This is a genomic window from Verrucosispora sp. NA02020, from assembly GCF_013364215.1.
In the GTDB taxonomy this organism is placed as follows: domain Bacteria; phylum Actinomycetota; class Actinomycetes; order Mycobacteriales; family Micromonosporaceae; genus Micromonospora.
The window spans coordinates 4,245,552-5,168,297 of record NZ_CP054923.1; the positions used below are offsets into that span (position 1 = coordinate 4,245,552).

At 71.9% G+C, this 922,746-nt stretch carries 809 protein-coding genes, 1 tRNA gene, 14 pseudogenes and 4 riboswitches (1 of these 828 cut by a window edge); of the genes and pseudogenes, 368 read left to right on the top strand and 456 right to left on the bottom strand.

Annotation, left to right across the window (positions count from 1 at the left end; genetic code table 11):
- Positions 1-152: 152 nt before the first annotated feature.
- Positions 153-1,295, bottom strand: a complete 1,143-nt coding sequence (locus HUT12_RS18415; protein ID WP_176094173.1) for a geranylgeranyl reductase family protein — start codon at positions 1,293-1,295, stop codon at positions 153-155.
- Between the two features lie 139 nt (positions 1,296-1,434).
- Here HUT12_RS18415 and HUT12_RS18420 point away from each other — a divergent pair, with 139 nt between their 5' ends.
- The gene (locus HUT12_RS18420; RefSeq protein WP_131056169.1) at positions 1,435-1,671 is read left to right on the top strand and encodes a hypothetical protein; all 237 of its coding nucleotides are present in this window, start codon (positions 1,435-1,437) and stop codon (positions 1,669-1,671) included.
- Between the two features lie 36 nt (positions 1,672-1,707).
- Positions 1,708-3,138, top strand: a complete 1,431-nt coding sequence (locus HUT12_RS18425) for an MFS transporter (protein ID WP_176094174.1) — start codon at positions 1,708-1,710, stop codon at positions 3,136-3,138.
- 187 nt (positions 3,139-3,325) lie between these two features.
- Here the strand turns inward: HUT12_RS18425 and HUT12_RS18430 are convergent, their stop codons facing one another.
- The 10 genes from HUT12_RS18430 to HUT12_RS18475 form a co-directional block, all read right to left on the bottom strand.
- Positions 3,326-3,910 (bottom strand): hypothetical protein, encoded by a 585-nt coding sequence (locus tag HUT12_RS18430; RefSeq protein WP_176094175.1) that lies wholly within the window; start codon positions 3,908-3,910, stop codon positions 3,326-3,328.
- A gap of 604 nt (positions 3,911-4,514) precedes the next feature.
- Positions 4,515-5,213 carry a hypothetical protein gene (locus HUT12_RS18435; protein ID WP_131056163.1) on the bottom strand — a complete coding sequence of 233 codons (699 nt, stop codon included), beginning with the start codon at positions 5,211-5,213 and terminating at the stop codon, positions 4,515-4,517.
- A gap of 205 nt (positions 5,214-5,418) precedes the next feature.
- Positions 5,419-6,528, bottom strand: a complete 1,110-nt coding sequence (locus HUT12_RS18440; RefSeq protein ID WP_176094176.1) for a DUF3626 domain-containing protein — start codon at positions 6,526-6,528, stop codon at positions 5,419-5,421.
- A gap of 84 nt (positions 6,529-6,612) precedes the next feature.
- Positions 6,613-7,242, bottom strand: a complete 630-nt coding sequence (locus tag HUT12_RS18445; RefSeq protein WP_131056501.1) for an MBL fold metallo-hydrolase — start codon at positions 7,240-7,242, stop codon at positions 6,613-6,615.
- A complete protein-coding gene (locus HUT12_RS18450) occupies positions 7,242-8,327 on the bottom strand; it encodes an S-(hydroxymethyl)mycothiol dehydrogenase (protein ID WP_176094177.1) in 1,086 nt (361 codons plus the stop codon). The genes HUT12_RS18445 and HUT12_RS18450 overlap by 1 nt, the downstream gene beginning before the upstream one ends.
- Positions 8,324-9,736 (bottom strand): nitrate/nitrite transporter, encoded by a 1,413-nt coding sequence (locus HUT12_RS18455; protein ID WP_176094178.1) that lies wholly within the window; start codon positions 9,734-9,736, stop codon positions 8,324-8,326. Before HUT12_RS18455 ends, HUT12_RS18450 begins: the two co-directional genes overlap by 4 nt.
- Before the next feature lie 28 nt (positions 9,737-9,764).
- Positions 9,765-10,436 (bottom strand): GntR family transcriptional regulator, encoded by a 672-nt coding sequence (locus HUT12_RS18460; protein ID WP_131056507.1) that lies wholly within the window; start codon positions 10,434-10,436, stop codon positions 9,765-9,767.
- A gap of 64 nt (positions 10,437-10,500) precedes the next feature.
- Positions 10,501-11,346 carry an SDR family oxidoreductase gene (locus HUT12_RS18465; protein ID WP_176094179.1) on the bottom strand — a complete coding sequence of 282 codons (846 nt, stop codon included), beginning with the start codon at positions 11,344-11,346 and terminating at the stop codon, positions 10,501-10,503.
- The gene (locus tag HUT12_RS18470; RefSeq protein ID WP_176094180.1) at positions 11,339-12,820 is read right to left on the bottom strand and encodes an NAD(P)/FAD-dependent oxidoreductase; all 1,482 of its coding nucleotides are present in this window, start codon (positions 12,818-12,820) and stop codon (positions 11,339-11,341) included. Before HUT12_RS18470 ends, HUT12_RS18465 begins: the two co-directional genes overlap by 8 nt.
- A 97-nt stretch (positions 12,821-12,917) precedes the next feature.
- Positions 12,918-13,577, bottom strand: a complete 660-nt coding sequence (locus HUT12_RS18475) for a phosphotransferase (RefSeq protein ID WP_176094181.1) — start codon at positions 13,575-13,577, stop codon at positions 12,918-12,920.
- Between the two features lie 108 nt (positions 13,578-13,685).
- Here HUT12_RS18475 and HUT12_RS18480 point away from each other — a divergent pair, with 108 nt between their 5' ends.
- From HUT12_RS18480 to HUT12_RS18495, 4 genes are read left to right on the top strand one after another with little or no spacing between them, the layout of a single operon-like run.
- Positions 13,686-14,309, top strand: coding sequence for an ATP-binding cassette domain-containing protein (locus HUT12_RS18480; RefSeq protein ID WP_176094182.1), 624 nt, complete (start codon positions 13,686-13,688; stop codon positions 14,307-14,309).
- Positions 14,306-15,583, top strand: a complete 1,278-nt coding sequence (locus tag HUT12_RS18485; protein WP_176094183.1) for an ABC transporter substrate-binding protein — start codon at positions 14,306-14,308, stop codon at positions 15,581-15,583. Before HUT12_RS18480 ends, HUT12_RS18485 begins: the two co-directional genes overlap by 4 nt.
- Positions 15,580-17,337, top strand: a complete 1,758-nt coding sequence (locus HUT12_RS18490; RefSeq protein WP_176094184.1) for an ABC transporter permease subunit — start codon at positions 15,580-15,582, stop codon at positions 17,335-17,337. The genes HUT12_RS18485 and HUT12_RS18490 overlap by 4 nt, the downstream gene beginning before the upstream one ends.
- Positions 17,334-19,709: a tetratricopeptide repeat protein gene (locus HUT12_RS18495; protein ID WP_176094185.1), complete on the top strand. Its 2,376-nt coding sequence runs from the start codon at positions 17,334-17,336 to the stop codon at positions 19,707-19,709. Before HUT12_RS18490 ends, HUT12_RS18495 begins: the two co-directional genes overlap by 4 nt.
- A 37-nt stretch (positions 19,710-19,746) precedes the next feature.
- On the opposite strand, the gene HUT12_RS18500 is transcribed toward HUT12_RS18495, so the two are convergent.
- Together HUT12_RS18500 and HUT12_RS18505 are read right to left on the bottom strand one after the other, a co-directional pair.
- Positions 19,747-20,349 carry an MBL fold metallo-hydrolase gene (locus tag HUT12_RS18500; RefSeq protein WP_131054747.1) on the bottom strand — a complete coding sequence of 201 codons (603 nt, stop codon included), beginning with the start codon at positions 20,347-20,349 and terminating at the stop codon, positions 19,747-19,749.
- Between the two features lie 9 nt (positions 20,350-20,358).
- On the bottom strand, positions 20,359-20,916 hold the full coding sequence (locus tag HUT12_RS18505; RefSeq protein WP_131054748.1) for a MarR family winged helix-turn-helix transcriptional regulator: 558 nt from the start codon (positions 20,914-20,916) through the stop codon (positions 20,359-20,361).
- Between the two features lie 107 nt (positions 20,917-21,023).
- Between HUT12_RS18505 and HUT12_RS18510 the strand changes: the two genes are divergently transcribed.
- Together HUT12_RS18510 and HUT12_RS18515 are read left to right on the top strand one after the other, a co-directional pair.
- Entirely contained in the window at positions 21,024-22,631 is a 1,608-nt protein-coding gene (locus HUT12_RS18510) for an LLM class flavin-dependent oxidoreductase (protein WP_131054749.1), read from the top strand.
- A gap of 82 nt (positions 22,632-22,713) precedes the next feature.
- The gene (locus tag HUT12_RS18515) at positions 22,714-23,604 is read left to right on the top strand and encodes a pentapeptide repeat-containing protein (protein WP_176094186.1); all 891 of its coding nucleotides are present in this window, start codon (positions 22,714-22,716) and stop codon (positions 23,602-23,604) included.
- Here the strand turns inward: HUT12_RS18515 and rnhA are convergent.
- Together rnhA and HUT12_RS18525 are read right to left on the bottom strand one after the other, a co-directional pair.
- The gene (gene rnhA / locus HUT12_RS18520) at positions 23,601-24,080 is read right to left on the bottom strand and encodes a ribonuclease HI (protein ID WP_131054750.1); all 480 of its coding nucleotides are present in this window, start codon (positions 24,078-24,080) and stop codon (positions 23,601-23,603) included. The genes HUT12_RS18515 and rnhA overlap by 4 nt on opposite strands.
- A 63-nt stretch (positions 24,081-24,143) precedes the next feature.
- Positions 24,144-25,388 carry a lycopene cyclase family protein gene (locus HUT12_RS18525; protein ID WP_131054751.1) on the bottom strand — a complete coding sequence of 415 codons (1,245 nt, stop codon included), beginning with the start codon at positions 25,386-25,388 and terminating at the stop codon, positions 24,144-24,146.
- Positions 25,389-25,512: 124 nt separating this feature from the next.
- Between HUT12_RS18525 and HUT12_RS18530 the strand changes: the two genes are divergently transcribed.
- A complete protein-coding gene (locus HUT12_RS18530; protein ID WP_176094187.1) occupies positions 25,513-26,628 on the top strand; it encodes a serpin family protein in 1,116 nt (371 codons plus the stop codon).
- Between the two features lie 160 nt (positions 26,629-26,788).
- On the opposite strand, the pseudogene HUT12_RS18535 reads toward HUT12_RS18530, so the two are convergent.
- A pseudogene (locus tag HUT12_RS18535) lies at positions 26,789-27,106 on the bottom strand (hypothetical protein); the annotation flags it as partial.
- 41 nt (positions 27,107-27,147) lie between these two features.
- Positions 27,148-27,735 (bottom strand): hypothetical protein, encoded by a 588-nt coding sequence (locus HUT12_RS18540; RefSeq protein WP_176094171.1) that lies wholly within the window; start codon positions 27,733-27,735, stop codon positions 27,148-27,150.
- A 943-nt stretch (positions 27,736-28,678) separates the two neighbouring features.
- On the opposite strand from HUT12_RS18540, the gene HUT12_RS18545 reads away from it, so the two are divergent.
- The 4 genes from HUT12_RS18545 to HUT12_RS18560 all read left to right on the top strand — a co-directional run bounded on the left by HUT12_RS18545 (position 28,679) and on the right by HUT12_RS18560 (position 31,165).
- Complete coding sequence (locus HUT12_RS18545) at positions 28,679-29,170, top strand: hypothetical protein (RefSeq protein WP_131057740.1); 492 nt, start codon at positions 28,679-28,681, stop codon at positions 29,168-29,170.
- A 149-nt stretch (positions 29,171-29,319) separates the two neighbouring features.
- Positions 29,320-29,904, top strand: a complete 585-nt coding sequence (locus HUT12_RS18550) for a class F sortase (RefSeq protein ID WP_254876874.1) — start codon at positions 29,320-29,322, stop codon at positions 29,902-29,904.
- A 140-nt stretch (positions 29,905-30,044) separates the two neighbouring features.
- Entirely contained in the window at positions 30,045-30,590 is a 546-nt protein-coding gene (locus HUT12_RS18555; RefSeq protein WP_176094189.1) for a hypothetical protein, read from the top strand.
- Between the two features lie 203 nt (positions 30,591-30,793).
- The gene (locus tag HUT12_RS18560) at positions 30,794-31,165 is read left to right on the top strand and encodes a YchJ family protein (protein ID WP_131057111.1); all 372 of its coding nucleotides are present in this window, start codon (positions 30,794-30,796) and stop codon (positions 31,163-31,165) included.
- 11 nt (positions 31,166-31,176) lie between these two features.
- Here HUT12_RS18560 and HUT12_RS18565 read toward each other — a convergent pair whose 3' ends face one another.
- The 4 genes and pseudogenes from HUT12_RS18565 to HUT12_RS33225 all read right to left on the bottom strand — a co-directional run bounded on the left by HUT12_RS18565 (position 31,177) and on the right by HUT12_RS33225 (position 36,443).
- Positions 31,177-32,415 carry an MFS transporter gene (locus HUT12_RS18565; RefSeq protein WP_176094190.1) on the bottom strand — a complete coding sequence of 413 codons (1,239 nt, stop codon included), beginning with the start codon at positions 32,413-32,415 and terminating at the stop codon, positions 31,177-31,179.
- Positions 32,416-33,336: 921 nt separating this feature from the next.
- Positions 33,337-33,978 (bottom strand): annotated as a pseudogene (locus HUT12_RS32870) (hypothetical protein); the annotation flags it as partial.
- An 86-nt stretch (positions 33,979-34,064) separates the two neighbouring features.
- Positions 34,065-34,751 (bottom strand): hypothetical protein, encoded by a 687-nt coding sequence (locus HUT12_RS18575; RefSeq protein WP_176094192.1) that lies wholly within the window; start codon positions 34,749-34,751, stop codon positions 34,065-34,067.
- 36 nt (positions 34,752-34,787) lie between these two features.
- Entirely contained in the window at positions 34,788-36,443 is a 1,656-nt protein-coding gene (locus tag HUT12_RS33225; RefSeq protein WP_176094193.1) for a serine/threonine-protein kinase, read from the bottom strand.
- A gap of 358 nt (positions 36,444-36,801) precedes the next feature.
- Between HUT12_RS33225 and HUT12_RS18585 the strand changes: the two genes are divergently transcribed.
- Both HUT12_RS18585 and HUT12_RS18590 read left to right on the top strand, forming a co-directional pair.
- Positions 36,802-37,929 carry an N-acetylmuramoyl-L-alanine amidase gene (locus HUT12_RS18585; RefSeq protein ID WP_176094194.1) on the top strand — a complete coding sequence of 376 codons (1,128 nt, stop codon included), beginning with the start codon at positions 36,802-36,804 and terminating at the stop codon, positions 37,927-37,929.
- 51 nt (positions 37,930-37,980) lie between these two features.
- Positions 37,981-39,555 (top strand): FMN-binding glutamate synthase family protein, encoded by a 1,575-nt coding sequence (locus tag HUT12_RS18590; RefSeq protein ID WP_176094195.1) that lies wholly within the window; start codon positions 37,981-37,983, stop codon positions 39,553-39,555.
- A gap of 158 nt (positions 39,556-39,713) precedes the next feature.
- Here HUT12_RS18590 and HUT12_RS18595 read toward each other — a convergent pair whose 3' ends face one another.
- A complete protein-coding gene (locus HUT12_RS18595) occupies positions 39,714-39,989 on the bottom strand; it encodes a hypothetical protein (RefSeq protein WP_176094196.1) in 276 nt (91 codons plus the stop codon).
- Positions 39,990-40,194: 205 nt separating this feature from the next.
- Here HUT12_RS18595 and HUT12_RS18600 point away from each other — a divergent pair, with 205 nt between their 5' ends.
- Genes HUT12_RS18600 through HUT12_RS18610 form a run of 3 tightly spaced genes read left to right on the top strand, consistent with a single transcriptional unit; the run spans position 40,195 to position 42,460 of the window.
- Positions 40,195-40,911 (top strand): FadR/GntR family transcriptional regulator, encoded by a 717-nt coding sequence (locus HUT12_RS18600; RefSeq protein ID WP_176094197.1) that lies wholly within the window; start codon positions 40,195-40,197, stop codon positions 40,909-40,911.
- Positions 40,908-41,765 (top strand): sterol desaturase family protein, encoded by an 858-nt coding sequence (locus HUT12_RS18605; RefSeq protein WP_176094198.1) that lies wholly within the window; start codon positions 40,908-40,910, stop codon positions 41,763-41,765. The genes HUT12_RS18600 and HUT12_RS18605 overlap by 4 nt, the downstream gene beginning before the upstream one ends.
- A complete protein-coding gene (locus tag HUT12_RS18610; RefSeq protein WP_176094199.1) occupies positions 41,762-42,460 on the top strand; it encodes a lysoplasmalogenase in 699 nt (232 codons plus the stop codon). The genes HUT12_RS18605 and HUT12_RS18610 overlap by 4 nt, the downstream gene beginning before the upstream one ends.
- On the opposite strand, the gene HUT12_RS18615 is transcribed toward HUT12_RS18610, so the two are convergent.
- The 12 genes from HUT12_RS18615 to HUT12_RS18670 all read right to left on the bottom strand — a co-directional run bounded on the left by HUT12_RS18615 (position 42,430) and on the right by HUT12_RS18670 (position 55,026).
- Positions 42,430-43,083 carry a response regulator transcription factor gene (locus tag HUT12_RS18615; RefSeq protein ID WP_131056940.1) on the bottom strand — a complete coding sequence of 218 codons (654 nt, stop codon included), beginning with the start codon at positions 43,081-43,083 and terminating at the stop codon, positions 42,430-42,432. The genes HUT12_RS18610 and HUT12_RS18615 overlap by 31 nt on opposite strands.
- A complete protein-coding gene (locus HUT12_RS18620) occupies positions 43,080-44,435 on the bottom strand; it encodes a sensor histidine kinase (RefSeq protein WP_176094200.1) in 1,356 nt (451 codons plus the stop codon). The genes HUT12_RS18615 and HUT12_RS18620 overlap by 4 nt, the downstream gene beginning before the upstream one ends.
- A complete protein-coding gene (locus HUT12_RS18625; RefSeq protein ID WP_176094201.1) occupies positions 44,432-45,001 on the bottom strand; it encodes a hypothetical protein in 570 nt (189 codons plus the stop codon). The genes HUT12_RS18620 and HUT12_RS18625 overlap by 4 nt, the downstream gene beginning before the upstream one ends.
- A 269-nt stretch (positions 45,002-45,270) precedes the next feature.
- Entirely contained in the window at positions 45,271-47,100 is a 1,830-nt protein-coding gene (locus HUT12_RS18630) for a long-chain fatty acid--CoA ligase (RefSeq protein WP_176094202.1), read from the bottom strand.
- A gap of 219 nt (positions 47,101-47,319) precedes the next feature.
- Positions 47,320-47,886 carry a gluconokinase gene (locus HUT12_RS18635; RefSeq protein ID WP_176094203.1) on the bottom strand — a complete coding sequence of 189 codons (567 nt, stop codon included), beginning with the start codon at positions 47,884-47,886 and terminating at the stop codon, positions 47,320-47,322.
- Complete coding sequence (gene manD, locus HUT12_RS18640) at positions 47,876-49,105, bottom strand: D-mannonate dehydratase ManD (RefSeq protein WP_131052619.1); 1,230 nt, start codon at positions 49,103-49,105, stop codon at positions 47,876-47,878. Before manD ends, HUT12_RS18635 begins: the two co-directional genes overlap by 11 nt.
- Positions 49,106-49,131: 26 nt before the next feature.
- Positions 49,132-50,091 carry a sugar kinase gene (locus tag HUT12_RS18645; protein ID WP_176094204.1) on the bottom strand — a complete coding sequence of 320 codons (960 nt, stop codon included), beginning with the start codon at positions 50,089-50,091 and terminating at the stop codon, positions 49,132-49,134.
- A gap of 75 nt (positions 50,092-50,166) precedes the next feature.
- On the bottom strand, positions 50,167-50,790 hold the full coding sequence (locus HUT12_RS18650) for a bifunctional 4-hydroxy-2-oxoglutarate aldolase/2-dehydro-3-deoxy-phosphogluconate aldolase (protein ID WP_254876875.1): 624 nt from the start codon (positions 50,788-50,790) through the stop codon (positions 50,167-50,169).
- Between the two features lie 2 nt (positions 50,791-50,792).
- Positions 50,793-51,941, bottom strand: a complete 1,149-nt coding sequence (gene dgoD, locus HUT12_RS18655) for a galactonate dehydratase (protein ID WP_131052616.1) — start codon at positions 51,939-51,941, stop codon at positions 50,793-50,795.
- 7 nt (positions 51,942-51,948) lie between these two features.
- A complete protein-coding gene (locus tag HUT12_RS18660; protein WP_176094206.1) occupies positions 51,949-52,764 on the bottom strand; it encodes a carbohydrate ABC transporter permease in 816 nt (271 codons plus the stop codon).
- The gene (locus HUT12_RS18665) at positions 52,761-53,714 is read right to left on the bottom strand and encodes a carbohydrate ABC transporter permease (RefSeq protein ID WP_236145676.1); all 954 of its coding nucleotides are present in this window, start codon (positions 53,712-53,714) and stop codon (positions 52,761-52,763) included. Before HUT12_RS18665 ends, HUT12_RS18660 begins: the two co-directional genes overlap by 4 nt.
- Positions 53,715-53,784: 70 nt before the next feature.
- A complete protein-coding gene (locus tag HUT12_RS18670) occupies positions 53,785-55,026 on the bottom strand; it encodes a sugar ABC transporter substrate-binding protein (RefSeq protein WP_176095859.1) in 1,242 nt (413 codons plus the stop codon).
- A gap of 188 nt (positions 55,027-55,214) precedes the next feature.
- On the opposite strand from HUT12_RS18670, the gene HUT12_RS18675 reads away from it, so the two are divergent.
- On the top strand, positions 55,215-55,982 hold the full coding sequence (locus HUT12_RS18675) for a FadR/GntR family transcriptional regulator (RefSeq protein ID WP_254876876.1): 768 nt from the start codon (positions 55,215-55,217) through the stop codon (positions 55,980-55,982).
- Positions 55,983-56,079: 97 nt separating this feature from the next.
- Here HUT12_RS18675 and HUT12_RS18680 read toward each other — a convergent pair whose 3' ends face one another.
- Positions 56,080-57,696 (bottom strand): serine/threonine-protein kinase, encoded by a 1,617-nt coding sequence (locus tag HUT12_RS18680; protein ID WP_176094208.1) that lies wholly within the window; start codon positions 57,694-57,696, stop codon positions 56,080-56,082.
- Between the two features lie 158 nt (positions 57,697-57,854).
- Here HUT12_RS18680 and HUT12_RS18685 point away from each other — a divergent pair, with 158 nt between their 5' ends.
- Together HUT12_RS18685 and HUT12_RS18690 are read left to right on the top strand one after the other, a co-directional pair.
- Positions 57,855-58,478, top strand: coding sequence for a hypothetical protein (locus HUT12_RS18685; protein WP_131052611.1), 624 nt, complete (start codon positions 57,855-57,857; stop codon positions 58,476-58,478).
- Positions 58,479-58,542: 64 nt separating this feature from the next.
- Positions 58,543-59,166: a DUF6518 family protein gene (locus tag HUT12_RS18690; protein WP_176094209.1), complete on the top strand. Its 624-nt coding sequence runs from the start codon at positions 58,543-58,545 to the stop codon at positions 59,164-59,166.
- 10 nt (positions 59,167-59,176) lie between these two features.
- On the opposite strand, the gene sigJ is transcribed toward HUT12_RS18690, so the two are convergent.
- Complete coding sequence (gene sigJ, locus HUT12_RS18695; protein WP_131052609.1) at positions 59,177-60,061, bottom strand: RNA polymerase sigma factor SigJ; 885 nt, start codon at positions 60,059-60,061, stop codon at positions 59,177-59,179.
- 161 nt (positions 60,062-60,222) lie between these two features.
- On the opposite strand from sigJ, the gene HUT12_RS18700 reads away from it, so the two are divergent.
- The 5 genes from HUT12_RS18700 (at position 60,223) to HUT12_RS18720 (ending at position 63,133) form a co-directional block, all read left to right on the top strand.
- A complete protein-coding gene (locus tag HUT12_RS18700) occupies positions 60,223-60,987 on the top strand; it encodes an SDR family oxidoreductase (protein ID WP_131052608.1) in 765 nt (254 codons plus the stop codon).
- A 77-nt stretch (positions 60,988-61,064) separates the two neighbouring features.
- Complete coding sequence (locus tag HUT12_RS18705; protein WP_131052607.1) at positions 61,065-61,466, top strand: YbaB/EbfC family nucleoid-associated protein; 402 nt, start codon at positions 61,065-61,067, stop codon at positions 61,464-61,466.
- Positions 61,453-61,779, top strand: a complete 327-nt coding sequence (locus tag HUT12_RS18710) for a type VII secretion target (protein ID WP_176094210.1) — start codon at positions 61,453-61,455, stop codon at positions 61,777-61,779. The genes HUT12_RS18705 and HUT12_RS18710 overlap by 14 nt, the downstream gene beginning before the upstream one ends.
- Positions 61,769-62,929 (top strand): WXG100 family type VII secretion target, encoded by a 1,161-nt coding sequence (locus HUT12_RS32880; protein ID WP_254876877.1) that lies wholly within the window; start codon positions 61,769-61,771, stop codon positions 62,927-62,929. Before HUT12_RS18710 ends, HUT12_RS32880 begins: the two co-directional genes overlap by 11 nt.
- 3 nt (positions 62,930-62,932) lie before the next feature.
- The gene (locus tag HUT12_RS18720) at positions 62,933-63,133 is read left to right on the top strand and encodes a DUF4926 domain-containing protein (protein ID WP_176094211.1); all 201 of its coding nucleotides are present in this window, start codon (positions 62,933-62,935) and stop codon (positions 63,131-63,133) included.
- A 22-nt stretch (positions 63,134-63,155) separates the two neighbouring features.
- On the opposite strand, the gene HUT12_RS18725 is transcribed toward HUT12_RS18720, so the two are convergent.
- Entirely contained in the window at positions 63,156-64,166 is a 1,011-nt protein-coding gene (locus HUT12_RS18725; RefSeq protein ID WP_176094212.1) for a CehA/McbA family metallohydrolase, read from the bottom strand.
- A gap of 169 nt (positions 64,167-64,335) precedes the next feature.
- Here HUT12_RS18725 and HUT12_RS18730 point away from each other — a divergent pair, with 169 nt between their 5' ends.
- The 4 genes from HUT12_RS18730 to HUT12_RS18745 are packed head-to-tail and all read left to right on the top strand — an operon-like array spanning position 64,336 to position 67,593.
- A complete protein-coding gene (locus tag HUT12_RS18730) occupies positions 64,336-65,316 on the top strand; it encodes a hypothetical protein (RefSeq protein WP_176094213.1) in 981 nt (326 codons plus the stop codon).
- On the top strand, positions 65,313-65,756 hold the full coding sequence (locus tag HUT12_RS18735; RefSeq protein ID WP_176094214.1) for an ABA4-like family protein: 444 nt from the start codon (positions 65,313-65,315) through the stop codon (positions 65,754-65,756). Before HUT12_RS18730 ends, HUT12_RS18735 begins: the two co-directional genes overlap by 4 nt.
- 11 nt (positions 65,757-65,767) lie before the next feature.
- Positions 65,768-66,970, top strand: a complete 1,203-nt coding sequence (locus tag HUT12_RS18740) for a sensor histidine kinase (RefSeq protein ID WP_176094215.1) — start codon at positions 65,768-65,770, stop codon at positions 66,968-66,970.
- Positions 66,967-67,593, top strand: a complete 627-nt coding sequence (locus HUT12_RS18745) for a response regulator transcription factor (RefSeq protein WP_176094216.1) — start codon at positions 66,967-66,969, stop codon at positions 67,591-67,593. The genes HUT12_RS18740 and HUT12_RS18745 overlap by 4 nt, the downstream gene beginning before the upstream one ends.
- A gap of 34 nt (positions 67,594-67,627) precedes the next feature.
- On the opposite strand, the gene HUT12_RS18750 is transcribed toward HUT12_RS18745, so the two are convergent.
- From HUT12_RS18750 to HUT12_RS18765, 4 genes are all read right to left on the bottom strand, one after another.
- Positions 67,628-67,936, bottom strand: coding sequence for a MoaD/ThiS family protein (locus tag HUT12_RS18750; RefSeq protein WP_176094217.1), 309 nt, complete (start codon positions 67,934-67,936; stop codon positions 67,628-67,630).
- The gene (locus HUT12_RS18755; RefSeq protein WP_131052878.1) at positions 67,933-69,048 is read right to left on the bottom strand and encodes a sialidase family protein; all 1,116 of its coding nucleotides are present in this window, start codon (positions 69,046-69,048) and stop codon (positions 67,933-67,935) included. Before HUT12_RS18755 ends, HUT12_RS18750 begins: the two co-directional genes overlap by 4 nt.
- Before the next feature lie 208 nt (positions 69,049-69,256).
- A complete protein-coding gene (locus tag HUT12_RS18760; protein ID WP_176094218.1) occupies positions 69,257-70,873 on the bottom strand; it encodes a flavin monoamine oxidase family protein in 1,617 nt (538 codons plus the stop codon).
- A 135-nt stretch (positions 70,874-71,008) separates the two neighbouring features.
- Positions 71,009-72,298: a serpin family protein gene (locus HUT12_RS18765; RefSeq protein WP_131052876.1), complete on the bottom strand. Its 1,290-nt coding sequence runs from the start codon at positions 72,296-72,298 to the stop codon at positions 71,009-71,011.
- A 76-nt stretch (positions 72,299-72,374) separates the two neighbouring features.
- On the opposite strand from HUT12_RS18765, the gene HUT12_RS18770 reads away from it, so the two are divergent.
- From HUT12_RS18770 to HUT12_RS18790, 5 genes are all read left to right on the top strand, one after another.
- Positions 72,375-72,710, top strand: a complete 336-nt coding sequence (locus HUT12_RS18770; protein WP_131052875.1) for a nucleotide pyrophosphohydrolase — start codon at positions 72,375-72,377, stop codon at positions 72,708-72,710.
- Between the two features lie 125 nt (positions 72,711-72,835).
- Entirely contained in the window at positions 72,836-74,764 is a 1,929-nt protein-coding gene (locus HUT12_RS18775) for a DUF2075 domain-containing protein (protein ID WP_254876878.1), read from the top strand.
- Positions 74,765-74,956: 192 nt separating this feature from the next.
- A complete protein-coding gene (locus HUT12_RS18780) occupies positions 74,957-75,343 on the top strand; it encodes a hypothetical protein (RefSeq protein WP_254876879.1) in 387 nt (128 codons plus the stop codon).
- Positions 75,344-75,616: 273 nt separating this feature from the next.
- Positions 75,617-76,498: a helix-turn-helix transcriptional regulator gene (locus tag HUT12_RS18785; protein ID WP_131052873.1), complete on the top strand. Its 882-nt coding sequence runs from the start codon at positions 75,617-75,619 to the stop codon at positions 76,496-76,498.
- Entirely contained in the window at positions 76,491-76,682 is a 192-nt protein-coding gene (locus tag HUT12_RS18790) for a DUF397 domain-containing protein (protein WP_131052872.1), read from the top strand. The genes HUT12_RS18785 and HUT12_RS18790 overlap by 8 nt, the downstream gene beginning before the upstream one ends.
- A 33-nt stretch (positions 76,683-76,715) precedes the next feature.
- On the opposite strand, the gene HUT12_RS18795 is transcribed toward HUT12_RS18790, so the two are convergent.
- A complete protein-coding gene (locus HUT12_RS18795; RefSeq protein WP_236145698.1) occupies positions 76,716-77,591 on the bottom strand; it encodes a DMT family transporter in 876 nt (291 codons plus the stop codon).
- 40 nt (positions 77,592-77,631) lie between these two features.
- Between HUT12_RS18795 and HUT12_RS18800 the strand changes: the two genes are divergently transcribed.
- Positions 77,632-79,059 (top strand): PLP-dependent aminotransferase family protein, encoded by a 1,428-nt coding sequence (locus tag HUT12_RS18800; protein WP_176094220.1) that lies wholly within the window; start codon positions 77,632-77,634, stop codon positions 79,057-79,059.
- A 65-nt stretch (positions 79,060-79,124) separates the two neighbouring features.
- Entirely contained in the window at positions 79,125-79,694 is a 570-nt protein-coding gene (locus HUT12_RS18805; protein WP_131054564.1) for a nucleosidase, read from the top strand.
- A gap of 37 nt (positions 79,695-79,731) precedes the next feature.
- Here the strand turns inward: HUT12_RS18805 and HUT12_RS18810 are convergent, their stop codons facing one another.
- Both HUT12_RS18810 and HUT12_RS18815 read right to left on the bottom strand, forming a co-directional pair.
- Positions 79,732-80,088, bottom strand: a complete 357-nt coding sequence (locus HUT12_RS18810; RefSeq protein ID WP_131054565.1) for a hypothetical protein — start codon at positions 80,086-80,088, stop codon at positions 79,732-79,734.
- Complete coding sequence (locus HUT12_RS18815; RefSeq protein WP_131054566.1) at positions 80,085-80,624, bottom strand: hypothetical protein; 540 nt, start codon at positions 80,622-80,624, stop codon at positions 80,085-80,087. The genes HUT12_RS18810 and HUT12_RS18815 overlap by 4 nt, the downstream gene beginning before the upstream one ends.
- 895 nt (positions 80,625-81,519) lie before the next feature.
- Here HUT12_RS18815 and HUT12_RS18820 point away from each other — a divergent pair.
- From HUT12_RS18820 to HUT12_RS18880, 13 genes are all read left to right on the top strand, one after another.
- Positions 81,520-83,304 carry a CRTAC1 family protein gene (locus tag HUT12_RS18820; RefSeq protein WP_161595006.1) on the top strand — a complete coding sequence of 595 codons (1,785 nt, stop codon included), beginning with the start codon at positions 81,520-81,522 and terminating at the stop codon, positions 83,302-83,304.
- Positions 83,301-84,341 (top strand): enediyne biosynthesis protein UnbU, encoded by a 1,041-nt coding sequence (locus tag HUT12_RS18825; RefSeq protein ID WP_176094221.1) that lies wholly within the window; start codon positions 83,301-83,303, stop codon positions 84,339-84,341. The genes HUT12_RS18820 and HUT12_RS18825 overlap by 4 nt, the downstream gene beginning before the upstream one ends.
- A 70-nt stretch (positions 84,342-84,411) precedes the next feature.
- Entirely contained in the window at positions 84,412-84,645 is a 234-nt protein-coding gene (locus HUT12_RS18830) for an acyl carrier protein (RefSeq protein ID WP_131054568.1), read from the top strand.
- On the top strand, positions 84,642-85,847 hold the full coding sequence (locus HUT12_RS18835) for a beta-ketoacyl synthase (protein WP_176094222.1): 1,206 nt from the start codon (positions 84,642-84,644) through the stop codon (positions 85,845-85,847). The genes HUT12_RS18830 and HUT12_RS18835 overlap by 4 nt, the downstream gene beginning before the upstream one ends.
- On the top strand, positions 85,844-86,581 hold the full coding sequence (locus tag HUT12_RS18840; protein ID WP_176094223.1) for a beta-ketoacyl synthase N-terminal-like domain-containing protein: 738 nt from the start codon (positions 85,844-85,846) through the stop codon (positions 86,579-86,581). Before HUT12_RS18835 ends, HUT12_RS18840 begins: the two co-directional genes overlap by 4 nt.
- A complete protein-coding gene (locus HUT12_RS18845) occupies positions 86,578-87,363 on the top strand; it encodes an SDR family oxidoreductase (RefSeq protein ID WP_131055917.1) in 786 nt (261 codons plus the stop codon). Before HUT12_RS18840 ends, HUT12_RS18845 begins: the two co-directional genes overlap by 4 nt.
- A 9-nt stretch (positions 87,364-87,372) precedes the next feature.
- Entirely contained in the window at positions 87,373-88,632 is a 1,260-nt protein-coding gene (locus HUT12_RS18850; protein WP_131055915.1) for a beta-ketoacyl synthase, read from the top strand.
- Between the two features lies 1 nt (position 88,633).
- Positions 88,634-89,647 (top strand): trans-aconitate 2-methyltransferase, encoded by a 1,014-nt coding sequence (locus HUT12_RS18855; RefSeq protein WP_131055913.1) that lies wholly within the window; start codon positions 88,634-88,636, stop codon positions 89,645-89,647.
- The gene (locus HUT12_RS18860; protein WP_176094224.1) at positions 89,644-90,645 is read left to right on the top strand and encodes an NAD(P)-dependent oxidoreductase; all 1,002 of its coding nucleotides are present in this window, start codon (positions 89,644-89,646) and stop codon (positions 90,643-90,645) included. The genes HUT12_RS18855 and HUT12_RS18860 overlap by 4 nt, the downstream gene beginning before the upstream one ends.
- Positions 90,642-92,315 carry an NAD(P)-binding protein gene (locus HUT12_RS18865; RefSeq protein ID WP_176094225.1) on the top strand — a complete coding sequence of 558 codons (1,674 nt, stop codon included), beginning with the start codon at positions 90,642-90,644 and terminating at the stop codon, positions 92,313-92,315. The genes HUT12_RS18860 and HUT12_RS18865 overlap by 4 nt, the downstream gene beginning before the upstream one ends.
- Positions 92,316-92,373: 58 nt before the next feature.
- Positions 92,374-93,570 carry a glycosyltransferase gene (locus HUT12_RS18870; RefSeq protein WP_131051987.1) on the top strand — a complete coding sequence of 399 codons (1,197 nt, stop codon included), beginning with the start codon at positions 92,374-92,376 and terminating at the stop codon, positions 93,568-93,570.
- Positions 93,567-94,541, top strand: coding sequence for a DUF1702 family protein (locus tag HUT12_RS18875; protein WP_131051988.1), 975 nt, complete (start codon positions 93,567-93,569; stop codon positions 94,539-94,541). The genes HUT12_RS18870 and HUT12_RS18875 overlap by 4 nt, the downstream gene beginning before the upstream one ends.
- A complete protein-coding gene (locus HUT12_RS18880; RefSeq protein WP_176094226.1) occupies positions 94,538-95,329 on the top strand; it encodes a response regulator transcription factor in 792 nt (263 codons plus the stop codon). The genes HUT12_RS18875 and HUT12_RS18880 overlap by 4 nt, the downstream gene beginning before the upstream one ends.
- A 6-nt stretch (positions 95,330-95,335) precedes the next feature.
- Here the strand turns inward: HUT12_RS18880 and HUT12_RS18885 are convergent, their stop codons facing one another.
- Positions 95,336-96,760: an NDP-hexose 2,3-dehydratase family protein gene (locus HUT12_RS18885; protein ID WP_176094227.1), complete on the bottom strand. Its 1,425-nt coding sequence runs from the start codon at positions 96,758-96,760 to the stop codon at positions 95,336-95,338.
- On the bottom strand, positions 96,753-97,961 hold the full coding sequence (locus tag HUT12_RS18890; RefSeq protein WP_131051991.1) for a class I SAM-dependent methyltransferase: 1,209 nt from the start codon (positions 97,959-97,961) through the stop codon (positions 96,753-96,755). The genes HUT12_RS18885 and HUT12_RS18890 overlap by 8 nt, the downstream gene beginning before the upstream one ends.
- Before the next feature lie 264 nt (positions 97,962-98,225).
- On the opposite strand from HUT12_RS18890, the gene HUT12_RS18895 reads away from it, so the two are divergent.
- The 3 genes from HUT12_RS18895 (at position 98,226) to HUT12_RS18905 (ending at position 100,448) form a co-directional block, all read left to right on the top strand.
- On the top strand, positions 98,226-98,891 hold the full coding sequence (locus HUT12_RS18895; protein WP_131051992.1) for a hypothetical protein: 666 nt from the start codon (positions 98,226-98,228) through the stop codon (positions 98,889-98,891).
- Between the two features lie 212 nt (positions 98,892-99,103).
- Positions 99,104-99,511: a VOC family protein gene (locus HUT12_RS18900; protein WP_201272308.1), complete on the top strand. Its 408-nt coding sequence runs from the start codon at positions 99,104-99,106 to the stop codon at positions 99,509-99,511.
- 220 nt (positions 99,512-99,731) lie between these two features.
- Complete coding sequence (locus tag HUT12_RS18905; RefSeq protein ID WP_176094228.1) at positions 99,732-100,448, top strand: class I SAM-dependent methyltransferase; 717 nt, start codon at positions 99,732-99,734, stop codon at positions 100,446-100,448.
- A 27-nt stretch (positions 100,449-100,475) separates the two neighbouring features.
- Here the strand turns inward: HUT12_RS18905 and HUT12_RS18910 are convergent, their stop codons facing one another.
- On the bottom strand, positions 100,476-101,585 hold the full coding sequence (locus HUT12_RS18910; protein ID WP_176094229.1) for a DegT/DnrJ/EryC1/StrS aminotransferase family protein: 1,110 nt from the start codon (positions 101,583-101,585) through the stop codon (positions 100,476-100,478).
- 155 nt (positions 101,586-101,740) lie between these two features.
- Here HUT12_RS18910 and HUT12_RS18915 point away from each other — a divergent pair, with 155 nt between their 5' ends.
- The gene (locus tag HUT12_RS18915; RefSeq protein ID WP_176094230.1) at positions 101,741-102,970 is read left to right on the top strand and encodes a CdaR family transcriptional regulator; all 1,230 of its coding nucleotides are present in this window, start codon (positions 101,741-101,743) and stop codon (positions 102,968-102,970) included.
- Between the two features lie 60 nt (positions 102,971-103,030).
- Here HUT12_RS18915 and pdxY read toward each other — a convergent pair whose 3' ends face one another.
- The 4 genes from pdxY to HUT12_RS18935 form a co-directional block, all read right to left on the bottom strand.
- Entirely contained in the window at positions 103,031-103,882 is an 852-nt protein-coding gene (gene pdxY, locus HUT12_RS18920; protein WP_176094231.1) for a pyridoxal kinase PdxY, read from the bottom strand.
- A 115-nt stretch (positions 103,883-103,997) separates the two neighbouring features.
- Complete coding sequence (locus HUT12_RS18925; protein ID WP_176094232.1) at positions 103,998-104,630, bottom strand: hypothetical protein; 633 nt, start codon at positions 104,628-104,630, stop codon at positions 103,998-104,000.
- A 23-nt stretch (positions 104,631-104,653) separates the two neighbouring features.
- Entirely contained in the window at positions 104,654-107,416 is a 2,763-nt protein-coding gene (locus HUT12_RS18930) for a M14 family metallopeptidase (RefSeq protein ID WP_176094233.1), read from the bottom strand.
- Between the two features lie 313 nt (positions 107,417-107,729).
- Entirely contained in the window at positions 107,730-108,479 is a 750-nt protein-coding gene (locus HUT12_RS18935; protein ID WP_176094234.1) for a DUF3224 domain-containing protein, read from the bottom strand.
- A gap of 312 nt (positions 108,480-108,791) precedes the next feature.
- On the opposite strand from HUT12_RS18935, the gene HUT12_RS18940 reads away from it, so the two are divergent.
- From HUT12_RS18940 to HUT12_RS18950, 3 genes are all read left to right on the top strand, one after another.
- On the top strand, positions 108,792-109,106 hold the full coding sequence (locus HUT12_RS18940; RefSeq protein WP_176094235.1) for a hypothetical protein: 315 nt from the start codon (positions 108,792-108,794) through the stop codon (positions 109,104-109,106).
- Positions 109,107-109,168: 62 nt separating this feature from the next.
- Positions 109,169-109,648, top strand: coding sequence for a hypothetical protein (locus HUT12_RS18945; RefSeq protein ID WP_131053479.1), 480 nt, complete (start codon positions 109,169-109,171; stop codon positions 109,646-109,648).
- A gap of 78 nt (positions 109,649-109,726) precedes the next feature.
- Positions 109,727-110,935 (top strand): MFS transporter, encoded by a 1,209-nt coding sequence (locus tag HUT12_RS18950; protein ID WP_176095861.1) that lies wholly within the window; start codon positions 109,727-109,729, stop codon positions 110,933-110,935.
- Here the strand turns inward: HUT12_RS18950 and HUT12_RS18955 are convergent.
- On the bottom strand, positions 110,868-111,821 hold the full coding sequence (locus HUT12_RS18955) for a diacylglycerol kinase family protein (protein ID WP_131053478.1): 954 nt from the start codon (positions 111,819-111,821) through the stop codon (positions 110,868-110,870). The two genes, HUT12_RS18950 and HUT12_RS18955, sit on opposite strands and share 68 nt — an antisense overlap.
- Before the next feature lie 138 nt (positions 111,822-111,959).
- Between HUT12_RS18955 and HUT12_RS18960 the strand changes: the two genes are divergently transcribed.
- A complete protein-coding gene (locus HUT12_RS18960) occupies positions 111,960-112,952 on the top strand; it encodes a MerR family transcriptional regulator (RefSeq protein WP_131053477.1) in 993 nt (330 codons plus the stop codon).
- 119 nt (positions 112,953-113,071) lie between these two features.
- Here HUT12_RS18960 and htpG read toward each other — a convergent pair whose 3' ends face one another.
- From htpG to HUT12_RS18985, 5 genes are all read right to left on the bottom strand, one after another.
- The gene (htpG, locus tag HUT12_RS18965; protein ID WP_303393494.1) at positions 113,072-114,988 is read right to left on the bottom strand and encodes a molecular chaperone HtpG; all 1,917 of its coding nucleotides are present in this window, start codon (positions 114,986-114,988) and stop codon (positions 113,072-113,074) included.
- A 148-nt stretch (positions 114,989-115,136) separates the two neighbouring features.
- Positions 115,137-115,403, bottom strand: a complete 267-nt coding sequence (locus HUT12_RS18970) for a GlsB/YeaQ/YmgE family stress response membrane protein (RefSeq protein ID WP_131053483.1) — start codon at positions 115,401-115,403, stop codon at positions 115,137-115,139.
- Positions 115,404-115,527: 124 nt separating this feature from the next.
- Positions 115,528-116,103, bottom strand: a complete 576-nt coding sequence (locus HUT12_RS18975) for a GerMN domain-containing protein (RefSeq protein WP_131053475.1) — start codon at positions 116,101-116,103, stop codon at positions 115,528-115,530.
- Positions 116,100-117,458, bottom strand: coding sequence for a cell wall metabolism sensor histidine kinase WalK (locus HUT12_RS18980; protein ID WP_176094236.1), 1,359 nt, complete (start codon positions 117,456-117,458; stop codon positions 116,100-116,102). The genes HUT12_RS18975 and HUT12_RS18980 overlap by 4 nt, the downstream gene beginning before the upstream one ends.
- Positions 117,455-118,138: a response regulator transcription factor gene (locus tag HUT12_RS18985; RefSeq protein WP_131053473.1), complete on the bottom strand. Its 684-nt coding sequence runs from the start codon at positions 118,136-118,138 to the stop codon at positions 117,455-117,457. Before HUT12_RS18985 ends, HUT12_RS18980 begins: the two co-directional genes overlap by 4 nt.
- A gap of 153 nt (positions 118,139-118,291) precedes the next feature.
- Between HUT12_RS18985 and HUT12_RS18990 the strand changes: the two genes are divergently transcribed.
- From HUT12_RS18990 to HUT12_RS19000, 3 genes are all read left to right on the top strand, one after another.
- Positions 118,292-118,756, top strand: a complete 465-nt coding sequence (locus tag HUT12_RS18990) for an STAS domain-containing protein (RefSeq protein WP_176094237.1) — start codon at positions 118,292-118,294, stop codon at positions 118,754-118,756.
- A gap of 44 nt (positions 118,757-118,800) precedes the next feature.
- Complete coding sequence (locus HUT12_RS18995; RefSeq protein WP_131053910.1) at positions 118,801-119,070, top strand: GlsB/YeaQ/YmgE family stress response membrane protein; 270 nt, start codon at positions 118,801-118,803, stop codon at positions 119,068-119,070.
- Positions 119,071-119,155: 85 nt separating this feature from the next.
- A complete protein-coding gene (locus tag HUT12_RS19000) occupies positions 119,156-119,779 on the top strand; it encodes an STAS domain-containing protein (RefSeq protein ID WP_176094238.1) in 624 nt (207 codons plus the stop codon).
- 82 nt (positions 119,780-119,861) lie between these two features.
- On the opposite strand, the gene HUT12_RS19005 is transcribed toward HUT12_RS19000, so the two are convergent.
- From HUT12_RS19005 to HUT12_RS19090, 17 genes are all read right to left on the bottom strand, one after another.
- Positions 119,862-120,368 (bottom strand): hypothetical protein, encoded by a 507-nt coding sequence (locus HUT12_RS19005; RefSeq protein WP_131053908.1) that lies wholly within the window; start codon positions 120,366-120,368, stop codon positions 119,862-119,864.
- A 147-nt stretch (positions 120,369-120,515) separates the two neighbouring features.
- A complete protein-coding gene (locus tag HUT12_RS19010) occupies positions 120,516-121,787 on the bottom strand; it encodes a cytochrome P450 (RefSeq protein WP_254876880.1) in 1,272 nt (423 codons plus the stop codon).
- Between the two features lie 5 nt (positions 121,788-121,792).
- Positions 121,793-123,349, bottom strand: coding sequence for an AMP-binding protein (locus HUT12_RS19015; protein WP_131053906.1), 1,557 nt, complete (start codon positions 123,347-123,349; stop codon positions 121,793-121,795).
- A gap of 15 nt (positions 123,350-123,364) precedes the next feature.
- Positions 123,365-124,099: a class II aldolase/adducin family protein gene (locus tag HUT12_RS19020; protein ID WP_131053905.1), complete on the bottom strand. Its 735-nt coding sequence runs from the start codon at positions 124,097-124,099 to the stop codon at positions 123,365-123,367.
- Positions 124,096-124,827 (bottom strand): 2-hydroxychromene-2-carboxylate isomerase, encoded by a 732-nt coding sequence (locus HUT12_RS19025; RefSeq protein ID WP_176094240.1) that lies wholly within the window; start codon positions 124,825-124,827, stop codon positions 124,096-124,098. Before HUT12_RS19025 ends, HUT12_RS19020 begins: the two co-directional genes overlap by 4 nt.
- Entirely contained in the window at positions 124,824-125,762 is a 939-nt protein-coding gene (locus HUT12_RS19030; protein WP_131053903.1) for a thioesterase family protein, read from the bottom strand. Before HUT12_RS19030 ends, HUT12_RS19025 begins: the two co-directional genes overlap by 4 nt.
- A 17-nt stretch (positions 125,763-125,779) precedes the next feature.
- Positions 125,780-126,565, bottom strand: coding sequence for an alpha/beta fold hydrolase (locus tag HUT12_RS19035; RefSeq protein WP_176094241.1), 786 nt, complete (start codon positions 126,563-126,565; stop codon positions 125,780-125,782).
- Entirely contained in the window at positions 126,562-127,503 is a 942-nt protein-coding gene (locus tag HUT12_RS19040) for a beta-ketoacyl synthase N-terminal-like domain-containing protein (RefSeq protein ID WP_176094242.1), read from the bottom strand. Before HUT12_RS19040 ends, HUT12_RS19035 begins: the two co-directional genes overlap by 4 nt.
- Positions 127,500-128,618 carry a beta-ketoacyl synthase N-terminal-like domain-containing protein gene (locus HUT12_RS19045; RefSeq protein WP_131053900.1) on the bottom strand — a complete coding sequence of 373 codons (1,119 nt, stop codon included), beginning with the start codon at positions 128,616-128,618 and terminating at the stop codon, positions 127,500-127,502. The genes HUT12_RS19040 and HUT12_RS19045 overlap by 4 nt, the downstream gene beginning before the upstream one ends.
- The gene (locus HUT12_RS19050) at positions 128,596-129,729 is read right to left on the bottom strand and encodes a beta-ketoacyl synthase N-terminal-like domain-containing protein (RefSeq protein WP_176094243.1); all 1,134 of its coding nucleotides are present in this window, start codon (positions 129,727-129,729) and stop codon (positions 128,596-128,598) included. The genes HUT12_RS19045 and HUT12_RS19050 overlap by 23 nt, the downstream gene beginning before the upstream one ends.
- Positions 129,726-130,931, bottom strand: coding sequence for a beta-ketoacyl synthase (locus HUT12_RS19055; RefSeq protein ID WP_176094244.1), 1,206 nt, complete (start codon positions 130,929-130,931; stop codon positions 129,726-129,728). The genes HUT12_RS19050 and HUT12_RS19055 overlap by 4 nt, the downstream gene beginning before the upstream one ends.
- A 2-nt stretch (positions 130,932-130,933) precedes the next feature.
- Positions 130,934-131,188: an acyl carrier protein gene (locus HUT12_RS19060; protein WP_131054435.1), complete on the bottom strand. Its 255-nt coding sequence runs from the start codon at positions 131,186-131,188 to the stop codon at positions 130,934-130,936.
- 6 nt (positions 131,189-131,194) lie between these two features.
- On the bottom strand, positions 131,195-132,262 hold the full coding sequence (locus HUT12_RS32885; RefSeq protein WP_254876881.1) for a hypothetical protein: 1,068 nt from the start codon (positions 132,260-132,262) through the stop codon (positions 131,195-131,197).
- Positions 132,259-132,999 (bottom strand): 3-oxoacyl-[acyl-carrier-protein] reductase, encoded by a 741-nt coding sequence (fabG, locus tag HUT12_RS19075; protein WP_131054436.1) that lies wholly within the window; start codon positions 132,997-132,999, stop codon positions 132,259-132,261. Before fabG (HUT12_RS19075) ends, HUT12_RS32885 begins: the two co-directional genes overlap by 4 nt.
- Before the next feature lie 107 nt (positions 133,000-133,106).
- Entirely contained in the window at positions 133,107-134,345 is a 1,239-nt protein-coding gene (locus HUT12_RS19080) for a CoA transferase (RefSeq protein ID WP_217706025.1), read from the bottom strand.
- Entirely contained in the window at positions 134,342-135,493 is a 1,152-nt protein-coding gene (locus tag HUT12_RS19085) for a steroid 3-ketoacyl-CoA thiolase (protein ID WP_176094245.1), read from the bottom strand. The genes HUT12_RS19080 and HUT12_RS19085 overlap by 4 nt, the downstream gene beginning before the upstream one ends.
- Before the next feature lie 5 nt (positions 135,494-135,498).
- Positions 135,499-135,693, bottom strand: a complete 195-nt coding sequence (locus tag HUT12_RS19090; RefSeq protein ID WP_131054439.1) for a ferredoxin — start codon at positions 135,691-135,693, stop codon at positions 135,499-135,501.
- Positions 135,694-135,863: 170 nt separating this feature from the next.
- Between HUT12_RS19090 and HUT12_RS19095 the strand changes: the two genes are divergently transcribed.
- Genes HUT12_RS19095 through HUT12_RS19110 form a run of 4 tightly spaced genes read left to right on the top strand, consistent with a single transcriptional unit; the run spans position 135,864 to position 143,106 of the window.
- Positions 135,864-137,459 (top strand): (2,3-dihydroxybenzoyl)adenylate synthase, encoded by a 1,596-nt coding sequence (locus HUT12_RS19095; protein ID WP_131054440.1) that lies wholly within the window; start codon positions 135,864-135,866, stop codon positions 137,457-137,459.
- A complete protein-coding gene (locus tag HUT12_RS19100; protein ID WP_176094246.1) occupies positions 137,456-138,844 on the top strand; it encodes an FAD-binding oxidoreductase in 1,389 nt (462 codons plus the stop codon). The genes HUT12_RS19095 and HUT12_RS19100 overlap by 4 nt, the downstream gene beginning before the upstream one ends.
- A gap of 47 nt (positions 138,845-138,891) precedes the next feature.
- The gene (locus tag HUT12_RS19105; RefSeq protein ID WP_131054442.1) at positions 138,892-139,122 is read left to right on the top strand and encodes an acyl carrier protein; all 231 of its coding nucleotides are present in this window, start codon (positions 138,892-138,894) and stop codon (positions 139,120-139,122) included.
- 27 nt (positions 139,123-139,149) lie between these two features.
- A complete protein-coding gene (locus HUT12_RS19110; RefSeq protein ID WP_176094247.1) occupies positions 139,150-143,106 on the top strand; it encodes a non-ribosomal peptide synthetase in 3,957 nt (1,318 codons plus the stop codon).
- Between the two features lie 64 nt (positions 143,107-143,170).
- Here HUT12_RS19110 and HUT12_RS19115 read toward each other — a convergent pair whose 3' ends face one another.
- The gene (locus HUT12_RS19115; RefSeq protein ID WP_176094248.1) at positions 143,171-144,175 is read right to left on the bottom strand and encodes an acyl-CoA dehydrogenase family protein; all 1,005 of its coding nucleotides are present in this window, start codon (positions 144,173-144,175) and stop codon (positions 143,171-143,173) included.
- Positions 144,176-144,337: 162 nt separating this feature from the next.
- Between HUT12_RS19115 and HUT12_RS19120 the strand changes: the two genes are divergently transcribed.
- Positions 144,338-145,165 carry a cyclopropane-fatty-acyl-phospholipid synthase family protein gene (locus HUT12_RS19120; RefSeq protein WP_131057681.1) on the top strand — a complete coding sequence of 276 codons (828 nt, stop codon included), beginning with the start codon at positions 144,338-144,340 and terminating at the stop codon, positions 145,163-145,165.
- A 51-nt stretch (positions 145,166-145,216) separates the two neighbouring features.
- The gene (locus HUT12_RS19125) at positions 145,217-146,221 is read left to right on the top strand and encodes an MBL fold metallo-hydrolase (protein WP_176094249.1); all 1,005 of its coding nucleotides are present in this window, start codon (positions 145,217-145,219) and stop codon (positions 146,219-146,221) included.
- Positions 146,222-146,309: 88 nt separating this feature from the next.
- Here the strand turns inward: HUT12_RS19125 and HUT12_RS19130 are convergent, their stop codons facing one another.
- Both HUT12_RS19130 and HUT12_RS19135 read right to left on the bottom strand, forming a co-directional pair.
- Positions 146,310-147,737, bottom strand: a complete 1,428-nt coding sequence (locus HUT12_RS19130) for an FAD-binding oxidoreductase (protein ID WP_131057485.1) — start codon at positions 147,735-147,737, stop codon at positions 146,310-146,312.
- Positions 147,738-147,779: 42 nt separating this feature from the next.
- Positions 147,780-148,268, bottom strand: coding sequence for a VOC family protein (locus HUT12_RS19135; protein WP_236146040.1), 489 nt, complete (start codon positions 148,266-148,268; stop codon positions 147,780-147,782).
- 116 nt (positions 148,269-148,384) lie between these two features.
- Here HUT12_RS19135 and HUT12_RS19140 point away from each other — a divergent pair, with 116 nt between their 5' ends.
- Genes HUT12_RS19140 through HUT12_RS19160 form a run of 5 tightly spaced genes read left to right on the top strand, consistent with a single transcriptional unit; the run spans position 148,385 to position 154,664 of the window.
- Positions 148,385-149,761, top strand: coding sequence for an LLM class flavin-dependent oxidoreductase (locus HUT12_RS19140; protein ID WP_176094250.1), 1,377 nt, complete (start codon positions 148,385-148,387; stop codon positions 149,759-149,761).
- Positions 149,762-149,764: 3 nt separating this feature from the next.
- Entirely contained in the window at positions 149,765-150,901 is a 1,137-nt protein-coding gene (locus HUT12_RS19145) for an acyl-CoA dehydrogenase family protein (protein ID WP_131056750.1), read from the top strand.
- A gap of 16 nt (positions 150,902-150,917) precedes the next feature.
- Positions 150,918-152,000 carry an acyl-CoA dehydrogenase family protein gene (locus tag HUT12_RS19150; protein ID WP_176094251.1) on the top strand — a complete coding sequence of 361 codons (1,083 nt, stop codon included), beginning with the start codon at positions 150,918-150,920 and terminating at the stop codon, positions 151,998-152,000.
- Positions 152,001-152,046: 46 nt separating this feature from the next.
- Positions 152,047-153,072, top strand: a complete 1,026-nt coding sequence (locus HUT12_RS19155) for a methyltransferase (protein WP_176094252.1) — start codon at positions 152,047-152,049, stop codon at positions 153,070-153,072.
- On the top strand, positions 153,069-154,664 hold the full coding sequence (locus tag HUT12_RS19160; RefSeq protein WP_176094253.1) for an AMP-binding protein: 1,596 nt from the start codon (positions 153,069-153,071) through the stop codon (positions 154,662-154,664). The genes HUT12_RS19155 and HUT12_RS19160 overlap by 4 nt, the downstream gene beginning before the upstream one ends.
- On the opposite strand, the gene HUT12_RS19165 is transcribed toward HUT12_RS19160, so the two are convergent.
- The 5 genes from HUT12_RS19165 to HUT12_RS19185 are packed head-to-tail and all read right to left on the bottom strand — an operon-like array spanning position 154,639 to position 169,295.
- The gene (locus HUT12_RS19165; protein ID WP_131057773.1) at positions 154,639-155,394 is read right to left on the bottom strand and encodes a thioesterase II family protein; all 756 of its coding nucleotides are present in this window, start codon (positions 155,392-155,394) and stop codon (positions 154,639-154,641) included. The genes HUT12_RS19160 and HUT12_RS19165 overlap by 26 nt on opposite strands.
- A complete protein-coding gene (locus HUT12_RS19170) occupies positions 155,391-156,557 on the bottom strand; it encodes a Gfo/Idh/MocA family oxidoreductase (protein ID WP_176094254.1) in 1,167 nt (388 codons plus the stop codon). Before HUT12_RS19170 ends, HUT12_RS19165 begins: the two co-directional genes overlap by 4 nt.
- Positions 156,554-157,627: a saccharopine dehydrogenase NADP-binding domain-containing protein gene (locus HUT12_RS19175; protein WP_176094255.1), complete on the bottom strand. Its 1,074-nt coding sequence runs from the start codon at positions 157,625-157,627 to the stop codon at positions 156,554-156,556. Before HUT12_RS19175 ends, HUT12_RS19170 begins: the two co-directional genes overlap by 4 nt.
- Positions 157,624-162,828, bottom strand: a complete 5,205-nt coding sequence (locus tag HUT12_RS19180) for a non-ribosomal peptide synthetase (protein WP_176094256.1) — start codon at positions 162,826-162,828, stop codon at positions 157,624-157,626. Before HUT12_RS19180 ends, HUT12_RS19175 begins: the two co-directional genes overlap by 4 nt.
- Positions 162,825-169,295, bottom strand: coding sequence for a non-ribosomal peptide synthetase (locus HUT12_RS19185; RefSeq protein WP_176094257.1), 6,471 nt, complete (start codon positions 169,293-169,295; stop codon positions 162,825-162,827). The genes HUT12_RS19180 and HUT12_RS19185 overlap by 4 nt, the downstream gene beginning before the upstream one ends.
- Positions 169,296-169,526: 231 nt before the next feature.
- Between HUT12_RS19185 and HUT12_RS19190 the strand changes: the two genes are divergently transcribed.
- Positions 169,527-170,309 carry a 4'-phosphopantetheinyl transferase superfamily protein gene (locus HUT12_RS19190; protein ID WP_176094258.1) on the top strand — a complete coding sequence of 261 codons (783 nt, stop codon included), beginning with the start codon at positions 169,527-169,529 and terminating at the stop codon, positions 170,307-170,309.
- A gap of 88 nt (positions 170,310-170,397) precedes the next feature.
- Entirely contained in the window at positions 170,398-172,104 is a 1,707-nt protein-coding gene (locus tag HUT12_RS19195; RefSeq protein ID WP_176094259.1) for an MFS transporter, read from the top strand.
- A gap of 77 nt (positions 172,105-172,181) precedes the next feature.
- Here the strand turns inward: HUT12_RS19195 and HUT12_RS19200 are convergent, their stop codons facing one another.
- From HUT12_RS19200 to HUT12_RS19210, 3 genes are all read right to left on the bottom strand, one after another.
- Positions 172,182-172,604: a VOC family protein gene (locus HUT12_RS19200; protein ID WP_176094260.1), complete on the bottom strand. Its 423-nt coding sequence runs from the start codon at positions 172,602-172,604 to the stop codon at positions 172,182-172,184.
- 93 nt (positions 172,605-172,697) lie between these two features.
- Positions 172,698-173,108, bottom strand: a complete 411-nt coding sequence (locus tag HUT12_RS19205; RefSeq protein WP_131054762.1) for a VOC family protein — start codon at positions 173,106-173,108, stop codon at positions 172,698-172,700.
- Positions 173,109-173,185: 77 nt separating this feature from the next.
- Positions 173,186-174,394, bottom strand: a complete 1,209-nt coding sequence (locus HUT12_RS19210; protein WP_176094261.1) for a cytochrome P450 — start codon at positions 174,392-174,394, stop codon at positions 173,186-173,188.
- Between the two features lie 97 nt (positions 174,395-174,491).
- Between HUT12_RS19210 and HUT12_RS19215 the strand changes: the two genes are divergently transcribed.
- Positions 174,492-175,808: a condensation domain-containing protein gene (locus HUT12_RS19215; protein WP_254876882.1), complete on the top strand. Its 1,317-nt coding sequence runs from the start codon at positions 174,492-174,494 to the stop codon at positions 175,806-175,808.
- Between the two features lie 458 nt (positions 175,809-176,266).
- On the opposite strand, the gene HUT12_RS19220 is transcribed toward HUT12_RS19215, so the two are convergent.
- Complete coding sequence (locus tag HUT12_RS19220; protein WP_236145971.1) at positions 176,267-176,680, bottom strand: hypothetical protein; 414 nt, start codon at positions 176,678-176,680, stop codon at positions 176,267-176,269.
- Between the two features lie 488 nt (positions 176,681-177,168).
- Here HUT12_RS19220 and HUT12_RS19225 point away from each other — a divergent pair, with 488 nt between their 5' ends.
- Entirely contained in the window at positions 177,169-178,365 is a 1,197-nt protein-coding gene (locus HUT12_RS19225; RefSeq protein WP_131056536.1) for a cytochrome P450, read from the top strand.
- Between the two features lie 49 nt (positions 178,366-178,414).
- Here HUT12_RS19225 and HUT12_RS19230 read toward each other — a convergent pair whose 3' ends face one another.
- Positions 178,415-179,434, bottom strand: coding sequence for a methyltransferase (locus HUT12_RS19230; protein WP_176094262.1), 1,020 nt, complete (start codon positions 179,432-179,434; stop codon positions 178,415-178,417).
- Entirely contained in the window at positions 179,431-180,402 is a 972-nt protein-coding gene (locus HUT12_RS19235; RefSeq protein WP_131056539.1) for a ferritin-like domain-containing protein, read from the bottom strand. Before HUT12_RS19235 ends, HUT12_RS19230 begins: the two co-directional genes overlap by 4 nt.
- A 59-nt stretch (positions 180,403-180,461) precedes the next feature.
- Here HUT12_RS19235 and HUT12_RS19240 point away from each other — a divergent pair, with 59 nt between their 5' ends.
- The 4 genes from HUT12_RS19240 (at position 180,462) to HUT12_RS19255 (ending at position 184,054) form a co-directional block, all read left to right on the top strand.
- Entirely contained in the window at positions 180,462-181,769 is a 1,308-nt protein-coding gene (locus HUT12_RS19240) for a condensation domain-containing protein (protein WP_303393495.1), read from the top strand.
- A gap of 175 nt (positions 181,770-181,944) precedes the next feature.
- A complete protein-coding gene (locus HUT12_RS19245; protein WP_131057233.1) occupies positions 181,945-183,057 on the top strand; it encodes an LLM class flavin-dependent oxidoreductase in 1,113 nt (370 codons plus the stop codon).
- Positions 183,054-183,725, top strand: a complete 672-nt coding sequence (locus tag HUT12_RS19250; protein WP_131057235.1) for an NADPH-dependent FMN reductase — start codon at positions 183,054-183,056, stop codon at positions 183,723-183,725. The genes HUT12_RS19245 and HUT12_RS19250 overlap by 4 nt, the downstream gene beginning before the upstream one ends.
- A 29-nt stretch (positions 183,726-183,754) precedes the next feature.
- Positions 183,755-184,054, top strand: a complete 300-nt coding sequence (locus HUT12_RS19255; protein ID WP_131057237.1) for an acyl carrier protein — start codon at positions 183,755-183,757, stop codon at positions 184,052-184,054.
- An 86-nt stretch (positions 184,055-184,140) separates the two neighbouring features.
- Here the strand turns inward: HUT12_RS19255 and HUT12_RS19260 are convergent, their stop codons facing one another.
- Positions 184,141-185,229: a bifunctional 2-polyprenyl-6-hydroxyphenol methylase/3-demethylubiquinol 3-O-methyltransferase UbiG gene (locus HUT12_RS19260; RefSeq protein ID WP_176094264.1), complete on the bottom strand. Its 1,089-nt coding sequence runs from the start codon at positions 185,227-185,229 to the stop codon at positions 184,141-184,143.
- 134 nt (positions 185,230-185,363) lie between these two features.
- Between HUT12_RS19260 and HUT12_RS19265 the strand changes: the two genes are divergently transcribed.
- Entirely contained in the window at positions 185,364-186,488 is a 1,125-nt protein-coding gene (locus HUT12_RS19265) for an acyl-CoA dehydrogenase family protein (protein ID WP_254876883.1), read from the top strand.
- Positions 186,489-186,554: 66 nt separating this feature from the next.
- A complete protein-coding gene (locus HUT12_RS19270) occupies positions 186,555-187,364 on the top strand; it encodes an SDR family oxidoreductase (protein WP_176094265.1) in 810 nt (269 codons plus the stop codon).
- Between the two features lie 63 nt (positions 187,365-187,427).
- On the opposite strand, the gene HUT12_RS19275 is transcribed toward HUT12_RS19270, so the two are convergent.
- Positions 187,428-187,778 carry a VOC family protein gene (locus tag HUT12_RS19275; RefSeq protein WP_131054163.1) on the bottom strand — a complete coding sequence of 117 codons (351 nt, stop codon included), beginning with the start codon at positions 187,776-187,778 and terminating at the stop codon, positions 187,428-187,430.
- Between the two features lie 152 nt (positions 187,779-187,930).
- Here HUT12_RS19275 and HUT12_RS19280 point away from each other — a divergent pair, with 152 nt between their 5' ends.
- Entirely contained in the window at positions 187,931-189,397 is a 1,467-nt protein-coding gene (locus tag HUT12_RS19280) for an aldehyde dehydrogenase (RefSeq protein ID WP_131054162.1), read from the top strand.
- Between the two features lie 78 nt (positions 189,398-189,475).
- Here the strand turns inward: HUT12_RS19280 and HUT12_RS19285 are convergent, their stop codons facing one another.
- Positions 189,476-191,299: an ABC transporter ATP-binding protein gene (locus tag HUT12_RS19285; protein WP_254876884.1), complete on the bottom strand. Its 1,824-nt coding sequence runs from the start codon at positions 191,297-191,299 to the stop codon at positions 189,476-189,478.
- Positions 191,296-193,092 carry an ABC transporter ATP-binding protein gene (locus HUT12_RS19290; RefSeq protein WP_131054160.1) on the bottom strand — a complete coding sequence of 599 codons (1,797 nt, stop codon included), beginning with the start codon at positions 193,090-193,092 and terminating at the stop codon, positions 191,296-191,298. Before HUT12_RS19290 ends, HUT12_RS19285 begins: the two co-directional genes overlap by 4 nt.
- A 261-nt stretch (positions 193,093-193,353) precedes the next feature.
- Between HUT12_RS19290 and HUT12_RS19295 the strand changes: the two genes are divergently transcribed.
- The 3 genes from HUT12_RS19295 (at position 193,354) to HUT12_RS19305 (ending at position 195,297) form a co-directional block, all read left to right on the top strand.
- Entirely contained in the window at positions 193,354-194,166 is an 813-nt protein-coding gene (locus HUT12_RS19295; RefSeq protein ID WP_131054159.1) for a hypothetical protein, read from the top strand.
- Positions 194,167-194,234: 68 nt separating this feature from the next.
- Complete coding sequence (locus tag HUT12_RS19300; protein WP_236145824.1) at positions 194,235-194,801, top strand: DUF6529 family protein; 567 nt, start codon at positions 194,235-194,237, stop codon at positions 194,799-194,801.
- A 16-nt stretch (positions 194,802-194,817) separates the two neighbouring features.
- The gene (locus tag HUT12_RS19305) at positions 194,818-195,297 is read left to right on the top strand and encodes a Rieske (2Fe-2S) protein (protein ID WP_176094267.1); all 480 of its coding nucleotides are present in this window, start codon (positions 194,818-194,820) and stop codon (positions 195,295-195,297) included.
- 148 nt (positions 195,298-195,445) lie between these two features.
- Here the strand turns inward: HUT12_RS19305 and urtE are convergent, their stop codons facing one another.
- The 6 genes from urtE to HUT12_RS19335 form a co-directional block, all read right to left on the bottom strand.
- Positions 195,446-196,141 carry an urea ABC transporter ATP-binding subunit UrtE gene (gene urtE / locus HUT12_RS19310; protein WP_254876885.1) on the bottom strand — a complete coding sequence of 232 codons (696 nt, stop codon included), beginning with the start codon at positions 196,139-196,141 and terminating at the stop codon, positions 195,446-195,448.
- Positions 196,138-196,911 carry an urea ABC transporter ATP-binding protein UrtD gene (gene urtD / locus HUT12_RS19315; RefSeq protein ID WP_176094268.1) on the bottom strand — a complete coding sequence of 258 codons (774 nt, stop codon included), beginning with the start codon at positions 196,909-196,911 and terminating at the stop codon, positions 196,138-196,140. Before urtD ends, urtE begins: the two co-directional genes overlap by 4 nt.
- Positions 196,908-198,086: an urea ABC transporter permease subunit UrtC gene (gene urtC, locus HUT12_RS19320; RefSeq protein ID WP_176094269.1), complete on the bottom strand. Its 1,179-nt coding sequence runs from the start codon at positions 198,084-198,086 to the stop codon at positions 196,908-196,910. The genes urtD and urtC overlap by 4 nt, the downstream gene beginning before the upstream one ends.
- Positions 198,083-198,970 (bottom strand): urea ABC transporter permease subunit UrtB, encoded by an 888-nt coding sequence (gene urtB / locus HUT12_RS19325; protein WP_176094270.1) that lies wholly within the window; start codon positions 198,968-198,970, stop codon positions 198,083-198,085. The genes urtC and urtB overlap by 4 nt, the downstream gene beginning before the upstream one ends.
- A gap of 78 nt (positions 198,971-199,048) precedes the next feature.
- Positions 199,049-200,293, bottom strand: a complete 1,245-nt coding sequence (gene urtA, locus HUT12_RS19330) for an urea ABC transporter substrate-binding protein (RefSeq protein ID WP_176094271.1) — start codon at positions 200,291-200,293, stop codon at positions 199,049-199,051.
- Positions 200,294-200,756: 463 nt separating this feature from the next.
- A complete protein-coding gene (locus HUT12_RS19335) occupies positions 200,757-201,884 on the bottom strand; it encodes a substrate-binding domain-containing protein (protein WP_236145985.1) in 1,128 nt (375 codons plus the stop codon).
- Between the two features lie 97 nt (positions 201,885-201,981).
- Here HUT12_RS19335 and HUT12_RS19340 point away from each other — a divergent pair, with 97 nt between their 5' ends.
- The gene (locus HUT12_RS19340; protein ID WP_176094272.1) at positions 201,982-202,431 is read left to right on the top strand and encodes a MarR family winged helix-turn-helix transcriptional regulator; all 450 of its coding nucleotides are present in this window, start codon (positions 201,982-201,984) and stop codon (positions 202,429-202,431) included.
- A gap of 72 nt (positions 202,432-202,503) precedes the next feature.
- Here the strand turns inward: HUT12_RS19340 and HUT12_RS19345 are convergent, their stop codons facing one another.
- The 7 genes from HUT12_RS19345 to HUT12_RS19375 all read right to left on the bottom strand — a co-directional run bounded on the left by HUT12_RS19345 (position 202,504) and on the right by HUT12_RS19375 (position 208,196).
- Positions 202,504-203,529 carry a serine hydrolase gene (locus tag HUT12_RS19345; RefSeq protein WP_176094273.1) on the bottom strand — a complete coding sequence of 342 codons (1,026 nt, stop codon included), beginning with the start codon at positions 203,527-203,529 and terminating at the stop codon, positions 202,504-202,506.
- A 128-nt stretch (positions 203,530-203,657) separates the two neighbouring features.
- Positions 203,658-204,422 carry an urease accessory protein UreD gene (locus HUT12_RS19350; protein WP_176094274.1) on the bottom strand — a complete coding sequence of 255 codons (765 nt, stop codon included), beginning with the start codon at positions 204,420-204,422 and terminating at the stop codon, positions 203,658-203,660.
- A complete protein-coding gene (gene ureG, locus HUT12_RS19355; protein WP_131057516.1) occupies positions 204,422-205,159 on the bottom strand; it encodes an urease accessory protein UreG in 738 nt (245 codons plus the stop codon). The genes HUT12_RS19350 and ureG overlap by 1 nt, the downstream gene beginning before the upstream one ends.
- Positions 205,149-205,832, bottom strand: a complete 684-nt coding sequence (locus HUT12_RS19360) for an urease accessory protein UreF (RefSeq protein ID WP_176094275.1) — start codon at positions 205,830-205,832, stop codon at positions 205,149-205,151. The genes ureG and HUT12_RS19360 overlap by 11 nt, the downstream gene beginning before the upstream one ends.
- Positions 205,832-207,535 (bottom strand): urease subunit alpha, encoded by a 1,704-nt coding sequence (locus tag HUT12_RS19365; RefSeq protein WP_131057779.1) that lies wholly within the window; start codon positions 207,533-207,535, stop codon positions 205,832-205,834. The genes HUT12_RS19360 and HUT12_RS19365 overlap by 1 nt, the downstream gene beginning before the upstream one ends.
- On the bottom strand, positions 207,532-207,897 hold the full coding sequence (locus HUT12_RS19370) for an urease subunit beta (RefSeq protein WP_176094276.1): 366 nt from the start codon (positions 207,895-207,897) through the stop codon (positions 207,532-207,534). The genes HUT12_RS19365 and HUT12_RS19370 overlap by 4 nt, the downstream gene beginning before the upstream one ends.
- Positions 207,894-208,196, bottom strand: coding sequence for an urease subunit gamma (locus HUT12_RS19375; RefSeq protein ID WP_131055129.1), 303 nt, complete (start codon positions 208,194-208,196; stop codon positions 207,894-207,896). The genes HUT12_RS19370 and HUT12_RS19375 overlap by 4 nt, the downstream gene beginning before the upstream one ends.
- Positions 208,197-208,488: 292 nt before the next feature.
- Positions 208,489-208,601: riboswitch (SAM riboswitch) on the top strand.
- 261 nt (positions 208,602-208,862) lie between these two features.
- On the opposite strand from HUT12_RS19375, the gene HUT12_RS19380 reads away from it, so the two are divergent.
- The 5 genes from HUT12_RS19380 to HUT12_RS19400 all read left to right on the top strand — a co-directional run bounded on the left by HUT12_RS19380 (position 208,863) and on the right by HUT12_RS19400 (position 217,183).
- Positions 208,863-209,705, top strand: coding sequence for an ABC transporter substrate-binding protein (locus HUT12_RS19380; protein WP_131055127.1), 843 nt, complete (start codon positions 208,863-208,865; stop codon positions 209,703-209,705).
- 35 nt (positions 209,706-209,740) lie between these two features.
- Positions 209,741-210,523, top strand: a complete 783-nt coding sequence (locus HUT12_RS19385) for an amino acid ABC transporter permease (protein ID WP_176094277.1) — start codon at positions 209,741-209,743, stop codon at positions 210,521-210,523.
- On the top strand, positions 210,520-211,251 hold the full coding sequence (locus HUT12_RS19390) for an amino acid ABC transporter ATP-binding protein (RefSeq protein WP_176094278.1): 732 nt from the start codon (positions 210,520-210,522) through the stop codon (positions 211,249-211,251). The genes HUT12_RS19385 and HUT12_RS19390 overlap by 4 nt, the downstream gene beginning before the upstream one ends.
- A 167-nt stretch (positions 211,252-211,418) precedes the next feature.
- Complete coding sequence (locus HUT12_RS19395; RefSeq protein ID WP_176094279.1) at positions 211,419-214,481, top strand: BPTD_3080 family restriction endonuclease; 3,063 nt, start codon at positions 211,419-211,421, stop codon at positions 214,479-214,481.
- Between the two features lie 35 nt (positions 214,482-214,516).
- Positions 214,517-217,183, top strand: coding sequence for a site-specific DNA-methyltransferase (locus tag HUT12_RS19400; RefSeq protein WP_217706026.1), 2,667 nt, complete (start codon positions 214,517-214,519; stop codon positions 217,181-217,183).
- On the opposite strand, the gene HUT12_RS19405 is transcribed toward HUT12_RS19400, so the two are convergent.
- Positions 217,171-218,328: a caspase family protein gene (locus HUT12_RS19405; RefSeq protein ID WP_176094281.1), complete on the bottom strand. Its 1,158-nt coding sequence runs from the start codon at positions 218,326-218,328 to the stop codon at positions 217,171-217,173. The two genes, HUT12_RS19400 and HUT12_RS19405, sit on opposite strands and share 13 nt — an antisense overlap.
- Positions 218,325-218,687 (bottom strand): hypothetical protein, encoded by a 363-nt coding sequence (locus HUT12_RS19410; protein WP_176094282.1) that lies wholly within the window; start codon positions 218,685-218,687, stop codon positions 218,325-218,327. The genes HUT12_RS19405 and HUT12_RS19410 overlap by 4 nt, the downstream gene beginning before the upstream one ends.
- A gap of 212 nt (positions 218,688-218,899) precedes the next feature.
- Here HUT12_RS19410 and HUT12_RS19415 point away from each other — a divergent pair, with 212 nt between their 5' ends.
- The 3 genes from HUT12_RS19415 (at position 218,900) to HUT12_RS19420 (ending at position 221,603) form a co-directional block, all read left to right on the top strand.
- The gene (locus HUT12_RS19415; protein WP_176095866.1) at positions 218,900-220,111 is read left to right on the top strand and encodes a helix-turn-helix domain-containing protein; all 1,212 of its coding nucleotides are present in this window, start codon (positions 218,900-218,902) and stop codon (positions 220,109-220,111) included.
- A gap of 129 nt (positions 220,112-220,240) precedes the next feature.
- Positions 220,241-220,405 carry a hypothetical protein gene (locus HUT12_RS32890; RefSeq protein WP_223884292.1) on the top strand — a complete coding sequence of 55 codons (165 nt, stop codon included), beginning with the start codon at positions 220,241-220,243 and terminating at the stop codon, positions 220,403-220,405.
- Between the two features lie 25 nt (positions 220,406-220,430).
- Complete coding sequence (locus HUT12_RS19420) at positions 220,431-221,603, top strand: helix-turn-helix domain-containing protein (protein WP_303393516.1); 1,173 nt, start codon at positions 220,431-220,433, stop codon at positions 221,601-221,603.
- Between the two features lie 102 nt (positions 221,604-221,705).
- Here HUT12_RS19420 and HUT12_RS19425 read toward each other — a convergent pair whose 3' ends face one another.
- On the bottom strand, positions 221,706-223,331 hold the full coding sequence (locus HUT12_RS19425) for an ABC transporter permease (RefSeq protein ID WP_176094284.1): 1,626 nt from the start codon (positions 223,329-223,331) through the stop codon (positions 221,706-221,708).
- Complete coding sequence (locus tag HUT12_RS19430) at positions 223,328-224,269, bottom strand: ABC transporter ATP-binding protein (protein ID WP_176094285.1); 942 nt, start codon at positions 224,267-224,269, stop codon at positions 223,328-223,330. Before HUT12_RS19430 ends, HUT12_RS19425 begins: the two co-directional genes overlap by 4 nt.
- A gap of 109 nt (positions 224,270-224,378) precedes the next feature.
- Between HUT12_RS19430 and HUT12_RS19435 the strand changes: the two genes are divergently transcribed.
- Positions 224,379-225,185: a TetR family transcriptional regulator gene (locus HUT12_RS19435; protein WP_176094286.1), complete on the top strand. Its 807-nt coding sequence runs from the start codon at positions 224,379-224,381 to the stop codon at positions 225,183-225,185.
- A 149-nt stretch (positions 225,186-225,334) separates the two neighbouring features.
- Here the strand turns inward: HUT12_RS19435 and HUT12_RS19440 are convergent, their stop codons facing one another.
- Complete coding sequence (locus HUT12_RS19440) at positions 225,335-226,666, bottom strand: carbohydrate-binding domain-containing protein (RefSeq protein ID WP_131057079.1); 1,332 nt, start codon at positions 226,664-226,666, stop codon at positions 225,335-225,337.
- 149 nt (positions 226,667-226,815) lie between these two features.
- Positions 226,816-228,333 (bottom strand): glycerol kinase GlpK, encoded by a 1,518-nt coding sequence (glpK, locus tag HUT12_RS19445; protein WP_131057081.1) that lies wholly within the window; start codon positions 228,331-228,333, stop codon positions 226,816-226,818.
- A 215-nt stretch (positions 228,334-228,548) separates the two neighbouring features.
- Here glpK and HUT12_RS19450 point away from each other — a divergent pair, with 215 nt between their 5' ends.
- Positions 228,549-229,424, top strand: coding sequence for an SDR family oxidoreductase (locus HUT12_RS19450; protein ID WP_176094287.1), 876 nt, complete (start codon positions 228,549-228,551; stop codon positions 229,422-229,424).
- Positions 229,421-230,245, top strand: a complete 825-nt coding sequence (locus HUT12_RS19455; RefSeq protein WP_176094288.1) for an alpha/beta fold hydrolase — start codon at positions 229,421-229,423, stop codon at positions 230,243-230,245. The genes HUT12_RS19450 and HUT12_RS19455 overlap by 4 nt, the downstream gene beginning before the upstream one ends.
- A 44-nt stretch (positions 230,246-230,289) precedes the next feature.
- On the opposite strand, the gene HUT12_RS19460 is transcribed toward HUT12_RS19455, so the two are convergent.
- Complete coding sequence (locus tag HUT12_RS19460) at positions 230,290-230,649, bottom strand: VOC family protein (RefSeq protein WP_176094289.1); 360 nt, start codon at positions 230,647-230,649, stop codon at positions 230,290-230,292.
- A gap of 96 nt (positions 230,650-230,745) precedes the next feature.
- Here HUT12_RS19460 and HUT12_RS19465 point away from each other — a divergent pair, with 96 nt between their 5' ends.
- Positions 230,746-231,261: an ATP-binding protein gene (locus HUT12_RS19465; protein ID WP_176094290.1), complete on the top strand. Its 516-nt coding sequence runs from the start codon at positions 230,746-230,748 to the stop codon at positions 231,259-231,261.
- 21 nt (positions 231,262-231,282) lie between these two features.
- On the opposite strand, the gene HUT12_RS19470 is transcribed toward HUT12_RS19465, so the two are convergent.
- Complete coding sequence (locus tag HUT12_RS19470) at positions 231,283-231,597, bottom strand: TraR/DksA C4-type zinc finger protein (RefSeq protein ID WP_131056570.1); 315 nt, start codon at positions 231,595-231,597, stop codon at positions 231,283-231,285.
- Positions 231,598-232,168: 571 nt separating this feature from the next.
- Here HUT12_RS19470 and HUT12_RS19475 point away from each other — a divergent pair.
- From HUT12_RS19475 to HUT12_RS19485, 3 genes are read left to right on the top strand one after another with little or no spacing between them, the layout of a single operon-like run.
- The gene (locus HUT12_RS19475; protein ID WP_131056572.1) at positions 232,169-232,555 is read left to right on the top strand and encodes an SCP2 sterol-binding domain-containing protein; all 387 of its coding nucleotides are present in this window, start codon (positions 232,169-232,171) and stop codon (positions 232,553-232,555) included.
- Between the two features lies 1 nt (position 232,556).
- Positions 232,557-234,602, top strand: coding sequence for a glycogen debranching N-terminal domain-containing protein (locus HUT12_RS19480; RefSeq protein WP_176094291.1), 2,046 nt, complete (start codon positions 232,557-232,559; stop codon positions 234,600-234,602).
- 59 nt (positions 234,603-234,661) lie between these two features.
- Complete coding sequence (locus HUT12_RS19485) at positions 234,662-235,171, top strand: NUDIX domain-containing protein (protein ID WP_176094292.1); 510 nt, start codon at positions 234,662-234,664, stop codon at positions 235,169-235,171.
- Positions 235,172-235,192: 21 nt separating this feature from the next.
- Here the strand turns inward: HUT12_RS19485 and HUT12_RS19490 are convergent, their stop codons facing one another.
- Entirely contained in the window at positions 235,193-236,362 is a 1,170-nt protein-coding gene (locus HUT12_RS19490; protein ID WP_176094293.1) for an LLM class flavin-dependent oxidoreductase, read from the bottom strand.
- Between the two features lie 167 nt (positions 236,363-236,529).
- On the opposite strand from HUT12_RS19490, the gene HUT12_RS19495 reads away from it, so the two are divergent.
- Genes HUT12_RS19495 through HUT12_RS19505 form a run of 3 tightly spaced genes read left to right on the top strand, consistent with a single transcriptional unit; the run spans position 236,530 to position 239,050 of the window.
- The gene (locus HUT12_RS19495; protein ID WP_176094294.1) at positions 236,530-237,492 is read left to right on the top strand and encodes an aliphatic sulfonate ABC transporter substrate-binding protein; all 963 of its coding nucleotides are present in this window, start codon (positions 236,530-236,532) and stop codon (positions 237,490-237,492) included.
- Positions 237,489-238,349, top strand: coding sequence for an ABC transporter permease (locus tag HUT12_RS19500; RefSeq protein ID WP_176094295.1), 861 nt, complete (start codon positions 237,489-237,491; stop codon positions 238,347-238,349). Before HUT12_RS19495 ends, HUT12_RS19500 begins: the two co-directional genes overlap by 4 nt.
- Complete coding sequence (locus HUT12_RS19505) at positions 238,322-239,050, top strand: ABC transporter ATP-binding protein (protein ID WP_176094296.1); 729 nt, start codon at positions 238,322-238,324, stop codon at positions 239,048-239,050. Before HUT12_RS19500 ends, HUT12_RS19505 begins: the two co-directional genes overlap by 28 nt.
- A 185-nt stretch (positions 239,051-239,235) precedes the next feature.
- On the opposite strand, the gene HUT12_RS19510 is transcribed toward HUT12_RS19505, so the two are convergent.
- From HUT12_RS19510 to HUT12_RS19520, 3 genes are all read right to left on the bottom strand, one after another.
- A complete protein-coding gene (locus HUT12_RS19510; protein WP_254876888.1) occupies positions 239,236-240,483 on the bottom strand; it encodes a putative sulfate exporter family transporter in 1,248 nt (415 codons plus the stop codon).
- The gene (locus HUT12_RS19515) at positions 240,483-240,626 is read right to left on the bottom strand and encodes a hypothetical protein (protein ID WP_162854383.1); all 144 of its coding nucleotides are present in this window, start codon (positions 240,624-240,626) and stop codon (positions 240,483-240,485) included. The genes HUT12_RS19510 and HUT12_RS19515 overlap by 1 nt, the downstream gene beginning before the upstream one ends.
- Positions 240,627-240,987: 361 nt before the next feature.
- Entirely contained in the window at positions 240,988-241,632 is a 645-nt protein-coding gene (locus HUT12_RS19520) for a maleylpyruvate isomerase family mycothiol-dependent enzyme (RefSeq protein ID WP_176094297.1), read from the bottom strand.
- A 111-nt stretch (positions 241,633-241,743) separates the two neighbouring features.
- On the opposite strand from HUT12_RS19520, the gene smpB reads away from it, so the two are divergent.
- A complete protein-coding gene (gene smpB / locus HUT12_RS19525) occupies positions 241,744-242,259 on the top strand; it encodes an SsrA-binding protein SmpB (RefSeq protein ID WP_176094298.1) in 516 nt (171 codons plus the stop codon).
- Here the strand turns inward: smpB and HUT12_RS19530 are convergent, their stop codons facing one another.
- On the bottom strand, positions 242,260-242,673 hold the full coding sequence (locus HUT12_RS19530; protein ID WP_176094299.1) for a type II toxin-antitoxin system Phd/YefM family antitoxin: 414 nt from the start codon (positions 242,671-242,673) through the stop codon (positions 242,260-242,262).
- Between the two features lie 154 nt (positions 242,674-242,827).
- Between HUT12_RS19530 and HUT12_RS19535 the strand changes: the two genes are divergently transcribed.
- Positions 242,828-244,390 (top strand): chitinase, encoded by a 1,563-nt coding sequence (locus HUT12_RS19535; RefSeq protein ID WP_176094300.1) that lies wholly within the window; start codon positions 242,828-242,830, stop codon positions 244,388-244,390.
- A gap of 74 nt (positions 244,391-244,464) precedes the next feature.
- On the opposite strand, the gene HUT12_RS19540 is transcribed toward HUT12_RS19535, so the two are convergent.
- The gene (locus tag HUT12_RS19540) at positions 244,465-245,355 is read right to left on the bottom strand and encodes an MHYT domain-containing protein (RefSeq protein ID WP_131056350.1); all 891 of its coding nucleotides are present in this window, start codon (positions 245,353-245,355) and stop codon (positions 244,465-244,467) included.
- A 151-nt stretch (positions 245,356-245,506) separates the two neighbouring features.
- The gene (locus HUT12_RS19545) at positions 245,507-248,287 is read right to left on the bottom strand and encodes an RNA helicase (protein WP_176094301.1); all 2,781 of its coding nucleotides are present in this window, start codon (positions 248,285-248,287) and stop codon (positions 245,507-245,509) included.
- A gap of 86 nt (positions 248,288-248,373) precedes the next feature.
- On the opposite strand from HUT12_RS19545, the gene HUT12_RS19550 reads away from it, so the two are divergent.
- A complete protein-coding gene (locus HUT12_RS19550; RefSeq protein ID WP_176094302.1) occupies positions 248,374-249,135 on the top strand; it encodes an HAD family hydrolase in 762 nt (253 codons plus the stop codon).
- A 16-nt stretch (positions 249,136-249,151) separates the two neighbouring features.
- Here HUT12_RS19550 and HUT12_RS19555 read toward each other — a convergent pair whose 3' ends face one another.
- From HUT12_RS19555 to HUT12_RS19570, 4 genes and pseudogenes are all read right to left on the bottom strand, one after another.
- Positions 249,152-250,513, bottom strand: coding sequence for an IS4 family transposase (locus HUT12_RS19555; protein WP_176092250.1), 1,362 nt, complete (start codon positions 250,511-250,513; stop codon positions 249,152-249,154).
- Between the two features lie 119 nt (positions 250,514-250,632).
- Positions 250,633-251,370, bottom strand: a pseudogene (locus HUT12_RS19560) (endo-1,4-beta-xylanase); the annotation flags it as partial.
- Positions 251,371-251,633: 263 nt separating this feature from the next.
- Positions 251,634-252,677 carry an acetylxylan esterase gene (locus HUT12_RS19565; RefSeq protein WP_176094303.1) on the bottom strand — a complete coding sequence of 348 codons (1,044 nt, stop codon included), beginning with the start codon at positions 252,675-252,677 and terminating at the stop codon, positions 251,634-251,636.
- Positions 252,678-252,697: 20 nt separating this feature from the next.
- Positions 252,698-253,726, bottom strand: a complete 1,029-nt coding sequence (locus HUT12_RS19570; protein WP_176094304.1) for a LacI family DNA-binding transcriptional regulator — start codon at positions 253,724-253,726, stop codon at positions 252,698-252,700.
- Between the two features lie 297 nt (positions 253,727-254,023).
- Here HUT12_RS19570 and HUT12_RS19575 point away from each other — a divergent pair, with 297 nt between their 5' ends.
- The 5 genes from HUT12_RS19575 (at position 254,024) to HUT12_RS19595 (ending at position 260,809) form a co-directional block, all read left to right on the top strand.
- Positions 254,024-256,402: a glycoside hydrolase family 3 N-terminal domain-containing protein gene (locus HUT12_RS19575; protein ID WP_176094305.1), complete on the top strand. Its 2,379-nt coding sequence runs from the start codon at positions 254,024-254,026 to the stop codon at positions 256,400-256,402.
- The gene (locus HUT12_RS19580; protein WP_176094306.1) at positions 256,399-257,376 is read left to right on the top strand and encodes a sugar ABC transporter permease; all 978 of its coding nucleotides are present in this window, start codon (positions 256,399-256,401) and stop codon (positions 257,374-257,376) included. The genes HUT12_RS19575 and HUT12_RS19580 overlap by 4 nt, the downstream gene beginning before the upstream one ends.
- Positions 257,373-258,296, top strand: coding sequence for a carbohydrate ABC transporter permease (locus tag HUT12_RS19585; RefSeq protein WP_131053697.1), 924 nt, complete (start codon positions 257,373-257,375; stop codon positions 258,294-258,296). The genes HUT12_RS19580 and HUT12_RS19585 overlap by 4 nt, the downstream gene beginning before the upstream one ends.
- A gap of 43 nt (positions 258,297-258,339) precedes the next feature.
- Entirely contained in the window at positions 258,340-259,980 is a 1,641-nt protein-coding gene (locus HUT12_RS19590; RefSeq protein ID WP_131053698.1) for an extracellular solute-binding protein, read from the top strand.
- Between the two features lie 148 nt (positions 259,981-260,128).
- Positions 260,129-260,809, top strand: a complete 681-nt coding sequence (locus tag HUT12_RS19595; RefSeq protein ID WP_131053699.1) for a DUF624 domain-containing protein — start codon at positions 260,129-260,131, stop codon at positions 260,807-260,809.
- Between the two features lie 55 nt (positions 260,810-260,864).
- Here HUT12_RS19595 and HUT12_RS32895 read toward each other — a convergent pair whose 3' ends face one another.
- Positions 260,865-262,427, bottom strand: a complete 1,563-nt coding sequence (locus HUT12_RS32895) for a DUF6194 family protein (protein ID WP_254876889.1) — start codon at positions 262,425-262,427, stop codon at positions 260,865-260,867.
- An 81-nt stretch (positions 262,428-262,508) separates the two neighbouring features.
- On the opposite strand from HUT12_RS32895, the gene HUT12_RS32900 reads away from it, so the two are divergent.
- Positions 262,509-263,225: a MerR family transcriptional regulator gene (locus HUT12_RS32900; RefSeq protein WP_254876890.1), complete on the top strand. Its 717-nt coding sequence runs from the start codon at positions 262,509-262,511 to the stop codon at positions 263,223-263,225.
- Between the two features lie 38 nt (positions 263,226-263,263).
- On the opposite strand, the gene HUT12_RS19605 is transcribed toward HUT12_RS32900, so the two are convergent.
- The 6 genes from HUT12_RS19605 to HUT12_RS19630 form a co-directional block, all read right to left on the bottom strand.
- Positions 263,264-264,100 (bottom strand): hypothetical protein, encoded by an 837-nt coding sequence (locus HUT12_RS19605; protein ID WP_131052647.1) that lies wholly within the window; start codon positions 264,098-264,100, stop codon positions 263,264-263,266.
- 110 nt (positions 264,101-264,210) lie between these two features.
- Entirely contained in the window at positions 264,211-266,310 is a 2,100-nt protein-coding gene (locus tag HUT12_RS19610) for an alpha-glucuronidase (RefSeq protein WP_176094307.1), read from the bottom strand.
- A 31-nt stretch (positions 266,311-266,341) separates the two neighbouring features.
- A complete protein-coding gene (locus HUT12_RS19615; RefSeq protein WP_131052649.1) occupies positions 266,342-267,208 on the bottom strand; it encodes an energy-coupling factor ABC transporter ATP-binding protein in 867 nt (288 codons plus the stop codon).
- Complete coding sequence (gene cbiQ, locus HUT12_RS19620; RefSeq protein ID WP_176094308.1) at positions 267,205-267,948, bottom strand: cobalt ECF transporter T component CbiQ; 744 nt, start codon at positions 267,946-267,948, stop codon at positions 267,205-267,207. Before cbiQ ends, HUT12_RS19615 begins: the two co-directional genes overlap by 4 nt.
- Complete coding sequence (locus tag HUT12_RS19625; RefSeq protein WP_131052651.1) at positions 267,948-268,277, bottom strand: energy-coupling factor ABC transporter substrate-binding protein; 330 nt, start codon at positions 268,275-268,277, stop codon at positions 267,948-267,950. The genes cbiQ and HUT12_RS19625 overlap by 1 nt, the downstream gene beginning before the upstream one ends.
- Positions 268,274-268,966 (bottom strand): energy-coupling factor ABC transporter permease, encoded by a 693-nt coding sequence (locus HUT12_RS19630; protein ID WP_131052652.1) that lies wholly within the window; start codon positions 268,964-268,966, stop codon positions 268,274-268,276. The genes HUT12_RS19625 and HUT12_RS19630 overlap by 4 nt, the downstream gene beginning before the upstream one ends.
- A 29-nt stretch (positions 268,967-268,995) precedes the next feature.
- A riboswitch (cobalamin riboswitch) is annotated at positions 268,996-269,201 on the bottom strand.
- Positions 269,202-269,295: 94 nt separating this feature from the next.
- Between HUT12_RS19630 and HUT12_RS19635 the strand changes: the two genes are divergently transcribed.
- Positions 269,296-269,700 carry a DUF2267 domain-containing protein gene (locus tag HUT12_RS19635; protein ID WP_131052653.1) on the top strand — a complete coding sequence of 135 codons (405 nt, stop codon included), beginning with the start codon at positions 269,296-269,298 and terminating at the stop codon, positions 269,698-269,700.
- Positions 269,701-269,704: 4 nt separating this feature from the next.
- Here HUT12_RS19635 and HUT12_RS19640 read toward each other — a convergent pair whose 3' ends face one another.
- Together HUT12_RS19640 and HUT12_RS19645 are read right to left on the bottom strand one after the other, a co-directional pair.
- On the bottom strand, positions 269,705-270,124 hold the full coding sequence (locus tag HUT12_RS19640; protein WP_131052654.1) for a roadblock/LC7 domain-containing protein: 420 nt from the start codon (positions 270,122-270,124) through the stop codon (positions 269,705-269,707).
- Positions 270,125-270,312: 188 nt separating this feature from the next.
- Entirely contained in the window at positions 270,313-271,563 is a 1,251-nt protein-coding gene (locus HUT12_RS19645) for a hypothetical protein (RefSeq protein ID WP_254876891.1), read from the bottom strand.
- Positions 271,564-271,642: 79 nt separating this feature from the next.
- On the opposite strand from HUT12_RS19645, the gene HUT12_RS19650 reads away from it, so the two are divergent.
- The 3 genes from HUT12_RS19650 to HUT12_RS19660 all read left to right on the top strand — a co-directional run bounded on the left by HUT12_RS19650 (position 271,643) and on the right by HUT12_RS19660 (position 273,684).
- Entirely contained in the window at positions 271,643-272,218 is a 576-nt protein-coding gene (locus HUT12_RS19650; RefSeq protein WP_254876892.1) for an RNA polymerase sigma factor, read from the top strand.
- Positions 272,211-272,951, top strand: a complete 741-nt coding sequence (locus HUT12_RS33230) for a hypothetical protein (protein WP_176094309.1) — start codon at positions 272,211-272,213, stop codon at positions 272,949-272,951. Before HUT12_RS19650 ends, HUT12_RS33230 begins: the two co-directional genes overlap by 8 nt.
- Positions 272,952-273,021: 70 nt before the next feature.
- A complete protein-coding gene (locus HUT12_RS19660) occupies positions 273,022-273,684 on the top strand; it encodes a hypothetical protein (protein ID WP_176094310.1) in 663 nt (220 codons plus the stop codon).
- A gap of 206 nt (positions 273,685-273,890) precedes the next feature.
- On the opposite strand, the gene HUT12_RS19665 is transcribed toward HUT12_RS19660, so the two are convergent.
- Complete coding sequence (locus tag HUT12_RS19665) at positions 273,891-275,144, bottom strand: XRE family transcriptional regulator (RefSeq protein ID WP_254876893.1); 1,254 nt, start codon at positions 275,142-275,144, stop codon at positions 273,891-273,893.
- 369 nt (positions 275,145-275,513) lie between these two features.
- On the opposite strand from HUT12_RS19665, the gene HUT12_RS19670 reads away from it, so the two are divergent.
- The 6 genes from HUT12_RS19670 to HUT12_RS19695 all read left to right on the top strand — a co-directional run bounded on the left by HUT12_RS19670 (position 275,514) and on the right by HUT12_RS19695 (position 282,816).
- Positions 275,514-276,590, top strand: a complete 1,077-nt coding sequence (locus HUT12_RS19670; protein WP_254876894.1) for an FAD-binding oxidoreductase — start codon at positions 275,514-275,516, stop codon at positions 276,588-276,590.
- A gap of 1 nt (position 276,591) precedes the next feature.
- Complete coding sequence (locus tag HUT12_RS19675; protein WP_176094312.1) at positions 276,592-277,254, top strand: N-acetyltransferase; 663 nt, start codon at positions 276,592-276,594, stop codon at positions 277,252-277,254.
- Positions 277,242-278,714, top strand: coding sequence for an APC family permease (locus HUT12_RS19680; protein WP_176094313.1), 1,473 nt, complete (start codon positions 277,242-277,244; stop codon positions 278,712-278,714). The genes HUT12_RS19675 and HUT12_RS19680 overlap by 13 nt, the downstream gene beginning before the upstream one ends.
- 12 nt (positions 278,715-278,726) lie before the next feature.
- The gene (locus HUT12_RS19685; protein ID WP_254876895.1) at positions 278,727-279,482 is read left to right on the top strand and encodes a hypothetical protein; all 756 of its coding nucleotides are present in this window, start codon (positions 278,727-278,729) and stop codon (positions 279,480-279,482) included.
- Positions 279,479-280,852, top strand: a complete 1,374-nt coding sequence (locus tag HUT12_RS19690) for a histidine decarboxylase (protein WP_176094314.1) — start codon at positions 279,479-279,481, stop codon at positions 280,850-280,852. The genes HUT12_RS19685 and HUT12_RS19690 overlap by 4 nt, the downstream gene beginning before the upstream one ends.
- 377 nt (positions 280,853-281,229) lie before the next feature.
- Positions 281,230-282,816, top strand: a complete 1,587-nt coding sequence (locus HUT12_RS19695) for a hypothetical protein (RefSeq protein ID WP_176094315.1) — start codon at positions 281,230-281,232, stop codon at positions 282,814-282,816.
- Between the two features lie 19 nt (positions 282,817-282,835).
- Here HUT12_RS19695 and HUT12_RS19700 read toward each other — a convergent pair whose 3' ends face one another.
- Entirely contained in the window at positions 282,836-283,678 is an 843-nt protein-coding gene (locus tag HUT12_RS19700) for a helix-turn-helix transcriptional regulator (RefSeq protein ID WP_176094316.1), read from the bottom strand.
- Positions 283,679-283,856: 178 nt separating this feature from the next.
- Here HUT12_RS19700 and HUT12_RS19705 point away from each other — a divergent pair, with 178 nt between their 5' ends.
- Entirely contained in the window at positions 283,857-284,801 is a 945-nt protein-coding gene (locus tag HUT12_RS19705; protein ID WP_176094317.1) for an SDR family oxidoreductase, read from the top strand.
- Positions 284,802-284,872: 71 nt separating this feature from the next.
- Here HUT12_RS19705 and HUT12_RS19710 read toward each other — a convergent pair whose 3' ends face one another.
- The 4 genes from HUT12_RS19710 to HUT12_RS19725 all read right to left on the bottom strand — a co-directional run bounded on the left by HUT12_RS19710 (position 284,873) and on the right by HUT12_RS19725 (position 289,453).
- Complete coding sequence (locus HUT12_RS19710) at positions 284,873-286,288, bottom strand: GH1 family beta-glucosidase (RefSeq protein WP_254876896.1); 1,416 nt, start codon at positions 286,286-286,288, stop codon at positions 284,873-284,875.
- A complete protein-coding gene (locus HUT12_RS19715; RefSeq protein ID WP_131052660.1) occupies positions 286,285-287,124 on the bottom strand; it encodes a carbohydrate ABC transporter permease in 840 nt (279 codons plus the stop codon). Before HUT12_RS19715 ends, HUT12_RS19710 begins: the two co-directional genes overlap by 4 nt.
- Positions 287,117-288,091: a carbohydrate ABC transporter permease gene (locus HUT12_RS19720; RefSeq protein ID WP_131052661.1), complete on the bottom strand. Its 975-nt coding sequence runs from the start codon at positions 288,089-288,091 to the stop codon at positions 287,117-287,119. Before HUT12_RS19720 ends, HUT12_RS19715 begins: the two co-directional genes overlap by 8 nt.
- A gap of 66 nt (positions 288,092-288,157) precedes the next feature.
- On the bottom strand, positions 288,158-289,453 hold the full coding sequence (locus HUT12_RS19725; protein ID WP_131052662.1) for a sugar ABC transporter substrate-binding protein: 1,296 nt from the start codon (positions 289,451-289,453) through the stop codon (positions 288,158-288,160).
- Between the two features lie 214 nt (positions 289,454-289,667).
- On the opposite strand from HUT12_RS19725, the gene HUT12_RS19730 reads away from it, so the two are divergent.
- Together HUT12_RS19730 and HUT12_RS19735 are read left to right on the top strand one after the other, a co-directional pair.
- Entirely contained in the window at positions 289,668-290,867 is a 1,200-nt protein-coding gene (locus HUT12_RS19730; protein WP_176094318.1) for an ROK family transcriptional regulator, read from the top strand.
- Positions 290,868-291,133: 266 nt separating this feature from the next.
- Entirely contained in the window at positions 291,134-293,359 is a 2,226-nt protein-coding gene (locus tag HUT12_RS19735) for a discoidin domain-containing protein (protein WP_176094319.1), read from the top strand.
- A gap of 46 nt (positions 293,360-293,405) precedes the next feature.
- Here HUT12_RS19735 and HUT12_RS19740 read toward each other — a convergent pair whose 3' ends face one another.
- Positions 293,406-294,245 carry a LysR family transcriptional regulator gene (locus HUT12_RS19740; protein ID WP_217706102.1) on the bottom strand — a complete coding sequence of 280 codons (840 nt, stop codon included), beginning with the start codon at positions 294,243-294,245 and terminating at the stop codon, positions 293,406-293,408.
- 101 nt (positions 294,246-294,346) lie between these two features.
- Here HUT12_RS19740 and HUT12_RS19745 point away from each other — a divergent pair, with 101 nt between their 5' ends.
- On the top strand, positions 294,347-295,081 hold the full coding sequence (locus HUT12_RS19745) for an SDR family NAD(P)-dependent oxidoreductase (protein ID WP_176094321.1): 735 nt from the start codon (positions 294,347-294,349) through the stop codon (positions 295,079-295,081).
- 154 nt (positions 295,082-295,235) lie between these two features.
- On the opposite strand, the gene HUT12_RS19750 is transcribed toward HUT12_RS19745, so the two are convergent.
- Positions 295,236-295,883 (bottom strand): TetR/AcrR family transcriptional regulator, encoded by a 648-nt coding sequence (locus tag HUT12_RS19750; RefSeq protein ID WP_176094322.1) that lies wholly within the window; start codon positions 295,881-295,883, stop codon positions 295,236-295,238.
- A 126-nt stretch (positions 295,884-296,009) separates the two neighbouring features.
- Between HUT12_RS19750 and HUT12_RS19755 the strand changes: the two genes are divergently transcribed.
- Positions 296,010-296,789, top strand: coding sequence for an SDR family NAD(P)-dependent oxidoreductase (locus HUT12_RS19755; RefSeq protein WP_176094323.1), 780 nt, complete (start codon positions 296,010-296,012; stop codon positions 296,787-296,789).
- 12 nt (positions 296,790-296,801) lie between these two features.
- Here HUT12_RS19755 and metH read toward each other — a convergent pair whose 3' ends face one another.
- Positions 296,802-300,317, bottom strand: coding sequence for a methionine synthase (gene metH, locus HUT12_RS19760; RefSeq protein WP_176094324.1), 3,516 nt, complete (start codon positions 300,315-300,317; stop codon positions 296,802-296,804).
- Between the two features lie 282 nt (positions 300,318-300,599).
- Between metH and HUT12_RS19765 the strand changes: the two genes are divergently transcribed.
- Both HUT12_RS19765 and HUT12_RS19770 read left to right on the top strand, forming a co-directional pair.
- The gene (locus HUT12_RS19765; RefSeq protein WP_117229830.1) at positions 300,600-301,469 is read left to right on the top strand and encodes a PAC2 family protein; all 870 of its coding nucleotides are present in this window, start codon (positions 300,600-300,602) and stop codon (positions 301,467-301,469) included.
- A 150-nt stretch (positions 301,470-301,619) separates the two neighbouring features.
- Positions 301,620-302,411 carry a GntR family transcriptional regulator gene (locus HUT12_RS19770; protein WP_176094325.1) on the top strand — a complete coding sequence of 264 codons (792 nt, stop codon included), beginning with the start codon at positions 301,620-301,622 and terminating at the stop codon, positions 302,409-302,411.
- A 159-nt stretch (positions 302,412-302,570) separates the two neighbouring features.
- On the opposite strand, the gene mshC is transcribed toward HUT12_RS19770, so the two are convergent.
- The 4 genes from mshC to HUT12_RS19790 form a co-directional block, all read right to left on the bottom strand.
- Complete coding sequence (gene mshC / locus HUT12_RS19775; protein ID WP_131053434.1) at positions 302,571-303,803, bottom strand: cysteine--1-D-myo-inosityl 2-amino-2-deoxy-alpha-D-glucopyranoside ligase; 1,233 nt, start codon at positions 303,801-303,803, stop codon at positions 302,571-302,573.
- A 66-nt stretch (positions 303,804-303,869) separates the two neighbouring features.
- Entirely contained in the window at positions 303,870-304,688 is an 819-nt protein-coding gene (locus HUT12_RS19780; protein WP_176094326.1) for an SCO1664 family protein, read from the bottom strand.
- The gene (locus HUT12_RS19785; protein WP_131053436.1) at positions 304,685-305,260 is read right to left on the bottom strand and encodes a DUF3090 domain-containing protein; all 576 of its coding nucleotides are present in this window, start codon (positions 305,258-305,260) and stop codon (positions 304,685-304,687) included. The genes HUT12_RS19780 and HUT12_RS19785 overlap by 4 nt, the downstream gene beginning before the upstream one ends.
- A gap of 52 nt (positions 305,261-305,312) precedes the next feature.
- On the bottom strand, positions 305,313-306,026 hold the full coding sequence (locus tag HUT12_RS19790; protein ID WP_176094327.1) for an MSMEG_4193 family putative phosphomutase: 714 nt from the start codon (positions 306,024-306,026) through the stop codon (positions 305,313-305,315).
- Positions 306,027-306,471: 445 nt separating this feature from the next.
- Between HUT12_RS19790 and HUT12_RS19795 the strand changes: the two genes are divergently transcribed.
- Together HUT12_RS19795 and HUT12_RS19800 are read left to right on the top strand one after the other, a co-directional pair.
- A complete protein-coding gene (locus HUT12_RS19795) occupies positions 306,472-307,059 on the top strand; it encodes a hypothetical protein (RefSeq protein WP_176094328.1) in 588 nt (195 codons plus the stop codon).
- Positions 307,056-307,643, top strand: coding sequence for a hypothetical protein (locus HUT12_RS19800; RefSeq protein ID WP_176095729.1), 588 nt, complete (start codon positions 307,056-307,058; stop codon positions 307,641-307,643). Before HUT12_RS19795 ends, HUT12_RS19800 begins: the two co-directional genes overlap by 4 nt.
- Before the next feature lie 166 nt (positions 307,644-307,809).
- Here the strand turns inward: HUT12_RS19800 and HUT12_RS19805 are convergent, their stop codons facing one another.
- Positions 307,810-308,646: an undecaprenyl-diphosphate phosphatase gene (locus HUT12_RS19805; protein ID WP_131053333.1), complete on the bottom strand. Its 837-nt coding sequence runs from the start codon at positions 308,644-308,646 to the stop codon at positions 307,810-307,812.
- Positions 308,643-309,695, bottom strand: coding sequence for an LLM class F420-dependent oxidoreductase (locus HUT12_RS19810; RefSeq protein WP_131053334.1), 1,053 nt, complete (start codon positions 309,693-309,695; stop codon positions 308,643-308,645). The genes HUT12_RS19805 and HUT12_RS19810 overlap by 4 nt, the downstream gene beginning before the upstream one ends.
- 147 nt (positions 309,696-309,842) lie before the next feature.
- Here HUT12_RS19810 and HUT12_RS19815 point away from each other — a divergent pair, with 147 nt between their 5' ends.
- Positions 309,843-310,814 (top strand): aldo/keto reductase, encoded by a 972-nt coding sequence (locus tag HUT12_RS19815; protein WP_131053335.1) that lies wholly within the window; start codon positions 309,843-309,845, stop codon positions 310,812-310,814.
- Positions 310,815-310,872: 58 nt separating this feature from the next.
- Complete coding sequence (locus HUT12_RS19820; protein ID WP_131053336.1) at positions 310,873-311,067, top strand: DUF5703 family protein; 195 nt, start codon at positions 310,873-310,875, stop codon at positions 311,065-311,067.
- A 78-nt stretch (positions 311,068-311,145) separates the two neighbouring features.
- Here HUT12_RS19820 and HUT12_RS19825 read toward each other — a convergent pair whose 3' ends face one another.
- Positions 311,146-311,799 carry a hypothetical protein gene (locus HUT12_RS19825; protein ID WP_131053337.1) on the bottom strand — a complete coding sequence of 218 codons (654 nt, stop codon included), beginning with the start codon at positions 311,797-311,799 and terminating at the stop codon, positions 311,146-311,148.
- A gap of 20 nt (positions 311,800-311,819) precedes the next feature.
- Complete coding sequence (locus HUT12_RS19830; RefSeq protein WP_176094329.1) at positions 311,820-313,148, bottom strand: M20/M25/M40 family metallo-hydrolase; 1,329 nt, start codon at positions 313,146-313,148, stop codon at positions 311,820-311,822.
- A gap of 108 nt (positions 313,149-313,256) precedes the next feature.
- On the opposite strand from HUT12_RS19830, the gene HUT12_RS19835 reads away from it, so the two are divergent.
- From HUT12_RS19835 to HUT12_RS19845, 3 genes are all read left to right on the top strand, one after another.
- Positions 313,257-313,856 (top strand): hemerythrin domain-containing protein, encoded by a 600-nt coding sequence (locus HUT12_RS19835; protein WP_131053339.1) that lies wholly within the window; start codon positions 313,257-313,259, stop codon positions 313,854-313,856.
- Positions 313,857-313,933: 77 nt separating this feature from the next.
- Entirely contained in the window at positions 313,934-314,929 is a 996-nt protein-coding gene (locus tag HUT12_RS19840) for a LysR family transcriptional regulator (RefSeq protein ID WP_131053340.1), read from the top strand.
- A 40-nt stretch (positions 314,930-314,969) separates the two neighbouring features.
- Positions 314,970-315,206, top strand: coding sequence for a hypothetical protein (locus tag HUT12_RS19845; RefSeq protein WP_131053341.1), 237 nt, complete (start codon positions 314,970-314,972; stop codon positions 315,204-315,206).
- Between the two features lie 134 nt (positions 315,207-315,340).
- On the opposite strand, the gene HUT12_RS19850 is transcribed toward HUT12_RS19845, so the two are convergent.
- The 3 genes from HUT12_RS19850 to HUT12_RS19860 are packed head-to-tail and all read right to left on the bottom strand — an operon-like array spanning position 315,341 to position 318,437.
- Complete coding sequence (locus tag HUT12_RS19850; RefSeq protein WP_176094330.1) at positions 315,341-315,691, bottom strand: DUF3140 domain-containing protein; 351 nt, start codon at positions 315,689-315,691, stop codon at positions 315,341-315,343.
- Positions 315,691-315,855: a hypothetical protein gene (locus tag HUT12_RS19855; protein WP_162854358.1), complete on the bottom strand. Its 165-nt coding sequence runs from the start codon at positions 315,853-315,855 to the stop codon at positions 315,691-315,693. Before HUT12_RS19855 ends, HUT12_RS19850 begins: the two co-directional genes overlap by 1 nt.
- A gap of 26 nt (positions 315,856-315,881) precedes the next feature.
- On the bottom strand, positions 315,882-318,437 hold the full coding sequence (locus HUT12_RS19860; protein ID WP_131053343.1) for an ATP-dependent Clp protease ATP-binding subunit: 2,556 nt from the start codon (positions 318,435-318,437) through the stop codon (positions 315,882-315,884).
- A gap of 147 nt (positions 318,438-318,584) precedes the next feature.
- On the opposite strand from HUT12_RS19860, the gene HUT12_RS19865 reads away from it, so the two are divergent.
- From HUT12_RS19865 to HUT12_RS19885, 5 genes are all read left to right on the top strand, one after another.
- The gene (locus HUT12_RS19865; RefSeq protein ID WP_176094331.1) at positions 318,585-318,962 is read left to right on the top strand and encodes a hypothetical protein; all 378 of its coding nucleotides are present in this window, start codon (positions 318,585-318,587) and stop codon (positions 318,960-318,962) included.
- Between the two features lie 173 nt (positions 318,963-319,135).
- On the top strand, positions 319,136-319,396 hold the full coding sequence (locus tag HUT12_RS19870) for a hypothetical protein (RefSeq protein WP_131053345.1): 261 nt from the start codon (positions 319,136-319,138) through the stop codon (positions 319,394-319,396).
- An 8-nt stretch (positions 319,397-319,404) separates the two neighbouring features.
- Positions 319,405-320,424 carry a hypothetical protein gene (locus HUT12_RS19875; RefSeq protein WP_254876897.1) on the top strand — a complete coding sequence of 340 codons (1,020 nt, stop codon included), beginning with the start codon at positions 319,405-319,407 and terminating at the stop codon, positions 320,422-320,424.
- Complete coding sequence (locus tag HUT12_RS19880; RefSeq protein WP_176094332.1) at positions 320,417-323,086, top strand: FtsK/SpoIIIE domain-containing protein; 2,670 nt, start codon at positions 320,417-320,419, stop codon at positions 323,084-323,086. Before HUT12_RS19875 ends, HUT12_RS19880 begins: the two co-directional genes overlap by 8 nt.
- On the top strand, positions 323,083-323,745 hold the full coding sequence (locus HUT12_RS19885) for a hypothetical protein (protein ID WP_131057139.1): 663 nt from the start codon (positions 323,083-323,085) through the stop codon (positions 323,743-323,745). The genes HUT12_RS19880 and HUT12_RS19885 overlap by 4 nt, the downstream gene beginning before the upstream one ends.
- A 173-nt stretch (positions 323,746-323,918) precedes the next feature.
- On the opposite strand, the gene HUT12_RS19890 is transcribed toward HUT12_RS19885, so the two are convergent.
- The gene (locus tag HUT12_RS19890; RefSeq protein WP_176094333.1) at positions 323,919-325,268 is read right to left on the bottom strand and encodes a cupin domain-containing protein; all 1,350 of its coding nucleotides are present in this window, start codon (positions 325,266-325,268) and stop codon (positions 323,919-323,921) included.
- 3 nt (positions 325,269-325,271) lie between these two features.
- The gene (locus tag HUT12_RS19895) at positions 325,272-325,577 is read right to left on the bottom strand and encodes a hypothetical protein (RefSeq protein WP_176094334.1); all 306 of its coding nucleotides are present in this window, start codon (positions 325,575-325,577) and stop codon (positions 325,272-325,274) included.
- A 153-nt stretch (positions 325,578-325,730) separates the two neighbouring features.
- Between HUT12_RS19895 and HUT12_RS19900 the strand changes: the two genes are divergently transcribed.
- On the top strand, positions 325,731-326,498 hold the full coding sequence (locus HUT12_RS19900) for a PIG-L deacetylase family protein (RefSeq protein WP_236146041.1): 768 nt from the start codon (positions 325,731-325,733) through the stop codon (positions 326,496-326,498).
- Between the two features lie 54 nt (positions 326,499-326,552).
- Here the strand turns inward: HUT12_RS19900 and HUT12_RS19905 are convergent, their stop codons facing one another.
- From HUT12_RS19905 to HUT12_RS19935, 7 genes are all read right to left on the bottom strand, one after another.
- On the bottom strand, positions 326,553-326,981 hold the full coding sequence (locus HUT12_RS19905) for a DUF2267 domain-containing protein (RefSeq protein WP_131057497.1): 429 nt from the start codon (positions 326,979-326,981) through the stop codon (positions 326,553-326,555).
- 474 nt (positions 326,982-327,455) lie between these two features.
- Positions 327,456-327,854, bottom strand: coding sequence for a TraR/DksA C4-type zinc finger protein (locus HUT12_RS19910; RefSeq protein ID WP_131057494.1), 399 nt, complete (start codon positions 327,852-327,854; stop codon positions 327,456-327,458).
- A gap of 122 nt (positions 327,855-327,976) precedes the next feature.
- Positions 327,977-328,618 carry a uridine kinase gene (locus HUT12_RS19915; RefSeq protein ID WP_176094335.1) on the bottom strand — a complete coding sequence of 214 codons (642 nt, stop codon included), beginning with the start codon at positions 328,616-328,618 and terminating at the stop codon, positions 327,977-327,979.
- A gap of 110 nt (positions 328,619-328,728) precedes the next feature.
- Positions 328,729-329,340 carry a winged helix-turn-helix domain-containing protein gene (locus HUT12_RS19920; protein ID WP_131053496.1) on the bottom strand — a complete coding sequence of 204 codons (612 nt, stop codon included), beginning with the start codon at positions 329,338-329,340 and terminating at the stop codon, positions 328,729-328,731.
- Between the two features lie 340 nt (positions 329,341-329,680).
- Positions 329,681-330,124, bottom strand: a complete 444-nt coding sequence (locus tag HUT12_RS19925) for a winged helix-turn-helix domain-containing protein (protein WP_176095874.1) — start codon at positions 330,122-330,124, stop codon at positions 329,681-329,683.
- A gap of 131 nt (positions 330,125-330,255) precedes the next feature.
- Positions 330,256-330,753, bottom strand: a complete 498-nt coding sequence (locus HUT12_RS19930) for a rhodanese-like domain-containing protein (RefSeq protein WP_176094336.1) — start codon at positions 330,751-330,753, stop codon at positions 330,256-330,258.
- Positions 330,754-330,817: 64 nt separating this feature from the next.
- Positions 330,818-331,279, bottom strand: a complete 462-nt coding sequence (locus tag HUT12_RS19935; RefSeq protein WP_131053493.1) for a cysteine dioxygenase family protein — start codon at positions 331,277-331,279, stop codon at positions 330,818-330,820.
- Between the two features lie 143 nt (positions 331,280-331,422).
- Between HUT12_RS19935 and HUT12_RS19940 the strand changes: the two genes are divergently transcribed.
- Complete coding sequence (locus tag HUT12_RS19940) at positions 331,423-331,818, top strand: ankyrin repeat domain-containing protein (RefSeq protein WP_131053492.1); 396 nt, start codon at positions 331,423-331,425, stop codon at positions 331,816-331,818.
- 9 nt (positions 331,819-331,827) lie between these two features.
- Here HUT12_RS19940 and HUT12_RS19945 read toward each other — a convergent pair whose 3' ends face one another.
- The 4 genes from HUT12_RS19945 to secA2 form a co-directional block, all read right to left on the bottom strand.
- On the bottom strand, positions 331,828-332,595 hold the full coding sequence (locus HUT12_RS19945; protein WP_176094337.1) for a class I SAM-dependent methyltransferase: 768 nt from the start codon (positions 332,593-332,595) through the stop codon (positions 331,828-331,830).
- 116 nt (positions 332,596-332,711) lie between these two features.
- Positions 332,712-333,212 carry a DUF2231 domain-containing protein gene (locus HUT12_RS19950; RefSeq protein WP_131053490.1) on the bottom strand — a complete coding sequence of 167 codons (501 nt, stop codon included), beginning with the start codon at positions 333,210-333,212 and terminating at the stop codon, positions 332,712-332,714.
- A 71-nt stretch (positions 333,213-333,283) separates the two neighbouring features.
- Positions 333,284-334,024, bottom strand: a complete 741-nt coding sequence (locus HUT12_RS19955) for a GAF and ANTAR domain-containing protein (protein ID WP_176094338.1) — start codon at positions 334,022-334,024, stop codon at positions 333,284-333,286.
- 183 nt (positions 334,025-334,207) lie between these two features.
- Positions 334,208-336,502 (bottom strand): accessory Sec system translocase SecA2, encoded by a 2,295-nt coding sequence (gene secA2 / locus HUT12_RS19960; RefSeq protein ID WP_131053488.1) that lies wholly within the window; start codon positions 336,500-336,502, stop codon positions 334,208-334,210.
- Positions 336,503-336,849: 347 nt separating this feature from the next.
- On the opposite strand from secA2, the gene HUT12_RS19965 reads away from it, so the two are divergent.
- From HUT12_RS19965 to ctaD, 3 genes are all read left to right on the top strand, one after another.
- Positions 336,850-337,836 carry a glucosyl-3-phosphoglycerate synthase gene (locus HUT12_RS19965; protein WP_236145758.1) on the top strand — a complete coding sequence of 329 codons (987 nt, stop codon included), beginning with the start codon at positions 336,850-336,852 and terminating at the stop codon, positions 337,834-337,836.
- A gap of 179 nt (positions 337,837-338,015) precedes the next feature.
- Positions 338,016-338,741 carry an ATP-binding protein gene (locus tag HUT12_RS19970; protein WP_176094339.1) on the top strand — a complete coding sequence of 242 codons (726 nt, stop codon included), beginning with the start codon at positions 338,016-338,018 and terminating at the stop codon, positions 338,739-338,741.
- Between the two features lie 87 nt (positions 338,742-338,828).
- Entirely contained in the window at positions 338,829-340,829 is a 2,001-nt protein-coding gene (gene ctaD, locus HUT12_RS19975) for a cytochrome c oxidase subunit I (protein ID WP_176094340.1), read from the top strand.
- Between the two features lie 76 nt (positions 340,830-340,905).
- Here the strand turns inward: ctaD and HUT12_RS19980 are convergent, their stop codons facing one another.
- From HUT12_RS19980 to HUT12_RS19995, 4 genes are all read right to left on the bottom strand, one after another.
- Positions 340,906-341,952, bottom strand: a complete 1,047-nt coding sequence (locus HUT12_RS19980; RefSeq protein ID WP_236145757.1) for a SigB/SigF/SigG family RNA polymerase sigma factor — start codon at positions 341,950-341,952, stop codon at positions 340,906-340,908.
- Between the two features lie 39 nt (positions 341,953-341,991).
- Positions 341,992-343,413 carry a hypothetical protein gene (locus HUT12_RS19985; protein WP_176095875.1) on the bottom strand — a complete coding sequence of 474 codons (1,422 nt, stop codon included), beginning with the start codon at positions 343,411-343,413 and terminating at the stop codon, positions 341,992-341,994.
- Between the two features lie 76 nt (positions 343,414-343,489).
- Positions 343,490-344,575, bottom strand: a complete 1,086-nt coding sequence (locus tag HUT12_RS19990) for a thiamine pyrophosphate-binding protein (protein ID WP_176094341.1) — start codon at positions 344,573-344,575, stop codon at positions 343,490-343,492.
- On the bottom strand, positions 344,568-345,686 hold the full coding sequence (locus HUT12_RS19995; protein WP_176094342.1) for a Vms1/Ankzf1 family peptidyl-tRNA hydrolase: 1,119 nt from the start codon (positions 345,684-345,686) through the stop codon (positions 344,568-344,570). The genes HUT12_RS19990 and HUT12_RS19995 overlap by 8 nt, the downstream gene beginning before the upstream one ends.
- Positions 345,687-345,825: 139 nt before the next feature.
- Between HUT12_RS19995 and HUT12_RS20000 the strand changes: the two genes are divergently transcribed.
- On the top strand, positions 345,826-346,374 hold the full coding sequence (locus tag HUT12_RS20000) for a hypothetical protein (RefSeq protein WP_131054295.1): 549 nt from the start codon (positions 345,826-345,828) through the stop codon (positions 346,372-346,374).
- A gap of 3 nt (positions 346,375-346,377) precedes the next feature.
- Here the strand turns inward: HUT12_RS20000 and HUT12_RS20005 are convergent, their stop codons facing one another.
- The gene (locus HUT12_RS20005; RefSeq protein WP_131054293.1) at positions 346,378-346,725 is read right to left on the bottom strand and encodes a DUF3817 domain-containing protein; all 348 of its coding nucleotides are present in this window, start codon (positions 346,723-346,725) and stop codon (positions 346,378-346,380) included.
- Between the two features lie 101 nt (positions 346,726-346,826).
- Between HUT12_RS20005 and HUT12_RS20010 the strand changes: the two genes are divergently transcribed.
- Both HUT12_RS20010 and HUT12_RS20015 read left to right on the top strand, forming a co-directional pair.
- Positions 346,827-348,305 (top strand): glutamate--cysteine ligase, encoded by a 1,479-nt coding sequence (locus HUT12_RS20010; RefSeq protein ID WP_131054292.1) that lies wholly within the window; start codon positions 346,827-346,829, stop codon positions 348,303-348,305.
- Between the two features lie 86 nt (positions 348,306-348,391).
- Positions 348,392-349,432 carry a carboxypeptidase-like regulatory domain-containing protein gene (locus tag HUT12_RS20015; RefSeq protein WP_176094343.1) on the top strand — a complete coding sequence of 347 codons (1,041 nt, stop codon included), beginning with the start codon at positions 348,392-348,394 and terminating at the stop codon, positions 349,430-349,432.
- A gap of 7 nt (positions 349,433-349,439) precedes the next feature.
- On the opposite strand, the pseudogene HUT12_RS32910 reads toward HUT12_RS20015, so the two are convergent.
- The 4 genes and pseudogenes from HUT12_RS32910 to HUT12_RS20035 form a co-directional block, all read right to left on the bottom strand.
- Positions 349,440-349,595 (bottom strand): annotated as a pseudogene (locus HUT12_RS32910) (class A beta-lactamase); the annotation flags it as partial.
- An 85-nt stretch (positions 349,596-349,680) separates the two neighbouring features.
- Positions 349,681-350,004 carry a hypothetical protein gene (locus HUT12_RS20025; protein WP_176094344.1) on the bottom strand — a complete coding sequence of 108 codons (324 nt, stop codon included), beginning with the start codon at positions 350,002-350,004 and terminating at the stop codon, positions 349,681-349,683.
- 161 nt (positions 350,005-350,165) lie between these two features.
- Positions 350,166-351,614: an argininosuccinate synthase gene (gene argG, locus HUT12_RS20030; RefSeq protein WP_176094345.1), complete on the bottom strand. Its 1,449-nt coding sequence runs from the start codon at positions 351,612-351,614 to the stop codon at positions 350,166-350,168.
- Between the two features lie 95 nt (positions 351,615-351,709).
- Positions 351,710-352,603 (bottom strand): LysR family transcriptional regulator, encoded by an 894-nt coding sequence (locus HUT12_RS20035; RefSeq protein ID WP_176094346.1) that lies wholly within the window; start codon positions 352,601-352,603, stop codon positions 351,710-351,712.
- 81 nt (positions 352,604-352,684) lie between these two features.
- Here HUT12_RS20035 and HUT12_RS20040 point away from each other — a divergent pair, with 81 nt between their 5' ends.
- Positions 352,685-353,659 carry a DMT family transporter gene (locus HUT12_RS20040; protein WP_176094347.1) on the top strand — a complete coding sequence of 325 codons (975 nt, stop codon included), beginning with the start codon at positions 352,685-352,687 and terminating at the stop codon, positions 353,657-353,659.
- 338 nt (positions 353,660-353,997) lie between these two features.
- On the top strand, positions 353,998-354,492 hold the full coding sequence (locus tag HUT12_RS20045) for an NUDIX hydrolase (RefSeq protein ID WP_176094348.1): 495 nt from the start codon (positions 353,998-354,000) through the stop codon (positions 354,490-354,492).
- Positions 354,493-354,874: 382 nt separating this feature from the next.
- Here HUT12_RS20045 and HUT12_RS20050 read toward each other — a convergent pair whose 3' ends face one another.
- Together HUT12_RS20050 and HUT12_RS20055 are read right to left on the bottom strand one after the other, a co-directional pair.
- The gene (locus HUT12_RS20050) at positions 354,875-355,780 is read right to left on the bottom strand and encodes an IS5 family transposase (protein ID WP_176094349.1); all 906 of its coding nucleotides are present in this window, start codon (positions 355,778-355,780) and stop codon (positions 354,875-354,877) included.
- A gap of 146 nt (positions 355,781-355,926) precedes the next feature.
- Positions 355,927-356,832 carry an IS5 family transposase gene (locus tag HUT12_RS20055; protein ID WP_176094349.1) on the bottom strand — a complete coding sequence of 302 codons (906 nt, stop codon included), beginning with the start codon at positions 356,830-356,832 and terminating at the stop codon, positions 355,927-355,929.
- 488 nt (positions 356,833-357,320) lie between these two features.
- Here HUT12_RS20055 and HUT12_RS20060 point away from each other — a divergent pair, with 488 nt between their 5' ends.
- Together HUT12_RS20060 and HUT12_RS20065 are read left to right on the top strand one after the other, a co-directional pair.
- The gene (locus HUT12_RS20060) at positions 357,321-358,400 is read left to right on the top strand and encodes a hypothetical protein (RefSeq protein WP_176094350.1); all 1,080 of its coding nucleotides are present in this window, start codon (positions 357,321-357,323) and stop codon (positions 358,398-358,400) included.
- Between the two features lie 54 nt (positions 358,401-358,454).
- Positions 358,455-359,465 (top strand): hypothetical protein, encoded by a 1,011-nt coding sequence (locus tag HUT12_RS20065; protein ID WP_176094351.1) that lies wholly within the window; start codon positions 358,455-358,457, stop codon positions 359,463-359,465.
- A 38-nt stretch (positions 359,466-359,503) separates the two neighbouring features.
- On the opposite strand, the gene treZ is transcribed toward HUT12_RS20065, so the two are convergent.
- The 3 genes from treZ to glgX are packed head-to-tail and all read right to left on the bottom strand — an operon-like array spanning position 359,504 to position 365,648.
- Positions 359,504-361,228 carry a malto-oligosyltrehalose trehalohydrolase gene (gene treZ, locus HUT12_RS20070; RefSeq protein ID WP_176094352.1) on the bottom strand — a complete coding sequence of 575 codons (1,725 nt, stop codon included), beginning with the start codon at positions 361,226-361,228 and terminating at the stop codon, positions 359,504-359,506.
- Positions 361,225-363,528, bottom strand: coding sequence for a malto-oligosyltrehalose synthase (gene treY / locus HUT12_RS20075; RefSeq protein ID WP_176094353.1), 2,304 nt, complete (start codon positions 363,526-363,528; stop codon positions 361,225-361,227). The genes treZ and treY overlap by 4 nt, the downstream gene beginning before the upstream one ends.
- A gap of 2 nt (positions 363,529-363,530) precedes the next feature.
- The gene (gene glgX / locus HUT12_RS20080; protein WP_176094354.1) at positions 363,531-365,648 is read right to left on the bottom strand and encodes a glycogen debranching protein GlgX; all 2,118 of its coding nucleotides are present in this window, start codon (positions 365,646-365,648) and stop codon (positions 363,531-363,533) included.
- Positions 365,649-365,975: 327 nt separating this feature from the next.
- Between glgX and HUT12_RS20085 the strand changes: the two genes are divergently transcribed.
- From HUT12_RS20085 to HUT12_RS20100, 4 genes are all read left to right on the top strand, one after another.
- Positions 365,976-367,379, top strand: coding sequence for a glycosyltransferase family 4 protein (locus tag HUT12_RS20085; protein WP_176094355.1), 1,404 nt, complete (start codon positions 365,976-365,978; stop codon positions 367,377-367,379).
- Between the two features lie 603 nt (positions 367,380-367,982).
- Positions 367,983-368,639 carry a response regulator transcription factor gene (locus tag HUT12_RS20090; protein WP_131054924.1) on the top strand — a complete coding sequence of 219 codons (657 nt, stop codon included), beginning with the start codon at positions 367,983-367,985 and terminating at the stop codon, positions 368,637-368,639.
- Between the two features lie 130 nt (positions 368,640-368,769).
- The gene (locus HUT12_RS20095; RefSeq protein WP_254876898.1) at positions 368,770-370,890 is read left to right on the top strand and encodes a M14 family zinc carboxypeptidase; all 2,121 of its coding nucleotides are present in this window, start codon (positions 368,770-368,772) and stop codon (positions 370,888-370,890) included.
- A gap of 94 nt (positions 370,891-370,984) precedes the next feature.
- Positions 370,985-371,665 (top strand): fasciclin domain-containing protein, encoded by a 681-nt coding sequence (locus HUT12_RS20100; RefSeq protein WP_176094356.1) that lies wholly within the window; start codon positions 370,985-370,987, stop codon positions 371,663-371,665.
- Positions 371,666-371,807: 142 nt separating this feature from the next.
- Here HUT12_RS20100 and HUT12_RS20105 read toward each other — a convergent pair whose 3' ends face one another.
- The 7 genes and pseudogenes from HUT12_RS20105 to HUT12_RS20135 form a co-directional block, all read right to left on the bottom strand.
- Positions 371,808-373,091, bottom strand: a complete 1,284-nt coding sequence (locus HUT12_RS20105) for a citrate synthase (RefSeq protein WP_131054922.1) — start codon at positions 373,089-373,091, stop codon at positions 371,808-371,810.
- Positions 373,092-373,361: 270 nt separating this feature from the next.
- A pseudogene (locus tag HUT12_RS20110) lies at positions 373,362-375,338 on the bottom strand (sulfatase-like hydrolase/transferase); the annotation flags it as partial.
- A 151-nt stretch (positions 375,339-375,489) separates the two neighbouring features.
- A complete protein-coding gene (locus HUT12_RS20115) occupies positions 375,490-376,992 on the bottom strand; it encodes a class I SAM-dependent methyltransferase (protein WP_176094357.1) in 1,503 nt (500 codons plus the stop codon).
- A 10-nt stretch (positions 376,993-377,002) separates the two neighbouring features.
- Positions 377,003-377,152, bottom strand: a complete 150-nt coding sequence (locus HUT12_RS20120) for a hypothetical protein (protein ID WP_162854381.1) — start codon at positions 377,150-377,152, stop codon at positions 377,003-377,005.
- 194 nt (positions 377,153-377,346) lie between these two features.
- Positions 377,347-378,771 carry a HAMP domain-containing sensor histidine kinase gene (locus tag HUT12_RS20125; RefSeq protein WP_176095878.1) on the bottom strand — a complete coding sequence of 475 codons (1,425 nt, stop codon included), beginning with the start codon at positions 378,769-378,771 and terminating at the stop codon, positions 377,347-377,349.
- Positions 378,772-378,788: 17 nt separating this feature from the next.
- Complete coding sequence (locus tag HUT12_RS20130; RefSeq protein ID WP_131055454.1) at positions 378,789-379,535, bottom strand: response regulator transcription factor; 747 nt, start codon at positions 379,533-379,535, stop codon at positions 378,789-378,791.
- Positions 379,536-379,620: 85 nt separating this feature from the next.
- Positions 379,621-379,845, bottom strand: coding sequence for a hypothetical protein (locus HUT12_RS20135; RefSeq protein ID WP_131055452.1), 225 nt, complete (start codon positions 379,843-379,845; stop codon positions 379,621-379,623).
- Positions 379,846-380,013: 168 nt separating this feature from the next.
- Between HUT12_RS20135 and HUT12_RS20140 the strand changes: the two genes are divergently transcribed.
- From HUT12_RS20140 to HUT12_RS20150, 3 genes are all read left to right on the top strand, one after another.
- The gene (locus HUT12_RS20140; RefSeq protein ID WP_176094358.1) at positions 380,014-380,958 is read left to right on the top strand and encodes a serine/threonine-protein kinase; all 945 of its coding nucleotides are present in this window, start codon (positions 380,014-380,016) and stop codon (positions 380,956-380,958) included.
- A gap of 53 nt (positions 380,959-381,011) precedes the next feature.
- The gene (locus HUT12_RS20145) at positions 381,012-381,431 is read left to right on the top strand and encodes an OsmC family protein (RefSeq protein WP_131055450.1); all 420 of its coding nucleotides are present in this window, start codon (positions 381,012-381,014) and stop codon (positions 381,429-381,431) included.
- A 543-nt stretch (positions 381,432-381,974) separates the two neighbouring features.
- Positions 381,975-382,844, top strand: a complete 870-nt coding sequence (locus HUT12_RS20150; protein WP_176094359.1) for a hypothetical protein — start codon at positions 381,975-381,977, stop codon at positions 382,842-382,844.
- Between the two features lie 88 nt (positions 382,845-382,932).
- On the opposite strand, the gene HUT12_RS20155 is transcribed toward HUT12_RS20150, so the two are convergent.
- From HUT12_RS20155 to HUT12_RS20170, 4 genes are all read right to left on the bottom strand, one after another.
- Positions 382,933-383,379 carry a response regulator gene (locus tag HUT12_RS20155; protein ID WP_131057747.1) on the bottom strand — a complete coding sequence of 149 codons (447 nt, stop codon included), beginning with the start codon at positions 383,377-383,379 and terminating at the stop codon, positions 382,933-382,935.
- Between the two features lie 59 nt (positions 383,380-383,438).
- Positions 383,439-383,798: an STAS domain-containing protein gene (locus HUT12_RS20160; protein ID WP_131057746.1), complete on the bottom strand. Its 360-nt coding sequence runs from the start codon at positions 383,796-383,798 to the stop codon at positions 383,439-383,441.
- A gap of 77 nt (positions 383,799-383,875) precedes the next feature.
- Complete coding sequence (locus HUT12_RS20165; protein ID WP_176094360.1) at positions 383,876-384,937, bottom strand: B12-binding domain-containing protein; 1,062 nt, start codon at positions 384,935-384,937, stop codon at positions 383,876-383,878.
- A complete protein-coding gene (locus HUT12_RS20170; protein WP_176094361.1) occupies positions 384,934-386,676 on the bottom strand; it encodes a PP2C family protein-serine/threonine phosphatase in 1,743 nt (580 codons plus the stop codon). Before HUT12_RS20170 ends, HUT12_RS20165 begins: the two co-directional genes overlap by 4 nt.
- Positions 386,677-386,957: 281 nt before the next feature.
- On the opposite strand from HUT12_RS20170, the gene HUT12_RS20175 reads away from it, so the two are divergent.
- Entirely contained in the window at positions 386,958-387,311 is a 354-nt protein-coding gene (locus tag HUT12_RS20175) for an STAS domain-containing protein (RefSeq protein WP_131057319.1), read from the top strand.
- Positions 387,312-387,398: 87 nt separating this feature from the next.
- Positions 387,399-387,746, top strand: a complete 348-nt coding sequence (locus HUT12_RS20180; RefSeq protein WP_131057321.1) for an STAS domain-containing protein — start codon at positions 387,399-387,401, stop codon at positions 387,744-387,746.
- 70 nt (positions 387,747-387,816) lie between these two features.
- Here HUT12_RS20180 and HUT12_RS20185 read toward each other — a convergent pair whose 3' ends face one another.
- A complete protein-coding gene (locus HUT12_RS20185) occupies positions 387,817-388,119 on the bottom strand; it encodes a hypothetical protein (RefSeq protein ID WP_176094362.1) in 303 nt (100 codons plus the stop codon).
- A gap of 229 nt (positions 388,120-388,348) precedes the next feature.
- Between HUT12_RS20185 and HUT12_RS20190 the strand changes: the two genes are divergently transcribed.
- Positions 388,349-389,329 (top strand): DUF2267 domain-containing protein, encoded by a 981-nt coding sequence (locus tag HUT12_RS20190; protein WP_176094363.1) that lies wholly within the window; start codon positions 388,349-388,351, stop codon positions 389,327-389,329.
- 47 nt (positions 389,330-389,376) lie between these two features.
- Here the strand turns inward: HUT12_RS20190 and HUT12_RS20195 are convergent, their stop codons facing one another.
- The 6 genes and pseudogenes from HUT12_RS20195 to HUT12_RS20220 all read right to left on the bottom strand — a co-directional run.
- A complete protein-coding gene (locus tag HUT12_RS20195) occupies positions 389,377-390,678 on the bottom strand; it encodes an NAD(P)/FAD-dependent oxidoreductase (RefSeq protein WP_176094364.1) in 1,302 nt (433 codons plus the stop codon).
- A 48-nt stretch (positions 390,679-390,726) separates the two neighbouring features.
- Positions 390,727-391,014: a DUF6510 family protein gene (locus HUT12_RS20200; protein ID WP_176094365.1), complete on the bottom strand. Its 288-nt coding sequence runs from the start codon at positions 391,012-391,014 to the stop codon at positions 390,727-390,729.
- 12 nt (positions 391,015-391,026) lie between these two features.
- Entirely contained in the window at positions 391,027-391,749 is a 723-nt protein-coding gene (locus HUT12_RS20205) for a ferredoxin reductase (protein ID WP_131055056.1), read from the bottom strand.
- 8 nt (positions 391,750-391,757) lie between these two features.
- Positions 391,758-392,357, bottom strand: coding sequence for a sulfite oxidase-like oxidoreductase (locus HUT12_RS20210; protein WP_176094366.1), 600 nt, complete (start codon positions 392,355-392,357; stop codon positions 391,758-391,760).
- 40 nt (positions 392,358-392,397) lie between these two features.
- A pseudogene (locus tag HUT12_RS20215) lies at positions 392,398-393,123 on the bottom strand (TerC family protein); the annotation flags it as partial.
- 51 nt (positions 393,124-393,174) lie between these two features.
- Positions 393,175-394,134 (bottom strand): annotated as a pseudogene (locus HUT12_RS20220) (TerC/Alx family metal homeostasis membrane protein); the annotation flags it as partial.
- 456 nt (positions 394,135-394,590) lie between these two features.
- Between HUT12_RS20220 and mgtE the strand changes: the two are divergent.
- On the top strand, positions 394,591-395,919 hold the full coding sequence (gene mgtE, locus HUT12_RS20225; protein ID WP_176094367.1) for a magnesium transporter: 1,329 nt from the start codon (positions 394,591-394,593) through the stop codon (positions 395,917-395,919).
- Positions 395,920-396,124: 205 nt separating this feature from the next.
- Here the strand turns inward: mgtE and HUT12_RS20230 are convergent.
- Positions 396,125-397,096: pseudogene (locus HUT12_RS20230) on the bottom strand (TerC/Alx family metal homeostasis membrane protein); the annotation flags it as partial.
- Between the two features lie 256 nt (positions 397,097-397,352).
- Here HUT12_RS20230 and HUT12_RS20235 point away from each other — a divergent pair.
- Positions 397,353-398,525 (top strand): CaiB/BaiF CoA-transferase family protein, encoded by a 1,173-nt coding sequence (locus HUT12_RS20235; RefSeq protein WP_176094368.1) that lies wholly within the window; start codon positions 397,353-397,355, stop codon positions 398,523-398,525.
- Position 398,526: 1 nt separating this feature from the next.
- Here the strand turns inward: HUT12_RS20235 and HUT12_RS20240 are convergent, their stop codons facing one another.
- A complete protein-coding gene (locus HUT12_RS20240) occupies positions 398,527-398,934 on the bottom strand; it encodes a DUF2267 domain-containing protein (protein ID WP_176094369.1) in 408 nt (135 codons plus the stop codon).
- Between the two features lie 133 nt (positions 398,935-399,067).
- Between HUT12_RS20240 and HUT12_RS20245 the strand changes: the two genes are divergently transcribed.
- A complete protein-coding gene (locus tag HUT12_RS20245) occupies positions 399,068-399,340 on the top strand; it encodes a DUF2795 domain-containing protein (protein ID WP_131055072.1) in 273 nt (90 codons plus the stop codon).
- Between the two features lie 292 nt (positions 399,341-399,632).
- Here HUT12_RS20245 and HUT12_RS20250 read toward each other — a convergent pair whose 3' ends face one another.
- Genes HUT12_RS20250 through HUT12_RS20260 form a run of 3 tightly spaced genes read right to left on the bottom strand, consistent with a single transcriptional unit; the run spans position 399,633 to position 402,031 of the window.
- Positions 399,633-400,604 (bottom strand): pirin family protein, encoded by a 972-nt coding sequence (locus HUT12_RS20250; protein WP_176095879.1) that lies wholly within the window; start codon positions 400,602-400,604, stop codon positions 399,633-399,635.
- A 32-nt stretch (positions 400,605-400,636) separates the two neighbouring features.
- Positions 400,637-401,629 carry a hypothetical protein gene (locus tag HUT12_RS20255; protein WP_254876899.1) on the bottom strand — a complete coding sequence of 331 codons (993 nt, stop codon included), beginning with the start codon at positions 401,627-401,629 and terminating at the stop codon, positions 400,637-400,639.
- A 57-nt stretch (positions 401,630-401,686) separates the two neighbouring features.
- Positions 401,687-402,031 (bottom strand): MazG-like family protein, encoded by a 345-nt coding sequence (locus tag HUT12_RS20260; RefSeq protein ID WP_131057275.1) that lies wholly within the window; start codon positions 402,029-402,031, stop codon positions 401,687-401,689.
- A 108-nt stretch (positions 402,032-402,139) separates the two neighbouring features.
- Between HUT12_RS20260 and gdhA the strand changes: the two genes are divergently transcribed.
- Positions 402,140-403,477 carry an NADP-specific glutamate dehydrogenase gene (gene gdhA / locus HUT12_RS20265; protein ID WP_176095881.1) on the top strand — a complete coding sequence of 446 codons (1,338 nt, stop codon included), beginning with the start codon at positions 402,140-402,142 and terminating at the stop codon, positions 403,475-403,477.
- Positions 403,478-403,669: 192 nt separating this feature from the next.
- On the opposite strand, the gene HUT12_RS20270 is transcribed toward gdhA, so the two are convergent.
- Together HUT12_RS20270 and HUT12_RS20275 are read right to left on the bottom strand one after the other, a co-directional pair.
- Positions 403,670-404,785 (bottom strand): erythromycin esterase family protein, encoded by a 1,116-nt coding sequence (locus HUT12_RS20270; protein ID WP_176094370.1) that lies wholly within the window; start codon positions 404,783-404,785, stop codon positions 403,670-403,672.
- A 34-nt stretch (positions 404,786-404,819) separates the two neighbouring features.
- Complete coding sequence (locus tag HUT12_RS20275; RefSeq protein ID WP_176094371.1) at positions 404,820-405,227, bottom strand: MerR family transcriptional regulator; 408 nt, start codon at positions 405,225-405,227, stop codon at positions 404,820-404,822.
- A gap of 63 nt (positions 405,228-405,290) precedes the next feature.
- Between HUT12_RS20275 and HUT12_RS20280 the strand changes: the two genes are divergently transcribed.
- The gene (locus tag HUT12_RS20280; RefSeq protein ID WP_131055245.1) at positions 405,291-405,887 is read left to right on the top strand and encodes an NADPH-dependent FMN reductase; all 597 of its coding nucleotides are present in this window, start codon (positions 405,291-405,293) and stop codon (positions 405,885-405,887) included.
- A gap of 110 nt (positions 405,888-405,997) precedes the next feature.
- Here the strand turns inward: HUT12_RS20280 and HUT12_RS20285 are convergent, their stop codons facing one another.
- The 4 genes from HUT12_RS20285 to HUT12_RS20300 form a co-directional block, all read right to left on the bottom strand.
- The gene (locus tag HUT12_RS20285) at positions 405,998-406,516 is read right to left on the bottom strand and encodes a hypothetical protein (protein WP_236145914.1); all 519 of its coding nucleotides are present in this window, start codon (positions 406,514-406,516) and stop codon (positions 405,998-406,000) included.
- Between the two features lie 112 nt (positions 406,517-406,628).
- Entirely contained in the window at positions 406,629-408,413 is a 1,785-nt protein-coding gene (locus tag HUT12_RS20290; protein WP_176094372.1) for a DUF4012 domain-containing protein, read from the bottom strand.
- A 70-nt stretch (positions 408,414-408,483) separates the two neighbouring features.
- On the bottom strand, positions 408,484-409,743 hold the full coding sequence (locus HUT12_RS20295) for a glycosyltransferase family 4 protein (RefSeq protein ID WP_131055241.1): 1,260 nt from the start codon (positions 409,741-409,743) through the stop codon (positions 408,484-408,486).
- Positions 409,725-409,907, bottom strand: coding sequence for a hypothetical protein (locus tag HUT12_RS20300; RefSeq protein WP_131055240.1), 183 nt, complete (start codon positions 409,905-409,907; stop codon positions 409,725-409,727). Before HUT12_RS20300 ends, HUT12_RS20295 begins: the two co-directional genes overlap by 19 nt.
- Here HUT12_RS20300 and HUT12_RS20305 point away from each other — a divergent pair.
- Positions 409,906-410,460 (top strand): low molecular weight phosphatase family protein, encoded by a 555-nt coding sequence (locus HUT12_RS20305; RefSeq protein WP_176094373.1) that lies wholly within the window; start codon positions 409,906-409,908, stop codon positions 410,458-410,460. The two genes, HUT12_RS20300 and HUT12_RS20305, sit on opposite strands and share 2 nt — an antisense overlap.
- Here HUT12_RS20305 and HUT12_RS20310 read toward each other — a convergent pair.
- From HUT12_RS20310 to HUT12_RS20355, 10 genes are all read right to left on the bottom strand, one after another.
- On the bottom strand, positions 410,441-411,907 hold the full coding sequence (locus HUT12_RS20310) for a polysaccharide biosynthesis tyrosine autokinase (protein WP_131054197.1): 1,467 nt from the start codon (positions 411,905-411,907) through the stop codon (positions 410,441-410,443). The genes HUT12_RS20305 and HUT12_RS20310 overlap by 20 nt on opposite strands.
- Positions 411,908-412,153: 246 nt before the next feature.
- Positions 412,154-412,441, bottom strand: a complete 288-nt coding sequence (locus HUT12_RS20315) for a DUF1622 domain-containing protein (RefSeq protein ID WP_176094374.1) — start codon at positions 412,439-412,441, stop codon at positions 412,154-412,156.
- Entirely contained in the window at positions 412,438-412,800 is a 363-nt protein-coding gene (locus HUT12_RS20320) for a DUF1622 domain-containing protein (protein ID WP_131054195.1), read from the bottom strand. Before HUT12_RS20320 ends, HUT12_RS20315 begins: the two co-directional genes overlap by 4 nt.
- 46 nt (positions 412,801-412,846) lie before the next feature.
- Entirely contained in the window at positions 412,847-413,434 is a 588-nt protein-coding gene (locus tag HUT12_RS20325) for a TMEM165/GDT1 family protein (protein ID WP_131054194.1), read from the bottom strand.
- Positions 413,435-413,678: 244 nt separating this feature from the next.
- Positions 413,679-414,644, bottom strand: coding sequence for an L-histidine N(alpha)-methyltransferase (egtD, locus tag HUT12_RS20330; RefSeq protein WP_176094375.1), 966 nt, complete (start codon positions 414,642-414,644; stop codon positions 413,679-413,681).
- On the bottom strand, positions 414,641-415,426 hold the full coding sequence (gene egtC / locus HUT12_RS20335; RefSeq protein ID WP_176094376.1) for an ergothioneine biosynthesis protein EgtC: 786 nt from the start codon (positions 415,424-415,426) through the stop codon (positions 414,641-414,643). Before egtC ends, egtD begins: the two co-directional genes overlap by 4 nt.
- Positions 415,427-415,448: 22 nt before the next feature.
- The gene (egtB, locus tag HUT12_RS20340; protein WP_176094377.1) at positions 415,449-416,783 is read right to left on the bottom strand and encodes an ergothioneine biosynthesis protein EgtB; all 1,335 of its coding nucleotides are present in this window, start codon (positions 416,781-416,783) and stop codon (positions 415,449-415,451) included.
- A complete protein-coding gene (locus HUT12_RS20345) occupies positions 416,780-418,015 on the bottom strand; it encodes a glutamate-cysteine ligase family protein (protein ID WP_176094378.1) in 1,236 nt (411 codons plus the stop codon). The genes egtB and HUT12_RS20345 overlap by 4 nt, the downstream gene beginning before the upstream one ends.
- 155 nt (positions 418,016-418,170) lie before the next feature.
- Positions 418,171-418,947: a hypothetical protein gene (locus tag HUT12_RS20350; RefSeq protein WP_176094379.1), complete on the bottom strand. Its 777-nt coding sequence runs from the start codon at positions 418,945-418,947 to the stop codon at positions 418,171-418,173.
- A gap of 1 nt (position 418,948) precedes the next feature.
- Positions 418,949-419,554, bottom strand: coding sequence for an RNA polymerase sigma factor (locus HUT12_RS20355; protein ID WP_131054188.1), 606 nt, complete (start codon positions 419,552-419,554; stop codon positions 418,949-418,951).
- Positions 419,555-420,051: 497 nt separating this feature from the next.
- On the opposite strand from HUT12_RS20355, the gene HUT12_RS20360 reads away from it, so the two are divergent.
- The gene (locus tag HUT12_RS20360) at positions 420,052-421,407 is read left to right on the top strand and encodes a serine/threonine-protein kinase (protein ID WP_176094380.1); all 1,356 of its coding nucleotides are present in this window, start codon (positions 420,052-420,054) and stop codon (positions 421,405-421,407) included.
- Between the two features lie 97 nt (positions 421,408-421,504).
- The gene (locus HUT12_RS20365; protein ID WP_131056793.1) at positions 421,505-422,767 is read left to right on the top strand and encodes a nucleotide sugar dehydrogenase; all 1,263 of its coding nucleotides are present in this window, start codon (positions 421,505-421,507) and stop codon (positions 422,765-422,767) included.
- Positions 422,768-422,839: 72 nt separating this feature from the next.
- Here HUT12_RS20365 and HUT12_RS20370 read toward each other — a convergent pair whose 3' ends face one another.
- The 5 genes from HUT12_RS20370 to HUT12_RS20390 all read right to left on the bottom strand — a co-directional run bounded on the left by HUT12_RS20370 (position 422,840) and on the right by HUT12_RS20390 (position 428,943).
- The gene (locus HUT12_RS20370; RefSeq protein ID WP_176094381.1) at positions 422,840-425,320 is read right to left on the bottom strand and encodes an ABC transporter permease; all 2,481 of its coding nucleotides are present in this window, start codon (positions 425,318-425,320) and stop codon (positions 422,840-422,842) included.
- Between the two features lie 2 nt (positions 425,321-425,322).
- The gene (locus HUT12_RS20375; protein ID WP_176094382.1) at positions 425,323-426,105 is read right to left on the bottom strand and encodes an ABC transporter ATP-binding protein; all 783 of its coding nucleotides are present in this window, start codon (positions 426,103-426,105) and stop codon (positions 425,323-425,325) included.
- 132 nt (positions 426,106-426,237) lie between these two features.
- Positions 426,238-426,921 carry a response regulator transcription factor gene (locus HUT12_RS20380; RefSeq protein ID WP_176094383.1) on the bottom strand — a complete coding sequence of 228 codons (684 nt, stop codon included), beginning with the start codon at positions 426,919-426,921 and terminating at the stop codon, positions 426,238-426,240.
- Positions 426,918-428,195 (bottom strand): sensor histidine kinase, encoded by a 1,278-nt coding sequence (locus HUT12_RS20385; protein WP_176094384.1) that lies wholly within the window; start codon positions 428,193-428,195, stop codon positions 426,918-426,920. The genes HUT12_RS20380 and HUT12_RS20385 overlap by 4 nt, the downstream gene beginning before the upstream one ends.
- A 40-nt stretch (positions 428,196-428,235) precedes the next feature.
- Positions 428,236-428,943 carry a DUF305 domain-containing protein gene (locus HUT12_RS20390; protein ID WP_176094385.1) on the bottom strand — a complete coding sequence of 236 codons (708 nt, stop codon included), beginning with the start codon at positions 428,941-428,943 and terminating at the stop codon, positions 428,236-428,238.
- 141 nt (positions 428,944-429,084) lie between these two features.
- Here HUT12_RS20390 and HUT12_RS20395 point away from each other — a divergent pair, with 141 nt between their 5' ends.
- The 3 genes from HUT12_RS20395 (at position 429,085) to HUT12_RS20405 (ending at position 432,197) form a co-directional block, all read left to right on the top strand.
- Positions 429,085-430,539 carry an LVIVD repeat-containing protein gene (locus HUT12_RS20395; RefSeq protein WP_131054148.1) on the top strand — a complete coding sequence of 485 codons (1,455 nt, stop codon included), beginning with the start codon at positions 429,085-429,087 and terminating at the stop codon, positions 430,537-430,539.
- Positions 430,540-430,678: 139 nt separating this feature from the next.
- Positions 430,679-430,900: a DUF2188 domain-containing protein gene (locus HUT12_RS20400; RefSeq protein ID WP_176094386.1), complete on the top strand. Its 222-nt coding sequence runs from the start codon at positions 430,679-430,681 to the stop codon at positions 430,898-430,900.
- 82 nt (positions 430,901-430,982) lie between these two features.
- Positions 430,983-432,197 (top strand): SLC13 family permease, encoded by a 1,215-nt coding sequence (locus HUT12_RS20405; protein ID WP_176094387.1) that lies wholly within the window; start codon positions 430,983-430,985, stop codon positions 432,195-432,197.
- A gap of 21 nt (positions 432,198-432,218) precedes the next feature.
- Here HUT12_RS20405 and HUT12_RS20410 read toward each other — a convergent pair whose 3' ends face one another.
- From HUT12_RS20410 to HUT12_RS20440, 7 genes are all read right to left on the bottom strand, one after another.
- Complete coding sequence (locus tag HUT12_RS20410) at positions 432,219-433,829, bottom strand: asparagine synthetase B (RefSeq protein WP_176094388.1); 1,611 nt, start codon at positions 433,827-433,829, stop codon at positions 432,219-432,221.
- A 2-nt stretch (positions 433,830-433,831) separates the two neighbouring features.
- Entirely contained in the window at positions 433,832-434,803 is a 972-nt protein-coding gene (locus HUT12_RS20415; protein WP_176094389.1) for a DUF5715 family protein, read from the bottom strand.
- A 271-nt stretch (positions 434,804-435,074) separates the two neighbouring features.
- The gene (locus tag HUT12_RS20420) at positions 435,075-435,356 is read right to left on the bottom strand and encodes a hypothetical protein (RefSeq protein WP_176094390.1); all 282 of its coding nucleotides are present in this window, start codon (positions 435,354-435,356) and stop codon (positions 435,075-435,077) included.
- Positions 435,357-435,546: 190 nt separating this feature from the next.
- Positions 435,547-435,999 (bottom strand): hypothetical protein, encoded by a 453-nt coding sequence (locus HUT12_RS20425; RefSeq protein WP_176094391.1) that lies wholly within the window; start codon positions 435,997-435,999, stop codon positions 435,547-435,549.
- Positions 436,000-436,419: 420 nt separating this feature from the next.
- On the bottom strand, positions 436,420-436,581 hold the full coding sequence (locus HUT12_RS20430) for a hypothetical protein (RefSeq protein ID WP_176094392.1): 162 nt from the start codon (positions 436,579-436,581) through the stop codon (positions 436,420-436,422).
- Positions 436,582-437,537: 956 nt separating this feature from the next.
- A complete protein-coding gene (locus HUT12_RS20435) occupies positions 437,538-438,143 on the bottom strand; it encodes a DNA-binding response regulator (protein ID WP_176094393.1) in 606 nt (201 codons plus the stop codon).
- Complete coding sequence (locus tag HUT12_RS20440) at positions 438,140-439,297, bottom strand: histidine kinase (RefSeq protein WP_254876900.1); 1,158 nt, start codon at positions 439,295-439,297, stop codon at positions 438,140-438,142. Before HUT12_RS20440 ends, HUT12_RS20435 begins: the two co-directional genes overlap by 4 nt.
- 133 nt (positions 439,298-439,430) lie before the next feature.
- Here HUT12_RS20440 and HUT12_RS20445 point away from each other — a divergent pair, with 133 nt between their 5' ends.
- A complete protein-coding gene (locus HUT12_RS20445) occupies positions 439,431-440,318 on the top strand; it encodes a hypothetical protein (RefSeq protein WP_254876901.1) in 888 nt (295 codons plus the stop codon).
- A gap of 105 nt (positions 440,319-440,423) precedes the next feature.
- Positions 440,424-442,121 carry a DEAD/DEAH box helicase gene (locus HUT12_RS20450; protein ID WP_131055802.1) on the top strand — a complete coding sequence of 566 codons (1,698 nt, stop codon included), beginning with the start codon at positions 440,424-440,426 and terminating at the stop codon, positions 442,119-442,121.
- 185 nt (positions 442,122-442,306) lie between these two features.
- On the opposite strand, the gene lon is transcribed toward HUT12_RS20450, so the two are convergent.
- Entirely contained in the window at positions 442,307-444,643 is a 2,337-nt protein-coding gene (gene lon, locus HUT12_RS20455) for an endopeptidase La (RefSeq protein ID WP_176094394.1), read from the bottom strand.
- Positions 444,644-444,904: 261 nt separating this feature from the next.
- Between lon and HUT12_RS20460 the strand changes: the two genes are divergently transcribed.
- A complete protein-coding gene (locus HUT12_RS20460) occupies positions 444,905-445,249 on the top strand; it encodes an Lsr2 family protein (protein ID WP_131056354.1) in 345 nt (114 codons plus the stop codon).
- A 72-nt stretch (positions 445,250-445,321) separates the two neighbouring features.
- Here the strand turns inward: HUT12_RS20460 and HUT12_RS20465 are convergent, their stop codons facing one another.
- Positions 445,322-446,599: a hypothetical protein gene (locus tag HUT12_RS20465; protein WP_176094395.1), complete on the bottom strand. Its 1,278-nt coding sequence runs from the start codon at positions 446,597-446,599 to the stop codon at positions 445,322-445,324.
- A 265-nt stretch (positions 446,600-446,864) separates the two neighbouring features.
- Entirely contained in the window at positions 446,865-447,719 is an 855-nt protein-coding gene (locus tag HUT12_RS20470; RefSeq protein WP_131056358.1) for a DUF2726 domain-containing protein, read from the bottom strand.
- A gap of 132 nt (positions 447,720-447,851) precedes the next feature.
- On the opposite strand from HUT12_RS20470, the gene HUT12_RS20475 reads away from it, so the two are divergent.
- From HUT12_RS20475 to HUT12_RS20485, 3 genes are all read left to right on the top strand, one after another.
- Positions 447,852-448,625 carry a helical backbone metal receptor gene (locus HUT12_RS20475; RefSeq protein WP_176094396.1) on the top strand — a complete coding sequence of 258 codons (774 nt, stop codon included), beginning with the start codon at positions 447,852-447,854 and terminating at the stop codon, positions 448,623-448,625.
- A gap of 77 nt (positions 448,626-448,702) precedes the next feature.
- Positions 448,703-449,263 (top strand): DoxX family membrane protein, encoded by a 561-nt coding sequence (locus HUT12_RS20480; RefSeq protein WP_131056362.1) that lies wholly within the window; start codon positions 448,703-448,705, stop codon positions 449,261-449,263.
- Between the two features lie 165 nt (positions 449,264-449,428).
- Positions 449,429-449,809: an FKBP-type peptidyl-prolyl cis-trans isomerase gene (locus HUT12_RS20485; protein ID WP_176094397.1), complete on the top strand. Its 381-nt coding sequence runs from the start codon at positions 449,429-449,431 to the stop codon at positions 449,807-449,809.
- 102 nt (positions 449,810-449,911) lie between these two features.
- On the opposite strand, the gene HUT12_RS20490 is transcribed toward HUT12_RS20485, so the two are convergent.
- From HUT12_RS20490 to pdhA, 5 genes are all read right to left on the bottom strand, one after another.
- A complete protein-coding gene (locus HUT12_RS20490; protein ID WP_131057440.1) occupies positions 449,912-450,262 on the bottom strand; it encodes an STAS domain-containing protein in 351 nt (116 codons plus the stop codon).
- 181 nt (positions 450,263-450,443) lie between these two features.
- On the bottom strand, positions 450,444-451,709 hold the full coding sequence (locus HUT12_RS20495; protein WP_176094398.1) for an Ig-like domain-containing protein: 1,266 nt from the start codon (positions 451,707-451,709) through the stop codon (positions 450,444-450,446).
- Positions 451,710-452,461: 752 nt separating this feature from the next.
- Entirely contained in the window at positions 452,462-453,886 is a 1,425-nt protein-coding gene (locus tag HUT12_RS20500; RefSeq protein WP_176094399.1) for a dihydrolipoamide acetyltransferase family protein, read from the bottom strand.
- A gap of 76 nt (positions 453,887-453,962) precedes the next feature.
- The gene (locus HUT12_RS20505) at positions 453,963-454,976 is read right to left on the bottom strand and encodes an alpha-ketoacid dehydrogenase subunit beta (protein WP_176094400.1); all 1,014 of its coding nucleotides are present in this window, start codon (positions 454,974-454,976) and stop codon (positions 453,963-453,965) included.
- A complete protein-coding gene (gene pdhA / locus HUT12_RS20510; protein WP_176094401.1) occupies positions 454,976-456,139 on the bottom strand; it encodes a pyruvate dehydrogenase (acetyl-transferring) E1 component subunit alpha in 1,164 nt (387 codons plus the stop codon). The genes HUT12_RS20505 and pdhA overlap by 1 nt, the downstream gene beginning before the upstream one ends.
- Positions 456,140-456,315: 176 nt before the next feature.
- Between pdhA and HUT12_RS20515 the strand changes: the two genes are divergently transcribed.
- On the top strand, positions 456,316-456,750 hold the full coding sequence (locus HUT12_RS20515; RefSeq protein ID WP_236145821.1) for an Lrp/AsnC family transcriptional regulator: 435 nt from the start codon (positions 456,316-456,318) through the stop codon (positions 456,748-456,750).
- Positions 456,751-456,757: 7 nt separating this feature from the next.
- On the opposite strand, the gene HUT12_RS20520 is transcribed toward HUT12_RS20515, so the two are convergent.
- Entirely contained in the window at positions 456,758-457,729 is a 972-nt protein-coding gene (locus tag HUT12_RS20520; RefSeq protein ID WP_176094402.1) for a DNA polymerase domain-containing protein, read from the bottom strand.
- 108 nt (positions 457,730-457,837) lie between these two features.
- A riboswitch (ZMP/ZTP riboswitch) is annotated at positions 457,838-457,927 on the top strand.
- An 18-nt stretch (positions 457,928-457,945) separates the two neighbouring features.
- On the opposite strand from HUT12_RS20520, the gene HUT12_RS20525 reads away from it, so the two are divergent.
- Positions 457,946-459,382: a glycine hydroxymethyltransferase gene (locus HUT12_RS20525; protein WP_176094403.1), complete on the top strand. Its 1,437-nt coding sequence runs from the start codon at positions 457,946-457,948 to the stop codon at positions 459,380-459,382.
- Between the two features lie 50 nt (positions 459,383-459,432).
- Here HUT12_RS20525 and HUT12_RS20530 read toward each other — a convergent pair whose 3' ends face one another.
- Positions 459,433-459,684: a hypothetical protein gene (locus HUT12_RS20530; protein WP_131054142.1), complete on the bottom strand. Its 252-nt coding sequence runs from the start codon at positions 459,682-459,684 to the stop codon at positions 459,433-459,435.
- A 122-nt stretch (positions 459,685-459,806) separates the two neighbouring features.
- Positions 459,807-460,067: a hypothetical protein gene (locus tag HUT12_RS20535; RefSeq protein ID WP_131054141.1), complete on the bottom strand. Its 261-nt coding sequence runs from the start codon at positions 460,065-460,067 to the stop codon at positions 459,807-459,809.
- Between the two features lie 163 nt (positions 460,068-460,230).
- Between HUT12_RS20535 and HUT12_RS20540 the strand changes: the two genes are divergently transcribed.
- Positions 460,231-460,635, top strand: a complete 405-nt coding sequence (locus HUT12_RS20540) for an MmcQ/YjbR family DNA-binding protein (RefSeq protein ID WP_131054140.1) — start codon at positions 460,231-460,233, stop codon at positions 460,633-460,635.
- A gap of 222 nt (positions 460,636-460,857) precedes the next feature.
- On the opposite strand, the gene HUT12_RS20545 is transcribed toward HUT12_RS20540, so the two are convergent.
- The 17 genes from HUT12_RS20545 to HUT12_RS20625 all read right to left on the bottom strand — a co-directional run bounded on the left by HUT12_RS20545 (position 460,858) and on the right by HUT12_RS20625 (position 476,201).
- Positions 460,858-461,115 (bottom strand): excalibur calcium-binding domain-containing protein, encoded by a 258-nt coding sequence (locus tag HUT12_RS20545; protein WP_176094404.1) that lies wholly within the window; start codon positions 461,113-461,115, stop codon positions 460,858-460,860.
- A 412-nt stretch (positions 461,116-461,527) separates the two neighbouring features.
- Entirely contained in the window at positions 461,528-462,091 is a 564-nt protein-coding gene (locus HUT12_RS20550; RefSeq protein ID WP_176094405.1) for a GNAT family N-acetyltransferase, read from the bottom strand.
- 127 nt (positions 462,092-462,218) lie between these two features.
- Positions 462,219-463,190 carry a glycine betaine ABC transporter substrate-binding protein gene (locus HUT12_RS20555; RefSeq protein ID WP_131054138.1) on the bottom strand — a complete coding sequence of 324 codons (972 nt, stop codon included), beginning with the start codon at positions 463,188-463,190 and terminating at the stop codon, positions 462,219-462,221.
- 100 nt (positions 463,191-463,290) lie between these two features.
- Positions 463,291-463,881 carry an ATP/GTP-binding protein gene (locus HUT12_RS20560; protein ID WP_131054137.1) on the bottom strand — a complete coding sequence of 197 codons (591 nt, stop codon included), beginning with the start codon at positions 463,879-463,881 and terminating at the stop codon, positions 463,291-463,293.
- Positions 463,865-464,299 carry a DUF742 domain-containing protein gene (locus tag HUT12_RS20565; RefSeq protein ID WP_131054136.1) on the bottom strand — a complete coding sequence of 145 codons (435 nt, stop codon included), beginning with the start codon at positions 464,297-464,299 and terminating at the stop codon, positions 463,865-463,867. Before HUT12_RS20565 ends, HUT12_RS20560 begins: the two co-directional genes overlap by 17 nt.
- Positions 464,296-464,721, bottom strand: coding sequence for a roadblock/LC7 domain-containing protein (locus HUT12_RS20570; RefSeq protein ID WP_131054135.1), 426 nt, complete (start codon positions 464,719-464,721; stop codon positions 464,296-464,298). Before HUT12_RS20570 ends, HUT12_RS20565 begins: the two co-directional genes overlap by 4 nt.
- On the bottom strand, positions 464,711-467,119 hold the full coding sequence (locus HUT12_RS20575; protein ID WP_254876902.1) for a nitrate- and nitrite sensing domain-containing protein: 2,409 nt from the start codon (positions 467,117-467,119) through the stop codon (positions 464,711-464,713). The genes HUT12_RS20570 and HUT12_RS20575 overlap by 11 nt, the downstream gene beginning before the upstream one ends.
- A gap of 475 nt (positions 467,120-467,594) precedes the next feature.
- Entirely contained in the window at positions 467,595-467,777 is a 183-nt protein-coding gene (locus HUT12_RS20580; protein WP_176094407.1) for a hypothetical protein, read from the bottom strand.
- A 219-nt stretch (positions 467,778-467,996) separates the two neighbouring features.
- A complete protein-coding gene (locus tag HUT12_RS20585) occupies positions 467,997-468,341 on the bottom strand; it encodes an antibiotic biosynthesis monooxygenase (protein WP_131054096.1) in 345 nt (114 codons plus the stop codon).
- A 2-nt stretch (positions 468,342-468,343) separates the two neighbouring features.
- Positions 468,344-469,582 (bottom strand): beta-ketoacyl synthase N-terminal-like domain-containing protein, encoded by a 1,239-nt coding sequence (locus HUT12_RS20590; RefSeq protein ID WP_131054101.1) that lies wholly within the window; start codon positions 469,580-469,582, stop codon positions 468,344-468,346.
- Positions 469,583-469,635: 53 nt separating this feature from the next.
- Positions 469,636-470,910, bottom strand: a complete 1,275-nt coding sequence (locus HUT12_RS20595) for a beta-ketoacyl synthase (RefSeq protein WP_131054095.1) — start codon at positions 470,908-470,910, stop codon at positions 469,636-469,638.
- Positions 470,907-471,305 (bottom strand): cupin domain-containing protein, encoded by a 399-nt coding sequence (locus HUT12_RS20600; RefSeq protein ID WP_131054094.1) that lies wholly within the window; start codon positions 471,303-471,305, stop codon positions 470,907-470,909. Before HUT12_RS20600 ends, HUT12_RS20595 begins: the two co-directional genes overlap by 4 nt.
- Positions 471,298-472,065, bottom strand: coding sequence for an SRPBCC family protein (locus HUT12_RS20605; protein ID WP_176094408.1), 768 nt, complete (start codon positions 472,063-472,065; stop codon positions 471,298-471,300). The genes HUT12_RS20600 and HUT12_RS20605 overlap by 8 nt, the downstream gene beginning before the upstream one ends.
- A complete protein-coding gene (locus tag HUT12_RS20610; protein WP_176094409.1) occupies positions 472,062-473,441 on the bottom strand; it encodes an acetyl/propionyl/methylcrotonyl-CoA carboxylase subunit alpha in 1,380 nt (459 codons plus the stop codon). The genes HUT12_RS20605 and HUT12_RS20610 overlap by 4 nt, the downstream gene beginning before the upstream one ends.
- Positions 473,442-473,452: 11 nt before the next feature.
- Positions 473,453-474,193 (bottom strand): acetyl-CoA carboxylase biotin carboxyl carrier protein, encoded by a 741-nt coding sequence (gene accB, locus HUT12_RS20615; protein ID WP_254876903.1) that lies wholly within the window; start codon positions 474,191-474,193, stop codon positions 473,453-473,455.
- Positions 474,190-475,878: an acetyl-CoA carboxylase carboxyltransferase subunit alpha gene (locus tag HUT12_RS20620; protein WP_176094410.1), complete on the bottom strand. Its 1,689-nt coding sequence runs from the start codon at positions 475,876-475,878 to the stop codon at positions 474,190-474,192. The genes accB and HUT12_RS20620 overlap by 4 nt, the downstream gene beginning before the upstream one ends.
- The gene (locus HUT12_RS20625; RefSeq protein WP_131056042.1) at positions 475,875-476,201 is read right to left on the bottom strand and encodes a TcmI family type II polyketide cyclase; all 327 of its coding nucleotides are present in this window, start codon (positions 476,199-476,201) and stop codon (positions 475,875-475,877) included. The genes HUT12_RS20620 and HUT12_RS20625 overlap by 4 nt, the downstream gene beginning before the upstream one ends.
- A 309-nt stretch (positions 476,202-476,510) precedes the next feature.
- Between HUT12_RS20625 and HUT12_RS20630 the strand changes: the two genes are divergently transcribed.
- The 5 genes from HUT12_RS20630 to HUT12_RS20650 all read left to right on the top strand — a co-directional run bounded on the left by HUT12_RS20630 (position 476,511) and on the right by HUT12_RS20650 (position 480,876).
- Positions 476,511-477,317 carry a BTAD domain-containing putative transcriptional regulator gene (locus HUT12_RS20630; protein ID WP_176094411.1) on the top strand — a complete coding sequence of 269 codons (807 nt, stop codon included), beginning with the start codon at positions 476,511-476,513 and terminating at the stop codon, positions 477,315-477,317.
- 144 nt (positions 477,318-477,461) lie between these two features.
- Positions 477,462-477,809: a TcmI family type II polyketide cyclase gene (locus HUT12_RS20635; RefSeq protein WP_131056046.1), complete on the top strand. Its 348-nt coding sequence runs from the start codon at positions 477,462-477,464 to the stop codon at positions 477,807-477,809.
- 14 nt (positions 477,810-477,823) lie between these two features.
- A complete protein-coding gene (locus HUT12_RS20640; protein ID WP_131056048.1) occupies positions 477,824-479,173 on the top strand; it encodes an NAD(P)/FAD-dependent oxidoreductase in 1,350 nt (449 codons plus the stop codon).
- 219 nt (positions 479,174-479,392) lie between these two features.
- Complete coding sequence (locus HUT12_RS20645; protein ID WP_176094412.1) at positions 479,393-480,445, top strand: hypothetical protein; 1,053 nt, start codon at positions 479,393-479,395, stop codon at positions 480,443-480,445.
- 224 nt (positions 480,446-480,669) lie between these two features.
- Entirely contained in the window at positions 480,670-480,876 is a 207-nt protein-coding gene (locus tag HUT12_RS20650; RefSeq protein ID WP_176094413.1) for a hypothetical protein, read from the top strand.
- Positions 480,877-481,083: 207 nt separating this feature from the next.
- Here HUT12_RS20650 and HUT12_RS20655 read toward each other — a convergent pair whose 3' ends face one another.
- The 5 genes from HUT12_RS20655 to HUT12_RS20675 all read right to left on the bottom strand — a co-directional run bounded on the left by HUT12_RS20655 (position 481,084) and on the right by HUT12_RS20675 (position 489,319).
- Positions 481,084-482,655 carry a right-handed parallel beta-helix repeat-containing protein gene (locus HUT12_RS20655; protein ID WP_176094414.1) on the bottom strand — a complete coding sequence of 524 codons (1,572 nt, stop codon included), beginning with the start codon at positions 482,653-482,655 and terminating at the stop codon, positions 481,084-481,086.
- A gap of 174 nt (positions 482,656-482,829) precedes the next feature.
- Positions 482,830-484,920 (bottom strand): amino acid transporter, encoded by a 2,091-nt coding sequence (locus HUT12_RS20660; protein ID WP_254876904.1) that lies wholly within the window; start codon positions 484,918-484,920, stop codon positions 482,830-482,832.
- Between the two features lie 5 nt (positions 484,921-484,925).
- On the bottom strand, positions 484,926-485,321 hold the full coding sequence (locus HUT12_RS20665; protein ID WP_176094415.1) for a hypothetical protein: 396 nt from the start codon (positions 485,319-485,321) through the stop codon (positions 484,926-484,928).
- A gap of 257 nt (positions 485,322-485,578) precedes the next feature.
- The gene (locus HUT12_RS20670; protein ID WP_131056251.1) at positions 485,579-486,349 is read right to left on the bottom strand and encodes a DUF5995 family protein; all 771 of its coding nucleotides are present in this window, start codon (positions 486,347-486,349) and stop codon (positions 485,579-485,581) included.
- 84 nt (positions 486,350-486,433) lie between these two features.
- Positions 486,434-489,319: a helix-turn-helix transcriptional regulator gene (locus HUT12_RS20675; RefSeq protein ID WP_131056253.1), complete on the bottom strand. Its 2,886-nt coding sequence runs from the start codon at positions 489,317-489,319 to the stop codon at positions 486,434-486,436.
- 200 nt (positions 489,320-489,519) lie between these two features.
- Between HUT12_RS20675 and HUT12_RS32915 the strand changes: the two are divergent.
- Positions 489,520-490,698 (top strand): annotated as a pseudogene (locus HUT12_RS32915) (adenylate/guanylate cyclase domain-containing protein); the annotation flags it as partial.
- A gap of 651 nt (positions 490,699-491,349) precedes the next feature.
- Here the strand turns inward: HUT12_RS32915 and HUT12_RS20685 are convergent.
- Positions 491,350-491,916 (bottom strand): dienelactone hydrolase family protein, encoded by a 567-nt coding sequence (locus HUT12_RS20685; RefSeq protein ID WP_176095887.1) that lies wholly within the window; start codon positions 491,914-491,916, stop codon positions 491,350-491,352.
- Between the two features lie 166 nt (positions 491,917-492,082).
- Positions 492,083-492,523, bottom strand: a pseudogene (gene paaI / locus HUT12_RS20690) (hydroxyphenylacetyl-CoA thioesterase PaaI); the annotation flags it as partial.
- A 171-nt stretch (positions 492,524-492,694) separates the two neighbouring features.
- Here paaI and HUT12_RS20695 point away from each other — a divergent pair.
- Positions 492,695-493,456 carry a trans-aconitate 2-methyltransferase gene (locus HUT12_RS20695; protein ID WP_176094416.1) on the top strand — a complete coding sequence of 254 codons (762 nt, stop codon included), beginning with the start codon at positions 492,695-492,697 and terminating at the stop codon, positions 493,454-493,456.
- Positions 493,457-493,487: 31 nt separating this feature from the next.
- Here the strand turns inward: HUT12_RS20695 and HUT12_RS20700 are convergent, their stop codons facing one another.
- Entirely contained in the window at positions 493,488-493,823 is a 336-nt protein-coding gene (locus tag HUT12_RS20700) for a hypothetical protein (RefSeq protein ID WP_176094417.1), read from the bottom strand.
- An 86-nt stretch (positions 493,824-493,909) separates the two neighbouring features.
- Positions 493,910-495,199, bottom strand: coding sequence for an MFS transporter (locus tag HUT12_RS20705; protein WP_176094418.1), 1,290 nt, complete (start codon positions 495,197-495,199; stop codon positions 493,910-493,912).
- A gap of 168 nt (positions 495,200-495,367) precedes the next feature.
- Between HUT12_RS20705 and HUT12_RS20710 the strand changes: the two genes are divergently transcribed.
- From HUT12_RS20710 to yidC, 19 genes are all read left to right on the top strand, one after another.
- Positions 495,368-496,354 carry a LacI family DNA-binding transcriptional regulator gene (locus HUT12_RS20710; protein WP_176094419.1) on the top strand — a complete coding sequence of 329 codons (987 nt, stop codon included), beginning with the start codon at positions 495,368-495,370 and terminating at the stop codon, positions 496,352-496,354.
- 213 nt (positions 496,355-496,567) lie between these two features.
- Positions 496,568-497,320, top strand: a complete 753-nt coding sequence (locus HUT12_RS20715; protein WP_176094420.1) for a DUF3153 domain-containing protein — start codon at positions 496,568-496,570, stop codon at positions 497,318-497,320.
- 84 nt (positions 497,321-497,404) lie between these two features.
- Positions 497,405-497,740: a hypothetical protein gene (locus tag HUT12_RS20720; protein ID WP_131054723.1), complete on the top strand. Its 336-nt coding sequence runs from the start codon at positions 497,405-497,407 to the stop codon at positions 497,738-497,740.
- Positions 497,741-497,752: 12 nt separating this feature from the next.
- Positions 497,753-498,364 carry a glycine zipper family protein gene (locus tag HUT12_RS20725; protein WP_176094421.1) on the top strand — a complete coding sequence of 204 codons (612 nt, stop codon included), beginning with the start codon at positions 497,753-497,755 and terminating at the stop codon, positions 498,362-498,364.
- Positions 498,361-499,050 carry a carboxypeptidase-like regulatory domain-containing protein gene (locus tag HUT12_RS20730; RefSeq protein ID WP_176094422.1) on the top strand — a complete coding sequence of 230 codons (690 nt, stop codon included), beginning with the start codon at positions 498,361-498,363 and terminating at the stop codon, positions 499,048-499,050. The genes HUT12_RS20725 and HUT12_RS20730 overlap by 4 nt, the downstream gene beginning before the upstream one ends.
- A gap of 22 nt (positions 499,051-499,072) precedes the next feature.
- Positions 499,073-500,335: a phage tail sheath subtilisin-like domain-containing protein gene (locus HUT12_RS20735; RefSeq protein WP_131054720.1), complete on the top strand. Its 1,263-nt coding sequence runs from the start codon at positions 499,073-499,075 to the stop codon at positions 500,333-500,335.
- A gap of 1 nt (position 500,336) precedes the next feature.
- The gene (locus HUT12_RS20740) at positions 500,337-500,816 is read left to right on the top strand and encodes a phage tail protein (protein ID WP_131054719.1); all 480 of its coding nucleotides are present in this window, start codon (positions 500,337-500,339) and stop codon (positions 500,814-500,816) included.
- A 925-nt stretch (positions 500,817-501,741) separates the two neighbouring features.
- Positions 501,742-502,545, top strand: a complete 804-nt coding sequence (locus tag HUT12_RS20745; protein ID WP_176094423.1) for a hypothetical protein — start codon at positions 501,742-501,744, stop codon at positions 502,543-502,545.
- A complete protein-coding gene (locus HUT12_RS20750; protein WP_176094424.1) occupies positions 502,545-503,288 on the top strand; it encodes a hypothetical protein in 744 nt (247 codons plus the stop codon). Before HUT12_RS20745 ends, HUT12_RS20750 begins: the two co-directional genes overlap by 1 nt.
- Positions 503,285-504,880, top strand: coding sequence for a phage baseplate assembly protein V (locus tag HUT12_RS20755; RefSeq protein ID WP_176094425.1), 1,596 nt, complete (start codon positions 503,285-503,287; stop codon positions 504,878-504,880). The genes HUT12_RS20750 and HUT12_RS20755 overlap by 4 nt, the downstream gene beginning before the upstream one ends.
- The gene (locus HUT12_RS20760; protein WP_131055568.1) at positions 504,880-505,218 is read left to right on the top strand and encodes a hypothetical protein; all 339 of its coding nucleotides are present in this window, start codon (positions 504,880-504,882) and stop codon (positions 505,216-505,218) included. Before HUT12_RS20755 ends, HUT12_RS20760 begins: the two co-directional genes overlap by 1 nt.
- Complete coding sequence (locus HUT12_RS20765) at positions 505,215-505,673, top strand: GPW/gp25 family protein (protein ID WP_176094426.1); 459 nt, start codon at positions 505,215-505,217, stop codon at positions 505,671-505,673. Before HUT12_RS20760 ends, HUT12_RS20765 begins: the two co-directional genes overlap by 4 nt.
- Complete coding sequence (locus HUT12_RS20770; RefSeq protein WP_176094427.1) at positions 505,670-508,258, top strand: putative baseplate assembly protein; 2,589 nt, start codon at positions 505,670-505,672, stop codon at positions 508,256-508,258. Before HUT12_RS20765 ends, HUT12_RS20770 begins: the two co-directional genes overlap by 4 nt.
- Positions 508,239-508,829 (top strand): phage tail protein, encoded by a 591-nt coding sequence (locus HUT12_RS20775; RefSeq protein ID WP_176094428.1) that lies wholly within the window; start codon positions 508,239-508,241, stop codon positions 508,827-508,829. Before HUT12_RS20770 ends, HUT12_RS20775 begins: the two co-directional genes overlap by 20 nt.
- The gene (locus HUT12_RS20780; protein WP_176094429.1) at positions 508,826-509,743 is read left to right on the top strand and encodes a hypothetical protein; all 918 of its coding nucleotides are present in this window, start codon (positions 508,826-508,828) and stop codon (positions 509,741-509,743) included. The genes HUT12_RS20775 and HUT12_RS20780 overlap by 4 nt, the downstream gene beginning before the upstream one ends.
- A gap of 120 nt (positions 509,744-509,863) precedes the next feature.
- Entirely contained in the window at positions 509,864-510,316 is a 453-nt protein-coding gene (locus HUT12_RS20785) for a hypothetical protein (RefSeq protein ID WP_176094430.1), read from the top strand.
- A 14-nt stretch (positions 510,317-510,330) separates the two neighbouring features.
- On the top strand, positions 510,331-511,101 hold the full coding sequence (locus tag HUT12_RS20790; RefSeq protein WP_176094431.1) for a hypothetical protein: 771 nt from the start codon (positions 510,331-510,333) through the stop codon (positions 511,099-511,101).
- Positions 511,102-511,172: 71 nt separating this feature from the next.
- Positions 511,173-511,454 (top strand): DUF6412 domain-containing protein, encoded by a 282-nt coding sequence (locus HUT12_RS20795; protein WP_176094432.1) that lies wholly within the window; start codon positions 511,173-511,175, stop codon positions 511,452-511,454.
- Positions 511,455-511,626: 172 nt separating this feature from the next.
- Positions 511,627-512,544, top strand: a complete 918-nt coding sequence (yidC, locus tag HUT12_RS20800; RefSeq protein WP_176095889.1) for a membrane protein insertase YidC — start codon at positions 511,627-511,629, stop codon at positions 512,542-512,544.
- A gap of 61 nt (positions 512,545-512,605) precedes the next feature.
- On the opposite strand, the gene HUT12_RS20805 is transcribed toward yidC, so the two are convergent.
- From HUT12_RS20805 to HUT12_RS20820, 4 genes are read right to left on the bottom strand one after another with little or no spacing between them, the layout of a single operon-like run.
- Entirely contained in the window at positions 512,606-514,936 is a 2,331-nt protein-coding gene (locus HUT12_RS20805) for a beta-glucosidase (protein WP_176094433.1), read from the bottom strand.
- Positions 514,937-514,996: 60 nt separating this feature from the next.
- Entirely contained in the window at positions 514,997-515,857 is an 861-nt protein-coding gene (locus HUT12_RS20810; RefSeq protein WP_131054785.1) for a carbohydrate ABC transporter permease, read from the bottom strand.
- A 1-nt stretch (position 515,858) separates the two neighbouring features.
- Positions 515,859-516,863, bottom strand: a complete 1,005-nt coding sequence (locus tag HUT12_RS20815; RefSeq protein WP_131054784.1) for a carbohydrate ABC transporter permease — start codon at positions 516,861-516,863, stop codon at positions 515,859-515,861.
- On the bottom strand, positions 516,860-518,167 hold the full coding sequence (locus HUT12_RS20820) for an extracellular solute-binding protein (RefSeq protein WP_176094434.1): 1,308 nt from the start codon (positions 518,165-518,167) through the stop codon (positions 516,860-516,862). Before HUT12_RS20820 ends, HUT12_RS20815 begins: the two co-directional genes overlap by 4 nt.
- Before the next feature lie 139 nt (positions 518,168-518,306).
- On the opposite strand from HUT12_RS20820, the gene HUT12_RS20825 reads away from it, so the two are divergent.
- Both HUT12_RS20825 and HUT12_RS20830 read left to right on the top strand, forming a co-directional pair.
- Positions 518,307-519,314 (top strand): LacI family DNA-binding transcriptional regulator, encoded by a 1,008-nt coding sequence (locus HUT12_RS20825; protein WP_131054782.1) that lies wholly within the window; start codon positions 518,307-518,309, stop codon positions 519,312-519,314.
- 150 nt (positions 519,315-519,464) lie between these two features.
- Complete coding sequence (locus tag HUT12_RS20830; protein WP_176094435.1) at positions 519,465-520,490, top strand: hypothetical protein; 1,026 nt, start codon at positions 519,465-519,467, stop codon at positions 520,488-520,490.
- Positions 520,491-520,543: 53 nt separating this feature from the next.
- Here the strand turns inward: HUT12_RS20830 and HUT12_RS20835 are convergent, their stop codons facing one another.
- The 3 genes from HUT12_RS20835 to HUT12_RS20845 are packed head-to-tail and all read right to left on the bottom strand — an operon-like array spanning position 520,544 to position 522,954.
- Positions 520,544-521,008 carry a hypothetical protein gene (locus tag HUT12_RS20835; protein WP_176094436.1) on the bottom strand — a complete coding sequence of 155 codons (465 nt, stop codon included), beginning with the start codon at positions 521,006-521,008 and terminating at the stop codon, positions 520,544-520,546.
- Positions 520,983-521,615, bottom strand: coding sequence for an RNA polymerase sigma factor (locus HUT12_RS20840; protein WP_176094437.1), 633 nt, complete (start codon positions 521,613-521,615; stop codon positions 520,983-520,985). The genes HUT12_RS20835 and HUT12_RS20840 overlap by 26 nt, the downstream gene beginning before the upstream one ends.
- 16 nt (positions 521,616-521,631) lie before the next feature.
- Positions 521,632-522,954, bottom strand: coding sequence for a S8/S53 family peptidase (locus tag HUT12_RS20845; protein ID WP_254876905.1), 1,323 nt, complete (start codon positions 522,952-522,954; stop codon positions 521,632-521,634).
- A gap of 167 nt (positions 522,955-523,121) precedes the next feature.
- Here HUT12_RS20845 and HUT12_RS20850 point away from each other — a divergent pair, with 167 nt between their 5' ends.
- Complete coding sequence (locus HUT12_RS20850) at positions 523,122-525,743, top strand: CHAT domain-containing protein (protein WP_176094439.1); 2,622 nt, start codon at positions 523,122-523,124, stop codon at positions 525,741-525,743.
- A gap of 10 nt (positions 525,744-525,753) precedes the next feature.
- Here HUT12_RS20850 and HUT12_RS20855 read toward each other — a convergent pair whose 3' ends face one another.
- The 6 genes from HUT12_RS20855 to HUT12_RS20880 are packed head-to-tail and all read right to left on the bottom strand — an operon-like array spanning position 525,754 to position 531,667.
- Positions 525,754-526,662: a PmoA family protein gene (locus tag HUT12_RS20855; protein ID WP_176094440.1), complete on the bottom strand. Its 909-nt coding sequence runs from the start codon at positions 526,660-526,662 to the stop codon at positions 525,754-525,756.
- Entirely contained in the window at positions 526,659-527,291 is a 633-nt protein-coding gene (locus HUT12_RS20860) for a hypothetical protein (RefSeq protein ID WP_176094441.1), read from the bottom strand. The genes HUT12_RS20855 and HUT12_RS20860 overlap by 4 nt, the downstream gene beginning before the upstream one ends.
- Positions 527,275-528,159: a carbohydrate ABC transporter permease gene (locus HUT12_RS20865; RefSeq protein ID WP_176094442.1), complete on the bottom strand. Its 885-nt coding sequence runs from the start codon at positions 528,157-528,159 to the stop codon at positions 527,275-527,277. Before HUT12_RS20865 ends, HUT12_RS20860 begins: the two co-directional genes overlap by 17 nt.
- The gene (locus tag HUT12_RS20870) at positions 528,159-529,142 is read right to left on the bottom strand and encodes a carbohydrate ABC transporter permease (protein ID WP_131056866.1); all 984 of its coding nucleotides are present in this window, start codon (positions 529,140-529,142) and stop codon (positions 528,159-528,161) included. The genes HUT12_RS20865 and HUT12_RS20870 overlap by 1 nt, the downstream gene beginning before the upstream one ends.
- A gap of 31 nt (positions 529,143-529,173) precedes the next feature.
- Positions 529,174-530,517, bottom strand: coding sequence for an ABC transporter substrate-binding protein (locus tag HUT12_RS20875; RefSeq protein ID WP_176094443.1), 1,344 nt, complete (start codon positions 530,515-530,517; stop codon positions 529,174-529,176).
- A gap of 19 nt (positions 530,518-530,536) precedes the next feature.
- On the bottom strand, positions 530,537-531,667 hold the full coding sequence (locus tag HUT12_RS20880) for a LacI family DNA-binding transcriptional regulator (RefSeq protein WP_176094444.1): 1,131 nt from the start codon (positions 531,665-531,667) through the stop codon (positions 530,537-530,539).
- A gap of 239 nt (positions 531,668-531,906) precedes the next feature.
- On the opposite strand from HUT12_RS20880, the gene HUT12_RS20885 reads away from it, so the two are divergent.
- The 8 genes from HUT12_RS20885 to HUT12_RS20920 all read left to right on the top strand — a co-directional run bounded on the left by HUT12_RS20885 (position 531,907) and on the right by HUT12_RS20920 (position 545,120).
- Entirely contained in the window at positions 531,907-533,235 is a 1,329-nt protein-coding gene (locus tag HUT12_RS20885; protein WP_176094445.1) for a Gfo/Idh/MocA family protein, read from the top strand.
- 24 nt (positions 533,236-533,259) lie between these two features.
- Complete coding sequence (gene uxaC / locus HUT12_RS20890) at positions 533,260-534,690, top strand: glucuronate isomerase (RefSeq protein WP_176094446.1); 1,431 nt, start codon at positions 533,260-533,262, stop codon at positions 534,688-534,690.
- Positions 534,687-535,988 carry an enolase C-terminal domain-like protein gene (locus tag HUT12_RS20895; RefSeq protein WP_176094447.1) on the top strand — a complete coding sequence of 434 codons (1,302 nt, stop codon included), beginning with the start codon at positions 534,687-534,689 and terminating at the stop codon, positions 535,986-535,988. Before uxaC ends, HUT12_RS20895 begins: the two co-directional genes overlap by 4 nt.
- On the top strand, positions 535,979-537,469 hold the full coding sequence (locus tag HUT12_RS20900) for a mannitol dehydrogenase family protein (protein ID WP_176094448.1): 1,491 nt from the start codon (positions 535,979-535,981) through the stop codon (positions 537,467-537,469). The genes HUT12_RS20895 and HUT12_RS20900 overlap by 10 nt, the downstream gene beginning before the upstream one ends.
- Before the next feature lie 86 nt (positions 537,470-537,555).
- The gene (locus HUT12_RS20905; protein ID WP_254876906.1) at positions 537,556-538,719 is read left to right on the top strand and encodes a Gfo/Idh/MocA family protein; all 1,164 of its coding nucleotides are present in this window, start codon (positions 537,556-537,558) and stop codon (positions 538,717-538,719) included.
- Between the two features lie 211 nt (positions 538,720-538,930).
- Complete coding sequence (locus HUT12_RS20910; protein ID WP_254877066.1) at positions 538,931-540,292, top strand: pectate lyase; 1,362 nt, start codon at positions 538,931-538,933, stop codon at positions 540,290-540,292.
- A gap of 71 nt (positions 540,293-540,363) precedes the next feature.
- A complete protein-coding gene (locus HUT12_RS20915) occupies positions 540,364-541,923 on the top strand; it encodes a polysaccharide lyase family 1 protein (protein WP_176094451.1) in 1,560 nt (519 codons plus the stop codon).
- Positions 541,924-542,297: 374 nt separating this feature from the next.
- Positions 542,298-545,120 carry an AAA domain-containing protein gene (locus HUT12_RS20920; RefSeq protein WP_176094452.1) on the top strand — a complete coding sequence of 941 codons (2,823 nt, stop codon included), beginning with the start codon at positions 542,298-542,300 and terminating at the stop codon, positions 545,118-545,120.
- A gap of 84 nt (positions 545,121-545,204) precedes the next feature.
- Here HUT12_RS20920 and HUT12_RS20925 read toward each other — a convergent pair whose 3' ends face one another.
- The 3 genes from HUT12_RS20925 to HUT12_RS20935 form a co-directional block, all read right to left on the bottom strand.
- On the bottom strand, positions 545,205-545,528 hold the full coding sequence (locus HUT12_RS20925; RefSeq protein WP_176094453.1) for a hypothetical protein: 324 nt from the start codon (positions 545,526-545,528) through the stop codon (positions 545,205-545,207).
- Positions 545,525-547,696 carry an EAL domain-containing protein gene (locus HUT12_RS20930; protein ID WP_176094454.1) on the bottom strand — a complete coding sequence of 724 codons (2,172 nt, stop codon included), beginning with the start codon at positions 547,694-547,696 and terminating at the stop codon, positions 545,525-545,527. The genes HUT12_RS20925 and HUT12_RS20930 overlap by 4 nt, the downstream gene beginning before the upstream one ends.
- 398 nt (positions 547,697-548,094) lie before the next feature.
- Positions 548,095-548,334 (bottom strand): winged helix-turn-helix domain-containing protein, encoded by a 240-nt coding sequence (locus HUT12_RS20935; protein WP_176094455.1) that lies wholly within the window; start codon positions 548,332-548,334, stop codon positions 548,095-548,097.
- 321 nt (positions 548,335-548,655) lie between these two features.
- Here HUT12_RS20935 and HUT12_RS32920 point away from each other — a divergent pair, with 321 nt between their 5' ends.
- Together HUT12_RS32920 and HUT12_RS20945 are read left to right on the top strand one after the other, a co-directional pair.
- On the top strand, positions 548,656-548,934 hold the full coding sequence (locus HUT12_RS32920; RefSeq protein ID WP_254876907.1) for a DivIVA domain-containing protein: 279 nt from the start codon (positions 548,656-548,658) through the stop codon (positions 548,932-548,934).
- Entirely contained in the window at positions 548,931-549,224 is a 294-nt protein-coding gene (locus tag HUT12_RS20945) for a hypothetical protein (protein WP_254876908.1), read from the top strand. The genes HUT12_RS32920 and HUT12_RS20945 overlap by 4 nt, the downstream gene beginning before the upstream one ends.
- 26 nt (positions 549,225-549,250) lie before the next feature.
- Here HUT12_RS20945 and HUT12_RS20950 read toward each other — a convergent pair whose 3' ends face one another.
- Complete coding sequence (locus HUT12_RS20950) at positions 549,251-550,204, bottom strand: endonuclease domain-containing protein (RefSeq protein WP_176094457.1); 954 nt, start codon at positions 550,202-550,204, stop codon at positions 549,251-549,253.
- Between the two features lie 272 nt (positions 550,205-550,476).
- Between HUT12_RS20950 and HUT12_RS20955 the strand changes: the two genes are divergently transcribed.
- A complete protein-coding gene (locus HUT12_RS20955) occupies positions 550,477-551,229 on the top strand; it encodes an HD domain-containing protein (RefSeq protein WP_176094458.1) in 753 nt (250 codons plus the stop codon).
- A gap of 152 nt (positions 551,230-551,381) precedes the next feature.
- Here the strand turns inward: HUT12_RS20955 and HUT12_RS20960 are convergent, their stop codons facing one another.
- Entirely contained in the window at positions 551,382-551,867 is a 486-nt protein-coding gene (locus HUT12_RS20960) for a MarR family transcriptional regulator (protein ID WP_176094459.1), read from the bottom strand.
- A gap of 63 nt (positions 551,868-551,930) precedes the next feature.
- Here HUT12_RS20960 and HUT12_RS20965 point away from each other — a divergent pair, with 63 nt between their 5' ends.
- The 3 genes from HUT12_RS20965 to HUT12_RS20975 are packed head-to-tail and all read left to right on the top strand — an operon-like array spanning position 551,931 to position 555,074.
- Entirely contained in the window at positions 551,931-553,133 is a 1,203-nt protein-coding gene (locus tag HUT12_RS20965) for an FAD-dependent monooxygenase (protein ID WP_176094460.1), read from the top strand.
- On the top strand, positions 553,126-553,560 hold the full coding sequence (locus HUT12_RS20970) for a hypothetical protein (RefSeq protein WP_176094461.1): 435 nt from the start codon (positions 553,126-553,128) through the stop codon (positions 553,558-553,560). The genes HUT12_RS20965 and HUT12_RS20970 overlap by 8 nt, the downstream gene beginning before the upstream one ends.
- Entirely contained in the window at positions 553,557-555,074 is a 1,518-nt protein-coding gene (locus HUT12_RS20975; protein ID WP_217706029.1) for a multicopper oxidase family protein, read from the top strand. Before HUT12_RS20970 ends, HUT12_RS20975 begins: the two co-directional genes overlap by 4 nt.
- Before the next feature lie 10 nt (positions 555,075-555,084).
- Here the strand turns inward: HUT12_RS20975 and HUT12_RS20980 are convergent, their stop codons facing one another.
- A complete protein-coding gene (locus HUT12_RS20980; RefSeq protein WP_254876909.1) occupies positions 555,085-555,651 on the bottom strand; it encodes a hypothetical protein in 567 nt (188 codons plus the stop codon).
- A 160-nt stretch (positions 555,652-555,811) separates the two neighbouring features.
- On the opposite strand from HUT12_RS20980, the gene HUT12_RS20985 reads away from it, so the two are divergent.
- Together HUT12_RS20985 and HUT12_RS20990 are read left to right on the top strand one after the other, a co-directional pair.
- The gene (locus HUT12_RS20985; protein WP_176094462.1) at positions 555,812-556,609 is read left to right on the top strand and encodes an SAM-dependent methyltransferase; all 798 of its coding nucleotides are present in this window, start codon (positions 555,812-555,814) and stop codon (positions 556,607-556,609) included.
- 176 nt (positions 556,610-556,785) lie between these two features.
- On the top strand, positions 556,786-556,998 hold the full coding sequence (locus HUT12_RS20990) for a hypothetical protein (RefSeq protein ID WP_131054241.1): 213 nt from the start codon (positions 556,786-556,788) through the stop codon (positions 556,996-556,998).
- Here HUT12_RS20990 and HUT12_RS20995 read toward each other — a convergent pair.
- The 4 genes from HUT12_RS20995 to HUT12_RS21010 form a co-directional block, all read right to left on the bottom strand.
- Positions 556,940-557,719, bottom strand: a complete 780-nt coding sequence (locus HUT12_RS20995) for a DUF4184 family protein (protein ID WP_176094463.1) — start codon at positions 557,717-557,719, stop codon at positions 556,940-556,942. The genes HUT12_RS20990 and HUT12_RS20995 overlap by 59 nt on opposite strands.
- Positions 557,720-557,887: 168 nt before the next feature.
- Positions 557,888-559,198 (bottom strand): cellulose binding domain-containing protein, encoded by a 1,311-nt coding sequence (locus tag HUT12_RS21000; RefSeq protein WP_176094464.1) that lies wholly within the window; start codon positions 559,196-559,198, stop codon positions 557,888-557,890.
- 261 nt (positions 559,199-559,459) lie between these two features.
- A complete protein-coding gene (locus HUT12_RS21005; RefSeq protein ID WP_176094465.1) occupies positions 559,460-560,074 on the bottom strand; it encodes a TetR/AcrR family transcriptional regulator in 615 nt (204 codons plus the stop codon).
- Between the two features lie 15 nt (positions 560,075-560,089).
- Complete coding sequence (locus HUT12_RS21010; protein WP_176094466.1) at positions 560,090-561,178, bottom strand: aldo/keto reductase; 1,089 nt, start codon at positions 561,176-561,178, stop codon at positions 560,090-560,092.
- A 261-nt stretch (positions 561,179-561,439) separates the two neighbouring features.
- On the opposite strand from HUT12_RS21010, the gene HUT12_RS21015 reads away from it, so the two are divergent.
- Positions 561,440-562,654, top strand: coding sequence for a S8 family peptidase (locus HUT12_RS21015; RefSeq protein ID WP_176094467.1), 1,215 nt, complete (start codon positions 561,440-561,442; stop codon positions 562,652-562,654).
- 108 nt (positions 562,655-562,762) lie between these two features.
- Here the strand turns inward: HUT12_RS21015 and HUT12_RS21020 are convergent, their stop codons facing one another.
- Together HUT12_RS21020 and HUT12_RS21025 are read right to left on the bottom strand one after the other, a co-directional pair.
- Positions 562,763-563,674: a hypothetical protein gene (locus tag HUT12_RS21020; protein ID WP_176094468.1), complete on the bottom strand. Its 912-nt coding sequence runs from the start codon at positions 563,672-563,674 to the stop codon at positions 562,763-562,765.
- Positions 563,661-565,688: a hypothetical protein gene (locus HUT12_RS21025; protein WP_176094469.1), complete on the bottom strand. Its 2,028-nt coding sequence runs from the start codon at positions 565,686-565,688 to the stop codon at positions 563,661-563,663. Before HUT12_RS21025 ends, HUT12_RS21020 begins: the two co-directional genes overlap by 14 nt.
- Positions 565,689-565,865: 177 nt before the next feature.
- Between HUT12_RS21025 and HUT12_RS21030 the strand changes: the two genes are divergently transcribed.
- The 3 genes from HUT12_RS21030 (at position 565,866) to HUT12_RS21040 (ending at position 569,467) form a co-directional block, all read left to right on the top strand.
- Positions 565,866-566,597 (top strand): hypothetical protein, encoded by a 732-nt coding sequence (locus tag HUT12_RS21030; protein ID WP_176094470.1) that lies wholly within the window; start codon positions 565,866-565,868, stop codon positions 566,595-566,597.
- A 127-nt stretch (positions 566,598-566,724) separates the two neighbouring features.
- Positions 566,725-568,860 carry a sensor histidine kinase gene (locus HUT12_RS21035; RefSeq protein ID WP_176094471.1) on the top strand — a complete coding sequence of 712 codons (2,136 nt, stop codon included), beginning with the start codon at positions 566,725-566,727 and terminating at the stop codon, positions 568,858-568,860.
- The gene (locus tag HUT12_RS21040; RefSeq protein ID WP_176094472.1) at positions 568,832-569,467 is read left to right on the top strand and encodes a response regulator transcription factor; all 636 of its coding nucleotides are present in this window, start codon (positions 568,832-568,834) and stop codon (positions 569,465-569,467) included. Before HUT12_RS21035 ends, HUT12_RS21040 begins: the two co-directional genes overlap by 29 nt.
- Before the next feature lie 27 nt (positions 569,468-569,494).
- Here the strand turns inward: HUT12_RS21040 and HUT12_RS21045 are convergent, their stop codons facing one another.
- From HUT12_RS21045 to HUT12_RS21055, 3 genes are all read right to left on the bottom strand, one after another.
- On the bottom strand, positions 569,495-570,046 hold the full coding sequence (locus tag HUT12_RS21045; RefSeq protein WP_176094473.1) for an adenylate kinase: 552 nt from the start codon (positions 570,044-570,046) through the stop codon (positions 569,495-569,497).
- Between the two features lie 152 nt (positions 570,047-570,198).
- Positions 570,199-571,077, bottom strand: coding sequence for a hypothetical protein (locus HUT12_RS21050; protein ID WP_176094474.1), 879 nt, complete (start codon positions 571,075-571,077; stop codon positions 570,199-570,201).
- A gap of 148 nt (positions 571,078-571,225) precedes the next feature.
- Positions 571,226-572,425, bottom strand: a complete 1,200-nt coding sequence (locus HUT12_RS21055) for an MFS transporter (protein ID WP_176094475.1) — start codon at positions 572,423-572,425, stop codon at positions 571,226-571,228.
- Positions 572,426-572,483: 58 nt separating this feature from the next.
- On the opposite strand from HUT12_RS21055, the gene HUT12_RS21060 reads away from it, so the two are divergent.
- Positions 572,484-573,464 (top strand): helix-turn-helix transcriptional regulator, encoded by a 981-nt coding sequence (locus HUT12_RS21060; RefSeq protein ID WP_131054550.1) that lies wholly within the window; start codon positions 572,484-572,486, stop codon positions 573,462-573,464.
- On the opposite strand, the gene HUT12_RS21065 is transcribed toward HUT12_RS21060, so the two are convergent.
- On the bottom strand, positions 573,451-573,588 hold the full coding sequence (locus tag HUT12_RS21065) for a hypothetical protein (protein ID WP_161595005.1): 138 nt from the start codon (positions 573,586-573,588) through the stop codon (positions 573,451-573,453). The genes HUT12_RS21060 and HUT12_RS21065 overlap by 14 nt on opposite strands.
- A 130-nt stretch (positions 573,589-573,718) precedes the next feature.
- On the opposite strand from HUT12_RS21065, the gene HUT12_RS21070 reads away from it, so the two are divergent.
- The gene (locus HUT12_RS21070) at positions 573,719-574,903 is read left to right on the top strand and encodes an MFS transporter (protein WP_131054551.1); all 1,185 of its coding nucleotides are present in this window, start codon (positions 573,719-573,721) and stop codon (positions 574,901-574,903) included.
- 20 nt (positions 574,904-574,923) lie between these two features.
- Here HUT12_RS21070 and HUT12_RS21075 read toward each other — a convergent pair whose 3' ends face one another.
- From HUT12_RS21075 to HUT12_RS21085, 3 genes are all read right to left on the bottom strand, one after another.
- Positions 574,924-576,945 carry a copper resistance protein CopC gene (locus HUT12_RS21075; RefSeq protein WP_176094476.1) on the bottom strand — a complete coding sequence of 674 codons (2,022 nt, stop codon included), beginning with the start codon at positions 576,943-576,945 and terminating at the stop codon, positions 574,924-574,926.
- A gap of 118 nt (positions 576,946-577,063) precedes the next feature.
- Positions 577,064-577,792 (bottom strand): DUF2470 domain-containing protein, encoded by a 729-nt coding sequence (locus HUT12_RS21080; protein WP_176094477.1) that lies wholly within the window; start codon positions 577,790-577,792, stop codon positions 577,064-577,066.
- Positions 577,793-577,828: 36 nt separating this feature from the next.
- Positions 577,829-578,542, bottom strand: coding sequence for a DUF2470 domain-containing protein (locus HUT12_RS21085; protein WP_254876910.1), 714 nt, complete (start codon positions 578,540-578,542; stop codon positions 577,829-577,831).
- A gap of 47 nt (positions 578,543-578,589) precedes the next feature.
- Between HUT12_RS21085 and rpsD the strand changes: the two genes are divergently transcribed.
- From rpsD to HUT12_RS21105, 4 genes are all read left to right on the top strand, one after another.
- The gene (gene rpsD, locus HUT12_RS21090; protein WP_131057764.1) at positions 578,590-579,198 is read left to right on the top strand and encodes a 30S ribosomal protein S4; all 609 of its coding nucleotides are present in this window, start codon (positions 578,590-578,592) and stop codon (positions 579,196-579,198) included.
- A gap of 128 nt (positions 579,199-579,326) precedes the next feature.
- Positions 579,327-579,632, top strand: a complete 306-nt coding sequence (locus HUT12_RS21095; RefSeq protein ID WP_176094479.1) for a DUF6403 family protein — start codon at positions 579,327-579,329, stop codon at positions 579,630-579,632.
- A complete protein-coding gene (locus HUT12_RS21100) occupies positions 579,629-580,990 on the top strand; it encodes a hypothetical protein (protein ID WP_254876911.1) in 1,362 nt (453 codons plus the stop codon). The genes HUT12_RS21095 and HUT12_RS21100 overlap by 4 nt, the downstream gene beginning before the upstream one ends.
- Positions 580,987-582,006 carry a hypothetical protein gene (locus HUT12_RS21105; RefSeq protein WP_254876912.1) on the top strand — a complete coding sequence of 340 codons (1,020 nt, stop codon included), beginning with the start codon at positions 580,987-580,989 and terminating at the stop codon, positions 582,004-582,006. The genes HUT12_RS21100 and HUT12_RS21105 overlap by 4 nt, the downstream gene beginning before the upstream one ends.
- Here the strand turns inward: HUT12_RS21105 and HUT12_RS21110 are convergent.
- Both HUT12_RS21110 and HUT12_RS21115 read right to left on the bottom strand, forming a co-directional pair.
- Entirely contained in the window at positions 581,947-583,452 is a 1,506-nt protein-coding gene (locus tag HUT12_RS21110) for a DUF2207 domain-containing protein (RefSeq protein WP_176094481.1), read from the bottom strand. The two genes, HUT12_RS21105 and HUT12_RS21110, sit on opposite strands and share 60 nt — an antisense overlap.
- Positions 583,452-584,048: a LemA family protein gene (locus HUT12_RS21115; RefSeq protein WP_176094482.1), complete on the bottom strand. Its 597-nt coding sequence runs from the start codon at positions 584,046-584,048 to the stop codon at positions 583,452-583,454. The genes HUT12_RS21110 and HUT12_RS21115 overlap by 1 nt, the downstream gene beginning before the upstream one ends.
- A 254-nt stretch (positions 584,049-584,302) precedes the next feature.
- Here HUT12_RS21115 and HUT12_RS21120 point away from each other — a divergent pair, with 254 nt between their 5' ends.
- Together HUT12_RS21120 and HUT12_RS21125 are read left to right on the top strand one after the other, a co-directional pair.
- Complete coding sequence (locus tag HUT12_RS21120; protein WP_176094483.1) at positions 584,303-586,336, top strand: NAD(+) synthase; 2,034 nt, start codon at positions 584,303-584,305, stop codon at positions 586,334-586,336.
- A gap of 170 nt (positions 586,337-586,506) precedes the next feature.
- Positions 586,507-586,923: a cold-shock protein gene (locus HUT12_RS21125; protein ID WP_131055080.1), complete on the top strand. Its 417-nt coding sequence runs from the start codon at positions 586,507-586,509 to the stop codon at positions 586,921-586,923.
- A 3-nt stretch (positions 586,924-586,926) separates the two neighbouring features.
- On the opposite strand, the gene HUT12_RS21130 is transcribed toward HUT12_RS21125, so the two are convergent.
- The 6 genes from HUT12_RS21130 to HUT12_RS21155 all read right to left on the bottom strand — a co-directional run bounded on the left by HUT12_RS21130 (position 586,927) and on the right by HUT12_RS21155 (position 593,799).
- Positions 586,927-587,805 (bottom strand): metallophosphoesterase, encoded by an 879-nt coding sequence (locus HUT12_RS21130; protein ID WP_176094484.1) that lies wholly within the window; start codon positions 587,803-587,805, stop codon positions 586,927-586,929.
- Between the two features lie 76 nt (positions 587,806-587,881).
- Positions 587,882-588,559 (bottom strand): hypothetical protein, encoded by a 678-nt coding sequence (locus HUT12_RS21135; RefSeq protein WP_176094485.1) that lies wholly within the window; start codon positions 588,557-588,559, stop codon positions 587,882-587,884.
- 90 nt (positions 588,560-588,649) lie between these two features.
- Positions 588,650-590,200, bottom strand: coding sequence for an MFS transporter (locus HUT12_RS21140; RefSeq protein ID WP_254876913.1), 1,551 nt, complete (start codon positions 590,198-590,200; stop codon positions 588,650-588,652).
- A gap of 91 nt (positions 590,201-590,291) precedes the next feature.
- Positions 590,292-592,583, bottom strand: coding sequence for an ABC transporter permease (locus HUT12_RS21145; RefSeq protein ID WP_176094486.1), 2,292 nt, complete (start codon positions 592,581-592,583; stop codon positions 590,292-590,294).
- Entirely contained in the window at positions 592,580-593,272 is a 693-nt protein-coding gene (locus HUT12_RS21150; protein ID WP_176094487.1) for an ABC transporter ATP-binding protein, read from the bottom strand. The genes HUT12_RS21145 and HUT12_RS21150 overlap by 4 nt, the downstream gene beginning before the upstream one ends.
- Entirely contained in the window at positions 593,269-593,799 is a 531-nt protein-coding gene (locus HUT12_RS21155; protein ID WP_131054704.1) for a PadR family transcriptional regulator, read from the bottom strand. The genes HUT12_RS21150 and HUT12_RS21155 overlap by 4 nt, the downstream gene beginning before the upstream one ends.
- Positions 593,800-594,095: 296 nt before the next feature.
- Here HUT12_RS21155 and HUT12_RS21160 point away from each other — a divergent pair, with 296 nt between their 5' ends.
- Both HUT12_RS21160 and HUT12_RS21165 read left to right on the top strand, forming a co-directional pair.
- Complete coding sequence (locus HUT12_RS21160; protein ID WP_254876914.1) at positions 594,096-596,918, top strand: M36 family metallopeptidase; 2,823 nt, start codon at positions 594,096-594,098, stop codon at positions 596,916-596,918.
- 160 nt (positions 596,919-597,078) lie between these two features.
- Positions 597,079-599,226 carry a glycogen debranching N-terminal domain-containing protein gene (locus tag HUT12_RS21165; protein ID WP_176094489.1) on the top strand — a complete coding sequence of 716 codons (2,148 nt, stop codon included), beginning with the start codon at positions 597,079-597,081 and terminating at the stop codon, positions 599,224-599,226.
- An 18-nt stretch (positions 599,227-599,244) separates the two neighbouring features.
- Here the strand turns inward: HUT12_RS21165 and HUT12_RS21170 are convergent, their stop codons facing one another.
- Complete coding sequence (locus HUT12_RS21170; RefSeq protein ID WP_131054702.1) at positions 599,245-599,865, bottom strand: L-threonylcarbamoyladenylate synthase; 621 nt, start codon at positions 599,863-599,865, stop codon at positions 599,245-599,247.
- A gap of 88 nt (positions 599,866-599,953) precedes the next feature.
- Here HUT12_RS21170 and HUT12_RS21175 point away from each other — a divergent pair, with 88 nt between their 5' ends.
- A complete protein-coding gene (locus HUT12_RS21175; RefSeq protein ID WP_131054701.1) occupies positions 599,954-600,352 on the top strand; it encodes a hypothetical protein in 399 nt (132 codons plus the stop codon).
- 112 nt (positions 600,353-600,464) lie between these two features.
- Here the strand turns inward: HUT12_RS21175 and HUT12_RS21180 are convergent, their stop codons facing one another.
- From HUT12_RS21180 to HUT12_RS21190, 3 genes are all read right to left on the bottom strand, one after another.
- On the bottom strand, positions 600,465-600,785 hold the full coding sequence (locus HUT12_RS21180) for an amphi-Trp domain-containing protein (protein WP_131054700.1): 321 nt from the start codon (positions 600,783-600,785) through the stop codon (positions 600,465-600,467).
- Between the two features lie 98 nt (positions 600,786-600,883).
- Entirely contained in the window at positions 600,884-601,588 is a 705-nt protein-coding gene (locus HUT12_RS21185; protein ID WP_176094490.1) for a YoaK family protein, read from the bottom strand.
- Positions 601,589-601,700: 112 nt separating this feature from the next.
- The gene (locus tag HUT12_RS21190) at positions 601,701-602,798 is read right to left on the bottom strand and encodes a hypothetical protein (RefSeq protein ID WP_176094491.1); all 1,098 of its coding nucleotides are present in this window, start codon (positions 602,796-602,798) and stop codon (positions 601,701-601,703) included.
- A 237-nt stretch (positions 602,799-603,035) separates the two neighbouring features.
- On the opposite strand from HUT12_RS21190, the gene HUT12_RS21195 reads away from it, so the two are divergent.
- Positions 603,036-604,322 carry an AI-2E family transporter gene (locus HUT12_RS21195; protein ID WP_176094492.1) on the top strand — a complete coding sequence of 429 codons (1,287 nt, stop codon included), beginning with the start codon at positions 603,036-603,038 and terminating at the stop codon, positions 604,320-604,322.
- 77 nt (positions 604,323-604,399) lie between these two features.
- Here the strand turns inward: HUT12_RS21195 and metE are convergent, their stop codons facing one another.
- Complete coding sequence (gene metE, locus HUT12_RS21200) at positions 604,400-606,697, bottom strand: 5-methyltetrahydropteroyltriglutamate--homocysteine S-methyltransferase (protein WP_176094493.1); 2,298 nt, start codon at positions 606,695-606,697, stop codon at positions 604,400-604,402.
- Positions 606,698-606,816: 119 nt separating this feature from the next.
- A riboswitch (cobalamin riboswitch) is annotated at positions 606,817-607,036 on the bottom strand.
- A 166-nt stretch (positions 607,037-607,202) separates the two neighbouring features.
- On the opposite strand from metE, the gene HUT12_RS21205 reads away from it, so the two are divergent.
- The 9 genes from HUT12_RS21205 to HUT12_RS21245 all read left to right on the top strand — a co-directional run bounded on the left by HUT12_RS21205 (position 607,203) and on the right by HUT12_RS21245 (position 616,914).
- A complete protein-coding gene (locus tag HUT12_RS21205; RefSeq protein WP_176094494.1) occupies positions 607,203-608,291 on the top strand; it encodes an iron ABC transporter permease in 1,089 nt (362 codons plus the stop codon).
- A gap of 24 nt (positions 608,292-608,315) precedes the next feature.
- The gene (locus HUT12_RS21210) at positions 608,316-609,302 is read left to right on the top strand and encodes an ABC transporter substrate-binding protein (protein WP_176094495.1); all 987 of its coding nucleotides are present in this window, start codon (positions 608,316-608,318) and stop codon (positions 609,300-609,302) included.
- A complete protein-coding gene (locus tag HUT12_RS21215; protein ID WP_131055466.1) occupies positions 609,299-610,084 on the top strand; it encodes an ABC transporter ATP-binding protein in 786 nt (261 codons plus the stop codon). The genes HUT12_RS21210 and HUT12_RS21215 overlap by 4 nt, the downstream gene beginning before the upstream one ends.
- Entirely contained in the window at positions 610,081-610,776 is a 696-nt protein-coding gene (locus tag HUT12_RS21220) for a class I SAM-dependent methyltransferase (RefSeq protein ID WP_131055468.1), read from the top strand. Before HUT12_RS21215 ends, HUT12_RS21220 begins: the two co-directional genes overlap by 4 nt.
- A 370-nt stretch (positions 610,777-611,146) precedes the next feature.
- Entirely contained in the window at positions 611,147-612,193 is a 1,047-nt protein-coding gene (locus HUT12_RS21225) for a LacI family DNA-binding transcriptional regulator (RefSeq protein WP_131055470.1), read from the top strand.
- Between the two features lie 36 nt (positions 612,194-612,229).
- A complete protein-coding gene (locus HUT12_RS21230) occupies positions 612,230-613,825 on the top strand; it encodes an FAD-dependent oxidoreductase (protein WP_176095894.1) in 1,596 nt (531 codons plus the stop codon).
- 20 nt (positions 613,826-613,845) lie between these two features.
- Entirely contained in the window at positions 613,846-615,126 is a 1,281-nt protein-coding gene (locus HUT12_RS21235; RefSeq protein WP_131052928.1) for an ABC transporter substrate-binding protein, read from the top strand.
- An 8-nt stretch (positions 615,127-615,134) separates the two neighbouring features.
- Positions 615,135-616,082: a carbohydrate ABC transporter permease gene (locus tag HUT12_RS21240; protein WP_131052929.1), complete on the top strand. Its 948-nt coding sequence runs from the start codon at positions 615,135-615,137 to the stop codon at positions 616,080-616,082.
- On the top strand, positions 616,072-616,914 hold the full coding sequence (locus HUT12_RS21245) for a carbohydrate ABC transporter permease (RefSeq protein WP_131052930.1): 843 nt from the start codon (positions 616,072-616,074) through the stop codon (positions 616,912-616,914). Before HUT12_RS21240 ends, HUT12_RS21245 begins: the two co-directional genes overlap by 11 nt.
- A 46-nt stretch (positions 616,915-616,960) precedes the next feature.
- Here the strand turns inward: HUT12_RS21245 and HUT12_RS21250 are convergent, their stop codons facing one another.
- A complete protein-coding gene (locus tag HUT12_RS21250) occupies positions 616,961-617,968 on the bottom strand; it encodes a hypothetical protein (RefSeq protein ID WP_176094496.1) in 1,008 nt (335 codons plus the stop codon).
- A 674-nt stretch (positions 617,969-618,642) separates the two neighbouring features.
- Between HUT12_RS21250 and HUT12_RS21255 the strand changes: the two genes are divergently transcribed.
- On the top strand, positions 618,643-619,677 hold the full coding sequence (locus HUT12_RS21255; RefSeq protein ID WP_176094497.1) for an LCP family protein: 1,035 nt from the start codon (positions 618,643-618,645) through the stop codon (positions 619,675-619,677).
- A gap of 5 nt (positions 619,678-619,682) precedes the next feature.
- Here HUT12_RS21255 and HUT12_RS21260 read toward each other — a convergent pair whose 3' ends face one another.
- From HUT12_RS21260 to HUT12_RS21305, 10 genes are all read right to left on the bottom strand, one after another.
- Positions 619,683-620,537 (bottom strand): TylF/MycF family methyltransferase, encoded by an 855-nt coding sequence (locus tag HUT12_RS21260; protein ID WP_131052933.1) that lies wholly within the window; start codon positions 620,535-620,537, stop codon positions 619,683-619,685.
- A gap of 32 nt (positions 620,538-620,569) precedes the next feature.
- Complete coding sequence (locus tag HUT12_RS21265) at positions 620,570-622,498, bottom strand: hypothetical protein (protein ID WP_176094498.1); 1,929 nt, start codon at positions 622,496-622,498, stop codon at positions 620,570-620,572.
- A complete protein-coding gene (locus tag HUT12_RS21270) occupies positions 622,498-623,712 on the bottom strand; it encodes a glycosyltransferase family 4 protein (protein WP_176094499.1) in 1,215 nt (404 codons plus the stop codon). Before HUT12_RS21270 ends, HUT12_RS21265 begins: the two co-directional genes overlap by 1 nt.
- Positions 623,712-624,653 carry a glycosyltransferase family 2 protein gene (locus HUT12_RS21275; protein ID WP_176094500.1) on the bottom strand — a complete coding sequence of 314 codons (942 nt, stop codon included), beginning with the start codon at positions 624,651-624,653 and terminating at the stop codon, positions 623,712-623,714. Before HUT12_RS21275 ends, HUT12_RS21270 begins: the two co-directional genes overlap by 1 nt.
- On the bottom strand, positions 624,653-625,927 hold the full coding sequence (locus tag HUT12_RS21280) for an O-antigen ligase (protein ID WP_176094501.1): 1,275 nt from the start codon (positions 625,925-625,927) through the stop codon (positions 624,653-624,655). The genes HUT12_RS21275 and HUT12_RS21280 overlap by 1 nt, the downstream gene beginning before the upstream one ends.
- Before the next feature lie 23 nt (positions 625,928-625,950).
- Positions 625,951-627,111 (bottom strand): glycosyltransferase, encoded by a 1,161-nt coding sequence (locus HUT12_RS21285; RefSeq protein WP_176094502.1) that lies wholly within the window; start codon positions 627,109-627,111, stop codon positions 625,951-625,953.
- Entirely contained in the window at positions 627,104-628,447 is a 1,344-nt protein-coding gene (locus HUT12_RS21290; RefSeq protein WP_217706030.1) for a glycosyltransferase family 2 protein, read from the bottom strand. The genes HUT12_RS21285 and HUT12_RS21290 overlap by 8 nt, the downstream gene beginning before the upstream one ends.
- Entirely contained in the window at positions 628,444-629,049 is a 606-nt protein-coding gene (locus HUT12_RS21295) for a class I SAM-dependent methyltransferase (RefSeq protein WP_176094503.1), read from the bottom strand. Before HUT12_RS21295 ends, HUT12_RS21290 begins: the two co-directional genes overlap by 4 nt.
- A 45-nt stretch (positions 629,050-629,094) precedes the next feature.
- Complete coding sequence (locus HUT12_RS21300) at positions 629,095-629,877, bottom strand: transposase family protein (protein WP_176092643.1); 783 nt, start codon at positions 629,875-629,877, stop codon at positions 629,095-629,097.
- Between the two features lie 397 nt (positions 629,878-630,274).
- Positions 630,275-630,361, bottom strand: a tRNA-Leu gene (locus HUT12_RS21305).
- A gap of 209 nt (positions 630,362-630,570) precedes the next feature.
- On the opposite strand from HUT12_RS21305, the pseudogene HUT12_RS21310 reads away from it, so the two are divergent.
- A pseudogene (locus HUT12_RS21310) lies at positions 630,571-631,029 on the top strand (tetratricopeptide repeat protein); the annotation flags it as partial.
- A gap of 1,171 nt (positions 631,030-632,200) precedes the next feature.
- Here the strand turns inward: HUT12_RS21310 and HUT12_RS21315 are convergent.
- Together HUT12_RS21315 and HUT12_RS21320 are read right to left on the bottom strand one after the other, a co-directional pair.
- Positions 632,201-632,362, bottom strand: a complete 162-nt coding sequence (locus HUT12_RS21315; RefSeq protein WP_176092178.1) for a hypothetical protein — start codon at positions 632,360-632,362, stop codon at positions 632,201-632,203.
- 427 nt (positions 632,363-632,789) lie between these two features.
- Complete coding sequence (locus HUT12_RS21320) at positions 632,790-632,963, bottom strand: hypothetical protein (RefSeq protein WP_176092179.1); 174 nt, start codon at positions 632,961-632,963, stop codon at positions 632,790-632,792.
- A 316-nt stretch (positions 632,964-633,279) separates the two neighbouring features.
- On the opposite strand from HUT12_RS21320, the gene HUT12_RS21325 reads away from it, so the two are divergent.
- The 5 genes from HUT12_RS21325 to HUT12_RS21345 all read left to right on the top strand — a co-directional run bounded on the left by HUT12_RS21325 (position 633,280) and on the right by HUT12_RS21345 (position 641,115).
- The gene (locus HUT12_RS21325) at positions 633,280-633,741 is read left to right on the top strand and encodes a fibronectin type III domain-containing protein (protein ID WP_176095895.1); all 462 of its coding nucleotides are present in this window, start codon (positions 633,280-633,282) and stop codon (positions 633,739-633,741) included.
- A gap of 205 nt (positions 633,742-633,946) precedes the next feature.
- Positions 633,947-636,568: a fibronectin type III domain-containing protein gene (locus HUT12_RS21330; protein ID WP_254876915.1), complete on the top strand. Its 2,622-nt coding sequence runs from the start codon at positions 633,947-633,949 to the stop codon at positions 636,566-636,568.
- A 25-nt stretch (positions 636,569-636,593) separates the two neighbouring features.
- A complete protein-coding gene (locus HUT12_RS21335; RefSeq protein ID WP_176094504.1) occupies positions 636,594-637,589 on the top strand; it encodes a MoxR family ATPase in 996 nt (331 codons plus the stop codon).
- A 17-nt stretch (positions 637,590-637,606) separates the two neighbouring features.
- Entirely contained in the window at positions 637,607-638,764 is a 1,158-nt protein-coding gene (locus tag HUT12_RS21340; RefSeq protein WP_176094505.1) for a DUF58 domain-containing protein, read from the top strand.
- Between the two features lie 41 nt (positions 638,765-638,805).
- On the top strand, positions 638,806-641,115 hold the full coding sequence (locus HUT12_RS21345; protein ID WP_176095897.1) for a DUF3488 and transglutaminase-like domain-containing protein: 2,310 nt from the start codon (positions 638,806-638,808) through the stop codon (positions 641,113-641,115).
- Between the two features lie 13 nt (positions 641,116-641,128).
- On the opposite strand, the gene HUT12_RS21350 is transcribed toward HUT12_RS21345, so the two are convergent.
- On the bottom strand, positions 641,129-641,929 hold the full coding sequence (locus HUT12_RS21350; protein ID WP_176094506.1) for an SDR family oxidoreductase: 801 nt from the start codon (positions 641,927-641,929) through the stop codon (positions 641,129-641,131).
- Positions 641,926-642,909, bottom strand: coding sequence for an LLM class F420-dependent oxidoreductase (locus HUT12_RS21355; protein WP_176095898.1), 984 nt, complete (start codon positions 642,907-642,909; stop codon positions 641,926-641,928). The genes HUT12_RS21350 and HUT12_RS21355 overlap by 4 nt, the downstream gene beginning before the upstream one ends.
- Positions 642,910-643,056: 147 nt before the next feature.
- Here HUT12_RS21355 and HUT12_RS21360 point away from each other — a divergent pair, with 147 nt between their 5' ends.
- From HUT12_RS21360 to HUT12_RS21370, 3 genes are all read left to right on the top strand, one after another.
- Positions 643,057-644,259: a low temperature requirement protein A gene (locus tag HUT12_RS21360; protein ID WP_176094507.1), complete on the top strand. Its 1,203-nt coding sequence runs from the start codon at positions 643,057-643,059 to the stop codon at positions 644,257-644,259.
- Positions 644,260-644,314: 55 nt separating this feature from the next.
- The gene (locus HUT12_RS21365; RefSeq protein ID WP_176094508.1) at positions 644,315-645,178 is read left to right on the top strand and encodes a DUF1028 domain-containing protein; all 864 of its coding nucleotides are present in this window, start codon (positions 644,315-644,317) and stop codon (positions 645,176-645,178) included.
- Positions 645,179-645,379: 201 nt separating this feature from the next.
- Positions 645,380-645,772 carry a hypothetical protein gene (locus HUT12_RS21370; protein ID WP_176094509.1) on the top strand — a complete coding sequence of 131 codons (393 nt, stop codon included), beginning with the start codon at positions 645,380-645,382 and terminating at the stop codon, positions 645,770-645,772.
- 96 nt (positions 645,773-645,868) lie between these two features.
- On the opposite strand, the gene HUT12_RS21375 is transcribed toward HUT12_RS21370, so the two are convergent.
- Both HUT12_RS21375 and HUT12_RS21380 read right to left on the bottom strand, forming a co-directional pair.
- Positions 645,869-646,558, bottom strand: coding sequence for a maleylpyruvate isomerase N-terminal domain-containing protein (locus HUT12_RS21375; RefSeq protein WP_176094510.1), 690 nt, complete (start codon positions 646,556-646,558; stop codon positions 645,869-645,871).
- 3 nt (positions 646,559-646,561) lie between these two features.
- Entirely contained in the window at positions 646,562-647,443 is an 882-nt protein-coding gene (locus HUT12_RS21380; RefSeq protein WP_176094511.1) for a phosphatase PAP2 family protein, read from the bottom strand.
- 87 nt (positions 647,444-647,530) lie between these two features.
- Between HUT12_RS21380 and HUT12_RS21385 the strand changes: the two genes are divergently transcribed.
- Positions 647,531-648,253: a DUF3159 domain-containing protein gene (locus HUT12_RS21385; RefSeq protein ID WP_176095899.1), complete on the top strand. Its 723-nt coding sequence runs from the start codon at positions 647,531-647,533 to the stop codon at positions 648,251-648,253.
- Positions 648,254-648,537: 284 nt separating this feature from the next.
- Here HUT12_RS21385 and HUT12_RS21390 read toward each other — a convergent pair whose 3' ends face one another.
- Positions 648,538-651,441: a glycoside hydrolase family 48 protein gene (locus HUT12_RS21390; protein ID WP_176094512.1), complete on the bottom strand. Its 2,904-nt coding sequence runs from the start codon at positions 651,439-651,441 to the stop codon at positions 648,538-648,540.
- 963 nt (positions 651,442-652,404) lie between these two features.
- Between HUT12_RS21390 and HUT12_RS21395 the strand changes: the two genes are divergently transcribed.
- Both HUT12_RS21395 and HUT12_RS21400 read left to right on the top strand, forming a co-directional pair.
- Complete coding sequence (locus HUT12_RS21395) at positions 652,405-653,895, top strand: GH1 family beta-glucosidase (RefSeq protein ID WP_176094513.1); 1,491 nt, start codon at positions 652,405-652,407, stop codon at positions 653,893-653,895.
- Between the two features lie 495 nt (positions 653,896-654,390).
- Complete coding sequence (locus tag HUT12_RS21400) at positions 654,391-655,626, top strand: MFS transporter (protein ID WP_176094514.1); 1,236 nt, start codon at positions 654,391-654,393, stop codon at positions 655,624-655,626.
- Positions 655,627-655,674: 48 nt separating this feature from the next.
- Here HUT12_RS21400 and HUT12_RS21405 read toward each other — a convergent pair whose 3' ends face one another.
- The 3 genes from HUT12_RS21405 to HUT12_RS21415 all read right to left on the bottom strand — a co-directional run bounded on the left by HUT12_RS21405 (position 655,675) and on the right by HUT12_RS21415 (position 660,107).
- On the bottom strand, positions 655,675-656,088 hold the full coding sequence (locus HUT12_RS21405; RefSeq protein WP_201272506.1) for a roadblock/LC7 domain-containing protein: 414 nt from the start codon (positions 656,086-656,088) through the stop codon (positions 655,675-655,677).
- Between the two features lie 5 nt (positions 656,089-656,093).
- Positions 656,094-658,598 carry a nitrate- and nitrite sensing domain-containing protein gene (locus HUT12_RS21410; protein WP_254876916.1) on the bottom strand — a complete coding sequence of 835 codons (2,505 nt, stop codon included), beginning with the start codon at positions 658,596-658,598 and terminating at the stop codon, positions 656,094-656,096.
- Between the two features lie 123 nt (positions 658,599-658,721).
- Positions 658,722-660,107, bottom strand: a complete 1,386-nt coding sequence (locus HUT12_RS21415; RefSeq protein WP_176094515.1) for an FGGY family carbohydrate kinase — start codon at positions 660,105-660,107, stop codon at positions 658,722-658,724.
- Positions 660,108-660,360: 253 nt separating this feature from the next.
- On the opposite strand from HUT12_RS21415, the gene HUT12_RS21420 reads away from it, so the two are divergent.
- Positions 660,361-662,274: an anthranilate synthase family protein gene (locus tag HUT12_RS21420; RefSeq protein WP_176094516.1), complete on the top strand. Its 1,914-nt coding sequence runs from the start codon at positions 660,361-660,363 to the stop codon at positions 662,272-662,274.
- 83 nt (positions 662,275-662,357) lie between these two features.
- On the opposite strand, the gene wrbA is transcribed toward HUT12_RS21420, so the two are convergent.
- Positions 662,358-662,975, bottom strand: coding sequence for an NAD(P)H:quinone oxidoreductase (wrbA, locus tag HUT12_RS21425; RefSeq protein WP_176094517.1), 618 nt, complete (start codon positions 662,973-662,975; stop codon positions 662,358-662,360).
- Between the two features lie 182 nt (positions 662,976-663,157).
- Between wrbA and HUT12_RS21430 the strand changes: the two genes are divergently transcribed.
- From HUT12_RS21430 to HUT12_RS21465, 8 genes and pseudogenes are all read left to right on the top strand, one after another.
- Positions 663,158-663,994 carry an ABC transporter ATP-binding protein gene (locus HUT12_RS21430; RefSeq protein ID WP_176094518.1) on the top strand — a complete coding sequence of 279 codons (837 nt, stop codon included), beginning with the start codon at positions 663,158-663,160 and terminating at the stop codon, positions 663,992-663,994.
- Positions 663,991-664,824 carry an ABC transporter permease gene (locus tag HUT12_RS21435; RefSeq protein ID WP_254876917.1) on the top strand — a complete coding sequence of 278 codons (834 nt, stop codon included), beginning with the start codon at positions 663,991-663,993 and terminating at the stop codon, positions 664,822-664,824. Before HUT12_RS21430 ends, HUT12_RS21435 begins: the two co-directional genes overlap by 4 nt.
- On the top strand, positions 664,821-666,011 hold the full coding sequence (locus HUT12_RS21440; RefSeq protein ID WP_254876918.1) for a sensor histidine kinase: 1,191 nt from the start codon (positions 664,821-664,823) through the stop codon (positions 666,009-666,011). Before HUT12_RS21435 ends, HUT12_RS21440 begins: the two co-directional genes overlap by 4 nt.
- Positions 666,008-666,628, top strand: a complete 621-nt coding sequence (locus HUT12_RS21445) for a response regulator transcription factor (RefSeq protein ID WP_176094519.1) — start codon at positions 666,008-666,010, stop codon at positions 666,626-666,628. Before HUT12_RS21440 ends, HUT12_RS21445 begins: the two co-directional genes overlap by 4 nt.
- A 49-nt stretch (positions 666,629-666,677) precedes the next feature.
- Positions 666,678-667,166 (top strand): GNAT family N-acetyltransferase, encoded by a 489-nt coding sequence (locus HUT12_RS21450; RefSeq protein ID WP_176094520.1) that lies wholly within the window; start codon positions 666,678-666,680, stop codon positions 667,164-667,166.
- 42 nt (positions 667,167-667,208) lie between these two features.
- Positions 667,209-667,802 (top strand): HAD family phosphatase, encoded by a 594-nt coding sequence (locus HUT12_RS21455; RefSeq protein ID WP_176094521.1) that lies wholly within the window; start codon positions 667,209-667,211, stop codon positions 667,800-667,802.
- A 72-nt stretch (positions 667,803-667,874) separates the two neighbouring features.
- Positions 667,875-668,993 (top strand): winged helix DNA-binding domain-containing protein, encoded by a 1,119-nt coding sequence (locus tag HUT12_RS21460; protein ID WP_368660281.1) that lies wholly within the window; start codon positions 667,875-667,877, stop codon positions 668,991-668,993.
- 124 nt (positions 668,994-669,117) lie between these two features.
- Positions 669,118-669,396, top strand: a pseudogene (locus HUT12_RS21465) (helix-turn-helix domain-containing protein); the annotation flags it as partial.
- 78 nt (positions 669,397-669,474) lie between these two features.
- Here the strand turns inward: HUT12_RS21465 and HUT12_RS21470 are convergent.
- The 5 genes from HUT12_RS21470 to HUT12_RS21490 form a co-directional block, all read right to left on the bottom strand.
- A complete protein-coding gene (locus tag HUT12_RS21470; RefSeq protein ID WP_131051065.1) occupies positions 669,475-669,924 on the bottom strand; it encodes a hypothetical protein in 450 nt (149 codons plus the stop codon).
- A gap of 39 nt (positions 669,925-669,963) precedes the next feature.
- Positions 669,964-670,332, bottom strand: a complete 369-nt coding sequence (locus HUT12_RS21475) for a cupin domain-containing protein (protein WP_217706031.1) — start codon at positions 670,330-670,332, stop codon at positions 669,964-669,966.
- Between the two features lie 23 nt (positions 670,333-670,355).
- Complete coding sequence (locus HUT12_RS21480) at positions 670,356-671,000, bottom strand: SRPBCC domain-containing protein (RefSeq protein ID WP_217706032.1); 645 nt, start codon at positions 670,998-671,000, stop codon at positions 670,356-670,358.
- Entirely contained in the window at positions 670,981-671,409 is a 429-nt protein-coding gene (locus HUT12_RS21485; RefSeq protein ID WP_131051067.1) for a helix-turn-helix transcriptional regulator, read from the bottom strand. Before HUT12_RS21485 ends, HUT12_RS21480 begins: the two co-directional genes overlap by 20 nt.
- Before the next feature lie 165 nt (positions 671,410-671,574).
- The gene (locus HUT12_RS21490; RefSeq protein WP_131051068.1) at positions 671,575-672,108 is read right to left on the bottom strand and encodes a hypothetical protein; all 534 of its coding nucleotides are present in this window, start codon (positions 672,106-672,108) and stop codon (positions 671,575-671,577) included.
- A gap of 354 nt (positions 672,109-672,462) precedes the next feature.
- Here HUT12_RS21490 and HUT12_RS21495 point away from each other — a divergent pair, with 354 nt between their 5' ends.
- Complete coding sequence (locus HUT12_RS21495) at positions 672,463-672,975, top strand: SigE family RNA polymerase sigma factor (protein ID WP_131051069.1); 513 nt, start codon at positions 672,463-672,465, stop codon at positions 672,973-672,975.
- Positions 672,976-673,519: 544 nt separating this feature from the next.
- On the opposite strand, the gene HUT12_RS21500 is transcribed toward HUT12_RS21495, so the two are convergent.
- The gene (locus HUT12_RS21500) at positions 673,520-674,299 is read right to left on the bottom strand and encodes an NAD(P)H-dependent oxidoreductase (RefSeq protein ID WP_176094523.1); all 780 of its coding nucleotides are present in this window, start codon (positions 674,297-674,299) and stop codon (positions 673,520-673,522) included.
- 147 nt (positions 674,300-674,446) lie between these two features.
- Here HUT12_RS21500 and HUT12_RS21505 point away from each other — a divergent pair, with 147 nt between their 5' ends.
- Positions 674,447-675,316, top strand: a complete 870-nt coding sequence (locus tag HUT12_RS21505; protein WP_131051071.1) for a helix-turn-helix transcriptional regulator — start codon at positions 674,447-674,449, stop codon at positions 675,314-675,316.
- Here the strand turns inward: HUT12_RS21505 and HUT12_RS21510 are convergent.
- A complete protein-coding gene (locus HUT12_RS21510) occupies positions 675,313-675,666 on the bottom strand; it encodes a nuclear transport factor 2 family protein (protein ID WP_131051072.1) in 354 nt (117 codons plus the stop codon). The two genes, HUT12_RS21505 and HUT12_RS21510, sit on opposite strands and share 4 nt — an antisense overlap.
- 146 nt (positions 675,667-675,812) lie before the next feature.
- On the opposite strand from HUT12_RS21510, the gene HUT12_RS21515 reads away from it, so the two are divergent.
- The gene (locus tag HUT12_RS21515; protein WP_176094524.1) at positions 675,813-676,211 is read left to right on the top strand and encodes a VOC family protein; all 399 of its coding nucleotides are present in this window, start codon (positions 675,813-675,815) and stop codon (positions 676,209-676,211) included.
- A 25-nt stretch (positions 676,212-676,236) separates the two neighbouring features.
- Here the strand turns inward: HUT12_RS21515 and HUT12_RS21520 are convergent, their stop codons facing one another.
- From HUT12_RS21520 to HUT12_RS21540, 5 genes are all read right to left on the bottom strand, one after another.
- A complete protein-coding gene (locus tag HUT12_RS21520; protein WP_176094525.1) occupies positions 676,237-676,605 on the bottom strand; it encodes a cyclic-phosphate processing receiver domain-containing protein in 369 nt (122 codons plus the stop codon).
- Positions 676,606-676,943: 338 nt separating this feature from the next.
- A complete protein-coding gene (locus HUT12_RS21525) occupies positions 676,944-677,555 on the bottom strand; it encodes a TetR/AcrR family transcriptional regulator (protein ID WP_131051075.1) in 612 nt (203 codons plus the stop codon).
- A 27-nt stretch (positions 677,556-677,582) separates the two neighbouring features.
- Positions 677,583-678,437, bottom strand: a complete 855-nt coding sequence (locus HUT12_RS21530) for an SDR family NAD(P)-dependent oxidoreductase (protein ID WP_131051076.1) — start codon at positions 678,435-678,437, stop codon at positions 677,583-677,585.
- Positions 678,438-678,599: 162 nt separating this feature from the next.
- A complete protein-coding gene (locus HUT12_RS21535; RefSeq protein WP_254876919.1) occupies positions 678,600-679,145 on the bottom strand; it encodes a hypothetical protein in 546 nt (181 codons plus the stop codon).
- Positions 679,146-679,304: 159 nt separating this feature from the next.
- Positions 679,305-679,829 carry a DUF1877 family protein gene (locus tag HUT12_RS21540; protein ID WP_176095905.1) on the bottom strand — a complete coding sequence of 175 codons (525 nt, stop codon included), beginning with the start codon at positions 679,827-679,829 and terminating at the stop codon, positions 679,305-679,307.
- Between the two features lie 313 nt (positions 679,830-680,142).
- On the opposite strand from HUT12_RS21540, the gene HUT12_RS21545 reads away from it, so the two are divergent.
- The 3 genes from HUT12_RS21545 (at position 680,143) to HUT12_RS21555 (ending at position 682,100) form a co-directional block, all read left to right on the top strand.
- The gene (locus tag HUT12_RS21545) at positions 680,143-680,805 is read left to right on the top strand and encodes a hypothetical protein (RefSeq protein WP_176094526.1); all 663 of its coding nucleotides are present in this window, start codon (positions 680,143-680,145) and stop codon (positions 680,803-680,805) included.
- Positions 680,806-680,919: 114 nt separating this feature from the next.
- A complete protein-coding gene (locus tag HUT12_RS21550; RefSeq protein WP_131051077.1) occupies positions 680,920-681,327 on the top strand; it encodes a nitroreductase family deazaflavin-dependent oxidoreductase in 408 nt (135 codons plus the stop codon).
- Between the two features lie 56 nt (positions 681,328-681,383).
- Positions 681,384-682,100: an SDR family oxidoreductase gene (locus tag HUT12_RS21555; RefSeq protein ID WP_131051078.1), complete on the top strand. Its 717-nt coding sequence runs from the start codon at positions 681,384-681,386 to the stop codon at positions 682,098-682,100.
- A gap of 89 nt (positions 682,101-682,189) precedes the next feature.
- Here HUT12_RS21555 and HUT12_RS21560 read toward each other — a convergent pair whose 3' ends face one another.
- From HUT12_RS21560 to HUT12_RS21570, 3 genes are all read right to left on the bottom strand, one after another.
- A complete protein-coding gene (locus HUT12_RS21560; protein ID WP_131051079.1) occupies positions 682,190-682,993 on the bottom strand; it encodes an S-methyl-5'-thioadenosine phosphorylase in 804 nt (267 codons plus the stop codon).
- A gap of 104 nt (positions 682,994-683,097) precedes the next feature.
- Complete coding sequence (locus HUT12_RS21565; RefSeq protein WP_176094527.1) at positions 683,098-684,474, bottom strand: hypothetical protein; 1,377 nt, start codon at positions 684,472-684,474, stop codon at positions 683,098-683,100.
- Positions 684,471-685,520, bottom strand: a complete 1,050-nt coding sequence (locus HUT12_RS21570) for an NAD(P)-dependent oxidoreductase (protein ID WP_176094528.1) — start codon at positions 685,518-685,520, stop codon at positions 684,471-684,473. The genes HUT12_RS21565 and HUT12_RS21570 overlap by 4 nt, the downstream gene beginning before the upstream one ends.
- 123 nt (positions 685,521-685,643) lie before the next feature.
- On the opposite strand from HUT12_RS21570, the gene HUT12_RS21575 reads away from it, so the two are divergent.
- From HUT12_RS21575 to HUT12_RS21605, 7 genes are read left to right on the top strand one after another with little or no spacing between them, the layout of a single operon-like run.
- A complete protein-coding gene (locus HUT12_RS21575; protein ID WP_131051082.1) occupies positions 685,644-686,303 on the top strand; it encodes a glycosyltransferase family 2 protein in 660 nt (219 codons plus the stop codon).
- Positions 686,300-686,959, top strand: coding sequence for a TIGR04282 family arsenosugar biosynthesis glycosyltransferase (locus HUT12_RS21580; RefSeq protein WP_176094529.1), 660 nt, complete (start codon positions 686,300-686,302; stop codon positions 686,957-686,959). The genes HUT12_RS21575 and HUT12_RS21580 overlap by 4 nt, the downstream gene beginning before the upstream one ends.
- Positions 686,956-687,597 carry a class I SAM-dependent methyltransferase gene (locus HUT12_RS21585; protein WP_217706033.1) on the top strand — a complete coding sequence of 214 codons (642 nt, stop codon included), beginning with the start codon at positions 686,956-686,958 and terminating at the stop codon, positions 687,595-687,597. The genes HUT12_RS21580 and HUT12_RS21585 overlap by 4 nt, the downstream gene beginning before the upstream one ends.
- Positions 687,594-688,808 (top strand): molybdopterin-dependent oxidoreductase, encoded by a 1,215-nt coding sequence (locus HUT12_RS21590; protein ID WP_254876920.1) that lies wholly within the window; start codon positions 687,594-687,596, stop codon positions 688,806-688,808. The genes HUT12_RS21585 and HUT12_RS21590 overlap by 4 nt, the downstream gene beginning before the upstream one ends.
- Entirely contained in the window at positions 688,805-689,263 is a 459-nt protein-coding gene (locus HUT12_RS21595; protein WP_176094530.1) for a hypothetical protein, read from the top strand. The genes HUT12_RS21590 and HUT12_RS21595 overlap by 4 nt, the downstream gene beginning before the upstream one ends.
- A 10-nt stretch (positions 689,264-689,273) precedes the next feature.
- Positions 689,274-689,984: a response regulator transcription factor gene (locus HUT12_RS21600; protein WP_131051085.1), complete on the top strand. Its 711-nt coding sequence runs from the start codon at positions 689,274-689,276 to the stop codon at positions 689,982-689,984.
- Entirely contained in the window at positions 689,981-690,997 is a 1,017-nt protein-coding gene (locus HUT12_RS21605) for a sensor histidine kinase KdpD (RefSeq protein ID WP_176094531.1), read from the top strand. Before HUT12_RS21600 ends, HUT12_RS21605 begins: the two co-directional genes overlap by 4 nt.
- A 39-nt stretch (positions 690,998-691,036) precedes the next feature.
- On the opposite strand, the gene HUT12_RS21610 is transcribed toward HUT12_RS21605, so the two are convergent.
- Positions 691,037-691,558 carry a hypothetical protein gene (locus tag HUT12_RS21610; protein WP_176094532.1) on the bottom strand — a complete coding sequence of 174 codons (522 nt, stop codon included), beginning with the start codon at positions 691,556-691,558 and terminating at the stop codon, positions 691,037-691,039.
- A gap of 115 nt (positions 691,559-691,673) precedes the next feature.
- Here HUT12_RS21610 and HUT12_RS21615 point away from each other — a divergent pair, with 115 nt between their 5' ends.
- On the top strand, positions 691,674-692,249 hold the full coding sequence (locus tag HUT12_RS21615; RefSeq protein ID WP_254876921.1) for a GIY-YIG nuclease family protein: 576 nt from the start codon (positions 691,674-691,676) through the stop codon (positions 692,247-692,249).
- 244 nt (positions 692,250-692,493) lie between these two features.
- On the opposite strand, the gene HUT12_RS21620 is transcribed toward HUT12_RS21615, so the two are convergent.
- A complete protein-coding gene (locus tag HUT12_RS21620) occupies positions 692,494-692,694 on the bottom strand; it encodes a hypothetical protein (protein ID WP_176094534.1) in 201 nt (66 codons plus the stop codon).
- A 64-nt stretch (positions 692,695-692,758) separates the two neighbouring features.
- On the opposite strand from HUT12_RS21620, the gene HUT12_RS21625 reads away from it, so the two are divergent.
- From HUT12_RS21625 to HUT12_RS21635, 3 genes are read left to right on the top strand one after another with little or no spacing between them, the layout of a single operon-like run.
- On the top strand, positions 692,759-693,106 hold the full coding sequence (locus tag HUT12_RS21625; RefSeq protein WP_236145535.1) for a PadR family transcriptional regulator: 348 nt from the start codon (positions 692,759-692,761) through the stop codon (positions 693,104-693,106).
- Positions 693,103-694,140 (top strand): hypothetical protein, encoded by a 1,038-nt coding sequence (locus tag HUT12_RS21630; protein WP_176094535.1) that lies wholly within the window; start codon positions 693,103-693,105, stop codon positions 694,138-694,140. Before HUT12_RS21625 ends, HUT12_RS21630 begins: the two co-directional genes overlap by 4 nt.
- A 10-nt stretch (positions 694,141-694,150) precedes the next feature.
- Positions 694,151-694,645: a DinB family protein gene (locus HUT12_RS21635; protein ID WP_176094536.1), complete on the top strand. Its 495-nt coding sequence runs from the start codon at positions 694,151-694,153 to the stop codon at positions 694,643-694,645.
- Positions 694,646-694,703: 58 nt separating this feature from the next.
- Here the strand turns inward: HUT12_RS21635 and HUT12_RS21640 are convergent, their stop codons facing one another.
- On the bottom strand, positions 694,704-697,532 hold the full coding sequence (locus HUT12_RS21640) for a LuxR family transcriptional regulator (protein WP_176094537.1): 2,829 nt from the start codon (positions 697,530-697,532) through the stop codon (positions 694,704-694,706).
- A gap of 248 nt (positions 697,533-697,780) precedes the next feature.
- On the opposite strand from HUT12_RS21640, the gene HUT12_RS21645 reads away from it, so the two are divergent.
- On the top strand, positions 697,781-698,200 hold the full coding sequence (locus HUT12_RS21645; RefSeq protein WP_131051093.1) for a peptidase inhibitor family I36 protein: 420 nt from the start codon (positions 697,781-697,783) through the stop codon (positions 698,198-698,200).
- 140 nt (positions 698,201-698,340) lie between these two features.
- Positions 698,341-701,070, top strand: coding sequence for a tetratricopeptide repeat protein (locus HUT12_RS21650; RefSeq protein WP_131051094.1), 2,730 nt, complete (start codon positions 698,341-698,343; stop codon positions 701,068-701,070).
- A gap of 77 nt (positions 701,071-701,147) precedes the next feature.
- Here HUT12_RS21650 and HUT12_RS21655 read toward each other — a convergent pair whose 3' ends face one another.
- From HUT12_RS21655 to HUT12_RS21665, 3 genes are all read right to left on the bottom strand, one after another.
- A complete protein-coding gene (locus HUT12_RS21655) occupies positions 701,148-701,516 on the bottom strand; it encodes a hypothetical protein (RefSeq protein ID WP_131051095.1) in 369 nt (122 codons plus the stop codon).
- Between the two features lie 288 nt (positions 701,517-701,804).
- Positions 701,805-702,197, bottom strand: coding sequence for a nuclear transport factor 2 family protein (locus tag HUT12_RS21660; protein WP_131051096.1), 393 nt, complete (start codon positions 702,195-702,197; stop codon positions 701,805-701,807).
- A gap of 69 nt (positions 702,198-702,266) precedes the next feature.
- Positions 702,267-702,773, bottom strand: coding sequence for an SRPBCC family protein (locus tag HUT12_RS21665; protein ID WP_131051097.1), 507 nt, complete (start codon positions 702,771-702,773; stop codon positions 702,267-702,269).
- 56 nt (positions 702,774-702,829) lie between these two features.
- Here HUT12_RS21665 and HUT12_RS21670 point away from each other — a divergent pair, with 56 nt between their 5' ends.
- The 3 genes from HUT12_RS21670 to HUT12_RS21680 are packed head-to-tail and all read left to right on the top strand — an operon-like array spanning position 702,830 to position 704,608.
- On the top strand, positions 702,830-703,450 hold the full coding sequence (locus HUT12_RS21670; protein ID WP_176094538.1) for a TetR/AcrR family transcriptional regulator: 621 nt from the start codon (positions 702,830-702,832) through the stop codon (positions 703,448-703,450).
- 10 nt (positions 703,451-703,460) lie between these two features.
- Positions 703,461-704,135 (top strand): MOSC domain-containing protein, encoded by a 675-nt coding sequence (locus HUT12_RS21675; RefSeq protein ID WP_131051099.1) that lies wholly within the window; start codon positions 703,461-703,463, stop codon positions 704,133-704,135.
- On the top strand, positions 704,123-704,608 hold the full coding sequence (locus tag HUT12_RS21680) for an N-acetyltransferase (RefSeq protein ID WP_131051100.1): 486 nt from the start codon (positions 704,123-704,125) through the stop codon (positions 704,606-704,608). Before HUT12_RS21675 ends, HUT12_RS21680 begins: the two co-directional genes overlap by 13 nt.
- Here HUT12_RS21680 and HUT12_RS21685 read toward each other — a convergent pair.
- From HUT12_RS21685 to HUT12_RS21695, 3 genes are all read right to left on the bottom strand, one after another.
- On the bottom strand, positions 704,598-705,050 hold the full coding sequence (locus HUT12_RS21685) for a SitI3 family protein (RefSeq protein WP_131051101.1): 453 nt from the start codon (positions 705,048-705,050) through the stop codon (positions 704,598-704,600). The two genes, HUT12_RS21680 and HUT12_RS21685, sit on opposite strands and share 11 nt — an antisense overlap.
- Before the next feature lie 14 nt (positions 705,051-705,064).
- Positions 705,065-705,475 (bottom strand): hypothetical protein, encoded by a 411-nt coding sequence (locus tag HUT12_RS21690; protein ID WP_131051102.1) that lies wholly within the window; start codon positions 705,473-705,475, stop codon positions 705,065-705,067.
- Between the two features lie 185 nt (positions 705,476-705,660).
- Complete coding sequence (locus HUT12_RS21695) at positions 705,661-706,188, bottom strand: DUF6244 family protein (RefSeq protein ID WP_176095908.1); 528 nt, start codon at positions 706,186-706,188, stop codon at positions 705,661-705,663.
- Positions 706,189-706,373: 185 nt separating this feature from the next.
- On the opposite strand from HUT12_RS21695, the gene HUT12_RS21700 reads away from it, so the two are divergent.
- Together HUT12_RS21700 and HUT12_RS21705 are read left to right on the top strand one after the other, a co-directional pair.
- Complete coding sequence (locus HUT12_RS21700; RefSeq protein WP_131051103.1) at positions 706,374-706,985, top strand: YdeI family protein; 612 nt, start codon at positions 706,374-706,376, stop codon at positions 706,983-706,985.
- A 46-nt stretch (positions 706,986-707,031) separates the two neighbouring features.
- Positions 707,032-707,541: a YcxB family protein gene (locus tag HUT12_RS21705; protein ID WP_131051104.1), complete on the top strand. Its 510-nt coding sequence runs from the start codon at positions 707,032-707,034 to the stop codon at positions 707,539-707,541.
- 6 nt (positions 707,542-707,547) lie between these two features.
- Here HUT12_RS21705 and HUT12_RS21710 read toward each other — a convergent pair whose 3' ends face one another.
- On the bottom strand, positions 707,548-708,213 hold the full coding sequence (locus HUT12_RS21710; RefSeq protein ID WP_131051105.1) for a hypothetical protein: 666 nt from the start codon (positions 708,211-708,213) through the stop codon (positions 707,548-707,550).
- Positions 708,214-708,331: 118 nt separating this feature from the next.
- Entirely contained in the window at positions 708,332-708,802 is a 471-nt protein-coding gene (locus tag HUT12_RS21715; RefSeq protein ID WP_131051106.1) for a hemerythrin domain-containing protein, read from the bottom strand.
- A gap of 124 nt (positions 708,803-708,926) precedes the next feature.
- Here HUT12_RS21715 and HUT12_RS21720 point away from each other — a divergent pair, with 124 nt between their 5' ends.
- Positions 708,927-709,601, top strand: coding sequence for a nucleotidyltransferase domain-containing protein (locus tag HUT12_RS21720; RefSeq protein WP_176094539.1), 675 nt, complete (start codon positions 708,927-708,929; stop codon positions 709,599-709,601).
- Between the two features lie 324 nt (positions 709,602-709,925).
- The gene (gene rph, locus HUT12_RS21725) at positions 709,926-712,517 is read left to right on the top strand and encodes a rifamycin-inactivating phosphotransferase (protein WP_176094540.1); all 2,592 of its coding nucleotides are present in this window, start codon (positions 709,926-709,928) and stop codon (positions 712,515-712,517) included.
- A 16-nt stretch (positions 712,518-712,533) separates the two neighbouring features.
- Here rph and HUT12_RS21730 read toward each other — a convergent pair whose 3' ends face one another.
- Together HUT12_RS21730 and HUT12_RS21735 are read right to left on the bottom strand one after the other, a co-directional pair.
- Positions 712,534-713,481 carry a MerR family transcriptional regulator gene (locus HUT12_RS21730; protein WP_131051109.1) on the bottom strand — a complete coding sequence of 316 codons (948 nt, stop codon included), beginning with the start codon at positions 713,479-713,481 and terminating at the stop codon, positions 712,534-712,536.
- A 65-nt stretch (positions 713,482-713,546) separates the two neighbouring features.
- Positions 713,547-714,203, bottom strand: a complete 657-nt coding sequence (locus tag HUT12_RS21735) for a TetR/AcrR family transcriptional regulator (protein WP_131051110.1) — start codon at positions 714,201-714,203, stop codon at positions 713,547-713,549.
- Positions 714,204-714,261: 58 nt separating this feature from the next.
- Between HUT12_RS21735 and HUT12_RS21740 the strand changes: the two genes are divergently transcribed.
- Positions 714,262-715,431, top strand: a complete 1,170-nt coding sequence (locus tag HUT12_RS21740; protein ID WP_176094541.1) for an SDR family NAD(P)-dependent oxidoreductase — start codon at positions 714,262-714,264, stop codon at positions 715,429-715,431.
- A gap of 156 nt (positions 715,432-715,587) precedes the next feature.
- Here the strand turns inward: HUT12_RS21740 and HUT12_RS21745 are convergent, their stop codons facing one another.
- Positions 715,588-716,175: a helix-turn-helix domain-containing protein gene (locus tag HUT12_RS21745; protein ID WP_176094542.1), complete on the bottom strand. Its 588-nt coding sequence runs from the start codon at positions 716,173-716,175 to the stop codon at positions 715,588-715,590.
- 80 nt (positions 716,176-716,255) lie between these two features.
- Between HUT12_RS21745 and HUT12_RS21750 the strand changes: the two genes are divergently transcribed.
- The 3 genes from HUT12_RS21750 to HUT12_RS21760 are packed head-to-tail and all read left to right on the top strand — an operon-like array spanning position 716,256 to position 717,678.
- The gene (locus tag HUT12_RS21750; RefSeq protein WP_176094543.1) at positions 716,256-716,540 is read left to right on the top strand and encodes a hypothetical protein; all 285 of its coding nucleotides are present in this window, start codon (positions 716,256-716,258) and stop codon (positions 716,538-716,540) included.
- Positions 716,537-717,175, top strand: coding sequence for a bifunctional 2-polyprenyl-6-hydroxyphenol methylase/3-demethylubiquinol 3-O-methyltransferase UbiG (locus HUT12_RS21755; RefSeq protein WP_176094544.1), 639 nt, complete (start codon positions 716,537-716,539; stop codon positions 717,173-717,175). Before HUT12_RS21750 ends, HUT12_RS21755 begins: the two co-directional genes overlap by 4 nt.
- A complete protein-coding gene (locus HUT12_RS21760; protein WP_131051113.1) occupies positions 717,175-717,678 on the top strand; it encodes a DinB family protein in 504 nt (167 codons plus the stop codon). The genes HUT12_RS21755 and HUT12_RS21760 overlap by 1 nt, the downstream gene beginning before the upstream one ends.
- Before the next feature lie 118 nt (positions 717,679-717,796).
- On the opposite strand, the gene HUT12_RS21765 is transcribed toward HUT12_RS21760, so the two are convergent.
- Entirely contained in the window at positions 717,797-718,405 is a 609-nt protein-coding gene (locus HUT12_RS21765; RefSeq protein ID WP_176094545.1) for a DUF4291 domain-containing protein, read from the bottom strand.
- 58 nt (positions 718,406-718,463) lie between these two features.
- The gene (locus HUT12_RS21770; RefSeq protein WP_254876922.1) at positions 718,464-718,943 is read right to left on the bottom strand and encodes a pyridoxamine 5'-phosphate oxidase family protein; all 480 of its coding nucleotides are present in this window, start codon (positions 718,941-718,943) and stop codon (positions 718,464-718,466) included.
- 30 nt (positions 718,944-718,973) lie between these two features.
- Here HUT12_RS21770 and HUT12_RS21775 point away from each other — a divergent pair, with 30 nt between their 5' ends.
- From HUT12_RS21775 to HUT12_RS21785, 3 genes are all read left to right on the top strand, one after another.
- Entirely contained in the window at positions 718,974-719,981 is a 1,008-nt protein-coding gene (locus tag HUT12_RS21775) for an NAD-dependent epimerase/dehydratase family protein (protein ID WP_176094546.1), read from the top strand.
- Positions 719,982-720,420: 439 nt separating this feature from the next.
- A complete protein-coding gene (locus HUT12_RS21780) occupies positions 720,421-721,122 on the top strand; it encodes a hypothetical protein (protein WP_176094547.1) in 702 nt (233 codons plus the stop codon).
- Positions 721,123-721,133: 11 nt separating this feature from the next.
- Positions 721,134-721,580 (top strand): tetratricopeptide repeat protein, encoded by a 447-nt coding sequence (locus HUT12_RS21785; RefSeq protein ID WP_254876923.1) that lies wholly within the window; start codon positions 721,134-721,136, stop codon positions 721,578-721,580.
- Between the two features lie 70 nt (positions 721,581-721,650).
- Here the strand turns inward: HUT12_RS21785 and HUT12_RS21790 are convergent, their stop codons facing one another.
- From HUT12_RS21790 to HUT12_RS21815, 6 genes are all read right to left on the bottom strand, one after another.
- Positions 721,651-724,389 carry a LuxR family transcriptional regulator gene (locus HUT12_RS21790; protein ID WP_254876924.1) on the bottom strand — a complete coding sequence of 913 codons (2,739 nt, stop codon included), beginning with the start codon at positions 724,387-724,389 and terminating at the stop codon, positions 721,651-721,653.
- On the bottom strand, positions 724,356-724,550 hold the full coding sequence (locus HUT12_RS21795) for a hypothetical protein (protein WP_176094549.1): 195 nt from the start codon (positions 724,548-724,550) through the stop codon (positions 724,356-724,358). The genes HUT12_RS21790 and HUT12_RS21795 overlap by 34 nt, the downstream gene beginning before the upstream one ends.
- 300 nt (positions 724,551-724,850) lie before the next feature.
- Positions 724,851-726,059, bottom strand: coding sequence for an ABC transporter ATP-binding protein (locus tag HUT12_RS21800; protein WP_176094550.1), 1,209 nt, complete (start codon positions 726,057-726,059; stop codon positions 724,851-724,853).
- A gap of 10 nt (positions 726,060-726,069) precedes the next feature.
- Positions 726,070-726,900: a carbohydrate ABC transporter permease gene (locus HUT12_RS21805; RefSeq protein ID WP_176094551.1), complete on the bottom strand. Its 831-nt coding sequence runs from the start codon at positions 726,898-726,900 to the stop codon at positions 726,070-726,072.
- 1 nt (position 726,901) lies between these two features.
- A complete protein-coding gene (locus HUT12_RS21810; protein WP_176095912.1) occupies positions 726,902-727,822 on the bottom strand; it encodes a carbohydrate ABC transporter permease in 921 nt (306 codons plus the stop codon).
- Between the two features lie 62 nt (positions 727,823-727,884).
- Positions 727,885-729,150 (bottom strand): ABC transporter substrate-binding protein, encoded by a 1,266-nt coding sequence (locus HUT12_RS21815; protein ID WP_176094552.1) that lies wholly within the window; start codon positions 729,148-729,150, stop codon positions 727,885-727,887.
- Positions 729,151-729,452: 302 nt separating this feature from the next.
- On the opposite strand from HUT12_RS21815, the gene HUT12_RS21820 reads away from it, so the two are divergent.
- Both HUT12_RS21820 and HUT12_RS21825 read left to right on the top strand, forming a co-directional pair.
- Entirely contained in the window at positions 729,453-730,031 is a 579-nt protein-coding gene (locus HUT12_RS21820; protein WP_176094553.1) for a DsbA family protein, read from the top strand.
- A gap of 229 nt (positions 730,032-730,260) precedes the next feature.
- A complete protein-coding gene (locus tag HUT12_RS21825) occupies positions 730,261-730,959 on the top strand; it encodes a VOC family protein (protein ID WP_176094554.1) in 699 nt (232 codons plus the stop codon).
- 108 nt (positions 730,960-731,067) lie between these two features.
- Here HUT12_RS21825 and HUT12_RS21830 read toward each other — a convergent pair whose 3' ends face one another.
- The 14 genes from HUT12_RS21830 to HUT12_RS21895 form a co-directional block, all read right to left on the bottom strand.
- Complete coding sequence (locus HUT12_RS21830) at positions 731,068-731,793, bottom strand: thioesterase II family protein (RefSeq protein WP_201272286.1); 726 nt, start codon at positions 731,791-731,793, stop codon at positions 731,068-731,070.
- A 105-nt stretch (positions 731,794-731,898) separates the two neighbouring features.
- Positions 731,899-732,630 carry an ABC transporter permease gene (locus tag HUT12_RS21835; protein WP_131051683.1) on the bottom strand — a complete coding sequence of 244 codons (732 nt, stop codon included), beginning with the start codon at positions 732,628-732,630 and terminating at the stop codon, positions 731,899-731,901.
- Complete coding sequence (locus tag HUT12_RS21840) at positions 732,617-733,570, bottom strand: ABC transporter ATP-binding protein (RefSeq protein ID WP_176094555.1); 954 nt, start codon at positions 733,568-733,570, stop codon at positions 732,617-732,619. The genes HUT12_RS21835 and HUT12_RS21840 overlap by 14 nt, the downstream gene beginning before the upstream one ends.
- Before the next feature lie 27 nt (positions 733,571-733,597).
- The gene (locus HUT12_RS21845; RefSeq protein ID WP_176094556.1) at positions 733,598-739,519 is read right to left on the bottom strand and encodes a type I polyketide synthase; all 5,922 of its coding nucleotides are present in this window, start codon (positions 739,517-739,519) and stop codon (positions 733,598-733,600) included.
- 2 nt (positions 739,520-739,521) lie between these two features.
- Positions 739,522-742,788 carry a non-ribosomal peptide synthetase gene (locus HUT12_RS21850; protein ID WP_176094557.1) on the bottom strand — a complete coding sequence of 1,089 codons (3,267 nt, stop codon included), beginning with the start codon at positions 742,786-742,788 and terminating at the stop codon, positions 739,522-739,524.
- Between the two features lie 92 nt (positions 742,789-742,880).
- Entirely contained in the window at positions 742,881-749,636 is a 6,756-nt protein-coding gene (locus HUT12_RS21855; RefSeq protein ID WP_176094558.1) for a non-ribosomal peptide synthetase, read from the bottom strand.
- The gene (locus HUT12_RS21860; RefSeq protein ID WP_176094559.1) at positions 749,633-754,330 is read right to left on the bottom strand and encodes an SDR family NAD(P)-dependent oxidoreductase; all 4,698 of its coding nucleotides are present in this window, start codon (positions 754,328-754,330) and stop codon (positions 749,633-749,635) included. The genes HUT12_RS21855 and HUT12_RS21860 overlap by 4 nt, the downstream gene beginning before the upstream one ends.
- Complete coding sequence (locus tag HUT12_RS21865; protein ID WP_176094560.1) at positions 754,327-758,919, bottom strand: type I polyketide synthase; 4,593 nt, start codon at positions 758,917-758,919, stop codon at positions 754,327-754,329. The genes HUT12_RS21860 and HUT12_RS21865 overlap by 4 nt, the downstream gene beginning before the upstream one ends.
- Positions 758,916-760,163: an ACP S-malonyltransferase gene (locus HUT12_RS21870; RefSeq protein WP_176094561.1), complete on the bottom strand. Its 1,248-nt coding sequence runs from the start codon at positions 760,161-760,163 to the stop codon at positions 758,916-758,918. Before HUT12_RS21870 ends, HUT12_RS21865 begins: the two co-directional genes overlap by 4 nt.
- Positions 760,160-770,083, bottom strand: a complete 9,924-nt coding sequence (locus HUT12_RS21875; protein ID WP_217706034.1) for a non-ribosomal peptide synthetase/type I polyketide synthase — start codon at positions 770,081-770,083, stop codon at positions 760,160-760,162. Before HUT12_RS21875 ends, HUT12_RS21870 begins: the two co-directional genes overlap by 4 nt.
- 89 nt (positions 770,084-770,172) lie before the next feature.
- Positions 770,173-771,303, bottom strand: coding sequence for an acyl-CoA dehydrogenase family protein (locus tag HUT12_RS21880; protein ID WP_131052702.1), 1,131 nt, complete (start codon positions 771,301-771,303; stop codon positions 770,173-770,175).
- Between the two features lies 1 nt (position 771,304).
- Positions 771,305-771,601, bottom strand: coding sequence for a phosphopantetheine-binding protein (locus HUT12_RS21885; protein ID WP_201272343.1), 297 nt, complete (start codon positions 771,599-771,601; stop codon positions 771,305-771,307).
- Positions 771,594-772,619: an HAD family hydrolase gene (locus HUT12_RS21890; RefSeq protein WP_131052701.1), complete on the bottom strand. Its 1,026-nt coding sequence runs from the start codon at positions 772,617-772,619 to the stop codon at positions 771,594-771,596. Before HUT12_RS21890 ends, HUT12_RS21885 begins: the two co-directional genes overlap by 8 nt.
- Before the next feature lie 71 nt (positions 772,620-772,690).
- Positions 772,691-773,545: a 3-hydroxyacyl-CoA dehydrogenase family protein gene (locus HUT12_RS21895; protein WP_176094562.1), complete on the bottom strand. Its 855-nt coding sequence runs from the start codon at positions 773,543-773,545 to the stop codon at positions 772,691-772,693.
- 1,164 nt (positions 773,546-774,709) lie between these two features.
- Between HUT12_RS21895 and HUT12_RS21900 the strand changes: the two genes are divergently transcribed.
- Positions 774,710-775,450 (top strand): methyltransferase, encoded by a 741-nt coding sequence (locus HUT12_RS21900; RefSeq protein WP_176094563.1) that lies wholly within the window; start codon positions 774,710-774,712, stop codon positions 775,448-775,450.
- 82 nt (positions 775,451-775,532) lie between these two features.
- On the opposite strand, the gene HUT12_RS21905 is transcribed toward HUT12_RS21900, so the two are convergent.
- Entirely contained in the window at positions 775,533-776,195 is a 663-nt protein-coding gene (locus HUT12_RS21905; RefSeq protein ID WP_161594940.1) for a DUF1707 domain-containing protein, read from the bottom strand.
- Between the two features lie 3 nt (positions 776,196-776,198).
- Here HUT12_RS21905 and HUT12_RS33235 point away from each other — a divergent pair, with 3 nt between their 5' ends.
- From HUT12_RS33235 to HUT12_RS21915, 3 genes are all read left to right on the top strand, one after another.
- On the top strand, positions 776,199-776,327 hold the full coding sequence (locus HUT12_RS33235) for a hypothetical protein (RefSeq protein ID WP_255446604.1): 129 nt from the start codon (positions 776,199-776,201) through the stop codon (positions 776,325-776,327).
- 189 nt (positions 776,328-776,516) lie between these two features.
- Complete coding sequence (locus HUT12_RS21910) at positions 776,517-776,948, top strand: hypothetical protein (RefSeq protein WP_131052704.1); 432 nt, start codon at positions 776,517-776,519, stop codon at positions 776,946-776,948.
- A 47-nt stretch (positions 776,949-776,995) separates the two neighbouring features.
- Positions 776,996-777,265: a hypothetical protein gene (locus tag HUT12_RS21915; RefSeq protein WP_131052697.1), complete on the top strand. Its 270-nt coding sequence runs from the start codon at positions 776,996-776,998 to the stop codon at positions 777,263-777,265.
- Positions 777,266-777,634: 369 nt separating this feature from the next.
- On the opposite strand, the gene HUT12_RS21920 is transcribed toward HUT12_RS21915, so the two are convergent.
- The 6 genes from HUT12_RS21920 to HUT12_RS21945 form a co-directional block, all read right to left on the bottom strand.
- Positions 777,635-778,309, bottom strand: a complete 675-nt coding sequence (locus HUT12_RS21920; protein ID WP_131052703.1) for an HAD family hydrolase — start codon at positions 778,307-778,309, stop codon at positions 777,635-777,637.
- Positions 778,310-778,557: 248 nt separating this feature from the next.
- The gene (locus HUT12_RS21925; RefSeq protein ID WP_176094564.1) at positions 778,558-781,254 is read right to left on the bottom strand and encodes an RICIN domain-containing protein; all 2,697 of its coding nucleotides are present in this window, start codon (positions 781,252-781,254) and stop codon (positions 778,558-778,560) included.
- On the bottom strand, positions 781,251-782,690 hold the full coding sequence (locus HUT12_RS21930; protein WP_176094565.1) for an RICIN domain-containing protein: 1,440 nt from the start codon (positions 782,688-782,690) through the stop codon (positions 781,251-781,253). The genes HUT12_RS21925 and HUT12_RS21930 overlap by 4 nt, the downstream gene beginning before the upstream one ends.
- A 44-nt stretch (positions 782,691-782,734) precedes the next feature.
- Positions 782,735-784,102, bottom strand: coding sequence for an endo-1,4-beta-xylanase (locus tag HUT12_RS21935; protein WP_217706035.1), 1,368 nt, complete (start codon positions 784,100-784,102; stop codon positions 782,735-782,737).
- Positions 784,103-784,559: 457 nt separating this feature from the next.
- The gene (locus HUT12_RS21940) at positions 784,560-785,132 is read right to left on the bottom strand and encodes a TetR/AcrR family transcriptional regulator (protein ID WP_254876925.1); all 573 of its coding nucleotides are present in this window, start codon (positions 785,130-785,132) and stop codon (positions 784,560-784,562) included.
- 71 nt (positions 785,133-785,203) lie between these two features.
- Complete coding sequence (locus HUT12_RS21945; RefSeq protein WP_131056709.1) at positions 785,204-787,906, bottom strand: glucosidase; 2,703 nt, start codon at positions 787,904-787,906, stop codon at positions 785,204-785,206.
- Between the two features lie 42 nt (positions 787,907-787,948).
- Between HUT12_RS21945 and HUT12_RS21950 the strand changes: the two genes are divergently transcribed.
- The 4 genes from HUT12_RS21950 to HUT12_RS21965 all read left to right on the top strand — a co-directional run bounded on the left by HUT12_RS21950 (position 787,949) and on the right by HUT12_RS21965 (position 794,063).
- Entirely contained in the window at positions 787,949-789,883 is a 1,935-nt protein-coding gene (locus tag HUT12_RS21950) for an amylo-alpha-1,6-glucosidase (protein WP_176094567.1), read from the top strand.
- Positions 789,884-790,099: 216 nt separating this feature from the next.
- Positions 790,100-791,416, top strand: coding sequence for a glycosyltransferase family 4 protein (locus HUT12_RS21955; RefSeq protein ID WP_176094568.1), 1,317 nt, complete (start codon positions 790,100-790,102; stop codon positions 791,414-791,416).
- Between the two features lie 94 nt (positions 791,417-791,510).
- Positions 791,511-793,367 (top strand): serine/threonine-protein kinase, encoded by a 1,857-nt coding sequence (locus tag HUT12_RS21960; RefSeq protein WP_254876926.1) that lies wholly within the window; start codon positions 791,511-791,513, stop codon positions 793,365-793,367.
- Positions 793,368-793,472: 105 nt separating this feature from the next.
- Positions 793,473-794,063, top strand: coding sequence for a DUF1707 domain-containing protein (locus HUT12_RS21965; protein ID WP_161594959.1), 591 nt, complete (start codon positions 793,473-793,475; stop codon positions 794,061-794,063).
- A gap of 167 nt (positions 794,064-794,230) precedes the next feature.
- On the opposite strand, the gene HUT12_RS21970 is transcribed toward HUT12_RS21965, so the two are convergent.
- Positions 794,231-794,608, bottom strand: a complete 378-nt coding sequence (locus HUT12_RS21970; RefSeq protein ID WP_131053198.1) for a VOC family protein — start codon at positions 794,606-794,608, stop codon at positions 794,231-794,233.
- A 278-nt stretch (positions 794,609-794,886) separates the two neighbouring features.
- On the opposite strand from HUT12_RS21970, the gene HUT12_RS21975 reads away from it, so the two are divergent.
- From HUT12_RS21975 to HUT12_RS22010, 8 genes are all read left to right on the top strand, one after another.
- Positions 794,887-795,696, top strand: a complete 810-nt coding sequence (locus HUT12_RS21975; protein WP_131053199.1) for a metal-dependent hydrolase — start codon at positions 794,887-794,889, stop codon at positions 795,694-795,696.
- Positions 795,697-795,972: 276 nt separating this feature from the next.
- Positions 795,973-797,070, top strand: a complete 1,098-nt coding sequence (locus tag HUT12_RS21980) for a LacI family DNA-binding transcriptional regulator (protein WP_236145728.1) — start codon at positions 795,973-795,975, stop codon at positions 797,068-797,070.
- A gap of 36 nt (positions 797,071-797,106) precedes the next feature.
- Positions 797,107-798,402, top strand: coding sequence for an ABC transporter substrate-binding protein (locus HUT12_RS21985; protein ID WP_131053201.1), 1,296 nt, complete (start codon positions 797,107-797,109; stop codon positions 798,400-798,402).
- Positions 798,403-798,476: 74 nt separating this feature from the next.
- Positions 798,477-799,448: a carbohydrate ABC transporter permease gene (locus HUT12_RS21990; protein ID WP_131053202.1), complete on the top strand. Its 972-nt coding sequence runs from the start codon at positions 798,477-798,479 to the stop codon at positions 799,446-799,448.
- Positions 799,448-800,332 carry a carbohydrate ABC transporter permease gene (locus tag HUT12_RS21995; protein ID WP_131053203.1) on the top strand — a complete coding sequence of 295 codons (885 nt, stop codon included), beginning with the start codon at positions 799,448-799,450 and terminating at the stop codon, positions 800,330-800,332. Before HUT12_RS21990 ends, HUT12_RS21995 begins: the two co-directional genes overlap by 1 nt.
- The gene (yicI, locus tag HUT12_RS22000) at positions 800,329-802,560 is read left to right on the top strand and encodes an alpha-xylosidase (protein WP_176094569.1); all 2,232 of its coding nucleotides are present in this window, start codon (positions 800,329-800,331) and stop codon (positions 802,558-802,560) included. Before HUT12_RS21995 ends, yicI begins: the two co-directional genes overlap by 4 nt.
- Positions 802,557-803,963 carry a GH1 family beta-glucosidase gene (locus HUT12_RS22005; RefSeq protein WP_176094570.1) on the top strand — a complete coding sequence of 469 codons (1,407 nt, stop codon included), beginning with the start codon at positions 802,557-802,559 and terminating at the stop codon, positions 803,961-803,963. The genes yicI and HUT12_RS22005 overlap by 4 nt, the downstream gene beginning before the upstream one ends.
- Positions 803,964-804,012: 49 nt before the next feature.
- The gene (locus tag HUT12_RS22010) at positions 804,013-805,140 is read left to right on the top strand and encodes a Fic family protein (RefSeq protein ID WP_176094571.1); all 1,128 of its coding nucleotides are present in this window, start codon (positions 804,013-804,015) and stop codon (positions 805,138-805,140) included.
- A gap of 31 nt (positions 805,141-805,171) precedes the next feature.
- On the opposite strand, the gene HUT12_RS22015 is transcribed toward HUT12_RS22010, so the two are convergent.
- A complete protein-coding gene (locus HUT12_RS22015; RefSeq protein WP_131053206.1) occupies positions 805,172-805,765 on the bottom strand; it encodes an NTP transferase domain-containing protein in 594 nt (197 codons plus the stop codon).
- 212 nt (positions 805,766-805,977) lie between these two features.
- On the bottom strand, positions 805,978-806,964 hold the full coding sequence (locus tag HUT12_RS22020) for an XdhC family protein (RefSeq protein WP_176094572.1): 987 nt from the start codon (positions 806,962-806,964) through the stop codon (positions 805,978-805,980).
- 118 nt (positions 806,965-807,082) lie between these two features.
- On the opposite strand from HUT12_RS22020, the gene HUT12_RS22025 reads away from it, so the two are divergent.
- The 4 genes from HUT12_RS22025 (at position 807,083) to metK (HUT12_RS22040) (ending at position 811,213) form a co-directional block, all read left to right on the top strand.
- Positions 807,083-807,619: a (2Fe-2S)-binding protein gene (locus HUT12_RS22025; RefSeq protein WP_176094573.1), complete on the top strand. Its 537-nt coding sequence runs from the start codon at positions 807,083-807,085 to the stop codon at positions 807,617-807,619.
- The gene (locus HUT12_RS22030; protein ID WP_131053209.1) at positions 807,616-808,605 is read left to right on the top strand and encodes a xanthine dehydrogenase family protein subunit M; all 990 of its coding nucleotides are present in this window, start codon (positions 807,616-807,618) and stop codon (positions 808,603-808,605) included. The genes HUT12_RS22025 and HUT12_RS22030 overlap by 4 nt, the downstream gene beginning before the upstream one ends.
- Before the next feature lie 213 nt (positions 808,606-808,818).
- Entirely contained in the window at positions 808,819-810,012 is a 1,194-nt protein-coding gene (gene metK, locus HUT12_RS22035) for a methionine adenosyltransferase (RefSeq protein ID WP_176093308.1), read from the top strand.
- Positions 810,013-810,019: 7 nt separating this feature from the next.
- Positions 810,020-811,213 carry a methionine adenosyltransferase gene (metK, locus tag HUT12_RS22040; protein WP_176093308.1) on the top strand — a complete coding sequence of 398 codons (1,194 nt, stop codon included), beginning with the start codon at positions 810,020-810,022 and terminating at the stop codon, positions 811,211-811,213.
- Positions 811,214-811,378: 165 nt separating this feature from the next.
- Here metK (HUT12_RS22040) and HUT12_RS22045 read toward each other — a convergent pair whose 3' ends face one another.
- The 9 genes from HUT12_RS22045 to HUT12_RS22085 form a co-directional block, all read right to left on the bottom strand.
- Positions 811,379-814,483 carry a hypothetical protein gene (locus tag HUT12_RS22045; RefSeq protein WP_176094574.1) on the bottom strand — a complete coding sequence of 1,035 codons (3,105 nt, stop codon included), beginning with the start codon at positions 814,481-814,483 and terminating at the stop codon, positions 811,379-811,381.
- A 235-nt stretch (positions 814,484-814,718) separates the two neighbouring features.
- Positions 814,719-815,819: a hypothetical protein gene (locus HUT12_RS22050; protein WP_131055432.1), complete on the bottom strand. Its 1,101-nt coding sequence runs from the start codon at positions 815,817-815,819 to the stop codon at positions 814,719-814,721.
- Positions 815,820-816,092: 273 nt separating this feature from the next.
- Complete coding sequence (locus HUT12_RS22055) at positions 816,093-817,802, bottom strand: bifunctional 3'-5' exonuclease/DNA polymerase (protein WP_176095916.1); 1,710 nt, start codon at positions 817,800-817,802, stop codon at positions 816,093-816,095.
- Between the two features lie 20 nt (positions 817,803-817,822).
- Entirely contained in the window at positions 817,823-818,224 is a 402-nt protein-coding gene (locus HUT12_RS22060) for a VOC family protein (RefSeq protein ID WP_176094575.1), read from the bottom strand.
- 99 nt (positions 818,225-818,323) lie between these two features.
- The gene (locus tag HUT12_RS22065; RefSeq protein ID WP_176094576.1) at positions 818,324-819,286 is read right to left on the bottom strand and encodes a carbohydrate ABC transporter permease; all 963 of its coding nucleotides are present in this window, start codon (positions 819,284-819,286) and stop codon (positions 818,324-818,326) included.
- 13 nt (positions 819,287-819,299) lie between these two features.
- On the bottom strand, positions 819,300-820,241 hold the full coding sequence (locus tag HUT12_RS22070) for a carbohydrate ABC transporter permease (protein WP_131055513.1): 942 nt from the start codon (positions 820,239-820,241) through the stop codon (positions 819,300-819,302).
- Between the two features lie 37 nt (positions 820,242-820,278).
- On the bottom strand, positions 820,279-821,682 hold the full coding sequence (gene ngcE, locus HUT12_RS22075; RefSeq protein ID WP_131055511.1) for an N-acetylglucosamine/diacetylchitobiose ABC transporter substrate-binding protein: 1,404 nt from the start codon (positions 821,680-821,682) through the stop codon (positions 820,279-820,281).
- 25 nt (positions 821,683-821,707) lie between these two features.
- Positions 821,708-822,457 carry an SIS domain-containing protein gene (locus tag HUT12_RS22080; protein ID WP_176094577.1) on the bottom strand — a complete coding sequence of 250 codons (750 nt, stop codon included), beginning with the start codon at positions 822,455-822,457 and terminating at the stop codon, positions 821,708-821,710.
- Positions 822,454-823,416: a MurR/RpiR family transcriptional regulator gene (locus HUT12_RS22085; RefSeq protein WP_131055506.1), complete on the bottom strand. Its 963-nt coding sequence runs from the start codon at positions 823,414-823,416 to the stop codon at positions 822,454-822,456. Before HUT12_RS22085 ends, HUT12_RS22080 begins: the two co-directional genes overlap by 4 nt.
- A gap of 191 nt (positions 823,417-823,607) precedes the next feature.
- On the opposite strand from HUT12_RS22085, the gene HUT12_RS22090 reads away from it, so the two are divergent.
- Positions 823,608-824,597 carry an N-acetylglucosamine kinase gene (locus HUT12_RS22090; protein ID WP_176094578.1) on the top strand — a complete coding sequence of 330 codons (990 nt, stop codon included), beginning with the start codon at positions 823,608-823,610 and terminating at the stop codon, positions 824,595-824,597.
- 297 nt (positions 824,598-824,894) lie between these two features.
- Here HUT12_RS22090 and HUT12_RS22095 read toward each other — a convergent pair whose 3' ends face one another.
- Complete coding sequence (locus tag HUT12_RS22095; RefSeq protein WP_176094579.1) at positions 824,895-825,446, bottom strand: GrpB family protein; 552 nt, start codon at positions 825,444-825,446, stop codon at positions 824,895-824,897.
- Between the two features lie 85 nt (positions 825,447-825,531).
- On the opposite strand from HUT12_RS22095, the gene HUT12_RS22100 reads away from it, so the two are divergent.
- Entirely contained in the window at positions 825,532-826,983 is a 1,452-nt protein-coding gene (locus tag HUT12_RS22100) for an acyltransferase (RefSeq protein WP_176094580.1), read from the top strand.
- Here the strand turns inward: HUT12_RS22100 and HUT12_RS22105 are convergent.
- Positions 826,955-828,445 (bottom strand): CoA-acylating methylmalonate-semialdehyde dehydrogenase, encoded by a 1,491-nt coding sequence (locus HUT12_RS22105; RefSeq protein ID WP_176095917.1) that lies wholly within the window; start codon positions 828,443-828,445, stop codon positions 826,955-826,957. The genes HUT12_RS22100 and HUT12_RS22105 overlap by 29 nt on opposite strands.
- 122 nt (positions 828,446-828,567) lie before the next feature.
- Positions 828,568-829,872: an aspartate aminotransferase family protein gene (locus HUT12_RS22110; protein ID WP_176094581.1), complete on the bottom strand. Its 1,305-nt coding sequence runs from the start codon at positions 829,870-829,872 to the stop codon at positions 828,568-828,570.
- 363 nt (positions 829,873-830,235) lie between these two features.
- On the opposite strand from HUT12_RS22110, the gene HUT12_RS22115 reads away from it, so the two are divergent.
- Entirely contained in the window at positions 830,236-831,297 is a 1,062-nt protein-coding gene (locus HUT12_RS22115; RefSeq protein ID WP_254876927.1) for a hypothetical protein, read from the top strand.
- 172 nt (positions 831,298-831,469) lie between these two features.
- A complete protein-coding gene (locus HUT12_RS22120) occupies positions 831,470-834,073 on the top strand; it encodes an MXAN_6230/SCO0854 family RING domain-containing protein (RefSeq protein WP_217706036.1) in 2,604 nt (867 codons plus the stop codon).
- A gap of 5 nt (positions 834,074-834,078) precedes the next feature.
- Here HUT12_RS22120 and murD read toward each other — a convergent pair whose 3' ends face one another.
- Positions 834,079-835,428 carry a UDP-N-acetylmuramoyl-L-alanine--D-glutamate ligase gene (gene murD / locus HUT12_RS22125; RefSeq protein ID WP_176094582.1) on the bottom strand — a complete coding sequence of 450 codons (1,350 nt, stop codon included), beginning with the start codon at positions 835,426-835,428 and terminating at the stop codon, positions 834,079-834,081.
- 89 nt (positions 835,429-835,517) lie between these two features.
- Between murD and HUT12_RS22130 the strand changes: the two genes are divergently transcribed.
- Positions 835,518-836,873: a hypothetical protein gene (locus tag HUT12_RS22130; RefSeq protein WP_176094583.1), complete on the top strand. Its 1,356-nt coding sequence runs from the start codon at positions 835,518-835,520 to the stop codon at positions 836,871-836,873.
- 248 nt (positions 836,874-837,121) lie between these two features.
- On the opposite strand, the gene HUT12_RS22135 is transcribed toward HUT12_RS22130, so the two are convergent.
- From HUT12_RS22135 to HUT12_RS22155, 5 genes and pseudogenes are all read right to left on the bottom strand, one after another.
- Positions 837,122-838,909, bottom strand: coding sequence for a PucR family transcriptional regulator (locus tag HUT12_RS22135; RefSeq protein WP_176094584.1), 1,788 nt, complete (start codon positions 838,907-838,909; stop codon positions 837,122-837,124).
- A 40-nt stretch (positions 838,910-838,949) separates the two neighbouring features.
- A pseudogene (locus HUT12_RS22140) lies at positions 838,950-839,899 on the bottom strand (TrmH family RNA methyltransferase).
- The gene (locus HUT12_RS22145) at positions 839,866-840,423 is read right to left on the bottom strand and encodes a hypothetical protein (protein WP_176094585.1); all 558 of its coding nucleotides are present in this window, start codon (positions 840,421-840,423) and stop codon (positions 839,866-839,868) included. The pseudogene HUT12_RS22140 and the gene HUT12_RS22145 overlap by 34 nt, the downstream one beginning before the upstream one ends.
- A gap of 245 nt (positions 840,424-840,668) precedes the next feature.
- Positions 840,669-841,229 carry an RNA 2'-phosphotransferase gene (locus HUT12_RS22150; protein ID WP_176094586.1) on the bottom strand — a complete coding sequence of 187 codons (561 nt, stop codon included), beginning with the start codon at positions 841,227-841,229 and terminating at the stop codon, positions 840,669-840,671.
- Positions 841,226-842,089, bottom strand: coding sequence for a LysR family transcriptional regulator (locus tag HUT12_RS22155; RefSeq protein ID WP_176094587.1), 864 nt, complete (start codon positions 842,087-842,089; stop codon positions 841,226-841,228). The genes HUT12_RS22150 and HUT12_RS22155 overlap by 4 nt, the downstream gene beginning before the upstream one ends.
- A gap of 70 nt (positions 842,090-842,159) precedes the next feature.
- Here HUT12_RS22155 and HUT12_RS22160 point away from each other — a divergent pair, with 70 nt between their 5' ends.
- Positions 842,160-842,726, top strand: a complete 567-nt coding sequence (locus tag HUT12_RS22160; RefSeq protein WP_254876928.1) for a hypothetical protein — start codon at positions 842,160-842,162, stop codon at positions 842,724-842,726.
- On the opposite strand, the gene HUT12_RS22165 is transcribed toward HUT12_RS22160, so the two are convergent.
- Together HUT12_RS22165 and HUT12_RS22170 are read right to left on the bottom strand one after the other, a co-directional pair.
- A complete protein-coding gene (locus HUT12_RS22165) occupies positions 842,712-843,284 on the bottom strand; it encodes a hypothetical protein (RefSeq protein WP_176094588.1) in 573 nt (190 codons plus the stop codon). The two genes, HUT12_RS22160 and HUT12_RS22165, sit on opposite strands and share 15 nt — an antisense overlap.
- Positions 843,285-843,528: 244 nt before the next feature.
- Positions 843,529-844,623 (bottom strand): glycosyltransferase, encoded by a 1,095-nt coding sequence (locus tag HUT12_RS22170; protein ID WP_176094589.1) that lies wholly within the window; start codon positions 844,621-844,623, stop codon positions 843,529-843,531.
- 142 nt (positions 844,624-844,765) lie between these two features.
- Here HUT12_RS22170 and HUT12_RS22175 point away from each other — a divergent pair, with 142 nt between their 5' ends.
- The gene (locus HUT12_RS22175; protein ID WP_176094590.1) at positions 844,766-845,218 is read left to right on the top strand and encodes a hypothetical protein; all 453 of its coding nucleotides are present in this window, start codon (positions 844,766-844,768) and stop codon (positions 845,216-845,218) included.
- Here the strand turns inward: HUT12_RS22175 and HUT12_RS22180 are convergent.
- From HUT12_RS22180 to HUT12_RS22225, 10 genes are read right to left on the bottom strand one after another with little or no spacing between them, the layout of a single operon-like run.
- The gene (locus HUT12_RS22180; protein ID WP_176094591.1) at positions 845,170-846,300 is read right to left on the bottom strand and encodes a crosslink repair DNA glycosylase YcaQ family protein; all 1,131 of its coding nucleotides are present in this window, start codon (positions 846,298-846,300) and stop codon (positions 845,170-845,172) included. The genes HUT12_RS22175 and HUT12_RS22180 overlap by 49 nt on opposite strands.
- Before the next feature lie 9 nt (positions 846,301-846,309).
- The gene (locus HUT12_RS22185) at positions 846,310-847,143 is read right to left on the bottom strand and encodes an SMP-30/gluconolactonase/LRE family protein (protein ID WP_176094592.1); all 834 of its coding nucleotides are present in this window, start codon (positions 847,141-847,143) and stop codon (positions 846,310-846,312) included.
- The gene (locus HUT12_RS22190) at positions 847,143-847,958 is read right to left on the bottom strand and encodes an SDR family NAD(P)-dependent oxidoreductase (RefSeq protein WP_176094593.1); all 816 of its coding nucleotides are present in this window, start codon (positions 847,956-847,958) and stop codon (positions 847,143-847,145) included. The genes HUT12_RS22185 and HUT12_RS22190 overlap by 1 nt, the downstream gene beginning before the upstream one ends.
- Positions 847,955-848,956, bottom strand: a complete 1,002-nt coding sequence (locus HUT12_RS22195; protein ID WP_176094594.1) for an ABC transporter ATP-binding protein — start codon at positions 848,954-848,956, stop codon at positions 847,955-847,957. Before HUT12_RS22195 ends, HUT12_RS22190 begins: the two co-directional genes overlap by 4 nt.
- Positions 848,949-849,941 (bottom strand): ABC transporter ATP-binding protein, encoded by a 993-nt coding sequence (locus HUT12_RS22200; RefSeq protein WP_176094595.1) that lies wholly within the window; start codon positions 849,939-849,941, stop codon positions 848,949-848,951. Before HUT12_RS22200 ends, HUT12_RS22195 begins: the two co-directional genes overlap by 8 nt.
- Positions 849,942-849,980: 39 nt before the next feature.
- A complete protein-coding gene (locus HUT12_RS22205; RefSeq protein WP_161594912.1) occupies positions 849,981-851,498 on the bottom strand; it encodes an ABC transporter substrate-binding protein in 1,518 nt (505 codons plus the stop codon).
- 41 nt (positions 851,499-851,539) lie between these two features.
- On the bottom strand, positions 851,540-852,418 hold the full coding sequence (locus tag HUT12_RS22210) for an ABC transporter permease (RefSeq protein ID WP_131051981.1): 879 nt from the start codon (positions 852,416-852,418) through the stop codon (positions 851,540-851,542).
- Entirely contained in the window at positions 852,418-853,341 is a 924-nt protein-coding gene (gene nikB / locus HUT12_RS22215) for a nickel ABC transporter permease (protein WP_131051982.1), read from the bottom strand. Before nikB ends, HUT12_RS22210 begins: the two co-directional genes overlap by 1 nt.
- 36 nt (positions 853,342-853,377) lie before the next feature.
- Positions 853,378-854,814 carry an aldehyde dehydrogenase gene (locus HUT12_RS22220; RefSeq protein WP_176094596.1) on the bottom strand — a complete coding sequence of 479 codons (1,437 nt, stop codon included), beginning with the start codon at positions 854,812-854,814 and terminating at the stop codon, positions 853,378-853,380.
- Positions 854,811-855,800 (bottom strand): Gfo/Idh/MocA family protein, encoded by a 990-nt coding sequence (locus HUT12_RS22225; RefSeq protein ID WP_161595071.1) that lies wholly within the window; start codon positions 855,798-855,800, stop codon positions 854,811-854,813. The genes HUT12_RS22220 and HUT12_RS22225 overlap by 4 nt, the downstream gene beginning before the upstream one ends.
- 160 nt (positions 855,801-855,960) lie before the next feature.
- On the opposite strand from HUT12_RS22225, the gene HUT12_RS22230 reads away from it, so the two are divergent.
- The 6 genes from HUT12_RS22230 (at position 855,961) to HUT12_RS22255 (ending at position 861,867) form a co-directional block, all read left to right on the top strand.
- Positions 855,961-856,617 carry an RraA family protein gene (locus HUT12_RS22230; protein ID WP_161595072.1) on the top strand — a complete coding sequence of 219 codons (657 nt, stop codon included), beginning with the start codon at positions 855,961-855,963 and terminating at the stop codon, positions 856,615-856,617.
- A gap of 2 nt (positions 856,618-856,619) precedes the next feature.
- Positions 856,620-857,666 carry a pyridoxal-phosphate dependent enzyme gene (locus HUT12_RS22235; protein ID WP_176094597.1) on the top strand — a complete coding sequence of 349 codons (1,047 nt, stop codon included), beginning with the start codon at positions 856,620-856,622 and terminating at the stop codon, positions 857,664-857,666.
- Entirely contained in the window at positions 857,663-858,502 is an 840-nt protein-coding gene (locus HUT12_RS22240; RefSeq protein ID WP_176094598.1) for a creatininase family protein, read from the top strand. Before HUT12_RS22235 ends, HUT12_RS22240 begins: the two co-directional genes overlap by 4 nt.
- Complete coding sequence (locus HUT12_RS22245) at positions 858,499-858,993, top strand: RidA family protein (RefSeq protein WP_131054797.1); 495 nt, start codon at positions 858,499-858,501, stop codon at positions 858,991-858,993. The genes HUT12_RS22240 and HUT12_RS22245 overlap by 4 nt, the downstream gene beginning before the upstream one ends.
- A 64-nt stretch (positions 858,994-859,057) precedes the next feature.
- Positions 859,058-859,855: an IclR family transcriptional regulator gene (locus HUT12_RS22250; RefSeq protein WP_131054796.1), complete on the top strand. Its 798-nt coding sequence runs from the start codon at positions 859,058-859,060 to the stop codon at positions 859,853-859,855.
- Between the two features lie 170 nt (positions 859,856-860,025).
- Complete coding sequence (locus tag HUT12_RS22255; protein ID WP_176094599.1) at positions 860,026-861,867, top strand: thiamine pyrophosphate-requiring protein; 1,842 nt, start codon at positions 860,026-860,028, stop codon at positions 861,865-861,867.
- Between the two features lie 107 nt (positions 861,868-861,974).
- On the opposite strand, the gene HUT12_RS22260 is transcribed toward HUT12_RS22255, so the two are convergent.
- The 4 genes from HUT12_RS22260 to HUT12_RS22275 all read right to left on the bottom strand — a co-directional run bounded on the left by HUT12_RS22260 (position 861,975) and on the right by HUT12_RS22275 (position 866,958).
- Positions 861,975-864,164: a transglycosylase domain-containing protein gene (locus HUT12_RS22260; RefSeq protein WP_176095921.1), complete on the bottom strand. Its 2,190-nt coding sequence runs from the start codon at positions 864,162-864,164 to the stop codon at positions 861,975-861,977.
- Positions 864,165-864,384: 220 nt separating this feature from the next.
- Positions 864,385-865,200 carry a hypothetical protein gene (locus HUT12_RS22265; RefSeq protein ID WP_131054794.1) on the bottom strand — a complete coding sequence of 272 codons (816 nt, stop codon included), beginning with the start codon at positions 865,198-865,200 and terminating at the stop codon, positions 864,385-864,387.
- A gap of 173 nt (positions 865,201-865,373) precedes the next feature.
- The gene (locus tag HUT12_RS22270; protein WP_176094600.1) at positions 865,374-866,483 is read right to left on the bottom strand and encodes an SPFH domain-containing protein; all 1,110 of its coding nucleotides are present in this window, start codon (positions 866,481-866,483) and stop codon (positions 865,374-865,376) included.
- A gap of 4 nt (positions 866,484-866,487) precedes the next feature.
- A complete protein-coding gene (locus tag HUT12_RS22275) occupies positions 866,488-866,958 on the bottom strand; it encodes an NfeD family protein (protein WP_131057656.1) in 471 nt (156 codons plus the stop codon).
- A gap of 82 nt (positions 866,959-867,040) precedes the next feature.
- Here HUT12_RS22275 and HUT12_RS22280 point away from each other — a divergent pair, with 82 nt between their 5' ends.
- A complete protein-coding gene (locus HUT12_RS22280) occupies positions 867,041-868,360 on the top strand; it encodes a serine hydrolase (RefSeq protein ID WP_176094601.1) in 1,320 nt (439 codons plus the stop codon).
- A 15-nt stretch (positions 868,361-868,375) separates the two neighbouring features.
- Here the strand turns inward: HUT12_RS22280 and HUT12_RS22285 are convergent, their stop codons facing one another.
- Entirely contained in the window at positions 868,376-869,182 is an 807-nt protein-coding gene (locus tag HUT12_RS22285; RefSeq protein WP_176094602.1) for a DUF3097 domain-containing protein, read from the bottom strand.
- 195 nt (positions 869,183-869,377) lie between these two features.
- Here HUT12_RS22285 and HUT12_RS22290 point away from each other — a divergent pair, with 195 nt between their 5' ends.
- Entirely contained in the window at positions 869,378-870,172 is a 795-nt protein-coding gene (locus HUT12_RS22290) for a hypothetical protein (RefSeq protein WP_131054932.1), read from the top strand.
- A gap of 15 nt (positions 870,173-870,187) precedes the next feature.
- Here HUT12_RS22290 and HUT12_RS22295 read toward each other — a convergent pair whose 3' ends face one another.
- The 4 genes from HUT12_RS22295 to fabG (HUT12_RS22310) form a co-directional block, all read right to left on the bottom strand.
- Positions 870,188-870,967: an HAD-IIA family hydrolase gene (locus HUT12_RS22295; protein ID WP_131054931.1), complete on the bottom strand. Its 780-nt coding sequence runs from the start codon at positions 870,965-870,967 to the stop codon at positions 870,188-870,190.
- Between the two features lie 39 nt (positions 870,968-871,006).
- Positions 871,007-872,038 (bottom strand): ferrochelatase, encoded by a 1,032-nt coding sequence (locus HUT12_RS22300; protein WP_176094603.1) that lies wholly within the window; start codon positions 872,036-872,038, stop codon positions 871,007-871,009.
- Positions 872,039-872,184: 146 nt separating this feature from the next.
- Entirely contained in the window at positions 872,185-872,952 is a 768-nt protein-coding gene (gene fabI / locus HUT12_RS22305; protein WP_131054929.1) for an enoyl-ACP reductase FabI, read from the bottom strand.
- A gap of 23 nt (positions 872,953-872,975) precedes the next feature.
- Complete coding sequence (gene fabG, locus HUT12_RS22310; RefSeq protein WP_176094604.1) at positions 872,976-873,680, bottom strand: 3-oxoacyl-ACP reductase FabG; 705 nt, start codon at positions 873,678-873,680, stop codon at positions 872,976-872,978.
- Positions 873,681-874,080: 400 nt separating this feature from the next.
- On the opposite strand from fabG (HUT12_RS22310), the gene HUT12_RS22315 reads away from it, so the two are divergent.
- Positions 874,081-874,236, top strand: coding sequence for a hypothetical protein (locus HUT12_RS22315; RefSeq protein WP_161595013.1), 156 nt, complete (start codon positions 874,081-874,083; stop codon positions 874,234-874,236).
- Positions 874,237-874,266: 30 nt separating this feature from the next.
- On the opposite strand, the gene HUT12_RS22320 is transcribed toward HUT12_RS22315, so the two are convergent.
- Genes HUT12_RS22320 through HUT12_RS22330 form a run of 3 tightly spaced genes read right to left on the bottom strand, consistent with a single transcriptional unit; the run spans position 874,267 to position 877,309 of the window.
- A complete protein-coding gene (locus tag HUT12_RS22320) occupies positions 874,267-875,217 on the bottom strand; it encodes a VWA domain-containing protein (protein ID WP_131054927.1) in 951 nt (316 codons plus the stop codon).
- Positions 875,214-876,227 carry a DUF58 domain-containing protein gene (locus tag HUT12_RS22325; RefSeq protein ID WP_176094605.1) on the bottom strand — a complete coding sequence of 338 codons (1,014 nt, stop codon included), beginning with the start codon at positions 876,225-876,227 and terminating at the stop codon, positions 875,214-875,216. The genes HUT12_RS22320 and HUT12_RS22325 overlap by 4 nt, the downstream gene beginning before the upstream one ends.
- Entirely contained in the window at positions 876,206-877,309 is a 1,104-nt protein-coding gene (locus tag HUT12_RS22330) for a MoxR family ATPase (RefSeq protein WP_131057174.1), read from the bottom strand. Before HUT12_RS22330 ends, HUT12_RS22325 begins: the two co-directional genes overlap by 22 nt.
- Before the next feature lie 236 nt (positions 877,310-877,545).
- Between HUT12_RS22330 and HUT12_RS22335 the strand changes: the two genes are divergently transcribed.
- The 3 genes from HUT12_RS22335 (at position 877,546) to HUT12_RS22345 (ending at position 880,088) form a co-directional block, all read left to right on the top strand.
- Complete coding sequence (locus tag HUT12_RS22335) at positions 877,546-877,776, top strand: hypothetical protein (protein WP_131057176.1); 231 nt, start codon at positions 877,546-877,548, stop codon at positions 877,774-877,776.
- Positions 877,777-877,911: 135 nt separating this feature from the next.
- Positions 877,912-878,433, top strand: coding sequence for a PH domain-containing protein (locus tag HUT12_RS22340; protein WP_131057178.1), 522 nt, complete (start codon positions 877,912-877,914; stop codon positions 878,431-878,433).
- Positions 878,434-878,768: 335 nt separating this feature from the next.
- Positions 878,769-880,088, top strand: a complete 1,320-nt coding sequence (locus HUT12_RS22345) for a PH domain-containing protein (RefSeq protein WP_254877069.1) — start codon at positions 878,769-878,771, stop codon at positions 880,086-880,088.
- Positions 880,089-880,285: 197 nt separating this feature from the next.
- On the opposite strand, the gene HUT12_RS22350 is transcribed toward HUT12_RS22345, so the two are convergent.
- Positions 880,286-881,317: a phosphatase PAP2 family protein gene (locus HUT12_RS22350; RefSeq protein WP_176094606.1), complete on the bottom strand. Its 1,032-nt coding sequence runs from the start codon at positions 881,315-881,317 to the stop codon at positions 880,286-880,288.
- A gap of 162 nt (positions 881,318-881,479) precedes the next feature.
- On the opposite strand from HUT12_RS22350, the gene HUT12_RS22355 reads away from it, so the two are divergent.
- Positions 881,480-881,884: a thioesterase family protein gene (locus HUT12_RS22355; RefSeq protein ID WP_176094607.1), complete on the top strand. Its 405-nt coding sequence runs from the start codon at positions 881,480-881,482 to the stop codon at positions 881,882-881,884.
- Positions 881,881-882,711 (top strand): MBL fold metallo-hydrolase, encoded by an 831-nt coding sequence (locus HUT12_RS22360; RefSeq protein ID WP_176094608.1) that lies wholly within the window; start codon positions 881,881-881,883, stop codon positions 882,709-882,711. Before HUT12_RS22355 ends, HUT12_RS22360 begins: the two co-directional genes overlap by 4 nt.
- Positions 882,712-882,729: 18 nt before the next feature.
- On the opposite strand, the gene HUT12_RS22365 is transcribed toward HUT12_RS22360, so the two are convergent.
- On the bottom strand, positions 882,730-883,665 hold the full coding sequence (locus HUT12_RS22365; RefSeq protein ID WP_176094609.1) for a carbohydrate kinase: 936 nt from the start codon (positions 883,663-883,665) through the stop codon (positions 882,730-882,732).
- Between the two features lie 416 nt (positions 883,666-884,081).
- Between HUT12_RS22365 and HUT12_RS22370 the strand changes: the two genes are divergently transcribed.
- Complete coding sequence (locus HUT12_RS22370; protein WP_176095923.1) at positions 884,082-885,167, top strand: lytic polysaccharide monooxygenase; 1,086 nt, start codon at positions 884,082-884,084, stop codon at positions 885,165-885,167.
- 63 nt (positions 885,168-885,230) lie between these two features.
- Here HUT12_RS22370 and asnB read toward each other — a convergent pair whose 3' ends face one another.
- Positions 885,231-887,192, bottom strand: coding sequence for an asparagine synthase (glutamine-hydrolyzing) (gene asnB, locus HUT12_RS22375; RefSeq protein WP_131056236.1), 1,962 nt, complete (start codon positions 887,190-887,192; stop codon positions 885,231-885,233).
- Between the two features lie 112 nt (positions 887,193-887,304).
- Here asnB and HUT12_RS22380 point away from each other — a divergent pair, with 112 nt between their 5' ends.
- The 3 genes from HUT12_RS22380 to HUT12_RS22390 all read left to right on the top strand — a co-directional run bounded on the left by HUT12_RS22380 (position 887,305) and on the right by HUT12_RS22390 (position 892,810).
- A complete protein-coding gene (locus tag HUT12_RS22380) occupies positions 887,305-888,786 on the top strand; it encodes an aminopeptidase P family protein (RefSeq protein ID WP_131056238.1) in 1,482 nt (493 codons plus the stop codon).
- 288 nt (positions 888,787-889,074) lie between these two features.
- Entirely contained in the window at positions 889,075-890,817 is a 1,743-nt protein-coding gene (locus tag HUT12_RS22385) for a right-handed parallel beta-helix repeat-containing protein (RefSeq protein WP_176094610.1), read from the top strand.
- A gap of 322 nt (positions 890,818-891,139) precedes the next feature.
- Complete coding sequence (locus tag HUT12_RS22390) at positions 891,140-892,810, top strand: hypothetical protein (protein ID WP_131054736.1); 1,671 nt, start codon at positions 891,140-891,142, stop codon at positions 892,808-892,810.
- Between the two features lie 73 nt (positions 892,811-892,883).
- Here the strand turns inward: HUT12_RS22390 and pulA are convergent, their stop codons facing one another.
- The 5 genes from pulA to HUT12_RS22415 form a co-directional block, all read right to left on the bottom strand.
- The gene (gene pulA / locus HUT12_RS22395; protein ID WP_176094611.1) at positions 892,884-898,379 is read right to left on the bottom strand and encodes a pullulanase-type alpha-1,6-glucosidase; all 5,496 of its coding nucleotides are present in this window, start codon (positions 898,377-898,379) and stop codon (positions 892,884-892,886) included.
- A 144-nt stretch (positions 898,380-898,523) separates the two neighbouring features.
- Complete coding sequence (locus HUT12_RS22400) at positions 898,524-899,159, bottom strand: cellulose binding domain-containing protein (RefSeq protein WP_176094612.1); 636 nt, start codon at positions 899,157-899,159, stop codon at positions 898,524-898,526.
- Between the two features lie 170 nt (positions 899,160-899,329).
- Entirely contained in the window at positions 899,330-900,061 is a 732-nt protein-coding gene (locus HUT12_RS22405; protein ID WP_176094613.1) for a hypothetical protein, read from the bottom strand.
- 140 nt (positions 900,062-900,201) lie between these two features.
- A complete protein-coding gene (locus tag HUT12_RS22410; protein ID WP_131056378.1) occupies positions 900,202-900,591 on the bottom strand; it encodes a hypothetical protein in 390 nt (129 codons plus the stop codon).
- Positions 900,592-900,628: 37 nt separating this feature from the next.
- Entirely contained in the window at positions 900,629-901,318 is a 690-nt protein-coding gene (locus HUT12_RS22415; protein WP_131056377.1) for a hypothetical protein, read from the bottom strand.
- Between the two features lie 19 nt (positions 901,319-901,337).
- Here HUT12_RS22415 and HUT12_RS22420 point away from each other — a divergent pair, with 19 nt between their 5' ends.
- Positions 901,338-901,517, top strand: a complete 180-nt coding sequence (locus tag HUT12_RS22420; protein WP_176092180.1) for a hypothetical protein — start codon at positions 901,338-901,340, stop codon at positions 901,515-901,517.
- Between the two features lie 7 nt (positions 901,518-901,524).
- Here HUT12_RS22420 and HUT12_RS22425 read toward each other — a convergent pair whose 3' ends face one another.
- Entirely contained in the window at positions 901,525-903,198 is a 1,674-nt protein-coding gene (locus HUT12_RS22425; protein ID WP_176094614.1) for a right-handed parallel beta-helix repeat-containing protein, read from the bottom strand.
- Positions 903,199-903,627: 429 nt separating this feature from the next.
- On the opposite strand from HUT12_RS22425, the gene HUT12_RS22430 reads away from it, so the two are divergent.
- The 3 genes and pseudogenes from HUT12_RS22430 (at position 903,628) to HUT12_RS22440 (ending at position 907,923) form a co-directional block, all read left to right on the top strand.
- Positions 903,628-904,287 (top strand): C39 family peptidase, encoded by a 660-nt coding sequence (locus HUT12_RS22430; protein WP_176094615.1) that lies wholly within the window; start codon positions 903,628-903,630, stop codon positions 904,285-904,287.
- Positions 904,288-904,335: 48 nt separating this feature from the next.
- Positions 904,336-904,824, top strand: a pseudogene (locus HUT12_RS22435) (C39 family peptidase); the annotation flags it as partial.
- A 243-nt stretch (positions 904,825-905,067) separates the two neighbouring features.
- A complete protein-coding gene (locus HUT12_RS22440) occupies positions 905,068-907,923 on the top strand; it encodes an aconitate hydratase (RefSeq protein WP_131054127.1) in 2,856 nt (951 codons plus the stop codon).
- A 78-nt stretch (positions 907,924-908,001) separates the two neighbouring features.
- Here the strand turns inward: HUT12_RS22440 and HUT12_RS22445 are convergent, their stop codons facing one another.
- From HUT12_RS22445 to HUT12_RS22475, 7 genes are all read right to left on the bottom strand, one after another.
- Positions 908,002-908,607: an ATP/GTP-binding protein gene (locus HUT12_RS22445; protein WP_176094616.1), complete on the bottom strand. Its 606-nt coding sequence runs from the start codon at positions 908,605-908,607 to the stop codon at positions 908,002-908,004.
- A complete protein-coding gene (locus HUT12_RS22450) occupies positions 908,588-908,974 on the bottom strand; it encodes a DUF742 domain-containing protein (protein ID WP_131054129.1) in 387 nt (128 codons plus the stop codon). Before HUT12_RS22450 ends, HUT12_RS22445 begins: the two co-directional genes overlap by 20 nt.
- A 5-nt stretch (positions 908,975-908,979) precedes the next feature.
- Positions 908,980-909,441 carry a roadblock/LC7 domain-containing protein gene (locus HUT12_RS22455; RefSeq protein ID WP_201272410.1) on the bottom strand — a complete coding sequence of 154 codons (462 nt, stop codon included), beginning with the start codon at positions 909,439-909,441 and terminating at the stop codon, positions 908,980-908,982.
- A gap of 47 nt (positions 909,442-909,488) precedes the next feature.
- Positions 909,489-912,020: a nitrate- and nitrite sensing domain-containing protein gene (locus HUT12_RS22460; RefSeq protein WP_176094617.1), complete on the bottom strand. Its 2,532-nt coding sequence runs from the start codon at positions 912,018-912,020 to the stop codon at positions 909,489-909,491.
- 95 nt (positions 912,021-912,115) lie between these two features.
- Entirely contained in the window at positions 912,116-913,741 is a 1,626-nt protein-coding gene (locus HUT12_RS22465; RefSeq protein ID WP_254876929.1) for a prenyltransferase/squalene oxidase repeat-containing protein, read from the bottom strand.
- Positions 913,738-914,640 carry a terpene synthase family protein gene (locus tag HUT12_RS22470; RefSeq protein WP_254876930.1) on the bottom strand — a complete coding sequence of 301 codons (903 nt, stop codon included), beginning with the start codon at positions 914,638-914,640 and terminating at the stop codon, positions 913,738-913,740. The genes HUT12_RS22465 and HUT12_RS22470 overlap by 4 nt, the downstream gene beginning before the upstream one ends.
- Positions 914,637-915,974 (bottom strand): cytochrome P450, encoded by a 1,338-nt coding sequence (locus HUT12_RS22475; RefSeq protein WP_176095926.1) that lies wholly within the window; start codon positions 915,972-915,974, stop codon positions 914,637-914,639. Before HUT12_RS22475 ends, HUT12_RS22470 begins: the two co-directional genes overlap by 4 nt.
- Positions 915,975-916,504: 530 nt before the next feature.
- Here HUT12_RS22475 and HUT12_RS22480 point away from each other — a divergent pair.
- Positions 916,505-916,753, top strand: coding sequence for a DUF2630 family protein (locus HUT12_RS22480; RefSeq protein WP_131054876.1), 249 nt, complete (start codon positions 916,505-916,507; stop codon positions 916,751-916,753).
- 82 nt (positions 916,754-916,835) lie between these two features.
- Here HUT12_RS22480 and HUT12_RS22485 read toward each other — a convergent pair whose 3' ends face one another.
- Together HUT12_RS22485 and HUT12_RS22490 are read right to left on the bottom strand one after the other, a co-directional pair.
- A complete protein-coding gene (locus tag HUT12_RS22485) occupies positions 916,836-917,762 on the bottom strand; it encodes a serine protein kinase RIO (RefSeq protein WP_176094618.1) in 927 nt (308 codons plus the stop codon).
- A 158-nt stretch (positions 917,763-917,920) separates the two neighbouring features.
- Complete coding sequence (locus HUT12_RS22490) at positions 917,921-918,595, bottom strand: HAD family hydrolase (protein ID WP_131054878.1); 675 nt, start codon at positions 918,593-918,595, stop codon at positions 917,921-917,923.
- A gap of 147 nt (positions 918,596-918,742) precedes the next feature.
- Here HUT12_RS22490 and HUT12_RS22495 point away from each other — a divergent pair, with 147 nt between their 5' ends.
- The 6 genes from HUT12_RS22495 to mug form a co-directional block, all read left to right on the top strand.
- Positions 918,743-919,315, top strand: coding sequence for a TetR/AcrR family transcriptional regulator (locus HUT12_RS22495; RefSeq protein ID WP_131054879.1), 573 nt, complete (start codon positions 918,743-918,745; stop codon positions 919,313-919,315).
- A 102-nt stretch (positions 919,316-919,417) separates the two neighbouring features.
- Positions 919,418-920,341 (top strand): TIGR04222 domain-containing membrane protein, encoded by a 924-nt coding sequence (locus tag HUT12_RS22500; RefSeq protein WP_176094619.1) that lies wholly within the window; start codon positions 919,418-919,420, stop codon positions 920,339-920,341.
- Positions 920,338-921,153, top strand: coding sequence for a DUF692 domain-containing protein (locus HUT12_RS22505; RefSeq protein ID WP_131054881.1), 816 nt, complete (start codon positions 920,338-920,340; stop codon positions 921,151-921,153). Before HUT12_RS22500 ends, HUT12_RS22505 begins: the two co-directional genes overlap by 4 nt.
- Complete coding sequence (locus HUT12_RS22510) at positions 921,150-921,617, top strand: hypothetical protein (RefSeq protein WP_176094620.1); 468 nt, start codon at positions 921,150-921,152, stop codon at positions 921,615-921,617. Before HUT12_RS22505 ends, HUT12_RS22510 begins: the two co-directional genes overlap by 4 nt.
- A 119-nt stretch (positions 921,618-921,736) precedes the next feature.
- Entirely contained in the window at positions 921,737-922,498 is a 762-nt protein-coding gene (locus HUT12_RS22515; protein ID WP_176094621.1) for an SDR family oxidoreductase, read from the top strand.
- A gap of 224 nt (positions 922,499-922,722) precedes the next feature.
- Positions 922,723-922,746 carry the start of a G/U mismatch-specific DNA glycosylase gene (gene mug / locus HUT12_RS22520; RefSeq protein ID WP_176095927.1) on the top strand. It continues 501 nt past the right edge of the window, so the window shows 24 of its 525 coding nt (coding positions 1-24); its start codon is at positions 922,723-922,725; its stop codon lies off the right edge, out of view.

Genomic DNA, 922,746 nt, shown 5'->3' on the forward strand with positions numbered 1-922,746 from the left:
TCCTCACCGATCGCCCTACCCGCCGTCGGTGGCCGGAAACAGCCGCGCACTGATGAGACTGCTGTGCCTCCCGATGGCCCCTGGGGCGTCGCTTCGGTCGGTGGTGGCCGTCACCACGGCTAGAGCATCCTAGGATCCTGGTAGAAAGGGGATCAGGGGGACGTGCGCGGACGGGGCAGCCGGGCGGCTACCGCCAGGGCCACCCGCACCGGCTTCTGGGCCACCAGCTCGTCGAAACCGGCCCCGCCCCGGCAGAACCGGGTGAACGCCCGCCAGCCGGGCGGCGTCGCGATCGCCGCGTGCAGGATCTCCGGACGTCGGGCGAACGCGGCGAGCAGGCGGTACCCGGCCCGCATCGACGGCACCAGCCGCTGCGTCACCGCCCGCTCGTAGCCGGCCAGATCGTCGTCGGCGACCGCGTCACCGGCCAGCTCACCGGAGCGCAGGGCGTAGCTGATCCCCTCCCGGGTCCAGGGTTCCAGCAGCCCGGCGGCGTCCCCGGCGACCAGCACCCGATCCCGCCGCAGCGGCGAGTCCTCCGCCCGGCACCGCGTCAGGTGCCCCGAGTCGTGCGCCGGACGGATCCCGGCCAGGCCCAGCCGGTCCACGAACCGGCGCAGGTACTCGCGGGTGCGGTCCCCCTCGCCCCGCCCCGCGATCACCCCGACCGTCAACCGGTCGCCTTTGGGGAAGAGCCAGCCGTACGACCCCGGCAGCGGACCCCAGTCGAGCAGCACCCGGTGTCGCCACCGCTCCTGCTCCGTCGGCGGCACCGGCAACTCCACCTCCAACCCGAGATCCACCTGCCGGTACCGCACCCCGACATGTCGGCCACTGACCCCCGAGGAGCCGTCGGCACCGACCACGGTCCGGGCCAGCACCGTGTCGCCGTCGGCCAGCCGCAGGCGTACGACCTCGGGGGTCTGGTCGAGCGCGCGGACCGCGACCCGCTCGCGGACCTCGGCGCCGGCGGCCACCGCGGCGGCCCGCAACCGGTCGTCGAACTCCTCCCGCCGCACCATGCTCACCAGCGGACCGTCCCGGTGCCGGCGGGTGAGCGCGCGTCGCCCGTCCAGGGTGAAGGTGACCCGGTCGACGGCGTCGTGGGCGGGCACCTCGATCCGACCGGCCACGGCGGCGAGCGAGACGCCCGTGAGGCCACCGCCGCACGTCTTGTACCGGGGGTGCGCAGCGCGTTCGAGGACCAGCGTGCGGACCCCTCGCCGGGCGGCGGTGTAGGCGGCGGAGAGGCCGGCGGGACCGCCGCCGATCACCACGAGTTCCCAGACGGTCACGGCAGCAGCCTAGGTGAGCCGCCGCGTCGCCAGGGGGCGGCGCGCCACCGGCCGACCGGGGCGCATCTTCGGCGCCGCGCCGGGTAAGCGCGCCCGGCAGACCGCCCACGACCGGCGGTCGGAGCCCAAGGAGGAAACCATGCAGGAGGTCCAGCTGTCGGACGTCGAGGCTCGGGTGTACGACGCGGTGGCGGCCCTGGAGGTACGCGGACAGGTCCCCTACCCCGACCTGATCGCCCAGGAGTGCGGCCTGACCGAGGAGGAGTTGCAGACCACGCTGCACCTGCTCACCGAGAAGAACCTGCTCCACCGGGAGGACTCGCCGATGGCCGGGCTCGACTTCGGCCCGCGCTTCTGCGCCCAGCAGCTCACCTGACGGCGTGGCTCCCGCACCGGGCGCGACAGGGGGGCGATGAGCGCCACCGGCACCGACACGTACGACGACCGGCGACGGTGGCAGGCCCTGGGCGTCGGGCTGGTCGCGGCGTTCATGACGCTGCTCGACATCAGCATCGTCAACGTGGCCATCCCCTCGTTGGACCGGGCCCTGGGCGCCGGGCCGAGCGACCTGCAGTGGGTGCTCTCCGGGTACGCGTTGACCTTCGGCCTGGTGCTGGTGCCGGCCGGTCGGTTCGGCGACGTGCACGGCCGACGCAACGCCTTCGTGTTCGGCATCGCCCTGTTCACCGTGACCAGCGCCGTCGCCGGACTCGCCCAGTCACCCGGCTGGCTGGTCGCCGCCCGACTGCTCCAGGGTGCCGCCGCCGGTCTGGTGAACCCGCAGGTGACCGGCCTCATCCAGCAGCTGTTCCAGGGTCCGGAACGGGCCCGGCCGTTCGGGCTGCTCGGCGCCACCATCGGCATCTCCACCGCGGTCGGCCCGTTGCTCGGCGGCCTGCTGATCGCCGCCGGTGGCCCCGAACACGGCTGGCGGTGGGTCTTCTTCGTCAACGTGCCGGTCGGCATCGTCGCGGTGATCCTCGGCTGGCGGCTGCTGCCCCGCCACCCGATCGGTCAGGTGGTACGCCGTCGCGCCGACCCGATCGGCGTGGTGCTGCTCGGTGTCGGCGTGACCCTGGTGCTGCTGCCGCTGGTCCAGCGGGAACAGTGGCACGGCCCGGCCAAGTGGCTACTGCTCCCCGCCGGCCTGGTCACCCTGGTCGGCTTCGCGCTCTGGGAGCGGCGGTACGCACGCCAGGGTCCACCCCTGTTCGACATCCGCCTCTTCACCCGCCAGTCGTACGCGCTGGGTTCCCTGATCGCGTTGATCTACTTCGGTGGCTTCACCGCGATCTTCTTCATCTTCACGCTGTACCTGCAGAACGGACGCGGCTACAGTGCGCTGGTCGCCGGACTGGCGATCACACCGTTCGCCCTCGGGTCGGCCGTCGCCTCGGCCGTCGGCGGGCGGATCGTCAACCGCTACGGTCGGCCGCTGGTCGCCGTCGGGCTGCTCGCCGTGGTGGTCGGCCTCGGCCTGGTAGCGCTCGCCATCGAGCTGGCGCCGCACGCGCCCGTCCCCTGGGTGACCGCCGCACCGCTGCTGCTGGCCGGGCTGGGCAGCGGCCTGGTGATCGCCCCGAACCAGACACTGACCCTGGCGCAGGTGCCGGTGCCGCAGGCGGGCAGCGGTGCGGGGATGCTCCAGACCGGTCAGCGCATCGGCTCGGCGGCCGGGATCGCCGCCGTCGGCGCGGTCTTCTTCTCGGTCGTGGCCAGCGGGGACAACGCCTGGTCGAAAGCCTTCGAGCGGTCCCTGCTCGTGTCCGCCGGCATCATCGCCCTGGCACTGCTCGTAGCCCTCGTCGACATCGCCCGTCATCATCGCCGTGGTCGGATGTAAGCAGGGGTCCCCTGCTATCGCCTGGTGTATAGGAAGGACCCCTGCTTACATCCCACCCCGCTGTACACCGCAAGTCGTGCGGGGATCCGGGGTGCGGGACAGACGCTGCCGGCCGGTACCCGTGGTGGGTACCGGCCGGCAGCGTTCTTGCTCCCCCTTGTGCGAGGAAAGTCTGTTCGGTGTGGGGTCAGCTGTTCCAGTGCTCGGCGACGAGGTCGGCGGCCTGCTGCTCCCACTGGGCGTAGTGATCCGGGAACGCCGACACCTGCACCGTCTGCGCCGCCACCGTCAACGGCATGTCCTGCCAGCCGTCGACCTGCTTCAGGCCCTTCAGGAAGGCGAGGGTGGAGTACTCGGGGTCGGTGATCTGCTCCACCGTGCCCCAACCAGACGACGGACGCTGCTGGAACAAGCCCTGCGAATCATGATCGTTACGGTCACCCAGATGACCCAGGTTCTCCAACTTCGACTCCTGAAACGCCGTACCGATCGCGATCACCGCGGCACGCTCGTCCATACCAGCCTTCTTCGTCGCCGCGATGATCGCCTTCGCGTTGCCGACCTGCTCATCGTCCAGATCGATACGCGACTGGGCACCCTGCACACCATGCGGAATCAACCTGCCGGAGTCCGGCTTGTCCGCCTGCACCGCCACCAACGAGGTGGGCACGGGGGTGGCGTCAGCCTGCCCGATCGGACCAGCGAACACACCACCAGCAAACGCCAGACCAGCAACACCAAGAACACTCTTACGCAACAGCTTCGAGTTCATCACAAGCTCCATTCGGGGGAAGACGCCACCCACCAGGGGGATTGAGAGTGACGCAAACGCCGTCAGGCGCTAGAAGAAGAGGAAATCCGACGGCAACACGGGCCCGAGAAGGGGAATCACCGGACCAGGTCTTACGGCGTCGGGTCAATACACAACCACCTGGCAGCCCGCATCATTCCCCGGCCACCCGGAAGCCTGACCCGGCACCGGAACCAGGCATAACCACCGACCAGGCGGGGTCATTCCAGCCCGCCACCCACCAGCCTGCGCGGTCAGCCACCCGACTACAACGCCCCGACCCCACCCCGCATTCCACCCAACCCCCACCCACGGGCCACCAGCGAACCGAACATTCGGCGCAAACAGCGCGCCAGCCCATCTCCGCCGTCGCCCGCCTTGCGCGCCAACTCCGTTGATCAAGAAGTTTTGGTGCAAGCGCGACAGGAATCGCGATGCAAACCTCTTGATCAACGCGATCAAAGCGATCTGCGCGGTGCGGCGGAGGGGGCACCGCTCGCCGACCAGGCCGCGCGGAGGGCGACACCGGGTGGGGGGACGGGAACGGCCGGCCCCGGATCGGGGCCGGCCGTGGTGGCGAAGCGGGTCACCAGAGCTGGGTGACGATGTCCGCCGACTGCTCCTCCCACTGGGCGTAGTGGAACGGGTACGCCGAGACCTGCACCGTCTGTGCGGCCGTGGTCAACGGCAGGTCCTGCCAGCCGCCGACGTTCTTGAGGGCCTCGAAGAACACCGTCGAGGAGTACTCGGGGTCGGTGATCTGGTCCACGCTGCCCCAGCCGGTCGACGGGCGCTGCTGGAACAGGCCCTGGGAGTCGTGGTCGTTGTACGCGCCCAGGTGGCCGAGGTTGTAGAGCTTCGACTCCTGCAGTGCGGTGGCGATGCCGATCACCGCGCCTCGCTCGCCGACGCCGGTGTCCTTGGCGACCTCGATGATGGTCTTGGCGTTCTGACGCTGCGCGTTGTCGAGGGGTACCCGCGACTGGGCACCCTGCACACCGTGCGGGATCAGGTCGTCGCGGCTCGGCTTGCCGGGGCGGGGCTTGTCGGTGGTGCCGCCGGTGGTCAGGCCGGACTCGACCGTGGCGCCGGTGGAGTGGCGACCGGTGGCCTTGTCGATGGCGGCGACGGCGCCCTGGTGCGGGCCGGTGGTGATCGGCGCGGCCACGGCGGTGGGGCCGAGGGCCAGCCCGGTGAGGGCGGTCACGCCCACCACGCTGAGGGTGGTCTTCCGGTTCGGTTTCGTCGCGATGGCCGGGAGCCATCGAGTGAAGTCCAGCTTCACGATGGTTGCCCTTTCAATCGTGCGAGCCGCTCGGGGTGAGCCGCTCTCGGGGGAAACTGCCGCCGGTCGGGGTGTGGGTGCCGGCGCTATGGGGAACACAACCCGCCCGACGTGTCGGTCATTCCAGGCATGCCCGACTTGCCCCGCACCGTGGCCCAGGTCACCTATCGCGCCAGGACCTCAGGTGCCGGAGCGGACGGAGGACTCAGACGTCGTACGGGGTGCCGAAGCGGACCAGGACGTGCCAGAGCTGCTTGAGGTGTTGCAGCGTCTCGGCCGTGGACCCGCGATCGGCCCAGCGGCCGGGGTCGGTGACCACCGAGGCGGCGGCCCGTCCGATCAGCGCGGCGTGCACCGGCTCCCCCGACCCGGCGAACTCGGCGTGCACGCGGGCGGCCAACGGCGGGATCACCGGCCCACGGAACTCGGCGTCGACCTGGTCCACCGGCAGCGCGAACCCAGCGTGCCAGCGCAGCGGGAAACCGTACCGCTCGGCGGCGACCGCGAGGGTGACGCCGGTGGCGGTGCCACGGAACGAGGGGTCGACCACCAGTTCGCACACTTCCCGGGCCAGCGTGACCGGCCCGTGGACCTGCGCCTCGACGTAGTCGTCCAGCGCCCGGCCGGCGGTGCGGGGCACGGTGTCGACGTGCGCGCGTCGGCGCAGCAGCTCCTCGACGAGGGTCGACACGTCCGTGCCCGGCCGCCCCAGCGTGCTGCCGGTGTCTGCGGTCGTGGCGAGCAGCGCCGCCAGCACCGGTTCGACCACGTCGACGGTGCCGACGTCCCGTGGGCCGAGGTGGCTGTCGCCGACACAGAAGGTGGTGCGGGTCAGCACCTCGGGGCGCAGCCGCAGGTGGCAGGAGCCGAAGCGCGGGCACGCGCCGTCCGGGTGGTCCAGCAGGTTCAGGCCGCCGTACTTCGGGCGGTCCCCCGGGCGCACACCCCGTCGCTGGTACGCGCCGCCGAAGAGTCGCCGTTCCCAGCGGTCCCGGTCGCCGCCCGGGTACGCGCTGAGCCCGCCGTTTGAGATGCCCGTCTCGAACTGGCTGCGGTAGACGCCCTCGGTGGCGAGCGCCTCGGCCACCGTGCGCCCGTCGGCGAGCAGCCGGTCGGGATGGAAGTTGAGCGTCACGCGCCCGCCTCGGCCGAACGCGGCGACCAGTCGTTCCGGATCGTGCCGGACGCCGCTGCCGGCCAGCGCCCGACCGATCCGGGCCAGCGCGGCGGGACGGTCATCCAGCGCCACCTGCCGGACGTGGCGCACCGCCGCGCGCTGGGCGGCGGTCAGCGCGGCGCGGGGGACGGACGGCATCCGCCGAGTGTGGCCAGGACGACGGGTCGACGCCAACCCGTAACCGGCCGCAGGGGCAGCGAGGCCACCCCTGCGGCCGTCAGGTCAGTGGCCCCGGGCCAGCCACTCGGGGAGCTGCGGAGCCTCCGCGCCGATGGTGGTGCTGTCGCCGTGACCGGTGTGCACGACGGTCTGCGGCGGCAGCGTGAGCAGCCGGTCCCGGATCGAGTCGACGATGGTGCCGAAGTCGCTGTACGAGCGGCCGGTGGCGCCCGGTCCGCCGGCGAAGAGGGTGTCGCCGGTGAACACCACGTCGAGGTCGGCGGCGTACAGGCAGCAGGCGCCGGGACTGTGTCCGGGGGTGTGCAGCACGGTCAGCGGGGTGCCGGCCACCGTGATCGTCTCGCCGTCGGCGAGCGCACCGGCGGGCGGCTCGTCGGGGTGCACCATGTCCCAGAGCACCCGGTCGGCGGGGTGCAGCAGCACGGGCGCACCGGTGACGCGGGAGAGTTCCGGGGCCACGCGGACGTGGTCGTCGTGGGCGTGGGTGGCGACGATCGCGGTGACCCGGCGGCCGGCGACCACGGCGAGGATCGCCTCCACGTCGTGCGGGGCGTCGACGACGACGCATTCGGTGTCGTCGCCGATCACCCAGACGTTGTTGTCGACGTCGAAGGTCTGCCCGTCCAGGGAGAAGGTGCCGGAGGTGACAGTGTGGTCGATGCGGGCGGCCATCAGAAGACCACCACCGAGCGGAGCACGTCGCCGCGGTGCATCCGGGCGAACGCCTCCTCGACGCCGTCGAGCGGGATCTCCTCGGTGACGAAGGCGTCGAGGTCGAGGCGGCCCTGGAGGTAGAGCTCGGTCAGCATCGGGAAGTCGCGGCTGGGCAGGCAGTCGCCGTACCAGCTGGACTTGAGCGCCCCGCCTCGGCCGAAGACGTCCAGCAGCGGCAGTTCGACCCGCATGTCGGGCGTGGGTACGCCGACCAGCACGACGGTGCCGGCCAGGTCACGGGCGTAGAAGGCCTGCTTCCAGGTCTCCGGCCGACCGACGGCGTCGATCACCACGTCGGCGCCGAAGCCGCCGGTGGCGGCCTGGATCTCGGCCACCGGGTCGGTCTCGGAGGCGTTGACGGTGTGGGTGGCGCCGAAGCGGCGGGCCCAGTCGAGCTTGCGGGAGTCGGTGTCCACCGCGATGATCGTGGTCGCTCCGGCCAGGGCGGCACCGACGACGGCCGCGTCCCCGACGCCCCCGCAGCCGATCACGGCCACCGAGTCGCCCCGGGTCACGTTGCCGGTGTTCATGGCCGCGCCGAGACCGGCCATCACACCGCAGCCGAGCAGCCCGACGGCGGCCGGGCGGGCCGCCGGGTCCACCTTGGTGCACTGGCCGGCGTGCACCAGCGTCTTCTCGGCGAACGCGCCGATGCCCAGGGCCGGGGCGAGTTCGGTGCCGTCGACCAGGGTCATCTTCTGTGCGGCGTTGTGGGTGGCGAAGCAGTACCAGGGGCGACCCCGCCGGCAGGCCCGGCAGACGCCGCAGACGGCCCGCCAGTTGAGGATCACGAAATCGCCGGGGGCGACCGCGTCGACTCCGGCACCGACCTGTTCGACGATGCCCGCCGCCTCGTGGCCGAGCAGGAACGGGTAGTCGTCGTTGATGCCGCCCTCGCGGTAGTGCAGGTCGGTGTGGCAGACCCCGCAGGACTGCACGCGTACCACCGCCTCGCCGGGCCCGGGGTCGGGCACGACGATGTCGGTGACCTCGACGGGCGCGCCCTTGCTCCGCGAGATGACTCCCTTGACCTGCTGGCTCACGCTTTCCTCCTCGTCCGCACCGACGCGAAGCGCCGCCGCCGTTGCGCCGCGACGTCGCCGGTGGGGCGGCGACGCGCGCGGTCACTCCCGCTGGCGAACCTACCTGCGGGCGGGCGGCTGGGCACAGCTTCGGCGCGGCTTGCCGCCGGTCGGTGCCCGCCCTGGTCGCGGCGGGCGGCGTTGCGCCAGCGCAGCACCTGCACCACGCCGACGGCCCAGAGCACGTACTGCACCGAGAAGGCCCAGCGGTACGCGGTCAGGTCGGGGGCGGCCCGGCCCGCCGGGGTGACCAGGTCCAGCACCACGCCGATGGTGAGCACCAGGGTGATCGAGGCGACGAAACCGCCGACGTTGACGATGCCGGCGGCGCTGCCGAGGCGGCTGACCGGGTTGAAGGTCCGGGCGTAGTCGAGACCGATCATCGAGCCGGGGCCGCTGAGGGCCAGCACCAGCACCAGCGTGACCAGCAGCCAGCCGGGTGCCCGTCCCGGCCAGGCGAGCAGCACCGTCCAGACGGTGGCGGTGACGCCGACGACGGCGAAGACCAGCACCGAACGGTGGTGCGGGTGGCGGGCGCACAGATGCGCGACCAGCGGCGCGGTCAGCAGCATCCCCAACGTCAGGACGGTGAGCAGGGAGGCGGCGGTGGTCGGGCTGAGGCCCTGCCCCTGCACCAGGAACGGGAAGCCCCAGAGCAACGCGAAGACGGTGCCGGAGAACTGCGTGACGAAGTGGGTCCAGAGCCCGAGCCGGGTGCCCGGGTGCGCCCAGGCGGCGGCGAGCCGCCCGCCGACCGGGGCGGGGGTGGACACGGCGGGCCGATGCGGGGTGTCCCGGACGGCGGCGACCACCACCAGCAGCACGGCCGCGCCACCGCCGGCGGCGGTCAGGAAGGCGGTGGTCCAGCCGGTGTGGTGCAGCAGCGTCACCAGCGGTACGGCGGCCAGCACCGCACCGAGTTGGCCGAGTGTGCCGGTCAACTGGATCAGCAGCGGGTTGCGGCGGCCCGGGAACCAGAACGCGACCAGGCGCAGCACGCTGATGAAGCTCATCGCGTCGCCGAGACCGATCAGGACGCGGGCGGCCACCGCGAGGCGTACGTCGGCGACCAGGGCGAAGGCGAGTTGACCGGCGACCATCAGAAGACCGCCGGTGATCAGGAGCCGGCGCGAGCCGTACCGGTCGAGGAGCATCCCGACCGGCACCTGCATCACCGCGTACACGGCGAGTTGCGCGACGGTGAGGGTGGCCAGCGTGGCGGCGCTGATGTCGAAGCGTTGCGCCGCCTCCACGCCGGTCACGCCGAGGGAGGTGCGATGGAAGATCGCCGCGACGTACGCGCTGAGCGCCGCACCCCAGACGAGCAGGGCCCGGCCGGGCGGTGCCGGGAGCGGGGCCGGGGCGCTCACGAGGGGGTGCCGGGGTGCGAAGCGGTGGTCACACGCTCACCGGGGATCCCAGGAACACGCGTGCGGAGGTGTCGATGTGCGCGGCCACGGCGGCGAGCCAGGCCTGCGGGTCGTCGCCGTCGAGGGCGGCGAGTTGTGCGGCGTGCTCGGTCAGGGCCGCCTCGGCCCAGCGGGGCGAGAGCCGGAAGCTCGCCTCGCCCATCCGGACCTGCCGGTCCCGTAGCCGTTGGTACAGCTCGGCGAGGATCTCGTTGCCGGCGGCGTCGACCACGGTGGCGTGGAACGCCCGGTCGGCGGCCATCAGGGCGGTCAGGTCACCGGCGGCGTGTGCGGCGCGCATCTCGGCGAGCCGCTCGGCCAACCGGTCACGGATCTCGGCGCGGCGGGGCCAGATGCGCTCGGCGGCGTGCACCTCGACGAGTCGGCGGGCCTCCACCACGTCGGCGATCTCGCGGGCGGACACCGGCAGGATCAGTGCGCCCCGCTTGGGATAGAGGCGGACCAGTCCCTCGGTCTCCAGGCGCAGCAGCGCCTCCCGGACCGGGGTCCGCGAGACGCCGGTCGCCTCGGCGATCTCGCCCTCGCTGACCAGGGCGCCGCCCGCGTACAGCTGCTCCAGGATGGCGCGTTTGAGGTGGTGGTAGGCCCGTTCGGCGGCGGAGGGCACGGCGACTCGACCGGCCACCGAGGGATGCGTCATGTATCTATCATCCGTCCGACAACGGACGTCGATGCGACCGGGGTGACCGGCGCGGACGCCCGCACTAGTGCGGGCGGCGCACCCGGCCCCGGTTGCCGACGGCGGTCAGCAGGCGGCCGTGACCGACCGGCGCGACCCGGGCCATCAGGTCCGGCAGCCGGGCCGACCAGCCGATCAGGACCCGTCCCCGGCGGCGGGCCACCCCGCGCAGCACCGCCTCGGCAGCGGTCCTCGGGTCGATGGTGAGCAGCCGCTCGAACCGCTGCCGGCCCACCTCGTACTCGGCCTCGTCCACGCCGCTGCCCACGCGGGCGTCGCGGGCGATGCGGGTCCGGATGCCGCCGGGGTGCACGCAGGTCACGCCGACGCCGTCGGCGGCGAGCTCGTGTCGCAGCGCCTCGGTGAAGCCACGGACGGCGAACTTGCTGGCCGCGTAGGCGACCTGCCCGGGCGGGGCGATCAGACCGAAGAGGCTGGAGACGGTGACCAGGTGCGCCCCGGGCGCGGCCTTCAGCGCCGGCAGCAGGGCGTGGGTCAGCTGCGCCACAGCCCGGAAGTTGACCTCCATCACCCAGCTGAACTCGTCGAACGTCACCTCGTCGAAACGCCCGCCGAGCGCCACCCCGGCGTTGTTGACCAGCAGCCGGATGACCGGATGCCGGTCCCGGACCTGCCCGGCGACCGCCCCGGTGGCCGCCGCGTCGGCCAGGTCGACCACGCACGTGTCGACCGCCCGGCCGGGGTGTGCGGCGCGGACGGCGTCGGCCACCGCGTCGAGCCCGGCGGCGTCGCGGTCCAGCAGGACCAGTGCCGCGCCGCGTCGGGCCAGGCCGTGTGCCAGGGCCGCCCCGATGCCACCGGCCGCGCCGGTCACCACCGCGGTGCCGTCGGTGAAGTCGAACCTACGCATCGACAGCGCTCCCTCGTGGCGTGCCGGCCGCGTCGAAGCGGACCCCGGCGTCGGTGACCCGCCCGTAGCGCAGCATCAGCAGGTCACGCGGATAGTTCTGGTGCAGACGCCAGGGCGGGCGGTGGCCCTGCGACGGCAGGTGCGCCAGGCCACGGCGGACGTACCCGGAGGTCAGGTCGATCAGCGGCGCCCGCCGCCCGTCGGGCGGGGCGAGCGGGGTGACCACCCGGGTCCCGGTGCGGTCCAGGTGGCGCAGCAGCCGGCACACGTACTCGGCGACCAGGTCGGACTTCAGCGTCCAGGAGGCGTTGGTGTAGCCCAGCGTCATGGCGAAGTTCGGCACGCCGGAGAGCATCATGCCCTTGTAGGCGACCGTCCCGGGCAGGTCCACGTCGACGCCGTCCACCCGCAGCGTCATGCCGCCGAGCGCGAGCAGGTCGAGCCCGGTGGCGGTGACCACCACGTCGGCCGGCAGTTCCGCGCCGCCGGTGAGCCGGACGCCGTGCGCGGTGAACGTCTCGACGGTGTCGGTCACCACGCTGGCCCGCCCGGCGGAGAGGGCGTCGAACAGGTCACCGTCGGGCACCACGCAGAGCCGCTGGTCCCACGGGTCGTAGCTCGGCGTGAAGTGGCGGTCGACGTCGTACCCGGCCGGCAGCCGCCGGGTCACGGCCCGCCGCAGCAACGCCCGGACCAGCCCGGGCGCCCGCCGGCTGAGCTGGTAGGTGGCGGCCGTGGCCAGCACGTTCTTCGACCGGATCAGCGGGTACGCCAGCCGAGCCGGCAGGCGCCGCCGCAGCGTGTCGGCGACCGCGTCCCGGGCGGGCAGCGCCAGCACGTACGTCGGGGACCGTTGCAGCATGGTCACGTGGGCGGCGCGCCGTGCCAGTGCCGGGACCAGCGTGACGGCGGTGGCACCGCTGCCGATCACCACCACGGTACGACCCGAGTGGTCGAGGTCGGCCGGCCAGTGCTGCGGGTGCACGATCCGCCCGGTGAACCGCTCCTGCCCGGGAAAGTGCGGCGTGTGCCCGGCGTCGTAGCGGTAGTAGCCGGTGCAGGCGTACAGGAAGTCGCAGGTGAGCACCACGGTGTCGGCGGTGTCGGCACGGTGCACGTGCACCGTCCAGCGGGCCCGTTCGCTGTCCCACTCGGCACGGACGACCCGGTGCCGGAAACGGATGTGCCGGGTCACGTCGTACGCGTCGGCGGTGCGTCGCAGGTAGTCGAGGATCGTGCCGCCCTCGGCGATCGCCGTCGGCGCGGTCCACGGCGCGAAGGAGTAGCCGAGGGTGAACATGTCGGAGTCCGAGCGCACCCCGGGGTAACGGAACAGGTCCCAGGTGCCGCCGAGGTCGTCGCGGGCCTCCAGCACGGCGTACGTCTTGTCGGGGCAGCGGCGACGCAGGTGGCAGGCGGCGCCGATACCGGAGAGCCCGGCACCCACGATGAGCACGTCGACATGGTCGGACATCGGCTCGCCTCCCGCTCCCCTGCTGGTGCCCCGGACCCTACCCAGCCCCGCCGGGCGGCCTACCCCACCCCGGCGCGCCCATCCGCCGCGCGGTGCGCTACTCCCCGGCGGCGGTGACCAGTGTCGCGGCCGGGACCAGCAGGGCGCGTTCGTCGGCGCTCTGGGCGGGGTCGGCGCGGCGTCGCGCCACGGCCGCGTCGACCAGGGGTACGGCGTGACCACGGATCGCCCGCAGGTAGGCGCGCATCAGCTCCCCCGCCTCGGCCGCCATCGGCTGGTCCCGGTCCACGGCGACCTGGGCGAGGATGAGGGCGGTCATCGCCACGTCCAGCCCCGGTGCGCCGTGCCGCACGTTGTGCCAGTCGATCAGCACCGGCCCGGGCGGTTCGAGGACGACGTTGTCCGGGTGCAGGTCCAGGTGCAGGATCCGCTCGCCGTCTGCCGCGTCGGGCAGCGGTGCGACGGCGTGCAGGCGGCGGTGCAGGTCGGCCAGGACCGCGGCGGCCGCCTCGACGTCGATTCCACCGGTGAGCAGCGCGTGCAGCATGGTCGGGCCGGACAGCCGCCGCATCACCAGATCCGTGCCGTCGGCGTGGTGCACCCGGGGCACCGGGTAGCCGACGGCGTGCAGGTGGGCCATGAAACGGGCCTCGACGGCCACGTCGCCGCCGGCCCGGTAGCGGCGTAGGACCCGCTCGCCGTCCAGCGCGTACACGTCGGCTTCCCGGCCGGAGGCCAGGGGGATCGGGTCCGTCACGACAGCGACGGTAGCCCGTCGACGCGCGGTTCCACGGTGGACTTCGGGGGGACACTGTGCGTGGTCGACCTGTGCCACTCTGAACGACGGGGTCGGTCGCTGGAGGTGATGGTCACGCTACGCACGCAGCAACTCGTCGCCGTGCCGGACGTCCCACCGCTCGACGTCGACGTGCCCGTCGGGGCGACGGCGGCACTGGTCGCCGAACCCGGCGTGGGCACCTCCGTGGTCCGGGTGGTGGTCGGGTTGGTCGCGCCGGTCAGCGGCCGGATCCTGGTCGGCGAGCGGGACGTCACCGACCTGCCGCCACCGCGTCGGCGCATCGGGTACGTGCCGGCCGGAGGTGCCCTGCTGCCGCACCTGACCGTCGGCCGCAACATCTCCTACGGCCAGCGCCGCCGCCAGCGGGTCCACGACGTCGCCGACGACTGGGCGTCCACCCTGGTCGACCGGCTCGAACTCTCCCCGACCCTGGGGCTCCGGCCGCACCAGATCTCGGAGGCGCAGCGGTTCCGGGTCGCCCTCGCGCGGGCCATGGCGTGCCTGCCCGAGGTGCTGGTGGTCGACCTGCCCACCCCGGTCGACGGGGTGCGCCTCACCCCGCTGCTGGACCGGCTGTCCCCACCGGATTCCCCCCGTGTCACCGTGCTGATCGGCTCGGGGCACCCCGAGGTGCTGGCCGAGGTGCCCACGCAGGTTCCGGTACGGGCCGCCGACGGGGCGACGGCGTGACCGCGGCCGGGCGACTGCGCCGTCGTACCCTGCTGCGGTCCGCCGTGGCGACGACCGTGGCCGGGGCCGCCGGCTGCGCGCGGGGTCCCCGCCCGGTGCAGGTGGCGGTGGTGTGGAGCGGCGCCGAGCTGACCCGGTTCCGGGAGGTGGTCGCCGGCTTCCCCGACGTCCGGGTGATCGGCGTGGGCAACGACATCGACGCCTTCCTGACCGCGCGGATGCTCGCCGGCACCAGCCCGGACGTGGCGATCCTGCCGCGACCGGGGCTGATCGTCGAGTACGCCCGTCGGGGCTGGCTCGACCGGGTCGCCCCGGCCAGCAGCTACCTGGCGCCGGCCGGGATGGCCGACCTGCTCACCGTCGACGGGCACCGGTACGGCCTGTGGATCAAGGCGGCGCACAAGTCGCTGTTCTGGCACTTCCCGTCCATGCTCGCGGAGCCGCCCCGCACCTGGGACGCGCTGGTCGAGACGACCCGCCGCCTCGGGGCACGCCACCGGGCGGGCGAGGGCCCGGCGCCGTTGGCGGTCGGTGCCGCCGACGGGTGGGTGCTCACCGACTGGTTCGAGAACGTGCTCGCCGACATCGCCCGTCCCGGGGGGTACGAGGCGCTGGCCCGGGGCGAGGCCGACTGGCAGGGCCCGCCGGTACGCGACGCCCTCGACCGGCTCGCCGAGCTCTGGAGCATCGACGGCGCGTTCCCCGGCGGCGGTCAACGTGCCCTGCTCACCCAGTTCGAGGAGTCGGTGATCCAGGTGGCGCACCACCGGTCCGCCGTCATGGTGTTCGAGGCCGACTTCGTCGACGGCGTGGCCGCCCGCTTCCGGCGCGGCACCGAGCCGCTGGTGACCTTCCGGTTTCCCGGTTCACGGGTGGCCGACCAGCCGTTGGTCGTCGGCGGCGACGCGGCGGTCGCCTTCACCGGCTCCGCCGCCGGGGTGGAGCTGGTGCGCTGGCTCAGCGACGCGGCGGCGTTCCGCCCCTGGTTGGAGGCGGGCGGCTACCTCTCCCCCAACCTCGTGGTGCCGGTGAACAACTACCGTGACCCGCTGCGTCGACGGCTGGCGGCGGAGTTCCGGGCCGTCGAGGCGCTGCGCTACGACCTGTCGGACCGCCTGCCGGGCACCTTCACCGGCACCGACGGGGTGGGGATCTGGCGCATCATGCAGGACTTCTTCATGGACGTGACCGACGGGGTGGCCGCCCGGGAGGCGGTCCGGCGGGCCACCGGGCAGCTCGCCGAGGCGGCCCGGGCGGCGGGGAGCGGACGATGAGGCGCGACCCCGTGCTCGGGCAACTCGCCCTGCTCGACGACGTGGGGCCGCCCCGGCGCGGGCGCGCGTACCCGGCGACCGGCGCCACCTGGGCGTTGCTCGCCCCGGCCGCGCTCCTGCTCGGTGGGTTGCTGGCCTGGCCGGTGCTGCGGACGGTGCAGGCCAGCGTCACCACCGACGGGCGGTGGGTGGGCGCCGAGCACTACCGGGCCGCCCTGACCTCGCCCGGCGCCGGTGCCGCGGTGGGCCGGACCGTGCTCTGGGCGCTGCTGGTGCCGACCGTGGTCACCGTCCTGGGGTATCTGCTCGCCGCCGCCTCGCGCCGGTCCCAGGAGGGCTGGCTGGTCCGGTTCATCCTGGTGGTGCCGACCGCGTTGCCGCTGGTGGTCACCGGGGTCACGTTCCGGCTGCTCTACGACCCGGACCCGCAGCGGGGCCCGGTGACCCTGCTGCTGGCCTGGTTGACCGGCACACCCGAGCGGGTGCCGCACCTGCTCGGGCCACGGCTGGTGACGGTGGCGGTGATGTCGGCGTTCGTGTGGGCCTGGGTCGGGCTGGCCGTGCTGGTGTTCCGGGCCGCACTCGACACCGTGCCCGCCGATCTGGTCGACGCGGTACGCGCCTTCGGCGGCTCCCGTCGCGACGTGTTCTGGGACGCCCAGTGGCGACCGTTGATGCTGCGTACGGTGGCGGTGGTCTTCGCCCTGGTCGCGGTCGGCACCAGCCGCACCTTCGACCTGATCCTGGTGATGACGCCCGGCTCGGTACGCGACGAGGCGTCGGTGCTGGCGCTGCGGATCTGGCAGACGTCCGGGGCGACGACCACCGGGCAGGGCGCGGCCCTGGGCGTGATCTGGCTGGTCGCGGTGACCGCCGGCATGCTCGTGGTGTCGATGTTCATCCGGCAGGCGTGGCCGCCGCCACCGCCACGGGCCGTGCCCGCTTCCGCGCCACCGCCGCGACGACTGGTCCGGCTGCTCGCCGCAGCGGCCGCCGTGGCGTGGCTGCTGCCGCTCGGGGTGCTCGCGGCCACCTCGTCGCAGAGTCCGGTGCGGGCGGCCACCGCCGCCTGGTGGTCCGGGCCACCGGGTCTCGACTCGTACCGGGCGGTGCTCGGCGGGACGGGCCTGTGGCGCAGTCTGGGCTTCACGCTGCTGCTGGCCCTGGTCGTCACCGCCGTCGTGCTCTGCGTGGCGCTGCTCGCCGCGTACCCGTTGGCCTGGCTGACCGGGCCACCCGCCCAGGCCGTCGGGCTGGCCCTGCTGGCCGCCGCGGTGGTCCCGGTGCAGGTCGTCGCGGGGCCGATCAACGAGGTGCTCGGCCTGGCGCTCTCTTCCGGCACCGCGCGCGGGCTGGCGCTGGTGCACATCGCGCTGGGGATCCCGTTCGCCGTGCTGGTGCTGCGCAACGCCTTCGCCGACCTGCCCGCCGACCAGGTCCGGGCCGCCCGCCTCGGTGAGCGGCACCTGTGGGACACCCTGCGACGGCTGGTCCGCCACCACCGCACCGCCGTGGTGGCGGTGGCCGTGCTGGAGTTCGTCCAGGTGTGGAACGACCTGGTGGTGGGTCTGCTGTTCAGCGGCCCGGACGCCGCCCCGCTCGGTTGGTTCCTGGCCGAGCAGACACGGGGTTTCGTGACCGGCAGCGGCACGCTCGCGGCCGGATCGGTGCTCGCCTCGATCCTGCCGGTGCTGGTGTTCGTGCTGGGCCGCCGACAGATCGTCGCCGGGCTGGTCGCCGGGGGCGTACGGTGACCGGCCCGCGCCGGCCCACCCGGCGACCTCGCCTGCTCAGCGTGCTGCTGGCGCTCGGCGGTGTCCTCAGCGCCGGAGTCAGCGCGCTGCTGGGCAACATCACCGGCAACCTGGTCTCCGACCTGTCCGTGACCGCCCTCGGCTCGGCCAGCCTGGGCCTGGCGGCACTCGGTGTGGCCGCCTCCTTCCTGGTGGAGTGGCGACGCCGGCAACGGACTCCGGTGCCCGCCGACGACCACGCCGTCCCCTCGGCGACCGTCAACGCCCCCACGCTGCCCAGGTCGGGCGGGTTCACCGGACGCCCCGGACAGGCGGAGGAGGTGGTGGAGCTTCTCGACCCGGAGCACGCCGTGGCGGTGGTGGGTCGACGGGGCATCGGCACCTCCTGGTGCGCTATCAAGGCCGCCGACCTGTGCAAGGACCGGTTCCCCGACGGGCAGTACTACCTCGACCTGCGCCGAGGCGGTCGGGCGCTCTCGCCCCGGGAGGTCCTCACCGCGCTGGCCCGCATCCTCGGCACCACCCCGCCGTACTCGGGACGCGCCGACGACCTCGCCGACGCCGCGGACGCGCTGCGCGGCCAGGTCGACGGCCGCAGAGTCCTGCTGGTGCTGGACAACGTGGACGACCCCGCCCAGGTCCGCACGCTGCTGCCACCGACCACCCGGGTCTGCCAGCTACTCCTGGCCGGCACCGGACGGCTCGGTGCGCTCAACGGAGTGCAGCCCTACGGGCTGGCGGAGCCGACCACGAAGGACGCGGTGGAGATGTTCGCCGTCGCCGCCGCCGGGGGACGTCGTCCGCCGCGCGACGACCCGCGTCTGGACCCCGACGCCGAGACGATCGTGGAGCTGTGTGGCCGCCAACCCCGTGCCGTGACCGCGCTGGGCCGGCAGACGACCACACACGGCTGGCGACACGCCGACGTGCTGCACGCACTGCGTCGGGCCGCCGACACACCACCGCACCAGCGGGTCGACTTCTCGCCGATGGCCGAGCTGGTCGTCGCGCAGGACACCGCGTACCACGCCCTCGGTGCCGAGGCGCGGAGACTGTGGCGGCTGATGGCGCTCAGCCCGGTGCCGCTGGACCGGCCGAGCATCGCCGCGCTGGCCCGACGCCGCCCGGATCGCGTCGCCGCGCTCATCGACGAGCTGGCCGACGGCGCCTTCGTGAAAGCCGAGACCGGCGACCGGTACGAGATCAGAGAACCTCTCGCCCCGTACGCGCGGATGCACCTCCGGGCGACCGTGCCGGTGCGCCGCCGGGTGAACGCCCAGGCGCGGCTGACCCGGCACCTGGCCCGCCGGGCCGAACGGCAGGTGACCGGGCTGACGGCGCCCGGTCCGCCGGGGACCGACCAGCGACTACCGACCGACGACCCGTACGACTGGTTCACCCTGCACCAGGACCTGCTGCTGGCCGTGGTCAAGGTGCCGGCCGGCGCGGTGCAGGCGCTGCCCCGGCGGGTACGGGGTTGGTGGTTCCGGTTGGCGGTGGCGTCGTGCGGGTGGCTCGCCCACGCCGAGCGGCGCGACGCGTGGGAGGACCTCTGCCGGACGGTGCTGGCCAACCCGACCACCCAGCAGCGGCCGGAGATCGCCGGGTGGGCGCACAACCAGTTGGGCGTGGTGCTGCGGCACCGCCACGACCCGCACGGCGCGATGGCCGAGCTGAGCCTGGCGGTGACCGCGCAGGGACGCCGGGGCACCGCCCAGGCCCGGATGAACCTCGGGCTGGCCCTGCTCGACCTGGGGCGGCTGGACGAGGCGGTGGCCCACCTGGAGTTGTCCCGTCGGCACCGGGCCGGCGGCGACCGCGCCGGGCAGGCCCTCAGCGACCTGGGACTGGGCGCGGCACGGCTGGCGCGCGGCGACCGGGAGGCCGCCCACGACCTGCTGGTGCGGGCGGCGAACACGTTCCGTTCGCTGGGCGACTCGCGTGGCTACGCGGCGGCGCTGACCAATCTCGTCCTGGTGCACGTCGCGATGGGTGAGTACCTCGACGCGGCCCAGGCGTGGCGGGCCGCGCTGCGCGAGTACGAGACGGTGGTCGATCCGACCAACCGGGCGGTGGCGCTGCTCAACGCGGGGGCGGCGCTGCTCGGCACGGCGCCGGGCCAGGCCGACCAGGCGTCGGCGTGGCTGACCGAGAGCCTGCGGCTGCGGGCGGGCGGTCGGGCCGACGCGGGGCTGGGTAGGACGCTGTTGCACCTGGGCGACTCGGAAGCCGCCCGGGAGCGCCACGACCTCGCCCGCCGACACTGGATCGACGCCTCGGCGGTCTGCGAGTCGGTCGGCGACGAGGAGGGTCAGCGGGCGGCCGACGACCGCCTGGCCGACATGCGGTCCGTGGAGCCGACGTCGGGGTGATCCGACGCCTCGCGGGCCGCGTGCCCGGTGCCGACGGTCAGAGGGTCTCGCCGGGGGTGAGATACCGGTAGCCGGGGACGGTCTCGCCGAACCAGCCGTTGACGCTGGCCAGGCCACGTTCGTTGAGCTGCGCGTCGTGGATCGCGACGACCCGCTCCGCCTCGGCTGCGACGGCGAAGTCGACGGCCTCGGTCAGCTTCAGCCAGGACGCCTGCGCCGGGACCAGGAGGGTCCGTATCGGTCGGCCGGGTGGATGCAGTGAGTCGCCCGGGTGGTAGACGTCGTCCCCGACCAGGTAACCGAGGTTGGCGCAGTCGGGCTGACCACCGTGGATGGTGGCGTGTCGTCCACCGACCGCGGTCACCTCGAGACCGGCGGCGGTGAACCGGTCGCCGGCCCGCACCCGGGTCACCGGCAGGGGTGCCAGGTCCGGCAACACGGCGCCCTCCGGCGCGAAGACCGGCACGCCGAGGCCGGCCAGCCGCAGGACGTCGATGTGGTCGGTGTGCTCGTGGCTGACCAGCACGGCGTCCGCGCCGACCAGTGCGCGCGGCTCGCTCCAGGTGCCGGGGTCGATGACGAGGACACCGCCGTCCTGTTCGAGCCGTACGCAGGAGTGGGTGTACTTGGTGATCCGCATGGCGCGACGCTAGGTCAGTCGGCCGCCGGGCGTGGTCCCGCGACGGCGGCGGCGGACGGGCGGTTCGTCGGCTGCCGCCGCCACCGCCTGGCACAGGTCCACGAGTGGGTCGTCGGCCTGAGCCGCGCAGGCGACCTGTCTCAGCAGGTCCCGCAGCTCGCCGCGCTGGGCGGGGGTGAGCGTCCGGAGCAGTCGGGTCTCGACGCCCGCCAGTGCCTCGCGGCGGCGTCGGGCCGCGTCGCGGCCGGCGTCGGTGAGCGTGACCAGGCGGCTGCGCCGGTCGACGGGATCGGGACGGCGTACCACCAGCCCGTCGCGCTCCAGGTCGTCGATCAGGTATGTCAGGACGGTGCGGTCGATCCCCAACTCCTCGGCGACCGCGCCCTGGTTGCGGGCGGGCTCCCGGTCGGCCGCGACGAGCACCTGGTAGCCGCGCGGGCCGCCGGGCAGGTCGCCGGCGACGTGGTCGGCCGCGCGGATGTAGGACCGGAAGACGACGCCGAGCATCCACCCGAGGTCGTCGGTGATCGGGTCGGTGCGGGGATCACTGTCCTGCGGACCGGTCATCCTCACAGATTAACCCAGATCACAGATTTTATTGGGCGAAGATGTTCTGTCCGCAATAACATCTGTGGTGCGGGGTGATCACCCCGAGAACGGGAAGGAACGCAGACATGAGCGACTACGGGCACTCCCTGACCTTCGGGTCGTTCCTGACGCCCGGCAACGCCGACCCGGCCGGGCCGGTCGGCCTGGCCATGCTCTCCGAGCAGGTCGGGCTCGACCTGGTCACCTTCCAGGACCACCCCTACCAGCCGGCCTTCCTGGACACCTGGACGCTGCTCAGCTTCGTCGCCGCACGCACCGAGCGGGTACGGCTGGCCGCCAACGTGACGAACCTGCCGCTGCGACCGCCCGCCGTGCTCGCCCGCAGTGTCGCCAGCCTCGACCTGCTCAGCTCCGGTCGGATCGAACTCGGACTGGGCGCCGGGGCGTTCTGGGACGCCATCGAGGCGATGGGCGGTCGACGCCTCACCCCCGGCCAGGGCGTACGGGCCCTGGAGGAGGCAATCGAGATCATCCGCGAGATCTGGGACGCCGAGGCGCGGGGCGGCGTCCGGGTGGACGGCGAGTTCCACCGGGCGCTCGGCGCCAAACGCGGTCCGGCGCCCGCCCACGACGTCGGCATCTGGCTCGGCGCGTACAAGCCCCGGATGCTCGCGCTGACCGGACGGCGGGCCGACGGCTGGCTGCCGTCGCTGGCCTACCTGCAACCCGGCGACCTGGCCAAGGGGAACACGATCATCGACGACGCGGCCACCGAGGCCGGCCGGTCGCCGGAGGACGTCCGACGGCTGCTCAACGTCAACGGGCGGTTCACGGCGACCGGTCGCGGGCCGCTGGACGGTCCGGCCGAGCAGTGGGCCGAGGAACTGGCCGACCTCGCCCTGACCGACGGCGTCAGCACCTTCATCCTCGGCACCGACGACCCGGACGACCTGCGGCGCTTCGCCGCCGAGGTGGCTCCGGCCACCCGGGAGCTGGTCGCCTCCGAACGCGCCTCCGGTCGCGGCGGTGGCACGCCCACGCCGACCGACCGGGCCGAACCGTCCCCTGGCCCGACCTCGGCCGCCGCCGGTCGGACCGCCCGACCGGCGCGCCCCCGGGCCGAGCTCGGGTCGAGCGCCTTCGCCGTGGTGCCGACGCCCGACGACGGCGTACGCCGCAGCGACGTCCGGGTGTGGGACGAGTCGGCCCGGCCCAGCGGCCCGGCACCGGACCCGACGCGCACCTACACCACACACGAGCAGGCCGGCGCCCAACACCTGATCGACGTCCACGACGGCCTGCGCAGCGAGCTGGCCCAGATCCAGGACCTGATCGAGCAGGTCGCGGCCGGGCTGGTCGACGTCGGCACCGCCCGATCCCACATCAACACGATGACCATGCGGCAGAACAAGTGGACGCTGGGCACCTACTGCGAGTCCTACTGCCGGGTGGTGACCACGCACCACACCATCGAGGACCGCTCGCTCTTCCCGCACCTGCGCCGCACCGACCCGCGCCTCACGCCGGTGATCGACCGGCTGGAGGCGGAGCACCACGCCATCCACGACGTGCTGGAAGGCGTCGACCGGGCACTGGTCGCGTTCGTCGCCACCCCGGACGGCACCGCCGAGCTGCGGGCCGCCGTGGACCTGCTCAGCGACACGCTGCTGTCACATCTGGCGTACGAGGAGCGTGAGCTGGTGGAACCGATCGCCCGCCTGGGCGCGCACTGACCACCGGCGAGCCGCCATGCGGTGACGGAGCGACCGACGGGGGCGGGGACAATCGTGCTGTCGGACGAGGTGGGGAGGTCGGGTGTCACAGTCCACGGGCGCGGAGTCGCACCGCAACGGCACGGACGACAGCCGGTTGCGGGCCGACTGTGGGCGGTGCTTCGGGCTCTGCTGCGTCGCCCCGGCGTTCTCGGCGTCGGCCGACTTCGCGGTCGACAAGCCCGCCGGGCAGCCCTGCCGCCACCTGCGCACCGACTTCGCCTGCGGCATCCACGTCGACCTGCGTGATCGCGGCTTCCCGGGTTGCACCGTCTTCGACTGTCACGGGGCCGGTCAGCGCGTCGCACAGGAGACCTTCGGCGGGCGGGACTGGCGGGCCGCGCCGGAGACCGCATCGCTGATGTTCGACGTCTTCGCGGTGATGCGTCCCCTGCACGAGCTGCTCTGGTATCTGACCGAGGCGCTCACCCTCCACCCGCCCGACGCGCTGCGCGCGGACCTGGGCGCCGCGCTCGCCGAGACGGAACGGCTGGCCGGGGGCAGCCCGCAGGACCTGCTGGCCCTCGACGTCGAGGCGTACCGGGGGGAGGTCAACCGGCTGCTGTCGCGTACCGGCGACCTGGCCCGGGCCCGTGGCGGCCCGCCGGGCGCGGACCGGCGCGGCACCCTGCTGGTCGGTCGGGACCTGCGCCGGACCGACCTACGGGGGGCGAACCTGCGCGGCGCGGTGTTGATCGGCGCCGACCTGCGCGGGGTGGATCTGGCCCGGGCCGACCTGACCGGCGCGGACCTGCGCGGGGCGGCGCTGGACGGGGCCGATCTGACCGCCGCGTTGTTCCTGCACCAGTCGCAGGTCGACGCCGCGCGCGGCGACCGGCGGACCCGACTGCCGGACCGGGTAACCCGACCCGCGCACTGGTCGGCGCTGCCGCTGACTTCCCGTCCGGCGGGCCGTCGGCCGAGGCGACGCTAGCGGCGGGTCGAGGCGACGGCCGCCCGCGCCTCGCTCATCCCCTGGTTGGCCAACGCGTCCGCCCGCTCGTTCTCCGGGTGCCCGTTGTGGCCCTTGACCCACAGCCAGGTGACCTGGTGCCGGGCGCAGGCCGCCTCCAGCCGCTGCCACAGGTCGGCGTTCTTCACCGGTTGCTTCGCCGCGGTCCGCCAACCGTTGCGCTTCCACGAGGCCAGCCAACTGGTGATGCCGTTGCGGACGTACGTGCTGTCGGTGTGCAGCTCGACGGTGACCGGCCGGGTCAGGCTCTCCAGGGCCTCGATGGCGGCCATCAGCTCCATCCGGTTGTTGGTGGTCGGTGTCGCCTCACCACCACACAGCTCCCGCTCGTGGGAGCCGTACCGCAGCAGGACACCCCAGCCGCCCGGGCCGGGATTGCCGCTGCACGCACCGTCGGTCCAGATCCGCACCACCCGACCGGCCGCCTCGTCCACCATGGGGCAAACCTACCGAAGGCTCCCCCGACGGCCGGGCCCGGCACCCCGGTGCGACCGGGCGGGTCAGCGGGGCGGGGCGTCCGCGTCCGACGGGGCGACCACGGCGGGCGGGACGGTCCAGGGCGGACGGCGGCCCGGCGCGATCCGGTCGCGGAGCCGACCGGCCGCGTCGGCCACACCGGCGGTCACCATCGGCAGCATCCGGGTGGAGCGCATCACCGCCAGGTCCTCGGCGCGGGTGGTGCCGCCGTCGAGGAACCGCAGCACCCGCGACGGCGGGTTGCGGTCGAACAGCCGACCGAAGAACTCCGGACCGCCGACCAGGTCCCGGTCCAGGGCCCGCAACGCCACCGCGTCCATCCAGCGGTGCCGAGGCGGGTACGCCGACGCCGGCACCGGGTCCCGACCGGCGGCCACCTCCCGGGCCACCTGCTCGGCCTGGCGGTGCATCGCCGAGAACGTGAAGCCGGTCGACGGGCGGGTGGCGCCGCCGGCCGTGCCGAGACGGACCACCCGGGGCGACGGTCGGGCCACGAACGGCCCGTCGGTCATCGGGATGACGCCGTTCTCCACCTCGGTCACCGTGAGCCGGGCCGGATCGAGCCCGAGCAGGTCCCGGTAGCCGGCCAGGGCCGCGTCGTACGCCGCCGAGGTGAGCAGGTCCGGTCCGAACTCGGTGTACTCGACCAGGGCGTACCGGCTGTCGACCGGTAACACGTAGCCGAACGAGACGCCCCGGACCGGTTGCGGGGTGCGGAAGTCCATCAGCACGGCCCGTTCCGGGTCGAACACCGGCCGGTCCGCCGCCAGCCACCAGCCACGGAAGTGCTGCAACCAGTTCGTCCGGCCGGGTCGACGCGGTGGCCGGGGCCGGGAGTCCAGCACCCAGGCGGCACGCAGGGGGCCGTCGCCGGTACGCACCACCACCCGGTCGCCCTCGTCGTGCACCTCCTCGGCACCGGCGACGATCCGCCGTACCCCGAGACGCCGTTCCGCCTCGGCGGCCCGGTCGTAGATCGGGCCGGAGCGCAGCATCGCGTACCGCAGGGGGTTCAGGTCCAGGGTGCGGTGCGTGCCGGGCGTCACCACCTCGACCTGCGTCCAGCTCGCGACGAGCAGCTCGTCCAGGTCGTTGCCGGGCTCGTCCCAGAACGCCCACGTGCGGTCCTGGCCACGCCGGTGCACCGGGTCGACGACCGCGATCCGCAGGTCGCGTACGCCGTGCCGGGCCAACGCGGCCAGCACCAGCGAGGCGGCACCACCCCCGCCGACCAGGGCGAGATCGACGTCGACCGGCGCGGAACTCATCCGGTCACGCTGCCACACCGGCCCCGCCGTCGTGGTGTCAGGCCCCGATCAGGGTCGGCGCGACGGTCGATAGGGTCACCGCACCGGCGCGTCGCCGTGCCGCGTGCCGCCACCGGAGGACGTCATGACCACCCGCGCCGCGAACACGCTCACCGCCCGCTGGGCCGCGACCCTCGACGACGAGGCCACCGTGCTCTCCGGCGCGGGCGTCTATCCGCTGCTGGCGCTGCTCGCCCGGTACGCGGACGGTCCGGCCCGGGACGAACTGTCGGCCGTGGTCGGTGACCCGACGGGCGTGGACCTCACCGACTCCCCCACCACCCGGATGGCGCTCGGCTTCTGGGCACGGCGTGGCCTGCCGCTGTCCGAGCGGTGGCGCACCGAGATACCGGCCGCCCTGCGCGGCGAACTCACCGGGGACGAGGCCGTCGACCAGGCAGCGTTGGACGCGTGGGCGGCCGCGCGGACCGACGGACGGATCACCGCCATGCCGGTACGCGCCACCAGCGGGACGGCGATGGTCCTGGCCAGCGCGCTGTCGGTGCTCACCACCTGGAAGAAGCCCTTCGACAACACGCGGTGCCGGCCCACCGACGGTCCCTGGGCCGGACAGGATCTCGCCGGCCTGCGCCGACGCGGCCGCGACCTGGACGCCCTGCGGGTGGTCGACGCCGTCGGCGGGCCGGTGAGCCTGCTGACGGTCGAGGGCACCGAGGACGTCGACGTCCTCCTCGCCCTGGGTCCCGCCGGACACGGTCCCGCCGAGGTGCTGCCCGCCGCGATCGGCGTACTCGACGGGGACGCCCCCGCCCTGCCGCTCACCGCCGGGCCGGGCGTGACCGAGCAGATCGTCGACGCCTCGGACGCCACCCCCGAGTTGACGGTCTCCACCGTCGCGTTCACCGTCGACGCCTCCCACGACCTGCTGCGGCAGCCCGGTCTGTTCGGGCTGACGGCCGCGACCGACGCCACCGGGGATCACTTCCCCGGAATCACCGCGCGGCTGTCCGTCACGCAGGCCGTGCAGAACGCCACCGCCACCTTCCACGCCACCGGCTTCTCCGCCGCCGTGGTGACGGCCTTCGCGATGCGGGCCGGTGCGATGCGCCCACGGGCCACCGCACGCAAGCGGCTGGTCGAGTTGACCGTCGACCGGCCGTTCGGCTTCGTCGCCGTACACCGACCGACGAACCTGGTCCTCGTAGCCGGCTGGGTCACCCACCCCGCCGTCGTCGTGTAAGGAAGGGCCCCCTGCTAACGCCTGGTGTATAGGAAGGGACCCCTCCTAACATCTCCGCCACGGCAGACGCAGACGCCGCCGGCCGGCACCCCGGGTTGCGGGTACCGGCCGGCAGCGTTCTTGCTCCCCCTTGTGCGAGGAAAGTCTGTTCGGTGTGGGGTCAGCTGTTCCAGTGCTCGGCGACCAGATCAGCGGCCTGCTGCTCCCACTGGGCGTAGTGATCCGGGAACGCCGACACCTGCACCGTCTGGGCGGCGACGGTCAACGGCATGTCCTCCCAGCCGTCGACCTGCTTCAAACCCTTCAGAAACGCCAGGGTCGAGTACTCGGGGTCGGTGATCTGCTCCACCGTGCCCCAACCACTGGACGGACGCTGCTGGAACAAACCCTGCGAATCATGATCGTTGCGGTCACCCAGATGACCCAGGTTCTCCAACTTCGACTCCTGAAACGCCGTACCGATCGCGATCACCGCGGCACTGCTCCCCCTTGTGCGAGGAAAGTCTGTTCGGTGTGGGGTCAGCTGTTCCAGTGCTCGGCGACCAGATCAGCGGCCTGCTGCTCCCACTGGGCGTAGTGATCCGGGAACGCCGACACCTGCACCGTCTGGGCGGCGACGGTCAACGGCATGTCCTCCCAGCCGTCGACCTGCTTCAAACCCTTCAGAAACGCCAGGGTCGAGTACTCGGGGTCGGTGATCTGCTCCACCGTGCCCCAACCACTGGACGGACGCTGCTGGAACAAACCCTGCGAATCATGATCGTTGCGGTCACCCAGATGACCCAGGTTCTCCAACTTCGACTCCTGAAACGCCGTACCGATCGCGATCACCGCGGCACGCTCGTCCATACCAGCCTTCTTCGTCGCCGCGATGATCGCCTTCGCGTTGCCGACCTGCTCATCGTCCAGATCGATACGCGACTGGGCACCCTGCACACCATGCGGAATCAGCTTGCCGCTGTCGGGCTTGTCCGCCTGCACCGCCACCAACGAACCAGCCGTGACGGGGGTGGCGTCCACCTGCCCGATCGGACCAGCGAACACACCACCGGCAAACGCGAGACCGGCAACACCGAGAACACTCTTACGCAACAGCTTCGAGTTCATCACAAGCTCCATTCGGGGGTAGACGCCACCCACAGGGGGATCGAGAGTGACGCAAACGCCGTCAGGCGCTAGAAGAAAGGGGAAATCCGACGGCACCACGGGCCCGAGAAGGGGAATCAGCGGATCCGGCTTTGCGGCGTCGGGTCAATACACAACCACCTGGCAGCCCGCATCATTCCCAGGCCATCCACCAGCCTGACGCGGCGCCGGGACCAGGTATAACCACCGACCGGGCCAGGTCATTCCGACACCCGCCCGCCACCAATCCGGCGCAGCGAGAATCCGTCGGCCACCCTACGCGGGAGCGAGAATCCGTCGGCCACCAGCCTGCGCGGGGTGAGGTCCTGCGCGGTCAGCCACCCGATTACAACGCCCCGACCCCACCCCGGATTCCACCCAACCCCCACCCACCCGCATCCGACAAACGGACATTCGGCGTGAAAAGCGCGTCAGCCCATCTCCGCCGCCGCCCGCCTTGCGCGCCAACCCCGTTGATCAAGAAGTTTGGGGCGGATAGCAGAGGATCCGCGACTTAAACTTCTTGATCAACTCATCCAGGGCGGGCGGCCGGGCGGCCGGGCGGGGCCGGGGCTGGGGCGGGGCCGGGCGCGCTGGGGCGGGGGGACTTGGGGGAATTGGGTGGTGGGAACGGGACGGCTGCCACGATCGGCGCGACTCCGTGTCGACCTCGCCTTCCGCCCACCGGTCCCACTGCGCGGCAGGCCGACATCGACCGGATGCGCCGGACCGCCGGGCCCGTGGCGGGACCTTCCGCGACGCCCGAGGCGGTCGGGCGGACACGTGACGGCAACGAAGATTTCTCATTTTCACCGGATCGGGTCCCAAGCCCACCTAGTGTTGGGCACACCGGTGCTAGTCGCGGAGTTGGCCACCCGAACGACGTCCCACGCAGTCAGCGGACGAAAAGTGAGGGAAGACGCGTATGAAGGCAACCAGAGTTCTCGTACCGGCTGCGGGCAGCATCGCCTTGGGCGCGCTGCTCATGCCCGGAGTCGCCTGGGCGGACACCACGGTGTCACCGGCGACGACCCCGGTCGGGGGGACGGTCGTGCTCACCGCGACCACCTGCAACCCGAGCACCGGAGACGCGCTGTTCCGCGTCACCGGACCCGATCGGGACCAGAACGTACGCTCCACCACCGCCGCAGCCGGCGGCGGCCTGAGCGCCGAACTGTTCACCGCAGGTTTCACCCTCGGCACCTACACGGTGGCCGCCACCTGCGGAGACGGCACCTCGGACGGCAGCACCACGTTCACGGTCACCCCGATCGGTGGCGCCCAGGCCGGGGGCCGCACGAGCGACGACGGGCTCGGCACCCTGACCACCGGGGCGACCCTGATCGCCACCGCACTCGGTGGCGGCGTCATCCTGGCCCGCCGCCGCCGGCACGCCGAGGCCGCCGCGCGTCTCTGACGCGCCGGCACACCCCATCCATCCTGCGACGGGTGCCCGCGCCGTACGCCACGGTGCGGGCACCCGAGGGATACCGCACGGCAGGTGTCCCGACAGCCGTCTGACTCTCGCGATCGGAGGTGACCGTGCGGGCATACCACGGGGGGCGCGTGCTGCTCACGCTGGTCGCGGCCGTCGGAGTAGCGCTGGTGGGCGCGGGGATCGGGCGGCTGCCGGCCGGGCCGCCGCAGCCCGACGGCGCTCCGCACCGGGCCGGCACCGCGCCGAGCCTGCCGCCGCTGCCGCGCGCCGACCCCGTCGAGGTGCGGATCGAGGCCATCGGCGTACGCGCTCCGCTGGTGCCGGTCGCCGCCGACGCCTCGGGCGCGCTGGAGGTGCCGTCGCTGGACCGGCCGCAGGTCGCCGGGTGGTACCGACCCGGTGCCAGCCCGGGTGAGATCGGCAACGCGGTCCTGGTGGGCCACGTCGACTCCGGGGACGGCCCGGCCGTCTTCTTCGAGTTGGGGCGGCTGCGCCCCGGCGACACCGTCCACATCACCCGGGTCGATGCCACGGTGGCCCGTTTCACCGTGGACGCGGTCGAGGCGTACCCGAAGGAGCGGTTCCCCACCGACCTGGTCTACGGTCCCGGCGGCCTGGCCGGGCTACGGCTGATCACCTGCGGCGGCCGGTTCGATCCGGCACGCGGCGAGTACGCCGACAACGTGATCGTCTTCGCGACCCGCACGGCGTGAACCCGCACGTCCGAACCCCCGCAGCGTGAACCCGCACAGTGCGAACCCGTCCGAGGTGAGCCCGCGCGGCCGGTGGCGTGCGTTCGACCATCCCGACGCCGGGAAGACCCGAGCGTCCACGGCAGACCCGAGGAGCAACGATGGCCCAGGCAGCGATCAGGAAGAACACCGGAGCGGCCACGGCCGCGTCGTCGCGCACCACGACCAAGCGGAGCAGCCCGGCGACCAAGCGGTCTCCCGGGACGGCGGCCGCCACGAAGACGACCGGCAAGGCAGCCACCAGCAAGGCGGCGACCAGCAAGGCGGCCGGCAGGTCCACGAGCAGGAAGGCCACGGCCGGTACGGCAGCGGCGACCTCCGCCCGGACGGCGCGGAAGAAGGCCGTCTCCGCCACCGCGAGCCCGACCCGGCGTCCCACCGCCAAGGCGACCGCCGCGAAGAAGACCGCTGTCGCGAAGAAGGCGCCTGCGGCGAAGAGGACGGCGGCGAAGACGGCACCGGCGGGCAAGGCCACCGGTGGCCGGGCGCCGGCCACGAAGACCACTACGAAGAAGGCGGCGACCCGGAAGACGTCGGCCACCCAGGCCACCGCCGCGCGGTCCCGGGCGGCCGGAGCACCGAGGCCGGCGCGGAAGGCGACCACGATGGAGTCTTTCGGCAGTCGGCGCGGCGCACGGACCCGCTGACCGGGGCGCTACCCGTCGGACAACCGGTGGAGGAAGCCCCGGGCCCGCTCGGTGATCTCCGGGCCGGAGCGCGATGGGCGCGGCACACCGTCCACCGCCTCCGATGTCCGGGGGCGCGCCACGCCCCCGGCGTCAGCCGTCGGGTCCGGTGTCGAGAGGATGTCGAGGTGGCGAAGCGAGACAGGCGGACCGAGGTGACCGGGATGTGCCCCTGCGGGCAGGGCATGCCGTACGCGGACTGCTGCGGGCGACTGCACCGTGGCGAGGCGGACGCGCCGACGGCCGAGGCGCTGATGCGCTCCCGGTACGCGGCCTTCGCCGTCGGCGACCACGCCTACCTGATGCGCAGCTGGCACTCCCGGACCCGTCCACCTCGCCTGCACCTCGACCCCGCCCAGCGGTGGACCGGGCTGGAGGTCGTCGGCACCGACGGGGGCGGGCTGTTCGACAGCACCGGGACCGTGGAGTTCCGCGCCCACTACCGGGAGGGCCGCGATCCGGGCACGGTGACCGAACGCAGCCGCTTCGGCCGGGAGGACGGTCGCTGGGTCTACCTGGATGCCGAGCGGCCCTGAGCCGGGCGGGGTCACGCGTCGATCCGGGCGGTCGGCGCGTCGACCGGTCCTCGTCGGATCCGGCCCGCCCGGAGCACCTGCGCCGCCGCGATCAGCAGGTACGGCACGACGGCCAGGGCGAACGCCCACGCGGTGTCCGTCGCCGTGGCGAGCAGGCCGAACCCGGCGTACACCGCGATCGTGGTCAGGTCGGTGAGCGTGCCCGCCAGCGAGGTGACGGTGGCCCGGGCCGGGCCGCTGATCCGGGCCTGAAGGCGGACGTCGGCCAGCACCGAGGCGAGTTGGAAGCCGGCGAACGCCGCCGCGACCAGCAGGAACCCCACCGGCTTGCGCAGCAGCACCCCCACCGCCAGGGCCACCGCCGAGGCGGCCAGCAGCAGGGCGTACCCGCCGGTGCGAAGCCGCTGCCCGGCCGGGGCGAGCAGCCCGCCGGCCATCTGGCCGAGGGTCACCACCAGCAGCAGCAACGGCACGGTGGTCAGGGCGACGCCGGTGTCCCGGGCCAGCAGCGGGAGGTACTCCTCCAGCGCGCCCCAGATCGCGCTCACCACCGCCACCAGCAGCACCGCCACGCGGACGGATCGACTGCCGCGCGCCTCGGCCACGCCGAGCCGTAGCCCCTGCCACCAGCCCGGCTCGTCGGGTGCGGTGGACGGCGCGGCGGCGGGGTGGTGGTGGCGGCGGTGTTCCGGGAGGCGGGTCGCGACGGCGGCGGCCAGCAGACAGGCCGCGACGCTGGCCGTCCCGACCATCGGGTAGCCGCCGAGCCCGAGCACCGGCCCGGCGAGCAGGATCGACCCGAGCACCCCGGCAGTGCCGGCGGTGCGGGCACGGCCGATGGTCCGGGCGTACCGGTCGGCGGCGCCCACGTGGTCGAGTTCGTCGAAGACCAGCGCCTCCAGCGCGCCGGAGGCGAGTGCACCGCCGGCTCCCCAGAGCACGAACCCGACGGCGAACGCCGGATAGGACGGCAGGAGCGTCCACAGACCGAAACCGAGGGCGCTGCACAGCGGCGCCAGGGCGAGCACCAGACGCCGGGAGGTGGCGTCGGCCCAGGCACCGGCGGGCACCTCCAGTACCAGACCGGCCAGCGACCAGATCACGAACAGCGAGGAGATCTGCCCGACCGACAGCCCGGTGTCGGAGAAGAGCAGCACGTACACCGGGTAGAGCAGGACCAGGTCGGTGAGGAACGTGTACGCGTAGAGAGTGGCCGCCAGGCGACGGCCGGCGGCGCAAGCGAGGGTCATCGAGGCCATCCGGACGGGTGGGGAGCGATTACGGACACCGTGTGTACGGCGTCCGAGGGCGGCCCCCGGCCTCGGTCAAGGCATCAATGTCGCCAGGTCATGCGGTGATCGTAGGCGCCGGCACCACCTGGTGCCACCCCGTTGCGGCTCGGGCGGACGACGGCGTCGCGGCAGACGACGTCTGCCGGACGCGTCGCGGGACGGAACCGTACGGTCCCGTCCCGCGAGGTGACGCCGTCTGGGTCAGCGACCGGACGGGCCGTCGTTCTTCGGCAGGATGATCGTCGACTCGCTGTCGTCGGCAGCGGTCCGCGGCGACGGCACGTCCGGTCCGGTCGACGTGACCTGGGTGGTGTCCGGGTCGTCGGTCGTCGCGGCGGACTGGCGCGGCAACGCGGTCGTGGTGTCGGAGTCGTCGTCGACCGGCTGCTGGCGCGGGAACGCCGTGGTGGCCTCCGGGTCGTCGGAGTCCGCCACCGACTGACGCGGGAACGCCGTGGTGGCCTCCGGGTCGTCGGAGTCGGCCGTCGACTGGCGCGGGAGCAGCGTGGTCGGGTCTGAGTCGACGTGGGGCGGGGTGACGACCTGGGTCGCCTCCGGGTCGTCGGCCACCGGCACACCCGACGAGGTCCCGGTCGCGAACACCGGCGTGGCGGGCGGCGGGTCGGCGGCCGGCGCGCCGAAGGTCGCCCCACCGGGCGGTACGGGTGCCGCCGCCGACTCGGCCAGCCGACGCTCGGCGGCGGTCCGCTGCTCCTCCCGCTCGCGGGCGGCCTGTGCCTCGCGCTCCCGGGCGGCCTCCGCCTCCCGCTCGCGGGCCGCCTGCTCCTCACGGTCCCGGGCCGCCTGCTCCTCGCGCTCGCGGCGGGTGGCGGAGTAGGCCCGAGCGTGCTCGGCGATGGTGCGCGACTCCGCCTCGGCGCGGGACAGCCACGACTCCCAGCGGTTCTGCATCGGGCGGATCAGCCCGCCACCCACACCGACGACGAGGATGCCGCCGACGGTGGCGAGCACCGCGATCAGCACCGGGGTGGTGACGGCGGTGGCCACACCGATCTGGTTCAACGCCGCGATGACGCCGAGACCGAGAATGAACGCCGAGGCGATGGTGGCCAGCAGCCGGCCGTAGGACAGCCCGCCGAGCGCGCCCGAGATCAGGTCCTTGACGGCGCTGGCGATGGCGGCGGCGACCACCACGATGACGATGGCGACGAAGGCCCTCGGCAGCCAGGCGATGACACCGGCGATCAGGTCCGAGATCGGGTTCGGCCCCCAGATACCGAACGCCAGATAGAGGGTGAGCAGCAGGATCCCGTAGTACGCGAGCTTCGCCACGACGTCACTGGCGTCGTACCGGGAGCGGGCCAACGCCCGACGGATACCGCCGCGTTCGACCGCCCGGTCGAAACCGACGCGTTCCAGCAGCCGGCCGACGAGTTTCAGCACCGCCTTGGCGATCAGCCAGCCGGCCACCAGGATCGCCACGAAGGCGACGGCCTTGGGTAGGAAGAGGAGTATGCCACGGAGGGTGTCCCCTACCGCGTCGCCGAAGTTGTCTCGCATCCGTTGGTCCTTTGCAGGGGCGGTCGGTTCGTCCGGCCCGACCTACCCACGGGCGCTGCGCGAGAAACGTCGCGAGTGTCCGGCCGTCAGCCCGGACAGGAGTACGCGACCTCGGTGGCCGCCTGCGCCGACGACGGCGAGACGACGTTCACCGTGGCCGTCTCGGTGGTGCTGCCGACCCCGCTGAACGTCCACCGGAGGGTCAGCTCCACGGTCCGCTGCCCCGGACCGACCCGCTCGGTCAGCAGGGCACCCGGTGCGCTCCCGGACCGCAGCCACTGGTACTCGACGGTGCCGGGGCGGCCGTTGGTGCGTACCGTGGCGACGACGTCGACGGTGACGTCGCACCGCTGTCCCGCCGGGTGGGGCACCGCGACGCTCACCCCGCTGATCTCCATCGGGTTCAGCCGCTGCCAGATCCAGAAGCCGACCGCGGCCAGCAGCACGAGGGTGAGCAGAGTGGACAGCACCGACACCGACCGACGCCAGAGCGACCTGCGGCGCGGTGCCGGTGTCGGCCACGCGGGCGCCGACGGCGGGGCGGCCGGCACTCCGGGCCCGAAGCGCAGTTCACCGCCGGGTCCGGTGGTCGGTGCCGCGAGCGCACCGCTCGTACGCACCGTGGCGGCCCCTCCCGGGTGCGCGGCCGGTCGCGCGGTGGTCGCGCTACCGAGACGGGTGGTCGGATGGGCGCCGTCCACCCGGACCGTCGGTTCGTCGGTCGAGGTGGGCGGGGGCGGCCACGCGTGGGTCGGGTCGTCGGGCTGGGTCACGGCAGGTCTCCCGGAGGTCGTGAGGCGCGCGCCCGGTCAGCCCGGGGTGCAGAAGGAGTAGAGGGTGACGTACGTCGTGTCACCGCTGGTGGTGTTGCCGGCGGCGTCCGTCGCGACCACCGTCACCGGGATCCGGACGGTGGTCGCGGGACGGGGCAGATTCGCGAGGACGCCCTGGAAGCGGTTGCCGCCGGCCGGGTCCATGCGCCGCTCGTACGACTGCTTCTCGATCGTGTAGCGGGCGCGGACCCGCAGGTCCTCGGCGTCCGTGCGGTCGTCCTGCACCAACGCGGTGACGGTGCTGGCGGTGGGCCCGTACGGGCAGCCGGCGGGATCGAGCGCGGTCGGGCTCGCGGCGACCCGACCGACGGTGGGTGCGGTGACGTCCGGCGGCGGGGCGCTGGTGCTCGTCGACGGCGACGGGTCCGCCGTGGACGGTGCGGGATCGGTGGGTGTCGGCGAGCCGGTCGGCGCGGTGGTGGTGGCGGTCGGGGCGGGGGGCGTCACAGACGTCGGGGCGGGGGTGGCGGTGGGGCCGGGCGTGGGGGTGGGGGTGGGGGTCGGCGCGGCTCCGGTCGGCGCGGGTGGCCCGGTCAGGTCCGTGGTCGCCTCGGAGGCCGCGCCGGTCGGCACCGGCGGCTCCTCCATCGTGTAGCCGAGTCCGGCGCCGCCGACCAGCATGGCCGCCACCAGGCCGCCGCCGACCAGCGCGGCCCGGGCCCGGCCGGTCCGCCGCGTCGCCGGGCGGCGACCGGTGCCGTCGTCGGTGGTGGTCGCGCCGAGCGCGGTGGTGGCCACGCTGACGGTGCCGCCGCTGCCGTCCCGGAACGGGAACAGGGCGGCCAGCAGGGCGGCCCGCTGCGCCAGCTCCCGCAGCCCGCGTTCCTCCCAGTCCGCCCCGTACGCGCCGACGGCCGTCTCCTCCAGCTCGGCGAGGAAGACCCGGGCGGGCTGCGGCCGGTCGTCGGGGCGCTTGGCCATGCCGTGCCGCAGCAACCCGTGCACCGGTCGCGGGGCCGGGTCGGTGGGGATCGGCGCACGCGCGTGCTGGCGGCGCAGGGTGGCCAGGTCGCCCCCGTCGTACGGGGGGCGGCCGGTCAGGCACTCGAAGAAGGTGGCGGTGGCCGCGTAGATGTCGCACGCCGGTTCGGCGGGAGCACCGGTCCACTGCTCGGGGGCCATGTAGCGGGGTGTGCCGGTGACGCTGGCACCGGCGTCGGCACCGACCGGCATGGCGATGCCGAAGTCCGCCAATTTGCTGGTGCCCTCGGCGGTGACCAGGACGTTCTCCGGCTTGTAGTCGCGGTGCACCACCCCGTGAGCGTGCGCGGCGGCCAGCCCGGCGAGTGATCCCTTGAGGACACAGAGGGCGGACTCGGGTGTGGTGGGCCCCTGCGCGCGCAGCATCTGGCGCAGCGAGACGCCGTTCACCAGCTCCATCACGATGGCCGCGCCGTCGGGTGCCTCGACGTACTCGTAGAGGCGGCAGACGTACGGGTCGTCGATCTCGGCCAGGAGTCGGGCCTCGTCCCGGAAGGCGTACCGGAACAGCTCGTCGTGGAGCTGACCGGTCAGGTACTTGATCGCGACGGGCGTGCCGGTGGCGTCGTGCACGGCGAGGTCGACGGTGCCGGACGCGCCGGCACCGAGCCGCCGGACCAGGGTGTATCCGGGAACCTGCCATCCGATCATGTCGCCGCTCCCCGCGCTCCGCCCAGCGTGAGGGTGGGCACGCTGCTCATTGTGGCCGCCGACGGCGGCGGGACCATCCGCCCGACAGGTGCCTTCGTCACCCCGGGTGGCCGCCCTGCGGCTCGTCCGATCGACGACGTGGCCGCCGGGGGCTCGGCGGTCGACGCACGATGGTCGGTCTCGGACACGACGTCAGAGATAGCACCTCGGGTCAAGACCTGCGGCGCACCCGGCACGGCGCAGTCGGACGTCGACCTCCGTCGACCTCTGGCGCCGGGAACGGTCCGGCAATATCCTCCACTCTTAGAGTCATCCGTGGAGCTGGTTTTCACGAACGCGCCGTTCCGGAGGAGAGGCCATGCTTGCCGAGCACGCCCAGTGGGACCGCCGGACGATGCTGCGCGCGGGCCTCGGCGCCGCCACCGCCGTCGTCGTCGGGACCGGTCTCGCCCACCCCGCACCGGCCGAAGCCGCCGACGACCTGGACTGGATCATCGACTGCGACGAGTGGGGCGCCCGCCCGCCGACCGGCCCGCTGTCGGCCAGCGGGACAGCCACCAACAAGATCATCGTGCACCACATGGCCTTCCCCAACGTCACCGACCACTCGCGGGAGCGGGCGGTCGCGCTCGCCCGGGAGTGTCAGGACCTGCACGTCGACGGCAACGGCTGGTCGGACACCGGCCAACACTTCACGATCAGCCGGGGCGGTTACGTCCTCGAGGGCCGGCACGGCAGTCTGGACCGGCTACAGGCCGGTGAGCGGCAGATGATCGCCGCGCACTGCCCCGGGGAGAACGGGCGGGCCATCGGCATCGAGAACGAGGGCACGTACGGCGACCAGACCCCGCCGGACGCGCTGCTGGACTCGCTGGTGCGGCTCTGCGTGGCCGTCTGCCGGCGGTACGGCCTGCACGCCTCCGACATCTTCGGGCACTGGGACTTCCGCACCACCCAGTGTCCCGGGGCGGCCTTCTATCGAGAGTTCCCGACGCTGCGGCACCGGGTCTTCCGGGCCCTGGGCACACCGCCCCGCGACGTGCCGGCCCGCCGCTGGCCGGACGTGTGGCGCTTCGTCAACGCCCCCACCGTCCGCGTGGCGCAGTACCTACTCGCCCACCACGGCCACCCCGTCGAGCCGACCGGCACCTTCGACGCGGCCACCGTGGCGGCGGTGCAGGACTGGCAGGCCCGCCAGGGGCTTCCGGTCGACGTCGACGCCACGCTGACGGCCGCCACCTGGGAGACCCTCGCCCCGGACCTGGGCCGGGGCAGCGCCGGCCTGCCGGTCACCGCCGCGCAGGACCTGCTCGCCGGCAAGGGGTACGCCGACGTGGCGCCGACGGGGGTGCTCGACGAGCCGACCCGACGGGCGGTACGCGACCTGCAGGCGCTACACCGGCTGCCCCGCACCGGCACGGTCGACAGCGGCACCTGGTGCACGATCGTCGGCGGGGTGGTGCGGCAGTCGCTGGTCCGGGCCTGAGCCGCGTCGCCGGGACGTTTGACCTGGCCCGGAGTCGGAAAGTGTGGCGGGATGAGATGGGCCCGCCACGCCGTACCCGCCGCCGTCGCCGCACTCGCCGCGCTCGCCGCACGCGACCTGCTTCAACGCGAACACGCGCTGCGCCGCAACTTCCCGGTGCTCGGCCGGGCTCGCTACCTGCTGGAGTCGATCGGGCCGGAGCTGCGGCAGTACATCGTCGCCGGCAACAACGAGGAACGCCCGTTCACCCGCGACCAGCGCCGCTGGGTGTACGCCTCGGCGAAGCAGGAGAACAACTACTTCGGGTTCGGCACCGACAACGACATCGAGTACACGGCCGGTTATCCGATCATCAAGCACCGCACCTTCGGTCGGCCCGTACCGCCGTCGGTCCCGACCATGGGCCACGACGTCCGGCTGCCCGTCGCCAAGGTGCTCGGCGCGGCCCGGGGCCGGGCCCGCGCCTTCCGGCCCGAGTCGGTGGTGAGCATCTCGGGGATGAGCTTCGGTTCGTTGTCCGGGCGGGCGGTCGAGGCGCTGAACCGGGGTGCGGCGCTCTCCGGCTGCCTGCACAACACCGGCGAGGGCGGGGTGTCGCCGTACCACCGCAACGGCGGTGAGCTGATCTTCCAGATCGGCACGGCGTACTTCGGGTGCCGCGACGACCGGGGCCGGTTCGACCTGGCCCGGCTCAAGGACGTGGTGGCCGCCAACCCGGTCCGGGCGTTGGAGATCAAGCTCAGTCAGGGTGCCAAGCCGAGCCTCGGCGGGTTGCTGCCGGCGGCGAAGGTCTCCGCGGAGATCGCCGAGACCCGGGGCATCCAGGTCGGCCGGGACTGCGTGAGCCCGTCCCGACACGCCGAGTTCTCCGACTGCGACAGCCTGCTCGACTGGGTGGAGTTGCTGGCCGCCGAGACCGGCCTGCCGGTCGGCATCAAGTCCGCCGTCGGCGACCTGAGCTTCTGGACCGAGCTGGCCGACCTGATGCGGGACACCGACCGGGGCGTCGACTTCGTCAGCGTCGACGGCGGCGAGGGCGGCACCGGCGCCGCACCGATGATCTTCACCGACTCCGTGTCACTGCCGTTCCAGCAGGGCTTCGCCCGGGTCTATCCGATCTTCGCCGAGCGCGACCTGCACGAGCAGGTGGTCTTCGTCGGTGCCGGCAAGCTCGGCCTGCCGGACAACGCGGTGGTCGCGTTCGCGCTCGGCTGCGACATGCTCGCCGTCGGCCGCGAGGCGATGCTGGCCATCGGCTGCATCCAGGCGCAGAAGTGCCACGACGACAGCTGCCCGACCGGGGTGGCCACCCAGAACGCCTGGCTGGCCCGGGGCCTGGACCCGACGTCGAAGGCCGAGCGTGCCGCGCACTACGTCAAGACCCTGCGACGGGATCTGATGAAGGTGGCCGAGGCCTGCGGGGTGGAACACCCCGGACTCATCGACGCCGACTCCGTCGAGATCCTCGGCGGCCGCACCAGTTCCACCCCGCTACGCGAGGTGTACGGGTACCAGCCGGACTGGGGCCTGCCCTCGGCCGCCGATCAGAAGGCGATCCGGGACCTGATGTCCACCGAGGCTCCGCAGGGCGGCAGCGCTCCCCCGTCCCCGACCGCCCGCAGATGAGTTCCCCGACGATCTGACGTGTCGGGCGACGCGCTCGCGCACCCTGGCGAAGCCGACCGCCGACACGGTCACGGTGCTCGGCACCGCGCGGGCGCTGCTGCGGGTGCTGCCCGACCTGTGGCCTCGGCCGATGCGGGCGCGGTGGGTCCGGGGCCCGGTCACCGGACGAGCGGGGCGTCGGCGGCGGGGAGGGGCATGGCGCGGTGTGCGGCGATGCCCGCGCGGGACCCGACGTCGACGACCCGGTCGAGGCGGGCGGGCGGGGCGTGTTCGACCCGGATCCGGGCCACGGCGGCGAGGACGGCGGGCCGCCGTCGCGGATCGGGTACGAGCCATGCGCCGGTGGCGGTCGGCGCGAGGGTAGCGGTGACGAGGTCGACGATCCAGTCGATGTCGCTCCAGCGGGCGCGGTGGACCAGCGGGGTGACCTGCACGAGAGCTCCTGTGTCGTCGGGCCGGTCGGTGACGCGGACACCGGTGCCGGCCGGTGCCGTCTGGTCACGGTCAGCGAACGCGAACGACCTTAACCCACAGCGATACTCCGATCACAGGTTGCTCCATGTGTCGGGACATGGACAGTTCACGCACACTGGTCCAACCAGTTGACGAGTTGACGTGCGCTGCGCCACACTGCCCGGCATGGCATTCGTCCCCGTCACTCGTGCCTCCGTCTCCGACCTCGTCTTCGGGCAGCTCCGCGACGCCATCGTCAGCGGCACCTACCGGACCGACGACACCCTGCCCGGCGAGCGGGAACTGGCCGCCGCGTTCCAGGTCAACCGGCACGCCGTCCGCGAGGCGCTGCGCCGGTTGCAGCAGCTCGGCCTGGTGCGGGTCAGCCAGGGCGGGGCGACCCGGGTGCTCGACTGGCGGGTGCACGCCGGGCTGGACCTGGCCCTGTCGCTGGTGCAGTCCGGTGACGTACTCCCGGTGACCACGCTGCTGCGCGACATGATGGACATGCGCGCGTGCATCGGCGTCGACGCCGCCCGGCTCTGCGCCCGTCGGGCCGACCCGGCCGCCCGGGACCAGGTCGTCCGCGCGGTCGAGGAGTTCACCGCCCTCGCACCGGACCTGGTGGCGATGGGCGAGGCCAACATCGTGCTCTGGCGGCGGATCCTCTGCGGCAGCGGCAACACCGCGTACCTGCTGGCCTTCAACAGTCTGGTGGCCGGCGCCCTCGCGGTCGGCAAGGTCCCGCCGCAGCGGCGCGCCGCCGAGTTGCTCGACGTCACCGGGCACCGCCGGCTGGCCGGAGCCATCGCCGAGGGCCGGGCCGACGACGCCGCCGACCAGGCGCGGGCCCTGCTGACAGCCCCCCTCACCGATCCCGCCAGGAAGGACAGCCGCGCATGATCCCCGCCGTGCTCTACGCCGTTCCGGCGTTCCTGCTGCTGATTCTCGTCGAGGCGCTGTCGTACCGGTTCGCGCCGGACGACACCGCACGCGGCTACCAGGCACGGGACACCGCCACCAGCCTGACCATGGGTGCCGGCAGCCAACTCGTCGGCGTGCCCTGGAAGCTGCTCACCGTCGGGCTGTACGCGGCGGCGTACACCGTCTCGCCCTTCCAGCTCTCCCCCGGCGACTGGTGGGTGTGGGTGCTGCTGTTCTTCGCCGACGACGTCGCCTACTACTGGTTCCACCGGGCACACCACGAGGTACGGCTCTTCTGGGCCGGGCACGTGGTGCACCACTCCAGCGTCTTCTTCAACTTCTCCACCGCCCTGCGGCAGAGCTGGACGCCGATGACCTCGCTGCCGTTCTGGCTCGTCCTGGCGCTGCTCGGCATCCCGCCGTGGATGATCTTCCTCCAGCAGTCGATCAGCCTGCTGTACCAGTTCTTCCTGCACACCGAACGGATCACCGTGCTCCCCCGGCCGATCGAGTTCCTCTTCAACACCCCGTCGCACCACCGGGTGCACCACGGGTCGAACAACGAGTACCTCGACCGCAACTACGGCGGCATCCTGATCGTCTGGGACCGGCTGTTCGGCACCTTCGCCCCGGAGGGCAACGCCGTGCGGTACGGACTGACCACGAACATCGGCACGTACCACCCACTGCGGGTGGCCACCCACGAGTACGCGGCGATCTGGCGGGACCTGCGCGGCACCACGAGCTGGCGACACCGGCTCGGTTACCTGCTGGGTCGCCCCGGCTGGCAGCCCGCGCGGGCGACCGCCCGACCCGGGGCGCTGGCCGGATGAGCGGGCCGGCCCACACCACCGACCCGACGCGTCGACCGGACCGGTCAGCGCGTACCCGGCGCGACACGCCCTGGCTCGGGGCGTTCCTGGTGGTGGCGGTCGTGGAGCTGATCGCGGTGGCGGTCGACGCGACCCCGCTGCAGTGGCTGGCCAAGCCGCTGCTCGCGCCGCTGCTGCTGGCCTGGCTCTGGCGGGTACGCGGACAGACCGGCCTGGTCGCTGTCGCGCTGGTCTTCGCCACCGCCGGTGACATCGCGCTGCTGGTGCCGGGCGAGGTCGCGTTCCTGGTCGGGATGGGCTGCTTCCTCGGTACGCAACTGGCGCTGATCACCGCGTTCGTCCGCCTGAGGCGGCCGCCGGTGCCGGCGCTGGTCGGCTACCTGCTGCTCTGGGCGGGCGCGATGGCGCTGCTCTGGCCGCGCCTCGGCGACCTGCGCTGGCCAGTGCTCGGGTACGGCCTGGCGCTGACCCTGATGGCCGCCACCGCGACGGCCGTCAACCGTCGGGTCGCGGTCGGCGCCGCGCTGTTCCTCGTGTCGGACCTGCTGATCGGCCTCGGCGCGGCCGGCACCACGCTGCCCGCACACGGGGTGCTGGTGATGACGACCTACAGCGCGGCGCTGCTGCTGATCACCACGGGCTGGGCGGCCCGCGACGAGCCCGGTCAGACCGGCGGCATCAGCCCGCCCCGGTAGGCGGCGGCCACCGCCTGGGCACGGTCACGAAGTCCGAGTTTCATCAGCACCCGGCCGACGTGCGTCTTCACCGTCGCGTCGCCGATGTGCAGCCGCGCGGCGATCTCGGCGTTGGACAGCCCGTGTGCCATCTGCACCAGCACCTGCCGCTCGCGGTCGGTGAGCCGGTCCAGCTCGGCGGTGGTGGGCGCACGGTGCTCGCCGAGCGCCGCGAACTCGGTCAGCAGCGCCCGGGTCACCGCCGGGTCCAGCCACGCCTCGCCGGCCGCGACGGCACGGACCGCCATGGTCAGTTCGTCGGGGACGGCGTCCTTGAGGAGGAACCCCGACGCACCGGCCCGCAGCGCGGCGCGGACCGCGTCGTCGACGTGGTAGGTGGTGAGGACCAGCACCCGCACCTCGGCGTCGTCGGCGGTGATCTGGCGGGTGGCGGTCACCCCGTCGGTGCCCGGCATCCGCACGTCCATCAGCACCACGTCGGGGCGGATCCGGCGGGCCAGCTCGACGGCGGCGGCACCGTCGTCGCACTCGCCGACCACCTCGATGTCCGCCTCGGCGGCGAGCAGCATCGCGATCCCGGACCGCACCAGCGGTTGGTCGTCGGCGAGCAGCACCCGGATCAGGAGGTCACCGCCGCGGTCGACAGGGCGCGCAGCGGCAGGCGCGCGTACACCCGGAAGCCCTCGCCCGGCAGCGGCCCGGCGGCCAGCTCGCCGCCGACCACGGCGACACGCTCACGCAGGCCGAGCAGGCCCCGACCGGTGGACGGCAGCCCGCCCGACGGCGTGCCGCCGGTGTCGCGGACCTCGACCTCCAGGTCGTCGCCCCAGGTGAGCCGCACGGTGGCGGTGGCCTGCGGGCCGGCGTACCGGGCGGCGTTGGTCAGCGCCTCCTGCACCGTGCGGTAGGCGGCCAGGCCCACGCTCGCGTCCACCGGTCGCGGCGGGCCGTCGACGGTCAGGGTCACCGGCAGTCCGGCGTCCCGCATCCGGACGACCAGGTCGTCGAGATCGGCGGGCCCGGGATGCCGGTCCTCGACGGGGGCCGGCGGGTCGCCGGGCGCGATGACGGCGAGCATCCGCCGCAGTTCCTCGACGGCCTGCCGGCCGGCCTGCTCGATGTGGGCCAGCGCCTGACCGGCCCGGTCCGGGTCGGTCGTCACGATCCGGCGGGCGCCACCGGCCTGCAACAGCATCACCGTGACGCTGTGCGCGACGATGTCGTGCAGCTCGCGGGAGATCCGGGCCCGCTCGTCGGTGACCGCCCGCTGCGCCTCGACCACCCGCAGCCGCTCGGCGGCGGCGAGTCGCCGCCGGTTGCTGCCGGCCCACCGGCCCAGCGCCCACGTGCCGGCGACGACCGTGGCATAGACCAGGGCGAGCCCGACGAAGACGGCGGTACGCCGGCCGGCGTCCTCCCGTCCCGCCAGCCACGCCTCGTTGGCGGCGATGACCAGGTACGGCCCCAGTGCCGGGACGGTGGCCCAGGCGCGGTCGGCCGGCGCGTGGGCACCCACCGCGTAGAGGGCCACCAGCACGCCGAGCACCGGCTGGTAGCCGGGAACCAGCGCGGTGCCGACCAGGCCGAGTGCCCAGACCAGCGCGAACACGGTGACCGGCGCCCGGCGACGCCAGAGCAGGGCGACCGGGGCGAGCGCCGCGAAGGCCACCAGCAGCAGCGTCGAACCGTCGGGTCCGGCCCGACCCAGGTCGGAGCCGGCGGTGGAGAAGAGCGCCAGGTCGAGCACCCAGACCACCGCCGCGACCAGGACGTCCCGCCGGGCCGGTCGGCGGGTACGGTCCGACGGGTCCACGCTCCCGACCGCCGCCGACTCGGGCCGGACGGCCGGTGCGGTCGGTGACCCGGCGGCAGCCGGCGGGCCGGGCGGTGCGGTCGGTGACCCGGCGGCGGTCGGCGGGCCGGGCGGTGCGGTCGGTGACCCGGCGGCGGTCGGCGGGCCGGGCGGGGTGGTCATCGGGGGCCGTGCGGCTGGCAGAAGCAGAAGAGGATGCAGAAGCCGCCGGTCAGGTCGCGCATCGAGTCGAACCGGTGCTCGGCCCGGCGCGGCTCGCGTTGGGCCAGCTCCAGTTCACCGGCCCGGCGCAGCAGGTCCTCGTCGATCACGTGGATGTCGCCCCGGACGATCTCCTGCCGACGCAGCGCCTCCCACAGGTCACCACCGGCGGCCTCGATCGCCTCGGCCAGGGCGGCCGGATCGGCGTGCCCGACCTGGGCGCGGTAGCCCGAGGTCCGGCCGAGGGAGGCAACGAGCGCCAGCGGCGCGCGGTCGGTCAGTCCGAAACGCCGCCACTTCCACACCGGCGCCACCTCGATCGGCAGGTGTTCGACAAGCCCGGCGGGGAAGATCACGACCTCGAGGTCGGCGTGCGGGTCGAGCAGCAGCTTCGGCGGGTCGGGTACGAGCACCTGGTCGCCGTCGATCAACACACCGGCGGCGACGTGGCCGGCGGCCCGGTCGGGCGCACGACGGTCCTGGACGGAAACTCTGATCTCGGCGCGAATGGCCGTGTCGACGCACACTCTGGTCCTCCGGGGAGCGGGTGCGTGAACCGTAGGCCGAAAACGATCATCCGGCTGTCAGATACCGACACCGAATCCGTCCGCCCGCCGCTTGACACCTCCCCCCTTCACCCGACCCCCACCCCACCCCCACCCCACCACCCCGCCCCGCCCGGGTTGATCAAGAAGTTTGAGTCCTGCTTCTTCGTGGATCGTGAACCAAACGCCTTGATCAACCCGGGCGGGGGGCAGGGCGGGGCGGGGGCAGGGCGGGGGGAAACGGGGCGGGGTCAGGGTTGGTGGTAGAGGGCGGAGATGTCGTCGGCGAAGTGGGACTCGACGGTGTTTCTCTTGATCTTGAGGGTGGGGGTCAGTTCGCCGTCGTCCTCGGTCAGGTCCCGGGCCAGGATGCGGAAGGTCTTGACCTGTTCGGCGCGGGAGACCGTGCGGTTGGCGTCGTCGATGGCGTGCTGGATCTCGCCGCGCAGACCCGGGTCGTCACGCAGGGACGCCAGCGAGGCTCCGGAGTGCCCGTGACTCTCCCGCCACCGCAGCCACGCCTGCGGATCGACGGTGACCAGCGCGGAGACGTACGGGCGGCCGTCGCCGACCAGCATCGACTGGCTGACCAGGGGATGCGCGCGGATGAGTTCCTCGATCGGGGCGGGCGCGACGTTCTTGCCCGCCGCGGTGACCATGATCTCCTTCGTCCGGCCGGTGATCCGCAGGTAACCGTCGTCGTCGAGTCGACCGAGGTCACCGGTACGCAGCCACCCGTCGTCGGTCATCGCCGCCCGGGTGGCCTCGGGATTGTTCCAGTACCCCGGGAACACCACCTCGCTGCGGACGTGGATCTCCCCGTCGTCGGCGATGCGGACGCGGACCCCGGGCAGCGGCCGACCCACCGTGCCGATACGGATCGCGGTCGGCAGGTTGGCCGCGAGTGCCGGCGAGGTCTCGGTCAGCCCGTACCCCTCCAGCACGGTGAGGCCCGCGCCCCGGAAGAAGTGTCCGAGCCGCTCCCCCAGCGGCGCCCCGCCGACGATCGCCAACCGGCACCGCCCGCCGAGGGTGGCCCGCAGCCGGCGGTACCCGACGAGGTCGAACACCCGGTGGGCCAGGCGCAGCGGCAGTCCGGGCCCGCCCGCGCGGTCCAGGGCCCGGCTGTACCGCACGGCCACCTTCTCGGCGAGCGTGAACACCGCGCCGCGGTGGCCGTCCTGCGCGGTCTGCCGGGCCTGGTCGTACATCTTCTCGAACATCCGGGGCACGGTGAGGATGAACGTGGGCCGGAACCGGCGGAGCTGGTCGAGCACGCCGGACATGTCGGCGCTGTGCACCATGGTGGCCCGGGTGTGCACCATGCCGACCTGGATGAGCCGGGCGAAGGCGTGCGCCAGCGGCAGGAACAGCACCGTCGACGCGCCGGGGTGCAGCACGTCGGGCAGCACGGCGGTGGCGTTGCCGATGTCGGTGGAGATGTTGCGGTGGGTCAGGACGCAGCCCTTCGGCGCGCCGGTGGTGCCGCTGGTGTAGACGATGGTGGCGATGTCACGACCGGTCACGGCCGCACGCCGCCGGTCCACCTCGTCGGCGTCGACGGCCCGCCCCTGGGCCGTCAACGTGATCAGGTCGCCCGCGTCGATGCGCCACGTCTGCCGCAGCTCGGGCAGGTCCGGCCGCAGTCCGGTGACGGTCGCGGCGTGGTCCGCGGTCTCCACCACACAGCCGACCGCGCCCGAGTCGCCGAGGATCCACCGGATCTGGTCGGTGCTGGAGGTGTCGTAGATCGGCACGGTGACCGCACCGACGGACCAGAGCGCGTAGTCGACCACGGTCCACTCGTACCGGGTCCGGCTGAGCAGCCCCACCCGGTCGCCGTGCGCGACGCCGACCGCGAGGAAGCCCCGGGCCAGTGCCAGCACGTCGTCGCGGAACTGCCGGCAGGTCACCGGCAGCGGGCCGCCCCGCCCGGAGCGCCGTACCGGCCAGGAGCGGGGGTCGGGGTCGGGGCGTACGAACTGCACGGCGTCCGGATCCTCCGCCGCGTTGCGCCACACCCGGTCGGCCAGGCTGCCGTCCTCGCCGCCGACGATCGGATCAACCGCTGTCTCCCGCACGCCCGCCCACCTGCCGTCGTGTCGCCGTCGGGCTGATGGTGGCCCGGTGGCGCGAGCCCGGTCCCGGAAACGCGAATACGCGTCCCGCGCCGGTGCGGGCCGTGCTAGAACCGCACGCCGCCGCCCGACCGGCCCCCTGCCGGACCGGCCCGGGAACACGGACGGCGGTGGCCCGACCGGGACAAGCCGGACCACCGCCCCCCACGCGCCGTCCGGTGGTTACGCCGGAGGCTCGGCCACCACGGGTACGCCGGTGGCCAGGTCACGCACCGGCAGGCCGAGTCGCCGTACCGCCGACTCGATCAGCTCACCGGTGGTGAGTTGCAGGTCGAGCACCACGCCACGCTCGTCCCGCCAGAGCGGTTCCAGCGTCGCGGTCTGCGAGTCCAGCAGGCTCGGCGGCATGTAGTGGTCGGCGCGCAACGACATCCGTTGCCGGATGGTCTCGGTCGGTCCGTCGAGATGGACGAAGTCGACGCTCGGCGGGCCCTGCCGCAGCACGTCCCGGTAGGAGCGCTTCAACGCCGAGCAGGCCAGCACCGTCGACACGCCCTCCCGGTGCCGGTCGGCCATCCATCCGGCCAGGGCCCGCAGCCACGGCCACCGTGCGTCGTCGTCCAGGGGTACGCCCGCCCGCATCCGCGCCACGTTGGCCTCCGAGTGGAACTCGTCGGCCTCGGCGAACACCAGCCCGGTCAGCGCGGCGACGCCGTGGGCCACGGTCGTCTTGCCCGCGCCCGACACCCCCATCACCACGATGTGCCGGGTCGGTAGGTCACCAGTCATGGACCGTGCCGTCCATCAGCCGGTTGAACGGCAGGTAGGCCGGCTGGTACGGGTAGCGCGCGGCGGCCTCCTCGTCGAGTTCGACACCGATGCCGGGCTGCTCACCCGGGTGCAGGTAACCGTCGTCGAAGGTGAACGACTGACGGAACACCTCGTTGGTGAGCGGACCGTGCCGCATGTACTCCTGGATGCCGAAGTTGTGGATGGCCAGGTCCAGGTGCAGGGCGGCGGCCATGCCGACCGGCGAGATGTCGGTGGGGCCGTGGATACCGGACTTGATCTGGTACTGCGCGGCGAAGTCGAGCAGCTTGCGCATCGCCGTGATGCCACCGGTGTGGGTGACGGCGGAGCGCACGTAGTCGATGAGCTGCTCCCGGATCAGGGTCTGGTAGTCCCACACGGTGTTGAAGATCTCGCCGATGGCCAGCGGCGTGGTGGTGTGGTGACGCACCAGCCGCAGCGCCTCCTGGTTCTCCGCCGGGGTGCAGTCCTCCAGCCAGAACAGGTCGTACGGCTCCAGGGACTTGCCCAGCTTGGCGGCCTGGATCGGGGTCATCCGGTGGTGGCCGTCGTGCAGCAGCGGCAGTTCCGGACCGAACTCGTTGCGGACCGCCTCGAAGACCCCGGGCAGGTGACGCATGTACGCCCGGGTGTCCCAGTCCTCCTCGGCCGGCAGCGGGGTGCGCTGGGCCGGCTCGTAGTCGTACCGCTTGCCGCCGGTGCTGGGCTGCGCGGCGACCCCGTACACGGCGTTGATGCCGGGCACCGACGTCTGCACCCGGATCGACCGGTAACCCTGGTCGAGGTGGGCCCGGATCGAGTCGAACAGCTCCGGCAGGTCCCGCCCCGACGCGTGCCCGTACGCCATGATGCCGTTGCGGGACGCACCGCCGAGCAACTGGTAGAGCGGCATCCCGGCGGCCTTGGCCTTGATGTCCCAGAGCGCCACGTCCACCGCGGCGATGGCCGCCATGGTCACCGGTCCCCGCCGCCAGTACGCCGAGCGGTAGAGGAACTGCCAGGCGTCCTCGACGCGGTGCGCGTCCCGGCCGATCAGCAGCGGGACGACGTGGTCGCGCAGGTACGAGGCGACCGAGAGTTCACGCCCGTTGAGTGTGCCGTCGCCCAGGCCGGTGATGCCATCCTCGGTTGTGATCTTCAAGGTGACGAAGTTGCGGTCCGGACTGGAGACGATGACGTCTGCAGCGACGATCTTCACGAGGGTGCCTTTCTCGCAGGTGATGCTCAGCGAAGGGTGGTGCCGGCGGCGCTGCCGGTGATCAGGGACAACTCGTCGCGGCGGGGTAGGCCCTCCCAGTCGCCGTGTCCGGCGACCGCGAACGCCCCGAGCGCCACCGCGCGCCGGAGCCGGTCGGTCAGGTCCAGCCCGTCCAGATGCCCGGAAAGATAGCCGGCGGTGAACGCGTCACCCGCACCGACGGTGTCGACGGCGGTGACCGGCACCGCCGGGACGTGCTCCACACCGTCCACGGTGTACGCGCGGACGCCGTCAGCACCGAGCTTGACCAGCACCGTCGACACCCCCCGCCGGAGCAGGTCGGCGGCGGCACCGTGTTCGTCGGCCCCGGCCTCGGCGACCAGGTCCAGTTCGTCGGTGGAGGCCACGACGACCGAGGCGTACCCGGCGAGCGGGGTCAGGGTCGTCCGAGCCTCCTCCCGGGACCACAGCCCGGCCCGGTAGTTGACGTCCAGGCTGACCGGGATGCCGGACTCGGCCGCCGTGCGGACCGCCCAGCTCACCGCAGCCCGCGCACTGTCGGAGAGCGCCGGGGTGATCCCGCTCAGGTGCAGCAGGCGGGCACCGGCGGCGAGCGGAGCGCGCAGGTCGTCGACGTCGAGCGCCGCGCCCGCCGAACCGGCCCGGAGGTAGCGCACCCGGGACACGTCGGCGGTCCGCCGCTCCAGGAACATCACGCCGGGCGGGCGCTCCGGGTCCCGCCAGACGTCGGCGGTGTCGACGCCCTCGGCCCGCAACTGCCGCAGCACGAACTCGCCCAACTCGTCGTCGCTGACCCGGCCGGCCCAGGCCGCCCGGTGCCCGAGTCGCGCCACACCGATGGCCACGTTGGACTCGGCGCCGGCGAGGTGCATGCGCAACGGGCCGCCGGCCGCCAGCGGACCGGAGGACCGCAACGACACCAGCGCCTCACCGACGGTGAGCAGATCCCGCCGAGGCTCGGTCATGTCACCGCTCCGCTGCGCTGCGCGTCGCCATGACACACCCGAACACGATGATTCACTCGCTGACGCTCGTTCATGTCACCGCACCGCGTCGAGGAAGCGGCGGGCCCGGTCGCGCAGGGCGTCGAGGTCTCCGCCGGAGGCGGCGTCGCCCACCAGCGGACCGCCCACGCCGACGGCGATCGCGCCGACCGCCAGGTAGCCGGGCAGCTCGGCCAGGCCGACCCCGCCGACCGCGACGAACGGGATGTCCGGGAACGGGTCGCGCAGCGCTTTGAGGTACGAGGGCCCGCCGACCGAGGCCGGGAAGAGTTTGACCACGCTCGCCCCCGACCGCACCGCCGTGTACGCCTCGGTGGGGCTCAGCGCGCCGGCCGCGACCGGCAGACCACGCCTGGCCGCCTCGGCGATCGACTCGACCACGGCCGGCGTCACCACGAACTGCGCGCCGGCCGCCGACACGTCGGCGACGTCGGCGACGGTGAGCACCGTGCCGGCGCCGACGAACGTGTCGGCCGGGGCGTCGGCCCGGATGGCCGCGATGACGTCGAGCGCACCCGGGGTGGTCAGGGCCACCTCCACCACGCGTACGCCCTCGGCCAGCAGGGCGGTGCCGGTGGCGATGGCGGCGGCGGTGTCGGTGCCCCGGATGATGGCCAGCATCCGGGACCGGGTGAGTTCGGCGGTGATGTCGAAGGTCATGGTCACCATTCCGCGTAGGAGCCGTCGGGGTGCCGGAACATCGGGCTGCGCCAGGCGTGGCCGCGCTTGTCGGCCGCCCGCACCGCCTGCTCGTCGATCTCGATGCCCAGCCCCGGTGCGGTGAGTCGCTGCACGTACCCGTCGACGAAGGTCAGCGGCTGCTGGTCGACGCAGTAGTCCAGCACCTCGGCCCCGAGGTTGTAGTGGATGCCGATGCTCTGCTCCTGGATCAGGTAGTTCGGCGTGGCGAAGCCGACCTGGAGGCAGGCGGCCAGCGCGATCGGCCCGAGCGGGCAGTGCGGGGCGAGCTGCACGTCGAACGTCTCGGCCAGCGCGGCGATCTTGCGTACCTCGGTGATGCCACCGGCGTGCGCGAGGTCCGGCTGGGCCACCGCGATGCCGGCCTGGAGCACCGGGAGGAACTCCTGCCGGTTGTACAGCCGCTCCCCGGTGGAGACCGGCGTGCTGGTGGAGCGGACGAACTCGCCGATCAGGTGGGAGTTCTCCGGCACCACCGGCTCCTCCAGGAACAGCGGCCGGAACGGCTCCAGCAGCGGCGCGACCCGACGGGCGTTGGCCAGGGTGAACCGGCCGTGGAAGTCCACCGCCACGTCCCGCTCGTCGCCGAGCACCTCGCGGGCGGCGGCGACCCGCTGCACCACCGCGTCGAGTTCGGCGACGGAGGCCAGTGGGCTCATCCGCCCGGACGCGTTCATCTTGACCGCGGTCAGACCCGACTCGACCCGCGCGGCGATGTGGTCACGGACCTCGCTGGGTTCGTCACCGCCGACCCAGCCGTAGACCCGGATCCGGTCCCGGACGGGTCCGCCGAGCAACTGGTGCACGGGCGCACCGTACCGCTTGCCGGCGATGTCCCACAGCGCCTGGTCCAGGCCGGCGACGGCGCTGGCCAGGATCGCCCCGCCGCGATAGAAGGAGCCCTTGGTCATCACCTGCCAGTGGTCCTCGATGCGCAGCGCGTCCTGCCCGACGAGCAGCTCGGAGAGCTGCTCGACGGCGGTGCGGACGGTCTCCGAGCGGCCCTCGCAGGTGGCCTCGCCCCAGCCGACGATGCCGTCGGTGGTCTCCACCCGGACGAACAGCCAACGGGGTGCGACGAGGAAGGTCTCGACGCGGGCGATGGTGGTCATGATCGTGTCAGCCCTTCGTCGCACCGGCGGTGAGACCGGAGACCACGTACTTCTGCACGAACAGGGCGATCAGCATGATCGGCAGGGTGACCACGGTGGTCGCCGCCATCAGGCCGCCCCAGTCGATGCTGGCGTATCCGACGAAGTCGAAGATCGCCACGGGCAGGGTCTTCGTGCTCGCACCGGAGAGCACCAGCGCGAACATGAAGTTGTTCCAGGAGAAGATGAACGACAGGATGCCGGCGGTGGCGATGCCCGGTACGGACAGCGGCAGGGTGATCCGCCGGAACGCGCCGATCGGGGTGAGCCCGTCGACCAGTGCGGCCTCCTCCAACTCGTCCGGCAGGCCGTCGAAGTAGCCCATCATGATATAGACGATGAGCGGCAGCGAGACGAACATGTGGCTCAGGATCAGCACGCTGAAGCCGCCGACCATGCGCAGGTTCGAGAAGACGTAGTACCAGGGCACCAGCAGCGAGACGCCGGGGATGATCCGGGCCATCAGGACGACCAGCGCCGACTTCTTCATGTTGAAGCGGCTCATCGAGTACGCCGCCGGCACGCCCAGCAGCAACGACAGCGTCGTCGCCGCGAACGCCACCCAGAGGCTGTTGACGATGAACTGGACGTAGTTGGCCTGCTGCAGGACCGTGTTGTAGTTGTCCAGCGTGGGCGTGAAGACCACCGCCTTGCTGGAGTCGTAGATGTCGACGTTGGTCTTGAACGAGGCGGCGACCATCCAGATCAGCGGCGCCACCAGCGACAGCACCACGACGATCAGCGCGACCACGCGGAAGATCTTGAAACCCTTGCCCGGTTTCATCGGCCCGCCTCCTCCTTCTTCTTGCGCGCGGTGAGGACCCACATCAGGGCGATGATGAGCAGGAAGAACAGGATCAACACGGTCGACGACAGGCCGTACTCGTTGTAGTCGAAGCTCAGCCCGTACGCGTACACGTTGAGCGTCTCGACCTCGTTGAACGAACCGCCGCCGCGCCCCTTGGTGGCGTACAGGATGTCGAAGGTCTTCAGCGCGTCGATGCCGCGCAGCAGCACCGCGACGATCACGGTGGGCATCAGCAGCGGCAGTGTGACGTGCCGGAAGCGCTGCCAGGCGCTGGCGCCGTCGATCATCGCGGCCTCCTGCGGCTCGTCCGAGAGCGAGGTGAGCCCGGCGAGCAGGATCAGCACGACCATCGGCGTCCACTGCCAGATGTCGATGAAGATCGTGGTGGGCAGCGCGGTGTGCTGACCGGCGAGCCACGGCTGTGGCCCGATGCCGACCCAGCCGAGCGCCTGGTTGGCCAGGCCGATGTTCGGGTCGAAGATGAGCCGCCACATCATGCCGACCGCGACCGGGGTGGCCACCAGCGGCAACAGGATGGCGACGCGGACCCACTTCTCGCCCCGGAACGGCCGCCACAACAGCAGGGCGATAGCCATGCCGAGCACGACCTCGACGAGCAACGCGACACCGGTGAAGGCACCGGTCCGCGCGACGGCGGGCCAGAACCGGTCGGTGTCGGTCAGGACGTCGACGTAGTTCCGGAAACCGATGAACTCCGACTCGGCGCGGACCGACCCCGAGGAGTCGGTGAGGCTGAGGTACGCCGTCCAGGCGAGCGGAAAGATGATCAGCGCGGCGACGAAGGCCATGGCCGGGGCCGCGAAGAGCCACTTGCGATGGTCGTTGGCCCAACGCGCCCAACCGGGCGTGTCGGGCATGACGGAGGCGCTACTGGTCGCCCGCTCGGGGGCGCTGACTGCTGACATCAGATCTCCGTGATGGGAAGGCCGGGCGGGGGTGGCGGGACGATCGGCCCCGCCACCCCCGCGCTCGGTCCTAGCGGGCCTCGTCGTCCAGGAACTTCTGGAACGCCTCGTGGGCGGTGTCCGCCGAGGCGGCGGCGTCCCGACCGGTGATGGCGTCGACGATCGGCTGACCGACGATCTCCCGGGCCTGCGCCACGCGCTCGACCACGGGCCGGTCGTGACCCACGCCGTTGGCGAGGCTCACGGTGATCGCCTGCGCCATGTCCTCCGGGTAGGTCGAGGTGCCCTCGGGGTTCTCGAAGACGGAGGCGCGGGCGCCGGGGGTGCCGGCCTTCTGCTGGTCCAGCGACTGCTCCTTGCCGGCCGCCCACTCGATGAACTTCCAGGCGTTGGTCTGGTTGCCCGAGGCCTCGTTGATCGCCAGGCCCCACGAGGGGATGTTGTACGGCTTGGAACCGGCCGGACCGGCCGGGAACGGCGCGAAGCCGACGTTCTCGGAGACCCGCGACTTGCTCGGGTCGGTGGCGTTCGCGTAGAGCGAGTTGGCCTCCGGGTAGAAGGCGGCCTGGCCCTGGGTGAAGATGGCCATCGCCTCGGACCAGCTCATGTCGGTGCTGATGTTGGCCGGACCCTGCTCGCGCAGCAGCCCGCCGTAGAAGGCGTACGCCTGCTTGGCGGCCTCGCTGTTGACGGCGGATTTGCCCGCCTCGTCGACGAAGTCACCGCCGAAGCTGTAGAGGAAGCTGGAGAACTGGGTGACGGCGGCGGCCTTACCGGTCCGGGCCACGAAGCCGGCCACGCCGGGGTTGTCCGCCTGGATCTTGGTCGCCTGCGCCTTGAGCTCGTCGAGCGTCTGCGGCGGGGCGCTGAAGCCGGACTTCTCCAGCAGGTCCTTGCGGTAGTAGAGCACCTGCTGCTCGGTGATGATCGGGATGCCCACCACCTTCTCCTCGTAGGTGGTGGCGCTCACCGGGGCGTCCTGGAAGTCGGCGAAGTCGAAGTCCGAGCTGTCCTTGGCCTTGTCGGTCAGATCGGCCAGGTACCCGTTCTTGGCGAACAGGCGGCCTTCCTGCAGCGGCCGGTACATCATCACGTCGATGTCGTCGGAGCCCGCGTTGAGCTTCACGTTGTACTGGTCCGACAGCTGGTCCTCGCCGAGCTGGGTGACCTCGACCTTGAGACCGGTCTGCTGCTCGAACTCGGGCAGCGCCTTCCGGATGTTCTCGGTCCAGACGTGGTTCACCAGCGTCACGCGCACCGTGTCCGAGGCGCCGCTGTCCTCACCACCACCGCCGCAGGCGGAGAGGGTCATGGCGGCCACGACCGCCAGAGATGTCCCAACTATTGATCGACGTCCCACGTCCGTCTCTCCTTCTGTCCTGGCCGACGCCTCGGGGGGACGAGCGCGACCTCGGGCTGTTACATCCGCTTAACGTCCGGATGTTAGGCCGAAAAAGCAGACTTATACAAGGGGGAGACCTAACTGATATGATCCGAGCCGTGAAGGTTCCCTCACCCGGGGTGACACCCACCCAAACCGCCCCGACCGAGACCGGGCTGCACGGCCGCGTCCTCGATCACCTCGGCACGGCCATCTGCGGAGGCGAGCTGGCCTCCGGAGCCGTGCTGAACATCGACGACCTGGTGGACCGCTACGCCGTGTCCCGCTCGGTGGTCCGGGAGGTCCTCCGGGTGCTCGCGTCGATGGGATTCATCGAGACCCGCCGCCGGGTCGGCGTCATGATCCGGCCGGCGCACCACTGGAACGTCTTCGATCCCCAGGTGATCCGCTGGCGGCTCGCCTCCGCCGGACGCATCGCCCAGATCCGCTCGATCACCGAGCTACGGACGGCGGTGGAGCCGCACGCCGCCTGGCTCGCCGCGCGCCGGGTCGACCACGACGAGGCCAGCGACCTGGTCGGTCTCGCCGCCAAGATGTGGGCCGCCGGCAAGGCCGGTGACGAGGAACGCTTCCTCAGCCTCGACATCGAGTTCCACCAGCGGGTGCTCCGCGCCTCCGGCAACGAGATGTTCGTCAAGCTCCAGAGCCTGGTCGCCGAGGTCCTCATCGGACGCCACCATTACCACCTGATGCCGCACTACCCGCACGAGCAGGCCCTGCAACTGCACGCCGACGTCGCCCAGTCGATCCAGCGCCACGACGGCGAGACCGCACGCGAGGCGATGGTGCAGATCATGGAGCACGCGTTCGAGGAGATGTCCTCGATCTGGGAGCAGGGGCTCGCCCCCGAGCCCGAGCCCGCCTGACGGGACCGGAACCGGCCCGGGCGGAGCGGTCGACGTCCGTCCCGGATCGGCCCAGGCCGTCCGCGTCCTGCCGGATCGGACCGGCAGGACGGTCGGATCAGACGGCCCCTCGGTCGACCAGGCTGAATGTGGTGTCGACCTCGCCGTCGCCGAGGAACTCCACGTAGATCACCTTGCGGCTCCGGCTCCACTGCACGAAGCCGTGCTCCTCGTTGTACAGCACGTGGGTGGGGCGACCCTGGTCGTCCTTGCTCTCCTCGATGGGCCTGATGCTGAACAGTGTCGCCTGGGTCGCCACACAATCGGCGCCCACCAGCGAGGAGGACGTGCTCGGCTGGCGTTTCACCCCGAGGCAGGGCCGGTGTGCGATCTCGGGATTCAAGGATTTGATCATGTAGTCGACGCCGAACGGCTGAAGGACGAAGACGGCGTCCGGCCCCGTGCCGTCACCGACGTGGACCCTGCCGTCGCCGTCCACCGACAGGTCGCGGTCGATCTCCGCCACATGCAGCAGGGTCCGACGCTGCCCGTTGAGAATGCCCAGGGCGGCCTCGACGGGATCCAGCGAGGTCCTCGGCTTACCCGACCCGGCCGGCACCGGATCCAGACTCCGGGAGACGGACGGCCCGGTGGAGGTCGCGGCACCATCGAGGACGCCACGCAGCAGACGCGGGCCGACCAGCACGGCCGGCACCAGCAGCGCCGCCGCGACCACCGTGGCGACCAGCACCAGCCGGCTCCGCCGCTTCCTCACCCGGCCGTCGGACACCGGCTTCGGTGCCACTGGGGCGTCGCTCCCACGACCGGGCGTTCCACCGCCGCTCACCGCCGACACCGACGAGACGGCGGATGCCGACGCCGCGGCGGCCAGCATGCGGTCGGCCTCGCGCGACGACGGTGCCGTCGTCAACAGTTCGTCGAGCAGTGCGCGGGCGGTGGGACGCTCCGCCGGGTCCTTCGCGAGCGCCCGCTCGACCAACCCGCGCAACGGCCCGCCGAGGCCGGTGAGGTCCGGCGGCTGGCTGAGGATCCGCATCGCGGTGGAAGCCGGCGAGTCGCCCGCGAACGGCGTCCGCCCGGTGGCCGCGTAGGCGACCACCGCACCCCAGGCGAAGACGTCCGCCGCCGGACCGACCGTACGATCACGCCCGGTCTCGAACCGCTCCGGTGCCATGTACGCGATGGTGCCGACCATGTGGTTCGTCCGGGTGTGCTGACTGGTCGCCTCGAAGGCACGGGCGAGGCCGAAGTCGATGACCTTGATGCCGCCCAACGCGACCAGGACGTTGGCCGGCTTGAGGTCCCGGTGGATCACCCCTGCGCCGTGGATCGCGGCCAGCGCCGTCGCCACCCCGACGGCCATGCTGTGCAGGGCACCCGCACCGAGTGGTCCCTGCGCCCGGACCACCTGGGCGAGGCTCGGCCCGTCGACGTACTCCACCACCAGGTACGGCGGATCGTGATCCGGATCGGCGTCCAGCACCTCGGCGGTGCAGAACGGCGGCACCTGGCGAGCCTGGTTCACCTCGCTGCGGAAGCGGGCCCGGAACTCGCCGTCGTCGGAGAGATCCGGGCGGATCATCTTGATCGCCACCTGCCGGCCCTGCCCGTTGCGGGCCAGGAACACCTCACCCATACCGCCCTCACCGAGCCGGCCGAGCAGGTCGTACCCGCCGAGCCGCGCCGGATCACCGGGGCGCAGTGGCTGGTTCACGTCCCCATTCCACAGTTCGTGGCCGACCCGGGAACCGTTCTGCGCATGATCTTCCCCTACGGATACTCGGAGGTCGATTCGACACCCTACCGCCACTCCTGAGCGAAACGGCCAACGGTGAGTGCGGACCCGGCGGACCGCCTCCGTACCATGCGGGCATGGCGTTGCTGCACCGGGCGGAACTGCGCCCCACCAAACTGGAGCTGTTGGCGACGTGGCTGCCCGGCCGCGTCTGGTATCGCGGGGACGCCGACGCCGAGGTGGTCCGCGTGGGCGCGTACCGCTTCGACGATCCGGCCGGTGAGGTCGGGATCGAGACGCTGCTGGTGCGCGTCGGCACCGGCCCGGTGCACCAGGTGCCGCTCACCTATCGCGGCGAGCCGCTGGCCGGCGCGGAGGACCGGCTGGTCGGCACGATGGAGCACTCGGCGCTGGGTCGGCGGTGGGTCTACGACGCCTGCGGCGACCCGGTGTACGCGTCCGCGCTGGCCGACGCCGTCCTCGCCGGCACCGGCCAGGCCGAGGAGTACTTCGAGGAGGACGGCGAGCGGCAGGTACGCCCGCCGAACATGGACATCGCCAGCGACGCCCCGGCGGCCGAGGTGCCTCCGGTCGGTGCCGTGCGGTCGATCGTGGACGGCGACCTGACCGTGATCGTCACGGACGGCGTCGAGCTGACCGTGGTCCGCCGTCCGGGCGCGGGCGCGACGGCGACCGGGGTCGCGTTGATCGGCACCTGGGACGACGTGAGCGCGCCGCTGGCGTACGCCGCACCGCGCTGACCACCGCCGATACGGCTTCCCCAGCCAGCGGCGACCCACTGCATACCGAGTATGCTTCTGCGCCATGCGTCCCGCCCCCGACCACCGACGCGTGGCCCTCCTCGCCGTGCTCGGCGGTTTCCTGCTCGGCTTCCTCGACTTCGTGTGGATCAAGTACGTGCCGTATCCCTTCGCCGAACTGGGCAACTCCAGCGCGGTGTGGGCGGTGGCGGCGTTCGCCTTCGGGTTCCGGGTCCGCTCCGGCCCGGTCCGGGCGGCCGTCGGTGCCGCCGTCGGGCTCGTGGTCGCGGTGCCGAGTTACTACGTCGCGGCGGCGCTCATCCAGGGCGACGACTGGGCGGTGCTGGGGGCGACCACCTCGCTGATCTGGATGGCGTTCGGAGTCCTCGCCGGAGTGGTCTTCGGCGTCGGCGGTGTCTGGGCACGCGGAACGGGGTGGCGGCGGGTGATCGGGACAGCGCTGCCCGCCGCCGTACTCTTCGCCGAGGCGCTGTTGCAGGCGCGACGGATCAACCACCCGAGCTACGGCATCGAACCGCTCTGGAACGCCCTGATCAACGCGGTACTCGGCGTCCTGGTCGTGGTCCTGGTCGGCCGCACCGCCCGGCAGCGGCTGGTCGCGCTGGCCACGGCGGTGCCGCTCGCGCTGGTGGGGTTCGCGGCCTTCCGGTTGGCGAACTTCGGCTGACCGCCCGGCGTCAGTCGGTGAACGCGGCGAGATCCAGCGCGTCCAGCCGGTCCGGATCGGCGATCACGTCGATCGCGGCGACGCGTCCGTCCGCGACGGTGAAGGCCATCACCGACAGGGGACGTCCGGCTGCGACCACCACCACCCCGGCGGCGCCGTTGACCACCGCCGGCCGGGCGAACGGCGAGAACCGGCCGAACGACGTGGCCTCGGCGGCGACGGAGGTGGCACCCCTGATCACGGTGGTGAACCGGGCACGGCCCGCACCGCCGTCGGACCGCAGCACCACCTCCGGGTGCAGCACGGCGACCAGCGCGTCGAAGTCACCGTCCCGGGCAGCGGCGAGGAACGCGTCGACCACCTCGCGCTGACGGCCGAGATCGGCGTCCGGCAGCGGCGCCTGCCCGCGTACCCGGCGTCGGGCCCGGCTGGCCAGTTGACGCGCGGCCGTCGGCGTCCGGTCGACCATCGGCGCGATCTCGTCGAACGGCACACCGAACATGTCGTGCAGGACGAACGCCAGCCGCTCGGCCGGGGCGAGCGTGTCGAGGACCACCAGCAGCGCCAGCCCCACCGAGTCGGCCAGCACCGCGGCGTGTTCCGGATCGTCGGCACCCTCCGGGTCGACCACCGGATCGGGCACCCGGGCGTCGAGGGGCTCCTCGCCACGACGCCGACGGGTCCGCAGGGTGTTCAGGCAGACCCGCGCCACCACCGTGGTCAACCAGGCGGTCAGGTTGTCCAGCGCGGCGGCGTCCGTACGGGCCAGCCGCAACCACGCCTCCTGCACGGCGTCGTCGGCCTCCCCCAGGGAGCCGAGCATCCGGTAGGCCACCGCCCGCAGGTACGGCCGCTGCTCCTCGAACTGCGCGGCCAGCCGATCAGACTCGATCATCGTTCGCCCTCCTCCGGGTCCACCCGCTCGACCCCGCCGAGCCCGCCGATGTGACGACGCCGATCACCCGGTCACCATCGTCGTCCGCGCGGGGTCGAGCCCGGCGAAGCCACGAACGGTAGCCGACCGCACGGCGGACGGCCCCGACGCAGGGAGAGACGATGCACCCACCGATCCTGGTCACCGGCGGTACCGGCACCCTGGGCCGCCTGGTCACCCCGCTGCTGCGCGACGCCGGCCGCCCGGTCCGCGTCCTCAGCCGACGAGGTGGCCGTCCCACCCCCGGCACCGAGCAGGTCCGGGCCGACCTCCTGACCGGCGAGGGCGTGGAGCGAGCGGTACGCGGCGTCGACACCGTGCTGCACCTGGCCGGCGGCCAGAAGGGCGACGACACTATCGCCCGCACCCTGGTCGACGCCGCCCGACAGTCGGACGTACGGCATCTGGTCGTCGTCTCGGTCGTCGGCGCGGACCGCGTCCCGCTCGCCTGGCTGCGGAGCAAGCTGCACGCCGAGGAGGCGATCAGCGGCTCCGGCCTGCCCTTCACCATCCTGCGGGCCGCGCAGTTCCACAGCCTGGTGCTGACCATGGCACAGAAGCTGACCGCCCTGCCGGTGGTGCCGCTGCCCGGTCTGCGGTTGCAGTCGGTGGACGGCCGCGAGGTCGCCGCCCGCCTCGCCGAACTGACCCTGGGCACCCCGGCGGGCCTGGTGCCCGACATCGTCGGCCCCCAGGTGCACACCACCGGGGAACTGATGCGTGGCTACCTGCGGGCCAGCGGGAAGCGTCGACTCACCCTGCCGGTCCGCCTGCCCGGTGCGGCGGGACGCGCCTACCGCGACGGGGCGAACCTGACGCTGCGCGGCGCGACCGTCGGCAGCCGGACCTGGGAGGCGTTCCTCGCCGAACACGTCGCCGCCCGCTAGACCGGCGGGACAGCACGCAGCGCCACCGGTTGGTAACGTGGCGGCGTTCTGCGGTGGTGTCCCCTGGGGAGGGTCGCGTGTGGGCGGACGAGGCGGCGCTGGACGCGACGCAGCGCCGCCTGGACGAATGGGAGTCCGCCGCCGCCGACCGGGCCCGACGAGCACAGTCCCTGGCGGCCCGGGTCGCGGCCCTCACCGGCACCGCGCACAGCCCGGACCGCACCGTCGAGGTCACCGTCGACTCGGCCGGGCTCCTCGTCGACCTGCGGCTGCACGACCGGGTACGCCAACACTCCGCCGCCCACACCGCCCGCCTCATCCTGACCACCACCCGCGCCGCCCACGCGGACCTGCTGCGCCGCGTCACCGCGACGACCCGCGAGACCGTCGGCGCCGACGACCCGACGGGACAGGCCGTCGTCGACTCCTACCGACGGCGGCTGGGCGACGGGCGACGCCACCCCGATGCCGACCGATGACCCGCTCCGGGTCGACCCGGACGAGCTGACCATTCACGCGGCACGCCTCGACCGGCACGCCGACACCCTCGACACCGCCCGCCGGGCCGGGCAGCAGGTCCGGCTCGGCACCGCCGCGTACGGGCAACTCTGCGCGATCATGCCCACGCTGCTCGACGGCCTGCACCAGGTCCTGGTCGACGGCATCGGCACCGCCACCACCTCGGTCCGCGACACGGCCACCCGCCTGCGCACCGGCGCCGACCACTACCGGACCGCCGACGGACGCGCCCGGCACCGTCTCGACCGGGTGCGGGAGCGGCGTGACCGGTAACCCGCTCGTCGCCGCCCCAACGCAGGTCGCACCGAGCGCCTGGGCCGGCGTCTGGATCTGCGAGGACATCGAGCTCATCGCCCGGGGCGTACGCGAGGGAAGCTGGATCGACGGCAGCCTCGGTGTGGTCAGCGCCGGCCTGGACGCCCTCGCCTTCGTCTCCGACCCGGTCGGCGCACTCCTCCAGTACGGTGTCGCCTGGCTCATCGAGCACGTCAAGCCCCTCAGCGAGGCACTGGACTGGTTGGCGGGCGACCCCGCGCAGATCACCGCACACGCCCAGACCTGGCGCAACGTCGCCGCGTCGCTGCGCGCCGAGGCCACCGGGCTCGCCGACGCCGTCCGCACGCAGGTGACCGGTTGGGACGGCAACGCCGGGCGCGCCTACCGCGCCTGGGCCACCGAGCAACACCAGGCCGTCACCGGGCTGGCCCAGGGCGCCGACACGATGGCCGCCATCACCGAGGGCACCGCCGGTCTGGTCGCCGCCGTCCGGCTCCTGGTCCGCGACGCCATCGCCACCTGCGTCTCCCGCCTCACCGTGTACGCCGCCGAACTCGTCGCCACCGCCGGACTGGCCACCCCACTGGTGGTGGAGCAGGTCACCACACTTGTCGCGTCCTGGGCGGCACGGATCGCCAGACTGCTGCGCGGGCTGCTGAACAGCCTCCGGGCGATCATCCCCCACATCCGCCGCCTCGCCGACCTCATCGACCACCTCAAACGCGCCCTGGACAGGCTCCGGCGAGAGCCTCCAGCGCCTCACACGCCTGACGATCCCAGGCCGACCCATACGCCCCGCGATCCCCGTCAGCCTGACTTCACGAGTCCGGACATCGACCCGAAGAAGATCACGGCGTACGCCATGAATCCGGACCATCCCGTCGGCAAGAACAAGTACCGGGTCATCAACTCCGCCACCGGGCTGGGCCCCGACGACTCGGAGTCGATCCTGCGACAGGTCCGCGACGGTGTCCGGGCCGGCAGCCCGTTGCTGGGAAAGTCGGATCAGTTCGGCGAGCGATGGAGCGTCGACCTGCCGCTGTCCGGCCCGAAAGGAACGATCATCGTCCGCACCGCCTGGATACTTGAGAGCGGCACTTCGACGCCCCGCATGGTGACCATCTCGTTCCCACCGAAAGAAGGATGACCGTTGGACCTGTATGACGTGGTCGAGCTGAGGGAGGCCATCCCCGACGAGAACCTGGAACCGGGGGCTGTCGGCACGATCGTGCACGTCTTCGATCACGTTCCGGGCGCGTACGAGGTGGAGTTCGCCGACTCGGACGGGCGAACGGTAGGGATGGTGACCCTCACCCTCGATCAGATCCGCCCGCTCGACGCCCCGTCCTGACTTGTTACGGCGGAGCACGCGTTCAGGTCAGGATGATGGGGTTGGTGAGGGCGGCCATCTGGCGGGTGGGGTGGCGGACCTCGACGCGGACGTGGCCGGCATCGTCCGCCGTGGTGTGCCACCGGGTCGTACCCGTCCCGTCGGGAGACAGCGTCGCACGGTGCACGATGCCACGTTCGGTGTGCAGGGTGACGACACCGGAGGGCACCCCGGACGCCTCGACGCGTACGGTGGCCTGCGCGCCGCCGGTGGGTAGGTGTTGGCCGACGGCGGCGACGTGGTCGGCGGTCGACGCCTCGACCTTGAGGTGGGCGGCGGTCGACTCGGCGATCCAGCTGCGGCCCCGGCGGAGGCCGGCGAGTATCGCTTCGGTGCTCAGGTCCTCGGCGAACACGACGGTGTGCGGTGTGCCGAGTTGGCCGGCGAGATGGGTGTCGCTGTTGCCGACCGCCGGCCGCCAGCGTCCCCGGTGGACGTCGTGGGCCAGGGTGCGTCCCCACTCGGCCAGGGCGGCCTCGTTGTCGGCGTTCCACGGCAGGTCAGATGCCCAGAGGCCGTTCCACACCTCCACCGCGTCGAACCAGCGGTACGGGTAGGCCGACGTCCCTGACGGGTACGGCGCGTACGGGTGGGCCAGCACGCACAGGCCGCCGGTGTGGCGTACCCGATCCAGATGGCGTTCGACGGTGTCGTCACGGATGCCGTAGCCGGAGTCGACGTGCTGCTCCGGCGGGAGTCCGAGGGCCAGCCAGTGGCCGGTGCGGGTGGTGACCTCCTGACCGAGGATCACCAGCAGGTCGTCGCCGGAGTGGGGCGGAGCCCACTGCTCATGGCCACGGACGGTGTCGTGTTCGGTGGTGGCGACGAAGTCCAACCCGAGCGCACGGGCCGCCGCCGTGAGCTGCGGCACGCTCAGCTCCGCGCCCTGGGAGAGCACCGAATGCAGGTGACAGTCGCCCCGATACCAGGCCGGACCCCGGCCCGTGGCCCGCAGGGCCGGGTAGCGCGGCGCGGCGTCCGGTCGGGTGACCATGCCCGGCAGCGTACGCGGATCGCGTCCCCGCCAGGGGGCACTCCCCCGGTCCGGGTCGGAGGTACGGCCGGCACCTCCGACCTGGGTAGGAGACGCCGCTCGAACCGACGGCCGCAGGTGGGGCCGCTGGTCGGGCGCTTCCGGGTCGCCGCCCGAACAGCATCAGGACATGTCTTCCGCGCTGCCCCTGCGGGCACCCTGGCACCGTCCCCTGTTGGTCTTCGTCTCGGCGATGGCGGTCCTCGCCGTCGTCTGCGCCGTCGGTGTCTTCGCCGATCCCCGAGTGCTGACCGGCGCGCCGATCTGGCTCAAGCCGTTGAAGTTCTCCGTCTCGTTGATGCTGTACGGCGCCACCCTGGCCTGGATGCTCACCCTGCTGCCCCGGCGCAGCCGGGTCGCGGAATGGGCCGGCACCGTCGTCGTCGCCATGGGGGTGGTGGAGATGACGATCATCGTCGGGCAGGTGCTGCGCGGCACCACCAGCCACTTCAACGTGAGCAGCCCGCTGAACGCCGCTCTCTGGCAGGCGATGGGGATAGCGATCAACGTGCTGATGGTCGCGCACATGGTCATCGGTGTGGCGGTGCTGCGGCGACCGATCCCCGACCGGGTCGGCCGGTACGCGGTGGGGCTGGGTCTGGGGCTGACGCTGCTCGGCATGCTGACCGCGGTCCCGATGACGATGAACGGCGCGGAATCGGCTGTCGCCGGGATCGTCGGGGCGCACAGTGTCGGCGTACCGGACGGTGGCCCCGGGTTGCCGGTCCTGGGCTGGAGCACCACCGGTGGGGACCTGCGGATCCCGCACTTCGTGGGCATGCACGCGTTGCAGGTGCTGCCGGTCCTGGCCCTGCTGCTGGGCCGGTTCCGCAGCGGGCGGCTGGATCAGCGTGTCCAGGTGCGGCTGCTGGTGGTCGCCGGTACGGCGTACGGTGCGGGAACTCTGCTCCTGACCTGGCAGGCGTTGCGTGGACAGCCGCTGCTGGAGCCGGACGCGCTGACCCTGGGCGCCGCCGCGGCGCTGCTGGTCGCGACCGTGGTCGCCGTCGGTGCGGTGCTCGCGCGCCCGCGTCGACCCGAACCGGTGGCCGCGCCCGTCGACGGCAGCCCGGCGCAGGCCGACGCCGCGAGGGACGAGGTGACGGTGTGACCGGCGCCCTGTTCACGCTGACGTTCGCGCTGGCCGCGCCCTTCTGGGTGCTGATGATCCTGCTGCCGCGCTGGCACATGACCAGCCGGATCATCGCCTCGCCGCTGATCGTGGCCCCGGTCCTGGTGATCTACACGGTGCTGGTGCTCCCCGCGTTGGGCGACGTGCTGCCGGCGGTGGCCTCGCCGACCCTGGACGGCATCCGCGACCTGCTGGGCACCGACGACGGTGCGGCGGCGGCCTGGGCGCACATGATCGCGTTCGACCTCTTCGTCGGGGCGTGGGCGTGGCGGGACAGCCGCGAGCGGCGGGTGCCCGCGCTGGTCATGGCGCCGGTGCTGGTGTCGACGATTCTGCTCGGGCCGATCGGGCTGGCCGTCTATCTGGCGGTGCGTACCCGCTGGACCCGGCCGGTCTCAGCGCCGAGCAGCAGGGCCTAGGCTTGGTCACCGTGGGATGGCTGGGTCGCTTGTTCGACGCGCGGGACGCCCGTGTGCGGATGGTCCTGGTCATCATCGCGGGCGTCTTCTACCTCTCCTTCGGTGGGCTGCACGCCGGTACGCCCACCACCACGCAGTTGGTCCTGGCGGTGGCCGCGTTCACCGCCGGGCTGCTGCTGTTCCGCCGGCTGGTGGGCAACCTGCTGGTGCAGGTGGCGCTGCTGGCGGTCGCGATCCACGTCATCGACGACGTGATGATCAACCAGGTGGGCGCCGGGTGGGCGTTGCTGGAGTTGACCGTGCGGGCGCGCCGGACCCGCACGATCTGGTGGGGCGCCGGTCTGCTGGCCCTGGTCGACCTGACCGGTGTGCGGGGCGAACCGGTCGAGTGGCTTCTCGCCGCGGCGTCCGGGCTGGTGGTGGACGTCGGCGTGCCGGTGCTGCTGGGCCTGGTCATCCGGACCACGCAGGAGCTGGGCCGGCAGGCGCAGCAGCGCGCCGAGGAGGAGCAGCGGCGGCGCGAGTCGGAGAACCGCGCCGCCCGGGCCGACGAGCGCAGCGCCATCGCGCGGGAACTGCACGACGTCGTCGCGCACCACGTGGCGTCGATGGTGCTGCGGGTCGGCGTGGCCCGGCACGTGCTGACCGATCTGGATCCCCGGGTGGACGAGGTGTTCGACGACGTGCACGGAACCGGCAGCGCCGCCCTGGCCGACCTGCGCCGGCTGGTCGCGGTGCTGCGCGACCCGGACGGCGTACGCGGCGACGCGGCACTCACCGCGATCGAGCCGTCGGCGGTACCGGCCGCGATCGGCGCGGCGGTGGACCGGGCCCGTCAGGCCGGGGTGACGGTGGAGGCGGAGGTCGACCCGGCGGTCGCGTCACTCGACGCGGTCCGGGGCCTGGCGGTGCTGCGCCTGACCCAGGAGTCGCTGACCAACGTCGCCAAGCACGCAGGCGCCGCCGCGCTGGCCCGGCTGAGCGTCACCGTGGTCGACGGCGCGGTGCACCTGGAGGTGACGGACAACGGGCGCGGCGCGGTCCCGACGGCGGTGCCGGCGGGCGGCGGCCACGGCATCACCGGGATGCGGGAACGGGTCGAGGTCCTCGGCGGGCACCTGGAGGCGGGGCCGACCGGCAGCGGCTGGCGGGTCCGTACGGTGCTGCCCGCCACGCCGGACCGCGACGTGCCGCACCCGGTGGAGGCATCATGATCCGCGTACTGCTGGTGGACGACCAGCACCTGATCCGCGCCGGGTTGCGCATGCTCTGCGACGCGCAGCCCGACATCGAGGTGGTCGGTGAGGCCGACAACGGCCGCGAGGCGATCACGTTGGCGGCGCGGTTGGTCCCCGACGTGGTGGTGATGGACCTGCGCATGCCGGGCGTCGACGGCATCACCGCGACCAGCCGCATCCTGGCCGACCGGCCCGCCATCCGGGTGCTGGTGTTGACCACGTTCGGCGACGACGACCACCTCTATCCGGCGCTCACCGCCGGCGCCTGTGGGTTCCTGCTCAAGGACGCGCCCCCCACCGAGCTGCTGGAGGGCGTCCGGCGGGCCGCCGCCGGGGACAGCCCGTTCAGCCAGGACGTGCTGCGCCGCCTCGTGACTCGGGCGGTGCACGCCCGCGCCGAGACACCGGCACCGGTCGACGGTCTGACCGCTCGGGAGCAGGACGTGCTCGACCTGGTCGCGGAGGGACTGTCCAACGGGGATATCGCCGAGCGGCTGCACATCGGCGTGACCACGGTGAAGACCCACATCACCAGCCTGATGACCAAGACCGGCAGCCCCAACCGGGTCCGGCTGGCGCTGTTCGCCCGAGGGCTGTGACGGTCGGCTCTCCCCCGGCCGCGACGGAGGCCCGCTATCCGCCGGCCATCGCGCCCAGGACGATGTACGGTTCCGCGCCGGTGAGCACCTCCTCGGGCAGCGGTGCGTCGGGTGGGGAGTGCGAGAGGTCCTCCTCGCAGGCGTAGAAGCGGACGAAGGCGCGACGTCTGCCGCTGTGCCGGTCCCGGATGGTGCCGAGCAGCATCGGATAGCGCGCCTCCAACGCGTCCAGCACCAGGCGCTGGGTGGCCGGCCCCCCGTCCGGACCGGCCACCTCCAGGCGTACCTCGCCGGTGACCTTGGCGAGGGTCTTCAGGTGGGCCGGGAGGACGACCCGGATCACGGCAACACCTGGACTTCCACGGAGAGCACCGGGGGCAGGTCCCGGACGATCGGCGCCCAGGTGTCGCCGCCGTTCGCCGAGTGGTAGACCTGCCCGCCGGTGGTGCCGACGTAGATGCCGCACTCGTCGAGCGTGTCGACCGCCATCGCGTCGCGCAGGACGTTGACGTAGCAGTCGGACTGCGGCAGCCCGGTGGTCAGCGGCTCCCACTCGTCGCCGCCGGTGCGACTGCGGTAGACCCGCAACCGCCCCTCCGGTGGGTAGTGCTCGGAGTCGCTCTTGATCGGTACGACGTAGATCGTCTCCGGCTCGTGCGCGTGCACCGCGATCGGGAACCCGAAGTCCGAGGGCAGGTCGCCGCTGATCTCACGCCAGTTCGCACCGGCGTCGTCGCTGCGCATCACGTCCCAGTGCTTCTGCATGAACAGCGTGTCCGGCCGCGACGGGTGCTGGGCGATGTGGTGGACGCAGTGGCCCACCTCGGCGTCGGTGTCGGGGATCTCCCCCGACCGCAGGCCCTTGTTGATCGGCAGCCAGCTCGCGCCCGAGTCGTCGCTGCGGAACGCGCCCGCCGCCGAGATGGCGGTGTAGATCCGGCCCGGGTGCACCGGGTCCAGGATGATCGTGTGCAGGCAGAGACCACCGGCGCCGGGCTGCCACGACGGGCCGGTCCGGTGGGTCCGCAACGCGGTCAGCTCGGTCCACTTCTGGCCGCCGTCGTTCGAGACGTAGAGGGCGGCGTCCTCGGCACCGGCGTACACGGTGTCGGGGTCGTCGCGGGACGGCTCCAGGTGCCAGATCCGCTTGAACTCCCACGGGCGCGGCGTGCCGTCGTACCAGAGGTGCTCGCCGACCTCGCCGGTGTACGCGAAGTCGTTGCCGACGGTGGCCCACGTCTTACCGCCGTCGTCGGAGCGCTGGATCAACTGCCCGAACCAGCCGCCGGACTGTGAGGCGTAGAGCCGGTCCGGGTCGGCCGGTGAGCCGGTGAGGTGGAAGATCTCCCAGCCGCCGAAGTGCGGCCCGTCGACAGTCCAGTCGGCGCGTCGACCGTCCGAGGTGAGCAGGAACGCGCCCTTGCGGGTGCCGACCAGCACCCGTACGCCGGTCATCGCGGCTCTCCGTGGCGCGTGGTGCCGACCTGGTGTGGTGTGTGTTGTCGTGTGGCCATGTCGCCATTCTCCTGTCGTGTCCGATGAACCCCGATTGCCACGCCGGTGCCGTTCACTGACGGTCATACCGGCCGGGTACGACAAGTTCCGGCCGGTGGGCGCGCGACACCCGTCCGCCCGGCGGGCAGACGAGGAGGGGTCGGACAGCTCAGGTCGACATCACGCGGGCGTGCAGGTCGGACACGACCTTGCGGGCCGACTCGAAGGCACCGGCCTGCCAGGCGATGTAGTGGCTGAGGTGATCACCGGCGAAGTAGACCCGACCGTCCGGCTCCAGCAGCCGCCCGTAGTGCCCACCGCTGGTCCGCGAGGGCCACGACATCCAGCCGCCCTCGCTGTGGCGGGTCCGCTCCCAGGCCACCGAGAACGACGCCTCCACCTCGCTGCGGTACGCCTCGCCGTGGATCTTCACCCCCTGGGCGACGGCGCGGGCCTCCCGCTCGGCGGGCGGCAGGGCCGCGTACGACTGGGCGTTGGCACCGAAGTTGTAGTAGCCGATGACCAGACCCTTCGCGCCGTGGTAGCCGTAGGACGGGTACCAGATCGCGGACAGGTCCAGGTTGGTGTTGGTGATGCCGGCGTAGATGTTCTCGTCCTGCTCCCACCAGCGCCGCCGGTACTGCAACCCGATCTTGCCGGTGGCGGTCGGCACCGCGTAGTCGAGGGCGGCCCGCACCGGCTGGGACAGGTTCGACGGGATCCGCGCCAGCACCGGCGGCGGAATCGTGCAGACGCAGAAGTCCGCAGTGACGGTCCGCACCCGACCGCCGGGTCCGGCGTGGACGACCGAGACCCCGGAACCGGTGTTCGAGATCGACCGCACCTCCGCGCCGTAGCTGATGCGTCCGCGCCCCACGGCCTCCTCCAGGGCGTACGCGATGCGATCCATTCCGCCGACCGGCTGGAACATCAGCATCGCCTGGTCGTAGCCGAACTCGAAGGAGAAGTACCGGCCGACGCCGCTGGCCAGCACGTCCGGCAGGGAGTACGGGGTCAGTTTCGGCGTACCCGCCTCGTTGCCGGCGCCCGGTTCGACCTGGTAGCCACGGCGGTTGGTGCCCGCGTACCGCCAACTGGCCGCCGGGTTCCCCGCCACCCGGCCGCCGATGGCGCCGAATCCGCGCAGGAACTCCAGCAGACGTTCCTTGTCGTCGGCGGTGAGCTGCCCGTCGAGCGCACCCTGGTCGGTGGCCTTGGCGAGCAGTTCGGAGACGTACCCGTAGACGTCCGCCTTCGCCTCGCGGTGCCGGATCGGTGTGCCGGAGAGCGGACCGACGTCCTCGTTGTAGTAGTAGCCGTCGGCGTTCTGGTTGCCGAAGATCTCGACCGGCACACCCAGCTCCCGGCAGTAGTCCATGGTCACCATGTGCTGGGCGATCCGCGCCGGACCGGCGTTCATGTACTGCCCACCGGTGAACCGGGCGCGCTGGGTGTGCCCGTCGAGGTCCGTCTCGCTGGTGCCACCACGCACCGTCCAGTTACGCCCACCCGGGCGGCTGCGCGCCTCCAGCACGGTCACCCGGTAACCCGCCTTGCCGAGCTCGTACGCCGTGGTCAGTCCGGCGATGCCCGCGCCGAGCACGACGACGGACTTCGCGGAGCGGCCGGTCAGCGTGAAGTCCGACCGGTTCGGGGCGCGGAACGGCGGCGCGGCCTGCGCGGCGGGGGCCAACCCGAGCGCGCCCATCGTCCCGTAGAGCACCCCGGCACCGCCGGATACCCCGACCGCCTGGAGAAACTGCCGTCGCGTGGTGGGTGTCGTCATCGCCGCCTCCTTGATCGATGGACGACGATCTCAGCGGCGTGTTTCATCGGCGTAGCCCATCGGTAACACCCGCCCGACCGGCCAGCGCGCGCCACCGGGCAGGCGGCGGGCGCCCGGATCAGCGAGGAGGCCGCCCTACGGGCCGGTGACCAGCGGGTCGTGCACCCGCCCGAGGAACAGCGGCACACCGGTGAACCGGTCGTGGATGACGTACAGGAACGGCCGGTTCACGAAGAACTGCGGACCCTGCGGGATCGACGGCGGCCGTACGATGACAGCCGACGCGGCCGCCGCCTCCGTGCCCTTCTCGTCCACGGCGATGAACGTCTCGTGCAGCACGTCGTCGATGCTCAGGGCCGGTTCGGTGCTCATGCCGGTGAAGTCGGCCCGCGAGCTGAACGCGGTCGGCATGCCGAGGTTGCCCAGCGCGGCAGCCAACTCCGCCGGCAGGCGGAAAGTCCACCGGGGCAGGCGCAGTTCGACGAGGGCGTTCCGGAAGCCGGTGAGCAATGCACCCAGCCACGTGACGTCGAGGTTGGCCTCGATCGCCGCCAGGTCGTTGCGGGTCGGCATGACGATCGCCATGCCCAGTCCGTCACCTGCGAACGGCACGTCGACCGCGCGCCACCCATCGCCCTCCTGGTAGCCCATCCCGTCGAAAGGCCCACGCATCATCGCGACGTCGACACCGGCACCGTCGTCCCTGGTGAACCGCTCCGTCGCCGTGGCCGTCGCCCTGAACGGGTAGAGCCAGGCCGCCTTCAGATAGGTCGTGTTGGTGAGGATCAGACTGGTGTCGGGGGTCGGGACACCGGAGGGCAACAGCTCCGGGATCTTCGCGTTGGTCCGATCGGACACCCAGGTGTTGATCTCCTGGCGGGTCGCCTCCGGAGCGCCCCGGAAGTCGACCGGGTGCGGCGCGGCACCGTAGTAGCCGGCCAGAGTGTTCTGGAAACCGTGGCGCAGGCCCAGGTCGAGCCTCGTCCACAGAGCGTTGGCCGTGGTCAGCAGGGGCCGCGCGACGCCGTCACCGTTCTGGTACCGGTTGGCGAGCGACTGTGCGACGGTGTTGAGCCCGCTGTCGAGCGCGCCGGGCCGCGGATTCGGCGCGTGGAGCACGGCATCCATCTCGTCCGCCGTGGTCGAGCGGGCACCCGCCCGCGTCATCGCGAGTGCGAGATTGACCGAGTACGGCGCGCACACCACGTTACCGCCGGGGCGACTCGATGCCAGCTCGCGGTAGAGGTCGGCGGAGAAGCCGCGTACCGCAGTCGCGGCGGCGGCCATCGCGGCCGGGTCGGGCGGGACGCGGGTCGGTTCTGTCGAGGTGGACGACTCGTTCCACCAACGGGAACGGTCTCGGGTGGCGGTTAGCGCGGCGGCGGCGAGCGGCACCGTCCGCAAGAGAGATCGACGCGACACCATACATTGATGGTAGTCGAAGTATGTGCGGTAGGGCCAGGTCGACGGTTCGCGGCCCGCACCGTGAGACCATGCCTCGGTGAAAGACCTGACCGAGCGGGTACGCGCCTTTGCCGACGAGCGGGACTGGCAGCAGTTCCACACGCCCAAGAACCTCACCATGGCCCTCGCGGGCGAGGTCGGCGAGTTGCTCGCCGAGTTCCAGTGGCTCACCCCCGAGCAGGCGAGCGCGGTCATGGCCGACCCCGAGGCGGGTGCCCGCGTACGCGCGGAGATCGGCGACGTGATGATCTACCTGACGCGACTCGCGGACGTCCTCGACATCGACCTGGAGGACGCCGCCCGGGACAAGCTCACCGAGGTCGCCACCCGCTATCCCGTCAGCGAGGCCAAGGGTTCGGTGGCGAAGCGGTAGCGGTGCGTGCGGAGAAATGATCTCTCCGCTAAAGTCCGGCGCGTACAGGCGCGTAACGACGGGCTTCCGGCGCCGACCGGACACGCCCCCCATGCGCACGATCATTTCGTGCTGCCCGGGGGCAAGTGTTGTCAGCGTTCCGCACCTCCGCCGAGGGACTTCTCCGTCACGCCGCCAACGGCGATCTCGCCGACCGGATCATCGACGCGATCGGCCGTCGCGTGAGCCCGGCCGAACGCAGGTCCTGGGAGCGGAGCCTGCCGGTGCTCGCGCAGGATCTGGCCGATGCCGGACTCGGCCAGGTCGAGATGCTCGTCGAGTACCAACTCCCGTTGACCAGCAAGCGTGTCGACGTGGTCCTGGTGGGCACGCACCCCCGCACCGACGAGGACTCCTACGTGGTGGTGGAACTCAAGCAGTGGTCGCGGGCGGAGTCCTACGAGGGGTCCGACACGCTGGTGCTGGTCGAGCACGCCCGCGAACCGCGCCTGCACCCGGGCGTGCAGGTCCGTGACTACTGCGAGTACCTCGGTGACTTTCTCGGTGTGCTCTCCGACCGACGTACCCCGATCGCCGGTGTCGCCTACCTGCACAACGCCGTCGACCGGGACGTCGACGAACTCTTCCAGCTCAGGGCCACCGAGCAGAGCCGGATCTTCACCAAGCAGCGGCGCGGCCAGTTCCTCGACCACCTGCGTACCCACCTGGCCCCCACGTCGGGCGCGGCCGCCGCCGACCGGTTCCTCACCAGCGCCGTCCGACCGAGCAAGCACCTGCTGTCGTACGCGGCGGCCGAGTTGAAGCAGCGGTCGCACTTCACGCTGCTCGACGAGCAGCGTCTGGCGTACGAACTGGTGCTGCACGCCGTGGAACGCTCCCGCGCCGGGGACCGAAAGTCGGTCGTGGTGGTCTCGGGCGGTCCCGGCAGCGGCAAGAGCGTGATCGCCTTGTCCGTCCTCGGTGAGCTGGCCCGCCAGAGCCGCTCGGTCATGCACGCCACCGGTTCCCGGTCGTTCACCCAGACCCTGCGCAAGTACGCCGGCAAGGGCTCCTCGCGGTTGAAGAACCTGTTCGGGTACTTCAACAGCTTCATGACCGCCGAACGCAACGGCCTCGACGTGCTGATCTGCGACGAGGCACACCGCATCCGGGAGACGTCGGTCAACCGGTTCACGCCCAAGGCCAAGCGGGACAAGGCACGCCCCCAGATCGACGAGCTGATCGCGGCGGCACGGGTGCCGGTGTTCCTGCTCGACGAGCACCAGGTGGTCAAGCCGGGCGAGTTGGGCAACGTCGAGGTCATCTCCGCGTACGCCGCACAACTCGACCTGCACGTCGAGGTCGTCCGGCTACACGACCAGTTCCGGTGCGGCGGCAGCGACGCGTACGAGCAATGGGTCCTCGACCTGCTCGGCCTCGACGGTGGTGAACCCTCGGTCTGGACCGGCGACGGCCGGTTCGACCTGCGGCTGGCAGAGTCACCCGAGGAGATGGAGGCGTTCCTGGCCGGTCGGCAGGCCGCCGGGGAGACCGCCCGCATGTCGGCGGGCTACTGCTGGCCGTGGAGCGACCCCCGACCGGACGACTCCCTGGTGCCCGACGTGCAGATCGGAAGCTGGGCGCGGCCGTGGAACGTCAAGAGCGACCGGAGTGTGGGCGACGCACCGGGCAGCGCGTTCTGGGCCACCGATCCGAACGGATTCGGCCAGGTGGGCTGCGTCTACACGGCGCAGGGCTTCGAGTACACGTGGTCGGGCGTCATCCTCGGGCCGGACCTGGTCGCTCGGGACGGCCGCCTGGTCACCGATCGGGCGGAGTCGAAGGACCCGGCGTTCCGCAGCCGCAAGGCGCTCAGCGACGACGAGGCGGACCGGCTGATCCGCAACACCTACAAGGTGCTCATGACACGGGGCATGCGCGGAACCGTCCTGTACTCCACCGACCCGGAGACCCGCGACTACCTGGCCTCGCTTCTCGATGTGCGACGTCCGGTCGAGACGACGTACGAGCCCTCCGAGACCGGCGGCGGCACGACGGCCGCTTCTCGACCTTAGGGTGGGCCAGAGAATTCCGACCTTCACGGTGGCACCGGCCCGAACGCCACGCCTCCGGTGAGGATCGCGCGGAGGGACGTTCGATTGGCTGATCTGCGCACTGGGCTCCTGGTGACAGCAGTCCTGTTGGGCCTCACCGGCTGTGTCACCGGCACACCCGACCACGGGCGTCCGACGGCGAGGACCACCACCGTGAGCCCACCACCCGTACGCACCGACCGGGAACCGATCACCAAGCGTTTCCCGCACCTCGGCGACGTCGCGGAGGTGCACTGGCAGGCGGGCGCCGCCGGGACGGGCGACTCCCGCGTGCCCGGTCCGACCGACATTCGCATCGAGGCGTTGGTCGTGTTGCAGCCTGGCGACCGAGTGTCGGCCGTCGAACAGTACGAGTGGCAGCCCGCTCCTGCCGGGTGGGACGGCACGCTGGGTGCCGCGCTTCGTCCCTTCCTGCCAGACAGCGGGAACTGGCAGGTCAACGAGCAGTATGCCGCCGACGTGCGGACCACGAAGTACCACGGGGTCGTGTACCTCGACACCACCAGCGGCACCGTCTACCTCAGGGTCATCGACGGCTGACGTCGCCATTTCCGCAATCATTGAAACTCGCGTACATGAATCACAAGATGTTGCACGGCCGCTTTTCAGCGCACCTCAGCGCAGCGTCAGACGACAGATGTGCGACGCCCAGGGGAATTGCGCGGTGATGGCTCGTTGTCGGAACTTCTTGTAAGGTCAGAGGCTCAGGCACTTTCGCGCGGACGGCGCTGATACCGATCATTTTCACGCAACCGTTCGACGTTTCACCGATGGCGTGCGGATGTAACAAAACGCAACACGGGAGGGTGGCGGATGGCCGACGACATGGGATCGACAGTCCCCCGGCGACAGCTCGGGCGAGCACTGCGCGACCTTCGCACCGAAGCACGCATGACCCTCGACGGCGCTGCCGAGGCGATGCAGTGCAGCCGACAGAAGATGTGGCGCATGGAGAGCGGCCTCGGCCCGGCCCGCCCGCTCGACGTCAAGGTCATGTGTGAGCTGTACGCCGCCACACCCGAGCTGACCACCGCCCTCGTCGCTCTGGCCACCGAGACCAAGGCCAAAGGCTGGTGGCACTCCTACGGGGTCGCCATCCCTGACTGGTTCGAGCTATACGTGGGGCTGGAATCCACCGCCCACCAGCTTCGGGAGTACGAAGACACTCTTATCCCTGGCCTGCTCCAGACCTGTGACTATGCACAAGCGGTCTATCAGCAGCGAGCCGACGCTACCGAAGTGGAACGGGAACGCTTGGTGAGGGTGCGCCTGCAACGGCAGGAGATTTTGAAACGTCGACTCCCGCAGGCCCCCAAGTTCGAGGTCGTCCTCGCCGAAGCGGCACTTATTCGCACCGTCGGCGATGCTGCGGTCATGGCCGACCAGCTTCGTCATCTCCTGACGGCCGACGAGATGTCGAACGTGTCCATCCGGGTGCTTCCACTGACTGCGAGGATGCACCGAGGAGCAGAGGCGGGTACGTTCGTCATCCTCGACTTCCCACCTGGCAAGCGGACCACGCCCGAACCGTCGGTGGTCTACTGCGAATCATGGACCGGAGCGCTCTATCTGGACCGGCCCGAGGAATACGCAGCCTACGAAGAGGTGTGGGCAAGCCTCGATGACCTGTCCCTGGATGAGGCAGAATCAAGGCAGCTCATCAACAAGATCATCGGGGAGGTCCACCATGGCTGATCTGGCTGGAGCCCAGTGGCGTAAGAGCACCCGCAGCGGCAGCAACGGCGGCAATTGCGTGGAGGTCGCCGACAACCTGCCCGGCCTCGTCGCCGTTCGCGACAGCAAGGACCCGGCCGGGCCTGTCCTCGCCTTCTCCCCCACGGAGTGGACCAGCTTCGTCCGAGCCACCAAGTCCCGCTGAGGCACACACCTCACTCACCGTTGCCGAGACCACTCACCCGGCGGGGACGCGGGTGCGTTGGGTCCACACGACACAGACGAGCACGACCAGCGCGGCGACGATCGACGCCGCGCTGACGGTCTCGGCGAGCAGCAGCGCGGACCAGAGCAGGGTCAGCACCGGCTGGGCGAGTTGGATCTGGCCGACCTGGGCGATGCCGCCCCGGGCCAGGCCCGCGTACCAGGCGAAGAAGCCCAGGAACATGGAGACCGTGGTCAGGTAGCCGAAGGCCGACCAGGCGGCGACGTCGGCCGTCGGCGGGTGGGTCACGGCGGCCACGACGGTGACGGGCACGGTGACCGGCAGCGCGAGCAGCAGGGCCCAGCAGATGGTCTGCGCGCCGCCGAGTTCGCGGGCGAGTGCGCCGCCTTCGGCGTAGCCGAGGCCGCAGAGGACGACGGCGGCCAGCAGATAGAGGTCGGCCAGGGACAGGGCACCGTGCACGGTGCCGGTGGCGACGAGGAAGGTGAGGACGGCGAGCAGGCCGGCGGCACCGGCGGCCCAGAACCGTCTCGGTGGGCGTTCCCCGGCGCGCAGCACCGCGAACACGGCGGTCATGGCGGGCAGCACGGTGACGACGACGGCACCGTGGGCGGCGGTCTGGGTGGTCAGGGCCAGCGAGGTGAACAGCGGGAACCCGACGACCACGCCGAGGGCGACGACCGCCAGGCGTCGCCACTGGCGGCGGGTGGGTGGTGGGGCTGCGGTGAGTCGCAGGTACGCCCCGGCGAGCAGCGCGGCACCGACGGCCCGGCCGAAGGCGACGAACCAAGGGTCGAGGTGCTGCACGGCGACGCGGGTCGCGGGCAGCGACAGGGAGAACGTGAGGACGCCGAGCGCGCCGAGGGCGAGGCCGAGCGGCCGGTCCACCGTTATCGCCGCGCGGACAGTACCGCTACTCTGTGCTCTCATGGATCACGATAACGCATCCGCTCGCGTTGTCCTGGACCTGCGGCGGCTGGCGGCGGCTGCGGAGCCCGGCGCCCGACTGCCGTCGGTACGCGAGCTGACCGCCCGGCACCGCGCGTCGCCGGTCACCGTCGCCGAGGCCATTCGACAGTTGGTGGGCGAAGGGCTGATCGAGGCGCGGTCCGGCCGGGGCACCTTCGTGGCCGCCCGGCCGGACGAGCGACCGGCGCCCGACCTGTCCTGGCAGACGGTGGCGCTCGGTCCCCGCCCGGCCGGCGAGCAGGAGATGCAGGCGTTACTGGCGTTACCGCCGGAAGGCGCGATTCCGTTGTCCGGCGGGTACCTCGACGCCGAGCTGCAACCGGCCGTCGCGCTCGGTACCGCGCTCGCGCGTGCCGCCCGGCAACCCGCCGCGTGGCAGCGCGGTCCGACCGAGGGGCGGGCGGATCTGCGGGCCTGGTTCGCCCGCGAGGCGGGCACCGGGTTGCGCGCCGACGACATGGTGATCTGCCCGGGAGGTCAGGCCGCGTTGTCGACGGCGTTGCGGGCGCTCGCCACGTCCGGCGACACCCTGCTCGTGGAGTCGCCGACCTATCTGGGTGCGCTGGCCGCCGCGCGGGCCGCCGGGCTGCGGGTGGTGCCGGTGCCCGCCGACACCGAGGGGGTACGCCCCGACCAGCTCGCCGCCGCCTTCGCCCGGACCGGCGCGCGGCTGTTCTACTGCCAGCCGCTGCACGCCAACCCGCACGGTGCCACGTTGGCGGCCGACCGGCGGGCCCCGGTCGCCGAGGCGGTACGCGACGCCGGGGCGTTCCTGATCGAGGACGACTACGCCCGTGATCTCACGCTGGACGGGGTGGCCCCGCCACCGTTGGCCGCCGACGATCCGCACGGACACGTCGTCTATCTGCGGTCGCTGACCAAGTCGGCCGCTCCCGGTCTGCGGGTCGCGGCGATCGGTGCACGGGGCCCCGCTGGCGCGCGGTTGCGCGCGGCCCGACTGCTCGACGACTTCTTCGTCGCCGGGCCGTTGCAGCAGGCCACCATCGAGGTCGTCACCGCACCGGCCTGGGCGCGACACCGGCGGGCGCTGCGGGCCGCACTGCGTACCCGTCGTGAGGCGTTGCGGGCCGCACTGCGTCGGCACCTGCCGGACCTGGCCGGGCAGCCCGTGCCGCGCGGCGGTCTGCACCTCTGGGTACGCCTGCCCGACGGCACCGACGACGTGGCGCTGGCCGCGACCGCCGCCGCCGAAGGGGTCGTCGTCTTTCCCGGCCGCCCCTGGTACGCCGCCGAACCGCCGGCACCGCACCTGCGCCTCACCTACGCCGCCGCCCCGCCCGAGGCGATGGACGAGGCCGTCCGCCGCCTCGCTCGGGCGCTGCGGACCCTGCTCGCCGCCGCCGCTGCCACCGTGGGGCCACGCTGACTGTCTCCGGTCCGAGCGTGGCCGCCGGCAACGGGGTGGTCACGAACGGCCGCTACCATCGCCGGATGGATCTTCGCGGAACGATCAGCCCGGACCGTCCGTTGCTCGTCCTGGCCATCGCCGAGGAGGCCACCTACCTCGATGCGCGCCTGCCGGTGCTGCTCACCGGGATGGGGAAGGTCAACGCGGCGGTCGCGGTGGCGGCGACTCTGGCCCGTGGCCCGCTGCCGTCGGCGGTGGTCAACCTCGGCACGGCCGGCGCGCTGCACCCCGACTGGACGGGCACCCACCAGGTCGGCAGTGTGCTCCAGCACGACCTGGACACCGAGTTCATCCGCCGGTTGACCGGGCAGAGCGTCGGGGCACCGCTGGCGCTGGGCGGTGACGGGCCGGTGCTGGCGACCGGCGACCGGTTCGTCGCCGACGACGAGACGCGCGCCGAGCTGGCCGCCCGCGCCCAGTTGGTGGACATGGAGGGCTACGCGGTGGCGTCGACCGCGCTGCGGTTCGGCGTACCGGTGCGGCTGGTCAAGCAGGTCAGCGACGAGGCCGGTGCCGGGGCGGACCGGACCTGGAAGGAGTCGGTGGACGACTGCGCGCGGCTGCTCGCCGGCTGGGTCCGGGACCACCTCTGACCGGGGTGGTCCCGGACCGGGCCGGGCGATCCTGCCCCTATCGTCGCCGCGATCGGGACGAGGTCGTCGACGGGTCGGCCGACGGGTCGTCGTCGGCCGGTGGGGCGTCCTGGTCCTGTTCGGAGTAGCGCCACATCGATCGGATCTTGCCGGTCCGGCGGACCCCCGCCGGCCACGATCGTGCCAGCACCGCGAGGACCAGCAGGACCATCACGTTGAGGGCGAGCACCGCGCTGGTGAGCGGATCGGGCGGGGCACCGTGCTGGTGACCGGACGACGCCGGCGGTGGTGGTGCTGCTGCGCCCGGCTCGCCCTGACGCAGCGCCAGCGCCACCCCGACGGTGACGATCAGCGCGACCGCCGCGAGGCCCCACCGCCGGTGCCGCGACCTCATGAGACGCCGGCGCCGGTGAGTTCGCGGGGTGCGCAGGTGCAGTTCATCTCGTCCGCCTCGTCCGGACCGGGGCGGCGGTGCAGGAACATGGCGACGACCATCGGCAGGAAGACGATGCCGTTGTAGAACAGGTGCAGCTCGACCCGAGGCACGATGAGCTGGGCGATGCTCACCGGGCCGGCCTGGCCGAAGAACGTGGTGCCGGACTGCACCTGGATGAGCAGCAGCAGATGCTCGAAGTGGTGCCAGACCTGGATGCCCAGAGCGACGGTCCACCAGGTCTTGGCCGTGCCGGTGAAGCCGGGGCGCAGCATGATGAACCCGGCCAGCATGATCAGGGCGTAGGCGTAGTGCATCCACTCCTCGGTGACCAGCCACGGGAACGGCATCCCGAGGACCCCACGGGCCTCGGCGGTCGTCCACCCCAGGCCCCAGATCTGGAACGCCTGCACGAGGTGCTCGGCCCAGTGAGCGACCACGATGACGAGGAAGAGCAATAGCGCCGGACGGTGGTGCTGGGAGTTGAGCCGATTCATCGAAGTCCTCACTTCACGGGTGCTCGGAGGTCGGGGGGCAAAGCGCCCTGATACGACACGTGCCCTGACGGAGAGAGCGCATTCCCGCCACACTGGACTGCGTCGCGTCGCCGCCATCTCGGCCGTTTCGTAGGGGGTGAGGAAATGGTCGTTTCTGTCGTTTCTCCCTGCTGGATCAGGTGGGCTGGCACCGCTATCACCATCGACTCCCTTCAGCGGAGGGTGCCGTATCGAGCTTCTGAGATTTAGCAACTCACGCCGCCGAAAGCAAGGGGTGGACCGACTGGAAGCGTTTCCAGTGGTGCCTCCGTCGCGTGTCGGGACGACACACGACGCCAGACGAGCGCCACCCCCCACCCGACCGGGCAGGGGACCGGATCCCCGACGCGGGCAGGTGTTCGACTGTGGCACAGTGTCGCCTTCGCAAACGGTCGTTAAACACTCGCGTCGGTCGAGTTTTCACTGCTCAGAGGGGCTGACGATAGTCGCATCTCGACGCCGAGCGGCAGTCGCCCCCCTTGCGCACACCGTCTCACCTATGGGATAACCGCAATGTGGAAGTTCCGCCGAAGGACGGCGGCGTCCACGGTGGACGGTCCCGTCGAGATTGATTTCCATGACTGCGGTGGTCGCTTTTTGCATCCAGGACGCCACCGTTGTCCTCCGCTCAAGCGAACGCGACGCCAGCAGTTCCTCCGGTTTCTCGCTGCAGGTCGGCTGGCACTTGAGAACTGGGAGTGCGATGCCGATAGGTTTCCAGGGACGACCGATGTACCAAGCGGCGCTTTTCGCAGTTCCGCTCGTCGCGATAACACTGGGATTCGTCGTCCCGTCCGCCCCGAGTTCGGCCAGCGCCGAACCCTTTGCCCTCAGTGTCACTGCTATTGATCCGGCGGTGGATCCGGTCCGGACGGTCCGCAAGGTCAATCCCTCCGTCGACCACATCGCATCGTGGATCAGCTCGGTGGGTGCCAGCGCCGCCGTCGCCGATCTCGACGGCGACGCGTACGCCAACGAGGTCTGCCTGGTCGATCCGCGATCGGATTCCGTCAGCGTGCACCGGATCGACCGGAGCACGATGGGCAGCAGTCCCGTGGTGACGCTGCTCGACGAGAACGGAATCGCCCCGGGCGCGGCCGGGCAACGGCTCGCCTACGACAAGGACACGCAGGCCCCGATGGGCTGTCGACTCGCCGACCTGGACGGCAACGGCTGGGTCGACGCCCTGGTCTACTTCTGGGGACGCGGACCGGTCGCCTACCTGAACTCCGGTGGCATGACGTTCGCGCCGCACGAGGTGCTCGACGGTGGTGCCGACCTCGACTGGTACACGAACACCGCGGTCTTCAGCGACCTCAACGGTGACGGCATCATGGACATCTTCATCGGCAACTACTTCGCCGACGGCGCCCAGCTCCTCGACACCGGATCGCCGAAGCGGGTCGACATGAACGACTCGCTGTCCCGGGCGATGAACGGCGGGAAGAACTACGTGCTGCTGGGCCGGGGCGGCTTCCCCGCCGTCTCGTACGAACTCGTCGCGGACGCCTTCTCCGAGGACCACTCGCGGGGCTGGACGTTGGCGGTGGCCGCCGCCGACATGAACGGCGACGCGTTGCCGGAGCTGTACGTCGCCAACGACTTCGGTCCCGACCGCTTCTTCGTCAACCGATCGGTCGACGGCGAACTGAAGTTCGAGAACGTCGACGGCGGCAACAAGGGACTCCTCAACCCCCGGTCCACGATGATCGGCCGGGACTCCTTCAAGGGCATGGGCGTCACGATCGCCGACGTCGACCGCGACAACGAGTACGACGTCTACGTCAGCAACATCACCCACGAGTACGGCCTGTTCGAGAGCCAACTGCTCTTCCTCGGCGACGGGGTGCGGGACGACGGCGTACCCACCTTCCGGCCGGGAGCCGAGGCCCTCGGTCTGGCCCGTACCGCCTTCTCCTGGGACAACAAGGTCGGCGACCTCGACAACGACGGGCGGGTCGAGCTGCTCCAGGCGACCGGTTTCGTCCGCGGTCCGGTGAACCGGTGGCCGGAGATCCAGGAACTCGCACTCTCCAACGACACGTTGATCGCCAACCCCCGCGCCTGGCCCGACCTGAGGGACGCGGACATCAGTGGTGCGGCGCCTCGGGTCGTCATGACACCGACAGACGACGGCCGGTACGCGAACGTCGCGGAATCCTCCGGCCTTGACGACGGGGGCGTGATGCGGGGCATCGCACTGGCCGACATCGACGGCGACGGCGACCTGGACTGGATCGAGGCGAACCAGTGGGCGGACGCCCGGCTGGTCGTGAACGACTGCGACGGCTGTGACGGGTTCGTCGGTCTGCGGATCCTGCGGAGCACCGAGGACGCCTCCCCCACCGGCCCCCGTACGCCACAGGTGATCGAGGGTCTGCGGGCCACCCACGAGGTGCGGGGCGCGGCCGCGATGGGCGCCACGGCCACCGTCACCACCCCGAGCGGCAGCACGTTCCGCTCCTACGTCGACGGCGGCAACGGGCACAGCGGGCAGAGCAGCACCGACGTCCACTTCGGGCTCGGCGACGACGCGGGAGACACCCACACGGTGGCGCTGACCTGGCGAGACGCCACCGGGACGGTGCAGAACGCCGAGGTGCAGGTGGGCCGCGGCTGGCACACGGTGGTGCTGCCATGACCGGGACGTTGACGCTGCCCACCCCGACGGCGCCACCCCGCACCCGGCTGCGGGACCTGCCCGCGAAGATGCGGCCCACCGACCCGGCGAAGATGCGGCTCGCGGCGCTGCGTCGGTTCGCCGTCGCGATCATGGTGCTCAACATCGTCGGGCATCTGTTCCTCGGCTTCGAGCAGACCATCGCCCAGATGATCCTCGTGGTCCTGATGTGCTATCTGACCGAGATCGCACTCGAGACGCTCGTGGCCAAGCGGGACGCGCGGCGGCCGGCGTACCTGTCGCGTACCGAGGCGCCCACCCGACGCGAGCGGGTGCTGTCGCTGGTCAACTTCCTCCTGCCGGCGCACATCAGCGGGTTCGCGCTGGCGATGCTGCTGTTCATCAGCGACCGTCTCGACCTGTTCATCGTCGCCGCGGTCGTCACGATCAGCAGCAAGTACATCTTCCGGGTCCGGACCGGAAGGGGCGACAAGCACTTCTTCAACCCCTCGAACTTCGGCATCACGGTGATGCTGGTGCTCTACGCCAGCACCGTCAGCATCGCGCCGCCGTACCAGTTCACCGAGAACCTCGGTCACTTCGGCGACATCGCGCTGCCCGCCTTCCTCGCCTGCCTGGGCCTGTTCATCAACTTCATCTTCACCGGCAAGCTCCCACTGATCTTCGCGTGGATCGGCGGCTTCACCGCCCAGGCGGCGCTGCGCGCGGTGTTCACCGACGACACCTCCTTCCTGGCCGCGATGTCCCCGCTCACCGGGATGGCGCTGCTGCTCTTCACGCTCTACATGATCACCGACCCGGGTACGACGCCGAGGTCCACGTCGGGCCAGATCACGTTCGGTCTCTCGGTCGCCGCGGTCTACGGCGTCCTGATGCTCTTCCACGTGGCCTTCGGCGTCTTCTTCGCCCTCACGATCGTCAGCGCCTGCCGTGGAGCCGGACTGTGGATCGCGGCACGGCGAGAGTCGAGTACGGAGTCCACCGAGCCCCGCATCGGGGGGACCCCGCCGACGATCGCCCCGAACCCCGTGCCGTAGCGGCACCGACCGAGTACGTCGTCACCTGGCTCCGGCGTCCGCGCCGGTGGACGGGTCGAAAGGAGAAACAGTGGAACTCACCGAGACACTTCGAGAGACGGTCGCGATGCTGGTCATGGCCGAGCCGGAGGAGATCGGCCTCGACACGTCCTTCGCGGAGTTGGGGGTCGACTCGCTGGGTCGCCTCGAACTGATCGCCCACGTCGAACAACACCTGGGCAAGATCCTGCCGGAGAACCAGACGCCGCAACTGGACACCATCAACGAGGTCGTCGAGTTCGCCGAATCCCTCGCGGCCGCATGACCGCCAGGACACCCGTGGTCACCGGTCTCGGTGTCGTCAGCGCCGCCGGCATCGGTGCCACGCACTTCTGGCAGGGCCTGCAGCAGGGCACACCCCGCTTCCGCGAGGTGTCGCTGTTCCCGACCGACGACCTGGCGAACCACGTCGCGGGCGAGATCGGGCCGTGGACACCCGGCTTCGACGCCGTCGACACCGCCCGGCTCGACGGCGACCGGACGGTCACGTTCGCGCTCGCGGCGTTGGACCAGGCGATCGCCGACGCCGGACTCGGCGACATCCGGCCGGATCGGGTGCTGGTCGGGACGACGGTCGGTGACGTCGCCGACCACGAGGGGGCCCGACGTGAGGCCGTACGCAGCGGTGCCGGTCGGCCGGGCGCGCTGGACGTGGACACGTCACTGCGTACCCGGATCTCGCGGCACCTCGGTGGGTCGGTTCCGGTGGAGCTGTTCGTCACCGCGTGCGCTGCGGGCAACATGGCGCTGATCCGTGCCGCACAGCTCATCGCCGACGGCTCCGCCGACGTCGTGGTCTGCGGTGGAGCCGAGGCGCTGTCGCGGATGGCCTTCACCGGCTTCTCGCGGATGCGCGGCATGGCGCAGGAACGCTGTCGCCCGTTCAGCGACGCGCGGGACGGACTGCTGCTCGGTGAGGGCGCCGCCTTCGTCATCGTGGAGTCGGCCGCGCACGCCGCCGCCCGTGGCACCCGGCTGCGGGCGACGATCGCCGGCTACGGTCTCACCTGCGACGCGAAGCACCCGGCGGCACCGGACCTGTCCGGCGTCGGGGTGGCACGGGCGATGCGGTCGGCGATCGCCGGCGCGGACCCCGCCGACGTCGCGTACGTCTGCGCCCACGGCACCGGCACACCGCAGAACGATGCCGCCGAAGCAGCCGCCTACCGCACGGTCTTCACCGGGTCGCCCCCGCCGATCAGCTCCATCAAGGCACTCATCGGCCACTCCCTCGGCGCGGCCAGCGCGATCGAGGCGGTCGCCTGCACGCTGGTGCTCGACCACCAGCAGACGATCCCGCAGTGGGGTCTGGACGACGCCGGCACCTCGCTCGGCGTCCGGCCGGCGACCGGCCGCCACGACGAGGCGACCCGGATCGACCTGGTGCTCAACAACGCGTTCGCCTTCGGCGGCAACAACACCTGTGTCGGCCTACGGCGGCCCGCGTACGAGGAGGCCAGCGCATGACGACCGAGATCCACTGTGCGACCGCGTCGGTCGCCGCCACCTTCGAACTTTCTCCGGTCGCGCACCTCACCGGCGTCCCGGCTGGATCGAGCGACCTGCCGGCCCTCGTCCGTCGGTACCGGTCGGCGCGGTCCGCCGTCGTGGTCCACGCCCTCCAGGCGTGGCTCCAGGACGCCGAAGCCGACCTGCCCGCCCCCGAGCGTCGCGGCATCGCCCTCGGCACCGAGACCGGCGCGGGACCGGACATCGACGAGTTTCTCGACGAGTCGATCCGTCGGGGCGACCACCTCGTCAATCCGGCGCTGTTCCCGATGACCGTGCACAACGCCGCCGCCGGCAACGCGGCCATCGCCGCGCAGTGCCGGGGCCCGAGCGTGGTGGTGAGCGCGGGTGCCGACTCCGTCTGGTCGGCGCTGGACACGGCCCGCGCGTTGCTCGTCGACGGCAGCGCCGACCTCGTGTTCGTCGGCGGCTTCGAGTCGCAGCGGCTGCCCGACGGCACCACCGGCACCCTCGCCGCCTTCACGGCCCTGAGCACCGAGCCGGCGGCACTCGGCAGACGCCACCTGGGGCCGCTGGCCGCGCAGTCGCACCGGGCCGGCGTCGCGTCGCGGCCGGGTCCCCGCGAGGCCGGGGACGGCGCCGGAATGGCGGCACTCGTCGGGTTCGCGAACGCGTTCACGCCGGAGCCGGTCGCCGCCGGTGCGGTCGCGGCGGGGGCGGTCACGCGATGACGGCCCCACCAGCGGTCGACCCGGACGCGACGACCGTGGACCGCACGACGCGGTCGACCACGTTCGTCGTCGGCGCCAGCGGCGACCTCGGACGGGCGGTGGCCACCACCCTCGTCGACGCCGGCCACCGTGTCGGGCTCACCTGTCACGCGAACGATGAGGCGCTGCGCGACCTGCTGACCCACGCGGACAAGGCCGGACTGGACAGCGTCGGGCGCCGGTGCGACACCCGGAGCCCGGAGTCGGTCCGCGCGACCTATCGAGACTTCGTCGAGGCGCTCGGGCCGCCGGGCGCACTCGTCTACTGCACCGGGATCCGACGCGACCGGCCGCTGTTGCAGATGGCCGACGAGGACTGGGCCGACGTCCTCGACACCAACCTGCGGGGAGCGATGCAGTTCGTCCGATTGGCCGGGGCGGACATGGTCCGCGCCGGGTTCGGCCGGATCATTCTGATCTCCTCCGTCTCCGGGCGGGCCGGCGTGGCGGGACAGGCGAACTACGGCGCGAGCAAGGGCGCCATGGAGGCGATGATCCGTGCGTTGACCCGCGAGTTCGGGCAGTTCGGCGTCACCATCAACGGCGTCGCGCCGGGGCTGGTGGAGTCCGCCATGACCGCTGACCTCCCCTCCGCCGTCAAGCGCGCCTATCTGAGCCGGATCCCGTTGCGGCGCTTCGCAGAGCCGGAGGACGTCGCCCCGCTCGTGGGCTTCCTCGTCTCGGACGGCGCTCGATACATCACCGGACAGACCTTCGTGGTCGACGGTGGGCTCACCGCATAGGAGGCGCGGATGACCAGGCCAGTGGTGATCACCGGACTCGGCGTCGTCAGCGCCGCCGGCATCGGCATCGACCAGACCTGGCGCACGATCGAAGCCGACCCGCCGTGCGCCCAGATGGTCGAGCTGCCCTCCGCGCGTCCGGAGGACGGCACGTTCAAGGTCTTCATGGCCCCGGACTACCGCCTCGCGGACGTCACCGCGACGTACGTCGACGGTGCCCAACTCGAACGCGAAGGCATCGACCAGCAACGCGACATCAAGCATCTCGTCGCCGCGGCCGGGCTCGCCATGGACGACGCCGGACTACGCGCCTTCCCCGATCTCGACCTGCGGGAGGTCGGGCTCGTGGTGGCCGACGAACACCCGGGCGTCGAACGTCTGGCCCGCACGCTGTACGGGGCGGTGGCCGAGCACGACACCGGCACGGCGCAGGCCGGCTACGCCGACCTGTCCGAGCAGATCTTCGCGCTGAACACGTTCCTCGCGCCCTACCTCGTCGCCCGTGCGCTGCACATCGGCGGCGAGTGTGGCTTCGTCAACTCCGCGTGCGCGTCGGGCCTCACCGCGATCGACAACGCGGCCACCCAGATCCGGCTCGGCCGCACCCCGCTGGCCGTCGCGGTCGCCTCCGACGACCCACTCAGCTCGGGCAAGTTCCGGTGGTTCGCCGACATGGGCCTGTACGCGCGGGACGGCGTCCCCCGGCCGTTCGACCCGGCAGCCGCCGGCACCGTCTTCGGCGACGGTGGCGCCGCCGTCGTGCTGGAGGACGAGGAGCACGCCCGTCGCCGTGGTGCCCGGATCTACGGTCGCCTGCGCGGTGCCGGGTTCACGCAGGACGGGTGGCGGGTCAGCGCACCCCACCCCGCGAGCGCCAACCAGGAGCGGTCCATCCGGCGGGCCCTGCGCGAGGCGGCCCTCGACCCGGAGCACGTCGACGTGGTCGTGCCGCACGGCACCGGGATCCGGATGATCGACACCTACGAGGCCAGGACGATCCGGCGACTCTGGCCGGACCAGACCCGGCAACCGGTGTGCCTGCCGCTCAAGCCGTACGTCGGGCACAACCTCGGCGGATCCTCGCTGCTGGAGACGGCACTGCTGCTCAAGGCGATGGCGGAACGACGGCTGCCCGGGACACCCGGCGCGACGCCCGCCCACGGCCTCGACCTGCCCACCGACTGGACGTCCACGCACATCCGGTACGCCGTCAAGTCCGCCGTCGGTTTCGGCGGGTTCTACGGCGCGATCGTCCTGGAGGCGATCTGACATGACCGACCGGACCCGGACCGACACCGGCCACGTCGACGCCCACGTCGACGAGGCGTACCTCGACGCGTGCGCCGACGCGTGGCAGGTGACCGGCGACCTCGCGCAGTCGATCCTGGACACGCTCGATCCCGAGGCGGTGGATGCCGGCGACGAGCATCGCGGACACTGCGTCGCCTGGCTCCGCCGGGCCGCCGAACGCCGGACACTCCCCCGGCCCGTACCGTCGGTCGACCCGACGGCGGGCAGCCACGCGCCGACGGTGGACCTGTTGCGCCACGCCGCCGGCGCGTACCCCGGCTTCCTGGACGGCACCTCCTCCGGCCGCAAGATCCTGCTTGCCGGACCGGGCATGCGGCTGTGGCACGGCTACTTCCAGTCCGACAACCTGCTGTACCGGCCGCTCAACGCCGCCGCAGCAGCGGCGGTCGAGACCACCCTGCGCACCGGTGGCGGCACCCGGATCCTCGAAGTGGGCGCGGGCACCGGCGGGGCGACCGCACACCTGTTGGCGCACTGGCCCGACGACCTACGCGGCACCTACGACTACACGGTCACCGACATGAGCGCCAGCCTGCTGGTCGGCGCCCGCCGCAGACACAGCGGGAACACCCCTGCCCCGGTACGCCTGGAGTTCCGGCGGTTCGACTTCGACCTCGCCGACGACCAGGGCCTGGCCCCGGACGGCTACGACGTCGTGCTCGCCGTCAACGCGCTGCACATCGCCGCCGACATCCCGTCCACCCTGCGCCACCTGCGGTCACTGGTCCGGCCCGGTGGCGCGCTGGTGCTCAGCGAGTCGCTCTGCGCCCCCGGCGACCTCGTGCACCAGGAGTTCATCTTCAACCTGCTGCCGTTGTCCGCCGAGGCCTGTCGGCGAGGCAGCCGTTTCCATTCGGCCGCCGCCTGGCAGACGTCCTTCGACGCCGCCGGGGTCGACGCGGAAATCCAGGTCAACAGCGCCGGCCCGGAGCTGGTGATGGTGGCCGTCGCCACCGCACCGGACGCGCCGTGAGTGGACGGCGGGCACCGGAAGCCCCCGGTCGCGTACCGGCCGTCGCGGCAGGCCCGACGCGTCCGGTGCGGGTGCTGGTCACCGGGGCGACGGGTTTCCTCGGCAGGTGGGTCACCGAGGCGTTCGCCGCCCTCGGTGACCACGTCACCACCTTTCCGGGGCGGGAACTCGGCATGGCGGCGGCCGGTCCGGGCCGCGCGCTGCGCCGGGCGGTGGCCGAGGTCGACGCCGTCTGCCACCTCGCCGCCGTCACACCGTTGCAGCCCGGTCCACGGGCCGCCCGCACCTACGCGCGGTGCAACGTCGACGCGACCCGGCTGCTCCTCGACGCCGTCGCCGGGACCAGCAGGTGCCGGGTGGTGTTCGCGTCGACCGCGATGGTCGCTGGCCTGGGTCCGACCGGGCGGCACTCCGACCGGGTCGCCTACGCCGAGTCGAAGCGGGCCGCCGAGGAACTCGTCGAACGGTACGGCTTCGGTGTCTCGTTGCGCCTCAACGCCCTCGGCGGGCCGCGCACGCCGACCGACCGGGGCATCGTCGCGGCGGCGCTTCGTGCCGCCGCCGAGGACCGGCCGTTCGACGTCTACGGCGACGGCTCGTCGGGCCGCGACTACCTGCACGTCCTCGACGCGGCGCGGGCGGTCGTCTGCGCCGCCCGCCGACCGGTCGCGGGCTACCAGGCCGTCGAGATCGGCAGTGGTCGGCTGTCCACGATCGACGCCGTCCTCACGACCGTGGAACGCGTCACCCGGCGACGGGTGCAACGCCGGCATCTGCCGGAACGCGCCGACGTCGACGACCGTCCCGCCTGCGACCTGCGTCCGGCCCGTGCGGTGCTCGACTGGTCGCCGCGCCGGTCCGCACTCGCCACCCTCGTCGGCGACCAGTGGGCCGAGCAGCAGGAGCCGGGCTCGTTCTCGGCGTGCCTCCGGTGGGCCCTGGACCCGTCGGGCCGCCCGCTGACCGTCGTCACGCCGCGAGCAGGAGGCCGACCATGACGACCACACCCGAGTTCGACCTGATCGTCGTCGGTGCCGGCGTCGCCGGACTCTCGGCGGCCTTCTACTGGATCACCGACGTCGACCGGGACGCGCGGGTGCTGATCGTCGAAGCCGGTGCGCAGCTCGGCGGACCCGCGATCCGGCACACCTTCGACGTCGACGGACGCCGGCTCGTGTCGCCGGGCGGCGCCCAGGAACTCACCTTCCCCTCCGCCTTCGCCCCCGCCGTCCGGTCCGCCCTGGCCACCGTGGGCGTCGACACCGACCGCTTCCACACCGACACGGTGGCGCGGCACTACACCGACCGGGGTGCCGGCGGCCACGGCCTCGCCTTCGCCGCCTCGGTCTGGGGGCGGAGCCACCTCGCCGCCCACGGCCCGTCCGACGCCGTGGACCTCACCGACGCGCCGCTCGCCGCACGGGCCAGACCACAGGTCGCCGCGCTCGTCGACGAACCCACCGACTGGCTGGCCGGCCGGACCGATGACGAGAAGCTCGCCGAACTCCGGCGGCGTAGCTGCGACGAGGTGCTTCGCGACTTCGCCGAACTCGACGAGGACACCCACCGGTTTCTGCGGTACAGCACGTCGGCGCAGTCGGGCATGACCTTCGACCAGCATCCCGCCCTGGACGCCGCGCTCATCGGCTATCTGGGCCTGGACGGCCTCGGTGTCCGCCCCAGCGGCGCGCCGTGGGACGGGCTGACCCGGACCGGCGCGAGGTTCTTCCCGCACCTGGACCCGCCGATCTACCGTTTCCCGGACGGCAACGCCACGGTCGCCCGCGCGCTGGCCCACCATCTGGTGCCCGACCTGTTCGACGCCGACACCGTCGACGACCGGCTGACCGCCGAGATGTCCGTCGACGCGCTCGACCGGCCGGACAACCAGGTCCGGATCCGGTTGAACGCCACGGCGACCGCGCTGCGCCACGCCGGTCCCGACACGGTCGAGGTCGAGGTCGAGGGGGGCGGGGCAGCCACGATCACGTACCGGGCGCGGGCCGCGATCGTCGCCGCGCCCGCGCACACCACGGCGCTTCTCGTCCCGGAACTCGGGCCGGAGCAGCGGGCCACCGCCGCCGATCTCGGCCGGTACCCGATCGTGTCGGCCTCCGTCGCGTTGCGGAACTGGCGCGCGTGGCAGTCGCTCGGCGTCTCCCGGCTCTCCTGGCCCGGTCACCCCACCTGGCAGATCGCCGGGCTGGAGTTCCCGGTCGCCATCGGCGCCTGCGCGCCGTCGCCGTCACCCGACGAACCGACGACCGCGACCGCGCTCGGCGCGCTCACCGAGGCGGGCACCACCCCCGCCGCCGGTGCGGCCGCCGGCCGTCGTCGGCTGCGCGCCGCCACGGCCCGCCGGGAGATCACCGTCGAACTGCGGCACCTGCTGGCGGAGGCGCTCGCGCCCGGCGGCCTCGTGGCCGACCGCGACATCGCCGACATCCGCGTCGAGCTGTGGCCGCACGGCTACGCCCGGTACGCCACCTCGTGTGACCGTCCCGGCGACGGCAGTGCCACCACCGACGCCAGACGCCGCCTCGCCGACGGTGTCGGACGGATCGCCGTCGCCGGTGTCGACGTCATCGACCATCCCTTCCTCGACGGCGCGATGGAGTCCGCACATCTCGCCGTCACCCGTCTCGCGAACGGGGTGACCGGCCGATGACGACCCCCGTCCCGCGCCACCGACCACGGCACCACCGACCACGGAGGAACGACTCGACATGAGGTTGCTGTTCAGCAGTCTGCCGGCCCACGACCACCTGCTGGAACTGATCCCCGTCGCGGAGGCCGCGAAACGCTGCGGCCACGACGTCGCCATCGCCGTGTCGGGACGCTTCGCCGCCACCGTCGAGGCGCTCGGCATCGAGCACATCACCGCCGGTCCCGACTGGGTCGGCGACTTCCTCGACAGCCTCGACGGTGACGTCCTTCCCGAGGAGATGGAGGACTTCACGCAGAACTTCATGGCCGAGTTGTTCTGCGGAGAGGCGTGTGTCGCCATGGGCGAGGACGTCTCCCGGGCCATCGCGGACTGGAATCCCGACATCGTGCTGCGCGACACCGGTGAACTCGGCGGCTACCTCGCCGCCGAACGGGCCGGGCTGCCGCACGTCACCGTCGGGGTCCTCGACTTCAACGGCATGATGCTCGGCACGGGCGTGGTCGCCGCGCTCGACCGCCGCCGCCAGCAGTTCGGGCTGCCGCCGGACCCGGACGGCCTGCGGCAGTACGCGTACGGCCACCTGAACATGCTGTCCCCGACCTTCGCGCCGGAGGAACTCGAACTGCCCAACGTGTTCACCGTGCGGGTGGACGGCGTCCGGCGCGGCGAGGTGCTGCCGGAGTGGATCGGCGACCTGGTCGACGACAAGCGACCGCTCGTCTACGCCAGCTTCGGTACGGCGGCCTCGACGATCCCCTCCTACGGGCCCCCGCTGGCCAAGGTGATCGCCGGCATGGGCGCGGTGGACGCGAACGTCATCGTCTCCACCGGCAAGGGACTGGACTGGCACGGAAAGGAGATCATCGAAGGGGTCCCGGTGCCGGAGAACGTCCGGGTCGTCGAGTGGGTGCCCCAGGCGCTGCTCATGCGCTCGATCGACATGCTGCTCACCCACGCCGGCCCGGCCACCGCCCGCCAGGCGATCGTCAACGGCGTACCCGTCGTCGCGGTGCCGCTGCTCTTCGACGCCTTCGAGATCGCCAACCGCTTCACGCAGCACGGCATGGGCGTGCAGTTGGACTGGACGAGTTTCACGCCGGAGGACGTCGCGGCGGCGACGACCACCGTCCTCGGCGATCCGGCGTACCGGCGGGCGGCGCGCCGGTTGCAGGCCCGGACGCTGACGGTGCCGCCCATCGACGACGCGGCGGTCGGGTTCATCGAGCGGATCCACGCCGAGAATCCGCGCCGATGACCGGCACCGGCGACCGGGTGCGGTCGCGCATCGCGGCCCGGATGGCACTCACCGACGAGCGGCTCGACCGTCGACTCGCGCTGTTCACGCCGGTCGACGCCGCCGTGGGCGATCTCGTCCGGGCGATCAGCCGCGAGTTCGCGGCCGGCTTCAACGACACACTGCGGGCGTACGATCCGGTGGCGGTGAGCGCACGGGTCGACGGCATGGCGGACGACTACCTCGCCCCGTTCTACGTCGAGGGCGCCGCGATGGCGTTCGCCGCGGCGGGAGCGCTGTATCCGGGCCGGGCCCGTACGGCGCACCGCCGGCTGCTCGCCACGCTGCCCGGCCACCGGTATCTGATCTTCGCCGGTTGGGGCTGGTGGTACGCCGTACGGCCCTTCGCCGCGCAGGCGATGAGGCGCAGCCCGCTCTGGCGTCAAGACGGCCTGTTCACCGGTCTCGGTATCGACGGCATGGCGTTCGCGACGTGTTTCCTCAAGGCCGCGCCACCGCGTTTCGACGTTCCCTGCCCATTCCCCGAGGCGGAGTACCAGGCGTTGTGGTCACAGGGTCATGGTCGGGCGCTCTGGTTCGTCGCCGGTGGTCGACCGGAGGTCATCGAGGACCAGGGCGCCCGGTTGGCCCCTGCGCTCCGTCCGGAGCTGTACGCCGGTCTCGGCCTGGCGACCGCCTTCGCCGGGATGCGCCGGATGCGCTGCCTCCCGGCGGCACCATCGGACCAGGAGACCGAGCGACGGGCCTTCCTCCAGGGCCTGGCGTTCGGCCTGACCGCGCGTCGGGAAGCCTCACCCCGCAGTTTCACGCGGTTCCTCGACCAACTCGACCGGTCCGACGCCGGCTGGGTCACCACCGTCACCGACCGGTGCCTCGCGCCACCCGGGCGGGACACCAGCCGCGACGGCGGCTACGTGGCATGGCAACGTCGGCTGCGCACCGAGATCCCGATCCCGGAACGATCGGCATGAGCAGGCCACGGCACGTCTGCGCCATCCGGGACCCGATCCCCGCCTACCGGCAGGGCATCGCGCGGGAACTCGACAACGCCGGCTACGAGACGGCCGAGCCGGGCGACTGCTACGCCTGGATCCGGCGGTTCCGCCGGGCGGCCCACCCGACCGAGTACCGCCTCGCCGTGCTGCTCTCCATCCGCAGTGACTCCGACGTCGACGTGCTCTCTGCGCTCCGGGCGCACGACGAGCAGGTCGCGCTGCTCGCCCTGCTCGTGGACCCCACCGCCGACGACTACCGACGCGCGCTCGACGCCGGGGCATGGGGTGTCGTCGACTACGCGGCGTCTCCGGACGAGATCGTGGCCGCACTGGAGGCGACGTGGGCCGGCGCCGTCCGGCTGCCCAGGGCGGTCGCCGTCGACCTGCTCAGCCGACCCGCTCCGGCCGAGACGGACCTGTCGGTGGACGAGTCCGACGTGCTGCGTCTGGCGGCGCTGGCCAGCGGATGGAGCGTCGAACGGCTCGCCAGCCACGAGAACTTCTCGACCCGGGCGATGTTCCGGCACCTGCAGGAGCTGTACCGCACACTCGGCGTGTCGAACCGGCACGAGGCCGTGGTGGTCGCCGCCCGGCACGGCCTGCTCGACGGCTCCATGGAGGCCATGCGCCACCGTGCCGAGGACGAGGGTCGTCGTGGGTCCGGCGCCCGAAACGGCACCGCGACCAGGGCGGTGCTGGCCGACGCCCACCGTGCGGATCGGCAGCCGTCCGTCACCGTGTCGGCAGCTCCGAGCCGCCAGTGACGCGGGTCAGGCCGCGGTACGCGCGGCCGGTCGCGGTAGTGGGGTCGGCCCCGACCGCGACTCGCCCGCCACCGCGCCGACCAGGCACACCAGCGCGCTGCGCGCCTGCATGTTGACCTGGTGACTGTGCACCAGCATGGCGATCACCTCGCTGACCGGGCACCACCGGAAGCCCGCCGGTGCGTCGCGGTGGTCGACCAACGCGACGAGGTGCCGGCAGCGACTGTGCAGGAAGCGTCCGCCCTCGTCGGACAGGACCGCGTCGAACAGGACCGCCTCGGCCGGGCTGTCGAGCAGAAGGGCCAGCAGCTCCGCCTCCGCGCCGGACCGTGGCTTCTCGCCACCCGCGATCTGCACGGTCGGACCCAACTCGACGTCGTCGACGAGGCCGGGCTCGGGACATGCCTGCATGAGCAGGTGGAGCTCACCGCCACGGTCGGCGACGGCAAGGCCCACCACGCCCAGTCCGACCGGCCGGATCATCGGTTGGCACCACTGGTCGACCTCGCGTCCCGCCGCGTCGACGCTGACCGCGACGACCTCGAAGCCTGTGCCGTCCTCCCGGCGGAGCGCGTCGGCGCCGCGTCGCCAGCCCTGTAGGTCCGGCAGCGCGACGCGGACGGAGACCGACGACTGCCGGGCGCGCTCGGCCGAGAGCCAGCGGGCCAGCGGCCGGACGTCGCACCGGGCGGCACCGGCCAGGGTTCGGGGCAGGACCGGCAGCCGCGCCCCGGACACGGCGAACTCGCCGGGCAGCGTCCACGGCGCACAGCCCAGGACGGCCCGGGTGTCGGCGTGCACGAGGTCGTCGTCATGCAGCAGCGCCAGCAGGTCGGCGAGGTCGATCCAGCGGAAACCCTCCTGCGGCGCGAACCGTGGGGTCCGGACGATCATCACGCGGTTGCGCTTGCGCCAGAACACGCCACCGTGCTCGGACTGCCGCGAGTCGACGACGACGTCCGCCGTCGCCGGATCGAAAAGGTCCAGATACGGGACCGGTCGGCCACCGTGCACCCGTTCCCGGTTGCTCCGGGTCGCCTGCACGGTCGGCGACAGTTGGATGCCGTTGATGTTGCCGGGTTCGGCCTTCGCCTGGACGAGCGCCGCGTAGCCCCGGTCGGAGGGGGTCACCGCGATCGCCAACAGGCCGATCTCCGGCTGGTCGACCATCGGCTGCATCCACGAGTGGCGGCCGTCCTCGGTCCGCACCCGGTGCCCCCGCACGGCGAAGAACCGACCGCTGCCGTGGGTGAGAGCGGGCTCCTCGGCACCGGTGTTCCAGCCCGGAACCGCATCGAGTGGGAGTCGCGACGGCCGCGCGTACCGGACACCGCCCATCGCCTCACGCCAGTGTCGTATCTCGTCGAGCAGCGACGGGTCGGCACGCGACTCGACGAGATGCGACGGGGTGGCCACCCGGCGGTCAGTCAATCCGCACCTCCGGCACGTAACGGATCCACCGGCCGCCCCGCTCGACGAACTCCTGCTCCTTGGCGACGATCTCGTCGGCGTGGTTCCAGGCGAAGAGCAGGAAGGTGTCCGGGTAGTCGGCGAGGTCCTGCGGGAACGCCTCGACCGGGATGCCGGAACCGGGAGTCGTCCGGCCCTGTTTCTCCGGTGTGGTGTCGTAGACGACCGGTAGCAGTCCCGGCCCGATGTCGCAGTAGTTCAGCACGGTGGCGCTCTTCGCGGTGGCGGCGTATCCGGCGACGCTGCGGCCGGCCTGCTGCTCGTCCATGAGGACGTCCCGAAGTTGCTCGCGGCGGTCGGCGACGCCGGCCGCGAACGCCTGCAACCGGGACAGGTCGTGTGTGCCGGTGCGGTCCTCGGTAGCGATCAGCGCGCCGACGGCGGGCGTGGGGGTACGGCCGTCCCGGGCGAGCGTGTAGCGCACCTCGCCACCGTGGACGCCGAGGTGCTCGACGTCCACCAGCGTGAACCCGTGCAGCGCGGCGATACGCGCGACCGAGGTGGCGGAGAAGAGATAGAAGTGCTCGTCGTAGATCTGGTCGAACGAGCCGAGACGCAGCACGTCACCGAGGTAGGGATCCTCGAAGACCACCACACCGTCGTCGGCCAACACCGTCTCCAGGCCCGTGAAGACTCCGCGCAGGTCGGGGATGTGGCACATGGTGTTCGCCGCGTAGACCACGTCGGCGGGGCCGAACTCGTCGCGTACCCGGGCGGCGGTGGTGGCGTCGAACCACTCCGCACGCGCGTTGACCCTGCGGGCCACTGCCTCGTCCACCATGTTCGCCGCCGGGTCGATGCCGAGGTGTCGGATGCCGCGTGCGGCGACCGTGGCGAGCATGGTGCCGTCGTTGCTGCCGATCTCGACCACGAAGGGATCCGGTGACTCCAGCCCGGCGACCAGGCGCTCGGCGGTCGCGGCGAAGTGCGACGCCATCCGCCTCGACGACGAGGTGCGGAACGGGTACTCCTCGTGGAACATCCGCTCGACCGGAACCGGATCGGCGAGTTGGACGACGTGACAACCGTGGCAGACCACGGCCCTGAGATGAAGCCAGAATTCGTCGGAGGGATCGTCGGGAATGCGGAATGCGTCGGACAGCGGTTGCCGGCCCAGATCCAGGAACTGCGTCACCGCGTCGCCACAGGCTCTGCAAGGCATGTAGCGGATGCTAGGCGCTGACCGGCGGCTCAGCCTGGCGTCCGTCGTGGATCACGCGGACCGCGTCGTGACCGTGTCGGTCCGCGTCATGGGTGCGCCATCTTTTCTGGCGCGCCTGCCGGATCGACTGGCGCGATTCACCGGTGCCCGATTCCGCGATGCGCTCCTAGGGTTGCGATTACGAGCAATCCTCCGGCCAGAGGCGCAGCAACACCGTCAAGACAACTCGCACGAAAGGGCAAAGAGATGATCAAGATCGGTGACATGCTTCTCGAAGAGCTCGACCGCGACCTCCCCAGCGAGATCGCCGACCCGGCCGCCGCCCTTCGGGGCCGCGCCGGACAGGTGCTCGAGGTGATGACGCCTCGGCGCACCTTCGCCGACGGCAGCCGCGGCTACCACGCGATCGCGCAGACCACGATCGAGGTCGTCGCCGGCAAGGACCCCAACGACACGACGATGCCGCGGGAGCGCTTCGAGTTCCCGGAGTCGCACTGCGTCATCCAGCTCCACGACCCGGTGCTCACGCTCAACGGCGCCCTCCGGCTGGACCTCGAGATCAAGTCCTACCGGGCCGAGGCGACCAGTCAGATCCTGTTCCCCGGGCAGAAGGTGGCTCTCGGCGTCGGGCGGTCGTTCGACGTCAACCTGCCGCCGTCGGTCGGCCGCCTGGAGATCCCGCTCGGGATCGACTTCGCCGCCGGTGAGACGGTGCGCAGCCACCAGATGATCTTCCTGGCCGTCGAGACGCCGATGGGTACGCTGCACAACCCGGACGCGGCGCACATGTTCGCGACGGTCAACAAGGTCCCGCCGATCGGCTTCTCCTACTTCCAGGAGGGCCTCGTCCCGATGGCGAACGCCGACAACGAGGTCGTCGCCATCAAGGTGTTCACCGAGACCGCCCTGCGCCGGGTGGTCACGGACTGACCCGTCGCCGGGCAGTTCGCTCGACGCCGCCGCACCCGCCCTCGGGTGTGGCGGCGCTCGCGGTCGGCTGCTGCGGGGGGCAGGTCCGACCGCTCCGAACACTGTCGACAGTGTGGCCTGACCGAGGTGGTGACCCTCGACTTTGCCGCTCGGCGACAGACCGAAATGTATGAAACGCTGCTATCGTACGCCTTCGCCCACCGCCTTGCGCGGTGCAGCAACTGACGAGCAACCAACTGAAGGGACAGCCCAACGTGCCGAACCTGAAGAGTGTCACGGCGGTTCTGCCCGTCTCCGACCACGCCGCTGCCGTTGCCTGGTACAAGCAGTGGATCGGGCGCGGCCCCGACGTCGAGCCCCAGGAGGGCGTGGCGGAGTGGCAGATCGCGGAGAACGCCTGGATCCAGGTCTCGCTGGACCCGGAGACAACCGGCCGGACCAACATCGTCATCGGCGTGGACGACATCGACGCCCATGTCGCCAGCCTCGCGAGCGCGGGTGTGACCGCCGGTGAGATTCAGGACTTCGACTTCATCAAGCTGACCGAGATCGTCGACCCGGCCGGCAACAAGGTCAACTTCGTGTGGGAGAACCCGAAGTACGAGCCGCCGGCGGAGTAGGACCGCAGCACGACACCCGTCGACGGGTGTGGATGGCGGCCGGACGTCGAGTCCGGCCGTTCGACCAGGTCGGGGCACCTGGAATCGATCGCGTCAGGGATCGGTTCCGGGTGCCCCGCGTCGCCTTCGGGGACCCGATCCCACCACTTGTGACGGGTCCGTGGGGTGTGTTGATGTGTCACGGGGCTGACCGTTGCCCCCTTGGATGGCAGGAGCCGACATGGCAGCAGAAACGTACGGAGAGGGCTACGCCGAACTCTTCGACTTCGTCTACGGCGCCGAGGCGCCCGACCCGATGGTGGCGACCCTCGCCGACCTGGCCGAGGGCGGCCCCGTCCTCGAACTGGGCGTCGGCACCGGTCGGGTCGCCATCCCCCTCGCCGCTCGCGGGCTCAGCGTGACCGGGGTGGACAGCTCGGCGGCGATGCTGAAGACCCTGGCCGGCAAGCCCGGCGGCGACATGGTGCAGACCGCGCTCAGCGAACTGCCGCAGATCGCGGCGGACGGGCGCTACCGGCTCGTCACGTGCCTCGACAACACCTTCCTGCTCCTGACCACACAGGATGCCCAGACGGAGTGTGTGCGCAACGCCGCCGAACTCCTCACCGACGACGGCGTGCTGGTGTTCGAGACCTTCGCCCGAGCACCCGGCGACTTCGGGGTGATGCCCGCGCACATGGGCGAGAACGCCACCGTGCTCTGGGCCTACCAGGTCGACCCGTTGTCGCAGCAGTTCCACATCCGCGAGATCATCTACGGCAAGGACCTGATGCACGTCGTGCCCTTCGACGGTCGCGGGGTCAGCCCGGCCGAGCTCGACCTGATGGCACGGCTGGCCGGGCTGCGGCTGCGTGAGCGCTGGTGCGACTGGGAGCGCAGCCCGGTCGAGTCGGACAGCCCGCTCGTCATCTCGGTCTTCGAGCGCGCCGACCGCTGAGCCGACCCCGCACGAGCGGGTGGCGGCTCACAGCCGGGACAGGACGGCGCTCAGCTCGTCGATCACACGGGCCTGGTCCGACGCCGCCAGCGTCGGATACATCGGCAACGAGAAGACCTCGTCGGCCAGCCGTTCGGTGACCGGCAGCGAGCCGACCCCCTGCCCCAGGTGCGCGAAGCCACTCATGGTGTGCACCGGCCACGGATAGCTGACGTTCAGCGTGATCCCGGCGTCCTTCATCTGTCGGATGATCTCGTCGCGGGCGGGGTGCCGCACGACGTACAGGTAGTAGACGTGCTCGTTGCCGGGCACCACGGTCGGTAGGCCGAGGTCCGTGTCGGCGAACGCCTCGGCGTAGGTGGCCGCGATCGCGCGCCGGGCCGAGACGTACTGCTCCAACCGCGCGAGCTTGCGGAGCAGGATCTCGGCCTGCACCTCGTCGAGGCGGGCGTTGAACCCGGGCGTCTCGACGACGTAGTAGCGCTCCGCCATGCCGTAGTACCGCAGCCTTCGCAGGGTCGCGTCCAGCTGGTCGTCGTCGACGACCACGGCGCCCCCGTCCCCGTAGGCACCGAGCACCTTGGTCGGATAGAACGAGAACGCCGCCGCGTCACCGAACGACCCGACGATCCGGCCGTCCTGACGGGCCCCGTGGGCCTGGGCGCAGTCCTCCAGGACGCTCAGCCCGAAGTCCTGGGCGACCTGGCGCACCGCCCGCATGTCGACCGCCTGCCCGTACAGGTGCACCGGGAGGATGCACCGCGTACGTTCGGTGACGGCGGCGGCCAGTTGTCCGACGTCCATCAGTTGCGTGTCGTGCCGTACGTCGACGAAGGTCGCAGTCGCACCGACGGCGTCGATCGCGACGACCGTGGGGGCGGCCGTGTTCGACACGGTGATCACCTCGTCGCCCGGCCCGACGCCGAGACCGCGCAGCGCCAGCACCAGCGCGTTCGTGCCGTTGTCGACGCCGACGCAGTGACTCCGCTGATTCTTCGCGGCGAACGCCGTCTCGAAGGACCGCACGCTCGCCCCGAGCACCAGTTGACCCGATCTGAACACCTTGTCGACAGCTTCGAGCAGCTCGTCGCGTTCCGCCTCGTACTCGGTGAGGTAGCTCCACACGTTGATGCTCATACCCGACAAGGCTAGTGCGGCGACCGGCCCAGGTGCGCGCTGACGGACACGCATCCGTAACGAATGTGCCCTGGTCGACGCTCTCCAGCGGTGAGGACAAGATTCGATCATGCCGTACGTCGGAACCGACGCGACGGCGTGGGAGAGGGGGTGCGGTGCGGGGCGAGTTGCAGCGCATCGTGGACGCGGTCGCCGCCCACGTCGGCCGTCCCGCACTGATCGAGGACCGGCGGCAACGCGTCGTCGTCTACAGCGAGCAGACCGGGCTGATGGACGAGGTCCGTCGGGCGTCGATCCTGCGGCGGCAGACCGCCCCGGAGGTCATCGCCTGGCTGCGCGGTCTCGGCATCGCCGACGCCCGCCTGGCGGTACGCACACCGGCCAGCCCGGAACTGGACCTGCTCCCCCGGCTCTGTGTGCCGGTGCGCCACCACGACCTGCTGCTCGGGTTCGTCTGGTTCATCGATCCCGACGGCACCATGACCGAGGTCGACCTGGCCGCCACCGGCCTGCTCAGGGAACTGTCGCTGGCGCTGTACCGGGAGAACCTGCTCGGTGAGCTGGCCGCGCAGAGTGAGACCGAGGCGGCCCGGACCCTGCTGGCCGACAGCCCCGGCAGCCGCGACCAGGCGGTGCGGGCGCTGCTGGAAGCCGGGATGATCCACGCCGACGGTCCCCGGACCGCCCTGGTCGCCCGGCTCGTCGCCCCCGAGGAGCGGCAGCCGGACGAGCGGGCCCGGATCGCGCTGGAACAGTCGCTGGTGGCCGCGCGACGCCGGGCCGGTACGCGGGAGGCGCTGCACCTGGTCCGGCACGACCACGGGGTGCTGCTGCTGCCCGCCGAACCCGCCGCCGGCCGGCCGACGCCGGAGGTGGCCGCCCGGCACCTCGACGACGACCTGCAGCAGGTGACCCGCAGTCTGGGTTCCGTGGAACGGACCGTGGTCGGGGTCGGCCGCACCAGGCCACGGTTGGCCGACGTCGTCGAGTCGTACGTGGAGGCGCTGCACGCCGCGCGGGTCGGCGCGCGACTGCCGGCGTTGGGCCGCGTCGTCGCCTGGTCCGGCCTGGGTGTCTTCCGGGTGCTGGCCCGGCTCGGCGAGCAACACCTCACGGTGGCCGACGTGCACCCGGGGCTGGCCCGGCTGGTGTCCACGCCGGGCCACCGCACGCTGCTGACCACTCTGGAGCGCTACCTGGACCGGGCCGGCAACGCCCACGCCACCGCCGCCGACCTGCGGCTGCACCGGACCACGCTCTACTACCGGTTGCAGCGGATCGAGGAGTTGGCCGGCACCGACCTCAAGGACGGCAGCGAGCGACTCTGCCTGCACCTGGCCCTGAAACTGGCCCGGTTGGCGGAGCGGCACAGCGGCGAGGAGTGACGGTCGACCGACCGGAGGTGACCTCGCCACGTGCCGTGGAGGTGGCCTCCGCTGCTCCGGTCAGCGCAACCGGCGGGCGGGGAACCGGGCCGGCGGGTCGGCGATCGCGTCCTGCGCGGCGACCAGTTGCAGTTCGCGGGTGCCCGCCGCCAGCGTCGCCTCCAGCACCGCGAAGATCGAGGCGGTGGTGCGTTCCAGCGCCGTCGCGGGCGACCCGGTGCTGCGCAGGTGCGCCAGGTACAGCGCGGCGGTGACGTCGCCACCGCCGTTCGGGCTGATCGGCAGCAGCGGCGTGGTCACCGCCCAGGCGCCCTCGTCGGAGACGGCCACCACCTCCAGGCTGTCGGGTGGCGCGTCACCGTGCAGCACGCTGGTGACCAGCACGTGTCGGGGGCCGGTGGCGCGTACCACGTCGACCGCCGCCAGCACCTCGTCGAGCGAGTCCGTCGACCGGCCGGCGAGGAACTCCAGCTCGAACTGGTTCGGGGTGACGATGTCGGCCCGGGGCACCACCACGTCGCGCAGGTACTCGGGAATGCCGGGCCGGACGAACATGCCCCGGCCGACGTCGCCCATCACCGGGTCGCAGCAGTAGACGGCCTCCGGGTTGGCGGTCTTGACCAGGGTCACCGCGTCGAGGATCACCGCGCCCATCGCCGGGTCGCCCTGGTAACCGGAGAGGATCGCGTCGGCGTCACCGAGCACCCCGCGATCGGCGATGCCGGCGATCACCTCGGCGACGTCGGCGGGCGCGAGCAACGGCCCCCGCCAGGCACCGTACCCGGTGTGGTTGGAGAAGTGCACGGTCAGGACCGGCCAGACCTCGTGCCCGAGCCGTTGCAGCGGGAACACGGCGGCCGAGTTGCCGACGTGGCCGTAGGCGACCGAGGACTGGATCGACAGGATCTTCACCCGTCCATCATCGCGCCTGCCGCTCCCCCGACGCCGCAGGGGTCACCCTTCGGCCAGGTCACGGCCGCGTTCCGGATGGGGGGCCACCGTGCGGCGGCCCCCCATCCGGCCGGTCCTACTCGAAGAGGGACAGGGTCAGAGTCGAGGTGTACGCACCGGCGGCCACGTCGGCCGGGGTGCGCAGGAACAGGTCGGCGTCGACCGAGTACGCGCCACCGGCGACCGCGCCCGAGTCGAACGTGGAGACCAGCAACTCCTGGTCGACCAGACCCACGTTGTTGCCCGGCTGCGTCGGCTCGTCCAACACCGTGACGACCTCTTCACCCTCGCTGACCAGACCGGTGTCGCCACCGTCGACCAGGCGAGGCTTCCAGCCCAGGTGCCCGGCACCGATCGGCTCCTGACCCGCACCACCGGTGAAGTCGGTGGCACTACCGAGCACCGCCCACGCCGCACCCTCGGGCACCTCGTCGGCGGTCCGGGTGTCGGTCACCGTCACCGTCGGCAGACCACCCACGAACTGACGCACCAGCAACGTCGACCCGTCCTCGGTCAACGCCACCGAGTCACCCGCGATCGACATCGCCAACACACCCGGCTCCACCAACTCCTCGATCTCCACCGTGACCGTCACGTCACCGGTGTCACCCGGATCGGCCGAGGCGGGCGCAGCCGCCATCACCGACCCGACCAGCAGGGCCCCGGCGGCACCCGCCGCCAACAGCCGCCTGCGATTGTCCGTTCTCATCTGCATCTCCGTGTCGTTCGCGGTCACTGGGCTTGGCGAGGGTCGGCGGCACAGTTGACCGCAGCGTGGTCGGCGGTGACGACGGTGGTGACGCTCTCACCGTCGACCGTGCCGGTGGCCCGGACCGTCGCGCTGCCGGACGGCACCGATGCGGCACGGGTGGTGAACTGCTGGAACGCGCTCGCACCCGGCGCCACGGCCGACACCGACCGCTGCCCGTACGCACTCTCCAACACCACGTCCACCGCAGCGTCGTGGTCGTTACGCGCCTGCACCGCCACGTACGCCTTCCCCGCCACACACCGCGTCTGCACGGTGACCGTCACCGGCACCTCGGGTGCGGCGTTCGGGTCGGTCAGCCGCTTGCGGTTGTAGTTGTCGTCCTGACCGTCGGGCTGGTAGCCGCGCTCCACGTTGCCCGCCGCGTCCACCGAGAACCAGTGCACGGTGGTGCCGACCGGAACGGTCAGCGTCTCGCCGCCCTCCCGGATGCCCCCCGAGCCGTAGAGCGTGGACTCGAACGTGGGCCGGCTGCCGTCGAGGGTGTAGAACACCGCCGCCGGTTCGCTGGTGGAGAACGTGACGTCGACCGAGCCCTCGGTGGCACTGGTGGCCACCTCGACGGAGCTGGTCGGCGCCGACTCGTCGGTGTCCAGGTCACGGGCGACCCGCAGCATCTCGACCAGGCCGTTGGAGAACTCCATCGTCTCCTCGCGGGCCGAGGTCCAGGTCGGCTGGAAGGAGGTGCCGACCTCGAAGTTCCAGGCGTAGATGCCGTACTTGTACCAGAGCATGTCACCGGAGTTGCCGGCCGCCGAGTAGAGCACGTCGGCGATCGGGCCGGTGCGGGCCGGGGTGACCGCCAGGTTGCGGTGCCGCTTGATGGCGGTCAGGATCCGCGACGACGCGCCCCAGAACAGCGACTCCTCGGCCAGGGTCGGCCGCGGGGCGGAGACCCGGCCCGGGGTGGCGTACGAGCCGGGCGACCACATGAAGTAGTTGCCCGAGGAGTGCAGGTTCATCGAGAACTTGACGTTCGGTCGGGAGGCCAGCCAGTCGACGTTGCGGCTCTCCGGCTCGGACAGCTCGTCGGGCCCGGCGTACGTGCCGCTGGTGCAGCTCGTCGACGCGCCCGAGTAGCCGTCGAAGAGGCTGTACTCGGTGTAGTTGCGGTTGTTGTCCACACCCCAGGACGTCCGGCCGAGGAAGTCCCCGGAGGTCTCCGGCGTGCAGTGGTTGGTCATGTTCTTGCGCTGCGAGTTGAAGTCGTAGAACGAGTAGTGCCCGCCGTCCGGGTTGATCGACGGCGCGATCCAGATGTCGAGGTTGTCGACCAGCTCGCGGGTGTTCGCGTCGTGCGCGTAGTTGCGCAGCAGGCGCTCGGCGGTCTCGATGGTCACCAGCGGGGGCACCCACTCCCGCGCGTGTTCCTGCGCGTAGGCGAGCACACCCATCTTGGAGCCGTCGCGGTGCTTGCCGATGCGGATGGCGTACACCGTGTGGGGGTCGCGGGAGACCGTCGTCGGCGCGGACAGGCCGTCGGAGAGCGCGGTCGGCGCGGCCGGCGCCACCACGCCCGTGCCCGCGTTGCCGCGATACGTGTACGCGCTGACCAGCGTGCCCGCCTGGGCGTTGAGCGCGGCGGCCACCTCGGCGGCGGTGCTGGTGACCGTGCCGGCGGCGTCCGTGGCGAGGCCGACGCGGACCTGGTTGCCGGTGACGGTCACCGTCAAAGACGCGCTCGCGGTGCCGGGGTTGGCCAGCTCCACGGTGATGTCGTTGCCGCCCTGGTGTCCCCAGGCAAGCGAGTCGACGCCGACGCGGCTGGCGTTGGCGGTGCCGAGCACGGCCTGTGCCTTGCGCCGGTAGCCGTTGGTCTTGTGCGGCAACTCGACGATCTCGGAGATCTCCGGGTACTGCGCGGACATCGCCTTGATCCGGTCGTAGAGCTCGGTGGGGGTCAGGTAGCTGGTGACGAAGTCCTTCTGGTAGCCGGGCCCCTCCGGGTCGGTGTCCGGGATGGGCAACCACTCGTGCACCTTGGCGACCGCCACGTCACCGGTCGGGCTGGTGATCCGTACATAGTCCGGGCGGCTGGTCACCTGCGCCGCACCCCGGTGGTAGAGGTACACCCCGGCGTCGACGAACCGGGTGATGTTCTGCGTGCCGCCGGAGCCGAACTCGGTGCCCGGCCCGCTGTCCCGCTCGACGGTCAACGCGGTGGCGGCGGTCTGTCCCTGTGCCCACTTCGCCTCCACCGACAGCACCTGGGTGTCGCCCGAGGTGTAGTAGTCGGCGCGAATGATCTTGACATCCGAGGCGGCGGACCGCGCGGCGACGGCAGCTCCGGAGAACTCCCGGTTGTCGGCCAGGTGGGCGGCGATGGTCGCCTCCCGCTCGGCGATCCGGTCCTGCGCGTCCTCTTCGGTGTGCAGCACCTTGCCGAAGGTGAAGCCGGCTCGGGTCAGCGTGGCGACCTCGTTGCCGGTCACCACGGCGTGCACCACGATGCCGTCGGCGGTGTGGTGGACGTGGTGGTCGAGGTCGACGCCGGTGGCCACCAGCGCGTCCAGTTCGGTGGTGTCGGCCACCACCACCTCGATCACGCTGGTCTGCTCGTCGGCCAGTCGGCCGAGGTCGGCGGGGGTGTCGGCGCCCGGCGCGGCGGTCTGCGGCACCACGGCCGAGGCGGGACTGACCAGCAAGAGCACGGCCGTGCCGGCGGCCAACGCGGCGGAGAAGGGTATCCGGCGTCGCCACCGGGAACGGGTACGGAGTTCCGACATGAGGCTCGTGGCCCCTTCTCGGCGTGCGGTGGGGGTGTGGGGGTTCGCACCTCGTCCCGGCTGCCTCAGCTCCCGTGACAGCCACGGCCAGGTGCGTCCGACATGGACACCGCCCGCATCACCGATTACGCAGTGTCACACGTCGAGAGGTAGGAGTGATCAGGTTGCGGACCACTCTCACCTGACGAAGGTCATCTGTCAATCGTCCCGAAGCATGGACAGCCAGCGTGCGGTATCCGGGCTGAGCACGGACGCCGCGTCCGACCCAGCGTCGTGGCGGGGGTCGAACGCGGCGCCGTGCGCGGCTCGCGGGTTACGGAAGGCGGTAGCCGAGGCTGTACGAGACCAACGTCTCGCACGTCTCCGGGGTGTCGCTCGGTCCGCAGTGGTCGCGGCTCGCCACCACCGTGAAGCTGCCGGTCACCCCGGTGAGCTTGCCGTAGCCGGTACCCGGCGTGATGTCGAACTGCATCGTGAAGGTGCCGTCGGCGCTCTGCTTGCCGTGGGACTTGAAGAGGAACCCGCCCTCCAGACCGTCCAGGGTGCCCGCGAAGCCGCCGGCACTGTCGATGGTGCCGTAGCCCGCCGGTTCCAGGATCTGGAACTCGACGTCCTCGGTCTCACCCACGAGTCCGCCCAGGTACTGCATGCCGTACCGGACCTGCCACACCGAATGGCCGGCTGGCGTGCCCGCGGCCTGCTCGAAGGCGAAGTGGCGCGGATACATGTCACCGGTCACCACCTTGTACACACCGGGCGTGCCCGGCGAGACGGTGGGCAGCGGTCGGACGATGCGGTCGCGGGCCGCAGCACGCTCCGATGTCGACGGCGTGGCGTCCGACCGATCGGGTGTGGCGCCGGCTCCGGCAAAGCGCGACTGCAACGCGGGCGGCACCGCCGACGTGCCCGAGTCGATCGTGGTGGCGGTCCTGGCGGTCGGGGTGGCAGCCTGCGGAACGATGGCGGCGGCGGGGCTGACCAGCAGCACTGCCGCGCCGGCTGCCAACACGGAGGAGACGACGATCCGGCGTCGCCACGGGGAACGGGTACGGAACTCGGACATGAGGCTCGTGGCCCCTTCTCGGCGCGCGGAGGTGATGGGTGGGCGTCGCCCCGCGCCTCGGCTCGCCGGCGGCGGGCAGCACGGAGCGTCCGGAGTGGACGCCGCCCGCGTCACCGATTGCGCAGCGTCACACCTCGGATGTGGAGGGTTAACGATTGCGCACAACTTTCACGCAACAAGCAACCACTGTCAATAATCCCGTGGCGGGAATCTGCCACGCTCGCCTCAACCGCCGACCTGCGGGCAGGCGTTTGACCTGGGCACAGAGTGGAGAACAGGAACGGAGAGCTCGACAACGAGGGGGGACAACGCGTGTCCGAATACACCACCGACCGGCCAGATACAACCCACGAGCGCCCCGAAACCGTCACAGATCCGCTGCTGTGGCGACTCGCCCTACACGTCGCCGACGCGCACGCACCGGCCGAGGACGGCGACTGCGCGCACCTGCTCTGCGCCGGCCAGGAGTGGCCGTGTGCGCCGTGGCAGCAGGCCCAACGCGCACTCGTCCTGGCGCAGGGCGGCACGGGGCAGACGGCACCGGCGCGACAGAGCGGATGGACGACGCAGGCGGCACTGCCGAGCCGGGCTGCGGAGCGTGCGCGCCGCGATTCCGCCGCCGCCTGAGCAGCGGTTCGGCCCGTCCTCGCCAGCGATCCGCCGCACCACTGTCAAGGTAGCGTTGACACATGCTGGATCCGCTCGGTGACCTCGCCGGCATCCCGGCGGCCCGCGACCGGCTCGACGAGGCGGAGCTGGATCTCATCGACCGCGCCCGGCAGGCCGGCGCGGCCTGGCAGCAGATCGCCGAGGCGCTCGGACTCGGCAGCCGGCAGGCCGCCGAGCAGCGTCGCCAGCGACTGGTCGCCCGCCGCCGGGCGCGGCGAGCCGAGTCCGACCGGCACTGGCCGCACGAGGTAGCCGCGCTCCGCGCCCTGCTCGGCGGGTTGCAGCGCTGGATTGCGACCGATCGCCGCTGGGACGGCCGTTTCCCCGGGGCCGCACTGACCCGACACACCACGGCACTGGCGCTGGAGGCCGCACCCGGCGCGCTGTACGACCTCGCCGGGCACGTCGCCGCCGACCTGCACCGCGCCGGCCACCGGCTGCCGAGCCCGGTACGCACGATCGCCCGGCACCTCGACGCCGCGCTGTCAACACATCGTTGACGCAACTCCGCGATATTGCCTCTGGCCAACTCAAGGGTTGAGGCTGTGAGTCACTTCGACTCAACCCTGGAGCGGCATGTGCGGCGCAACGCGATCCTGTTCGTGACGATCTCTGTGCTCTCCGGGTGCGGCGGCAGCGCCATGGCCCTGGTCTCCGGCATCTGGATCCTCGACCTGACCCGGTCCAGCAGCCTCGCCGCCCTCGCCGGGCTCTGCGTGTACGCCCCCACCCTCGCCGGCCCCTGGTGCGGTGCCCTGGTCGACCGGCTGCCCCGACGGCCGCTCGTCATCGGGGTCAACCTGACCCTGGCCGCCGTCCTGCCGACCCTGCTGGCCGTCCGCGGACCCGGTCAGGTGTGGCTCCTGTTCTGCGTCTCCACGGTGTACGGCGTCGCGTACGTGCTGGTCGACGCCAGCGAGAGCGCCCTGCTCCCCGCCGCGCTGTCACCGGACGAACTCGGCCACGTCAACGGTTGGCGGTCCAGCGCCCAGGAGGGTGTCAAACTCGTCGCTCCGCTGGCCGGCGCCGGACTGTACGCGTGGCAGGGCGGTCACCTCGTCGCGTTGCTCGCCGCCGCGCTGCCCGCCCTGGCCGCCGCCCTGTACGCACTGCTCCGACTGCGGCACCCGGCACGGACCGTCGCGTCCCGGCCCACCGGTGTCCGTGCGGGCCTCGCCGTCGTGTGGGCGTCACCGCTGACGCGGCTGCCGGTGATCCTCGCGGGCGTGGCGATCGCCGCGTCCGGGTTCACCACCGCCGCCGGGTACGCCGTCGTCACCGACGAGTTGGGCCTGCCCGCGACGTTCCTCGGGGTGCTGCTCAGCGCGCAGGGCCTCGGCTCGGTCGCCGGCGGGTTGGTCGCCGGTCGGCTTATCGCCCGGTTCGGACCGACCACCGTGGCCGCCCTCGGCACGGCAGTGTTCGCGGTGAGTTGCCTGGGCCGGTGCCTGCCCTGGTGGCCGGCGGTGGTCGCCGCCTCGGTGGTGGCCGGTGCCGGCCTGCCGTGGGCTGTCGTCGCCGCCGTCACCGCCGTGCAGACGCACAGCCCCGACGAGCTGCTGGGCCGAGCCGCCGCGACCGCCAACACGATCATGTTCGGACCGATCGCGGCGGCGATCCCGCTCGGCTCCGCCGCCGTCCTGCTGGGCGGTCGGCCACCGCTCGTTCTCGCCGCCACCGTCTGCCTCGTCGCCGCCGGGGTGTGGCACCGGCGCCACCTCACTGTGGCGCGGCCTCCGGCTCCTCGTCGGGGCAGCAGACGGTCAGTGCGGCGGGTACGGCCCTGACCTTGAGACGCTTCGTCCGCGACCGGGCGCCACCGTCCATCTCGTACGTCTTCGGCTCGGCGAAGCGGACCCTGACCTTGCGACCACGGGTGATCCGGACGAACTTCGAGTCCTCGGACCGGCCGGTGGCCATCTTGCCGAGCGTGCGCGCCCAGTCCACGGCACCACCGGCGGTGGAGACACCGATCTCCAGCGAGCCGCTGTCGGGGCGGGCGTCGTCGAAGGCGGGTATGCCACCGGTGATGGTGCCGACGTTGCCGAACAGCACGCAGCTCGCGTCCCCCTCGAACCACAGGTCCCCGTCGACGGTGATCCGGGTCCGGGTCAGTTCCCCACGGACGTGACGCAGGCCCGTCCACACGTACGCGAGCCGGCCGAGGCGACCCTTCATGTCCCGGTCCGCCTCCCGGATCAGGTCACCGTCGAACCCGGCGCCGGCCATCACCGCGAAGTGTTCCCCGTTGAGCCGTCCCAGGTCGAGGCGGCAGCGTCGACCGTGCAGGCCGATCCGTACCGCCTCCGGCAGGTCCTCCGGGATGCCGAGATTGCCGGCGAAGAGATTGGCGGTGCCGGCCGGCAGGATGGCCATCGGGGTCTGCGTGCCGGCGAGGGAATCGGCGCAGCGCTGCACCATACCGTCGCCGCCCCAGACGAAGACCAGCTCGGCACCCTGGTCGAGGGCCTTGCGGACCTTCTTCGGGGCCTTGCGGCTCTTGGGCACCTCGTACCAGAGCAGGTCCCGCACTCCCGCGCCGACCAGCGCGGCGCGCAACTCGTCGAGGCCGCCGCCCAGCGTCTTCTTCCGATGCGCCACCACCGCCACCGTGCCGACCGCCAGGTCGGGCGCCGGCGGCCGGTCCGGGTCCACCACCACACTCGCGCTCATGGCCGGCGCAATACCCCGCCGCCCGAGAATCCACGCCTGGCCCGACTCTCCGCCGTCGTGTCCCGTCCCGGTGCCGGACCGCCGCACGTGGTGCACGGACTTGCGTCTCAAGCCGCTTGAGATCGCATAGTGGGTGTCGTGGACCTGAACGAGCTTTACGCCATCGGGGATGTCGCCCGACGTACCGGCCTGAGTGTCAGCGCCGTCCGCTACTACGCGGACGCCGGTGTCGTCACGCCGTCCGCCAGCACTCCCGCCGGCCACCGCCTGTACGACGTGTCGGCGATCGCCCGGCTGGAACTGGTCCGCACACTGCGGGAACTCGGCGCCGGCCTGGACGAGATCCGACGCGTGCTGGTCGGCGAGGCGACGCTGCGCGAGGTGGCCGCCACCCACCTGGCCCTGCTGGCACGGCAGGAGGCACGGCTGCGGAGCCGTCGCGCGGTGCTGTCGACCATCCTGCGGCAGGACTCCACGGCCGAGCAGGTCACGTTGATGCACAAACTCGCCGGCATGTCGGACGAGGAGCGCGACCGGCTGATCGACGAGTTCTGGACCGAGGTCTCCACCGGCTGGGAGCCGCCGGAGCGGATGGTCGCGTGGTGGCGCGCGGCCCGCCCGGAGCTGCCCGAGCAGCCCACCCCGGCCCAGTTGGAGGCATGGATCGCGCTGGCCGAGATGGTCCGCGACCCGGAGGTGCGGCAGGCCGTACGTCGTGAGCTGCACGAGGCGTGCACCACCGGGGCCGGGCCGCTGATGGCCTCGTCGCCGATGTTGGACAGCCTGGAGGCGGCCACGCCGATCGGCCAGGCGGCGATCGACGCGGCGCGGGACGGGGTGCCGCCGGCCTCACCGCAGGGCAGGGAGATCGCCGACCGGTGGATGGGGTGGCTGACCGGCATCTTCGCGACACCGGACAGCCCGGGGATGCCGGACACGCCCGAGTTCCGCCTCCAGACGGCCGACCACATGCTGGCCGGCGCGGAGTGGGACCGCACGCCGCCGGACCCGGAGGGACCGCTCGACCGGTACATGGCGCTGGTCAATGCCGTGAACGACGTACCGCCGGAGCAGTTCCCGTACGAGTGGCTGGCCGAGGCGCTGCGCGCGTCCGTCCCGCCGGCTCGCTGAGCCACCCGCCACGATCTCGCTCGCGACCGCACGCGGCGCGACACCGCACGGACCGGGACCTGACGGACGGGAACGCGGGCACGCGCCCGGAGTGGCGCGGCCCGCGTTCCGTGTCCGACCTACAGCGTGCGGGCGAGGCGGTCGGCGAGGATCCGGGCGAACCGGGACGGGTCCGCCAGGTCGCCGCCCTCGGCGAGCAGGGCGGTGCCGTACAGCAGCTCGGCGGTCTCGGCCAGGGACGCCTCGGCGTCGCCCTGCTCGTGAGCCTTGCGCAGGCCGGAGACGAGCGGGTGGCCCGGGTTCAGTTCCAGGATGCGCTTGACCTTCGGCACCTCGTGGCCCATCGCCCGGTACATCTTCTCCAGCGTCGGCGTGAGGTCCTGGGCGTCGCCGACCACGCAGGCCGGTGAGGTGGTCAGCCGCGAGGAGAGACGGACCTCCTTCACCGACTCGGTCAGCACCCCGCCCATCCAGTCGAGCAGTGCGGCGTACTCGGTGCGCTGCCGCTCCCGCTCGGCCTCGGCCTCGGTGCGCTCCTCCTCGGTGTCCAGGTCGACCTGGCCCTTGGCGACCGAACGCAGCGTCCTACCGTCGTAGCTGCCGACCCTCTCCACCCAGACCTCGTCGACCGGGTCGGTGAGCAGCAGGACCTCGTAGCCCTTGGCCCGGAACGCCTCCATGTGCGGGGAGTTCTCGATGGTGGCCCGGTGCTCGCCGGTGGCGTAGTAGATGTCGGTCTGGCCGTCCTTCATCCGGCTCACGTAGCCGGCCAGGTCGGTCTGCTCCTCCGGGTCGTTGGTGGACGCGACCGAGAGGATCTCCAGCAGGGTGTCCCGGTTGTCGGTGTCGTCGACCAGCCCCTCCTTGACCGCGGCGCCGAACTCCGTCCAGAAGGTGCGGTACCGCTCGGGCTGCCCGGTCTTGAGGTCCTTGACGGTGGAGAGCACCTTCTTGACCAGGCGACGGCGCACCGCGCGGATCTGGCGGTCCTGCTGGAGGATCTCCCGGGAGATGTTCAGGCTCAGGTCGTGCGCGTCCACCACGCCCTTGACGAAGCGCAGGTAGTTGGGCATGAGCGCGTCGCAGTCGTCCATGATGAAGACGCGCTTGACATAGAGCTGGACGCCCCGACGGCCCTGCGCGGCGAAGAGGTCCAGCGGCGCGTGCGACGGGATGAACAGCAGCGCGTCGTACTCGAAGGTGCCCTCGCCCCGCATGTGGATGGTCTCGAGGGGGTCCGCCCAGTCGTGGCCGACGTGCTTGTAGAACTCGTGGTACTCGGCCGGCTCGACCTCGTTACGCGGGCGGGCCCACAGCGCCTTCATCGAGTTGAGCGTGACGGTCTCGGTGGTGGCGGGGGCGTCGTCCGCCCCGGGCCGCTCGACGGTCGTCCGGATCGGGTGGGCGATGAAGTCGGAGTATCGCTTGACGATCTCGCGGATGGTCCACTCGGCGGTGTAGTCGTGCAGGTTGTCCTCGGTGTCGACGGGCTTGAGGTGCAGCGTCACCGCGGTGCCCTGGGGCGCGTCGTCGAGCGCCGCGACGGTGTACGTGCCACCGCCGTCGGACTCCCACCGGGTGCCGCCGCTCTCGCCGGCCCGCCGGGTGACCAGCTCGACCTTCTCGGCGACCATGAAGGCGGCGTAGAAGCCGACGCCGAACTGGCCGATCAGGTCCTGCGACGCCCCGGCGTCCTTGCTCTCCCGCATCTGGCGCAGCAGCTCGGCGGTGCCGGACTTGGCGATCGTCCCGATGACGGAGACGACCTCGTCGCGGGTCATGCCGATGCCGTTGTCGCGGACGGTGAGGGTGCGGGCGTCCCGATCGACGTCGAGGGCGATGTGCAGGTCACTGGTGTCGACGTCGAGGTCCTTGTCGACCATCGACGCCAGGCGCAGTTTGTCCAGCGCGTCCGAGGCGTTGGAGATCAACTCGCGCAGGAACACGTCCTTGTTCGAGTAGATCGAGTGGACCATCAACTGGAGCAGTTGACGCGCCTCGGCCTGAAACTCCAAGGTCTCGGTCCGGTCGTTCACGCCGTGTCCTCTCTCGGTCGTACGCATGACGGGTCGCACAAAGGATACGAGCCGTCATGACGTACGTGCGTCCGGTGGTCACCCGAACCGCCGAACGCCGTCGGCCCGCCCCGGGAACACCCGGGACGGGCCGACGAGCGGAGGATGATCAGCGTCGGCGGCTGTACACCCCGGCCACGATCGACACGCCGACCGCGGCGAAGGCCACCTGGATGAACAGCTCGATCCAGTCGATGCCGGCGGTGTCGTCCACGCCCAGCAGTCCGGCCACCAGCGTGCCGAGGATCGCGGCCACGATACCGATCAGAATCGTCAACAGGATGGGGATCCGCTGCCGGCCCGGCACCACGAGCCGGCCGAGCGCGCCGATGACGAGACCGATGATGATGGCCATGAAGAAGCCGGTGATTTCCACGAGAGCCGTCCCTTCGCGCTTTTGGTGTGACGACGTGGTGCCCCTCCCGCCGTAGTGGCCAAACGCCGCCGCCCGCCGTCTGCGGTGTTTGTCACGCAACCGTCACGAGGCTGTGGAACTCCTGTCATCGAGGGCTGACGAGCACCGCGTAGTCGGCGGAGGTGAGGGGATCCGCCGAGAGCGAGCCGTCCGCGCGGGGCACCCGCAGCGGGGTGCCGTCGCCGTCCAGGAAGATCACCGCCGACACGTCGGGGCGGGCGCTCAGGGTACTGACGATCTGCCCGTACGCGAGGAGTTCGTCGCTGCGGCCGGTGTCGGCGCCGGCCGGGGTCACCGTCACCCGGGCCTGCCCGCCGACGAGTTGCACCACGGCGGTGCTCAGCGCCCCGGGCAGCGCGCTGCCGACGCCGTCGTCCCGCTCCCCCGGCGTCGGCCCGGCCAGCAGGTCCCGGAGCTGCTCGTCGGGGGTGGGCGCCTGGTCGGCGCGACGGGTCACCGGCACCAGCCGGTCGTCGCGCGAGAAGTAGAGCAGCTCGGTGAGGGCCCCGGTCTCCGCCGCCGTGGGGGCGGCGGTCGCGGTGTACGGGAACGGGCCCGGCGGCGGCGTCACCGTCCGGGGATGGTCCTCGGCGGGCACCCCGCACCCGGCGACCAGGGTCAGCAGGAGGGCGGCCGAGATCCGCCCGGCGGTACGCCTCATCCGAGGCTGCCCGGCAGTGTGATCCGGAACCGGGCGCCGCCCTCGGGACGGTCGCTGACCGTGGCGTCACCGCCGTGCGCGGCGGCGTGCTGGGCCACCAGCGCGAGCCCGAGGCCGGTGCCGTCGCCGCCGCCCCGGAAGTTGGCCGCCCGACCGCGGACGAAGCGGTCGAAGATCGCCTTTCGATCCTCCATCGGCACCCCCGGTCCCTCGTCGTCGACCTCCACCACGCCGGTGGCACCGTCGCGGGACAACCGCACCGCCACCGGGCCGGCGCCGTACCGCTCGGCGTTGTCGAGGAGGTTGGTGAACACCTGCGCGACGCGCCGCCGGTCCACCTGCCACGTCGGCGGGGTGTCCGGATCGAGGTGCACCATGGACTCGGGCAGGTCCCGGTCCCGGCAGGCCTGCCGGGCCAGCGCGCCGACGTCGACCTGTTCCCGGTGCGTCGGCTGGTCGCTGCGGGCCAGGTCCAGCAGGTCGTTGACGAGCTGCTGGAAGCGGGCGATCTCGTCGGCCACCAGCCGGGCCGCCGTGGTGGTCCGCTCGTCCTGGTTCTCGCGCCGCTTACTCAGCACGCTGGCGGCCGCCGCGAGGGTCTGCAACGGCGACCGCAGCTCGTGGCTGACGTCGGCGGCGAAACGCCGGTCCCGGTCGATGCGGCGGGCCAACTCGTCCACCATCCGGTTGAACGAGGTGGAGAGCCGGGTCAGGTCAGGGTCGGTGTCCGGCGCGAGCCGGGTGGTGAAGTCGCCCGCCGCGATCCGTTCGGCGGCGTCGGCGACGGCGGTGAGTGGGCGCAGCCCGTGCCGGGTGGCGTACCACCCGATCGCCGCCCCGGAGCCGGCCACCACGATCGCGACGGCGGTGAGCGCCAGCGCGAGCACCTGGAACGTCTGGTCCAGCTCCCGAAGCGAGACGATCTCGTAGAACGCCGCCGAGTCCGACAACGGCACACCGACCAGCACCACCGGCTGGTCGGCGACGCGGACCCGCTGCACGGCGGGCTCACCGGCCATCACCAGGTCCTGCAACCGCTGCGGGATGGCGGGGGTGGTGCCGGTGTCGGCCCGCCGGCCGTACCACTCGCCGTTGAAGTACAGCACCGCCCGCCGGCTGGTGCCGGTGTCCAGCGCACGCAGCGCCTCCGCCACGTCCGGCTCGTCGGTGGCCAGGCCCGCCCGGACCACCTCCGCGTCGTAGTACGCCACCCGCAGCACGGTGCGTTCCCGCTCGTCGAGCAGGGTCCGGCGGGTCAGCTCGTACGACACCAGGGCCATCGAGGCGGACAGCGACAGCGCACCGACGGCGAACGCGGCGGTGACCCGGGCACGCAGACCGAGACGTGGTCTCATCTCTGCAGCTTGTAGCCGAGCCCGCGCAACGTCACCAGGTGCCGGGGGTTGGCCGGATCGCGCTCGATCTTCTGGCGGAGCCGACCCACGTGCACGTCGACGAGCCGTTCGTCGCCGGTGTCGTAGCCCCACACCCGGCTGAGCAACTGCTGGCGGGAGAGCACCCGCCCGGCGTGTTCGGCCAGTTCGCAGAGCAACCGGAACTCGGTGCGGGTGACCGCGACCGGGGTACCGGACCGACGCACCTCCCCCGCCTCCGGGCTGACCTCCAACTCGCCGAAGGCGAGCACCGGCACCGGCGCCTCCACCGGGGTCACCGTGCGGGCCCGACGGCGCAGGGCGCGCAGCCGGGCGGTCAGCTCCTTGATCGCCACCGGCTTGACCACATAGTCGTCGGCACCGGCCTCCAACGCGGCGACGATGTCGTGGGTGTCGTCGCGGGCGCTGACCACCACGATCGGCACGTCGTCGTCGCGGCGGAGCTGACGGATGCCCTCGAAGCCGTCGATGCCGGGCAGCATCAGGTCGACCAGGACGTAGTCGGCCGGGTCCCGGCGCTGCGTCCGCAGGCCCTCCTCGGCGGTGGCCGCGCCCCGGGCCTCGTAGCCCTCGTCCTCCAGGGCGAGCAGCAACGCCAACCGGATCCGGTCGTCGTCCTCGATCACCAGTACCGCTGTCATACCGGCATCATCCCCAAGCCCTGGCCGGGCGGCCAACCACCACCGACCTGCGGGGCTTTTGTCACGCAACTGTCATACGTCCGCGCTCTGCCCGCCAAGCCCGCTGGGCAGGGTGAGAACCGACCTCGGGTTACCAGGAAGGGGGCCCTCGACGTGACCACGCCACGACGCCCCGAATGCGCGGTGCCGCTGGTCGAGGTGTCCATCACCGAGTTCGACCTGGCCTGCCTTCCGGAGACCGGTGCGGTCTTCGACCAGTTGCTGGCCCTCCGGCCCCAGCAGGTCGTGATCGACCTGGCCGGCTGCCGGCACATCGACGCGGCGGCCATCGGCCTGCTGCTCGACGTGCACCGACGGATGGTGCGCCTCGGCGGGGTACTGGCGGTGCGCAACCCCAACCCCCGCATCACCCGCATCCTGCAGACCGCCCGGCTGGACCAGATCCTGCCGGTGCACGGCGCGGCCGGGACCGCGCCCGAGCCGTCCGGCGACGCCGCGACACCGCCCGGCACCACACCGGCCGCACCCGGTGTGGTGCCGCCCCGGCGGCCCGCGTCACCGGAGGTCACGCCGCAGCCGGCCGCGCACGGCCGGGCGGCCGTGACCGTACGCACCTGACCCACCGCCGCCGACGCACCGACATCGCGAGAACGAGGAGCAGCATGACCATCGCCGGGATCGCCGCGGCCCTAGTCGTCGGTCTCGCCGTCGGTGCCGTGGGCCGGCTCGTCGTCCCCGGCCGTCCCGCCGTGCCGCTGTGGCTCACGATGACCATCGGCGCGGTCATCGCGCTGCTCGGCGCGATCAGTGCCTGGCTCGCCGGCCTCCGAGGATTCAGCCTGTTGGGGCTGGTCGCGCAGGCCGGTCTCGCCGCGGTCGGTGTGGTGATCGTGGTCGCCACCGCCGGCAAGGAACGTTCCGACTCCCTCTGACAAGTCCGTACGGCGACGGCGTACCGCACCGACGCCCCGAGTCCGTGTCCCGGCCGCACAGCTGCGGCACCGGAGAGGATGCAGAATGACCGTCGTACCGGACGACAACCTGATGACACTGATCTGCGACGTCTGCGGCGACACCACCACCGGCACGGCGTGTGTGCTGCCCGACGCGGAGGTGGTCTGGACTCTGGTGTCGGACCACGGCTGGAGCGGTTCCCCGTTCGCCACCGGCCCGCACCGCTGCCCCCGGTGCAGCGCACTGCCGGCCGGCCCGCCCCCGCGCGCCGACCGTACGCCGATCGGTCTCGGCGGTGCCGACGAGGCGCCCGTGGGCGGCGAGGCCGTGACGGGGCCCGAGACCGCGCTGCGCGTCGCGTTGCGGCAGGCGGTCGACGTACACGGCACGATCGTGGTGAACCTGGACGGCGTGCAGCTCATCGACTCCGCCGGACTCGGCCTGCTGGTGCGGGCCCACCGGGAGGTCCGGGAGCGGGACGGGCGGCTGTGCCTGGCCGCGCCGTCGCGGTTCATCCGCACGGTGCTGCACACCATGAAGCTCGACGGGGTCTTCCCGATCTTCGAGAGCCTCGACGAGGCCGTGGCGCAGTTGCGGCAGGCCGCGTTGACGACGGCGGACATCGACGCCGAGATGGCGGTGCCGGTGGTGGCGGAACGCCGTCCCGCCGGTCACGTCACGGTCTGATCCCCCACCCCGACACACCGGTCGACGTACGCGCGGAGCGCCGTACCCGGTGGCCGGCTGGCGGCCACCGGGTCGACGTGTGTCAGGAGGCGGCGGAGAACCCGCCCCGGCGGCGCAGCCGGCCGATCCAGCCCTGCGCGGTGTGCCGGGGCACGCCGTAGTGCTCGGCCACCGCGGTGACCGTGCCGGTGCGGTTGAAGACCTCGACGACGTCCTCCGGCATGCGCCGGTAGACCCGCCCCTTCGGCACCGCCGCCTCGGTCCGGCGTCGCGTCGTGCCGGAGCCGGAGCGGTTGGCACCGGAGCGCACGGACCGGTTGCCGGTGGCCGGGGTGAACGACTGCTCGGCGGCGGGGACCTCGGTGGGTGACTCGACGACGGAGGCCGGAGTCACCGGCGTGCCGCCGGCCGGGAACAACGCGCGCAGGAGGAGATTCAGGTCGAAGGAGGGAAGCGTCGGCGCCGAGATGCCACTGCCGGCACGCATCACGAGTTCGACCACGCGCGGCGTGGAATCGTCGATGTCGACACAGATAACGGTTTCCGTGTCGGCACCCTCGGACCGGATCGTGATTGTGTAGTCACTCATCGCCACCCTCCGCTGTTCGTCACATCACACTGCACACTCCGGCGGTGTGGTGGTTGAACGCTTCACACCAGATTAGCGGATTGAACGGGCTACTCACAGAAGCGACCCGGCATATGACGATATCACCGTCGGTGGTTAACAACTGCTTCACACTCCGTCCGGTCCGACGGAGCCGTCCGGAATGAAGCGTCCGGGCAATGACTTGAGCCCGTTCACGAAGTTGCTTTCCAGCCGTACGGCCGGTCCTGTCAGCTCGAAACGCCCCAGGTGCGGCACCAGTTCCCGCAGCATCGCCTGCGCCTCCAGCCGCGCCAGATGGGCGCCCAGGCAGAAGTGCGGCCCCATGCCGAACGACAGGTGCGGGTTGGGATTGCGGTCCAGACGCAGCACGTCCGGGTCGTCGAAGACGGCACCGTCGCGGTTGGCCGAGACGTACCAGAGCACGACCTTGTCGCCCTCGGCGACGGCCCGGCCACACAACTCGGTGTCCTCAGTGGCGGTACGTCGGAACTGCATGATCGGTGTCACCCACCGCAACAACTCCTCCGTCGCCGACGGTAACAGCGACGGGTCCCGCGCCAGCCGGTCCCGCTGGGCCGGCGCGGCCAGCAGTGCCGACACGCCACCGGAGATGAGGTGTCGGGTCGTCTCGTTGCCCGCCACCACGAGCAACAGCCAGAAGCTACAGAACTCGCGGTCGGTCAGGCGTCGGCCGTCCACCTCGCTGGTCGCCAGCAGGGTCATCAGGTCGTCCCGGGGCGACCGGCGCCGTTCACCGGCCACCGTGAGGGCGTACTGGAACGCCTCGACGAAGGTGGTGCGGTACGCCTCCACGTCACCGCCGCCGTACTCCGGGTCGTCGAAGCCGACCAGGTTGTTGCTCCACCGGTAGAGCAGGTGCCGGTCCTCGCGCGGCAGGCCGAGCAGGTCGGCGAGGACCAGCAGGGGCAGTTCGGCGGCGAGGTCGGCGACCACGTCGCACTCGTCCGCGGCGACCGCGCGGCGCACCAGGTCGTGGGCGTGGGCGGCGACGCTGTCGTGCAGGGCGCGCACCGCCCGTGGGGTGAACACCGAGGTGACCAGCCGCCGGATCCGCGAGTGCTGCGGCGCGTCCATGTTGACCAGGAGCTGACGGGCCTGCTCCAGGTCGGCGGGGGTACGCGGATCGGGCAGGAACGCGCCCTTGCGGCCGGAGGAGAAGAGCTCCGGCCGCCGGGACGCGGCGACCACCGCCTCGTGACTGGTGGCCGCCCAGAAGCCCGACCCCTGACTGAGCATCCGGCCGCCGCCGCCCCGCCGCCACAGTGCCGGCTCGGACACCCAGGACACCGGCTCCTCGCGGCGCATCCGGGCGAACTCGGTGTGCGGCACCTCGACGCCGTACGTGGCCGGGTGTGCCACGTCCGGACGCTGCGCCACCGGGCTCACGAGCGTCCCGCCGTGGTCTGCGGACGCAGCAGCTCACGCAGCACGTCGTGGCGGAGCTTGCCGGTGCCGTCGCGCGGCAGTTCGGCGACGAACCGCCACCGGCGGGGCACCTTGAACCCGGCCAGCGAACGGCGGCAGAACGCCTCCAGCACCTGCGGGGCGGCGGCCGGGTCGAGCCGGTGCGGATCGAGTTCGACGACGGCCACCACCCGCTCGCCGTACTCGTCGTCGGGTTCCCCGGTCACCGCCGCGTCCCGGACCGCCGGGTGTTCCTGGAGGACCGCCTGCACCTCGGCCGGGTAGATGTTCACCCCACCGGAGATGATCAGGTCGCGGGCGCGTCCGGTCAGATAGAGGTAACCCTCCTCGTCCAGGTGACCGGTCTCGCCGTAGGTGAAGACGCCGGGACCCAGATGCGCGTCGCGGGTCTTCTCCGGGGCGTTGTGGTACTCGAACGTCTTTCCCCCGGCCCGGCGGACGAAGACCCGCCCCGGGCGGCCGGGCGGCAGCGCCACCCCGTCCGGGTCGAGGATGACCACCTCGTTGGGAGGCACCGGCCGACCGACACTTCCCGGCCGACGCAGCCACTCCTCGGCACCGATGAGCGTGACCACGCCCGCCTCGGTCGCCGCGTAGTACTCGACCACCACCGGCCCCCACCACTCGATCATCTGTCGTTTCACCTCGACCGGACACGGCCCGCCGCCGTGCCACACCACCCGCAGGCTGCGCACGTCGGCGTCGGCCCGGACCGCGTCGTCCAGCCGCAGCAGCCGGACGAACTGGGTCGGCACCAGGTGGCAGGCGGTGATCCGGTGCGCGGCCACCGTGGCCAGGAACGCCTGCGGGTCGAAGCGCTCGTGCAGCACCAGGCGGCTGCCGCGCAGCAACGGCAGCAGCGCGAAGAACAGCTGCGCGGAGTGGTACCAGGGACCGACCAGCAGCACCGCGCCGCGCGCCGGCACGTGCAGGGCGTGCCCGGCGTACGCCAACAGCCGTTCCACCCGCCCGAACGGCGCCCCGGCGCGGAACAGGCCGTTGCGGACCCCCTTGGGCGCACCCGTGGTGCCCGAGGTGTAGAGCATGGTGGAGCCGCAGACCTGATCCGGCGGTTCGTCGGCGGCGAGACCCGCCAGCCGCGGTTCGACCGCGACCGCGTCGCCGACGTCGCTCTCCCCCGTCACGAGCTGCCGGACCCGCACAGCTGCGGTCCGCACCGCCTGGTCGACCACGGGCGCGTAGGCGGGCTCGGTCAGCACGAGTCGGCTCTCCGAGTCCGCCAGCAGGTACGCGATCTCCGGCGCGGTCAGGTGCCAGTTGACCGGCACCACCGTCACCCCGGTGTGCAGGGCGGCCAGCAGCGCCTCGAACGTCTCCCGCCGGTTGCCGCAGACCACCGCCATGGTGTCGCCGACCCGCAGCCCCTCGGCGCGCAGCAACCGGATCCACCGGTTGACCCGCGCGTCCAGCTCGGTCCAGTCCAGCTCACCGTCGGCGTCGGTCAGTGCCGGTGCACCGGTGGCCCCGGCCAGGTCCCTCAGCAGTACGGCCATCCCGTTCCCTCCGGCTCAGTCCAGCAGGTCCGGCTGGGCCCGCACGATGTCGGCGTACAGCGGCCGGAAGTTCAGCCGGGCGATCCCCGGGGTGCCGATGACGCGCCGGGTCTCGGCGGCCTCGTCCGGGCCGATCAGGATCGGCTGCCCCGCCGCCTCGGCCAGCAACTGCACCTGGGCGCTGCGGTCCATGGCGATGAACCACCAGGCCGCCTCCGCCACCGAACCGCCGACGGTGAGCAGCCCGTGGTTGCGCAGCACCACCGCCTTGGTGTCGCCGAGTGCGTCGGCGATCCGCTTGCCCTCCTCGTCGGCGAGCACCACGCCGGTGTAGTCGGCGAACACGGTGTGGTCCTGGTAGAAGGCGCAGGCGTCCTGGGTGATCGGGTCCAGCGGACGGCCCAGCGCCGACCAGGCCCGCCCGTGGGTGGAGTGGGTGTGCGCGGCGGCGACCACGTCGGGACGGGCGGCGTGCACGTGCGAGTGGATGACGTACCCGGCCGGGTTGATCCGTCCGGTGCCCTCCAGCACCTCACCGCCCGCGTCCACCAGCAGCAGGTCGCTGACGCGTACGTGTCCGAAGTGCATCCCGAACGGGTTGATCCAGAACCGGTCCGGGTCCTCCGGGTCGCGGGCCGTGACGTGGCCCCCGGCACCCTCGTCGAACCCGTAGCGGGCGAAGAGCCGGCAGGTCGCCGCCAGTTGCCGCTGCCGACGCAGGCGTTCCTCGGCCGGCGTGCGCCCGGTCATCCGCAGCCTCCCGCGGTGTCGGTGTCGAAGGCGGCACCGTCGAGCACCGCCGCCGGAACGGCGGCTCCATCGCGCACCGCCGTCGGCACGGCGGGACTCGCCTCCGGCGTGGGCGTGCTCTCCGGTCGCCATTCGGCCAGGAAGTGGTCCACCCGGTCCAGGCCCCAGAAGCGGTGCCGACCGACGCGCAGGTACGGGATGCCGAAGATGTCGTCGTCGTACGCGGCGGCCAGGCAGTCGACCCCCTCCGCGCGCAGCGTCTCGTCCTGCGGGGCGTTCTGTGCGGCCACCGGGTCGATCCCCGCCTCGACGGCGGCCCGGGCGACGACCTCCGGGGTGCAGACGTCCTCGCCGCGCTCCCAGCGGGCCGCCACCAGCGCGTCGTAGAACGGCACCGCCCGACCGGCCCGGCGGGCCAGCAGCCAGGCCAGGTGCGGCAGGTCCCACCACGGGTCCACGTCGATCGGCCAGGCCATCGGCAGTCCGGCGCGCTGCGCCAGCCGCTTGGTGTCCACCAGCAGGTAACGGTGCTTGGCCCGGCTCATCTGCACGTAGTGCATCTCGGCGCCCCGCTCGGCCAGTGCCGCGTTCGTCTTCTCGTCCGGGTCCCAGTACGGGAACCAGTCGACCTGGGCGAACAGGTCCGGCACCTCGGCACGCAGCCGGTGCACCGCCAGCCAGCTGTACGGGCTGCGGAAGGAGAAGTAGAGCCGGGGCCGCTTCTTCATGCCACACCGCCGGCCAGCGCGCGGAGCACCTCGTCGTCGAACTCGGCCAGCTCGCCGGCGTTCGGGCCGGCGCTGATCGCGTACCCGTGCAGGATGTTCGCGGTCGCGGTGTGCACCAGCCGCTCGCCGCGCCGGACGTAGCAGTCCATCCGCGCGTCGAACATGACCCCGCGCAGCACGTCGGTGACGGTCAGGACGGTGTGCACGTCCTCCTCCATCCGGGCCGCCTCGACCATCCGGATCCGGGCCCGGGACACCACCGGGATCCAGGAGCGTTCGCGGACCAGTCGGCCCACCGAGATGCCTCGGGCGGCCAGGAACCGGTCCACCACCTCCTCCAGCGCCCGCACGTAGCCGGAGTGCTGCACCCGGTCGGAGAAGTGGCAGTAGAAGTAGGGCGCCCGCCAGGTCCACAGGAACGACCGGGACCCGACCGGGGTGAGCACGTCGGCAACCGTCTCGCCGGGGCGGATCGGCCGGTGGTCGGGTCGGCTCACCGTGGCGGCGGCACCCAGGGTCGGCACCACCAGGTCCGCCAGGTGCGCGGGGGCGGGCGCGGAGGCGGTGGCGGCGGGTTCGACGACCAGCGCCACCCGGACCTTGCCGCGCAGCACCACCTGCTCGCGCCCGTCGCGGACCACCGTCATCCGCACCGTCAGCCGATCGGCGGACTCGCCGGTGACCTCCACCCGCACCTCGTCGTCGACTTCCAGCACGGCCGGCAACTGCACCGAGCAGTCGACGATCTCGACGCCCAGGCCGTGCTCGTGGAAGAGGTCGCGGGCACCGGGACCACGGTCCCGCAGCCACTGCAGCACCGCCTCCTCGACCAGATAGATGAAGTGCTTGAAACCGATCCAGGTGCGGATGTTGGCCCCCTCGTACCGGGGCCGCCCGACCAGGACGGTCAGCGGGGCGGTGGGCGCACTGGTCATGGTGGCTGCTCCTGTCGTCAGGGACGTACCGTCACCCGGTTCGCCTCACCGACGAACCGGGCGGCCTGCTCCGCGACCTCGTCGGCGTGGCGGACGTGGCAGAAGTGGTCGTAGTGCTCGTGCACCAGCAGGGTGGCCCGGGGCATGTCCCGGCCCAGCGTGGCGGCGGCGGCCGGGGAGAGGGTCGGGTCGGCCCCGCCGGCCAGGATCAACGTCGGGACGTCCACCGTGGTCAGCGCCAGCCCGCCGCTGTTGACGAACTGGTCGAAGACGGTGAGGAAGCCGGCCGGCCCGATCCGGTCGATGGCCTTGGTGAACATCGCGTCGAGCAACGCGGCGTCCAGCTTGCGCAGTCGCGGGCCGACGCGCAGCCGCAGTCCGTCGTGGACGTGCCGGTCGAAGGTACGCCGGGCCCGGTCGAAGACCTGCCAGGTGATCGGTTGCTCGGGCGGGCAGTACAGCGGGCAGATCAGCACCGTGGCGCGGGCCGCCGGCTCCCCGCCGGCCAGCAGTTCCAGCGTCGCGTTCGCGCCGAAGGAGTGCGCGATGACGGTGTCCGCCGGGCGGGGCAACCCGGCCAGCCCGGCGGCGAGCCACTGCGCCGGGCTGCCCTGGCGACGCCACCGGTAGTCGTTGCCGGCCCGCCACGGCAGGTCCAGGGCGACCACGTGCCAGCGGGGGTCGAAGGCCCGGGCCAGCGGTCGCCACGACTCCCAGGAGTCCTCCAGGCCGTGGGCGAGCACCACCAGGTCTCCCCCGGGCACGCCGGAGGTCAGCTCGTGCACCGCCGGGGCCGGGATCATCGTCCGGCTCCGGGGGTGGCGTCGAGGAGCAGCTCGCGTACGCCGTCGGTGTCGTCACCGCAGGCGACCGCGACCGGGCCGGGCGCTCCGGCGTCCAGCAGCGTCGCGGCCAGCGCCAGGTTCACCACGCCGGCCGCGCCGTAGCAGTCTCCCCAGTGCGCCGCCGGGTCGAAGCCGCCCGGCCCGATCCGGCGGTACGCGGACCGCCCGCCGGACGGTCCCAGCACGGGCCCGGTGTCGGACCGGGCGGTGGTGGTGAGCACCAGGCAGGCGGCACCGGCGCGCAGCGGGAAAGCCGGGCGACCCGCCTGGTGCAGTTCGGTGGCCACCTCGTCGGCCGGCTCGGTGCCCACGACCAGCACCCGGTCGGCCCGTCCGGCGCGCAGCAGCAGCATCGCCGCGCGGACCGCGTCCAGGCCGGCGGTGGCGCCGGAGCAGACCATCAGGTTCGCCGCGCCGAGTCCGAACCAGAGCGCCACGGTGCTGGCCACCACGTTGCTGGAGGCGTTCGGGGCGGCGAGCGGGCTGACCGCGCGGCCCCCCTCGGCGTGCACGGTACGGGCCAGGTCGGCAACGGTGGCGACGTTGCCGAGGTTACCGGCGACCACCACCGCGCTGCGGGGGTCGACGCCGTCGGGCGGGTGGCGGCCGGGCGGCAGGCCGAGCGCGCGGTGCACCGCACAGAGCGCCAGCCGGGTGGCGGGTTCCTTGAAGAGCAGGCCCTTACGGCCGAGCACCTGGTGGGCGCGGTCGGCGGGCACCGCGTCGGCCAGGGTCGCGGACAGTCGCGACGCCGACGTGCCGGACCACGCGGCCAGGTCGGCGGCGAGACCGTCCGCCTCGGGCAGGTGCAGGCTCCACCCGGCCACCCGCACCGTCACCGGTGCGGCGGTGCTGGCGGGCCGGGTCGGGTCGGGGGCGATCAGTGGGCTGGTCACGGGGCCTCCACCAGGGTGACGGCGTTGACGCCGCCGAAGCCGAACGCGTCGGACTGGACCAGCCGGGCAGGATGCGCGGTCGCCTCGGTGGGGAACCGCAGTCCGGTGCCCTCCGGCAACGGACGCCGCAGTCCCACCACCGGTGGCACCCGGCCCTCGGCCAGGCAGCGGCGTGCCACGTCGAGGTTGACCAGCGCGGCGGCACCGGAGGTGTGCCCGGTGGCGCCCTTCACGGCGGTCACCAGCGGATCCGCACCGCCGCTCACCAACACCTGCCGGAGCGCCTCGCACTCGGCCGGGTCGTTGAGCGCGGTGCCGGTGCCGTGCGCCACGACCAGGTCGACCTCGGCCGGTTCCCGGCCGGCGCGGGCCAGCGCGTCCCGCATGGCGCGGGTGATGCCGGCCACCGACGGGGCGGTCTCGTGGTGGGCGTCGCAGGACAGGCCGGTGGCCACGATCCGGGCCAGGGCCGGACGGGTGTCGTCGTCGTCGGGCACCAGCACGAGCGCGGCGGCGCCGTCGCCGAGCAGGACGCCCTGCCGGTCGGCGTCGAACGGCCGGACCGTCTCGGTGGGGCGGTCGACGACACGGCCGATCATCGCCAGCATCGACTCGGTGGTCGCGTCGACGCCGCAGACCAGCACCGCGTCGGCGTCACCGAGCATGAGCAGGTCCTCGGCGAGGGCCAGGACGTGTCCGCCGGCGCTGCACGCGTTGCTGACGGTCACCACCTCCCGCAGGCCGGGCACGGCCGTGTGCACCGCGTCGCCGAAGTGCAGCCGGTGCGCGCCGAACGCGTCGCCGCCGGTGGCGTACGCCTCCACCGCCGCCAGTTCCCGCAGACCGGTGCCGACCAGGGCGACCACGCGGCGACGCCGGGGATCCAGCGCACCGGCGGCGACCGCCCGCGCGGCGCACTCGGCCACCCAGCGGCTGGCCGCGAAGGCCCGGTCCGCGCCGTCGTCGACGTGGTAGCCGTGGGCGACGTTGAGGGCGGCCGGTACGCCGTGCCGCAGCGGACCGATCCCGCTTGTGCCGGCCAGCAGGCCGGCGAAGGTCCGGTCCCCGTCGCCGAGGCAGGTGCGCAGCTCGCTAGCGGTCAGACGCGCCGGCACCCGGCCACCCCCTGACGATGGCGGCAGCGGTGCCGCCGTCCGGGCTGCGCGAGGTGATCAGCGCCAGCCGGGGCGTGTCGCCGGCCGGTGCGGTGGCGAGGAAGGTGGCCAGCGCGAGCCCACCGGTGGCCGCGTCGCAGCGCCCGAAGAGACCGCTGGCCCGGATTCGGGTCGGCACCTGGCCGAGCGCCGCACAGGCGGGGTCGAACTCGTCGGTGTCGTCCTCCCCGGTCTCGCCGGTCAGGACGCAGTCCACCTCGGCCGGGTCGACGCCGGCCCGACGGACCGCCCGGGAGACGCACCCGGTGAGCGCCCGGTCGGCGGCCGGACCGCCACCCGGGCCGTACGCGGTGGCCAGCGCGAGCACCTCGGCCTCCCGGCGTACGCCGGCCCAGGCGGGCTGTTCGGCGCGGGTGAGCACGAAGACCACCGCCGCCTCACCGGTCGGCACCGGCTGCCCGGGGCGACCGGTCAGCCAGGTGGTCCAGGCCCGGTGCGGGCTGAACTCCTCCACGGCACCGACCAGCATCGCGTCGACGTACCCCCGGGCGATGGCGTTGCTGCCGTACCGCAGCGCGTCGAGGAAGGCCAGCGGGCCGGTCGCCACCGTGGCGTTGACCCCGCGCAGGCCGTGCCGGATGGCGGACTGACCGGCCGCGCAGTTCATCACGGTGTTGGGGAACAGCACCGGGTTGACCAGGTACGGCTTCTCCTGGACCAGCGTCTCCCGGGTGTAGTCGCTGGTGGAGCGGAAGCTGCCCAGCGAGGTGCCGAGCACCAGGCCGAGCCGGGCGCGGTTGGTGTCGTCCACCTCCACGCCCGCGTCGCGCAGCGCGTCGCCGCACGCCACCACGGAGAGCGCGGTGGCCCGGTCGTAGAAGCTGGTGCCCTTGCGGCCCAGGTGGCTCCGGACGTCGAAGTCGACCAGCGCGTGTCCGGTCGGGGTGGGCAGCGGCTCGTCGGTCAACGCGGTGACGTCGACCGGCCCGCCCGGAGCCGGGACGCCGGCCGGGACGCCCGGCGTGACGGCGGCCAGGCGCTCGGCCAGCGCGGCCCGGCCCACACCGGCCGGGCTGACCGCGCTCCATCCGGTGATCACGACCCCGCTCATTCGACGGCTCCGATCAGGACGATGGCGTTGTTGCCGCCGAAGGCGAACCCGTTGTTCTGCACCACCCGGACACCGGCCTGGCGGGCGGTGTTCGGCACCGGGTCCAGCCCGGCCAGGGCCGGGTCCGGATTGGCCCAGTTGATCGTCGGTGGCAGGAACCCGTGCGCGATGGCGAGGGTTCCGGCGATCGCACCGAAGCCGCTCGCCGCGCCCATGGTGTGCCCGATCATCGACTTGATCGAGCTGACCGGGGGCACCCGGTCGCCGAAGACGTCGAAGATGGCCTGGGCCTCCACCGAGTCGTTGGCCGGCGTGCCGGTGCCGTGGGCGCAGATGTAGTCGACGTCGGCCGGCTTGACCGAGGCGTTGCGGTGCGCGGCGCGCATGCAGGCGGCGATGCTGCCCCGGTCCGGTGCGACGGGGTGGTTGGCGTCGCAGTTGACGCCGTACCCGAGGACCTCGGCGTAGATCCGCGCCCCACGGGCACGGGCGTGGTCGAGGGTCTCCAGCATCAGGATCGCCCCGCCCTCGCCGGTGAGGATGCCGGAACGGTCCCGGTCGAACGGCGAACAGGCGTCGGCGGTCAGCGCCCCCAACCGGTAGAAGCCGGCGTGGGCCCAGCGGCAGACCGAGTCGGCCCCGCCGGCGAACATCACCTCCGCCTCACCGGTGGCCAGCATGTCGTACGCGTAGCCGATCGCGTAGTTGCTGGCCGAGCAGGCGGTGGCCAGGGTCAGCGACTCCCCCGCCAGGTCCAGTTCGGTGCTCACCGCGTGCGCGAGCCGACCCGCCGGCACCTGCCGGAGCAGGTCCGGGTCCATGCCCTCGAAGCCGGACTCGACCTGTTGGGCGGTCACCGCCTCGACCACCACCGACTCGCCGCTGGTGGTGCCGACCACCACGCCGGCGCGCTCCGGCGCTACCGCCGACGGGTCCAGGCCGGAGTCGGCCAGGGCCAGCCGCGCGGCGGCGGCCGCGAACTGCGCGGACCGCCCCCAACGCGCCACGTCGATCCGATCCAGCAGCGCCTCCGGGCGGAACCCCGGCACCTCCCCGGCGTTGCGGTGGGGGAAGCCGCCGGCGTCGAAGCTGCGGATCGGCGAGATGCCGGATCGGCCTTCGCGCAGGCCGTCGGTGAACGCGGAGACGCCGATCCCGATGCTGGACACCGGGCCGAGCCCGGTCACCACGACCCGGTTCATGCTCAGGCCTGGTCGGCTGAGTGACGCACCACCGCGTCGTAGACCGCTTTGAGGTTGCTCAGCTGCGGCAACTCCGACTGCGGAATCTCGATCTTGAACTTCTTGTCGATCCGCGCCAGGATCTCGATCGCCCGCAGCGAGTCGGCCTCGTAGTCCTCGGCGAAGTCGCCGGTCTCGGTGAGCTCCTCCGGCTCGAGCTCCAGCACCTCCGCCACGATCTCGCGGAGTTCGGCCATGCGGGGGTCGGTCTGCGTCATGACAGGTCAGCCTTTCCAGCGGAGGTTTGACGAAGCCGGCGGCACCCCGGGCCGGGACGAGTCCCGTCCGGTGGGGACGCCGACGGTTCCCGAGGTGGCGGTCTCGGCGCCGGCCGTGGCCGTGAGCGCCGTACGCGGGCGTCGGGCCGCCATCAGCGTCCCGACGCGGGCGATGCGGCGGTCGCCGACGTACGTCTCGCCGGTGGCGAAGGCGGTGTCGGCGATCACCCGTTCCAGGTAGACCACGTGACGCAGCACGTCGCCCGGGTAGGCGACGCCGTCGAAGGTGAAGTCGCGGGCCCCGACGAACATCAGCACGTGCTCGTCACCGATCGGGGTGTCCGACCCGGTCAGCCAGAGCAGGGCGGCGGTCTGCCCGAGTGACTCCACCAGCAGCGACGCCGGGTAGGCGTAGTCGCCGGGCGGTGCGTCGTCGGTCAGGGCCCGGTAGCAGGGCTCGGTGGCGGTGACCGTCTTGACCGCCTCGATCCGGTCACCGGGCGCCAGGCCCAGCACCCGGTCGACGAGCAGCAGCGGGTAACGCTGCGGCAGGAGTGCCCGGACCTGGTGGTGCCCGAGCGCTCCCCCGGTGACGGTGGGCGGGCCCGACGGGTCGGACGCGGTGCCGGTCGCCTCGACCACGTCCCCGCCGTCGAAGCGGGCGCGCATCGTCACGGTCACCGTGCCGTCGTCGCGGCGGCCGGAGGCGGTCACCGCCCACCGGTCGGGCCCGTCGGCGACGGCCTTGATGTCCAGCGTCAGCCGGTCCGGCGGCAGCAGCGGCGCCAGGAACCGCACGGCCTGGACCGCGCGCGTGCGTAACCGGGGTCGGCCGGCGCCGCGCAACGCGATGTCGACCGCCTGCGCGAGGGCCTCCAGGACGAACACGCCGGGGAAGACCGGGAAGCCGGGGAAGTGACCGCACAGGTTCGGGTCGTCCGGGCGGACCGGCACCGCGGCGATCACCTCGACGTGCTCGCCGACGGCGGTGACCTGGAGGTCGTCGACGGCGGCCAGCGGCGCGGCGCCGGGCGGGCAGCGGCGGGTGGTGGTGGTGACGGTGGGGGTGCTCACAACGTGATCCCCCCGTCGACCTGGAACACCTGACCGGTGATGTAGCCGGCGCGCGGCGAGCAGAGGAACTCCACCAGGTCGGCGACGTCCTCGGCGCGGCCGAAGCGGCGCAGGGCGATCTGGCCGAGGGCCTGTTCGCGCAGCTTGCCGGAGAGCGCGTCGGTCATGTCGGTCTCGATGAAACCGGGGGCGACCACGTTGACCCGGATGCCGTACCGGGCCACCTCCTTGGCCAGCGAGCGGCTCAGCCCGATGATCCCGGCCTTGCTGGCGGCGTACGCGGTCTGTCCGGTGTTGCCGTACACACCGGCCACCGACGACATGTTGACCACCACGCCGGCTTTGCGCTTCATGAAGCGGAAGGTCATCGCGCGGCAGAGGTTCCAGGTGCCGGTGAGGTTGGTCGAGATCACCGCCGACCAGTCCGCCTCGGTGGAGAGCACCAGGGGGCTGTCGCGGGTGATGCCGGCGTTGTTGACCAGACAGTCGATCGGCCCCAGCGCGTCCTCGGCGGCGCCCACGAACGCCTCCACCGCCGCCAGGTCGGTCACGTCGCAGGGTGCGAAGTGCACCGGCACTCCGAAGGCCGCGACCTCGGCGCGGGTCTTGGCCGCCGCCTCGCTGGCGCTGCTGTAGCAACCGGCCACCGCGTAGCCCTGCTCGGCGAGCCGCAGCGCCGTGGCGCGTCCGATTCCCCGCGAGACGCCGGTCACCAGAGCTCGAAGCTGAGTGGTCAAGCCAACCTCCCCTGTCGGACGACTGCCGACCGAACGCGATACAACACTCCACTGACGCGTATGTTGTATCTGTTCCGCGCCAACATACTGACCCACCGGCGACGGGGTCAGCAAGTGGTGTCGTATGTTTTTTTTGCCACCTCGACGGGCACCGGACCGAGCTCGTCGAGCACCTGCGCGGTGTGCTGCCCGGGCGTCGGCGCGCCGTGCCGTACCCGGGTCGGGGTGCGGGAGAACTTCGCCGCCGGACCGACGATCGGCGCGATGCTGCCGTCGCTGAGCACGGTGGGTTGCAGCATCTCCCGCTGCGCCAGGTACGGATCGGCGGCCACCTCGGCCACGCTGCGGACCCGGGAGACGGTCAGACCCCGCGCGACCAGCGCGGCGACCACGGCGTCCGCCGGCCGTCCCCGACACCACCCGGCCACCGTGGCGTCCACCTCGACCCGGTTGGCCAGTCGGTCGGCCGCGCGCCCGAACCCGGGGGCCCGCGCCAGCTCCGGGCGATCCATCGCCTCGGCCAGTTCCCGCCAGTGCCGGTCCAGCGCGACGGCCAGGTAGACCTGCCCGTCGGCGCAGTCGTAGACGTTGGACGGCACCACGAAGTCGGTCTGGTTGCCCCACCTGTCGGGCGGGCGGCCGGCGGCAGCGAGGGTGTGCAGGCCGGCGCTGCCGGCGAGCATGGCGTCGAACATCGCCACGTCCACGTGCTGCCCCTCGCCGGTCCGCGCCCGGTGCCAGAGGGCGCCCAGCGCCCCGATCGCCCCGTGCAGGCCGGCCAGCTCGTCGGCGAGGAACGTCGGCGCCCGGACCGGACCGGCCCCGGGCGGCCCGTTGAGCGCCATCCACCCGCTGGCCGCCTGCACGATCGGGTCGTAGGCCGCCTCGGTACGCCGGTCGCCGTACTGGCCCCAGCCGGAGATCGAGACGAAGACCAGGTCGGGACGGACGGCCCGGCACTGCGCCCAGCCCACCCCCCACCCGTCGAGCGTGCCGGGGCGGTAGTTCTCCACCACCACGTCGGCGGTGCTGACCAGTCGCAGGAAGGTCTCGCGTCCGGCCGGCTCCCGCAGGTCGAGCCCGGCGCTGCGTTTGTTGCGGTTGACCGTCTGCCGGAACCAGGACAACCCGGTCCCGGGGATCCGGGGCGGCACCTCGCCGTCGCGCCCGTGCGGCAGCTCCACCCGGATCACGTCGGCGCCCATGTCGGCCAGGATCGCGCTGGTCAGCGGGCCGGACCAGACCTTCGTCACGTCCAGCACCCGGACCCCGTCCAGGGGTCCGGCCAGATCGTCGCGGGCCTCGCGATAGAAGTCCCCGGCGTCGTGCCCGTGCACCGCGCTCACATCCGTTGCAGGATCGAGGCGGTGCCCAGCGCGCCACCGCAGCACATGGTGACCAGGGCCAGTTCCCGGTCGGTGCGTTCCAGCTCGTGCAGCGCGCTGACCAGCAGCCGGGTGCCGGAGGCGCCCAGCGGGTGACCCAGCGCGATCGCGCCGCCGTTGACGTTGACCCGTTCCGAGTCGGCGTCGTGTGCCGCCGTCCAGCCGAGCACCACCGCCGCGAACGCCTCGTTGACCTCGGCGACGTCGATGTCGGACAGTCGCATCCTCGCCCGGTCGAGGATCTTGCGGGTGGCCACCACCGGTCCCTCCAGCAGCAGGGCCGGATCGGAGCCGGTGACCACCTGGTGTAACAGGCGGGCGCGCGGGCGCAGCCCGAGCGCGGCGGCCCGCTCGGCCGACATCCAGAGGATCGCCGCCGCGCCGTCGGAGATCTGCGAGGTGCTGCCCGCGGTGTGCACGCCGCCCTCGACGGTGGGTCTCAACCCGGCCAACCCGTCCGGTGTGGTCTCGCGCAGTCCCTGGTCCCGGGTCACCTCGACGGTGCCGCCGTCGGGCGTGGGGGCGCGGACCGCGACCACCTCGGCGTCGAAGCGTCCCTGTGCCCAGGCCGCCGCCGCGCGCCGCTGCGACCGCAGCCCGTACGCGTCGGCGGCGGCCCGGTCGACGCCGTACTTGGCGGCGATCCGCTCCGCGCCGCCGAACTGCGCCTTGGGCGGGTCGTCCCACGGGTAGTCGTCGGTCTTGTAGTGGCCGGGCCCCTGGTAGAGGTTGGTGCCCACCGGCACCCGGGTCATCGACTCCACCCCGCAGGCGATCCCCACGTCGATCGCCCCGGCGGTGATCAGCGCCGAGACCAGGTGGTTGGCCTGCTGCGCCGAGCCGCAGGACACGTCCACGGTGGTGCAGGCGACCTCCGGGTCCAGCCCGGTGCTCAGCCAGGCGTTGCGGGTCACGTTCAGGCTCTGCTCACCGACCTGGGTGACACAACCGCCGATGATCTGGTCCACCGCCGAGGCCGGCAGCCCGACCCGGTCGAGCACCTCCCGCTGCACGGTACGCAGCAGCTCGACCGCCTTGAGTCCGCGCAGCCATCCGTCCCGCCGGCCGATCGGGGTCCGCACCGCCGCGACGATCACCGCCTCCGCCACGGCGCTCACTCCCCCCGCAACGACAGGGCGAGCTTCGGGCAGCCGCGTACCGCCGTCTCGACCTGCGGCACCTGCTCCGCCGACGGCTGCTCGACCAGCACGTACATCAGGTCGTCGTCCCGGATCTCGAACACCTCCGGGGCGCTGTCGGCGCAGACCCCGTGACTGTCACAGCGGTCGTAGTCCACGACTATCCACATCGTCTTCTCCCACGCTTCGGGTTGACCGGGGCACGCCCACGATAGATGACGCATGTAGGATTCGCCGACCAGAAACAACAGACACTTGCGCGAGAGAAGAAACGTCGCATAGCGTCGGGCGGTCCGCTCCGGCGGGAAGCTTTCCCGATGGCACGTCCTGGAGGCCGAGCATGCTGACCGGATGCGTCCCCTGGCCCGACGAGTTCGCCCAGCGCTACCGCCGAGACGGCATCTGGCGTGGCGAGGTGCTGGGTGACCTGCTGCGACCCTGGGCCGCGCGGGACCCGGACCGGACCGCGGTGGTGACCCGGCACAGCCGGCACAGCTACCGCGAACTGGACACCCGCGCCGACCGGCTGGCCGCCGGGCTGGTCGCGCTCGGCATCGGGCCCGGTGACCGGGTGGTCGTGCAGCTACCGAACACCCCCGACTTCGTAGTGACGTGTGTGGCGCTTTTCCGACTCGGTGCGCTGCCGGTGCTGGCACTGCCCGCCCACCGCCGGGCGGAGCTGGTCTACCTCGCCGAGTACGCCGACGCGGTGGCACTCGTGGTGCCCGACGTGGTGGCCGGCACCGACCACCGGGACCTGGCCCGGGCGGTACGCCAGGCGGTGCCCACGGTCCGGCACGTGCTGGTGGCCGGCGAGCCGCAGGAGCTGACCGCGCTGGGCGACGTCGACGCGGAGCCGGTGGACCTGCCCGCCCCCGACCCGTCGGAGGTGGCGTTCTTCCTCCTCTCCGGCGGCACCACCGGGCTGCCCAAGCTGATCCCGCGCACCCACGACGACTACGCGTTCCAACTGCGCGCCACCGCCGAGGCGATGGGCTTCGACGAGCACGGGGCGTACCTGGCCGCGCTGCCGGTGGCGCACAACGCCGCACTGGGCTGCCCCGGCGTGCTGGGGGCGCTGCGGGCCGGCGGTCGGGCCGTACTCGCCGCCAGCCCCGCACCGGACGAGGTCTTCCCGCTGGTCACGGCCGAACAGGTCACGCTGACCACGCTGATGCCGGCGCTGCTGCCGGTCTGGACCGAGACGGCCGGCATCTTCGGCGCCGACCTGTCGAAGCTGGTCATCGAGGTGGGCGGCGCCACGCTCAGCCCTGAGGTTGCCCGCCGGGTGCGCCCGGCCACCGGCGCCACGCTGACCCACTGGTTCGGGATGGCCGAGGGGGTGCTCTGCTTCACCCGCCCGGACGAGGGCGACGAGGCCGCCGCCACCAGCCAGGGCACCCCGCTGAGCCCCGCCGACGAGCTGCGGGTGGTGGACGAGGCCGACCGCGACGTGCCCGACGGCGAGGTCGGCGAACTGCTCGCCCGGGGTCCGTGCACGCTGCGCGGCTACTACGCGGTGCCCGAGCACAACCGCACGGTCTTCACCGCCGACGGGTTCCTGCGCACCGGTGACCTGGTCCGCCGCGACGCCGCCGGGCGGCTGGTCGTGACCGGTCGGATCAAGGACGTGGTGAACCGGGGCGGCGAGAAGATCTCCGTCGACGAGGTCGAGGCCCACCTGATCGCGCACCCGGCGGTGCGTACCGCCGCCGTGGTGCCGGTGCCGGACACACGCCTCGGCGAGAAGACCTGCGCGGTGATCGTCGCCCGGGACACCCCACCCGCCCTCGGGGACCTGCACGACTTCCTCCGCGAGCGCGGACTCGCCGACTTCAAGCTGCCCGACCGGCTGCACGTCGCGCCCGCGCTGCCGTACACGCCGGTCGGCAAGATCGACCGGCGGGCGCTGGCCCGCGAGGTGGCGGCGGCGTGACCCGCCCACCGCCGGTCGCCGGCACCACCGACCGGGTGCTCTGGCTCGACTCACTGCCCGCCGACCAGCTCGCCCTCCGTCCGCCGCTGGACGGCGACACCAGCGCCGACGTGGCGATCGTCGGCGCCGGCTACACCGGCCTGTGGACCGCGTACTACCTCAGCGTGCACCGCCCCGAGCTGTCCGTCGTGGTCGTCGACGCCGGCCGGGCCGGGTTCGGGGCCTCCGGGCGCAACGGGGGCTGGTGCACCGCCGAGATGCCGGCGCTGCTGCCGGGTCTGATCCGCCGGCACGGGCCGATGGCCGCGATGCGGCTGTACCGGGCCGGTCAACGCACCCTCGACGAGCTGCGCAAGGTGTTCGCCACGGAGGGCATCGACGCGCACTGGCGGCACGACGGTTCGCTCTACGTGGCCCGCAGCGCGCCCCAGGTGGACCGGCTGCGCGGCTGGCAGGAGGTGCGGGACAAGCTCGGCATCACCGGGCTCACGCTCACCGTCGGGCCGTCGGCCGCCGCGCAGATCGGTCTGACCGGGGTACGCGCCACCGCGTACACACCGCACTGCGCCGCCGTGCAACCGGCCCGCATCGCGCGCGGCCTGCTCGCCGCCGTCGAACGTCGCGGGGTCCGGGTCGTCGAGCGGACCCGGGCCCTGCGGATCGCCCCGGGACTGCTGGTCACCGACTCCGGTACGGTGCGCGCCAGGTCGGTGCTCTGCGCCACCGAGGGGTACACCGGCCGACTGCCCGGCCACGCCCGCCGGGTGCTGCCGCTGCACTCGTACGTGCTGGCCACCGAGCCGCTGGACGACGCGGTGTGGCAACGCCTGGGCCTGACCGACCACCGGACCGTCGCCGACGGCCGCTACCAGTTCGGCTACCTGCAACGCACCCTCGACGACCGGCTGGTGCTCGGCGGGCGCGGCGCGTACTACCGGTTCGGTTCGGCCGCCGACCGTGGCCGGGGCGCCGACCGCCGGGCGCACGACCGGCTCCGCCGCACCCTCGCCGAGCTGCTGCCCGACCTCGCCGACGTGCCGGTGTCGCACCGGTGGAGCGGGGTGTACGGGTTGCACCGGCACACCGAACCCGAGGTGGTCTACGACCGGGACACCGGGCTCGGGCACGCCGGCGGCTACGGCGGCGAGGGCATCGCGCTGAGCAACCTGGCCGCCCGGTCGCTGGCCGCGCTGGTGGCCGGCGCCAGCCGCCCGGAGACCCGGCTCTGCTGGGTGGACAACGCGTCCCGCCGGTGGGAACCGGAGCCGTTGCGGTTCATCGGCGTCCGGGGCGTGAGCGCGGTCGCCACCGGAGCCGACCACTACGAGCACCGCACCGACCGGACGGCGCCCCTGGCCCGGCTCGCGCTACGCGCCATCGTGTGAGCCAGCCGACCAGCGGTGCGCCCCCGACCAGCGACGAGGAGCCTGGCATGGACGACCTGCAGAGGATGCGCAAGGTCTGGGAGTTCATCTTCCAGCAGTCGATCACCGACGACGCCGACTTCTTCACCGATCTCGACGGCGACTCGATGGCCGCTGCCGCCCTCGTGCACCACGTCGCCGAGGAGTTCGGTGTCTCGCTGCCCCTGTTCGAGGTCTTCGACCGCCCGACGCCCGCGGAACTGCTCGTGGCCGTACGGGAACAGCTCACGGTCGGCTGACCGCCGGCCACCCCAGCGAGGAGCACGATGGACCAGCTCACGGCAACCGGGTTCGGACTCAGCGACCTCCAGCAGGCGTACCTGATCGGCGAGCTGGGTGACTTCCAGCTCGGCGGTCCCGCGCTGTTCTACGAGGAGTACGCCGCACCTCCCTTCGACACCGACGCGTTCGCGGCGGCCGTGCACGCCCTGCTCCGCCGGCATCCCATGCTGCGCTGCGCGGTCGGCGAGGACGGCCAGGTGCGGATCCTGGACGATCCGCCCTCCCCGCTGTCGATCCGGTCGCTGCGCGGTGAACCCGTCCACCGCCGCGCCGAACTGCTGGCCGCCGGTCGCCGGGAACTCTCCGGCGACGGACCCCCGCTGACCGGGCCGGCCGCCTTCCGCATGCTCGTCTGGTGCGACGACGGCGAGTACCTGGTGCAGATGGCCGGGCGGCTGATCGTCTTCGACGGGCAGTCCGGCGAGGTCTTCGCCCAGGAGCTGCGGACCCTGCTCGCCGGTGGGGAGCTGGCACCACTGGAGTTCACCTACGAGCGGTACCGCCGGGAACTGGACCAGCGCCGGGACGGCCCGGAGTACGCGGCGGCCCGCCGGTACTGGACCGACCGGCTCGACGACCTGCCCGGGGCGCCGGAGCTGCCGCTACGCCGGGGCGGGCGGCACGACGGTCCGCTGGTCCGGCGCGTCTTCACGCTGCCGGTGGCGGTGACCGACGCGTTCACCGCCGCGCTGCGCCGCCGTCGGCTCACCCCGACGATGGCGGTGGCCGCCGCGTTCGCCCAGGTGCTGCGGCACTGGAGCCGCCAGGACCGGTTCACCGTCAACATCATGTACGGCGAGCGGCTCAACCTGCACCCGGACGTGTCCCAGCTGATCGGCAGCTTCGCCAGCACCCTGCTGCTGGAGTGCTCACCCGCCGGCGGGGAGAGCGACTTCGCCGCCGACGCCGCCGCACTGCGCGGCCGGATGCTGCGCGACATGGCACAGGGCGCGTTCAGCGGGGTGTCGGTGATCCGGGAGCTGAACCGCCGCTCCGGGACGGTCTCCGGTGCCCGGATGCCGGTGGTGTTCACGAGCATGCTCGGGCTCGGCTCCGACACCGACCCGGTCTTCCTGGAACTGCTCGGCTGGCAGCGCCGTGAGTCGCTGGTCCGCACCCCGCAGGTCGCCTTTGACCACCAGGTGTTCATGCGGTCCGGGGAGATGGTGTTCAGTTGGGACACCGCCGACGGGCTCTACCCGCCCGGAATGGTCGACGACATGTTCGCCGCGTACCGGGACCTGCTCATCGACCTGGCCGGCGACGACGCGGCCTGGTCGGCGGCGCGCGGTGACCGGCTGACCCCGGCGCGGCAGCTCGCGGTCCGGGCGCAGGCCAACGACACCGCCGCCGAGGTGGCCGCGCAGACCCTGCACGGCGGTTTCCTGGCCCAGGCCCGCCGCACCCCGGACGCCGACGCGGTGGTCACCTCCGCCGGCACCGTGACGTACCGGCGACTGCGGGAACGGGCGGGCGCGGTGGCCGCCGCGCTGCGGGCCGCCGGACGCGGCCCGGGTGACCTGGTCGCGGTCGTCGCCGAGCGGGGCGCGGACCAGATCGCCGCGCTGCTCGGGGTGCTGATGAGCGGCGCGGCCTACGTGCCGGTCGCGCCCGCCTGGCCGCTGCCGCGCCGGGCGCAGATCCTCACCGGAGCGGGCGTACGCGCGGTGCTCGGCGACACCGACGACGACCTCGACGGGGCCCCCGCCGACGCGGTCCGCTGGCGGCTGTCCGACCTGCCCGCAGGTGACCTGCCCGACGCCGGGGTCACCGACGAGCCGGAGGCCCTGGCGTACGTCATCTTCACCTCCGGCACCACCGGCACGCCGAAGGGCGTGATGATCCGGCACCAGAGCGCGGCGAACACCATCGTGGACGTCAACACGCGCTTCGGTGTCGGGGCCGCCGACCGGGTGCTGGCCGTCTCGGAGTTCACCTTCGACCTCTCCGTGTACGACGTCTTCGGTCTGCTGGCCGTCGGCGGCGCCGTGGTCGTCCCCGATCCGGGTCAGGCCCGCGAGGTGGTGCACCTGCACGAGCTGGCCGTCCGGGCGGGCGTGACGGTGTGGAACTCGGTGCCGGCCTACCTGGCGATGTTCGTCGACTACGTCCGGGCGGCGGCGGACCGCGCGCGCCCGGAGCCGCTGCGGGTGGCGATGGTCAGCGGGGACTGGGTGCCGTTGTCGCTCGGCCGCGAACTGGCCGAGATCGCCCCGAGGGCCCGGTGCATGGCGCTCGGCGGGGCCACCGAGGCGTCGATCTGGTCGAACTGGTTCGACGTGCCCGCCCGGGTGCCCCCGGAGTGGACCAGCGTGCCGTACGGCTGGCCGCTGCGGAACCAGCGCTTCCACGTCCTGGACTCCCGACTCGCCCACCGGCCCGACTGGGTGCCCGGTGACCTGTACATCGCCGGGCGGGGGCTGGCCGACGGGTACCTGCACGCGCCGGAGCTGACCGCCGCCGCCTTCGTCACCCACCCGGTCACCGGCGAACGGCTCTACCGCACCGGCGACCTGGGCCGGTACCGCCCGGACGGGGTGATCGAGTTCCTCGGCCGCGACGACCCGCAGGTGAAGATCAACGGCTTCCGGGTGGAACTGGGTGAGATCGAGGCGGCGCTGGTCGCGCAGCCGGGGGTGACCGACGCCGTGGTGGTCGCCCGCCGGGGCGAGCGGGGCGCGTCGCTGGTCGCCTTCGTGGCCGCCGAGGCGGCGAAGCCGGACCTCGCCGACGAGGTCCGCGCGGCGCTCGGCGCGACGCTGCCCGCGTACCTGGTGCCGCCGGTGATCGAGGTACGGGAGGCGTTGCCGCTGACCGGCAACGGCAAGGTGGACCGGGCCGCCCTGGTCGCGGACGCGGCCGGTCTGGCACCGGGCGGCGGACGGTTCCGCGCCCCGCACACCGCCACCCAGCGGCGACTGGCCACGCTCTGGTCGGACCTGCTCGACCTGCCCTCGGTCGGCGTCGACGACCCGTTCTTCGCCCTCGGCGGCAGCTCGTTGCAGGCGGCGCAACTGATGAACCGGGTCGAGCGGGAGTTCGGCAGCCGGCTCCCGTTGGCCGCCCTCTACCAGCACCGGACCGTCGCCGAGCTGGCCCGTCTGCTCGACGAGCGGGACGCGGGCGCCGGGGCGTCGCCGGTGCAGTCGCTGGCTCCCGGTGACGGCACGCCGGTCGTGCTGATCCACCCGGTCGGCGGCGACCTGCTCTGTTACCGCGAGCTGGTCGCGCGGCTGCCGGAGGGCTGGCCGGTGCTGGGGGTCGCCTCGCCCGCGCTGGACGGTACGGCCACCGTGCCGCCGACCCTGACCGAGCTGGCCCGCGCCTACCGGGACGCGCTGAGCGCCACGCTGCCGGCGGACACCCCGGTACGCCTGGTCGGCTGGTCGCTCGGCGCGGTGCTGGCCTACGAGGTGGGTCGGCAGTTGACCGAGGCGGGGCGTACCTGCACGGCGGTGCTGATCGACCCCTGGGTCGGCCCGCCCGGCACGGTCGCCGAGCCGAGCGCCGCCGAACTGGTCCGCGCGTTCCTGACCGACGTGACCCGGGGCGAGGTGGACGAGAACGCCCCGGTCGACGCGGACGCCTCCGGGGTGGAGGCGTTGCGGGCGGCCTGGCCGCAGGTGGCCGCCGCCCGCCCGGAGCTGGCGTCGCTGGGCCTGGACTCGGCCGAGCGGCTGTTCGGGGTCTTCGCCGCGCACACCCGGGCGCTGGTGCGCTACCCGGTGCCGGCGGCACCGGGCCTCACCGTGCACCTGCTGGAGGCCCGGACCGCGCTGGGCGGCGCGGCCGGCGGCTATCTGGTGCCGTTGGGCGAACGGCTTCCCGAGGGTGCCGTGACGACCCGCCGGCAGGTGACCGGCGACCACTTCGCGGTGACCGATCCGGTCATGGTGGCGCCGACCGCCGCCGTGGTGACCGACGTCCTGACCGCGTCCTGACCGACGGACGCCCGGGGTACGGAATCCGTACCCCGGGCGCGTGGTCGGCGGGTGGTGCGGTGGTTCAGCCCCGGTGCAGCCGCGCGATCAGATCGGCGCGGATGCCCGGACGGGTGCCGAAGACCAGCAGGAACAACGCCTCCCGCATCAGCCGCTCGGCCGGGCCGTGCCGCAGCACGGCGGCGCTGCCCGTGGTGGTGGCCAGCAGGCCGGCGGCCCGCAGGGCCAGGGCGGCGGCCGCGCCCCGGGCCGAGGGCAGGTCCTGCGGGCCGGCGGCGTCGAGGGTCGCCCGGCACTCGTCGATCGCCGCGTCCAGCGGGCTCGGCCCGATCAGCCGGGCGCAGCGGGTCGCCACGCCCAGCGGCAGCGATCCGTTGAACCGCAGGGTGGCCGGGTCGCGTTGCAGGTAGACCGCGTGCGGGACGGTGCCGGTGACCCGGTGCTCCGGCACGAAGTGGCCGGTGAAGGTGACCTGCACGGTGCGGCTGGCCGCCACCGCGACCATGTCGACGGGCGTGACGCTGAGGGTGTCGCTCTCGGTGGCGTCCAGCAGCGACCAGACGAGCGTGTCCGAGGCGTCCCGGGCGGCGGTGAACAGGGTGTCGACCAGGCCCCACCCGGTCACCCAGGAGGCGGTGCCGTGCAGCAGCCAGCCGCCGTCGACCGCCTCGGCGCGTACCGCCGGCGGGCCGGGCCGGGTGGCGGAGAGGATGGCCAGCCCGGCGCGCCGCTCGCCCCGGCACAGCGGCTCCAGCCACTGGTCGGAGATGCCGGGCCGCTGGCTGTGCGTCGCCGCCATCACCGCGCTGTGGTGTTGCGCCCAGACGAACGCCGTGCTGAGGCACCCGCTGGCGATGATCTCCAACGCGCGGGCCGCCGTCTCGGTCTCCTCGGCGGCCATCTCGCTGAACTGCGGCGGGCCGGCCAGACCGTAGAAGCCTTCGGCGGCGAGCAGGTCGAGGTGGGTGGCCGGGACGGTGTCGGCGGCGTCGACCTCCTCCGCCGTCGGGAACAGCACCTCCTCGGCGATGCGCTCCGCGCGGTCCAGCACCTTGGCAGAGTTGCTCATCAGTCGGTCCACCGTCCGTTCCGTGGTCAGTCGGTGTGGGTTCTGCGCACAGCCTAACGAAGACACCACCGGCGGCCTAGAAGCTACATAAAGACAGTGTTGTGTTTGCTGCAAACGACGGACACTATGCTGAGATACGTCAATCCACGGGGGAGGTCGCAGGTGACCGAAGATCCGGCAACACGGGCCGAACGGGTCGGCTTGTTCTACGATCTGATGGGCCCGTTCCTCGACGCCGTCTACGGCGACAACCTGCACTACGGCTACTGGTCGGACGAGCACGACCCGGCAGGCGTCGCGCAGGCGCAGGCACGGCTCAACGACGAACTCGCCAAACGGCTCGCGGTCGGGCCGGGCGACCACGTCCTGGACGTCGGCTGCGGCACGGGCGGACCCAGCCGTCACGTCGCCCGGGTGACCGGCGCCGAGGTCAGCGGTGTCTCGCTCAGCGGTCGACAGGTCGACCGGGCCGGTGAGCTCACGGCCGAGGAGGGGCTGGCCCACCGGGTCCGCTTCACCCGGGCCGACGCCACCGCCCTGCCGTACCCGGACCGGTGGTTCGACGCGGCACTGCTGCTGGAGGTGCTGGTGCACGTGCCGGGCAAGGCCCTCGCGCTGCGCCAGGCACACCGGGTGCTGCGCCCCGGCGGGCGGCTCGTCCTCGCCGAACTCACCCTGGCCCGGCCGATGGACGACGCGCAGGCGCGGATCTGGTCGGCGATGCCGATGTCGATGCCGCCGACCGTGCCGACCTACGTCGAGCTGGTCCGCGAGGCCGGCTTCGAGGTAGTCGACGTCGTCGACGCCGGGGCCCACGTCCGCCGCTCCCACCAGGCCACCCGGGAGGCGGTGGCGCGGGAGCGCGAGCGCCTCGCCGGCACGTACGGGCCCCGGGTGTTGCGCCAGCTCAGTGACGCGGTCCTGGACCTCCAGGCGGTCGCCGAGTCCTGCCTGGGCTACCTGCTGCTCACCGCGCACAAGCGAGAGTGACGTGCGCCGGCCCGGCGTCCGGTGCCGACCCCACTACCCGAGGAGGAACCCGTGTACCGACCACGCGCCGTGCACCGCGCTCTCGCCCGGCTCACCGGGGCACCCCGCGGGCGTGACTGGCCCGGTGGTTTCACCGACCGGCTCACGCACCCCGTGCCCGGCCCGGCGGCGGTGCTGCGGCTGATGCGCGAGCGTGGCACCCGCCCGGTCGGCGCGACCGGTGGCCGGGTGCCGGTGGTGGAGGAGGCGGTGCCCCGGGTCGGTGCCGGGCAGGCCGCGGTGACCTGGATCGGTCACGCCACCTGCCTGGTGCAGCTCGGCGGCCGGGCGGTGCTGACCGATCCGGTCTTCGCCGAAAAGATCCCGGGAACGCCGCGCCGATACACCCCGCCCGGGGTGTCGTGGGAGTCGCTGCCACCGATCGACGCGGTGGTGATCAGCCACAACCACTTCGACCACCTCGACGAGCCGACCGTCCGCCGGCTGCCCCGGGACACCCCGGTGCTGGTACCGGCCGGGTTGGCCTGGTGGTTCCAGACACGGGGTTTCCGCCGGGTGGTGGAGCTGGACTGGTGGGAGTCGACCGTCGTGGGCGGCGTACGGTTCGACTTCACCCCGGCGCACCACTGGAGCCGGCGGGGCCTCTTCGACACCTGCCAGAGCCTCTGGGGCGGTTGGTTGATGACCTCGGAGGAGACGCCGACCCACCGGGTCTTCTTCGCCGGTGACTCGGCGTACGGGCCGGCCTTCGCCGAGATCGGCGCGCGCTTCCCCGACATCGACGTGGCGTTGCTGCCGGTCGGCGCGTTCCGGCCGCGCTGGTTCATGAAGCCGCTGCACATGGACCCGGCCGAGGCGGTGCGCGCGTGCGGCGACCTGGGGGCGGAACGGATGGTCACCATCCACTGGGGCACGTTCGCGCTCTCCGCCGAGCCGGTGCTGGCCCCGGTCGAGCTGGCCCGCAAGGCGTGGGCCGAGTCGGGCCGCCCGGCGGACGCCCTCTGGGACCTGGCGGTCGGGCAGAGCCGGCAGTTCGGCACCACCGACCGGAGCTGAACAGGCGGCCCGGCCGGCGGTGGCCGGCCGGGCCGCCGGTCCAGCGTGGTTCCCGGCCGTCGGCCGGGCCGCTGCGCGGTGCGACGGGTCAGCGGCTGGCGCCGGCGGCCCGGCGTGCGGCACGTCCGGCGAAGAACGACCGGGGCGCCAGCGCGGCCGGGTGCGGCAGCATCAGCGGCAGGCGGTCACCGGTCTCCTGCCGCCAGATGAACAGGTGCGCGCCCTTGTCGCCCATCGCGCCCTTGGCGAACTTCGGCTGGTTCACGGTCACGTACGCCAGGTCGGTGTACTCGGTGTCCCGGCGCAGCACCAGATCCCGCAGGATCTTGCCGCCGGTGTGGCTGGGCGCGATCCCGTTGCCGGTGTAGCCGTGCCCGTACACCAGGCCGTCGTCGGTGCGGCCGAACTGCGGGATGAAGGTGCGGCTCCAGCCGATCGGGCCACCGAAGGCGTGACTGAACCGGACGTCCCGCCAGGCCGGGAAGAAGCGGGCGAAGGACTCCCGCAGCGCGGCGTGGGCGGCGTCGTTGCGCAGGTGGGAGCGGTCGGTGTTCCGCTGGTCGTAGTAGTACCACCGGCCGCCGGACCAGACCACCCGGTTGTCGGCGGTGAGCCGGGCCGCGTGGGCGAAGGACAGCGAGTTGCTGACCCCCTCCCGGCCGGGCCAGGCCACCCGGGAGAGCTGCGCGTCGGTCAGCGGTTCGGTCACCATCAGGTAGTTCCACACCGGCATGACCTTGGTGTGGGTCTGGGCGAAGCTGTGCTGCCAGGCGTTGGTCGCCAGGACGACCTCGTTGGCGGTGACCGTGCCGGTGGGGGTGGTCACCCGGTAGCGTCCGCCGACCTTGCGGATCTCGGTGACCGGGGTCCGCTCGTGGATGTCCACGCCCTGCTCGCGGACGACGCGGGCCAGGCCCTGCACCAGTCGGTGCGGGTTGACCAGCGCGCCGGTGGTGCGCAGCGCGCCGAGCACCTGCGGGGAGCCGATGCGTTGCTGCGCCTCGTCGCGGTCCAGCAGCTTGAACGATCCGCGCAGGCCGGTGCGTTCGCTGCGCTTGACCTGGAGTTCGAGCCGGGCCAGCTGCTTGCGGTCGGTGACCACCTGGAGCACGCCGTTCATCGCGAAGTCGGCGTCGATGCCGTACTGGCGGCAGAACCGCCCGATGTCGATGATCGACCGGGCGCCGCTGCGGTAGACACCCGCGGCCTTCTCCCGGCCGTAGTACCAGAGCAGCCGGCGCAGCACCTTGCCCGCGGTCAGCCCGACGAAACCGCCGTTGGCACTGGACGCGCCGCCGCCGACCGCCTCGGCCTCCAGCACCTTGATGTCGGCCGAGGGCTCGGCCTCGGCGAGGAAGTGCGCCGCCCACAGGCCGGTGTAGCCCGCGCCGACGATGCAGATGTCGCAGCTCGCGTCACCGTCGAGGGGTTCGCCGACCTCGACCGGCTCGGTGTCGTGCCAGTAGACGGTGTTCCGGGTCTCTTCCACGTCGCTCTCCAAGTCGTCGGCCCGCACCCACTATCCATAGTGTGTGTTGTGTTCGGCAAGACCCGACAGTCAATGCCCGTCGGCGGCCACCCGCGCCGCCCGTTCGGCCCGACGCTGCTGGCGCAGCCGGTCCATGAAGTAGTCGGCGTTGAGCCAGTAGAACTCCAGCCAGATGTTGTCCGGGTCGCGCAGCCAGATGCCGTAGCCGGCCTCCAGGAACAGTTCGCGGACGCCGGAGTGCTCGGCGCCGACGGCGTCCAGGTGCGTGGCCCACTCGTCCAGGTCGGCCATCTCGGGGACGTGGTAGCCCAGGTGGTGCAGGCCCACCCGACGCTCGTCGAAGGGGGCCGGGTCGGGCTCGACGGCCTGGCCGAGCACGATCGAGGAGAGCGACCCCCGGTGCACCAACGTCCGGAAGGTGAACCCGGACTCGGCGGGTGTCGCGTCGCGTACCGGCGTGAAGTCCATGACCCGGCAGTACCACTCGGTGCTGCGGTCCAGGTCGCGGACGGTCAGGTTGACGTGGTTCCTGCCATTGAGTTTAGGCACATGACGCATCATAGATGCTTCACTTGTATCTTGGGTGTGGCGTGTTGTTACCGGCAACCGGTAGCGTGTCGTCACCTGGCAGCGCGCTGCCCGTACCGGGCCGGAACGGATGTGAGGAACCGGGCATGCATCTGAACGTGTTCACCCAGTGCTCGCCGTCACCGCAGTTCAAGGGCATGTGGCGGCTCCCCGGCGACCGGACGGCCACCGGATACCGGTCGCTGGACTACTGGATCTCCCGGGCCCGCCAACTGGAGGCGGCCTGCATCGACGCGTTGTTCTTCGCCGACATCCACGGCGTCTACGACGTCTACCGGGGCTCCTGGGCACCGGCGGTGCGACACGCGGTGCAGATCCCCTCGATCGACCCGGCGCTGCTGCTGTCGGCCGCCGCGGCGGCGACCCGACACCTCGGCTTCGCGATCACCTACTCCACCACCTACCACTCCCCCTACGAGTGCGCCCGACTCTTCTCCTCGCTGGACCACCTCACCGGCGGACGGGTCGGCTGGAACATCGTCACCTCCTACCTGCGCTCGGCCACCGCCAACGGCCTCGGCGAGTACCTCGACCACGACGAGCGCTACGAGCGGGCCGACGAGTACGTCCAGGTCGCCCGCGCTCTGTGGGAGGAGAGCTGGGACGCCGACGCGGTGGTCCGCGACGCCGAACGCGACATCTTCACCGACCCGGACCGGGTCCGCCAGATCGACCACGAGGGCCGCTGGTTCAGCGTCCGGGGTCCACACCAGTGCGAGCCGTCCCCGCAGCGCACACCGGTGCTCTACCAGGCCGGCTCCTCGCCCCGGGGCATCGAGTTCGCCGCCCGGCACGCCGAGGTGGTCTTCCTGACCCTGGCCGATCCCGCCTCGGGGGCGGAGCCGGTGGCCGCCCTGCGCGCGGCGGCGGCCCGGCACGGCCGGGACCCCGGCATGGTGAAGGCGTTGCAGGGCGGCATGGTCATGATCGGGCGGGACCGGGCCGAGGCCAAGGCCAAGGCGGAGGCGTACAACACGCTGTGGAGCAGCGAGGGGCAGCTCGCCAAGTGGTGCGGGTGGATGGACATCGACCTCGCCGCCTTCCCCGACGAGACCCCGGTGGACGAGATCCGCAGCCAGGCCAGTCACTCCTTCCTCGGCTTCCTGCGCAAGCTCAGCCCGGACCGCACCTGGACGGTCGGGGACGTGAAGTACCTGGTCTCCCGCCCCCGCCGGCCCCGGGTGGACGCCCCGGTGACGTTGTTCGGCACGCCCGAGCAGGTGGCCGACCGGATGGAGCAGTGGCTGACCGTCGCCGACGTGGACGGTTTCAACCTGATCCCCTGCCCGCCCTCGGACGGCATCGACGACATCTGCGACCTGCTCGTGCCGGAGCTGCAACGGCGGGGCCTGTTCCGGACCGCGTACGACCCGGCGGAGACGACGCTGCGCGAGCGGTACTTCGGCGCCGGGGTGAGCACCTACCGCGACCCGTCGCGCGCCGTGACCGCGCGGGAGGGCTGAGCGATGCACCTGCGTGACACCCCGCAGGAAGCCGCGTTCCGCCGTGACCTGCGCGCCTGGTTGGCCGAGCAGGTGCCCCGGCACCGCGACGGCGGCGCACCCGGTGACTGGACCAAGGCGTTGCACGCCGCCGGCTACACCGGACTGACCTGGCCGGCCGCCTACGGCGGGCGGGGGCTGCCCCCGACCTACCAGGGCATCTACGCCGAGGAGAGCGCGCTGGCCGAGGCACCGGACCACAGCAACGTGATCGGCCTGGGCATGGTCGGACCCACCATCGTCTCGCACGGCAGCCCCGAGCAGCAGCAACGCTTCCTGGAACCGATCCTCTCCGGCGCGTACGTCTTCTGTCAGGGCTTCTCCGAGCCGGACGCGGGCAGTGACCTGGCCGCGGTGCGGACCCGGGCGACGGCCACCGCCGACGGATGGCGGGTCACCGGCGAGAAGGTCTGGTCGTCCTACGCCCACCAGGCCGACTGGTGTCTGCTGCTGGCCCGCACCCAGCCCGACTCCACCGCGCACACCGGCCTGACCTGCCTGCTGGTCGACATGCGCAGCCCCGGGGTGCAGGTGCTGCCGCTGCGGCAGAGCACCGGCGACGCCGACTTCAACCAGATCGTGCTCGACGACGTGCTGGTGCCCCGCGACTGCGTGCTGGGGCCGGTCGGCGAGGGCTGGCGGATCGCGATGACCACCCTCGCCCACGAACGCGGCACCTTCGGCATCACCCTCACCGCCCGGCTGACCGTCGAGTTCGACCGGCTGCTGCGCACCGTCCGCGACCTCGGGCTGGCCGACGACCCGACGGTCCGCGCCGAGCTGGCCGAGCTGCACGTGCAGTTGCAGGCCCTGCGCTGGACCGGTCACCGGACGATGGCCACGCTGGCGCGGACCGGCAAGCCCGGCCCGGAGAGCTCGGTGCTCAAGCTGCACTGGTCGGTCACCAACCAGCGGCTGGCCGCGTTCGCGCTGCGGCTGCTCGGCCCGGCGGCCGTGCTCGACGGCCCGGACAGCCACGCCGCCGGCCACTGGCAGCACCTGCGGTTGCGCAGCCGCGCCAACTCGATCGAGGGCGGCACCTCCGAGATCCTGCGCGGCATCATCGCCGAACGCGTGCTCGGCCTGCCCCGCACCCGGTGACCCGGAGAGGATGACCATGGACTTCGCCCTCACCGACGACCAGCGTGACCTGGCGTCGGCCGCCGCCCGGCTGCTCGCCGACCGGTACCCGGTCGACCGGGTCGCCGCGCTCGCCGAGTCGGGCGACGCCGATCCGGACGGGTGGCCGTACCTGCGCCGGCAGGGCTGGTGCGACCCGGAGCTTCCGGTGGTGGAGAAGGGCCTGCTGGCCCAGGAGGCCGGGTACGCGCTGGCCGCCGTCGGCTGGTGGAGCACGGTCGGCCTGGCCCACCCGGTCCTCGTGGCGGCCGGGCGTGACCTGCCGACGGGTCCGCTCACCCTGGCCTGGCAGGACGACCCGGACACCGGCCAGGGCACCCGCGCCGAGCAACGCGCCGGCACCTGGCGGCTGACCGGCCGACGCGGCCTGGTGACCGAGGCGGCGGGGGCCACCGCGCTGGTGGTCGCCGCCGACACCGACACCGGCCCGGCCCTGTTCCTGGTGGGTGCCGCAGCCGACGGGCTCACCGTCGCGCCGCAGCCCGCCCTGGACCGGCTGCGTGGCGCCGCACTGCTGCGCCTGGTCGACACCCCCGCCGAGATGCTGGTCGGGCCGGAGGCCGCCGAGCGGGTGCTGACCGACGCGCGCCGGCACGCCGGCACGTTGCTGGCCTGCGAGGCCGTCGGCGTCGCCCGCCGAGCCCTGGACCTGGCCCGCCGGCACGCGCTGGACCGGGTGCAGTTCGGCCGACCGATCGGGGCGTACCAGGCGGTGGCGCACCGGCTGGCCGACGGGTACGTGGCGCTGGAACTGGCCACCTCGCTCGCGCTGCGGGCCTGCTGGCTGGTCGGCGCCGGTCCGGACGACGCGGCACCGGACGAGATCGCCCAGGCGTACGCCGAGGCCGTCGTGGCGGCCCGGCAGGCCGCCGTACGCGCCTGCGAGGACGCCATCCAGGTCACCGGCGGGCTCGGCGCGACCTGGGAGTACCCGCTGCACTGGTGGTACCGCCGGGCGCTCTGGCTGGACAGCTTCGACACGCCGACCGCAGACCATCTCGCCACCCTCGCCGGTCACCTGCTGCACGGGCGGGCGCAACCGGCACGGCCGGCCGCGTGACCCCACCGGCCGACGGCGCACCGACCGAGACCGACAAGGAGCAGCGATGCTGACGAGACGACGTGCCCGCATCGACGTACCGGCCATCCTGCGGCTGATGGAGGTGGGCGACTACCTGCTGCCGTACACGATCCGGGCGGTCTGCCTGCTGCGGGTCGCCGACCAGCTCGCCGACGGGCCGATGCCCGCCGCGGACCTGGCCCACGCCTGTGACGCCCACGAGCCGTCGCTGACCAAGGCACTGCGGTATCTGGCCTCCCGGGACCTGTTCGCCGAGGTCGCGCCCGGCGAGTTCGGGCTGACCCCGATGGCCGACCTGCTGCGCGCCGACCACCCCTTCTCGGCCCGGGACATCTTCCTCTCCCCCGTGGTCTGCACCCGGGCGATGGAGGGCCTGGACCACACCCTGCGCACCGGCGAGGGCGCCTTCGACGCGGTCCACGGCATCGGCATGTGGGACCACTTCGGGCAGCACCCCGCCGACGGCGAGGCGTTCGACAAGGTGATGAGCGGGGTCACCGGGATGGAGCTGATGGCCATCCTGCGCGCCTCGGACTGGTCCCGCTTCGGCACGGTGGTCGACGTCGGCGGCGGCAACGGCCGGTTCCTCGCCGACCTGCTGGGCCGCTTCCCCCGGATGCGCGGCGTGCTGTTCGACAAGCCCGGCGTGGTGGCGAACGCGCCGGAGACCTTCGCCACGGCCGGCGTCACCGACCGGGTACGCGTGGTGCCCGGCAGCTTCCTCACCGACGACATCCCGTCCGGTGGCGACGCGTACGTGCTCAAGCGGATCCTCTACAGCTGGAGCGACGAGGAGGCGACCGGGGTGCTGCGCCGTATCCGGGCGGCGATGTCCCCGCAGGGCCGGGTGTTCATCCTCGAGGCCGGACGGCAGTCCGAGGCGGAGAGCACGCCGCTGGCCCGTCGGATGGACATGCTGATGCTGACGTTGAGCGCGGGCGGCGCGCGCAGCCTGGACGAGCAACGGGCGATCCTGGCCGGGGCCGGGCTGGAACTGGTCGAGGCGACGCAGACGCCGATGTTCCCGGTGATCGAGGCCCGACCGGTATGACCGGGCTGCTGTCCTGGCTGGGGCAGCCGCGCGCCGACCGGGGCGTCCGCTTCTCCCGCCCGGACGGGGACTGGGACCGGTGGTCGTACGCGCGGTTGGCCGGGCTGGCCCACGGACACGCCGCCGGGCTGGCCGCGCGGGGCGTACGCCCGGACGACGTGGTCGGGGTGGTGCTGCCCTCCGGGCCCGGATTCGTCGGCACCCTGTTCGGGGCGCTGCTGGCCGGGGCGACGGTGTCCCCGCTCGCCCCACCCGCCGCCTTCGGCGACCCCGACCGGTACGCCGAGCACCTGAGCGCGGCCCTGACGGCGATGCGGCCCCGGTTGCTGGTGGTCGACGGCGCGTCCGCGCCCTCGGTGGCCCGCGCGGCGGCCGACGCCGGGGTGTCCACCGTCGACGTCGCGGACCTGCCCGCCGAGACGACGGCGCCGATGGAGGTGGCGCCGGCCCGGGTGGCGCTGCTCCAGTTCACCTCCGGCACCACGGGGGCGGTACGCGGGGTGCGCGTGCCACGGACCGCCCTGGAGGCCAACATCGCGGCCGTCCGGGACTGGCTGGAGATGACGCCCGACGACGCGACCGCCTCGTGGCTGCCGGTGCACCACGACATGGGCCTGGTCGGGTGCCTGCTGGCACCGGTCGTCACCGGCGCCGACCTGTGGCTGCTCACCCCGGCGGAGTTCGTCCGTCGGCCGAGCCGGTACCTGGAGTGCTTCGGTCGCGCCGGGGCCCGGTTGACCGCGATGCCCGGCTTCGGGCTGGCGCACGTGCTGCGGCGGGTCCGCCCGGAGCAGCTCGCCGGGCTGGACTTCCGGCAGTGGCGGGCGGTCATCGTCGGCGCCGAACGGATCCCACCGGCCACCCTGACCGCCTTCGCCGACCTGCTCGCCCCGCACGGGCTGCGCCGGGAGGCGCTGCTGCCCGCGTACGGGCTGGCGGAGGCGACGCTGGCGGTGACCGGGCTGCCGCTGCGGACCGGGTGGCGGCAGGTGCCCGGCCCGGACGGCGTACCCGTGGTGGGCTGCGGCGGCCCGGTCACCGGGGCCGAGATCGCGGTGGTGGACGACGACGGCCGGCCGGTCGACGACGGGACGGTCGGTGAGATCGTCGTCGGTGGCGCGTCGGTCGCCGACGGGTACGCGGGCGGCCCGCCCTTCGACGGCACGGTCCGCACCGGGGACGCCGGGTTCCTGCGGGACGGGCACCTCTTCGTGCTGGGCCGCCTCGGCGACAGCCTCAAGGTCCACGGCCGGACGGTGTTCGCCGAGGACGTCGACGCGGTGCTCGGCGCGGCCCTGGACGCGCCGCCCGGACGGCTGGCCACCGTGCTCGGCCTGGTGGCGGGGGCCCCGACCGTGGTGGTCCACCTGGAACATCCCCGGCCGGAGTGGCTGCCCCGGATCCCCGCCCTGGTCGCGCCGCTGGTGCCGGCGGCCGACGTGCACGTGGTGCCGGTGCCGTCCGGCACGATCCCGCGTACCACGAGCGGCAAGCCGAGGCGGCGCCAGTTGTGGCGGCGCCACCTGGACGCGTCCGCGCACCCGCCGCGCGAGGCGGCGGGCCCGGTCACGTCAGGCCGAGGCTCCGGATGACACCGGCCAGCACCTTCGTCCGGTGCGGCACCAGATAGAAGTGGTCGCCGTCGAAGACGGTCAGGTCGAAGGCGGCCCGGGTGTAACCGGCCCAGGCCGCCACCTCGTCCACCAGCGCCTCGGTGTCCACGTCGCCGACGAGCGCCGAGACGGGGGTGGCCAACGGCGCGGCGTCGACCGGGCGGTAGCTCTCGATCAGCCGGTAGTCCGCCCGCAGCGTCGGCAGCAACGCCGACCGGAGCTGCGGGTTCTCCAGCGCTGCCGGGTCGGTCCCGCCCAGTCGGCGCAGCTCGTCCCAGAGGTCGTCGTCCGGGCCCAGGTGTTTGGTGCCCGGCCGGTGGTGGCAAGGCGCGGGCCGTCCCGAGACGAACAGGTGCGCCAGCGGCGCGGCGTGCCGCTGCTCCAGCCGGCGTGCCACCTCGTAGGCCACGGCGGCGCCCATGCTGTGCCCGAACAGGGCGATCGGCAGGTCACGCCGGGGCGCGAGCACGTCGGTGACCATGTCCGCCAGCACCGGCATGGCGGTCAGCGCGGGCTCGGCGATCCGGTCCAGCCGGCCCGGGTACTGCACCGCCAGCACCTCGACGTCGTCCGGCAGCTCCCGGGCCCAGCTCCGGTAGAACGGCGCGCTGCCGGTGGCGTGCGGGAAGCAGACCAGTCGCACGGTGGCCGCCGGCCGGGGCCGGTAGCAGCGCAGCCACCGTCGCGCGCTGGTCTCGACCGAGGTCACCCGCCCACCCCCGCCGGCTCCCGCGCGTCCGCCGGGTCGGCCACCGCCGCCTCACCGGCCGCCGCCAGGGCCGCCAGGTCACCCGCGCCGAGCATCCGGGGCGGCTCGGCGGAGACCAGCTCCGGCGGGCCGAGGATAGCGGTCAGCTCCTGCCACAGCTGGCACAGCGTCAGGTGGTACTGGCCCTGCCGCAGCGGGTCCTCGCCCCGCTCGACGGTGTCCCGCAGGGTCCAGAGTGCCCGGCGTACGCCCTGCGGCCAGGTGGTGCCGAAGACCGTGTCGTAGTGCGGCACCTCGCTCGGGCCGAACGTGACGGCGCTGGGGGTGCTGGTGTCACGGTCGGCGGCGAAGTGCGGGTCGGCGCCGATGCCGGCGACCTCGCGGGGGAAGTCCGGCCGCGCGGTCCAGACCGTCGGGCCGTGCGTACCCACCAGCGTGAGGTTGCCGGCCTCGGTGCCGATGGTGATCCGGTGCATCAGGTGGGCGTAGTTGTCCGGGTCGGCCGGGTCCATCTGGTTCTGTACCCGCAGCGTGACCGGCACCCCGGCCAGCACCCCGTCCAGGCTGCGGAACGGCAGGTCCAGCTCGGTCGCCGAGGTGACCGACGCGGGCAGGGCCGGCAGCTCGGTGAACCGCCACGGCCGCACCCCGCCGAGCGCCTGACCGAGCAGGTCCAGCAGCGAGTACGCCAACTGGAAGCCGCAGGCCACGTCGAGGTAGCGCGGTGGCTGGCGGCGCAGCAGTTCGCCCGCCGCGCCGAGGAACCGACGGACCGGGGTGATGTGCCGATAGAACGGGTTGAGCTGGTACACCACCTTGTGCCGGCGGGCCTGGCGCAGGCAACGGGCCAGCTCGTCGTGGTGCAGCGGGTGCTCCTGGAGCACGTGCACGCCGCGCGCCATCAGCTCCATGGCCAGCTCGGAGCCACGGCCGCCGAGCAGCCCGCCCCGGATGACCACGCAGGCGATGTCGATGTCGTCGGGCAACTGGTCCACCGCCGTGTACAACGGCACGCCGTAGTGCGCGGCGCAGGCGCGGGACCGGTCGCTGCCACCGGCGAGGACCCCGGCGAGCTCGAAGCTCGGGTCCGCCTCGCGGAAGGACTCCAGGTAGACCTGGCCGAACCGGGTGCCACAGACGACCACCCGGGTGGGTCGCTTCATATCACGTCCTCCTCGTACTGCTCGACGGCGGAGACGTCCGCCACCACGGCGGCCAGCGGCACCGCCGGCACCGCCGCCAGTTCGGTGACGGTGGCGATCGGGTCGAGGACCTCGTCGGTGTGCCAGACACCGGGCGGTACCGCGCCGGCCAGCACCGCTCGGGCCGTCAGCGCGGCCATGCTTCCGGTGAGTTCGCTGGCGCCGGTGCTGCGGACCACGGCGGTCCGCTCCCCGCTCGGTCCGGCGAGGGTGACCACCAGGTTCTGGTACGCCGGGTGGCCGAAGAGGTCCAGCTCCGCCGCCCGGCACAGCCGCTCCCCGGCCTCCCGGTGCCCGCTCTCGGCGGTCCCGGACCCGGTCCGCAGCGCGGCCAGCACCCGCTCGCCGGCGAAGACCGAATACCAGTCGACCTGTCGCAGCCCCAGCACGGCGGCCACCCGGGCGGTCTCGGTGCCCAGGTAGGGCTGGGCGGTGACCGGCTCGGGGAACCACGGCAGCGTCAGCTCCGGCACCGGGCGCAACGCGTTGCGGGCCACCCGGCCGTCCCGCCAGGCCGCGGCGGGCCAGCCGAAACTCTCGTCGGCGGCGACGTAGTCCACGGCGGCGGTCAGCGTGAACCGGTCCCGCCCGCCGACGTACCCGGTCAGCCGGTCGCCGTCGGGCAGGTGGGCGGCGAGCAGCCGGGGCAGCAGCCCGGTCAGTCCGGGCATCATCCCGGCCGACACCACGCCGGTCCGGCCGCTGCCGCCGGCCACCGCCGTCACGGCGGCGTGCAGCGCGTCGTCACCGGCCGCGTCGACGTAGTCGGCACCGGCCGCCACCGCCGCCCGGGCCACCTGGTCGACCAGTTCCACGGCCGGGCCGGCGCAGTTGAGCACCACCCGGGCACCGGCGCAGAACCGGGCCAGGTCGGCCGGGTCGCGGGCGTCCACGACCATCCGGTCGACGCCGTCGAGCTGCGGGGGTCGCCGGGCGCCGACCCGCAGCGGGCCGACGTCCCAGGACCGCAACAGCGCCACCGCCGCCCGCCCGACCGCCCCGGAGGCGCCGAGCACGGCGACAGCGGTCACCGCGCCGGCTCCGGGTCGAGGGCCGCCAGCGCGGTACCGGCCGCCGGGCCCAGCACCGTCAGGTGGTCCGCGTCCACGTCGACCGTGCGGACGTCACCCAGGCAGAGGTCGGCCCAGAACTCCAGACTCTGCGCGTCGTAGGGCACCGCGCCGGTGGGCCGCAGCACGACGAGGTCACCGGCGTAGAGCGTCGGCTCGTGCCGGGCGACGGCCGCCAGTCGCGCGGCGAAGTCCTCGCCGGGCGTCCCGGCGGCACCGGTCTCCGCCCGGTACGCCGCCGCCGGGTCGGCGCCGGCCGCCGGCCGCCACGGCGAGATCAGCACCACCGCGTCGACCTGACCGCCGGTCTCGATCAGCGACCGCGCCACCTCCAGCGTGGACGTGGCACCGAGGCCGTACCCGACCAGCCGTACCGCCGGGTGTACGGCCGCGGTGACCAGGCGGGCCTGCGCGGCGGCGACCCGGAGCAGGTCGTCGGCCGCGCCCGGGGCCAACCCGAGCACCGGACCGGTCGCCGCCAGGTGCGGCACCAGACCCGCGTACGCGTCGACACCCTCGCCGCCGGGCACCAGCACCCAGGGCACCCCGTCGGTGCCCTCGTGCAGCGGGGACAGCCCGTCCCCGCCCGACGTGGCCGGCACCGACGGCGACGCGGTGACCGGGGTGGCCGACTCCGCCTCGACGTGCCCGGCGAGGGCGGCCACCGTGGGCTGCTCCAGCACCTGCCGCAGCAGCTGGTCGAAGAAGAGGCCGGCGGCCTGCGGGATCTCCTCCAGGATCCGGCCGGTGATCTGGGCCGCGACCAGGGAGTCCCCGCCGAGTTCGAACAGGTTCTCGTCCCGGCCGACCCGGGGCAGCCGCAGCGCCTCGGCCCAGACCGCCGCGATCCGACGTTCCAGGTCGCTGTCCAGGGCACCGGACGACCCGGCGGCGGTCGCCGTGCCCCGCCGGGGCAGTCGACGGCGCAGTACCGCCCGGTCGACCTTGCCGTTGGCGTTGAGCGGCAGGGCGTCGACGACCTGGACCACCGACGGCACCATGTACTGCGGCAGCCGACCGGCCAGGTGCTCGGTCAGGTCGTCGCGGGAGATCCGCACCCGGTCGGTCTTGAACCGGGCGGCCAGCACGCACATGCCCAGCTCGGCGATGAAGCCGTCCGGCTCGGGCAGGCACAGCGGCTGCGCCGCGCCCGCCGCGCCCAGCACCTCCAGCCAGGACCGCCGGTCGAGGAACACCTGCTCGGTGCCCCGACGCAGGTCGGTGAAGTCGGCGGTCGCCTCGTCCACACGGACCAGCAGTTCCAGCGAGGTCATGATCTGGTGGTGGTCGCGGGTCATCTCGCAGGCGACCAGCCAGCCCTGCGGGGCGAGCACCTCGCGCAGCCGGTCCAGCGCCCGGCCGACGTCGGCGCTGGCGTGCAGCACGTCGCCGGCCACGACCACGTCGAACGAGTTCGGGGAGAGGCCCTGCCCGGCCAGGTCCCGGTCGATGTCGACCGCTTCCAGGCGCAGGCCGGGCCGGTCGCCGAACCGGGTCCGCAGTTCGCCCAGGAAGAACGGGGACAGGTCGGTGGCCAGGTAGTCCACCTCGTACCCGTCCAGCGCGGCGAGCACGGCGGCGGTGGTGCCGCCGGCCCCGGCGCCGACCTCCAGCACCCGCAGCGCCCCGGGCTCGATCCGCTGCTCGGCGATCCGCCGCACCAGGGCCGCCGCCGCCTCGTTGGCCCACCGGTTGAACAGCGTGCGTTCGTAGAGGCCCTGCGAGACGTCCACCCGGCCCTGCGGGAACAGCAGCGCCAGCGGGTCGTCCTCGCCGCGCAGCAGGGCGGGCAGGTGCGCGGTGCTGGCCCGGAAGTAGTCCAGCAGTTCCCGGTCCTCGGCGTCGGCGAGCTGCTCCACCTCCCGCCATCCGGCGTCGGTGTCCGCCGCCGCGCCCGCCGGCGTCAGTCCGTACCGGCCGTCGGTGTCCCGGTCGAGCAGACCGGCGTCGGTGAGCGCGCGCAGCCAGCGCCGGACCAGCCGGTGGTGGCGGGACGCGACGTGCGCGGTGTCCAGCAGGTCCGCCAGCGGGTGCCGGCTGCCGGCGGCGAACAGCCCGGCGGCGCGGAACGCGTCCACCATGGCCGGCAGCGCGACGTCGTCGAGCCGGTGGGCGTACGCGAGGTAGCGCTCCCGGTCGACACCGGTGAGCGTGCTGTCGGCGTCGACGCAGGCGTCCACGCCGAGCTGCCGCAGGGCGGCCTGGTCGTGCTCGGCCTGCGCGGCGGTGACCGGCCGTCCGGCGGGTTCGACGAACGCGGCCAGCCGCCGCTCCAGCGGGGTGTCCCCGTCGACCACCACCACCGCCCCGGCGACCGCCGGATGTCCGCCCAGCGCCGCCTCGATCTCGGCCAACTCGATCCGGTAGCCCCGGATCTTGACCTGGAGGTCCTCCCGGCCGAGGAACTCGATGGTGCCGTCGGGCAGGTACCGGCCCAGGTCACCGGTGCGGTACAGCCGCTCACCGGTCTGCGGGTGCACGACGAAGCGCTCGGCGGTGCGCTCGCGGTCGTTGAGGTAGCCCACCGCCAGCCCCACACCGCCGATGTACAGCTCGCCGCTGACCAGGTCCGGACGGGGCCGCAGGGCCGCGTCGAGCACGTGGAAGCTCTGGTTGGTCAGCGGGCGGCCGTACGGGATGCTGCGCCACTCCGGGTCGACCTGCTCGATCGGATACCAGATCGACCAGATGGACGCCTCGGTCGCCCCGCCGAGGCTGACGATGCGCAGTCCGGGCACCCGGGCGCGGATCTGGTCCGGCAGCGCCACCGGGATCCAGTCGCCGGAGAGCATCGCCAGTCGCAGTCCGTCCGGCACGGTGGCGGTGGCCGAGACGAGGTAGTCGTGCAGCATCTGCAACTGGGCCGGCACCGAGTTCCACACCGTGACGCCGTGCGTGCCGACCAGGTCGGCCCAGTGCGACGGGTCCCCGCGCCGCTGCGGGTCGGGCAGCACCACCGCGCCGCCCACCGAGAGCGGCCCGAAGACGTCGTACACCGACAGGTCGAAGCCGAGGTTGGAGAGGCCGAGCACCCGGTCGTCGGGGCCGACGCCGAAGCGGTCGTTGATGTCGAGCACCGTGTTCACCGCGCCACGGTGATTGATCATGACGCCCTTGGGGCTACCGGTGGAGCCGGAGGTGTGGATGACGTACGCCAGCTCCTCCGGGTCGCCGGAGCCCTCGACCGGCTGCGGCTGCCCGGTGCCGAGCAGGTCCACGTCGAGCAGGCGCAGCCCCTCGGCCCAGCCGTTCCGGTCCACTCCGGACTGGGTCAGCGCGCACCGGATCCCGGCGTTCGTCAGGATGGTCCGGCGGCGTGCCGCCGGCTGCGAGGTGTCCACCGGTACGTAGACGCAGCCGGCCAGCAACGCGCCGAGCACCGCGACGACCTGCTCCCAGCCCCGGTCCATGACCACCGCGACCAGTTCCTGGCGGCGGCAGCCGGCGGCGGTCAGCGCCTCGGCCACCCCGGCGGCCCGACCGAGCAGCTCGGCGTAGTCCAGCGTGCGGTCGGCGGCGACGACGGCGGGCCGGTCCGGGGTGCTCAGCGCCTGCAACACCACCCTGTCGTGCAGCATCCCGGCGGGGACCGGGGCCTGCGTCCGGTTGGTCTCGGCGCGACGGTCCCGCGTCGCCTCGGGCGGGTCCGGGTGCCCGGTCCCGGTCCAGGCCGCGTCGTCGCCGGCCAGGCGGTGCAGCACCGCGTCGTACGCGGCGAACATGTCGTCGACCACGCCGGGCGGGAAGACCTCCTCGCGGACGTCCCAGTTGGACACCAGGCCGCCGTCACGCTCGATGTTCTGGCAGTCGATCCAGACCTGCGGCGTCTGGCTGATCCCGTAGCCCAGCTCGCCCAGCGGCGCGCCGTCGGCGGCGGCCCCGGCCGAGGTGATGCCGATGGCGCTGGTGAAGACCACCGGGAAGAGGGCCGCCTCGGCGCCCTGCCGGCGGGCGATCTCCCGCATCACCTCGATACCGCTGAACGAGCGGTGGTCCAGGTCCTCCCAGAGCTGGGCCTGCAGGTCCCGGGCCCGCTCGTCGAAGCGGCGGGTCGGGTCGGCGTCCACGGCCAGCAGGTCCACCGAGGTGAAGTCGCCGACCAGCGCGTTGACCTGGTCGTGCACCGGCGCGCGGTTGAGCAGGGTGATGTCGAGGGTGAACCGGGACCGCCGGCTGTACGCCGCGATGGTGTCCGAGAACGCGGCCAGCACCGCACCGGACGGACTGACCCCGTGCCGGCCGGCGCGCTGCCGCAGCCCCTCCCAGACCTGCGACGAGAGCCGGGTCTCCCAGCGGCGGAACCGGCCCTCGCTGTCGGCGGGACGGGCCACCGTGGGCAGTTCCGGCGCGGCCGGCAGCTCGTCGACCCGGGCCAGCCACCACTGCTTGTCCCGCTCGTGGCGCGGGCTGTCCCGCACCGCGCGCTCGGCGAGCTGGTAGTCCCGGAAGGTGATCTCCAGCGGCGGCAGCGGCTCGTCCGGCCGGTGATAGAGCCGGTGTAGCTCGTCGAGGACCACCTGGACGCTGATGAAGTCGGCGATCAGGAAGTCGATCGAGACGTGCAGCACGGTCCGGTGGTCGGCGCGGGTGATCCGGGCGGCGAACAGCGGCCACCGGTCGGGCGTGTGCACCAGGTGGTCCATCTCGGCGCGGACGGCGCTGACCGCCGCGTCGACCACCGCCTCGGGACGGCCGGTCAGGTCGATCACGGGCACCTCGAACGGCGGCACCTCCGCCAGCACGCGCTGCGCGCCGTCGGCCTCCACCACCGCGCGGAGCATGTCGTGCCGGGCGATCAGGGCCCGCCAGGCGGCGGTCATCCGCTCCGGGTCCAGCTCGGGATAGACCAGTTCGCCGTAGCCGTGACAGGCGACGCCGCCGTACGCGAACGTCTCGCCCCGCCCGAGCAGGTACGCCGCCTGCACGTCGGTGACCGGGAACGGGTCGTGCCGGTGTGCCCGGTCGGGGACCAGGGTGCCGTTGCCGGCGAGGTTGTCGAGGTGCGCGACGATCTCGTCGCGTCGGGCGCGCAACGCCTCGCGACGATCCGGCGTCATCGCCCCCTGGGGTGCCCGGAAGCGCAGCTGACCGGCCTCCAACCAGACCCGTACCCCCACGCTCTCCAACTCGGCGAGCAGGTCACCGGCGGACGACTGACTCATATCGTGCCCTCCTCGAAGTCACCGGGTTCCACCGCGCCGCGGTGGGCGTCGAAGACGTCTGCCAACTGCGCCACGGTCGGCGCCAGGAACAGCTGCCGCAACGACAGCTCCACCCCGTGGCGCAGCCGCAGCGTCTCCACCAGCCGGGTGGCCAGCAGGCTGTCCCCGCCGAGGGCGAAGAAGCTCTGCTGCCGGCCGATCCGCTCGCACTCGAGCACCTCGGCCCAGATCTCGGCGATCAGCTTCTCGCTGTACCCGCGCGGGCTCTCGTCGGCCGCGTCGTCGGGTTCGGTGTCCACCTGGGCGGTCAACGCCCGACGATCCACCTTGCCGTTGGCGGTCAGCGGCAGCCCGGGGACGCCGACCACCCGTTCCGGCACCATGTAGCTGGGCAGCCGAGTCGCCAGGAAGCCGACCAGGGCCGCCTCGTCGACCGGTTCGTCGGCGGCGACCACGGCCAGCGCCAGCCGCCGGTGCGTACCCACGCCGACGGTCAGCCCGACGGCGCGGGCCACCCCGGCGTACGCCTCCGCGGCCGCCTCGATCTCCCCCAGCTCGATCCGGTGCCCACGGATCTTGACCTGGAAGTCGACCCGGCCGAGGAACTCCAGCGTGCCGTCGGGCCAGTACCGGCCGAGGTCCCCGGTGCGGTACCACCGCTGTCCGTCCACGGTGACGAACTGTCGTGCGGTGGTCTCCGGGTCGCCCCGGTAGCCCCGGGCCACCCCGACACCGCCGATCCACAGCTCACCGGGGACCCAGTCCGGGCAGTCCCGGCCGCGTGGATCGACCACCCGGTAGCGCTGGTTGCGCAACGGCAGCCCGTACGGCACGGACCGCCAGTGCGCGGGCACCACGTCGATCTCGCAGGCGTTGGACCAGATGGCCGCCTCGGTCGCCCCGCCGAGGGCGACGAACCGGGCCTCGGGGCACCGGTCGCGCAGCCGTCCGGGCAGGTCGAGCCCGACCCAGTCGCCGGAGAGCAGGGCCAGCCGCAGCCCGTCGGGCAGGCCGTCGGTGTCGGCCGCGACCAGCAGCATGTCCAGCAGCGCGGGCACCGAGTTCCAGATCGTCACCCCGGCACTGCGGGCGACGGCGACCCACCGGCGGGCCTCCCGCCGGTCCTCGTCGGCGACGCAGACCACCGCACCGCCGGCGCCGAGCAGCCCGAAGACGTCGTACACGGACAGGTCGAAGTCGAGCGCCGAGATGGCCAGCACCCGGTCGTCGGGGCCGACGCCGTAGCGGGTGTTGATGTCGTCGACGGTGTTCAGCGCCGCCCGGTGGGTGATCTCCACGCCCTTCGGCTCACCGGTGGAGCCGGAGGTGAAGATGATGTAGGCGAGTTGCTCCGGGTCCACCTCGACCGGTGCGGGCAACGGGGTGGCGGGCGTGTCCGGCGCCACCACCGGGTGACCGGTGTCCAGGTCGGGTGGGGCGACGACGGCGCGTACCCCGGCCCGGGAGTAGATCCGGTCGCGGCGCTCGGCCGGCTGGTCGACGCCGACCGGGACGTAGTGTCCGCCCGCCGCGAGCACGCCGAGGACCGCGGCGACCTGGTCGACGCCGCGCGGCAGGGTCACCGCGACGGCGTCACCGGGCTGGACGCCGTGCGCGCGCAACGCCCCGCCGAGACGCAGCGCCCGCACGGCGAGTTCGCGGTAGTCGACCGTGAGTCCGTCGGCGGTGACCACGGCGGTCGCGTCGGGCGTGGCGGCGGCGTGCCGGAAGAAGCCGGTGTGCAGCAGGCCGGTCGGCAGCGGGCCGGCGGTGTCGTTGACCGTGTCCCGGACCCGCCGCTGCGCCGCCGGCAGCGGGGCCGGGGGCACGGCCTCCCAGTCCGCCGTGGTCAGCCGCAGCAGCAGCTCCCGGTACGCGTCGAACATGGCGTCGAGCAGGCCGGGCGGGAACAGGTCGTCGACCGAGTCCCAGTTGTAGACCAGTCCGCCGTCGCGCTCCATCACCTGGTTGTCGAGCCAGACCTGCGGGGTCTGCGAGATGCCCCAGACCAGCTCGCCGAAGGGGAAGGACATCTCGCTCATGCCACCGGCGACACCGAGGGCGCTGGTGAACACGACCGGCATGCTGACCGCGCCGCCCTGCTGACGGCGGGCGAGTTCGCGCAGCACCCACAGCGCGGAGACCGAGTCGTGGGCCATCCCCTCCCAGACCTGCTCCTGGGTGCGCCGGACCACGTCCAGCCAGGTGTCCCCCGCCCCCGCCCGATGCGCCAGCAGCAGCAGGGAGGTGAAGTCGCCGAGGATGTTGTTGATGTCGGGGTGCACGTCACGACGGTTGAACAGGGTGAGGTTGAGGGTCAGCTCCCCGCGACCGCACCAGGCCGACAGCACCTCGGCGAAGGCGGCGGCGAGCACGCTGGCCGGGGTCACCTCGTGCCGCCGGGCCTGCTCGGTCAGCCGGGCCCACTGCGTCGGGTCGAGCCGGTCCTCCCGGCGGACGAAGCGCGGGGCGACCACGGTGTCCGGGTCCACGGCGAGCGGCAGCGGCGGCGCGGGCGGGAGGCTGTCCAGCCGCTCCCGCCAGTACCGCTGGTCGTCCTCGACGGTCGACGAGTCGGCCAGCACGTAGTCACGGAAGGTCACGCCGACCGGCCGCAGCGAGGCCGCCGGGTCGGTGTAGAGCGTGGTCAGCTCGTCGAAGAAGATCACGATGCTGAGCGCGTCGAGCACGATGTAGTCGAAGCTGAACCCGATCCGGACCCGGCCGTCGGCGTACCGGACGGCGGCGATCTCCAGCAGCGGCCACCGGCTCGGGTCGGGGACCCGGTGGGCCATCCGCTCCCGCAGTTCGCGCAGTTCGGCGTCACCGCCGTCGCGGACGGTGATCCGGAACCGGTCCACCTCGGCCAGAACCCGCTGGTCGCCGTCGTCGTCGAAGATCGCGCGGAGCATGTCGTGCCGGGCGACCAGCAGGTCGACCGCGTCCTCCAGCCGGTCCAGGTCGACGTCCGCGCCGTCGAACTCCCAGTACCAGTGCGAGCCGACGCCGCCGAGCGCGAACTCGCTGCTACGCCCCAGCCAGTACGCCCGCTGCACGTCGGTGGGGGGAAAGGGCGCGTACCGGTTCGCCGGGTCGGCCCGCAGTGCGACGGCGACCGGGCGGTCCCCCTCGACGCGGCGCAGGGTGGCGGCGAAGTCGGCCAGCACCGGGGTGGCGAAGAGTTGGCGCAGGTTCGCGCCGTCCAGCCCGGCGGCGCCGAGCAGCGCCATCGAGCGGGTCGCCACCAGGCTGTCGCCACCGGCGGCGAAGAAGCTCTGCCGCCGCCCGACGGCGGGCACCCCGAGCAGCTCGGCCCAGATCCGGGCCACCTCGCGCTCGATGTCGCCGACCGGCGGTTCGAGCTGCTCGGTCCCAGGGCGGGCGGCGTCGACCAGGCGGGCCACCGCCCGTCGGTCGATCTTGGCGTTGGCCGACAACGGCAGATCGTCGGTGAGCACCACCCGCTCGGGCACCATGTACCCGGGCACCTGCTCGGCCAGCCAGTCACGCAGCGCGGCCGGGTCCAGGTCGGTCTCGGTGATGACGGCGACGGCGAGTTGCCGGGGCGTACCGAGGGCGACCGCGACCGCGCGGCGGACGGCGGGGTGCCGTTCCAGTGCGGTCTCGATCTCCCCCAACTCGATCCGGTGCCCCCGGATCTTGACCTGGGCGTCGGCCCGACCGAGGAACTCGACGGTGCCGTCCGGGTGGTAGCGGGCCAGGTCACCGGTGCGATACCAGCGCACCCCGTCGATCTCGCGGAACTGCGCGGCGGTGCGGTCGGGGTCGCCCCGGTAGCCGTCGGCCACCGAGAGGCCACCGATCCAGAGTTCACCGGTGACCCAGTCGGGCCGGTCCCGTCCCGCCGGGTCGGTCACCCGCATGAGCTGGTTGGCCAGGGGCACGCCGTACGGCACCGAACGCCAGTCCCCGGGCACCGGCACCGGCACCACCTGGACGGTGGAGTGGATCGCGGTCTCCGTGGTGCCGCCGAGCGCCACCAGGACCGCGCCCGGGGCCTGTGCGGCCAACCGTCCGGCCAGGTCGAGCCCGACCCAGTCGCCACCGAGCAGGGCCAGCCGCAGCGGCAGGTCGCCGTCGGCACCGGCGGTCAGCAGCATGTCCAGCAGCGCCGGCACGGACTGCCAGACGGTGACCCGGTGCCGGCGGACCAGCTCCACCCAGCGGTCGGCGTCCCGCCGCTCGTCCTCGCCGACGCAGACCAGCGCCGCACCGGCGTTCAGCATGCCGAACATGTCGTACACGGAGAGGTCGAAGTCGAGGGCCGAGACCGCGAGCACCCGGTCCTCCGGACCGACGTCGAAGCGCCGGCCGATGTCGTCGATCGTGTTGACCGCCGCCCGGTGCGGCACCTGCACGCCCTTCGGCTCGCCCGTGGAGCCGGAGGTGAACAGCAGGTAGGCCGGGTCGTCGTCGGTGCCGGGAACCGGGCCGGCGGGCGGGTACGAGCGGTCCGCCACGTCGAGCACGCACAGGTCTGCGGGCAGTTCCGGCAGGGGCACTCCGGTCACCACGTGCCGCACCCCGGCCACCGCGTGGATCCGGGCCCGGCGGGCGGCCGGCTGGTCGACGCCGACCGGCACGTACACCCCGCCGGCCCGCAGCACGCCGAGCACCGCGACGACCTGCCGTGGTCCCTTCTCGACGGTGACCGCCACCGGGTCGCCCGGACGGAGCCCGTTGGCGACCAGCGCTCCGGCGACGCGGTCGGCCTGCGCGGCCAGGTCGCCGTAGTCGAGCCGGCCGTCGGTGCCCCAGAGCAGCGCCGGGCGGTCCGGCTCGGTGGCGGCCCGGGCGAAGACGTCGTCGTGCAGGCGGCGACGACGGATCGGACGGGCCGTGTCGTTGGCCGCCGCGCGGACCTGCCGGGTCCGCTCCGGCAGCAACTCCGGCGGGTACGCGGCCCAGTCGGCGTCGTCGTCGAGCAGCCAGTCGAGGATCCGCAGGTACGCGTCGAACATCTCGCCGACCAGCCCGGCCGGGAAGAGCTCCTCGACGCAGTCCCAGTTCACGAAGAGGCCGTGCTCACGCTCGGTGACCTGCACGTCCAGCCACACCTGCGGGGTCTGCGACATGGTCCAACCGGGCGCGCCGAAGCTCTCGCGCACCTCGCCGTCGAAGAGTTCGCCGAGGCTGAGCGCGCTGGTGAAGACCACCGGGGCGCCGACGGGCGTACCGCCGCGCAGCCGGGTCAGGTCCCGCAGCACGTCCACTCCGGTGTAGCCGGGGTGGGCGGCGTCGGCGCGCAGCCGCTCCTGGACCGTACGGGCGAAGGCCGCGAAGTCACGCTCGGCGGTGGTGTCCACCTCCAGCAGCAGCAGGTTGGTGAAGTCACCGACCAGGTGCGCGACGTCGGGGTGCACCGGCTGCCGGTCGTAGAGCGGCAGGTTGAGCAGGAACCGCCCGGCGGAGCTCCACCGACCCAGCACGTGACCGAAGGCGGCCAGGAACAGCACCGGCAGGGTCAACCCGTACGTCCGGGCGCGGCGGGTCAGTCGCTCGACCTGCTCGGCAGCGACCCAGTGGTGGTGTCGGACCACCCGCTGGCCGCTGACCTGCTGCGGATCGACGGCCAGCGGCAGCTCCGGCGGGCCGGGCAGCTCGGGCAGCCGGGCCTGCCAGTACGCCTGGTCGGCGTCCCGCTCGCCGACCCGGCGTCGACGCAGGGTCGCCAGGTAGCTCGGGTAGTCCAGCCCGATCGGGGGCAGCTCGGCGTCCGGGTCCTGATAGAGGCGGGCGAGTTCCGACATCAGGATCCGGAAGCTGTGCGCGTCGGCCACCAGCATCTCGATGTGCACGTGGCAGCGGGTGCCGCCGTCGGGCAGCAGCGAGAGTTGCACGTCGAAGACCTCGCCACGGGCCACGTCCAACCGCCGGTGCGACAGCCGGTCGCGCAGGTCGAGCAGGGTCCGCTCGGCCTGCGCGTGGTCGAGGGCCCGCAGGTCGTGCACGGTCAGGCCGGGCCAGGGGCTCGTCGGCAGGATCCGCTGGCGGCCGTCGTCGTCGAAGCGGGCGCGCAGCATCCCGTGCCGGCGCAGCAGTGCCCGGACCGCGGTGTCGAGCCGGTCCGGGTCCACCCCGCTGCCGTCGAACTCGTTGTAGAAGTGCGCGCCGACGCCGCCGAGGGCCTGGCCGTCGCCGCGTCCCACCCAGTACGCGTGTTGCATCGCGGCCAGGTCGAAGGGTTCGTCCGCGTCGACGACGGTCAGCGGCGGCGCGTCGGGGACGACCGCGTCGGCCGGTGCCCGCTCGGCGACCATCCGCCACCAGTCGTCCAGGGTGCGTCCCTCGACCAGCTCCGCGAAGCTCACCGGCACGCCACGCTGATGCCACCGGGCGACCAACCGCATCACGCCGATCGAGTCGAGACCGAGCTGAAGCAGGTCGGCGTCGTCCGCGACCGTGCCGGGTGGCTCACCGAGGACGGCCGCGATGTCGTCCCGCATACCGTCCCGGGTGAAGGGTCGTGTGTGTTCGGCCTCGACGCCCAATCTGGGTCTCCCCTGTTCGACGGAGTTGTCCGGCACCGCCACACGAGTCCGTGCCGACGCCAAGGTAACAAGCCAACACGGATACGTACAGTAGAAAGAACATGCTACTTGCAATAGGCTCCACATACGACGGCATGACGGCCGGTCAGGCAGCGGTGGTGACCGGCGGAGAGGGTGGCACCCGCGATGGCGACCGGCCCGCCCGGGGAGGGCACCTGCCAGGTCTGGTGGGCCAAGGTCGGGTCACCGGACGACAAGCGTCTGATCGCCCTGCTGTCCGCGCCGGAACGCGACCGGCACGCCTTGTTCACCGATCCGCACTCGCGCGCGACACACCTCACCGCCCGGGCGCTGACCCGGTCGGTGCTCGCCGGGATGCTCGGCACCCCGGCGAGCGAGCTGCGCTTCGAGGCGGTGTGCCGACAGTGCGGCGGGCCGCACGGCAAGCCGGTACTGCGCGCACCCGCCACACCGGTGTCGTTCTCCGTCGCGCACTCCGGGCGCTGGTGTGCGGTGGCGTTCGCCTCCCGGACCGAGGTCGGCGTGGACGTCGAGCGGATCGCGGTACGCGGGCGCGACCTCCCGTGGCGCGCGCTGTCGCCGGTCGAGCGCGCGGTGGTCGCGGCCACCGACGCCCGGGACCGCACGGCCGCCTTCATCCGCTACTGGACCAGGAAGGAGGCACTGGTCAAGGCCACCGGGGACGGCCTGACCGTCGACCCGGCCACGATCACGGTGACCGCACCGGACCAGCCGGCCCGGCTGCGGCGCTGGGCGGGTCCGTCCCGTCCCGCCGCCCGGCCGCACCTGGTCGACCTGGATGCCCCCACCGGGTACGCCGCCGCACTGGCGAGTCTCGGTGGACCCCTTGTGGTGTCCACTCACGACGGCAATTCACTGCTCGACCCGATCCGCTCCGGTGTGGCGGGTTTCGCATCGACACACATTTCCAATAAGTTGCTGACCTAACGCGATCGGGTGATCTCCGTCCGTTGCCGGACACCGGGGACGCACCCGCCACCGTCACGTCCACCGAACCCCCCAGGAGAGGGATCTGATGTCTGACGACACTCGCACGTCGCCAGGAACCGACACCGACACGGTGTCGGCACCTGCGCCGGCCGCGACGCCACCCGACGAGTTCGTTCCTCCGGTCACCGGTCGCAAGCGCACCCTCGCCCTCATCGTGGTGCTCACCGGGTTCGTCCTGGACCTGCTCGACATCACCATCGTCAACGTGGCCCTGCCGTCGATCCGGGACGGCATCAACGCCACCGCCTCCACCATGCAGTGGCTGGTGGCCGGCTACGCGCTCGCCTTCGCCTCGATGCTGATCATTTCCGGTCGGCTCGGTGACATCATCGGCGTACGCCGGATGTTCCTCATCGGTGTCGCCGGCTTCACCTTCACCTCGCTGCTCGCCGGCATGGCGCAGTCGCCTGAGCAGCTCATCGTGCTGCGCTTCCTCCAGGGCGCCATGGGCGCGGTGATGGTGCCGCAGGTCTACACCTTGATCCAGCTGCTCTACGCACCCAAGGAACGCGGCCGGGCGTTCGCCGCGCTCAGCGCCGCGCTCGCCTTCGGCACGGTCGGCGGCCCCCTGGTCGGCGCGCTGCTGACCACCGCGAACGTGGGCGGCCTGGGCTGGCGCATGATCTTCCTGGTCAACGTCCCGATCGGCATCGCGGCGTTCTTCGCCGCGCGGGCGCTGCTGCCCGAGTCCGAGCGCAACCGCGGGGAACGGCTCGACGTGGTCGGCGCGACCCTGATCACGGCTGCGGTGATGCTGATCGTCTATCCGCTGGTGCAGGGGCGTGAGCACGGCTGGCCGCTGTGGACGTACGGCATGATGGTCGCCGGTCTGGTGGTGTTCGCGCTGTTCGTGCTGCACCAGCGTTCCCGCACCGAGTCGCCCCTGGTGCCGCTGTCGCTGTTCCGGCACCGCTCGTTCAGCTCCGGCCTGGTGGTGGTCTTCCTCTTCCAGGGCGCCGTGATGTCGTTCTTCCTGGTCATCACGATCTACGTGCAGATCGGCGTGGGCTACAGCATCCTGCGCGCCGGGTTGGCCGGTCTGCCCTGGGACATCGCGGTGCCGTTGCTCGGCTGGCTCTCCGCCCGGTGGATCACGCCGAAGCTCGGCCGGGTGGGCCTGCAGATCGGGTTGGTGCTGCTGATCGCCAGCATGTTCTGGTTCATGTGGGTGATCGACAGCACCCCGCAGGTGACCATCTGGCAGCTGCTCGTGCCGATGTTCATCGGCGGCGCCGGCATGGGTATGACCTTCCCGCCGCTGATGGGGTACTCGTTGCACGACGTGCCCGGTCATCAGGCCGGGTCGGCCTCCGGGGTGGTGAACGCCAACTACCAGATCGGCGTGACGCTCGGCATCGCCGCCTGCGGCACGCTGTTCTTCAGCCTGATCGCGGCCAGCGCACCCACCGCCACCGACGACGTGGGACCGCGTCTGCGCGCGGACCTGGTCGCCGTCGGTGTCGCCGAGGGCCAGGCCGAGCAGATCGGGCAACGGTTCCGGGACTGCGTGAGCACCCAGCTCGGCGCCGCCGACCCGACACTGCCCCCGGCCGGTTGCGACAGTGCGACCGTGGCCGCCGGTGGCGGTGACCGGGCCGTCCAGGTGATCGAAGAGCGGTCGTTCGAGGCCAGTCAGATCAGCTTCCAGCGGGCCATGGTCGGCACGCTCTGGTTCAGCGTGATCAGCTTCGCGCTGGCCCTGTTGGGAAGCTTCCTGCTGCCGCGCCGCTGACCGGGTGCGGCCGACATGAACCGCGGCCCCGGTGCCGCCGTCGAGAACGGGGGCACCGGGGCCGCGGGTGTCGTGGGTCAGCCGAGCGCGGTCCGGTAGGTCGCGATGGTCCACACGTGGCCCTGCGGGTCCTGGCAGGTGAACTCGTACGAGTCGTGCGGCTTGCTCTCCGGCGCGAGCAGGATCTCGGCACCGCCGGCGACCGCGCGCTCGTGCAGGGCGTCCACCTCGGTGTCGGTCTCGACCCGGAGGAACGTGCCGGCGGTGGCGGCACCGAGCGCCCGGGGCTCGCCGAGCCGCAGGTCGCCGTTGGCCGGGTTAATCATGATCAGACCGTGGTCACCGATCTTCAGCTCGGCGTGGTAAACGTTGCCCTGCCCGTCGTCGAAGACCCCGAGCCTGGTGAAGCCGAACGTGTTCACCAGCCATTCGATGGCCTTTGCCGGGTTCTCGTAGGCGATGTAGGGGGCGACGGTGGGCGGCACGGAGGAATCGGCCATGGGTCACTCCTCGGAGTCGATACGGCGAGACTGTCAGGACGAACAATCACTCTATGTGCTCTTTGCGTCCGGCGGACGACAAGAAGCCGACGGTCAGTCGAGCTTCGGCGCGTAGCTGCCGAAACCCCACAGGTGACCCTCGAGGTCACGGGCCACGTACTCCCGCGATCCGTAGTCGGTGTCGGTGAGGGGCATGACCACCTCGGCGCCGGCCGCCACCGCCCGGTCGTGGTGGGCGTCGACGGCGTCACCGACGTAGACGTAGACGCCCTGGCTGGTCAGGGGCAGGTCCCGGGGGCTGGCCATGGGCAGGCTCGACGAGCCGGCCGGACCGAGCTGGAACGTGCCGATGCCCCACCGCAACTCGGCGTGCACCACCTGGCCCTCGCCGCCGGTCGTCTTCTCCAGCAGCGTGAACCCGAAGGCGGAGCAGAGCCAGTCGATGGCGGCACCCGGGTCCCGGTAGCGCAGGAAGGGGATCACCGGTGCGACCACATCGGACATTTGGATCCTCCTGATGTCGACAGACGACATCCACCCTACCCAGCCGACTCCGGCGCAGACAGCCGACACACCCGGGGTCAGCGCGGTCGTACCAGCAACGGCAGTTGGTCGTACGAACGCAGGCTGGCGTGTCGACGCCGGACCGCCGGACCCGCCGGACCGAGGATCTCCACCGACCGCACGATCCGCTCGAAAACGATCACCGACATCAGCCGGGCCATCGCGGTGCCGAGGCAGTGGTGCAACCCGCCGCCGAAACCGAGGTGCGGGTTGGGGTCACGACCGACGTCGAGGCGCTCGGCGTCGGCGAACACGGAAGCGTCCCGGTTGGCGGCGCCGAGCAGCAACAGGACCGTCCGACCCGCCCGGATCTTCACACCCTCCACCTCGACGTGTTCGCGGGCCACCCGGATGACGTTCTGGATCGGCGCGTCGTACCGCAGGAACTCCTCCACCGCGACGGGCACCAGGCCCGGGTCGGCGCGCAGCCGGCGCAGCTGGTCCGGGTGCGCGAGCAGCGCCGCGACGCCGTTGGAGACCAGGCCCATGGTGGTCTCGAAGCCGGCGTGGAACAGGAACAGCATGTTGTCGACGAAGTCCGCCACGGCCAGCCGGTCGGTCGCCGACTCCTCCCAGTACATCCCGGCCAGCGTCGGCCCCCCGGGCTCGTCGCGACGGGCGGAGAGCAGCTCGCCGAGGTAGTCGTGCAGCCAGGGCAGCGCGGCGTTGATGTCGTGCAGGTCGGACGGGGTGAGGTTCGCCGCGTCGAACACCTTGGCCAGCGAGATCACCCGGGTCAGTACTTCGGGCCGGTCCGAGGTCGGGATCCCGATCAGGTCGCACACCACCCCGACCGGCAACGGCACCGCGAGGTCGGTCACCACGTCGAGGGTGCCGCGTTCCAGCGCGGGGTCGAGCAGCGCGTCGGCCGCCGCACCGATGTGTCCGGTCAGCCGGCGCGCCACCGGGGTGCCGAGCGCCCGACCGATGAACCGCCGCAGTCGGGTGTGGTCCGGCGGGGTACGGGTCAGCACGATCCGGTCCAGGAAGTCCGCGCCCGGCCCGTCCCCGAGGGTGATCCGGGTGTACTCCGGCGGCATCCGGCTCTCCAGCCGGTTGTCGCGTAGCAGCGTGGTGACCAGGGAGTGCCCGGTGACCAGCCACTGGCCCAACTCGGCGCGGGACAGCGGGCCGCGTTCGCGCAGTCGCGCGTACGCCGGGTACGGGTCGTCCTGGGTCGCCAGGAACGCCGCGGACAGGTGAGGACGCGCGGTCTCGGCTCGCATACAGAGCACTATCCGGGAGAGCCTGCCGGGCGGCAAGACCCTACATACATCTAGCGACACAGTCGACAAGGTCCACGGGCTGTTCTAGGCTCGGTCCGTGGCTGAGCTCGTGCGTGAGGAACCCGCTTCCGTCGGTCAACGCCTCCTGGCCCTGATGGACCACTACCGGGGTCGGGACAGCGCTCTCAACGAACAGGTGCTGTGGCGCCTGCGTGGCCCGTACGACCACGAGGCGATGACCCGGGCGGTGGCCGCCCTGACCGCCCGGCACGAGCCGCTGCGGACCACGTACCCGCGCGGTCGCCGGATGCGCCAGCAGATCCACGTGCCGCGCCCGGTGCCGGTGCCGGTGACCGACGTGTCGGCCGAGGCCGACCCGGGTGCCGCCGCCCGGGAGATCGTCGCCACCGAGGTCGCCACCGGGGTCGACGCCTCGGTGTGGCCGCTGCGGCCCCGGGTGGTCCGGCTCGACGCGGAGCACCACCTGGTGGTGCTCACCCTGCACCACTACTGCTCCGACGACTACTCCAACGCGTTGCTCGCCCGCGACCTGCGGTCCCTGTACGCCGTCGAGACCGGCGAGACGGTCGACCTGCCCGCCCCGCAGTGGCAGTACGCGCAGTGGGCCCGCTGGCAGGCCGACCAGCTCTCCGGCGCGAACCTGACCCGGCTCACCGACTACTGGACCGGCAAGCTGACCGGTGCGCGCCTGGTGGAACTGCCGGCCCGCCGGCGGCGTCCGGTGCCCGACGGCGAACCGCCGTGGATCTCGGTCGAGCACTACGTGGACGCCGAGACCACCGCCGCCCTGCGGCAGCTCGCCCGCCGGCACCGCACCACGCTCTTCCCGGTCACGCTGGCGGTGTTCTACGCCCTGCTGTACGCCGAGACCGGCGCCGACGACCTCACCGTGGCCTCGCTGTTCGCCAACCGTTCGCAGCCACAGGTGCGCGACACGGTGGGCTTCTTCGCCAGCATGGTGTTGCTTCGGGAACGCTTCACGCCGGACACCACGCTGAGCGAGCTGATCGCCCAGGCCCGCACCACGGTGATGGACGCGATGCGGCACCAGGACCTGCCACACCAGTTGCTCCCGCCGGACACCGTGGCGGGCGGCACCGGACGCACCGACGACGTGCTGTTCCAGCTGCTCGGCAGCCTGATGACCCGGGCGGACATGGCCGGTGAGGAACTGGACGACATGGAGGCCCAGCTCGAACGGCGGCGTTTCGCGCTGGAGTTCGTGGTGGTGCCGCAGGGCGACCAGCTCTCCGCGTTACTGTTGTGTTCCCGGGCCGAGTTCGATCCGCTGTGGGCGGACACCTTCGTCCGTGACTATGTCACCCTGGTGCGACGCGCGGTCGCCGACGCCGACGTCCCGCTCGCCCGCCTGCGTGGCGCACCGGTGACCTGAGCCCGCCGGCCCGCTCCGGGCCGGCACGACCCGGAGCGGGCCGAGAACCGGCCACCTTCAGCGCGCCGGACAACCACTGGGCACGCCAGGGCTGGACCAGCGCCCGGCTGGCCGGGTCACGCCCGGACAGCGGTCCGAGCTGCTCACCGAGGCGTGGCGGCGGCAGGCACCCCGACGCCTGGTCGCCGCGTTCGACGCGGCACATCCGGGCGGGGATGGCGTCGGGTAGCGGTCTCGCCCGGCCGATCGCACAGGCGACACCCGACAGCGCAATTGATTGAACCTGCAATTATCGACATCGCACGAATCGAGCTATTCCCACTCGACGTGCCCGCACCGACCGCAAATGCAAATTGCAGAACTCGCCGCGCGGATAATCCGGTTAAGTCTTTCTGAATCGGACCGAAACGGCACACATTAATTTTCGGACCGACCGACCCGCACCCCCGCAGATCCGGTCAGCCCCGATTCCGTCCGGCCAGTGGACCGGGGCACCCGCGCACCACCCGCGCCTCGGCAACCGCCGGACGTGACCTGCGCCGACGCACCAGGAACTGCAGGTGCAGCCGCAGCATGCGGCCGATCTGCTCGGACGCCACACCGCGTCCGCTCCGTCGCCCCTCCAGCATGGCCCGCTCCGCCCCGCAGCGCACGACCACCGCGGCCCCCGCCGCGCTCGCACCTGCCGCGACGTCGACCAACGAGGTGAAGCCCACCTCGTCCACCCCGGTGACGTCGGTCAGGTCCAGTTCCACCTGGTCGGGCAGCAGGTCACCATGGTCCAACATGTACTCGGCGACGCGGGTGACGTACCCCGCCGTGCTCCGGTCCACGCTGCCGCTGACGGAAATCGCTACGGCAGTTCTGCTCACCCTCCGGGCCTTGACCATAGGCAACACAATTCCCCCCTCCTGCTGATCTCACACCATAGAACGCACTCGCGCGGCATGGGAATAACCGATCGGCTTCAATACTGGGACATCCGCGTGCTATCTACGGCTGGTGATTCTGATGGACCACAATGCACGTTACTTTCCGTGCTTAGACAGGAAGTTCTCCGGCCGTCCCGCCCCGGTCCCGGCCGCCGGACCGTCGTCTCGACGGTGAGCAGCGTCGACGACGCGGGACCCCGGCCACCCGTACCGCACGCGCGGCAGGCCGACGGGCGGCACCCCCCGACACCCGTCCGGGCGCCCCGGTCACCGGACGTGATCGGTCCCGGACCGTCGGCCGAACATCCGACAAAAGTCGACGGAGCCCATGACCCGCACGGATCGGACGTCCTGACCGGACCGACGGAGTGTGTGGTGTGTCGTCATCGGTCTTGCCGGACGGCGGTAAAACGACAGACACTAGGCGGATGAGCGCACCGACCCTCGCACCCCGGTTCGACGCCCTGGACCCGAACGTCGTCGAGGACCCCTATCCCGAGTACGCCCGGCTGCGCGCCGCCGGCCCGCTGTGCCGGATCGGGCCGGGCAGTTGGGGTGTCACCCGCTTCGCCGACGTGGTGGCCCTGCAACACGACCCCCGGCTGGGCAGCGAGTTCCCCGCCGGCTACCACGAGGTGTCCGTGGGCGACGGCCCCGCCAGTGCCTTCTTCCAGCGCATCATGCTCTATCGCGATCCGCCCGACCACGTCCGGCTGCGTCGGCTGATGAGCCGCGCGTTCAGTCCCGCGGTCGTCCGCCAACTGCGGTCCTACGTCGAGGAACTGGTCGACGAGATGCTCGTCCCGGCCGTGGCGGCGGGCCGGATGGACCTGGTCCCCGAACTGGCCTACCCGCTGCCGGTCCGGGTGGTCTGCCGACTGATGGGCATCCCGCCGGAGTCCACCGACGACGTCCGCCGGCACGCGATGAACCTCGGTCGCGCCTTCACCGCCGTGGTCCCCGAGCACGCCCGCGCCGACGCCGACGTGGCCGTACGCTGGCTGCGCGAGCACATCGGCGACCTGCTCGACCAGCGCCGCTCCCGTCGGGGCGACGACCTGCTCTCCCGGCTGCTCGACGTGGAGGAGTCCGGCGACAGCCTGAGCCACGACGAGATCGTGGACAACACCGTCTTCTCGTTCTTCGCCGGTTTCGAGACCACCGTGCACATGATCACCACCGGTACCGCCGCGCTGCTGGCCCACCCGGACCAGCTCGACCGGCTACGGGCCGACCCGGCCCTGGCGACCACCGCGGTCGACGAGTTCCTGCGCTGGGACGCCCCGATCCAGGGCACGGCCCGCTACGTGCACGAGCCCATCGAGATCGGCGGGCGCACGGTACGCAGAGGGCGGGTCCTGGTGCTCATGATCGGCTCGGCGAACCACGACGAGCGCCGGTTCACCCGGCCGGACCGGCTGGACGTGGGCCGCACCGACAACCCACACCTCGCCTTCGGCGGCGGCGCCCACCTCTGCCTCGGTGCCTTCCTGGCCCGGATGGAGGGGGCCGTGGTGTTCGACCGGCTGGCCCGCCTCGCCGTGCTCGAACCGGACGGCCCGACCGTACGCGAACGCGACACCCCGTTCCGCGCGTACGCCTCGGTGCCGATCCGGCTCGGCTGACCGGCCCGCCGGAGCGGGCCGGTACGTCCGAGGTCCCCTGCCGGACGGCTCAGTCGGCCGGCAGGGCCTCGATCGCGGTCAGCGTGGGAGTGCCGATGACCTGGGTCAGCCGCAGCCCGGCCCGCTCCAGCAACCGACCGGTCTCCTCCGCGCTGCGGTGCGCGCCGCCGGTGAGCACCATCGCGTGCACGTCGAAGAGCTTCGCCATGTCGAAGGCGTCGCCGGGCGGGAGCACCGCCTCCAGCAGGACCAGCCGCGAGTCGGGCCGCATCGCGGTGCGCACGGTGGCGAGGATGCGGGTCGCGTCGTCGTCGTCGAAGCCCGGCAGCACCGTCTTGAGCAGGTAGCCGTCGCCGCCTGCGGGCACCGTGCCGAAGGCGTCGCCGGGCACCACCTCGCAGCGGTCGGCCACGCCGGCCTCGGCCAGCACCTTCGGCGCGCCCGCCACCACGTGCGGCAGGTCGAACAGCACCCCTCGCACCCCGGGGAAGCGGGTGAGCAGGCCGGCCAGGAAACCACCGGTCCCGCCGCCGACGTCCACCAGCGTGCCGAACCGCCGCCACGGGTACGCCCCGAGCACGGTCCGCAGGTGCAGGTGGTTCACGCTGCGCATCCAGTCGTCGACCCGGGCGCTCTCCTGCGGGTGGTCGGCGAGGTAGCTCCAGTAGTCCTGGCCGTGCACGTGCCCGAAGGCCGGTTCCCCGGTGCGCAGCGTGTGCCCGATCGCGGCCCAGGCCCGTACGTCGGAGTCGAGCAGCGCGAAGCTGTCGCGCAGCGACATCGGATGGTCGCCGCGCAACGGCTCGGCCAGCGGCGTGAGCGCGAAGGTGGCGTCGGCGACCTCGCTGAACACGCCCCGGGCGGCCAGCGCCCGCAGCAGGCGCAGCAGCGCCCCGGCATGCGCGCCGGCCGAGGCGGCCAGCTCCGACACCGGTCGTGGACCGTCCACCAGCAGGTCGGCGATGCGCAGGTCGCAGGCGGCCCGCAGGGCGAACGGGGTGATCTGGTCACCCAACTCGCCGAGCCGGACCACGGCGGTCAGGTCGAGACTGCGTCGGGCGGCCGTCATGCGAGTTTCCCCCTTCGGATGCGCAGTCGCTCACCGGCGAACTGCAGCAGGCCCAGTTTGTCCAGTCCGGTGCGGACCGGCTCGGTCATCAGGCCGATCTGCCCGAGCGCCACCGCGACCCGGGAGAAGACCGCCTGTCGGTACTTGATCATCAGGTCGTGGTTGGTGGCGAAGGCGACGCCCTCGGCGCGGTCGACCTCCAGCCGCTCCCAGATGTCGTCGAGCAGGAACCGCCGACGGATCAGGGCCGCGGCGTCCAGGACCAGTTCCTCCCGCTCGGCCCGCTCGGCCGAGGTGAGCTGGTCGTAGAGCCCGGAGAGGGAGAGCACGCCGAAGGTGACGTGCCGGGCCTCGTCCCGGGCCACGAGATGGGTCAGCTCCTTGATCAGCGGGTCGTGGAAACTGCTGTTGGAGAGCCGGAACGAGGCCATCGCGATCGCCTCCACCATGATCTGCATCCCGAGCGCCGTGACGTCCCATCGCGAGTCGGACAGGATGTCGGTGAGCAGCTCGCGCAGCGGCGCGGAGACCGGGTAGGGCTCGGGGATCTTCTCCCGCAGGTACCTGGAGAAGACCTCGACGTGCCGGGCCTCGTCCACCGCCTGGGTGGCGGCGTAGAACTTGCTGTCCAGATCCGGCACGGTCTCCACCAGCCGGGCCGCGACGATCATCGCGGCCTGCTCGCCGTGCAGGAACTGACTGACCATCCAGGACTGGAACTCCCACCGGAACGCGTCCCAGGCCCGGGGACCCCGCGGTGCCAGTGGCGACGCGGCGAACGCGGCCATCGCGAAGGCGGAGTCGTCCGGCAGCGGTTCGCCGAACGGCACCGGCACCGACCAGTCCACGTCGGTGACCTTCCACTGGGCCGCCTTGGCCCGTTCGTAGAGCGCCACGAGCCGGGGATCGGAGGCTTCGTAGTCCCAGGTGAGTGTGGTGTCGACGCGGGCCGGCACAACAAAGCTCATACGACACAAGGTACCCAGAGACCTCACCGATGCCAATGCGGTGACGCTATGGTCCGTGCGTGGAGACACAACAGACACCAGCTTCCGTGGCCCAACGACTCCTCTGGATGATCAAGCACTACCGCACCGACTTCGGTGCGCTGAGCTGCCCGCTGCTGTGTCGGCTCACCGGTCGGGTCGACGCCGACGCGCTGGACGCCGCGTTGTCCGCCCTCACCGCCCGGCACGAGTCGCTGCGCACCACCTTCACCGGTCGGGGCGCGCGGTTGGCCCAGGTCGTGCACCCGCCGGCACCGGCCGCCGCCCGCCGGGTGGACCTGTCCGACCGGCCGGACCCGGCCGCCGCAGTCGACCAGGCGGTACGCGCCGAGCTGCGCACCGCGATCGACCCGACCGAGTGGCCCTCCCGCAGCACGCTGTGGCGGCTCGGGCCGGACGAGCACGTGCTCTGCCTGAACCTGCACCACCTGGTGACCGACGCCTGGTCCACCGGAATCCTCTTCCGGGACCTCGGCATGCTCTACGCGCAGGCCAGCGGCGTACCGACCCGGCTGCCCGCCACCGGCTGGCAGTACGCGGCCTTCGTCCGGTGGCAGCAGGAACTGCTCGACGGCGACGGGCTGCGCCGGCACCGGGAGTACTGGCGGCGGCAGCTGACCGGCAGCGAACTGCCGGCGGTGGGCACGTCCGCCGTCGCGCCCTCGGCCTCGGACGGCCCGACCACCTCCGACGTGGCGGTCGACCTGGACCGGGAGGCGGTGGCCCGGCTGCGCGCCCTGGCCCGGACCCAGCGGACCACCCTGTTCTCGGTGCTGCTGGCGGTCTTCTATCACCACCTGCACCGCATCACCGGCCAGGACGACCTGGCGGTGGCCTCGATGTTCGCCAACCGGTCGCGTCCCGAGCTGCGGGAGACCGTCGGCCTGCTGGCCAACATGGTGCTGCTGCGGGCCCGGGTCGGGCAGGCCGAGACCTTCGCCGACCTGGTCGGGCAGGCGCATGCGGCGGCCATCGGCGCCTTCACCTACCAGGACCTGCCGTACCAGATGTTGCCGCTGGACGTGGTGCAGACCGGCGGGCGGCGCGCCGACGACGTGCTGTTCAACGTGATGGCCGAGGTGCAGCACCGGACGGTGTCGGCGGGCCTCGGGTTCGAACTGCTGGTGCCGCCCGGGTTGGGCAGCCGGTTCCAGTTCGAGCTGGCGGTGGCCCCGGTCGGCCCGGCGGACCTGCGGGCGGTGTTCTACCACAGCACCGCCGCGTACCCGCCCGCCGAGGCCCACGCGTTCCTCGCCGGCTACGCCGACCTGGCCGCCCGGCTGGCGGCCGAACCGACCGCACCGCTGCGGACCAGGCGCGGCGGCTGACGCCCCGGCCCAGAAGCGCCACACAACACGACACTGGCGTCACACACTCTTGACACCGCATCCGGGTGCTGGGAGGCTTCGACCAGCCCTACCTGGTAGCGCGCAGGGAGCGGGGGTGCCTGTACCCGCCGGACGCGACCGCTCACACGACAACTGCTGTGACAGGAAGGTCCACATGCCACTTCACCTGCACTGGTTCCTCCCGTCCCACGGTGACGGCCGTGAGGTGGCGAAGACCCCGCAGGGCGCGCCCGTCGACCCGGCGGAGAACGTCCGGCGCGCGCCGGACATCGACTACCTGGCGCAGGTCGCGGGAGCCGCCGACCGCTTCGGCTTCACCGGCGCCCTGGTGCCGACCGGGCTGTTCTGCGAGGACCCCTGGCTGGTGTCGGCCGCCCTGGCGGACCGGACCCGTCGGCTGCACTTCATGGTCGCCGTACGCCCCGGCTCGGTGGCGCCGACGGTGGCCGCGCAGATGGCCGCCACCCTGCAACGCCTCTCCGGTGGTCGGCTGCTGCTCAACGTGGTCACCGGCGGCGACCCCGACGAGCAGCTGCGCTACGGCGACTGGCTCGACCACGACCAGCGTTACGCCCGCGCCGAGGAGTTCCTCGACGTCTTCGGCCGCGCCTGGTCCGGTGGCACGTACGACTTCGAGGGCACCCACTACCGGGTACGGGCCGGTCGGCTGACCCGGGGACATCCGGTCACCCCGCCGGTCTTCCTCGGTGGGTCCTCGGCCGCCGCGCACGACGTGGCCGCCCGGCACGCCGACGTCTACCTGGCCTGGGGCGAACCCCCCGAGCAACTGGCCGCCCTGGTGAAGAAGGTCCGGGACCGGGCCGACGCGCAGGGCCGCGAGCTGTCCTACGGATCCCGGTTCCACGTGATCAGCCGGGACACCGCCGAGGAGGCGTGGGACGTCGCGCACCGCCTGGTGGCCGGGATGCACCCGGACACCATCGCCGCCGCCCAGCGGCGCTTTGCGCGCACCGAGTCCGAGGGGCAACGCCGGATGGCCGCCCTGCACCAGGGCCGGACCGACAGCCTCGAGGTCTACCCGAACGTGTGGGCCGGCTACGGGCTGGTCCGCCCCGGCGCCGGAGCCGCGCTGGTCGGCAGCCACGTCGAGGTGGCCGACCGGATCGAGGAGTACCACGCCCTCGGACTGGACCATCTGATCCTCTCCGGCCAGCCGCACCTGGAGGAGGCGTACACCTTCGGTGAGGGTGTGCTGCCGATCCTCCGCCGGCGGGGACTGCTGGCCGACCCGGAAGGAGACCGGTGACCGACCTGCGGCAACACGCGCCCGAGCGGATGATCCCTCCGACGGATCCCCTCTCCGTTCCGGCCACCGTCCTGATCGGCAACCCGCGCCGGGGCTCGCGGACCCTCACCGTGGCCCGGCACGTGACCGGCGCGCTGCGGACCGGTCTGGCCGACCTCGGCGTACACCTCGGCGAGCCGCACCTGGTCGACCTGGCCGAACTCGGCGCGGACCTGCCGTCCCGGCTGATCGCCGGCACCGCCGCCCACGCGCCCCTGGAGCGGGTGGTCGCCCGGGTCCGCGGACCCGGCCTGCTGGTGGTGGTGAGCCCGACCTTCAAGGGTTCCTACACCGGCCTGCTGAAGCTCTTCCTCGACATGCTCCCCCGCGAGGGACTGCGTCCGGGCACGGTCGCGGTGCCGGTGATGACCGCCGGCTGGGCGCAGCACCGCTTCGTCTGCGACGCACAGCTACGCCCGTTGCTGGTGGAGCTGGGTGCCGTGGTGCCGGTCCGCGGCCTGGCGGTGCTCGAGGAGGAGTTCGGCGACCTCGACGCGGCGGTCGCCGGATGGACCACGGCCGCGGTGCCGGTGCTCGCCGCCGTACTGCGCAGTTGCCAGCCCCCGTCTGTGGGACCGCACCGACCCGCGGAACCCGTTCCCGTCCATCAACCCGCACAGCTCCGGTGAGCCGGGCGATCCGGAAGGAAGTAGCGACCATGAGTGAGCAGACCCCGACGGTCGTGGGACCGAAGCAGTCCGACGAGCAGATCCGCGCTCAGGTCCAGGCCATCGTGCTCGACCTGGCGCCCAACCCCGACGGCCTGCGTGGGGAGGAGACGGCCCTGGTCCAGGACCTCGGCTTCCACTCGCTGGCCCTGATGGAACTCGCCTTCGCCCTGGAGGACGAGTTCGACCTCGAACCGATCGACGAGAAGACGGCCCGGTCGATCACCTCGCTCGGTGCGGTGCAGGAGCACGTGCTGCGCCGGATCGCCGAGCGTGACGCCGGGGCCTGACCCTCGGACGACGAGAACGGCCGGCCACCCCGATGGGTGGCCGGCCGTTCTCGTCGTCCGACCCGCCGCACACGACGCCGGCGGGCTCAGCCGATCAGCCGGTACAGCCGGTGGAAGCGGTCGTCGATGGGCAACTGGGTGACCGCCACGAAGCCGGCCTCGGCCGCGAGGTCCCGGACCGCGTCCGGGCGCAGTACCGTGCCGGTGCCGGCGGAGGGCTGCTGACTGCGGCTCGCCGGCAGGCAGTGCAGCACGCTGGTGGCGTACTGGAAGCGTTCGATCTCGTCGGCCGGTGCGGCGAACCGCTCCGCCACCCGGGCGTCGAGCACCAGCACGCTGCCGCCGTCGGCACACAGCCGCCGGCAGGCCCGCAGCACCTCCACCGGGCGCGCGATCTCGTGCAGCGCGTCGAAGAGGCAGACCAGGTCGTACGTGCCGGCCAGGTCGGGGTCGGCGGCGTCCCGGGCGGCGAAGGAGACCCGGTCGCTCAACCCGGCGTCCGCCGCGTGCCCGGTGGCGTCCGCGATCACCTCGGGGTCGATGTCGTACCCGTCCACGGTGATCCCGGGGAAGGACCGGGCCAACCCGATGCCCGCCCAGCCCGCACCGCAGGCCACGTCCGCGACCCGGGCCGGCGTGCCGACCAGTCGGGTGTGGATGTCCGGAGCGTGCCGGCGCAGCCAGCCGGCCATCTGGTGGGTGAACATCGCGCGGTTCGCCCCGGCGTGGCCCTCCCGCCAGTCGACGCCGTAGACCGCGTCGGCCACACCGGCACCGCTGCGGTACGCGTCGAGCAGCGCCGGCAGCGCCGCCGCCACGCCGCCCAGCGGCAGCACGGCAAGCGCCGACATGGACAGCGGGCTGTCCGAGACGGTCAGCACCTCGGCGTGCGCGGCGGGCAGCGTGAACACCCGCTCGTCGGCCGGGACCGACGCGTCGTCGACGGTCAGCACCCCGGCGACCGCCTGCTGTTCCAGCCACTCGCGGGCGTACCTCGGGTCGACCCCGACGCGCGCGGCGATCTCCCCCACCGTGCCGGGGCCCTTGGCCGCGAGGTCGTCGTAGAGCCCGAGTCGGACACCGAGGTACGTGGCGAGCAGTTCCTGGGTGGCCAGCAGCGAGGTCCACATCCGGACCGCGAAGACCCGGGCCTGCGGGTCGATGGGAGTCGTCATCGGTATCCCCTCCGGCGACACACGTGTGTGTTGTTTTCTCGGCACACTCTATCCACGAGGGCGCGCCATGGACAGCACCCGGCGACGAGAGATAGCGTCCGAACACGACACACCGAACACAGGAGGGGGCCGACGTGAACCCAACGCTGTCCCGGGTACGCGAGCTGGCGTCCCGCGTGGCGAAGCACGCCGAGGAGATCGAGCAGCGACGCGGCCTCCCCGACGACCTCGTGGACGACCTCCGCGCGGCCGGCTGCTTCCGGATGTTCGCCCCCGCCAGTCACGGCGGCGACCAGCTCGACCTGTCCGACGTGCTCGCCGTGCTGGAGGAACTCGCCCGCGCCGACGCGGCCACCTCGTGGACGGTGGGCCAGGTGGCCCTGTCGCACCTGATCGTGCGGTGCGGTCCGGCCGCCGCGCTCGACGAGGTCTTCGCCGACGGCGCGGACACCCTGGTCGCGGGGGCCGTGGCGCCCAAGGGCCGGGCCCGCACCGGCGACGACGGGTGGCGGGTGACCGGCCGTTGGCCCTTCGTCACCGGGTGCCCCCGGGCCGCCTGGTTCTATCTGAACTGCGTGCTGGTCTCCGGCCGCAGTGTGCCGGTCGGCCCGGACGGCGCACCGGCCACCCGCATCCTGTTCGTGCCGGCCCGGGACGTCCGGGTCCTCGACACCTGGCAGGTGCTGGGGCTGCGCGGCACCGCCAGCCACGACGTGACGGTCGACGACGCGCGGGTGCCGGAGCATCTCGCGGTCTCCCCGCAGGACGGTGACGCCGCACACCGCATCGCGCAGTCCAGCCTGATCATCGGCGCGGTGGCGGTCGGTCTGGCCGACGGCGCGCTGACCGACCTGGTGCGTCTGGCCGCCGACGGCAAACGTCCGGCGTTGAGCGCGCGGCGGCTCGCCGACTCCCCGGTCTTCCTCGACCGGCTGGGCGAGGCGCAGACCATGCACCGGGCGGCCCGGGCGCTGCTGTACGCGGAGGCGGCCGAGGCGACGGCGGCACCCGAGGGCGGGTCACCCGGTGGCCGGGCCCGGCTGCGCGCGGCGGCGGCGCAGGTGACCAGCCTCTGCGCGCAGGTCGTCGACGCCGCGTACACGCTGGCCGGTGGTACGGCGGTGTACGACACCTCGCCCCTGCAACGGCGGATGCGGGACATGCGTACCGCCACCCAGCACTTCGTGGCGGGCCGCGACTCGTACGCCACGGTGGGCGCGCTCGTGGTGGACGAGGAGACGTCCACCGGGCCGCTCTGACCCGAGTCGTCACGGGGCCGGCCGTGGACCGGCGCCGTGGAGAGCACATCGTCTGTGGAGGTTCCAATGAGTGAGTTGTTCTCGGTCGCCGGCAAGACGGCACTGGTCACGGGCGGCACGCAGGGCATCGGCCGGATGATCGCGGAGGGCTTCGTCGCCGCCGGTGCGCGCGTCTACCTGACCGCCCGGACGAAGTCCGACTGCGAGGACGTAGCCCAGGAACTCTCGGCCGGTGGCGGGACGTGCGTGGCGATCCCCGCCGACCTCTCCGAGGAGTCCGAGTGCGTCCGGCTGGCGCGGGAGATCGGCGAGCGGGAGTCCGGGCTGCACATCCTGGTGAACAACGCCGGCACCGCCTGGACCGCGCCGGTGGAGCAGTTCCCCGCCAACGCCTGGGACAGCGTGCTCGACCTGGGTCTGAAGGCGCCGCTGTTCCTGGTGCGGGAACTGGCCGGACTGCTGCGGGCGGCCGGCACCGCCGAGGACCCGGCGCGCATCGTCAACATCGGCAGCGCCGACGCACAGCGGGTGCCGGAGATGCCGACCTATTCGGCCGCCGCCGCCAAGGCGGCGATCCACCACATCACCCGGATGCTGGCCCACGACTTCGCGCCGACGGTGACCGCGAACGTGATCGCACCGGGCAGCTTCCCGTCCCGGATGATGGCCGGTGTGCTGGAGGCGATGGGCGAGGAGATCGCCGCGGTGACGCCGTTGCAGCGCATCGGGCGGCCGGACGACATCGTCGGCACCGCCATCTACCTGTGCAGCCGCGCCGGATCGTACGTGACCGGTGCGGTGGTCACGGTCGACGGCGGGCTCTCCACGGCCCGGACCGGCTTCGTGCCGGGCCGGTTCCTCACCGACGAGGGGTGACCCGCCCCCGACCCGCGCGAGGGCCGGGCACCCGATCGGGTACCCGGCCCTCGTGCCGTGCGGTCAGTCCTTCGGCGCGGGCGGTACGTGCAGGCCGAAGGCGAGTCCCTGGTTGTCCCGGCACTCGGCGAACGCACCCCACTCCTCGGTGGCCGGACGCATCGGCTCCACCTCGCCACCGAGTTCCTGCACCCGCTTGATGGCGGCGTCGATGTCGTCCACCCGGAAGTAGAGGTAGTGCTGCGGCGGCCCGGGATCGCGGTGGAAGCCGCCCGGCACCGCCCCTTCCCCGGTGTCGATCGACCCACCGTGTTCCTGCGCCTGCACCTTCCAGCCGAACAACTCGGCGTAGAAGCTGCTGGCCACCGCGACGTCCGGCACCCCGAACTCGAAGTACGACAGCTGTCCTGACACGACCGGCCTCCTCGGTCCAACCATCCGGTACGCCACCCGACCGTCCGGACGGGGGGCTATCTAACGCAACAAACTACACTAGGATTCGACCCAACATACTCCGCTGACCGTCGCCATCGGATGGCGCGCCGAGCCGGAAGAGGTGTCACCACGTGCCCGTCACCGCCGCTCCGACCGAACTGATCCCGGACACCGCCGCCCTGATCGGCGCCACCCGCACGGCCACCACCACCGGCGGCGTGCACGAGCACGTCTACGCCGCCGACGGACGCGTGACCGCAGCCGTGCCGCTGGGCGGCGCCGCCGAGATGGACGCGGCGGTCCGTGCCGCCGGGGAGGCCCTCGACGGCTGGCGGGCCACCCCCGGCAACGTACGCCGGGATCTGCTGCTCGCCCTGGCCGACCTGGTCGAGCGGCACGCCACCGAGCTGGGCGGGTTACAGACGCTGGAGAACGGCTGCCCCCGGCAGTTCGCCTCGGTGATGCCCCGGGTCGCCGTGGACCACCTGCGGTACAACGCCGGATGGGCGGACAAGGTCGGCGGCGAGGTCGTCCCGACGTGGCCGATCCGGGCCGTCGACTACACGCTGGACGAGCCGTACGGCGTGGTGGCCCTGATCATCCCCTGGAACGGCCCGCTGGTGTCGGTCGCGCAGATGCTCGGCCCGGCGCTCGCGGCCGGCAACACGATCGTGCTCAAGCCTTCCGAGCTGGCGCCGTTCACCGCGCTGCGCATCGGTGAGCTGGCTCTGGAGGCGGGCTTCCCGCCCGGCGTGCTCAACGTGGTGCCCGGCGGGGCAGCCGGCGGCGAGGCGCTGGTACGCCACCCGGGCGTGGACAAGGTGCACTTCACCGGCGGCGGCGCCACCGCCCGGCGGATCCTCGCCACCGCCGCCGAGCGGCTCCTGCCGGTGGGCCTGGAACTGGGCGGCAAGTCGGCCCACGTCATCTTCGCCGACGCCGACGTGCGGATGGCGGCCCGGCTGGCGATGAGCGGCGTCGTCGCGCTCAGCGGCCAGGGCTGCGCCAACGGCACCCGGGTGCTGGTGCACTCGTCCGTCTACGACGAGGTGCTGCGGACCGTCGCCGCCCGGCTGGCCCGGGTGCCGCTCGGCGATCCCGCCGAGGACCGCACGATGATGGGCCCGGTCGTCAGCGAGCAGGCGTGCCACCGGATCCTGGGTGTGGTGGAGCGGGCCCGGGACAAGGGCCAGGGGCGGCTGGTGACCGGCGGCGAGCGCCTCGGCGGCGACCTCGGCGACGGGTACTTCATCGCGCCGACGGTGTTCGGGGAGGTCGACCCGGACAGCGAACTGGCGCAGGAGGAGATCTTCGGGCCGGTGCTGGCGTTCACCTCCTTCGACACCGAGGAGGAGGCGATCCGGCTGGCCAACGGCACCCGCTACGGACTCGGGGCGTACCTGCACACCACCGACCTGCGCACGGCGCACCGGGTGAGCCGCGCGGTGGCGGCGGGCAGTGTCTGGGTCAACGGGGTACCCGGCGTGCTGCCCTCGGCCCCGTTCGGCGGGATGCGGCAGAGCGGCTGGGGTCGCATCGGCGGCGAGGCCGGCGTCCGGGAGTTCCTGCGGCCGAAGAACGTCTGGATCGCCGCCTGAGGCTGCCCCGGCTGCGGCCGGGACCACCCGGAGACCGTCACCCGTCTGACGGGCGGCCGTCGGCCGCCCGTCAGACGACTACAGCCGCCAGGACCGGGTCGCCTCCTGCTCGGCCCACATCCGCGCGTACCGCCCGTCGCGGGCCAGGAGTTCGTCGTGCCGTCCCACCTCGACGACCTCGCCGGCGTCGAGGACCACGATCCGGTCGGCGTGCCGCACCGTGCCGAGCCGGTGCGCGACCACCAGCACCGTCCGGTCCCGGATCAGGCCGGACAGGGCCTGCTGGACGTGGCGCTCGTTGGTGGCGTCCATCGCGGCGGTCGGCTCGTCCAGCAGCACGATGGGCGCGTCCTTGAGGATGGCGCGGGCCAGCGACAACCGCTGCCGTTCACCACCGGACAGCGTGGCACCGCCCTCACCGACCAGGGTGTCCGCGCCCTGCGGCAGCCGCGCCACGATCTCGTCCACCCGGGCCTGCGCGGCGGCACGGTCCACCTCGTCGTCGTCGGCCTCCGGTCGGCCGAACCGGATGTTGTCCCGCACCGACTCGCTGAACAGGTAGCTGTCCTGGAAGACGACGGTCACCGCGTCGAAGAGGGTCCCGCTGTCCAGTTCCCGGATGTCCACCCCGCCGATCCGGATCGCCCCGGAGTCCGGCGCGAAGAACTGGGCCAGCAGGTGCAGGCAGGTGGTCTTGCCGGCGCCGCTGCTGCCGACCAGCGCGGTCACCGTGCCGGCGGTGGCCTCGAAGCTGACCGACCGCAGCGCCGGCCGGGCCGCCCCCGGATAGGTGTAGGAGACGCGGTCGAACTCGACGTCGTGGCCCTGCGGCACCGGTCCGGCACGGACCTCCGCCGGCACCGGCTCGGCCAGCAGCGCGCCGAGCCGGTCCACGGCCGCCTCACCGACCCGTAGGCTCTCGGTCTGCTCACCCATCGCCCGCAACGGCCCGTGGATGCGCAGCGACAGCACCGCGAACACCAGGAAGGTGGCCGGTGCCAGGTCGCCGCCGATCAGCAGGAAGGCACCGGCCAGCAGGACCACCGGCAGCCCCAGCTCGATCACCGTCAGGAAGAGCACCAGCGGCACGACCAGCTTGTTGACCAGCCCGATACTCGCCTCCCGGTGCCGCACCAGGGCCTGTGCGAGACGGCTGGAGCGCTCACCCGTGGCACCGTGCGCGCGGGCCACCGCGATGCCCGAGACGTACTCCTGGAAGCGGGCCGCGGCCTGGCCGCTGGCCTGGGCGCGTTCGGCCGCGAGCCGGGCGAAGGTCCGCTGCGACCAGGCGTAGACCAGCATCGCCAGCGGAATGGTGGCCAGCGCGGCCAGGCCCATCCGCCAGTCCTCGACCAGCAGGCCCACCGCGATCACCAGCGGCAGCAGGGCCGCGCCGATGATGGTGGGTACGGCGCCGAAGACCACCGGCTCCAGTTCGCTGAGATGGTGCGTGACCAGTGCGGTGAGGTCGCCGGTCTGCCGCTTGGTGTGGTAGCCGAGCGGTAGCCGGCGCAGGTGCTCCAGCGCCCGCAGGCGCAGCTCGCCGAGGAGTTCGAAGGAGGCCACCCAGCTCTGCCGCTGCGCGAGCAGGTCGAAGCCGAACTGGCCGACGGTCGCCGTCACCACGGCGACGCTCCACCAGAGCACCTCGCGTTGGCTGATCGGCGGCCCGCCGAGGTTGGCCTCGCGGAGTCGTTGCAGCACCACGACGAGCAGCCAGATCGGCACCGCGATGCAGACCGCCGCCGCCATCCGGGCGGCGATCCCCCACAGTTGCTGGCGACGCAGCCGGGGGTCGGACAGCTCCCACAGCCGGCGGATGAGGGCCACGGTGCGTCCGGCCACCGTGCCGACGGGCGGTGCGTCCGGTCGGCCGTCGGGAGGTGAGGTCAGGGTGCTCATCCGCGCGCTCCGCTCCGCTCGTCGCTGGCGCCGAGACTCCATCGGGCGCTGGTGGTGGCGTCGGCCCAGAGCCGCGCGTACGTGCCGTCGGCGGCTACCAGGTCGTCGTGGCGGCCGGTCTCGGCCACCCGGCCGTCGGTCAGCACCACGATCCGGTCGGCGTCGCGGATGGTGCTGAGCCGGTGCGCGATGACCAGCAGGGTGCGTCCGGTGGCGAGGTTCGCCACCGCCTGCTGGATGGCGATCTCGTTCTCCGGGTCGGTGGAGGCGGTCGCCTCGTCCAGCACGACCACCGGCGCGTCCTTGAGCAGGGCGCGGGCGATCGAGATGCGTTGCCGCTCGCCGCCGGAGAGGGTGGCGCCGCGCTCACCGACCACCGTGTCGTAGCCCTGCGGCAGGGAGAGGATGAAGTCGTGGCAGCGCGCCGCCCGGGCGGCCCGGTGCACGGTCTCGTCGTCGAGGTCGGGGCGTCCCAGGGTCAGGTTGGCCCGGACCGTGTCGTGGAACAGGAACGGGTCCTGGAAGACCACCGCGACCGTGTCCATGAGCTGGTCGACGGCCATGTCCCGGACGTCGACACCGCCCACCCGGACGCTGCCGGCGTCCACGTCGAAGAACCGGGAGACGAGGCGGGCGACGGTGCTCTTGCCCGAGCCGCTGGGGCCCACGACGGCGGTGACCCGGCCCGCCTCGGCGTGGATGCTCACCCCGTCGAGCGCCAGCCGGTCGGGGGTGTAGCCGAACGAGACGTCCGTCAGCTCGACCGAGGTCGGGCCGAGCGGCACCCGGTGGCCGGTGTCCGGCAGCGCCGGGCTGTTCAGCAGGGCGGCGATCTCGTCGGCGCCGAACCGCACCTGGCGCAACTGGGAGCTGTAGCCGGTGAGTTTGGTCAGCGGCGCGGTGTACCCGAGGGCGAGCAGCAGGAACAGCAGCAGGGTGGGCAGGTCGACCGCGCCGTCGCGGTAGAGCCAGAGCCCGACCGGCACGACGACGGCCACGTTGGCCGCCATCACCGTGAAGTACGCGGCCCCGCCGGGCAGGAAGGCCAGCCCCCAGCGGGTCTCCGAGTCGACGTACCGGCGGACCGCGTCGGTGGCCCGGGCCACCGTGTCGGTCTGCCGGTTGAACACCTTGACGGCCTTGATGCCGTGGAGGAACTCGGTGACCGCCTGGTTCATGGCCATCCCGGCGCCGTGCCACTGCGCCACCCACGCGCCCGAGCCCCGGGTGGCGTGCCGCATCGCCAGCATGGCCAGCGGGACGACCGCCACCGCCGCGAGCGCCAGCCGCCAGTCGATGACGAAGAGCCAGACGGTGGTGGCCGCGACCACGGTGATCGCGGCGACCGCGTCGGGCAGCATGTGCGCGACGAAGACCTCGACGCGTTCGACGTCCTCCATGGCGAGTTTGCCGACCCCGCCGCTGCCGCGCCGGGTCACCTCGCCCAACGGCAGCACCGAGACGCGTTCGGCGATGCGCTGGCGTAGCCGGTGCAGCAGCCAGTACGCGCAGACGTGGCTGATCGCCAGGGCCCCGCCCATCAGCCCGGTGCCGGCCACGATGGCGACCAGCGCGACCACGGCGTACCGGATCAGGGAACCGCCGTCGGGGTCCGCCTCGGTGACCAGCTCGACCGCGACCCGGTAGGCCATCAGGTAGGGCACGAGTTGGCACGCCACCGCCGCGACGGCGAGCAGCACGGCCGAGGCGAGTCGGCCCCGTTGCGCCCGGACCAGTGATCGGAGCAGTTCCCGGCCGCCACCACCGGCGTCCGTGTCGGTACCGGCGGCCATCGCCCACCCCGTCTCGTCGGCGGTCGTCGGTCCCTTGAGGACCTCCCGAACGGTGTAATGGTAGTCGTTATCGATCTCGCGAGACAGCTTCCTCGCCCGCAAATGTCGCCGACGGTGGGCCGACCGACCGCTCAGGGTGATCGACACCTGTCCGAACGGACCACCTCGGACACCCCCTCGACCTTGCGGCAAAGGTTCTCCCGCGCCGATTGAACCGATACACCGCCGCCGGCCGTACGTCTTGGGCGAAGGGAGTGGCCCATGAAGCGCATGACCCCGTTGCTCACCCTCCTCTCGGGGGCGGTGACGGCCGCCGTGCTGTTCACGATGAGTGCGCAGGCATCCCCGCCGGGAACCCAGCCCGCCGCCGGGAACGGACCGCCGGCCGCCGCGCCGGCACCGTCGCCCGGCATCGAGGACGACGTCGAGGCAGACGTCGACGGCGATGTGGACGACCCCGCCGAGCCGGAGGTGGACCCGGACGCCCCCGACGGCACCGACGGCGCACGACCGGGCGTGACCTCGCCACCGACCGACCGGGACCCGTCGTCGGCCGGTACCGAGGTCAACTCGGTGGAGCAGAACTGGATCGGCCAGCTCGAGAACGGCGCCACCATCGCGATCACCGTCAAGAACGGCAAGGCGGAGGCGTACGTCTGCGACGGTCGCGAAATGGAGGTGTGGCTCTCCGGCACGGTCCGCGACGGCAAGATCGAACTCACCGGCAAGGACGCCAAGCTCACCGGCGTGATCCGGGGCGACGTCGCCAGCGGCGAGATGGTCGTCGGCGTACGCCGGTGGAAGTTCACCGCCCGTCCCGAGGAGAAGACCGACGACGCTCCGGTGGTCAAGTCCGGTTCCGGCACCGCACCGGCGATCTACCGGGCCACCGAGGAGATCCGCGCGGCCGGCATCGACGGCGGTTGGATCATGCTGCCGGACGGCACCCAGATCGGCATCGTCACCTGGAACGGCAAGCCCATCCCGGCACCGCCGCTGGACCCGGCCTTCTTCACCACCAAGGTCAACGGAGTCACCATCACCGCCGCACCGGTCGTCCCCGGAGCACGGTGATGTCCCAGCACCGCCACAGCAGCGTCCGGACGGTGCCCCGCCGCCCCCGGGAGCCCTCGATGGAGGTGATGCGCGACCTCGACGGCCCGCCGCCGCCGAGCGCGCCGAGGCCACGGCCGTCGATGGTGGTCCCGCTGCTGGTCGGGGCGGGGGTCGCGGTGGCGTTGGGGGTGTACGGCCGCACCCACACCCCGACCGGCATCGCGGTCAACGTGGCGGGGTTCTCCTCGCCGCTGACGGTGAAGGTGTGGCTGGGCACCGGCGCGGCCTTCTTCGCCGTCGTCCAACTGCTCTCGGCACTGTCCATGTGGGGCCGGCTCGGCGGGTTCTCCCCGTCCTGGGCCGGCACCGCGCACCGCTGGTCGGGACGGATCGCCTTCCTGCTCACCGTCCCGGTCGCGGTGCACTGCCTGTACGCGCTCGGCTTCGCCGACTTCGACACCCGGGTGCTGATGCACTCCCTGCTGGGCTGCTTCTTCTTCGGCGCGTTCGCCACCAAGATGCTGACCCTGCCCAAGCGCGGACTCGCCGGCTGGGTGCTGCCGGTGGTCGGCGGGGTGGTGTTCGTGGCCCTGATCGGCATCTTCCTGACCTCGTCGGTCTGGTACTTCACCACGTTCGGTTTCCAGCTCTGACGGAAAGGCACCTCGGATGAACCACGAGCAGGCCGGCTGCTGCCGGTCGCGGCGGGCGATGCTGGCCGGCACCGGCGCGGTGGGCGTGGCCGCGCTGACCGGCTGCGCCACCTACGGCCAGCCGACGTCGGCTCCCCCGCCACCGCCGCCCGCCGCGAACCCCAGCGCCGACCCGTCCGCGTCGGGCGCGCCGGACGCCGGTGGTGGCCCGCCGGCCCTGGCCACCCTGGCCGACATCCCGGTCGGTGGTGGACAGATCTACGCCGACGCCGGGGTGGTGATCACCCAGCCGACGCCGGGGACCATCAAGGCGTACTCGTCGACCTGCACCCACCAGGGCTGCACGGTCACCGCGGTGACCAACGGCACCATCGTCTGCGCCTGCCACAACAGCGTGTTCGACATCGCCGACGGTACGGTGCGCAGCGGCCCGGCGGGGTCCCCGCTGCCCGCCGCGAACGTCTCCGTCGACGGGGACGCCATCCGGCTCGCCTGACCCGGACACGTCCCAGCGGCGCCGACACCAGGACGCGGCCCACCCAGGCCCGGGCCGCGCGGGGCCGTCCGGGGTGGCGTCGCGACACCGGACGGCCCCTGCCTTACCCGGGGGCGGGTGGGGCAGGGGTCCCGGCGCCTCGGCGGGCTCAGACCGCGAGCGCCTGGCGTACGGTCCGCTCCGCGCTCGCCCCGCCGTCGCCGGCCGAGGTGACCCGCCCCGACTCCAGTACGTGGTAGCGGTCGGCCACCCGCAGCGCGAAGCCGAGGTGCTGCTCGACCAGGAGCACGCTGAACCCGCGCTGCGCGATCAGCGCCACGATCCGCTCCTGGATCTCGGTCACCACCGACGGCTGGATGCCCTCGGTCGGCTCGTCGAGCATCAGCAGTCGGGGCCGGGTGATCAGGGCACGGGCGATGGCCAACTGCTGGCGCTGGCCACCGGAGAGCAGCCCGGCCCGGCGACGCAGCAGCCCGCGCAGCGCGGGGAACAGGTCCAGCACCTCGTCGGTGGCCGCCGCGCCGTCACGCCGACCGTCGGCGACCAGACGCAGGTTCTCCGCCGCCGTCAGGTGCGGGAAGCACTGCTGGCCCTGCGGCACGTAGGCGACACCTCGGGCGACCCGCTCGTGCGGGGCCAGCCGGGTGATGTCCACCCCATCCAGCTCGACCCGACCGGCACTGGGACGCAGCAGGCCGGCGGCGACCCGCAGCAGGGTCGACTTGCCGGCGCCGTTGTGTCCGAGGACCGCCGACACCCCGTCGTCGGGCACCTCGACGTCGACGCCGTGCAGCACCCGGCTGCGCCCGTAGCCGGCGTGCACGCCGCGCAGACTGAGCATCATGCCTCCATAGCCGTCGGGGCCGACCCGGCGTCGACCGGGTGACCGAGATAGACCTCCTGCACGCGCGGGTCGGCCTGCACCTGCGCCACGGTGCCCTCGCTGAGCACCCGACCGGCGTGCAGCACGGTGACCGTCCGCGCGAAGCGGCGCAGGAAGTCCATGTCGTGCTCGATCACCACCACCGTGCGGTCCTGGGCGACCTTCTCCAGCAGGCGGCCGGTGGCGTCGCGTTCCTCGTGACTCATGCCGGCCACCGGTTCGTCGAGCAGCAGCAGGCGGGCGTCCTGGACGAGCAGCATGCCGATCTCCAGCCACTGCTTCTGCCCGTGCGCGAGGGTGCCGGCGAGCTGCTCGGCCCGGTCGGCCAGGCCGATCACGTCGAGCGCCTCGGCCACCTCGTCGGGCACCCCGTGCCGGCGGCGCAGCAGCGTCGCCCAGCTCCGGCGGGCCCCGGCCGCGATGTCGAGGTTCTGCACCACGGTCAGTTCCTCGAACACCGTCGAGGTCTGGAACGTCCGACCGACGCCGAGGCGGCTGATCCGGTGCACCGGACGACCGAGCAGTTCCCGGTCGCCGAAGCGGACCGAGCCGGTGGCCCGGACCAGCCCGGTGACGGCGTCGACCAGGGTGGTCTTGCCGGCACCGTTGGGTCCGATGAGGAACCGGATGTCGCCGGGCGCGACGTCCAGGCTGACGCCGTCCACGGCGGTGAAACCGTCGAAGCTCACCCGCAGGTCACGCACGTAGAGCCCGTGCAGCTGCTCGCTCACGATGCCGCCTCCACCTTGCGCCGCCGTAGTCGCCCGAACGGACCGGGCCGCGGCCCGCCATCGGCGGGTGGGTCGGAGCGGCGGCGCACCAGGCCGACCAGCGACGCCAGACCGCCGGGCAGGAAGGCCACCACCACCACGAACAACAGGCCCTGGAGGTACGTCCAGGTGCCCGGGAACCGCTCCGACAGGGCGGTCCGGGCCCATGCCACCGCGACCGCGCCGAGGACCGGCCCGAGCAGGGTGGCGCGACCGCCGATGGCGACACCGATGACGAACTCGATGGAGGGCACGATGCCGATCAGCGCCGGTGAGATGATGCCGACCGCCGGGACGAACAGTGCCCCGGCCAGCCCGGCCATCCCCGCCGCCACCACGTACGCGACCAGTTTGACGGTGGCCGGGTCGTAGCCGAGGAAACGGACCCGTTCCTCGCCGTCGCGGACCGCGACGAGCAGTTCGCCGTAGCGGCTCTGCATCAGGTGCCGGGTCATGGCCAGCAACGCCAACAGGGTACCGGCGATGATGAAGTAGACCATCCGCTGGTTGACCGGGTCGTCCAGGTCGTAGCCGAAGAAGCCCTGGATGTCGGTGAGGCCGTTGGTGCCGCCGGTGGTGCCCTGCTGGCCGATCAGCAGGATCACCATGGCGGCGGCGAGGGCCTGGCTGAGGATGGCGAAGTAGGCGCCCCGGACCCGGCGGCGGAACACCAGCGACCCGAGGACGAAGGCGACCGCCATCGGCAGCAGCACCGTGGCGGGCAGGGCGAACCACGGGCTGGCGAACGGGCGCCACCACAGCGGCAACTCGTCGAGTTGCCCGTACAGCATCATGAAGTCGGGCATGTTGCCCGGACCCGCGTCGGCGAGCTTGAGGTGCATGGCCATCGCGTAGCCGCCGAGGCCGAAGAAGACCCCCTGGCCGAGGGCGAGCATGCCGCCGCGTCCCCAGGCCAGGCCGATGCCGACCGCGACCATCGCCACGCAGAGGTACTTGGCCAGCAGGGACAGCCGGAAGTCGGAGAGCAGCAGCGGGGCGACGGCGAAGAGCAGGGCCGCGCCGAACGCGAACCCGGCGGCGGCCCGGAACCGGTGCCGGGACGGGCCGGCGGCCGGGGTGGCCGGCGGGGGCGCGGGTGCGGCGTCGGTGACGGGATCTCTGGCGACGGTGGTCATGCCAAACTCCTGGTACGCAGGGTGAACATGCCCTGGGGTCGCCACTGGAGGAACGCGACGATGGCGACGAACACCATCACCTTGGCGACGCTGAGGGTGGTCAGGTACTCGCCGGACGCCTGGAGCACACCCAGCGCGAAGGCGACGATCACGGTGCCCTTGAGCTGGCCGATGCCGCCGACCACGACGACCAGGAAGGCGTCGATGATCAGGTTGGTGCCCATGGTGGGACCGATCGGGCCGAGCAGGGTGAGCGCGACTCCGGCGATGCCGGCCAGGCCGGAGCCGATGAAGAAGGTCGTCCGGTCCACCCGGGCGGTGGCGATGCCGGAGACGGCGGCCAGGTCGCGGTTCTGCACCACGGCGCGGATCCGCCGCCCCAGCCGGGTGAGGCGCAACGCGAGGGTCAGCGCGACCACCGCGCCACCGGCCAGGGCCAGGATGAACAGCCGGTTGTTGGCGACGGTGATCCCGCCGGGCAGGGCGATGTTCCCGGTGAGCAGTTCCGGGGCGCGGGTCTGCACGTTCGGGCTGCCGAAGACGTCCCGGGCGAGCTGTTGCAGGATCAGCGACACGCCCCAGGTGACCAGCAGCGTGTCCAGCGGCCGGGCGTAGAGGCGGCGGATCAGCAGGACCTCCAGCAGGACGCCCATCGTGCCGGCCACCACGAAGGCCACCGGCAGCGCCACCAGCAGCGACCAGCCGGCCGCGGTGATCACCTGTTGCAGGACGTAGGTGGTGTAGGCGCCGGCCATGATGAACTCGCCGTGCGCCATGTTGATCACGCCCATCTGGCCGAACGTGAGCGCCAGACCCAACGCGATCAGCAGCAGCACCGCGCCGATGCTGACGCCGGTGAAGAGTTGACCGATGAGAACTGTCACGGTGGGTACTCCGAACTGCGGGTGGGGGTCGGCCCGGACGGGACTCCTCCCGTCCGGGCCGTGGGACCGGGGCGTCGGTCAGCTCAGGCCGCCGGCCCAGGGGTAGCTCTTCAGGTACGGGTCCGGGGTGATCGGCTGGCCGGAGTTCCAGACCTCGGCGATCAGCCCGTCCGCGCCGACCTTGCCGACGCGGGCCGTCTTGGCGATGTGCTGCGTCGCACCGTCCACGGTGACCAGACCCTCCGGCGCCTCGAAGGTGATGCCGTCGGCGGCCTCCCGGACCTTCTCCACGTCGAACGTGCCGGCCTTCTCCACCATCGCCTTCCACAGGTGGACCGAGACGTACGCGGCCTCCATGGGGTCACTGGTCGGCTTGTCCGCGCCGTACTTGGCCTTGTACGCGGCCACGAACTTCTCGTTCGCCGCACCCGGCGTGGTCTGGTAGTAGTTCCAGGCGGTGAGCTGGCCTTCCAGGTACTGGGTGCCGATGCTCTTGACCTCCTCCTCGGCGATGGAGACCGAGACCACCGGCATGGTGGCCGCCGTCAACCCGGCGGACTTGTACTCCTTGAAGAACGCCACGTTGCTGTCGCCGTTGAGGGTGTTGAAGACGGCGTCCGCGCCGGCGGACTTCACCTTGTTGGTGATGGTGCCGAACTCGGTGGACCCGAGCGGGGCGTAGTCCTCCCCCAGCACCGTCATTCCGTTGGCCTCGGCGTACGCCTTGATGATTTTGTTCGCGGTGCGCGGGAAGACGTAGTCGGAGCCGACCAGATAGAGCGACTTGGCACCCTGCGCCTTCAGATACTCCAGCCCGGGAACGATCTGCTGGTTCGTGGTGGCACCGGTGTAGAAGATGTACGGAGACTGTTCCAGTCCCTCGTACTGCACGGGGTAGAACAGCAGCGCCTTGTTCTTCTCGAACACCGGCTTGACGGCCTTGCGGCTGGCCGAGGTCCAGCATCCGAAGACGGCGGCCACGCGGTCCTCACGGATCAGTTTCTCGGCCTTCTCGGCGAACGTCGGCCAGTCCGAGGCGCCGTCCTCGCCGACCGGCTGGATCTTCTTGCCGAGCACGCCACCGGCGCTGTTGATCTCCTCGATCGCCAGCGTGATCGCGTCGCGGACGGTCACCTCGCTGATGGCCATGGTGCCGGAGAGGGAGTTGAGCAGGCCCACCTTGACGGTGTCGCCGGAGACGTCGGCGCTGACGCCGGCGGAGGTGTTCCCATCGGTGGTCTTGCTGCCGCACGCGGCCAGTGCGGCTGCGGCGACCAGGGTCATGGCACCCGCCAGGATGCGGCGGCCCCGGATCAGTGTCATCAATGCTCCCTGCTTCGCGCCTGGGCGTGGAGTCAGTGCCCGGGAACGTACGTCGGCCCCGGGTCGTAAAGTGCGGATCTGTGCGGTGCGGTGCGGTCCGTTGAGGTGCGTCGCGCTGCCTGGAACGACGGGTGGACGCCGACCCGGGCAGCGATTCGGATATCGGGCAGGGAAAGCTTCGATCCGCTTCATTGCGCGGATGTTTCCCGATCCTCAATAGACTGTTTCCGCTGACTGGCGCCGTTCACGGGAGCGGAAACAGAAAATGCCGGAGCCCCGCCGCGAGGATCGACGGAATGGCACCGGCACAACAATATGAACCGCGACGACGGCAATTACCGATCATCGGCGGGTGGTTGGTCGCATCCCGACCGAGGGCCGGATACTTCACACAGGAAGTATCTTATGTGGCCGGCGCGCGACCCTGTCAAGGCACGGTCGGGTCACGCCACGGTCGGCCGGCTCAGAGTTCGGCGAGGACGGTGAAGTCCAGGCCGTCGGCCTCGGCCAGATAGATCCGCTGGCGTACGTGCCGACGACGCAACCGCAGCTCGCCGCGCGGCCCGTCGTACGACACCACGTCGGCGGACGCCTCCACCGCGCGGACGTCCAGCGTGCCGGCCTTGGCGATCAGGGCGGACAGCAGCATCACACCCTCGTAGCAGGACTCACCGAGGCTGCCCAGCGGCGGCGCCTCCAACCCGAACCGGCGGGCGAACTGACCGTGGAAGTCCAGATTCTCCGGCGTCACCAGCCCGGCGAAGAAGCCTGCCGTGCTGAACAGTCCCCGCGTGTTCGTCGCCCCGCTGGCCAACAGCATGTTCTCGTCCATCAGCGTGCTCAACCGCAGGCAGCGCTGGTCCAACCGGGACCGTGCGAAGGCCCGGTTGAACCGGACCGCGTCGGCACCGACCAGCAGCATCAGGACCGCGTCCGCGTCGCTGCGCTCGATACGTCGTAGCACCTCGACGAAGTCGTGCGTCTCCAACGGCAGGAAGTGGTGCCCGACCACCCGACCGCCGCTGTCCAGCGCGTACCGGTAGGCGGCACGGGTGGTCCGGCGCGGCCAGACGTAGTCGTTGCCCACCACGAACCAGCGACGGACCCCGAGGTCGGCGGCGAGCACCCGCATCGCCGGCCACAGCTGCGCGTCCGGCGTCTCGCTGGTCAGGAAGACCCCCTCGGTACGCTCGCCACCCTCGTACAGGGCGGTGTAGACGTACGGCACCCGGTGCGCGATGCGCGGCGCCACCGCCTGCCGGACCGACGAGATGTGCCAGCCGGTGACGCCCTGCACGGCGCCCGTCGACACCAACGCCTCCACCTCGGCGGCGACCTCGGCCGGTGGCGCACCGCCGTCGACCGGCACCAGCCGCAGCTCGCGGCCGAGCACCCCGCCGCGCTGGTTGACCTCCTCCATCGCGAGCTGGGCACACTGCTCGCAGCTCGGGCCGAACATGCCGGCCGGTCCGCGCATCGGGTACACCAGCGCGATGCTGACCACGCCCCGGTCGACGGTGAGCCAGGGCGCCCCGGCGGCGAGCCTCTCCCCCGCCTGCGGGCGCCCGTACCCCGGTGCCGGCGCGGACATGAACACATCGTGGCCGCAGCCGGGGATGATGACCAGACCTCCCCAGCAGACGGGACGTCTCGGTACGATGACTCGGCAACCGCCAGGCGGGAGTGCCATGTCAGACCTTCCCGGCTCCGCAGCCGACCTGCTTCCCCTGCTCACCCGCGCCGAGCGTCTGCTCGCCCGCCGGGTCGGTGGGGTGCTCGCCGTCGAGTCGCTCACCATCGAGGCGTGGCGGGTGCTCTGCCTGCTCGCCGACGGTCGGGGGCACCCGATGAGCGAGGTCGCCGCCGAGGCGTCCCTGCCCCCGGGCACCCTGACCAAGCTGGTCGACCAGCTCGTGGACCGCAACCTGGTGTTCCGGCGGGTCGACCCGTTCGACCGGCGACGCATCCGGGCGTACCTGACCGACCGGGGGCGACGCGAGCACGAGCGGATCGCCGCGCGGGTCCACACCGACCTGTCCGGGCTGACCGCCTCCGGTGACGCGGACCTGGCCGGGCACCTGGACGACCTGATCGGACGGCTGGAGCCGGACCGCCGCCCGGCCCCCACCCGGGTCTGACGCCGCCACCGGCCGGCGGGCGGGCGGGCGGGTCACCGTGGCCGGCCGGCCACGGTGCCGGGTGACGTCGGGTCAGCCGCCGTTGACCGGGCGGAACCGGTTGACGGAGTGCCGGGCTCGTGCCGCGCGGTTGGTGACCGGCCCGACGGCGTCGAACATCACCCGACCCAGGGTCGCGTGGGCGCGTACCGCCGGGTGGGTGCCGCCGTAGTTGTCCAGGTCGCCGAGGGAGTCGGCGAAGAAGGCGTAGGTCAGCGTCGGCGCGCCGGTCGCGTCGAACATGATGCCGGCCTCGTGCCGGGCCGCGCCGCTCTCGTCGTAGTCCGCACCGTACTTGGTGGCCACCCGGCTGCGTTCCGCCGAGGACATGTCGCGACGGATCCCGTCGTGGTAGCCGTTCACCCAGCGCAGGATGCCCAGCAGGAAGTCGCACGACCGGGTCGACAGCAGGGTCTTGGTGGCCAGCCGCCACAGCAGGTCGTGGGTCTCGCGCGGGGTGGTGACGCCGAGGAAGAAGCGGTTCGGGTTGGCCACCGGCTCGACCCGGGTGTGCGTGAAGCCCTTGGCGGCGAGGATCTCGTTGATCTCCAGTGCCGGCACCACCCGCCCGCACATCCGCACCGACGTGTTGTCGGAGACGAGCAGCATGGCGGTGAGGAAGTTCGCCACGGTGATCTCGTCACCCCAGACGGTGTGCAGGAAGTAGATGCCACTGCCACCGAGGATGATGTCGCCGGTCAGATCGAGCCGCTGGCCGAGCGCCAGCTCACCCCGGTCGATCTTGTCCATCACCGCCACCGCGACGGCCAGCTTCTGCACGCTGTACCCGTGCGTCACCCGGTCGACGTCGTCGGCCACCACGGTCCGCAGCGCACCGGAGTCGTCCACCATCGCCACGTGCGAACGCCACGCACCGCCCGCCCGCGCCTTCTGCTGCCGATAGGTACGCCGGATCAGCGCCTGCGCGGCATCGTGACCGGACGGTGCCGCACCGCCCGACGTACCGGGCGCGGCGGCAGCGCCGCCCGGTGTCGCCACCAGGGCCGCCGCAGCGGCCCCGATCCCGATCGCGGCCCGACGGCTCATCTGCTCGGCCATTGCCACTCCTCTGGTCCGGCGTGCGACCGGCGGGATACCGGCACCGGACACACCCTGCCATACCCGCCCATCTATCGCCGCCCCCTCCTCCAGAGTGGAGCGGATCGGTCGCCGCGAGCCGGCGGGGCTCACCCGACTCGGACGGCCTCGTCGCCGTCGACCGGGAACGCCGTCGCCGTCGGGGTGAGGTACCTCCGCAGGGTGTGCGCGTCCGGGGCGGTGGCGGTCCAGAGGGTGGCCGGGCCGCCTGCCAGTGGCAACCGGGCGACCGTGCCCATGACCGCCGGGGGTACGGACGGTGCGCACGGGTCGACCACGAGCAGCGAGCCGGTGGCGGGTGCGCCGCCGAGCACCGCCGGTCCGGCCCAGCCGAGTGTGTCCGGCCCGACCGCCAGCGACTGCCGCAGCAGGGGCCGGCCCCCGACGTCGACCCGGGTGACGACCTCGGCGTTGCCGGGTGCCTCCTGGTACCGACCGCAGATCAGTTCGTCCCGCCAGTGCAGGGTGCCGCCCTCGGCGACGTCCACCTGCGCGTCGGCCACGTGCGCACAACCCGCCGCCGCGACCAGTTGCTCCGGCAGCCAGTGCAGCGTGGCGTCGGCGGCGACGGTCACCCGGACCAGCATCCGGGAGACCGCGCCGGAGCGGCCGGGCAGGGCGATCGAGGCGGCCACGGTGCGGACGCGGACCACCGCACCGGGGCCCACCTCGACGTCCAGCCGCAGGTCGTCGCCGGCGAGCGGACCGGCCGCACCGCCGACGACGTACACCGTGACGCCACCGTCCGACGCCGGCACCTGGCGCAGCAGCAGCGGGCTCTCCCCGCGCAGCTCCGCCAGCACGGTGCGCCCGTGCCGGTCGGCGCGGGCCAGCAGCCGGGCGGTGGCACGCATCAGGCCTGCCCGGCGGGTACCGGGTGGTCGGCGTGCGCGGTCGCGGCCCGGTGGTGGGCCAACTCGTGCCGGATCCACCCGGCGACCCGGGTGGCCAGCGGATCCTCGGTGATGGACTGGAACACCGTCGGCAGGCTGCCCCGGCGGGCCCGCGCGTCACGGTCCATCACCGACAGGTCGGCGCCGACCATCGGGGCCAGGTCCGTCTTGTTGATCACCAGGAGGTCGGCGGCGGTCACGCCGGGGCCACCCTTGCGCGGCACCTTGTCCCCGCCGGCCACGTCCACCACGAAGATCTGCCGGTCCACCAGACCTCGGCTGAAGGTGGCGGTCAGGTTGTCCCCGCCGCTCTCCACCAGCACGAGGTCCAGCGGGCCCAGCGCCTCGGCCAACTCGTCGACCGCGTCGAGGTTGGCACCGATGTCGTCACGGATGGCGGTGTGCGGGCAGCAGCCGGTCTCCACGGCCCGGATCCGGTCCGGGTCGAGTACCCCGGCCCGCTTGAGGAAGTCGGCGTCCTCGGTGGTGTAGATGTCGTTGGTCACCACCGCCAGCCGCAACTCGTCGGCGAAGGCCCGGCACAGCGCGGCGACCAGCGCCGTCTTGCCGGAGCCGACCGGACCGCCGATGCCGACCCGCAGCGCCCGCGACGCGGCGGGCAGCGGGGCGTGCGGGTCGACTCCGGGTTCCGGGTGGGTGTGGGGAACGGACTCGTCGTGCTCGGTCTCAGGACGCAAAGAGACGCACCTCCCAGGTGGCGTGGACTTCGGCATGGATGTCGGCGAGCGGAGCGGCGGCGGCCGGCAGCCGCTCCGGTGGTTCCTCGGCGGCCCGCGCCGCCCGCGCCGCGGTGGCGTCGCAGGCGACCGCGAGCCGCACCAGCAGGGCCTGCACCCGGTAGGGATCGAGGCCGAGCAGACGTACGGCGGCGCTTGCCGAACCGGTCACCGTCGCGTGGGCGGCGACCGTGGCGACCTGCGCCGGGTCCAGACCAGCTGCGGCGCCGACCAACCCCAGCACCAGCGGCTGGTGCGGGCCGGGCGGCCTGGCGGGCAGGTCGTCGAAGGTGTCACCGGGCCAGATCTCCCGCCCGGCCCGCAGCAGCGCCCGGCCCTGGCGACGGGACACCGCCCGTTGGGCCGGCGACGCGGTCCGGGCGTCCAGTTCGGCGTCGAGCCGCGCCAGCAGGTCCCGGCGTCCGGCCGACCGGGCGGCCCGACGGGACGCCGCCGCGAACGCCGCCGCGACCAGCCCGGCGGTGGCCAGCCGCCCGCGCAGGTACTCCCCCAACGTGGCCAGGTCGGTCACCCGCCCGGCCGCGACAGCCGCCTCCAGCCCCGACGAGTGGGCGTGCGCCCCCGCTGGGAACCGCCCGTCGGCGAGCAGCAGGAGCATGGTCGGCGCGCTCATCAGAACAGGAAGTAGCGCTGGGCCATCGGCAACTCGGTCACCGGGTCGGGTTCGACCACCTCGCCGTCGATGCGGACGGTGAAGGTGTCCGGGTCCACCTCGATGCGCGGCAGCGCACCGTTTTCCGGCAGGTCGGTCTTGCCGCGCTGCCGTACGTCGGCCACCGGCACCACCCGGCGACGCACGTCCAGGCGCAGCCCGGCGTCGAGCGCGGCGGGTGCCACGAACGCCAGGCTGGTGGCGGCGGCCGCCACGCCGTACGCGCCGAACATGGGGCGGGGCAGCATCGGCTGCGGCGTCGGGATCGAGGCGTTCGCGTCCCCCATCTGGGCGTACGCGATGAACCCGCCCTTGATCACCAGGTGCGGTCGGACGCCGAAGAACGCCGGTTCCCAGAGCACCAGGTCGGCGAGCTTGCCCGGCTCGACCGAGCCGATCTCGTGGTCGAGTCCGTTGGCCATGGCCGCGCAGATGGTGTACTTCGCCACGTACCGCCGGGCCCGGTGGTTGTCGGCGGCACCGTCACCGGGCAACGCCCCCACCCGCGCCTTCATCACGTGCGCGCTCTGCCAGGTCCGCAGCACGACCTCGCCGACCCGGCCCATCGCCTGCGAGTCGGAGCCGATGATCGAGATCGCGCCCAGGTCGTGCAGCAGGTCCTCGGCGGCCATCGTGGACGGTCGGATCCGGCTCTCGGCGAACGCCAGGTCCTCCGGCACCGCCGGGTTGAGGTGGTGGCAGACCATCAGCATGTCGAGGTGTTCGGCCAGGGTGTTGCGGGTGTACGGACGGGTCGGGTTGGTCGACGAGGGCAGCACGTTCGGTTCCCCGGCGACGGTGATGATGTCCGGCGCGTGCCCGCCCCCGGCCCCCTCGGTGTGGTACGAGTGGATCGCCCGGCCGCCGATCGCCCGCAGGGTGTCCGCGACGAACCCGGCCTCGTTGAGGGTGTCGGTGTGGATGGAGACCTGCACGCCCGAGGCGTCCGCCACCCGCAGGCACGCGTCGATCGCCGCCGGGGTGGTGCCCCAGTCCTCGTGCAGCTTGAAGCCGCCGGCACCGGCCCGCAGCTGTTCCCAGAGCGCCTCGGCGGAGACCGTGTTGCCCTTGCCGAGCAGCAGCACGTTGACCGGGAACGCGTCCAGCGCCTCGTGCATCCGGGCCAGGTGCCAGGCGTTCGGCGTGACGGTGGTGGCCCGGGTCCCCTCGGCCGGTCCGGTGCCGCCGCCGACCAGGGTGGTGACCCCACCGGCCAGCGCCTCGGTGACGATCTGCGGGCAGATGAAGTGCACGTGGGTGTCGACCGCCCCGGCGGTGAGGATCCGGCCGTTGCCGGCGATCACCTCGGTCGCCGGTCCGATCACCAGCTCCGGGTGCACACCGTCCATGGTGTCCGGGTTGCCCGCCCGGCCCAGCGCGACGATCCGCCCGTCGCGGATCCCCACGTCCGCCTTGACCACGCCCCAGTGGTCGAGGACCACCGCGCCGGTGATGACGGTGTCCAGGGCCCCCTCCGCCCGGGTGGCCCGGGACTGCCCCATCGACTCGCGGATCACCTTGCCGCCGCCGAAGACCGCCTCGTCGCCGCCGGCACAGTGGTCGTGCTCGACCTCGATCAGCAGGTTCGTGTCGGCCAGCCGGATCCGGTCGCCCGTACTCGGCCCGTAGAGCGCCACGTAGCGCTCCCGCTCCACCATGCTCATGCCGTCGCTCCGCTCCGCTGCGCGCCGTCGTCGGGCACCGCCGTCGTCGGGGCCGGGTCCAGCGGGCCGGCGCACTCGCCGCGCAGGCCGGGGACGATCCGCGCGCCGCGCAGCGGCACCAGGTCCACGGTGCGGCTCACGCCCGGTTCGAACCGCACGGACGTGCCGGCCGGTACGGCGAGACGCTGCCCCCAGGCAGCGGACCGGTCGAAGTCCAGGGCCGGGTTGGCCTCGGCGAAGTGGTAGTGCGACCCGACCTGCACCGGCCGGTCACCGGTGTTCACCACGAGCAGCGTGGTCACCGGACGTCCGGCGTTGATCTCCACCGGCCGCGCCGCCGGCAGGATCTCCCCGGGGATCACGGGATCGGGTGGTGCACCGTCACCAGCTTGGTGCCGTCCGGGAACGTCGCCTCCACCTGCACCTCCCTCAGCAGCTCGGGGATGCCGTCCTGCACGTCGTCCCGGCTCAGGACGGTGCGGCCGGAGGCCATCAGGTCGACCACGGACGCCCCGTCGCGGGCACCTTCGAGGAGGAAGGCGGTGAGCACCGCGACGGCTTCCGGGTAGTTGAGACGCAGGCCGCGCTCGCGGCGGCGTCGGGCGACGTCCGCCGCCACGTGGACGAGCAGGCGGTCCTGCTCGTGAGGGGTGAGATACACGGGGTGCTCCCGGTGGGTTCCGCGCCCCGGACACCGTCGGCCCGGCGCCTCGACGCGCCGACCGCCGGTCGGGGTTCGCCCGCCGGTCCCGACCGCCACGTGCGCGGGGCCCGGGGTTTCCACCTCCCCGGTCCGCGTGACGGACCACCGGCGGTGTCGGGTCGGATGCGGACCGCACCGCCCACCGCTGAGCAGACCGTAAGGGATCACGCGGGCAGCGGGCAACACCCCGCGTGAGCGTGGTCATAACGGGTGGACGCTGCCCCGTCACGGGCTGCTAGCCTCGGCGGCAGGTCAAGAGCGTCAGCGTCAAGCCCCGGCTCGCTGGCCGGCAACCCTCGTCCGCGCAGGGGTGCCCCGGGTGAGGACCAGGCATCGGAGCGATCTCCGGTGCAAGCGTGGCCTGGTGTCCCAGGTCATCACGACCTTGAGGAGAGCCATGGCGTACCCCGATCGACCGGTTGCCTGCCGGCACCTGACCCGGCGTCGGCACGTCGACATGATGCGGGTGTGCAGCGCCGCGTGTAGCTGACCGCGTCGCCACCCGGCCGTCGACCCCACCCGGTCGGACGACCACCCCGTTCGTTCCCATCCTTCGCGGTCCGTCCCACGGCGGACCGTCGGTGTGGCACGTGCGTGCCCGCCGCCGCTCATCAGGAGACACCTGTGCGATTCCTTCCTGCCCTCACCCGGGCCGCCGCCGTCGGCGTCACCGCCGTGCTCGCCGCCGTCACCCTCACCGCCTGCGGCGCGGACGGTGACCCCGCCGAGAACCCGTACAACCTGCTCCAGCCGGGGGTGCTGCGGGCCGGCACGCTGACCGACGCACCGCCGAACGTGTACCTCAAGGACGGCGAGTTCACCGGGTTCGACAACGACCTGCTGGTCGCCGCCGCCGACAAGCTCGGGCTGCGGGTCGAGTTCGTCGGCACCGACTTCTCCGGTCTGCTCGCCCAGGTCAACAACCGCAAGTTCGACGTCGGCAGCTCCTCGATCACGATCACCGAGGCGCGGAAGAAGACGGTCGACTTCGGCAACGGCTACGACTTCGGATACTTCGGCCTCGACGTGCCCGCCGGTTCGACGCTGGCGAGCTTCGACGAGCTGTCGGGCAAGCGGGTGGTCGTCGTGCAGGGCACCGTCCAGGACGACTACGCCACCGGGCGTGGCCTCGACCCGGTGCGGGTGCCGGACTACAACGGCGCGATCAACCAGCTCAAGGCGGGCACCGCCGACGCCTGGATCGCCCCGGCCGAGATCGGCGAGAAGACCGCCGCCGACAGCGGCGGCAGGATCACGGTCGCGGCGAAGGAACTCAGCCCGGCACCCACCGCGTACGCGGTCGCCAAGGGCAACGACACGCTGCGCGAGGCGCTGAACCGGGCCCTGGACGAGGTCATCGCCGACGGCACCTGGACCCGCCTCCAGGAGCAGTACTACCCGGGCCGGCCGATCCCGGCCGACTTCACCCCGGGCAGCGGCGAGGTGTCGGCGCCGGCCGCCTCCTGAGGTAGGACGACGAGCGAGTAGGGCGGAGGTCGACCGTGGATCCGTTGCGCACCCTGTGGGAGACGTTCTTCGACTGGGAGTCGATGCGCGAGGCGCTGCCCGACATGATCACCGTCGGGTTGCCGAACACGCTGATCCTGGCGGTCACCGCCGCCCTGCTCGGCTCCGCCATGGGCATCGTGCTGGCCGTCGCGGGCATCTCGCGTACCCGCTGGTTGCGGTGGCCGGCCCGGGTCTACACCGACGTGTTCCGCGGTCTGCCGGCGGCGGCGACGATCCTGCTGATCGGGGTCGGTCTGGCGCCGTTGGGCATGCAGGTGTGGGGACCCAACCCGTACCCGCTGGGCATCCTGGCGCTGTCGCTGATCGCGTCGGCGTACATCGGGGAGATCTTCCGCTCCGGCATCCAGTCGGTGGAGGCCACCCAGGTGGAGGCCGCCCGCGCGCTCGGTTTCTCCTGGTGGGAGGCGATGCGGGTGGTGGTGATCCCGCAGGGTGTCCGGCGGGTCCTGCCGGCCTGGGTCAACCAGCTCATCGCCCTGATCAAGGACTCCAGCCTGGTCTACTTCCTCGGTCTGCTGGCCAGCCAGCGGGAGCTGTTCCGGATCGGGCAGGACTACGCGGCCAACACCGGCAACCAGTCGGCGCTGCTGCTCGCCGGGCTCTTCTATCTGACCCTGACCGTGCCGCTGACGCACGTCGTCAACTGGATCGACCGGCGGCTGCGGCACGGCCGCCCGGCGACCGGACCGGCCGGTGACGACCCGGACGACCTCGACCTGGCGCTGCCCGGCGCCGCCGGAGGCAACCAACGATGAGCACCTCGGTCAGCCTGAGCCTGCGCGACGTACACCTGGCCTTCGGCCCTCACCAGGTGCTGCGCGGGGTGGACCTGGACGTCGCACGCGGCGCGACCGCCTGCGTGATCGGCCCCTCCGGGTCCGGTAAGTCGACGCTCCTGCGGACCGTCAACCGGCTCCTCGAACCGGACAAGGGTGACGTGCTGCTGGACGGGCGCAGCGTGCTGCGCGACGACCCGGACGCCCTGCGGCAGCGGGTCGGCATGGTGTTCCAGCAGTTCAACCTCTTCCCGCACATGAGCGTGCTGCGCAACATCACCGTCGCGCTACGGCGCATCCGCAAGCTCGGCGAGGACGAGGCGGTGGCGGTGGCGCGTACCCACCTGGACCGGGTGGGGCTGGCGGCGAAGGCCGACGCCCGGCCGGCGCACCTCTCCGGCGGGCAGCAGCAGCGGGTGGCCATCGCCCGGGCGCTGGCCATGCAGCCGCAGGTGATGCTCTTCGACGAGGCCACCTCGGCGCTCGACCCGGAGCTGGTCAAGGGCGTGCTGTCGCTGATGGCGGACCTCTCGTCGCAGGGCATGACCATGGTGGTGGTGACTCACGAGATGGGTTTCGCGCGCGAGGTCGCCGACACCGTCGCGTTCATGGACGCCGGAGTGGTGCTGGAGGCCGGCGAGCCGGCCGCGATCTTCGAGTCGGCCGAGCACCCGCGCCTACGCCGCTTCCTGTCCCAGGTTCTCTGAGGCGAACGAAGGCACATCCAATATCACCCTCCGGTACGCGAGGATACGCACCGCGTAGCGTCAACCGCCTTCGGAACGCCACAACAGGCTCCTCAGCCTCGATATCTCACGGCCGGTATAGGCTGTCGCTCGAATCTGCAACATCCAACTCAACCGGGAGGTCAGCGTTGAGCGACCGGGTCATCGACAACCCGATCATCAACTCGCCATACGGCCGCCCCACCCGCCACTTCGCCTTCGACCGGGACGGCATCACCGACCGGGTCGAGGAGCAGCGGCGGCCGTCGAGCTTCTTCATCCCGGTGCCGCGACCTCGCAAGCGGGGACAGCAGCTTGAGTTGCAGGTCTTCACCGAAGACGACATCAAGCCCAACAAGCAGGTCAATGATGTCCGGGAACGGGTCGACGCGTGGCGGACGGCGGGCTGGCCGAACGTCACCCCGGTGACCCGCCGCCTGCTGGAGTACTGGAGCGATCCGGAGCGGGACAACAAAATCCTGTTCTGCCAGCGTGAGGCGGTCGAGACGGCGATCTTCCTTGCCGAGGGAGCGACCAAGTGGCAGGGAAGTTGGATCAACAACGATCTGGACGCGCACAACGCTGAGCACAACAACGGTCTGCCACGAGCCGCCCTCAAGATGGCGACCGGCACCGGCAAGACCGTGGTGATGGCCATGTTGATCGCGTGGCAGACGATCAACAAGGTCCATGCGCCGTACGACAGGACCTTCGCGAAACGGTTCCTCGTGGTGACCCCCGGCCTCACCATCCGCGACCGGCTGCGGGTCCTGCTGCCCGAGGATCCGGGCAACTACTACCGCGAGCGTGATCTGGTGCCGGCCGAGTTCGCCGACGACCTCGGCCAGGCAAAGCTGGTGATCACCAATTTCCACGCCTTCCAGCTCCGCGAAACCCGCTTCGGCCGCAACGCGACCGGAAACACCAAGGCACTGGTGGCACCCGGTCGACCCGACCCGTTCCGGGAGACCCCGGCCCAGATGGTCACCCGGGTGCTGCGCGAACTCGGCGGATCGTCGGAGATCGTTGTCTTCAACGACGAGGCACACCACTGCTACCGGGGACGTGCCGGTGAGCCAGAGCCGGACGCCGACACCGTCGAGGATCTGCGCGGCGACGAGCGCAAAGAGGCCGCCGACCGGGCCGAGGAGGCCCGCATATGGTTCAGCGGCCTGGAAGCGGTCCGCGCCAAGGTCGGCATCAAGAGGGTGTACGACCTCTCTGCGACCCCCTTCTTCCTGGCCGGATCCGGCTACCGGGAGGGCACGCTCTTTCCCTGGGTGGTCAGCGACTTCTCGCTGATCGACGCCATCGAGGCCGGCATCGTCAAGATCCCCCGGGTACCGGTCGACGACGACCGGGTCGCCAACCGCGTGACCTACCTGAATCTCTGGCAGGAGATCCGCGACGCCCTGCCCAAGGGCGGACGCCGATCCCACCAGGACTTCACCGCAGCGGATCTGCCTGGCGCGTTGACCGCCGCCCTGCACAGTCTCTATGGCTCCTACGTGTCAGCGTTCGAGGCGTGGGAGAAGTCGGAGGCTGCCGCCCACGGGCAACCGCCACCCGTCTTCATCGTCGTCTGCAGCAACACGACAATCTCGAAGGCCGTCTATGAGTGGATTGGCGGCTACGACCGTGAGCAGGCCGGACATCTGCTGCCGACCGCCGGACAGCTACCCCTGTTCAGCAATGTGGCGGACGGGCAGTGGCTGCACCGGCAACAAACGATCCTGGTCGACGCTGCGGAGTTCGAGTCCGGCAGCCTGTCACCGGAGTTCCGCCGTACCGCAGCACGAGAGATCGCGGAGTTCAAACAGGAGTACGCCGAGCGCTTCCCCGGCCGGAGCGCCGACGACATCGGCGACGCGGAACTGATGCGGGAGGTGATGAACACCGTCGGCAAACCGGGAAAGCTCGGTGAGCCGGTGCGGTGTGTCGTCAGCGTCTCCATGCTGACGGAGGGCTGGGACGCCAACACGGTCACCCACATCCTGGGAGTGCGGGCCTTCGGCACGCAACTGCTCTGCGAGCAGGTGGTCGGCCGGGGCCTGCGGCGACGCTCATACGTCGCCGATGAGAACGGCATGTTCACTCCCGAGTATGCGGATGTCTACGGCGTTCCGTTCCAGTTCATCCCCACGGTGGCGGTGAGCCGGGAACTGCCGATGAAGCCGGTCCGCAATGTGCGGGCCGAGCCGGACCGCGACGCGGCGAAGCTTGAGATCACCTTCCCGCGGGTGGTCGGATACCACCTGGAGATACCCGACGCGCCGCTGGTCGGCGATTTCAGAGATCCCGACCTCAAGATGGTCTTGTCTCGACAGGACCTACCGACGAAGACCATGGTGGCGGGACAGGTCGGCGAGGAGGATGTGCACGATCTCGAACGGTTGAAGCGCCTCCGTGGACAGTTCGTCGTCTACCGACTAGCCAGTGAAGTACTGAGGCGCAAGTTGCGCACCGGAGACGGCGACCTGCGGCCGTGGTATTTCCCGCAGGTGCTGGAGATCGCTCAACAGTGGCTCCGTCGATGCGTCGACGTCCGGGACGACCAGGCAGTTGGTCTGATCCTGCTTCGGGAGGCCGAGGCGGTAGAGAAGGTCTGGCAGTCGATCACCTGGCAGGGCGGCCGGCGGGAACGGTGGGTGCTGCCGGTGCTGCGGACGGCCGACCCGGTCGGCACCACTTCGAGCGTCGACTTCCGAACGACCAGGGAGGTCTGGCCGACGGACCCGCGACGGTGCCAGGTCAACCTCGTGACCCTCGACGGTAAGGACGGAAACGCCTGGGAGCGGGCCGTCGCCCAGGCTATCGAGTCGCTGCCGGAGGACAAGGTCGCCGCGTACGTCCGCAACGACCACCTCGACTTCTTCATCCCGTACGAGCACGCCGGGCGGAGCCGGAAGTTCTACCCGGACTTCCTGGTGAGGCTGGCCAGTACCGGCGATGAGATCACCCGGACCCTGATCGTGGAGGTGTCGGGCGGTCGCAAGTCGCAGTCCGAGGCCGCGCAGAAGGCATGGGCCGCCCGCAATCTCTGGGTGCAGGCGGTCAACAACAGCGGCCGGTTCGGGCGCTGGAGCTTCTGCGAACTTCGTGACCCGACCACCGCCAAACGCGACCTTCGACCTGCCATCGATGCGCTGTTCGCCCTGCAAGGCGCGTCGGCGCTCACCGACGCCGCACCCGCCGACGAGGAGTTGGTCTGATGCCCCCGAGGAGTCGCAAGCCCACCGTCAGCAACGTGCCGGTGCAGGCGATCGCGCACCCGACGGACCGTCGGGTGCATCTGCCGACGGCGGACGGCCAGGAGTTCGTCTCGCCTGACGCCGCCCGGATCGAGCAGGTCAAGAAGGAGCGCGATCCGAGTCTGGACCCGCAGCTCGTCTGGATCGGCAAAGAGGAACAGGACGCCGAGGACCTGGTGGTCGAGGCCCCGCCGATCTACGTCCAGGAGAAGGTCGCCCCGCGCACCCTGGTCGAGGAGTTGCGCAGGGCCAGCGAGAAGTCCCGCCCCCGGGAGAACGAACAGCTCGGTCTCTTCGCCGACGACTACGCAGACTTCGACGGGCTGGACAACTGGCAGTCGGTCGAGTATTACCAGCACGAGGCCAACTGGTCCAACCGCATGATCCTCGGCGACTCGCTGCGCGTCATGGCGTCGCTTGCCGAGAAGGAGCGGCTGCGCGGTAAGGTCCAGATGATCTACATCGACCCGCCGTACGGCATCAAGTTCGGCTCCAACTGGCAGATGTCAGCCCGCAAGCGGGACGTCAAGGACGGCAACCTCGCGGACGTCACCCGCGAGGTTGAGCAGATCAAGGCGTTCCGGGACACCTGGGAGTTGGGCATCAACTCCTACCTGGCGTACCTACGCGACCGGCTGATCGTCGCCCGGGACCTGCTCACCGAGTCCGGCAGCGTCTTCATCCAGATCGGCGACGAAAACGTCCACCTAGTCCGCTGCCTCCTCGACGAAGTCTTCGGCCCCGAAAACTTCGTTTCGCTCATTAGTTTCGTTACCACAAGCGGATTCGATTCGAGCACCCTAGCCAGGGCAGGCGACTACATAGTTTGGTACGCCCGATCCACGAATCACGCGAAGGTCCGCCGTGTTTGGCAGGAGGCGGATCGCAACCCCGGCGGCTCCTACCGATGGTTGATGCTGCCAGACGGCCGCTACCGCAGCATGACATCCGCTGAACTCGCCGGAAGCGCGCCCCTCCCCACTGGAGCTAGGCTGTACGCACCGGGTGACCTTCAGTCGCAGAACCCTGCGGGCGTGGATCAGCCATTCGAGTACCAGGGTAAAACCTATCGACCCGTGACAACGTCCCACTGGAAGGCAAACTATCCGGAGGGAATGAATCGACTGAAGTGGGCCGGCCGGATCCACTCCGCAAAGAACTCCTTGCGCTACGTAAGGTTCGCAGATGATTTCCCGCTGAAATCAGTCAACAATATGTGGACCGACACCGGAACAGGGAATTTCACCGACGATAAGGTCTACGTCGTGCAGACCAACACCAAGGTCATCGAGCGATGCATGTTGATGTGCACCGATCCGGGAGACCTGGTGTTGGACCCGACCTGCGGTTCAGGGACCACCGCATACGTGGCGGAGCAGTGGGGGCGACGGTGGATCACCATTGACACCTCGCGGGTGGCGATCACGCTCGCGCGGCAGCGGCTGGTCGGTGCGAAGTACCCCGCCTACCTGCTCGCCGATTCTGTTGAGGGTCGGGCCAAGGAGCGCGAGCTGTCCGGCACCGAGGCGGCCCCTACACCGCCCGGCAATGACATCCGCAAGGGCTTCGTGTACGAGCGTGTCCCGCACGTGACGCTCAAGTCCATCGCCAACAACCCGGACATCAAGGAGGGCATGAGCCGCAAGGAGATCGACGCGGCGATCGCCCGGCACGCCGAAACCGAACTGCTCTACGACCGGCCATACGAGGACAAGAAGCGCATCCGGGTGGCGGGCAAGTTCACCGTGGAGAGCCTGTCACCGCATCGGTCGGCAAACTTCTCGATCGGCGAGGAGCAGACCGAAGGGGGCGATGTCAACGCCTACGTCAAGACGATCCTGGACAACCTGACCAAGGCAGGTGTACAGAACGGCTGGCGTAACGAGCGGCTGGAGTTCGCCTCGCTGAATCCGTATCCGGGCAAGTTCGTCCACGCGGAGGCCGCGCGACGCAACGACGACGAGGGCACGTCGGCGCGGATCGCGGTAAGCGTCGGCCCTCAGTACGGCACAGTGGACGCCGACTTCGTCAAGTACGCGGCGCGGGAGGCACTCAAGGGTGTCGGTTTTGACCTGCTGCTGGTGTGTGCCTTCGGCTTCGACGGGCGGGCCAGCGAGGCAGCCGGCGAGTTCGCTCCGGAAGGCGACGACTTCGCAACGGTGGCGGAGCAGCGGCAGCTCGGCCGACTTCCCATCCTGCTCGTGCGGATGAACGCCGATCTGGCCATGGGCGACACGCTGCTCAAGAAGACCGGGACCGCCAACCTCTTCACGGTTTTCGGCGAGCCGGACATCGCCATCGACCCGGTGCCGGATGGGCTCGTGGTCGAGATCCGTGGCGTTGATGTCTACAACCCCACCACCGGGGAACTGCGGCCGGACAACGGCGTCGGCGACATCGCACTGTGGATGATCGACACCGACTACAACGAGGAAGAGTTCTTCGTCCGGCACATCTACTTCGCCGGGAGCGAAGGCAAGCCGGACGGGCTGGACCCGTACTCCCGACTACGCAAGGCTCTACGCGCGCAGATCGACGAGTCCGCCTGGTCCAGCCTCTACGGCCACCACTCGCGCCCGTTCCCTCGACCCAAGTCAGGGAAGATCGCGGTGAAGGTGGTCAACCACTACGGCGACGAGGTGGTGAAGGTCTACGAAGTCTGAGCCGGCGAGTACCCGTACTCCGCCAACCGATTCCGGGCGATGTCGAGTTCCTCGTCGGTGAAGAGCCCGGCGAACCGGTCTTGCAGCACCACCGCCTCGACTGCGAGATCGAGTCTGCCCTTCTCCCACAGGGTGGTGAAGCCGCTGGAGACCGAATTTGCCCTGATCAGCCGGCGGGCCGCCTCAAGCCCGCCTACTTGCTGCACCATCTGTAGGAAGTAGCCCGCGTTGTAGTTCAACTCCTTCTTGGCCCTGCGGTAACCATCGAGCATGGCTGCGTGGAACTCGGCGGCCACCTTCGGATCGCGCTCGTTCGCCACCCGTTCGCCACTCGTGGCAGAGCTGAGACGCGGTTCCGGGGCCGGACGCGGCGCCGCAGCCGGCGGAGTTGCTGACCGATAGGCGGGGTTGCGAGTCAGTGCGATGTGGTCGGCCAAGCCCGTGCCGAGACGCTGCGGGCGGGGCATGCCCCTCGCCGGCAGCGCCCGAGTCAGCGCCAGGTAGATGTCGCCAAGCGTCAGCAGTGCGCCGCCACCCGTGACGCCCTGCCGCAACGTACGCAACAACTCGCCGGTGAAAGCAGTGAACTGAGCACCAACAGGGGCAACTGCGGTCTCGTGTGCCGGCGCGGACGCCAGAGTGTAGGTCCCATGGATGTCGAGGTTCCCGCTGATCGCCGGGGCGGTGCCCGACATAGCCTCGGTAGCGTGGCCCGAGAAGCAGCAGTCCAGGATCAGGACCCGGTTGCGTGCAGGGCTGTCGGCCAGTGCGGACCGGAGCCAACTCATCGGGACGCCGAAGTAGTGGACCCGACGCGGATCCGGGTCGGTGGATTCAACGGCCAGAAACAGTTCACCGCGCTGGTTCAGCATGCCGTGGCCTGAGTAGTACACCACGATCGTGTCCAGCGCTTCGTTGACGACGGCGTCAATCGCATCCCCGACCTCCTGCGGAGTCGCCGGGTCGATCAACATCCGGCAGCCTGACGGATCTAGGCCACCCAAGTCCGGATCGGTGAGGGAATCAGCCAACGACTGCACGTTGTTGACGGTTGCCGGAAGATCATGCAGGCCGTCGTGCGAGAAGCGGGACGACCCGACCAGCAGGGCGCGCGATCCATCTCGCTCCGGAAGCCTCGCGTTCATGACACCTTCCGGTCTGCCGAGAGCGTGTCGTACAGCTCTTTGACTGCGCCTGCGTTGCCGGCCTCGATCTCGACCTTACGGAGAGTTTCACCCGTCTCCTCGACGACGAACTCCACGCTGATCCGAGCACGCCGCGATTGCAACCACGTGTTGAGCGCACCTGCCAGCACCGCAGCCGCTCCACCACTGCCGAGCGCAACGGAGATGATCTCCATGGCGCCCCCCATCTCGTCTGGACCGGGCTGCCGAGACAGCGTCCGCACCCTGCCACGGAGTTCGTCGGTGCGCTGGAGCCAACCAAACAGAGAGTGCAGTTCGCCTGGTCTTCCGTCGAGCAGTGACACTTTGATCAACGCCATGGTGTGCATTATCCAATATGGCCGGAGGAAGTCAGCCAGCACCCGACACCAACCTTCCACCACCATCGACACAGCGACCAACTGGGAAGTGAGGGTTTTTGCGCGTCCGCGCCATCCATGGGCACTGATCAACTCCTAACTCTTCCCGGCTCCGGAAGCTGCGCGTACCGTGAGGTACACGATGTACCCCATGTAATGAGGTGTGGTTCGTGATCAGTGATCAGCAGCTAAAGCCGGGCCAGCGTGTCGAGCGGCTACGTCGTGCCGCCGGGCTCTCCCGTGAACGCCTCGCCAACTTGAGCGGACTATCAGCGACAACGGTGAAGTTCATCGAGAACGGACGTCGATCGTTGACCCTTCGTGCCGCACAGCAGATGGCACCACACCTCGGGGTTCGGGATCTCGGTGATCTCTTCGGACCGTCCGTGGCACTGTCTCTCGATGGTCGGGCCAGCCATCCCGCAGTAACGGAGGTCCGCCATGCGTTGACCGCCTGGCACCTCGCCGTCGACGGCGAACCGGAGAGCACCGACTATCTCCGAGGCGCGGTCGATTCCGCATGGCAGACCTGGCACACATCTCGACACCAGCGCACGGCGGCAGGGGAAATCCTGCCCGGCCTGCTGAATGCCACCCAGCGAGCGGCTCGGTTGCATTCGGGCGATGATCGACGCACGAGCCTCGCCCTACTCGCGCAGTCTTACCATCTCGCTCAGGCGTATCTGGCGTGGCATGGCGACCGTGAACTGGTCTGGTTGACCGTTGATCGCGGAATGAACGCCGCCCTGGACGCGGACGACCCACTCGCTATCGCACAGGCGACCTGGTATGCCGCACACCTGCTACGCGCGGTCGGTCGCGGAGACGAAGCGTTGGAGCGACTTCGGGAAGCACGCGGGCTTATCGAACCACGCCTAGCGGATGGCGGCCCCGAATGGGCGGAAGTCCTCGCCGATCTGCACCTTTGCGCAGCCCTGACGCGTTCTCGGATCGGTGACCAAGGCGCGTGGTCGGATTGGGACACCGCTCGGTCGATCGTCGACCGGGCGCTGCCCGAGGGGTTCGTAGGCTTGCGGACCCGCGTGTCGCGGCCCTTGGTCGACGTGTACGCGGTCATGTGCGCAGTAGACCTCGGCGATCCGGACGAGGCGCAACGCCGCGCCCACGCCCTCGACCCGGCATCGATCCCGTCGACAGAGCGTCGGGGTCGGCATTACGTGGAACTGGCACGTTCGGCCGATCTGGAGGGCGCGAAGGAAGCGACCCTTCATCTGCTGACGCGTGCCGAGGCTACGTCACCGGAGACGGTCCGCTACTCGCCTGCAGCGCAGGATCTGATCACCCGGCTGTCCCACGAATCACCTGCGTCGATCCGCGCCGAGGCGGTTGACCTCGCCCGTCGAATGAGTGCCGCTGACCTTTAGGTACGCCCCGTCACCGGGTACACCACGTACCCAGACTCGAACGCTCGATTCCTTAGCGTAATCGAGCGGTGACAGCATGGGCTTGTCTGGACCTTTCCGCTGCCGCCTCTGATGACGAAGGAGTCGGGAATGAGCGGCCAGAACGATGGCGGCACGCCGAGTAGGGGCGAGCAGATCCAGGCGAACGAACGGGAAGCGGCGAAGCGGCGGGTGCTCGCCCAGGCCGAGGCGGAGCGCGTACCGGTCGAGGAGACGACCCGGGCGGTACCGGATCGGCGGTGGCGGCGTGGGTGACGAGTTGTTGCCGATCGGTCGGCGGGTGGCTTACTGGCGAGGGCGGCGGCGCATGTCGCAGCAGGTGTTCGCCGACCGGATGGGCAAGTCGAAGAGCTGGGTCGACAAGGTCGAGCGTGGTGCGCGGTCGCTGGACAAGGTGTCCACGATCGCGGAGATCGCCGCCGTGTTGCGAGTCGAGCAGTCGGTGCTGCTGGGCCGCCAGGTCCACACCGCTGCCGTAAGCGAGCGGGCGGCCGGTGTGGAGCGGATCCGGGCGGCACTGTCCGCGTACGACATCGTGGCGGGCCGGCGGGTGCCGGAGCGTGAGGTACCGGCAGCGGATCAACTGGCCGGTGGCGTGGCTTACGCCTGGAACACCTACCAGCATGCCCAATACCCCCAGTTGATCGACCTGCTGCCCGGGCTGATCACCGGGGCGCAGCGCGGTTACGCCTGCGAGCCGGGATCGGGGCGCGTACCGCTGGTGGAGGCGTACCGGGTCGGCTCGGCACTGCTGACGAAGCTCGGTGAGACCGAGCTTGCCTGGCTGGCCGCCGACCGGGCGATGGCGCTCGCCACCGGCGATGCGGTGCTGGTGGCGACGGCGGCGGTGCAGCTCGGGCCGGTGTTGCGCGCCACCGGGCAGGCGGGCGCTGCGGTGTCGACCATGCGGACCACCGCGTACCGGATCACCCCGCCGGACCTCGACGGCAGCCCGTCGGCGTACCTGTCCCTGTGCGGCACGCTGCTTGTGCAGGGCGCGTTGGCGGCGGCCGGCGACGGCAATGAGCGTGGTGCCGCCGACCTGCTCGATGAGGCCGCCGACCTGGCCGACCAGGTGGGCGACGGCCACGACTACCATCGCACCGCCTTCGGACCCACCGCCGTGGCCGCAGCGCGCACTCTGGCGGCACTGGAGTTGGGCGATGCGGGTGAGGCGCTGGCCTGGCATCAGAGGGCCACCGTATGCCTCGGCTGGCGGTGGCTGCCTGTCGAGCATCGCGCCGCACACCTGATCGACGCTGCTCGCGCGCACCTGCACGCTCACGATGCCACGAACGCCGCCCGGACCCTGCGGCAAGTCCAGAGCATCGCACCCGCCGAGGTCCGGCACCGCCCCGCCGCCCGCGACCTGCTTGTCCAGGTGCTCCGGAGCCCACACGCCCCGACGACGATCGTCCAGCTCGCTGCCGCCCTTGGGGTTCCGGCGACATGACGGCACCGCTGTTGTCGGACGGAGGCGGGTTAGCGCGGGTTCGGTGTAAGGAGGGGACCCCTGCTATGCACGAGGCGTTAGCAGGGGGCCCCTCCTTACACCTCAGGCCGGGGTGTCGCGCCGCCGGAACGCGCCCACTCCGACGGCCAGCAGCACGGCCGCCACGGCGGTGAGCACCACCAGGGGCAGCACCCTGAGGTCGGCGGCGGGCACCGACGGCACGTGCGTGAAGGGCGACAGGTTCAGCGCCGCCTGCGGCAGCTCCAGCACCGCGCCCAACTGTCCGAGCAGCAGGAAGGCGATCAGCACCGCCCAGCTCAACGCCACCGACCAGCGGGGCACCGCGCCGAACAGGGCGGTCACCACCCCGACGAGCACCAGCAGGGCGGGCAACCGCAGCAGCGCCGCCCCGCCCAGCTCGACCGTCCAGCCGACCGCGTCACCGGCCGCCAGGCCGTACCCGAGCCCGGTGGTGAGACCGGCCAGCAGCACCAGCAGCGCCGCGCCGAGCACCGCGCCGCCCACCTGCGTGCCGAGCCACCGGGTCCGGCTCACCGCCGTGGCCAGCAACGCCTCCAGGATGCCGTCGGACTCGTCGTTGCGGGTCCGCAGCAGGGCCTGCACGACGTACGCGCCGATGGTCAGCGCGTACAGGCCGAGGATCGCGGCCAGGTACGCGTCGACGAGTTCCGCCCCGCCGCCGAGCTGGGCGATCACGTCGGCCGCCGCCGGGTTCTCGGCGATCATCGCGTCGACCTCGTGACCGGCCACCCCCATGGAGAGGCCGAGCACCACCACCGCCACCGCCCAGCCGGCCAGTGCGCCGCGCTGCAACCGCCAGGTCAGGCCGACCGGTCCGAGCAGCCCCGAGCCCGCTCGGGCCGGTCCACGCCGCGCGGCCAGCAGACCCGCGCCGACGTCCCGACGCTCGGCCAGCAGGTAGGCCAGCGCCACACCGGCCACCAGCAGGGCCACCGGCAGTGCGAGCACCCACCATCGTTCGGCGCCGAAGGCGCGTACCTGGGTGCCCCAGCCCAACGGCGAGAGCCAGGTCGGCCAGGCGCTGTCCAGCCGCGTACCGTCGCTGCCGCGCTCGCCCAGCACGTCACCGGCGGCGCGCAGCAGGAACGCGACGCCCACGGTGGCCGCGGCGAGCGCGTTGGCGCCCCGGGAACTGACCGAGAGCTGGGCGGTGACGGCCGCGAGGCCGGTGAAGGCGACGCCGACCCCGCCGATCGCGGCGGCGGCGGCCACCGCACCGACGACCGGCAGCCCGGCCCCGACGAAGGCCAGGGCGAGCAGCACGGCGGAGGCCAGGTTCGCGCCGACGACCACCACCAGGGCGGCGGTGAGCAGGGCGTACCGGCCGACGACGGTGGCGCCGAGCAGTTCGGCGCGCCCGGTCTCCTCGTTCTGCCGGGTGTGCCGGACCACGGCGAACGTGCTCAGCAGCGCGGCGAGCAGGGTGAGGGTGAGGTACGTCTCGGCGACCACCACCGCGCCGAGGTCGGCGCTCGCGATCGGACCGTTGAAGGCACGGGCGACCACACTGGACAGGGCGGTCTCGGCGTACCCGAGGCGGGTCTGCTCGTCGGGGTAGAGACCGGCGACGCTCTCGGCCAGCCCGTAGCCGATCAGCGGGGTGCCGAGGACCCAGACCGCCAGGCGGATCCGGTCCCGACGCAGCGCGAGGCGGGCGAGTCGCCCGGTCCCGGTGAAGGCGCTCATCGGGTACCTCCGGCGGTGGTCTCCCGCTCGACGTCGCCGGCCTGCCGTCCCGCGTCGGTGCTGCCGCCGTAGTGCCGCAGGAACAGCTCCTCCAGCGTGGGCGGCGTGCTGGTCAGGGCACGGACCTCGAACCGGACCAGGTGGCCGAGGAGGGTGTCCAGGTGCGCCGGCTCCACTTCCAGCTTGACCCGGCCGTCGACCGGACGGACCTCGTGGACGCCGGGCAGCTCCGCCAGCCCGGTCAGCGGCCGTGCGGTCTCGACGGTCACCGTGGTACGCGCCAGGTGGCGCAGCTCGGCGAGGCTGCCGGACTCCACGGTGCGCCCGTCCCGGATGATGCTGACCCGGTCGCAGAGCGCCTCCACCTCGGCGAGCACGTGGCTGGAGAGCAGCACGCTCGCTCCGGCCCGGGTGAGCGTGCGGACCTCCTCCTGGAACACCGCCTCCATCAGCGGGTCCAGACCGGACGTGGGTTCGTCCAGGACGTACAGCTCCACGCCGGAGGCGAAGGCGGCGACGATGGCGACCTTCTGCCGGTTGCCCTTGGAGTAGGTGCGGCACTTCTTCGTCGGGTCCAGTTCGAAGCGTCGCAGCAGCTCGTCGCGGCGGCGTTCGTCGAGACCGCCGCGCAACGCGCCGAAGAGGTCGATCGCCTCCCCGCCGGTGAGGTTGGGCCAGAGGTTGACGTCACCGGGTACGTACGCCAGCCGCCGGTGCAGCGCGACCGCGTCCCGCCACGGGTCGCCGTCGAGGACGCGTACCTGTCCGGAGTCGCGGCGCAGCAGGCCGAGAACGATCCGGATGGTGGTGGACTTGCCCGCGCCGTTGGGTCCCAGGAAGCCGTGCACCTCCCCCGGTTCCACCGTCAGGTCGAGTCCGTCCAGGGCACGTACACCGCCGAAGGTCTTGACGAGGTTCTCGATCGAGATCACGGACATGGGTGCCTCCTGTCGCTCGGTGTGCCGACCACCCCTCACTGTACTGACCGATGGTAAGTGGATTTCCGCAGCGCCCGTCCAGCGGTCAGGGACCGCTACGCTGAACGCCATGAGCTGGGAGGAAGTCGACGACACGCGCAGCAGGATCCTGCGTACGGCGTTGCAGATGTTCACCGAGCAGGGCTACCAACGCACCTCGCTGCGCCAGATCGCCGAACGCCTGCGACTGACCAAGGCGGCGATCCTCTATCACTTCCCCAGCAAGGCACACCTGCTCACCGACCTCGCCGAGCCGTTCGTGCGGGACCTGGAGGAGCTGCTCGACCGGGCCGAGGCCCTACCGGCGGGACAGGCCCGGTGGTCGCTCCTGGAGGGCTGGGTGGACGTCATGCTCGCCCACCGGCACTCGCTGGGCATGCTCTACCACGACCTGGCGCTGGTCGATCGTGGCACGGACTACCAGCGACTGATGCGGATCGCGATGCGCGCCAACGAGATCGTGGCCGGGCCGAACCCGGCTGTGCGGGAGCGGGTCCGGGCGGTACAGGCGCTCGCGATGTGCGGCGATCCGGTCCTCTTCCTCACCGACGTACCCGAACGTGCGCTGCGCGAGGACATGCTCGACGGCGTCCGCCGACTGCTGGAGGACTCCCCGCTGGCCACTCCGCCGACCACCGGCACTGGCGCGGACGGTCCGACCGCCCCGGCAGCCGGCCCGCGCCCGCGAGGCGGCCGACGGCGGCCGGGGCGACCGCGTGCGATGAGCCCCGACCAGTTGTCGGCGGCCCGCCGGATGCACCTGGCGGGCACCCACTCGGTCGACGAGATCGCCGCCGAGTTCGGGGTGTCCCGAGCCACCGTCTACCGCCATCTCGAATCTAATAGTGATACTGAGACAATTCTGAGCCAGTTCTGAGACCCCCCACCTCCGCACCCCACCCGCACCCCACACCCCCGCGCTGATCAAGAAGTTTGGTCGTACCGGGGTCGGCGTGTCGCGACCAAACTTCTTGATCAACCACAGCAGGCGGGCACGCCGGTGGGGTCAGCGGGGGTCAGCGGGGGTCAGCGGATGAGGTTGAGGTTGGTGTAGGTGCGGTTGTGGGCCGGGAAGTCCTCGTCGGTGTACGGCGCATGGATCCAGGTGCGCAGTGAGTTGGCGGCCGTGTCGATCTCCACCAGTCGGACCGGGTTGGTCCGTGGCGAGTGGAACGTCTGGAGGAACGAGTGGATCGGGTTGCCGTGCAGCCCGGTGTCCACCCGCGACGCCGCGGTGCCGGTGTGTCCGGAGAAGACGAACCGGATGTTGGCGTACCGACGGACCAGGTTGTCGAAGACGTACTGCGGGCTCGTCGACCCGAAGCCGGCGCTCTGGCCGATGGTGGCGTCGCTCTCCAGGAAGTGATGGGTCACCACGATCACGTTGTGCCGGGGGTGGGCCGCGACGACCTGTTGCGCCCAGGCGACCGCCGCCCTCCGGGGCCACAGTTCCAGGGTCAGCACCAGCCACTGCACCCCACCGGCACGGTAGGTGGCGAACGCGTTGTCCACCTTGCCCGGCTCGAAGCGGCCTCCGACCACCCCGAAGCGGTCGGCGGTGAAGTACCGGTTGAAGGTGGTGGTGTCGCGCAGCAACGGCCCGGCCGGGCTGCGCAGCACGCCGTCGGGACCGAAGACCTGGGTGTCGTGGTTGCCGACCGCCAGCGTGTACGGCAGGCCGACCGCCTCCAGTGGACGCAGGGCGGCACTGGCGCGGGCGTACTGCACGTGGTCGGGGGTGTCGTAGTTGACCACGTCCCCGGAGTGGGTGACGAAGCGCAGGTCCAGGGCGGTGCGTTGGGCCACCAGCCAGTCGATGCGCTGCCGCATCCGGGTGTCGCCCGAGGTCAGCACCTCCTCCTGGGTGTCCGGCACCACCGCGAAGCCGAACGTGGTGTCGACCGGCCCGGCCTCCTCCGTCCGGGCGTACGCCACGTGCACGTTGCGGTCGCAGGCGGCGGTGTAGCGGTCGTTGACCAGCTCGATGCGGACGGAGTGCCGCCCGTACGCCAGCGGCGCGCCGACCAGGTAGCTGCCGTAGTCGGTGGCACTGGTGACGGTCACCTCGCCGACGGGCTGGCCGCCCACGCTCACCCGGACGACCGGCCAGCCGTCGCACTCGTCGCCGATCGCGCCGATCACCAGTTGGCCGGAGCCCTGCAGCACGGTGGTGGCGTGACTGCTGTTGCGCCACAGGGTGGCGTGGGTGCCCGACGGGGGCACGGGCGTGCCGGTCGCCGGGTTGATCGACCCGTTGACCACCGTGAACGGTGACGGCTCCGCCGCGTTCGCCGTGCCCGCGAGCACGCCGGCCGACAACACGACCACGATCGCCACGATGGCCCGCGTGATCCGCATGTTTGCCCCTCCCTGTCCCACACCGGCACCTGCCGGACATCGGGATGCTAAGGCAGACCGACCGGACATCCCGGGAACGCGTCACCAACACGCAGTGATGGCGTGTCCACGAAACGTGATGGAAACCCGTCTGGTCCGCCGCCGTCCGGTCAGTCCACGTCGACCCAGTCGAGCGTGCGGCGTACCGCCTTCTGCCAGCCGGCGTAGCCCTCCGCCCGCTGTCGCGGCGACCAGGTCGGCTGCCAGCGCCGGCTCTCGTTCCAGTTCGCCCGCAGCTCGCCGGTGTCCCGCCAGAAGCCGACCGCCAGCCCGGCGGCGTACGCGGCACCGAGGGCGGTGGTCTCGGCGACCACCGGCCGGCTCACCGGCACCCCGAGGACGTCCGCCTGCAACTGCATGCACAGGTCGTTGACGGTGACGCCGCCGTCGACCTTCAGGCACTCCAGGGCCACGCCCGAGTCCTGGGCCATCGCCTCGGCCACGTCCCGGCTCTGGTAGCAGATGGCCTCCAACGTGGCCCGCGCGATGTGGGCGTCGGTGTTGTAGCGGGACAGCCCGACGATGGCGCCGCGCGCGTCGGACCGCCAGTACGGGGCGAAGAGGCCGGAGAAGGCGGGTACGAAGTACACCCCGCCGTTGTCGGAGACCTGGCGGGCCAGGTCCTCGCTCTGCCCCGCACTGTTGATGATCTTGAGTTGGTCACGCAGCCACTGCACGGCCGACCCGGTGACCGCGATCGAGCCCTCCAACGCGTAGACCGGGTCCGCCCCGGCGAACTGGTAGCACACGGTGGTGAGCAGGCCGGCCTTTGACCGGACCAGTTCCGTACCGGTGTTGAGCAGCATGAAGTTGCCCGTGCCGTAGGTGTTCTTCGCCTCGCCTGGCGCGAAGCAGACCTGCCCGACGGTGGCCGCCTGCTGGTCCCCCAGGTCGCCGGTGATCCGCACCGGGCCGCCGAAGGGACCGTCGGGGCGGGTGCTGCCGTAGGCGTGCGGGTCGGACGAGGGGCGGATGGCGGGCAGCATGACCCGGGGGATGTCGAAGAACGACAGCAGCTCGTCGTCCCAGTCCAGCGTCTCCAGGTCCATCAGCATGGTCCGGCTGGCGTTGGTGGGGTCGGTGACGTGCACGCCGCCGTCGGGACCGCCGGTGAGGTGCCAGAGCAGCCAGGTGTCGGTGTTACCGAAGACCGCCTCGCCGCGTTCGGCGGCGGCCCGTACCCCGTCGACGTTCTCCAGGATCCACTGGATCTTGCCTGCGGAGAAATAGGTCGCCGGGGGCAGGCCCGCCCGCCTGCGGATCACGTCGCCCCGCCCGTCGCGCTCCAGCGCCGCGGCGATCCGGTCGGTGCGGGTGTCCTGCCAGACGATGGCGTTGTAGTACGGCTGGCCGGTGCGCGGGTTCCACACCACCGTCGTCTCCCGCTGGTTGGTGACGCCGAGCGCCGCGAGGTCGGAGGCGGCGATGCCGTGCGTGTTCAGGGCGGTACGCACGACGGTCCGGGTCCGCTCCCAGATCTCCAGCGGATTGTGCTCCACCCACCCGGCGCACGGCAGGATCTGCTGGTGTTCGAGCTGGTGACGGCCGATCTCGTTACCGCCGTGGTCGAAGATCATGAAGCGGGTGCTGGTGGTGCCCTGGTCCACGGCACCGACGAAGTCAGCCATGCGGGGGTCTCCTGCTCGTCGTGGTCGTCGGGCCGATCCTTCCCGATGTCGACCCCGATGTCCGCAGCAGGACGACGCCGAGCTGCACGCTCGTGCCCCTCGGCCGGCGGCCTCCGCCGCGCTGCCGACCACAGGTCGCGGTACGGTCTGGTTCCGTCCGGTCGCCCACCGCGCCACCACCACCGGCGGCGCCGACCGGGACAGGGAGCACGCCGATGCGGTACGACCTTCGCGACCGGACGATCCTGATCACCGGAGCGGCCCGGGGCATCGGCGCGGAGCTGGCCCGGCGCGCCGCCGCCCGGGGCGCCCGCGTCGCACTGGTCGGTCTGGAGCCGGCGCTGCTGCGGCAGCTCGCCGTCGAGCTGGACGGCCACTGGTACGAGGCGGACGTGACCGACCAGTCCGCGTTGGACGACGCCGTCACCTCCACCGTCGAGCGGTTCGGCGGCATCGACGTGGTGGTGGCCAACGCCGGCATCGCGAACCTCGGGACGGTCGCGCTGGGTCCGGTCGACGCGCTCGCGCGCACCATCGAGGTCAACCTCACCGGCGTGGTGCGTACCGTCAGCGCGGCCCTGCCGCAGGTGCTCGCCGCCCGGGGGCACGTGCTGATCGTCTCCTCGGCGGCGGCCTTCGGCGCGATGCCCGGGATGGCCGCGTACTGCGCGTCGAAGGCGGGCGCGGAGCAGTTCGGCAACGTCCTGCGCCTGGAGAACCATCGACACGGCCTCACCGTGGGCACCGCCCACCCCATCTGGATCGACACCGACATGGTCCGCGACCTGCGCGACGATCTCGCCTCGTTCCGGGAGGCCCAACGCCGGCTGCCCTGGCCGCTGAACACCGTGGTGAGCGTCGAGCGGTGCGCCGAGGAGCTGCTGCGCGGCATCGAGCGCCGCCGCCGCAAGGTGTACGTGCCGCGCTCGATCGGGCTGGTCCAGGCGATGCGGCCGATCGCGCAGAGCCGGCTGGCCGACGCGGTGATCACCCGCTTCGGGGGTACGACCATGGTCACGCAGATGGAGGACGAGGTACGCCTGCTGGGGCGATCCTTCGGGCGCACCTCGGTGGAGGGGGGCGGCTCGTGACGCTGCGTTTCCGGCGGGCCGGGACCGGGGAGCCGTTGCTGCTCGTGCACGGCATCGGGCACCGCCACCAGGCGTGGGACCCGGTCTTCGACCGGCTCGCCGCGCATCACGACGTGATCGCGATCGACCTGCCCGGCTTCGGCGAGTCCCCGGTGCCGCCGACCGGGATGCCCACCGACATGGCGGCCATCATCGCGACCATCCGGCCGGTCCTCGCCGACTGGGGGCTGGACCGGCCGCACGTCGCCGGGTACAGCCTCGGCGGCGCGATCGGCCTGGAGCTGGCCGTGTCCGGGCTGGCCGCCTCGGTCACCGCGCTCTCCCCCGCCGGGTTCTTCACCGACGCCGAACGCCGTCGGGCGCTGCGCGCCCTGAGCTGGATGCGGGTCACCAGCCACCTGCCCACGCCGCTGATCCGGGCCGCACTGCGTTCGCCGGGCCTGCGCGCGTGGAGTCTCGGCCCGCTGGTGGCCCGTCCGGCGGCGCTGGACGCCGAGCGGGCTCTGGCCGACGCGCTCGCCCTGCGCCGGTGTGCCGGTTTCGGCACCGTCGCCCGTGCCGCGCGGGGCTACCGGGTCGACTGCGGCGCGCTCGGGGCGTGCGCGGCACCGGTCACCATCGGCTGGGGTGACCGAGATCGCATCTTCGGCGTCCATCAGGCCGAACGGGCCCGCGCCGAGCTGCCGGGCGCCCGCGTGCAGACCCTCTCCGGCTGCGGTCACGTGCCGATGAGCGACGATCCCGAGGCGGTCGCCACGCTGATCCTGGAGACCACCGGTGCGCTGCCCCGCCCGGCCGACCGTTCGGCCCCGGCGGGCTGATCGGGCCGACGCTCCCGCCCGGTGCGATGCCGTGGGAACGGCGATCAGTGCCGGCGGAACAGGCAGAACTCGTGTCCCTCCGGATCCGTCAGCACGGTCCAGCGCGGCAGTGTGTGCCGCACGGTGGCCCCGGCGGCCACCACCGCCGCCAGTTCGTCGTCCTCGGCGACCAGGTCCAGGTGGATCCGGCCGACCGGCGGCAGGTCCCCGGCGGGTGCGATCCAGATGTCCGGTCCGCTTCCGGCCGGGTGGCGCAGCAGCACCGACTCGGTCGGCCCGAGGGTACGGTCGGCGAGCTTGATCCGGTCCTCGGCCGCCACCGGAAGGCCGGTGACCTGGCTCCAGAACGGGGCCATCAGGTAAGGATCACGGCAATGGATGACGATCGCGGCGAGCTGCGGCATTCGATCATGCTAGTCGGGCCCCGAGCAGCACCCGGACCGCGATACTTGCTGCTTGGCAAGAGTCGCAGATACCTGGGGACGACGTAACCTGCCTGCATGAGCAACCTCGCCCAACCGGACGCCGGTGGCACCGGCGGCCCGATGTCGGGGGTCGGCGAGGAGACCTGCCTGTTGTCCGAGTCGTTCACCGCACAGACGGTGACGCCGTTGCGGCACCTGCTCGCCGCGCGGATCGCCGCCGCCGGACTCACCGGCGACCTGGCCGAGGATCTCGTCCTGGCCGTGCACGAGTTGGTCACCAACGCCGTGCTGCACGGCGGCGGGCAGGGTCGTCTGGACCTGATCCGCCGGGCCGACCTGCTCGTCTGCGAGGTCTCCGACCACGGGGACGAACCCGACGCCGACCTGACGGTGCATCTGCCGGCGACCACCACCGCCGGTGGACGGGGCCTCTGGCTGGCCCACCAGCTCACCGGAGCGCTGACCCTCACCCGTCGGCCCGACGGCATGACCGCCACCGTCACCGCCAGCCTGACCGACCAGCCGACCGTGCTGCCGGGGCCACCCCCCGGCGGTCCGCCCGGCGGCGGCGAGGGGCTGCCGCGCCGGTAGGCGCGGCAGCCGGTACCCGCGTCAGCCCTTGTGCTTCTGCTGGCAGGGCACGCAGAAGCGGGCGTGCGGCAGGATCTCCAGGCGCTCCTGAGGGATCGTGGTGCCGCACTTCTCGCAGCTGCCGTAGCTGCCGTTGGCGAGACGGCGCAGCGCTCCGGTGATCTGCTCCAGGCTCTGCCGGGTGGCGGCGATCAGCGCGCCGTTGGTGAGCGCCTCCGCCGGGTCGCCGGTGTCGGCCGTCAGCTCGGTCAGGCGGGCCGTCTGCGCCTCGAACTCGTGGGTCAACGTCGCTCGGAGTTCGGTGCGCCACTGCGGGTCGTACGTATTCGTGCTCATGCCGTCACTCCGCTCCGCTGCGTGCCGCCATGAGACCTCACCGCACCGCACCTGATGATTCGCTCGCCCTGCTCGCTCATGCCGTCACTCCGCTCCGCTGCGTGCCGCCATGAGACCTCACCGCACCGCACCTGATGATTCGCTCGCCCTGCTCGCTCATGCTGAGCTTCCTTCCTCGGAAAATAGAAAAGGGCCGAAGCTGTCCGCTTCGCCCCTGGCCGTCGTGTCTGTGCGACGGGATGCCGGGGGGCCTCGACCGGCGGGACGCGGCTGGCCGTGACCGGCCCGCGCGGACACCCACGCCGGTCGCGTCGCGGCGCACCGACCCAGCGCAGCCGCCAGCGGCACCGCCGTGGCGACGGCGGCGCGGTCCAGCAGCGCGGTGGGATGCATCGCACCACCATAGGTGGGGTGGCACCGGAATCCAATGGCAAATGCCGGCGGTCCCAGCATCAGACCCGCCCGTATGCGCACCAAAGCCGCTAAGGTGACAGATACCGCAGCTTGACCGGCACGTCCGCCGCGCCGTGGGGCGGTCGCCGTCTGCTGCCGCCGGTCCGCAGGAGGTGGGATGTCCGAGGCGGTGCACCACTTCTTCGCCGGTCTCGCGCGCGACGGCGGTCGCATGCTGCGCCAGGTCTGCGGCACGGTCCGTTTCGACCTGCGCTACCCCGACCACGTCGACCACTGGCTGGTCCGCATCGACCACGGGCGGGTGACGGTCTCCCGGGGCGAGGCGGCCCCCGCGGACACGGTGATCGGCACCGACGAGGCGCTGTTCCTGCGGATGGCGCACGGCGAGGTCAAGCCGCTGCCTGCCTGGCTGCGCAACGACTTCACCGCGGACGGCGAGTTCCGGCTCGTGATCATGCTTGAGCGGATCTTCGCCCCGCCACCGGGCGCCCGGCACCCCCGGGAGGTAGCCGGAGGCGGCGGCCCGGCCCGGGATCGGGCCTGACGTGAAGAAGCTGGTCCGCATCCTCGACGGCAACGTCTTCGCGCTCAGCGAGGACAACGGCGACATGGCGTTCAGCCCCACCAACCCGAGCGGATTCTTCGCCTTCGACACCCGGTTCCTGTCGACCTGGCGGCTGCGCCTGGACGGCGAGGAGTTGCACCCGCTGGCCGTGCACGACCCCAGCTACTACGAAATCAGGTTCTTCCTGGTCCCCGGCCATCCCACCCACTACGTGGACGCCAAGGTGTCGGTGATCCGGGACCGGTGGATCTCGGGCTATGGCTTCGTCGAGCAGTTGACCGTGCTCAACCACACCGGCGAGCCGGTCGACCACGTCCTGCGCGTCGAGGTGGACAGCGACTTCGCCCCGATCTACAACGTGGTCTGGCCGCGTGCCTCGACGTTGCGCGGTTACCGCGAGGTCTCCGCCGACCGTCTGCGGCTGGGATACCGGCGGGAGAGGTTCCACCGGCTCACCGACGTCTCCTCCTCCGAACCCGCCGAGATCGACGAGCGCGGGCTGACATTCCGGATCCGGGTCGAGCGGCAGGGCAGGTGGAGCACGAGGCTCCAGGTGGACGGCCTGGTCCCCAGCCCCAACGGCGAGGACATCCGGACCCGGCTCGGCCACCACGGGCACCAGAAGGGGGCGCGGCTACACCACGACCTGAGCGAGTGGCTGGCCGACGCACCCCAGCTCACCTGCGACTGGGAGCCGATGGCCACCACCTACCGGCGCGGGCTGGTGGACCTGGCGGGTCTGCGGTACACCCCGCTGGCCACACCGAACGAGTCGATGCCGGCGGCCGGACTGCCCTGGTCGGCGACGCTCATCGGCCGGGACAGCATCTTCACCTGCTTCCAGACGCTGCCCTTCGTGCCCCGCCTGGCCACCACCGCACTGCGCCTGTTCGCGCTGAACCAGGGCACGGTGCTCGACGACTTCCGGGACGAGGAGCCCGGGAAGATCCTCAACGAGTTCCGGTACGGCGAGCTGGCGGCCTTCGAGGAACGCCCGCAGTCGCCGTACTTCGGTGGGGCCGACGTCACGCCGCTCTTCGTCGTGCTGCTCGACGAGTACGAACGCTGGACCGGTGACGGTGCGCTGGTCCGCGAACTGGAGGACACCGCCCGGGCCGCGTTGCGCTGGATCGACGAGTACGGCGACGTACGCGGCGACGGGTACATCTGGTACCAGCCGCGCAACGACCGCAGCGGGGCGAAGAACCACTGCTGGAAGGACTCCCCGGAGGCGATCTGCTATCGCGACGGCCGGCTGCCCGGGCTGCCCCGCGCCACGTGCGAGTTGCAGGGGTACGCGTACGACGCGAAACGGCGTGGTGCCCGGCTGGCCCGCGAGTTCTGGGACGACCCGGCGTACGCCGACCGCCTGGAGCAACAGGCGGCGGAGCTCAAGCAGCGGTTCAACCGGGACTTCTGGATCGACGACGGTGGGTACTTCGCGCTGGCGCTGGGCCCCGACGGCGACCGGGTGGACGCGTTGGCGTCGAACATGGGGCACCTGCTGTGGAGCGGCATCGCCGACGACGACAAGGCCGCCGCCGTCGCCGACCACCTGCTCGGGCCCCGGCTCTTCTCCGGCTGGGGCGTACGCACGCTCGCCACCGAACAGGTCAGCTACAACCCGCTCGGCTACCACGTCGGCACCGTGTGGCCGTTCGACAACTCGTTGATCGCGATGGGGCTGCGCCGGTACGGCTTCCTGGCCGAGGCGGGCGTCATCGCGGAGAGCATCATCGACGCGGCGCAGCACTTCGCCGGGCGGGTACCGGAGTCGTTCGCCGGCTACGACCGCGCGCTGACCCGGTTCCCGGTGCCGTATCCGGCGGCGAACAGCCCGCAGGCCTCCGCCACCGGCGCGATCTTCCTGCTGCTGCGTACCCTGCTCGGCCTGGAACCGTACGGTGAGCACCTGGTGGTGCATCCGGCGATCCCCCAGCGGTTCGGCCGGATCGAGCTGCTCGACATCCCTGGTCGCTGGGGTCGCAAGGACGCGATCGGCAACGCCCGCACGGGCGCGCCCTGAGCGGACGGGATCGGCGGCGGCGCAGGTGCGCAGCCGTCCGGCGGGTAACGTGCAGCGGCATGACCGGCCTGCCGTACTCGCACTGCTCGTACTGTGGTGCCGCCTATCCGGCGGACGCCGGGTGGCCCCGGGTCTGCGCGGCCTGCGGCCAGACGGTCTGGCGCAACCCGCTGCCGGTGGCCGTGGCGCTGCTGCCGGTGCGGACCGCCGACGGCCTCGGCCTGGTCGTCGTGCGACGGGACATCGAGCCGGCGCGCGGCCTGCTCGCGCTGCCCGGCGGCTTCGTCGAGTACGGCGAGGACTGGCGCGAGGCGTTGGTCCGGGAGTTGTGGGAGGAGACCTGGCTGCGCGCGGACGCGGCCGACGCCCGACTGGTCGCGGTGCACAACGCACCGGCCGGCGGCACCATGATGATCTTCGGTGAGTTGCCGGCCCGCCGGGCCGAGGAGCTTCCGCCGTCGACGCCGACGGCGGAGGCCACCGAATGGCTGGTGCTGACCGAGCCGACCGAGCTGGCGTTCTCCACCCACACCCGGGTACTGGCCGACTTCTTCGCCGCCCGGCGCTGACGCCACCCACCTCCGCGCGGATCAGCGCCGGGCGGTGGGTACCGGCGGGGTGGCGAACGGGATGCCGGCGGGTTGCGACACCGTCGGCGCGCCCGCCGGGTGGTGCCACAGCCCCCGTGCGCGCAGGATCGGCAGCACCCCCTCGCCGAACCAGTAGGCCTCCTCGACGTGTGGGTGCCCGGAGAGCACGAACTCGTCCAGGCCGAGCGCGTGGTACTCGGCGATCCGGTCGGCGACCTCGGTGTGACTGCCCACCAGGGCGGTACCCGCACCACCCCGGACCAGCCCGACGCCGGCCCAGAGGTTGGGCGAGATCTCCAGGCCGTCCCGGGAGCCGCCGTGCAGGTCGAGCATCCGGCGCTGACCCTCGGACTCGCTGCGGCGCAGCCCCTCCTGGGCGGCGGTGATGTCCGCGTCGGCGATGCCGTCGAGCAGCCGTCGCGCCTGCGCCCACGCCTCGTCGCCGGTGTCCCGGGAGATGACGTGCAGCCGGATGCCGAACCGGACCGTCCGCCCGGCCTCGGCGGCCAACTTGCGGATCCAGTCCAGCTTGGCGGCGACCTGTGCCGGCGGCTCACCCCAGGTGAGGTAGACGTCGCTGTGCCGGGCGGCGACCGGGCCGGCCGCGGCCGACGAGCCGCCGAAGTAGACCGGTGGGGCCGGCTCCGGCAGGCGGGCCAGACGGGCCTGCTCGACACGGACGTGCGTACCCGCGTGGTCGACCGTCTCACCGCGCCAGAGCGCCCGCACCACGTGCAGGAACTCGTCGGTACGCGCGTACCGCGCCTCCTTGTCCAGGAAGTCGCCGTACGCCCGCTGCTCGTGCGACTCGCCACCGGTGACCACGTTGACCAGCAGCCGCCCCTCGGAGAGGCGCTGGAAGGTGGCGCCCATCTGCGCGGCGAGGGTCGGCGAGAGCAGGCCGGGCCGGAAGGCGACCAGGAACTTCAGCCGCTCGGTGACCTCGGTGAGCATGGCGGTGGTCAGCCAGGCGTCCTCGCACCAGGCCCCGGTCGGGGTCAGCGCGCCGACGAAGCCGAGCTGCTCCGCCGTACGGGCGATCTGGCCGAGGTAGCCGATGGTGGGTGGGCGGGAGCCGCCGGCCCTTCCCGCCGACATGCCGTGCCCGCCGCCGACGATGTCCCGGCTGTCGCCGTACGTGGGCAGGAACCAGTGGAACGTCAACGACATGACTCGATCCTTCAGGCGCGCAGGGGTGGGTCCGGCCGTCCACTCCTGAGAGATGGGACGACCATGCGGACAGACTACCGATAAAACCTATCGGTTTAGTAGGCTGCTGCCGTCCCGGACTTCCGTCGATGTCCGCCGATCCCCTCTTCCCGTGTCCAGGAGCCCTCATGCGTACCCCTCCCCCACGTCGTGCCCGCACCGCCCTGCTCACGGCGCTCGCCCTGGTCGCCGCGGTCGGCCTCACCGCGTGCGGCGGGTCGGCCAGCGGCGACGACGACACTCCCCGGCTGCGCATCGGTTACCAGCGGTTCGGCGGGCTGAGCCTGGTCAAGGCGCGCGGCGAGGCGCCGGACGCCGAGTGGTCGCTGTTCGAGAGCGGCCCGGCGCTGACCGAGGCGCTCAAGGCGGGCTCGATCGACATCGGACAGACCGGAGAGGCACCGCCGATCTTCGCCGCCGCCGGCAAGATCCCGTTCTCCGTCATCGGGACCTCCGAGCCGATCCCGCAGGGTGAGGCGGTGCTGGTCAAGGAGGACTCCGGGATCCGGACCTTCGCCGACCTGAAGGGACGGACGGTCGCCCTGAACAAGGGCTCCAACGTGCACTGGCTGCTGGTCCGGCTGCTGGAGGCGAACGACCTGACGTTGCAGGACATCAACGTGAAGTACCTCAAGCCCGCCGAGGGGCGACCGGCCTTCGACAACGGGCAGGTCGACGCCTGGGTGATCTGGGACCCGTACTTCGCCCTCGCCGAGCGCCCCGGCGTCCGGATCCTGGCCGACGCCACCGGCCTGGCCAGCAACCGCGAGTACGTGCTGGCACACCCGGACGCGTTGGCGGAGAAGTCCCCGCAGATCGAGTCGTTCCTGCGGACGTACCGGACGGTCACCGACTGGGGCATCGCCAACCCGGCCGAACGCGCCGCGGTGCTCGCCCCCGAGCTGAAGATCCCCGAGGACGTGACCAGCCGGGCCCTGGACCGCAGCGCCCGCGCCCTCGCCCCGGTCACCCCCGCGGTCGGCGACGAGTTGCAGGCCATCGCCGACGGCTTCGCCACCCTGGAACTCATCCCCGGCCCGGTCGACATCCGCTCCCGCATCGACGACCGCTTCACCGAGGTGTACCGGTGACCAGGGCGACCGCGCCACCCGTCGAGGCGCCGGCGACATCGGGCCCCGCAGATCTCGGTACGCCCCGGCCCGCCGAACGGCGGCGACGCACCACGATCCCGACGGTCGCCTGGTGGCGGCTGGCCAGCCCGGTGCTGCTGGTGGCCGCCTGGGAGCTGTCCGCCCGGGCCGGGTGGCTCGCGCCGGAGAAGCTGCCCGCGCCGAGCACCGTGCTGGCCACCGGGTGGCGCCTGGCCAGCGACGGCACCCTGCTGACCCACCTGCTCGACTCGCTCAGCCGAGCCGGTGCCGGACTCCTCATCGGCGGCGGACTCGCCCTGATCCTCGGCGCCGTCGCCGGGCTGCTGCGGCTCGGTGACGACCTGATCGACCCACCGGTCCAGATGGCCCGGATGCTGCCGCACCTCGGGCTGGTACCACTGCTGATCATCTGGGTCGGCATCGGCGAGTCACTGAAGATCAGCCTGGTCGCCCTCGGCGCCTTCTTCCCGCTCTACTTCAACACCTACGCCGGCATCCGGGACATCGACGAGAGACTTGTCGAGGCGGCCCGTACGTGTGGACTGGGCACCGTCGCCCGGCTGCGGCACGTGGTGCTGCCCGGCGCGCTGCCCGCCCTGTTCCTCGGCCTCCGCCTGGCCATCGGCGCCGCCTGGCTCAGCCTGGTGGTCGGCGAACAGGTCAACGCCCAGACCGGCATCGGCTTCCTGATGATGGAGGCCCGCGAGTTCAGCCAGACCGACGTGGTGGTCCTCGGCCTGCTCGTCTACGCCCTGCTCGGGCTGCTCTCCGACGTGGCCATCCGCACCCTGGAAAGGAGGACGCTGTCATGGCGACGCGGACTTCGGGCAACCTGACCGGCGCGACGGCGGTGCTGACCGCGACCGGCGTACGCCGCGACTTCGGCACCACCACCGTGCTGGCCGGTGCCTCGCTGAGCATCGCGCCGGGCGAGGTGGTCGCCCTGCTCGGCGGCAGCGGCTCCGGCAAGAGCACCCTACTGCGCGTACTCGCCGGCCTCGACGAGGAGGCCACCGGCGAGACCGCCCTGCGCGGCACCGCCGCGGTCGTCTTCCAGGAGCACCGGCTGCTGCCGTGGAAACGGGTCGCCGACAACGTCGCGCTCGGGCTCTCCGGCCCGGACGTGGCCCAGCGGGTCGACCGGGCGCTGACGGAGGTCGGCCTCGCCGACCGCCACCGCGCCTGGCCCGCCGAACTCTCCGGCGGCCAGGCACAGCGGGTCGCGGTCGCCCGAGCCCTGGTACGCGAACCCGACGTGCTGCTGCTCGACGAGCCCTTCGGCGCGCTCGACGCGCTCACCCGACTCCGGATGCAGGCACTGCTGCGCCGGCTACGCGCCGAACACGGCTTCGCCGCGCTGCTGGTCACCCACGACGTCGAAGAGGCACTGCTGCTCGCCGACCGGCTGCTCCTGCTGGAGTCCGGCGTCATCGCCGAGGAACTGGACGTACCCCTCGGCCCGACCCGGACTCCCGACGACCCGGCCTTCGGCGCGCTACGCCGCCGCCTGCTCGACCGACTCGGCGTACCCACCTGAGGACGGGAGTCTCGCCGCTCAGGCGGCCTGCTTGACCAACTCTCCGGCCAACTCTCCGGCCAAGGCGAGCAGCGTATCCCGGGTCGCTCTGGTCCCCGAGCGCCAGCTCGGGGTGATCCACAGTCGGACGCGGTGCGGGAACCGGTGGGAGGACCCGGTTCCCGCGCCGCGCGTCCGGCCTCGCCTCAGCTCGTCGAGAAGCCGGCGAACAGCACCGAGGCGAGGCCCAGCGCGAGGACCAGGTTGAACACGGTGGCGGCGCCGAATACCACCACCGGCCGCCACCCGGCCTGCCGCAGCGCCGTCACCCGCACCTCCAGGCCGATGCTGACGAAGGCCAGGATGAAGAACCAGGTCCGCAGGTCGTTGACGATCGCGATGGTGGCCTTGCCGTCCGCTCCGGCGACGTCGAGATACCAGGTGGCGATCACCGACGCGGCGACGAAGCCGAGGACGAACTTCGGGAACCGGCGCCACAGCTCGCCGAGCCCCGGACGGGCCGCGCCGGCCCGACGCTCGACGTGCAGCGCGAAGTACGCGGTCAGCGCCACCGCGACCACGCCCATCAGCGCGTTCTGGGTGACCTTGACGATGCTGGCGATCTGCAACGCCTCGTCACCGGCCAGCGCACCGGCGGCGGTGACGGCGGCGGTGGTGTCGATGTTGCCGCCGATCCAGGCGCCGGCCACCGCCGACTCCAACCCGAGCACGTCGGCCAGCCAGGGCAGCAGGAAGATCGACGGCAACGCGAAGACGATCACCAGGCTGGCCGTGTACGCCAGTTGTTCCCGGCGGGCGCGTACCGCACCGGCGGCGGCGATGGCGGCGCTGACTCCGCAGATGGAGACGGCGGAGGCGAGCAGGGCGCGCAGCTTGTCGTCCAGACCGAGCCGCCCGGCGAGCCACCAGGTGAACAGGAACACGCCGCTGATCAGCAGCAACGCCTGGGCGATGGCCGGCCCGGCGGCGCTGGCGATGACCGCCAGGTTGATCGACGCGCCGAGCAGGACCAGACCGGTCTTGATGAAGAACTCGGTGCGGAACGCGGCGGCGATCCGGTCACGCCACCCGGTCAGCGTCACCACCGCGTTGCCGAGCAGGCCCAGCAGGATGGCGTACACCGGGTATTCGATTGCGCCCGCGACGTCCTCGACCGCCGTGCCCTCGACCCAGGTGGGCACGTTCTGTTCGAGGTAGCGGGTCAGGACGGCGAGGACGAGCACGACCAGCAGGCCGACGGCGGTCCAGGCCCAGAAGGAGCCGTCGGCCGGCGGTGTCGCGGCAGGCGGCAGGGCGGCCGGACCGGCGGGTGCCGATTCGGTCCGTACGGGCGCACCGGTCGCGCCCACTGTGGAGGCGTCCGCAGCGGCCGTCGAGCCGGTGGCGGTCTCGGAGTCGGTGCCGGTCGCGGGTCGGTTGGCGTCGGTGGTCATCAGGGCACCAGCCCGGCGGGGATGGCACCGATCAGGACCAGACCGAGCAGGACCAGACCGAGGAGGGTCGCGGCCCAGTCCTCGTTGACGGCGAACCGGCTCTCCGGCGTGGTGGGGGTGGGCTGGGGTGCGGGGGCACTCATGGAGGTTCCTCCGGGGGTGAGAGGGCACGGCGACGCGGAGGCGTACGGGCGCGCGGGGTGGCCGGGTGACACCGGCGGACGGGCTCGTCGTCGGGCTCGCGCCGGTCAGGCGCGGCCCGAGCGGGTACAGAGCTCCGAGGCGACCCGCATCAGGTCGACGACCCGGCGGGAGGTGAGTCGCAGATCGGTGACCACCGACCTATATTCCTACCGAGAAAGTAGGAATACAAGAGCTGTCCACGATCCGGGCGGTCTCCATCTCCTCGACGAACGACGACATGGCCGCCGGAGCCGCGGCGACCGGCGGCGAGGCCCAGCCCCCTGGGTCGGCACCGGGTCGGCGCGGTAACGCGCCGATGCCCTAGATGCGGGCGCCCACGGTCTCGACACCCTCACCGGTGATGTCCGCGAGGTAGGCGCGTCGGCCCGCGAGCACCATCACCAGCGCTTCCGTCGTTCCTCGGACGACCGGACCGGCACCGCTGCGGAACGGTCCGTCGGTCGCCTCCCACCGCAGGCCCTTCGCCACGGTGCGGCTGTTGACGGCGAAGTTCCTGGACACGAAGAACTCGGCGACCGTGGTGGCCGCCTCGACCGACGGCCCACCGTGCAGTCCGAGCGGGCGGCGGATGTCCTGGCCGTGCACGACGACCTCGCCCAGCCACGCGGCGGAGTGCCCGGACGGCGCGGTGGTGGCGGACACGGCGGCCCGGAACGTCGCCAGCGTCTCGGCGGGCGTCGCGCCGAGGTGCTCGCGCAGGCGTCGCCGGTTGTGCACGTCCGGGCGGAACCCGGCTGCGGCCATGCTGCGGATCCAGCGGAACGGAGTCATCCGCGCGGCCGAGGTCACATGCGCCAGCGTCTCCTCGACGGTCCAGGAGCCGCAGAGCGAGCGGGTGACCCACTGGGCATCGGTCAGATCGGCGAGATCGTCGGCCAGGGCGCCCCGGGCGGCGACGATCTGGGCGGCGGTGCGAGCGGAATCGCTGGAGTCGACGGAGTTCATCGCCGAGCAGCTTACGGCGACCGGCATCGGGCGGTGGAGGCGAGGCGGCACCTCAGGGACCTCCTGGGCCGACCTGCGCGGCCGGGGCGGCCAGGCACTATCCTTCGCCGGGTGGGCACCTCCGGTGACAGCGAGCGGACGGTCGTCGCGTCGAACCGCAGGGCGCGGCACGACTACACGATCCTCAAGACCTACGAGGCCGGGATCGTGCTGGCCGGCACCGAGGTCAAGTCACTGCGGGAGAAGCGGGTCTCGCTCGTCGACGCCTTTGCGCAGGAACTCGACGGCGAGATCATGCTCTACGGCCTGCACATCGCGGAGTACGGCTACGGCACGTGGACGAACCACGCGCCCCGCCGGACCCGGAAGCTGCTGCTGCGCCGGGTGGAGATCGAACGCATCCTGGCACAGATCCGCGAGGGCGGGTTCACCCTCGTGCCGCTGTCGATGTACTTCTCGGGCGGCTGGGCCAAGGTCGAGCTGGCGCTGGCCAAGGGCCGCAAGGCGTACGACAAGCGGCAGGCGCTGGCCGCCCGGGACGCCGATCGGGAGATCGCCCGGGAGATGGGTCGTCGCCTCAAGGGGCGGACGGGCCGGTACGCCGAGGGGCGTGCGACCGGTCGGTGATCAGCCGGCGAGCAGGTGCTCGTGGGCCGCGCGCAGCCGGGCGAGCGCGGCGTCGCCACCGGCCGGGGCGCGGCGCTCCAGCTCGGCCCAGACCTCGGCGAGCGCGGTCGTCACCGCGCGCAGCTCGGCGGCGTGGCGACGGCCGCTCTGCTCCCGTTGGGCCTCCAGTCGACGGGCCCAGCCGGCGGTGACCTCGGCGAGCCGGTCGGCGTCGGCGCGGGTCTGGGCGGCGGTGCGCACCGCGCCGGCCGGCACGATCGCGGCGACCGGACGGGGATCGCCGTCGCGGGTGATCACGGTGACGGTGTCGGTCAGCTCCGCCATGGCGACGAGCTGACTCAGCCGGGTGCGCGCCTCGCGCAGCGGCAGCGAGCGTGGCGGGACGGTGCCTGGGGTGAGGGCGGGGACAGCCATGAATACATGGTGCGTGCGGGGTACGACACTTTCCGCGACCGTCCATCAGGGACCGTGCCCGTCGGGCCACCACCGAACCCTGGACATCTACAGTAAACAATCTTAATAATTATGCATCCGTCGTTCGACGGCCCTCGTCCCCCGGGAGGTCCGGATGCGTCGCCCCACCCGACATCTACTGCTCACCGCCGTCGCGGCCCTGGCCACCATCGCCGCCACCACGCTGGTGGCGGCCACCCCGGCACAGGCCGCCGGTCCCACCGCCAGCTTCGTGAAGACCGCCGACTGGGGCACCGGCTGGGAGGGCAGGTACACCGTCACCAACGGCGGCAGCAGCACGATCACCTCCTGGCAGGTCGCCTTCACGCTGCCCGCCGGGACGGCCCTGGGCTCCTTCTGGGACGCCACCGTCAGCAGCGTCGGCCAGCGGCACACCTTCACCAACCGGTCGTGGAACGGCACCCTCGCCCCGGGCGCCTCGGCCTCCTTCGGCTTCCTGGCCACCGGCCCGGGATCCCCCACCGACTGCCGGGTCAACGGCGCCTCCTGCGGCGGCGGCACACCGACCACCCCGCCACCCACCACCGCGCCACCCATCACACCGCCGCCCACCACGACACCGCCCAGCACCCCGCCACCGACCACCGTGCCCCCCACCACGCCGCCCCCGACGACGCCGCCCACCGGCGGGCTGCCCCGACGGGCCCTGATCGGCTACCTGCACGCCAGCTTCGCCAACGGCTCCGGCTACCTGCGGATGGCCGACGTACCGGCCGACTGGGACGTCATCAACCTCGCCTTCGGTGAGCCCACCACGGTCACCTCCGGCGACATCCGGTTCCAGCTCTGCCCGGTCGCCGAGTGCCCGGGGGTGGAGAGCGAAGCCGAATTCACCGCCGCGATCCGCGCCAAGCAGCAACAGGGCAAGAAGGTGCTGCTCTCCATCGGCGGGCAGAACGGACAGGTCCAGCTCACCACGACCACCGCCCGGGACACCTTCGTCCGCTCGGTGTCGGCGATCGTCGACCGGTACGGCCTCGACGGGCTGGACATCGACTTCGAGGGCCACTCCCTGTACCTGAACCCCGGCGACACCGACTTCCGCAACCCGACCACCCCGGTCGTGGTGAACCTGATCTCGGCGATCCGTACGCTCACGCAGCGCTACGGGCCTGGCTTTCTGCTCACGATGGCCCCGGAGACGTTCTTCGTCCAGCTCGGCCACCAGTTCTACGGGCCGGGACCGTGGGGCGGCCAGGACCCGCGCGCCGGGTCGTACCTGCCGGTGATCCACGCGCTGCGGGACCACCTGACCGTGCTGCACGTGCAGAACTACAACTCCGGCCCGATCGTCGGACTGGACGGCCAGTACCACACCATGGGCGGGGCCGACTTCCACATCGCGATGACCGACATGCTGCTCGCCGGCTTCCCGGTGGCCGGCAACCCGGACCGCGTCTTCCCCGCGCTGCGGGAGGACCAGGTCGCCTTCGGCGCACCGTCGTCGGTCAGCGCCGGCAACGGCTACGTCGCCCCGGCCGGTGTGCAGGCGGCCGTCACCTGCCTGGTCCGGGGGCAGAACTGCGGCGGCTACACGCCCCGCAGCGGCACCAACCCGAACTTCCGTGGCCTGATGACGTGGTCGATCAACTGGGACCGCTTCTACCAGTGGGAGTTCGGCCGCACCCACGGCCCGTTCCTCAAGGCCCTGTCCTGATCCACGGCACACACGGTGGTGGCCCCGAGCGCCGTTGCTCGGGGCCACCACCGGCCCTGGGGCCGGGCCGACACTCAGCGAGTCGGGCGGTCCCGGCGGGACGGGAACTGGGCGCCGGGCCGGGCCAGGCTCGACCGGGCCCGCAGTCCGACCGGGTCGGGAGCGGTGACGGCGGCCGGCGCCGGCGCGGCCACGGCCGGGTCGCGCAGGGAGTCCAGGTACGCCATCGCCGCCCGGTCCTCCTCGGTCGGCGCGGCGAGCAGGGCGTACACCAGGCCCACCACGCCGAAGATGACCAGCAGGACGATCGGCAGGAGCATGGTGCTGACCGTGGCCCCGGCGATGTCGGTCCGCTGGTCGTGCAGGTGCACCGACATGGCGCTCATCCCGGTGAAGTGCATGCCGTTGACCGCCACGCCCATCACCAGCGCCGAGCCGAAGATCGCCAGCCCGCGACGGACGGTCACCGCGAGCCAGAGCGCCACGGTGGCGGCAACCACCGCGATCACGATGGACGCCACCACGCGCAGCGTGTCGTAACCGATCTGGCCGTCCAGTCGCATCGCGGCCATGCCGGTGTAGTGCATCGCCGCCACACCGAGACCGGTGAACAGGCCGCCGGCCAGGATGCGTACCGCCGACAGCCGGCCGGTGCCCACGATGGCCAGGCCGATGCCGACCGCGATCACCGCCAGCAGCGCGCTGACGACGGTGATCGGCACGTCGTACCGGATCCGCGAGCCGGTCACCGCGAAGCCGAGCATCGCCATGAAGTGCATCGTCCAGATCGCGGTGCCGCCGAGCGCCCACGCCGCGAGCGTCCCCCACCAGATCTTCTGCCCGGTGGACTGCGCGATCCGGATCCGGCCCGCGAAGATCAGGCCGAGGATGGAACCCAGCACCGACAGCGCGTAACTGATCGCCGGCGTGATCCATCCGTATTCAAAATGATTGATTTCCGCCACAACGGGCTCCCCCCAGAGCTGCTACCAGCGCGTAGCGACGCGCCGAAGACATGATCGGGGAGCACCGGAGCAGGCACAATAGGCGTTCGGAGGCACTTCACGCCGTGTTGTCACGATTACTCAGCGATGCGTCGGTTTCCGAGCGACATCCTCACGCCGGCGAATGGTAGGACAGCACTCCCCGGTTGACGGCGGCGATCGCCTGCCGGGCCGTGGCCCGCAGCTCGGTCGAGGCCCCACCCGAGTCGGCAAGCTGCCCGAGCAGGTCCACCACCTGACGGGCCCACCGGACGAAATCACCGGCCGGCATCTCGCCGTCGAACTCGTGACCGCTGGCCAGCACCTTCGCCAGCGCCTCACCCCGCGCCCAGCGGTAGACCGGCCAGGCGAAACCCAGATCGGGCTCCCGGGTGACGGTCAGGCCCCGCGCCGCCTCGTCCGCCTCGATCTCGCTCCACAGCTTCAACGTGGCGTCGACCGACTCGGCGACCCCGCCACGCGGCAGCGACGCCCGCTCGTCGACGTCCCGGCGCGCCTCGAAGACCACCACCGAGACCGCCGCCGCCAGCTCGGCCGGGGACAACCCGTCCCAGACCCCGCGCCGCAGGCACTCCGCCACCAGCAGGTCGGCCTCCGTCCAGATCCGCCCCAGCATCCGCCCGGCGTCGGTCACCGCGCCCTCGGCGGTCAGGTAGCCCCGCGCGGTGAGCAGGGCCACGATCCGGTCGAACGTACGCGCCAACGACCCCGTCCGCCCGGAGACCCGCTGCCGCAGCTCCTCGGTGTCCCGCTCCAGCCGACGCCGACGCTCCGCCCAGCGGGCGTGCTCCTCCCGCTCCGGGCAGGCGTGGCAGGGATGCCGCCGCATCTCGGTGCGGAGCTGGGTCAGCCGGTGGTCCTCCCCCGACTGCCGGCCGCGTGCGCCCCGACGGGAGTGCCGGTCCAGCCCGGTGCCGCTGACCTGCGCCGCCAGGTCACGCCGGGCGGCCGGATTGCGGTGGTTGAAGTGCTTGGGCACCCGGATGCGCGCCAGCACCTCGGCCGGGGTGGTGAAGTCGCCGGGGCTGATCCGACCCGCCCACCGGTCCTGCGTGAGCACCAGCGGCCGGGGCTCACTGAACCCGCCGGCCGCCGGATCGAGCACCACGGCCAGACCGGCGCGGCGCCCCGACGGCACCCGGATCACGTCACCCACCCGCAGGCGCTCCAGCGCCGCCACCGCCGCCGCCCGGCGTTGACTCTGCCCCTGACGGGCGATGGCCCGCTCCCGGTCGGCGATGGCGACCCGCAGCGCGAAGTACTCGTCGAAGTCGCCGTGGTGACAGGCCGCCTCCGCGCCGTACGCCTCGATGGTCTCGGTGTTGCGCTGCACCTGCCGGGCCAGGCCGACCACCGACCGGTCCGCCTGGAACTGCGCGAACGACGACTCCAGCAGCTCGCGGGCGGGTGCCGCGCCGACGGTGCCGACCAGGTTGACCGACATGTTGTACGACGGCCGGAAGCTGGACCGCAGCGGATACGTCCGGGTGGAGGCCAACCCCGCCACGTGCCGCGGATCGGTCTCCGGGGACCACACCACCACGGCGTGCCCCTCGACGTCGATGCCCCGCCGGCCGGCCCGCCCGGTGAGCTGCGTGTACTCCCCCGGGGTCAGGTCGACGTGCGCCTCGCCGTTGTACTTGACCAGGCGTTCCAGCACCACGCAACGGGCCGGCATGTTGATGCCCAGCGCGAGCGTCTCGGTGGCGAAGACCGCCTTGACCAGCCCCCGGACGAACAGTTCCTCGACGACCTCCTTGAACGCCGGCAACATGCCGGCGTGGTGGGCGGCCAGCCCGCGCTCCAGGCCGTCGAGCCACTCCCAGTAGCCCAGCACCGACAGGTCCTCGCCCGGGATGGCGGTGATCCGGGACTCCACCACCCGGCGGATCTCCGAGCGCTCCTCGGGCGAGGTGAGCCGCAGCCCGGCCGCCAGACACTGCTGCACCGCCGCGTCGCACCCGGCGCGGCTGAAGATGAACAGGATCGCCGGCAACAGGCCCTCGCGGTCCAGCCGGTCGACGATGTCCGGCCGCAGCGGCCCCCGCCAGCGCGGCCCCCGCCGCCCGGCACCCGGCCCGGCGGACCGTCCCTCGCCCAGGTCGAGGCGGCGCACCGTGTCCCGGGTGTAGCGCAGCAACTCCGGGTGCACGTCGTGCTTGCGGGCGGCGTCGGCGTCGTGGAACAGGTCGAACATCCGCTTGCCGACCAGCATGTGCTGCCACAACGGCACCGGACGGTGCTCGCTGACCACCACCGTGGTCTCGCCGCGAACGGTGATCAGCCAGTCGGCGAACTCCTCGGCGTTGGACACCGTCGCCGACAGCGACACCAGCGTGACCGAGGCGGGCAGGTGGATGATGACCTCCTCCCACACCCCGCCCCGGAACCGGTCGGCCAGGTAGTGGACCTCGTCCATCACCACGTACGCGAGGCCCTGGAGGGTGCTCGACCCGGCGTAGAGCATGTTGCGCAGCACCTCGGTGGTCATCACCACCACGGGCGCGTCGCCGTTGATGGCGTTGTCGCCGGTGAGCAGCCCCACCTGCTCGGCGCCGTAGCGGTCGACCAGGTCGTGGTACTTCTGGTTGGACAGCGCCTTGATCGGCGTCGTGTAGAAGCACTTGCGGCGGGCGCCGTCGACCGGCGCCGGCTGCCCGGGGGCACCCCGCAACGCCAGGTGTACGGCGAACTCGCCGACCACGGTCTTGCCGGCCCCGGTCGGGGCGCAGACCAGCACCCCGCTGCCCCGCTCCAGGGCCTGACACGACTCGCGCTGGAAATCGTCGAGGTCGAACCCGAGATCGGCGGTGAACTCTTCCAGGGCCGGGAACTGTGAGGCCTGGGCGGCCCGGCGACGTGCCGCGGCGTACCGCTCGGCGGGGCTCGACATGTCACCAAGATTAGTGCGTGCCACCGACGGCCACCCGGCAAGGCCGTCCGGCAGGGCGGTCCGGGTGGGTCGGTAGGGTGCACGTCGTGCCGGATCATCCCGAACCGACCGACGCCCTCCCCGGTGTCGACGACACCCGTCGCAGGCCGTCCCGCCGGCCCGTACGTGCCGTGCTGCTCGACTTCCACGGCACCCTCGCCCAGGTCGAGGAGCCCCGGGAGTGGGTGCTGGCCGCCGCGGCGGCGTGCGGTGTGGAGCTGGACCGGATTCGCGCCACCTCGTTGGCCGACCGGCTGCTCACCGCCGGCCGGGCCGGGGGACCACTGCCGGGTCGGGTGCCGCCCCGACTGGCCGAACTGTGGGCCGACCGTGACCTCTACGAGCACGCCCACCGGGGCGCGTACACCGGGCTGGCCGAGACGGTCGACGCCGGGATCGACGGGTTCGCCGACGCCCTCTACGAGCGCGTGCTGGTGCCGGAGGGCTGGGTACCGTACCCGGACACCGCCCCGACGCTCGCCGGACTGCGCGCGGCCGGCGTCAAGGTGGGCGTGGTCAGCAACATCGGCTTCGACCTGCGGCCCATCTTCGACGCCTGGGGCCTCGCCGGCCTGGTCGACGCGTTCGTCCTCTCCTACGAGGTGGGCCGGTGCAAGCCCGACCCGGCGATCTTCTGGCGCGCCTGCGGGATGCTCGGCGTCGACCCGGAGGAGTCACTGATGGTCGGCGACACTCCCGCCGACGCCGGTGCCGTGGCCGCCGGTTGCGCCGTGCTGGTCCTGCCTCCCGCCGACCCCGGCCGCCCCAACGGCCTAGGTTCCGTCCTCGACCTCCTCCCCCACCCCTAACCCCAATGCCGCTCAGTTAGGGCGGTGGGCGGGTTGTCAATGCTGCTGTTTCGAGGATGTTGATGTTGATGGTGGCGTGGTAGTTGGTGCGGTCGATGGTGCCTTTGGCGCGGTGTTTGGAGATCGCGCGTTTGACCACGCGGGGGCTGATTCGGGTGCGGCGTGGGGGTAGCAGGTCGGCCAGGATTGCGCGGCCGATGGTGCCGACGAGGTCGATGACGGTGCCGGCGATGACACCAGCGGCTTGGGTGATCTGGTCTCGGGCGGCGTGGACGGCGATGGTGAAGCTGGCCCGGTCGGGGTTGGTCGTGGGCCGGCTGGCGGTGGCGTCAGCCATTGCCAGCCGGACCGCTTGGTAGGTGGTGAGCAGGGCGTGGACCTCTTGACTGATCCCGTTCGGGGTTCGGGCTCGTAGGACCCGTCCGCCCCGCAGGGTGGACTTCAACTCCAGATATGTCGTCTCGATCTCCCAGCGGTGGTGGTAGAGGGTGACCAGGTCCATGGCCGGGAAGCGGCGCTGGTCGGTGAGGGTGGTGATCAGCCGGTACCGGCCGACGTGGCGTTTACCGTTCATGCTCACGACGATCTCGGCGTCAACGACCCGGACCGTCATCGTGCCGATGACAGACAGCCAGGACCCGTCGCGATGGCGGCGGATGACGGGCAGCCGCCGGTCGTCCTTGTCGCGGATGAGCAGGTCAGCGCCGGTGCTGGCGAACTGTTCGATCATCTGACGGGCGGCGAACCCACGGTCGGCCAGCAGCAGCATGCCTGGGCGCAGGCAGCCCAACAGACGCCCCGCACACGTGAGTTCGCCAGTGCTGATGGGGGTGAACACCGCGTCGATGACAGCGCGGGTGCCGCACGCCACGACGGCGACCAGCCGCAGCATCGGATACCCCGACCCACCGTGGCTGCCCGCCTGACGCGGATAGACCGTCAGGTTAGCCGCCGTATCGGGCACGAACATGCTGGTGCCGTCGATCGCGCACACCAGCAGACCCCGCCACCGGGCGGCCCCCGCCGGCGGACCCGACAGCAACCGGAACAACGCCACCAGCGGCTTGTCCCCGACCCGACGGCGAGCCTGCGACAACGCCGAAGACGTCGGCAGCGCCACCGTCAACCCGTCCAGCCCAGCGACCAACCGAGCCCACACCTGCCGGTAACCGACCTCAGCGAACAGCCCCGCCGCGAGCAGCAGATACACCACCACCCGCGACGGCAGATCCCGCACCCGCGACTGCACACCACCGGCCTCAGCCAGAACGGCATCGACCATCTCGAACGGCACCTGCTGCGTCAACTCACCCAGATGGCCCGGCGCGAACCGCCCCGCAGCCACCCTGATCGTGGACGTGATGGCAGACTGTTCCAACGGCGGGGCTCCCGGTCCAGAGGCTGTCTTGGAGTGACAAACCTCTATACCGAGACCCCGCCGTCCACGTCTACACCCCGCTTGACATCCACCACACCGCCCTAACTGAGCGGCATTGACCCGACGCAGTCGATCGGTACGCCCCGGTTCTTGAAGTCCTGGACCATCCGGTAGACGGCCTGGGTCTTGGCCCAGTTCCAGTTGTCGGTGTTGTAGTCGTTGTAGCAGAGCTTCGCGCCCGGGTCCGCCGCCCGGGCGGCCCGGAACGCCGCCTCGATCCAGTCGTTACCGGTGCGCTGCAGGTTCGAGTCGCGCCGGGCGCCACTGTCACCGTCGGCGAACGCCTCGTTCACCACGTCCCAGGAATGGATCTTGCCCCGGTAGTAGGTCGCGACGCGCGTGACGTGGTTGAGCATGGCGTTACGCAACTGGGTGCCGGACATGTTCTGCATCCAGCCCGGCTGCTGCGAGTGCCAGGCCAGCGTGTGGCCACGGACGGACATGCCGCGCGAGATGGCGTGGTTGACGATCCGGTCCGCGTTGGCGAAGTTGAACTGCCCCTGCTGCGGCTCCGTCGCGTCGATCTTCATCTCGTTCTCGGCCGTGACCGAGTTGAACTCGCGGTTCAGGATGCCGACGTAGGTGGAGTCGGAGAGCTTGTTCGCCGCCACGGCCGTGCCGAAGTAGCGGCCCTTCTCGGCGGCCGAGGCGCCCAGGGTGGTCGCGGCGCTCGCGCTGGAGGCCACCACCACGCTGGTGGAGATGAGGGCGAGACCGACGGCGGCCGCGACCAACGCGATGCGTGGCCGCAGTCGGGAAGCCGGACGCCCGCTGTTGCGGGCGAAGGCGTTGTTCATGGCATGAGCCTTTCGACGAAGCCGTGCTTGATGGAAGCCGGCCCCGACTACTGCCCAAACATGGTGGCTCCCGCCGTCTGCGCGGTTGCCCGTGAGCCGCGCCGGTCGGTGCCTGCAGCCCGCCACCATGAGTAGATCGAGGCTGTTGTATCGAAAACAGTATCGAAACACGTCGGAAAGCTCAACGCGCACCGACACACTTTCGGCCCTGCGGAATGGGAGCGCGGCGCGTCCCACAGCGGGATCACGCTGTGGCCAGGCCCTCAGCCGGTCCCGACCGACGTCTCCGGAAGTTTCGGTGCCCCGGGCCCGTCCACCGCCCCGGAGAACAGGTCGGCCAACCACCGCAGCTGACGGCGCACGTGGGTCGCGTCGCCGTGCTCGTGGCCGTTGAACGGGTACACGTGCATGCTCCGCTGCGGGGCGGGACCGCCGGTGGCGGCACCGTACTGGTTGTAGGCGGCGAAACCGGTGCTCGGCGGACAGACGGTGTCCCGCAGGCCGATCCCGAAGTGCGCGGACGCCTGGGCCCGCCGGGCGAAGCTGACCCCGTCGACGTAGGACAGGGTGCGCCGCACCGCCGCCTCCGCCTCCCGGTGCACCGCGAGGTAGGTGACGATGTCGCCGTACGGGCCGGCGTCGGTGATCTCGATGGCCCGCTGCACGTGACACAGGAACGGCGCGGAGGTGACCAGCGCGGCGAGGTCGGGCACCAGACCGGCGACGGCCAGCGCCAGTCCCCCGCCCTGGCTGTTGCCGGCGGCGACCACCCGCGCCGGGTCGGCGCCGGGCAGGGCACGGGCGGCGTGCACGGCCCGGACCGCGTCGGTGACGAGCCGGCGGTAGTAGTAGCCCTCCGGTGCCAGGATGCCCCGGGTCACCGGCGTCGGCCCGCCGGGCGTCGCGCCGTGCGGGTCGGGCGTGTCACCCAGGCCGTAGAGGCCGGACTGGCCCCGGGCGTCCATCAGCAGGTGCGCGTACCCCGCCACCGGCCAGGTCAGCCGCTCGTGCGGCAGGCCCCGGCCACGCCCGTAGCCGACGTACTCCACCACCACCGGCAGCGGTCCGTCCACCCCGGAGGGGCGGGTGTACCAGGCCCGGACCGGCTCACCGGCGAACCCGGCGAACGTGACGTCCCAGCTGTCGACGAGACGAAGGTCGGTCGGCTCGGGCCGGACGTCGATGAGCACCGGTGTCGCCGCCGTCGCGTGCAGGGTGTCCTGCCAGAAGGCGTCGAAGTCGGCGGGCTCCGGCACGGCCGGGGCATACCGTCGCAGGTCGTCCAGGGGCAGGTCGAACAGGGGCATGGCACCTCGCAGCAGGTCGCTCAGGTGGGTGGAGGGGCGGTGCTCTCGCGGATCATCAACTCGGCGACCAGGTCGATGCGGCTGGTCGGCAGCGCGACCCCGTTCGCGAGGTCGAGCAGCATCTGGGTCGCCGTACCGGCCATGTCGCGCAGCGGCTGGTGGACGGTGGTGAGCGCGGGTCCGATCCAGGCCGACATGGGCAGGTTGTCGTAGCCGACCACGGAGAGGTCCCCGGGCACGTCCAGGCCGAGTTGCCGGGCGGCGCGCAGCACCCCCATCGCCTGGAGGTCGGACCCGGCGAAGACGGCCGTCGGGCGGTCCGGGCGATCGAGCAACTGCATGCCGTGGGTGTAGCCGGCGTCGACGTGGAAGTTGCCGAAGCGGACCAGGTCGGGTGCGACGGGTACGCCCATCTCCTCGTGCGCGCAGCGGAACCCCGCCGTCCGCGCCCGCGCGCAGAGCACGTCCTGCGGACCGGAGATGACCGCGACCCGCCGGTGACCGAGCTCCAACAGGTGACGGGTGGCCAGCAGGCCACCGTTCCAGTTGTTCGAGCCGACCGCCGGCACCGAGGCGGCGCTGGCGCTGTCGTTGTCGATCACCACCACCGGGATCGACTGCCGGTCGAACCGTCGTCGCTGCTGGTCGGTCAGGTTGCACATGACCAGCAGCACGCCGAGCGGGCGCCGGGCGAGCACCGCGTCCACCCAGGACTGCGGCGGTCGACGTGCCCCGCCGAGCTGGGAGAGCACCAGGTTCACCGGAGGCAGGGCGGCGACGGCCTCGACACCACGGATGATCTCCAGGGCCCAGTCCGAACCGAACTCGTGGAACACCAGCTCGATCTGTCCCGCACCCGGGGACCGTCGGGCGCGGCGACGATACCGGTGTCGCTCCAGACTGGCCTCGACCCGCGCCCTGGTGCCGGCAGCCACGTCGGACCGGCCGTTGAGAACCTTCGAGACGGTCGCCGCCGAGACCCCCACCTCCCGGGCGATGGTCGCGATGGTGGTGGGGCCGAGCACGTCCGGCGATCGGTTCTCCGTCATACCGACCCTCTGCAACGATCCCGAAAATTTCGGGGAACCATAGCACGGGATCCCTCCACTGGCGACGACGACAGTCGATATGGCGGGAGCGTGCACGAAGGTCCGGAAATCGCTTGCCTGCCCTGCGGGAACCGTGTGGGCAGTCGGTTCGTGAGCCCTTGACACGCTCCATCGACACCCATAGGTTCCCGACACAGGTGACGAACTGGTTTCCGAAACTATCGAGAATCGCCGTCCGCAGCGGCGTCCGTGTGGCCTGCCGGAACGACCTGCCCCGGTGCGGCCAGAGGGGTTCGCATGACGAGTCAGCTACCTGTCGACGATCGATTGACGTCACCGGACGACGATCGGTGGCGCGACCCGACGCGGCGCCCCGACGAGCGGGCCGACGCGCTCATCCCGCTGATGTCGCTGGAGGAGAAGGTCGCCCAGTTGGTCGGCCTCTGGGTCGGCGCCGACGCCTCCGGCGAGGGTGTCGCGCCCCACCAGACCGACATGGTCGAGCACACTCCGCCCTGGCCCGAGGCGATCCGGTACGGCCTGGGGCAGCTGACCCGACCCTTCGGCACCGCACCGGTCGATCCGGTCCTCGGCGCCCGGTCGCTGGCCGCCAGCCAGGCGCAGATCGTGGCGGCGAGCCGCTTCGGCATCCCGGCGCAGGTGCACGAGGAGTGCCTGACCGGCTTCGCCGCCTGGCGGGCCACCGTCTACCCGGCACCGCTGAGCTGGGGCGCCGCCTTCGACCCGGAACTGGTCGAGGAGATGGCCGACCGGATCGGACGGTCCATGCGGGCGGCCGGCATCCACCAGGGACTCGCCCCGGTGCTCGACGTGACCCGCGACTACCGGTGGGGACGCACCGAGGAGACCATCGGCGAGGACCCGTACCTCGTCGGGACCACCGGCGCGGCGTACGTACGGGGGTTGGAACGGGCCGGGGTGGTGGCGACCCTCAAGCACTTCGCCGGCTACTCGGCCTCCCGGGGCGGGCGGAACCTGGCGCCGGTGCCGATGGGCCGCCGGGAACTCGCCGACGTGATCCTGCCGCCGTTCGAGATGGCGTTGCGGCTCGGTGGCGCCCGCTCGGTGATGCACTCCTACGCCGAGATCGACGGGGTGCCGGTGGCCGCCGACGAGGAGCTGCTCACCGGAGTGCTGCGCGACCGGTGGGGCTTCGCCGGGGTCCTCGTCGCCGACTACTTCGCGGTCCGCTTCCTGCAGAGCCTGCACGGGGTGGCCGCCGACGCCGGGGAGGCCGCCGGTCTCGCGTTGCGCGCCGGCATCGACGTGGAACTGCCCACCGTGGACGCCTACGGCCCCCCGCTGGTGGCGGCGGTCCGGTCCGGTGCCGTCGCGGAGACGCTCGTCGACCGCGCGCTGCGCCGGGTCCTGATCCAGAAGATCGAGTTGGGGCTGCTCGACGAGGGCTGGCAGGAACTGCCCGCCGACGTCGACGAACTACGCCTGGACGACGAGGCTGGCCGGTCCGTCGCGCTGCGGCTGGCCCGCCAGTCCGTCGTCCTGCTGCGCAACTCCGACGGCGCGCTGCCGCTCGCCGCCGACCGGCAGGTGGCCCTGATCGGCCCGGTGGCCGACGACCCGATGGCGATGCTCGGCTGCTACTCGTTCCCGCTGCACGTGGGCGTGCACCATCCGGAGCACGGCGTGGGGGTCGAGATCCCGTCGCTGCGCACGGCCCTCCAGCAGCGCCACCCCCGCCTGACGTACCACCCGGGGACCGCCGTCACCGGCGACGACACCTCCGGCATCGCCGCGGCGGTCCAGGCCGCCACCGAGGCCGACGTCTGCGTCCTGGCGGTCGGCGACCGGGCGGGCATGTTCGGCCGGGGCACCTCCGGCGAGGGTTGCGACGCCGTCGACCTCGACCTGCCCGGCGTCCAGGCCGAACTGGTCCGCGCGGTGCTGGCCACCGGTACGCCGGTGGTGCTGGTGGTGCTCTCCGGCCGGCCGTACGCGCTCGGCGCGCAGGTGGCCGACGCCGCCGCCGTCGTGCAGGCGTTCTTCCCCGGCCAGCTCGGCGGTCAGGCGCTGGCCGAGGTGCTCACCGGTGAGGTCGACCCGTCCGGACGGCTGCCGGTCAGCGTCCCCCGGCACGGCGGGGGCCTGCCCGGCACGTACCTCTCCCCTCCGCTCGGCCACCGGACGCAGGTGTCGTCGGTGGACCCGACGCCCGCGTTCCCGTTCGGGCACGGCCTGAGCTACACCACCTTCGAGTGGGACGACGCGGCGGTGACCGACCCCGGGGACAGCGGTCCCACGCCGTGGCCGGTCGACGGCACCGCCACGGTCGGCGTCACGGTCCGCAACACCGGCGCGCGGGACGGCACCGAGGTGGTCCAGCTCTACCTGCACGATCCGGTGGCGCAGACCACCAGACCGGTGGTCCGCCTGGTCGGGTACGCGCGGGTGCCGCTGCGACCGGGCGAGGCGGCCCGGGTCACCTTCGAGGTTCCCGCCGACGTCACCTCCTTCACCGGACTGCACGGCCGGCGCGTGGTGGAACCCGGTGACGTCGAGCTGCGGCTGGCCCGGTCCAGCGGCGACCCGGTGGCGCGGCTGGCGCTGCGGCTGGTGGGCGCCGAACGCGAGGTCGGCACCGACCGGGAACTGGTCTCCCGCGCTTACGTCACGCCCGCCACCCAGGGCCGGCGATGAGTGCCCCGGCCTCGGTGACGGCACCAGCCCCCGACCCACCGACGCGCCCACCCGGCACCCCGCGCCCGACCCGGCGCACGTGGCGGCGGGCGCTGCGCCGGGACTGGCAGCTCTATTCGCTGGCGATCCTGCCGCTGCTGTTCTTCCTGATCTTCCGGTACCTGCCGATGCTGGGCAACGTGATCGCCTTCCGCCGGTTCCAGCCCGGCGGGAGCATCTTCGGCGAGTACTGGGTCGGCCTGCGGTACGTGAAGATGTTCCTGGCCGACCCGACGTTCTGGAACGTCTTCACCAACACGCTGGTGCTGGGCGGGTTGACCCTGCTGTTCTGCTTCCCGCTGCCGATCGTGCTGGCGCTGCTGCTCAACGAGGTCCGGGCCCGCCGGCTCAAGCGGTTCGTGCAGTCCGTGTCGTACCTGCCGCACTTTCTGTCGATCGTGATCGTGGCCGCCATGGTGATGCAGTTGCTCTCCATGGACGGCACGGTGAACTCACTGGTCACGTCCGCCGGCGGCGAGGCGGTGCCGTTCCTGCAACGCCCCGAGTGGTTCCGGACCATCTACATCTCGTCCGAGGTCTGGCAGACCGTCGGCTGGGGCACCATCCTCTATCTGGCCGCGCTGACCACCATCGACGAGGACCTGTACGAGGCGTCCCGCATCGACGGCGCGAACCGCTGGCGACAGACCTGGCACGTCACGCTGCCGGGGATCCGGCCGACCATGGTGACGTTGCTGATCCTCAACATCGGCACGTTCATGGCGGTCGGGTTCGAGAAGATCCTGCTGCTGTACAACCCGCTCACCTACCCGACCGCCGACGTGATCTCCACGTACCTGTTCCGGATGGGCTTCGGGTCCAGCAACTTCAGCTACGCCGCCGCGATCGGCCTGTTCGAGGCCGTGATCGGGCTGATCCTGGTGCTGTCGGCGAACCTGATCGCCCGTCGCACGGTGGGGACGAGCCTGTGGTGACCGTCGACTCCACCACCGCCCGGTCCCGTCCCCGCCGCCGACGGGGCATCCGGCAGAGCCGGGGCTACCGGGCGTTCCAGGTGGCCAACGCGATCGTGTTGACCCTGGTCGTGCTGGTGACGCTCTATCCGTTCGTCAACATCGTGGCCCGCTCGCTGAGCAGTGAGGCGTTCATCATCGCGGGCGAGGTGAACCTGGTGCCGCGCGGGTTCACCGTCGACACGTACCGCCTGGTGTTGTCCGACTCGCTGTTCTGGACGAACTACCGCAACACCCTGGTCTACACGGTGACCGCCACGCTGATCTCGATCGTGCTCACCACCTGCTACGCGTACGTGCTGTCCAAGAAGGACCTGAAGGGACGCGGCGCGCTGGTCGGCATCGCGGTGTTCACGATGTTCTTCTCCGGCGGTCTGATCCCCAACTACGTGCTGGTCACCAGCCTCGGCCTGAAGAACAGCGTCTGGGCCATCGCGCTGCCCAACGCGATCAACGTGTTCAACCTGCTGGTGATGAAGGCGTTCTTCGAGAGCCTGCCGAACGACCTGGAGGAGGCCGCCGCCGTCGACGGGCTGAACACGTACGGCATCCTGCTGCGGATCGTGCTCCCGCTGTCGAAGGCCATCGTCGCCACCATGGTGCTGTTCTACGCGGTGGCCTTCTGGAACTCGTGGTTCGCCGCCTTCCTCTACATGGACCAGCAGGAGCTGTGGCCGGTCACCGTGTACCTGCGCAACCTGATCGCCGGTGCCACCGGCGCCGAGAACGTCGGCGCGATCGCCGAGGCCAACGAGGTGCAGGCCGAGGCGACCCTCAAGTCCGTGACCATCGTGCTCACCACCCTGCCCATCCTCCTGGTCTATCCCTTCGTCCAGCGGTACTTCGTCCGGGGCATCATGCTCGGCGCGGTCAAGGGCTGACCAGCGGTTCCATCCCCGCTCCCACCACACCGAAAGGACCGCCATGTTCCGCAGATCGTGGCGACAGGTGGCGATTGCCGCTGCCGCCCTGCTCACCGCCTCCACCCTCGTCGCCTGTGGTGACGACCCGTCCGACAACCAGGACCTGTCGGAGAACCGGGCCGGGGCGATGGAGAACTACGCGGTCGGTACGCAGTTCAAGGCCACCGACCCGATCTCCTTCTCCGTCCTCTACAACAACCACCCGAACTACCCGTTGAAGAACGACTGGCTGTTCTGGTCCGAGCTGACGTCCCGGACGAACGTCACGCTGGAACCGGTCGCGGTGCCGCTGAGCGACTACAACCAGAAGCGCAGCCTGCTGATCGGTGCCGGCGACGCACCTCTGCTGATCCCCAAGACGTACCCGCCGGACGTGAACACGTTCGTCTCCTCCGGGGCGATCCTGCCGGTCAGCGACTACCTCGATCTGATGCCGAACCTCAAGGAGAAGATCGAGAAGTGGAACCTCCAGCCTGAGATCGACACGCTCCGCCAGCAGGACGGCAAGTTCTATCTGCTGCCCGGTCTGCACGAGAAGCCGTGGCACGATTACTCGCTGGCGATGCGCACCGACATCCTGGAGGAGCTGAACCTGGAGGTCCCGAAGACCTGGGACGAGCTCTACACCGTGCTCAAGGCGATGAAGGCCGCGTACCCGGACGTCTACCCGTTCTCCGACCGGTGGAGCCAGCCCAACCCGGCCGGCAACCTGCTCAACCTGCTGGCCGTCACGCACGGGCTGGACGGCGCCGGCTGGAACTTCCAGCACATGAGCTGGAACGCGCAGGCGCAGAAGTTCGAGTACACCGGCGCCACCGAGCACTACCGGCACGTGCTGGAGTACCTCAACAAGCTGGTCGCCGAGAAGCTGCTCGACCCGGAGAGCTTCACCCAGACCGACGACGCCGCCCGGCAGAAGCTCGCCAACGGCAAGTCCTTCGTGATCAGCGCGAACGCCCAGGCCGTCGTGAACGACTACCGGCCGGACCTGGCGGCGACCAACCCGAAGGCGAAGATCGCCAAGATCCCGCTGCTGGTCGGACCGGCCGGTGAGATCAACCCCTCCAGCCGGCTGGAGAACGGCATGATGATCTCGTCGAAGGCGCGGGACAGCAAGAACTTCGTGGCCATGATGCAGTTCGTCGACTGGCTCTGGTATTCCGACGCCGGCCAGGAGTTCGCCAAGTGGGGCGTGGAGGGCACCACCTTCGTCAAGGACGCCTCCGGCAAGCCCACGCTGGCACCCGACGTCAACGTCATCGGCCTCAACCCGAGCGCGCCCAAGCACCTGCAGAAGGACTTCGGCTTCTACAACGGCGTGTTCGCCTACGGTGGCAAGCCCGAGCTGGTCCAGGCGTTCTTCTCCCCCGAGGAGCAGGAGTTCCAGCAGGTGATGAACGCCCGTGCGCCGAAGTCACCGCCGCCGCCGTACCCGCTCAACGACGAGGAACGCGAGCAGGTGTCGCTCTGGGAGACGCCGCTGCGTGACCACGTCTACCAGGCCACCCTCCAGTTCATCCTCGGCCAACGGGACCTCGGCCAGTGGGACGCCTACCTGGCGGAGCTGAAGGCCAAGAACATGGACGCGTACGTGGAGCTGGCGAACAAGGCGCACGCGCGCTACAAGGAGGCGAACGGCTGACCCCGGGGCCGGTCCGATCGTGTCGGTGCGATCGGACCGGCCACTTTCCCCGCGCCGCCCCCGAGCCCCCGAGGACGAGGATGCGCACCGTTGTCGACCACACCGCGCCCTGCGGGAACGCGAGCCGCCTGCGCGGCCAGGAGCGGCCGTGAGCGCCGTGGTGCGGGAGTTCGGCGACGGGCCGCTGTCGCGGGGGGCCGCGCTGATCTACACGCTGCTGGTGGTCGAGGTGCTGCTGCTGGTCTGCGCGGCCCCCGGCCTGATCGCACTCTTCGCGCTCGAACGGCACCCGAGCAACCTGCCACTGGTCGCGCTCTGCGCGGTGCCGCTCGGCCCGGCGCTGTCCGCCGCGCTCTACACGCTGCACCACCAACGCCTCGACCTGACCGACCTGCACCCGGGTCGCCTGTTCTGGCGCGGCTACCGGGCCAACCTGGTCGGTGCGCTGCTGGTCTGGGTGGCGACGCTGGCGTGGCTGACCGTCATCGCGGTCAACCTGGTCAACCTGCCGGTGGCCGGAGTTCCCGGCTGGTGGGTGGTGCCGCTGGTGGCGGTCGGTGTCGGGGTCGCCGTGGTCGGGATCAACGCGCTGGTCATCACCTCGCTGTTCGCGTTCCGGCTGCGCGACGTGCTGCGGCTGGCCGGTTACTTCGTGCTGCGTACGCCGGTGGTGGCGGTCGGCACCGCGTTGTTGCTGGTGGCGGCGACGGCGCTGACGCTTGTCGCGTCGGAGGCGGCGACCGCGGCCCTGGGGTCGTTGCTGGCACTGGCGCTGGTACGCGGCGCGGTGCCGATGACCGACGTGGTCCGCGAGGAGTTCGTGCGGTGACGGATGTAAGGAAGGGCCCCTTCCTAACGTCTCGTGTATAGCAGGGGTCCCCTCCTTACATCCGGGCGCGACGGGCGACGGCGCGGGCGTGCGCGATCGCCAGCAGCCGGTCGATCTCGGGCAGCATCTGCGGGCCGGGCATGACGATGCCGACGAAGCCGTGCCGGGCGTACGCGGGATGCGGCAGCACGGTGTCCAGCCGGGCGAAGTCGTACTCGTGTCGATGCTGCGGGAAGTCGGCGGGCGGGAAGCCGAACAGCCGCGTGAACTCGGTCCGTCCCAGGTCGAGGTTGAGCCGGAAGACACCGGGCCGGTCGAGTCCGGCCTCCTCGTCGAAGCCGGGCACGTCGCGTTCCACGATGGTGGCGAACGGCCGGCGGTGATCCGGGCCGACGGAGAAGAACCTGTCGCCCCAGGCGCCCTCCGGCGCCCCGGTCTCCTCGCTCGCCACGAGTTGCGTGGTGCCGGGCAGCGCCAGGATCCGGGCCGCGAGCATCGCCGGGTCGGTGCCGGTCGGCACGTGCAGCAGCACGTCCGCGTGGTCGACGGTCGCCTGCTCCAGCGGGAAGTAGCGGTAGTCGTGGGTCCGTTTCCCGGCGGGTCGCACCGTCGAAGCGGGGACGTACCGGGGCAGGTCGCCGTCGCGCTGGAGGGCTCCTTCGAAGGAGTCGGGCTCGGGCTCCCCGATGCCGAGGGCCGGGCTGACGCCGAGGCTGCCGACCACCACCGCGTACCCGTCGCCCAGCAGCGAGCCGACGATCGCACCGGCACTGCACCAGGTGACCTCGGTGCCGGCCATCGTCATCGTGCCCGGGTCGCGTTGCAGGTGCCGGTGGTGCGCGAACACGAGGGTCGGGCCCCGGTCCGCCTCGGCCGCGCGGATCGCGAGCAGGTTCTCCGCCATCAGCGCGGCCCGGACCGCCACCAGTCGGGCGAAGCGTTCCTCCCGGCCCAGCGGCGCGGCCGCCGCCGCGTGGTAACGCAGCACCGCGACCGCCGACGTGGCCTGCGCGTACGCCGCCCGCCAGCCGTCCGGCCGCCGGGGCGCGTGCAGGTACAACTCGGTCAGCAGGTCGTCGGCGAGCACCCGCAGACGCTGTGCCTCGGGCGTGCCGCCGACCGACCGCCCCGGCTCCCAGATCGCCGCCTGGTCGCTCCATCGGGTCTCGTCACCCACCAGGGAGTCGATCTCGGCCGTCCGGTCCTGGCCCAGGTACTCGCAGACCCGCAGCAGGAACGCACGGGGGCTCGGCGCACCGGTGATCTCCAGCGGGGCGTCGAAGCCGTGGAACGTCAGGCGCTCGGCCGTCGGCCGCCCCGCGTTGTACTCCCGCATCCGCACCAGCAGGTCCCGGTTGGCCGGGGCGTCACCGAACCCGTGGCTGAACCCCTCGGCGAGCGCACGCTCCAGGGTCACCGTGGCGGAGCCCTGCACGAACTCGTCGGCGACCAGGCCGGCGGCGCGGTCGCTCTCCAACGCGATCGACCGGTATCCCCGCTGCGCCAACGCCAGGAACAGCTCGGTGCGGATCTGGAGGAAGGCGGATTCGCCGTGTGTCGGTTCGCCGAGCGCGAGCAGGGTCGGCGGTACGGGAAGCAGGTCCAGGAGATTCGTCACTCCATCGACCGTATCGCTGAACCACCCGTTGAGACTTTCGAGCAAACTGTCACGGTGAACGTGGTGCAACCCTCAAACAGCGTGACACGTCGGCCGATCGACCTGGCCCGTCCGCACGGCCTGTCCGCCCAGGCGGTGCGCAACTACGAGCGGGACGGGGTCCTGCCGCCCGCCCCGCGCAGTCCGAGCGGCTACCGCCGATACACCGAGCGGCACGCCCGGGCCCTGGACGCGTACCTGGCGTTGATTCCGGGGCACGGGTACGCGGCGAGTGGCGAGATCATGCGCGCCGTGCACCGGGGCGAGATCGACACGGCGTTGCGGGTGATCGACCAGGGTCACGCTCTGCTGCACCGCGACCGGGAGACCCTGGACGCGGTCGAGACGGCGGTGGCGGTCCTCACCGGGGCCGCGCCCGACGCGCCCCGCCGGGCGGAGCTGTCGATCGGTGCCCTGGCGCACCGGCTCGGCGTACGGCCGGCGACCCTGCGCAAGTGGGAACGGGCCGGCGTGCTGCGACCGGACCGTGACCCGGCGACCCGCTACCGCGTCTACGCCCCCGACGACGTGCGGGACGCCGAACTCGCCCATCTGCTGCGGCGCGGCGGATACCGGCTCGACCACATCGCCGACGTGCTCGACCGGGTACGCGCCGCCGGGGGCGCCGCGCCGCTCGCCGCGTCGCTGCACGGCTGGCGGGAGCGGCTCACCGTCCGCGGCCGGCACCTGCTCACCGGCGCGGCGCGACTCGCCGCGTACCTGGACTCTCCTGCGGAGACGCCGCTGCCCGGCCGGTGAGGGGTGCTCACCGACCGGGCAGTCGTGGTGGTTCCGGGTCAGGAGGTCAGGTCCCCGAGGCCCTTCATCATCTCGGCGAAGTCGGTGGTCTCCGCCGCCGGCGGGGTCTCGATGTTCACCGGCTTGCCGTAGTCGGTGTAGTCGACGGTGATGTCGCCGAGGTTGCCGGTGACGACCTTGGCCCGACGGGGCTGGTACTGCCCGTCGACCCAGAGGTCGATGGTGATCTCCTTGACGCCCTGCTTGGCCAGCTCCTGCTCGACGCCCTTGCGCATCTCGGCGTCGACCTGCTGGAGGTACTCATCCATCGTCTGGGTCACGGTGTAGTGGACGGTGTCCACCCCGTTCACGTTCTCCTCGCCCACGACCTTGACGTTCTCGCTGGCGAGCAGCGCCTTGACCTGCTTGCTCGGGTCGACGTCCTCAAGCTGCTTGGTGAAGTTCGCCCCGCCCTCCGCGCCGGCGGCAGCCACGTCGATCTTCAGCCAGCGCTTGCCGCCCATGCTGGCGCGCTCGGTCTCCGGGACCTCGACGTAGACCGCGGTCTCGATCATCCGGATCGTCGTCGGCTTGCCGTCCGAGTCGGTGGTCGTCATCTCGACCTTGACCGGGTCACGCAGATCGATGACGCCCTTGGCGGTGATCTTCTCACCGGCCGCCGTGCCCTCCATCGAGATGGTCACCGAGTCGCTGGACTGGGTCTTCTCCACGGTCTTCTGCAGCGACCCCTTGAGGTCCTTGGCGAGCTGCTCCAGCACGTTCGGCTGCGCCGCGGCATCCGAGTCGGACGCCGAACCGCCGCCGCCGCAGGCGGTCATCGCGAGTGCCGTGAGCGCGGAGACCGCCACGACGGCGACCCTCTTGGACAGTGACAACTGACAGCCCCATTCCCTTGACAAACTCTGGGGGACCTCCCCCAGCCAGACCGCCGACACGCTACCGGAGTCGGTCAACCCCCGTGCGACCCACCGACGTCCGCGCGGCCTCAGAACAGCGGACGACCGTACGTGTCCGGCACTCCGGACTTGCGATGGAAGTACGCGTTGATCTGATCGCACCACTCCTGGGCGCTGCGCCGCTGCTCCGTCAGGCGCTCGTCCACCCGGGCGTACACGACCGGGTCGACCAGCCCGTCCAGCGCCGCCCAGCGGTCGCTCATCGCCGCCACCTCCGCCACCCCGGCGAAGTGCGTGTCATAGATGTGCTGTACGACGGTGCTGCCGCTGTGCAGCACGTGGTCGTAGCGCACGTGGTGGAAGAAGAGCAGCAGCTCGTCGGGGCACTGCTCCACCGACTCGTACACCTGCGACCAGGGTGGCGGGTACTGGCCGGTGAAGCCGGTGCCGGTGGCCCGGGTGCGGTCCACGCCCACCCCGTCCCGGTCGGCGAAGTGGTAGGTGCCCCAGCTCGTGTACTCGTACCCGTCGACGTCCGGGCCGTAGTGACGCCCGGGGCGCACCATGAAACCCACCCCCAGCGGGGCGGTGTACCGCTCGTAGGTGCGCCACGAGTCGTCCATGACCCCGTGCAGCGTCCGCCGCAGCAGCTCGGGATCGGCGCTGGCCGCCGGATCGAAGGTCAGGTCGATCCACTCGTCGAGCACGTCCTCCGGGCGCAGACGCGGGTCCCAGGCGAGCCGGCCGTAGGCGTACAGGTTGGCCTGGGCCAGTGGGTGACCGGTCCAGAACGGGTCGTCGCCCACGTTGGAGACGGCGGCCAGCCCGCCCCCGTCGGCGGCCACGTCGGCGACCGTCGGCCCGTCCTCGCCCCACGGCGTGAACCGCAGCACCTCGTGCCACCAGGGCGCCAGATAGCAGACGTGCCGCTGCTGCCCGGTGTACTCCTGGGTCACCTGGAACTCCACCGCCAACCGGGTGTCCGGCATCGCCGTGATCACCGGTGACACCGGCTCCCGGGTCTGGAAGTCCAGCGGACCGTGCTTGACCTGCACGATCACGTTGTCCCGGAAGCGACCGTCGAGCGGGGCGAAGTGGTCACCGGCGGCGCGGGCCCGGTCGGTGGAGCGGTCCCGCCAGTCCTGCCGGTGGTTGTAGACGAAGGCCCGCCAGTGCACCACGCCCCCGTACGGTGCCAGCGCCTCGGCCAGCAGGTTCGCCCCGTCGGCGTGGTCGCGGCCGTAGCTGAACGGGCCGGGCTGTCCCTCCGAGTCGGCCTTCACGAGGTATCCGCCGAAGTCCGGGATGCGGGCGTAGACCCGGGCGGTGGTCCCGGCCCACCAGGCACGCACCGTCTCGTCGAGCGGGTCGGCGGTGGGCAGCCCACCGACCATCACCGGCGCGGCGAAGTTCACCGACAGGTGCACCCGGATGCCGTACGGACGCAGGTCCTCGGCGATCTCGGCGACGTCGTCGAGCCGGTCGGTGAGCAGCCGCGCCTCGGTGGCGTGCACGTTGACGTTGTTCACCGACACCGCGTTGATCCCGCACGCCGCCAGCAACCGCGCGTACGCCCGCACCCGCGCCCGGTCCGGATGTGCCCGGCCGGCACGCCAGAGGATCGACCCGCCGGCGTACCCGCGTTCGACCTGGCCCATCACCGGATGCACGTCGACGTTGTCCCAGTGGTTCAGCATCCGTCGCCGCATCACCGGCCGGTACGCCCGCGCCGGATGCGGTGCGCCGAACGCCGACTCCCCGAGCCGGACCACGTGGAACAGCCCGTGGAGCAGGCCCGCCGGTGCGTCGGCCAGCACCACCGTGACCTCGCCGTGGCGGACGACCGCGTATCCCTCGGGACCGAGCGGACCGCCACCGGCGGCGTCCAGGTCGGCCCGCGCGGCGTCGAGGACGCCCTGCGTCCCGTCGCCGTCCACTGTGGATGCATGGTGGTCGGTCAGGGTGAGGACGAGGTGGGCGGGTGGGCCGTCGGCGGACCGGCGGACCGTGCCGCCGTGGGTGGCGCAGGCGGTCCGGACCTCGTGCCACACGGTGTCGACGAGCAGGCCGTCACCGTGGACGAGGGTGTGCCGGGAACCGACGGCGCGGAACGCGGCCGGCGGCAGCCAGGCGGGGTGGACGTCGGTCGGGTCGGAGCCGGTGTCGCGCTCCGGGCAAATCCGTCGCATTACGCAGATCGTAACTAAGTCGATCGATGCGTCAAGGTCCTTCCGGAACCTTTCGGGCGGTACCGACCGGAGTCTCCAGGAGCCGCGCCAACTCCCCCGGGGTACGCGGACGGGCCCCGGCCAGGCCGGGCACGCGGTCCAGCAGCCGATGCACCACCGGTGCCCACGCCGGAGTCAACGCGGCACCGTCGAGCAGGTCCCCGCCGCCCAACTCGGCGCCGGACACCCCCTGCCGGATCCGGCCACCCGCCACCAGCACCCGTTCGTCGGCCCACCGGTACGCCAGGTCCACGTCGTGCGTGGCGAGCAGCAGCGTGGTGCCGGCCCGGTGCAGGGCGTCGAGCGTGCGCAGCAACGCCTCCACCCCCGACGGGTCGAGTCCGGCGGTCGGCTCGTCCAGGATCAGCACCCGGGGCCGCAACGCCACCGCCCCGGCGATCGCCACCCGCTTACGCTGGCCGTACGAGAGCAGGTGGGTGGGACGGTCGGCGAGGTCGCCGATCTCCAACGCGGCCAGCGCCTCGGTACACCGCTGCCGCACCTGCGCGTCGTCCAGACCGAGGTTGACCGGCCCGAACGAGACGTCCTGGAAGACGGTCGCGGCGAACAACTGGTCGTCGGGGTCCTGGAGCACCAGCTGCACCTGCTGACGGACGTCCAGCAGCCCCGCCCGGGTCCGGCGCAGCGGCACCCCGCCGACCAGCACCGTGCCGGCGTCGGCGGCCAGCGATCCGACCATCAGCCGGAACAGGGTCGTCTTGCCACCGCCGTTGGGCCCCAGCACGGCCATCCGCCGCCCGGCCGGCACCGACAGGTCGGCGCCGGTCAGTACCGGACGCTCCGCCTCGTACCCGAAACTGACCCCGCGCAGCTCCAACAGCGGCGGATCGCCGCTCACCCGAGCACCACCAGCATCCGGGTGGCCAGCACCACCGCCGCCAGCAGCAGCACGGTGACGACCAGGAACGCCGCCGACGGCTGGCGGACCTCGGTGCGTACCGCCAACGAGCCGGTGTAACCGCGCAGCGCCAACCCCTCCTCCCAGCGCCGGGCCAGCGAGAACGCACGGACGAAGACCGCGCCGGCCTGCCCGGCCAGCGACCGGTAGGTGCTGGCCCAGGTCCGGTAACCCAGCCGGGCCGCCTGGGCCTGCCGCACCGCGTGCACACTCTCCAGCAGCAGGAACAGCATCCGATAGATCAGCGCGGCCACCTCGGTGACCGCGCTGGGCACCCCGAGACGCTGGAGCCGGGGCAGCACGTCGGCCAGCGGCGTGGTGGCGGCGAAGAGCAACAGGCAGAGCAGCGCGGCGCAGGCCCGACCGGCGGTCGTGGCGGCCGTCGCGAGCCCCTCCGGCGCCCACCGGACCTGCGTCGGACCGGAGACCGCCACCAGCATCGGCACCGAGCCGGTCAGGATGAACAGCAACGGCGTCCGGGCCACCCGCACCAGCAGACGCGGCGGCAGCGCCGCCGGCCCGAGCAACGCCACCGCTGCGGTCAGGCCCACCACCAGGGCGCCCGGCCACGGCGGCAGGAGCAGGGCGCAGCCCAACAGCCCCAGAGCCAACAGGGCCTTCTCCACCGGGTGGCGGCGTCGCCAGGGGCTGGCGTACGCCGCCACGTCCAACGCGAGCACTAGTCGGTGGTCTTCTCCCCGGTCGCGGACTGCTCGCCACGCAGCCGCTGCCGGGTCCGGGCCACCCCGAAGTAATAGCCGAGGAACCCGGCACCGAGGGCGGCCTGAAGCGCGAACAACGCCGACTCGATCTCACCCGACGGCGGTTCGTAGATCGAACTGAACCACGGCTCGTAGTCGGGATGGTCGTTGACGATCGCCTCCTCGGCGAGGGCGTCGGCACCGGCGAACGGCTCCTCGCCGCTGCCGAGCCCCAGCACCAGCGGCGCCACCGCCAACGCCACCACGGCGAGCAGCAACAACAGGTTGGTCCGGCCGAACGACTTCACGCCACCGCTCCCTGGGTCGTCGGGGCCGGACGGCGCAGGATGCCGAGCCGGCGGAGTTCCTGCGGGCTCACCCGGACCAGCAGCCGGACCACCAGGACCGTGAGCAGCCCCTCGCTGATCGCCAGCGGGATCTGGGTGACCGCGAAGATGGACCCGAACTTGGCCAGCGCGCCGACGAAGCCCGAATCCGGGTCCGGGAAGGCCAGCGCGAGCTGCGCGCTGGTCACGCAGTACGTCGCCAGGTCGGCCAGGGCAGCGGCGAAGAACACCGAGATGCCGAGGCCGCCACCGAACCGGCGGATCAGCGCGTACACGCCGAAGGCCACCCAGGGACCGACGATGGCCATCGAGAAGACGTTCGCGCCGAGCGTGCTCAACCCGCCGTGCGCCAGGAGGAGCGCCTGGAACAGCAACACGATCGTGCCGAGCACACTCATCACCGGTGCCCGGAACAGGATCGCGCCGAGACCCACACCCGTCGGATGGGAACAGGAGCCGGTCACCGAAGGGATCTTCAGCGCCGACAGGACGAAGGTGAACGCCCCGGCCGCGCCGAGCAACAGCTTCGCGTCGGGGTTCGCGCGGACCTGCTGGACCAGGTTGCGCGCACCGTGGATGACGAACGGTGTCGAGACCGCGAACCATGCCGCCGCCTGCACCGGTGGTAGGTAGCCCTCAGCGATGTGCATGAGTCGACCTCCCCTTCCAACACCTCGTGGACGAGATCACATGTCGGGGTCGGTCTCCTGGCTCCCGGATCGTCGCGTACTCCGGCCTTCCCAGGTCCTCCACGGACCCAGTGGCGTACAAGTCGGAGTGAACTCCCCGGTCACAGTGGCGAGGGCCGCGCCGGTATCACACCGGCTTCCCGTTACCGCGACGGCGCGACGTTATCCGTTCCGCACACCGACGCACAAGACTCGTCGATGCCACCGCGACCGTACGCGGGTGAAGAGTGCCGTTTGTCACGACGATTCACGGGTAGACGCCAGATCCGTTGCGAGAAGGGGCCGACCGGTTGGACGAGAACGAGTTCATCGACTCCGTGGCGCACCGCACCGGCGCGTCGACGGAGCAGGCGACCGCCATCGCGCGCGCCACCCTGACCACGCTCGCCGAGCGGATCGACGGCGGCGAGGCACGGGACCTGGCCGACCGACTCCCGGAAGGGCTGCGGGCGTACACGTTCGCGCCCAGCGAGACCGCCGAACGCTTCGGGCTCGACGTGTTCGTCGACCGCGTCGGCGGCCGTGCCGACGTCGATCCCGACCTGGCCGAGGCCGGCATCCGGGCGGTCCTGGACACCATTCGAGGTGACGTCGCCCCCGCCGACCACGACGACGTCATCGCGAACCTGCCGGCCGAACTGTGGCAGGTGGCCAACCCGGCGCCGTCGTACGACGCGCAGCGCGACCGCGGCTAGCGGGTCACCGCCCGGTCAGGTGGGGCGCCGGCTCCACGTACACCGGCAGGTGGTGCCCGGCCCTGGCACAGAAGAGGGCGACCTCGTACGCCATGTCCCCCACCTCCGCCGAGCCGTCGATACCGACGGTGAGGATCGCCCCGTTGCCGGTGGTGGCGTGGAACAGGAACGCCCGCGACATCTGCACCACCACCTGGTGCAGCTCACCCTCACCGCACAATCGGGCGGCGGCCAGACCGAGCGCCTGGAGCCCACAGACCACACTGGACAGTTCCTCGGCGATCTCCTCGTCGATGCCCCGCGAGGCCCCCAGCATGATGCCGTCCGGGGAGAGCACCACCGCGAACTTGGCGCCGGGCACCCGATCCACGATGTCGTCGAGCGCGTCGTTGAGGTTCTCGGCGGTGACCAGGGCATGGGTCATAAGGGCGCTGTCCTCTCGTCGAAACTCCTACGTTCGTACCAGAGAAGACGCGGCCTCAGGAGCCCACTGGTGGCCCGATCCTGTTCTCTGATCCCCCTAACGTACGACGACGCTGGTCACCCTAATCGGACGGGTCGGACGTCCCGGTCACACCGGGAATCCCTCTTCTGACCGACGGTGACACCCGCTCAGGACGACGGCACCGGCCACCGCAACCCCACCAGGCCGGGCACGGCGACACGACCCAGTTCGGCACCGCTGGTCGGGTCGAGCCACCGCACCGCCGACGGCCCACCCACATAGAGACGGCCACCGTCGGGGCCGAGGACGAGACCGGTGACGGGGGCGTCGACCGGTCGTTCGGCGACGACCCGCAGACCGACCGCATCCACCGTACGCAGCACACCGGCCCCGCCGAGGAACAGTCTTTCGTCGTCCGCCGTCGCGTACGCCGGGCCGGACGCCCCGGGCACGACGGCGGTGCGGCGTACCGTCAGTTCCTCGGTGGAGATCTCGGCGACGGTCCCGGAGGTCAGGTCGGCGACGTACAGCCGGGAACCGTCCGGGGCGATCGCCATGGCGTGCCCGTCGGCTGTGCCCTCCCCGAACGGGTGCGGCAGATCCACGCAGTAGGCCCACCGCTCGTGCAGGTGCAGCGTGTGCACGAAAGCGTGGACGTCGCTCCCCGGCCGTCCACTGATGCGGTCCCGGGTGTGCCGATGCTCGGGCTGATGGGTGTAGAGCGTGTACAGGACGCGACGGTCCGGGGCGAGTACCGCCTGACGCCCGTCACCGCGCATCTCCTCCTCCGCGCCCGCCGGGATCGCCTGCTTGAGGCGGGTCTGCAACGGGCCGGCCACACCGGTGGCGAGGTCGACCACCCGAACCCGGTACCGGTCCGGCGTCTGCGGCGGCAGCCACTCCAGCACGAAGAGGCCGGTGTGGTCGTGGGTGAACGCCTCCGGGACGACGTTGCCCGGCAGTCGCCGCCGGTGCCGCACCCCACCCGCGTCGGCGATCAGCACCGGCGTGGCGTCCCGCCCGGCCGGAGACGCTGCGGTGACGCTCACCGCCTCGGTGGTCAGTGCCACCCACGTGCCGTCGGCGGAGACCGTCTGCGGCACCCAGCGGCCGGGCAGCCGCACCCGGGCGGAGGCGACACCGGTGGCGGTCTCGATCCGCCAGAACGCGGTGTCGGCACCCTCCGGCGTGCTCGCGTACACCGACCGCCCCTCGGCGGTGGCGACGGCGTGCGGGACCACCTGCCGTTCGGCACCACGGAGCAGGCCGAGTCCGTCGGCCAGGTCCACGAGCAGCGGATCCGGCGGCACGCCTGCCACCGGTGACCCGGTCGGATCACACCCGACCAGCGTCGCGGCACCCGCGCCCACCAGCGCGGACAACAGGGTACGGCGGGTGGTCGTCCTCGTCGCCATCATGCCCGGATGACACCGTCACGCCGATTCCGGTTCCGTCGGCGGAGAGTGGAACCTGAACGCCGCGACCGGTGTCAGGACAGTGATCCCACCGGAGGTTCCCCTGGACGACGAGGAACTCGTCACCCGCGCGCAGGCAGGTGACCTGGAGGCGTACGAACTCCTGGTCGCCCGGCACACCGCGTCCGCGTACCGGACGGCGATCCTGCTCGGCGCGGGAGCTGACGCGGAGGACATGGTCCAGGAGGCGTTCGTGAAGGGCTACCGGAAACTGTCCCGCTATCGCGGCGACGCCTCGTTCCGATCGTGGCTGCTGGCGATCGTGGCGAACGAGACACGCAACCTGCACCGGTCACGCGACCGGCGTACCGGTCTGGTGCTGCGGGCCGCCCGGGCGGCACCGTACTCGGAGGCCGCCGAGGACGGGGCCGTCGACGCCGCCCTCGCCGGGGAACGGCGAGCCACCCTGGTCCAGGCTCTGCGGTCGTTGCCGGAGCGCGACCGCGAGGTGATCGTCTGCCGCTACTTCCTCGACCTGTCCGAGGACGAGACGGTCGCCATGCTCGGCTGGGCACGCGGCACGGTGAAGTCGCGGACGTCCCGCGCCCTGGTGAAGCTGCGTGGCCTGCTCGACGTCGAGGAGCTGAGCCGTGGCTGACCTCGAACGGGAGCTGCGCGAGCTGTCCGCCTGGCTGGAGACCCCCGAGCCGCCGGACGTCACCGCCCGGGTCCGCGCCCGGCTGGCCGCCCCCGCCCGATCCTCGCGGACCATCGAGGGACGCCGTCGTCGATGGCGGTACGCGGTGGCCGCGCTTCTCGCCGCCCTCCTGGTGATCGCCCTGCCGCCCGGACGGGCCGCGCTGGCCGACGCGGTGGCCGGACTGCTGCGCTTCGCCGGCATCACGATCAGCACCGCACCCGCCCCGCCGCCACCGACGGCTTCCCCGTCGCCGCTGCCCGCGCAACGCCCGACCGATCTGGGCGAGGCGCACCGGCTGGTGCGGTTCCCGGTCCGGGTACCGGCCGCGCTCGGCCCGCCCGACCGGGTGCTGGTGGCCGACCCGGACGGCGCGGGGGGACACCGGGTGGCGACGCTGCTCTACCGGGGCGGTCAGATTCGGCTGGACGCCTTCGACGGGCAGCTCGACGGCGTCTTCCTCAAACAGGCCGGCGGATCCGGGGCGCAGTGGACGGAGGTCAGCGGACGACAGGCGGCGTGGATTCCCGGCCCGCACCCGATCTCGTACGTGGATCGGGACGGGGTGGTGCGGGAGGAGAGCGCCCGGCTGGCCGCCGCGACGCTGATCTGGGAGCAGGGCAGAGTGACCTACCGCCTCGAAGGCGAGCTGACGGTGAACGAAGCGGTCGAGATCGCATCGTCGCTCGGATAGCGCGAATCAACGCCACGTAGCCGCCTCCAGATCACGGTCGCATTGCCGGGCCTCGATACCGTTCACGGTCGTGGACGAGCTGACGGTCGGGCAGCGGGCGGCGCGGCTTCTGGAGGGCGACGACGTCGACAAGGACGACGTCCGTTTCTTCCTGGCGCGCCTCCTACAGGTGCAGGAGGAACAGGGACGAGCGGCCAGCCGGGCGGTGACCCGAGGGCTCGCTCTCGCCGCCGCATTCGTCGTCCTCACGCACAGCACGCTCCTGGAAGCCGAACTGCTGGGGATGAAGATCCATGACATCTCCCCGATGCGACTCGTCATCCCGGTCGCCATGATGCTCATGGTGCTCCGCGCGGTCACCGCCCTACGGCTATCCCTCTTCTACCGACGCGTCTTCCACGAGGCTGCCGGTCAGCAATTGCCGAGCTGGCGGGCGTCCGGGCTGCTACCTCTGCTCAGCCCGTGGAACGGGCCGATGTCGACCCATGCCAGCCCGGTCCGACTCGACGTCGATGAGCATCCGGCAGTGGACCGCCTGCATCAGGTGATGCGAACGACTGACTCCTGGGCGGGTATCACCGCCCTCGCGGCATTCCAGGTGTACGCGTTCGTCATGTTGTTCCACGATCCGCGAGTCCCGACCATCGCGATCGTCGCTTCTCTCGTTCTCACGGTGAGCCTGATGTCGTTCGTCGCCGCGTACCTGTGGTACGTCAACCTGAGCAGGCCCTGAGTTCTGCTCCCCGCGCACGCTGGGATGATCCGACGAAGCCCACCAGTTCGTCTGCCACCTGAGCCTGTTCCCTGCGCACGCGGAGCGGAACAGGACCCCACCTCAGCACGCGATCTTGAAGCCTGGGCAACCGGCAGAACTGGTGGCTACTTTCCGTGTCCACCTGTGTCGTTTGATCTGAGAGAACTCAGCCGTTCTCCCCTCGGCTATCGGCTTGCCATGGTCAGAGCGCGCACTTCATCCAGGTACGAGGCGACCTCACCCTTATCCGGATAGTGGCTGGCCAGCGTATCCGCCAGTTCGCGCGAGCACATCAAGAGGGATGGCAGCGACTTTCGGTCGCCTTCGAGGGCTTGGCGTCCATGGGACACCGCTGCTTCGACATCTCCGTCCCTGGCCGCTGTGACACCCAATGTCACCCACGCTTCCGCAATTCGCATGGGCTTGCGAGGGATGCCGTGCGGGTCGGTCGATGAGCTGATGACCTCCTGGGCGTACATGTTGGCCAGGCGGTTTTCACCGACGATGCGGTAGCAGTCCATGGCGTAGAAGTCGAACTTGGCGGGGTCGACCATGAAGTGGTGGTCGACGTCCGCCGGGTACGGGAGGGACTCCAGGAGGCGGCGACCTTGGTCAAGGGCGGTTTCGACCTGTCGTCTGTCGCCCAAACGCGCCCAGGCTTTGGCACGCTGTGCCGCGAGTTGGACCGCAGCACCATCGCTCGTTGCCATTTCCTCGCCCGCCTCAGCGGCAGCGATGGCACCTCGGTAGTCGCCCTGCGTCAGCGCGAACCAGGCACGCATCTCGTGCGTCCAGGCGACGACGGCACTGTTGCCAGCCTCTTCACCAAGTGAAAGCGCCGCTCTACGGGTACCCTCTGCGGTTCTACGGTCGCCCATGTCGTACTCAAGGCAGCCGACCAGGAGGGCGACCCATCCGGCGAGGGTCAGAACCTCCCGGTGCTGAGAGAGCGTGAGTCGGCGATCCATCATGGATGTGAGGCGCCGCAGCCATGCCTGGCCCTCGGTGTGGAGCTGCTCCGAGGGTATGTACGGGTACTCGCAGCAGAGACGGTCGGCGGTGACTGTCAGAGCATCCAGGGTCGACGGCGAAACGTCGGACGCACGGACTCTCGCCAGGATCTCCAGTGTCTCCATCCCGGTCCCGGCGAACAGTGCCCGATCTGCATCGTGCGAGGTCTGGGGAGGAAAGAACGCGGCGGTAACGGTGCCGAAGGTCTTGGCTATGAGCGTCTTGTAGAACGGGTCCGGCTCCGTTCCGCCGGCTTCCCAGCGCTTCCAGTTGCGCAGCAAGGTGCTGTCCGTGGGGAGCCGCTCTCTTGAGTGGGCACGAAGCGCCCGGATCGCATCCGCCTGGGACCAGCCCCGCGCCGCGCGTTCAGCGCGTAGTCGGGAGGCCCAGACCGGCCGGTCCTCGGAAGCGTCCAGAACTTCTGCCATGCCATCCATTATCGCTCTATCCAGCGGTGGCAACGAGGGGACGGGGCCGTGTCACCGCAGTGACATCTGTAGTTGGGTGCGAATCCACGAAAACGTAGACATCGGCGGTGCCGAGCCCTGACGGGCAGGTGCGACAGGCACGACCGCGCCGAGTTCGGGCGCTCATCGTGACGCCATCGGCCGTTCGACGGAGACCTGACATGAATGTGCTTGGTGCTGACGTATTCACGCCACTGGTGGACGCCACTCACGTTTGCTCGACGATGAGCGGCCGGACGAATGGCTGATCCGAGGTCGTCGTGGGTAGCCGTTCGTGGGGTGCATGAGCGGGCCAGTGATCATTTTTGGGCGTTCATGGAGGATCGGAGTGTGCGGTTTCTGCCGCACCTGTACGCGTCGATGTTCTTCACCACGCTCGGACAGGTGATCGCGGGGCGGGACGATCCGGCGGGGCGGCGGGCGGCGCTGGCCGTGTTGGGGCGGATGTACCAGCGGTTCGGGCTGCACGCCTATCACGACACCGCGATCAGCGCGGCGTTGGTGGACACGGTGGGCCGGTTCTCGGGTACGGCCTGGGACGCGGGGACGGCGGGGCGCTGGGAGCGCGGGTGCCGGCGGGCGTTGCGGCTGGTGGAGCGGGTGGCGGGGGCGGTCGGCGACGGGCCGCAGGTGATGGTCGGTGAGGTCGAGTCGCGGGTTGAGCCGGTCGCCGGGGTGACGGTGTTGACGGTCCGGCCGGTGCGGCGGTTGCGGTTCCGGCCGGGGCAGGCGGTGCCGGTGGGTACGCCCCGGCTGCCGGGTGTGTGGCGGTGGTACTCCCCGGCGAACGCGCCGCGTCCGGACGGGACGCTGGAGTTCCATGTGCGCCGTGTCTCGGCGGGGACGCTGTCGCCGCTGCTGGCGACGCAGGTCCGGCCGGGCGACACGCTCTGGCTGGGGCCGGCGGTCGACGTGGGGTTGTCGCTGGAGGCGTCCGGCGGCGCGGATCTGCTGCTGGCGGCCGGTGGGACCGGGCTGGCGCCGTTGCGGGCGATGGTGGAGCAGGTCGCCACGGCCCCCGGCCGGCGGCGGGTCACGTTGGTGGTGGGCGCGCGCACCCTGTTCGACCTGTACGACGCGTCCACCCTGGACCTGCTCCAGCGGGCCCATCGCGACTGGCTGACCGTGGTGCCCGCGTTCTCCGACGATCCGGCGGTGGCTCCGGCCGCCCGGGGTGACCTGGTCACGGTCGCCCGGCGTCACCATCGGCCAGGGCAGGCGGTGTACGTCTGCGGGCCTCCGGCGTTGATCGAGGCGGCCCGGTCCCGGCTGTGCGGCTCCGGCATCGCCACCGCCGATCTGCACCTGGCGGTCACGTTCGGGCGGGGCGGGGACTCGGCGCGGTGGGGACGGCGGCCGGGGCGGCAGCGGGACCAGTGTGCCGTCGACCGTCCGGCGGAGGCGTGACGTGCGACGACTCATAATTCGCCGGGCCAACGCCGCCGATCTGCCCGCGTTGACCGGGCTGCTCACCGCTGATCTGGCGAGCGGGCGGTTGGCGTCCTGGCTGGTGCCGGACCCGGTCCGGCGGCGGGCGCTGCTGGCCGCGTACGCCCGGTTCGTGGTGGCGCACGGCCTGGCCCACGGCCAGGTCGAGACCAGCGGGGACCGCGCCGCCGTGGCGATCTGGTATCCCCGGCTCGGGCCGCCCGCGCCGGCTGCGGCGGCACCGTTCGGCCTGCACCGGGTGCTCGGGCGCGACGCGGGCCGGTTCGTGCTGCTGCACGCGCGCACCGACGCGGTGCACCCGCACCGACCGCACCACCGGCTCGCCCATCTGGCCGGGGACGAGCACGCCGGGCAGGCACTGCTCGCCGCCCGCCACCGGCTGATCGACCCGCACGCCCTGCCGTCGTACGCCGACATCGTGACCGACCGGCCCCGGACCGGCCTGCTCGCGCGACTCGGCTACGCACCACGCACGCCGGTCCGGCTCGACGGCGGCGGTCCGGTGCTGTGGCGGCTGTGGCGGGCCGCGCCCGACCTCGACAGCGTTCTGCCCCGCCGGGTACGCGTGCACCGCGTCCCGGCTCCCCGACACTCCCAGGAGGATCTGCCATGCCGACCCTGACCGGCTCCGCGCACGTGCCGGTGGCGCTCGCCCGCCGTACCCTCACGCCCTTCGGGTCGTGGGTGTTCGGGGCCGCCGCCTCGGCACCGCTGGTGGTGCTCGTCGGTGGTGTGCCCGCCACCTACGCGACCACCGGCGTGGTGGCGCTGCCGTTGACGTTCCTGCTGGTGGCCGGGGCGGTGGCGCTGCTCGCGGTCGGTTACACCGCGATGGCCCGGCAGGTCGGGCACCCGGCCGCCCACTACGGCATCGCCGCACACGGGCTGGGTCGTGGCGCGGGTGTCGCCGCCGGTCTGGTCGCGCTGGTCGCCTACAACGCCATCCAGATCAGCCTGTACGGGCTGTTCGGTGCGACGGTGGCCGCGCGGCTCGGCGGCGCGTGGTGGGTGTGGGCGGGCCTCGCGCTGGCCGTCGTCGGCGTGCTCGGGGTGCGCGCCATCGTGCTGTCCACCCGGTTCCTGGTCGCGGTGCTGGCCGCGTCGCTGCTGGTGGTCGCGGTGTTCGTGCTGGCCGCCGTGGCACGCCCTTCCGGCGGCACGCTGTCCTGGGCGGGTTTCGACGCGTCGGGGTTGGCGGTCAGCGGTGTCGGCGGTGCGGTCGCGTTCTGCGTGGCCGCGTTCACCGGCGTCGACGCCCCCGGTTCGCTGGTCGAGGAGACCACCGACCGTCAGTCGCTGGGTCGGGTCACCGTCGGCGCGGTGGTCGTCCTCGGTGCCGTCTACACGCTCGCCGCCTGGGCGATGGGGGTCGCGGTCGGTCCCGGCGAGGTCGCCGCGCTGGCCGCCGACCCGGCGGCCGGGCTGCCGTTCGCGGTGCTGGCGCGGGCCGGCGGCGGGTGGCCGCCGGTGGCGGAGGTGCTGCTGGTGCTCGCGATCCTCACCTCGATGCTGGCCTTCCACAGCGTGGTCGCCCGGTACGTCTTCGCGATGGCCCGCGAGCAGGTGCTGCCCGCCCGCCTCGCGCACTCCGGCACCGGGACCCGGATCAGCGCGCCGCGCGGTGGTTCGCTGGCCCAGAGCACCGTGGCGGCGGTCGTGGTGGCCGCGTTCGCGCTGCACGGCGCCGACCCGCTCGCGATCATGTTCACCTGGTTGTCCACGCTGGGCGCGATGGGGCTGCTCGGCCTGCTGCTGATCGCGTCGGTGGCCGCGACGACCGCCCCCGCCGCCGTACGCGGTCCCCGGCCGGGACGCGGGGAGTGGCGGATCGCCCCCACCCTGGGGGTGTTCGCCGGGTCGGCGCTGCTGGCCGCGATGGTCGGCAACGTCGGATCGCTGCTCGGTGCCGCACCCGGCTCGCCGTACCCGTACCTGCTGCCGCTGATTCTTCTCGGCGCGGCGGTCGGTGGCGGGCTGTGGGCCCGGCACCTTCGTGCCCGCCGCCCCGACGTGTACGCCGGCATCGGTCGCGGCACGCCGCGGACCAACGCCGTGCCCGACTCAGTCGACGTGGCGATCTGAACGGGGCAGTCGATGACCACACATGCCACGACCGTGTCACCGGAGGCCCGACGCTGGGCCGACCTGCGCCGGCAGATCGTCTTCCGGACGAAACGGCTCAACGTGGGCCACCTCGTCGAGGCGGACCAGCGCTACGGGCGACGGGACGCGCTCGGCCCGCACGGGGTGATGCTGTTCTTCGTCTCCGCCGCACCCACCGAGCCGCACGGCTATCGGCTGCACACCGCGTACCGGCTGTGGTTGGCCTCGCCCGAGGCCGACGACCTGCCCCGGCTCCTCGGTGAGCTGGCCGACATCGCGGCCGAGAACGTGGCCCGCTGCACCGCCACCGGCGACCGGTGGCATCCCCTCGGGCCGCACCGGTCGATGGTCAACGGCGGTGACATGAGCCCACCGGTCGGTGCCGTCTACGTCGGCGTCGGAGTCACCACCCTCGACACCGACCAGGGCCGCTGGCACCAGGTCGCCCGGACCCTGCGCGACGCGCCGCCCGGCGGTCGGCGACTGTCCGCGTTCGACCTCAAGGGCCAGTGCTACGCGCTGCTGACCGACGGCACCGCCCTGCACGTCGACCGTAACCCGCACGCCCGTCTCGGTGTCGACGGCATCCGCTGTACCCGGACCCTCGACCCCGACCGGATCATCCACTACAACCCGCACCACGACCTCACCGAGCAGGGCGACCAGCACACCCGCGAGGTGTGGCGGGCCCTCGGGTCGCTGCACACCGTTCTCGCCGCTCACCTGCTCCCCCGGGAACGCCCGTGACCGACACCCCGACGCTGCCGTCCGTCGTGGACGCCGACCTGGTCGACCTGGGACGCGACCGGATCGACGTGGCGGCCGTACTCCGTCATCTGGTCGACCGGGCCGACGCCGCCGCGTCGACGAGCATCGGTTTTCCCGGCGCGGTCGACCTCGACCACGGTGAGGTGATGGCGCGGCTCGGCCGGCGGCTGTGGAACAACATCGGCGACCCGGCCACCGACCCGGGCGGCGCCGCCCACACCAAGGCCATGGAACGGGCCGTCGTGGCCTGGGTCGCCGACCTGCTGGCCATGCCCGCCGCCGACCGATGGGGGTACGTCACCACCGGCGGCACCGAAGGCAACCTGGCCGCCCTGCACGCCGCCCAACGCCGTCATCCCCGCGCGGTCGTCTACCACTCGACCGCCGCCCACTACTCCATCCCCAAGATCCTCGACATCCTCGGTGCCCGACGTCTCGCAGTACCCGCCCGTCCGGACGGCGAGATCGACCACGAGCAGCTCGCCGCCCAGCTCCGCCGACGACCCACCCGCCCGGCGATCGTGGTCGCCACCGCCGGCACCACCATGACCGAAGCCGTGGACGACCCGGCCCGTCTCCACGCCGTCCTGGCCGCCCACCCGGCCGGCGGGCACCTGCACGTCGACGCCGCCCTCGCCGGTATCCCGCTCGCCCTCGACGGTCGACTCCGCCTCGACCCGGCCAGTGGTATCGACAGCATCGCCATCAGCGGCCACAAGTTCTTCGGTACGCCCACCCCGTGTGGTGTCGTCCTCCTCCGTGGTCGACTCCGCTGCACCGGCACCCCCGTCGCCTACACCGACACCGTGGACACCACCGTCACCGGTTCCCGCTGCGGCCTGGCCGCCGACCTGCTCTGGCACGCCATCGCCACCCACGGTCGCGAGGGGCACCGGTGGCGGGTCAGCGAGGCTCGCCGCCTCGCCGCGTACGCGGTCGACCGGCTCACCGCAGTCGGCTGGCCCGCCTGGCGTCACCCGCACGCCTTCACCGTCGTCCTCGACACGCCGCCGGCATCCGTACGCCGCAAGTGGCTCCTGGCGACCGACGGTCCGATCAGTCACATCGTCTGCATGCCCGGCCTCACCAAGGGCCAGATCGACGCCTTCGTCGCCGACCTGCGACCAGACCCGGCAGTGCGCACTGCTCCGGACCCGGCACCGCCGAGTGGTCCGGCACCGCCGAGTGGTCCAGCGGCACGCAGTGCTCCAGCAGCGCGGAGTGCTCCAGCAGCGCGGAGTGCTCCGTCAGCACGGACCCGGACGGCGGCACGCAGTGATCCGGCCGGGCGCAGTGATCCGGCCGGGTGGACCGGTACGGCGGCGCGGACGGTGGTGCCACCGGGCTGAGTTTCCGGGGCGGATCAGGCTCGCGCCTTCCGCCCCGGGTTCTGCGGTGGTCGTCGGGCCCGGCGACCACCTGGCCGGCTGCCGCTCCAGGGAGGGGACGGCACCGGTCGGTGGCCGGCGGCGAGGGACAGCGTGGTCCTGCGCCGCCGGCCACCTCGACACCTGCGCGACGGATTCGCACGGCAGCTCTGCGCGCCGTCCGGGCATCGGCCGCTCTCCGCGCCATCCGGATGTTAGGAGGGGTCCCCTGCTATGCACGAGGCGTTAGCAGGGGACCCTTCCTTACCTCGAAGCTCGCGCGGTACGCGCCGTACCTCAAAGCTCGCGCGGGTGCGCCTGCGGTCGCGGCGGTTGCCTGGGGTGATCAGAATGGCGGGATGACGCGTACCCGCTGGACCGCCCTGATCGCGGTGGCCGCTCTCGCGACGGTCGCCGGCTGCTCCGACGGGGCGGAGTCGGAGTTGCCGGTGCGGTCGGCGCCCCTGCCGGCCGAGGTGCGGGGGCTCGGTGCGGCGGTGTTGGCGGTGCCGGTGGCGGACGAGCGACGTAGCGACCTGGTCGGCTTGCTGGCGGTGGACCGGTTCGGGGACGACGTGGCGGGGGTGACGCCGGTCCGGCGGCACGTCGACCTCGCCCTGGGTGATCCCCGGTTCCCGACGGTCGCGCGAGGGCTGGCGGAGGACCGGCGGGACGCGCTGCTCGTGGGCGGTCGGCTGCGGGACGTCACGTTGCCCGAGCACACGTACGCCCGGGAGGTCACCGGCGTCGGTGCCGGGCTGTCGATCACGGGATCCCGGTGCCTCACGGTGACCGGCGAGGGTGCGATCGCGCAGCCGTCGGTGGAGGCGTCCTGCACGGCCGCCGAGCTGGGTGGTGTGATGTGGCAGGACCGGCCGCGCACCGGGTACGGGGGGATCGACCTGAAGACCGGAGCGGCGAGTCCGCCCGTGACGGTGCCGTCGTACCCGATCGCCGCCAGCGCGGACGGCCGCTACCTCGCGGCGCTCAGCAAGGATCGGCCCCGGCGGCTCGTCGTGGCGGACACCTCGAACGGGCGGTCCCGGCCCACCGTCGAGCTCGGCGGCGGGACCGTCCAGGGGGCGATGACAGAGGGCGGCTTCGCGGTGCTGCACCTGGTCGACCGGCAGCGGACGGTCAGTGTGGTCGCCCCGGACGGTGCGGTGCGGACCCTGCTCAGCCCGGTCGGGGAGGTCGCCTTCGCGCCGGACGGGAGTCGTGCCCTGGTGGTGGACACCCGCTCCGACAGTCGCCGGCTCGCCGTGCTCGATCTCTCGACGGGCGCGGTCACGCCGGTGGCGGACCTGCCGCCGATGACGGGGTCGGTGACCGCGACCGTGTCCGGGGACACCGCCCTGGTGGTGGACGTGCCGTTCGGGCCGGACTCCGGCGAGCCGACGCCGCGACCCACGCGCGCCTGGTCGGTGCGGCTCGCCGAGGCCACCGCGACGCCGCAGCCGAACCCGCCCGCCGCGTCGGCGGTGCTGGTACGCAAGACCGACACCCCGCCGGCCGTCGCGTCGACGGTGTCGGCGGTGATGTTCCAGCCGGGCGGCGAGACGCTCACCCTCAGTCCCGACGGTACGGTGACCACCGCCCCGCCGGGAGCCACGCCCACTGCGAGCCTCGGTGGCGGTGCGGTGCTGCACACGCTGGTCGACTCCGACGGGGAGGAGCGGGCCGACCGGGTGTTGGTGACCGACGGGTCCGGCGGTGCGACCGAGGTGTCCACCGGTGCCGGCGACGACCAGCGTGTCGACCGGGTGATCCTCACTCCGGACGGTGGACATCTGTTGTTCTCGCTGCGTCCGACCCGTCCCCGGGGGCAGCCGAGCGATCTCGACGCCGTGGTGGTGGCGCGGCGCGACGGCTCCGGCGAACCGGTCGTCGTCTACCGGGGCGCGGTGCTGGCCGGTCTCGGTGTGGAGCAGACCAGCACCCCGTGACCGGGTGACGGTCGGGCGGTCAGTGCATCGCCTGGGTGCCGATGACGGCCAGTAGTTGCAGCTTCTCGTAGCTCTCGCTGCCGGGGACTGCGGTGTAGACGAGCAGCGAGTGGCCCTGCCCCGGGTCGACGAGCGCCTGGCAGGTCAGCTCCAGCATGCCGAGCTCGGGGTGGACGAAGTGTTTCACCTCGTGCGGGCGGATGCCGACCTCGTGGTCCTCCCACACCTGCCGGAACTCGTCGCTCTGGGTCAGGAGCAGGTCGGCCAGGTACGCGGCGCGGGAGCCGGGGCCGCGCAGCGTGACGATTTCGCGTAGTCCGGAGGCGAACATCCGGGTGAGGTGCGGGTGGTCGCGGGGGTCGTAGCGGGCGCGGGTATCCGGGTCGGTGAACCAGCGGTAGCCGATGCTGCGGGCCGGGCCCTGGTAGCGGGTCAGGTCGCCGGTGAGCGCGACACCGAGCGCACTCTGTCGGAGCGTCTCGCCGAGTTCGGTGACGATCTCCGCGGGCGTGTCCTGGAGGCGGTCGAGGATGCGCAGCAGCCCCGGGCTGATGTGGGTGCCGGCGGCGCTGGGCGCGGGCGGGTTGTGCCCGGCGAGCCGGAACAGGTGGTCGCGCTCGTCGAGGGAGAGGTGCAGGCCCTGGGCGATGGAGGCGATCATCTGCTCCGAGGGTTGCGGGCCGCGTTCGCGTTCCAGCCGGGAGTAGTAGTCGGTCGACATGTGGCAGAGCGCCGCGACCTCCTCGCGCCGCAGCCCGCTCGTGCGGCGGCGTTGCCCGCGCGGCAGGCCGACGTCGGCGGGTTGCAGCGACTCGCGACGCCGCCGCAGGAACTGCGCCAGTCCGGTCCGGTCGATCGCCATGGGTGCCTCCTTCGGTGCCGCCTCGTTTCTACCGCCCGCGCCGGCCGGTAGCCACGGCCCGCCGATCCCCCCTTCGCCGCGCTGACCCGGCCGCGCGATCCGGGGATCGACGGTCCCTGAATAACGCCGCCGGGATCTCCGAGGGTGGAGACACCGACACGATCCCAGGAGTACGAACATGCCAGGTAAGACGATCGACATCAGCGTTCCCGACCTGTCCGGACAGCGGGCGGTCGTCACCGGGGCGAGCGACGGCATCGGGCTCGGCATCGCCACCCGGCTCGCCGCCGCCGGAGCCGAGGTGATCCTGCCGGTACGCAATCCGGGCAAGGGCGAGGCGGCGGTCGCCGCGATCCGCCGTCAGCACCCGAGGGCGACCGTGTCGCTGCGGGCGCTCGACCTCTCCTCGCTCGCCTCCGTCGCCACGCTGGGCGAGACGTTGCGTGCGGAGGGTCGGCCGATCCATCTCCTGGTCAACAACGCGGGTGTGATGACCCCGCCGCAGTTGCAACGCACCACCGACGGATTCGAGCTGCAGTTCGGCACCAACCATCTGGGGCACTTCGCGCTCGTGGGTCACCTGCTGCCGCTGCTGCGCGACGGTCGGGCGCGGGTGACGTCGCAGGTCAGCATCGCGGCGAACCGCAACGCCATCAACTGGGACGACCTGAACTGGGCGCGGTCGTACGACGGGATGCGCGCGTACAGCCAGTCCAAGATCGCATTCGGGCTGTTCGGGCTCGAACTGGACCGCCGCAGTCGGGCCCACGGCTGGGGTATCACCAGCAACCTGTCCCATCCGGGGGTCGCCCCGACCAGCCTGCTCGCCGCGCGTCCCGAGGTGGGTCGCCAGCGGGACACCATGGGCCGACACATGATCCAGACCATGTCCAGGCTCGGCGTCGTCGTGGGCACGGTCCGGACCGCGCAGCTTCCCGCCCTGTACGCCGCCACCTCCCCCGCCGCCGTCGGTGGCCGGTTCTACGGGCCGAGCGGCATCGGGAACCTGGGAGGTGCGCCGGCCGAGCAGAAGCTCTATTCCCGGTTGGGTGACGCCGCCGAGGCGCAGCGCGTCTGGCGGGTGTCGGAGAAGTTGACGTCGGTGTCGTACCCGACCGACTGAGGCGAGTGCGTGTGGGTGCCCCGGATGCCGCCCGGCGCGGCACCCGGGGCGTCCCGGGCCCCGTCGGCCCGTCATCCGCGTACCGCGACGGGATCGACCGTCGCGGTACGCCGCTGGTGGGTGCGGATCAGGTCGGCGTAGCGGGCACCGCTGGCCTTGAGCGTGCGCCGCTGGGTGGCGTAGTCGACGTGCACCAGGCCGAAACGCTTGTCGTAGCCGTACGCCCACTCGAAGTTGTCCAGCAGGGACCAGGCGAAGTAGCCGGTCACCGGGGCGCCCCGGTTCACCGCCGCCGCGCACGCCGCCAGGTGCCGTTCCAGGTGGTCGGTGCGTTCCGGGTCGGTGACGGTGCCGTCGGCGGCGACCACGTCCGGCCAGGCCGAGCCGCTCTCGGTGACCAGGATGCGGGGCGGGGCGTACTCCTGGCCGACCTCGACCAGGAGGCGTTCCAGGCCGGCCGGATGCACCTCCCAGTCCATCGCGGTGTGCGGCACGTCGGGCACCGGCACCTGCCGGGCGTACGGTGCCGGGCCGTCCGGGGCGTCGGCGGCGACCTGCCGGAAGTAGTAGTTGACGCCGAGGAAGTCGGTCGGGGTGGCGATGATCGCGAGGTCGTCGCCGCGCACCGGTGGTTCCACGCCGTAGGTGGCGACCATGTCGGTCGGGTAGCCCCGGCCGTGCAGCGGATCCAGCCACCAGCGGTTGACGTGCCCGTCGAGTCGGCGGGCGGCGGCCAGGTCGGCGGGTCGGTCGCTGGCCGGGTCGATCGGGCTGAGGTTGAGCACCGGCCCGATCGACGCGGGGGCGGCGGCGTGCGCCCGGATCGCGGTGGTGGCCAGACCGTGGCCGAGCAGCACGTGGTGGGCGGTGTGCACGGCACGGCCCAGGTCCCGCTCGCCGGGGGCCATCCGCCCTTCGAGGTGACCGATCCAGGCGACGCAGAGCGGCTCGTTCACGGTGCACCAGTCGGTGACCCGGTCGCCGAGGCGGGCCGCGACCACGGCGGCGTAGTCGGCGAACGCCTCGGCGGTGTCCCGCTGCGGCCAGCCGCCCCGGTCCTGCATCGCCTGCGGCAGGTCCCAGTGGTAGAGCGTGACGAAGGGGCGGATCCCGGCGGCCAGCAGCGCGTCGGTCAGCCGGTCGTAGAAGTCCAGCCCGGCGGCGTTGACCGGGCCGACGCCGTCGGGTCGGACCCGGGGCCAGGCCACCGAGAAGCGGTACGCCTCGACGCCGAGCTCGCGCATCAGCGCCACGTCCTGCGGCCACCGGTGGTAGTGGTCGCAGGCGACCTCGCCGGTGTCGCCGTTGTCGATGGCACCCGGCCGGGTGCAGAAGGTGTCCCAGATGGAGGGTCTGCGGCCGTCGGCGTGGACGGCGCCCTCGATCTGGTAGGCCGAGGTGGCGACTCCCCAGAGGAAGTCGGGCGGCAGCGGGGACAGGTCCGGCACGGGCGGGTTCTCCTCGGTTATCACGGTGGACGGGCTCACTTGACCGCACCGGCGGTGAGGCCGGCGACGAAGTAGCGCTGCAACGCCAGGAAGCCGGCGACCACCGGCACGCTGACCACCAGCGAGGCGGCCATCACCTGGTTCCAGTAGACGTTGAACTGGGTGGAGTAGCCCTGGAGGCCGACGGCGAGGGTGCGGCTGCTCTCGTTGGTCAGCACCGAGGCGAACAGCACCTCGCCCCAGGCGGTCATGAAGGCGTACACGGTCACCGCGACCACGCCGGGCACCGCCGCCGGCAGCACCACCTGGAACAGGGTGCGCAGCGGGCCGGCGCCGTCGACCTGGGCGGCCTCGTCGAGCCCGCGCGGGATCGAGTCGAAGTAGCCGACCAGCATCCAGATCGAGAACGGCAGCGAGAAGGTGAGGTACGTGATGATCAGGCCGGTGCGGGTGGCGTAGAGCGCGATGCCGGTGGCGTTGCCCAGGTTGACGTAGATCAGGAACAGCGGCAGCAGGAACAGGATGCCGGGGAACATCTGGGTGGAGAGCACGGTCACCGAGAAGATCTGGCGGCCCCGGAACCGGTAGCGGCTGACCGCGTACGCGGCGAAGACCGCCACAGTGACCGAGAAGAGGGCCGCCACGCTCGCCACCAGCAGGCTGTTGAGCAGGTACCGGCCGAGCGGGACGGTCGACCACATGTCCACGAACGCCTGCACGGTCGGGCGTCGGGGCCACCAGGTGAAGGCGGCCTGCACGTCCTGCAACGGTTTGAGCGCCGAGCTGACCATCACGTAGAGCGGGACGAGCACGAACCCGGCGAGCAGCGTCAGCACGATCCGGCGGGACCAGCGTTCGGCGGCGGTCTCACGCATCGTTCCTCCGTCGGTTGGTCAGCAGCAGGTATCCGGCGGTGACCAGCAGCAGGAACAGCAGCAGCACCACCGACATGGCCGAGCCGGTGCCGAAGTCCCAGGTCTGGAAGGAGCTGCGGTAGATGTGCAGCGAGATCAGGTCGGCCTCGGCCGGTGCCGAGCCGCCGAAGAGCACGTACGGGGTGTTGAAGTCGTTGAACGTCCAGAGGAAGAGCACCAGCAGCAGCACCAGGTTGACCGGGCGCAGCATCGGCAGGGTCACCGAGCGCAGCCGACGCCAGAACCCGGCGCCGTCCATGGCGGCGGCCTCGTACAGCTCGTCGGGGATGTTCTGCAGCCCGGCCATGATGCAGAGGAAGGCGAAGGGCCAGGTCCGCCAGATCGACACGATCAGCAGCGCGACGAAGCTGTTGTCGCCGATCAGCCAGAACGGTGGCTCGTCGACCAACCCCAACTGGTCGACCAGCACGTGGTTGACCAGGCCGGTGTCGCGCTGGAACAGGAAGGTCCAGGTGATCACGGCGGTGTAGACCGGCAGCGCGTACGGGGTGAGGAACAGTGCGCGCAGCACCGCCCGGCCCCGGAAGGGGCGTTGCAGCAGGACGGCGGCGGTGGTGCCGAGCACCCAGGACAGCCCGACGGAGAGCACCGTGTAGACGACGGTGACCCGGAACGAGCGCAGCAGTTCGGCTCCGGCGGCGGAGTCGACGTCCAGCACGACGCGGTAGTTGTCCAGCCCGACGAAGGGTGCGCCGGACCAGTCGCGGATGTGGAACTGGGTGAGTTCCAGCAGGCTCATCCACGTGCCGACGAGCATCGGCACGACGTGGATCGCCAGCTCCAGCACGATGGCCGGGGCGAGCAGGAGGTACGGCAGCAGCGAGCGGCGGGGTCGGCGGGAGCGTCGTCGCGCGGGCGGCCCGGTTTCGGTGGGGGTGCCGACGGGCGGCGAGGTGGTGACGGCCATCAGGGTCCTTCCGCAGGCTGGCCGTGGGAGGGTCGGCGGGCACCTCCCACGGCCAGCGGTCCGTGGTCAGCGCATCTGCTGCTGGGCCCGGGTCAACTTCTCCCGGACGCTGTCCTCGGTGACCGGCCTGCCACTGGCCGCGTCGGCGAAGAGTTCCTTGATGGCGGTGCCGACCAGGGTCTCGAAGGTGCTCTCCTCGGGCACCTGCGGCAGCGGGGCCGCGCTGGTGGCCAGCGTCTGGGCGAGGACCTTCTGCTCGTCGGCGGCGAACGCCGGGTCGGCGGCGACGGTGTTGACCGCCGGCAGCGAGCCGTACGTCTTGTTCAGCGTCACCTGCGCGGTGTCGCTGGTCATGAACTTGACGAAGTCCAGTGCGCCGTCGAGGTTCCCGGTGTGCTTGAACACGGCGATGTTGATGCCGGCGACCATGCTGTTGACCTGCTTGCCGCCGGCCGGCGGGGTGGCCGGGAACGGCACCGGCGCCACCCCGTACGCGTCCGGGGCCATGTTCTGTGACCGCAGGTTGGCTCCGGCGGCCTGCCAGAGCAGCATGGCGGCCTTGCCGTTGGCGAAGTCGGAGACCGACTGGTTCTGCGCGTACTCGGCGTTGCTCGGGTTGACGATCTTGTCGGCGGCCATCAGGTCGACGTAGCGCTTGACGGCCGCGACGTTCTGCGGGGTGTCGAAGCTGGGCTTGCCGGCCGCGTCGAACCAGTCGCCGCCGTACTGCTGGCCGAAGGTGAAGGCGTGGTGGGCGTTCTCCGACGGGTTGGCGCCCTCCACGGCCAGGCCCCACCTGCCGTCGCCGGTGAGCTTCTTCCCGACCTCGGTCAACTCCTCCCAGGTGGTCGGCGGGGCGGTGACGCCGGCGTCGGCGAACGCCTTCTTGTTGTAGTACAGCGCGTAGGCGAGGCTGTAGAGCGGGACGGCGGCCGGCGGCTTGTCGGCGGCACCGGCGGCGGCCAGGGCGGCGGGGACGAAGCGGTCCTTGCCGCCGATCTTGTCGAGCGTGGCGTCGTCGAACTCGACCAGCGCGCCGGTGGCCTGCAACGAGGCCGACCAGGTGTTGCCGATGTTGACCACGTCCGGGCCCTGCCCGGTGGTGGCCGCGGCGAGCAGCCGGTTGAGCAGGTCCGACCAGGGGACCACCTCGACGTTGACCGTGATGCCGGTCTGCTGGGTGAACCTGTCCAGCTCGGGCTGGAGGATCGCCTTGTCGGCCTCCAGGCTGGCGCCCTGGTTGCTGGCCCAGTAGGTGAGGGTCTTGCCGGACCCGCCGGAGGAGTCGCCGGAGCCGCAGGCGGTGAGCGACGCGGCGGCCAGCACGGTCGCGGTGAGGATCGCGAGGTGTCGTCTCGACACGGTCTGCCCTTTCGATGGGGGTGGTGGGGACGCCGGTCGGGCCCGGGAGGACGGGGCAGGGTGGGCGGGACCGGGCGGTGGGTGGAGGCGGAGAGGCTCCCGCCGGGTTACATCACGTCTTAATTAATGTCGTCATTAAAATGGCTCGGCGGGGGGCCGTCAAGCACGGGCCGTACAGTCGCCCCGGGGCGGGCCGATCAGGATGAGGTGACACGTGGAGCTGGCGCGGGCGACGAACCGCAGCGTCCGGGTGCGCAACCGGTCGGCCCTGCTGTCCCGGATCTTCCTCGACGGCCCGCTGACCCGGCAGGATCTCGTCCGCAGCACCGGCCTGAGCCAGCCGGCGGTGAGCAACGTCGTCGGCGACCTGATCGACGAGGGCCTGGTGATGGAGGCCGGTGCCGCCGAGTCCGACGGTGGCCGACCGAGCATGATGCTGCGGATCGCGCCCCGGCACGCCGTGGTCGTCGGGGTGGACGTCGGCGAGACCCGGGTCCGGGTCGAGCTGTTCGACCTGGCGATGATCCTGCTGGCCAGCGCCGAGTACCCGTTGGAGGACGGCGGCACCGAGCCGGCCACGGTGGCCGGGCACGTGCTGACCGGCATCGACCGGGTGCTCGCCGAGGCCGACGCACGCCACGACGAGGTCCTCGGCGTCGGCATCGGCGTCTCCGGGGTGGTCGAGCAGGGCGACCGGGCCGTGGTGGACGCGCAGACCCTCGGCTGGGACCACGTGCCGCTGGAACGCCTGATCGCCGAGGGCACCGACCTGCCGCTGTACATCGACAACGGCGCCAAGACCCTCGGCCAGGCCGAGATGTGGTTCGGTGCCGGCCGGGGCGCCCGGCACGCGGTGTTCGCCCTGGTCGGCTCCGGTGTCGGCGCGTCCGTGGTGACCAACGGCGTCACCTACCGGGGCGCGTCCAGCAGCGCCGGCGAGTGGGGGCACACCACCCTCGTGTACGGCGGACGCCCCTGCCGCTGCGGCGCCCGGGGCTGCCTTGAGGCGTACGTCGGGGCCGAGGCGATCATCGACCGCTATCGCGAGGCCCGGCGCGGTCGGGCGGTGCCCGGAGCCGACGAGGAGTCGCAGATCGCCGCGCTGGTGGCGGCGGCCGAGACGTCGTCGACCGCCCGCCGGGTGCTCGACGAGACGGCCGACTACCTGGGCGCCGGGGTCGCCAACCTGATCAACCTGTTCAACCCCGAGCGGGTGGTGCTGGGCGGCTGGGCCGTCATGGCGTTGGCCGAGCTGCTGCCCGCCGTCCGGGCCGCCGCCGGTCGCCAGGCGCTGCGCCTGCCGTACGCCCAGGTCTCGATCGAGCTGGGCGAACTCGGCGTGGACGCGGTGGCGCTCGGTGCGGCCACCCTGCCGATCGCCCGGCTGCTCGCCACCGGCGGCGTCCGTCGCTGAACGACAAAGCGAACCTTCGGGATAAATAACGAAGTTATAGATCGATGTCTTGACGCCGCCGTGTCGCCACCGCAACACTCTGCGGCAGACGCCCCGGCGTCCACGGTGCCCTCCCGGCGGCACCACCCTCGGTGCGAGGAAAGGCCCCTGCCAACGCCTGCGGTAGTAGCGGGGTCCCCTCCTCACACCCGGCCTCACCACCAGCCCGTCCCGTCCCGCACCCCGTCGCGCCCGACGTCCGCACCCCACGACCGACAGGCGACGTCATGACCGCACGCGCACCCCACGCACCGCCACCGCACCTCCGCCGACGACCCACCACCCGGCACCTGCTCGCCGGGCTGGCGGTGACCCTGGTCGCCGCCCTCGTCCCGACCGTCGGCGCGGCACCCGCCCAGGCCGCGCCCACCCTGCTGTCCCAGGGCCGCCCGGCCACCGCGTCCTCCACCGAGGGTGGCGCCTACCCCGCCTCGGCCGCCGTCGACGGCAACTCCGGCACCCGCTGGTCCAGCGCGTTCGGCGACCCGCAGTGGCTCCGCGTCGACCTGGGCGTCCGGGCCACCCTCACCCAGGTCACGTTGGCTTGGGAGGCCGCGCACGCCCGTGCCTTCCAGATCCAGGTCTCCGACGACGGCGCCGCCTGGACCACCGTGTACAGCACGGGTACCGCGACCGGCGGCACCCAGACCGTCGCCGTCGGCGGCGCCGGCCGCTACGTGCGGATGTACGGCACCCAGCGGGCCACCGGATACGGCTACTCGCTGTGGGAGTTCCAGGTCTGGGGCGAGACCGGCGGCGGCACCGGTGACCCGGTCGAGCCGACCGACCCGCGTAACCCGAACCTCGGCCCGAACACGTTCGTCTTCGACCCGTCCACCCCCACCGCCACCATCCAGAGCCGGCTGAACACGCTCTTCACCCAGCAGGAGACCAACCAGTTCGGGCCGCAGCGCTACGCCGTGCTGTTCAAGCCCGGCACCTACACCGCCGACGTCAACCTCGGCTTCTTCACCCAGGTCGCCGGACTCGGCATGTCACCCGACGACGTCAACCTCAACGGGCACGTGCGGGTCGAGGCGAACTGGTTCAACGGCAACGCCACCCAGAACTTCTGGCGGGCCGCCGAGAACCTGTCGGTGACGCTGCCCGCCGGTGTGCAGGTGGAACGCTGGGCGGTGTCGCAGGCCGCGCCGTACCGGCGGATGCACCTGCGCGGCGCGCAGAACCAGATCCAACTCTGGAACGGCCACGACGGCTGGTCCAGCGGCGGCCTGATGGCCGACACCCGCATCGACGGCCTGGTCGTCTCCGGCTCACAACAACAGTGGTACTCCCGCAACAGCGAGTTCGGCAACGGCTGGACCGGCTCGGTGTGGAACATGGTCTTCCAGGGCGTGGCCGGCGCACCCGCACCGAGCTTCCCCAACCCGTCGCACACCGTCGTCCCCACCACCCCCGTGGTGCGGGAGAAGCCGTTCCTCTACGTCGACGGCACCGGCGAGTACCGCGTCTTCGTGCCCGCGCTGCGCACCAACTCCACCGGCACCACCTGGTACAACAAGACCCCCGCCGGCTCGTCGATCTCGTTGGCCGACTTCTTCGTCGTCCGGCCCGGCACCTCGGCGGCCACCATCAACGCCGCCCTCACCCAGGGCAAGAACCTGCTGTTCACCCCCGGCGTGCACCGGGTCACCGCACCGATCCAGGTCAACCGGGCCAACACGGTGATCCTCGGCCTCGGCCTGGCCACCATCCAGACCGACAACGGCACCGTCGGCATGCGGGTCGCCGACGTGGACGGCGTCAAGGTCGCCGGCATCATGTTCGAGGCCGGCACCACCACCTCACCGGTCCTGATGGAGGTCGGCCCGTCCGGCTCGTCGGCCGACCACGCCGCCAACCCCACCTCGCTGCACGACGTCTTCTTCCGCATCGGCGGACCGGGCGTCGGCCGCGCCACCACCAGCCTCGTCGTCAACAGCGACGACGTGATCGGCGACCACATGTGGCTGTGGCGCGCCGACCACGGTGACGGCGTCGGCTGGACCGTCAACACCGCCGACACCGGGCTGGTCGTCAACGGCGACGACGTCACCATGTACGGCCTCTTCGTCGAGCACTACCAGAAGTACCAGACGATCTGGAACGGCGACCGCGGGCGCACGTACTTCTACCAGAACGAACTGCCGTACGACCCGCCGAACCAGGCCGCCTGGATGAACGGGTCGACCCGGGGTTACGCCGCGTACAAGGTGGCCGACTCGGTGACCGGTCACCAGGCGTGGGGGCTGGGCAGCTACGCCTACTTCAACGTCGACCCGTCGGTGGTCGCCGAACGCTCCTTCGAGGTCCCGAACAACCCGAACGTGCGCTTCACCAACATGGTGACCGTGTCGCTCGGCGGCGTCGGCACCATCAACCGGATGATCAACAACGCCGGGAACACGGTCAACAGCGCCAACCAGGTCGCGTACCTGACCACCTACCCGTAGGACCACCGTCGGGTGCCGGGCCGTGCGCCCGGCACCCGACGCCGGTCTAGAGCGCGGCCGCGGTGCGGACCAGCCCGGCCACCGACCGCGAGCGGCTGTGCGCGGGCCAGGCGAGCACGGTCGATACGTACGCGGCGTCGGTCAGCGGTACGGCGGTGTGCGCGCTCCACAGCCAGGACCGCGACGAGGCACAGAGGACCGCCATGGTGTGCCCGAGGGCGATCAACTGGGCCACCTGCGACTGGTCGTGGATCTCCGGCCCCGGGCCCGGTTCGTAGCTGCCGTCCGGACGCGGCCACCGGGCCAGCGGCAGATCCGGCAGGTCACTGATCTCCGCCATGCTCAGCGAGGTACGCGCGGCGAGCGGATGCCGGGCCGGCAGGATCGCCACCTGCTGCTCGGTCAGCAGGTCCTCGGTGTCGAAGCCGGCCAGGTCGTCGAAGGGCCGCTGCATCAACGCCACGTCGGCGCGACCGTCCCGCAGCATCCGCGCCTGGTCCCCCATCCCGCACAACAGCACCTCGATCTCGGCCGCGCCGGGCTCCGCCGCGTACGCCGTGAGAAGTGTGCGCAGCAGCTCGTGGTTGGTGCCGGCCTTGGTGGCCAGCGTCAGTCGGTCCGGGGCGGTCGCCGCCCGACGGGTCCGGCGGGCGGCCGCCGACGTGGCGTCGAGGATCGTGCGGGCCTCGTCCAGCAGCACCCGACCCGCGCCGGTGAGCGTGACGCCGCGCCGGTCACGGTCGAATAGCGTCACCCCGAGACGCCGTTCGAGCTGCCGGATCGCCCGCGACAGCGGCGGCTGGGCCATGCCGAGGCGCTCCGCCGCGCGGGTGAAGTGCAGCTCCTCCGCCACGGCCACGAAGTACCGCAACTCGCGGGTCTCCAGCGTGTCCACCTCCCGACGGTACTGCGCCGATACCGGTGAGGTATCAGCACGGACCGAAACGGTGTAAGGACACCGCTGCCCGCCGCGCCACCATCGGCGTCATGAACGACACGAAGACCGCGCTGATCACCGGCGCGAACAAGGGACTCGGCTACCAGATCGCGGCCGGCCTGGGCGTACGCGGCTACCGGATCGCGGTCGGTGCCCGCGACGAGGCCCGGGGCGAGGCGGCCGTGAAGACGCTGCACGCCGCCGGGGTGGACGCGTTCACCGTGCCCCTGGACGTCACCAGCGACCGCAGCGTCACCGAGGCCGCCCACCGTATCGATCGCCAGGGCGGACGCCTGGACGTCCTGGTCAACAACGCCGGCATCTCCGGACCGACCGGGCCGGGGTGGGCGCAGGACCCGACCACCCTCGACCTGGACGTCGTCCGCGCCGTCGTGGACACCAACGTCCACGGCGTCATCCGGGTGACCAATGCGATGCTGCCGCTGCTGCGCCGCTCCCCCGCCCCCCGCGTCGTCAACGTCTCCAGCAGCGTCGGATCCCTCACCTGGCAGACCGATCCCACCGTCGAGGTCGGCCCGATCATGGCCGCCTACTCACCGACGAAGTCGTACCTCAACGCGGTGACCGTGCACTACGCCCGACAACTCGCCGGCACCGGCATCCTGGTCAACGCCGCCTGCCCCGGCCTGGTCGCCACCGACTTCACCGGCGGCCTCGGACGCCCGGCCGACGAGGCCGCCGCCACCCCGATCCGGCTCGCCACCCTGCCCGACGACGGCCCCACCGGCACCTTCTCCAACGACGACGGCCCCATCCCCTGGTGATCTCCGGCCGCCCCCTCGACCGCACTCCGGCCACCGAGGGGGCGGCCCTCGGTCCCGGTCGCCCCGCGAGTGCTCTCGCGGGCGGCGTGCGCCTGACGACCGCCGACCACCTGACCCCGGCGTGCAGGGCGATCTCCGGCTTCCGGCCCGGCGGCTACGGCACCGCAGTCTCGCGGTCCCGGTGACCGGTGCCATACCGGGCGACGATGGTGCGGACGGCTTCTTCCACCACCGCCGTCGTGCGGGCCGGGGTCACCGTCCAGTCTGGAAGCAGAAGACGCGGCCAGAACAGGTAGTTGGAGATCATCCCGAGGAACTGCGTGGCGGCCATCTCCGGGTCGGCGATGTCCGCGGTCCCCGCGTCGCACTCCGCCAGGAGGTAGATCCGGACGGACTCGAAGTACGGCAGTTTGCCCTGCGAGAAGTGCGCCTTGGCCAACTCGGGAAAGCGTGGCAGTTCGGCGATGACGATGCGGAACAGATCGGTCATCTCCGGCTGGCTCACCAGCGTCGCGTAGCGCCGTCCGAGAGCCGTCAGCCCGGTCGTCAGGTCACCCGCGGGTGGCACGTCGGCGACGTCGCTCTCGGCCCACGAGTCGATGACGATGGCATCGAACAATGCCGCCTTCGTCGGAAACTGCTTGAACAGCGTCGCTTTCGACACGCCGGCGCTGTCGGCGACACGTGCCAGGGACGCCCGGTCGTAGCCCAACTCAAGGAAGAGCTCGGTGGCGGCCTGCACGATGAGCGCGCGCTTCTCCTCCGCCACGCGCTGGTGATAGGCCGACGGCGCTGGAGTCATGCGACCATCATAGCGAGGTGAGTGGGTTGACTCACCACCCGACAGGGCGTAACTTCGGGGTAGTGAGTCGCTCGACTCACCACCCGGTCTCGGGTAGTCGTCTCTCGTCCGTACTCGGAGGATCCGATGTCCCTCTTCGCTGATCAGACCGTTCTCGTGACCGGCGGCACCGGCGGGCAGGGGGCCAGCCACGTGCGGGCCCTGCACGCCGAAGGCGCCAACGTCGTCATCGGTGCCAGGAACGCCGAGCGTGGGGCTGACCTCGCCGCAGAGTTGGGCGACAGGGCGCGTTCCGTCCGCCTCGACGTGTCCCAGGAGGAGTCGTGGGCCGCTGCCGTCGCGGAAAGCGAGAACGCCTTCGGCGCACTCACGATCCTGGTCAACAACGCCGGGGTACAGAACCCGCCGGCCCTCATCGAGTCCACCGACGTGGCTACCTGGGCTCGCATCCTCGACGTCAACCTCACCGGCACCTTCCTCGGCATCAAGGCAGCCGCCCCGGCGCTACGGCGCGCGGGGGGAGGATCGATCATCAACATCGCCTCCACCATGGGCCTCACCGGCACTGCCTTCTATGCGCCCTACGCCGCCAGCAAGTGGGCGATTCGAGGGCTCACTCAGACCGCCGCCATCGAGTTGGGCCGCGACAACATCCGCGTCAACACCATCCACCCCGGGGTGATCGCCACCCCGTTCATCACCGAGCCGGCGGCCGGCGCCGACGCCCCGATCGCCGACTTCTACTCGCCCGAGCCGTTCGCCGTCCCGCGACTCGGGCAGCCCGCCGACATCACCGCGCTGCTGTTGTTCCTCACCTCGCCGCACGCGACCTTCATCACCGGCGCCGAGTACGTCATAGACGGGGGACTACTCCTCGGCCCCGCACTGCAGAAGGAAGCCGCGTGACCGGCGGCAGCGTCACTTGGCGTTGAAGTAGCTGGCCTCCGGGTGGTGCACCACGATGGCGTCGGTGGCCTGCTCCGGCATGAGCTGGAACTCCTCGGACAACTCCACGCCGATCCGCTCCGCGCCGAGCAGCTCCACGATCTTCGCCCGGTCCTCAAGGTCGGGGCAGGCCGGATAGCCGAACGCGTACCGGCAGCCCCGGTAGTCGGTGCGGAGCAGACCGGCGAGGTCCGTGGGGTCGTCGGCGGCGAGGGTACGGCCGTCGGGCAGGGTCAGCTCGGCCCGGACCCGCTGGTGCCAGTACTCGGCCAGCGCCTCGGTGAGCTGCACGGACAGCCCGTGCACCTCCAGGTAGTCGCGATACTCGTTGCGGGCGAAGAGCTTGGCCGCGTACTCGCTGACCGGATGACCGACGGTGACCAGTTGCAGGGCGACCACGTCCAGGTCGTCGCCGCGCGGACGGAAGAAGTCGGCCAGACAGAGCCGCCGTTCCTGGCGCTGCCGGGGGAAGGTGAACCTGGCCCGCTCGGCGTGACCGTTCTCGTCCAGCACCACCAGGTCGTTGCCCTCGGAGTACGCCGGGAAGTAGCCGTACACCACGGCCGCCTCCAGCACCTTGTCGGCGATCAGGCGGTCCAGCCAGTAGCGCAGCCGGGGCCGGCCCTCGGTCTCCACCAGTTCCTCGTAGGACGGACCCTTGCCGCCGCGTGCGCCGCGCAGGCCCCACTGGCCCATGAAGGTGGCCCGCTCGTCCAGCAGCGCCGCGTAGTCGGCCAGCGGCACGCCCTTGACGACCCGCGTGCCGAAGAACGGCGCGCTCGGCACCGGCACGTCGGCGGCCACGTCGGAGCGGACCGAGGTGTCGCTCAGCTCCGGCAGCGACTCGGAGACGACGGCGCGCTGCCGTTCCCGACGGGCCCGGCGGGCCGCGAGGGCCGCCTCCCGCTCGGCGTCGACCACGGGAGCACCGCCGCGCTTGGCGGTCATCACCCGGTCCATCAGAGAGAGTCCCTCGAAGGCGTCGCGGGCGTAGTGCACCTGTCCGGGGAACATCGACCGCAGGTCGTCCTCGACGTACGCCCGGGTCAGTGCCGCACCGCCGAGCAGGACCGGCCAGCGCTCCGCGACCCCGCGCGTGGCCATCTCGACCAGGTTCTCCTTCATGATGACCGTGCTCTTGACCAGCAGGCCCGACATGCCGATGGCGTCGGCGCGGTGCTGCTCGGCCGCGTCGAGGATGGCGGAGATCGGCTGCTTGATGCCGATGTTCACCACCTCGTAGCCGTTGTTGGAGAGGATGATGTCGACCAGGTTCTTGCCGATGTCGTGCACGTCGCCCTTGACGGTGGCGAGCACGATGCGGCCCTTGCCACCGTCGTCGTTCTTCTCCATGTGCGGTTCGAGGTACGCCACCGCGGTCTTCATCACCTCGGCGGACTGGAGCACGAACGGCAGCTGCATCTGGCCGGAGCCGAACAGCTCACCGACGACCTTCATGCCGTCCAGCAGGATGTCGTTGATGATGAGCAGCGGCGCGGTGCCAGCGGCCATCGCCGCGTCCAGGTCGGCCTCCAGGCCGTTGCGCTCGCCGTCGATGATCCGCCGCTTGAGCCGCTCGTTGAGCGGCAGCGCGGCCAACTCCTCGGCCCGGGTGGCGCGCGCCGACGCGGCGTCCACGCCCTCGAAGACCTCGATGAACCGCTGCACCGGGTCGTAGCCCTCGCGACGGCGGTCGTAGACCAGGTCGAGGGCGATCTCCCGCTGCTCGTCGGGAATCTTGGACATCGGCAGGATCTTGCTGGCGTGCACGATCGCCGAGGTGAGACCGGCCTGCACGCACTCGTGCAGGAAGACCGAGTTGAGCACCTGCCGGGCCGCCGGGTTGAGCCCGAACGAGACGTTCGAGATGCCCAGCGTGAAGTTCACGCCCGGCCAGCGGCGGGCGATCTCCCGAATCGCCTCGATGGTCTCGATGCCGTCGCGGCGGGTCTCCTCCTGACCGGTGGCGATCGGGAAGGTCAGCGCGTCGATCAGGATGTCGGCCCGGCGCAGTCCCCACCGGCCGGTCAGGTCCTCGATCAACCGCTCGGCGACGCGTACCTTCCACTCCGCCGTGCGGGCCTGGCCCTCCTCGTCGATGAGCAGCGCGACCACGGCGGCGCCGTGCTCGGCGACCACCGGCATGATCCGCGCGTAGCGGGAGTCCGGGCCGTCGCCGTCCTCGAAGTTGACCGAGTTGACCACGCACCGGCCGCCGAGCGTCTCCAGCCCGGCCTCGATCACCGCCGGCTCGGTGGAGTCCAGCATGATCGGCAGCGTGGAGGCGGTGGCGAAGCGTCCGGCCAGCTCCCGCATGTCGGTGGTGCCGTCGCGGCCGACGTAGTCGATGCAGAGGTCCAGCAGGTGCGAGCCGTCCCGGGCCTGAGCACGGGCGATCTCCACGCAGGACTGCCAGTCGGCGGCGAGCATCGCGTCCCGGAACGCCTTGGAACCGTTGGCGTTGGTCCGCTCCCCCACCATCAGCACGCTGGCGTCCTGCGCGAACGGCACATGGTGGTAGATCGAGGAGACACCGGCGTCGGCCCGCGGCTCGCGGGCCACCGGCCGCAGCTCGCGCATCCGCTCGGAGAGGACCCGGATGTGCTCCGGCGTGGTGCCGCAACAGCCACCGACCAGCGCGACGCCGTACTCGACGACGAACCGCTCCAGGGCGTCGGCCATGTCCTCCGGACCGAGCGGGAAGTACGCGCCGTCGGCGGTGAGCACCGGCAGGCCGGCGTTGGGCATCACCGACACCGGGATGCGGGAGTGCTGGGCCAGGTAGCGCAGGTGCTCGCCCATCTCGGCCGGGCCGGTCGAGCAGTTCAGCCCGATCAGGTCCACGCCGAGCGGCTCGATCGCGGTCAGCGCCGCGCCGATCTCGCTGCCCAGCAGCATGGTGCCGGTGGTCTCGACCGCGACGTGGCAGATGATCGGCACCTGGACGCCCGCCTCGGCCATGGCCCGCTTCGACCCGGTCACCGCTGCCTTGACCTGGAGCAGATCCTGGCAGGTCTCGATGATCAGCGCGTCCGCGCCACCGGCGATCAGACCACCGGCGTTCTGCTGGTACGCGTCGCGCAGCGTGGCGTACGCGGCATGCCCGAGCGTGGGCAGCTTGGTCCCGGGGCCGATCGAGCCGAGCACCCAGCGCGGCCGTTCCGGCGTCGAGTACGCGTCGGCGGCCTCCCGGGCCAGCCGCGCCCCCACCTCGGACAGCTCCCAGATCCGCTCGGGGATGTCGTACTCCGCGAGGTTCGGCAGGTTGGCACCGAAGGTGTTCGTCTCCACACAGTCCGCGCCCGCGGCCAGGTACGCCTCGTGCACCCCGCGCACCACGTCCGGACGGGTGACGTTGAGGATTTCGTTGCACCCCTCCAGACCGTCGAAGTCGTCGAGGCTCAGGTCCGCGGCCTGCAGCATCGTGCCCATCGCCCCGTCGGTGACGAGGATCCGGTCTGTCAGCGCATCGAGCAACGAAGTCCGCACGCTCTCAGGTTAGTGCGACCCGGGTGCCGCGCATCCCCACGTACGGCTCGTTCCCACAATGTGTCGCCGGGATCACCTGCCCGAATTCGACCACTATGCGAGCTACCGGTGGCCGATCCGGTCGCCACCGACGGTGGTGGCCAGCGCCGGATCCGGCGCGGCCGACGGGCCGGGTACGGGCGCGGCACGTAGGCTGACTGATGTGAGGGACATCAGCGACACCACCACGCACGGCGGGCGGCCGACCGGGGCCGTCGGCGACGAGCAGGGTGAGGTGACGGCGTGACCGAGTTCGACGGGTTGCCGGTGCTGCGATCCCCGGTGGCCATCGCCGCCTTCGAGGGGTGGAACGACGCCGCCGACGCCTCGACCGCCGCCGTGGAACATCTGGAACAGGTGTGGGAGGCGCGGCCGATCACGGAGCTGGACCCGGAGGACTTCTACGACTTCCAGGTCAGCCGGCCCACCATCACGATGGCCGAGGGCGCCACCCGACGGGTGGAGTGGCCGACCACGCGGTTCACGGTGGCCAGCCCGTCCGGCACCGAACGCGACGTGGTGCTGATCCGGGGCATCGAGCCGAGCATGCGCTGGCGCACCTTCTGCGAGCAGGTGCTGGAGATCTGCCACAGCCTGGAGGTCGAACGGGTGGTCCTGCTCGGCGCGCTGCTGGCCGACGTGCCCTACACCCGGCCACTGCCGATCAGCGGCAGCGCCTCCGACGCCGACGCCGCCCGCCGCTACCAGCTCACCCCCACCCGGTACGACGGACCGACCGGCATCGTCGGCGTGCTGCACGACGCCTGCACCCGCGCGGAGGTGGACGCGGTCTCGTTCTGGGTGCACGTGCCGCACTACGCCAACAACCCGCCCTGCCCCAAGGCCACGCTCGCCCTGCTGCACCGGGTCGAGGAGGTCCTCGACCTGCCGGTGCCGATGGCCGACCTGGCCGAGGAGGCCGCCGAGTGGGAGCAGCGCGTGCGCAGCGCCGCCGAGCAGGACGCCGAACTCGGCGAGTACGTCCGTGAGCTGGAGGAACGCGTCGGCGACGCGGGCATCACCCCGTTGACCGGGGACGAGATCGCGCAGGAGTTCGAGAAGTACCTGCGCCGCCGGGGCGGGTCCGCCGGCCCGACCGCCGGATCCTGGTAGCCCTTCCCCGTTTCTTCGCGACGCCCCGGACACGGTCCACGTGTCCGGGGCGTTCCTGTCTCGCTGGGCGTGTCCGTCGGGTGCTCGTTTCAGGGTGGCGCGGCACGCACCGCGTAGGGCATCCTAGGAACCTAGCTGAGGAGGTCGGGGATGCAGATCAACCCGGGTGCCGCGGAGTTCCCGCACCGGCAGATCGCCGCGCAGCTCAAGACGCAGATCCGCCGGGGCGACTGGGGTCCGGGTGAGCGTCTGCCGTCGATCCCGGCGATCGCCGAGATGTTCGGCGTGGCCAAGCAGACCGTGCAACGCGCCGTCGACCAGCTCCGCGTCGAAGGCATCCTGATCACCAAGCCCGGCTCCGGCACGTACGTCCGCGGTACCCGGCGGCGACTCAACCGGCTCTCCCGAGGCCGCTACGGCGGCTTCCGGGGCTACCACACCGACCTGGCCGCCCGGTACCGGCAGCAACTCGTCGCCGTCGGCCGCTCCCCCGCACCGCCCGAGGTCGCCGACGCGTTCGGCGTACCCGACGGCACCGAACTGCTCTGCCGCCGCCACCTGGTCCGCACCGAGGACTCACCGGTCGAGGTGGGCGCCTCCTGGTTCCTGCCCACCGACACCGCCGGCACCACACTGGAACGCGCCGAGGCCTTCGGCCGCCCGCTCTACCAGGAGGCCGAGGAGGCCACCGGACGCCGGTACGCGACCGCCACCGACACGATCACCGCACGCCAGCCCAGCCGCGAGGAGGCCGAGACCCTCCAGATCCGGCCGGACACCCCGGTGCTGCACCTGCTGCACGTGGCGTACGACGAGCGCCGCAGACCGATCGAGGTCGCCCAGGCCACCTGGCCCGGCCCGGTCACCACGCTGACCGAGGAGTACCCGATCCCCGCCCCCACCAGCACCCCCGACCCCGACCCCGGCCTGGTCCTCGGCTGACCCCGCTCCCCGGTCCGCGCTCCGGGCCACGCGTCACTGGCGGGGCCCACGTGTCGCCGATCATGGACTTACGGCAGGGTCATATCGACTCATAAACCAGCGAAACGACTGCCACCACTCCATGATCGACGCAGGCGCAGGCACAGCGCGGCGTGGGGGTCAGAGGCGGATGCCGAGGAGGGCGTCCAGGGTGGTGGCGAAGAGGGCCGGAGCGGACGGATCCTCGACGTCACCGGCCAGCGTGCGGTCGGCCCACTCGTCGGCCAGCCGTACGGCACCCGGGGAGTCGAGGTCGTCGGTGAGGCGGTCGCGTACGCCCGAGAGGAAGGTCTCGCCGGACGGCCCGGCTGGCGCGACGGCGGCCCGGCGCCAGCGGGCCAGGCGCTCCTCTGCGGTGGTCAGCAGGTCGTCGGTCCAGGAGCGGTCGGCGCGGTAGTGGCCGGTGAGCAGGGCCAGCCGGACGGCCATCGGGTCGATCCGGTCGGCGCGCAGCCGGGAGACGAAGACGAGGTTGCCGCGGGACTTGGACATCTTCTCGCCGTCCAGGCCGATCATGCCGGCGTGCACGTAGTGCTCGGCGAAGGGCAGCGTGCCGGTCAGCCGTTCGGCGTGCGCGGCGGAGCACTCGTGGTGCGGGAAGACCAGGTCGTTGCCGCCGCCCTGGACACCGATGGTGGCGCCGAGCAGGTTCAGCGCGATGACGGTGCACTCGATGTGCCAGCCGGGGCGGCCGGGGCCGAGGTCGCCGCCCGGCCAAGAGGGTTCGCCCTCGCGGGCGCCGCGCCACAGCAACGGGTCCAGCGGGTCGCGCTTGCCGGCCCGGTCCGGGTCGCCGCCGCGCTCGGGGAAGATCTCCAGCATCTCGTCCCGGGACAGGTTCGACTCGTAGCCGAAGCGCGGTGCGGTGGAGACGTCGAAGTAGACGTCGCCGGTGCCGTCCTCGATGCGGTACGCGGCGCCGTCCTTGAGCAGCAGCAACACCTTCTCGGCGATGTCCGGGATCGACTCCACGGCGCCGACGTAGTGTGCCGGCGGGATGATCCGCAGCGCCTCCATGTCCTCCCGGAACAGCGCTGTCTCCCGCATCGCCAGGACCTTCCAGTCCTCGCCGTCGCGTTCGGCGCGCTCCAGCAGGGGGTCGTCGATGTCGGTGACGTTCTGCACGTACCGCACCTCGTGTCCCGCGTCGCGCCACATCCGCTGCACCAGATCAAAGGTGATCATGGTGGCGGCGTGTCCCAGGTGGGTGGCGTCGTACGGGGTGATACCGCAGACGTACATGGAGGTCGGTCCCTCGGTCGGGTGCACACCCTGCCGCGCCGAGTCGTACAACCTCAGCGGCCCACCCCTGCCCGGCAGCCGCGGCACCTCGTGCCCCACCCAAGACTCCATGACCGCCAGCCTAGCCAGCCGACCGTAGGCGTCACGCCGGGCTCTCCAGTGATCAAGCCGACATGGTCACACCGGCGGCCACGGCACGGCCGGCCAGTCGTGGGACGGCTGCGGGAAACGGCACTCCTCGCGGAGCCGACCGATCCGAGCGGCCAGTTCGGTGATCTCACCGATGGTGAGGTGGTCGGCGAGGTCGTCGCCGAGCGGACCGGCGACCTGGACGGCGAGCCGGTCCAACGTCTCGACGGCGTCGGGCGGCAACTGTCGGCCGGCCCAACCCCACAGCACCGTCCGCAGCTTCTCCTCCACGTGGAAGCTGACGCCGTGGTCGACGCCGTACAGCCGGTCGTCCGGACCGACCAGCACATGGCCGCCCTTGCGGTCGGCATTGTTGATCACCGCGTCGAGCACCGCGAGTCGGGCCAGTCGCGGGTCGTCGGCGTGGGCCAGCGCGTACGCCGTGCCGTCGTCGTCGCGGGCCGCCGCCACCGGGAACCAGCGGGGCGGTACGGCGTCGGCCGGCACGAACCCGACGAGCGGCTCGGCGTCGTCCGGCTCGTCGATCCACAGTTGGCAGGAGCCCGGGCCGAACGGGCCGTCCCGCAGCACGGTGGGCGGCACCAGGTCCCAGCCGCTGGCGGCGGAGACCAGGTAGGCAGCCACCTCCCGGCCCGCCAGCGTGCCGTCCGGGAAGTCCCACAGCGGGCGCTCACCGCGTACCGGCTTGTAGACGCAGCGGGCGGTCGCGCCGTCCAGGGTGAGGACACCCCGCAGGGTGGTGTTGGAGGCGTCGACCAGCCGGCCCTCGATGCTCAGGTCACCGTCGCGCAGCAGCCGCAACGCCGCGCCACCGTCCTGCCGAGGTGCCAGGCCGGACGAGGTCACCGGTGGTAGCCGTTGTTCCGGGGACAGAGGTGGCCGGCCGGGTCGAGCGGCTGGCCGCACAGCGGACACGGGGGACGGCCGGCGTTGACCACCCGCCGCGCCCGCTCGATGAACTCGCGGGTCGCCTCCGGCGTCAGCCGGACCCGGAGCCGGTCGAGGTCCTCGTCCGGCTCGACGTCGTCGGCCTCGTCCTCCTCCGACTCCCCCAGCTCCAACTCGCTCTCCGCCTCGCCGACGGCGATCGCCTCGATGACCACGGTCGCGGTGTCCGCGTCGAAGGCCAACCCCAGGGTGCCGACCCGGAACTCCTCGTCGACCGGCGTCTCCAACGGCTCGTTGTCGCCCAGTGCGGCGGGAGCCTCGGGCAGGTCGACGCCGAAGCGGCGCTGCGCCTCGGTGAGCAGTTCCTCCAGCTTCTCGGCGAGCAACGAGACCTGGACCTTCTCCAGCGCGACGCTGACCACCCGGCCACCGCCACGGGCCTGGAGGAAGAAAGTACGCTCCCCCGGCGGCCCGACGGTCCCGGCGACGAACCGCTCAGGCGGCTCGAAGGCGTGCACCTGGTGCGTCATACCCACGACCCTATCCGGCGGCCCGACACGCCGCGCACCCCACCAAGCCGCGTCACCGGGCGCCACCCGCGCCACCGCCGACGGCGGCGTCCGAGTCCGCCGGCCGGGTCGCCCGGCGACGCCGCTTGCGGACCGGCGGCACCAACCCGGTCAGGTCGCCGCCGACGTCGTTGAGGCGTACCAGGAAGGGACGCAGCGGCGTGTAGCGGATCGCGGTCACCGACGCCGGGTCGACCACGATGCGCTGGAAGAGATCCAGGTGTACGCCGAGCGCGTCGGCGACGATCGCCTTGATCACGTCGCCGTGGCCACAGGCCAGCCAGACCGCCTCCGGGCCGTGTTCGGCGGTGATCCGGGCGTCCCAGGCGCGTACCGCCGCGACCGCGCGGGCCGCCATCTGCGCCATCGACTCCCCCTCGGGGAAGACCGCCGCGCTCGGATGTTGCTGCACCACCGCCCAGAGGGGCTCCTTGGCCAGCTTCTTCAACGGCTGGCCCTCCCAGGTGCCGTACCCGCACTCGATGAGCCCGTCCTCGACGACCGGCACGGCCTGCGGAAGGGCGAGTTCCAGGGTCTGCCGGCAGCGGATCAGCGGACTGGTCACCACGGCGGCCAGCGGCAGGCCGCCCAACCGCTCGCCGACGGCGCTGGCCTGGGCGCGGCCGGTGTCGTCCAGCTCGACCGGTTGCCGACCGGCCAGGCCGCCGTCGGCGTTGGCGGTGGTGCGTCCGTGCCGCAGGAGGAGAAGAGTCGCCACCCGCACCACCCTAGGCCCTCGCCGCCGCCTGTCCCGGCCCGTCCCGCCGCCAGCGCGAACCCGGACATACCTCACACGCCCGGGGGTGGGTGCGCAAGGAGGGGCCCCCTGCTAACGCCTGGTGCATAGCAGGGGACCCCTCCTAACATCCGGGTACGAGGAGAGCCGCACGACGCATCTGGGTGATATGTCTGCTACGCCCTAGTTGGCGATGGAATTCTCGTCGGCCGCGTGTCGTTGAAATGAGGGACCGGCCAGGCCAGCGCCCGAGACGGCTACGCCGGATCCCCCACGGGAATGGCCCGCCTCCGCCAGTCGTTACACCCGGACCCGGCACCACGAGCGGCCACCACACCCCGCCAGCCAGGGCCACCCCGAACAAAGCCACCAGCGCCTGACGGCGTCGGCACCGCCACCCCCTTGCGGTGTCCCACCCCCGAACGGAGCTACCCCCATGAACACCATGCTGCGCAACAGCGTCCTGACCATCGCCGGACTCACCGTCGCCGGCGGCCTCGCCGCCGGACCCCTCAACCACAGCACCACCGACACCACACCGACCAACCCCATCACCGCCGCCATCCAGGCCGACAAGCCCGACACCACCACCCTCATCCCGCACGGCGTGCAGGGCACCCAGTCCCACATCGACCTCGACAACGAGCAGATCGCCAACGCCAAGGCCATCATCGCCGCGACGAAGAAGGCCGACATGAACGAACGCGCCGCCGTCATCGCCATCGGCACCGCATTCCAGGAGTCCAAGCTGCAGAACCTCGGCCACCTCGGCGCCCGCAACGACCACGACTCCCAGGGACTGTTCCAGCAGCGCCCCTCCTCCGGTTGGGGCACCGTCGAACAGATCACCGACCCCGAATACTCCACCCTCGCCTTCCTCAAGGGCCTCAAGCAGGTCGACGGCTGGCAGGACATGCCCTTGACCGTCGCCGCCCAGACCGTCCAGGTCTCCGCATTCCCCGACCACTACGCCCAGTGGGAACAACAGGCCGCCGACCTCGTCGCCGCACACTGGAACAGCTGACCCACACCACCACGACGAGCGTCCTCGCCATCGCCGGACTCACCGTCGCCGGCGGCCTCGCCGCCGGACCCCTCAACCACAGCACCACCGACACCACACCGACCAACCCCATCACCGCCGCCATCCAGGCCGACAAGCCCGACACCACCACCCTCATCCCGCACGGCGTGCAGGGCACCCAGTCCCACATCGACCTCGACAACGAGCAGATCGCCAACGCCAAGGCCATCATCGCCGCGACGAAGAAGGCCGACATGAACGAACGCGCCGCCGTCATCGCCATCGGCACCGCATTCCAGGAGTCCAAGCTGCAGAACCTCGGCCACCTCGGCGCCCGCAACGACCACGACTCCCAGGGACTGTTCCAGCAGCGCCCCTCCTCCGGTTGGGGCACCGTCGAACAGATCACCGACCCCGAATACTCCACCCTCGCCTTCCTCAAGGGCCTCAAGCAGGTCGACGGCTGGCAGGACATGCCCTTGACCGTCGCCGCCCAGACCGTCCAGGTCTCCGCATTCCCCGACCACTACGCCCAGTGGGAACAACAGGCCGCCGACCTCGTCGCCGCACACTGGAACAGCTGACCCACACCACCACGACGGCCGGCGCCCCCAACAGGGTGCCGGCCGTCAACGCACCACCAACGCCCACCCGAAAGCACCGCACGCCCGGCCGCGACGCATGTTAGGAAGGGCCCCCTGCTATGCACCAGGCGATAGCAGGGGGCCCTTCCTTACATCCAACCCAGGGTCAGGTGGCGCTGATGGTGCCGGTGAGCAGCAGGGCGAACACCAGCGTGCCGACCGCCACCCGGTAGAGCACGAAGACGTACAGGGTGTGGTGGGCGACGAACCGCAGCAGCCAGGCGATGGCCGCGTACCCGACGACGAAGGCGATGAGCGTGGCGACCACCATCTGCGCGACGGTGGGTGCCGAGGTGCCCGGGGCCGCCGGTTCGAAGACGTCCCCGAGGCTGAAGATCCCGGACATCACCACGGCCGGGATGGCCAGCAGGAACGAGTAGCGGGCCGCCGTCTCCCGGGTCAGGTTGAGGAACAGGCCGAAGGTCAACGTCGCACCGGACCGGGACACGCCGGGGATCAGCGCCATCGCCTGGGCGAAGCCCATCACCACACCGTCGCGCATCCGGAAGTCCTTCAACGTCCGGGTCTGCCGACCCCAGTACTCGGCGAAGGCGAGCACGAAGGCGAACACGATCAGGGTGGTGGCCACCACCCACAGGTTCCGGGCGGTCTCCCGGATCTGGTCCTTGAACAGGAAACCGAGCGCCCCGATCGGGATCGAGCCGACGATGACGTACCAGCCCATCCGGTAGTCGAGGCTGGAGCGTACGGACTTGTCCCAGATCCCGACCGTCCAGGTACGGCCGATGCGCCAGATGTCCTTGGCGAAGTAGAGCAGCACGGCCGCTTCGGTGCCGAGCTGGGTGACCGCGGTGAACGACGCCCCCGCGTCACGGTCGAAGAAGATCGCCGAGGTGATCCGCAGGTGCCCCGACGAGCTGACCGGAAGGAACTCGGTCAGGCCCTGGACGATGCCCAGGACGATGGCTTCGATCCAGGTCACTCCCCGACTCCCGAGAGTTCCAGCGCCTCGGCGACGGTACGCAGGGTCTGCACCCCGCTGTCCCGGTCGCCGGCGAACAGGGTGATCGACAGGGTGGTGACGCCGGACTCGGCGTACTGGCGCATCCGCTCGGCGATCCGCTCCTTGGGGCCGAGCAGCGAGGTCCGGTCGATGAACTCCAGCGGCACCGCGGCCGCCGCGTCGCGCTGCCGCTTGGCCAGGTAGAGGTCCTGCACCTCCCGGGCGGCGTCGCCGTACCCCATCCGGGTCGCCAACTGGTTGTAGAAGTTCTGCTGGCGGCTGCCCATCCCGCCCACGTAGAGGGCGGCGTACCAGCGCACCAGCTGGGCGCAGGAGTCGACGTCGTCGCCGACCACGACCGGCACGGAGGGCACCACGTCGAAGCCGGCCAGCTCCTTGCCGACCTTGGCCCGGCCGGCGCGTACCGCCGCGAGTTGCTCCTCGGCGAACTCGGGGGCGTAGAAGACGGCCAGCCAGCCGTCGGCGATCTCGCCGGCCAGCTCCAGGTTCTTCGGACCGACGGCGGCGAGGTAGATCGGGATGTGCTCACGCGGCGGATGGAAACCCAGCCGCAGCGCCTTGCCGGGACCGTCGGGCAGCGGGAGCTGGTAGAACTCACCGTCGTAGGCGACCTCCTTGCGGGCCACCGCCAGCTTCACGATGTCCACGTACTCCCGGGTCCGGGCCAGCGGCTTGCCGAACCGTACGCCGTGCCAGCCCTCGGAGACCTGCGGGCCGGAGACGCCCAGGCCGAGCCGGAAGCGGCCGCCGGAGAGCGCGTCGAGGGTCGCCGCGGTCATCGCGGTCATCGCGGGCGTACGGGCCGGGATCTGCATCACCGCGCTGCCGATGTCTATCCGCTCGGTCTGTCCGGCCATCCAGGAGAGCATGCTCGGCGAGTCGGAGCCGTACGCCTCCGCCGCCCACACCACCGAGTAGCCGAGTCGGTCCGCCTCCTGAGCCATGGCCAGATGATCCGCCGGCGTGCTCCAGGCTGTCTGGTATCCGAGGTTTAGCCCGAGTCGCACAGAGTCCTCCCCCATCCGCAGTCGCATCAGGTTACGCAATGCCGCCGGAAGCGACGATCACCGGCTCACCCGAATCGCCATGCGTCTGGGCAGACTCGACGGGAGCGAGGATATCGGTTCGGCCCTCGTTCGAAATAAGGTTCACCCATGCAACAGCGACCGCTCGGCCGAAGCGGGCTGGCGGTTTCCCGGCTCGCGCTCGGCACCATGACCTGGGGCCGGGACACCGACGCCGACGACGCCGCTGCGCAACTGAAGAGTTACCTCGACGCGGGTGGCAACCTGATCGACACCGCCGACGTGTACGGCGACGGCGACGCCGAGTCGGTGATCGGCTCGCTGCTGGGTGGTCTGGTGCCCCGCGACGAGCTGCTCATCGCCACCAAGGCGGGGTTGCGTCCGGGTGGCCCCCGCCGTCGCGACGGCTCCCGGGGGCACCTGCTGCGCACGCTCGACGCCTCGTTGCGACGGCTGGGCACCGACCACGTCGACCTGTTCCAGGTGCACGGCTACGACCCGGCCACCCCGCTGGAGGAGACCCTGGCCGCGCTCGACCACGCGGTGGCCAGCGGCCGGGTCCGCTACGTCGGCGTGTCGAACTTCTCCGGCTGGCAGACCGCCCGGGCGGCGGCCTGGCAGACGGCCTGGCCCGGACGTGCCCCGGTGGTAGCCGCGCAGGTGGAGTACTCCCTGCTGGAACGCGGGGTCGAGCGCGAGGTGCTGCCGGCCTGCGAGGCGCTCGGTCTGGGCGTGCTGCCGTGGTCACCCCTGGGTCGTGGGGTGCTCACCGGCAAGTACCGGCACGGCCGGCCGGCGGACTCGCGGGCGGTGTCGCCCCATTTCGAGCGTTTCGTCTCCACCTACCTGGAGCCGCGCTGCTCCAGCATCGTGGAGGCGGTCGCCACCGCCGCCGGTGGCCTCGGGGTCTCCCCGTTGGAGGTGGCGCTGGCCTGGATCCGGGACCGGCCCGGCGTGACCGCGCCGATCCTCGGCGCCCGGACGTCCGGGCAACTGCTCGGCGCCCTCCAGGTGGAGCGGATGACCCTGCCCGAGGAGATCACCACGGCGCTGGACGACGTCTCGGCCCTGGAGGTCGGCTACCCCGAACGCGACGGGTGACCCGCCGAACTGCCCGGAGGGTGGCGCACAGCGGCTCCGAATGGGCAGCATAGGGCCCATGGACTACGAGTACGCGCCGCTGCGCCTACCGCCGAACGTCGACCGGTTGGCCGCCGCCGCGCAACTGGCGATCCAGGCCGAGTTCAGCGGGTGGGAGCTGGCCCGGGTGCAGTTGTACCGCGACGGCACCCGCCAGGTGGTGCTGCGCCGCCGCGTGGCCAACGGCTCCCCGCAGCCCGGCCTCTCCTACTGACCCGTCCCCACCCGGCGGTGGGTAGATCTGTTGCCGCTGCGGCGACAACAGACGTACCCACCACCGCCCGGGTCGACGTCAGTGCACGTGGTCGTGCTCGTCGCCGAGCTCCATGAACGGGTGCTCGTCGAGCCGGCCGACCAGCCGGTCGTCGGCCGCCGGCTGGAACGGGCCCACCGGGTCGTCGTCGTCGAACGACTCCAGGTCGACCGGGGTGCCGACCTCGCTGACCATGACCACGCCGTCGAGCGGCTCCAGCTCCGGCACGTCGAGGGCGCCGAGCGACCCGTCACCGCTCTGCAGCAGCTCCAGCACCGCCTCGCCGACACCCTCCACCGGCGGCACCTGGTCCTCGCCGGGGGCGCCCTCGCGGCGGGCCGCCTCGGCCACCCGGATCAGCGCGGAGACGCTGGGCACACGGTAGTCGCGGCGCTGGCGTACCGAGATCACCTGCGGGTGCGGGTCGGTCGGCTCCACACCTTCGGCGCCACCGAAACGCTGGTCGGCCTCGTTCGGGTCGATCGACTCGACGTCCCACGGGGTCACCTCGCCGAAGGCGTCCATGAGTTGCTCGTCGTAGGCGTACGACGCGTTGTTCAACCCGACGTACGCCTGCCAGACGTCGTCGTCGTCGATCCGGCCCTCGGCGGCGCGGACGGCGGCCAGGTGGTGGCGGGCCGCTTCGATCACGCGCTCGAGTGCGGCTTCCAGCTCACCGTGCTGGTCGGTCATGAGGCGTCCCTCTCACGTTACTAACTGGTGCGCAGGAACCGGTCGAGAACCCGCACGCCGAACTGTAGTCCGTCCACCGGTACCCGCTCGTCGATGCCATGGAACAGCGCGGAGAAGTTCAGGTCGGCCGGCAATCGCAGCGGCGCGAACCCGAAACACCGGACGCCGATCTGCGCGAACGCCTTCGCGTCCGTACCGCCGGAGAGCATGTACGGCACCGGCCGGGCTCCCGGGTCCTCGGCGCGCAGCGCGGCGGACATCGCCTCGACCAGGTCGCCGTCGAAGGTGGTCTCCAGGGCGGGCTGGCGTTGCACGTACTCGATGGCGATGTCCGGGCCGACCAGCTCGCGCAGCTGCCGTTCCAGCAGCTCGGACTGGCCGGGCAGGCTGCGGCAGTCGATGGTGGCGCTGGCCCGGCCGGGGATGACGTTGTCCTTGTAGCCGGCGGCGAGCCGCGTCGGGTTGGCGGTGTTGCGGATGGTGGCGCCGATGATGTTCGCGATCGGGCCGAGCTTGGCGATGGCGGTCTCCGGGTCGTCCGGGTCCAGCTCGATGCCGAGCACCTCGGAGACCTCCTCCAGGAAGGCCCGCACGGTGTCGGTGACCACCACCGGGAAGCGGTGCCGACCGATCCGGGCCACCGCCTCGGCCAGCGCGGTCACCGCGTTGTCGTCGTGCACCATCGAGCCGTGCCCGGGCCGCCCCTTGGCGTGCAGCCGCAGCCAGTCGATGCCCTTCTGCGCGGTCTCGATCAGATAGAGCCGCTGCGACTCGTCCACCGTGTACGAGAAGCCGCCGACCTCGCCGATACCCTCGGTGCACCCGTCGAACAGCTCCCGGTGCCGGGTGACGAGGTAGTGCGCGCCGTACTCGCTGCCGGCCTCCTCGTCGGCGGTGTACGCGAGCACGATGTCGCGCGGCGGGCGGACGCCGGTGCGCTGCCAGTGGCGGACCACGGCGAGCACCATCGCGTCGAAGTCCTTCATGTCGATGGCGCCCCGGCCCCACAGGTAGCCGTCGCGCAGCTCGCCGGAGAAGGGGTGCACCGACCACTCGTCGGCGTCGGCCGGCACCACGTCCAGGTGGCCGTGCACCAGCAGCGCGCCCCGGCTCGGGTCGGCGCCGGGGATCCGGGCGATCACGTTGGCCCGCCCGGGGGCGGACTCGTGGATCTCGGGGGTGATGCCGACCTCGGCCAGCTTCTCGGCGACGTACTCGGCGGCGAGGCGCTCTCCGACGCTGGTCGCGTTCTCGCCGGTGTTGGTGGTGTCGATGCGCAACAGGTCCCGGCAGAGGTCGACGACCTCGTCGGTCGGCGCGGGGAAGGCGGGGTGCGCGTCGCTCGTCATCGCCCCTTCATACCAGCCTGCGGTTTCCGCCCGGGTGAGTGCGGGTACTGCGCGCGCGTCCGAGTGCCATATCATCGGCGCTCCGCCTGCCCAGCCCGAGGAGGGACCGTGTCCGTCCACCTGCCGCCGCTGCCACCGTCGACCGGCGACGGTTACCAGCCCGCCGGGCAGAGCATCGCCGCCACCATCGCCGACGAACACCAGCAGCTGCTGAGCCTGACCCGGCGACTGGTCGAGCCCGGCCCGGATCCCGCGCACGGCCGGGAGATCCTGGTCGCGGCGCTCTCCCGGCACCTGGCGGCTGAGGAGCAGTGCCTGCTGCCCGCCATCCGGCAGGCGCTGGGCGACGTCAACCAGCCGGTCGCCGACGTCCTGGCCGGTGACGCCGCGCTGCTGATGGCGTTGCGCGGGCTGGACGACGACCGCCTGCCGATGGTGGCCGATCTGCTCGACGCGCACGTGACGGCGGTCGACGCCCTGGTGCAGCGGCTCTGCGCGGCGGCCACCGAGGAGGAGCTGATCCGGCTCGGCAACCGGTTGGAGATCGCCGAGGAGGCCGCGCCGACCCGCCCGCACCCGGGGATCCCGCACACTCCCCCGTGGAACCGCATCGTCGAGCCGGCGGTGGCGCTGGTCGACAAGTTCCGGGACGCGGTCACCGGCCGTCACACCCAACTGAGCGAGGTCGCGGAGCCGCCGCCACGCTGAGTCACCAGCGACATGTTCATGGTCGTTGATCCGTCCGGGCCCTTCCGCCGGATGCTCCGTGGCCCTACCGTCACGCTATGAATCTGGAGTTGCGGCACCTGCGGGTGGTCTGTGCGATCGCCGAGACGGGCAGCGTGACGAAGGCGGCCTCCACGCTCGGGCTGGCGCAGCCGGCGTTGACCGCCCAGCTCCAGCGCATCGAACGGACCCTCGGCGGGCCGCTGTTCGAACGGGACCGGCGCGGCGCCCGACCCACCGCACTCGGTGAGCTGGTGCTCGCCCGGGCGCGGGTGCTGCTGCCGGCGATGAAGGGGCTCCAGGACGAGGCGGCGCGGCTCGCCGGGGCGGTCGACGCCCCGCGCCGCTACCGCTTCGGCGGGGTGAACAGCCCGATCCTGGGCCGGCTGGTGCACCGGCTCGCCGCCGAGCAACCACAGGCCCAGATCACCACGTACGCGTCCTGGTCGGTCGACGAGCTGGCGCAACTGGTCGCGGGCGGACGGTTGGACTACGCGTTGACCGGGGTCTGCGGCGACTCCACCCCGTCGGCGGACTACGGACTGAGCTGGCGGGAGGTGGCCGTCGACCCGGTGATGGTGCTGCTGCCGGAGACCCATCCGCTGGCCGGCCGCAGCGAGGTGGCGCTGGCCGAGCTGCGGCACGAGCAGTGGGTGGCCGCACCGGGCGACGGGTGCTTCGGCGACTGTTTCGCCGCCGCCTGCGCCCGGGCCGGCTTCACCCCGCGCAAGCTGTACGAGGCCGACGTCCGCGGCTGCATCGACCTGGTGGACGCCGGGGAGGCGGTGGCGTTGTGCCAGGCCACGTTCCGGCCGGTGGCGGGCCTGGTGACCCGGCGGCTGGTCGGCACTCCGCTGCGCTGGCGACTGATGCTGGGCTGGCACCCGGAGTCCCCCGCCGCCCGGATGGCCGAACTGGTGCTGGAGACGGCGCTGGTGGCGTACACGGACGCGCTGGCGCCGCATCCGGCGTACCTGGCCTGGCTGCTCGGCAATCCGGCCTTCGGGGTACGCCGGACGGCGGCGACGGCGGACCGGGGACTGCGAAGCGCCTGAGGGCGGGTGCGAACCGGCCGACGGCGGGTAAGCGGCGGGCATGACCGACCTCTATCCCGCCGCCGACGACCGTGAGGTGCTGCGCCGGGCCGCCGCCGCGCACACCGCCGCCGTTCGGGAGGTGGAAGCGTTCCTGCGCCGGGTGCCGGAGGTGCCCGACCCGGCGGACCTGGCCGAGTACGCCAACCTGATCACCCGTGAGGAGCAGACCCGCGCCGAGCGGCAGGCCGCCGGTGAGGCCGTCGGCCTGACCATCGGCAGTCTGGAGAGCGAGTAGCCGTCGGCCGGGCCGGGCGTGACCGTACGGCCCGGCCGGCGGTGCCGCGTGCAAGGAGGGGTCCCCTGCTATACACGAGGCGTTAGCAGGGGACCCCTCCTTGCACCGCAGGCGCCGGTGCGAGCGGGCGCGGTTCAGCGTTCGACGAGCACGTCGTGCCCGAGGTCGAGCAGGGAGTGCCGCCACTCGTCGTCGGCGTTGCCCCGGCGCGGCTTCTCCGCGGTCAGCGACCGGATCCGTTCGACCGCCTCCCGCATCACCCCGACGTCCTCGGGTGTCAGGTCCACCTTGCGTTTGCGCAGCACGGCGAGGATCTGCCGGCCCGGCTCGGGCAGGTTCAGGTCCGGGTCCGGGCCGAACGCCTCCTCGCCGGAGCCCCGGGTCAGCAGCCACTGCCGAAGCTGTTCGGAGGGCACGTTGACCTCGGCGTGGAAGTCCTCCCAGAGCACCTCCACCTCGGGGTCGAGCCGCTGCTCGCGTACCATCACGCCTCCTCTCCGGGCCGCGACCCGGCGTCGTCCGGATGCCCCTCGTCGGTCTGCCCGCCCAGCCCCTCCGCCGGCACCTGCACCCGGCTCGGGTTGGCGGTCGGCGGCGCCAGGATCGGGTCGCTGCGTTCGTCGTCCCGGGCCTCGTCCGGTTCCGTCATCGCCTGCCCCTCTCCGGTCGTCTGCGTCAGCGGGGGTGGGTGGTGGAGGCGGTGGCGTGCCCGCGTGCGCCGGCGGCCACGTCGAAGACGAGCCGGCCGTCCCGGGCGTCCACGGTGACCCGCTGCCCGGGCGAGAGCTGCTGCTCCAGCAGCATCCGGGACAGGTGGTTGTCCACCTCCCGCTGGATCACCCGGCGCAGCGGGCGGGCGCCGAACTCCGGCTGGTAGCCGTGCTCGGCCAGCCAGTCCACTCCGGCGGTGGTGAAGTCCACCTCGATGTCCTGGGCGTGTAGCCGCCGCCGGGTCTCCTCCAGCAGCAGTCCGGTGATCTGCCGCAACTGCTCGGCCTCCAACCGGCGGAAGATGATCACCTCGTCGATGCGGTTGAGGAACTCCGGCCGGAAGTTCTCCTGGAGCCGACGCATCAGCCGCTCCCGCAGCTCGTCGCTCTCCTGTTCGCTGCCGGGCGCGCCCGACCCGAAGCCGACCGACCGTTGGCTGCCGGTGATCAGCTCCGAGCCCAGGTTGCTCGTCATGATCAGGACGGTGTTCTTGAAGTTGACCGTGCGCCCCTGGCTGTCGGTGAGCCGTCCGTCGTCCAGCACCTGCAACAGGATGTTGAACACGTCGGGGTGGGCCTTCTCGATCTCGTCCAGCAGCACCACCGCGTACGGGCGGCGGCGCACCGCCTCGGTGAGCTGGCCGGCCTCCTCGTACCCGACGTAGCCGGGCGGGGCACCGACCAACCGGCTGACCGTGTGCCGTTCCTGGAACTCGCTCATGTCCACCCGGACCATCCGGTCGGCCTCACCGAACAGCGCCTCGGCCAGGGCCCGCCCCAGTTCGGTCTTGCCCACGCCGGTGGGACCGAGGAACAGGAAACTGCCCATCGGCCGGTTCGGGTCGGCCAGCCCGGTCCGGGAGCGGCGCACCGCCTCGGCGACCGCCCCGACGGCGTCGTCCTGCCCGACGACCTTCTCGTGCAGTTGGCCCTCCAGGCGCAGCAGCCGGTCCCGTTCCTCCTCGGTGAGCTGGCTGGCCGGGATGCCGGTGGCCCGGGAGACCACCTCGGCGATCTCGTCCGGCCCCACCTCGGGCACCTGGTTGTCGGAGCCGTCCTCACCCCGGGCGCGCTGCACCTGCCGTTCCAGGTCGGAGACCCGGTCGCGCAGCGTGGAGGCGCGCTCGTACTGTTCGTCGGCGACGGCCTGCTCCTTGTCCCGGCGTACCTCCTCGAGCTGCTGCTCCAGGTCGCGGACGTCGGCGGCGGGGGTGCGGGTCCGCAACCGGACGCGCGCGCCGGCCTGGTCGATCAGGTCGATCGCCTTGTCCGGCAGGAAGCGGTCGGTGACGTACCGGTCGGACAGCTCGGTGGCGGTGACCAGCGCCTCGTCGGTGAACCGCACCTGGTGGTGGGCCTCGTAGCGGTCCCGCAGCCCGCGCAGGATGGAGACGGTGTCCTCGACGGTGGGCTCCGGCACGAAGACCGGCTGGAACCGTCGGGCCAGCGCGGCGTCCTTCTCGATGCTGCGGCGGTACTCGTCCAGCGTGGTCGCGCCGATCACCCGCAACTCGCCCCGCGCCAGGGCGGGCTTGAGCATGTTGGACGCGTCCATCCCGCCCTCGCTGCCGGCGCCGCCCGCGCCGACCAGGGTGTGGATCTCGTCCAGGAAGATGATCAGCTCGTCGCGGTGCGCCCGGATCTCGTCGATCACCTTCTTCAGGCGTTCCTCGAAGTCGCCCCGATAACGGGTGCCGGCGACCAGCCCGGCCAGGTCGAGCTGGACGACCCGCTTGCCGAGCAGGGTCTGCGGCACGTCGCCGTCGCAGATCCGTTCGGCCAGGCCCTCCACGATCGCGGTCTTGCCGACGCCCGCCTCGCCGATCAGGACCGGGTTGTTCTTGGTCCGCCGGGACAGGATCTCCACCGCCTGCTCGATCTCGTCGGCACGCCCGATCACCGGGTCGATCTGGTCGTTGCGGGCCAGGTCGGTGAGGTCCTGGCCGTACTGGTCGAGGGTGGGCGTGCCCCGGTCCGGGCGCGGGTTGGTCATCGGTCCGCGTTCGGCGTTGGCGGCCTGCAACGACTCCGGCTGGATCCGCCCGGCGGCGAGCATCCGGCCGGCCGGCGACTCCGGGTTGAGCGGCAACGCCATCAGGATGTGCTCGGGGCCGATGTAGTTCGCCCCCATCGCCCGGGAGAGCTGATGGGCGTCGAGCAGTGCCCGCTTCGCCGCCGGGGTGAGCGACAGGTTGGGTGGCACGTCGCCCTGCGGGGCGCCGTCGGCACGTCCACCCAGCGCGTTGAGCAGGGTGTCCGGGTCCGCGCCGGCCCGGCGGACCAGGTCCCGCAGCGGCTCGCGTTGCAGCGCCGCCCACAGCAGGTGGTCGGTGTCCAGGTCGCTGCTCTGCTTCTGGGCGGCCCGGCGTGCCGCGTCGGCGAGCATCTCCCGGGCGTCGGCGGTCATCAGCCGGGTGATGTCGACCCGGTGCGCGGGGCGTCGCCCGCCCTCGCCCCGACCGAAGTACCGCGCCAGGAACTCGTCCCACGGGTCGGAGCCGAAGTCGCCGGGTCCCATCATCTCTGTCCTCCGCGGTCGGCGCGAGACGGTCGGCACGGGCTACCCGGCCCCAGGCCGGACAAACGCCACCGACGGGCACCGGCCGGGACGGCACCCGGTCGGGCGTGCCGCACCGCAGGGCGGTCGGGTGGATGGCAGGGTGGGCGGATGGAGTCGACCCCGCTGCTGATCGTGGACGCCGCCAACGTCGTCGGGTCCCGCCCGGACGGCTGGTGGCGGGACCGGGCCGGCGCCACCGCCCGACTACGGGACACGCTGGCCCCGGTGGGCGGACGCGGCGTACCGCCGGAGGTGTCCCCACCGGTCGAGGTGGTGCTGGTGGTGGAGGGCGCCGCGCGGGACGTACCCGGCGTCGACGGGGTCCGGGTGGTCGCGGCCGACGGCTCCGGCGACGACGCCGTGGTCGAGCTGGTCGCCGACGCCGGTCAACGGCGCCGGGTGGTGGTCACCGCCGATCGGGCGCTGCGGGACCGGGTGACCGCGCTCGGCGCGGAGGTGTACGGCCCCCGCTGGCTGCGTGGCTGACCGGGCGGGCGCCGGTCGCCCTGCGTGACCCTCCGACCTCGGGTCCCACGAATCGGACTCGCCGCGCCTGCGGTCGACAACCGGTCAGTAGGGCAGCAACACTGACAGGGTATGTTCGTCCCCCGACCGGCATAGGCTCTAATGGAGTCCTCCCCGCCCCCAGGAGGTTCCGCGTGGCGAGCGTCGCCGAGCTCAAGGCAGCCATCGATGTCGCGCTTCAGCAGATCGGTGACGGCCAGAGCGCCGTGCAGGCCGCCGGCGAGAAACTGGCCGAGGCGCAACAGACGCTGGCGGGCGCCCTGGAGGGCAGCGGCCACACCACCGTCGAGGCGGCTCAGGCGTCGTTGACGCAGGCCAGCCAGGAGTTGGAGGAGTGCCTCGCCGCGACGCTCGTCGCGGTCGAGCAGGCCCAGCAGTACGTCGCGACGCTGTAGGGGCGGGCGTGTCCATCGTCGAGGACGTCGGCGCACAGGTCCGGGCCGCTGCCGAGGACCTGCCCATGGGACTGCTCGGGCAGGCGCTGGAGAAGTTCGGGCTGGCCGCCGAACGGCTGCGCTGGGTGCGGCAGGAGTCGGCCAACCCGTTGGGCGTGCCGGAGCTCTCCGCCGCGACCGAGCACGCCGAGACCGCCGGGTACGCGCTGCGCGTCGCCCAGGAGCAGCTCACCGCGTACCTGGCCGCGATCGGGCTGGCCCCCGACGGTGCCGCGCCGCCGCCGGTCGGTGACCAGGAGCGTCGCCCGGCCCACGACGCCCCCCGGGCCGCCGAGCCGGTGGCCGACGCCCCGGAGGCCGCCGGTGAGGTGCGGCTGCGCCGCTGGTGGTCGGTGCGGGTGGCGGAGCTGACCGGCGGCCGCGAGGGCCCGGCCGAGGAACCCGACGAGCGCATCGCCGACTCCCAGGAACTGCTGCGCCGGGTGGTTCGCGGGGTCCGCTCCGGCGACCGCGACCGGCTGCACCGTGACCTGCGCGGCGCGCACGCCGACGTCGGCCTGGGGCTGGCCGCGGTGGCCCCGCCGATGCTGCGCGACCTCGCCGCCGAGCTGCTCGGCCATCCGCCGCGCGGCGACGACCTGTCCCGGCTGCGGCGCGAGCTGGACGGCCGGGTCCGGGACCTGCTGCCCGGCCTGCCCGCCCCGGTGCTGGACACGCTGCTGACCCGGGTCTGCCGGATGCCTCCGCCGCGTCGGGGCGAGGACGAGCAGCCGCACGCCGCCGACCCGGCGGTCACCGCCGGGGTGCTCACCGGCGTCCTGCTCGACCGACTCGGCCGCGACCTGCCCGCCGACGGCGATGAAAGGAAGGGCCCCCTGTTAACGCCTCAGGTAGTAAAGGGGTCCCCTCCTCACGCCGGCGACGCACCCCGCACCACTGCGAAGGGCGGTTCGGGCGCGGGCACACCCGGCGCACGGCCGTTCGGCGGGGCGGGTCCGCGCCGACCGGGACACGGTGTCGATGGCTGACCGGCGCAGCCAGCTGGTCGCCCGGGTCCGGGAACTGCTCGCCGAGGCACTCGGCGCGTCCCGCACCCGGTCCGCCACGGCCCAGACGACGCTGGCCGCCGCCCGCGACCGGGCGGTACGCGTCCGGCGCGCGGCGGTCGGCGTACCGGAACGGGTGGGTGCCGAACGGGACAAACGGCTCGCCGAGATCGACGCCCGGCACGCCTCGCGGCTGGCCGCCCTGGCCCGGCGGGCCGCCGAGGCGGCGACCCGGGAGGCACCGGGTGCCGGGTCGGCGGACTGGCCGGGGTGGCGACCCACCCCCGCCACCCGGGGCGAGCCGCCGGGCGCCACCCGCGTGGGCACCATCCGGCTGCCCGACACCGAGCCGGTGCCGGCGCTGGTGTCGCTGCTCGACGGCGGGCACGTCGCGCTCGACGGCGATCCGGACGGCTGCGCCGCGGTGGTGTCGGCACTGCTGCTGCGCAGCCTCGGCCGGGCCGCGCCCGGCACCGTCCGGGTGGTCGGCTACGACCCGGACCAGCTCGGCGGCGGGCTGGCCGGGTTCGCCCCGCTGGGCACCGCCGGGCTGCTCACCTTCGTCGGCCCGGGTGGCCTGGGCCGGTTGCTGGACGACCTGGTGGAGCAGATCCGCCGGATCAACGAGACGGTGCTCGCCGGTGAGCACGCCTCGCTGCGCGAGCTGGCCGCCGCGACCGGACGACGGCCGGAGCCGTGGCGGGTGGCGGTGTTGCTCGGCGGCGACGAACTGTCCCGGCACGAGCGCGGCCAGCTCGACCGGGTGGTACGCGCCGGGGTGGCCTGCGGCGTCCACCTGATCGTGCGCGGGGTGCCGCTGCCCGACGACGCGGCGCTGACCCGGATCGTGGTCACCGCCGACGGCGCCCGGGTCGGCACCCTGCCGGTACGCCTCGACCCGCCGCCGCCGGCCACCCTGGTCACCGAGACCTGCCGGCAGATCGCCTCGGTGGTCAGCGCCGGCCCGGCACCCACCCCCTTCACCGATCTGTTGCCGCCGCCGGAGCAGATGTGGCGGGAGGACTCGGCGACCGGGTTGACCGCCCCGATCGGCGAGGGACCGCAGGGCAGACCGGTGCTGCTGACCCTCGGCGACTACCCGCCGCACGCGTTGATCGGTGGCCCGTCCGGCACCGGCAAGACCAATCTGATCTTCGCCTGGATCGGCGCGCTCGCCGCCCGCTACTCCCCCGCCGAACTGGAGTTCTATCTCCTGGACTTCAAGGAGGGGGTGTCCTTCGCCCGGTTCGCCAAGGGACGGCGGGACCCGAGCTGGCTGCCGCACATGCGTCTGGTCGGCATCAACGTCAACACCGACCGTGAGTTCGGCCTGGCGTTGCTGCGCTTCCTCGCCGAGGAGCTGCGCCGACGCGCCGACGCGGCGAAGAAGCACGAGGTCACCAAGCTGGCCGAACTCCGCGCGGTGGACCCGACCGGGCACTGGCCCCGGATCGTTGCGGTGGTCGACGAGTTCCAGATGCTGCTGGCGGGCCGGGACGCGGTGGCCCGGGAGGCGGCCGACCTGCTGGAGGACCTGGCCCGCCGGGGCCGCTCGCAGGGCATCCACCTGGTGCTGGCCTCGCAGGACGTACGCGGCATCGAGGCACTGTGGGGCCGTCCGGCGCTGGTCGCCCAGTTCACCCTGCGCATCGCGCTGCCCAAGGCGCTGCGCATCCTCGCCGAACGCAACGACGCCGCGCAGTCACTGCCGAAGTTCCACGCGGTGGTCAACGCCGAGTCGGGGCTGCCGGAGGGCAACGAGGTGGCCCGGATCCCGTCGGCCAGCGAGTGGGAGACCTGGAGCGAGTTGCAGCACCGGCTGTGGCGGATGCGCCCGGCCGAGGCGGCACCGGCCCGTCTCTTCGACGGTGACGCGATCCCCCGACTGGCCGAGGCACCGGACTTCCGGGCGCTGATGCCGCCGGAGGCGGGTACGCCGCGCGGCCCGGTCGCGCTGCTCGGCGAGATCATCGACGTGCAGGCCCGGTCGGCGGCGCTGCGGCTGCCCCGTGCACCGGGACGCAACCTGGCGGTGCTGGGTACCCGGATCGACGAGGCGTGTGCGGTGCTGGACGCGGCGGCCCGCTCGCTGGCCCGGCAGCACCGGCCCGGCACCGCCCGGTTCTCCATCGCCTGCCTGGATCCGGACGCCGACCCGGCGGCCAGGGCGCTCTACGAGGACCTCGCCGACGACGCCGCCTGGTACGACGAGGAGACGGTGGCCGAGCTGATGGCCGAGACCGCCGAGGGGCTCGGTGGGCCGGGCAGCGGGGGCGGGCCGCACTACCTGCTGCTCTTCGCCGTCGACGCGGCCTCGGGCGCGCTCGCCGCGCGGGCCGGCAGATCCACCGGGCTGGAACACCTGCGCCGGATCCTGCACGACGGCCCGGAGCGGCGTACCCACGTGCTGGCCTGGTGGCGGGGGGTGGCGCGGATGAAGGTCGACCTGGGTGGCACCGGCGCCCGCACCGACCAGATCGGTGCCTGGGTCGCCCTGGACACCCACGGCGGGGACCTGAGCGGGCCGTTGTACCCCGGCAGCGGCGGACCGGACTGGTATCCCCGGCCGTGGCGGGGACTCTTCTTCGACCGGGCGGTGCACCGCACCGGGCAGACCATCATTCCCTACGGACCGGCCCGATGAACGAACCGGTGACCAGCGAGACCTACGCCGCCCAGCTGCGGCGGCTCGCCGAGCTGACCGCGCGGGTGCAGGAACAACGCGCCGAGGCGAACGCCTGGTACGCCCAGCAGTGCGCGGCGGCCGACCGGGCGGTGGCCGAGTCCGCCGACGAGGTCAACCGGGCCGAGCGGGAACTGGCCGCGGCCCGCGAGTCCCAGGATCTGGTGGACTCCGAGACGGCGATGCTGTGGCAGGAGCTGAACAGCCGGCTGGGTGGCGGCGGGCGGCGGGCGGGCACACCCCCGGCGCCGACGCAGGACGCCACCGGCGATCCGATGCCGCTGCTGGACGCCGCGCGGGACCTGCTGCGCCGCACCCGCCAGCCGGGCGAGCTGCCGAACAGCGTGAACCCGCTGCTGGCGCTCTGCGGGGTGGTCGGCGGGGTGCTCGCGTACGCGCTGGGGGCGGGTGCCCGCGCGCTGGGCGGGCGGGCCGACGGTGAGCTGTCCGTGGGTCTGCCGGTGCTGGCGCTGGTGGTGACGCTGCTCGGCCCGGTGATCGGGCTGGTGCCGGCCCGCGTGATCGCCGACCGGCGGCACGCGGTGCTGAGCCCACGCCCGGTGATCGTGGTGGTGGCCGCCGGCCTGGTCACCACGCTGCTCCTGCTGATCGTGACCTGAGTCGGCCGACGTCCGCCCGCCGCGCCGTGACCTGGCCCGCTGCCCTCATCGCCGCACCCGGGCCCGGCACGGACCCGACAGGGCAGAGCACGGACCGGACCCGGGACCGCACGGACCGGCCCGGCACCGCGCGGTGCCGGGCCGATGCCGTCGGGTGGGTACGAGTCCGGAGGTCAGGCGGGGACGAGTACGGCCTCACGCAGCAGTCGCCGGGTGAGCGTGAGGCGGTCGGCGTCGTCGTCGAGGCCGGGCAGGTCACCGACCCGGACGACCGACCCGGCGAGCAGGACCCGCAGCGCGGCGGTGCACTGCGCGGGCAGCGTGACCGTGCGGTCGAACAGCCGCAGCACCACCTGCTCGCCCCGCTCGTCGAGCTGTCGGTGCAGCCCGGGGCGGACGGTGACCCGACTGTCGGCGTCCAGCGCGGCGATCGCGGCGGCCTGCGCGAGCGGTCGCAGCGGCGCCGGACGCGACGCCGGCCAGGCACGCTGCCGCAGCCGGGCCGCGACCTCGGCCGCGTCGGCCCGCAGCAGCCAGTCGCGCAGCGCCTCCACGGTCTCGGTCAGCTCCGGTTCGATGGCGTCCGGGTCGGCCAGGTCGGTGCCGAACGGCAGCGTGGCCCGCAGCCGACGGTCCTCGGCGGCCAGCGCGAGCAACTCCTCGACCAGGGCGTACCGGGTGAACGCGCGGATGCCGACGGTCAGGTGCAGGGAGCTGGTCTCCTGGGCCTGGGCGCTGTGCAGCCAGCCCCGGGGCAGATAGAGCGCGTCTCCCGGTTCGAGCACCACGTCGAGGGCGGGTGTGCCCTGGGCGGTCGCGGTGACCTCGTCGGCCCGGCCACCCCACTGCTGGCGTTCCAGCGGGTCGGGCAGCACCGGCGGGTGGATGCGCCACTGCTTGCGGCCGTCGACCTGGAGCACGAACACGTCGTGGGTGTCGTAGTGGGTGGCGAAGCCCTGGTTGCCCGCCGGTGTCAGGTAGGCGTTGACCTGCATCGGCTGCCCGACGGCCAGGCTGAGGTCACGGGTGAAGTCGATCAGCGCCGGCCAGGTGCGGTGCAGGCCCTGCAGGACGAGGGTGGCCCCGTCCGCGTACAACCGCATGACCTTCTCGTCCAGGACCTGGTCGCCGATCTCGGCGCCGGCACCGCCGCCGCCGGTGTAGCGCGCCGCCGGCAGCACCTGGCCGTCCTTGGCCACCCGCAGGAAGGGGGTACGCAGACCGCGCCGACTGAGCAGCTCGTCGGCGTCGGCGGGGCTGAGCAGGTCGGTGAAGCCGGCCGGGTTGGGCAGCTCGGCGGCGCGGGACAGCAGCGGGGTCTGCCCCCAGTGTGCGGCGGCGAACTTGGCCGCCTCCACGCTGACGCACCGGGCCAACGCCGCCTCGGCGGTCGACGCCGACCCGCCGGGGGCCGCCGCCTCGACGGCACCGTGCGGGGCTGCCGGCTCGCGGGATGCCGCTCCCGCAGGTACGGACGGGACCGCCGGGCGGCCGTGGCCGCCCGGCGGGTCGAGTCGCGTCATCGCCTAGCGCGCGGCGCCGTCGGCGCCACCGTCGTGCTGGCCCGGGGTCGCGCCGCCGTCGGCCGGACCCTCGGCACTGCCGTCCGCGCCACCGTCGTGCTGGCCCGGCGTGGCACCGCCGTCAGCCGGACCCTCGGCACTGCCGTCCGCGCCACCGTCGTGCTGGCCCGGCGTGGCACCGCCGTCAGCCGGCCCCTCGGCACTGCCGTCCGCGCCACCGTCGTGCTGGCCCGGGGTCGCGCCGCCGTCAGCCGGACCCTCGAGCCCGCCGCCGCTGGTGGTCTGCATGTCATCGTCGTTGAGTGGCATCGTGCTCCCTCGGATCAACCCGCCCCCGCCGTTGGTCGGGTGCGTCGTGCGGCGGGAGTTACCCCGCGCCCGATCTTCTCTAACCACACTGCACCCCACCGTAGACGCCGGAACCGGCCCACACGCGCCGTTCACGGCGGTGGCGGTGGCAGGATGGACGGACCCGACCGGATGGAGGTGCCGATGGACACGCCGCTCACCCCGGTGACCGAGGACTGGCAGCGGGCGCTGGCGATCGTGGCGCACCCCGACGACCTGGAGTTCGGTGCCGCCGCCGCGATCGCCCGCTGGACCGCCCAGGGCAAGCAGGTGGTGTACTGCCTGGTGACCAGCGGCGAGGCGGGCATCGACGGGATGGCGCCGGAGCAGGCCCGCACGGTACGCGAGCAGGAGCAGCGCGCCTCGGCGGAGCTGGTCGGCGTGGACGTCGTCGAGTTCCTCGGCCTGCCCGACGGAATCCTGGAGTACGGCGTACCGCTGCGCCGGGAGCTGGCGGCCGTGGTGCGCCGGCACCGCCCGGAGATCGTCATCACGAACAACTTCCGGGAGACCTGGGACGGCGCGGTCACCCTCAACCAGGCCGACCACATCGCGGTGGGCCGGGCCACGCTGGACGCGGTCCGGGACGCCGGCAACCGGTGGATCTTCCCGGAGCAGCTGACCGACGAGGTCGAGCCGTGGAGCGGGGTACGCCAGGTGTGGGCGGCCTCGTCGCCACGCGCCGAGCACGGCGTGGACACCACCGAGACGTTCGCGCAGGGGGTGGCGTCGCTGGAGGCACACGAGGCGTACCTGACCGGGTTGGGTGACGGCAGCTTCGACGCCGAGGAGTTCCTGGAGGGCGGCGCGCGGCCGGTGGGGAGCCGGTTGGGCGTGCGCTACGGCACCTCGTTCGAGGTGTTCCACTTCGACCTGTGGTAGCCGACCGGCCCGCTTCACGCGTGGTGGGGCGGGCCGGTGTCGCCAGTGCCCGGGTCAGGGCATGATCCGGGCCAGGTCGTCGGGCATGGTGTCCTTCACCTCGTCCCACTCGCCCTGGGTGATGTGCCGGCGCAGGGTGTCCAGCACGACCTGGACCACCCGCTCCGGGCCGCCCTGCACGTCGTACGGGAAGCCCTGGCGGACCTCGTACAGGAAGTCGTCCCGGTTCAGCTTGATCGGCACGTCGGACGGCTGCCAGCCCTCGAAGTAGATGCCGCGCACCACCATCGGCAGTTGGGCGGAGAACTCCACGCTCTCCTGCACCGGCATCCGGTCGCGCAGCAGGTGCAGCACCGTGCGCAGCGCCGCGTACGACTGGTTGCGCTGCTCCTTCGGCCACCCGTACGCCTGCTCGATGTCCTTGAGGATCAGGATGGTCTTGTCCATCGAGGACTCGACCGCCGACTCGAACCGCTCAGACATCCGTCCACCCCCGTAGGTCGGTCTCCCACCGTCGGTCGTCGTGCCGTCGCGGCGGCCCCGTCGGGCCGCTCCGGGACCGAACCGGGCTGCTCCCGGCTCGTGGCACGCTCCGGACCTGGCCGGACGCGCCGACGACCCGCAGCACCGCGCCCTGTCGTCGCTGCCGCACCACCTGAGCCGTCATCGCCCACCACCCCCCGCGGTGTCGCCGTTCTCCGTGTCCACCCCAGCCTGCCGACCTGCCGGGTGACCCACCCTCACCCCCACCGGATGACCCACCCTCCCGCCGCCGCGCCGGATCTCGACCCCGAGTTCCGGCGACGAGCGCGACCCGCTCCACGCGATCATGGAGTCGCGGCAGTCACGAATCGGGGTTGGTCACCACGAAACGACAGCCACAACTCCATGATCGGCGCGGGCTGGCGAGGCGCGGGCCGGTGCGGGTGGGGTGGGTGGGGTGTGCAGTGGGCGGGCTCAGGCGGCCCGGCGCTCGCGGGTCTGCTTGCAGGTCACGCAGGTGGTCGCCGACGGGAAGATCTCCAGGCGTTCCACCGGGATCGGCGAGGTGCAGCCCTCGCAGAAGCCGTACGTGCCCTCGGCGAGACGCGTCAACGCGTGCTCGAACTGGGCGCGCCGGTCGAGGATGGTCCGCAGCAGTGACTGCGCGGTGTCCCGCTCGGCGGTCTTGGTGCCGCTGTCGGCCTGGTCGTCGCCGGCGGTGTCGCCCACCTCGACCAGCCGCAGCACGTGGCTCTGCTGCACCGCCTGCTCGTACTCCGCGGACAGCTCGTCGTGGCGGGCCTGCAGGGAGAGTCGGATCTGGTCGATCTCCGCCTGGGATCGGCCCGTGCCGACCGTGTCGTGGACGAGCATCGCTGCCTGCCTTTCCTGGGCCTCGTCATCATCGCGGGCGGAAGTGTCTCCACCCGGTCATACCGCCCAGTCGAGGACTCCCGGGCGCCGTGAGCCCCGCGATTACCCAGCCCGTCAGCAGGTCAAACCGAGTCGTCGTCGGATTCCACGATCGCGGGACGGCGCGCGTCGTCGGCCCGGACCACCAGGTCGGCGAAGGTGGCGGGGGCGACCTCGTCGGCGTACCGGGCGAAGGCGGGCAGCGTCCAGGCCAGGTCGGGGGCGGTGCGGCGACTCAGCGCGCCGGGCGACAGTTCGAGGTGGACGACGACGTCGAAGGGCAGCCCGCCGCCGAGCAGGAACGTGCCGCTGACCAGCACCACCCCGCCGGGCGGCAGGGCGACGTAGTCGGCGCGGCTGGCCCGGTCGGCCCCGGCGTCCCAGAGCGAGGGCAGCAGGCGGCCGGTGCCGTCCGGCCCGGCCGGGTCGAGCACCTCGCGGCGCAGGCCGGCCTCGTCGACCCAGCCCTCGTAGTAGGAGTCCGGGTTGGTCCGTCCGCGCTCCAGGCGTACCGAGGCGGGGCGGAGGAAGTCCTCGGCCCGGACGTGCAGCACCGGGCGGCCGAGGGCGCGCAGCGGGTCGACCAGGGCGGTGGCCAGGTCGTCGGGGCGGGCGGCGGGAGCGCCGTCCACGGCCACCCGCAGCCGTCCTGTCGGTTCGGCGGAGGCGAACCGCTCGGCCAGTTCGGCGACGAGCAACTCGGGTGAGACCGGACGCACACGCATCCGACAATCGTGCCCGGTCACCGTCGGGCGTGACGGGCCACCCGCCCGGCGGGCTCCCGTGCGGTCGAGGGTCCGGGTGGATACGGCGGTGCCGTCGAGGTCCGGGCGGGTCAGGCGGTGCGGTCGAGGGTGACGCGGGCGTCGTCGGCGAGCCGGTAGCCGACACCGTAGACGGTGGTGACCAGGGGTACGTCGACGCCGACCTTGCCGCGCAGCCGGCGTACGTGCACGTCCACGGTGCGGACCCCGGCGTGCTCGTAGCCCCAGACGGCGTTGAGCAGTTGGAGCCGGGTGAACACCCGGCGGGGGTGTGCGACCAGGTGCAGCAGCAGGTCGAATTCCAGCCGGGTCAACGGCAGCGGCTCGCCGTCGCGCAGCACCGAACGGGACGAGGCGAGGATGTGCAGGGTCGGGATGGTCGGGGCGATCTGCCGCGATGGCGCGCGTCCGGCGGGAACGCTCTCGGTCCGCCGCTCCGGCACCACCGGCGGGCTGGCCACGATCGTCCCCTCGCCGCGTTCCAGCAGTTCCCGGGCCGCGTCCAGCAGCCGCCGGGCGGCCGGCGTCAACGACTCCTCGCAGACCAGCGGAATGGAGAGGGTGACGGTGAGCACGGGTGTGGTGGAGTTGGCCGGACGTCGCTGACCGCCGGGCGGGCGACCGGGCACCGCGGGCTGGGACGTATGCCATCCGGCGCGCGACGATGCGGGGCTGACCGACATGGTCCTCCTTGGCTGGTCCGGGCTTTCCCCACGGCCCCGGGACGCCGCCTTATCGATGCTTCCCGGCGCCCGTGCGAGGGTCAAGAGGCGGCCGCGTTGCATGAATGTGACAATTGACCGACACATCGGAGCCGACCGCTCGCTCTGCGTACGAGGCCAGTTGATTACAGCAGAGTCGTAAAGTTGACCTGATACGGGGGTGGCTGTCGGGTTTCGCGTTCCCCCGATGGTGTGACGCGGTCCGGCGCGCCCGGCGACGCGCACCGACCACCGTCACGCGCACGGGACAGACCGGTGCGGCGCGTCCCGTCGCAGGACACGCCGTACCGGTCCGTCGGGTTCACCGCTGGACGGCCACCCGGGCGTCGTCGGCGAGGCGGTACCCCACACCGTGGACGGTGGTCAGCAGCGGCGTGTCGACGCCGAGCTTGGCGCGCAACCGGCGGACGTGCACGTCGACGGTACGGGCCACCGCGTGGTCGTAGCCCCACACCGAGTTGAGCAACTGGAGCCGGGTGAACACCCGGCGCGGGCGTTCGGCGAGGAAGAGCAACAGGTCGTACTCGATGCGGGTCAGCGGGACGTCCCGGTCGCCCTGACGCACCCGGCGCGGCCCGGTGAGGATCTGCACGGTCCGGGGGTCCTCCGCCACGGTGGGCCGCTCGCCGCCGTCGCCGCCCGACACCCGCCCCTCGCCCGACTCGGCGAGTTCGCCAAGCAGTTCCAGCAGGCGGTTCAGGCGGGGGCTCGCGGCCGCCGAGGCGAGGTCGACGGTGATGGTCAGGGTCGGCCCGGTGCGCTGCCGCACCAGTCGGGCGCGGTTCGTGCGGCCGGGCGGATGCTGGCGCGGGCTGATCGCGACGACGGACATGGTGGCCTCCTGGGACTACCGCCACGCCGGGTGGGCGTGGATGTTCAGCGGGACGCCCGGCCGGCGGTCGCCGGGGACGCGAGGGTGGAAGGTCTGGTGGGTGGAGTGGGTCCGAGCACGGGCAGTCCGGCGATCCGCCAGGCGGCGAACCCGCCGGTCACGTCGGTCGCCCGGTGCAGGCCGATGTCCTGCAGCGCGGCGGCGGCCAGCGACGAGGTGTAGCCCTCCTGGCAGATGACGACCACCGGCACGTCGTACCCGACGGCCTGCGGCAGCCGGGCCGCGCAGCGGGGGTCGAAACGCCACTCCAGCACGTTGCGTTCGACGATCAGCGAACCCGGCACGGTGCCGTGCGCGGCGCGCTGGGCGGCCGGACGGATGTCGACCAGCAGGGCGCCGGTCCGGTGCGCCACGTGGGCCTGTTCCGGGTCGAGCCGGTCGAGTCGGGTGCGGGCGGCGGCCAGGATCTCGTCGATGCCCCGGGAGCCCGGAGGCGGCACCGACGCCGGACAGCGGGCGGCGACGGAATGGTTCTGCGACATCATCGGTTCCTTCCAAGGGGTACGCGGCCGGGCGCACGATCGGGTGGCGACGCGGCGTGGGTGATCACCATGCCACGCCGGCCTCGGCCACCTCGGCGACGAGCAGCCGGCCGTGTGCGAGGCGATAGCGGGTCATCCGGCTCAGGGCCGGGCGGTAGACGTGGACGCTGACCGCGGGGTCGGCGTGCCGGTTGGTCACCACGTGCACGTGCCGGGGCCCGAAGCGTCGGCCGGAACCGGCGGCGAGCAGGTGCGGGCGCAGCCGCCCGCCGCTGACCGTCTCCTCGGTGAGGACACCCGCCGCGACCAGGAAGGCGCCGGAGGAGCCGCCGTGGTCGTGCAGGTCGGTGCCCTGCCCGGGCAGCCAGCTCAGCGCCCACACCTCGTGGTGCTCGTCGGCATCGAGTCGGGCGTACCACCGGGTGGTCGGGTCGAAGCGCAGCGGTACGGGCCAGCTCGCGGTGTCGGCGGCCCAGCGCCGGGCGACGGCGAGCAGGTCCGGCTCGGTGACGGGCAGAGCAGACATGGGACCTCACGAACGGTCAGCGGTGCGGATACCGGACCAGTCTAGAATGCATACCCTATAGGTTTAGTAGGTAATCCTACATTCTGGGAAGCAGGCGCGGACCGCGCCGCACGGCGCCGGGACGCCACCACTAACCTGTACCGGTGAGCGAGGAACTCGACGCCGAGACCCTGGAGTTCGCGCACCGGATGTTCGACCTGGCGCGCGACGGCGCGACCACCGAACTCGCCGGTTACGTCGACGCGGGGCTGCCGGTCAACCTGACCAACGAGCGGGGCGACACCCTGCTGATCCTGGCGGCGTACCACGCCCACCCGGAGACCGTCGCCGCCCTGCTGGAGCGCGGCGCCGACCACGCGCGTACCAACGACCGGGGTCAGACCGCCCTCGCCGCGGCGGTGTTCCGCAAGAACGCCACGGCGGTCCGCGCGCTGCTCGGCGCCGGCGCGGACCCGGACGGCGGCAATCCGTCCGCCGTGGAGACGGCGCAGTTCTTCGACCTGCCGGAGATGCTCACGCTGCTGCGCCCCACGGCCTGAGCCGACGGGTCAGGCCGCCGGGCGGGTCGCCTCGACGAGGAAGCGCCGGGCGTACGCGACGAAGGTCCCCTCAGCCTCGATGCGGGCGTGCAGGCGGGCCAGCGCCGGCCGGTGCGCCGCCACGGTGAAGCCGGGCACCGTCCAGACCACCTTGCGCAGGAACCAGACCACCGCGCCGATGTCGTGGAAGACCGTCCGCAGTGTCGCCTCGCGCAGGTCCACCACGGTCAGACCGGCCGCGCGGGCCTGCGCGACCTCCTGCTCCGGATGCCGGTACGCCGGTGGCGGCAACGGCCCGAGCACGGCCTCGCTGAGTTCGCGTACCGTCCCCGGCCCGATCTGCTGCGACAGGAACGTGCCGCCCGGCCGCAGCACCCGCGCCACCTCCGGCCAGTCCGTCCGCACCGGATGCCGGCTGACCACCAGGTCGAAGCTGCCGTCGGCGAAAGGCAGCGGCGCCTCCGGGGACACCGCCACCACGGTCGCGCCGAGGGGACGCAGATTCTCCCGGGCCACCGGCACGTTCGGCGGCCACGCCTCGGTCGCCACCAGCCGTCGGGGCGGACGCGGCACCTCGGCGAGCACCTCTCCCCCGCCGGTGTCGACGTCCAGTGCCGCGTCGACCGTCGCCATCCGCTCCGCCACCAGGCGGGCGTACCCCCAGGGTGGACGCTCCTCGGTGGCCCGCCCGGCCAGCCAGTCGAACCCCCACCCCTCGACCGGGGCGGACTCGCCGTCGGCGAGTAGTTCCTCGAAGCTCGCTGCCGTGGACACCATGGGGGCCAGCGTCCTCGGGACGCCCTTGGCCCGGCAACCGGATTAGGTAGGTGTAAGGAGGGGTCCCCTGCTATGCACCAGGCGTTAGCAGGGGACCCCTCCTTACACATCCGTCCCTACGGGCGGGGCCGGACGACCTCCACGGTGGGGCCGTCCACGCCGCGCAGGCCGTCGAAGCCGGGCGCCGCGGCGCCGGCGGACTCGAAGTGCCGCATCAGCCGCGAGCCGAGGTGCACGCCGACGCCGCCGATCGCCAACGCGACCACCTGGACCACCAGCAGCGCGGGGGCCGCGCCCCGGTTCGCCGCGTCGGCCCGGACCAGGCAGGAGATCAGGAACAGTCCGGCCATGCCGGCGTTGACCAGGTTGAAGGTGATCGCGGTGCGACGGACCCGGTCCGGCGGCACGTCCCACAGGTCGACCATGCCGGCGATCGCGGTCAACGCCGCCGCCACCAGCGCGGCCACCGCCGTCCAGTAGCCGACCTCACCGAGGAAGACCGGACCGCCGACGACGTCGGCGAGGTCGAAGATGGTCGCGCAGACGAAGAGCCCGTACGGGAACGTCACCAGCATCGGTTGGATGGGATGCCCCTGCACCCGCAGCCGGCTCTGCATCGATTCCCCCCTGGGTCGGATCAGCCGTCAGTCCAGGGTGCTACCCGGACGCCGGCCGGGTGAAACGACGCTCAGGTTTCCCGAGGTCGGGAGACCGTGCTGACCAGCCGCTCGGCCACCTCCCGCAACGGGATCGACAGTGACGAGGCCGCGCTGCGCAGCACCTCGAGGGCGTCCTCGGACGGGCAGCCGCGCTGCGCCATGACCACCCCGACGGCGTGGCCGATCACCCCGTCGGCCAGCAGCGCGGCGTCCTCGGCACCGACCACCGCGGCCCGCCGCTCCCGCTCGCGTACGGCGGCCAGCAACAGACCGGCGTGCTCGGCGAGCAGCATCGCGGTCAACTGGTGACCGGTGGAGAGCACATCGGACTCACCCGCATAGAGGTTGACCGCACCGATCACCTGCTCGTCGATGTCGACCGGTGCGGAGATCACGCCGTGCACACCGAACTCCCGGGCGCGGGGCGTCCAGTCCGGCCAGCGGGGCTCGGCGTCGAGGTTCTCGGCACCGACCATCTCCCGGCGGCGGATCGCCTCCATCGCCGGGGTGTCCGGGCCGAAGCTCACGTCGTCCAACCCGGCGAGCGGGGCGTCGGAGGCGGCCACTCCGGCGGGCTCGCCGGCCCGCAGCGCGGTGAAATCGCACCAGCTCACCCCGGGCAGGGCGTCACGGGTGATGCGCACCATCGCGGTGAGCGCCGCGTCGAAGTCGTCCACCGCGATGAGTCCGGCGGTGAGTTCCCGCAGCAGGGCCGCTGTCTCCAGGACGCCGAAGGTATCGGCCGGCGGAGGGCTGGTCTCCAGGTTCACCGGCAGCCCGCCCCGGTCCCCGCGGCCAGCGTCGTCACCTGAATCCTCCTCGGTCTGCGCCTCGACCTGACGGCGGCTCCGGTAGCACGGACCTGCCCTACTACCCACCAGAACATGGGTCGAAACGGCGCAAACCAAAGCCCCTCCCAGGGTACGACGACCGCCGGGAGGGGTGTGGTCGGGTCAGCGGGATCCGGCTCCGGACAGGCGACGGCCGACCGAGGCGATCAGTCGGTCCAACTCGGAGCCGAACGGGTTGTCGTGCACGAGGTAGGTCCAGGTGGCGCTGGGCCGGCTCAGCTCGGACTCGTCCGGCTCCCAGTCCTCGTCGAACTCGGTCTCCTCGAAGGTGGCCAGCGTACGGGCCTCGATCTCGGGCACCAGGTTGGTGAAGGCGGGCACGGCGGCGCGGTGGAACTCGTCCAGCGGGTCGAGGCGGCCCAGGGCACGCAGGTGCACACCCTCGCGTACCTCGGAGAGCTCGGCCAGGTGCGCGGCCCAGAGCCGGTCGAGGTGGTAGAGCGCGATCGACCGGGCGGCCCGGGCGAGCAGGTCCTCGTCCATCTCGCCGGCCTTGTCGGGCATCTTGTCCAGCAGCATCAGCGCCGCGACGTCGCTGGTCAGCAACCGCTCCCGGCGCTCGGCGAGTGCCTTGCGCTGCTGCTCGATGACCACGCTGTAGCGCCAGGTGTTGCGGTGGATCTCGTGGTTGACCCCTTCCGCGACCCGCTGCGCGTGCTCCACGGCGTAGTCCACCTGCGCGTCGGTGACCAGGCCGTCGGCGTTCATGCGGGGTGAGGGCGGCACGGCGTCGCCGGCGTGCCGGACCACCAGGTCGTCCTCCAGGCTGACGAAGAAGACCGACCCGCCCGGGTCACCCTGCCGCCCGGCCCGGCCCCGGAGCTGGTCGTCGACCCGGCGGCTGTCGTGCCGGCCGCTGCCGATCACGTAGAGGCCGCCCAGCTCGGCGACCTGGTCCCGGTCGGCCTGGTCGCTGCCGCCGAGGCGGATGTCCACGCCCCGGCCGGCCATCTGGGTGGAGACGGTCACCGTGCCGTGGGCACCGGCCTCGGCGATGATCGCCGCCTCCTCGTCGTCGTTCTTGGCGTTGAGCACCACGCAGGGCACGCCGGCCGCGTGCAGACCGGCGGCGAGTTGCTCGGACTCCTTGACGTCGAGCGTGCCGACCAGCACCGGACGCCCGTCGGCGTGGCAGCGCTGGATCTCGTCGATCAGCGCCTCCTCCTTCTCGGCCCGGGTGGCGTAGATGCGGTCCGGCTCGTCCACCCGCACGCACGGGGTGTTCGGCGGGATCACCGCGACCTCCAGACCGAAGAACTCCCGGAGCTGGTCGCCGACCAGCACGGCGGTCGCGGTCATGCCGCACACCTTCGGGTAGAGACCGATGTACGCCTGCACGGCGATGGTGCCCAGCACCTCGCCCTCGGCGGTGGCGTCCAGCCCCTCCTTGGCCTCGACCGCGGCCTGGAGCCCATCGGGCCAGCGTCGCCGCTGGGCGACCCGGCCACGCATCTCGTCGATCAGCTCGACCGTGCCGTCCCGGACGATGTAGTCCACGTCCCGGTGCAGCAGGGCGTGCGCGTGCAGCGCCACGTTCACCGCGGAGAGCTGCTCGACGTTCTCCTCGTCGTACAGGTCGATGCCGAGCTTGGCCTCGACGGCGGCCAGGCCGGCGGAGGTGAAGGCGGCGCTGCGGCCGTCCTCGGCGACGGTGTAGTGCTTGCCCTTGCGCAGGCCGCGCACCAGCCCGGCGGCGGTGTGTACGGGGTCCTGCTCGCCCGGCACCGAGCCGGCGAGCACCATCGGCACCCGGGCCTCGTCGATCAGGATCGAGTCCGCCTCGTCGACGATGGCGGTGCGCAGCGGCGGCTGGACCCGGTCGGCGATGTCGGTGACGAGTTGGTCGCGCAGGAAGTCGAAGCCCGCCTCGCTGACCGAGACGTAGGTCACGTCGCAGGCGTACGCGGCCCGCCGCTCGATCGGGGTGGACGCCTCGTTGACCCAGCCGACGGTGAGCCCGAGGAGCGTGTAGACCGGCTCCATCCACTGGGCGTCCCGGCGGGCCAGGTAGTCGTTGACGGTGAGCACGTGCACCGGACCGTTGCCGAGCCGGACGTGCCCGTACGCGGCGATCGCGGCGGTCAGCGTCTTGCCCTCACCGGTGGCCATCTCGGCGACCTTGCCGGAGAGCAGCGACATCGCGCCGAGCAGCTGCACGTCGTACGGCCGTTGGTCGAGCCCGCGGCGGGCGGCCTCCCGGCCGAGCGCGCAGATCTCCTCGTAGCTCGACGCGGCGTCGGCGGCCTCGGTGAGTTCGGCGTCGTCGAACGCCGAGACCTTCTCCTCGCGGGCCTCGATGGCCGGCAGCAGCTTCTCCAGCGGGGCCAGATCGACCGTGGTCCCCGGGCGCTGGAGGAACCGGCGGAACCTGGTCTTCAACCGTTGCGACACACCCATGAGCCGCAACGGTACGCGACCGGAGGCCGGTTGTGACGGCCCGACCGGCGCGCCGTCGCGCGAGCCGACCCGGCCGCCCGCTCCTCCGACCGGTCGGCGGCGGCTAGTCCGCAGGTCAGCGACGCCTTGCGCTCTGCGAGGTCCCGGCGGCGCCCCTCGTCGGATACCTGCCCGGACCGGACGCAATCAAACGTTCATCCGACGGGAACGTGCCGGGCGCACGGTGGTGATCAAGCTGGGGGATGGATCCGATTAGCGTGCGGGGTGCTGGGAAATCCGACTCCCGGTCTTCCCGCGACGATCAGGGGGTGCCTGTGCGGAACACTGAATCTCTGGTCTCGCCCGTGGTGGAGGCCTGGGCCACGTATCGGACGACCTCGGCGGCCGACTGGCCGACGCGGCGGCTGCTGCGGGCCAAGGGTGACAGCCGGGTCAGCGTGGTGTTGCCGGCGCGCAACGAAGAGGCCACCGTCGGGGCGATCGTGTCGACCATCCGCGAGCACCTGATGGACCGGGTGCCGCTGGTCGACGAGTTGATCGTGGTCGACTCGCGGTCCACCGACCGGACCGCCGAGGTGGCGCGGGCTGCCGGTGCCGAGGTGGTCGGCCAGGACGCGATGACCCAGGGGCTGCCCCGGTTGACCGGCAAGGGCGACGCGCTCTGGGCCGGGCTGGCCGCGGCGGAGGGCGACGTGGTGGCGTTCGTCGACGCCGACCTGCGGGAGTTCCGGCCGCACTTCGTCACCGGGCTGATCGGCCCGCTGCTCACCGACCCGTCGGTCGACTTCGTCAAAGGCTTCTACCACCGGCCCCTGATCAACACCAGCGGGGTGGAGGCCGACGGCGGCGGCCGGGTGACCGAGCTGATGGCCCGGCCGATGCTCAACCTGTTCTGGCCGGAGCTGGCCGGTTTCGTGCAGCCGCTGGCCGGTGAGTACGCCGGCCGCCGCGAGGTGCTGGCCCAGGTGCCGTTCGTCTCCGGTTACGGCGTGGAGACCGCGATGCTGATCGACCTGCTGGAACTCGTCGGGCTGGACGCGCTGGCCCAGGTCGACCTCGGCGAACGCAAGCACCGGCACCAGGACACCGCCGCGCTGGGCCGGATGTCCGCGCAGATCATGCTCACCGCCTGGTCGCGGCTGCAGCGCCGGGGCTGGGCCAACCCGGACGTGCTGCCCACCGCGCTGCTCACCCAGTTCCGCCGGGGCGGCTCCGACGCCCTGCCGAACCTGGACCGGGAGATCGTGGTCAGCGACGTGTCGGTGGAGGAGCGCCCGCCGCTGGCGGAGCTACGGCACCGGGTGCCGCGACGGCGGGTGGCGGCCACGTCGTAGCGACGCTCGTGGCGGTAGCGCTCCCACGTCGGCGGCGTACGTCTGGGCGGGTCACCGCAGCCCGGCACGGTTTCGCCGGGCCGCCGGTCGGGTAGTTGGCAGGCCGTGCGGCGGGTGGGATCCAGGAGGCCGCAGGGCGGGCGAGAGCGCAGGCGGGCGAGGACGAGTCGAGGGCGGAGATGGCGAGCCGGATCATCTGTGAGGTAGACGACGCAGCAGCGGTCACCGTCGTCCGGCTCGCCGGCACCCTCGACCTGACCACCACCCGGACGGCGTACCGCGTGCTGGACCGGTGTCTGGCCGACCAGCCCGACGCGCTGGTGGTGGACCTGTCCGGGCTGCGGGTGGATCACCCGTTGGCGGTGTCGGTCTTCGTCGCCGCCGCACGCCGCGCCGCCGGCTGGCCGGTGGTGCCGATGGTGCTCTGCGCGCCCGGGCCGGCGGCGGCCCCGCTGACCGAGTCGACGGCCTGCCGGGTGGTGCCGATGCGGGGCTCCTGCGACGAGGCGACCCGGGTGGCCGGCGCGTCGGCCGTGCCCCGGCTGCGGGTCCGGCTGGAGCCGGTCGCGGCGGCCTGCCGACGGGCCCGGGAACTGGTCGTCGACGCCTGCGCGCGGTGGAACCTGCCGGAGGCGGTCGGCCCGGCCTCGGTGGTGCTCAGCGAGTTGGTCGGCAACGTGGTGCGGCACGCCGGCACGCCGATGCAGGTGACCGTGACGCTGCGGCGGCCGTGGTTACACCTGGCGGTGGTCGACGGCAGCAGCACGCCGGCCGAGGAGGGCCGGTCCGGGCACCACGACGAGGGCGGCCGGGGCCTGCTGCTGGTACGCGAGCTGGCCGACCGCTGGGGCAGCGCGCCGGCCGGTGACGGAAAGGCCGTCTGGGCCACGCTAGCGGCCAATTGACCGAAATTCCCCCTCTCGCCTGGTTACATGGTCGACGGGGCGGGTAGCCACGCCCGTCCTTTTGCGTCGTCAGCGGGGTGAGAGCGCATGCCCAAGCGGGTAACCACCGAACCCGGACAGGACCGAGGGCCGGCCATCCTGGCCCCGGCCCGGTTCGGCGGCTATCCGGGCCCGCTGCGCAAGCCGTTGCCCGGCGGGAAGCTGGTCAGGTTCCTGGCCACCACCGACCACAAGCAGATCGGGCTGCTCTATCTGCTCACCTCGTTCGGCTTCTTCGTACTGGCCGGCATCGAGGCGATGCTGATCCGCGCCGAACTGGCCCGTCCGGGTCTGCAGTTCCTCTCCCCGGAGCAGTACAACCAGTTGTTCACCTCGCACGGCGCGGTGATGCTGCTGCTGTTCGCTACGCCCGCCGCGTTCGGCTTCGGCAACTACATCGTGCCGATCCAGATCGGCGCGCCCGACGTGTCGTTCCCCCGGCTCAACGCGCTGGCGTACTGGTTGTACCTGTTCGGTGGACTGATGGTGATCGGCGGGTTCCTCACCCCGCAGGGCTCGGCCGACTTCGGGTGGACCGCGTACACGCCGTTGAGCACCGTGGAGCACTCCCCCGGCGTCGGCGCGAACATGTGGGTGGTCGGCCTGGTCGTGTCCGGTCTGGGCACCATCCTCGGCGCGGTCAACCTGATCACCACGATCCTGACGCTGCGCGCGCCCGGCATGACCATGTTCCGGCTGCCGATCTTCACCTGGAACATGCTGTTCACCAGCGTACTGGTGATCCTGGTCTTCCCGTTGTTGGCCGCCGCGCTGCTGGCGCTGACCGCCGACCGGCTGCTCGACGCGCAGGTGTTCAACCCGGACACCGGCGGGCCGATGCTGTGGCAGCACCTGTTCTGGTTCTTCGGGCACCCCGAGGTCTACATCATCGCGTTGCCGTTCTTCGGGATCATCACCGAGGTCATCCCGGTCTTCTCCCGTAAGCCGATCTTCGGTTACACCGGCCTGGTGCTGGCCACCATCGCGATCACCGTGCTGTCGATGACGGTGTGGGCGCACCACATGTTCGCCACCGGCCAGGTGCTGCTGCCGTTCTTCAGCATCCTCAGTTATCTGATCGCGGTGCCGACCGGGGTGAAGTTCTTCAACTGGATCGGCACCATGTGGAAGGGGCAGCTCACCTTCGAGACGCCGATGCTGTTCTCCATTGGCTTCCTGGTGACGTTCCTGCTCGGCGGCCTCACCGGCGTCCTGCTGGCCAGCCCGCCGGCCGACTTCCACACCCACGACACCTACTTCGTGGTGGCGCACTTCCACTACGTGGTCTTCGGGACGGTGGTCTTCGCGCTCTTCGCCGGCTTCTACTTCTGGTGGCCCAAGATGACCGGGCGACTGCTCGACGAACGGCTCGGCAAGATCCATTTCTGGACCATGTTCGTCGGCTTCCACGGCACCTTCCTGGTGCACCACTGGCTGGGCAACGAGGGCATGCCCCGGCGGTACGCGGACTACCTGCCGACCGACGGCTTCACCACGCTCAACACGATCTCCAGCGTGTTCTCGTTCGTGCTGGGTGCGTCCACGTTGTTCTTCATCTGGAACGCCTGGAAGTCGTGGCGGTTCGGCGCCCAGGTGACGGTGGACGACCCGTGGGGTTTCGGCAACTCCCTGGAGTGGGCGACCACCTGCCCGCCGCCGCTGCGCAACTTCGACCGGATGCCGCGGATCCGCTCCGAGCGGCCGGCCTTCGACGCCAAGTACGGCGAACTCGTCTCCGACCTGGGTCGCGACCTTCCGCAGCGGACGGTCAAGCCGCCGCAGGACTTCCGCGACGAACTGCACCGCGAGACGCACCCGCCCGAGTCGCCGGCGGCCGGGGGCGCGCACGGTGCGCCGGAGGCCGAGGCGTACCAGCCCGCGCCGCAGTCCGGCGCCCGGCCGGTGCAGGTGCCGACGCCGGAGGAGGTCCGCCGTCCCAGCTTCGCCGACACCGACGAGCCGGAGGACGACCCGCTGGGCGCCGAGCGCCGGGAGCAGAACGACAGGTGGCGGCACCCGCGCGGACGCGGTGACGGCACCGGGAACTGAGCCGGCGGCGAAGTACGGCCGCGGATGTTAGGAGGGGTCCCCTGCTATGCCGGAGGCGTTAGCAGGGGACCCCTCCTTACCGAACCGGCCGGGCCGCCGTCTTCGCCGGCGCGGTCTCGGACTCGGCCGGGCCGTTCTGCCAGGGCGGCGGCGCGTCCGCGAGCATCGCCTGCCGCAACCAGGTCAGGGCTCGCGACAGCAGACGCGAGACGTGCATCTGGGAGATGCCGAAGCGGGCGGCGATCTCGGCCTGGGTCTGGTTGCCGTAGAAGCGCATCGCCAGGATGCGCCGCTCCCGCCAGGGCAGCCGGTGCAGCAGCCCGCTGACCGTCACCCGGTCGTCGACGGACTCCAGCGCGATGTCCGACTCGCCCACCAGGTCACCGAACTCGGCCGAGCTCTCCCCGCCGACCGGCGCGTTGAGCGAGGCCGGGCTGTAGCCGGCCGCCGACTCCAGCGCGGCGAGGATCTCCTCCTCCGGCGTCTCCAGCCGCTTGGACAGTTCGGCCACGGTGGGCGCGCGGGACAGCTCGCTGGTCAGCGCCGCCGTCGCCTGTCCGACCTCCAGGATCAGGTCACGCAACCGGCGGGGCACGTGCACACCCCAGGTGCGATCCCGGAAATGCCGCTTGATCTCACCCACGATGGTGATCGCGGCGTACGCGGTGAACGAGCCGCGTTCCGGGTCGTACCGGTCGACGGCGTTGACCAGCCCCAGACGGGCCACCTGTTCCAGATCCTCCAGCGGTTCCCCGCGTCCCCGGTAGCGGCGGGCCAGCCGGCCCGCGAACGGCAACGCGAAGCGGACCAGGTCGTCCCGCGCCTCGTGGCGGCGCTCGGGCGGCAGCCCGGCGATCCGCGCCGCGTACGCGAGCGCCGCCGCGTCGAGATCCTCCAGCCCCCGGTCCGTCGGTGGTGGTGTGGTCGTGGTGGTCTGTCCGAACATCCGCGCCTCCCTCAGGAAGGACCCCCGCCCGGATACGTGGACACCGGGCACGCGCGTGGACACGCACGGGCCGAGAAGTGGGTTCGTGATTGGGATGCCAGCGGGCGACGCCGCGCCACGGCAAGTGATCAGCCTGTCGCAGCCGGCGGTGTTCCCGCTCCGTAGGTACTCAATCACGGCGGCGCGGGTTCGCGAGGATGTTTCGTCAGCCTCGCCTCAACAGATGAGCAGGCCGTGCGGGGTGCCGCTGGCGCGCAGCGCGGCCAGCGCGTCGGGCACCGCGAGCGGCGGCGGGGCGGGCAGGTCGTACGGCTGGGCGCGGAGCACCTCGGTGGCCCGGCGGGTGGGCACGGAGGTGACCGGGTAGCCCCGCGCGGTGGCGCGGTCCAGGGCCCGGCGGCGTCGGCCGAACCCGGCGACGGCCAGCCACTGCGGCAGTCCGGCCAGCGCCGGTGAGCGTACGCCGGGCGGCTCGGGGAGCACGTCCACCGAGGCGAACGGTTCGCTGCCGGCGAGCCACCACTCGACCTGTTCGACGCTGCGCCGGGTGGCGTTCTCGCACCAGTACGGCACCATCCCCGCCCGCACCACCTGCCACGGGTCGAGCAGTCGGCCGCACTCCACCACCAACCGGTCACCGGTCTTGCCGGCGGCGCGCAGCCAGCGACGGTACAGGTCGGCGACGGCGGCGCTGAGCACCCCCGGTGCCGGGAACAGCAGCCGGCGTACCGGATGCCCGGCGCGGGCGGTCCAGTCCCCGACGGCACGGTCCAGACCGGGCTCCACACCGTGCTCGGCGGCGGCCGGCGGGGCGGAGATCTCCGGCGGATCCCAGTTCACGCCGTCTCCCCCGGCGGAGCGCAACACCTGCCGCAGCGCGGGGCTGTCCGGGTGGAAGTCGACCGGCTCCAGCCCGCTGGCCGGGCAGCCCACCTGGAAGCTGTGCCCGTCGGCGGCGTCGTGCACCGGCCAGGTCCGCGCGTCGCTGAGCACCAGCACCGGCGCGCCCGGCACCAACCGGTCGCTCAGGAACCGCCGGTACGCCGTGGGCAGCGTGCGCCACCGGGCGGTCAACGCGACCGTCACGCCGGCCAGCGAGCCCCGGCTGGCCGGGCAGTGCACCTGGCGTACGTGCAGGTCGGGGTTTCCGGCCAGCAGCCGTCCGGCGAGGGCGGCGCCGTGGTCCAGGGCGGCGCGGGGGCGGTCCACCGCGCCGCGCGGCCAGTGCGCGGTCATCTCGAAACCGGCGGGCAGCCACGGCATCCCGAGCGCGGTCGCCAGGTGGGCGGCGGCGCCGTGCGGCGAGCCCAGCAGCACACCGGGGTACCGGCCGCGCGGGTACTGGTCGACGAACCAGCCGGCGACCCGGGCGGCGTCGACCTCGGCGGTCTGCCCGGCGGTGAGGGCCACCCGTCCGGCGGTACGGGCGGCGGCGGCGCGGCGGATCGGGTCCGGAGTGCCGGCGAACCGGGACACCGGGCCGACGTGACCGAGGTCGGCACAGTCGGTGCCGCGCAACGCACGGGCGACGGCGGCGACGAGGATCCGGGACGTGCTGCCGACCGCGACCACCCGGTCGCCGGTCAGCCCCGCACCCGCTGCCGTGAGTCCCGGTCGCGATCCTCGCGCCGGCCCCACCGTGCCCCGTTCGCTCACGCGGCCCGGCTTCCCGCCCGGATGCGCCTTAAACAGGGCATCCCTCCACCGAGCGGGATCAATCAGGTGATCTTCGACTGTCCACCCCGACGGTACGCAACACCCCGGCGGGGTCCATGCCGGCCGGGCCGACCACCAGCTCCAGCAGGCACGGCCGGTCCGCGCCGAACGCCTCGGCCCCGGCCGCGCCGACCAGTTCCGGCCGGTCGACGCGGATGCCACGCAGACCGAGCAGGCGGGCCCAGCCCGCGTACGGGACGTCGTCGGTGGGCGGGTGGGGCGACCCGGCGTACCGGGGGTGCCCGGAGCGGGTGTTCAGCACCAGCAGCACCAGGCGCGGATCGGGCCACGCCGCCCGGTGTCGGGCGACGGCGACCAGTTCGGCCAGCCCGGAGGCGCGCATCCCCTCGTCGGCGACGACGGCGAGCACCGGACGGGCCGGGTCGGCCAGCTTGGCGGCCAGCGCGTACGGCAGGGCCGTGCCGGGGGCACCGTCGGTGCGCAGGACCTCGACACCGGCGGGTACGCGCAGGTGGCGGGCGTACCCGGCGACGGTGCCGCCGCCGTCCACGGTCACCGCGCCGCCCGGGGGCAGCCGCGTGACCAGGTCGTCGATAGCCTGCCACGGGTCGACCGCCCGGCCGGGGCCTCCCGGGGCGCGGCGGGCGGACGCGTCGGCGGGCAGCACCAGGCAGACCGGTCCACCGCCGCGCAGGGCGCTGCCCAACGCCTCGTCCACCAACTCCGGTGCCCGGGTCGGGTCGGCGACGTACCGGACGTGCCGGCACGTCCCGGCGAAGCGGGGGCCGTCGTCACGGTGCCCGTCCGGCTGCTGCTCGCCGAGCACCGCCAGCACCGGCAGGCCGGCCCGCCGGGCGGCGTCGAGACCGCCGAGCAGACCCAACGCGTCCGGCCCGCCGTCGGAGAGGCAGACGCCGACCCCACCCGCGAACCGGGCGTGCCCGGCGGCCATCAGCGCGGCGCTGTCGGCGTGCCGCACGGGAACGAACTCCGGGTCGCCACCGGCCGCGTGCAACGCCTCGACCAGCGGCGCGGTCGCCGGGCCCGGCGCGCCATACACCCGCGCGACCCGCCAGGCCAGCAACCGTGCGACGACCGCGTCCGCGACGGCCGGGTCAGACACCGCCCCGTCCCGGCGTGACCGGGTCGACGTAGCGCAGCACCGCACCCACGCCCTCCACGAGCTGCGGAGCCTCGTCCGGGCCCAGCACGGTCAGTTCGGCGTCGGTGCCGACCAGCGCCCGCACCAGCGCCGCGTCGGCGCGTACCCGGGCCGGCTCGGCCACGGTGGCGAGCTGACTCGGATCGGTGGCGATGTCGGTGGCCGCCGGGCCGATCCAGAGCTGCCCGTCGGCGGACGGGTCGTCCACCAGCAGCATCGTGTCGACCTGGTTGCGTTGCAGCGCGGCGACCACGGCGTCGAGTCCGGCGCCGACGTCCTCCTGGATGCCGAAGCGGTCCAGCGCGGCGGTCACCCGCTGGTCGGCCAGATCGGCGATGGTCTGCACGGTCAGGTCGTCGAGCAGGCTCTGGTCGGCCCCCTCGGCGCGGGACCCGGCGTCGGTGCGGACCACCATGTCCTGCCAGCGGGCCGGCATCTGGGCGGCGATCATGCCGGTGGCCCGGATGTCGCCGGCCACCACGACCACCTCGGCACCGACCCGTTCGGCCAGCTCCACGGTGGCCGCGGTGACGTCGCCCGCGTTGTGGTGCCACGCCTCCATGGCGGCGCGCTGGTAACGCGACTGCGACCAGCCGCCGGGCTTGACCCGGCGCAACGGGAAGCTCTCCCGGCCGGTGACGTGAGCTCGTCGGGGCACCCCACCGGCGCTGACCGACATCGCGTCGGCACCGGTCCGGTCGGCCAACACGCGTACCCACGCGACCTGCTCACCCCGTTGGGAGAGCAGCGGCATCACGTGCGGCAACGGCGCGTACGCGGCCAGGTCCCGCCGGGGTGGCGCGGCCAGGTACTCGGAGAGCACCACCCGCCCCTGGGCGCCGAAGACGGCGATCCCGTAGTCCCCGGGCAGCGGGTCGTGCCCGCGGACCACCCGGTCGATGGCGGCGACGGTCGGTTCGTCGGCCCCCTGCTCGGCGAGCTGCCGTTGCAGCCCGCGCCAGCGCAGGTCGAGGGCGGCGTGGGCGTCCTCGGTGTCCATCGAGGCGTCCAGGTAGACCGAGCACCACGGACCCGGGCGCTGATAGAGCGGGCGCAGGAAGGACAGCTGCATGCTCGACCCCTTTCCGGCTCGGCCCACCGCTTACCCGCGCCACCCGGCTTGTCACCTGCCGGCCACCGCGTGACCGATTTTCATTCACGTCGTTCAACCCCGAGGATCGATACGATCTGTGAGCAGAAGCGGACTCTGGGTGGTGGACATGGACACGACGTCGTACTCGCGGCGCAGCCTGCATCCGACCGGTCGGATCCTCACCGCGCAGATCGTGCGGCTGATGGACGGTTACCCCCGGGAGGTACGCGTGGGGCAGCCGGTACTGATGGTGGTGGTGGCCGCCGCCGGGGTGATCGGCCTGCTCGCCAAACTGGTGCGGGCCGCGCTCAGCGCCGGTTCCGGCACCGGCCGCCGCACGTTCAAGGAGCTGAAGAAGGGACCGGAGTACCTCGTCACGCCGGTCCGTCTGCGCGACTCGAACGGCAAACTGTACGAGGTGGAGCTGCACGGACACCTGCCGCAGAGCGCGCTGCACCCGGCCGACCACGTCCAGCTCACCCTGCGCGACCAGGGCGACCCGGATCTGGCGCCGAAGATCGAACGGATCGTCAACCTGACCACCGGTCAACTACTACGGCCGCGTACCGCCACCATGTGGTCACACCTCGGCCCACCGCTGCTGCTCCAGGCCACGCTGGGTCTGCTGCTCCTGGCCGGGCTGGCCGCCTGCACCGCCCTCACCTGAGGGTCAGCCGACCGGGGCGGGCTCCCGCTGCGGCGCGGACGTGGTGTCGAGCATGCCGCGTCGGCGGGCCCAACGCTCGAAGACGATGGTGGCGAACGGCGGCACCGCGCAGGCCAGCGCCACCACCGTGGCCGTCAGGCTCCACCGGTTGACTCGGGCCACGGCCAGCACCAGCAGCCCGTACACCACGAAGAGCGCACCGTGGATCGGGCCGAACACCTTGACCCCCAGCTCGTTGTCGGGCGGGCCGTACTTCGCCGCCATCCCGGCCAACAGGCCGGCCCAGGAGATCGCCTCCGCGATCGCCGCCACCACGAACAGCCGGGTCACCTTCTCGCGCACGTCAGCCATGGTATGTGCCGCCGGATCCGTGAAACGCACGTGGTCGGGGCTTCCGCCCGGAGGCATGGACGTGCCACGTCGGGGGTACCAGGGGTGACAGGGTGGTGACCATGGGCGAGGAAGTCGGCGCGCAGACCTTCAGTCGCCAGGATCGGGCTCGCTACCGGGACAAGGTGCGGCGCTGTCTCGACGTCTTCGCCGAGATGCTGCGGGAGTCCCGGTTCGACGTCGACCGGCCGATGACCGGCCTGGAGATCGAGCTGAACCTGGTGGACGAGGACTCCATGCCCACCATGCGCAACACCGACGTGTTGCGTGCGGTGGCCGACCCGAGTTTCCAGACGGAGCTCGGGCAGTTCAACGTCGAGATCAACGTGGCGCCCCGGCGGCTGACCGGCACCGGCCTGGCCGAGTTCGAGCAGAGCGTACGGGCCAGCCTGAACGCCGCCGACCAACAGGCCCGGACGGTCGACGCCCGCCTGGTGATGATCGGCATCCTGCCGACCGTACGCCCCGAGCACCTGACCGCCGCGACGCTGTCGCCCAATCCCCGCTACGCGTTGCTCAACGAGCAGATCTTCGCCGCCCGGGGCGAGGACCTACAGATCTCGGTCAACGGCGTGGAACGGCTGTCGGTGACCGCCGACACCATCACCCCGGAGGCCGCCTGCACCAGCACCCAGTTCCACCTCCAGGTCTCCCCGGCGCAGTTCGCCGACTACTGGAACGCCGCCCAGGCCATCGCCGGGATCCAGGTGGCGCTCGGCGCGAACTCGCCGCTGTTCTTCGGCCGGGAACTGTGGCGGGAGACCCGCATCCCGCTCTTCCAGCAGGCCACCGACACCCGCCCCGAGGAGATCAAGTCGCAGGGCGTACGGCCCCGGGTGTGGTTCGGGGAACGCTGGATCACCTCGGTCTTCGACCTGTTCGAGGAGAACGTGCGCTACTTCCCGGCCCTGCTCCCGGTCTGCGACGACGAGGACCCGTCCGAGACGCTGGCCGCCGGTGGCGTACCGAACCTGGCCGAGCTGCGGTTGCACAACGGCACGATCTACCGCTGGAACCGACCCGTCTACGACGTGCACCGGGGTCGCCCGCACCTGCGGGTGGAGAACCGGGTGCTGCCGGCCGGGCCGACCGTGCTGGACACCGTCGCCAACGGCGCCTTCTACTTCGGACTCGTCCGGGCACTCGCCGAGGCGGACCGGCCACTGTGGTCGCAGATGTCGTTCAGCGCCGCCGAGGAGAACTTCAACACCTGCGCCCGGCACGGCATCGACGCGCGCGTCTTCTGGCCCGGCCTGGGCTACCTGCCCGTCACCGAACTGGTGCTGCGTCGCCTGCTCCCGCTGGCCCAGCAGGGCCTGGACCACTGGGGCGTCGACCCGGACGAGCGGGACCGCCTGCTCGGCGTCATCGAGCAGCGCTGCCTCACCGGCCGTAACGGCGCGAGCTGGCAGGTCGCCACGCTGCACCGGCTGGAGTCGACCGACCAGCTCGACCGGCCGGACGCGCTGCGCGAGGTGCTGCGGCACTACGTGGAACTGATGCACAGCAACCGCCCGGTCCACGAGTGGCCGATCCCCTGACAGCCTCCTGACACAGAGAGTGACCAGAAGGGCACGGGCATTACCGTAGGTGCGACGTCCTTCCGCCGGGTCGAGAGGATCCGCCGATGCCTCCGTCACACCGACACTCCGTCACCCGCCTCGTCGCACCCCTCCTCGCGCTCGCCCTCGTCGGCGGCGCCCTCCAGCCCCTGCCCGCCGCCGCCGGCCCGCGCACCGGAACCGCCACCACCGGCGAGCTACGGACCACGATGCGGGACGCCGCCACCGGCGCCGACGCCCGCGGCTGCCTGAATCTCATCCCGGTCGACCGCGACCCGCTCACCGTCGTCGCCATCGGCGAGGAACAGATCGGGCGGCACGCCGGCTGCACCGGGATCGAGGGCGGTGCGGTGGTCGTCACCAACGTGCCACCCGGCCGCTACCGCCTGCTCGCCCGACCCTACGAAACCCACCACGGCCTGCAGTGGGTCGGCGCGCACGGCGGCACCGGCCAACGGGAGAAGGCGACGGTCGTCACGGTGCGGGCCGGCCGGACCGTCACCGCGCCGACGGTCCGCTTCGACCCACCGGGTGCCGTCACCGGCCAACTGTCCCAGCCGGACGGCACGCCGCTGGTCTACTACGCGAGTGTCACGACGATGCCGTTCGTCGCGCATCCCAAGTACGGCAGCCCCGGCGCCATCAGCGACGACGACGGCCGATACACGCTGACCGGCCTCGGGCCGTACCACTGGCCGTTGTACTTCAGTGCGAACCAGATGGCCAGTCAGTGGTCCGGCGGCACCGCCGACTGGCGCGAGGCCCGCACGGTCCGGGTCCGCGCCGCTCGGACCGCCACCCTCGACCAGACGCTCACTCCCGGCACGGTGCTCAGCGGCACCGTCACCGCCCCGGACATCTCCTACTACGCGCAGGTGATCGCGTTCCATTCCCGCACCGGTGACGTCGTGGGCGTGTCGGACGCGGGCTCCGAATACACGCTGCGGCTGCTGCCGGGGCAGTCGGTGGTGCTGCGCTGCGACTGCGCGTACACGCCGAGCCGGTGGTATCCGAACGCCGCGCAGATCGGCGGCGCCCAACCCCTGCGGGTACGCGGCACCCCGTTGACCGCGCACTTCGACTTCACCGGTGCCACCGTGCCGTGAGCCCGGTTCAGCGCAGGGCGGCCAGGGTCAGCGCGGTCGCCCGAGCGAGAAGGACGTCGTCGGACTCGGCGTCCTTCCCGCCCCGGCCGGAGATCACCGCCAGCACGATCGGAGGCCGGTCCGGGGGCCAGAGCACCGCGATGTCGTTGCGGGTGCCGTAGCCGCCGGCTACGCACGGTAAAGCGGATCCGCGAGGAAGGTCACTTCGGTCGATCGGCCATCGATCGGTGGCCGCGCGCCGCCCGGGTTCAGCCGCCCGCCTGCCACACCTTCCAGAGGCCGTATACGGCCGAGACACCGAGCGCCACGGTGCCCAGCAGGACCGCCTGGCGGCGCTGCGCACTCGGACGCACCTGGGCGACGACGGTGGCCGCATAGAGCAGCGCCACGATGATCGTCCAGGCCCACGCGGTGGAGATCCGTTCGTCGACCCGGCAACCGGCCGGCGCGGGGTGGACCGCCGGGCACACGTCGACGCGCGGCACGGCCAGATACCAGAAGCCGGCCCAGGCGAGGACCGCGACGGCGCTCGCCACGGCGACCGACAGCCAGGGTCGGAGCACTGCGGGCACGGCCACCTCCTTCGGGACACCCGGAGGCGTCGGACGTACGGGACACCCGGGGGCGGCCAGCGTACCGGTCGCGGATCCTCGCGCCGGAGACGGCACCGCCCGCCGCCGACGGTGGGTGACCGTCGACGGCGGGCGGGTGAGCCTGGTCGGAGCCCCGGCGGTCAGTCGACGCCGAACTCCATGGCGGCACGGTCGAGGGCCGCGTCCTCGGTCGAGGAGACACCCCGGGAGGCGATCGCCTCCGCGCCACCCTCCGGCATCGCCCCGATCAGCCCGGTGGAGGCGGCCTGCGCGGCACCGAGCACCCGCTGCGGCGCGCCGCCGACCATGCCCAGGTTCGCGTACTGCTCCAGCTTGGCCCGGGAGTCGGCGATGTCCAGGTTGCGCATGGTGAGCTGGCCGATGCGGTCCGCCGGACCGAACGCCGAGTCCTCGGTACGCTCCATGGACAGCTTGTCCGGGTGGTAGCTGAAGGCCGGGCCGGTGGTGTCCAGGATCGAGTAGTCCTCGCCCCGCCGCAGTCGCAGCGTCACCTCGCCGCTGACCGCCGTGCCGACCCACCGTTGCAGCGACTCGCGCAACATCAGCGCCTGCGGGTCCAGCCAGCGACCCTCGTACATCAGGCGACCGAGACGACGACCCTCGTTGTGGTAGTTCGCCAGGGTGTCCTCGTTGTGGATGGCGTTGACCAGCCGCTCGTAGGCGGCGTGCAGCAGCGCCATGCCGGGGGCCTCGTAGATGCCCCGGCTCTTGGCCTCGATGATCCGGTTCTCGATCTGGTCGGACATGCCCATGCCGTGCCGGCCGCCGATGGCGTTGGCCTCCAGCACCAGATCCACCGCGCTGCCGAACTCCTTGCCGTTGATCGTGACCGGGCGGCCCTGGTCGAACCCGATCGTCACGTCCTCGGCGGGGATCTCCACCGTCGGGTCCCAGAACCGCACACCCATGATCGGATTGACCGTCTCGATGCCGGTGTCCAGGTGTTCGAGCGTCTTCGCCTCGTGCGTGGCGCCCCAGATGTTGGCGTCCGTGGAGTACGCCTTCTCGGTGCTGTCCCGGTAGGGCAGGCTGCGCTCCTGCAGCCACTCGGACATCTCCTTGCGGCCGCCCAGCTCGGTGACGAAGCTGCTGTCCAGCCACGGCTTGTAGATCCGCAGCTGCGGGTTGGCCAGCAGGCCGTACCGGTAGAAGCGCTCGATGTCGTTGCCCTTGAAGGTCGACCCGTCGCCCCAGATCTGCACGTCGTCGGCGACCATCGCGCGCACCAGCAGCGTCCCGGTGACCGCGCGCCCCAACGGCGTGGTGTTGAAGTACGCCCGCCCGCCCGAGCGGATGTGGAAGGCGCCGCAGGTCAACGCTGCCAGCCCCTCCTCGACCAGGGCGGCGCGGCAGTCCACCAGGCGGGCCAGCTCGGCGCCGTAGTGGAGCGCGCGACCGGGCACCGAGGCGATGTCGGGCTCGTCGTACTGGCCGATGTCGGCGGTGTAGGCGCAGGGCACCGCGCCCTTGTCGCGCATCCACGCGACCGCGACCGAGGTGTCGAGGCCGCCGGAGAAGGCGATGCCGACACGTTCACCCGTGGGCAGGGAGGTAAGAACCTTGGACACAAGGAAGAGTATGCACCACCCCGCATACCCATGCAAGTCGGCGGCGCAAGGAAGGGCCCCCTGCTAACGCCTCGTGCATAGCAGGGGTCCCCTCCTTACATCCGGGTGCCGGCTGCTTCGCGGAGGGCGGCGATCGTGGTGCGTACGGCGGGAGTGTGTTCGACGGCGTCGTGCACCACCACGTGGATCGAGCGGACCGGTGTCGGGCGGACCACCCGGATCGGAGTCACACCGTCCGGCAGGTGTGCGGCGCCGAGCGCGGGCAGCACCGTGAGGCCGATGCCGGCCGCGACGAAGGCGAGCGCCGTCCGGTAGTCGTGCGCCTCGACCCGGAACGCCGGGCTGAATCCGGCGGCGGTGCACGCTTCGAGGAGTTTGGCGCGGCACCAGCCTCGGGCGAAGTCGTTGTCGACCCAGCGCTCTTCGGCGAGTTCGGCGAGGTCCACCTCGTCGTGGCCGGCGAGGGGGTGCCCGGCGGGCAGCACGGCCACGTACGGGTCGTCGACGATGTGCTGGGCGGTGAAGCCCGCACCGGGATCGAAGCCGGGGTCCGCCACGACCACCTGGACGTCGGCGCGTTCCTCCCGACTGTCCGGGATGTGCTCCCGGAGTTGCAGGTCGATCCGGACGCCGGGCAGGTCGGCGAGGATGCGGCGTACCACCAGCGGCATCCACGCCTCGCCCACCGACGCGAAGTACGCGATGGAGAGCGAGCCGGTGCGACCGGTACGCAGGTCGGCGATCAGCGACTCGGCCGCGCCGACCCGGGCGAGCACCCGGTCCGCCTCGGCGGCGAGGGCATGGCCGGCGGAGGTGGGCCGCAGGCCCCGGCCGGCGCGGGCGAGGAGAGTGAGCCCGGTCTCGCGTTGCAGCGCGGTGAGGTGCTGACTGACGGCGGAGGGGGTGTAGCCGAGGTTGGCGGCGGCAGCCTGGACGGAGCCGGAGGCGACGACGGAACGGAAGACCCGGAGGCGGTGGACGTCGAGCACCTAACAACCGTAAAGCAAAACTTAACTGTCGTGAAGAAAGAGTCGCTGGTGCTGAATCGTCGAGCATTCGAGAATCGGTCCATGACGCTCACCGAAGCTCCCGCCAGGGCCGCCGTCGACGACTCCCGTGGCGCGGCGTACCCCCGACCTGCGGCACCGCGCCGGTCCTGGCCGATCGTGGTAGCCGCCGGGACCACGGTCGTGCTCTGGGCCTCGGCGTTCGTCGGCATCCGCTTCGCCGGGCACGACTACTCGCCAGGCGCGATGGCGCTGGGCCGCATGGTGGCGGCCTCCGCCGCGCTGACCCTGTTCGTCGCCGTCACCCGGCGGTTCCGGGTCCGGCACACCGAAGCGACGGTCCCCCGCCGGGTCGCCGTCCCCCGGGGCGGCACGCTGGGGCTGATCGTGCTCTGGGGCGTGGCCTGGTTCGGCGGGTACAACGTGGCGCTCAACGCCGCCGAACGACTCGTCGACGCCGGGACAGCCGCGCTGCTGGTGGCGGTCGCGCCCATCCTCGTCGCGATCGCCGCGACACTCGTACTCGGCGAGCGGCTCACCGGCCGCCTCGGCGTCGGGGTGACGATCGCCTTCGCGGGCGTGGCCCTGATCGCGGTCGGCGGCTTCACCGGGCACGCCGACCCGGTGGGCGTCGCGCTGGCGGTGCTCTCCGCCCTGCTGTACGCCTTCGGCGTACTGCTCCAGAAGCGTCTCCTGGCGCGGGTGGACGCGGTGACGATGACCTGGCTCGGCGCGCTCGCCGGGACGGCGGCTCTGCTGCCGTTCGCGCCCACGCTGCTCGCGGAGTTCGCCGCGGCGCCGCTCCCGGCGACCCTGGGCGTGCTGTTCCTCGGCGTGTTCCCGACCGCGATCGGCTTCCTCACCTGGGGTTACGTCCTGTCCCGCTGGACGGCGGGCCGCACCACCGCCGCGACCTACCTGGTCCCGCCGGTGACGGTCCTGCTCTCCTGGACGCTGCTGGGTGAGGTACCCGCGCCGCTCGCCCTGCTGGGCGGCACGCTCTGCCTGGCCGGCGTGGTCTTCGCGACGCGCCGCTGAAAGAACGACGGCACGGCCGCACCGCCAGGCGCGCGACGCCGGCCGGTGCGGCCCGTCGCCACGCATTCCCGCCAGGAGTACGCGCCGACCACCGACCCGTCCGCCACCGGGTGGCACCCGGCCCCGCTCGTGCCTCGCCGCGCCGCACGTGGCCCCGCTCGCGCCTGACGGGCTCGTCGGCGTCCCAGCTCGCTCCCCACGGCAGGTGCGCGCCTCCGCTCGCGCCTCGAAGTGTGCTCCCCGGCCCCTTTCGAGCTGACGGCACAGACGGATCAGCGGCACCGATCGACCTCGGCGTGGGACCGCACCGTCGACATCCGGGCCGCTACCTTCGGTTCGTGACGTGGACCGAGCCTTCCGTCTGGTACGCCAACCTGCCGACCTTCCACGCCTCGGCCGGTGCCCTGATCACCGACCCGGCCGGCGACGTACTGCTGGTCAAGCCCCGCTACCGCGACCACTGGGCGTTCCCGGGCGGCGGCGTGGAGGCCGACGAGGCGCCGCACCACGCGTGCGCCCGCGAGGTCCACGAGGAGTTGGGCCTCACGCTGCCCGTCGGCGACCTGCTCGTGCTGGACTGGGCACCGCCCGAGGGCCCGCGCCTGCGCTCCCTGGTCCACTTCACCTTCGACTGCGGCACGCTCACCGGCACCGAGCGTCTCGATCTGCCAGCGGACGAACTTACCGAGGCCGCCTTCTTCCCGCCCGACGAAGCCGAGAAGCTCCTCCCCACCACCGTGGCCCACCGAGTCAGCGCCGCCCTCCACGCCCGCTCCCAGCGCAGGCCGATCTACCTTCCAGCGACCCCACCTTTGCAGCGGTCAACCGTGTGACGGCGTGACCTGCGGCCAGTTCTCGAACGAGAGCCGACCAGGCACATCACCCAGCGTCTACGCGTCGCGGAGTGCAGCAGGATCCCGATACCGATGCCGGCAGCGACACCGATCACGAGGGTGCGACTACGACTGCCGCTCGAAGACGTAGGCTGCGGCGGAATCGGCAGCGGATCCGGTGATGTCGGCAGCGAAGACGGCCGGGCCGCCAGAGCTGCGAGATCACATTCATCGGAGAGGATGGCGACGAACTTCTTCCGTCGACGGGAGCTGCAGTAGGACTGTCCATTGACCTTCCACCACTCGCGCGCCACCGCCGACTCGAACAGCCGACTCGCCACGACGTGCAGCGTGTCCTCCCGCGTCTCGGCTAGGCCGTGTTTCATAGCTCGGGTCGGAGCCACTCGTTGATCGCGGCGACGTGGACCGTGGCCTGGTAGCGCACGGCGAGCTTGTCGAACCTGGTGGCCATGGCTCGATGGCGTTTGAGCTGGTTGATGCCGCACTCCACGGCGTGACGTTGCTGGTAGATGTGGGCGTCGAAGGTCGGCGGTCGGCCGCCCTTGGACCCCTTTCTGCGCCGGCTTGCGGCCTGATCGATCTTGATCGGGATCGTGGCCGGGATGCCACGTCGGCGTAGGTGCTCCCGGTTGGCGCGGGAGCTGTATGCCTTGTCCGCGAGGACCCGGTCGGGTCGAGTGCGGGGTCGGCCGCCGTCGGGCCGGGGGACCCGGATGCGGGCCAGGACCCGGGTGAACTGCGGACTGTCACCGCGCTGCCCGCCGGTCAGCAACATCGACAGCGGCTTGCGGCCCTGCTCGCAGGCCAGGTGCAGTTTGGTGGTCCAGCCACCTCGTGACCGACCCAGAGCGTGATCAGCCGGCTCGTCCTCGACCCCGCCGGGTGGTTCCTTCTGCAGCTCGGGTCGGGTGCGGGCGCCGGCGGCGTGCTGATGCGCCCGAGCGATCGTCGAGTCAACGCTGACGTCCCAGGTGATCAGACCGGCGGCGTCGGCGCGGGTCTGCAACCCGGTGACGAACCGCTGCCACACCCCGGCACGCTGCCAACGGCGGAACAGCCCGTAGACCGTCTGCCAGGGCCCGTAACACTCCGGAACATCCCGCCAGGGCGAGCCCACCCGGACCCTCCACCGGATCCCATCGATGAGCTGCCGTTTACTCCACTTCAGCGGTCGCCCTGGCTTCTTACCCCTCGGCAGCAGCGGTTCCAACGCCGCCCACTGCACGTCAGTCAGGTCGAACCGCCTCGTCACCGGTATGGTGGCCACGAGGTCTCCGTGCTGATGGTCTGTCTTGGTCGATGAACCATCTACCGGAGACCTCACTACGTATCGATCACCGACACGCCGAGATCTCCCTGGCCGGGGCTGACTGGCCAACCGCAGCTATGAAACACGGCCTAGTAGGCCGTGTTTCATAGCTCGGGTCGGAGCCACTCGTTGATCGCGGCGACGTGGACCGTGGCCTGGTAGCGCACGGCGAGCTTGTCGAACCTGGTGGCCATGGCTCGATGGCGTTTGAGCTGGTTGATGCCGCACTCCACGGCGTGACGTTGCTGGTAGATGTGGGCGTCGAAGGTCGGCGGTCGGCCGCCCTTGGACCCCTTTCTGCGCCGGCTTGCGGCCTGATCGATCTTGATCGGGATCGTGGCCGGGATGCCACGTCGGCGTAGGTGCTCCCGGTTGGCGCGGGAGCTGTATGCCTTGTCCGCGAGGACCCGGTCGGGTCGAGTGCGGGGTCGGCCGCCGTCGGGCCGGGGGACCCGGATGCGGGCCAGGACCCGGGTGAACTGCGGACTGTCACCGCGCTGCCCGCCGGTCAGCAACATCGACAGCGGCTTGCGGCCCTGCTCGCAGGCCAGGTGCAGTTTGGTGGTCCAGCCACCTCGTGACCGACCCAGAGCGTGATCAGCCGGCTCGTCCTCGACCCCGCCGGGTGGTTCCTTCTGCAGCTCGGGTCGGGTGCGGGCGCCGGCGGCGTGCTGATGCGCCCGAGCGATCGTCGAGTCAACGCTGACGTCCCAGGTGATCAGACCGGCGGCGTCGGCGCGGGTCTGCAACCCGGTGACGAACCGCTGCCACACCCCGGCACGCTGCCAACGGCGGAACAGCCCGTAGACCGTCTGCCAGGGCCCGTAACACTCCGGAACATCCCGCCAGGGCGAGCCCACCCGGACCCTCCACCGGATCCCATCGATGAGCTGCCGTTTACTCCACTTCAGCGGTCGCCCTGGCTTCTTACCCCTCGGCAGCAGCGGTTCCAACGCCGCCCACTGCACGTCAGTCAGGTCGAACCGCCTCGTCACCGGTATGGTGGCCACGAGGTCTCCGTGCTGATGGTCTGTCTTGGTCGATGAACCATCTACCGGAGACCTCACTACGTATCGATCACCGACACGCCGAGATCTCCCTGGCCGGGGCTGACTGGCCAACCGCAGCTATGAAACACGGCCTAGGTCCCACACCATCGCCCAGTGGCTGACGAACAGGTTGGCATACACCTTCAGGTGGTTGTCCGGGTCGGAGATCCACACCCGGTCCACAGTGGTCGAATGGGCGCCCGACCACGATTCACCCTTACCTGATCACCTGTCCCCATTTGCGGCTGTGATCGTGGCAGCGTAGCTGTTCGACACGCCGGGCTGGAAACAGCTGCACTGCCACGATGATGGTGGACGCCGGTGCGGCATCGGTGAGTGCGGCATCAACAGGGACCCTGGTCGAGCTAAGGGACAGCAGCCGGGACGGGACAGGTCATAGACTCCCCGGGTCGCGCCGCCGCACGGCGCACCGACTCGGGAGGACGTCCGTGGCGAGTGACGCGCACGAACCGGGGAAGCTGCCTCCTGCCTCCGCCGCCGAGATGCCCCCTGTCGACAGGCGCGGCACCAGCCGCCGGGCCCTGATCCTGGTGACCGTGACGACCCTGGTCGCGGTGGTGGCGGGCCTGACCGTCTGGGCCACCCGACGGGCTCCGCAGACGGACGACGTCTCTCACGGCCTACCCACATCGGTGCCCTTCAGATTCGACCCCGGCCAGCAACTGATCCACCTCACTTTTCTGCCTGGCACCGTCCGCTGGGCGAGATACGAGACCGAGCCCGGTATGCAGAGCATCATGGTGAGCGGGCAGCCGCCCAGCGACTGGAACTGGCAGTCGGGAGACCCCCCAAAGCCCGTCGATCGGAGCTGGCGGGTCGAGGTCAGGATGGCGGCACAGGACGTCGACGCGCACCGTTGGGACCGGGAGTACGACGAAGAGGCCGGATGGACGTTACCGGGCGATGAGATCGCGCCGGTGCGCGGGCGTCCCGCCTTCACCAACGAGGGTCAGGTGCTGTCCTGGGAGTACGTGCGGTATTCATGGATCCGGATAACGGTGCACGGTGTCGACCGGAGCGCTGAGCTCGCGCTCGCTCGTCAGGTCGCCGAGGGCATTCGTTGGGAGACGAGACCGCTCGCCCTGCCGTTCGAGACGGCGGGGTTGCCCGAAGGCGCCGTACTCGGCAGTGCGGTCCTGGAATGGTCCGAAGACGGACCTGTTCGGTCCTCCGCCGGGTACCTGCTGGAGCAGAAGGACTACGGAGGCTTCATCGATCCCGACTTCACGGTGGGTCTCACCACCGAGAGCCTGGACAGCGGCACCGAAGCCGTGACCGTGTCGGGCCGGGCCGCCACCGCAGACGTCTTCAGCAGGAAGAGCAGCGCAGGGACCTACCGGGTGGGTCAACTCCCCGGTGGGTGTGCCCAGTGCGTCGCGGAGCTGGACATACCCAAGCGAAGCGCCGGCGCCACGGCGGTGCGGGACAAGAAGGCCGCACTGCTGCTGGCGGCCTCGATCCGGCTGGTGGAGGGCCACGAGGATCCCGCGAAGTGGCGCACCTGGTAGTCGGAAACTCCAACACCGCGCCGCCGCACCGCGCCGCATCGGGGAGGATGTTCCATGGCGAGCACCAAAGGTCGGGTCCTGATCCTGGTGACCGTGACGGTCGGGGTGGCGGTGGTGGCGAGTCTGAGCGCGTGGGTCACCGGACGGGCGTTGAACACGGACGACATCGTCACGTCGGCACCCGTGCGATTCGACCCGGGTCAGCAGATCATGCGCCTCGGCTATCTGCCCGGCCCCGTGGAAACAGCCGAATACACCACCGGGCCAGAGTTTCATCGCCTCGACATCCACGGATCATTCGACGACGCGCCGAGCACCGAGGAGGAAGACGCTTCCTCATTCGACCCCGACTGGTCAATCGAGCTCCGGATGGCAGCGCGGGGTGTCGATATCCGCAGTGTCGTTCCGTACGACGAGGACTCGGGCGAAGTGCCCGTTCGTGGCGAACGCCTCCAGGTGCACGGCCGTCCCGCCTTCCAGGCCACCTTCGACTTCAGCCGGGTGCTGACCTGGGAGTACGCACCGGACGCGTGGATGCACATGATGCTGTACGCGAAGAGCGCGGAGGACCGCCGGGATGAGATCGCGCGTCGGGTGGCCGAAGGCGTTCGCCTGGAAGCCACGCCACGGGTCCTGCCGATCCGGGTGAAGGGCCTGCCCGACGGCGCCGTGCTCGAAAAGACGTGGCTGTACTGGAAGGCGGACGGACACATCTCGTACTCCGCCGACTACCTTGTGGGGCGGGTCGAGGAGGATCGGCCGAATTCGCGGCCTGTGGTTCGGGTCGGGGTCAGCACGGAGAAGCTGGCCCGCGCCAGGCACCTCGACCGAGTCACCGTGGCAGGCCGGTCCGCCACGGTGTCTGAGAGTCGGAGAAAGGCGGGCACCATGGGTATCTACCGGGTGGCGCAACTGCCCGGTCGATGCGCCGACTGCGTGGCGGAGGTGTGGATCGAGCCGTACGCGTCTGCCGTGATGGGGGACCGGGACGACGCGCTGAAGCTGGCGGCCTCGATCCGGCTGGTGGAGGGCCACGAGGATCCCGCCCGGTGGCGCTTCTGGTAGTCGGCGACAGACCCCCGTGGGCGGCGACGACCGGCCGGTCAGAGTGCCACGATCGCTGCCGTCTCCGCCGGTAGCTCGATGCGGTCGCGTTGCACGGTGACGCCCTCCCCGGTGGCCAGCAGTACCCGGCGGGCCACCCCGGGCAGCGTCACGCGCTGCGGCTTGTCCGCGAGGTTCGCGGCCACCAGGCAGCCGCCACGCCGCATCACCAGGAACCGGTCGCCGTGACGGACGTCGATGGCGAACAGGTGCGGGTCGGACAGTTCGGGGCGGGACTTGCGCAGCGCGATCAGTCGGCGGTGGAACTCGCACATCTGGCGGTGTTCGGGTTTGTCCAGCTCGGCCCAGTCCAGCCGGGAGCGGACGAAGGTCTGCCGGTCCTGCGGGTCGGGCACGTCGCCGGGCGGCCAGCCGTGGGCGGCGAACTCGCTGCGGCGGCCGGTCACCACGGCGGTGGCCAGTTCGGGCTCCGGGTGCGACGTGAAGTACTGCCAGGGCGTCGACGCCGCCCACTCCTCCCCCATGAACAGCATCGGCGTGAAGGGTGCGGTCATCAGCAGCGTCGCGCCGACGCGCAGCAGTGCCGGGGAGAGCGTCGCCGAGAGGCGGTCGCCAAGCGCGCGGTTGCCGATCTGGTCGTGGTTCTGGAGGTACGCGACGAAGCGGTGGCCGGGGGTACGCGGGTCGACCGGGCGGCCGTGCTGGCGGTGGCGGAAGGTGGACCAGGTGCCGGTGTGGAAGAAGGCGCCGGTGAGCACCTCGGCGAGGCACTCCATGGTGCCGAAGTCGCCGTAGTAGCCCTGCCGTTCGCCGGTGAGCAGGGTGTGCAGGGCGTGGTGGGCGTCGTCGTTCCACTGGGCGTGCAGGCCGTAGCCGCCGGCCTCGCGGGGGCTGATCAGTCGGGGGTCGTTGAGGTCGGACTCGGCGATCAGGGAGAGCGGGCGGCCCAGGTGCACCGAGAGCGACTCGACCTCGACGGCGATCTCCTCCAGCAGGTGCACCGCGCGGGAGTCGGGCATCGCGTGCACGGCGTCCAGGCGCAGGCCGTCGACGTGGTAGTCGCGCAGCCACATCAGGATGCTGTCGGTGATGAAGCGGCGTACGCCGTCGGAGTGCGGGCCGTCCAGGTTGACCGCCTGGCCCCAGGGGGTGTCCCGCTCGCTGAGGTACGGCGCGAACATCGGCGCGTAGGCCCCGGAGGGCCCGAAATGGTTGTAGACGACGTCGAGGATCACCCCCAGACCCTTGGCGTGGGCGGCGTCGACGAGGCGTTTCAGGCCGTCCGGGCCGCCGTACGGTTCGTGCGGGGCGAACCAGCAGGCGCCGTCGTACCCCCAGTTGTGTTCGCCGTTGAAGGCGTTGACCGGCAGCACTTCGATCATGTCGACGCCGAGGTCGACGAGGTGGTCGAGCTTGCCGATCGCGGCGTCGAAGGTGCCTTCCGGGGTGAACGTGCCGACGTGCAGTTCGTAGAGGACGCTGCCGGGCAGTTGCCGCCCGGTCCAGGCGGTGTCGGTCCAGTCGAACGCCGCGTGGTCGTAGCGGCGGCTCGGGCCGTGCACGCCGTCGGGCTGCCACCGCGAGCGGGGGTCGGGCAGCGCCTGGTCGTCGTCGTCGAGCAGGAACTGGTAGTCGTCGCCGGCGTCGGGCACCTCGACGCGCCACCAGCCGCCCCGGGAGGCGCGCATCTCGTGGTCGGCGGCGCCGGTCAGGCGCAACCGGACCCGGGACGCCTCCGGTGCCCAGACGGTGAACTCGGTCATGACGCCTTCCCGGAGCCATCGAGGGGGGCGAGCAGCGCGACGGGATAGGTGGCGAGCAGGTCGGCCAGACGGGCCTGACCGTCACTGTAGACCTGCCCGGTGAACTGGCACGACATCTCTTTAACGGGTAATGACAGGGTGGTGTCGCGCCAGCCGCCGCCCGCCGCCAGGCGCAACGGCAGCCGGGTGGCGACGGCGAGCGCGCCGCCCCGGTCGAAGGCGACCGCGTGCCGGGCGGCCGGGCCGTGCACGACGACCGGCTGGTAGTCGCCGAACAGCTCCGGACGGTCGCGACGCAGCCGCAGGGTCCGGGACACCACGAGCAGCTTGGCCGCGCCGGTCTCGTCCACCGCCGGCTGCCAGCCGGCATCGAGCCGGGCCAGCAGGTCCCGGCGTACGGCGAAGTCGACCGGGCGGCGGTTGTCGGGGTCGACGAGGGAGTCGTCCCACAGCTCGGTGCCCTGGTAGGTGTCGGGCACGCCGGGCATGGCGAGCTGCACCAGCTTCTGCCCGAGCGAGTTGGACCAGCCGGGCGGGGTGATCTCGGCGGCGAACGCGGCGATCGAGGCGTGCACCGCGGGGTCGTCGTACATGGCGTCGACCAGGGCGTGCATCGCCTGCTCGAAGGCCGGGTCGGGGTCGGTCCAACCGGTCGAGGCGGCGGCCTCCCGGGCGGCCTTCTCGGCGTACGCGTGCATCCGCTCGCGCGCGATCGGCCAGGCGCCGACGACGGTCTGCCAGAGCAGGTGGGCCAGGGCGGCGTCGGGGAGCGGCACGGCGGAGGTCCAGGCGGTGACCTGCTCGGCCCAGCGGCGCGGCAGTTCGGCGAGGACGGCCAGGCGGGCGCGGACGTCCTCGCCGCGTTTGGTGTCGTGGGTCGAGAGCGTGGTCATGCTCGCCGGCCAGCGGTCGTGCCGGGCGGCGGCGAAGCGGTGGAACCGGCCGGGCAGGGTGCCGAAGTGGGCGGGGCTGCCGCCGACCTCGTTGAGCGCGACGAACCGGGTCCACCGGTAGTAGGCGGTGTCCTCGACGCCCTTGGCCATCACCGCGCCGGTGAACTGGGGGAAGCGGCGGGCCAGCTCGTCGTCGGGGTCACGCAGCCGCCGGGTGACCGCGTCCAGCGCGCCGGTCAGGTCGCTGCGACGGCGGCCGGCCTCGGCGCGGGCGTTGGCGAGGTGCCGTGCCCCGTCGGGCGGGTAGCCCCGGTAGACCGGGAACGCGGCGGCCAGTTCGGCCAGGGCGGCGCGGGCCGCGTCCGGCTCCACGTCGGGGGCGAGTGCGGCGAGTCGCGCCAGCTCGGTGGCGAGCAGTCGGGTGGCGGCACCGAGCTTCGTGTCGTGGGTCAGGTCGGCCCAGGAGGTGGCCCGCCCGACCAGCCGGGTGTCCAGGGCGGTGAAGTCGGCCTCGGCGTCGCTGTCGACGAAGAGTCCACCGACGGCGTGGAGAGCGTCGTAGCCGGTGGTGCCCTCCACCGGCCAGGAGGGCAGTTCCTCGCCGTACTCCAGGATCTTCTCCACCACCAGCCACGCGTCGGGGGCGGCCTCGCGCAGCCGGGCCAGGTAGCCGCCGGGGTCGCGCAGCCCGTCGGGGTGGTCGACCCGGATGCCGTCGACCTCACCGGCCGCCACCCAGGCCAGGATGAGCTCGTGGGTGGCGGCGAACACCTCCGGGTCCTCCACCCGCAGCCCGGCCAGGGAGGCGATCGAGAAGAACCGGCGGTACGTCAGCTCGGCGTCCCCGCGTCGCCAGGAGACCAGCTCGTAGTGCTGCCGGTCGTGCACCTCGCGGGGGCTGCCGTCGCCGGTGCCGTCGGCGATCGGGAAGCGGTGCTCGTGGTAGCGCAGCTCGCCGTCGGCGATCTTCAGGTCGGCCGGCGCCTCGGGGTCGTCGGCGAGCACCGGCAGCAGCAGCCGGTCGCGCGTCCAGTCGATGTCGAACCAGTGGGCGTACGCCGAGTCGCGTCCCCGGCGCAGCACGTCCCACCAGGCCGGGTTGGCGGCCGGTACGGCGACTCCGGCGTGGTTGGGCACGATGTCCACGACCAGGCCGAGACCGGCCGCGCGCAGGGCCCGCAGCAGGCGCTGCCGGGCGGGCTCGCCGCCGAGTTCCGGGTTGACCCTGCGGTGGTCGACGACGTCGTAACCGTGCGCGCTGCCCGGCGCGGCGGCCAGCAGCGGCGCGCTGTAGAGGTGGGTGACGCCGAGGTCGGCGAGATAGTCGGCGAGGCCGGCGGTGGCGTCCAGGTCGAAGCCCGGGCTCACCTGCACCCGGTAGGTCGCCCCGACGGGGGTCACGGTCATGGTCAGTCCACCCTCTCCAGCACCACCAGCGAGCGGTCCGGTACGCAGACCGAATCGCCGGTCTCCACGGTGGTGCCCTTGTCCTGGTCGGGTTCGGCGGTGCTGATCACGAGCTTCCAGCGCTGGCCGAACTCGGCCGGCGGCGGGGTGAAGTCCAGTGGCGCGTCGTGGGCGTTGAAGCAGAGCCAGAACGAGGCATCGTGGTGGCGCTGGCCGTACTGGCCGCGTTCCCGGATGCCCTCGCCGTTGACGAACAGCGCCACCGAGCGGCCGAAGTCGTTGCCCCAGTCCTCGCCGGTCATCTCCCGCCCGTCCGGGGTGTACCAGGCCAGGTCGGGCAGGGGCTCGTCGACCCCGCGGCCGTGCACCGGCAGGCCGGTGAAGAAGCGGCGGCGCTGGAACACCTGGTGCTGGCGCCGGAACTCGACCAGCCGGCGGGTGAAGTCGAGCAGGCCGGTATCGATCGCGTCCCAGTCGATCCAGGCGATCTCGCTGTCCTGGCAGTAGGCGTTGTTGTTGCCCCGTTGGGTGCGACCCATCTCGTCGCCGTGGCCGATCATCGGTACGCCCTGGGACAGCAGCAGGGTGGCGATGAAGTTGCGCTGCTGCTTGGCGCGCAGGGCGCGTACGCCCGGGTCGTCGGTGTCGCCCTCGACGCCGCAGTTCCAGGAGCGGTTGTGGCTCTCGCCGTCGCGGTTCTCCTCGCCGTTGGCCTCGTTGTGCTTGTCGTTGTAAGAGACCAGGTCGGCCAGGGTGAAGCCGTCGTGGCAGGTGACGAAGTTGATGCTGTGGAAGGGGCGGCGTCCGTCGTCCTGGTAGAGGTCGGCGGAGCCGGAGATCCGGGAGGCGAACTCGGCGAGGGTGGCCGGCTCGCCGCGCCAGAAGTCGCGGACGGTGTCGCGGTACTTGCCGTTCCACTCGGTCCACTGCGGCGGGAAGTTGCCGACCTGGTAGCCGCCGGGGCCGACGTCCCACGGCTCGGCGATCAGCTTGACCCGGCTCACCACCGGGTCCTGCTGCACCACCTCGAAGAAGGTGGAGAGCCGGTCGACCTCGTAGAACTCGCGGGCCAGGGTGGCGGCCAGGTCGAACCGGAAACCGTCCACGTGCATCTCGGTGACCCAGTACCGCAGCGAATCCATGATCAGTTGCAGCGAGTGCGGGCTGCGGACGTTGAGGCTGTTGCCGGTGCCGGTGTAGTCGACGTAGTACTGCCGGTTCTCCTCCGACAGGCGGTAGTAGCTGGGATTGTCGACGCCCTTGAAGCTGAGCGTCGGGCCGAGGTGGTTGCCCTCGGCGGTGTGGTTGTAGACCACGTCGAGGATGACCTCGATGCCGGCCGCGTGCAGCGCCTTGACCATGCCCCGGAACTCCTGCACCTGCTGACCCAGGTGTCCCAGCGCCGAGTAGGCGTGGTGCGGGGCGAAGAAGCCGATGGTGTTGTAGCCCCAGTAGTTGCGCAACCCCAGGTCGGCCAGGCGGTGGTCGTTGACGAACTGGTGCACCGGCATCAGCTCGATGGCGGTGATGCCGAGCCGGGTCAGGTGTTCGATCATCGGCGGCGAGGCGATGCCCGCGTACGTGCCGCGCAACTCCTCGGGGATGCCGGGCAGCCGCATGGTCAGCCCGCGCACGTGCGCCTCGTAGATCACCGAGTGGTGGTACGGGATGCGGGGCGGGGCGTCGTTGCCCCAGTCGAAGTACGGGTTCACCACCACGGACTTGGGCATGAACGGCGCCGAGTCGGTGACGTTCATCCGGTCCGGGTCGCCGTGCTCGTAGTCGTAGACCGCCGGGTCCCACTGCACGTCCCCGTCGATCGCCTTGGCGTACGGGTCGATGAGCAGCTTGTGCGGGTTGCACCGCAGCCCGTTCGCGGGCTCGTACGGGCCGTGCACGCGGTAGCCGTACCGCTGGCCGGGTCCGACCCCCGGGATGTACGCGTGCCAGACGTACGCGTCCACCTCGCGCAGTTCCACCCGACGCTCGTGTCCGACGTCCCACTCGTCGAAGAGGCACAGTTCGATCTTGTCCGCCACCTCGGAGAAGATCGCGAAGTTGGTGCCCATCCCGTCGTACGTGGCCCCGAGGGGATACCGCTCGCCCGGCCAGACCTGCATGTCGCTCCTTCGGCCACGTGTCACGAGCGCGCGCCCGCGCCCGGAAGCGCACCCGTCCGGGGGAGCCGGGCCGGTGCGCGCGGCGGTAATGCCCCGCACGGTCCGCCACCAATCCATCCGATCGGGTGAATGCCCGGTATCCAGCCGACTGATGCGAGATGAACCCTTGCGGTGCCGTCCGTCACTGTGACCGTTCTCAAGGTGCGTTATCGGCCATCATGCCGTTTCCTTGTTACCGGGCAAGTTCTCGCGTGCCCGAACCCCCGACGCTGTTCCCCCGCCGCCACCGACGCCGGCACGTTCTCTGCTGCACGGACGGAGACTCTTGTGACGACCCTGCGGATCGGCGGGCGTACCGCCACCGCCACGGACCGAATCCACCGGCCCACCCTCACCTCGCGACCCCAGATCCCGGCCCAGCCCGGTCCGGCCACCTCGCCGCGCACCCACCGCATCCTGATGCTGTCGTGGGAGTTCCCGCCGGTGCTCGTGGGCGGTCTGGGCCGGCACGTGCACGCGCTCTCGGTGGCCCTGGTCGCCGCCGGCCACGAGGTCACCGTCGTCACCCGTCACTGCGAGGGCGCTCCGCTGGAGGAGTACGTCGACGGCGTCCGGGTCGTCCGCGCCGCCGAGGACCCGGTGGCCTTCCCGCTGGCCACCGAGAGCCTGCTCGCCTGGACGATGGCGTTCAACCACACGCTGACCCGGGCCGCGCTGCGCGCCGCCTCCTCCGGCGGCTACGACGTCATCCACGCGCACGACTGGCTGGTCGCGCACGCCGCGATGACCCTGCGCGACCACCTGGACCTGCCGCTGGTCAGCACGATCCACGCCACCGAGGCGGGTCGGCACCAGGGCTGGCTGCCCGAGGAGATGAACCGCACCATCCACGGCGTCGAGCACTGGCTCAGCACCGAGTCGACCCGGGTGGTGGTCTGCTCCGGATACATGCGCGAGGAGGTCAGCGCCCTGTTCGGGGTGCCGACCGATCGCGTCGACGTGGTGCCGAACGGCGTGGAGCCGCATCGCTGGCGGGTGTCGGCCAGCGCGGTGGCGCAGGCCCGGGCCCGGTTCGCCGGGGACGGCCCGCTGGTCACCTTCGCCGGGCGGCTGGTCTACGAGAAGGGCGTGCAGCACCTGCTCGCCGGGCTGCCCAAGCTGCGCGAGCGGCACCCCGGGCTGCGCGCGGTGATCGTCGGCGACGGGCCGTACCGTGGCGAGTTGGAGGCCGACGTGCACCGGCTCGGTCTGGGCGGCATGGTCAGCCTGCCCGGCTTCCTCGGCGGCACCGACCTGCCGGCCGTGATGGCCGCCTCGGACTGCTTCGCGGTGCCCAGCATCTACGAGCCGTTCGGCATGGTGGCGTTGGAGGGCGCCGCCGCCGGTGCCCCGCTCGCGGTCGCCGAGACCGGTGGACTCGCCGAGATCGTCGAACCGGGCGTCACCGGCATGACGTTCCGGCCGCACGACCCGGACGCGCTGACCGACGCCGTGCACGCGGTGCTCTCCGACCGGGAACGCGCCCGGGCGCTGGCCCGTCGCGCCCGCGCCATGGTGCACGAGCAGTACGGCTGGGCCGCCATCGCCAGCCGCACCGGCTCGGCGTACGCGGCGGCCATCGCCCAGGCCCCGAACGTGGCCGCCGAGCGCGCCGCGCAGCTCATGGCGCACGGCCGGTCGCGCCCGGTGGTCCCGGAGGGCAACCTGCTGGCCGCCGCCGGCCTGCGCTGACCCACACCCCACACCTCACACCCCACAGCGCTCGCGCCACACGGCGTGGCGCCTCGACGAGCCAGTGTCGACCCACCCGGTCGGCACTGGCTCGTTCGCGTGCCGGGACGAACGGTGCCGGGACGGTCGCGTACCACCAGCGTGGTGGCGTTGCGTAAGCGTCGCCGAGCGTGACGGTGCCCGGCCGCCACCAGTGGTCCACCTCCCCGCCTTTGCTCTGCTTCAACCCACGCAATAGCGCCTGAGCTGCACCGATCCGACGACGGTGCCATCACGGCGACGGCGCGTCCACTGCGGAGGGTTACCGATGCGTGGGTTGAAGCAGAGCAAAGGGTCCGCAGGGGAAACGGCGGACACCGGGGTGGGCTACCGACAGTGACGCCCCGGTGCGGCAGGTCCCGGGGCGGGTCGTGCCGGGGCGGCGTCCGTGGCCCTGCCGTCGGGCGGGTCCGCCGAGGTCGGATCCGAGGCGGCCAGACCCGTTCGGCCAGATGATTCTGTCGTTACGATCTTGTATCTGCACTGGTCACCACTACTTCACATCCGACAGACTCGCAAGAATTCGGGAAGGCTGCGGCCTCCGCGAGGTCGAGGAGGGTGTGCGTGCGGGTGCTCCTGGTGGAAGACGACCTCCGCGTGTCGGCGGGCCTCTCCGCAGCGCTGCGGCGCCGGGGGCACGAGGTCGTGCAGGCGCTGACGGCCGCCGAGGCGGTCGAGGCGGAGCCGGTGGACCTCATCCTGCTCGACATGAACCTGCCGGACCGCGACGGCCTGGAGGTGTGCCGGCGGATCCGCCAGCACAACGAGGAGGTCGCCATCATCGCCGTGACGGCGCGCGTCGAGGAGCACGACCGGGTGGCCGGGCTGCGGGCCGGGGCGGACGACTACGTGGTGAAGCCCTTCTCGATGGTCGAGTTGCAGGCCCGGATCGAGGCGGTGATGCGGCGGACGACGCGTACCGCCCGGCCGGCGACCCTGGTGCAGGTCGACACGCTGCGGATCGACGTGGACGCCCGACGGGTCTGGGTCTCCGACCGGGAGGTCGGCCTCTCCCGCAAGGAGTTCGACCTGCTGCTGGCGCTGGCCCGGCAGCCGGGCACCGTGGTGCCCCGGGACCGCTTGCAGTTGGAGGTCTGGCAGACCACCTGGGCGACCCGGCACAACCTCGACGTCCACGTGGCCGCGCTGCGCGCCAAGCTCGATGACGCCGGGTTGGTCGAAACCGTACGCGGGGTCGGTTATCGCCTCCGGTCCGGCTGAGCATCGACTCAGGGCCGAGGCCGGCCGAACCTCAAGGCATCCTCAAGAATCCCTGCTCGCGGCCCCGCAGTCGGCCCGCTGGGGGTGTGCTGTCGGTATCCAGCCCTCCCTCCTGTTTGGAGAACCCCCCTTGAGATACAGACGGACAACGGCCGGTGTCTTCTCCACGCTTCTCGTCGCCGTGCTCGCGGCGACCGCCCAGCCCGCCCCGGCCCTCGGCCAGCTGCCCACCGCGCTGGCGCAGGCGGAACCGAACCAGGTCCAGGGCCTGACGGTCGTCCAGGGCGACGGGTACGCCACGCTGGCCTGGACCCACGTCGACGGCGCCACCGACTACCAGATCGAGCGCACCGCCCTCGCGGAGGACGGGACCCCCTCCGGGAACGGTGTGATCGTCGGTGTCTGGCGACCGAACCGTCAGATCAACAACTCCGAGCCCACCTTCGCCGACGCCGGCTTCGTGCCGGGCAACCGGTTCCAGTGGCGGGTACGCGCCCGCCTCGGCACCGAGGCGCAGCCGTACTCGGCGGCTGTCAGCGGCACCACCACGGCGCACTGGGGCGACCCGAACGTCCCCGGCCAGAACCTGCGTACGCAGTGGGAGAACACCCTCGGCGCGCAGTACACCAGCGACGTCAACGAGTACGCCTACACGGCGGCCGTCGACGAGCTGAGCGAGCGGGTCCGCGTCGTGGAGCTCGGCCGCACCATCAACAACCGGCCGATCAACATGTTCGTCATCGGCTACCCCACCCCGCCGGCGACCCCGGAGGCCGTGGCCGCGACGAACCCGCTGCTGCTCAACTGCAACGTGCACGGCAACGAGCCGGGCGACCGTGAGGCGTGCTTCATCATGGCCCGCCAGCTGGCCTTCACCGACGACCCGGCCACCCTCGACCGGCTGTCGAAGACCACCATGCTGATCCTGCCGACGATCAACGGCGACGGTCGGGCCGCCAACAGCCGGGGCAACTCCACCGGCCAGGACCTGAACCGGGACTACTCGCTGATCCGCCAGCCGGAGACGCAGACCTTCGTGGAGATGATCCGCGACTATCGCCCGATCGCCAGCTACGACGGCCACGAGTACGGCAACGCCAACACCGGTGACCTGCCGATGCTGCCGCCGCGGCACGCCAACGTGGCGCAGGGGATCTTCGACGAGTCGCAGAACATGATCGAGGGTCACATGTACACCCAGGGCGCCAAGGACGGCTGGTGGGCCTGCCCGTACGGGTGCACCGGGGCCAACGTCGGCCTGGGTGAGGAGACCATCCTGCGGAACACCCTGGGTCTGAAGAACGTGGTCAACTCCCTGCTGGAGCTGCGCAGCTCCGGCGGCCCGACCCGGCCGGACGAGACCAACACGGCCAACAACCGGCGCCGCAAGACCTACTCGGCGCTGTGGACGTTCACCCAGTTCCTCGCCTACCACCAGGCCAGCGCCGCCAACCTCAGCAGCGCCCGGGCCGAGGCGATCAGGTTCCAGTCGGCGAACACCGGCCGGATCGTCTTCCGCGGCTCCCGTCCGATCGAGGCGCACCCCGCCCCGCACCCGGGTGACACCCCGCCGCCGGTCGACGCCCCCACGCCGGCGCGGATCCTGGAGCAGGCGCCGTGCGCGTACAAGCTCACCGAGGCGCAGTACAACGGTGCCCGCACCGACGGTCCCGCCGGTCGACAGACCACCGTGGCCCAGCGGCTCGCCGCACACGGCTGGAAGGTGATCAAGGTCGCCGACGGGTACGTCGTGCCGCTGTCCCAGCCGGAGCGGGGTCTGGTGCCGCTGCTCCTCGACGAGCAGGCCGTGGAGGGCCTGGTCGTGGGCGAGCGGATCGCCGCCACGGTGACCGGTACCCGCAACGGCCCGCTGACCGTCTCCGGGGTGACATGCCTCGCCGACGCCACCATCCGTGGTCCGATCAAGGTCCAGCCGGGCGCCGCGCTGATCGTCAACGGCAGCTCGATCAACGGGCCGGTGGACGCCAGTGGTGCGGCCGGTTTCGTGCTGACCGCCAGCACCGTGCACGGTCCGGTGAACGCCACCGGCGTCCGGGGCCCGGTGGTCCTGGTCGGCAACCGCACCAACGGCCCGGTCAACGTGGTCAACAACACCGGTGACGCTCCGCTGGTCGCCGGCAACACCGTCAACGGCCCGCTGTCCTGCTCCGGCAACACCGCCGCGCCGGTCAACCTGGAGGTCGTCAACTCGGTGAGCGGTCCGAAGTCCAGCCAGTGCGCACGCCTGTGACCTGCTGAACCTCGACCGACCGACGTACCGGCAGGCCGGATCCGCGCCCGGCCTGCCGGTACCCACCACCCGTCCGACACAAGGGGAGACCACCGTGACCGACACCCTCAGGCCCTCGACGACGGACCCGCGACGGGCCCGACGGCGCGCGGTCCCGGTCGCCGGTGCGGCCCTGGCCACGCTGCTCGCGGTCGCGGGCTGCACCGGCGGCGAGGATCGCGCCACCGACGCGGCGGACACCGGTACGCCGGTCGCCGTCGCGGTGACCGGCCCGCTCTGCGAGCAACTGCCGGCGGGCACCGAACCGGGTAACCCGGGCTCGCTGGTCGGCCAGCCCGCCGACCAGGCCCTCCAGTGGATTCCCGTGCTGACCACCTTCGAGGCGGCGGTCCGGGCCACCGGTCTGGGCGGCGAACTGGCCGGCGTGACCGTGCTGGCCCCCACCGACGACGCCTTCTCGGCGAAGTTCTCCCGCACCAACCTCGACGAGTTGCTGCTGCACGATGTCGACGACCTGCGCACACTGCTGCGCGAGCACGTGGTGACCGGGCCGATGTCGGTCTCCGAACTGGTCACCGCCGGCAGCGTACGCACCCTCGCCGACACCGAACTCACCGTCACCGGAGAGGGCGAGGCCGCCCGGTTCGGCGACGAGGCACAGACCGTCTGTGCCGACTACCAGGCCGCCGGCACCCGGATCCATGTCATCAACCGGGTCCTCGGCTCGCTGCCGACCACGGCCGGCGAGGACGACGACGGCCACCCGGCGCACTGACCGTCCGTGGGGCCAACCCCCTCCTCGCGGACGCACGACGGCCGCCGACCCCCGTGAACCGGGGACGGCGGCCGTCGTGTCGCTGTGAGGAAGGGACCCTTGCTCTACACGAGGCGTGAGTAAGGGACCCTTCCTTGCGGGGTCAGCGCTTCTCGAAGGGGAGGTAGTCCCGCTCGGCGGAACCGGTGTAGACCTGCCGAGGACGGCCGATCTTGGTCTCCGGGTCGTTGATCATCTCGCGCCACTGCGCGATCCAGCCCGGCAGCCGACCCAGGGCGAACAGCACCGTGAACATCTTGGTCGGGAAGCCCATCGCCTTGTAGATGAGCCCGGTGTAGAAGTCCACGTTCGGGTAGAGCCGGCGGTCGACGAAGAAGTCGTCGGCGAGCGCGATCTCCTCCAACTGCATGGCGATGTCCAGCAGCGGGTCCGGCTTGGCCATCCGGCCGAGCACGTCCTGCGCCGCGTTCTTGACGATCGCGGCACGCGGGTCGTAGTTCTTGTAGACCCGGTGGCCGAAGCCCATCAGCTTGACGCCGTCCTGCTTGTCCTTGACCTTGCGGACGAAGGACTGCACGTCACCGCCCTCGGCCTGGATCCGCTCCAGCATCTCCAGCACCGCCTGGTTCGCACCGCCGTGCAGCGGGCCGAACAGCGCGTTCACGCCGGCCGAGACCGAGGCGAAGAGGTTGGCGTTGCTGGAGCCGACCAGCCGCACGGTCGACGTGGAGCAGTTCTGCTCGTGGTCGGCGTGCAGGATGAACAGCATGTCCAGCACGCGGGCCATCACCGGGTCGACCTCGTACGGCTCCGCCGGCACGCCGAACGTCATCCGCAGGAAGTTCTCCACGTAGCCCAGCGAGTTGTCCGGGTACAGCAGCGGCTGCCCGATCGACTTCTTGTAGGCGTACGAGGCGATGGTGGGCACCTTCGCCATCAGCCGGACCGTGGACATCTCCACGTGCTCGGCGTCGAACGGGTCCAGACTGTCCTGGTAGAAGGTGGAGATGGCGCTGACGGCCGAGGAGAGCACGGCCATCGGGTGCGCGTCCCGGGGGAACCCGTCGAAGAACCGACGCATCTCCTCGTGCAGCAGCGAGTGCCGCCGGATCCGTTCGGTGAACTCGGTGAGCTGCTCGGTGGAGGGCAGCTCACCGTAGATCAGGAGGTAGGAGACCTCCAGGAAGGAGCTCTTCTCGGCCAACTGCTCGATGGGGTAGCCACGGTAGCGCAGGATGCCTGCATCGCCGTCGATATAGGTGATCGCGGACGAACAGGCGGCGGTATTGACGAAACCGGGATCGTAGGTCGTCATCCCGGTTTCCTTCAGCAGCTTGCCCACGCCGACCCCGCCGGGGCCCTCGACCGCGGAATGCACCGGCATCGACAGCTGCCCGCCGGGGTGATCGAGCTTGACTTCCGTCATGTGGTTCCTCGCTTCGCCGGCAGATCTACGTTGAATTGCCTTCGCTTCTACCGTAATTGCGGTTGCGGCGACACCGCCTGCCGTGGTTCGGCGGTGAGGTATGCGTCACCCGATTCCCGACCAGGGCGCTGGGAAACCCCGACGAGCAGGGGCATACAGGCACAAAGAAACCACGAAGAGTGTCGGTACGCGACGGGTACGTAACTGTCCGAGCGCTCAGTCACGTGCCCCTCGTGGGGCGACGGCGGGCCGCGCGCGGACGTGCCGACGTCAGGTGACGGCGAGCCGGCGCAGGTCACCGGCGGCGTCGACGAGGTACAGGTCGAGCCGGTTGGCGCCGGGGTGGAACAGCCGGTCGTCGGCGAGCAGCGCGGCGAAGCGGCGACCACCCGGATCCGGGGAGACCACCGGCACCACGGCCCCGACGACACCGTTGACCGCCACCGCCAGCGAGGTACCGTCGGCGACCCGGTCGGGCACCGTGCCCCAGATCATCCCCGGCAGCCGCCCGTCATCCGGGTCGACGGCGCGGAAGGCGTCCTGCCCGCCGACGACGGCGGTGCCGCCGGGCGGCGCGTCACCCACGGTGGTGCCGACCAGCGGGTGCGGTGGCGGCGACGGCATCGCGGCGGGTACACCGCCCCGGATCGGCATGGGCTGCGACGGCCGGTCGTAGAAGACCTTGCCCGGATCGGTACGCGGCGCCTGCCGGGCCGAGCGGCCCTCGACCCGCCACGGCAGCCGGATGGCCGCCTCGTCGGCGATGGTCGGCAGCAGGTCGACGTGTTCCCAGTTGCGGTCGTCCACCCGCCCGGTGCGCTGCCCCGGCGTCCGGACGAAGGTGGGCACCCAGGCCACCTGTTCGGGGGCGGCCCGGATGGCGTCCTCGCCCCGGCCCTGCACCCCCTCGGTGAAGCTGACGCCGTGGTCGGCGGTGACCACCACCAGCGCCCGGTCCCACAGTCCGCTGGCGCGCAGCGTGCGGATGGTCTCGCCGATCAGTCGGTCGGTGTAGCCGAGCTGTGCCAGGTGCCGCTGCCGGGCCAGGTCCACCCAGCCCCGTCCCTCGTACGGAAAGTCCTCGGGCGCCTCGTACCGGGCACCCGAGGGCAGGTACGCCCACGGGCTGTGCGGCATCAGCAGGTGCAGGAAGTGCAGCGTGGGCCGGTTCGACGGGGTCAGGCCGTTCAGGAAGCTGGTGAAGCGGGCCGGCTGGTTGACGTTGAGGCTGTCCCAGCGGAACTTCGGGTCGCTCGGCACCGGCTCGGCGGCGTCGATGCCCGCCTCCTCGGCGGTGCGCTCCCGGTACGAGTCCTCCGGGTCGATCCGGCTCTCGTGCGGCGCGGTGATCTGCCGCGCCAGCCTCCCGGTCTCCCGGACCAGCACCCCGATCCCCTGTTCCGGGGTGACCGGCTGCTCGCAGCGGCTGGGCGGGCAGAGCCGGGTGATGCTTTCCTCGGCCCGGATGTCGTACAGCCCACCGAAGGCGGTGAAGAGGTTGTCCGGGTAGTGCGAGTAGTGCGGCGCGTACGGCTGGGCCGGGTAGCGGCCGGTCAACATGGCCGGCAGCGCGTACGGCGTCCAGCCGCTGACCCCGGTCGAGTTGCGGTACCAGGTGGAGCCGGCGGCCAGTTCGGCGAAGTGCGGGTACCGGGCCGCGTCGATGCCGCCGTCCGCGTCGAGCAGCGAGACCAGGGGCAACTCGTCCAGCACCAGCATGACCACCGGCGGGTGCAGGTCACCGATCGCCGTACCGGCCGCGCCGCCGTCGCCCCGGGGCAGCACCACCGGCCCGGTCGGCGAGGCGAACAGGAACAGACCGACGAAGATCAGCGGACCCACGGCGGCCACCCGCAGCACCCGTCCCGGAGCCCGCCACCGCCGGTGCGCGAGCGCCGCCACGGCCCCGGCCACCGCCGCCACCAGCAGCAGCGGTACGCCCCGCAGCGGCGTGACGTGCCGGCCGGCCTGCACCGCCAACGCGCCGACCAGCAGGCCGACCAGGAGCGTGTGCGTGGCCGCCCGGGTGAGCCGACCGGCCAGCCCGGACAGCAGGCCGAGGAGCCCGAGCGCGACGGTGGGCACGATCGCGACGAGGGCGACCAGCAGCAGGATCTCGCCCCGGTCGGCCCGGTGGAACAGGAAGAAGTCCGGACTGCGGCCGAGGACGTCCAGCAGCGGCTGGGTGACCGCCAGCCCGACCAGTGCCGTCACTTCCCGCACCCGACCGCCCTCGGCCCGCCACCCGCCCCACGACCGACCGCCCCACCGGCGACCCGCCCTCGCGCCCCCGGCAGCGTCGGCCCCGGCGCCGTCGATCCCGGCAGCCCCGGTCCCCGCTTCGGCGCCGGCACTGTCAGCGCCGGTCGCGGTGGAGCCGGACCCGTCGGCGGGTCGGTCACGCACCCAGGGCCACCCGGTAGAGGGTGCGGGTGCCCGAGGGCAGCTCCAGCCGGTCCTCGACGGTGCCGTGCGCGCCGAGCAGTGCCTCGAAGGCGTCGCGCCGGTAGTCGGGGAAGAGACCGTCGGGCTTGTTCGCCAGCAGCCGGGCGGCCATCGGGTCGTCGGGGTGCACGAACTCCACCACCAGCCGGCCGCCCCGGACGGCGTACCCGGCCAGGCAGGCGACCACCTCGGGCAGCGGCACGTTGCGCCCGATGGCCAGGTGGTGCACCAGGGCCAGGGCGAGCACGGTGTCCGCCTGCGCGCGGTCGGCGAACGAGGCCCGCTCCACGCCACGCCAACCGCCGCCGGGCGACGGGTCGGCGAGATCCATGACCAGCGGCAGGATCCGCGGTTCCCGCTCGTCGCGCAGCGTGCGGTAGAGCCGGTCGAGCACCGCCGGATCCTGCTCGACGGCGACCACGTAGTCGGCGTGCCGGGCGGCGAGGCGGGCGTACCGGCCGTCGTTGGCGCCCAGGTCGAGCACCAGGCGCGGCCGGGCGGCGCAGGTCAGCGCGGCGGTGACGAACCGTTCCTTGCCGGCGCGGTCGTCGCCGGAGTAGCCGCAGGTGCGCTGGTAGTCCACCCAGTGCGTGGCGGTGGGCCGGTGGTCGAGACGGCGGACCAGCTTCTCGATGCCCCGGACGGTGGCCAGGGCCAGTTCCCGGGTGTAGCCGGCGGCGCGCAACTGGGCGCGGACGTCCGAGGTGCTGGTGGCGGCGCTGCGCCGCTGCACGCTGCCATGCAGGTGGACGTGGGTCGGTACGCCCGGCAGCAGCCGCCGCACGCCCCGGAACAGCGGGACCATCTGCTCCGGTTCGATGCCGTCGATCCGGGCCCGCAGCCAGGGCCGGAAATCCATCCCCAGGTGGGCGCCGAGCATCAGCGGATAGAGCAACGTCTGGCAGAACTGCCGGTAGCCGGCCCACGGTTCGCCGTCGCGCAGCGGGGTGAACGAGCCGACGTCGATGAAGACCGGTTCGACGCCGCGCCACTGGAGGTTGTACGCCGAACCGTCCTTCGTGGTGAAGCCCGCCGGCAGGGCCGCCCGGAGGATCTCCAGGTGCAGCAGGGCCGCGTCGCGCAGCATGGCGAAGGACCACTCGTACGGGTGGGAGACGAACGGGATGCGCTCGTGCCGCAGCACCGCCGCCCATGCGGGGTCTCCCGTGCCGGTCGGGTCTCCGGAGCCGGCCGGTGCGGCGGAGGGCGGCACCTGCGCGCCGGCCGGGAGTTCCTCGGTGCCGCAGACCTTGCCGGCGGCGAGCAGGGGCGGGAAGAACGTGCTGCCAGCGAGCGCCCGCCAGTGCTGCGTGGCGGTCTCGTCCAGCGCCCGCAGCACGTCGTCACCGGCGTGGAAGACCCGGTTGGCCGGGTCGCGGAAGGACCCGGGTTCGGCCCGCAGCTCGACGCCGGACGAGGTCTGCCGGTCGGCCCGGCCGAGGTCGGGGATCGTCATGCCCGGCGGGTCAGTTCTGGTCGGTGGGCTGGCGGCGGAACCGGTCGACGAGTCTGCGCCAGTACAGTTTGGCCGCCACCGCGACGCCGGCGACACCGCCGACCACCGCCTGCACGATCAGGCTGCCGGATCCCGCGTCCAGGTAGGCCAGGTGGTCCACCGACCGCTCCTTCCCCTCGCCGTCTACGTCGTCGTCTACGGCATACGTTTCACGTTTCGCACGTTTTGCCGGACTCCTGCCACCGTACGCGGATTGCCGCTTCCTGTCGGGCACAACGCCCACTTCCCCGCGTTCGAGTCGGATGTAAGGAGGGGACCCCTGCTATGCACGAGGCGTTAGCAGGGGTCCCCTCCTTACATCCGGGGAAGGTGGACGGTGAAGACGGTGCGGCCGGGGCGGGTGTCCAGGGTGACGCTGCCGTGGTGGGCCTCCACCACGGCGGCGACGATGGACAGGCCGAGTCCGGTGCTGCCGTAGGCGCGGGAGCGGGAGCTGTCGCCCCGGGCGAACCGTTCGAACACCTCCGGCCGCAGCTCCGGCGGCACGCCCGGCCCGTCGTCGGCGACGCGGAGTTCGACGACGCCGTCGGCCAGCCGCAGGCCGGTGGTGACGGTGCTGCCGGGTGGCGTGTGCACCCGCGCGTTGGCCAGCAGGTTCGCCAGCACCTGGTGCAGCCGGGCCGGGTCACCGGGCACCCGGACGACGGTGTCGGGCAGGTCGAGCTGCCAGTGGTGCTCCGGGCCGGCCACGTGCGCGTCGCTGACCGCGTCCACGACCAGCGCGGTGAGGTCGACCGGTTCGAGGGCCAGCGGTCGGCCGGAGTCGAGCCGGGCCAGCAGCAGCAGGTCGTCCACGAGTCGGGTCATCCGGGTGCTCTCCGACTCGACGCGGCGCAGCGCGTGGGCCACGTCGGGCGGGACCTGGTCGCGACCCCGACGGGCCACCTCCGCGTACCCCCGGATCGCGGCCAACGGGGTGCGCAGCTCGTGGCTGGCGTCGGCGACGAACTGGCGTACCCGGGTCTCGCTGGCCTGTCGGGCGGCGAGCGCGGCGGCGACGTGCCCGAGCATCCGGTTGAGCGCGGACCCGACCTGCCCGACCTCGGTGCGCGGATCGGTGTCGGCGACCGGCACCCGTTCGGAGAGGGCCACCTCGCCCCGGTCCAGCGGCAGCTCGCTGACGTGGGCGGCGGTGGCGGCGACCCGACGCAGCGGACGCAGTGTGGCCCGCACGATCAACGCCCCGGCGGTGCCGGCGACCAGCAGCCCGGCCGCGGTGACGCCGGTCTGCGCGGCCACCATCCACCAGACGGTCTCCCGGACGCCGGACAGCGGCACCGCGAGCACCCGGACGCCGGTGGCCGACGGGCGGGCCACCATCCGGTAGCCGCCCCGCTCGCCCAGGTCGACGCTGCGCGGACGGCCGTCGGTGGGCGCCCCGGACAGCGCCGACAGCTCCGCGACCGGCACCTCCTGCTCCTGGCGGTCGAGGAGGGTCCACGCCTCGGTGACCCGACCGTCGACGACCCGCGCGCTGATCGTGCCGGACGGGAAGCCGCGTGGGACCCGCACGTCGCCGTTCCACGGCCCACCGCCCGGCACGGGCTCCCACGGCACGCCGGGCCGGCCGCCGGGCATCGACTGCAACTGCTGGTCCACCCGGGAGATCAGGAACTGCCGTAGCGCCACCGTGGTCAGGCCGCCGATGGCCAGGCTGACCACGGCGAGCAGGGCGAGGAGCGTGACCACCAGGCGGGTACGCAGCGACCAGCCGGCCAGCCAGCGCCGCAGCACGCTCACTCCGCCGGCTTGAGCAGGTACCCGGCCCCGCGCAACGTGTGGATCATCGGCGGGCGACCGGCGTCGATCTTCTTCCGCAGGTAGGAGATGTACAGCTCGACCACGTTGGCCTGGCCGCCGAAGTCGTAGTTCCACACCCGGTCGAGGATCTGTGCCTTGCTGAGCACCCGACGCGGGTTGCGCATCAGGTAGCGCAGCAGCTCGAACTCGGTCGCGGTGAGCGTGACCAGTTGCCCGTCCCGGCGTACCTCGTGGCTCTCCTCGTCCAGGGTGAGACCGCCGACGGTGAGCACCGCGTCGGGGCGGGCGGCGACCGCGAAGCCGGAGCGGCGCAGCAGCGCCCGCAGCCGGGCGATCACCTCCTCCAGGCTGAACGGCTTGGTCACGTAGTCGTCGCCGCCCACGGTCAGCCCGGCGATGCGTTCCTCGACCGCGTCCCGGGCGGTCAGGAACAGCACCGGCAGGGTGGCGGCCTCCTCGCGCAGCCGGCGCAGCACCTGGAAGCCGTCCAGGTCGGGAAGCATCACGTCGAGCACCACCGCGTCGGGCCGGAACTGCCGGGCGGCATGGACCGCCGCCGTTCCGTCCCCGGCGGTGCGGACCTGCCAGCCCTCGTAGCGCAGGGCCATCGACAGCAGGTCGGCCAGGGTCGGTTCGTCGTCGACGACCAGCACCCGGACCGGTTCGCCGTCGGGCCGGCGCAGCTCGACGCGGCCCGGCCCGACCGCTCCCTCGCTCATCATGGTCCCCATCGTGAGCGCACCGACTGGGCTCCGCTTGTGCGGTTCCTGTGTGCCGGCTGTGTGGACTCCCCGCGCGCGGGGTCCATCACTCGGTCACGCCGACCGGGTCGGTCCGGACGAAACGCATCGTCCAGTCGCCCGTGCCGTCGGGCCGCTGCCGCGCGTAGAGATGGTCGGCGGCGGGATCCGGCGCCGATTCCGGCCGGCGCAGCACCCACAGCCGGGGCGGCGCCCCGTCCGGGCCGGCCGGCAACGCCCGGACCAGATCGTCGGCCGGGCCACCGACGAAACGTACGGTCACCTCACTCATCGTGTGCTCCGCCTTCCGTTCGTCCGGTTCGTCGCCGTCCCGGCTCGCACGCTAACGCACCGGCCGCCGCCGGAGGCCGGTTTGCCCTGATCAACGACGGGGTACCGTGCCGGACGCCGCCACGTCAGGTGAGGCGCGGCACAGCAGCACGAGGACGAGGAGCGGTCCATGCGGACGCTGGACGGGCGATACCGGCTCGAACAGCGCATCGGCGTCGGCGGGATGTCCGAGGTCTGGCGGGCCCACGACTCGGTGCTCGACCGGCCGGTCGCGGTGAAACTGGTGTCGCCGGGTCAGCCGGACGGGGACGCCTCGGTCGAGCGGATCCGCGCCGAGGCCCGGTCGGCGGCCCGCCTGGTGCATCCCAACGTCGCCAGCGTGCACGACTTCGGCACCTGCGCCGGCCTGCCCGGACGCGAGCAGCCGTACATCGTGATGGAGCTGGCCGAGGGGTTGACGCTCGCCGCGCACCTGCGCGCCGGGCCGCTGGACTGGCAGATCGCCGTCCGGGTCTGCGCCGAGGTCAGCGCCGCGCTGGCCGCCGCACACGCCCACGGCATCGTGCACCGCGACGTCAAACCGGCGAACGTGATGCTCACCCCGTCCGGGGTGAAGGTGCTCGACTTCGGCATCGCCACCCCGAACGGCACCACCGACTACGCCCCCGACGGCGTGGTGGTGGGTACGCCCGCTTACCTCGCCCCCGAGCAACTGCGTCAGGCGCCGGTCACCACGGCGGCCGACATGTACGCCCTCGGCGTGCTGCTCTACTGCTGCCTGGCCGGGCGGTTGCCGTACTCGGCGGACAGCGTCACCCAGTTGCTCGGGCCGCACGGACGGCAGCCACCGCGCCCCCTGCCCGAGGTCCCGGGCCTGCCCGCCGAGGTGGCCGACCTGTGCCGGCGCTGCCTCGCCGACGATCCCGCCCGGCGGCCGACCAGCCTGGTCACCGCCCTGCTGCTGGCCGAGGCGGTGGACGCCCGGGTGTACGTGCCGATGCACCAGCCCCTGCTGCCCCGTCAGCGCCCACCGGTGAGTCCGTGGACCGAGCGGGCGGCGTCCGAGGCCACCGAGGCCGCACCGCGCGTGCAGTGGAGCCGGCATCCCCGGTGAGTTTCACCCGATCGGGGTCGGGTAGCCGGGCGGGGAGCGACGGGAGGAACGTGATGAGTTCCTGGCTGAACGAGGTTGCCACGGCCACCGCCGAGGGCGGCCACATCCACACCGACGACGAGGCGCTCTCCACCGGCCTCGCCTCTCCGTTGGCGGCACACTGCAGCGGGCTCACCCCGTCGCAGCTGCTCGCCGCCGCCTTCGCCTCCTGCCTGCACCACGCGGCGGTCGAGGCGGCCGGGGGGATCACCGACGAGGCGCACACCGTACAGGTACGGGCGGAGGCCAGCCTCGGACGCGACGACGACGGCCGGTACCGGGCCGACGTGCACGCCTCGATCTCGTCGGTGGGCCTGACCCGCCAGCAGCTCACCGAGCTGGTGGAGCAGGCCGACCTGCTCTGGCCGTTCTCCAGCGCCGACGGCAGCCGGCACCGCCTCACGGTCACCCCGGCGGAGAACGGCCGGCACTGACCCCGCCAGGCCCAGCGGCCCGCGTCGCGGCCCCGCCCTCTGCGCCGATCATGGCGTCATGGCACCCGGCCCGCCGATCACGCGTTGACGCACACTCGGCCGCCGATCATGGCGTCATGGCACCCGGTTCGTCCGCTTGTCGGGCTTTATGTCGTCGCCACAAGTCCATGATCGACGGGCACCCCGGACGCTGGGGGCGCCTGGGTACTCGGCGCCTAGGACAGTGGGGCGGGCGGGGGCGGTGGGGCGGGCGGGGCGGGTGGGGACGAGGGGGGCCGACCGCCTGACCGGTGCGGACGCGATGGGCCCAGGCAGCCCTCCACCGTTCGGGGGAGGCGCGGTCGGGTCTCCATCGACGGCGGCGAGATCCCTTTTTCGTCCTATTCACACCGTAAAATCCGGCATTACGGGCACGACGGATAGACGAGGTGCATCCGCTATCCGGTCAACCGGGCGGTATCGACCGGTGAACAGCGACGAATTGTGACGCACGCCACCAAGCGGGCTGATGGCAACGGGCCGAAGGCTTTCTAGCCTCGGCGGGTGCATCCCGACGACCCCATCGACCAGAAGCTGAACCCCGAGCGACCGGCGAGCCGTACGGCCGACGGAGCATCCTCCGAAAGGACGACCGGACGACACCGCCGCGTGGTGAACCCACGTCGTGGTGTCCGTGCCCGGCTGGCCTCCACCCCGGTCCGGGTGGCCCTCGCCACCGGCGTGACCTGCTGCCTCGGCGCGGCGGCGGTGGCGACGGCGACCCGGAACGACGACGAGCCACCCCGGGCCCGGGTCGCCGATGCGGTGGCCGAGCGCGCCCTGGCCGCCGAGGACGACCCCGCCTCCCGTTCCTTCGACCGCAGCCCCTCTCCCACGCCGCCCAGCCCGAGCCCCAGCGCGTCGCCGAGCGCCTCGCCGACGCCGAAGAAGACGACCTCCCCGAAGCCCAAGAGGACGACGCCCGCCCCGCCGGCGCGACCCAGGCCGGTCGCCGGACTGACCCAGGCGCAGATGGACAACGCCAAGGTGATCGTGGACGTCGGCGTGGACCTCAAGATCCCGCGGCAGGGCCTCGTCGTCGCCGTCGCCACCGCCATGCAGGAGAGCACGCTGCTCAACTACGCCAGCGGCGTGCTGCCCGAGTCGCAGAACTACCCGCACCAGGCGATCGGCTGGGACCACGACTCGGTCGGACTGTTCCAGCAGCGGCCCAGCAGCGGCTGGGGCACCGTACGCGACCTGATGCGGCCCGCCTACGCCTCACGTGCCTTCTACGAGGCGCTGGTGAAGGTGCCGGGCTGGCAGCAGATGAGCATGACGCTGGCCGCCCAGGCGGTGCAGATCTCCGCCTACCCGTACGCGTACGCGCAGCACGAGCAGCGGGCCGAGACGATCGTGGCGGCGCTGACCTGACGCGCCGTCGCCGGTCCGGCCCGTCCCTCGTGTCCGGCGGGGACGTCGGCCGGACCGGCGGAGACGGACCCGACCGCGACGTGACGTGTCAGACGCGCTTGGGCAGCACGACGACCCGGCCGAAGAACTCGTCGATGCGGTGCACGACGTCGTTGAAGTCGTCCAGGTCGATCGGCTTGGTGACGTACGCGTTGGCCTGCAGCGTGTAGCTGCTGATGATGTCGGTGTCGGCGTTCGAGGTGGTCAGCACGACGATCGGGATGGTCCGCAGGTCCTCGTCGTTCTTGACCTCGCCCAGCACCTGACGCCCGTCCATCCGGGGCATGTTCAGGTCGAGCAGGATGACGTCCGGCCGGTGCGCCCCGGTGTGCCGCCCCTCGCGACGCAGGAACTCCATCGCCTCCTGGCCGTCGCTGACCACGTCGATGACCTTGTCGACGGTCGAGGTGGCCAGTGCCTCCTCGATCATGAGCACGTCACCCGGATCGTCGTCGACGACGAGGATGTGTACCGGGTCAAGGGTGCGTGCGCCCATCGTTACCTGCCCTCAGGTCGGCGAGGGCGGGACCTCTCGGCCCCGCGCTGGCGGGAAATCTAGCCCATCCCCGGGCGGTCGGTGGCCGCCGGGTCGACGGCGTCAGCACCGTACCCCAGCACCTCGGCGAGACCCGTCACCGTCAGCACCCGCTGCACCCGGCCGGTGGCGCCGGTGACGCGCAACCAGCCGCCCTCGGCCGCCGCCCGGTTGTCTCCCCGGACGAAGACCGAGATGCCGGTCGAGTCGCAGAACGTGAGGTCTGTCAGGTCGACCAGCAGCCGGCGCTCACCGGCGTCGGCCAGCCGTTCGATGACGGCGGTGAGTTGCCCGGCGCTGCTCATGTCGAGTTCGCCGGCGAGCCGGAGGCGGGTCGGCCCGCCACCGAGACGCTCGGCGTACGTGACGGTGAACGTCACGGTGATCCCTCCCGCCGTCCAGAGACGGATGCTTGCAGTGGCGCAAGTATAGAGCCAGCCTGACAGCCGGCCGGATCCTACGCCTCGGCGGGTGCCGGACGGGCGCAGCGCGCCGCCACCACCGCGCGGCCCGACCGCAGGTATCCGGCGGCGCGGGGGAAGTCCTGCAGGACGCGGGCGTAGTGGCCCAGGACGGTGTCCACGGCGGACTCCGGCACCCCGCGGCTGTCCAGCACGGCCGCCATCCACTCGACGAACTCGGTGAACAGCGTGTCGTCGTCGACGTAGAGCGCGGCGGCCAGGAAGTCCAGGACGTGGCCGAGGTCGCTGACCGTCGAGTCGGTCTGGGCCGGGGTGTAGTCCCGGGCGGCCGGATGTCGGTGCGCCAGATCGGCCAGCGCGCTGTCGATCAGCTCACCGCGCCGGGCGACCAGGGCGGCGTACTCGTCGTCGGCGAGGTGCGCCAGGCTGGCCGGTGGCGGCCCCGCCCGCAGCGCCCGCTCGTCGCCGAGCAGGCGTGCCGCGGTGGGTCCGTCGGGCGCCCACAGCACGCCCAGGCGCCGCGCCCAGCGGCCGTCCGTGCCGAAGCCCCGCCCGCCGACCACCACCGGCACGTCCGCGCGCTGGCATGCCTCCACCATGCGGTGGGCGTGCGGCAGCCGCATCGGCAGCGCGCACGCCAGCGCGACCGCGTCCGCGTCGTGGCGGTGCAGGTACGACACCAGGTGCGCGGCGGGCACGCTGGCCCCGAGGAAGGTCACCTGCCAGCCACGCAGCCGCAGCATCTCGGCGACCAGTCGCGCCGGCAGCGCGTGCCACTCGCCGTCCATGCAGGCCACCACGATCCGACCTCGGGTCGGCCGCACCTCGCGATACGCCGCGATCGCCCCCACCACCCGCTCGCTGATGTGGGTGGCGGCATGTTCCTGGGCCACGCTCCACTCGTTGCGGGCCCACCGCTCCCCCACCTCAGCCTGGGCCGGGGCGACCAGTTCGAGCAGCAGCCGTTCGGCCGGCACCCCACCGTCGAGCAGGCCCCGGGCCACCTCGATGGCGGCCGGCTCGTCGGCCTCGGCGAGACAGTGCAGGTAGTCCTCGTACGCGGCGGCGGAGAGGACACCTCTGGTCGCGGTGGTCACGACCCGGTCGTCCCTGCCCCGTCCCCAGGTGGGGTGGGCACCGCGTGCAGGTGCCGGTGCGAGCGCGGGCCGGCGCCGGTGGCGCGCAGCGCGAGCACCGCGATGTCGTCGTGGTCGCGGTGGGCCAGCCAGTCGCAGGTGACCTGCTCGATCCGCTCGGCCAGGGCGGGCGCGGGCATCCGCTGGCAGTCGGTCACCGCCTGCACCAGCCGGTCGGTGCCGAGCTGCTCGTCGCCGCGCCGTCCGCCGCGTGCCTCGGTCACCCCGTCGCTGTAGAGCAGACACGTCTCACCGGGGGCGAGCCGGACGGTGACCTGACCGACCCGCGGGTCCGGCACCACGCCGATGAGCATTCCGCGCAGCGGCAACTGCTCCACCTCGCCGGAGGCCCGCAGCACCAGCGGCGGCAGGTGCCCGCCACCGGCCAGCGTCAGCGACAGGCCGCCGTCGCGGTGCGGCCGGACCACGCCCAGCACCAGCGTGGCGAACCGGCCCTGTCCGTGCGCCAGGGTGGTCTCCAGCAGCGCGTCGTTGAGCAGCTGCAACAGGCGGGCCGGCTGCTGCTCGACCCGGTGCAGCGCGTGCAGGCACTGCCGTAGCTGGCCGGTGAAGACGGCCGCCTCCACACCCTTGCCGGAGACGTCGCCGAGGAAGAACACCGAGCCGCCGTCGGGCAGCCGGTGGGAGCCGTAGAAGTCGCCGCCGATGCGCAGCCCCGCCTGGGCGGGGCGGTACGCCGTGCCCCACTGCACGCCCGGTGCCTCCACCGGCTCCACCGGCAGCAGGCTGGACTGCAGGGTGTCGGCGACCTCCGCCTGTTCGCGATAGAGCAGCGCGGTGGTCAGGGCCGCACCGGCGCGGGCGGCGAACGCCCCGATCAGGTCGACGTCCTCCTCGGCGTACCAGTCGGTGGCCGCGCGGGCCACCAGCAGCACTCCGGCGGGCGCGTCCCGGCCGGGAAGCTGCACCAGGCGGGCGCAGACGTCGGCGGCGGCCGACCCGGGCAACCAGCCCGCCTCGACGGCCTGTTCGACGAGCCAGTCGACGGTGTGCGGCTGGACTCCCCGGAGGCTGTCGGCGACCGCCTGCGGCAGCTCGGTGACGGAGAGCACGCCCCGCTCCACCACCGGCGCGTCGTCGTCGGCGCGGCTGGCCCGCCACCAGCGGGCCCGGCCGGAACGCGGCGCCAGCACCAGCACCGCCACCTCCGCCAGGGTGGGTACGGCGAGCCGGACCACCGCTGCGGCGGCCCGGTCCGGGTGCAGCGGGTTGCCCAGCTTCTCGCCGACCACGGCCAGGAAGGCGGACCTGGACCGCTCGGCCGCCAGCGCGTCGGCGCGGACGACACTCTCGCTGACGTCCTCCACGTACCAGCAGCTTCGACCGGCCGACAGCGGCACCCGGCGGGCCCGGAGTCGCCGGCCGTGGTGGACGAACTCGGTCGGATCGGCACGCAGTCCGTCGATCGTGCCGAGCGTGCCCCCGACGGCGATCTCCGGCAGGAGTCGCTCGGCGACGGGGCTGACGTGCCACACGGTGTCGTCGGGACCGCACACCACGAGTCCCTCACGGAGGTGCTCGACCACCTCGGGCCAGTCGGCTGCGGCGTGGGAGCGCTCCAGGGCGGAGAGGCCAGCGGTTGAGGACGCATCCGGGCGCCATGCCGAGACCCGGGCGACACGCGGCGGGGTAGACCGTCCGTCGCCGGGCTCGAGATCCCTGACGTCGGTACCCGTCACCAGCTCGGCCCTACTCCTGTCGATTTCCGCACCCGCGTTGCGCGGGGTGCACGGCGTTTCCCCACCCACCCTACGCTGCTCCCGCGCTACCGCCACCCGGCAGCGATCACGGCCGAGCGGCCCGCGCGGGACGCGTCGGCGGACGCGAGCGTGCCGGTCGCGCCCGGGAGGCGGTGCAGCTCAGGGATTGTTACGATCCGGGACGCCCCTGCCCGCCCACCCCCGCGGAAGGCTGATCGTTGCTGTCACACGGTCGGAGACCCGAGTCGACGCCCCTGAGCATGTCCGTCGACCGGGCCGATCCCCGAGCACCCGTCATCCGGGTCGGTGGAGACCTGGCCTACACCACGGCGGCCCCGCTCCGGGTGGAGATCGACCGGCTGCTGGGCACCGGGCCCGTCACGCTCGTGCTGGACTTCGCCGACCTCCAGTTCATCGACAGCACCGGGCTCAGCGTGATCGTGCACGCCTGGCGTGAGGGGCAGCAGCACGGCAGCACGGTCGAGCTGCGCGCGGTGCCGCGATTCCTGGAGACGATCCTCGACATGACCGGCGTCACCGGGCTGCTCGCCCGTCCGGTCGGCGGCGGTGGACCGGCGACCGGGTCCGAGGGCCAGCCAACCGTCACCGCGTAAAAGGCCATCACTGCGAAAATGCCGGTCTCCGGGAGAAACGCCGACCCCGCGACTTGCGTCAGACGCAGGGACTGGGAGCATGGGGGCATGTCCTCACCGCTGTTGGCCATCACGGTCAGCCGTCTCGACGCCGAGCGCGCCGAGCTACGGCTCACCGGTGATCTGGACTTCGACAGCGCACCCGACCTGATCGCCGCCGTCACGGAGCTGCACCGCTCCGGCTACCGGCAGCTCGTCATCGACCTCGCCGGGGTCGGCCTCTGCGACTCCTCCGGGCTGAGCGCCTTCGTGATGGCCCACCGCAGCGGCTCCGAGCCGATCCGGCTGGTCAACGTCAACCCGCCGCTACGTCAGCTGCTGGACCGCACCGGCCTGGCCGAGCTGCTGCAACTGCCGCCGGCCGTGGACGGCGACGGCATCACCGCGGTCGGCTGACCGCGCCGGACGCCGCCCGACAGGGGTGGCCCCCGACCCTGGGACCAGGGGCCGGGGGCCGGAACAGGGATCAGGGCGTCGGGACCGTACGGCCGACGGCGCGGTGCGGTGCGACGGCGGTCTCCGCGTCCTCGGGAGGTCCGGCCTCCGGCGGCTGGAACAGATACCGGACGAACTCCCCGTCCGTGCCGTCGTCCTCCGCCCCGGGCCACTGGCCGGCGCAGTCGACCCCGATCACCTCACGGCCGGTGCCGTCCGGCTCCTCCAGCAGCGCCCACAGCGTCACCGGGTAGCACCGGGTGTCCTCGGCGGTCAGCCGCCATCGCGCGTACCAGCCCGGTCGGGCGGGGACGATCTCGACAATCTGCTTCATCGGACCTTCCCTTCCGCGTGCCTCGGAAGTTCGTGCCTCACACCGGGTTGTCCGGCCACCCCGATCGTCCGGCCGGCGCGGGTGAGCGCCCCTCACCCGCGCCGGATGAAGCCCGAACACCCGGCCCGGACACCCGGCTCGCGGCATCGGGCGATCGTTTCGTGCTCGGTGGCAACGGGAACGCGTCGCCGGAGGCCCGCACGAGAACCGACGGAAGCGAGGTGTCACCGTGCGCAAGCAGATGGAGGGCGACAACCAGCGCCGCCGCGCTCTGGCCCGGCAGGCCCGCGAACGCGGCATGCAGGCCGCCGACACCGGCGCGAGCCTGAGCGCCTCCAAGCAGCTCACGCACCTGGAGCAGAGCAAGCGCGCCGGACCGCCGCCGGCCGGGAAGAACCGCAAACCGGACACGACGCGCGGTGGGCCCGCGCCCCCGCCGGCCGGGGTCGCCGCGAACCCTCGGCCCCGACCCGATCCGGGCACGAACGCCCCGGGAGTCACCAGCATGGGCTACCGCGAACTCGTCGAGGACGTCGTCCGGCGGTCCGGCGTCGACTTCCGTACCGCCAAGGTCGGGGTCGAGTCGACGGTGCTCGTGCTGGCCACGGCCCTGGAGGCCGGCGAACGCCAGCGCCTGCTGCGGGCGGTACCGGACTCGCTGCACGACGTCGTGCCCGTCGACGGCATCCGACGCCACCGGGACCTGTCCGGGTTCCTGTCCGAGGTGGGCCGGATCAGCGGACGCACCCCGGAGCAGGCCCGCTACCAGGCCGAGGCCACCCTGGCGGCGCTCGCCGAGCAGGACCGCGACCTGGTCGAGTCGCTGCACGTACCGGACGGGTTGCGCGACCTGCTCGACCCGCCGGCAGCCGGCGGCGGTGTGGTCGGCACGAACGGCGGCACCCCGCCGCTCACCGACACGGAGCTACGCGACGCGCTGAGCGGGCTGCCCTACTGGTCCGGTAACAGCGACGCGCTGTCCCGGACGCTGGAGCTGCCTGCGGAGAACCTCGACCGGGTGCTCGACCGGCTCGACCTGCTCCGGGACGAGACCGGACGACGGCCGCGCATCGGCCGCGCCGGCCCCACCACGGCGGTGCTGACCGTCAGCAGCCGCAACGCCGGAGCGGTGACCGCGCTGGACGTCGACCTGGCCCACGCCGTCGACGACGCGATCGACGAGGCGGGCGCCGGAATGGCCGACGGCTGATCCCCGCCGCCGGGCCGGGTGGACGAGTTCCCCGGCCCGGCGGCCGGTCAGCGGGCGTGGCTCGGCAGCTCCGGCGACTCGCTCTCCAGCGGCACCGCGTCGGCGGGGATCAGACCCAGCTGCGCCGCCGAGCGGGGCAACGCGGCGTCGAGCAGCCAGTCCGCGCTGACCCGGGCCCGGTTGCCCGGCATGGCCAACAGGTGGTAGCCACGCGTCACGGCCTTCGCCGGCAGACCCGACAACGGCACCTTGAGCGGGTTCGCCGCCGCCTGCTTGCCGCCGAGGTCGACCACCCACCCGAGGTCATGGTGCTTGTACGGCCGACGCCGCCCCTTCCCGTAGGAGGCGGCGATGTTGTGCGCGGCGAGTTTGCCCTGCCGCTGGGCGTGCTGGGCGGTCATCGTGCAGATCTCGCCGGGCCGGGTCAGGTCGGGCACGGCGGCGGCGTCACCACAGGCGAACACCTCGGGGAAGCCGGGCACGTTGAGGTACTCGTCGACGACCAGCCGCCCCTTCTCGGTCCGCAGGCCCAGTTGCGCCACGAAGGGGTCGGGACGGACGCCGACGCACCAGATCAGCGAGCAGGTCGGCACGTACTCCCCGTCGGTGAGGGTGACCCCGTCGGAGGTGGCGACCGCCACCGAGGTGCCCATCCGCACGTCCACGCCACGTCGGCGCAGCACCCGGTCGGCGGTACGGGACATCCGCCGGTCCAACTCGGGCAGCACCCGGGGCGCGACGTCCAGCAGCATCCACTTCGGGCGGATCGGCAACCGGGGACGCTGGGCGGTCAACTCGTCGGTGAAGAGCTGCCCGTGTGCGGCCACCTCGGTCCCGGTGTAACCGGCGCCGACCACCACGAACGTGGCCCGCGCCCGCTGCTCGGCCGGGTCCTCGGCCTGCTCGGCCAACTCGATCTGACGGACCACGTGGTCGTGCAGGTAGAGCGCCTCGGGCAGGCCCCGGAACCCGTGCGCGTACTCGGTCACCCCGGGAATGGGCAGCAGCTTGTTCACGCTGCCGACGGCGAGGATCAGCCGGTCGTACGCCAGCCGGTTGCGCTCGCCCTCGGGCTGGGTGAAGCCGACCCACCGGTTCTGCAGGTCGACGTGGTCCGCCTCGCCGATGACCACCCGGACCCCGTTCAGCGTGCCGGTCAGCGGCACCGCGATCCGACCCGGCTCCACCACGCCGGCGGCCACCTCGGGCAGCAGCGGCAGATAGAGGAAGTAGTCGGTCGAGTTCAGCAGGACGATCTCGGCCCGGTCGCGGGCCAGCCGGCTCAGCGTCTTCGCCGCGTGGTACCCGGCGAAACCGGCCCCCACGATCACCACACGAGGCTTCGTCATTCCGGGCCCGTTCCCACCCCGCAGGCCGACAAACGTCGCCCCGCCGACCTATCGGCGCAACGTCCGGTCCGGCGGCATCGGGAACTGGAGGAACGTAGCGCCCCGCAGGTCCAGCCAGGCCCGGTCCGGCGCGCGGACCAGCCGCAGCATCACGTCCGCGCAGGCCGGACAGCGGGCCACCAGCCCCGGCGCGTGCGAGTAGACCCGCAGTCCGGCCATCGGGCCGGCGGTGCCGCAGTGGGCGCAGCGGCCGGTGGCCGTGCTCAGGTCCACCGCGAACACCTCCCCCAGCGGACCGTCGAGCATGTTCCCGTCCACGTACGGCAGGGCGGTCATCCGCGGCTCCTCTCAGCCGGTCGGGCCGAAACGTTCGGTGCGTACCTGTCGGGCCGGGTGACCCAGGCCGACGAGCAGGTCGGAGACGGTCTCCACGAAGCCGGTCGGTCCGCAGACGTAGACCAGCGGCGTCAGCTCCGGCGGCCACCCGTGCGTGTTGACGTCGGCGAGGCCGAGGCGGTGCGGCTCGCCCGACCAGCCGTCCGGAGCCTCGCGGGTGTAGACGTAGGCGACGTCCAGGCCCGCGTCGTCGCGGACCCGTCGCCGCAGTTCGTCGGCGTAGAACACGTCGGTGGGCGTGCGGACGGAGTAGATCAGCCGGAACGGGGTGCGGCTGCCGGCGGCCCGTCGGGCGCGGATCATCGCCATCAGCGGCACCACACCCGAACCACCGGCGACCAGCAGCACCGGGTCGGTCTGCGTGGGCCGCCAGACGAACCAGCCGCCGACCGGGCCCCGGACCTCGATCGGGTCACCCTCGCGGTAGCCGTCCACCAGGAACGGCGACACCTCGCCGTCGGGCACCCGCTGCACGGTGACCTCGATCCGGTCGCCGTCGGCCGGCGCGGCCAGCGAGTACGACCGGGCGGCCTGGTATCCGTCGGGTGCGGTCAGCCGCAGGTCGACGTGCTGTCCGGGTACGTGGGCGGTCCAGCCCGGCACCTGGAGCACCAGGGTGTGCGCGCTGGGCGTCTCGACCCGGCGGTGCACCAACCGGGCCGGCTGCCACCGCATCCGCCCGCTCAATCGCCCTGGTACCGCTGCTCACGCCACGGATCCCCGTAGTCGTGATAGCCGGCGGTCTCCCAGAAGCCGGGGGTGTCCTCCAGGCCCAGCCGGATGCCGCGCACCCACTTGGCGGACTTCCAGAAGTACAGGTGCGGCACCAGCAGTCGGGCCGGACCGCCGTGCTCGGCGGGCAGTTCGGCGTCGTCGTACGTGTGCACCAGCCAGGCCCGACCGTCCATCAGGTCCTCCAGCGGCAGGTTGGTGCTGTAGCCGCCGTAGGAGTGGGCGAGGGCGTAGTCGGCGGCGGTGTCCACCCCGTCGAGCAGGGTGTCCAGCGAGACGCCCTGCCAGCTGGTGCCGAGCTTCGACCAGCGGGTGACGCAGTGGATGTCGACCGTCGGGGTCTCCTGCGGCAACGCCATCATCTCGGCCCAGGACCAGCGGTACTCCGCGCCGGTCTCGGTGGTGATCACGAATTCCCAGCTCTCGCGCGGCACCTTCGGTGTGGGGCCGGCGGAGAGCACGGGGAAGTCGGGTGTCAGGTACTGACCGGGTGGCAGGTCCGGCGCTTCGGAGCGTGGCCGGCCCTGGAAGCCGGGCGTGACGATACCCACCGCACAGTCGTACCACGCCCGGCTCCGCCATGGGGGCGGGTCACTTCCGTTCGGTGACGACCTCCTTGGAGCCCGGCACCACGTTGCGGGTGGCACGCAGGCTGGTGATCGTCACGACCGTCAGCACACCGATGATGACCAGCAACGACGCCACGGTCGGGATCTCCGGCACGCCTTCCCAGACGCCGTGCGCCCAGTGCAGACCGAGTTTGACGCCGATGAACGCCAGGATCACGGCGAGGCCGTAGCTGAGGTGGACCAGGCGGCTCAGCGCGGCGTGCAGCACGAAGTAGAGCGCCCGCAGACCCAGCAGCGCGAAGGCGTTGGTGGCGAAGACGAGGTACGGGTCCTCGGTGATGCCGTAGACCGCCGGGACCGAGTCCACCGCGAAGACCGCATCGGCGGCGAAGACCGCCACCACCACCAGCGCCAGCGGCGTGAGCGCACGCCGACCGTCGACCCGCACGACCATCTTGGTGCCGTGGTACTCCTGGACCACCGGCATGAACCGACGCAGCAGCCGCACCGACCGCATGTTGCCGATGTCCACCGTCTGCTCGTGCCCGGTGAACGCGTCGCGCAGCAGCTTCGCGGCGGTGAACAACAGGATCAACGCGAAGATCAGAAATGCGAAGTCCAGCGTCTGCAACGCCGCCGCGCCCAACGCGATGAAAATGCTCCGCAGCACCAGCGCGCCGGTGATGCCGAAGAGCAGCACCCGCTGCGCCAGCTCGGTCGGCACCGCGAACGCCGCCAACAACAGCATCCGTTCGGTGACGACCTCCTTGGAGCCCGGCACCACGTTGCGGGTGGCACGCAGGCTGGTGATCGTCACGACCGTCAGCACACCGATGATGACCAGCAACGACGCCACGGTCGGGATCTCCGGCACGCCTTCCCAGACGCCGTGCGCCCAGTGCAGACCGAGTTTGACGCCGATGAACGCCAGGATCACGGCGAGGCCGTAGCTGAGGTGGACCAGGCGGCTCAGCGCGGCGTGCAGCACGAAGTAGAGCGCCCGCAGACCCAGCAGCGCGAAGGCGTTGGTGGCGAAGACGAGGTACGGGTCCTCGGTGATGCCGTAGACCGCCGGGACCGAGTCCACCGCGAAGACCGCATCGGCGGCGAAGACCGCCACCACCACCAGCGCCAGCGGCGTGAGCGCACGCCGACCGTCGACCCGCACGACCATCTTGGTGCCGTGGTACTCCTGGACCACCGGCATGAACCGACGCAGCAGCCGCACCGACCGCATGTTGCCGATGTCCACCGTCTGCTCGTGCCCGGTGAACGCGTCGCGCAGCAGCTTCGCGGCGGTGAACAACAGGATCAACGCGAAGATCAGAAATGCGAAGTCCAGCGTCTGCAACGCCGCCGCGCCCAACGCGATGAAAATGCTCCGCAGCACCAGCGCGCCGGTGATGCCGAAGAGCAGCACCCGCTGCGCCAGCTCGGTCGGCACCGCGAACGCCGCCAACAACAGCATGAAGACGAACAGGTTGTCCACCGACAGCGACTTCTCGACCAGATAGCCGGTCAGGTAGTGGACGCCCGGCTCGGAGCCGAACTCGGACCACACCCAGGCGCCGAAGGTCAACGGCAGAGCGATGTAGAAGGCCGACCAGCCCAGCGCTTCCTTCAGTGACACGCGGTGCGGGCGGTGGGTGACCGCGAAGTCGAGCACCAGCAGGGCCAGCACCCCGACGATCGTCGCCGTCCAGAGCAGCGGCGTGCCTACGGAGTGGAGTTCACCGGCGGAGTAAGACAATTCGGGCATGGGCCTTCCTCGAACACCGTGCATGTTCGAGGTCTCCTTCACCCACGTTTCGTGGGCAACCACCCGAGGCACACCCGGGGTGCGCCGTACTGACCGGTATGGTTCGTGGGAAGTACTCCCCTCGTACGGCCAAGGTTAGGACAGGCCGCCCCGGGCCGCCAGGCGTCGGCGCGCGGCGCGCCGGTGCGGCGGGGTCCCACCCACTCCGTGCGAGGTGGGCGGCACCGCCCGGGGCACGACCGTGGCGGAGATCACCGAGGACGTCGTCCCACGTCACCGACAGCGATTCGCCTGGACAGGGCGGACAGGAGCGCCGGCACGCCCACCGCCGGGGGCGTGCGGTGGCGACCGGTATGGCCTGGACCACGCCAGGCGGCCTTGTCGGCGTACTCGGCCCGTCCGCCGGGTAGCTACGAAACTTTGCACCGAACCAGCACCACCCACGGAGGTGATCGGATGACCGGGACGTTGCAGCAGCTCGTCGCCCGCAACGACCTCGAGATGATCCGTGGGTGGCTGGACAGCAGACCGCCCTACGAGATCGCCGACGAACTCGCCCGACTCGACGCGGTCGCCGCCGGGGTGCCGTTCCGGCTTCTCGACAAGGACCCGGCACTCGCCGTCTTCGAGGAACTGGACCCCGTGGACCAGCAGCGCATCCTGGTGGGGCTGCGCGACCAGGCGTTCCACGAGCTGGTCGAGGAGATGGACCCGGACGACCGGGCCCGCATGCTCACCGAGGCGCCGGCCAAGGTGGCCCGCCGCGTCCTGGCCGGGCTGTCGCCGCGCGAGCGGCAGATGACCGCCGAACTGCTCGGTTACCCGCCCGGCTCGGTCGGGCAGATCATGACGCCGGAGGCGGTCGCGCTGCCCCGGCAGGTCACCGCCGCCGAGGCGCTCGACGTGGTGCGGCGCAAGGGCGCCGAGGCCGAGACCGTGTACGTGTTGCCGGTGGTCGACCCGGGCCGCCGCCTGGTCGGCGTCGTGGAGCTGCGGGACCTGGTGCTGAGTGACGCTGACGTACCCGTGGCCGACCTGGTGGACACCCACGTCTTCCGGGCCCGCGCCACCGACCCGGCCGAGGAGGCGGCCCGCCTGATGCGGGAGACCAACACCCTCGCCCTGCCGGTCGTGGACAGCGAGGACCGTCTCGTCGGCCTGCTCACCATCGACGACGCGATGGAGATCATCGAGGCGGCCGACACCGAGGACGTGGCCCGTCAGGCCGGCACGGCACCCTGGCCCGGTCACTACATGGCGGTCAGCGTCTGGCGGTTGGCGCGTTCCCGGGCACCCTGGTTGCTGCTGCTCATCGTCGCCTCGGTGCTCACCGTCAACGTGCTCCAGGCGTTCGAGGCGACGCTGTCGCAGGTCACCGCGCTGGCCCTGTTCATCCCGCTGCTCGTGGGCACCGGCGGGAACGCGGGTGCCCAGGCCACCACATCGGCCGTACGCGCTCTCGCGCTCGGTGAGTTGCGCGGCTCGGACCTGCCAGCGGTGATCTGGCGGGAGTCCCGGGTCGGTCTGCTGCTCGGCGCGTTGCTGGCAGCGGTCGGCCTGGTCGTCGGCATCGTCGTGGTCGGCGGTGAGATCGCGTTGGTCGTCGGCATCTCGCTGGTGATCATCTGCGCCTGGGCCGCCACCGTCGGTGCCACCATGCCGCTGCTGGCGAAGCGGCTCCGGATCGACCCGGCGGTCGTCTCCGCACCGATGGTGACCACGCTCGTCGACGCCACCGGGCTGATCATCTACTTCGCCGTCGCCCACGTCGTCCTGACGTTCTGACCTGACCCCGCCGGCAGCCGTCCTCCGACCGCATCCGGCGGGCCCGTGGTGGGCCCGCCGGATGTGTGGTGGTGGTTCAGCGTTGCAGGGTGATCAGCGTTGCAGGGTGAGTAGTCCGGGGCGGTAGGGCAGGAGGCCGTAGTCGCCGCCGGAGTTGGGTGAACGGCCGTTCGGTGACGACCTCCTTGGAGCCCGGCACCACGTTGCGGGTGGCACGCAGGCTGGTGATCGTCACGACCGTCAGCACACCGATGATGACCAGCAACGACGCCACGGTCGGGATCTCCGGCACGCCTTCCCAGACGCCGTGCGCCCAGTGCAGACCGAGTTTGACGCCGATGAACGCCAGGATCACGGCGAGGCCGTAGCTGAGGTGGACCAGGCGGCTCAGCGCGGCGTGCAGCACGAAGTAGAGCGCCCGCAGACCCAGCAGCGCGAAGGCGTTGGTGGCGAAGACGAGGTACGGGTCCTCGGTGATGCCGTAGACCGCCGGGACCGAGTCCACCGCGAAGACCGCATCGGCGGCGAAGACCGCCACCACCACCAGCGCCAGCGGCGTGAGCGCACGCCGACCGTCGACCCGCACGACCATCTTGGTGCCGTGGTACTCCTGGACCACCGGCATGAACCGACGCAGCAGCCGCACCGACCGCATGTTGCCGATGTCCACCGTCTGCTCGTGCCCGGTGAACGCGTCGCGCAGCAGCTTCGCGGCGGTGAACAACAGGATCAACGCGAAGATCAGAAATGCGAAGTCCAGCGTCTGCAACGCCGCCGCGCCCAACGCGATGAAAATGCTCCGCAGCACCAGCGCGCCGGTGATGCCGAAGAGCAGCACCCGCTGCGCCAGCTCGGTCGGCACCGCGAACGCCGCCAGCAGCAGCATGAAGACGAACAGGTTGTCCACCGACAGCGACTTCTCGACCAGGTAACCGGTCAGGTACTCGAAGCCCCGTTCCGAGCCGAACTCGGACCACACCCAGGCACCGAAGGCCAGCGGCAGCGCGATGTAGAAGGTCGACCAACCCAGTGCCTCCCGCAGGGACACCTCGTGGGGCTTGCGGGTCACCACGAAGTCGAGCACCAGCAGGGCCAGCACGCCCGCGATCGTCACCGCCCAGAGAGTGGGCGTACCCACCGACTGCAAACCGGCAGCAGCGTAGGACAATTCGGACATTGGGCCTCCTCGAACACCGTGTCATGTTCGAGGTCTCCTTCACCCACGTTTCGTGGGCAACCACCCGAGGCACACCCGGGGTGCGCCGTACTGACCGGTATGGTTCGTGGGAAGTACTCCCCTCGTACCGCCAAGGTTAGGACAGCCCGATCCGACCCGCCAGACGGGGGCTCCTGTCGGCGTGTACCGCGTCCGACCAGGCCGGAACCCGGAGTGACGATGCCGGTACCGGACCCGGACCCGAGCGCCTATCGTGATGGCGGTGACCGCAGAGCAGGCGGCCGGCCCGCTGGCCGGAGTACGCGTGGTCGAGCTGGCCGGGATCGGCCCCGGCCCCTTCGCCGCGATGATGCTGGCCGATCTCGGAGCGGACGTGATCCGGGTGGACCGGCTCACCGACGTGGACCCCTCGGCCTTCGGCACCGCCCACCCGGACCTGCTCAACCGAGGTCGACGCTCGGTCGGCGTGGACCTCAAGTCCGCCGGCGGACGTGAGACGGTGCTCGCCCTGGCGCAGAGCGCGGACGCGCTGGTCGAGGGGTTCCGACCCGGGGTGACCGAGCGCCTCGGTCTCGGGCCGGCCGACTGCCACGCGCTCAACCCGAAGCTGGTGTACGGCCGGATGACCGGCTGGGGGCAGGACGGCCCGAGCGCCCCGTACGCCGGACACGACATCGACTACCTCGCGTTGACCGGCGCGCTGCACGGCATCGGGCGGGCGGACGAGCGGCCGGTGCCCCCACTCAACCTGCTGGGCGACTTCGGCGGCGGCGGGATGATGCTGGCCCTGGGCGTGGTCTCCGCCCTCTACGCGGTACGCGGCGGCGCCACCGGCCAGGTGATCGACGCGGCCATCGTGGACGGCGTGGCGGTGCTCGGCACGCAGATCCACGCGTTGCGGAGGCTCGGCCGCTGGCAGGACCCGCGCGGCGTCAACCTGCTCGACGGCGGCGCGCCGTTCTACGACACCTACGAGTGCGCCGACGGGCGCCACGTGGCGGTCGGCGCCCTGGAGCCGCGCTTCTACGAGGAACTGGTCCGCCGCACCGGGTTCCCACTGCCGGGCGACGAGGCACCGGACCGGACCGACCCGGCGCACTGGCCGGCGTTGCGCGCCGCCTGGGCGCGGCTGTTCCGGACCCGTACCAGGGACGAGTGGGCGGCCCTGCTCACCGCCTCCGACGCCTGCGTCGCGCCGGTGCTGGACTGGGCCGAGGCGCCGGAGCACCCGCACCTGGTGGCGCGGGACACGTTCGTGGTGCGGGACGGCGTGGTGCAACCGGCACCGGCCCCCCGTTTCTCCGGCACCCCCACCTCGGTACGCCGACCGCCGCCCTGGCCGGGCGAGCACACCGACGAGGTCCTCGCCGAGATCGGCTACGGACCGGAACGGGTGGCCGCCCTGCGGGCCGACGGGGCGGTGGGCTGAGTCAGCGGCGTCGCAGGGTCGCGCCGGGTGCCAGCGCGGGCTCGACCATGTCGCGATAGTCGCGGGGAAGCTGGACCATCAGCGTCTCGAACTCACCGGCCAGCGCCTCGCGCAGTGCGGTGAAGACCGCGCGGACCCCGCCTCGGGCCGCCGACGTCTGCACCCCGAGGCGGAACGCCACCCGGGCGGCGAACTCGTCGGCGTCGAAACGCTGGGCCGCCTCACCGTCGGGGGTCGTCCGCATCGACTGGCGCAGCGGCACCGGCAGTTGCAGAGACAGGTCCAGGGCCTCCCCGCCGGTCAGCCGCTCGGCCAGCGTGGCCAGCGTCGCCCGGGTCAGGTCCACCGCCCGCTCCGGCGTCGTACCGGCCCGCCGGGCGACCTGGTCGACGAACGTGTCGTAGTCCATCGCGTACCCCCTCGGGCGGCGGTTACCCGGCGGAGCGGGTCGGAAACGGCGGCCCGTGGCGGGGCGTGACGGCAGCCGGGGTGGGTAACCGCGGCCGGTCGTGGCCGGATCGAAGCCGGGAGGAGCCGAATCCATGGCGAGTTACGCCGACGTCCTGCAGTACCTGTCCCGCCTGGACTACCCCGCCGACAAGGACGAGGTGGTACGCGAGGCCGAACGCGAGGGGGCACCGCCGGACGTGGTGCAGGCCCTGCGCGCGCTGCCGCCGGTGGACTACGCGAACAGCACCGAGGTGGCGCGTTCCGCCCACATCGACGCGAGCGAGGAGGCCGACGACGCCCAGCGCGGCGCGGCCGGACGGGACAAGCGTCACCAGCGGGTGTCGCAGCACCTGCGCAGCATCTGATCGGTCGGTCGACGGGCGATCGCCCGGACCGCCTGTCGGCGGGTCGGGGTCACGGCACCCGACAGGACTCCGACAGGCGGGCGCCCCGGCCGCGAACCGCGACCGGGGGCGCCGCTACGTAATCGCCTGCCCTGTTAGCACGGCGAACCCGAACCGGGTCGCCATGACCAGACGGCGACAACCACCCGAACCGGGCGGCTGTTACTGCGACTACCTTACCGCACGCCATCAGCCGAACGGACAGGGGGTGCCGGACGAAGGTATTTCATCCGGTTTGTTCGGGAGCCGCCGGTCAGTTCCTGAAGCCGCCGGAGCGGTCGCGGGCCTTGAGCCGGACCGTGGGCAGCGCCGGGGCGGGCAGCGGCGGGTCGGGGTCGTCGGCGACCGTACCGAAGCGCCGACCGGCCATCCAGTCCTCCCGGGCGTCGGCGATCTCCTCGTGGCTGCGGCCGACGAAGTTCCACCACATCACCAGCGGCTCCTCGAACGGCGTCCCGCCGAGCAGCATCAGCCGGGCACCCGGCCCACCGCGCACGGTCAGGGTGTCCCGCCCGGCGCCGAGCCAGAGCAGTGCCCCCGGCTCCAGCGCCACGTCGTCCACCTCGGCGGCGCCGTCGAGCGCCAGCAGCGCGTACTCGAAGTCGCGACGCAACGGCAGTGCGGCCGGACCCGCACCGCTCAGGTCGAGCTGCGCGCCGAGCAGCGGGGTGTGCACCCGGGCCGGCGAGACCTCGCCGCCGAGGTCACCGACGAGCAGGGTGACGTCCAGGTCGCCGTCGCGCCACCGGGGCAACTCGGCGTGGTGGGCGAAGTCGGCCGCGCCGGCGCGGGCCGGGTCCGGCAGCGCCACCCAGAGCTGCACGCCGTGCATCAGCGGCGGATGGGCGGCCGGGGACCGCTCGGAGTGCGCGATGCCGTGCCCGGAGGTCATCACGTTGAGCTGCCCGGGTCGGATCGGCTGCGCGTTGCCGAGGCTGTCGCGGTGCAGGATCTCGCCGTCGAGCAGCCAGGTCACGGTCTGCAGCCCGGTGTGTGGATGCGGCGGCACCTCCATGCCCGGGCGCTGCGCCACGTCGTCCGGACCGAAGTGGTCCACGAAGCACCAGGCGCCGACCATCCGGCGGGTGCGTTGCGGAAGCAGCCGACGCACCGTCGTGTAGCGCCCCAGCGGCACGTCGTGGCCGGGCAACAGGACGCTGCCGGGGTCGACGGTGGCCACACCGGGCGGTCGGGTCTGCGCGGGCATCGACTCGGCACGTTCCACCATCCGACTGTACGCCCGCGCGCCGGACCCGCTCAGCCTCCGCGTACGGTCACCCGGTTCGCGCCCGCGACAAGGTCGAGGAAGATCCGGTCGGCGGCCCGGTCCCAGCCCGGCGACCCGAGCACCGTCTGCGGGGCGACCCCGTCGAGGCGCTCGTCGTACACGGCGATCGCTCCGGCTCCGGCGACCGACCGGACGCGGACCGGAACGCCGCCGACCACGGTGACGTCGAACCGGTTGACCCCGCCGGTGACCCGCACCACGACCAGCCCCTCCACGGCGGGCAGCCGCAGCGTGGTCCGGGTCGCGCCACCGGCCAGTTCCAGGCCGCCCAGGCGGGCGGCGGCGAGGTCCAGCCGCCGTTCGGTGCTCCCACCGGTGAGCGCCACCTGCCAGCTCACCCGGGCGTTGAGCAGCACCTCGACCTCGCCCGGACCCGCACCGTCGCGGGTCAGCCGCAGCCGCACCCGGTCGCCGACCAGTTCCGGGAGGAGCCGGGTGACCGACTCGGCCGGGGTGATGATCCGGTACAGCTCCTCCCCCAGGTCCGTCACCCGCAGGTCGAACCGGGTCACGTCGTCGACCAGTTCGAAGGTGGCCCGCCGACGGCCGTCCAGCGGCGCGGTCTCGACCTGCTCGGGGCGCTGCGCCGCCGCCTGCGCCGCGCCACCCAGTCCGCTGGTGCCCTCGGGGGCGGCGGTGACCTCCGGCAGGTCGCCGGAGAAGACCCGACCGAGCCGGTGCGGGTCGGAGAGGATCACCACCACGGCGGTCGCGCCCAGCCCCAGCATCAGCACCGCGGCGGCGGCGAGCAGCCGCGCCCCGGCCGACCATGTCGGTCGTCCGTCCCCGGGCTCGTCCCGGATCTCGGGCTCGTCCTCACCCACGGTCGCGTCGTCACCCACGGTCACGTCGTCCGCGTCTCGCGATTCGTCACCGACAGTTGCCGGTGGTGCCGGCACCGCGTCCTCCGACCCCCGACCCGAGGGTGTCAGGCGGTACGCCTCGTGCTCCGACTCGGCCATGCCACGTCCCCTTCCACGGTCCCCTACCAGCAGGTACGCGCCAGGGAGCGGGTCGGATCAGTCAACTCGGGGACGAACCTCCCCCTCGACCGGTGCGCCCAGCCGACCGGCGACCTTGTCGGCGCACCCGCCGAGGACCTCGCGGGCGTCCAGACCCAGGCTCTCGATGGCGACCAGCGCGGTGAACGCCACGTCGGCCAGCTCCGCCGCCACGTCCGCCCGGGTGTGCGTGACCCCCTTGCGCGGGTTCTGGCCGAGGAACCCGATCCAGGCGCCCGCCACCTCACCCGCCTCCTCGGTGAGCTTGAGCATCCGGCAGGTCAGCTCCGCCTCACCGGTGCCGTTTGTCACGTCCAGCCAGTCACGCGCAGTGCGTACAGTCGTCCAGATCGTCTCGTCCACGCTGCCAGTGAACCGGACAGTGGTCACCATCCGTATCCGGGGGCACCGCGTGACGGGGCGACAAGGCACGGCACCACGCCGTGCCCGGACCGGAAGGACGTGTCGGTGATGCCGGAGACGGTCGAGTCGGTGTTCGCCAGTGTGGTCAACCGCAACCCGGGTGAGCCCGAGTTCCACCAGGCCGTACGGGAGGTGTTGGAGAGCATCGGCCCGGCGCTCGCGCGTCACCCGGAGTACGCCGACGCCCGGATCATCGAACGGATCTGCGAGCCGGAGCGGCAGATCATCTTCCGGGTGCCGTGGGAGGACGACCGGGGTCGGGTCCGGGTGAACCGGGGATTCCGGGTGGAGTTCAACAGCGCCCTCGGCCCGTTCAAGGGCGGCCTGCGCTTCCACCCCTCGGTCTACCTGGGCATCGTCAAGTTCCTCGGCTTCGAGCAGATCTTCAAGAACGCGCTGACCGGGCTGCCGATCGGGGCCGGCAAGGGCGGTGCCGACTTCGACCCCAAGGGATGCTCGGACCGCGAGGTGATGCGGTTCTGCCAGAGCTACATGACCGAGCTGTACCGCCACATCGGCGCGCAGACCGACGTGCCCGCGGGTGACATCGGGGTGGGCGGCCGGGAGATCGGCTACCTGTTCGGCCAGTACAAGCGGATCACCAACCGGTACGAGTCGGGCGTGCTCACCGGTAAGGGCCTGTCGTACGGCGGCGCGCAGGCGCGTACCGAGGCCACCGGGTACGGCGCGGCGTTCTTCGCCGAGGAGATGCTCACCCAGGGCGGCGACAGCATGGACGGCAAACGGGTGGTGGTCTCCGGCGCCGGTAACGTGGCGATCTACGCGATCCAGAAGGTGCACCAGCTCGGCGGCAGGGTGGTCGCCTGCTCCGACTCGTCCGGGTATGTCCTGGACGAGAAGGGCATCGACCTCGACGTGCTGCGGGACCTGAAGGAACGCCGCCGGGGCCGGCTCGCCGACTACGTACGCGAGGTGCCGCATGCGGTCGCCGTCGCCGGGCGTACTCCCTGGGAGGTGCCTTGTGACCTGGCCCTACCGTGCGCGACGCAGAACGAGATCGGCGGCGCCGAGGCCGCGCAGCTCGTCGCCGGCGGCTGCGTCGCGGTGGTGGAGGGGGCGAACATGCCGACCACCCCGGAGGCGGTCCGCATCCTGGGCCGGGCCGGGGTCCGGTTCGCACCCGGCAAGGCGGCCAACGCCGGTGGGGTGGCGGTCAGCGCCCTGGAGATGCAGCAGAACGCCAGCCGGGAGTCGTGGACGTTCGCCGAGTCGGAGCAGCGGCTCCGCGAGACCATGCGCGACATCCACGCCCGCTGCTGGGCCACCGCCGAGGAGTACGGCCTCCCCGGCGACTACGTGGCCGGCGCCAACATCAACGGCTTCCGCCGAGTAGCCGAAGCCATGCTCGCCCAGGGCCTGATCTAACCCACCCCACCCCACCCCGGCCCCACCCCGCCACCCCGCCCGGCCCCACCCCACCACCCCACCCGGCCCCGCCCGGCCCCACCCCGCCCGGTTGATCAAGAGGTTTTGGTGCTCGACGCGCGCCCGAGAGCACCAAAACCTCTTGATCAACCGGGCGGTGGGTACCCGCAGCCGCTCCGGTGCGGCTGTCGGCTATCTCGGGTGGATCGGCGTGATCGTGGGGAGGACCGCGACGACGTCGAAACTGTGCCGGGGCGAGGGCAGCTCGTGGTAGTGCTCCTCGTCGCGCTCGGGGTCGTACATCCCGGAGATCACCCGGGTCCGCGCGGGCCGATCGAGAATCGGGGTGATCTCGGTCGGGTGCGGCGCGCGCAGGTCCACCACCCGTACGTCGTCGTCGGCGCCGGTCAGCAGCACCGCCTCCAGCGAGTCCGGGCTCGGCCGGGGAAGGTCCCGCTCGGGAATCCGGCCGTGGCCGAAGGCGAGATGGACGGCGGCGTACCGGTCGCCGAGAGCCGCCCGGAGATGGCCGCCGGTCATGACCTCGTGTGTGGCGACGCGCGCGCTGCCCTCCCAGAGGACGATGCGGTCACCGGTGCGCCGCTGGTGTGCGAGGAGGCGGTCGGCGGCGGCCCGTTCCTCCCGCGCCAGGTCGTGTCCCACGCCGATGGCGTTGGCGTGATGCGCCACGATCGCGTCGAGCAGCGGCAGCGCTTCGTCACGCTCCGGGCCCGGGTCGAGCCCGGCGACCAGGTCGTGGGCGGTGCGGGCGAGGTCGACGAAGGGCGTGCCGGGGTGGGTGCCGCGCGCACGTCGGACGTGCTCGCCGTCGTCGTGGGCGGTGCGGATGACGTCGAAGAGCTGCGTGACGCGTGTCGCCGTCGTCGCGTCGCGCCGCGCGATCAGCCCCACGGCCCGGTCGTAGTCGGCGGGCAGCACGCGCGAACCGCCGATCGCGACGATCCGCACCGGATCGGCCGGGTGCCGCTCGTTGTGCCGGCGCAGCCGGCCGAGCGCCTCGCGCATCTCGGTCGTTCGCCACGGCCCCCACGCCTGACCGAGCGCCGCGTCGAGATCGATCTGCTGCCCCTGGACGAACTGGTCGTACCGCTCACCGATGCGCGGGTTGTCCAGCACCGCGACGACGCGGAATCCGGATTCGACCAACGCGTGGGTGGTCTGCTCGACGAGGCCGAAGAGTTCGTGCGCCTCACGGGTGGAGGTGCCCAGACCGACGATCGTGGCGTGGTCGACGAGGGATGAGATGCGGTGCCCAGCCCGCTGAAGGTCGTACGTGCGTCCGCTCATACGACGCACGATCACGGTTCAACATATGGTGAAGTCAAGGCCGTGCGGGTGCTGACCGGACCGGTTCGGCACGCCCGATGTCGCAGAGCCGGGTGCCGGATTCCAGGGCAGCGAGGTGCGTCCTGAGGTCGGCCAGTCGTTCCTCGGCCTCGCTGACCAGCCGGTGCGCGACCTGACCCCACTCCTCGGGCGTCGGGTTCGCCGACAGGCCGCCGAAGAGGACGGCGATCTCGCGCACGGTCATGCCGACCCGCTGGGCGACCCGGGCGATCTCGATGCGGCACACGGCCGACTCCTCGAAACGGCGCTGGTTGCCCGTGGTGCGGACCGCGGTGATCACGCCATGGCTCTCGTAGAACCGCACGGCGGACGGCGCGACGCGACTGCGCACGGCGACGTCGCCGACGGTGAGCGTCATCAGGGAGGCCGGCTTCACACTCATATCCGCACCGTAGTCACGCCCCGACTTGACTTCAACCAATGTTCAACATGGAACCTCGCTGCCATGACCGCTTCGCACGAACAGCACGACGGCACCCCACCCGCAGGCGTACGCGTGGCCGTGATCTCGGCGAGCGTCCGCAAGGACCGGATGGGGCCGACGATCGCCGACTGGGTCGTCGCCGCGCTGGGGGGTTCCGCCGACGTCGATCTGATCGACCTGGCCGACACGCCCCTGCCCGACGACAGTCTCCTCTATCCGGGCGGTGGTCCGAAGAGCGCCGTGGCCGACCGGATCGACGCGGCCGACGCCTTCGTCTTCGTGATGCCGGAGTACAACCACAGCTACCCGGCCTCACTCAAGCGCCTGATCGACTGGCACTACCGGGAGTGGCGCCTGAAACCCGCGACGATCGTGGCGTACGGCGTCCACGGCGGATACGCCGCGATCGAGCAGCTCCGCGGTGTGCTGGCCGAACTCGGCATGGTGACCACCCGGCGGGTCGTCGGCCTCCCCGCGCCGTGGGACTGCCTGAACGACCAGCAGCGGTACGCGCCGGACGACGGCCTCTGCCGTGGCCTGGCCGGTTGTCTCGACGAGCTGCGGTGGTGGGCCGACGTGCTGGCCGACGCCCGCCGCACCCGCCCTTTCCCGGCGTAGCACCGGCGGCGGCGAGGCACGGGGTGGTGCGAAACGGTGCCGGTGCCCGCCGGAGGGATCGGCGGGCACCGGCACCGGTGCTCACTGCGGGACGGACCCGCGGTGTCGGATCAGTTCACGCTGCCGAAGCGGCGGCGGCGCCAGAGCACCGTGCCGAGCAGCATGACCGCGCCCGCGGCGACGAGACCGCCACCGACCTTCATCGGCGTGCTCGTGCTGCTGCCGGTGACCGGCAGGTGCGGCTTCTTCTTGTGCAGCACCCGGAGTTCGGTCGACGCGGTCCGGCCGGACTCCCGGCCGACGGCGGTGAAGGTGAGCAGACCGGTCACCGACGGGGTGTACCGGCGGCTGAACTCGCCCCGCCCGTTGGTCCGGGCCGTGAAGGTCAGCGGCGCGCTGGCCTGGAAGGCGACCGGGGCCATCGCGACGGTGCTGCCGTCGCTGCGGCGGGCGGTGCCGGCGGCGGGTGCCGCCAGCGGCCGGGTGGTGACGGTGATGTCGACCGTCTCGTTCGGCCCGAAGTTGCGGCCGGTCAGGATGACCGTCTCACCGAGGAAGATGGTGGGTCGGTTCACCGTGAGCGAGGCCAGCACCGGCGGGTAGGGCGGTGGCTGGGGTGTTCCACTCACGGATGGCGTCGGCTGCGGCTGCGCCGCCCCCGCCGCGGTCGGCACGGCTACCACGGCCAAACCGACCGTGAGCGCCATGATGATGCGGGATAGCCGCATTGTTGGTTCCCTCCTACTGAGTACAGCTTGGTGCGGTAACAACATGGGTGGTCCATGGGGTGGCGGTGGGCGTGAGCCACAGCTCGGCCGTGCCGCTGCCCGTCTTGCCGGTCAGCAACGAGACCTGCAGCGTCCGGGTGTCACCGGGTCCTGTCTCGACGTTCACCGTGGCCACCTGGCGGCGTCGCTCGGTGCCGTTGCCCACCGACGTCTCGGCACCGTCGAGGTGGGTGTCGAGCACCGCCCCGCCGGCCGGGCTGTAGACCGAGACCAGGGTCCGAACCGTGTACGGGTCTCCTGCCTGGGCCAACCCGAGCACCGACTCGGTGAGCCCCGAGGCGGGCGCGGTGGATCGCAACGTCACCCGGAGGTGCAGTTCGCGACGGCCGTCGGCGTGGCAGTCGCCGACGGTGAGGTCGGCGGTCTGCCGGAGGTAGTAGCCGAGCTTCGCGCCACTGCCGTCGTTGAGGAACACGCCGACAGTGGGCACGGTGTCCTGTTCCGGAAGCGTCCCGGCCATCCGGCTCTCGCCGAACACCCGCTGTTCCTCCGGACGGGCACTCCAGAACAGTATCCGACGTTCTTGTATAGAGCGGCTAAAAGCGGACAATAGCCCGTTCGGGTGTGTGTTGCGGGCGAAAAGGGTGTCGAACACGGTCGCGGCGGCGGAGGCGAAGAAGGTGTCCTGCTCCTCCGGGGCCATCCGCTGGTAGGTGTCGCTGAGCAGGGTCCGCACCGCGTTCTCCGCGCTGAGCGACACGCCGCCCGGCACCCGGACCGGCCCGGCGGCCTGCAACAGGTACGACAACACCACCGGGTCGACGGCGAGCACCCCGTCCACGGTGTCGCCGCTGTGCCGCCGGTACATCTCCCGGTAGAGCGCGGCGGCGGTCGGGAAGTGCGGGCTGAGGTTGACGTCGGCCGGGTACATGCCGGGCAGTTCGCCCCAGAGGGCCCGCTGCTCGGCCGGGATCTTCAACGGCTTGGCGAACATTCCCAGGCCGCTGCTGGCGCCCTGGTCGCCCATCTCGATGCGGCCCTTGTTCGCCCGGATCACCGCGTACGCGCCGAACATGCCGCCGGTGGCGCGCAACTCCGCCGAGTTCTGCGACACGAGCAGGTACTGTCGCGCGCCGTCCACCCCGAGCAGCGGCGGCAGCAGTCGGGTGGCCTTGCCGGCCGCCGAGGTCATGGTGGCCAGCCGGTCGATCTCGCCGCGCAGTTCCTGGAGCGCCTCGCGTACCTGCCCGACCAGCCGGTCGGCGGGCACGGTGGACAGCTCGGCGCGGATCCGCTGGACGGTCGCGTCCACCTCGACCAGTTCGTCACCGACCCCGTGCAGCCCGGTCAGGTCCAGCCGACCCTCGCGCGGCACCAGACCGCCGAGGTCGACCCGCAGCAGCGCCGGGAACGCCTGGCGGGCCAGGTCGTCGACCGCGATGGAGATCTGCCGGACGGCGGCGAGGTTGGCGCCCGCGTACGGCGTGTGCTGGGCCGTCCACCAGCCGGGGTCGGCGGTGGCCTGACGGGCGGCGCCGGACTGCACCTGCAACGCGGCGAGGGTCCGCTGCGCCCGGTCGGTGTCGCCGCCGACCAGGTGCGCGCTCAGTTCACCGGCCAACCCGGCGGCGTTGACCAGGTGCGCCCGGGCCTGCCAGCCCCGGAACCCCACCCATCCGGTCACGCCCGCCACCAGCGAGCCGACCACCAGCGTGACGAGCAGGGCACGGCGCAGTCGGGTCCGCCGCCGCCGGCGCGACCGGCCACGGGTACGGCGCGGGCTCTCGCTCTCCGTCACACCACTCTCCACTCCGAAATTCGGACAGAAGCCACCATTGTTCCTAACAGGTAACGACTGTGTTGGTGAATTAATGACGCTCTTGGGTCATATGTGAGTTTCGGTCGCGGCTCGTGTTCCGGGGCGGGGTGCCGGCCGCCGTCCGCAGCAGCGCCTCGATGCGGTCCACCCCGGCCCGCAACGACATCTCCCGCAGGTACGCCTCCCGGCCGCGTCGCCCCATCTCGGCGCGGGCCGGTGGCGGGATGTGCGCGGCCAGCCAGAACCGGTCCGCCAACGTGGCCCAGTCCTCCGGCGGGCAGGAGAGCCCGGCACGGGTCCGCTCGACCAGGGCGGCCGTGTCCCCACCGGTCGACGCGACCACCGGCGCGCCGCAGGCGAGCGCCGCCTGGAGCTTGTCCGGCACGGCACTGCGCAGCGCCGGCAGGTTCCGGGACATGACCAGCTGGTAGTCGGCGGCGGCGTACATCTCCGGCATGTCCAACGGCGAGCGCCGGTCGACGAACCGGACGTTGTCCGCGCGCAGTTCGTCGGCGAGCCCCCGCACCCGCCGCTCGTCCGCGCCCGAGCCCACCAGGACCAGGTCCACGGTCCGGTCCAGCGCCACCGCCGCCCGTACCGCCGTCTCCAGTCCCTGCCGCGCCCCGATGGTGCCGGCGTGCATCACCACGCACCGGTCGTCGCGGCGCACCAGACGGCGCGCGGCCGGGCCGGCCGTGGCGGGCAGGAAGATCCGCTCGTCGGTCCAGTTCAGCACCACCCGGACCTTGGCCGCGTCGACCCCGACCCCGACGACCGCGTCCCGCAACGACGGCGCGGTCACCGCCACCACCGTGGCCGCCTGGTAGGTCCGGGTCATCGCCGCACGCACCCGGGCCGCCCACCGCCCGTCGCCGCCGTCCGGCAGGTCCTCGGCCCACACGTCCGGCACGTGCAGCACCAGCGGCACCGGACCGAGCAGGCGCAGCAGGGCCGCCGTGGCGAACGCGGTGGCCGGCGGCTGGTGCACGTAGAGCACGTCGACGCCGGCGAGGAACCGGCGGCCGACCAGCGCCGCGCTGCCGGCGAAGGAGAGCCAGGAGGCCATCCGGCCGCGCGGCGTGAGGTCGCCGGTGCTGTACCGGGGCACCCGCCGCACGGTCAGTCCCCGACTGCGCGTCTCGTGCCGCCAGCGCTGGCGCCACCCCGGGTACACGTGCCCGCCCGGGTAGTCCGGAAAGCCGGTCAGCACCCGCACCTCGTGGCCCCGGGCGGTCAACTCCTCGGCGAGGCTGCCGGGGATGAAGGCCGGTTCCGGCGGGAAGTGGTACGTCAGCAGGCCGATCCGCATCCCGCCACCTCCCCTGCCGGGTGCCGGTCCGGCGCGGCGGCCGGGGACAGCGGCGGCCCGGCTGCGTACCATCGCGGCAACCCCTCACCGGGCGCCCGCCACCGGCGGTCGTCCCCCGTCGCGGCGCTGCCGCCGGCGGCCACGTCGTCGAAGGGGTCACCCATGCTCACCGGGGTGCTGTTCGTCTGCCACGCCAACCTGTGCCGGTCGCCGATGGCCGAGTACACCGCACGTCGCCTGCTCGCCGGGCGTCCGCTGACCGTCGCGAGCGCCGGCACCGACGCCGTCGAGGGCCTGGAGATGCACCCGTACGCTGCCGAGATCGCCGCCGAGACCGGTGCGGAACCGACGGAGTTCCGGAGTCGACGGCTGGTCCCCGCCCACCTCACCGAGGCGGTGCTGGTGCTGACCGCCACCCGGCGCCAACGGTCGCTCTGCACCTCGCTGGCGCCGGCGGCGCTGCACCGGACGTTCACGGTGCGCCAGTTCGGCCGGCTCGCCGCAGCGGCGGAACCCGCCACGGACGAGCCGGACGACTCGCTCGCGGCCGCGGTGGCCGCCGCCGCCCTGGCCCGGGGGCGGCTGCAACCCGCCCCGGCGGACGCCGACGACCTGCGCGACCCGGTCGCCGGTACGCCCGCCGACTTTCGCGCCTGCGCGGAGGAGATCGAGCGGTCGCTGCGCCCGCTGGCGGCGCTCATCGGGGCAGCCGGGTGAGTTCCTGGGTGTGATCGGGCAGGTCGGCCACCGGCTTGCGTTCGGCGTGCCGACCGGCTCCGGCCCGTTCGCCCGTCGCCGTCGTCGGCGCCGGTGTCTCGGCGACCACCCGGTACGCCTCGTACTGGTAGGCCTCCGCCTTGGGCACCCGGGCCATGTTCAGCACGCAGCCGAGCAGCCGCACCGAGACCGAGTGCAGTGCCCGGGCCGCCGCGGCCACCTGTGCCCGTGAGGTACGCCCCTGCTGGGTGACCAGCAACGCGCCGTCGGCCTGCACCGCGACCACCACACCGTCGGTGACCGCGAGCAGCGGCGCGGTGTCGATGATGACGATGTCGGCGGACTCGCGCAGGGCGGTCAGCAGGTCGGACATGGCCTTGGAGCCGAGCAGTTCGCTCGGGTTCGGCGGGGCCGAGCCGCTCGGCAGCACCAGCAGCGACTTGTCACCCCAGCGCTGGACCACGTCGCCGACCTGCACGTCACCGACGAGCACGTCGGTCAGCCCGACGCCGGAGTCGATGCCCAGGTAGTCGCCGACCTTCGGCCGGCGCAGGTCGGCGTCGACCAGCAGGACCCGCCAGCCCGCCTCGGCCAGCGCGATGGCCAGGTTGCACGACATGGTGGTCTTGCCCTCGCCCTGCAACGCGCTGGTGACGGCGATGACCCGGGCGGGTTCGTGCACGTCGACGAAGCGCAGGTTGGTGCGGAGCTTGCGGACCGCCTCGGCGCGCGCCGAGGTGGCGGCGTCGCCGACGATCAGCGGGGCGGTGCGGGCGCTGGGGTCGATCGGGATCTCGCCGAGCAGCGGGCTGCCGGTCACCCGTTGCAGACCGGCGGCGTCGCGCAGGCGGACGTCGGCCATGCCGCGCAGGATCGCCAGGGCCACGCCCGCGAGCAGGCCGATCAGGGTGCCGATCGCGGTGTTGCGCAACGGCTGCGGCGAGACCGGGGTGGGGGTGACCCGGGGGCCGCTGACCACCTCGATCTTGATGGGTCCGGCGGTGCCGTCCGGCCGGGCCTCGACCTTCTGCACGAGTTCGACGAACTTCGCCGAGAGCGCCTCGGTCACCCGCAGCGCGCGGGTCTGGTCGGTGTCGGTCACCGACGCCCGCAGCAACACGGTGCCGGTCTCGGTCGAGGTGCTGACCCGCTGCTGGACCTCCTCGGCGGTGAGCCCGAGTTGGTTGTCCGCGACGGCGGCCTGCGCCAGCCGGTCGCTGGTGAGCAGTTCGGCGTAGGACTTGACGCGCTGTTGCAGGAAGAGACCACCCTGGTAGGCGTCGGTGACGCCCTGGCTCGGGGTGGTGACGAAGAAGGTGACCGAGGCGACGTAGCGAGGCTGCGCCCGAACGGTGACCAGGGCGGTCAGCCCGAGGGCCACCACGAGGGTGACCAGGACGATCCACCAGCGCTGGCGCACGAGACGCAGTTGGCGGTACAGGTCCATCAGGCGCGCCTCCGTACCGGGCCGGTAACGCCAAAGAAACTCACGAAAACCCCCAAGGTCTACTTAAATCTCGTGAACCATTAAAGCCGCTCATAAGCGTTATGTCCGGAGTTAGGGGTTTTCCTCGGCAGAGGACCGCGCCCGCAATGCCCAACCGGACCGACCGTCCGTCGGAATCGCCTCGCCACCGGGAAAAATGCGATTTCCCCGCCGGGCCGTGCTCAGCCCTCGGGGCACTCGGCCGAATCAGCGGCCGGAGGCCCGGCCGATCCGACCGGCCGGGCCTCCCGGTCCGGCGGACCAGCGGAAGTTCTCCGTCAACGCGCTGCTGAGCATCCGCCGCAGCAGCACGATCACGACGGTGGCGGCCAGTTCCCGCCAGGTCTGCTCCCCGGTCAGCCGCAGCAGACCGGCGGCGACGAGCATGTCCAGCAGGATCCGCAGCGCCGTCGACCGGGATCCGGTGGTGACCAGCGCGATCCCGGCGCCGAGTACGCCGAGCGCCGCGACGACCGTGGCCAGCGCCTGGATCACGACGCCCGCCCCGGCCGACCGACCTGCTCCTGCTCGTGCTCGATCTCCCGGCCCAGGACGTGGTTCAGCACGGTCCGGATGGCGGCGATCGCGGCGAGCTGACCGATCTGGGTGAAGGTCGGCGACAGCGCGGTCCGCAGGATGTCCGCCGCCAACTGGAACTCCAGTCCGAGCACCAGGAAGCGGCCGAGCGTCAACCGGATCCGGGTGAACACGGTCGCGTCGCGGTAGCGGACCCCGTCCACCACGAACCGCAGCGCGGCCCAGGCCGCCCCGACGACGATCACCGCCGCGCCGACCAGCTCCACCGCGATCACCAGCCAGTGGTGACCCCGTTCCAGGAGTACGTCGACGTTCACGCGGGCGACTACCCGGCGGGGCCCCGGGTAGTCGGCTCCCGCCGGGTCAGGTCAGTTCCGCGACCGCCTCCACGATCAGCCAGATGCCGCTGATCGCGAACAGCGCGGCGGCACCGTACTTGATGGTCCGCTCCGGCAGCCGGCGACCGAGCAGCCGGCCGACGACGATGGCGAGCGCGTCGGCGGCCACCATGCCGATGGTCGAGCCGACCCAGGTGCCGAACCAGCCGTACTGGGTGGCCAGGGTGATCGTGGCGAGCATGGTCTTGTCACCCAGTTCGGCGAGGAAGAACGCGACACCGACGGCGAAGATCGCCGACTTGCCGCCCTTGGCCGCCTTGCGCTTCTCCTCCTCGGTGAGCGTGTCCCCGCGCAGTGTCCAGAGGCCGAAGCCGATGAAGGCCAGACCCGCCAGGAGCGAGATCCAGCCGGTGGGCAGCGCGGCACCCAGCCCGACACCGATCGCCACCGAGGCCAGGTGCACCACGGCGGTGGCGACGGTGATGCCGATCAGGATCGGCACGGTGCGGTATCTGGTGGCGAATGCCAGAGCCATGAGCTGGGACTTGTCTCCCAGCTCGGCAACGAAGATCACGCCGAAGCTGACTGCCAGCGCGACGAGGAACCCCTCCATGACGTCCTTCCGGATCAGGCCGGGAGGAGGATCTGGGGCGCCCTCGACCCGGCTGTTGAGCCTGGGTCGAAGGTCTCGCCCGCCCCGTGATGAACGAGGCCGCGTGGCCGGATGCGGAACGCACCAGTATGTCGACCACGGCGTTGCGGGCTACTCCCCTTCGCTGCCGCACAGCCTAGCCGATCGCCGACCGGTCGGGCCGCCGGGTGACCCGACACACCTCCGGAGTCGTGCGTCCGCCGGTTCAGTCCGCGCGGGCCAGGGTCACGCCGAACAGGTCGTCGGGGTCGGTCCAGAAGCGCTCGGCCTGGAACCCTGCCGAGGCAAGCTCCGCCGCGATCCCCTCCGGGCGGAACTTCGCCGACACCTCGGTCCGCAGTTCCTCCCCCTCGGCGAAGGCGACGTCCAGGTCGAGCACGCGTACCCGGACCGGCCGCTGCGCCCGCAGCCGCATCTCGATCCACTCCTGCTCCGGGTCCCAGAGCGCGACGTGGGCGAAGGCGGCCGGGTCGAAGTCGGCGTCCAGTTCGCGGTTGAGCACCCGCAGCACGTTGCGGTTGAACTCCGCGGTCACCCCCGCCGCGTCGTCGTACGCGGGCACGATCACCGCCGGGTCCTTCACCAGGTCGGTACCGACCAGCAGCCAGTCCCCCACCTCCAACGCGGCCCGCATCCGGGCGAGGAAGTCGGCCCGCTCGGCCGGCAGCAGGTTGCCGACGGTGCCGCCGAGGAAGATCACCAGCCGCCGCCCACCGGCGGGCAGCCGGTCCAGGTGCCGGGTGAAGTCACCGACGATGCCGCGGACCCGCAGCCCCGGGTAGTCGGCGGCGAGCGCGGCGGTGGACGCGGCGAGCGCGCTGGCCGACACGTCCAGGGGTACGAACGTGCCCAGCCCGCGCCGCCGGGTGAAGGCGTCCAGCAGCAGCCGGGTCTTCTCCGACGAACCGGAGCCGAGCTCGATGAGCGTCTTCGCGCCGGTCAGCTCCGCGATCTCGGTCGCGTGGGCGGCCAGCACCGCGCGTTCGGCCCGGGTCGGGTAGTACTCGGGCAACCGGGTGATCTCCTCGAAGAGTTCGCTGCCCCGCGCGTCGTAGAACCACTTCGGCGGGAGCCACTTCGGGTCGGCGGTCAGCCCGACCCGGACGTCGTGCCGGAGGCTGCGGCCGATGTCCCGGTCGTCGAGGTGGATCTCCAATGGCTCGGTGCTCATCCGTCTTGCCTTCCGTCGGGCGGTCGATGGTGGTCGGGCCGGGGCAGCGGGCGCAGGTGCATCCCGGTGGCGGTGGCGGTGACGAGGTGACCGTCCGGCAGCTCCCGCCAGGCCGGGTCGTCGTCGTGCGGTTCCGAGGCCAGCAGCACGGAGTCCGGCGTGGTGCGGACGGACAGGGCGTGCCCGGCCACGCTGGCGACCACCGTCCGGCCGTCGGTGAGCAGCAGGTTGAGCCGCGACCCCGGGGCCGCTGCGGCGACCGAGGTGACCGTCTCGGCGACCGCCTGCCCGGGCGGCAGGCCGGCGCGCAGCCGATGCCGGACCAGCGCCCACAGCAGCGCCGAGTCGGTGGCGGCGTCCAGCGTGAGCAGGTCGCGTACGGGCAGGGCGGTGGCCAGCGGCACCACCGCGTCCGGCCAGCCGCGCACCACGCCGTTGTGGCTGAACAGCCACCGGCCCTCGGCGAAGGGCGCGGCGGCGGCGTCCACCACCGCCATGCCGACCGTGGCCGAACGGACCGCGGCCAGCACCGCACCGGACGAGGTGACCGCCGCCAGGTCGGCGATGGTCGGGTCGCTCCAGATCGGCTGCGCCCGCCGGTACCGCACCGGGTCACCGCCGGTCGGCGGGTACCAGCCGACCCCGAACCCGTCCGCGTTGATCGTCCCGCCGCCCCGCATGTCGCGGGGCGCCCAGGACTGGCGGACCAGCGCGTGCGGCGGGTCGAACAGCAACTCGCGCAGCGTCCGTGGCGGCCCGAGGTAGGCCAGGTGGCGGCACATCAGGCCGCCCCGGACACGACCGTCACCGGTCGGCCTCCTCGGGCCGGGCGTCGCGGGCACAGCGGAAACCGCTGAAGATCTGCCGGCGGATCGGGTAGTCCCAGTTGCGGAAGGTGCCCCGGCAGGCCGCCCGGTCGGTGCCGAACGACCCGCCGCGCAGCACCCGGTAGTCGTCGCCGAAGAAGACCTCGGAGTACTCCCGGTAGGGGAAGGCGGCGAAGCCGGGATAGCCCCGCAGCGGCGTCGACACCCACTCCCACACGTCGCCCACGAGCTGGTGCACGCCGAGCGGCGACGCCCCGGCCGGGTACGCGCCGACCGGCGCCGGCCACAGGTGCCGCTGACCCAGGTTGGCGTGCACCGAGGTGGGGTCGCCGTCGCCCCACGGGTAACGGCGGGACCGGCCGGTGGACGGGTCCCAGCGGGCCGCCTTCTCCCACTCCGCCTCGGTGGGCAGCCGCTTGCCGGCCCAGGTGGCGTACGCGTGTGCCTCGTGGAAACAGACGTGCACCACCGGTTCGTCGTCGCGGACCCGGTCCCACCGGCCGAACCGCTGGTAGGCCCAGCCGTCGCCGTCGCGCCGCCAGTGCATCGGCGCGCCCAGGCCGGCCTCCTGCCGGTGCCGCCAGCCCGCCGCGCTCCACCACCGCGGGTCGTCGTACCCGCCGTCGGCGATGAACTCCCGGTACGCCCCGTTGGTCACCGGGGCGGCGTCGATCACGTACGCGGGCAGCTCGACCCGGTGGGCCGGGCGTTCGTTGTCCAGCGCCCACGGGTCCGTGTCGGTGCCCATGGTGAACGGGCCGGCCGGCACCAGCACCTCCCCGGCCACCCGGGCGGTCGGCTCGGGCGGCGGCGGCGCGTGCAGCACCGCGGGGCCGGAGCGCAGTTGGTGGGTGGCGAGCATCGTCTCGTCGTGCTGCTGCTCGTGCTGCACGATCATCCCGAACGCGAAACCGTCGGTGACCAGTCGGCGATCCTCGAAGGAGACGCTGTCGAGCAGGTCGTACACCTTGTCGCGGACCGTCGACACGTACGCCCGCGCCTCGGTCGGCGGCAGCAACGGCAGCGACGGCCGGTCCTTGCGCGGCTGCTTGAAGGCGTCGTAGAGCTCGTCGATGTCGCACCGGACCGGTTCGCGTCCGCCGACGTCCCGGACCAGCCAGAGTTCCTCCTGGTTGCCGATGTGGGCGAAGTCCCAGACCAGCGGGGACATCAGTGGCGAGTGCTGGCGGGCCAGGTCGCCGTCGTCGACCGCCTCGGTCAGCCCGACGGTGCGGGCCCGGGTGCGGTCCAACTCCGAGGCGATCCGGGCGCGCAGGTCCTCCGCGCCGAGGCCGGTGGTGGTGTCGGTCATCGCTGCCTCCTCTGGGCGGCGTCACGCCGTCGTCGTACTCCCTGGTCGATCTCGTCGTGCAGCGCCGCCGGCAGGTCGAGCCGGGGCAACGCCGTCAGGGCCAGGTCGAGCAGGCCCACGGCGACGGTGGCCAGGCACGGGTCGTGCAGGCCGTGCCGGGCCGCGACGAGCCAGCGGTCGGCCACCGGGGCGGCCAGTGCCAGCGCGGACTCGGTGGTGTCGGTGGTGCCGAGCAGGGCGGCGAGCACCGCCGGCGGCAGCGTCCACCCGCGCCCGGGTTGGGTGTCGAAGTAGCGCAGTTCCAGGTAGCCACGGGGCCGCACCGGCGGGAACAGCGTGCTGACGTGGTATTCCAGGTCGTCGACGGTCGGCGGGCGGGGTAACGCACCGTCGATCCAGTCGGTGAACGTCACGTCCGGCGGCGGGGTCCAGTCGCCGCTGTCGTCCCGTACGCAGAGCAGCGGAGCGGCCAGTGCGTACCGGGTCCAGGCGGCGACCGGGTCGACACCGGCCACCTCGGGTGTCCAGACCGGCGCGGTGCGGGCCGGGTCGATCCGCGCCCAGGCGCCCATCCGGGCCGACGCCCACCCGGTGTTCCGGCCGGCGTGCCGGTCGGCGGTGGCGAAGGCGGCCAGCAGCGGTGGCCCGGCCGCGTGCGCCAGCGCCCACCGGGCGGCGACCTGCTCGGGCCGACCCGCGTCGAGGCAGACCTGGAGGCCGGCGGTGCTGTACATCATCGTCCGGCCGTCCGGGCCGTGCCGGTCGAAGACCCGGCGCATGGCCCGGTAGCGGGGTGTGTCGATCACCGGCTGCGGGTGCCGGTGCGCGTCGATGCCGGCGCGTCCGAGGCGCAGGCCGGCGGCGTCGAGCAGACGGGTGACCTGGTCGATGTCGGACTGGGTGGCGTCGATCAGGTCGGCGACGGAGGCTTGCGGCGGGGTGGAGATCTCCACCTGCCCGCCGGGCTCGACGGTCACCGTGCCGCCCCGCAGCAGTCGGCGGGCGGGGCTGGTCCGATCAAGTGTGGTGGGGCTGTAGGGCCCCAGTGCCGCTCTCAGCCGGGCGGCGTCGACGGGACGCGTGGGGTCGACGGCCTCGTGGACCGTCCATTCGAGCTCGACACCGGTGTAGGTCGGTGGGCCGGTCTTGAAGCAGATCCGGGCAAGATGTCGGGCGGCTGCGGCGCGGTCCCGCAGCACGGGTATGTGATCGATTTCCGGTGAGGTAACCACGCGATGGCTCCCTTGTCCGATACCGGCTCGGCAAGCGTCACCGTAACGCGTCGCGGTGACACTTTCACGATGTCGACGGTTCCGTCGAACCGAATTCACGTTCCCGTCGCAATCGGTGGGCCGGCGGCCGACCCGTGCCACGGGTCCCGCAGCCGCTAGCCGGTGGCGGACGTGTCGTCCGGGTCGGCACCGTGCTTGGCCAGCCAGTCCGGGTCGACCTCGGCCAGCAGAGCCCGGCAGTAGGCCGCGACGTTGTCGGCACCACCGGCCGCGTCCCGCAGGTCGGCGAAGCCGGGACTCTCCATCGCCTTCTCCCGCTGCCGCTCGGACTTCGACAGGTACGACCGGCAGTGGCCGGCGTTGCCGGAGTCCACCGGCCCGACGTACGCCGACGCCTGCGGTGTGCCCGTCTCCGACGGGCTCGGCGAGCCGGTCGGCGACGCGGTCGGCGAGGGCGACGCGGTGGGGGACGTGCTCCCGGTCGGGTCGGCGGTGGTGGGCGGCCGACTCTCGGACGGGGTCGGGCTGGTGGGCGCGGAGGTCTCGACGGGGGCGGAGGTGGCCGGCGGCACCGGTGGCGGCGACGGACGGTCGAGGTTGACCGCGGCGAGGGCGGCCCCGGCGGTGGCGGTGGCCGCGACACCGGCGATCCAGGCCAGCGCACCGACGGTGAGGCGGCGGCGACGCGGCCCGACCGACGGCGAGGCGGCCGGTGCCTCCCCCTGCCGGGCCGCGCGGAACGCGGCGAGAGCGGCCTGTTCCCCGGCGAGTTCGTCGTCACGCGGCGGGGCGGCGGCGGCCCGCAACAGCCCGGCGAGCGGGGCCTCCGACCCGGGTGCCGACGGGGTGGCGGTGGCGTCGAGCAGCCGGTCGTACGCGGCCCGGGAGACGGTCGTGCCCGACCGACGCCACCTCATCCAGTGTGCCCGCATGTCAGCCGTCCACCGGCTCGGCGTGCGGCGTCTGTGCGGGACCGGTGCGCGGACGCGGGACGCCGCCCTGCGCGGCCTGCCGGTCCAGCATCAGCGCCAGCCGGCGCAGCCCCCGGTGCGCGGCGGTCCGGACCGCTCCAGCGCGGCGGCCGAGCACCCGTCCGGCGGTCGCGGCGTCGAGTCCCACGACCGCGCGCAACAGGACCGCCTCGGCCTCACGGGGTGGCAGGCTGGCGATCATGGCGAGGGCGGCCTCCGTGCCGATGGTCTCCCCGGCGCGTTCGGCGGTGTCGGCGTCGCCGGCCAGTTCGCTGAGTTCCTGCACCGGCACCGGGAGTGCCGGGCGACGGCGCTGCCGCCGCAGGTGGTCCATGGCCCGGTTGCGGGCGATGGTGACGACCCAGGCACGGAACTCTCCACCAGTGAAATTGGGCAGGTCGCGGGCGACCTGCAACCACGTCTCCGAGGCCACGTCCTCGGCGTCCGCGCCGACCAACGCGGTCAGGTACCGCAACAGCCCCGGCTGGAGGCTGCGATAGAGGAAGCGGAAGCCGTCCTCGTCCCCGTTCTTGGCCGCCTCGACCGCCTGGCTCAGTTCACCGGTCATGGCCCTGCCGCTTCCGTCCACCGGTTCTCTCGGGGGGCGTGGGTCCGGCGGGCGATCCGGTGCCGGCCAGGTCCACGACCCGGACCTCTTCCCGCACCCCGCCCCCGTGACCTCTTCGCTGACGGACCGCCGTGGCCCGGAAGCGGATTTTTCCCGACAGCGTCGCGATCCACAACCACCAGCGGCACGTTCGCGAGCCCGCCGGATCGGCCTGACGTTAGAGCGTCCGCCGAGGTCGGACAAGCTGCCGGCGGCCGGCGGGCACAGTGACAATTCTCCACCGGGTCGCACGGTGTTTCGCCGTAACGAACCACGGTCCGCCGACGCTACCTCCGACAGGCCCGGCCGTCTGACCTCGAACGGTCCGTGGGCCACCCTCGTGTCGTGACTCACAGTACACGCCACCTCACGACACGCCCCGTGTCGGGCACGGTCGACGGTAAGATGCGTCGCCATGCCGGCGCGCCCTTCGGCCCCCTTGTGGGTACGGTGGTGCCGTGTTGTCTTCGGAGGTCGTACTCAGCGGTCGGTACCGCCTGGACGAACGTGTCGCCACCGGCGGCATGGGTGACGTCTGGCGCGCGTCCGACCTGATCCTCGGCCGGCAGGTCGCGGTGAAGGTGCTGCTGCCCTCGCTGGTCTCCGACCCCGACTTCATCGCCCGCTTCCGCGCCGAGGCCCGGATCATGGCGGCGCTGCGCCACCCGGGCATCGTCCAGGTCTACGACTGCGGCGAGGACGACCTGCCCGACGGCGGCCGGGCCGACTACCTGGTCATGGAGTACGTCACCGGCCAGCCACTGTCCAAGCGGATCGAGGCCGAGGGTCGCCTGGACGTGGGGCTGGCGATGTCGGTGGTGGCGCAGGCGGCACAGGCGCTGCACGCCGCGCACCTCGGCGGCATCGTGCACCGCGACGTGAAGCCGAGCAACCTGCTGGTGCAGGAGGACGGCACGGTCGTCCTGGTCGACTTCGGGGTGGCCCGGTCCGCCAACGTGACGAGCATCACCAGCACCAACGCGGTGCCCGGCACCGCGCTCTACATGGCGCCCGAACAGGCCGCCGGGCGCCCGGTCTCCGGCGCGACCGACCTGTACGCGCTCGGTGCCGTCGCCTTCTGCTGCCTGACCGGCAGCCCGCCCTTCACCGGGGACAACCCGCTCCAGGTCGCCGTCCGGCACCTCGACGACCCGCCGCCGGACCTGCCGCCCGACATCCCGGAGGCGGTCCGGGTGCTGGTCGCCCGCGCGCTCGCCAAGGATCCGGCCGACCGGTTCAGCAGCGGCGCGACGATGGCCGAGGCGGCGCGGGCCGCGGTCTCCGACGGGTCGCTGCCGACCGCGATGGTCCCTGTCGCCGGAGCGGTACGCGAGGCCGGCCCGGACACCCGCACGGACGTCCCGGCGGGCGGGGTCGCCCCGCCCGCTCGGCGGCGGCGCGGCGCGCTCGTCGGCGCGCTCACCGCCGTACTGGTCGGCTTCGTGGCCCTCGGTGCCGCGCTCGGCGCGACCAGCGATGCCAACACCCCGGCGGTGAAGCTGCCGACCAGTTCGCCGAGCCCCGACGCCACCGGGCCCGCCGAGACGTCGGCGAGCACCGAGGAGAGCAGCCCCTCCCGGGTGCCGCCGCTGCGTCCGGCCGGCTCCACGGGCAGCCCGACCGGGTCGCCGTCGGCGCAGCCGAGCAGCCCGACGCCGAGCGAGCCGAGCGGGTCCGCGTCGCCGACGCCCAGCGCGACCAGCCCCGAGCCGACCACGCCCAGCTCCACGCCGTCGCAGACGCCCGGCACCACGCCGACCACCACCACGGCCCCGCCGCCGGTCGACCCGCCGGACAACGGCGAGGCGAGCTGAGTCCCACCCGCCCCTATATCACCGAAACGGACGTACGGGGTCACACTCCGCTCTAAGCTCCTGACCAGCAGGTATTTTCTACCGGTCAGGAGCTCGGGTGAGCCAGGAGAAGTTGGTCGTCATCGGGCAGGGGTACGTCGGTCTGCCGCTGGCCATGCGCGCCGTCGAAGCCGGCCTGGACGTGGTCGGCCTCGACGTCGACACCGACCGGGTCAAGCGGCTCGCCTCGGGTGAGTCGTTCGTGGCGGACATCCCCGCCGACCGGCTCGGCCGGGCCCTGTCCACCGGCCGGTACCGGCCCAGCAGCGAGTACGCCGACGCGCGCGACTTCGACATCTGCGTCATCACGGTGCCCACCCCCCTGCGGGACGGCACGCCGGACCTGAGCTACGTGGAGCAGGCCGGCAGCGGCATCGCACCGTACCTGCGGCCCGGCTGCACGGTGATCCTCGAATCCACCACCTACCCGGGCACCACCGAGGAGCTGCTGCGTCCGCTCCTGGAGTCGGCCAGCGGTCTGCGCAGCCCCGGCGACTACCACCTCGGGTACAGCCCGGAGCGGATCGACCCGGGCAACCCGAGCTGGCGGCTGGAGAACACCCCGAAGGTGGTCTCCGGAGTCGACGAGGTCTCCCTGGCCCGGGTGGACGAGTTCTACCGGCGGCTGGTGGAGCGTACGGTCCCGGTCGACTCGACCCGGGTGGCCGAGTTGACGAAGCTGATCGAGAACACCTTCCGCCAGGTCAACATCGCCCTGGTCAACGAGCTGACGATGCTGTCGCACCAGCTCGACATCGACGTCTGGCAGGCCATCGACGCGGCCGAGACCAAGCCGTTCGGCTTCATGCCGTTCCGGCCCGGCCCCGGCGTCGGCGGGCACTGCCTGCCGATCGACCCGTGCTATCTGTCCTGGCAGGTCAAGCGACGCCTGGGCCGGCAGTTCCGGTTCATCGAGCTGGCCAACGACATCAACCACGAGATGCCCGAGCACGTGGCACAGCGGGTGATGGCCGGGCTGAACCGCTCCGGCCGCGCGGTCAGCGGCGCGCGGTTGCTGCTGCTCGGGCTGGCGTACAAGCGCAACACCGGCGACATGCGCGACTCCCCGGCGGTGGACGTGGCCCGGCGGCTGCGGGACCTCGGTGCCGAGGTCCGCGCGGTGGAGCCGTACGCCGAGGCGCACCACCTGCCGGACGGGGTGCTGATCGTGGACCTGACCGAACGCGAGCTGCGCGAGGCCGACGGCGTGGTGGTGGTGACCGACCACGACGCGTTCGACTACGACCTGGTGGCCCGGGAGTCCCGGTACGTCTTCGACACCCGCGACCGCTGCACCGGCCCCACCGTCGAACGCCTCTGACCTCCCGCCGGACATCATCGTGGCGGTGTAGCTGTTCCCGCGTCGGCGTGTCGAGCAGCCACGCTGCCACGATCAGCGGTCGGCGAGCGCCTCGACGACCGGCCGGGACAGTGCGCGCCGCGCCGGCAGCACCGATGCCAGCAGCGCGGCCAGAATCGCGACGGCGAATACCCCGGCGAGCCGGGCCCAGGGCACGACCAGGGTGAACTCCCCGGCGAGCCGGGCCAGCAACGCCATCGCCCCGGCGGTGACGCCGGTGCCGAGCGCGACGCCGAGCACGGCACCGACCAGCGCGGTGAGGACCGCCTCGACGGCCAGCATGGCGCGCATCCGGCCGCCGGTCAGCCCGACGGCACGCAGCACCGCGTTCTCCCGGGTCCGTTCCACCACCGACAGGCTGAGCGTGTTGGCCACCCCGACCAGGGCGATCACCACGGCCAGCCCGAGCAACGCGACCACGAACGCGAGCAGCATGTCCACCGTGGAGGTGAGCATCCGCTTGTACGCCGCCTGGTCCAGCAGGTTGACCGTCGGGTAGTCGACGAGTACCTCCTCGATGGCGGCACGCGCCACCTCCACCGGCACGCCCGGAGCCGGGTCGATCTCGGTCTGGACGCCGCGCTCGTCGGGGAAGAGCCGGGCGTGGTCGACGTCGACCAGGCCCACCGCGTGCCCGGGCGGCACCGCCGACCCGGTGCCGCCGGAGGCGAGCCCGTCGACCACCGCCGCCACCTCGAACGGCTGCGACCGCAGGGTGATCCGGTCCCCCGCCGACCAGCCGCGTCGCTGGGCCAGCTCGCGGTCCACCAGGACCCGCCCGGGTCCGAGCCGGTCGAGCTGCCCGGTGGTCACCGGCGCGATCCGGTCGGCGACCAGCGCCGGATGGACCGCGCGGTACTCGACGTCGTCGACGCTGCGGGTCCGTGCCTCGTGCACCACGCCCAGCTCGGGCCGGGCGGCCAGCGCACCGGTCAGCCCGACGGGCAGGTCCACGCCGATGCCGGTGACCAGGAAGTCCACCCCCACCTCGGCGTCGACGGTGCGTTCGATGGCCACCTTGGTGCTCTGCGCGCCGACCAGGAACGAGGAGACCAGACCGATGCCGATCACCAGCGCGGTGGCGGTCGCGGCCACCCGCCGGGGGTTGCGCACCGCGTTGGCCACGGCGAGCGTGCCGGTGACGCCGAGGATCCGCCGGACCGGTGCCCCGAAGAGGCGGACCAGCGCCGGCACCAGCACCGGACCGAAGAGCACGATGCCGAGGAAGCTCAGCACCCCGCCCAGGGCGACGAGCATGATCTGCCCGGCGGAGGCCGCGCCGGCCAGCGCGGCGACCCCGGCGGCGAGGACCACTGCGCCGCCGGCCAGCCGGAATCGGCCGGCGCGGCGGGTGACCTGCACGGCGGCGTCGGTGAGGGCGGTCACCGGCGCGACCCGGGTGCCCTGCCAGGCCGGTACGCACGCGGCGGCGACGGTGAGGGCGGTGCCGACGGCCAGGCTGCCCAGCACGGTGCCGGCGGTGACGGTCAGCTCACCGCTCAGCGGCATGTCCAGCCGTGACACCAGGGCGGTCAGCGCGGCGGCGAGTCCGGCCCCGGCCAGTACGCCGAGCGCCGAGGCGGCCAGGCCCACCACCGCCGACTCCAGCACGGCGGCCCGGAACACCTGTCCCCGGGTGGCCCCGACCAGGCGCAGCAGCGCGGTCCGACGGGTGCGCTGGGCCAGCACGATGGTGAAGGTGTTGGCGATGACGAAGGCCGCGACCATCACCGCCACCCCGGCGAAGGTGAGCAGCACCAGGTGGAACTGGTCCACGTCGCGGACCGCGTCGGCGACGGCGGCCTCCAGGATCTCCGCGCGGGTCCGCACGGTGGTGCCCGCTCCGGCGACGTCGGCGAGCCGGGCGGCCAGCTCGGTCCCGGTGATCCCGGGCTCGGCCGCGACCATGATCCGTCCGTACCCGGACAGGCCGGTCACGGCGAGCGCGTCGGCACCGACCATCCCGACGAACGGCCCGCCGATGTCGCGCGGGGTGTCGGCCACGTCGACCACACCGACCAGGGTGTACGGCTGGGCCGCCCCGGCGGCACCGCCGACGCGTACCGTGCCGCCGAGGCGGAACGACTGGTCGTCGACGGTCCGCCGGTCGAGCACCACCTCGCCGGCACGGGCGGGCAGTCGTCCGGTCACCACGTCGTAGGAGTGGAGCGCCGGATCGGTCGGCACGGCGGCGAGGACACCGAAGCCGAGCACCGGTCGCCCGTCCGCGCCGACCACTCCGGCGGTGTCGGTCAGTTCGCCCTCGGCGGCGCGGACCCCGTCGACCGCGCGGACCCGGTCGACCAGCGCCGGGTCGATCGGCTCCCGGTCGGCGTAGATCCCGGCGTCGGTGTGCCGGTCGAAGGTGCCGGCCCGGTCGTACGCGCCGGCCCGCATCCCGTCGACGAAGATCAGCGTGCCGGCGATGAAGGCCACGCCGAGCACCACGGCGAGGGTGGACATCACCATCCGGGCCGCCTCGGCACGCAGCGAACGCCATGTCAGCCGCAGCATGGTCACCGCCCCCGCGTCGACGCGGCGGCGGACGGGTCCAGGTGGGCGAGCACGTCGAGGACCAGCTCGGCGGTGGGCTCGGTCAACTCCCGGACCGGACGCCCGTCGGCGAGGAACACCACCCGGTCGGCGTACCCGGCGGCCACCGGGTCGTGGGTCACCATCACCACCGTCTGGCCGAGGCTGTCGACCGCCTCCCGCAGCAGCCGCAGCACCTCGGCCCCGGCCCGGGAGTCCAGGTTGCCGGTCGGTTCGTCGGCGAAGATCACCCAGGGTTTGGTGATCAGTGCCCGGGCCACCGCGACGCGCTGCTGCTGGCCGCCGGAGAGTTCGGCCGGACGGTGCCGGACCCGGTCGGTCAGCCCGACGGCGGCGACCACCTGACGCAGCCAGGCCGGGTCGGCCCGACGACCGGCGATGTCCAGAGGCAGCGTGATGTTCTCCGCCGCGCTGAGCGAGGGCAGCAGGTTGAACTTCTGGAACACGAAGCCGACCCGGTCCCGGCGCAGCAGGGTGAGCCGCCGGTCGTCCAGGCCGCCCAGTTCGGCGTCGCCGACGTGCACCGTGCCCGCGGTGGGCCGGTCCAGACCGGCCAGGCAGTGCAGAAGCGTCGACTTGCCGGAACCGGAGGGTCCCATGACGGCGGTGAACCGGCCGGCGGCGACGTCGAGGTCGACCCGGTCGAGCGCGACGACGGCGGCCGGACCGGTGCCGTACCGCTTGGACAGGCCACGGGCGGTGACGGCGACACCGGCGACGGCGTGGACGGGTGGGGCGAGGGACACGTACGACTCCCCGTGCGGAGGACGGACCAGGACTCCTCCGACGCTAGGGAGTCCACCGCCCCGTCGAGATCAACCCGTGCGCTCGACCTCGGTACGCCGCAGGTCGTCCCGGACCGGGCGGACCCGTACGCCTCAGGTCGTACGCCGGTTCTCCACGCCCGGGGTGACCAGCCCACTCTCGTACGCCACCACCACGGCCTGCACCCGGTCGCGCACGTCGAGCTTGGCCAGGATCCGCCCCACGTGGGTCTTCACGGTCGCCTCGGCGACGTGCACCCGGGTGGCGATCTCGGCGTTGGCCAGGCCCTCCGCGACCAGCAGCAGGATCTCCCGTTCCCGCTCGGTCAGCCGGGCCAGCCGGGGGTCCTCGCTGGGGCCGGCGCCGAGTTGTCCGGCGAACCGGTCGAGCAGACGTCGGGTGATCGACGGGGCCACCACCGAGTCGCCCTGGGCGACCACCCGGATCGCGGCGAGCAACTCCTCGGGCGGCACGTTCTTGAGCAGGAATCCGCTGGCACCCGCCCGCAACGCGGCGAAGGCGTCGGCCTCGGTGTCGAACGTGGTCAGCACCAGCACCCGGGGACCACCGGAGGGCTGGTCGGCGCAGAGCCGTCGGGTGGCCTCGACCCCGTCCATGGTGGGCATCCGGACGTCCATCACCACCACGTCGGCCTCGACGCGGGCGAGCAGCCGCAGGGCGTCGGCACCGTCGATCGCCTCACCGACCACCTCCAGGTCGGGCTGCGAGTCGAGCACCATCCGGAAACCGGCCCGGACCAGGGCCTGGTCGTCCACGATCACCACCCGGACCGTCATGCCGTGACCACCTCCGTCCCGGAGGACGAGGGTAACGGCAGCCGCGCCCGCAGCAGCCATCCCCCGGTCGGGCGGGGGCCGGCGGTGAGGCTGCCGTCGTACACCGAGACCCGCTCGCGCATGCCGACGAGTCCGTGACCGCCGGGCGGCGCGGGGGTGGCCGGGACGCGGCCCCGTCCGTCGTCGAGGACCTCGAGCACGACGGCGTCGGCGCGGTGCGCCAGGCTGACCTCGGCGGTGGCGCCGACCCCGGCGTGCTTGAGCGTGTTGGTCAACGCCTCCTGCACCAGCCGGTAGACGGTCAGGTCCAGAGCCGGCGGCAGTGGCGCGGAGTCGCCGGTGACGGTGTGGCGCACCTGGAGTCCGGCGGCGCGGAACCGCTCCAGCAGGGCGGGCAGTTCGGCGACGGAGGGACGCCGGTGGGTCGGCTCGGCGGGCTCCGGCACCCGGTCGGGTCCGGCCGAGGGGTCCGGTGCCGCGTCGGGTCCGGCCGATGATCCCGGTGCCGGTTCGGGTCCGGTCGCCGGGTCCGGTCGGCTCGGTTCCCGCAGGACATCCACCAGCCGCCGCATGTCGGCCAACGCCTGTCGGCCGGTGTCCGCGACGATCCGGACCGCCTCGCGGGCCGCCTGCGGGTCCTTGTCGATGACGTACCGGGCGCCGTCCGCCTGCACGATCATGACCGCCATGCCGTGCGCCACCACGTCGTGCAGTTCACGCGCGATCCGGGTGCGTTCCTCGGCCACCGCCGCCCGCGACTGCGCCTCGCGCTCCCGTTCCAGGGTGGCTGCCCGTTCCTCCAGGCTGAGGACGTACAACCGGCGGGTCCGCACGTTCAGCGCGGCCAGCCAGACCGCGCCGACGACCAGACCGTAGAAGACGGCGGTGAACGCCCAGGCGACCTGGGACGGCGTCCGCGCCGCGGCGAACACCACCCCGAGCGCGGCGACTACCCCGGCCAGCACGCCGTCGCGCAGCCGGTCGGCGTACTTGACCAGGCTGTAGAGGGCGATCAGCACCGCCACGTCGTACGGCAGGGACGCCCAGTCGAGGGCGACCTGGACGTACGCCAGCACCGCCACGACCACCGTGACGCCGACCGGTCGCACCCGCCGCCACAGCAGCGCCACCGCCATGCCCAGCCCGAGCATGGTGCCGGGCCAACCGGCGTCGCTACCGGCGGTGGACGCCAACGCGAGCAGCGCCACGGCACCGGAGACCGCCACGTCGAAGGCGACCCCGCGCAGCGGGCGGCCGAGGACCGTCGCTCTCATCGTCACCCAGCGTACGGGTGCCTCCGGGCCCGGCGGTCGGTCAGGGAGCGAGGTCGCGCATCCGGACGATCTCCACGCCCTGCTCGGTGGCGACCGAGGTGGCGAACTCCGACATCCGTTGGTCGAGGCCGACCTTGAGCAGGTCGGTCGCCATCACCACGGCACCCTCGTGGTGTTCGGTCATCATCCGCAGGAAGAGGCGGTCGAAGTCGACGCCCCGGGCGGCGGCGAGCCGACCCATCGCCTCGGGCGACTGCATGCCCTTCATCGTGGCGTGGTCGTGCCCGGACACCTCGCCGGAGAGGTGGCGCTCGGCGAGCCAGGCCCGCAGCACGCCGATCTCCGGTCGCTGGCCGGCCCGGATCCGGTCGGCCAGGGCGCGTACCCGGGGGTCGGCGGCCCGGTCCGGAGCGAGCGCCGCCATCTCCAGCGCCTGCTCGTGGTGCGGGATCATCATCCGCGCGAACCAGGCGTCGAGGGTGTTGAACCGCGGCGGCGAGTCGTCGCGCACCTCGGCGCCGGGGCGTTCGACGGCCGGTTCGCCGGGACGGCCGGGCACGATCACCAGCGGCGCGTCGGGATCCGCCGGCGACGGATCGACCGGGGGCGACGGATCGGCGGTGGCGGCGGCCGGTGCCGGCGCGGGGGGCACGGGCCGGTCGCCGTCGCGCAACGCGAAGGCCGACACCGCCAGCGCCACCACGACCGATGTGACGACAGTCAGCAGGCGTCCACGTCGGGCAGTCATGCGACACCCCCTCAGGGTCGAGGTCGCAGCGATCGTATCCATTTACGATATTCACTTGATGTGAGCCAGGTCACATCGATGAGTGTCGTCGCGGAGTTATGGTACGGCCCATCGCCACTCGCCTCTCGAAGGGCATCGCCGATGGTCGGATCGACCCCGCCGCGGGGGCGGCAGCTACGCGTCGTCAGCGTGGCCGCCACCGGGCTCCTCCTCGCCAGCATCGCCGTCGCCTCACCCGGCAACGCGCAGACGGTCACGCGGACGGCCACCGAGTCCGCCGCCGTCGAGGCACCACTCGGTGTCGACGAGATCTCCCACAGCCCCAACCTCACGCAGATCGCCAACCTGCCCAAGCAGGCCCCGTTCGACACCACGTCGGCGCTCGGCACCGACATCGCCTTCCAGGGCAAGTACGCCTTCGTCGGCAACTACGACGGCTTCGTCATCTACGACGTCGCGAAGCCGAGCAAGCCGAAGCTCGTGTCGCAGGTGCTCTGCCCGGGCGCGCAGAACGACATCTCCATCTACGGTGACCTGCTCTTCCTGTCGACCGACTCGTCCCGCAGCGACGACTCGTGCAGCAGCGTCTCCCAGCCCGCCACGATCAAGGAGTCGTGGGAGGGCATCAAGATCTTCGACGTCAAGGACAAGAAGAAGCCGCGCTACCTCAAGGCCGTCGAGACCGCCTGCGGCTCGCACACCCACACGCTGGTGCCGGCGAAGGACAAGAAGTCGGTCTACCTGTACGTCTCCTCGTACAGCCCGCAGGCCACCTTCCCCGACTGCCAGCCGCCGCACGACTCGATCAGCATCGTCAAGGTCCCGCTGAAGAAGCCGACCGACGCGGCCGTGGTCGCCACGCCGAACCTCTTCCCGGACGGCGGCTACGAGGGGCGGACGGGCGGGTCGGCGACCACCGGCTGCCACGACATCACCGCCTACCCGGAGAAGGACCTCGCCGCCGGGGCGTGCATGGGTGACGGGGTGCTGCTGGACATCAGCAAGCGGGAGGCGCCGCGCGTGCTGCACACCGTGCGCGACACCGTCAACTTCGCGTTCTGGCACTCGGCCACCTTCAACAACCGCGGCACGAAGGTCGTCTTCACCGACGAGCTCGGCGGCGGTGGCGGGGCCACCTGCAACGAGGAGATCGGCCCGAACCGGGGCGCCAACGCGATCTACGACCTCACCGGCCGGGGCGACAACCGGAAGCTGGAGTTCCGCAGCTACTACAAGATCCCGCGCACCAACGGCGACACCGAGAACTGCGTGGCGCACAACGGCTCGCTGATCCCGGTGCTCGGCAAGGACATCATGGTCCAGGCGTGGTATCAGGGCGGCATCTCGGTGTGGGACTTCACCGACTCCCGCAAGCCCAAGGAGATCGGCTTCTGGGAGCGGGGCCCGCTCTCGGACACCCAGCTCGTCGTCGGCGGCTCCTGGTCGGCCTACTACTACAACGGGCACATCTACTCCTCAGACATCCAGAAGGGGCTGGACGTGCTCGAACTCGACGACTGGCGGACGTGGTCGGCCAAGCTGGTCCACTACCGCGAGTTCAACGTCCAGACCCAGCCCAGCTACCTGAGCTGGTAGCACCACCCGCGCCTGCGGGCCCGGTCCCCCTCTCCGGGGGACCGGGCCCGCATCACGTGTACGCCACGTCGTGTTTTGCCCCGCCGGTCCCGGGTACCTCGTCCGGCACATTCCGTCACGCAGGAAAAGAGGCGCGGCAATGGCGCGAAACGAGTACCACGTGGTGCCGGACGGCGACGGCTGGAAGGTCGAGGGGGGCGGGACCGTCGTCGGCACGTACGACACGAAGCAGGACGCGGTCGACGCGGGGCGGAAGGTGGCGCACGGCAACGAACCGAGCCAGCTCGTGGTGCACACCGCGGACGGCCAGATCGAGACCGAGTACACCTACCAGGACGACCCGTACCCGCCCGCCGGCTGACCGGCATCCCCCCGGCGGTACCGGTCGTCACCTCGCCCGGCACCCGAGCGGATCAGGCCGCCCGGCCGTGCGAAGATGCGCCGTGACCTCCCCAGACGCCGTTCCGGCCGCACCCGGTCGACGCCGGCCGCACCCGCTGGACGTGATCGCGGTCGGGCTGGCCGTCCTGGGTGCGGTGTGCGTGGCGACGGGCCTGCTGCCCCGCGCCGACGCCGCCGACACGCTCACCCGGGTCCTGCCGCTGCTGGTCTTCCTCGGCACCGTGGTGGTCCTCGCCGAACTGACCGCCGCCGCCGGTGTCTTCGACGTCCTCGCCACCCGGCTGGCGGTCGCCGCCCGGGGTCGCTGGCCGGTCCTCTTCGCGCTCTGCGTCGGCTTCGCCGCGCTCACCACCGTCGTGCTCAACCTGGACACCACGGCGGTGCTGCTCACGCCGGTGATGCTCGCGCTGGCGGTCACCCTGCGCACGGCGGTGGCCCCGCTGGCGGTCACCACGGTCTGGCTGGCGAACACGGCCAGCCTCCTGCTGCCGGTCTCCAACCTGACCAACCTGCTGGCCGCCGACCGGATCGGCCTCGACCCGCTGGCGTACGCGAGCGTCATGTGGCTGCCCCAACTGGCGGCGCTCGCGGTCACCACGATCCTGCTCTGGCACTTCTGGTGGCGGCGCGACCGCCCCGTCGACGGCCGGTTCGCGCCGCCGTCGGTGCACCGGCCGACCGACCCGGTGCTCTACCGCACCGCACTCGTCGCCTGCCTGCTCTTCGTCGGCGCGATCGTGGCCGGCGCCCCCGTCGGCCTGGCCTCGGCGGTCGCCGCCGGCCTGCTGCTGCTCGTCTTCGCGTTCCGCTCCCCCGGTACGCTGCGCCCCGCCCTGTTGCCCTGGCGGCTGCTGCTCTTCGTCACCGGCCTGTTCCTGGTGATCCAGACCATCGGCGCGTTCGGCCTGAACGACCTCGTCGCCCGGCTCGCCGGTGACGAGGGCGGCGTGCCCGGACTGCTGCGCGCGGGCGGCACCGGTGCGCTGCTGTCCAACCTCGTCAACAACCTGCCCGCCTACCTGGCCGGCGAGGCGGTGCTGCCGGCCGGTGACCGGCAACGCCTGCTGGCCCTGCTGATCGGCACCAACATCGGCCCGCTGGCGCTGCCGTGGGCGTCCCTGGCCACCCTGCTCTGGCTGGAGCGCTGCCGGGCCGCCCGGGTACGCGTGCCGCTGGCCCGTTTCCTCGCCACCAGCGCCGCCGTCGCGACCCTCGGCACCCTCGCCGCCGTCAGCGCCCTCCTGCTCACCACCTGACCAGCTCGCCTGGTGGGCGGCTCAGCCGGGTAGGGGTGCGCCGTCGCCCCGGGTGCGTCGCGGGGTGACCAGGCGGCGCACCATCGGGGCGGCGTTCCAGCGGGCCGCGCCCACCAGGTCGCGGGCGTGCTCCAGCATCGTGTAGTCCGGTCGGGCCCGGCCTGCGGCCATCGCCGCGTCCAGGTCGTTGCCGCAGCGCGTCAGCACGCTGTCGAAGTCGCGCCGGACCGGTTCCAGCAGGTCGTAGCCGAAGGAGCGGTGCAGGCGGGCGAAGAGCGGCTTGTACAGCCGGGCCCGCTCGTGCAGGCCCGAGGAGTACGACATCGGGTTCTTCGGCCGGCGTCGGATGTAGTCCGGCAGCAGGTCGGCGAAGGCCCGGCGGACGATCCACTTCTCCTGGCCGTCGCGCATCTTGAGGTCGAGCGGCAACCGCATGGCCAGCTCGACGAGGGCCAGGTCCAGGAAGGGCACCCGGGCCTCGACGCCGAAGCCCATGCTGGTCCGATCGACCCGCTGCAACTCGGTACGACACAGGTTGCGGATCTTGTGCAGGAACAGTCGGCGGGACGCCGCCGGGCCGACCTCGTGGTACATCGGGTAACCGCCGAACAGTTCGTCGGAGCCGTCCCCGGTGAGCACCACCTTCACGCCCAACTCGCGCAGCCGACGGAAGATCGGCACCGAGACCACCGCGTTGATGATGTCGCCGTACTCGGTCAGCTCGGAGATGCGGATGGCCTCGCGGACGTCGGCGAGGCGGATGTCGCGCGGACGCAACTCGACCACCTCGTGCGGCACCCCCAGCTCCTGGGCCAGCCGCCGGGCGTACGCCAGGTCGGGGCTGCCCGGCGCGCCGACGGTGACCGCGACGCAGTCCGGGTGCGACTGTGCCGTGTGCAGCAGCGCCAGCGAGCTGTCCAGCCCGCCGGAGAGCACCACGCCCACCGTGAGGTCGGTGTCCAGGCGTACCCGGATGCTGTCGGTGAGGGTGTCCCGGACGAGCAGGGCGGCCTCGTCCGGGTCCGTCACCGGCGGCTGGTCCGCGCCGAGGGCGAGCAGGTCCACGTACGGGCGGAGGTGGACGCGGTGGTCCTCGTCGACCCAGCCGTGGTGCCCCGGCGGCACCTCGGTCACCGGCGCCCGTGCCGGGACCAGCGCCTTGACCTCGCTGGCCACGTGCAGACACCCCGGTGCGCGGGACCAGTACAGCGGCTTCACACCGAGCGGGTCCCGCGCCAGGTACACCCGGCCGGTGGGCCGTTCCGCGATGGCGAGGGCGTACTCTCCGCGCAGTCGGGTCACCATCTCCTCGCCCCACCGTTCGAAGGCGGCGAGCACCACCTCGGTGTCGCTGGCGCTGGTGAACCGGTGCCCGAGGGCGGTCAGCTCGGCGCGCAACTCGTGGTGGTTGAAGACCTCGCCGTTGTAGCAGAGCAGCCACCGCTCGTCGGCGGAGAGCCAGGGCTGGACCGCACGGTCCCGGTCCACCACGCGCAGCCGCCGGGTGCCGGCGAGCAGCCCGCTCTCGTACCGCGTCTCGGTGACCTCGCCGCGCGGGACCAGCGTGGCGAGCATCCGTCGGAAGATCGCCGGGTCGGCCTCCGGACCGACGCTCAGCACGATGCCGCACATCGTCAGATCCCCATCTCCGCCTCGTACGCGCGACGCAGCCGCCGCGTCGCGGAGGGTGCGAGGCAGATGTGCCAGGCCTGCCCCTCGTCGATCACGTTGAGTTCGCCGGCACGCTGCCGGTCCAGCAGGATCCCGGCCAGCGTGTCCCGCGCCCCGAAGCGCTCGTACCAGGACATCTCCACGTCCACCGCCCACCCCAGGCAGTGCCCGCTCGGCACCATCGCGGCGTACCCGAGTCGGCGCAGCCGGTACTGGTGCTCGGCGCTGCGGACCAGGCTGGTCACCCAGAGCGGCGGAGTGCCGACCGTGGTGGCCGCGGTGAACTCCCGGCCGATGTCGTTGAGGAGCGCGACCACCTCCCGCCGGGCCCGGCGGAACAGCAATCCGGCGGTACGCGGAGTGGCGTCCGGCAGCACCCGGCGACGCACCGCGCGCACGCCCCGGCCGAGCACCGTGCGGGGCTGTTCGGTGTAGCGGAACCGCAGCAGTCCCCGGCGGCGCAGCCACTCCAGGTCGACCAGGTGGGTGCTGTGGTGCACCTCCTCGTCGGTGACGAAGGTGGACGCGTCGCGCCACCACATCACGTCGATGCGCGACAGCAGATAGATCCGGACCAGCGCGGCCAGGTCCCCGGCGGAGCTGCGCGCGTTGGGCTGGTACCGGGCCATCTCCAGCAGCAGGGTCTCCCGCGCGCCGATCAACCCCTGCGGGGTGTCGTCGAGCACCGCGGCGATGGCCGGCTCCCGCAGCCGCTGGTCGATCAGCACCTGGCGGGCCTTCGTGCTGCTCGCCGCCGCGAGCGCGCCCACCTCGACCAGCAGCTCCCCCACGGCCTCCCGATACGCGTCCAGGTCCGGCCCGTCCGGGGAAGAGTTCGCGAGCCCCCGCACCGACATACGACGCCCGGCCGGTGCCGCGTACGGGACAGGAGGACGCGGTTGCTGCCGTCTGGGGCTACGGTTGGGCACACGCATGGCCGGGCCTCCCTCAGTCGCGACATCACGGCGTATGTCACCCTCTGCGGCACCGTAACCACGCAGACCGGAAGGACCCCGAACAATCCTTCCGTATTCCTCCTTAAGGGGTCAGAACAGACCTTCACGCACGGTCATCTCGGCGACAACGGTCCCGGCCAGCCTCTGCGTGAGCCCATCGACGTCGCACCTACCTGGCAGTACAGGGCGTTCGCGGCGCTGACCTGGCTCGCCGGTGCCGATAGTGACGAAACTCCCCGTGGTCGCGCCGTCACCACCACGTCGATGATCGCGCCAAGGCTCCGGCGGGAACGACACCACCGGTCAAGGTGACGGTACGGGTACCACCGCTGGCACCGATCGGGCCGGTGGTGGCGCCGAGGCCGCTACGGGTACCGAAATTGGTCAACACCTCATCCTTGGACACGGTGAGCGAGGCCACGATCGGCCGGGTCGCACCGTTCGGAAAGACCGTCAGGTAGGTGATCCCCGTGGGGTTGACAGCCGCGATGTCGAGAAGAACGCGCACCCCGATCGTCGGCACCCCGCCCACGCCTAGCGCGGTGAAAGTCGTCGCCCCGCGCTTCGGTCACTCCACCTACACCGCTTCGGGTGGTCCAACAGAACGGTATTGGCCGGAACGAAATCCCCAACCCTCCCGGCCGCGTCGACACCCGCCGGCCCCGCCGAAATTACGACCACCGACTCCAGAACCAACGACACGGCTGCCGACAGGACTATAATCAGCTCAATTCAACGTCCCGGGTGTCCGCTAGTGTCGGTCGAAATCCGCGGCCAACCGCCCAAGCCTCGGCCCGCACCAAGAGGCCGCCCACTTCTCCGGGAGAAAGTTCGAGATCAGCTGCGATCGAAGCAAAGAGCAGCATCTTTAGCCCCTCATGCCTATACCCAGGAATTCCGGCCACTGACACGTGCTCACCCAGCGCATCGCGCATCACCGACTCCACCTCGTCGACGTCGAGGCGAGAACCCCTGAAGCGTCCCACCATCCGGCGCGCACACTTTCTTATCTCAGACAGGCGCGGAGAGTCACCAAACCGATCCGCCAAGATGACGGCGAGGGCACCATCAACTACACCCGAGGCGTCTACCCAGCGTGCAGTTGCGAGCTTTTCCTTCAGTCGTTCCTGCGAGGATCGATCTCCCAGAATCGTAGCCAGCAGAAACTGCGCCATGAGAGTACTAGGACCATCATTCTGTATCATTGACGATACTTCCCCTTACAGCCATCACGCAGGACGCGTTGAATTCCCATTCCGAACGCATACAGAACGACCCCAACGCCACTGACGCCGCCACCTACGGCCACATCCGCAACCTGCGGGACTCCAACCTTTGGATACATTTCAGCAAATAACTCGGCACTCTTCCTCGACGGCATCAACACCGCGCCCGATCATATCTCTCCACGGCTGGTTCGGCTCATCGAGATCCGGGAAATCTGGCCGGCTGACGTCACCAACCTCGAAGCAGGAACCTTTCCGCATCGACCGACCTTCAGGGTATCCGGCGAGTTGGCCGCCGCAATTGTTTACAATTAATGGAGTCTCGCCAGCCAGAACATGGTACGTATGGTTGTCAGCGCCCGCAGAGTCTCACATCTCCTTGGCGCCAACGTGGTTGTCGACCTCAGTGAGAACAACCTTGTTGCCGTCGGCCGTACGGAATTCGTGGCCGACGGTCAACTCGGAGGCGTTGCCCCAGGCGCCGGTCGCCTTCCCCCGGAAGGGGTGGCTCGTCGTCGTCTGCAACTCCACCGCAACGGCCAGCCCCGCAACCGCCACATCGGCTGCGACAAATCGAACTCACTCCGACACCTGACCAGTCAAGCCGGAATCGAGGCTAAAAGCTGGGTCCATAAATCACTCCCAACTAGTGATTCCGATTTCCGAAGCTCGCTCTCGAATTGCAGTCAACGAAGCCCTTGCCCCGTTTAGCGCTTTGTCAAACGCCTCACCCAATTCACGCCCTGCAGTTCTATCAATTTCGAGCCCACGTTCGACCAGCGCAGCGTAACGTTTCCACGTGGACTCGAAAAGCCCATAGGAGCGCGCATAGTCACCGCTGCACCGAACCCAATCAGATCGACCGATCGCGTCCTTTGCACGTCCAAGCAAATGATTTACCTCTGCATGCACCGCAATCATCTCGCCCACCATTGCCGCAAGACGGCCGCGCGTACCGTGGTGCAACAGCACCTCAACGAACAGACCGTATGGACCGGGAGACTCCATGGCCACCTTCTCGGGTAGAGCTCTGGCGGAATCATTGTCGTTAGGAGATCGGCCCCGCCTTGCCTGACTCGAATTCAGTTCGGCCGCCCGCCCGAAGAACGTCGGCACAATAAGTGATGCAGCAATCGACAACGAGTCGCAGTCGCGGAGATGCCAGTTACCTGCCGTGTCCACTTGCGCATCGATCAATTCAATGCTTTCTGCGGATTTGAGAGTTCCAACTCGCGAGTGAATGAATTCGGTCTCGGGTCATCGCCAATCGGTGGAGTGTTGAGGTTCGACGAACCTCCAAATGGATCCGGGGCCTCCATTGACACAGCGTGCATTGTGATGTTTTCGCCACCTAAATTCACCTCAAGATAGGCGTGCCCCTTGCCTGGATCCCGGTGAAACCCTCGCTGTTCCGCAGTAGTGTACGAGTACCGGTGTGTTGCCGGCGATCACATAGTACGTGTGGATTTCGTCGACGGTGACGGCGCTCACCACCAACCGCAATCACGAGCGACGCGAACGGCCTCGGCCCGGTTGTCCACACCCAGCTTCTGCACCGCGAGCGCGAGATAGTTGCGGACGGTGCCGCTGGAGAGACGGGCGCGGCGGGCGATCGCCGCGACCGATGATCCGTCCTCGGCCAGCCGCAGCGTCTCCAGTTCGCGCGGGGTCAGCGGGCACGGCGGGATGCTCAGCGCGTCGGCCGCCAGCGCCGGGTCGACGTACCGGCCACCGGCGTGCACCCGGCGGATCACGTCGGCGAGGGCCCCGCCCGGCGCGCCCTTGGGCAGGAAGCCGCGCGCTCCCGCGGAAAGCGCGCGGGCCAGGTGTGGCGGGCGTCCCTGCCCGGTGAGGATGACCACCGCGCACTCCGGCAGCACCCGGGCCAGCTCGGCCGCGACTGCGAAGCCGTCCTGTCCGGGCATGGCCAGGTCGACCACGGCCACGTCGGGTCGGTGGGCCAGGGCGGCGGTGACCGCCGCCGGCCCGTCGGCCGCCTGCGCGACGACCGTCAGGTCCGCCTCCAGCTCCAGCAGGGCGGCCAGGGCGGTACGGATCAGTTCCTCGTCGTCGGCGAGCAGGACCCGGATCATGCGACGGCCGGTACGGTCGCCTCGACGGTGAACACGTCGTCGGCCCGGTCGACGCGGAGCCGTCCACCGGCAGCGGCGAGCCGGTCGGCCAGTCCGCGCAGGCCGTGACTGTGCCGGTCCGCCGTCCCCGTCTCGGTCGCCCCGTCGTTCGTCACGGTCATCCGCACCTCGTCCTCCCGCTGGGTGATCTCGATCCGGCACCAGGCGGCCCGGCTGTGTCGCAGCACGTTGGTGCCGGCCTCGCGGAGCACCGCCGCGAGCTGGGTGGCCGTCTCCGGCGGCAGCTCACCGTCGGGCGGCACGACGGTGCACCGTACGCCGGACGAGCGCAGCACCTGCGCGACCGCCGTCACCTGCTCGCCGAGGTCGACCCGGCGGTAGCCGTGCACCGTCCGGCGTAGTTCGGTCAGCGCGGTGGCCGCGAGCCGCTGCGCCTCGCCCGCCTCCCGGGCCGCCCGCGACGGGTCGGCGGCGGCCAGCCGGGCGGCCAGCTCGGCTTTCAGCGTGATCACGGTCAGGTGGTGCCCGAGCAGGTCGTGCACGTCCGCCGCGAAACGCAACCGCTCCTGGGCGGCGGCCAGCCGGGCCTGGGCCGCCCGCCCCCGCTCCGCCTGCACCAGCAGCCGCCAGAACCACACCTGGAAGCCGTTCACCACCGCGACGCCGGGACCGGCGGTGCCGACGACCAGCAGCGCCGGCCCGATCGACGCGCCGGTCACCTGCGCCACCGCTCCGGCGACCACCATCGCCGCCACGGTGGCCGGAAGGGTCGCCCGCAGCGGGGCCAGCAACGGCACCCCGCCGACCGTCGCCGCGCCGAGCCAGGCCCAGGTGGGCCAGTCGCCGACGGCGACCGGTGCGGCCAGCGGCACACCGAGCACCGCGACGGCGGCGTACCCGATCCGCAGCCGTCGGCGCCGCGCGGCGGACCACCCGGTGGTCAGTGCCGCGCCCACCGCGCCCGCCAGGACCAGCGCGAACGCGCCGATGGCGAGGACGCCGGAGGCCACCCGCCACGGGTCCGGCTCCCGTGCGAGGCCGACCGCCGGCAGGAACAAGGTGGCGGCCATGCCGGCGGCGAGGGAGACCATCGTCGCCGTCCGGGCACGGCGTAGGGTCCGCCCGCCGCCCGGCACCGTCCCGTCCGTCCCCACGCCGGTCAGGGTAGAACCCGCCACCCCACCGGCGGAGCCCCCGTTCCGCCCGGTCCGACCGGGCATCGTGCCCGGCCGACCGGGGACGGAACGCGGATTGTCGCCGACGTCGTTCGCCACGACGATCGACGTCATGACCGACGCCCTCGCCGCACCCGGCGGACCGACCCCGTCCACCCCGACGATCCACGGGCCAACGGCCGCGCCGGTTCGCCACTCGCGCCTGTCGCCGCTGGCCCGGCATCTGATGGAGATGGCGCTGGCCATGGTGGCCGGCATGCTGGCGCTCGGTGCCGCCCGCGCCGCCCTGGGCGGGCTGCTCGGGCTGGCTCCGGCCACGCCCGGCGTCGCGTCGCTGCTGATGGCCACCGACATGAGCATCGGCATGGCGGTCTGGATGTGGTACCGAGGGCATTCCGGCCCGGCCGTCGGCGAGATGGTCCTGGCCATGTACGTGCCCGTGCTGGTGCTGCTGGTGCCGTACCGGGCCGGGTTGCTCGACGGCGACTCCCTGATGATGGGCACGCACGTGCTGATGGTGCCGGCGATGGTGGCGGCGGTGCTGCGGCGTCGGGCCGAGTACGCCGTGCACCACCCGAACCGCGCCGCGCCGCGACACCCGTGGGCACGGGCGGTGGCGCAGCGCTGGCCGGCCGGGCTGGCGCTGCTGATGACCGCCGACAACTGGAGCTCACCCGTACCGCTGGCCGCGTACACGCTGCTGGTCCTGCCGGCCGGATACCTGATCATCGGCACCGTGCGCCGGCAGTGGGGCGTACCGGGTGCCCTCCGCCTCCAGCTCGCCGGCCTGGCCGGCTGGTCGGGCCTGGCCCTGCTCGCCCTTCTCCTCGGTGGCGCGGCCGGGCAGTGGCTGGTGGCGTTCGGATGGTTGGCCCACGCGGGCTGGGACGTGATCCATCACCGCACCGGCAAGGTGGTGCCCCGCGCCTACGCCCAGTGGTGCGGCGTGATCGACGCGGTCCTCGGGATCACCATCGTCCTGGCGCTGGTCACCACCTGACCGACCGGCTGCGCCACGGCCCGCCGCCACCCGGCGGCGGGCCGTGGCCGCGTGTTACCGGTGGTCGCCGCAGCGGCCGGGAGGGCGTGATGAAAAACTTGACCCATGAGTTCCACGCCCGTACCGCCCGACGCGACCATGGATCCGCCCGCCTTCACCGATCTCGGCCTGCGACCCGAACTGCTCGCCGCGCTCGCCGCGCTCGGCTACGAGGAGCCGACGCCGATCCAGCGGGAGGCGATCCCCACCCTGCTGACCGGCCGTGACCTGCTCGGGCAGGCAGCCACGGGTACGGGCAAGACGGCCGCGTTCGCGCTGCCACTGTTGCAACGAATGCCGGACGACCGGCCCGGCGGTGATCCCCTGGCGTTGGTGCTGGTGCCCACCCGGGAACTCGCGGTGCAGGTGTCCGAGGCGTTCCACCGGTACGGCAAGGACCTCGGGGCCCGAGTGCTGCCGATCTACGGCGGGCAGCCGATCGGCCGCCAACTGCGGGCGCTGGACCTCGGCGTGGACGTGGTCGTGGCCACCCCCGGACGGGCGCTGGACCACATCGCCCGGGGCACGCTACGGCTCGGCAACCTGATCACCGTCGTCCTCGACGAGGCCGACGAGATGCTGGACATGGGCTTCGCCGAGGACATCGAGGCGATCCTGGAGCACGCGCCCGCGCAACGCCAGACGGTCCTCTTCTCGGCGACCATGCCGTCGCGCATCGAGGGCATGGCCCAGGCGCACCTCACCGACCCGGTCCGCATCCTCATCGCCCGCGAGCAGCCGGTGGCCGGCGCGGCACCCCGGGTACGCCAGAGCGCGTACCTGGTGGCGCGGGCGCACAAGCCGGCGGCGCTGGGCCGGGTGCTGGACGTCGAGTCGCCCACCGCGGCGATCGTCTTCTGCCGCAGCCGGGAGGAGGTCGACCGGCTCACCGAGACGATGAACGGACGCGGCTACCGGGCCGAGGCCCTGCACGGCGGGATGAGCCAGGAGCAGCGGGACCGGGTGATGGGTCGGCTGCGCTCCGGCACCGCCGACCTGCTGGTCGCCACCGACGTCGCCGCGCGGGGACTCGACGTCGAACAGCTCAGCCACGTGGTCAACTACGACGTGCCGTCGGCTCCCGAGTCGTACGTGCACCGCATCGGCCGGGTCGGTCGCGCCGGCCGGGAGGGCGTGGCGATCACCCTGGCCGAGCCCCGGGAACACCGGATGCTCAAGACCATCGAGCGGGTCACCGGCCAACGGATCACGATCGACAAGATCCCGACCGTCGCCGACCTGCGTACCCGCCGGCTGGAGCTGACCCAGGCGGCGCTGCGGGAGAGCCTGCTGGAGGACGACCTGGAGCCGTTCCGGGTCATCGTGGAGACGCTCAGCGACGAGTTCGACCTGATGGAGGTGGCGCTCGCCGCGGTGAAGCTGTCCCACGAGGCGACGCTGCCCGGCTCCGACGAGGCCGAGGAGGAGATCCCGCAGGTGGCGGTCCGTCCCACCCGGGACGCCCGGCCCGGCCAGGACAACCGGGGCGACCGCCGACCGGCACGGCCCCGCACCGGCGGCACCACCCAGGTCTTCATCGGGCTGGGCCGGCGCGCCGGAGTCCGGCCGCAGGACCTGGTCGGCGCGATCACCGGAGAGACCGGCATCCGTGGCCGGGACATCGGCTCGATCGAGATCGCCGACCGGTTCTCGCTTGTCGAGGTGCCCAACGGGGTGGCCGACGAGGTGATCGCCGGGCTGCGCGGCAGCACCATCAAGGGCCGTAAGGCCACCGTACGCCGAGACCGCGACGACAGCCGCTGACGTGTAAGGAAGGGCCCCCTGTTAACGCCTGCGGTATAGCAGGGAGCCCTTCTCACCACGGCACGCCCCGACATGCAGCGACTGGCGCCACCCCGCACGGGATGACGCCAGTCGATGGTGCCTCGGGTTAACAGGGGACCCCTGCTCTACCTCAGGCGTTAATAAGGTGCCCTTCCTTGCATCCGTCAGGCGGCGGTGAGGCTCTGGCCGCCCAGCGAGGCCGGGTCGATCTCGGCCGGGCGCAGCGCCAGGGCGAGCACGTCGGCGACATCGGCGAGCGGGTGTACGGTCAGCGCCTCGCGGACCTCGGTGGGCAGGTCGTCGAGGTCCGGCTCGTTCCGGGCCGGAATGATCACCTCGGTCAGACCGGCCCGGTGCGCGGCCAGCAGCTTCTGCTTCACCCCGCCGATGGGCAGCACCCGGCCGGAGAGTGTCACCTCGCCGGTCATCCCGAACTCGGGGCGTACCGGCCGGCCGCTGGCCAGCGACGCCAGCGCGGTGACCATGGTGATGCCGGCGCTGGGGCCGTCCTTGGGCACCGCACCCGCCGGGACGTGCAGGTGGATCCGCCGTCCGGCGAGGGCGTTCGGGTCCAGGCCGAGCCGGCGGCCGTTGGCGCGCAGGTAGGAAAGGGCGATGTGCGCCGACTCCTTCATCACGTCGCCGAGTTGGCCGGTCAGGGTCAGGCCCGGCTCACCCTCCATGCTGGTGGCCTCGATGAACAGCACGTCGCCGCCGGCACCGGTGACCGCCAGGCCGGTGGCCACGCCGGGCACCGCCGTCCGCTCCGCCGACTCCGGCGTGTGCTTGGGCCGGCCGAGGTAGCGGGTCAGGTCGTCGGCGCCGACGCGGACCGGCGTCGGGTCGTCGGTGAGGGCCACCGCGACCTTCCGCATGACCTTCGCCAGGGCCCGCTCCAGTTGCCGTACGCCGGCCTCCCGGGTGTACTCCCCCGCGATGCGGGCCAGTGCCGGGGCGTCGAGGTCGACCTCGTCGGCGGTCAGCCCGGCCCGTTCCCGCTGCCGGGGCAGCAGGTGGTCCCGGGCGATGGCCACCTTCTCGTCCTCGGTGTAGCCGTCCAGGGTGACCAGTTCCATCCGGTCCAGCAGCGGGCCGGGGATGGCCTCCACCACGTTGGCCGTGGCGAGGAAGAGCACGTCGGACAGGTCGAGGTCGACTTCCAGGTAGTGGTCCCGGAAGGTGTGGTTCTGGGCCGGGTCGAGCACCTCCAGCAGGGCGGCGGCCGGGTCACCGGCGTACCCGACGGAGAGTTTGTCGACCTCGTCGAGCAGCACCACCGGGTTCATCGAGCCGGCCTCGCGCAGGGCCCGCACGATCCGGCCGGGCAGCGCGCCGACGTAGGTGCGCCGGTGGCCCCGGATCTCGGCCTCGTCGCGTACGCCGCCGAGGGAGACCCGGACGAATCTGCGCCCGAGCGCCCGGGCGACGGACTCGCCGAGGCTGGTCTTGCCGACGCCGGGCGGGCCCGTCAGGGCGAGCACCGCGCCGGAGCCGCGCCCGCCGACCACACCGAGGTTGCGGTCGGCCCGGCGGTTGCGCACCGCCAGGTACTCCAGGATGCGGTCCTTGACGTCGGCCAGGCCGGCGTGGTCGGCGTCGAGCACGGCCCGCGCCGCGGCCAGGTCGGTGTTGTCCTCGGTACGCGTGCTCCACGGCATCTCCAGCACCGTGTCGAGCCAGGTACGGATCCAGCCCGCCTCCGGGGAGGCGTCACTGGCCCGCTCCAGCTTGCCGACCTCGCGCAGTGCCGCCTCGCGTACCTTCTCGGGCAGGTCGGCGGCCTCGACACGGGACCGGTAGTCGGCGGAGCCGTCCGGGGCGTCCTCGCCGAGTTCCTTGCGGATCGCGGCGAGCTGCTGGCGCAGCAGGAACTCCCGCTGCGACTTCTCCAGCCCCTCGCGGACGTCGGAGTTGATCTGCTCGGTGACCTCCTGCTCGGCGAGGTGTTCCTTGACCCAGCCGACGAGCAGTTCCAGCCGGGCGGTGACGTCCGGCGCGGCGAGCAGTTCGGTCTTCTGCGCCAGGGTGAGCCAGGGCGCGTAGCCGGCCGAGTCGGCCAGTTCGGAGAGGTCGGTCATCCGCTCCATCGCGTCGATGACCTGCCATGCGCCGCGCTGCTGGAGCACGGAGGTCACCAGGGCGCGGTACTCGCGCGCCAGTTCCCGTGCCTTGCCGGCGGGGGTGGGTTCGTCGATCTCGGTCGCCTCGACCCAGAGCGCCGCGCCGGGTCCGGGCACCCCGGAGCCGATGCGGGCGCGGGCGAGGCCGCGGACGACGGCGGCAGGCTCACCGCTGGGCAGCCGACCCACCTTCTCGATGGTGGCGATCGCGCCGACGGAGCCGTACTCGCCGTCGAGGCGGGGCACGGCGAGCAGCCTGCGGTCGCCGGTGGCGCGGGCCGCGTCGACCGCGGCCTGGGTGGTCGGGTCGAGGGTCACCGGGATGACCATGCCGGGCAGCAGTACCGCGTCGGTCAGTGGAAGTACCGGAAGAGTTGCCATCGAACACCTGCTATCGCATTGAGTTGAGCGTGTCTGACTCAAGTCGACGCGGGTCGGCGTTGTTCCACGGTGTGACCCAGCACACGAACCGGCCTCGATCGGGTGCGGCACCGACACATCCGTACCGACGAACACCGGGTAATCGGGATTTACGCGCGGCGCAAAACGCGAGACGCGGCGGACAGGGGCTTTTGTTGCGCAATTGCGGGGCGATGAGTCAAACTTTGACCACACCCCGCCAGACACAGGGAGTAATCGACGATGGCGAGAAAAGTAATCACGGTGCTGACTGACGACCTCGACGGCGGAAAGGCCGATCGCACGGTCGAGTTCAGCCTGGATGGCGTGAGCTACACCATCGACGTCTCCGACGAGAACGCGGGAGTCCTGCGTAAGGCGCTGGATCCGTTTATCAATGCGGGCCGACGGCTCGGACGCGGCAGCGCCGACACCGGTCGCGGACCGCGTCGCGTCACCGCGGCGGCACCCGGAATGAACCGCGAGCAGAACCGCGCGATCCGGGAATGGGCAGTCGGCAACGGCTACAAGATTTCCGAGCGGGGTCGTATCCCGGTCGAGGTCGTCGAGGCGTACAAGAACCGCTGAACAGCGGCGTCGCCCCACAACGACGCGGGCCGTCCGGAACCTGGTTCCGGACGGCCCGCGTGTTGTTCCGGGTCAGTTGACCTGGATCCGCACCGCGTCGAAGGCGGGGGTCTGGTTGGCCCGCTCCGACATCGGGATACGGTGCGAGCCGTCGCCGGCCCAGACCGCGCACTGTGCGGTGCCGGACTCGGGCAGGCCCGGGATCTGGATGACCACGCTGTCCGGCTGGCTACCGCCGCCGCCGTCCTCGGTGGCCACGAAGAAGGCCGGTACCGGATCCGCCGCCGGCGCCTCGTTCGTGTTGTTCAGCATCCGGCAGGCGGTGTGGAAGTGGCCACGGGTCAGGCCCTCACCGTTGAGCAGCGAGCTCTCCAGGTAGTAGCCACCCTGACCGGCCGGGAGGAAGCGGTCCCGGACCAGGTTGCGGGTGCTGACCCGCAGGGCGAAGCCCTCGTTGCGGTTGATCTGCTGCGGGAACTCGGTGATCAGCAGCGACGGGTTGTTCGCGGCGGAGCCGACCTCACCGAAGGCGGTGCTGATGCAGCGGTTGCCGTTCTGGAAGCCGTCGTGCGGCTGGAGCTGGCTGTTGTTGCAGTTGTTGGCCAGCACGTCGAGGCCGTTGTTGCCTCCGCCGTTGTTGCCGCCGTTGTTGTTGCCCCCGCCGTTGTTCCCACCGTTGTTGGGGTTGTTGCCGCCGTTGTTCCCACCGTTGTTGTTGTTCACCGGCTGCACCTGGCAGGCGGCCAGACCGGCGAGGCCACGCGGCCGGGGGCCGAAGCGGTCGATGGAGATGGTGATTCGGTCGAGCGTGGCCCGCCGCTTGCTGGCCAGCGGGTCGAGGATCGCGTTGCGGATGAACGCCTGGCCCTTGTTGCCCTCGGCGGCCAGGCGCTGGTCGGCCTCGGTGATCTGGGTCTGGAGCAGGGCCAGGTTGCGGTCCACCTCGGCGCGGGCCCGGTCGGGCACCTGCGGCAGGCGGCTCACCACGTCGGGACAGGCCACGGCGAAGGAACCGGCGGGGGTCGCGCCACCGTTGCCGCTGCGGGTCTCCTGGCACTCCTCCACGGACTGCTGCCCGTCACCCCAGTGGTTGGTCACCCACCGGCCGTTCTGGAAGGTACGGGTGGTGGTGGCGCCACGGGCGGTCGGCGCGGTCGCACCCGGGCTGGGCTCGACACACTCGGCCGAGATCGGGCGGGTCTGCTGCTTGTTCGGCCGTCGGTCACCGGCCGACGAGATCTGGGTAACGGCAACGACGCCACCGAAGACGGCGAGCGTGGCACCAACGGCCAGAAGTCGTTTGGTCCGCGTGTTACCTGAGGGTCTGCGTGACCGGGTGGACCTGCGCATCGAATTGCTCTCCTTCTCGATCCGGTACCTGACGCGTGACTCGACGGACCGAACGGAATCGTGGTGGCGCGTTCGACGGAGGCCGTTCGAACGCACCGGTGGTACGTCGACAGACGACGATGCCCTTTCCGCACCGCCTCCCGCGCCCCCGGCGCGGGTTGGGAGATCCTGTCCATTCCCGGTGAGGTACGGCCCCGCCGTGGCGGGAGTTCAAAAGAAGGTGGACTTTTTTTCGACGACCCGGGCCGTACGGCTCCTGGGCAGGTCAGACCTGGTGCAGATGGTCGTAGGCGAAACCGTCCACGAGTTCGTCGCGGCGCTGCCCGAGTCGCCGGATGTCGTCGAGCAGATCGGTGCGATCCACCACGGCGGGACTTTCGTTCTCCAGGGTGCGCAGACGCTCACCGACAGCGAGCGCGGACAGATCCTCGGCCAGTCGTGCGGGATCGACACCACAGGAGAATCGGTGCGTCCGCAGAATGACTCGCTCCACCAGGAACGCGCCGGGCCGCACCTCGACCCAACTCCACCCCTCGACCGGGCCGTCGGCCCAGCGCACGTGCAACCCGCGCAGGATCGGATCCGCCAGTCGCCGCGACACGTACGCCTCGACCGCCTCGGCCCGGGCGAGCGCGCCGAGGTCGTTGACCGCGCCGGTGCGCCCGTCCGGCAGCCGGCCGACGATGTCGCGGAACCCGACGGCGGGTACGTCCGACCCGGCGGCGCCGTCGGCGTACCGGCGGGCGTCGATCACGTAGCCGACGATGCCCGGACCGTGGTCGACGGCGCGCAGGGTGACCGAGCCGATCCGCAGCAGCGGCAGGCCGACGCTGGCGGTGACCGCCTCGACGATCCGGTCCACCCGCCGGGCGGCGGCGTCCGGCGCGGGCTCCCGGAACTCGACGGCGAACTGCGGCAGGCCGGTGTCGTCCGCGCAGACCACGTGGTCGAGCACCACCCGCGCGGCGGTGTTCCACTGGCTGCCGGTGAGCCCCGGCGGCCGGCGCCGGATCACGTCACCCAGACGCGGGGCGGCGTGCACCCGTTGTCCCGCGCGGGCCAGCACAGGCGTACGCCCACCGGCCGGAACCGTCGACAGCCACGCGTCGCCACCGGTCATCGTCGTATCCACCCAATCCTGCCGCCGACCGACCGAGTCTAGGATGACGATCATGCCGGGCGGCTCCCCCGGTGGGCCCGCGATGACCGCCACGACGGTGACCGACCGCGCCCGAGCCGAGGAGGTGGACGGATGCGGGTGGTGTCCCTGGTGCCCTCGCTGACCGAGGCGGTGGCGGTGACCCTGCCGGGTCTGCTGGTCGGAGCCACCGACTGGTGCACCGCTCCGGCCGATCTGGACGTGCCCCGGGTGGGCGGCAGCAAGTACCCCGACCTGGACCGGGTGCGCGCGTTGCGGCCGGACCTGGTGCTGCTCAACGTCGAGGAGAACCGGCGCGAGGACGCCGAGGCGCTGTCCGCCGCCGGGGTGCCGGTCCGGGTCACCTACCCACGCACCGTGGACGCCGCCCTGACCGAGCTCGCCGACCTGCTGCGTGACCTGGGCGCGTCGGGGGAACCCGAGTGGTTGACGGCGGCGCGACGGGCCTGGGCCGACCTTCCGACTCCGTCGGTGCGGCACCGTGCGGTGGTGCCGGTCTGGCGGCGCCCCTGGGTGGTGCTCGGCGCCGACACCTTCGCCGGTGACGTGCTCCGCCGGCTGGGCGTGACCAACCTCTACGCCGGGCACCCGGAACGGTATCCGCGACCGTCCCTGGACGAACTGCGCGCCACCGGACCCGACCTGGTGGTGCTGCCGGACGAGCCGTACCGGTTCACCGCCGACGACGGGCCGGAGGCATTTCCGGGCGTACCGTGTGCTCTGCTCTCCGGTCGGCACCTGACCTGGTACGGCCCGTCGCTGGCCGAGGCCCCGTCGGTGCTGGCCGCTCAACTGGCGGACCCGGTCCGACGGCCCGGACCGGAAGGGGTCGAAGGTCCCGTCCGGTCCGGGCCCGGTCGGCCCTGACCGCACCCGGTCCCACCGGCGTCCAATGGAGGTGTCACCGGGACAGCGGTGCGAAGCAGAGAAGGGACGTGGACATCATGACCGCGATGACCGAGCGGAACACCGCCGCCAGGACCCCGGGCGCCGAGACCGTTCGGGAGCAGGTCGACCGGAGGCGGGTCACCCGCCACCTGCTCGCCGGGCTGCGGCTGGCACTCGGCTGGATCTTCCTCTGGGCGTTCGTGGACAAGCTGTTCGGCCTGGGGTTCGCCACCGAGGGCGAGAACGCCTGGATCAACGGCGGCAGCCCCACCAAGGGCTTCCTCAGCTTCGGCGTCACCGGTCCGTTCGAGGGCTTCTACCAGAGCATGGCCGGGGCGGTCTGGGCCGACTGGCTGTTCATGATCGGTCTGGCCGCGATCGGCACCGCCCTGATCCTCGGCATCGGGGTGCGCGTCGCCGCCGTCGCCGGTGGCCTGCTACTGGTGATGATGTGGACTGCGGCCCTGCTGCCCGCGAACAACCCCTTCATGGACGACCACCTGGTCTACGCCGGGGTGCTGGCGCTGCTCGCGGTGACCAACGCCGGTGACACCTGGGGCCTCGGCCGCACCTGGGCCCGGCTGCCGATCGTCCAGCGCTTCGCCTGGCTCCGCTGACCTGTCACCTCCCTCCCCACACGGCGGGCGTCACCCCTGCGGGTGCCGCCCGCCGCCACGACGGCCCGGGTGCTCCCGGGCCGTCGTGGCGCGTGCGACGGGCACCGCTGGCGTAGCATCCGGCAGGATTGTGCTGACCAGAACCGACGTCACAGGAGAATCCGCATGAACCAGGCAGCGAGCAAGCCCGAGATCGGTCCGATCGAGGGTGCCCCGCCCGCCGACCTCGTGATCGAGGACATCACCGTGGGCGACGGCCCCGAGGCCCAGCCCGGCCAGCGTGCCCGCGTCCACTACGTCGGGGTCTCGCACTCCACCGGCGCCGAGTTCGACGCCTCCTGGAACCGGGGGGACGCCTTCGAGTTCCCGCTCGGCGGTGGCCGGGTCATCGCCGGCTGGGACCAGGGCGTGGTCGGGATGCGGGTCGGTGGGCGGCGCAAGCTGACCATCCCGCCGCACCTGGGCTACGGCAGCCAGGGCGCCGGTGGCGTCATCAAGCCCAACGAGACCCTGGTCTTCGTGGTCGACCTGCTCGGCGTCCGCTGAGCGCCGCGTCCGGCGCCGGCCCCCGTACCCGGCGCCGGACGCGCGGTCGGCGTCGCACGCCGACCACCGCACGCCCCGGCGGGCGAACCCGCCGTCGCGGCGTCACACGCCGGCCAGCACCCGCTCGGAGCACGAGCCGACGACCGGGATGACCCGGCGCAGGCCGGTGGCACGCAGCACCCGCTCCACCACCGGCGGCGGGTCCGTCAGCACCAGTTGGCCGCCCTGGGCGCGCACCCAGAGCCGGGCCGCGATCAGCGTGCGCACCCCGGCGGCGGAGAGCACCCGCACCTCGGAGAGATCCACCCGCAGCTCCGGCCGGGCCGGTGCAGCCCAGAGGGCCGCGCGGAACGCCGCGACGGTGGCGATGTCGACGGCACCGACCACGCGGACGCACACCGCGTCGTCGAAGACCGTCGTCTCCACGTGGAACCGCTCCTCGCGCTCTGGCATGAGAAGAACCTATCCCCCACCACCGACACTCACACCCTGCGTAAAGGCGGTTCCGGGTAAGCCCAGGGCATGACCCGCAGGCCCGGTGCATCCACCCTAGGGACGATCCCGGGCACCACCCTCCGCCCGCCCACGACGGGAACACCGGGCCGGTGACGACCCGGCGCCCGACGTCGGTGTGTCACCCGCCGCTCGCCGAGGGCTGCGGCTCCGGCGAGCCACCGCCGGCCACCGCGCCCGGGTCCGCCGACGCGGTCGGTGCCGGCTTCAGCCCGGCGGGTACGGGCAGCGCACTGCCCTCGGCGAACCGGTCCCAGTCGACGTTCCACGCCGTCCAGCCGTTGCCCTCGCCGAGTTCGACCTCGGTGCCCTTGACGGTGACCAGGTCACCGACCTGGGTGACGCCCATCAGCCAGTCGGCGTTGGCCGCGGAGAGGTTGGTGCACCCGTGCGACACGTTGGTGTACCCCTGATCCCCCTCCGACCAGGGCGCACCGTGGATGAACTCGCCGCCCCAGGTCAACCGCTGCGCGTCCTCGACGTCGACGACGTACGGGTCGGCCGAGCCCGTGGTGTCGAACGTGGTGAAGTCGTGCTTCTCCATGATCACCATTTTGCCGCTGGAGGTCGGGGTGCTCGGCTTGCCGAGGCTGACCGGGAGCTTGCGCAGCAGCTTCCCGTCCCGGATCACCGACATCTGCTTGGTCGCGTTGTCGATCTCCAACGCCGTCTGCCGGCCGATCTTCGACGTGGCCCGCCGGTCGGCGTCGCCGACGTTCTCCTTGCCGATCGGCAGACCCTCCAGCGCGGCACGAACGTTGATGGACGTGCCGGGTCGCCAGAAATCGGGCGCCCGATAATAGACCTGACTCCCGTCGGACACCCAGGACCAGGTGCCCGGCTGCGGCGGATCGGTCTTCACGAACAAACGACGTTGCACATCCGCCCTGGCTTCTTTCGGAATGGGCGGGTCGAACGCGACGGTTACCGGCATGGCCGTGCCGTACGTCCGATTACCGGCGAAATAGAGCGTACTGGTGATCGCCGGTTTGGACGATTTCGGTTGCGTCGTGAAGGTCGTCTTCCGAGTGACCGTCTGCCCCTTCTCGCCGGTCACCGTGACCTCGGCGGTGTAGGTCCGCTTGGGCTGCAACACCTCGGCCGGCACCCACCCGGTGCCGTCCTCGCGCGGCTCGGCCTCGACCTTTCCGCCCTTGTCGTCGGTGATCCGCACATCGGTGACCCGCCCGTGCTTGACCGCGGTGCCGATCTCCCCGCTGATCGGCACGTCCCGCGCGCCCTCGGCGGGCGTCACGGCGAGTTCCGGAGCCGCCTGCCGACCCTCACCGGGTCCGGCGGTCCTCCGATCACCCGTGCACGCGCCCAGCGCCAGCGGCGCCGCTGCGACGGCCACCGTCAACAGCGCCAATCGCCCCCTCAGGTTCATGATGCGTCCCCCCGTTTATTTCTCGCCCTCCGCCACATTCTCGCCGTCTACCCACCAGCGACTCAGCAATTCTGCGAAACCGCGCGCCAATACCGGGTGGACATTTTTGCGCTATTGCGCCGGACCAGGCCGGGAAATGCCCGACCGTGATATCCCGACCGTTAGTCGGCGACCTGCGTCCATTGTCCGCGCACCCGCCGGTCCACGACGCTTCGCCCGGTCTCGGGCGTACGGCCACCCGTGGACCCGGCGTCCCTTCAGCCGCCGAGCCCCCGCCCCGACCTACCCACGCCCACGCCCACGCCCACGCCCACGCCGGAACATGGTTGATCAAGGAGTTTTGGTCCGAATCCGCCGCCCACCCAGACCAAAACTCCTTGATCAAAGGGGCGATCTTGGGAAGCGGCCTTGGGGGCGCCGCGCGTGGTCGGGCGCGACTCTTCGTGCGTGTGGTCGGTGGTCGGCCAGAGAACTGCAAGCTGCGAGACACCTGGACGGGTCGGACAGGACAGGCATCGACCGCATGGCGACCTTACGGCCAGCAGGAGGTGAAGTTGTCCACGCCCACGCCGATCATGGACGTCTGGTTCCCGTCCGCGCCGATCATGCCGCCTGCGCCGATCATGGAGTTGTGGCCGGATATTCGACCTCTATATGCCGTTATGCACTGTACACAACTCCATGATCGACGCCTGGGGGGCGGGCGGCGCGGGCCGGGGGCGCAGGCCGGGCGGGGCGGGGGCGGACGGGGCTCAGACGGCGGCGATCAGCAGGGCGGGCTGCTCGACGCAGTCGGCGACGTGCCGCAGGAAGCCACCGGCGACTCCCCCGTCGCAGACCCGGTGGTCGAAGGTGAGGCTGAGCTGCGTCACCTTGCGCACCGCCAGCTCTCCCTCCACCACCCAGGGCTTGTCCACGATGCGGCCCACTCCGAGCAGCGCCGCCTCCGGGTGGTTGATGATCGGGGTGGAACCGTCGACACCGAACACCCCGTAGTTGTTGAGCGTGAACGTGCCCCCGGTGAGCCGGGCCGGTGGCAGCTCACCCGCCCGCGCCGCGGTGGTGGTCGCGGCCAGCTCGGCGGCCAGCTCGGCGGTGGTGAGCCGGTCGGCGTCGCGCAGCACCGGCACCAGCAGGCCACGATCGGTCTGGGCGGCGATGCCCAGATGCACGGCGGCGGACTGGACGATCCGCTGCCCCTCGGTGTCCACCCGGGCGTTGAGCTGCGGGTACCGGCGTAGCCCGGACAGGCAGATCCGGGCCAGCAGCGCCAGGATGCTCACCGGCTGGTCCGGTCGGGCGGCGTTGATCGCGGCCCGGGTACCCAGCAGCCCGGTGGCGTCCACGTCGACCCAGATGGTCACCTCCGGGATCTCCCGCCGGCTGCGGGAGAGCTTGTCGGCGATCACCCGGCGGATGCCGGTCAACGGGATCACCTGGTCCCGTTGGTCGGCCGGAGCGAGTCCGACATGCGCCGGGGTCCCGGCCGGCAGGTCCGGCGTCGCGGGGCCGGTCGCGGGCGGAAGGCCCCGCGTCGTAAGGCCCGGCGCGGGCGTACCCGTGACCGAACGGTCCGTCGCGTACGCGTCGGCCGCCGCCTCCACGTCGGCGCGGCGGACCACTCCGCCGGGTCCGGTGCCCCGCAGGGTGGCCAGGTCGACGCCGTGCGCACGGGCCAGCCGCCGCACGATCGGCGAGATGACCAGTGCCGGCGTCGCGGACGGATCCGCGCCGACCGCCGACGGGGTCGGCGCGGCCGGAGCAAGGCTCGGGGCGGTGACCGGCGCGGTCGGGGCGAGGCGGGGACGCCGACGGCGGCGGGTGGCACCGTGCCCGGTGCCGTACCCGATCAGCACGTTGCCCGAGCCGGCCCGCTCCTCCTCGCGGTAGACCGCGTGCCCGGCGGGCTCGGTCGCGCCGGCGGCACCGTCGGTGACCGGCGCGGCCACCGTGATCAACGGCTGGCCGACCGGACGCACCTCGCCCTCCGCGCCGTGCAGGGCCACCACCCGGCCGGCGTACGGGCAGGGCACGTCCACGACCGCCTTGGCGGTCTCCACCTCGACCACGGTCTGGTCCACGGTGACCACGTCACCCACCGCGACCCGCCACTGCACGATCTCCGCCTCGGCGAGCCCCTCACCGAGGTCAGGAAGGAAGAAGACTTGCTCGCTCATGCCGGCACTCCGCTCCGCTGCGTGCCGCCATGAGACTCCACCGCACCGCACCCGATGACTCGCTCGCTCCGCTCGCTCATGCCGGCACCTCGGCGAGCCAGCGGGAGTCCGGCTGGTCGTCCCACTGGAGGCGGGCCACCGCGTCCAGCACCCGGTCGACCGAGGGCAGGTGGGTGTGCTCCAGCATCGGCGCCGGGTACGGGATGTCCAGCCCGGAGACCCGCAGCACCGGCGCGTGCAGCGCGTGGAAGCAGCGTTCCTGCACCCGGGCGGCGATCTCCGCGCCGACTCCGGCGAAACCCTGTGCCTCCTGCACCACCACGCAGCGGCCGGTACGCCGGACCGAGTCGGCGATCGTGGCGTCGTCGAACGGCACGATGGTGCGTACGTCGACGACCTCCAGGTCCCAGCCCTCCTCGCGGGCGGCCTCGGCGGCCTCCAGCGCGACCGGCACCGCCGGCCCGTACGCGACCAGGGTGGCGTCCCGGCCAGGCCGACGGACCACCGCCCGGCCGAACGGAGCGGTCCGCGTCGGCAGGTCCGCCTCGGCGCTGGTGAAGTAGAGCTTCTTCGGCTCCATGAACACCACCGGGTCGGGGTCGTCGATCGCCTCCCGCAGCAGCGAGTACGCGTCGTCGACGGTCGCCGGGGTGACCACCTTCAGGCCCGGGGTGTGCGCGTAGTACGCCTCGGACGAGTCGCAGTGGTGCTCCACGCCGCCGATGCCACCCGCGTACGGCACACGGATCACCATCGGCACGCTCAGCGCGCCCCGGGTGCGGTTGCGCAGCTTCGCCACGTGCGAGGCGATCTGCTCGAACGCCGGGTACGCGAACGCGTCGAACTGCATCTCCACCACCGGACGCAGCCCGGACATCGCCAGTCCGACCGCGAAGCCGACGATGCCGGCCTCGGCCAGCGGGGTGTCGAAGCAGCGCTTGTCGCCGAAGCGGGCCTGTAGTCCGTCGGTGATCCGGAAGACGCCACCGAGTTGCCCGACGTCCTCGCCGAAGACGACGACCCGATCGTCCTCCAGCAGCGCGTCGGCGAGCGCCGCGTTGAGCGCCTTCGCCATGGTCATGGTGGCCATCAGGCGTCCTCCTCCTGCGCGGCGAGCTCGGCGCGGACCTGGTCGCGCTGTTCGACGAGCTGCGGGGTGGGCTGCGCGTAGACGTGGTCGAAGAGGGTGAGCGGGTCGACGGTGGGTTCGGCGTTCATCCGCTCGCGCAGCCCCGCCGCGTACTCCTCGGCCTCCTGCGCGACGGCGGCGACGGCGTCGTCGTCGAGGGCCTCACGGGAGCGCAGGTACGCCTCCAGCCGGGCCACCGGGTCGCGGTCCCGCCACGCCTCCACCTCGTCGGCGTCGCGGTAGCGCGTCGCGTCGTCGGCGTTGGTGTGCGGCTCCATCCGGTAGGTGTGCGCCTCGACCAGGAACGGCCCCTTGCCGGCGCGGGCGTGCGCCACCGCCTTCTCCAGCACGGCGAGCACGGCCACCGGGTCGTTGCCGTCGACCTGCTCGCTCGGCACGCCGTACCCGACGCCCTTGTAGGCCAGTGACGGGGCCGCGGTCTGGCGGGACAGCGGCACGCTGATCGCGTACCGGTTGTTCTGCACGAAGTAGACCACCGGGGCCTTGAACACGGCGGCGAAGTTGACCCCCTCGTGGAAGTCGCCCTCGCTGGTCGCGCCGTCACCGACGTAGACCAGTGCCACCGTGTCCCGCCCCTGGTAGGTCTCGCCGTAGGCCAGGCCGGCGGCGTGCACGCACTGGGTGGCGAGCGGGGTGCACTGCGGCGCGGTGCGGCGCACGGCCGGGTCGTACCCGCAGTGCCAGTCGCCGCGCAGCAGGGTGAGGACCTCGACCGGGTCGATGCCCCGCGCGGTCAGCGCCATCGACTCGCGGTAGGTCGGGAAGACCCAGTCGTCCTCGCGCAGCGCGAGGACCCCGCCGACCTGGCACGCCTCCTGCCCTCGCGAGGACGGGTAGACCGCGAGGCGGCCCTGCTTGGTCAGTGCGGTGGCCTGCGCGTCGAACCGGCGGCCGACGACCATCCGGCGGTACATCTCGCGCAGTGTCGCCACGGGTGGCTCGGGATAGTCGGCCCGGGACGGCAGCAGGGTGCCGTCCGGATTGAGCAGCCGGACCGGATCGGCCTGGGGAAGCAGGGCAGCGGCCGGGTCGGGCGCGGTCGGGGTGGCCGACCGGCGCTTCCGCGGGGTTGCCCTGCGGGCCGCCTGAGGGGTGGTCGTCACGGCGGAACCTCCTGGACGTGTGGTGGACCTATGCTCCTTTGGTCGGATGATTGACTCAAGATGGCCGGTGAAGGCGGGATGTATGGCACTGATGGGAGGCTCGGGTGAGCCAGGAGACCGCTGACACAGTGCCCCTGCGGGGTGGCACGGGACGAACGGCACCAGGGTTGGACGAGGTGGACCGGCGGATCCTGGACGAACTGACCCGGGACGGGCGGATCTCCGTCCGGACGCTCGCCGAGCGGGTGCACGTGTCCCGCACCAACGCGTACGCGCGCATGGAGCGACTGCTGCGCGACGGGGTGGTCACCGGGTTCGCCGCCCGGGTCGCGCCGGAGCCGGCCGGGTTGGGCACCTCGGCGTACATCGCCCTGACCATCCAGCAGAACACCTGGCGGGAGGTGTCGGCGGAGCTGGCCCGGGTGCGCTACGTCGAGCACGTGGCGCTGCTCAGCGGCGAACACGACGTACTCGCCCTGGTCCGGGCACCGGACAACGCCACCCTGCGGGACGTGGTGCTGGACCGGGTCCAGCGCATCTCCGGGGTGCTGTCCACCCGGAGCTGGCTGGTCTTCGAGGAGTACGACGGCGTCCGCAGCCCGTGGGCCTGACCGCCGCTCAGCGTTCCGGCGGCGCGGCCAGCCCCTCCCGGTCGGCCAGCTCCAGCAGCGGGTCCAGCGAGAACCGTGGCCCGTCCAGACCGGCGTGCGGGTCGCCCCGCTCCGCGAACCGGGCGGGCATGGTGGTCACGTCGAAGTCCCCCGGCCGTACGTCGTCCAGCTCGGCCCAGTCCAGCGGGGCGGAGACCAGCGCCGCAGGCGTCGGCCGGATCGAGTACGCCGAGGTCATCGTGTGGTCCCGGGCCATCTGGTTGTAGTCGACGAAGACCGGTCGGTCCCGCTGGTCACGCCACCAGGTGGTGGTGACCAGGTCCGGCCGGCGCCGCCGCATCTCGCCGCCGAGCGCCAGCACCGCCCGACGGCAGTCGCCGAAGCTCCACCGGGGCTCGATCGGGACGTACACGTGCAGGCCGCGCCCGCCGGTGGTCTTCGGAAACCCGGTCAGGCCCAGCTCGTCGAGGAAGCCACGCACCTCGTGCGCCACCGGGACGACCTGGTCGAACCCCACCCCGGGCAGCGGGTCCAGGTCGATCCGGAGCTGGTCCGGCCGCTCGACGTCGGCCCGGTTCACCGGCCACGGGTGGAACCGCAGTGTGCCCAGGTTGACCGCCCAGATCACCACCGCCAGTTCCCCCGGCGCGACCTCGTCGGCGCTGCGCCCGCTGGGGAACGTGATGTGGGCGGTGCCCACCCAGTCGGGCGCGCCCGCCGGCACGCGCTTCTGATAGAAGGCGTCGCCCCGGTTGTCCTGCCGGGTGGCGATCGTCGCCCCCTCGAACACGCCGCGCGGCCAGCGTTCGAGCATGGTCGGCCGGTCCTTGAGCGCGCGCAGGATGCCGTCGCCGACGGCGAGGAAGTAGCGCACCACGTCGAGCTTGGTCAGCCCGCGCTCCGGGAAGTACGGCTTGTCCGGGCTGGAGACGCGCACCGTCCGCCGCCCCACCTGGATCTCCTCGGCCGAGGTCGCCATCTGCCGAGCGTACGACGCGTACGGCCGGCGCGGTGGCGACCTCGCGGGGCCGGTCGGGACGGGTCCGACCCGGTGTGCGCGGGGCCGGAGAGCCCACCCGCTAGGATCGGCGGGGGCCGTGACTGGCGCGTCGAGATGGAGCACCATCGGGAAGCGGCCCCGTCATGAGGACGCACGCCGAGCGCCTGGGCCTTCCGCACGTCACCAGGAGGTCGCATGCCGCCGAACGCCGAATCCGCCGCTTTCCGCAGCGCGCTGGAGGTCATCCGCGCCGTCGAGCCCCGGGTGGCCGACGCCATCGGGGCGGAACTGGTCGACCAGCGCGAGTCGCTCAAGCTGATCGCCAGCGAGAACTACGCCTCGCCGGCCACCCTGCTGGCGATGGGCAACTGGTTCAGCGACAAGTACGCCGAGGGCACGGTGGGGCGCCGGTTCTACGCCGGCTGCCAGAACGTCGACACGGTCGAGGCGCTCGCCGCCGAGCACGCCCGGGAGCTGTTCGGCGCGTCGCACGCGTACGTGCAGCCGCACTCGGGCATCGACGCCAACCTGGTGGCGTTCTGGGCGATCCTGGCCGACCGGGTGGAGTCCCCTGCGCTCAAGCGGGCGCAGGCCCGGCACGTCAACGACCTCACCGAGCAGGACTGGTTCGCGCTCCGCCGGGAGCTGGGCGACCAGCGGATGCTCGGCATGTCGCTGGACGCCGGCGGCCACCTCACCCACGGCTTCCGGCCGAACATCTCCGGCAAGATGTTCGACCAGCGCAGCTACGGCACCGACCCGGCCACCGGGCTGGTCGACTACGACAGGGTCGCCGAGGCGGCCCGCGAGTTCCGGCCGCTGGTGCTGGTCGCCGGCTACTCGGCGTACCCGCGCAAGGTGAACTTCCGGATCATGCGGGAGATCGCCGACTCGGTCGGCGCCACCTTCATGGTGGACATGGCCCACTTCGCCGGTCTGGTCGCCGGCAAGGTCTTCACCGGCGACTTCGACCCGGTGCCGCACGCGCACATCGTCACCACCACCACGCACAAGTCACTGCGCGGCCCGCGCGGCGGCATGGTGCTCTGCGGCCCGGAGCTGGCCGACCAGGTGGACCGGGGCTGCCCGATGGTGCTCGGCGGGCCGCTGCCGCACGTGATGGCGGCCAAGGCGGTCGCGCTGGCCGAGGCGCGCCGCCCCGACTTCGCCGACTACGCCCAGCGGATCGTCGACAACGCCCAGGCGCTGGCCGACGGGCTGCTGCGTCGGGGTGCCACGCTGGTCACCGGCGGCACCGACAACCACCTGGTGCTCATCGACGTCACCGGCTACGGGCTGACCGGCCGGCAGGCCGAGCAGGCGCTGCTCGACTCGGGCATCGTGACCAACCGCAACGCGGTGCCGCAGGACGCCAACGGCGCCTGGTACACCTCCGGCATCCGGATCGGCACGCCCGCGTTGACCACGCGCGGGCTGGGCACGGCCGAGATGGACGGCACCGCCGAGCTGATCCACACGGTGCTCAGCCAGACCAGCGCCGGGGCGAACCCGGACGGCACCGCCTCCAAGGCCAAGTACGTGCTGGACCCGGCGCTGGCGGACAAGGTCAGCCGGCAGGCCGGCGAGTTGCTGGCCGGATTCCCGCTGTACCCGAACGTCGACCTGGGCTGACGACGCAGGCGCGTCGGGCCGGTGCACCGGCCCGACGCGCACCGGGACGATCAGGAGTAGTCGAACGTCCAGAGGAACCACTGGGCGCTCTGCGGGGCGTAGCTCTGCTCGCAGTACCACCAGTCCCATCGTCCCTCGGCGGCGCCGGTGAAGCCGTACGAGCGGCAGAAGTCGTAGCTGTAGTACACCCCGCGCAGCGTGCCGCCGGGCGGATCAGCCTGAGCCGGTGCCGCACCGACCACCAGAGCCGCGCCCACCGTGGCGAGCGCCGCCAGCGGCGCCAGGATCCTGCGTTTGCGCATGGTTACCCCCTGCAACAGACCGGCCGACGCGCATGCATCGACATCTGTCGACAAGCGTGACGACGCCCGGGACGCGCCGTCAACGCGTTCCCGGGCGGTGGTCGACCGACGGTGGAGTGGGCTCAGTTCAGTGGACGCTTGAGGTGGTATCGGTGCACCTCGGTGCTGCCCTGGACGTTGTTGACGTCCTCGGCGGCGGTGACCAGTTCCCAGCCTTCCCGGCCGTACCGGTTGAGGTGCGCCACGGCGGTGTCGCCGTACGCGGTGACGTCCTTACGCGATCCGTCCGGGCCGTACCAGACGAACGACACATGGAAATTGCGGCCCTGTCCCTGGTAACGGCGGACCAGCAGGGCGTACTCCCAGGCAACCATGCCGCCCATTATGACCGTCCACGCAGGAGCACGATACGGCGAAGGTCACCGTTCGCTTTCCGACGAACGCGGTGTGTCGCTGCCGAGAAGAACCCGGGCAATGGCCTCCGACACGCCGGGCGCGACCGGCGCGTGCCCACCGTCGATCCCGGCCGGGGCGTATGGTCGGGCGGTGGCGAGTTGGGATGACGTGCGTCGGATCGCGTTGAGCCTGCCGGAGACCGGTGAGCGCCCCTCCTACGACGGTCTGCCCGCCTGGACCGTACGGGACAAGTCGTTCGTGTGGGAGCGCCCGCTGCGCCGAGCCGACCTCGACGCGCTCGGACCGTCCGCGCCGACCGGCCCGATCCTCGGCGTACGGGTCGCCGACCTCGGCGTCAAGGAGGCACTGCTCGCGGACGACCCGGCCGTCTACCTGACGACGCCGCACCTCGACGGCTACCCGGCGGTGCTGGTGCGGCTGGACCGGATCGACGGGGCCGAACTGACCGAGATCATCACGGAGGCGTGGTTCGCCCGCGCGCCGAAGCGCCTCGCCGCCGCCCACCGCGCCACGACGGCACCACCCGACGCCTGACTCCGTCCCCGCCGGCCCCCGCCCGTCCCCGCTGGCCCCGCCCGTCCCCGCCGGCCCCCGCCCGTCCCCGCTGGCCCCGCCCGTCCCCGCCGATCATGGAGTTGTGGTAGGCGAAATGCCACGATTAGCGGCTTAAGTCAAGGCCCTAACTCCATGATCGGCGAGGTCGCAGACCGGCATCACCGGTGGTGAGTCTGGAGTGTGCCGGTCGGCGGCCTGGCGCTATCGCTTCTCGCAGGCGACGCCGTCCTTGTCACGGTCGAGTTTCGTGTTCGCCTTGTAGATCGCCGTCGAAACCTTGAAGTTCGTGACCGGCTTCGTCCTGCCGCGAACCTTGTCCCGCGCGCCTTTCTTGCCGACGCCATGCCGGTACTTCTTGTTCAGGGCGGTGCAGTTCTTGAACTTCGTTGGGGCAGCCTGCGCGGGTGACACCACGGCCACGGCACCCCCGGCCAGTGCCAAGGTGACGACGAGTGCCATCCGGACCAGTCTGGAAACCAATCCGTCCTCCATATCGGATAGTAGGTGGAGAAGGCACGCTACCGTCACATGAATCGGCACAGCGCCCTCCATCCGACTCGTCCGGCAGGGGCTTACGGCGGCACTTCGATCACCGTCCAGGCAGCACCTTCGACACAACGCCACCCAAGGTCTGACAGCTCGGATGACACCGAGCTGGTCACCGGCACAGATCTCCCAACGGCAGCCGGAGAAGCGCCCGCCTACCGAAGATCACGCTCGATCCGGGATCGAGTGGTATCCGAACGCGACGATGACCACTCGATCCCGGATCGAGCGTGATCTTGCGGTGGAGGCGGGAGCATGGGCCTGCTGAGGGCCCGGATGGGCCCGGGTGAAGCGGGTGGGCCCGGGTGAAGCGGGTGGGCCCGGGTTACCGTCGCATCACCCAGACCGGGATCGGGTCGGTCAGCGTGTCGACCAACTCCCAGCCGGCACGCCGGTAGATCTCCACGTTGACCGGGTTGCCGGTCTCCAGCACGGCGGGGAGCCCCGCCTCGGCGGCCCGCCGCAGCCCGGCACTCATCGCGGCACGCCCCAACCGGCGGCCCGCATGGGCCGGGTGGGTGCCGAGGATGCCCAGGTACCAGTGCGGATGGTGGGGCAGGACGGCACGCAGCGCCTGGTCGTAGGCGTGCACCCGGCGCAGCACGTCGTCGGGCAGGGCCGGGCGGCGGCCGTCGTCGAGGACGGCCGTGCCGGCCACCGGCGGCTCCCAGATGGCGGTCGCGGCACCCTGCTCGACCGTCCAGACGGTGCCCTTGACGACCTGCTTGTCGAAGAGGTGTCCGAAGAGGACGGCGGCCGACCGAGGGTAGGTCTCGTCGTCGGGGAAGAAGAAGCGCACCACGGGATCCGTGCGGAACGCGGCCACCAGGGCGTCGACCACCGGCGTCCGGTCCGCCGGGCTCGCGACGCTCACCTCGGGAGGATGCACGAGGTCGGACTCTAGCCGCCCGGGACCCGCCGCGCTGACCGGTCGACGGCGTGGCCCGGGGTACCGGGTCACGCCGTCGACCGGTGTCCGGCGGCGGAGCGGGACGCGTTCCGCCGGGTGGGCCGACTCAGTCGGCGGGCAGCCAGTCCTGCCAGACGTCCGGGTTGGCGTCGAGCCACTTCTTGGCCGCCTCGTCGTGGGACAACTCGTCGACCGTGAGGTAGCGGGCCACCTCGTTCTGGTGGGCGTTGGTCCACTGGAAGTTCTTGACCAGGTCGGCGGCCGGGTTGCCGGACTCGGCGAACTCCCGGTTGGCGATCTTGTCGAGGTCGTAGGGCTGGTAGTCGCAGGCCACCTTCTCCGGGTCCACGTCACAGCCCGGCGTGTAGGGCGGCAGCTTGACGTGCACCAGGTCGACCTCGGCGAGGAACCACTGCGGCGCGTAGAAGTAGCCGATCGCCGGCCGACGGTCGCGCTCCGCCTCCCGGAACGCCTCGATGAGCTTGTCCTCGCTGCCCACGGTGGTGACCGTGTAGTTAAGCTTCAGGTTGCGGATCAACGCCCGGTCGTTGGTCTCGTACGACGGGTCGCCGTTGAGCAGGACACCCCGACCGCCGGAGGTGGGCGTCCGGAACAGGTAGGCGTAGTCGTTGAGGTTCCGCCAGTTGGTGATGTTCGGGTGCTGCTCGACCAGCCACGGCGTCACGTACCAGCCGACGACGCCCTGGTTGCCGGTCATGCCGTGCTCGACGGCCTTGCGTTCCTCGTCGATGTACTTCTTCTTCAGGCCCTCGCGGCCCCAGTTCTCCAGGATGACGTCGGTGCTGCCGGCGGCGACCTCCTCCCAGGCCTCCTCCGCCGTGAGGTCCTTGACCACCACCGTGCAGTTGAGCCGGTTCTTGGCCAGGTAGCCGATCACCGCGAGGTTCGCCTCGTACCCGATCCACGGCAGGTTGGCCAGCGTCAGCGTGCCGCACTCGGTCCGCTCCGGCGGCCCCGGCGGCGCGATCCGGGGCTGGATGTCGGCCGCGCAGCCGGTCAGTGCCAGTGCGGCCACGCAGGCGAGGGCCACCGCCCTGGTCCACCCTGATCTCTGCATCGCTGCCTCTTCTCCTCTTCGTCGTTGCGCCCGGCCGAGGTGCCGGAGGGGCTGCGGTGCCGCCGGGGTGCCGTGCCGCAGGGGTGCTGCCGTCCGCTGGTCAGCGACCGACGCCGGCCCGCGCGAGGCGTTGCGCCAGCACCACCTCGGTGAGCGCGACGAGCACCTGCTTGACCGACTCCCGCTGACGCGCGTCGCACTCCACCAGCACCACGTCGTCCGCGACGCCGAGCGCCTCCCGCACCTCGGCCAGCGCGAAGCGGCGGGTCGCCTCGAACGTGTTGACGGCCAGCAGGAACGGAATGTGGTGGTCCTCGAAGTAGTCGATGGCCGGGAAGCAGTCCTCGATCCGCCGGGTGTCGATCAGCACGACCGCGCCCAGCGCGCCGTCCACCAGGTCGTCCCAGAGGAAGGCGAACCGGTCCTGTCCGGGCGTGCCGAACAGGTACATCAGCAGGGACTCGTCGAGACTGATCCGGCCGAAGTCCAGGGCCACGGTGGTGGTGGTCTTGCCGGCCACCACCGAGGTGTCGTCGACCCCCACCGAGACCTCGGTCAGGTCGGCCTCGGTGACGAGCGGCTCGATCTCCGACACCGCACCGACGAAGGTGGTCTTGCCGACGCCGAACCCCCCGCTCACCACGATCTTGACCGCGGTGGGTGTGGGCGGCTGGCTAGAGAGCGCGGACACGGTCCCTGATCCTCTCGATCATGGCGACGGAGAGCTCGCCCTGTTCCTCACGGCGCAGGTAGCCCTCGCTGAGCAGGTCTGCCACCAGCACCCGGGTGACGCCGAGCGGCACCCGCAGCGCCACCGCCAGGTCGGCCACGGTGATCGGCCGCTGGCACAACTCGACGATCCGGCGGGCCTCGAAACGCAGCGGCGCGGAGAGTGCCGCCGGTTGGGCGGAGAGCAGCGTCTCCACCCGCAGCCCGTCCTGGACCGGGCGGGTACGTCCACCGGTGAGCAGGAACGGGCGTACCGCCTCCGCGTCGGACGACTCCGGTGCGGGCGGCGGCGGCTCGGGAGCCGGGCCGACCGGTGCCGGTGCCGCGCTCCAGTACGGGATCATCCGCGGGTCGGGCAGCCGCGGTCCGGCACCGCTCACCGGGGCAGCACTCGTCTCGACTCGGAGATCAACGCCGGTGTCAGCATGGTGCCGAACCGGTCGGCCAGCAGCGAGATCTCGTAGCCGACCAGGCCCAGGTCGCAGTCGCCGTCGGCGAGCACCCCCAGGCAGCTGCCGTCGCTGATCGCCGACACCAGCAGGAAGCCGCGCCTCATCTCGATCATGATGAGTTTGAGGCCGTCGAAGTCGTACTTGCGGGAGGCGGTCCGGGCCAGGCTGGCCATGCTGGACACGATCGCGGCGAGCTGGTCGCCGGCACCCCGGTTGAGTCCGGTGGAGACGGCGATGAGCAACCCGTCGGACGAGACGGCGACCGCGTCGCGCACCCCGTCCGTCTGCCGGACGAAGTTCGCCAGCAGCCAGTTCAACTGGTGTGGATCGCTCTGGATGTCAACCTTCACGGGCCCCCCAAGGCTCGGTCGTGGTGTCGTCGCTGGACCGGGTCGGTGGTGTCGGCCGGTCGCCCTGGCTGCGGAGCGTCCCGGCCCGCAGCGCGGTCAACCGGTTCCGGATCTCCATCGGCGAGTCGTCCATGGCGGCCGGACGCGGTGCGGACGCGACCGGGTCGGCGGCCGGTGCGGGCGCCGTGACGCGCCGCTCACGGGGCAAGCGTTTGCGCAGCCCGTTGGTGGTGCGCTCCTCCACCGGGCCGACGGCGGACACCTCACCGGCGATGGTGGGCGGCCGACCGGCGACGGGCCGGTCGTGCCCGCGCGGCACGGCGGGGGCGACGTGGGAGGTGGACGGCGGCGCGTCGATGGCGGTCCGCGGGTTGACCCCGGCGATACCGACGGCCGGCGTCGGACGCGCGACGGGCACCGACGGCAGGACCGGCGGCGCGGCCGGTTCGGCGGCGGACCGGGAGGTGCTGGAGGTGACCGTGATGGCCGCCTGCGTGGTGCCGACCCCGTCCGCCCCGTCGTCCGGGGCGATCGCGTTCCGGTTGGTCAACACGGTGGCCGGCAGCATCACCCGGGCGGTCACCCCGGTCACCGGGGAGGGCGCGAGCTGGACGTCGATGCCCAGGTCGCGGGCGAGTTGACCGACCACGTGGTGGCCGAGGTAGCGGGTCGGGGCCGAGACGTAGTCGACCTCGCCACGCAGGCGGGCGTTGGCCTCGGCCATGTCCTCCGGCGACATGCCGATGCCCTGGTCGGTGATGGCCACGAGGTAGCCCTGCCCGCTGCGCCGGCCCTGGATCTCCACGTCGGAGTCCGGCGGCGAGAAGGTCAGCCCGTTCTCGACCAGCTCGGCGAGCATGTGGGCGACCGCGCTGACGTTGGCGCCGACCACCCAGGCGTCGTCGATGCGGCGGATCTGCACCCGCCGGTACTCCTCGACCTCGGAGATGGCGGCCCGGATCACGTCGGCGATCGCGAGTGGGCGGGTCCACTGGCGGGGACCGCCGGCCCCCACCAGGACCAGCAGGCTCTCCGCGTTCCGGCGCATGCGGGTGGCGAGGTGGTCCAGTTCGAAGAGGTTGGCCAGCCCGGCCGGGTCGGTCTCCTCCCGTTCGAGCTTGGTGATGAAGCTGAGCTGACGGCGGAGCAGGTTCTGGTTGCGTCGGCCCAGGTTGGCCAGCGACTCGGTGGTGCTGCGACGCAGCACCGCCTGCTCGGTGGCGAGGCGGAAGGCCACCGCCTGGACCTGGTCGAGGGCACCGGCCACCGAGCGGACCTCGGTGCTGGATCGGGCCGGCACCTGGACCGGGTCCGGTGCCCGGGGTTCGCTCTCCTCGGTGCCGTCCTGGAGCTGCCGCACGGCGGCGGGCAGCCGGTTGGCCGCGAGGTCACGCGCCTCGGCGGCCAGCTTCGCCAATGGGCGGGTGATCGACCGGGAGGCGAGCACCAGCAGACCCACCGCACCGGCGAGGAAGAACGTCACCAACGCGCCGAGCACGAAGAGACGCTGGGTCGACTCGCCCTGCCGTTCCGCGGCCCGTGCCTCGATCTCCGCGCCGACGTACTCCTGCATGTGGCGCATGCCGTCCAGCACGGTGGTCAGGGCCGACCACCACGCCTGCGGGTTGACCTGCACCCGACGGCCGTCGGCGGAGTCGAGCGCGACCTGCTCGAAGAAGCCGGCCACCCGGGCGGCGCCGGTGTCCAGCACCCAGTCGTTGGCGGCCCGCTGGCTCGGGGTGGCCCGCTCCTCGAAGTCGGCCAGCGCCGTGTCGCGGGTCGCGCGCATCTCGGCGAACTGGAGGAACTCGCCGTCGGCGAAGCCACCGGCGGAGAAGACCCCGTTGAGGAACGCGCGCTGCTGGGCGGTGCTCTCCTTGATCCGGCTCAACGCGGTCAGGGTCGCCACGTGCCGTTGCAGTTGCGGGTCCTCGGCCTGGTCCAGGTCGTAGTCGAGGCGGTTCAGGGCGGCGATGCGCTCGGTGAAGAAGTCGAAGGTCGCGGCCCGACCGGCGCTGCCGCTGTCGGTGGCGGACCGCACCACGTCCAGTCCGTCGAGTTCCCGCAGTGCCGCGCCGACCCGGTCGGCCACCGGTCCGTCGGAGATCGCCTCCTCGACCGCCCGGCGACGCTCGTCCACCCGCTCGCGGGCCGGGGCGACCTCGTTGCGGAAGCCCTCGTTGCCACCGAGCAGCGCGGCGCTGATGCCACGCTCGACCTGCAACTCCTGGGTCAGGTCCTGCACCTGCAGGGCGAGCGAGACCGACTCGCTGGCCTTGCGGACGGCCTGGTACGACGACACCTCGACGACCGTCACGTAGCCGAGCAGGAGCAGCACGGCCGCCACCGGCAGGGCGATGATGGCGGCGAGCCGACTGCGGATGCTGCCGCCTGTCACCACAGACTCCTCGGCGCCCGCGCCGGTCTGTGGTCGCACGCCGGCAGGGCGCATCGGTCGGGAACCTGTGTGGACACGCGGTCTCCAATCACCGACAAGGCCACGCAGGCCGGTGTGAGGCATCAGGGGGATTGATCACAGCAATATCCCGGCATACCCGGCCGCCCACAACCCTCAGGCGGATTCGTCACGGCCGGAGAGCTTGGGTTCTGCCCTTTCGGGCAGCGTCGGCGGACCAAACGACCGACCCCGGTTTCGGGCATTGTGAAGTGTGCGGAGACCGAACGAGTCCCGGATCGTCGGCATCGGAGGAACCACCCTCGTCGACCCGGCCGGGTACGCCGTGGACCGTTACGTCACCACGGCGGGAGCCGGTGAAGCGCTCCCACGGCGGCGGCACGCGAACGTCGACGGGCCGATGTGGACGGTCGTCGGTGTGAGGTAATCGTCGACGGGACCTCCGGCCGGGCGGGCCTCACTCGTCGGCCGGGACCGCTCCCACCGTCGGACCGACGTGCCGCGGGGTCGACTCCCCGCCCGCGCCCTCGGCACGGCCACCGCGAACCCGCTCCGGTCGCCACTCGCCGACCGGACGTCCGAACGGGTCGGCGGGTACGGGCCGACTCGACTCGGTCGGGAGGTACAGCGGGCCCGTCATGTGAATCGCCACCGTCCTGTGTCGACGCGGGAACAACGTGTCTCGCCAGTGCTGCGGGAACCGTACGGCAGCCGCAACGCGCATTGCCAGATGCAAATGGCTTAAGGAGAAAGGGCGACTGGCGGGATTGTCGACGCCCCCTTCAGCGGGCAGGATCAGGTCCGTGTGCCCACTCCCGGTACACACCAGGTGACCGAACGTGCGATCCGGGGTGTCCGCTCAGGCCGGGACCGGGGTCTGTGCGTACACCTGGAACCGCAACGAGCGGGCGTCGGTGAAGCACTCCCGCATCGGCCGGACCAGGTCACGGTGCTCGGGGCTGCGCTCCCACGCCTCGAAGTCGGCCAGACTGACCCACTCGCTGGTGATCAGCCACTGCTCCGGATCGGTCGCCGAGCGGCACACCTGGTCGACCAGATGCCCCGGCACCCCGTCGGCGACCAGATGGCGCACCGCCTCGTACGCCCGCAGGAAGTCCTCGGTGCGGTCGGCGGGGACCCGGACCAGGAACACCACCCGGCCTCGCGGCGGGCCCGTCCCGTCCCCGCGCTCTCCTGACGTCATCACTACTCCGTTCCGCTCGGTGGCGCGCCGCGCAGCACCAGCGCGCTGTTGAATCCGTCGAACCCTCGGGCGCAGACCAGCGCCAACCGGCTGCGCGGACGCCGGGCCGCCCGCAGGAAGCCCAGGTCACAGCCGGGAGCCACGGTGTCCGGGCCGGCCGACGCGGGCAGCGTGTCGTGCGCGAAGGCGAGCAGCGCGGTGGCCACGTCCAGCGCCGAACCGCCCTGGTGTGCCCGCCCCGTCAGCGACTTGTGGGTGGTCACCGGCGGGGCGAGTCCGCCGAAGACCGACCGCAGCGCCTCGGCCTCGGCCCGGTCGTAGCGGGGCACCCCGAGCGCGTCGGGGATCACCACGTCCACCTCGGCCGGTTCCACCCCGGCCCGCCCCAGGGCCAGCCGCATGGCACGGGCGTACTGCCCCGGGTCCCCGGCGGACTCGGCGGTGGTGTGCGCGGCGTCGTGGGTCGCGCCCCACCCGGTCACCTCGCCGTAGATCCGGGCACCCCGGGCCACCGCGTGACCCCACTCCTCCACCACGAAGACCGCCCCGCCCTCGGCCGGCAGATAGCCGCTGGCTCCGGCGTCGAACGGCCGGTAGGCCCGCTCCGGGTCGGTCTCGCCGCTGAGCAGGCCGGACCGGAGCTGACAGGCCAGCGCGTACGGGCTCAGCGGGCACTCGGTCGCCCCGGCGAGCACCACGGAGGCACCCCGTCGTACGGTGCGGACCGCGTGGGCGAGGCTGTCCAGGCCACCGGCCGACTCGGCCACCAGCACGCCGCACGGACCCTTGGCCTGGTGCCGGATGGAGAGCTGCCCGACGCTGGCCGCATAGAACCAGGCGATCGACTGGTACGCCCCGACGGTGCGGCTCGGCGACGACCAGAGCCGTTGCAGCTCCCGCTGGCCGAACAGGTTGCCGCCGGAGGAACTGGCCAACGTGACCGCCCACGCGTACGGGTCGGGGGCCTGCTCGGGCAGCCCGGCGTCGGCCAGCGCCAGTCCGGTGGCGGCGAACCCGAGGTGGGTCCACCGGTCGGTCTGCACCAGGGCGCGGTTGTCGGCGTACCGGGACGGGTCGAAGTCGGCCACCTCGCCACCGAGGCGGGTCGGGTAGCCGGCGGCGTCGAAGAGGGTGATCGGCCCGGTGCGGCGCCGACCGGCGAGCACGGTCCGCCAGTGCGCGTCGGCACCCACCCCGCTGGGCGCGACCACACCGATGCCGGTCACCACCGCGCGGGCCACCGTGCCGTCGCCGTACGGTCGGCCGGTCGTCGTGCCGCCGTACGCGGGGGCGGTCACCGGGCCACCTCCCGACCGAGCCGACGGAACAGCATGGCCGACTGGAACCCGCCGAAGCCGCTGCCCACCGAGAGCGCCACGTCCACCGGCACCTCCCGTGCCTCGTTGGGCACGTAGTCCAGGTCGCACTCCGGGTCGCGGGTGGTCCAGTTGGCGGTCGGCGGCACCACTCCGAACTCGATGGCCAGCGCGCACGCCGCCATCTCGATCGAGCCGATCGCGCCCAGCGAGTGCCCGACCATCGACTTGATCGAGCTGATCGGCACCCGGTACGCGGCCGGTCCGAGCGCCCGCTTGAACGCGGCGGTCTCGTGCCGGTCGTTCTGCCGCGTGCCCGAGCCGTGCGCGCTGATGTAGGAGACGTCCTCCGGCGCGAGCCGCGCCTGCCGCAGCGCGTCGGTGATGGCCAGGCCCATCTCCACACCGTCCGGACGCAGCCCGGTCATGTGGTAGCCGTTGCTGCGGCTGGCGTAGCCGGCCACCTCGCAGTAGACGTGCGCGCCGCGCCGCTGGGCGTGCGTGGCCTCCTCCAGCACCAGCACCGCCGCCCCCTCGGCGAGCACGAAGCCGTGCCGGTCGGCGTCGAAGGGGCGCGAGGCGTGTGCCGGGTCGTCGTTGTCCGGGCTGGTGGCCTTGATGGCGTCGAAGGAGGCCACGGTGACCGGGGAGATCGGCGAGTCGGCGGCGCCGGCCAGCACGATGTCCGCCTCGCCGTCGGCGATGAGCTGGTGGGCGTACCCGATGGCGTCGATGCCGGAGGTGCAGCCGGTGGAGACGACCTGCGCCGGGCCGTGCAGGCCGTGGTGGCAGGCCACGTCGGCGGCCAGGCTGCTGGGCACCAGGGCCGGATAGAGGTACGGGCCACCGAGCGCCGCGTCGACCAGCCACCGCCGTCCGCTGTCGCTGACCGTGACGTACTCCTGTTCCAGGGCCATGGTGCCGCCGACGGCGGTGCCGAGCACCACGCCGGTCCGGTCCCGCTCGGCGTCGGTGAACTCCAGCCCGCTGTCGACGACCGCCTCGGCGGCGCAGGCGAGCGCGAACTGCACGTACCGGTCGGCGCGCTGCCGTTGCGCCGGGGTCAGCCCGGCGGCGTCCGGGTCGAAGTCGCACTCGGCGGCGATCTGCGAGCGGAACGGCGACGGGTCGAAGAAGCTGATCCGCCGGGTCGCGGTCCGTCCCTCGGTGATGCCCTTCCAGAACCGGTCCCGGGTCACGCCACCGGGAGCGACCACGCCGACCCCGGTCACCACCGTGCGCCGCCCGGTCACGACCCGTTCCGCTCGTCGGCCACCTCGGTGTCGACGTGGCCGAGTTCCGGGCGGGGGGCCAGCGGACCGAGGTGGAACACCACCTCGGCGGGCTCGTCGCCGGTGTTGCGCAGCCGGTGCCGGACGTTGCGGGCCACGAAGAGCGCCTCACCGGCGGTCAGCAGCACCGGCTCGTCGTCCAGGTCGACGGTGATCGTGCCGCGGGCGACGTAGAGGAACTCCTCGCTGTACGGGTGGTAGTGCTCGGCGATCCGCTCCCCCGGGCCCATGGTGGCCACGCCCATGAACCCCGAGGTGCTGCCGACGGTCCGTGGGCCGAGCAGGACGCGCAGCTCACCGCCGCGACGGCGGTCGGCGGGTACGTCCCGGGCGGCCACCAGTGCCAGATCACTCATCGTCGCCTCCGGTCGTCGACGCGGTCGCCACCGTGGCGGCCCGCTCCCGTGCCAGCCGCTCGATCCGGTCCTTGATCACGGCGAGCTGCACCACGCTGTTGGTGTTGATCCGCTCGGTCATCCCGGCGTTGTCCACCGGGGCGGTCGGCTTCATCGCGAAGTCCTGCACCCAGGTCATCCGGACGCCCTCGGGCTCCTCGGTGTAGGTCCAGTGGATCCGCATGTACTCGAAGGGTCCGGTCTCCACCCGCCGCGCCCGCACCTGCCGGGTCGCCGGGTCGGGCGTGCGTTCGCTGATCCAACTCCAGGCCACCCCGTTCTCGTCGGGGTGCATGGTGAGCCGGAACCGTACGGTGTCGCCGTCCAGGCCGAGGATCTCGGCTCTGGCGTACTCGGTGAACAGCTCGGGCCAGCCGGCGACGTCGTTGGTGACCGACCAGACCAGGTCCAGCGGCGCGGCGATGACGATGCTGTTCTCGGTGTGCCCGGGCGGGTCGGCGGCCGGGGCCGGTGGGTCGGTCTGCTGGGCGACCAACTCGGCGACGGCCGGGATGGTGAGCTGGGCGGCCTGCTCCGGAATGCTCACCCGCCACCGGTCGGCGACCACGGCGGAGAGTTCGAGCAGCGCGAGCGAGTCCATCCCCAGTTCCTCCAGGGAGGCCGCCGGGGCACGGGCGGCCGCGTCGGGATCGAGCCCGCAGTTGGTCACCAGGATGTGGGTGATCTCCGCGGTCAGCGAGCGGCCATCGGTGACGGTCATCGGTTCCTCCTCGGATGGGCGGGGGTGGGTCCGGCGGTCATCCGGTCGACCAGGCCGGTGGAGTAGCTCCCCTTGCGGAAGTCGGCGTCGTCGAGGACGCGCAGGACGAAGGGGATGGTGGTCCGCACACCGGGACCGGTGATCTCGAACTCGCGCAGGGCCCGGTCCAGCCGGCTCAGGGCCAGGTCGCGATCGGGGGCCCAGACGGCCACTTTGGCCAGTAACGAGTCGTAGTGCGGGCCGACCAGGTAACCGGTGTGCCCGTGGGTGTCGACCCGGGTGAACGGACCGCCGGGCGGCACGAAACGCTCCAGCCGGCCGGGGGTCGGGACGAACCCGCGATCCGGGTCCTCCACGTTGACCCGGCACTCGACGGCCACCCCGGTGAACCGCACGTCCTCCTGCCGCCACCGCAGCGGCGTCCCGGCCGCGACGTGGAACTGCTCGTGCACCAGGTCGATTCCGGTGATCATCTCGGTCACCGGGTGCTCCACCTGGATCCGGCAGTTGATCTCCAGGAAGTGGAACCGGCCCTCTCCGTCCACCAGGAACTCCACCGTCCCGGCCCCGGTGAAGCCGACCTCGAGCGCGCCGCGCAGGGCGGTGCGTGCCAGGGCGTCCAGGATCGTCGGGGCCAGCGCCGGTGCGGGTGCCTCCTCGACCAGCTTCTGGTGTCGGCGCTGCACCGAGCAGTCCCGGGTGCCCAGGTGCACTCCGTTGCCGTGGGAGTCGCAGAGCACCTGCACCTCGACGTGCCGGGCGTCGGTCAGGTACCGCTCGACGTACACCCGGTCGTCGCCGAAGGCGACCTGCGCGGCGGCCCGGGTGCGGGCGTACGCGCGGGGCAGGTCGGCCGGGGCGCGGACCACCGTCATCCCCCGCCCACCCCCACCGGCCGCCGCCTTGACGATCACCGGATAGCCCACCTCGGCGGCGACCGCCGCCGCCTCGCCCACGGTCGGCACCGGTTGCACGGCGCCCGGCGGCAGCGGCAGCCCGGCGCGGCGCATCAGCGCCCGGGCCGAGGACTTGTCCGCCAGCGCGGCCATCACCTGCGGTGACGGGCCGACGAAGGTGAGCCCGTTGTCCGCGCAGATCTCGGCGAAGTCGGCGTCCTCGGAGAGGAAGCCGTAGCCGGGATGCACCGCCTGCGCACCGACCTTGCGGGCCGCCTCCACCACGGCGGCGGCGTTGAGATAGCTGCGGCGGCTGGCCGACGGCCCGATCCGGACGGCCTCGTCGGCCAGCCGCACCGCCGCCGAGTCGGCGTCCGCCGTGGAATAGACCACGGCGGTACGGATGCCCAGTTCACGGCAGGCCCGCAGGATGCGCAGCGCGATCTCGCCCCGGTTGGCGATGAGCACCTTCTCGAACACGGTCCACCACCTCAGGCCGGGTCCAGGGCGACCAGCGGCTGGTCGTACTCCACCGGCTGGCCGTCGGCGACCAGCACCTCGGTCACCCGGCCGGCCCGGTCGGCGGTGATCTCGTTCATCAGCTTCATCGCCTCGACGATGCCGACCACCTGACCGGGCCGGACCAGGTCACCGACGGCCACGAAGGGCGCGGTGCCGGGCTCCGGCGCGCGATAGAAGGTGCCGACCATCGGCGAGCGCACCGCGCTCCGAGAGACCGGCGCAGCGGCTCCGACCGGCTCGGGCGGCCCGGTGGGTGCGGACGACGCGAGGGGTGCGGCCGGAGCGGCGGATGCGGTTCGCGGGGCGGGCACCGGGGCGAGCGGATTGGATCCGGCCTCGTGCCGCCACTCCACCTCCAACTCGGCCCCGCCGGCGCACACCCGCAGCCGGCGTAGCGGACCGGGCAGCTCGGCGACGAGCCCGACGACGTGACGCCGCAGGTCGGTGAGCGCCGCCTCGGTGACCGCCCCGTCCCGCGTCTCCGGTCCATCCGGGACCGTCGCACCCCCGTCCGGCCGGTCCGGGTCCGTCGCGCCGGACGCGTGCGTCGCGGGTGGTGGGCAGGTGGGCGCCGGGACACGGTCCGGCGGGGCGGGCGCCGGCGGTGGCCCGGTCGGTGTCGCGACACCGGGCGACGGCACACCCGGCACCGGCGGCCGTACGGTCGGGGCACCGGCGACGGTGGGCGCGGTGCCGCCCGTGGCGCTCACCGGGCACCCGCCCGCAGGCTGCTCCGGGCGGCGCCGAACCGGCGGAACCGGCGTCGGCGGCGCTGCACCAGCGTGGCGACCGGCACCTCCAGCAGCGGCAGCAGGCTCGCCAGCACCGCCTCGCGGACCGCGTGGGCCGTCGCCTCCGGGTCGTCGGCGGCCGAGCCGGGTGGTTCCGGCACCACCTCGTCGACGATGCCGAGCCGGACCAGGTCCGGGGCGGTCAGCTTCAGCGCCCGGGCCGCCTGCGGCGCGGCGGTCCGGCCCGGCCAGAGGATCGCCGCGCAGCCCTCCGGACTGATCACCGAGTAGACCGCGTGCTGGAGCATCAGCACCCGGTCGGCGACCGCGAGGGCGAGCGCGCCACCGCTGCCGCCCTCGCCGGTGACCACCGTGACGACCGGGGTGGGCAGCACGCTCATCGTCAGGATGTTCTCCGCGATGGCGGCGGCCTGGCCGTGCTCCTCGGCGGCGACACCGGGATCGGCGCCCGGGGTGTCCACCAGGGTCACCACCGGCAGACCGAGCCGCGCGGCGAGCCGCATCAGCCGCAGCGCCTTGCGGTGCCCGGCCGGGCTGGCCATGCCGAAGTTGCGGGCCACCAGCTCGGCGCTGGTGTGTCCCTTCTGGTGCCCGATCACCATCAGGTGCCGGCCGTCGAGCCGGGCCAGTCCGCCGACCACCGCCGGGCAGTCGCCGCCGAGCCGGTCGCCGTGCAGTTCGGTGAAGCCGTCGAAGGCGCTCTCCAGGTAGTCGAGCGTGGTCGGGCGGGCGGGGTGCCGGGCCAGCCGGACCGTCGCCCAGGCGTCCCGGGTCACCGGCTCCGGGTCCGGCCCCGGATCGGCGGGGCGCGACGACGGGGACGCCACGCCCGGTCGACGACCGCCGGCCGCGGCGGCGAGCAGCGTCGTCAGCCGGGCGCGCAGCGCGTGCCGGGGCACCACCATGTCGACCTGGCCGTGCCGCAGCAGGAACTCGGCGGTCTGGAAGCCCTCCGGCAGGTCCCGTCCGGTGACCTGCCGGATCACCCGGGGGCCGGCGAAGCCCATCCGGGCGCCGCTCTCGGCGATCACCAGGTCCGTGCAGGTGGCGAACGAGGCGGCCACTCCCCCGTACGTCGGGTCGGTGAGCACGCTGACGGTGAGCAGCCCGGCCTCCCGCAGCGCGGCGATCGCCTGGCTGACGGTGGCCATCTGCATCAGGGACAGGGCGCCCTCCTGCATCCGGGCGCCTCCGGAGGCGGTGACCAGGACCAGCGGGACGCCGGCCGCCAACGCCTCCTCGGCGGTCCGGGTGATCAGTTCGCCGACCGCGCAGCCGAGGCTGCCGCCGAGGAAGCGGAAGTCCATCACGGCGAGCGCGCAGCGGTACCGGCCGACGGTGGCGGTGCCGCAGAGCACGGCCTCGGGAAGCCCGGTGTCGGCGCGGGCGGCGGTTAGCCGGTGCGGGTACGGCAGCACGTCGACGAACCCGATCGGGTCCACCTCGGCCGCGCGGTCCGACAGCGGCTGGAAGGACGCCGGGTCGACCAGTTGGCCTACCCGCTCGGGCGCGGCGAGCCGTGCGTGCCGACCGCACTCGGGGCAGACGTCGAGGTTGCGCCGCAGCCGCTTGCGGTAGAGCAGGGTGGCGCAGCCGCCGCAGCGCGACCAGAGCGTGCCGTCGGCCGGCGCGGTGGCGGTCACGACCGTGGCCCGTCGAAGTGGTAGAAGCAGCGGGCCATCGCGTCGCGCGGGGACCGCCAGGTCGGCAGGTACGGCGAGACGTACGGGCTCAGCCGGGCGCTGACCCGCTGGAACTCGGGGTGGTCCCGGACGGCGGCGACCGCCTCGTCGCCGGGCGACTCGGTCTCCAGCAGGTGCACGTACAGGTCACCGAGCCGGTACAGCGACCGGTGCCGGACACCGACCAGCCGGGGCAGCTCGGTGGTGTCGGACTCGGCGAAGATCTCGGCGACGGTGGCCTCGGCGGTCGGGTCCACCTTCGCGACGATCAGCGTGCGGTCCATGCTGGACCTCCCCCCATGGGCCGGTGGTGACACCACCGGCTGCCCGGACGACTGCGGCCACGATGCGCCGCCACGCGTCACCCGAGCGTCACCGGAACCCTCGCCTCCGAGGACGGTTGGTGACGTTCCGTTGACGCATGCTGTGCCCCACCTGTGTGCCGGCGAACGCCATGATCATCACATGTTCGCAGTTCAGAGCCAGGTTCATGAAGAGGCTTAAGTTACTAAGCCGACATCAGCGTTGACTCAGAGTAACCGCTATTGATAATCTTCACGACGGAACCGACCCGTCCCGCAGGGGGTACCGCCGTGGCCGCCGAACCACCCGCGCCGACCACCGGCGAACACCGGACCGCCGAGGTACGCCTGCACCTGCTGGGCGGTTTCCGGCTCACCCACGACACCGCTCCGGTGGTGGTGCCCCGGGGACTGCAACGGATCATCGCGCTGATCGGGCTGCGACCCGACGCGACCCGCGCCCACCTGGCCGGTCTGCTCTGGCCGGAGGCCGGCGAGGACCGCGCGCTCTCCTCACTGCGCACCGCGCTGTGGCGACTGCGGCAGGACCCGTACTGCCCGTTGACCACCACCGCCGACACCATCCGCCTCGACCCGACGGTCACCGTGGACGTCGACCGGCTGGTCGAGACCGCCGCCCGGGTACGCGACGGCCAGGCACCCGAGGACGCCGCCGAGGCGCTCGCCGCCGGGCGGCACGACCTGCTGCCCGGCTGGTACGAGGACTGGGTGCTGACCGACCGGGAACGGCTGCGCCAGCTCCGGCTGCACATGCTGGAACAGGTCGCCGCCCAGCACCTGGCCGCCGGGCGGCACGGCGAGGCGCTGGAGGCGGCGCTGGAGGCGATGGCCGCCGAACCGCTACGCGAGACGCCGCACCGGCTGGTGGTCCGCATCCACCTCGCCGAGGGCAACGCCTTCGAGGCGGTACACGCCTTCTACGTCTACCGCGACCTGCTGCTGCGGGAGCTGCGCCTGGAACCGTCCCCGGCGATGAGCGCGCTGCTCGACGAGACACTGGAACCGATCCGCCGGGCCACCCGGGTACCCGCCGAAACCAGCCACCCAGGCGGCCGTGCCCGGTTCCGGACCCGCTGATCCGCCGGACCGCGCGGGTCGCGTCACCGGCCCGACCGGTCGCGTTGACGGGCAGGTGACAGTCCACCGGAGAGGGTGACATCGGACAGCCGTCCGTGGCCCGGCGCGAGACGTCCGGGCGGGAACACCGGTGAGAGGGGTCCGATGAGCCGTCTAGTGATCGTGAACAGGATCATCCCGGGCGCGGAGGGACGGGTGGCGCAGATATTCGCCGAGTCCGACGCGACCGAACTGCCCAGCCTGACCGGGGTACGCCACCGGTCCCTGTACTGCCTGCACGACCTGTGCGTACACCTGATGGAGACCGACGACGTCGGCACGGACGCCCTCGCGGCGGCCCGCAACCACCCGCTGTACCGCGAGGTCAACGAGCGGCTCTCCGCGCACACCTCGCCGTACCTGCCGACCTGGCGCTCCCCCCGTGACGCGATCGCCAGCTGCTTCTACCGCTGGGACGCCGCCGACGTCCCGGCACCCCGCGTGGCCGGCTGACCGGCGGTCGGCTGATGTCCACCCGCACACCGCACGTCCTGGTCATCGGCGCGGGCACCGGCGGTCTCTGTCTGGCGCACGGGCTGCGCCGGGCCGGGATCAGCGTCGCCGTGTACGAGCGGCACCGGACCCGGGCCGACGGGCTGCTCGGCTACCGGGTGGGCATCGGGCCCACCGGCAGCCGGGCGTTGCGCGACTGCCTGCCGCCGGAGCTGTTCCGGATCTACCTGGCCACCTGTGCCCGCTCACCCCGCTACTTCAACGTGCTCACCCAGCGGATGCGGCACACCGCGTCGTTCCCGTTGCGGCCGGACACCGACCCGGTGGACACCGAACGCTCGGTGGCCCGGATGACACTGCGTCAGGTGCTGTTGACCGGGATGGAGGACGTGGTGCACTTCGACCGCACCTTCACCCACTACGACCAGCACGACGACGGCACGGTCACCGCGTACTTCGCCGACGGCACCAGCGCCGTCGGCGACCTGCTGGTGGCGGCGGACGGCACGCACTCCGCGGTCCGCCGGCAGTACCTGCCGCACGCCACCGTCCGGGACGCCGGCACCGTGAACATCGCCACCCGGATCCCGCTCACCGCACACACCCGGGGACTGCTGCCGGAGACCGTCCGGCGCGGCATCTCGCTGATCTTCGGGACCGGTGGGGTGATGGGCGTCCTGCACGTGATGGAGTTCAAGTGGGACGGCGACGGGCGACTCAAGCCGGACGTCCCACCCGCCGACGCGGCCCTGCTGGCCGACTGGCCGGGGCTGCGGCACGACCCGACCCGCGACAACATCAACCTGGTGGTGTGGAGCACTGCGCGGCGCTTCCCGGCGGACGTCCTGCGCCGCCGGGGCGGGGAACTGATCCAGGTGGCGCTGGAGTTGACCGCCAACTGGCATCCGACGCTGCGGGAACTGCTCAGTCGCGCCGACCCGGAGAGCGCGCTGCCGATCCGGGTGTCCACGTCGGAGCCGGTGCCGCCCTGGAAGAGCAGCACGGTGACGCTACTCGGTGACGCGATCCACACCATGACGCCGGGCCGGGGCGTCGGCGCCAACACCGCGTTGCGCGACGCCAACCTGCTGCGGCGACACCTGGTCAGCGCCGTGGCCGGCGAGAAGACGCTGGTCCAGGCGGTGGCCGACTACGAGGCGACGATGCTGCCGTACGGCTTCGCCCGGGTGGCCGACTCGTTGAACCGCAGCGGCACCAGCGGGGACGACCGGATGTACAAGCCGGTGTTCGGCCGACTCGCACTGCTCGGCGCGCGCGGGTATTTCCGGGTCACCAGCCGGGTACCGCCGCTGCGGCGCAAGTTCGTCGACGACTTCTACACCTATCGCGGCGAGGAGGACTGATCCGTCCCGACCCGACCCCGGCACGGCCGACCCCGTGCCGGGGTCGCGGTGCACCCACCGTGTCCACACCGTCCGTTCCGCGCCGGACACCTGCGGTGAACCCCGTCCCGCGAGTACGGACTGTTACATGGCCTGCCTGTTGCCCCGGCCCCACGTGTGCGAAGCTGCGGCGAGCTTTTTTCGCGACGATTCGGACGTAGGACTTCAGGGAGGTTTACCGTGGGCGACTCCTTCGGGAGCTGGCTGATACTGCTCGTGGCGCTGCTGGCGGGTCTGGCGGTGGGCTGGGTGCTGCTGCGCGGCCGACGGGGCGAACCTCCCGCGTCGACCACCGCGAGCGCCACCACCAGCGAGCCGACCCCGGCCGCCACCGTCAGCGAGCCGATCCCGGCCGCCGTCGAGACCGAGCCGACCCCCGCCGCCGTCGAGACCGCACCGCCCCCCGCCGCCACCATCGCGGAACCGGCCCCGACCGCCGTCGAGACCGAGACGGTCCCGACCGCCGCCGACACCTCCGCCGCCGACACCTCCGCCGCCGAGACCTCCGCCGTCGAGACCGAGCCGACCCCGGCGCTGGTCGAGACCGCGCCCGCCGCCGAGACCACCGCCGCTACCGAACCCACCGCCGCTGCGGATACCAACACCGTTGGCGAGCCCTCCGCCGCCGTCCAGGCCGAGCCGACCCCGGCGCTGGTCGAGACCGCGCCCGCGGTGGACTCCGAGCCGGTCGCCGCACAGCCGGCAGTCGACGCTCCGGTGACCACCGAACCGATCACCACCGAGCCGGTCACCCCGGACCCGGTCGTCGCGCCCGCCGACAGCACTGCGCCGGAGCCGGTGTCCGCCCTCGACGGACCTGCCGAGACCGACTCCGCCGAACGGCCCACCGTCGCCACCCCGCCGGTACGGCCCACCCCGGCCGCCGACCCCACGGCGGCCACCACCGCACCGGTCACCACCGAGGCCACCGCGTCGCCCGACGCCACCGCGCCCGCCACCGAGCCGGCCCCTGTCGAGCCGGTGACCGCCGCGTCCGTAGTGGCCGCACCCGCTGCCGCCGGGGCTGCCGACGACTTCCGGCGCATCCAGGGGGTCGGGCCGAAGATGGCCGCCGCGCTGCAGGGTGCGGGCATCGTCACGTACCGGCAGTTGGCCGAGCTGGACGAGGCCGCGCTGCGGGAGGTCATCAAGGGTGCCGGACTGCGCGCCACCGCGAGCCTGGTCACCTGGCCGCAGCAGGCGAAGGTGCTGGCGGCCGGCGGCACCGACTGACCGATCGCCCCCACGGGCCGCCGACGCGGACGGGTCTTCGGACCGTCCCGGGTCGGCGGCCCGTCTCGTTGTCGTCATGGCGGCTACGCCCCGTGGCCCTGCTGCGGGTCGGAGTCGCCGCCGCTCTGCTCGTCGCCGGGGCCACGCCGACCTCCGTTTGGCCGTTCGGTCCGTCTGGGTACAAGGCCCGGCACCGTGCAACCCACCGGACCGTGGAGGAAGCCATGCGTGGCACGTCGATATTCGGAGTCCTGGTCGTGATCTGGCTCATCATCGGCGCGGTTGCCGCCGGCCAGCGCGGCTACTACGACAACGAGGAGACCAACTGCGCCGAGTTGGGCACCATACTGGTGACCGTCGTCGCCGGGCCGCTGAACTACGTCGGCGCCAACCCGCAGGTCGAGTGCGAACTGCCGCAGCCCTCGCAGTGACGCTTCCCGGGTGACATGCGGAAGCCACTCGATCCGGGATCGAGTGGCTTCCGTCGTGCCACGAGGCCACTCGATCCCGGATCGAGCGTGATCTTTGGGGTTTGGGCGACGGGAGGTGCCCGGCGCGCCCAGGACGGTCCAGGACGGATCCGGCCCTCCGCCGTGGTCTCGAGGACCGGGTGGCGGAGGGCCGGACGTACGGGTGGATCAGCGGAAGCAGTGCGCCACCGGCGGACGGCTCCCCTCGCAGTTGGTGGGGCTGTTCTCGATCACGACGGTGTCGTCGTCGATCTTGAGCTGAGCCCGCTCGACCTGTGCGCCACCGGCCTTCACGGTCGCCCGGTTGCCGGTCACCTGGCTGCGGTAGAGCGAGGCGGTGCCGGCGGTGACGAACAGCCCGGCACCCCGGGACCGTGGTCCGACCGCCGCGTTGTCCTGCACGTCGCTGCCGCGCACCAGCAGGTTGGACTTCTCGGCGTAGATGCCACCACCGTTGCCCCGGGTGGTGTTGTCCTGGATCACGCTGTCGTCCAGCGGCAGCAGGCCCTGGACGGTGGAGATGCCGCCACCGGCCACGGCGGCCAGGTTGTCCCGGATCGTCATCTGGCGCAGGATCAGCACCGCGTCCGAGTTGGCCAGGCCGCCGCCGGTCTGGGCGCTGTTGCCGATCACCGCGCTGTCGAACACCTTGGTACGCGCGGAGAAGCTGGCCATTCCACCGCCCTGCCCGGCGTTGTTCTGCACGAAGGTGGAGGAGTACACGTCACCGGCGGCCCGGAAGTTGGCCAGGCCACCGCCGTAGCTGACCGCGCTGTTGTGCCGGAACTCGGTGCGGTGCATGGTCATCACACCACCGTTGAGCAGGCCCCCGCCCTTGCCCTGGGCACCGGCGGCACGGTTGCCGATCAGTCGGCTGTCGCTGATCTGGAGGTTGCCGTCGTTGAAGATGCCCCCGCCGCCACCCTCGGCGGACAGCGAGGTGCTGTTCACCACGGTCACGCCCTCGACCACCGCGGTAGCGCCGTGCACGACGAAGAGGCTGCCGCCCTCCACCTTCGACCGGCCGTTGCGAAGGGTCACGTCCCGCAGGGTCAGCTCACCGCCGTCCCGCACGGTGAAGAACCGGAACTCCTCGGCGTCGGCGGCGCGCACGATGGAGGCGCCGGAGCCCTCGATGGTGATCCCGTGATAGATGACCGGCAGTCCGGCCGTGTCGTCCGCCGGGTTGCGCGGCGGCGCCTCGGCGTCGCCCGGGGTCTCGGCGGCGTCCGCGGCATCCCGCGCGTCGCGGATGCCGCCGTCGTACTCGTCGACCTGCACGAAGGCGTGGGTCAGCGTGTAGGTGCACTTCTCGGCCAGGTGCAGTGTCGCGCCGCCCTCGGCGTTGGCGCGGACCAGCGCCGCGACGAGTCGGGCGGAGTCGCACGGCACCCGGATCGCCTCGCCCTGCGGCGGGCGACCGTTGCGGGTCGGCAGCCGGTCGGCGGACGCGTCGCCGCCGTCGTGCCGCCACTCCGGGCGCTGGCGGTCCGGGCCCTGCTGATCCGGCCGCTGCCGGTTCGCACCGGGACTGGCGTCCGGGACACCGGGAACGTCGGAGTACATCGCGGCGGCCCGACCCGGGCTCGGGGCCGGTGTCCGGCTCTCGGTGGCCGAGGCGACGGCGGTCACGCCCGCCGCCCCGACCACCAGAGTTCCCGCCATCAGGCCGCCGGCCAACAGCCAACGGGACCGCCGTCCGGGTCGACCCGACCCAGGGCTGCCTCGGTAGGTGGACATCAAGGTTCCTGCCTCTCGTGCATGCGAAGACACGGCCGCGCCGAAGCGGGCGCGGGGTGGCGGACGTCGCCTCCGCCACCAGAGGTCACCGTACGAGGATCAAGAACCCAAATCCGGCATACGTGAATAAGTAAGCCACTCGCGTTCATATTGCATCAGAGGGGACTCGGCTCGTCAGCCGACGTGGATGCCCGGCCGCCGGGCCGGGTCCGGCTCGGACTTGCGCAGGATCTCCCGGACCACCGGCGGCGTGTCGCCCCGCCCCAGGATCAGGTACCGCAGCAGGTGCGCGATCGGGTTGCCCTCGGACCACTCGAAGTGCGCGTGCGGGCGTACGCCGGTGGCGTCGCGCAGCGCCAGCAGGATCGCCGCGATGGCGTTGGGCGCGGCCGGGCTGCTGGCCCGCAGCACCCGGTACCCGCCTACCTCGACGCCGCAGACCCGCAGCACGTGGCGGAACCCGGACGGGTCCACCACGTCGATCTCCAGGAACAGCACGTCGGTGGCGCCCGGCACCGGATTCAGCCCCCGCTGAGCGCGCTCCTTGATGGTGTACTCCTTGACCGCGCCACTGCGCCGCTTGTGGGCGATCACGTGCAACCGGCCGTCGTGCGCCACCGAATCGGCCACGAACCGCCGCGCCACCTCGTCGAACTCGACCCGCTCCGCCCGCAGCTCGGTGGTCCGGCTGACCCGGGAGACCAGCGACACGGCGATGATGCCGAGGATGAACAGGCCGGAGATGGCGATCCCGTCCGGCTTCTCGATCACGTTCTCCACCAGGGCGTACACCAGCACCAGGGTGAGCACGGTGAAGCCGACGGAGGCAGCGCGCTGGCGCCGGGCGACTGCGGCGATGGTCACCGCCACCGACGCCGAGACCATCATCGCCAGGATCCCGGTCGCGTACGCGCCGGCCTGCGCGTCGACGTCGGCGCGGAAGACGACGGTCAGCACGATGCAGACCAACGTGTAGACGATCACCACGGGTCGCACCGCACGGGCCCACTCCGGCGCCATGCCGTACGACGGCAGGTAGCGCGGCACGATGTTGATCAACCCGGCCATCGCCGAGGCACCGGCGAACCAGAGGATGAGCACGCTGCTCAGGTCGTAGACGGTGCCGAACGCCTCACCGACGTGCTCGTGCGCGAGGTAGGCCAGCGCCCGACCGTTGGCCGCACCGCCCGGCGCGAACTGCTCGGGCGGGATGAGCAGCGTGGTGACGAACGTGGTGGAGAGCAGGTAGACCGACATGATCAACGCGGCGGCGGTGAGCAGTCGCCGGGTGTTGCGGATGCGCGCGGCGAGCCGGGCCTCGGCGTCCCGGCCCTCCCCGGCGACCAGCGGCATCATGCTCACCCCGGTCTCGAAGCCGGAGAGCCCCAGCACCAGCAGCGGGAACGCCAGCGCCGCGGTCAGCGCCACGCCACCCGGGCCGCCACCGTCCGTGGTCAGTGCCGCCGTCCAGTCCGCCAGCGGGGCCGGATCCGCGGCCAGGTCGGTCAGCGACACCACCACGATCACCGCGTTCAACACCAGGAAGACGGCGACCAGCGGCACCGCCACCGCCACCGCCTCCCGGAAGCCGAGCAGGAACACCCCGCCGAGGATCAGCAGCAGCACCACGGTGACCGTGACCGCCACCGCGGTCCCGCCGAACGCGTCCGGCAGGTACGGGTTCTGCAACATGTGCACCGTGGCGTCGGCGGAGGAGAGCGTGATCGTCACGATCCACGAGGTGGCGACGAATCCCAGCAGCACCAGTACGAAGACCTTGCCCCGCCAGAACGGCAGCAACCGTTCCAGCATCGCCACCGACCCCTGGCCGTGCGGGCTCTCCCCGGCCACCCGGCGGTACATCGGCAGCATGCCGAACAGGGTCAGCGCCACGATCAGCAGAGTCGCCAGCGGCGAGAGCGCCCCGGCGGCCAGCGCGGCGATGCCCGGCAGGTACGACAGGGTGGAGAAGTAGTCGACACCGGTCAGGCACATTACCCGCCACCAGGCGTGTGCTTTCGTCTGCCCCTCGGCCGTCTCCGGGCCGACCGGCTGCACCTGGTGCACGAAGAGCCACCGGCGCAGCCGGCTCTCCGGCCGGGCCGGTCCGGCCGGTACCGCGACCCGGTCGGGCACGGTGACCCGTCGGCCGGCCCGTTCGCCGGGGCGGGTCGGGTCCCGCGCTGCCCGCAGCGACGGCTCCGGTGTCCCGGACGCCGGGCGGCGCCGGTCCCGGCCCCGTCGCGCTCTGGTCCCGTCCCCCATCGCGGTCAGCCGCCGGGCGGTACGGCCAGTGCGCGGGCCAGGGCGGCGGGGTCGTCGACGGTCACCGTCAGCCCGGGATGGCGCGGACGGCCGCCCGGCAGCAGCGCCGGCACCGGTCGCGCGAAGCGGACGCAGAGCCCGGTGGCGGTGGAGCTGCCGAAGGTGACTCCGAGGTCGGCGGCGGACAGGCGCGGGCCGACCACCCGCCACCAGCGGTACGGGCCGGTGGTCTCGGTGTCCACGACGTTCGCCCGTTCGGTGCGCAGCCGCCAGGGGCCGAACCGCACCGTCAGTGCGTCGCCGTCGACCCGTACCCAGGCGGTGGAGGGCCGTACCCCGAGCAGGGCCAGGAGCGGGCGCAGCACCGGGTCGAACCGGAACGGGAAGAGGTGCGTGGTCATCCCCGGACCCGTCGGCCGACCCGGTCCCCCGGCCGACTCGGACGAGGCGGTGCGGCGGGACGCGGGCGGGGCCGTGCGGCGGGACGCCGGAAGGCAGCGGTCATGGGCGCCGCGTACCCCGCGAAGGCCGGCCGACACCCCCCAGGCCGGCCGGCCTCCTGTTTCCCCCCGTGCTCACCACCGGGCGACGGCGCCCGGGCGGGTCGGATGCCCCCGTGCCTCGCCGTCGGGCGAGGCGCGGGGACCCCCCGTCCCGGCTACTGCAGGAATGCCCCGAGAGGCGACAGCAGCAACCGACCGAGCGCGGCGGCCGTCTGGTCCAGCCGCGCGCGCTCGCGCTCGTGTCGATGCGGGTCGTGCCGGCATCGCCAGATTCGTTGTGCGTTGCGCCAGGCGACATCCCGGGTGTACTCGACCAGCTCACCCTGGTACCAGTCGTCGATGTCGCCGTTGACCATGTCGATGAGCAGTTGCCACTGCTCCAGGTAACCCCGACGCAGACCGGGGATCTTGTCGGCGAAGATCTTGTTGATCTCCAGGTAGTCGCGGTGCTGGTCGCTGCCCTCGACCGGCTCCGACTCCAGGTAGTCGAACGTGGTGACCAGCGCGAACGGCAGGTCGAAGTTGATGTGCGCATTGACGCCGGCAGCCGCCGACGGCAACGGCCGGGCGTCCGGGCCGCGCATCCGGTCGAAGAGGCAGGCCCACGCCTTGGGCGTGTTGGGGCTGGAGTCGCTCCACATCCGCAGCGCGTCGAAGTAACGGGCGGCGAACTCGACGTCCAGCCGGGACAGGAAGACCGGGTCGACGAACCGGTCGGCGTAGAGGCCGTCCAACACGCTCGTGGTGATGGTGAGGTAGAGCTTGTTGAAGTCGGCCAGCGGGCAGCTGTCCAGCAGCGGTGGCAGCCGGACCAGCATGTCCTGGAGCTTGGTCAGGTGGTCGACGACGGCGGGCACGTCGGCCGGGTGATCGGCGAGCAGGTCCACGATGTCCCGGTGCACTGGCCCCCAGACCGGTTCACTCACGCTGCCCCCTCGCTGCTCCCGGCCCCGGTCTCCCCGACGCCGGGCACAGCCTTTCAGGCGGGGACACCGCCGACATCAGTAGAACTACGTATCCGACACCGACACCCGACTACGCAGGAAGATGGCGCTCGCCTGGACCCGGGTGCGGACGTGGAGCTTGTCGAAGATGTGCGAGACGTGCACGCCGATGGTCCGCTCGCTGATGAACAGGCGCTGGCCGATCTCCTTGTTGGTCAGCCCCTCGGCCACCGCGGCGAGCACCTCGCGCTCGCGCGCGGTCAGCGCGGCCAGCTCGTCACCGGCACCCGGTGGCGGCTCGACCCGCCCGGAGGGGCGTTCCTCCAACTCCACCCGCGCCCGACCGGCGAGGGTACGGATCTCCTCGGTGAACGGCACCGCACCGAGTCCCTGCGCCATCTGGTACGCCTCCCGGAGCAGCCGACCGGCGGTCGCCGTACGGCGACGGCGGGCCAGCAGCGCCTCGGCCTGACGCAGCCGCGCGTAGGCCGCCGGGTAGGGGTGGTTGCGGCGGTCCCACTCGGCCGCCGCGCGGCCCCACAGGTCCGGGTCGCTGTCGTCGAGGCGGCTCACCTCGGCGGCACAGAGCGCCAGATATCCGTCGACCACGTCGCGTACCGGCCGGGCCGCAGGCACGCTGCGCCCGGCCACCCGGTCGGCGATCTCGCGCAACCGGCGTACCGCGTTCTGGTCCACCGCGACGGTGCGGCTGGCGTGCGCCTCGGCCTCCGCGCGCAGCCCGTGCCAGACCAGCACGGCGAGGATCACCAGATCGTCGGAGCGGCTCTCGGTCAGGCCGCGCTGCACCGCGTGCCGGGCCACGTCGTGCCGCCCCTGCCACATCGCCAGGCCGGCGCGCAGGGTGAGCAGCGGGATGACGTGCCGGGCACCGCCACCGGCCAGCATGGTGGCCGCCGCATCCAGGTCCCGGTCGGCGGCCTCGACGTCGCCGTACCCGACCGAAAGCCGGCAGCGGGCCAGCAGCATCTCCACCGCGTCCGCGCCGGACGGGCGGTGCCGCAGCGCCGCCGCGACGACCTTCTCCGCCTCGGCCCACTGCCCCACCCGGAACAGCCCGTTGGTGGCGACGGCCAGCAGCCGGGTCGCGTAGGCACGACCCAATCCCAGCTCGGCCACCCGCTCGGCACCCCGTCGGGCCACCACCACCCCCTCTTCGAGGATGTTCAGCGGCCCGGTGAGCAGCTCCGCCAGGTGCAGGTAGGCCCGCGCCACGTCCTCCGGACGGCCGGCCCGCTCGGCGGTGTCCAGCGCCCGCCGCAGCACCGCCAGCCCGGCATCCGGATCCTCCAGGTACGCCTCGGAGAAGCCCAACGCCGCGCTGGCCAGCACCACCTCGGTGGTGGCGCCCTCGACCTGCTCCGCGAGGGCCAGCGCCTCCCGCGCCCGCCGGCCCGCGTCGGCGTACCGGCCGAGGTGCACCAGCAGCTCCGCCAGGTGTGCGGCGGCGGCGGCCCGCTGCCGGGGCGTGCAGTCGGCGGCGTCCAGCGCCTGCTGGTACTCCACCTCGGCCAACGCCGACCGTCCGGCGGCGGCCAGATATCGTGCCCGCCGGATGTGCAGCTCGCAGGCGGGCGGGCCGGTGTCGGTGGCGGCCAACTCCTCCAGCAGCGTCAGCGCCCGCGCGTACTCGCCGCTCTTGTGTGCGGCCTCGGCGGCCTGGCCCAGCAGCACCGCCCGGTCGACCCCGGCCCGGCCCTGGCTCAGATCCACCGCCACCGACCAGTGGCGGTGTGCCTCGGCGTAGCCGTACAGCCGCTCGGCCTCCTCGGCGGCGGCCACCGCCGCCGGCAACGCCCGATCCGGCTCACCGGCCAACCGCCAGTGGTGCGCCAGCCGGGCCTGGTGCAGCTCACCCGGCGCCGAGGTCAGCGCCTCGGCGTAACGCCGGTGCAGCAGGGCGCGTTCGGCGGGCAGCAGCTCGTCCTCCAGCACCTCGGCGACGAGCCGGTGCCGCAGCCGGTAACCGTCCTCGGAGCCGACCAGCAGCCGGTGCGCGACGGCGGCCTTGACGGCGGTGAGCAGGTCCTGCTCGGGCAGCCCGACCACCTCGGTGAGCAGCCGGTGCTCGACCGGTTCCACCCCGGCGGCGACCGCGTGCACGGCCTGGTGCGCCGGCTGCGGCAACGCGTCCACCCGGGCCAGGAACACCTCGCGCAACGTGTCGGACAGGTCGTCGCGGCCGTCGCGCAGGTCCCGGGACAACTCCTCCACCACGAACGGGTTGCCCCCGCTGCGTTGCCACAGCCGGTCGGCCGCCTCGGGCGCGACCGGGGCCCGGACGATCGCGGCGGCGAGTTCCTCCGTGGCGGCGCGGTCCAGCGGCGCCAGGTCCAGCACCCGCACCGACCGCAGCCGGCGCAACTCGGTCAACACGCGACGCAGCGGGTGCGCGCCCTGCAACGACTCGGACCGCACCGCCGCCAGCACCGACAGTTGCAGGTCGCCCAGACCGGCGAGCAGATAGAGCAGCAACTGTCGGGTGGTCCGGTCGACCCACTGGAGGTCGTCCAGCACCAGCACCAGCGGACGGCCACCGGCGATGACGCCCAGTCCCCGGGACACCCGCTCCAGCAGCGCCCCCGCGCCGTCCGGCCCGGTGGCGTCCTCGGCGAACACCCCGAGCAACGCGCGCACCGACGCGGTGGCGGCCGGCGGGAGGTCCGCGTCGAGACGCCGCAACGCCTGCCGCAACGGGTGCAGCGGGGAGGCGTCGCCGATGTCCAGACAGGAACCGGTGAGCACCAGCGCACCGCCCGCGCTCAACTGCCCGCCCACCTCGTGCAGCAGCCGGGTCTTGCCCACGCCGCTCTCGCCGGTGAGGAAGACCCCGGCCGTGTTTCCCGGCGCCACGTCGTCGAGCAACGCGGCGCGTACCGTCGCCACCAGGTCGGCCCGACCGACGAGCGGTGTGGTGTCCACGTCGCTGGCCATGGCTCGCAGCCTAGTCACAGCCGCCGCCCCCGTTCTACCGCCGCCGCGCCGCCCCTCCCCCACTCGCGTCGACATTGCGACCGAAGGTTGCGCTCGGCCGACATACGTCGTTCGGCAGATCCGCCGTCGGACCGGGGATGACAGTCTCCGGGACATCGTTGGCACGCACGGGGGGAGAGGCGGGTGCGATCTCGATGCCCATGTCGGTTGTCGCAGGTCAGCCGGCTCAGCGGGGGCGCTGGCCGGTAGCTGAGGAACGACGGACGTTGACTGTCCTCTTCGTCGACATCGTCGGGTCGACACGTCTGGTCGACCGGCTCGACCCGGAGGACGTCCGCACACTGCAACGGGTCTACTTCCGCACGGTCGCCCGGGTGCTGCGGCGCTGGGACGGCGTGGTGGAGAAGTACGTCGGCGACGCGGTGATGGCGTTGTTCGGCGCGCGGGCCGGGGACGGCTTCGAGGCGTACCGGGCGGTGCGGGCCGGGCTGGAGGTCCAGCGGGCCCTGGACCGCCGGCCACTAGAGACCGCGCCCGGGCTGCGGGTCCGTGTCGGGGTGGCCACCGGCGAGGCCGTGGTGGACCTGGCCGCCGGGCGCGACGGCGGGCACGGCATGGCCAGCGGCGCGGTGATCACGCTCGCCGCCCGCCTGCAGGAACACGCGCCGCACGGCGGTGTCGCGGTCTGCGAGACCACGCACCGGGCCGTCGCCGGCCTGATCGCGCTGCGCCCGGTGCCGGCGGTGACGGTCAGCGGCAAGACGCTGCCGGTCGGCGTCTGGCACGCCGTGGGCACGCTGCCGCCCCGGCCTCCACGTCACGACACGCCGCTGGTCGGCCGGCACCGGGAGCTGGCCGCCGTCCGGGAACAGCTCGCCGAGGCGGTACGCGGACGCGGCGTCCGGCGGCTGGTGCTGACCGGTCCGTCGGGCAGCGGGCGGAGCCGGTTGCTGCGCGAGCTGGCCCGCAGCACGCCGACGGTGGACGGGATGCCGGTGCGGTGGTGCCTGACCGCCTGCCCGCCGTACCCGGACGGGCCGCTGGCGCCCGTCGTGGGTCTGGTGCGGACGCTGGCCGGCAGCCGTACCCCCGCCGCAGGCGCCGGTGTGCTCCGCGACCGGCTGGCCGCCGCACTCGGCGGGTCGGTGTCGGGCGACCACCTGGCGGCGGCGTTGGACACAGTGGACGATCTGGTGGCCGGCGTCGGTGGCGCCGCCGGGGCCCGGGCGGCGGTGCGCTGGCGGGACGTCCTGCTCGGGCTGGCTCGTCGTCAGCCGGTGGTGGTGGCCGTGGACGACCTGGACCGGGCCGCCCCGGCACTGCGCCGTCACCTGGACGCGCTGGTCGACCTGGCCACCGCGGACGGCCTGCCGCTGGTGCTGGTCGGCACCGGGGCGGGTGTCGACTCCGCCCGGCCGACGGCCCGGGTCCGGCTGCGTCCACTCGACGCGGTGACCGTCGGCCGGCTGCTACGCCGGCTGCTGCGCCGGGCCGGTCAGCCGGGCGGTCTGGTGGGTCGGCTGATCCCGCTGGTCGGCGGCAACCCCGGACGCGCGGTGGCGTACGTGCGGTCGCTCGCCGGGGCCGACCCGGCGCGGCTGCCGGTGCCGGAGAGCATCCGGCGGGCCGCCGAAGCCCGGCTGGACCGGCTCGACGGCACCCGGCGAGCGGCCCTGATGGCGGTCGCCGCCCTGCCGCCCGGCTGCCCGGTCGCCAACCTGGCCCGGGCGCTCGGCTGGGCGGCGGCGCAGGTGGAGGCGGCCCTGCGTGCCCTGACCGGGGCGGGCCTGCTCGTCCGGCTGCCCACCGGCGGGCACGCTTTCGTCGATCCGGCGCTACGGGAGGTCGCCGTCGCCCGGCTCCCCCGGGCGACGCTGGCCACCTTCACCCGCCGGGCCGGTGTCCCGACCTCCGACGCCGACGCCGAGCCGGCACCGGCGGAAGGCTCGACGCGGCCGGCATCGGCGGCGCGACCGGCGGCAGGCACGGCGGCGCCGGGATCGGGGTGGTCGGGATCGGCGTGGTCGGGGTCAGCGATCGGCCAGGAAGGCCAGCGCGCGCTCCCAGGCGAGCGCGGCGGCGGCCGGGTCGTGGTCGGACACGGCCGGATCGGTGAACAGGTGGCCCGCCCCCGGGTAGCCATAGACGGTGACGTCGGCGCCGACGGCGGTCATCTCCTGCCGCCACTGGTCGACCTCGCCCGGCGGGTCGTAGGGGTCCGGATCGGCCAGGTGCAACTCGACGGCCAACCCGGCTCGGACGTCGGCGGGGGCGCCACCGGTGCCGTGCCACAGCAGCAGGCCGCCGCTGTCGGGCCGTTCGGCCAGCATCGCGCCGGCCACCCCGGCGCCCATCGAGAACCCGGCGAGCACGGTGTCGGGCGGCAGCCCGTCGAGCGAGGCCCGGGCGCGGTCCAGCACCGTCTCCTGCCCGATCCGGCTCAGCAGGGCGAACCCCTCCTCGACGGTGTCCACGGCAGGCACCTCGTACAGGTCGGGCGCGTGCACCTGGTGTCCGGCGGCGCGCAGCCGGTCGGCCGCGTCCCGCACCGCGGGCCGCAGCCCGTACACAGAGTGGAAGAGTGCGACATGTGCCATCCGCTCATCGTGCCGGACGGCACCGACACCGTCGGACCGCCGCGCGCGGGTGGCGCGGTCAGTCTCGGTCGACCCCGGCCCGTCCGCCGTCCGGTGACGCCGACTCCGGTGCGCCGTCCGGCCGCGCCGGAGCCGCTACGCCGTCCCCGGCACCGGCGTCCGGCCGGAGGACCCGGCTGTGACCCCGGAACTCGGCGATTACCTGTCCGTCCGCGCGGCTCACCGTGACGTCGTAGATTCCGCTGCGGCCGTACCGGGTCCGTTCCGTGGCCCGGGCGGACAGCACGTCCCCCTCGCGGGCCGGGCGGACGAAGGTGATCTCGCCGCCGGCCGCGACGGTGGCCGGGCCGTGACTGTTGCACGCCAGCGCGAAGGCGGTGTCGGCGAGCAGGAAGACGAAGCCGCCGTGGGCGATGCGGTGGCCGTTGACCATGCTGTCGGTGACCCGCATCCGGGCCACTGCGGCGCCGCCCGCGGCGCTGACCAACTCGATGCCGAGTCGGTTCGACGCGACGTCGGCCTCGAACATCTCGTGCGCGGCGGTGCGCGGGTCCACCTGGCTCCCGGCGTGGTCGGCGGGGCCCTGCGCCCCGGGGACCGCCATCATGCCACCGCCGCCCGGTGCGCCCGGCGCGGCGGGTCCCGTGACGACGACCGGGCCGGATCGGTGTCCCCGATCCGGCCCGGCACTGATCATCGCCCCGCCATTGTCTCGCAGTTGCACATTGTTGGCAACAAGACTGGACACCGACCCGCCGATGTAACTAGCCTGCTCGCCATGAGTCCTTACATGACCGATGCCGCCGCGTGGCAGGAGAGCTGGGACCGGCAACAGGAGGCGTACCTGCCGGACCGGGAGCACCGCTTCACCACCATGCTCGACGCGGTCGACGCGGTCCGCGACACCACCGCTGCGCCACGACTGCTGGACCTGGCCGGCGGCACCGGCACCATCTCGCTGCGCGCGCTGCGCCGCTTCCCCGACGCCGAGGTGACCCTGGTCGACCTCGATCCGGCCCTGCTCGCCCTCGCCACCGCCTCGCTCGGCGACCGGGCCACCATCGTCACCGCCGACCTCAACCGGCCGGACTGGGTGGACGCCCTGCCGCACCGTGACTACGACGCGGTGCTCACCGCCACCGCGCTGCACTGGCTGCCCGCCGACCGGCTGACCGGGCTCTACGCCGAGGTCCGCGAGGTGCTGCGCCCCGGCGGCCTGCTGGTCAACGCCGACCACATGCCCGACGACACCCTGCCCGAGCTGACCACACGCCTGCTCGCCCGGGCCGAGGCGCGCCGGGCGGCGCGCTACGCGGCGGGCGCGGTGCCCAACTGGGCGCAGTGGTGGGAGCACGCCGCGCAGGACCCGGAGCTGCGCCCACTCGTCGAACGGCGGCACGCCATCTATCCGACGGGACACAGCCAGGAGTGGAGCCCACCGGTCTCCTGGCATCTCGGCGCGCTCTCCGAGGCCGGCTTCACCGAAGTCGGCACGCTCTGGCGCGGCGGCGCGGACGCGGCGGTCGTCGCCGTCCGGTGACCGCCCGCGCGGCGGCCACCGGACGGACCCGTCAGCGGGCCCGGCGTTCCGGGTGCGCCCGGTTCCAGGCCCGCATCCGTTCCGGGTACCCGACCTTGGTCGCCTCGTACAGCGGGATGGCGTGCTTGCGGGCCATCTTCCCGGCGGCCCGGGGCGTCCCGGTACGCCGCCGGATCCACTCACCGTCGTGCGCGATGGCGACCACGGTGGTGTCGGTGGCGGTGGTCTCCGGTTCGAGATAGAACTCCACCCCCTGCCGGCTGGTCGCGAACTCCTCCAGGGAGGCGAGGTCCTCCGGGGTCGCCTCGCGGTCCAGTTTCGTCGGGGTGCCCTCTGCGGCCCGGGGCCGCCGGCTGAACCAGCCCATTGCCCGGCTCCTCTCCTCGGCGCGCCTCCCAGTGCAGCACCCGGACCTGGCAGTTCCCTGGACGGCCGATGTACGGGCCCTGGTCGCTACGCCTCCGGACGGGGAGAACCCGTCCGCTCCGGCTCCGGGGCGCCCGCCCGCTCCGGCTCCCCCGTGGCGCCGGAGACGGGCGGACGGGTGACCCGCACCAGCAGCAGGGTCGGCAGCAGCAGCAACGGCACCACCAGCAACGCGTGCAGCGTGCCGATCCGGTCACCGAGCAGCCCCAGCAACGGCGGTCCGGCCAGGAACGCGGTGTACCCGATCACCGCGACCACGCTGACCCGGACGTGGGCGTGCTCCTCCTCGTCGGCGGCGGCGCTCATCCCGACCGGGAAACCGAGCGAGGCGCCGATCCCCCACAGCACCACGCCGACCACCGCGACCGGGCCGGAGCCGGCCAGGATCGCCACACCGGCGCCGACGATGGCGAGCAGGATGGTCACGGTCAGCACCGGCACCCGCCCCCACCGGTCCAGGGCCACCGTGCCGAGCGTCCGGCCCACGGTCATGCCGGTCACGAAGACGGCGAAGACCGCCGCGCCGGCTGCCTCGCTGAAGCCGTACCCGTCGATGAAGGCGACCGCGATCCAGTCGTTGGCGCTGCCCTCGGCGAACGCCGCCGCCAGGACCACCAGACCGATGAGCAGGGTGCGCGGCTCCCGCCAGGCGGCGAGCAGGGACTTTCGACCGCCACCGGCGCCCTCGCTCTCCGCACCGGGTGCGGCGGGCAGGAACGCGCGGGCGCCCAGCAGCGTGCCGACGAGCACCACCGCCGCAAGGACCCCGAGGTGGACGGCGACCGGCAGGCCGAGCCGGGCGGCCCCGGCGCCCAGACCGGCACCGGCCACCGAACCGAGACTCCACGCCGCGTGGAACCGGGGCATCACCGTCCAGCCCAGGCGGCGTTCGACGATCGCGCCCTCGATGTTCATCGCCACGTCGCAACTGCCGGAGCCGTACCCGAGCGCGAACAGGCCCACCGCCACCCCGGGCAACGAGCCGGCCACCGCCGACACCCCGGCCACGGTGAGGCCGAGGGCGACCACGGTGGTGGAGAACACCACCGCGCGGGCCGCGCCGAGACGCTGGGTGAGCAGACCGGCGGTGGGCATCGCGACGATCGCGCCGATGGACATGGCGAGCAGGAGCAGGCCGAGACGACCGGGGCTGAGTTCCAGCCCGTCGCGGACCGCCGGCACCCGGGAGAACCAGGTCGCGACGGCCAACCCGTTGAGCGCGAACACCACCGCCACGCCGTTGCGGGCGGCCAGCACCGCCCGGGGCGGACCCGAGGTGACCGGTGGTGTCGCGGGCGTGCTGATGACGGGATCCATGGAACTTCCCGGTCCTCTCGACGGCGGTGGGAGCGCAGGCAACGATCACACACCTGGGAGCGCTACCACCACAATCCATCTCCGGTCCTTACCCCCGGGCGTCCGGCGAGGCATGATGCGGGTGGGAGCCCGCGTACCAGGCGGGCCGAGGGCAACAGGGAGACACCAATGACCACGGCACGCCGGCCGGCAACCCTGGACGACGTCGCCCGAGCCGCCGGAGTCTCCCGCTCCACGGCGTCACGGGTCATCGCGGGCAACGGGTTCGCGTCACCGACCGCGCGGGAGCGGGTACGCACCGCGGTGGACGAGCTCGGCTACGTACCCAACCCGGCCGCCCGGGCGCTGGTGCACGGCACCGGCGTACGGCTGCTGGTGGCGGTTGCCGGCACCGACCCGGCCGTGCTCGACGACAGCTACGTCGACCAGGTGCTCGGCGCCACCGCGCGGGTCTGCGCACCACACGGCCTGGGCGTCACCGTCGACTGGGTGCCGTTGCACGCCCCGGAGCGGCTGGTCCGGCTGACCGACGACCGGGGCGTGACCGGGTTGATCCTGGTCAACACGACCCCGGCTCTGCTGGAACTGGTGCCGCGCCGGCTGCGGGGGCGAGCGGTGTCGATCGGGGTCGGTTCGGCCACCGTGCCGTCGGTGGACATCGACAACGGCGGCGCCACCGAGGCCATCGTCCGTCACCTCTACTCCGGCGGTCGCCGTCGGATCGCGATGGTCACCGGCCCCCCGTGGTTGACCTGCGCGAACCGCTCGGTGGACGCGTACCGGGGGTTGCTGCGCGACGCGGGCCTGCCGACGCGCGAGGTGGTCGGCGACTTCTCCGTGGAGCGGGGCCGCTCCGCCGCCCGCGAGGTGCTGCGCCGCTGGCCGGACACGGACGCGATCGTCGGGATCAGCGACGCGACCGCGCTGGGCGTGATCGGTCGGCTCCGCGCCGACGGCGTACAGGTGCCCGGCGACGTCGCGGTGACCGGCTTCGACGACATCCCGCTGGCCGCCGTGACGGCTCCGGCCCTGACCACCGCCAGTCACCCGGTACGCCAGATCGCCAGCGCCGCCGCCACCATGGTGCTGGAGCACCGGCACGCCCCGATGCGCACCCGCTTCCCGTCCGCACTGGTGCGCCGCGACAGCGCCTGACCACAATCTTTCAGGATATCCAATTCAGCGGTACGGGGACTCGGCCGAATGTGACCGGAAATCGGTAAGATCGGCGACTGCCATCTGACTGATCGCTGACTGATGGCTCGGGCGGCGAACGCACAGACTGAGCCCATGAAATCGGGGCCCGGGCGCACCAGGATACTCCGCGGCGCGGCGTGTCTCGTCCTTCTGGCGGTTCTTTCCGGCTGTATGCAACTGAACGCCGGGCTGACCGTCAACGCCGACGACACGGTCAGCGGACAACTCCTGCTGACCGCCGAACGCACCGTGCTGACCACCAACAACAAGACGGTCGAGGCCGGCTTCGCCGAGCTTCGGCAGAACATCCCGGCCCTGCCCGAAGGCACCGAGAGCCGGTACGAGGACGCCACCCACTACGGCTCTCAGATCAACTACCGGAATGTCCCGCTCGATCAATTCGACAGCGAAAGTCTGAGCATCGTCCGACAGGGCGACGACCGGTACGTGTTCACTCTTCCGCTCGATCCGAAGAAGTACGGCGGAAAAGTGGCCGAACAGAATCCGGCCAATCAGGCGCACTTCATGACGCTGATGTCGTTCGAGATCTCGGTGACGTTTCCCGGACGCGTGCTGGACGTCGGCGCGGGCGGTCAGGTCAACGACCGGACGGTCACCTGGCGGGTCGCCCGCAACCAGCCGAAGCCACCGGAGCTGCGGGCCGTCGCCGAGGCACCACCCCGACCGTCCGCCCCGGCGGACGACGAGGAGAGCGGCGGGAGTTTCCCGTGGCTGCTGGTCGGTGCCGGTGCGGTGATCCTGCTGCTGGTCGCGGCGCTCGTCGTACTGCTGCTGCGTCGGCCCGGCACGGGCCCGGCGGACGGCGGCGCACCGACGCCCGGCGGACCGGGCACCTCCGGTGGTCCGGGCACCATCGGTCCGGCACCGCACACCACGACCGGCGGCGTGCCGGGCTCCGGCTGACGCAGGTCAGCCGGCACCGTCGCCCGCCCGGCGGGCGGCACCACATCCCACCTCGCACCACGCGAAACCGAAGGGAGATCGGCGATGAACGATCTCTTCACCTGGGCGGCGCTGGGCAGTCTGACCGGCGCGAGCGCCGCGACGCTGCTGGCCACGAACGTCATCGGCGGGCTGATCGGCCCGAGTGCCGACACGGCACGCAAATGGATCGCGCTGGGTATCGCCCTGCTGCTGTCGTACCTCACCGCGGCCTTCGCCACCGACGCGGGCGCCGAGAAGTGGATCATCGCCTTCTTCAACGGCCTGGTCATCTTCTCCGCCGCCCTCGGCGTCAACCAACTGCCTCCCGGCAACCGGCAGGCGACTCCGACCCGGCTGGCGCAGGGCAACGAGCCCCGCTTCATCCGCTCCTGGGCCTAGAGGGGAACCGTCATGGCCGTCTTCGGAGTCATCAGCGCCGCCGTCCACGTCGCGGCGGGCACGGTCCTCGGCGGGCTGCTGGGCGGACCCGTCGGGCTGCACGTCGGGGCGGGCGTCGGTCTGGTCGTCGGCATCGTCTTCGGATGGTCGATCACCTCGGCCCGGGTCTACGGGGCCGACGCCCGAGGGATCTTCCTGTTCGTCGTCGACCACACGTGGAGCCTGCTGAACACGGTGGTGGGCGCGACCTACCTCGCGGTGCACCTGGTCTTCGGCCACTCGCTGGACCGGGCCACCTCGCAGCACAGCTGCCGGGTCAACGTGGTGGAGGGCGTCTCGCCGCGCTACGCCACCACGCTGGGCACGGTCTGCGCCGGCTCCGGGCCGGGCATCCAGCGCCACGAGGACGTGCACATCTTCCAGGCCCGACTGCTCGGACCGCTCTACATCCCGCTGGTCCTGGCCAACTACGTGCTGTTCACCATCGCGCCGGTGTGGCTGCTCTACCACGACCACACCGGCGCCCCGATCAACCGCTTCACCCGGTACTTCGAGATCGGCGTCTACCCGCACGTGTGGAACGAGGCGATCGCGTACCGCATCCAGGGGACGCCGCCGCGATGACCGGAGGCGGCCCGATAGAGACGGCCACCGCCGAGCTGGCGGAGTGGCTGGCCGGGGCGGCGGGAGACGCCGTCCCGGTCGGTCCGCCCGGGTCCGGTCCGGCGGCGGGCGGGCTGACACTGTGGCCGCTGGAGTTGCGCCCGGCCCGGCAGACCCGGGGCAGCGGCGGCCCCGAGCCGTACCGGCTCGTCGCCCGCTACCTGCTCGCCGCAGACGGGCCGGAGGCGCTGGCGACGTTGGACCGGGTGCTCGTCGCGGCGACCGGAGGAAGCGGACACACGCTCGTGCTGGAGGCCGGTGACCCGGCGCTGTGGGTGGCCCTCGGCGTCCCGCCCCGGCCGGCCCTGCTGATCGACGTACCGGTGCAGGTCACCCACCCGCACGAGCCGGCACCGCCGGTGCTGCGTCCGCTGCGGCTGCGGCAACTGGAGATGCTCACCTTCGACGGCCGCGTCGTCGGTCCCGCCGACCAGCCGCTCGCCGCGATGCGGGTGGAGGTCGTCGGTCAGCCGTACGCGACCCAGACCGATCCGGCGGGACGGTTCCGGGTCGTCGGCGTGCCGCACGACCCGCAGCAGCCCGGAACGGTACGGCTCCGGCTCACCGGTCGGGGTCAGGTGCTCACTGCCGAGGTGGACCCGACCGACACCGACATCGTCATCGTCTGCGCGCCACCGACCCGCTGACCCGACCCGTACGGGAGGACCGATGCCCAGCTACTTCTCACCCGGGATCTATGTCGAGGAGGTGCCTGCCGGTGCCCGGCCGATCGGACCGGTCGGCACCAGCACGGCAGCCTTCGTCGGCGTGGCTCCGGACCGCACGGCCCGTCTCGGCGAGGCCCTCGCCGTGAACAACTGGACCGAGTTCCTCCGCCTCTACGCCGACGGTGACGAGTTCGAGAGCACCCCGTTGGCCCGCGCGGTCTTCGGTTTCCTCGACAACGGGGGCACCCGCTGCTGGGTGGTCAACGTCGGCGAGGGCGGCGCGCTCACCGGCAGCGGACGCCAGCGCGGCGGACTGGACCTGCTGGAGGCTATCGACGAGATCTCCATCGTGGCCGCGCCCGGCTTCCACGACGCGGTCGCGCACGAGGCGCTGCTGAGCCTGGCCGAGCGCACCCGCACGATGGTCGCCATCTGCGATCCCGCTCCCGACATCGACGACATCTCGACCTTGACCCGGGTGGCCACGGCCGGCTCCGGTCGGGCGGCGAAGCCCACCGAGGGCGGCGACAGCCCCGCCAGCTCGGGTGGCTCCGGCGGCGCGGGCGGGGGTACGACCGGGTCGAGCGGCGGCCCGCAGGCGCACCGGCCCCGGCAGTCCGACTTCGGCGCGCTGTACTTCCCCTGGCTCCGGGTCCGCGACCCGCTCAGCGGCGACCTGGTGCTCACCCCGCCGAGCGGGCACCTGGCCGGCATCTGGGCCCGCACGGATGCCCTGCGCGGCGTGCACAAGGCTCCCGCCAACGAGCCGGTACGCGGTGCCGTCGACCTGGGTCATCTGGTCACCCGATCCGAGCACGACGTGCTCAACCCCAAGGGCGTCAACGTGATCCGGTACTTCCCCGGCGAGGGCATCCGCGTCTGGGGCGCGCGGACACTCGCCGCCGAGGCCAGCGAGTGGCGGTACCTCAACGTCCGGCGGCTCTCCATCGCCATCGAGCAGGCCATCGCCAACGGCACCCGGTGGATGGTGTTCGAGCCGAACGACTACACGCTGTGGCGCTCCATCCGCCGGGACATCGGCGCCTTCCTGACCCGGGTGTGGCGCGACGGCGCGCTGCTGGGGCGTACGCCCGAGGAGGCGTTCTTCGTCAAGTGTGACGAGGAGACCAACCCGGCCGACGTCCGGGACGCCGGGATGGTGGTCGCGCACATCGGCATCGCGGTGGTCAAGCCCGCCGAGTTCGTGGTGTTCAAGCTGAGCCAGTGGGCCGGCGGCACCGAGACCGAGACGATTGGAGGCTGACATGCCGACCACGGCCACTCCGCAGCCGGGCGCCCCGGTCGACCCGTACCGGGCGTACAACTTCAAGCTGCTGGTCAACGGGGTCACCAACGGCCACTTCACCGAGGTCAGCGGCCTGGACGTGAACATCCCCGCCCAGCCGTACCGGGAGCAGGGCAACGACCGGATCCGGATGATCCCCGGACAGGTCGAGTACGGCCCGGTCACGCTGCACTTCGGCCTGACCGCGTCCCGGGAGCTGTGGGACTGGGTGCACACGATCGCCCGGGGCACCAGCGACCGCCGCAACGTCTCGGTGGTGCTGCTCGACTCCGTCGGCACGGCCGAGGTGCTGCGCTGGAACCTGCTCAACGCCTGGCCCACCCGATGGCGCGGCGCACACCTCAACACGCTCGGCCAGGAGATCGCCATCGCGGCGCTGACGCTGCGCTACGAGAGCCTGGAACTGGAGACCGGCGGTGCCGCGCCCACGCCCGCGTAGCTGGGTCGCCGGTCGGCTCCGGTCCGCCGCGCGTGCCGTGGACCGGTTCGCCGGTCTGGTCGACACCACCGACGACGAGAGGGACGACGACCTGCGTGGTGGCATCCGCGCCAGCGCGACCGGGGGCCCGCGTGGCGACGCGGTCGGCGACGCGGACCACGGGACTGACGCCGCAGCGCCGTCGGACGTGTGGGAGGCGGTCGCGTACCGGCATCCGGACCGCCCCCCGGAGCACTGGCTGCGGCTGATCGCCGCCCATGCCCCGGGGCTGCTCCGCGACCTCGCGGCCGAGCTGCCGCCTGGTGCTCTGCCGCCTGGTGATCTGCCGCCTGGTGCGGCGGAGGGACCGGTGGACGTGACCGATCCGTGGGCCGGGCGACGGCCGCCCGGCGGCGGCTGGGGCGACGGGGTCTCGTCGGCTCACGTCGCGTCACCGGGGAGGGACAGGTCCTCCCCCGGCCCCTTTGCTCTGCTTCAACCGACGCGACGCCCGGGATACCGCACGACGGCCGTTGCGTGGAGTGAAGCAGAGCAAAGGGGCAGAGCAGGGACAGGTGCCGGCCCCACGACCAGCCCTACGTCCGGCCCCACGACCGGCGCGACGACCGGACCGGCGACCGGCGCGACGACCGGCGCGACGACGGGACCGGCGACCGGTCCGGCGGCGGTACGCGGGGGCAGCCCGACGTCGAGTGACCACGGCGTACCGGGAGGCGGACGTACGGGAAGCGGAGCCGATACAGGAGCCGGGATGGAGGGTGCGCCGCGGCCGTCCACGGGCGGCACGCCCTCGGTGAGTGGTGTGGGCACGGCGGAAGCAGCCCCAGGCGTCAGCGGGGCACGCGCACCGGGAGCAGCGGCGGGCGTCGGCGGACCCAACACACCGAAGATCAGCGGACCGAACACACCGAAGGCAGGTGAGGGCGTGAGCGGGGTGGCGTCCGGTGGGGAGGGTGTGGGTCCGGCGGTGGGCGACGCGACGATGCCGTGGGCGGGCGGACGCGGGCGTCGCGCGGATCCGCCCCGCGAGGGGACGGACCCGGCGACCGGCGTGACCGGCACCGGTGTGGCGGACGTGTCGGGCCGACCACGGCGGGGCTCGGGTGCCGACCGACAGACCGACGTTCCGGTGGCGTCCGCCGGATCGTCGTCCGGCTCCGGGTCGACGGCGGGGCACTCACGGTCGGTGACGGATCCGCCCGAAGCACCGCGATCGGTGCCGGGCCGGAATCGGGCGGTGCTACGCCTGGTCAGCTCCGACCCGGACATCTCGCCGTCACAGGTATCGGGGCGGGAGTCCGACGGGGAGCGGCGTCCGGCGCGATCACCCGGCAGCGGACGCGACGGGGATCGGCATCCGGCGTGGTCGGGTGGGGACGGGCCCGACGGGACGCGGTACCCGGAGCGGTGGGGAGCGGCGGGTGGGGACGGTCCGTCCGGGAGGGGCGGCGAGGTCGGGTGGCGGCGCGCGGACGGTGCGTACGGGGACGGGCTGTGGCCCGGTGCGGGGCTGCCGGCCGGCACCGGTCAGCGGCCGGCACCGGCGCGCGGGCCCTGGCCGGAACTGGGCCCGGACGGGACCACCGACGTCCGGACGGGTGGCGGGCGGGACGCGTCCGACCCGTGGCCCGCCCTGCCCGACGACCGGGCACTCTGGGCGGTCCCCGAGCCGGAGGACGCCGCCGCGGCCCACCTGCGCCGACTCGACCGGGAACAGGCGGGCGGCTGATGGAACGGGTCGCGTTCCTCGTCGACGCCACCGGCGAGCGGGTGGACTGTCTGCTCAACCCGGAGACCGTGCAAGTCAGTCGGCTGGCCGGAGTACGCCGACGGGGCAGCACCGGCAGTCAGCTCACCGGCGCCGGGCTCGCCGACGACCCGCTGGTCTTCACCGGTGGTGGGCGTACCGAACTCGTTCTCGACCTGCTCTTCGACACCGACTTCGCGGAGGGGCAGGTCCGACCGACTGACGTGCGTGCGCTGACCCGTCCGCTCTGGATGCTGGCGGAGAACTCCGCGGTCGAGCACGGCTGGGTCCGGCCGCCGCTGGTGCGGCTGGTCTGGGGCAAGACCTGGAACGTGCCGGGGGTGATCGTGGCGGTGGCGGAACGGTTCGACGCGTTCACCGCCACGGGGTCGCCGCGCCGGTCCTGGCTGCGACTCAAGCTGGTGCGGGTCGCCGAGGACACCACCCGGGCCGAGGAGGGTTTCGCCGAGGAACTGGCCGAGGCACAGACGCCGGCCGTCGCGCCGGGCACGGCCCTGGTCGCCGCCGGGGACGGCACCGCCACGGCCGATTCCACCGGCGTACGTTTCGACCTGCTCGCCCACGACGCGCTCGGCTCGCCGCTGCGCTGGCGGCTGCTGGCCGAACACAACCGGATCACCGACCCGCTCGCCGTGCCCGCCGGCACCGCGCTGGCCGTACCGCCGCTGCCGGGCACCGTCGCCGCGACGGGTGACGGGACATGAGCGGCGGCGCGCCCCGGGCGCTGACGGTGCTGCTCGACGGCGGCCCGTTGGCCAGCCGGGGCACCGGACGGGTGCTCTCGGTGCGGGTGGCCGCCCGGCTGAACCGACCGACGCAGTGCGAGGTGGCGTTGACCACCGGGCCGGGCGACGCGCCGCCGGTCGCCACGGCGCGGGTCGGCGCGCGCCTGGAGGTCCGCCTCGACGGGTACCCGGCGGCGCTCTTCGGCGGCGAGGTCACCGCCGTCGAGGTCGAGTACGCCGCCGACGGCGCGGCGATCCTGCGGATCCGGGCGTACGACGCGCTGCACCGGTTGCGCAAGCGGCAGCGGTTGCGGGTGTTCGAGTCGGTGACCGCCGCCGAGCTGGCCGCCGACCTCTGCGCCGACCTGGGACTGCGGGTCGACGCCGAGGTCGACGGGCCACGGCTGGACCGGCTGCCGCACCACCGCCCGAGCGACCTCGACCTGCTGGTGGAGGTGACCGGCCGGGCCGGGCTGCACCTGAGTGTCGACGACGACGTGCTGCGTCTGCTGACGCTCGACGGGTACGGCGCGCCGATCCCGCTCGCGCTCGGCCGCGACGTGCACGGCCTGCGGCTGGCGGTCAACGCGGACGCCGCCGTGGGCGAGAGCGCCGCGCTCGGCTGGCACCCGCAGCGGGCCGAAGCGTTGACCTCGCAGGCCGCCGTGCCCCGGTGCGGGCGGGACACCCCGGTGGACCCGGATCCCGCCGACGTGGGCGCGGACGGCACCCGGACCGCGCTGGACCAGCCGGGCCGCAGCGACGACGAGATCGCCGCGCTGGCTCAGGCCCGGCTGGACGTACGCGCTGCGGCGCTGGTCACCGCCGAGGGCACCGCCGAGGGCGATCCCGCGTTGCGTCCCGGTCGGCGGATCCGGTTGACCGGGGTCGCCGAGTCGATGGCCGGCACGTACGTGCTGACCGAGGTGGTGCACACCGTCGACGCCGACGGGTACCTGAGTCGTTTCTCCACCGTGCCGCCTCCGGCGCCGCCGGCCGGGTCACCCGCTCCGGCGGTGGTCACCCTGGGCACCGTCACCGACGTGGCGGACCCGGACGGGCTGGGGCGGGTGCGGGTGGAACTGCCCGCGTACGGCGGGGCGGACGCGGGTTGGCTGGCGGTGCTCTGCCCGGGTGCCGGCCGGGGCAAGGGACTGGTGGCGCTGCCCGATCCGCAGGACACCGTGCTGGTGGCGCTGCCCGGTGGGGAACCCGCCTCGGGTGTGGTGCTCGGTGCGCTGTTCGGCGCCGTCACGCCGTACGACACCGGGGTGGACGACGGGCGGGCCCGGCGCTGGTCGCTGCGGACCTCGGGCGGGCAGCAGGTGGTGGTCGACGACGTGGCCCGCAGCCTGCGGCTGAGCACCGACACGGGTAGCTGGCTGGAGCTGACCCCGGACCTGGTCACCCTGCACGCCGCCGCCGACCTGGTGCTCTCCGCCCCGGGCCGGGCGATGGTGGTGCGCGCCCGCAGCGTCGACTTCCTGCACGCCGAGGCGAGCGAGGACCCGGGCACCGCCGCCGAGCGGGCCCGCAGCCTGGCCCGCACCCATCACGGAGGAGGTGGCTGATGCGCTGGATCCATCGCGACTCGGTGATCAGGTGTGACCACGACGGCCGGATCCGCAACGAGGAGTCGCAGGGGTGGGTGCGGGTGGTCGGTGTACCGGTGCTGGTGGCCGACGACCCGAAGGGCCGGAAGATCGTCGCCTGCCCGAACTACGGCGCGACGGTCAAGCCGTGTACGAAGACCGAGCCGGTGCGCGTCGGTTACAGCGACTTCGTCCGCGTGGACGGTCACCGGGTGGTGCTGTCGCACCTGGAGGGCTTCACCGACGGCAGCCCGCCGGGCCAGTTCCGGTACCGGGTACGCGATCCCCGGCAGGCGTTCCTGGGGGCCGACCGGTGAGGGCGATCCGGTTCCTCGGCGCGGGTTTCGACGCCGGGCGCGGTGGGGGGCTCGGACTGACCGCGGCCGGCGGGCTGGCCATGACCGACGGCGACGAGACTGTACGCCAGGCGCTGTTCCTGCTGCTGTCCACCACGCCGGGCGAGCGGCTGATGCGCCCCGGGTACGGCTCCCGGCTGCACCGGTTGGTCTTCGCCCCGAACGACGACACCACCGCCGGGCTGGCCATCCACTACGTCCGCGCGGCGGTCACCCGCTGGGAGCCCCGCATCGACGTGCTCGACGTGGACGCCGGTCCGGACCCGGACGACCCGTGGCGGCTGGTGATCCGGCTGGACTACCGGATCCGGGCCAGCCTCACCCCCGGGCAACTGGTCTTCTCCGTGGACCTGCTGCCCACCGACGACGACCCGTCGGGGCCGACCCTCGACCCCGACGCTGAGGAGGGGCGATGACCCTGCCCGTGCCGCACCTGGACGACCGGACCTTCCTCGACCTGGTGACCGAGGCCCGGGAGCGGATCCGGCAGTCCTGCCCCGGCTGGACCGACCTGTCCGCGCACGATCCGGGCATCGCCCTGTTGGAGGCGTTCGCGCACCTCACCGAGGTGATGATCTATCGGCTGAACCAGTTGCCGGAGAAGGCGTACGTCTCCTTCCTCAACCTGCTCGGTGTGACCCGGCACGCCCCCTCGGCGGCCTGGGCGGAGGTGCGGTTCACCCGGACCGGCGCCGACGACGAGGCGCTGCGGATCCCGGCCGGTACCCGGGTCGCGGCGGCGCGTGGCGCGGACCCGCGACCGGTCGTCTTCGTCACCTGCGAGCCGGCGCTGCTCGCCGCCGGCCAGCGTGAGGTGACCGTCCGGATGCACCACTGCGAGCCGGTCGAGGCGGAACTGCTCGGCGTCGGCACCGGCGCGCCGGGGCAGGTGCTGCGGGCCGGGCGGGCCCCGCTGGCCCGGACCGCCGAACCGTTGGACCTGCTGCTCGGCGTCGAGGTGCCGACCGGCTCGGTGGAGTTGGGCGCGGCGGCCCGCGAGCACGAGGGGCGGACCTTCGAGATCTGGCGGGCGGTGGACAGTTTCGCCGGCCTCGGAGCGCAGGACAAGGCGTACCTGGTGGACCGCTGCTCGGGCACGGTGACCTTCGCCCCGGCGCTGGACCTGCGCGGGTCGGACTCCGCCGGTGACGACGCCCCGGTCGCGGCCGTACCGCCGGCCGGACGGCAGGTGCGGCTCTGGTACCGCGCCGGTGGCGGCACCGCCGGCAACGTGGCGGCCGGGACGTTGACCAGCCTGCGGGACCCGCTGCCCGGGGTGAAGGTGGTCAACCCGGCACCGGCGGCCGGCGGCCGGGAGATGGAGGCGATGGAGTCGGTGCTGCTGCGCGGCCCGTACGCCTTCTTCGCCCAGCAGCGCGCGGTGACCGCCCGCGACTTCGAGGTGCTGGCCACCGGTTCCGGCGGGGTGAGCCGGGCCCGCGCCTTCACCCGGGCCGCCGTCTACAGCTTCGCCCGACCCGGCGAGGTGGAGGTGGTGCTGGTGCCGTACGTGCCGGACGACGCCCGGCCCGGCGGCCGGCTGCCGGTGGAGGTGCTGCGCGGGCACGAGGTGGAGGAGGCGCGGCTGCGGGTCGAGGCGGACCTGGAACGTCGCCGGTCGCTCGGCACCACCTGCCGGGCGAGCTGGGCGCGGTACAAGGCGGTGTCGATCCGGGCCCGGGTGGTGGTGCGCCGGGAGGAGGACGCGGAGGCGGTCCGGCGGCGCATCCACGACCGGCTGCACCAGACGCTGAGTCCGCTGCCCACCCCGCTGAACCCGGCCGGTTGGGCGTTCGGTGAGCCGCTGCGCGCGTCCAACGTGTACCGGTTGCTGGAGCACGCCGAGCCCGGGGTGCGCTACGTCGAGTCGGTGCGGTTCGTCGTCGACGAGGCCCCCGACCAGCAGGTCCGCACGCTCGCCGCGGACCAGTACCAACCCCGCACCTGGTACGCGGGCAGCGGCCCGGTGCTGTTCCGTTCCACCAACGCCGGTGCCGGATGGGAGCCGGCGGGCCGGTTCGACGGGGAGACCGTGCAGCGGGTGGCGCCCGCACCCGCCCCGGTGCGGCCCGGCATCGTGCCCCGGCCCGGGTCGGTGGCGGTGGCCGCGGTCCGGTCCGGCGGCGGCTCCCGGGTGCACCTGAGCGCCGACCTGGGCGAGACCTGGTCGCTGCTGGCCGACCTGGACTCGCGGATCAGTGACCTGGCCTGGATCGACCGGGACGGCGCGGGCGCGTTGCTGGTCGCCACCGACACCGGCCTGTACGAGGTGTCGCTGCTACCCGGTGCGGTGCCGTTGCAGATCCTGGTCGACCCGGCCGACGCCGACCGGGGCTTCTACGCGGTGCGGGCGTTCGTCTCCGAGCGCGGCGTACCCGGGGTGGCGGTGGCCGCGCAGGCCGGATTCGGGGTCTACCTCTCCGGTAACGCGGGCCGACCCGGCAGCTTCTCCCACGTCGGGTTGGCCAACGTGGACAACCGGCTGCTCGCCGTGCAGTACGACGGCCCGGCCACGCTGCTGTGGAGCGGTGCCGGCGAGCCGGACCCGAAGCGGCCCGGGCAGGGGTGCTTCCGGGCCCGGCTGTTCGAGTCCGACGTGAAGTGGCAGGCGATGCAGTCCGGCTGGATCGGCGGCACCTGCCGGGACCTGACCTTCAGCGGCACCCAGGCGCTGGCCGCCACGCAGAGCGGCGGGGTGTTGCGGCTGGACACGGTCGCGGCACAGCCGCAGTGGTCGTCGGTGTCGGTCAACTGCGGGCTGCCGCTGCGCGACCGCACCCGGTTCGTGCCGGTGGACGCGATCGCCGCCACCGCCGGGACGGACCGGCTGGTGCTGGCCGGTGGGGAACGCGGCGTGCACCGCAGCGGCGACGCGGTCGACTGGTCGGCCAGCGCCAACCAGGCCACCGCCGACGTGGTCACCGTCCCGGACACCTGGCTGCTCTGCTCCGGCGAGCACGACATCGAGGTGGTGCGGCAGGATGCGTCGACCGGCCATTGAGCGGCTGCTGCCCGCCGCCTACCAGCGCGCCTGCGTGCCGGGCAGCGTGCTGTGGGCGCTGCTGGACGTGATGGAGGCGCTGCACGCGCCGGACGAGGCGGTGCTGGCCGACGTCGACGGGCTGTTCGCGCCGTACCGGGCACCGGGCGGGATGGTGGCGTACCTGGCCGGGTGGGTGGCGATGGACCACGTGGTCGCCGCGCCCCGGCGGGACGCGCCGCTGCCGTTGCCGCTGAGCCGGCTGCGTGACCTGGTCGCGCACGGGGCGGCGCTGGCGACCTGGCGGGGCACCCCGGACGGGCTGCGGACCGCCCTGGAACTGGCCACCGGGGTCACCGGTTTCGTCCTCGACGAGCCGGCCGACCGGCCGTTCCACCTGGTCGTCCGGGTGCCGCCGACCGCCGCCGACCAGCTCGACCTGGTCAGCCGGATCGTCGCGGCGGAGAAGCCGGCCGCCGTGACCGCCGAGATCACCGTCGTGGCGGGCGCACCGGCGGTCGGCCGGGCCAGTGTGCCGTCGCCCTCCCCCGTTCCCACCCCGCCCGATCCCGCTCCGGAGGAGCCGTCATGACCACCGAATGGACCGTCGTCGCCGCAGCCGAGCAGTTCACCCTGGACGTCCGGAACGCCGGGGAGCTGACCTTCACCGTCTCCAACCCGGGGCTCGCGCCGGACACGGTGGTGTTCGACGTGGCGCCCGGCGAGGGTACGCAGCGTTCCTGGTTCACCGTCACCGAACCGCAGCGGGTGGTGCCCGGGCAGGGCTCGGTGTCGTTCCTGGTCCGGCTGGCCGTGCCGGCGGGGACGCCGCCGCGTCGCTACGACATGACCGGCTTCGCGTACTCGGCGAACACCGCGCCGGAGGAGAGTTCCCGCTCCAGTGGCCGGGTCACATACGAGGTGCGGGCCGTGGCGCCGCCGAAGCGTACGCCCTGGCCGTGGATCGCCGCCGCGGCGGCGCTGGTGCTGGTGGTCTCGGCGGTGGTGGTGTTCCTGGTGGCGCGCGAGGACGATCCGCCGCCGCAGGCCCGGGTGGTGACCGTCGAGGCGGAGACGTTGGTGACCGGTGCCCGGGTCGAGTCGCCGACCGGCTCGGCGGCGGCCGTGGCGGTGCAGCCGAACTGTTGCGAGGTGACCTGGTCGCAGGAGAACCAGCTGTTCTTCCTGGGCCGGGCGATCAACGACCGGGTGACCGTGACGGTGGAGGTGCCGGCCCAGGCCGTCTGGCAGTTCTCCACCGTGCGGACCACGGCTCCCGACTACGCCAACACGGTGTTCCTGATCGACGGGCGGCAGGTCGGTGATCCCTTCATCGGCTTCTCCCCCACGGTGCGGGTCACCGACTGGATCGACGTGGCCCGGGTGCCGCTGGCGGCGGGCCCGCACCAGATCACCCTGGTGGCGATCGGCAAGACGCAGAGCACCGACCGCTACTTCGCCGGGGTGGACGCGATCCGCTTCACCGAACTCCCCCCAACCCCCTGACCCCCCCGACCCCCCTGAACCTGGTTGATCAAGAGGTTTGCGTCGGCTCAGCACCTCTTCCCGACGCAAACCTCTTGATCAACGCGACGAGACGACGTGCGACGAGAGCGAGGTGCAGTGGTGAGTGGGCGGCAGAAGGTGTTGTTGGGGGCGCTCGGGGTGCTGCTGGTGGTGTTGTTCGTGGTGGCGGTGGGAGTGGGCAGCGGGGGGCGGGGGGATCCGTCGGCGCGCAGTGGGTTGGTCGACCTGCTGGGGCGGGCCGGCGGGACGTCGGCGGTGGACCCGGCCACCGTCGACGCGGACTGTGCCGAGGCGCCCGGGGTGCTGGCCGTCACCGGCGACTGTGCGCTGCGGGTGGCCGACCCGGGTGGGTTGCGCACGCTGATCCTGCGCAGCCCGGAGGCGTTCACCGTCGAGGCGCCGGCCCCGGGGGACGCCGAGTTCACCGTCGAGGACGACGTCACGCCGGCCGACGACGGCACCGGCGCGGTGGCCCGGATCGCCGTGGACCGGGCCACCACGGTACGGGTGAGCTGCTCCGGCGGCTGTCCGGTCACGATCGCGCGGGACTGAGGCGGGAGGCCGGGATGGGCGCGCTGCGCAAGCCGTTCCTGCTGTTGGCGATGCTGGCGCTGGTGCTGGCGGTGGGCGTCGAGCTGGGTGCCGGGCTGCTGCTGGGCGGCGGCGACGCCGGTGCGGCGCTGACCGACAGCGCCGGTGACCTCGGGGTCGAGGTCGGTGACGTGAGCGGGGTCGGCGAGCCGTCCGGCCGGGGCACCGGCTATCTGGTGCTCGTCGACGCGGCGGCGCTCTGGACCACCGGGCTGTTCTGTCTGGGGTTGGTGCTGCCCGAACGGATCCACGGTCGGGTGCAGGGCGTCGCCACCCTGATCTTCTCGATCGTCCTGGTCATCGTGGCGTTCGTGGCGCTGATCGTCGCCTTCGTCGAGCTGATGGTCATGGTGTCGTTGTTCCTGGCTCCGCCGTTCGGCACGCTGGCGTACCTGGCGTTGTGGGGATTCTTCCCGGTCGGCGACGCGGCCGTGCTGCTCGGCCTGGTGCTGCTGCTCAAGCTCGCCTGGGCCGGTCTGCTGGTGCTGGCCCAGCCGAAGTTCCTCCAGAACAAGGGCCTGGTGCTGCTGATCCTGACCAGCCTGCTCTGCACGGTGCTGCTGGAGTTCCTGCACAATCTGGTGCCGGTGATCCTGGTGAGCATCCTGGACGATCTGGGCGCGCTGCTCTTCGCGATCATCGGGATCGTCTGGGCGCTGGTGCTGCTGATCGGCGCGATCCCGGCGATCGTGAAGGCGCTGCGGGCCACCGCCGCCCTGCGCGCCGAGCCCGATCCCGACCGCTAGGTGCCGGTTTCACGGGGGCGGCCGATTCTGATGACGCAGACCTGGGTGCGCGGGGCGGATAGGGTGGTGCCGTGATCGGGCTCGGCATGATCTGGTACCTCGTCGGCGTACTCGCCGACGTGGGTGCTTCCAGCATGCTGTCCGGCACGGCCGCGGCGACCGGTGTGCTGCTCGCCGCCGTGCTCGCCGCCGCGAACCTGGTCCATCGGGTGGTCACCGTCCCCGACCTGCGGATCACCCGACGGTTGCTCCGGGAACGGGCCGGGCGCACGGGCGTGCCCCGGCACCGCGATCCGGACGCCGCCGGCCGGGCCCGCCCCCGGGCATCGACCGCGACCCTCGCGGTCGCCTGAGCGCTCACCGTCGCTCGCTCCACCTGCCGCTCCTCGGCGACCGCTGCTGACTCGTTCCGCCCGTCACCAGTCGTCGTCGTGTTCCGAGGGGTACCCGCATGTCCGATTCATCCGTTTCCCGTTCACCGTACGCTGCCGGAGCCCTCCGGTGAGCGCCCTGTTCAGCCCGATGATGGCCGTCGTCTACGGTGCCATCTCGGGCATCCTGCTCTTCTGGCACGGCGCCTGGCAGATGCTCTTCGGCGACGCCGCCGCGCTCGGCACCGACTGGGCCTGGGTGCTGGGCATCGTCTTCCTGGTGCTGACCGTCCGGGGTGTGCTGTTCCCGGTCTACGTCCGGCAGATCAAGTCGCAGCGCGCGATGCAGGCGCTCCAGCCACGCGTCAAGGAGATCCAGGAGAGGCACAAGGACGACCGCGAGACCATGCAGAAGGAGCTGCTGGAGCTCTATCGCACGGAGAAGGCCAACCCGCTGACGGCCTTCCTCCCGATGCTGGTGCAGATCCCGGTCTTCCTGGGCCTGTTCCACGTGCTGCGTCATCTCAAGCCGACCATGCCGGAGCACATGAAGACGCTGTACGGCTGGACGGTCACCCAGTTCGACAGCGCCTCGTCGGCGACGTTGTTCGGCGCGCCGATCGCGGCCAGCCTCCGGTCCGGTGCGCAGGAGCTGTCGCTGCTCGGCGCGGACGGCACGACCGTCCGGATCGTCGCCGCGATCCTGATCGTCACGATGATCGCCACGACCTATCTGAGCAGCCGGCAGATGATCCTGCGGACCGGCTGGGCCGAGGACCCGCAGCAGCGGACGGTGCAGCGGCTGATGCTCTACGGCATCCCGTTCTCGCTGCTCGTCTCGGGTCTGATCTTCCCGATCGGCGTGATCATCTACTGGGTGACCACGAACCTGTTCTCCCTCGCCCAGCAGACCTGGGTCCTCCGGAAGTACCCGCCGCCGACCAGCGGCACGCCGAAGGCGGGAGCCACGGCCACCCCGGCCCGCGCCACACCCCCGGCCCGGTCGCTCGCACCCCGGCCGGGCGCGAAGCCGACCACCGCCGCCCGCCGGGGCGCGACACGCGGCCGATAGACGCCGAGATCCCGGTACGCCCCCTTGCCGGGCGGCGTACCGGGATCACCGGTGACAGACGTCAGCGCACGTCGGTGGTGGTCCAGCGCGGCGACGCGTTGGTCACCACGGCGGTGTCACCGACGAGCGTGGTACGCCCCTCGGCGTCCCGCCGCACACTGCTGCCCACCCAGAGGTCGACGTCGCCGGGCTCCACCACGCGGGTGAGGCTGCGGTCGGAGAAGGCCAGGCGGGTGGTGGGCACCGTCAACTCGACCGTGACCGACTGGCCCGGCTCCAGGTGCACCCGGCGGTAGCCGAGCAACTGGGCCACCGGCCGCGTCACCGAGCCGACCAGGTCACGACCGTAGAGCTGGACCACCTCGTCGCCGGCCACCGCACCGGTGTTGGTGAGCCGGACGGTCACCGGCAGCGCCCCGTCGGTCGGCACGGTGGCGGGGACGGTCAGGTCGGCGTACTCGAAGGTGGTGTAGGACAGGCCGTGACCGAACGAGGCCACCGGGGTCGCCGGCAGGTTGGTCACCTCGCTGCCCTCGCCGAGGGTGGGGTGCAGGTACGAGAACGGCTGCGCCCCGGCCGATCCGGGCAAGCTGACCGGCAGCCGCCCCGACGGGTTGACCCGGCCGGAGAGCACCCCGACGATCGCGCCCGCCCCCTCCTCACCGGGGAAGAACGCCTGCACCACGGCCGCGCAGCGGTCCATCGCCCAGCCGAGCACGTACGGCCGACCGGTGAGCAGCACCAGCACCACCGGCGTACCGGTCGCCAGCACCGCCTCGGCCAGCTCCCGCTGGACACCCGGCAGCTCCAGGTCCTCCCGGTCGCACCCCTCGCCGACGGTGCCGCGCCCGAACAGTCCCGCGTGGTCGCCGACCACCAGGACCGCCACGTCCGCCGCGGCGGCGGTGGCCACCGCCTCGTCGAAGCCGGACCGGTCCTCGGAGTCCACGTCGCAGCCCCGCGCCCAGCTCACCAGGTCGGTGCCGAACTCGGCCCGGGCCGCCGCGAGGACAGTCGGCACCTCGATGCCGGTCTCCACGTCGGGGTGCTGGACCAGCACGTGGTTGAGGAAGGAATAGCAGCCGAACAGCGCACCCTCCCGGTCCGCGTTCGGCCCGACCACCGCCACCCGCCGCCCGGCCGGCAGCGGGAGTACGCCCTGGTTGGCGACGAGGACGACGGACTTCTCGGCGAGCCGGCGGGCGATGGACCGGTGCTCCGGCGAGTCGAGGTCGACCGGCTGCGGCTCGTCGTCGAAGGTGGCGTCGAGCAGCCCGAGCGCCTCCTTCTGGCGCAGGACCCGCAGCACCGCCCGGTCCACGACCGCCTCGTCGAGCCGGCCCGACCGCACCGACTCGGCCACCGTCAGGTAGGCGTCGCCGGTCGGCAGTTCGATGTCGACGCCGGCGGTCAGCGCCTGCACCGCCGCGTCGGCGTTGTCGGCCGCGACGTGGTGCAGCAGGTTCAGGAAGGCCACGCCGAAGTAGTCGGCGACCACCGTCCCGTCGAAGCCCCACCGGTCCCGCAGGATCCCGGTCAGCATGGTCGGGTCGGCCGCCACCGGTACGCCGTCGATCTCCGCGTACGAGTGCATGACCGACCGCGCGTCGCCGTCCAGGATCGCCATCTCGAACGGCGGCAGCAGCACGTCGGCGAGTTCCCGGGGACCGGCGTGCACCGGGGCGAAGTTGCGCCCGGCGCGGGAGGCCGAGTAGCCGGCGAAGTGCTTGAGCGTGGCCAGCACCCCCTGTGCCTGGAGTCCCCGCACGTACGACGTGCCGAGCGTGCCGACGAGGTAGGGGTCCTCGGCGATGCACTCGTCGACCCGCCCCCAGCGGGGGTCACGGATCACGTCGAGCACCGGGGAGAGCCCCTGGTGGATGCCGAGCGCCCGCATGGACGCCCCGATCGCCTCGGCCATCTCGGTGACGAGTTCCGGATCGCAGGCGGCGCCCCACGCCAGCGGGGTGGGGTAGGTCGCCGCCTTCCACGCGGAGAGCCCGGTGAGGCACTCCTCGTGGACGATCGCCGGGATGCCGAGCCGGGTGCCGGTCACCAGGTCGGACTGGAACTTCCACAACCAGGACGCGCGGGCCTCGGCGTCGACCGGCCGGGTGCCGTACGCCCGGGTGAGGTGCCCGAGCCCGTGCCGGGAGAAGGTCTCCAGCTTGCCGACGTCGGCGAACTCGCCCTGCAAGGGCGCGACCGTCTCGCCGTCCTCCTTCTCCCAGAAGCCGACGAGCTGGGCGACCTTCTCCTCGATGGTCATCCGCCCGAGCAGCTCACGGACCCGTGCCTCGCCGTCCGGCCGGTCGGACCGGTCGTGCCGGTCGTGGCCCGGACCCGGTTGTGCCGGGACCGGTGCGCCGACCACGCCGTGGACCTCAGTCATGCTGTGCTTTCCCCTTTGTGTTGTGCTGGCGTCGCGTCGGCTCTCGTCCGGCCGCGCCGCTCAGCCCTTGACCGCGCCCTGCAGGCCACCGACGATCTGCTTTTCGGCGAACGTGAAGAAAAGTAGTGCCGGCAGCATTGCCAGCGAGGTGAAGGCGAGGATTCCGGCCGTGTCCGAGGTGTACTGACTGGAGAAGTTCTGCACGCCCAACGGCAGGGTGTGCAGGCTGGCGTCACCGAGGACGAGCAGCGGCAGGAGGAAGGCGTTCCAGCTCGCCACGAACGCGAGGATCCCGACGGTGACGAGGGCGGGCCGCGACAGCGGGAGCATGATGCGCCAGAGGAACCCGAGCCGGCCGGTGCCGTCGATCGCGGCGGCGTCCTCCAGTTCGCGCGGGATCGCGGAGAGGAACGGCCGCAGGATCACGATCGTCAACGGTAGCGCGAAGGCGATCTGCGGCAGCATCACCGCGAAGTAGGAGTTGATCAGGTTCATGTCCCGCAGCATGAGGTAGAGCGGCAGGATCGCCGCGCCGGCCGGGAAGAGCAGGCCGAGCGTGAAGAAGGTGTAGAGCACCTCACGGCCACGGAAGGTGTAGCGGGCCAGCACGAACGCGGCGCAGACCCCGAGCAGGACGACGCCGAGCGTGGTGCCCAGCGCGATCACGGCGCTGTTGAACGCCTGCGTCCAGAAGCCGCTCTGGGTCAGCACCCGGGCGTAGTTGTCGAAGACCCACGGGTCGGGCAGACCGGCCGGGTTCGCGACGATCTGCGGGGTGGTGCGGAAGCCTCCGATGATGACGTACAGCACCGGGACGATCGACACCGCCGCGACCGCGAGGGCCAGCCCGTAGGTGAGGGGATTGCCCCACGACACCGGGCGACGCCGGCGGGACGGGGACAGGGTGGCGTTGGCGGTCACGTCAGTTCGCCCTTCCGGTCGTGGCACCCTGGATGTCACGGCGCAGCAGGAACCGCTGGAACAGCAGTGCCGCGACGAACGAGATGACGAAGAGGATCACCGCCACCGCGTTGCCGTACCCCCACAGCCGGGCGAAGAACCCGTTGTCCACCATGTAGGTGGCCATGGTGGCGGAGGCCCCGAGCGAGCGGACGGCGGGCACCGAGGTCACCCAGATCACGTCGAAGACCTGCAACGAGCCGATCATCGACAGGAACATCCAGATCCGGATGGTGGGGCCGAGCAGCGGCAGGGTGACGTGCCGTTGGATCTGCCACCAGCTCGCGCCGTCGATGGCGGCGGCCTCGTTCAGCTCCTGCGGCACGTTGGACAGGCCGGCGAGCAGCAGGATGATGGCGAAGCCGACGTACTTCCAGGTGAGCACGAACAGCAGCGTCCAGATGACGATGTCCAGGTCGGCCAGCCAGGCCTGCACCAGGCCGCCCAGCCCGATCGACTGGAGCAGCGCGTCCAGGCTGCCGTTCGGGGTCAGGATCAGCTTCCACATGATGCCGACCGTGACCTCGGCCAGCACGTACGGCACGAAGGCCAGCAGGCGGAACAGGGTGCGGCCCCGGAAGTGCCGGTTGAGCAGCAGGGCCACGCCGAGGGCGACCGGGCCCTGCAACAGCAGCGAGCCGAAGACGATGATGGCGTTGTTGCGCAACGCGTCGAGGAAGATCGGGTCCTGGAACGCCATGACGTAGTTGTCGAACCCGATGTACTCGGTGGGCGGTCCGACTCCACGCCAGCGGAAGAGGCTGTAGTAGAGCGCGAAGCCCATCGGTACGAGGACGAACGTCACGTAGACGACGATCGCCGGGGTGGTGAGACCGATGATCTCGTACCACTTGCGTCGGGTCTCGGCGGCCCGGTCCTTCGAGGGGCGCCGGACGGGCCGGAGCCCCGCCGGCGGCGCGGAGGCACCGCCGGCAGGGTCCAGTGTGGTGGGGTTGGTGGCGGTCACTTGCGCGCGGCCGCCTTCATCGCCTCGACGACCTGCTCGGGAGTCCCGTTGCCGGCGAAGATGGCGACGATCGCGTCGTTCATCGCGTTACCGACGGTGCTGCCGAACGCGGTGTCCAGCCAGAGCTGCACGTAGGTCGCACCGGTGGTCGCCTCCAGGATGGAGCGCAGGGCCGGGTCCTGGACGCCGTCCTCGGCACCCTTGGCGACGGGCAGGCCGGTGCCGGTCTGCGCGTAGCCCTTCTGCACCTCGGGGCTGACGATGTACTTGAGGAACTCGACGCACTCGCCCGGGGCGTTCTTGGCGCAGGCGAAACCGTCGCCACCGCCGAGCGCCGCCTTCGGGTCACCGGCGGAGCCGGAGATCGCCGGCACCGGGAACCAACCGATGAACTTGTCGAGCGCCTCCTTGTCGTTGGTCACCGTCTCCAGCGAGCCCTTGTTCCAGTCGCCCATCAGCTCCATGGCGGCCTTGCCGTTGGCGAGCAGACCGTTGGCGCTGGTCGGGTCGTTCTGACCCGGGGTGGCGATGAAGTTGTCCTGGAACGGCTTGGTGTCGATGAAGGCCTTGAGGTCCTGGCCGGCCTTCACGAAGCACGGGTCGTCGAAGACCGTCTCGGCGCTGGCCTTCTTCAGCGTGTCCACCGAGCAGGCGCGCAGGGCGAAGTTGTACCACCAGTGCGCGGCGGGCCACTTGTCACCGGCGCCCAGCGCGATCGGGATCACGTTGATCGCCTTGAGCTTGGTGACCGCGTCGTTGAGCTCCTCGAACGTGGTCGGCGGGGCGGCGATGCCGGCCCGCTCGAACATGTCCTTGTTGTACCAGACGCCCTCGATGCCCATCCGGTACGGCAGACCGTACTGCTTGCCGTCCACCTGCCAGATCTCGGCGGCGCTACCGATGTTGTCGACCTCGGACTTCGCCTGCTCGGTGATGTCCTTGAGGTAGTCGGCCTCGACCTGCTCGCGGATCTCGCCGCCGCCCCACGCCTGGAAGATGTCCGGCGGGTCGTTGCTCAGCAGCGCGGCGGGCAGCCGGGTGCGTTGGAGCTGGTTGGTCTCGATCCCCTCGATCTCGATCGTGACCGTGGGGTGGAGCGCGGTGAAGTCGGCGGCGACCTTCTCCCAGTAGGTCTTGCCGGGCCCGTCCTGGGAGGCGTTGTGCCACCAGGTCAGGGTCACCGGGTTCTTGAACAGCTCACTCTCCGGAGCTTCGGACTCACCCCCGCCGCCACATCCGGCGGCAAGCAGTGCGGTGGTGATGGACAGCGCTATGGCGGTGGTTACGCGGCGCTTCAAAGCCATCGGTATCTCCTCGACGTATCAGTCGCGGTGCTCGGCCTGCCGGCGAGTTTTACAGCCGTGTAACTCAGTGTCAATCGGTGTCGATAACGTTTTCGACTCGCCGTCGGCAGCGCTCGTCGAGCCCTCTATCATCGTCGGCGTGGCGTTCCCGCAGCGTGTCAACATGTCGGACGTGGCCCGAGCGGCCGGCGTCTCGGTCGCGACTGTATCCAAGGTGGTGAATGGCCGGTACGGCGTGGCGCAGGCGACCGTGGAGCGGGTTCAGCAGGTCATCCACCAACTCGGCTACGAGGCCAGCCTCGGCGCGCAGAGCCTGCGCAGCCACCGTACGAACGTGCTGGGGATTCTGGTGGCCGAGTTCGAACCGTTCTCCACCGAGTTGCTCAAGGGCGCCTCGTCGGAGGTCACCGGCACCGGTTACCAGTTGCTGGCGTACTCCAGCGGTGACGTGGCCGGTGCCGCCGTCGGCTGGGAACGACGCTCCCTGGCCCGGCTCTCCGGGACGCTCATCGACGGCGCCGTGATCGTCACCCCCACGGTGGTGGAGACCAAGCAGGGCTTCCACGTGGTGGCCGTCGACCCGCACACCGGGCCGTCCGGCCTGCCCACCGTCGACTCCGACAACTTCGCCGGTGCCGTGCTCGCCACCAACTACCTGCTCTCGCTCGGCCACCGCCGCATCGGGCACATCTCCGGCCGCGCCGACCTGGAGTCGTCCCGCCTGCGCGAGGCGGGCTTCCGGCAGGCCATGGCCGACGCGGGCGTGACCGTGGACGAACGGCTCGTCCGCGTCGGTGGGTTCCGGATCGAGAGCGCCGCCGGCACCGCCGCCGAACTGCTCGCCCTCCCCGACCGGCCGACCGCGGTCTTCGCCGGCAACGACCTCTCCGCCATCTCGACCATCGACGTGGCGCAGAGCATGGGCCTGTCGGTACCCGACGACGTCTCCGTGATCGGCTTCGACAACGTCCCGGAGTCGGCGCTGACCAACCCGCCCCTGACCACCATCATGCAACCGATCCAGCGGATGGGCGCCGAGGCGCTGCGGCTGCTCGTCGACCTGATCGCCGGTGTGGAGCGCGACTCCCACATCCGACTCCCCACCGAACTCGTGGTCCGCGCCTCCTGCCGCCCGTTCCCCGCCTGACGCCGCCCGGCGGGGCATTCGCCCGTCCTCGCACCATCTGACGACAGGTATCACCGGCTCGGTTACCGGCTCCTGAAGAACGTCATCGCGCCGAAACGGTACGGACACCCACCGTGACCGGCGCACGCTCCTTCGATAGGAGAACCTGTCATGAGCAGTGCAGGAAGACGGGTCCGCCGCGCCACGGTGGTCGGGCTCACCGCCGCGATGCTGACCGGTCTGCTGGCCGTCACCGCCGCCGCCGCGGTGCCGGTCGAGGCGGTCCCGGCCGCCGCCGCAGCCGCCCGGACCGACGTCTACATCAAGGACACCACCGCCGACGTCGGAGGCGAGCCGCACGCGCTGAACCCGCTCTGGGCCAGCCCCGACATCAAGGTCTGCCCCACCGCGATCGAGTGCGCCGTCAGCCAGAACCCGATCGTCGGCGTCACCAACTACCTCTTCATCAAGCTGCGCAACCCCGGCCCGTACGGCTCGGGCACCAGCAACGGCGTGCTTCGCGTCTATCGGACCACGCCGGGCGGCGGCGCGGTCTGGCCGACCCACTGGACCCAGATCGGCGCGGCCAACGTGGTCTCCTTCGCCGGGGTCACCACGGTCACCATCCCCTGGACCGGAGTCCCCGGGCCGGGGCACTTCTGCCTGCTCGCCCGCTGGGTGTCCGCGACCGACCCGATGACCTTCGAGGGCCCGGACATCAGCACGAACACCCGGCACAACAACAACATCGCGTGGCGCAACGTCGACTCGGTCCAGCTCGCCGTGGGCGGATCGCCGGCCGTCCGGCCGTTCGCCATCGGCAACTCGCTGACCGTACCGTCCAGGAACGAGGTCGTCTTCGCGGCGGCCGAGCCGCTCCAGGCGATCGGCGGTCGGGTCGTCGTCGATCTCGGCCCGGAACTCTTCGAGCGCTGGCGGGCCGGGGGCGCGGTCGGCACGGGTGTCCGCGCCGTCGGCCGGACGCAGGTGGAGATCGTCGAGCCCACCAGGGCCAGCCTGGGCAACCTGGCGCTGAACCCCGGTGAGCGCGCGGAGTTCTCGCTGCTCTTCTCGGCCACGGCCGACAGCCAGCGGGAGATCTCCTTCACCGTCACCCAGTTCGGCCCGGACAGCAGCGGCGCCCGGTCGACCGACCTCGGTGGTGTGCAGTATCTGATCAGCACTGTCAAGCGGTAGCTCGCACCGCAGCGAGGGTCGTGGGTCGGAGGGGGCTCACGACCCTCGTGGCGTCAGCGCAGGCAGACCCAGTCGGTCGCCACCACGTGTTCGCCGGTGTACGCACGCAGCTGCACCGGCCCGGTCGGCGGCACCCCGAGCGAGAAGAGACCCACCGCGTCGACCGTCGCCTCGTCGTAGACTCCGCCCACGGTCCGGGCGCTGACCCGACCACGACCGGCCGGCGAGACCTGACCGACGATGCCGGCGTCGCTGACCTCGATCTCCAGCACCATCCCGTCACCCCGGAAGCAGAGGCTCCGCGCCGAACCGGAGGAGCGGGTGAGCCCGGCCGACTCCGGTTCGAGCACCGAGTCGAAGGTCAGCTCGGCCAGGGTCACCTCGGCGTCCGTCCGCCGCCGGGCGAACGCCGCCCGCGCCGCCGTCAGATGCTCCTCGGGCACTCCCTCGGAGTCCCAGAGCGCGGCGACCAGTTCCGCCGCCAACCTGCCGTCATCGACCGGCGGCCACGGCTCCATCGCGGTCACCCCCCTGCCGTCCGGTGTCCGGCCGCAGTCCCAGGTACGGGGCCAGCACCGCGCAGTCGCGCAGTCGCCGCAGGCAGCGGGCCTGGGTCGGTCCGATGCTGCCGACCGGTACGCCCAACCGCTCGGAGACCTGCCGGTAGCTCGGCGGCGGCTCGGCCATCAGCAGCGAGAGCAGTTCCTGGCACCGGGAGGGCAGTTGGGCGAAACCCTCCCGCAGCGCCTGCCGCCGTTCCGCCCGTAACAGGTCCTCCTCCGGCGGCGCGACGTCGGCCCACGTCCCGTGGTAGGCGTCGAGCGAACCGTCGGAGGGGTCGACGGGTTGGGTCCGCCGGACGAGACGCGACATCCGGTAGCACTCCCGTCGGGTCGTGACGGCCAACCAGGCCGCCAGCGCCTGCGGCTCGCGTACCTGCTCCAGGTGCTCCACCAGGCGCAGCCACACGGTCTGGTTGACATCGGCCGCGTCGGCGCCGCTCAGGTCGTGCGACCGGATCACCGAGTACACCAGCGGGGTGTACCGGCGCACCAGCTCGGTCCAGGCCGACTCGTCCCCGTCTGCCGCGGCGGACACCAGGGCCCGCACGCTCGGATCGGTCACCACGCCGCCCTGCCGCTCATCCGACGAGCACGCCGTAGTCGGGGTGCCAGCGCGGTGCCGCGAGCAGGGCCAGCCGGGCCGCGTCGGCACTCAGTCCCGCCCCGGTCATCAGGGCGGCGAGTCGACCCGAGACATGTGCCGTGGCGAACGACGTACCGGCCCAGGTGGCGTACCTGTGGAACAGCCGGGTCGGTCGTCCGGGCAGCGGCAGCCGCCCCTCGACGTACGTGCTGTCCCGCCGGCCGAGGGCGCAGGCGTCGACCCACGCCCCCCGGCCGCTGTAGTCCGCCGGGACGACCACACCCGCGGTGTCCGTCTCGACGGCCCCGACCGCCAGGACCCGGTCCAGCGCGGCCGGCCACACCGGACGGGCGACACCGGCGTTGCCGGCCGCCGCCACCACCGCCGTCGTCGGGGGCATCGCGGCCACCGCGTTGGCCAGTGGCAGCGAGGGTTGGTCGTCGAGGGTGAAGCCGCCCAGCGAGAGGTTCACCACCGACACCTCGCCCGAGAGCCGACTCAGGGCGGCCACCAGCATCGACTCGTCCCCGACTCCGGTGGGCGCCAGCGCCGCCTCGGGATCGAGGCGTACGCCCGGTGCGGCCTGCCGCACCACCCCGGCGACGAACGTGCCGTGCCCGCCCTGCGGGGCGAGCACGTCGGTGTGCACGTAGAGCGGGTCCTCGTCGTCGACCTCCGGGAGGTACGTGCCGCCCAGCCACTGCGGGTGCCGGTTGCCGGCCTGCCGGCAGATGCCGGTGTCGCAGATGCCGACCGTCACCCCCGCCCCCTCGGACTGCCGGCCCGGATCCGGCGGTGGCAGTGCGGCGAGAGCGCGGGGCGGCCCGCCCGGATTACCCATGATGTTGCCGAGGCCGAGCAGCACGTGGTGCGGTTGGACCAGCGGCACCGGCGCTCCGGGCCACTGTCGGGGGTCGCGCAGCTTCGTCACGAGCGCGGGGATGTCGGCCTCCGCGGCGAAGACCAGCCGGGCGACACCGCCGAAGCCGACGCCGAACGTCACCGGGTTGCCGCTGGCTCTGAGCCAGGCGGCGACGCGCTGGGCGTCGGCCGGGGCGGTGAGCACCTGCCGGGGTCGGTACAGCACCTCCCGGCCGGGTGCGGCGTGGCGCCGCACGGTGCGGTCGGCGTCGAGCATCGCGGTGAACGCGAGCTGGTAGGCCTTGTCGTCGGCGACGGTGTCGTCGCCGAGGGCCGGCGCCGGCCGTACGGTGGACGCCAGTGGCACCGCCACCGTGGCCAGTGCGGACACCGCCAGGAGGCGCCGTCGGGAGAGCCGGGTGGTGACGGGTGGCACGGTGGGACGGTCGGGCAGCACGGGTCCTCCCAGGCGACTCGGGAGGCGGCACGTCACTGGTGGTCCGGTGCGGCGGGTTCCCGGTCTCCGGTCAATTCTTCCAAGCGATCGGCGCATGTCAATGCCAAAGACATACTCACCGTCACACGTCGACCACTCGGGGAGATATCGACGATACTCAGCGGGTGGTGACCTCTCTGCCCGTGCCGGACCGCACCGCTGACGGCGCCGGGACCGCCCAGGCGGCACTCGACACCGTCCAGCGCTCCCCCAGCCAGGCGATCACCATCGCCGAGCGGGTGCTCGCCGCCCGGTCCGACGCCGACGAGCGCTCGACCGCCGACCGCGCCATCGGTCTGGCACTGCGCGAACTCAACGACCTCTCCGGCGCCCGGCGCCACCTCCGTCGGGCCGTGCGGACCGCCGGCACGGCCCGGACCCGGGCGCTGGCCCGGATGAGCCTCGGGTACGTCCTGGCCAGTTCGGGGCACACCGCGGCGGCGCTGCGGGCGGTGACCGCCGCGCTGCCGGAACTGACCGGGGCCGACGCCGGTCGGGGCCGGATGCAGCGGGGCGTGGTGCTGCACTACCGCGGCCGGTACGACGAGGCGGTGCGGGACTACGGCCTCGCCATCGACATCGCCCAGCGCGAGGGCGACCTCCTGCTGGAGGCCCGGGCCCGCAACAACCGGGGCCTGCTCAACGCCCACCGGGGCACCACCGGCGGCGCCGACGACCTGTCCCGGGCGGCAGCCGCCTTCGAGGGGCTCGGCCTGGACCTCGCGGCGGCCGACGCCCGGTGGAACAGCGGGATCGCGGCCGGTCGACGGGGCGACATCGCGGCGGCGCTGCGCTGTTTCGCCGCCGTCGGCGAGGAGTACCGGCGTCTCGGCGTCCCCCGGCCCGCGCTGTTGCTGGACCGCTTCGAGTTGCTGCTGTCGGTGCCCCTGGTGGACGAGGCGGTGGAGATCGCCGCCGTCGCGATCCGGGAGTTGCGCCGCCGTGGCATGGCCTCCGACCTGGCCGAGGCGCTGCTGGCGCAGGCGCGGGCCGCCCTGCTCGCCGGTGACCTGGCCACCGCCACCGAGGCCGCCGCCGCCGCCCGGACCCGGTTCCGACGGCAGGGCCGCCGCACCTGGGCCGCGTTCGCCCGGCACGTCGAACTGCGTGCCGAGGCCCGCCGGGGGACCCGGACCACGGCCCTGCTCACGGCGATGACGCGGACCGCCGACCAGCTCGACGGCACGGGCTGGTCCGATCCCGCGCTGAGTACCCGCATCGACGCCGGCCTGCTGGCCACCGCGACGGGTCGCCCCGACCGCGCCCGGGCCCTGTTCACCGTCGCCGCCCGCGCGCGGGCCCGGGGCACCGCCCCGCGACGTGCCCAGGGCTGGTACGCCCTCGCCCTGTCCCGCCGACTGGGCGGTGACGAGGCGGGTGCGGCCCGCGCGCTCCGTCGCGGGCTGGGTGTGCTCGACCGGCACCGGACGTCGCTCGGCGCCACCGAACTGCGGGCCAGCAGCGGGGCGTACGGGCAGGAACTGGCGGCCGAGGGTCTGGACATCGCGATCCGGGCCGGGGCGCCGGCGCAGGTCCTCGCCTGGGCCGAACGGTGGCGGGCCAACGCGCTGCGGATGCGGCCGGCGCTGCCACCCGACGATCCCGACCTGGTCGCGGCGCTCGCCGAACTCCGGCTCGTCAGCGGCCTCCTGGAGGACGCGGTCCTGGCCGGACGTCCGGTACGCGCCCTGCGCGGCCGGCAGACCCGACTCGAACAGCGGATCCGGGACCTCGCCCGGCGGGTACCCGGCGGAGTCGGGGTGACCGCCCCGCCCGGTGTCCGTCGGCTGGCCGACCGGCTCGGCACCCGGGTACTCGTCGAACTCGTGGCGCACGGCGACCGGCTCGGGGCGGTGCTGGTCCGCGACGGCCGGGCGAGCCTGCACGACCTCGGCTCGCTCGCCGAGGCGGCGAGACTGGCCCGATGGCACCGGTTCGGGCTGCGGCGACTGATCGTCGGCGGCGATCCCTCCGCCGCACGGGCCGGCGCCGCACACGCGGCGGCGGCACTCGACAGCCAACTCTTCGACCCGTTGCGGCGACACCTCGCCGACCGGCCCCTGGTGATCGTCCCGGTCGGGGTCCTGCACTCGGTGGGATGGGCCGGGTTGCCCACCTGCGCCGGCCGGGCCGTCACGGTCGCCCCCTCGGCGACGGTCTGGCTCGAGGCGGACCGGCGTACCACCTGGGCGGGTCCGCCCGTGCTGGCCAGCGGTCCGCGCCTGGCCGCCGGGCGGGCCGAGGTGCGACGGCTCGCCGAGGTGCTGCCGGGAGCCCGGTCGCTCGTCGGGCCGGACGCCACCGCCGGTGCGCTGACCGCCGCGCTGGACGGTGCCGGCATGGTGCACATCGCGGCGCACGGCACCTTCCGCGCCGACAATCCCCAGTTCTCCACGCTGGAGCTGGCCGACGGGCCGCTGTTCGCCTACGAGTGGGAGCGCGTCGCCCGGCCACCCGGCTGCGTGGTGCTCTCCGCCTGCGAGTCGGGGCTGACCGACGTACGCCCCGGCGACGAGATCATGGGTTTCGCCGCGGTGCTGCTGGCGCTGGGCACCCGATGCCTGATCGCCACCGTCCTGCCGGTGCCCGCCGAACCCACCACCGCGCTGATGGTGGACCTGCACCGACGGATGTGGGCGGGCGCCCGCCCGGCCTCGGCTCTCGCCGACGCCCAGCAGGCGTTCGTCGCCACCGGCGACAGCACCGCCCGCGCCACCGCAGCCGCGTTCGTCTGCCTGGGCGCCGGATGACCGGGCGTCCCTAGGACGCGCCGCCGACCAGCGCGGCAGCGGTGGCGCGATCCAGCGCACCGTCGGCGACGGCGACCCGATAGCGGCCGTGCCGGCTGGAGCCGGCCGGGATCGTCACGGTCTCCTCGAACGCGAACGCCACGCAGACCCCCGGGTACATCGAGGTCCGCACGAACCACCGGTCGCCGGGCCTGAGGCCGCTGAAGACCAGGGTGTACGCCGCCCCGCCCGGCGCCCGAGCCCGCATCGCCACCCACGGTTCGTCGCCGCCGTTGACCTGTTCCTCGCCGGTCGACGAGTCGCTGAAGACCTCGGGCTCCCCCTCCGCCACGGCACGCCAGAAGAAGCCGCCGTAGCCGGCCCCGCCGGGGCGGCCGTTGGTCGCCGGGCTGCCCAGTGTCACGTCCCGGTCGGCGGGGGCGGTGAGGGTGCTGGTCACCTCCAGCCGCCAGGCACCCTCGGGGTCCGCGTCGGACATCCCGTCCGCCGGGGCGGGCAGCGCCGAGGAGGTGAGGGTACGCCGCTCGGTGAGCAGCACCGCACCGGACGGGTCACACCAGTGCAGCCGATGGTCGAGGCGGTCGGCCGCCCGGTGTTCCCAGCCGGCGTGCACGATCCGGCCGTGGTCGCCCCGCCAGGTGTAGCCGACGTCGCGGACGTAGGTGCGTCCACCCCAGAGGTTGGTGCCGTCGACGTCCTGCACGGCCAGCGAGGCGCCGAGGTGCCAGACGTGGTCGGCCGGGAGCGCGTCGGTCACCGGCACGCCGGCCAGGGTGCGTACCGGGTGCAGGTAGGGCCGGGGCCCGTGCGTGGCGTCGAGGTCGGGCGCGAGCACGTACCGGGCGACCGGCGTGCCGGCGACGACCAGGTGCGGATTGTCGTCGGCACAACGCGTACCGGTGAGCGGTTCGGTGGTCACGACAGCTCCGCCTCGACGACCGACCGGCGGCGGGCCACGGCGTGCACGGCGGCCAGCGCGTACCCGGCGAGAATCGGCACCGCGACCGGGGTGACCAGCACGCCGAGCAGCGCGGCGACCACGCTGGTGCCGGCCAGCGCGGCCCCGTGCGCGGGGTGGTCGAGGCAGATCCGGGCGGCCCGGCTGGCGGCCGACCGCCAGCCGGTGCCGCCGGTGCGGCCCACCTCGACCACGACCGCGGCGGCGTACCCGAGCAGGCCCGCCGCGACGACGGTGGTGACGCTCAACGCCAGCGCCCCGCCGGGCACCCGGCCGGTGCCCAGCGCCACCAGGTCGGCGGCGAGCAGGCCCACGGCGACGAGCCCGAGGAGCGCCACCGGCAGGCCCGGCAGCAGACCCCGGCCGAACCGGGACAGCGTCTGCCGGGCCGTCGGCCAACTGCCGGTGGCGAGCCAGTCGTGCACGGCGGCGCTGGCGGTGCCGACCGAGGTGCCGGCGGTCAGCACCGGCAGCGCGGCGAGCACCGTCAGGATGCCGACCAGCGCCAGGTCGGCGGCGTCGCGGACGGTGTCCCGCCAGTCGCGGCGCGGCGGGCGCCGGTGGTGGTCGTCGTCAGCCCTTGAGTCCACTGGTGTTGATCCCCTCGACGAGCATCCGTTGGAAGGCCACGAAGAACACGAAGACCGGCAGCAGGGACAGCACCGACATGGCGAACATCGGCCCCACCGCGCTCTGGCTGGTCGAGTCGATGAACAGGGTCAGCGCCACCGGCACCGTGTAGTCGCTCAGGCTGGACAGGAAGACCAGTTGCCGGAAGAAGTCGTTCCAGGTCCAGATGAACGAGAAGATCGCGGTGGTGACCAGCGCGGGCCGGCTCAGCGGCAGGATGACGTGCCGGAAGATGCCGAACGCGTTGGCGCCGTCGATCCGGGCGGCCTCGTCCAGTTCGCGCGGGATGCTCCGCATGAACTGCACCATCAGGAAGACGAAGAACGCCTCGGTGGCCAGGAACTGCGGGATCAGCAGCGGCAGGTACGGCCAGTCGCCGCCGACCAGGCCGAGGCTGCGGAACAGGATGTACTGCGGCACGATCAGCACGTGCCCCGGCAGCAGCAGGGTGCCGATCATGACGGCGAACCACATCCCGCGCAGCCGGAACTTGAGCCGGGCGAAGGCGTACGCGGCCAGCAGGCAGCTCACCCCGTTGCCGACCACGGTCAGCAGGCTGACCATGGCGCTGTTGAAGAAGAACCGGCCGAAGCCGACGTCGAAGTTGGTCCACCCGTTGGTGTAGTTGCCGGGGGTGAACGTCTCCGGCAGCAGCCCGATGTTGTTGACGATCTCCTGCTGCGACTTGAACGACGTGCCGATCATCCAGATCAGCGGGTAGAGCACCACCGCGACGATGGCCAGCAGCACGATCAGCCGCAGCCAGGAGCGGCTGCGCGGGCGTTGCGGGCGGGTCGCCACGGGTGGCGCCACGGTGCTCGCCACCATCAGCGGTCCTCCCCGTCGGAGTAGTGCACCCAGAACCGGCCGGTGCTGAAGAAGACGACCGTGATGAGGGCGATGGCGATCAGGAACACCCAGGCCATCGCGGAGGCATAGCCCATCTCCAGGTCGGTGAAGCCGGTGATGTAGAGGTTCAGCGTGTACATCAGGGTCGAGTCGACCGGGCCGCCGGTGCCGTTGCTGAGCACGAACGCGGCGGTGAAGCCCTGGAACCCGTTGATGGTCTCCAGCACCAGGTTGAAGAAGATCACCGGGGAGAGCATCGGCAGCGTCACGTTGACGAACTTCCGGAACGCGCCGGCACCGTCCACCGACGCGGCCTCGTACAGCTCGGTCGGCACCTGCTTGAGCCCGGCCAGGAAGATCACCATCGGTGCGCCGAACTGCCAGATGGCCAGCACCATCAGGGTCTCCAGGGCCCAGTCCGGGTCGTTGACCCAGGGCTTGCCCTCGATGCCGAACAGCGCCAGGAAGGAGTTGAACGCGCCCTCCCGGTTGAACATGTTCACCCAGACGATGGCCAGCGCCACGCTGCCGCCGAGCAGCGACGGCAGATAGAACAGACCCCGGAACAGCCCGACCCCGCGCCAGGCCCGGTTGAGCAGCAGCGCCACGCCGAGGGCGGCGGCCAGTTTCAGCGGTACGGCGATGAGCGCGAAGCTGAGCGTGACCCGGACCGAGTGCCACCACGACGGATCGCTGGTGAACATCCGTTCGTAGTTGGCCAGCCCGACCCACTCCACCTCGGACCAGGGGGTGAGGATGTCGTAGTTGGTGAAGCTGAGGTAGAGCGACAACAGCATGGGCATCGCGGTGATGGCCATCAGACCGATGAGCCAGGGCGACAGGAAGACGTAACCGGCCAGACCTTCCCCGTGCCGGATCCGTCCGGTCCCGCGCCGGGTGGCGTCGGGCCGGACGGATCCGGTGCCGCGGCGGGTCGGGTCGGGCGCCGTGGTCAGGGCCACGAACTGCTCCTCTCCGGGTTTCGCGGCGGCGTCAGGAGGCGATCGCTGCCTTGCTGGCCTCGACGAACTGCGCCGCGGCCTCGGCGGGGGTGGCCCGCCCGTACTGGGCGTTCTCGGCGGCCTTGATCAGTTCGGCGCGGACCTTGCTGTGGCCCTTGATCGGCACCTGCGGCGCCTCGCCGAACGTCTCGGCCAGCGTGTTCTCGACCTCGATGGACTGCTTCATCGCCGGGTCGGTGGTGTCGTCGCTGACCACGCGGCGCAGGTCCATGTTGGAGGGCAGACCCCGGTCGGTGCCGAGCAGCTTGACCGCCTCCGGGTCGTTGGCCAGGAAGTTGATCACGTCCACCGCGACGTCCGCGTTCTTGCTGCCCCGGAAGACCGACCAGTACATCGAGGCGCGGGCCCACTGGGCGCTCGGGTCACCCGGGTACGCGACGACGCCCAGCTCGTCGGCGGTGTTCTTCTTCAGCTCCGGCATCTGGTTGACCCAGACCCAGGAGGTGCCCGACTTGCCGGTCACCACGAGCTGCTTGGTGATGTCGGTGGCGTTGCCCTCGTGGATGATGTCCGGGGTCGGGGTGGCGCCCCGGTCCCGCGCGCCCTTCCACAGCTCGAACCACCTGGTCACGTCCTCGGTGGTGAAGCCCAGGTCGGTGCCGGCGTAGAGATCCTTGCCCTGCTGACGCAGCCAGACCCAGAACGCCTTGTAGTCGGCGCTCGGGTCCTGGGTCCCGGGGACACCGGCCTTCTTGCTGACCTGCTCGGCCCAGGCGATGTGCTCCTCCCAGCTCATCCCGGTGGTCGGCTCGGGCAGCCCGTTCTTGGTCAGCAGCGTCTTGTTGTAGACCAGTCCCTGGGTGTTCTCCCCGGCGGCCAGGCCGGCGAGCTTGCCGTCGACCTCGCCGTACTGGAGCAGGCTGGGCGGGAACTTGCTGGTGTCCAGGTCGCCGGAGTCCGCGTACTTCTTCAGGTCCAGGGTGGCGTTGCGGGCGGCGTACTCGGCGAGGAAGTTGTCGTCGATCTGGAAGATGTCCGGCGGGTTGCCACCGGCGGTGAGCGTGGCCAGCTTGTCGAAGTAGCCCTGGTTGGCCTGCCAGACCTTCTCGAACGTGACGTCCGGGTTCTTCGTGGTGTAGAGGTCGAGGGCCTGCTCGGTGAGCTGGGCCCGGGCGTCACCGCCCCACCAGAAGATGGAGAGCTTGACCTTGCCGTCGGAGCCGGCGTCGTCACCGCCGCAGGCGGCGGCCGCGCCGACCAGCGGCAGGGCCACGACCGCGGCGAGCATGCCGCGCAGCAACCGTCGGCGGAGCAGAGGGGTACGGTAGGTGCGCCCGTCGGACGCGTTCGCGGTGGGGTGCGTTGCGGGGTGCATGTGCGCTCACTCCTTGGCGTTAGGAGGCGACGACGTCACCGGCGGCCACGATCGGGCTGCCCGGGTCCGCACGGCGATGCGGGCCCGGGCCTACGGCAGTGGCGCCAGGACGTTCCCGGCCGGCGTGTGGTCCCGGCCCGGTGGAGTCGCGGATGACCAACTCGGTCTGGAGCATTACCTGTGCGGTGGTACGACGGACGCCGACTGTCGCCCCGGCACCGCTGCCCCGGCTGGTACGCGGGAGATCGGTGTCCTGTTGCAGCAACATGTCGACTGCCGTCCGGCCGGCGGCCGCGGTCGGCGTGGCCACCGTCGTCAGTTTGGGGCGGGTGAGCCGGCTCAGGCTGATGTCGTCGACCCCGACGACACTGATCTCCTGCGGCACCCCGACCCCGAGTGCGTCGAGCCCCTCCAGGAGCCCGATCGCGATCAGGTCGTTGTAGGCGAGCACGGCGGTGACGCCGGCCCTGCGGACCGGCTCCGCCTGGGCGAGGCCGCCGTGTTCGGTGGGCGGGTTGGGGCCGAGCACGGTCAGGTCCGCACCGGCGGTCCGGGCCGCCGCGCTGGCGGCGCGCCGGATCTCCCGGCTGGTCCATGAGCCGCGCGGTCCACCGAGCAGGGCGATCTGCCGGTGGCCGAGGCCCACGAGGTGCTCGATGGCGGTCCGTGCGCCCTGCCCGACGTCCATCAGGACGCAGGGCAGACCCGCCAGTTGGCGGTTGACCACCACCAGCGGCACCTCGCGGCTGAGCTGCTCGATCAGGCTGTTGCTCATCCGGGGGCTGCACAGCAGCACCCCGTCGACCTGCTTGGCCAGGGCGTGCACCAGTTCCTCCTCCGCGGCCGCGTCCTCGTTCGTGTCGGCGACGAAGACGTGGTAGTCGCGGTGGCGGGCCTGGCTCTCCGCCGCCTTGATCAGCGGCGGGAAGAACGGGTTGGCGATGTCGGCGATGATCAGGCCGATGTTGTGCGTCCGGCCGGTGATGAGGGCCCGGGCGGCGCGGTTGGGCCGGTAGCCCAGGTCCTCGGCGCAGGCCAGCACCCGCACCCGGGTCTCCGGGTTGACCAGATGTGGTGCGGAGAAGGTGCGGGAGACGGTGGAGATGTGCACGCCGGAGGCCCGTGCGACGTCCCGGATGGTGACTGGCACTCAGGCCCCCTTCATCGATGTGTGTCGGCGGTCACGGGTGTCGCCAATTAATGCAAACGGTTGCTCCACTGTCAACGGCACTTGATTACAGCTCTGTTTCGGCCGGGCTCTCGCCATGCACTCCAAACCCCATGAATAGGGTCAAAAGACGCCGATTCTCGGCCGCTCGTTGACTCTGACCAATCGATCGTGGTTACTTCACTGCAAAGGTTTGCATAAAGATCGAGGAGGATCGGTCTGTGTCACCGCAACCCGGCAAGCGCGCCCGGTACGCCGTCGTCGGCACCGGCGCCCGCGCCGAGATGTTCGTCCGGGCCCTGGTCCGCGACCACGCGGACACCGCCGAACTGGTCGCGTTCGCCGACGTCAACCAGGCCCGGATGGACGCCCACAACCGGTGGCTCGGCGAGCTGGGCCACGCTCGGCTGCCGACGTACCACGCCGACGACTTCACCACCATGCTGGCCGAGGAACGTGTCGACGTGGTGCTGGTGACCTCGGTCGACGTCACCCACGACACGTACGTGGTGGCCGCGCTGGACGCCGGCTGTGACGTGGTCACCGAGAAACCGATGACCACCGACGCGGCCCGCTGCCACCGCATCCTCGACGCGGTACGCCGCACCGGGCGACGGGTGACGGTGGCGTTCAACTACCGCTACAACCCCTTGCACGAACAGATGCGACGGCTGCTCGCCGAGGGCGCGGTCGGCGAGATCGGCTCGGTGCACTTCGAGTGGCTGCTCGACGTGCGCCACGGCGCCGACTACTTCCGACGCTGGCACCGCGACAAGGCCAGCTCCGGCGGGCTGATGGTGCACAAGGCCAGCCACCACTTCGACCTGGTCAACTGGTGGCTCGACGCCACCCCGGTGCAGGTGTACGCCGCCGGCCGACTGTTCTTCTACGGCGACGACGGCCGCCGGCACGGCTACGCCCGCGACTACGACCGGGCGCACGCCGCCCCCGCCGCCGCCGACGACCCGTTCGCGCTGCGCCTGGCCGAGCACCCCCGGCTGCGCGAGCTGTACCTCGACGCCGAGGCCGCCGACGGCTACCACCGCGACCGCAACGTCTTCGCCCCCGGCGTGACCATCGAGGACGACATGGCGGTGCTCGCCACCTACTCCAGCGGCGCGACGATGACCTACCACCTCACCGCGTACGCACCGTGGGAGGGCTACCGGGTGATGGTCAACGGCAGCCGGGGCCGGCTGGAACTGGAGGTCACCGAGAGCGAGTTCGTCAGCCCGGCCGCCGCCGGTGCGCTCAAGGGTGCCGCCCTGCACGGCACCGAGGCCGCCGCCGAGGGCGGTCAGGCCACGCTGACCCTGCGCCCCTTCTGGTCCCCGCCCCGACGCATCGAGGTCGACGGGTACACCCGGCACGGCCACGGCGGTGCGGACGCCCGGATGACCCAGGTGATCTTCGGCGGCGTACCCGATCCGCTGGATCGCGCGGCCAGCGCCCGCGACGGCGCGCTGGCCCTGCTCACCGGTCTGGCCGCCAACCGGTCCTTCGACACCGGCGCCCCCGTGCGGGTCGCCGACCTGCTCACCCTCGACTGACCTCGACCCCAGGAGCCGAACCCCGTGCCCACCTCGACCCGTCCCGACCTGCTGTTACCCGCCGAGCCCGGCCAACGTGCCCTGGCCCGCGAGCTGTACGCGCTGGTGGCGCGGCTGCCCATCATCTCGCCGCACGGGCACGTCGACCCGGGGCTGCTCGCCGACGACCAGCCGTTCCCCGACCCGTCCCGGCTGCTCATCGTGCCCGACCACTACCTGACCCGGATGCTGTTCAGCCAGGGGGTGCTCCCGGCCGAGCTGGGCGTGCCCACCCGCGACGGCAGCCCGGTGGAGACCGACGGGCGGCGGATCTGGCGGCGCTTCGCCGAGCACTGGCACCTGTTCCGGGGCACCCCGTCCCGGCTCTGGCTGGAGCAGACCCTCACCGAGGTCTTCGGTCTGGACACCCGGCTGTCGCCGCAGACCGCCGACGACGTGTACGACGCCCTCGCCGCCCGCCTCGCCGAGCCGGACTTCCGGCCCCGGGCACTGTTCGAGCGGTTCAACATCGAGGTGCTGGCCACCACCGAGTCGCCCCTGGACGACCTTGGTCGGCACGCCAAGCTCGCCGCCGACGGGTGGGGAGGTCCGGGCGGTCGGGTGGTCACCACCTTCCGGCCGGACAACGTGGTGGACCTGGAGTTCGAGGACTGGTCGGCAAACGTCGACCGGCTCGGCGAGATCACCGGCGAGGACACCGGCACGTACCAGGGCTATCTGGCCGCGCTGCGCGCCCGCCGGGAGGTGTTCATCGCCGCCGGTGCCACCTCGTCGGACCACGGGCACCTCACCGCCCGCACCCTGGACCTCGGCGCGGACGCGGCGGCGCTGTTCGACCGGGCCCGCCGGGGCCGGGCCGAACCGGGCGACACCGAGGCGTTCCAGGCGCACATGCTGCTGGAGTTCGCCCGGATGTCGCTGGACGACGGGCTGGTCATGCAGTTGCACCCGGGGGCGGTGCGCAACCACAACCGGTGGCTGCACGCCCGGCACGGGCGCGACGTGGGCGGTGACGTCCCGCAGGTCACCGAGTTCGTGCACGCGCTGGCTCCGCTGCTGGACGCGTACGGCAACGACCCCCGGCTGCGGGTGGTGCTCTACACGCTCGACGAGGACACCTTCACCCGGGAACTGGCACCGCTGGCCGGCGGGTACGCCGCCCTGGTGCTCGGCGCGCCCTGGTGGTTCCTGGACTCCCCCGAGGTGCTGCGCCGGTTCCGCGAGACGGTCACCGAGACGGCCGGCTTCTACAACACCGCCGGGTTCGTCGACGACACCCGCGCGTTCTGTTCCATTCCGGTACGCCACGACGTGGCCCGCCGCATCGACGCCGGTTTCCTGGCCCGGCTGGTCGCCGAGCACCGGCTGCCCATGGACGAGGCCGCCGAGACCATCGTCGACCTGGCGTACCGGCTGCCGAAGCAGGTCTTCAAGTTCGGAGAGAAGCAAGCATGACGACCATCACCGACGTGACCGTGCACGACGTGCGGTTCCCGACCGCCGCCAGCGGCGACGGCTCCGACGCGATCAACCGGGGTGACTACTCGGCCACCTACGTGGAGCTGCACACCGACGACGGTCCGACCGGCGCCGGGTTCACCTTCACCAACGGTCGCGGCAACGAGATCACCTGCGCCGCCGTGCGGGCCCTCGCCCACCACGTGCGGGGACGCACGGTGGAGGAGATCACCGCCGAGCCGGTGGCGTTCTGGCGCTCGCTCGTCGCCGACGTGCAGTTGCGCTGGCTCGGCCCGGAGAAGGGGGTCATCCACATGGCCACCGGCGCGCTGGTCAACGCCGTGTGGGACCTACGCGCCAAGCTCGCCGGCAAGCCGATGTGGCGCTACCTGGCCGAGCTGTCCACCGAGGAACTGGTGGCCAACGTCGACTTCCGGCACATCACCGACGCGCTCACCCCGGACGACGCCGCCGCCATCCTGGACAAGGGACGCGACGGGCTCGCCGACCGGCTGGCCCTGCTGGAGCGGGACGGCTTCCCCTCGTACACCACGTCGGTGGGCTGGCTGGGTTACCCCGACGACAAGGTCCGGGCGCTGACCCGGGACGCGTACGCGCAGGGGTGGCGGGCGATGAAGATGAAGGTCGGCGGCCCGCCCTCCGACGACCTGCGGCGGGCCCGGATCATCCGGGCCGAGATCGGCCCGGACGCGCTGCTGATGATGGACGCCAACCAGGTGTGGGACGTCGACGAGGCGATCACCAACATGACGGCGCTGGCCGAGGTCGACCCGTACTGGATCGAGGAGCCGACGCACGCCGACGACGTCCTGGGGCACGCCCGCATCGCCCGCGCGATGACCGAGCTGACCGGCGGCCGATGCCGGGTCGCCACCGGCGAGGTGGCCGCCAACAAGGTCATCTTCAAGCAGTTGTTGCAGGCCGAGGCGATCGGCGTGATGCAGATCGACGCCTGCCGGGTGGCCGGGGTCAACGAGGTGCTCGCCGAGATCCTGCTCGCCGCGAAGTTCGGCGTACCGATCTGCCCGCACGCGGGCGGCGTCGGGCTCTGCGAGTACGTCCAGCACCTGGCGATCTTCGACTACCTGCGGGTGGGCACCAGCCTGGACGGCCGGATGGTGGAGTACGTCGACCACCTGCACGAACACTTCGTCGACCCGGTACGCACCCGCGACGGGCGGTACCTGCTGCCGACCGAGCCGGGCTACAGCGCCACCATGCGTCCCGAGTCGATCGCCACCTTCCGCTTCCCGGACGGCCCGACGTGGCGGTGACCGTGGGCGCGTCCCGACTCGATCTGGGCGCCCTGCGCCGACTACCGGTGCAGTCCCGTCCCCTGATCCGTCCGGGCACCGTGCCGGCCGGCGTGGTGCACCTCGGGCTCGGCGCGTTCCACCGCGCCCACCAGGCCGTCTACACCGAGCAGGCGCTCGCGTCGGCCGGGGGTGACTGGGGCATCGTCGGTGTCGCGCCGCGCAACGCGGATCTGGTGCGGACACTGACCGCGCAGGACAACCTGTTCAGCGTGAGCACGCTCTCCGCAGACGACCAGCAGACCCGGGTGATCGGGGCACTGGCCGACGTCCGGCTGGCCGCCGCCGACCCGGGCGCGATCGTGGCGTTGCTGGCCGACCCGGCGATCCGGGTGGTCACGCTGACGGTGACCGAGAAGGCGTACCAGTTGGACCCGGCGGCCGGGACGCTGCGCCCCGATCCGGAGCTGGTCGCCGACCTGACCAGCGACCGGCCACCGGCCACCGTGCCCGGGCTGCTGGTGCGCGGTCTGCTGGCCCGGGCCGCCGCCGACGCCGGCCCGATCGCGCTGGTCAGCTGCGACAACCTGCCCGCCAACGGCCGCCGGCTGCGCGGCCTGGTCACCCAGGCCCTGGTGTACGCGGGCGCCGGACAGGCCGCGCTGGACTGGGTCCAGGACCAGGTCGGCTTCCCCGGCACCATGGTCGACCGGATCGTGCCGGCCAGCACCGCGCAGACCCTCGCCGAGGCCCGCCGGGCGCTCGGTGTCGAGGACCTGGCGGCGGTGGCGGCCGAGCCGTACACCCAGTGGGTGATCGAGGACGACTTCCCCGGCGGGCGGCCCGCCTGGGACCGCGCCGGTGCGGTGCTCTGCGCCGACGCCGGCCCGTGGGAGCGGCTGAAGCTGCGCGGGCTCAACGGGGTGCACTCGGCCGCCGCGTACCTCGGTGCGCTCGCCGGATGCGAGACGATCGCCGACGCCCTCGTCCTGCCGCACCTGGCGGCGGTGCTGCGGCGGCTGATCGCCGAGGACGTGGCGGCCAGCTTCACCCCGCCCGACGGCGTCGACGTGGTCGAGTACGGCGAGCAGGTGCTGGCCCGCTTCGGCAACCCGGCCATCCGGCACCGCACCCTCCAGGTGGCGATGGACGGCTCGCAGAAGCTGCCGCAGCGGATCCTGCACACCATCGCCGACCTGCGCGCGTCCGGCCGCTCCGCCCGATGGGCGGCGTTGGTCGTGGCCGCCTGGATCCGGTTCGCCCAGGGCACCGCCGACGACGGTCGGGCGTTGCCGCTGGACGACCCGCTGGCGGAGCGGATCCGCACCGCCCTGGCCGCCGCACCGCAGACCCCGGCCGGGGCCGTCGACGCGGTCCTCGCTCTCGACGAGGTCGTTCCGCCCGAGGTGGCCGCCGACGCCCAGGTCCGCGCCGACGTCACCGCCTGGCTGACCGACCTGCACCGCCACGGCGTCCCCGCGACCCTGGCCGGTGCCGGATGAGTGAAAGGAAGGGCACCTTCCTAACGCCTCAGGTAGAGCAGGGGTCCCCTGCTAACACCCCGACGGCCGCAACGCCCGCGACAGCCGTGCCACGGGTCGCGCTGGTCGGGGCGAACGGGCACGGGCGCTGGCACCGTCGGGTGCTCGGTCCACTGCACGACGCCGGCCGGCTGCGACTGGTCGCGCTGGTGGACACGCGACCGCTGGACGACGAGCCCGCCGCACCGGTACCCCCCGACGCCCGGGTCTTCACCGACCACCGCGCCATGCTCTCGGCCGTCGGGCCGGACGTGGTGGTGATCTGCACCCCGCCCCACACCCACCTGCCGATCGCCCGGGACGCGCTGGCCGCCGGTGCCGACCTGCTGCTGGAGAAGCCGCCGGTGCTCTGCACCGCCGAGCACGAGGAACTGGCCGGGGCACTGGTCAGCACCGGCCGGGTGGCGCAGGTCGGTTTCCAGGCGCTCGGGTCGGCCGCGCTCACCGCGCTGACCGACGCGGTGAGTGCCGGCCGACTGGGTACGGTCACCGGCATCGCCACGGTCGCCGCCTGGCAGCGTCCGGACGCGTACTACGCCCGCTCGCCATGGGCCGGTCGCCGGAGCCTGGACGGGCGACCGGTGCTCGACGGCGCGCTGGCCAACCCGCTGGCGCACGCGGTGATGCAGTGCCTGGCGGTGGCCGAGGCGGTCACCGGTGAGCCGGCGGAGATCGTGGCCGTCGAGGTGGAGCGCTACCGGGTCCGGCCGATCGAGGTCGACGACACCGCCGTGCTGCGGGTACGCCTGCGGCACGGCCCGCCGATCGTGGCCGCGGTGACGCTGGCCGGGGAGGATTTCGTGCCCGGCGAGGTGATCGTCACCGGTGACGCCGGACGGGCCGTGCTGGAGTACCCGACGGACCGGCTGCTGCTGCCCGGCCAGGATCGGGCGCGCGAGGTGCCCGGCCGGCGGGGGCTGTTGGAGAACCTGCTCGACCACCGGGCCGATCCCCGGGTGCCGTTGATCGCGCCGCTGGCCCGGACCGCCCCGTTCACCGCGGTGCTGACCGCGTTGCAGGCGGCACCCGAGCCGACGCTGCTCGGCGACGATCTCGTCGAGGCGGTCGGCGACGGGCCGCAGCGGGCGCTACGGATACCGGGCGTCAACGACGTGCTGCGCCGGGCCGCCGAGAGCGGCGTACTGCCGACCGAGCTGGGCGTGCCGTGGTCGGTCGCTCCGTGGCGGACCGATCCGGCCGGACGAAAATAGGAGGACACCGCAACGCCACTGCAACATCGCCGGTCCGATCAGGACTGAGGACTCCGCGATGACCAGCGGTTTCCCGACCGGGACAGGTCGGGGCGATGCCGGCCGAAAGCATTTTCTGCAACAAAACTGCACATCATTAATATTGACCACAATAAAAACACAACCGTAACCTTCGTCACATAGAGAAACAACGACGAGGGAACGGGACGAGCTGATGCACAGAATTGCCGCCGGTGCGGCATTGATCATTCTCACCCTGAGCGCCGCACCCGCCCCGGCGGCGGCGCACCCCGGCCCGACGGACGGCCCGGACACCCTGTCCGTGCTGGCCCGCCAGATCGGCCGACAGGCGCTGCCGACGAACGACGGCTGGGCGGCGGCCGGACCGGGCACCACCGGCGGCTCCGCCGCCACCGCCGACCAGGTCCACGTGGTCGACAGTCGCCAGGACCTGGTCGCCGCGCTCGGCGGGAACAACGCCACCAACGCGACCAACACCACCCCGAAGATCATCTTCGTCAAGGGCGAGATCGACGGGTTCGAGGACGCCGACGGGCGACTGCTCGACTGCACCGACCTGGCCGACCCCGGGTACTCACTGGACGCCTACCTGGCCGCGTACGACCCGGCGACGTGGGGCCGGGTCGCACCGAGCGGACCGGTGGAGGAGGCCCGGGTCCGGTCGGTGACGAACCAGACCCGGCAGACCCAGATCAACGTCGGCCCGAACACCACCATCGTCGGGCTGCGCGGGGCACGGCTGACCGGCCTCACCCTGATGATCGACCGGGCGCCCAACGTCATCGTCCGCAACATCACCTTCGACGACGCCCGGGACTGCTTCCCCGCCTGGTCCCCCACCGACGGCGAGACGGGCAACTGGAACTCCCAGTACGACCTGGTCTCGGTCCGCCGCAGCGAGAACGTCTGGATCGACCACAACACGTTCACCGACGGAGACAACCCCGACAGCGGCCAACCGATCCACTTCGGGCGCCCGTACCAGGTGCACGACGGCGCGCTGGACATCACGCACACGGCGAGCCTGGTCACCGCCTCCTGGAACCGGTTCGACGGGCGGGACAAGCTGATGCTGATCGGCTCCTCCAACACCGTCGGCCCGGACGTCGGCCGACTCAACGTCACCCTGCACCACAACCTGTTCGACGAGGCACTCCAGCGGCTGCCCCGGGTCCGCTTCGGGCAGGTCGACCTCTACAACAACCAGTACCGCCTGACCGGCGACGGTTTCGAGTACGCCATCGGCGTCGGCGTGCAGTCCGCCGTGTACGCCGAGAACAACCACTTCACGCTCGGCGCCGGCATCACCGCCGCCGACCTGCTCTACGACTGGAGCGGCACCGCGATCACCACCCGGGGCAACTGGGTGCAGGCCGCCGGCAAGCTACCCCGCCCGGTGGACCTGGTGGCCGCGTACAACGTCGCACACGACCCCGACCTGTCGCCCGACGCCGGCTGGACGCCGACGCTGCGGCACGGACCGGTCCTCCCGGCACCACTGGTGCCCCTCGTCGTCGGCCCGCTCGCCGGAGCCGACCGCCTGCCGCTCTGACCGTCCCTCAGGCGACCCGGCGACCACACCCGGTTGTAGCAGTACCACCACCGATAGGAAGGTAGGCAAGGATGAGACGAACAGTCGCACTGCGACTCCTCGCGGGGCTGTCCGCGACAGCCGTGGGCGCCGCGGTCTGCGTGACCCTGGTGACCCCCCAGGCGTCCGCCGCCGTCGGCAGCGCCACCGGCTTCGCGACCCGCAACGGCGGCACCACCGGCGGCGCGGGCGGCCAGACGGTACGCGCCACCACCGGCACCCAGATCCACGCGGCCCTCTGCAACCGGGCCAGCAGCAGCACCCCGATCACCATCCAGGTGGAGGGGACCATCAACCACGGCAACACCACCAAGGTGTCCGGGTCGAGCTGCAACACCGCCGCCGACGTGATCGAGCTCAAGCAGATCAGCAACGTCACCATCCTCGGGGTGGGCAACGGCGCCGTCTTCGACCAGCTCGGCATCCACATCCGCGAGGCCCGCAACATCATCATCCAGAACGTGACGGTGCGGAACGTCAAGAAGTCCGGCTCGCCCACCTCCAACGGCGGCGACGCGATCGGCATGGAGAGCGGCGTCCGCAACGTCTGGGTCGACCACGTCACCCTGGAGGCGTCGGGCGGCGAGTCGGAGGGCTTCGACGGCCTCTTCGACATGAAGAACGACACGCAGTACGTGACGCTGTCGTACAGCATCCTGCGCAACTCGGGTCGTGGCGGCCTGATCGGCTCCAGCGAGAGCGACCGCTCGAACGGCTTCGTCACGTTCCACAACAACCTGTACGAGAACCTCGACTCGCGGGTGCCCCTGCTGCGCGGCGGGGTGGCCCACATCTACAACAACCACTACCTGCGGATCAACGAGTCCGGCATCAACTCGCGGGCCGGCGGGCAGGCCAAGGTGGAGAACAACTACTTCCAGAACGCCAAGGACGTGCTCGGCACGTTCTACACGAGCGAGGCCGGCTACTGGCAGGTCAGCGGCAACACCTTCGACAACGTGACCTGGTCCAGCCGGAGCGGCGACAACAACCCGGCCGGTCCCAACCCGACGTCCAACACCAGCGTCAGCATCCCCTACTCGTACCGGATGGACGCGGCGAGCTGCGTGCCGACCATCGTGCGGGACACGGCCGGCGCCAACAAGGGCATCCGGACCTCGAACGGCAACTGCACGCCGACGAACCCGACGACCAGCCCCACCCCCGGGCCGACCAGCCCGACGCCCGGACCGACCAACACCCCCACGCCGGGACCGACCAACCCGGGCGGCACCAACCTGAGCATCGGCGCCGGCTCCGACGGTTCCAGCAAGGCCAGCGGCACCAGCTACGGCGACGTCCGGGACGGCAACATGAGCACCGCCTGGTCGCCGTCGGGCGCCACGGGCTCCATCTCGATCAAGTGGGATTCCGCCAAGACGATCTCCCGGATCAACATCCGTGAGGCGTCCGGCTCCGTGGGCAACATCCGTGGCTGGCGGGTCATCAACCACGGCAACGGGGCCGTACTCGCCTCCGGCACCACCGCCGGTGTGATCAGCTTCGCCTCGACCTCGCTCAGCAAGGTCACCTTCGAGATCACCAGCTCCAGCGGTACGCCGAGGGTCGCCGAGTTCGAGACGTACGCCTGACAACCGACCGCCACGTGGGCGGGAGCCGTCGACGGCTCCCGCCCACCGCCGTCCCCACCCGGTGCCGCCACACGGCTGCCGCGCTGCCGCGCTGGTGTGCTGGTGTGCTGCCGGTAATCGCCGCCACCACTCCCCTCGCCGGCCCCTTTGCTCTGCTTCAACCGACGCAACGGTTTCCGGGTGGAACCAGTGCGTGGGGTGAAGCAGAGCAAAGGGGGCCGGGTGGAACATCCAGGCCGACCCGCCGCGCCCGGCGGACCAGGCCAGGTCGACCGCCCACGCCCAGCGGACCAGGCCAGGTCGACCAGCCACGCCCAGCGGATCGGGGCACGCGGGCGGCCGGGCGGGACGGCGTACGGCAGAATCGGCGGGCGATGCGCGCGGCGACGATCCTCACCGCTCTCGCCGACCTGGCTCCGGCCGGCGCGGAGCGGGTGTTCGACGTGTCCGGGACCGGGCGTCCGCTGATCTGGTTGCCGGAGCCGCACCGGGGTCCGCGTACCGCCCGACTGGACCGGCTGGCGGCGCTGGACGCACTGCACCGCGACGAGCGGATCCTCCGGCTGGGCCTGGCGTTCCTGGTCGGCGGCGTCGACGTGGCGGGAGCCCGACGTCGGGTGCGGCTGCCGCTGCTGGCCCAACCGGTACGCCTGGAACGCGGGCGGCGCGCCTACCGGGTGGTTCCCGCCGGTGACCTCGAGTTGACCTCGCTGATCGAGGATCGGGACCTCGCCGCCCGGTTGGAGGCCGCGCCGGGGCTCGCCGGCCCCGGCTGGCTGACCGCGCCCGGCACGGCCGCCTGGGTGACCACGGCGGCCCAGGCCGCCGGCCTGACGGTCGACCGGGTCGTGCCGAGGCCACCGCGCCGCGTCGACGAGACGACCCTGACCGGTGTGGCCTCGGCGGCGTTGTTCGTCACCCGGGACGTGTTCGCCGGTCGGCTGCGGGACACCCTGCTGAACTGGGCGGGCCGCCCCGGACTGACCGGGACCGCCCTGGCCCGGATCTACCTCGGCCCGGCCGGTACGCCGGACGGCACCGGCACCGGCACCGACAGCAGCACCGGCGGCAACAGCGCCGACGAGGGCATCGGCGGCGGGGCGGACCGGGACGACGTACTGTCGCCGCTGGCGCTGAACGAGGCGCAGCGGGACGTGGTCCGGCGGACCCGGACCGAGGCGGTGGTGGTGGTCTCCGGCGCGCCCGGCAACGGCAAGAGTCACGCCCTGGTCGCCGCCGCCCTGGACACCGTGGGCCGGGGCGGGTCGGTGCTGGTGGCGACGCAGTCCGCGCACGCCGCGGAGGTGCTGGGCGAACTGCTGCGTCGGCATCCCGGCCCGCCTCCGGTCCTCTTCGGCGACGCCGAGCGACGGGAGACCGTCGCCGCCGACCTCGCCGGTGGGATCGCGGCCGGAGTGGACGACGCCCAGTTGCGCGACGACGCCGCCGCCGTGGCCGCCGCCCGGGACCGGGTGGCCGCCGTCCGGTCCGGCATCAGCGCGGCGCTGGAGCAGGAACGACTCGCCGCCACCCTGCCCGGCTGGCAGCCCCTGCTGCCGGCGTTGGGCCACGACGCCCCGGCGGTCTTCGCACCCGACGCCGACCTCGCCGCGATCCGGCAGGCCCTGGTCGACACGCGTCGGGCGGGTACCGGCTGGTGGCCCCGGCTGCGCCGGGCCCGAGCCGCCCGACGGCTCCGGCGCCTGACCGGTGCCGGTCCCCAGCTACCCGCCGAACGGCTCCGGGCCGCGGTGGAGGCCGCCGAGGCGGTACGCGCGGCGGCGCGACTGCCGGCGGAGGGCGGCACCGACCTGTCGGCCGCCTGGTCGGCGCTGGCCGAGGCGGACGCCGCACTCGCCGAGACGGTCGGCACCGCGCTGCGGCACCAGGTCACCAGTGCGCGACGGTGGACCGGCGAGGGCCGACGTGCCGCCGGGGCCCTGGGCACCTCCCTGCGGGCCGGTCGCAACCGTCGCCGCGAGATGCTCGCCGGGCTGGACGCCGAGGCACTGGTGCGGGCGTTGCCGCTCTGGGTGGGCACGGTGGCCGACGTGGAGGACCTGCTGCCGCCGGTCTCCGGAATGTTCGACCTGGTCGTGCTGGACGAGGCGGCGCACGTCGACCAGTTGCGGGCCGCCCCGGTGCTGGCCCGGGCCCGGCACGCCCTGGTCGCCGGTGACCCGCGCCAACTACGGTTCGTCTCCTTCGTCTCCGACGAGGACGTGACCGCCACCCTGCACCGGCACGGGCTGGACCGCTTCGCCGACCGGCTCGACGTACGCCGGTCCAGCGCCTTCGACCTGGCGGCCGGTGCCGCACCGGTCACCTGGCTCGGCGAGCACTACCGGTCCACGCCGCACCTGATCGGATTCTCCGCACGGCGGTTCTACGGCGACCGGCTCAAGCTGGTCACCCGGCACCCCCGCACCGAACGTGTCGACGCCATCGACGTGCTGACCACCACCGACGCCGCCGTGGTGGACGGCGTCAACCAGGCCGAGGTGGACGCCGTACTCGACCTGGTCGGGAAGCTCGCCACCCAGCCGCCCGGCGGCGGCATCGCGGTGATCAGCCCGTTCCGCGCGCAGGCCGACGCGGTGGAGGCGGCGTTGCTCTCGGCGTACGACGTCGACGAGATCGAACGGCTCGGCCTACGCTCCGGCACGGTGCACGCGTTCCAGGGCAGCGAGGCGGACGTGGTGATCGTCTCGCTGGGCCTGGTCGACGACGACCCGCCGGGCCGACACCGCTTCCTGGCCGACCCGAACCTGTTCAACGTCATGGTCACCCGGGCCCGGAAGCAGCTCACGGTGGTCACCTCGCTGCGCTCCCCCGACGGCATCGTCGCCGACTACCTCCGGTACGCCGCACAGCCGCCGGTGTCCAGCGCTCCCGACGCACCCGCGTCCGAGCCGTGGGCCCGCGCCCTCGCCGACGAACTCGACCGGATCGGCGTGCCGGTACGCCCCGGCTACCCGGTCGGCCGCTGGCGGATCGACCTCTGCGTCGGCGCCGACGCGGACGCGGTCGCGGTGATCTGCGGCGTGCACCCGGACGGGGTGGACGCCCACGTGGAGCGGCACCGCAGCCTGGCCCGCGCGGGGTGGTGCCTGTACGACGTGTTTGCCAGCCGCTGGTCCGACGACCCGATCCGCGCCGCCCTCGACCTCACCGCCCGGATGGTGAAGGCGCGGTAGCACCTGTCGTGGCGTCACAGCCGGGGTCAGGAATGGCAACTCGCTCGTGCCGGTGGATGAAGTCCCGGATCCGCAGGAGACAGGTCACCGTCCTTCCTCGAAGATCGGTTGCAGGTGCTTCAGCAGCATCGCGGTATCGACATTGCGCGGCAGGTCTATCCGCATGTCGATACCGCGGCCCTTGACCGTCAACACGACGGTCTGCCGATCGTCGCGCAGCCGCCAGTTGCGAATCGCGACGACCAACGCGCCCAGTTGTGGCTGCACAGCGGCGAGGGTGGCGAGGTTGGCCATCACCGCGACCCCTTCGACGGCGAGCGTGAGGGCGTCCAGCCCACGAATTCCCTCGTACGGCAGATCTATCTCGTTCAGCACGTCCGCCGGCAACTCAAGCTTGACGACGCTCATCGTTCTCCTTTGACCTGGGCTGCGATCTCTTCCTGAATCTGCCGGTCGAGCGGTTGCAGGCTCGTCGACGCCACCGCCCCGCAGAAGTAGCCCTGGACGTGGTGGATGCCGACATCCCAGATCTGCTTCAAGGTGATCGGTGCCTTCTCGTCGTACCCCTCGACCACGACAGCTCGTGGATGGGGAGCGTCGCCCTGGTCTCGGGCGTAGCGGGCGACCTTCGCCACCAGCTCCAACTCCTCGACGGCCAGTGGATGGTGCAGGATCTCCCGGTCGACCTTGATCTGGGTGAGCCGCAGCTCGGCCATCCGCGCCAGCGACGCGTGGCCCACACCGAAGTCGTCGACGGCGAAGTTGATGTGCAGGTCCCGGGCCAGCGTGGTGAGGCGATGATGGAAGTACTTCAGCGGCTTCTGCGGCCAGTTCTCGCCCGGCCCCGGTGAGATCGGGTCCTGTTCGGAGATCTCCAGGGTGAGGGTCTGTGGGTTGACGTCCGCCTCGACGAGTGCCCGGCTCACCTGATGCAGGTACGAGTCGCGCAACAGCGAGCGAACCGCCACGTTCACCGACAGCGGTTTGATGCCCTGCCAGTTGGCGGCGACGGCGGCCTTGGCGTACGAGCGGATGGCCTTCGAGACGAGCAGTGCGTCGCGCTCGATGATGAACCGGTCGCCCCACTGGTGCGCCATCTGCAGGACCGGCATCGGTGCTCCGGTGTCGCCCTCCTTGCGGCGGGCCAGTGCCTCGAAGCTGTGCACCCCCACCCCGGTGGGATGTCGGCTCAGTTCCACCACCGGCTGGAAGACCATGGTCAGCGAGTCGACCAGCTTCTGGTAGCTGGTGAAGGCGTACTCGTACACCGGTGTCGGCATCCGGCCGAACGCCGCCCGCAGCGCCGTCATGACGATCATCTCGGACTCGACCGGCTTGTTGATCGGGTCGGAGTCCCAGACTGCTCGCAGGATCACCGCGAGCGGCTCGCCCATCTCCAGTTGCGCGGGGGCCGGGTCGACCACGGCGTAGGCGACCAGTCTGTCGTCCACCGCCTTGACGGGTACGCAGAGTATGCGCCGACGGGCACCGACGGAGACCTCATGACCCGGCATCGAGGTGCGGTACTGCACGGCCTCGTCGGCGGCGAGTTCCAGCATCGGCCGGAGCAACTCGTAGTCGAAGCGTGAGGTCTTGTCCACCACGCTGATGCCGTCACCGGCGAACTGCACCACCGCCACCGAGTCGGCGTCCACCGCGTACCGGATGAGTTCGACCTGCTGGGCGTGGTGGTTCGGCCGGTTCGCGCCGCGGAACATCCGGCCGAGCAACTGCATGATTGAGTTCGCGTGGTCCTCCAACGGGTTCTTGCAGGGCCGGATGACGCCGGGATTGGCCGGTGTGTTGAACGTCTGTCGATCGTGCCGCGACACGGGCGGCTGGGTCAGCGGTATCGCCGGCCCGTAGGTCTTCACCCACTGGGCCGGCGGCGGGTCGATGCCCTGCTCAGCCACGAACGCTGCCATCCGGGCGAACGACACCCGGCGAGCCTCGTCCGCCGCCTCGCCACGCAGTGCCCGCAGGACGTGGTGGGTCAACACACCGTGCCCGTAGTCGGTGCTCTCCCGGGCCACCCCGCCCTTCGGGCATGCCAGCAACGCACTGTGCCGGTCGACCTGGGTGCGGTAGGTCTCTATCGCCGCCGCATGCCGCCGGTCGGCGTCCGCATAGATGCCCGCCTGGCAGCAGTCCAGCACCAGGAACGAGGTGCCCGCGAACGCCTCGAACACATCCCGTTTGAGGAACGACATCCGCAGGCCGTTGTCCGGCTCCCGAGGCAGCGCGTCCGGATCCAGATCAGCAGTGACCAGGTACGCGTCGAGCTGCTCGTTCCACTCCGGCACCAGCGCATGCCCGGCGAAGTAGACCAGCAGCACATCCGAGGGGCCCGACTCGAACGCGATCCCGCGCAGATACGCCTTGATGTCACGCCACGTGGCGTCCGCACCGAGGAACATCTTGACGTCACCGTCGTGGAAGGTGCCGTAGTCCTGGTCGAGCAGCACGGCCCGGAGATCCTGTGCGTCACTCTCGGCATACCGCAGCGCGGGCAGTTGCACGTCGTAGCCGCACTGGTTGACTCCGATCAGGACGGCCTGTCGCTTGCTCGGCGCCATCGCACACCCCCGGAGGCGATCGGTCACACGGTCACGGCACGAGTTCGCCTGCTTGCCGTGAGCAACCCTATCGGTTTCTCCACATCGGACCGCGCAAGGTCAGATTCCCGTCAACCAACCCCTGAGTACGGGATCAGGCGGTCAACGACGTACTCGCTGCTTCGCCTTCCGGCCCCGAATGGCATCGGGGACGTCACGATGTCAGCGCCTCGCCGGTGGGGTGACCGCAACCGGTCGTGTCGGCGAGAAGATCGGCATGGACCGCGGCCGGCGACGAACCCGACTCTGCATCTAACTCGTCGTGCCAGCGGCGTACGCAGGCAACGATCTCGCGCAGCCACGCGACCGGCAACGGCAGCAGGTGCCCGTAAGGGCTGTTTCCGTCGCCGAGCCGCTACCTACGGCTCCCGCATCCAGGTCTTCGGATCGGTCACGAAGACACCCTTGCCCTGATGCCGCCGGATCACCCGCAGGGCTTCCAGCCGGACATAGACCATCTGGATCGTGGACGAGCTGACCTCGAAGCGGTCAGCCATATCTGCGATGGACGGTAGCTTCTCGTTCGGCTTGATCCTTCCGCTTCGCACGTCGCTGACGATCTCGTCCGAGATCCGGATGTAGTCCGGTGTTTGTGGCATGGCACTCCTCGCGTGGCACGCCTATTTGATCACGCCATGCGCTGGCCAGACAACCGAGCGTTGCCAATCCCCACTTAGGCATATATGGTTGATCGAGAGTCGTTCCTCGCGTGGCAACGAGTTCGGCTCATCCCCCTGGTCGGGGCGGGTGCGCGTGCCCGTCCCGACCCTGTGAGCTGCTCTGTCGTCGTACCGCCGAACTGGGCTGCGGCGGCCGAGCGGGCGGGCCGTGCGGACGCCGGCCACGCACGGTCCGCCCTTCCACAAGCACCACCGCACCGACCCTCCACGCTCCAGACAGCGCTTGAGGAAAGGACCGTCGTGGCCCAGGTGTATCGAGGTGGCCAGCCCTACGGGACCGGTCGCCCGACCCGACTGACCCCGCACGAGGTACGCAACCACACGTTCGCCCCGCGTCGCCGTGGGGTCGACCCCGATCAGGTACGCGAATTCCAGACCACGGTCGCCGACGATCTTGCTGACCTGCACCAGCAGGTCCATCAGCTCGCCCACGAGAACGAGCGGCTCAAGCGGGCGCTGCGCGACTGGCAGTCGATGCACGCGCGGCACTGCCGACCGCCGAACCAGGCCCGCTGGTGATCGCGCGCCCGGCCCCCGGTGACCTGCTCCGGATCGACGGCCGCGCCTCGGTGCAGTTCGCCGGGGGCCGGGCACTGACTCTGCGCGTCGTCTCGACCAGCGACCGACAGGCGTACGACGGTTGGATCTGGCTGACCGGGTACGTCATCGACCGGCACGGCACCGCCACCGCCAAACGCGAGATCTACGTCCAAATCGCCGGTCTCCGCCCCGCCGCCAGCACTCCGCCGCAGTCGGCGCGGCTCGTTCGCCCTTCCGCACGTCGCACCAGGGCGGTGGTGGACGGTTGACAGTTGAGCTCGTGCGGTGCCGCGGATCAACGAGGTCGACGGCTGGCCAGGATGGCGAGGGTCTCCCGGCGTACGGTCTCCGGCTCACGCACGAGCCGACGATGGGCGAAACGGACCACCAGGATGCCGAGTGCGGCCAGTTGTGCGTCGCGGCGCAGGTCGATCTCGCGCTGTCGCGGGTCGCCGTGGGTCGTGGCACCGTCGAGTTCGATGTTGACGCGTTCCGGTTCGGCGTAGAGGTCGAGGTGGACGGTGCGCCGACCGAGCCGGACGCGCACCTGCCGCTGGAACGACGGCATTCCCGGGCCGGTGAAGACCCGCTCGTGTCCCCAGATCTCCAGCGGACTTCGGCAGCCCTCGGCGAGCCTGGTCAGCAGTGTGCTGAGCCCTGCCCGGCCCGGCACCCGCGTCGTGCCATCGAGTGCGGCCCGCAACCGCTCGGGGGTGGTCAGCCGGTCGTTCACCGCCCTGATCATCGGCGTCCGCCGTTCCGCCGGGGAGAGCATCGGCCAGGAGTCGACGAGGGCACGCTCGACGGTGGTCACCGGCAGTCCCTGTCGTACCAGCACCGACGGTGAGGTGAGGCTGAAGTGGCGTCGTCGGTGGACCCGGACACCGGGCCAGCTTCGTAGGCCGCTGCCGGCCGGGGCGCTCACGTGCAGCAGGTCCCCGGGCAGTTGTGCACGCAACCCCCAGACGTCGAGGGCGGTGAGGTGGCTGAGCGCGCCGCGCTCGCGTATCCAGGCACCGACCGCACGGCGGCCGAGGTCCGGACCGATCCGGCCGAGCGGCGAGGTGTACGCCCGCCTGCCCTCTTCGTCGAGCAGGTGTGCTGCCGCGAACACCTCGGGCAGTACCCGCACCAACTCGCCGGTGGTGCACGCCCGTTGCAGGATCCACGCCGGCACGACCTGCTCGACGACGGACCGGTTCACCAGCCCGTGCCCGCGTTCCACCAGTTCCGCCAACACCACGTCCACGCCCCCGACCGTGCCACCCGGCCCGCAGGTTCCACAGCCCCGAGCGGCCGTACCTGTGGATGGGCGGCCCGCTGTGGACAACCCCCACCCCTGCCCTCCATCTGCTATGGCGGCCGGGAAGGTGCCTCGTCTTAGCGTGGCAGTGTGGCTGTTCGACACGCCGCTGCGGGAACAGCCACGCTGCCACGATCAGAAGGCCGCTTCGGCGCGCCGGGGCGGGTCGGCGGACTGGTGGTCCCCCGTAGGCCGGGGCGATCGGTTATAAGAGACGCATGGAACTGCCACCGTATCTGGCCACCATGCCGATGCACGCGATCACCGAGATGCACGGCGAGGCCGGTCTGCGGGAGCGGTTCCGGCTGGAGATCGAGGTCTTCGACGAGGATCATCAGCAGCGCCTCGACCAGGCGTTGACACTGGCCTCAAGGCTGCACCGGGACGACCGGCGATCCCGCGAGCCGTACGTCAACCACCTGCTCCGGGTCGCCATCCGGATGATGCACTACTACGAGGTACGCGACGTCGACGTGATCGTCGCCGGGCTGCTCCACGACGCGGTCGAGGACCACCCGGCCGAGCTGGCCGGATGCGAAGAAGCGAACGGGGCCGACGAACTGAGTGTGTCCGACCGGACCGGGGCGGCGCTGGAGGTGCTAGCGGAGCGGTTCGGGCCTCGGGTGTCGCGGCTGGTGGCGGCGGTGACGAATCCGCCGTGGGATCCGGGGCGGGGGCGTGACGAGCAGTACCACGAGCACGTCGCCGCCAGCCTGGAGCGGGAGCCGTGGGCACGGGTCGTCAAGATCTCCGACTTCACGGACAACGGGGTCGGCGTGATCCACTCGGTCGGGCCGAAGGTCGAGTCGTTGGCGCGGAAGTACCGGCCGCTGGTGCCGGTCTATCGGGATCTCGTCACCCGCCCGGACACTCCGCTCTCCCCTGCCGTGCGGCGGCACATCCTCGATCAGCTCGACCTGGCCGAGGAGCGCTTCAGCGCCATCCTCGACCAACCCGCCCATCCCGCCTGACCAGTCCACCCGGCCTGATCGTCCCACCCGGCCTGATCGGTCCCATCCGACCGGCCCACCCGACGTAACCGGCCCACCTGGCCTAACCGGTTCCCCGACCGGGCCATCCGCCCTGACCGGTCTCACCCCAGAGACCGGGTGACCAGCGCCGGTCAGGCGGTGCCGTCGGCCAGGTTTCGGGCCTCGGCGGCCTGGATCTCGGCGGCGCGGCGTTGGTACTCGGCGATCAGCGCCAACTCCTCGGTGCGGTACTCGGCGTTCAGTTGGCCGAGTCGGGTCATCATGCCGATGAACAGGCGGCCGATCCGGGCGATGCCCTCTTCGGTGGCGACGATGGCGACCTTGCGGCCGTCGCGGGGGTGGGGTTCGCGGGTGACGAAGCCCTTGCTCTCCAGCCGGTCGAGGACGTCGCTGATCGAGTTCTTGGCGAGGCCGGTCTGCTCGGCCAGCTCGCTCACCGACGGGTGACCGTGCCGCTGGACGAGTTCGAGGACCTTCTCCTCGGTCGGGCCGAGGCCGACCCGCCGGGACAGGTTCGTGTGGAACAGCACCATCGCCGTGCTGAGCAGGCGGCCAGAGTCGGCCAACGCGCCCAGCGCCTCGGCTCGGGCCGGCTCTTCCTGCGTTGACCCGCTCATCGCACCATGCTAACTTCCAATCGTTCGTTCGGTCGAACGAAACATTTTAACGGGGGCTTGATCATGAGGATTCTCGTCGTCGGCGGGGGGATCGCCGGTTCGACACTTGCCGTCGCGCTGCGGCACGCCGGGCTGGACCCACTGGTGGCGGAGGCCCGCCACAGCCGGGACGCGCTGGGCGGCGCGTTCCTGACGCTGGCGCCCAACGGGGTGAACGCGCTGCGGGCGATCGGGCTCGGCGACGTGCCCAGCGCCGCCGACGGGTTCGAGGTGTCGGGGCTGGACATGCACAACGCCCGGGGCCGGCGCATCGCGGAGCTGGCCGGGGAGCACGACCTCGACCGGTACGGTGCGCGTGGGGTCGTGCTCCGGCGGGCCCGGCTGCACGCCGAACTCACCCGGCGCGCCCAGGCGGCCGGCGCCCGCTACCGTTTCGGCGCGCGCCTGGTCGACCTGCGCCACCACGCGGCCGGGGTCACCGCCGTCTTCGCCGACGACGAGACCGTCGAGGTCGACGCGGTGATCGGCGCCGACGGGATCTGGTCCACGGTACGGCGGCTCACCTGGCCCGACGCGCCCCGACCGAGATACACCGGCATCGTCGACTGCGGCGGCTGGACGACGGTGGACCTGCCCGACACCAGCCGCCAGCAGATGTACTTCGGCCACCGGGCGTTCTTCGGCTACGTGGTGCGGGACTCGCTCGCCTACTGGTTCACCAACGTGCCCCGGCGCGACGAGCCGGAGCGCACCGAGTTCGACAACCTCGACCACCAGGACTGGATGACCAGGATCCGGGAGCTGCACGCCGAGGACCCCGCGCCCGTCCGGGCCGTGCTCGGCGCGGCGAACCGCTCGCTCGGCGCCTGGCCGCTCTACGACCTGCCCGACCTGCCCACCTGGCATACGAGCACCGTCTGCCTCGTCGGTGACGCCGCGCACGCGGTCAGCCCGTCCACGGGCCAGGGGGCGAGCCTGGCCATCGAGGACGCGGTGGTGCTGGCCCGCCACCTGGGCGAGGGGCATCGACCGGAGACCGCCTTCGCCGGCTTCGTGGCCGAGCGCAAGACCCGCGCCGAGAAGATCGTGCGGTTCGGCCGCCAGATCGGCGACCGCAAGGCCAGCTCCGCCGCCGGCAACCTCTTCCGAGACCTCACCCTGGGCTTCTTCCTCCGGATGGGCGCCAAAGCCGCCCGCGAGCAGTACGCCTATCGCGTCCCGCAGCGGCCGGAGTTCCCGTACGGTCCGGGGGCGACGCGTGCCTGAGCCCTCGACCCGCATGACCGTGTTCAACCGGATCGTGCGGGTGCTGCTCGTCATCGGGGTCGTCGGGCACGCCGCCCTGGCCTGCCTGCAACCCTTCCTGGCCGGTTGGAGCCTGGACGGGGACGGCACGGCGCTGCTCCTGCACGGCGCGAACGGCGGCGTCATCATCTCGTTGTCGATGGCGTTGATCCCGCTGGGTGTGCTGTGGTGGCGTCCGGGCGGCGGCACCCTCTGGGCACCCGTGCTGGCGCTGCTGCTCTTCGCCGCCGAGACCTTCCAGCTCGGCATGGGGTACGCCGACATCCTCGTGATCCATGTGCCGCTCGGTGTCGGCATCCTCCTCGGTTCGCTGCTGCTCTGCGGCATCACCCTGCCCCGATCCTCGCGCGCCACAGGCGTCAGGGCAGAGCGAAAGGCGCTGTCGTGAGCCGCCCCTCCCCCGGCGTGAGCCGGCGCGCGCTGTTGCGGCTCGGCGCGCTCGGGGTCGGTGCGGGCGCGATCGCCTCGGTCACCGGCTGCGACATCTTCGAGCCACGGGGGCCGATCGACACCTCCGGCACGGTCGACTTCCGCAACCCGCTGCGCATTCCCGAGCTGGCCCGACCGACCCGCCGGGACGGGGTCGCCGTCTTCGACCTCACCGCCCAGGCCGGTCGTACCGCCCTGATGCCCGGCGGCGACGCGGAGACCTGGGGGATCAACGGGCCGCTGCTCGGTCCGACGCTGCGGGCCCGGCGCGGCGAGACGGTGCGGATCGACTTCACCAACCGGCTCGACGAGGCGACCACGCTGCACTGGCACGGCATGCACCTGCCCGCCGCCGCCGACGGTGGGCCGCACCAGATGGTGCCGCCCGGTGGTGGCTGGTCACCGTCGTGGCGGGTCGACCAGCCGGCCGCGACGCTCTGGTACCACCCGCATCCGCACGGGAAGACCGAACGGCACGTCTATCGGGGCATGGGCGGGCTGTTCATCGTGGACGACGACGAGGAATCCGCGCTCGACCTGCCCCGGGAGTACGGCGTCGACGACGTCCCGGTCATCGTGCAGGACAAGACGTTCGACGCGAAGGGTCGCCTCCTGGAGACGTCCCGGCGCGACAACGGCATGGTCGGCGACACGATCCTGGTCAACGGTACGGTCGGGCCGGTGCTCGACGTCACCGCCGAGCGCACCCGGCTGCGGCTGCTCAACGCCTCGACCGCGCGCAGCTACGCGCTCGGGTTCGCCGACGGTCGCGGCTTCGCCGTGATCGCCAGCGACGGCGGGTTGCTCCGCGCGCCCGTCGAGATGACGCGCGTCCTGCTCACTCCGGGTGAACGGGTGGAGATCGTCGTCACGATGGCGGCTGGTGAGACGACGACGCTGCGGTCGTACCCGCAGCAGCTCGGTCTGGCGGCGGGCCGGGAGCGCAGCGTCGGCGCGGCCGACACGTTGGACGTCCTGCTGCTGCGGGCGGCGACCCGGCTGACGCCGGCGGCGGCGCTGCCGACGCGGTTGGCGCGCATCGACGCGCTGGATCCGTCCTCGGCTGCCGCGACGAGGCAGTTCGAGCTGCGCAACAACCTGATCAACCGGCAGGCGATGGACATGAACCGGATCGACACCGTGGTCACGGTGGACACCACCGAGATCTGGGAGGTCTGGAACGGTCACCACCAGCCGCACAACTTCCACGTGCACGACGTGCAGTTCCAGGTGCTCAGCGTGGACGGCCGGGATCCCGCGCCGGAACTCGCCGGATGGAAGGACACGATCTATCTCCCGCCGGAGGTGCGGTTCCGGCTGATCATGCGGTTCACCGAGTACACCGATCCGGCCGTGCCCTACATGTACCACTGTCACCTGTTGTGGCACGAGGACCAGGGGATGATGGGGCAGTTCGTGGTCGTCGAGCCCGGCCAGGCACCGGGCGTGCTCCACCACGACCACGGAGGCTGACCCGGCCGCGTCACCGCGACCCGGCCGGGCGGTCGACGGGGGGTCGGGGCGCGGTGGACGGAAGGTCCCGGTCGCCCAGGCGGCCCTGCAAGAGGGTGGCCTGGGCGACCGAGCCACCGCCGACGCCCAGGCCGTCCCGGGCCGCGTCGTAGAAGTGGTCGCGCGCCTCGTTGGCCCGGTGCAGCAGAGCCGCCAGGTCGTCGGTGGGCCTGCCCTGGGCGACTCGCTCGATCGCCCAGACCGCGTCGCGCCACGCCCGGGCCGCGGTCACCGTCGGGCCGTCGCCGAGCAGCAGTACGTTCTCCCAGGCGAGGGTGTGGCGGAAGTCGGCCTCGACGAGGTTGGCCAGCTCCCGATCCCGGTCCACCGGCACCCCTCGCCATCCGGGCAACAGCCGGCCGGAGGTGGCGTGCACCTCCTTGAGCGCGCGGGCGAACTCCGCGTACGCGTCGAGCCGCCGTTCGTCCCAGCGCACCGTCTGGGTCCGCCGCCAGCGCGACCGGTCGGCCAGCGAGGTCGCGACGATCGTGCCGACGGTGCCGATCAGGACACCGAGCAGGGCAGGCAGTTGCGCCATCAGGCTCTCCACGCCCGAAGCCTGCCATCTGTGGGCACGGCGGAGGGCATGGGAATCCCGCTCAACGCGGTACCTTCACCTTCGACAGTGGACGGACCCTGCGTACGATGATGTGATCATCCGCAGGTCCGTCAGCCGACCCCGTCGACAGGAGCTAGGAATGGCCAGCCCGGATCCCGAACTCGCCGCGAAGCTCCAGCCCGAGGTGCCGCATGCCGCGCGGATCTGGAACTACTGGATGGGCGGGAAGGACAACTTCCAGTCCGACCGGGCCGCCGGTGACGCCGTGGCGGAGGTCTACCCCGAGATCGTGGTGATGGCCCAGCAGTCGCGCAAGTTCCTCATCCAGGCGGTGCGCTACCTGGCCGCCGAGGCGGGCGTCCGGCAGTTCCTCGACATCGGCACCGGTCTGCCCACCATGCAGAACACCCACGAGGTCGCCCAGGCCATCGCGCCCGACTCGCGCATCGTCTACGTCGACAACGACCCGATGGTGCTGGTCCACGCCCGCGCGCTGCTGTCCAGCACCACCTCCGAGGGCGTCACCACGTACGTGCCCGCCGACTACCACGACCCGGAGAAGATCCTCGCCGAGGCCGCGCAGACGCTCGACTTCGACAAGCCCGTCGCGGTGATGTACATGGGCGTGATGGGCTACGAGCCGAACCTGGACGTGGTACGCGCCATCGTCGGCCGGACCATGGCGGCCACCGCCTCCGGCAGCCACCTCGTGCTCTGGGACGGCACCGACACCAGCCCCGAGGTCGTCTCCGGTGCCGAACGGCTGGCTCAGAGCGGCGGCGTGCCCTACATCCTGCGCAGCCCCGAACAGCTCGGCACCTGCTTCGAGGGACTGACGCTGGTGGAGCCGGGCCTGGTGCCGATCCCGCTGTGGCGTCCGGCGGACCCGGACGCGGTGGCGATCGACGCGTACGGTGCGGTGGGCCGCAAGCCCTGACCCTCGCCCACCCGGGGTGATCGGGCGGGCCTTCGGGATGGCCCGGTGTGAACCGGTGCACGGACCGGTCAGGAATCGAGAAGCGCAGGTCAGCGCCCCGACCATAGCCTGACTTCCGGTCGAGCACACCACCGGCAGAGTGCCGGTGCGGCGGCTCGGTCCGGAGGGAGGCCCCGGTGAAGGGCAACGCGTGGGTCCGTCAGGTGCACCGGTGGACGTCGATCGTCTTCACGGTGGCAGTCGTCATCGTCACCGTCGTCGTGATGGGGCAGCAGGAACCGGCCGAGTGGGTGTTCTTCCTGCCCCTGCCGCCGCTCTTCCTGCTGCTCGTCACCGGCCTGTACCTGTTCGCCCTGCCGTACGCCGCCAGACGCCGCGCCGCGAGCTGACCCGGACAGCCAGGCCACCGGCCAGCAGCGCCAGCGCGGCGAGGTGCAACAGCCGGACGCCGGTCGGCGCGAGCAGGTCGGCACCGGGCAGCGCCGCCACGCACACCGCACCGGCCACGGCGACCACCCCGGCGACACCCCAGAACAGGGTCGGCCGGCGGGCCGGGACGGCACCTCCGTCCGCCTCCCGCCCGCCGCGCCGACCGATCCGAGCCGCGAGTACGACCGCCAGCGCGCTGCCGACGACCGTGCTCGTCAGGTCCGACACGGTCCACCAGGCCACGCCGCTGACCCGGGACCAGTCGACCCCGAACAGCACCCGCAGCCAGTCGTCGGTGTGCGTGAGCCAGTCCCAACCGAGGTGGCTCGCCGCGCCGAGCACCGCCGAGCCGACCGTGATCCACAGGCGGTACGGCAGCACCGCACCACGCAGCGCGTACCCCCGCCAGCCGAACCACCGGTTCCCGGGCAGGTGGACCGCGACGTCGGGACCGGCGAACCGGACCACCGCCGCGTACGCCAACGCCACCGGCAGGCACCACCAGAACAGGGCGGGCCAGGAGTGGGTGTCGGCGAAGGTGCGACCGTCCGCCCCGGCGGCCAGGTACGCGACGTCCGGGGCAACCGCACCGGTGCTCAGTGCCACGCCGTCACACCATCGGGGCCGCCAGACCTTGAGCGCCAGCACCGGCGCGAGATGCGCGGGAAAGGTCAACGGCACGCGCAGCAGCCTAAGCCCATCCCTGATCGTGGCAGTGTGGCTGTGCGACACGCCGACGCGCCGACAGCTACACCGCCACGTTGAGGCGGGCACCGCCGCTCCGCCACGTTGAGGCGGGCCGCCACCAAGCAGCGGGGGCGGAGCCCGGCGGGCTCCGCCCCCGCATGGTCAGGCGACGGTGCAGGTGGCGCCGTTCAGCGTGAACGCACCGGGTCGGGCCGTGTTGCCGGTGTGGTTGGCCTGGAACCCGATGCTGACCGATGCGTTGGGCGCGATGGTGCCGTTGTAGGAGACGTTCCTCGCGGTCACCTGCCCGGAGGTCGGCGAGTAGCTGGCGTTCCAGCCGCCGGTGATGGTCTGCCCGGAGGGCAGCGTGAAGACCAGCGACCACCCGTTCACCGCCGAGCTGCCGGTGTTGGTGATGGTGAGGTCCTCGGTCAGGCCGTTGTTCCAGGCGTTGACCGTGGCGGTGACCCGGCAGGACGCGCCGCCCGGGGGCGGGGTGGTCGGCGGGGTCGTGGTGGGCGGGGTGGTGGTCGGCGGCGGGGTGGTGCCGCCGAACTGGGTGAAGAAGCGCCAGGTCTCGCCCGGCAGCCAGGTCCGCGAGCCACTGTCACCGGGAGCGCCGTCCTGCGGGGCGGCGATGTGTCCCTCGTCGAACGCCGCCCAGACGACCGGGTAGCCGGCCGCGCATCCGGAGTACGTGGTGGTCCGGTGGGTCAGGCTGCCCTGGCTCGGCTCCGGCGGGTTCTGCGCGGTGCACCCGTTGTTGCCGACGAACCGGTCGCGCAGGGAGCGGCCACCGGCGATGCCGAGGACGTTGTCCCGGATGCCGTGCGCCCCGAAGTAGGCGATCCGGCCGGTGCCACCGCTGCATCCGCTGATCTGGCCACCGGCGTACACGGCGACCGCCCGGAACACGTTCGGCCGGGCGCAGGCGACGGCGTAGCTCATCCCGCCGCCCCAGCTGAAGCCGAGGGCGAAGCGTTGGGTGGTCTCCACGCACAGGTCCGACTCGATGACGCGGAGCATGTCGTCGACGAAGGTGATGTCCTCGCCGCCGGAGTTGCCCCATCCGTTGTTCAGTCCCTGCGGCGCGACGAAGATGGTGCTGTTGTTCGACAGGGGCAGCAGCCCGTAGTAGGCCCAGGCGTCACGCTGCACGGTCTGGCCGGTGGCGACGTCGGTGGCGGTGCCGCCACGCCAGTGGAAACCGAAGACCAGCCGGTACGGGTTGGTGTTCTGGTAGTTGTCGGGCACCCGCAGGATGAAGCTGCGGCTCTTGCCGTTGCTCTGGATGGTGTGCGTACCGCTGCGCAGGGTCGGGGTCTTGCCGCACCCGGCGGTCGCGGCGAGGGTGCCGATCTCGGCCGCGGCGGCGGTGCGGCCGAGGCTGCCGGTCACCGCCGTGGCGGCGGCGGCCACCAGGAGGAGGGCCGCGAGCAGCACAGGCCCGAAGAACGATCTACGCCTGGACATCGTGTTACTCCATTCCGCGTCGCGTGGACGCGCGGGCGGCGCGGGGCGCCGTGGTGGTGGGTACGGCCGGGATGCCCATCAACCGGCCTGGTGCCGTGCGCTCGGCCGCGCCGATTCACGAACGCGGCCGAGCGTTGGCGCGTGCCCCTCACTCCCGTAGGGACGGTAACCTGTGAGCGATAACATAGCAAGGAGTCGATGGCAACCTGCGGAGGCGCCCCGCCGGGTGCGGCCGGCCGGTGCGCCGTGCCCACCAGTCGATCAGCGGCCGGTGATCGTCGGGGCCGAGGCGCGCAGACCGTCCAGGGCGAAGTCGAGCGCGGCCTCGAGATGGTCGATCCTGCCGGTGGAGAGCATCAGCAGCACGCCGCCCTGGATGCTGGCCAGCAGTGCCGACCCGACGCCCTCGGCGTCCAACCCGGCGGCGATCTGACCGGTCGCCTGCATCTGCCGGACGCCGGCCGTGATCCGCGCCTGCCAGCGGGTCATCAGCCCGGCGACCACCGCCTGTGAGCCGGGGCCACGCCGACCGGTCGGCCCGAGCAGGGTACTGAGCGGACAGGACATGCCCTGGGCGCGGTAGCGCGCGACGAGCAGGTCACGCCACTCCTGCCAGGCCGGCCAGGTGGTCAGGTCGCTGAGCGCCGGCTCCTGGTCGGCGAGCACCTGGTCTGCCTCGTGCTGGGCGACGGCGAGCAGCAGTTCCTCCCGGCCGTCCGGGAAGTAGTGGAAGATCTGCCCCTTGCTGGTGCCGGTGCGCCCCATGACGTCGTCGAGGCGTACCTCGTCGACGCCACGCTCGCGCACCTCGGCGGCGGCACCGGCGACGATGCGGGCGCGGGTCTGCTCGCCCTTGCGGGTCAGCGCACGCGGCAACTCGTCCTCCCGAGGTCAGGCGGCTACCGGGCCATTGAACACCGGCGGCGCGTAGCCGGTCGGCTTGTCGCCGATGCCGAGGCCGGGACTGACGATCCAGGACTGGTACGCCGGGGTGAACATCGAGTACGGGGCGGCGAGCGGCCGGGCGCTGGCGGCGTCGAGCCGGTCGCGCAGTTCGCCGGGGATCTCGAAGTCGAGGGCCGCGAGGTTGCCGTCGAGTTGGTCGGCGCTGCTCGCGCCGACGACCACGGAACCCACGGCCGGTTGGGTGATCGCCCAGTTGAGGGCGACCTGCGCCATCGGCCGGTCCAGTTCACCGGCCACGCTCTGCAGGGCCTCCACCACGCGCCACTCGGCGTCGCCGACCGGCCGGGTTCCGTCGCCGAGGCGTCCCGTCCCGGACAGGCCGTCGCCGGTCCGGCGGTACTTGCCGGTCAGCAGGCCGCCGCCGAGCGGGCTCCACGCGGTCAGGCCCAGCCCCAGCGTCTGGGCCATCGGCACGAACTCGGGTTCGATGTCCCGCGCCACCAGTGAGTACGGCAGTTGCACGGTGACCATCGGGGTCATCGCGTGCGCCTCGGCGACGCTCTGCGCCCGGGCGGCGTACCAGGCGGGCACGTCGGAGAGACCGGCGTAACGGATCTTGCCGGCGCGGACCAGGTCGTCGAAGGTCCGGACCACCTCCTCGACCGGGGTGATCCGGTCCCAGGTGTGCAGCAGGTACAGGTCGAGGTAGTCGGTGCCGAGCCGGCGCAACGACTCCTCCACGGCACGGATCATGTGCTTGCGGCCGTTGCCGCTGGCGTTGGGGTCGGTGGGGTCGACCGTGTTGGTGAACTTGCTGGTCAGCACCAGCCGGTCGCGGATCTTCGCGGAGTCGATCAGCCGGCCGAGGATCCGCTCGCTCTCCCCCGCCGTGTAGAAGTCCGCCGTGTCGATCAGGTTGCCGCCGGACTCCAGGTAGCGCCGGAAGATCGGCTCCGCCTGCGCCTCGGTGCGGCCGTACGCGGCGTGGAAGCCGCCGGTGCCGAAGTTCATCGTGCCCAGCGCCAGTCGACTCACCCGCAGCCCGGACCGGCCGAGCAGGTAGTAGTGATTCATGACGTCACTGTGACGCGGCAAAATTGGACCGACAAGTCCAGAACTCCCGGCCCGCCCGGAGGGCCGCGACCCGCGCCGCACCGGGCAGTCGCGCGGCATCTCTCGGGCACCTCGGGTGGGGGGCCAAACCCCGTCTGTCACCCGCGACCCACCTCGGTACCAATCCGTAACATCCACAGACTTATATGTCGGCCCGCGCGCCGCTAGCCTCCTGACATCGAAGATCATCCACTACGGGTGGTCTGCTTCCAAGGAGGCTCCGTGTCACAAGCACGCCTACCTCGCCGGCGTCGTGCCGTACTCGCCGCCGGCATCACCGCGACCGCCGTCGTCACCAGCCTGCTCGCACTGCCGCAACCCGCGATGGCTGCGGGCGGGCCGTACCGGGCCACCGCCGTACCGGTCACCACCCCGCAGGCCGCCGGAGACGTCGCGGTGATCCCCGGCGCGTACGTCGTCACGATGAAGCCCGGCGCCGACGCCACCGTGCCGGCCCGCGCGCTCAAGGCCGCCCCCTCCGCCTACTTCAGCCGGGCGGTGAACGGCTTCGCGGCCCGCCTCACCGCCGCGCAGGTCGCCGAGCTGGCGCACAACGCCAACGTGCTCAGCATCGAGCGGGACGTGCTCCAGTACGACGTGGTCGACGCCACCCAGACCAACCCGCCGGCCTGGGGCATCGACCGGATCGACCAGACCACCCTGCCGCTGTCGCGCAGCTACACCTACAACTCGACCGGCACCGGCGTGCACGCGTACGTGATCGACAGCGGCATCCAGGCCAACCACCCGGACTTCGGCGGGCGCGCCCAGTTCGCCTACAACGCCATCGACACCAACAACACCGACTGCAACGGCCACGGCACGCACGTCGCCGGCACCATCGGCGGGACCAGCCACGGCGTCGCCAAGAACGTCCGGTTGTACGGCGTGAAGTGGCTGAACTGCTCCGGCGGCGGCACGCTGTCGGCCGCCGTCGGTGCGGTGGACTGGGTCACCCGCAACGCCAACAAGCCGGCGGTGGCCAACGCCTCCTGGAACTACACCTACAGCGCCAGCCTGGCGACCGCGCTGACGAACATGATGAACAGCGGCGTGTTCCTCGCCGCCTCGGCCGGCAACACCGGTGGCAACTCGTGTGACCGGCTGCCGCGCAACCTGACCGCCGCGCTGGTGGTCGCCGCCACCACCAACACCGACGCGCGGGCCAGCTACTCCTCCGTCGGCTCCTGCGTGGACATCTACGCCCCCGGCTCGGGCATCCTCTCGACGTACCCCACCTCGACGACCGCCTCGCTGAACGGCACCTCGATGGCGACGCCGCACGCCGCCGGGGTGGCCGCCCTCTGGAAGGCGACCAACGGCGACGCGAGCCAGGCCACGGTGCACAACTGGATCGTGGCCAACGGCACCAGCGGCGTGGTCACCGGCAGCCTCTCCGGCACCCCGAACCTGCTGCTGAACAAGAAGAACCTGTAACCGGAGACCGGGTGTCCCCGCCGCTCCCCCGGCAGGGACACCCGGCCTCTCCGCACCCGCGCGCTCGGACTCGACGGCCCGCCGCTGTCGGGCCGGGCCCCCGCCCGACTAGCGGATCTCGGTCACGTGGGCGCAGGCGAACGGCAGCGACACCGAGACAGCCCCACCCCGGCTCTCGTCGGCCAGGCCGGCGATCTCGACGGTGCCGGCGGGCCGGTCGGCCGTCCCGTCGCGTACCGTCACCTCGGCCCGGAACGAGTCACCGGCGACGAGTTGACTCAGCCCGGCCGGGCGGCGGTTCGGTTCGGCGTACACGGCCGACATACTGGTCAGATAGCGCCCGGAGTGGCGCAGCAGGACCAGGGTGAGCGCGGAGGTGTCGTCGTCCACCTGATACCGGTCGCCGGACCGGGTCAGCACGAACTGGCCCTGACCGCCCACCTTCGCCTCGGTGTCGAAATAGAGGCTCACGGTCAGCGCGCCGTCGGCCTTGGAGCGGTAGCACCGGGTCGTCGCCACCCAGCCCGGTGACGCCCCGGGCAGCCCCCGACCCTCGATGCCGATCTCCCCCCGGGTCACCTCGGCCACGGTGGCCGTGCAGGTGGGGTCGCCCTCCAGGCCGGCGAAGACCAGCCGGTCGCCCCGGCGCAGCAGGTCACCCGCGACCCCGCCGAAGCCGGCCAGCAGGGCCACCTCGGCGCCGCCCAGGGTGCCGAAGGTGAGCCGGTCGACCCGGTGCCACTGACCGGCCGCGAGCATCGCGGACAGGTCCCGGCACCGACGCCCGCTGGCGAGCGTGATCCGGGTGTCGGCGGACTCGACCGGCACCACGTCGGTGGCGAGGTACAGCCCGGGGAAGGCGGCCGGTGCCGCACCGTCCTCGGTCGGACCGGCACCCGCCGGCCGCCCCTCGGGGGTGGTGTCCGGGTCGGACCCGCCGCCGGTGCAGGCGGTCAGCGCCAGCACCACGGCCGCGCCGAGCGTCACCGCCCCGGTGCGCCACCGGTCACGTCTCGTCATGGAAGTACCTCACCTTGGGGCATCGTGGGTCGGTGGTCACCCGGACCACCGGCCAGGAGAGCCTGCTGAACGGGAACGAACTGCCGGCGAGCAGGATCTCGACGTCGCCGACCGGCCGGCCGACCCGGTAGTCCGCGAGTATCTCGGCCCGGGTGTTCAGGAACGGATAGAACCGCAGGACGCCGTCGAGGAACTGGTTGCCGCCCTCGCCCTTCATGATGAAGAACGGTTCCGGACCACCCTGGTTGTTGGGCGTGACGCTGATCCTGTTGGCCTTGCCGGCGAAGCCCTTCGGGACGTGCACCCCGGTCGCCGCGCCGGCCATCTGCAGCAGTTGGCCGCTCTGCGCGCCGCTGTAGCCGGCGGTGCCGGTGAACGGTCCGGCGAGCCCGGCGCAGCTGACCAGGTCGACGTAGACCTTGGGCAGCTTCGCGAGGATCAGGTTGACCTCGCCCGCGCCCTGGGCCAGCACGATGTCGGACCCGTGGTAGGTGACCTCGATGGTGATCTGCTGTGCCGGCAGGCCCGCCTTGACCAGGACGTCCCGGAGCAGGTCGAAGTTCTTGCCCACGCCGAAGCCGACCGGGTTGCTGAGCAGTCCGTAGACGTCGCCCAGCTCGAACGGGAGGCTCTCCTTGTCCAGCGAGGCGATGTAGGTGGCCTGGCCGGTCAGCTTCTCGCCCTCGCCGCTCGGATCCTCGACCGGCGGCTTGAGTTCCAGAGTGGCCACGCCGTCGGCGCCGGTCTTGGCGCCCCGTTGTGACTTCACACTGTCCGCCGAGACCGCCTTCAGCAGTTGGGTGCCGCCCTCCTGGATGGTGCCGACCTGCGGTTGGACAGTGCTGAACCGGACGGTGAAGTCCTTCAGCGGTCCGCTCCTGGGCACGGTGACCCCGGCCAACGCGTAGCAGTCGATCTTTTCGAGCGCCGTCTCCAGGTCGAAGGTCGCGGTCGCGGTCAGCAGGACGTGTTCGGCCCGGCTGCCCGCCGTGTGCTTGAAGTGCGTGCTGGTCTTGTCGGCGCTCAGCGAGAGACGGGCGCCCAGCAGCAACAGGATCGCGCTCGCCGCCGCCGCGGACTTGCCCCACACCTCGTCCGCCTTGCCCACCCGGTCCTGTGCCTCGTCGGAGAGGAACTTGACCAGGTTGTCCTTCAGGTAGCCCTTGACCGAGTCGACGATCCCCTTGGCCACCGGGTCCTGCGGCGACCCGAACCGCCGGGTGAGCGCCTTGCACGGCCCGTCCGAGGCGTACGCGACCCCGCCGCCGACCAACCGGTCGAACGCGCCGGGCCGGGCCGCCGCCCGGGGCTGGGCATCGTCGACCACCTCGACCAGACGGCTGGTGGCGTGCCCGAGCAGCAGGACCGTCTGCAACGGGTCCAGGTACGCCGTGTCCGGGTCGGCACCGGCGAACAGCACCTGCTGCCGGTGCCCCGACAGAGCCCGTACGCCGGCTGCCGCGGTGACGAAGATCGGATGGTGGTCCGGTTCCCGGGCCCAGCCGGCGACGGCGGTGGTGACCTCTGCGAAGGTCATCTTCTTCCGGGTCAGCCCGACCGCGTCCAGCAGCTCGGCGAACTGGTCCACCGTGTACCGGTCCCCCGCCCGGGTGGCGGCGGCCAGCAGCGGCAGCAGCTCGGCGTAGACCGGTGCGTCGTGCAGCGCCACCTGGTCGGGCATCGCCACCACCGGCCCGCGTACCGACACGATCGGGTGGCCGGCGCGGCGCAGCAGTTCGGCGGTGGCCGCCGCCGACCGGGTCGGGTCTGCGGCATGGATCTCGGTGACCAGACGTTCGGCCGCCTCCACCGGATCGGCCGGCAACGTGGCGGCGACCGCTTCGAGGGCGGGACGGTCGACCCCGCCCGACGGCGGTGGATCGTCACGGTCGGCGGTGCAGGCGGAGGCGACGAGCGCCAGACAGAGCAGCGCGATCACCGGTGGTCGCCACCGGAGGCGGGTGACGCCGCGTGGCGCGGGGACACCTCGTGCCCGCCAGGAGGTGCGTGTCATCGGTGTGGGTCCTTTCCCGGCTGGGCGGTGGGGCACCGGGCAGTGCCACCCCCGGCATCAGACCGGCAGGCCGATCCCGGTCACCAGGGACCGATGTCCCGGCCGGTCGGGAACCTCACGCGCCGGTGGGCCGCGACGCCCCATGCGGACCGGGTCGGCCCGGCGGCAGGGTGCGAGGTGACGCACCCTGCGCCCGAGAAGGAGACCACCATGTATCCCGCCACCACGTCGGAGAACCCGCCGAGCGATCCCCCGCCGGCACCCGTACGCCCGCCGCGTCTCTGGGCCCTGACCGGTGCTCTCGGTGGCCTGGTCGGCCTGGTCGGCATCTTCACCACCGCGAGCCTGACCGCCCCCGCCGAGCAGTACCGCGCCGACAACGCCGGCTACGTCGCCGCCCTGGCCGACCGCGCCGGGTACGTCTGGGCCCACCAGGTGGTGACCGTGGTCGCCATCGTCTGCCTGGCGGTCTTCGCGGCCGGGCTGCGGCGGTACCTGGGGGCGCAGGAGCCGGCCGGCAGCCTGGTCCCGACGCTCGCCGCCGGTGGGGTCGGCCTGGTGCTGGTCGGGCTGTTGATCGGCGGCGGGATCTCCACCGAGCTGTTCTTCTCGCTGAACGCGGCGACGGAGTACGACCCGGACGTGATCGCGCCGCAGCTCACCATCTACGCCACCATGGCCTGGCTCTGGGGCGGGATCGGGTTGACCGCCGCCGCGGTCGCGGTCGGCGGGTTCCGGCACGGCTCGGTGAGCCGCTGGTTCGCGGTCTTCAGCGCGGTGGTCACCGTGCTGGTCGCGGCCACCCAGCTCGCGCCGGTGCAGTACATCTCGCTGGTCCCCGGCGGGATCTGGTTGGTCGTCGCCGGGGTGGCGTTGGCGATGCGCCCACGTCCGGGCGGGCGTCCCTGACCGTGCGGGGGTCCTGGTACGGCACCGGCGGGGCCACGCGCGGGCACGAGCCCACCGAGGCGACGGCGGTGCCGGGCCGGTCGCCCGATCCGCCGACCCGCCCGCACGGTCTAGTCTCGGCGACGCCATGACCACCGAGAACACCGCCGTCGCGCCGGTCACGGACGCCGCCCGGACGCGAGCCGTACGCGGACCGCGCCCGGCCTGGTCGCGCCGCGCCGCATGGGCGCTGTGCGGGGCGTCGCTGCAACTGGCCGCCGTCGCGGTGGGTCTGGCGGTGCTCAACGGCGGCTCGGTGGGCGACATGTCACACCTGCTGCTGGTGACCTCGTGCGCGATCGTCGGCGCGGCGATCGCCGCCCACCGTCCGGACAACCCGATCGGTTGGCTGGCTCTGACCAGCGGGTTCTGCTTCTCGCTCCAGGAGGCGTGCGGCCAGTACGCCGCGTACGGGCTGGTGGTGGCACCCGGTCGGGTGCCGTTCGCCGAGGTGCTGGCCTGGCCCCAGAACTGGCTCTGGGTGCCCGGCAACGCGGCCGTGGCGCTGATCCCGGTGTTCTTCCCCGACGGCCGGTTGCTGTCGCCCCGATGGCGGCCGGCGGTCTGGGTGGTGGTGCTCCTCGGCGTCGCCGCCATGGTCGCCGGGGCGCTGCGACCCGGCGCCAACGAACAGGTCAGCCCGGTCGGCGCGGTCAATCCGCTCGGCGTACCGGGTTGGCAACCCGTCGCCGACTCGACCGCTGCCGTGGCCACCCTGGCCAGCGCGATCATCTACGTGGCCGCCGGCTGCGCCGTGGTGTGGCAGGCCCGCCGGGCCCAGGGCGTCCGCCGACAGCAGGTCAAGTGGCTCGGGTACGCGGTCGCGCTCGCGGTCGGTGTGGTGGTCGCCCGACTCGTCGCCGGCCTGACCGACGCGCACCCGACCATCTGGCCGCACGGCAACCTGCTCTGGGACCTGGCCGGTGGTCTCAGCGGCGCGCTGATCATGGTGGCCATCGGCATCGCCGTCCTGCGACACCGGCTCTTCGACATCGACCTGCTGATCAGCAGGACCGCCGTGTTCGTCGCCCTGTCGGTGGCGGTCGGCGGCGCGTACGTGCTGGTCGTCGGTCTGCTCGGGGCCGGCTTCGACGCCTCCGCGAGCCTGCCGGTCTCGTTCGTCGCGGCGGCCGTGGCGGCGCTGATCCTGGCGCCGCTGCGCGGCTGGCTGCAACGCCGCGTCAACCTTCTCGTGTACGGCGAACGCGACGACCCGTACGCGGTGCTGGCCCGGCTGGGGCAGCGGCTGGACCAGACCCAGGACGCCGCCGCCGTCCTCGCCACCAGCACGGCGACGGTCCGCGAGGCGCTCCAGCTCTCCTACGTGGAGATCGAGACGGTCGACGGCCGGTCGTACCGGCTGGGTGTCCCGCCACCGGACCCGGTGCGGCTTCCGCTGGCCGCCCACGACACCGTCGGTCACCTGCTGCTCGGCCCCCGGATCGGGGAGACCACGCTCGGTGCCTGGGAACTGCGGCTGCTGCGCGACCTGGCCCGGCACATCGGGGTGGCGGTGCAGGCGGTCGGTGCCCTGGACCGGGCCCAGTCGCTCGCCGCCGACCTGCAACGCTCCCGCGAGCAGTTGGTGCTGGCACGCGAGGAGGAACGGCGGCGGCTGCGTCGCGACCTGCACGACGGCCTCGGGCCGACGCTGGCCGGGTTGACCATGCGCGCCGAGGCGGCCCAGGAACTCGGACCGGGTCCGCCGACCCAGCGGCTGCTGGAGGAGATCGTGGTGGACGCCCAGACCGCCGTCGCCGACGTCCGGCGGCTGGTCAACGGTCTGCGACCACCGGCGCTGGACACCATGGACGTGATCGGGGCACTGCGGTCGCACATCGCCGGCTGGCCGGACGACGGGCCCCGGGTGGTCTTCGACGCCCCACCGGTGCTGCCGGAGCTCTCCGCGGCGGCCGAGGTGGCCGCCTACCGCATCGCCATGGAGGCCCTCACCAACGCCCGGCGGCACGCCCGCGCCACCCAGGTGCGGGTGCGGCTGCGGGTCTCCGGCGGGCGGCTGTGTCTGGAGATCCGCGACGACGGCCGGGGCCGCCGACCCGACCGGCCGGACGGCGTGGGCATGCACACGATGCGGGAACGGGCCGAGGAACTCGGCGGCTCCTGCGTCGTCACCTCGACACCGGGCGCCGGCACGCTGGTGACCGCCACCCTGCTCACCGGTATGAAGGAGACCGATGGACCAGATCCGGACCCTGCTGGTTGACGACCACGCGCCGTTCCGGGCCGGCTTGCGCGCGCTGCTCGCCACCAGCCCCGACATCGAGGTGTGCGGCGAGGCGGCCAGCGGCGAGGAGGCGCTGGCCGTACTCGCCCGGCTGCAACCCGACGTGGTGCTGCTCGACCTGACCATGCCGGGGATGGGCGGCATCGCGGCCACCGAGCGGATGGTCCGGATGAGCCCGCACGTGCGGGTGCTGATCCTGTCCATGGCCGACGACGACGACTCGGTCTTCGCCGCGCTGCGCGCGGGTGCCCGGGGGTACGTGCTCAAGGGCGCCCGCCGACTGGAGATCATCCGGTCGGTGCGGGTGGTCGCCGACGGCGAGGCGATCTTCGGACCGGCCATCGCCACCCGGCTGATGGGCTACTTCGCCGGGCTGGACCGGGCCGAACCGGCGTTCCCCGAACTCACCGCACGCGAGCGGGAGATCCTCACGCTCATCGCCGCGCACCTGACCAATCCGCAGATCGCGACCCGGCTGGGGTTGAGCACGAAGACGGTCCGCAACCACGTCTCCAACATCTTCGCCAAACTCCAGGTCGCCGACCGCGCCCAGGCCATCAGCGTGGCCCGCCGCCAGGGCCTCTGAGCCGGGGCGGCGCGTTGGTGTGGCGGGTCAGCGGGACGGTGCGCCGGGCGGGCGGGACGGTAGGGCGGCGAGCCAGTGCTCCAGCGCCTGCGGGGTGTCGAACAACAGCACCGGCGGCCCGGCCCGATCCTGCTGCCAGGCGCGCATCCGCGCGCGTTCGCGGGCGTACCCGGTGAGGTGCCAGACCAGGACGGACTCCGAGGAGAGCACGCTGCCCAGCGACTCGCGGTTGCCGTTGCAGATCTCCTCCCGGGTCCGCAGCCGGTCCAGGGTGCGGCGCAGCAGCCACCGGAAGGAGAGCCCACGCGGATAGTCCAGGCCGATCACCAGGTCGGCCCGGGCCAACGGTACGTCCCGCCAGCCGTGGTACGCCCCGTCCAGGATCCACCGCTCCTTGCGGCAGATCGCCTCGATCCGGCTGCGCTGCACCGCGACCGGCACCTCCACCCAGCCCGGTTCCCAGAGCAGGTCGTCGACCGGGTGCCAGGGCAGCCCGAGCCGGTGGGCCAAGTGCTGCGCGAGGGTGGACTTGCCGGAGCCGTGCACCCCGTACACCAGGATGCGAGTCGGGCTGTTCATCGCGCGGCAGCCTACCGAGTGATCTTCGCGCGGTCGACCGGGCCCAGATCTCGGTACGGATCCGCCCCTGGATGGTCACTTGGCACCAGGATCCTGGTCGGCACGGGATCCGCCGGGCGGCCGGTTCACCCGGCCCGGCCGCCCGGTCGGACTCAACGCCGGTTGGCGAGGTCGCCGCAGTCCGACTCGTCGGGCAGCAGCGGCCGCAGGGTGACCCGCCACTGTTTGCCGTCGGAGGTCCACGGCGTCGCCATGTTGGCGCTCGCCGCCGCACCGAGCAGCGTGCGCACCTCGTCACCGGTGACCGTCACACAGCCCAACCCGAGGTCCTTGCTGAGGGCGGCACCGGGCAGTGCCGGCCCCGGCCAGGCCACCTCGGGCTGCTCGCCGGCCTCGCTGTCGGCGACCCACGGCTCGGCGACGGCCGCGACGGCGGTCGGCGCGTACGCGGTGGTGTCCTCCAGGGTGTCGCCGAGCGGGCCCGACGGGTCGGTCAGCGACTCGGCGAAGGCGCGCAGCTTGTCCCGGGCCGACTGCTGCTCGGCGCTCAGGCCGCTGTCGGTGCCGGTGGCCTCGCCGAGCGCGTAGACCTCGGACTCCTCGGCGCCCTTGTCACCCAGGAGGGTGAACCGGGTCGAGGCGGCGTCCGCGACCGGCGGGGTCCCGAGGTCGGAGACTCCCCCGACGCCCGCCGCCCGGGCCTGCGCCACCAGCTTCTCGACCTCGTCGGCGCTGATCGTGCGGACCTGGAGGTTGGGCAGGGCCGGGCCGGGATACTGCAACGTCGTCGGCCCCTCGGTGATCACCCGCCCGTCGCCGTAGACGCTGATCGCGGGCAGGCGGGTGGCCAGCATGGCCGGCGTGACGAACCCGCCGACGTAGTCCATCCGGAACACCACGGAGTCCGCCGAGTAGGAGCGCTCGGGAGAACCGGCGTCGCCCGCGCCGCCGGCCCCCTGCTGGCCGCAGGCCGCCGAGGTCAGCAACAGCAGGGGAAGGACCGCCAGCCGCCCGCTTCGATGAATCTTCATGCCGATCGGACGTATCCGGAGCCCGATCGGTTTCTTCCGCCGTCATCTTTCGCGCGCGTCGGGCGTGGATGTAAGGAAGGGACCCCTTTACCTCACCAGACGTTAGTAGGGGTCCCTTCCTTACATCTCGTCCTCGGCTGTCAGCGCATCAGGCTTGGGCCGGTTCGGCGGTGATCGGCGACACCTCTGGCCGGGTGCGGCGCAGTCCTCGGGTGAGTAGCAGCGTCGTCGCCAGAGACAGGGCGGCCAGCACGGCCACCGCCCGATGAGTCGGCATCACGTCGGCGACCGCGCCGGCCAGCGCCGCGCAGACCGCCTGCCCGGTCAGCATGCCGTTCTGTTGCAGGCCGAGCACCTGGCCACGGGCCTGTGGCGGGGAGTGGGCAAGCAGCCGCTCCTGCAACGGCAGCGAGGCCGCGAAACCGACCGAGGCGACCATGGCGACGAGCACCGCGAGCGGCAGCTCCGGACGGACCAGGAAGGCGAGGTACGGCAACGGCAACAACAGTCGCAGCGACAGCACCCAACGCTGGCGCGTAGCCGGCCCGAGGAAGCGACCCACCAGGACGTCACCGGTGAGCATGCCGAGGGCGCCGGCGGCGAAGAGGAAACCGGCGCGGTCACCGGCGTACGGCAGGAACAGCGCCTCACAGCCGACGACCAGGCCGCTGGGCACCCACAGGTTGAGGTAGAGCGAGCGGCGTCCCGGATCGGCCCACAGTTCCCGGTTGATCCGCATGGTCCGGGCCGTCGAGGTCGACGCGTCCGCCCGGGCCGGTCGCTCCCGCAGCCCGAACCAGGTCACCGCCACCGCCACCGCCCGCAGCACGGTGGCGACCAGGAACACCTGGTACGGACTCAGCCAGACCAGCAGCACGCCACCCGCCCCGAAACCGGCGATCTGCATGACGCCGACGCTCACGTTCAGCGTGGACCGGCCGAGCACGTACGCGCCGGGCGGCAGGATGTCGTTGAGCAGCGCCCAGCGGGCGCCGCCGGTGACCGACCCGACGTACGCGACCAGCAGGATCAGGGCGAACCTTGCCCACAGCGGCAACCACGGCACCGCCTGGAGGGCCGCCCCGGAGAGCGCGACGAGTGCGGCGATGGTCAACGCCCGGCGCGGCGGCAGGCTGTCCGCGGCGGAGAGCAGGGTCAGGCTGCCGAGCACGCTGGCCAGCGGCGCGCCGAACATGCTCAGCGCGGTGAGCAGGGCCGACCCGGTCGCGACGTAGGTGAGCGAGCCGAGAGCCAGCGCCGAGGTGGTGTGCGCGGCGATGCCGGCGCAGTTGGCCACGAAGAGGTTGCGGAACTCGTGGACGGCGAACAGCTCCGAGTAGGTTCTCACTCCGACGATCCTCGGCGCGGGTCGCCGCGCGCCCTACAGTTACGGCTGGAGGCGAAACATGTCCGTCTGGCAGGTACCGGTGGATCTGTTGGCGCACAGCCGCTTCGTCATCTCGCCGATGACCGACACCGTCGCCGCGTTGCGGGCGTTACACAGCCCACGTCGACCGTGGCAGCATGCCTGGCGCCGCCCGCACCTCGACGCGTACCAGCGGATGGTGGCGGCCCGGCCGCTGCTGCCGGCGTTGCTGGCGGCGGCGTTCCAGCCGCGCTGGACCGCCGACTTCCTCACCCTGGCACCCGCGACGGCGGCACCGACGTTCGCCGAGGAACTGGCGGTGGTCGCCGGGCGCGACGACGACCGGATCCGCGCCGACCTGCGGGCGGCCCGCCCGGGTCCACTCGCCGACCTGCTGTGCGGCGATGGCCTGGTCGACCAGGTGTTGGCCCTGCTCGACTGGGTGTGGACGCAGACCGTGCGACCGGAGTGGCCGGCGCGGGAACGCCGCCTGCGGGCCGACGTGGTGGCCCGTACCGCCCGGCTCAGCACCCAGGGCTGGGCGGGCGTACTCGCCGACTTCAAGCCCACCGTGCGGTGGCTCGGCGAGGGCAACCTCCAGGTCAACGACTACCCCGCACCGCCGTTGCCGCTCGACCGGGCCGAGCATCTGGTGTTCGTCCCGGCACACTGTGTGCGCGGCTGGGTGCTGTGGGACCGGCCGACCCTCTTCGGCATGGTCTATCCGGCCAGCGGCATCCTCGCCGACGACAGCCCACCGATGCCGGACGGGCTGGACCGGCTCATCGGCCCGAACCGCGCGGACATCCTCGTCCGGTTGACGAATCCACTGAGTACGTCGCAACTCGCGGCGATCACCGGGCTGTCCCTGGGCGCGGTCGGTGACCATCTGCGGGTGCTCCGCGACGCCGGCATGGTGACCCGGCGGAGGTCGGGCCGGGAGGTGTTGTACTGGCACACCGCGCGCGGCGCCGCCCTGGCCGGGGTCGGCGCGTCGGCCGGACCGGTCATTCCACGGTGACCGTGTACGCGGCCGTGTGCACCTCGCCGTCGACCTGGAAGTCGAAGAACGCGCGGTAAACGGCCGGCGAGGTCAGCAACAGCAGAGGAAGGACCACCAGCCGCCCGCTTCGATGAATCTTCATGCCGATCGGACGTATCCGAAGCCCGATCAGTTTCCTCCGGCGGCAGATCCACCGCGAGCATCGGACAGACGGGTCCTGACACGCGGATGGTGAGGCGGCACGACCGTGCAGGACGTGCCAGGATCGTCGAATGCCGATTCGCGGCGGTTCCGCGCTGACCGCAGTCGCCATGGCCTACGCGATCTCCTCGATGGGTGACCAGGTCGCGCTGGTGGCCTTGACCTTGCGCTTCTACGAGCAGGGCGCCTCAGCGGTCCTGATCTCCGCCCTCGTGGTGGTGGGAGTGCTGCCGATCGTGGTGATCGGGCCGTTGGCCGCGCCGTTGATCGACCGGGTGGAGAGCCGCCGTCTGGTCACGGCGGTCGCCCTGGTGCAGGCCGCCGTGGTGGTGGTCGTGGCACTCACCGATCACGTCGGCGTCACGCTGCTGCTCGTGGCCGCGTTGGGGGCCGGTCTCGCCGTCGTCTCGCCGGCACTGTTGCTCCTGGTGCCCGCAGTCGTCGGTGAGGAACGGGTCGCGTACGGCTACGGGCGCCTGGAAGCCTTCCGGGCGGTCGGGAACGTCCTCGGGCCGGCCCTGGCCGGAATCCTCGTGGCCGCGTTCGGCAGTCGGGGCGCACTGCTGATCGACGCGGTGTCGTTCGTGCTGATGGCGATGGTCGTCACCGCCGTCGCGGTGCGCCGCGAGCCGGTGTCCGGTGCTCGCGCACACTGGTCGCAGCAGGTGCGCGAGGGCGTCGTCGTGCTGGGCCGCAACCGCATGCTGGTCACCGCCGTCTCCGCACTGGCCGCTGCGGTCGTCTTCACCGCCACCATGAGCACCGCCCGGGTGTTCTTCGCCCGCGAGGACGTGGGCACCACCGATGTCGGCTACGGACTGCTGCTCACCGCCCACGCCGTCGGCATGGTGGCCGCGTCGGTCCTCCTCGCGCCCCGCGTGCCGGTGGCCGCCCAGCCGCGCGTGCTCGCGGGAGCCGGGCTCCTCATGGGTGTGGCGCTGACCGTCGTCGCCGTGCTCCCCGTCCTCGCCGTGGCACTCGTCGGCTTCGTGTGCACCGGCATCGCCAACGCCCTGCAGAACCTGGCCGTCCGGAACCTCATCCACGCCGAGGTACCCGCCGAGGTGCGGGGTCGTGCCTTCGCCTGCGCCTCGGCGCTCCTCAACGGCGCCAACCTCTCCGGCACCGCGCTGGGTGGACCGGCCGTGGTGGTCCTCGGCGGCGCGACCAGCCTCCTCGTCGCGGGTCTCGGCGCAGTCGTCGCCACGCTCGCGGCAGCACCGGTCCTGCTCCGCAGGGGTCCCACTACCTCGTAGCGCCCCCGCCGTGAGTCCGGTCACGTCACGGTGACCGTGTACGCGGCCGTGTGCACCTCGCCGTCGACCTGGAAGTCGAAGAACGCGCGGTACCGGCCGGGGCTGGGCGGGGTCAGCCAGAACGTCACGGCGCCGTCGACCAGCTCCTGCTCGGGGTGGACGTGTACGAGACCCAGGTCCCCCTCCCGGATCAGCACCAGGTGCCCGTACGCGCCGAGGTAGCGGTCCAGTCGGGCCGGCTCGGTGCCGCCGGTGCGGGTGACCCGTAGTGCCAGTGGCGTGGTCACGCCCACCGTGGGCGTACCCTCCAGCGCGACCGAGTACGGCCCGGCGGTCGTCTCGCGCTGCGGCGGTGGCAGCCCTGCCGGGGTGTACGCCCCGGGGACGTGGTGGTCGACGCCGAGCACCAGCGGCAGTTGTCGACCGTCGGTGGTGGTGACGGAGAAGTCGGCGTAGACGCGGTAGTCGCCGGCCTTCGCCACGGTCAGCGGGACGCTCCAGGTGCCGTCCGACGCCATCGTCGGGTGCAGGTGCTGGTAGCCGCCGAGGTCGTTGCCGACCACGATCAGGTGCAGCGGCTTCTCGTGCACCACCGCGAACCGGGTGGCGGGCTGCCCGTCGGGGCCGACGATCCGGAGCCGGTAGTCGAGGGCCTTGCCGGCCTGTTGCGTCCGCAGCACCGGCTGGAGGGTGTAGCCGCTCACGCTGACCTCGGTGCCGGTCGCCTGGCCGGTGCCGTCGCCGGGGTGCGTGTGGGGACCGGTGCCCGACGGGTGCTGGTGTCCGTCGCCCGCCACCGCTCCGGCGACCGGGGAACCGGCGGCGGCTGCCTGCTGGCCGCCCGTGCTGGTGGTGCGTGGCTCGCCGGTGCCGAGGCGGCCCAGCCCGAATCCGGCCAGCAGGGCCACCACCAGCCCACCGACCAGCAGCACCAGCCGGGTGTCACCGTGTCGGTTCTCCGGGCCGGTGCGGGCCGGTGCCGAGTCGTCCGGTGGGTCGACGACCGGCGTTTCCCGCTCGGTGGTGGCGAGCGCACCGACCGGGACGCCCGCCGAGGGCCTCCGATCGGCCGCCGACGTCGCGCTTGCGCGCGCCGAGGACGTCGCCACCGTCGAGGTCCGGCCGGCTTTCGCTGTGGAGGCGGTCACCGTGGACGTCTTGACTCCGCCGCCGCCGGGCTTCCGCGCCGACGCCGGCTTCTTCGTGGTGGTCGCCGGGACCGCGCTCGCGCCGGATCGACGTCCGGTGCCGGTCCGGCGGGTGTCACCCCGGGGGCGGGTGGGGCGCGATCGGCCGGCGGGGACGCCGGTGGTGGGGCGGCGACGCAGGACGAGCAGGGCCGCGACCGCCGCGCCGAGCGCCACCGCGCCGGTGAGCCATGCGAGCCATCCGGCACCGCCGCCGCCGTCGCCGGAAGATGAGGGGGGCTCGGTCATAGCCGGTGCGGGGGCCGCCTCGGGTGAGGCGGCGGGCGTCGCGCCGGACCCGGACGTCCCGTGCTGCTCGGCGGCGGCGAGCAGTGCCGGGGCGGGCTGGTCCGTGGGCGCCTGCCAGCCGGCGGGTGCCTTGGTGACCGGTCCGGTGTAGCGGAAGCTCATGGTGCCGCGTACGGTCTCGCCGTCGGAGGCGACGGAGAGGTAGCTGACCGAGTAGCGGCCGGTCGCGGGCAGGTGCGCGAGGGTCACCACCGCCGGGAAGCCGGTGGCGTACTCGCGTGGCTCGAAGACACCGTCGACCAGGAAGTACTCCCGGACCGGGCGGTCCAGGGGTGTGGGTGTCCCGTGTGTCCAACCGTTGTCGACCCGGGCGCCGCCGGGCGCGGTGACGGCGAAGTACGCGTCGTCCCGGACCTGCTCGGTGAATTGCAGTTCCACTGTGGTCAGTGGTGTGTCGACGGTGGCGCCCTCGGCCGGTGTGGACACCGCCAGGGTGCCGTGGGCGGCGGCCGGTGGGGTGGACCCGAGGAGGACGGCGGCCGAGGCGAGGACGAGCGCGAGGAGGCCCGAGACCACGCGTCGGGGAGCCGTTGGGAGTCGACGCATCCGGTCATCGTTGCGACGGCAGGGCTTCGTTCAATAGCCCGTCATCTTTTTATTCAGATAGCAAAAGTTATGCCCTCCCCGACTCAACCTGTCGGCGCCTCCGACGAAACAGCGAGGGTCAGTGCCGGTCGCACGGGTGGAACAGCACCGGATGCAGCCGCTGCACCAGGTCCTCCTGCCCGTTCAGCGGCGGAGTGAAGCAGAGCCGGTAGCAGGCGCTCCCGCCGCTGGGGGTGGGAATCGACACCAGCAGCCCGTACCGGTCCAGCCGCAGCGGACACGGCAGACAGTCGGCGGGCAGGTCGACCCCGGCGGCGACCAACTGCCGCCGCAGGAACGGATAGAACCGGGTGCCGTGGTGGTCGACCAGGTCGACCAGGAGCGGTCGCTCCATCGCGGAGATCGGGTCGGGCGCGGCGGCCCGGTAGTCGACGAGGCGTACCGGCAGGTCCCGGTCCCGGCCGGCGAGCGTGACGCGTTTCGGCACCACCTCCACGATGACCGTCTCCGCACCGATGTCCAGCAGGTCCGGGTCGGGCAGGGTGGCCGCCACCGCGTCGGCGGCGGCGCGGGCGGCGGCCCCGGCCAGCGGGGTCGCCCGGCCACCGACCCGCAACCGGCCCCAGGTCGGCGAGAACGGCAGTGGCGGCACGTCCGCGATGTGCACGAGCACCGAGCCGGTGATGCCGGCGAGCGGCTCGTCCCGTCGGCACAACAGCAGGATGCGGCCGTCGTCGGCGGCACCGTGCCGCACGTCGGTCACGGTCGGCCCGCGGTACGCCACCACGGTGGCAAGCGTCGTGCTGCCGGCCAGGGTGCGGGCGATCTCGGCGCTACTGGGTTGCATGGGCGGGCTCCGTTCGGGCGGACGGCCGGGGTGAGGTCACGGGTGGGGGTGGACGCAGGTGGGGCAGCCGGGCTCGCCGCCGAGCAGGCGGGACAGCCCCGCGCCGACGTCGTCCGGTCCGGTGAGCGGCTCGGCGAAGGCGAGCCGGACGTCCCGGTGCCCCTCGGGCACCTCCAGGCGCAGCACGATCCCGTGCCGGTCGAGCCGCAGCGGGTGGACCCGGCCGGCACCGGCCCGCCGGTCGGCCGGCACCAGACGGGTCAGGCCACCGAGCGTCTCCGGGTGTGCGGCGTACAGGTGACGCAGCAGGTCGGCCTCGTACGGGGCGAGCGGGTCGGGGTCGGCGGCGGCCAGGTCGTCCGGGTCGACGGTGGCGTCGCCGTCGGCGTCGACGAGGTCGGCGGTGGCGAGCGCGAGGAAGGCGGTCACGTCGCCACCGTCGAGGTCGTCCAGGGTGAGCCAGCCGGTGAGCGTGGCCCGCGCCCGGACCCGGTGGCGGGCCGGGACCGGTGCCAGGTCGGTGATCTCGACCAGCGCCGGCACCTCCCCCGTGTCCAGCAGGTGTCGGGCCAGTTCGGCGTGGGCGGGCAGCGCCACCCGGAGCAGCCCGTCGGCGTCGAGGGAGTGCCGTCCGATCAGGTCCGCGCGGTGGCGGGTGGTCCGCAGGCGCAGCGAGTCCGCGGCGGCGAGCAGCGTACGCAGTCGCTCGGCCGGTGTGGCGGTGGTCGCCGCCAGGGGTGCCTTGCTCAATGCCCCACCTCCCATTAGGTTAGCCTTACCTTACTAGAGAGGTGATGATGAACCAGTCCCGCCCGAAGATCAAGCGCTCCCGCCGCCTCGGCATCCCGCTCACCCCCAAGTGCGTGCGGTACTTCGAACGCCGGCCCTACCCACCCGGCGTGCACGGTCGGGCGCGGACCAAGGAGAGCGACTACAAGGTCCGGCTGCTGGAGAAGCAGCGCCTCAAGGCGCAGTACGACCTGCGGGAGAAGCAGCTCCGGTTGGCCTTCGAACGCGCCGTGGGCCGTCCGGGCAAGACCGGCGAGGAACTGGTGATCGACCTCGAGACGCGCCTGGACGCCCTGGTCCTGCGCGCCGGTCTCGCCCGCACCATCTACCAGGCCCGCCAGGCCGTCACCCACGGGCACGTCAACGTCAACGGACGGCGGGTGGACCGTCCCTCGGCCCGGTTGCGCCCCGACGACGTGATCGCGGTCCGCGAGGGCAGCCGCACCAAGACGCCGTTCGTGGTGGCCGCCGCCGGTGCGCACGCCCCGGAACGGACCGCCCCCTATCTCGACGTCGACCTGGCCGGGCTGACCGCACGGCTGATCCGGTTGCCACAGCGCGCCGAGGTGCCGGTGCGCTGCGACGAGCAACTGGTCGTCGAGTACTACTCCCGCTGACCGCGCGGTCCGGCCGGAGCCGCCCACGGGCACCGGCCGGACCACCGGCACCAGGGGTGGCCTGCGGAGGGTTGGTACCGGTGCGCTAGACAGGTAGCCCTACCGACCCCCTCGGATGGCGGGAGCACATGTCACCATCCCTGCTCACCTGGCTCACCGGCGGCGTACTGCTGCTGGGTGCCGGACTCCTCACCACCCTCCTGCCCCGCCTGCGGTCGCGACGGCAGGACCGCCTCGTGGCCTGGTCGACCGCCCGGGCCGCGATCGACAGCGCCACGGTCAGCCGCGACGCGGCGGGCACCCGACTGCCGGAGGCCGACGGCCTGCTGGCCCGCGCCGAACTGCTCGCCGCCGACCGTGGCGGCGTCACGGCCGCCCGCGCGGCGGCCGACTTCGCCCGCCGCGCCGACGCGCTGTGGCAGGCACGGCGGTGACCGCGCCCCGAGGCGTCCGACGCGCCGAACCGCTGCGCTGGGCGTTGCTCGCCGTCGCGGTCGTCGTCCTGGCGGTCTTCCTGCTCGCCCAGCGGCAGAGCATCGATGTGAGCTACGGGCAGTCACCGGCGGTGTCGAGGCAGGTCGAGGAGGGCTCCGCCGGTGAGCTGAGCGACGCGACCGTGCCGTCCACCGAGGAGATGACCGCCCTGGTCGACGCCGACCCGGTGGTACGCCTGCCGGGTGCCGTCGCCCGCTGGGACGAGCGGCGGGTACGGGAGGCGATCGGCGGCGAGGACACCCGGATCCTGGTCGCCCCGACCGGCCTGGACGAGGAGGAACGCAAACGGGTCCGCGAGGTCGAGAACGCCACCGTCCGGGTGATCGGTACGCAGGTGAGCGGCGGCATGTTCCAGGCCACCCCGGACACCCTGCCCGGCTGGCGGGCCCAGTTCGCCACCGGCGACGTCACCGACCAACTGGTCGCGCTGATCACCGCGCTGCGCAAGGTGCCGCGACCGGCGGACCAGGACACGCTGCGCTGGCGTGACCCGAGCGGGACGGAACTCGACACCGTTACCGCCGACCTCCGCGCCGACGGGCTGCACGTGGCGGAGGGCGCCACGCTGCGCCAGGTGCCGAAGGACGCCGACACCGCCTTCCCCGACGGCGCCTGGTACGTCGCCCTGCCCGCCCAGCCGTACGGCGAGCCGCTTCCCGCGTACGGGCCGGCGCTGCACCGACTCTTTCCGGACCAGCCGCTGGTGGTGATGTACGGCAGTTGGGTCGAGTACCACGGTCCGGGCGCGGCGGACTTCGCGGAGCTCGCCGGGACCAGCTTCTACGCCCACTTCGGCGACCGGCTCAGCCGCTACGACTATCCGCAGCAGAACGTGCTCGGCGTCTACCTGGGCCGGGTCACCGACATCCGGTACGCGGGCCTGTTCGACCGCCCACTGCCCTACCGGCCGTTGGATCCGCTGCGGGTGGCGCTGCCCGCCCTGCCCTGGATCTTCGCGGCCTGTGTGGCGGGCTTCCTGGTGCTGTCGATCCGGTCGCTGCGCCGCTCGGGCACCCGCCCGGGTGATCCGCAACGCGGTGGCGTGCGGGCCCGGCTGGCCGGTCTCACCGCGCTCGCGGTCGAGGCGTCGCTGCTCACCGACGCGCGCAGCAACCCGGCGCTGACCCGGGGCATCGGCAAGCTCGAAGCGGCCCGGCAGGCGCTCGACGAGGGACTCCCGGACAAGCACGTCCGGCGGTTGCTCGACGACGCGACGGCGGAGCTGGACGACACCGCCCGCCTGACCGGCATCCCCGAGTTCCGCCCCGACCTCTATCTCCAGGGGAGGCTGTCGTGACCGCCACGCTGCGACGCGGCCTGGCCGCCCTGGTCGGCACCACCTTCGGCTGGGCGGTGCTGGCCTGCCTGGTGCTGGCCGGGTGGGCGCTGTGGTCGGGCGGGATCCTGGACGGCCCGATCGCCCGCGAGGTCCGCGCCTCGTCGCTGTACGTCGCCCCCGGGGTCGACCTGGACCGGCCCGCCGCCGAGCGGGTCGTCGGCAACCGCCGGCTGGTGGTGCTGTTGATGTCGCCCGGCGACGACCTGCGGGCCGCCTGCGACCAGACCCGGCAGGCCGCGAAGGGGACGCTGGTGCTGGCGATGAGCCGCGACGGCGACGACTGGGACACCTACGGCTGCTCGCGCATCCGCCAGCGCGACAGCAAGGACTTCGGCCGGGCGATGGTCGCGGAGACGATCATCGGCCGGGGTGTCGACTCGTTCGTGGACCAGCCGGTGGAGGCGCTCAAGGTCATCGTGGTCAACTACGACCTGCTGGTACGGGCCGGCACGGTCCCGGACGGGGCACGCACGATCAGCCCCTCGCTGCCCCGGTACCTGCTGGCCGGCGCGGCGGTCGGCGGCGTGGTCGCCGGTGCCGCGTCGCTCTGGTTCGCGGGACGGCGGGCCGGCCGGCTGGCCGCCGCGCGGCGACGCCGACGCGACGACCGGGCCGACGAGCGCAGCGCGCTCAGCGCCGCGACAGCCGGGTTGGCACAGCAGATCGTCGACCTCGACCAGCGGTACGGCCAGCTCTCCGCCCGCAGCACGGGCCGGGGATACGCGCGGCTGGTCAGCGACTACACCCGGCTGCTCGGCGAGTTCTCCGACGCCGACGCGGGCGACGTCACCGTGGAGCGGCTGCGGGGCCGGGTGGACGAGCTGGCCTCGCGGGCGACCATGCTCGCGCGGGAGGCGGCGGCCCGGACCGGGGACGGTGCGGGGTCCGACGACCGGTCGGCGCGGCGGTCGACGTCACGGCGTGGCGGTCGGCGGGGGCGGCGGCGCGACCGGCCCGGATCCACCACCGGCTGACGGCGGGCCGACGGGGTCGGGCGCGACCGTGCCGGTGGGGAGCCGGGAGCGGCCGTGCCCGACCACCGACAGCTCGACGACCCGCCGTGACCAGGGCCGTACCCGCAGGGTCACCATGTCGCCGTCGTGGCAGCGGCTCGCCCACTCGCTGGGCAGCCCCCACGCGGTGGTGCGGTCGGCGGTGCCGTCGTCCACGGCCAGGTAGTGCAGCCAGGGCCGGGCCGGACGGTTCTCGCCCTGAGTGGTGCTGCGCCACACCTCGATCCAGAGCACCTCACCGGTGACGGTGCGCTCGGTGACCAGGTCCACCAGGGTGCGGACCACGGTGTGGATCCCGGAGAGCAGCACCAGGACCGTCAGCACGACGACGCCGTTGCGCACGAGGTCGAAGATCCGTGCGGCCTGGTTCACCGTCGACGGGGTGAGGGTGAACGTGGGACCGACGGCGTTGAGCAGGAAACCGCCGACGGCGATGCCGATCACGCCGCCGGCCAGCAGGCGCGGCACCGAGCGGCCGTAGCGGAGCAACAGCCGGGGATAGCGGACGCGGACCCGGCGCCACGTGCCGCCGTACGACGACCAGACCGACGTGCGGTCGCCGAGGCCGAGGTCGAGCACCGCGCTGGCCAGGTGGGTGGCGCCGACGGCGGCACCGTAGCCGAGGTAGCGGTCCCAGATCGCCACCGCGGCCGGCGGCAGTTCGTCGAACTGCTCGTGCCCGCGCAGCCAGTCCCGGACACCGAGCCACCGGGTCGCCACCTGACGGCCGAGCGCCGTGTCGCGTTCGCCCGGTGACGCCCCGGCCAGCGTGGAGAACAGGACGAACACGGCGATCCCGGCGATGAACGCGTGGTTGCCCGAGGTCGGATGCCAGCTCGCCAGGTGCAGCGCGGCCAGGCCGACCACCACGGCGGCGACCAGCGCCGTGCCGACCAGCAGACCGGTCACGCGCGGGCCGAAGCGCCGCCGGGACAGCCCGGCGGCACGGGCGTCGGCGACCACCTGCCCGCGCAGCCGCTTGTTCCACGCCCGGGCCCGGGCCTCGTCGCGGAAGGTCAGCGCGGTCAGTGGCAGGACGCCGTCCACCGCGAGCCCCCGCACCCGGTCGAGCACCAGTCGCTCGTACGGACGCAGCCCGGCCTCGTCGGGCGGAGCCGCCGGCAGGTGCACCGTGCTCTGCATCGGGTCGGCACCGGGTTGGCGTACCTCGAAGAAGCCCCGGGCGGCGAGGTCGAGCAGGGTCGCCTCGGCGGCGTCCTCGGTCAGCGACCAACGGTTGACCAGCAGGTTGACCACGGCGGGCGGTTCGGCGCCGAGTTCCGGGGTGGCCGGCGCGGGCGACACGGCGGCGGGCCGGGTGACCCACCGGAGCACACCGTAGAGCAGCAGCCAGCCGGCGAGGGCGCCCAGCCCCACCGTCAGGTCGAGCAGGAGACGACCGTCCATCACGCGCCCGGGCCCGGGAAGCGGACTCCGACGGTGCCGCGCTCGCCCGTCCCGGCCTCGAAGTAGTCCCGCGTCCGGAAGCCGGCCACGCGGGCGACCAGGTTGGTGGGGACGGACTCGACGGTGGTGTTGTACGTCTGCACCGCGCTGTTGTAGAACTGCCGGGCGTAGGCGATCCGGTCCTCGGTACGGGACAGTTCGGTCTGCAACGCCGCGAAGTTCCGGTCGGCCCGCAGATCCGGGTACGCCTCGGCGAGCGCGAGCAGTCGGCCGACCGCCTCGGTCAGCACGGTCTCGGCACCGGCCCGACCCGCCAGGCCGGGCGTGGTGGCGGCGGCCAGCGCACCGCTGCGGGCGGCGGACACCGCCGTCAACGCGTCGCGCTCGTGCGCCGCGTACCCCTTGACGGTCTCGACCAGGTTCGGGATCAGGTCGTGCCGGCGGCTGAGCTGCACGTCGATCTGGGCCCAGGAGGCCCGCACCTGGTTGCGGCGGCGGACCAGACGGTTGTAGGCGACCGTCGCCGCACCGAGTACGGCGACCACCAGCAGGCAGAACAGCCCGCCGACGAGACTCGCCACGACGTCACTGCCCATTCCTGCCCCTCCGGTGCCGCACCTGCACGCCGCGACCTGCGGTGACCGGCGCGAGCGGGCCGGACCCCGGTGTCGGCGGTCCGGCCGGTCCGATCATGGGGATCGGGCCCGGGGGACACAATCAGGCGAACGGTCGGTGACCGGATGCGACGCGTCGCCTGCGTCACAGCGGCAGCGTCGGTCAGCGGCAGCGTCGGTCAGCGGCAGCGTCGGGTCCCGGCCGGGGCCGGGACGGGTTCGGCGATGATGGTGCGGTGAACTTCCGCTCCGTCTACCAGCACGGGTTCGTCCGTGTCGCCGCCTGCACCGGGCGTACGCGCATCGCCGAGCCCACCGCCAACGCCGAGGCCGTCTTGCGGCAGGCCCGCCGGTGCGCCGCCGAGGGGGTGGCCGTGGCGGTCTTCCCGGAACTGGGCCTGTGCGGCTACTCGATCGAGGATCTCCTGCTCCAGGACGCGGTGCTGGACGAGGTGGAGACGGCGCTGGCACACCTGGTGGCGGAGTCGGCGGAGCTGCTGCCGGTGCTCGTCGTCGGTGCGCCGCTGCGGCACCGGGGCCGGGTCTACAACTGCGCGGTGCTGGTGCACCGGGGTCGGGTGCTGGGCGTGGCGCCGAAGTCGTACATCCCGAACTACCGGGAGTTCTACGAGGCCCGGCAGATCGGCGCGGGGGTCGACGAGCGCGGCGGGACGATCCGGCTCGGCGGCGCCGAGGTGCCGTTCGGGGTGGACCTGCTGTTCACCGCCGAGGACGTGCCCGGCCTGGTGCTCTACGCCGAGGTCTGCGAGGACCTGTGGGTGCCGGTGCCGCCGAGCGCCGAGGCGGCATTGGCGGGCGCGACCGTCCTGGTCAACCTCTCCGGTAGCCCGATCACGGTGGGTCGGGCCGAGGACCGTCGGCTGCTGTGCCGGTCGGCGTCGGCGCGCTGCCTGGCCGCGTACGTCTACGCGGCGGCCGGTCTGGGCGAGTCCACCACGGACCTGTCCTGGGACGGCCAGACGATGATCTACGAGAACGGGGTCCTGCTCGCCGAGACCGACCGGTTCCCGGCCGACGAGCGGCACGCGGTGGCCGACGTCGACCTGGACCTGCTGCGGCAGGAACGGCTCCGGATGGGCACGTTCGACGACAACCGGCGGGCGCACGCGGGACGCACCGGCGGCTTCCGCGAGGTGCGGTTCCGGCTGGAGCCGCCGACGCGGGACCTCGGGCTGCGGCGGCGGGTCGAGCGGTACCCGTTCGTGCCGTCGGATGCGGCGCGCCTGGCGCAGGACTGCTACGAGGCGTACCACATCCAGGTCGCCGGCCTGCACCAGCGGCTGGCGGCGACCGGCGACCCGAAGGTCGTCATCGGGGTCTCCGGCGGCCTGGACTCGACCCACGCCCTGATCGTCGCGGCACGGGCGATGGACCGGGCGGGCCGGCCGCGCAGCGACATCCTCGGGTTCACCATGCCGGGCTTCGCGACCAGCGCGCACACCCGCGACAACGCCCACAAGCTGATGCGCTCGCTCGGGGTCACCGCGACCGAGCTGGACATCACCGCCACCGCGCGGCTGATGCTCCAGGAACTCGGTCACCCGTTCGGTGCCGGCGAACCGGTCTACGACGTGACGTTCGAGAACGTGCAGGCCGGGCTCCGCACCGACTACCTGTTCCGGCTCGCCAACCAGCGCGGCGGCATCGTGCTCGGCACCGGTGACCTGTCCGAGTTGGCACTGGGCTGGTGCACGTACGGCGTCGGCGACCAGATGAGCCACTACAACGTCAACTCGGGCCTGCCGAAGACCCTCATCCAGCACCTGATCCGGTGGGTGATCGGCAGCGGCCAGTTCGACGAGGAGGTGGGCGAGACGCTGCGCGCGGTGCTGGACACCGAGATCAGCCCGGAGCTGGTGCCGGGCGCGGAACTCCAGTCCACCGAGAGCAGCATCGGCCCGTACGCGTTGCAGGACTTCACCCTCTTCCACGTGCTGCGCTACGGCTTCCGACCGTCGAAGATCGCCTTCCTGGCCTGGCACGCGTGGCACGACTCGGCGGCGGGCACGTGGCCGCCCCACTTCCCGGAGCACAAGCGGGTCGCCTACGACCTGCCGGAGATCCGCCGTTGGCTGGAGGTCTTCTGCCGCCGGTTCTTCGGCTTCGCCCAGTTCAAGCGCTCGGCGATGCCGAACGGCCCGAAGGTCGTCGCCGGTGGTTCGCTCTCCCCGCGCGGCGACTGGCGGGCGCCGTCGGACGGTTCGGCGCAGGCGTGGCTGCGCGATCTCGCCCGCTGGGACGCGGACTGAGTGGACGGTGTGGACGCGGCCCGGACGATGGTTCGGACCGGCCACCGGACGTAGGGTGAACTCACCGAGGGCTTCCGCTTCACCGCCGCCGATGAAGCGGCGGTGGGCCGGCACGGGGTCGGGATGCGGCGGTACGGCGGCGGGTGGCAGGTCAGTGGAGGGGAAGTGCTGTGGCGGTAGGGCGCGTGGTCCGGTTCGACGAGGTGAAGGGGTACGGGTTCATCGCCCCGGAAGAGGGTGGTGAGGACGTCTTCGTCCACGCCAACGACCTGATGGAGGGCAAGCAGGCCATCACACCGGGCACCAGGGTGGAGTTCCAGATCAAGGAGGGCGAGCGGGGCCTCAAGGGCTACGACGTCCGGGTCGTCGCGTCGGAGCGCCGTCCGCTCGCCGCCCCGGTCGCGACCGCCGACACCGAGGAGTACGACGAGGACGCCACCTGTGACGTGCTCTCCGCCGCGGCGCTGCGCGCCGAGGTGACCGAGGCGTTCATCCAGGCTGCCCCGGACCTCACCGCGGGTCAGATCGTCCGGCTGCGGGACCAGGTGATCCGCATCGCCACCCGGCACGGGTGGACCGAGGGCTGAGGCTCAGCCGACCCGACCGCTGCCGACGTCCGGCGTACGGGTCGCCGACGCGCCGCCGAACACCACCGTGCGCGGCAGCTCGGGTCGTCCGCCCCGGGGCTTCCACTCGCGCGGATAACCCAGCGACACCTCCTGGAACGGCACCTCGTCGTGCCAGGTCGTCCGGGGGATGTGCAGGTGACCGTAGACCACCGCCGCCGCCCGGTACCGGACGTGCCAGTCGGCGGTCAGTTCCGTCCCGCACCACTGGGCGAACTCCGGGTGGCGCAGCACGTCGGTCGGTTCGCGGACCAGCGGGTAGTGGTTGACCAGGACGGTCGGCAGGCTCGGGTCGCAGGCGTCCAGGCGCTGCCGGGTGTACGCCACCCGCTCCCAGCACCACGCCTCGCGGCTCGGGTGCGGATCCGGGTGCAGCATGAACTCGTCGGTGCAGACGATCCCGGTGGCGTACGCCCGCGCCAGCGACTCCTCCTTGGTGGTGGTGCCGGGCGCCCGGAACGAGTAGTCGTAGCCGACGAAGAGCGGGGCGACGACCACCGGCCCGCCGGGCCCCCGCCAGACCGGGTACTCGTCCTGCGGGGTGTGCACGCCGAGCGTGCGGCACAACTCGACGAGGTGGTCGTACCGCTGCTCGCCGCGCAGGTCCACCGGGTCGTGCCGGGGGGTCCACAGTTCGTGGTTGCCCGGTGCCCAGACCACGGTGTGGAAGCGTTCGGTGAGGGTCCGCAGGGTCCACTCCACATCGGCGTACGCGTCACCGATGTCCCCGGCGACGAGAAGCCAGTCCTGGTCGGAGCGGGGTCGCAGCTCCGCAGCGATCTGCCGGTTCTCGGCGTAGCCCACGTGCAGGTCGCTGACCGCGAGAAGCGTGCCGGCACCCATGTCCTCGTCCACCCCCGGTCTGCGGCCCGTCGCCGCCCCGCAACGGTAGTCGTACCGGCGGTGGACGAACAGCCCGTCAGCCGCCGGTGCCCTCGGCGGCGCCGTCGGGCGTGAGGGCGCCGTCGGCCTCACCGGTGTCGAGGTGCACGTGCTGGTGGCCGTTGCCGGCGTCGATGTTGATCTGGTCGAGTTGTGTCGCGGCCACCGACCAGGTGGTGGCGGCGAGGGTGGCCTGCCGGGCGGCCAGCGTCAGGTGGTCGCGGCGCAGGGCGTCGGGCACGGAGGCCGCCAGGGCGACGGCGTCGACCGCGACGGTGGCCTGGGCCACGGCGCTGCGCAGGCCGCCCCGGGCGACGTTGGTGGCCGTGCTGCCCGAGGGCGGGTCGGCGTACGCCTCGGTGAGCTGGCCCATGGTCTGTCGCCACTGGTCCAGTTGCGTCGGCTCGGGAGCCTGCCCGGACTCCCCGTGCTCCCGTACGGCCACCAGGATCGGCGCCATCTGCTGGCCGGTGCGGCGTGCCAGGTCGGTCAGTTCGACGATCTGGCGCGCGTCCCGTTCGACCTCCGCCGCGCGCATCTCGGCGATCCGCGAGTCGGTGTCGTCCGGCCGTCCCAGGGTGTACCCGACCAGCCCGCCCACCAGGGCCACCACCAGCACTGCCGTGACGGCACCGAGGATCGACCAACCGGAGGTCCGCGCTGCCGAGGCCGGCGGGGTCGCCAGGTAGGAGGGCCTTCCGGTACGACGGGACATGGCCACCCCTCGGGATCGACGACGATTCGCTCGGAGCGTAGCCCGTATATCACAAGCCGTCGATACTTCTGTGCACTGTGGCGTCGACTTTCACTCGGCGGGCACGAAAGCCTGCCGACGGCGTTCGGTGCGCCGCCGTAGTGTGACGGCGACCAGCAGGGCCGTACCCGCCATCAGCACGGCGCTGGCCACAGCGGCCAGCCGGAACCCGTGCACGAACGCCTCCCGCGCGGCGGCGAGGAGCCGCTCGCCGACCTCGGCGGGCAGGCGGTCGCCGGCGGCCAGCGCGGCGGTGAGGTTGTCCCGCGCGGCGGTCGCCTCCGGACCGGCCTCGGCGGGGACCGCGGTGGCCATGTCGTGCCGGTAGACCGCGGTGATCAGGCTGCCGAGCAGCGCGATGCCGAAGGCGCCGCCGAGTTGCGGCGCCGTGGCGGAGATCGCCGCCGCCGCGCCGGCCCGCTGCGGTGGTGCGGCTCCGACGACCATGTCGGTGGCGAGCGCCATCATCGGCCCCAGTCCGGCGGAGACGACGACCGCCCCGGTCACCAGAATCGCCAGTCCGCCGACCTCGACCTGGGTGAGCAGGCCGTAGCCGACCGCGGCGAGCGCCAGACCGGTCGCGGTGACCGTGGCCGGGTCGACCCGGCGGGCGATCCGGGGGGCCAGCGTGGACCCGACGATCACGCCGACGGCCGAGGGCGCGGTCCACATGCCCGCCGCCAGCGGGGACAGGCCCTGCACCAGTTGCAGGTACTGCGCGATGGCGAGGTTGGATCCCCACAGGACGAAGATGCCGAGCGCCAGGGTGGTGGCGGCGACGGTGAGTCGGCGGTCGGCGAAGAGCCCGAGGTCCAGGAACGGGTCGGTTCGGCCGCGCTGCCGCCGGACGAACAGCACGGCGGCGGCGAGGCCCGCCACGACCGCCAGCAGCGACGTCGGGTGCACGCCGTCGGCGGCGATCCGCTTGAGCCCGTACACCACCGGCAGCACCGCACCGAGCGAGAGCAGCGCGCTGAACAGGTCCAACCGGCCGGTGGCGGCGCGGCGCTCGGGCAGCAGCGCCGGCCCCACCGCCAGCAGCACCAGCATCACCGGTACGCCGAGCAGGAACACCGAGCCCCACCAGAACCGCTCCAGCAGCCACCCGCCGACCAGCGGTCCGACCGCCGTACCGCCGGAGACGCTGGCGATCACGACCCCGATCGCCACCGCCCGCTGTCGTGCGTCGACGAACATCACCGTCACCAGGGAGAGGATGGCCGGCATCAGCGTCGAGCCGGCGACCCCCATCAACGCCCGGGCGACGATCAGCAGTTCCACGGTGGGGGCGTACGCCGCGGCCACCGAGGCGACGCCGTAGCCGGCGGCGCCGAGCAGCAGCATTCGTCGTCGTCCGATGCGGTCGCCCCACACGCCCATGGTGATCAAAGAGCCGGCGAGCAGGAAGGCGTAGACGTCGACGATCCACAGCAGCTCGGTGCTGCTGGCCGAGAGGTCCCGGCCGATCGTCGGTAACGCCAGGTGCGTCACGGTCAGTTCCAGCGAGGCGAGCAGGGCCGGCAGGGCGAGCACTACGAGCCCGTACCACTCCCGCCGTCCCGCCACACGGCGCGGCGGCGCCGCATCCATCGGGGTCGTCATGGAGCCGAGCTTCCGACCTCAACCGAACTTCAGGTCAAGCGGATTCGCGGCGTGCCCGAGCCACGCCGCGAATCCGCCGGGTCGCTGACGACTATTCGCTGCGTAGCCCCTCGGCCCGGGTCAACCGCCACAGCAGTGGCAGGCTGGCGGCGGTGACCACGAGCACCAGCACCGCGGCGGTGCCGGACACCCCGGCGATCGCCCCCCAGTTGACGCCGACGGCGATGCCGGCGACCGACTGGAGCAGGGCCGCCACCGCGCTTCCGGTCACGACCGCCAACAGCATGCCCAACGAGACCGGGATCGCCACCTGATAGAGCACCGACCCGGAGAGGCTGCGGCGGCGCGCGCCGAACGCACTGAGCACCGCCAACGGCCGCCGCCGCTCGCGCAGCTGTTCGAGGATGTTGACCAGCATGCTCGCGCCGATGACCAGCAGCAGGACGACCGCGCCGATCTGGAGCGCCTGCTGGTAACCGGCCAGCACCGAGGAGGTACGGCGTTCCTCGAACGTCTGCACGACCGCCGTCGGGTCCACCCTCGCGACGGTGTTGCGCAACCGCTCCACCACGTCCCGGTCGGCCGGGTCGTACGCGACGAGCACGCTGCTCGGGTTGACCGGCGGCACCTCCACCGCGCCCGGGGTGAGCAGGAAGTCCGCCACGACCAGCGTGGAGTACTGCCGCACCGTGGGGACCTCGGCCGGCACCGTCCAGCGGATCGGTGTGCCGTCGTCGTCGAAGGTGAGCGTGGTGCCCGCAGCCGTCGACGCGCCACCAGGGCCGGCGAAGCTGTCACCGTCGGCACAGGTGGGCAGCTCGGCGTACTGGCGCAGGGCCACGCAGTCGGCGATGTAGACCCGATGGACCTGTGCCGCGTCCGGGGCGGTGCCCAGGTCCGCCACCCCGCTGGTGGCCCGCACCCCGACCGTGTCGGCCAGCGCCTCGGCCCAGGTCCGCGCGGGACCGTCGGGCACGCCCGGCTCATAGACGAAGACCACGGCCTGGAAGTCGTCGTCGGGACTCAGGTCGCTCGCACTGTGCGTCTGCGCCGCGCCGAGCACTCCCTGCACGGCGATCACGCCGGCCACCGACACCGCGATACCGGAGACGGCGCGGACCGCGGTGTCGCTGTCCAGTTGCAACCGGCGGACCGCGAGCTGCCACGCGACGCCGCCGCCACCCAGCCGCCGCACCGTCGCCTGCACCAGCCACGGCAGCAGCAGGACGACCCCGACCAGCAGCAGCGTCGCCCCGGCGGCGAGTTGCAGCTCCACCAGCAGGCCGCCGGCCTGCTCGGGGAGACCGCCGACCAGCGGGTAGAGCAGGAGGAGTCCGACCAGTGACGGCAGTGGCCGCCACCAGAACCGACGATGACGCGCGCTGCCGCGCCGGACCACGCCGAGCGGCTCGATCACCACCCGCCGCAGCGCGGAGAGGGTGACCAGGACCGCGACGGTCGGCACCAGCACCACGACCAGCAGCGCCAACCCGGGTACCGGACGCATGTCGGCGGCGAAGAAGCTGAACCCGGGTGGCAGCAGGTCGCCGGCCACCCCACGGACGCCGACGAATCCGACCGCCCCGAGCGCCAACCCGAGCACCGCGCCGACGAGGCTCTCCCCCGCCGCCACCCGCCGGGTCATCGCGCTGTCCGCGCCGACCAGCCGGATCGCGGCGAGCTGGCGGTCGCGGGCCTCGCTGCCGAACCGCACCGCCGTGCTCACGAAGATCATCACCGGCAGCAGCAGGACCACCAGGCCCAGCACGCCCAGCACCAGCAGCACCGGGGGCACTCCCCCGGACTCCTGCGGGCCGTCACCGCCGTACGCGGCGATCCGCCGGGCACCGAGGGACTCCTCGTCCACCTGCTCCGAGTTCAGGTAGAAGAGTCGTTCACCCGGGCCGGCCAGCCCGTCGGGGCCGATGGTGCCGACCACCCGGCCGCCCCACCGCTCCCGCAGCAGCGCGCCGTCGGGCGAGTCGAGCACTGCGGCCAGGGCCGGCGAGACGACCATCTCCCCCGGCGCCAACCGGCGGTCGACACCGGGGGGCAGCGGCGACCGCTCCCCCTCGGGCCGCACCAGCCAGCCGTTGACGTCGGTGCCCCGGTAGCGCGACTCCACATCCACGGTCAGCAGGGTCTCCGGCCCGGGTGCGGACACCGCCGGGCCCGGCAGGCGGGCCGCCTCCCGGTCGCCGCGCGCGGCGACCAGTGTGGGCAGGGCGGCGGCGGTCAGCAGCAGCACCACCCCGAGGCCCACACCGACCGAGATCAGGGCCAGTCGGGTCCAGCCGGACCGGCCGCCCGCCACGCTGAGCCGTACGCCCAGCGCCAGGTCCTCCAGCCAGGCCAATCCGCCACGTCGCGTCCCCGCGCTCATCGGACCTGCGCCGGAGTGCGGACCGTGCCGTCGCGCACCACGACCTCCCGGTCGGAGTACGCGGCCACCCGCGCCTCGTGCGTGACCAGCACGACCGCGGCGCCGGTCTGCCGGGCCGCTTCGACGAAGAGGCGCATCACGCGCTCGCCGTTGAGCGAGTCGAGCGCACCGGTCGGCTCGTCGGCGAAGATCACCCGAGGACCGGTGATCAGCGCGCGGGCCACCGCCACCCGCTGGCCCTGACCGCCGGAGACCTCGCCGGGTCGCTTGTCCGCCACGTCGCCGACCTCCAGCCGGGCCAACGCCTCGGCAGCGCGGCGCGCCGCCTCCCGCCGACGGACGCCGGACAGCCGCAACGGCAGGGCCACGTTCTCCTGGCAGGTCAGCTCCGGCACGAGTTGCCCGAACTGGAACACGAAGCCGAACTCGGTCCGGCGCAGCGCGCTGCGCCGCTGGTCGGACAGGGCGACCAGATCCTGGCCGGCGTAGCGGACCCGACCGGAGTCCGGCATGACGATCCCGGCCAGGCAGTGCAGCAGGGTGGACTTGCCGGAGCCGGACGGGCCCATCAGGGCGAGCACCTCACCGGCGTACACCCGCAGCGACGCGCCGTCCAGCGCCGTGGTGGCGCCGAACGTCTTGACCAGCTCCTCCGCCTCCAGCAGCGGGGCGTCCGTTGCGGGGTTCATCGCATCTCCTCTCGCACCTGCGCGCGGAGCTGGTCCAGCCGGGCGGCGGTCAGCTCCAACCAGCGCAGGTCGGCTTCCAGGTGGAACAGGGCGTGGTCGCAGACGAGCTGGTCGGCCAGGTCACCGGCGAGCTTGCGCTGGGTCAGCTCCCGCATCTGCGCCAGGTGGGCGGCGCGCTGCACGTCGAGCAGGTCGACCGCGTCACGGTCGGTCAGCAGCGCCAGGACGACCTTGGTGTAGAGCTTGCTCTGGAGATAGACCTCGGGCTGCTCCGGTCGGGCCAGCCACTGCTCGACGTCGGTGACGCCGGCCTCGGTGATCGCGTACCGCTTGCGGTCCGGGCCCTCGCCGGGCTCGGACTGGACCTCGACGAGACCGTTCTTGAGCAACCGGGCGAGCGTGGCGTAGACCTGGCCGTAGTGCAGCGACCGCCCGCGACCGAACTGGTCGTCGTAGGAACGCTTGAGGTCATAACCGTGTCGCGGGCCCTGCTCCAGCAGACCCAGTAGGGCGTAACCGACAGACATGAGTGCCACTATACACGCGGGCTATACACACAGTGTCTACGCGCGCGACGTACGGACCGACGACGCATTGCCGCAGCTCGGAACGGTCGCACGACAGACGTAGGAGCAATAGATCGAAATATTTGAACATTTGTCGGATGACCGGCCGTGAGCTGCGCCGTAGCGTCGACGCGATCCACCTCGCACGGGCACGGTCACGCACCGTGACCGCACGCGAGCGTCACGGCCGCCGTGACGGACCGCCCGGTCGTGGATCGGCGCTCCGTGCTGTCCTTTCCACCCCCGAAGGAGCAGAAGTGCCCCGACAACCCCGCTCGTCACGCGCTCGCCGCAGCGGCGCGTTGCTGCTGTCCACCGCCCTCGTCGCCTCGTTGACCTCGGTCGCCGCGAAGCCCGCCGCGGCGGCCCCGGAGGAACCCCTCAGGTCCCACGAGATCTTCCTGACCGGCCCGAACCAGGGCGCCCCGGAGGACATCGCCGCCGCCTACCTGCGCGCCGACCCGACCCGGCACGGGGTGACCGCCGCCGACCTCGGTGACCTCGCCGTGGTGTCCAGCTACACCAGCCGGCACACCGGCGTCACCCACGTCAACCTCGCCCAGCGCCACGAGAAGCTGGAGATCTTCGGGGCCACCGCGACGGTCAACGTCGCCCGCGACGGCAGCGTCGTCTTCGTCGGCGACACCCTCGTGGCCGGCCTGACCGCCGGGGCCACCACCCCCGACCTGGACGCCGTGGACGCCGTCGAGGCCGCCGCCGAGGCCCTGGACCTGCCCACGCCCACCAACACCCGGGTGATGAGCCGCACCGGCGGCCCGGCGCAGGGCACCGTCGTCAGCGGCAGCGGCGTCTCCGCCGAGCCCATCCCGGCCAAGCTCGGCTGGCAACCCACCGACGCCGGGCTCCGCCTCGCCTGGCAACTCGTCATCGACGACGCCACCGACGCGCATCTCTGGAACGCCACCGTCGACGCGGAGAGCGGCGACCTGCTCGACGCCGACGACTGGACCACCCACGAGCACACCGACGACCTCGCCGAGACCCTGCACCCGGTCTCCGGCCGGACGATGCCGGTCCGGCGCAGTGGGCCGTTCGGCACGCCCGACCCGGTGCGGGACGGGTCGAGCTACCACGTCTACGGCTACCCGACGGAGAGCCCGAACGACGGCCCCCGCGCCGTGGTGACCGACCCGGCGGACGCGCTGGCCTCGCCGCACGGCTGGCACGACACGGACGGCGTGCCCGGTCCGGAGTTCACCACCACCCAGGGCAACAACGTCCACGCGTACCAGGACCAGGACAACAACAACGCGCCGGACTTCGGCAGCAGCCCGGACGGCGGGCCGAACCTGACCTTCAACTTCCCGCTCGACCTGGGCGAGAACCCGCAGAGCTACCGGGACGCGGCCACCGCCAACCTGTTCTACTGGAACAACATCATCCACGACGTCTCGTACCGCTACGGCTTCGACGAGGCGTCCGGGAACTTCCAGGCCAACAACTACGGTCGCGGCGGTGTCGGCGGCGACTACGTCCGCGCCGAGGCGGCCGACGGCGGCGGCTCGAACAACGCCAACTTCTCCACCCCCGCGGTGGACGGTGTGGGCACGCCCCGGATGCAGATGTACCTGTGGCCGGGCAACCAGTTCGGCGCCCAGAACCAGGTCGTCGTCGACGGGGTCGGGTCGTTCGACGCCACCTGGTCGCGCTACAGCCCGGCACCGACCAGCGCCGGTCTGTCCGCCCGCCCGTTCGTGCACGGCGGCACCGGCTGCGCCGCCTCGTCGTACCCGGCCACGCTGCCCGAGGACGGCTGGGTCGCGGTGGTCGACGGCGGCACCACCGCCTGCACCTACCTGCTGCGCACCCAGATCGCCGAGTCGCTCGGCGCCGACGCGGTGGTGGTCGCGCACAACGCGGCCGGTGCCGCGCCGGTGCTCACCGGCGCCATGACGACCGCGCCGGTCGCCATCCCGGCGGTGGCGGTCACCCAGGCCGACGGCACCACGCTCAAGGCCGCGATCGCCGAGGGCACGGTCACCGGCTCGGTCCGCAAGCACCCCAGCCACCCGGGCATGCGCGACGGCGACCTCGACGCCGGCATCATCATCCACGAGTACGGCCACGGCATCTCGCTGCGGCTGACCGGCGGTCCGGGGATCAACTGCCTGACCGGCAACGAGCAGATGGGCGAGGGCTGGAGCGACTTCTTCGCGATCACCACGTTGCTGGACCCGGCCCTCGACACCGCCGACGGCTCGCGGGGCCTGGTGCCGTACGTGCTCTATCAGGCCGACCGCACCGGCAACGGGCTGCGCCCCCGGCCGTACTCGCGCAACATGGAGACCCAGCCGTTCACCTACGACAGCATCAAGACGGGCGGCTGGCTGAACGGCACCTCGCTGGCCGCGCCGCACGGCATCGGGCACGGCTGGGCCGCCGTCCTCTGGGACGTCACCTGGGACCTCATCGACCGGCACGGTCTGAACCCGAACGTCTACGGCGACTGGAACACCGGCGGCAACAACCTCGCCATGCAGCTCGTCATGGACGGGTTGAAGATGCAGGGCTGCGGGCCGGGCTTCGTGGTCGGCCGCAACGCCATCATCGCCGCCGACGCGGCGTTGACCGGCGGCGACAACGCCTGCACCCTCTGGGCCTCGTTCGCCCGCCGGGGTCTCGGCTACAGCGCGGTGCAGGGCACCACCAACCGCGACGACAACACGGAGGCGTTCGACACGCACCCGTCCTGCCGGGGCGACTTCGTCGGCCGCACCGCAGCGCCCGGCCTGAACACGCTGCCCGCCGGGGACGCGGCACCGATGAAGTTCCAACTCGCCGCGAACCGGGGGCTGGACATCCTGGCCAGCAACTCGCCGTACTCCCGCCTGGTCGACTGCGACACGCTGCAGACGGTCAACCCGGACGGTTCGGTCACGCCGCGACCGCTCCCGGTGGCCGCCGCCAATCCCGGCAACTCCCGCATGTCCGCCAATGCCAGAGGCCAGTACAACTACGTCTGGAAGACCGACCCCGCCTGGGCCGGCACCTGCCGTGAGTTCGTCCTGACCCTGGACAACGGCTTCCAGTACCGCACCTACTTCCGATTCACCGGCTGATCCGACCCGCACCTGCGGGGGAGGGTTCCGAGCCACGGAACCCTCCCCCGCGCCATGCCTACAGGTGTACCCGGGCGGCGAGGGGGTAGGAACCGCCGACCGACGCCGCCGCGTGTCGCACCGTCGCCACGCCAGGTCCACCGCAGGCCAGGGGGAACGGATGAGCCGGGTCCGCAATCTGCGCGTCCGCCCCGACCTGCTCTATCTGGCCAGCGGCTGGAGCACGCTGGTCACCGACGTCCGGGGCCGGATCACCGGCACCGGGCCGCAGGGATTCTTCGCCCGCAACACCCGGGTGCTGCACACCGAGCGCATCACCGTCGACGGACGGGAGCCGGTGCCGTTCAGCACGGCCACCGTCCAGGGGTACGCCCAACTGTCCTACGCCGAGCTGGGCGCCGGTGACGAACTGCCCTCGCGGGCGGCGTACCTGACCGTGGCCCGGTTCGTGGGAGCGGGGCTGCGGACCCGGCTGACCGTGCTCAGCTACGCCGACACACCGCTGGACCTGCGACTGCGCATCGAGCTGGACGCCGACTTCGCGGACACCGGCGAGGCCGAACGGGGCCGGCGGGTGCAGTCCGGCACGGTCGAGCGCCGGTGGGACCCGGCGCAGCGGGAGCTCCGTCTGATCTACCGCTGCGACGGCCTGGACCGGGCGGTGGTGATCCGGGCCCGGACGGACCAGCCGCTCCGGTACGCCGACGACGGCTTCGAGGTCGACCTGGCGCTGCCGACCCGCGAACGTCGGCAGGTGGAGATCCTCGTCGAGCCCGTCTTCGACGGCGAACGGCTCGTCGCGCCACCGCCGAGCTTCACCGACTCCGGTGACCTCGCCGGTGCGGCACGCACCCGGCTGGAACGCGAGTTCACCCAGTTGACCAGCACCAACTTCGACGTGACGGCGGCCTGGCGATGCGCGACGGAGGACCTGGCCGGGCTGCCCCTCGGCGAGCCGTCCGGCCCGACCGCACCCATCGCCGGCCTGCCGATCTATCAGGAGATCTTCGGCCGGGACACGATGACCGCCTCGTGGCAGGCGATGCTCGCCGGCCCGACGATGCTCGCTGACAGTCTGCGACTCAACGCCGCCCACCTCGGACGGCGCATCGACGACTGGCGCGACGAGGAGCCCGGCAAGCCGCTGCACGAGGCGCGCCAGGGGCCGGTGTCCGCGCTCGGTCTCGACCCGCTGTCGCACTACCACGGTGACTGGTCCACCGCTCCGGACCTCCTCATGTTCCTCGGCCAGTACTACGCCTGGACGGCGGACCTCGACACGGTCCGCGCGCTGCTGCCGGCGGCCCGGCGCGCGTTGGACTGGCTCGACCGGTTCGGCGACCAGGACCACGACGGGTTCCTGGAGTACCACTGCCGCTCCCGGGTCGGCGTGAAGAACCAGGGCTGGAAGGACTCCGACGACGCGGTGGTCGACGAACACGGTCGGCCGGTGCCGAACCCGATCGCGAGCAGCGAGTTGCAGGCGTACTGGTACGCCGCCCTGCGGCACGCGGCCGTGATCTTCACGGTGACCGGTCATCCCGCGACGGGCGCGGCCCTGGTGCGGCGGGCGCGGGCCCTGCGTCGCCGGTTCCACCACGCCTTCTGGATGCCGGACCGGGGTTGCTACGCGATGGCCCTCGGCCCGGACGGGCGGCCGGTGCGCTCGGTCAACTCCAACGACGGGCACCTGCTCGCCTCCGGCATCGTGCCGGCCCGGATCGCGCCCGTGGTCGCCGACCGGCTGCTCGCGCCGGACATGTTCAGCGGGTGGGGCATCCGCACTCTCTCCGCCACGCACCCGGCGTACAACCCGTTCAGCTACCACCGGGGCAGTGTCTGGCCGGTCGAGGCGGGCACCATCGGCCTCGGGCTCGCCCGGTACGGCTGTTGGGACCACCTGCACCGGCTGGCCGAGGGGACCTTCGCGGCGTCGGCCCTCTTCGCCGAGCACCGCCTCCCCGAGGTGCTCAGCGGCCTGCCCCGCGACACCTTCCCGCATCCCGGGGTCTACCCGAACTCGTGCTCCCCGCAGGCGTGGTCGGCCAGCGCGGTCGTCGCGCTGGTGCAGGCGCTGCTGGCGCTGCGCCCGGCCGCGCCGCTGCGGGCGATCCTCCTCGACCCGCACCTGCCGCCGTGGCTACCGGACCTCACGCTGGAGGGGGTACGGGTCGGTGGGCACACCTTCGACCTGACGGTGCGGCGCCGACGTGGTGGGCGCACGTCGGTGCGGACCCGGGGCGACCGGATCGCGGTGTTGCGCCGCCCCACCCGTCAGGCGTCGGCCGTTCGGCGACACCGCCCCTGACCGGGGTGCGGTGGGTGGTCAGGAGAAGCGGGCCGGGTCACCGGCGCCGACCCGGACGACCTCCGGCTCACCGTCCGAGAAGTCGATCACCGTGGTCGGCTCGGTGCCGCACTCCCCCGCGTCGACCACCGCGTCCACGGCGTGGTCGAGGCGTTCCTTGATCTCCCAGCCCTGGGTCATCGGCTCCTCGTCGCCGGGCAGCAGCAGGGTGCTCGACAGCAACGGCTCGCCCCACTCGTCGAGCAGCGCGCGGGTGACCGGATGCGCGGGGATGCGGACGCCCACGGTCTTCTTGCGCGGGTGCAGCAGCCGGCGCGGGACCTCGCGGGTGGCCGGCAGGATGAAGGTGTAACCGCCCGGGGTGGCGGCCTTCACCGCCCGGAACACCGCGTTGTCGAGCTGCACGAACTGGCCGAGCTGGGCGAAGTCGCGGCAGACCAGGGTGAAGTGGTGCCCGCTGTCGAGCTGGCGGATCTCCCGGATCCGGTCCATGCCCGCCTTGTTGCCGAGCCGGCTGCCGAGCGCGAAGCACGAGTCGGTCGGGTAGGCGATCAGGCCGTCGCGCCGGACGATGTCGATCACCTGACCGATGATGCGCGGCTGCGGGTTGTCCGGATGCACGTCGAAGTACCTGGCCATGGCCGGAAGCTTAGAGCGAGGCCGGGAAAGTGTCGCATTGGTGACAGTGGCGGCCTGCGGTCGCGTGTCGACACCCATCGTTGTCGGTATGGTCGGACGAGTCCACGACGGCGGCTACCGCGACACGTTCCGACACCCCGCGACGCCCACACCCGTCCGGCTCACCGTGCTCGTCTTCGGCGTACTGGCGCTGCTGTTCGCGCTGGCGACCGCGCACCGCGCGGTGGTCGACGGCGGTTCGCTCGGCGCCGCCGTCTTCTTCGCCGTGATGGCCGTGGCGTGCACGCTGGTGGCGGTGAGCCTGGCCGCCCGCCGTCAGTGGGCGCCCTACCCGGCGTACGCGCTGACCGGCCTGTTGGCCGCCGCCTCGCTCGGCCTGTGGGGCGCGATCACCTGCGTCGGCGGGCTCCTGCTGCTCTGGGTGCTGTGGGCGCTGAACACCCGGGTCTCCCGCGACTGGTTCGGTCGGCGCGGCCGGCTGCGGTGAGCACGACGCGGCGACCGCTGCCATCGGCGAGGGCGCGCCGCGCCACCGGACGAGCGGGTCGTGCCGCCCACGCCGGTCACGGCGGCCCTCCCCGAACGGGGTCGGCGCGCCGTCAGGCGGTCGCCGAGGACTCCGTCTCCGGCTCCTCGTCCGCCTCGGTCGCCGCCGCCTTCTCGGCGTCGGTCTTCTCCGCGTCGGCCTTCGGCTTCTCCGCCTCGACCACCGGGTTCTTCCAGGAGAACTCGATCTCGATCGAGTACTCGTCCTTCCCCTCCTGCTCGATCTCCAGCTCGCAGTGCACCTGGTCGGCGACGGCGATGGTGCCGGCGGCACCGTAGAAGACCTGCCCGGCCTCCACCTGGCTCGCCACCTGACGCAGCCACGCGGCCAGATCCGCCCGCGACACGGTCCGCTCGTCCTCGTAGATATCCATGCCGTCATGCTGGCATTGCGGTGTCGACCGAGCACGCCCAGGGTTACCCGGTCGGCGGGGCCGCAGGTCGCGTCACCGGCCCGCCCGTCGCGCGGCGGTCAGGTGGCCGGATCGCCCGCCCGCGCGTGCGTCGCGGCCGTGATCTCCCGGCGGCGGACCGCCGCGATCATCGCCGTGCCGGCCGCCATCACCACCCCCGCCATCAGCAGGGCCCAGGACCCGTCGACCCGCAGTGTCAGGAGCGCCGCGACCAGGGCGCCGAGGCCCATCGAGACGATCGCGGCGAGCCGTCGGGCCCACGCCGTGCCCACGCCTCCGGCAGCCCGGCTGTCCGCCGAGAGGTTCACCATGGTCATCGTCACCACCACCGTGGAGAGGTCCCGGATGCCGATGTGGCGGACCGCCGCGGCCTGGGCGCCGAGCACCAGCGCCAACAACCCGGTGACGACCAGCATCACGATCCCCTCCGGCGACCCGGTGCCGAGCCAGAGCCCGGCCGACGCCAGCGTCGACGCGCTACCGGCGACCAGCACGACCAGGCCGGAGCGGGGCAGCTTCGCCGGGCCCGTCGCGCCCCGGGTCAGCCGGGCGGCGAGCACCGCGCCGAGCATGAAGGCCAGCAACGCCACCAGGTTGTTGAGCACCGGCAGCCCGGGAACCCCGGCCAGGCCGAAACCGATGAAGAGCACGTTGCCGGTCATGTTGCCGGTGAAGACCCGGTCCAGGGCGAGGTAGCTGACGCCGTCGATCGCCCCGGTCGCCACGGTCAGCACCAGCAGGGGTACGTCGTACGTCTTGGTCATGGGCCTCTTCCGCAGCTCGCCGCCGGATGGCGCGTCGAGAGCGGCCGTGAGCAAGGCGATCGTCCGGTTCGGAGTCTACGCACCGCCCACGGCCGCGTCCGGCGCAGCCGCGTCACGGCCCGGCGGCGGCCTCCAGCAGGTCGTCGTAGTGCTGTAGGCCGTGGTTCGGCGACACGTCCGCGATCGACCAGCTCTGGTAGCCGGTCTTCGTCCTGGGCAGCTCCACGGCGTTCGCCCCGTAGGTGAGGGCCAGCTCCAGCGTCTGGTTCCAGGTCGACGCCGGGCACGGGTCCTGGTCGGCGCAGACCAGGTCGGCGGTCGCGGTCTGGTAGCTGATCGGGCCGCCCTTGCCCGCGATGTACGCCCACATCGCGTAGTAGTTGTTCGGGCGGTCGGGGTACATCGAGTTGTTGCCCAGCACGCACCGGGCGCCCAGTGAGGTACGGCAGTAGTCGATCATCTGCCGGGTGTACGGCATGTCCACCGAGCCCGTCCAGGTCACCTCGTTGATCCGCTGGTACGGGTTGAAGGCCAGGTAGGAGCGGGTCTGCTCCCACACGTCGTGCGCGTCGATCTCGTCGCGGTGGCACTGGTCGTCGGCCGCCCCGGTGTAGCCGGCCGCCTCCAGGCCGGGCCGGTTCAGGCTGAGCTGCCCGGTCTGCCGGATGTAGGGCTCGGCGAACTCGGTGGTGCAGCGGGCGATCACCACGTCCCGGATCCGGGGCTCGTCGTCGTAGCGGGCGGCCAGCCGGTCCTGGAGGTTCTGGTAGGCCGTTCCGTACTCGCTGGTCCAGAACGCACCGATCGTGCCGGTCAGGCTGCCGCTGGTGTACCACGGGATCGGGCTCGACCCGCCCAGCGTCTTCGCCCAGTCCGGGGCGTGGATGCCGCCGACCACCCGCAGCCGGGCGTGCATCCCGGCCGCGTTCGCGGCGGTGACCGCCAGGTCGATCGCGGTGGTGTCGAGCGCACCGCCGTGGTCGGTGCCGGCCTGCTGCTGCGGTTGCAGGTCGCTCCAGTTGACCCGGATGACGAAGCTGTCCACCACCGGCGCGTACGCACCGGTGGCCGGCTCGGCCCGGTCGACCAGGCCGCTCAGCGGCGGCTTGAGGGTGACCGCCGTCGGGGTCGACGTCGACTGCGCCTGCGCCGGTACGGCGACCGCCGTGGCCGCCGTCACCGCGGTGACGAGTACCGCGAACCTTCTCACCCGGGAACCTCCTCGTGGCAGATGGAGCCCTCGGCGTCCGGAGGGACCCACCCGCGAGCCGGGGCGGCGTCGGCCGGACACCCGGGCACGAAGCGCCAGGATAGGGCTGAAGCGACCCGACGTCACCGGCGAAGATCGGCGGCGGTCCGGTCGTTTCCGGCCTGGCCGCTGGTCACCGTGCCGGTGTGTGGCCCGACCCGTTACGGTGTACCGACCGATCTTCACCTGGGGGTTCCCTTGAGCCGGTTCGAGCAGCTGCGGCACCGACTGCGCCGGGCGTACGACGGGGGACGCGAGTCGGTACGCGCGGCCAGGGACCGGGACCGTACCCGGCAGGCCGACCGTGCGGAGGAGTTCGCCCGGCCCATCCCCGAGCCCCGCGCCGGCAACGACGGCGAGGACGGCCATCCCTCGACGATCAGCCGGGACGACGCCGGGGTGCCGCACTCGTTGCGGATCGCCGCCGCCTGGTCGTGGCGGATCATCGTCATCGGCATCGTCGGCTGGGCGATGCTGCGGTTCATGGGCACCATCCGCGTCGTGATCGTGCCCCTGCTGGTGGCGCTGCTGCTCTCCGCACTGCTGGCACCCGCCGTCGGCTGGCTGCTGCGGGCCCGCTTCCCCCGTTCGCTGGCCACCGCCGTGGTGCTGATCGGTGGACTGGCCGCCGTGGTCGGCACGCTGACCATGGTGGTCAGCGAGTTCGTCACCGGCCTGCCCGACCTCAGCCGCAACGCGGCCGACGGCATCGGTCAGATCCAGAACTGGCTGCGCGACGGGCCGCTGAACCTCTCCGACGGCACGTTGAACCAGTACATCCAAGCCGGGCAGAACTGGATCAACGAGAACACCCAGGCGCTGACCACCGGCGCGCTCTCCACCGCCGGCACGGTGGTGGAGATCTTCACCGGCGCGCTGCTGGTTCTCTTCGCCATGTTCTTCTTCCTCCGCGACGGCCAGCGCATCTGGCGGTTCATCGTGGGGATGTTCCCGGCCCCCGCCCGCTGGCGCCTCGACGACGCGGGCAGGGCCTCGTGGCAGACCCTGGTCGCCTACGTGCGGGCCACCGTGCTGGTGGCGTTCATCGACGCGGTGGGCATCGGTATCGCGCTGGTGCTGTTCGACGTGCCGTTCGCCTTCGCCCTGGCCGCGCTGGTCTTCCTCGGCGCGTTCATCCCGATCGTCGGTGCCACGCTCTCCGGCGCGGTGGCGGTGCTGGTCGCCCTGGTGGACGGCGGCTGGGTCACCGCGCTGTTCATCCTCGGCGCGGTGATCGTGGTGCAGCAGGTCGAGGGGAACGTCCTCCAGCCGTGGATCATGGGCAAGGCGGTGGCGCTGCACCCGCTGCCCGTGGTGCTGGCGGTCACCGCCGGTGTGGTGCTCGACGGCATCTTCGGCGCGCTCATCGCCGTACCGCTGATCGCCGTGCTCAACACCGCGGTCCGGCGGCTGGCCCGACGCCTCCCGCCGGCCGAGCAGCCACCGCCCCCGGAGGCGGTCGTGGTCAAGGCCACCACACCCTGACCCTTCCGGTCCTCTCGGGTGTGCGGTCCGTCGGCGGCGCCCGCCGGTGGGTGGCTCCCACCGGCGGGCACCACCGGTCAGGCGTCGCTCGGTGCGGGCGTCGGCCCGTCGGCGGCCAGTTCGGCGCGGACCGAGGCGGCGGCCCGGACCAGCGCGGTCAGTGCGGGACGGACCTCGTCGTAGCCCCGGGTCTTGAGCCCGCAGTCGGGGTTGACCCAGAGCCGGTCCGGCCCGACGACCGCCGCCGCCCGGCGCAGCGCGGTGACCACCTCGGCGCCGTCGGGCACCCGGGGCGAGTGGATGTCGTAGACACCCGGCCCGATGCCCCGGGTGTAGCCGACGGTGGCCAGGTCGTCGAGGATCTCCATCCGGGAACGGGACGCCTCGATGCTGGTCACGTCGGCGTCCAGGGCGTCGATGGCGGGCAGCACCTCGCCGAACTCCGAGTAGCACAGGTGGGTGTGGATCGCCGTGGCGTCGGCGACGCCGCTGGTCGCCAGTCGGAACGCCGCCACCGACCAGTCCAGGTAGCCGGCGTGGTCCCGGCGGCGTGGTGGCAGCAGTTCCCGCAGGGCGGGCTCGTCGACCTGGATGATCCGGATGCCCGCCGCCTCCAGGTCCCGCGCCTCGTCACGCAGGGCCAGGGCGACCTGCCGGGCGGTCTCCGCCAGCGGCTGGTCCACCCGGACGAACGACCAGGCCAGGATGGTCACCGGACCGGTGAGCATGCCCTTGACCGGCCGGTCGGTGAGGGACTGGGCGTACCGGGACCAGGTCACCGTGATCGGTGCGCGCCGGGTCACGTCGCCGTACAGGATCGGCGGGCGTACGCACCGGGAGCCGTACGACTGGACCCAGCCGTGGGCGGTGGCGGCGAAGCCGTCGAGGTGTTCGGCGAAGTACTGCACCATGTCGTTGCGCTCCGGCTCGCCGTGCACCAGCACGTCCAGCCCGAGGCGTTCCTGTTCGGCCACCACCTCGGCGATCTCGGCCCGCATCCGCTCGGCGTAGCCGGCCGCGTCCAGGCGACCGGCCCGGTGCTCGGCCCGGGCCCGGCGCAACGCCTCGGTCTGCGGGAACGACCCGATGGTGGTGGTCGCCAGCGCGGGCAGCCCGAGGCGTCGGCGCTGGGCCTCGGCGCGCTGCGGGTACGGGCCGCGTCGGGTGTGCTCGGGCCGCAGGGCCTCCAGGCGGGCACGGACCGCGTCGTCGCGCCACTGTGCCGGCACCGGCGCAGGCGCGGCGGGCAGCTCGCCCACCCCGTCGCGCAGCACCCGACCGAGCGCGACCACCTCGTCGACCTTCTGACGGGCGAACGCCAACCGGTCCCGTAGCCGGGGGTCCAGCTCGGTCTCGGCGGCCAGGTCCACCGGCACGTGCAGCAGCGAGCAGGAGGTGGACACCGCGACGGTGTCGGCGAGCCCGGTGAGGGTGGCGCCGACAGCCGCAGCGGCCCGCAGGTCGGTCCGCCACACGTTGCGGCCGTCGACCAGCCCGGCGACCACGGTCCGGCCCGGCAGCGCGCCGTGGCCGGCGAGCCGGTCCAGGTCACCCGGTCCGGCGACCAGGTCCAACCCGATCGCCTCGATCGGCGTGTCCAGCAAGGCGGGCAGCGCATCGCCGAGTTCGCCGAAGTAGGCGGCGACGAACAGGCGGGGCCGGTGGGTCAGCGCGCCGAGGCGGGCGTAGGCGGCGCTGAGGGCGCGGATCTCGGCGTCGGACCGGTCGCCGACGTACGCCGGTTCGTCGAGCTGCACCCACGGCACCCCGACGTCGGCGAGCGCGGTCAGCAGGTCGGCGTAGACGTCGACGAGGTCGTCCAGCCGGTCGAACGGGCGGAACCCGTCCGGCGCGTCGGCGGTGGGCTTGGCGAGCAGCAGCAGGGTGGCCGGGCCGACCAGCACCGGACGGGTGGTGATGCCGAGCGCCCGCGCCCGCCCGTACTCGGTCAGGGGCGTGTCGGCCCGGGCGGCGAAGGCGGTGTCCGGGCCGATCTCGGGCACCAGGTAGTGGTAGTTGGTGTCGAACCACTTCGTCATCTCCAGCGGCGGCTCCTGGGCGGTGCCGCGTGCCATGGCGAAGTAGGTGTCCAGCTCACCGAGGCCGAGCCGGCGGAACCGGTCGGGTACGGCGTCGACCGTGACGGCCGCGTCGAGCACGTGGTCGTAGAGCGAGAACGTGTTGGACGGTACGGCGGACAGGCCGGCGTCGTGCAACGTACGCCAGGTCTCCTCGCGTACCTGCGCGGCGGTGGCCCGCAGGGTCGGCTCGTCGATGCGGCCGGCCCAGTAGCCCTCGACCGCGGTCTTGAGTTCACGGCGCGGGCCGATGCGCGGATAGCCGAGCACGGTGCTCGTGCCGAACGGAGTGGTCATGTCGCCAGGGTTCCCTTCCCTCGAGGTCCGGCGGTACGGCTCCGGGGAAGGCTGGGGAGGGCACGGTGCGACGACCGACCTCGCCCGGGCCCTCCCGCGAGGCCGACGGCGGCGTGCGCGGCTGCGCACGCGGCACGGGCAGGTCTTCGGACTCGTGGGCGCGACCGGCTGGGCCGGTCTCCTACTGGCCGTCGCTTCCCGGACCCGACAGGGCGTCCAGTGCGTGTGACGGCGGTCGTTCCCACTCACCGCTGCGGGGCAGTCCCGGACTCACACCGGGTTCCCTCTTACGACGCCTCGACCGGACGGCCGGGGCGAACCAGTACCGTCTCGGATCCTAGCGTCCGGATCACGCGTGACGACCGGCGCGCGGGTGTGATGTCCGCACGGCGACACGGGGTCGAGCGGAGCGTGAACAACGACTCATCCGGCTTCCGCTGGCGTGATCTTGGTGTTAGCTTTTTGCAAAGGCTTGGCAAGAACAACGACTTTGCGTGGGAGAGCGGTGAGCGTCACCACCCTGCCGACGAGCCCGACGGACGTGCTCGGTGTGGCGGCGCAGCGCCGCCGGACCGGCCTCTGGCTGCTCGCGCTGACCCTCGGCCTGGTCCTGACCGGCCTGGTCGCGGTCGGGGCCGGGGCGATCGGCATCCCGCCGCTCACGGTGGCCCGGATCATCGGGCACCAGCTCGTCGGCGTGCCGGGCGAGGTGAGCTGGACCGGACCGCAGCAGGCGATCGTCTGGCAGGTCCGACTGCCCCGGGTCCTGCTCGGCATGCTGGTCGGCGCCGGGCTGGCGGTCTGCGGCGTGGCCTTGCAGGCCATGGTCCGCAACGTGCTCGCCGACCCGTACCTGCTGGGGATCAACTCCGGCGCCTCCAGCGGCGCGGCCGCCGCGATCCTCTTCGGCGCCGGCGCCGGCTTCGGCCAGTACGCGCTCTCCACCAGCGCGTTCGTCGGCGCGCTCGGCGCCTCGCTGCTGGTCTTCCTGATCGCGCGCAGCGGCGGCCGGGTCACCTCCATCCGGCTGCTGCTGGCCGGCGTCGCCGTCGGGTACGCGCTGTACGCCACCACCAGCTTCCTGATCTTCGCCTCCGGATCCGCCGAGGGTGCCCGGTCGGTGATGTTCTGGCTCCTCGGGTCGCTGGGCCTGGCCCGCTGGAACGCCCTGCTGCTGATCGCCGCCGTGGTGCTGATCGGCACCATCGGATACCTGACCGTCGTCGGACGGCGGCTCGACGTGCTGGCCATCGGCGACGAGACCGCGCACACCCTGGGCGTCTCGCCGGACCGGTTCCGCCTCCGGCTGCTCGTGCTGGTCTCGCTCAGCGTCGGCATCCTGGTCTCCGCCGCCGGCAGCATCGGTTTCGTCGGCCTGGTCGTGCCGCACCTGGCCCGCCGCATCGTCGGCGCACCGCACGTCCGGGTGGTGCCGGTGGCCGCGCTGCTCGGGGCGATCCTCCTGGTCTGGGCCGACGTGCTGGCCCGGGTGCTGCTGGCACCGCAGGAGATCCCGATCGGCATCATCACCTCCCTGCTCGGTGCCCCCTTCCTGCTGGTCCTGATCCGCCGTCTGCACGCCTCCGGCGCCTGAACGCCCGTCCGTCAAGGAGAACCGATGTTGAAGGCACGCCGCCTCGCCACCGCCGCCGCCTCCGCGTGCGTGCTGCTCGTCGCCGGGTGCGGCGGCGGCGCCGACGGACCGACCGACGCCGCCCCCGGCTACCCGGTCACCGTGACCAACTGCGGCGTGGACGTCACCTTCGACGCCCCTCCGCAGCGGATCGTGCTGCTCAAGAGCGCCGCCGTGCCGTACCTGCACGCGCTCGGCGTGCTGGACCGGGTCACCGCGCGGGCGGGGCAGTACCCGAAGGAGTACTACGACGCGGCGACCCAGGGCGAGCTGGACCGCATCCCGTTGCTGACCGACAAGACCGACACCAGCGGCCACCTCCAGATCTCCAAGGAGGTGGTGATCAGCCAGGAGCCCGACCTGGTCCTCGGCGAGGTCGACAACCTCTCCCGCGACACCCTCGCGGCGGTGGACATCCCGCTGCTGGAGGAGCCGGCGATGTGCCCGGACAGCACCGCCGTGCCGAGTTTCGACGACATCTACCGGCAGATGGAGACGTACGGCCGGGTGTTCGGCCGCCAGACCGAGGCGTCGACTGCGGTCACCGCGCTCCAGGACCGGATGACGAAGGTCCAGGCCGAGGCGGGCAGCGGGTCCGGACGCACCGCGGCGGTGCTCTATCCGACCGTCGGCGGCGGCACCACGTACGCGTACGGCACCGGCAGCATGGCCCACCCGCAGTTGACGGCCGCCGGTTTCCGCAACGTCTTCGGCGACGTCAAGGAGCGGGTCTTCGAGGTCACCGTCGAGGAACTGCTCGGCCGCAACCCGGACGTGCTGATCCTGCTCTACGGCGACGGCGACCCCCGCGCGGTCGAGCAGGGGCTCACCGGGCTGCCGGGCGCGCAGCAGCTCAACGCGGTCCGCAACGGCCAGGTCATGACCCAGTTGTTCAACTTCACCGAGCCGCCGACGCCGTTGTCCATCGACGGTCTGGAGCGGATCGTGCAGCGCTTCGGGAACGGCTCGTGATCGAGGCCACCGACGTCACGTGGCGCTACGGCGCGAATCCGGTCATCGACGGGGTCAGCGTGACCGCCCGGCCGGGTCGGGTCCTCGGCCTGATCGGGCCCAACGGCAGCGGCAAGACCACGCTGCTGCGGTTGCTCTACGGCGCCCTGCGCAGCCGGACCGGGCAGGTCGTGGTGGACGGCGACGCGTTGGTCGCCCTGCCCGCCCGGGAGGCCGCGCGGCGGCTGGCCGTGGTCGTGCAGGAGAGCGGCGGGGAGACCGCCCTGACCGTGGCGGAGCTGGTGCTGCTCGGCCGGGGGCCGCACCTGTCGACGTTCCAGCGGACCGGTCGGGCCGACCACGAGATCGCCGCCCGCTGCCTGAGCCGGGTCGGTGCCACGCACCTGAGCGGGCGGGCGTTCGTCCAGCTCTCCGGCGGTGAGCGGCAGCGGGTGCTGATCGCCCGCGCGCTCGCCCAGCAGGCCACCCACCTGCTGCTCGACGAGCCCACCAACCACCTCGACATCCGCTACCAGCACGAGATCCTGCACCTGGTCCGCACGCTGGACACCTGCTCGGTCGTCGTGCTGCACGATCTCAACCTGGCCGCCCGCTACTGCGACGACCTGGTGCTGCTCGGCGCGGGCGGGGTCGCCGCCGCCGGCACCGTCGACGAGGTCCTCGACCCCGCCGTCCTGGAGCCCGTCTACGGCATCGGCATCCGGCGCCTGGACCTCGACGGCACCGTCCACCTGCTGTTCCACCCGATCCATGAGAGCACCGACGAGAGGACTGCGGCATGACCACGCAGGAACGCATCAACGCCTACTGGACCGGCCGCGCACCCGAGTACGACGAGTACCAGCAGCGCCCCGACCGGCTCGCCGACGACCAGCGGGCCTGGGCGCAGATCTGGGCGCAGGCCCTGCCGGCCGCACCGCTGGACGTGCTCGACGTCGGCACCGGCACCGGCCAGGTCGCCATGGTCCTGGCCGGTCTCGGGCACCGCGTCACCGGCATCGACCTGGCCGAGGGCATGCTCGCCGAGGCCCGCCGGCACGCCGCGACCGTCACCGACGGCCCGGTCATCCGGCTCGGCGACGCCGTGGCGCCGGACTTCCCGGCCGCCAGCTTCGACGCCGTCACCAGCCGATACCTGATGTGGACGCTACGCGAGCCGCAGAGGGCCGTGGCCAACTGGATCCGCCTGCTGCGCCCCGGCGGCACGGTCGCGGTGGTGGACAGCACCTGGTTCCCGCACGGCCTCGACAACGCCTCGGAGAACTTCACCGGCCACTACGACAGCCAGGTGCAGGCGGAGCTGCCGCTGGCCACCGCGACCTCCATCGACAAGACCGTGGCGGTGCTGGAGGAGTCGGGCCTGACGGACGTCACGGCCGTCCCGCTGACGTCGATCTACGAGCTGGACCACCGGTACGGCGTGGCACCGAACCACGAGCACCAGATGCAGTACCTGGTCAGCGGCCGGGTCTGAGACGACCCGCCGCCGGGCACCCGGCCGCGTCCGCAGCACCAGTCACGCTCCGTGCAGCTCTCCGTGGACAGCGGGGAGCGCCGGGGCGTTCAGGCGTTGCGGTAATACGTATTAGCGCCGTCGAGTTCTTGAATACTGCGACTCCGGGGCGGCGCTGTCAAGAGCCGACGGCGAGGGTGCCCCGTCGGGCGGGTGGGGCGCCGCGCCTCGTTCACAGGTCCGCCGAGGACGCTCGCTAATCCGCATTAGTTCAGGGAGTTCATCAGACGGAAATCTGCCGTCACCCTCTTGACATCGATCGGGTTCAGCCGCGAAGCTCCTTCCCAGCCCGAACGCTAATACGCATTAGCGGCAGTGGAAGGACTCCCCCGTGCCCCCTGCACCCCGACGCGTCACACAACGTGACATCGCACGGATGGCCGGCGTCAGCCAGGCAACCGTGTCGCTGGTGCTCAACAACCGCGCCGACGCGGAGGTGCGCATCGCCCCCGAGACCCGGGACCGGGTGCTGCGGGTGATCGCCGAGACCGGGTACGCCGCCGACCCGGTCGCCCGTCGGCTCGCGTCCCGGTTCAACCGGATCATCGGCGTCTTCACCTACGAGCCGGCGTTCCCCAGCGGCAGCCGGGACTTTTTCCACCCCTTCCTGCTCGGCATCGAGGAGTACGCCGAACGGGTCGGCTGCGACCTGCTGCTGTTCACCAGCGCACCCGTGGTCGACGGGCGTCGACGGATCTTCCACCGCGACAACCGGCTCCGCCTGGCCGACGGGTGCATCCTGCTCGGACGCGAGATCGACGCCGCCGAGCTGCTCCGGCTCAACCGCGACGGATACCCGTACGTGGCGGTGGGTCGCCGCGACGACGCGGGTGGACCGGTCCCCTACGTCGGCGCCGACTACGCCGCGGCGGTGCGGCAGCTCGTCGAACTGGCCCTGGGACGCGGCCACCGGCGCCTGGCCTACCTGGGCGTGGACGCCACCGCCGAGTCCTCGGCCGACCGCTGGCACGGGTTCGACGCCGCCGCACCGGCCGCCGAGTCGGCCCGCCGCCTGGCCGACCCGACCCGCGACGCCGACGCCGTCCTGGACGACCTCGCCGGGGACGGCAGCACGGTCGTCTTCGTCGAGGACTTCGCCACCGCCGTCGCCCTGGAGTCCGCCGCCCGCCGACGCGGGCTGCGCGTACCCGGTGACCTGTCGATCCTGACGCTCGGCGACCCGACGGTGCCGGTGCCCACCGACACCGCGTTCACCGGGTTCCACATCCCGCGCGAGGAGATGGGCCGGCAGTCGGTCGAGGTGCTGACCGGGGTCATCGACGGCAGCGCCGACGGCGTCCAGCAACGACTCCTCCCCTGCGAGTTCGTCGAGGGCGACACCCTCGGCGCCCCCGAACCGGCGGTCGACCGCCGATAGGCGGCCCGCGCGACTGGAAGGAAGCAAGTGGCACAGATGCGTGCGGACGTCCTCATCGTCGGCGGCGGACTGGGCGGGGTCGCCGCCGCGCTCGCGGCGGCCCGGGCCGGTCGGTCGGTGATCCTGACCGAGGAGTTCGACTGGCTCGGCGGGCAGCTCACCAGCCAGGCCGTCCCGCCCGACGAGCACTCCTGGATCGAGCAGTTCGGTGCCACCGCCAGCTACCGGGCGCTACGCACCGGCATCCGCGACTACTACCGACGGCACTACCCGCTCACCGAACGCTCCCGGTCCTGGACCGACCTGAATCCGGGCGCCGGCTGGGTCAGCCGGCTCTGCCACGAGCCACGGGTGGCCGTCGCCGTGCTGGAACAGATGCTCGCGCCGTACCGGGGCTCGGGCCGGTTGACCGTGCTCCAGCCGTACCGGCCGGTGGCGGCGGCCACCGACGGGGACCGGGTCACCGGCGTCACGCTGGCGCACCGGGACCGCGAGGACCGCATCGACGTCACCGCGCCGTACGTGCTGGACGCCACCGAGACCGGCGAGTTGCTGCCGCTGACCGGCACCGAGTACGTCACCGGCTTCGAGTCGCGGGAGCAGACCGGTGAGCCGAGCGCCCCGGCCGAGGCGCAGCCGATGAACATGCAGGCCGTGTCGGTCTGCTTCGCCATCGACCACGTCGACGGGGATCACACCATCGACCGGCCCGCCGGCTACGACTTCTGGCGCGACTACAAGCCCGACTTCTGGGGTGACCGGCTGCTCTCCTGGCGCTCGCCGAACCCGCGCACCCTGGAGATCCTGGAGCGCAGCTTCACCCCGAACCCGGACGACGAGCCCTGGGCGGTCAACGCCGACCAGCGCGTCAACCCCGGCGACGGCAACCTGTGGACGTTCCGCCGGATCGCCGCCCGGCGCAACTTCGTCGACGGCGCGTACGCCAGCGACATCACCCTGGTCAACTGGCCGATGATCGACTACTTCGAGGGCCCGGTCATCGACGTGCCCAACGCGTCGTGGCACCTGGCCAAGGCACGCGAACTGTCGTACTCCCTCTTCTACTGGTTGCAGACCGAGGCACCGCGACCCGACGGCGGCACCGGCTTCCCCGGGCTGCGGTTGCGCGGCGACGTGACCGGCAACCCGGCCGGTCTGGCCCAGGCGCCCTACATCCGGGAGTCGCGCCGGATCAGGGCCGAGTACACCGTGGTGGAGCAGGACCTCTCCCTCGCGGTACGCGGCGCACACGGCGCCGTGCGGTACCCCGACTCGATCGGCGTCGGGATGTACCGCATCGACCTGCACCCGTCGACCGGCGGCGACAACTACATCGACGTCGGGTCCTGCCCGTTCGAGATCCCACTCGGCGCGCTGATCCCGCAGCGGATGGAGAACCTGCTGCCGGCCGGCAAGAACATCGGCACCACGCACGTCACCAACGGCAGCTACCGGCTGCACCCGGTCGAGTGGAACGTCGGCGAGGTCGCCGGTCTGCTCGCCGACTTCTGTCTGGCGCGGGGCGAGTCCCCGCGCGCGGTCCGCGGCACCCCCCGGCTGCTGGCCGAGTTCACCGACCGCGTCACGGCCGCCGGCGTCGAATGCCGGTGGCCGGAGATCGCGGGCTACTGACCCCCCGGTGAGGAGAGACGATGAGATCAGGAAAGGGAATACGCGTTGTCGCCACGGCGCTGACCGGCGTTCTCGCCATGTCCGCCTGCGGCGGCGGTGAGACGCAGGACAGCGGCCCGGCCACCCTGCGGGTCACCGTCTGGTCGGCCAACGAGGCGCATCTGGCGCTGTTCAACGAGATCGCCGACGAGTACCGCCAGAACAATCCCGACGTCACGCAGATCACCTTCGATCCGCTGCCGTTCGACACGTACACCACGGCGCTGACCACCCAGATCGCCGGCGGCAACGCCCCCGACCTGGCCTGGGTGTTCGAGAACTCGGCGCCCGACTTCGTCGCCTCCGGCGCGCTGCTGCCACTCGACGAGACCCTCAAGAAGACCGACGGCTACCAGTACGACGACATCCTGCCGGCCACCCTCAAGCTCTGGCAGGACGACGGCAAGCTGTACGCGTACCCCTTCTCCACCTCGCCGTTCGGCGTCTTCGTCAACACCGACCTGCTCAAGCAGGCCGACCAGCGGACCCCGGCCGAGCTGATCGAGGCCGGCCAGTGGACCTGGGACAACGCCTTCGGCGCGGCCGGTGCCACCCAGGCCGCGACCGGCAAGGCCGGGCTGGTGATCCGCGACTTCGACTACAAGGACTGGAGCAACCTGTCCACGATCTGGACCGGGTGGGGTGCTCGGGCCTGGAGCGAGGACGGCAGGACCTGCGGCTTCGCCGAACCCGAGATGGTCGAGGCGATGACGCGGCTGCACCGTGCCGTCTTCACCGACAAGGCGTTGCCCGGCCCGGGCACCACCGCCGACTTCTTCGCCGGTGACGCCGCCATGACCATCACCCAGATCTCCCGCGCGTCGCTGCTCGAGGACGACGGGTTCGCCTGGGACCTGGTCCCGCTGCCCGCCGGGCCGAAGGGGCCGTACGCGGTGGTCGGACAGGCCGGCATCGGGGTGCTCAAGCGCAGCCCGAACGCCGAGGCCGCCGCCGACTTCCTGGCCTTCCTCACCAACCCCACCAACTCCGCCAAGCTGGCCCAGTTCTTCCCGCCGCCGCGCCAGTCCCAGTTGACCGCCGACACGCTGGCCAAGACGAACCCGAAGCTCGAACCGGAGCAGTTGCAGAAGGTCGTCATCGACGGGATCACCAACGGCGTGGTCAAGCCCAGTCACGCCGGGCAGGCCGAGATCAGCCAGCAGGTCCGCGCCGGTCTGGACCCGCTGTGGAAGGCCGACGCGGACGTCAGGGCCGTCCTGGACGGGGTCTGCGGCAAGATCCAGCCGTTGCTGGCGAAGTAAGGCGACCGATGACCCGTACGGACACCAGGGTGGACCCGGCCACGGCCGGGTCCGCCCCGGACCGGGCCCGGCCGTTCTGGACCGGCCGCCGCCGCGACCACCTCACCGGCTACCTGTTCATCGCCCCGCAGTTGCTCGGCAGCGCCGTCTTCGTGATCCTGCCCCTGGCCCTCGTCGTCTGGTACAGCCTGCACGAGTGGAACGTGCTCGCCGGCACGTTCGACTTCGTCGGCACCGACAACTACGCGGCGCTCGCCGACGACCCGAACCTCGGCTCGGTGCTGCGGGCCACCGGGCTCTTCTCCGTCGGCCTGGTGGTGTTCAACCTGGCCCTGGCCCTGCTGCTGGCTGTCCTGCTCAACCAGAAGCTGCGCGGCACGATCGTGTTCCGCACGCTGTTCTTCTCCCCCGTCGTGGTGTCGCTGGTGGCCTGGACGATCGTCTGGGGCTTCCTGTTGCAGGACAACGGCGGCGTCAACGGCCTGCTCGACACGATCGGCGTGGACGGACCGAACTGGCTGCGCGGCGAGGCCACCGCCATGTTCTCGGTCGTCGTCGTGCAGGTGTTCAAGAACGTCGGCCTGAACATGGTGCTGTTCCTGGCCGCCCTCCAGGGCGTGCCCGCCGAGCTGTACGAGGCGGCCGAGGTGGACGGGGCCAGCCGGCTGCGCCAGTTCTGGCGGATCACCGTGCCACTGATCAGCCCGACGATCCTGCTCACCTCGATCATCACGGTGGTGGGTTCGCTCCAGGTCTTCGCCCAGATCGCGGTGCTCACCCAGGGCGGTCCGGGCACCTCGACCACGGTGCTCGTCTACTACCTGTACCAGCAGGCGTTCCAGTTCCACCACTTCGGCTACGGCGCCACCCTGTCGATCGTGCTGTTCGGCATCGTCCTCGCGCTGACCGTGGCGCAGTGGCAGATGCGCAAGAGGTGGGTCTTCCATGAGTCGTGACCTGTCGCCCCGGACCAAGCTCGTGCTCTACGGGGCGCTGCTGGTGCTGGCCGTACCCTTCGTCTTCCCGACCTGGTGGATGGTCACCTCGTCGCTGAAGCCGGTGGCGGACATCTTCGCCTTCCCGCCGCAACTGCTGCCGGTCGATCCCCGGCTCGACGCCTACCAGCGGGTGTTCGACCTGCAACCCTTCGGGCAGCAGTACCTCAACAGCCTCTACATCGCGCTGGTGGTCACCGTCGGCACGCTGGCGGTGGCGGCCCTGGCCGGGTACGCCTTCGCGCGCATCCGCTTCCGGGGCCAGAACGTGCTGTTCCTGGTCGTCCTCGCCGGGTTGCTCATCCCGAGCGAGGTGACGATCGTGCCGTTGTTCCAGATGTTCTTCCGGCTCGGGCTGATCGACACGCACTGGCCGCTGATCCTGGTGCCGATCCTCGGCGCGCCGAGCGTGCTGGCGACGTTCATCATGCGGCAGTTCTTCCTCGCCCTGCCCGGGGAGTTGGAGGAGGCGGCCCGGGTCGACGGGCTGGGCCGGTTCGCCACCTTCTGGCGGATCGCGCTGCCGCTGTCCCGGCCCGCGCTGGGCGCGGTCGCCATCTTCACCTTCCTGCACAGCTGGAACCTCTACCTGGAACCGATCGTGTTCCTCTCCACACCGGAGAAGTTCACCCTGCCGCAGGCGCTCACCCAGTTCGTCGACGCGTACGGCGGACCGATGTGGGACGTGCAGCTCGCGGCGGCGTCGATGACGGCGCTGCCGGTGCTGGTGGTCTTCGTGATCGCGCAGAAGCAGTTCGTCGAGGGCCTGGCGCACACCGGCCTCAAGGGCTGAGCGGTATCCCGCCGACCGGCCCGCGAAGGGCCGGTCGGCGGTGTCCCTAGACCTCGCGGGCCACGCAGATGCGGGCGTTCAGGCGGGGTCCGGCCTCGTAGAGCATGTACGACACGCCGCCGTCGGTGCCGAACGCCGGTGACGCCACCCGGCCGTTGTCCGAGGCGATCGGCCGGTGGAAGACGCCGAGGTGCACCTCGCGGTCGAAGTTGTTGCCGACCTCGGTGAGGTACATGTTGCCGTTGTTGCCGTGGTATGCCAGGTACGCCGTGCCGTTGCGCTTGAGCAGGTGCGGCGCGGAGATGTCGGTGAGGCCGTCACCGGCGGGCGACACCAGCGGGTTCGGCGCGAACTGCCAACCGCTCCAGCCGTTCGGCGACCAGCCCCAGAAGATCTTCCGGGTGCCGGGTCCGATGGTGTGGGCACCCATGAAGACCATCACGTAGCGGTTGCCCTTGCCCGCCACCGAGTGCTCGAAGACCCGCGCGTACGAGGTCTCGGTGGTGTTCGGCACCAGCCGGGTCGACAGGATCGGGGTCTCGTCGGTGAACCGGACGCCGTCGGTGGAGCGGGCCACCCGGGTGGTGAAGTTCTCGCCGTGGAAGTACAGGTAGAACTGCCGCGTCGGGGCGTCCCAGATGACGTGCGGGGACGACACGTGGCTCACCGTCGTGGTCGGCAGCACCCGGTCGATGACCGGATTGCCGGAATACTCGGTGTAGGGGCCTTCGAGCCGGTTGGCGTAGGCGAGGCAGATGCCGCCCGGCGCGTCGTGCGGCGCATAGTAGAGGTAGTAGCGGCCGAGATAGTTGCTGACCTTGTCGTAGACGCCACGGACGCACGGGAAGATGAACTCCCGGGTCGGGTTGTAGCGCAACGACGCGGGCAGCGCGTCCCGGACGTACCGGTAGTTGGGGAAACCGGCGGGTGCGGCGGCGGCCGGTGCGGACGTGACGGCGAGGCCGGCACCGGTGGTCGCGGTCGCGAGACCGGCCGCCGCCACACCGCGCAGCAGCGTGCGTCGGGTGAAGGGGCTCTCAGGGGTACGGGTCATCGTTCCCTCCGTTCAGGATGGACGACGGGGGCAGGGGGACGGGACCGGGCGGGACGGGTCAGCGGACGCCAGTCACCCACGGCGAGCAGCCGATACGCTGCGAATACTCGCCCCGAACCGGTTCATGTGATCGATGAGTCTGCGCGTGTGGTTACCCGGCGGTCAAGACGCTAATACGAATTAGCACGGCGGGTCCGCGAGCGCCCGACGCTCCCCGCCGCCCGCATTCGCCGTCCCGGTCCCCGCCACCCTCTCCCGCCCCCCTCTCCCCCGCCGTCCTCCTGTCCCGCCGCCGGCCCTCATCCCGCCGCCGCCGCCGACCCCTGCCCCCCTCGGCCCCTTTGCTCTGCTTCAACCCACGCAACGGCCCCCTTGCGGCATCCCGGCCGTAGCGTCCGCGTAAGCAGAGCAAAGGGACCGAGGGGGGTCAGGTCGACCGCCGGCAGCCCGCCGCCACCACGCACCCTCGTCCAAGCCCAAGCCCAAGCCTGCGTCCGCGCCACGCCCACCTCGCCACGGCGCGTCGCGATCACCGCCGCAGGATTGCAGCTTTTGCACCGATATACACCATTTGGGAGATAATTGATTGATCAAGTGGTCCGCCGTAGGGCGGCCGACGGACGGTCGCCGCGTCGGCGCGAGCCCGGACCGGAGACGAGAAAGCGCTGATCGACATGACGAACGACATCGCACCGGCGAGCATCCGACGACGGCTGGCGGAGTGGCAGAAGGCCACGATCGCCCTGGTCGCGCTGCTCGGGGTCGCCTGCGCCGGGCTGGTGACGCTCGGCGTCGGCCTCAAGCACCGGTACGAGGGCCGGGTGCAGCGGGAGGACATCCTCGGCCGAGGCACCGCGCCCCGCGACGACGAGCGGTGGGCCGAGGGGCCGCTGAACCTGCTGCTGCTCGGCTCGGACTCGCGTGACGGCGAGCCGGACCAGGGCCTCTACCCGGGGCAGCGGTCGGACACCATCATGCTGGTGCACCTGAACGCCACGCGCGACGCCGCCACGGTGGTGTCGATTCCCCGGGACAGCTACGTCGACGTTCCGGCGCGGGAGGGCAGCTGGGCCGGAGGCAAGAACAAGATCAATGCGGCGCTGGCGTTCGGCGGGGCCTCGTTGGCCGCCGAGACCGTGCACCGGCTCACCGGCGTGACCATCGACGGTGTGCTGGTGGCCAACTTCGCCGCAGTCCGGCGGATCGTCGACGCGATCGGCGGCATCACGGTCTGCCTGCCGTACGAGGTGCTCTCCACCGACACCGCCACCCGGTGGCCGATCGGCTGCAATCAGCTCGACGGGCGCAACACCGACGACCTGATGCGGCAGCGGCACCACGTGCCCGGCGGCGACTTCGGTCGGATCAAGAACCAGCAGTTCGTGGTACGGGCCATCGTGGAGAAGGTCACCTCGGAGAACCTGCTCACCGATCCGGCCCGACTGGACCGGGTGCTGACCACCACGGCGGAGTCGTTGACCGTGGACCAGGACCTCGACCTCACCGAGCTGGTGCTGGCGGTCCGGCGGATCTCGGCGTCGTCCCTGCGGTTCGTCACCGTCCCCGCCGCCGACACCGACCTGACCACCCCGGCCGGCTCGTCGGTGCTGCTGGACGAGGAGCGGTCCGCCGCCCTGTTCGCGGCGGTACGCGAGGACCGGCTCGACGAGTGGTTCGCGAGCCGGTCCGCCACGTCAGTGCCGAACTGAGCGGTTCACCTCGTCCGCTGCCAGTACCGGCAGGTCCAGTCGACCTGGTGCAGCTCGTCGGTGATGCCGTGCTCGGCCCGGAAGTCGTCGACGGCCTGCTTGCAGCCGCGTACCGCGTGGTAGTCGTCCACGATGACGTATCCGCCGACGGAGAGCTTCGGGTAGAGGCTGCGCAGCGCGACCATGGTCGAGTCGTACAGGTCGCCGTCGAGCCGGATGAGCGAGAGCCGCTCGACCGGCGCGGTGGGCAGGGTGTCCTTGAACCATCCGGGCAGGAAGTGCACCCGGTCGTCGAGGAGCCCGTACCGGCGGAAGTTGTTCTTGACCTGGTCGAGTGAGACGGCGAGGAACGGCTGCGTCCAGAGCGCGTCCTCGACGTCCTCGGTGCGGTGCGCCTCCGGCTTGGGCAGGCCACGGAACGAGTCCGCCACCCAGACCGAGCGGCTCTGGTCGCCGTACGCCTGCAACATGCCGCGCATGAAGATGACCGCGCCGCCACGCCACACCCCGGTCTCGATCAGGTCACCCGGTACGTCCTGTGCCAGCACGTCCCGCAGGCACCGCTCCAGGTTGTCGAGCCGGCGCAGGCCGATCATCGTGTCCGCCTCCGGCGGCCAGTCCCGACCGTTGGCCCGCGCGTCGGCGTCGAACGGGAACTTCAGCACCAGTTCCAGGCCGCGCCGTTGCAGCAGGTGCTTGTACCGGGCGTACACCCGGCCGTGCAGCGACGCCGCCCGGGGCTGGTAGGGCATCCACGTCTCCTGGAAGACGTATCGGGTCAGCGCCTTCTTCAGCAGGTCGCAGTACAACGCCCGCGGGTCGCTGAGAGTGGACGGCAGGTGGGTGAGCGTCTCGCTCATCGGTTACTCCTTGATCGGTACTCGGTGCGGGTTCAGTTGGACGGCCAGCGGGGACCGTCGGGTGTGGTGTGTCGGTGGTGGTCGAGGTCGGAGACCGGTTCGCCACGGACGTACTGCGGGGCCACCGGCGAGTCCGCCGGACGGCGCAACGGCGCGGGCTCGATCGGTGCCGCCGAGGCGGACCGGTGGACCCGTCCGGACGTCTCCGCGCGCGGTGCCAACGGTCGGCCCAGGGCCGAACCGACCGCTTCGCGTCCGCCCGCCACCAGCGGGGTGGACCAGGGCGCCACGTCGTCGATCGGTGAGGGCGGCCCCGAGCGCCAACGGGCCGTGACCGCGACGTCCGGGTGGGCCTGTCGGGGTGGCGCCGGCGTGAGGTGGTCGACGCGGGCGGGTGCCGGGGTGAGGTGGTCGACGCGGGCGGGCGTCGGGCGCACGTCGCTGACCACCTCGAAGGGTACGGTCTGGTCACCGCCGGGCGGCGGGCCGGTCCGGGCCGGCTCGGGCGACGTCGACGGACCCGCCGGGGACACCGGCGGTAGTTCCCGGGCCCGGTGCACCCCGCCCGAGGGCACCTCGCGGACCCGGTGCGCGCCCGACGGCGCCCGCCGCACGGGCCGCAGGCTCGTGCTGCCCGGCAGGGTCGTCGGCGTCACCTCGTCGGCACCGGGACGGCCGACCCGGTCGATCGCCCCGACGGCGACGATGCCCGCCAGCGGCAGGTTCAGGCGGCGCACCAGCCGGGCCGCCCGCGCCGCCTCGGTCAGGTTCGTCTGTCCGGCCGCCACCACGAGCAGCACCCCGTCGACGTGGTCGGCGAGGGTCGCGGTGTCGCACCCGGCCAGCACCGGTGGCGCGTGCACGATCACGCAGTCCTCGGTGTCCGCCAGGACGTCGAGCAACTGGCCGAGTTCCCGCGCGTGCATGGTGGTCAGGCTCTCCCGTGGCTCGGTCGGCAGGACCGTCAGCGTCGGCAGGTCGGGCGTCGGCACCGGGGCGTGCTGTCCGGTCCGGACCTGCTGCCAGGTGAACGAGGCGTCCGGGAAGTGTCCGGCCAGGGCGGGGTCGCGGACCGCCGCGTCGATCACGGTGACCTTGCGTCGCTCGGCCGCCATGGCCAGCCCGAGCAGGGCGCTGACCAGCGTGGCGCCGTCGTCGTCGTGCGCGCTGGTGACCAGCAGGCGGCGTCGGGACGAGGTAGTGAGCACACTGAGTGCCGAAACTGTGGCCCGGGTCGAGGTGGCGATCTCCCGCCGGGCGAACAGCGCGGCGGCGTGGTGGCGGGCGAACCGCTTCGGCAGGTGCGGGAGGCCGCCGACGACCGGCAGGCCGAGGCGGGACTCCATCTGCGCGATGTCGCGCAGCCGGCGGTCGAAGCGGTCGCGCAGCACCGTCGCCCCCCAGCCGGCGAGCAGGCCGACGAGCGCGCCCAGGGCGCTGTTGAGCAGCGGCTTGGGGAACGCGGGCCGGGTCGGCACGCTGGCGGTGTCCACCACCCGCGTGGTGACCACCGTGTCGCCGCCCAGCTTCAGGCGTTCCAACTGCTCGCCCATGGCCTGGCTGACGGCGTTTGCGATCGCGGCGGCCCGGCCGGCGGAGGCTGCGTCGGCCCGTACCGTGACGATCTGGAGGCCGGGTTCGAACGTGCCGTGCACGTTGCCGGTGACCGCCTCCTCGGGCAGACCCAGGCGGCCGGCGGCGGCGACGGCCACCTCCCGCGAGCCGATCAGCTTGGCGACGGTGGGTGCCAGGTTCTGGGCGAGCGCGAGGCTCATCTCCGCCGGGCGGTCGCCCTCGGGGGTGTCGGCCACCACCAGGACGGAGGCGTGCGCCTCGTACCGGGCCGGCAGCAGCGGCGACACCGCCTGGGCCGCCGCCAGCCCGGCGAGCAGACCGAGCAGCGGCAGGGCGATCCGCCGCCGGGCGGTGTCCAGCAGGTCGTTGAAGTCGACGGTACGCATCACGCGGCCACCTCTCGGTCCGCGTCGTCGCGGACCTTCTGACCGGCTCGCGCCGGGACGGGTATGGACATTCGTTCCTCGTGCAGTTGTCGCCAGACCCGGTCCAGCCGGTCGGCGATCCGGTCCCAGGCGAACTCCTCGGTCGCCCGGCGCAGCCCGGCCTCGGACAGCTCGCGGGCGGTCGCCGGGTCGTCGCGCAGCCGGCCGAGCCGGTCGGCGAGCGCGGTCACGTCCCCGGCGGGAAAGATCAGCCCAGCGTCGCCGACGACGTACGGGATCTCGCCGACGTCGCTGCCGATCACCGGGACGCCGCTGGCCATCGCCTCGACCAGCACCCGGCCGAACTGTTCGCGCAGCGGGATGCCGACCCACGGCAGCACGTTGCGCTGCACGATCTCCAGCGCGGGCAGCACCAGCACGCTCGTCTGCGCCAGCACGTCGGGCAGCTCGGTGTGGCCGGTCCAGCCGTACCGCCGGACCCGCCCGGGACGGCGTCGCGCGGCCCGGTCCACGTCGTCGTCCAGGCTGCCCTCGCCGACCAGCACCACGTCGCAGTCGACGAGTTCGGCCGCGCGCAGCAGGTCCAGCACACCCTTGTGCGCCTCGAACCGGCCCACGAAGCCGACCGTGAAGGGCCGAGTGGTGTCCGGCTCGGGTCGGGGGCGGAAGATCCTGGTGTCCACGCCCAGGGGGACGGTCGTGACCGCGCCCCGGTAACCCTTGACCTGCAGCACCTGCCGGGCCGCCGGGGTGATCGGCAGGACCATGTCGACCCGGCGGTACGCGTACCGCTCCAGGACCGGGAACGGCATGGGGAAGCGGATCACCACGTTCTGCGCGGCGTACAACGTCGTGGGCACCGTCGGCCAGTGCCGGCGGCACATCCGCAGGACCTGCCAGGTCGACAGGTACGCGGCCTCGCCGATGATGTGCACCACGTCCGGCGGCGGCGACACCGGCGGTCCGCTGCGGCCGCCGAAGCGGAACATGACCGAGGCCATGTGACCGGTCCGGCCCTCCCCCAGCCGGTGCGGCAGGATCTGCGCCCGGAAGCCGGGGTGCCGCCGCTCCAGGCGCTCGAACTCCCGGCGGGTGGTCGGTGACACGTCGGCCGCCAGCACGGTGAGCCGCAGGTCGGGTCGCTCGCAGAGCGAGTCGAACAGGTCGATCCAGTGCTCGGTGCGCGCTCCGACGACCGTGATCAGTACGTGCATCAGTGGTTTCCTCCGATGTGGAGACGGGTGACCGCGATCCGGCCCACCCGGGTCCAGGCCCGCATCCGCGCGATGCCGGCCCGTGGTTGCAGGGACAGCCGTACGGTGGCCAGGGCCACTCCCAGCAGCGCCCGGAGCAGGACGACGGCCCGGACGGCCTGTCGTGACCGGGGTCGGTGACGGCTGAAGAACACCAGCATGCTGCGGTAGAGGTGCGGCCAGATCCAGGCCGGGTCGCTGCTGCTCGCCCCGCCGCTGTGGATCGCGGCCACCGACGGCAGATAGAGCACCTCGGCACCGCGACGGCGGGCCTGGAGACAGAGTTCCTCGTCCTCGTAGTACATGAAGTACGCCTCGTCGAGCCCGCCGACGGCGGTGAAGAGGCTGGTCCGCACGGCGAGGCACGCGCCCGAGACCCAGTCGACCGGGGTGGGTTCGGCGCCGCGCTGACACGCCTCGTACGCCGCCCGGCGGTGCCGTCCGCCCAGCCACCGGCGTACCTGCGCCGGCACCAGCGGCCCGCCGAACCGGCTGGCCACCACCGTGCCGAGCGTCTCGAACGGATGCGCGCTGACCGCCACCCGGCCGGCGGCGTCGTGCAGTCGTGGCCCCGCGACGCCGACGTCCGGGCGGCCCAGCACCGCACCGACCAGGGCCCGCGCGGTCTCCGGCGGCACCACGCAGTCCGGGTTGACCAGCAGCAGCACCTCGCTGCGGACACCGCAGGCGGCCCGGTTGACGGCGGCGGCGAAGCCCACGTTGCCCTGGCCGGACACGACAGTGACCTCGGGGAATTCGGACCGGACCAGCGCGACGGTCCGGTCGGTGGAGCCGTTGTCGACGAGCCGGACCGGCAGGCCGGCCTGCCGCAGCGCGGTGAGCGCGGCGGCGATCTGCCCCGCCGAGTTGTACGTCACCACGATCGCCGTCGCGTCGACCATCACGACACCGCCTCGGGGATCCGCGTGGGCGAGGGCAGCAGCCCGGGATCCCGGGTCCGGCGTGTGCGGACGGTCAGCAGCGCCAGCGCGGGCAGCAGCCCGAGTTCCCAGTGCCCGTCGGTGGGGGCGGCGAAGATCGCCGCGCCGAGGAAACCGCAGCACAGGGCCGCGAACGGCAGGGCCGCGCCGTCCCGGTCGGCGATCCCGGACCGGATGCCGCGCAGCACCGGCCAGAGCACCAGGGCCAGCCCGAGCAGGCCGACGTTGGCCAGCAACGTGACGTAGAAGGCGTGGTAGACCGGGCCGACGTCGGTGAGGGCGAAGTCGGCCAGGTAGACGTCGGTGGTGGACTGCCCGAGCCCGGCGCCGAGGACCGGCCGCTGGGCGAAGACGTCCAGCCCGACGACGGACTCCGAGGCGCGGTAACCGGCGGACTGTTCGAGCCCGGTGGCGATCTCCTGCGCGCGCTCGCGTACGCCGGGATCGAGGGCCAGCAGCGCGGCGACGACGCAGCCGGTGGCGGCGGTGGCGGCCAGTCCGGTGCGGACCGCCCGGCCGCCGAAGACCAGCATGACGAGCAGGGTCACCCCGGCGGCGAGCCAGATGCCCCGGTACGAGGCGAGCACCACGTCGATGGTGAAGAAGCCGGCGAGCAGCACCGAGGCCACCCGGCGCCAGCCCCGGGCCCGCCCGGCGTACCAGATCAGGGGCGGGACGGCGAGCAGGGTGAGCAGCCCGCCGTGCCGACCGGGGACGGTCATCGAGATGGCGGCCAGGACCGCCACGACACCGACGTAGAGCAGCCCGGCGGCGACCAGCCGGCGATCCGTGATGAGGGTGTGCGTGGCCAGGAAGAAATAGAGCGGGAGGATCGCGATCTGGTATCCGGCGACGACGACCTCGGTGGGCAGGTTGCCGATGGCGAGGCCGTAGCAGGCGGCGGCGACGGTCAGCCCGATCACCATCAGCATGCCGGTGTCGGCGGCCGTCCGCCGGCCGCCCCGGCCGATGCCGAAGGCGTAGCGGATCAGCAGGGCGGTCGCGCCGACGGCCAGCAGCAGCAGGTGCGCCGCCACGTACGTGCGGACGTCTCCCCCGCCGACCAGGCCGCCGGCCACCGCGCCGCCGACGATCCCCACCGGCAGTACGGTCCACGGCCAGAGCAGGAAGACGGCGAGGAAGACCAGCGCACCGGTGGCGGCCAACGCCATGATCCCGGGCAGCATGGTGGCCAGCGAGACGGCGGTGCCGAGCGCGGCCCCGACGGTGGCCACGCCCACTCCGACCACGACCCGGTTCACCGGGCCAGCCCCGCGAGCAGTCGGTGCAGGTGCTCGCCCCGGGCGGCCCAACTGTTCGCGGTCGCCACCGCGCGGCGGCGGGCGAGCTGGTCCGGGGCGGTCGCGTCGGTCAACGCCCCGGCGATCGCCCTGGCGAACTCGTCGGGACCGGCGGCGAGGCGGACCACGTCGGTCAGCGCGGTCAACGCCGGCAGCGGTGTCGCGACCACCGGCTTGCCGAGCGCCAGGTACTCGTAGCACTTTTTCGGGTGCACGTAGTCCACCAGCCCGCCGATCCGGTACGGGATCACCGTCACGTCGCAGGCGCGCAGCGTCGCCGGCAGGTCGGCGTACGGGATCGGGCCGGTGAGCAGAACGTTGGCCAGGCCGGCCAGGGGCGCCCGACCGGCGGCGGTGCTCGGGCCGATCAGCAGGAACGTCCAGTCGGGGTGGGCCCGGGCCACGGTGGCGACCAGGTCGGCGTCGAAGGCCCGGGTGTCGACGGCACCGCAGTACCCGATCAGCGGCCGGGACGCCGCGACCGGGCGGGGCACGGTCGGTCCCTGCGGGGCGAAGTGCTCCGGGTCGCAGGCGTTGGGCAGCACCACCGGCGCGTGTCGACCGGCCGGCATCCGGGTCGGCAGGGCGGCCGAGGAGGCCAGCACCAGGTCGGCGGCGGCGACCGCCCGGTCCAGGCTGCGGCGCAGGTGGTGCCGGTTCCACCGGCGGGTGAAGGTCCAGTCCAGGTCGGTCGCGTCGTAGACCACGGCGGCGGCGTCGAGCCGGTCGGCGCAGGGCGCGGCCAGGTCCTCGTCCAGCCAGACCAGTCGTACGCCCGCCGGGTCGTGGCGCAGCCAGCGCCGCAGCGCGGCCACCGCCACCCGCCGGTTGACCGCGTTGGCCGTCGGCAGGTGCCGGCCGAACGGGACCGGGGTGGGCGCCACGGCGTGCCAGACGGCGGGCTCGACCCGACGCACGGTGGTGCCGGTCCGCACCCGGAGCCCCGGCGGGTCCACGAACAGCACCCGGTATCCGGTGGCGAGCTGCCGCGCCAGGGCGTGCTGCCGGTGCGCGCCGCCGTGCCAGGGCGTGGCGCTGAAGTAGACCACCCAGTCGGCGGCGGCCCCCGCCGCGTCGGGCGGGGCGGTCCGGGATTCCCGGCTGCCCAGGTCAGTCACGACCGGCCCGCTGTCTGACCGGTACCCGCCGGGCGGCCGGCAGCACCTCGTCCTCACCGACGCGGCCGAGCACGGGTCGGGCCGAGTCGTCGTCGAGCCGGAGCAGCCGGGCACCGGCCTGGCGGTCCAGCCACCGTCGTACGGCGGCGGCGGCGAAGCGCCGGTTGACCGTGTCGGCGGTCCGCCACCGTGCGCCGAAGGGCAGCGGGGTCGGCGGGGTGAGGTGCCAGGCGGCGTCGTCGATGGGGGTGATCCGGCTGCGCCAGCGTGGGCGGGGCGCCGGTGGGTCGACCAGCAGCAGGCGCCGGTCCGGGTCGTCGAGCAGCGACTCGGTGATCACCGCCTGGTCGGCCTCCGCCGTGGAGGGGGTGCGGGTGAAGACGATCAGCCAGTCCCGGATGTCGCCGTCCGGCAGCGGGCCGACGTCGCCCCGCAGGGCGGCCCGCAGGTCGGCGAGGGTGAGCTGGACGTGGCGTCCGCAGATCCGCTTCACCGCGTGGTCGATGAGGACGACCAGCCGGAACAGTGCGACCCGGTGACCGGGCTGGGTCAGCCGCAGATAGCCGACGAGGCTGCCGAGCAGGTGGCGGAAGCGGATGGCCGGGCCGAGGAGCCGGCAGGAGGCGCCCCGGACGTGGGTCACCACGGCGTCCGGGAGCATCCACAACTGCTGGCCCGCCCGGTCGAGTTGCCGGGCGAGGATGGCGTCGTTCCAGTAGACCGGGAACCGCTCGTCGAAGATGTGGTGCGCGGGCAGTGCGGCGCGGCGCAGCAGCATGCAACTGCCCGAGGCCAGCCGTCGGGGGCGGCTGAAGTCCTGGCCGCGCATCTGGAAGGTGTGCAGCGCCTGCCGGAAACCGGGGACCCGACGCAGCGCGGTGACCAGGGCCATCGACGCCGGGAAGCTGGGCTGCTGCACGTAGTGCTGCTGGAAGGTGCCGTCCGGGTTGAGGTAGAGCGGGCTGACACCGGCCGCCTCGGGCCGGTCCCGCAGGAACGTCACCATGGTGGACAGTGCGCCGGGGTGGAAGGCGACGTCGCTGTTGAGCAGCAGGATCAGCTCGCCGCGCGCCTGCCGGTACGCCTGGTTGACGGCGGCGGCGAAGCCGACGTTGCGGGCGTTGCGGATCAGGTGTACGCGCGGCGAGCGGGCGAGCAGGTCGGCCGAGCCGTCGCGGGAGGCGTTGTCCACCGCCACCACCTCGTAGTCGAGGTCCGGTGGCACGGTCGCGGCCAGCGACTCCAGACACTGCCGGGTCTGCTCCCGGGTGTTCCAACTGGTCAGCAGGATGGAGAGGGACGGCGGTGCGTCCCGGTGGCGGGGCTCGGGGCTCATCGGGTCACCCCCGAGGCGTCGCGGCGGGCGAAGACGCGCAGCAGGTCGCCGAGGAGCGGGTGGCGCATCCGGGGCGAGCGGCTGGCCGCGACGTCGGCGACGAGCAGGTCCCGGGCCTGCCGCAGGCGCGCCATCGGTCGCCAGTAGAACCGGGAGAAGACCGTGTCGTACGAGACGACCTCGAAGCCGGTCTGGCGCAGCATCCGGGTCAGGGTGGCCGGGGTGAAGTGCCAGCGGTGGTACTCCGGTTGCAGGCCGGGCCAGCCGTGACCGAGACGACCGGAAGCGGCCGAGGCGATGTTCGGCACCTCCAACGCCAACCACCCACCCGGCGTCAACACCTGCCGCGCCGCCCGCAGGAACCGACGCGGATCATCCACGTGCTCCAACACATGCCACGCACACACCACATCCGCCCGCAACGACGGCGCGACCTGCTCGAAATACCCCTGCCGCACCGGCACACCCAGGTGATCCACGGCAAACGCCGCCGCCACCCGAGACACCTCCACCCCCGTCACCGTGAAACCGGCACCCCGCGCCGCCTCCAGGAAATAACCACCCGCACACCCCGCCTCCACCAACACCGACGGCCCCACCACCGACGACAACCACCGCAACCGCCGCCCCGCCTCGAACCGGCGTTTTCATCGTGCGTGGCGGTCGGCTTCGACGTGGTGCAGGACGAGGATGGCTTGCACGATCGCGGTCGCTCGGCGTGGGCAGCAGCGCAGCTTGATCAGGATTTTCCAGGTCTTGAGGGTGGCGATCGCGCGTTCGCCGCGAGCGCGGATCTTCGCGTGGGCCCGGTTGACGGCTCTCTGCCGGGATGACAGCTTCGGCCGGAAGCGGCGCCGCTTGAACGGGGTGCGCACGCTGCCGTGGGTGCCTTGATAGCCCTTGTCCGCGAAGGTCATCACGTCGGCGCTGGTCAAGACGTCGATGATGCCGTGGGCGCGGGCGGCGGTCAGGTCGTGCGTCGAGCCGGGCAGCGCGGCCGAGGCCCAGACGAGACGCCCGGCTGCATCGGCGATGACCTGCACGTTCACTCCGTGACGCTTGTGCTTCCCGGAGTAGTACGGCTTCTGGTTGGCGACCCGGTCGATCGGGATCAGGGTGCCGTCGAGGATCGCGTAGGCGAGCAGCCGGATCCTGGTCATGGCCGTGGCCAGGTCGCCGGCGGTCGCGGCGAGCAGGTCGATGGCCTCGCGGACATAGCGCCAGGCCGTCGTGACGCCGATCTCGAATCCGACGGCCAGGCGGGCCAGGGTGTCGCCGTTGCGCAAGTGGGCAAGGGCGAGCAGGGCTTGCCGGCCGGGGGCGAGGCGTCGCCACCGGGACCGTCGCTGCTGGCGGCGGGTTCGGATGAGGGCGGCGAGGTGGTTCAGGCTGCGGGTGGACAACGGAATCGCGGCAGGGTAAGACAGCACAGCGAGGCTCCCGGTTGGGGCATCTGATCTTGGTCGATTGCTGTCTTACCGGGAGCCTCGTCCTACCTGGACACCGGCTTCCCGCACCACCCGTGACCTGCACCGTCACGATGAAAATGGCTCATCGATCACTTCATCGCGATGGTGCTTGCCGAGTGGGACACCGAGCCGTGCTCAACCGAACCCAGCCTCAACAGGCTCACCAACACCTGACACGACAGCAGATAAGCGACCTTGTAACCGCCCTGGGCGACATCGTCACCGTGCTGCGAGAGGCCGACCCCACCGACCGCGTCGAGGTGTACCGGCAGATCGGGCTACGCCTGACCTACGACCCCGGAAAACAGAAAGTCCGCGTACAGGCACAGCCTGTAGCGGACTTTCATGGGGAAATGGTTGGTGTCCGAGGGGGGACTTGAACCCCCACGCCCTATACGGGCACTAGCACCTCAAGCTAGCGCGTCTGCCATTCCGCCACCCGGACTTGCTCTGTCCAGCCTACCGCGTCGACCTCGGTGATCCATCACCAGGAGGCCGACCAGCGGGCCGCACGGGGAGTTACTGTACACGCCGCCGGTGGATCATGCACATCAGCATCCCGCGACCGATTCCGGCCGATCTGACCAGCCCTGGCGGGGCCGTCGGTACGGGTCCGGCTGGCGTCGCGGTGCCCGTACCCGGCAGCATGGCGGTGTGTCCCATGCCTCTCCCTTGGCCGTCGCTCAGCAGCGGGCTCTGGCGCTGCGTGGCGCGGGCAACCTCGCCGCCGCCCGTGAGCTGCTGACCGACGTCGTCGAGTCCGTGCCGCCGTCGCTCGGCAAGGATCATCCGGACGCGCTGAGCACCGCGCACTTATTGGCCAGGTTGCACCGGGAGGCCGACGATCCGAGCGCGGCGCGGCGGGTGTTGGAGGAGGCGTTCGCGGCCGGGGAGCGGCGGTGGCCGCATGCCGACCCGTTGATGTTGGCGTTGGCCTTCGAGCTGGGGTCCGTCGCGGACGAGCTGGGCAACCGCCACGAGGCGCGCCGCAACTACACCCGCGTGGCCGCTGCCGGCCCCGCGGTGCTCGGTGCCGACCACCCGGCGGTACGCACGGCGCGCGAGTATCTCGGCGACGCTGCTCCGGCTCCGCAGCCGGCGGTGCCCGCTCCTCGCCAGTCGGAACCGGCGCCCGCGCCGGCGCACGGAGTCCTGAACGAGCCGACGATCTCGCTCGCGGTGCTGTCGACCGCCTGGAAGCCACAAGACGCCTCGACCGCCGCCGGGTCCTTCCGCCAGCCGGCGTCCCCGTTCGGCGAGGGTGTCGCTGCCCCCTCCGTCCCAGCCTCGGCCGCCCCGGCCGTGCCGCATCCGCGCGCCGTACCGAGCTCGCATGCCCCTGGCGTGCCGCCGGCACCGCCGGTCGTGCCTCCACCGCCGCGCATTCCGCCGCCTCCGGTCGTGCCGGAGCCTCCGACGGTGCCACTGGCCCGGACGGCCCTTCACGACCAGGCTGCTCCCCCGGTCGCGGCGCCGGAGGCAGCCGAGCCGACCATCGCGCTGAGGCTGCCGGTCCGCGATAGCGAGGTTCCACCACCGCCGGTACCCCCCACCGTTGCTCACCCGGCACCGTCCGCCGCACCGACGACGCGCCTTGCGCCCGTCGAGGCGGACGAGGATACGAGCGTGCTCCGGATCCTGCCGGAACCTGACGCCTCGACGTCGGTCGAGGCCGGGCCGGCTTCGCCGGACGGGCCGGGGGTACGAGTCGCGCCAGGATCAGCGTCATCCGACCCGGCGACATCGGCGGTACGAGGCGCTGAGGCCAGCGATGCGACTGGCGCGGTGGCCTCTACTCAGCCAGGAGCCTCGACTGAGCCGGAGTCGTCGAACGAACAGGGAGCATCGGTAGGGCCTGGGTCACCTGGCGGCCCGCAGTGGGCGCGTCCAACCGTTCGGGTGCAGCAGATCGACCCGCTGTTGGCCGAGGGGGCCGCCCGGGCTCGCCGTTTAACTGAGGGCGCGTCACCGGCCTCGGACGCGGTCCTGCCGGGCGACGAATCGGTGAGCGGTGCACCGGCCAGCGGGCCGCCCTCCGCCGCAGCCCAGGTCAGCGGTCCACAGGCCGCCGAGCCTGCCTCGGGCGCACCTTCGATCGACCCAGTTCCCGTCAGCGCTCCGCCGGCAAGCGGGCCCACCGCACCACCGACCAGTGCGGCTCCGACGAGTAGCCCGCCGATCAGCGGACCGCCACGCACCAGTCCGCCGACGAGCGCGCTACCAAGCAGCGGATCACCGACGAGCGCGCTACCGACCAGCGTGCTACCGGTCATCGCGCCGCCGGTCAGCGGCCCTTCGAGCAGTACACCGCCGACGAGTGCGCCACCGGCTGGTGCACTCCCGGTCGGCGCGCCGCCCACCAGCGGTGCGCCGACCGGTTGGGTGCCTGCGAGCGGGCCGCCGCCTCCTCCCCCGTACCCCGGTTCGACGCATCAGCCGCCGGCACCGGGATTCCCCGGCGTGCCCGCCACGAGCTCGACGTCAGGGCCGCAGGATCTGACCGCGCCGCTGCCTCAGCCGGGTCCGACCAGCGGGCCGACCGGCTACCCGTCGCTCAGCTCCGCACCCCTCGCTCATCCGCCCGCCAGCGGACCGCCCGGCTATTCGAGCGTCAGTGGGACGTCCGGCGACGCGACGGCCCACAGCCCAGCCGGCCATTCACCGGCCGACTATCCGGCGACCGGTGGCTCACCTGGCTACCCCCCGGCCAGCGGAGCACCGACCTACCCGCCGCCTGGCGGACCCTTCAGCCACACCCCCGCTGTCGAGCAGTCGGGCTACCCGCAGACCGGCTACCCGGCGACCAGCGGATCGACCGCCCCTGGGCCCGTCAGCGGCCCACCCGGTCACATCCCCGTTAGCGGCCCGCCGGGTTACGCCCCGACGAGCAGCCCGCCAGCAAGTGGCCCCGGGTACGCCCCCACCAGCAGCCCGCCGATCAGCGGACCCGGGTGGGCTCCCGCCAGCAGCCCACCGATCAGCGGCCCCGGGTACGCCCCGACCAGCAGCCCGCCGACGAGTGGGCCCGGATACGCCTCGGCCAGCAATGCTGGGTACGCCCCCGCCAGCAGTCCGCCGGCCAGCGGTCCCGGATACGCCCCGGCAAGCGGCCCTCCGGCCGGGACCCCGGCGGGCTACGGGCCGCCCGGCTACCCGGGTACCAGCACCGCGCCAACGGCAGGCGCGGCCGGTTACGGTCCCGGAGGCGAACCCACCCAGCATCAGCCCTACCAGTACCCGCACCAGCAGCATCCGCAGGCGGTTGGCGGGCAGCAGCAGTACGACCCGACCGGGCAGAGCGCCGCGTACCCGCCGCAGGCCTGGGGGCAGCCGGGTGCTGCACAGTCCACGTCGGCGGGGGGTATGGCGTTCCCGGTGGCGCAGTCGGGGTCGGGGCGGAATCGGGCGGCGATCGTGGTGGCGATCGTGGCCGTGGTGGTGGCGGTGGTCGCGGTGATCGGGCTCGGGGTGTTGATCGTGAGCGATCGGCGGGCGGCGTCGCCGACGGCGCCGGCCGAGTCGTCGGCGGCGGATGCGGGTCCGCCGCCGACGGGGTTGGAGTTGCGCGATGATGCGGCCACGATCAGGTTGACGTGGACGGATCCGTCGGACGGGTTGGTGCCGTTCATGGTGGCTGGTGGGCGGGCCGGGCAGGCGTTGGGGGTGCTGGCCACGGTGGGTCAGGGGCAGACCAGTTACACGGTGAACGGGTTGAATTCGCGAGTGGACTACTGCTTTACGGTGTTGGCGGTGTACGGGACGAACGAGTTCGCGACGTCCAGTCAGGTGTGTACGACGCGGGAGTCCGGCGCGGGTCAGAACTGAGTGTCACTCGCGGTCGGTGGGTCCGGCGGGTCCTGGTGGGACAGTCGGGGCGGGACACGCCGACGACACGCCACGCTGGGTGTTCAGCGGCGGACAGCATGGGTTCCCGGGGTGCGTGGCGTGACCATATGATGGCTCCCGGTTCAGGGGAGGGGTCGCCGTCTGGGGGCGCCACCGGCCAGGACGATACGAGAGGCAGCCGGTTGTGGCGAGCACCGACGAGGCCGTTCCGACCCGTACCGCCCGATCCCGGTCGCGGGTACGCGGTGGTCTGGTCACCGTGGGGACGGTGCTGGCGTTGCTGGCGGCGATGGGTCTGACCGTGCTGGGCCTGGGGTCGGCGGACAACGCGGTGGCCAGTTTCGACGCGAGTTCGTGGTTGTGGAGTTCGGCGCGTAGTGAGTTGGCGCGGGTCAACGGGGTGACCGCGCGGGTGGACACGCGGGTGGAGGTGCCGGCGGGTCGGCGGCATCCGATGCAGGTGACGCAGACGGATCGGGTGTTGGTGCTGCGGGATCTGCACACCGGTCAGATCAGTGCGTTGGACTTGGCGACGTTGCAGATCACGGCGACCACGCCGACGGCGCCGGGGCTGGGTGTGAGTGTGGCGTTGCACGAGGATGCGGCGTTCGTGGTGGACGCGGTGCAGGGTGTGGTGCGCCAGTTGGATCCGCGGTCGTTGGCGCCGGTGGGTGAGCCGGTGCGGTATCCGCCTGGGATCACCGGTGGCGCGTTCGACGGTAAGGGTCGGTTGTGGATCGCGGTGCCGGCCGAGGGCACGGTCTCGGCGATCACCCCGGCGGTGCTGCCGTCGAAGTCGGCCGGGGGCGCGCAGGTGGGGCCGCAGCGGGTGGAGACGTACGACGTGGCGGGGGCCAGTCACGAGTTGGTGGTCTCCACGCTTGATGACGGTGTGGCGGTGCTGGACCGGACGGCCGGGGCGTTGGTGACGGTGGTGCGGGGTGAGACGCGGCGGACCGCGCTCGCGGAGACGTTGACGGGGCCGGGCACGATGCCGGTGCGTACGAGTGGGCCGGTGGTGCCGGTGACGGTGGCCGGGCAGCGGCAGGTGCACGCGATCACCGATGCCGGTGAGGTGCGCTCGTTCACGGTGCCGGGTGAGGGTGACCGGTTGAGTCCGGCGGTGGCCTGGGCGGGCCGGTTCTACTGTGCGGACGAGGCGTCGGGCACGGTGTACGCGTTCGACGCGGCCGGCACGTTGGTGGACACGATTCGGGGTCGGTGGCGGGGGCCGCTGGACCTGGAGGTGCGGGAGAACCATCTGTTCATCAATGCGCCGGAGGCGGCGACGGCTCGGGTGGTGGACGATTCGCACCTGGTGCGGGAGGTCGACAAGTACGCCAATGACGTGCTCGGTGGTGATCCGCCGGCGGAGCCTCCGCCGCCTCCGCCGCCGCCGAAGAAGCCGCAGGTGGGTAAGCCGGGTGCGCCGCGCAACGTGAGTGCGGCGGCCGGGAACGCGCAGGCGCGGGTGAGTTGGCGGCCGGCGCCGGCCAACGGCGCGGAGATCATCCGGTATGTGGTGGAGGGTGCCGGGCAGCGTCGTGAGGTGGGTGCGAACCAGCGGTCGGTGCAGATCAAGGAGTTGACCAACGGGGAGACGTACCGGTTCGCGGTGCACGCGGTCAACGCCGAGGGTGCGGGTCCGACGCGAAGCAGTAATCCGGTGACGCCGACGGCGGCGGTGCCGGACGCGCCGGCGAGTGTGTCGGCGCAGGCCCGCGCGGACGGCACGGTGGTGGTGCGTTGGCCGGCGGCGAACGGGCAGGGCATCCGAATCGCCCGGTACGCGGTGACGGCGATGTCGGCGGGGACCAACGCTCCGGTCGGTGAGGCGACCGGTGAGGAGTTGGTGGTCAAGGCCGGTGAGTTGGAGTACGGCACGCAGTACGCGTTCACGGTGGTGGCGGTCAACGACAAGGGTGCGGCGTCGGAGTCGTCTCCGGTCAGCGACACGGTGGTGCCGTTCACGGTGCCGGGTGAGCCGCTGGAGTTGCGGGCCGGCACGGTCGGGGACCGGTCGGGGACGGTGTCGGTGCAGTGGGCGCCGGCGGCGGCCAACGGTCGGCCGGTGAGCGGGTACGTGGTGGAGGTGGGTGAGCGGCGTACCGAGGTGACCGACACGCAGACCACGGTCAGTGACCTGGGTGACGGGCAGAACGTGACGGTGCGGGTGCGGGCGGTCAACGAGGCGGGTGAGGGTCCGCAGGCCACGACGACGGCGCGGACGGTGGCGCCGCCTCGGGTGACGGTGACGGGGTCGTCGGCGACCGCGACGTCGGCGACGGTGACGTTCACTGTGGACGCCGGTGGTGGGCAGGCGACGTGCACCCTGGCCCGGTCGGGTCAGACGGCGCGTAGTGGTCCCTGTTCCAGCATCACGATGAACGGTCTGTCGCCGGGGACGGACTACACGTTCACGGTGACGGCGTCGAACGCGGCCGGTGACGGTTCGGCCCGCCGGGCACAGGCGACGGATGCGTTGTTCGGGATAGCCACCTGCAACAACGGGAGTTCCGGTGCGGAGGCGACGTACTGCGATCGGGACCGGGATGGCCGCAACGGCAATGAGATCTTCTCGGTGCCGAGGCAGGACAACGACCGGCAGGTCGGGTGGGCGCGGCCGGGTAACCGGTTGAAGGCGTACTGCCGGGTGCGGGGCGAAGAGGTGTACGCCTACATCTACAACAACGACAAGCGCAGCACCTGGTGGGTGCAGGTCGAGTACAGCGGACGTAACTACATCCCCTGGGCCTGGCTCAACCTGGAGGGTGGGGACGACATCGCCGTCCTGCCCACCTGCTGATCCAATTCGTCCGAGGAGCACCACCGTGAACAGCCACGAACCGCTCACCCAGCAGGAGGTGCAGGGTTTCGCCGCCCTCGCCGCGCGGCTGGCCGAGAACGTCAACGCGGTGGTGCTGGGTAAGCCGCAGGTGGTGCGGCTGGCGCTGACCGCTCTGTTCGCGCAGGGGCATGTGCTGTTGGAGGACGTGCCGGGGGTGGGTAAGACGACGTTGGCGCGGGCGATCGCGGCGACGGTGAAGGGGCAGTGGCGGCGGATCCAGTTCACGCCGGACCTGTTGCCGTCGGACGTGTCCGGGGTGACGATCTTCAATCAGGCGACCCGGGGGTTCGAGTTCCATCCGGGGCCGGTGTTCGCCAACATCGTGATCGCTGACGAGATCAACCGGGCGTCGCCGAAGACGCAGTCGGCGTTGCTGGAGGTGATGGAGGAACGCACGGTCACCGTCGACGGGGTGCGGCATCCGGTGCCGCAGCCGTTCCTGGTGGTGGCGACGCAGAATCCGGTGGAGATGGACGGCACGTACCGGTTGCCGGAGGCGCAGTTGGACCGGTTCCTGGTGAAGCTGTCGGTGGGGTATCCGGACGAGTCGGTGGAGGTGGAGGTGCTGCGGGGGGCGACGGTGCGGTCCCCCGAGGCCCTCGCGGCGGTCACCGATACCGCCACCCTGGGTGAGATGGTGCGGATGGCCTTGCGGGTGCACATCGCCGAGCCGCTGTACGCGTACGCGGTGCGGTTGGCGGCGGCCACGCGTACGCATCCGCAGGTGCGGGTGGGGGTGAGCCCGCGGGGGGTGATCGCGTTGACGCGGGCGGCGTGCGCGTACGCGTTGATCGACGGTCGGGGCTGGATCATGCCGGAGGACCTCAAGACGTTGACCGAGCCGGTGTTCGCGCACCGGCTGCTGCTCACCCCGGACGCCCAGGTGCGGGGCGTGACCGCCGCCGACGTGTTGCGTCAATCCGTCGCCTCGGTGCCGGTGCCGCTGCCGTCGGGGCAGCCCGCCCCGGCGCACCCCTGACCGCCGGGGCGTCTGTCGTGCGGATCACCGCCCGGGGAATCGGGCTGTTCGTGGCTGCGGTCGTGCTGGCCGGTGCCGGTTTCCGGTTCGCGTACCCGGAGTTGACGCTGCTCGGCGTGGCGGCGGGCGGCGCGGTCGCGGTCGCGACGGTGACCGCCGCGCGTCGGCCGCGCCTGCAGGTGCGGCGGGAGGCGGACCCGGATCGGGTGGGTCGGGGTGACCCGGCGTCGATGATCGTGACGGTTCGCAACGCGGGTCGGTGGGGTGCGGCGAGCCTGCTGGCCACCGACCGCTGCGGTGACCGGGTGGTGCCGGTGCCGGTGCTGCGGCTGCGCCCTGGCACGGACACCGTGGTCCGCTACGACGTGCCGACGGTGCGGCGGGGGGTGGTGCCGGTCGGGCCGCTGCGCGTCACCCGCCGTGACCCGCTGGGTCTGGTGGTGCTGGCCCGCTCCTACGGCGACAGTGTGCCGGTGTGGGTGCACCCACGGATCCACCCGCTGTCGGCGGTGCCCACCGGTGCCGGGCGCAGCCTGGACGGACGCGTCGACGCGGTCCCGCACGGCTCGATCACCTTCGACTCGTTGCGGGAGTACGTGGTGGGCGATGAGTTGCGGCGGGTGCACTGGCGTACCAGCGCCCGGGTGGGTGAGCTGATGGTGCGGGAGAACGTGGACACCAGCCTGCCGCGGATCGTGGTGCTGGTGGACAACCGTCTCGCCGCCCATCCGGACCGGGTGGACGGGGTCGCCGAGTCGTTCGAGTCGGTGTGTGAGGCGGCGGCGTCGGTGGTGGCCGCCGCCGTCCGGGAGGACCTGCCGGTGGTGCTGCTCTTCGTCGCCGCACCACCGGCGGACAGCGTTGAGGATGAGGGTGCGGTGGGGCCGCTGGACCGGTTGGCGGCGGTGTCGCTGCACACCGAGGGCACGGTGCAGCAGGCGGCGGCCCGGCTGCGCCGCGACCGTCTCGGCGACACCCTGGTCGTCCTGACCGGCCCCGGTGGCCGCGAGGACCTGGGGCACGTCGGCGCGCTGCGCGGGGCGTACCCGTCGGTGGTGGTCGGGGTCTTCGGCGCGGTGGAGGCGACGCCGCCGGGCGCGGCCGGGCTGGTGGTCGTCGACGCGGCCGACGGTGCCGCGTTCGCCGCCGAGTGGGACGGGGTACGGCGGTGGTGAGGGCGCTGCGGGCGGTGCCGGTGCCGCTGGCCCTGGTCACCATGGTCACGCTGGCCGGGGTGGTGCTCGGCCGGGTGTACGCCGACACGCTGCTGACCCTGCTGGTGGCCGGTGCGGCGCTCGGGTCGGTGCTGGTCAGCGTGGTGGCGCGGCGGTTGCCGTCGTGGCTGGTGGCGCCGGTGTCGGTGTTGGCGATGGCCGGGTACACCGCGTGGTGTCTGCACCTGTCGGCTGGCCGGGCGCAGCTTCCGGGCGCTTTCGCGGAGATCGTCGGCGACGCCGCCCGCAACGCGATCCCCCGGTTGTTGACCGCGATGATCCCGGTGGAGCCGACCCCGGACACGGTGCTGCTGCCGGTGGTGGCCGCGTGGCTGACCGGGCTGGCCGGCGCGGAGGTGGGGGTGCGGGCCGGGCGCGTGCTGCTGGGCTACCTGCCGCCGGTGCTGCTCTACGCCGGTGCCGTCTACGTGGTGGGGCCCAACGCCGCACCGGCGATCGGCGCGACGGTGGCGATGGTGGCGGTCGCCGCGCTCGGGCTGGCCGTCTCCGCCCGGCCCGCCGGCCCCGATCCGGTGGCGGCACTGGCCCCGGAGGTACGCGCCCGGGTGCGGATCCGGTTGGCCGCCGCCTCGGCGGTCGGCACCGCCGTGGTGGTGGCGATGGCGGCGGTGCTGGGCCCGGCGGTGGCGGCACTGGTGGACACCCGCCCGGTGGACCCGCGACGGTACGTGGAGCCGCCGCAGGTGCAGACGTTGGACGAGAACCCGCTGATCCGGATCTCCGGCTGGGCACTGAACCCGGAGCAGCAGTTGTTCCAGGTGTCCACCGAGCGGCCCGACGCCAGCGCGCCGCCGGAGGGGGTGCGGATCCGGTTGGCGGTGCTCAGCGACTACGACGGGGTCACCTGGCGGGTCGGGGCCACCTACCGCAACGCCGGACGGATCCTGCCGGCTCCCGACCCGTCCCCGGACACCACCGTGGACACTCTCCGGCAGGACATCACCGTCGGTGAACTCAGTGGACGGCTCCTGCCCGCCGTCCCCACCCCGGTGGAGGTGTCCGGGGCGCGGGTGGCGTACGACCCGGCCACCGGCACCCTGATCCGTCCCGACGGGCTCTCCCCCGGACTGCGGTACACGGTGACCTCGGCGCGGGAGCGCCCGGATGTGAACCTGCTGGCCACCGCGAACACACCGGCCGGTGACGAGGTGGCACGGGTGCTGCACGTCGCCGACGGGGTGCCGGAGCAGCTGCGGCGGTTGGCCGCCCAGTTGGTGGAGGATAACGGCGCCCCGTACGCGCGGGCGGCGGCGATCGAGCAGTGGCTCGCCGAGCACTACCGGCTGGTCGCCGACGCCCCGAGTGGGCACGCGTACCCGAATCTGGGGTTCTTCCTGTTCGGGCCGCGTAACGCCGGTGGGCAGCGGGGCACCTCGGAGCAGTTCGCTGCCTCCTTCGCGGTGTTGGGTCGGTTGGCGGGGTTGCCGACGCGGGTGGTGGTCGGGTTCGCCGCGCCGGGTGCCGGGCCGGTGCGGGCCGCTGACGCGTACGCGTGGCCGGAGGTGTTGTTCGAGGGGTTGGGGTGGGTGTCGTTCGATCCGCTGCCCCGCCCCGACGAGGAGCCCCGCCCGGTGGAGGAGGACTTCCGGCCCAAGCCGGAGGATCCGCCGCCGTCGGAGCAGCCGGAGCCGACGCTGGAACCGACCGCCTCGCCCCCGGCGCAGGCGGCCCCGGGCGGCCCCGAGGGCTCGGGTGGGGTGCCGAGGTCGGTGCTGGCCGCCGGCACCACCGGTGGGCTGCTGCTCGTGGTGGTGGGGGTACTGGCCACGCTGGCGGTGCTGCGGCGGGCGCAGACCCGGGACCGGTTGTCGCGGGGTGACCCCGGCCAGCGGATCGTCGGCGCCTGGCGGGAGCTGACCGACGCGTTGCGGCTGGCGGGGCAGCCGGTGCCCGCCGACCTGTCCGCCAGCGAGCTCGCCGCACGGGCCCGACAGGCCCTGACCGACACCGCACCCGGCACCGAACTCAGGGCCGACACTGCGCGCGGACCCGACGCCGGACTCGGCGCCGACATCACCCGCGGGGCCGACGACGGCACCGGGACGACCGGGACCACCGACGCGACCGGAAACGCCGAGGGCAGGCCGGCGGATCCGGCCTGCGTCGCCGTCGACGACCTGGCGCGACTGGTCAACCAGGTCGGGTTCGCTCCCGGTGCGGTCACCGAGGAACAGGCCGCAGCCGCCGCCGGGGCGGCCGGGACCTACACGAGCCGGTTGCGGGGCGGGAGGTCCTGGTGGCGTCGGCTGCTCTGGTCGGTGCATCCGGGGCCGTTGCGCTGGCACCGGTGACCCTCGGACGGCGTTACTGATCGGCGGCCCGTAGCCGACGCACCAGTTTGCGCAGCCCGGACTGCCAGCCGTCGGGGTCCTCCGCGCGGCGGCGGGCGTAGTCGGCCACCTCGGGATGCGGCAGGATCAGGAACCGCTCCTCCGCCATCCCGGCCACCGCCGCCGCAGCCACGTCGTCCGGGCTGAGCACCACACCGGAAGCCGCCGTCACCCGCGCGCCCAGGTGCCCGGCGGCCAGCCCGTCGGCCAGCATCGGCGTGTCCACACCCTGCGGACACAGGGCACTGACCCGGATGCCCTGGTCCCGGTAGGTCACCGAGAGCCACTCGGCGAACCCGACGGCGGCGTGCTTGGTCACCGAGTACGGGGCGTCGCCGACCGCCGTCAGCAGCCCCGCCGCCGAGCAGGTGTGCAGCAGGTAGCCGCTGCCCCGGGCCACCATCTCCGGCAGCACCGCCCGCGCCGCGTACACGTGCGCCAGCACGTTGACCTGCCAGGCCCGCTCCCACCCGGCGGTGTCGACCTCCACTCCCCCGCCGGTGGTCACCCCGGCGTTGGCGCAGAACACGTCGATGCGGCCGTGGCGGCGCTGCACGTCGGCGACCAGGGCCCGCACCTGTTCCTCGTCGGTGACGTCGACGGTCACCGCGTACGCCTGCGGACCGACCGACGCCGCGACGGTGTCGGCGGCGGCCCCGTCGACGTCGGCCAGCACCAGCGTGGCGGCGCCCTCGGCGGCGAAGCGGCGGACCAACGCCGCCCCGATGCCCCCGGCCGCCCCGGTGATCACCGCGACCCGACCGGTGAGGTTCACGCCGCCTCCGCCCCCGCGTCGGGGCCGAGCCGGGCCACCAGCGTGGCCAGCGCCGCCGGGTCCCCGGCGGGCACCTCTGGCGTGGGCAGCAGCGCCAGCACCGGCACCTGCACCCCGGCCTCGGTGTAGCGGCGCACCTGGGCGCGGCACCGCTCGGGTGAGCCGTGCACGATGAGCGCGTCGACCACCTCGTCCGGCACCGCCGCCAACGCGCCACGCCGGTCCCCGGCCGTCCAGGCCCGCCACATGCCCTCCAGCGCCTCCTCGCGGCCGAGCCAGCGGTGAAACGCCGCGTACGCGGGCACCGTCAGATAGCTGGTGATCATCCGCCGGCCCAGGGCGCGGGCGTAGTCGACGTCCTCGGTCGGGCAGACGAAGATCCGCGCGACCACGTCGAACTGCGGACGCCGCTCACCCAGCTCGGCCACCGCCCGGGGCACGTCGGTGGCGGCCAGCCAGTTCAGGATCACCCCGTCGGCCTCGGCGGCGGCCAACCGCAACATGCCCGGCCGGAGCGCGGCCAGCAGCAGCGGCGGCGGCACCAGCGGCGGCCGTTCCAGCGTGAAACGACGGACCGCGAAGGTGTCGAAGTCCCCGTCGACGGTCTCCCCGCGCAACGCGGCCCGCAGGAACGCCAGCACGTCCCGGGTCCGCCGCAGCGGCTCGGTGAACTCCACCGCGTTCCAGTCGGTGACCACCACCGGCGACGACGCGCCGATGCCGAGGGCGAACCGGCCGGGAGCGACGTCGGCGAGCGCGGCGGCGCTCATCGCCAGCAGGCCCGGCCCCCGGGTGAACACCGGCGCGATCGCGGTGCCCAGCCGCAGGCGGGGCTGCCACGCCGCGGCGAGCGCCAGCGGGGTGAACGCGTCGGCGCCGTTTACCTCGGCGGACCACACGTCGGTGAAACCGGCGTCGGCCAGTGCCGCGTACGTCGCGGCGTGGTCGGCGAGCGGGATCGCGCCCAACGGCACCGTCATTGCCCATCGCGTCGTCATCGGTCGATGGTGCCCGGTGCCGCACCCACCGAGCAAGATCTGGTCGGCTTCCCGGAATAGCCCGCTGAGCTGCCCCGCACGGTGCTACGACAGCAGGATGAGCTGGACCGGCGTACGGGGCGGCCGACCGTGACGCGTTTCGCCGGTCGGCTGACGCCGGTCTCCCAGCCGGGCCGGGCCACGTTCCTGGAACTCTTCTTCGACCTCGTCTTCGTGTTCGCGCTCACCCGCATCTCCGCCCGGTCGTTCGAGGACCTGGCGCTGGAACCCGGCGGCGCCTCCGGCTGGACGCCGGTGACCGGTGGCCTGAAGACACTGCTGTTGCTGCTGGCGCTCTGGGCGCTGTGGCAGAACACCGCCTGGGCGACCAGCCGCTACGACCCCTACCACGGCGGAGTGCAGCTCATCGTCATGATCGCCCTGGTCTGCAGCATGGTGATGGGCGTGGCCATCCCCCAGGCGATCACCGCCTCCGGGCTGGCCTTCGCGGTCGCGTACGTGGTGGCGCAGGTCGCCCGCCCGCTGATCCTGCTCGCCTACGACACCCCCGAACGGGCCCTGAAGGCCCGCACCGCGATCACCTTCACCGCCTCCGGCGTGCTGTGGATCATCGGGGCACTGCTCCCGGTCAACCCACGGGTGATCCTCTGGACCAGCGCGCTGGGTCTGGAATACGTCTGCGGCAGGTACGGCTACCCCGTGCCCGGGCTGGGCCGCTCCACGGTCTCCCGCTGGGACATTTCCAGCGAACACCTGGCCGAGCGCTACCAGCAGTTCTTCCTCATCGCCCTCGGCGAGACCGTGCTGGTCGCTGGCTTCTCCTACAGCGGCGGCACCTATCCCCCGTCACAGACCGTGGCGTTCGCGCTCGCGCTGGCCACCTCCATCCTGCTGTGGCGCATCTACGTCCAGCGCGCCGGTCAGATCCTCGGCGAGGCCGTCGCCCGCGCCCGGCAACCGGCCGGCATCGGCCGTTCCGCCGCCGACACCCACCTGGTCATGGTGGTCGGGCTCACCGCCACCGCCGTCGGCTACGAACTGGCCATCCAACACCCGCTCTACTGCCCCGAACCCGCCTGGATCGTCATGATCCTCGGCGGCCCGGTGGTGTTCCTGCTCGGCCGGGCCCGCTTCGAGTACGAGGTGTTCCACCGCATCTCCGCACCCCGCTGGATCTCCGCACTGCTGCTGACCGCCGCCGTACCGCTGGCCGTCCACCTCCCGCCGGTCTACTCGCAGATGCTGGTCCTCGTGGTGCTCGGCGTGGTCGCCCTCACCGACTCCCTGCGCGCCCGCAACAAGGCCCCCGAACCGGCCGCCCCACCCTTCTGACACCCCGCCGCCCGGCACCGGCAACACGACCCTGACCAGCGCTAACCTGGCTATCGTGACCTTCTCGCTCGTCGCCCGCTCCACCGACGGCCGCACCCACGGCATCGTCGTGGCCAGCCGCTTCCTGGCCGCCGGCGCCCTCGTCCCGGCCGCCGAGGCCGACCTCGGCGCGATCGCCACCCAGGCCCACGTGAACCTCGCCTACCGCCCGCAGGGACTGGCCCTGCTCCGCACCGGCGTACCCGCCGCCCACGTCGTCGCCGGCCTCGTCGCCGCCGACCCGGAACGCGACCACCGGCAACTCGGTGTGGTCGCCGCCACCGGCCCCGGCGCCACCTGGACCGGCCCGCACTGCCGCGACTGGGCCGGCGGTCAGACCGGCGACGGCTGGGCCGCCCAGGGCAACATCCTCACCGGCCCCGAGGTCATCGACGCCCTGCGCGACACCTGGCTCACCGGCACCGACATGCCCTTCGCGCAACGCCTGGTCGCCGCGCTGCGCGCCGGCCAGAGCGCCGGCGGCGACCGACGCGGCCAGCAGAGCGCCGCCCTACTCGTCGTCCGAGCAGGCAGCGGGTACGCCGGCACCGGCGACATCGCCATCGACCTGCGCGTCGACGACCACCCCGACCCGATCACCGAACTGGAACGCCTGCTCGCGCTGCACACCCGCATGTTCAGCCGCCCCGACCCGGACACCCTGCTCACCCTGGCCGGCGCCCTCGCCGTCGAGGTGGCCGGACTCCTCACCGCGCTCGGGCACCCGGCCGACCCGACCGAGCCGGAGGACGCCCTGGTCGCCTGGGCCGGGATGGAGAACCTGGAGGAACGACTGGTGCCCGGCCGCATCGACCCGGTCGTCCTGGCCCACCTGCGGACCGCCGTCCCGCACGTCCCGGCACCGCGCTCACCCGCCTGACCGCGCCTGACACCCTTTTTCAAAAGGTGTCCATGCAGAAGATCACGCTCGATCCTGGATCGAGTGGTCTCCTGGCGCGACGGCAACCACTCGATGCAGGATCGAGCGTGATCTTGAAAGGTGCGGGAGGCCGTACTGACGATTCGGCGGTACGTCTATTCCTGCTGGCTCTCGCGCCACTGCGCGTCAAGAATGGCGGGCGTGACCACCGCTCTACTTGCTGACGTGGCCGAGACGTTCGAGAGGACCAGTCGGGTCCGCATCTTCGACTCGGCCGGGCCGGGTGAACCCCATCGCAAACGGCGTGGTCGTCGTTCCGTCCTCGCCGACCAGCGTGACGCAGAGGCGCTGGCTCACCTGCGGACGGCACTGGCGCTACGGCCCGACACCGAGGTCATGGACTGGATGCAGTGGCCGGATCTCTGGCTCGAACTGCTCGGACCCGACGATGGGCGGTTGGCGGTGATTGGATATCTCCGCCCCGACTGGCTGCGGTGGGAATCCGACGGTGACCTTGAGCTGCGGGATCCGACGGCCTTCGTGCAGTGGTTGACCCGCTGGGCTCCCGCAGCAGCGACGGCTACCGCCGGCTGACTCAGCACCTCGCGCCTTGGTCCGAACGGGAGACGACCACACGCCATCCAGGTAGACGGAATCTAGGTAGATTCAATCTACGTAGATTGAATCTACCTAACTCCGGCCGAAGGAGAGCAGCCGCAGCCCCGCGCTGTCGAGCAGGGCCTGTTCGGCGGCGCTGCGCGGGCTGCGGCCGGTGGCCTTGGCGATCAGGGTCAGCCGGTCCCAGCCCAGTTCCGCCGGCACGTCCCGCCCACCGGTGAGCAGGTCCGCGATCACCTGCGCGGCGGCCGGGGTCAGCCAGGCCGGTCGGTCCAGGGCGGCGGCCAGGTCCAGGCCGTGCACCCCGACTTCCAGCACCCGGGTACGCAGGAACTCGGTGACCGTCATCGCGTCACCGTGCCGGGTCCGCACCACCCGGTCCGGCGGGTACGCGTCCACGGCCGCCAGCGTGGCCTGCCAGGCGCGGTCGAACTCGGCGGCCAGCCGGGACGCGCTGTCGACGTCTGCTGACGCCTGTGCGGAGGCGATGCGGTCGGCGTCGACCTGTGGGGTGAACTTGGCCGTGCCGAAGTACTCGGCGGCGTCGACGTGCGCCTGGGCGGGTGCCGGGTCGGCGAGCATGTCGGTCAGGCGGCCGACGCCGGTGTGGACGTGGGCCAGCAGCTGCGCCAGGTTCCAGGGCGGGCAGTCGGTGGGGCGGGTCAGGTCCGTGTCGTCGAGGGTGGCGAGCACCTCGCTCAGCCGGGTGCACTCGGCGGTGAAGGCGTCGCGGACCGAGCGGTGGGGGTCCGGTCCGGGCACGGGTCAGCCCTGGTGGCGGGGGACGATGCGGTGCACGGAGGCCAGCACCAGTGCCATCACGACTCCCATGGTGCCGACGATGCCGGCGGCGCTGCCGGCGTACCCGAGGAACAGGGGGCGGCGGCCGAGTGCCTGCGGGGGTGTGCCGCGCACGCCGATGAGCCACCAGAGGGCCAGGGCGCAGCCGGCGATCACCAGGAGGCCGCCGACGCCGAGCAGGGTGGCGGTGAGCCGGTGCGCGTCGCCCGGTTCCACCTCGGCCTGTTCGCGTTGGGTGACCAGCAGCAGGAGTCCGGCCAGGGCTGCCCAGACGCCGACGACGAGGTACGCGGCGACGGCGTCGCTGGGGCGGTGCCAGCCGGCCGACAGGGTGGCGACTCCGGCGGCGGCGGCGTAGGTGGCGCCGAGCACTGCGCCGAGGGCGCGGACTCGGGGTGGCAGCACCAGCACCAGGGCGACGGCGACGGAGGCGGCGACGGTGGTGTGTCCGCTGGGCAGGCTGTTGCCGACGAACGCGCGTTCGGGGTCGATGCCGTAGTCGGGGCGGGCCAGGCCGTACTTGAGTAGTTGGGTGGTGACGTTGGCGCCGGCGATCAGTGCGGTGGCGGCGACGGCGAGGGCGATCCGGCCTCGGATGAGGGCGATGAACCCGATGGTGATGGTGACCGCGAGTAGTGACACCACGGACATGGCGTTGAGGATGCGGTCGACGGGTTCCTGGATGTGGTCGCGGCCGATCCGGTTGCCGGTCAGGGCGACGGTGTCGATCCACTGGCCGAGGCCGGTGTAGAGGGCCAGGCGCCAGACGGCGATGAAGGCCGCCACCTGGATGAGGGCCAGGACGACGAGCCAGACCGCAGTCCCACCCCGGGGCGTCACACGCACCCGGACAACTTAGCGGCACGGTGGGGCCGGATGGCCGGTGGCCCGCCGATGTCGCGGGGATAGGTTGGGGCGCAGGTGAAGGAGGAGATGGTGACCGGTACGGCGGAACGCGACCCGGCGGCGGCGCAGCGGCCGGAGTCGTTGGCCGACCTGCTCGGTGGACGGCAGGGGGCGGTCGACGCCACGGTGCCTCCGCTGGCCTTCACGCTGGGATGGTTGGTGGCCGGTCAGTCGGTGCGGGTGGGTGTCGTGGCGGCGCTGGTGGCCGGGGCGGTGGTGGCCGGGTGGCGGCTGCGGCGCGGTGACCGGCCCCGGTCGGTGGTGATCGGGTTGCTGGCCGTCTGTGTGGCCGCGCTGGTGGTGGTGCGTACCGGGCGGGCCGAGGACTTCTTCCTCGTGCAGTTGCTGGCCAACGCCGCCAGTGCCCTGGCGTGGGCGGCCAGCATCGTGCTGCGGTGGCCGCTGCTGGGTGTGGTGGTGGGTACGGCGTTGGGTCAGCGGGGGCGGTGGCGCCGTGATCCGGCGTTGCTGCGGGCGTACGGGCGGGCCAGCTGGGTCTGGACCGCGACCTATGTGGTGCGGCTGGCGGTGTTCGTGCCGCTGTATCTGAGCGGGCAGGTGTTGGGGCTGGCGGCGGCCCGGGTGGGGATGACGTGGCCGTTGGTGGCCGCTGCGTTGGCGGTGAGTTGGGCGGTGATCCGCCGGTCGCTGCCGGCGGGTCATCCGGGGGTGCGTCACCCGGTGGTGCCGGAGGCGGGCGTGGAAGCGGCGTCGGGCGCCGGGGCGGACGGTAAAGAGCCCGCACAATAAGGGAGAGGCCGCCACGGGGGGAGCGGCCTCTCCGGTGATGTACGTTACTCCGTCCCGGGCCGGTGTGTGATCCCGGGTCGGTCACATTTTTCCGCGATCTGCGGACCCGCCCCCGCAATCGGGGCGGTGGGGTGGGTCGACCGCTCCGCTGCGTCGGCCAGAGGGGCCGACCCACCCCGGCCTGACCGTGGGTGTCAGGCCGTCGTTCGGCCGGTACCTGCCTCTACCCCCGAGGCCCGGCCGAAGCCTCCGGGTGGGTCACCGCCCACCCGGAGGAGTTCCGGTCAGCCGTTGGGGAACAGCTTCCCGTAGTCGGCGTACGCCATGGCGATGTCCGCCTGGGCCCAGAACCGGTGGTAGCGGAACTCCGGCTCCGGCCCACCGTCGAGGTATGCCTGGACCTTGGGCCATGCCGGGTCGTTCTTGTAGAACGACCGGATGTCCAGGAAGCTCTTGCCCGGGGCGATGGCGTCACCGTTGGGCATGCGGCCGGTCCATCCCTGCGGGATGTAGAGGCCCTGCCCGGTGGAGGCGTCGTAGACGTCGTCGAAGCGGCGGTAGTCGCCCCGCTTCTCCACCGTCGAGACACCCTGCGCGTCGCTGTTGGCGTGCAGGGCGTCCAGCAGACCCTTGGCGGTGGTCTTCGCCGCCGCGTTGCCCGACTTCGCCGCGTACGCGATCAGCGTGCGGGCGTAGGCGGCGGCGACGCCGACGTCCTGGCCCTTGACCGTCACCTCGACGTGCAGGTTGGTGTTGGGCTGCGGGTTGGTCGGGTTCCAGGTGGTCGGCTGTCCGCTCCAGGCCATGTCCGACGGGATGGACCAGTTGGCGCCCAGCGTGGTGTTGGCGATCGCCCACGGCACCCACTTGTCGAGCAGTGCCTTGGCCTTGGCGTTGCCGCTGACCAGGTACAGCTCGGCGATGCGCTGCATCGACCAGGCCTGCATGCCGAACCACTGGTTCGACGGCGGGTCGTTGTAGACCGGGTCGACGTCGTAGAACATGCCGTAGAAGGTGGACGTACCGGCCGGCGGCGTGCCGTAGTGCCCGCCCCAGCTGTTGGTCGCGCCACCGGCGATGCCGCCCTCGGCCGACTGGAGCCAGGTGTAGAACTCCAGCTGCCGGTTGAGGCTGTTGGTCCAGTCCGCCGCCGCCGTGGACGAGCGCGGCTTGAGTTCGTTGACGTTGGTCAGCGCCCACGCCGCGAACGGGTTCTGGTAGCCGAAGTGGCTGTGGCTGGAACCGATGCGCCACGACCAGTTCTGGCTGGTCTCGTACGCGCCGCCCCAGGCGTAGTACCAGGACAGCAGGTAGTGCGCGGAGTCGCGGCCGCTACCGGCGGGGCACTGGCTGGCCCCGACGCAGTTGCCGATCCGCTTGAAGTACTTGTCGAACATGGCGTACCGCAGGTAGTCGCCCATCTTGGCGGCCTTGGTCACGGTGGCCGCCACGTCGGCCTGCTTGTTCTGCTCCTTGGCCCAGGTCAGCGCCCAGTAGGCGGCCTGCACGGCACGGGCGTCGGCGTCCGGGGCGTTGGTGTACTTCCACTGCCGCGCCGGGGCGTTGGACTCCTTGACGAACAGGTCGAGGTAGCCGTACTGACCACCGTGGCGGAACGTGTCGCAGGACGGCTGCGGCACGGTCTCCCAGACCGACTCCTGGGTGCCCCGCTGGAAGGTGTTGATGTAGGCCGGCCGGGTGGTGCCGTCGCCGCAGCGCCCGAAGCCGTAGGTGTTGTCGACGTCGAGCAGCCAGTGCATGCCGTAGATGTCGCCGGTGCCGTAGGACTGCTGCAGCTCCGAGCGCAGCGGGTCGCGACCCACCGGGACCGAGGACTCCAACTGCGACGGGTACTGGTTGGGCAGGTCGTGCTCGGCGGCGTAGCTGGCGTCACCGGCGGAACCGGCGGTCGGCTGGTCGGCCGAGGACGGGATGATGTACTTCTCCATCACGGTCCAGGCGTTGTTGAACGGCGCCCAGTTCTGGGTCACCCGCCCGTAGTACGCCTCCAGCCACAGCCAGAAGCTGAACGCCTCGGAGGTGGTCTGGTGGCCGTGGTCCGGCGCCTCGACGATCAGCGTCTCGATCGAGTGGTACGGCACGCCCTCGGGGCTGAAGTAGCCCGAGTTCTTCATCTTGCCGTACTGGGCGAGGAACCGCTCCACGTACTCGCCGTCGCCGCCACCGGGCACGTCGTTGTCGATCTCGGTGGCGGTGATCGCCAGCGGCGCGTAGCCGGTGGCCGAGGCGGTGATGGTGGCGGTGCCGCCGACGGTGTCGGCGTCCTCCGCCGCCGCGACGGTCACGGTGACGCCGGTGCTCCAGTTGCTCGGCGTCAGGGTGACCGTGGACGGGGTCACGCTGATGTCCGAGTCACCGGTGCGCACCAGGCTCACCGCCACGTTCGAGGTGGGTGCCCGGTCCAACTTGAGGTTGAACGTCGAGGTGCCGCCCTCCGGCACGCTGACCGACGTCGGGGTGGCGACCAGCGCCGGCCCGGTGGCCGCGGTGACGGTGAAGGACCGCTCGGCCACCGCCGAGAGGTTGGCGTTGTCGTACGCCCGCGCCTGCACCGTGTACGAGCCCGCCGGCAGGTCTTCCAGCGTGTACGCGTACGGGGCGGTGGTGTCGGTGTTGACCAGCAACCCGTTGCGGTAGAACTCGACCTTGGTGATGGTGCCGTCGGCGTCGCTGGCCGTGGCGGTCAGCGGTACGTCGGCCGGGGCCACGAACGGCCCGGCGGGCACCGACAGGCTCACCGTCGGCGGCTGCTGCGGCACGCCGCCGCAGGTGACCCCGTTGACCGAGAAGGACGTCGGCTTGGGGTTGCTGCCGCTGTAGGAGCCGTTGAAGCCGATGGTGGTGCTGGCGCCGGTGGCCAGGTTGCCGTTGTACGACTCGTTGACGGCGGTGACCTCGTTGCCGCTCTGGGTCCAGCGGGCCGACCAGCCCTGGGTCACACGCTGGTTGCCGGGGAAGGCGAACTTCAGCGTCCAGCCGGTGATGGGGTCACCGAGATTCTTGACGGTGACGTTGGCGGTGAAGCCGTTGCTCCAGTCGTTCGTCGCGTAGACCACGTCGCAGGCCGGTGCGGCCTGTGCGGCGGCGGCGGGTACGGTCACCCCGCCGATCGCCAGCGCCGCGGCGGCGAGCCACGCCATGCGCCGACGTCTTGCCAGATTCTTCATCTGCGCGGTGTCTCCTCGGACCAGGCCGGGGACGGTGCCCCCCGGCGCGACGCCACGCCGACAGGGTGTCCGCGAGGCGCCAAGTGGATGGTGGTCTCTCTGTCGGCCCGAAGGCCGGGGGCGGCGGGGGCGCCGTCGCACGACTGCTGCTCCCCGCTGCGATCAGGACGCCGTTACCGGACAAGCCGGGCTGCCCTCGGCAACCTGCACTCACGCGTATCTGGCTCCACGCGGTCGATCGACAGTCTGCCATGGAAGCGCTCCCAGATCCAGCACAGGAACTTCCGGAAACACCGGCTTGTTTCGATCTCGTTTTGGGGCTTTCACAAAGCCGTGACGGGCGTTACAGTCGCAGCAACGTCGATGGGAGCGCTTCCATCGACAAGGTTCCAAAAAGAAGATCACCCGGGGCTGTGCCCACAGCGCCGGGGACTAGACCAGAGGCCGACGGCGGGCCAGCCCGGACACCGCCGTCAGCCGCCGCCCCACCATAGTGGAGGGAGGTGGACCTCAAGCCACTCGCGTGGCCCGGCTCCCGCGCGACACGCACGACTGGGACGCCAAATCCGCCCGTGCGTGTACCGCAACACAGTGGGGACGGGGGTTGCCCTCCCCCGTCCCCACACTAAACCCCCGTTCACGATGGGAAAAGAGGCCGACGGGTCAGACGCGCGTCACACGCGCGCCCCGCAACGGCAGTCGACCCGCCCGCCGACCGTGCGACGCCCGCCGACCGCCCCGGGCGCGCGCCATCCCGGTCCGCCCCGCGGCACTGAGCGCACCCCGGTCCCGCCGACCCGACGCCCGACCGGCCAGCGCCATCTTTCCCACCCCCAGCCGTCCCCGCCGCCAAGGCACCCCCGACCTGCGACGATCCGGCTCTTGGCGGGCACCGCCACCCTTTACCCTGTATTGGGAGCGCTCCCGAGGGCTCAGGCGGTCAACCATCACGAGGAGAACTCCATGTCGATACTCACCCGGCGCCACCTGCTGCGCCACGCGGCGCTCTCGGCCACCGCCGTCACCCCCGCCGGCGCCGCCATCGGCACCGCCACGGCAGCCGGCGCCGCCGCGACCCTCGCCGGCTGCCAGCCCGGCGACACCGACCGCACCGCGCCGGAGACCAGCCCCGCCGGCCGGCTGCCCTTCCCGCAGAACTTCGGCTGGGGCGCGGCCACCTCCGCGTACCAGATCGAAGGCGCCGTCAAGGAAGACGGCCGCGGCGAATCGGTCTGGGACACCTTCAGCCACGCACCCGGACGTATCCGCAACGGCGACACCGGAGACGTCGCCGCCGACCACTACCACCGCTACGCCGACGACCTCGATCTGATGCGCGACCTGGGGCTGCGCAGCTACCGGTTCTCCATCTCCTGGCCGCGCATCCAGCCCGACGGCACCGGCCCCGCCAACCAACGCGGCCTCGACTTCTACCGCCGCCTCGTCGACGGCCTGCACGAGCGGGGCATCTCCCCGATGGCCACCCTGTTCCACTGGGACCTGCCCCAGGCCCTGCAGAACACCGGCGGATGGGAGTCCCGCGACGTCGCCCAGCGCTTCGCCGACTACGCCGCCATCCTCTTCGACGCCCTCGGCGACCGCGTCCCGGTCTGGCTGACCATCAACGAACCCAAGACCGTGGTGCAGAACGGCTACCTCTCCGGCCACCACGCCCCCGGCCTGCGCGACCCCGACGCCGCCTACCTGGTCGCCCACCACCTGCAGCTGGCCCACGGCCTCGCCGTCCGCGCACTGCGCGACACCAGCGGCGCCGGCCGCATCGGCCCGGCCTTCAACCTGCACCCCTGCTACCCCGCCGACGACTCCCCCGCCGCCGCCGAGGCCGCTCGCCTCTACGACGGCTACGAGAACCGCCTCTACCTCGACTCCGCCCTCAAGGGCAGCTACCCCGAGGACGTCCTGGCCGGCCTCGGACCGGACAGCCGTATGGTGCGCGGCATCCGCGACGGCGACCTGGAGATCATCTCCTCCCCCATCGACCTGCTCGCCGTGCAGTACTACACCCCGATCTACGTCACCGCCAACGGCGGCACCGTCAGCCGCTGGCCCACCTCCGAGGCGGAGTGGCAGCAGATCTACCCCGACGGCATGTACGACATCCTGACCCGGGTCACCCGCGACTACGGCCCCATCCCGCTCACCGTGACCGAGAACGGCCTGCCCACCCCCGACGTACTCGCCGCCGACGGCACCGTCGAGGACACCGGCCGGGTCACCTTCCTGCGCGACCACCTCGCCGCCGCCCACCGCGCCGTCACCGACGGCGTGCCGCTGGAGAGCTTCCACGTCTGGTCGCTGCTCGACAACTTCGAGTGGGCCGAGGGCTACGACCAGCGCTGGGGCCTGATCTACGTCGACTACGCCACCCAACGCCGCGTGCTCAAGCGCAGCGCCCACTGGTACCGCCAGGTCATCGCCGACAACGCCCTCTGAGGTGTAAGCAGGGGTCCCCTGCTAACGCCTCGTGCATAGCAGGGGACCCCTCCTCACACGCAGCCCGCCTGGCGCTGGGACCGGCCGGGACCAGGCCGTCCGCGCATCCACCGCCCACGGTCTGCGCAATACACCAGCGTGGACGTTCTCCTACGCTGCCGTCGTACCTTCGGATGCGTGGAGCGAGGGCTGTCGAGCTGATAGCGCAGACGGGTCACTGTCCGGGGTCGACCCCCGTGCCGCCCATCGCTGATGGCATAAGCGGTTCAGCTCGAAAGGGCACAGACACCATCCATAGGCCGCCTCCAGCCGGGCGATCAGGCTATTCTGCGGTCCGCAAACACCCTGTTCCCTCCGCCACGGCGCGCCGCCGCTTTGCCCGGCGGGACTCCCGGCCACCCACTACCGGGCCTGACCGACACGATCGCCCTGAACGGGGTTGCGGCAGCGACGCGGGACCACGTCCGCCGCCGGCCCTGTACTAGGGTCGGCCGCATGATCGATCGCGCCCCGTTAGGGCGGCCGTTCTGGACGTTCTGGAGCGCCGCCGCCCTGGCCAACCTGGGTGACGGCATCCGCGTCGCCGCGTTCCCGCTACTCGCCGCAGCCCTCACCGACGACCCGCTGGCCGTCGCCGCCGTCGCCGCCGCCCAGTTCCTGCCCTGGCTCGTCTCCGGGCTGCTCGCCGGCGCCCTCGCCGACCGCCGCAGCCCCCGCACCCTGCTCGCCGCCGCCGACACCGCCCGGGTCGTCGTGCTGGCCACCCTCGCCACCGCAGTGGCCCTGGGCTGGGCCACCATCGCCCTGGTCGTCGCCGCCGCGTTCCTGCTCGGCATCGGCGAGACCCTCCGCGACACCGCCGCACAGACCGCCGTACCCCGGCTCGTCGCCGACGCCCACCTGGAGAAGGCCAACGGGCGACTCGTGGCCGGGGAGATCGTCGGCAACGAGTTCGTCGGTCCCCCGGTGGGCGCGATGCTGTTCGTCGTCGGCGCGGCCATCCCCTTCGCCGTCAACGGCGCCACCCTCGCCCTGGCCGTGATGCTCATGCTCTCCCTGCCGCTGACCCTGGCCCACCGCGCCACCAGCGCGCCCGCCACCGACGAGACGTCGAACTCCGAGGGCGACGGCATCCTGGCCGGCCTGCGGTGGCTGATCCGCCAGCCGATGCTGCGCACCCTGGTGCTGGTCACCGCTGCCGTGGCCGCCGCCGACACCGCCTGGTTCGCGATCTTCGTGCTCTACGCCCGCGACGCCCTCGGCCTCGGCGCGTTCGGCTTCGGCCTGCTGCTGGCCACCGGCGCCGCAGGGGGCCTGATCGGCTCGTTCGCCGCCGACCGGCTGGTCGCCCGGTTCCGCCACCGACACGTACTCACCTGGTCGATGGCCGTCACCGCCGGCGTCCCGGTGCTGCTGGCCGTCACCCCCCACCGCGCCGCCGCCGTGGTCGTGGTGGTCACCACCAGCGCGGCGTTCGCGGTGCTCAACGTGGCCGCCCTGTCCGTCCGGCAACGACTCGTGCCCGGCGGCCTCCTCGGCCGGGTGATCGCCGCCTCCCGCATGGTCACCTACAGCTGCACCGCACTGGGCGCACTGGCCGGCGGCGCGCTTGCCACCGGCGCCGGCATCGAGGCACCGTTCGTGTTCAGCGGGATCATCGCCGTCGCCGCCACCCTCGCCTGGTGGCTCGCCTCCCGACGCGGCACCCCCGGCGCCCTCGGTCTGCGGTAGGCCGAGGGCACCGCACTCCGGGACGGCAGATCCCCCGGCCAGCCCAGGTCAGCGCGGCAGGGCCTGCTGCAACTCGGCGCGCAACGCCGGGGTCAGCATGTCCCCGGCCTGCTTGGCCAGCCGTGCCATCTCGTAGCCCACCACACCGATGTCGGCGTCCGCCGCAGCGAGGGTGGCCAGGATCGACCCGTCGCGGACCTGCATCACCAGGAAGTAGCCCCGACCCATCTCGACGACGGTCTGCTTGACCACGTCACCGTCGAACATCTGCGCGGCACCAGCGGTGATGCTCATCAGACCCGAGGTGACGGCGGAAAGCTTGTCGGCGTGATCCCTTGGCAGATTGTCCGATATCGCCACCAGCAGCCCGTCGGAGGACACCACGATCGCGTGTGCCACTCCCGGCACCCGATCCGCGAATGCGCTGACCAGCCAGCTCAGATCCCGAGCCTGCTGCGACAAGGTGGTCACCTTGGTCCCCCTTCGTTCCATACGCCGGACGGTTGCACGGGAATCTGCATGGTCTCCTCGGCCTCGGCCCGCCGCACACCGCTGTACAACTTCGACAACATGCCGCCGACCGCATCCGGGTCGGGGTCGTGCCGGACCGGCCGCTGCTGCTCCGGGCGGGCCGGCTGGCTCACCGAACTCAGTTGCGCCATCGGTACCCGCATCGGCAGGCCCCGGGCATTGGTGCCGGCGGTCACCGGCACCGTCGGCGGCGCCGGTTGACCGACCCCCGTCGTCGGCACCGCCCCCGACGGTCCCTCCCGGGACCACCAGCCACCGCCGCCACCGGCCGGGACGGCCGCCGCCGGGGCGAGCACGGTCTCGGCGCGTACCGGATGGGTCTGGCGGGGCACGGTGGTCGGTCGACGGCCGGCGACCGGCAGCTCCACCGGACCGGGCCGTCCGCCCTGGTGGGCGGTCATGCCGCCGGGGATCCGCGGCGCCGACACCGGGTCGACGCTCGGTGCCGGAGCCGCCGCCAGCAGCGCACCGGGCAGCCGGATCCGCGCCACCAGCCCGCCGACACCGCCGTGCAGCCGCACCTCGATGCCGTGCCGGGCCGCCAGGTGGCTGACCACGAACAGACCCATCCGCTCCACCGCCGCCACGTCGGCGGCCGGCGGAGACGCCAGGACGGCGTTGGCCTCGGCCAACGCCGTCTCGGTCATGCCGATGCCCTGGTCGGCGATCTCGATCACCGCGCCGTGCCCCTCGAACCGGGCCATGACCTGCACCACCGTGTCGGGGCGGGAGAAGGCGGTGGCGTTCTCCAGCAGCTCGGCCAGCAGGTGGACCAGTTCACCGACGGCGTGTCCGACCACGTGCAGGTCGGCCACGGCCTCGTGCCGGACCCGCTGGTACTGCTCGATCTCCGCGCTGGCCGCCAACAGCACCGCGCCCAGCCCGATCGGCCGGTTCCACCGCCGGGTCGACTCGGTGCCGGCCAGCACCAGCAGGCTCTCGTCGTTACGGCGCATACGGGCGGCCAGGTGGTCCAGCTTGAACAGGTTCTCCAGCTGGTCCGGGTCGCCTTCCTCCCGCTCCAGGTCGTCGAGCAGCTCCAACTGCCGCTCGACCAGCACCTGGCTGCGTCGGGCCAGGTTGACGAACATCGCGTTGACGTTGCGCCGCATGTTCGCCTGCTCGACCGCCACGCCGACGGCGCTGCGGTGCACGGCGACGAACGCCTCGGCCAGCTCACCGATCTCGTCGAGCGAGCGGACCACCGCCGGGGACACCTCGATGGGCGGTACGCCACCGGAGACCGACCGCAGCCGGGCCAGCGCCTCGGGCAGCTCGACCTGGGCGATCCGTAGCGCCTGCGAGCGCAGCAGCCGGATCGACCGGGCCAGCGACCGGCCGACCAGCACCGAGATCAGCACCGCCACCAGCAACACCGTGATGATCGCACCGATCAGCAGCAGGGTCTGACGCAGCTGGGTGGTGCTGGCCGCCTGCGCCTGCTGCACCGCCTCGGCCAGTACCTCGGCCTCGTACTGGCGCAGCAGCTCGTGGCGGTTGTCGCTGGCCTCCCACCACTGCCCGCCGGTCAGCACCAACCGACCGGCCGCGATCTGGGCGATCGCCCGATCCTCCAGCTCAGCGGTGGCGGCGAAGACCGGGTTCACGGTCATCTCGTCGTAGCGGGCCACCTGCCCGTTGGTGGCGGTGATCCGGAACACGCCCAGCGCGGTCAGCTGACGGGCCCGCAGTTCGGCCAGCCGCGCCCCGCCGTCGGCGCTGTAGCCGCTGTCCCGCGCGGCGGCGTACACCTCCGCCCGGACCCGCGCGGACGAGTCCTTGGCCCGGGCGAACTGCACGTACCGCAGCACCGCGTCGGCCAGCTCCGGGCGGTCGTTACCCGGCGTCGGCTGGGCGAGCAGGGCCAGCAGCCCCTCGATGGCCCGGTGGTAGTTACCCAGGATGGTGTCGTCGCTGAGCACCACGGTCGCCATCACCCCGCGGATGTACTCGACCTGCTGCACCGCCTGCGACGCCACCGAGTAGGTGTCGCGCCAGGCCGGGTCGGCCTCGGCCACCGGCTCGGCCACCTCCCGCAGCGCCCGCATCGCGTCGTCGGTGGCATCCCGGTACTGCTGCAACGAGCCCAGCATCGCGGCGCGGCCGGCCTCGTCGGCGCTGGCGCGCAGCACGGGCAGCTCACCGGCGGTACGGTCGCGTTCCTGCTGCAGCATGTGCACCAGGTAGGTGATCTCCTCACCGACGGTGACCTGCGCGGCGAAGTCACCGAGCGTGCTCGCCCGTCCGACCAGGCTCTGGGCCTGCACCCCGGCCATGACCAGGAACGCCACCGACGGAATGATCAGCACGGCGGCGAGTTTGGTCCGCATCCGCCAGTCCCGCAACCGGAACGCGGAACGCCGCCGGTGGGGCACCACCCGAACGTCGAACCGCCGTCGGCGATGCGCTGACACCTCGGGCGTCTGATGTGCTGCACCCACAGGGTCCTCCTCCCCACGCGCCCGCCGTGACCTCGGGGAGCGCGGTCCATCCAACCAGGCCCCCGAGCAGTGTCAACGTCCTGCCCTTACGAAGGGTTCAGGACGAGACCGCCGGTCGCCACCCTATGCCGGGGTCGCCGGAGCTTGATCATCCGTCCGGCTGATGTCGGCCACCACCACGGCATCGGTGATCCGGCCGGTCGCCACGAGCGCCGCGCCGGTGGCCCCGATCTCCGGGTGACGTCCGAAGTCGACCCGACGGGGAGTGAGCACCTGCGCGAAGGTGCGGCGCCACCAGGGCGAGGCGGCCATCGCGCCGCCACCGAGGACCACGTCGGTGGGCCGTCCGACCATCGACTCCAGCCGCACCAGGTCGTCCACGACCTGCTCGCACACCCCGTGCATCAGCCCGGCCAGGATCTGCACGGAGGTGGTGCCGAAATCGAGTCCGCGCAGCTCACCGGAGCCGGCGCTCCGGTCGCCGGGGGGACGGTCGCCACCGAAACCGACGTTGACCGGTACGCCCGCGCCGGGCGGCAGCACCGCCAGGGCCTGCTCCAGCGCCGGGCCGGTGGGCAGCCGCAGCACCCGGTCCGCCCAGGCGAACAGATTCCCACCCGAGGAGTACGCCGCCCCGGTGACGACGTGGTCGTGGTCGACGCGGTAGCGCCACAGCCGATGCGGCAGCGGCGACTGCGCAGCGTGCGCCGGCATCCGCTGCAGCAGCCGGACCGCCGAGGAGGTGCCGACGGTCACCGCCGCCCGGCTGTCGTCGATGCAGCCGGAGCCGACGTTGGAGGCGGCGCCGTCGCCGACCGGGGCCGTCCAGGACGCCTGCGCCAGGTCCGGCCAGCGGCGGGCGTACTCGCCGCGCAGCCGCCCCCGCCAGTCCCGGCCGGCCAGCTCGGGCAGGTCCGCACCGCGGATGCCGGCCAACGTGCACGCCTCGGGATCCCAGTCCAGCGTGCCCAGGTCCAGCAACCCGGTGCCGGATGCCTGCGACATCGACATCGGCGCGTCGGTGAGCAGCCGTCCCAGCGCGTACTCCACCAGTCCGGTGAAACGCCTGACCCGGGTGCCGGCCTGCTCGCGCAGCCACGGCAGCCGCACCGACCAGTAGCAGCGGTGCCACCAGGTGCCGGTGCGCTGGTGGTAGTCGACCGCGTCGACCGGCCCGTGCAGCGCCGGCGACGGCTCGGGGCGGGTGTCGAGCCAGGTGAGCACCGGGCCGAGTGGTTCGTCGTCGACGCCCAGCGGCAGCACCGAGTGCCACTGGGCGCTGACCGCGATCAGGTCCACCTCGCGCAGGTGACCGTGCTGGTGCAGCTCGTCGAGGCACTCGATGAGGCAGGCCAGGTACTGCCGAGGGTCCAGGGTGCCGGCGCCGTCACCGTCGACGGTGAGCACGGTCTTACGCCGCGCCAACGCCCCCGGCAGGGGACGGATGTCGGCGTCCATCACGAGCCCCCGCACCGAGGAGGTTCCCAGGTCCAGCGCGAGAATGTTCATCGCGGTCAACGTACCCGTTGCCGTCGGCGCCGCGCGTCACCGCCCACGCCAGTCCGCCGAACGGCTTCCCCCCGATCCGCGCCCCGCGTAGGGTGTGCCCATGCCTACGCGCCTGTCCTGCTGGTGGCCCGCCGACCCGGCGGCCTCCCTGCACGCGTAGTCACCCACGCGGCCGCCCGACGAGGCGGCCGCCGGTCATGGTTTCCGGCCCGTGGGCCGCCGCAACGGCGGCTCCCGGACCCAGGAGAGACCGATGAACCCACTGACCGACCTGCTCGCCGCGCTCGCCGACGGCACCGACCCGGGCCCGTTCGCCCTGGTACGCCGCGCCGACGCCCCCCACCTCGACCTGTTCACCGGCACGGTGGACACCGCCGCGCGACTGGCCGACCTGCCGCTGCCCACCGACGTGCCCGGCCCGGCCACGCTGGCGCTGGTGCCGTTCCGACAGATCACCGAGCGTGGTTTCGCCTGCGTGGACGACGGCGTGCCGTTGGAGTTCCTGCGGATCGGGCAGCACGTACGGGTACCGCTGGCCGACGCCCTCGACGCGTTACCCGAGGGCCCGGTCCGCACCACCGGCGCCGCCTTCGACGTCCCCGACGACGCCTACGCCGCCGTCGTCGCCCGGGTGCTGGCCGAGGAGATCGGACGCGGCGAGGGCGCCAACTTCGTCATCCACCGCACGCTGCACGCCCAGGTGCAGGGCGCGCCGGTGACCGCCGCGCTGGCCGCCCTCCGGTCGCTGCTGCACCGCGAACGCGGCGCGTACTGGACGTTCGTGGTGCACACCGGCACCCGCACGCTGGTCGGCGCCAGCCCGGAACGACACGTCAGCGTCGACGACGGACTCGTCATGATGAACCCGATCAGCGGCACCTTCCGACACACCGGCGCCACCGCCGACCGGGCCGCCCTGCTGCGCTTCCTCGCCGACACCAAGGAGACCGAGGAGCTGTACATGGTCCTCGACGAGGAACTGAAGATGATGGCCACGGTGGCCGAACACGGCGGTCAGGTGGTCGGGCCGTACCTCAAGGAGATGTCGCACCTGGCACACACCGAGTACCTGCTGGCCGGACACGGCAGCCGGGACGTCCGCGAGGTGCTGCGGGAGACGATGTTCGCCCCCACGGTGACCGGCAGCCCGATGGAGAACGCCTGCCGGGTGATCGCCCGCCACGAACGCACCGGCCGCCGCTACTACGCCGGAGTCCTGGCGCTGCTCGGTCACGACGACAACGGCCGGCAGACCCTCGACGCCCCGATCCTGATCCGCACCGCCGAACTCTCCCCCACCGGTGAGCTGCGGGTCCCGGTCGGGGCGACCCTGGTCCGGCACTCCACGCCCACCGCCGAGGTCGCCGAGACCCACGCCAAGGCCGCCGGGGTGTTCGCCGCCCTCGGCCTGGGACCGCAGGCACCGCAGGCCGGACCGCAGCCACCCCGCCGCCTGGCCGACGATCCCGAGGTACGCGCCGCGCTGGCCGCCCGCAACGCCCCGCTGGCCCGCTTCTGGCTCGACCAGCGCCCGACCGGCGCACTGGCCCGACCCGCCCTGGCCGGACGCCGCGCCCTCGTCGTCGACGGCGAGGACACCTTCACCGGCATGCTCGCCCACCAGCTCGGCGCCCTCGGCCTGACGGTGACCGTCCGACCGTGGCACGCCACCGGGCCGGTCCGCGCCGACGACCTGGTCGTCGTCGGCCCCGGCCCCGGCGACCCCACCGGCGACACCGCGAAGATGCACCGGCTACGTGACCTGCTCACCGAACTACTCGACGCCGGACACCCCACCCTCGCGGTCTGCCTCGGCCACCAACTGCTCGCCGGCCTGCTCGGACTGCCGGTGAGCCGCCGCGACGCGCCCTACCAGGGCCTGCAACGCACCGTCGTGCTCTCCGGCACGCCCCGCCGGGTCGGCTTCTACGCCACCTTCACCGCCCACGCCGACACCGACCGCCTCGACAGCCGCCACGGTCCGGTCGAGGTGACCCGCGACGAGGTCGACGGCGCCGTGCACGCGCTGCGCGGCCGGGGCTTCGCCGGGGTGCAGTTCCATCCCGAATCGGTGCTCAGCCCGGACGGGGTCGCGGTGCTGGCCGAGCTGCTGGCGCAGCTACTGCCGGCACCGGCCGGCGAGTTGTCCACCACCGGGCAGGCATAGCCGGCCCGATCCGGGGTAGCGCTGTTCACGGCCGACGGTCCGGGCGGGTATGAGAGCCCCTGCCCGGACCGCCGGTCCCTGACTCAGCCGGCCAGGCCCTGCTTCAGCGCCGCACCGATGCGCACCGCCCGCTTGGCCGTCAACGCCGTCGCCTCCAACGCCACATGATCCGGCGCGGTCTCACCGTTGTTGCTGGTGTGCGACGCGCCGTACGGGTTGCCGGAGACGAACTGGCTCGGCTCGGTGTAGCCGGGCGCGACCACGATCCCACCCCAGTGGTAGAAGACGTGGAACAGCGACAGCAGCGTCGACTCCTGCCCACCGTGATGTGTGGCTGTCGAGGTGAACGCCGAGTACACCTTGTCGGCCAGTGCGCCCTGCGCCCACAGCGGTCCGGTGGTGTCGATGAACTGCTTGAGCTGCGCGGCGACCAGACCGTACCGGGTCGGCGAACCGAAGATCACCACATCGGCCCAGCTCAGGTCGTCCGGCTGCGCCTCCTCGACGTCCTGGGTCTCCAGCCGGTGCGCCTCCCAGCCCGAGTTCGACCGGATCGCCTCGTCCGGGGCCAACTCGCGCACCTTGCGCAACCGGACTTCCGCACCGGCCTGCTCGGCGGCCTCCCGGGCCGACTGCGCCATCTGGTACGTGATGCCGGTCGCGCTGTAGTAGATCACCGCCACCTTGACCTGTGCCGCCATCGCCTGCGTCCTTCCTGCCGTGATCGTCGGTAAGCTTCCGCGACTACCCGATGCTTGCGGCAACAAACATTCGTCGGATTCGACCGACCCCCCGGTCGACGCCCTGTCCACCGGTCGACGGACACCACGGTTCCGTCCACCGGTCGTCCCGCGACACCCCCACGTCGACCGACGATCAGGACATGACCCACTCCCCCGTCATCCGCGTCCGCGGACTACGCAAGACCTACGGCGACACCACCGCCGTGGCCGGCGTCGACCTGGACGTCGCCACCGGCGAGGTGGTGGCCCTGCTCGGACCCAACGGCGCCGGCAAGACCAGCACCATCGACATCCTTCAGGGCCACCGCGACCGCGACGCCGGTGACGTGCAGGTGCTCGGCCGCGACCCGGCCCACGTCGACCTCGACTGGCGCGCCGGCATCGGCGTCGTCGCCCAGCACAGCGACGACCTGACCGAACTGACCGTCGCCGAGGCGGTACGCCACTTCGCCCACTACTACCCCGCACCCCGCGACCCCGCCGACGTCCTCACCCTGGTCGGTCTCACCGACAAGGCCGGCGCCCGGGTCCGTACCCTCTCCGGCGGCCAACGCCGCCGCCTGGACGTCGCACTCGGCGTGCTCGGCCGCCCCCGGCTGCTCTTCCTCGACGAACCGACCACCGGCTTCGACCCGCAGGCGCGCCGCCAGTTCTGGACGCTGATCCGCCGACTCGCCGGCGAGGAGACCACCATCCTGTTCAGCACCCACTACCTCGACGAGGCCGAGGCACTGGCCGACCGCGTCGCGGTCATCGTCGGCGGCCGGATCGTCGCCGACGGTGCCCCGGCCACCCTCGGCGGACGCGCCACCGCCCGCACCGTGGTCCGGTGGGCCCACGGCCGGCAGGAGACCGACGACCCGGCCGCCCTCGTCGCCGAGCTGACCCGCCGCCACGGCGGCACCGTGCCCGGCCTGACCGTCAGCCGCCCCAGCCTCGAAGACGTCTACCTGGACCTGATCGGAGCGACCCCGTGACCGCCACCGCCCACCGCGCCGCCACCCGCCGCCCCGGCGCCCTACGGCTCGGGCTGCACCGCGCCGGCATCGAACTGCGGTGCTTCTTCCGGGAACGCGACGCCGTGGTGTTCACCTTCGCCATGCCGGCGGTCATCCTCGCCCTGCTCGGCGCGATCTTCGACGGCGTCTACGAGGGCAGCGACGTCACCTCGGCCCAGTACCTCGCCCCCAGCATGATCGCCGCCGGCATCGCCTCCACCACCTTCGTCAACCTGGGCACCGGCATCGCCGCCGACCGCGACGACGGCACCCTGCGCCGACTGCGCGGCGTCCCGATGCCCCCCTCGGCGTACATCGTCGGCAAGACCCTGATGGCCCTGGTGGTCAGCATCGGCGAGACGATCCTGCTGCTGGCCATCGCGGTACTCGCCTTCGACCTGCGGCTGCCCACCGACCCCGCCCGCTGGCTCACCTTCGGCTGGGTGTTCCTGCTCGGCGCCACCGCCTGCGCCCTGCTCGGCATCGCCGCCAGCAGCCTGGCCCGCTCGGCCCGCAGCGCCGGGGCCGTGATGAACCTGCCCTACCTCGTGCTGGCCTTCATCTCCGGCGTCTTCTACACCCCCGTCGGACAACTCCCCGAACCACTGGTCACGATCGGCTCGCTGTTCCCGCTCAAATGGATGGCCCAGGGCTTCCGCTCGGTGTTCCTGCCCGACACCATCCTCCCGCAGGAGGTCGTACCCTCCTGGGAGCACGGTCGGATCGCGCTCGTGCTCGCCGCCTGGTGCATCGGAGGAATGGTGCTGTGCCTGACCACCTTCCGCTGGCGAGGTCGACGCACCCGATGACTCCACCGACCGACACGTGGAGCGCACGCTTCCGGCTCTGGGACGGCTACTTCGCCCTCGCCGCCGTCGGCGTCGCCGTGGCCGTGGCCGCCGACGGCAGCCGTACGCCCACCGCCCGCCTCGGCTGCCTCGCCCTGTTCCTCGCCCTGACCGGCTGGTACCTCGGCGTCGGCCGCCGACTGATGCGCGACTCCGTCGAGGACTGGCACGGCTACCTCTACCTCACCGGGGTGATCCTGCTCTACGTGCCGGCGGTCCTGCTCAGCGGCACCGCCTCGTTCCTACTGTTCGTGCTCAACCCGCAGATGTTCATGGTGCTGCCCGCCATACCAGCGGTCGGCGCGGTGCTGCTGCTCAACTCCGTGCACGTGATCGTCCTGGCCGTCCGGCTGCCCGACCTGGGCGAGGTGGTCGCGCCGCTGCTGATCGCCCTGATGACCGTCCTCGTGGTCAGCGTGCTGGGCGTCTGGGCCCAACACACCGTCGCCGAGAGCGGCCGACGCGCCGAGCTGATCGCCCAACTGGAACAGACCCGGGCCGAGCTGGCCGAGGTGTCCCACCGCGCCGGGGTGGCCGCCGAACGGCAACGACTCGCCGCCGACATCCACGACACCGTGGCCCAGGGCCTGTCCAGCGTGGTGATGCTGGTCCAGGCCGCCGAGGCCGACCTGGACCGCGACCCGGACCAGGCCCGCCGCCACCTGGACCTGGCCCGACAGACCGCCCGGGAGAACCTGCTCGACGTACGCACCCTGGTCGCCGCACTCACCCCGACGCAGATCGACGGCTCCCCGCTGGAACAGGCACTGGACCGGCTGGCCGACCGCTTCACCCGGGAGACCGGGGTGCCGGTCACCTGCACCGCCGACCTGACCGCCGGCCCGGCACCGGGCACCGCCGTGGAGGTGGTGCTGCTACGCGCGGCACAGGAGGCGCTGACCAACGTCCGGCGGCACGCCGACGCCACCGCCGTGGCCGTCCTGCTGCACGGCGACGACGACCGGGTCACGCTGGAGATCGGCGACGACGGCGCCGGATTCGACCCCGCCGGGGCGTACCCGGACGGCGACGGCGGCTACGGGCTGGCCGGGCTGCGCACCCGCGTCGAACAGGTCAACGGCAGCGTCCTCGTACGCTCGGCCCCCGGCGAGGGGACCACGATCCGGGTGGAGGTGCCGTACCAATGATCACCGTGCTGCTGGTGGACGACCACCCGGTGGTCCGCGCCGGAGTCGCCGGCATGCTCGCCGGCACCGACGACATCACCGTCGTCGGCGAGGCCGCCGACGCCGCCGAGGCACTCACGGCCGTCCACGCCCACCACCCCGACGTGGTCCTGATGGACCTGCGGATGCCCGGCGACGACGGCGCCACCGCCACCGGCCGCATCCTCGCCACCCGACCACAGACCCGGGTGGTGGTGCTGACCACCTACGAGACCGACACCGACATCCTGCGGGCCGTCGAGGCCGGCGCCGCCGGCTACCTGCTCAAGGACACCTCCCGCGCCGACCTGATCACCGCGATCCGCACCGCCGCACGCGGCGGCACCGTCCTCGCCCCCTCGGTGGCGACCCGACTGCTGCACCAGGTACGCCGACCCACCGCCCGCGACACCCTGTCACCCCGCGAGGTGCAGGTGCTGCGGCTGGTCGCCCGAGGGCTGTCCAACGCCGAGATCGGCCGGGAACTGCACATCGGCGAGGCGACCGTGAAGACCCACCTGCTGCGGACCTTCAACAAACTCGACGTCTCCGACCGCACCGCCGCCGTCACCACCGCCATGGCCGCCGGCCTGCTCTGACACCGCCCCCGACGACCGGCCCGACAATCCGGCTGGCATGCTCGCGAGCATGCAGATCAGGACCGCGACCGCCGGGGACTGGCCCGGCATCTGGCCCTTCCTGCGCGAGATCGTCTCCGCCGGGGACACCTACACCTGGCCCCGCGACGTCGACGAGACCCGCGCCCGCGACATGTGGCTGGTCCCCCCACCCGGACGCACCGTCGTCGCCGTCGACGACGACGGCACCGTGCTCGCCTCGGCGAAACTGACCCCCAACCAGCTCGGCCCCGGCGACCACGTGGCCAACGCCAGCTTCATGGTCGCCCCGGCCGCCGCCGGACGCGGAATCGGCCGGGCCCTCGGCACGTACGTGCTGGACCTGGCCCGCACCGACGGCTACCGGGCGATGCAGTTCAACGCCGTGGTCGCCACCAACACCCGCGCGGTGGCGCTGTGGCGCTCACTCGGCTTCGACGTGGTCGGCCGCATCCCCGACGGCTTCCGTCACCCCACCCAGGGCCCCGTCGACCTGCTCGTCATGTACCAGCGCCTCTGAGCCGCCCGGCGCGTCCCCGGCCACGCCGGATAACCTGGGCCGGTGATGCTGCCCCTGCCCACCGGCGACTTCCAGGCGTACCTGTTCGACTGCGACGGCACCATCGTCGACTCGATGCCGCTGCACTACACCGCCTGGCGGCAGGCCCTCGACGAGTGGGAGTGCGCCTTCCCCGAGGACCTCTTCTATGCCTGGGCCGGCCGACCGACGCTCGACATCGTCGACGCCCTCAATGAGCAGCAACGCCTGAACATGCCGGTGGAGACCGTGGTCGCCCGCCGCGAGGAGCACTACCAGCGGCTGCTGCCCACCGCCGTCGGCATCCCCGGGGTGCTGCACCACATCCAGGACGCGCACGGACGCATCCCCTTCGCCGTGGTCTCCGGCAGCACCCGCGAAGCCGTCACCGCCTCCCTCGACGCCCTCGGCATCCTCGACCGGTTCGACGTGCTGGTCTGCGCCGGCGACTACACCCGCCCCAAACCCGACCCGGAGCCGTTCCTGCGCGCCGCCGAGCTGCTCGGCGTACCGCCGCACGCCTGCCTGGTCTTCGAGGACGCCGACCTGGGCATCGAGGCCGCCGTCGCCGCCGGCATGGCAGCGGTCCGCGTGCCCCAGCCCCGCCAGGGCAGCTGACCCGCCGGAAAGCACCCGACTGTCGGTGCCCGGGCCTAAGCTGCCCTCGACCGACGACGGAAGGCGGCGCAAGTGGCACCTCGCGGCACGACGCTGACCGGCACCGACGCGCTCGCCCTGCGGATGACCAGTCTCCTGCTGAGCCCCACCCCCGCCACCACCGGGCAGACCGTGGCCGAGGTCGTCGAGTGGTTCGGTGCCATGCAGGCCCAGGAGATCAACAGCGGCCTGTGGTCACTGGGCGTACGGTTACCCGGCGCCACCCAGACCGACGTGCACGCCGCGCTGGAACGCCGGGAGGCCCTGCGGACCTGGCCGATGCGCGGCACCATCCACCTCGTCCCCGCCCGCGACGCCCGCTGGATGCTGGAGCTGACCGGCGTACGCGCCCTGGCCGGCGCGGCAGCGCGCCGCGAGTTCCTCGGCCTGACCGAAGCAGAGGCGGACCGCGCCGCCGACGTGCTCGGCACCGCCCTGGCCGGCGGCGGCCGACTGACCCGCACCGACTGCGTGGCCGCGCTGGTCGCCGCCGGCATCGACGGCGCCGGCCAGCGCGGATACCACCTCCTCTGGTACGCCAGCCAGCGCGGCGTCACCTGCATCGCCCCCAATCTCGGCACCGAGCAGACCTTCGCACTGCTCGACGAGTGGGCGCCCGGCCAACACCGACCCGACCGGGACGAGGCGCTGGCCGCCCTGGCGCTGCGCTACTTCCGCAGCCACGGCCCCACCACCCGACAGGATTTCGCCGGCTGGACCGGCCTGACCGCCACCGACGCGAAACGCGCCATCGCCGCTGCCGGCGACGCCCTGACCACCGTCCAGGTCGACGGCACCGAAGCGATCCTGCCGCCCGCCCTGCTCGACGCACCCCGCACACCCACACGCGACGTGCTGACCCTGCCCGGCTTCGACGAATACCTGCTCGGCTTCAAGGACCGCACGCTGATGCTCGACCCCGCCCACAAGCAGGCCATCATCCCCGGCGGCAACGGCGTCTTCCAGGCCACCGTCGTCATCGGTGGCCGGGTCGTCGGCACCTGGAAACGCACCCTGGCCAAGACCCGGGTCACGCTGGCCGTGAAACCCCTGGTCCCGCTCGACCCGGCACAGCGCACACAGGTCGAGCAGGCCCTGCACCGCTACGCCGACTTCCTCGCCCTCCCACCCCGCGTCACCTGGCCCGACTAGCCTTCCCCGCCGCCTCGTCGTCCCACCCGCACCGGGCCGGGGCCAGGCCCAGTTCGTCACCACCCCGGTCCCCGCACAGGACGACCATCCTCTGGCCGACCTGCTCCCGTGGGTGATGCAGTGACTCGACCGACCCCTCACCGTGGAGGACCTGGCCCGCCAGGCCAACCTGAGTTCCCGCCACCTGGCTCGTCACTTCCGCGCGGCGACCGGCACCACCCCGCTGCAGTGGCTGCTGACGCAGCGCATCCGCCGCGCACAGGAGCTGTTGGAAGCCACCGACGACAGCATCGACACCATCGCCGCCGCCGCAGGCATGGGCACCGCGACGACGCTGCGCCGCCACTTCCACCGCGCTGTCGGCGTACCACCGGACACCTACCGCCGCACGTTCCGGACCTGACGCCGCCCGGCGGCGACACCGAACGTGGCGCGAAGGTGACCCGGCCCTCTCCGACCGGCGGCGGTGAGGAAACAGCCCTCAGGCGCGGGCGATGTCTCGGCAGGCGGTGGCGATCAGCAGGCCCAGGCCGACGGCCATCAGCGGCAACCCCAACCCGAAGGGCAGTTCCGAGACGGAGTTCAGGTTGCCGCCTCGCCCGATGTTCCCGAAGCTGGCCGCCACCACCGCCAAGACCATCACCAGGGTGCCGATCCCGGCAGCCAACGCGGCCATCGCCGCCTCGACGACGGTCCGGGCCCAGAGACTGGTCACGACCGCCACCAGCAGGAAGGCGAACGTCCAGAGCGTCCACCCTCCACCGCTGCTGAGGCTGGCGTACTCCCAACCGGAGTACCACCACAGATGCCGTGGCGACTGCCGGAACCACGGGAGCAGATACCCGAAGAGGATGAGCATCGTCGCGAGGAGCATCACGCCGTCGAAACCGGCGAGCCTGCTGCGCCCGTCGGCACCCTTGTCCTGAGTCACCTTCGGGATGCTAGCCACACCACGCCAAGGACTCGACGGTCAGAGCAACGAGTCGTCGTAGGCGGCAGTCAGCGCACCACCGGCATCGCCGGTGTTCACCACACCGGCCGGCTCGATCAGGATCGCGTGCACCTCCCCGTCGGCGACCGGGCAGTGCTCGACGCCACGAGGCACGACGAACAGCTGCCCCGGACGCAGGAGCACGTCACCGTCGCGCAGCTGGATGGTCAGCTCCCCGCTCACCACGAGAAACAGCTCGTCGGTGTCCTCGTGGGTGTGCCAGACGAACTCCCCGCGCACCTTGACGACCTTGACCTCGTAGTCGTTGAGCCGGGCCACCACCTTCGGTGACCAGTGCTCAGAAAAGCGGGACAACCTGTCAGCGATGTCGACAGCCTCATACGCCACGCCCACCATCCTGACATGGTCGGTCAGCTCGGGTCGGGTGCGTAGAACGTCGTGGTGGCCTGCACCGCGGCGGCGACGTGCTCCGGGTCGCCACCGGCGGCCAGGTGAGCCTCGCCCCAGGCCACGGCGCTGCGCCGGATGAACTCGCGCCCTTCGGGTGACGTGTGAACCTCCGCATAGTCGACGCTCTCGCCACCGGTCAACATCCGGGCAAGGGCGAGGAGAGCCAGGTCCCACCCCACGCCACCGGCACCGGGGCCGTAGGTCGGGAAGAGGGGTTCCGCGACGACCGCTGCGTGGACCAGCACGAATTCGGTGTCGCCGGACGGGCCCGGGGCCAGGCGTACCTCCACCTCACTCGTGCCGGGCCAGGCGTCCGCGTCCGGCCCGTAGAGCCAGGACACCCTGAGCAGACGCGGCGGCTCGCACCGCAGGATCTCGCCGTGCTCACCCCCGTCGAACTCGTATCTCCCGCCGAGCCGCAGATCCCCGGTGACCGGCTTCAACCAACGGTGCAGCCGCTCGGGGCTGGTGATGGCGTCCCAGACGTCGTCGACCTGCGCCGCGTATCGCCGTCGGAGCTCGACGGTGTACGCCTCACCTGCGGGCAGGCTGCCCTTGCCCATGGTCCGCCGCGCGGCGGCCAGTTCATCCAGTACGTCTTTCATGTTCCGTTCCTCTCGCTGCTGAGTCTGCCTCGTCCGCACCGACGTCGGACTCGGCCCGCCGGGAGGTCTGCCCGCCAGCCGAGGTCCGAGCTGCCCGCCGGCCCCGGGCCAGCTCGGTTTCCAGCGCGTCGAGCCGCTGCTCCCACAACCGGCGAAACCGGCCCAACCACGCGTCGACTTCGCTCAACGGCGCCGGCTCGACGGCGTAGAACCGGCGAGCGCCCACAGCTCGCACCGACGCGAACCCGCTCTCCCGCAACACGCGCAGATGCTGTGAGACACCCGGCTGGGAGAGCCCGAACTCGGCCCGGATCACGTCCGTGACCGCGCCGGAGGTCTGCTCGCCGTCGGCGAGCAGCTCCAGAATGCGCCGGCGTACCGGGTCGCCGAGGATGTCGAAGGCGTGCACGACCACAGACCGTACCGGCCTTCGCTTATATAAGCCAGAGCAGGCATCCTGCCGAAGGCTGCGGCTCAGCGCTGGGCGAGGAACACGGCCACCGGACTCCACGTGTACGCGGCACGGCGTCCTCGTACTCGACGGCACCGTCCGGCCCCGACACGATGACCGGTGTCAGTGCGAGAACGGCTCCAGGCACCCGAACTCGGCAGCCGCGCCGGTGACCTCGACCATGACCCGCTCGGCCCGTACGTCCCCGATCACACAGCCCACCTCCGCGAAGCGAACCGCGTACACCGCGCCCGGCGGGGGTGCGTCCTGCCCGATCGGCGCTCGCATGCCGGTGACCTCGATGGCCTCTGCCTTGATTCCCAGGTCGAGCAGCGCCCGCTGGGTGGACGCCGGCGCGTAGTCCCCCGCCGCGCGTAGTGCCTCAAGCTTGGGCCGGATCCGCGCGGCGAGTTTCTCCCCCGCGCGCTGGTCCGCCTCGGAGAGTTCGTGCCGGCGCTTCCAGCGGTTGTTGTCGCCGTGGCGAGGAGGTGCGTCTGCCCGCGGACCGGTCGGCTCCGGCACCACAGCAGCCGACGCCGTCGCACTCGGGGGTGTCGCCTGCACGTCGCCGGCTCGGGTGCCCGGGGCCGCGCAGCCGAGCGGGAGCAGGGCGAGCGAGGTAGCAGCCGCCAACCAACTGATCTTCGCTGTCCGCATCAATGACCCCCGTCTATCAGCCTCAGCGGAGGCGATTGTAGGGGGCACTGTCATTCGTCGGCGTCCGCCGCCCTGCGACGAGAGCACCAGGGCGCCCCGGAGGCGTGGCGACAGTGCGTCGCTGACCCTCGCCCAGGGCCTGATGCTGGTGACGAAGAGTACGCCGCATGAGCGGCGTCGCTTCCCGGTCCACGCTGCCACGCCGGGCGCATGCCGCGAATCGCGCTCGAACGACGATCCACATCCTCGGCGAGCACGCGATCGCCACCCAGGATGAAGGACATCTGATGGATAGTGGGCGCGGTCCCGTGCGTCTGTGGTGGTGAATGAGGCGTACCGAACGGAGCTGAACGGTTGGACGACAAGGCGAGAGCCAAGTTCGGCGAGTTCGCGCAGAGCCGGACCGCCGCCCTGATCAGGACGGCCTACCTGCTCACCGGCGACCAGCATGCCGCCGAGGACCTGGTGCAGTCGGCGTTGACCAAGGCGTACGTCAAATGGCCGACGATCCGGCACGAGGACCCCGAGGGGTACGTGCGCGCGGTGATGTACCGCGAGCGGGTCAGTTGGTGGCGACGCCGGGGACGATTACGGGAGACGCTGGTCGGCTCGCCGGTCGAACGGGAACACCCGGACGACAGCGGCCACGCCGACCTGCGGCTGGCCATGCGGGCAGCCCTGCTGCGCCTTCCCGTGGCACAGCGCGCGGTGCTGGTCCTGCGGTACTACGAGGACCTGCCCGAACAACAGGTAGCCGAGGTGCTCGGCTGCTCGGTCGGGACCGTCCGCAGCCGTACCCACCGGGCGGTCAGCCGACTGCGTGAGGTACTACCCGGTGCCGAACTCGTGCTGGAGCTGAAGCGATGAACACCCCGATCGACGACCTCATCCGATCCACCCTCACCGATATCGCCAAGGAGGCAGTCCCCATGGATCTGGCAGATTCCGCCGTCGCTCGGGCGCGTAGGCGTCGTACCCTCACCGTCTCGGTCGGGGTGGCGGGCGTCGCCGCCGCCCTCATGGTCGGCACGCCGCTGGCGATGGCGGCGGTGAACCGGGATTCCCCGCCGCCGTCCGCCCCCGCCGACCGGCCGTCGGTGGACCCCAGTCCCGTCCCGATCAGCTCCGTCCCCTCTCCGCCGCCGGTGGACCCCCGCCACGTCCGTATCAGCCCTGTCCCTATACCGCCGTCGGTGGACCCCAGTCCCGTCCCGATCAGCCCTGTCCCCTCCCCACCGCCGGTGGATTCCAGTCCCGTCCCGATCAGCCCTGTCCCGCATCCCCCATCGGTGGATCCGAAGGGTTCTGGCACGGGTTCCTAGCTTCAAGGCAACGGCACATCGTGCGTCGGCGATCGGTTCTGGCGTATGGACGTGGCCGACGAGCACGCGACTCTGACCCGTGCGGGCCGTCAGCCTCTTACGTGCAGGTGGAACCCCTGACTGCCCGGCACCTCCAGACCCGCTTTCAGGCGCAGTGACGGGATCTCGTAGTCGCCGTGATTCTGGCGACGGAACGCGATCGGCTCGGTCGACTCCAGCGTCAGCAACCGATCCGTCCACGCCTTCGCCACGATCTCGAAGTCGCCGCCGATCATCCGGTCGGCGCCGTGCACCACGAACGGCGGCAGCACCTGGAGGCCCGGGTAGTACAGGATCCCGTGGTGGATCGGGAACAACAGATCCTCGATCGGGCCGTTGATCCCACGGTCGCTGTAGTGCGACTGCGGGCCCCCGACGGTCACCGACAGCATCGCCCGACGTCCCAGCAGTGTCCCCTCACCGAACCGCTCGCCGTAACGGGTGTCGTCGTGCACTCCGACGCCGTAGGCGAAGTGGAACGAGAAGACGCGGTCCACCCAGCCTTTGAGAATGGCCGGCATCGTGTACCACCACAACGGGAACTGGAGGATCACGGTGTCGGCCCACAGCAGCTTCTCCTGTTCGGCCCGCACGTCGGCAGTGAGCGCGCCCGCGTCGTACGCCCCACCTGAGCTGGGAATCACCCGTAGCGGCTCGGTGGCGTACCCGCCGAAGTCGGCCGCGTCGACCACCGCCTTCCAGTTCATCGCGTACAGGTCGCTCACCCGCACCTCATGCCCGGCGGCTTCCAGCGTCGACACCGCCAGGTCTTTCAGCGCGCCGTTGAGCGAACGCGGTTCGGGGTGGGCGTAGACGACGAGCGTCTTCATGGTGATTCCCTTCGACGGGGCATGCCTGCCGCCACCGATACTCGGCTGCCGGCACCGCGCCGTTCAGGGCCGCGTGTTCCGTCGGACCGGACTTCCTGGTACTACCAGGGCCACCGTCAGGCGGACGGGCACGGCGATACTGGCACCATGGACGACCTCGCAGGTTTCCTGCGCACCCGGCGCTCCCGGATCGACCCGTCCGTTCTCGGCATTCCTACCGACACCCGGCGTCGCGTCGAGGGCCTGCGCCGCGAGGAGGTCGCGCACCTGGCCGGGGTCAGCGTCGACTACTACGTACGCCTGGAACAGGGTCGCGCCACCCAACCCTCGGAGCAGGTCCTGGACGCGCTGGCCCGCGTCCTCGATCTCGACGACACCGAACGCGGGCACCTGTACCGACTCGCCCGGCAGCGCCGCCGCCGCGCCCCGTCGCCCAGCGGACGGCCACGCGACGAGGTCCTGCGTGTGCTCGACCTGATCGTGGACGCACCCGCGATGATCATCGATCACCGCCTGGACGTGTCGGCCGGCAACCGCCTGGCCCGACTCCTGTACGGCCGGCAGCTGCCGGGCCTGAACACGGCACGGCACATCTTCCTCGACGAAGCCGAACGCGGGCTGTACGCGGACTGGGAGACGTGCACCCTCGACGTGGTGGGGCACCTGCGTCTGGCCGTCGGCAAGTACCCGGAGGATTCTCGACTGGCCCCACTCATCGGCGAACTGGCGATGGGCAGCGAGCGCTTCCGCCGTCTCTGGGCCCGCGCCGACGTGCGGGCCCGCCGCCACGGCCGCAAGGCGTACCGGCACCCGCTGGTCGGGCTCCTGGAGCTGCACCAGGAGAACTTCGTCCTGCCGGACGACTCGGGGATGGAGTTGCTCGTGCTGTCGGCCGAGGCGGGCAGCGCCAGCGAGGACGGCCTGCGGCTGCTGGCCGCGCTCAGCAGCACCGAGGATCCGGCAGTACGGCACCCTGATCCCGGAAGCCGGTACGCGGCTGCGGAGAAGTCGGACTAGACCGGGACGAAGGTGGCGGCCAACACCCGCCAGTCGCCGCCCTCCCGCACCCACAGTCGGGTGTAGCGCAGCCGCGCGGACATCACGGCACCACCCTGAACGGCATCCACCGCAGCGACCAAGCGAGTCACCCCGGTCCGACCGTCTTCCTGGACGTCGAGCGACTCCTCCACCAGGCTCGTGATCCGCAGCGCACCGGAGCGGTAGCTCTCCAGGTCGTCGTCCTTCGTGAAGACCGTGCCGTCCGGTCCGGCGGCCACGACCTGCGGGTGCAGTAGCGCATCGAGGGACTCGACGTCGGCGGCGCGCTGGGCGGCGTGCAGGTGTCGTTCCGCGGTGAGGAGATCCATCCACCGATCCTCCGCAGCGCAGCGCAACAGGACAAGCGGCTTCGCTCGCGGCAGAACAGCGACGTCGACCCGGCGGGACGCCTGAGTGGTTCCCGGCACGAGATCAGTCAGCCTCGCTGACCCGCCTGCGTGTGCGACAGTGATTCATGCCGTTGAGCGAGCATCACCTCAGGGCGTCGATCGCCGTGTCCGACATCCACCGGGCGGTCGCGTTCTACGAAGGAACACTGGGCCTACCGGCGTTGCAGTCGGGCCCGAGCGCCACCATCACCGACGGCAGCCGCGTCTATGGTGCCGGCGGCGTGGCGGCCCTGAACGTGTACCAGTCGGTCACGGCCGGCACGAGCACGGCGACCCTGGCGACATGGTACGTCGACGACATCGACCGGATCGTCGACGAGCTCGTCTCGTCCGGCGTCGATCTCATCCGCTATGACGGGCTCGAACATGACGCCAAGGGCATCACCGCTCGGGCCGGCGGTGGACGTATCGCATGGTTCCAGGACCCCGACGGCAACACCTTCGCCCTCGAAGCCGACGTCTGACCGCTGGGCGGGGCACTCGTCCCGATCAGCTCGCCGCCGCGCCGCCGAGATAGCCGACGTCCGTGGCGCCTGACGCGATCTGGACGCGGTAGCCCCAGCGCCGGAGGACCTGCGCCATCTTCGCGACGCCCGCCGGGTTGGCGGAGTGCACATAGACCACGCCGATGTCGAGGGGGCGCTTCTCGAACGCGGCCCGTTCCAGGATCTCCACCACCGGCCAGATCGTGTCGTCCCCGCCCAGGTCGTGGTCCAACCACAACTCGTCGACGCGCCCGTCCCGGTACCGACCGAGCAACTCCACTCCGGCAGCACTCGTCCGGGCCACCTCGGCATCGCGCCCGTCCACGAACGAACGCAGGTCATCGACCAGGACGATCGTTCGACGGCGCTCCACGCAATGATCATGCCGCGCACCCTCGCGTGCCACCATGCACATCCGCCGCCGGCGGCCACGTGCGCGCAGGCCCGGGTCACCCCGTCGTCCCGACGGTCGCCGATTATGAGCGCCAACGGGACGCCCCGCGATACCCCTGATCCTCCCGGCGCGCTGGCACACGGGACCTACCGAGCCCATGCCGCAGACCGTCGAGGCATCATGCGTGATCGACGACGACGAAGCGCGGCGGCGAACCGACATCGGCTCCGCGTCGTAGCCCCGCCACGCCGAACGGTGTGCCGCGCCACGTAAGTTGATCATGGTTATGGCCGGTGTTCTGCGCGTGCTCCGAGTCACTAGTCCGAGCGGTCGTCGAGAGAGGCGAGGATGAGTTCCCGTGCGGCGTGGACCGTGGATGAGCAGGTGGCCGGATCCCGGCCGATGCGTTCCGCGCCCGCGCGCATGACGCCGGAGAGCAATTCCACCGCGAGGTGCACATCGCCGACATCGCGGAACTCGCCGCGTTCGACGCCGTCCCGGACGACGTTCTCGACCTCGACGACTATCGCGTGGAACGGGCTGTCCGGCCCCTTCGGCAGTTCGCCGAACGGCAGACCGAAACCGGGCCGGAACATGAGCTGGAGAACCGGGTCCTGGAACGCGACCAGGACCGTCTCGATGATCTCCCGCATCCGCTCCGCAGCCGGGTCTGTAGAACGTGCGGCGATCGTGGCCACCCGATCGACCGTGGGCTGACCCACCCGGTGAGTCAATGCCAGGACCAGCGCCGCCTGGTCCCGGGCGTAGTTGTACAGCGTGTTGCGTGCGAGCCCGGCACGGGTCGCGATGTGGCCCATGTTGATCGAGTCGTAGTCGCGTTCGAGCAGGAGCTGCCGCATCGCCTCGGCGAGATCGACCCAGACCATCGCGTGGTGTTCCTCGATGCTGGCTCCACGAATCCGCGGCATCCGGTCATCCTTCCCTACGGCAGTGGGTCATCCGGTGGCTGCCTTCGGGTAGTGGCGGCGCAGGTTGGCGGCGATGACGTGGTCGAGCATCCGATCGGAGAGCAGCCGGGTCAGGCTGATGACCAGGGCGGCATCACGGCCGATCGTGTAGCGGGTACGCGGCCTGCGGGCCGTCACGGCCTTCGCGATGACCTGGGCGGCGGCGTCGGCCGTCACGCCTGACGCCGTACCCGTCTCCATCAACGTGTTGATCGCCTGGATCAGGCTGCCGTACCGGGCGTCCTGCTCCGGCGTCATCTCGGCAGCCAATTCGTTCGCCGTGGCGACCCCACGGGCGGCCATCTTCGTGCGGACGCCGCCGGGCTCGACCACGACCACCGGCACGCCCAGCGGCGCGACCTCCCGCCGCAGCGAGTCGCTCACCGCTTCCAAGGCGAACTTCGCCCCGGCGTACGCCCCGTACGTCGGCATGGCGGCCTTACCGCCGATCGAGCTGATATTGACCACGCGGCCCTTGCCGCGCAACAGCGCGGGCAGGAGCGCCTGGGTGACAGCGACATGGCCGAACAGGTTGACCTCGAACACCCACCGCCACTGCGCCATCGGCAGTGCCTCGACCGGCGCGTTCACCTGGATTCCTGCGTTGTTGACGAGAGCGTGCAGCGCACGCGGATCGTGGTCGACCCGTGCGGCGAGTGCCGCCACCTGCTCGGCTCTGGTGATGTCGAGAATGACCGGTTCGATGCCGGTCGCACGGACGGCGTCGGCGTCGCGGTCGCGTCGCACACCGGCCAGCACGTGAAATCCCTGGCGGGCCAGTTCGCGGGTGGTTGCGGCACCCATGCCGGTGGAAGCACCGGTGACCACGATCAGCTTCTGCATGTCCGCACTCTGCCTTATACGACAACCTGTCGTCAAGATTGCGACAACATGTCGCGAACCTGCGTCACGCTGGTCATGACCTGACGAAGCCGGAGACGGGCGAGCGGGAGAAGCGGGCCGTCTTCGTCAGGCCGGCGGACCGACGCCGCAGCTCTGGTGGTCTCAGTTCCGGGCCGTCTCCGAAGCGTCGGGCGCCCACCAGCGGGCCGTGGCGGGCGGGCCATCCTGCTGCGCCTCGATCGCCCGGATGTGCCGGTACGCGATCCACAGCGGCGGGAACGCCCCGACCGCGAAGGACAGGTCCACCACGGTCCAGAACCACGGGATCTCCCGCAACGGCCCACAGATCAACGCCAGCGGCACGATCCCGACACAGGCGATCATGCCGAGTTGCACCACCCAGACGTTTCGCACTGGATCGCGCAACGGCCCCCAGAACGCCACCGCGAGCACCAGGTGGGCGAACGCGAGCCAGTCGGTCCCGTACCGCATGAACGGATAGCGCTCGCCAGTCTCGACTAGCCCCACGTGGACCCGCTCGATCCAGCCGACCAGCGCCGGTAGCTGGTCGGCAACGGGGTCGGCCGCCCGTAGCAGCCACCGCACCTCGATTTCGAGCGGAAACGCGGTCACCCCGCTGAGGAACAGTCCCACCACCACGACCCACAGCCAGCCACGGACCCGCCGTAGACGCATCTCGATATCCACACCGTCAGGCTAATGCGGTGTGCAGGAACGTCGGCGGTGTCCCCCGGGGTGCAGCCGGCATTCCGGCACGGCGAGGTCGGGCCCGGCACGAACACGCGGATCATCCCGTGGGGAGATCCGTCCGCTCCGTCTCGACGAGTTGCCCGTCTGCGCTGTGGCTCAGTCGAGCCAGCAAATCACCGCATCGCCGTCCTTGGCTGCTGCGGCGAAGAAACTGCGGGCGTCCGGCAGGAAGTGGGCCGCCCACTCCAGCGTGCCGGGACGCTCCCAGATACTGGGGTAGACCTCCGCCCGGGTCAGCTCCTGCGGGTCAACGCCGCGAACGAGGTCGTCCTCGGTAAGCGTGGCCAGGGCCGATGCCGCAGCCGCGACCTGGTCCGGGGTCAGATACGAGGGTGGCCCGTAGCCCCAGTCGTCGTCGAGGTTGTCCAGGAAGTCGAACATCTCCTCGCTGTCGGGTTCGACGTCCGGCGACTCCACGAACTCCTCTGCTCCCAGCACCAGCGGAATCTCGAAGCCCAGCCGGTCGAGGAGGAAGTCGAGGCCGTGCCAGGCATTGTCGGTGGTGGTCCAGCGGTCCGAGTCGTCGTCCCGCGCCGCCATCGCGACCTCGTGGGCCCAGGGAAGGTCGGCCCGGGCCCGCTCCAGGTCGTCCGGAGAAACCCGCAACCAGTTGCCGTTCATGCTCACGACACCACCCCTAGGTATCGCCTGTGACAGCACCGCAGTTCGACGCTGCCTGGGCGTGAGAACCAGCAGGGACGACAGGGCCATCGGCACCATCGCGGTGCCCGTGCCGGTCCGCGCGAGGTCCTCACTCTGCGGGCTGGACCGACGAGTTCGGGGCAGCGTCGCGCGAGGCACCGCTGATAGGTTGCGTATATACGTACTCGATGATCCACGCCTGTCCGTACGCGTCAGGGACGTTCTCGCGCGGCGGTCTCGGCGAACGACCCGCATGCATGTCGCCGACATCCGGTCGACCGCTGGTCTCCGCGTGGACGACCGGATCGAGGCGGCGCCACCCGAGATCGTCGAGGCGATGGTCTGGTTCGAGGAGCGCTACGGCGGCCTCTGGTATCCGCTCCTCGGGTCCAACGGTATGGAGCACGGCCTGGGCGGTGTGCCGTTGGCCCATCGCGGCCCGCTCGGTCTGGCCTTCGAGGGCATCGTGGACGGCGACTGGACCTGGCCCGTCGATGTCCTCGTCGACGGCCGGACCGCCATGGGTCCCGGGCAGTGGTCGTACCGGGTCATCGACAGGTCCGTCGACCAACGTCTGGAGAGCCACGCGCTGCTTCTGTCGGTGCGCGGCTGGTGTCACCGGACCTTCACCTGCTACACGCCCCGTGACGTCGTCCCGGGGACCGACGAGCGGCACCTACCCCCACCCGTACCGGAGGCGTCCGGCCCGGCCGAGTGCTGGTGGCTGGACGACGATGCGGGCGTGGCCGTCCAGGCCACGCTGGCCGGATGGCCGCCTGAGCGGGACGAGTGGACCCTGCGGTACTTCACCCGGACGCCGGCACAGACCGCCGACGCCAGTCCCACCGTCTTCCGGGCCACCGCCCAGGAGACCGTACCGGCACTGTGGTGCACCCTGTGTTCCCAGCCGATCATCCCAGGACTCACCTGCCCGCGCGCTCGTCCGTCGGAGTGAGACAAGCAGCCTGTTGACGACGAGCCGCCGCCACTCACCCGCGTCGCCGTGTCATCGATCGCCGGGACTGACAGAATCGTGGTCACGGAGCCGATGCACGGGCGAGGGGAATCCATGAGCGACTGGAACGAAAAGGTCATCGCCGAGTTTCGCGCCAACGGAGGGCAGGTGGGTGGCCAGTTCGAGGGCGCACCGCTGCTGCTGTTGCACACCGTCGGCGCCAGGAGCGGCCAGACGCGCGTGAGCCCGATGATGTACCAGCAGCTGGACGGCGGCTACGCCGTGTTCGCGTCCAAGGCCGGGGCACCCACCAACCCCGACTGGTACCACAATCTCGTCGCGCATCCGCAGATCCGGGCGGAGATCGGCACGGACACGGTCGAGCTGGTCGCCCGGGTCGCCGAGGGTGACGAACGGGAGCGGATCTGGAGCGCGCAGAAGGCCGCCTACCCGGGCTTCGCCGACTACGAGCGCAAGACCACCCGCCAGATCCCGGTCGTCGTCCTGGAACCTGCGCCGTAGGCGGACGACACCGTCTCGTTGACCTGAACCGGGGTTGAGGTGCTTCACTGGCGGCCATGGATCTTGACGGTGTGCGCGTCGCCATCACCGGCGCAGCACGTGACACGGGTCGACTGCTCACCGAGGCGTTCGCCGCACGCGGTGCGCAGGTCTTCCTCTCGGCCCGCGACGTGGTGGCGGCGCGGCACGTCGCGGATGAGATCAACCGGCGCGGAGCGGGCCGCGCCGAGGCATTCTCCTGTGACCTCGCCGCGCCGGACTCGGTGCGGGAATTCGCGGCGGCCCTGGCCGACCGCACGAGCCACCTCGACGTGCTGGTCAACAACGGTGCCGCCTACATCCACGGTGACGACCTGGCAGACGTCGCGGACGACACGATCGAGAGCGTGATGGCTGCCGGCGGGACCGGCACCCTCCTGTTGACCAAGCACCTGCTGCCGCTGCTGCGCGCGTCGGCACGGCCGGACATCGTCAACATGATCTCCGCCTGTGGCGAGGTGGGCCACCACCGGTCGGGCGCGCATCCCGCGTTCTACGCGGCCAAGCACGCCCACGCCGGACTCGCCGAGATCCTGTCGCACCGGCTACGCCCGGAAGGGATCCGAGTTATCTCCCTGTTCCCACCGGACTTCGTCCAGGACGGGCCCCGGCGGGCGGACAGCGACCTCACCGCCCAGTCGGTCGTCGACTGCGTCCTCTTCGCGGTGGCACAACCGCGAGACTGTTTCATCCGCGAGTTCCGCTTCGAGCAGGTGAACAGCGCGCGTACCTGAACCATGCGGTACGCGGCGCGCGGCGTTCCCGGCGCGGCCACCGGTCCTCGGACCGGTCCCGCGCCGGGACACCTCACCGCCACCCGAACTCAGGGCAGCGCGATCGGCAGGGCGATGCCGTCCAGACTGTGCGGGCAGGGGCAGTCCCGCGCGGCCGGTAGCGTGGCGATCGCGTCGAGCAGGAGGCCCCGCAGCCGTTCGGTGTTCTCGCCGAAGACCCGGAACACCTCCTCCTGGGTCACGCCCTGGCCGCTTCGCACTCCGGCGTCCAGGTCGGTGACCAGGGCGATCGCGCTGTAGCAGAGGGCCAACTCGCGGGCGAGGACCGCCTCCGGGTGACCGGTCATGTTGATGACCGCACCGCCGATCTGGGTGTACCACCGGGATTCGGCACGGGTGGAGAAGCGCGGTCCTTCCACCACGACCATGGTGCCGCCGTCGTGGGCGTCGACGCCCCGGCCGGCGGCGGCGGACAGCAGGGCCCGCCGCCCGGCCGGGCAGTACGGGTCGGCGAAGGAGACGTGGGCGGCGCCCTGCTCGTAGTACGTCTGGATCCGGCCGCTGGTCCGGTCGACGAGCTGATCGGGTACCACGAAGGTGCCGGGGCCGAGGTCCGGCCGCAGGCCGCCCACGGCACAGGGCGCGAGCACCTGCCGTACGCCGAGGGACCGCAACGCCCACAGGTTGGCCCGGTACGGGATCCGGCCCGGCGGGTGCCGGTGGTCCCGGCCATGTCGTGGCAGGAACGCCACCGAACGTCCACCCACGTCGGCGATCGTCACCGCGTCGGAGGGCGGGCCGTACGGGGTCTGGACGGTGTGTTCCGTGGCGCCGTCGAGCAGCGCGTAGAGACCTGAGCCGCCGATGACGGCGAGGTCAGCAGATGGGGACACGAGTTCACCTTCCATAGTCGACATCCCGGCAGGTCCGGGATCGGTCCCGGTCCGGGACTCGCGAGCAGTTCGTGTTGATGCGGGAATGCGCTCGGAGCGGGGCCCTACCACGCCGTCAACAGCAGGTGGTTGACCGCGAGCGCCACCACTGCCTGCGCGATGAGCCACGTGCGCCGGCCGGGGCCGGGAATCAGGGCGGCACCGGCCATCAGCCACCCGGTGAAGGGCAGCCAGATGCGTTCGACCTCGGCCTTGCTGTAGCCGGACAGGTCCGCGGCCACGATCGCCGCCGCCGCGGCAAGGGGCAGCAGCCAGGCGGCGTACCCGGGTCTGCCGTCGAGCAGCCCGATGACGTCGGCCCTCGACCGCAGCGACGCGACCGCCTGCCACCCGGCGACGGTGGCGCGGCGGAGGACGACCACGGCGGCCGGACCGGCGGCGACGAGCAGGAGCGCCAGGTTCGCCCACACCCAGTAGCCGTAGGCGCGCCGACTGGCCAGGCCCTGGTAGTAGCGCTCGATCACCAGGTGATAGCCGGCCAGCCAGTCGAAGCCGGCCGCCGTGAACGCCCCGACGACCAGAGCCGCGCCCCCCAGCGCCCACCACGCGGCGGACCGGTGCCGGCGCCCCAGGATCACCACGGCCACCGCGATCGGCACCATCAACACCAGGCCATAGGAGAGGTAGCAGCCGAAACCCAGCAGCGCACCGCCGACGAACGCGCCGACCGCGCTGCCCCGGGTCACGCCGTGGGCCAGCAACGCGACGCCGGTGGCGGTCACACCGGCGAAGAGGCCGTCGGCGGACACCCCGGCCCACACCGCCCCGGGGAACACCACCGCGAACGGCAGGACGACGCGCGCCGCGTCGTCGCCGCCGAGCAGTCGCACGGTGTGCGGTACGGCCACGGCGGTGAGCGCGGCGGTCAGGATGCACAGCGCCCCGGCCCAGCCGCCGCCACTCAACCCGATCCGGTCGAGCCAGACGAACACCAGCAGCGCGCCGGGTGGATGGCCGGAGACGTGGGTGGTCCACGAGTCCGGCTGGAAGTCCAGGATCCGGGTGGTGAACGTACTCAGCATGGCGGGGATGTCGGTGACGCCGGGCACCTCGTGCAGGTACTCGTGGCGGGTGGCCAACCGGCCGGCGACGCCGCGCTGCCAGCCGTCGATCAGCGCCAGGGACAGCGTCCAGGCCACTGCGGCGGCATAGGACGACACGAGCAGCCGCCGCCAGGGCAGGCGGGCGGCCAGCGCGGGTCCCCGCCAGCAGACCAGGACGGCCACCGCCACCGCCAGCGGAGTGCCGGGGCCGATGTGCGGCCGCCAGTGCGCGTACAGGGGTGCCGCGCTGGCGTACACCGGACGTCCCAGCAGGTAGAGCACACCGCCGACCACGGCGGCCACGGCGAACAGCCCGACGGCGACCAGCACGGCGATCACGTCGGCCCGTGCCGTGTCGCGCCGCAGCGCCGTGCTCATCCGCGCAGCGGCGCGTGGGCGAACTGCGCGACGCCGTCGGTGAGACGGACCGCCGCGCGGAAGCCGAGTTCGGCTCGGGCACGGGCCGGTGAGGCCACCACGTGGCGGACGTCGCCGAGCCGGAAGTCGCCGGTGACCACCGGCGCGGGTCCCCCGGCGGCCCGGGCGAGTTCGGTGGCCATCTGCCCGATGGTGGCCGGATGCCCGGAGGCGATGTTGTAGGCGCGCCACCCGACCCGGCATCCGGTCGCGGCCACCGCCGCCAGGTTGGCCGCCGCCACGTCGTCGACGTGCACGAAGTCCCGCCGCTGACAGCCGTCCTCGAACACGCGCGGGGCCCGACCGGCGGCCAGCGCCGAGCGGAAGATCGCCGCGACTCCGCTGTACGGGGTGTCCTGCGGCATGCCGGGGCCATACACGTTGTGGTAGCGCAGTGCCACCACCGTGCCACCGGTCTGCCGGCACCAGGCCGACGTCAGGTGCTCCTGGGCCACCTTGGTGGCGGCGTAGACACTGCGCGGGTCCAGCGGCGCCTCCTCGTCGACCAGCCCCGGATCCAGCGCGATGCCGCAGTCGGGGCAGGGCGGTTCGAACCGCGCGTCGGCCAGGTCGGCGGCCGCACGGGGAGCGGGGCGCACCGCACCGTGCCGGGCGCAGCGGTAGGCGCCCTCGCCGTAGACGACCATCGAACTGGCCAGCACGAGCCGGTGGATGTCCGCGCGGGCCATCTCGGCGAGCAGGACGGCGGTCCCGAGGTCGTTGCACCCGACGTACTCGGGCAGGTCGTCGAGGTTGACGCCGAGCCCGACCATGGCAGCCTGGTGCACCACCACGTCGACGCCGGTCAGAGCGTCGGCGACGGAGGCCCGGTCGCGCAGGTCGACCCGGCGCAGCGGGGCACCGTCCACGGTGTCCGGCAGCGGCGTGCGGTGCGCGCCCGGGTGGCCGGCGTCCACCACGGACACCTGATGACCGGCGCGGTGCAGCGCGGCGACGACATGGGTCCCGATGAAACCGGCTCCGCCGGTGACGAGTACGTGAGGCACGCGCCGACGCTAGAGCCAGCCGGGCCCCGCAGGGAGCCGCGCGGACGAGCCGTCAGCGCTCCGTAAGACTTCATCATCGGCTGGTAATACCTGGCCCGCGAGGTCCTCACTAGCGTCCGCGACATGACCGATGTGGTGCTTCCCTGCCGGAACGAGGCCCCGGCGCTGCCCGCCCTGCTGGCCCGGATACCGGCCGGCTACCGACCGATCGTGGTCGACAACGGCTCGACCGACGGCTCGGCCGACGTGGCACGCGCCCACGGCGCGCAGGTGATCAGCGTGGCCGAACCCGGCTACGGTGCCGCCGTGCACGCCGGTGTCCTGGCCGCGGACCCCGTCGACGGGGTGGTGTGCGTGATGGACGCCGACGGTTCCTTCGACCCGGCGCAACTGCCCTGGCTGGCCTCCTCCGTACGCAACGGGCAGGCGGAACTGGCGACCGGCCGACGCCGCCCTGCCGCGCGCGGGGTGTGGCCGCTGCACGCGCGGGCGGCCAACGCCGTCCTCACGCACCGGCTGCGCCGCACCACCGGCCTGCACGTGCACGACATCGGCCCGATGCGGGCCGTGCGCCGCGACGACCTGCTCGCCCTCGGGCTGCGCGACCGCCGGTTCGGGTACCCGCTGGAGCTGCTGATCGCGGCGGACCGGGCCGGCTGGCGGGTCGTCGAGATCGACGTCGCCTACCACCCCAGAGCCGCCGGCACCCGCTCGAAGGTGACCGGCACCCTGCTCGGCACCGCCCGTGCCATCCGCGACATGAGTGCGGTGCTGGCCCGGTGAACGACCTCCAGATCCTGGTGCTGGCCAAGGCACCCACGCCCGGACGGGTCAAGACGCGGCTCTGCCCACCCTGCACGCCCGCGCAGGCCGCCCGGATCGCCGCCGCCGCCCTGGCCGACACCCTCGACACCGTCTCCGCCACCGCAGCCGGCACCCGGACCCTCGTCCTCGACGGCACCCACCCCACCCCCGCCGGATGGGTGACGCACCCCCAGCGCGGCGCTCTCCTCGGCGACCGCCTCGCCCACGCCTTCACGAGCACCCGCAGACTCGGCACACCCACCCTCCTGGTCGGCATGGACACCCCTCAGCTCCGCACCGAGCACCTCGACGCGGCCCGAGAACTACTCGGCGCGACCGGCGGTCCGGACGCGGTCCTCGGCCCGGCCACCGACGGCGGCTGGTGGACGTTGGGCCTGCGCGACCCCCACCACGCCACCGTGCTGCGCACCATCGCGACCTCCACGACGACCACCGGCCGGCACACCCTGGACGCGCTACGCCGTCGCGGCCTGCGGGTGCACCTGATGCCGGAACTGACCGACGTGGACACCGCCGCCGACGCCCACACCGTGGCGGCCCTGTGTCTACCGGGCAGCCGGTTCGCCCGGACCGTCGCCACTGAGATGCCACGTCCCGCAGCGGTGACCCGGTGAACGCCGTCGCGGTCTTCGACACCGCGATCGACCGGGCCGCCGCCGGCATCCCGGCCGGATTCACCGCCCGGCACGCCAGTGGCGCCGTGTACCGCTTCGACCCGGCCGCCTGGTGCCGTGACGTCATCGCCGGAGACGACACGTTGATCGCCGCCTGCACCAGCCACACCCTCGACGTCGGCTGCGGCCCCGGCCGACTCACCAGCGCACTCGTCGACGCCGGCCGCACGGCCCTCGGCATCGACCTCAGCGCCACCGCCGTCCGCCTGGCCCGCCGACGCGGTGCACCCGCCCTGCGCCGCGACGTCTTCGGCCCGGTGCCCGGCACCGGCCGCTGGCGTCACCTGCTGCTGGCCGACGGCAACATCGGTATCGGCGGTGACCCACCCCGGCTGCTGCACCGGTGCCGTCACCTGCTGGCCGCCGACGGACGCCTGCACGTGGAACTGGCACCCGCCGGTACGCCCGCCTGGGCCGGCACCGCGCAGGTCCAGAGCCCACACAGCGACGGCCGCGCACTGCGCTGGGCCTGCGTACCCCTCGACGACCTGCCCGGACTGGCCGACGCCACGGCGATGCGCGTCCTGCACACCTGGACGGAGGCGGGCCGGTGGTTCGCCACCCTGACCCCCCGGTGACCGGCCCCGCGAGCGTCCCCCGACGGATCGCCCAGTGGTGCCTGGCCCCGCTGCCGCCACCACCTGCCACGCTGCGGCGGGGACCGGCCCGCCCCGGGGCGTTTCCGTCCCGGTCACGGTCCACCCGGCTCACCGGCCAACTCGGCGCCGCCCTCGGACTGGCCTTCGGCATCTGCTTCGCCACCGGCCTGCTCAGCCACCTGATCCAACACCCACCGGACTGGTTCGGGTGGCCGTCGCGCCCGATCGGGCTCTACCGCTTCACCCAGGGCCTGCACGTGGCGACCGGTCTCGCCTCGATACCGCTGCTCGGCGTCAAACTCTGGTCGGTCTACCCCCACCTGTTCGGCTGGCCGCCGGCCCGCTCACTCGCCCACGCGGCCGAACGCACCAGCCTCGCCGTACTCGTCGCCTCCGCCCTGTTCCTGCTGGTCAGCGGCGTCCTCAACATCTCCCGCTGGTACGCGCCGATGCCGTTCTTCTTCACCGCCGGGCACTACCGGATGGCCTGGCTGGCGCTCGGCGCACTCCTGGTGCACGTCGGTGTGCACCTGCCCGCCGTCCGCGCCGCCCTCGCCCGCCCCCGCAACGAACCACGGCAGGACGGGCTGAGCCGACGCGCCCTGCTCGGTGGCGTCGCCACCGCGAGCGGGCTGATCACCCTGACCACGGTCGGGCAGACGATCCGCCCGTTGGCCGGCATCGCGGTACTCGCCCCCCGCCACCCCGGCACGGGACCACAGGGCCTCCCGGTGAACCGGACCGCTGACGGCGCCGGAGTACGCACCACCGCCCTCGACCCGGCGTACCGCCTCCAGATCACCGCACCGGGTCGCCGCGTCAGCCTGGACCTCGCCGCTCTCCACGCACTGCCGCAGTACACCGCGCGCCTGCCGATCGCCTGCGTGGAAGGCTGGAGTGCCACCGCGACGTGGACCGGAGTACGGCTGCGTGACCTGGTCGCGCTGGTGGACGCCGATCCCCGGCACACCACGGCACTGGTCGAGTCGTTGCAGGTGAGCGGCGCCTACCGGGCCTGCACCGTGCCGCCGGAACACGTCGGTGACCCGCTGACCCTGATCGCGTTGCGGCTCGGCGACGCACCGCTGCACCTCGACCACGGCTACCCGGCCCGGCTGATCGCGCCCAACCGGCCCGGTGTGCTCCAGACCAAATGGGTCAGCCGGATCACCGTCGAGGAGCACCGATGAGGACCCGGACCGTCCTGGTCGTCGGCGGGTGCCTGCTCATGGCGTACGCCGTCGTCGGTGCCGTCACCGATCCCGACCTGGCACTGGGCGGCGTGCTGTTCTTCCTGGCCGCCGTCCTGGTGGGCCACGACGTCGTGTGGATGGCGGCCGTCCTGGCCGTCGGTGCCGCGTCGACCCGGGTCCCCCTGCGGCACCGGATGACGGTGCGGATGGCCGCCGTGAGCGCCGCCGCGATCACCGTGGTGGCGCTCCCCCTGGTTCTGGGGTACGGGCGCGTGGCCGACAACGCCTCGGTGCTGCCCCTGCCGTACGGCCGCAATCTCCTCGCCGTCCTGCTGGTCATCGCCGGCACGACGCTGCTGGTGTGCCTGTCACGCGGGCGGCGGCGCGCGGCGGCGGATCGTAAGGAATCCGAAAGGCCGGGCGAGGGGCGGTCCGCGACCTCCGGTGGATAGCGTGCTCAGGATGGGACATCGCGTGCTGGTGGTCGACGACGACCCGACGGTCAGTGACGTCGTCCGGCGTTACCTGGAACAGGCCGGCTGCGAGGTTCAACTGGCCGCCGACGGCGCCGACGGTCTCGCCGCGATCGCCGCCGCGCGCCCCGACCTCGTGGTCCTGGACCTCATGATGCCCGGCATCGACGGTCTGGAGGTGTGCCGCCGGATCCGGCGACAACTGCCGGACCTGCCGGTGGTCATGCTCACCGCCCTCGGCGAGGAGGCCGACCGGGTCCTCGGTCTCGAAGTCGGCGCCGACGACTACGTCACCAAGCCCTTCTCCCCCCGCGAACTCGTGCTGCGCATCCGCTCCGTGCTCCGCCGCACCGCCGCACCCGCCGCACCGCCCACCGCCTCGGCCAAGCTCGTCGATGCGGCGCTGACCGTGGACACCGCCCGACGCACCGCCAGGCTGGACGGTGCACCGCTGGCGCTGACCTCCCGGGAGTTCGATCTGCTGATGTTCCTCATGCGTCATCCCGGGCGCGCCTGGTCCCGCAGCGACCTGCTGGACAAGGTCTGGGGCTGGCAGTTCGGCGACCAGTCCACGGTCACCGTTCACGTCCGCCGCCTGCGCGAGAAGATCGAGAACGACCCGGCCGAGCCACAGCGCATCCGCACCGTCTGGGGCGTCGGCTACCGCTACGACCCGCTCGACGAGGACACCGGCGCGTGACCGACACGCTGCTCATCGGGCTCTATGCCCTCGCTGCCGGCGGCGCCGTCGGCCTGGCCGGCGCCGCAGCGCTGCGGCTGCTGCGGGGCCGGTCGATCCTCGTGCACATCCTGGTGCTGCTCACCGTCACCGTGCTCGCCGTGGTCGCCGGAATCGTCACGGTGGCACAGGCCATGTTCCTCTCCCCGCACGACCTGTGGGTCGTCCTGGTCACGGTCAGCGCCGCCGCCGTGATCAGCCTCGCCGTCGGCACCGTCTTCGGCAGTCGGCTGGCCGCCTCCGCCGTCTGGGCGCAGACGGCCCGGGACCGCGAACGGCGGTTGGAGGCCGGTCGTCGGGAACTCGTCGCCTGGGTCTCCCACGACCTGCGTACTCCCCTGGCCGGGCTGCGGGCCATGGCCGAGGCCCTCGAGGACGGCATCATCCACGACCCGGCCGTCGTCGACGAATACCACCGACGCATCCGGGTGGAGACCGACCGGATGGCCCAACTCGTCGACGACCTGTTCGAGCTGTCCCGGATCAACGCCGGCGCGCTGCGACTCGTGCCCACCACCGTGCCGCTCCGCGACGTGGTGTCCGACGCGATCGCCGGAGTCGCGCCGCTCGCCGCCCGCCGCCGCATCCACCTGATCGCCGCGGACAGCGGCTGGCCCTACGTCCGTGCCGGCGAACGCGAACTCGCCCGGATCGTCAGCAATCTGCTGATCAATTCCGTGCGGTACACACCGGAGGACGGCAGCGTGCACATCGCCGCCGGCCACGATCCCGACAACGTGTGGCTGGCCGTCTCCGACACCTGCGGCGGCATCCCCGGCGAGGACCTGGACCGGGTCTTCGACGTCGCGTTCCGAGGCGAACGGGCCCGCACACCCGGGGCCGCCGGATCGGGCGGTGGCGGAGGGCTCGGCCTGGCCATCGTGCGGGGCCTCGTGGAGGCACACGGCGGCCGGGTCGCCGTCCGCAACACCGACCGTGGCTGCCGATTCGAGGTACGCCTACCGGCCACCTGAGCACGACCCGGTGGCGCGGGCAGCGCACGGCCACGAGACTCACGAGTCGCGACGTAGTTCCCGGAGTACACCGTGCCGGCGCAGGGCCCAGGTGAGACGCCGGACGCTGGCGTGCCGGACGAACAGCACCGCCGCCCGACGGATCAGACCGAACCGCTTGTTGCTCTGCTGGTCGTCGATCGCCTGCCAGATCAGCTCACGCACCCGGGCACTGTCCAGAGCCGCCCGCACCTCACGGCGTACCGTCGGGTCCTCGGCTGCCGACGCGATGGCCGCCGCCTGGCCCGGCTGCTTGACCAGCGGTTGCACCGCGGCGACCAGAGGGCGACGCACGTCGTCGTTCTCCAGCAGCAGCAACACCGCCTCCCGGATCTCGGGCGTGTCCAGGCCGGTACGCAGCAGCGTCAACAGGCTGCGTTCCACCTCGTGGTCCCGGTCCGCCACGGACAACCTCGCCAGCAGGTGTGTCACCTCGTCGAGATCGACGAGGTGACGCAGCCCGTCGCGGAACTCCGGCAGCTCCCACGCGACCTGGAGGGCCTTGGCGAGATTGCGATCCATGGACAACCCGCTACCCGTTGCCGACGTCCGGCGAAACCCCTCCGACTCGGGACCCCACCTCCGCGCAGGTCCGGCGGCCCCGGCCACGATCGGCCCGGGGCCTAGGATGGTCTCGATGACCGTTCACCAGGTACGACCCGACGACCTTCCCTCCGACGACGACCGGATCGACGAGGCCCTGCGGCTGCTCTCCGGCGTACCGGTCGAGCTCGATGTCGCCACCAAGCGGCTCAGTCGGGGCAGCGGCGTGTACGCCTGGTGGGCCGACCCGCTGGTCCTGCCCGATCTTCCCGGGCCGCCGAACGAGCACGTCCCGTCGCTGCGGATGCTGTATCTCGGGCGGGCGACCAGTCTGCGGGGTCGGATCCTGCGCAACCATCTGCGGCGGTCGGGCAGCTCGACGCTGCGCCGTACGCTGGCCGGGCTTCTGCTGGCGGAGGGCTACCGGACCACGTGGACCGATCGGGTCGTCCTGGTTCCGGAGGACGAGGCGCGGCTGACCGCGTGGATGTCCGCGCACCTGCGGTTGACGTGGGCCGAGGATCCGGAGCCCACGATCATCGAGGCCGAACTCGTGCGGCGTCTGCACCCGCCGCTCAACGTGCACGGCGTCGATCCGGAGCACCTTCAGGCAGCCGTGATCGCCGCCAAGGACGCGTACAACACCAGCAGTCAGCCGGACCAGCCCTGACCGGTGGGCGACGAGTGGGCGGGGCCGCGACATGAGCGCCACACCCACAGCCGCACCACCGACGCAGAGGTCCGGCGCGTGACGCGGTGCGGCCGGCACCGACCGGTCAGGTGCCGGCGGACGTCACGACTGTCGACGCGTCACCGCCGCTGAGCTCGTGGGATCCCGGTGGCTCCGAGAGCGTCCGGCGTCCGCAGCACACACAGGGGTAACGACTCACCCGCTCAGCCTGCTCCGGGAGGTGTCAGGCAGGCGGATCGGGGTCGGGATCAGGCTGCGGTGGGGTCCGGGTCAGGACGGCGTACCCGTGATATCCGGGGCCGAGGACGATGGTCGCCCGATGCTCCGGTGGGGCGCCGAAGGCACTGCTCTGCACCACGGGCACCACCGGAGCGAAGTCCGGTCCGCCGAGGTCGCCGGGGTCTGCCGCGTCACCGTCGCCCATGACCACTCCCGCACGTCGTCGATTCCTGCTTCCATCATATCTTGCCTGTCACTATATTAGGTGGATGAGTTCTCGGGCGATGACCGAACCGGCCTTCTTCATCCTCACCGCGCTGCTGGACGCCCCCCGTCACGGCTACGGGATCGTCGCCGAGGTCGCCGACCTGTCCCAGGGACGGGTGCAACTGAAGATCGGCTCGCTGTACGGGGCACTGGACCGGCTCGTCGGAGACGGCCTGGTCGAGCTCGACCGCGAGGAGGCCTGGCAGGGACGGCTGCGCCGCTACTACCGACTCACCGAACCCGGCCGCGACGCCCTCGACGCCGAGGCCCAGCGGCTGGCCGCCAACGCACGCCTCGCCTCGACCCGGCTGCGCGACCGACGCGACCCGATCACCGGGACGTCCTCGTGAACCGGCTGGAGGAACGCTACCGACGCGTCCTACGACTGCTGCCCACCGCCTACCGGCAGGAGTGGGAGGACGACATGGTCGCCGCCTTCCTGGACAGCATGGACACCGGCGACCCCGAGACCGCCGCATACCTGGCCGACTACGGACGACCCAGCCTGTCGGAGGTCGCCAGCATCGCCTCCCTGGCCGTCCGGCTGCGCCTCGGCGGCGCAGACGCGTCACCCCGCTCGTACGCTTGGGGCCAGGCCGTACGCCTGGCGACCCTGATGACGATGCTGACCCACGCCGTCATGGTCACCGCCGGCATCGGCGTCACGCTCTGGCTCGCCGGGAAGATCGCCTGGTTGCCGGCACCGGCATCGGACTGGGCACCCACCACCTCGTCGAGCGTCTGGCTCACCACCTGGAATCTCGCCGGCTACGCCTGGCTGCCCGCATACCTGGCGCTGGTCCTCGGACAGCGGCGCGTGGCCCAGGCCGTCGCCCTGATCGCCGTGGTGCCCCCCGCGATCACCACCGTCGTGACCCAGGCCGCCGGAGACACCCCACTGACCGTCTCCCCCTGGGCGATGCGGCTCGTCGACGTCCTGCTGCTCCTGGGCATGACGGCCTTCCACCAGGGTGCCCCACCGGTGCCCCGTCGACCCTGGCTGCTCGCCCTGCCGATCGGCATCCTCCTGGTTCCCGTACCGCTGTTCACCCTCCAGGCGGTCGCACCGGCGCTCCGGCTGCTGGACTGGCCGGGCCTGTCCTGCGCGGCGGTCACCGTCGCCATCGTGGTCCACCTGACGGTACGCGGACCGCGTCGCCCCGCCCGTGCGCTGCCGTGGTCACTGGCGCTCACCCTGCTCGCCGTGGCCACCGTCGCCCTGCGGGCCGTGACCCTGACCGACTACCACCACCAGATCCAGCGCACCGCACTCACCACGATCGCGTCCGTGGAGGTCGTCGCCGTCCTGGCGGTGGGCGTACCACTCGCCGTGCTGGCCCGACGGGCGCTGCGCCGACTCCCTCCGGCCGCCGCCGCGACGTAGGGTCGGATCCATGCTGGAGTCCCAACGCGAACGCGTCCCTCTCAACGACGGCGGCGAACTGGACACGGCGCTGGCGTTCCTCGCCTTCGCCCGGTCCTGCGTCCTCAAGAAGGTCGACGGTCTGGACGACGAACAGCTACGACGCCGTCTGGTCGTCTCGGACACCACGCTGCTGGGACTGGTCCGGCACCTGACCGACGCCGAACGCTACTGGTTCGGGTACACCCTGGCCGGCGACGCCCGTCACGCCGACGTCGACTTCGCCATGGCGGTCGCTCCGGACCTCACCGGGGCGCAGATCGTCGACGACTACCGTCGCGCGATCGCCGAGAGCGACGCGCACATCCACGCGGCGGACGGCATCGACAGCCGCACCGCCCAGCCGGTGGACGACGGGCCGCGCACCCTGCGCTGGGTGCTCGCCCACATGACGAGCGAGACCGTCCGACACGCCGGGCACGCCGACATCCTGCGGGAGCTCGTCGACGGCGTCACCGGGCGCTGAGCAGCGGACACCCGCCCGATCCGGTGCTCACGACAAACGGTGCCTACGCATCCCGGTGTCAGTCGGACGAGACGAGTGCCGCCTGAAGTTGGCCTCGCGAGGTGATGTTCAGCTTGCGGTAGGCGTTGGTCAGGTGGATTTCGACAGTGCGGCGCGTGACGAAGAGTCGCTGGGCGATGTCGCGATTCGTGGCACCCGCTGCGGCCAAATGAGCGACACGGAGTTCCTGCGCGGTCAACGCCTCGGGCCCCGACAACGTGTGACGGCGTGGACGGGCACCGGCGGCCAGCAGTTCGTCGGTCGCCTGGCGGGTCAGCAACTGCGCCCCGCAGCGGCTGGCGTGATGCAGGGCCCGGCGCAGCGGCTCCTGCGCGGCACTGCGCTCGCCGTTGCGGCGCAGCGCGGCGCCGTACTCGAACAGGGCATGCGCGTGGTGGAGCGGGGCAGACGTGCTTTCGAGGATGGTCACAGCTTCCCGCAGCAGGGCGAGACGTTCCGCGCCCTTGGCGACCGCAGCCGCCGACCGCAGGGCAGTGCCGAGCGAGCGCGGGGATCTGAACCGTCGAGCCAGTTCGACTTCTTCGGCGGCCAGGGCGCAAGCCTGGGCGGTGTCACCCAACGCCAGGTGCGCCTGCACCTTCTCGAAGCGCCACCCCGCGAACGCCGGATTGGTGTACCCGGCGGCGGTGAGCGCATCGCCGCAGACGGCCAGGTCGACGAGCGCGTCGGCCGGGCGGTGCTGATGGAGACGGAGCCGGGCTCTGGCGAGGTGGAAGAAGTGGGAGATCAGCCAGTTCAGCGGTAGGTGGGTTTCGAGACCGAACGTGGTGAGCACATCCTGGGCGGCGGCGGTCTCGCCGCAGGCGACCAGAGCGTCGACGAGCACTGCGGCGGCCAGGGGACGTTCCTCGGGTCTCTCCTGGTAGATCTCCAGTGCCGTCTGACCGTCGGCTTCGGCCTCCATGAGCCTGCCAGCGTCGATCGCGGTATGTGAACGCAGCACCGACAGATAGCCGAGCGTGGTGAGGTCACCGTCCTGTCTGGCAGCGTCGATGCCGGCATCGAGGAGCTGCAGCGCATCATCGTTCTGGCCACAGATGGCCAGCGCCGCGCTCGCCAGGTTGACCAGCAGGCCGAAGCCTCTGGCAGGTAAGGGACCCGTCGCGGCGACAGTGGCCATGCGGGTGACCTCGTCCGCAGTCCGGTCCCCGGTGGCAGCCGTGAGGAAGGCGAGAGTGGCGTACACCATCCGGTCCGTGTCGGCGGTGGCGGAGAGCCCGGATACTGCCTGTTCCAGTTGGTGAATCCAGATGTGAGGCGGATCCATGGCGGTGAGGCCACCGAACGCGGCCGCAGCGAGGACGCGGATGGCGATCTCCGGACTGTCTCTCGCGGCGCTCTGTGCGTACTGCAGGAGGTGGCCGCCGTGATGGTGCTGCCCGGCGATCACCAGTTGGGTGCCGAGATCCACTGCCGTCTCGGCGGGGATGGCCGTGGTGTCGGGTGTGTTCAGGAGTGACTGTAGGCGGATCCCTGCGTCGCCGAGCCGGTTCGCTCGCACCAGGGCCCGGATCAGGTCGACGCTTACCGAGGTACGAACGGATGGTGCGGGTGGCTCGATCATTGCCCGCTCCAGGAACCGGACCGCGTTCTCGATCGCGCTGCGGCCGGACGCGGCGTGTGCGGCGCTGTGCAGGGCGTCGGCGACCCACGGATCACAGGTCGGTTCGCAGGCGAGCAGATGGGGTGCGATGTGTTCCGGAGCCACCTGTTCGGTCGCCAGCAGCAGGGCTGCCGCCTTGTGCAGGTGGGCACGAAACGGTGCGCTGATGTCGGTGTAGACGGCGGTCCGAAGTAGGGGATGCACGAAGTCGAGGGGTAGCCCTGGCGCAAGGACGGCCTCGCGGACAAGAAGGTCGACGGTGTGTGCGGTCTGGTTCGCGTCCGTGTCCGGCCGCGTCGGTCCGGCGGCGATGTCGGCGAGCGTCGCGACCCGGTGCAGCGTGGCAGAGCTACCGAGCACGGCCACGGCCCTGGCCAGGTGCAGGGCCTGGGGTCCCATTGACGTGATGCGCGCCAGCACCGACCTGGTGATGAAGTCGGATCGCAGGGCTCCCAGGTGGTGCACCTCGCTCGCTCGGGCGGCAACGCCTTTGACTCGTAGCGCGTTGATCGCCTCGGTGAGCAGAAACGGGTTGCCTCCGCTGACGGTCGCGCACGCCTCGCAGAAACTCTCGTCCGCGCCCGGCGACAAGGTGTCACGAACCAGCGCCGCGACGGCCTCACGGCCCAGCGGAGCCAGGGGCAGAATGTCCGCGCTGACGCCGCTCAGGACCTGTGCAGTGGGTGAGCGGTCGTGGCGCCAGGCGGGGCGGGTGGCGAGCAGCAGCAGGATCGGCAGGTGCGTCACCCGTCGCGAAAGATGAGAGAGGAACCGTAGCGACGCCTCGTCGGCCCAGTGGACATCGTCGACGACCAGCAGCAGTGGTCTCCGTTCGGCGAGGTTGGCACAAAGCCAGTGCAGAGCATGGACGACATCGCCCACCGACGTGTCCGGGGAACCAGGACGGCTGTCGAACACCACCGAGGCGAGCCGGGCTGCGCCGGTGAAGAGATCCGCGCGATCCGCCGGCGCGACAGCATGCAGGGCCGGTTCGAACAGTTGCCGTACGACTCCGAACGGCATGTCCTGTTCAAGTTCACCGCCGTGTGCGGTGAGCACCCCGACCTCTTGGCCTTGAGCGGTTCGGCACACCTCCGCAAGCAGCGCCGACTTGCCGATTCCGGGTGCGCCTTCGACGAGCACGATCGCACCGGTTCCCGCGTCGAGCCCGGCAACGTGATCCCGGATCCGCAGTTGCTCGTGATCGCGTTCGAGCAGAGTCACGAGTCAGACAGAACGACCGCAGCTTCGCGCTCTCCGGGGTGTCTCGGCCGCACGAATCGCTCGACGGAGATAAATCCTTCGGTGGGTACCGTGATGCCACCTCGGCGCGTCTCCGCAGATCCTTGGTTCATGGCACAAGAGGTTAACCGAAGGCGGCAATGATCCGAAGTGGATGTTCCGCTAATGATCGATTGGGCCAGCCACGGCAACCCCCGACTCTGCCGCCGTCTAGGCCGAAAGGACGAAGAATGCGCAGAACCAGAGCCACCATCGCCCGCGCCATGGTCCTCATCCTCGGAGGCGTGTCGCTATTCGCGGCGCTCACCCCGACCGCCGCCTCGGCAGCCACTCCCAGGAACGGCATCTGCGAACCCGGCGAGATCTGCTTCTACTGGGGCCTCGGAAAGACGGGGTCGCTCTCCGACTTCACCGGATCGCTCGCGAACTACGGCGCGACCCAACCCAGCTGCTACGACTTCAAATCGCCGGGCCTCGGGCAGGGCCAGTGCCTGAAGAACAACGCCGCCTCGGCGTGGAACCGTAGTGGCCGCACTGTCCGCGTCTACTACAACAGCAACTACGCCGGCTCGTACGACGACGTGGCCGCCGGTGCGCTGCGGAACCTGAGCAACACCCTCCTCGACAACGCCTCACACAAGTTCCTCTGAGCCCCAGCCAACCCGCTCAGCGTTCGGCGCCGGAGCCTCTTCCGGCGCCGAACGGGCACACCCATCGTGGAACATCCACCAGTGCCCGATGACCAACCTTCACGCACGCAAGGAATCTCCGACCCGGAGAGGAGTTCGCCGTGGTGCCCTTCGGCGATGCGCTGCTCGGCTGGCTCGTCTCGGCTGCCGGCACAGAAATGTTCCGTCGACTGCGTGGCGACCGCGTCAAGCCGGCCATGCGGATGGTCGTGGCGGACGCTGTCGACACGACCCTCATCGAGATCATCGGAAAGAATACCCAGCGCGCACAGGGTCCAGCGCGGGAATTGCGCCGCGCGCTATTGAGCCGTCGTGACGGTATCAGCGTGATCCAGGTGAGCGATCGTGCGGAACTGGCGACGGCGCTGCGCAAATGGCTCGACGTCACCGCCGGCCGGGGACCCGAGCAGGGCTGGCCCGCGACGCCGGAAGTCGTCGCGGAGTGTCTGGCTCGTAACATCGTCGCGGGAATTCACGGAAACGCACGTGCCGGCGGTGTTCTCGCGCCGCTGTCGGAGTGGTTGTGGCGCAACGAGGCCGTCGAGATCCTGGGCCACATCAGGTACAAGGTGGACCAGATGCCGCTTCCAGATCGTTCCCGCGGTCACCTGCCTGGGCAGATGCCGGACTTCACCGGCCGCAGCCGGGCCGTCGAGGAACTGTCCGAGAGACTGGCCGCGCACGATCCCTCTGGCACCGTCGTCTCGATCAGTTCGGTGACCGGAATGGCCGGCGTGGGCAAGACAGCCCTTGCGCTGCACGTCGCGCACCGCTTCGCGGCGAGGTATCCGGACGGCCAGTTCTTCATAGACCTCCACGGTTACACACCCGGCCTGCCTCCGGTCACCCCGCTCGTGGCGCTGGAACAGTTGCTCGACCAGGCCGGTGTGCCCAGCCACAGCATCCCCCCTGACCTGGAGCGTCGGCAGGCTCGCTGGCGGGTCCGGATGGCCGGACGGACGGCGCTGGTCGTGCTCGACAACGCGCTGAACGCCGCACAGGTCGCGCCGCTGCTCCCGATGTCACCGGGCAGCCCTGTGATCATCACGAGCCGCAGCCGGTCCGTCGCACCATTCGGTACCCGGCCGCTGTGGCTGGACGTCATGACACCGCAGGAGTCCGCCTCCCTTCTGGTGCGGCTGGTCGGCGCCGACCGCTGTCAGGATGTGGCACGGGTGGCGAGGGTGACGGACCTGGCGGGTCACCTTCCGCTCGCCGTCACGGTCGTCGCCGGCCGGATGAACAGCGACCCGACACTCGAACTGGCCGACGTGCTTACCGATCTGGCCGACACGAACCGCCGGCTTGGCGAGAGCGATGCGGAGTACGCGGGTACACGAACGAGCTTCGAGGTCTCGATCGACCGGCTCGACGAGGTGACGCTCCACGCGTTTCGGCTCGTTGGTGTCCATCCCGGCCCCACGATCGGTGTCGAGCAGTTCGCCGCCCTGCTCGACCGCCCCCCAGGGCAGGCATCTCAGCTCCTGCGAGACCTCGGTGACCGCAACCTCGTCAGGCCCACGCGAAGATCCGGCAGCAGGCGCTGTTACGAGCAACACGACCTGCTTCGCGACTACGCCCGGGACCAAGCGGGCAGCTCGCTTTCGCCGGCGTACCGCACGGCGGCGCTCCACCGCCTCACGACGTGGTACCTCGCTACGCTCGACACGGCCGTGCGGCACTGGTACGCGACCGCGTCGACCAGCGTCGATGACGCGCCGGGTCGGTTGAGACTCGACAGTCCGGACGACACCCGCGCCTGGCTCGTCGCCGAAGAGGACAATCTCATCGCACTCACCGCCATCACCGGGGACCGGGACGCCGCCACGCTGGGAACTCTCGCGGCCCGCCGGCTGTACCTGCTGGACCATCACGTCGCCGCCAATCGTCTTGCGCAACGCAGCAGGGAGACCTTCCAGTTACTTGGTGACCGTGGTGGCGCCGCCCGTGCCCAACGGATTCTCGCCGACGTCGCCCGGGCCACCGGCGATTTCCCCGCCGCCTCCCGGCTCTCGTCCGGTGCGGTGCTGGTCAGTCGGGAGGTCGGCGACCACCTCGGCGAGGCGCTCGCCCGACAGAGCCTGGGCGACGTACTGCGACTGCGCGGCAGCCTCGCCGAGTCGCGACAGCAGTTCGAGCGCTCGGTGGAGATCTGCCGGGAGATCCACGAGCAGCGTGGTGAAGGCCACGCTCTGCGTGGACTCGGCGACGCCTTCGTCGCCGTAGGTCAGTTCACGACAGCGGCGCAGCACTACACGCGCGGCGCCCAGCTAATGATCGACTATGGGGAGCAGTTGGGCGCCAACCACATTCGGCGTGGCCTCGGTGACGTCGCGGTCGGCCACGGAGATCTCGTCACCGCCGCCGAGCTGTACCGGTCGGCGTTCCAGACGTACCAGGAACTCGCCGACCGGTACGCCGAGGCACGGACCCTTCGTGACATGGGCGACCTCGTCCTGCTGCTCCACCAGCAGACCGTTGCCGAACAGCACCACACCCGGGCGTTGACGATCTGCCAGGAGATCGGCGACCGACTCGGCGAGGCTCACGCGCTACGCGGACTCGGCGACGTCGCTGCCGGCATGCAGCACTGGGACGACGCAGAGCGACACTACGCGGCATCGGCCGCACTCGCCGAACGACTCCACGACCTCGTCGGCCTGTCCCGTGCGTGCTGGGGACTGGGGCAGGTCGAGGTGGCCCGACAGCGGCCCGATCAGGCACGCAAGCTGTGGAGCCGCGCATTGCTCGGCCTGGAGCGGACCGGCTCCCCCTTGGCCGCACGTGTCAGGGAGGCGCTGCACGACCTGCCGTCGTCGGACCCACCATGACGGTCGGTCCACCGCCGATGGAGCGGTCCTGACGCGCCCGCGGATCCGTCAGCATCAAACCCGGCAGGCGTCCGTCCTCACGCGTCCTTGACCGCCTTCTCGTACGACTCAGCGATCACCGCCCAGTTCGTGGAACGCGCCGCATGATGGGTCGCCCTCAAACCGATGTACATGAACTGCACGACAAGCGGCGTGCCAAAGCACAGAAGGGCGCCGAGGACCTGGCCGAAGGTCAGCGCGCCCGGGAGGCGAGGCGCCGAGGCACCGACCGAAATCGCGATGATCGCGGTCAGCAGGGAACCGTATTTGAGGACGGTCTCCCCCATGTTCTGCCGGTTCGCGAAGGACGCGGACACCAACCGAGCCCGACTCGCCAACCGCCTCAGGTCGTCAGGGTTCTTCACGTCGTCAGGCTCCGGAAACCTGATCATCTTCACGTCGCCCATGCCCCGGCCCGTCCGAACTCGAACCGCGAGCAGATCCCAGCGATTCGGCTCACTACTTGGCGTACGAACGGCTTGGCAGCGGGAGAACGCCGTCAGCGGAACGGCGATGACTGACCGGACCTGGTCGCCGCCACTCTGCCGTACGGGGGATCCGACACCTCCGCGAGCAGTCTTTCTCAAGAGGGAGCCTTCCGTGCACACCAGCGATGCCCACAGGACGAGTGGGCAGTGGATGCTATTTACCGCTGAATAGCGGCTGACCTCCACTGTCGCTGATCTGACATACGGTCAGCTTTCGGCGGCCGGGTCGGCGGTCGACTGCGTCGGCCAGAAGGGCCACTCCTCGAACGCGACGCAGCGACCGTCCTCGGCGAAACGCATGATCCACAGATCGCGGTACTCCTGGGGGACCCGGTCGCCGTAGCGGACCTCCAGCCGCGCCACCGCGGTGTCGCCCTCCACGGCGACGATCTCACTGGTCATGTGGAACACCTCGTCGGAGCCGGTCCGCTCGTCCTCCCACATCGCCGCGATGGCCTCCAGGCCGATGACCGGTGTCCGGTACGGTCCCTGCTGGTAGCTCGCCTGCGGCGTGAAGATCGTCGCGAGTACGTCCGTCCCCGGCGTCCGCCACGCCTGTTCGTAGGCCGCGAGCCAGCCGGTCACCTGTTTCCTGTCCACGGATGCCAGCTTGCCACTCGACCGGGCGGCCGACGGTGATGTTCGGTCACACCGTGACAGCGGTGGGGCTCATCGCGCTCGGACGCGTCGGCGAACCCGCGAGACGATCCACCGCAACAGTCGAACCCACCTCGACCACCGGTGCGCAGCGTCGACCGGGGTACCGGTGAACAGTGCCGCCCTGTCCAGGCTGTCGGTCATCAGCGCCGCGTGCAGCGGCCGGTAGATCAGCGGGTACGTCAGGGCGGCGGGCCAGCGCATCCGCGCCACCAGTGAATGCCGGAGAACGCATTCGTCGCCGGCCGCCGGGATCAGCTCGTACTCGTGGAAGCCGTCGAAACCACGCGGCGCGGTGAAGCGGAACCGGATGCGCTGTCCCGGCTCGTACTGCTCGACCCGGTATCTGATCGGCCCGTGACCGCCGACCGCGCCGACGCCCAGCGGGCGGTCGAAGCGCATCGCCGGCCACCGTCCGGTGGGCCACAGTTCGTCGTGCGGGCCGGCGAGCGACTCGATCAACGGGCGGCAGCCCTGGACGGGCTGGAGCAGTCGACGTTCGTGCACGTCGCGGACCATCCGAACTCCGTACTAGAGAATGTTCGCTAGTTCAAGCAGCGAGTATTCTCTACTTCGTGCCACAGCCGGTCAAGTACTCCACCGACGTCCTGCTCGACGCCGTACGCGTACTGCTGCTCGACGGTGGTCCGGCCGCCGCCTCCGCTCGCGCCGTCTGCCTGGCCACCGGCGCCTCCAGCGGCACCGTCTATCACCGCTTCCCCACCCGGGACGACCTGGTCGCCGCCGCCTGGCTACGCGCCCAGGACCGGTTCCTGGACGCCTACCTCGGCGCACTGTCGCTGCCCGACACCGACCACGCCGTCGACGCCGCCGCCACGGTGCTCACCTGGAGTCGCACCCACCCCGAGGACGCCACGCTCCTCCTCCGACTCGCCCTGCGTGACCTGCTGCACCGGGACCTGTCCGCCCCACTGCAACGGCGGGCCGAGACCAACCAGCGGGCCCTGCACGAAAAGCTGACCGCACTGGCCACCCACACCGGCCAGCCACTGGCCGACGTGCTCCTCGCCGTCGTCGACCTGCCCTACACCGTCGTCCGGCGAGTACTACAGACCGGAAACGTCCCGACCGACGACGACGTCGCCGCCGTCCGCCGCGCGGCCACCGCCCTTCTCGCCCCGCACCCGGGCGTACGCGAGAAAAACCCGGCGCGGCCCGACCCGGACAGCCGATAGATTGCAGCCCATGGGCAGAATCCTCTCTGTCAACCTGGCCGTGCCGGAGCGAAGCACCGCCAAACGGGTCGGCATCACGGGCATCAACAAACAGCCGATCGACGGCCCCGTGGCGGTCCGCGCACCCGGCCCGAAGACCACCGGGCTGCACAGTGGACTGGTCGGTGACCAGATCTTCGACATCGAGCACCACGGCGGTGACGACCAGGCGGTGTACGCGTACGCCCGCGAGGACTACGACTGGTGGGAAGCCCGACTCGGCCGGGAGCTGCCCGGCGGAGTCTTCGGCGAGAACCTCACGACGGTCGACGTCGACGTGAACGGCGCGGTGATCGGCGAGAGATGGACCATCGGCGACGACCTCGTGCTGCAACCGACCTTCGGTCGCATCCCGTGCGTCACGTTCCAGGCCAAGATGGCCGAGCCCCACTGGCTCAAGACGTTCACCCGTGAGAACCGCCCCGGCGCCTACCTGCGCGTCCTGGCGCCCGGCGAGATCCGTGCCGGAGATGCGGTCACCGTGACGGACCGGCCGGCCCACGGCGTGACGATCGCGGACGCCTTCCGCGCCTACATGACCGCACCGGAACTCGTGCCCACGCTGCTGGCGATCGACGGTCTGCCCGACGACCTGCGGGAGGTGCTCGGCAGCCGTGTGTCAGCATCACGTCCATGTCTGAGCTGACCGTCCGGAGCATGACCGAGATCGAGTTCGGTCAGTGGTACTCCAGCCTCGTCCGCGTCTACGCCGACGAGCAGGTGGCGGCCGGGAACTGGTCCGCCGAGAATGCCCTGCAGATGGCCCGCCACAGCAACGAGACTCTGCTGCCGGACGGCTTCACCACCGCCGGCATGTTGTTCCTCAAGGGTGAACTCGACGACGGGACCGCCATCGGGGTGCTGTGGATCGGGCTCACCCATCCTCGGGGCATCGCTGACTGTGCGTTCCTCTACGACATCGAGGTCGAGTCGGCGCACCGGGGTGCGGGATACGGACGCAAGCTGCTGGCCGCCGGCGAGGACGTCGTCCGCCGGCACGGCGTCTCGGCCCTCGAACTCAATGTGTTCGGTGACAACGACCGTGCTCGGCGGCTCTACCAGAGTTCCGGCTACCGGGTGGTCACGCAGCAGATGCGCAAAACGCTGCTCAGGGCGTGATGAGGTCCGCAACGCCGTAATGGCTCCACCACGACGGATTGTGTCTGCGGATCTGTCCCTCGATGCGGGTCAGTAGCAGCCAGTTCCCGTCCTGGATCAGCGCTGCGTCCTCCTGCCGGCCAACAAGAACCCGCGCGACGGCTTTGATCATGGCCGGAATCCCGAGGTCGACGATGTCGTCGGCGCGCATGGAGAAGTCGATGTCGACGAAGGTTTGCGGCTCCCACTCCCAGCGGGACCCGTCGTCGTCCGCGTCGAAGTAGCCGTTGGTACCCGCGTTGACGCTCAACGCATACCCGCACGTGTCGTAGAGGCGAGCGCTGAGCGACTGTGGATTGGTGTCGTTTGGCTGCGGCCTCTCGACGGCGTTGGTGGCCACGAGGTCAGCCACGTGTGTTAGCGGGACATCGCCCGCCAAGGTCAATCTGAACTCGACCGCCATCCTGGCGCCTTCCCCTAGTCTCGCCGTACGATCTGCACGATCGCACCGTTCGGTGTTACGGCCACGAGTTCTTTCAACTTCTCGATGGGCCAGTGGTCGAACTGGTTCCGTAGGGCGGTGAGGTCCCCGTTCCAGTCGCGCAGGTTCAGCACGACGCGCTGGGTCTGCCCCTTGTCGACCTTCTTGTGAACCTCGGTCCACACACCCCGTACCGTCTTGCCCGGAGCGGGGGAATAGCAATCGAACACGTGGCCCTCGACCAGGTAATCAGGGTCTCTGTTCGCCTCGCCCGTGTCGCCGGTGTGCAGTCTCGCGGCGATGATCTCCTGCCGCGTCGGGTTCTGGTGAATCCGATAGCTCCTGTTGGCGACTATATCGGCACATTCGTTCTCCAACTCCAACGAACGTCGTCCCTTGGCGTCCAACCGCCTGGGAATTCTGGTCCTCGGCCCTGTCGGGGTTCCGCCCGGCACACCGGTTGGCGGCCTCGTCCAAGGCGCACCAGAGCCGCGTTCACCGGATGTGCCGTCTGCCGAGACGTGAGGTGTGGACGGCGGACCACTTCTGTCGGACGGGGCAGGGCTGGCCGGTACCTGACCTCCAGCCCACGCTAGTTTCCCGACGATCCCAACTGCCGTGCCTCGGCGATCGCCGCTTCGACGTGCTGGCGAGCACCACCGGTGCGCGTAATGACCAACACCAACACCTGCCTGATGCTGTCCAGGGATTGCAGGAGCGGTCCGGGCTGCCCGCCTTGCAGGGTCATGGTGACAAGTTTCTGCGCTTCACCGACCTGACCGACAGCCACGGCGGCCGCGTCTCGGGCGCTGTCCACCGCTGCCTGCACAGGTGCGAGCCCGGCAATTGTCTGCTGTGGGGTGGCTTCCTGGGGCACTGACACGGTGGCCTTCGTCGCTTCGCCGATCGAGCCGGCGATGCTTCCCAAACCGCTCTGGATACCCGTGATCGCATCGCGTGCCCGGGTCACGCCAGCCGCGACGGCGACGAAGCCAGCAGCTGCGGCCCGCACCGCAATCTGCTGCGCCTGCCGGTCGGCGCTGGCCGCCAGCCCTTGAGCCCGTTCCACACCGGTCATCAGGACGCGAAGTTCGTTAATGATCTTCTCAATGTGCGACACGAAGCCGGCGTCCCCCCGATCGATGACACTCAAGGTGTTTCACCGGGAAATTACCGGGGCTTACGCGGAGACACCAGACGCTGGCAGCCGGCTGCGGTTGTTGCTGTGAACGCCGGTGGTGGTCGCGGTCGGCCGACGCGCGGCAGGTGACGGTGCCGCTCCGGCGAAGGGGCTAGCCTACGGACATGGCGAGCGCCGAGCTGGATGAGTTGATCGTGGCGGACGCCGAGGAGCTGCGCGCGTGGTTGTCCGCCAACCATGCGACGTCGCCCGGTGTCTGGCTCGCCCTGACCAAGAAGGGCGGCACGGTCACCACGCTGACCTGGCAGCAGGCGGTCGACGAGGCGCTGTGCGTCGGGTGGATCGACGGGCAGGCCAAGAAGCGGGACGAGGAGACGTCCTGCATCCGGTTCACTCCCCGCCGGCCGCGCAGCATCTGGTCGCAGCGCAACGTGTCGCACGTAGCGCGGCTGGAGGAGCAGGGTCGGATGTTGCCCGCCGGGCGCGCCGCCGTGGAGGCCGCGAAGGCGGACGGGCGGTGGGCCGCCGCGTACGCCCCGTCCTCGGAGGCCGAGGTGCCCGAGGACCTCCTCGCCGCGATCGCCGCCGAGCCCGCCGCCCAGGCCATGTTCGACGTGCTCACGAAGACCAACCGGTACGCGCTCGTGCACCGCCTCAATTCCGTGAAGCAGGCCCGGACCCGGGAGCGGAAGATCGTCGAGTTCGTCGCGATGTTGGCCCGGCACGAGACGTTCCACCCGCAGAAGGCCACACCGCCGCAGTCGACGTCCGCCTGAGCGCCTGCTGCCGGTGGCCGGCGGCTGGGCGCACTATCGTTGCGGCGTGCGCATCCGTTTCGACATCCCCGCCGATCCCGCCTACCCCGGCCGCGTGGCCGCCGCGATGAGCAGCGACCAACTGCGCAGGTACGCCTCCGTCGGCGCGGTGCTGCTGACGGTCGGCGTGATCGGGCTGGTGGTCTCGCGGGGGTCGTCGTGGGGCGAGCAGATCACGCCGCTGTGGATGGCGATGGCCGTCGGTGGTCTGCTGGCGATGTTGTACTGGCCGTGGGTGCGGTTGCGGGCCCGGCGCCGGTCCGGCGGCTATGCCGTGGACGGCAGCTACGACATCACCGACGAGAACATCATGATGCGCAGCGGCTCGGAGTCCGGTGGCATCGCCTGGGAGGGTGTCTCCCGGGTGAAGGACACCCCCGAGTTCTGGGTCGTGTACGTCGACCGGATGCCGGCGACGGTGATCCCCCGCCGCCTGATGTCCGCCGGGGACGCCGAGACGTTGCGGACCTTCATGGCCGCCCGTGGGTTGCTTCAGGACGACGCGCCCCGGCGCTGAGCCGCGCTACCCGCAGAACTCGGCGTGCAGGTCGGCGTACGGCCGACGCCGGTCCCGGTACCGCCAGGGTCTGCCCACGACGATCTCGGCACAGCAGTGCGTCCCGGGTACGCGGGCGCGATGTGCCGGGCACTCCTCGGCCAGGGCGCGTACCTGCTCGGCTGCCCGCTCGTACGCCGTACGGCTGCCGGTGAGCACCAACGTCTCGGCGGCCACGTCCCACCGCAGATGGTCACGGAACTCCCGATGCCAGCCCCGCTCGTGCTCGGTGTCCGACAGCACGGGCCACGCGTTCCCGGGCAGGTCCACGGTGTGCGGACGTCCCGGGCCCAGCCGGGACCGGACCTGTTTCCACCGTGACGGCGGGAACGCGAGCCGGTGGTGCACCAGCACGAGGTCGAGCGGACGTCCCCACCCGCAGTCGTGACGCGCACCGGCACGGCGCAACGGAAGGTAGACGATCGTGTGCGGTGATCGGGCGGCCAGACCCCAGGCCAGGGCGAACATCGTCGCGGTGGGCGCGTCGAGGCAGAACTGGGCGCCGAGACGACCCTCGTAGAGGCCGGCGGATCCCGGCAGCCTCACCGGGCGCACGACGCGGTACTGCTGGTGCCCGAGCCGGACCGTACTGACCAGCACCCGCCAGGGGTGTCCGTCCAACCGTCGACCCACGCCCCACAGCCTCCCGCCGCTCACCGTCCGCCCTTCGCGTCGAGCATTGTCGCCGCAGCGGCCACCGAACGGCGACGGGATTTCTACCCGGTTGTCCGGTGCCCGCTGCGACGCCGGCTCAGAGGGGACCCAGGACCTCGTCGGGTGAGGCGTCCAGGGAGAGCGTTTCGAGGACCTGGAGCAACTGTCGCTCCTCGTACCGGAAATGGCTCTCCATGATCGCGGCGACACCCTCCAGGTGGCGATCCAGCTCGGCGACGGGCGCGGCCCGGTCGATGGCGGCCTGGAGGCCGCCGAGCAGGTGCGCGATCATCGAATGGTCCTGGCGGAGATAGCGCAGCACGGGCGCCAACTCCGGGTGGGCCGCCTCGATCGCCGGGAACAGTGTGGCGTCCTCGCCCCGATGGTGTCCGTCGAGGGCAGCGCAGAACCCGTGGCAGTACAGCAGCAGGTCGCGGGTGGCCGCCTCGCCGGAGGTGCCGTCGGCGACCGCGGTGCGGACGAGGTCGAGCGCCTTGCGGAGGCGGGTGTGGACCTGGCGAAGCTCGTAGCTCCAGGCGACGAGCCTGGTCGTCTCGCGCTCAGTCACGCGGAGACGAAGGATGCGACGTGAACACCGTCGTTCTCCCTCGGTAGGGCGCCTCCATGCCTGACACGGTCTGCCACCGGCACGCGACGCTCACCGGAGCATAGTTCATGGGTAGCCTGCCGTCGTGATCGATCTGGTCGAACGGCACACCGTCCTCGCGGTCGTGGTCGGGTCGCGGGCGTACGGGCTGCACGGCCCGGACTCCGACCTTGACCGCCGTGGGGTGTTCGTGGCACCCACCCGCGCGTTCTGGCTCCTCGACAAGCCGCCCACGCATCTGGACGGACCGGCCGAGGAACAGTTCTCCTGGGAGATGGAGCGGATCTGCGTCCTGGCCCTGCAGGGCAATCCGACGGTGTTGGAGGTGCTCTGGTCCCCGCTGATCGAGGCGATCACGGTCGACGGGGAGGAGTTGCTGGCGATGCGGCGGGCCTTCCTGTCACGGCGGGTGGCGGAGACCTACGGCAACTATGCCCGTGACCAGCTCGACCGGGTGACGGCACGGCGGGAGCGGACCGGCGAGACGAACCACAAGCAGGCCATGCACATGATCCGGCTGCTGCTCGCCGGGGCGCACGTCCTGCGTACCGGTGAGGTCCTGGTCGATGTGCGGCACCTGCGCGAGGAGCTCCTCGCGGTGCGGCGCGGCGACCTGGCCTGGGAGTCGGTCACCGCGTGGGCCGCCGACCTACAGGCCACCCTCGCCGACGCGGCAGCTGCCACCGCGCTGCCGGAGCAGCCCGACCGGACTGCCGTGGACCGTCTGCTGACCACGGTGCGGGAGAGGAACCTGCGATGACCGTCGACGTGCCGTCGTGGGCTGGATGCGGATCGGCTGTCTGGAGACGGACCTCGCGGTGATCGGGTGGCGTACCCGGCTGGGCTGAGTCCGGACGCCGGGTCGTCTGGCCCACCGACGACGAAGGGCAAGGAGATCTCTCCTTGCCCTTCTTAACGTATAGCGCACCGGGGGGCTTGCGGCAAGGCCCCCGGTATGCCGCAGAATCGGCCGGCCGAGGCCACAACCTGCGGAAACGGGGGCAGACGTGCGGGTGTTGATGTCGACTGACGGCAGTCCTGGTGAGGTCGGGCCAGGCCGCCCGGCGGTGTCGGAGGTGTCGCGATGACCGAGCGGTACGTGGTGGATCTTCAGGAGGTGGACGCGACGCGGCTGGCCGTGGTCGGTGGCAAGGGCGCGCATCTGGGCGAGCTGTCCCGCGTCGACGGCGTACGGGTGCCGGCCGGGTTCTGTGTGACCACGGATGCCTTCCGGCGGATCATGGCGGACGCGCCGGTCGACACGCTGCTCGACGATCTGGCGAGGTCGGCGGCGGACGACTCGGAGGCCATCGGCACGCACAGCGCGCGGATCCGCCGGATCATCGAAGGGGCCAGCGTTCCGGCCGAGGTCACGGCCGCGATCACCGGCGCGCTCGCGTGGTACGGGGAGCAGACCGCCTACGCGGTGCGGTCCAGCGCGACGGCCGAGGACCTGCCGAACGCGTCGTTCGCCGGGCAGCAGGACACCTACCTGAACGTGGTGGGGCCGCAGGCGGTCCTGGCGCACGTCCGCCGCTGTTGGGCGTCGTTGTTCACCGAGCGGGCCGTGGCCTACCGCCGGCGCCACGGCATCGACCACCGGTCGGTGCGGATGGCGGTGGTGGTGCAGCAGATGGTCTTCCCGCAGGCGTCCGGCATCCTGTTCACCGCCGACCCGGTCAGCGGCGACCGGAGGGTCGCCACCGTGGACGCCGGCTTCGGTCTCGGTGAGGCCCTGGTCGCCGGGTTGGTGAACCCGGACGTCTACCGGGTACGCGACGGCGAGATCGTCGGCAGGTCGGTGGGCACGAAGCAGTTCGCCGTGCAGGCCCTACCGGCCGGCGGGACCGCGCAGGTGACCGTCGAGGCATCGCGGCGCACGCATCCGGCGCTGACCGACCCGCAGGTCATGGCGCTGGTGGAGCTCGGGCGACGGATCGAGGCGCATACCGGTCGGCCGCAGGACATCGAGTGGTGCCTGGCCGACGGCCGCTTCCACATCGTGCAGACCCGGCCGATCACCACGTTGTTCCCCGTCCCCGACCGCGACGACACCGACAAGCACGTCTATGTCTCGGTGGGCCACCAGCAGATGATGACCGACCCGATGAAGCCGCTGGGCATCTCGGTGTGGCAGCTGACGGCCATGGCGCCGATGATCGAGGCGGGCGGCCGACTGTTCGTCGACGCGATCCGCATGCTGGCCGGCCCGGGCAGCGCCGCCTTCCTGGACATGATCGGTCGGGCCGACCCGTTGACCCGGGACGCGTTGCAGACCGTCCTGGATCGGGGCGACGTCGTCCCGACGGCGCCGGACGCCGCTGCCGCCGGTCCCCCGCCAGGCGTACCGCCTGCCCCGATCCCGACCGACCGGGCCGTCGTGGTCGACCTGGTCGCGCGCAGCCAGGCGTCGATCGCGGCGCTGCGGCGCGACATCGCGACGAAGACCGGGCCCGAGCTGTTCGACGCCCTGCTGGCGGCCTTCGAGGAACACAAGCGTGTCCTCGCCGACCCGCTGAGCATGAAGGTGATCATGGCGGGGATGGAGGCCGCCTGGTGGCTCCACGACCGGCTGTGGGAGTGGCTGGGTGAGAAGAACGCCGCCGACACGCTCACGCTGGCCGTACCCGACAACGTCACCTCGGAGATGGGTCTGGCGCTGCTCGACGTCGCGGACGTGATCCGCCCGTACCCGCAGGTGGTGACGTTCCTCAAGGGTGTCGACGACGACGGCTTCCTGGACCGGCTGCCCGAGGTCGAGGGCGGCGGCGAGGCACGCGACGCGATCGAGGCGTACCTGGACCGGTACGGGATGCGGGGCGTGGGCGAGATCGACATCACCCGGCCGCGGTGGCGCGAGCGTCCGAGCATGCTGCTGCCGGTGCTGCTGGACCACGTCCGCAACGTCGCACCGGGCGAGGCCGGGCGACGCGTGGCGAACGGGCGGCAGCGGGCGCGAGAGAAGGAGGAGCAGGTCCTGTCCCGGTTGCGGACCCTGACCGACGGACACGACAAGGCCGACGAGACCAAACGAATGATCGATCGGGTCCGCACCTTCGCCGGGTACCGGGAGTACCCGAAGTACGACATCGTCAGCCGCTACTTCGTCTACAAGCAGGCCCTGCTGGGCGAGGCCGAGCGCCTGGTACGGGCCGGCGTGCTCGCCGAGGCGGACGACGTGCACTACCTCACGTTCGGTGAGTTCCACGAGGTGGCACGCACGCACCGGGTGGACGCCGGGCTCGTCCGGCAACGCCGGGAGGCGTTCCGCTCGTACCACGCGCTCACCCCGCCCCGGGTGCTCACCTCCGACGGTGAGGCCCTCAACGGGGCGTACCGTCGCGACGACGTGCCGGCCGGCGCCCTGGTCGGTCTGCCGGTCTCCACCGGGACCGTCGAGGGGCGCGCCCGGGTCGTCCTGGACATCGGGCAGGCCGACCTCGCACCGGGCGACATCCTGGTCACCGCCTACACCGACCCCAGTTGGTCGCCGCTGTTCCTCGGCGTCGCCGGCCTGGTCACGGAGGTGGGCGGGCTGATGACCCACGGCGCGGTGATCGCCCGGGAGTACGGCCTGCCGGCCGTGGTGAGCGTCGAGGGAGCCACCCGGTTGATCCGGGACGGGCAGCGGATCCGGGTGCACGGCACCGACGGGTACGTGGAGATCCTGCCCTGACCGGGGTCGAGGCGGCTCAGGTGAGGGCGGCGACGGCGGCGTGCAGCCAGGTCGATGCCGGGGCGTGCCCGACGGGTTGCGCCGTGCCGTTGATGGTGGCGGTCAGCGAGTGGTACCTGCCGAGCAGCGCGACGTGTCGGCTCACCTGCGGACCGGGGTCGGCGGCGGCGATCTGCCGCCGTACCTCGGTCAGGTCCTGGTCGCCGCTGCGACTCGCGGCAAGCGCCACCCACCGCGTCGCCACCTGCCGGGCCTCGCGGGAGTCGACCGGTACGCCGGCCTCGGCCGCGGCCCTGGCCTGCGCGAGGATCTCGACCTGCGCCGCGACGTCCGCCTCCGCCGCCGGGTCCGCCCGCTCGCGGTCCGCCGTGCTGGCGAAGGTCTCGCCGAAGAACTCGCGGACCGCCTGCCGGAAACCGGGGTCGCGCACCAGGTCGGCCAGCTCGATCCACGCGTCCAACTGCTCGCCGGTGGGGTCCTCCGGCAGCCGGGGCCGCCACGGGCGCAGGTAGTCGACGAACTCCCGCAGGTCGAGACCGTCGGTGACCTCGGCCCAGAACTCCTCCACGAGCTGCTCACGGTCGTCGTCGGACATCGACGCCAGTCGGTGCACGAGACTCACCTGCCCGGCCTCGCTGTCCTGCCGCACGACCGCCCGCAACACCGCCCGTCGGGTACGCAGGTGTCCCATCTGCCGCTCGACGAGCGCCAGATGGGCCCTCGCGAGATCCCGCACCGTGATCTCGTCGGCCAGCAACCGACGGATCTCGTCCAGCCCCGCGCCCAGGTCCCGCAGCGTCCGCACCAGTTCGAGGGCCGCCACGCCCCGCGCGTCGTAGCACCGGTACCCGGCAGCGGTGTACCCGGTCGGCGCGACGATGCCCTCGTCGGCGTAGAACCGGATGGCGCTGACACTCAGACCCGTACGCCGGGCCACATCCCCGATCGACAACCACTCGTTCATGACCACCACCTTGGCGTCTCAAGTCGCCTGAGAGTCAACAGCGGCCCCGGCAGCCGGCGCCGGCTCTAGCGGGCCAGTCGCTCCAGGAGTTCGCCGAGCAGTCCGCGTTCGCCCGGGGTGAGGTCGCCCGGATCGTCGTCGACCAGCGCCCGCAACGTCAGGGCCGCGCTGGCACGGGTCGTGGAGGCGGCGGTGGAAGGCGTGTGCAGGACTCCGGCCAACGCGGCCTCGCGGGCACGCCCGGACAGCCCGAAGTCCGGCTCCGGCTGGCTGATCAAGGTGAGCGTGATGCCGATGTTGGCGGCGAACAGCTGCTCGGCGGCATCGGCCGCCGGCACCTTGAGCAGGCCCCGGGCGGCAGCGGCGGTGAATCGCTCGCGCAACGCGGCGTGCGCGGGAGCGGTGACGGCGCAGGTCCTTCCCGGCTCGGCGCGGCCGTAGAGCAGCCCGTAGAACGAGGGGTGCTCCAGCCCGAACTGCACGTGCTTGTCCCAGCCACTACGCAGGTCGTCCAGCGGGTCGTCCGAGTTCTCGACCGCCGTGTACTGGGTGAAGCCGTGGTTCGCCACGGCGTCGATCAGGCCCTGCTTGCTGCCGAAGTGGTGGTACAGCGTCGGGGCTTGCACCCCGGCGCGTTCGCACACCGCCCTCGTGGACACCGTGGCGCCGCCCTCCAGCAACTCGGCTGCGGCAAGGAGGAGTCGATCTCGCGCGCTCTGCATGATTGCTACATTAGCTCATGTAGCGCTACATTGCTCGCTATAGCGGAAGGAGAAGTCCATGAGGACTTGGTTCATCACCGGTGGGACGCCCGGAGGGTTCGGCCTGGTCTATGCCGAGGCCGCGCTGGCACAGGGCGATCAGGTGGCAGTCACGGTGCGTCGGCCTTCTGAACTGCGGGAATGGGCTGCACCGTTCGGTGAGCGGGTGCTGGTGCTTCAGCTCGACGTCACCGACGCCGACCAGGTGCGCGCGGCGGTCACGACGGCAGAGGAGCGGTTCGGCGGGATCGACGTGCTCGTCAACAGCGCGGGCCGTGGCTGGTACGGCTCGATCGAGGGGGCCCCGGACGAGACCATCCGCCGCACGTTCGACCTCAACCTGTTCGCCGTGGTCGACGTGATCCGCGCGGTCCTGCCGGGTATGCGGGCACGCGGCGACGGCTGGATCGTGAACATGTCGTCGGTGGCCGGCCTCGTCGGCGCAGAGGGGTTCGGTTACTACGCGGCGGCGAAGTTCGCGATCGAAGGACTGTCGGAGACACTGCGCCAGGAGGTCGCACCGTTCGGCGTACGCGTGCTCGCCGTGGAGCCGGGAGCGTTCCGCACCAGCGCCTTCTCCTACTTCCGCGACGAGCCCGTCACCGAGACCGTCGACGCCTACGTGCCGATGGTCGAGACCGTCAAGGCGGCTTTCGTGGACGCTGACGGCAAGCAGGCAGGTGACCCTGTTCGTGGTGTGCAGGCCGTGATCAGCGCGATGAACGCTCCCGTTCCACCGCACCGGATCGTGCTCGGCAACTCCGGCTACGACGTCGTCGTCGCGATGCACGAGAACGCCCTCGCGGAGCTGCGCGCGAACGAGAAGCTGTCCCGCAGCGCTGACTTCGAAGACCGGAGAACGGACATGAACGACATCACTCTCCCCCAGGCCGTCGACACCTTCGTCGAGGCCACCAACGCGCACGACGTGAACGCGCTGGCCGCAGTCTTCAGCGACGGGGCCACCGTGCGTGATGACGGAAGGGTCTGGGCCGGCGAGGCCGAGATCCGCGAGTGGATCCAGGGGCATCTGATCAACCCCAAGATCGTGCTCACGCCGACCTCGTTCGCGGACGACCGGCTGGTGGCCTCCGGGGACGGCGACTTCCCCGGCGGACCCCTGTCCTTCTCGTTCGTGTTCGGCATCAAGGACGACCAGGTCACCGACCTCGCGATCGCCCCCCTCTGATCCGTCCCGGCTGGGGGCAGCCTGAGGTCCGCCCCAGCCGTAACCGGCGAAGGCCAACTGCTCGATCGCGCACCCGGTCTCCTCGCGCAGCCTCGCAGAGGTCGCTCGCCGCGGCGACGCCCGGCGGGCCCGCCCGCCGTGTCCAGACCGGTTCGTTCAGGTGGGCGGTGTCAGGGAGGGCGACAGGTGGGCGCGTTCGCCCTGGGCGCCGAAGAGCGTGAGCAGCTCCGCGGCCTGAGAGTCGGCGCTGCCGATCTGGTGCGGGATCCGGGTGTCGAACTCTGCGGCTTCGCCGGGGCCCAGCCGGTATTCCTGGTCACCGAGGACGAGCCGGACATTTCCGTTGAGTACGTAGAACCATTCGTACCCCTCGTGGGTCTGCAGTGTCGTCGTGGCCGACTTCCCGGCCGGTGGATAGATCACCTTGTAGGCCTGGATGCCTCCGGCACGTCTGGTCAACGGCACGACGGTGAAGCCGGATCGCCGTACCGGCCGCAGGTGGATGCGGGGATCGCCGGTGGGCGGGGCCGCGACCAGTTCGTCGAGCGCGACGCCGTGCGCCCGCGCCAGCGGCAGCAGTTGCTCCAGTGTCGGGCGCAGTTTCCCGTTCTCCAGACGCGAGAGCGTGCTTGCGGTCAGGCCGGTCTCCGCCGCCAAGGCGGCCAGCGAGATGTTCCGGGCCTGGCGTAGTGCGTGCAGGCGCGGGCCGACGCCCGCAAGGACGTCGTGCGACGTGGCGTTCATGAACCCATCTTGCGGATCCGCAACGTTTCTCGCAAATAGGCAACGCCGCTGGTCATGCTGGCAGCGGAGGTAGGCAACCGATGCTCACATCAGCAGCAACTTCGAGATCAGCAACGCGGTGGTCGCGCACCGTCGCCGCAGGTCACGACGCGGTCACCCGGGACGACGCCGAGTTCGACCGTCAGTTCACGCACGAGACAGCCGACGTCGACGGCGTGAAGATGCACGACGTCACCGGCGGCACGGGCGAGCCGCTCGTCCTCCTGCACGGCGGGCCCCAGTCGGGGTACTCGTGGCGCGAGATCATGCCCACGCTCGTCACCACCGAGCTGGTGACCTTCTTCGCGGACGGGGCGGACCGATGACCGACGCGCTCAAGGCCGAAGCGTTCTGGGAACAGCACTACCGCGCCCGGCGCGGCGGCGGCACCGGGCACCCCAACCCGGTGTTGACAGAAACAGCCGAGACACTGCCTCCCGGCGATGCCCTCGACCTGGGATGCGGCGTCGGCGGCGACACCATCTGGCTTGCCCGGCAGGGCTGGCAGGTCACCGCTGTGGATATCTCCACCGCCGCCGTGGAAAGGGTGCGGGCACGCTCCCGACAACTCGGCATCGACGACCGGGTGACCGGCGAACAGCACGATCTGGCCCGGAGCTTCCCCCACCGGCAGTTCGACCTGATCTCCGCGCAGTACCTGCACACTCCCTTCACGCTGGATCGCGCGCGGGTACTGCGTACCGCGGCGCACGCGTTGCGTACCGGCGGTCATCTCCTGATCGTCGACCACGGCTCGACCGCACCCTGGTCGTGGAACAAGGCTCCCGACGCGCATTACCCCTCACCCGGCGAGACCGCAGCCGAGCTCGCCCTCGACCCGGACCGATGGTCCGTCGTACGCGCCGACACGCCGCACCGCCGGGCCACCGGACCGGGAGGCCGGACCGCCACCGTCACCGACAACGTTCTGCTCATCCACCGACATGATCGGAGAAGCTGATGTCGCCGACCGCCCGACCCAGGAGACGCAAGGACACCGGGCCCGCGTGGACCGCCCCCGGCGAGAAGGACACCCTGGTCGGCTTCATCGACTACCTCCGCAACGCGATCATGGACAAGGTCGCCGACGTACCGGAGCCCGAGGTCCGCACCGCCGGCGTACCCTCCGGCACCAGCCTCCTCGGGCTGATCAAACACGTGACCGCCGTCGAGAGGTTCTACTTCCTCGAAGAACCGATCACCAACATGCGCCGCACGTTCCAGCCCACTCGGGACGACACCGTCGACGGCCTGCTCGCCGGCTACCGGGCGACGATCGCGCAGGCGAACCAGGTCATCGACACCTGGACCGATCTGACCCAGCCGGCACCCCGGCCGCCCGGCCGCGACGCCCTGCCGCCGTCGCAGCGATGGGTGCTGGTCCACATGATCGAGGAGATCGGACGCCACGCGGGGCACGCAGACATCATCCGCGAGAGGATCGACGGTTCCACCGGCCGCTGACAGCCACTGCGGCCAGTCCCGATCCCGTCCAGGCCGATCTGGAACGGCGCTCGAAGCGGATCTGAAGACAGGTGGCGGGCCGGCTCCCTTGAGGATCCGGCCCGCCCATGTCGAGGTGTCACTGCGCTAGCGGGTGGCACAGATGACGGCGGCGATCGGCGCGGGGCAACGGGTACACCTGCTCGACCGGCAGCCGGGCGACGGCAGCCCGGTCGTCGCCGGCACGCACCAGGTCCCGGATCTGCCGCACGTCGGCGGTGACGTCGCGGATGGCCACCACCCAGTCGTCGACGTACCCGGCGACGGCCGGACCGGAGAGCCCCACCTGCAACGACCGGTACGGCAGCGCCGCCAGGCGCAGGGACCGTTCCGGATCCCACTGCACCCGTACCGGGCTGGTCTTGAGCTGCCGCGACCAGGCCGTACGGTCGGCGTGCACCTCCGGGTCGTAGTGACTGAGGCAGGCCCGCTCCAACGCCCACTCGAAACCCTCGCGGCGCAGGTCCACGGCGAGCACCCGCTCCTGGCCCTCCTTGGTGGCCCAGCCGCAGCGGTACATCATCCACAGGAACGACGGCTTGATCCACGTCATCCGTTCCCGCTTGAACGGGGCCACGAAGCGACCCGCCGCCACCGCCGGCTCCGCGATCTGCGGAGAATACGCCTGGTAGACGGTGATGGTGTCGGCCGAGTATCGGGCGCGGATCTGACGCAGGGGTACGGACATCCGCCGATCGTCGCCGACCCACCCGAGCACGAGCCACCGAATTCGGCGGCGCGAACCGTCACATGGAGAAGCGGTTCACCCGCTCGGGACGCAGCACGATGCGGACCACTCCCCCGCTGCGCCACTCGTCGACCAGGCTCTGACGCGCCGGATCGCTCATGTCGTAATACCGCTCGGCGAGCCGGGTCGCCAACTCCACGCCACCGTCGTCGTGCAACGTGACCGGGCCCTCCACCGACACCCAGTGCTCGGGCTCGCCGGTCGGTGCGGCCACGACCACGGAGGCTCGGGGCCGCTCCCGGATCCGGTCCAGCTTCGGCGCGTCCGGCAGCGAGAACATCTGCAGATCCCCGTCGTCGGTGACCTCGAACCACACCGGGCGCGGCGCGGGCCAGCGGTCGCCCCGGGGCGCCACGGTGAGGAAGGCGTGCAGCGGCCGGGCGAGCAGGGCGAGATCCTCGTCGCGGAACATGACCACCAGCCTAGGACCGGTGGCGTACGCCCGCAGGCTTCTGCCGTCGGCGAAGAATCTTGGCATGCCGCGTACGCCGCTGCTTGGCTCGTGGACATGGAGATGCTGGTGTTGGGCGGCACGGCGTGGCTCGGGCACGAGGTCGCCCGGCAGGCGGTCGACCGGGGGTACGCCGTCACCTGCCTGGCCCGGGGCGAGAGCGGGACGGTACCGCCCGGCGCGGTCCTGGTGGCCGCCGACCGGGGCGATCCCGGCGCGTACGACGGGCTGCGCGACCGTGACTGGGACGCCGTCGTCGAGGTGTCGTGGCAGCCGCGCTTCGTGCGGGAGGCGCTGCGGGACCTGGGGGGCCGAGCCCGGCACTGGAGTTACGTCTCCTCGGTCAGCGCCTACGCCGACCACGACACCCCCGGCGCCGACGAGTCGGCGCCCACGCTGCCCGCCACGAACCGCGACACGGTCGACCGCGAGGAGTACGGCGAGGCGAAGGCGGCCTGCGAACAGATCACCACGAGCGAGGTGGGCAACCGCGCCCTGGTGGCCCGCGCCGGGTTGATCGGCGGTCCGGGCGACCACAGCGGCCGGACCGGCTACTGGGTCGCCCGCGCCGCCCGCGACCCCGACACACCGCTGCTCGTACCGCGTGATCCCGACCTGTCGACCCAGGTCGTCGACGTCCGCGACCTGGCCGCCTGGCTGCTCGACAGCGCGCAGGCCGGCACGGTCGGCACGGTCGGCACGTTCAACGCGGTCGGCCCGGCCGTACCCTTCGCCGAATGGATCGCCCGGTCCCGGGCCGTGGCCGGCCACACCGGTCCGCTCGTGCACGCCGACCCCGCCTGGCTGGTGGCGCAGGGAGTGGCCGAGTACATGGGTCCGGAGTCGCTGCCGCTGTGGATCGCCGACCCGGCCGCACGCGGTTGGGCGGCCCGCAGCGGCGCGGCGGCCGAGGCCGCCGGTCTCCGCCACCGCCCGCGTACCGACCTGCTGGCCGACACCCTCGCCTGGGAACGTGCCGAAGGGCTGCACCGGGACCGCCGCGCCGGGCTGAGCAGCGCCCGGGAAGCCGCGCTGATCGACGCCCTGCGAGGTCTCGCCGGATGAAGGTTGCCCTCTCGGGCTGCGGTCGGCGGTCGTTCGAAACGAGGCTGTGGTTCCGGACAATTAGCCGGATCCGCGGGAGGACCGTCGTTGCCGTGGTCGATGCCCGCTTCGAATACTCGACACAAAAGAGCTTCGCCCTTACGCGCTGACGGCTCTCGGGAGGTGATCATCGCGGCGGCGGACGGCGCTGTCCTGCTCGACGTCGCCGGCCGTCGCAGGTGTTCGCGCTCGCGGCGCAGTGCGGCGGCGGCTACCAGGTCCGGCTGGCGTCGCCCGACGGGCACCAGGTCCACACCCGCGAAGGGGTCCGACTGCAGCGGGGCAGCGACGACTACGAGAAAGTCGTACCGTCTTGCCTCGAACATGAGGGAAGGCTGATCAGCAGATGCGACACCTTGGCCCAAGCGCTGGCAGTTCACTCGTCCTGCGTGGTACCGCGATGTCTCTCGGTGCGCTCCTCTTCGCAGGGTGTACGTCCCAAGCCGAATCGTCGGTCGAGCCGGCGGGTGAGCCGACGCAGGCTCAGGCTGCGTCCACCTACTTCGAGGAACCCGAGCAGATCGCCGGCATCCCGAGATCACCGGATGCCTTTTCCTCTTGGCAAGCACGGGAAAACACGAACATGCTCAGGGCGTTCGTCGAGAAGCCAACCGACACCCTGAGTGAGGTTTACAACAGCGAGACCAGCCTCACCGATACGATCCAGATCAGTGCAGTAGCAGGCACGGTGATCGACCCACCCGAGACATTGGACTGGATGTTCGCAAAGGCTCGCGACTTGCAGGATGTCCGACCAGCGGATCCCAGACCTTGGGGCGGCACGGCCCGCTGTGGCAGAAGCGACGAGGCCATGACCTATACGGCCACGCTCTGCGGCTGGGCCGACAACCACAGTGCCGGGATGGTGACGTTTGTATCTCTTGAGATGAAAGATCGTCGTGCCGACTTCGCCATGGTGCGCACGCAGTTCCAGAAGGGCAGCGCTGGCCTTCTTCCTCGACACGTTCGTCTTGACCATCGGGAGACGCAGCATCAGGACGGACAAGTTGATCTCATCACAACTTGGAATGCCGCACTGAGTCCCGAAGAATGCCTACACGCGGGACCATGTCGTCCGTTCCTCAGGGGGCACAGCCGATGATCATCGATGAGATGCTGGTGCGCATAAACGAGGGTGTCCAGTTGCACCACGGTCAGGGACGACGTGACGCCGCCCGCGACCTGTTCGCGCAGATCTGGGACGAGATCGGCGGCGAACACGGCGACCCCCTGCACGTGTGCGTTTTGGCGCATTCCATGGCCGACGTGCAGGACGACCCGCACCAGGAGTTGATCTGGGACACCCGGGCGCTGGCGGCGGCCGATCGGCTCACCGACGACCGGGCCGCGCAGGCCGGCGTACCCATGTCGGTTGCCGCCCTGTATCCCTCGCTGCACCTCAACCTGGGCGAGTGTCACCGCAAGCTCGGTGATCTCGGCCGTGCCCGCGAATGTCTCCAGCAGGCGCAGGCGGGTATCGGCGCGCTCGGTGACGACGACTACGGGCGACTGATCAAAGACGGCCTGGAGCGCTTGACGCGACAGTTGGCTGCCGAGTAGCCGCAGCTTGGTGCATCCCGCAGCCTTGCTGCCAGCCGTTGCCGCACGGTTTCCTGGTCGACGGTGGCGGTCAATGCCGCCCGAGGAGGTCACCCACCTCGGTCCGGGACGAGACGCCCAGCTTCCGCAGGATGTTCGAGACGTGCACGGCGGCGGTCTTCGGTGAGATGTAGAGACGCCGGGCCAGCTCGGTATTGGTCAGCCCGTCGCTGATCAGTACTGCCACCTCCCGCTCGCGGGGGGTCAGGGCGGTCGGACCTGTGACCGCGGGTATCGCGTCGACCGGCACCATGCCCAGTTGGGCGCGGACGTGGGCGAGCTGGGCCACCCGCCAACCACGCCACTCGGCCAGCAGGGGTGCGGCGGCCTCCACCTGCGCGGCGGCCTCCTCGCGCTGGTCGTTGGCGAGCAGACACCGGGCGGCGCCGACGCGTACGGTGCCACGGGTCGCCGGCACCAGAATGTGGGCGTCGGCGATGGACAGGTAGCCGGCCAGCGCCTCGACGTGCTGGCCGCGTGCCTCCGCGAGCTGAGCGTCGACGAGCGTCCGGTAGGCGTCCCAGACGTTGGCATCGAGTAGCGCGGCGGCCATCTGGTCGAGCCGGTGCGTCGGCAAGCCGATGTGCAGCGCGGCAGAGATCAGATCGTGGGCCGTCTCGTTGCTGCGCCACGGCTGCTCGGACAGGGCCGTGGTGAGTTCCTCCAGGCGCGCTTCGGCGCGCGCGAGGTCGCCGCGACGACAGGCGAGGTGGAACGCGAGGCTGGGAACCGTCGCCGGCCAGTTGTCGGGCAGCGCCGCCAGGTCCGTGACGAGCTGCTCGGTGTGGTCCAGCTCGCCGGCCTCCAGATAGAGCCCGGCGAGGAAGACCCCGTGATAGTCGGCCCAGCGGCCCCGGCGCCGGTAGCTGCGGTCCTGCTCGCGCCCCTCCTCCAGCGCCCCGGTGGCGGCGCGCAGGTCGCCGGCCCGCACCGCGAGCCGGGCTCGGCCCTGGAAGTAGGTGGCCACCGCGAGTGACTCGAAGCCGGCTCGCTCGGCGTCGACCCGCATCCGCTCCAGGGTTTCGGCCTGCTCGGTCGGCGAGGTGGGTGGCTCGCCGTGCACCAGGGCGTCGAGGGCTCGGGCCGCCAACACCCACTCGCCCGCCTCTTCGGCCTCGTCGACGAGAGCGGACAGGATCTTGCGGCCGTCGGCGGCGCTGTGCGGGCGCTCGACAAGCGTCGCACCCTTCTCGACCAGCGCGGCCAGGCGTACGGCTGGCAGGTCGAACTGCTCCGCCAGCGCCAGCGCGCGGTCGGACCAGAGCAGCACGGCGTCGCAGTCGCCGCGCAGGTACGCCGACTGCGCGATCGCGGTCATCGCCCGCGCCTGGTCAGCGCCGGGGGGAAGCTGCGCGATCAGGGTCCCGATGTCGTGCGTCAGCGCGCGCATCTCGTCGGTCTCGCGGGACTCCCACGCGATGCGGACCAGCAGGTACAGCGACTCGGCAAGGTCGGTCGTGGTGTCGGCGAGGTCACGCCAGCGCCGGCCGTACCGCAGGGCGTCGTCCAGCAGTCCGGCCAACCACGCCGCTCGGGCGGCCGAGGCGAGCAGGTCGGTGGCCTCGGGCACCTCGTCCAGGCCCATCTCCGCCAGTTGCAGGGCCTGGTAGGCGGAGCCGATGGAGAGGAAGAACTCAGCGCCGCGACGGGCCGCCGCGATCATGTCGTCGTACCGGCCGGCGCCACGGGCGTGGTGCGCCACCATGGCCGGGTCGGAGGCACCGCCGTTCAGGAGTACGTCGAGTGCCCTCTCGTGTAGCCGGCGGCGCTGCCGGCCGAGCATCTGGTCGACGATCGCCTCGCGCACCAGTGCGTGCCGGAACGCGAACTCGTCGTCGCCGGACTCGACCAGGACGCCCCGGGTGACCAGGTCGCGTAACACGGCGATGAGCTGGTCCTCGCCCACACCGGTCACGTCGGCGAGCAGGTCGAACGGGATGCGGTGGCCGAGCACGGTGGCCGCCTCGACGATGCGGTGGCTGACCGGGTCGAGGTCGTCGACCTGTCGGCGTAACACCTCGGCGAGACTCCACGGCAGCGGTTGCGCGACCAGCGCCTCCACGTCGTTCCCGGGCAGCGCACGCAGCAACTCCTCCAGGAAGAACGGGTTGCCACCGGTGCGGTGGTGCAGTGCCGCCACGGCGCGCACCGGCGCCGGAGCGCCGGTGGCCGCCGCCAGCAACGCCGCGGTCTGTGCGGGGGTGAGACGGTCCAGGCGGACGTGGGTGACGGTGTGCCGGCGTTCCATCCGGGCCAGCAGGCCCGCCACCGGTTTGCGACGGGTCACCTCGTCCGGCCGGTACGTTCCGATGAGCAGCCGTGGCCCGCGCTGGTCGGCGATCCGCTCGAACAGCGCCGCGCTCTCCGAGTCGGCCCAGTGCAGGTCCTCGAAGACGATGACCGCAGGGGAGTCGCCGATCAGGTCGGCCAGGATCGCGAGGCCGGTGTGCAGGCGCTCGACCGGGCTGCGCCGCGGGTCCGCTAGTGCCGCGAGCTGCTCCTCGTCGCTGCCTGGACGGCCGTCGATGGCGCCAAGGAGCACCTCGTACGGCCGGGACAGCGAGCCGGGTTCCGCCTGGCCGACCAGCACCACGGTCTCTGCCGACACGGTGGTCAGCAGCTCGTGCACCAGCCGGGTCTTTCCGATGCCCGGCTCGCCTGCGATGAGCGCAACCGCCGGCTCACGCGCCGAAGCGAGCTGCGCCAACCGGCGCAGCTCGCTCTCCCGCCCGATCATCACTGGGCTGGCACCGCCGCGGATGGTTCGCACGACGTGAGGTTACCGGCGGGCTGGCCACGGACGGCCGGGGTGTCACGGGCCCGGCGGGCCCGGCGGGCGGTGGTGAGTAGGCGCTCGCTGTCGGCCTCGGCGATCAGTTCGCGGCGACGATCGTTCGCCAGAGCCAGCATCGTGCCCGGGTCCATCAACATGGCTTGTCTCCTTGTCAACCGCTGATGGATCAATCGTCGGTTGACACCGGTGCGGCCACATCGGGCAGCACGTACCTATCTTCACTGCTCACCGGGGTTTAGCGGAGTGCGCGGGCCACCTAGGCATACCTAGTGCCTGCACGCTTCAGGGCCGTCCACCAGTGGAGGTCACCGGATGCGGGGGCATCGGCGGCTGCCGCGTGCCTGGTGGTCGGCATCGTTGCTGCGGGCGCCGTGGGCAGACAGAATCGTGCCCCCGACGGGTCCGTCGGGGGCACGAGGTGTGTCAGGCGTACGCGGTCAGGCGTCCAGGGTGCCGGCCGCGCGGCCCTCGTGAAGGGTGAGGTTGCGGCCGTCGGACGGGTCGAACAGGTGGATCTTCTCCAGGTTGAACCAGACCCGCCGGTTCTCCCCCTCGGTCACCGTCGACTCGGCCGACAGGCGGGTGACCAGGTTCGATCCGCCACCGGCGAAGTCGGCGGCACCGGTGTCGGCGGCCAACTCCTCCAGCTCGGCGGCGGTGGCCCGCTCCCCCTCGACGGTCAGATAGACGTACTTGTCCGAACCCATCGACTCGACGATGTCCACCGGCGCCTCGAACTCCATGCCCCGGCGGCGGGTCTCGTCGTCGATCAGTTCGGCGTCCTCGAAGTGTTCCGGCCGGATGCCGAGGATCAGGTCCCGAGAGGCGTCGGCGGCCTCCAGTTCGCGGCGGATCCGGTCGCCGATCGGCACGTCACCCAGGGCGGTACGCAGGGTGCCCTGTTCGATGGTGGCGGGCAGGAAGTTCATCGACGGGGAGCCGATGAACCCGGCCACGAAGAGGTTGTTCGGGTTCTCGTACAACTCCTGCGGCGGGCCGACCTGCTGGACCGCCCCACCTCGCATGATCACCACGCGGTCGCCGAGGGTCATCGCCTCGGTCTGGTCGTGGGTGACGTAGACGGTGGTGGTGCCGAGCTTCTTCTGCAGGCGGGACACCACGGTCCGCATCTGCACCCGCAGCTTGGCGTCCAGGTTGGACAGGGGTTCGTCCATCAGGAACGCCTTGGGCTGACGGACGATCGCCCGGCCCATCGCGACCCGCTGCCGCTGCCCGCCGGAGAGGTTGGCCGGACGCCGGTCCAGCAGCGACGTCAGTTCGAGGACCTTGGCCGCCTCGTCGACCTTACGGTTGATCGTCTCCTTGTCCAGCTTGGCCAGCCGCAACGGGAACGCCATGTTCTCCCGGACGGTCATGTTCGGGTACAGCGCGTAGGACTGGAACACCATCGCGATGTCCCGGTCCCGGGGGGCCTTGTCGTTGACCCGTTCGCCGCCGATGCGCAGGTCACCGGAGCTGATGTCCTCCAGCCCGGCGATCATGTTGAGGGTGGTGGACTTGCCGCAGCCGGAGGGACCGACCAGGATCACGAACTCGCCGTCGGCGATCTCCAGGTCGACGTCCCGTACCGCCGTGGTGCCGTCCGGGAATTTCTTGCTCACCTTGTCGAGCACGATGTCAGCCACGAGTAATCACCTATCCCTTGACGGCGCCGGAGGTCAGGCCGGAGACGATGCGGCGTTGGAAGAAGAGGACGAACAGGATGATCGGTACGGTGATCACCACGGCGGCCGCGCAGATCGCCCCGGTGGGGTCCTCGAACTGCGACTCGCCGGTGAAGAACGACAACGCCACCGGCACCGTGCGCGAGCGTTCGGTGGAGGTCAGCGAGATGGCGAACAGGAAGTCGTTCCAGCAGAAGATGAAGACCAGGATCGCCGTGGTGAAGACCCCGGGTGCGGCGAGTGGGGCGATGACGCGCCGGAACGCCTGGCCCTGGGTGGCGCCGTCCATCTTCGCGGCCTTCTCCAGATCCCAGGGGACCTGCTTGAAGAACGCGGACAGCGTGTAGATCGCCAGCGGCAGCGCGAAGGTGATGTACGGCAGGATCAACCCCGGCCAGGTGTCGAAGAGCCCCAACTGCCGTTCGATCTCGAACAGCGGCGAGACCAGCGACACCTGCGGGAACATCGCGATCAGCAGGGCGACGCCGACGAGCAGGCGCTTGCCGGGGAAGTCCAGCCGGGCGATCGCGTACGCGGCCATGGTGCCGAGCACGACGGCGATGCTGGTGGCGATCAGCGCGATGCCGATGGAGTTGATCAACGCGCGGACGAACTGGTCGGTGGCGAAGATGTTGCGGTAGTTCTCCAGCGTCCACTCGCGCGGGATGAAGTTGCCGTCGGTGAGCGTGGCCGGCGTCTTGAACGACAACGACATGATCCACAGCACCGGGATCAGGGCGAACACGACCACGATCGTGTTCATCACGCCCCACTGGAGCTTGGCCTTGGTGGTGTCAGCCATCTCAGCGCCTCTCCCCGTCGTCACTGCCGGGGGCAGCGGTACCGAACAGCTTCACGAAGATGAACGCGATGATCGCCACGGCGATGAAGATCAGCACCGACATGGTCGAGCCGATGCCGAGGTTCAGGCCCCGGATCAGGTTGTTGTAGGCGATCATCGACACCGACGAGGTCTCGTTGGCCCCGTTGGTCAGCACATAGATGTTGTCGAAGACCCGGAACGCGTCGAGGGTGCGGAACAGCAGGGCGACCAGGATCGCCGGCTTCATCACCGGCAGCATCACCTTGGTGAACCGCTGCCACGCGGTGGCTCCGTCCGTGGAGGCCGCCTTGAGCAGGTCCTCCGGCACCAGCGCCAACCCTGCCATCAGCAGCAGCGCCATGAACGGCGTGGTCTTCCAGATCTCCGCCAGCATGATGATCGCCAGCGAACTGGCCCGTTCGGTCAACGGTGCGCCGTCGGAGAAGAGGTTGGCCAGATAACCGGTGCCGGGGGTCCACGCGTACCGCCAGGAGAAGGCGGCGACGACCGTGACGATCCCGTACGGGATCAGGGCCGCCGTCCGCACGATGCCCCGGCCGACCAGCGTCCGGTGCATGACCAGCGCGAGCCCCATCCCGAGCACCAGCTCCACGGCGACGGTGACCACCGTGATCAGCATCGTCACGCCGAACGCGGTCCACCAGAAGTCGTTGGTCAGCACGGTGACGTAGTTGTCCAGGCCGACGAACTCCCGCTCGTCGGGGAAGCGCAGGTCGAAGCGCTGCAACGACAGCCACACCGAATAGAGGATCGGATAGCCGGTCACCGCGACCATGACCAGCGCGGCCGGCGCGCACAGCAGCCAGCCCAGTTTCCGTTCGGCCCGCTTGTTCTCGCTCAGCGGGGCCTTACCGGAACGGCGGGACCGCTGCGCGGGCACCGATCGGGCGGCGTCGGCCGTCTCGTCGACCGTCCCGGTGCCGCTCGTCGTGGTTCGCTCGGTCACGGCAGAACCCCCCTCGACTCCAGCGCGTCCGCGATGGCGTCGCGCAGCTCGTCCGCGGTCGCGGGCGGGTCGATCGCCGACGGCGGCGACAGGATCGCCGACATCACCGTCGAGATGCTCTGGTACGCCGGAGTCAGCGGCCGGACCGCCGGGTCCTGCAACTGTTCGAGGATGGTCTCCTTCATCGGGTACGCCTCGTCCATCTCCGGGTCGTCGTACACGCTCTCGATGGTCGGCGGCACGCCGTCGTTGATCGCCGAGAACTTCTGGCTCTCCGCGTTACGCAGGCACTTGGCCGCCTCGAAGGACTCCGCCGGGTGCTTCGAGTGCGAACTGACCGCGAGGTTGATCCCGCCGATGGTGACCCGGCCCGGCGTGCCCTCGTCGATGCCGGGCACCCGCGCCCAGGCGACCTGCTCGGCCAACTGCGGGTTGGCCTCCTGCATCGCCGGATAGACGAACGGCCAGTTGATCTGGAAGGCGCCGTTACCGGCCTGGAAGTCCAGCCGTACCGGGTCCTCCATGGCGTTGCTGAACGACGACGAGGTCACCCCGGAGGTGGCGAAGTCGCGGAGTTGCTCCAGCGCCCGCACCGCACCCTCGTCCATCGCGGCCTCGGTGCCCTCGGCGTTGAGGATGTTGCCGCCGGCACTGGCGACCAGGGTGTTGTAGAGCACCACCAGGCCCTCGTACTGGGCACCCATGGTCAGCACCTGGTGCGGCTGGCCCTGCTCCTTGAGTCGCTGCGCCATCTGGATCATCTCGTTCCAGGTGGTCGGCGGCTCGGGCACCAGGTCCTTGCGGTACCAGAGCAGCTGGACGTTGGTGTTCTTCGGCGCGCCGTAGAGCTTGTCCTCGTGCCGCGCGGTCTCCAGCGGCCCCTCCAGGGTGCCGTCCTCGACCTCGGCCCGGTCCTGTCCGGTCCATTCCAGGACCCACTTCGCGCCGGCGAACTCCTGCGTCCAGGTGACGTCGAGACCGAGCACGTCCATGCCGTCGTCGTTGGCCGCGAGCCGGCGCACCATCTGCACCCGCTGCTCGTCGGCCTCGCGCGGCAGCACCCGGTAGTCGATCCGGTACCGGCCACCGGCCTGCGTGTTGCACTGGTCGACCACCTGCTGGAAGTTCTGCTCCGGCGGGTAGTAGAGGTTGATCGTGGGCACCCCACCGTCGTCGCCGGAGGCGCACGCGGCCATCGGTGCCAGCAACGTCAGCGCGGCGGTCGCCGCCGCGACACGTGCCCGAGGTCGGCGTCTGCTCATACCGGCACTCCGCCGCGCTCCGGGCCGCCGCCCGGCACCACGACGCCGGGCCTGCTGTACGGCTGATCCATGACCCCTCCCTCGGTCTCGGCCAACAGCCGGGGAGAGGTCTCGTGCCCCGGCGCACGACGACACGGCCAGGGCTTCTGACCTGCTGGTTCGCCGCCCTGGCGTCTCGTGCCTGGAACACTGCCCGAGCCGGGAAGCCGCGAAACCCACCGCGTGACACGACGTAAACGTCACTTTGCGTGGTCCGGGTCACACCGGAGGCCGGCCCGATTGGTGGGCGTTACTCTCGGGCGGTGGATGCCACCTTCTTCTTTGATCCCGCCTGCCCGTGGACCTGGCGCACGTCGCGCTGGCTGGTCGCCGCCGCCGAAGCCCGTGACCTGCGCATCGAGTGGCGGGCGTTCAGCCTGAGCATTCTCAGCGGGGGTCAGGCCCCACCGGAGTACGCCGAGGCGATGGCGGCGTCGAGCCGGGCGCTGCGGCTGGTGGAGGCGCTCCGCGCGGAGGGCCGCCACGAGGACGCCGGCCGGTTCTACACCGAGTTGGGCACCCGTACCCACGACGCCGGCAACCCGCCCAGCGACAAGCTGGTCGCGGAGGCCGTGACGGCGGCCGGTCTCGACGAGGCAGCCTCCGCGCTCGACGACGACCGCTGGGACGCGGAGGTGCACTCCTCACACGCGCTGGCGTTCGGCTCGGCCGGGCCGGACATCGGCTCGCCGGTGTTGATGATCCCCGGCGCCGACCGGGGTCTGCACGGCCCGATCCTCACCGAGGTACCCGACCTCGACGACACCCTGACCCTCTGGGACAACCTGCTCCCCCTGCTCCGCATGTCCGCCTTCCACGAGGTCAAGCGCGGCCGCCGCTAACCCCTCCCCCCTCCCCACCCACCCCGCCCCGCCCTGCCCTGCCCCGCCCCGCCCCGCCGATCATGGACTTGTGGCACCCGGTACGCCCGGAAAAGCCCTTTTCTCGGCGACCACAACTCCATGATCGGCGAATCGGGGCCCGGGACGGCGAGCACGGCGGGGTCGGGACGGCGAGGACGGTGCGGCGGGGCGGGGTGCGGGCGGGCGGGGTTGGGGGCATGATCGGCGTATGCTCGCGCGCTTCAAGGACCTCTGTCTCGACGCCACTGACGCGAACGCTCTCGGCGGGTTCTGGGCCGGGGTGCTCGGCGGAAGCCTGGTCGACACCGGGGACGGCGACGGGAGGGTCGATCCGCCGGCTGGGCGCTCCTCGGCCGAGTCGATCTGGATCAACCGGGTGCCCGAGCCACGTAGCGTCAAGACCCGCGTACACCTTGATCTGTGGTTGGCCGAGCCGCAGCCGACGGCGCTGCTGGCGGCCGGGGCGCGGATCGTCCGCGAGCCCGACTCGGAGATCGACTGGTGGGTGCTGGCCGACCCGGAGGGCAACGAGTTCTGTGCCGTCCCGCCCGGTGAGGATGTCGCTCCCGGACCGTTTGAGCTGGTGGTCGACTCCGCCGACGCGGCCGCGCAGGCCGCCTGGTGGTCCGGCGTCGTCGGCGGCGAGGTACACCCCAGCGACGAGGGGTACGCGAAGATCGTCGGTGCCGGCGGTTTCCCGTGGGACTTCTGGATCTTCGACACCGTGCCGGAAGGCAAGTCGGTCAAGAACCGGCTGCACTGGGATGTCGATCTCGTCGATCCCGAGCCGTCCGCGCTGATCGCCGCCGGGGCGAGCCTGCTGCGGGAACCGGACGACACGGTGAGCTGGTGGGTGCTGGCCGATCCGGAGGGCAACGAGTTCTGCGCGTTCGCACCGCCTGGGTGATGCCGGCCGACCGGCGAGGTCGGGAGGCGGGGGTCGGTCGATGAGGTGTGCGCTGCCGTATGGGGCGGCCGGCCGACGCGTGGGTACGGCCGGGCGCCCCGGCTCCTGTCAGCTGACCGAGGCCCTCTTCCGCTGCCACATCAGCTGGATCTTCGACTCCATGAACGCGGCGACCTCCGGCCTTCGCTCCTCGACGAAGAAGTGCCCGCCGTCGAACTCGGTGGTCTCCACGGGGAACTCGGTGTACCGCTGCCACTGGTCGGTGACGACCCGGTCGTCACGGCCCTTCATCACCACGATCGGGCACTGCAACTGCGCGAAGGCCAGGTCCTGGTAGCCGCCGAGCAGTCTCAGGTCGCCCCCGATGATCGGCGCGAAGAAGTTCATGAAGTCCGGGTCGGCGAGGTTCTCCTCGCTGAGCCCGCCGTACTCGCGCAACACCCTCCTGATGCCCTCCTGGGTGTCCAGGTCGGACACCGAGGTGAAGCCCCGGTCGCACGGCGCGGCCGACCCGGAGGTGAAGAACATCAACGGAGGGTTGTCCAGGCGTTGCTGGCACAGCTTGGCCACCTCGTAGCCGATGATGCTGCCCATGCTGTGTCCCCAGATGGCGTACGTCCCGCGGAAGGAGTCGACCAGCTCGGTGAAGATGTCCCGGGCGAGCAGGGGCAACGACGCCGGCATCGGGGTGTTGGCCCGTTGTTCCCGCAGCGGGTACTGGACGACCCGGAAGTCGATCCCGTCGCTGAGCGCGAACTTCCACTTGCTGTAGTACAACGTTCCCGAACCCGCGTGCGGGAAGCACACGAGCGGGAGTTTTTCCACGATGCTCACTGGCACTCTCTCTGTCTAGCTGTCGAGCGGTTCACCCGGATCGCCACGGAGCAACGACACGGCCACGTCCGTGACACCGCGTGGCCGTGTCGCCGACCGACTCGGTCAGGCCCTTTCCAGGAACCTCGCGGCGCCGAAGAACCCGACGACCGTCCACACGCCGAGGATGATGTAACTGATCGGCCGTGCCTCGAACGTCGTGTGGGCCAGCGACGCCCGCATCACCTCCGCCATGTGGTAGATCGGCAGCACCTCGTGCACCGCCTGGACCCAGCCGGGCAGCCGTTCGATCGGGAAGTTGATCGGCGAGAACATCAGCGAGGTGAACGCGATCAGCTGCGACAGGGCCATGGCGGGCTCGGCCGGGATGACGAACGAGTATCCGTAGCCGATGGCGAAGCAGGACAGCACCATGAGCACGAAGGACGGGATGATGTTCCACGAGATCGCGTAACCGGGCGCGAAGATCAGGTGCGCGACGAAGACCGAGATGGCGATGGCCGGGATGGTGACCATGGCCCAGATCCCGACATCGGCGATCAGGAACAGCTTGCGGCTGACCGGCAGCGCCTTGACGAAGTCGATGTAGCCGGTCATCTTCGCGCCCGCGTTCTGCATCGGCACGGTGACCAGAGCCGTCATGATCAGCACGATGGTCGGTGCGCCGGTCGCGAGGTAGAGCATGCCGCTGCCGTCCGGCGACGACATCAGGTAGGAGAAGCCGATCGCCACGCCGAGGGCGATCACGGTCATGATGATCGAGAAGACGACCAGGTAGCTGCCCTGCTTCCGGGCCTGGAGTTCGATCACGTACTTGAGTTTGCTACCGGTGGACACCTGCGACCGCTCCCTTGTTGCCGACGAGTTCGATGTACATGTCTTCGAGGGTGATCTCCGTGAGGGAGTACTCCGCCAGCAGGCCGCCGTCACGCTGCTCGGCGGCCCACTTCAGGGCCTCGGCAGCGAGTTCGCGCTCGAAGGTGAGGGTCAGTTCCGCGGCCGAGACCTTCAGGCTCTCGCTCCACGCGGGCCGTACGAAGCGGTCCTTGGGCACGAGGGCGACCGCTTCCAGCTTCATCCGGTTGCCGGCCGTCTCGCCCTTGATCCGGCGGACGTTGCCCTGCGTGAGCACCTTGCCCTCGTCGAGGATCGCCATGGTGTCGACAGCGCTCTCGGCCTCCCGGATGCTGTGCGTCACCACCACGACGGCCGTGCCGTCGTTGGTCAGGTCGCGGATCGCGCTCCAGAGGAACCGCCGCCGGACCGGGTCGACGTCGTTGGTCGGCTCGTCCAGGATCACCGCGCGACCCGGCGCGACGGCGGCCATGCAGAACCCGGTGAGGCGCAGGACCCCGCCGGAGAGCTTGGTGCCCTGCACGTCCGCCCACTGCATGATGTCGAGCTTCTCGAACAGCTCGGTCGTGCGGCGGTCCACCTCGGCGGCGCTGATCCCCCGGAGCTGACCCATGACCCGGGTGACCGAACGCGGCGTCAGCTCACCGAGCGGGGTCTTGGACTGGGGCTGCACCGAGCACAGGTAGCGCCCCAGGTTCCGGTTCTTCGTGATGTCCTTGCCGTCGATCACGATCGAGCCCGAGTCGGGCTTCAACAGGCCGAGCAGCTGGTTCACGATCGTCGTCTTGCCCGCGCCGTTGTGGCCGAACAGGCCGAACACCTCGCCCTCGTCGACGCGCAGGCTCACGTCGTCGTTGGCGACCGTTCGACGACCCCTTGATTTGTACGTCTTCGTAACGTGGTCCAGTTCGATTACAGCCATTATCACCCTCCTTCGACAATCAACACTTCACCCAGCGGAAATGCCGCTGGTCAGATACTCGACTTCGTCATCCAGCACACGGACCAGGTCACGCGGGTCGTCGACCCACTTGCTCAGGACAAGCAGATCCAGGCGTCCGTTGCCCACCTTCGAGACACAGTAGCAGTCCGCATAGTCCAATTTGGTCTGATCGTCCGTCAGTTGCGCCAGGGTCATGTCCCAGATCGCGTCGTATTCATCCTCGACATTTCCGACAAAGTTCAACAAGCAGGTCGGTCGGAGCGTCTTACCCATCACGGACAGCACTTTCCGATGCTTGAAAATCGACCGGACGTTCTGCACGAGGTTCAGAAAGCTCACGTTGTTCTTGTTCATCATCCGAACCTTGTCGGTGATGATCCCGTCGAGGTCCTGCATCGTGCCGCGCTCCGCCGGCACCAGCACGGGGAGGCTGCCGAGGACCATGCCCATCACCTCGGAGTAGTCCTTGTCCTCGAAGACACGCGACTGGAGCAGCATGATCAACGCCACCTTGTCGATGCCGAGCAGGCGGCTGACGAGTCGGGCGTAGAGGTGCACGACCACATAGAACAGGTCCGGCTCGGTGCCGTCGGCGGCCCGCAGCCGGTCCAGGTCGACCGAGTAACGGACGTCCCGGATCTGGCTGTCCGCGTACCGGGCCGATCTGTCCTGGATGGTCTTCGCGTACCGGACGTACTCCACCAGGTCGAACTTCTCGATCAGCTCGTCCGAGGTGATGTCGACCGGGCCCTTGGCGATCTGGTCCTGCAGGTGCCGGTAGCTCTTGGCGATCGGCATCGCCCGACTCGTGCCGGCGGCCAGTTCCTCGTAGCGCCTGAGCAGGTCACCCCGGAACAACTGGCCGGACGCCGCATCGAAGATCGAGTGGTCGAACTGGAAGAGCAGGTCGTGCGAGCTGTCGTTGTACGTGATCAGGACGACCTGGTACATCGGCTTGTCGACGACCTTGAAGTCCATGCTCCACTCGCGCTTGACGAGCTCCGCCCGCAACTCCTCCTGCTCGTGCGGCTCCAGGCCGGACATGTCCAGGCGGGGCAGCGCGATGGCCTCGGGGGCCTCGAACTCCTTCCACCGGAACCGCCCGAACGACCGGGTCAGGAAGCTGCGCATGAGCCCGTGCCGCCCGATCACGTCGCACAGCGCCTGCTGGAGCACGTCGAGGTCGATGAGCTCACGGAACTGGATCAGGTAGAGCTGGAGGCGGGACTCGGTGGCGAAGTGCTGCTTCTGCATCGCGCTGATCGGGTACGTCCACTTCACCGGCCGGGCGCCGATGGAGCTGCGCAGCTCCTCCTGCCGACGGTCGATCTCCTCGAAGACCGCGGCGTAGCCTCCCGGGTACGACGGCAGGCCCGCACGCGCCTTCAACGCCTCGAAGTCCAGGCCCGTGTCGAGTTCCTCCGGGCCACCCCGCACCACGTAGTGCGGCAGGAACTCGGGCGGCACCCGCAGCTCGTTGAACTCCCGGACCACCCGGGTCTTCAGCGCGTCGTCCAGACCCGCCACGCCGAGCACGACCAGCGTGTCCTCGTCACGACCCGACTTCACCTCACGGAAGGCACACGGTGCGCCGAGGCGCTGTTCCAGGAGCGCGGCGAGGCCGTCGAAGGACATGTCCTCCGCTCCGCCGCCCTTCGCCGTCCGCTCGAGGAACGCGGCGAGGCCGGCGACCGTCGGGTGGTTGTAGACCTCCTTGGCGAGGATCTTGTAGCCGTTGCGGTCCAGGGCGTTGGTGAACTGCACCAGCTTCACCGAGTCCAGGCCGATGTCGAAGATGTCCGCGCGGTCGCTGATCTCGCTGAAGCCGAGCAGCGTCCGGATCTCGCGCTCGATCATCGCCGCGATCGCCTGCCGCGCGTCGGCCCGGCCGGGCTCCACCTCGGCATCGACCAGCTTGGCCGCCGCCTGCGCCCGCAGGAGGTCCACCCCGTGGTAGGCCGTGCGGATACCGGCCTCGCGCATCCTGGGCAACAGGTCCAGGATCGAGCGGTCGGCCGCACACAGCTCGGCGAACGAGTAGAGCCGGGTGACGCCCACCTCGGCGGCGTCGCGCTCGTTGTCCGCGAACCAGGTGGTGACCTCCCGGTCCCACCCGTCCCGGTCCAGACCCGGGCGGGACAGGACGTGGCACGGGATCCGCCGGTCCCGGGCCACCTCGGTCAGCAGGTCGAGCAGCCGACGCTGGTCGAGACCGTCGGTGACGCCGTCGCGGCGGGGCGTGTCCCAGAGGACGACCTCGTCCACGGCGGGCAGCGCCCGCAACCCGGTCGAGAGCCTGCCGGCCAGCTCCTCCCCGGTGGTCCCGGTGACCACGGGCAGCACCGTGATCCGCTCGTCCACCACGCCGACCCGGGTCTGAACCGGGTCCGCGCCGAGGTCGAACGGCAGGACCTCGACGGTCCGGGCGGGATTCACCCCGGCCAGGTCGCGCACCACGTCCTCGACGTCACCGCGGCGCGTGAGGAGCACCGTCCTGGTCGGCCGCCCGGCCGCCGCGTCGGCACCGTCCAGCGGTACCATCCGGGGCACGAGTCGCCGATCCCGCTCGTAGCGGACCGCGACGTCGTCGGGCCGGTGCGCCTCCAACTCCGTCAGGAGATGCTCGCGCCACGCGGCGCGTCCGGCCCGGTCGTCGAGGGACGCGTCGCACCGCACGGCCCGGACCCGGAACGTCGGATGTTCGTGGTTCACACCGATGAGCAGTGGCACGAGGTCACCGCGCGTGCCCAGGAAGCCGGCGGTGTCCAGCACCACGACGTCCTTCACGCAGCGCTCCCGCATCTCGGGGATGGCCGCGCAGAGGCCGCGCAGCGTCGTCACCAGGGACGCGTACTCCGTGCGGTCCACCACGACCGTGTCACCGGCCAGGGCGTGCCGTTCCAGGTCGTCGAGCAGTCGCGTGAGGTCGTCGTCGTGGCCGGGGCGGATCACCGCGCCGGACTGCCGGTCGAACCGGTACTGCGCGCCGAACGAGACGTAGAGCGTCCGCCAGTGCGCGACCTCGTCCAGTACGCGCCTGATCCCACGGCGGTCGTCGGTGAGGACGATCAGGACCTTCGGCTGCTCTTTCCCGGTCGAGGACGGACGCACGGATCGTGACCAGGCAAGCTGTGCGGCCGGTGCCGGCCCGGTCGCGGTGACGGCGCCGGTGACGGCCCGCCGGGTGGACTTGACGGTCGCGACGCGCAGGCCGCCGTCGGTCTCGCCCTCGACCAGCCGCTGAAACTGCTCTATGTCGACCGGATACTCGACCTTCTCGAACGGGTACAACGGCAGCGTCACCTTACGCGGCGAGCGACCACTGTGGAACGTCGTCCAGTCCAGTGAGACTCCGTTCTCCCAGAGCTTCCTGACCGCACGGGCCAAGTGCTCCTCGTCCCCGATCTCCTCCATCCGGTGACGCAGCATGTTCACCGTGGTGACCTCGGTGTCCCGGGCGATGGCGCGCACGAAGGAGGACAGCGCCTTGCCGGGTCCGACCTCGACGAACAGGGTGCCGCCCCGCTCCAGGATCGCCTCGACGCCGGCAGCGAACCGGACCGTCTCCCGGGCGTGCGAACAGTAGTACTCACGGTCGGTCGCCTGCGTCGCGGTGATCCACGTTCCGGTCACGTTCGACAGGTACGCGATCTTCGGCTGGTGCAGGGTCACCTGCTCCAGCACCTCACGGAACCGGACGAGCATGGAGTCCATGTACTGCGAGTGGTAGGCGTGGTCGGCCTCGATGTGCGAGAACCTGATCTCCCGCTCCGCGCACTGCCGTTCGACCTCGGCGATCGCCGCCGGGGTGCCGGAGACGGTGCAGTCCTCCGGGCCGTTCACCGCGGCGATGGCCAACTCGTCGGTCAGCATGCCCCGGACCACGTCCTCGGACGCCCGCACCGAGGTCAACGCGCCCTCGACCGTCGTGTCCATCAGGCTGCCCCGGGCGTGGACCAGACGGATGCCGTCCTCCAGCGAGAACACGCCCGCCACGTACGCCGCCGCCAACTCACCGGTGCTGTGCCCGATCATCCCCTTCGGCTTGAGGCCCCACCCGATCAGCGTCCGGGCCATCGACGCCTCCAGCATGAACAACAGGATCTGGGTGGTCCCGATGTTGTTCAGCTGCTTCTCCGCCGCCGGGGAGTCGCCGAAGAAGACCTCGCGGGGCAGATCGTTGCCCTGGTCCGCGCTGATCGTGAAGCACTCGTCCAGGTGCGCCCGGAAGTCGGGTTCGGTCTCGTAGAGGCCACGGGCCATCCGCAGGTGCTGCGCGCCGAGACCGCTGAAGAGGAAGTAGACGTCGCGACGCGCGTTCTTGTGGACCTGCGAGGGTGGTTCCTCGGTGTCCAGGGACTCCTGGATCCGCTGGCGCAGCTCCTCGACGTTGCCGAACTCCACGGCGTAGCGGAAGGCCAGGCGGCGCTGGCGGTTCTGGAGGGTCCAGGCCAGGTCCGAGCCGTCGATATCCGGGTACGCGGCCAGGTGGTCGACGAAGTTCCGCTTGATCCGCCCGATGGCCTGCGCGGACGTCGCCGAGACGACGAACGTGTTGTACGCCCGCCCCTTGCCCGAGACCGGCCTCGCCCCGGGTGCCTCCTCCAGCACCACGTGCGCGTTGGTGCCGCCGATACCGAACGAGCTCACACCCGCGCGCAAGGGCAGCACCTCGTCGGTCTTCGACCGCTTCGGCAGCAGCTCCTGCTTCTCCGCGACGACGTAGAACGGGCTGCCGTCGAGGTCGACGTTCGGATTCAGCTCCTGGAAGTGCAGGCTGCGCGGCACGGTCCGGTGTTGCAGGATCTTGCACGTCTTGATCAGGGAGGCGACACCGGCGCCCGTGTCGAGGTGGCCGATGCTCGCCTTGAGCGAGCCGAGCCCGGTCGTGCCCGGCGCACCCGTGCCGAACGCCTTGCGCAGCGCCTCGACCTCGATCGGGTCGCCGAGCGAGGTGCCGGTGCCGTGCGTCTCGATGTAGGACACCTCGGCGGGGCGGACGTTGGCCACACGATAGGCCTTGCGGATGACCTCGACCTGTCCCTCGATGCTCGGCGCGGTGTAGCCGACCTTGCGGCTGCCGTCGTTGTTGACCGCCGAGCCCTTGATCACCGCGTAGACGTGGTCGCCGTCGCGGAGGGCGCTCTCCAGGCGCTTGAGCACCACGACACCGACGCCGTTGCCCTCGACGGTGCCGGCCGCGTCCCGGTCGAACGGCCGGCAGTGGCCGTCCGGCGAGTGGATCATGTTCTCCTGGTAGCGATACCCGTTCTTGTGCGGCAGCGTCAGCCCGCTCCCACCCGCGAGCGCGATCTGACACGACCCGGTCCACAGGTTGCGGCACGCCATGTCGATGGCGACCAACGAGGTCGAGCACGCCGTGTGCAGCGTGAACGCCGGTCCCTTCAGGTCCAGGGCGTAGGCGATCCGGGTGGCGGCGAAATCCTTGTCGTTGAGCTGCATGCCGGTGAACGTCATCCCGGATTCCAGGATGTGGCTGGTCAGGGTGTGCGTCTCCCAGGGGAGGTTGTTGGTGGCACCGAGGAACAGCCCGATGGCCTCGGGCCGACCCTCCGCCGAGTAGCCCGCGTCCTCCAGGGCGTGGAAGACCTCCTCGTGCAGGGCACGGACCTGAGGGTCGAGCAGGGTGGCGTCGGCCGGGGCGTAGTTGAAGAACTCCGCGTCGAAGTACTCGATGTTCGGGAACACACCCTTGGCCCGGACGTACTTCTCGTCGGCGAGCGCTGCCCTGGCCACGCCCACCCCGACGAGCTCGTCATCGGTGAAACGGGAGATGGCATCGACGCCCTCGACCAGGTTCGCCCAGAACCGGTCGATGTCCTCGGCCTGCGGGAACCGGCCGGCCATGCCGACGACGGCGATCTCCAGGCCGGTGTCACGACGCGTGACGGCCTTGCTCTGCGGCATGGTCAGCGCTCCTCTTCAAGCTCGGCGGCGAGTTCCTCGGCGAACTCGTCCGCGATCTCGCGCAGCAGCGCGCTGGCAGCGAAAGCGTGCTCCTCGTCCTGCTCGGCGAAGGCGTCCTCGGCGTCGGCGTCGGCGGTGGGGGTGGCCGGTTCGTCGGCGCTGTCCGCGCCGTCGAGATAGGCGGCGAGGGAGGCGATGGAGGTGTGCTGGAAGAGCTGCACCAGGGGTACGTTCCGGTCCAGCGCCTTGCGCAGCCGGTTGTTGATGGTCAACAGGTTGAGCGAGTTGATCCCGAGATCGAAGAAGTTGCGGTTCACGTCGATCGTCTCGACCGGGACGAGGTCCGAGATGATCTCGAAGAGGATCCGCGTCGCATCGGAGACCGGTCCGAGGTCCGGTGCCTCGGGGCGGGACTCCGGCTCGGGGCGGATCTGCGCCAGCCGGGTACGGTCGACCTTGCCGTTCTTGGTCAACGGGATCCGGTCGAGCTGCACCAGCCCGGCGGGGATCATGTACGGGGCGGCCTGCTGCGCCATGCCCTGCCGCACCACCTCCGGTGCGATCCGCGCACCGGCGACGTAGTAGCCGCGCAGGCTCTTCTCGCCGTCCACCTCGACGCAGATCACGGCGGCGTCCTCGACATGCTCGACGGACCGGAGCAGGCTCTCGACCTCGCCCAACTCGACCCGGAAGCCGCTGATCTTGACCTGGTCGTCCGCTCGTCCGAGATAGTCCAGCGACCCATCGGGCAACTCCCGCACGAGGTCACCGGTGCGATAGAGACGCCGGCCGGATAACGCCGGCACCGTGACGAAGGCGACCCGGTCGAGGTCCGGCCGGTTGTGGTAACCGGTCGACACGCCGTCGCCTCCCACGCACAGCTCGCCGATCGCGCCGGGCGGCAGCGGGTTGAGGCCGCGGTCCAGGACGTGGGCAGAGGAGTGCGCCAGCGCACGGCCGATGGGGATCCGCTCGCGGCGGAGATCCTCGTCGCGGACCTGGTACGTCGTGGAGAACGTCGTGTTCTCGGTGGGACCGTAGCCGTTGGTGATCCGCAGGCCCGGGCAGACGCCGCGGACCTTCGCGAGGTGCTGGACCGACAACGCGCTGCCGCCGACGACGAGGTGTCCCAGCCGGTCGAAGATCGCCGGGTCGTAGTCGCACAGCTGGTTGAAGAGCGGCGCGGTGAGCCACATGGCGGTCACCTCGTTGCGCTTGATCGCCTCGCGCATCAGGTCACCGTCGAGCACGTCCAGCTCGTCGGCGAGTACGAGGGTCGCGCCGAACAGCATCGTCCCCCAGATCTCGAAGGTGCTGGCGTCGAAGGCGGGCGATCCGGTGAACATCAGGACCTGACGGTCGTCGAAGTCGAAGAACTCCTGGTCCGCGAAGAGACGCATGATGTTGCGGTGCGTGATCTTGCAGCCCTTGGGGTTGCCGGTGGAGCCCGACGTGTACATCAGGTACGCGGTGGCGCCGTTCAGGTCGCGCCGACCGGGAAACGGGGGCACCTCCCCGGCCGGCTCCTCGACGAGCAGCGCTCGGGCCCCCGCCGGCACCCGGTCGGCGAACTCCGCCACCGTGCACAGGTCGCGTACGCCCGCGTCGGCGACGACGTACTCGATCCTGGGCTTGGCGTCCTTGGTGTCGATCGGGACGTAGAAGTTCCCGTTCTTCAACAGGCCGAGGATCGCCACGATCAGTTCCGGACGGCGGTCCGCGAGCACGCCGACCCCCGCGCCCGGCGCCACACCACGGCTCCTCAGCTCCCAGGCCACGGCATCGGACCAGCGGTCCACCTCCGCGTAGCTGAGCTCCCTGCCCCGCCACACCAGCGCGGTCCTCCCGGCGTGGGTCGCGGCACGCTCGGCGAACACGTCCACCACCGACGAGTCCAACATGCGCGAACGAGTACTCCCCAGCGCCGGGGCATCCACCGCACCGCTCTCCCACAGGGCGATGTCCGCGACCCGCGCCCGCGGGTTGCGCACCGCCGCGGTGAAGACGTTCAGCAGACAGCGCTCCAGCGACCGGATCAACTCCGGCGCGTAGGCGTTCTCGTTGTAGACGAACGTGATCGCGAAGTCGGCGCCGGGGTTGACCACGATGTGCAGGTCGTAGCTCGTCCGCTCGAAGACCTCCACCCCGTCGAACGCGAGCCCCTCGCCGCTGTCGCCGGCGAAGTCACGCAACTGCTCCGACAGCGGGTAGTTCTCGAAGGCCACGACGTGGTTGAGAAGCCGGTTCCGCAGCGGGGTGAGGCCCTGAATCTCGTGCAACGCGTAGTGCTCGAAGGCGCTCGCCCGCAGGTACGACTGCTGCACGTCCCGGCACAGGCCGGTGAAGTGCTGGTCCTGCGTGGTCGTCACCCGGACCGGCTGCGTGTTGCAGAACAACCCCACCGCGTCACCGACGCCGGCCATCTCGATGCCGCGCCCGGACACCACACTGCCGAAGACGACGTCGTCGGCGTAGGTGAACTTCTGCAGCACGACACCCCAGGCCGCCTGGAAGACGGCGCTCTGGGTCACCCCGGCCTTCTGCCCGAAGAGTTTCAGCTCGTCGTGCAGCTCGGCGGGGAGCGTGAACCGGTGGGTCACGCCACGGTAGCCGCCGGGACGGGGGCTCGCCGGCAGGACCGCCTCGTTCTCGTAGCCCTCCAGCGCCTCCGCCCAGTACCGTCGGGCGTCCTCGTCGTGCTGCCGCTCGTACCAGGCGACGTAGTCGCGGTACGGCATCGCCTCGAGCTGCGGCTGGTACGCGCCGGAGCGGGTCAGTTCCTCGTAGTAGCCCATCAGCGTCCCGAACAGCGGGCTGAGCGACCAGCCGTCCAGGATGATGTGGTGGAACGTGAACACGAGACGCCAGCGGCGGTCGCCGAGCCGGATCAGGGTCGCCCGCAGCAGGACGTCCGCGCTGAGGTCGAAACCCTTCGCGCGGTCGGCGACCTTGAACTCCTCGACGTCCCGGTCCTGGTCGCCCCGGTCCCGGTAGTCGAGGACGTCGAGCTGCGGCGCCCACTCCTTCAACACGATCTGGTACGGCTGGTCGGTGTTGCGGTACGAGAAGATCGTCCGCAGGACGCTGTAGGTGCGTGACACACCCGCCAGCGCCGTCCGCAGGTGCGCGACGTCGACCTCGCCTGAGATCACGAAGTCGAACTGCTCCACATAGGCGTCCGAGCCGGTGTCCACGGCGTGGCTGAAGAGCATGCCCTTCTGCATCGCGGCCAGGCCGGAGATGGACTCGATGTTGTCTTTGTCAACCATGAACCAGGCTCTCTACTTGACACTGACGCGGTGCTCAGGTCGTGGTGTCCGGCGGCCGGCGCCCGGACGCGCGATCGTCGTGGTGCCCACCGTCAGATTCCGCCCTCGACGTCCAGCAGGATGTCGGCGAGCACGTCCTGACGGATCGGCGAGGAGACCTGGAAGCCTCTCGGCTCACCGGACCTCAGGGCGTCCCGGACCTCGTGGAACGACTCCTCCAGGGCCGCGATGATCTGCTTGGCGACGCCGCTCGCCTCCCATGCGCGCGGGTACCGCACCTCGATCAGGAGTTCACCCCCGCTGCGGGAGGCGACGATGTCGAGGGCGTACGGCGAGCGGTGTTCCCCGTCGGTGGTGATGTCCAGCGGGAGGTGGGTGAAGGTGATGCCGTCGGCGCTGTCCTGACCGCCCAGGTAGTTGAAGCCGATCTGCGGCCGGACCGCGGTCAGCACGGCCCGTTCCGCGTCCAGGCCGGTGTCGAAGCGCAGCAGGGGGCCGAAGCCGGCACCCTTGTCCGGCAGTCGCTCGAACGACCGCCGCACCGTGTCCACGGTGTCCGCCACACTCTGCTCCACCTGCACCAGGTGCGGGAAGGTGCTGGTGAACCAGCCCACCGTCCGGCTGAGTTCGTGGTCACCCGCGATGGGTTCGCGGCCGTGCCCTTCGAGGGTGAACAGCACCCGCTGCTCGCCGGTCACGGTGGCCAACGCCCGTGCCACCACGGTGAGGACGGTCTCCACCTGGCTCGCGCCGTGCGCCTTCCGTGCGGCGTCGAACAGGGCGAAGTCGTCGGTCTCGGTCAGGCGCACCACCGTCGAGGCGGTCTCGGACCGCTTCACGTCACGCTCGACGAACACCTCGCCCGCCGCACCAGCGCTGCGCGCCAGGTCGAGCCAGTAGGGCAACTGGGCACGGAGGCCGCCGTCCTCGGCGCGCTGCTTGACCTCGCTCGTCCACGCCGGGAACGGCATGGTCTTGGCGGGCAGCTCGGCGTCCGGGTCGACGAGGCAGGTGGCCAGGTCTTCCAAGAGGACGCCCCACGACACCACGTCGACGGCCAGGTGGTGGATGGCGATGGCGAACTGCACGCCCCCCTCCCCCAGCCCGGCGGCGAGGCTGACGACCGGGCCACCGCGCACGTCGACCCGCGCCTGGACCGTCCGCAGGTAGTCCGCCAGGGCCTCGTCGGAGAGACCGGCCGGCGGCCGGTCACCGTGGACGAGCCCCGGGGCGTCGACGTCACGCAGGACCAGAGCACGCTGCTCGTCGACCTCGACGCGGAGCATGTCGTGCTGGCGCACGAGCCGCTGCACCGCGTGTACCAGCCGGTCCAGCGACACCGGCTCGGCCGTCGTGACCAGCAGGCACTGGTTGAAGACCCGGTTGTGGGCCTCCGGGTCGTCGAGGAACGCCAGTTGGATCGCGCTCGCCGTGATTGGTCCGGACAGCGGCTTCTGGTCGTACACCCGCACTCCGGTCCCGGCGCCGGCGGACTCGGACAGCTTCTCCTCCAGCGACCGGATGGTCGCGTTGCCGAGGAGGTCCGCCGCCCGGATCGTGATGTCCTGTTCGCGGAGCCGGGCCACGATCTGGATCGCCTTGATCGAGTCGCCGCCCAGCGCGAAGAAGTCGGCGTCGATGTCCTCCACCGGCACACCGAGCACGTGCTGCCACGCGTCGGCGACCACGCGCAGCGAGTCGGTCTCCGGTGCCACAGCCGTCGCCCCCGCCGTGAAGTCGGGCTTCGGCAGCGCCGCCACGTCGACCTTCCCGCTCGCGTTCAGCGGAACCGTGTCGGCCCTGACGATGAAGGACGGCACCATGTAGTCGGGCAGCCGTCGGGACAGGGCCGCCCGCAGCGCCGGCCCGTGGTCCTGGTCGTCCAGATACCCGACCCAGAGACACAGACTCCGGCTGCCCTCGGTGGTCTCGTACAGTCCCGCGTGCGCCCAGCGGACGAAGGGCTCGTTCAGGGCGACCTGGATGATCTCCGCCAGCTCGATGCGGTAGCCCCTGAGCTTGATCTGCTGGTCGAGGCGGCCGGTGTAGTAGAGCAGACCGTTGGTCTTGAAGGTGACGATGTCGCCGGTCTTGTAGAGCCGCTCCCCCGGTACCGCAGGCGAGTACACGAACCGCTGGGCCGTCATCTCGGGCTGGTTCAGGTAGCCGTCGGACAGGCCGGATCCACCGATGTAGAGCTCGCCGTTGACGCCGACCGGCACCGGCTCCAACCGCTCGTCGAGCACCCACAGCGAGGTGTCGTTGACGGCCGTACCGATCGGGAGGGCGTCGTCGGCGTCCCACACGTCGAGGCGGTGGATGGTCGCGAAGACCGTGGTCTCCGTCGGGCCGTAGGCGTGGCTGATCCGGCCGGGCCCGAGCAGCTCGAACGCCCGCCGGACATGCGCCGGTGAGGCGATCTCGCCGCCGAAGATCACCCTGCGGACGCCGCCGAGCGAGTCCGACGCGTGGTCGATCAGCGCGTTGAACATCGCCGTGGTGATGAAGAAGCTGGTGATCCTGTGCCGCTCGATCGCGGCACCGAGCCGGTCGAGGTCCAGCACGGACGCCTTGTCCAGCAACACCAGCGACGCGCCGTTGGTGAGCGCCCCGAACATGTCGTAGATGGAGCCGTCGAACGAGTAGTCCGAGATCATGAGGAAGACGTCACTCGGATCAGCGGCGTAGCAGACCGACTGGTGGACCACGCGCAGCACGCTCCGCTGCCGGATCACCGACCCCTTCGGCGCACCGCTGGTCCCGGAGGTGTACATGATGTAGGCCTCGTCCGCGCTGCTGCCCGGCAGCCCCGGGTTCCCGCGCTCGGCCGTCGACTCCGCGAGCTGGTGGACGCCGACGATCCGGAGCCGTTCGGAGACCAGCTCCGCCGCCTGCCCGCTGCGCGCGTCGGAGGTGAGCAGGAGACCGGCCCCCGCGTCCTCGACCATGACCCGCAGCCGCTCGGACGGGAAGTCGGTGTTCAGCGGAAGGTAGAAGCACCCCGCCTTGAGCACACCGAGGATGGCGGCGACCATGTCGATCGAACGGTCCAGCAGCAGCGCCACCGGTGCGCCGGGGGCCACGCCCAGCCGGACCAGACCGTGCGCGATCCGGTTGGCCCTGGCGTTCAGCTCCCCGTACGTCAGGCTCCGGTCGTCCGCGATCAGCGCCGGGCGGCCGGGATCGGCGGCGACGTGCTCCTCGAACAGTCGCGCGATGCTGCGGGTGTCCGGCGTCGGCGCGGGCACCGTCGCGAACGTCCGGATCAGCTCGGCCTCCCGGACGGGGATCAGGTCGAGCGTGCCCACCGGCGTGCCGTCGGCGGCGGCGAGGAAGGACCGGAGCAGCGTCGCGTAGCGCTCCGAGTAGAGCGCCATGGTCTCCTCGCGGAACAGTGCGGTGGAGTACTCCCACTCCAGCAGCAGCGCGCCGTCCGCCTCCCGGGTGCTCAGGGTGATGTCGTACTTGGCGCTGCCGTCGTCGAACGGGAGGATCCGCTCGTCGTCGGGCTCCAGACCCATGTCGGTGTTCTGGTGCACGAAGCAGACGTCGAACAGCGGCCGGCGGCCCGGCACCCGTGGCGGGTTCAGCTCCTCGACCAGGGACTCCAGCGGGTACTCCTGGTGCGCGAACGCCTCCAGCAGGGTGGTCCGCAGGCCGGTGAGGAAGTCGCCGACGCCGGTCGTGGGCGCGGCGGTGACCCGGATGGGCAGCGTGGTGACGAACATGCCCACGAGATCCTGGTAGGCCAGGTCGGGCCGACCCATCACCGGCGCGCCGATCACGACGTCACCCTGTCCGCTCAGCCGGGACAACACCTGCTGGAACACGCCCAGCAGCACCATGTAGAGGGTGAGGTTGTGGTGGCGGGCGTACCGCTTGGCGGCCTCCAGCGTCTCGCCGTCCACGGACGCGAAGAGCGTCGCGCCCGCCGCCTTGGCGACCTCCGCCCGCTGCCAGTCCGTGGTGAGCTGAAGCGTCGGCGCGCCGTCGGCGAACCGGGCGACCCAGTAGTCGCGGTGCGCCGCCATGCCGGCGCTGTTCTGCCGCTCCAGCAGCCCACGGATCGCCGACCGGTAGCTCACCGGCAACGGCGGCAGCGCGGCCCGGTCCGCGACGGCGCCGAGGTCCCGGAACAGGATGCCCATCGACGTGCCGTCGGTGATGATGTGGTGGATGTCGATCGCCACGCACGACACGCCGTCGTCGAACTCGAAGTAGCCGAAGCGGAACAACGGGGCGCTGTCGAGTCGGAACGGACGCACGAACAGCCGCATCGCCCGGCGGGCCGCGCTCTCGTGGCTCTCACCTGGCGGGAGGGCACCGAGCCGGCGGTGTTCCACCGCGACCGGCACCTCCGCGTGCACCCGCTGGAACGGTTCCCCGTCCCGCAGATGGAACGTCGAGCGGAGGCTGTCGTGCCGTCGTACCAGGACGCGCAGCCACGCCTCCAGCTCGCCGATGTCGAGCGTGCCGGAGCGGATCGTCAGGCCGCTGACGTTGTACGTCACCGACTCCTCGTCGACCTGACTGGAGACGAACATGCTGCGCTGCGCGGCGGTCAGCGGCAGCTCGTAGGACTCCACCACGTGCTCCGCGTGCGCCGGGCGGCGGGCCGCCCCGCTCAGCCGCGACCGGACCAGGTGCTCGTCCACCCCGTGGACCCGGATCACCACGTGCGCGAACTCGTCGAACGTCGGCTTCGCCAGCAGGGTGGTCGGCGGGATCTCGACGTCGAGCACCGCGTTGAGCAACTGCGTGATCTTCACGGACGAGATCGAGTCGCCGCCGAGGGCGAAGAAGTCGTCCGCGCCACGGATCGTCGGGTAGCCGAGGATGCCGGACCACACCCCGGCGATCACCGTGCGGGGCACCGCGTCCGCGTCGGACTCCCGGAGCCCTTCGAGGTGCGGCGGCCGGGACAGGATGCCCCGGAGCCGGTCGACCGGGTCCGCCGGTGCCGACCTCTCCTCGCCGGGAGCCGGCTGCGCCCGGACCGTCTCGTCCCAGTGGCGTACGCGCTGGAACATCTGGGGTGGCATCGGCACCCGCCGCACGTCCGCGTCCCGGTGGAGGCCGGCGAACGGCCGCGCGCGACCCGCCAGGAAGGCGGCGACCGCGTCGCGGAGGTGACCGGGCGTGCCGCCGGACCGGGCCGGCGCGTCCTCGCGCAGTACGACGGCACCGTCCACCGGCGGCGAGTCGTCGACCTGTTCCGGGCGCAGCAGCCGCAGCAACCCGTCGCGCAGACCGGCCCGGCTCTCGCACAGGATGGCCGCCCGCACGGCCTGGTGCTCGCGGCCCACCTGCAGGGTGAAGCACACGTCGGCCAGGCGGAGTTCGGGATGACGGTCGAGGTGCTCCAGATGCCGCGCCGCGGTGCGCGCCAGCAGGTCCTCGGTACGCGCCGAGATCGGGAAGACCTGCGGCGGCGATGCCGGGGCGGGCACCGCCGCGCGGGCGGGCGCCTCCTCCAGCACGACGTGACAGTTCGTCCCGCTCAGGCTGAAGCTGCTCACGCCGGCCCGACGCGGGGTGTCGCCCTGCTCCCACTCGGTGAGCCGGTCGGCGACGTAGACCGGGGCGTTGGCCAGGTCGAGCAGCTCGTTCGGCACGTCGAAGTGGATCGACGGCGGAATGGTCTGACGGTCCAGGCACAACAGGGTCTTGATGAGCGACGCCAGTCCCGCGGCCCCGACGGTGTGGCCGATGTTGGTCTTCACCGAGCCGATCGCGCAGAACTGCCGGCGGCTGGTGAACTCGGCGAAGGCGCTGGTCAGACCCTTGACCTCGATCGGGTCACCCAGCGTGGTACCCGTGCCGTGGGCCTCGATGTAGGACACCGACTCCGGCGCGATCCCGGCCCGCTTCCACGCGCTGACCAGCAGGTTCTTCTGCGCCTGCGCGTTCGGGGCGGTGAGGCCGTTGCTGCGGCCGTCGTTGTTGACCGCGCTGCCGAGGAGCACGCCGTAGACGTGGTCGCCGTCGGCCAGCGCACGCGACAGCGGCTTGAGGTAGACCCCGGCCACGCCCTCGCTCCACACCGTGCCGTCGGCCGCCGCGTCGAACGCCCGCACCCGGTGGCCGGCCGACTCGGTCTCGTTGCCGAGGCTGGACGGCGACAGGAACAGGTTGACGGCGGCGACGAACGCGGTGTCGCAGTCGCCGTTGCGCAGGGCCTTGATCGCCGCGTCCACCGCGACCAGCCCGGACGAACATCCGGTGTCGACGACGGAGGCCGGTCCGCGAAAGTCGAGCAGGTACGACAGCCGGCTGGCCAGGATGCCCGACCACGAGCCGGTGATGGCCGCGAAGTCCAGCTCCGACAGGAACGGCAGGTAGGACGTGATCAGCCGGTGCGTGTGATCGTTGCCGACGAAGACGCCGGTCCTCGACCCGTACAACTCGCTCTTGGCGTACCCGGCGTCCTCCATCGTCTCCACCAGCACCTCCAGGAGGTTGCGGTGGTACGGGTCGAGCTGCGTCGCCACGTGCGGCGGGATGCCGAAGTACTCCGCGTCGAACAGGTCGATGCGGTCCAGGTAGCCGCCCCGGCGCACGGCCGAGGTGCCGCCCTCGACGCGGCGCAGATCGTCCAGGCGCAGCGGCGGGAAGTCACCGATCGACTCCCGGCCCTCCACCAGGTTGCGCCAGAACTGCTCCTTGTCCGACGCCCCGGGAAAGCGGCAGGCCATACCGACGACGGCGACGCGGTCGTCGGCGTCCCGGCCCTCGTCTCCGATCGCCCGGATGAACTCCTTCGCCCGGTCGACGTCCAGCGCCTCCTGCTTGACCTGCATGAGCAGGTACCGCAGCAGGTCCTTCCTCAGCTCGGCGTTCGACGTCATCCCTGGTTCCTCCCCGCACCGCCGGTCTCGGCGGCGAACATGGTGGTGAGCTCCGCGTCGCCGATCTCTGCCAGGACGTCCTGCAGCGACTGGTCCATCTCTCCGAGGTGCGCCGCGCCCGGCGCGGCCGGACCGGACTCCGCCGCGACGCGTTCGTCGATGTAGCCGGCGAGGCTGACGACGCTCGCGTAGGAGTAGAGGTCGGCGATGTCGATCCGACCGGGATAGACGTCCTCGATCTTCTGCAACAGCTGCGCCGTCATCAGCGAGTTCCCGCCGAGGTCCTGGAAGCTCTCATGGGCGTCGACCTCCGTCATGCCGAGAACCGCGCCGTAGACCGCGCCGATCCTCAGCTGGGTCTGGTTCGGGTCGGACAGGCCGACGACACGGACCTCGGCCGCCTCGCCGTCGGCGGACGACCCGCCCGTGCCCGCCCGCGCGACGGCGGCGGCGACGTCCTCGTCGAGCAGGAAGGGCATCTCGTCCAGTTGTTCGCGCAGCGCCCCGAGGTCGAACCGGGTGGGGACGACGCCGTCGGCCGGGGCGCGCAGGAAGTGGCCGAGCCAGGCCAGGCCGTCCTTCACGGTGAGGGCGCGGAACGGCGAGTCGCCGTCACCGATCCCGTACCGCACGGCCATGCCGACCTCGGACCACGTCGGCCAGTTGATCGACAGCGCGCGCACGCCCTCGGCGCGCGCACGCACGGCCAGGGAGTCCATGAACGCGTTGGCGCTGCAGTAGTCACCCTGCCCCTGCCCGCCGACGATCGCGGTGATGGACGAGAAGAACACCAGGAACGCGCCGGGGTGTTCCTTCGCCAACTCCGTGAGGGCGAGACTGCCGTCGACCTTGGACGCCAGTACGGCGTCGAAGGCCGGACGGGGCTTGGTGGCCAGGAACCCGTCACCCGCCACGCCCGCGGCGTGGACGATGCCGCCGAGGGTGACCGACTCCTCCCGCAGGCGCGCGGCCAGCGCGCGCACCTCAGCCTCCCGCGACACGTCGCACAGGGCGTACTCGGCGCCGACGATCTTCTCGACACGCCGCGCGGTCTCCTCGGCCAGGGGCCGGCGACCCAGCAGGATGACCCGCTCGGCACCCTCGCGGACCATCTCCTCGGCGACGCTCAGGCCGAGGCCACCCGCACCACCGGTGACCACGAACGTCCCACCCCGATACGGCGACTCCCCCGCCTCGTCGGCCGCCTCGGCGTACCGCAGGCGCCGCAGGTGGGTCTGCGTACCGCGCACCGCCCGCAGCACGCCGCCCGTGCCGCCCAACGACTCCCGGACGAGGAAGTCCAGGTCCACGTCCGCGCCCGCGTCCAGCACGTCCACCAGCAGATGCCGGTGCTCCTGCCCGACCACCTGGGCGAGCGCCTCGGTGGCGGCGGAGTACGGATCGGTGACACCGTCCCCGGGTCCGACCTGCCAGGCGTGTCGACCGAGGACCTTCAGACCACGGGCGAGTTTGACCCGGTGCGCCACGAAGGCGCGGTACAGCTCGAACAGCGCGTCCACACCGGTTGCCCGCCGCTGCCTGTGGGTGAGCGCCGCCTCGTCGGTGTGCTCGGGCGCGGTGAAGTCGGTGGCGAACAGGACGCCGTCGACCCCCTCCTGCCGCAGCCGTTCGGCCAGCGGCCCCGCGCCGTCCTCGTGCAGGGCGAACACGTGGCGACCCTGGTCGGTCCGCTCGCCGACGTAACACGGGACGACCCGGTGTCCCTGCGCCTCGACCGCGGCGACCAGCCGCCGGCCGGCCGGGTTGTCCAGCACCACCGGCGCCCACACCTCGCCGCCGGCCGCGTCGGCCGGTACCCGTGGCACCGACAGCCACTCGACCTGGAGGAAGCGGCGCGGTCCCGAAAGGCTGAACCGCCGCCAGTCGACCTTCTTCACCGTGTAGTCCGTGATGCGCGCGAACACCTCACCGTCGACGTCGACGAGATCCACGTCGTAGGTGATGGTCTCGCCCTCGTCGCTGTCGTCGCGGACGGTACGGATCAGCGAGTAGAACGTCTCCGGCATCGGCCGGAGCAGCACGAAGCTCTTGTACATGTACGGCAGGAACGTCTCGCCACTGTTCTGCGAGATGAGGTTCACCGCGTTGTCGAGCTTGGCCGGGTGCAGCCCGAACGTCTCGCTCGGCACGCCCTGCGGTAGGCGCAGCAGGGTCAACGCACCGGCTTCGTGTCGCCACACCGCCCGCACGTTGTCCCAGCGCGCACCGAACTGGAACACACCCGTGTCGGTCTCGGTGGGGTACGGGTCGGTCACCTCGATCGCGGCGGCCTGCTGGGCCTCGATGTCGACCGACGCCAACGGGTCGGCGTCACCCAGCGGGCTGATCCGACCCTCGACGTGAGTGACCCACTCGCCCTCCTGCGCACTGGCCACCTGGAAGGAGTAACCCCGCTCCAGCCGGTCCAGCCGGGTACGCACGGTCGCCTCCTCCCCCTCCTCGACGGCGAGGGGGACGAGGAAGAACACGTTCTCGAACCGCATGCTGCCGGTGTTCTCCACCGCGGCCAGCGCGGCCCGCGCCATCTCCAGGTACGTCGTGCCGGGCACCACCGGCCGGTGCTCGATGCGGTGGTCGGAGAGCACCCAGTGCCGGTCGACGGACAGCCGGTTCTCGAACACGACCGTGCTGTCCGAGCGGCTGATCTCCGTGCCCAGCAGGGGGTTGGTCTCGCCTGCGCCGAAGCTCCGCACGCTCGTGCGCATGGGCTTGGCCCAGTGCCGGATCCTCTCGAACGGGTAGGTGGGCAGGGGCACCCGCTGACGCGGCTCGTCGGCGTAGAACTCGGCGAACTCGACGCGGGCGCCACGGACGTACGCGTCGGCCAACGCGGTGAGGGCGGCGGCGTCACCCCGCGAGCGGTACTCGGCGAGTGTGGCGTTGGCCGAGTCGGAGAGCCGCTTGCCGGTCTGGGCGGTGATGTCGCCGGGACGCAGATCGCCCCTCTTGTCGCTGACCACGGCGTGCACGCCGTGGTGGATGCCCTGCTGCGCGTCGGTGCCGGGGCCGTGCCGCCGGAGCCGGTCGACCGACTCGGCCAACTGCGCCTTCGTCGCCGCGATGATCATCACGCGGTGTTCGTGGTGGCCTCGACCGACGTTGGACGTGTAGCAGATGTCGGCGAGCGACCAGGGGCTGTCCGCCAGCACGGCCGCGTACCCGCCGAGGAGTGCGGTCAGCCCCGCCTCGGTCTTGGCGCTGACCGTGAGGCAGTAACGCTCCCGCGACTGCGGCGCGGCGCGGTAGCGGGGCGCCTCCTCCAGCACCATGTGGCAGTTCGTACGGATGAAGCCGAACGAGCTGATCCCGGCCCGACGGGGTTCGCCGTCGGTGTCCCAGGGCATGAGCCGGTCGTTGACGTACAGCGGGCTGTCGGTGAAGTCGATGTAGGGGTTGGGCACGTCGAAGTTCGACGAGGGCGCCAACAGGCCGGATTCGAGCGACCTGACGACCTTCGCCAGCGAGGCCGACCCGGAGGCGGCCACCATGTGGCCCATCGTGGTCTTCAGGGATCCGATGCCGCAGAACTGCTTGCGGTCGGTGTGCCGGCGGAACGCGTTGGTCAGCCCCTTGACCTCGATCGGGTCACCGAGGACGGTCCCGGTGCCGTGGGCCTCCACGTACGTGATCGTCTCCGCCGGCACGTTCGCCTTGGCCCAGGCGTCGAGGATGACCCGCTCCTGCATCAGCGCGTTGGGCGCGGTGATGCTGTTCGACGTGCCGTCGTTGTTGACGGCGGATGCCTTAATGACGGCGCGCACGTGGTCGCGGTCGGCCAGCGCCTTCTTCAGCGGCTTGAGCAGCACGATGCCGGCACCTTCGCCCCACAGCGTGCCGTTCGCGCGGGCGTCGAAGGTGCGCACGCTGTCGTCGCCGGAGACGACGTTGTCCATCGTCGCGCCGGACAGGAAGCTGGTCTTCGGCTCGCCGCCGGAGGACAGGTTGATGCCGCCGGCCAGGGCCATGTCGCACTCGCCGAGCAGCAGCGACTGGATGGCCTGGTGGACGCTGACGCTGCCGGCGGAGCACGCGGTGTCGGTCATGATGCAGGGGCCCTTGAGGTCCAGCAGGTAGGAGATGCGGCTGGCGACCATCCCCTCCCACGAGCCGGAGAGCTGCATCGGGTGCCGCTCGGAGAACATCCGGTAGTAGGAGTAGTTCGACTGGTCGCGGCCGAGGAACACCCCGGTCCTCGACCCGATCGCGCTCTCGCCGCCGTAGCCGGCGTTCTCCAGCGCCTCGTACGCCACCTCGAGCGCGATGCGCTGGTTCGGGTCCATGTAGTCCGCTTCGAGCGGGGGGATGCCGAAGAACCGCGAGTCGAAGTGGTCGATCCGGTCCAGGTAACCGCTCACCGAGTAGAGCCGGTCGAGGTCGGCCTCGTCGACCGGCCGACCCAGCATGACCTCCGCGTAGTACGGGTTGCGGAGGATGTCGTACATGTCCTCCTTGCGGGACTGCGGATAGTCCCGGATGCAGTCCCGGCTCACCTTGAGGAAGTCCCAGAACTGGTCGACGTTCGTGGCCTCGGCGAAGCGACCGGCCAGTCCGATGACCGCGATGTCCTCGTGCAGGTTCGCCTCGGACAGTTCGCGCAGCAGCCGCTTGGTGCGCTCCCGGTCGATCTGCTTGTTGACGAATTGCTCGAGGATGAAATCCTTCACGCTGCTCATCTGGTGTCCGTTCCCTCGAGAAGGCCCCGCCTGCCGTCGACCGTGATCGCGCCCTGTTCCAGCAGGTCCAGCAGTTTGTCGATGTCGCCCTCGTCCGCCTCGGCGGCCGGTGGCGGCCCTTCGGCGGCCGGCTCGTCCGGGTGCAGCCTGGCCTTCAGGCAGGCCACCTGAGCGGCGACGGTGGTGTGGCGGAAGAGGTCCGTGATGTCCATCAGACCGGGGTACCGCTCGTCGTAGAGCTTCAACATCTGCGCCGTCAGCAGCGAGTTGCCGCCGAGGTCACCGAAGTCCTCGTACGCGTCGAGCACGTCGAGGTCGAGCGCTTCCGCCCAGATCTGCGCGACACCCCGTTCGAGGTCGCCGAACTCGGCGAGCCCGTGCAACTCGACGGCACGCCCGACCGCGCTCCGCCCGGCGTCCGGGGACGCCTGCCGGGTCGTCCTCCTCATCCGGCCGGGCATGAGCGCCGCCGGGTGCCCACCGGCGCTCATCAGGGCGTCGAGCAGGTCCACCGCCTCGGCGGTGTCCAGCGGCGGGAACAACTCGTCCTCGTCGGCCGCGTCCATCCGCCGGGCGATGCCGATCTCGCGCCACGCCGGCCACTGGACACTCAGGCCGGGCAGCCGCTCGCGGTCGCGGTACTGCGCCAGGCTGTCCAACACCAGGTTCGCCGCCGTGTAGTCGGACTGGCCCGGGTTGAGCAGGAGCCCGGCGATGCTGGAGAACGCGACGAAGTAGTCGGGCCGGTCGGCCAGGGTCGCCTCGTGCAGGTGCACCCCGCCCAGCGCCTTGGGCCGGTAGACCTCCATGAACTCGTCGAGGTTCTTCGTGTACAGGAAGCCGACACCGGGCCGCCCGGCGAGGTGCAGCACCCCGGAGATCCGGCCGTGCCGCGCGCGGAGGTCCCGCACCATCGCCTCGACCGCCTGCCGGTCACCCAGGTCGAGCCGGACCACCTCGAACACGTCCAGGTCGCGCGCGAACTCCGACCACTCCGGCCGGGTGCCGGCCGCGCGGTCGGACCCCAGCAGGACGAGTCGACGCACGCCCCGCCGGATCAGGTTCCGCGCCACGGCGGTGCCGAGGTCACCGGTGCCGCCCGACATGACCGTCACCCCGTCACCGCCGGGCAGCGGCGTCCGCTCGTCACCGGGCAGCGCCCGCTCACCGGCGGACGACGGGATCGGGTGCCGCTTCACCTGTGGTTCGTACGGACGCCCGTCGCGGTAGAGCAGGAACGGCGGCCGATCGGCACTGGTGGCCTCACCCACCAGCAGCACCGGCCCGGTGTCCTCGTCGCTGTCGACACACCGGATCCCGAGCGCCTTGTACTCCAGGGCCGCGACACGCATCATGCCGAGCAGGCCGGCCTGCCCGGGGTGCAGCGCGGACTCGTCACCGGTGACCGCCAGCGCGTTGTGCGTCAGGACCAGCAGGCCGTCGGCGAACGTGACCTGCCGCTCCGAGATGAGCCTGAGCAGGCCCAGTGCCCGTTCGACCGGCTCGCCGGTGGCATCGGCCAGCGAGTCGCCCTCGGCCGGGAGGCAGGCCAGCACACCGAAGGCGAACTCGCGGCGCTCCCCCAGCCGCTCGTCGCCGACCGCGTCGGCCACACCGGACACGTGGACGCAGTCGTAACCGGACGCTGCGAGGTGATCCCGGACGCCGGTGAACGTGGTGCCGAAGTCTCCGCAGAGCAGCACGGTCCCGGTGCCCTGCGGTGGCGACGCGGGCAAAGCGACCCGACGGTAGGTCTGGACGTACCCGTACTCGCCGGACCCCGTCACGTCGAGGTCGACCGCCGACTTGATGCAGTAGTTGTCGACCGTCAGCAGCACCCGGCCGGCCGGGTCGACCACGGTCACGTCGAACGCGTACAGCGCACCGGCCACGGACTCGGGCCGCCGACGGAAGTACGCGAGCACCCGGGCCGGCAGCGAGTCGCGGACGGTCAGCATCCCGTAGGAGAACGGCAGATACAGCCGTTCCTGGTCGTAGACGTTGCTCGGCGCGTTGATGACGGTGTCGAACAGGGAGGGGTGCAGGACGTAGTCCGACAGCTCGGACCGGTACCGCGACGGCAGCGCGAACTCGTACAGCAGCTCGGTCGACTCCGCGTCGGCGTGCCCGGCGCCCAGCGTCGCGGTCCACCGCTCGCTGACGTCCAGCCCCTTCGCGTGATCGGAACCCTCCGGCTCCCGCAGCGGCCGGTCCAACCGCCGCCGCAGGCCCTCCACGTCCAGCGTCGCGACCGGCTCGACGACGGCGTCGCGGACCAGGTCGGCGCGGGCGTTCTCCACCCACTCACCGTCGGCGCCCCGACTGGCGATGGTGACGGCGGTGAGGTCGCCCGCGCTCTCGAAGATGACGTGCACCTCCTTCTCCTCGCCGTCGGCCACCGCCAGCGGCATGGCGAAGAGGACGTTGCGCAGCGTCACCGCCGATTCGGCCAGGCCGAGCCGCCGCGCCGACGTCACGACCATCTCGACCAGCCCGGTTCCGGGCAGCACGCTGACCCCGTGGATGCGGTGTTCGGCCAGTTCCCAGAAGCGTTCGGGGGTCAGCCGGCACACCACGATGTCGCGGTGCAGCGAACGCACCACGTCCGCGCCGTCGACCAGACCCCGCCGTGCCTGGTCGACGGCGTCGATCCAGCACGGGGTCCGCGCGAACGGGTACGTCGGCAGCGACGTCCGGCGCGCGCCCGCCGGGGCGGCCCGCTGCCAGTCGACCTCCGCGCCACGGGCGTAGAGGGACGCCAACCGGCGCAGCGCGGCGCGGTCGGTCGCCCCGACGGTCGCCGCCGCTTCCCGGTTCAGCTCGTCGTGTTCGGAGTGCAGCAGGTCGTGCGGCTCCCGCTTGTCGCCACGCTCCAGCACCAGGCGGAACGCGCCCCGGCTCAGGTCCGGACCTGCGGCACCGACGTCGCCGTCCTGGAGGAACCGGGCCAGCAACGCGTCGAGTTCCGCCCGGTTCTCGAAGACGAACGCGGCGCGTACGCCATGGTGCAACCGGCCGACCGACGCGGTGAAGGCGAGGTCGGCGAGGTCCGTCTCGGGCCGGGCCAGGACCTCGCGGTAACGCTCGGCGAGCCTGGTCAGGCCCGGGGCGTCGGGAGCGCTCAGCGGCAGCAGGAAGCAGGACGGCGAGCCCCCGCCGGGCCGTGCGCCGACCGGGTCCGCGCTGCGCAGCACGAGGTGGCAGTTCGTCCCGCTCAGCCCGAAGCTGTTGATGCCGGCGAACAACGTCTCCTGGTCGTCGTCGGCCCAGGCCACCGTCCGGTCGTTGACGAACACGGGCGTCTGCGCGAACGCGATGTTCGGGTTCGGCTCCTCGAAGTGCAGGCTCGCCGGCAGGACCCGGTGCTTGAGCGACAGGACGAGTTTGGCCAGCCCCGCAAGGCCGGAGGCGTTGTCCATGTGGCCGATGTACGTTTTGACCGTGCCGATGCCGCAGAACTGCTTGCGGTCGGTCTGCCGGGAGAACGCCCGCTGGATGCCGCTGACCTCGACGGGGTCACCGAGCCTGGTGGCGGTGCCGTGCGCCTCGATGAAGCTGATCTGCTCGGCCCGGACCCCGGAGTCGGCGAGTGCCTCGGTGATGAGGTCGGCCTGCGCGTCGGCGTTGGGCGCGGTGATGCCGTTGGAGGCCCCGTCCTGGTTCACCGCGCCGCCCATGATGACGGCGTGGATGTTGTCGCCGTCGCGCCGCGCCCGGTCCAGCGACTTGAGCACGAAGACGACGCAGCCCTCGGCGGCGCTGGTGCCGTCGCTCCTGCGGTCGAAGGTCCGGGTACGCCGGTCCTCGGAGAGCGTGTCCTGGATGTCCTTGATGCCGATGCCGGACTCGTCGTCGGCGTCGACCGGGAGCAGGTCGGTCTTGACCGCGCCGACGATCGCCATCGAGCACTCGCCGCTCTGGATCGCGCGGTACGCCGTGTACACGGCCACCAATCCCGACGAGCAGGCCGTGTCGACCAGCAGCGACGGTCCCCGCAGGTCCAGCAGGTAGGCGATCCGGCTGGCGATCATCGACCGGATGTTGCCGGCGACCGCGATCTCGGGCGCCCCCGGGCTGACCGCCTGGATCATCGCCCGGTAGTCCTCGCCGAAGTCGGCCGACATGCCCGCGTAGACGCCGACCTTCCGGCCGCCGATGTCCTTGTTCAGGTAACCGGCGTCCTCCAGCGCGGCCCAGGCGGTCTCCAGGAAGATCCGCTGGTTCGGGTCGATCGACTTGGCCTCCTGCCGGGACAGCGAGAAGAACCGGTAGTCGAACTCGGACACGCTGGGCAGCCGGGTGCCGCCGGAGTAGCGCTCGGCCGCGATCGGCAGCCGGACGCCCCGCGCGGCGAGGTAGGCGTCGACGTCGGCCCGTCGGGCTTCCGGCAGGTCCCGGTATCCTTCCTCGCCGCGCAGCAGCGTCGACCAGAACGCGTCGAGGTTCTCCGCCTCGCCGACCCGGCCGCTCATCCCGATGATGGCGACTGGCTCGGCCTTCCGCCGTGGACTGGAGCGCGTGACGGGGACGTCGGCGTCGTCCGGGGGCCCCGTCAGGTCCAGGTCGTCAAGATCGAGCAGGGAACTCATGTGGCGAGCGCCCCCGCGTTCGTCCGGAGGCCGACCTCACGAGTCCGGGACACGATCGACTCGACCCGGTCCCGCTGCTCGGCCTCGGGGACCCGCTTCGTTCCCATGATGGTGAGCAGCAGGTCCAACGCGGTCTGCTTCTGCCGGTCGGAGAGCGACTCCTGGTCGAGCTTGCTGAGCTCCTGGAGCTTGCGGTACGACACGACGACGCCGTTGTGGTACTCGTCGGCGTCGAAGTTCCGGTTGCGGGTGGCCGCCGCAGCTCCCAGGCAGAGCCCGACCAGCCCCGGCTCGCGCTTCTTCAGCTCGACGAGCTGGTCGAGCACCGCGCCGACCCGCTCGGGCTCCTCGTCCAGGTTGTACACCTCGCCCGAGCCGACGGCACCGGTGAGCATCTTCTTCAGCACCTGCTTCGGCCCGACCTCGATCCAGACCGCCGCCTTGCGCTCCACCAGGGACGCCATGATGTCGCTCCACCGCACCGGGCTGGTCAGCTGGACGGCCAGCGCCTCCCGGATGGCCTCGGCGCTCTCGTACACCTCGCCGGTCACGTTGCTGTAGACCGGGACGGCGGGTTCCGCGAACGTGATCTCGTCCAGCGCCCTGGTGTACTCGGGCAGCGCGGCGGCCATGTACGTGCTGTGGAACGCGCCGGCGACGTTGAGTTTGATCACCCGCGCCCCACGGTCCTCCAGGTGGGCGGTCACGCCCAACAGGTCGTCCAGGCTGCCCGACAGCACGGTCTGGGTCTCGCCGTTGTAGTTGGCGACCTGCACGTCGTGACCCGCCGCGTTGAAGTCCCCGACGCACTTCTCCACGTCGGCGGCCGGCATCCGCACCACGGCGATCATCCCGGTGCCGCTGCCCGCAGCACAGCTCTCCATCGCCTCACCGCGCGCCTTGACCAGGCGTACCGCGTCCTCGAACGTCAGCGCGCCCGCCGCGAGCAACGCGGTGATCTCCCCCAGGCTGTGGCCGGTCAGGTACGAGACCGGCACCCTGCGCCCGGCGGCCATCACCTCGTACATCGAGTAGCTGAGCACCAGCAACGCGACCTGCGCGTGCCGGGTCCTGGTCACCTCGGCGGGCGGTGCGGTGAAGCACAGGTCGGCCAGCGAGTACCCGACGATGTCGGACGCCTGCCCGAAGCGGTCCCGCACGCTCTCGTGCTCGTCGAACCACTTCCTGCCCATGCCCGCGAACTGGGAGCCCTGCCCCGGAAACACGATCACGAGATCCTTCATGACTGCACCTTCTCCTTCGAGGCGGGCCGGCCCAGGACTGCGAGGACTTTCAGGTGGCCGCCCATCACCTGCTCGACCCGCGTGGAGTCCACCTCGCGGGCGTGGTCGATCTGGACCGCGACGGGGTCGGCCCGGACGTCGATCGCGTACCCGATGTCGAAGTGGCGGAGGACGTCCACCTCCTCCCACTGCCGGGCGCTGCCGCACGCCACGGAGACGGTGCGGTCGACACCCCGGCAGGCGACGAAGCGGTGCAGGTCGAGCCGGTCGTTGTGGTCGCGCTGCCGCCGGTAGTCGTCCAGCACGTCGGCCAGATCGGTCTTGCCGGCGAAGTCGAACCGCACCACGGTCACCCGGGCGTCGTCGTCCAGGACGCACAGCGAGATGTCATCCGTGCCGACGAGCTTGTGCAGGGCGACGGCGAACGCGACGTGGGCCAGATCCTCCGGCTCCCGCGCTCCGCTGCGCCGCAGCCGCCGCAACGTCGCCCTGGTCCGCGCGGGCAGCGCGGCCTCGACCCGGCCGTCGGCGGTGGCGTCGTGCGTGAACCACGATTCGGGCAGGCGTACCCCGAAACCGGTCAGCAGCGCGTCGGAGTCCTGCCCGGCGAGCCGGGACTCCAGGAGCTTGCGGAGCTTGCCGATCGTCGGGTTCGCGAACAGGTCGCTCACGTCGAGCATGCCCGGGAACTGCCGGTGCAGTTCCTCCAGCAGCAGGACCAGACTGAACGAGTTGCCGCCGAGGTCGAAGAAGCTCTCGTCGGCGCCGATCGGAATGTCACCGAGGACCGTGCGCCAGGCCGTGACCAACTCCTGGGCGACGCCGACACCGCGCTCCTCGGAACGCCCCGGCTCCACCGGCGGGCCGGCGTCGGCCTGCGCCGCCAACGCCGTGCGGTCGACCTTGCCGCTCGTGGTCATGGGGATGTCCGACACCACGGCCAGGGTCGCCGGGACCATGTAGTCGGTCAGCCGCTCGGTCAGCCAGTTCCGCAGCGCCTCCGGTGCCAGGTAGCCGCCCTCGCGTACCTGGTAGAACGCGCGGATGACCTGGCTGCCACTCGGCAACTCCTGGACGATCACCGCCGCGCCGGTCACCATCTCGTGCCCGGTGATGGCCAGCTCGATCTCACCCAACTCGACCCGGTAGCCACGGATCTTGACCTGGTCGTCCACCCGACCCAGGCAGTGGAGCTCGCCGTCCTGCCACCGCGCGCGGTCGCCGCTGAGATAGATCCTGCCGTCACCGAACGGGTTCGCAAGGAACCGCTCGCGGGTCAACTCGGGCCGGTGCAGATACCCGGGCGACACACCGAGCCCGCCGATCCACAGGTTCCCGGTCACTCCCTCCGGCACCAGCCGGAGGTTGTCGTCCAGCACGTACATCGTGGTGTTGGCGATCGGGACGCCGATGGTGACCGTGGCGTCGTCCCCGGTGAGGTCCTTGACGCTGGACCAGATACAGGTCTCGGTCGGGCCGTAGACGTTGTGGACACCCAGCGACCGGTGCTCCCGCAACCGGGGCAGCAGGTCCTCCGGGAACGCCTCACCGCCGACGACGAGCTTGTCCAGCCGCGCCAGCGTGGCGCGGGCCGCCTCGGGGTCGGCGCAGAGCAGACGCAACCGGGTCGGCGTCATCTGGAGGTACTCGACACCGTTGGCCGCGACGAACTCGGCGATGTCCGCCGGCGTACGGACCTCCGACTCACCGGCCACCACCACCGTGCCGCCGCTGGTGAGGGTCAACAGCGTCTCCAGCAGGTGGATGTCGAACGACGGGGTGGTGAGGCAGCCCACCACCTTCCGGTCCGCCCATCCGAGCGCCTCGGGCATCCCGACGAGGAAGTTCGCCAACGACCCGTTCGTGACCGCGACGCCCTTGGGCGTTCCGGTCGACCCGGACGTGAAGATCACGTACGCGAGGTCGTCCGGCCCGCCCGGCGACCCGACCGGCGGCGTCGGACCGGCCGGGATGTCCGCCGGCAGGTGCAGCGCACGGTCACCGAGTCCCACCGCGGCGGCCAGTTCCTCGGCGCAGACGACCCTCGTGGGCTCGGCCGTGTCGATCACGAGTCGGAGCCGCTTCGCCGGGTCCTTGACGTCCATCGGAAGCCACGCGGCACCGATGCGGTTGACCGCGAGCATCAGCGTGACCAGTTCGGGCGTCGGCGGTAGCAGCAGCCCGACCAGGTCGCCCTGACCGAGGCCGTGCTCGTGCAGCAGACCGGCGTACCGGTTCACCCGCTCGGCGAGCTCGGCGTAGCTGACCTCCTCGCCACGGAACCGGAGCGCGGCCCGCTCCGCGTGCTCGCGTACCGCCGTGTCGAACGCCTCGGCAAGGGTCGGCAGGTCCACCACGACCGGTCCGGTGCCCATGGTCAACAGTCGGTCCCGCGTCTCGTCGTCCAACCGGGACAGTTCCCGGAGCGTCTGGTCCGGCTCCCGGACGACCTGGGCGATCAGGTGCACGAACTGCTCGGCCAGCTCGGTCATCCGCCGCTCGCCGTACACGCTGGAGAAGTTCAGGTCGCCGAAGAGGCCACCGTCGCGTTCGGTGAGCTCCAGGGCGAGCGCGAACATCGAGCGGGGCACCCCGAAGTCCTCCGACGTGGCGCTCACGTCACCGAACCGCCGCACGCGCTCGCGGGCGTTGGTGAAGGTGAACATCACGTCGAACAGGGCGTTGCGTCCGAAGTCCCGGTCGAGGTCCAGCTCCTGGACCAGCACGTCGTAGGAGTAGGGCGAATGCTCGACGGCGGCGAGGCTGGTGTCGCGCACCGCGTGGAGCAGGTCCGGCAGACGGGCGTCCGAGGCGGTACGGACACGCAGCGGCAGCGACTGGGCGAACATGCCGACGGTGTCGTCGTACGTGCCGATGATCCGCTGGTCCAGGGGGACGCCCACGCACAGGTCCTCGGTGTCGGCGGCGTTGGCCAGCAGCACCGACCACAGCGACAGATAGAAGATGAACGGGGTGGTGCGGTGCCGCTCGATGACCGCCTTCGCCGCCTGGTGCAGCGCGTCGTCGATGCGGAAGTAGTGGTGCGTCCCGTGGAAGTCGTTGACCAGCGGGTACGGGGAGTCGGTCGGCAGGCTCAGCGGCGGCGGGACGGTCTCGAACTCGCGCAGCCACCATCGCCGGTGTTCCTGGTAGGAGGCCAGGCCGACGGAGCGGGCCTGCTGCCGCACGAACGCCGGGTAGCCGTCGGACCGCACCGGGCTCAGCTCGCCGCGCCCGAGGTGCTCGGCGAGGTCGTTGAGGAGGATGTCGATCGACCCGCCGTCGGCGATGATGTGGTGCAGCGAGAGCAGCAGGTGGTGGACGCCGTCCTCGTCGATGACGATCCCGTAACGCCACAGCGGCGGCGTCGCCAGGTCGAACGGCCGGTTCATCACCGCGACGACGTCCTCGGCGCGCAGTCCGGGCTCGCGCGTGTGGTCGAAGAGGTGGAACTCCGGGGTGACCTCCGCCGCGACGCGGGCCTTGATGTCGGTCGCGTCGATCTCGTAGTAGCCGCGCAGCTTCTCGTGCTTGTCGGCGATCGCCCGGAACGCCTCGGCGAGCCGCTCCCGGTCGGGGGCGCCGTCGAAACGCAGGCCGGCCAGGATCTGGTACGCCTCGTTACCGCCGCGCATCCGCGACAGCACGTAGACCCGCTTCTCCTGCTCGGACACCGCCGTGGGGTCGAGCGGCGTGAGATCGGTGCCCCGGGGCGCGCCGACGGGCAGGCCACGCGGCGCGGTCGACGTCGACCGCCGGAAGTCGAACCCCCCACCGCGCAGCGCCTCGACGCTGGCGCGGATGGCCTCGAAGATGCGGTCCTGATGCTCGCGGGTGTGCGCCAGCGAGAAGTAGGCGGTTCTGCGTTCCCACACGTAGACGCCGTGGAACACCAGGAGCTTGAAGAACAGGTTCAGCGTCAACGACATGTGCCCCATGTCGCGCGGCACGACCGTCTCGTACTTGTACAGCGACGCGAAGTGCGTCACCTTCAGGGGCACCTCCTCCGCGTCGAAGTAGTCGTTCACACGACGGGCGAAGTCGGCGGTGAGCCGGTTGACGGCGGGGAGTGCGGTGGCGCCGTGCTCGCGCAGGTAGGACAGGACGGCCCGGCACGCGGCCATCGTCAACGGGTGCTTGCAGAAGGTCCCGGCGAAGAACGTCGTGGGGACCGCCGGCTTGGAGTCGTCCACGTCCGACCACGCGCCGCCGTCGACGGCGTCGAGGTACCTGCTGCGGCCCGCGATGATGCCGATCGGCATACCGCCTCCGACGAGCTTGCCGTAGAGCGACATGTCCGACTCGACGCCGAAGTGCTCCTGCGCGCCGCCCAGCGCGATCCGGAAGCCCACGATCATCTCGTCGAAGATCAGCGCGATGCCGTTCTCGGTGCAGATCTCGCGCAGCTCCCGCAGGAACTCGGTGGGCTGCAACGTCGGGTTGCGCGACTGGACCGGCTCGACCAGCACGGCGGCCAGCTCGGAGCCGTGCCGCCGGATACGGTCCAGCGATTCGGCGCTGCCATAGGTGAGCACGATCGTGTCGTCGACCGCCGACTGCGGAATACCGATCGAGGTGGGAATGCTCTCCTCGCCGTCGGCCTCGGCCAGCACCGCGTCGTAGCTGCCGTGGAACGAGGTGAGGAACCTGACCACCTTGTCCCGGCCGCTGACGGCCCGGGCCAGGCGCACCGACACCATCACGGCCTCGGTACCGGTGTTGCAGAACGCGACCCGCTCCGCGCCGGTCATCTCGTGGACCAGTGCCGCGACCTCACCCGCCACCATGTTCTGCGGGCCGAGCTCGTAGCCCCGGTCGAGCTGGTCCCGCATCGCGTCGAGGATGAAGTCGGGCTGGTGGCCGAAGAAGTGCACGCCGTAACCCATCGCGGTGTCGACGTACTCGTTGCCGTCCACGTCCCAGAACGTCGCCCCGCGCGACCGGGCCGACACGACCGGGTAGACCGTCTCCTTGATACTCGGGTTGAAGTTCAGCGAGGCGATCCAGTCCGCCAACACCTCGCGGTGCTGCCCGGCATACACCTTGGAGGTGAGTGTCCTCGCGGTGTACCGCGCCACGAAGTCGCGGATGAAGGCGCTCTGCTCGTCGGTGAGCCGGTCCTGACTGAGCTCGATGTTGTTGCTGTACGAGCCGACCTTGCGGGAGACGGGCGTCGCGCGGCGTGCCGTCGTCTCCGGGACGACCGGCGTCGGCGTCGGCGTGCCGGAGGGCACCCCCGACAGCACGGCCAGCTGCTGCTGCATGATCTCCAGCTGCTGCCGGATGAGGTCCTCGACTCCGCGCGCCGGTGTGCCGGCCGGGTCGAGTCGACCGCGGATCTCGGCCGGCGGCGCGGCGGCGGCCCGCGGTTCCGGAAGCGCGACGGCCACGGGCTCCGCCGACGGCACCGGCGTCACCTCGGCGGGCCGCTGTTCGAGAACGAAGTCGGCCAGCAGACCCGGCGTGTAGAGGGACTCGAAGAACGCCTTGATCGGGATCTCGACGGTGTACTCGGCCTCGACGCGCTTGCCCAACTGGACGAGCATCAGGGAGTCGACTCCCAGCGCGAACAGGTGCACCGACTCGTCGATCGCGTCGACGCCGACCCCGGTGACCTGGCTGACGCACTGCTTGACGAACGTGAGGACGGGTCCTCGATCGGCCATCCGCTGGACACCGGTCCTTTCCGGTTCGGCGACGGCGGGCCGCGCCACGGCGATGTGGTCTCCGGCGCGGTCGGAATACCAGATCCGCTGCCGGTCGAAGGGCGTACGCGGCAGGTCGCGGACGAGGCCGCCCGCCGCGCCGGGCAGCCGACCGAACTCCAGCGACCGGCCCAGCCGCCACAGCTCACCCGCGCTCTCGAGCAGCTGCCGACAATCGGAGCGCCCCTTGCGCAGGCTCGGAACGACGATGGCGGCGTCCGCGAACTCCTGCGCGATCAGACCGCCGACCGTGGCCGTCGCGCCGATCTCGACGAAGACCCGCGAGCCGCGCGCGATCGCGACCCCGACGGCCGCCTGGAACAGGACCGGCTCGACGAGGTGCCGGCTCCAGTACGACGCGTCGATCGGCGCGTCCGCCGTGACCGGCCCACCGGTGCGCGTCGAGATCCACGGGATGGCCGGATGCTCGAACTCGTGGTGCCGGATCTGCGCGTACAGGTCGTCGGCGGCCTGAGCCATCCGAACCGAGTGGTACGGGTGTGAGACGTCCAGGCGCTCGGTGAAGATCCGCTGTCTGCGGGCGGCCCTCAACACCTCGGCCAGGCTCTCGGCGGACCCGGCGACGGTAGTGTTCTCGGCAGCGTTGACGGCGGCGACGGAGACGTCGGGATAGTCGGTCAGCAGCTGTTCCGCCCGCTCCCGGGAGCACAGCAGCGTCGCCATGGAGCCGTCGCCGGTCGAGGCCGCCACGACCCGCGCCCGGCGGGTCACCAGGTCGACCGCCTGCGTGAGACTCATGACGGAGGCGAAGCAGGCGGCCGTGTACTCGCCGATGCTGTGGCCGATCACAGCCGACGGCGTGACGCCGAGCGCCTGCCAGTACCGCGCGAGCGCCAACCCGACCGCGAAGATCATGGGCTGGGTCTGCCGCGGCGACTGGAACGACGCCTCGTCGTCACCGAACATCGCCTCGATCGGGGAGACGTCGCCGAGCCGCCGGAACACCCGGTCGATCTCGTCCAACTCGCGCCGGAACAGGTCGGCGTGCTGGTACAGCTCCCGCGCCATGCCCGGGTACTGCGTACCCTGGCCGGAGAAGACGAAGACCTGTCCCGGGTCCGCCTGGTCACGCACGCCCCCGTCGGCCAGCACCGCCTCGACCGCACCCGGGATGTCGGTGACGGCGTCGCAGACCAGTGCCGCCCGGTGTCGCAGACCCGCCCGCCGCGTGCCCAGCGTGTGCGCGATGTCGGCGAGGTCGGCGGTCGTGTCAGCACTCCACTCGCCGAGGGTCCGCAGGGCGGCGCGCAGCGCCGCGTCCGACTTCGCCGAGACGGGCAGCAGGCGCGGCAGACCGGGCGTCGACGACGTGCGGCGCGACGTCGGCTCGTACTCCTCCACGATGATGTGGGCGTTGCTGCCGCTGATGCCGAAGGAGCTGATCCCGGCACGCCGCCGGCCGCCGGCCGGCTGCCACGCGATCTCGTCCGCCACCACCTCGATCGGGACGGCGTCCCAGTCGATCAGGCGGTTGCCCTCGCGAAAGTGCAGGGTGGCCGGAAGGCGGCCGTGCTGCATCGACACGATCACCTTGCACAGCGCCGCCATACCCGCCGCGGACTCCAGGTGCCCGAGGTTGGACTTGACGCTGCCGACGCGCAGTTTGCCGCTCCGGCCGGCGAAGACCCGGGCCAGGGCGTTGAGCTCCTGCGGATCGCCGATCGGTGTGCCCGAGCCGTGGGCCTCGACGTAGGAGACGTCCTCGATCCCGACGCCCGCCTCGGCCATCGCGGCCTCGACCACCCGTTGCTGGGCGGCCCCGCTCGGGACGGTGAACCCACCGCCCTGGCCGTTGTGGTTGATCGCCGACCCGCTGATCACGGCCAGGATGTCGTCACCGTCGCGTTCGGCGTCGGAGAGCCGTTTGAGGATGACGACCGTTCCGCCCTCACTGCGGATGTAGCCGTCGGCCCCGTCGTCGAAGCTGCGACACCGCCCGGTCGGGGACAGCGCCTGTAGGCGCGACCACGACACGTGCCCCTCGGGGCTGAGGATCAGGTTCACCGCCGCAGCGACGACCATGTCGCAGCCGCCCTGCCGCAGTTCCCGTCCGGCCTGGTGCAGCGCGTACAGCGAGGAGGCGCAGGCCGCGTCGATCGCCTGGCTGGGACCGTCGAAGCCGTAGCTGTAGGAGATCCGCCCGGCCGCCGAGTTGGCCATGTTCCCGGTGTAGGTGTACCGCTCCGCCGGGTGCCCGAGGTTCTTGCCGACCTGGGCGTAGTCGTTGTTGTAGATACCGACGAACACGCCGACGCGCCGGTCCCGCCCCGCCGTCACCGGGTTCAACCCGGCGTCTTCGAGCGCCTCCCAGGTCAGTTCCAGCAGCAGGCGCTGCTGCGGGTCGATCGACGCGGCTTCCGCGGGCGAGATGCTGAAGAACAGCGGATCGAACTGGTCCACCTGGTCGAGGTAGCCGCCCTGGGTGGTGGTCACCTCGCTGGTGTCGAGGTCGCTGTGCGACCACCGGTCGGCGGGTACCTCCCGCACCACGTCGACCTTGCCGCTCAACGTCTCCCAGAGCTGGTGCCGGGTGCCGATCCCGCCGGGGAGCCGGAACGCCATGCCGACCACCGCGACGGGCTCCGCGGAGTACGACCCCGTCGACGCCGGGGCGGCGGCGCGCGCCTCGGCCGGTGCGCGTCCCCGCTCGACCCGGCGGGTCAGCTCGTCGGTGAGCGCGTGCGCGGTGGGATGGTCGATGATGAACGTGCTCTCCAGCGCGACACCGAGTTCCCTGGCCAGCCCGCTCTGGAGCTCGATCAGCTGCACCGACGTGCAGCCCAGCTCGAACAGGCTCCTGGTGTGGTCGTCCTGGGCCAGTTCCGGGCCGATACCGAGCACGCCCGCGACCTGTGTGGACACCAGGCTCGCCACCGACCGGACCGGTGCGACGTCCGCGCCGGCTCCGGCCGATCCGGGCAGGTCCAGGTCGGGCAGGTCGATCGGCCGGCCGCGCCCGGCGAACACCGGCTCCCAGTTCACCGCGAGACCCTGGACGTGCGCCTCGGCGAGCGAGGCCAGGAAGTGATCCATGCGCTGCCCGTCGCGACGCAGGGAGTGGAGTACCGGCACCGCCGTGCCGACGGCTTCCACGGTCTGCCGCATGGCCAGGGTCAGCACCGGGTGTGCGCTGAGCTCGACAAAAGCCTGATAGCCGTCGGCCAGCATGGCCCTCGTGGCGCTCTCGAAGAGCATCGGTCGACGCAGGTTGTGATACCAGTACTGCGCGTCCAGCCCGGCGGTGTCGAAGGCCCCACCCGTCATGCCGGAGTAGAACGGAATGTCCGAGGTGCGCGGGCTGATCGAGGCGAGCGAGGTCAGCACGGTGTCCCGCACCTCCTCGACGCGCGGCGAGTGCGCGGCCAGCGGCACGGATGTCACGTGCGCGTAGACGCCTGCGGCGCGCAACTGCTCGGCGGCGAGCGCGAGAACCGCGCTGTCACCGGAGACCACCACCGTGCGGGGTGCCATCAGGCCGGAGACGTCGACGTCGTGACCGTGCTCGGCGAACCACGAGGTCACCTCGTGCACCGGCAACGCCACCACGGCCATCCCGCCTCGGCCGGCCAGCGTCGACTGGGCCCGGCTCCACAGCACGGCGGTCCTCGCGGCGTCGTCCAGCGACAGTGCCCCGGACACGCAGGCGGCGGCAGCCTCGCCGATGCTGTGCGCCACGACCGCCTGTGGCTCGACACCGTGCGAACGCCACAACTCGGCGAGCGCGACCATGATCGAGAACAGCACCGGCTGCACGACGTCGGTCTGCTGGTACAGGTCCGTGGAGTCCGACCTCAGCACGTCGACCAGCGACCAGTCCACGTGCGGTGCGAGCGCGTCGGCGCAGTCCCCGATGCGCCGGGCGAACACCGGCGCGGAGTCGAGCAGCTCTGCCGCCATACCCGGCCAGATCGCGCCCTGGCCGGGGAAGACGAACGCCGGGCGGGTCACGTCCGCCGCCGTCGCCCGCGCCACGTGCGGACTCGGCCGCCCCTGGGCGAGCAGCCGTACCGCCGTCACGAGGCTGTCGCCGCCGCCCAGCAGCACGGCCCGGTGCGCCTGTGACGGGCGGGCCGCCAGCGTGCGCCCCACGTCCCAGGGGTCGGCGGCGCACTCCTCGACGAGGTCACGCAACCGCCCGGCGACATCGCGCAGCGCCTGCTCGTTCGGCGTACTGAGGATCCAGGGAATGGTCACCGGTGCCTCACCACCCAGCCACCGGGGGTGCTTGCCATGACGGTCTCCAGGGTGTTCGCGGCGCGCGGGATCGGACACGGGGTCATCGCCTATGCCTTCCGGGCGTACTTCTTGTAGCCGGCGTCGGCGATCATGATCTGCTGCAGCTGGGAGGTGCCCTCGATGATTTCGAGGATCTTCGCCTCCCGGAACAGGCGTTCCGCGGGGTATCCCGACCAGCACCCGTTCCCACCCAGCACCTGGACCGCGTCCGACGTCGCACGTTGGGCGACGGTGGACGAGAAGTACTTCGCGATGATCGTCTCGGTGGCCGCGTCGGCACTGCGCTGCGCGAGCGACCGGCCCGCGCTGCGACACAGTTCCCGGGCCGCGGCGACGCTGGTGACCGCGTCGGCGACCATCTTCTGCACCAACTGCTGCGTGCCGATCTTGACCCCGAACTGCTCGCGTCGCGTCGCGTAGGTGCACATCTCCTCCAGCGCCGCCTGGGCCAGCGCGACACCGGCCCACGCGATGCTGTAGCGACCGTGCAGGAGGGCCGTGTTCACCACGAAGCCGAAGCCGGCCCCGATACCCGCGATGAGGTTCTCCGCCGGCACCTCGACGTCGTCCAGCTCGATCTCCGCGATGTGGGTCGCGCGGTTGCCCAGGAAGCCGGACATCGGCCAGGTCCGTACGCCGGGCATGTCGCGTTCCACCATGAACGCGCTCGTGACGCCGTTGTCGGTCGCCAGCACCAGGATCAGGTCGGCCACACCGGCGAAGGAGATCCACTTCTTGCGTCCGTTGAGGACGAAGGAGTCGCCCTTCCTGATGTACGTCGTGGCGACCGCCGCCGCGTCCGACCCGGCGCCCTCCTCGGACAGCGCGAAGCAGCCGATCATCTCGCCCCGGGCGAGGGCGGTGAGGTACTTCTCCTTGAGCCGCCGCGACGCCAGTTCCAGCAGCGTCCCGGCGACGATCGAGGTGTGGACGGTCAGCAGCGCCCGGGTGGACGCGCAGGCCTTGCCGATCGCCTCGGTGACCTCGCCGTACTCCAGCGGGTCCAGGCCGAGTCCGCCCCACTTCGTCGGGATCGACGCACCGAGCAGACCTTCCGCCGCCATCCTCTGGATGACGTCGCGCGGCAGGGCCTCGTCCCGGTCGAACTCCGCGGCCCGTGGGGCCAGCTCGGTCTCGGCGAAGAGCATGGCGCGTGCGATGACGTCGGACCTGTCCATGTCACTCACCAGCCGAGGCCTTCAGTTCACCCACCATGTCCGCGAGGCGGCGGACCGAACTGAAGTTCTGCAGGATGATGTAGTCGTCCGGAACCACGAGGTCGAACGTGGACTCGACGTAGTGCAGGAGCTGCATGGCGAACAACGACGTGAAATAGCCACGCTCGAAGATGTTCTCCTCGTCGTCCAGCTCGACGTCCTTGAACGCGGTCATGTTCTCCCGGAGGTACTCCCGGATCCTGTTCGCAGCGTCCGCCACCATCACGTCTGCCATGTTCACCACCGCCTCGTCACGCATCGATCTTGACCTTGATGTAACCGGGATAGTCCTGACGGACCGCGAGATCGTGCTCGTACAGGTAGTCGTTGCCCTCGCGCCACACCACGCGGAAGTTCGCCAACTGGTACGTCACCAGCATCTGGCGGTTCCGGTCGGTCCGGCGGAAGCGGGCCAGGAGACGCTTCCCGTTCTCGGCGGCCCGGTTCAACAGGAAGGACAGCAGGACCGTGCCCACGCCCTTGGACACCGTCCGACACGACATCAGCAGGAGGTTGACCGTCCAGCGGTCGTCCTGCTTCTCCACCAGCGCCACGCCGATCTTGCCGTAGGAGCCGTAGCGGTCGGTCAGCTCGCACACCCAGATGTCGTGGTCGGGGCTGCCCATCAGCTCTTCGAGCTGCTGGTGCGAGTACTGGATGCCGGTGGAGTTCAGCTGGTTGGTGCGCTCGGTCAGCTCAGCGAGGCGCAGCAGGTCGCCGTCCCTCGCTTGAGAAATCGTGAAGATCATGTCGAGACCGCTGAGGAACTCGTCCGGGGCGCCCCGGTGCTCGAGCTCCGCGGCGTTGCGCGCGTGATCCTCCAGGTACATCCGCCGACGGCGGGCGGCGTCCTCGGTCACCACCGGGGGTGACAGGCGCGGAATCGCGAGCAGGGTGCCCAGATCCGCCGCGTCGACCGTCTCGACCTCCGGGTGGGCGAAGGCCACCTCGTCGCGCTCGAACGGCTGGTCGTCCACGAACATGATCGTGTCGATGCCGATGTTCAGCTTCTCGCGGATCGCGGCGAGCGAGCTGGACTTGCTGTTCCAGTTGATCTGCGGATAGAGGAAGTACTCGGCGAGGCCGACCTCCTCCAGCTTGCGCACCGCGTCGTCGTGGTTGTTCTTGCTGGCCACCGACTGAAGGATGCCGCGCGCATCCAGGGTCTTGATCACGTTGACCACGTCGTCGCGGAGGACGAGGTCATCGCCGGCGGACAGGGTGCCGTGCCACAGCGTGTCGTCGAGGTCCCAGACGACACACTTCGCCATCTTCATAGATCGAAGTCCTCCAGGGGGATCGCTGCCCGGTGGCGCAGCCGATGACCGCGTCAGCGTTCGGGGAGATCTCAGTGGTTCGCGTAGGTGTAGAAGCCCTGACCGCTCTTCCGTCCCAGCCGGCCCGCGGCGACCATCTTCTTCAGCGTCGGGCAACAGCGGAACTTGCTGTCCTGGAACTCCGCGTAGAGCACGTTCAGGGAGTCGACCACGGTGTCCAGGCCGATGAGGTCGGCGGTCTCCAGCGGGCCCATCCTGTGCCCGTACCCGAGCTTGAAGATGGCGTCGATCTGCTCCGGCTCGGCGACGCCGTCGTGCACCAGGAAGGCCGCCTCGTTCATGAACAGGTGCGACAACCGGTTGGACACGAAGCCGGGCATGTCGTTGACCACGATGGACTGCTTGCCGAGCGACCGGACGAACTCCTCGGCCTGCTTGATCGTGTCCTCGGAGGTGTGGTAGCCACGGACGACCTCCGCGCACTCCAGCAGGGGAACCGGATTCATGAAGTGGATGCCGACGACGTTGTGGGGTCGTGGCGTGCCGGCGGCGAGCTTGGTGATGGAGATACAGCTCGTGTTCACGGCGATCTTCGTGCTCTCGCCGCAGACGTCACGCAGATCGAGGTACAGGCGCTCCTTGGCGGCCAGGTCCTCGACGATGTTCTCGACGATCCAGTCGACTCCGGCGAGGTCGCCGAGGTCGGTGCCGAAGCGGATGCGGCCCAGGATCTCGTCGGCCTTCCAGGCGGCGGCGGCCGGAGACATCATCCGGAACTTCCGGACGAGCTGCCGGATGTCCCGGGGCGCGGTGGCCAGCACGTCGGAGTCGTGGTCGGACAGGATGACGTCGTAACCCTTGGCCGCGCACGTGATGGCCACGTCCTTGCCCATGACGCCCGCGCCGATGACCCCTACTGTCGCCATTGTCCAGCCGCCCCCGGTAATGATGGAAAGGGCACGCGTAATGTACGCGAACATCGCTCCAACATTCGCCTTCGCACACCCATATGGACGACGCCGGGCTGAGTCGGCCCGGCGTCGGAGGAACCTATTACACGATTGCCCCGTTTGTTCGGAGACCCTGCACGCAATGAGTGGACATCAGCAGAAGGTGCCCGCTTCGCCTTCATTGCAAGTTGCATGAGATTGTCAACTCCGTGCGACGGACCATACACGGAAGCGCCGCAAGCCGTAAAGACGAGCATCGACACTACGGGCAGTAGTGGCTCAATTGCACACTGCTTCGGGGGCGATTGGCCGCCGCGACAGGACGATCAAAACGGCAAAAAATTCGCACCCGAGCGGCCTGGCCCCCCGCCCCTTAAAGCCCTCGGTTTCGCAGTGTCAGCGGCCAATCCGGTCAAAAGTAGGGATGAATAGATGATCCGGCGAGCCCTTGCGGCCGAAGGCGTTATCTGATCCACATGCGACAGACGGTCCGGCAGCCGGGCGGCCCACGTCAGGACAACCGCAGGTCAACGACGCAGCGGACGCGCCGCAACCATGCCGCACCACCCCATTTACGGACGATCAAAGGAAAGCACGCGGATCACACTTCACGACGGGCCGGCCCGAACCGGCCGCGTCCGCACGCGTCCGGAGCCCGCCCGAACCGTTGCACACGACCCCCTCCCGCCGGCAGTACGTCTCAGATTGGCGACGACGTGCCAAACCGATAATGCATCCGCTTACCCGCCACTCCACCCACACACCGCCCTCTAGTCGACTCCGGCAAGACTCAGCCGCCGATTAGTGATGACACGCCTTTAATGTCCATCTTGGATGTGACAGAACCGATATCACCGGTGGGGAAATTTGCTGTCGCAAATTCCTGTCCGGAGAGCGCTCCATGGGTGCGCCTGTTCCGACTCGGACTTAACGCCAAGGAAGCCGGGTAGCGAATTCCGGGAGTCAGCGCCATGCACGGAACGGCTCACTGCTTGGCAACAACACCGGCGGACGGTTACCGTTCCCCGAGCCGGAACAGCCCCGCAGGTGCGTTAACCCGACAGGCGCTTCACCCGACCGGCACGACTGGCGTCACGCGTCGCCAGCCATTCGACGACACACCGAACCCGAGGACGAATCATGGACCGAACGTTCGCCGACGACGTCGGCGACTGGCTGGTCGCCCAGGCCGACTCGCTCATCAAGGACGGTGGCACCAGAGAGCTCATGCGATCGACCTGGTCCGTGCTGCCCGAGGTGTGGCCTCCCGATCCGGCGACCGAGGTGTTCACGTCCGCGCTGCCCCTGGGCTCCGGCACCCGGTTCCTCGAGATCGGGTGCGGCGCGGGCGTCACGAGCGTGGTGGCCGCCATGAGTGGCTGCGAACGCGTCGTCGCGACCGACATCAACCCGGCTGCGGTGGCCAACACCGTGCTCAACGCCAAGGCACACGACGTCGGGCACAAGGTCGAAGCGCTGACCAGCGACCTGTTCCTCGAACTCGGCCCGGAGGACGTCTTCGACCTGATCGTGTCCAACCCGCCCCTCGTGCGGGCGCGGGAGGACCGGGCCTACGACCGGCCGATCGAGCATTCGGTGTTCGACCCCGGGTACGCCCTCCACCAGCGCTTCTTCCATGAGGTGAAGCCGCACCTCGCCGCCGGCGGGCACATCTTCATGAACACCAGCGACACGATGGGCGATCCGCACTCCATCGTCTCCCTCGCGGTGCGGATGGGCTTCTCCGCGCGCAAGCACCACTCGAACCGGATCGAGATTCCCGGGACGCTGATCGGGTGGACCCCCGCCATCGCCGCCGCCGCCGACGACCGCGGGATGATCTACATCGACTCTTCCATCTACGACTTCGAGCTGCTCTGAGCAGAGGCGGCAGCCACGGTGTGCGGCCACGACACGTGTGGCGCCGCCGGCAGCCTCGTACCGCAGGTCGCCGACGACCGGGTCAGCGGCTCCCCACCGCGGGTGGCGGCGGTGAGTGGTGCCCGGTCGCGGGTGGCGACTGCTGACCGAGCAACCAGCGCCGCCAACCCGCCACGTCCTTGCCCGCACTCGTCGATCTGACCCGCACGTCGCCCAGCAGCGAGTGCACCCTGACCCGGATCCGCGGCGTTCCCGGCACCGGGGGCATCGACGCCAACCGGAGCTCCCGGTCGCTGAGCAACCCGATACCGGCGAGCTCCACATCCACCCCGTCGGGCACATCGATCTTGATGTCACCCAGGAGGCTCCACGCCTCGATCTCCACCACGGCCTCGGCGCAGACAGTCGTCCGCAGATCCAGATGCACATCGCCGAGCACGCTGAACATCCGCAGTCGGGCGGGCAACCGCCACCGTCCCACCCGCCGCTGGTCACCGAGGAACGCGACCACGGTCGACACGGTCTGCGTACTACCGACCGGAGGCGCGGAAACCACCACCCCGGCCGTCGCCCGCTCCAGATCCTCGATGCGCTCGGCCGCCCACACCGCCCCGACCCGATCGCTGAACTCCTCCAGGGTCAGCCGGCCCTCGCCGACCGCCTCCTGCAGCGCCGTCGCGGCGGCCTCCTGCTCCAGCTCACTCGGCTTCCGTGACAACTGCTCAGGTCGAGGCTCGATCTCCACGCCGTGGAGCCTACCCGGCCGACGCTCACCCGCTCCTCGTGCAACTCCCCGCCCGACGCCGCCTCCGGCAACACCTTCTCCGCCTTCCACCCCGACGCCCGGTACTCCCCGGACCGACCGTTCACCATCTGACACGGGTGATCGGCTGCTACCGGGCGGGAGCCAGGTGGACTAGCGTCTAAGCCCACCAGCGCGTACGCCGTCGCCGTCGATACGCCCCGGCCGACCCCGATCCGCCCGATCGGTGGGTTCTCACGGGAACACCCCGTCACCGCTTCACCTGTTGGGCAGGATCGTCCCCAACGAGGAGGTGCCGTCGTGGTGCAGGACACCCGCGCTCTCGCCCTGACGTTCGAGGTGAGCGGCCTGCCACCGGTCAAGACCGAGGCGCTGTCCATCTTCGCTGCCGGTCACCGGCAGGCGACGAGAGTACGCACCCTGCTCCGGGCCGCCTGCGAGGCGGCACAGAAGACCGGCTGGACCCCGCTGTCCGGCCCGATCGAGGTGGACCTGACGCTGCGCTGCCCGCCCGGGCACCGCACCTCCGACGCCAGCACCCTGCTGGGCGGGGTGTGCGCGGTGCTGCAGGACAAGAAGCGGGTGACCAGCATCGGCCTCGCCCACCTCGGTGTCCTGGTCGACGTCGCCCTCTACGAGGACGACCGGCAGATCCGCCGGTTGTCGTACGCGGAGGAGCCCGGCGAGGAATTCTCGTACCAGGTCCGCGTCGCCGCGGTACCGAACGTGGTTTGACGGACGGTCGTGGTCGGGTACCGCTGCCGCCGACGAAGGGAGCACCGATGTCGGAGCCACATGTCACGCTGGAACCTCGTGACCCGGTCCAGGAGAAACTGCGCGGGCCCTTGGAGCAGCAGCTGACATCGGCACTCCAGGTCGCCGCCGAGCGGATCCGGGACGCCTACACCGGCGAGCCGGTGGAGCAGGTCTGCCAGCAACTGCTCGACGAGACCCGGGCCGGCCTGCACCCGGACATCGCCGCGGCCTTCCAACCCGACATGGACGAGTTCTGCCGGGTCGCCGTCGCCATCGTGCGCGGCGAGACCACCTGAGCCGACCCGACGACGACACGGGTCAGGACCGGACCCGCACGACCCGGCCCTGACCCGTCCGGCGTGGGCAGCGAACCAGCCGCCTGCCGACGCACGTGTCAGCACGCGCCGGCACGGCAGCCGGTCCACCAGCACTCAGCTCCACGGTGCCCCACGACCGGACCCGGTACCGCGACCCACCCCGGCGAGTCGCGGCACCTGGGGCCGAGGCTAGGCGTGCCCGGGTCGAGCCCGCGCGGGCCGGCACGCACTATTGCCAGCAACGGGAAATAGCGGCAGGAGCGTGTAACACCCGGCGGGCGCCAGGCGCTGACCCGGTCGGAGCGACTGATCAGCGGACCACCGGGTCACCGGCGGCCCCGGTCGGCCTCAGAAGTGCGCGAGCAGGTCGGGAAAAGCGCGCAGACGCAGGACGCCCTCGTCGGTCGGGTCCAGTTCGTCGTGCTCCAACACCCACGTGTTGTCGTTCGGGATGAACACCGCCCGCCATCCGGCCGCCCGTGCCGGCAGGATGTCCGACCGGGGCGAGTTGCCGATCATCCACGCCCGGGTCGGGTCGACGGCATGCTCCCGGCTCAACCGGTGATAGGTCGCCACGTCCTTCTCCGGCACGATGTGCGCCGCCGTGAAGTGGTGCAGCAGCCCACACGCGTCCAGCTTGCGCTGCTGTTCCTCGCGCTCCCCCTTGGTCAGCAGCAGCAACTCGTGCCGCCCGGCCAACTCGTCCAGCGCGTCGGCCACCCCCGGCATCAGCTCGACCTGATGGTTGATCAGCGCCATAGCCAACTCGTCGATCTCGCGGCGCTCCGCCTCGGTGGCGGGCCGTTCCCGCAGCCGCTCCAGGCACTCCCGCAGGCTGCGCAGGAAGACCTTGCTGCCGTACCCGTGCGCGACGGCGTTGGCCCGCTCGATGTCGTCGAGCACCGCCCGCAGCTGCGTCCGGTCGAGCGTCGGATGGTCCACCCAGCTCAGGAAGTCGTCGATCACCCGCTCGAAGACGACGTTGTTCTCCCAGAGCGTGTCGTCCGCATCGAAGACGAGCACCTGCCCCGACTCGATCGACCTGTCATGCGTCACGCGGCGACGGTAGGCGACCCGGACGATCTCGGCGACCCGATAATTCGCCCGCACGACGGCGGAAGCCGTCAGTCGGCACGGTCTCCGTCGATCGCGGAGACCGTCCCCGACAGGTCAGGCGTCGGCCGGGGTGAAGCTGACCCGGGCACGCATCCGACGAGCGCACGCGGTCGGCCCGGGGCCAGACGGGAACATGCCTGGCCCCGGGATCGCTGTCAGCTGCGTCGAGTCCACTGCTGGTTCGCGCCGCCGTTGCAGGACCAGAGGATGATCTTCGTTCCGTTGGCGGTGGCGGCGCCGTTGGCGTCGAGACAGAGCCCGGACTGGGCGTTCGTGATGGTGCCGTTGGCGTTGACGTTCCACTGCTGGTTGAGCCCGCCGTGGCAGTCCCAGATGATGACCGTGGTGCCGTTGGTGGTGCCCGCCCCGTTGGCGTCCAGGCACTTCGTGCCGTACACGGTCAGCTGCTTGCCGGCGGTGTGGGTCCACCGCTGCTGCGTGGCGCCGGAGCAGTCCCAGAGTTGGGTCTGGGTGCCGTTGGTGGTGGCGCCGCCGGGGACCTCGACGCACCGGCCGGACTGGCCGCCCACGATCTGCGCGTCGGGGGCGCTGCCGGTGCCCTGCCGCCGGACGAGCGACGTCGACTCGGCCGACCGGTTGCCCTGGGCGTCGACGACGTAGAGCCGGTAGTCACCCGAGGTGGTGGGTACGGCGATGGTGGTCGCGGTGCCGTCGGCCCTGGTCATCGTCGGACCGGCGGTGAAGGTGGTGGTGCCGGAGGGAGCCAGCCAGAGCGACCTGGTCGCATCGCCCGTGCTGCGGACCGGGATCGAGGTGGTGCCGCTGCCGACGAACGTGCTGGCCGGCAGGACCTGGTCCGCCAGGGGCAGGTTGCGCGGTGCGGTGATGTCCCGGAACGGGGCTTCGAGCCCGGAGTTCACCGCGATCCCGTAGGCCGCCGCCGGCCAGACGTAGTCGGCGGAGACGAGGATGTCGTGGATGGTGCTGTTCGGCAGGTTCTTCTGGGAGACCTTGTTGATCGGGCCGTACGTCTGCGTGATGCTCAGGTCGTGCTTGCGTCCGAAGTCGTCGGAGTTGATCATCCAGGTGATGTTCTTGTCCACGCTCAGGACGTTGTCCCGGAAGGTCATGTACGCCGAACCCTCGTCCGGGTGGAGCCCGTACTTGTGGCCGGCCGGGACACCTTGCAGATAGTTGCTGTGGATCGTGGTGCCCGGCTGGCTGCCCAGCGTGTAGATCGGTGCCGTGTCGCTGAGTCGCTGCACCGTGTCGATGATGTGGTTGTGGCTGATGGTGTTGTTCCTCGCCGTCGTGGTCGGCCGGTTGGGCGCGATCGATCCGGAGGATCCGTCGAAGTTCCACCATCCCCAGCCGAGCGTGATGCCCGCCCACGGCGTCTTCTCGATGCGGTTGTGCTGGATCGTGAGGGTGTCGGCGAAGTACGCCGCGACCGCGCCGTGCCCGTTGAACAGCACCGCGCTGTCGTGGATGTAGTTGTTCCTGATCACGATGTTCTTCGGGAGTCCCTCGACCTGGGGCGGGTACTTCTCGCGGTTGGTCGAGGTGTGGTCGCCGACGAAGACGTGCTGCGGGTGTCCCACGGAGATCGCGGACCCGGCGACGTCGCTGGTGACGTTGCCGATCACCTGTGAGTTCGTCACGTCGTTGACCATGTTGATCCCGTCGGCCCCGGTGTGCTGGATGCGGTTGCGTTCCAGCAGGATCCCGTCGGCGTTCTGCACGTGGACGATGCCCGGGGTGACGTCCACGTTGCGGTAGTAGTAGACGTGGAAGTTGCCCTTCGCGTACGCCATCGCGCCCAGGTTGCCCTGCTGCGCCTGCTTGTACACCGAGCCGGCGACGGTGAACAGGTTCCAGTCGGAGTGCCGGACGGTGAGACCCGAGAACGTGATGTTGCGGGCGCGGCTGGTGGTCGAGGTGCCGGCGATCCGCAGGGCGGTGGTCACGTTGTTGGGCGCGAAGACCGTGGCGGTGGACATGTTGTCGGCGCTGGCCTTGTAGTAATAGAGCGTCCGGCTGGACTTGTCGAAGTAGAACTCGCCCGGCGCGTCCAGGAACTCGTAGGCGTTCATGACCTTGTGAGCGCCGGCGACCTGGGCGTTGCCGTTGAACGCCCCCTGCGCGATGGCGGCACCCGGCTGTTGGAACAGGGCGATACGGCTCTGACCGTCGGCGCTCGTGGTCACCTGCCGGACTCCCACGATGGCGGTGGTCCAGGTCGTGGCCGTCTCGATCTCGATGTCCTCCTGGTTGCGGGAGATCGCCGGGAAGTCGCCGAGGCCGTACCTCGCGCCGTCGCACTGTGAGCCGGATTCCCACGCCCAGTCGGCCTGCCCGGCGGTGATGGTGTACGTGCCGTGGCATCCCGCCGAGGTGATCGTCTTGGCGGCCATCTGGGCCCGCTGGCCGTTGACGTAGAGGGCCCGCAGCTTGTTGGCCCGGTCGAGCGGCGCCTTCCAGATGTTCCCACTGTGCTGGGTCCAGCCGGTCACCTGCACACCGGCGTCGAGGACCGGCGTCTCGCCCGGGTACGCGGCGTACACGACCCGGTGGCCGTTGGTGCCGGAGTCACTCGACCCGAAATCGACCGTACCGCCCACCGGGTAGCTTCCGCCGCGCAGGAGCACCTGGATGTCGCCGGTCATGGTCGCGGTCTTCGTGCGGACCACGTCCCGCGCCCGCTGGAGGGTCCGGAACGGGGACGCGATCGTGCCCGGGTTGGCGTCGTTCCCTCCCGGTGCGACATAGAGGGTCTCCTGCACCGCGGCCAGCGCCGGAGCCTGATCTGCCACCACCGCCGGCAACGCGGCGGAGACGAGCACCGCCAGCGCGAGCAGCGAACCGCTAGCAGTACGGACGAGGGATCTCATTTCTGCACCTGCCACTTCTGATTGTCGCCACCCCAGCAGGACCAGAGCTGCACCTTCGACGTCGCGGTGTGCACGTCCAGACAGAGGCCGGACTGTGCGCTGCGGATCGTGCCGTCGCCGCCGACCGTCCACCGCTGGTTGTCGCCGCCGTTGCACGCGTACGTGCCGACGACGGTGCCGTTACTGGTCCCCCGCTGGTATGCGTCGAGGCACCGCTGGCCCGCCAGAGCGGTGATCTGCCCACCAGAGGTCACGGTCCACCGCTGGGCGGCGGTGTTGTTGCAGGGGTACACCTGGACCTGGACGGCGGCGGTGGTGGCGCCGGGAAGGTCCAGGCACTGCCCGGTGCCGACGTTGCGGAGCAGGCTGGCCTCGTCCGGAGCACCACCGTCGGTCAACCCCCAGGCATGCCTGAGGCGGTTGAGCCCGCTCGCGTTGGGGGTGCTGAGGGTGAGGTTGGTGCCGGTGCCGTGCAGCTTCTGCATGGAGTACCAGTCGTCGCCCTGACCGGCGGTGACCTTGCCACCCAGCCCCGGCCAGTAGATCGATCCGATCCGCAGTTCCCTCAGCACGTCGGCAGTGGCCCGGAAGTAGCGCACGAAATTGTCGGTGCTGGTGGCGTCGAGGTAGTTGAGCCCGGTGTCCATCGGCGCACCGAACTCGTCCATCACCGTGCGGGCGGCACAGGAGCCGATCGCGTCCCGCAGGAACGTCACCCACTGGTCGTAGTTCTTCGCGCCGCTGAAGAAGGTGTAGTGGTGCAGCGACACGATCGTGCCGTCGAGTCGACGGTCGGCGCACATCGACGTGATGTCGGTGTTCAGGCCGGCACCGCTGACGAAGACACGGTGGCGTGGGATCGACGGACGGGCGTTCAGCCAGTCGCTGACCAGGTTGGCCCACTCCGCGGCGCTGTGCCCGCCAGGTTCGTTCATCGGCTCGAAGTACACGAGGTCGTTGGTGCCGTACCTGGCGACCACGGTGTTCCACATGGTGTGGAAGGCGGTGGTGTTGACGATCCGGCCGCCGCTGGCGGCCACCCCGTCGTCCCAGTAGGAGAGGACGACCTTGAAGCCCTTCGCCGTGGCGGCGTCGATCGCGCCGGTGTACGCGTTCCACCAGGTGGTGCCGACGGTGTAGGTGTTGATCGGCAGCCGGACCGTGTTGGCACCCAGGTTGTTCTGGAAGCCGGTGTAGATCGCGGTGGCCTTGGCCGTCACCGTCGCATAGCTGTCGGAGCTGCTCAGGCCGTAGAGCACCAGTGGTCCACCGTGGAAGTTGTCTCCCAACCTGGCCCAGTTGACGCCCCGGAACGCGGTGGTGTCGGCAGCAGCCGGTGGGACACCACCGAGCACGGCGGTCGGCACCGCCACGAGGGCGGCCAGCGCGCAGGAGAGGATCCGGCGCAGGTGGCGACGCGATCGGGATCGGGTCACTGTCGTTCCCTTCTCGTACGGTGCCGACTGTCGCGCTCGTCAGGTCAGAACCGGGTCCAGCGCTGGTTGGTGCCGCCGTGGCAGCTCCACACGATGACCGCGGTGCCGTTGGCGGTGCCGGCGCCGTTGACGTCCAGACACAGGCCGGTCTGGGCGTTGCTGATCGTGGCGTTGCCGTTGACGACCCACTGCTGGTTCGCCCCACCGTGGCAGTCCCAGATCTGCACCCGGGTCCCGGCGGCGGCGTTGTTCGGCACGTCCAGGCACTTGCCCATCACCTGCAGGGCCCGCCCGTTCTGGGTGAACTGCTGGTTGGCCCCGGTATGGCAGTCCCAGACCAGCATCGGGGCACCGTTGGCCGAGCTCGCGCCGTCGACGTCCAGACACCGGCCGGACGCCTCGTTGCGCAGGCGGTTGCCGGTCGGATTCGGGGTGGTGCCGCCGTTGAGAGCGTCGAGGACCGCCGTGTACGCGGGTTTTTTGTTGCCCGCGCAGTCGAACAGCAGGGCGTTGTCGCCACCACGCCAGGAGTCGCAGTCCCGCACACCCCACACGGTGATGCCGGTGCACCGCGACACCGCCAGGCAGGCGCGGGTGACGGTGGCGTAGATGGTGGCCTGGTTGGACCCCTGGGTGACGTCCAGCTCGGTGATCTGCACGTCCACGCCGAGGTCGGCGAAGCGTTGCAGGTTGGCCTGGTAGTCACCGGCGATCGTGGTGCCCAGGTGGGACTGGAACCCGACGCAGTCGATCGGTACGCCGCGCGCCTTGAAGTCGCGCACCATGGTGTAGATGCCGGTCGACTTCGCGTTGACCCCGTCGGTGTTGTAGTCGTTGTAGCAGAGCTTGGCGTTCGGGTCGGCCGCGCGGGCGGCCCGGAACGCGGCCTCGATCCAGTCGTTGCCGGTGCGTTGCAGGTTGGAGTCGCGGCGGGCGCCGCTGCCGCCGTCGGCGAACGCCTCGTTCACCACGTCCCAGGAGTGGATCTGCCCCCGGAAGTGGGTGGCCACCTGGGTGACGTGGTTGATGGCGGCGTTGCGCAGGTCACCACCGGACAGTCCCTGCGCCCACCCGGGCTGCTGGGCGTGCCACAGCAGGGCGTGTCCCCGGACCGACATGCCTCGGGACCGGGCGTGGTTGACGATGCGGTCGCCGGCGCTGTAGTTGAACACGCCCCGCTGCGGCTCGGTCGCGTCCCACTTCATCTCGTTCTCGGCGACGAGGCTGTTGAACTCGCGGTTCAGCACGTTCATGTACGTGGTGTCGGAGAATTTGTACGTGCCGACCGCCGCGCCGAAGTAGCGGCCCTTCTCCGCCGCCGAGGTGCCCAACGTGGTGCCCGCGGTGGCGGCGCCGGCGGGCGCCAGCGCCGCGCCGGCCGCCAGCAGGCCGACCGCGAGCGCGCGCACCATCGGTGCGGCAGACCATCGCCGTCGCGGAGGACCGCTCGGGTGGACGGGTGTCTTCATGTTCCCAGCACCTCCAGAGTCGCGTCGAGTCGATGAGTTAGCGCTAACACAACCGGCCGGCTGAGGTGCTCGTCGGGCAGACGACAGGCGACGAGGGAACGCTACGCATCGATGAAGGTGAGATTGCCACAAAGTTACGGAGCGTTCAAGAAGTACTTTCCGCCGACGCGGAGCAGTTGACGTTTGCCAATGTCAACACGCCTGCGCGCGGATCAGTGACACCATTCCCGGCCCCGCGTACACACCATTAAAAGATCCACTGCAATGCCGTACGCCCCACGCGTTCCGCACTCACGCCACAATGTTCACGTGAACATCGAGTGCACATAAATCCATTGTGGAGGAACGTGGGGAAGCCGCCCCCGCCCCCGGCGGGTACGACACCGGCAGGGTGAGCGGCTCAGCGCGGGCTGAAGAGGTGGTTGCCGAGGAGCTGTTCGCGTTGCTCCTGGGCCTCGGGGCGCAACCGACCACCCCGGGTGAGCATCACCATGCCGTGCAACAGACTCCAGCCGAGTTCGGCGAGCGTGTCGTCGGCCTGCGCGGCGGCGGACGCGGTCAGCGCCGCCCGCAGTTCACCGAAAGCCGCCGCGACGGTCTCCGGCACCTGCTCGGCCCCGAGCGTGAGGTCCGGAGTGTGAGCGAACATCGCGTCGTAGATCTCCGGGTGGGCGTAGGCGAAGTCGAGATAGGCCGCCATCACCGCCGGCCACACCTCGTCCGGCCGGTCCACCGACACCCGGGCGCCGGTCAACGCGGCGGCCAGATCGGCGAAACCCCGCACCGCGACCGCGGCAACCACCGCCTCACGGTCGGCGAAGCGTTCGTAGAGGGCCCCGAGGTCGACGTCGGCGCGCTCGGCCAGCCGGCGGGCGGTCACACCCGCCCACCCCTCGGCCTCGGCCAACCGCCAGGCGGTGGCGACGATCGCGTCACCGCCCAGCTCACCGTCTCCGTGCTCTGCTCCGGACACCCCGCCGAGCGTAGTCGCGCCGCTCCCCGGCGAACCCTCCGCGACGGAATGGCGACTCTGCGCCCGGCCGGTCAGCGCCGCAACGTCAGGATCAGGTCGGCGACCAGGGCCGACCAGCCGGTCTGGTGCCAGGCACCGAGCCCGGCACCGTTGTCGCCGTGGAAGTACTCCGGGAACGCGATCAGGTCCCGCCAGTCCGGATGGGTCTGGAACAGTTGCGCCGCGCCATAGATCGGCCGCCGCCCCCAGTCGTCGCGGGTGAACAACGCGATCAGCCGGGCGGAGAGGTCGTCGGCGATCTCGTCGAGGGTCTTCTTCACCCCCGAACGCGTCGGGTACTCCACCTGGAGGTCCTCACCGAAGAACGCCGCGTAGTCCCGCAACGCGCTGATCAGCAGGAAGTTCGTCGGCATCCAGATCGGGCCGCGCCAGTTGGAGTTGCCGCCGAACAGGCCACTGGTCGACTCGGCCGGCTCGTACCCGACGCAGAACTCCTGCCCGCCCAGGGTCACCGCGAACGGCTTGTCCAGATGCGCGCGCGACAGCGTCCGCAGGCCGTACTCGGAGAGGAACTCGTCGGTGTCCAACATCCGGGCCAGCACCCGGACCACCTGCTCCGGACCGCACATGGACAGCAGCCGCTGCTGACGCCCGTCCGGGCCGATGCGTCGGGCGCCGACCACCGAGGCGTACTCGGGGCGGTGGGTGAGGAACCAACGCAGCCGGGCACCCAGCTCCGGCAGCCGGTGCAGGGTCCGCGCGGGCAGCCGGGTGACGGCCGCCAACGGCAGCAGGCCCACCACCGAACGCACCTTCAACGGCACCTTCGTCCCGTCGGCCAGCCGCAGCACGTCATAGAAGAACGCGTCCTCCTCGTCCCAGAGCCCCTGGTCGTACGCGGCCGCCGCGATGTAGGTGAAGTGCTCGAAGAACTTCGTCGCGGTGTCCACCCAGGTGCGATCGTGCTCGGCCAGCACGATGGCGATGTCCAGCAGGTTGAGCGCGTACATCGCCATCCAGCCGGTGCCGTCGGACTGCTCCAGCACCCCGGCCACCGGCAACGCCGCCGACCGGTCGAACGGGCCGACGTTGTCCAACCCGAGGAAGCCGCCCTCGAAGACGTTGTTGCCACCGGTGTCCTTGCGGTTGACCCACCAGGTGAAGTTCATCAGCAGCTTGTGCATCATCCGGGCCAGGAAGTCGTGGTCCCGGCTGCCGTCGATCTCGAACACCTTCAACGCCGCCCAGGCGTGCACCGGCGGGTTGACGTCGCCGAACGCCCACTCGTACGCCGGGATCTGCCCGTTGGGGTGCAGGTACCACTCCCGCAGCAGGAGCAGCAGCTGGTCCTTGGCGAAGCCGGGGTCGACCCGCGCGATGCTCACGCAGTGGAAGGCCAGGTCCCACGCGGCGTACCACGGGTACTCCCACGGATCCGGCATCGAGATCACGTCGAAGCTGGTCATGTGCCACCAGGCACTGTTGCGGCCGTGCCGGCGCCCGGCCGGCGGCGCCGACCCCGGATCGCCGTCGAGCCACCGTTTGACGTCGAAGTGGTAGAACTGTTTGCCCCACATCAGCCCGGCGATGGCCTGCCGGGCGATCAACGCCTCGTCGGCGCTGGCCTTGGCGGGGATCACCCCGTCGAAGAACCGGTTCGCCTCCGCCCGCCGCGCCCACACCACGGTCTCGAAACCGTCGCCCAGGTCCGCCGCGGGCGGGTCGACGGCACCCGGCGGCGGGGCCGTACGGGTCAGCCGCAGCCGGATCTGACGCTGCTCGCCGGCCGGCACGTCCAGCACGTAGTGCAGCGCGCCCTTGGTGCCGGTCAGCTCCGGGTTCACCGTCTCGGCCCCGTCGACCACGTGGTCGTTGATGCCGTCCTTCGGGTACGGCGTACGGCTCGCCAGCCCCCACAGCCGCTCGGCGTTGGTGTCGTTGTCGCAGAGCAGCGGCGTCGGGTCGCCGTCACCTTCGAGCCGGACCTGCCCGAGCACCCAGTGCTCGCCGAGCAGCCGGCTGCCCTCCCCGACGATCTGCGGCACCCGGTCACCGCCGGGCAGCCCCCACGCCCAGGTGTTGCGGAACCACAGGTGCGGCAGCACGTGCAGCCGCTCGCGCTGGTCCCCCCGGTTGACCACGGTCACCACCACGCACATGTCCGTCGGGGTGGCCTTGGCGAAGTCGACCGTCACCGCCCAGTACCGGTCGTCGTCGAAGATGCCGGTGTCGACCAGCTCGTACTCGGTGTCGTCCCGACCCCGCAGCCCGTTGACCGCTACAAGCTCGTCGTACGGGAAGGCGGCCTGCGGGTAGTGGTAGCGCCAGCGCATCCACGAATGGGTCGGCGTGGAGTCCTCGTACCACCAGTAGTCCTTGACGTCCTCGCCGTGGTTGCCGCCGTCCCCGCCGAGACCGAACATCCGTTCCTTGAGGATCGGATCCCGCTCGTTCCAGAGCGCGACGGCGAAACAGAAGGTCTGTCGATCGTCACACACGCCCGCCATGCCGTCCTCGGACCACCGGTAGGCTCGGGACCGCGCGTGGTCATGGGGGAAGTAGTCCCAGGCTGTGCCGTGCTCGCTGTAGTCCTCCCGTACCGTCCCCCACGCCCGTTCGGACAGATAGGGACCCCATGCACGCCAGTCCTGCTCGCCGGCATCGGCCTGGGCGAGCCGGACCCGTTCGGCATCGGGGGCCGGGGCGGAGGGCGAACCGTCAGTGATCACTTCTACATCTTCGACGCCGCCTGGGTACTTCACCACAGCGGCCATTGTCGTCGTGTCGTGTTACACCTCGCCGCCGGTGGAGGAAAGTTGATCGAGATTCGCTTCGGCTCGCAGGTCTGCGGAGAGCTGACCAGCGCCGCCGGCCGCGAGTGGTTGGTGCCCGACGGCCTCGGCGGGTACGCCATGGGCACCGTCGGTGGGCTGCGCACCCGCCGGTACCACGGGCTGCTGGTGGTGCCGGGCGACACCCCGGCCGCCCGCAAGGTGGGGCTGGCCAGCCTCGACCCGGCGGTGCTGCTGCCCTCCGGTGCCCGGGTCCGCCTCGGCGCGCACGAGTGGGTCTCCGGCGACGTCGACCCGCGCGGCTTCGAGCTGCTGGAGCGCTTCGACCTGACCGACGGGCTGCCCCGCTGGCGGTGGCGCATCGGCGACGTGGTGATCGAGCGGGAGCTGGCCATGCTGCACGGCCGCTCCTGCGTGGCGGTGGTGCACCGGCTGATCAGCGGCGGCCCGGTCGAGCTGGAACTCGCGGCGGCCTGCACCTGGCGCGATGCCCACGGCGAGCGGCGCGCCGACGGTCCGCCGCTGCGGATGGACCCGGTCGACGGCGGCGCGGTCATCGAGGGCGCCTACCGGCTGTCCGGTCCCGGCTGGTCCCCGCAGGGCCACTGGTGGCGGGGCGTCTACCACCGTGAGGAGGCCACGCGCGGCCTGCACCCGGAGGAGGACCTCTGGTACGCGGGCCAGTTCCGCGACACCCTGCGCCACCCCGGCGACACCGTGTCGGTGCTGGCCTGGGCGCAGGACCCGGCTCCGGCACCGCCACCGGCCACCGAGGTGGTCGCGGCGGCCCGCCGCCGCAACCGGGAGGTCGTCGCGTCGACCACACCCGCCGACGACGTCGAGGCCACCCTGGCACTGGCCGCCGACGCGTTCATCGTGCGCACCGACGACGCGCCCGTGGAGGTGGTCGCCGGCTACCCGTGGTTCGGCGCCTGGTCGCGGGACACGATGATCTCCTACGAGGGCCTGTTCCTCCGGACCGGCTGGGCCGATCGCGGCCGGGAGCTGCTGCGCTCGTACGCGGCGACCCTGTCCGAGGGGATGCTGGCCAACACCGCCGACACCGGACGGGTCGAGTACAACACCGTCGACGGCACGCTGTGGTTCCTGCACGCGGTCAGCCGGCACGTCACCGTCACCGGCGACACCGACCTCGGCGACGAACTGCTGCCGGCGCTGCGCGGCGTCGTCGACGCCCACCTCGCCGGCACCCGCTACGGCATCGCCGTCGACCCGGCCGACGGACTGCTCACCTCTGGCGCCCCCGGTGCGGCGCTGACCTGGATGGACGCCCGCGTCTACGGAGTGCCGGTGACCCCGCGCCACGGCAAGCCGGTCGAGGTCAACGCGCTGTGGATCAACGGGGTGGCCGGAGTCGCCGAGCTGGCGGACCTGGCCGGGCAGGACTCCGACGGGCTGCACCGACTGCACGAACGGGCGGCCAAGGCGTTCCGGGAGCGCTTCCCCACCCCGTCCGGCTGGCTGCACGACGTCGTCGACGCGCCCGCCCCGGCGTACCCGCTCGGTGGCGCGGCCTTCCACGACGACGACCTGATGCGACCCAACCAGCTCCTGGCCTGGTCGTTGCCGTTCGCGCCGTTGGAGCCGGACGCGCGCGCGGTCGGCCTGGTCGGCGCCGGGCTGCTCACCCCGCTCGGCCCGCGCAGCCTCTCCCCCGACTGCCCCGGATTCATCGGCCGGCACCGGGGCGGACCGGCCGAACGGGACAGCGCCTACCACCAGGGCACCGTCTGGCCGTGGCTGATCGGCCCGTACGCCGACGCCAGCCGACGCGCCGGCCTCTCCGTCGACACGCTGTTCACCGGCCTGGAGGCCCACCTGACCGAGTACGGCCTCGGGTCGGTCAGCGAGACCGCCGACGGCGCGTCCCCGCACATCGCCACCGGCTGCCCGTTCCAGGCATGGTCGGTCGCGGAACTGCTGCGCGCCCGCCGCTGACGCACGGTGGGGCGCCCACACCGGCGCCCCACCACATCGGTCCCGGCTGACACCCGACGAACCGAGACGCCGGCAGCCCTTTACACCGTCGCAACGGCTACGTCTCCGCTGGTTATCCAGGCCCGACCAGGATGGGTCCCGATCCGACCGCGACACCGACAGGCCCGCCGGGGGGCCTGACTCCGGGCGCGCGGGGACAACTCCAAGGGGGCGCGTATGTCACCGAACGCCGACGTGATCGACATCAACGCCGCACGGACGCAACGGGTGTTGATCCTGTCCTGGGAGTACCCGCCCGTCCTCGTCGGCGGGCTCGGCCGCCACGTGCACGCCCTCTCCGTCGCCCTGGCCGCCGCCGGCCACCAGGTCACCGTCGTCACCCGGCACGCCGACGGCGCGCCGCTGGAAGAACACATCGACGGCGTACGCGTCGTGCGCGCCGCCGAGGACCCGGTCACCTTCCCCCTGGCCACCGGCTCCCTGCTGGCCTGGACGATGGCGTTCAACCACACCCTCACCCGCGCCGCGCTGCGCGCCGCCGACACCGGCGACTACGACGTCGTCCACGCCCACGACTGGCTGGTCGCGCACACCGCGATCACCGTGGCCGAACACCTGGACCTGCCGCTGGTCACCACCATCCACGCCACCGAGGCGGGTCGGCACCAGGGCTGGCTGCCCGAGGAGATGAACCGCACCATCCACGGCGTCGAACACTGGCTCAGCAACGCCTCCACCCGACTGATCGCCTGCTCCGGCTACATGCGCGACCAGGTCACCACGCTCTTCGACGTCCCCGCCGGACACGTCGACGTGGTCCCCAACGGCGTCGACGACCGGGCCTGGCGGGCCCGCCCCCGCGCGGTCGCCACCGCCCGCGCCCGCTTCGCCGGTGACGGCCCACTGATCGGGTACGCCGGCCGGCTGGTCTACGAGAAGGGCGTGCAGCACCTGGTCGACGCCGTACCCGAACTGCGGGAGCAGCACCCCGGCCTGCGCGTACTGATCGCCGGCGACGGCCCCTACCGGGGCGAGTTGGAGGACCGCATCGGTCAGCTCGGGCTCGGCGGCACCGTCCGCTTCGCCGGTTTCCTGGACAACACCCAGCTCCCGGCGATGCTCGGCGCCACCGACGCCACCGTCGTGCCCAGCCTCTACGAGCCCTTCGGCATGGTCGCGCTGGAAGCCGCGGCGGCCGGCGCACCCCTGGCGGTGGCCCGCACCGGCGGTCTGGCCGAGATCGTCGAACCCGGCGTCACCGGCGTGACGTTCCCGCACAGCGATCCGTCGGCGCTGGCCGGAGCGGTCGGTCAGCTCCTCGGCGACGAGGTCTTCGCCCGCCGGGTGGCCCGACAGGCCCGCACCATGGTCGGCCGACGGTACGGCTGGGCCACCATCGCCGCCCGCACCGCCGAGAGCTACGCCGTCGCCCGCCGCGAACACGGGCCCGCGCGCTCCCGGCACCCTGCCGTCGACCCGTCGCCACGCCGCCGCACCATCACCATCCCCGACGGCAACCTGCTGGCCGTATGAGGGGCCGCCTGCTGAGGGTCGAGACACGCACGCGCGAATAGGTGATCCCCGATCCGCTGGCTAGTGTGTACGCCGGACGGCGGATGGGGGACACGTGCGAGCGTTGATCGCCGGCCGGTACCGACTGCTCGACCTGGTCGGTCGCGGCGGAATGGGCACCGTGTGGCGGGCCGACGACGAGTTGCTGCACCGACAGGTCGCCGTCAAGCAGGTCGTCCTGCCCGCCCGGCTCGGCGGTGACGAACTCGACCACCTGCGCGCCCGTACGCTGCGCGAGGCCCGCACCGCCGCCCGGCTCAACCACCCCAACGTGGTCCGCGTCTACGACGTGGTATCCGACGACGACACGCCGTGGATCGTCATGGAGTACGTGCCCTCCCGCACCCTCCAGGACGTCCTCGACTCCGACGGCCCACTGCCACCGCAGCGCGCCGCCCGCATCGGCCTGGCCCTGCTGGACGCGCTGCGCGCCGCGCACGAGGCCGGGGTCCTGCACCGCGACGTCAAACCCGCCAACGTGCTCCTCGCCCACGACGGCCGGGTCCTGCTGACCGACTTCGGGCTGGCCGTCTTCGACGGCGACGTGGCGATGACCGGCGCCGGCACCATTCTCGGCTCCCCGCAGTACGTCGCCCCCGAACGTGCCGCCGACGGAGTGTCCAGCGCGCCGGCCGACCTCTGGTCGCTCGGCGCCACCCTCTACGCGGCCGTCGAGGGTCGCTCGCCGTACGCCCGCAGCACCGCCATGGCCACCCTCAGCGCGCTGGCCTCCGCGCCACCGGACCCGGCCCGGCACGCCGGTCCGCTCTCGGCGGTGCTGGCCGGGCTGCTGCGCCGCGAGCCCGCGCACCGCGCCGGCCACCCCGAGACCCGCCTCCGACTGCTCGTCGCCGCCGCTGCCGGGGAGACCCCGCCGCAGACCGGCGACGAGACCGCTCCCCTGCCCACCGGCTCCGAGGCGCGCGACGCGCCGGTCGCAGGTCCCGGGACCGTCCCCGGCACCGACCGGAAATCCCCCGACCCGACCTCGCACGACTCCGCGCACCGACGCCTCACCGACGAGCAGCAGAGCGGTGGCGGGGCCGCTCCTGAATCCGAGGAACGAGACGCCGCTCCCGGTGAACGGGACGCCCCGCCACACCTGTCCGACCCACCCGCACGGCGAGCCCGCGCGGACGAACCGGATCGCGACCGCGTCGCCGTGCCTCGGGCCTGGGCACTCGCCGCCGTCGCCGTCCTGGTGGCGATGGCCGCCGGCATCGGCACCGCGCTGACCGTCGTCGGCACCGGCGACGACCACGCCGGCTCCCCGTACGAGGCTGCCGAACCGCAGCCCGGAGCGGACCCGTTCGAGGCCGGTGGCCCGGAGCCGGGCGGTCCGCCCCCGCGCGACGGGAGACGCCCGCCGCCGCCGGGCGGGCTCGTACCGCCTCCGCTGCCCTGCGTGCGACCCTGGGTCGAGGGCGGGCCGATCGACACGGCCGCACCGGTGACCGACGACGACAAGTTCCGGCCGCCGACCGGCTGGGCCTGGCACACCGACCGCACCGGCTTCCGGGTGGCCGTACCTGCCGAGTGGCGGTACTCCCGCGACGACGACGTGGCCTGCTTCCAGGATCCGGCGACCGGCCGCGCGCTCACCGTCGCCCGGAGCACCGACACCCGCCTCGGGCCGGTGGCGCGACTGCGCGCGGTCCGCGACCGGGAACTGGCCGCCGGCACCCTCCCCGGCTACCAGGAGTTCCGGCTCGGGCGGATGGGCGACGCCACCGCCTGGGAGTTCGGCTGGCTGACCCCGCACGGCGACCGGCTGCGCGCCACCCAGATCGTGCCGGACGAACGGACCCGCGACCGCGTCTGGACGCTCGGCTGGATCACCCACGAGTACGACTGGAAGCCCTCGACCGACCAGTTCGCCACCATCCGCACCAGCTTCCGACCCCGCCGCTGAGCCCCGGACGCGCCGGCACCCGCAGGGTGTTCGCGACGGTGCGGTGTCGGCCCGCCCCAGGTGGGGTGGGGTGGCCCGGTGCGGGACGCCGCTAGGCTCGGGGGCGTGGAACGGGAACGGCACGACGACACTGACCGGCTGCGAGTCTCCGACCGGGAGCGGGAGGAGGTCGTCGAAGTGCTCGGCAAGGCGGTGACCGAGGGCCGGATCACCCTCGACGAGTACACCGAGCGGGCCGGCGCCGCACACGCCTCCCAGACGCGTGGTGAGCTGGCCCGGCTGACCACGGACCTGCCCGACGCCCCGGGTCGGACGCTGGGCCGGACGACCGGTGCGCTCGCCCCGACGCCGGAGAAGCTGATGGCCGTCTTCGGCAACGAGGTCCGCAAGGGGACCTGGACGGCCCCGGAGCTGATCGAGGCGCGGGCCATCTTCGGGGACTGCCGGATCGAGCTGCACGAGGCCGAACTCTCCGCCCGGGTGATCCGGATCGACGCGGACGCGATCTTCGGCAACGTCACGGTCGTCGTGCCGGAGGGCACCGACGTCCGGCTCACCGGCAGCGCGGTCTTCGGCAACAAGAAGTCGAAGCTGACCGGGCCGGTCACCCCCGGTTCCCCGGTGATCGAGGTGACCTGCCGTGCGATCTTCGGCGACGTGACCGTCCGGGCGCCCCGCAAACGCTGGTGGAGCTGATCACCCCTCGCCCTCTGCCGCCCGGACCCGCCGGCCCTCCGACAGCTCGGCGAACCGACGTCGCCGCCACCACGAACTCGTGGAACGACTGGACCATGCCCACCCCCTCACCGCTCTAGAACGTCAGGGGGCACACCGATGGTTGGGGTGGTCCGGTCGACGACCGGTCAGCCCGGCGCGGAGACGGGCGAGCCGATGCGGTGCAGCGTGCCCTCCGGGTCGACGTAGGCGAACTCGCGTAGCCCGTAGGGGGTGTCGTGGGGCTCGCCCAGCCGACCGTCGACACCCGAGGTGGTCCAGGCGGCGTGCAGCGCGTCGGCGTCGGAGACGTACAGGTAGAGCGTCGACGCCGTGCGGGTCGGGTCGTGCTCGGCCCACTCGGTGAGGTGCCACGAGACCGAGTCCCGCTCGACGAATGCGTAGCGCTCGGGCCCGGGGTGGGACCGCACGGTGAAGCCGAGCCGCCGGTAGCGGTCGAGCGCGGCGTCCAGGTCACGCACCGGCACCACCGGAGCGATCCTGTCGAAGGAGACTTCTGCGGGCATGCGGCCACCCTGTCCGAAAGCGCCGACGTGCGGCGACGACCTCCCCGAGACCGTACCGCCGGGCTGTGACAGGTCGGCGGAACGCCGCGTCCCATGGCCGACACAAGCGGTCCGGCGGGCCGTCCGGCGCTGCCATACTCCCTGGTGGTCGGGTCGTTCCTCGGGCAGCGCCGCAACGGTGTCCCTTGTGGATCCTCATGACGGTCCCCCTGCGGCGTGGCGGAGAACTACAGTGACGTAGTTTTGGCGCTCAAGATCCCTGGGGAGGGCGAGCCGAGATGATGGGTCCGTCGCACGCGCTGTCCGGCGCAGCGGTATGGCTGAGCGGGTCCTGGGCGCTCCAGCACTTCTACGACTACGAGCAGTCGCCGCTGGCGTTGGCCGTCGGCACCGCTGTCTGCGCCGGTGCGGCACTGCTGCCGGACATCGACCTCTCCGGCAAGGTGACCCGCAACCGGGGCGGCGCGACCGTGGCCCGCACCTTCGGCGTCTTCTCGCTGTTCGTCGCCGAGGTGGTGGAGAAGATCTCGCTGGGCGTCTACTACGCCACCAAGCTCAGCCGGGACCCGAAACGCAACAACGGCCACCGGACGCTGACCCACACCATCCCGTTCACGGTGCTGGTCGGCTGGGGCACCACCACGCTCTGCGTCCAGTACGGCAAGTGGGCCGTCATCGGCATCCTGTTCTTCATGATCGGTCTGGCGCTGCGGGGCCTGTTCGACAAGTGGGCCGCGCGCGCCGGCTGGGTCATCGTCACGCTGGTCTCGGCCGGCGCCGCCGTGTTCACCGCTGTCAACCTGCCCGGTGATCGCGGGTATCCGATGATCGGCCTGGCGGTCGGGGTGGGTTCGTTCGTGCACATCCTCGGCGACATGATCACCCGGGCCGGCGTACCGATCCTGTGGCCGATTCCGATCAAACGGCGGATGTGGACGCCGATCAGCCTGCCCGACAAGATCGCGATGCGGGCCGGCGGACGGACCGAGACCGTCTTCGTGCGTACCGGGCTCATGGTCGTCTCGACACTGGCCGCGTTGGGCCTGGTCGCCCCGTCGGTGCTGGAGAAGTTCCACCTCGACATCTGATCTCGTCGAGGCCGGGCCGGCGGCCGTCGCTGGGGACGCACCGCCACCAGCCGCCGATCATGGAGTGGTGGCTGAAGGATTGCCCCGACAGGTGGCATTTGTGAGCACCACACGTCCATGATCGGCGGGTAAGTGGGGTGCGGCGGCGGGCGTCCGGGGCTGCGACGTCGGTTCGTCATTGGCTATTGACGTGGCTGTAACACGTGACCTACCTTCTGTCGAACCGCTTAGTCGAAGCGTTTCGACGAGCCCGTGTGGGGAGGTGCCGTGGCCACCATGCAGGACGTGGCGCGCCTCGCCCGGGTCTCGGTCAGCACCGTGTCGTACGTGCTCACCGGCACCCGCCCGATCTCCCAGGCCACCCGGGACAAGGTCCTCGCCGCGATGGCCGCGCTCGACTACCAGCCCAACGCCATGGCCCGTGGACTGGCCAGCCGACGTAGCCGCATCCTCGGCCTGCTGCTGCCGATGGACGAGCGGGGTCTGGGCGCCACCGAGACGGCCTTCGTCACCGGTGCGGCGGCCGCCGCCGGTGCGGCCGGGTACCACCTGGTGCTCTCCCCCATCGGCGTCGGCGACCTCGACGAGTTGCGCCGGCTGGCCAGCCAGCGGATGCTCGACGGCGCGCTGCTGATGGAGGTGCAGCTCCACGATCCCCGGGTCGACGTGTTGCGGGAGGTCGGCGTACCGCTGGTGCTCATCGGTCGCACCGCGGACACCACCGGATTGTCCTACGTGGACATCGACTTCGCGCAGACCGTCCAGGAGGCCGTCGGCCACCTGGTCGACCTCGGGCACCGCCGGATCGTCTACGTCAACCACTCCGCCGAGACCCTGGCCGAGGGGTACGGCCCGGCGCTGCGCACCCGCGACGCGTTCACCTCGGCGATGACCGGACACGGTCTGGAGCCGTTGATGATCCCCGCCGAGGACAGCGCCGCCGGGGGCCGGGCCGCACTGGACACCGCGCTGCGGCAGGTGCCCGACCTGACCGCGATCCTGGCGATGAACGAGAGCGCCGTCTTCGGCCTGCTCGGCGAGTTGGCCACCCGGGGTCGGACGGTCCCCGACGACGTCTCGGTCGTCTCGATGGTCACCTCGCCCCAGGTCGCCGAACTGGCCACGCCCGCACTGACCGCGATGAACTCGCCCGGGTCGGCGGTGGGGCGGATCGCCATCGAGACGCTGCTGCGTCACGTCGACGGCGGTGGCGACGAGATCCGCCAACAACTGTTGCCGTGCGCGTTGGAGGTCCGCGGATCCAGCGCTCCGCCGCGTACGGCCGGCACGAGTGACACGGGGGCCGGCGGCGACCAGCCGGCTCCGGGCAGTGAAGCAGCCCGCCGTCGCGCTGCCACGCGACGACGGGCTTGAGGAGTACCGGCTCGATACTCACCAGGGAGACTAGCAATGCGACGATTCCGCAGCGTAGCCGTGGCGGCCACGGTGGCCGCGCTCACGGCGACGAGCCTGGCCGCCTGCGGCGGTGACGGGGACGACAGTGGGGCGAACGTCCTCAAACTCTGGCACTACGAGAGCGCCAACAGTGCGATGGGCATCGCCTGGGACCGGGCGATCGAGATCTTCAAGGACGAACACCCCGGGGTCGAGGTGCGCTTCGAGCGCAAGGCGTTCGAGCAGATCCAGCAGAACGCCGGCATGATCATCAACTCGGCCGAGGGCCCCGACATCATGGAGTACAACAAGGGCAACGCCACCGCCGGGTTGCTCTCCTCGCAGGGCCTGCTCACCGACCTGACCGCCGAGGCCACCGAGCGCGGCTGGGACAAGGCGCTGAGCCCCAGCCTGCAGACCACCGCCAAGTACGACAACGGCGTGATGGGCTCGGGCAACTGGTACGGCGTACCCAACTACGGCGAGTACGTGATGGTCTACTACAACAAGGAGCTCTTCACCGAGCACGGCGTCACCGTGCCGACGACGCTGGCCGAGATGACCGCCGCGATGGACACCTTCGTCGCCAAGGGCGTCACGCCGCTGGGCATGTCCGGCGCCGAGTACCCGGCCGGTCAGCTCTTCTACCAGCTCGCGCTCTCCCGCGCGGACCGCACCTTCGTCAACGACTACCAGCTCTACGCCAACCCGGTGGACTTCAAGGCCGACCCGCTCAGGTACGGCGCACAGACCTTCGCCGAGTGGGTCGGCAAGGGCTACATCGCCAAGGACTCGGCCAGCCTCAAGGCCGAGGACATGGGCACCTCGTTCATCTCCGGCAAGGTCCCGATGATCGTCTCCGGTAGCTGGTGGTACGGCCGGTTCAAGAGCGAGATCTCCTACGACTGGGACAGCTTCCTCTTCCCCGGCAACACGATGCACGCCGGCTCCTCCGGCAACCTCTGGGTGGTCCCGGAGACCAGCAAGGCCAAGAACCTGGCGTACGACTTCATCGACATCACCATGCGGCCGGAGATCCAGGCGCTGATCGGCAACAACGGGGGCGTGCCGGTGGCCGGTGACCCGGCCGCGATCAGCGACGAGAAGGACCGCAAGCTGATCGAGAACTTCAACACCATCAGCGGCCAGGACGGCCTGGCCTTCTATCCGGACTGGCCGGTGCCCGGCTACTACGACGTGCTGGTCTCCGGCTTCCAGGGCCTGATCAACCAGTCCAGGTCGCCCGAGCAGGTCCTCGACGCGATCGCCAAGCCCTACCAGGACGGCGTCGCGGAGATCACGCGCGACTGAGCGGCGGCCGGGGCGGGCGTACCCGTCGGCGTCACCCGAGGCGGTGACGCCCGCCCCACCGTGGAAGGACTCCCATGGCAGTGCCCGACACCGTCGCCGCCCGCCCGGGGGCGACCCCGTCTCCCCCGACGGGCAGGACCCCGCGCCGACCCCGACGCCCCGACGCCGGCTACTGGCTCTACCTGTTGCCCGGTGCGGCGCTGTTCCTGCTCGTCATCGGCGGCCCGCTGGTCTACACCGGCTACCTCTCCCTGACCAAGTGGTCCGGCGTCGGCGACCCCAGCTTCATCGGCCTGGACAACTACCGCACCCTGCTCACCGACGACGTCTTCTGGACCTCGTTCACGAACACCATCGCGATGATCGTCGCGATGGTGGTGCTGCCCACCCTGATCGGCCTGGTCCTGGCGGCCGTCCTGTTCGACACCATCGGACGTCGCTTCCGCCCGCGTACCGCCGCCGCACTGCGGGCCGCCTTCTATCTGCCGCAGGTGCTGCCGGTCGTGGTGGCCGGCATCGTCTGGGGCTGGATCCTGCGCCCCGACGGCGCGCTCAACGGGCTGCTCGACGCCATCGGACTCGGCACGCTGAGCCACGACTGGCTCGGTGACCCGGACACCGCCCTGCCGATGGTGATGGCCGTGATGATCTGGGTGCAGCTCGGCTACCCGGTGGTCGTCTTCATGGCGGCGCTGGAACGGGTCAACCCCGAGCTGTACGAGGCGGCGGAGATCGACGGCGCCGGCTGGTGGCGACGGTTCCGCGCGATCACCCTCCCGCAGATCCGGCCGGAGACCTTCGTGGTCGGCCTCACCTGCACCATCGCCGCGATGAAGGTGTTCGGCCCGATCTACGCGCTGACCCGGGGCGGCCCGGAGAACGCCACAAACGTGCCCTCCTACTTCGCCTACTTCACCTTCTTCAAGCGGCTCAACGTCGGCTACGGCTCGGCGATCTCGATGGTGCTGACACTGATCATCGTCGTGGTGGCGGTGCTGTTCATCCGGGCGCAGAACCGTGCCGAACGCCGCGACGGAGGAATCTGATGGCCGTCACGCTCACCCCACCCCGCACCGGCGGCCGTACCCGCCGGGTTCCCGACCGGCACCACCGGGGCGTCACCCGCTGGATCGTGCTGGCCCTGGTCACCGTCGCCGCGCTGGTGATGCTGGTGCCGTTCGCGTTCATGCTGCTCAACGCGTTCAAGTCGCCCGGCGACTACTCGACCAACGGCCCGCTGAGCTGGCCGACCGAGTTCTACACGACCGGGCTGCGCACCTACTGGGAGCAGGTCGACTTCCCGGTCAAACTGTGGAACTCGATCCTCATCTCCGGCTCCGTCGCGGTGCTCGCCGTGGTCGTCTCCCTGCTCAGCGCGTACGCGCTCGGCATCGGCCGGGTCCGGGGCCGGCTCTGGATCATCGGGCTGTTCCTGCTGGCCAACATGCTGCCGCAGGAAGCCCTGATCTATCCGCTGTACCACTTCGCCAAGGAGGCCGGGCTCTACAACACCCGACTGGCGGTGATCATCATCTTCACCGTCATCCAGGCCGCCTTCGGCACGTACCTGCTCGCCTCGGTGCTCAGCACCTTCCCGCGCCCGCTGCTGGAGGCCGCCGCGCTCGACGGGGCCGGCAAGTGGCGGATCCTGTGGCGGGTCGTGCTGCCCAACGTCCGGCCCACCATCTCGGTGCTGCTGGTCTTCTTCTTCATCTGGACCTGGAACGAGTTCCTCATCCCCCTGGTCATGCTGATCGACAACCAGACCCAGACCATCCCGGTCGCGCTCGCCTCGTTGCAGGGCGACCGGCTGATGGACGCCCCCACCACCAACGCCGGCGCGCTGCTCAGTCTCCTCCCGGCGATCCTGTTCTTCCTCGTCTTCCAGCGCACCCTGGCGCGCGGCATCACGGCAGGAGCCGACAAGTGAAGTTCACCGACGGATACTGGCAACTGCGTCCCGGGGTGAGCGTGCTGCGCCCCGGCACGGTCGAGTCGGTGGAGCCGGACGAGCGGTCCTTCACCGTCTTCGCCCCGATCGGCAGGATCACCGGACGCGGCGACACCCTGAACCGCCCGGTGGTCACCGTACGCTTCTTCTCCCCCGCCCCCGGCGTGGTCGGGGTGACCGTCGGACACCATTCCGGCGGGCTCCCCAAGCAGCCCCGCTTCGCCCTCGCCGACAGCACCGCACACCCGGTGCACGTGGAGGTCACCGGGCTCAGCGCGCGGTTGACCACCGGCGAGATGACCGTGCGGGTGGCGCTGACCGGCCCGTGGCGGGTCGACTTCCTGCGCGGCGACAAGCTGGTCACCTCCTCCACCGAACGCAGCATCGGCGTGGTCACCGACGCCGAGGGCCACAAGTACGTGCACGACCGGCTCTCGCTCGGCGTCGGCGAGACGATCTACGGCCTGGGCGAGCGCTTCGGCGCGTACGTCAAGAACGGCCAGACGGTCGACATCTGGAACGCCGACGGCGGCACCGCCAGCGAGCAGGCGTACAAGAACGTGCCGTTCTATCTCAGCAGCGCCGGGTACGGGGTGTTCGTGGACCACCCCGAACACGTGTCGTTCGAGGTGGGCTCCGAGGTGGTGTCGCAGACCCAGTTCAGCGTGCCGGGGCAGTCCCTGACGTACCACGTGATCGACGGCCCCACCCCGAAGGACGTGCTGCGCCGCTACACGGCGCTGACCGGTCGCCCGGCCCGGGTGCCGGCCTGGTCGTACGGGCTGTGGCTGTCCACCTCGTTCACCACCTCCTACGACGAGAAGACGGTCACCGAGTTCATCGACGGGATGGCCGAGCGGGACCTGCCGCTGTCGGTGTTCCACTTCGACTGCTTCTGGATGCGGCAGTTCCACTGGGTCGACTTCATCTGGGACCCGGCGACCTTCCCGGACCCGGAGGGGATGCTGCGCCGGCTGCACGAACGCGGCCTCAAGGTCTGCGTCTGGATCAACCCGTACATCGCCCAGCGGTCCTACCTCTTCGAGGAGGGCCGGCAGGCCGGCTATCTGGTCCGCAACCCGGACGGGTCGGTCTGGCAGTGGGACAAGTGGCAGGCCGGGATGGCGCTGGTCGACTTCACCAACCCGGACGCGGTCCGGTGGTACGCCGACAAGCTGAAGGTGCTGCTGGACATGGGCGTCGACTGCTTCAAGACCGACTTCGGCGAGCGCATCCCGACCGACGTGGTCTGGCACGACGGCGCCGACCCGCAGCGGATGCACAACTACTACTCCCACCTCTACAACAAGGCCGTCTTCGAGCTGTTGACGGCCGAACGCGGCGAGGGCGAGGCGGTCGTCTTCGCCCGCTCCGCCACGGCGGGCGGTCAGCAGTTCCCGGTGCACTGGGGTGGCGACTGCGAGTCCACCTTCGTGGCGATGGCCGAGTCGCTGCGCGGCGGCCTGTCGCTGGCCGCGTCGGGCTTCGGCTACTGGAGCCACGACATCGGCGGCTTCGAGGGCACGCCCGACCCGGCGGTGTTCAAGCGGTGGATCGCCTTCGGGCTGCTCTCCTCGCACTCGCGGCTGCACGGCTCCGGCTCGTACCGGGTGCCGTGGGCGTACGACGACGAGGCCGTCGACGTGCTGCGCCGGTTCACCCGGCTCAAGATGTCGCTGATGCCGTACCTGGCGGCAGCGGCCGACGAGGCGCACCGCGAGGGCGTACCGGTGATGCGGCCGATGATCCTGGAGTTCCCGGACGACCCGACCGCCGCGTACCTGGACCGGCAGTACATGCTCGGCCCGGACCTGCTGGTCGCCCCGGTGATGAGCGCCGACGGTCAGGTCACCTACTACGTGCCGGCCGGCACCTGGACCCACCTGACCAGCGGCGCACAGGTCACCGGCCCGGGCTGGGTCACCGAGAAGCACGGCTTCGACAGCGTCCCGGTGCTGGCCCGGCCCGGCTCGGTCATCCCGTTCGGGACGGTCACCGACCGGCCCGACTACCGCTGGGCGGACGACGTCACCCTGCGCCTGTACGCTCCGGCACCGGGCCAGCGGACCCGGGTACGCGTGCCCGCGCCCGACCGTGGGTCCGGCACGGAGTTCGAGGTGTACCACCGCGACGGGACGGCCACCGCCGAGGTGGTGGCGGGCGACTCGTCGGGGTACCGCTGCGAGGTCACGGAGGTGACGAAGTGAGTGATGTCGTGTTCCCTGAGGGCTTTGTCTGGGGGTCGGCCACGGCCGCGTACCAGATCGAGGGGGCAGCCCGGGTGGACGGCCGTGGACCGTCGATCTGGGACACCTACAGCCACACACCGGGACGCACCCTGAACGGGGACACCGGCGACGTCGCCGCCGACCACTACCACCGGTGGGAGTCCGACCTGGACCACATCGCCGCGCTCGGGCTGGACGCGTACCGCTTCTCCATCGCCTGGCCCCGGGTGCAGCCCGGCGGCTCCGGCCCGGTCAACCAGGCCGGCGTGGACTTCTACTCCCGGCTGGTGGACGGGCTGCTGGAGCGCGGGGTCCAGCCGGTCGCCACGCTCTACCACTGGGACCTGCCGCAGGAGTTGGAGGACGCCGGCGGCTGGCCGGAGCGGGACACCGCGCTGCGCTTCGCCGACTACGCCACGGCGATCGTCGGGGCGCTGGGCGACCGGGTGCACACCTGGACCACGTTCAACGAGCCGTGGTGCTCGGCGTACCTCGGATACGCCTCCGGCGTACACGCGCCGGGACGCACCGAACCGGAGGCGGCGCTGCGCGCCGTACACCACCTGAACCTGGCTCACGGTCTGGCCGGCCGGGTGATCCGCGACCTGGCTCCGGCGGCGCGGCTGTCGGTCACGCTGAACCTGCACGTGATCCGTCCGGCCTCGGATTCGGCGGCCGACGCCGACGCGGTACGCCGCACCGACGCGCTGGCCAACCGGGCCTTCCTCGGCCCGATGCTCGACGGCGCGTACCCGGCCGACCTGCTCGCCGACACGGCGGCGGTCACCGACTGGTCGTTCGTACGCGACGGCGACGAGCGCACCGCGGCCGTCCCGCTCGACGTGCTCGGCGTCAACTACTACTCGACCACCCTGGTCCGCACCTGGGACGGCGTCTCGGCCCGGTCGAGCGCGGACGGCCACGGCCGGTCGGCGCACTCCGCCTGGGTCGGCGCCGACCGGGTCGACTTCCTTCCCCAGCCGGGCCCGTACACGGCGATGGGATGGAACATCGAGCCGGCCGGCCTGACCGAGCTGCTGCTGCGGCTGCACCGCGAGTACCCCAACCTGCCGCTGATGATCACCGAGAACGGCGCCGCCTTCGACGACGTGGTCTCGCCCGACGGCGCGGTGCACGACGACCGCCGCGTCGACTACCTGCGCCGGCACATCGCCGCGACGCACGACGCGATGGCGGCGGGTGTCGACGTGCGGGGCTACTTCGTCTGGTCGCTGCTGGACAACTTCGAGTGGGCGTACGGCTACGACCGCCGCTTCGGGATCATCCGCGTCGACTACGACACCCAGGAACGCCTCTGGAAGGACAGTGCCCACTGGTACCAGCACCTGGCGACGACAGACCGACTGGACCGCCACCCCTAAATGCTCAAATCATTTCGGCATTAGCTGGGGATTATCCTATGATTGAGTCATGCTGTACCGGACGCCGGAGCTGACCCAGGACGACAAACGCGTTCTCGGCGAACTGGAGACGATGCGTGAAGCCCTTCGTTACCAGGTCGCCGAGCCGCGCCGGTGGAGCGGCCAGCTCCGCAGGACCCTGATCGCCCACGCCATCCAGGGGTCGAACTCGATCGAGGGGTATCAAGTCGGCCTCGACGACGCGGTGGCGGCCGTCGCGGGCGAGGAACCGATGGAAACGAGTCCGAACACGTGGGACGTGATCACCGGATACCGCGACGCCCTCACCTACGTGCAGCAGCTCGGACACTCCCGGGAGTTCGCCTGGCAACACATGCTCCTCGACGCGCTGCACTTCATGATGATGCGGCACGACCTCACCAAATGGCCGGGTCGGTACCGGCCCGGTGACATCTACGTCGACGAGGCCCACACCGGACGGCGGGTCTACACCGGCCCTGACCCGGACCACGTTCCCGCTCTGATCTCCGAGTTGATGGCCTGGCTGGCGGACGGGGAGCCGGAGGTCCCGCTGCTCGTGCGCGCATCGATGGCCCACCTCAACCTGGTGAAGATCCATCCGTGGCGGGACGGAAACGGACGGATGTCACGATGTCTGCACACCCTGGTCCTCGCCAGGGACGGCGTGCTGGCTCCGGAGTTCTCGTCGATCGAGGAGTGGCTGGGCGCCGGGCGGAACACCTACGCCTACTACGACGTACTCGCCGAGATCGGCGGCGCGACCTGGCAGCCGGACACCGACACCGGGCCGTGGATCCGGTTCTGCCTCAGCGCCCACCATCAGCAGGCCCAACTGGTTCGGCAACGGATCGACCAGGCCGCCCGCCTGTGGGATCTGCTCGACGGCTGGGCTGGCCGACACGCGCTGCCCGAACGGGTCGTCAGCGCCCTGCAACTGGCGGCCACCGGCGGCCGGGTCCGCCGAACGGTGTACCAACACGACGAGGGCCTCACGGACGACCAGGCCATCCGTGATCTTCGGGCGCTGGTCAAGGTGGGTCTACTCGAACAGCGTGGCCAGACGCGCGGGAGGCACTACGTCGCCTCGACGACGCTCAGGGACTTGGCCGCACCGGCACTACGCCCCAAGGAGATCGTCGACCCGTACCAGCAGTGACCTGTCCCGGCCGACACAGCCAACAGGTCGGTCAGACGCCGACGCGCTGCTCGGGCACGGTCAGGCCGTACAGCGCCATCAGTTCGGGGGTGTCCACCCGACTGCCGTCGGCCACCGAGTCGCAGGCGATGTCGACGATCTGGTCCTTGTGCGCCAGCAGGTAGGGCCGGGCACCGACGTCGGCACTGGCCAGGGTGGCGATGCCCGGCCAGTGCCGACGGCCGAACAGCATCGGGTAGCCGCGCAGCCCGTTGTAGGTGGCGCAGACCAGCACGTCGGGAAAGGGCAGCGCGGTGACCCGACGGATCGCCTCGGCGGTCAGCCCGGGCATGTCGACGGGGACCACCACCGCGGCCTCCACCCGGTCGTCGTCGATGCCGGCCAGGCCGGCACGGATGGACGAGCCGACTCCGGTGCCCCACGCCCGGTTGACCACCACCGTGGCGTGGTCCAGGTGCGCGGTGTCACGGACCTGGTCGGCGGCGGCGCCGAGGACGACGACGATCTGCCCGCAGCCCGCCTCCGTCAGCGTGTCGATCATCTGGTCGACCAGGGGTTTGTCACCCTGGTGCAGCAGGGCCTCGGGGCCGCCGATACGACGGCCACCTCCCGCCGCGATGATCATTCCTGCGATCCGGTTCAGAACCGCGCTCCCTCCAGTGTGGGACCGGGTGAGCACCGTGGCGCTGTCCGTCCCGTCCGACGCACATCGTTTGCAACGAGCACGGACGGAGGAGAGTGGCGGGGCAAATAGGATAAATTAGGTAACACGCTCATCCTTCGGTGCGCGTCGGACGTATGCCGCACCCGTCGACCCGATCCCCCTGACGGATCGGCTCAGCCAGGCACCGGCAACGCGCCACCGACCCGGATGGGACCGTACGCGTCCCGCAACCGACCGCCCGTACGCCGATTGGCCACCGCCACCACCTCGGCCAGCATGGACAAAGCGGTCTCGGCCAGCGAGTCCCCGCCGAGATCCAGGCCCGCCGGACCGGCGAGCCGGTCGAGACCGGCGAGACCACCCAACCGGGCCAACCGTCGATCATGCGTCTCCCGGCTCCCCAGCACCCCCACATGACCGGCCCGGCCGGACAACGCGGCCCTGATCGCGCGATCGTCGATGCGCGGGTCGTGGGTCAGCACCAGCACCGCGTCGCGAGGCCCGACCGGGGCAGCGGACAGCCACCGGTCGGGCCAGTCGCAGACCACCTCGTCGGCCGCCGGCGCCCGCTCCCGACAGGCGTACGCGGGTCGCGGGTCGACCACCGTCACCCGGTAACCCATCGGCACGGCCAGCGCGGCCACCGCGGCGGCCAGATCCGTCGCACCGACCAGCACCAGGAGCGGGCCGGGACGCCACTGCTCGACGAAGCACTCCTCATCGGCGGGCAGCCCGTCCCGGCTCGCCGCGACCGACCAGTCGAACGGCTCCCGCAACGCGACGGCCACCGCCAGCGGACGGCGCGCGGCCAACGCGGCACCGATGGTCGCGTACACCGCGCCGGTGGGCGCCGGCGCGATCAGCACCCCCAACTCGGCGACGCAGGCGGGCGCGGCCTCCCAGGGCATCAACTCCGCGGCGGGAGTGACCGCCGTCAGACGGGGGCGGGCACCGTCGAGCACCGCGCGGGCCTCCGCCAGCAGGGCCCCCTCCACGCAACCACCGGAGACCGAGCCGACCCAACCGCCGTCGGCGGCGACCGCCATGGTGGCGCCCAGCGGCCGGGAGCCGGGGCCGGTCCGCCGTACCAGCCGGGCCAGCACGACCCGCTGCCCGGCCGCGTACCGCCGCTCGACGAACGGCCACACCTCCGCCAACATCCGCCGACACCCCCAGACGTCGTTGCATACCTTTCTATCGCTTTTAACGACTTTGGGCGTTACGGATCCGTTTAATAGCGTTAACTCGCCGACCCACGATCCTCCGGGGGACGACCGCATGGACACCGAGATCGCACTCCGCGTGGACGGCGCCGACCACCGGCTCACCGTCGACACCCGCACCACCCTGCTCGACGCGCTGCGCGAACGACTGGGCAACACCAGCCCCAAAAAGGGCTGCGATCACGGCCAGTGCGGCGCCTGCACCGTGCTGCTCGACGGCCGACGCGCCAACAGCTGCCTCGCGCTGGCGGTGGCCCACGACGGCGCCGAGGTGATCACCGCCGCCGGACTCGCCCACGACGGTCGACTGCACCCCGTGCAGCAGAGCTTCATCGACCACGACGCCTTCCAGTGCGGCTACTGCACCCCGGGACAGATCGTCTCGGCGGTCGCCATGCTCGCCGAGGCGGCATCCGGGTGGCCCAGCGCGGTCACCGTACGCGACCCCGACCGCACCGACCCGGCCGCCCACGGGCCGGTCGACCTCACCGCCGACCCCGACGAGATCCGGGAACGGATGAGCGGCAACCTCTGCCGCTGCGCCGCGTACGCGAACATGATCCCGGCGATCCAGGAGGTGGCCCGGTCATGAGGCCCTTCCGGTACGCGCGCGCCACCGACCTGGCCGGCGCGGTCGCCCTGTTGGCCCGCTCGCCACAGGCGGCCTTCCTCGGCGGCGGCACCAACCTGGTGGACCTGATGAAGCTCGACGTGGCCCGCCCCGACCTCCTGGTCGACCTGCGGGACGTCACCTCCCGGAGCGTCACGGAGCTGCCCGACGGTGGCGTCCGCATCGGCGCGGGCGTCTCCAACAGCGACCTGGCCGCAGATCCGCTGATCCGGCGTCGCTACCCGGTCGTCGCGCAGGCGCTGCTCAACGGCGCCTCCACCCAGTTGCGCAACCTCGCCACAGTGGGCGGGAACCTGTTGCAACGCACCCGCTGTCCCTACTTCCAGGACGTCACCACGGCGTGCAACAAGCGCGCCCCGGGCACCGGCTGCTCCGCTGTCGAGGGACACCACCGCGACCTGGCGATCCTGGGCGTCTCCCCGGAGTGCATCGCCACCCACCCGTCGGACCTGGCCGTAGCGCTGGCCGCGATGGACGCCCTGGTGCAGACCACCGGGCCGGACGGCAGCCGCACCATCCCGCTGACCGAGCTACACCGACTGCCCGGATCGACACCTCAGACGGACACGGTGCTGGCCCACGGGGAACTGATCACCGCCGTCGACCTGCCTCCGCTGACCTTCGCCGCCCGCTCCTACTACCGCAAGATCCGCGACCGGGCCTCGTACGCGTTCGCCCTGGTCTCCGTCGCCGCCGCGCTCGACCTGGCCGACGGACGCATCCGCGACGTCCGGATCGCGCTGGGCGGCGTCGCGCACCGGCCGTGGCGGGCCACCCGCGCCGAGGACCTGCTGCGCGGCGGACCGCCCACGGAGGACAGACTGCACCGGGCCGCGGAGGCCGAGCTCGCCGACGCGCGACCGCTGCCGGAGAACGCCTTCAAGGTGCCGCTGGCCCGCAACGCCGTCGTGCGTACGCTGCTGGACCTGGCTGCGACGGGCCGGTAGGCGACGGGCCGATCCCGCGCACCGTCGCCGAGGCTTGGAACGACCTCGACCTTTCTCGTCAAGGGGGTCGGCCACTCTCTCGTGGTGTCCGCAGCCGCGTTCCCGAACACATGGACTCGCCGCCGACGGTTGCCGCATGGCAGGCTGCCATGAAGGGGTGATTCCACGGAACGCCCTATCCACTGACCCCGTCTCGCTCTGGGAAGGACAAGCGTGTCACGCCGCCTCTTTACGTCCGAATCGGTCACGGAAGGCCACCCGGACAAGATCGCTGATCAGATCAGTGACGGTATTCTCGATGCCCTGCTCACTCAGGATCCGCATAGCCGTGTGGCGGTGGAGACTCTGATCACGACTGGTCAGGTGCATGTGGCGGGTGAGGTGACGACGAAGGCGTATGCCGATATTCCGTCGATCGTGCGGGAGACGATTCTGGGTATCGGGTATGACTCGTCGAAGAAGGGTTTCGATGGGGCGTCGTGTGGGGTGAGTGTGTCGATTGGGGCGCAGTCGCCGGATATTGCGCAGGGTGTGGATAACGCCTTTGAGTTGCGGACGGGTTCGTCGGAGTCGGCGTTGGATGCGCAGGGTGCCGGTGATCAGGGGATGATGTTTGGTTTTGCGTGTTCGGAGACGCCGGAGTTGATGCCGTTGCCGATCGCGTTGGCGCATCGGTTGGCGCGTCGGTTGTCGGCGGTGCGGAAGGACGGGACGGTGCCGTATCTGCGTCCGGATGGTAAGACGCAGGTGACGATCGAGTATGAGGGTCTGCGTCCGGTGCGGTTGAACACGGTGGTGGTGTCGTCGCAGCATGCGGCGGACATCTCGTTGGAGTCGTTGTTGGCTCCGGATGTGCGGGAGCATGTGATCGGGCCGGAGTTGGAGGGCCTGGGGTTGGATGTTGAGGGGTATCGGTTGTTGGTGAATCCGACGGGCCGGTTTGAGATCGGTGGTCCGATGGGTGATGCGGGGTTGACGGGTCGGAAGATCATTGTGGATACCTATGGTGGGTATGCGCGGCATGGTGGTGGGGCGTTTTCGGGTAAGGATCCGTCGAAGGTGGATCGGTCGGCGGCGTATGCGATGCGGTGGGTGGCGAAGAACGTGGTGGCGGCGGGGTTGGCGGAGCGGTGTGAGGTGCAGGTGGCGTATGCGATCGGTAAGGCGCATCCGGTGAGTTTGTTCGTGGAGACGTTCGGTACGGAGACGGTGTCGGTGGCGTCGATCGAGCGGGCGGTGTCTGAGGTGTTCGATCTGCGTCCGGCGGCGATCATTCGGGATCTGCACCTGTTGCGTCCGATCTATGGGCAGACGGCGGCGTATGGGCATTTCGGTCGGGAGTTGCCGGATCTGACGTGGGAGAACACGGACCGGGCCGCCGACCTCAAGTCGGCCGCAGGAGCCTGACACAAGCGTGTCACGCCGCCTCTTTACGTCCGAATCGGTCACGGAAGGCCACCCGGACAAGATCGCTGATCAGATCAGTGACGGTATTCTCGATGCCCTGCTCACTCAGGATCCGCATAGCCGTGTGGCGGTGGAGACTCTGATCACGACTGGTCAGGTGCATGTGGCGGGTGAGGTGACGACGAAGGCGTATGCCGATATTCCGTCGATCGTGCGGGAGACGATTCTGGGTATCGGGTATGACTCGTCGAAGAAGGGTTTCGATGGGGCGTCGTGTGGGGTGAGTGTGTCGATTGGGGCGCAGTCGCCGGATATTGCGCAGGGTGTGGATAACGCCTTTGAGTTGCGGACGGGTTCGTCGGAGTCGGCGTTGGATGCGCAGGGTGCCGGTGATCAGGGGATGATGTTTGGTTTTGCGTGTTCGGAGACGCCGGAGTTGATGCCGTTGCCGATCGCGTTGGCGCATCGGTTGGCGCGTCGGTTGTCGGCGGTGCGGAAGGACGGGACGGTGCCGTATCTGCGTCCGGATGGTAAGACGCAGGTGACGATCGAGTATGAGGGTCTGCGTCCGGTGCGGTTGAACACGGTGGTGGTGTCGTCGCAGCATGCGGCGGACATCTCGTTGGAGTCGTTGTTGGCTCCGGATGTGCGGGAGCATGTGATCGGGCCGGAGTTGGAGGGCCTGGGGTTGGATGTTGAGGGGTATCGGTTGTTGGTGAATCCGACGGGCCGGTTTGAGATCGGTGGTCCGATGGGTGATGCGGGGTTGACGGGTCGGAAGATCATTGTGGATACCTATGGTGGGTATGCGCGGCATGGTGGTGGGGCGTTTTCGGGTAAGGATCCGTCGAAGGTGGATCGGTCGGCGGCGTATGCGATGCGGTGGGTGGCGAAGAACGTGGTGGCGGCGGGGTTGGCGGAGCGGTGTGAGGTGCAGGTGGCGTATGCGATCGGTAAGGCGCATCCGGTGAGTTTGTTCGTGGAGACGTTCGGTACGGAGACGGTGTCGGTGGCGTCGATCGAGCGGGCGGTGTCTGAGGTGTTCGATCTGCGTCCGGCGGCGATCATTCGGGATCTGCACCTGTTGCGTCCGATCTATGGGCAGACGGCGGCGTATGGGCATTTCGGTCGGGAGTTGCCGGATCTGACGTGGGAGAACACGGACCGGGCCGCCGACCTCAAGTCGGCCGCAGGAGCCTGACGACAAACACGAGAGGCCGGTCCCGGTCCCGGCGGCTGCCAGAGCCGCCGGGACCGGGACCGACGCCGTCCGGGTTACCCGGAGGTCGCCGGCCGCACCCGACACCCGAGCGTCCGTACCGGACAGTCGGGGCGATGCGGCCGGTGACCTGGTGATCTGAGGTTGTCAGTGCACGTTGGTGTTGGTGGCGCGGGTCGAGTCGACGAGCGCCTTCACCTTCGGCAGCCCTTCGACGTGGCTGCCCGCCTCGATCCGGGCCGACCAGTGGTCGTACCGGCCGCTGAGCTGCTCGGAGCGCAAGCTGGCAGCGCTGACGATGCAGGCGCTGATCGGATCCCGAGGTTTGCCCTCCACCTCGACCTGCTCACAGTCCACGCCGTAGCGCACCATTTCGTGCTGCGGTCGGAAGTCGAACTTGTCGTTGGCGCAGGGATCCCAGCCTTCCTGGACGCAGCCGGCGTAGTTCGCCAGGGCAAGCTGGAAGGTCTTGCCGAAGTGCAGGTTGTGCGACTGGTCGACGTCGGTGCGCGGCGCAGCCCAGTCGCCGGGCAGGCCGTGTTCGCCGAACAGAAGCGCATTCAGGGCGTCGTCGCGCTCCAGCGCGGAAGCCCAGCCCAACTCCGAGTACGCCTGGAGCAGCCGGATCGCGGTGGTCACCTCCTGGCCCCTCTCCCACAGCAGCCGGGCGTTGTCCCACTTGAATTCGACGGGCCGGTTCACCCCACTTCCGTTCACCATCACGGTGTAGAAGTACTTCTGCCGGCCGGCCAGCATGGCGGCGGCCTTGTTGTACGCGGTCTGGGCCACCGCGCCGATCGGCGGGACCGGCGCCGACTCGAAGGCCGTCCGGTAGCTGGCGTTCCAGCGTTCGTCGAGGAAGTACTTCTCGTCGTGGCAGTAGCCGCTCGGCTCGTTGTTCACCACCCGCATGGAGCAGAAGACCCCCACCGGGAAGACCTGGGTCGCCGTCTGGGCGTCCTGCCACTCACCGCCGTGCCAGCGGACCCGCGACCGGACGGTGATCTGCAGGTCGCCGCTGCTGGTCTGCAGCCGTGGCGTCTGGTTCTCCACGACGTTGACGAACTGCGCCTCGAAACAGGTCGCGAACTGCGGCCGCTTGTCGGTCGGCAGCCCGTGGTCGGCCAGGTGGAAGGGATTGGGCAGGGTGGAGCGCCGCAGGGTGGCCGGTATGGCACGGTTGCCGAGGTAGCCGGAGCAGGCGGGCATCGTGGAGGCCTCCGGAATCTTGGCCTCGATCGCCTGGTCTGGTTTGCCCCACAGGTCGTACTCGGGCATCGGGACGCCGACGCCGTTCCACATCACCGCTCCCCGGATGCCGTCGGCCTGCTTGGCCCAGCCCTCCATGGCGGTGCGATAGATGCCGACCAGTTCGGTGAACAGCTTGTTGGTACCGCCGCCCTCGCCCGGGGCACTGAACTGGCGGACCTGCTTGTTGATCTCGTCACCGGTGGTCGCGATCTCCGCCGCCCGATAGGCGAGGATCTGGCCCGCGAACTCCGGGTTCTGCAACTGCAGGATGTTGTAGGTGCGAGCCGCGGTGCCCCAGGCCGCCGGATTGGCCACCCGCGGGTTGGAATAGGGCAGATGGAACTCCTTGGCCGCCCACGTGGTCAGGTAGTTGATGGACGCCTCGGGCAGGTTCGTGTTGAGTACGGTGACCGGGTCGTCCAGGCTGGTTCCCTCGGGCACCGTGAAGGTGCCCGGGCTCATTGCCGTCGACGTGGCGAAGTCGAAGGTGGGCGCCTCCGCTTTCTCGTGGTAGTCGGAGTAACTTGCCATCGGTCGGCCGGTGATGGCCTCGTAGTGCACGTAGGTGTTGATCACCTTGTTCAGGTCACTCTTCGCGATTCCCTCGAGTGCAACGTGGATCGCCAGCGCCATCGAGTCCATCTTGCGCTCGATCGTCTGCAACTGGGTCGCGATCTCGCCGATCTTGGCCCTGACCTCCGCGACCGACTTCGACAGGTCTCCGAGCAGACCGACGAGGTCGCCGTACATGACGTTGAGCGCCGTCTCGATCCGGTCGAAGCGCTGGTCCATCCCCTTTGCCAGTTGGTCGATCCGGAGATGGAGCTTCTGGATCTCCGCCAGGATCATGGCGTGGGGATCGTCGTCCACCCCGGTGAAGAGCTTCACCAGGCTCATTCCCGCACCGAGCAGGTTCCCGGTCATCACCGCGGTACCCATCACACTCGCGGCCGTGCCCAGTCCCGCATTGAGCACCGTAGTCATGTACGTGTTGATCGCACTGACCGAGGTGACCATCGCATCGCCGACGATCTTCAGCTGACCGCCGAACTTCTCGTCGGTGAAGCCCATCAGGGTGGAGAGGATGCTGACCGACTTGCCAAGCCCCTCGAACAGGATCTTGTTGCTGTCGGTCTTCTGCTTCTCGGCGTTGCGGGTAGCCTCGTCTGGGCTGTTGCCGTGGATGAGGTAGGTCGTCGAGTAGTGAATCACCTCCGTGGTCCGGGTGTTCGCATTCTGGTCCAGCACCTGGAGCACCCGGGTGGCCTGCTGCTGCACGAACGACCGGTAGTTGTCCTTGTCACCGCGGGCCGCCTTGATCTGGGCCAGCGGCACGTAGTGACCGATCGTGCCGGGGTTGCTCGGCTGCGGCGGGTGGATCTGGATGGCGAGCAGGGCGGCCTCACTGGCCCGCACGCTGGTTCCGGTCCGGGCCGCGAACGCCGCGTCCCACCCGGTCGCCAGCGCCGCGTCGGTGGTGGCCGTCCGTCGCAGGGCGGCGAAGGTGGCGTCGGTGGCCCCTCGGATGTGCGCGTTCCACGCCGCATCCTGGAATCCGCCCCGCACCAGGTTCAGCGCGTCCTTGACCACATTGGCGCCCTGGACACCGACCGTGCTGGTCAGGATCTCGCGCAGATGCGGCCCGTTGAGCACCGGCGCGTCGCCGCCCTGCTCGTCCTTGTCCTTGACTCCGATCCCCGCTGCCACCGCCGACATCAGGGCGAAGCGGGACTTCGAGTCGCCGTCGCCGTCTGACACCGCCTTGTCGGCCCGGTTCCGGGTGAGCGCCACGTGCGCCGCGATCTGCTCGCTACTGGCGGAGGGGTTGACCCGCCGCCAGTCCAGCAGCTCGGCGGTGAGCACCGCGTTCTTGACGCCCGCCGTGTCCGGGCCGGTCAGCTGTACCGCCGCGCTGAAGAGCGCAGCGTGTGCCGCCGCGTCGTCGAACTCCACCGAGTCGTCGGCCTGGGCCGGCACCTGCGCGCCGGTCGCCACCATCACCCCGGCCAGGACGGCGGCCCAGCCACGCCACCACCGGCCTACGCCGGGTCGCGTTCTGATCCCAGATCTCATTCCTGTACGCACCACAGCTCCCTCACGGGGCAGGCCACACGCCTACGTCCCGCCGCTGACCGTCCCCCGCCCAGCGTCCCGAGGGACAGGGACAGGCATCCCTGTGTCCGGGACAGGCATCCCGGCACCGGGCTGAACCCGTGCCTGACCTGCGCGGTCTGACCTAGGACCGTCGACCGGCCAGCCGAAGACGGCGCTTGACGCCACCAGCGGCTCGCGCCTTCAGGCGCGACAGCATCTCGTCGGCCTGGCCCTCGGCCCGCCGACCGAGAGAATCGGCATGCCCGAGCATCGCGACGATCGTCTCGATCGCCACGTCGAGCAACTGCCCGTCGTCCAACTCGTCGGGACTGACCGTCCGCTCCATCTCGGTGGGCCGCAACTCGTCCAGATCACCGACCACCGTGCACGGATAGTCCCGGATCTCCGCGATCTGCTGCTCGGCGAGGTCGCACACCCACGCAGCCCGGTCCAGGCCGACACCGAACCGCAGGTCGTTGGCGCGCTCCTTGAGCACCGCGTCGACCAGGTGCCGCTGCACCACCTTCTGGTACGGCGTCCGCAGCGGATGTCTGTCCCCCAGCGCCTGGTTGACCCGGCGCAGCAACTCGCTCTCCGCAGCACCCAGGGAGGGATTCGAGGTCGGTGCGGTCAGCTCGCACAGGCCGTCCGGGATGCCCAGCACCCCGGCGAAACGGTGCCAGAGCAGGTCTCGCGGGGCACCGGGCGGCGGCACGACCACCAGGTGCCGCTGCGCTGCCGGCACCAGGTCCCCCCAGCGGCGCAGCATCCGGGGCGCGGTGTAGTTGTCCCAGAAGGTGTCGAAGCGGCCCGCCTCGACGGCCCGCAGGAAACCGTCGAAGCGCCAGGTGCTGCGCGCCCGGATGCTCTGCTGCCAGGTCGACGGGAAGGTCCGCCACAGGTCCCGCCCGGCCGCGATCACGTGCACCTCGGCGGGTTGCAGGCTCTCGATCGCCCGGGCCGCCTGCGCACTGGTCGCCGCACCCAGCCCCTCGTTGCTGATGATCACGTCGCCGGACCACCGGCGCGCCTTCTCGGCCAGCCGGTCCCACGTCCAGTACACCCCGGCGTCACGCCAGTGCGCCGCACGCAGATCCGCCATCGCCTGGTCGTGCGCCACCGCGCTGCCCGGCAGCAGGATCCCGGCCTTGCGCAACACGTTCTGGTTGCTCCAGAGCACGTTCTGCACGAAGGTGCTGCCCGTCTTCGGGGCACCGATGTGCACATAGACGCGTCTGGCCATTCCGCCTCCCCGGCATCGCCACCTCCCCGACCGGAGTGGTCAAGTTGGAGGCACCAGGGTGGCACACCGAACGCGTGGAAGAAACCGCAGGTCAGACACGGTCAACCGGCTCATTTGCACAATGCCCGGCAGCCGAAATCAGGGTGAACTCTGCGCGACGCGACCCGCGCCGACGAGCACGGCGAGCCCGGGAAGCCGCCCCGTCCACGCGTCACGCCCACCATCGACGCCGACCGGACGTCGACGGCCTCACCCCGGCCCGCCGCGCGCCGCTCACGCCGCGTCGGCGTAACACTCCACCACCGACAGGTCCAACGGGAACCGCACCGCGGTCTCGCCGAACAACAGCGCGGTGGCCCGCCGCCCGGCCCGGTCGACCGCTTCGGCGACCCGCTCGGCCTGCGCGGCCGGGCAGTGCACGATCACCTCGTCGTGCTGGAAGAAGACCAACTCGGCCTCGGTGCCGGCCAACTCGCCCCGCAGCACCGCGAGCAGCGTCGAGGCCCACTCGGCGGCGGTGGCCTGGATGACGAAGTTGCGGGTGAACCTCCCACGGGACCGGGCCGCGCGGGCCCGGGGCGACTGCGGGTCACCGGCCGCATCCGGGTCGGACGGCCCGTCGTCACCCGCGCCGAACCCGGTCGTCCCCGGCGGACAGGTACGCCCCAACCACGACCGCACCAGCCCGCCCGCCTCACCGGTGCGGGCCGCCGCCTCGACATGACCGAACGCGGTCGGGTAGTTGCGCCGCAGCACCGCCAGGGCCGGCACCGCCGCACCACCGGTCTGCCCGTACATCGCCCCCAGCAGGGCGAGCTTGGCTCGACCCCGGTCACCGCCGAACGCGTCCCGGGCCAGCGCGGCGTACAGGTCACCGGTGGCACCCGCCGCCGCCAGCCGGGTGTCGCCGGAGACCGCCGCCAGCACCCGAGGCTCCAGTTGCCCCGCGTCGGCCACCACGAACCGCCACCCCGGGTCGGCCACCACCGCACGACGGATCACCTTCGGGATCTGCAACGCGCCACCACCACGGGTCGCCCACCGGCCCGACACCACTCCACCGGGAACGTACTCCGGCTGGAACCGCCCCTCGCGGACCCACGCGTCCCGCCAGGCCCGCCCGTGCGCCGTCCAGATCCGATAGAGCTCCTTGTACTCCAGCACCAGCGGCACCGCCGGATGGTCCACTCCGCGCAGCACCCAGGCCCGCGTGTTCGGCAGCTCCACCCCGGCCCGCGCGAACGCCCGCAGCAGTTCCGCCGGGCTGTCCGCGTGCACCTGCCGTACGCCGAACGCCTCGGCGATCCGCGTCGCCAACTCGGCCAGTCGGCGGGGCGGCCCGCCCACCGGTGACGGCTCCCCGAGCAGCTCGGTCAGGATCGCGTCGTGCACGTCAGCGCGCCAGGGCAGGCCAGCCGCACCCATCTCGGGCCCGATCAGCGCACCGGCCGACTCGGCCGCCACCAACAGCCGGAACCGCCCCGGTGCCCCGGTCGCCGCGATCCGGTCGAGTTGATCGGCGTACACCCCGGTCAACGCCGTGATGCCCGGACCCTGCGGCCCGGGCACGGCGTCGAAGAGCGCGCCCTGCCCACCGCCCGGCGGGGCGGCCACGCGCGGCGGCGGATCGGCCGGCACCGGCGCGCCGGTCAACCGCGCCCACGCCGCCGCCAACGCGCGGGGCTCACCGAAGCGGCCGGCGTAGCCGAGCAGCAACGCCTCGGTCAGCTCCACGTCGTGGCAGCGAGCGACGCGGACACCGGCCCGCAGCAGCGCCGGATAAAGGGTGGTGCCGCAGGCCCAGACCCAGCGCGGCGAGTCGGCCCGCTCCCGGGCGGCCACCGCGGCGGCCAGGTCGGCGGTCGGCTCCGGCTGCCCCAGGGCGGCGCCCGCCGGGTCGAGGGGTTGCAGCACTCCCCCGCCCCGCTCGTCGGGCACCACCGCCACCAGCACGAACAGCATTCTTCCGCCCGGGTACGACACCCCCGCGGGCAGGAGCAGAGTCAGTCGGCGTTCGACCACGAGCGGTGGGACAGCACGAGGCGGTAGCCGTCCGGATCCTCGACGGTGATCCCCCACCGGTCCCAGTAGGCGCCCTGGGAGACCCGGCGACCACCGGCGGATTCGAGTCGGGGGACGAGCTTCTCGTCGGGAGCTTCGCCGAGGTAGATCACGAGCAGGTCCTCGGGGCCCGGTGTCGGTCGGACCGCCAGGTGCGGGCCGCCGACCAGTTCCAGGTGCCAGGAGGCTTCCGGCCAGCCCAGCATGATCAGGTCGTGCTCGCCGGGACCGCCCTGCCCTCGCCAGAGCACGTGCAGGCCGAGCCCGTCGCGATAGAAGTGCTCCGCGACCGCGAGGTCACGGGACGGTCGGGCGATCCGGATGCTGGCGGCGGGGTCGATCACGGTTGCTCCCTCGGTAGACCGAGAGGGCATCGTGCAACCTCAACCGACGTCGAGGTCAAGTCCGCCCCCGACCGGTGGGCCGGGGGCGGACGGTGTGCGCTACTTGCTGACGCCGGCGGTGAGGCCGGACTGCACCTGGCGCTGGAAGACGATATAGACGATGAGCACCGGCAGCATCGCCATCGTCACCCCGGCGAACAGGCCGGACCAGTCGGAGCGGTAGCCCTGGTTGACCGACAGCTCGATCAGCCCCTGGGAGATGACCTGGTTCTTCGGCTCGCCGGCCACCGACTGCATGAGCAGGGTCGGCAGGTACCACTGGTTCCACTGGCCGAGCACGTTGAAGATGCCGATGCTGATCAGGCCGGGCTTGGCCATCGGCAGCATCACGCTGAAGAAGAGCCGGCTGTGCGAAGCCCCGTCGACCATGCCCGCCTCCGCGATCGCGTTGGGCAGCGTCCGGAAGAACGAGTGCATGAAGAAGACGGTGAACGCCAGCGACCACGCCACGTAGACCAGGATCAGCATCAGGTGCTTGTTCGGGCCGAGGAACGGCAGCGCCACACCGGTGTTGTAGACGCCCTTGAACAGCGGCACCGCGGCGAGGTAGATCGGCAGGGTCAGACCGGACAGGAACATGTAGTAGATCAGCCGGTTGCCGGGGAACTCGTAGCGGGCGAGCACGTAGGCGGCCATCGAGCCGAGCAGCATGGTGAGGAAGACGCTGCCGGTCAACACCAGCACGGTGTTGAGGAAGAACTCGCCGATGTGCCCCTCGGTCCAGGCCCGACCGAAGTTGTGCCACTGCAACTGCTCCGGGATGAGCGACAGCGGCTTGCGGATCACCTCCGAGTCGGTCTTGAGCGCCGACATCACCACCCACAGCAGCGGGTAGAACACCATGATCGCCCAGACGGCGAGGAACAGATGCGAGAGGCCGTTGAAGAACCGTGCCCCGGCACGACCGCCACCGACGGCGGCGCGTTCGGCCGGCGTACGTCCCGGCGGCGGGGCCTGGTCGGGCCCGGCCTGGCCACCCGGGGTGTGGGTCACCGTGCTCATCGTCCAGGTCTCCTCAGTACTCGATCCGCTCACGACGGGTGATCCGGAGCTGGAGCGCGGCCAGCAGGATCGTGAAGATCGCCAGCGCCACGCCCATGGCGCAGGCGTAGCCGAACTGGCCCTTCTGGAAGGCGGTGAAGTTCAGCACCGACGCGAAGATCTCGCTGGCGTGGTTGGGTCCGCCCTGGCTGGGCGTCATCACGAAGACCAGGGCGTACATGTCCAGGGCGATGAAGCCCAGGTAGACCCAGGCCACCGAGACGGTGTCCCGCAGCAGCGGCAGGGTGATCCGGAAGAAGGTGTGGAAGCGTCCCGCGCCGTCGAGGATGGCCGCCTCGTAGACGTCCTTCGGGATCGACTGCATGGCCGCCGAGAACAGCACCATGTAGAAACCGGCGCCGCTCCAGACCGCGATCAGCAACAACCACCACAACACCGCCGGTACGCCGAGGAAGGGCTCCGGGTCGTACATGAAGGTGATCGGGTCTTCTTCGCTGACCAGCCCGATCTTCATCAGGAGGCCGTTGATCAGGCCCTGGCTGTCGGCGCGGTAGATCTGCTGCCACATCACCGCGATGACGACCAGGGAGAGCACCTGCGGGAAGAAGAAGATCACCTTGTAGAACCCGGAGCCGAAGACGCCCCGGATGCCGGCCTTGTCCTCGCGTCCGCCCACGTTGAGCAGGAACGCGAGGAACAGGGCCAGCGCGATGGTGAACAGCGGCACGGTGATCAGGAAGAAGACGTTGTGCCAGAACGCCTTCCTGATCAGCTCGTCGGAGAACAACCGGATGTAGTTGTCCAGCCCGACGAACTGCTGCCTGTCGGAGTAGCCTCCCCAGTCGGTCAGCGAGTACCCGGCGGCCTGCAGGAAGGGCCACACCACGTAGAAGACGTAGAGGCCGACCGGCAGTGCCAGGAAACCCGTGACGAAACGGCCAACACCGTGCCGCATGTCTCTCACTTCCTCGTTCGGTTGGGTCCGGCGGGTGTCACGCGTCGCGGGTCTGCTTGGTGATGGACGAGTCCTTGGCCACCTTGTCGGCGGCGGCCTGCATCTTGTCGACGAACTGCGCGGCGGTGAGCCGGCCGGCCATCAGCTCCTGGGAGAGGTTCTGGCTCTCCTTGTCCAGGTCCGCGTAGAAGTTCCAGAACTTGATCGAGACCAGGTCCTTGGGCGCGTTCTTCATCAGGTCGTTGGCGCTGGCCAGCGCCGAGTCCTGGACGTTGTCGCCGGAGCCGGTGGTGGAGGCGAGGGACTTGGTCAGCTCGGCGAACTTCGCCGAACCGGCCTTGGAGAGCACGGCCCGCAGGAACTCCTTGGCCGCCGCCTTGTTCGGGGCCTTGCTCGGCACCACGATGCCCTCGCCGGCGCCGGCGTAGACGTCGTTGGGCGCCTTGTCGGTGGCACCCAGGCCCCAGTAGTCGGAGATCTTCATCTCGAAGCCCGGCGGGATGGTCGCCGCCATCTCGTTCTTGAGCCAGGTGCCGACCTGGATGAAGGCCGCCTTGCCGTCGAGCCAGGCCTGCTGCGACTGGGTGTGGTCGAGCTTGCCCGGGAGCACCAGCTTGTCCTTGACCAGCTTCTCCCACACCTCCAGGGCAGGCAGGATGCCGTCGGCCCGCCAGGCGTTCTCCTTGAGGTTGTCGATGTCGATGACCGCCTGCTTGCCGGCCGACTTCCAGACCGTGGCCATCAGCGCCCAGCGCGGGTAGTAGCCGTGCACGGCGTCGTAGACGTACGGCGACATGCCCTTGGCCTTGATCTTCGGGGCGAGCGCGAAGAACTCGTCGAAGGTCTTCGGCGGGGCCCAGCCCTCCCGGTCGAACAGGGCCGAGTTGTACCAGTTGCCCCAGACCGTGTAGGCGATGTTGACCACGTAGAACTTGCTCTGGAAGGTGCCGTCGGCGACGGTGCCGGGCAGCAGGGTGTCGGCGACGGTGCCCCCGCCCTCCCAGGCCGGGGCGGCGAGCAGGTCGTCCAGCGGCTCGATGGCGCCCTCGTTGACCAGGGTGCTGATGTCCATCATGTCGGCGCCCGAGTTCATCACGACGTCGCTCGGCTGCGTCGCCATCTTGGGCTGCTCTTCGGTCTTGATCTTCTGGGTGGAGCTCATGTTGACGGTGATGTTCGGGTGCTTGGCGTTGAAGATCGCCTGATCTTCCTTCGCCCAGGCGTCACCGAGCCCACCGTTGAAGATGACCACCTTCACGGCGCTGTCAGCCTGCACGCCGAAGGGGTTGTCGGTGCTCTTCTCCCCGGCGTTGTCGGTGTTCTCGCTGGGCGTGCTGCCCGCGCAGGCGCTGAGCAGACCCGCGGCCGGGGTCACCAGGAGGCCCGCGGCGGCCGCGCGGCGCAGCAGGGTCCGGCGGTTCAGATCGGGGGAAACGGACATCTCTGACTCTCCTTGTGGTGTCGGGTCAGGCGGTGCGCCGGAGACGACCGGCGTACCGCGACTCGAGGGCGAGGTTGTGCTCGTCCCCACCGGGGACGTTGGCGGAGAGGTAGATAGGGGGTGCCTCTCCGGCCTGGTGGAACCGTCGTACGACCTCCGCGGTCAGCAGCTGCGCCAGCAGCGCCGAGGTGACCGAGGAGACCGCACAGACCGCGCCGCCGCCCTCGAGCGGCAGCAGTGCGTCACCGTACGGCGCGCCGTTGTCCAGCACGACGTCGGCGAGATCGACGAGCCGCCGGCCCGACGGGTGGCGCGGAGCGACCCGTCCGGTGTGCTCGACCGAGGTGACCGCGATCAACGGGTGACCGCGACCGGTGACCAGCAGGGCCAGTTCGACCACCGAGCCGTTGATGCCGGACTGGGACGCCACCACGAACACGTCCTGCGGCTGCGGCGCGGCGATCTCGTAGAGCTGGTGGGCGATGGCCGGGTCGCGCTCCAGCTTCGGGTCGGCGAGCAGGTCGCGCGGGGCGTCGCCGTGCAGCACCAGGTCGTGCAGGGTGAGCCGGTTGGTGGGCACCAGCCCGCCGGCCCGGGCCACCAGCTCGGCCGCGAACGCCTCGGAGTGCCCGGCCCCGAACGCCTGGAGCACCCCACCGTCGCGCAGGCTGCCGGCGATCAGGTCGGCGGCCCGGCCGAGCGGTTCGTGCCCCCGGTCGACGAGACGGTCGAGAACGGGGCGGACGGCGTCCGCGTACCCCTGGGCGCTGATCATGCGCTGGCTCCCCTCGCGGCCTTGTGCCCGTCGACGGCCTGGGCGGTACGCCGGAAGGCCGCGTGTGCGCGGTCGTGGGTGCGCTGGGCGACCGCGATGTAGAGCAGGTCGAGGACGACCAGCTGCGGATGCCGGGCCGACAGCGCGTCCGGACGGAACGTGGTGGCGTGGCTGGCGGTCAGCAGCACGACGTCGGCCAGTTCGGCCAGCGGCGAGCGACGGAACCCGGTCAGCGCGATGGTGGTCGCGCCCCGGCTACCGCCCTCGGCCACCATCTCGATGGCCTCCCGGGTCTGGCCGCTGTGCGAGATGCCCAGCGCGACGTCGCCCGGGCGCAGCAGCGCGGCGGAGGCGAGCCCGGAGTGCACGTCGTTCCACGCCCAGGCGGCCACCCCGATGCGGTGCAGGCTGAACTGCATCTCCTCGCCGACCAGGGCACTGCCGCTGGCACCGAAGATGTTGACCCGGCTGGCCCCGGCGATGGCGTTCGCGGCCCGTTCCACCTCGTCGAGGTCGAGCAGCGCGGCGGTGTCGTGCATGGCCCGGGTGTCGGCCGCCATGATCTGTTCCAGGACCCGGTCCAGCGGGTCGCTGGGCTGGATCTCGCGTCCGATGTCGACGGTCCACCCGGCCGAGCGGGCCCGGCCGGTCTCGGAGGCGATGCCCAACCGCAGGTCGGCGTAGCCGTCGAAGCCCATCGCCCGGCAGAACCGGGTGACCGTGGCCGGTGACGTGCCACTGCGCTCGGCCAGCTCGACGATGGTGGCCCGCGCCGCCGCCTCCGGGTCGCTGAGGACGTGCTCGGCGACCCGGCGCAGCGCGCCGGTCAGCTCGTCGGACCCGCTGCGCACCCGAGCGAGTATCCCGCCCGAGGCGACGCCGATGGCGCCCCGCCGGTCAACCCGGTCGGCGTCGGCCACCGCGGTGCCCGCGGAGGTGTCCGCCTCGTGATCAACCATGGGACGCCTTTCGGAAAAGACTGTTAACTGATAGTGGTAAAAGTTCTTACTGAAGCCACCTCCGTGTCAAGACCGTGGGCGAAGTTTTCAAACTGTTACCTGACGCACTGTCCGGGCCCGGATCCGCCTCTTGCCCCGGAGAGGCACCGCGACCAGCATGAACGCAGATCGATCAAGGAGGTTGGATGCCGATGTCCGACACCGTCGTGATCGGCCTCGATGTCGGCGGCACATCCACCCGGGCGCTCGCCGTGACCCTCGACGGCGGCCGTCTCGGCACCGGCCGAGCCGGCGGCGGCAACCCCACGAGCCACGGCGCCACCCGCGCCGCCGGGGAGCTCCTGACCGCCCTACGCGCGGCACTCGCCGGCATCGACCCGACCCGGGTACGCGCCGGCGCCATCGGCCTCGCCGGAGCGGGCCGCCTCCAGGCCGACCCCGCCGGACGCGCCGCCTTCGCCGATGCCTGGCGGACCGCCGGCCTCCGCTGCCCGTACGCGGTACACGGCGACGCCCTCATCGCGTACGCCTCCGCCACCGCCGCCCCTCGGGGCACCGTCCTCGTGGCCGGCACCGGCGCCATCGCCGCCGAGGTCCGCAACCTACGCCTGGACCGCGTCGCCGACGGACACGGCTGGCTGCTCGGCGACGCCGGCTCCGGCTTCTGGCTCGGACGACAGGCGGTACGCCGACTGCTCACCGCCCTCGACAGCGGCACCGACCCGGGCGACCTCGGCCGACGGGTGCTCACCGAACTGACCGGCTCTGCCGAGATCGCGGCCCGCCCCCGCGACACCGTCGACGCGGTCGTGCAGGCCGCCACCCGTCGCCCACCGGTGGAACTCTCCCGCCTCGCCCCGCTGGTGCTCGACGCCGCCGCCGCCGGCGAACCGACCGGGGTCGCGTTGCTCGACACGGCCGGCACCCACCTCGCCGACACGGTCGGCCGGATCCGAGCGGCCGACGACACCGACGTCCTGGTGCTCGGCGGCGGGCTGCTGACCGGCGACACCCCGCTGGCCGCCGCAGTCCACGCCGAGGCCCGACGACGCTGGCCGGACGCCCCGGTCCGACCGGCCGGGGACGGCGCCGCCGCCGCGGCCTGGCTGGCCGCCCGCGAACTGCCCGAGGTGACCGACCCGACCGACCTGCACGCCCGCCTGGTCCCGCCACCCACCTGACCCCCGCGCCACCGTCGGCCTTGGCCATCCCGGCCACCCCGGCCGGCAGCGGGAGCACGTTGCCCCGCATTCGCGCACATTGGCGACACTCATCGATCTGCGCCATTTGCTATCGGCCATCCGATCACCGCAGGCGCGGCTACCTGACCCTCCTTCGCCGCCTTTGCTCTGCTTCAACCCACGCCACATGATCGGCTCGAATTCGTTGCGCTGGTTGAAGCAGAGCAAAGGCGGCCGGGAGGACACTCTGAACCGCCGGCAGAGGGCCGATGGCGAGATCCTGCCGGACTCCCCGAGTCACCGGTCCGGGTGGTCGACGGCTGGCGCTTGCGTCCTGTCACGGACGCCGAGGACCTCGTTGACGAAGTCGTCCTTGTTGCGCGCATAGGCCGCCAGGTCGGCGCCGTGCGCCCGCGCGAGATCGCGCTTGAGCTGCTCGTACCGGGACCGGTAGTCCACACGCCCCCGCAGCGCGTCGCGGAACGCGATGCGTCGCCGCCAGAGCAGTGAGGTCGGCTCGGTGAGGTGGAGCTGACAGGTGCGCTCCCACCAGTTGTCGGTCGCCGGCTTGAAGAAATAGTGCGCTTCCTCCGGGCGGTGCACACCGTTGCGGTAGCCGAGAGCGGTCACCACTTCGATCGCCGCAACCGCCTCCGACAGGCTGCGTACCGGCGCCATCATGTCGATGATCGGTTTTGCTGCCAGGCCGGGAATCGATGTCGAGCCGATGTGCTCGACCGGCCCCACCAGCCACCGCCTGAGAACGGTTTCCAGGGCGACCCGTTCCTGCGCGAACAGCACCGCCCAGTGCGGATCGTGCGGGCAGAGAGTGACCGGTGTGCCCTCCATGCGTCTCATCGTCCCAGTCTCGGCGATGCCCTCCACGACGGCGATCGGCCGCCCGCTCCGCTTCACGGGCGCATACCCTCGGACCATGCGCCGCCTGGCCCGACTCGCCGCATGGACGCCGGCCGACCGCGAGCGCTACCTCGATCTGCTGCGGGCCGTGGCGATCATGATGGTCGTCCTCGGGCACTGGGCGGTCGCGACGATCGGCTACGACGAGCACGGGCAGCCCGACGGTCACTCCGCCCTGCCCGCGATCCCGTGGGCCTACCCGCTGACCTGGGCGGTCCAGGTGATGCCGGTGTTCTTCCTGGTCGGCGGCTACGCCAACGCCGCCTCGCTGACCGCGCACCGGGATCGTGGCGGAGACGCCGGTGGGTGGCTGCTCGGGCGCAGCGCCCGGCTGCTGCGTCCGACCAGCGCGCTGGTGCTGGTGCTGGCCGGGAGCGCGGTGGTGGCCCGGCTGGTCGGGGTCGAGCCGAGCATGGTCCGCACCGTCGTCTGGTTCGCCACGATCCCGCTGTGGTTCCTCGCCGCCTATCTCGTCGTGGTGCCGCTGACCCCGCTCATGTACGCGTTGCACCGCCGTTTCGGACTGGCCGTGCCGGTCGTGATGGCGCTGCTCGTGGCCGGAGGAGACCTCGGGCGGGCGATCGGGTACGAGACGGCGGCCCTGCCCAACTACCTGCTCGGCTGGCTGGCCGTACACCAGGTCGGTTTCGCCTGGTACGACGCCCGCCGGGGGCACTGCGACCCGGCCGGGTCCGGCGCGGGCAGCCGGTGGACGCGCTGCCTACCGATGTCCCGCCGTGCCGCCGTGGTGCTGACCGCCGCCGGTCTCGGCGTCGCGGTGCTGCTCACCGCCGTGGGCCCGTACCCGGTCAGCATGATCAACCTGCCCGGACAGCGACTGGACAACGCGGCTCCGCCGAGCGTCGCGTTGCTGGCCGTGGCCACCGCCCAGCTCGGGCTGATCCTGCTGCTGCGCGAGCGGGCCGAGCGCTGGCTGCACCGCAGCCGCCCCTGGCAGGCCGTGATCGCCGTCAACTCGGTCGTACTCACCGTCTTCCTGTGGCACCTGAGCGCGGTGATCCTGCTGGTCGGCGCGCTGGACCGGCTCGGTGTCCTGCCCACCCCACCAGCCGGGTCGGCCGCCTGGCTGGCCTGGCGTCTGCCCTGGGTACTGCTGCTCACCGTGGTCCTCGCCGCACTGGTCGCGGTCTTCGGCCCGATCGAGGCCCGCACCGGCCGCTCCACCGCGAGTCGCCGGTACGGGTCCGCCACCCCGGCACCGGGCCGACCCGACGCCGATGCGGACCGCCCGCCGGAAGACGGACGGCCGCACCCACGACGGGTCGCCGTGCGGGGCGTCCTGACCGTCGCCGGTTTCGCCGCCGTCGGGTACGCCCTGGTGGCCAACAGCGCCACCGCCAAGACCGCACCCGAGCCGCTCGGCCTGCCGGTCGCCGCCCTGGTGGCCTACCTGGCCGGGGCGGGCGTCCTGCGCCTGCTCAGGTCTGGGTGGGGAAGCCGAGGTTGACCCCACCGTGGCGGGGGTCCAACCACCTGCTGGTGACCACCTTGCCCCGGGTGAAGAACGCCACCCCGTCGGCGCCGTGCGCGTGCAGGTCACCGAAGAGGGACGCCTTCCAGCCGCCGAAGGAGTAGTACGCCATCGGCACCGGGATCGGCACGTTGACACCGACCATGCCCGCCTCCACCTCGTGCTGGTAGCGGCGGGCCGCACCGCCGTCGTTGGTGAAGATCGCCGTGCCGTTGCCGTACGGGCTGGCGTTGACCAGCTCGACCGCCTCGTCGTACGAGCCGACCCGCAGCACCGAGAGCACCGGACCGAAGATCTCGTCGGTGTAGATCGACATGTCCGGGGTGACCCGGTCGAACAGCGTCGGGCCCAGCCAGAAGCCGTCCGGGTCGCCGTCGGGCGTCACCTCCCGGCCGTCGACCACCGCCACCGCACCGGCCGCCACGCCCGCCTCCACGTAGGACCGGACCCGGTCCGCGTGCGCGGCGGTGACCAACGGACCCATGTCGCACCCGCGCCGCCCGTCACCGGTACGCAACCCGGCCATCCGCTGCGCGATCCGGGCCACCAGGTCGTCGGCGACCGGCTCCACCGCGACCAGCGCCGAGATCGCCATGCACCGCTCCCCCGCCGACCCGAACCCGGCGTTGACCGCCGCGTCGGCGGCCAGGTCCAGATCCGCGTCGGGCAGCACCACCATGTGGTTCTTCGCACCGCCGAGCGCCTGCACCCGCTTACCGGCGCTGGTGCCGCGCTGGTAGACGTGCCGCGCCACCGGCGTGGAACCGACGAAGGACACCGCCTTGACCGTCGGGTGGTCCAGCAACGCGTCCACGGCCTCGGCGTCACCGTTGACCACGTTCAGCACCCCGTCGGGCAGGCCCGCCTCGGCGAACCACTCCGCCAGCAGCAGCGCCGCGCTCGGGTCCTTCTCGCTCGGCTTGAGCACCACCGCGTTGCCGGCGGCGACCGCCACCGGCACGAACCACAGCGGCACCATCACCGGGAAGTTGAACGGGCTGATCACCGCGACCACCCCGAGCGGCTGCCGCAGGCTGTACGAGTCGACCTCGGTGGAGACGTTCTCGCTGAAACCGCCGCGCAGCGCCGACGGGATGCCGCACGCGTACTCGATGACCTCCAGGCCGCGCTGCACCTCCCCGGCGGCGTCGGCGAGCACCTTGCCGTGCTCGGCGGTGATCACCTCGGCGAGCCGGCCCCGGCGGGCGTTGACCAGCTCCCGGAAGGCGAACAGCACCGCCGTCCGCTTCGCCAGCGACGCGTCCCGCCAGGTCCGCGCGGCGCGCGCGGCCGCCTCGACGGCCACCGCCACGTCCGCGGCGGAGGCCAGCTCCACCTCTGCGGTACGCCGACCGGTGGCCGGGTCGAACACGTCCCCGCGCCGCGTGGAGGTGCCGCTGACCCGCCTGCCGTCCACGAAGTGCCCGATCAGCTTCAGGGCACCGCCCTCCGTTCGCGACTGCGCGGCTCGCAGAACCGGCTCACTCCTCGCGCTCACTGCACCACCCTCCGTTCGCGACTGCGGGGCTCGCAGAACCGGCTCACTCCTCGCGCTCGCGCTCACTGGTCAACCTCCCCGCTGCTGGCGGACCGGATCGCCTCGACCAGGACGGCCAGCCCCTCGCGGGCCTCCTCCTCGGTGAGCGTCAACGGCGGCCCCATCCGCAGCACGTTGCCGTACAACCCGCCCTTGCCGACGAGCAGCCCACCCTGCCGGCACGCCTCGAACACCCGCCCGGTCAGCGCCGGGTCCGGCTCGTCGGTGCCCGGCCGGACGAACTCCACGGCGAGCATCAGGCCCTTGCCGCGTACCTCGGCGACCTGGTCGAGACCGGCCACCGCGGCGCGCAGGCCGTCGCCGAGGATCGTGCCGACCCGGGCGGCGTTGGCCTGGAGGTCGTGGTCGAGCAGGTAGTCCAGGACGGCGTTGCCGGCGGCGGTGCTGAGCGGGTTGCCGCCGTAGGTGGAGAAGCTGATCGCGGGCACCGACTCCAGCACCTCCGCCCGGCCGACCACCCCGGCCAGTGCGAACCCGTTGCCGACGCCCTTGGCGAAGGTGAGCAGGTCGGGAGTGACACCGTGGGCCTGGTAGCCCCAGAAGTGCTCCCCGGTGCGCCCCCAACCGGTCTGCACCTCGTCGGAGATCAGCAGGATGCCGTGCTCGTCGAGGACCTTCTTCCATCCGGCGAACAGGCCGTCCGGCCCGTGCACGAACCCGCCGACGCCCTGGATCGGCTCGGCGATCAGGCAGGCCACGTCGCCGGAGGTCTGGGTGGCGAGCACCTCGCGCAGGTCCTCCACCGCCGCGTCGACCCGGTCGCCCTCGGGCAGTCGGGCGAGCAGGCCACGCAGCCGCTCACCGGAGTGCAGCCAGGCCACCTGGAGCGGGTTGAGCGCGCTGGCCGACCAGCCCCGGTTGCCGGTGGCGCCCATCGTCGCGTACGTGCGGCCGTGGTAGCTGTTGCGGACCGCGAGGATCTGGTGCGAGCGGCGGTAGTTGGTGGCCATCAGCAGCGCGGCCTCGTTGGCCTCGCTGCCGGAGTTGGTGAAGAAGACCCGGGCGTCCGGTATCCCGGAGAGCCGGGCGATCTTCTCGGCCAACTCGACCTGCTGTCGGATCAGATAGAGCGTCGAGGTGTGCACGATCCCGGTGGAAAGTTGCCGCTGCACCGCCTCGCGGATCTCGGCGATGTCGTAGCCGATCATGTTCGTCAGCACCCCGCCGAAGAAGTCCAGGTAGGTGCGCCCCTGCGCGTCGGTGACCCGGCGGCCCTCGCCGGAGACGATTTCGATCGGCTCGGCGTAGTAGAGGGGCATCCAGGACGGGAGCACGGCCCGGTGCCGGGCCAGCAGGTCGTCGGTCATCGTCGCACCCTTCGGTTCGCGGTCACCGCGACGGTGTCACCACCGTCGCTGCCCGGACAAGAGCCAACGTGTCGCCCGGTGGTCGGCAGCCGCTGACAGAACGTCAACGCTTTCCGTCGTCTACGGCGGTGTCGACCACGTTTCCGGTCGCCGGCTCGGGCACCGGCCCACGTTTCCGCCAGCACTCCGCCGGTACGCCTGGACGTGCAGGGCCACCGCGGGCAGGAACGACAGGGCAAACGGCCGTACCGCCGCCGCGAGCGACCGTCCAGACCACCGCCGTGAACGACCCGGCCCACGTCACACCGCCCCTGCGGGCCGCTCGACCGTCGTGCCGGGCCGCCGGCCGGTACGATCCGATCCGTGCCCGAGCGTCCCGTCCCACCGCCCGTGGCCGCGTCACCCCCCGCCGCCGGACCGCCGCCACCCACCGGCACACGCGGTCCCGTCCCGCTGCCGTGCAGCGACCCCGCCGACCCGGTCGCCGTGATCACCGACGGCATCAGCCGCTGGGTCGACAGCACGCCGATGCGGGAACTGGTCGCCGACTTCGACGGCCGATGGCCCGCCGGTGACCTCGGTGCCGTGCTGGCCGCGCTCGACGAGTTCTCCGCCGCACACTGGGACTTCCGCGCGGGTCGGGAGCGGCCCGAGGCCCGCGAACCCGACCTCGACGCGCAGCGCCGCGCCCGGATCCTGACCGCCGCGGACACGCTCGGTCTGGTCCGTCCCCGCCCACCGGCCCGCACCCGGTACGCGCACCTGGTGGTGTTGGGCGGCCTGGCCCACGCCTGCCTGCGCCGGGTGACCTACGCCGCCCACCTGCTGCGGGACCGGGTCGACGTCACCGGCGAGGTGGCGGTGCTGGGCAGCTTCCGGCCACTGTCCGAGACGGAACGCCGGACACTCGCCGACGCCGACGTGGCCGGCGGAGACACCGAGGTCGACGTGCTCGACGCGGCGGTCCGGCGCACCTTCGGGCTGCGTGGACCGGACGCCACCGACGGGGTCGACGCCGGACATCCGCACCACTCCTGGTCGTCACGGACCTACCGACCGGCCGGGCTACCGCCGGTGCGGGTGCTGGCCGCCCCGTCGAGCGAGCCGCAACGACGACGCGCCCACACCGCCGACACGCAGCGGTTCTGGGCCGAACACGCCCGGCTCTCCCCCGGCGAGCCGGTACTGCTGGTCACCGCACCGATCTACGTACCGTTCCAGCACTGCGACGCGCTGCGCACCCTGGCCGTGCCGTACGGCTGCGAGATCGACACCGTCGGAGTGGACCCCGCCCGGCCCGACCTGACCGGTCTGCCCGAGCCCACCCTCACCCCCGGCCGGTACCTCCAGGAGATCCGCTCGGCCATTCGTTCCATGCGTACGCTGCACACCACGCTGGTCCAGCGACCGTCCACGAGGTCCTGACGAATACCGCAGTGCGCCGCCGCAGCGTCGCCCGGTAGCCTTCCGGCGGCGAGGGCGGCTCCTGGGCGTGCTTCCTTCTGGGCTCTTTTCTGAAGAACTAGCGCGCCCGATCTCCGCCCTCGCTGTCTGTCCAGATACCGGGGGGGTGGCGGTGGCGGCACAGGCGTCGAACGTGGCAGTGGACCCGCTGGCGGTCACCCTGGTCCGCCGGGCGAACCTGATCGCGCCCGGTCTGCTCACCGGCGCCGGGCGCAAGGTCAAGCGGACGGGCCGACGACCGGCCACGGTCTCCGAAGGGCTCGCCGCGCTGGAGGCCGACGTGCTCGGGCTCGGCTGGCTGCTCGGGCCACGGCTGCGGGGCTGGCTCGTCGGCCTGCCCGCTGACCGGCTGGCCGCCACCGGGTTGGCGCTGCTCACCGTGTTGGAGCGGGTCGTCGGGGCGGACGCGCCGCACGTGCCGTTGTTCCGAGACTTCCCCCGCCGGGTGCCCGCCGACACCGAACAGCTCTACGTACGCCGGATCTTCACGCTGCTGTTGCAGGGACCGGAACAGCCCTGTGTGCTCTGCGGCACGCTCGACACGGTGGCGGCCGTCTCTCCCTGCGCGCACCTGGTCTGTACCGCGTGCTGGGACCACGGCTACACCGGCTGTCCGCTGTGCCACCGCCGGATCACCGGCGACGGCCCGTTCCTCACCGTCGCCGCACCGCCGAGCGCGGGACCGACCCTGCCGATGCCGCGCCGTGCCGCCGTGCTCGAACTCGCCGAGGACGCCGGGCGGGCCGTGCACGAGGCCCTGGCGACGCTGCTGGCCCGCCATACGCCGCTGTCCGACGTCGACCGGACGGACCTGACCTTCCTGATCGACCACGCCGGCACCACCCGGCTGGACTGGCTCCCCGCCGACCTCCCGGTACGCGAGACCCGGGCCCTGGTGCTCGGCCGGATCCTCGGCCAGCCGCAGCCGGTCGAACAGATCACCGAACTGCTCGACCGCCACGTCGGCACCGCCACCGACGCGCTGCGGCTGCTGTGGGTGCTGCACGGCGGCGACGCCGGCCTGGTCGAGCCACCCGCCCGACACCACTCACTGCCCCGGCCGCTGCGGCGGGCGCTGCTCGCCCGGCTGGACGCGCTGGACCCGACGGCTCTCATCGACGACCTGCTACGGCACCGGCGCCGGTGGTTGCGGGCCGCTGAGTCGCTGCACCCCTTCGCACACGCCGAGCGGCACCCCCGGACGGCTGTCGGCTTCGCCGTGCTGCGCGGCACCCGGCTCGACGGGCGTACCCCGCTCGGCCGTCTGCTGCTCACCACCGCCGCCGACGTGCCGCTGCTGCGCGTCGAAAGCGACCGGCTGCGATTCACCACGTGGGCCGGCCGGGTCGAGGCAGCGCTGGGCACCGGCGACACGGCCGCCGCGCTGGCACTGCTGGCCCGTCGACCGGGCGAGTTGCTGCGTCGGACGGTGGCGCTGGCGGCCCGGACCGCGCAGCCGCAGCCGCTGCTGACGGCGGTGACGGACGCGGTGCGTACCGTCTCGCCGGGGGTGCTGATCGCGGCCGTCGGCGCGGTCCGTGGCGCGACCTGGCCGGCCGGCACCCGGCTGTTCTTCCCACGCGGCGGCCGGGCCCGCCTGTGGGCCATGCCGGACCGCCGCGACCGCCTGCGGGCCGGTCTCGGCGGCGAGGTGGAGGCCGTAATCACCGGCGAGTTGCGCCGACGCGCCGCGCTGCTGCCGGGCACGGAACTGGCCGTGCTCGACGCCGGCCTGGTCGACCTCGTGGCCCCGTTCACCGAACGCACCGCATCGGCGGCCCTGGTCCGGCTACCTCGGGGCAGCCGCCAGCCGCTGCCCACCGGACGCCGGCTTCGGCTGTTCCTGCACTGGACCGAGCCGGTCGGCACCCGGGTCGACCTCGACCTGTCGGTGGCGATGATCGCCCCGGACGGCGGTTTCGTCGGATGGTGCGACTACACCCGGCTGCGCTTCGGTGACCGCGCTGCGGTGCACTCCGGCGATCTGACCTCCGCGCCGGCACCGCTGGGCGCCAGCGAGTTCGTCGACCTCGACCTGCCCGAGCTGCGCAAGCGCGGCGTCCGGTACGCCACGATGGTGGTGTTGAGCTACAACGACGTGCCCTTCGAGGCGATGACCGACGCCTTCGCCGGGTTCATGGCCGACCCCGGTCGGGGTGCGCCGTTCGAGCCGAAGGCCGTCGAGCAGCGCTTCGACCTCACCGGCCAGGTCAAGGTGTCCACCCCGCTGGTGATCGACGTGCAGACGGGGACGATGCGCTGGATCGACGCCGCGATGACCGGTAGCGGCGAGCAGCACTCGGTGGCCCGCTACTCCCGAACGCTGGCCCGGCTCAGCGTGGCGGCCGACGACCACTTCGCCGCCGGACAGCGGGTCAGTCTCTGGGAACTCGCCTGCTGGCATGCCGCCGCCCGGGCCCGGACGGTGATGGTCCGCTATGACGGCGACGCCAGGGTGACCTACCGACGGGCTCCTGACGAGTCCGTCGAGGCGTTCACCGCACGACTGGTCGCGCTCGGCCCGCCGGACGGGGACGGAGTGCCGGACGACGCGACCGCCGCACCGGGCTTCGCCGCACTGCTCAGAGGTGACCTGACCGTCGCCGAGGGCGCGCCGGTGTACGCGTTGCACGCCGCCGCTCTCGACGCCGACCGGGTCCGTCTGCTCGACGCCGCCGACCTGGTCGCCGACCTCGCGCCTCCGCCGGAGCCCGCGCCTGTGCGGCAGACCCGGTAGGGCGGTCAGACCGGGGCGGTGGCGCGGATCGCCTCGGCGAACACCTCCGAGCGGTGCTCGAAGTTGCGGAACCGGCCGTAGCTGGGCGCGGCCGGGGAGAGCAGGACCACGCCACCGGCCGGGGTGACCTGCCGGGCCAACTGGACCGCGTCGGCCAGGTCCTCGACCAGTTCGGTGCGCACCTTCGGCAGCCCGTCCAACGCCTCGACGATGCGCGCTCCGCTGTCCGGGATGCCGATCACGGTCAGCTCCCGCTCGGCCAGGTGCTCGCGCAGCGGGGTGTAGTCCACGCCCCGGTCGGCACCACCGACGATCACGGTCAACGGCCGCCCGTCGTACGCGTCGATGGCGTGCATGGCCGCGTACGGGCTGGTCGCCAGCGTGTCGTCGACGAAGGTCAGGCCGGACGGGTCGACGATCTCGGTCAACCGGTGGGCCAGCCCCTGGAAGCCGGCGACGGCCACGGCCAGGGTGTCCTTGCGGTCGACCAGGTCCACGCCGAGGGCGTCGAGCACGGCCAGCGCCACGCAGAGGTTGCCCTCGTTGTGCCGGCCGACCAGCGGCAGCACCGCCCGGGGGAAAAGCGGCTGGTCGACCCGGTGGAACCAGGGCGTACCGTCCGGGCCGGCGGCCACGTTCACCGACTCGGCGGTGCCGGCGCGGACCGCCGCGCGGTCGCCCAGCTCGACGAGCAACCGGGGGTCGCCACCGTTGACGACCACGGTGTTCGGCCCGTACGCCAGCAGGTTGAGCTTGTCCCGGTAGTACTCCCGCTCACCGCCGTGCGCGTCGAGGTGCTCCGGGAAAAGGGCGGTGACCACCGCGACCCGGGGCGAGTCGGCCAGGTCGCTGCACTGGTAGCTGGAGAGTTCCAGCACGTACAGCTCGGCCTCGGGCAGGTCCAGCGTCGGCACGCCGATGTTTCCGCCGAAGACGTTCGGCCGGTCCACCGCCGTCAGCAGGTGGTGGATCAGGCTCGACGTGGTGCTCTTGCCCTTGCTGCCGGTCACCCCGACGGTGCGCGGGCCGTGGTCGGCCATCCAGAGCGAGGTGCCCTGGGTGACGGTGGCACCCTGGCGGCGCAGCTCCACCAGCCACGGGTGGGTCTGCGGCACACCCGGCGACCGGACCACCACGTCGGCGGCGGCCAACCGGGCGAGGCCCTCCTCGCCGGTGACCAGCGGGGCCGCCTCCGCCAGCGGCCCCTCCCAGGGCAGCGAGAGGAAGTTGGCGCTGTCGTCGACGGCGACGAGGTCGGCCGGGCCGTGGGCGGCGATCGCGATCACCGCGGCTCGTCCCTCCCGACCCGCCCCCCAGACGGCGACGGTACGTCCGCGCAGGTCAGACAGGCGCACAGCTTCTCCTCGGGTGCGACGGCAACGGGGCACGTGCGGGGTCCGGCGGAGCCGGGCACGGCCGGACGAACCAGGGCCTAGTATGGCGTGTGCCCAATACGCAGCTGGCGCGGATGGACGCGTTCACCTTCCCGTCCTACTCGATCGATCTCTCGACCGGGGAGGCGTTGTTCGACTACGCCCTGACCGGGCCCGACGGCGAGCAACGGTTCACCGAGGTGATCACGCTTCCGGTGCCGGAGGAGTCACCGTCGGACGCCGCCGTGGCGGCGCTCGGCCGGGTGCTGGAGCTGCTGCACGTCGTGGCCGGCGTCAGCTACTACAAGGCCGCCGCGCCGGGGCAGCTGGTGCTGCCGGCGCCGCTGGGCCCGGCCGCCGCCGGGTTCGTCACCGCCGTCTACACCAAGGGCCTGGCCGAGTACGCCTACCGCAACCAGTTGCCGTACGTGCTCGACCTGTCCCCGGTGATCCCGGAGGGCCGGGTCGCCGCCGTCGCCGAGTACGACAACTCGGACCGTCGACCGCTCAGCGCGGTCGGCGGCGGCAAGGACTCGATCGTCAGCCTGGAGGCGATGCGTCGCGCCGGCCTGGACCCGGTCCCCTTCTCGGTCAACCCGAACCACGTGATCAACGCGGTGAACGCGGCCTCCGGACTCACCCCGCTGGCCGCCCGGCGACGCCTCGACCCGGTGCTGTTCGAGCTGAACGCCGCCGGCGCCCGCAACGGGCACATCCCGGTCACCGCGATCAACTCGCTGATCGCGGTCGCCACCGCCATGCTGCACGGGCTCGGACCGGTGGTCATGTCCAACGAGCGTTCCGCCTCCGACCCGAACCTCATCTGGAACGGCCACGAGGTCAACCACCAGTGGTCCAAGGGCGTCGAGGCCGAGGGGCTGCTCCGGGCGGCGCTGGCGGAGCACGCCGGGCTCACCGAACCGTACTTCTCCCTGCTGCGCCCGCTGTCGGAGCTGCACATCGCCCGACTGTTCGCCACCATCGACCGGTACGACGACGTGGTGACCAGCTGCAACGCGGCGTTCAAGCTGCGCGACGCCAGCGAGCGCTGGTGCCGCGACTGCCCCAAGTGCCGGTTCGTCTTCCTGGCCCTGGCACCGTTCATGTCCCGGGAGCGGATCACCCACATCTTCGGCGGTGACCTGCTCGCTGACGAGTCGCAGATCCCCGGCTACCGGGAACTGCTCGGCGTGGACGGGCACAAGCCGTTCGAGTGCGTCGGCGAGGTGGAGGAGTCGGTGGTGGCACTGAGCCTGCTCGCCCAGCAGCCGGACTGGCGGGACGCCCCGGTCGTCCGCACGCTGGTCGCCGCCGTACCGGACAGCGCGTGGGCCACGGCCGCCACCTCCGACGTCTTCACCCCCGGCGGCGGCCCCAGCTACGTCCCGCCCGCCTACACCAAGGCCCTGCACTCGCTGAGCGAGTGACGGCCGTCAGGCGAGCCGGTTCCGCACACCCCCACCGCAAGCGCCCCACCCCCACCCCGACCCCCATGCCGTGCCCGTGCCCGTGCCCGGCGATCATGGACTAGTGGTAGTCGATATCGCCACTAACGCGCCTTTTGTTCCCGCCACGACTCCATGATCGACGCGGCGGGCACGGGCGGGGCACGGCGAGGCGGGCGGGGCACGGTGAAGCGGGGGGGGGAGCACGGTGAGGCGGGGGGCGGCGGGGGTCAGGAGGTGCGGATGGCGTCCAGGGCCAGCAGGGCGACGTGCAGGGAGAGGCAGGCGTCGACGGAGTCGAGGTCGACGTCGAGGATGCGGCCGATGCGGGCCAGCCGCTCGTAGAACGCCGGCCGGGACAGGTGGGCCGCCGCAGCCGCCGCCGACTTGTTGCGGCCCTGCTCCAGGTACGCCCGCAGCGTGCCGAGCAGGTGTTCACGCGGGTGCCGGGCGTCGTACGCCAGCAGTGCCCCGAGCTCGCGTTCGACGAAGGTCTGCAGGCGCGGCTCGTCGCGCAGCAGGTGCAGCAGCCCGGCGAGCCCGACATGCGGCAACCGGAAGATCGGTAGGTCCCGGCGGTCGTTGCGGGCGGCCTCGGCGACCTGCCGGGCCTCGATCAGCGACCGGCCCGCCTCGCGCAGGCTGCTCACCCCGGAGCCGGCCGCGATGATGAGCCCGCCGGCGTCCCGGCCCGGCTCGGCGCTCTTGGCTCCACCGGCACCTCGTCCGGGTTCGGCTCCCTTCCCGCCCCCGACAGCCCGGGTGGCAGCCGGATCGGACGGTCTCGACTCGGGGCGGGTCCGGCGCAGCGCGGCGGCGAAGGAGGCAAGCGCCCGCTCTTCCGCCGCCGGGTCCGGCAGGGCCAGCAGCGCCCCCACCGCCTGGTCGTCCACGGCACTGGTCAGGCCGGTCAGGTTCGCCTCCCGCACCGCCTGGCCCACCGCCTCGGCCAGGTCCCGCAACCGGGCCGGGCCGGGCTCGTCGCCGTCACCGGTCCCGGTCGAGCCGCTGTCCGGCTCGTCGGCCCGATGCCGGACCACCACCCCGACCAGGTGCCGGCGTTCCAGGACCAGCCCGAGGCCCCGAGCTCGCAGGGCCACCTCGTCCACCGGCCGCGAGCGGTCCAGCAACGCGGTGAGCAGGGTGCGGTGGATCTGCCGTTCCAGTCCCTCGGCGTCCCGCCGGATCAGCCGGCCCAGCGCCAGCGTCGACGCGGCCCGCTCGACCAGGATGGTCAGCCGGGTGGGCGGCGAGATCGCGCCGGTCACCGCGTCCCGCGCCGAGTTCCACTCGCCGCCGCCCGGCCAGCGCAGCAGCAGCCGACCCCAGTCCTCGCCCCGGGCGCCGACCATGGTCACCAGCCAGCCGCTGTCCGGGTCGTAGACCGTACGCCCGGCCGGCCGGATCCGCCGCGAGTGCTGCTCCCACCGGTCGAGCAGCAGTTCGGCGTTCTCCCGCGCCGGGTCGTACGCGAGCACCTGCCGGGAGAGGTTCTCCAACACCACCGGGCAGCCGGACAGCTCAGCGGCCTGCCGGACCACCTCGCCCGGGTCGGCGCCCTCCACCGACAGCTCGGTGAACCGCTGGTGGATCTCCTCCGCCGCCCGCAACTCGGTGAGCTGCGCGTCCACGATCAGTGCGTGCACCGCCTCGGTGACCCGGACGAACGGGGTGGCCCGGCGCAGCTCCACCAACGGCATTCCGGCCCGTTCGGCGGCGGCGGCCATCACCCGGGGCACCCCGGTGTGGTACCGGCGCCCCAGCTCCACCACCAGCCCGGAGACGCCGACCCCGGCGAGATCCCCGATGAAGGCGCGCAGCCCGGCGTCCTCGCCGGGCAGTCCGATGCCGGTGGTCAGCACCAGTTCGCCACCCCGCAGCAGGGTGGCGATGTCCGGCACCTCGGCGACGTGCACCCACCGCACCGGCCGGTCCAGCCCCGCCTCCCCGGCGACCAGGCGCGGCGCACCGTGGCGAACCGGGTCCAGCGCGAGGACCTCACGGACGGTAGGGAACACGGGCGAAACGGTACCCGCAGATCGGCCCGAACCTCGACGGTCAGGCGTCGTCGCGGCCCAACTCCCAGCAGGCCACGGCGGTGGCGGCGGCCACGTTGAGCGAGTCCACGCCGCGCCGCATCGGGATCACCACCCGTACGTCGCTGGCCGCCATCGCATCCGACGTCAACCCGGCCCCCTCCGCCCCGAGCAGCAACGCGGCGCGGGCCCGTTGTTCCGGCGTGAGCCGCTGGATCGGCACCGCGTCCGGGGCCGGCGTCATCGCCAGCACGGTGAACCCGGCCGACCGCACCTCGTCCAGCGCCGCCGGCCAGGGCTCCAGCTTCGCGTACGGCACGGCGAAGACCTCCCCCATGCTGACCCGGACGCTGCGCCGGTAGAGCGGGTCGGCGCAGGACGGCGAGAGCAGCACCGCGTCCACCCCGAGCGCGGCGACCGCCCGGAAGATCGCACCGAGATTCGTATGGTTGTTCACGTCCTCCAGGATCACCACCCGGCGGGCGGTCGCGAGCACCTCGGCCGCGCTCGGCAACGGCGTACGCCGGAACGACGCGAGGACCCCCCGGTGCACGTGGAACCCGGTGGCCTCACGCAGCACGTCCTGGCTGGCGGCGTAGACCGGGGCGTCTCCGGTGTCCAGGTCGGCGAGTTGGTCGACCCGCTTGGCGTCGACCAGGTACGACCGGGCCGGGTACCCGGCCCGCAACGCCCGGCGCAGCACCAGCTCACCCTCGGCGATGAACAGGCCGTGCGGGGGCTCCCAGCGGGTCCGCAGCTCGACGTCGGTCAGCGCACGGTAGTCGCCGATCCGCTCGTCGTCCGGGTCGGTGATCAGGTGGACGGGCACCCGCCGATTCTGCCGGACCGGTCCTCGCCTGCCACACCGGCGTACCGGGATCAGCCGGGGATGCCGAGCCGGCCGGCGACACCACGTCGGCCACGGGCTCCTCGGCCGGCTACAACTCCTGCAACGACCGCACCACCAGCCACGGCACGTTTCTGAGCGGGCCACCGGTCGGCGGGCTGTACAGGTACGTCCCCAGCAACATCACCTCAGCCTGGAACTCTTCGCCTTCAGCGAGGCTGCGGAGCAGTTTCGGATCGCCGTCCAACAGCATGGTCGTGTCGTAACCACCTTCGTCGGTCGTTCTCCGCGGTCCCACCCTCGCGGCGAATGTGTCCTCACCCGTGGCATCGTCGAACTGGGTGACCTGGCCGTACACGACGAACGTGCGGCCGATGTAATCGTTCGGCCGTTCGGCGAGCAGTTTCCACTGCCGCTGCGTGAACGTCACGTAGATGTCGGACGGGGTGGGCGCTGCGGTCATCGGTGTGGCGGTGGGCGGCTGGGAAGACGACGGGCTCACGGCGCTCTCCGCGACCTGGTTCGACTGGACGGCGTAGAGCAGGGCGCCGACCGCGCCGATCCCGCAGCACAGGAGCAGCAGGACAACGACAGCCCCGACGATCCACAGCAGCGTGCTCTGGTTCTTGCGGTACGTCGGCAGCGGCATACCGGGGTACGCTCCCGCCGGCCCGGGGACGGGTGACGGGTACGACGACGGGTTGCCCGCCTCGCCGGGGTGCCGGGGGTTCGCCACGGTGGCCTCCTGGTGTCGGCCGGTGTGCTGGAGGGTGGTCGCCGGCCCGGCCCGCTGTCCCCCTGCCCCCGAGAGTCGACTGTGGCAGAGTCACGCGACGGTCCACAGGAGATTGTGGACCGTCACCGGGTTCGAATCCATAGACGATCCGGGATCTGTCAGCTACCGGCGGCCTCTTCCGCACTGTCGACCATGATCCGGTCGGGTGGGACGTGGGTGGTGAGCCAGACGCCGCTGGCGGCCCGGTGGAACACGTTGCCGGCCGCATGCATGCCGGCGGCGTCGACGGTGAGGACGATCGGCTCGCCGCGCCGGGCACCGACCGTCGCGGCGGTCTGCCGGTCTGCGGAGAGGTGCACGTGGGTACGGCCGCGCGGCCGGAGGCCGTCGGCGCGGATGCCGGGCAGGAAGCGGGCGACGGTGCCGTGGTAGAGCAGCGGCGGAGGCGGTTCCGGTGCCAGGCACAGGTCGACCGGGACGGTGTGGCCCTGGGCGGCGCGGATCCGCCCGTCACGGATCTCGAACCGCTGTTTGTCGGTGTCGCCGGTCAGCCGGGCCAGCAACGCACCGTTGATCGGCCGACCGTGGTGGGCCAACGCGGCGAGCAGCACGTCCACCTCCACCCATCCGGCGGAGTCGAGCGTGATCCCGATGGCGGCCGGCTGGTGACGCAGTACGTACGCCAGGAACTTGCTGGTCGCGGTGGTGCGGTCGGTCACGGTCGTGCCCCGAGCAGGTCGAGCAGGTCCCGGACGACCGGCTCGCGTTGCGGGCGCCAGGCCGCCCAGTAGCGGATCGTCGGCAGGCCGTGCACGGGTACGGCGCGCAGACCGTCGGGGAGTTCCACGCACCCGTTGACGACGGTGGCACCGACACCGAGCGCGGCCAGGTGCACGAGCAGGTCCCAGCCGTCGACCTCGGCGGCGACCTGCCAGGTGACGTCCGCGTCGAGTAGCGCACGGTCCAGCGCCCGCCGGTGCGCGCGCCCGGCCGGGGGTACGACGAGGTCCAGCCCGTCGAGGTCACGGAGTCGGACCTGCCGCCGCTCGGCCAGCGGGTGTCCGTCGTCGATCACGAGCACCTGCCGGTACGCGGCGATCTGCGTCGACTCGTACTGCCGTCCCGGTGGATCGTGCGCGACCACGGCGAGGTCGGCGCGACCGGCGGAGATCGCGGCGAGGGCGGCGTCCCGGTCCGCGGTGATCACGTGCACCCGGCGGCCCTGGCGGCCGATCCACCGGATCGGCTCGGCGATCACCCAGCGCAGCGCGCCGCGACCGGCCGCGATGGTCATGGTGGGCGCCGCGTCCTGGTGCAGTTCCCGCAGGAACTCGTCGGTGCGGTGACGGGTGTCCAGCGCGTACGCGGCGAGGCGTTCCCCGGCGACGGTCAAGGTCAGCCGCCGGCCGTCCCGCTCGTAGAGGTCCACGCCGAGTGCGGCGGCCAGTTTGCGGATCTTCACGTGCAGCGAGGGCTGGCTGATGTGCAGCGCCGCAGCGGCGGCGGTGAAGTTGCGGTGCTCGGCGAAGACCGCGAACGACCGCAGTGCGTCGGCTTCCAGCAGGTCCCGCCCATTCATAGCATGCGACTATAGAACAGTCGCCGATCGATAGTTCTGCCCTGGTTCTCCGGCCCCCATCCTGGGTGGCATGAACGATCATGTGCCCCGGCTCGGCATCGACATCGGCCGAGTCGTCATCGACGGATCCCGCCATCCCCGCGGTGGTGACACCGCCTTCTTCACCGGCGACGAGGCCACCATGCTGGCCACCCCGGAGGTGCCCGGCGCCCTCGACACGATCGCCCGCCTCGTCCCCCGCTTCGGCGGCCGGGTCTGGCTGGTCTCCAAGTGCGGCCCGCGCGTCCAGGCCCGTACGCTGCGCTGGCTCGACGCCCACGACTTCTACCGGCACACCGGGATCGGCCGCGACCGGGTCCGGTTCTGTCGCGCCCGCGCCGACAAACGCGGGCACTGCCTCGACCTCGGCCTCACCCACTTCGTGGACGACCACCCCGAGGTGCACTCCGCCATCCGGGGCGCCGTCGCCCACCAGTACTTCTTCGGGCCGCAGCGCCGCCCGGTCCCCGGCTACGGGCACGCCACCCCCACCTGGGCCGACGTCGAACGCCTCGCCCTCCGGTCACTGCGGCGGGAGCACCCCCATGACGGAACCGAGGTGACCGCCACGCCCCTCGGTCGGCTACAACACCCGTAACGAGTGCACCAGCAGCAGCGGCACCCTGGTAGGACCCACCAACGACTGGTACGTGTACGCCTTCAGCACCGTCACCTTCGCCTGGAACTCGTCGTCCGCAGCGATGTCGCCGAGCACCTTCGGATCGCCGTACAGCAGCGTGTTCGTGTCGTAGCCACCGTCGTCGGTCGTTCTCCGCGCGCCCACCAGCGCACGGAACCTGTCCTTACCGGTGGCATCGTCGAACTGGGTGATCTGGCCGTACACGACCAACGTCCGACCGCTGTGATCGTCCGGCCGCTCGGCCACCCGTTTCCACTGCCCCTCGGTGATCGTCTCGAAGGTGTCGGGCAGGGCAGGCGCGGCACCTGAGGACGGCGGTGTGGTCGTCGGCGCGGCGGTGGACGCCTGCGGCGTCGTCGGCGGGCTCGCGGCGCTCTCCGCGACCTGGTTTGACCGGAAGGTGTACAGCAGCACGCCGCCCACGCCGATCCCGCAGCAGAGGAGCAGCAGACACACGACAGCCCCGACGATCCACACCACCACGTTCTGGTTCTTGCGGCGCGTCGGCGGCGGCATGCGGGGGTACGCTGCCGCCGGCCCTGGAACGGTATAGGGATGCGACGGCGGGCCGCCCGCCTCGTCGGGGTGCCGGGGGTACGCCACGGTGGCCTCCCGTTGTCGGCCGGTGTGCTGGACGGTGGTCGGCGGCCCGCTCGCTGTCTCCCCTGCCGCCCGGGCCGGCTACGTCGAAACCACGCGACAGTCCATAACAGATTGTGAGCCGTCAGCGGACCCGAATCCATAGACGGTCCGGGATCTGTCAGCCACCGGCGACCTCTTCCAGCACGGGGACCACTGCGGTCGGCGCGGGCATTGCGGCGATCTCCGCCGCGACCTGCTGTGCGGCGACGCGCAGTGCCTCGTCGGTCAGCAGCCGGGTCAGGTCGGCCGCGCTGATCACCTTCGCCTCGACGGCCAGGCCGGCACCTCGCCGGGCCAGCAGGTCGGCGTTGTATCTGCGATCGCCCGCTCCGGGGGTGGTCAGTTGCGGTACGCCCGCAGCCAGGCCGCCGAGCACGCTGCCCGCGCCGGAGTGGTGGACGAAGCCCGCCGCCGTCGGCAGCACCCGGTCGAGGGGTACGCGGTCGGCTGTCCGCACGTTGGGCGGCAGGTGGCGCGTGCTCACCGGGCGTACAAGCACGAACTCGGCGTCGACCTGTGCGGCCACCCTGACGATCGCTGGGCCGGGGTCACCGTCGTTCGGGCCTTTCAGGGTGCTGCGGCTGACCAGGATGCGGGGCCGGTCGCCGGAGGTGAGCAGCCAGTCCGGAACCGGACCACCGCCCGAGAAGGGAACCGGCCGCATCATGACCACCTTCCCGGCCGGGGCGTCGCGGAGGCTCGGCGGCGTGACGGCGATGGTCAGATCGGGGCCGGGGATCTCCTGCTTGGCCAGCGCCGTACTGGTGGTCACCGCCCGAAACAGGTCGGTGGCCGACCAGAGGGTGTTCTCCTGGAGCACCGACGGGATGGAGAGTCGTCCGGCCACGATGGCACCGGCCTCGCCCAGCGGCTCGTAGACGATCAGGTCAGGGCGTTCCCGCTCGGCCAGGGCCAACAGCGGGTCGACCAGTGCCACGTTGGCACGACCGAAGAGTTCGCCGACCATGGCGTGGCCGGCCGTGCCGCGCAGCTCGGCGCGAGCGATGCCCGGATGGCGCAGCGCGACCCGGATCGCGCTTCGCGGCAGGCTGAAGGAGGCTCCGATGTCGGCCGTGCGCAGGCCGCGGAGATCGGGTGGGAAGCCCCCACTCGCCACGATCACGTCGTGGCCGGCGTCGCGACAGGCCGCCGCGAGCGGGATCAGTGGCAGGACGTGGCCCTGCAGTGGCGCGGCGACGAACACGATGCGCATGAGCCGCAGCATAGAAGCTGCCGCACCGGCCCGACGTCGACCTCGTCGTGCGGTCGCTTCGGCGATCGTGTCGCACCCTGAGGCCATCATGTGGCCGGGGTGACCGCTGCGGCTCACCCGTGGACGCGAGAGGACCCGCCGGATGGACGCCGGACCACCGAGCCGCCTGGCCATCGACCATGACGACCACCACGCCGAGCACGTGGGGCACACCGGCGACGGCCGGCAGTTCTTCCTCACCACTCCGTTCGAGCCGGGCACCCACGGCAACGACGACGGCCAGGAGTTCGTCGCCCTCTATCTCTTCGACGGCGACGGGCGGTTCCTGGAGGCGAGGATCGACGCCTTCGGCCCGAGGGCGCTGATGGACCGCGAGGCGCGGCGGGCGGCGTACGAGGCACGGTTGGCCGCGCTCGGCCCGGTCACCTTCGGCCGCATCGAGGTCGCGCCCTTCTCGGTCGACCGGTACGGCACCACCTTCGGGCTGATCCCCCGGGCGCCGGAGCAGGACGACGACACCTGGTGGGTAACCGTCGAGCCGGGCGACTACATGGCGTTCAGCCCGCCGTGGGATCTCGGCGAGTACGACACCTGAGACATGTCGACGGTGAGTCCGAGCCACGCGGCGAGGCTCTCGATCTCGGCATGGACGTCGGCGGTCGTCGCGGCGGTGAAGGGGACGTCCTCGTGGACGGCGTTGACCACGAGTCGGCCGCTCTTGCGGTCGGCGGTCGCGTCCAGCTTGCCGACGAGCCGGTCGTGATGGAGGACGGGCAGGGCGAAGTAGCCCCACCGGCGCTTCTCCCTGGGCTTGTACATCTCCAGGATGTACTCGAAGTCGAAGAGCTGCTCGGTGCGTACCCGGTCGTGGATCAGCCGGTCGAAGGGGGAGAGCAACGCCGTGCGGCCCTCGAACGGCAGCCCGACGTACGTCGGGTCGACCCGCCAGGTGCCGGGTACGCCCTCGACGACGGCCTCCTCTCCCACGTCACCGACGTACGGCGACTCACCCGGGATCTGTGGTCCGGTGGACCTGGCGATGCCGAGGGCCGCGAGTCGGCGCTCGTTGCGGAGCCGGACGGCGTGATCGTGATCGAGTTCGGGCAGCTCGACGGCGTAGACCCGGGCGGGGAGATCCCAGTAGCGCTGCCGTCCCTTACGACCGGAGATCGCGATGTGTCCGTGCAGCGCCAGGGATTCGAGCATCTTCGTCACGTTGCGGTTGTTGGTCCACCCCGACGACGGCCACGGCACGACGCTGGTGTCGGGGATGTCCCGGGACAGCAGCGGGCCCGACTCCGCCAGCAACGCCAGGATGTCGCGGCGGAACGGCTCGTTGCCGTGCAGCCACTCCCCGATGGTCGGGTGCATCTCGGCACCGCGTGTCTCGGCGATCACGGCGGGCAGGTCGCGGGGCGAGCGGATGTAGGCGACCGTCTCGACGAGGGTCCGATCGGTCTCGACGGCCCGGATCAGGTCGGCGGGGTCGTAGGTGGAGCCGATCCGGCTCCACAGCACCAGGTCCGCACTCGGCGCGACGGCCGCCGTCGGGTCGATCTGGAGGAGCGTCAGGCGCTCGACGACCGCCACCAGATCGGTCGGGCGCGGTGCCACGAGCAGTTGCGCGTGCACCGCGATCCGCCGTGCCTCACCCCTGCTCAACCGGTGCACGACCACGTGCCGACCCTACTCGGCCGACACCCCGCTCGGCGCGAGGTCGACTGCGGTGATGGTGTCGCCGAACAGGGAGGGCACCAGCAGCCGGCTGCCGTGCAGGACCGCATGGGACGGCATCCGCAGCAGGTCGGGTGCCTCGATCAGCGTGTCGACCCGGCCGTCGGGCGTGATCCGGACCACCCGGGAGCCCCGGGTGACGGCCAGGTAGCAGGTCCCGTCGGGGGCGACGGTGAGCCCGTCCGGCCCGGCGGACAGCGCACCGCCGGTGGCGACCGTCCGGCGGCCGGAGAGCCGACCGGGAGCCGTCACGTCGAAGGCGAGCAGGGTGTCGTCCCGGGTCAGGGAGACGTACAGGGTGCCGCCGTCGGGACTGATCCCGATGCCGTTCGGATAGACCAGGTCGGCGGCGGCGACCCGGCACGTGTCGCTCTCCCCCGGTGCCGCGTAACAGACCGAGCCGGTCGGTTCGCCGGCCGTGGCGGTGCCGGAGTCGGTGAACCAGACACCTCCGGCGGCATCGACGACGCAGCCGTTCGGGCGGAGCAGCCGCCGGCCGTCGGCGGTGCCGATGCGGGCGGTGACCGTGCCGTCGGAGGAGATCCGGACCAGTTCCGCGCGGGCCACGTCGCACCCGACGAGGCCGTCCTCGGCGCGGGCGAGCCCGAGGATGCGTCCGCCGGTGTCGGTGAACCGCTGCGCGGTGCCGTCGTCGGGGTCGATCCGCACGATCGGGCCACGCCCCTGCGGGCTGCCGAGGGCGAGTCCGGCGTAGAGGTGTCCGTCCGCGCCGGCGCAGACCGTCTCCGGGTGCGGCAGCATCCGGGCCAGCGTGGAGATCCGCATCAGGCGTCCCCGCCGGACGGTTCTAGAGTTGCGGCGACCCCGGGTTCCTCCACCGGGCTGTACGCCTGAACGCCCAGGCCACCGTCGACCGGCAGCACCACCCCGGTGATGTAGCCGGACTCCGGACCGGCGAGGAAGCCCACCGCGGCGGCGACCTCCGCGAGGGTGCCCGCGCGACCGAGGGGGACGAGGCCGGCGCGCCGGGCGACCTCCTCCGGGCCGGCGTCGTCCCAACCCGGGGTACGCACCATCGCCGGGGCGACCGCGTTGACCCGGATGCCGCGTCCGGCCAGGTCCAGCGCCAGAGCGCGGGTCATCGCCTCCAGGCCACCCTTGCTGGCCACGTACGCGGCGTTGCCTCGGAACGCCCGGGACCCGCCGATCGAGGAGAGCTGCACGACGGCGGGCGCGTCACCGGCGGTGAGCAGGGGCAACGTGGCCTGGACCAGAGCGAGTGGAGCGACGAGGTTCACCTCCAGCACGGTGCGCAGGTGCGCCGCCGTCTCCCGACCCACCGGCGCCCGGGGCGGACCGACCGCGGCGTTGTTGACCAGCACGTCGAGTCCACCCCAGTCGGCGCGGAGCCGCTCGACGGCGGCCTCGACGGCCGCCGCGTCGGTCACGTCGGCGGTCAGCCAGGTCGGCCCGTCCGTGGTCGGGGACTCGGCCACCGGTGCTCCGGGCCCCGCAGCAACCGCCGGCTCCGGCTGCCGCCCGTCCAGAGCGGCGACCCGCCAGCCCCGGGCCAGGAAGGCGGCGACCAGGGCGGTGCCGATCGCCCCGGCGGCACCGGTGACCAGGACGCGTCTGCTCATCGGGAGACCGCCGGAGCGGACACGACCGGACAGGCCCACTGGTGCCGCTCCCCCACCAGCGGCGGCCGGTGCTCGGCGCACTCCGGTCGGGCCAGCCAGCAGCGGGTGCGGAACGGACAACCGGAGGGCGGGTCCGCCGGGGAGGGCAGGTCCCCGGAGAGCACGATCGGCTCCGGACCCTGCTGCCGCCACGGGAACGGGTCGGGCGCGGCGGAGAGCAGCGCCTGGGTGTACGGGTGGGTCGGCGACTCGAAGACCTCCCGCGTCGGCCCCTGCTCGACGACGGTGCCGAGGTACATCACCGCGACCTGGTCGCTGACGTGGCGCACCACGTGCAGGTCGTGCGAGATGAACAGGTAGGAGAGTCCCATCTCGGTGCGCAGGTCGGCGAGGAGGTTGAGGATCTGCGCCTGGATCGACACGTCCAGCGCGGAGACCGGCTCGTCGCAGATGATCAGGGCGGGCCGCATGGACAGCGCCCGGGCGATCCCGATGCGCTGCCGCTGCCCACCGGAGAACTGGTGCGGGTACCGGTCGGCGTGCGCGGCGGTCAGCCCCACCTGTTCCAGCAACCGGACGACCTCGTCGGCCTGGTCGCGGCGCGGTACCAGATCACGGTGGATCAACCAGCCCTCGCGGAGGATCTCCCGGACGGTGAGCCGGGGATTCAACGAGGCGTACGGGTCCTGGAAGACGTACTGCACCCGGCGGGTGAGCTGGCGCCGTTCGGCCGCGCTGAGAAGGCTCAGGTCCCGGCCGTCGAAGCGGATGGTGCCAGCGGTGGCGCGTTCCAGACCGATCAGGGCGCGGGCGGTGGAGGTCTTCCCGCAGCCCGACTCACCGACCAGCGCCAGGGTCTCGCCGGCCCCGATCCGGAAGGAGACGCCGTCGACGGCGCGGACGTGACCGACCGTGCGACGCAGCACGCTGGACCGGATCGGATAGTGCACCCGGAGGTCCTCGACCTCCAGCAGGGCGGGCGCGGTGGGGTCAGGCATCGTCGCGTACCTCCTCGGAACGGTGGCAGGCCGCGGCGCGTCCCGGGCCGTCGACGGTGGGCAGCACCTCCAGCGTGGGCCGCTGCTGCGTGCACAGGTCGACCCGCCACGCGCACCGGGGGTGGAACGGACAGCCGGGCGGCAGTGCCTCCGGCGACGGCGGCGTACCCGGGATCGGGGTGAGTCGTGCGGTGGGCGCGGTGAGCGTCGGCACCGACTGGAGCAGGCTGCGGGTGTACGGGTGGGCCGGGTTCTCGTACACCTGGCGCAGCGGGCCGGTCTCGACGATGCGCCCGGCGTACATGACCGCGATGCGGCTGGCGTGCGCGGCCACCACGCCGAGGTCGTGACTGATCAGGATGAGTGCCATCCGGTAGTCGCGTTGCAGCTCGGACAGCAGTTGCAGGATCTGCGCCTGGACGGTGACGTCGAGCGCGGTGGTCGGCTCGTCGGCGATGATCAGGCGCGGGCGCAGCGCGATCGCGATGGCGATCATGATGCGTTGCCGCATCCCGCCGGAGAGCTGGTGCGGGTAGTCGTCGATCCGGCGCGCCGGGTCGGGGATGCCGACCCGGCGCATCAGATCGAGCGCCTCCGCACGGGCCTTGGCCTTGGACAGGCCCCGGTGCACCCGCAGCGTCTCACCGATCTGCCGACCGATCGGGTGCACCGGGTTGAGCGAGGAGAGCGGATCCTGGAAGACCATGCTGATCTCGCCACCGCGTACGGCGCGCATCCGCCGTGCCGAGGCCGTGGTCAGCTCCGTACCGTCGAAGGTGATCCGGCCTGCGGCGATCCGGCCGGCGGGCCGGGGCAGCAGGCCGAGGATGGCCTGCGCGGTGACGCTCTTGCCGCTGCCGGACTCGCCCAGCAGGGCGAGGGTCTCCCCCTCGGCGACGTCCAGGCTGACCCCGTCCAGAGCCCGCACCGGTCCCACCCGGGAGTCGAACTCGACGACGACGTCGTGCAGGGACAGCAGGGACATCAGGTCCTCCTCGTCGGCCGGTGCACCCGGCCGGTGCGGTCAGTTCAGCGAGACACCACGGAAGTCGGGCACGTTGGTCGGCGGCGGACCGAAGCCGCTGACCCGGTCACGCCAGGCGGCCGAGGCGGTCAGTTCGAACGGCCAGGCGCCGGGTGCGTCGGCCCAGAGGATCTCCTGTGCCCGCTGGAGCTTGCGTTGCCGCTCCTGCGGGTCCAGTTCCGCGGAGGCGTCGGCGATGACCCGGTCGTACTCCTCGTTGCAGTAGCCGAGTCGCTTGGCGGCGCAGGTGTAGAGCCGGCCGAGCACGAACTCCGCGTCCTGGGTGACCACGACGCCGTCCTGGATGTTCATGTCCCAGTCGAGCGCCAGCAGGTCGTCGAGCCACTGCCCGGCTTCCTTCTCCTGCATCTCCACGTTCACGCCGACCTCCTTCCAGGCGCTGAGGATCGACTGGACCAGCGGGCGGATGTTGGCGCAGCAGTTCGCGCTCCACTGGATGCTGGTGCTGAAGCCGTTCGGGTAGCCCGCCTCCGCCAGCAGTTGCCGGGCCCGCTGCGGGTCGTAGGTGTAGCCGGGCAACTGCGCCGCGCCGAACACCGGCTGCGGCACCGGCGCCTTGGCCAGGACGGCGCTCTCGCCGAACAGGTTCTCCTGGATGGAGGAGAAGTCGACCGCGTGCCACAACGCCTGCCGGACCTTGGGGTCGTCCAACGGCTTGCGGGCGTTGTTCAGCCAGATCACATAGAACGTGGCGCTCGGTCCGCTCTCCACGGTGACCTGGTCGAATCCGCGTACCTGGCTGAGCTGGTCCGGCGGCAACGCGTACGTCACGTCGATCTCGCCGGTGCGCAGCGCGGTGAGCCGGGCGGCGTCCTCGGAGATCTCCTGGAACTCCAGCCGCTCGTACTTGGGCGCGCCGTCCCAGTAGGACTCGTTGGCCACCATGTGGGCCCGCTCGCCGGAGCGGAAGTCCTCCAACTTGAACGCGCCGGTGCCGACCGGGCGGCTCTCGATCTCGCCCGACTCGATCTGGGCCTTGCTGCCGATGTACGCCATCGAGAGATTGGTCAGCAGCGAGCCGGTGGCCCGGCTGGTGATGATCTCGACGGTCTGCTCGTCGGGGGCCTTGACCTCCTCGATGGTGGCGAACAGCGGTGCCAGGGCGGTGCTCGCCGCGAAGAGCCGGTCCAGCGACGCCTTGACGTCGGCGCTGGTCAGCGGCGACCCGTCGTGGAAGGTCACGCCCTGACGCAGGGTGAACCGGGTGGTGGTGTCGTTGACGTTCTCCCAGCTCTCGGCCAGTCGGCCGGTGATCTCGCCGTCCGAGGAGGCGACCAGGGGGTCGAACAGGTGCAGGGCCAGGGTCAGGGTGCTGCGGTCGGAGATGGCGGTGCCGTGCGGGTCGACCGAGAGCATCCGGATCGGCATCCCGACCCGCAGGGTCTGGTCCTGGTCGCCGTCACCGGAACCACCGCCGCAGGCGGCCCCGGCACCGACGACGGTCATCGCGAGCAGGCCGGCCACCAGGGACCGACGTGCTCTGCTTGTCCATGTCATTGTCTCCTCCATCGTTCGCTCGTGAAGGGTCGGCCGCGACCTCACCGGTGCTTCAGGTGTGGATCGAGCCGGTCGCGGAGTTCGTCGCCAACCACCCCGCAGGCGACGACGAGCAGGGAGAGCGCGATACCGGGCAGGGTGGAGATCCACCACGCGTCGGCCACGTAGCCGCGGCCGTTGGCGATGGTCAACCCCCAACTCGGGGTCGCGGTCGGAGTGCCGAGCCCGAGGAAGCTCAGGGCCGCCTCGGTGATGATCACCATGCCGAGTTCGACGGTGGCGACCACCAGCAGTGGCGCGGCACAGGCGGGCAGGATGCACCGCCAGATCAGGAAGAGCGGTCGAGCGCCGAGCACCCGGCTGGCGTCGACGTACTCGCGGTTGCGGACGGCCATGGTCTGTGCCCTGGCCACCCGGGCGAAGATCACCCAGATGGTCACCGCCAGCACCGCGATGACGTTGACCAGGCTGGGCCCGAGCAGGGCCGCGATCAGGATGGCCAACAGGATGGAGGGGAAGGCGAGCTGGATGTCGGCCAGCCGCATGAGCAGGCCGTCCACCCATCCGCCGACGAAGCCGGCGACGATGCCGACCGCGGTGCCGAACAGGCCCGAGATCAGCAGGGTCGCCACCCCCACCAGCAGGGAGACCTGGGCGCCGATGAGGATCTGGCTGAGCATGCCGCGTCCGACGTCGTCGGTGCCGAACCAGGCCCGGGAACCGTCGGAGAGCACGGCGCCCGGTGGTTGCAGCCGGTCGGCGAGGTTGGTCTCGGTGACGTCGAACGGCACCAGCAGCGGGCCGAGCGTGCCGGCCAGCACGGCCAGGCCGATGACGCCCAGACAGGACCAGAACAACAGGGCCGGTGGGCGACGCCGGGACCGGGTCCGCAGCGCCGTGGTCGAGGTTGCGTCAGCCATCAGTTCACCACCCGCACGCGAGGATCGATGTACGCGTAGAGCAGGTCCACGACCAGGTTCACCAGGACGAACGCGGTGGTGACGAAGGCGATGGCGGCCTGGATCACGGTGTAGTCCCGGTTACCGATCGCGTCCACGAGCAGCCGTCCCAGGCCGGGCCAGGAGAAGACCTCCTCGACCACGACCGTGCCGCCCAGCAGCGCGCCGAGTTGGAGCCCGGCGACGGTGACCACCGGGATCAACATGTTGCGCAGCGCGTGTCGGAAGAGCACCACGCTCTCCCGCAGGCCCTTGGAGCGGGCGGTCTGGATGTAGCCCTCGCCGAGGACCTCCAACAGCCCGGACCGGATCAGCCGGACCAGGATGCTGGTGAAGGGGAGTGCCAGCGTGACCGCCGGCAGGATCAGGTGCTGCGGCGTGCTGTTGCCGGCGCTGGGCAGCCATCCGAGCTGCCGGGCGAAGATCAGCAGCAGGATGATGCCGACCCAGAAGCTGGGCAGCGACTGGCCGATCAGCGACAGCACCGAGATCGCCCGGTCGGCGAGACCACGCGGACGCAGCGCCGCGGCGATGCCGAGCAGGAAGCTGGCCACCAGTGCGATGCAGATCGCGGTGAGGGCCAGGGTGACGGTGGCGGGCAGTCGCTCGATGACCATCTCGAAGGCGTCCCGGTTGTGCCGGAAGGACTGTCCGAAGTCGAGCTGGGTCACCCGGCCGAGGAAGCTGGCGTACTGGATCACGACGTTGCGTTCCAGGCCGAGTTCCCGGCGGGCGTCGGCGACCTCCTCGGCGGTGGCGTCGGGGCCGAGGATGACGCTGACCGGGTCACCGGGCACCAGCCGGACCACCGCGAAGACCAGGGTGAGCGCGCCCCACAGGATGACCAGGGCGAGCAGGAGTCTCCGGACCGTGTAGTTGATCAAAGGGTCACCACCTTCCGGTTCTGCCGCTGGGCGGGGTCACGGGCGGGACAGGGAGAGGGTCTGCTGCTGGCAGACGGCGCGGACGACGGCGGGGACACCCACCCGGCCGGTCCCGGAGTCCTTGCCCTCCCATCCGCCGAAGGGCAGGTGCAGCTCCCAGTAGGTGGAGCGGTCGTTGACGACGACGCTGCCGAACTCCAGGTCGTCGAGGGCGTCCAGGGCCCGGCCCAGGTCGGCGGTGAACACGGCGGTGGAGAGCCCGTACCCGCTCCGGTTGGCCTCGGCGACCAGCTCCGACGCGGGCAGCGGGACGATCGGGGCGACCGGCGCGAAGGACTCCTGCCGGCTCAGTGCCGCGTCCACCGCGACGTCGCCGACCACGGTGGCCGGCAGGTACTGCCCGGTGGGGAAGCCGGACAGGTGCCGGCCGCCGCTGAGCACCCGGGCGCCGGCGCCGGCCGCCGCGCCGACCTGTTCCTCGAAGCGGGTGGCCAGCGCGGGCAGGTGGACCGGCCCGAGCACGGTGGTCGGAGCGTACGGGTCGCCGGTCGGGTAGTCACCGGCACGGGCGGCGACCGCCTCGGCCAGCGGACCGGCGATCCGCGCGTCGGCCAGCACCCGGCCACCGGCGCTGCAGATCTGGCCCGACGCGGTGAAGCAGGACACGGCGATCGCGTCGGCGGCGTGCGCCAGGTCGGCGTCGGCGAAGACGATGATCGGGCCGTTGCCGCCCAATTCGAGCAGGAGCCGTTTACCGGCGGCCCGCCGGCCCACCGCCGTGCCGGTGGCGGTGCTGCCGGTCAACCCGACCCCCACCACGCGCGGGTGACCCACCAGGTACTCGGCCACGGCGGTGTCGTCCGTGGCGACCAGGGTCACCTGCCCCTCGGGCAGGCCCGCCTCGACCATGCACCGCAGCACCAGGTCGGCCGAGGCCACCGTGGTCGGTGCCGGTTTCCAGACGGCGGCGTTGCCGGTGGCCACCAGCGGTCCGAGGTACTCGACCGGGATGTTCACCGGGAAGTTCCAGGGGGTGATCACGGCCCACACCCCGGTCGGCCGCCAGCGGGTGGTCACCAGTTTGTCGGTGGCGGCGACCGGCGGCGTACGCCCGGCCAACCGGATCGCCTCCTCGCCGGCCAGCCGGAAGCCCTCGGCGGCCTTGCCCACCTCGGCCAGCGTGCCCTGATAGGTGCGGCCGGTCTCGGCGGTGACCAGGGCGGCGATCTCCTCGCGCCGGGCGATCAGCCGGTCGGCGACGGCCAGGCAACGGTCGCGGCGCGCGTACGGGCTGCTGCGCCGGTCGGCGACGACCGCCGCCGACGCCGCCCGGACGGCCTCGTCCACCGTGTCCGGCCCGGCGCGGTGCACCTCGGCCACGACCTCGCCGTCGACCGGGCTGCGCACCCGGTAGCGCGCGGCGGCCGGGTCGGTGTACCGGCCACCGAGCCAGGATCGGACATCGGCGGTCACCGGGCGTCTCCGGCACCGACCGGCGCGCCGTCGGCGGCCAGCGAGGCGTGGATCATCTCGACCACCCGGACGGCGGCGAGGCCCTCCTCACCGGGCACCGGCGCGGGTGCGCCCTCGGCAGCCGCCCGGACGAACTCCTCCACCTCGGTACGGATGTTGGACACGCCGGTGGCGGCGCGGCTGGGCCAGTTGCGGGTGTCGCCGTTGACCGCGCCGTCGGAGGTGGCGTGCAGCAGGTCGACGTGGCCGAGGTCGATCTCGACGGAGCCGTGCTCACCGACCACCCGCAGCCCGGCCAACGCCCGGTTGGGTCGCCCGTCGGGCAGCGTCCAGTTGTTCTCCATCGAGCCGATGACGTCACCGTCGTAGCGGACGGTCGCGTAGACGGCGTCGGCGTGGGCGGAGAGCACGGCCCGGCCGAGGGCGGACACCCGGACCGCGGTCAGTCCGGTGACGAAGCGGACCAGGTCGGCGTCGTGGATGCCGAGGAACCACGCCACGCTGGTGCGTTCCGAGGGGCGTACGGCCACCGTGCGGGTGGTGTCGCGCCAGACGTCGACGTGCCACAGGGGACCGAGCTCACCGGAGCGGACCAGCTCGCGGGCGCGGACCACGCGGGGGTCGAAGCGCAGGATGTGACCGACCGAGAGGGCGTGCGGGTCGGGTCGGGCGTCGAGGATCTTCTGCGCGTCCGCCGAGCTGGTGGCCAGCGGCTTCTCGACCAGCACCCGTACCCCGGCCCGCAGGAACGGGATGGTGGTCTGCGGGTGCAGGTGGTCCGGGGTGCAGACGCTGACCACGTCGACCCGGTCGAGCAGCTCCTCGACGTCGCGGTGCACGGGTACGCCGAACCGGTCGCGGAGCGGCTGTTCCGCAGCGGGATCGGGCTCGACCAGACCGACCAGGTCGACCCCCGGGTGCTGGTGGTAGATCCCGGCGTGGAGCTGACCCATCCAGCCCATCCCCACGACTGCCGCTCTCAACATCGTCTCTCCGTCTCTCGCGGTTCGGTCGGCTCGGATGCAGCCAGCGCAACCTGTTGCAGGGATTCCTACCAGCCCATTCCACAGGCTGCAAGGGATGTTCTGAGAATGGAACGTCATGTACTGTCCGTGCAACCACGTTCCAATCAATGAATGGAGTTCGATGGAAACCCCGCCGGTCGAGGAGATCTGCCGCCGCTTCGGCAAGCTCTACGTGGCGGCGATCGCCGACGCGCTGGACGATGCCGGGCTGTGGCACCAGGTGATGACCGATGTGCTGCCGCTGACCACCGACATGGCGGTGGCGGGCGTGGCCTTCACCGCGCTGGGCCGCCCCGAACGAAGCACCGACCGTTCCGTACGCCTGGGTGCCCGGATGATCGACGAGCTCTCCGCAGGCGAGGTCGCGGTCTTCGACTGCGCCGGTGACCGGACGGTCGGCCACTGGGGCGAGTTGCTGACCAACGGCGCCATGGCGCGCGGCGCTGTTGGCGCCGTCATCGACGGCGGTGTCCGCGACACCGGCGCGATCCTGCCGCTGAAGTTCCCGGTCTTCAACCGGTTCCGCAGCGCCCGCGACGCGAAGGGCCGCTGGAACGTCGTCGACATGCAGTCCCCGGTGGTCTGCGGCGGCGTCCCCGTGCACCCGGGCGACATCATCGTCGGCGACAGCGACGGGGTCGTCGTCGTCCCCCGCGCGATCGCGATGGACGTGCTCGTCGAGGCCGAGGCGACGGTCCGCACCGAGACGGAGATCCGGCAGCGGGTCCGGGCCGGGGAGTCGGTGGGCGCCCTCTACCAGCAGTACGAGCGGTTCTGACCATGGGCGGCAGTGCACCCTCCTGGGGTCGCCTGGACCCCCGGCTGACCGACACCGTGCGGGCCCTGCCCCGCGTCGGGATCCACCGCTGGCCGGTCACCTGCTGGCCGGCGCCCCGCCTGCACCCGGCCGGCAACCCCGTCGTGATCGCCGAGGAGCACGGCGGGTTCGCCTTCGGCGGCAACAAGGTCCGTCAGGTCGACGTCCTGCTCGGCCAGGCCCGCGAGGCCGGCGCCGACACGGTCGTCACCTCGGCCGGACCGCACTCCAACCTCTGCCGGGTGGTGGCCGCCGCCGCCCGCGCCGCCGGCCTCGACGTGCACCTCGTGCTGCGCGGCGAACCACCGGCCGAACCCAGCCGCAACCAGGTGCTCTACGAGCTGGCCGGGGCCCGCCTGCACTGGGTACGCACCACCGACGCCTTCGATCCCGTCCAGGCGCAGACCATGACCGCCATCGCCGAGCAGGGCCGCACGACCGGGGCGACGACCGCCGTCATCGACGTGCGGACCGCGCCCGGAAGCACGCTCTGCGCGCTGGCCACCACCGCCGCCGTCGACGAACTCGCCGACACCCTCGCCGACAGGCCACCGGACCGGATCATGCTCGCCGGTGGGGCCGGCAACACCGCCGGCGGCGTCCTGGCCGCGCTGGCCGCCCGCCGTGCCACGGTCGGCCTGGTGGTCGCCTCGGCGCTCGCCCCGGCGGCCCAGCTGCGGGCACTGGTCCGCGACCGGGCAGCCGCCGCGCTCGACCGGGTCGGGCTGCCCGCCGCCCTGCTCGACGAGGTGGACCTGGAGGTCACCGACGGCCAGCTCGGGGGCGGCCACGGGGTGCCCACCGAGGCGGCCGTCGCCGCCCAACGGGCCACCGCGCGGGCCAGCGGCGCGTTCCTCGACCTGACCTACAACAGCAAGGCGATGGCGGCGCTGCTCGCCGACGACCGTCCCGGCTCGTGGCTGTTCCTGCACACCGGCGGCTCACCCAACGTCTTCGCCCCGCACCCGTTCCCGGCCGACGTCCCGCACACCGACGAAGGAGCACCGTGATCAACGACTACCGACTCCACCACATGACCTGGCCGCAGGTACGCGAGGCGCTGACCACGGCCACCGTCGGTGTCATCCCGTTCGGCGCCACCGAGCAGCACGGCCCCGCCCTGAAGGCCGGCATCGACTACCGGATCGCGGAACGGCTGGCCGAGGAGGTGGTCGCCGCCGCCGACGGTACGGCCCTGATGACGCCACCGATCCCGGTCGGCTTCTCCCCGCACCACATGGACTTCCCCGGCACCCTGACCGCCCGGGTGAGCACCCTCTGCTCGCTGCTGGAGGACTACCTGTCCAGCCTGGCCCGGCACGGCCTGGAACGGTTCGTCATCATGAACGGCCACGGCGGGAACCTGGCCTTCCTGCCCGCCTTCCTGACCGAGTACAAGCAGCGCACCGGGCACACCGTGGCGGTGGTCCACTGGTCGATGATGGGCCGCGACGTGGTGGTGGACATCGCCCAGTCCGAGATGTACGGCCACGCCTGCGAGGTGGAGACGAGCCTGGCGCTGCACCTGGTGCCGGACGTGGTGGTGACCGAGGAACTGGGCGGCCCCGCTCCCCTGCTGCCCTCGGCACACGAGCTGCTGCGCGGCCAGGCCATCCCGGACCGGGCCGTCGGCGGGTTCACGCCCCGGTCGCTGGCCGAGTTCAGCACCAACGGCGCGCTCGGCGACCCGGCCAAGCACGACGTCGAGAAGGGCCGCAAACTCTTCGAGGCGGTCCGGGACCGGACGGTCACGCTGATCCGGCACCTCGCCGAGGCACCGACGGCGGGCGCGATCAGTGCCGAGCGGGCCGCCGCGATCAGCACGGACTGGGGCACGCGCGGATGAGCGGCACCGAGGACACCTCCCCCGAGCGCCGCCTCGCCGACCTCGGCATCACGCTGCCACCGGCCCGTACCGCCTCCGGGGCGTACGACACGGTGGTAGTCAGCGGCGACCTGGCCGTCCTCTCCGGACACGGCCCGGTCCGCCCGGGGCATCCGCTGCCCACCGGCAAGCTCGGCGCCGAGCTGAGCGTGCCGGACGGGCAGGCGGCGGTACGCCAGGCGACGCTGAACCTGCTCGCCACCCTGCGCGCCGCCGCCGGTTCGCTCGACGACGTGGAGCAGTTGTTGACGCTCACCGTGGCGATCAACGCCACGCCCGCGTTCACCGACCACGTCCCGGTCGCCGACACCGCCTCGGAGCTGCTGCGGGACGTCTTCGGCGACCGGGGGCGGCACGCGCGGTCGGCGCTGGGGCACTCGTCACTGCCCTTCGACGTCCCGGTGTCACTGGCGTTGACCGCCCGGATCCGGGGCCGAAATACCCAGGTCTGAAACCGAGATTGGCCCGGCCGGCCGCTACAGTGTCGATGCCGCAACCCGATATCAGAGGACGCACGTGACTTCCGACAACGGATCGAATCAGAGCATCCTGCGAGCAGTGGCGATCCTCGACGCCTTCCTGCTCGGGCGCCCCGAGTTGCGGGTCACCGACGTGGCGCGGCAGGCCGGGCTCGGTGTCTCCACCGCGTCCCGGCTGCTGAGCACCCTGGAATCCCTCGGCCTGGTGGAACGCGACCCGATCTCCAACCTCTATCGGTTGGGTCCGAAGACGGTGACCCTCGGCGGTGTGGCCCTCAACCAGTCCCCCGTCTACCGCGCCGCCCGCCAGACCGCCCAGAACCTCGCCGCCGAGCACGGTCTCGGCGTCAACCTCGCGATCCGTCGCGACGACCAGGGCTTCTACCTGGGCAACTTCGAGGGTCGCTCGGCACCCCGGGCGTTCTCGCTGATCGGTCAGTCGATCCCGCTGCACGCCACCGGCCTGGGCAAGGCACTACTGCTCGGCGTCGACCCGGCACAGCGGCGGGTGCTGCTGGGCGAGAACCTGGTCGGGTTCACCCACCGCACCATCACCGACCATGACCGCCTCGACGCCGAACTGGCCACGAGCGGGTCGCGCGGCTACTCGACCGAGGAGGAGGAACTCGCCCTCGGTCGGGCCTGCCTCGCCGCGCCCATCCGCAACGCCTCCGGCGAGATCGTGGCCGCGCTCTCCATCTCCGGCCCGCTCTCCGCGATCAACCTGGCCGCCCGGGAGGCGGCCCTGGCGACCGCGGTGATCGAGGCCGCCGACGCGGTGAGCGTCGCCCTCGGCCATCACGGCCCCGCCCGGGTCATCGTCAGCCAACGCTGAGCACTGCCGGCGGACGTCCCGGCGCACGGCCCCTACCGCGCACCGAGAGCCGGGTAGGTCGGCCGGGCGCCTCGACGGCGTACCCGAGGAATGCATGGTTTTGTCCTGGAAAGCCGGGGAAAGCCGGGCCCACCCTTCGCGGGGTGAGCCCGACCGGAAAGGCGGACCAGGTGAGCGCAGACCACACCCTCGTACCGGCGGACCCGTGGCCACTACCCCGGGACGCCACCGTCGCCGACCACATCGTGCAGCGGCTCGCCTGCTGGGGTGTGCGGCGGTACTTCGGGTTCCCCGGTGACGGCATCAACGGCATGACCTCCGCCCTGCAACGCACCGACGAGCAGGCGCAGTTCGTCCAGGTACGCCACGAGGAGACCGCCGGCTTCGCCGCGTGCGCCCACGTCAAGTACGGCGGCGGGCCGATCGGCTGCGTGCTGGTCACCAGCGGTCCGGGTGCCATCCACGCCCTCAACGGTCTCTACGACGCCAAGCTGGACCACCAGCCGGTGGTGGCGCTGGTCGGGCACACCGCCACCACCGCCGAGGGCGGCGGCTACTACCAGGAAGTGGACCTGCTCGCGCTCTACAAGGACGTCGCGGCGGCCTTCCTCGCCCAACTCGACCACCCCTCCCAGGTACGCCACCTGGTCGACCGGGCCTGCCGGACCGCGCTGGCCCGGCGTACCGTCACCGCGCTGGTGCTGCCGCTCGACGTGCAGGACCTCGCCGCCGTCCCCGACCCGCCGCACGCGCACGGCTACTACCACACCAGCAGCGTGCCGAGCAGCAGCCCGACCGTGCCGCCGGAGGCCGACGTCCGGCACGCCGCCGAGGTGCTGGGCAGCGGCGAGCGGGTGGCCATGCTGGTCGGGCAGGGCGCCCTCGGCGCCGAGAACGAGGTCCGCGAGATCGCCCACCGGCTCGGTGCCGGGGTGGCCACCGCGCTGCTCGGGTTCACCACGGTCGACCACCGGGAACCCTGGGTCACCGGCGCCATCGGCCTGCTCGGCACCCGCCCGAGCTGGCAGCTGATGAAGGAGTGCGACCGGCTGCTGATCGTGGGCAGCAACATGCCGTACTCGGAGTTCTATCCGGCACCCGGGCAGGCCCGCGCGGTGCAGATCGACATCGACGGCACCCAGCTCGGCCTGCGCTACCCGACCGAGGTGAACCTGACCGGCGACGCCGCACCCACCCTGCGGGCCCTGCTGCGCGAACTCGGGCCGGGACCGGGACCGACCCGCTGGCGGCAGAGCATCGCCGGCGCCACCGCCGCCTGGCGACAGGCCCAGCGGGACCTGGCCGCGCAGCAGGCCGACCCGGTCAACCCGCAGATGCTCTTCGCCAGCCTCAGTGACCGGCTGCCGGACGACGTCATGCTCGCCGTCGACTGCGGCACCGCCACCGCCTGGTACGCCCGCCACCTCCAGGTCCGGCCCGGGATGCTGGCCAGCCTCTCCGGCACCCTGCTCTCCATGGGCGGCGCGATGCCGTACGCCCTGGCGGCGAAGTTCGCCCACCCGGACCGTCCGCTGATCGCCCTGATCGGTGACGGCGCGATGCAGATGAACGGCGTCAACGAGCTGATCACCGTGGCCAAGTACTGGCGCGGCTGGGCCGACCCGCGCTTCGTGGTGCTGGTCCTCAACAACCGGGACCTGGCGTTCGTCAGCTGGGAGCAGCGCTCCACCGAGGGCACCCCGATGTTCCCGGACAGCCAGCAACTGCCCGACATCGCCTACCACCAGTGGGGCGAGGTGCTGGGGTTGCGCGGCGAACTCGTCGACCACCCCGACCAGGTGTCGCAGGCGTGGGACCGGGCGCTGCGCGCCGACCGTCCGACGGTGATCAACGCCCTGGTGGACCCGGCCGAACTGATGATGCCGCCGCACTTCACCACCGAGCAGGCCCGCAAGACCGCCGCCGCGATGCTGCGCGGCGACACCGACTGGGCGGGCATCATCCGCCGCGGCCTGCCCAGCGTCGTCAGCACGTACCGCCCGCGCCGCTGAGCCTGCGCGCAAGGAAGGGTCCCCTGCTATCGCCTCGCGTATAGCAGGGGACCCTTCCTAACTTCACTACCGTGCGCCGGCACGCCCCGCGCGAGATGCAGCGGAGATCAGCCTCGGCCCTGGAACCAGCGACGCAGCTCGGACAGCGGATTGTCGCCGGTCCGGCGGTCGACGCCCGGATCCCGCTCGACCGGCCGGCGCGGCGTACCCACCAGCTCCCGGCTGGGCGCGGTGAACGCCTGCTCGGGCTCGCCGTCGACCGCCGTGGCGATGATCCGGGCAACCCCGGAGATCACCCGGGACTGCACGGTGGCACCGACCGAGTCGTTCGGGTCGTCCGGGTTCGCCGCGATGCCGGCGACCGCGACCTGCGGGGTGAAGGCGACGAAGCTCTCCGTGGCGGCACCGTCGGAGCTGCCGGTCTTACCGGCCACCGGGCGACCGTCCAGGATCCCGTTCACCGCCGTGGCGGTACCGCCGTTGCACTGCCCGAACGCGGACTGCTGGCCCACCGGGCAGCGGGCCGCGTCCGTGGCGGCCCGGGCCACGTCGGCGTCGAGCACCTGCCGGCAGGAGGGGTCACCCACCGGCAGTCGCGCACCGTCCGGGCCGGTCACCGACACCACCGGCAGCGGGGCGCAGTACGTCCCCTCCGCCGCCACCGTCGCGTACGCGTTGGCCACGTCGAGCGGGGTGGTGGCGGACACCCCCAGGGTGAACGCGCCCCAGTCGGCGGCACGCTGGTCGGCGAAGGTCGCGTCCGCCTCGGCGCGGAACGTGATGCCCAGGCGCTGCGCCATCTCCACCACCTTGTCCGGCCCGACCTGCTCGGCCAACCAGACGAAGTACGTGTTCACGGAGCGACCGAAGCCGTCCCACATCATCCGGTACCCGTCCATCCAGGCCGGATTGGCGTTGGCCGGGCACCACCGGCCGTCGCAACTGCTGTCCCCCTCCCCGGGGTACCGGGTGGGCAGCCGGCTCGGCGCGTCGTACCCGGTGGACAGCGTCCGGCCGGACTCCAGCGCGGCGAGCATGGTGAACAGCTTGAACGTCGAGCCGCCCTGGTAGCCGGTCACGCCAGGTCCACCGGAGATCAGCGGGTTCACCGTGTTCGGGTAGTTGGCCTGCCCGTCCGGGTTCTCCGCGAGGCTGTAGTGGCGGTTGACCGCCATGGCGAGCACCCGGCCGGTGCCGGGCTCGACCGCCGCGATCGGCAGGGCGCGCGGATTGCCGTACCCGTAGACGCTGGTGGCCTCCTCCTGCGCGGTGGCCTGGATCTCCGGGTCCAGCGAGGTGACCACCGTGTAGCCGCCCCGGCGCAACGCCTGCTCGCGCTCGGCGGGGGTGTCGCCGAACTGCGGCTGCTCCATCCACCACCGGCGCAGGTAGTCGCAGAAGAAGCCCCAGCCGTCCCGACCACCGGCGGTGGCCGCACAGCCGTTGGCCTGCTCGCTGGTGTCCAGGTCCAACTCCTCGGCCTTGGCGTCGGCGGCCTGCTCCGCGGTGATCGCGGCGGTCGCGACCATGGAGTCCAGCACGTACGCGCGCCGGGCCAGCGCCGCGTCGGCGTCGCCGTCGATCGGGCTGTACGCCTCGGGCGCCTGCACCAGACCGGCCAGCAGTGCCGCCTCGTCGAGGGTCAGGTCCGCCGGCACCTTGGAGAAGTAGCGCTCACTGGCGGCGGCGATCCCGTACGCCCCGGAACCGAAGTACGCGATGTTCAGGTAGCGGGTGAGGATCTCGTCCTTGCCGAGGCGCTGTTCCAACGCGTTGGCGTACCGGATCTCCTGGAGCTTGCGCCCGACGGTCTGCTCGGTGGCCGCGGCCTGTTCCTCGCTGGTGCGGGTCGAGTCGGTCTTGAGCACGTTGCGTACGTACTGCATGGTCAACGTCGAGCCACCCTGCTCGGTGCCGCCCTCGGTGACGTTGGTGACCAGGGCGCGCGCCATGCCGCGCAGGTCCACCCCGCTGTGGTCATAGAAGCGCCGGTCCTCGGCGGCCACGATCGCCTGCCGCATCACCGGCGCGATCTCGTCCAGCGTCACGTCCGTCCGGTTGACGTCGTAGAACGTGGTGATCAGCGTCTTGCCGTCGTTGGCGTAGAGGTAGGAGCGCTGCGGGGTGGCCGGGGTCCGCAGCACGTCCGGCAGTTCGGCGTAGCTGCCCAGTGCCGCCTTGGCGGTCAGCCCGAACACCAGGTTCACCGGCAGCATGAGGCCCGCCACGACGAGGCCGACGAGCCCGCCGGCCAGCAGGACGGTGAACAGTCGCGACAGTGGCGTAGGGGTGGCCATGGTCACCAGGATTGCCGCGAATGCCACGTTCCGACCACCGAATCGGCCCAGTTGTCAGCCAATTCACGGCCAGATGCCAGCGGTCTTTGCGCTGGCCAGCACCACTGGCCAGAAGAAATGCGGACGTACCGGACACTCGACGCAGACGACCGGCGCAAGGAAGGGCCCCCTACTAACGCCTCGTGTATAGGAAGGGTCCCTTCCTTACATCCGGCGGGGGTCATGCCGTGCCCAGCGGGCCGGGGCCGCCGGGGCCCGCCGGGCCCACACCGGTCGGACCTGCCGTCGCGACGCTGGCGCTGGTGGCGTCGCGCAGGATCTCCCGGGGCAGCAGCCGGCCGGAACGGTAGGCGATGCCGATGCCGGCGATCAGCACGAAGATCGCCCCGAAGGTCTGCAGGGAGCCGATCAGTGCCCCGCCGAGGCCGAGCAGCGGGCTGGCGATCATCAGCATCGTGCCGTCGCCCATGCTGAACATCCCCGACCGCGCCACCGCCCATCCGGTGAGCAGCCAACCGACGCTGTAGAAGGTCGCGCCGACCAGCACCAGCGACCGGGCGGTCGCACCGAAGACCGGAGTGTCCTCGGCGAACCCGGCGAAGGGCAGCATCAGCACCGTGCCGGCGATGCTGACCAACAGGCCGGCCACGGCGCTGCGGCGACTGCGGGTGGCCGCGAGCAGGCCGGCCAGGCCGAGCAGGGCCAGCAGCCCGAGCCAGATCGCGGCGACCCAGCCGATCAGGTACACCGCGCGGCCGTCGGCCGGGTACGGGTCGTTGCCCACCCCGCCGTCGCTGGCCATGGCCACCGCGCCGTAGAGGATCGCGTACGCGGGCAGCAGCCAGACCGCGGCGCGGGCGAGGCGGCGCAGCGACCACGCCCAACTCGCGTTGGTGGCCGGTCCGGGTGGTCCCGGATCGTCGACGAAGGGCAGGACGCCGAAGCCCCCACCGGTCCGTCGGGTGCCGAGCGGCCCGGCGGGGTCGTGTGCCCCGGGTACGTCCGGCGGGGACCACAACCGTTTCAGCGGATCCATCGGTCACCTCGCTCATCCACGAGCGGTGCCGGGACACGCCGAGGCGCCCCGATGCCTGGTCACCACCCGCCTAGGACCGATGGTGGCAGGCACCGGAGCGCCTCATGAGCCTTTCTCGCATTTGTCCGGACGCCGGTCCGGACCGGGTCACCCCGGCCCGGACCGACTCCGGATCAGCCTCGCTCGCGCTGGTCGGCCGGGTCGTTCAGCAGACTCCCCGGGGAGACCGGCTCGGGTGCGGGCAGACCCTGCGGCTCCCTGCCGCCGGTGGCCTGCGCCTCGGCGACGCGTACCTCGTTGTGGATCTCCTGGGCCGCCCGGGCGGCGGCCTGCGCGGCCTCGGCCGCCTCCCGCTCCACCGCGCTGGCGTCGGCGGACGCCTGCTGGGTGGGGGCGTCGCCGACCATCTGGTTCAGCCCGCCGAGCGCGCCGCCCATACCCTCCAGGGCCTTGGTCAGTTCGGCCGGCACGATCCACACCTTGTTGGCCGTGCCGTTGGCGATCTGCGGCAGGGCCTGGAGGTACTGGTAGGCCAGCACCTTCTGGCTCGGGTTGGCCTGGTGGATGGCGTCGAACACCGTCCGGACCGCCTTGGCCTGACCCTCGGCCTGCAGGATGCGGGCCTGCCGGTCACCGTCGGCGCGCAGCACCGCGGCCTGCTTCTCACCCTCGGCCGAGAGGATCTGCGACTGCTTGTGACCCTCGGCGTTCAGGATCGCGGCACGGCGGTCCCGCTCGGCGCGCATCTGCTTCTCCATGGAGTCGCGGATGCTCGGCGGCGGCTCGATCGCCTTGATCTCGACCCGGGTCACCTTGATGCCCCACCGGCCGGTGGTCTCGTCCAGCACCCCGGAGAGATGCCGGTTGATCTCCTCACGGCTGGTCAGCGCGCGCTCCAGGTCGAGCGAACCGATCACGTTACGCAGCGTGGTGACGGTGAGCTGCTCGATCGCCTGGAGGAAGTTGGAGATCTCGTAGGTGGCCCGGACCGAGTCGACGACCTTGAAGTAGAGCACGGTGTCGATCGAGACGACCAGGTTGTCCGAGGTGATCACGGGCTGCGGCGGGAAGCTGACCACCTGCTCGCGCATGTCCACCTTCGTCCGCACCGCGTCGACGAAGGGCACCAGGATGTTCAGCCCGGGGTTGAGCGTCCGCTTGTACCGGCCGAGCCGCTCGACCACGTCCTGACGCTGCTGCGGCACGATCCGCACCGACTTCGCCAGGGTGATCACCGAGATCAGGGCAAATGCTATCAAAAGGACGGGTATGACTAGTTCCATCCGTTCACCTCTCCGCTTCGGGTAGCTCGCCGGGCGCCGCAACGTCCCGCCAGACCAGGGCTACCGCTCCCTTGACCTGAATAACCTGCACCCGTTCTCCGGGTGCCAAAACCTGCGTGGCGTCGTAGGCCCGCGCGCTCCACACTTCGCCGTCGATCTTCACCATGCCCTGCGCGGCGTCGACCTGCTCCAGGACCAGGGCCGACGAACCCTCGATCGCCTCCACCCCGAAGGCGGTCTCGCCGGTCTCCATCGCGGTCTGCTTGTGCCGCTGGATGACCGGCCGCGCCGCGAGCACGGTCAACGCCGACACCACGGCGAAGACGACAGCCTGTATCGCCACCGGCGCTCCGAACGCGGCGGCGCCTGCGGCGGCGAACGCACCGACCGCAAACATGATCAAGAACAGGGTCGCCGTGAAGATCTCAGCGACCGCTAGTACCACACCCAGCACGATCCACAGCACGGCATCCACGTACTGATCGTGACATGACAATGCACGTGTCATCGAACTGTCATGATCGGAGGCGCCCGACCACCGCCTCGAAGGAGCCTTCGTGTCCCTGCGTCCGGAAACAGTACGGCACGTCGACGCCCTGGTGGCCGACGCGCAGTCCGCCGGCCACGTGCCGTCGCTGGTCGTCGGCGTGGTGCGCGACGGCACACTGGCGCACCTGGCCGCCGCCGGTGACCATCCCCGGCCGGACGCCGACCTGCAGTACCGGATCGGCTCGATCACCAAGACCATGACCGCCGTGCTGATCATGCAGGAGCGCGACGCCGGACGGCTGGCGCTGGACGATCCGCTGCGACGGCACCTGCCCGAGGCCGGAGCCGCCGGACCGATCACCCTGCGCCAACTGCTGGGGCACGCGGGCGGGCTGCAACGCGAGCCGGACGGGCCGTGGTGGGAGCGGAGCGAGGGCGTCGACCTGCACACCCTGCTGGCCGACTTCGGCGATCCCAAGATCGCGCTGCCGGCGTACCGCACCCACCACTACTCGAACCTGGCCTTCGGACTGCTCGGCGGCGCGCTGCAACGGATCACCGGCACCGGGTGGGCCCAGCTGGTGCGGGAACGGATCCTGGCGCCACTGGGCATGCACCGCACCACGTACGCCGCCACCACGCCGTACGCCCCCGGGTACGTGGTGCACCCGTGGCACGACACGCTCCGCGAGGAGCCGCACACCGACACCGGGGCGATGGCCCCCGCCGGGCAGCTCTGGTCGACCGTGGCCGACCTGTCCCGGTGGGCAGCGTTCCTCGCCGACCCCGACCCCGCGGTGCTGGCCCCGGACACCCTCGACGAGATGTGCGCCCCGGTGTTCCTCAGCGACCTCGACTCCTGGCGGGGCGGCTACGGCCTGGGCATCCAACTCACCCGCCAGGGCGAACGCGTCTACGTCGGGCACGGCGGCTCGATGCCCGGCCACGTCGCCGTGCTGCTGGTGCACCGGTCCAGCCGGACCGGTCTGGTCGGCTTCGCCAACTCGTACGGCTTCCGCACCGGCGGCATCAGTCCGCTCGGCGTCCAGGTGCTGACCCGGGTCCTCGACGCCGAACCGGCACCGGCCCGGCCGTGGCGACCCGCCGACGCCCCGCCCCCGGCCGAGGTGGCGGCGCTGACCGGCCGCTGGTGGTGGATGGGCACCGCACTCGACGTCACCTGGGACCACACCACCGGCGACCTGGTGGGCACCCTGCGCGGCGACCGGGTCAGCCGCTACCGCCCGGACGGCCCGGACCGCTGGCGCGGGCACAGCGGCGCGGAGATCGGGGAGATCCTGCGCGTCCACCGCGATCCCGCCGGCCACCCGGTCACGCTGGACATCGCCACGTTCCTGTTCACCCGCACGCCCGACGACGTCCCGTGACGGGGGCGGGCCGGCTCACTCGGTGACGAAGTCGATCAGGCGTTCCATGGCGTTGATCAGGGGGGTCTCCACCTCGGCGAAGGTGTCCACCCGGGACAGGATGTGTCGCCACATGTCGGCCGGCTCGGCGACGCCGAGCGCGGCGCAGACACCCTCCTTCCACGGGCGTCCCGGCGGCACCACCGGCCACGCCGCGATGCCCAGCGCCGACGGCTTCACCGCCTGCCACACGTCGACGTAGGGATGCCCGGTGACCAGCACGTGCGGGGAGTTCACCCGGGCCACGATCCGGCTCTCCTTGGAGCCGGGCACCAGGTGGTCGACGAGGACACCGAGCCGACGGTCGGGTCCGGGACCGAACTCCCGTACCCGGTCGTCGAGTGCGTCGACGCCCTCCAGCGGCTCCACCACCACGCCCTCGATCCGCAGGTCGTCGCCCCAGATCCGCTCCACCAACGCGGCGTCGTGGACGCCCTCGACCCAGATCCGGCTGGCGCGGGCGACCCGGGCGCGAACCCCGTCCACCGCCACCGAGCCCGACGCGGTACGCCGACGCGCGGCCGGCACCGGGGCGCGGGTCGGTCGACGCAGGGTCACCGGACGACCGTCGAGCAGGAACGCGGCCGGCAGCAACGGGAAGTTGCGCCGTTTGCCGTGCCGGTCCTCCAGCACGACCGCGCCGGAGTCGAAGCCGACCACCGCGCCGCAGAAGCCCGAGTCGGCGTCCTCGACCACCAGATCCGGCTCGGCGTCGACCTCCGGGGTCACCTTCCGCCGCCGCCAGTCCCCCGCCAACACGTCGTCGCCATACCGCCGCCCCATCCGATCACGCTAACCGCCGGTCCGGCCCGCGCCGCCACCGACTCGCCGCCACGCCGTCCGGGCCACAGGGTGCGATGCATTGGAAAAGCCGCGTGTGGCAACAAATCACGCGGTGAGGTCGCGTGATCGGCGCGCCGAGGAGGTGGGCGCGCGGCAGCCGAGACAGGGGTGGGCGTCAGCACGTACTCTTTCGGCATGTCCACCCCCGCTGCGGGTGCGGCCATCCTCGCGCCGCGCCGGTCGAGCCGGTTCGTTGCCTGGGTGCGCGCCTGGCGCGCCGGGCTCGTGCCCTTCGACGAAGTCGCCGACGAGGTCGCCGGTGACGAGGAGCACCACGTCGCCGACGCGCCCGGCACCTGGACGGACGTGCCGCTACGGCAGGCCCTGCCCACCCTGGCCAAGCTCTCGCCGGACGAGATCCGGCTGGTGCTGCCAGCCCCGGGCGACCCACGCGGGCTGCCCGGCCCCGGCGACTTCGCCGGTGCGGCGCTCGTCGTCGGCGAGGCGGTGATCGCCGGTACGCTCGGCCTGATCCCCGAGGTACGCGTGCACACGTCCGGCTCCGGCGACACCTTCGAGACGGTGCTCTGGCGGGTCTACCCGCTGCCGCCCAACGCCGCGGCGGCGTCGCTCACCCTCCCCGGCGCGGCCGAGGCCGAGGCGGAACTGGCCGCCGCGCTGGCGGACACCACCGCCGCGCTCACCCGACTCGACGTGGCCCAGTGGCGCCCCGAACTGGCCGGCGCCCTGGAGGCACTGCGCCGCCCCGACGGCACCACCGACCTGCCGCCCGGATTCGACCCACGCTCCCGCCGGCTGTTCGCCCGCGCCGCCGTGCTCGACCGGGTGCTCGCACTGGCCGGACACGCGGCACCGGGCGGCGCGGTCAACAACTACGAGGCCCAGCAGCGCGACGCCGCGCTGCGCCCGCTCACCACCGCCTGCCGGCAGGCCCTGGTCGCCGCCTGCAACGCTCCCCTGCGGCCCTGAGACCGACCCGCCGGCTCAGATCTCGTCGATCAGGTCGGCCACCGAGTCGACGATCCGGGACGGCCGGTACGGGTAGCGTTCCGCCTCGGTGCGGGTACTGATCCCGGTCAGCACCAGGATCGTCTCCAGCCCGGCCTCCAGGCCGCAGAGGATGTCGGTGTCCATCCGGTCGCCGATCATCGCGGTGCTCTCCGAATGCGCGTCGATCGTGTTCAACGCCGAGCGCATCATCATCGGGTTCGGCTTGCCGACGAAGTACGGCTCCACCCCGGTCGCCTTCGAGATCATCGCGGCCACCGACCCGGCCGCCGGCAGCGCGCCCTCCACCGACGGGCCGGTGGCATCGGGGTTGGTGCAGATGAACCGCGCGCCGTCGTCGATCAACCGGATCGCCTTGGTGATCGCCTCGAAGCTGTAGGTACGGGTCTCCCCCAGCACCACGTAGTCGGGCGCGAAGTCGCTGAGCACGTAGCCCACCGCGTGCAGGGCGGTGGTCAGCCCGGCCTCCCCGATCACGTACGCGGTGCCGCCCGGCCGCTGGTCGGCCAGAAACTGGGCGGTGGCCAGGGCGGACGACCAGATCGCCTGCTCCGGCACGTCCAGCCCCATCCGGGCGAGCCGGGCCTGAAGATCGCGCGGGGTGTAGATCGAGTTGTTGGTCAGCACCAGGAACGGCTTTCCGGAGGCACGCAGCCGGTTGACGAACTCCGGCGCGCCCGGCACGGGCTGCCCCTCGTGCACCAGGACACCGTCCATGTCGGTGAGCCAGCTCTGCACGGGCTTACGGTCATGCATGATCGTCATCATCCCTGGGGTGTCGGGCCGTCGGTGCGGTCAGGACGGACGGCGCGGCGGGACGCAGCAGACCGTGGGGCAGGTGTCCCACATCGGCAGCTCGCCGAGGCGACGGCGCATCTGCGCGCCGTCCGGGTCGATCCGCTCCCGGACCAGTTCCCGCACCATGGTCACGTAGCGCGGGTCGACGCCGGGGGTGGCGGCCCGGACGAAGTCCAGGCCGAGCTGCTTGGCGGTGTCCAACGCCTCGGTGTCCAGGTCCCACACCACCTCCAGGTGGTCCGAGACGAACCCGATCGGGCTGACCACCACGCCGGTCACACCCTGCTCGGCGAGGGCGGTCAGGTGGTCGTTGACGTCCGGCTCCAGCCACGGCACGTGCGGCGGGCCGGATCGGCTCTGCCAGACCAGGTCGTAGGGCAGGTCCGGGGCCGCTGCGGCGTGCACCAGCCGCGCCGTCTCGGCGAGCTGGGCGGTGTACCGGCCGCCGTGCGGACCGGCGCTGTCGGCCGCCGAGGTCGGCACCGAGTGGGCCGTGAAGACCAGCCGGGTGCTGTCCCGACGTGCCGGGTCGAGCCGGGTCAGGGCCTCGCGTACCGCGTCGACGTGCGGCTCGACGAAACCGGGATGGTCCCAGAACTGGCGCAGCTTCTCGATCACCGGCGCGTCGGCACCGACCGCCGCCCGGGCGGCGGTGACGTCCTCCTGGTACTGCCGGCAGGAGGAGTACCCGCCGTAGGCGCTGGTGACGAACGCCAGCGCCCGCCGTACGCCGTCGTCGCGCATCTGCGCCACGGTGTCGGCGAGCATCGGGTGCCAGTTCCGGTTGCCCCAGTAGACCGGCAGGTCGAGATCGTGGGCGGCGAAGTCCGCGCGGATCGCCGCGAGCAGGTCCCGACACTGCTGGTTGATCGGCGAGACCCCACCGAAGTGCTGGTAGTGCTCGGCCACCTCGGCCAGCCGCTCCGGCGGCACGCCCCGGCCCCGGGTCACGTTCTGGAGGAAGGGCAGCACGTCGTCCGGCCCCTCCGGGCCACCGAAGGAGAGCAGGACCACCGCGTCGTACGCCATGGACCCATTCTTGCCGGTGGCCGGCGGCGCCCCGGCAACGCCCCCGGGTCGCCGGCGGTAACGCCGCCGGGTCCCGGACGTTAGGAAGGGTCCCCTGCTATACCGCAGGCGGTAGCAGGGGACCCTTCCTTACATGCCTTACATGCCTAGGCACCGATGGCGTGATAGCCGCCGTCGACGTGCACGATCTCGCCCGTGGTGGCCGGGAACCAGTCGGACAGCAGCGCCAGACAGGCGCGCGCGGCCGGTTCCTGGTCGGCCAGGTTCCAGCCCAGCGGGGCCCGCTCGGACCAGGCGTCCTCGAACTGCTCGAAGCCGGGGATCGACTTGGCGGCCATGGTGCGCAGCGGCCCGGCGGCGACCAGGTTGCTGCGGATGCCCTGCTTGCCCAGGTGCAGGGCGAGGTAGCGGGAGGCGGACTCCAGTCCGGCCTTGGCCACGCCCATCCAGTCGTAGACCGGCCACGCCTGAGTCGCATCGAAGGTCAGGCCGACCACCGCGCCGCCCGGCGACATCAGCGGCAGCGCCGCCGTCGCGAGCGACTTGTACGAGTACGTGGAGACGTGCAGCGCGGTCGCCACGTCCTCCCAGGAGGCGTCGAGGAAGCCGCCGCCGAGGCAGCTCTGCGGGGCGAACCCGATCGAGTGCACCACGCCGTCGAGCCCGTCGACGTGCTCCCGGACCTTGTCGGCCAGCCCGGCCAGGTGCGCGGGGTCGGTCACGTCCAGCTCGATGACGGGCGCCGGCTCCGGCAGCCGCTTGGCGATCCGCTGCACCAGCGAGAGCCGGCCGTACCCGGTGAGCACGACCTGCGCGCCGTTCTCCTGGGCGAGCTTCGCCACCGAGAAGGCGATGGAGGCGTCGGTGATGACGCCGGTGACGAGCAGCCGCTTACCGGCCAGCAGTCCGGACATTACTCATTCCTCCGTGCTCAGGGTCAGTGGCCCATGCCGAGGCCGCCGTCGACCGGGATGACCGCGCCGGAGACGTACCCGGCGCCGTCGCCGGCCAGCCAGGTGACCACCGCGGCGACCTCGTCCGGCGCGGCCATCCGACCGGCCGGGATCGACTTGAGGATCTCCGCCTTGCGGTCCGCGCTCAGTCCCGCGGTCATGTCGGTCTCGATGAAGCCGGGCGCGACGACGTTGGCGGTGATGTTCCGGGTGCCCAACTCCCGGGTGATCGAGCGGGCCACCCCGACCAGGCCGGCCTTGCTGGCCGCGTAGTTGACCTGCCCGGCGCCGCCGGAGAGGCCGACCACCGAGGAGACGAAGATCATGCGTCCCCACTTGGCCCGCAGCATCTTCCCCGAGGCGCGCTTGGCGCAGCGGTACGCACCGGTCAGGTTGGTGTCCAGCACCCGGGTGAACTGCTCCTCGGACATCCGCAGCAGCAGCGTGTCGTCGGTGATACCGGCGTTGGCGACCAGCACCTCCACCGGCCCCAACTCCGCCTCGACCGCGCTGAACGCGGCGTCGACCGACCCGGCGTCGGTGATGTCGCACCGCACACCGAACAGCCCCTCCGGCGCCCCGCTGCCCCGGTGGGTGATCGCCACCCGGTCGCCCTGCTTGGCGAACGCCTGGGCGATGGCCAGACCGATTCCGCGGTTGCCGCCGGTAACCAGCACAGTTCGAGACACGGTGGGTCCTCTCCGGAAGATCGCTGCGGGTTGGAGACTAGGCGCTACCGCACGGTAATCACTAACCCGCCCCGCCCGACACCGGCACCATCCGCGCCGATCGGAGCCGGGCCGCCGGTGCGGTCGGCCGAGTGGGCCGGTACGCCACCACGGGTGTACGATCATCGCGTTTGCGGGCCGCCCGGCGGCACCGCTCGTCCGGACCCCGACCGCAGGAGGTGATCGCTGTGCGAGATAGCGATCCTCCCAGTCGTGGCCGGGCCGACCGCCAGTCACGCTGAGCACCGCTCCGCCTGATCTGGCCCCGCTCCCCACGCACCCCCTGCGCCACCGCCCGGCCCACCCGCCGGGGCGACGGAACGCGCGGGTGCGCCCGGAAGCCGTTCGGTCACGACTTCGTGTGCGCCTCCTCGATCCACCCCCACGCGGTCCACCCCGCCCGGACCGCCGTCGCCACCCGGAGCGTTCCATGAGCCGTTACGTCGCCCCGCTGGGCTTCACCCTCGCCGCCGTCTGGGTGGCCGTGCTCTTCGTGCTGGCCAGCAGCACCCACTGACCACGCGCCCCGACCGCACGACCACGCCGGTCAGAGCATCCGGGACGACCAGAGCAGGCTGAACGCCCCGGCGCAGAGCGCCAGCAACAGGGCGATGCCGGCGTACCACTGGGTGATCTCCCGCGCCTCGGTCCGGAAACCGATCGAGCTGCCCATGTCCTGGTACACCTGCTTGAGCTCGGTGACCGTGGCCGCCTCGTAGAAGTAGCCCTCGGTCGTCTCGGCCAACTCGGCCAACGCCATCCGGTCCACCGGCACCCGCTGCAACTGCCCACCGATGTCCACGTGCCCGGTGTCGGTGCCGAAGGCGATGGTGGAGACCGGTACGTTCGCCGCCTGCGCCGCCGCAGCCGCCTCCTCCACCGACCGACCGGCCGTGCGGAAGCCGTCGGAGAGCAGCACGATCCGGGCCGGCGGGATACCCGCCGCACCGTCGGCCGGCACCGAGCGGATCGCCTCCAGGCAGGTGAAGACCGCCTCACCGGTGGCGGTCGCCTCGGCCAGCACCAGCCCGTCGATGGCACTGGTCACCGCCGGGCGGTCCTTGGTCGGCGGCACCAGCACGTTGGCCGACTTCGCGAACGACACCAGCCCGACGTTGTAGCTCTCGGGCAGTTCCCCGACGAACTGCTTGGCCGCCTCCTGCGCGGCCTCCAGCCGGCTCGGCGCCACGTCGTCCGCCTGCATCGACAGCGACACGTCGATGGCCAACATGATCGTGGCCCGCTCCAGCGGCTCCCGGGTGTCCATCGCCGGACGGGCCAGCGCACCGGCCAGCACCAGCAGGGCCAGCAGGAACGCGGTCGCGGGTACGTGCCGACGCCAGCCCAACCCCTTCGGCGCCACGGTCCGCAGCAGGTCGACGTTGGTGAACCGCATCGCGTACTCGCGACGGCGGAACTGCCGCCACACGTACAACGCGGCGAGGGCCAGCACCGGCAGCACCGCCAGCAGCCACCACGGTTGGAGCAGTCGGATCATCGTGTCGTCCCCCGGGTGCGGGCGTGCCGCTGGGCGGCCACGAAACGCACCATGTCCAGCAGCCAGTCTCGGTCCGTACGAAGTCGCAGGTGCGCGGCGCCGGCCGCGCGCATCGCGGCGGAGATCTCCGCCCGCTGGGCGGCGGCGGCCGCCGCGTAGCGGTGCCGCAGGCTCGGGTCGGCGGTCTGCACCTCGTGCAGTTCCCCGGTCTCCGGGTCCACCACCGGCAACACCCCCACGTCCGGCAGTTCCAGCTCACGCGGGTCGACCACCTCGATCGCCAGCACGTCGTGGCGTACCCGCAGCTTGCGCAGCGGCCGGGCCCACTGGGCCGGCGGGGCGAGGAAGTCGGAGACGACCACCGCGACACCGCGTCGCCGCGGCGGGCGGTTGAGCATGTCGATCAGCGCACCGAGATCGCCCCGACCCGGCTGGATCGGGGTGCCGGCGATGGCGCGCAGCATGCCCTGTGCCTCCTTGCGCCCGGACCGGGCGGGCAGCCGGACCAGACGCCCCGGCCCGGCCGGCTCGGGCGTCGCCCGCCAGCCCAGCCGGGCGGCGGGACGCTCACCGCCGCTGCCCACCACCGCACCGATCCGGTTGCCGCCCCGCACGGTCAGGTGCGTGATCGCCGCCACGGCGGCCACCACCACGTCCCGTTTGAGCCACCGGCCGGTGCCGAAGTCCAGGCTGGCCGAGAGGTCCACCGCCAGCCACGTCTCCAACTCCCGGTCGGCCACCGTACGCCGCACGTGCGCCGTGGTGGTCCGCGCGGTCACCGGCCAGTCCATCCGCCGGACGTCGTCACCGGGCCGGTACTCCCGCGACTCCCCCGCCTCGCTGCCCGGGCCGGGCAGCAGACCGGCGTAGTCGCCCTGCAACAGCCCGTCCAGCTTCCGGGTGACCATCAGCTGCAAGCGGGACAGCACCGCGCCGGAGCGGTTGTCCGCCACGTTCGGTGGCTGCTGGGATGGAGGGGTGCTCGGGGTCACGGCCGCTGCCCGGGCCACCCCGAGGTCGGCGCCACCGCACCCGGTGGCGTGGCCTGCTGCCGGGGCGCCACCGACGGCAGCGGGATGGTCGACATCACCCGGTGCACCACGTGGTCGGCGGGCACGTCGTCGGCGAGCGCGTCGTAGCTGAGCACCAGGCGGTGACGCAGGATGTCCGGCGCGATGTCCTGCACGTCCTGCGGCAGGGCGTAGTCCCGGCCCCGCAGCAGCGCCAGCGCCCGGGTCGCCCGGACCAACCCGAGCGAGGCCCGTGGGCTGGCACCGTACTGGATCAGTTGCGCCACGTCGGGCATGCCGTGCTCGGCCGGCGTACGCGTGGCCAGCACCAGCCGGACCGCGTAGTCGACCAACGCGTTGTGCACGAAGACCTGGTCCGCCTTCTGTTGCAGGGCGATCAGGTCGGCGGTGTCGAAGACGGCGGTGGGTTCGGGCGGGGACACCCCCATCCGGTAGACGATCTCCCGCTCCTCGGCGTCGGTGGGATAGCCCACCACGATCTTCATGAGGAACCGGTCCCGCTGCGCCTCCGGCAGCGGGTAGACGCCCTCCTGCTCGATCGGGTTCTGCGTCGCCATCACCAGGAACGGATTGGGCACCCGGTGCGTCTCGCCGCCGATCGAGACCTGACGCTCGCTCATCACCTCCAGCAGCGCCGACTGCACCTTCGCCGGCGCCCGGTTGATCTCGTCGGCGAGCAGGAAGTTGACGAACACCGGCCCCAGCTCGACGTCGAACTTCTCGCTGGACTGCCGATAGATCCGGGTACCCATGATGTCGGCCGGCACCAGGTCCGGGGTGAACTGCACCCGGGCGAACGACCCGCCGACCACGCGGGCGAGCGTCTCCACCGCGAGCGTCTTGGCCACTCCGGGTACGCCCTCCAGCAGGCAGTGTCCCCGGGCCAGCAGCGCCACGAACATCCGTTCGACCATCCGGTCCTGCCCGACGATCACCCGCTTGATCTCGAACAGCGCCCGCTCCAGCAGCGTGGCGTCCTGGGCCGGAGTGGTCGGCGGCGAGACCGCCGGGGGCGTTGCCCCGTTCGGCGTCGGAGCGTCGGGCGTGGTCGGCTGGGCCACCGGTCCTCCACAGCGTGCTCGGTCGTAGCGGCGTGTGCGTCACCAAGCCTCGCATGCCCGACTGAGTACCGACTGTGGGAGCGACCGATTTCCGCCACGCCGTTGCCCGCCAGGCGAATCGCCGATCGCCAGTGGACAGATGCCGCCCCCGCGTGTGTACCATTCTTCCGTCGCCGGGCGGCTTCCCCCGTGGCCGCCCGGCGCTCACTCATTCCCGTCGCCCTAGACTGGGTGCGATGGACGATTCCGACACCTCCGCCGAGGCTCTGATCTGTTCGGCCCGTGGATGTCGCGCCTCCGCCGGGTGGGCACTGCGCTGGAACAACCCACGCCTGCACACACCTGAGCGACGCAAGACGTGGCTCGCCTGTGACCTCCACCGTCCCTCGCTCGGCGACTTCCTCACCGCGCGGGGCTTCCTGCGCGAGGTCGCCCCGCTCCCGGGATCGCCTACGCTCGAAGAGTGAACGCGTACAACGGCTACTTGATGGTGAGCGCGAGGAGTGAGCTTGCGAGCCCCGCAGTCGCGAACGAAAGGCCAGCTCGGTGAGCGCGAGGAGTGAGCTTGCGAGCCCCGCAGTCGCGAACGAAAGACGTGCTCAGTGAGCGATGACGCCCCGAACGCCCCGGCATCGGCCGGGCCGCTCGAACCCTGGCCGGACACCGTACGGTGGCAGTCGATCTCGTCCGACCTGATCTGGGTGGAGCTGCTGCGGCTGTCCGCCGTGGTGGTCGTCGTCTCGGCGGGCATCGGCATCGGCTGGGCGCTCAGCGGCACCTGGCCGTTCGGCGCGGCGCTCGGTGCCGTGCTGCTGTTCGCGGTCTGGCGGGCGGTGACCATCGTCCGCGCGGTACGCGCCTGGGGCTACGCCGAACGTGAGGACGATCTCCTGGTCCGGCACGGGCTGCTGGTGCGCCGCCTGTCCATCGTGCCGTACTCCCGGATGCAGTTCGTCGACGTCAGCGCCGGTCCGTTGGAGCGCGCGTTCGACCTGGCGACCGTGCAGTTGCACACTGCGGCGGCCGCCAGTGACGCCCGCGTGCCGGGTCTGCGGCCGGCCGAGGCGTCCCGGCTGCGTGACCGGCTCACCGCGCTGGGCGAGGACCGGGCGGAAGGGCTGTGACGGGCCCGGTCGGGTCGGCACCGGACCGGCCCGAGCCCCGTACGGGCGACGTGGCGCCACCGGTCGCCCATCCGGGACCGCCCGGCACCCCCACGGCGCCGCCGCCGGAGCAGTCCCTGGGCGGGCCGCCGGCACGGCCCGAGACACCTGCCCCACCGGTCGTCGCCGGTGCGCCGTACCCGCACGCGACGCCCCACCAGCCGTACCCGCCATATCCGCCCGGGACGCCCCACCAGCCGGGCGCGTCCTCCCCGCAGGGGGCGCCGTACCCGCACGGGGGGCCCTACCCGCCGTATCCCGGCGGTGCGCCGGACACGGCGCAGGCGCGGCAGCGGCTGCACCCGCTGAGCCCGGCGCTGCACGGCGCGAAGTCGCTGGCCGTGGTCATCGCCGGGCTGTCCTGGTCGACGCTGTCCCGGGTCGGGTTCGGGTGGTTCGTGACCATGGTGATCGTGCTCGCGCTCGGCGCGACCGTGCTGGCCGTGATCAGTTGGTACTACACGGGCTACCAGGTGGTGGGCCGGGAACTGCGTATCCACGAGGGGCTGCTCTGGCGACGGACCCGGGCCATTCCGCTGGAACGGCTCCAGGCCGTCGAGGTGGTCCGCCCGCTGCTGGCGCAGCTCACCGGCCTGGCCGAACTGCGGCTGGAGGTGGTCGGGGGCGGCAAGACGGAGGCGCCGCTGGCGTACCTCAGCGTCGCGGAGGCGTCCGCGTTGCGGCAGCGGTTGCTGGCGCTCGCGGGCGGGCCGGCCGTCGCCCCGGCCCGTCCGGACGCGGTGGCGTCGGGCGAGTCGGCGGACCAGGAGACGGCACCGGCGGACGACGGGACGGCCGGCCCGCCGCCGGGACGCCCGTTGCACGCGGTCGAGAACCGGGACCTGCTGATCAGCCAGTTGCTGACCCCGCAGGCGTTCCTGCTGCCGATCGGCGTGGCCTTCGTCACCGTGCAGTTCCTGTCCGAGGGATCGTGGTCGTTCATCGCGGTGGCGAGCACGCTGACCGCGATGGCGGGCATCCTGCTGCAACCCGTGCGTCGGGTGCTCGACGACTGGCGGTTCCAGCTCGCGCGGGACGCCGACCGGCTGCGCATCCGCAACGGCCTGCTGGAGACGCGGGTGCAGACGGTGCCGCTGCACCGGGTGCAGACGGTCGGGATGACCTGGCCGTTGCTCTGGCGGATGAAGGGCTGGCTGCGGATGCGCCTGGAGGTGGCGGGCTACGCCGCGGGCGAGGCCGACCAGCGCAACCGACCGGACCGTCTGCTGCCCGTGGGGGACCTGGCGACCGGCGAGATCATCCTCGCCGAGGTGCTGCCCGGGGTCACCCTGGCGTCGTTGCCGCTGGTCCCGCCGCCGACCCGGGCCCGCTGGGTGAACCCGCTGAGCCGTCAGGTGCTCGGCGCGGGGCTGACCGACGAGGTCTTCGCCGTCCGGTCCGGGCTGCTCACCCGCCAACTGACGATGGTGCCGTACGCCCGGTTCCAGAGCGTCCGGGTGGTGCAGGGCCCGATCCAGCGGCTGCTCGGCCTGGCGACCGTGCACGTGGACACCGCCGGTGGGGCCGGCGCGGCGGCGGTCGACCGTGACCTCGCCGACGCCTGGGCGCTGGCGGCGGAGCTGACCGCCCGGGGTCGGGCCGCCCGTCGCGGCTAGGGCCTGTGTCGAAGTCCTCGGTCGAGCCGAGGCGGAGTCCAGGCTGCGGTCCGGCAAGGCGGGAATTGGTCCGGATACCGGTGTTGTATCCGGACCAATTCCCAACGCGGCCGGTCGCCGCCTGGGCCCGCCGTAGGCCGGCCAGGGACTTCGACACAGGCCCTAGGGCGGCCGGCGCCTGCCCGCGCGACGACCGGTCAGTGGGTGGCCGGGACCACCGGTGGTGCGGCCGGTGCGTCCCGGTCGTCCGGAGGTGGGTCGGTGGCGGCGGCCCGGCGGGCCTTGCGGCGCGACCACCACCGCTCGGCCGCGCCGACCGCCAGGAAGGTGATCCCGACGTACGCCCAGCCGACCAGCACGTCGATCACGTAGTGCTCGCCGCTGTAGACCAGGGTGAAGGTCATCGCCAGCGGGTACGACAGCAGCAGCGGCCACCACCGGCGTCGCACGGTGTTCATGAAGAACAGCACCACGAACAGCGCGAACGCGGTGTGCAGCGACGGCATCGCGGCCACCGGGTTCGAGGCGAGCTGCCCGGCGTTGAGCAGGTTGCCGGCGCCGTGCATGCCGAACGCCCGCCAGCCCCGGGTGGAGATCCGGGCGACCTCCTCGATCAGCCCGTTCTGCGCCGCCCACCACGGCGGCGCGGCCGGGTACAGGAAATAGGTGACCAGGCCGGTGGCGCAGAGGAAGAACCAGCGCCGCATGAAGGCCGCCCACCGGCTGCGCTCCCGCATCCAGAGCACGGTGGCGGCGGCCAGTGCCGCCACGAAGTGCGAGAAGTACACCCAGCTGACCAGGACGTCCCACCACCGCACCTCGGGGTGGTACAGGTGCTGCTGCAACCAGACGGTGGGCACCTGGCCGTCCATGGCCCAGCCGAACATCAACCGGTCCGCCAGGATCAGCTCGTACGCGTGCGGCACCGTCCCGTCGTGGTAGGCGAAGCCCCGGGACAGGTTGTAGGCGACCAGCAGCAGCACCACCGGCACCCAGTCCCGGGCGAAGCGCAGGTGACTGCGCCACGGGCGGGCGGAGTTCCAGGCGATGGTCCCCGCCCAGATCCAGAAGAACGCGTACAGCGGGTCGGTGGGCAGGCCGATGACGAGCCAGCCCGCCACGAAGGCGACGCTCCACAGCGACATCGCGATCACGCGGCGGCGACCGCCGTCGGGTGAGGCGGACGGCTCGGTCGGGGCCGGGGGCTGGGGGTCGGTCACGGCAGACATCGCGGACAAGGTTAACGGCGGACCCTGGGCCGCCCCACGCAGGACCACCTGCGTGCCGCGCCACCGTGTCGGGGCCGCTCGCGGCGCTGCAGGCCGGAGCCGGACGGGGGCCATCCGACGGCACGCGTCGCCGAGGACGCGGCGAGCCCCTACGCTGTGGCCATGCAGGTGCAGTCGGATCTCGCCCTGACGCCGGGTCTGTCCGCCCGGGTCGAGTTGACCGTCACCGACGCCGACACCGCCGAGGCGGTCGGCTCCGGTGACGTACCGGTGCTCGGCACCCCCCGGGTGCTGGCGCTGGTCGAGGCGGCCACGGTGGCGGCGAGCGCGCCGCACCTGCCCGCCGGTGCGACCAGCGTGGGCACCCGGGTCGAGTTGACGCACCTGGCCGCCACGCCGGTGGGCCGGACGGTGGTGGCGCAGGCCACCCTGACGACGGTCGACCGGCGTCGGCTGGTCTTCGACGTCGAGGTGAGCGAGGACGGGCAGCGGGTGGCCGAGGGCCGGGTGGAACGGGTCGTGGTCGACCGGCAGCGGTTCGTCGAACGCGCCGGCCGACCGTCGTGACGGTCCGCTTCGTCGAGGTCGCCGACCGGGTGCACGTCCTGCGCGAGCCCCTGCTCGCGGTCAACGTCACGCTGGTGTGCGGCGACGGCGAGGCGTTGCTGGTCGACACGCTCTCCAGCGCGCGGCAGGCCGCCGAGCTGGCCGCCGCCGTACGGGCGGTCACCGGTGACCCGCTGACGATCGTCAACACCCACCACCACTACGACCACTGGTTCGGCAACGCCGCGTTCGCCGCCGACCCGCCCCGCCCGGTGTGGGCGCACGACCGCGCCGCCGAGGTGATGAGCGGCGATCCGGACGAGCTGCGCCGCCAGGCGTACGCGGAACTGCGCGACGCGCATCCGGGGCTGGCCGCCGAGTTGGCCGACACGCCGCTGCTGGCACCCACCCGTACGGTCCGGACCGAGGCGACCCTCGACGTCGGCGGCCGACGGGTGGTGCTGCGGCATCCGGGGCACGGCCACACCGACGCCGACCTGGTGGTGCAGGTGCCCGACGCCGACGTGTTGGTCGCCGGGGACCTGGTGGAGCAGTCCGGCCCACCGGCGTTCGAGGACTCCTTCCCGTTGCAGTGGCCCGACGCGGTGGCCGAGTTGCTGCGGTGGACCACCCCGGCGACGGTCGTGGTGCCCGGGCACGGTGAGCCGGTCGACGTCGAGTTCGTCCGGGCACAGCACACCCAGCTGGCCGAGCTGGCCTGGCTGATCCGGGCCGGGCACACCGGCGGGGCACCGCCGGAGCGGGTCGCCGCCGAGGCACCCTTCCCGGCCCGCCCGGCGCTGATCGCGGCCCGCCGTGGCTACGCCGAGCTGGACGGCACCGCCTGATCCGTGGACCCGGCGCTCTCAGCCGGTGAAGCGCTCGCGGACCTGCGCCCGGGTCGGCATGGCCACGGCCCCGCCCGGCCGTTCGCAGACGAGACCGGCGACGCGCAACGCGAAGGCCACCCGCTCGGTCCAGCCGCCCGGCTCGGCGGGCTCGCCGTCGACGAGCAGGTCGGCGACGAGCGCGGCCATCACCGAGTCGCCCGCGCCGGTGGCGTCGACCGCGTGCACCCTCGGCGCGGGTACGCGTACCGGATCGGCGCCGGCGGCGGCGACCACCGCGCCCTCGGGGCCCAGGGTGACCACGACGGTGCCCGCGCCCACCTCGCGCAGGTACGCCGCCACCGACTCCACCGGCTGGCCGGGGTAGAGCAGTTCCGCGTCGGCGGTGCTCAACTTGACCAGGTGCGCACCGGCGGCGAACTCGGCAACCACTCCGCGCAGTTCGGCCAGTGCCTGCGGGCCGTCCAGCAGTCGCGGACGGACGTTGGGGTCGAACACCCGCAGCCCGGGCGCCAGCGACCAGGCCCGGCGGGCGGCGGCCAGGGTGGTCGGCGCCAGCAGCACGATCGACCCGCAGTAGAGCACGTCGGCGTCCTCGACCAGGGTCGCGTCGACGTCGTCGGCGGTGAGCACCGCGTAGGAGGGCGGATCGCCGTAGAAGCGGAAGTCCGGTTCCGGACCGGAGAAGGTGGTGACCGCCAACGTGGTCGGCACCGGGGCGGTGAGCGTCCCGGCCGTGCCGACCCGCTCGGCGGCCAGCAGGTCGCGGATCCGCCCGGCGAGCACGTCGTCGCCGAGCGAGCCGACGAACTGCACCGCGCCGCCGAGGCGGGCGACGCCGACGGCGACGTTCAGCGGGCCGCCGCCGACGGCCTGCCGGAAGACGCGGCCACCCTCGCTCTCGGTGTCGAGCAGGTCGACGAGCGCCTCACCGAGCACCACTGCGTATCCCATCCCGGTCCCTTCCGTCGGCCGTCCGCTGCCGCCCAGGCTGGCACAGCGATCCGCCGCCGGGCATGCACGCCACGGTATTGGCGCGTACCGGCCGACGCGAACCGACGTCGTGCACATCGAGGAACAGCTATTGCGTCGACCGCGTCGGCGTGCTGGGATGGTGGTGCCGGATGGCGCGGGGGCTGCGCGTCATCGGCGCCGGGTCATGGACGCGCGAGGGCATACGTACGCGTCGACATATCACCGGCGGCATCGTGCCGGGAGGGCATAGACCCCGTGCACACGTCGCCGCTTCGTCGCATTCGCCCCTAGCTGCGGGAGCGAGCTTTCATCCTCCCGCGCGCTTCGGCGGGGCCACCCCGCACGGTGTGCCCCGCGAGTCAGGAGAACCTGTGCACCGACCTCGTCTGGCCGCGATGTTCTTCGCGGCCGTCACCCTCGCCGCGAGCGCGGTCGTCGCCGTGACGGCCAGCCCCGACCCGGCCGCCGCGCACGGCGCGGCGATGACGCCGGGCGCCCGTACGTTCCTGTGCTGGCGCGACGGCCTCTCCCCCACCGGGGAGATCCGGCCGCAGAACCCGGCCTGTTCCGCCGCGGTCGCCCAGTCCGGTGCCAACTCGCTGTACAACTGGTTCAGCGTGCTGCGCTCGGACGCCAACGGGCGGACCACCGGCTTCATCCCCGACGGCCAGCTCTGCAGCGGCGGCGCCACCGGCTTCCGCGGCTTCGACCTGGCCCGTAACGACTGGCCGATCACCCACCTGACCGCCGGCCGGTCCATCGAGTTCCGGTACAGCAACTGGGCGCACCACCCGGGCACGTTCTACTTCTACGTGACCAAGAACAGCTGGAGCCCGACCCGGGCGCTGGCCTGGAGCGACCTGGAGGAGCAGCCGTTCCTGACGGTGACCAACCCGCCGCAGCGCGGCGCGGTCGGCACCAACGACGGCCACTACTACTTCACCGGGACCCTGCCGGCCAACAAGACCGGCCGACACATCATCTACTCGCGGTGGGTCCGCTCGGACAGCCAGGAGAACTTCTTCGGCTGCTCCGACGTGGCCTTCGACGGTGGCAACGGTGAGGTGACCGGGATCGGTGGCGGCACGACCCCGCCGCCCACCACCCCGCCGCCCACCACGCCTCCGCCGACCACCCCGCCGCCCACCACGCCTCCGCCCACCACCCCGCCGCCCGGCACCGGTGGCTGCGCTGCCACCCTGCGGGTGACCAGCACCTGGTCCGGTGGTTTCCAGGGCGAGGTCGAGGTTCGGAACAACGGCACCGCAGCGCTCAACGGCTGGACCGCGAGCTGGACCTGGCCGAGCGGCCAGCAGATCAGCCAGGTCTGGAACGCGACCCAGACCTCGTCCGGGTCGACGGTGTCCGCGACGAACGTCGCCTACAACGGAAGTCTCGGCGTCAACGGCAGCACGACGTTCGGCTTCCTGGCCAGCGGTAGCAGTACCTCGCTACCGACGGCCACCTGCGCCGCCCGCTGACGCGGTCGAACGCGAAACGGCCCCCCTGCGGATGTCCGCAGGGGGGCTCGTTCGTGTCCGGGGTCAGCGCACCATGGAGCCGACGACGGGCTTGGTGAGCAGCGCGGACTGGTTGCGCTGGATGCCCGGGTCCAGCGTCTTGGCCACGAAGATGGCGTGCCAGACGCAGAAGATCAGGACCGTCCACACCTTGCGGGAGTGGTCGGCCTCCTCGCGCTTGTGCTCGTCGAGCAGACGCAGCGCGTACGACAGGTCGAGCAGGTCTCCGGCGCCGGAGGTGCTCAACACGTGCCGGGCCCACTCGTACATCTCGCCGCGCAGCCAGACCCGGGTCGGGGTCGGGAAGCCCAGCTTCTTGCGGTTGACGATGGCCGGCGGCACCACACCCTGCAACGCCTGGCGCATGGCGTACTTGGTGGCGTCCGAGCGGGGCGGCAGCTTGAGGTCGACCGGGATCTTCGCCGCGACCTCGAACACGTCCCGGTCGAGGAAGGGCACCCGCACCTCCAGCGAGTGCGCCATGGAGATCCGGTCGGCCTTGACCAGGATGTCCCCGCGCAGCCAGGTGTAGAGGTCGACGTACTGCATCTTGGTGACGTCGTCCAGCTCGGCGCACTCGGCGTAGATCGGCGCGGTCACGTCGGTGTAGCGCACCGAGGGGTCGTAGCGACGCAGCAGGTGCTGCTTCTCCTCCTCGGTGAACATCCGCGCGTTGCCGTAGTAGCGCTCCTCGATCGGGGTGGTGCCGCGCTCCAGGAAGCTCTTGCCCTTGACGCCCTGCGGGATGGCCTTGGAGACCGCCCGCAGACCCTTCTGGACCCCGCCGGGCAGCCCGTTGACGCCGCTGAGCGACAGCGGCTCACGATAGATCGTGTACCCGCCGAAGAACTCGTCCGCGCCCTCGCCGGAGAGCACCACGGTGACGTGCTCGGCGGCCTTCTTGGCGACGAAGTAGAGCGGCACCAGCGCCGGGTCGGCGACCGGGTCGTCCAGGTGCCAGACGATCTTCGGCAGCGCGTCGATCATGTCCTGCGGCCCGATCTTCGTCGGGATCGTGGTCACGTCGAGGTGGCGGGCCGACTCCTGGGCGACGTCGATCTCCGAGTATCCGGGCACGTCGTAGCCGACGGTGAAGGTGAGGATGTTCGGGTTGAACTCGCGGGCCAACGCCACCACGGCGGTGGAGTCGATGCCGCTGGACAGGAACGACCCGACCGGCACGTCCGAACGCATGTGCATGCGGACGCTCTCGCGCAGCGTCTCACGGATCTCGTGGTAGAGCTTCTGCTCGTCGGCGACCGGGCCGGGCCGGAACACCGGCCGGTACCAGCGCCGCACGTCGATCCGGCCACCCGGGGTCCAGGTGAGGTACTCACCCGAGCCGATCCGGCTGATCCCCCGGTGCAGGGTGCCCGGCTCGGGGACGTACTGCAGGGTCAGGTAGTGGCTCAGGTTCGCGGTGTCCACCCCGGCGTCCCCGGCGTACGCGGACTGCGCGAACGGCAGCAGGGCCTTCTTCTCCGAGGCGAGGTAGAGCCCGTCGGCGGTCTCCAGGTAGTGCAGCGGCTTGATGCCGTAGTAGTCGCGGGCGCCGAACGCCCGGCGCTCCTGCCGGTCCCAGATGACGAAGGCGAACATGCCACGCAACCGGGTGAGCACCTGCTCGCCCCAGTAGTGGTAGCCGGCGACGATCACCTCGCCGTCACCGTTGGTGGCGAACCGGGCCCCGTAGTCGCGGATCAGCTCCTCGCGCAGCTCGATGTAGTTGTAGATCTCGCCGTTGAAGGTGAGCAGGTAACGGCCGTCGGCGTAGGGCAGCGGCTCGTGGCTGAGCGCCACGTCGATGATCGCGAGCCGTTTGTGGGCGAACACCCCGTCCGCGTACCGGCCGGAGGCGTCCCCGACCACCTCGACGCCGGTCTCGTCCGGGCCACGGTGGTGCAGGCATTCCAGCGCTGCGGCGATGTTGTCGCGGTGGGCGGCGGCGTCGCCGCGGGCACTGAAAAAGGCCAGGAGTCCGCACATGGCCGTCATCTTTCCACGCGTCCGGATCGGGCGGCGCGGCACTGCCGGCCTCTGGACCGGAACGGGTTTCGGGGTACCGTCGGCACCAGCGATGCGGCGAAGGGAGCGGGGAATGACCGAGGAGCGCACCGACGGCAAGCCGGCCGACGGCACGGAGTCGCACGACCCGGACTTCCCACCGGCGTTCCTGTCGTTCATGCGGCAGGGGTGGCGGGACACCGGGCTGCCGGTCGGCCCCCGACCGGAGGTACCGAACTACGCCAAGCGTCGCGCGGCGCTCTCCGCGGCCTTCCCCGGCGAGACGCTGGTGATCCCCACCGGCGGCGAGAAGGTCCGCGCCAACGACACCGAGTACCGGTTCCGTCCGGGCAGCGACTTCGCGTACCTGACCGGGGACTACGACCCGGACGGGGTCCTGGTGCTGCGGCCCGACGGCTCCGGGCACGACGCCACCCTGTTCATGCGTCCCCGCTCCTCACGCGAGACCGACGAGTTCTTCCGCAGCCGCCACGGTGAGCTGTGGGTGGGCCGCCGGCACACGCTGGCGGAGAAGTCGACCGAGCTGGGGCTCCCCACCGCCGACCTGACGGAGCTGGAGGCGACGCTGGGCGACCTGGCCCCGGCGCGGACCCGGGTGCTGCGCGGGTTCGACGCCTCGGTGGACTCGGCCGTGCGCCCGTACGACGGGTCGCGGGCCGACGGTCAGCCGGCCCGCGACCGGGAGCTCGCGATCGCCGTAGCGGAGTTGAAGCTGGTCAAGGACGAGTGGGAGATCGCCCAGCTCCAGGACGCGATCGACGCGACGGTACGCGGCTTCGAGGACGTGGCCCGGGTGCTGCCGGCCGACCGGGGCGTCTCGGAGCGGCTGCTGGAGGGCGTCTTCGCGCTGCGCGCCCGGCACGACGGCAACGACGTCGGGTACGGCTCGATCGTCGGCTCCGGCGAGCACGCCACGATCCTGCACTGGGTGCACAACCACGGTGTCACCCGTCCGGGTGAGCTGCTGCTGATGGACATGGGCGTGGAGGGGCACCACCTCTACACCGCCGACGTGACCCGGGTACTCCCGGTCGACGGCCGGTTCACCCCGTTGCAGCGCCAGGTCTACGACATCGTGTACGCCTCTCAGCAGGCCGGCATCGACGTCATCAAGCCGGGCGTGAAGTTCAAGGACGTCCACCTGACCTGCATGCGGGTGCTCGCCGAGGGGTTGGCCGAGCTGGGGCTGCTGCCGGTGAGTGTGGACGAGGCGATGGACGAGTCGTCGACCGTGTACCGGCGGTGGACGCTGCACGGCTTCGGGCACATGCTCGGCATCGACGTGCACGACTGCTCCCACGCGCGCAAGGAGAAGTACCGGGACGGGGAGCTGGGCGAGGGGTATGTGCTCACCGTCGAGCCGGGGCTGTACTTCCAGCCGGAGGACGAGCTGGTGCCGGAGGAGCTGCGGGGTGTCGGCATCCGGATCGAGGACGACATCCTGGTCACCTCGGCCGGTGCGGTGAACCTGTCGGCCGGCCTGCCGCGCCGGGCCGACGAGGTGGAGACCTGGCTGGCCGAGCAGCGCGAGGCGGGCCCCCGCCTGCCGGGCTGACCCGTACGACCTGCCGAAGGGCGGGCCTTTCCAGTGGCGGACGCTCGCCGCTGCGGAGGGCCCGCCCTTCGTCATGTCCCGGGTTGTCCGGCGCTTTCGGTGCCACTCCCCCCGATTGGCAGCCGCACGCCCGAACTGAGGCAGTTATGGGGTTTTTTCGTATTAGTCATCCTCGCGAAGATGCTTCTCATACGGTGGTCATCAGAAGCTACAGGCTGTTTGTAGCTACTCGCGCCGCTTCGTACGGGTGCGGGTCAGTCTGGTAGGAGGAAAGGGCGGAAGGCTCTGATGTCCAATGACGAGTTGACTTCGTACGGTGGGCCGCCTCCGGTCCCGCCAGGTCGACGACGACGCAAGATATGGGTGGCTGCCGGAGTCGCCGGCCTCACCGGGGTGGTCGGACTGGCCGCCCTGGGCGGCGTGGCCGCTCGGGACCAGAAGTCCGGGGACCGCAACAACGCCTCGGACGCCCAACCCGCGGCCGCGCCGAAATCGGAGGCTCCCGGCCCGACCACCGGCGAGAACGGCCGGGGCGACGAGGAGGCCGGTCGGGGCGATGACAAGGCCGCCCGGACCGGCGCGGAGCACAAGGGCCGCGAGGCGTCCTCCGGCGAGCAGCGTCGCGACGACAAGGAGCGGGGACACGAGGTGCCCTGCGACAGCGACAAACTGATCCAGGCCATCGAGCACGCCAACGACAACCGCGGCGGCACGCTGGAGCTGGCCAAGGGGTGCACCTACGAGCTGACCCGCTCCGACGTGGGCGACGGCACCGGCCCCAACGGGTTGCCGGTGATCACCCAGGCGGTCACGCTCGCCGGGCGCGACACCACGATCGTCCGGGCGGCGAACGCCGAGCCGTTCCGGATTCTCAACGTGGGCCGCAGCGGTCACCTGACCCTGAAGAACGTCGTCGTCAAGGGTGGGCTGACCCAGGCTGACCCGATCGCGGCGTCGAGGGCGAAGGTCGAGCTCTCCGCGAAGGCCGCCGCGAAGCCGGCGAAGGCAGGAGCCGGCACGAACGCGAAGGCGGGCGCGAAGGCGGCCACGCCGACGAAGGCCCCGGCCGCCAAGGCCGCCGCGAAGGTCCCCGCCGCCACGGGTGCCTCGGCCACCGAGGCCGCCCGGGGTGCCGGTGGCGACGCCACACTCGTCGACGTCGCGCCGGGCGACGGCGCCGGCCTGCTCGTGCAGCGCGGCGGCCGCGCCGACGTCGAGCACAGCGAGTTCCTGCTGCACCACGCCGGCGGCAACGGCGGCGCGATCGCCAACTTCGGCACCGCACGGGTCGCCCACAGCCGGGTGGCGACCAGCAGCGCCGGTGGTGTCGGCGGCGGCGTGTTCAACGCCGGGGTGTTCCGGCTCGAGGAATCCTCGATCACGGACAACAGCGCGGTCGCCGGCGGCGGCATCGGCAACGGTGTGCCCGGCCTCGGGCTCCCCGGCGCCGGTGGCACGCTCTGGGTCTGGAAGAGCACCATCGAGCACAACCGGGCCACCGACAACGCCGGTGGCGTCCTCACCTATCGGGGCACCGCGACGCTGACCCAGAGCAGGGTCGTCGGCAACCACAGCGGCGAGGACGGCGGTGGCCTGCTCGCCCTGGGCGACGGCCAGCTCGCGTTGGAGAAGGTCCTGGTGGCCCGCAACTCCGCCGACGACACGTCCGGCGGGCTGGGCGTGGGACCCGAGAGTACGGCGGTGATCGCGCAGAGCGAGATCACCGACAACGTCGCCGAGCGCAACGGTGGCGGACTGGCCACCTACGGGGGCACCGCCGTCGTGCGGGACACCGCGATCGTGGCCAACCGGGTGGTCGGCCAGAACTCGGTGGCCGGCGGCATCTACAACGACGGCGGCCAGGTCCGGTTGGAACGCTCCACGGTCCAGGCCAACTTCTCGGTGCTGCCGCCCGGCGGCATCTACACCACCAACGACGGCGTGCGGATCGACCGTAGCTCCGCGGTGACCGCCAACCGACCGACCAACTGCTCCGGCAGTCCGGTCGTGCCGGAGCGCTGCTTCGGCTGATCGTTCCTTCTGCGTACGGGTGATTCCAGAGCACGACCACATAGACGGGCTCCTCCGCCGCGTGCGGAGGAGCCCGGGTCGCGTACCCGCCCCGACGGGCGTCGGCGGCCGATCGCCACGGAATTGGCCCGGATTGCACCCTTCAGAGCGCTTGCACCACTCCCGCGCAGCCCGTACCCAATGTGGGGTTATCTCGGATATGGGCGCGAAGCGAGGAACACTCTCATACGGTGCATGTGGGAGCTACAACCGATTTGTAGCAGGGGAAGCTCACCCGCGTGTGACGACCCTGTCTGGTACGACGAGAGGGCAGAGAGCTCCGATGTCCAACTACCAAGCTAAGAACAACGCCGCGGAGCCGGAGGTGGCGCCGAAGCGGCGTCGCGCCTTCTGGCTCGCCAGTGGCGTCGCCGGTCTCACCGGCGTGGTCAGCATCGCCGCCGTCGGTATCGGCGCCGGCGCGGTCAGCGCCGACGGTCTGCGTTGGTCCACCGCCCAGCAGGTCAGCTCCGACAGTGACCGGGGCCCGGACGCCGCCGAGGGGCACGAGGGCAAGAAGCGGGACCGCGGTGGCGACCAGCGCGACGACCGCGGTGGCCACGACAAGGACCGTGGTGGCGACGACCGCAAGGACCGCGAGAAGGAGGTGCCCTGCGACTCCGACAAGCTGATCCAGGCGTTGGTCTTCGCCAACGACAACCACGGCGGCGTGCTCAACCTCGCCAAGGGGTGCACCTACACACTGACCCGTTCCGACCTGGGTGACGGCACCGGCCCCAACGGCCTGCCGGTCATCACCGAGAACGTCGTCCTCAAGGGGCACGACACCAAGATCGTCCGGGACGCCACGGCCGAGGAGTTCCGCATCCTCAACGTGGGCCGCGGCGGAAACCTGACCGTCAAGGGCCTGACCATCAAGAACGGCCAGACCCGGGCACTGCCCGTCGGCGGGGACACCCCCGAGGCGGTGTGGTCGCGATTCTCCAACTCGGTGGAGGCGACCAAGGCCGCCGAGGCCAAGAAGGCGTACCTGCCGCTGCTGCAGGCCGCGCCGAAGGGTGCCGCGCTCAAGGCCGCCCAGGCCAAGGCGGCTCCCTCGGTGCTGCTGGAGCCGGAGTCCAACGACGGTGGCGGCGTGCTCGTGCAGCCCGGCGGCACCGCCTCGTTCTCCGAGACGCACATCGTCGCCAACCAGGCCGGTGGAGTCGGTGGGGGCCTGGCCAACTTCGGCAAGGCCGACCTGCACCACACCACGGTCGCCGACAACACCGCGTTCCTGTACGGCGGCGGCATCTTCAACGCCAGCGTGCTGCGGGTGGCCGAGTCGAGGATCGTCAACAACGACGCCATCATCGGCGGCGGCGGCGTCGCCAACGGTGCCGCCTTCATCTTCCGCGAGGACATCGACGGCGGCACCGCACTGATCGAGAAGACCGAGATCACCGGCAACGAGGTGCTCGGCTTCGGCGGCGGCCTGCTCGACATCGAGGGCAACACCACCGTGCAGCACTCGAAGGTCGTCAACAACACGGCGGTCCTGGCCGGTGCCGGTGTGGCCGCTGCGGGCGACGACAGCACCCTGGAGCTGGCGCACGTCGAGGTCGCCAAGAACACCACCGTCGGTGTCGGCGGCGGCCTGGCGCTCGGCTTCACCGCCATCGCCAACGTCACGGACAGCAAGATCGTCGAGAACAAGGCCGGCTTCTTCGGTGGCGGTGTCTTCAACGGCACCGGCGAGGCGACCTTCCGCAACAGCGAGATCAGTGGCAACCGGGCCGTCGGCCCGCTGGGTGTCGGTGGAGGCGTCTTCACCGTCTCCGGCGAGATCGACCTGGAGCGGACGAAGGTGTCGCACAACTTCGCCACCCTCGCGCCGGGCGGCGTGTTCAGCTTCATCGGCGTGGTCAACGTGGACGACAAGTCCGCGATCACCGCCAACAAGCCGACCAACTGCGCCGGCAGCATCACCGCGATTCCGAACTGCTTCGGCTGATCCTCACGCCGAGGTGACGACCCGGCCCCGTCGGACCGATCCACGGATCGGACCGGCGGGGCCGGACCACGTGTCACCGCGTGACGAACACCGCCACGCTGCGCGCCGGCACCCGGAACGTGCCGCTGTTCCGCTCGAACGCCGCGCTCCGCAGCACCGGATCGGCCGAGGACCGCAGCACCGGGTGCAGGGACACGTCCGCCCCGCGCAGGGCGTCGACCCGCTGCGTCGCCTCCTGCGGTGTGCCGTTGAAGACCACCGTCACCGACCGCCACGCCCCGCCCAGACCACGCGCGTCCAGGGTCATGGTGAGCACCCCGGGCGTCTCCTGCGGGCCGGAGAGCGGGAAGGCGACCCGTCGTTGCACCTCCTGCGCGGTGGGCAGCCCGAAGACCGGCTCGGAGGACCGGATCCGCAGCAGTTCGGCGTACCGGGCGTCGGTCAGCGCGATCGCCGCGCAGTCCGGCACCAGCGCCGGATCGGCCAACAGCGGCCGCGCGTACGGCCACTTGTCCCGGTTGTCCTCGGCCGGCGGCAACCCGATGCCGAACCCGTTGCCCTGGGTGCAGTCCCACCGGATCTGGTTGAACCAGTCCCCCGAGTTGTACGAGTTGCGGTCCAGCGACTTCGATCGCAGCCGCTCGGTGCCGGTGGTCACGAACCCGGCACCCTGCCCCATCACCACCGTGCTCAACGCCAGCACCTGCATCCGGGCCCGGTCCGGGGCGGAGGTGCCCTGCGGCAGCTTGTAGGCCAACGCGTCGTACAGGATCTCGTTGTCGTGCGCGTCGACGTACGTGATCGCCTCACCCGGCGCGTCGGTGTACCCGGCCGGCGAGCCGTTGTAGTCCACCTGCGCCCCGGTCACCTCCCGGCCGCCGGTGTCGGTGAACCGGTAGCCGCGCAGGTTGCCGGTCAGCCCGACCTTGACCAGGTCGTGCTGGTGCAGCAGCCGGGTACGCTGCTCGGCCGCCGAGCCGTTGACCGGGTCGCCGTTGGGGTCGGTGAACAGACCGGAGGCGAAGCCCTGGTGGCGCGGGTTCTCGTCGAACGGGCCGCCACCGCGCACCGCGTCACGCAGCCGGTCGTTGAACGTGCCGATCCCGGTGCCGGCCATGTTCGCCTGGTTCGCCTGCACGAACCGCGCGCCGTCGGCCACCTCGCCGAAGTTCCAGCCCTCGCCGTAGAGCAGGATCTTCCTGCCGTCCACACCGTCGCGGGCCACGGTCAGCCGGTCGAGCGCGGCGCGGACGGCCAGGATGTTCGCCTTGGGGTGGTGGCCCATCAGGTCGAAGCGGAACCCGTCGACCTTGTACTCCCGGGCCCAGGTGACCAGCGAGTCGACCACCAGCTTGCCCATCATGGCGTGCTCGGGCGCCGTGTTCGCGCAGCAGGTGGAATTGGCCACCGCGCCGTCGTCGAGCAACCGGTGGTAGTAGCCCGGGACGATCTGGTCGAGCACCGAGCGCGGGTCGGTGCCGGCGGCCGAGGTGTGGTTGTAGACCACGTCCAGCACCACCCGCAGGCCCGCACCGTTGACCCCGGCCACCATCTGCCGGAACTCCACGGTCCGGCGCGTGCCGTCCGGGTCCACGGCGTACCCGCCCTCCGGGACGGTGTAGTGCAGCGGGTCGTAGCCCCAGTTGTAGCCGTCGGTGTCCTTCACCGCCGCGACGCACTCCTGCTGCCGTTCGGAGTCCGGCGGCGCGGCGGCCAGGTCGCAGTCGGGGCGGCGCTGGTCGGCACGCCGCTCGGGGATGGTGGCGAAGTCGAAGACCGGCAGCAGGTGCAGGTGGGTCACCCCGGCGTCGGCGATCGACCTGAGGTGCCGCATCCCGGCGGTGCCCGGGTCGGTGAAGGCGAGGAAGGTGCCGCGACGGTCGGCCTGCACGGTGCTGTCGGCGATCGAGAAGTCCCGCACCGACAGCTCGGAGATCTGCACCTTGGCCGGGGCCACCGCACTCGGTTTGCGCAGGCTCGACCAACCCGTCGGCGCCAGCTTCGGGTCGGTCAGGTCGGCGATCTGGCTGTGTGTGGAGTCCGCCGCCAGGGCCACCGAGTACGGGTCGGTGACCGAGGCGGTCACCACCTGCTGGGCGGCCGGCTGCCACGCCTGCACCCGGTACCGGTAGTAGCGGCCGGCCCAGTCCCGCGCCCCGCGCACCGACCAGACCCCGGTGCGGTCGTCGCGGCGCATCGCCACCACGCGCGGTGTGGCGGTCGGCGAGTCGAACAGCTCCAGCGACACCGTCCGCGCGGTCGGTGCCCAGACCGCCAGGGACGGCACGCCGCCGGTGAAGGTGGCACCTAGGCGGGCGGTGGTGGCCGGGGCGTAGACGTCGTCGAGCACCCCCGGCAGCTGCACACCGGTGGCACCGAGCAGAGTGCCGTCGGCGGCCCGCTCGGTCACCAGCACCTGCCCGCGCAGCGCCGCCGGCACCGTCGCCAGGTCCCGCTGATCCAGGGTGAAGGCGTGCCGGTCCCACAGGTGCGGGAACCGATCACGCTGCGCCTCGGTGAGCCCGTTGCGGCGCGCGGTCAACGGCACCGAGGTGTACGTGCCGACCAGTTCGCCGTCGACCACGCGCACCCCACCGGCGGGTGCGGTCACCAACGCGTACGCCCGACCGTCGGTGGGACCGGTCCGCCAGGCGACGGTGCTGCGGTCGATCCAGTGCGCCGCCTGCCGGGTGATGTCGGTGTCACCGCCGCTGTCGCCGGTGGTCGTCGCCGGCAGCAGCCGCCCCGGTGTCGCCGCGAGCAGCCAGACCTCCCGACCGGACTCGGCGAAGTCGAGCCGCTGGTCCTGTGGCAGGTCCTTGGTGTCCCCGGAGTGGATGATGTAGCTCAGCCCGGTCGCGCCCTCGGCCAACGGCACCCGGAACTCGGCGCCGTACGAGTCGACGCGGGTCGGCGGCAACGGTCGGGCCCAGTCGGTGGGCGTGGCCGCGCCGTCCCACAGGTGCAGTCCCCAGCCGTCGTAGTCGCCGTCCGGCCGGTGGTAGTGGATCACCGCCACACCCTCCTCGACCGGGGGTGCCGGTGCGCCGGCGGCCTCCTCCCGGCTCGGGTAGGTGGCCGGATCACCCTGTTTGACCCAGACCTCCCCGGTGCGCGTCACGTCCACCGTCCGGTCGTTGTCGACGTCCTTGTTGCCGTCCGCGTCGACCACCAGGAAACCGACCGACTTCGCCCCCGGCTTCAGCTTCACCCAGGCGAACCGCCCGTACGAGTCGGTGCCGTCGAACGGGCGGCCCTGCGGCCACTCGGTGGCGTACGCCGGATCGATGTCGCCCCAGGCGTACAGGCCCCAGTCGTCGTAGTCGCCGTCCGGGCGGTGGTGGTGCACCACCAGCCAGTCGCGGGACGACCCGGTCGGCGGGGTGCCGACGGTGGCGGTGGAGCGGGCGGTGGCGGTGCGGCCCCGGCCGTCCCGGACCGCCGCCTTGTACTCGATCCTCGTGCCGGCGGCCAGCCCGGTCAGGTCGTGGTGCACGGTGTACGGCGCCCGGTGCGCCGAGCCGAGCAGTGTCCACCTGCCGCCCGCCACCCGGGCCGCCGTCGTGACGGTGGCCAGCGGGTCCCCGCTGACCTGCGCGGTCACCTCGGCCCGGGTGGCCACCGGCGTACCCGTCGGGGTGGTGATGGTCAGGCCCGGCTTCGCGGCGGGCACCGCGACCGGCCGACCGGCCCGGTGCACCACCGCCGAGAGCGGGGGCACGGTCAGGGTCAGCGTGCCGTCAGCGGCGGCGGCCCGCCGACCGGATGCGCCGTAGATCGCGGTGAAGGGGGTGCCGGCCGACCAGGTGTCCACGGTGACAGTCTGCGTGGTCCGCGCATTGTTGACCGCGACGACGTACTCGGTGCGGTCACGCGGGTCGAACCGGGAGAAGGCGAAGACGCCCGGGCCGTCGGCGGCGTGGCGCGTCACCTGTACACCGTCGCGCAGCGCCGGGTGTGCCCGGCGCAGCTGGCCCAGCCCGGCGATGGTCCGGTACAGCGGATGCGCCGGGTCGAACTGGTCCTGGGCGTGGGTGCGGTCGGTGCCCAGCAGGTCGTCGTCGAGGTAGTCGGCGGTGCGGGAGGCGAACATCGGCTGTCGGGCGTCCTTGTCCCCGCCCGCGCCGGTGAAGCCCTGTTCGTCGCCGGAGTAGACGACGGGCTGGCCTCGGGTGAGGAACATCAGTTCGTGGGCTAGCTGGTCGCGGCGCAGGTGGGTGGCGGGGTCGGTGTCGCCGCCGGCGATGAACGAGCCGATCCGGCCCATGTCGTGGTTGCCGAGGAAGGTGGGCAGCCGGCCGGCGTCGGTGTTGCGGGCGGCGTACAGGTCGTCGCGGGCGTACAGGTCGGCCAGTGCCGTGGCGGGGCCGTCGTCGGCGGTGAAGCCACGCGCCGCCTCCTGGAAGCCGAAGTCCAGGGTGGCCGGCAGGCCGCCCTGTCGGACGTAGCGGGAGGCGATCTCCGGGTCGGCGCTGTACACCTCGCCGAACATGAAGAAGTCCGGCTTGCCGGCGCGGGCGGCGGCCTGGGTGACGCCCTGGCTGAACTGCGGCCAGAAGTCCATGTTGACGTGCTTGACGGTGTCCAGCCGGAAGCCGTCCACACCGGTGGAGCGCACCCAGTCGGCATAGATCTTGGTCATGCCCCGGACCACCTCGGGTCGCTCGGTCCACAGGTCGTCCAGACCGACGAAGTCGCCGTACTCGCTGTTCTCGCCGACGAAGGTGGAGTCGCCCCGGTTGTGGTACATGGTCGGGTCGTTGAGCCAGGAGGGCACCTTGACCGTCGCGTCCGCCGGGGTGCGGAACGTCGGCGTGTACGGGAAGGACCGGCTGTTCACCTCGGGGAAGGGACGGGTGCCGTCGGCGAAGTTGGCGTCCTCGAACGGCCGACCCTGCGCGTCCCGGTACGGCGTGGTGGCCTTGTCCACGTAGGTCTGCCGGTTCTCGGCGTAGCTGATGACGTCCGCGGTGTGGTTGACGATCACGTCGAGGTGGACCTTGATGCCGCGTCGGTGCGCCGACTGGACCAGACGCTTGAGGTCGGCGGCGGTGCCGAAGTGCGGGTCGACCTGGGTGAAGTCGGTGATCCAGTAGCCGTGGTAGCCAGCCGACGCGTCGTCGCCCTCGCCCTGCACCGGGCGGTTGGCGAAGACCGGTGCGAGCCAGATGGCGGTGGTGCCCAGCCCCTCGATGTAGTCGAGCCGGTCGATCAGTCCTTTGAGGTCACCGCCCTGGTAGAAGCCCTTGTCCGTCGGGTCGTAACCGGTGCGCAGACGGTCGCCGGTCAGACCGCCCCGGTCGTTGCGCGGGTCTCCGTTGGCGAACCGGTCCGGCAGGACGAAGTAGAACTGCTCCGCCCTCGCCCGCTCGTCGGTGCCCGCCGCCAGCAGGGCGGCGGCGGACGGCTCGGTGGGCCAGGTGACGGCGCCGGTGGCGCCGGGCGCCCCGGCCGCCGACCGACCGGCGGCGGCGCTCTCGGGAACCGCGACCGGCGCGCCGGCCAGCGTCAGGGTGAGCAGGAAGACGAATGCGAGCAGGGCCTTACGCGACAACGGCGGGGGTTTCATCGACGGCCTTCCTCTGGCTGCTGATTGGCCCGCACGCTAGCCCTTGCCGAAACATTCTGCAATGCCTTGCAAACATGGCGGCAACAGAGCAGTCTCTTGCGCAAGGATGAGGTCGAGGACGGTCCGCGATCGGCGGACCGGACGTCACCGACGGCTACAGGCACGCCCCGAGACGGAGCAGCTCCTCGGCGACGAATCGGCGTACTCGATGTGGAAGCGCAGCGCCACCGAGGCACCCGCCGACAGGTCGGGACCACTTCTATAGGTCAACGTGCCCCGGCGCCCGGTGAACGTGCCCTGCGGAACCCCTTCCAGCCACGCGGTCACCACCCGGCCGCCCGCGTACTCCACCCGCGCCACCCATTCCAGATCGCCGCGCGAGGTGTTGCGGATCAGCACCTCGGCGATGAAGCCACCCTGGAAGGTGTCCATCACCCGGTACCGCGCCTCCAACGGCGCGGGCTTGGCCGCCGGTGGCGCACTGCTTCGCGGCGGCGCCGACGCGACCGGCGGCGGCTCCGGCGTCGCCGGACCCGGCCGTGACGGCACCGGCGAGGGGGTACCGGCCTCGCTCGGCGGGTCGGTCTTGCGCGGCGAGAGCCCGGGCACCGCCGGCGCCGGTGGGCTCGCGGCCTCCCGCCCGGCCGAGGACGCGCGCTCGGGAATGGGCGGGGCGGCGGCCGCTCCCGGCGGCACGGGATCGAACTCCGGACCCGGCCCCCGGTACGCGCCGATCGCGATGACGAACAGCATCACCATCGCGAGCAGGCCGATCGACATCAGGACCCAGGGAGAGGACGCGACGGCGGGGCCAGGGGATGAAAGATGACGCGGAGCGCGACGCATACCGGACATGAATCTCCTCAGCGGGCAGCCGGGCAAGCGTAACGATCTTTAGCGAAAGGGAAAAGTCCCCAGGGAAACACCGAACCGTCCTAAGAGTACGGTCCTCACAGGGCGCACGAGGAACCGTTGACCACACAGTGGGCGGGGTACTCACCGCCACCGGTGCGGCTGAACCGCAGATCCACCGCCTGCTGTGCCCCGGCGGCGAGCGGCACCGTCCCGCTGAGCAGGTACCATCCACCACCCTTGATGCTCACCGACACGCCCGGCCCGCTGGAGGCCCGGATGCCGGTGACGTCTCCGGTGAAGCGCAACTCGACCTGCCAGTCACGCGACTCGCCGGTGCCGTTGCGCACCACCATCTGCGCCCGGAACGAATCCGGTTCGACCGCGCCGCTGACCCGATAGGTGGCGGTGAGCGCTCCCTGGGCGACGGGCGGTCCCGGCGGGGCGGACGTCGGTCGGTCCGGCGCTCGGCTGGCCTCCGACTGTCCGGCCGGGGACGCGGTCCGCGACGACGGGGACGGCAGCACCGACGCTGCGGGTGACGCGGACGTGGCGGAGCCGCCCGGCGCCGGGCTGAGCCGCTCCGGAGCGGACGGGACCGACGTGACCGAATCCGAGGTGGACGGTGCCGGCAGCGTCATCGCCGGCCCCGGCTTCCACGCCGACGGCTGCTCCGGGCCACGGAACGCCAGCGCCGCGACCACCAGCAGCACCGCCAGCACCGCGACACCGACCGAGACCACGACCCAGGGGGCCGAGGCGATCATCCGAGGGAGCGCCCGTCGACGGGCCGTCTCCGTGGTCTCGGCACCCGACGGCCGCACTGCCATTGAGGTCCCCCCCTCGTCGCACCGACGCGACAGCCTAGTCACGACGGAGGCGGGGACGAAACGGGTGGGGGCGGATCGTCCGACCCGCCGGATCGGTCCCCGGGACGGCCGAGCACCGGGCGACCGCGCCGCACCCCGGGTCAGCCGGTACGGATGACCGTGCAGATGACCGGACCCTCCGCGGCGGCCCTCAGCAGATAGCGGTATCGCTCACCGGGCACCTGCCGACCCTGGCTGTCCAGGAACTCCCAGCGCACCGCCACCTCGGTCAGCAGCGCGGAGACCTGCTGCACCTCCTCGATGTCGGCGTGCGCGGCCACCAGCTCACGCTCGGCGTAGTCGGGGGCGGCGCCCACGAAGGACAACGCCACCGCCGCCGGCGAGGTGAACGAGAAGCTGTACGTGTCGGCGACCACCAACCCCGGCAGTGCGTAGCAACCGGCGATCGCGGGCAGGTCGCCGACGGTCAGGGCCACGCCGTACCGGTCGAAGAACTCGGTGAGCGTGTCGAGATCGGTGGAAGCATTCACGTCGCATGCAATTGCCGCCGCGCCGGCCGGCGAAACCTCAGCGCGTCGGGATGCGTACCTCGATCTCGCTGCCCAACTGGGCACCGCCCTGCAGGCCGAGGTCGTCACCGCTCCAGAACCGACCCGGGTCGTACCAGTTCGGCCGCTTTCCCGGGGGCAGCAGGCCCATCGCCTCGTAGGTGACCGCCACGACCTCGGCGCAGTACGCCGTCTCCAGTGTCCGATCGCGCTCCACGGTCCGCTCGCGGGCGGTGGTCGCCCGCTGCCGCTGCGGCACCGGCAACCGCACCGCCGGCAACCGCACCGCCGGTACCCGTCCCCGCACCCACCGCCAGGCGAGCTGCGCGGTCGACGGGAACGGCGTGCCGTCCAGCCGGGCGATGGTCCGCAGCACCGACCCCTCCATCTCGGCGTCCGCCGGTGGGTCGAGCTGACGCAGCCAGGCCCGCTGGCCGTACCGGTTGGCCCAGACGCAGACCGCGTCGCGCAGGTCGTGCAACTGCACCCCGCGCTGGTGGGTGCCGGTCCACATGTCCGGCAGCGACCGGCCCAACTCGGCGTGCCACATCAACGGCGGCATGTCGTCCAGCACGACCGCCATACCCACGTGGTTGACCGGGCTGTTGGTGATCGACTGGATGGCACGGTCGGGCACGCTGCGGCCGCGGAAGACCCACACGTCACCGGTACGCGTCAGCTCCACCGCCTCGTCCAGGCTGATGCTCATGGGGGACTACCCTAAGCGGATGCGGCAAGGAATGCGGTGGTGGAAGGTCCTCGGGATGGCCGGACTGGCCGGGGTGGCGGCCTCCGGCGTGGTCATCGCCCGGGCGGAACGGCGACGGCGCGCGTACACCCCCGAGGAGATCCGGGCCCGGCTGCGTGACCGCCACGCCGAGGCCGCAGCACCCGACGACGCGGCCTGAGACCCGCTCAGTCGATCTCCACGTGGTTGCGGTCCCATCGACCGCCCACCGGCGGGCTGTCCAACCGCAGCGCGCTCTCGGCATTGCCGGCGAGGTCGTTCTCCTCGACCCGGCAGGACACGCAGGAGCCCCGCTCGGTGATCCACAGGCCGTGCGTCTGCGTCGGCTCCTCACGGTTGTCCCAGATCCGGTTCCCGCGCACCGAGGCGGAGTCGAAGTGCGCGTTGACGACGATGCCGGCGCGCACCGGAGCCGCCGCCGACAACTCGTACGCCGTACCCGGCTCCGGGACGTCCTCGTTCCACGCGGTGGCCGCGTCCGGTCGCAGCTCGGCCAGGTCCAGGTCGGTGTCGCTGTTGCCGACCACCACCGCCACCCGGGAGCCCACCCGCAGCACCTTGCCCCGGTGCCCGTTCGTCGGCCAGTTCGCCGACCGGTCGGTCATCGCCCGACGGGCGTAGCGCACCGACTCGCCGGAGCCGGTCGACGCCGGGGCGCACTGCCGGCCGTTGTTGCGGATCCGGTTGTCCAGGACGGCCGCGTCGACCATCGGCCGGTCGATCCGGATTGCGTCCAGGCCGTTGTCCCAGAACTCGTTGTCGCTGATCACCACGTCCGACGACGGGCCCTGATAGCCGGCGCCCAGATCGTGCTGGTGATAGCCGTACCAGCCGTTGCCACTGATCCGGTTGCCCCGGATGGCGTACGGCCCGGGGGTGTTTCCCATGCTGATCCCGTCGCGGACGTTGCGGTCGATCACGCAGTTGCTGAGGATGCCGCCCCGGCCGGCGATGCCCGCCGTGCCGTTGGCGGAGACGTCGAAGCCGGCCTCCAGGTTGCCGGTGATGGTGCAGGCCGAGACGATCAACCCGTCGGCACCCCAGTCGGAGATGCCGAACCGGTTGGCCTGGCTGTGGCAGCCGATGATGCGGTAGCCGCGCGGGGGCGTCCAGTACGGCTTCTGCAACTCCAGGAAGATCCCGTTGGTGCCGTTGCCGAGGGTGGTGCAGTTGGCGATCGTGCAGCGTTCCACCTCGCCCCAGCCGCCGATGCCGATGCCGATGCCCGCGCCGCCCATCTCCTCGCCGTTGTCCAGCCGGCCGCAGCCGACCACCACCACACCGTCGATCAGGCTGTCCTGCAGGAAGTCGCACCCCAGGCCGGTGGCGCCGGTGTGGTGGATGTAGAGGTTGCGGAACACGCCCCGCACCACGTACTGGAGACCGAGTCCCTTGGCGAGGTAGCTGTACTCGGCCATGGCCACACCCGAGCCGTCGATCTCGAAGTCGGCGAAGGTGCAGTCGGCGATGTGCCGGTCCCGGTCCGCACCGTGCTGCACGGTGGTCCAGAAGGCCAACGGCGTCGGGTCCGCCCGGTTGCCCTCGTTGCTCAGCAGGAACCGGGTCGCGCCCGGCCCGGCTCCGATCAGTGAGACACCGCTGCGCCAGACGGTGCCCGCGTCCCGGATCGAGTAGATCCCCGGCGGGCAGTAGATGACCCGGACCCGGCCGTCGGCGGCGTACCCCTCGCCGAGCCGGTCGACCAGGGCGGACAACGCGGGTTGGTCATTGGTGACACCGTCACCTCGGAGGCCGAATTCGTGCGCGTCGCACCAGAGCGGCGCCCCGGCGACCGGGGACAGCCGCTCCCGGGTGGCGATGTACCGGCTCTCCTGCCACACGACGCGCTCCCCCTGAAAGTCGACGGCCTCCTCGCGAGCCGGGCGCTTTCCCGCTCCGATGTGCCGGAAACGCGCCCTCTGTGCGGGACGTCGGGCGGGCCGGCGCGGGCTAGGGCGGCCGACCCGGAGGTTCGTACCCGCGTGTCCGGTTTGCCGGCTGCCCGCCGGGTGGCCGTGGCCGCGGCGATCGCGGAATCATCGGGCCGGGCCGGGGGTTGTACATGGCATGACCGCGACGCCTCCCCCGGCGCCGCACCCCCCGGGACCCGGGTCGGAATGACGCCGCACCCCCCGGCGTTACACCTGGCTCGGACGTCGTGAGCGGCCCCCGGCCCCCGACGGTTCCGATCCGCACATCCCCCCTTTCGCACGGCCCCGGCACACCCCCACGTGGGCCGCGCGCACCCCCGACGAAAGGTTCAGATCATCATGCGTACCGCTATCTTCCGCAAGGCCGCCCTGACCGCTGCCGGCCTCGCCTTCACCGGCGGCGCCATCGCCGGCCCCATCACCACCGCGTACGCCGCGCCGGCCGGTCAGCCCGCCGCCGTCGTGCAGGCCGACCGCAAGGGCCACGGCGAACGTCAACTCGACGTCCGCTACGAAGCCCAGCCCAACTTCTACTACTGCGGCCCCGCCGCCGCCCGCAACGCCCTCAGCGTCCAAGGCAAGAACATCGACGTCCACACCATGGCCACGCAGATGGGCACCACCGAGAACGGCACCGACAGCATCAACGACATCACCCCCGTCCTCAACCGCGAAACCGGCAAGGACGCCTACAAGTCCGTCGAAATCAACACCCCCACCGCCGACAACCACCAGACCGACAAGCTCCGCGACGACATCATCCGCACCATCGACGAAGGCCGCGCCGTCGTCGCCAACATCGCCGGCACCACCACCGACACCACCGGCACCACCCACAGCTTCGAAGGCGGCCACTACATCAGCGTCACCGGCTACACCGACAACGGCAACACCGTCACCATCGCCGACTCCGCCAACCCCGACCACGCCCGCTACGACCTCCACATCAACGACCTCGCCAACTGGATCGCCACCCGCGGCTACGCCACCACCCACTGACACCCCAACGGCCGGCCCCCCACACGGGGGCCGGCCCTCGACGTCCGCTACGAAGCCCAGCCCAACTTCTACTACTGCGGCCCCGCCGCCGCCCGCAACGCCCTCAGCGTCCAAGGCAAGAACATCGACGTCCACACCATGGCCACGCAGATGGGCACCACCGAGAACGGCACCGACAGCATCAACGACATCACCCCCGTCCTCAACCGCGAAACCGGCAAGGACGCCTACAAGTCCGTCGAAATCAACACCCCCACCGCCGACAACCACCAGACCGACAAGCTCCGCGACGACATCATCCGCACCATCGACGAAGGCCGCGCCGTCGTCGCCAACATCGCCGGCACCACCACCGACACCACCGGCACCACCCACAGCTTCGAAGGCGGCCACTACATCAGCGTCACCGGCTACACCGACAACGGCAACACCGTCACCATCGCCGACTCCGCCAACCCCGACCACGCCCGCTACGACCTCCACATCAACGACCTCGCCAACTGGATCGCCACCCGCGGCTACGCCACCACCCACTGACACCCCAACGGCCGGCCCCCCACACGGGGGCCGGCCACTGGTGCAAGCACGGGCCCCCTGCTAACGCCTCGCGCATAGCAGGGGGCCCTTCCTAACGTCCACTCCGTGATCGACGGGTTGCACTCATAGCAAGACGGACGTACGGTTTTGTTGACAGCGCGTATTCGGCGGTAAGTGTTGCCTAACCACGGCGGCCCTCCGGCCGGTGCGACAGACTGCTCAGGACTACTCACGGTCGCTGGTGTGAAGGAGTACGACGTGGCGAGCCTCGACACCTTCGGTGCGAAGACCCAGCTACGCGTCGGAGACGCGAGCTACGAGATTTTCAAGATCAGCCAGGTGGAGGGCCACGAACGGCTCCCCTACAGCCTGAAGATCCTGCTGGAGAACCTGCTGCGGACCGAGGACGGCGCGAACATCACCGCCGACCACATCCGTCAGCTCGGTTCGTGGGACCCGACCGCGGACCCCAACGTCGAGATCCAGTTCACCCCGGCCCGGGTGCTGATGCAGGACTTCACCGGCGTACCGTGCGTGGTCGACCTGGCCACCATGCGTGAGGCCGTCCGGGACCTCGGCGGCGACCCCACCAAGGTGAACCCGCTCGCCCCCGCCGAGTTGGTCATCGACCACTCGGTCATCGCCGACCTGTTCGGCCGTGAGGACGCCTTCGAGCGCAACGTCGAGCTGGAGTACTCGCGTAACAAGGAGCGCTACCAGTTCCTGCGCTGGGGGCAGAGCGCGTTCAACGAGTTCAAGGTGGTGCCGCCTGGCACCGGCATCGTGCACCAGGTCAACATCGAGTACCTGGCACGCACGATCATGGAGCGCGGTGGCCAGGCGTACCCGGACACCGTCGTCGGCACCGACTCGCACACCACCATGGTCAACGGCCTGGGCGTGCTCGGCTGGGGCGTCGGCGGCATCGAGGCCGAGGCGGCCATGCTGGGCCAGCCGGTCAGCATGCTGATCCCCCGCGTGGTGGGCTTCAAGCTCTCCGGCGAGATGCCGGCCGGCACCACCGCCACCGACCTGGTGCTGACCATCACCGAGATGCTGCGCAAGCACGGCGTGGTCGGCAAGTTCGTCGAGTTCTACGGCCCCGGCGTGAGCGCCGTGCCGCTGGCCAACCGGGCCACCATCGGCAACATGTCCCCGGAGTACGGCTCCACCGTAGCGATCTTCCCGATCGACGCGGAGACCATCCGCTACCTGGAGCTGACCGGCCGGGACCCGCAGCAGGTCGCGCTGGTCGAGGCGTACGCCAAGGAGCAGGGCATCTGGCACGACCCGTCTGCCGAGCCGCACTACTCCGAGCAGCTGGAGCTGGACCTGGGCACCATCGAGCCCTCGCTCGCCGGACCCAAGCGTCCCCAGGACCGGGTGCCGCTGGGCAGCGCCAAGACGCTGTTCCGCGCCGCGCTCACCGACTACGTCGCGGCCGACGAGACCGGTGGCGACCCGGGCCGCCGCCCCGGCGTGCCGCAGCAGGACAAGCCCTTCGGCACGGCGGGCCCGGCGGACGAGGCCAGCGCCGAGTCCTTCCCGGCCAGCGACGCCCCGGCCAACGCGGTCAACGACCCGGCCGATGCCCCGCGTGACCTGGCGACCGCCGCGGTCGGCTCCGGCGGGCGGGCCAGTAACCCGATCCGGGTCACCGGCGCCGACGGCAACGAGTACGAGCTGGACCACGGCGCGGTCGTGATCGCCGCCATCACCTCCTGCACCAACACCTCCAACCCGCAGGTGATGATCGGTGCGGCGCTGCTCGCCCGCAACGCGGTGGACAAGGGCCTGAACCGCAAGCCGTGGGTGAAGACCACCCTCGCGCCGGGCTCGAAGGTCGTCATGGACTACTACGAGCGGGCCGGCCTCACGCCGTACCTGGAGAAGCTCGGCTTCCACCTGGTCGGCTACGGCTGCACCACCTGCATCGGCAACTCCGGTCCACTGCCGGAGGAGGTCTCCGCAGCGGTGAACGAGGCCGACCTGGCCGTGGTGTCGGTGCTCTCCGGCAACCGCAACTTCGAGGGCCGGATCAACCCCGACGTCAAGATGAACTACCTGGCGTCCCCGCCGCTGGTGGTGGCGTACGCCCTCGCCGGCACGATGGACATCGACCTGGCCAACGAGCCGATCGGCGAGGACAACACGGGCCAGCCGGTCTACCTGCGCGACATCTGGCCGAGCAGCGCCGAGATCCAGGACGTCATCGCCTCGGCGATCGGTGCCGGCGGGTTCAGCTCCGCGTACGCCGACGTCTTCGCCGGTGACGAGCGCTGGCAGTCACTGCCGACCCCGACCGGGGACACCTTCGCCTGGGACGGCGAGTCCACCTACGTGCGCAAGCCCCCGTACTTCGAGGGGATGGCGCCGCAGCCGCAGACGGTCTCCGACATCGGTCCGGCCAGGGTGCTGGCCAAGCTGGGTGACTCGGTGACCACCGACCACATCTCCCCGGCCGGCTCCATCAAGGCCGACTCCCCCGCCGGCGAGTACCTGGCCGGGCACGGCGTGCCGCGCCACGAGTTCAACTCGTACGGCTCGCGCCGGGGCAACCACGAGGTGATGATCCGGGGCACCTTCGCCAACATCCGGCTGCGTAACCAACTCGTCCCAGGGGTGGAGGGCGGCTTCACCGTCAACCACCTCACCGGCGAGCAGACCTCGATCTACGACGCCTCGGTGGCCTACCAGGAGGCCGGCATCCCGCTGGTCATCCTGGCCGGCAAGGAGTACGGCTCGGGCTCGTCCCGGGACTGGGCGGCCAAGGGCACCATGCTGCTGGGCGTCAAGGCGGTCATCGCCGAGTCGTACGAGCGGATCCACCGCTCGAACCTGATCGGCATGGGGGTGCTGCCGTTGCAGTTCCCGACCGGCGAGAGCGCCGAGTCGCTGGGGCTGAGCGGCACCGAGACGTTCACCATCACCGGTGTCACCGCGCTCAACGACGGCTCGACTCCGCGTACCGTGCGGGTCTCCACCGACAGCGGCGTGGAGTTCGACGCGGTGGTGCGGATCGACACCCCGGGTGAGGCGGACTACTACCGGCACGGCGGCATCCTGCAGTACGTGCTGCGGCGCATGATCGCCAGCTAGGCGACGAACGTCGAAGGGCTCCCTCCCCGACGGGGAGGGAGCCCTTCGTTCGTCCGACCGAGGGCGCTGGGCCCGCCGTCACCCGACGGCGCGACCACGGGCCTCCCGGATCTTCATCGCGTGCTCCACCACGGTGATCAGCACCTCCTTGACCGACTCCCGGTTGCGGGCGTCGCAGAGCAGCACCGGCACCTCGGGATCGAGGTTCAGCGCGGCCTGCACCTCGTCGAGGCGGTACGAGCGCGACCCCTCGAAGCAGTTCACCGCGACCAGGAACGGCGTACCCCGCCCCTCGAAGTAGTCGATGGAGGGGAAGCAGTCGGCCAGCCGGCGGGTGTCCGCCAGCACCACCGCGCCGATGGCACCGAGCGCCAGTTCGTCCCAGACGAACCAGAACCGGTCCTGACCCGGTGTGCCGAACAGGTACAGCACCAGGTCCTCGCTGACCGTGATCCGGCCGAAGTCCATCGCCACCGTGGTGGTCTGCTTCGCCTCGACGCCGGAGAGGTCGTCGATGCCGACCCCCGTCTCGGTCAGGACCTCCTCGGTCCGCAGCGGGCGCGTCTCGCTGACCGCCCCGACCAGCGTGGTCTTGCCGACCCCGAAGCCGCCGGCGACCAGGATCTTGATCGCTGTGGGCAGGGCGACCGCTCCCGGCGGCCGCTCAGAGTGCCCGTAGTCCATTGATAACCGCCTCGAAAATGCTGTGATCGGGTATGCCGACGGTGGTGTGCGGCTCGCGAATCCGCACCAGGCTGCGCGCCACCAGATCGCCGAGCAGGACCCGCACGGTGCCCACCGGCAGGTCCAGGTGTGCCGCGATCTCGGCCACGGACTGAATCCGCTGACACAGGCCGACGATCGCCAGGTGTTCCGGGCCGAGCCCGATCTCCGGGGAGACGTCCGTGCGGGTCGCCGTCACCAGGGAGATCAGGTCGAACGTGCCGGTGACCGGACGGGCCCGGCCGCCGGTCACCGCGTACGGACGGACAACCGGACCGGCGTGGTCGTCCACCCACTGGTGGTCCGCGGACTCTCCCTGCACCGTCATCCGGGTTACTTCTCCCCGCCGGTCTGTTCGACGGACCGGGACGGCGACGCGACGTACTTGCCGACCCTGGTGACCAGCATCGCCATCTCGTAGGCGATCAGACCCACGTCGGCGTCCTCGGTGGCCAGCACCGCGAGACAGGCGTTGCGGCCGGCGGCTGTGACGAACAGGAAGGACGACTGCATCTCGATGATTGTCTGCTGGACCTGCCCGCCACCGAACCGCTTGCCCGCGCCGCGGGCCAGGCTCTGGATGCCGGCCGCCATCGCCGCCAGGTGCTCGCCGTCGTCGCGGCTGAGCCCCTGCGACGAGGCCATCAGCAGACCGTCGGCGGACAGCGCCACCGCATGTTCGGCCTGCTTGACCCGGCCGACGAGGTCGTCCAGCAACCACGTCAGGTCGGCACTCGAAGCCGTCTTCTGCGCCACTTCGTCGTCCTCTTCTCCCCGGCTCTTCGCCGTGCTCATCTGGGCCTGATCAGCGCTGACCTGGTATGACGGGCCAGCGACACGGATCAGGTCGCCTGTTGGTCGGCGCCGTCGGACCCGTCCTCGGCACGCCGGCCCCCATCGAGCAACCTAGCGGCGTCGGAGCGTCCGCGCCGGGTGCCCGTCTGGTACGAACTCATCATGCGGCGAACCTGTTCTGGTTCGCGGATCACGTCCTCGCCGGCGTCGGCCGCCCCGGGCTCGTCGCGCAGCGCCGGGGCGAGACTGGCCTGCCGTACCCGGACCGGCAGGCCCGACTCGGTACGCCCCAGGTCGGACTCGGCCGTCGTCGACGTACCCGGCTCGGGCGGGGTCGCCGCCGTCTCGGGCGGGCCCGCCGGCGTACCGGGCGCGACCGCGCCGTCGGCCGGCGGGTGTGGCGGCCGGGCCGGGCTCTCACCCGGTGCCGAGGTCACCGGCACCTCGATCGGGATGGTCGGTCCGTCCAGGGCGGACTGACCGGGCCGGCGGCGGGACCTGGTCGGCAGGCCCGTGCTCTCCTCGGCGGGCTCCGCCGAGGACGACGCGAGCGGTTCGGCCGCCCGGGTCTCCGTCCGGGGTGCGGTGGGTGCCGCCACCGCCACCGGTGCGGGTGACCGCTCGTCCGGGGTGGGGGCCGCGTCGGCGGGCAGTTCCGGGGTCTTGCTCCGGGTGGTCGACTGCGACACCGCCGGCTGTGCGCCGTCCACGATGATCAGGTCACCCGGGATCAGCACCACGGCGGTCGTCCCGCCGTACGGCGACTCCTTGAGGTGTACCCGCACCCCGTGCCGATCGGTCAGCCGGCTCACCACGTAGAGGCCCAGCCGGGACGCGTCGGCGAGGTTGAGCTCGGAGCGGTCCACGATGCGGTGGTTGGCGGCGGCCAGGTCCTCCTCGGTCATGCCGAGTCCTCGGTCCTCGATCTCGAGGGCGAACCCGTTGCCGACCAGCTGCCCGCGCACCTCCACCGTGGTGTGCGGTGGCGAGAACGACAGCCCGTTCTCGATCAGCTCGGCGAGCAGGTGGATGACGTCACCGACGGCCCGCCCGGCCAGCGACACCCCGCTGATCGGAAGCACCTGGACGCGGGTGTAGTCCTCGACCTCACCGACCGCGCCACGGACCACGTCGACCATCGGCACGCTGCGGCGCCAGGCCCGGCCGGGCGTGGAACCGGAGAGCACGATCAGGTTCTCCGCGTTACGCCGCATCCGGGTGGCCAGGTGGTCGACGCGGAACAGGTCCTCCAGTTCCTCCGCGTCCTGCTCCCGGCGCTCCATCGAGTCCAGCAGGGTGAGCTGCCGGTGCACCAGGGCCTGGGTACGCCGGGCCAGGCTCAGGAAGACGTCGCGTACCGCGCGGCGCAGTTCCGCCTGCTCCACCGCGGTCCGGATGGCCGTCTCCTGCACCACGGTGAACGCCTTGCCCACCTGGCCGATCTCGTCGTCACCGAACTGCAGCGGCGGCGCCTCCTTGGCCACGTCCACCTGCTCGCCCCGGCCGAGCCGATCCACCACATCGGGCAGTCGTTCGTTGGCGAGCTGGAACGCGGCGTCCCGCAGGCGTTGCAGTTGCTGCACCAGGGCACGCGCGGTGGTGACCGAGACGATCACCGAGGCGATGACGGCGAGCAGGCCGAGACCGGCGGCGAGCACCAACCGGATGATGACGCCGACGGCCACAGGGGTGGCCCGTTCGACCACGTCGTCACCACCGGCCAGCACGACGTCGCCGATCTCGATCAGCGCCGGCCCGGTGGCGTCGGTCCACCCCTCGACGCTGAACGGCAGCCGCGTGTTGTTGCCGGCCAGCATCACCTGGTTCTCCAGGTCGGCCAGCCGGCGGAAGTTGGGCCCGGAGGACATCTGCTGGTAACGGGCCTGATCCGCCTGCGGCAGCCGGACGACCGCCTGCTCGGCGACGAAGTGGCGGGCACCGACGATCCGAGTGAACTCCGCGCGCTCGCTCACGGTGATCCGGCCGGCGGCCAGCACCCCGGCGAGCAGGGCGTCCTCCTGGGACAGCAGTTCCCGGGCCCGGTTGAGCTGAATGAGTTGGGTGGTGTCCTCGGCGACCTGGTCGTCGTCGAGGTTGCCCAACTCGTCGTAGACCTGATAGATCGACTCGATCACCCGGGTGAACGCACCGCCGGCCTCGCTGCGGCCGATGTTGCGGTCGTCCACGGCGGCCCGGGTGTCCGACAGCGCGGCGATCCTACGGTTCAGGTCACTGATCCGTTGCTGCAGGGCGTCGCTGCCGAGCAGGCCGACCTGCCAGTGCCTGGCCGACTCCTCGAACTCGGCGGCCAGTTCGTCGGTACGCTGACGCACCTGCACGAGTTCGCCGCGCCTGCGGTCCTCGGGCCGCCCGAGGTAGGCCAGCGAGGTCCGGCGTTCCAACTGCAACTGCAACAGCAGCGGCTCGGTGGGGTCGAACACCCGGACGTCGAGGGCCTGCACGCCGACGAGGTTGACACCCTCCCGGATGGTCACCCAGGCGGTGAAGCTCCAGAGTGCCACCAGCGAGGCCAACAGGGCCACGACCTTGGTACGCAGATTCGAACTGCGGGAACCCATTACACCGTCCCTGGCCCGGAGCGAGTTGATCGGTCAGTCAGGCGGGCGACACACGCACCGACCCCGGCGCACGCTAACAGCGTCACCGTTGCAACTCAAGCGCTCGTGATCATGCCCTGGTGGGGGGCCGCGGGGCCCTTACCGCCACGGCGTGCCGCGCCCTCGGTGAGCGCCAGACGCCGCGCCGCGAGGACCGCCGCGCGCACCACGAGGAGCGGCGTGTAGAGGTCCTTGTCATGCCACAGTGGAGGGTCGGTGGTGACGCCGACCTGCAGGTGTGGCAGCGCCAGACCGGCCGCCGCCACCGCCTCGGGCCGCCGCCGACCGCCTGCGCCGAGCAGCACGTGCACCGCGTACGCCGTCTCCTCCGTGGTGGTCGACCATCGCCCCCAGCCCCCGTCGTCGCGCTGGGTGGCGAGCACCCACCCGACGGCCCGGTCGACGGCTTCCGCGGCGACCTCCGGCGGTGCGTGCCCGGCCAGCGCCAGGGCGGCGCAGGAGGTGGCGTAGTAGGGCGAGGCGTGCCAGCGGTCCGTCCAGTGACCGTCCGGCTGCTGCACCTCCCGCAACCAGCCACCGAGGGCCGCGACCCGGGCGCCGTACCGGTTCGCTCCCTCACGGGTGTGCCGGGCGTGCCAGCCCAGCGCCTCCAGCACGTGCGCGTTGGTGGTGACCGAGTCGCCGTCCTCCCCGCGCCAGGTGCAGAAGTGGCTGCCGAGGTCGTAGCGGAACAGACTCGCCGGGTCGACCGGCCGGCCCAGCCGGGCCAGGGCGTACAGGGTGGCCGAGGTGGTGTCCGCGTCGGCCGGTAGCCCCGGTCCGGTCGCCGCACCGTCCGGGCCGAGCGCGGCGACCAGTCCGGCCACCAGCGCGGGCGACGGTCGGACCGGCACGCCCGCCCGGATGAGCGTGCCGAGCGTCCAGGACCGTTCGAACACGGTGATCGGGGTGCAACACGGCACCGGGCCCTCGTAGCGGGCCACCACCTCGTCCAGGTACGCCCGCGCAGCCCGGTCCGGCGTTCGCCGATGGTTGAGCCACCGGGCCGTGGCGGCGGGCGAGGCGCCCACCGCACCGTCGACGGGACCTACCTCGTCCCGGGTGGCGGCGTTCGGTCCGAGCACCTCGTAGGCGTGCCAGAGCTTGCGCGGCATCGGACGGTCGGTGGCGAGCAGCGCGGAGACCGCGTCGAGGCGCCGCCGGTCCACCCGGGGCAGCGGATGGGTGGCGAGCAGTGTCGGGGTGTCCCGGTCGCGGAGCCGGGCCAGGTGCGTGTCGATGCGACCGGTCAACGCCGGCACGATCAGATCGGCCGCCGGGGTGTCCGGCAACGGCGCGCCGGCCCCCAGCCCCCGGGCCAGCGCGGTCAGCCCACGAGCGGCGGCGGCCTCCAGAGTGGACCGTGGTGGGCCGGTGAGGTCGGCCGGCTCGTCCCGGCCGAGGACGGTGACCATGGCCTCCACCGCGCTCGCCGTCGGCACCAGGCCGTACCCACCGGGCAGACCCCAGGCGCCGTCCGGTCCCTGCTCGCCGAGCAGGTACGTCAGTCGCCGGCCATGACCGCCGAGCCACGGCGCGTCGGCGACCAGGCGACCCGTCTCGTAGACCGAGGCGCTCACCCGCCCGGCCGGTTCCCGCTCAAGGTCCACGACCAGGTCGGCGGCGGCGTCGGCGACGGTCTGCGCCGTCTCGGGCAACGCGGTCACGCCGGCGGCCGTCACGGCGTACCCCAGAAGTCGGTGGACCGGTAGAAGCCGCTGCTGAAGCCGATCTGCCGGGACAGGTAGTCGGCCGCCACCGGGCAGTCGACGCGCAGCGCCGCGAGCTGATCCCGGGCCTCGGCGACCAACTCGGCGATCCGCTTCTCCACCTCGGCGCGGGACACCAGCAGCAGTGCGTTGAGGTCCCCCCAACGCAGGTCGCGTTCGTAGCTGCCGAGGTCGTTGACCAGGCGCAGGATCCGCTGCACCTGGTCGCTCGCGGCGAGCAGCGCGTCCAGGTGCGCCAGGGTCGCCGGGTCGTCGGCGTGGATCCAGTGCACGACGTTGACCACGGTGCAGGCCAGGTTGGCGGCGTTGTCCAGGTACTCCGCGAACCCGGGCAGTGTGTCCGGCGTCTGCTTCCAGTCCCACTCCCGGGCCATCGCGGCGAGCACCTTGCGGGTCTCCTCCCGCCAGCGCTCGCGGTGCGTCGCGAAGGCCGGCACGGCGGCGAGTTCGTCGCGCAACTCGGCGAGGAAGGCACCGAGTTGGTCGCCCTCCTCCGGCGTACCGCCGTCGACAACCGCCAGGCAGCGGGCGGCCAGCCGGTCGATCTCGTCGCGCGAGTGGGCCTCGTGGTCGACGAGCCAGTCGATGGCGAAGCCCCACAGCACCGCCCGGTTGGTGACCCGGAGCCGGTCGAGGTCGCACCACGGCGCGCCGAAGGCGATCGCCATGGCCACGGTGCCGAACAGGGTGGCGTCGAAGGGCCGGGGCGGGAACAGTTCGGGGTACGCGGCGGCGACCGCCGCCAGGTCACGCTGGCCCTTCGCAGCGAGGGCACAGATCCGGCCCTGTTCTGCGGCGTCGGTCATCTGGTCCCCGGGGCCGCCCGGCGACACCTCGGTCCGGTAGCTCATGCCGCGACACCCTGTACGGGGCGCAGGACCACCTCGACCGGCTCCAGGGGACGCAACGCGGCGGCCACCTTGATGCCGGGTACGGCCGGCCGGCACAGCCGGAACCGGAACCGGCTCAGCAGGCTGGCCACGATCAGCATCGCCTCCAGATAGAACAGGTGCATGCCCAGGCACTGGTGGGGGCCACCACCGAACGGGAAGTGCGTGTACCGGTGCCGCTGCTGGGCCCGCTCCGGCCGGAACCGGTCCGGGTCGAAGACCTCGGGTCGCTCCCAGAACATCGACATGCGGTGGGTGATCAGCGGGCTGACCACCACAGTGGAACCGGCCGGGATCCGGACCCCACCGATGACGTCTTCCTCGACCGCGTTGCGGGGGAAGAGCCAGCCGATCGGATAGAGCCGGAGCAACTCGTCCAGCACCTGCCGGGTGTACCGCAGGTCGCGCAGGTGCTCCTGGCGTACCGGCTGGCCGCCGACCACCTCGTCGATCTCGGCGTAGAGCCGGGCAGCGATCTCGGGGTTGCGCTCGATGTGCGGCCACAGCCAGGTCAGCACACTGATCGTGGTCTCGGTGGTGGTGGCCACCATCGCCACCGTATCGTTGCGGACCTGCTGCTCGTCGAGTCGGCCACCGCCCTCGGTGCGGCCCCGCCACAACGTGCTGATGATGTCGTCGGCGTCGTCGGCGGTCTCGTGGCGGGCGGCCCGCACGGTCGGCAACAGCAGGTCGTCGATGAGTTGCACGGCCCGACGGAACGTCCGGTCACCCGGCATGGGCGCGGCGAGCGGCGCCCAGGGCATCAGGATCCTCGGCATCACCGACCGGGCGATGTCGTCCTGTGCCTGCATGATCCGCATCGCATCGGGCACCGAGATCCGGTCGGCGAAGAAGACCCGCATGATCGCGGAGCAGACGATTCGGGCCTGTACGGTGCCCATGTTCACGGGTCGACCGGTGCGTGCCGGTTCCGCCAGTTCGTCGACAGCCTCCTCGATCGCCACGGCGAGACGGTCGACCATCGCGTCGATGCGACGGGCGGTGAACAGCGGCTGGAGGATCTGTCGGCTGTCGGCCCAGTACTCGCCGTCGCTGAGGATGCCCTCGCCGAAGAGGCGTTTCAGCGGGCGCCACTGCAGACCGTCGCCGGCGCGCACGTAGTTGTCGGACCGTTCGCGCAGGACCCGTTGCAGGTGCTCAGGATGGGTGACCAGGTACGGGCGCAGCGAACCGAGATTGAGCCGGACCACCTCACCTGCCGAGCGTTCGCCGAACTCGACGAGGGCGCTCGCCGGATCACGCAGCAGACTCGGTAACGTGTGCCGCAAGGGAATCGATGCCGGTCTCCGGGTTCGGGCGCAGTTCACGTCGTCGGCTCCCAGTTGCACGGGCCCCGGGGGTGAGGGGCGTTACTCTTCGAAATGCCACGATTGCGATGAGCATGACATTGCCGTAGCGCTCCTTACTAGTCACGCAACGAGAAATCTTCATGGCCGGCATTCCCGCCGTCCACAAAGAAGATCGCGGCCGGGCACGTCGTGGTCCGGCCCGACCACAGCCGGCCCGGTCCGCGACGGGTCGGCGTCCGACGTCGACTGACGGCACATCGTCCCTGCCCACAAGGGGTTCTGCCGACCGGGCGAGGCAGCCGACAGACCTACCGGCCCACCCCACGCGTCGGCGGGCCGCCGGCCTGCCAGGTGATCTTTGTCATGACGGCCTGACCTCGTGAGAAAGCCGAGCGCGACCGTCCGGTGACCGGGCGACGCGTCGTCGGCGGGCGCGACGATCGGCCGCACCGCACCGACGGACTCCGCCCGGAGAATGCGGGCACGACCCGTCTCGCTGTGCCAGGCTCAGGGGCATGGACGACACGACGATCCTGAGCCGGATCTCCGATCTGGTCGACGAGGAACACCGGCTGCGCGCCGAGGCGCAGGCCCACGAGGCGGGCACCGACGACGATGCCCGTACCCGGCTGCGTGAGCTGGAGGAGTCCCTCGACCAGTGCTGGGACCTGCTCCGCCGTCGGCGCGCCGCGCGGCAGGCACACGGCGACCCCGACGCTCAGGGCGCACGCCCGGTGCCCGAGGTCGAGCGGTACCTCCAGTAGGGCACCTGTCGGGCTCCGGGTGGCGGCGGGACCGCCACCCGGAGTCCGTCGTCCGTCCCGGCCGACGGCCGGGTTCGGACCGTCAACGCAGGCCGGCCTCGCGGGCCAGCATGTCGGTCAGGGCGTCCGGTTCCGAGGGCAGGCCACGGGCGGTGAACCAGGTGGCGACGACCCGGACGTCCCGGGCCAGGAAGTCCCGCCCCTGCGGGTTGGCCACCACGTCGACCACCTGCGGCAGGTCGATCAGGACCAGCCGCCCCTCGTGCACCAACAGGTTGTACGGCGACAGGTCGCCGTGGGCGTACCCGGCGCGGGCCAGCACCACCAGGGCGTCGACGAGTTGCTCCCACAGCCTGCGCAGCTCACCCGACTCGGGACGCAGCTCGGCCAGCCGGGGCGCGGCCTGCCCCTGGTCGGGGTCACCGAGGAACTCCAGCATCAGCTCGGTGCCGCGCAACTGCACCGGGTACGGCACGGCGACGGTGCCGTACCGTTCGCCGATCTCCCAGAGCCGGGCCAGGGCGGCGAACTCGGCGGCCGCCCACTGCCCGGCGATCATCTGCCGGCCGAACGCGGTCCGCCCGGTCATCGCCCGCATCTCCCGGGAACGGCGGACCCGACGGCCTTCGAGGTATCCGGCGTCGCGGTGGAAGAGCCGGTGCCGGGGATCGCGGTAGCGCTTCGCGGCCAGCAGGCAGGACCGGCCGGTCTCCGGCACGGCCCGGCGGACCAGGTGGACGTCGGCCTCCTTGCCGGTCTTGAGCACCCCGAGTTCGGTGTCCTTCGCGGCCAGGTCGGTGACCAGCCACGCCGGGTGGGGTTGCGGACCGTGGAGCGCGTCGTCCCAGGAGGACCAGACCTCGCCGGTCACCGGGTCGGGCCCGTCGTCCGGGTCGGTCGGGGCGGGGCCGGACGGCCGCCCCCGCTTCAGGAAGTGTGGTTCGTCGTCGTCGAAGCGGCGTTTGCCGCGGGCTCGATGCTCCGGCACCGAGAAGTCGTGATCGCGCACTGCGCTGGTCGTCCCTTGTTCGAGGCGGATGGAGGCAGGAGTTGACCTGCGAAGACGGCCATGACCGACCTCCTCTCCTCGACCGGACCCAGGCCCGGTAGCACGATGCGCGGACCATGTTGGTCGCGTCGGCGCGGCGCGGCAACCGGTTTTCCGCGTCAGGCGCGGGTACGCCCCGCAGCGCCACCCGTGGCACCCATGATCGCGGCGATGGCGGCGATCACGGTGTCGACGGTGACCGTCGGGGCGAACCGGGCGTCCGTCCACGGCCGGCCCCGATGCAGCCAGATGCTGGGCAGGCCGACCGCGGTGGCGCCACCGATGTCGGCCTCCGGGCCGTCGCCGATCACCCAGGCTCCGCGCAGCGGCATCCGGGCCCGCTGCGCGGCCAGCGCGAAGATCCGCGGGTTGGGCTTGCTGACCCCGGCCTCCTCGGAGATCACCCAGTCGGCCACGTACCGGTCCAGGCCGGTCCGCCGGATCTTGGTGTCCTGCTGGCGGACCGCACCGTTGGTGACCACCACCGGCATCCAGCCGGCGTCGTCGGCGATCCGCAGCGCGCAGGCGACCAGTGGATCGAGCCGGGTGAACTCCACGACGCCGTCGTGCAACTCCTCGACCAGGTCGATGGAGGGGATCCGCAGCCGATAGCGGTCCCGGATGGCGTCCGCGACGTCCCACCGGTCGGTCAACCCGTCGGCGTCTATCGACAAGAGCCACTCGATGTCATGCGCGGGCGCGCCGATGCCGTCGAGGAAGCGCTCTGCCCAGGTACGGAACGGCCCGGCTCGATCGAGCAGGGTGTTGTCCAGATCCAGCAGGAGCAGCGGCACTCGGGCACCTTACGGGAATTCGGTACCCGCCCGACAGGGCCGGAGGTTACGCGGTGATGTCGTACCGGCACTGGCCCCGACCGGAACCACATATCCAAGCCGTACGTACGGTTTGCGTTACCCCGGGTGAGCTGACACGATCGAGACGTGCCCAGAGTAAGTCAGGACCAGCTCGACGCTCGCCGACACGAGATCCTCACCGCCGCGCGTGCCTGCTTCGCCCGGCACGGCTACGAGGGCGCCACCGTGCGCCGGCTCGAAGAGGCGACCGGGCTGTCCCGAGGGGCCATCTTCCACCACTTCCGGGACAAGGACTCGCTCTTCCTGGCCGTCGCCGAGGACGACGCGGCGGTGATGGTGGAGACGGTCGCCCGCAACGGTCTGGTCCAGGTCATGCGGGACCTGCTCGCCCGCGCGGTCTCCCCGGACACCACCGGATGGCTCGGCAGTCAACTGGAGGTCTCCCGACGCCTGCGCACCGATCCGGCCTTCGCCAGACGGTGGGCCGAGCGGTCGGCGGCCATCGCCGAGGCCACCCGCGACCGCCTGTCCCGGCAACGCGAGGCCGGGGTGCTGCGCGAGGACGTACCCATCGACGTGCTGGCCCGCTTCCTCGAACTCGCCTACGACGGCCTGGTCCTGCACCTGGCCATGGGGCGACCCGCCGGTGACCTCGGGCCCGTCCTGGACCTGGTCGAGGAAGCCGTGCGCCGCCCCTGAACGATCGGTAACGGCCTGGTAACCCCACCGCCCCGGCCTCGGCACGGTGGCAGCCGCGCTCCACAATGAGTACGCGTCCCCTTCGCGCGACAGGAGCAGGCCATGAAGGATCCCGTGGCGGACTTCCACACCTGGGGCATTCCCAGCCGTACCTTCCTGTTTCTCTACCTGGCGGCGGCGCTCGTCCTCGTCGTCGGCACCCTGATCCAACGCCGGGCGCTGCTGTCCGGCCGCTCCGCGCCCCCCGCCGCCCAGCTCGGCCCGCAGCAGGTCGCCTACCTCAACGGCGGCGAGAACCTGGCGGTCTGGACCGCCATCGGCGCGCTGCGCGGCCAGGGTGTCATCGGGGTGGACCAGCACCACCGGCTGACCGTCGACGCCCCCCTTCCGCCCGGCGCGACCCCGCTCGACCGCGCCGTCCACCACGCCGCCAGCCAGCGCTGCCCCGCCCGCCAGGTCATCACGACCGAGTGGGTGAGCCGGGCGCTCACCGAACTCCGGGAGGGGCTGGACCGGCACGGGTTGCTGGTCACCCCGGAGCAGCGGGCGGCCCTACGGATCGGCCCGCTGCTGATGGCCGTGCTGGCGGCGGTCGGGATCGCGCGCATCTTCGCCGGCGTGGCCAACGGGCGGCCCGTCTGGTATCTCGTGGCCGTCGTACTCGGGCTCCTGGTGGTGACCACGCTGCTGTTCGCCCTGGTGCCCCGACGGACCCGGGCCGCCGACGCGGCGCTGGGGCTCCTCCGCATGCGCAACCACCACCTGGCGCCCCACAGCAACCCGTCGTACGCCACCTACGGCGCTGCCGGCACCGCCATGGCGGTGGCCCTCTACGGCAGCGCCACGATCTGGGCCATGGACCCCACCTTCGCCCAGCAGGCCGAACTCCAGCGCCAGGCGGCCACCAGCACCGGCGGCACCACCGCCTGTGGCGGTGGCAGCACCGCAGGCGCCAGCGACAGTGGCGGTGGCTGCGGTGGTGGAGGCGGCGGCGGATGTGGCGGCGGCGGTGGGTGCGGCGGATGACCGGCCCGTACGGGGTCGGCATCGGCTGGCGACCGGAGATCGCCGGATTCGTCGCGGAGCTGCCCGGCCTGCGCTTCGTCGAGGTGGTCGCGGAGGGCGTGTCCCCCACCGACCCACCGGACGGGCTGGTCGAGCTGCGACGGCGCGGCGTGACCGTGGTGCCGCACGGGGTACGGCTCTCCCTCGGCGGCACCGATCCGGTCGAGCCGGCCCGGGTCGGCCACCTGGCGGCGGTCGCCGAACTGCTGGCGGCACCCCTGGTCAGCGAGCACATCGCCTTCGTCCGGGCCGGTGGGCTGGAGGCCGGACACCTGCTGCCGCTGCCCCGTACCCGCGAGGCGGTCGACGTGGTCTGCGCCAACGTCGCCCGGGCCCGGGCCGACCTGCCCGTGCCGATCGCGCTGGAGCCGATCGCCGCGCTGTTCGACTGGCCGGACGACGAACTCGACGAGGCCACCTTCCTCACCGAGATCCTGGACCGCACCGACGCCCTGCTGCTGCTCGACATCGCCAACGTGCACGCCAACGCCCGTAACCGGGGCACCGACCCGCTCGCCCTGCTGGACCGACTGCCGTTGGACCGCGTCGCGTACGTACACGTCGCCGGCGGCGCCGACCACGGCGGCTTCTACCACGACACCCACACCGACCCGGTCAGCCAGGACGTCCTCGACCTGCTCGCCGAGCTGTGCGCGCGACACCGGCCACCGGCGGTCATGCTGGAACGCGACGGGCACTACCCGCCCGCCGCCGACCTGCGCGCCGAGTTGGACGCCATCGCCACCGCCAGCGGCTTGCCGGTGGTGACGTGAGCACCGACGCCCACGAGCCACCCGCGCCGGGTGGCACGCTGGCCGAGCGGCAGGCACGACTGGTGGCCGCGCTGGTGGCCGGTGGCGCACCGCCACCGGGGTTCGCGCCCGCACCGCTGGCCGCAGCCCGCGCGGCGTTGCTCCGCAAGCGGGCCGGCGAGGTCGCCCGACACTGGCCGCTGCTCACCGCCGCACTCGGCCCACACTGGCCGTCGGCCTTCCTCACCTGGGCCGCCGACCGGCCCACCGGCGGCGGCCTGCGCGACGGCTGGGATCTGGCCCGCGCGCTCCGCGACCGCGCCGAGCTGCCGCCGCTGGGCGCCGAGGAACTCGCCGTGCGCGAAGTCAGCCTGCGCTACGACGGCCGCCGGGCGCCACGCCCCCGCCGGTCCCCCGCGCTCGCGCACGTCGACGGCGCCGTAGCGATCCAACTCGCCGGCCGCACATACCTCCTGCGGAGGTAAGGAAGGGCACCTTGTTAACGCCTGCGGTAGAGCAGGGGTCCCCTCCTAACATCAGCGGTCGGCCGAGCGGACGGACCCGGGGATGCCGGACCCGCACCGGCTGCGGCAGGATCGGTGGCATGGATCTAGGACTCACCGAAAGGGTGTACGTGCTCACCGGCGCCTCGCGCGGCCTCGGTCACGCCACGGCGCGGTGCCTGGTCGCCGACGGCGCCCGGGTCGTGCTCTCGGCCCGGAACGCCGACACCGTGGCCGCCGCCACGGCCGATCTCGGCGGCCCGGAGCACGCCGTCGGCATCACCGCCGACCTCACCGACCCGGACACGCCCGAACGGCTGGTGCACGCCGCCCACGAGCACTTCGGCCGACTCGACGGCGCGCTGGTCTCGGTGGGCGGACCGACCCCCGGCAGCGCCGCCTCGGTCGACGACGAGCAGTGGCGACGTGCCTTCGAGACCATCTTCCTGGGCAGCGTACGGACGGTGCGGACAGTGGCCGGGGCGCTGCCCGACGGAGGCGCCATCGCGCTGGTGCTGTCCACCTCGGTACGAGGACCGGTCACCGGGCTGGGCATCTCCAACGGGCTGCGCCCCGGCCTGGCCGGGGTGGCGAAGGACGTCGCCGACGAGTACGGCCCCCGGGGCGTACGGGTGGTCGGGCTGCTGCCGGGGCGGATCATGACCGACCGCAACCGGGAGCTCTTCGCCGCCAGCGGCGACCCCGAACAGGCCCGCGCCGAAGCCGAGGCCGGCATCCCGCTGCGCCGCATCGGTGCCCCCGACGAGTTCGGGAAGGTGGCCGCGTTCGTGCTCTCCCCGGCCGCGAGCTACCTGACCGGGGTCACCATCCCGGTCGACGGCGGCGCGCTACGCGGCCTGTGACCAGGCAACCGAAGGGCGGCGCTGACCGTCCGGCGACCAGGCGACCGGAAGGCAGCCCCGCCCGTCCGGAGACCGGGCGACCGGAAGGCGGCGCTGCGTGGCCGGTGAACGGGCAAGCAGAGGGCGGCCCGGCGCGAAGCGTCCGTGGCGCGGCGGTGCCGGGTCCCGGACCCGCCGCGCGGACCGACAGCGTGGATCGGGGGTACCGGCCGACCCGGGAGGAGATGTCGGCGGCCGTGGACCGGCTG

Excerpts from the sequence above, each read along its gene's own strand:
- sigJ (WP_131052609.1), bottom strand. The coding sequence starts at position 60,061 with ATGATCGAGTCTGATCGGCTGGCCGCGCAGTTCGAGGAGCAGCGGCCG.
- HUT12_RS20485 (WP_176094397.1), top strand. The coding sequence starts at position 449,429 with ATGAACCAGGCAGCGAGCAAGCCCGAGATCGGTCCGATCGAGGGTGCC.
- HUT12_RS20725 (WP_176094421.1), top strand. The coding sequence starts at position 497,753 with ATGGCCGTCTTCGGAGTCATCAGCGCCGCCGTCCACGTCGCGGCGGGC.
- HUT12_RS18980 (WP_176094236.1), bottom strand. The coding sequence starts at position 117,458 with ATGAGACCACGTCTCGGTCTGCGTGCCCGGGTCACCGCCGCGTTCGCC.
- HUT12_RS18845 (WP_131055917.1), top strand. The coding sequence starts at position 86,578 with ATGACGGCCCCACCAGCGGTCGACCCGGACGCGACGACCGTGGACCGC.
- HUT12_RS19170 (WP_176094254.1), bottom strand. The coding sequence starts at position 156,557 with ATGAAGCGACCCACCCGGGTGGTCGTCTGTGGCACCCGGTTCGGCCAG.
- HUT12_RS18700 (WP_131052608.1), top strand. The coding sequence starts at position 60,223 with ATGCACCCACCGATCCTGGTCACCGGCGGTACCGGCACCCTGGGCCGC.
- HUT12_RS20305 (WP_176094373.1), top strand. The coding sequence starts at position 409,906 with ATGCTCACCGGGGTGCTGTTCGTCTGCCACGCCAACCTGTGCCGGTCG.
- HUT12_RS19530 (WP_176094299.1), bottom strand. The coding sequence starts at position 242,673 with ATGGCTGTCCCCGCCCTCACCCCAGGCACCGTCCCGCCACGCTCGCTG.
- gdhA (WP_176095881.1), top strand. The coding sequence starts at position 402,140 with ATGCCGGAGACGGTCGAGTCGGTGTTCGCCAGTGTGGTCAACCGCAAC.
- HUT12_RS18430 (WP_176094175.1), bottom strand. The coding sequence starts at position 3,910 with ATGAACTCGAAGCTGTTGCGTAAGAGTGTTCTTGGTGTTGCTGGTCTG.
- mgtE (WP_176094367.1), top strand. The coding sequence starts at position 394,591 with ATGACCGGGACGTTGCAGCAGCTCGTCGCCCGCAACGACCTCGAGATG.
- HUT12_RS20955 (WP_176094458.1), top strand. The coding sequence starts at position 550,477 with ATGGAACTGCCACCGTATCTGGCCACCATGCCGATGCACGCGATCACC.
- HUT12_RS21700 (WP_131051103.1), top strand. The coding sequence starts at position 706,374 with ATGGCGAGCGCCGAGCTGGATGAGTTGATCGTGGCGGACGCCGAGGAG.
- HUT12_RS19035 (WP_176094241.1), bottom strand. The coding sequence starts at position 126,565 with ATGATCCCGGCCCCGGCGGTGCACGAGCTGACCTCCGGCGTGCCCGGG.
- HUT12_RS18465 (WP_176094179.1), bottom strand. The coding sequence starts at position 11,346 with ATGCGTAGGTTCGACTTCACCGACGGCACCGCGGTGGTGACCGGCGCG.
- HUT12_RS18835 (WP_176094222.1), top strand. The coding sequence starts at position 84,642 with ATGACCGCCAGGACACCCGTGGTCACCGGTCTCGGTGTCGTCAGCGCC.
- HUT12_RS20325 (WP_131054194.1), bottom strand. The coding sequence starts at position 413,434 with ATGGAGGGGTTCCTCGTCGCGCTGGCAGTCAGCTTCGGCGTGATCTTC.
- HUT12_RS19000 (WP_176094238.1), top strand. The coding sequence starts at position 119,156 with ATGACCGTCGTACCGGACGACAACCTGATGACACTGATCTGCGACGTC.
- HUT12_RS19160 (WP_176094253.1), top strand. The coding sequence starts at position 153,069 with ATGACCGGGCTGCTGTCCTGGCTGGGGCAGCCGCGCGCCGACCGGGGC.
- HUT12_RS19255 (WP_131057237.1), top strand. The coding sequence starts at position 183,755 with ATGAGTGAGCAGACCCCGACGGTCGTGGGACCGAAGCAGTCCGACGAG.
- HUT12_RS21850 (WP_176094557.1), bottom strand. The coding sequence starts at position 742,788 with ATGGTTGACAAAGACAACATCGAGTCCATCTCCGGCCTGGCCGCGATG.
- HUT12_RS19095 (WP_131054440.1), top strand. The coding sequence starts at position 135,864 with ATGCTGACCGGATGCGTCCCCTGGCCCGACGAGTTCGCCCAGCGCTAC.
- HUT12_RS20655 (WP_176094414.1), bottom strand. The coding sequence starts at position 482,655 with ATGTCCACCTACCGAGGCAGCCCTGGGTCGGGTCGACCCGGACGGCGG.
- HUT12_RS20395 (WP_131054148.1), top strand. The coding sequence starts at position 429,085 with ATGGTCGGATCGACCCCGCCGCGGGGGCGGCAGCTACGCGTCGTCAGC.
- rph (WP_176094540.1), top strand. The coding sequence starts at position 709,926 with ATGACCGAGCGGTACGTGGTGGATCTTCAGGAGGTGGACGCGACGCGG.
- HUT12_RS22195 (WP_176094594.1), bottom strand. The coding sequence starts at position 848,956 with ATGCCTGACCCCACCGCGCCCGCCCTGCTGGAGGTCGAGGACCTCCGG.
- HUT12_RS19360 (WP_176094275.1), bottom strand. The coding sequence starts at position 205,832 with ATGAGCGCGCCGACCATGCTCCTGCTGCTCGCCGACGGGCGGTTCCCA.
- HUT12_RS21900 (WP_176094563.1), top strand. The coding sequence starts at position 774,710 with ATGGACCGAACGTTCGCCGACGACGTCGGCGACTGGCTGGTCGCCCAG.
- HUT12_RS19575 (WP_176094305.1), top strand. The coding sequence starts at position 254,024 with ATGACGAGTCAGCTACCTGTCGACGATCGATTGACGTCACCGGACGAC.
- HUT12_RS18815 (WP_131054566.1), bottom strand. The coding sequence starts at position 80,624 with ATGAATCGGCTCAACTCCCAGCACCACCGTCCGGCGCTATTGCTCTTC.
- HUT12_RS20525 (WP_176094403.1), top strand. The coding sequence starts at position 457,946 with ATGCCGCCGAACGCCGAATCCGCCGCTTTCCGCAGCGCGCTGGAGGTC.
- HUT12_RS21185 (WP_176094490.1), bottom strand. The coding sequence starts at position 601,588 with ATGACCAAGACGTACGACGTACCCCTGCTGGTGCTGACCGTGGCGACC.
- HUT12_RS20600 (WP_131054094.1), bottom strand. The coding sequence starts at position 471,305 with ATGAGTGATCTGGCACTGGTGGCCGCCCGGGACGTACCCGCCGACCGC.
- HUT12_RS20545 (WP_176094404.1), bottom strand. The coding sequence starts at position 461,115 with ATGGCACTCGTCGTCACCTTGGCACTGGCCGGGGGTGCCGTGGCCGTG.
- HUT12_RS20400 (WP_176094386.1), top strand. The coding sequence starts at position 430,679 with ATGGCGCGAAACGAGTACCACGTGGTGCCGGACGGCGACGGCTGGAAG.
- wrbA (WP_176094517.1), bottom strand. The coding sequence starts at position 662,975 with ATGGCGGCACAGGTCAAGGTGGCGGTGATCTACTACAGCGCGACCGGC.
- HUT12_RS20015 (WP_176094343.1), top strand. The coding sequence starts at position 348,392 with ATGCCTCCGTCACACCGACACTCCGTCACCCGCCTCGTCGCACCCCTC.
- HUT12_RS20140 (WP_176094358.1), top strand. The coding sequence starts at position 380,014 with ATGCGGACGCTGGACGGGCGATACCGGCTCGAACAGCGCATCGGCGTC.
- HUT12_RS22095 (WP_176094579.1), bottom strand. The coding sequence starts at position 825,446 with ATGGAGGGCACACCGGTCACTCTCTGCCCGCACGATCCGCACTGGGCG.
- HUT12_RS21865 (WP_176094560.1), bottom strand. The coding sequence starts at position 758,919 with ATGAGTTCCCTGCTCGATCTTGACGACCTGGACCTGACGGGGCCCCCG.
- HUT12_RS18645 (WP_176094204.1), bottom strand. The coding sequence starts at position 50,091 with ATGACCGAGCCTCGGCGGGATCTGCTCACCGTCGGTGAGGCGCTGGTG.
- HUT12_RS22155 (WP_176094587.1), bottom strand. The coding sequence starts at position 842,089 with ATGAATGGGCGGGACCTGCTGGAAGCCGACGCACTGCGGTCGTTCGCG.
- HUT12_RS22515 (WP_176094621.1), top strand. The coding sequence starts at position 921,737 with ATGGATCTAGGACTCACCGAAAGGGTGTACGTGCTCACCGGCGCCTCG.
- HUT12_RS21540 (WP_176095905.1), bottom strand. The coding sequence starts at position 679,829 with ATGAACGGCAACTGGTTGCGGGTTTCTCCGGACGACCTGGAGCGGGCC.
- HUT12_RS19205 (WP_131054762.1), bottom strand. The coding sequence starts at position 173,108 with ATGTCCGATGTGGTCGCACCGGTGATCCCCTTCCTGCGCTACCGGGAC.
- HUT12_RS18890 (WP_131051991.1), bottom strand. The coding sequence starts at position 97,961 with ATGCCTTGCAGAGCCTGTGGCGACGCGGTGACGCAGTTCCTGGATCTG.
- HUT12_RS20385 (WP_176094384.1), bottom strand. The coding sequence starts at position 428,195 with ATGAGAGCGACGGTCCTCGGCCGCCCGCTGCGCGGGGTCGCCTTCGAC.
- HUT12_RS21445 (WP_176094519.1), top strand. The coding sequence starts at position 666,008 with ATGATCACCGTGCTGCTGGTGGACGACCACCCGGTGGTCCGCGCCGGA.
- HUT12_RS20980 (WP_254876909.1), bottom strand. The coding sequence starts at position 555,651 with ATGGCGCAACTGCCTGCCCTGCTCGGTGTCCTGATCGGCACCGTCGGC.
- HUT12_RS21020 (WP_176094468.1), bottom strand. The coding sequence starts at position 563,674 with ATGACGAGACGTGACCGGTGGCGCACCGGGGCGGTGACGCTCGGCGCG.
- HUT12_RS19050 (WP_176094243.1), bottom strand. The coding sequence starts at position 129,729 with ATGAGCGGGGTCGTGATCACCGGATGGAGCGCGGTCAGCCCGGCCGGT.
- secA2 (WP_131053488.1), bottom strand. The coding sequence starts at position 336,502 with ATGGGTGTGTCGCAACGGTTGAAGACCAGGTTCCGCCGGTTCCTCCAG.
- HUT12_RS20920 (WP_176094452.1), top strand. The coding sequence starts at position 542,298 with ATGCGCGCGGCGACGATCCTCACCGCTCTCGCCGACCTGGCTCCGGCC.
- HUT12_RS22245 (WP_131054797.1), top strand. The coding sequence starts at position 858,499 with ATGAGCGGCACCGAGGACACCTCCCCCGAGCGCCGCCTCGCCGACCTC.
- HUT12_RS21150 (WP_176094487.1), bottom strand. The coding sequence starts at position 593,272 with ATGAACCCCGCAACGGACGCCCCGCTGCTGGAGGCGGAGGAGCTGGTC.
- HUT12_RS20370 (WP_176094381.1), bottom strand. The coding sequence starts at position 425,320 with ATGCTGCGGCTGACATGGCGTTCGCTGCGTGCCGAGGCGGCCCGGATG.
- rnhA (WP_131054750.1), bottom strand. The coding sequence starts at position 24,080 with ATGGTGGACGAGGCGGCCGGTCGGGTGGTGCGGATCTGGACCGACGGT.
- HUT12_RS20470 (WP_131056358.1), bottom strand. The coding sequence starts at position 447,719 with ATGACCGGTGGCGACGCGTGGCTGTCGACGGTTCCGGCCGGTGGGCGT.
- HUT12_RS19305 (WP_176094267.1), top strand. The coding sequence starts at position 194,818 with ATGAACCACGAGCAGGCCGGCTGCTGCCGGTCGCGGCGGGCGATGCTG.
- HUT12_RS19610 (WP_176094307.1), bottom strand. The coding sequence starts at position 266,310 with ATGCGACGGATTTGCCCGGAGCGCGACACCGGCTCCGACCCGACCGAC.
- HUT12_RS22265 (WP_131054794.1), bottom strand. The coding sequence starts at position 865,200 with ATGGATCCGCTGAAACGGTTGTGGTCCCCGCCGGACGTACCCGGGGCA.
- HUT12_RS18995 (WP_131053910.1), top strand. The coding sequence starts at position 118,801 with ATGACCATCGCCGGGATCGCCGCGGCCCTAGTCGTCGGTCTCGCCGTC.
- HUT12_RS21860 (WP_176094559.1), bottom strand. The coding sequence starts at position 754,330 with ATGAGCAGCGTGAAGGATTTCATCCTCGAGCAATTCGTCAACAAGCAG.
- HUT12_RS18600 (WP_176094197.1), top strand. The coding sequence starts at position 40,195 with ATGGCATTCGTCCCCGTCACTCGTGCCTCCGTCTCCGACCTCGTCTTC.
- HUT12_RS18945 (WP_131053479.1), top strand. The coding sequence starts at position 109,169 with ATGCTGGATCCGCTCGGTGACCTCGCCGGCATCCCGGCGGCCCGCGAC.
- HUT12_RS20695 (WP_176094416.1), top strand. The coding sequence starts at position 492,695 with ATGAGTCCTTACATGACCGATGCCGCCGCGTGGCAGGAGAGCTGGGAC.
- HUT12_RS19145 (WP_131056750.1), top strand. The coding sequence starts at position 149,765 with ATGCACCTGCGTGACACCCCGCAGGAAGCCGCGTTCCGCCGTGACCTG.
- HUT12_RS22455 (WP_201272410.1), bottom strand. The coding sequence starts at position 909,441 with ATGAGCACGGCGAAGAGCCGGGGAGAAGAGGACGACGAAGTGGCGCAG.
- HUT12_RS19520 (WP_176094297.1), bottom strand. The coding sequence starts at position 241,632 with ATGAACTCCGTCGACTCCAGCGATTCCGCTCGCACCGCCGCCCAGATC.
- HUT12_RS18955 (WP_131053478.1), bottom strand. The coding sequence starts at position 111,821 with ATGAGCGCGAGTGTGGTGGTGGACCCGGACCGGCCGCCGGCGCCCGAC.
- urtE (WP_254876885.1), bottom strand. The coding sequence starts at position 196,141 with ATGATGCTCAGTCTGCGCGGCGTGCACGCCGGCTACGGGCGCAGCCGG.
- HUT12_RS19465 (WP_176094290.1), top strand. The coding sequence starts at position 230,746 with ATGAGCAACCTCGCCCAACCGGACGCCGGTGGCACCGGCGGCCCGATG.
- HUT12_RS21730 (WP_131051109.1), bottom strand. The coding sequence starts at position 713,481 with ATGAACGAGTGGTTGTCGATCGGGGATGTGGCCCGGCGTACGGGTCTG.
- HUT12_RS21955 (WP_176094568.1), top strand. The coding sequence starts at position 790,100 with ATGTCACCGAACGCCGACGTGATCGACATCAACGCCGCACGGACGCAA.
- HUT12_RS21735 (WP_131051110.1), bottom strand. The coding sequence starts at position 714,203 with ATGCAGAGCGCGCGAGATCGACTCCTCCTTGCCGCAGCCGAGTTGCTG.
- HUT12_RS21290 (WP_217706030.1), bottom strand. The coding sequence starts at position 628,447 with ATGAGCCCCGAGCCCCGCCACCGGGACGCACCGCCGTCCCTCTCCATC.
- HUT12_RS19640 (WP_131052654.1), bottom strand. The coding sequence starts at position 270,124 with ATGACCCATGCCCTGGTCACCGCCGAGAACCTCAACGACGCGCTCGAC.
- HUT12_RS21620 (WP_176094534.1), bottom strand. The coding sequence starts at position 692,694 with ATGGGCGACGGTGACGCGGCAGACCCCGGCGACCTCGGCGGACCGGAC.
- HUT12_RS20820 (WP_176094434.1), bottom strand. The coding sequence starts at position 518,167 with ATGGCTTTGAAGCGCCGCGTAACCACCGCCATAGCGCTGTCCATCACC.
- HUT12_RS18470 (WP_176094180.1), bottom strand. The coding sequence starts at position 12,820 with ATGTCCGACCATGTCGACGTGCTCATCGTGGGTGCCGGGCTCTCCGGT.
- HUT12_RS21180 (WP_131054700.1), bottom strand. The coding sequence starts at position 600,785 with ATGGATATCTACGAGGACGAGCGGACCGTGTCGCGGGCGGATCTGGCC.
- HUT12_RS22420 (WP_176092180.1), top strand. The coding sequence starts at position 901,338 with ATGCGGCAAGGAATGCGGTGGTGGAAGGTCCTCGGGATGGCCGGACTG.
- HUT12_RS20805 (WP_176094433.1), bottom strand. The coding sequence starts at position 514,936 with ATGACTGAGGTCCACGGCGTGGTCGGCGCACCGGTCCCGGCACAACCG.
- HUT12_RS22230 (WP_161595072.1), top strand. The coding sequence starts at position 855,961 with ATGGAAACCCCGCCGGTCGAGGAGATCTGCCGCCGCTTCGGCAAGCTC.
- HUT12_RS20245 (WP_131055072.1), top strand. The coding sequence starts at position 399,068 with ATGGCGAGTTACGCCGACGTCCTGCAGTACCTGTCCCGCCTGGACTAC.
- HUT12_RS19470 (WP_131056570.1), bottom strand. The coding sequence starts at position 231,597 with ATGAGCACGAATACGTACGACCCGCAGTGGCGCACCGAACTCCGAGCG.
- HUT12_RS21795 (WP_176094549.1), bottom strand. The coding sequence starts at position 724,550 with ATGTTGATGGACCCGGGCACGATGCTGGCTCTGGCGAACGATCGTCGC.
- HUT12_RS22290 (WP_131054932.1), top strand. The coding sequence starts at position 869,378 with ATGTCCACCCCCGCTGCGGGTGCGGCCATCCTCGCGCCGCGCCGGTCG.
- HUT12_RS21070 (WP_131054551.1), top strand. The coding sequence starts at position 573,719 with ATGCCGATTCGCGGCGGTTCCGCGCTGACCGCAGTCGCCATGGCCTAC.
- HUT12_RS33225 (WP_176094193.1), bottom strand. The coding sequence starts at position 36,443 with ATGATCGGATGGCAGGTTCCCGGATACACCCTGGTCCGGCGGCTCGGT.
- HUT12_RS19155 (WP_176094252.1), top strand. The coding sequence starts at position 152,047 with ATGCTGACGAGACGACGTGCCCGCATCGACGTACCGGCCATCCTGCGG.
- HUT12_RS20555 (WP_131054138.1), bottom strand. The coding sequence starts at position 463,190 with ATGCAGAGATCAGGGTGGACCAGGGCGGTGGCCCTCGCCTGCGTGGCC.
- HUT12_RS21600 (WP_131051085.1), top strand. The coding sequence starts at position 689,274 with ATGGGACATCGCGTGCTGGTGGTCGACGACGACCCGACGGTCAGTGAC.
- HUT12_RS21755 (WP_176094544.1), top strand. The coding sequence starts at position 716,537 with ATGACCGACGCGCTCAAGGCCGAAGCGTTCTGGGAACAGCACTACCGC.
- HUT12_RS22380 (WP_131056238.1), top strand. The coding sequence starts at position 887,305 with ATGACCGAGGAGCGCACCGACGGCAAGCCGGCCGACGGCACGGAGTCG.
- HUT12_RS22460 (WP_176094617.1), bottom strand. The coding sequence starts at position 912,020 with ATGGGTTCCCGCAGTTCGAATCTGCGTACCAAGGTCGTGGCCCTGTTG.
- HUT12_RS21400 (WP_176094514.1), top strand. The coding sequence starts at position 654,391 with ATGATCGATCGCGCCCCGTTAGGGCGGCCGTTCTGGACGTTCTGGAGC.
- HUT12_RS19185 (WP_176094257.1), bottom strand. The coding sequence starts at position 169,295 with ATGCGGGACGACATCGCGGCCGTCCTCGGTGAGCCACCCGGCACGGTC.
- HUT12_RS18910 (WP_176094229.1), bottom strand. The coding sequence starts at position 101,585 with ATGAGCATCAACGTGTGGAGCTACCTCACCGAGTACGAGGCGGAACGC.
- HUT12_RS20235 (WP_176094368.1), top strand. The coding sequence starts at position 397,353 with ATGGCGGTGACCGCAGAGCAGGCGGCCGGCCCGCTGGCCGGAGTACGC.
- HUT12_RS22210 (WP_131051981.1), bottom strand. The coding sequence starts at position 852,418 with ATGGCTGACGCAACCTCGACCACGGCGCTGCGGACCCGGTCCCGGCGT.
- HUT12_RS18710 (WP_176094210.1), top strand. The coding sequence starts at position 61,453 with ATGCCGACCGATGACCCGCTCCGGGTCGACCCGGACGAGCTGACCATT.
- HUT12_RS20775 (WP_176094428.1), top strand. The coding sequence starts at position 508,239 with ATGCGTCGACCGGCCATTGAGCGGCTGCTGCCCGCCGCCTACCAGCGC.
- HUT12_RS20180 (WP_131057321.1), top strand. The coding sequence starts at position 387,399 with ATGTCCTCACCGCTGTTGGCCATCACGGTCAGCCGTCTCGACGCCGAG.
- HUT12_RS20310 (WP_131054197.1), bottom strand. The coding sequence starts at position 411,907 with ATGGACCTGTACCGCCAACTGCGTCTCGTGCGCCAGCGCTGGTGGATC.
- HUT12_RS18985 (WP_131053473.1), bottom strand. The coding sequence starts at position 118,138 with ATGACAGCGGTACTGGTGATCGAGGACGACGACCGGATCCGGTTGGCG.
- HUT12_RS19850 (WP_176094330.1), bottom strand. The coding sequence starts at position 315,691 with ATGGTACGCGAGCAGCGGCTCGACCCCGAGGTGGAGGTGCTCTGGGAG.
- HUT12_RS21645 (WP_131051093.1), top strand. The coding sequence starts at position 697,781 with ATGCGCAGAACCAGAGCCACCATCGCCCGCGCCATGGTCCTCATCCTC.
- HUT12_RS19230 (WP_176094262.1), bottom strand. The coding sequence starts at position 179,434 with ATGACGGCCGCCCGACGCAGTCTCGACCTGACCGCCGTGGTCCGGCTC.
- ctaD (WP_176094340.1), top strand. The coding sequence starts at position 338,829 with ATGCCCAAGCGGGTAACCACCGAACCCGGACAGGACCGAGGGCCGGCC.
- fabI (WP_131054929.1), bottom strand. The coding sequence starts at position 872,952 with ATGTCCGGACTGCTGGCCGGTAAGCGGCTGCTCGTCACCGGCGTCATC.
- HUT12_RS19930 (WP_176094336.1), bottom strand. The coding sequence starts at position 330,753 with ATGTCGCAGAACCATTCCGTCGCCGCCCGCTGTCCGGCGTCGGTGCCG.
- HUT12_RS22145 (WP_176094585.1), bottom strand. The coding sequence starts at position 840,423 with ATGCCGCTGCCGACGTACCGCAAGAACCAGAGCACGCTGCTGTGGATC.
- HUT12_RS22205 (WP_161594912.1), bottom strand. The coding sequence starts at position 851,498 with ATGACATGGACAAGCAGAGCACGTCGGTCCCTGGTGGCCGGCCTGCTC.
- HUT12_RS22390 (WP_131054736.1), top strand. The coding sequence starts at position 891,140 with ATGTCCAACTACCAAGCTAAGAACAACGCCGCGGAGCCGGAGGTGGCG.
- HUT12_RS19260 (WP_176094264.1), bottom strand. The coding sequence starts at position 185,229 with ATGACGACTCCCATCGACCCGCAGGCCCGGGTCTTCGCGGTCCGGATG.
- HUT12_RS20425 (WP_176094391.1), bottom strand. The coding sequence starts at position 435,999 with ATGGCGCAGTTTCTGCTGGCTACGATTCTGGGAGATCGATCCTCGCAG.
- HUT12_RS19435 (WP_176094286.1), top strand. The coding sequence starts at position 224,379 with ATGAGCTGGGAGGAAGTCGACGACACGCGCAGCAGGATCCTGCGTACG.
- HUT12_RS19855 (WP_162854358.1), bottom strand. The coding sequence starts at position 315,855 with ATGACGGAACCGGACGAGGCCCGGGACGACGAACGCAGCGACCCGATC.
- HUT12_RS21890 (WP_131052701.1), bottom strand. The coding sequence starts at position 772,619 with ATGAAGATGGCGAAGTGTGTCGTCTGGGACCTCGACGACACGCTGTGG.
- HUT12_RS22235 (WP_176094597.1), top strand. The coding sequence starts at position 856,620 with ATGGGCGGCAGTGCACCCTCCTGGGGTCGCCTGGACCCCCGGCTGACC.
- HUT12_RS32890 (WP_223884292.1), top strand. The coding sequence starts at position 220,241 with ATGAGCGGCCAGAACGATGGCGGCACGCCGAGTAGGGGCGAGCAGATC.
- HUT12_RS21655 (WP_131051095.1), bottom strand. The coding sequence starts at position 701,516 with ATGGGCGACGTGAAGATGATCAGGTTTCCGGAGCCTGACGACGTGAAG.
- HUT12_RS20700 (WP_176094417.1), bottom strand. The coding sequence starts at position 493,823 with ATGGGCTGGTTCAGCCGGCGGCCCCGGGCCGCAGAGGGCACCCCGACG.
- HUT12_RS21945 (WP_131056709.1), bottom strand. The coding sequence starts at position 787,906 with ATGGCCGCTGTGGTGAAGTACCCAGGCGGCGTCGAAGATGTAGAAGTG.
- HUT12_RS21970 (WP_131053198.1), bottom strand. The coding sequence starts at position 794,608 with ATGCCCGCAGAAGTCTCCTTCGACAGGATCGCTCCGGTGGTGCCGGTG.
- HUT12_RS20415 (WP_176094389.1), bottom strand. The coding sequence starts at position 434,803 with ATGCGTGTGCCCAACCGTAGCCCCAGACGGCAGCAACCGCGTCCTCCT.
- HUT12_RS21510 (WP_131051072.1), bottom strand. The coding sequence starts at position 675,666 with ATGGATCTCCTCACCGCGGAACGACACCTGCACGCCGCCCAGCGCGCC.
- HUT12_RS20935 (WP_176094455.1), bottom strand. The coding sequence starts at position 548,334 with ATGCCACAAACACCGGACTACATCCGGATCTCGGACGAGATCGTCAGC.
- HUT12_RS18765 (WP_131052876.1), bottom strand. The coding sequence starts at position 72,298 with ATGGTGTCGCGTCGATCTCTCTTGCGGACGGTGCCGCTCGCCGCCGCC.
- HUT12_RS19365 (WP_131057779.1), bottom strand. The coding sequence starts at position 207,535 with ATGAGCATGGTGGAGCGGGAGCGCTACGTGGCGCTCTACGGGCCGAGT.
- HUT12_RS20740 (WP_131054719.1), top strand. The coding sequence starts at position 500,337 with ATGCCGACCACGGCCACTCCGCAGCCGGGCGCCCCGGTCGACCCGTAC.
- HUT12_RS19180 (WP_176094256.1), bottom strand. The coding sequence starts at position 162,828 with ATGAGTCAGTCGTCCGCCGGTGACCTGCTCGCCGAGTTGGAGAGCGTG.
- HUT12_RS21780 (WP_176094547.1), top strand. The coding sequence starts at position 720,421 with ATGTCTCTCGGTGCGCTCCTCTTCGCAGGGTGTACGTCCCAAGCCGAA.
- HUT12_RS22385 (WP_176094610.1), top strand. The coding sequence starts at position 889,075 with ATGTCCAATGACGAGTTGACTTCGTACGGTGGGCCGCCTCCGGTCCCG.
- HUT12_RS20135 (WP_131055452.1), bottom strand. The coding sequence starts at position 379,845 with ATGAGTGAGGTGACCGTACGTTTCGTCGGTGGCCCGGCCGACGATCTG.
- HUT12_RS21975 (WP_131053199.1), top strand. The coding sequence starts at position 794,887 with ATGATGGGTCCGTCGCACGCGCTGTCCGGCGCAGCGGTATGGCTGAGC.
- HUT12_RS19630 (WP_131052652.1), bottom strand. The coding sequence starts at position 268,966 with ATGCACATCGCTGAGGGCTACCTACCACCGGTGCAGGCGGCGGCATGG.
- HUT12_RS20460 (WP_131056354.1), top strand. The coding sequence starts at position 444,905 with ATGGCGAGAAAAGTAATCACGGTGCTGACTGACGACCTCGACGGCGGA.
- HUT12_RS20580 (WP_176094407.1), bottom strand. The coding sequence starts at position 467,777 with ATGACGGGCCCGCTGTACCTCCCGACCGAGTCGAGTCGGCCCGTACCC.
- HUT12_RS19140 (WP_176094250.1), top strand. The coding sequence starts at position 148,385 with ATGCATCTGAACGTGTTCACCCAGTGCTCGCCGTCACCGCAGTTCAAG.
- HUT12_RS20720 (WP_131054723.1), top strand. The coding sequence starts at position 497,405 with ATGAACGATCTCTTCACCTGGGCGGCGCTGGGCAGTCTGACCGGCGCG.
- HUT12_RS18905 (WP_176094228.1), top strand. The coding sequence starts at position 99,732 with ATGGCAGCAGAAACGTACGGAGAGGGCTACGCCGAACTCTTCGACTTC.
- HUT12_RS19570 (WP_176094304.1), bottom strand. The coding sequence starts at position 253,726 with ATGACGGAGAACCGATCGCCGGACGTGCTCGGCCCCACCACCATCGCG.
- HUT12_RS21555 (WP_131051078.1), top strand. The coding sequence starts at position 681,384 with ATGGATCTTGACGGTGTGCGCGTCGCCATCACCGGCGCAGCACGTGAC.
- HUT12_RS21770 (WP_254876922.1), bottom strand. The coding sequence starts at position 718,943 with ATGCCAAGATTCTTCGCCGACGGCAGAAGCCTGCGGGCGTACGCCACC.
- HUT12_RS20755 (WP_176094425.1), top strand. The coding sequence starts at position 503,285 with ATGAGCGGCGGCGCGCCCCGGGCGCTGACGGTGCTGCTCGACGGCGGC.
- HUT12_RS21355 (WP_176095898.1), bottom strand. The coding sequence starts at position 642,909 with ATGACGGTGCCGTTGGGCGCGATCCCGCTCGCCGACCACGCCGCGACG.
- HUT12_RS18855 (WP_131055913.1), top strand. The coding sequence starts at position 88,634 with ATGACCGACCGGACCCGGACCGACACCGGCCACGTCGACGCCCACGTC.
- HUT12_RS21740 (WP_176094541.1), top strand. The coding sequence starts at position 714,262 with ATGAGGACTTGGTTCATCACCGGTGGGACGCCCGGAGGGTTCGGCCTG.
- HUT12_RS19510 (WP_254876888.1), bottom strand. The coding sequence starts at position 240,483 with ATGACCACCGACGCCAACCGACCCGCGACCGGCACCGACTCCGAGACC.
- HUT12_RS20500 (WP_176094399.1), bottom strand. The coding sequence starts at position 453,886 with ATGAGCGAGCAAGTCTTCTTCCTTCCTGACCTCGGTGAGGGGCTCGCC.
- HUT12_RS22100 (WP_176094580.1), top strand. The coding sequence starts at position 825,532 with ATGCGCCGCCTGGCCCGACTCGCCGCATGGACGCCGGCCGACCGCGAG.
- HUT12_RS20065 (WP_176094351.1), top strand. The coding sequence starts at position 358,455 with ATGGCGAGCACCAAAGGTCGGGTCCTGATCCTGGTGACCGTGACGGTC.
- HUT12_RS19425 (WP_176094284.1), bottom strand. The coding sequence starts at position 223,331 with ATGAGCGCCTTCACCGGGACCGGGCGACTCGCCCGCCTCGCGCTGCGT.
- HUT12_RS22085 (WP_131055506.1), bottom strand. The coding sequence starts at position 823,416 with ATGGTTGATCACGAGGCGGACACCTCCGCGGGCACCGCGGTGGCCGAC.
- HUT12_RS18755 (WP_131052878.1), bottom strand. The coding sequence starts at position 69,048 with ATGACCGGCGTACGGGTGCTGGTCGGCACCCGCAAGGGCGCGTTCCTG.
- HUT12_RS21980 (WP_236145728.1), top strand. The coding sequence starts at position 795,973 with ATGCAGGACGTGGCGCGCCTCGCCCGGGTCTCGGTCAGCACCGTGTCG.
- HUT12_RS21760 (WP_131051113.1), top strand. The coding sequence starts at position 717,175 with ATGTCGCCGACCGCCCGACCCAGGAGACGCAAGGACACCGGGCCCGCG.
- HUT12_RS19820 (WP_131053336.1), top strand. The coding sequence starts at position 310,873 with ATGGACTACGAGTACGCGCCGCTGCGCCTACCGCCGAACGTCGACCGG.
- HUT12_RS20205 (WP_131055056.1), bottom strand. The coding sequence starts at position 391,749 with ATGCGGTGGCAGCCGGCCCGGTTGGTGCACCGCCGGGTCGAGACGCCC.
- HUT12_RS19055 (WP_176094244.1), bottom strand. The coding sequence starts at position 130,931 with ATGAACCGGGTCGTGGTGACCGGGCTCGGCCCGGTGTCCAGCATCGGG.
- HUT12_RS18610 (WP_176094199.1), top strand. The coding sequence starts at position 41,762 with ATGAGCGGGCCGGCCCACACCACCGACCCGACGCGTCGACCGGACCGG.
- HUT12_RS21250 (WP_176094496.1), bottom strand. The coding sequence starts at position 617,968 with ATGACCCGTACCCCTGAGAGCCCCTTCACCCGACGCACGCTGCTGCGC.
- HUT12_RS19235 (WP_131056539.1), bottom strand. The coding sequence starts at position 180,402 with ATGAGCTTTGTTGTGCCGGCCCGCGTCGACACCACACTCACCTGGGAC.
- HUT12_RS19225 (WP_131056536.1), top strand. The coding sequence starts at position 177,169 with ATGAGCGCACCGACCCTCGCACCCCGGTTCGACGCCCTGGACCCGAAC.
- HUT12_RS21165 (WP_176094489.1), top strand. The coding sequence starts at position 597,079 with ATGAGCCGGGTCCGCAATCTGCGCGTCCGCCCCGACCTGCTCTATCTG.
- HUT12_RS22090 (WP_176094578.1), top strand. The coding sequence starts at position 823,608 with ATGTCCGACACCGTCGTGATCGGCCTCGATGTCGGCGGCACATCCACC.
- HUT12_RS19350 (WP_176094274.1), bottom strand. The coding sequence starts at position 204,422 with ATGCGTGCCACCGCCCGGCTGCTGGCCCGCGCCGACCGGCACGGGCGC.
- HUT12_RS20040 (WP_176094347.1), top strand. The coding sequence starts at position 352,685 with ATGACGCTCACCGAAGCTCCCGCCAGGGCCGCCGTCGACGACTCCCGT.
- HUT12_RS21270 (WP_176094499.1), bottom strand. The coding sequence starts at position 623,712 with ATGCACGTACTGATCACGGTCGTCGGAGCGCGCACCGAGCACTGGATC.
- HUT12_RS19060 (WP_131054435.1), bottom strand. The coding sequence starts at position 131,188 with ATGACGCAGACCGACCCCCGCATGGCCGAACTCCGCGAGATCGTGGCG.
- HUT12_RS20450 (WP_131055802.1), top strand. The coding sequence starts at position 440,424 with ATGAGTTCCACGCCCGTACCGCCCGACGCGACCATGGATCCGCCCGCC.
- HUT12_RS20665 (WP_176094415.1), bottom strand. The coding sequence starts at position 485,321 with ATGACCACGCACCTCTTCCCGTTCCGGTTCGACCCGGTGCTGCGCCCG.
- lon (WP_176094394.1), bottom strand. The coding sequence starts at position 444,643 with ATGGCAACTCTTCCGGTACTTCCACTGACCGACGCGGTACTGCTGCCC.
- HUT12_RS21050 (WP_176094474.1), bottom strand. The coding sequence starts at position 571,077 with ATGAAGATTCATCGAAGCGGGCGGCTGGCGGTCCTTCCCCTGCTGTTG.
- HUT12_RS20530 (WP_131054142.1), bottom strand. The coding sequence starts at position 459,684 with ATGCGCAAACGCAGGATCCTGGCGCCGCTGGCGGCGCTCGCCACGGTG.
- HUT12_RS21065 (WP_161595005.1), bottom strand. The coding sequence starts at position 573,588 with ATGAAGATTCATCGAAGCGGGCGGCTGGTGGTCCTTCCTCTGCTGTTG.
- HUT12_RS20105 (WP_131054922.1), bottom strand. The coding sequence starts at position 373,091 with ATGACGGAAGTCAAGCTCGATCACCCCGGCGGGCAGCTGTCGATGCCG.
- HUT12_RS20780 (WP_176094429.1), top strand. The coding sequence starts at position 508,826 with ATGACCACCGAATGGACCGTCGTCGCCGCAGCCGAGCAGTTCACCCTG.
- HUT12_RS22225 (WP_161595071.1), bottom strand. The coding sequence starts at position 855,800 with ATGTTGAGAGCGGCAGTCGTGGGGATGGGCTGGATGGGTCAGCTCCAC.
- HUT12_RS19450 (WP_176094287.1), top strand. The coding sequence starts at position 228,549 with ATGCGGTACGACCTTCGCGACCGGACGATCCTGATCACCGGAGCGGCC.
- HUT12_RS21440 (WP_254876918.1), top strand. The coding sequence starts at position 664,821 with ATGACTCCACCGACCGACACGTGGAGCGCACGCTTCCGGCTCTGGGAC.
- HUT12_RS18525 (WP_131054751.1), bottom strand. The coding sequence starts at position 25,388 with ATGAGTTCCGCGCCGGTCGACGTCGATCTCGCCCTGGTCGGCGGGGGT.
- HUT12_RS21170 (WP_131054702.1), bottom strand. The coding sequence starts at position 599,865 with ATGGCCAGGTACTTCGACGTGCATCCGGACAACCCGCAGCCGCGCATC.
- HUT12_RS19200 (WP_176094260.1), bottom strand. The coding sequence starts at position 172,604 with ATGGCCGATTCCTCCGTGCCGCCCACCGTCGCCCCCTACATCGCCTAC.
- HUT12_RS22285 (WP_176094602.1), bottom strand. The coding sequence starts at position 869,182 with ATGGGGCGGCGGTATGGCGACGACGTGTTGGCGGGGGACTGGCGGCGG.
- HUT12_RS22190 (WP_176094593.1), bottom strand. The coding sequence starts at position 847,958 with ATGAGCAGACGCGTCCTGGTCACCGGTGCCGCCGGGGCGATCGGCACC.
- HUT12_RS21010 (WP_176094466.1), bottom strand. The coding sequence starts at position 561,178 with ATGAATCACTACTACCTGCTCGGCCGGTCCGGGCTGCGGGTGAGTCGA.
- HUT12_RS19700 (WP_176094316.1), bottom strand. The coding sequence starts at position 283,678 with ATGGCGATCGACCGGACCGGACTGGCGCAGTTCCTGCGGCGGCGTCGC.
- HUT12_RS18585 (WP_176094194.1), top strand. The coding sequence starts at position 36,802 with ATGCTTGCCGAGCACGCCCAGTGGGACCGCCGGACGATGCTGCGCGCG.
- HUT12_RS22030 (WP_131053209.1), top strand. The coding sequence starts at position 807,616 with ATGAGGCCCTTCCGGTACGCGCGCGCCACCGACCTGGCCGGCGCGGTC.
- HUT12_RS19290 (WP_131054160.1), bottom strand. The coding sequence starts at position 193,092 with ATGGCCGCCGGTACCGACACGGACGCCGGTGGTGGCGGCCGGGAACTG.
- HUT12_RS18530 (WP_176094187.1), top strand. The coding sequence starts at position 25,513 with ATGACCACCCGCGCCGCGAACACGCTCACCGCCCGCTGGGCCGCGACC.
- HUT12_RS19545 (WP_176094301.1), bottom strand. The coding sequence starts at position 248,287 with ATGTCGAGCCCCGCCGAGCGGTACGCCGCGGCACGTCGCCGGGCCGCC.
- HUT12_RS18665 (WP_236145676.1), bottom strand. The coding sequence starts at position 53,714 with ATGTCAGCAGTCAGCGCCCCCGAGCGGGCGACCAGTAGCGCCTCCGTC.
- HUT12_RS20300 (WP_131055240.1), bottom strand. The coding sequence starts at position 409,907 with ATGGGTGACCCCTTCGACGACGTGGCCGCCGGCGGCAGCGCCGCGACG.
- HUT12_RS19915 (WP_176094335.1), bottom strand. The coding sequence starts at position 328,618 with ATGCGTGTGCGTCCGGTCTCACCCGAGTTGCTCGTCGCCGAACTGGCC.
- HUT12_RS22270 (WP_176094600.1), bottom strand. The coding sequence starts at position 866,483 with ATGGAACTAGTCATACCCGTCCTTTTGATAGCATTTGCCCTGATCTCG.
- HUT12_RS19030 (WP_131053903.1), bottom strand. The coding sequence starts at position 125,762 with ATGACCAGTGCGCCCACCGCCCCGCTGACCGTCCTGGTCGGGCGGCCC.
- HUT12_RS20830 (WP_176094435.1), top strand. The coding sequence starts at position 519,465 with ATGAGCAGTGCAGGAAGACGGGTCCGCCGCGCCACGGTGGTCGGGCTC.
- rpsD (WP_131057764.1), top strand. The coding sequence starts at position 578,590 with ATGAACCAGTCCCGCCCGAAGATCAAGCGCTCCCGCCGCCTCGGCATC.
- HUT12_RS19485 (WP_176094292.1), top strand. The coding sequence starts at position 234,662 with ATGACCGGCCTGCCGTACTCGCACTGCTCGTACTGTGGTGCCGCCTAT.
- egtD (WP_176094375.1), bottom strand. The coding sequence starts at position 414,644 with ATGAGCACCGAGCCATTGGAGATCCACCTCGACGACCGGGACATCGGC.
- HUT12_RS19770 (WP_176094325.1), top strand. The coding sequence starts at position 301,620 with ATGCAGATCAACCCGGGTGCCGCGGAGTTCCCGCACCGGCAGATCGCC.
- HUT12_RS18745 (WP_176094216.1), top strand. The coding sequence starts at position 66,967 with ATGATCCGCGTACTGCTGGTGGACGACCAGCACCTGATCCGCGCCGGG.
- HUT12_RS18555 (WP_176094189.1), top strand. The coding sequence starts at position 30,045 with ATGGCCCAGGCAGCGATCAGGAAGAACACCGGAGCGGCCACGGCCGCG.
- HUT12_RS19245 (WP_131057233.1), top strand. The coding sequence starts at position 181,945 with ATGCCACTTCACCTGCACTGGTTCCTCCCGTCCCACGGTGACGGCCGT.
- HUT12_RS22335 (WP_131057176.1), top strand. The coding sequence starts at position 877,546 with ATGGACGATTCCGACACCTCCGCCGAGGCTCTGATCTGTTCGGCCCGT.
- HUT12_RS19845 (WP_131053341.1), top strand. The coding sequence starts at position 314,970 with ATGACCGACCTCTATCCCGCCGCCGACGACCGTGAGGTGCTGCGCCGG.
- HUT12_RS20390 (WP_176094385.1), bottom strand. The coding sequence starts at position 428,943 with ATGACTGCCCGACGTGGACGCCTGCTGACTGTCGTCACATCGGTCGTG.
- HUT12_RS18500 (WP_131054747.1), bottom strand. The coding sequence starts at position 20,349 with ATGCGGATCACCAAGTACACCCACTCCTGCGTACGGCTCGAACAGGAC.
- HUT12_RS21750 (WP_176094543.1), top strand. The coding sequence starts at position 716,256 with ATGCTCACATCAGCAGCAACTTCGAGATCAGCAACGCGGTGGTCGCGC.
- HUT12_RS22350 (WP_176094606.1), bottom strand. The coding sequence starts at position 881,317 with ATGTCTGCCGTGACCGACCCCCAGCCCCCGGCCCCGACCGAGCCGTCC.
- HUT12_RS19695 (WP_176094315.1), top strand. The coding sequence starts at position 281,230 with ATGACGCGTACCCGCTGGACCGCCCTGATCGCGGTGGCCGCTCTCGCG.
- metE (WP_176094493.1), bottom strand. The coding sequence starts at position 606,697 with ATGACCACTCCGTTCGGCACGAGCACCGTGCTCGGCTATCCGCGCATC.
- HUT12_RS21805 (WP_176094551.1), bottom strand. The coding sequence starts at position 726,900 with ATGGCTGACACCACCAAGGCCAAGCTCCAGTGGGGCGTGATGAACACG.
- HUT12_RS20685 (WP_176095887.1), bottom strand. The coding sequence starts at position 491,916 with ATGGCACATGTCGCACTCTTCCACTCTGTGTACGGGCTGCGGCCCGCG.
- HUT12_RS19475 (WP_131056572.1), top strand. The coding sequence starts at position 232,169 with ATGTCCGAGGCGGTGCACCACTTCTTCGCCGGTCTCGCGCGCGACGGC.
- HUT12_RS19345 (WP_176094273.1), bottom strand. The coding sequence starts at position 203,529 with ATGGCCGAGCAGATGAGCCGTCGGGCCGCGATCGGGATCGGGGCCGCT.
- HUT12_RS21275 (WP_176094500.1), bottom strand. The coding sequence starts at position 624,653 with ATGGTCGACGCGACGGCGATCGTGGTGACGTACAACTCGGCGGGGCAG.
- HUT12_RS22170 (WP_176094589.1), bottom strand. The coding sequence starts at position 844,623 with ATGCGCATCGTGTTCGTCGCCGCGCCACTGCAGGGCCACGTCCTGCCA.
- HUT12_RS18540 (WP_176094171.1), bottom strand. The coding sequence starts at position 27,735 with ATGAACTCGAAGCTGTTGCGTAAGAGTGTTCTCGGTGTTGCCGGTCTC.
- HUT12_RS20185 (WP_176094362.1), bottom strand. The coding sequence starts at position 388,119 with ATGAAGCAGATTGTCGAGATCGTCCCCGCCCGACCGGGCTGGTACGCG.
- HUT12_RS19830 (WP_176094329.1), bottom strand. The coding sequence starts at position 313,148 with ATGACGAGCGACGCGCACCCCGCCTTCCCCGCGCCGACCGACGAGGTC.
- HUT12_RS20985 (WP_176094462.1), top strand. The coding sequence starts at position 555,812 with ATGGCCAGCCCGGATCCCGAACTCGCCGCGAAGCTCCAGCCCGAGGTG.
- HUT12_RS22065 (WP_176094576.1), bottom strand. The coding sequence starts at position 819,286 with ATGAGCACGGTGACCCACACCCCGGGTGGCCAGGCCGGGCCCGACCAG.
- HUT12_RS18620 (WP_176094200.1), bottom strand. The coding sequence starts at position 44,435 with ATGACCACCCCGCCCGGCCCGCCGACCGCCGCCGGGTCACCGACCGCA.
- HUT12_RS21885 (WP_201272343.1), bottom strand. The coding sequence starts at position 771,601 with ATGCGTGACGAGGCGGTGGTGAACATGGCAGACGTGATGGTGGCGGAC.
- HUT12_RS20435 (WP_176094393.1), bottom strand. The coding sequence starts at position 438,143 with ATGATCCGGGTCCTGCTCGCCGACGACGAGGAACTGATCCGTACCGCC.
- HUT12_RS20640 (WP_131056048.1), top strand. The coding sequence starts at position 477,824 with ATGTCCACCCGCACACCGCACGTCCTGGTCATCGGCGCGGGCACCGGC.
- HUT12_RS18490 (WP_176094184.1), top strand. The coding sequence starts at position 15,580 with ATGAGGCGCGACCCCGTGCTCGGGCAACTCGCCCTGCTCGACGACGTG.
- HUT12_RS19705 (WP_176094317.1), top strand. The coding sequence starts at position 283,857 with ATGCCAGGTAAGACGATCGACATCAGCGTTCCCGACCTGTCCGGACAG.
- HUT12_RS21395 (WP_176094513.1), top strand. The coding sequence starts at position 652,405 with ATGTCGATACTCACCCGGCGCCACCTGCTGCGCCACGCGGCGCTCTCG.
- HUT12_RS18880 (WP_176094226.1), top strand. The coding sequence starts at position 94,538 with ATGAGCAGGCCACGGCACGTCTGCGCCATCCGGGACCCGATCCCCGCC.
- HUT12_RS21145 (WP_176094486.1), bottom strand. The coding sequence starts at position 592,583 with ATGAGCGCGGGGACGCGACGTGGCGGATTGGCCTGGCTGGAGGACCTG.
- HUT12_RS21385 (WP_176095899.1), top strand. The coding sequence starts at position 647,531 with ATGGTGACCGGTACGGCGGAACGCGACCCGGCGGCGGCGCAGCGGCCG.
- HUT12_RS22165 (WP_176094588.1), bottom strand. The coding sequence starts at position 843,284 with ATGCCGCCGCCGACGCGCCGCAAGAACCAGAACGTGGTGGTGTGGATC.
- treZ (WP_176094352.1), bottom strand. The coding sequence starts at position 361,228 with ATGACCGAGTTCACCGTCTGGGCACCGGAGGCGTCCCGGGTCCGGTTG.
- HUT12_RS20475 (WP_176094396.1), top strand. The coding sequence starts at position 447,852 with ATGCGGGTGGTGTCCCTGGTGCCCTCGCTGACCGAGGCGGTGGCGGTG.
- HUT12_RS19950 (WP_131053490.1), bottom strand. The coding sequence starts at position 333,212 with ATGCAGAGCCGGCTGCGGGTGCAGGGGCATCCCATCCAACCGATGCTG.
- HUT12_RS18805 (WP_131054564.1), top strand. The coding sequence starts at position 79,125 with ATGGATCTTCGCGGAACGATCAGCCCGGACCGTCCGTTGCTCGTCCTG.
- HUT12_RS22080 (WP_176094577.1), bottom strand. The coding sequence starts at position 822,457 with ATGATCAGCGCCCAGGGGTACGCGGACGCCGTCCGCCCCGTTCTCGAC.
- ngcE (WP_131055511.1), bottom strand. The coding sequence starts at position 821,682 with ATGTCCGTTTCCCCCGATCTGAACCGCCGGACCCTGCTGCGCCGCGCG.
- HUT12_RS21115 (WP_176094482.1), bottom strand. The coding sequence starts at position 584,048 with ATGGGCAGTGACGTCGTGGCGAGTCTCGTCGGCGGGCTGTTCTGCCTG.
- HUT12_RS18445 (WP_131056501.1), bottom strand. The coding sequence starts at position 7,242 with ATGGCCGCCCGCATCGACCACACTGTCACCTCCGGCACCTTCTCCCTG.
- HUT12_RS19750 (WP_176094322.1), bottom strand. The coding sequence starts at position 295,883 with ATGACTCCAGCGCCGTCGGCCTATCACCAGCGCGTGGCGGAGGAGAAG.
- HUT12_RS22355 (WP_176094607.1), top strand. The coding sequence starts at position 881,480 with ATGCAGGTGCAGTCGGATCTCGCCCTGACGCCGGGTCTGTCCGCCCGG.
- HUT12_RS19410 (WP_176094282.1), bottom strand. The coding sequence starts at position 218,687 with ATGGCGTTGATCAAAGTGTCACTGCTCGACGGAAGACCAGGCGAACTG.
- HUT12_RS21000 (WP_176094464.1), bottom strand. The coding sequence starts at position 559,198 with ATGTCCAGGCGTAGATCGTTCTTCGGGCCTGTGCTGCTCGCGGCCCTC.
- HUT12_RS18865 (WP_176094225.1), top strand. The coding sequence starts at position 90,642 with ATGACGACCACACCCGAGTTCGACCTGATCGTCGTCGGTGCCGGCGTC.
- HUT12_RS20495 (WP_176094398.1), bottom strand. The coding sequence starts at position 451,709 with ATGAACCTGAGGGGGCGATTGGCGCTGTTGACGGTGGCCGTCGCAGCG.
- HUT12_RS18660 (WP_176094206.1), bottom strand. The coding sequence starts at position 52,764 with ATGAAACCGGGCAAGGGTTTCAAGATCTTCCGCGTGGTCGCGCTGATC.
- HUT12_RS19565 (WP_176094303.1), bottom strand. The coding sequence starts at position 252,677 with ATGCCCCTGTTCGACCTGCCCCTGGACGACCTGCGACGGTATGCCCCG.
- HUT12_RS20275 (WP_176094371.1), bottom strand. The coding sequence starts at position 405,227 with ATGAGTGTGAAGCCGGCCTCCCTGATGACGCTCACCGTCGGCGACGTC.
- HUT12_RS22320 (WP_131054927.1), bottom strand. The coding sequence starts at position 875,217 with ATGATCCGACTGCTCCAACCGTGGTGGCTGCTGGCGGTGCTGCCGGTG.
- HUT12_RS22295 (WP_131054931.1), bottom strand. The coding sequence starts at position 870,967 with ATGCATGACCGTAAGCCCGTGCAGAGCTGGCTCACCGACATGGACGGT.
- HUT12_RS18760 (WP_176094218.1), bottom strand. The coding sequence starts at position 70,873 with ATGACGACACCCACCACGCGACGGCAGTTTCTCCAGGCGGTCGGGGTA.
- HUT12_RS18790 (WP_131052872.1), top strand. The coding sequence starts at position 76,491 with ATGGCTGATCTGGCTGGAGCCCAGTGGCGTAAGAGCACCCGCAGCGGC.
- HUT12_RS19300 (WP_236145824.1), top strand. The coding sequence starts at position 194,235 with ATGCGCGACCTCGACGGCCCGCCGCCGCCGAGCGCGCCGAGGCCACGG.
- HUT12_RS19005 (WP_131053908.1), bottom strand. The coding sequence starts at position 120,368 with ATGAGTGACTACACAATCACGATCCGGTCCGAGGGTGCCGACACGGAA.
- HUT12_RS20350 (WP_176094379.1), bottom strand. The coding sequence starts at position 418,947 with ATGCGGGCACACTGGATGAGGTGGCGTCGGTCGGGCACGACCGTCTCC.
- HUT12_RS21575 (WP_131051082.1), top strand. The coding sequence starts at position 685,644 with ATGACCGATGTGGTGCTTCCCTGCCGGAACGAGGCCCCGGCGCTGCCC.
- HUT12_RS20010 (WP_131054292.1), top strand. The coding sequence starts at position 346,827 with ATGGGCGAGGAAGTCGGCGCGCAGACCTTCAGTCGCCAGGATCGGGCT.
- HUT12_RS20865 (WP_176094442.1), bottom strand. The coding sequence starts at position 528,159 with ATGGTGGCGAGCACCGTGGCGCCACCCGTGGCGACCCGCCCGCAACGC.
- HUT12_RS21815 (WP_176094552.1), bottom strand. The coding sequence starts at position 729,150 with ATGAGCAGACGCCGACCTCGGGCACGTGTCGCGGCGGCGACCGCCGCG.
- HUT12_RS19090 (WP_131054439.1), bottom strand. The coding sequence starts at position 135,693 with ATGTGGATAGTCGTGGACTACGACCGCTGTGACAGTCACGGGGTCTGC.
- HUT12_RS22200 (WP_176094595.1), bottom strand. The coding sequence starts at position 849,941 with ATGTCCCTGCTGTCCCTGCACGACGTCGTCGTCGAGTTCGACTCCCGG.
- HUT12_RS18545 (WP_131057740.1), top strand. The coding sequence starts at position 28,679 with ATGAAGGCAACCAGAGTTCTCGTACCGGCTGCGGGCAGCATCGCCTTG.
- HUT12_RS20605 (WP_176094408.1), bottom strand. The coding sequence starts at position 472,065 with ATGACCGTCACCGATGGCCGCTCGCTGACCGCGGAGATCACCCACATC.
- HUT12_RS22160 (WP_254876928.1), top strand. The coding sequence starts at position 842,160 with ATGAACGATCATGTGCCCCGGCTCGGCATCGACATCGGCCGAGTCGTC.
- HUT12_RS22415 (WP_131056377.1), bottom strand. The coding sequence starts at position 901,318 with ATGAGCATCAGCCTGGACGAGGCGGTGGAGCTGACGCGTACCGGTGAC.
- HUT12_RS20115 (WP_176094357.1), bottom strand. The coding sequence starts at position 376,992 with ATGACGATCCCCGACCTCGGCCGGGCCGACCGGCAGACCTCGTCCGGC.
- HUT12_RS21915 (WP_131052697.1), top strand. The coding sequence starts at position 776,996 with ATGTCGGAGCCACATGTCACGCTGGAACCTCGTGACCCGGTCCAGGAG.
- HUT12_RS19590 (WP_131053698.1), top strand. The coding sequence starts at position 258,340 with ATGTTCCGCAGATCGTGGCGACAGGTGGCGATTGCCGCTGCCGCCCTG.
- HUT12_RS19015 (WP_131053906.1), bottom strand. The coding sequence starts at position 123,349 with ATGGCCGTACTGCTGAGGGACCTGGCCGGGGCCACCGGTGCACCGGCA.
- HUT12_RS20705 (WP_176094418.1), bottom strand. The coding sequence starts at position 495,199 with ATGGATCCCGTCATCAGCACGCCCGCGACACCACCGGTCACCTCGGGT.
- HUT12_RS18975 (WP_131053475.1), bottom strand. The coding sequence starts at position 116,103 with ATGAGGCGTACCGCCGGGCGGATCTCGGCCGCCCTCCTGCTGACCCTG.
- HUT12_RS21490 (WP_131051068.1), bottom strand. The coding sequence starts at position 672,108 with ATGCGGACAGCGAAGATCAGTTGGTTGGCGGCTGCTACCTCGCTCGCC.
- HUT12_RS21450 (WP_176094520.1), top strand. The coding sequence starts at position 666,678 with ATGCAGATCAGGACCGCGACCGCCGGGGACTGGCCCGGCATCTGGCCC.
- HUT12_RS20465 (WP_176094395.1), bottom strand. The coding sequence starts at position 446,599 with ATGCGCAGGTCCACCCGGTCACGCAGACCCTCAGGTAACACGCGGACC.
- HUT12_RS22480 (WP_131054876.1), top strand. The coding sequence starts at position 916,505 with ATGGACGACACGACGATCCTGAGCCGGATCTCCGATCTGGTCGACGAG.
- HUT12_RS20255 (WP_254876899.1), bottom strand. The coding sequence starts at position 401,629 with ATGGCCGAGTCGGAGCACGAGGCGTACCGCCTGACACCCTCGGGTCGG.
- HUT12_RS19110 (WP_176094247.1), top strand. The coding sequence starts at position 139,150 with ATGGACCAGCTCACGGCAACCGGGTTCGGACTCAGCGACCTCCAGCAG.
- HUT12_RS19335 (WP_236145985.1), bottom strand. The coding sequence starts at position 201,884 with ATGTCCGCGCCGGCACCGGGGTACGGGCGCCCGCAGGCGGGGGAGAGG.
- HUT12_RS19890 (WP_176094333.1), bottom strand. The coding sequence starts at position 325,268 with ATGACGCGACTCGACCCGCCGGGCGGCCACGGCCGCCCGGCGGTCCCG.
- HUT12_RS21530 (WP_131051076.1), bottom strand. The coding sequence starts at position 678,437 with ATGCAGAAGCTGATCGTGGTCACCGGTGCTTCCACCGGCATGGGTGCC.
- HUT12_RS20925 (WP_176094453.1), bottom strand. The coding sequence starts at position 545,528 with ATGAGCGTCGTCAAGCTTGAGTTGCCGGCGGACGTGCTGAACGAGATA.
- HUT12_RS20750 (WP_176094424.1), top strand. The coding sequence starts at position 502,545 with ATGGAACGGGTCGCGTTCCTCGTCGACGCCACCGGCGAGCGGGTGGAC.
- HUT12_RS20155 (WP_131057747.1), bottom strand. The coding sequence starts at position 383,379 with ATGGGCGCACGCACCCTTGACCCGGTACACATCCTCGTCGTCGACGAC.
- HUT12_RS19880 (WP_176094332.1), top strand. The coding sequence starts at position 320,417 with ATGGCTGACCGGCGCAGCCAGCTGGTCGCCCGGGTCCGGGAACTGCTC.
- HUT12_RS22070 (WP_131055513.1), bottom strand. The coding sequence starts at position 820,241 with ATGCGGCACGGTGTTGGCCGTTTCGTCACGGGTTTCCTGGCACTGCCG.
- HUT12_RS21245 (WP_131052930.1), top strand. The coding sequence starts at position 616,072 with ATGAGTCGTGACCTGTCGCCCCGGACCAAGCTCGTGCTCTACGGGGCG.
- HUT12_RS20130 (WP_131055454.1), bottom strand. The coding sequence starts at position 379,535 with ATGATGAGCGAGGGAGCGGTCGGGCCGGGCCGCGTCGAGCTGCGCCGG.
- HUT12_RS20875 (WP_176094443.1), bottom strand. The coding sequence starts at position 530,517 with ATGCACCCCGCAACGCACCCCACCGCGAACGCGTCCGACGGGCGCACC.
- HUT12_RS19665 (WP_254876893.1), bottom strand. The coding sequence starts at position 275,144 with ATGGCAGAAGTTCTGGACGCTTCCGAGGACCGGCCGGTCTGGGCCTCC.
- HUT12_RS20585 (WP_131054096.1), bottom strand. The coding sequence starts at position 468,341 with ATGACGTCAGGAGAGCGCGGGGACGGGACGGGCCCGCCGCGAGGCCGG.
- HUT12_RS21775 (WP_176094546.1), top strand. The coding sequence starts at position 718,974 with ATGGAGATGCTGGTGTTGGGCGGCACGGCGTGGCTCGGGCACGAGGTC.
- HUT12_RS19390 (WP_176094278.1), top strand. The coding sequence starts at position 210,520 with ATGAGCACCTCGGTCAGCCTGAGCCTGCGCGACGTACACCTGGCCTTC.
- HUT12_RS19755 (WP_176094323.1), top strand. The coding sequence starts at position 296,010 with ATGTCCCTCTTCGCTGATCAGACCGTTCTCGTGACCGGCGGCACCGGC.
- HUT12_RS20535 (WP_131054141.1), bottom strand. The coding sequence starts at position 460,067 with ATGGGCGGCATGGTTGCCTGGGAGTACGCCCTGCTGGTCCGCCGTTAC.
- HUT12_RS21220 (WP_131055468.1), top strand. The coding sequence starts at position 610,081 with ATGACCACGCAGGAACGCATCAACGCCTACTGGACCGGCCGCGCACCC.
- HUT12_RS22365 (WP_176094609.1), bottom strand. The coding sequence starts at position 883,665 with ATGGGATACGCAGTGGTGCTCGGTGAGGCGCTCGTCGACCTGCTCGAC.
- HUT12_RS20675 (WP_131056253.1), bottom strand. The coding sequence starts at position 489,319 with ATGGCCAGCGACGTGGACACCACACCGCTCGTCGGTCGGGCCGACCTG.
- HUT12_RS20270 (WP_176094370.1), bottom strand. The coding sequence starts at position 404,785 with ATGAGCGGACGCACGTACGACCTTCAGCGGGCTGGGCACCGCATCTCA.
- HUT12_RS20490 (WP_131057440.1), bottom strand. The coding sequence starts at position 450,262 with ATGCCAGAGCGCGAGGAGCGGTTCCACGTGGAGACGACGGTCTTCGAC.
- HUT12_RS18505 (WP_131054748.1), bottom strand. The coding sequence starts at position 20,916 with ATGACCGGTCCGCAGGACAGTGATCCCCGCACCGACCCGATCACCGAC.
- HUT12_RS21615 (WP_254876921.1), top strand. The coding sequence starts at position 691,674 with ATGACCGTTCACCAGGTACGACCCGACGACCTTCCCTCCGACGACGAC.
- HUT12_RS20715 (WP_176094420.1), top strand. The coding sequence starts at position 496,568 with ATGCAACTGAACGCCGGGCTGACCGTCAACGCCGACGACACGGTCAGC.
- HUT12_RS19910 (WP_131057494.1), bottom strand. The coding sequence starts at position 327,854 with ATGCTCGTCCACGACACGGTCGGCACGGGCCGATCCCAGGCGGAGATC.
- HUT12_RS19285 (WP_254876884.1), bottom strand. The coding sequence starts at position 191,299 with ATGAGCACCCTGACCTCACCTCCCGACGGCCGACCGGACGCACCGCCC.
- HUT12_RS19970 (WP_176094339.1), top strand. The coding sequence starts at position 338,016 with ATGGCGAGCCGGATCATCTGTGAGGTAGACGACGCAGCAGCGGTCACC.
- HUT12_RS19860 (WP_131053343.1), bottom strand. The coding sequence starts at position 318,437 with ATGATGGGACCCGGCGACTTCGGCTCCGACCCGTGGGACGAGTTCCTG.
- HUT12_RS18725 (WP_176094212.1), bottom strand. The coding sequence starts at position 64,166 with ATGGTCACCCGACCGGACGCCGCGCCGCGCTACCCGGCCCTGCGGGCC.
- HUT12_RS21230 (WP_176095894.1), top strand. The coding sequence starts at position 612,230 with ATGCGTGCGGACGTCCTCATCGTCGGCGGCGGACTGGGCGGGGTCGCC.
- HUT12_RS21210 (WP_176094495.1), top strand. The coding sequence starts at position 608,316 with ATGTTGAAGGCACGCCGCCTCGCCACCGCCGCCGCCTCCGCGTGCGTG.
- HUT12_RS21135 (WP_176094485.1), bottom strand. The coding sequence starts at position 588,559 with ATGTCCCGTCGTACCGGAAGGCCCTCCTACCTGGCGACCCCGCCGGCC.
- HUT12_RS21665 (WP_131051097.1), bottom strand. The coding sequence starts at position 702,773 with ATGGTCCGCGACGTGCACGAACGTCGACTGCTCCAGCCCGTCCAGGGC.
- HUT12_RS20380 (WP_176094383.1), bottom strand. The coding sequence starts at position 426,921 with ATGACGGTCCGGGTGGTGATCGTGGACGACCAGGCCCTGGTCCGGGCC.
- HUT12_RS18875 (WP_131051988.1), top strand. The coding sequence starts at position 93,567 with ATGACCGGCACCGGCGACCGGGTGCGGTCGCGCATCGCGGCCCGGATG.
- HUT12_RS18635 (WP_176094203.1), bottom strand. The coding sequence starts at position 47,886 with ATGACTGGTGACCTACCGACCCGGCACATCGTGGTGATGGGGGTGTCG.
- HUT12_RS21505 (WP_131051071.1), top strand. The coding sequence starts at position 674,447 with ATGGACGACCTCGCAGGTTTCCTGCGCACCCGGCGCTCCCGGATCGAC.
- HUT12_RS21515 (WP_176094524.1), top strand. The coding sequence starts at position 675,813 with ATGCCGTTGAGCGAGCATCACCTCAGGGCGTCGATCGCCGTGTCCGAC.
- HUT12_RS19025 (WP_176094240.1), bottom strand. The coding sequence starts at position 124,827 with ATGAAGAAGCGGCCCCGGCTCTACTTCTCCTTCCGCAGCCCGTACAGC.
- HUT12_RS22445 (WP_176094616.1), bottom strand. The coding sequence starts at position 908,607 with ATGGACTACGGGCACTCTGAGCGGCCGCCGGGAGCGGTCGCCCTGCCC.
- HUT12_RS21255 (WP_176094497.1), top strand. The coding sequence starts at position 618,643 with ATGACGAACGACATCGCACCGGCGAGCATCCGACGACGGCTGGCGGAG.
- HUT12_RS21680 (WP_131051100.1), top strand. The coding sequence starts at position 704,123 with ATGTCTGAGCTGACCGTCCGGAGCATGACCGAGATCGAGTTCGGTCAG.
- HUT12_RS22400 (WP_176094612.1), bottom strand. The coding sequence starts at position 899,159 with ATGTCGATCGGCCTGCTCGCGATGGTGATGCTGTTCGTCATCGCGATC.
- HUT12_RS21060 (WP_131054550.1), top strand. The coding sequence starts at position 572,484 with ATGTCCGTCTGGCAGGTACCGGTGGATCTGTTGGCGCACAGCCGCTTC.
- HUT12_RS19825 (WP_131053337.1), bottom strand. The coding sequence starts at position 311,799 with ATGACCGACCAGCACGGTGAGCTGGAAGCCGCACTCGAGCGCGTGATC.
- HUT12_RS20790 (WP_176094431.1), top strand. The coding sequence starts at position 510,331 with ATGGGCGCGCTGCGCAAGCCGTTCCTGCTGTTGGCGATGCTGGCGCTG.
- HUT12_RS18425 (WP_176094174.1), top strand. The coding sequence starts at position 1,708 with ATGAGCGCCACCGGCACCGACACGTACGACGACCGGCGACGGTGGCAG.
- HUT12_RS18930 (WP_176094233.1), bottom strand. The coding sequence starts at position 107,416 with ATGTCGGAACTCCGTACCCGTTCCCGGTGGCGACGCCGGATACCCTTC.
- HUT12_RS20295 (WP_131055241.1), bottom strand. The coding sequence starts at position 409,743 with ATGCGGATCGGCCTGCTGACGTACCACTTCCCGCCGGAACCGGCCTTC.
- HUT12_RS20660 (WP_254876904.1), bottom strand. The coding sequence starts at position 484,920 with ATGGGGGACGGGACCAGAGCGCGACGGGGCCGGGACCGGCGCCGCCCG.
- HUT12_RS22025 (WP_176094573.1), top strand. The coding sequence starts at position 807,083 with ATGGACACCGAGATCGCACTCCGCGTGGACGGCGCCGACCACCGGCTC.
- HUT12_RS21840 (WP_176094555.1), bottom strand. The coding sequence starts at position 733,570 with ATGGCTGTAATCGAACTGGACCACGTTACGAAGACGTACAAATCAAGG.
- HUT12_RS20445 (WP_254876901.1), top strand. The coding sequence starts at position 439,431 with ATGACCGACGCCCTCGCCGCACCCGGCGGACCGACCCCGTCCACCCCG.
- HUT12_RS21075 (WP_176094476.1), bottom strand. The coding sequence starts at position 576,945 with ATGCGTCGACTCCCAACGGCTCCCCGACGCGTGGTCTCGGGCCTCCTC.
- HUT12_RS19735 (WP_176094319.1), top strand. The coding sequence starts at position 291,134 with ATGACCGCACGCGCACCCCACGCACCGCCACCGCACCTCCGCCGACGA.
- HUT12_RS19865 (WP_176094331.1), top strand. The coding sequence starts at position 318,585 with ATGGAGTCGACCCCGCTGCTGATCGTGGACGCCGCCAACGTCGTCGGG.
- HUT12_RS21130 (WP_176094484.1), bottom strand. The coding sequence starts at position 587,805 with ATGGGTGCCGGCACGCTTCTCGCGGTCAGCGACCTGCACGTGGGCTAC.
- HUT12_RS20200 (WP_176094365.1), bottom strand. The coding sequence starts at position 391,014 with ATGACCGCCCTGCCGTACGTGGACGGGAACATGCTCGACGGTCCGCTG.
- HUT12_RS20730 (WP_176094422.1), top strand. The coding sequence starts at position 498,361 with ATGACCGGAGGCGGCCCGATAGAGACGGCCACCGCCGAGCTGGCGGAG.
- treY (WP_176094353.1), bottom strand. The coding sequence starts at position 363,528 with ATGACCGTGACCCCCGTCGGGGCGACCTACCGGGTGCAGGTGAGCCCG.
- HUT12_RS19515 (WP_162854383.1), bottom strand. The coding sequence starts at position 240,626 with ATGAGTGCCCCCGCACCCCAGCCCACCCCCACCACGCCGGAGAGCCGG.
- HUT12_RS19430 (WP_176094285.1), bottom strand. The coding sequence starts at position 224,269 with ATGTCCGTGATCTCGATCGAGAACCTCGTCAAGACCTTCGGCGGTGTA.
- HUT12_RS19105 (WP_131054442.1), top strand. The coding sequence starts at position 138,892 with ATGGACGACCTGCAGAGGATGCGCAAGGTCTGGGAGTTCATCTTCCAG.
- HUT12_RS19885 (WP_131057139.1), top strand. The coding sequence starts at position 323,083 with ATGAACGAACCGGTGACCAGCGAGACCTACGCCGCCCAGCTGCGGCGG.
- HUT12_RS20280 (WP_131055245.1), top strand. The coding sequence starts at position 405,291 with ATGACCGCTTCGCACGAACAGCACGACGGCACCCCACCCGCAGGCGTA.
- yidC (WP_176095889.1), top strand. The coding sequence starts at position 511,627 with ATGGCCGTCGTCTACGGTGCCATCTCGGGCATCCTGCTCTTCTGGCAC.
- HUT12_RS19995 (WP_176094342.1), bottom strand. The coding sequence starts at position 345,686 with ATGCAGCTGTCCTTCCTGCGCCCGCTCTATCAGCGCCCGGGTCCGTGG.
- HUT12_RS19195 (WP_176094259.1), top strand. The coding sequence starts at position 170,398 with ATGTCTGACGACACTCGCACGTCGCCAGGAACCGACACCGACACGGTG.
- HUT12_RS20960 (WP_176094459.1), bottom strand. The coding sequence starts at position 551,867 with ATGAGCGGGTCAACGCAGGAAGAGCCGGCCCGAGCCGAGGCGCTGGGC.
- HUT12_RS19680 (WP_176094313.1), top strand. The coding sequence starts at position 277,242 with ATGCCGACCCTGACCGGCTCCGCGCACGTGCCGGTGGCGCTCGCCCGC.
- HUT12_RS18480 (WP_176094182.1), top strand. The coding sequence starts at position 13,686 with ATGGTCACGCTACGCACGCAGCAACTCGTCGCCGTGCCGGACGTCCCA.
- HUT12_RS21785 (WP_254876923.1), top strand. The coding sequence starts at position 721,134 with ATGCTGGTGCGCATAAACGAGGGTGTCCAGTTGCACCACGGTCAGGGA.
- HUT12_RS18440 (WP_176094176.1), bottom strand. The coding sequence starts at position 6,528 with ATGCCGTCCGTCCCCCGCGCCGCGCTGACCGCCGCCCAGCGCGCGGCG.
- HUT12_RS21175 (WP_131054701.1), top strand. The coding sequence starts at position 599,954 with ATGGTCGGACGAGTCCACGACGGCGGCTACCGCGACACGTTCCGACAC.
- HUT12_RS22450 (WP_131054129.1), bottom strand. The coding sequence starts at position 908,974 with ATGACGGTGCAGGGAGAGTCCGCGGACCACCAGTGGGTGGACGACCAC.
- HUT12_RS21565 (WP_176094527.1), bottom strand. The coding sequence starts at position 684,474 with ATGAGCACGGCGCTGCGGCGCGACACGGCACGGGCCGACGTGATCGCC.
- HUT12_RS20240 (WP_176094369.1), bottom strand. The coding sequence starts at position 398,934 with ATGGACTACGACACGTTCGTCGACCAGGTCGCCCGGCGGGCCGGTACG.
- HUT12_RS21990 (WP_131053202.1), top strand. The coding sequence starts at position 798,477 with ATGGCAGTGCCCGACACCGTCGCCGCCCGCCCGGGGGCGACCCCGTCT.
- HUT12_RS21880 (WP_131052702.1), bottom strand. The coding sequence starts at position 771,303 with ATGGACAGGTCCGACGTCATCGCACGCGCCATGCTCTTCGCCGAGACC.
- HUT12_RS21345 (WP_176095897.1), top strand. The coding sequence starts at position 638,806 with ATGGTCACGCTGGCCGGGGTGGTGCTCGGCCGGGTGTACGCCGACACG.
- HUT12_RS19460 (WP_176094289.1), bottom strand. The coding sequence starts at position 230,649 with ATGCCGCAGCTCGCCGCGATCGTCATCCATTGCCGTGATCCTTACCTG.
- HUT12_RS22300 (WP_176094603.1), bottom strand. The coding sequence starts at position 872,038 with ATGGCGTACGACGCGGTGGTCCTGCTCTCCTTCGGTGGCCCGGAGGGG.
- HUT12_RS22010 (WP_176094571.1), top strand. The coding sequence starts at position 804,013 with ATGCTGTACCGGACGCCGGAGCTGACCCAGGACGACAAACGCGTTCTC.
- HUT12_RS20710 (WP_176094419.1), top strand. The coding sequence starts at position 495,368 with ATGACCACGGCACGCCGGCCGGCAACCCTGGACGACGTCGCCCGAGCC.
- HUT12_RS19115 (WP_176094248.1), bottom strand. The coding sequence starts at position 144,175 with ATGAGCAACTCTGCCAAGGTGCTGGACCGCGCGGAGCGCATCGCCGAG.
- HUT12_RS21265 (WP_176094498.1), bottom strand. The coding sequence starts at position 622,498 with ATGCGTACCGTCGACTTCAACGACCTGCTGGACACCGCCCGGCGGCGG.
- HUT12_RS20520 (WP_176094402.1), bottom strand. The coding sequence starts at position 457,729 with ATGGCGACCTCGGCCGAGGAGATCCAGGTGGGGCGGCGGACGGTGCGC.
- HUT12_RS21045 (WP_176094473.1), bottom strand. The coding sequence starts at position 570,046 with ATGAACAGCCCGACTCGCATCCTGGTGTACGGGGTGCACGGCTCCGGC.
- HUT12_RS21415 (WP_176094515.1), bottom strand. The coding sequence starts at position 660,107 with ATGAACATTCTCGCGCTGGACCTGGGAACCTCCTCGGTGCGGGGGCTC.
- HUT12_RS21035 (WP_176094471.1), top strand. The coding sequence starts at position 566,725 with ATGACCACCGAGAACACCGCCGTCGCGCCGGTCACGGACGCCGCCCGG.
- HUT12_RS19295 (WP_131054159.1), top strand. The coding sequence starts at position 193,354 with ATGAAGCGCATGACCCCGTTGCTCACCCTCCTCTCGGGGGCGGTGACG.
- HUT12_RS19495 (WP_176094294.1), top strand. The coding sequence starts at position 236,530 with ATGCGTACCCCTCCCCCACGTCGTGCCCGCACCGCCCTGCTCACGGCG.
- HUT12_RS21040 (WP_176094472.1), top strand. The coding sequence starts at position 568,832 with ATGGACCAGATCCGGACCCTGCTGGTTGACGACCACGCGCCGTTCCGG.
- HUT12_RS21685 (WP_131051101.1), bottom strand. The coding sequence starts at position 705,050 with ATGGCGGTCGAGTTCAGATTGACCTTGGCGGGCGATGTCCCGCTAACA.
- asnB (WP_131056236.1), bottom strand. The coding sequence starts at position 887,192 with ATGTGCGGACTCCTGGCCTTTTTCAGTGCCCGCGGCGACGCCGCCGCC.
- HUT12_RS20635 (WP_131056046.1), top strand. The coding sequence starts at position 477,462 with ATGAGCCGTCTAGTGATCGTGAACAGGATCATCCCGGGCGCGGAGGGA.
- HUT12_RS18800 (WP_176094220.1), top strand. The coding sequence starts at position 77,632 with ATGGATCACGATAACGCATCCGCTCGCGTTGTCCTGGACCTGCGGCGG.
- glpK (WP_131057081.1), bottom strand. The coding sequence starts at position 228,333 with ATGGCTGACTTCGTCGGTGCCGTGGACCAGGGCACCACCAGCACCCGC.
- HUT12_RS20965 (WP_176094460.1), top strand. The coding sequence starts at position 551,931 with ATGAGGATTCTCGTCGTCGGCGGGGGGATCGCCGGTTCGACACTTGCC.
- HUT12_RS19795 (WP_176094328.1), top strand. The coding sequence starts at position 306,472 with ATGAACACCATGCTGCGCAACAGCGTCCTGACCATCGCCGGACTCACC.
- HUT12_RS21260 (WP_131052933.1), bottom strand. The coding sequence starts at position 620,537 with ATGAGCGAGACGCTCACCCACCTGCCGTCCACTCTCAGCGACCCGCGG.
- HUT12_RS21430 (WP_176094518.1), top strand. The coding sequence starts at position 663,158 with ATGACCCACTCCCCCGTCATCCGCGTCCGCGGACTACGCAAGACCTAC.
- HUT12_RS20835 (WP_176094436.1), bottom strand. The coding sequence starts at position 521,008 with ATGGAGCCGTGGCCGCCGGTCGATGACGGCAGGTTGGCGGCGGAACTG.
- HUT12_RS21985 (WP_131053201.1), top strand. The coding sequence starts at position 797,107 with ATGCGACGATTCCGCAGCGTAGCCGTGGCGGCCACGGTGGCCGCGCTC.
- HUT12_RS21995 (WP_131053203.1), top strand. The coding sequence starts at position 799,448 with ATGGCCGTCACGCTCACCCCACCCCGCACCGGCGGCCGTACCCGCCGG.
- HUT12_RS20735 (WP_131054720.1), top strand. The coding sequence starts at position 499,073 with ATGCCCAGCTACTTCTCACCCGGGATCTATGTCGAGGAGGTGCCTGCC.
- HUT12_RS20480 (WP_131056362.1), top strand. The coding sequence starts at position 448,703 with ATGACCGCGATGACCGAGCGGAACACCGCCGCCAGGACCCCGGGCGCC.
- HUT12_RS18810 (WP_131054565.1), bottom strand. The coding sequence starts at position 80,088 with ATGAGGTCGCGGCACCGGCGGTGGGGCCTCGCGGCGGTCGCGCTGATC.
- HUT12_RS20915 (WP_176094451.1), top strand. The coding sequence starts at position 540,364 with ATGAGACGAACAGTCGCACTGCGACTCCTCGCGGGGCTGTCCGCGACA.
- HUT12_RS20355 (WP_131054188.1), bottom strand. The coding sequence starts at position 419,554 with ATGACCGGTGAACTGAGCCAGGCGGTCGAGGCGGCCAAGAACGGGGAC.
- HUT12_RS21845 (WP_176094556.1), bottom strand. The coding sequence starts at position 739,519 with ATGCCGCAGAGCAAGGCCGTCACGCGTCGTGACACCGGCCTGGAGATC.
- HUT12_RS21080 (WP_176094477.1), bottom strand. The coding sequence starts at position 577,792 with ATGCAACCCAGTAGCGCCGAGATCGCCCGCACCCTGGCCGGCAGCACG.
- HUT12_RS20175 (WP_131057319.1), top strand. The coding sequence starts at position 386,958 with ATGTCCGTCGACCGGGCCGATCCCCGAGCACCCGTCATCCGGGTCGGT.
- HUT12_RS19905 (WP_131057497.1), bottom strand. The coding sequence starts at position 326,981 with ATGTCTGAGCGGTTCGAGTCGGCGGTCGAGTCCTCGATGGACAAGACC.
- HUT12_RS18935 (WP_176094234.1), bottom strand. The coding sequence starts at position 108,479 with ATGTCCGAGTTCCGTACCCGTTCCCCGTGGCGACGCCGGATCGTCGTC.
- HUT12_RS21765 (WP_176094545.1), bottom strand. The coding sequence starts at position 718,405 with ATGTCCGTACCCCTGCGTCAGATCCGCGCCCGATACTCGGCCGACACC.
- HUT12_RS18560 (WP_131057111.1), top strand. The coding sequence starts at position 30,794 with ATGTGCCCCTGCGGGCAGGGCATGCCGTACGCGGACTGCTGCGGGCGA.
- urtC (WP_176094269.1), bottom strand. The coding sequence starts at position 198,086 with ATGACCACCGTCGCCAGAGATCCCGTCACCGACGCCGCACCCGCGCCC.
- HUT12_RS18840 (WP_176094223.1), top strand. The coding sequence starts at position 85,844 with ATGACGACCGAGATCCACTGTGCGACCGCGTCGGTCGCCGCCACCTTC.
- HUT12_RS20895 (WP_176094447.1), top strand. The coding sequence starts at position 534,687 with ATGACGACCATCACCGACGTGACCGTGCACGACGTGCGGTTCCCGACC.
- HUT12_RS18460 (WP_131056507.1), bottom strand. The coding sequence starts at position 10,436 with ATGACGCATCCCTCGGTGGCCGGTCGAGTCGCCGTGCCCTCCGCCGCC.
- HUT12_RS19490 (WP_176094293.1), bottom strand. The coding sequence starts at position 236,362 with ATGTCGTTGACGTTCCACTGGTTCCTGCCCACGTACGGCGACAGCCGG.
- HUT12_RS19340 (WP_176094272.1), top strand. The coding sequence starts at position 201,982 with ATGTCAGACCTTCCCGGCTCCGCAGCCGACCTGCTTCCCCTGCTCACC.
- HUT12_RS18650 (WP_254876875.1), bottom strand. The coding sequence starts at position 50,790 with ATGACCTTCGACATCACCGCCGAACTCACCCGGTCCCGGATGCTGGCC.
- HUT12_RS20505 (WP_176094400.1), bottom strand. The coding sequence starts at position 454,976 with ATGGCCACCATGACCATGGCGAAGGCGCTCAACGCGGCGCTCGCCGAC.
- egtB (WP_176094377.1), bottom strand. The coding sequence starts at position 416,783 with ATGACCGACACCACCACCGGCCTCGGCGCGGAGGACCTGCGCGCCCGG.
- HUT12_RS20930 (WP_176094454.1), bottom strand. The coding sequence starts at position 547,696 with ATGGCGCCGAGCAAGCGACAGGCCGTCCTGATCGGAGTCAACCAGTGC.
- HUT12_RS22500 (WP_176094619.1), top strand. The coding sequence starts at position 919,418 with ATGAAGGATCCCGTGGCGGACTTCCACACCTGGGGCATTCCCAGCCGT.
- HUT12_RS18825 (WP_176094221.1), top strand. The coding sequence starts at position 83,301 with ATGACCGGGACGTTGACGCTGCCCACCCCGACGGCGCCACCCCGCACC.
- HUT12_RS21745 (WP_176094542.1), bottom strand. The coding sequence starts at position 716,175 with ATGAACGCCACGTCGCACGACGTCCTTGCGGGCGTCGGCCCGCGCCTG.
- HUT12_RS21610 (WP_176094532.1), bottom strand. The coding sequence starts at position 691,558 with ATGGATCGCAATCTCGCCAAGGCCCTCCAGGTCGCGTGGGAGCTGCCG.
- HUT12_RS21870 (WP_176094561.1), bottom strand. The coding sequence starts at position 760,163 with ATGAAGGATCTCGTGATCGTGTTTCCGGGGCAGGGCTCCCAGTTCGCG.
- egtC (WP_176094376.1), bottom strand. The coding sequence starts at position 415,426 with ATGTGCCGCCACCTGGCCTACCTCGGGCCGCCACGGACGCTGCGCGAG.
- HUT12_RS20625 (WP_131056042.1), bottom strand. The coding sequence starts at position 476,201 with ATGGACCGCACGCTGATCGTCGCGAAGGTGGACCCGACCGCCGAGGCC.
- HUT12_RS21935 (WP_217706035.1), bottom strand. The coding sequence starts at position 784,102 with ATGGTGCGCGCGCTCGCGGTCGGCCTGCTGGCGGCCGGCGCGGCGCTG.
- HUT12_RS19745 (WP_176094321.1), top strand. The coding sequence starts at position 294,347 with ATGAACGACACGAAGACCGCGCTGATCACCGGCGCGAACAAGGGACTC.
- HUT12_RS21895 (WP_176094562.1), bottom strand. The coding sequence starts at position 773,545 with ATGGCGACAGTAGGGGTCATCGGCGCGGGCGTCATGGGCAAGGACGTG.
- dgoD (WP_131052616.1), bottom strand. The coding sequence starts at position 51,941 with ATGACCACCATCGCCCGCGTCGAGACCTTCCTCGTCGCACCCCGTTGG.
- glgX (WP_176094354.1), bottom strand. The coding sequence starts at position 365,648 with ATGCAGGTCTGGCCGGGCGAGCGGTATCCCCTCGGGGCCACGTACGAC.
- HUT12_RS19580 (WP_176094306.1), top strand. The coding sequence starts at position 256,399 with ATGAGTGCCCCGGCCTCGGTGACGGCACCAGCCCCCGACCCACCGACG.
- HUT12_RS19935 (WP_131053493.1), bottom strand. The coding sequence starts at position 331,279 with ATGTCTGCTCTGCCCGTCACCGAGCCGGACCTGCTCGCCGTCGCCCGG.
- HUT12_RS21855 (WP_176094558.1), bottom strand. The coding sequence starts at position 749,636 with ATGACGTCGAACGCCGAGCTGAGGAAGGACCTGCTGCGGTACCTGCTC.
- HUT12_RS22020 (WP_176094572.1), bottom strand. The coding sequence starts at position 806,964 with ATGTTGGCGGAGGTGTGGCCGTTCGTCGAGCGGCGGTACGCGGCCGGG.
- HUT12_RS22470 (WP_254876930.1), bottom strand. The coding sequence starts at position 914,640 with ATGAGCTACCGGACCGAGGTGTCGCCGGGCGGCCCCGGGGACCAGATG.
- HUT12_RS21500 (WP_176094523.1), bottom strand. The coding sequence starts at position 674,299 with ATGAAGACGCTCGTCGTCTACGCCCACCCCGAACCGCGTTCGCTCAAC.
- HUT12_RS22405 (WP_176094613.1), bottom strand. The coding sequence starts at position 900,061 with ATGGCAGTGCGGCCGTCGGGTGCCGAGACCACGGAGACGGCCCGTCGA.
- HUT12_RS19535 (WP_176094300.1), top strand. The coding sequence starts at position 242,828 with ATGCGTCGCCCCACCCGACATCTACTGCTCACCGCCGTCGCGGCCCTG.
- HUT12_RS19785 (WP_131053436.1), bottom strand. The coding sequence starts at position 305,260 with ATGACGCACCAGGTGCACGCCTTCGAGCCGCCTGAGCGGTTCGTCGCC.
- HUT12_RS19920 (WP_131053496.1), bottom strand. The coding sequence starts at position 329,340 with ATGTCGGTCAGCCCCGCATCGTCGCGCGCCGGATGGCATACGTCCCAG.
- HUT12_RS19210 (WP_176094261.1), bottom strand. The coding sequence starts at position 174,394 with ATGCGAGCCGAGACCGCGCGTCCTCACCTGTCCGCGGCGTTCCTGGCG.
- mshC (WP_131053434.1), bottom strand. The coding sequence starts at position 303,803 with ATGGAGTCTTGGGTGGGGCACGAGGTGCCGCGGCTGCCGGGCAGGGGT.
- HUT12_RS21525 (WP_131051075.1), bottom strand. The coding sequence starts at position 677,555 with ATGCCGCGGATTCGTGGAGCCAGCATCGAGGAACACCACGCGATGGTC.
- HUT12_RS20770 (WP_176094427.1), top strand. The coding sequence starts at position 505,670 with ATGACCCTGCCCGTGCCGCACCTGGACGACCGGACCTTCCTCGACCTG.
- HUT12_RS20145 (WP_131055450.1), top strand. The coding sequence starts at position 381,012 with ATGAGTTCCTGGCTGAACGAGGTTGCCACGGCCACCGCCGAGGGCGGC.
- pulA (WP_176094611.1), bottom strand. The coding sequence starts at position 898,379 with ATGAAACCCCCGCCGTTGTCGCGTAAGGCCCTGCTCGCATTCGTCTTC.
- HUT12_RS19945 (WP_176094337.1), bottom strand. The coding sequence starts at position 332,595 with ATGGTGTCCACGGCAGCGAGCTTCGAGGAACTACTCGCCGACGGCGAG.
- HUT12_RS22430 (WP_176094615.1), top strand. The coding sequence starts at position 903,628 with ATGCGTACCGCTATCTTCCGCAAGGCCGCCCTGACCGCTGCCGGCCTC.
- HUT12_RS21325 (WP_176095895.1), top strand. The coding sequence starts at position 633,280 with ATGGCGTTCCCGGTGGCGCAGTCGGGGTCGGGGCGGAATCGGGCGGCG.
- HUT12_RS21635 (WP_176094536.1), top strand. The coding sequence starts at position 694,151 with ATGCTGGAGTCCCAACGCGAACGCGTCCCTCTCAACGACGGCGGCGAA.
- HUT12_RS21390 (WP_176094512.1), bottom strand. The coding sequence starts at position 651,441 with ATGAAGAATCTGGCAAGACGTCGGCGCATGGCGTGGCTCGCCGCCGCG.
- HUT12_RS22185 (WP_176094592.1), bottom strand. The coding sequence starts at position 847,143 with ATGCGGATCTCCACGCTGGCCCGGATGCTGCCGCACCCGGAGACGGTC.
- HUT12_RS18925 (WP_176094232.1), bottom strand. The coding sequence starts at position 104,630 with ATGAGAACGGACAATCGCAGGCGGCTGTTGGCGGCGGGTGCCGCCGGG.
- HUT12_RS18670 (WP_176095859.1), bottom strand. The coding sequence starts at position 55,026 with ATGACCCTCTCCGCCTGCGGCGGTGGTGGTGAGGACAGCGGCGCCTCG.
- HUT12_RS19405 (WP_176094281.1), bottom strand. The coding sequence starts at position 218,328 with ATGAACGCGAGGCTTCCGGAGCGAGATGGATCGCGCGCCCTGCTGGTC.
- HUT12_RS22370 (WP_176095923.1), top strand. The coding sequence starts at position 884,082 with ATGTTCTTCGCGGCCGTCACCCTCGCCGCGAGCGCGGTCGTCGCCGTG.
- HUT12_RS19440 (WP_131057079.1), bottom strand. The coding sequence starts at position 226,666 with ATGCGGATCACGCGGGCCATCGTGGCGATCGTGGTCGTGTTGTCGGCC.
- HUT12_RS22175 (WP_176094590.1), top strand. The coding sequence starts at position 844,766 with ATGGACGCCGGACCACCGAGCCGCCTGGCCATCGACCATGACGACCAC.
- HUT12_RS19715 (WP_131052660.1), bottom strand. The coding sequence starts at position 287,124 with ATGCGTGAGACCGCCGCCGAACGCTGGTCCCGCCGGATCGTGCTGACG.
- HUT12_RS21420 (WP_176094516.1), top strand. The coding sequence starts at position 660,361 with ATGAACCCACTGACCGACCTGCTCGCCGCGCTCGCCGACGGCACCGAC.
- HUT12_RS21595 (WP_176094530.1), top strand. The coding sequence starts at position 688,805 with ATGAGGACCCGGACCGTCCTGGTCGTCGGCGGGTGCCTGCTCATGGCG.
- HUT12_RS19505 (WP_176094296.1), top strand. The coding sequence starts at position 238,322 with ATGGCGACGCGGACTTCGGGCAACCTGACCGGCGCGACGGCGGTGCTG.
- HUT12_RS18730 (WP_176094213.1), top strand. The coding sequence starts at position 64,336 with ATGTCTTCCGCGCTGCCCCTGCGGGCACCCTGGCACCGTCCCCTGTTG.
- HUT12_RS22050 (WP_131055432.1), bottom strand. The coding sequence starts at position 815,819 with ATGGCCAGACGCGTCTATGTGCACATCGGTGCCCCGAAGACGGGCAGC.
- HUT12_RS18420 (WP_131056169.1), top strand. The coding sequence starts at position 1,435 with ATGCAGGAGGTCCAGCTGTCGGACGTCGAGGCTCGGGTGTACGACGCG.
- HUT12_RS19900 (WP_236146041.1), top strand. The coding sequence starts at position 325,731 with ATGGACGGACCCGACCGGATGGAGGTGCCGATGGACACGCCGCTCACC.
- HUT12_RS20195 (WP_176094364.1), bottom strand. The coding sequence starts at position 390,678 with ATGACGAAGCCTCGTGTGGTGATCGTGGGGGCCGGTTTCGCCGGGTAC.
- HUT12_RS21925 (WP_176094564.1), bottom strand. The coding sequence starts at position 781,254 with ATGAGATCCCTCGTCCGTACTGCTAGCGGTTCGCTGCTCGCGCTGGCG.
- HUT12_RS19815 (WP_131053335.1), top strand. The coding sequence starts at position 309,843 with ATGCAACAGCGACCGCTCGGCCGAAGCGGGCTGGCGGTTTCCCGGCTC.
- HUT12_RS19135 (WP_236146040.1), bottom strand. The coding sequence starts at position 148,268 with ATGCGTCATGTGCCTAAACTCAATGGCAGGAACCACGTCAACCTGACC.
- HUT12_RS19150 (WP_176094251.1), top strand. The coding sequence starts at position 150,918 with ATGGACTTCGCCCTCACCGACGACCAGCGTGACCTGGCGTCGGCCGCC.
- HUT12_RS20760 (WP_131055568.1), top strand. The coding sequence starts at position 504,880 with ATGCGCTGGATCCATCGCGACTCGGTGATCAGGTGTGACCACGACGGC.
- HUT12_RS21240 (WP_131052929.1), top strand. The coding sequence starts at position 615,135 with ATGACCCGTACGGACACCAGGGTGGACCCGGCCACGGCCGGGTCCGCC.
- HUT12_RS19020 (WP_131053905.1), bottom strand. The coding sequence starts at position 124,099 with ATGACCGGGCGCACGCCGGCCGAGGAACGCCTGCGTCGGCAGCGGCAA.
- HUT12_RS21675 (WP_131051099.1), top strand. The coding sequence starts at position 703,461 with ATGGGCAGAATCCTCTCTGTCAACCTGGCCGTGCCGGAGCGAAGCACC.
- HUT12_RS21140 (WP_254876913.1), bottom strand. The coding sequence starts at position 590,200 with ATGACGACCCCGATGGATGCGGCGCCGCCGCGCCGTGTGGCGGGACGG.
- HUT12_RS21480 (WP_217706032.1), bottom strand. The coding sequence starts at position 671,000 with ATGAAAGACGTACTGGATGAACTGGCCGCCGCGCGGCGGACCATGGGC.
- HUT12_RS19895 (WP_176094334.1), bottom strand. The coding sequence starts at position 325,577 with ATGCCACTCAACGACGATGACATGCAGACCACCAGCGGCGGCGGGCTC.
- HUT12_RS18785 (WP_131052873.1), top strand. The coding sequence starts at position 75,617 with ATGGCCGACGACATGGGATCGACAGTCCCCCGGCGACAGCTCGGGCGA.
- HUT12_RS19840 (WP_131053340.1), top strand. The coding sequence starts at position 313,934 with ATGAATCTGGAGTTGCGGCACCTGCGGGTGGTCTGTGCGATCGCCGAG.
- HUT12_RS21110 (WP_176094481.1), bottom strand. The coding sequence starts at position 583,452 with ATGGACGGTCGTCTCCTGCTCGACCTGACGGTGGGGCTGGGCGCCCTC.
- HUT12_RS18850 (WP_131055915.1), top strand. The coding sequence starts at position 87,373 with ATGACCAGGCCAGTGGTGATCACCGGACTCGGCGTCGTCAGCGCCGCC.
- HUT12_RS20005 (WP_131054293.1), bottom strand. The coding sequence starts at position 346,725 with ATGGCTGACGTGCGCGAGAAGGTGACCCGGCTGTTCGTGGTGGCGGCG.
- HUT12_RS18870 (WP_131051987.1), top strand. The coding sequence starts at position 92,374 with ATGAGGTTGCTGTTCAGCAGTCTGCCGGCCCACGACCACCTGCTGGAA.
- HUT12_RS21235 (WP_131052928.1), top strand. The coding sequence starts at position 613,846 with ATGAGATCAGGAAAGGGAATACGCGTTGTCGCCACGGCGCTGACCGGC.
- HUT12_RS21155 (WP_131054704.1), bottom strand. The coding sequence starts at position 593,799 with ATGTCTGTCGGTTACGCCCTACTGGGTCTGCTGGAGCAGGGCCCGCGA.
- HUT12_RS22015 (WP_131053206.1), bottom strand. The coding sequence starts at position 805,765 with ATGATCATCGCGGCGGGAGGTGGCCGTCGTATCGGCGGCCCCGAGGCC.
- HUT12_RS20650 (WP_176094413.1), top strand. The coding sequence starts at position 480,670 with ATGCGTGGCACGTCGATATTCGGAGTCCTGGTCGTGATCTGGCTCATC.
- HUT12_RS22505 (WP_131054881.1), top strand. The coding sequence starts at position 920,338 with ATGACCGGCCCGTACGGGGTCGGCATCGGCTGGCGACCGGAGATCGCC.
- HUT12_RS22110 (WP_176094581.1), bottom strand. The coding sequence starts at position 829,872 with ATGACCGACGACCTGCTGGCCCGGCACCGGGCCGTGCTCCCGTCCTGG.
- HUT12_RS19685 (WP_254876895.1), top strand. The coding sequence starts at position 278,727 with ATGACCACACATGCCACGACCGTGTCACCGGAGGCCCGACGCTGGGCC.
- HUT12_RS18690 (WP_176094209.1), top strand. The coding sequence starts at position 58,543 with ATGCGTCCCGCCCCCGACCACCGACGCGTGGCCCTCCTCGCCGTGCTC.
- HUT12_RS19270 (WP_176094265.1), top strand. The coding sequence starts at position 186,555 with ATGAGTGAGTTGTTCTCGGTCGCCGGCAAGACGGCACTGGTCACGGGC.
- HUT12_RS18510 (WP_131054749.1), top strand. The coding sequence starts at position 21,024 with ATGAGCGACTACGGGCACTCCCTGACCTTCGGGTCGTTCCTGACGCCC.
- HUT12_RS21025 (WP_176094469.1), bottom strand. The coding sequence starts at position 565,688 with ATGACACGCACCTCCTGGCGGGCACGAGGTGTCCCCGCGCCACGCGGC.
- HUT12_RS21825 (WP_176094554.1), top strand. The coding sequence starts at position 730,261 with ATGCTCGCGCGCTTCAAGGACCTCTGTCTCGACGCCACTGACGCGAAC.
- HUT12_RS22260 (WP_176095921.1), bottom strand. The coding sequence starts at position 864,164 with ATGGCCACCCCTACGCCACTGTCGCGACTGTTCACCGTCCTGCTGGCC.
- HUT12_RS20410 (WP_176094388.1), bottom strand. The coding sequence starts at position 433,829 with ATGTGCGGCATCGTGCTGAGCGTCGGTCCGGAGGCCGACCCGGCGATC.
- HUT12_RS18565 (WP_176094190.1), bottom strand. The coding sequence starts at position 32,415 with ATGACCCTCGCTTGCGCCGCCGGCCGTCGCCTGGCGGCCACTCTCTAC.
- HUT12_RS18895 (WP_131051992.1), top strand. The coding sequence starts at position 98,226 with ATGCTTCTCGAAGAGCTCGACCGCGACCTCCCCAGCGAGATCGCCGAC.
- HUT12_RS19720 (WP_131052661.1), bottom strand. The coding sequence starts at position 288,091 with ATGGCCGTCACCACCTCGCCGCCCGTCGGCACCCCCACCGAAACCGGG.
- HUT12_RS21095 (WP_176094479.1), top strand. The coding sequence starts at position 579,327 with ATGTCACCATCCCTGCTCACCTGGCTCACCGGCGGCGTACTGCTGCTG.
- HUT12_RS21550 (WP_131051077.1), top strand. The coding sequence starts at position 680,920 with ATGAGCGACTGGAACGAAAAGGTCATCGCCGAGTTTCGCGCCAACGGA.
- urtA (WP_176094271.1), bottom strand. The coding sequence starts at position 200,293 with ATGACACTGATCCGGGGCCGCCGCATCCTGGCGGGTGCCATGACCCTG.
- HUT12_RS18605 (WP_176094198.1), top strand. The coding sequence starts at position 40,908 with ATGATCCCCGCCGTGCTCTACGCCGTTCCGGCGTTCCTGCTGCTGATT.
- HUT12_RS19190 (WP_176094258.1), top strand. The coding sequence starts at position 169,527 with ATGGCGACCGGCCCGCCCGGGGAGGGCACCTGCCAGGTCTGGTGGGCC.
- HUT12_RS21625 (WP_236145535.1), top strand. The coding sequence starts at position 692,759 with ATGAGTTCTCGGGCGATGACCGAACCGGCCTTCTTCATCCTCACCGCG.
- HUT12_RS19645 (WP_254876891.1), bottom strand. The coding sequence starts at position 271,563 with ATGATGGCGACGAGGACGACCACCCGCCGTACCCTGTTGTCCGCGCTG.
- HUT12_RS18685 (WP_131052611.1), top strand. The coding sequence starts at position 57,855 with ATGGCGTTGCTGCACCGGGCGGAACTGCGCCCCACCAAACTGGAGCTG.
- HUT12_RS18590 (WP_176094195.1), top strand. The coding sequence starts at position 37,981 with ATGAGATGGGCCCGCCACGCCGTACCCGCCGCCGTCGCCGCACTCGCC.